Here is a 908,861-nt window from a genome sequence, read left to right as displayed (position 1 = left end):
TCGCGGCGGCCGCCTCCTTCTGGGCCGCCGCCCTGCTCGTGCGCCTCCGGTACGAAGCCGCCCCGCGCCCGGCCGCCCCGACGCGCCCCCGGCTGCTCAGCGAGGCGGCTGAGGGCGTTCGGGCGGTCGCGCGCGATCGTGATCTGACCCTGATCCTCGGGCTGGCCGCCGCCCAGGCGCTCACCCGTGGCGCGCTCACCGTGCTCTCCGTCGTGGTGGCGATCGAGCTGCTGGGCACGGGAGAGCCCGGGGTCGGCGCACTGATGGCGGCCGTCGGCGTCGGAGCCGTGCTCGGCTCGCTCGCGGCGTCCCTGCTCGTCGGCTCCGGTCGGTTGGGGGCGTGGTTCGCGGTCGGTGTCGGCTTGTGGGGGCTGCCACTGACGCTTGTCGGCCTCGTCCCGCAGCAGTCGGCGGCTCTCGGGATGCTCGCGTTCGTCGGGGTCGGCAACGCACTGATCGACGTCGCCGGTTTCACCCTGATCGGGAGGAAGGCGCCGGATGAGGTGCTGGCACGCGTGTTCGGGGTGCTGGAGAGCCTGGTCACGGTGTTCATCGGCATCGGCGCCGTCGTTGCCTCCGTGATGGTGGGGTGGCTCGGCATTCAGATCACGCTGGTGGTGATCGGGCTGCTGTGCCCGGTGCTCGCCGCCGCCGCGTGGCGGCGGTTGCGCGCTCTCGACCGCGCTGTCGGTGTCCTGGACGAGGAGGCGGCACTGCTCCAACGGGTGCCCATGTTCGCCACTCTGCCGCTGCCGGCCGTCGAGCAGCTCTCCCGCGGCCTGGTGCCTGTGACGGTGGCCGCGGGCGCCGTGGTGTTTCGGCAGGGGGACGTGGGTGATCGCTATTACCTGATCGAATCCGGAGAGGCCGAGGTGATCGGTGACGGGCAGTACGTGGCGACGCTCGGCCCTGGTGAAGGTTTCGGCGAGATCGCCCTGCTCCGCAGCAGCAGGCGAACGGCCACGGTCTTGGCCAGGAGCGAGCTCCGCCTGCAGTCCCTGGACTCCGACCGTTTCCTCCCGGTCGTGCTCGGCTACACGCCGAGCGCCAGACAGGCGAGCGTCGTCGTCGACGACATGCTGAGCCGGTATGAGCCGAAGGATCCGAGCGGAGAACCGCCTGCGGCACCCGGTTAGCGCAAGCGGTTGAGTGCGTGCTCCTCTGGTGACATCCTTGGGCCATGGAATCTGGGCGAGCTGTCCTGTTGATTGCGGACATCGGTGGGTACACCGACTACATGAGTTCCCACCGGATGAGCCTCGCGCACGCCGAGGTGAACACCGCGCGGATGCTCGACAAGATGATCGACGCCGCGCCGGGATACGAGCTCATCGAGATCGAGGGTGACGCGGCCTTCCTCTCGCGGCAGGCCGATGGGCGTGAAGCAGACACCACGGTCACGGGGATCCTGCAGATCGCGGTCGCCATGCATCGGGCCTTCCACCTGGAGCGGCAGAATGTCGCGACGAACCTCTGCCCGTGCGCCGGATGCAAGGAGGCGGGCAACCTGAAGCTGAAGTTCGTGGCGCACATCGGCGATGTGGCCTCTCAGACCATTCGCGACAGGCACAAGCTCGTCGGGATCGACGTCATCCTGGTGCATCGGCTGCTGAAGAACTCGGTGATGATCCCCGAGTACGTGCTGCTCTCGGAGGAGCTGTACGACACCGGCACGGCCGCGCTGCCCGGCCCGGTCGAGCAGATCTCGGACGAGCTCGAGGGGATCGGGACGGTGCGCGCGTACTACCTCGACGTCGGCGACCTCGACGGCTCGCTGCCGCCGCTGCCCGCACCGAACTGGTCGGGGCGACTCGGGCGGACCTTCGCGGCTGCGGGCCTCGGCCTGCCGTACATGATGGGACTGCGGCGTCCGCGCGCTGCCAGGGACGTGGCCGCCCGCTGAGCCGTCAGCGCGGTAGGGGACGTCTGGCCGCCGGCATCCGGGGCACCCAGCAGCGCACCGCGTCGCGGTACCGACGAAACTCGTCGCCGAATCGCTGCTCGAGGTCGCGCTCCTCGTGTGGCCGGATGGCGTAGTTCCAGAGCAGGGACCCGGCGATCGCGTAGGCCACCACCAACCAGGATGACAGCAGGAGTCCGACCGCGACGCCCTGCACTATGCCGGAAACCGCCATCGGGTTGCGCACCCACCGGTAGGGGCCGGCGATCACCAGTTGCGTGGGCATCGCCGTCGGCAGCGGGGTCCCGCGCCCCGCCGTCGACATCACGATGGCGGAGGAGACCCCCAGTGCGCTGGCCGCCACCAGGATGACACCGCCGACCGGTGCCGCGAGCGGCGAGAACGGCAACGCCACCTCCCAGCGTTGTTGGCGACTGCCTGCGCCCCGAAGTAGATTCGCCCCCATCGCATGTGGTCACGTTAGCGGTTGGCTGAGGTCCCGGGACGCAGGAACAGCGTGCCGCGGAGGATGCTGCCGGTGAACGTCCGCGCGGCGACGATCACCCAGGCGATGACGAGCCCGGCGAACAGCACCACGGCGAGGACCAGCAGCGCGATCGCGCCCGTGCTCACGGCGAGCGCCGAGACGCCCGTCACGCAGGTGCCGACGGGGAAGGTGAACGACCACCAGGTGAGCGAGAACGGCAGATTCCGTCTGGCCGTGCGCACGGTCGCCGCAATCGCCAGGGCCGCCCACATCAGCGCGAAGCCGAGCACCGGAATGCCGATCACCACGCCGAACAATTCGAGCGCCGTCGACCAGGGTGCCGCAACGACGAACTGCGCATTGGCACCGAGCAGGTTGGCGGCGGTGATCGCCTGGCCGAGCGGGCCGAGCACGATCCAGAGCGTCGGCACCATCGCCGCCGCCGGGAGCTTGTGCCGGGCGAGACGGCCCCAGATCAGCGTGATCACGATGAGCGAGGCGATCAGGCTCATCCCGAACATGGCGTAGCAGGCGAGCATCATGGTGAGCCGAAACTGGCCGTCCGGCACGTGAGGCAGCAGCAGGCTCCCCGTTGCCGCGGACACCATCGGCGGAACGACGGGCATGAGCCACCCACCGAACGCGCTGTCGTCATCGACGGCATGGCGGGTGAACAACAGGAACGGCACGGTGATCGCGCTGGCAAGACCGAGCAGCGTTCCGACCGACCACAGCACCGCGTCGATGGCGAGTGCGGCATCGATTCCGATGATGTCCGTGCCCAGCAGCAGGGTGCCGGCGCCGACGGTGAGCATGGCCATCGGCGGGGCGCCGTAGAAATGGGCCATCACCGGATTCAGGTGGTGCCCGCGCGCGGTGTCGCGGAAGAGGATCCAATGGATGACGGTGGCCGTGAGGAGCCCGATCAGCAGCGTGCTGGCCAGTGCCCACACGATCGTCGCGGCAACGTGCAAACCGGAGAACTGCAGGGGGAGGCTCGCCGCCGCGGTCGCGAGGATTCCGGTGCCCATCACCGAGGCGAACCAGTTCGGCGTGATGTTGGCGAACATCAGCCCCGGGCGCTCCAGCTCCCGCAGGAGGCGCCGCGGAGCCGGCTTCGGGTGCTCGGCGATTCGGGATGGTGCATGGGTGGGAGCTGGCGCGGTGACGGACATGTATCAAGGCTCCCCGCGAGCACACGGCTCCGGTAGTGCATGCTTGTTGTGGCGAAACAAGTCAGGCTTGTGGCCGGAAGGTGGGGAACGGATGCCGGGAATCGAGAACGCTGCGCTGCGGATGCTCGTCGCGGTGGCGGAGGCCGGGAGCCTGTCCGCGGCCGCGCGACGCTTGGGAACCACCCAGCAGGCCGTGTCATCGCGGATGCGGAACCTCGAGGCGCAGCTGGGCGTCGCGCTCGTCATCCGCTCACCCCAGGGGTCCCGGCTCACCGAGGCCGGAACGGTGATCGCGGGCTGGGCGCTCGACGTCGTGGACGCGGCCGATCGCTTCGACGAGGCCGTCCGCTCCCTCGCGCGCGATGCCGCCGCCCCGCTTCGGATCGCCGCGAGCCTGACGGTCGCCGAGCACCTCATGCCCCTGTGGCTGCACCGGCTGCGCGCCGAGGCACCCGTCGAAGTGGAGCTCACCGCCGTCAACAGCGCGGCCGTCGCCGAGCGCGTCCGAAACGGGAGCGCCGACCTCGGCTTCGTCGAGGTGCCCGGGCCACCGGACGATCTCGTGACGCGCACCGTCGCCTCGGATGAACTGGTCGTCGTCGTCCGCCCCGGTCATCCATGGACCCGGCGCCGGCGGGGGATCACGGCGGGCGAACTCGCGAGGACGCCGCTCGTGGTCCGCGAGCAGGGGTCCGGCACCCGCGAGGCCCTCACCCAGGCGCTCCGCGCCCACCCCGATGCGCTCACCACAACCGAACCGGCAGCGGTGCTTCCCACCACCGCCTCCGTGCGCGCCACGGTCGCCGCCGGAGACGATCCAGCAGTCCTCAGCATCCTGGCCGTGGCCGACGCGCTCCGCATCGGCCAACTCGAGCGAGTGAAGGTCGCGGATCTGCGCGTCATCCGGCCACTCGCCGCCGTGTGGCGGGACGGCGCGATGCCCTCACCGGCGGCGGAGCGCCTGCTCGCCATCATCGCGCACGACGAACGCGCCTGAGCGGGACCGGATCACCGGCCGGCGCCGGTCTCAGCTCGTGGCGCTGGCCCCAGCGGACGGCACGGGCCGTGGCAGGCGCTCGTCAGCCCCGCGGATGACGAACGGCACAGCGATGAGCGCGATGACGCCGGCAAGCGGCACGACGGCCGTGACGATGTTCGCCAGCTCCGACGGGTGTCCGTACGCCACTGCGAAGACCGAGAAATCCCACACGGCGTGCAGGATCATGGCGTAGACCAGGCTGCCCGTCACGCGTCGGAGGATGTAGAAGGCGGTGCCGACCAGGAACGCGAAGATCACCTGTTCGACGGTGACGAAGGCATCCTGACCCAACAGGATGTTCACGAGGTGGAAGAGCCCGAAACACAGTGAGGTGAGGAACCACACCCACCCTTCGTGGAGTCGACTGCGCAGTGCGGTGAGCAGGAGGCCGCGTGCGGTGAGCTCCTCGGTGAAACCGACGAGCAGCAGCACGAGGGACGCCCCGAGGAACGGCAGATCGTAGGAGCCCCAGTCGGTGAGGAGCAGATTGACCAGGGCCAGGAGCGCGAAGAACACCGGGGCGATGATCGGCCAGCGGTGTCTGCTCCGCTGCCGCTCCCGCATGGCCGGCCTCCACCAGCCGAGCGCGCTGGTGGTGAGTGCGAGGGCAACGGTCGCGATGATGAGCGATACGCCGGCACCGAAGAACAGATTCGCTGCGCTGTCGCCCCAGGCCGTGTAGGAGATGCCGGACAGCGACTGGATGCCGACGACGAGGGCCGTGTAGCCGATCCAGATCGCGAAACCGATCCAGACGCGCGGCGTGACGCGCATCGAGGGTGGAGTTCGGGTTGAACTCGTTGTGCTCATGTACTGTGCTCCGATCCGCAGCGGTCTGTGTATTCCAGCCTAGGGACTGTGTGAACGCGAGTCGCGCCGGGAAACGCCCGCCGGACGAATCTCGACGGAGTTGTCACACTCTCGTCGCGGAGGCGTCTTTCTCTGTGAGGCCCACGAATGGAGCCTCGCTCCACCCCTGTGAAAGGACAGCAACAATGACCTCCATCGTCACCGAACTGAACCAGCTGAACGCGGCATTCGCGGAGCGTTTCAATGCCCGGGACCTCGACGGGCTCATGGCGTTGAACACCGCGGACGTCGTGTTCGTGCCCGCCCCCGGTCAGCCCGTCACCGGAGAGGCCACCGTGCGCGCGGCGCTCGAGCAGTTCCTCGCGCTCCGGCTGCCGATCAGCATGAACGTGCGTTCCGTCTTCCAGAGCGGCGACACCGGCCTCGCGGTCGCCGACTGGACGATCACCGGCACGGGGCCGGACGGCAGCGAACTCGCCCTCGCTGGCACCACGGCGGATGTCGCGCGCTTCGACGAGGAGCACGGCTGGCGTTACGTGATCGACAACCCCTTCGGCACCGCGTAGCCGGCGGATCCCCGCCCTGTCTGCAGGCCGCAGTCCTGGCTGTTCACGCGAGGCGCGGTTCAGGAAAGACTCTGGCGCCGGACGATCTCGTTGATCCAGCTCGGGGCGAACGGCGAGGTGCAGTTCGGGGGAGTCGGGTAGTCCTTCAGCACCTCGAGCCGTTCGCCGATGTCGAGCGCGCGGGCGCGGAGCTCCGGGTGCGAGATGCCGATCTGGGCCAGACAGTGGTTCATCTCCCACTGCAGGCGGGCGGGGGCGTCCTTCATCTCGGCCTCGATGATGTCGAGCAGCCCCGGAAGGTCGAGCCCCTCCGGCGTCTTGGCGACGCGGTCGGTGGTCAGCACCCAACCGGCGCTCGCCACAATGGGGTCCGGATCGGTGAACCAGGCGAGGCGGAGCGCCTCGGCATCCGGGTGTTTCTTCACCACGTAGTTGACGAGCCAGTCCTGCACCTTGGGCGTGCGGGCATCGCGCAGCATGGCGTCGAGCTCGTCGCGCTCGAAATCCTTGGGGCGGCAGATCAGCAGCGAGAGCAGGCGCGCGGCCGTGTCCTCTGTCTGCCACAGCTCGCGGGAGAGATCCTGCTGGGTCTTCAGGCGCTTCGCGATCGCACGCAGCTTGCCGAGGTTCACGCCGAAGTCGTCGCCGTGCCTGGCGTTCACCTCGCGGGCGCGCGGCTCATCGAGAGCCGCCAACTCTGCCAGCAGCTCCTCCACCGTGTCTGGCATTGTGTCGGTCACCATCGTGTCGGTCACAGCAGGCCTCCCCGTCGCATTCGTGTCGAGTTCAGCCTACGACGGGTCAGCCGCCCTGCGCCTGGAGCGCCTGGGAGATGATGCCCGCGGCGAGCAAGACCGCCATCGGCAGGAACCAGATGAGGAAGCCACGGAGCTTTCCGCGACGCAGTCGCTGACCGGGTTTTGCGACGACGCCCGCGCCCGCCGCTGCCGGCCAGAGCGCGCTCTGCTGCGGCGACGACGCTGGCACGCGCTCCGGCTGATCGATGCGGTCGTCGCGCCAGCGTTCCCAGCGCTCGAGTTTCGCCCCGAGAGCCGCCACGGCATCCATCAGCCCGACCCAATCAGCCGGATCGAGGGTGACGACCTCGGTGTTGTTGACGAGGAACAGCCAGTCGTCGATGATCTCGATGTCGAAACCGTGGACGTCGTCGATGAGGCGCGCCATCACGTCGGGCGTGAACAGGTAGAGCGCGTCACGCTCGTAGCCCTCTGGGCAGTAGAGCGAGAAGTGTTCGTCGAAGTCACCCTCGAGCGAGAGCCTCTGCGCGCTTGCAGGCACGGCGAGCCCGGTCAGCGCGCGAGGTGCGCCGCCCTGTGCGAGCACGACGATGTGCGGAAGCGGCGTCGCGAGCCGCACCGCGCAGTAGCCGCCGAACTGGGTGTCCTGGCTTCCCGCCGGGCCGTACCTGAGCCGGTAGTTCGCGAATTCGACCGCTCGCTCCGAGGAGGGGCGGATGACGCGGCTGAGGGTGAGCTGGCCCCGATCGGCCCACGGTGTGACGTGGTCTCCCTCGGTGGGGCCCGGCTCGTAGCTCAGGCCGTTGTCGGCCGCGAAGTGCGCCAGCCGATAGTGGCGCTTCGGGGTGCCGCGGCGCACCGTCACGCGAACGAGGACCCAGACGATCACGATGGCGGCGACGAGCATCAGACCGCCGACGGCGCACATCCCGATCAACTGGGAGACCATGTCCGGGGCGCCCTGCGCGATCTCCCGAGTCACGCCGAACGCCATCGCGAACAGGCCGATGACAATGATCACGACCACGACACCCCAGGCGAAGCGCTGCGCGGGTTCGAGGCGACTGCCGACCGCCGGGTGCTCGGAGGAGAAGGCGCGGAAGAATCTCTTCACATCGCGCCGCCTGACCCGCCGCGTCAGCGCATCGGTGTTCAGGCTCTGCTCGAGCCCCGTCGTCGTCTGCATGCGCAGCGCCCCCTTCGCGGGGCGCAGAGAATCGGCCCCCATCAGAGGGTACGTGCTCCGCCGTGGTGCTCAGTGCCGGTCGAGTCGCAGCAGCAGCGCCGCGAGCTGGTAGCGCGCGCGACCGAGCGGGCTGCGCGGGTCGTAGCCGAGCTCCCGGCCGAGCGCCTCGTGGCGCGCCTGCAGCGAGGAATGGTGCATCCCCAGCGCGCCGGCGGCGGCCCGGACGCTGTCGGCTTCGACCAACACAGCGAGTGTGTGCGCCGAGCGCACATCGAGAGTCGACAGAGTGGCGACATCCGGATGCCGGCTCGCCTCAGACTCGATGGCGCGCACCGCAGGCAGCAGCACGCCCAGAACCGCCGCGTCGACGCGTGGGTGGTCAGCGTCGGTGAGGCGCAGCGCAAGCAGCGCATCAGACCACGATGCCGGCAGCCGCATCGTGTCGCCCGGCCCGCCGATTCCGGCCGGAGCGTGGTCGGCCATCGAGTCCGTGCCGGCGACGATGGTCGCCCGCACGACGCCGTGAGCGGTCGCGATGAGCGTGCTCGGCCCCGTTGGGTGCACGGCCGGCGGTGTTGCGACCACGCGCAGCTGGCCGTTGCCGAGCCGCAGCCGTGTCGCCGCTGCCGCGCGCTCCTGCTCCGAACGTGTGACATCGATCACGAGCTGCACCGGGTCATCGGTGACGCTGCGCCGCCTGGTGCGCAACACCCCGACGGCGAGCGCGAAGCGTTCAAGCACCATCGCGTCGTTCGCATGGGCGTGCCCGCTGCGCTCGATCCACACGCGTTCGTCCGGCGAGACGTTCACGCCCGGCCACCCCGCTGAGCTGCCGGCATCCGCGGCCGGGCCTCCGTCCGGTGCCACACGCAGGCACTGTTGGGGCGATTCCACCCCGGCCACCGTGCCGCTCAGCAGCGCGGCAGCGCGCACGAGGGCCTCGACCCGCACGTCGCCGGCGACGAGCGCGTCGAAATAGGCGATCACCTTGAGGCTTGCGCTCGCGTCCGGATCGAGCGAGGTGAGCCTGCCCAACAGTTCCTGCATGTCCACTCCGATGCGTCTTCGCGCCCATCCTAGGCGTTTGGGCGCGAAGACCTGTCGCTCAGGAGCCGAGGATCCGGCGCACCCAGTCGTTGCGCGCCGCGATCATCGCCCGCGACAGAGCGGCCTGCGGGGCGAAGCCCTCGAAGGCGTGGAAGCCGCCGGGCCAGACGTGCAGCTCCGCCTCCCCACCGCACGCCCAGATGGTGCTCGCGTACGCCACATCCTCGTCGCGGAAGACCTCGGCGCTGCCGCAGTCGATGAACGCAGGGGGCAGTCCGGAGAGGTCACGGGCGCGCGCAGGGGCCGCGTAGATCGACACGGCGTCGGTGCCGCGGCGGTCGCCGAGCAGCGCGTCCCAGCCGGTGACGTTGCTGCCGCGGTCCCACACGCCGACGCCGTCGATCTGCACGGTCGAGACGGTCTCGTCACGGTCATCGATCATCGGGTACATCAGGAGCTGGCCGCAGAGTGCCGGCCCGCTGCGGTCGCGTGCGAGCAGCGCGACGCCAGCGGCCAGGCCGCCGCCGGCGCTGCCACCGACGATGAGCAGGCGGTCGGGGTCGATGCCGAGGCTCGCGGCATTCTCGGCCGTCCAGACGAGCCCGGCATAGCAGTCCTCCACCGGATACGGGTCGGGGAACTCCGGCGCAAGGCGGTACTCGACGCTGACCGCGACCGCGTTGTACTGCACGATCCAGTCGAAAAGGGCGGCCGCGCCGGTCCAGCGATCACCGATGATCATGCCGCCGCCGTGCGTGTGATAGATGCCGGGGCCGGTCCCTGTGCGCCCGATCGACTGCAGCACGGTGACGACGATCTCGTCGCCCTCGTGGCCGGGGATGGTCACGTCGCGTGCCTCGATCCCCGCCTCGAGCAGGATCTCCTCCGTGACGCTCAGCATCGGCGCCTCCCGCATCGGCGCGATCATCTCCCGTGTGATCGTTGGCGGGATCATGCCGGCCAGAGCCGACAGCGCGGCCTCCAGCTCAGGATCGAACGGTGGACGGCTGCTGGTGAGCGTGTCGGTCATGGGAACTCCTTCGTTCGGCGCCACCTCATTGTGACGACTGTTCTCAGCCTCGCGATGACGGCGCGGCGCGGCATCCGCCGTTTGCTGCCGAATGCGGTGCAGCGACCCGCCATCTGGCGGCCGCCGTGCGCTAGCCTGATGCCAGTGATTCTTCATACATCTCTGTGACCCAGAGCGCCTTAGCGATTCCAGTTCGCTCCGCAGTCGAGGAGCGGTGATTCAGTGCGCCCGCGCAGGGGACTCCACCTGGAGTTCCCCGTCGCCGACCCACCATCGAACTCATCACTGGAGACATCATGAACACCGCATCACCTCATCCAGGCGACTCGTCGCCCGCCCGTGACCGCCGCTCGTTGCGCGCGGATTGCGGCAACTGTTTCGCCCTCTGCTGCACCGCCTTCGGCTTCGCACGCTCGACCGACTTCGCTGTCGACAAGGCTGCAGGCACGCCGTGCCTGAATCTTGCCGCGGACTTCTCGTGCACGATCCACGACCGCCTGCGCCCGCGCGGCTTCCGCGGCTGCACGGTGTTCGACTGCTTCGGCGCCGGGCAGCACGTCTCGCAGCAGCTCTTCGCCGGGCGGAACTGGCGCGAGCAGCCGGAGGCGAAGGAGGAGATGTTCGCAGCCTTCGCGGTGTCGAGACAACTCCACGAGGCGCTGTGGCACCTCGCCGAGGCCGAGCGCCGCACGCTGGACCCCGACCTCGCCGCGCAGGCCGGCCGGTTGCGCGCTGCCATTGACGGGGCCCTCGCCGGCGAGGTGCAGGATCTGCTGGCGATGGATGTCGCGGACCTCCACGACCGGGTGCGAGCCGCGCTGCTTGAGGTCAGTGCCGAGGTGCGGGCTTACCACTCGGCGTCCGGCGACGGCCGGCTGGAGTCGTCGCTGTGCCCGGGAGCCCAGCTGATGGGTGTGAAGCTCCGTGCGCGTCAGCTGTGCGGGGCGGACCTCCGCGGCGCGTATCTCATCGCCGCAGATCTGCGGGGGAGCGACCTCGCCGGGGCGGACCTGCTCGGCGCCGACCTCCGCGATGCCCGCCTCGACGGGGCCGATCTGTCGCGGGCGCTCTACCTCACGCAGCCGCAACTCAACGCCGCCATGGGCGACCGGGAGACGCGGCTGCCGCCGGATCTCACGATGCCGGCCAACTGGGAGGCTGCGACGGTGTGAGCCCGGCTGGGCCGTGAGCTCAGCCGAGCTCGCCGACGGGCGAGAGCTGCGGCCGGACCGGCGTCGGGACACCGGCTGTCGGAACGCCGGCGGTCGCGGCATCCGTCGCCCGCGAGGTGATGAACCAGTTCGCCACACCGGCGGCGAGGACGATGAGCGCGGCGCAGAGCGGTGCGAGCTGCGCGAGCTGTGCGCCGGAGTTCTCGGCGATGAGACCGACGGTGGCCGAGGAGATGGCCTGGCCGACGATGATCGCCGAGCCGGCCATCGTCATGGCCGTGGCCGAACGGCCGTGCGGGGTGCGCGCCGCAACGAGCGCGTACGCCGTCACGAGGGTGGGCCCGACGCCGATGCCGGCGAGTGCGAGGGCGATGAGCATGACGGGGATGGTTGTGGCGGTCGCCGCGAGGGCCGAGCCAGCGGTCAGCGCTCCGGCGAAGACGAGCCAGCGGGCGCGGAGCGAGAAGCGCGGCGAGAAGGCGGCAACGCTGAGCGCGAGGATCGCGGAGCCGATGCCGAGCACCCCGTAGAGCAGCCCGGCCTCCTCCGCGCGCGCGACCTCGCCCATGAAGGCGGTGAGGGAGGTGAGCATCGAGCCGAAGAAGAGCCCCATGCCGAGCACGCCGAGCAGCACGACGAGCATCCGTGGGCGCAGGAGTGCGCGCAGCGGCGCCGGCGCGACCGCATCGGTGGCGTTGTCGGGTGCGATGCGCGCGCTCTTGTGGAAGGCGAACGCCGTCACGAAGATCATGGTCAGCACCGCGGCGCCGATGATCGGTGCCGCCGGGTTCATCGTCGTCGCGAGCAGACCGACGATCACGGGCCCGAACACGAAGACCACCTCATCGGCGGCCGATTCGTAGGCCATCGTGCCGTTGATCGTCTTCGCCCGGATGCCACGGGGCAGCCGGGTCGCGATGATGCCGACCAGGCGGCTGCGCGAGAGCGGCGAGACCTGAGGTGCTGTTGCACCGACGAGGAAGGCGACGCCGAGCAGTACGAGGTCGGGGACGGGGGCGAAGGCCGCCCACGCGAACGCCAGGAGCGCCAGACTGTTGCCGATGGCGGCGACGAGGACGACGCTGCGCTGACCGAAACGGTCGACGGCGAGGCCAAGCAGCGGCCCGACGAGAGCCGTCCCAAGGCCGACAGCGGCCGAGGTGATGCCACCGAGCGAGATCGAGCCGCGCGCGGCCACCACGAGCGTCAGCACGCCGACCACCATCATCGCGAACGGCAGACGCGCGACGAATGCGATCGGGAAGTACGAGATGCCTGCGGCGTGGATCAGCCGGGTCGGCTCCGTGTCCGCCTGTTCGGTGCTCTCGAGTTCGGTGCTCTCGAGTTCTGCGCTCTGTTCTGCCATGGTTGCTCTCCTCCCGTGCGGCCGAGCCGCGCGACGGTTCGTGCCGCCGTTTTCGCCGGAGAGCGAATGGTAGATACACCTCAGATGGTGCCGTTCCGGGAACGACACACCCGAGCATTGTACGCCATGGATGCCTGCGGCGCCGACTCGTGCGACTCTTGAGTCATGGATCTGGAGGTGTCGCCCGCGCTCAGCATCCCGGCATCCGAGCTCGCGTGGCGGTTCTCGCGCTCGTCCGGGCCGGGCGGCCAGCACGTCAACACCTCAGACAGCCGCGTCGAACTCTCGTGGGATCTCGTCGGCTCCTCTGCGCTGTCCGAGCAACAACGTCAGCGCCTGCTTGACCGCCTCGGGCGACGCCTGGTCGCCGGCGTTCTCACCGTCACGGCGTCCGAGCAACGTTCGCAGCTGCGCAACCGCGAGATCGCCAGACGCAAGCTCGCGCTGCTCGTCTCCGACGCTCTCACCCCGGACGCCGCCACCCGGCGAGCCACGAAGCGCACCCGTGGATCCGACCGCCGCCGGCTGGACGCCAAGCAGCAGCGGTCCGCGACCAAACGGCAGCGGCAGCGGCCTTCAGCGGACTAGCCGCGCCCCCGCCCCTGCCCGCCCCAATTGTCCAGCTGCCGCAGCACGGCGTCGTGGCTGTCGCGGCCGAATGCGACGATGCGGACCTCGGCGACCTGGGTGTCCGCCGTGGAGATCGTCTCAACGGCCACGGCGATGGCGTCCGCGCGCGGCCAGCCGTACACGCCGGCGCTGATGAGCGGGAAGGCGACGCTCGCGGCGCCGAGCTCGTCGGCGATGCGCAGTGCCCGGCTGTAGCAGCTCTGCAGCAGTGAACGATCGCGCTGCCCGGCCGTGTAGTTCGGCCCGACGGTGTGGATCACCCAGCGCGCCGGCAGATCGCCGGCCTTCGTCCAGCCGGCATCGCCCGTCGCCAGGCCATTGGGGAACCGTTCGATGCACCCCTGCATGATCGCCGGTCCGCCGGCGCGGTGAATCGCCCCATCGACGCCTCCGCCTCCGCGCATGGCGGTGTTCGCCGCATTGACGATCGCGTCGACGCGCTGCTGCGTGATGTCGCCGAGCACGGCGGTGATGGCGGTCACGAGCTCGCCGTCCCGCGCGCTCTGGCCGCTCGCTCCCGGCCGACGGCCTCGCGCACGCCCGGCACGATCTCGGCGGCGAAACGCTCGACCTGCCTGACGGTGTCCCTGGCCGGGGCGAAGATGACGGTGTCCATGCCGACGTCGACGACGAGGGCGGTCAGCTCCTCCACCCACCGGTCTGCCGGCCAGTGGAAGTCCCCGTCGGAGGAACCATCGGTGATGGCTCCTCCGATGTTGTAGAGCCGTTTGATCGCGGCCGGGTCCCGCCCGGCCGCCAGCGCCCCTGCGTCGATTCTGGCGTGCATCTCCGGCAGGGCCGTCGGCGGGAAGTACGACGCAGACGGCACCCAGCCGTCAGCGGAGCGCCCGGTGAATTCGAGCATGCGCGGGCCACCGACGCCGAGCCAGATGCCGATGTCATGTGCCGGTTGCGGGCCCGGCTTGGTCCCGGCGAGCCGGTAGTGCTGGCCGGAGTAGCCGACGGAGGGTTCCGGCGACCACAGCAGCCGCACGATGTCGACGGCCTCGCACAGCGCCCGGGCGGCCTCGGCCGGCTCGCGGGCCGGCGTGCCGAGCGCGGCGATGGCCGGCCAGAACGCCCCGGCCCCGAGGCCGAGCTCGAAACGACCGCCGGAGAGCAGATCGAGGCTCGCGCCGGCCTTCGCGATCATGGCGGGTGTGCGCAGTGGGACGTTGGCCACGTCCGGGAAGACGCGGATGCGCGTCGTGCGCTCCAGGATCGAGCCCATGAGCACGAACGAGTCGACGAAGCGGCGCTGGTACGGATGATCCTGCACACCGACGAGATCCAGGCCGCCGCGTTCGGCGGCGGCAACCATCGCGAAGAGCTCGGGCAGCGCGGCGGCATCCGGTGTCGGGAAGATGCCGAACTCCACCGCTCTGCCGTAATCAGCCATCGCTCATGCCCTCCTCGATGTGCTGCCGAGTCTAGAACGCTAGGCGGCTGGCGCGCTGCCCAGTGCGGACAGGAACCGTGCGGTGTCGTCGGCGATCTCGGGTGAGAGGGTGTGGTGGAGGTAGTGGTCGCCGTCGAGGAAGACTACCTCGCCGTGCTCGACGCTGGCGGCCTGCTCCTCGTGCAGCTCCGCCCACGTGGCGAAGTCGGGGTTCTCCGCCTGGGCGAAGAGCAGCACGGGCAGGTCGTGCGGGAACGTGCGGGCACTCGCCGCGGCGAAGTTCTCCGCGATGTGCTTCAGCTCGTTCACGTAGGTCGTGGAGAGGGAGTTCTGGGCCGAGAGCATCGTCATCTGCTCCGCCGTCTCCGTGTCGAAGTCCAGGCCGGCGTATGGGTCGCTGAGCGCATAGAGCACGCGCATGAGGCCGAGCGTCTTCGCGGTCTGCATCGCGGCCAGCGGGAGCTCCTTGTCCATTCCCGGCTGATCGGGGACGCTGCTGTCGATGCCGACGAAGGCGGTGACCTCGTCGCGGAAGTGCTCCGTGTACTCGAGCCCGTAGATGCCGGCGATCGAGTGCCCCATCAGCACGTAGCGGTCGATGTCGAGGGCCTGCAGCGCCTCGTGCACCTCGTTCGCGATGTTCTCGCTGGTCCGTGCCTTCTCCGTGCCATCGCTCAGGCCGTATCCGAACGGTTCGACGGCCACGACCCGGTAGTCGGTGGCGAGCTCCGTGATCAGCGGCGAGAAATCGAGGGCGGGCGCCGCGGTGCCGAAACCGGGTAGGAGCACGATCGTCTCGTCGCCGGCGCCGCTGATCACCACGTTCATGTTCTTGCCGTCGACCGGCACCAGCTGGCCGTAGCTCTCGATGCGCTCGGCCTCCGCGGTCGTTGCCGTGACGTTCACGACCGCCGTGGTGGCCAGGGCCAGTGCGATCACCGCCACGATCACACCGAGCGTCCTGAGCGTGATTCTGAGGAACTTCTTCATGATTGTCCTTGTCATTGGGTAGATGTCATTGGGTTGATGGGTCGCGAATGGATGGTGGATGCCGACACGCCTGTGACGCGCGGGCGAGGGTGGGCGCCCGAGATCGGGCGCAGGGCAGCCCACGGTGACCGCCCCTGTGCGGGGCGAATCGACGGCGGACCGGCTAGATCACACCGCTGCGGAAGGCGAAGACGACGGCCTGCACGCGGTCGCGCATGCCGAGCTTCTGCAGAATGCGACCGACGTGGGTCTTCACCGTGGACTCGGAGAGCCAGAGCTGCTGGGCGATCTCCGCGTTCGAGAGCCCGAGCACGAGGGCATCGAACACCTCGCGTTCGCGCTCGGTGAGCGCCTGCAGGCGTTCGGTCGCTGCGCGTCGTTCCGATTCCCGCCGTGCCTCGGCCGCGGCATCCGGCACCCGTCTCAGGTCGCCGTAGCGCCGGAGCAGCTCGGACGTCACCCGCGGCGCCAGCACGGCATCGCCGGCCGCGACGGCGCGCACGGCCGCGAGGATGTCATCGCTCGTTGAGTCCTTGAGCAGAAAGCCGCTCGCGCCAGCCTCGAGGCCGCCGAACGCGTAGGCGTCGATGTCGAAGGTGGTCAGGATGATCACCCGGCTGTCCCCGCTGTGTGCGGTGATCTCGCGGGTCGCCTCGATGCCGTCCATCCGGGGCATCTGCACGTCCATCAGCACGATGTCGGGGTTGAGCGCCGCGGTGAGCGCCACCGCCTCGATGCCGTCTGAGGCCTCGGCGACGACGTCGATGCCGTCGCTCGCGCCCAGCACCATCGCAAGCCCGGTGCGAATGAGGGCCTGGTCGTCGGCGATCAACACCCGGATGCCGCTCATCGGCCAGCCCCCGGAAGAATCAGTCGCACTGTCCATCGTCCTTCTCCGTCCGGGCCTGCCGCGAGCGATCCGCCGTACAGGGCGGCGCGCTCGTGCATCCCGACGAGGCCGCGGCCGACGTGGCCGCCAGCCGGCTGCTGCAGGGGCGCCCCGTCGTTCCGCACGGTGACGTCGACGTCGTCGCCGGTCTCGACCAGGACGCTCACGCTCGTCGGCGCCGAGGCGTGGCGGAGCGCGTTGGTCAGCGCCTCCTGCACGACACGGAAGACGGTCACCTGCACGCCGGACTGCGGCGGGGTGTCTCCGCTGAGCTCCAGCTCGACCGGCAGGCCGATGCCCCGGTAGACCTCGATGAGCCGGGGGAGGTCGTCGAATCCGGTGCCGGACTGCGGCGCGGCCGAGCTCGGCGTCGATTCCAGGACGCCGATCACGCGACGCATCTCGGTGAGCGAGGAGCGGGCGACGCCACCGAGCTGTCCGATCGCCTCCTTGGCCCGCTGCGGTTCCGTGTCGTACACCGCGCTGGCGCCGTCGGCCAACCGCACGATCACCGAGAGGGAGTGCGAGACGATGTCGTGCACATCACGGGCGATGCGAGAGCGCTCGGCGAGGGCGGCGAGCTGGGCCTCCTGATCGCGTTCACGCTCCAGCTGCCTGGCGTGCTCGAGCAGGCCGGCGATGTAGCGCCGACGATTGCCCGAGTTCTGCCCCCAGAGCAGCGCAACCAGCAGCACGAGCAGGCCGGTGACCGCGTACGCGATCACATCGCCGATGCGGGAGGTGCCCATGCCGGGAATGGAGAGCGGCGGGTCGACGAACAGGTACGTCACACTGACCAGCACGGTCACGGCGGCGGATGCCGACGCCGCCAGCCACGCTCTCCGCACCGAGTCGTACACGGCGACCGCGAAGACACAGTAGGCCGCGGCCAGGTTGAGCAGATCGGGGCTGACGAGGGCGAGCGGCAACGTGATCACGAAGGTGACCCAGAAGGCGAACAGCGGGCGACGCCGCCGGAACAGCACGAGGCAGAGCGCGACGAGGATGACCACGCTGCCGAAGGCGACGCCGGCGACCCAGCCGAATGCAGGCGTCGACGCGGTGAGCAGCAGTGTCGGCGTCGTCATCAGCACCCAGCTGACGGCGACCAGGATGTCGACGAGCCGAGGGTGGCGCTGCCCGTAACGGGCGGCCACCCCGAGACTGCGCGGCATGGTCGTGGTCACGGTGCCAGTCTCCCATGCGTCGTCAGCGCGGCATCCCGCTCGGTGTCGTCGAGCCCGATGTCGTCGAGCCCGCTGTCTTCGAGCCCGGAGTCGGGTTCGGCATCCCGAGCGGCCCGCTTCGCCGCCCGCCGCTCCGTGCGGCGCTCGTGCAGCACGTACAGTGCCGGAACGACGATGAGCGTGAGCAGTGTCGACGACACGAGGCCGCCGATCACGACGATCGCGAGCGACTTCGAGATGAATGCTCCGCCTCCGGTCAATCCGATGGCCATCGGCAGCAGCGCGAAGATCGTCGCACACGCCGTCATGATGATCGGCCGCAGGCGCAGTCGTGCCCCGTGCGTGACCGCCTCGTCGATGCCTGAGCCGTGGCGGCGGTACTCGTTGATGAGGTCGATCAGCACGATCGCGTTCGTCACCACGATGCCGATCAGCATCAGCATGCCGATCATCGCGGGGATGCCGAGCGGCGTTCCCGTGATGAGCAGGCCGAGGATCGCGCCGGTGGCGGCGAGCGGAACCGAGACGAGCAGCAGCAGCGGCTGCACGAGCGAGCGGAAGGTGGCGACCAGCACGATGTAGACGAGGGCGATGGCGATGAGCATCGCCAGGCCGAGCTGGGCGAACGAGTCGCCCTGTTCCTCTGCTGCGCCGCCCTGGTCGAGGCTGACCCCGTCCGGCAGCTCGAGCGCGGCGATCGCGGTGTCGACGGCGAAGGCAGCGGCCCCGAGGTCGCCGCCCTTGGGCGTGGCGGAGACGGTGACGGCACGCACGCCGTCGATGCGGGTGATCGTGGCCGGAGCGTTGACGACGGCGATGGTTGCGACATCGCCGACGCTGACGGCACTCGCCCTGACGTTCTCGATGTCGCGCTGAGCCTGAGCGAGCCGCTCGGACTCGGCCTGCTGCGCCGCACCGTCCGCAATCGCGTCGCGGGCGGAGGCGATCTGCTCGTCCATGGCGCTCAGCCCGGCTTCGGCCCCGGAGATGGCCGCGCCGAGTTCCGCAACGAGCTTCTGGTGCTCGATCGCGCCGAGCACGCCTCCCGTCACGGGGCTCGGGTCTGCTGGGGGAGGGCTCGCGATCAGCGCGGCGAGCTGCTGCCGCATGGCGGCCAGATCCCGGCCGGACTGCTCCCGCGCCTCCACGAGCTCTGAGACCTGCTCATCGGCAGTGCGGTTCGCCTCGGCCCTGGCGTCGTCGGCGAGCTGCTGTTGCTCGGCGGTCAGCGCATCAACCGCGCTCTTCTGGGCGCGTTGCTGCTGCAGCGCGGTGACGGGGAGCGGGAGGGCGGCGATCGCCGCCGGATCGCTGCCCGTTGTGCGCGAGCGGAGCACGAGGTCGTGGCTCGCGCCGTCGACGCTCACCGAACCGAGCCGTTCGCCTTCGACGGCCGCGGCAATCGCCGCCCCGACCTCGACGACGCTGAAGCCTTGCGCGGCTGCGGCGGTCTGGTCGACGGACACCGAGAGCACCGGCTGCTCCGCGGCGAGGTTGCTCGTCACCTCGGTGATCTCGGGGAGGGCGTCGAGCTCGGCGGCGATGGCGTCGGTGGCCGTGGCGAGCGCCGCCTCGTCACTGCCCTTCACGATCACGTCGATCGTCGAGCTCGTCGTCTGGGTGGCCTGGGTGGAGACGGTGATGTCCTCGCTGCGGGGCAGCGTGTCAACGGCCGTGCGGATGCCGACGAGCGCGGCATCCGGGTCGGCGTCGCTCGTGAGCACGAGATCGAGCCGCACCGGCGCGCCGTGGGCCCCGACGGTCGTCTGGTACGACTCGACGTCGTCGACGGCGGCGACCGCCTCCTCGAGCACGACGGCGACGGCATCCGCCGATGCCAGGGTCGAACTCATCGGCATCGTTTGCTCCAGTTGCACGGCCCTCGCGTCGGCGAAGCTGCCGAGCATGTCGGTCTTCAGGAATCCGGCCGCGAACAGCGTTCCGGCGAAGACCACAACGGCGACGACCACCATCGTGACCGGGCGGCGGAGCGCCAGGCCCAGCGCGGGCAGATAGGCGCGCTGCATGGCCGTTGTGCGCTCGGCCTCCGGGGATTCCGTCTGCTCGCCCGGCGCGTCGCCGGCAGACTCGGCCCGGCGCGCGGATGTCGATGGCTTGCGCATGAACCAGTAGGCGAGCACGGGCACGATCGTCAGAGACACGACGAGGGAGGCGAGCAACGCGACGGAGACCGTGACGGCGAACGGCCGGAACAGCTCGCCGGCGACGCCGCCGACGAAGGCAACGGGCAGGAACACCGCGACGGTGGTGAGCGTGGACGCCGTCACAGCGCCGGCGACCTGCGCGACAGAGGCGCGCACGTCCTCGACGCTGAGACCACCGGAACCGCGGCGCCTGGTGATGTTCTCGATCACGACGATCGAGTCATCGACCACCCGGCCGACCGCGACCGTCAGGGCGGCCAGGGTGAAGATGTTGAGCGTGAATCCGCCGAAGCGCAGCGCGATGACGGCGATGAGCAGCGACATCGGGATCGAGATCGCGGTGATCACCGTTGCCCGCGGCGAGAGCAGGAAGATCAGGATGACGAGCACGGCGAAGAGGAGTCCGAGCCCGCCCTCGACCGAGAGATCGTGGATGGACTGCTCGACCATCGTCGACTGATCGAAGATCGTGTGCATTGCGGCACCGGCGCCGAGCTGGGGGAGCGTGGCCGCGACGGCATCCGCGACCGCGTGGGAGACCTGAACGGCGTTGGCGTCGGGCAGCTTCGTGATCGTCAGGCCGATCGACGGCCGGCCGTCGGCGCGGGAGAGGGAGGTCTGCTCGACGGGGACGAGTTCGACCGCTGCGACGGCAGACAGCGCGACCGGACCGTCCATGGTCGGAATGGGGAGCGCAGCGATGTCCGCGAGGGTGGCGTTCTCCTGCCCGACCTCGATCGCGAGGGACTGTTCCCCCTCCACGCTCGTCCCGGCCGGCACCACGGTGCCTGCGGTGCGCAGCAGCGCGCCGATCACGGCCTGATCGATGGAGTGGGCCGCCAGCGCGGCCGGGTCGGCCGTGACCAGCACCCGCTGCTGCATCCGCCCGGCGAGCTCAACGTCGCGCACACCTGGCACGTTGCCGAGCACCGGCAGCAGGACGCTGTCGACGCGCGCGGCGAGGACGTCGGACTCGGCGTCGCTCGTCAGGGCGAGGGCGAGCACGGGGATGTCGCTGCTGCTGCCCGCGAAGACGGTTGAGACGATGCCGTCCGGCGCCGCGGCGAGGGTGTCGGATGTCGCTGCCTTGATGTCGGCGAGGATCTTGGTGCTGTCGGCGCCGAACCCCCACAGCACGCTGAGCTCGGCTGTGCCGCTCCCGGTGTTCGAGCGCACCTCGTCGACTCCGGGGACGGAGGACAGCGCCCGGGAGAGCGGCTCCACCGCCTGGCGGTCGAGCGTCGCCGACGATGCACCCGGCTTGGCCAGCACGACGACAGCGGCCGGCTGCTCGATGGCAGGCAGCAGTTCCTGTTTCATCGAACCGGTGGCCCAGAGGCCAATCGCGACGATGAGCAGGCTGAGCAGCGCGACGATGGCGCGGTTGGCCAGGCTCAGGCGGGTGAGCAGCGTCATGGAGTGGATTCCTTCGATAGGCATTCTGCGAGCGTTTTCACGCTATGAGAGTGCCCATCGGCCGCGCGTCCCCCTGAGTGCCCATGTGTGCTGCCGCCGCATCGGCCTCAGGTACTACATCCCAGTGACCGTCAGCCAGGCAACCAGCACACCGCGCTACTCGGCCGCTCCGACGTACCTCGCCAGGTGCTCACCGGTCAGGGTGGGCCGCGCGGCGACGAGCTCGGCCGGCGTGCCCTCGAATACGATCCGGCCGCCGTCGTGGCCGGCACCGGGGCCGAGGTCGATGATCCAGTCGGCATGCGCCATCACGGCCTGGTGGTGTTCGACCACGATCACCGACTTCCCCGACTCGACCAGACGGTCGAGCAACCCGAGCAGGTGCTGCACATCGGCGAGGTGCAGACCCGTCGTCGGCTCGTCGAGCACGTAGATGTCGCCCTTCTCCGCCATGTTCGTGGCCAGCTTGAGCCGCTGGCGCTCACCGCCGGAGAGCGTCGGCAGCGGCTGGCCGAGGCGCAGGTAGCCGAGCCCGACATCGACGAGGCGGTGCAGGATCGCGTGCGCGGCCGGCGTGCGGGCGTCTCCCGCGCGGAAGAACTCCTCGGCCTCCGCCACCGACATCGACAGCACCTCGCTGATGTCGCGGCCGCCGAGGTGGTAGTCCAACACCGAGGCCTCGAAGCGCTTGCCCTCGCACACCTCGCAGGTCGTGGCGACGCCGGCCATCATGCCGAGGTCGGTGTAGATGACGCCGGCCCCGTTGCAGTTGGGGCACGCCCCCTCCGAGTTGGCGCTGAACAGCGCCGGCTTGACGCCGTTGGCCTTGGCGAACGCCTTGCGGATCGGCTCGAGCAGCCCGGTGTACGTGGCCGGGTTGCTGCGGCGGGAACCGCGGATGGCGCTCTGGTCGATCGACACGACGCCGGCTCCGGCGGGGATCGAATCGTGGATCAGCGAGCTCTTGCCCGAACCGGCGACACCGGTCACGACGCAGAGCACACCGAGCGGAACGTCGACATCCACGTTCTTCAGGTTGTGCGAGGTCGCGGCCCGGATCTCGAGCGTTCCATTCGGCGTGCGGACGGCCGGTTTCACCGACACCCGATCGTCGAGGTGGCGGCCGGTGAGGGTGCCGCTGGCGCGGAGCGCCTCCACGGTGCCCTCGAAGCAGATCGTGCCCCCTGCGGTCCCCGCGCCAGGACCGATGTCGATGACGTGATCGGCGATCGCGATCATCTCGGGCTTGTGCTCGACGACGAGCACGGTGTTGCCCTTGTCACGCAGGCGCAGCAGCAGCTCATTCATCCGCTGGATGTCGTGCGGGTGCAACCCGATGGTGGGCTCGTCGAACACGTAGGTGACGTCGGTGAGGGCCGAGCCGAGGTGGCGGATGAGCTTGGTGCGCTGCGCCTCACCGCCGGAGAGCGTTCCGGATGGCCGGTCGAGCGAGAGGTAGCCGAGACCGATCTCGACGAAGGAGTCGAGGGTGCGCCGGAGCGTGGAGAGCAGCGGGCCCATCGACGGCTCATCCAGGCCGTTCACCCAGGCGGCGAGGTCGCTGATCTGCATCGCGCAGGCATCCGCGATGTTGACGCCGTCGATGCGGGAGGAGCGGGCGGCTTCGCTGAGGCGGGTTCCACCGCAATCGGGGCACGCCGTGTAGGTGACGGCGCGGTCGACGAAGGCACGGATGTGCGGCTGCATCGCCTCGCGGTCCTTGGAGAGCATCGACTTCTGGATCTTGGAGACCAGACCCTCGTAGCTCATGTTGATCGACTGGATCTTGACCTTGGTCGGCTCCTTGTACAGGAAGTCGTGCAGCTCGGTCTCGCTGTAGTCCCGGATGGGCTTGGCCGGATCGAGGAAACCGGACTCGGTGTAGATGCGCACCATCCAGCCGTCGGCCGTGTAGCCGGGGATCGTGATAGCCCCCTCGGCGAGTGACTTGCCGTCGTCGAACAGCTGGGCGAGGTCGATGTCGGTGACCATGCCCATGCCCTCGCAGCGCGGGCACATGCCGCCGGTGACGGAGAACTCGCGCCGCTCCTTGACCGTCTCGCCTGCCTTCTCCATGGTGATGGCGCCTGCGCCGCTGACCGAGGCGACATTGAAGGAGAACGCCTGCGGCGAACCGATGTACGGCTGCCCGAGCCTGCTGAACAAAATGCGCAGCATGGCGTTGGCGTCGGTGACCGTGCCGACCGTTGACCGGGGGTTGGCGCCCATCCGCTCCTGGTCGACGAGGATCGCCGTCGTCAGGCCCTCGAGCGTGTCGACATCCGGCCGCGCGAGCGTCGGCATGAAGCCCTGCACGAATGCGCTATACGTCTCGTTGATCATCCGCTGGGATTCCGCGGCGATCGTGCCGAAGACGAGCGAGCTCTTGCCGGAGCCGGAGACGCCCGTGAACACCGTGAGCCGACGCTTCGGGATGACGACGCTGACGTCTTTGAGGTTGTTCACCCGTGCGCCGTTGACGCGGATCAGATCGTGGCTGTCTGCGCTGTGCCTGCCGTCATCTTGCAGCGAGTTCGCGCGCGTGTCCGTCGTCATGGTCATGAGGTCTCCAACTGTCGTGCGGGTGCCGCGTTCGAGCTTACTTCGGAGCACTCGGTGCCGTCACGGCATCCGCAGCTCCGGCGCGTACCATCGTGGGGTGCCCCCACGTTCTCCGCTGCCGCAACGAAACGGGCTGGATGCCGCCTGGCTGCGCACCCCGGACCGGGACCCGGCCATGCCTGAGCCGTGGCCGCACATGGGGGCCTGGCTGCACGAGCGGCTGTCCGAACACATCGATGTTCCCGACTTCCTGGAGCAGGGGCGCATCGTGTACGAGACGGGGGAGCCCGCCCGCTGGGGCGACGACTACCGCTCGCACACCTTCGTGTGGTTCCACCGGGACCTCTCGGAGGAGAAAGTCGTTCCCGGGCGGATCCACGTCGTCCACAGGGACGAGCGGATCGTCGTGATCGACAAGCCGCCGTTCCTCTCCTCGATCCCGCGCGGCAAGCACGTGCAGCAGAGCGTCGTCGTGCGGCTCCGTGCCGAGCTCGGGCTGCCGGAGCTGTCGCCGCTGCACCGGCTGGATCGGGTGACATCGGGGCTGCTCGTGCTGGCGACCGAGAAACGCTGGCGCGCCGCGTACCAGACGATGTTCCAGCGTGGGGAGATCGGCAAGGTCTACCGAGCGCTCGCGCCCGACCGGCCGGAACTCGCCGAGGCCGTGACCGTGCGCAACCACCTCGCCAAGGCGCGCGGGCAGCTGCAGGCCGAGCTCGTTCCAGGAGCCCCGGTCAACGCCGAATCGGTGATCCAGCGGGAATCGGTGCTCGGTGACTCTGCCGTGTACCGGCTGGCCCCGACGACAGGGCGCACACACCAGTTGCGGATGCACATGCTGGGGCTCGGGGCGCCGATCGACGGTGACCCGCTCTACCCGGTCGTTCGCGGCGTTGCCGTCGACGACTTCTCCACTCCGCTGCAGTTGCTGGCCAGTGACGTGACGTTCACCGACCCGATCGACGGCACCGCGCGCCACTTCGCCAGCGTGCGCAGCCTGCCGCTGCGGTCCGAGGCCTGAGCCGCCGGCACTCGCCCCCGCCCCCTCCCGTCGCGCCGACCGGGGGTGTCCGCGTGGCGCCCGCTTGTCGCGCGCCGCGCACGGACGTATGATTCATCGAGCGATAGTTGAATCGTGCGTTCGATAATCGAACATCATGCACCGCACAGAGAAGTGAGGAAAGCCGTGCAGTTCCACCACCACGGATACGTGTCAACCGACCCGCGCGTCGAGCCGGCCGCAGGGGTCGGCATCGACCGACCGGACGAGCTGCCGGAGTTCGTCGATGTGCTCATCGTTGGGACGGGCCCGGCCGGCATCGTCGCCGCCGCCCAGCTGGCGCAGTTCCCCGGCGTGACCACCCGGATCGTCGAGCGCCGCGGTGAGCGCCTCGCGATCGGCCAGGCCGACGGCATCCAGGCCCGCAGCGTCGAGACGTTCCAGGCATTCGGCTTCGCCGAGCGCATCATCGCCGAGGCCTACCGCATCACCGAGATGGCCTTCTGGAAGCCCGACCCCGAGGAGCCGGGCACCATCGTGCGCGCGGCCCGCACGCTCGACGACCCGACGGGGATCAGCGAGTTCCCGCACCTGATCGTCAACCAGGCCCGCGTGCTCGACTACTTCGCCGAGTTCGCGGCGAATTCGCCAGCGCGCATTCGGCCGGACTACGGCTTCGAGTTCCGCGGGCTGGAGGTGACCGGCGACGGTGAGTACCCGGTGACGGTGACCCTCGAGCACAGTGCGGGTGAGCTCGCCGGCCAGCAGAAGGTCGTCCACGCCAAGTACGTGCTCGGCGCGGACGGTGCCCGCAGCGCGGTCCGTGAGTCGATCGGGGCACAGCACATCGGCGGCCAGGCGTTCCACGCATGGGGCGTCATGGACACGCTGGCGGTCACCGACTTCCCCGACATCCGCACGAAGTGCTCGATCCAGTCCGAGGCGGGCAACATCCTCCTGATCCCGCGCGAGGGCGGCCACCTGTTCCGCATGTACGTCGACCTCGGTGAGGTGTCGGCCGAGGACCACGGAGCCGTCAGGGCGACCACCCTCGAGCAGATCATCGCGAAGGCGAACGAGATCCTGCACCCGTACGTGCTCGACGTGAAGGACGTGCCGTGGCACAGCGTCTACGAGGTCGGCCACCGGGTGACCGACCGTTTCGACGACGTGCCGGTCGAGGAGATCGGCACGCGCACTCCGCGCGTGTTCATCGCCGGTGACGCCTGCCACACGCACAGTGCTAAGGCCGGCCAGGGCATGAATGTGTCGATGCAGGATGGCTGGAACATCAGCTGGAAGCTCGGCCACGTGCTCTCGGGGCGCAGCCCGGAGAGCCTGCTCGCCACCTACTCGGCCGAGCGCCACGTCGTGGCCAAGGAGCTGATCGACTTCGACCGTCAGTGGTCGACGCTCATGGCCAAGAAGCCGGAGGAGTACGACAGCCCATCGGAGCTCGAGGACTTCTACGTGCGCACAGCGGAGTTCCCGGCCGGCTTCATGACGCAGTACGCCCCGTCGATGGTCATCGCCGAGGAACCGGAGCAGGCCCTCGCGACGGGATTCCCGATCGGCAAGCGCTTCACCTCGGCGCCCGTGACACGGGTCGCGGACACGAACCCGGTGCAGCTGGGGCACCACCACCGTGCAGACGGCCGCTGGCGCATCTATGCCTTCGCTGACGAGGCGCGCGCGGGCGAGAGCTCGGCGCTCGCCGACTGGGCGGAGTGGCTGCGGAGCGCGCCGGAGTCCCCGGTGCTGGTCCACACGCCGGAGGGCGCAGACCTCGACAGCCTCTTCGACGTCAAGGTCGTCTACCAGCAGCCGCACACGGAGGTCGACCTCGGCCGCGTGCCGACGTTGTTCCTGCCGCGAACCGGTCCGTTCGGCCTGATCGACTACGAGAAGGTCTACGCGAGCGACCCCAAGCACGACATCTTCGAGCTGCGCGGCCTCGACCGCGGCGGTGTGGTCGTCGTCGTGCGCCCGGACCACTACGTCGCGCATGTGCTGCCGCTCGGCGCGACGGCTGAGCTGGCCGCGTTCTTCCGGCAGAACCTGCTGCCGGCCGGCTGACGCGCCGACCGGGCGGCGGCTCGGTCAGCGGGTCGCGCGCTCCAGCAGCTCCAGGATGTGCACGTAGGACTCGCCGGTGGCTCGCGTCATGCCGATCTCGCAGGTGCGGTTGCATGAGGCGTGTGCGTCGAAGTCGCGTCCGCCGATCTCGGCCGCCTCTGCGGAGGTGGCCGAGGCGGTGAGCTCGGGGTGCAGCATGCCGCGATCGCCGGCGAAGGCGCAGCAGCCCCATGCATCCGGCACGACCGCCTCCACGGCGACGGCCCCGGCGATCTCCCGCAGGTGATCGTTGGAGCCGAGCCGGGTGCTCGAACACGTCGGGTGCAGCGCCAGCGAGGCGAGCTGCTCCGTGACGTCGAGCCCAGGCAGCAGCCGCTCGGCGGCGAAGTCGACGGCGTCGATGATTCTGAGCGACACCGGGTGACCGTCGAGTTCGGTCACGTTCTCCAGCGCGTGCACCAGTCCCTCCGTGCACGAGGAGTTGTCGCAGACGATCGGCAGGGTGCCGCCTCCGGATGCCGCGAGGAGGGCCCGCACGGTCTTCTCGATCGCCGTGCGGTAGCCGTCGGCGAGGCCCTTGGACTTCCACGGGGTGCCGCAGCAGAGCGAGTCAATGCGCTCGGGGGTCACCAGCCGCACCCCGGCGCGCTCGCAGAGCAGGCGGAACGCCTCCGCGGCGCCGATCCCGCCGTCAGCCGGGCCGAACATGGAGCCGACGCAGGCGGAGAAGAAGACCGCGTCGCCGGTGTCCGGTGAGCCGTGTGCGCGCTTGGCCCCACCGCGCGGCAGGTCGCCGCTCCACTGCGGCACGACGTCACTGCCGAGCACGGCGCGGCCGGCGGCGCTGGCGAGGCACGCGACAGGCGGAACCAGCTTGGCCGCGCTGAGTGCGACGGATGCTCCGCGGCTGACCCCGCCCCAGGCGTTCGCCAGCCCCGCGGCGATGGTGCGGGTCGGCGCGTTCGCATCCTGCTCGCGGAGCCGACGCACGAGGTCGCCCGTGTTGATCAGCACCGGGCAGGCGGTCTGGCACATGCCGTCCGCTGCGCAGGTCTGAACCGAGGAGTACTCCTCGGCGGCGGCGAGCCTGGCATCCAGGCCGGAATCGCCGGTGGCGCGGGCCGCGGCCCGCGCCCGGCGCACCGCGATGCGCTGCCGCGGGGTGAGCGTCACGTCCTTGCTCGGGCAGACCGGCTCGCAGTACCCGCACTCGACACAGCGGTCGACCTCGGCCTCCACCTCGGGCGTCACCTTCAGGTGCTCGAGGTGCGAGGTGGGGGAGTCGGTGAGCAGCACGCCGGGATTCAGCACGCCGCGCGGGTCGCAGAGGCGCTTCACCTCGCGCATGACGGCGTAGAGCTCGCCGCCGAACTGGCGTTCAACGAACGGCGCCATGATGCGGCCTGTGCCGTGTTCGGCCTTCAGCGTGCCACCGGCGCCGAGCACGAGCTCGACGAGCTCGTCCGTGAACCGCGCCTGGCGCTCGATGGCGCCGTCGGCAGTGAAGTCCTCGGTGAGCAGGAAGTGGATGTTGCCGTCCTTGGCGTGCCCGAAAATGACGGCGTCGTCGTAGCCGTGGCGGCGGAACAGGAGCTGGAGCGCCGCGCAGGTGGCGGAGAGCCGCTCGACGGGAACGGCGATGTCCTCGAGCAGTGCGGTCGTTCCCGGCTTCCTGACACCGGCGATGGCCGCGTACAGCCCCTTGCGGAAGTGCCAGAGGCGGGCGCGCTCCTTCGCGTCGCGGGTGATGGCGAGCGCGGGGGCGCCGGCGGCGGCGATGGCCAGCCCGGCGCGCTCGATCTGCGCGGCGAGATCGGCGTCATCCGCCCCGTGGTACTCCACCAGCAGGGCGGCGTGGTCGGCGATCTCGACGTCGTCGATGATGCCGGCCGCCGTCGGATCGGCCTGGATGACGCGAAGCGATGCGGCATCCATCAGTTCGAGCGTGGCCGCTCCGGTCGCGACCAGCACGGGCAGGATGCCGGTCGCCGCGTCGAGGCTGTCGAACACGAGCAGGGCGGTGCCGATCGCGGGGGCGATCGGCACCGTGTCGAAGACGGCCTCGGCGACGAAGCCCAGCGTGCCCTCGCTGCCGACGAGCAGGTGGGCGAGGATCTGCACCGGCTCGCTGAAGTCGAGGAAGGAGTTCAGGCCGTAGCCCATCGTGTTCTTTCCGCGGTACTGCCGCTCGATCTCGGCGACGAGATCCGCGCGGCCGCGAATCTCATCGCGCAAGCGGGCCAGGCCCGCGTGCAGGGCTGGCTCCGCCGCGGCGAGCCTGGCATCGGCATCTGGCAGCGCGGTGTCGACGATGGTGCCGCTCGGCAGCACGACGGTGAGCGCGGCGAGCGTGCGGTAGCTGTTGTGGTGGGTGCCGCACGCCATGCCGCTGGAGTTGTTGGCGATGACGCCGCCGATGGTGGCGGCGATCTCGCTGGCCGGGTCGGGGCCGAGCTTGCGGCCGTGCCGGATCAGTCTGGCGTTCACCTGGCGCACGGTCGCGCCCGGCTGCACCCGCACCCGCGTGCCCCCGTCCTCGACGGTGATCCGGCGGAACGCGGAGCGGGTGTCGAGCAGGATGCCGTCGCCGGAGGCCTGGCCGGAGAGGCTCGTGCCGCCGGAGCGCACGGTCACGTGCCGGCCGGCATCCGCCGCGAAGCCGAGCACGGCTGCCACATGCTCGACGCTCTGCGGCGTGACGACCGCGTCGGGGGTGAGCAGCACGTGCGATGCGTCGACGCCGGCGACGATCCGATCGAACTCCGCGACCGTGACGGTGCGGTCGCCCTCGCCCTGCCGGCCACCGATGGCGCCCCAGAGCCCGGCGGCGAGTGACTCGTTGCCGGGGGAGACGGCGGAGCGGGTGGCGGTTGCTGATGGCGTCATGCGCGGGGGAGTCCTGACGGTGTGGTGGTGCCGCTGCGCTCACACCGTGGAGACGACGGTGCGGGCCCGCGGGGACCGGTCAATGAAACTTTTTTACATGAACAGCCTACACTTCGTAACTTTGTGCCCAGTTGGGCGCTCAGCGGGGCGCTCTCAGGCGCCGTAGGCGCGCGCCACGGACTGGGCACCGAGCTTCAGCCGCTCGGCGATCTCTCCTTCGGTGCCCGGGATGACGACGTGGATCACCGCGATCGACGCCGGAGGTTGCCCTGGCAGCATGAGCGGCACGGCGACCGACTTCAGCGACGGCACGACCTCGTCGTGACTGGAGGCGTAGCCGCGCGACCGGCTCTCGGCCAGCTCCGCCCGCAGCTCCGGGCCCAGCTCGGCCGGCCATGCGCTCTCCGGGAGCCCGAGGAGGATCGCCTTGCCCGGCCCGCCTCGGCTGATCGGATGCCGGTAGCCCGGGCGATATGCCACGACGGCGACCGTCTGGCGTGGGGCTGCGCTCACGAGGGTGACGGCCTCGCCGCTGTCGAGCATCACCGCGAGCAGGCAGGTCATGCCGAGCTCATTCGCGATCTCGTTGAGCACGGGCAGCGCCGCCTGCTGCAGATTGCGCGCGACCCCGGAGTTCAGGGCCGCGAGACCGGCGCCCAGGCCGACGTGGCCGGCGCCGTCTCTGGTCACCAGATTGTGTTCCTCGAGCGTGCGCAGCAGGCGGTAGGCGACCGAACGGTGCACGTCGAGGGCGGCGGCCAGCTCGGCGATCGAGAGGTTGCGTTCGGCGCCGGCGAGGATCTCAAGCAGGCGGATGCCGCGGCTCAACGTCTGCGAGCCGGCCGGCGGAGCAGCCTGTTTCTCCATCGCTCTCCCAGCCTCTCTTCTCGCGTCTCTACGGCAGCCGTCACGGCATGTGATCGCTGTGTTCGATATTAGGACACGACGGACATTCTCCGGAGACCCGGGTCTGTTCCGCGGCGCCGTTCCGTGTGATCCTGAGTGCACCGAGGCCGTCGCCGCGGGTGAGTCATCGAGGAGGCGAGCGGCCATGAGCGAGAGCGACGAATCCGCCTCGCCCGACCTCCGTCCGTGGTGGCAAAGGCGGCGCGAGCTCGTCACGCCCGAGCTCATCTCCGGCACCGTGTTGGTCAGTGCCGTCATCGCCGTCGCCGACGAGAGCGGTCGCGCCATCACCACGACCGGGGTGACCGTCATCACGATGCTGGTGTTGTGGGTCTCGCAGTTCTACATCGTCGCGATCGCGTCGCAGGCCCGTCGACCGGCCGGGGAGCCCGTGCATCCGGCCCGCTCGATCCGCGTCGGGCTCGACGGCTCGGTCGGGCTGTTGATTGCAACCGTTCCGGGGCTGCTCCTGCTGCTGCTCGGCGACCTCGGCGTGCTGCCTGCGAACGTGGCCTACTGGGCCGCGCTCTGGGCCGGCGTTGTCGTGTTGGCGTTCCTCGGCTGGATCGCGTTCAGCGGTCGGCGGGTGGCGTGGTACTGGCGGCTGTGCGGAATGTGCGCAACCGCCGGATTCGGGGTTGTCGTCATCATCCTGCGGATCCTGATCGACTGAGGCAGGGCAGGCGAGGCTCAGCTGCGGAAGAACGTGTTGGATCGCGGCAGGTAGAGCAGGACCAGGGCGGTGACCGACAGCAGGATGCTGATCACCGCGAGCCAGAGCAGCCAGGGTGTCGTGACGGAGAGTATGACGGCCGCCACGATCGAGAGGGATTGGAAGGCGGTCGCGACCACCCTGGCCCCGTAACTGCCGCCGAAGAGCCCGCCGGCGACGATGAGGGTGACCGCACCGAGGATGGCGATGGCGACGGCGAAAACGATGAGCGGGCCGCTCCCGCCGAAGCGCTGCACCAGCTCGTCATTGCCCAGCTGGAGGAGCAGCAGCACGCCGGTGATCACGTTGAGCGCCCCGGAGGCCCAGAGCATGACCGCGACGGCTGTGACTCCGCCAGGGCGGCGATTCTCAGCTGTTGACACGGTGCGCTCCCATCGTCTCTGCTCGCAGTGGCTGCTGCTGCACGCTAACCCCGTCGGCCGCCGAACGCCTCACCCGATCTGCGTGAGGTGACGCCGGGCGCGGTGGCACGCACACGGGCGGGACGGCCACGGTGGCCGTCCCGCCCCGTGTGCTGCTGAGCACTCAGGCCTTGGCCAGCGCCTTCGCCTTGAGCGCCTCGAACTCGGCCGGGCTCAGTGCGCCGGAATCGAGCAGCTGCTTCGCCTTCTCGATCTCGGCGGCCGGTGAGCTGCTGCTGCCGGCGACGTCGCGGATGTACTCATCGTTCTGAAAGCGCGCCTGACGGTACTCGTCCATGCGCCGCTCCGACATCTGACGGCCGCGGGCGATCAGGTAGATGAAGGTGCCGAGGAACGGCACAAACACCAGGAACAGCACCCAGAGCGCCTTCATCCAGCCGTTCAGCGTGTGGTCGCGGAACACATCGACGATGACGGTGATGAAGATCCAGATGCACGCGATGGTGATATAGACCCAGAACAACCAGAGGAGATAGTCCCAGAAAGTCATGTTCGTTCCGCCTTCCAGCATGCGGTGTGCCCATCACCCCGCGGTCGCCTCGACGGTAATGCCGGGCCGATGGCGCCGGCATCATCCCGATGGCATGAACTCCGCACACCGTGTTCACCGCGGTGTTCACCCCATCCGCGTGAGGCGCTTTCCCCGCGGTTGTCGTCCACTTGAGGGGAAGGGCGGGTCCCTGGTTGCCACAGCGCTGTGCGGCCGGGTGCGACTTGCCGGCGGAAGGGGTGGTGTCGTGGACTACAGGCAACGACTGCGCCGGATGGCGATCAACGAGCAGGGCCTGGTTGAGAGCGAGGCCGGCCTCAGTGAACTCGGTGTGCTCGATCCCAAGACCCTGGCGCTCGCTCGTCTGGCGGCGTTGGTTGCGATCGGGGGCGCAGGGCCGTCGTTCGGTGAACAGGCGACGGCCGCCGTGAGCGCCGGTGCCTCAGCAGACGAACTCGTCGACGTCATCGTCGGCGTTGCCTCGATCGTCGGTGTCCCGCGCGTCGTCGCCGCTGCGCCACGGCTCGCTCTGGCCCTCGGCTTCGACGTCGAGGACCCGGTCGACTGACGCGGCCGGCGGTGGGCGTGGTCTAGCCGCCGAGCAGGCCGATGGCCATCGCGCGCTCGACGGCCTCCGCCCGCGACGAGACGCCCAACTTGCGGTAGATCGACCCGACCTCGGTGCTCACCGTGTTGCGCGACACGAACAGGCGCGCTCCGATCTCCGGAACGGTCAGGTGCGTCTGCAGATACGGGAGGAGGCGCAGCTCCGCCGGGCTCAGCGGCGACGCTCCGACGGCGCCGGTGGTCGGTGAGGAAATGATCGATTGGAGTGCGGCGATGTCATCGAGGAGCGTGCCGAGTTCTGGTCGATGAAGCAGGATGTCGTCGATCTCCCGCATCAGGTGTCTGGCCGTTGCGTGGTCGCCGAGCGCGAAGTGCGCCTGAGCCAACTGGAGCCGAACACGCGTGGCGAGGGCGGGAAAGGCCCAGTTGCAGACCGGGCGGGCGCGCATGGCCCTGATGAGTTCGCGCTGCGCCGCCTTCAGGTCGCCGCGGTGCAGCGTGAGCCTGGCCGCACCGGCCAGCGCGAGCACGGATGTCGCGTAGTCCTCGAGCTGCTGCTCGTCGACCGTGTGCAGCGCAGACGCGAGGAGGGCGTCGGCCTCGGCCCAGCGACCACGATCCATGGCGATGATCGCACGCTCGGAATCGCACAGCACTTGTCCATCGCTGTTGCCTGCACTGCTGGCCAGCGCAGAGGCTTCGGCGAACAGGCGATCGGCGGCGTCGGCGTGCCCGAGCAGCAGCTCGGCCTCCCCGGCCAGGCTCAGCGCCTGATCCCGCCACATGCTCCATGCAGGCTCCACCGCCAACGCCAGCTGCGCGTCGGCGAGGGCGTGCTCCGGGCCGGCCGCGCACATCACCGACCGCAGCATCGCACGACCGGACTCGAACGACGCCGAGCCATCGAAGGGCGCGACGTCGAATGACGTCGTCTCGAGCATCGCGGCGATCCGTTCTGCTGCGCTCGCGTGTCCGGAGACGACGGCGATCCAGCCGGCCAGCACCCCGAGAGGAGGGTGGCTCTCGATCGCCGAGTCCCCGAGCTTGCTGATCCAGCGTTGCACGGTGTCCAGCTGCCCTGCCTGGTAGGTGGGCAGGGCCAGCTCAGATACCAGACGCATGGAGAGCTCGCGTTCGGGGGTCTGCAGCAGGTGTTCGACGGCGTTCGCCGCGCTCCCATTCGCCTCGTACCACTCCGCCGCCCTGAGGTGCAGCCCCGCGATCAGCTCCGGGCTGACCCGGCGAAGCTCGCCGAGCAAGAACTCCCGGAACAACGGGTGGTAGCGAAACCACTCCCGGTGGCGGTCGAGGGCGATGAGGAAGACGTTGGATCCCTCCATCTCACGCAGGCGCGCCTGAGAGTCTGAGCCACCGAGCAGCGCGTCACACAGCCCGGCAGAGAACTGCTCAAGCACGGCCGTGCACCGGAGGAAGTGTTGGGCGTCCTCAGAGAGGGCCGCCATCGATTCACGGTAGAGGTAGTCGGAGATGTAGCGATCGTCACCGGAGACGGTGGCGACGCCGCCGTGGCTGTCACGCGCGATGAGCGCGGCCAGGTACAGGCCGACCGGCCAGCCCTCCGTTCGTTCCGTGATGTCGGCGGCCAGCTCGGCGCTCAGCGGAACCTGGGCCTGCGCGAAGATCTGCATGGCCCCGTCCGCGTCCAGTGCGAGGCTCTCCGCGTGGATCTCCAGGACCGCGCCGTCTGCGCGCAGCCGGGCGAGGTCGGGGTGCTCGTGCCTGCTCGCCGTCACGAGCTGGGACCCGGCCGGGACGCCGGCCAGCACGACGCCCAAGACGTCGTGGCAGCCGGGCGAGCCGATCACGTGGAGATCGTCGATCATGATGACGAAATCGACCGGGCTCCTCCGCAGCGCCATGGCGAGGCGGGGTGCTGCACGGCCGAGTGCGGCTGCTCCGTGTCCGTGCATGCTGGCGACCAGTGACGGATCTGCGCCGGTCGCCTGCACGAAGGCCGCAGCCAGGAGGGTGAGGAGCGTGACGGCATCATCGTCGAATCGGTCAAGATTCACATAGGCGACGGCGCGGTCCTCCGCCGCGGCCCACTGGGCCAGCAGGCTCGACTTGCCGTAGCCGGACGGCGCGGTGACGGCGACGATCCGGCACTCGCTCCTTCTGGCCGTGTTGATGAGCGCGGATCGGCTGACGAACCCGGCCCGTGGGGTGGGGATCGCCAGCTTGGTTTCCAGAAGCAGCTGGTCGAGCTCGACGACGCCCGAGGCTGCGACCTGGGAGAACTCGGCCACGATCGCATACTAGGCCCGCCGATACGCGCACCTCAACCGTCGCGCAGGCGTGTGCGGAAGTGTTACGCCGATGTTCGGATGCCGGGGGTGGACAGCGGAACGCGCCAGCCGTAGCCTGCACAGCAGGCCCGGCCTCGCCGCGCGACAGCTGCCGGACACCTCGCACCAGGGAGCATGCCCATGACCTTTCCCCCGATCGCCGACTACGCATTCCTCTCCGACTGCGAGGTGAGCACACTGATCGCCCCGGACGGGGCCGTCGAGTGGCTGTGCCTCCCGCGTCCCGATGCGCCCAGTGTCTTCGGCGCGCTTCTCGACCGGGCGGCAGGGAGCTTTCGCTTCGCCCCGGCCAACACCGCGGTGCCGCAACAGCGTCGCTATCTGCCAGGAACGATGGCGCTCGAGACGACGTGGCACACGGCGACCGGATGGCTGACGGTGACCGATGTGCTCGTGCTCGGCCCCGTCGACGAACTGCGTCGTGGCGAATCGCGGCGCTCGCCGGGGGACGCGATGTCCGCGCACACCTTGCTCCGCATCGCGACGTGCTTCGACGGGAGGGTGGAGCTCGACCTGAGCTGCTTCCCCCTCTTCGACTACGGCCGTGTGCAGGGACAGTGGGCGTATGACGGCCCCGGATTCACCCGGACGACCGTCACGGCCGCCGACATCACGCTCACACTGAACAGCAGCATCCCGTTGGGGCTGATGGGCGCGCGCAGCTACGGCCGGCAGACGCTCGCCGCCGGGGAGTCGGCGTTCGCCGCGCTGAGCTGGGGAGACCAAATCACGGCTGATCTGGACGAGGCGCTCAGCCAGTTGCGCTTCACCGAATCGTTCTGGCGGGGGTGGATCAGCATGGCGTCCTTCCCCGACCACCGCTACCGCCCGTACATCGAGCGCAGCGCGCTCGCGCTCAAGGGTCTGAGCTACGCCCCGACGGGGGCGATCATGGCGGCCGCGACGACGTCCCTGCCGGAAACGCCAGGAGGACAGCGGAACTGGGACTACCGCTTCACGTGGATCAGGGACACCGCGTTCATGCTGCGGGCACTGCACAGCCTCGGCCTCGACTGGGAGGCATTCGAGTACTTCGCCTTCATCATCGACGCGGTCTCCGAGGCGGATCCGGCCATACCGTGGTCGCTGCAGATCATGTACGGCATCGGCGGGGAGCGGGACCTGACCGAGCACACGCTCGACCATCTCTCCGGGTACAGGGACTCGCGTCCCGTGCGAACCGGCAACGGGGCGTTCGATCAGCATCAGCACGATGTGTGGGGGATGCTGCTCGATGCCGTCGAGGAACACCTGCGGGGAGGCGGGCAGGTCGCCCCCGGCATCTGGGCCAGACTGTGCATGCTTGTCGATACCGCGATCGAGCGGAGCGGTGAGCCCGATCAGGGGATCTGGGAGATGCGGGGCGCCCCGCAGCACTTCGTCGCATCCAAGGTGATGTGTTGGGTGGCGGTCGATCGCGGCATCCGCATCGCACGCGGACGCGGTGACAGCGACCGCGCCGACCGTTGGCAGGCCGCGGCCGACCGGCTGAAGACCGATATCTGCACGCGCGGCGTCGACTCACGGGGCGTGTTCACCCAGCACTATGACACAACCGAACTCGATGCATCGCTGCTCCTGCTGCCCCTCATGGGCCTCCTGCCCCCTGACGATCCGCGGGTGCGCGCGACGGTGCTGGCGATCGCGGAAGAGCTGACGGAGCAGGGGCTGGTGCTGCGCTACCGCGTCGACCGCACGGAGGACGGTTTGAGTGGTGAAGAGGGCACGTTCTCAATCTGCACCTTCTGGCTCGTGTCGGCGCTCGCCGAAATCGGGGAGGTCGACGCCGCCTCAGCGCTGTTCGAGAAGATGTTGAGCTTCGCCGGGCCGCTCCTGCTCTACGCGGAGGAGATCGAGGCATCGACGGGGCAGCACCTCGGCAACTTCCCGCAGGCGTTCACCCACCTCGCGCTGATCGATGCGGCGCACCGGCTGATCGCCGCCGAGCGCTCCACGCGACGTCGGGATCCATGAGCCGCGTGCCGCCCTTTCGCCGAGCGACCGCCGCGGCGTATCGTCGGGCGTGAGGCGGGCGTCGACGCCCACTACAGAAAGCAGGGCAGCATGGACCTCGGAGCATTCTCCGTCAGCTTGACCGTCGCGGACCTCGCCGCTTCACGGGCATTCTACGAGGCGCTCGGCTTCGAGCACGTCATGGGTGACCCGGCGGAGAACTGGCTGATCCTCCGCAACGGCGTCACGACGATCGGCCTGTTCCAGGGCATGTTCGAGGGCAACCTGCTCACCTTCAATCCCGGGTGGACGCCGAACGCCGAACCCCTCGACGAGTTCGAGGATGTCAGAAGCCTGCAGAAGGCGTTCAAGGCCGACGGTCTCGAGTTCCTCGCCGAGGTCGACGAGACGACGAGCGGGCCAGGCAGCTTCATGCTGCGTGACCCGGATGGCAACGTCATCCTGTTCGATCAGCACGTCGGCTGAGCGCTCTGGCGGTTCCGCACGATGGTGCGGCCCGATGGAGCTGCTCAGCCAGGCCGACGCGACGAGAACTGGCCGATGAAGTCGCCGAGCTGCTTCTCATAGCCAGCGGGGTCGACGTTCCAGCTCTGGATGTGGCCGGCGTCGGCAACCGGCACGTAGCGCGCGTTCGGCAGCGACGCCGCGAAGCGCTCGCTCTCCGCCGGCGGAACCAGCGGGTCGGCGAGCCCTTGGAACAGCAGGATCGGCAGCCGCTCGAATGGGCCCGTCTGGTCGAGCTCGTCGAGTTCGTCGAGGTCGACGTCGCCGCGCCAGGACACCGCCGACTGCAGCGCGCCGCCCAGGAAGCCCATGTGGAAGCGGTCGGCCTGGCCCTGCAGCACGCCGGCCCAGTTGAGGACGGGCGCGTCGAGCACCATGCCGAGCACCTTCGACGCGTGCGGTGATTCGTGCATGAAGCGGGTGACGATGCTGCCGCCCATCGAGTCGCCGTACAGCACGAAATGGGTGGCGCCCTGGCTCAGCGCGAAGTCGGCCGCGGACTCGAGGTCCCTCCACTCGGTCTGGCCGAGCGAGATCAGGCCGCTCGGGCTCGGCGGGGCGTCGACGTCGTTGCGATAGGTGATCAGCAGCGTCGGCAGACCGGCGCCGACGAGGGTCGGCAGTGGCCGGAGCCCGCTCTCACGCATGCCGTCAATGCCGTGCACGAACAACACCCAGGTGGAGCCGTCGCCGTCGACCTGCCAGGCGGGCATCGGACCGAGCTCGCCGTCGATGGCCACGTTTGTGAACGGAATGCCGAGGCTTGTCTGAGGATCGCCGTCAAAGATGTTGGGATTGAGTTGCACGGCGGTGCCGGCGCTGAGCTCGCCGACGACGTTCGAGATGGGGCGGATGACGGTGTCGCCCGTCGTGGCGAGGATCGGGCCGATTGTCGCACTGCCCGTACCGGCATCCGTCTCCCAGACGAGGCCGTAGGTGCCGACGCGTTCGGTAGCGGTCATCCGCGTGAGGGTGATCTCACCGTCGGAGAGAGCGATCACGTCGCCGGCCGCTGTCGAGGCGTTGTGATGCGGCGTGAGCAGGAGCTGCGCGCCGCCGAAGACGACGACGCCGAACCCGAGCACGGCCACCAGCCCGATCCCGCCCAGTGCGATCCAGGGCCAGCGGCGGCGCGTTCGTGGTCGTCGTGACATGCGGTCACTCTAGCGGGCGGTCTGGTGGAGACCGTCGCGGCTCCGGTTCCACCGCCGAGGCGGGGACAGACGACTCTGGGGCGTGCCGGCCAGTGCCGACACGCCCCAGAGCGTGTTCACGTCACCGGAGTGACGATGGATCGGATCGGTTCAGACCCGATCGCTCGGATCAGTTGACCGCCTCGAGCGCGTCGACCAGACCCTCGCCGAAGAAGGCGTTGTTCTCCACCGGTCCGGTGCACAGCGCCGATCCGGCCGGGCACGCAACGTCGTTGGCCTGTGCGTAGAGCACATCGCCGAGTGCGAGACCGGAGTACTCCGGGTGCACCGACTTCAGCAGCGCGGCAACACCGGCGACGTGCGGCGAGGCCATCGAGGTGCCGGAAGACGTGCCGTAGCCGCCGCCTGCGACCGTCGAGAGGATCGACGAACCGGGGGCCGCGATGTCGATGACGCCCAGGCCGTAGTTGGAGAAGCCCGACTTGGCGCCGGTCGACGTGGTAGAGGAGACCGTCACGACGCCGTCGAGTTCGGCGGGGATGTCGTGGCACGTGGCGTCGATGGGACGCGTGACCGGGACGGTGTCATTCGGGCTCGACGAGTCGACGGTCTTGTTGGCGAGGTCCAGAGCCGAGTTGCCCGCGGCGGCGACGTTCAGGACGCCCTTGCCCTGCGAGTACTGCACGGCGCGGTTCACCGCGGTCTTCACGGCGCTCTGGTCGGCGTTGTTGTCGCACCAGAACTCCCACGGGTCGATGTAGTAGCTGTTGTTCGTGATGTCCGCGCCGGTCTCCGTCGCGTACATGAAGCCACAGATCGCCGCCTCCGGGTAGATGAATCCGTCGTCGTTGACGACCTTCACCGCGGAGACGCGCACATTCGGGGCGACGCCGACGATGCCGATGCCGTTGCGGGCGGCGGCGATCGTGCCCGCAACGTGCGTTCCGTGCGAGCTGGTGGTCGGCTGCCACGATTCGTAGCTCGTGTCGGCCACGCCGCTCAGGCAGCTCGCCGACGCGTTCACGTCGATGTTCGCGGCCAGGTCGGGGTGGTCGCCCTGGATGCCGGAGTCGATCACGGCGACAAGCACATCACGGCTGCCGTCGGTGATCTCGTGCGCTGCGACCGCACCGATGGCGGCCATGTCCCACTGGCGGCTCTCAGACGGGTCGGGGATGACGGTCACCTCGGCTTCGACGCCCGCGTCCTTGGTGGTTGCGGCGGCGGCGGAGCGCTTGTGGCCCGACTCACCGGGCGCCAGCGGGTCGCTGACCCCGTACGTGGGATCGGTCGCCGCGACGGGAGCGGTGCGGGTCGCACCGACGGAGAGCACCGCCTTCTCCTTCGCCAGAGCCGTGGCGAACGCGGCGTTGTCTGACTGTGCGATGACGACGCCGATCTCGGCGTACGACTCGATGACGCTGCCGCCGGCCGCGGCGACAGCGCGCTCGACCTTGAGCGTCTGACCGCGGTTGACGATGCCAACGTTGATCGCGTAGTTCATGAGCGGGCCGGGAACGGCCTGGATCGCGGCGGCACCAGAGGCGTTCGGTGCGGCCATGGCCGCACCGGGAACGAGGACGGCGGCGCAGAGGGCCGCCGATATCGCGATTCCGGCTGTGACGGCGCGTCTGCGCGGAATCCCGCTTGTGCTTGTACGGAGAGTGAACATCGTGCTCCTGATTCTCTGTGGCTTGGATCAAGCCCGGTTGGCTCCGTGCCCTGCGCGTCGGACGTTGTGGTGCGACGACGAGACACAGAACAAGGGCGGAATGAGTGCACGGCCCGACCTCGATCGGTGCAGCGATGTGAAGCGACCGCGGCCGGGTGTGCATTCCGCCCTCTGGCTCCGAAGCCTATGAACGCGCGGTGAACGGCGATAGTCGGCATAAAGGGGGACACCCCCCGCTCGGGGGAGACTCATTCGGGTGACGGGATGCCGCGCTCGGCGGCATCCGGGAACTAGTCCGCGATCGGAGCGGGCGTCGTCGGCGCGGCGGACCCGACGGTGCTCTTCGCGGCGGCATCCGGTGCCTTCTGCCAGGGCCAGCGCCCCGTGATCTCCAGTTCAAGGGAGAAGCTGAGGAAGGTACGGATGAGCACGATGCCTCCGAGCACGGCGACGTTCTGCAGCGTCGGCGTGAGGGCAACCGTCTTGATGATGTCAGCGGCGACGAGCAACTCAAGCCCGAGCAGGATCGAGCGGCCGAGCGAGCGGCGGAAGGGCACGTACACCGGGCCGGTGCGCTTGGCGATCCCGTACAGGGCGATCACCGTCGCCACGATTGCGCCGATCACGATCACCGCGACACCGGCGATGTCGATGATGCTGCCGATGAGCTCAATCAGTGCGTGGAAGTCCATGCTCTGTTAGTACACCGCGTTGCACGGCGTGGCAAGGGCGCCGCTCGCCCCGAAGCGGGGCGTCATGCAGGCGCCGCAGCCGAATCTGCTCGCTACGATGAGCGGGTGACTGACGCGCCCGCACCGATCGACACCTCCGCACCCACGACGGGCACCGACCCGGCCGGCACCGACATCTCCGCGGCGGTGCGCCCCGCCCGCGCGCAGGCACTTCTCGACGCGCTCGCCTCGCGGGTCGTGATCGCCGACGGTGCCATGGGCACCATGCTGCAGGAGCACGAGCCGACGCTCGAGGACTACAGGCAGCTCGAGGGCTGCAACGAGATCCTCAACGTCAGCCGGCCCGACATGATCGGCGCCATCCACGACGCCTACTTCGAGACCGGCATTGACGCCGTCGAGACGAACACCTTCGGCGCCAACTGGTCGAACCTCTCCGACTACGACATCGATGACCGCATCGAGGAGCTCGCCCACGCCGGCGCGGCAATCGCGCGCGAGCGGGCGGAGGCCTGGGAAGCCCGCGACGGACGGCTGCGCTGGGTGCTCGGTTCGATGGGGCCTGGCACCAAGCTGCCGAGCCTCGGCCACACCACGTACGCGCACCTCAAGGCCACCTTCGCGGAACAGGCGCTCGGTCTGATCCGCGGTGGCGCTGACGCCTTCCTGATCGAGACCTCGCAAGACCTGCTGCAGACCAAGTCGGCGGTGAACGGATGCCGCGCCGCAATCGCGTCGAGCGGCATCCGCCTGCCCATCTTCGTCGAGGTCACGGTCGAGACGACCGGAACCATGCTGATGGGCAGCGAGATCGGCGCGGCGCTCACCGCGCTCGAACCGCTCGGCATCGACGCCATCGGCCTGAACTGTGCGACCGGCCCGGCCGAGATGAGCGAGCACCTGCGCCACCTCTCGAAGTTCGCCACCGTTCCCGTGATGTGCATGCCGAATGCCGGCCTGCCCGTGCTCGGCACGAACGGCGCCAGCTACCCGCTCACCCCGGGCGAGCTCGCGACGGCGCACGAGCAGTTCGTCAAGGAGTTCGGCCTCGGCCTGATCGGCGGGTGCTGCGGCACGACGCCCGACCACATGCGTGCCGTCGTCGAACGGCTGCAGGGCGCGACGCCGGCCGAGCGCACACTGGAGAGCGACCCCGGCGTCGCCAGCCTGTACCAGCACGTCAGCTTCGAGCAGGAGAGCTCGTACCTCGCGATCGGTGAGCGCACCAACGCCAACGGCTCCCGCGCCTTCCGCGAGGCCATGCTCGACGGCCGCTGGGACGACTGCGTCGAGATCGCGCGCAACCAGGTGCGCGACGGGGCGAACCTGCTCGACGTCTGCACCGACTACGTCGGCCGCGACGGCGCAGACGACATGCGCCAGATCGTCTCGCGCCTGGCCAGCGCGTCGACGCTGCCGCTCGTCATCGACTCCACGGAGCCGGCCGTGCTGCAGGCCGGCCTGGAGCTGATCGGCGGCCGCCCCGTCGTCAACTCCGTCAACTTCGAGGACGGCGAGGGCGGCACCAGCCGCTTCGCCCGCATCATGCCGCTCGTCAAGGAGCACGGTGCAGCCGTGATCGCGCTGACCATCGACGAGCAGGGGCAGGCCCGCACGACCGAGACCAAGGTCGCCATCGCCTCCCGCCTCGTCGACACCCTCGTGGAGGAGTGGGGCATGCGCGTCGACGACATCATCGTCGACGCCCTCACCTTCCCCATCGCGACGGGCCAGGAGGAGACGCGGCGCGACGCCATCGAGACGATCGAGGCGATCCGCCAGATCACCGCGAAGTACCCGGGCATCAACACGACGCTCGGCGTCTCCAACGTCTCGTTCGGTCTCAACCCGGCCGCCCGCTCCGTGCTCAACTCCGTGTTCCTGCACGAGGCCGTCGAGGCCGGGCTCACGAGTGCGATCGTCGACGCCGCGAAGATCGTGCCGCTGGCATCCGTGCCGGAAGACCGCCGCAAGGTCGCGCTCGACCTCGTCTGGGACCGCCGCGAGTACGACGCGGAGGGCACGCTGATCTACGACCCGCTCTCCACGATGCTCGACCTCTTCGCCGGCGTGGATGCCGCGGCGCTCAAAGACCAGCGGGCGGCAGAGCTCGCCGCTCTCCCGGTGGGCGAGCGCCTGGAACGCCGCATCATCGACGGCGAGGCCAAGGGCCTCGAGGCCGACCTCGACCTGGCCCGTTCCGGCGGTCTCAGCGCGATCGAGATCATCAACCTGCACCTGCTCGAGGGCATGAAGGTCGTCGGCGAACGCTTCGGCGCCGGTGAGATGCAGCTGCCATTCGTGCTGCAATCGGCCGAGGTCATGAAGAACGCCGTCGCCCTGCTCGAGCCGCACATGGAGCGCTCGGATGCCGCAGGCAAGGGCACCATGGTGATCGGCACCGTGCGCGGCGACGTGCACGACATCGGCAAGAACCTCGTCGACATCATCCTCTCCAACAACGGCTACACGGTCGTGAACATCGGCATCAAGCAGACGATCAACGAGTTCATCGCGGCCGCGGAGGAGCACGACGCCGACGTCATCGGCATGAGCGGCCTGCTCGTGAAGTCGACCGTCGTCATGAAGGAGAACCTGCTCGAGCTGCAGAATCGCGGCTTCGCCAAGCGCTGGCCGATCATTCTCGGCGGAGCAGCCCTCACCCGCAGTTACGTCGAGGACGACCTCGACTCGCTCTTCGACGGCACCGTGCGCTACGCCCGCGACGCCTTCGAGGGTCTGGCCCTGATGGAGCCGCTCGTCGCGATCGCCCGCGGCGCCGACCCGGACAGCGTCGGGCTGCCCGCACTGAAGAAGCGCATCCACCGGCCGAGCCAACTCATCGTGACCGAACCGGAGAACCTGCCAGCCCGATCGGATGTCGCCAGCGACAACCCCGTTCCGGTCCCACCGTTCTGGGGAACCCGCATCGTCAAGGGCATCGCGCTGGCCGAGTACTCGGCGTTCCTCGACGAGCGCGCCACCTTCCTCGGCCAGTGGGGGCTCAAGCCCAGCCGCGCCGAGGACGGCGCCAGCTACCAGGAGCTCGTCGACACCGAGGGCCGGCCGCGGCTGCGCTACTGGCTCGATCGGATCCTCGCGGAGGGCATGCTCGATGCATCCGTCGCATACGGCTACTTCCCGGTCGTCGCCGAGGGCAACGACATGGTGGTGCTGCACCACGGCGACGACCCTGCCGGAACGCTCGGCGTTGCCGGGCTGCTGGCGCCGGATGGCGGCTCGGGCGGCGCGGTCGGAACGGAGCGACTGCGGTTCACGTTCCCGCGGCAGCGGCGCGATCGGCACCTCTGCCTCTCGGACTTCGTGCGCTCCAGGGAGTCGGGGCAGGTCGACGTCGTTGCCGTGCAGTTGGTGACGGCAGGGCAGCGAGTCAGTGAAGTCACGTCACGACTTTTCGCCGAGAACCGGTACCGGGACTACCTCGAACTCAATGGCCTCGCGATGCAGCTGACGGAGGCACTGGCGGAGTACTGGCACTCCCGGGTGCGCGATGAGCTCGGGCTCGGCGCGGAAGACCCGACGGATGTCGCCGGGCTGTTCAAGCTCGAGTACCGCGGTGCGCGCTTCTCGCTCGGCTACCCGGCGTGCCCCGAGATGGAGGACCGGCGCAAGGTCGTCGAACTGCTGAAGCCGGAGCGCATGGGAGTGGTGCTCTCCGAGGAGCTGCAGCTGCACCCGGAGCAGTCCACCGACGCCTTCGTGTTCCACCACCCGGAGGCCAAGTACTTCTCGGTCTAGCCCCCGCCGGTGGTTGAGCCTGTCGAAACCCCTCCCGGTTTGTTGAGCCTCCGCTGGTTGAGCCTGTCGAAACCCCTGTCCGTGCGGGCGGGCTCGGAGGGTTCGCTCCTCAGCTCAAACAATGACGTCGATTCTCAAGGGTGGCGGTTTCGAAGTCTTCCGAGGTTAGGGCTGCCGCCTTTCGCGACGCTGCGCGTCGCGCCCCGCGAACCCACCGACCCCGCGACTGTCGCCGTATCGGCTGCCACGCGCGCTCGCTCACGCCAGCGTGCATCCCCACGCTGGCTTGAGCGAGCGGCGCCGCGACGAAGGAGCAGCGACGCACGCGAAGCCCTGAGCGGATCCGCGAAGGCGGCGCCCCGGCATCCGACCCTCTCCTTCCGCGCGCCGGCTGCCACGCGCGCTTGCCCACGCTGGCACCGCATTTCCCACGCTGGCTTGAGCGAGCGGCGCCGCGACGAAGGAGCAGCGACGCACGCGAAGCCCTGAGCGGATCCGTGGAAGCCGGCGCCCCGGCATCCGACCCTCGAACTCAGCGTCAGCGGGCCGGCAGCTTGGCGCGGCGGAGCGCGGCGAGCACCGCCGGGCCGAGCAGCAGGATGCCGACGAGCGTCGTCACCGCGCGCACGGTGTCCCAGGTGAGCGTGGAGCTCACGAGCGAGTAGAGCGCGAAGGAGGCCAGGTTCGTGCCGATCGGCGCGCCGGCCTCGTAGGAGATGCCGGTGCCTGTGCCGACCGCGAACGGCCAGAACCAGATGTTCATGAGCAGGCCGAAGACGTAGGACGCGACCACGCCGTAGCCGGCGAGCATCGCGATCTCCAGGCGGGCCGCGCGTCTGGCCGCGCGGGCGGCCAGCGAGGCAGCGGCGGCGTCAGATGCCGAGGCGCGGGCAAGTCGCGGTCGGATCCGTGGCAGCAGGCCCGCCCCGGCCGCGACCCAGGCGCAGCCGAACATCTGGAACGCCGTCCACGGGCCGAGCCCGCCCCAGAGCAGCGAGGACACGGCGATCGTGAGCAGCCCAAGCAGAAAGCCGAAGCGGGGGCCGTATGCTCGGCCGGCGAGAATCAGCAGGATGAACACGGCCTCGATGCCGCCGACGCCGGCCCCGGCGATGCGGATCCCCGCGCCGATCGCGGCCAGCACTCCGAGCAGGGCGACCGCCTTCGCCGAGTGCATGTCCCGGTCGAGCGCGAGTGCGAGTGCGACGATCGCGGCGGGCACCAGCGCCATGGCCACAACGGGTGTCGCGGCCTGGGCGTCGCTCGGCACGGCGCTGGCGAGCAGCGGCCACGTGAAGCCGGCGAGAGCCACGAGGCTTCCGGCGGTCAGGGCGAGTGGGGCGAGCCACGGGCGTGCGGCGCTCATCGTGTCACCTCGGCGGGGGAGCGTGTGCCGTCGTCGAGGCTGCCGCCGGCCAGCGTGAGCGTGCGCCCCGTGTAGCGCCGGGCGAAGTCCGCGTCGTGGGTCGCGATCAGCACCGCGCGGTCACCGGATCCCGCTGCGGTGCGGAGCGCGGCACCGACGAGTGCCCGGCTCCGCTCGTCGAGCCCGCGCGACGGCTCGTCGACGAGCAGGAGCGCGGGTGCCGGAGCCAGCTGGATCGCGAGCGCCAGGCACAGCTGCTGCCCGGCGGAGAGATCGCGTGGGTGCTGCAGCAGCAACGCCTCGAGATCGAGGTCGCCGCCGAGCAGGGCCGCGAAGGTCTCGACCGTCGGCCGATCGGGGCGGTCGACCCGGTCGGCCCGCAGGCATTCCGCCGCGACGGTGGTGTGGAAGAACAGCTCGTCGACGCGCTCCGGCACCAGCGCCACGTGGCTCCGGCGGGCGCGGGCGGGCAGCGTCGCCACGTCGTCGCCCCGCACGAACACGTGGCCGGCGGCAGCCGGCATCGCCATCGCCAGGAGCAGGCTGGACTTGCCCGCACCATTGCGGCCGGCCAGCGCCACGAGCTCCCCGGTGCCGAGACCGAGGCGTGCATCGCGCACGATGGCGGCGGCGCCGTGGCTCACGGTGAGGCCACGCAGCTCGGCGAGCGGATGCCGCGCCGCCCCGTTCGTGGGAGGCGCTGCACCCTCGACGAGAGCCGGCTCCGGTGGCTGGGCGGAGCCGATCGCACGGCCGCCGTCGAGGGTGAGCCAGCGGTCCGCGAACGGCGCCAGCGGGGCGCTGTGGTGCTCAGCGACGACCACTGCCAAGCCGTGCTCGTGCGCCAGGGCATCGAGTGTGCGGCACACCGTGTCGCGGGCGGCATCGTCGAGCTCGGCGAGCGGCTCATCGACGAGCAGCAGCGCCGGGCGACCGCTGACGGCGGCCGCGATGGCGACGAGGGTCGCCTCGCCGGTGGAGAGCGCGGTGATGTCGCGGTCGAGCAGGCCCTCGATGCCGAGCGACCGCGCGACCTCGGCGACGCGCTCGGCCACGACCACCGCGGGAAGCCCGCGCACCGCATGGGCGAAGCCGATCTCCTCTCGCACGGTCTCCGCGGCGAAGCCGATGCGCACGTTCTGGGCGACGGAACCGACGACCGTGGCGGTGTCGCGTGGCGGCGTCGAGGCGCGGTCGATGCCGGCGACGGTGATGCGGCCGCGCTGGTGGCCACCGTCGAAGTGCTGGAAGAGCCCGTCGATGGACCGGAGCAGGCTCGACTTGCCTGAGCCGGTCGGGCCGGTCAGCACGGTGAGCGTGCCGGCATCCAGAGTCAGGGTGAGCGAATTGAGGATCTCGGCGCGGTCCCGGGCGTGGCCGAGCGCGACATCCGTCATCGCCACCAGGGGCACCGTGGCATCGGCGACTGCGGGGTGGGTCGAGGCGAAGCCGCGCACTTCCATGGAGGCGGCGAGCCCGAGGGCGCGCTCGATCGTCTGCTCGAACACCGGAACGAGCAGGGCGGCGGCGCCCCGTTCGCCACGCAGCGCGGCCGCTCGGCGCACGCGGCGCACCGCGTGGGCGAGTGCCGGTGCGGTCGACCACGCGATCACCAGGGAGCGGCTGATCGCGCGCAGAGGGCCGCGGGTCGACCCACGCACGAAGAGGCGTCGCATGTCGACGACCGCGCTGAGCACGCCGAAGGCCAGGATGACGGCGGCGAAGGGCAGAGCGCTGACGGCGGCGTTCCAGAGGCCGCCGGTCGTCACCGGGCCGAACAGGCTCACATGGGCGAACGGCCCGGCGAGTGGGATGCTGGGCAGATCCAGCAGCAGGATGCCGCCGCCGGAGGCCCCGCCGAACACGACGCGGTAGACCACGCGGGTCGCCACGAACACGGCGGCGACGATCGCCGCCGTGCGCAGCGGAGCCGCGTGGAATCGCACCTATTCGACCGTTGGCGGCTGCGGGTCGGTCCCGGTGCCTGTCGTGTAGACGAGGCCGATGCTCTGGCCGGGCTCGGCCTTGAGCGTTTCGAGGCCTTCCATGGCGAAGCCCCACTCGGCGTCGGCGGCTGGCTTCACCCAGATCGCCCAGAAGGCGTAGGCGGGCGACATGGAGCTGCACGGCTCGATGAACGGCTCCTGGCCGTCGACGGTCACCGTCTCGTCGGCGGCTGGGCGACCGTCGACGCGGCAGACGACGGCGTCGCCGTAGTCGGCGTTGCCCTCCGTGGTGATGCCGGCGGTGGCGATGGCTTCGCTGGCGAGGACCGCCTGGTCGCTGTCGACGCAGACGTCGACCGCCGGGGCGTCGAGGATGCCGAAGTCGGCGACGACGGCGATGCCGGCGCAGCCGTCATCCGCGGTCGACGCGGCGTCGGTGCTGATCTCAACAGGCTCGGAGACGGACGATGTGGGGGAGCCGGCGGCACAGCCGCTCAGCAGGAGCGCGCCGAGGACGGCCGCGGTCAGGAGGGGGAGTTTCATGGCATCCAGCGTAGCGAGCGCGGCGGCGCCCTCCTGCCGCATGACGGTGCGTGAAGCCGGCGTGCACGGGCGGGCGTGTCGCGGCCCGTGAGTCTTCTCGCGAGCTCCGCGGCCGCATCACCCGGCCGGAGGTGCGCCTGGACCGCCACTGGGAGGAGTCCCGCCTGGCCCGCCGGCGCCACCACCGGGTGCCTGGCCCCCGCCTGGCGCCGATCCGGCCGCAGGCGTCGTGCGGGTGTCGACGCGCACCGTCAGCGAGACCGTGTATCCGGATCCCGCGTCGCCGGTCACGGTGGCGAGCTGCTCAGCGCCACCGTCGTCGCCGAAGACGTTGTCGGAGGCGAGGCTGAGCTGGGCGAGGTTCGCGGCGGATCCCGCGTACTCCGAGCGGGCGTACACGGTGTCGGAGACGTCCTGCGGCAGCGCGAGCTGTGACGTCGCGATGGCGTTCGTGGAATCGGTGATCGCAGTGACGTCGGGGTAGACCTCGAAGTGCACGTGCGGCCACCGCCCGGGGTAGCAGGCCGGGAAGATCGACGTGAACGAGACCTGGCCGGCGCTGTCGGCCACCTGCACGCCGCGCAGGTACGTCTCGTTCTCAAGCCCGGCCGAGTACATCGAGTAGCCGCCGGCGCTATCGCAGTGCCAGACGTACACGGCCACGTCGGCGAACGGGGCGTCGTTCCCGGCCATGTCGAGAATCGTGAGGGTGAGCGCCATCGGCACACCGCCAGCGGTTGTGCCGCCGTCGAGGCTCGAGCGGATGTCGCTGCGGACGATGCCGGACTGCTCAAGCACGTCGACGCCGTTCGAGCCGTCGCCGGGGTACGGGCCGGCTGTCTCGTCAGGGATCTCGCCGCCGGATGTCGCGGCAGAGGAGCCGTTCACCGGGGTCGTCGGCGTGCAGGCGGCGAGGGCAACCGCGCCGACGCCGAGGCCGACGATGGTGAGCATGCTCCGCCGCGTCATCAGGGTGCGGATGTCGAACGCGACCCCCTGGTCGACAACCTCCTCGTCGGCGCGATCGAGCAGTCGGCGCTCGTAGGCCGGACCGTGCGGCGTCGATTCGGGTTCTGGGATGCGGCTCATCGCGACCTCGTTCGGTTGTTGTGCCGCGTTGCGGCTCTCGGCGATTGCTCCGAGCATGCGCCGCGTCCACTTGTGCGCGCAATGAGCCAGCTGGGAGAGCGCTATGAGCGGTGCCCACCCCGGTGGCGGCCCGCGCCGACGCTGCTCGGTCGACGCGCACTCTCACGCTGGCTTGAGGGAGCGCCAGCGACCGAAGCCCTGAGCGTCTGACCCGATCGGGCCGCCCGGGCGCGCAACGGGTGAGAGGCCGCGACGCTGCTCCGGGAGAGGGCGCGACGCTGCTCGGTCGACGCCCACTCGCACGCTGGCTTGAGGGAGCGCCAGCGACCGAAGCCCTGAGCGTCTGACCCGATCGGGTCGCCCGGGCGCGTTCTGCGCCAGAAACCGCGTTACGCCGTAGTTGTTTCCGGCGCATAACGCGGTTTGTGGCGCGTTACGGGGGAGGCCGCGACGCTGCCTCGTCGACGCCCACTTTCACGCTGGCTTGAGGGAGCGCCAGCGACCGAAGCCCTGAGCGTCTGACCCGATCGGGTCGCCCGGGCGCGTTCTGCGCCAGAAACCGCGTTACGCCGTAGTTGTTTCTGGCGCATAACGCGGTTTCTGGCGCGCAACGGGTGAGAGGGCGCGCAGTGGGCAGGAGGGCGGGTACGCGAAAGGGCGGGGCATGCGGCATCCGCACACCCCGCCCTCGGCGGCAAATCAGTGGCTCAGGGCCTCAGCCCGTCAGCCGTCGGCTCAGTAGCGCTCGCGCGGCTTGCGCGGCGGGCGGTCGTCGTAGCTGCGGTCGTCGCGTCGCGTCGGGCCGTTGTCCGGGCGCAGCTCGATCAGCTTGCCGCTGATGCGGGTGTTCTCGAGGCGCTCGAGCGTGTCCTTACTGAGGTTGGCCGGGAGATCGACGAGCGAGAAGTCGGGGCGGATCTGAATCGCACCGAAGTCGTCGCGGCTGAGCCCACCCTCGTTGGCGAGGGCGCCGACGATCTGGCGCGGCTCGACCTTGTGGCGCTTGCCCACCGCGATGCGGTAGGTGGAGAGACCCTCGTTGCTGCGGGTGCGGCGCTCCGGGCGCTCCGGACGATCGCGGCGGTCACCACGGTCGCCGCGATCCCGCGAGAAGCGGTCACCACGGTCGCCGCGGTCGTCACGCTCGAAACGGTCGAAGCGCTGGGCACGTGCCTCCTCCGGCGAGAGCAGCAGGGGAGTGTCGCCCTGCGCGACAAGCGCGAGGGCGGCGGCGACATCGGACTCGGGAACATCGTGGTGCTTGATGTAGTGGTTCACGATGTCGCGGAACTCGGAGATGCGGTCGGTCTGGCTCAGTGCGGCGGTGATCGAGTCATCGAAGCGGGCGAGGCGCGTCACGTTGACGTCGTCAACGCTCGGCAGCTGCATCTGCGTGATCTCCTGGCGTGTGGCCTTCTCGATCGAGGTGAGCATGCGGCGTTCGCGCGGCGTGACGAAGCTGATCGCGTCACCCGTGCGGCCGGCGCGGCCGGTGCGGCCGATGCGGTGCACGTACGACTCGGTGTCGATCGGCAGGTCGTAGTTGACGACGTGGCTGATGCGCTCGACGTCGAGGCCGCGGGCTGCGACATCCGTGGCCACCAGGATGTCGAGCTTGCCCGACTTGAGCTGGTTGACGGTCCGCTCGCGCTGCACCTGGGCGACATCACCGTTGATCGCAGCGGCGGAGTAGCCACGCGCACGCAACTTCTCGGCGAGCGTCTCTGTCTCGTTCTTGGTGCGTGTGAAGACGATCATGCCCTCGAAGTTCTCGACCTCGAGGATGCGGGTGAGCGCGTCAACCTTCTGCGGGTACGCGACCATCAGGTAGCGCTGCGTGATGTTCGAGGAGGTGGTGGTCTTGGTCTTGACCGTGATCACCTCCGGGTCCTTCAGGTACTGCGAGGAGATGCGACGGATGGCGGCAGGCATCGTCGCCGAGAACAGCGCGACCTGCTTGTCGTCTGGGGTGTCGGCGAGAATCGTCTCGACATCCTCGGCGAAGCCCATCTTGAGCATCTCGTCTGCCTCATCGAGCACCAGGAACTTGAGCTCGGAGAGGTCGAGGGTGCCCTTGTCGAGGTGATCCATGATGCGACCGGGGGTGCCGACGACGATGTGCACGCCACGGCGCAGCGCGGAGAGCTGCACGCCATAGCCCTGGCCACCGTAAACGGGGAGCACGTGCACACCCTTGAGGTGCGCTGCGTACTTCTCGAAGGCCTCGCAGACCTGCAGGGCGAGCTCGCGCGTCGGCGCGAGCACGAGGGCCTGAGGGGTCTTCTGCGAGATGTCGAGCTGGGAGAGGATCGGGAGCGCGAACGCAGCGGTCTTGCCGGTTCCGGTCTGGGCGGTTCCGAGCACGTCGCGGCCCTCGAGCAGCGGCGGGATCGTGGCGGCCTGGATGGCGGAGGGGGTCTCGTAGCCGACGTCCTTCAGTGCTTTGAGAACTGCGTCATCGAGCTCGAGCTCGGAAAAAGTCATGGTCGCGGGGGCAGTTTCTGCCGCGCCCGGCGTGGTGGTGTCAGAAGACGTCATACTCCTAACGGTAGTCGCTCGCGGACGCGGAGATTACAGGAACTTCGACGAATCTGCGGTAGGCGCCAAAATTGCGGTACGTGTCAGGCGAAGTGCTTCCCGGACGCCGGGTGCGAGCGTAATGTGCCAGCATGATCGACGACGATCCGATCCAGACGAATCCGGAGCACTACCGCACGCTGTGGGAGAACGATTTCGTGCGGATACTCGAGTACAACGACGAGCCGGGTGCGAAGACGACGCCGCACCGGCATCCGAACAGCGTGATGGTCACGCTGAGCGCCTTTGACCGACGGCTGAGCGCGGGCGGGCGAGAGTTCGAGGTATCGCTACCCGCCGGGCAGGCCGTCTGGCTGCCGGCGCAGCGCCATGCCGGTGAGAACACCGGGACGACACCGACGCGCGCGGTCTTCGTCGAACTCAAGGGTGCGGCCGCCGGGGAGCCATCTGGCGATGTGCTCGGGCCGGGGCCAGCCGAGCGATGATCGCGCCGGATGCCGCCGAGCAAGGCATCCGGTATCCCTAGACTTCTCCTATGACCCCGGATGAGCTTGCGTCGTTCTGCCTGAATCTTCCCCAGGCCATCGAGACCTACCCGTTCGGCGAGCAGACGACGGTCTTCAAGACCAGCGGCAATGACAAGATCTTCGCGTTGAGTGTTCTGGATGCCGAACCGCTCACGGTGTCGGTGAAATGCGATCCGGAGGAGGGCAAGGCGCTGCGCGAGGAGTTCCCGACGCACATCACGCCTGGCTACCACCTCAACAAGAAACACTGGCTCACGATCGTGCTCGACGGAACGCTCGACGACGCGCTCGTCGAGCAGCTGCTGCGCGACAGCCACGCGCTCGTGCGCCCGAAGGCGCCTCGGGCTCCGCGCGCGGCGTCCACGGCCTAGCAACCCATCGGGGTCGGGCCCACGCGCTCGCGCAGCTCGCGAAGCCCGCCGTCTGCGTCGAGCTCGAGAACGCGGTCGAGCCCGATCCGCTCGAGGAACGAGTCGTCGTGGCTCACCACCAGCACGGCGCCCCGATAGAGCGTGAGCGCGTCGACCAGCTGGTCGACGCTCCGCAGGTCGAGGTTGTTTGTCGGCTCATCGAGCACCAGCAGCTGGTGCGGCGGGTCGGCGAAGAGCAGTCGGGCCAGTGCGACACGGAAGCGCTCCCCGCCGGAGAGCGTCTGCACAGGGCGGTGCACGCTGTCGCCGCGGAGCAGCAGGCGGGCCAGCCGGTTGCGGATCTCGCCAGGCTCCGCGTTCGGGGCGACATCGCGGATGTTGTCGATGCTGTCTGCGGTGCCGTCCAGGCCGTCGAGGCGCTGGCTGAGGTAGCCGACGCGGGCGGTGTGCAGGATGCCGCTGGCTCGACCAGCTGGCGTGGCGTCGCCGCTCACCAGCTGCTCGAGCAGCGTCGTCTTGCCGACGCCGTTGGCGCCGACGATGGCCACGCGTTCCGGCCCATGCAGAAAGAAGGTCTCGCCGTTCTCGCCGTCGACGCTGTCTTCGCTTGTGCCGGCTCCGCTGCGCAGCTCGGCGATGCGCTTGCCGCGTGGGACAGCAGGATCGGGAAGCTCGAGGTGGATGGCCTCGCCGTCGCGCAGGCGCGACTCGGCGGCATCCAGCGCGCTCGTCGCCGCGTTCAGGCGCTCGTCGCTGCCGCTGCGCAGTTTGCCCGCCGAAACCTGCGCGTTGGAGGCCCACTGATGCATCACGATCTTCGCCGCCGCGCGGTTGTCGTAGTTCTTCTGCGCGGTGCGGGCGCGGCGGGCGAGCTTGGTCTCGGCCTCCGCCTTCTGGCGCTTCTCGGCACGCACGGCCTGCTCCGCGGTGCGCACGGCCTGCGCCGCGGCGGACTGCTCCTGCTGCCGGTGCTCCAGCCATTCGCTGTACGGCCCGCCGAAGACGCTGAGCCGTCCGCCGTAGAGCTCGGCGGTGGCATCCATGCACTCGAGCAGCGCGGTGTCGTGGCTCACGACGATGAGCGTTCCTTGCCAGCTGCGCACGAGGCCGCGGAGGCTCGCACGTGCTGCGCGGTCGAGGTTGTTCGTCGGCTCGTCGAGCAGCGTGATCGCCGTGCGCTGCAGCCTGAGTCCCGTGATGGCAACGAGCATCGCCTCTCCGCCGGAGAGTTCGGAGACGCTGCGCCCGAGGTCGGCCGCGGAGAGCCCGATCGCGCGCAGTGCCTCGTCGGCGCGGGTCTCCAGATCCCAGTCGTCACCGAGCGTGTCGAAGTGGCGCTCATCGACGTCGCCGCGCTCGATGGCGTGCAGCGCGTCGAGTTTGTCGCCGATGCCGAGCAGGCCGGCGACGGTGTTGGCGGCATCCAGAGTCAGGGTCTGCGGCAGATAGCCGACGTCGCCGCTCGTGGTGATCTGCCCGGAGGACGGCGTGAGCCGACCCGCGAGCAGGCGCAGCAGTGTGGACTTGCCGGTGCCGTTCGAGCCGACGAGACCGGTTCGGCCGCTTCCGAAGCTACCGGCAAGGCTTGAGAGCGCGGGTGTGCCGTCTGGCCAGGCGAACGAGACGTTGTTCAGCGTGACGGACGAGCGTGTGTGTGAGGCGGTTGACATGAGACTCCAGAGTGTTCAGCGGATGCGCTGAAACCGGAGCCGAGAATGGCGAATCGACGATTGTCAGCGCACAGAGTGCGGCGCAAAACCCTCGATTGTCCTCATGTCATGACCCTTTCCTCGGCAACAAGACCTCTGCAGTCTGCCAAAGCCGGTGCACTGAAAGCAAACTCACTGAGTCAGCTGGGTCGGCGGGCGCTCCCGCTCACCTCGGCGAACACGCTATCCAGGCGCGTCTATAGAGAGGAGTTCCCAGTGGTGCCGCGTTCGTGCGCGATGGCCGCACTGTGGATAACTCTGACGCGCGCAGCCCGTTTTGGCTTACGGTGTTCGCATGCGGAGTCTGCGGGCGCGTGTGGTGCGGGCGATGCTCGGCGCGCTCGTCGTGGCTGTCCTCGCGGGGTGTGCCGCCTCGCCGGTTCCCGTGCCGACGCCCTCGCCGACGGATGCCGCCGCGCCACTGTTCGCATCGGACGAGGAGGCGCTGGCCGCGGCCGAGGCGGCGTATGCGGCGTACCTCGCTGCGAGTGACGCAATGTTGGCCGATGGCGGGCGGTCACCGAACGCGATGCGCAGTTTCGCCATTGGGCAGGCACTGGAGTACGAGTTGACTGGAGCGGCCGACTTTCTGGCAAGGAATTTACGTGCTACCGGCGAAACAAGATTCTCGACGTATCGATTGCAGTCAGTTCGATCCAGCGAGCTCTGGGCTGTAGAAGTTGGACTCTACGTCTGTGATGACTTGTCCGATGTTGATCTGGTTGATGCGGTCGGGGAGTCACAGGCATTGCCCAATCGTCCAGTTCATATCCCGTACTTCATCTCGATCGTTGGCGATGTCCAATCTGGCCTAAGAGTGGCGGAGAAGACGCTTTGGGAGGAGGGGAGCTTCTGCTCATGAAGCTCTTGCAGAGCTCCGCTCTCGTGCTCCTGATCGTGGCCGCCCTGTCGCTGACTCCTGTCACTTCTGCCAGCGCCGGCGACGCTTGCTCGCTCTTGGAGATTAGACAAGGCACGTGCGATATCGACATCAGCCCCGAACTCGCGCCGGGCGGCGTCGATCTGACAGCCGGCGGCAACTCGGGCGGCGGTGCGGGGGAGCCCGACGGCGACTCGGAGGGCGGTGCCGCCCTCCCGTTGCCTCCCGCGCCACCGGCGCCGCTCAGCCCCGAGGAGACGGATCCGAACGATAACCGCCCGCCGACGCGGTGCACGTCCGCGCCGGACATCTGCAATCCGCAGTTGCTCGTGACGTGGAGTGACATCGCCTCGTTCCGCGCGACGCCGCCGGTGCTGACTCTGATGGAACCGGCGGGGTGGGCCGTGAAGGGGCTTCCGATGAATCTGGTGGCCGCGGCATCCGTCGAGGAGGTCGGCGGTAGCCTTCTCGAGTTCCCGGCCGAGGTGCGCTTCACGCCTACGGCATTCGCCTGGGACTACGGCGACTCGCAGACTGGCCGGACCGCGACGGGCGGGGCGAGCTGGGCGGATCTCGGACTGCCGGAGTTCTCGACGACGAGTACCAGCCATGTCTACGGCGCGCGCGGCGAGTACTCGGTGACGGTCGGTGTCGAGCTGACGGCCGAGTACCGTTTCGCCGGCGGCGCGTGGCGGCCGATCGCCGGAAGCGTCGGCATTGCCGGGTCTGCCGCGCCCGTGGTGGTGAAGTCGGCGAAGACGGTCCTGGTCAGCGGTTCGTGTCTGGAGAACCCGCGCGGCCCCGGATGCTGAGCCGGTACGCGTCACCGCACTGTTCAAGCCGCAGCTCGGCGAAGTCGCGCACGCGGGGGAGCGCCACGGTCTCGGCGCTTTCGAGCGCGCCGACGACGTAGGCGCGCATGCCGGCCGCGCGTGCAGATGCCAGGCCGGCATCCGCGTCTTCGAACACGACGACGTCGTCGGGGTGCAGACCGAGCTGCCGCGCCGCGCTCAGGTAGGGGTCCGGGGCCGGCTTGCCGTGCACGACGTCCTCGGCGGCAACGATTACGGCGGGCATCGCTGCCCCGATCATGCGCATGCGCGCCTCGGCCAGCGCGCGGGGCGCCGAGGTGACGAGCGCCACCCTGTCGGCGGGCAGCGCAGCGAGAAAGGCGGCGGCGCCCGGAATCTCGACGATGCCGTCGACCGCGCCCAACTCGAGTGCGACCAGCTCTGCGACGGTGGCGTCGACGTCGATGCCGGCGGAACCGAAGCGGGCGACCGTCTCTTCCGCCTTGCGCCCGTGCGAGACGGCGAGGAGCTCAACGAGATCGGCACCATGCTGCCGCGCGAATCCTGCCCAGGTGGCCTCGACGACCGCGGTCGAGTCGACGAGTGTTCCGTCCATGTCGAACAAGAAGCCACGGGTCTCGAGGGTATGAGCGGCTGGGGCGGTCGGGTCTTCGGTCATCACCCCATCTTGCCCGCCCGCGCGCCTGCTTCGTGGGTCCAGCCGATATCCACGCGCGGCGTATCGGCCGGTGCGCGGCGCAGGAGTGCAGAATGCTGGCATGGACGCCGTCGTCACCGCAGTGCGCAGTCTTGTCGCTCCGCTCACCCGCACCCGCCTGTTCCGCTGGGCGGCGCCCACCGTTCTGCCCGTGCTCGAGCGTCTGCTCACCCGACTCAGCGGCGGACGCGCACAGCTGAGCGGTCTGCTCGTACCGTCGCTCGTGCTGCACAGCGTCGGCGCGAGGTCGGGCGTCGAACGCGCCACCGAGCTCATGTACACGCCGGATGGGCACGGCAACGCGATCATCGCGGGCACGAGCTTCGCCCGGGACAGGCATCCGGCGTGGAGCTATAACCTGATCGCCCATCCGGATGCCGCCATCTCGGTGCGCGGGCGTCGCCGTTCGGTGCGCGCCGAACTGCTCGACGCGGCAGAACACGACGCGGCCTGGCAGTTGATCGAGGCGCAGTGGCCCGGCTACCGCGGATACGAACGTGAATCGGGCCGCATCGTGCGTCTGTTCCGGCTGCGCCTGCAGCCGGGGGAGCCGCCGCAGAACTAGCCTCAACCTCCGAATCCCATCAATGTGTGGTTTTCGGGGCGAATCGTCACGGCGGCGAATCACGCCGCCGGCGCCGCGGCTCACGCCCGATCGCGTTGCTCGGTCAGCGCAGAGGGGATCCGCCACCGAGCGCACACCACGCATCGGTGCAAAATTCCGGGTAAATGCTGATCAGTGCTGGTTTCCAACGGGTCCATGCTGCAGCCTCGCCGGCCCCGCGATGCGCGCGGACGGCCCGGGCGGTGCGCTCGAGACTCGCGCAGAAACCGGCATCTGCCCCGCAAGCACAATTCCTCGAGACCGTTGCCGAACTGTGATGACATTCACAGGCAATGCGGATGATCTGCGCAGACACCGTCTGCATACTGTCAACTTCGCCCGCGGGGACCCCCGCCCGAGGGCCATAGATCAAGAGTCGCTCTGTGCACGATCTCGAGCGGCTCGCTTTGTGAAAGTCATGCCTAACTCAAATTCATCAACGATTCGCCCTTCTTCGCCCTCGACCAACACCGGTTCCACCCGCGTTCAGAGACTGAAACGCCGCCGGGGTCGCAGCAAGATCCTCGTCGCAGGAGCAGTCGTCGCGATCAGCGCGGTTGCCGGAACCGGATTCGTGCTGCAGTCAACGGTCGTCGCCCACGCCGAGAGCGTCGCGGCCACCGCCGCACTGACCACCTCGACCGGACTCGCGAGTGAGCAGCTCGCCGCGTACACGACCGTTGCCGAGGCGCACGCCGCACGTGCGGCGTCGATCACGATCGACGAGGCCAGCGCAGTGTTGGCCGCCGCCGAGGGTAAGACGGATGCCGGCGACCTCGCCTCGTCCGTCGCCGCGCTCAGCAACTTCGAGTTGCTCGCACCTGGCCGCGTGTTCACCCTCGTGGACTCGACCAAGAGCAAGGCCGCGAGCGTACAGGCCGCCACCGCCGAGGTCGACCGTGTCGCTGCGGAGCAAGCTGCTGCGGCCGCCGCAGCTGCTGCAGCCGCAGAAGCCGAAGCCGCTGCCGCCGAGAAGGCCGCATCGGCCGGAAGCGGCTCCTCGTCCGGCTCCCACCCGTCGGCCCCCACCGACCCGAGCGGCGCCCAGGCGATCGCCCGCGATCTGATGGCCGCCCAGTACGGCTGGGGCGAAGACCAGTTCGGCTGCCTCGTGGCGCTCTGGAACAAGGAGTCCGGCTGGAACGTGAACGCGTACAACGCGTCCAGCGGCGCAGCCGGCATCCCGCAGGCCCTGCCAGGCAGCAAGATGGCCTCCGCCGGCGCCGACTGGCAGACCAACCCGGCGACCCAGATCACCTGGGGCCTCGGCTACATCGCCGGCCGCTACGGAACGCCGTGCGGCGCGTGGGACACCTCGGAGGCGCAGGGCTGGTACTAAGCGGCATCCGCTCGGCACAACTCTGGGCGTGACGCCCACTACGCCGTCTCGATCGGCCGGCAGGAAACCCTGCGGGCCGCATCGAGGCGGCGTAGCCTGTTCTGCGGGGGATTGACCATCACGACGATGTGAGAGGGAATGCCATGCAGAACATCACACCCTGCCTGTGGTTCGACGATCAGGGCGAGGATGCCGCGAACTTCTACGTCTCGATCTTCGAGCGTTCGCGCATTCTCGAGGTCTCGCGGTACGGCGAGGGCGCGCCCGTTCCGGCCGGGACGGCGATGGTCGTCGAGTTCGAACTCGACGGACTCCGGCTGCAGGCGCTGAACGGCGGGCCGGCGTTCAATTTCACCGAGGCGATCTCGCTGTCGATCGCCGCGCCGACCCAGGCCGACATCGACCGGCTGTGGGACGCGCTGACGGCCGACGGCGGCGAGCCGGGCCGATGCGGCTGGCTGAAAGACAAGTACGGACTCTCCTGGCAAGTCGTTCCGCCACGGCTCTCTGAACTCCTCAGCGATCCCGACCCGGCCAAGGCCGGTGCGGTCATGCAGACCATGCTCCCGATGGGCAAGCTCGACCTCGCAGCCTTGGAAGCGGCATACACGGCCGCGTGACCGGCCGTTTGCGCCTGAAATCCGCGTACGCTGAGACGGTGAACATTCGAGAGATCCCTCTGACCACGATTGACGGGCGCACCACGACACTGAACGAGCTCGGCGACGGCGCCGTGCTGGTCGTGAACGTTGCATCGAAATGCGGCTTCACACCCCAGTACGCCCAACTCGAGGCGCTGCACGAGAAGTACGGCCAGGATGGACTCACCGTCGTCGGATTCCCGTGCAATCAGTTCGCCGGTCAGGAACCTGGCGACGGCGAGAAGATCCAGGATTTCTGCACGATCAACTACGGCGTGACCTTCCCGCTGTTCGAGAAGGTCAAGGTCAACGGCAGGCACATGCACCCGCTCTACGAGGCGTTGCATGAGGTTCCGGATGCCGCAGGCAAGTCCGGTCGAGTCAAGTGGAACTTCGAGAAGTTCGTGATCGGTGCCGATGGCACCATGACGCGTTTCCGCTCTGCAGTGAAGCCAGACGACCCGACTGTGATCGCGGCGATCGAGGCCGGGCTGCCCGCGAAGCGCCCCGCAAACTAGCGCTTCCCGCCTGGCGGGTTCACCCCGCGAGCTCGAAGAAACTGTTGTCTGCGCGAGCGCGACCGCGCCGTTCCTTCGAGTTCGACGTGCGTGATCGCTCGAAGCCTCAGTCGCGAGCGAGCGCGCGCTCGCGATGCAGCGTTACCCGGGTGATCAGGTCCTCCTGGAAGTACTCGAGATCGTCGGCGGTGACTCTGATGTCGGTCCAATCAAGCTCGGCGAGCTCCTCACGCCGTCGAATGTCCTTGCGGAACTGAGCGGCATCGCTCCGGTGATGGTCTCCCTCGTAATCGAGCCCGAGCCGAAGCTCTGGGTAAGCGAGGTCCAGAATGTACCGCTTGTGGCGCACGGGGTGCGCGACCTCGAAATTGAGGGCTGGTTCGGGCAGCCCGGCGCCGATGAGCACAAGCCGAGTATGCGATTCGGGGCGGGAGAGCGGCCCGTATCGAACCAGACTCAACGCCTGCCGCAGCACTCTCGCATTCCGGCGCGACCCGTATCTGGCGACCTCGTCCCGAAGCTCTGCGAGAGTGCAGAGCGGAGCACGCCCGGGCCGAATGGGATGATCGCCCGTGACGAAATAGTCGCCAACGGCCACCAGGTCGTACAGTGAAAGCAGCCCGGCCAGCTGACACCACACGCGGGCAGGCGCCGCTGCCAGCAGCGTTCCGCGTTGGCGCAATGGAATCGGCTCGCTCGACTCGTGCCAGACCACGCCGCTACGCCGCGAGGGGTGCAGCGGCGCGACGACCGCGACGTGGAGCGGCCCGCCTTCGAATGCGAGCGGGAGCGGTGCGCCGTACAGGAGTGCCGCCGTCTGGTGGGTGAAGAACGCGGCATCCGGAAGTACGGTACGGAGTGCATCGATCCGCGCGAGCAGCGGATCCGCACCCGTCGGAAGGCTCCGCACGCCGTGAAACGGGCGAGCAAGATCCGCGGAACGCAGACGACCAAGCCCGACGCCGAGCGCTTGGGCTTCCGCCACTCGAAACCCGCTGACGCGGAGTGCCCTCGGGAGCGGAGTGTTCATAGCGCGAGACTGCCGCGCGATCAGACCTCGTGGGTCCGCTGTACGAAATCTGTGGATGCCGCGGGTATCGCAGACTGCTGTGCACAAGAGGCGCTCACGTCGCAGCCGCTTTCGAGCGGCACCGCGGCGAACTCGAAGAAGCGGCGGTCTTCGGCGCGCGAGAGCAGCAGTTTCGACGAGTTCGGGGTGGAGCGCGCGAGCAGTGGCCCCGCAGCACGGAGCCCGGTGTGATGCGGCGAACTCGAAGAAGCGGCGGTCTTCGGCGCGCGGGGGGAGCGGTTTCTACGAGTTCGGCGCGCGACGAGAGCCGATACTACGAGTTGGAGGCCCGCGGCTAGGCGCCGAGCGGCGCCTGCAGCGGCCAGTCGCGGTCATCGAGGATGACCTGCGCCGCGGCGTTCGTCGCGGCGTTCACCACGATCGGGGCGAGCAGGTTCACCGTTGTGCCGGATTCCGCTGGATTCGCGACCACGTAGACGCGGGCGTCGTCGCCGGAGGCGAGGCCGAGCGATTCGCTCTGCGCCTGGCTGAGGCTGGGCATGTACTCGGGCAGGTAGATCGCGGCATCCAGCACGAACACGCGACGCGAATCGCCGTCGACGGCTGACAGCGTGAACAGCCCGACGGTGTCGTCCACCGCGCTGAAGCTGAACTCCAGGCTGGGCTCGAAGCCGGGCGGAGGGGCGATGAAGCTCAGTGTCGCGCTCATCGCAGGAAGTCCATCAGCGTCGGCTGCAGCACGCGCGCGGTCACGCCGAGCGCGGCCTGGTAACTGATCTCCTGGGCCTTGAGGTCGAGGATGATGCGGCTGAGCTCGATGTCTTCGACGGCGGCGCGCTGCGCCTCGAGCGATCCGGTCTTGTCCATCACTGTCTCCTCGGCGCGCATGATGAGCGCGTGGCGGCTGCCGACCGCCGAATGTTCTGTGCGAAGCGCGTTCATGCGCTGATCGATGTCGCCGAGGCGGGCGCCGATGTTGGTGCCGGCGCGCAGTTCGGTCGCGATGGTGTCGATGAGGGCGAAGACCGAGTTGGCTCCGACGCCGAACGCCGCGGCGCCGTCGCCGTCGACGCGCACGGTGGTGTCAGCGCCGATACGGCGCTCGACCGTGCTGCCTGCCGCGCCGGTGAAGCTGAAGTCGGGATTGAACGCCACGCCATCGCTCGAGTTGCCCGCGAAGACGCTGCGGCCGAGGTACTGCGTGTTGGCCAGGCCGAGCAGCTGTTCCTTGAGACTGTCGAGCTCAACCGCGATCGCCTCCTTGGCTGTAGGGGAGAGGGCGCCGTCATTCGCACCCTGCACCGTGAGGTCCCGCACCCGCTTCATGGCGTCGTTGCTCTCGGTGAGCGTCGAATCGATCGTTGTGACCCAGCCGAGTCCGTTGTCGATGTTGCGGCTGTACTGGTCGTTGGCGCGCTGCTGCGAGCGGATGCGCATCGCGTCGGCCGCGCCGCTCGGGTCCTCCGACGCACGCGAGAACGCCTTGCGCGTCATCGCCTGGTCCTGGAGCTTGGCCAGCTGCCCAGCGCTCGACTGCAAATTCCGCTGCGCGGCGAGCATCGAGGTCTGTTGGGTGACTCGGCTGATCATTGCTTACCTTCCCACGAGTCCTGTGCGGTTGATGAGCACGTCGAGCATCTCGTCAACGGCCGTCATCACCCTGGCTGCGCCCTGGTAGGCGTGCTGGTACATGAGCAGGCTCACGTTCTCCTCATCGATGTCGACGGATGCGTTCGCCAGCTGCATCCCGACGGCCGAGTTCGTCGCGAGCGCGGCCAGATCGGCCTGGCGGGTCTCCGAGCGGGTCGTCACGCCGAGTTCGACGACGAAGTTCGACCAGAACGTGTCTGGCGAGCCCTGGCCCTCGCCGAGCTGCGAGATCGCGTCGGCGATGCTGCCGTCGAGCCCGCCGTTGCCCGGCTTGGCCGCGGCGATGTCGGCGATACCCGTCGGCACGATGGTGAGGCCCTGCGCGAGCGGCTTGCCAGCGGCGAAGGCGAAGAAGTCGTGGCCGGTGCTGCCATCGGCGACCGCCCCGGTGCGGTGCACGGTGTTGACGGCATCCGCAAGCTTCTGTGCGAAGGCGTCGAGCGTCTCAGCACCCTTCGCGATCGGTCCACCGGATGCCGCGGGCGCCAGCATCGAGACGGCGCCGCCGAGCTCTCCGCCGTCGAGGGCGATCGCCGAGCCAGGCCGGTGCGCCCACTCGAGGGTCACCGGGCTTCCCGCGGCTCCGGCCATCGTGTTCGACCCGATCACGTTCACCGTACGCGCTGTCGTGCCGGTGACCAGCGCGTTCCCGCCGATGTACACGTCGATTGTCCCGTCGCCGGCATCGCGCACGGTACCGCCGGCGATGGCCGCGATCGTGGTCGTGAGCAGGCTGCGCTGGTCGAGCAGCTCGTTCACTGAGCCGCCGGATGCCGTCGCGGAGCGGATGCGGCCATTCAGGTCCGCGAGCTGGGATGCGGCGCTGTTGAGCTCGGCCGTCAGGTCGCGCACCTCTCCGCGCAACTGCGACCACTGGTTGTCGAACTCGGTGTACGTCGTGGAGAGCTGTTTGGCGAGTGCGCCGGCCTGCTGCAACAGCACGCCGCCCTGCGCGGCCTCGCCAGGGGCGTTCGCCACGTCCTGCCACGACGCCCAGAACTTGTCCAGCTGCGTGGAGATGCCCTTGTCGCCCGGCTCGTTCAGCGCGGACTCCAAACCGGAGAACGCGGTCGCCCGTGCGGCGCTGAAGCCGGAGACGCCTGCGGCGGCTCTGACCCTGGCGTCGAGGTGCACATCGCCGAGCCGGGCGATGCCGTCGATGTTGACGCCGCCGCCCGGGCGCACGCCGAGTGAGAACTTTCCGGCCATCGCCGGCCCACCGATGGCGGACGTCGTCAGGCGCTGGCGGGTGTAGCCCTCCGTGCGCGCATTGGCGATGTTCTGTCCGGAGACGTCGATCCCGGCCTTGGCGGCGGAGAGGCCTCGGTATGCGGTGTTCAGGCCGCTGAATGTGCTCACGTGCGCTGGCTCACAGTTTCTCGTCGAAAAGCAGGGAAGAGGATTCCGCGTGGTGTGCTGATCCGCTGGCGTCGTATGTGCCGGAGACGGTCTCGACTCCCGCGAGGGTCTCCTGCACACCGCGGACGGCGGTGCGCAGGAACTGCTCGTTCACGTCTCGCACCTCCCGGATCTGACCGGTCAGCTCGGTCATCGCCGTGAGGTGTGCCGTGAAGATGTCCTGCCACGGCCCGGCCGGCGCCGCACCGATGATCTCGCGCAGCGACGCGTCCTCCGCGCAGCCCCACTCCGTGGCCAGATCGGCGACCTCGACGGAACGGCCGAGTGCGGCATCCCGAAGCCGGTTCATCACCTGCTCAACCTCGCGGCTCGCGTGGCCTACCCAGCGCGATTTGCCTGCGGTGAGCAGGAGCTGCTCCTCCTCGAGCTTGAAGAGCAACAGCTCCAGCAGCTCGCGTTCGCGCCACAACACTGCGGAGAGCTCGTTGACGCCCACTGGCTCGCCTTTCTGTCGGGTGCTGTCGGGGAGGAATGCGGTGACCGTTCTGGTCACAACACACTCTCGGCAGCCTTCCCAATCATGTTAGTGAGGCGGCCGTGAAATCGGGCTGAAAGGGGCTCCGCCCCGAACAGGGGTCGGCATTGTGGAGGACACCCTCACTGGGGGAGTCCGGTCGCGCGTGTCGGGAAGTCGGCGTTGTTACGGTTGAAAACACCCGAGGAGCTGACCCGCCTACCCGAGTCAATCGTCCGAAAACGGTGCGTGACCCTGCACGCTGCCACAACTGCAGGAATTGATATTTGTGAATCGTGCGGAACGCAATGAACTCGTTGTCGCCAACCTCCCTCTCGTTGGCTACCTCGTCGCCGACGTCTGTGCCAGGGCCAGCCACCTCTCACGGGATGACCTCGCGTCGGCCGGCGCCTTGGCGCTTGTCAACTGTGCAGACAACTTTGATGAGAGCCGGGGTATTCCGTTCGGTGCATATGCACGGACGCGAATCCTCGGTGCCTTCGCAGATGAGATGCGCTCGAGCGACTGGGCGACCCGCTCTGCGCGCAAGCGGATCACGGAGGCCGTCTCCGTCCGCGAGACGCTGACCGCCGGTCTCGGGCGCACCCCCAGCGTCGACGAGCTCGCCGCCGCCATGGGCGTCGACCGCGAGACGGCGGCGGCTGCGCTGTCGGACGCCGCGCGCACCGTGACCACGATCGACGAGAGCACCGCCGAATACCTCGTCTCTGAGATGACCTCCCCTGAGGAGTCGTTGCTCATCGACGAACGGCAGCGCGTCGTGCGCTCCGCCGTCGACGCCCTTCCGGAGCGGATGGCCTTGATCGTGCGTGCCATCTACTTCGACGACCGTTCCGTCAAGGAGGTCGCCGAGGAGCTCGGCATCACGCACTCCGCCGTCTCGCAGCAGCGTTCAGAGGCGATCCGGTTGATTCGCGACGGCCTGGGCACCCACTACTCCGATGAGCCCAACGCGGCAGCGGTGCCCGACGTGCGCCTGAGCGCGGCCCGCCGCACGGCCTACCTCTCGCGCTTCGAGGACCACCTCGCCGGCACGCGTGGCCGGCCAGCCGCCGCCTTCATCAGCCAGGTCGGCTGACGCCGCCAGAAAAACTTCCCGACTGAATCCCTAACGGATGCCGCCAGGCCGCCGATTGTTCTGAGTACTGGCCCACGGATGGGCCGGTGTACAGAACCCACTCACGGAGGAATTCATCATGGGTATGCAGATCAACACCAACATTGCGGCCAACAACTCGTACCGCAACCTGTCCATCACGCAGAACGACCTGTCGAAGTCGCTGGAGAAGCTCTCCAGTGGTCTGCGCATCAACCGTGCGGCCGACGACGCTGCCGGTCTGGCGATCTCCGAGGGTCTGCGTTCGCAGGTCGGTGGCCTCACGGTCGCCGCTCGCAACGCGCAGGACGGCATCAGCGTCATCCAGACCGCTGAAGGCGCCCTGACCGAGGTGCACTCCATCCTGCAGCGCGTGCGTGACCTCGCCGTTCAGGCCGGTAACGACTCGAACAACGCTGACTCGCGTGGAGCCATCGCGAAGGAGGTCACCGCGCTGGGCTCTGAGCTCACGCGTATCGGCAACTCGACCAACTTCAACGGCATCGACCTGCTGAACGCCGCAACGACGCTGACCTTCCAGGTCGGCGCCGGCGACGCTGCCGCGAACGACCAGATCGGCGTCACCACCTTCGACGTGCTCGCAGTCGGCACCGCCGTCTCCGGTCTCGCCGCGGCTGGCTTCTCGTCGGCAGCGAACGCGCTCACCACGATCACCGCGATCGACACGCAGATCACGGCCGTTTCGACCGCTCGCGCCGACCTCGGTGCGCAGCAGAACCGCTTCGAGTCGACCATCAAGAGCCTCAACGTGTCGAAGGAGAACCTCTCGGCTGCCGAGTCGCGCATCCGCGACACCGACATGGCCTCCGAGATGGTCAAGTACACCCGCTCGAACGTTCTGTCGCAGGCCGGTACCGCCATGCTCGCGCAGGCGAACCAGTCCAACCAGGGCGTTCTTCAGCTCCTCCGCTAGTCGGCCGCGGCCACAAGCCGCACCGATCAGCAACGAGCTGTTCAGTAGGACAGCACCATGACGACGGCCGGTGCCGGGCGCGACAGACCTGTCGTGATCCCGTCACCGGCCCTCGTGCACTCCGTACGCACAGACGATCGAAACACAGGGCAGTAATCATGGGAATCTCGCTCGACGGCCTGGTCAGTGGCCTCGATACCGCGAAGCTGATCGCGTCGCTGATGGCGGTCGAGGCGATCCCGCAGAACATTCTGCAGGGCAAGTACACCTCGACGCAGAACTACCTGAAGACCCTGCAGACCCTCAACTCCTCCGTGGCGGCTCTGGCCGAGCTCGGCAAGAACGGCATGAAGCCAGACGCGCTCGCCCTGTTCAGCGCCAGCAGCTCCGACAAGTCCGCCACCGTTGCCGTCGGCAAGGGCGCGGGAGCCACCCAACTCGACATCATCGTCGACACGCTCGCCCAGGCCCAGCAGTTGGTCACGGCGCCCGTGACGGCGTGGCCGAACGACCCGCCCGTTCTCACGATCAAGGCCGCCGACGGCACGCTGACCGAGGTCACCGCAGACTCGAGCTCCATCAGCGACGTCGTGCGGGCCATCAACGCCGCGGATGCCGGCGTGCAGGCGACCCGCGTCGCTGCCGGTGTGGACCCCGGCACAGGCGACACCCTCTATCGCCTGCAACTCACGGCCACGGAGACCGGCACGGCCGGAGCCTTCACGATGTACGAGGGCAGTGCGGCCGAGGTCACCGGTGGCACCGCACCGCAGCTTGCGGCCACCACGATTCGCACCGCGACGGACGCCGAAGTGACCCTGTGGAAGGGCACGCCGGCCGAGCAGAAGATCACCTCAGGCAGCAACACCTTCGCCGATCTCGTGCCTGGCGTCTCCGTCACGGTCAGCGCGACGAGCGCGACGCCGATCACCATCACGGTGTCCCGTGACGACGCGGCCATCGGCAAGGTCGCCGAGACGCTGCTCGCCAAACTCAACGAGGTCTTCGAGTTCATCGACTCCAAGCGCGCGCTCTCGACGACGACAGGCGCAGACGGCAAGCCCGTCGTCGCCGGTGGCGTGTTCAGCTCCGACAGCACCGTCCGCGATGTCGAGCAGCGACTGCTCGATGCGGCATCCGCCCCGATCGACGGCCGTTCGCCATCCGAATTCGGCATCAGCATCACCAAGGGCGGTCGGATGGAGTTCGACGCGGAGAAGTTCGCCAAGTCGCTCGCCGCAGACCCGGGGGCGACGCAGAAGGCCCTCACCACCATCACGACCAGGCTCGAAGAGGCGGCGCGACTCGCCTCCGACAAATACGACGGCGTGATCACGACCAAGATCACCGGGCAGACCTCGCTGTCGAAGGACATCACCGAGCAGATCGCCAACTGGGATCGCCGGCTCGCCTCGCGCGAAGAGACGCTGAAGCGCACCTACGCATCACTCGAGGTGCAGTTGAGCAAACTGAACTCGCAGTCTTCGTGGATCGGTTCACAGCTGGCGGGCCTGAACGCAGGGAACTCCTAGTGAAACTCATCGGCATCACCACGGACACCGCGCCGAGCGCAGACGCGCAGCCGGCCGCGGCGCCCATCGCCTTCGCGCCCCAGCGCCCCGCCGTGCCGGCCGCGGCCGACCGTGCCGCCCAACTCAACCGCGACGCGGTGCTCTCCGCGACGCCTGTGCGCCTGCTCACCATGCTCTACGACCGCCTGCTGCTCGACCTCGGTCGCGCGGAGCAGGCGCAGCTCGCCGAGAACTGGCCGGCCGCGAGCGATCAGCTTCAGCACGCGCAGGCGATCCTCACCGAGCTCAGCGGATCGCTCCGGCTCGACGTGTGGGACGGCGCGGACGGTCTCCTCGCCCTCTACACCTACGTCACCAACGCCCTCGTGCTCGCGAACATCCACCGCGACGTCGCACGCACGCGGGAGGCCATCGCCCTGCTCGAGCCGCTCCGCGCCGCCTGGCACGATGCCGCGGCAATCCTGCCGGCACAGCAGGCGGCACAGGGCACGGGAGCGTTGGGCATTGCCTAGGCCGGAGAACAACCCCGCCGACATGCCACCGCGCCAGGCCAGCGACGCCGAACGGCTGTGGCTGGTCGTGCTCACCGAACTGGAGAACGCTCTCGCCGTCGAGGACCCGTCCGACGACGCGACCGGCGATGTCTATGCCGGAAGCGGCATGTGGCACGCACCCGCACAGCTGCCCGCCCTGCCCGAGTCGCTGCGCGAGCGCGCGAACGCACTGCACGAACGCCAGCTCCAACGTGAGGACGAGCTGCGCAACGAACGCACGCAGGTCGGCAGGCACCTCGAGGCGCTGCGCGTCGTCCCGCGACCGCGGTCGGCTGCGGCATCCGTCTACCTCGACGTCTCCGGCTAGAGCGGTCTGCAGGGCGCGCAAGATCGCTGCGCGCACGCACTAACGGATCGCAGGAATCGGCCGAGAGTGGGAAGTGAGCACGGATCGCTCACCTTCTTCGGCCACGGATCGGCCACCTGTCAGCCGCATCGCCGTCGTAAGGACGAATGTGTTCGATTCCGTGAGCCTCTCAGCACTCTCCAGTGCTCTGGATGGCCTGGCCATGCGCCAGCGCTCCATCGCCGACAACATCGCCAACGTCAACACCCCCGGCTACCACGCCAAGAGGGTCGCGTTCGAGGGTGCGCTTGCCGCATCGATCGCCGGCGGCGACGGGCACGCGGATGCCACGGTCGAGCGTTCGCTCGAACCGACACGCCTGAACGGCAACAACGTCAACCTCGACACCGAGACGCTCTCCAACATCGACACGGTGCTGCGCTTCCAGTTCGCCTCCCGCGCCATCGAGGGCCAGTTCACGAGCGTTCGCAGCGCTATGAGAAGCAATTGACGAGGGAATGACTCATGACTTTTGACGCAATCGGAATCGCCGGATCGGCGATGACCGTCCACCGCAAGTGGCTCGACGCGATCTCGGACAACATCGCGAACATCAACACCGCGACCTCGACCGACGGAGCCGCGTTCCAGGAGCGCTTCGTCCTCGCCCAGGCCGGCGAAGACGGAGGCGTGTTCGTCGCGGGCACGGAGCAGGGCGACGCCGAGGGCCGGATGGTCTACGAACCGGAACACCCCCTCGCAGACGCGAACGGTTACGTGCGCTACCCGAACATCGACCTCGGAGCCCAGATGAGCAGCCTGATCATGGCGCAGCGCGGCTACCAGGCCAACGCCGCCGTCGTCGACCGGGCCAAGGAAAGCTACCAGGCCGCGCTCCAGATCGGACGTGGCTGATGCCTATCGGAGCAATCGACGCCATCTCGGCCGGCGCCGGCGCGGTGCAGGGCGTTCGCCAGAGCGGCTACATCGACGGTGCGGCGGCGCCTGCGGCAACCGGGGGGACCGGTTTCGCCACCGCGCTCAGCGGCGCGGTCGAGAACATGCAGCAGCTGCAGTCGACGTCGAACGAGCTCGCGCTGCGCGCTGTCACGGGTGACCTCACCGACATCCACGCCGCGACGATCGCGTCGACGAAGGCCCAGGTCACGGTCGAGCTCGTCGCCGCCATCCGCAACAAGGGCGTCGACGCGTTCAACGAGATCATGAGGATGCAAGCCTGATGCCCCGGCAGGTCACCTCCTTCTTCCAGCGCTTCACGGCGGGAGTCCGCGAGTTCACCGTCGCGCAGCGCACCCTCGCGCTGCTCGCCGTCGCCGTGCTCGTGCTCGGCGTCGCCGGGCTCGGCATCTGGCTCAGCCGGCCGTCGTACGCACCCCTCTTCACCGGCTTGCAGGCCGCGGACGCGAACTCGATCGTCGAGCAGCTCCAGGCCGACGGCATTCCCTACGAGCTCAGCGACGGCGGCGGCACCATCATGGTCCCGCAGGCCGATGTGTACAACGAGCGTCTCAAGGCGGCGGCCGACGGGCTGCCCAGCTCGAGCAGCGGCGGCTATTCGCTGCTCGACGACATGGGTGTCACCACCTCCGAGTTCCAGCAGTCCGTCACGTACAAGCGTGCGCTCGAGGGTGAGCTCGCCGCGACGATCTCGGCTCTCAGCGGGGTGAAGACGGCATCCGTTCGTCTCGCCATCCCGCAGGAGACCGTCTTCGCCGCGGAGAAGGCCGCGCCGACCGCGTCGGTGTTCATCGAGACAGAGCGGGGCGAGTCGCTCGACGCCGAGCAGGTCCAGGCGATCGTCCACCTCACCTCGGCGTCGATCGAGGGCATGACGGCAACGGATGTCGCCGTCATCGACTCGTCGGGGACCGTGCTCTCCGCCGTCGGCGGCAGCCCGACGGGCGGGGCAGGCAAGCAGGCCAACGACTACGAGACCCGGGTGCGCACCGCCGTGCAGGCGATGCTCGACACCGTCGTCGGCGTCGGCAACGCGACCGTCGTCGTCGCGGCCGATGTCAGCAGCGAGTCGGCCGAACGCGTAGCAGAGACATTCGTCGCCCCGGAGACCGTCACGCCGTTGAACGAGTCACGAGAGACAGAGAGCTACACAGGGACCGGGGGAACAGGGGCAGGCGTGCTCGGACCGGACAACATTGCCGTCCCCGGCGGTGCCAACGGCAACGGCACGTTCAACTCGGAGTCGGTGACCAGCAACAACGCCGTCGACAAGGTGACGGAGACGCGCTCGATCCCGGCCGGAACCCTCGACAGGCAGTCGGTCTCGGTCGCCGTCAACGACGACATCCCGGGCACCGTGAACATGGCCAATCTGCGTGCACTCGTGTCGGCGGCCGCCGGCATCGACGTCGACCGCGGCGACACCGTCACCGTCGAATACATGAGCTTCGACAGCAGCGGCGCCACGGCGGCCGAGACGGCCCTGGCCGACGCCAAGGCGGCTGCGGCCTCCGAACAGCTCACGGAGATCGTGCGGATGGGCATCATCGCCCTGGCCGTGCTGATCGCCCTCGTGTTCATCACCGTCATGATCAGCCGTTCGCGCCGCGCCAGCCGTGAGGCCGTCGACGAGGAGGAACTCCTCGCCGCCCGCGCCGCGCTGGCCGCCGCGCAGGAGCCGCTCGTGCTGCCGGCGCCGACCGTGCCCCTGCAGCTCGAGACCGAGGTACTCCCGGTCGCGCCCGATTCCGACCGCACGCGTTCGGAGATCGAGATGCTCGCAGCGCGCGACCCGCAGAAGACCGCCGAGTACCTCCGGGCGCTCATGGATGACAGGCAGCCGGTATGAACGGGGTCAAGGCCACAGCACTGAGCGGAACGCAGAAGGCCGCCGTCGTGCTCATGAACATGGACCCGTTGCGTGCAGCGGAGGTCATGAAACAGTTCGACGAGCACGAGGCGGAGGAGGTCACCGCCGAGATCGTGCGCCTGCGCCGCGTCGACGCCACGGTCGCCGAGGAGACACTCGCCGAGTTCCACGCGATGGCCACCAAGGGCACCCGCCAGACCAGGGGTGGCAAGGACTTCGCCGTCGGCCTGCTCGAAGCCTCATTCGGCGCCGAGAAGGCGGCCGGGGTGATGAGCCGCGTCGCGTCGTCGATGGCGGGGCGTGCATTCGAGTTCCTGGATGCCGCGGAGCCCGGGCAGCTGCAGAGCCTGCTCGCCGCCGAACTGCCGCAGACCGCCGCGCTCGTGCTCGCGCACCTGCGGCCGGAGCAGGCCTCCGCCGTGCTCGCCGGCTTCGACGAGACCGTGCGAACCGACGTCGCCCACTGCATCGCCACGATGGGCAGCGCGACGCCGGAGGCCGTTCGGATCCTCGCAGACACCCTCAAGCTGCGCGCGGGCGCCGTCGTGACCAGCAGAGACAGCTTCGAGGTCGTCGGTGGCGTCCAACCGCTCGTCGAGATCATCAACAGGGCCGATCTCGCCACGGAGCGTGCGGTGCTCGAAGGCCTCGACCTGCGCGACCCGGTGCTGGCCGACGAGGTGCGCTCGCGCATGCTCACCTTCGCCGACATCGTGCGCCTCGAACGTCGCGATGTGCAGCAGGTGCTGCGCGGCATCGATGTGCGGGTTCTCGCCGTCGCGATGAAGGGTGCGACAGAACCCGTCGCCGAGATGATCCGCGGCAACATGTCCGAGCGCAACCGCGAGCTCCTGGACGACGAGATCGGCTCGACGGGCCCGCTGCGACTCTCGCAGGTGGAGGAGGCCCGTGCCGAGGTGGTGCGTGCCATCCGCAATCTGGAGGCCGACGGCCACATCACCGTTTCGCGTGGAGACGAAGATGCCTTCGTCGACTGACGCCATCTTCGAGACGCTCGCCTTTCCGAGCGTCGACGGTGCTGGAACCAGCGGGGTGCGCGATCAGGAGAGCCTGCAACGGGCCATCGAACAGGCAATGGTCAGAGGCCACGCGGCCGGCTACGCCGCCGGGCTGCGTGAGGCGAGTGTGGTCGCCGCCGAGCGACTCGCCAACCTCGAGGCGGAGCACGCGGAACAGGCCAGGCTGGCGGCCGCGACGGTCGACGCCGAATGCGCGACGCTGGCTGTGGCCGCGGCCGCCGTGCAACGCACCGTCATTCCGGTGCTCGAACAGAGCGATGACGCGGTGCTCGCCGCCGCACTCGAGCTCGCGGAGGCCGTCATCGGCTCCGAGCTCAGTGACGCAAGCGCCGGTGCCTCCGCCGCGCTCCGCCGCGTGCTTGGCACGCTCGGCTCCGACGCCGAGCTTCCAGGGGTGATCCTGCGCATGCACCCGGATGACGCGGAGATGCTCCGCGCAGCCGGGCAGCTCCCGCAGGCGCTCAGCGTGCAATCCGACCCGGGGCTCGGCAGGGGTGACGCCGTCGCCCAACTCCCGGACGGCCTCGTCGACGCACGCATCGGCACCGCCGTGCTGCGCGCACGCAGGGCACTCGGTGGCCACGGTATCGATGGGCAGGGCCAGTGACCCCCGCGGCGGCCGCGAGCCGCGTCGATCGGCTGCGCGATGCGGCCATCGCCGCCCGCCCCGAGCGCACCGGCATGGTCTCATCCATCGTCGGCCTCGGCGTAGAAGTCGTCGGACTCGACTGCGCCATCGGCGATCTCGTGCGCCTCGGGCATAACGACTTCGGGCATGACGACTTCGGACAGGACGCCGACGGCGTTGCGCCGATCGAGGCCGAGGTCGTCGCGTCGACGCGCGGCGGCATCCGCTGCATGCCCCTCGGCCGCATGGCAGGCATCAGCGTGGGAACGCCGGTGCGCTCGCGCAACGAACCGGTACGCGTCCCGACCGGAACGGGGCTCTTCGGCCGCGTGCTCGACGGCCTCGGCCGACCCATCGACGGCAAGGGTCCCCTGGATGCCGACGGCTACGTGTCGCTGCAGAACGAGGCGCCGTCCGCCATGCACCGAGCCAGAATCGACACCCCGCTGCAGCTCGGCGTGCGCGCACTCGACACTCTCACCACGGTCGGCAAGGGCCAACGCATGGGACTCTTCGCGGGCTCCGGCGTCGGCAAGTCCTCGCTGCTCAGCATGATCGCCCGCGGCACCGACGCCCAGATCAGCGTCATCGCCCTGATCGGCGAGCGCGGCCGGGAGGTGCGCGAGTTCCTTGAAGACGACTTGGGAGCGGAGGGCCTGGCCCGCTCCATCGTGGTCGTCTCGACCTCGGACGAGCCGGCGCTGATGCGCTTGCGCGCCGCGTTCGTCGCCACCCGTATCGCGGAATCGTTCCGGGAGCGCGGCAATGACGTGATGCTCATGATGGACTCCCTGACCCGCGTCGCGATGGCGCAGCGCGAGATCGGGCTCTCGGTGGGGGAGCCGCCCGCAACACGCGGCTACCCGCCATCGACCTTCTCCGTGCTCGCCCAGCTGCTCGAACGCGCCGGAACGGCCGAACGGGGCTCGGTGACCGGCATGTACACGGTGCTCGTCGATGGCGACGACCACAATGAGCCGATCGCCGACTCGGCGCGCTCCATCCTCGACGGCCATGTCGTGCTCGACCGCAAGCTCGCCGTCGTCGGGCACTTCCCATCGATCGACGCGCTCAGCTCCATCTCGCGCGTCGCGAGCAAGGTCACGCCGCCGGAGCGCAGCGAACAAGCCGCCGTGCTGCGCCGTGCCCTCTCCGCCCGGCGTTCGGCACAGGATCTGCTCGACGTCGGGGCCTACCGGCGTGGCACGAACCCCCTCGTCGATGCCGCCGTCGACCACGAGGGCGAGATCAACGCCTTTCTGCAGCAACGCATGACCGATCAATCAACCGCGGATGACGCCTGGGCCGAGCTTGCTCGGCTGAGCAGACTGTTGGGAGCACGAGAATGACACGGAACTTCGCACTGGGTGGGCTGCTTCGTCTGCGCCGGCTGGAAGAGGACCAGGCAGCGGGCGGCCTCGCCGCCGCCAACGCAGGAACGCGCGAGAGCGCGGCACGCGAAGCCGCGGCCCGCAGCGTGCTCAGCGAGTCGACGGCGACCCCCGGATCCCTGGGTGCGCTGCAGGGCGTCGCGGCCGCACGGGCCTCATCCAGGAGCATGGTCGCCGAGCTCGCTGCGGTCACGGCCGAACGTCGCCGCCGCGCGGAGGAGGCACAGCAGGAGTACTCCGCCGCGCGGAAGAACACGCTCAGCCTCGAGAAGCTGGCGTTCCGTCACGCGGAGACGGAGGCGCAGCTCGAGCTTCAGGCCGAGCAGATCGTGCTCGACGAGCTGGCCGGAACCGCCTGGCAGCGTGGGGTCTCCCACTTGGCAGAGGAGCGCGGCCGATGACCGCCATGGTCGAGATGATCGGCCGGGTGCAGAGCATCCAGGAGGCCATCGATCAGCTCAGCGGCGCTGCGTCATCCCGCACCGTCGCCCAGACCGATGCCGGATCGGGCAGCTCGGCGACCGACTTCTCGAAGCTGCTCGGCTCGGCCATCGGTGCCGCGGAAGCCGGCTCGACGCGGACAGGCGGGGTCACCGGGCAGGCCGTCACGGACGCGGCGATGAAGTACATCGGCGTTCCCTACGTGTTCGGTGGTGAGGACGCCAGCGGAATGGACTGCTCCGGGCTGGTGCAGCGCGTCTATGCCGATCTCGGCATCGAGGTGCCGCGGCTCGTGTCCGGCCAGATGACGGCCGGCACGGAGGTGGCCTCCCTCGCCGAGGCTCAGCCGGGCGACCTGATCGTCACGGACAACGCCGAGCACATCGTGATCTACGCGGGGGACAACAAGGTGATCCACGCACCATACGAAGGCCGGACGGTGAGCCACGTCGAGCGCTGGTTCGACGAGTCCGACATCGTGACGATCCGCCGTATCGTCCCGACGGCGACAACGGGAACCGCAGGCGCGACCGCCATTCCTGCTGCCGACCAGGCGGCCCTGAACGAGGCCATGCTCGCGATCGGCCGCTCCGCGCTGTTCGGGGGTGCGCAGTGAGCCTCCCGATGGCGATTCTGACCGCGCCGGCACGCCCCGCGACGGCGTCGTCCGGCCCGGCATCCACCGATCGTGGCGCCGGCTTCGGCGCGGCGCTGGCCGCGGCCGGATCCGAGGCCGCACCGGCGGAGGCCCCCGGGACCGCGCCGGCCGAGTTGGATGTTCCGGCATCCGGTTCCGGCATCGACGACAGTGGCGCGGAGCCTCAGCTCGGCGGCGACGCCCTGGCGGCAGCGCCGTCGCCCGTTGACACGATGCGGCCGACACCCGTCACACCGGGGTGGGGTGCGTTCGCGGGGCTCGCGTGGACCACGAGCGCGGTGGGCAACCCCGCGGCTGCGGCCAGCGACGCAGCGGGGCCGGCGATCACATCAGAGAGCCTGGATGCCGCGGCCGCCGCTGGACCGGCCACGGCAGTCACGGCGTCGGCCGTCGCCACCGCGGCCCCCGCCACTCGCGGCCGCGACGCCGGAACCGTGCTTCAGGCGCCGGCGACCGCCCCAATGCCCGCCTCGACGCACGGCGCAGCCACGGTGGCAGAGGGCGCGCAGCCCGTGGCTGCACCGCTCGGGTACGCCCCGTTCGCTGCGGCGCAGCCGGCCCCAGCCGCACAGGCACGACCCGAAGCCGCCGTGCCGGCGGCCGCAACCGCATCCCGGTTGGGCGCAGCTCCTGGCGCTGTCCCGGTGGCGGCTGCGACGGCGGTGGACGAGCCTGTCCAGGCCGACGTCCGCCAGAGCGCGCTGCCGAGCGCCGTCGCCCCCCAGGGCGCTCAGAGTGCCATCGCGGGCGCACCCCCCGTCGCCGCGGCTGAGGGCGCGGGCAGGCCGGCTGCCACGTCGCAGCACCCGCCGCTCGCTACGCAGCTCGGCCGGCCCCTGCTCACACTGGCCCACGCCGGAGACGGCAGCCACAGCATCACCGTCACCGTCGCCCCCGACCGGCTCGGACCAGTCACGGTGCAGGCGGTTGTGACGGGGGACCAGCTGCGGGTCGAGCTGTTCGCTCCGACCGATCACGCCCGTGACGCCGTGCGCGGCGTGCTCAGCGAGCTGCGCCGCGACCTCGCCGCAACGGGGATCCACGCGACCCTCGGACTCTCGGCCGATGACGCCCCGGGCAGGCAGGGCCAGGGCGGCCAGAACCAGGGCGGCCAGAGCCAGACCGGCCAGAACCCGTCCGGCCAGAACCAGAATGGCCAGAACGCGGCGCTGGGCGAGCGGAGCGGCCAGAGCGGGCGCGAAGCGCGCCCGGGGGAGCACGCCGCAGCCGCCCAGCCCGGCACCCGGCCGGGCACGGACAGCGTCCAACCTGCCGAATCGGCAGTGCCGACGTCGCTCGGCTCGGCATCCGCCCACCCGCACATCGACCTGATCGCATAGAAGAGGACCCCGTGCCGATTGACCCCGTCACCACCGCGAACACCGGCGGCATCTACGCCACCGCCCCCGTTCGGAAGCCCAAGCAGGACATGGACGGCGACGTCTTCATGTCGCTGCTGATCACCCAGCTGCAGAACCAGGATCCGAGCTCGCCGATGGACACCTCGCAGATGATCCAGCAGACCACGCAGCTGGCGATGATGGAGAAGATGAACGAACTCGCCGTCACGAGCGGCGAGGGCTTCTCGCTGCAGATGCGGGTGGCTGCGGCATCGCTCGTCGGCCAACAGGTCTCCTACGTGAACGCGGCGGGGGAGACCGTCACCGGCATCGCCGACTCCGTGTCGTACGTCGGAGCGGTTCCCACCATCTCGATCGGGGGCAAGAACATCCCGCTCGATGTGATCGCCAGCGTCACCGCCCCGCCCAAACCCGAAGTTCCCAAGCCAGAAACCCCCGGCGCAGCCGCCGCCGTCTGATCGCCGACCCCTCCACCGAAAGGCTCACCAATGCTCCGCTCGCTCTACTCCGGAATCTCTGGACTCCGTTCGCACCAGACCATGCTCGACGTCACGGGCAACAACATCGCCAACGTCAACACGACCGCGTTCAAGGGCTCCGCCGTGCAGTTCCAGGACACGCTCTCGCAGCTCACCCAGGGCGCCGGCGGCCCGCAGGCGCAGACCGGTGGAACCAACCCGGCACAGATCGGCCTCGGCGTGCAGGTCGCCGGCATCTCCACCAACTTCACGCAGGGCTCGGCCCAGGCGACCGGGCGTGCCACCGACATGATGATCGCCGGTGACGGTTTCTTCGTCACGAGCATCGGCGGCGAGACGCGCTACACCCGTGCCGGCGCTTTCGACCTCGATGCAGACGGCCGGCTCACCGCGCCCGACGGCTCCCTCGTGCAGGGGTGGAACGCCGTCAATGGTCAGATCCCGACCGGCGGCGGCATCGGCAACATCCAACTCCCGCTCAAGGGTGTGTCGCCGGCATCCGCAACGACCGCGGCCACCGTCGGCGGCAACCTGCCATCGGATGCCGCAGACGGCACGGTTCTCGTGCGCGACGTCCCCGTCTACGGTGCAGACGGCAAGCCGGGCACGCTGACCCTCACCTTCACAAAGGCCGGCAACAACTGGGGCGTCTCCGGCACCGACGGCGCAACGACGCAGACGGCGACGCTCACCTTCACGAACGGCGTGCAGACAGGCGGAACGCTTCCCGCCATCGGCGGCATCACCGTCGACCTCTCCGGCGTCTCGGGCTTCGCCACGCTCAGCACCGTCGCGATCGAGGGCCAGAACGGTCGCCAGGCCGGAACCCTCGAGTCCTTCACGCTCTCCAAGGACGGCACGCTCGTCGGCCTGTTCAGCAACGGGCAGAAGCAGCCGATCGCCCGTGTAGCCCTGGCCACCTTCGCCAACCCCGGCGGCCTCGAGAAGACCGGTTCCTCCGGCTACCGTGCCACAGTCAACTCGGGCGCCGCGACGTACGGCGTTCCGGGAGGCGACGGCCTCGGCGTGCTCGCCGGCGGCCAGCTCGAGATGTCGAACGTCGACCTCTCGCAGGAGTTCACGAACCTGATCGTCGCCCAGCGCGGCTTCCAAGCGAACGCCCGCATCATCACCACCTCCGACGAGGTGCTGCAGGAGCTCACCAACCTCAAGCGCTAGCGCCGGGGGAGGCCACCATGCCGGCGGGAGGCCAGAATGACTGATTCTGGCCTCCCGCCCTGCTTAATGCCTCCCCGCTCGCGCGCCCCTAGTCCGTCGGCTCGAACTCGTTCAGGCGCCAGCTCTGATCGAACCACGGCTCGAGCGGCCCATACGCGCGGAACAGCGGGAACCACGACTTGCCCGGCAACGTCTCGATCCAGTTGGACTCCTTGCCGGCCGGCGCTGTCGGGCCGAAGAAGAGGTCGTAGGAGCCATCCGCATTCGCCTCCAGCGTGCCGGTATTGCTCGCCAGGGCCGGATACGGCGTCGACGGAACGACCAACAGCGAGCGCGTCTGGGTGTCGTAGATGTCGACCGCCCAGAAGCTCTTCGCCGGCTGATCCGGGTCGATCCGGAGCCGATACGAGCGACCGCCGTCGAGGATGTCGCCGTTCGCGTCGTGCACCGTGTAGGCGTAGGCGGATCCGGCGCCGACCTGGGCGTGGGCCATCGCCGGCGTGATCACCGTGGCGAAGTAGTGGAACTGGGTGCGGGCGTCCAGCAGTCGGGCGCCGTTGCGCAGGAACTCGTAGCTGCCACCGACGAAGCCATTGCGCCACGAGCCGTAGAGCACGGCATCCGGGTCGCGCGGCTGGTAGGTGACAACCCTTGCGAGGCCGGCGGCGATCGGCGCGGCCTTCTCGAGGATCGCCGTGAGCCTGGCGTCCGGCGCGAACGGGGCGTCGTGCGTGATGCCGATGGCGGCGAGCTGTCCGGCACGTTCAGCGTCGAGTGCCTCGACCGGTTCCTCACGCACGAGCTGGGCGACCTCTTCGTAGAAGGTGTAGTCGTTGGCGTGGATCGAATTGAACGTCATCTCGGCGAGATTGATGAACTCGTTGGGGGCCGGATCAGCCGCCTCGGCGAGCGGGTAGACGCGGGCCCGCTTCATGGCGGGCACTCCACCGAGAGCGCGGAGCACGACGAAGTTCGTGAAGGTCGGCGTGCGGTAGACGAAGTAGCCGTCAGGAATGTCGCCGTCGTACCCCGGCGGAAGGAACAAGTACTTGCCGCCCTCTCCGCGGTCGGGGCCGGCGATGCCCATGTCCGCGACGTAGCGGAACCAGAAGTCATCGACAACGCAGAGCGACTGTTCCGGTACCTCGATGACGGTCGGCCCCCACGCCTTCAGGTCCAACATCGTCGTGCCGTACGTCGTTTCCGTGTTTGGCGTGAGAAAGAGGGCGCCCGAATTCGCCCGTGGTTCTGTGATGCCGATCACGCGAGGCGACGTCACGCCGACAGAACGGATGCCGTTGCGAAAGGCCACGAGTGATGCACCCGGCACCGTGTTCAGGAACACCTCGATCGCGCGCATCAGGTCGAGCGCGTCATACGCCGTCTCAGCGGTCTCCGGCAGTGGCACCCCGTCGAAGAAGCGCAGATCGCCGAACGGCGACGACACCGTGTCTGGAGTGCTGAGAGACGCGACGGCCTCCTCCAGACCGCTGATCATTCCCGCGCGAGTATGTTCTGACATGCTTCCCCCAAGTTTTTCCGCACCAATGCGTTGATTGCATTCACTCTGGCAGCCACGTGGCTGGGGCCGCAAGCCGTTCCTGTGATGTCGCCGAGATCATGCCATCGGCATGATGCGCCCGTCGCGGCCGCTGAGGAGTCTGGGCTCGCGGCTGAAAGTCGCTCGGATTAGAAGGGGAACGGTGGGGACAACATGAGTACAGTCAACGAACCAACGGGCTGGGTCGGCTGGATCGGCTTCGCCGGCATCATCCTGATCCTGAATGGTGTCTTCAGTGCGGTGCAGGGCTTCATGGCGCTGCTCGGCTCGAACACGTATTACCTGGTCAGCAGTGGAACGCTGTTCCTCTTCGACGTCACCGGCTGGGGATGGTGGAACATCATCATCGGCGCGCTGCTCGTGCTCACCGGTATCGCTCTGTTCGGCGGCGCCACCTGGGCGCGGATCATCGCCGTCATCCTGGCCGCTCTGAGCGCGGTCGGCCAGATGCTGCTCCTCCCGGCACAGCCGTGGTGGGCGTTCATCGTCATCGCGATCGATGTCCTGGTGATCTACGCGGTCACAGCGCATGGCCGAGAGGTCAAGGCCGCCTGACACACGCGACGGCCCCTTGTGCATCGGACTGGTGCACAGGGGGCCGTTGCGTTGTGCCTAAATGCGGCGGCGGCGCCCCGGCGTGATCGCCGCACCGACCACTGCGGCCTTCGCCACAGGGGCCGGCCCCGGTCGAACCGCTGCGGTCACGACGGCCGCCTTGGCCACGGGCGCACCGATGACGCCGACGCGTCCGATACGAGCTGGTCTCAGTGGCATGTCACTCTCCTGACTTCTCGGCAGCCGCATCGGCCTCGATGGAGGCGATGATCGACTGGATGGGGATTCGTCCGTCGGCGATCAGCTGACCGCCGGCCCTCCTGGTCGCCGCGGCGAATGGCGCAGCCCACAGGTTCTCGTACACGAGCACCCCGGCGACGGTGCCTGGATCCATGGCCGCCGCGAGATTGGCGACGTCGTCCGCGGCGAGAAGCTCGGCGAGATCGGCCTCGATGCGCAGCAGATCGCCCAGATCCCCGGAATCGGAGAGCTCCATCGCGTCGATGGTTCCCTCGTCGTCCTTGGTGAGAATCATCATGTCGATGACCCGGATCGTGCCGGCATCCACGAGCTTCACGAGTTCGGCGACAATCTCGCCGGTGAAGTTCGCCTCGCCCGTCGGGAACTCGACCACGAGGTAGTCAACGGGGCCGAGCGTCTCGAATTCGTACTCAGTCATGCGGTGTCCTTTCGTCGGAACGCACGATCCTCCCCGTCGCACGACGGCGCATCACCCGATCAGGATGATCGGGCGACCCGCCCCGATTCGCCCGTGACTTACCGTGTGCCCATCGCTGCCGATAGTGCAGCGTGACGGCCGATCGGTCGAGCACCGAGACCGGAAGCGAGGCGAGGCGATGATTGTCGTGACCCGACTCAACGACAGCCAGTTCGCGATCAATCCCGATCTGATCGAGCGCATCCACGAGAGCCCAGACACCACCCTGGTGATGTTGGACGGCGCCAAGTACATCGTGACCGAGTCGCTCGCCGAGGTGATCGCCCGCATCACGGAGTACCGCGCCCGCGTGATCAATCTCGCCTCCGCCATGCAGGACGAGTCCGAGTATCAGAACCACGGCCGCCCGCAGCCCGTTCTGCGCCCGGTCGCCAGGGCTCTCGAGCTCGCCCCGGACCCGGTTGACGCGCAGCCGGATGATCACAGCGATTCGACGAGGAGCAAGTAATGGATCCCGCCATCCTCATCGGCCTGGTGATCGCCTTCGGCTCACTGTTCGCCATGATGACCCTCGAAGGCACCGCCGTCACGGCGGTCCTGATTCCGGCACCGATGATTCTGGTGCTGGGCGCGAGCCTCGCGGTCGGCATGGCCGGCGGCACGCTCAGCGACACAATCTCCGCGCTCAAGGCCCTGCCCAAGGCGTTCATTGGGAAGTCGGTCAAGCCCAAGGTCACCATCGCCCGCCTCGTCACGCTCGCCGAGACGGCGCGAGCCGAAGGCCTGCTCGCCCTCGAACAGGAGGCAGAGAACGAGAGCGACCCGTTCCTCAAGAGGGCGCTGCAGAGCGTCGCGGACGGCACAGACGGCGAAGAACTGCGCATCCTGCTCGAAGATGAGATCCACACGGCTGACCGCAGCGCGCGCAACGCCGCCCGGTACTTCACGAGCGTCGGCGGCTACGCCCCGACGATCGGCATCATCGGTACCGTCGTGTCTCTGATCCACGTCCTGGAGAAGCTCGACAGCCCGGCGACGCTCGGTCCGATGATCGCAACGGCCTTCGTCGCCACCCTGTGGGGCCTGCTCAGCGCCAACTTCATCTTCCTGCCCATCGGCACCAGGCTGAAGCGCCTGGCCGAGCTCGAGAACGAGCGGATGACGCTGCTCATGGAGGGCGTGCTCGCCATCCACGCCGGCAGCCAGCCACGCCTGCTCGGGGAGCGCCTGCGGGCGATGGTGCCGCGTGCGAAGGACTCGGAAGCGGCATGAGCCGCCCAGGCCGCCGCTCGCGCGGCACCGAACACGCCGAGGAGCACGTCGACGAACGCTGGATGGCGTCGTACATGGACATGGTCACCGTGCTGATGTGTCTGTTCATCGTGCTCTTCGCCATGTCGACCGTCGACCAGGAGAAGTTCACCGCGCTCAAGAACTCGCTGGCCACCGGCTTCGGCACGGTGGAGGAGGGCAAGATCGACACCGCGAGTGGCATCGTCGTGCCGCCGGAGAAGGTCAGCGAGGAGGGAGACGGCTTCACCGATGTCGAGCTCGCCGTGACCGAGGTCGAGACACTGGTGAAGCTGCGCGATCAGCTGCGCTCGGCGCTCGAGGCCCAGAACCTGGCTCACGCCGTCACCTTCGTCATCGACCAGAGGGGGCTGACCATCGGCCTCATCGGCTGGGAGACGTTCTTCCAGCCCAACAGCATCGATCTGCAGGGGGAGGCCCTCGCCGTCGTCGACACGATCGGCCCGATCCTCGCTGCCTCCGCACACAGCGTCTCCGTCGAGGGCCATGCCGACTACCGCGGCTCGCCCAACCCGTTCCCCACCGACTGGGAACTCTCCGGTGGGCGGGCAACGCAGGTCCTCCGACGCATGGTCGAGACGGCCGGCTTCCCCGGCGGCCAGATCTCGGCCGTCGGCTACGGCTCGACCAGGCCGCAGCGCACGGGGGAAACGCCGGAGGACATGGCGTTCAACCGCCGCGTCGACATCGCCGTGCTCTCACCCCAGCCGGAGGCCGTGCGTGAGCTGATCCCGGATGTGCTCGCCAACGGAGGGAAGGCGCCGGCGGAACCCGAGGAACCAGCCGAACCCCCAGCCGCCCCAGCGAAAGCGGCAACGCCAGCGCACTGAGAGCAGGCCGACGGCGCCGCGTGCGACCGGATTCGCCTGTTTTGACGAAGACGGCTTACGGCGGCGCCCGAACTGCCGATAGTCGCAATCGTGACGGTACGAGAGAAGCAACAGCGCGCGGCTTCCGCGCAGCCCCGCACCGCCCAGGTCTACGATTTCCGGCGCCCGACGACGCTCGCCCGCGAGCACTCGCGCGTCTTGGAGCTCGCCTTCGAGACCTTCGCCAGGCAGTGGGCGACCCAGCTGACCGCGAAGGTCCGCGTGCTCTCGCAGGTGAGCTGCGAAGAGGTGCTCATGCACAGCTACGACGAGTACGCGGCCGGACTCCCGGCGACCACGGCGATGGTGCTGTGCTCGATCGACTCCAGCGCGGCCAAGGCGGTCGTGCAGTTCCCGGCATCCGCAGGGCTTTCCTGGGTTGCACGCATGCTCGGCGGCACGGGGGAGACCCAGATGCCGGAGCGGGTCTTCACCCAGATCGAGCAAGCGCTCGTGCGCCGTCTGATGGATGACGCCCTCGAAGACCTCCGCTACTCGCTCGGCGCGCTGCTGACCAACGACATCTCGATCGACGGCATCCAGTACAACTCGCAGTTCGCCCAGGCCGCCCCGACCTCCGAACTGATGATCGTTGCGAGCTTCGACGTGCGTGTCGGCGACCACCGCTCCCGCGCGACAGTCGCGATCCCCGCGGCCGTGATCCTGCCGCAGCTCGGCGAATCGAACCCGACGAGCCCCGTCGAGAACGCTCGAGGGCTCATCGAGGCACAGCTCGGAACGGTTCCCATCGACGTGGTGCTGCGCCTCGCGCCCGCTCCCGTGCTGCCAGGCACCGTGCTCGGCCTCACGATCGGCGATGTCATCCCGCTTCCGCATTCCCAGCACCGTCCGCTCGACCTCGTCGTCGACGGCCACGAACTCGCCGACGCAGCAGTCGGGATCAACGGATCCCGTCTGGCCTGTGTCGTCGTCAGCACCAAGGAGACAGCACGATGACGCCAAGCACGACCCTCGAATCCGGCACGGCCGAACGCTCGGCCGTTGACGCCCTCCTCGCGGTGCTCCCGCTGCCGGGGGTGAGTCACGCCGTCATCGCCCGCGACCTGAGCGGAAGCGAGGCCGCTGCCGCTGCCGCCGCCATGTCCGGTGCCGCGATGGCATCCTTCGTCGGCGCCCGTTCGGCCGACCTCGCCGTCGCGGTGCTCGACGGCGCGGCGCTGCAGAGCGCAGGCGGAAGCGACTCCCCGCTGATCTCGGCCGCCGATGTGCTGCGCCCATCGCTCGAGGCCGCGGCCGGGACACTCGGCAACGGGCTGCTCGGCGCGAGCACGATCGGTGACGCGGGCAGCCTCTTCGCCGATGATGAGGCCGTCGTCTTCGAACTGCTGAGCGGTGCGGATGACGCCGCAGCCGTGCTCGGCTGGTTCGCCGTCCGCGTGCGCGACGCCGTCACGGCGCCAGTTCACGGCCGCGGCGCGGCAACGCCAGGCTCCGCGGCATCCGACGCCGAGGTCGTCGGCAAGCTCGGCCGGATCAACAACGTCGAGATGGCGCTGACCGTCGAACTCGGGCGGACACGGATGACAGTGCGCGATGTGCTCTCGATCGAGCCGGGCGCCGTCATCGAGCTCGACCGCTCGGCTGGAGCCCCAGCCGATGTTCTGCTCAACGGCCGGCTGATCGCCCACGGCGAGATCGTCGTCGTCGACCAGGACTACGCCGTGCGCATCACCCGTATCCTCGACGTGGCGGACGGCGCGCTCTAGGTGGAGACCCTCTTCGTCGCGCTGCGCGTCCTGCTCTCCCTCGGTGCCGTCCTGGCACTGCTGTGGCTGCTGCAGCGACGCTTCGCGCGCGGCGGAGTCGGGTCGGCGGCCAAGGCGCGCGCCGCCAACAGCCCAACGGTCGTCGGGCGGCAGAGCGTCGGCTCCAAGGCCAACGTCGTCGTCATCGAGCACGACGGCAGGCGCTTCCTGCTCGGCGTCACCGAGCACGGCGTGAACGTGTTGCACAGCTCAGAGATCGAGCCGGCGCGCGGCCTCGACCCCGATCTCTTCGCCCGCGAACTCGCGGAGGCCGAGCCGGCCGATGTCGCTCTCGTCACCCAGTCGGCCGCTCCGTCAGACACGGCCTCGGCGTCGCCGCTCGCCGGCTCCATCCTGTCCGGCGAGACGTGGAAGCAGGCCGCCGCCGTCGTTCGGAACCGGCGGTGATGCGCCGCTGGGCAATCGCGCTCGGCATTGTCTCCCTCGTCGTCGGCGCCACCGTTCTCTTCAACGCGAGCGGTGCGATGGCCGCCCCGATCGACCCGACCCTGCCGACACCGCCTGCGGATCCCGGCGGCGGGGTCCAGGTGGAGATCAACGGGCCGAACGGCACGCCGTCATCGGCCGTCGTCACCCTCATCGGCATCACGGTGCTCTCCGTTGCACCGGCGCTGCTGCTCATGATGAGCTCGTTCACCAAGATCTTCGTCGTGCTCGCCATGACCAGGAACGCGCTCGCCCTGCCGACGATCCCGCCGAACCAGGTGCTCGCCGGCCTCGCCCTCTTCCTCTCGCTGTTCATCATGAGCCCGGTGCTCATGGCCATCAACGAGCTGGCCGTGCAGCCGTTCATCGCCGGCACGATCGACTTCTCGCAGGCGCTCGATGCGGCATCCGCCCCGCTGCAGGCGTTCATGCTCGCCCACACCCGCGAAGAGGACATCGCGCTGATGACGCGCGCGGCCGGGCTGCCGAACCCCGAGAACGCCGCGGCCGTGCCGCTCACGACGCTCATCCCCGCCTTCATGATCTCCGAGCTGCGTGCGGCGTTCATCATCGGCTTCGTGATCTTCGTGCCGTTCCTCGTGATCGACCTCGTCGTCTCCGCGGTGCTCATGTCGATGGGCATGATGATGCTCCCGCCAGTGATGATCTCGCTGCCGTTCAAGATCCTGCTGTTCATCCTCGTCGACGGCTGGGGGCTCATCATCACCTCCCTCATCACCAGTTATCGGGGTGGCTGATGGATGCCGCCGCCGTCCTCGACATCGCGATGCAGAGCCTCATCATCTCGGCCAAGCTCGCCGCCCCGCTGCTGATCACCGCGCTCGTCGTCGGGTTCACGATCTCGCTGTTCCAATCGATCACCCAGATCCAGGAGGTCACACTCTCCTTCGTGCCCAAGGCGATCGCGGTCTGCGCCGCCCTGTTCATCTCCGGCCAGTGGATGATCTCCGAGCTGATCAGCTTCACGGAGCACCTGTTCGCAATGATCCCGATGCTGATCGGCAGCGCCTGATGTTCGGCACGACGCTGAGTCTCGGCTGGCTGGAGGCCGTCGGTCTGGCCACGGTGCGGATGACGGCATTCCTCATGATCGCGCCGCCGTTCTCGTACCGGGCCATTCCCGCCCGTGTCAAGGCGATGCTCGGCGTCGGGCTCGCCCTCGCCGTGTCGCCGCGCGTCACGCCTGGATACGAGCCGCTCGACACCGGCGCGTTCTTCACGGCGCTCGCCCTTGAGTTGCTCGTCGGCGCCGTGCTCGGCTTTCTCGTCTCGCTCATCTTCTCTGCCGTGCAGTCGGCCGGCAGCCTGATCGACCTGTTCGGCGGATTCCAGATGGCGCAGGCCTTCGACCCGGGCTCGATGGTCAACGGTGCCCAGTTCACGCGCCTGTTCCAGATGACGGCGCTCGCGCTGATGTTCGCCTCCGGCGCCTACCAGCTCGTGATCGGCGGGATCGTCCGCTCCTACGACTCCATCCCGCTCGGGGGCGGGCTCGACCTCGCGGTCAGCGCCGAGCTCATGGTGACGGGGGTCAGCCAGATGCTGCTCGCCGCCGTGCAGATCGCCGGCCCGCTGCTCGTCGTGCTCTTCCTTGCGGATGCCGGACTCGGGCTCCTGACCCGTGTCGCGCCGGCCCTGAACGCCTTCGCCCTCAGCTTCCCGGTCAAGATCCTGATCACGCTCGTGCTGGCCGGGATGGTCGTGACCGTGCTGCCAGAGGTCATCGCCGCCCTCGCCGACGATGCCTTCACCACGATGCGGGAGGTGAAGTAGATGTCAGACGCCGCAGAGAAGTCCGAGCAGGCGACTCCCAAGCGCATGAAAGAGGTGCGCTCAAAGGGCCAGCTCACCCGCTCCCAGGATCTCGTCGCCTGGCTCGGTGTCGGGGCCGCGGCCGTCATGCTCTCCACGACGATCGCGCGGGGCACAGCGGCGGCCGAATCGCAGATGTTCGGCATCCGCGACATCATCGCGACGCCGAACCCCGAGCACGCCCTCGACGAGCTGGTGCAGGGGCTCGGCTCGATGCTCGGCACGCTCGGCCCGCTGTTCGTCGTCGTCGCCGCCGTCGTGCTGCTCGGTGCGGCAGCCCAGGGCGGCATCCACTTCCGCAAGTTCACCGGCCGCTACGAGCAGCTGAACCTCGTCAAGGGTGCAGGGCGCGTCTTCGGCATGCAGGCGCTCTGGGAGGGTGCCAAGTCGCTCCTCAAGACCCTCGTCGTCGGGCTCGTGCTGTTCCTCGTGATCCAGGGCCTGATGCCGGTGCTCACGAGTGCAGGCGGTCTGCCCGTCAGCGCGCTGCTCGCCGCGGCGGCCGACGGCTCGGCCGTGCTGCTGCAGGCCGCGGTCGCCGCCGGACTCGTGCTGGCCGCCGCCGACGTCTTCGTGGTGATGAAGCGCAACCGCAAGAAGACGCGGATGACCAAGCAGGAGCTCAAGGACGAGAACAAGAGCAGCGAGGGCGACCCGCTGATCAAGTCGCAGCGGCGCTCGCGCCAGCTCGCCATGAGCCGCAACCGCATGATCGCCTCCGTCGCCGGCTCGGATGTCGTGCTCGTGAATCCAACGCACATCGCCGTCGCCCTGCGCTACGAGGCAGGCAAGGCCGCTCCGCGCGTCGTCGCCAAGGGGCAGGGCATCATCGCCACCCGTATCCGCGAGGAGGCGGACGCGACCCGCGTACCCATCGTCAAGGACGTGCCGCTGGCCCGCGCCCTGCACGCCGAGTGCGAGATCGGCCACGAGATCCCGCTCGAGCACTACAACGCGGTCGCGCGCGTCCTCGCCTTCGTCATGGCGCTGAAGAAACGTGGCGCGGCGCAGGGCACGCACACCCTCGTTCCACAGAACACATCGGCACAGACCTCAGCACAGACCTCGACACAACCGCCTGCAGCACCTCGAAGGGCACTCTCATGAATCGAAATCTCGCCAAGCTCGCCGTTCCGATCGGCGTCGTGGGCATCATCCTGCTGCTGGTCGTTCCGGTTCCCGCCTGGCTGCTCGACATCCTGATCATCGTCAACATCCTGCTCGCGCTCGTGATCCTGCTCACGACGATGTTCATCCGCAAGCCGCTCGACTTCTCCGTGTTCCCGTCGCTGCTGCTCGCCGTGACGCTGTTCCGCCTCGGCCTCAACGTCGCCTCGACCCGCCTCGTGCTCGGCGAGGGCTACGCCGGCCAGGTGATCGAGGCCTTCGGGCACGTCGCCGTCGGCGGCTCCATCATCATCGGCAGCGTCATCTTCCTGATCCTCGTCATCATCCAGTTCATCGTCGTCACCAAGGGTGCGGAGCGCGTGGCCGAGGTCGGCGCCCGCTTCACCCTCGACGCCATGCCCGGCAAGCAGATGGCGATCGACGCCGATCTGAACGCCGGCCTCATCACCGACATCCAGGCGCGCGAGCGGCGCGCGGAGGTCTCATCGGAGGCCGACTTCTACGGTGCGATGGACGGTGCGTCGAAGTTCGTCAAGGGCGATGCGATCGCCGGCATCCTGATCATCATCATCAACGTGATCGGTGGCATCACGATCGGCATGGTCCAGCGCGGCATGGAACTCGGCGACGCCGTGAGCACCTACACGCTGCTCACGATCGGCGACGGCCTCGTCACCCAGATTCCCGCGCTCCTGATGGCGGTCTCCACCGGCATGATCGTGACGCGGTCAACCGCCGACGCCGACATGGGCACGACGGCTGGGAGCCAGCTGGCGCAGTCGCGCAACGCGCTCATGATCGCCGGCTGCGCAGCCATCGTCATGGCCCTCATCCCCGGCATGCCGATGATCCCGTTCATCGTGATCGGCGCCTTCCTCATCTGGGGCGCCCAGAAGGTGAAGGCGCGGACGATCCGCGACGAGGCCGCCGCGAAGGCCCCGGATGCCGGCCCGCCGACGGTCGCGGAGACCACAGACGATCTGATCGAACAGATGCGCGTGCACGCTCTCGAGATCCTGCTCGCCCCCGACCTCGTCGACGTCGTCTCCGGCGCGTCCGATGATCTGCTCGGGCGGGTGCGGGCGCTCCGCCGCAAGATCGCCATGGAACTCGGCATCGTCGTGCCGCCCGTGCGCACCCGCGACAGCATCGAGCTGCCGGCGTCCACCTACGTGATTCGCATCGCCGGCGTCGAGGCCGGCCGCGGCATCGCGCCGGGCGGGCGGGTGCTCGCCCTCGGCGATGCGCTGGAGGCGCTGCCGGGGACGACCACGATCGAACCCGTCTTCGGGCTGCCAGGCAAGTGGGTTCCGGCCGAGCTGCGGCACAGCGCGGAGATGGCGGGCGCGACGGTGATCGACCGCGTGTCGGTGATCGTGACGCACCTCTCCTCGATCGTCACGGCCAACGCCGCGCGTCTGCTCACCCGCGAGGATGTGCGCGTGCTGAGCGACGGCGTCAAGCAGGTGAACCCGGCGGCCGTCGAGGAGCTCACCCCTGCCCTGCTCTCCCTCGCGGAGGTGCAGCGGGTGCTGCAGGGGCTGCTCGCCGAGCAGGTCGCCATCAATGACCTGCCCCGCATCTTCGAGGCGCTCTCCCTGCGTGCGAAGGTCTCCGTCGACCCGGAGGGGCTGATCGAGGCCGCACGCCAGGCGCTCGGTCCCGCACTCGTCGCGAAGCACCTCGACGGCCGCATGCTGCGCGTGGTCATGATCGACCCCGGCCTCGAGCAGAGCATGCTCGAAGGGCTGCGCCCGGCCGAGCACGGCACGCAGATCCTGCTCGATGCGAACAGCATGGAGCGGGTCATCGACTCGCTGCGCTCGGCGCTCGCTCATGCCGACGCGATCGGAACGTCCGCCGTTCTGGTGTGCGCGCCGGCGCTCCGCCCGGCCATCCACCGCCTCGTGACCCCGCAGACCGGCGTCGCCGTGCTCTCGTACAGCGAGGTCACCTCCGCAAACGTCGAGATCGAGACCGTGGGGGTGGTGCGCTCTGTCACGGCAGCTGCGGCTTGAGGGTCCGTCGCTGACCGCGCTGCACGAGCGCGTTCTGGCCGAACACGGCCGGCACGCGAAGATCGTCGCGGCCGAGCGGGTCGTGAGTGGCGGCATCCGTGGCTTCTTCGCCAAGCACCACTTCGAGGTCACCGTCGAACTCCCGGAATCCGGTAGCCACGGCGTGCACAGCATGAGCCTGCCGACCCGTGTCGGCCTGGCAGCACTGCTCGAAGATGCCGAGAATGCCGAGCGGCAGCTGCTCGACGCACCGCTCGTCGAACAGCCGTCGACGGCGAGGCCGGACTTCGCCGCCCTCCTGGCGCAGATGACCTTCGACACGGCCCAGCCGATCGAACACCCCGTTCCGCGCGTGCCCGTCGCCGGGCTGCTGCCCATCACCGGAGCAGCGTTCACCCCGCCCACCGCGCAGGCCGCGATCGAGGCGGCACCGGCCGCTGGGCCGCCGCCGCTGCCGCTGCAGAGCCCAGGCGACCTCGTGCTGTGCATCGGCCTGCGCGCCGACGCCGAGATGCTCGCGCGCGATTGGGCCGAGACGACGGGCGCCGAGCTCATCCGGTGCGCCCCACGAGGTTCCGCTGCCGCCGATGCTGTCCCGGACGGCGCCGTGCTCTCCGACCGACGCGACGCAGCCGCCGCGCGGGCGCGCGGGGTCGAGCGCGGGGCGGCCTGCATCGCCGTGCTCGGCCTCACGGCACTCGGTGCAGAGGTCGATGCCGCCGGCGCGGACGGCCGCGATCGCCAACTCGGTGTCGCTGCCGGCATCCTGCCCGACCAGCTCTGGCTCGTCGTCGACGTCGGCCGCAAGCCGGAGGACACGGCGGCGTGGGTCGCCGCCTGCCGTGACGCACTCGACGTGCACGGCGTGGTCGCGATCGGCGGCGAAGAGACCTCCACCCCGCACTCCGTCGCAGCGCTCGGTCTGCCCGTGCTGTGGGCTCACAACTCCAACACGCGAAAGGATAGTCTGAGCTGATGCTTGTCTTGACGCGAAAACCAGGGGAGAAGATCCTCATCGGTGACGACATCGTCATCACCGTTCTCGACGCACGCGGCGACAGCATCCGCATCGGGGTGGACGCCCCGCGCGGGATCAAGATCCAGCGCTCAGAGGTCGTCCAGGCCGTCGCAGATGCCAATGTCGCGGCGACGACCGCCGGCGCCGACGACGAGCAGCGACTCGTGCAAAGCCTCGGCAAGCTCACAGCGCCCTCGGAATAGCCGCGCCGTCTGCGCGGTTCTTGTCGGAGGCGAACGCACTCACGAATCAAGGAGACACGGATGACGCGGGCACTGGAACTCGGAATCGATACCTTCGGCGACGTCACCTTCGACGCCGACGGGCACCCGCTCTCGCACGGTGAGGTGCTGCGCAACCTCGTCGAGCAGGGTGCGCGGGCCGATCTGATGGGACTCGACTTCATCGGCATCGGTGAGCACCACCGCGCCGACTTCGCCGTCTCCGCCCCTGAGGTCGTGCTCGCGGCGATCGCGGCGAAGACCGAGCGCATCCACCTGGGCTCGGCCGTCACCGTGCTCAGCAGCGACGACCCGGTTCGCGTCTACCAGCGCTTCGCGACCCTCGACGGAATCTCCGGCGGGCGTGCGGAGGTGATCCTCGGGCGCGGCTCGTTCACCGAGTCGTTCCCGCTGTTCGGGCTCTCGCTTGATCGCTACGAGGAGCTCTTCGAGGAGAAACTCGAACTCTTCGTCGAGCTGATCAAGCAGGGCCCGGTGAGTTGGCAGGGCACGGTCCGCTCGGGGCTGAGCGAGCAGAACGTCTACCCGCACACCGAGTCGGGAACGCTGCGCACCTGGGTCGGTGTCGGCGGCAGCCCGGAGTCCGTTGTGCGCACGGCACGGCACGGCCTTCCCCTCATGCTCGCGATCATCGGCGGCAGCCCCGTGCGGTTCGCTCCATACGTCGACCTCTACCACCGCGCGCTCGCGCAGTATGGGCAGCCCGCGCAGCCCGTCGGCATCCACTCGCCCGGTCACGTCGCCGAGACCGATGCGATCGCCCGCGAGCAGCTCTGGCCGCACTACTCGGTGATGCAGGAGCGCATCGGCCGGGAACGCGGCTGGCCCCCGATGACACGGGAACAGTTCGAGGACTCGGCCGGGCCGGACGGCGCGCTCTACGTCGGGTCGCCCGAAACGGTCGCGCAGAAGATCGCGGCAGCGGTGACCGCGCTCAGCGCGGAACGCTTCGACCTCAAGTACAGCAACGGCACGATGCCGCACGCGCAGCTGATGCAGAGCATCGAGCTCTACGGCAGCGCCGTGGCACCGCGCGTACGGGAGCTCCTCGCGGAATCGGTAGACTGAGGGGTATCCCCATCAGGCAACGAGGCCGGGCACGGTGATCCTGTGCGGCCACGCGAAGGAACCTTTGTGACTCAGCAGTTTGACGCCCACCGCACGCTCTGGATCGGCCGTGAAGAACGCGCCGAGGCGATGATCCCCATCATCGGCAGCCTCTACCGAGACCACGGGGTGGTGACATCGGTTCACGGCAGGCGGCTGTTGAATCGCTCGGCCATCGGGCTCCTCAAGGCACACAAGTTCGCGAAGCAGGTCGACGGCGCCGAGCTCGACGTCGACGACACGATGCGGGTGCTCGAGGCGCTCCGCGCGCTCCGACCCGGTCCGGCATCCATCGACATCGCCCGCCTCGTCTCCGGCTTCGCCGAGCGCGGCGACGGTCGCACGCTCGAGGAGTTCGTGCGCGACGAACTCCAGCCCGTGCTGAACGGTGACGATGCGTCGAGCGGCGGAACGGATGTCGTGCTCTACGGTTTCGGACGCATCGGGCGTCTGCTCGCCCGCATCCTGATCGCACACGCCGGTCACGGCGATGGTCTGCGCCTGCGCGCGATCGTCGTGCGCAAGGGTTCGGCGAACGACCTCGTGAAGCGGGCGAGCCTGCTGCGCCGGGACTCCGTGCACGGTTCATTCGACGGCACGATCACCGTCGACGAGGAGAACAACACGATCCTCGCCAACGGCACGCTGATCCAGGTGATCTACTCGAACGATCCCGCGTCGATCGACTACACGGCGTTCGGAATCAACAACGCCATCGTCGTCGACAACACCGGGCGGTGGCGCGACGCGGAGGGGCTCGGCCAGCACCTGGCCTGCCCGGGGGTGGCCCGCGTGCTGCTCACCGCGCCAGGCAAGGGTGAGCTGAAGAACATCGTGCACGGCATCAACCACGACACCATCACCGCTGAGGACACCATCCTCTCGGCGGCATCCTGCACGACCAACGCCATCACGCCGGTGCTCAAGGCCGTGAACGAGCGCTACGGCGTCGTGCACGGGCACGTCGAGACCGTGCACTCCTTCACCAACGATCAGAACCTGATCGACAACTTCCACTCCGGCGACCGTCGTGGCCGGTCCGCGGCGCTGAACATGGTGATCACCGAGACGGGTGCTGCCAAGGCCGTGGCCAAGGCGCTGCCGGAGCTGGCTGGCAAGCTCACGGGGAGCGCGATCCGCGTTCCGACGCCCAACGTCTCGCTGGCGATCCTCAACCTGCGGCTCGAGACGACCCCGAGCCGAGAAGAGGTGAACGCCTACCTGCGCGAGCTCTCGCTCGGATCGACCCTGCGCCAGCAGATCGACTTCATCGATTCCCCGGATGTCGTGTCCACCGATTTCGTCGGCTCGCACCGTGCCGGCATCGTCGACGGCCTGGCAACGATCGCCACCGAGAACAACCTCGTGCTCTACGTCTGGTACGACAACGAGTTCGGTTACAGCTGCCAGGTTGTCCGTGTGCTCGAGCAGATGGCCCAGACCCACCCGACCGTGTTGCCTGAGCGCGCAGCGGTCTAGCAGCCCATCCGGCGAGCGGCGCGGCGGACGGCGCCGCCGGCCCGCCTTTTCTGCGCGGGCCCGGTGAATTCACCGGGCCCGCGTGATTCTCGCGGGCCGGTGCTCGGCCGTGGTCAGCTGTTCGGCTTGTGCTTCTCGGCCGCGCGCTCGGCCGCCTCGGCCTCGCGCCGGCGGTCACGCGCAGCGTCGGCCGCTGCGGCCTCCTCCGGAGTCGGGGCGGTTCCGCCGAGGTGCCGCGGCTGCCACCAGGCGCCGGTGCCATCGACGGGGTAGCCGGTCTGCAACGTGTCGACCATGCTCTGCAGCGTCTGCCGCAGCCGCGTGGTGAGTTCGTGTGGCTCGTCCGTCGGCGAAACCGTGATCGCGTCGGCGATCGCTACCGAGATCGGTACCTTGTACGCCTCGCGCAGTGTCGGCTTGTGATTCTTCGTCAGCAGACGGTGTCCGCCCCACACCGCGACGGGGATCACCGGCACTCCGGCTTTCTGGGCCATGCGCATTGCTCCGCTCTTCAGCTCGCGCACGGTGAAGGATGCGTTCACCCCGGCCTCGGGGAAGACCCCGACGAGCTCACCGGACTTCAGCGCGGCGACGGCATTGTCGAACGCTGCATGCCCGGCTTTCATGTTCACGGGGATGTGGTGCATGCCGCGCAGCAGCCAGCCGACGAGCGGGTTGGCGAATGCGCTCTCCTTGGCCATGAAGCGCACGTGCCGTCGCGTGCCGAGGTAGACAATCCACTCGGTCAGCGCGAAATCGAGGTAGCCGAAGTGCGTGATGGCGAGGACCGCGCCCCCGTCGCGCGGGATGTTCTCGATGCCGGCGACGGACCGCCGCAGGCGCAATGCGCCGAAGAGTCCACGGCCGATGGCGATCATGGTCGAGTAGACGGGTTCGATCCTGCGTGTGGCCATAACTGAACTGTACGGCCGTGCGTATGCCCGCCGCGACATGCAAATGGGGCGCTACTCCCGTTCGCCCCGCAACCGTTCGATCTCGCGGCGATCCCGCTTCGTCGGGCGGCCGGCTCCGCGATCACGGACGGGCAGGAGTGCCATCTCGGACTTCGGCGGCGGAGGCGGGGTGTTGTCGGTGTAACACTCTGCGGCCACATCCGCACCGACCCGTTTGACGAGCAGGCGGCGAGCGACCACGATCCGGTCGAAGCCGGAGATGCGGATGCGGATCTCGTCTCCGATGCGCACCCCCTGCGCCGCCTTGACACGTTCACCGTTCACCCGCACGTGGCCTGATCGGCAGGCCGCGGTGGCCGCGGAGCGCGTCTTGAAGAGGCGGACGGCCCAGAGCCAACTGTCGACGCGCGTCGTGCCATCCTGTGCCATGACTCGAGCCTAGGGGAGCGTAGCCTTGAGCTGGAGGCACGCATGACCCTTGAACCACTCTTTCTCACGCTCGACCGCATCGCCGGCGGACGCACGGCGGGGATCACCATCCCAGAAGACATGAGGCAGCACCCGCGCACCCGCCGCAGCTTCGTCTGGATCACGTGGCTCCTGGCCGCCGAGCTGTTGATCGGCAGCGCGGCCGTCGTCGTCGCCGCCGCGCTCTGGCTCGATGGTGTCGAGATCCCGTTCGCCGTGTGGATGCGCTCGCTCGTCGTGCTCGCCATGACGGTGACGCTGTTCTACTTCGCCTGGCGGGCTCAGCGCGGCTTCTACTGGGCCTACTCGCGGCTCCGGCTGTTCAGCAAGATCTTTCCGGTGGTCACGCTCGTGATTGCGGCGATCCCCGGCCTCTACCCGCTCTGGATGGTGACGGAGCAGATCATCTTCAGCCTGATCCTCATCGGCGTCTCCGACGTGTTGGACAGCGATCACATGCGAGAGGCCTTCCCGAAGCCGCGGAAGAACGCGCAGCGCGCCGGAGCGGAGCCGCTCGGCGCGGCCTCCGTGGAAGCGGTCGCATGAGCGTGCCGACGCTGCCAGCCGCGCCGCGCGACAGCGGGGACGCGTGGGTGTTCGGGCAGGACGGCAGCAAGTTCTGGGGTCGGTTCGGAGCGGCCGGGCTGCTCGTTTGCGATGAGGCCAGGGGAGTGCTGCTCCAGCACCGGGCCGCGTGGAGCCACCACGGTGGAACCTGGGGGCTGCCAGGCGGCGCGCGGCATGACGGGGAGAGTGCAACGCACGCCGCCCTCCGTGAGGCCAACGAGGAGGCCGGCGTTCCGGCTGCCGCTCTGCGCGTGATCGGTGAATCGGTGTTCGACAAGGGATTCTGGAGTTACACCACCGTGATCGCCGAGGTGATTGAGCACTTCGACGCGGTGATCAGCGATCCGGAGAGCATCGCACTGGAATGGGTGCACCCTGCCGATGTCGAGCTCCGGCCCCTGCACCCCGGATTCGCCGCGGCGTGGCCCGCGTTGCGCCTCCGGCTTCCGGGGGCGGCTGCTGGATAGACTCGAAAGCGTGACCGGTCAGCCAGAACTCAGCAACCGCGTCTTCACGGTGCCCAACATCCTGAGCTTCGGTCGTCTGCTGTTGGTGCCCGTCTTCCTCGTCCTACTCATGCAGGGGCGGGATGCCGCCGCCCTCACCGTGCTCGTCATCTCCAGCCTCACCGACTTCCTCGATGGCTACATCGCGCGCCGCTTCAACCAGATGAGCCGGCTCGGCCAGCTCCTCGACCCGGCGGCGGACCGGCTGTACATCTTCGCCGCGATCATTGGACTCGCCTTCAGGGAGCTGGTCCCGTGGTGGCTCGTCGCCGTCATCGTCGGCCGCGACCTCCTGCTGCTCGTGCTCGGCATCGTGCTCGCCAACTACGGCTACGGCCCGCTTCCCGTGCACCTGCTCGGCAAGGTGGCCACCTTCGCGCTCTTCCTCGGGATGCCGCTCATCATGCTCGGCCTCGCGGTTCCCGCTCTCGCACCGTTCAGCCAACCGGTCGCGTGGGCGATCACGCTCTGGGGCGCCTTCCTCTACTGGTGGGCCGGAGCGATCTACCTTATTGAAACGCTGCGTGTCATCCGACCCGTGCAGGCAAAATGACTGCCCCGGCCGTGTGGAACTGCCGCGCCAATCCGATACGCTGGATATATAGGGGAGGTTACCGTGGTTGATTCCGAGCAGGAGAACTCGAGTGATGAGAGCGCTGCGCCGTTGAATCACACTCAGGCGCACCAGAAACTGGTGGACACGACGCTGGCATTCAGCCGCGAGCTGGCCGCACAGTTGGTCGCCATCGACGGCGACATCAGCGAGGAAGAGGCGGAAGCCATCGCCGCGCTGCCCTCCGGATCGGCGCTTTTGATCGTGCGCCGTGGCCCCAATAGTGGGGCACGCTTCCTTCTCGACAGCGATGTAACGAGCGCCGGGCGCCACCCGGATGCCGACATCTTCCTCGACGATGTGACGGTGTCGCGTCGGCACGCAGAGTTCCTTCGGCACGGCACGGCGTTCGAGGTCAAAGACCTCGGCTCGCTCAACGGCACCTACTTCGACGGCGTCCGCATCGAGACGGCGCTGCTCAGTGACGGCGCCGAGGTCCAGGTCGGCAAGTTCCGACTCACCTTCTACGCCTCGCGGCTCGACCTCGCCCAGGCTGCGAGCGAATAGTGCCCGCATCCACGGCCAGGGCGCGGGTGGTCGGGTCTGCTCCGCGACTGAGCATTGGGCAGGTGCTCGCGCATTTGAACCCCGAGTTTCCGGATCTCACGCCGTCGAAACTCCGTTTCCTTGAGGAGCAGGGGCTTGTGTCTCCCGCCCGCACCGAGTCGGGCTACCGCAAGTTCTGCGCGGCCGATGTCGAGCGTCTGCAGCTGATCCTGTCGATGCAGCGCGACCACTACCTCCCGCTCAAGGTCATCCGCAGCCACCTGGCCGAGATCGACGCCGGCCGCACGCCCAGCCTGCCAGGCGCTTCGCCGTCTGCACCGTCGATGCTTTCGGCCGTTCGCCGCTACAGCCGCGACGAGTTGTTGCGCGAGTCGGGGGCGAACGCCGGCCTGCTCGACGACGCCATCGCCGCATCGCTCGTCTCGCCGTCCGAGGTCTACACCGACGAGTCGCTGAGCGTGTTGCGTGCTCTCGTCGAACTGCAGCGCTCCGGCATTGAACCGCGTCATCTGCGCGGTTTCCGCGGCGCCGCCCAGCGTGAACTCGGCCTCATCGAGTCGGCGCTTGCGCCCCTTGCGAGGCGCAAGGACTCCTCGAGTCGGGCCCAGGTCATCGAGCGTGCACACGACATCGCCGGGCAGTTGGAGGTCGTCCGCGGCAGCCTGATCCGCTCCGCGCTCGCCCGTCTGGCACCGTGACGGGGCGACACGCCGAATCATTCGTGCGGATGTCGTTGCCGGGGAGCCTCGCTCTCGGTAGCGTTGCTCTGGTGGGGTGCACACACCCCGTTGACGTTTGAGAGGCAGCCGTATGAGTGAACTCAGTCGAAGCGAGAAAGACCGCTACGACCTCGGTCTGCTCTTCACCGACGGTTTGCCCGAACTCGATGACGCAGCAGGCTACCGCGGCGCCGTTGCGGCCCGTGCGGCCGGCATCAGCTACCGCCAGCTCGACTACTGGGCCCGCACGGAACTCGTCGAGCCCACCGTGCGCGGTGCGGCAGGCTCCGGTTCGCAGCGTCTCTACGGTTTCCGCGACATCCTCGTTCTCAAGCTCGTCAAGCGCCTGCTCGACACCGGCATCTCGCTCCAGCAGATCCGCACGGCCGTCAACCAGCTGCGCGAGAGCGGCGTGAACGACCTCGCCCAGACCACGCTGATGAGCGATGGCGCCAGTGTGTACCTGTGCACATCGGACGACGAGGTCATCGACCTGGTCAGCCGGGGTCAGGGCGTCTTCGGCATCGCCGTCGGCAAGGTGCTGCGCGAGGTCGAGACGAGCCTCGTCGAGCTCAATGTGCAGAGCGCGGACTCCGGCGACGAGCTCGCCGCCCGCCGCGTCAGCCGCAAGAAGATCTCTTAGACCTCAGCAGTGATTTCGACCCGCTCGATCAGCGGGTCTGTTCGGCGCGTCCGCTGGTTGAGCTTGTCGAAACCCGTTCCGTTTGAGCGTGTCGAACCCCGCTCCGTTGGTTGAGCTTGTCGAAAACGGGCCCGCTGGTTGAGCGTGTCGAAACCCGCGACCCGCTCGTGCCGATCAGGCGCTTGGGTTCTCCGCGTACTTCTCGATCTTCGCGGTGCGCAGCACGCGGTCGAGCAGCTGGTCGAAGTAGCGCGAGAGCTCCTGAGCGCTGTCTCCCGGCCAGATGTGCAGCGGCTGCGCCGCGCCCTGCGCCTGCTGCAGCGAGGTGCGCTCCGGGAGCTGCGGGCTGAGCACGAGCGGTCCGAACATGTCGCGCAGCTCCTTGATGCGGAACTGGTGCTCGAGGGATGCCGTGCGGGCACGGTTCACGATGATGCCGAGCGGCTGCAGGCGCGGCGAGAGGCCGCGGCGGATCTCCTCGATCGCGCGGAGTGCGCGGTCGGCCGCAGCAACGGAGAAGAGGCCGGGCTCGGTGACGACGGCGACACGGTCGCTTGCTGCCCAGGCGGTGCGGGTGAGCGCATTGAGCGACGGCGCGCAGTCGATCAGAACGAGTTCGTAATCTTTCTCAACATTCGCGAGCGCTTCTTCGAGCTTCCAGATGTCACGGATGCTCGGGTGCGGGCCGTCGAAGTTGATGGCGGACGGGCTGCCGATCATCACATCAATGACGCTGCCTGCCCTGCCCTTGGTCCAGCCGGACGGCGCGATTGCCGCACGCACCACCTTTTCCTTGGGGGAAGCGAGCACGTCGGACACATTGAGGTGCCCCGCGACTTGGATATCCATGCCGGTGGAGACGTCGGACTGCGGGTCCAAGTCCACCACGAGGGTGCGGATGCCGCGCGCGAAGGCCGCCGATGCAAGACCCAGAGTCACTGTGGTCTTGCCGACGCCTCCCTTGAGGGAGCTGACGGAGAGAACGTGCACAAGAAGACACGTTACCTTCACTAGTCTTAGAGAACCTAACCGTTGGCTGAGTGCCCGGGGTGTTTGAAAGGCTTGCATGTTCCAGAAGATCCTTGTTGCCAATCGAGGCGAAATCGCCATCCGTGCATTTCGAGCTGCCGTGGAGCTCGGGGCGAAGACGGTCGCCGTCTTCCCCTATGAGGACCGCAACTCCCTGCACCGTCTGAAGGCCGACGAGGCCTACCAGATCGGTGAGCCGGGCCACCCGGTGCGTGCGTACCTCGATGTCAGCGAGATCATCAGGGTCGCCCTGGACAGTGGCGCGGACGCCATCTACCCCGGCTACGGCTTCCTCTCCGAGAACCCGGAGCTCGCCGAGGCCGCCCGCGCCAACGGCATCACCTTCATCGGCCCGCAGAAGGAAGTTCTGGAGATGGCCGGCAACAAGGTCACCGCCAAGGAACACGCCATCGCCGCCGGCGTGCCCGTGCTGAAGTCGACGCCGCCATCGCGTGACGTCGAGCTGCTCATCTCCCAGGCCGACGAGATCGGCTTCCCGATCTTCGCCAAGGCCGTCGCCGGCGGTGGCGGTCGCGGCATGCGCCGCGTCAACACCAAGGCCGAGCTGCGCGGATCGCTCGAAGAGGCGATGCGCGAGGCCGACAGCGCCTTCGGCGACGCCACCATGTTCCTCGAGCAAGCCGTGCTGCGCCCCCGTCACATCGAGGTGCAGATCCTCGCCGACGCCCAGGGTGGAACCGTTCACCTGTTCGAGCGTGACTGCTCTGTGCAGCGCCGCCACCAGAAGGTCGTCGAGATCGCCCCGGCGCCGAACCTCAGCGACGAGAAGCGCGCAGAGCTCTACGCCGACGCCATCGCCTTCGCGAAGTCGATCAACTACGTCAACGCCGGAACCGTCGAGTTCCTGCTCGACACCGCGGGCGAGCGTGCCGGCCAGCACGTCTTCATCGAGATGAACCCGCGCATCCAGGTCGAGCACACCGTGACGGAAGAGGTCACGGACGTCGACCTCGTCCAGGCGCAGATCCGCATCGCGGCGGGGGAGTCCCTCGTCGACCTCGGGCTCGAGCAGAAGGACATCAAGCTGCGCGGCGCAGCACTGCAGTGCCGCATCACGACCGAGGACCCGACCGCCGGATTCCGCCCGGACACCGGCAAGATCACGACCTACCGCTCGCCGGGCGGCGCCGGCATCCGCCTCGATGGTGGAACCATCAACCCCGGTGCCCAGATCAGCCCGCACTTCGACTCGATGCTCGCCAAGCTCACGTGCCGCGGCCGTGACTTCGGTGCAGCCGTCGCCCGCTCCAAGCGCGCACTTGCCGAGTTCCGCATCCGTGGTGTCTCCACGAACATCTCCTTCCTGCAGGCCGTGCTCGAGGACCCGTCCTTCGCCGCCGGTGACCTCAGCACCTCCTTCATCGACGAGCGCCCGCAGCTGCTGCGCGGCCGCGTCTCCAAGGACCGCGGAACCAAGATCCTCAACTGGCTCGCGGATGTCACCGTCAACCAGCCCAACGGCAAGCCGATCTCCCTGGTGCACCCGGCCGACAAGCTGCCGAAGCTCGACCTCAGCACGCCGGCTCCCTCCGGTTCCCGCCAGAAGCTGCAGGAGCTCGGCCCGGTCGGCTTCGCGGCCGCCCTGCGCGCGCAGACGGCGCTGGCCGTGACCGACACGACGTTCCGCGACGCCCACCAGTCGCTGCTCGCCACCCGTGTGCGCACCCGCGACCTCGTCGCCGTTGCCCCGTACGTCTCGCGTCTCACCCCCGAGCTGCTCTCGGTCGAGGCCTGGGGCGGCGCCACGTACGACGTGGCCCTGCGCTTCCTCGGCGAGGACCCGTGGGAGCGTCTGGCCGCCCTCCGCGAGGCGCTGCCGAACATCAACCTGCAGATGCTGCTCCGCGGCCGCAACACTGTCGGTTACACGCCGTACCCCACCGAGGTGACCGACGCCTTCGTGCGTGAGGCCGCGTCGACCGGTGTCGACATCTTCCGCATCTTCGACGCCCTCAATGACGTGTCGCAGATGCGCCCGGCGATCGAGTCCGTGCTCGAGACCGGGCACGCCATCGCCGAGGTCGCCGTCTGCTACACCGGTGACCTCCTTGACCCGGCCGAAGACCTCTACACGCTCGACTACTACCTGCGTCTGGCCGAGCAGATCGTCGAGTCCGGCGCGCACATCCTGGCGATCAAGGACATGGCAGGGCTCCTGCGTCCCGCCGCAGCCGAGAAGCTCGTCGGCGCGTTCCGCGAGCGTTTCGACCTGCCCGTTCACGTGCACACCCACGACACACCGGGTGGCCAGCTGGCGACCCTGTTGGCCGCGGCCCGTGCCGGTGCCGACGCCGTCGACGTGGCATCCGCACCCATGGCCGGCACCACCAGCCAGCCCTCCGCCTCCTCGCTCGTGGCCGCCCTCGCGCACACCGAGCGTGACACCGGCATCTCGCTCGACGGCATCTCGAGCCTCGAGCCGTACTGGGAGGCCGTTCGCCAGGTCTACCGCCCGTTCGAGTCCGGCCTCGCCGGCCCGACCGGCCGTGTCTACAAGCACGAGATCCCGGGCGGCCAGCTGTCCAACCTGCGCCAGCAGGCGATCGCCCTCGGCCTCTCCGACGACTTCGAGCTCGTCGAAGACATGTACGCGGCCGCCAACACGATCCTCGGCCGCGTCCCCAAGGTGACGCCGTCGTCGAAGGTCGTCGGCGACCTCGCCCTGCACCTCGCCGCCGTGCGCGCCGACCCGGCCGACTTCGCCGAGAACCCGGACAAGTACGACGTGCCCGACTCGGTCATCGGCTTCATGGCCGGAGAGCTCGGCGAGCTGCCCGGCGGCTGGCCTGAGCCCTTCCGCAGCAAGGTTCTCGCGGGCAAGAACATCCGCATCGGTGTGACCGAGATCAGCCAGGAGGACCGCGACGGCCTCGAGGCCGACAGCGCAACCCGCCGCTCGACGCTGAACCGCCTGCTCTTCCCGGCGCCGACGCGCCAGTTCGAGCAGATCCGTGAACTCTTCGGAGACCTCTCCAGCGTCGACACCCTCGACTACCTCTACGGTCTGCGTCCCGGCGGCGAGCACGTGGTCGAGATCTCGAAGGGTGTGCGTCTCTACGCCGGTCTCGAGGCCATCGGTGAGGCCGACGACAAGGGCATGCGCACCGTCATGACCATCCTCAACGGCCAGCTGCGCCCCGTCTTCGTGCGCGACCGCAGCATCACCGTCGAGTCCAAGGTTGCCGAGAAGGCCGACGCCTCTCAGCCCGGTCAGATCGCGGCTCCGTTCTCCGGCGTCGTTACCCTGCAGCTGGAGCTCGGCGCCGAGGTCGCGGCCGGTCAGGCCGTCGCCTCGATCGAGGCCATGAAGATGGAAGCGGCGATCACCTCGCCCATCGCCGGAGTGATCGAGCGTCTCGCCATCCCCAAGACGCAGCAGGTCGACGCCGGTGATCTTCTCGTGGTTGTGCGTCCGCGCTAAGCTGGAACGCTAGTTCTGCCCGAAATAAGGGGAAATACACCGTGCCCAACACGAAGACGAGCGACGACGAGTACAACAGCGAGCTGCCACCGGAAACGGTCGACAGCCTGGCCTCGTCGCTGCCGGAGAGCCTGAGCATTCAGGTCGATCTCCCGGCTGCTCCCGCCCGCGTCATGCCAGCAGATGAGGTTGCCGTTGCGATCGATGAGGTGGCCGTCAACCCGGGCTTCGTCGACGCCACAGAGCCAACCACGACGTCCATCGAGGTGGTCACGCCTCCGCTGCGGCGCTCCAGCTACTCGGCCGTGCCGTCATCCGCCGCAGCAAGCGCGTCGCCGTACGACGCCCTGCTGGCGACGGATGCCGCGACGACGGCCCAGCACTCGCGCCGCGATCGCGTGCGCTCCGAACACGTCGACATGGCGCAGAACAGCGCATACGACGAGGTGGGGGAGCAGCGCCGCGGCGAGGGTCCGGAGGACGCTGGCATGCTCACCGCCGACCGCCTGCTCGAGGTGAACCGGCGCACCCGTCCGGCCCCCAAGGGCGGCTGGAACCGTTTCGTGTACAACGCGACCTTCCACGGCGTGAACCTCGGCGACTCGGCGAAGGTGCGGGCCGAGCAGGCGCTCACCGACCGGATCGCCAAGCAGTTCAACGGCGGAACGCGCTTCGTGCCGATCCTCACCCGCAAGGGCGGCGTCGGCAAGACCACCGTCACGACGCTGCTCGGCATGGCACTGGCCGACGCGCGCGAGGACCGCATCATCGCGGTCGACGCCAACCCGGACCGTGGCACCCTCTCCGAGCGCGTCACGAAGCAGACCCGCGCCACCGTGCGCGACGTCGTCACCAAGGCGCACACCATCAATGGCTTCACCGACTTCTCGTCGCTGGTCTCCCGCGATGACACGCGCCTCGACATCCTCGCCTCAGACACCGATCCGATGCTCTCCGAGGCCTTCGACGAGAACGACTACAACGTCGTCGCCGACCTGGCCGCCCGGTTCTACTCCGTCGTGCTGACCGACTGCGGCACGGGCATCGTGCACTCGGTGATGCGGGCAACGCTGCAGCGGGCCGACTCGATCGTGATCGTCTCCGGCGGAAGCGTCGACGAGGCGCGCCTGGCATCCGAGACCCTGACCTGGCTCGAGGCGAACGGTTACGGCGATCTCGTGCGCAACGCGGTCGTCGCCATCAACACGGCGACCCAGGGCACGAACCTCGTCAAGCTCGAAGAGATCGAGTCGCACTTCCAGTCGCGCGTGCGCGAGATTGTGCGCATTCCCTACGACCCGCAGCTGGCAGCAGGATCCGTCGTCAACTACGCCGATCTGAAGCCCCTGACGCGTCACTCCGCCCGCACCCTCGCCGCACTCGTGGTCGAGGGTCTCCCGAGCGACAGGGCACTGTAGACCAGCATGACCGTCCGCGAGATCCGCCTCTTCGGCGACCCCGTCCTGAAAACCGTCTCCGATCCGATTCGCGTCGTCGACGCCCGCGTGCGCGCGCTCGTCGACGACCTCATCGACAGCGTGAAGCTGCCAGGCCGTGCCGGCGTCGCCGCGCCCCAGATCGGCGTCAACCTGCGCGCGTTCAGCTACAACGTCGACGGCGAGATCGGCTACATCCTGAACCCCGTGATCGAGGAGCTCTCCGGCGAGCCGGAGCTCGTCGGCGAGGGATGCCTCTCCGTGCCGGAGCTCTGGCACGACACGATGCGCTACCCCTACGCCAGGGTGAGCGGTGTTGACCTCGACGGCAACGCGATCGAGCTCTCCGGAAGCGGGCTGATGGCGCAGGCCCTGCAGCACGAGACCGACCACCTCGACGGCAAGCTCTACCTTGATCGGCTCGACAAGGAACGGCGCCGGGTCGCGATGAAGGAAGTCCGCGAGTCCAGCTGGTTCTAGCGCCCGCAGGCGCGCACAGCAACGCAGAAGGGCCGGTCACTCGCGTGACCGGCCCTTCTGCGTTGCGCGGTGCTACTGCTGGAGGCTGATGCCCTCGGTCGCTGGTGCTCCGGCGTACATGTTCTCGATCTCTCCCGCGAAGTCCTGCAGGATGATGTTGCGCTTGATGCTGAGCTTCGGCGTGAGGTGGCCGCTCGCCTCCGTCAGCTCGAGGGCGAGAACGCGGAACTTCCGGATCGACTCGGCGCGCGAGACCGTCTCGTTGGCCGCATCGACCGCACGCTGCAACTCGGCCAGGACGGCCGGGTTCACGACAGCCTCGTCGAGGGTCATCGCCGCGTCCTCGTTGTTGTTGTTCAGCCAGACCGGCAGCATCTCGGGGTCGAGGGTGATCAGCGCCGAGATGAACGGCTTCTGATCGCCGACCACGACGACCTGCCCGACGAGCGGGTTGGAGCGGATCGGGTCCTCGAGCGCGGCGGGGGCGACGTTCTTGCCGCCGGCCGTGACGATGATCTCCTTCTTGCGCCCTGTGATCGTCAGGAAGCCGTCGGAGTCGAACGAGCCGATGTCGCCCGTCTTCAGCCAGCCGTCGTTGAACGTCGCGGCGGTCGCCTCGGGGTTGTTCCAGTACTCCTTGAAGACGCAGATGCCCTTGACCTCGATCTCACCGTCGTCGGCGATGCGCACGGCGTTACCGGGCAGGGGCGGGCCGACGGTGCCGATCTTGGCCTTGGTGGCGAGGTTGACGGTCGCGGGCGCGGTGGTCTCCGTGAGGCCGTAGCCTTCGAGGATCGTGATGCCCAGCGAGTGGTAGAAGTGACCGAGGCGCTGGCCGAGCGGTGCAGAGCCGGAGACGGCGTACTGGACCTTGCCGCCGAGGGCTGCACGGATCTTCTTCAGAACGAGCGTGTCGTACAGCTTGAACTTGAGCGCGAGGCCGAGCGGGACCTTGCCGGCCTCGACCGCCTTGGAGTGGGCAACGGCGATGTCGGCTGCACGGCGGAAGATGGCGCCCTTGCCGCCGGCCTCTGCCTTCTGCTCCGAGCTGTTGTAGACCTTCTCGAACACGCGGGGGACGGCAAGCAGGAATGTCGGCTGGAAGCTCGCCATGGACGGCAGCAGCTGCTTGGTGTCCGGCTGGTGGCCGACGCGTACGCCGGCGTGCACGCAGAGCACCGTGATGAAGCGGGCGAACACGTGCGCGGTCGTGATGAAGAGCAGGGTCGATGCGCCACCGGGAGCGGTGAGCACCTCCTTGAGCGACACGGCGGCGTTGCGCGAGAGCTCGAGGAAGTTCGAGTGCGTGAGCACGCAGCCGCGCGGCTTGCCGGTCGAGCCTGACGTGTAGATGAGCGTCGCCATGTCGTCGCCGACGGCGAGGTTGCGACGGCGTTCGATCTCGGCATCCGGAATCTCGGTGCCGGCCGCGATCAGCTTGTCGAGGTCGCCGAGGTCGATCTGCCACACGTTGGCGATGGCCGGGAGCTCTGCGCGGACCTCGTCGAAGCGGGCGAAGTGATCGGCGGTCTCGAGGATCACAGAGGTTGCGCCGGAGTCGGTGAGGTTCCAGCGCACCTGGCTGGGGGAGCTGGTCTCGTAGACGGGCACGAGGATGGCACCGGCGAACCAGGTCGCGAAGTCGATCAGCGTCCACTCGTAGCGGGTCTTGCTCATCAGCCCGATCTTGTCGCCGGGCTGGATGCCGGCGACGACGAGGCCCTTGGCGAGCGCGACCACCCGCGCGTGGAACTCAGCGGTCGTGACGGGCTTCCAGCCCGCGCCGTCCGGCAGGGAGAACAACACGAGCTCGGGTGTTGCCGCGACACGTTGGACCAGCAGGTCGGTGATATTCGCCTGGGGGTCCGCTGCCACGACAGCGGGCGTTGAAAATTCTTGCACGGCAACTCCTTTGGTACCGGAAATGTATGGAACCCACTCTATCGGCGTGTGAACGCGTCACACTGCCGAGCGAAGACCGTCCCGGAATACTGATTGACTTACACTCTAATGTGGTGTGCGCTTGCCCTTCGGTACGCGGCCGCCCTGAATTTCACGACGAAAGGCTGTTGCACGTGCACGCGATCGGAATCGACATCGGCGGAACCAAGATCGCCGGGGCTCTCGTCGACGAATTCGGCGTGATCGTGAAGAGCGAGCGGGTGCCCACTCCGGCCGGCGACCCCGCGCAGATCGAAGACGCCGTGGTGCAGATGGTGCAGAGCCTCTCCGTCGGGGAGCAGGTCGCCGCGGCCGGTATCGCCGCCGCCGGATTCATCGACGCCGCGCAGTCGACCGTGTACTACGCGCCGAACATCAACTGGCGCAACGAGCCGTTCCGGGCCAAGCTCGAGGCGCGCCTCGACCTGTCCGTGATCATCGAGAACGACGCCAACGCGGCAGGATGGGCGGAGTTCCGCTACGGCGCTGGGCGCCTGTACAGCGACATGGTCACGCTCACCATCGGCACCGGCGTCGGTGGGGCCATCGTCAGTGCCGACAAGCTCTTCCGCGGCGGCTTCGGCGCCGGGGCCGAGCTCGGCCACATGCGCATCGTGCCAGAGGGCCTGCCGTGCGGCTGCGGAGCCCGCGGCTGCATCGAGCAATACGGCTCCGGTCGTGCCCTGCTCCGCATGGCCAACGAGTACGCGGATGCCGGCGGCATCGGTCAGACGCTGGCCGATGTGCGAGCCGCCCGCGGAGAACTCCGTGGCGAGGATGTCGCCGCTCTCATCGCCGACGGCGACGGCGGCGCGCATGCGGTGCTCCGCCAGCTCGGGCACTGGCTCGGCCAGGCCTGCGCGAGCCTCTCCGCCGTGCTGGACCCGCAGGTCTTCGTGTTCGGCGGCGGCGTCTCCAGTGCGGGCGAACTGCTGCTCGACCCCATCCGCTCTGCCTACTTCGACCACCTCCCGGCCCGCGGGTACCACCCGGAGCCCGAGTTCCTGGTCGCCGAGCTCGTCAACGACGCCGGAGTGGTCGGGGCGGCAGACCTCGCTAGGCTGAGTGCAGCTCAGTAGTCAGCGCCGGCGGCCGTAGTCAGGGTCAGCGGCGGCAATCAGAAGCAGAGAAGAAGGAGGCGGGTGCGATGTTCTACTGGATCATGAAACACATCGTCGTCGGCCCGATTCTGCTCGCGATCTTCCGCCCCTGGGTCATCGGGCTCGAGAACGTGCCGAAGAACGGCGGGGCGATTCTCGCGTCCAACCACCTCTCCTTCATCGACTCGATCTTCCTGCCGCTCGTCGTCGAGCGCCGGATGGCCTTCCTCGCCAAGAGCGAGTACTTCACAGGCAAGGGGCTGAAAGGCTGGGCGACCAAGTTCTTCTTCACCGCCACCGGGCAGCTGCCGATCGACCGCTCGGGTGGCAAGGCCTCTGAGGCCTCGCTCAACACCGGCCTGGCCGTCCTCGGCCGCGGAGAGTTGCTCGGCATCTATCCTGAGGGCACGCGCAGCCCGGACGCGAAGATGTATCGCGGCCGCACCGGCGTCGCCCGCATGGTGCTCGAGGCCGGCGTCCCCATCGTTCCCGTCGCGATGATCGACACGGAGAAGGTCATGCCGATCGGCAAGCGACTGCCCAAGATCCGTCGCATCGGCATCATCATCGGCGAGCCCCTCGACTTCAGCCGCTTCGAGGGAATGGAGGGCGACCGCTTCGTGTTGCGCTCCGTGACGGACGAGCTGATGTACGAGCTCCGCGCCCTCAGCGGCCAGGTCTACGACGACGTCTACGCCAGCTCCGTCAAGGAGCAGCGGGCCACGCTTTCGCGCTAGGCTGATTTGCATTCGGCTGCCGCTCCCGGCAGCCGTTCATTCCGGTGTCATCTGACGCCGCCTCGAGAAAACAGGAATAGTCCCGTGGTACAACCCACCGAACCGGTCGTTTTGGCAGATGCATCTGTGATTGCCGGTCTGGACTATTGGCGCACCCTTCCCATCAAGCAGCAACCGGAGTGGCAGGATCCAGAGGCGACCGCCGCGGCATCCGCCGAACTGGCAGCACTGCCCCCTCTCGTCTTCGCCGGCGAGGTCGACCAGTTGCGCTCGCGCCTCGCTGCTGCGGCGAACGGTCAGGCATTCCTGCTGCAGGGCGGCGACTGTGCCGAGACCTTCGCAGGCGCAACGGCCGATCAGATCCGTGACCGCGTGAAGACCGTGCTGCAGATGGCCGTCGTGCTCACCTACGGCGCCTCGATGCCCGTCGTGAAGATGGGCCGCATGGCCGGCCAGTTCGCCAAGCCGCGCTCGAGCGACAACGAGACCCGCGGCGACGTGACGCTGCCCGCCTACCGCGGCGACATCGTCAACGGCTACGACTTCACCCCGGAGTCCCGTGCGGCAGACCCCAAGCGCCTCGTGCAGGGCTACCACACGGCCGCGTCGACGCTCAACCTGATCCGTGCCTTCACGCAGGGTGGGTTCGCCGACCTCCGCCAGGTGCACAGCTGGAACCAGGGCTTCGCCGCCAACCCGGCGAACCAGCGGTACGAGAAGCTGGCCAAGGAGATCGACCGTGCCATCGGCTTCATGGCCGCGTGTGGCGCCGACTTCGACGAGCTCAAGCGCACCGAGTTCTACACCGGCCACGAGGGCCTGCTGATGGACTACGAGCGCCCCATGACGCGCATCGACTCGCGCACGGGAACCCCGTACAACACCTCATCGCACTTCCTCTGGATCGGTGAGCGCACCCGTGAGCTCGACGGCGCGCACGTCGACTTCCTCAGCCGTGTGCGCAACCCGATCGGAGTCAAGCTCGGCCCGACCACGAGCACCGACGACATGCTGCGCCTGGTCGACAAGCTCGACCCGAACCGTGAGCCGGGTCGCCTGACCTTCATCACCCGCATGGGTGCAGGCAAGATCCGCGATGCACTGCCACCACTGCTCGAGGCCATCAAGGCCAGCGACGCGCTGCCGCTCTGGGTCACCGACCCGATGCACGGCAACGGCCTCACGACGCCCAACGGCTACAAGACCCGTCGTTTCGACGACGTCGTCGACGAGGTCAAGGGCTTCTTCGAGGCGCACCGCGCCGTCGGCACGAACCCGGGCGGCATCCACGTCGAGCTCACCGGTGACGACGTCACCGAGTGCCTCGGCGGCAGCGAGCACATCGACGAGGCGACGCTGGCGACGCGCTACGAGTCGCTCTGCGACCCGCGCCTGAACCACATGCAGTCGCTGGAGCTGGCGTTCCTGGTGGCGGAGGAGCTGGCTGCGGCCAAGCGCTGAAGACCTCTTAACTGAGAAGACGGATGCCGCGCCCTACTGGGGCGCGGCATCCGTCTTTTCTACGTGCGGCGGGTGTGCGTGCGTGCGGCGGGCGGGGGCATGCTCCTCAGCTCAAACAATGACGTCTTCGTTCGGACCCCGGATTCAGGGATCGCATGCGTTGAGCTGCTGGTGGGGTCCAAACGAAGACGTCATAACTCGACACCCCGCACACCCCCGCCCGCCGCTGCCCGTTTCAGAGGCACCCGAGAATGGCCTGTCGTGCAGGAATCGCGAGGGCGGAGCCGACGAGTAGGTGGCTTCTTGCAGCCGCGCTAGAGGGTGACTTGCGCTGTGATGTGGACCGTGGAGTGGCGCTCGGCCTGCGTTCCGGCGACGGGATCGATCTCGACGACCTTGGCGAAGGGGAAGAGCGGCTCGGGGAAGTTGTAGCTGACCTCGAACTCCGCGGCCTTCAGCGTGTCGATCGCCTCCTGCATGCCCATGCCGACGACGTCCGGAATGGCGACCAGGTCTTTGCCCTTGGAGATGGTCAGCACGATCGCCGAGCCGGGGCGGACGGGGCCCTCCTCCTGCGGGGAGGCCGCGATGACCGCGCCGTCCGGCACGTTCGAGTCGAAGACGGGGTCCGTCGCGATCGTCTCAAGGTTCACGGCGTCGAGCGCGGCGGTTGCCTCGTCGACGGAGAGGCCGGCGACATCGGGGATCGGGCCGGCCGACACGACGAGTGTCATCGCCGCGCCCTCGGGGGCGGTGGGCCCGACCGGGTTGCCATCGGCGTCGAGGAGGGCGATGACGGCGCCCTGGGGCTGCTCACCCGTGAACTGGACGTCGGCGGCCTCCGCGACGGCGAACCGCGCCAGCTGGGTGCGCGCGTCCGCCTCTGGGATGCCGACGACGGCGGGAACGTCGAGGATCTCCGGCCCCGTCGAGAGGCAGAGGGTGACGGTGCTGCCGCGTGCGACGGAGGAGCCGATGGCCGGGTCGGTGCTGGCGACGAGATCGGGGGCGATGGTCGGGTGGGAGCAGCTCGTCGTGGCGTCGGCGACGGTGAACCCGGCGGCGACGAGCTCGGTGCTGGCGGCGTCGGCGCTCTGATTGCTGACGTCGGGCACGGTGGCGCGCGAGCCGGGACCGGAGCCGAAGTACCAGCCGGTCCCCGCTGCCAGGCCGGCGAGCAGAACGATGAGTGCGAACAGCCAGTAACCGCGGCGCTTGCGCTTGGCTGCCGTGCTGCGCAGCAGGGCCGTGCTGTCGGCGGACGTCGCCTCGACGGGACCGGTGCGGTGCCTGGCGCTGCCGATGATCTGGGTCTCCGCGTCCGAATCGGCGGCGAGCTCGTCGATGCCGCCCGCGAGCACCATCGTCGGTGCGAGCGGGCTCGGCAGCACAGTGGTGGCGGCCGTGGCGCCGGGCTCCGCGGTGCCCGGCATCTCGGCGGCGATGAGTTGCAGCTGCTCGAGCATGACGCTGGCGTCGCGGGGTCGGTCCTCCGGGTCGCGGGCCGTCGCCCAGAGCACGAGCTCGTCGAGCTCGCGGGGGAGTCCTGGCACCTTGAGGCTCGGCGCGGGAACGGAGTCGTTGGCGTGCTGGTAGGCGATCTGCATCGGCGCCTCGCCGACGAAGGGCTGCTCACCGGTGAGCATCTCGTACATCATGATGCCGAGCGCGTAGATGTCGCTGCGGGCATCGGCGACGCCGCGGGTGACGAGCTCGGGGGAGAGGTAGGCGATGGTGCCGAGCAGAGCCTGGCCGGTGGCGGTGTTCGCGCTCGTCGCGCGGGCCAGGCCGAAGTCGCCGAGCTTGATGCGGCCGTCATCGGCCAGCAGCACGTTCTCCGGCTTCATGTCGCGGTGGACGATGCCGGCCTTGTGCGCGGCCGCGAGGCCGCCGAGCACGGCGGTGACGATGTCGATGGTCTGCTCAGGGGTGAGCTTGCCGTAGTCCTTGAGCAGATCGCGCAGGGTGATGCCAGGCAGGTACTCCATGACCATGTAGGCCATGTCGGAGTCCTGGCCCTGGTCGAAGACGTTGACGACGTTGGGGTGGGCCAGACGCGCGGCGGAGCGTGCCTCCTGCACGAAGCGGCTCTTGAAGGTGTTGTCGTCGGCGAGGTGGCCGTGCATGATCTTGATGGCGACCCGGCGCTCGAGGCGCAGATCGGTCGCCAGATAGACCGTGGCCATGCCGCCACGGGCGATGCGGGAGCGCACCTGATAACGGCCGTCTATCAGACGGCCGATCATCGGATCGTTCGGTGTGGAGCTCACCGTTGCAGTCTAGGAAGTCGAGGAGGGGAAACACCGATAAAACACCGAGAAGCGGCGCATTGGCCGGGCAGATTCCCGATTGCCCCGATCGGATGCCGGCTCAGCCGAGCTCGGTCAGCCAGCTTCGTGCCGATGTCTCCCATTTCGCATAGAAATCGGGGTGGGCCGAGATCTGCACGGCCTGGGCCGCCTCGGTGACGCTCATGCCCTGCCAGCCGTCGATGTCGAAGAGACCGCGCGGCACGACGTCGTTCGTGTTTGGAGCCTGCCCGAAGAATGCGAGCGTCGCATAGTGCGGATCCATGAGCTGGTCCGGGGTGCCCCAGCCGGCGCTCGGCCGCTGCTGGAACAGCCCGAGCGAGTCGCGGTCGCCGTGATCGAGGTTGATCAGGCTGGACTCCTGCGCGGCCGTCGCGAGGGCGACGACGATGGCCTCATCGCTCGCTCCGATCGACCGGGCGACGTCGATGATGGTGCGGGCGTTCTGCCGCATCTCCGAGCTGAGCGGCACGGCCGCGCTTGAGCTGCCGCCGGCGGGGGAGGCGATCAGCTGTTCGACGACGACGGCGACCTCGAGGACTGGGCCCCCTGGCAGCGCGAGTGTCTGTCCGGGGTAGATGATGCTCGACCAGCCGAGTCCGTTCGCGTCGAGCAGGGCCTGCACCGAGACGCCGGCAGCGCTTGCGATGCCGCTGATGGTGTCACCGCTGCTCACGGTGTGCGTTCCCGTTGCGGCAGGGCCGGCGTCGACCGCTGCGACCGGTGCCGCCTGTGCCACCGAAGCCGACTGGGCGGCGTCGGGCAGCACGATCGTCTGACCGGCGAAGATCAGGCTCTGCGCATCGAGTCCGTTGGCGCGCAGGACGTCGTGGCTGTTGAGGCCGTGCGCCTCGGCGATGCCGCTGATCGTGTCGCCCGCGACGACCGTGTAGCGGGTGATCTCGGCCGACGGCGCGGCCGGTGGAGCGGAGACGATGACGGCGGAACCGCCGAGGCTGAGTGTCTGCCCCGGGAAGATGACCGCAGACCAGCCGAGGCCGTTCTGTGCGAGCACGGCGGCCGTCGACAGGCCGAAGCGGGCCGCGATGCCACTGACGGTGTCGCCCTCGACGACGACATAGCTCGACGGGGCCTGGGTCGCGGCGACCGTGGTCGGCGCTGCGGTGAGCTTGGGGGTCGGAATGGCTGCACGCGGCTTGAGCGACGGCTTCGCAGGCGTGGCGGCCTCGGCCGGCGACGCGAAATTCAACGAGACGGCGATGGCGCTGACGACGGCGAGCGGAATCGTCACGAACGACGAGCGCCGTTTGCGCGACGCCCGCAATGCCTCGCGGCGTGTTGTCGTGCCTTCGATCTCGTTCATCGCCCGATCAATCGCATCGCAATGGCCCCCGTCTGTGATACCCCCTCAACCGTGGCAGAGAAGTCATCGAGAGTCAACCACTGATGCCAGAGTGAGGAAAGTAATTGTGAGAAACCAGAGTGCTTAAAGTGACGGAAGTGATTTGGGTTCATCTGTTCGAAACAAATTGGACGCCGTGGCGGGGCGACGCGTCGGCGCGCTGGTTTGCACAGCACGCCCGACGTGGCACTCTTAGTACGTGACCGACGTGTTTTCAGGCCGACAGTGGCTGACCATCCCCGACCTTGTTGAACTCCTCGGCGTTGGCCAGAGCCGCGTTCGCAGACTCATCGAAGACAAGCAATTGCTCGCGGTGCGTGTCGATGGCGTGCTCAAGGTTCCGGCCGACTTCATCAGAGAAGGCGAACCGCTCACCGAATTGCGGGGCACGCTCTACGTGCTCTCCGACGACGGCTTCAGCGACGACGAAGCGATGACGTGGCTGCTGAGCGTCGAGGAGAGCCTGCAGGCTGCTCCCATCGACGCCCTGCGCGCCGGCCGCAAGGCCGAGGTGCGTCGCGTCGCCCAGTCCCTGGGCTAGACCGGGGTCAGGCCGAGCGGGTCGTGACGGTCTCGGCGAGCTCGCTCAGCTGAGTGATCGCGCGCCTGCTGAGCGGTGACGAGCCGACGGCGGCGATCGCCGTACGCACGTTGCGTGAGATGAGCGCCTCGACCTCGTCGACCGCGCCGCAGTCCGCGATCGTGTTCTGCAGCATCCGCACCTGGGCGTCGTCCAGCTCGGCATCGCCGAGCAGCTCGTCGACGGCGCGGCGGGCGCCCTGCGGCATCAATTCCCTGGCGATCGCCACGAGCACGGTGCGCTTGCCCTCGCGCAGGTCGTCGCCGCTCGGCTTGCCGGTGACCGCGGTGTCTCCGAAGACTCCGAGCAGGTCGTCGCGGAGCTGATAGGCGATTCCGAGCGGCAGGCCGAAGTCGCGCAGCGCCGCCAGCTGCGCCGGCGTGCCGCCAGCCAGCGTTGCGCCGATCAGCAGCGGGGCCTGAACGCTGTACTTCGCCGACTTGTAGACGATCACGCGTTCCGCGCGCTCGCGCAGTTCGGCGTCTGGACGACGCAGCCACGCGCTCTCCTCGAGCACGTCCAGGTACTGGCCGGCCGTCACCTCTGTACGCATGTGGTTGAAGGCCGAACGGGTCGCACGCGCCAGAGCCCTGTCCTCGATGAGTTCGAGTCCCTCGTCGAGGAGCTCGTCGCTCCACCCGAGCAGCAGATCGCCGAGCAGGATCGCAGCAGCCCGGCCGAACTCGACGGGGTTGCCCGCCCACTCCGAGTCGCTGTGCAGTCCCTCGAACAGGCGGTGGGCGGATGCCGAGCCGCGCCTGGTGTCGGAATTGTCGATGATGTCGTCGTGCACGAGCGCCGCAGCATGGAAGATTTCGAGTGCGGCGGCGACGGCGACGATCGCACTCAGATCCCGCGCAGGCTCGTCGTCATCGGCGAACGGATCGAAGCCGGAATCCACTCCGGAGACCGATTCGAACCCCCAGTAGCAGAACAGCGCGCGGAAGCGCTTGCCACCGCTGAGAAACTGCCGAGAGAAGTCCACGAAGGGAGTCAATTCGGGGCTGATCGCGCGCACAATGGGAGCACGGTCTGCGAGGAAATCTGATATGCGTGAATCGACGAGGTCGACCAGCCGGGTGCTTTCTGCCACCCGCCTAGCCTAGCCATCGAAGCGACGATAGAATGAGTTGATATCTCGACACGATCCCGAGACTGAAGGGAATGAGATGCCACTTTCTGAGCAGGAGCAAAGGCTCCTGGAAGAGATGGAGCGCAGCCTCTATCGCAACGACGCCGATTTCGTCGCCACCGTCGGGGCCTCGCGAGGGCGCCCCAGCTACCGATCCATCGCGCTCGGTGTACTGATCGCCGTTGCCGGCATCGCCGGCCTGCTTGCCGGCGTGATGCTGCACCAGCTCGTGATCGGTGTCATCGGATTCGTCGTGTTGTTCGCCGGCGTTCTGCTGGCGATCAAGCCGTCGAAGAAGATTCCGGTCGAGCCATCGGCAGAGGCCCGCGGTAAAGCTCGCTCCACGCAGTCGGACTCCGGCTTCATGGACAAGTTGAACGACCGCTGGGACCGCCGCCAGGACGGCCAGCCCTAAACACTCCACTTGTCACCCCGGTGACCGCCTCCAGAGCGCGCAGCGCGCCTTAGGCACCGTCTCCTTCAGGGGCCGATCCTCACGGATCGGCCCCTTTTTTGTGCGCTCGGGGCGATTGTGGGGAATTTCCCTCCATTTTGCTCCACCGTCTACTTCCCAGTGATTGCGAGGAAGTTTGTTGAGTTTTGCGCGTATTATTCCCGAAATCCATTGATTGGTGGTGCTTTGTGGAGTAAAGTGGAGCACACGTAAAGCTTGAGCGGGGGTGATGGCATGTTCCTTGGAAGCTACGAGCCCAAGCTCGACGACAAGGGGCGGCTGATCCTTCCCGCGAAGTTCCGGGACGAGCTCGCCGGCGGCGTCGTCATGACCCGCGGGCAGGAGCACTGCCTCTACGTCTTCAGCACGCGCGAGTTCGAGAACCTGCACGAGAAGATCCGGCAGGCTCCGGTCACGAGCAAGCAGGCCCGCGACTACCAGCGTGTCTTCCTCTCCGGGGCCAGCTCCGAGACGCCAGACAAGCAACACCGCGTGACGATCCCAGCCAACCTGCGCAGCTATGCGTCGCTCGAGCGTGAGCTCACGGTGATCGGCGTCGGCAGCCGCATCGAGATCTGGGACAGCGCGGCCTGGGAGCTGTACCTGAACGAACAAGAAGCCGCATTCGCAAACACGGAAGAGGAGGTGATTCCGGGACTGTTCTAGTTCCTGACGCCTGACTCCCAGCCGATTCGCCCTGGCGCACTTCCCCGGTGCCAGGTCGAGCGGATGGGGATCAGGGATCAGGAGCCCTCCCTGGAAACCATGGCACTCAACGACATCCACACCCCCGTCCTGCTCGAACGCTGCATCGAGTTGCTCGCACCGGCCATCCAGAAGCCCGGCGCGGTACTCGTCGACGGCACGCTCGGCATGGCCGGCCACGCCGAAGCCTTCCTCACGCGCTTCCCGGACCTCACGCTCATCGGTCTCGACCGTGATCTCGACGCTCTGGCCATCGCCAAGCAGCGCCTGGCACCGTTCGGCGACCGGGCTCGCTTCGTGCACACCGTCTACGACGGAATCGTCGACGCCATCGCCTCCCAGGGCCTCAGCGAGGTCGACGGCATCCTGTTCGACCTCGGCGTCTCCTCGCTTCAGCTCGACCGAGTGGAGCGAGGGTTCTCGTACTCCCAGGACGCACCGCTGGACATGCGCATGGATGCCACGTCGCCGCTGACCGCGGAAACGATCCTCGCCGAGTACCGCGAGGGCGATCTCCGCCGCATCTTCGAGAACTACGGCGAGGAGAAGCTGGCTGCGCGCTACGCCCGCGCCATCATCGCCGCCCGCCAGATCGAACCGATCACCCGCTCCGGCCGGCTCGTCGACATCCTGCAGGAGGCAACGCCTGGCGCCCTCAAGAACGCCGGCCACCCGGCCAAGCGCGTCTTCCAGGCGCTGCGCATCGAGGTCAACCAGGAGCTGTCGGTGCTGGAACGGACCATTCCGGCCGCGCTCAGCTCCGTCGCCGTCGGCGGCCGCATCGTCGTGATGTCCTACCAGTCACTGGAGGACCGCCTCGTCAAGCGGGCATTCGCCCAGGCATCCGCCTCGACGGCTCCGGCCGGACTGCCGGTTGAGCTGCCGGAACACAAGCCGGAATTCAAGCTGCTCGTTCGCGGCGCCGAGCTGGCCAGCGACGCAGAGAAGGCACTGAACCCGCGGGCGACCCCCGTGCGCCTCCGCGCTGCGGAGCGCCTGTGGAAGCCCGCGGCACCGAGCGGCACCAAGCGATCGGCACGGGGGAGCGGCGAATGAGCGACAACCTGGCACGGAACAGTGCACACCACGCGCGCCCGGCCCACCCGGCCGCGACGCCGCCCCGCACTCACATCGAGATCGTCCCGTCGCGTGAGCAGCGGAAGGCCCGGCCGAAGCTCGCATACGGACTCACCGCCGTGCTCGGCATCATCGCCATCATCGCGGCCCAGCTGGTGCTGAGCGTCGTGACCTCGCAGGGGGCATACGACATCGCCGCACTGCAGCTTCAGCAGAAGGAGGCGACGCGCGACGCCCAGGTCCTCACGGAGGACCTCGACCGCATGAAGTCGCCGCAGTTCCTCGCCGCCAACGCGCAGGCGCTCGGCATGGTGACCAACGCCAACCCCGCGTACCTGCAGCTCTCCGACGGTGCCGTTCTCGGCCAGCCGTTCGGTGAGCAGGGCACCAGCGCGGCCGGTGCATCTGCGCTCGTCCCGAACGCGCTGCTGAGCGGCGTGCCGCTCGTGACGGAGCAGACCCCGGATGCCGCGGCAGCCGAGGCGCCCGCACTCAAGGCTCCCGTGATCGTGGCAGAGAACGGCTCGGAATCAGCCACGCCGACCGCGCCTGTCACCCCGCAGAACAGCCCGGAGTTACCGTTGCAGAATGGCATCCCCGCGCCGAGCACGCACTAACCAGACCGAGCGACGTCGACGGAATCCCCCTCACAAAGGAATCGCCTAGTGGCCCGAACCACCCGATCGAACAGGGCACGAGTCTTCAGTGCCGCGGTGCTGCTGTGCGTTCTGCTCAGTGTCTTCGTCGTCCGTCTCATCGACATCCAGGTCGTGCGCGCCGATGAGCTCAACGCAGCAGCCCTCGACCGCCGGTCGAGCACGGACCCGATCCTCGGCGCGCGCGGCGACATCGTCGACGCCAACGGCGTCGTGCTCGCAGGCAGCGTGCAGCGCTACGACATCTTCATCTCGCCCAAGCAGGCCGTGCTCGGCTCCCGCGAGGGCATCAAGGAATCCGATCCAGAGATCGACGCCAAGGCGCGGGCCGTGCTCACCGCCGAGACCGAGGCACTCGCTGCCCCGCTCGGCATGACGGGCGCCAGCGTGCTGGCGATCATCGACGCCGCGATCGCCGAGAATCCCGAATCCGACTTCGCGTACGTGGCGAAGGGCGTGGACACCGAGACGTTCCGCGCCGTCGCGGATGTCGACCTGGCATGGCAGTACGCGAAGTCTCGCCCCGCCAGGACCTACCCGAACGGCGCCGTCGCAGGCAACCTCGTCGGATTCGTCGGAGCCGACGGCGAGGCGCAGGCCGGCCTCGAACTCGGCCAGGACAGCTGCCTCGCCGGCGTGAACGGCGAAGAGGCCTACGAAACCGGCGCCGACTACGTGCGGCTGCCAGACACGACGCACGTCATCTCCGAGGCCAAGCAGGGCGGAACGCTCGCGTTGACGATCGACTCCGATCTGCAGTGGTTCGTGCAGCAGACACTCGCCGAGCAGGCCCAGGCGACCGGTGCAGCGTGGGGCACCGCGATCGTGCAGGAGGTCAAGACCGGCAAGCTCCTCGCCGTGGCCGACTACCCGACTGTCGACCCGAACAACGTCGACGGCACGGCGGGGGAGGATCGCGGTTCCCGTGCATTCGCCGCCCCCTACGAGCCCGGCTCCACGTTCAAGGCGCTCACCGCCGCCATCGTCATCGACTCCGGCCAGGCCGACCCGTACTCGCAGGTCGTGGCGCCGTACCGGATGGTCTTCCCGAACGGGGCCGACGTGAACGATTCCAGCTTCCACGGCGACGACCGGCTCACCCTCACCGGCGTGCTCATCGACTCCTCGAACACGGGCATGTCGCAGTTCGGCGAGCGGATCAGCGACGAGTCCCGTTACGAGTACATGAAGAAGTTCGGCCTGGGTACCGAGACGGAGGTCGACTTCCCGTCCGAGGCACCCGGCGACCTCAACGGCGACGGCCCGGAGAGTTGGGACAACCAGACTCGCTACGCCACCATGTTCGGCCAGGGTATGACGACGACGGCCCTGCAGAACGCCAGCATCTACCAGACCATCGCCAACAACGGCGTGCGCCTCCCGGTTCAGCTGGTGGCCGGCTGCACGCAGGCCGACGGCACCGTCACCGAGCAGCCGAGCGGCGAGGGCGTGCAGGTGATCTCGCCGAGCGCGGCGCGCGCGACATCCGACATGCTCGAGATGGTGCACACCCAGGGCTGGCTGGCCAGCAAATGGAACGTGCCCGGATACCGCGTCGCGGCCAAGACAGGCACCGCGCAGATGTCAGACGGCACGGGCAAATACTCCAAGGATTACATCGTCTCGGTGACCGGTTTCGCCCCGGCCGACGATCCGCAGTACGTGGTTTCGGTAAGCTTGGCTCGCCCGGTAAACATGAATACCTCTGCCGCGCCTGCCCCAGTCTTCCGAGACATCATGAGTCAGGTGCTGAAGAAGTACCGGGTCGTTCCATCCGGCGCCCCGGCGCCCGAGTTGCCAGCAAACTGGTGAGAAAGAGGGCCAAGTGACCGGACCCACGGCGCTCCGCCCGCAGCACCCCGTTTCACGATCCCTGTCTGGATTGGTCGACACCTTCGACCTCCACGTGCAGGGCGACATCGACGGAGTCGAGCTCAGCGGCGTCAGCCTGAGCACGACGACGGTGCAGCCAGGAGATCTTTATGTCGGCGTTCCAGGGCGCAATGCCCACGGCGCCGGATTTGCCGAAGCGGCGGCTCGCGCCGGCGCTGTTGCGGTGTTGACCGACGAGGCCGGTGCGAGCCTCGCGGCGGCATCCGGCCTTCCGGTGCTCGTCACCCCCGATGCCCGAGCGGCGCTCGGTGATGTAGCCGCCTGGATCTACCGCACGGCCGACAACCCGGCGACCCTGTTCGCCGTCACAGGCACCAACGGCAAGACCAGCGTCGTCTACGTGCTCTACGCGATCCTCAGCCAGCTCGGCGTCGTCGCCGGCCTCACCTCGACGGCCGAGCGCCGCATCGGTGATGTCGCGGTGACGAGCAACCTCACCACGCCGGAGGCCAGCGAGCTGCACGCCCTGCTGGCGCGCATGCGCGAGGCAGAGGTGCGCGCGGTCGGCGTCGAGGTCTCGGCCCAGGCCCTCAGCAGGCACCGCGTCGACGGACTCGTCTTCGACATCGCCGGCTTCACGAACCTCAGCCACGACCACCTCGACGACTACACGGATCTCGAGGAGTACTTCCAGGCCAAGCTCGAGCTGTTCCAGCCCGACCGCAGCCGCCGCGGCGTCGTCACGGTCGACACCGAGTGGGGAGCGAAGCTCGCGCAGCAGTCTCGCATCCCGGTGACCACCCTCAGCACCGTCGCCGGAACGAACGCCGACTGGCGTATGAGCGTGCTCGAGGAGCACGCCACCTTCACCCGCTTCGCCCTCGAAGGGCCAGAGGGGCGCAGGCTCGAGACCACGCTTCCGCTGCTCGGCTGGTTCATGGCAGCCAACGCGGCACTCGCCATCGTCATGCTGGTCGAATCCGGCTTCGACCTCGACGCGATCGCGCACGCACTCGACCGCGACGGCGGCATCGACGTCTACATCCCCGGCCGCACGGAGCGCGTCTCCGGCGATCACGGCCCGACCGTCTACATCGACTACGGCCACACGCCCGACGCGTTCCTCAACGCACTCGACGCCATCCGGCGCACGACGGCCGGCCGCGTGATCATGGTGTTCGGCGCGGACGGCGACCGCGACACCACGAAGCGTGCCGACATGGGCGCGATCGCCGCCCGTGGAGCCGATGCCGTCGTCATCACCGATTTCCACCCGCGTTTTGAAGACCCTGCCGCCATCCGGCAGGCCCTGCTCGACGGCGCTCGCGCCGCGGTGCCGGACGCCGAACTCTACGAAGTGCCCGACCCGCGTGCCGCATTCCGCGCCGCCCTCGCCCTCGCCGGCGAGGGTGACGCCGTGCTCTACGCCGGACCGGGGCACGAGGACTACCAGGAGGTTGCCGGCGTGAAGCTGCCCTACTCTGCCCGCGACGACGCCCGCCAGGCCCTGCGAGAGGCCGGGTGGCTGTAATGATCGCCATGACCATCGCCGAGATCGCCGCCGCGACGGGCGCGCAGCTGCTGCGCACTCCCGACGCCGGCCTCGTCATCACCGGCCTGACCCACACCGACTCCCGCGACGTCACTCCCGGTGACGTCTTCGTCTGCAAGCCGGGCGAGTTCACCGACGGGCACCTCTTCGCGCCCGCCGCCGCCGAGGCCGGCGCCGCGCTCCTCATCGTCGAGCGCGAGCTCGACCTCGACGTTCCGCAGTTGCTCGTCGACGACGCCGTCATCGCGCTCGGCGCATTCGCGACGGAGCTTGTCTCCCGGGTGCGCGCACTCGGCAAGCTGAAGATCGTCGCAGTGACCGGCAGCAACGGCAAGACGACGACGAAGAACCTGCTGCGCACGATCCTCAGCGCCGTCGGTCCGACGATCGCACCGCGCGCCTCGTTCAACAACGAGGTCGGCGCCCCGCTGACGATGCTCGAGCTCACGGAGGACACCGAGTTCCTGGTGGCCGAGATGGGCGCGAGCGGAATCGGCGAGATCGCCAGGCTCATCGCCATGGCCAAGCCGGACATCGGCATCGTGCTGAACGTCGGCCTCGCTCACGCGGGCGAGTTCGGTGGCATCGAGTCAACCGTCATCGCCAAGACCGAGATGGTCAGCGAGCTCACGGCGGACGACGTTGCCGTTCTGAACGCGGACGACCCCCGCGTCGCGGGCATGGCGGCATCCACCGCAGCGCCCGTTGTGTGGTTCGGCCTCGGCCCCAACGCGGCCGTCCGTGCCGCAGAGGTGCGCTCGGATGCCGGTGGCACCGCGTTCCTGCTGACACTCGCCAGCGGCGAGAGCCGCCAGGTGCGCTTCCGCGTGCTCGGCGAACACCACGTGATGAATGCCCTGGCCGCGGCGGCAGCCGCGGAGGCGATCGGTGTCGGCATCGATGACATCGTCACCGCGCTGGAGAGCGTCGAGCTCGCCGAACGCTGGCGCATGCAGGTGCTCGGCGGTCGCGACGGCGTCACGATCATCAACGACGCGTACAACGCGAGCCCAGACTCGATGGCAGCGGCGCTCAAGACGCTCGCGCAGATCCGCACCCCCGGTCAGCGCACCATCGCCGTGCTCGGCGAGATGAGTGAACTGGGGGAGTTTTCAGGTGAAGAGCACGACCGTATCGGGCTTCTCGCCGTTCGGCTGAACATCTCGCAGCTTCTCGTCGTCGGCCAGAACGCTCGTCGCATGCACATCAGCACCATCAACGAGGGCTCGTGGGACGGCGAGTCGAGCATTGTCGACACGCCGGACGAGGCGTTCGCCCTGCTCGAAAAGGCCATCCAACCGGGTGATCTCGTGCTGGTGAAATCATCGAACTCCGCCGCTCTGCGCTTCTTGGGCGATCGACTGGGAGAATTGTTCTCGTGGTAGCCCTTCTCGCCGCCGGCGGATTGTCGCTCGCGTTCACCCTGTTCCTCACGCCGCTGTTCATCAAGCTGTTCCACAAGTTGCAGTGGGGGCAGTTCATCCGCGACGACGGACCCCAGGCCCACCACGCGAAGCGCGGCACGGCCACCATGGGTGGGCTCGTCGTGATCGTGGGCGTCGTACTGGCGTACTTCGTGGCCACCTGGGTCAGCCAGGAGCCACCGACCCCGTCCGGCCTGCTCGTGCTGTTCATGATGGTCGGCCTCGGTGTCGTCGGCTTCATCGACGACTTCCTGAAGACCCGCAAACAGCAGAGCCTCGGGCTCGGCGGTTGGGCCAAGGTCACCGGGCAGGTGATCGTGGCCGGAACCTTCGCCGTGCTCTCCCTGCAGTTTCCGAACGCGCAGGGCGTGACGCCGGCATCCACTCACATCTCCTTCATCCGGGACCTGCCGATCGACTTCATGGCTCTCGGTGCCGTCGTCGGCCTCGGAGCCTTCGTGCTCTGGATCTGCCTGATCGTCGCGGCCACCTCGAATGGCGTGAACGTCACCGACGGCCTCGACGGCCTCGCGACGGGCGCGTCGATCCTCTCGATCGGCTCCTTCGTCGTCATCGGTTTCTGGCAGTTCAACCAGAGCTGCTTCGGTGCCGGACTCGACCAGGGTGACGCCTACCGCTGCTACGACGTGCGCGACCCGCTCGACCTCGCGATCGTGGCCGCGGCCATCACCGGCGCCCTGATCGGCTTCCTCTGGTGGAACACGTCTCCGGCACAGATCTTCATGGGCGACACCGGCTCGCTCGCCCTCGGTGGCGCGCTTGCCGCATTCGCCATCCTGAGCCACACCGAGCTGCTGCTGATCCTGATCGGCGGCCTGTTCGTGATCGAGGCGGGTTCCGTCATCGTTCAACGCGCCTACTTCAAGGCCACCAAGGGCAAGCGCATCTTCCTGATGAGCCCGATCCACCACCACTTCGAGCTCAAGGGTTGGGCGGAAGTGACCGTGGTCGTGCGCTTCTGGATCATCGGCGGCCTGCTGGTCGCCGCTGGCGTCGGCACCTTCTACCTCGAATGGATCTCTCGCACGTGACGCGCCTTGACACCCTCACCAGCTGGAACGCCGACTGGCGTCACCTCAAGGTGGCCGTGCTCGGTCTCGGTGTCACGGGCTTCGCCGTGGCCGACACGCTCGCCGAGTTGGGCGCCGAGGTGCTCGTGCTGGCATCCGCCGCCGACGATGACAGGGCCCGCCTGCTCGAGGTGATCGGGGCGCGCCTGCTCCAGCACGATCTCAGCACCGTGCCCGAGGGTCTCGAGGAGTTCGGCGCCGAGCTACTCATCGCCTCGCCCGGCTTCCACCCCGACCACGTCGTGCTGGAGTGGGCGCAGGAGAACGGCATCGCCGTCTGGGGCGACATCGAGCTCGCCTGGCGGCTGCGCGACAAGGTGCCGACGGCATCCGGCGAGCCTGCGCCGTGGATCCTCGTCACCGGCACCAACGGCAAGACCACGACGACGCAGCTCACCGCGACCTTCCTGGCCGAGGCCGGCCGTCGGGTCGCGCCCTGCGGCAACATCGGCGTGCCCGTTCTCGACGCCATCCGCGATCCGCAGGGGTGGGACGCGCTCGTCGTCGAACTCTCCAGCTACCAGCTCCACCACGTCAAGCGGGAGGGCGTCGGCGCGCTCGAGCCGCTCGCCAGCGTGTGCCTGAACATCGCGGACGACCACCTCGACTGGCACGGCAGTGCCGAGGCCTACCGTGCGGCGAAGGCCACCGTGTACGCCAACACGCTCGTCGCCTGCGTCTACAACAAGGCAGACGCCGCGACGGAGCAGATGGTGCGCGATGCGGATGTCGCCGATGGCGCCCGCGCGATCGGATTCGACCTGGGCTCGCCTGGCCCGAGCGACTTCGGCATCGTCGACGGCATCCTCTGCGACAGGGCCTTCCTCGACGACCGCCACCACAGCGCGATCGAGCTGACGACGCTCGCCGCCCTCGCGGAGCGGGGCCTGGACTCGCCACACATCGTCGCGAACATCCTCGCGGCCAGCGCCCTCGCCAGGGCCGCAGGCATCGACGTCACCGCCATCGCCCGCGCGCTCGGCCACTTCGAGCTCGATGCCCACCGCATCCAGACCGTCGCGGTGGCGGACGGCATCCGCTGGATCGATGATTCCAAGGCGACCAACCCGCACGCGGCGGTCGCCTCCCTCAAGGCGAACCCCTCCGTCGTGTGGATCGTCGGGGGACTGCTCAAGGGCGTCGACGTCGACGACCTCGTGCGCAGCCAGGCTGAGCGGCTCCGCGCCGCCGTGATCATCGGGGTCGACCGCAGTGCGCTGCGCGACGCATTCGCGCGACACGCGCCCCAACTGCCGGTGTTCGAGGTCGACGCGACCGACACTGGAGAGGTCATGCCGACGGCGGTGCGACTGGCCGCGAAGGTCGCGGTTCCCGGGGATGCTGTTCTCCTGGCACCCGCGGCGGCATCGATGGACCAGTTCGCCGACTATGCGGAACGCGGCGAGATGTTCGCCGGCGCGGTACGAGAGTTTCTGGGAGGTGGGGCGGATGAGCAATCCGCCTCGGGTCACTAGCAGGCCCCAGGCAGGCGCGGAGGGCTTCGAGCAGGAGCCATCCGCCCGCGCCGCCTCGGCCCGCATCTCCCTCGGGCGCGTCTTCCGCGCAGAGGGAACGAACTTCTACCTGCTGCTCGGAACCACCGTGTTCCTCGTCGGCTTCGGCCTCGTCATGGTGCTCTCCTCCTCCTCGGTCGAGTCGTACCTCGAGAATCAGGGCTTCTTCGGCAGCTTCCTCAAACAGAGCGCCTTCGCCCTGTTCGGCATCCCGATGATGCTCCTCGTCAGCCGCCTGCCCGTCGCGTTCTGGAAGTGGCTTGCGCCGTTCGCGATGATCGGATCGTCCTTCCTGCAGGCACTGGTCGTGTTCACGCCCCTCGGCGTCGAGGTCGGCGGCAACAAGAACTGGATCGACCTCGGCTTCGTGCAGTTCCAGCCGTCGGAGCTGATCAAGGTGTCGCTCGTGATCTGGCTCGGCCTCATCGTCAGCCGCAAGGAGGAGCAACTCGACGACTGGAAGCTCGGCCTGGCCCCGATCCTCCTCACGAGCGGTGCGGCGATCGGGCTCGTGCTGCTCGGCGACGACCTCGGCACCACCTTCGTCCTCGCCGCGATGCTCATGGGCGGCCTGTTCTTCGCCGGTGTGCGGTTGAGGATGCTCGGCATGCTGGTTCTCGGCGGCGGACTGCTCTTCGCCATCATGGCGGTGACGAGCCCGAGCCGGGTCACCCGGCTCATGACCTTCGCCGGTGGCTGCGAGGACATCGCGAAGCAGATGAACGAGTGCTGGCAGAGCACGCACGGTGACTTCGCACTGGCCAACGGCGGCATCCTCGGAGCTGGGCTCGGCAACTCGAAGGCGAAGTGGTCGTGGCTGCCGGCCGCGCACAACGACTACATCTTCGCCATCATCGGCGAGGAGCTCGGCCTGCTGGGCGCGATCGTGGTGCTGCTGCTCTTCGTCGTGCTCGCCATCGCCTTCGTGCGGATCATGAACGCGAGCGACGACACCTTCATGCGGGTCGCCACCGCCACGACCATGTCGTGGATGATCGGGCAGGCGTTCATGAACATGGGCATCGTGCTCGGCGTTTTCCCCGTCTTCGGCGTTCCGCTACCGCTCATCTCGGCCGGTGGCACCGCCCTGCTCACCACCCTGATCGGCATCGGCATCGTGCTCTCCTTCGCCAGACACACCCCGGAGGAGCGCGAAGCCCTCGGCATCCCGGCCCGGCGCGGCCTGCTCGGTGCCCGCCGCCCATCATCCACACCACATGAGAGTTCCTGAGTGACCCGCTATCTTCTCGCCGGTGGAGGCACCGCCGGCCACGTCAACCCCCTCCTCGCGGTCGCGGACACCATCCGCGCCGCAGAGCCGGACGCCGAGGTCATCGTGCTCGGCACGGCGGAGGGGCTCGAATCCCGGCTCGTGCCCGCACGCGGCTACGAACTCGTCACCATTCCCAAGCTGCCCTTTCCGCGTCGACCGAGCATGAGCGCGCTGCGGTTCCCCGGCCGGCTGCGCAGCACGGTGCGCCGTGTGCAGGATCTGATCGCCGAGCGCGGCATCGATGTCGTCGTCGGCTTCGGCGGCTACGTCTCGACGCCTGCCTACCTCGCGGCCGGGCGTGCAGGCATCCCCGTCGTCATCCACGAGGCCAATGCGAAGCCGGGACTGGCCAACAAGCTCGGCGCACGCTCGACGCCCTACGTCGGCGTTGCCTTCCACGACACCCCGATCCGCAACGCGCGATTCGTCGGGATGCCGCTGCGCCCGGAGATCGAGGCACTCGACCGTGCGGCGGCCAGGGCCGAAGCGCTCCGCTTCTTCGGACTCGACGAGCTCAGGCCGGTGCTGCTCGTGACGGGCGGCTCGCTCGGAGCACGGCGGATCAACGCCACCGTCCACGCCAGCGCGGGGCTGATCGTGGACGCCGGCTGGCAGATCCTGCACATCACGGGCGCCAAGGCCGAGATCACCGACCCAGGCATCCCCGGCTACACGCTGCTCGCCTACTGCGACCGCATGGACCTGGCCCTCGCCGCAGCCGATTTCGCGGTCTCCCGTGCCGGAGCCGCAACGGTGAGCGAGCTGACCGCGCTCGGTCTGCCGGCGGTGTTCGTGCCCTACCCGGTCGGCAACGGCGAGCAGCGCTTCAACGCCGCGGCCGATGTCGAGGCCGGCGGGGCGCTCCTCGTCGACGACGCGGAGTTCCTGCCCGACTGGGTGGCAGGCACGTTGCTCCCCGTGCTCGCCGACCGCGCCGGGATTCAGGCCATGGCCGGCCGGGCGGCATCCGTCGGCGTCACGGACGGATCGGCCAGGATGCTGGCATTGATCCGCGAGTCCTTGGCCGCTCGCGGTGGCGCGCACGAGATCCCCACCGGGGGCGCGTAACCTTGTCGCCGTGCACGAGCACAGCGAACCAGATTCTTTTCGACGTAATGGAAGGCTCTCAGCCGTGACAATCAAGCCCGACCTCAGCATCACCGTTCCCACCGAGCTGGGGGCGGTGCACTTCGTGGGCATCGGAGGCTCCGGAATGAGCGGCATCGCGCGGCTGTTCCTCGGCGCCGGCTACACGGTGAGCGGTTCCGATGTGCGCGACAGCGCCAACATCGCCGCGCTGCGCGAGCTGGGCGCGACGATCACCGTCGGGCACGACGCGGCCAACGTCGGCGACGCCGACACGCTCATCGTCACCGGGGCGCTCTGGCAGGACAACCCCGAGTACGTTCTCGCGCTGGAGCGCGGCCTCCCCGTGCTGCACCGCTCGCAGGCCCTCGCCTGGCTCGTGCAGAAGCACCGCCTCGTCGCCGTCGCCGGGGCGCACGGCAAGACGACGTCGACGGGCATGATCGTCACCGGCCTGCTCGGCATCGGAGCAGACCCCAGCTTCGTCAACGGCGGCGTCATCGACTCGCTCGGCGTGAGCTCGGCCCGCGGCGAGAGCGAACTCTTCGTCGTCGAGGCCGACGAGTCAGACGGATCGTTCCTGCTCTACGACACCGCCGTCGCCCTGATCACGAACGTCGACCCCGACCACCTCGACCACTACGGCTCCCTCGAGGCCTTCCACGACGCCTTCGTGTCGTTCTCGGCGGCGGCGAGCGAGCTCGTCGTCGTGTCGTCGGATGACGCCGGCGCCGTCGGCGTCACCGCCAAGCTGCGCGCGAGCCACCCGGACAAGCGCGTCATCACCTTCGGCCAGGCCGCGGACGCCACCGTGCGGGTGCACTCGGTCGACACCGACGGGCCCGTCGCGTTCAGCGTGAGCTGGCAGGGCGAGGACTACCGCGCCCAGCTGCGCATCCCCGGCCTCCACAACGCCATCAACGCGGCCGGCGCATTCGCCGTCCTCGTCGGCCTCGGCTTCGAGCCGGCGGCCTCCCTGGCGGCCATCGCCGAGTTCGGCGGAACCGAACGCCGCTTCCAGCTGCACGGCACCGTCGGCGGCGTGAGCGTCTACGACGACTACGCCCACCACCCGACCGAGGTCGCTGCAGCCCTGTCGGCCGCCCGCACCGTCGTCGGCAACGGCCGCATCATCGCCGTGCACCAGCCCCACCTCTACAGCCGGACCCGACTCTTCGCGAAGGAGTTCGCCGAGGTGCTCGAGACGTACGCCGACGAGACCGTCGTGCTCGACGTCTACGGTGCCCGCGAGGACCCGGAGCCCGGAGTCACCGGTGCGCTCGTCTCCGAGCGATTCACCGACCCCTCCCACGTGGCGTTCGTTCCTGACTGGCAGGCGGCCGCGGATCACACCGCGCAGATCTCGCGTGACGGTGACTTCGTGATCACCCTCGGCTGCGGCGATGTCTACCGCATCGTTCCGCAGCTGCTCGAGGCGTTGCAGCGCACGAGGGCCTAACGGGCACCGACCAGGATGAAGCGACCCCAGGGATTCGAGCCGCCGGCGGCCCCGGCTGCTCCGGCGCGCCAGCGGGGTCAGAGCGACGCGAAGGCGGCGACGAAGGCGCCGGCTCCCAAGGCCCCGATTGCCAAGGCCCCGATTCCCCGGGCGCCGCGCGTACCGGCTGCGAAGCTGCCGACGGCCTGGTGGATGAACAAGCAGCAGCCGGCATCCGCGCCGGCAGCCGCCGGTGCACCAGGCGAACCGGATGCCGTCACGGAGCCGATCGCGGTTCAGGGCGCGCAGGCGGCGCAACCGGCGTCAACGGGACCGCTCGCGCCGGTCACGGAGATCACCTCGGTGATCCCGGGTGTGCGGGAAGAGCCGGAGCCCGAGGCGGAGCAGGAGCCTGAGCCGCTCACGCCCGGCAGTGCCCGCGCCCGCCTGCGGGCTGCCACGAAGGCCCGCCGTGCCTACGAGCGTGCGGAGGTGCGCCGCTTCACCCGGCACCTGCGCCGGCGCCGTGCCGCATGGCTCACGGGACTCGGCGCGGTGCTCGCGCTCGCGATCTTCGTCGCCGTCGGTACCTTCTCGCCCCTGATGGCGCTCACGACGATTCAGGTCGAGGGAACGAACCGGCTGCTCGCCACCGACGTGTCTGCCGCCCTCGGCGGCCAGATCGGCACGCCGCTGCCGCTCGTGGACCTCGGTGAGGTGAAGAGCGACCTGTCCCAGTTCTCGCTCATCCAGAGCTTCTCGACCGAGAGCCGACCGCCGAACACCCTCGTGGTGCGGATCGTCGAGCGCACCCCGATCGGGGCGATCGCCGGCCCGAGCGGCTTCGACCTCGTCGACGCCGCCGGTGTCGTCATCCAGACCACCCCGGAGCGGCCGGAGGGATTCCCGGTCGTGGAGGCCGCAGGTGCAGAGGGGCTCGCCGCTGCCGGCAGCGTCGTGCAGGCTCTGCCCGACGACATCCGCCCGCAGGTCGACGTCGTGCGCGCCGCCAGCACAGACGATGTGAGCCTCGGGCTCGTCGGAGGGGCCAGCGTGGCGTGGGGGAGCGCCGAGGAATCCGCGCTCAAGGCCCTCGTCCTCAGCAAGCTGATGGCGGCGGCGCCCCCCGGAACGGTCTCCGTCTACGACGTCTCATCGCCCGCGAGTCCCGTCGTCCGCTGACCTGGCTCCGGCGACACGCCAGGCATGCACGATCCGGCCATGGATTGCGAGCAGAATTCACGACACGCGGGCGCGCCTGCCGTGCGAATTCGCGGCTGCGCATAACTTCGAGCTTAGGAATTGCATACTCAGCATAACTTTAAGCTTCGACAAGAGGTTGAGAGTTTCCACCGGAGGCCGGACGTGTCAACAAATCAGAACTACCTTGCCGTAATTAAGGTCGTCGGTATCGGCGGCGGCGGTGTCAACGCTGTCAACCGCATGATCGAACTCGGGTTGCGTGGCGTCGAATTCATCGCCATCAACACCGACGCCCAGGCGTTGCTGATGAGTGACGCGGACGTCAAACTCGACGTCGGTCGCGACCTCACGCGTGGCCTCGGTGCCGGCGCGGACCCCGAGGTCGGCCGCCGCGCCGCAGAAGACCACGCCGAGGAGATCGAGGAAGCCCTCGCCGGCGCCGACATGGTCTTCGTCACGGCCGGCGAAGGCGGTGGAACCGGAACAGGCGGCGCCCCCGTCGTCGCCCGCATCGCCAAGTCGATCGGTGCACTCACCATCGGTGTCGTCACCAAGCCGTTCGGCTTCGAGGGCAAGCGTCGCCAGGCTCAGGCCGAGACCGGCGTCAGCACCCTCAAGGAAGAGGTCGACACCCTCATCGTCGTGCCGAACGACCGCCTGCTGGAGATCAGCGACCGCGGCATCAGCATGCTCGACGCCTTCGCGACCGCCGACCAGGTGCTCCTCGCCGGTGTCCAGGGCATCACCGACCTGATCACGACCCCCGGTCTGATCAACCTCGACTTCGCCGACGTCAAGTCGGTCATGCAGGGCGCGGGCTCCGCGCTCATGGGCATCGGCTCCTCGCGCGGCGCCGACCGTGCCATCAAGGCCGCCGAGCTGGCCGTCGCCAGCCCGCTGCTCGAGGCATCGATCGATGGCGCGCACGGCGTCCTGCTCTCGATCCAGGGTGGATCGAACCTCGGTATCTTCGAGATCAACGACGCGGCCCGCCTCGTCCAGGAGGCCGTCCACCCCGAGGCCAACATCATCTTCGGTGCCGTCATCGACGACACCCTGGGTGACGAGGTTCGCGTGACCGTGATCGCGGCAGGATTCGACGGCGGCGAGCCGCAGACGAAGTCATCCGACTCGCGCCGCAGTAACTTCGTGACAGCCGGTGTCGGTGCTGCCGCAGCCGGATCCGCCGTCACGGCCGTTGCCGAGGAGCCCACCGCGAGCGACATCGACGCACTCGTCGAGTCGGCGTGGCACAGCTCAGAGGTCAGCGCCACCGAGGCCGCCGTCACCGACCCGGCGTTCGCCGAGGACGACAACGACCTCGACATCCCCGACTTCCTCAAGTAGCACAGGCATGAGCACGCTGGCCGAGCGCCTGGCCGTGGTTCAGGCCGGCGTCGCGGATGCCGCACGAGCGGCGGGCCGGGAGCCGAGCAGCGTCACGACGATCGTCGTGACGAAGTTCCACCCGGCCTCGCTCGTCGCGGAGCTCTCCGCCCTCGGCGTTCGCGATGTCGGTGAGAACAGGCACCAGGAGGCCCAGGCCAAGGCGGCTGAGCTCTCCGGGCTGCCGCTGCGTTGGCACTTCGTCGGCCAGCTGCAGAGCAAGAAGGCGAAGCAGGTGCGTGCATACGCAGACGTGATCCACTCGATCGACCGACCGGCGCTGCTGAGTGCGCTGGCATCGGGCGAGAACACCATCGACTGCTTCCTCCAGGTGAACCTGACCGACAATCCCGAGCGCGGAGGGGTCGCTCCCGCCGAGTTGCCGACGCTCGTCGAGCAGACCCTGGCCACACCCGGCCTGCGCCTTCTCGGTCTGATGGCCGTCGCTCCGCTCGGCGAGGAACCGCGTCGGGCATTCGCCCGCGTGCGCGAGCTCTCCGAGTCCGTTCGGCGCATCGCCCCGGACGCAACAGCACTCTCCATGGGCATGTCGCAAGACTTCGCGGCCGCCATCGCCGAGGGGGCGACACACCTGCGTATTGGCACCGCCATTACCGGGAATCGCCCGCAGCCCGGTTAATCTCAAACAAGACGGATCCTGACACGGAGGTAGTAATGTCCAACCCGCTCAAGAAGACCATGGTCTATCTGGGACTGGCAGACGAAGAGCTCGAGTACGACGAGCCTGCTGCCGCCGCAGCCCCGGTCGCGCAGGCCCCGGTTGCAGCGCCGACCAAGAACGCGGCACCGGTCACGCCGTTGCGCAAGGCCCCCGTTCCCAAACAGACCACCCAGGCGGCAGAGATGAACGAGATCCTCACCGTGCACCCGCGTCAGTACCGCGACGCGCAGATCATCGCCGAGAGCTTCCGCGACGGCATCCCTGTCATCATCAACCTCTCGCAGATGAGCGAAGGCGACGCCCGCCGTCTCATCGACTTCGCCAGCGGCCTCTCGCAAGGTCTCTACGGCAAGATCGAGCGCGTCACGAACAAGGTCTTCCTGCTCTCCCCGTCGCACGTCATCGTGAGCGGCGAGAACGGCGAAACCGACTCCGATGTCGATGCTTCCTTCTTTGCCCAGTCATAATTAGTCTGTGACCATCGTTGCCCTGATCGCGGGGATTCTGTATTTCTTTCTGTTGCTCTACTTCTTTGCGATGTGGGCGCGGTTCGTGCTCGACCTCGTGCGCAACTTCAACCGGTCGTGGCGACCGCGTGCGTTCGCCCTGATCCTGGTGGAATTCGTGTACACGATCACCGATCCGCCGATCAAGTTCTTCCGTCGGATCTTGCCGCCCCTCCGTCTCGGTTCCGTCGCCTTCGACTTCGGTTGGAGCCTGACCATGCTGCTCGTCATCATCCTGATGCCGATCGTCGGCGCATTCCGCTATGTCTAGCGAGAACGTCTACACTGCGGCATTCAATGCTGTGTACTCGGTCAGCGTCACCGGCGCTGCTGCGAGTATCCTGAATCGGTGACACCGTACGACGGTTCATCGTGCGTGAGAGCAATGACCTTTGTTAGCGTTGCTCACACGTAACCTTCTGTTCACAACCAAGTTCTAAGGGTGGAAAGCCATGGCGCTAACTCCGGAAGATGTAGTCAACAAGCGGTTCCAGCCGACCAAGTTCCGCGAGGGATACGACCAGGACGAGGTTGACGACTTCCTCGACGAGGTCGTCGTCGAGCTGCGTCGCCTGAACGGCGAGAACGAGGAGCTCCGTCAGCGCCTCGCCGCCGCAGAGAGCGGTGCACCGCAGGCAGCCGCTCCGGCGCCGGTGCCCAGCTTCACGGCTCCGGAGCCGACGCCGGCCCCCGTTGCGGCCCCGATCGCCGCGCCCGTCGTTCCTTCGGCATCCGCCGAGGCCGAGGAGCAGGCCAGCACCACGAACCTCCTGCAGCTGGCTCGCCGCCTGCACGAGGAGCACGTGCGTGAGGGCGCTGAGAAGCGTGACGCACTCATCGCCGAGGGTCACGCAACCGCTGCCCGCGTCGTTGCCGAGTCCGAGGCCAAGCAGCGCGCCCAGATCGGCGCGCTCGAGAAGGAGCGTTCGACGCTCGAGGCGAAGATCGAAGAGCTCCGCACCTTCGAGCGCGACTACCGCGCCAAGCTGAAGAGCTACATCGAAGGCCAGCTGCGCGACCTCGACGCCTCGGCCGCTCAGGCGCCGTCGGCCGGTTTCGGTGCTGCACAGGGCAACGACACGCCCGCCCCGAGCTTCCAGGGCTTTGGGGTCTAACTCCCGAGGGAAGGTCAGCGCCGTTGCGCTTGTTGTCCTGGCCCTCGTCGCTCTCGGTGCCTATGGTCTCGACCAGTTCAGCAAGTTCCTCGTCGTCTCGAATCTGAGCGAAGGGGAGGTGGTCCCGGTTCTCGGCAACGTTCTGCAACTGCAGTTCGTGCGGAATCCCGGGGCCGCCTTCTCCCTCGCCAGTGGGCAGACCTGGATCTTCACGATCATCGCCACGGCCGTGATCGTGTTCATCATCTGGTTCGCCCGTCGCATCCGCTCCATCGCGTGGGCCATCGTCTTCGGGCTTCTGCTCGGCGGCGTCATGGGCAACCTCACCGACCGCTACTTCCGTGACCCCGGCTTCCCAGAGGGTCACGTCATCGACTTCATCTACACGCCGTGGATGCTCCCGGCGATCTACAACTTCGCCGACATCGCGATCGTCTGCAGCATGGGTCTGTTCATGATCCTCACCCTGCGCGGCGTCGGTCTCGACGGTGTTCGCACAATCGAACCGAAGAAGAACAAGCAGGACTCCTCCAACCAGAAGGATGACGGCGCAGCCGCAGCATCCACAGACGAAGTGCCGGCGCCGTAGACATGGAATCACGTTCATTCCCCGTGCCAGACGGACTCGCCGGGCAGCGCGTTGATGCCGGGCTGGCCAAGCTGCTCGGTTTCTCGCGCAACTTCGCGGCCGAGGTGATCGAGGCAGGCGGCGTCAGCCTCGACGGCTCCTCCGTCGGCAAGTCGGACAAGCTCCGCGCCGGTTCCTGGCTCGAGGTGAACTGGCAGAGCAAGTCTCCGCTGGAGATCGTGCCGATCGCCGTTCCGGATCTCACCATCGTCCACGACGATGACGACATCGTCGTGATCAACAAGCCCGCCGGTGTCGCCGCACACCCGAGCGTCGGGTGGACGGGGCCGACCGTCGTCGGCGCCCTGGCCGCGGCCGGGTTCCGCATCTCGACCTCCGGCGCGGCCGAACGGGCCGGTGTCGTGCACCGCCTCGACGCAGGCACGAGCGGCCTCATGGTCGTCGCCAAATCCGAGCACGCATACACCGAGCTCAAGCGCGCGTTCCACGACCGCGAGGTGGAGAAGATCTACCACGCCGTCGTGCAGGGCCACCCAGACCCGCTGGCCGGCACCATCGACGCGCCGATCGGCCGGCATCCGCGCGCCGAGTGGAAGTTCGCCGTCACGAGCGACGGCAAGCACTCCATCACGCACTACGAGACGCTCGAGGCGTTCCCTTACGCCTCACTCCTCGAGATCCACCTCGAGACGGGTCGCACCCATCAGATCCGCGTGCACATGGCGGCCCAGCGTCACCCCTGTGTCGGTGACTCGATGTACGGTGCAGATCCGACGCTCTCCGCGCGTCTGGGGCTGGACCGCCAGTGGCTGCACGCCGTGCAGCTCGGCTTCTCGCACCCGGCGACGGGGGAGGGGGTGAGCTTCACCGCCCCCTACGCGCCAGAGCTGCAACACGCCCTCGACGTGCTCGCCGACTAGGCGGGGCCCAGGCAGACCATCAGCACCACCAGTTAGTCGGAGCACTACGTGACAACAGAGAACGACTCCTTCGTTCACCTCCACGTGCACAGCGAATACTCCATGTTGGATGGCGCTGCGCACATCAAGCCGCTCATGGAAGCCGTCGTCGCGGAGAAGATGCCGGCCATCGCCGTCACCGACCACGGCAACATGTTCGGTGCGTTCGACTTCTGGAACCAGGCCAAGGCCGCCGGCGTCAAGCCGATCATCGGCACCGAGGCCTACGTCACGCCCGGAACCGCCCGCGGTGACCGCACCCGCGTCAAGTGGGGCAGCGGAGCGCAGGGCGAGGACGACGTCTCCGGCTCCGGCGCGTACACCCACATGACGCTGCTCTCCGAGACGACGGAGGGCATGCACAACCTGTTCCGGATGTCGTCGAAGGCCTCGATCGAGGGCTACTACTTCAAGCCGCGTATGGACCGTGAGCTGCTCGCCCAGTACTCCAAGGGCGTCATCGCCACATCGGGCTGCGCCGGTGGTGAGGTGCAGACCCGCCTCAGACTCGGCCAGTACGACGAGGCCAAGAAGGCGGCATCCGACTACCGGGACATCTTCGGCAAGGAGAACTTCTTCGTCGAGGTGATGGACCACGGCATCGACGTCGAGCGCCGCACCATCAGCGAGCTGCTGCGGCTCGCCAAGGAGCTCGACCTGCCGCTCGTCGCCACCAACGACCTGCACTACACGCACGCCCACGACGCCACGGCCCACGCCGCGCTGCTCTGCGTGCAGTCCGGTTCGACGCTGGACGACCCGAACCGCTTCAAGTTCGACGCAGACGAGTTCTACCTGAAGAGCGCCGCCCAGATGCGGCACCTCTTCCGCGACAACATCGAGGCGTGCGACAACACGCTGCTGATCGCCGAGCGCTGCGACGTGACGTTCGACACCGAGACCAGCTACATGCCGCGGTTCCCGGTTCCGGAGGGCGAGACGGAGGACACCTGGTTCGCCAAGGAGGTCGACGCCGGGCTCGCCATCCGCTATCCGAACGGCATCCCGGACGACGTGCGCAAGCAGGCCGACTACGAGACCGGCGTCATCCTGCAGATGGGCTTCCCCGGCTACTTCCTCGTCGTCGCCGACTTCATCAACTGGTCCAAGCGCAACGGCATCCGCGTCGGACCTGGCCGTGGCTCCGGCGCCGGCTCGATGGCCGCGTATGCCATGGGCATCACCGACCTCGACCCGCTGGTGCACGGCCTGATCTTCGAGCGCTTCCTCAACCCGGAGCGCGTCTCCATGCCCGACTTCGACGTCGACTTCGATGATCGTCGCCGCGGCGAGGTCATCAAGTACGTGACGGAGAAGTACGGCTCGGAGCGCGTCGCCCAGATCGTCACCTACGGCACGATCAAGGCGAAGCAGGCGCTGAAAGACTCCTCACGCGTGCTCGGCTTCCCCTTCGGCATGGGCGACAAGCTCACCAAGGCGATGCCACCGCCCGTCATGGGCAAGGACATCCCGCTCACCGGCATCTTCGACAAGGCGCACCCGCGCTACAAGGAGGCCGCCGACATCCGCGCGGTCGTCGAGACCGACCACGAGGCCAAGACGGTCTTCGAGACCGCCCTGGGGCTCGAGAACCTCAAGCGCCAGTGGGGTGTGCACGCCGCAGGCGTCATCATGTCGAGCGATCCGCTGATCGACATCATCCCGATCATGAAGCGCGAGCAAGACGGCCAGATCGTCACCCAGTTCGACTACCCGGCCGCCGAGGCGCTCGGGTTGATCAAGATGGACTTCCTCGGCCTCCGCAACCTGACGATCGTCTCCGACGCGCTCGACAACATCGAGCTGAACCGCGGGCACCGACTCGTGTTGGAGGACCTCGACCTCGACGACGTCGGCGCGTACGAGCTGCTCGCCCGCGGCGACACCCTCGGCGTGTTCCAGCTCGACGGTGGGCCCATGCGCGGTCTGCTCCGCCTGATGAAGCCGGACAACTTCGAGGACATCTCGGCCGTGCTGGCGCTGTACCGACCGGGCCCGATGGGCGCGGACTCACACACCAACTACGCGCTGCGCAAGAACGGCCTGCAGCCGATCACACCGATCCACCCCGAGCTGGCCGAGGCCCTCGAGGAGGTGCTCGGAGGCACATACGGCCTCATCATCTATCAGGAGCAGGTGATGTCGATCGCGCAGAAGGTCGCCGGCTTCTCGCTCGGCCAGGCCGACATCCTGCGCCGCGCGATGGGCAAGAAGAAGAAATCGGAGCTCGACAAGCAGTACGAGGGTTTCCGGGCCGGCATGCACGCGAACGGCTTCACGGATGCCGCCGTCAAGGCGCTCTGGGACATCCTGCTGCCCTTCTCCGACTACGCATTCAACAAGGCGCACTCCGCCGCGTACGGCGTCGTGTCCTACTGGACCGCGTACCTGAAGGCGCACTACCCGGCCGAGTACATGGCCGCGCTGCTGACCAGCGTCGGCGACTCCAAAGACAAGATGGCGATCTACCTCAACGAGTGCCGCCGCATGGGCATCAAGGTGCTCCCACCGGACGTCAACGAGTCGATCGGCTTCTTCGCCGCCGTCGGCACCGACATCCGCTTCGGCCTCGGCGCCGTGCGCAACGTCGGGGCCAACGTGGTCGAGGGCATCCGCGCCGCGCGCGAGGAGAAGGGCCGCTTCGAAGGCTTCCACGACTACCTGCGCAAGGTGCCGATCCACGCCACCAACAAGCGCACCGTCGAGTCGCTGATCAAGGCCGGCGCCTTCGACTCGCTGGGTTCCACTCGACGCGCGCTCATCGAGATCCACGAGTCAGCCGTCGAATCTGCCGTCAAGATCAAGCGCGACGAGGAGAACGGCAACGTCGGCTTCGACTTCGACAGCCTGTTCGAGGAGGTCGGCGAGGCTCCGGCCACCGACGTCCCTGAGCGCCCGGAGTGGGCGAAGAAGGACAAGCTCGCCTTCGAACGGGAGATGCTCGGCCTCTACGTGTCTGACCACCCCCTGGCGGGGCTGGAGGTGCCGCTCGCAAAGCACGCCAGCATCTCGATCGCGGAGCTGATGGCATCCGAGAGCATCGAGGACGGCGAGACGGTGACCATCGCCGGCCTCGTCACCAGCGTGCAGCACCGCACGGCCAAGAACTCGGGCAACCAGTACGGCATGATCACCATCGAGGACTTCGGCGGCGAGATCACCGTGATGTTCATGGGCAAGGGCTATCAGGAGTTCGCGCCCCTTCTCGTCTCCGACTCCATCGCGGTGGTGCGCGGACGGGTGAGCATGCGCGACGACGGCATGAACCTGCACGCCTTCAGCCTGCTGACGCCCGACATGGGCCAGGACGAGGTCGAGGGCACGGTGAACATCTCGATGCCGGACAACCGCGCGACCCGGGACACCGTGATCGCGCTCGACGAGATCCTCTCGCGCCACGGCGGCGAGAACGAGGTGCGTCTGAAGCTCGTGCGCGGCGGGATGGCGCGTGTGTTCGAGCTCCCGCGGCACCGGGTGAAGGTGACCGCCGATCTCTACGGTGAACTGAAGAGCCTGCTCGGCCCGAACTGCCTCGTCTAGCGGCGCCCGCTCGGGCCCGCACAAAGTGCACGGGCCCGGTGAATTCACCGGGCCCGTGCACTTTTCCCGGGCCGGGCTAGACGATCTCGCCGGGGGTGCGGTACGCGCGCTCGTGGTACAGCAGCGGAGCGGCATCCTCGCCCAGCTCGCCCTCCTCGATCTGCACGACCACCACGGCGTTGTTGTGCACGGAGACGCGCTCCAGGATGCGCCCACTCATCCACGCCGTGACGTCGTTGATGATGGGGAGCCCGTGCGGGCCGACGTGCCAGTGATCACCGATGAAACGCTCGGACGCGTCGCGCGCCATGATCTGGGCCACGGCGCGGTTGCGGGCGCCGAGCATGTGGATGACCACGCGATCGGTCTCGGTGATCGCCCGCCAGGCGCTGGCAGAGCGCGCCATGTTGAAGGTCGCGAGCGGCGGGACCGCCGACAACGAGGCCAGGGACGTCGCCGTGAAGCCGACCGGCCGTCCTTCCGGATCGAGCGCCGTCACGATCGCCACGCCGGCTGCATGCCGGCGGAACGCCTGCTTGAAAGCGTGCAGGTCGTCTGGAACGGCGGGTGGCGGCACGGCGCCCGTCACGGCGTCGGGGGAGTTCTCGTTCGAAACGGAAGCGGCGGTGGTGTTCATACGCCTGTATCAAGCTCCAAACGTGGGCGCGTATTCCCGCACGGTGCCCGCGCCGAGCGCATGGAACCGTGCGGTCAATCTCGTGTAGATAGGCTGGACAGATCATGATCCAGACGATTGACCTGCGCGGTCTCCAGCCTAGCCCCGCCGAACTTCTCGCCGTCGTGCCTCGTGCAAGCACCGACGTGACCGTTGCGTTGGAGGTGGCGGCCGAGCTCATCGACGATGTGCGGGCGCGCGGGGAGCATGCGCTGCTCGATCAGGCCGAGCGCCTCGACCGGGTGCGGCCCGAGTCGATCCGGGTTCCGCAGGCGCACATCGACGAGGCCGTCGCCGGTCTCGCGCCTGCCGTGCACTCCGCGATCCTCGAGACGATCCGCCGCGTGCGGCTGGCCAGCGCCGCGCAGGTGCCGCCGGCCACGACGACCGTGCTGGCCCCCGGCGCCGAGATCATGCAGCGCTGGCAGCCTGTCGGCCGCGTCGGACTCTACGTTCCCGGCGGCAAGGCCGTCTACCCGTCGAGCGTCGTGATGAACGTCGTCCCCGCCCAGACGGCCGGCGTGCGCTCCATCGCGCTCGCCTCGCCGCCGCAGGCAGCGTTCGGCGGCCGCGTGCACCCGACGATCCTCGCCGTTGCCGGTCTGCTCGGCGTCACCGAGGTCTACGCCATGGGCGGGGCCGGCGCTGTCGGCGCCTTCGCCTACGGCGTCGCGGGCATCGGCCTCGACCCCGTGCAGATGGTCACCGGCCCAGGCAACGTCTACGTCGCGGCGGCCAAGCGCCTCATCCGCGGCCAGGCCGGCATCGACGCCGAGGCCGGTCCGACCGACATCCTCGTTATCGCGGATGCCGCGGCCGACGCCATGCTCATCGCCGCCGACCTCGTGAGCCAGGCCGAGCACGACGAGCTGGCCGCGACGGTGCTGGTCACCGCCGACGCCGAACTGGCGGCATCCGTCGAGCGCGAGCTCGTGCGCCTCGCCGCCTCCACGACCCACAGCGAGCGGGTCACCGCCGCCATCACGGGTCCGCAGTCGGCGATCGTCCTGGTCGACGACCTCGCCGCCGCGGCCGCCTTCAGCAACGCCTTCGGCCCTGAGCACCTCGAGATCCAGACGGAGAACCCGGATGGCGTGCTCGAGCTGATCGAGAATGCCGGGGCCATCTTCCTCGGCGAGAACTCCCCGGTCAGCCTCGGCGACTACTCGGCCGGCTCCAACCACGTCCTGCCGACAGGCGGCCAGGCCCGCTTCTCCTCCGGACTCAGCGCGTCGACCTTCCTGCGCCCGCAGCAGGTTGTGCGCTACAACCGCGAGGCGCTGTCCGAGGTGCACCAGAACGTGCTCGCGCTCAGCGACGCGGAGGCGCTGCCGGCACATGGCGACGCCATCACCGCCCGCTTCGCCTGAGCACGATCGGCTGGCCGATCCGCCGCCCGGTCAGGTGAGCTGCACGGTGAGGTCTGAGACCTCGATGGCGAGCAGCGCCAGACCGGAGACGATGGCGGCCGCCACCAGCAGGCCGGGGTGGGCGAGGCCGATCGTCACCGTGCGCAGTCGCGGTCTCCGCAGGAACAGCCGGGCGGGCACGGTCGTGCTCGCCGGGTGTTCCGCCCAGCCGCGCACCCGGATCAGGAACCAGGCGCAGCGCAACATGAAGACGATCCAGAGCACCGTAATGGCCGGCAGCACGATCCCGATCATGAGCTGAAAGCCCAGGCCGAGCACCTCCTCCTCCCGATCGGCGGCGAGCAGGTTGAGCGACGCAGAGATCGTCGAGCCGATGACGATCGACGCGGTCCACGCCAGGAAACCGGCGATGACGACCAGGTACCGGGAGAAGAAGTGCCCGAACACCGATCCGTGGTTCTCCAGTGAGCGCCGCGGGGTCGCCTCCAGCACGGTGATCATCGCGGCCAGCGATGGCAACACGGCAAGCGTGATCGCAATCAACCAGCCGGCCACCGGCCAGTCGAAGACCTCGGCGGCCACCAGCACGGCCGAGAACAGGGCGATCCACACCCAGCCGGCGATGAGCGGATGCCGCACGAGCCACGTCGGCAGGGCGGCATCCGCGGATCGCACCGGCTCAGACCCGCTTCTCGCGCTCATGCCATCACTGTAGTGGGGCCGCGGCGCGGTAGGCTTGCCACACGATGTATTGCCCGTTCTGCCGCCACCCCGACTCCCGGGTCATCGATTCGCGCACCAGCGATGACGGGCTCTCCATTCGACGCCGACGCCAGTGCCCGGAATGCGGCCGACGCTTCAGCACCACGGAGACGGCCAGCCTCGCCGTGATCAAGCGCAACGGTGTCGTGGAGCTGTTCAGCCGCGAGAAGGTCGTCGCCGGCGTGCGCAAGGCCTGCCAGGGCCGCCCGGTCACCGATTCGGATCTGGCCGTCCTCGCCCAGAAGGTCGAGGAGACGATCCGCTCAACCGGCGCGTCGCAGATCGAGGCCAACGACATCGGGCTCGCCATCCTGGCCCCGCTGCGTGAACTCGACGAGGTCGCATACCTGCGCTTCGCCAGCGTCTACCAGGCCTTCGAGTCGCTCGACGACTTCGAAGCCGCCATCGAGCAGCTCCGCACCGAGCACGGTCGTCAGCCGGCCAAGCCCGTCGAATAGGGCCGACATGCTGCCGGTCAGGGCCGAGTGGTGCCTGCCGGTATTCTTGGTCAGGCATGTATCCTCTACTCTTCTCCCTCGTCCTGTCCAAGCTTGATCCCGAGCGCGCGCACCACCTTGCGTTCGGCGTGATCAAGGCGCTGCCGACCGCCGGATTCGGCCGTCTCGTGCACCGCTACACGCGGCCGCGCACCGACCTCTCCGTGCAGGCGCTCGGCCTGCACTTCGACACGCCGTTCGGCGTTGCGGCCGGTTTCGACAAGGACGCCAAGGGCGTCATCGGCCTCGGCCAGCTCGGCTTCGGGCACATCGAGGTCGGAACGCTGACCGCGCACGCCCAGCCCGGCAACGAACAGCCGCGCCTGTTCCGCCTGATTCCGGACCGTGCCGTCATCAACCGCATGGGATTCAACAACGGCGGTGCGGATGCCGCACGCGAGCGTCTCCGCCGTGCCCGCGCGACGAGCGGTCGCCCGGTGATCGGCGTCAACATCGGCAAGAGTCGCGTCACCGCGGTCGAGGACGCGACGGCCGACTACCTGATCTCGGCGCGTGCCCTCGCCCCGCTTGCCGACTACCTCGTCGTCAACGTCAGCTCGCCGAACACGCCTGGCCTCCGCGGACTGCAGGAGCTCGAGCTGCTGCGCCCGCTGCTCAGTGCGGTCAAGGAGGCCTGCGGCACGACGCCGTTGCTCGTGAAGATCGCCCCGGACCTCCAGGACGAGGAGGTCGTGAAGATCGCGGAGCTCGTCGTCGAGATCGGCCTGGACGGCATCATCGCGACGAACACGACGATCTCCCGCGATGGCCTGAAGACGCCGGCATCCGTCGTCGAGGCCGCTGGGGCAGGCGGGCTCTCCGGCGCGCCGCTTGCCGCGCGCTCGCTCGCCGTGCTGCGCCTGATTCGCAGCCATGTTCCTGCCGAGCTCTGCGTGATCTCGGCCGGTGGCATCGAGACCGCCGCCGATGTCGCTGAGCGTCTGGATGCCGGCGCGACCCTCGTGCAGGGCTACACGGCGTTCCTGTACCGTGGACCGCTCTGGGCGCGACAGATCAACCGCGGCCTCGACGCACTGGCACGCGCCAGGCGCTAGAGCGCGTCGGGCGTCAGAGGACGCCGAGCTCGCTGAGCTGGTCGGCCAGGCCGGAGCCGTCGGGGGCGTATGCCCACGGCACCCCGCCGTAGCCGTCCTCGAGCTTGGACCGCCCTCCGGCGAGCACAGCCTCGCCGGGGGAGAGCTGCCGGATCGCGATCGCGGCGACGTTCTCCGGGTGCGCGCGCGCGAACTCCCGGTAGTGTTCCTCGTCGTGCTGGCCGTCGTCGCCGACGAGGAGCCAGCGGATGTTCGGGAACTCCGTCGCCAGACGGTTGAGGTTGTCGCGCTTGTGATCGCGCCCGCTGCGGAACAGCCGGTCGGTCGTCGGGCCCCAGTCCGTCAACAGCAGGACGCCGCTCGGGTAGAGGTTGCGCGAGAGGAAGCGGCTGAGCGTCGGTGCCACATTCCAGGCGCCGGTGGAGAGGTAGACGACGGGGGCTCCCTCGTGGGAGCTGGCCAGGCGCTCAAGCAGCACCGCCATGCCCGGGGTGGGGATGCGCGCGTGCTCGTCGAGCACGAAGGTGTTCCAGGCCGCCAGCAGCGGGCGAGGCAGCATGGTCACCATGACCGTGTCATCGACGTCCGAGAGCACACCGAATGTCACGGCGGGGTCGATCACGTTCAGCGAGGCCTCGACCGTCTTGGACGCGCTCGTGCGCAGGGTGGCGGTGTGCCAGCCGGGGGCGAGGTCGATCTGCACGACGGTGTCGACGACGCCGCCGCGGTCGGCGACCACGTCGAATGTGCGCCCGTCGAGTTCGATCGTCACGCGCGCGGAGCCGACGGGGACGCTCGTGAAGCTGCGCCAGCCGCGGAGGCCCTGTGCGCGGCGACTCTCGCGTCGACGGGCGCGGGCCGAGGTCGGCTTGGGGTCCGCCGGGCGGGAGAGCAGCACGCGACAGAGGATGCGCACCCAGCCGTCGCCGCCGTATCCGGAGTAGGGGATCACCGTCTCCTGGTGCCCGCGTCGGCGGGCGGAGCGGTCGCGCTTGGCGTGGATCCAGTCCTCGATGCGCGCTGCACGATGGGAGGTCAATGCCGAGCTCTTGGGCGCTTCATGCGCTTCACTGGAGTCGACCACGAGACCAGTCTTTCACGCCCGGAGAGCCCTTCGAGCCGGATCGGGGTACAAGTCGTGCTCCGCGCGCGGATAAAGTAGATCCTTGTGACCTTCGAGGAGGAAATGTGCCGTTAGCCAAATTGGCCGGAAATGGGGATCCAGGCATGGGGCGGGTAGTCCGTACTGCGCCGATACAGCAGCGCAGCGCCGAGAGGCTGGACGCCCTGCTTGACTCGGCTGCGCAAGTTGTCGACGAGGTGGGGTTCGACCGGATCACGACCGCGATGATCGCCGAGCACGCCGGTGCATCGATCGGAACCGTCTACCGTTACTTTCCAGACCGCGTCGCCGTGCTCGAGGCGCTGCGCAGTCGCGCAATGATGCGCTTTCGCGCTCGCGTGGCCGAGGAAATCAAAGAATCTGACCCCCAGAACTGGTGGCAGGCGCTCGACGGTGCGATCTCGGTGTTCGTCGACCTCTACCGGACCGAGCCGGGCTTCCACATCATCCACTTCGCCGAACGGCAGACCTTCGACGGCAACAGCGACGAGGCCGGCGAGGACTCCTTCTCCGCGCGCCTCGCCTCCGTGCTGAGCGACGAGTTCGGTCTGGACGGCGGCGACGACCTCTTGTTCCGACTCGAGGTCGCCGTGGAGATCGCGGACGGCCTGCTCTCACGCGCATTCCGTCAAGACCCGGAGGGCGATTCGCGATTCATCGCGGAATGTCGCGCCGTGGTGCACGGTTACCTCGTGTCGTACTATGGCGGTCCCGGCCCGCTCTAAAGCCGGACGAGGGCCGCTGGATGGGCCCGCGGGAGAGAGGTCGTCGCTGTGATCGAGTTCCGCTCCGTCGGGAAGACCTTCGACGACGGCACGGTCGCGGTCCGTGACTTCAGCCTGGTCATCCCGTCACACAAGACGACCGTCCTGCTCGGATCCTCCGGCTCGGGCAAGACGACGCTGCTGCGCATGATCAATCGCATGGTCGATCCGAGCGGCGGTGCCGTCCTCATCGATGACGTGGATGTCGCGAGCCAGAACCCCGTGACTCTTCGCCGCAGCATCGGCTACGTCATGCAGAACTCCGGGCTGCTCCCGCACCGCACCGTGGTCGACAACGTCGCGACGGTCCCGATGCTCCGCGGTGTGCGCAAGAGCGAGGCCAGGGCTCAGGCGCTTGAACTGCTCGACACCGTCGGACTGGACAGGGCCATGGCCGGGCGCTACCCGAGCCAGCTCTCCGGTGGGCAGCAGCAGCGCGTCGGCGTCGCGCGCGGCCTCGCGGTCGATCCCAACATCCTGCTCATGGACGAGCCGTTCGGCGCCGTCGACCCGGTCGTGCGGGCCGAACTGCAGCAGGAACTGCTGCGCCTGCAAGGTGAGCTGGGCAAGACGGTGGTGTTCGTCACCCACGACGTCGACGAGGCATTCCTGCTCGGTGACCAGATCGTGCTGCTTCGCACCGGGGGAGAGGTCGCCCAGATCGGAACGCCGGCCGAGATCCTCGCCCGGCCGGCCGACGACTTCGTCGCCAGCTTCATCGGTGCGGACCGCGGTAGGCGCGTGCTGCGGATTCGCGAGGTCGACGGTGCACGGGTCGTCGTCGACGCACAGGGACGCGCTGCTGGGGTCCTGGAACCGTGAGCTGGTTCCTGGCCAACATCGGCCTCGTCTGGCACCTCACGCTCGTTCACATCGGCATCAGCATCATTCCGATCATCGCCGGGCTGCTCCTCTCGCTGCCCCTGGGACTGCTCGCCCACCGCGTGCGCCCCAGCCGCGGCGTACTGCTGGCAATCGGCACCATCCTCTTCACGATCCCGTCCCTTCCACTGTTCACCGCGCTCCCCGCCGTGCTCGGCACCGGCATCACGAGCCCTGTCAACGTCATCGTCGGCCTCAGCATCTACGCACTCGCGCTCATGCTCCGTGCCAGCGCCGACGCTTTCGACGCGATCGATCCGGATGTCCGGCTCTCCGGCCGCGGCATGGGCTTCTCGCGAACACAGCTGTTCTGGCAGCTGGAGCTGCCGCTCGCGGGACCCGTGCTGCTCGCCGGCCTCCGCGTCGTGTCTGCGACGACGGTGAGCCTGGTCTCCGTCGGCTCAGCAGTCGGTGTCACGAGCCTCGGCTACCTGTTCGTCAACGGCTTCCAGCGCGGCATCCCCGCCGAGGTTGTGACGGGGATCGTGGCGACCCTGCTCATCGCCGCCGTCTTCGACCTCGCGCTGGTTGGCGCCGGGCGAGTCCTGATGCCGTGGCGGGGGGCCGCGCGATGAACCTCTTCCTCGACGCGATCGCGTGGATATTCAACCCGGAGCTGCAGAGCGCGCCGGGCGAGCTGCCGCAGCGCATCGCCGAACACCTGGCGTACACCTTCGGTGCGACGGCGATCGCCGCGGTCATCGCCATTCCCCTCGGCTACTACGTCGGCCATACGGGGCGCGGGCGCGACATCGCCGTGGCGTTCACCGGCGGCATGCGCGCGCTGCCGAGCTTCGGCGTCATGCTCCTGCTGGCTCTCGGGATCGGCATCGGCTTCCGTTCGCCGCTGCTCACCTTTGTGCTGCTCGCGATCCCGCCGGTGCTCGGCGGTGCGTACGCCGGGCTGCAGGCGATCGATCGCACGGTGGTCGATGCCGCCCGCGCCGTGGGGATGACGCCACTCCAGTTACTGCTGAAGGTCGAGATCCCTCTCGGGCTCCCGCTCCTGATCGGCGGACTCCGCGCCGCCGTGCTCCAGGTGGTCGCCACGGCGACACTCGCCGCGTACGTGTCCGGCGGTGCGCTCGGCGGATACATCTTCCTGGGTATCGCGACCCGCAACTACGTCGAGATGTTGGGCGCCTCGATAGTCATCACCGTGCTGGCCCTGCTGCTGGAAACCGTCTTCGCGGTGACACAAAAGCTCGTCACACCGCGCGGAGTGTCGGCGCAGAGTGGCAGAATCGTGAAAGCAGGCGCCCCTCGAACGAGGGCGACCGCCTCTACGTGAGAGAGAAGGAAGCACGCATGAACGCCAGCACCACGTCTCACCGCCGCGCAACCCGCCGCACGCGCATCACCATGATCGGCGCCGCGGCGGCGGTCGCCATGCTCACTCTCGCCGGCTGCGCCTCCGGCGATCCGTTGGACTCCGGGAGCGCAACGGATGGGGGAGCCTCGGCATCCGACACGATCGTCGTCGGTTCGCAGCAGTACTACTCCAACGAGATCATCGCCGAGATCTACGCCCAGGCACTCGAGGCGAACGGCTTCACCGTCGAGCGCACCTTCAACATCGGCCAGCGTGACGCGTACATCCCCTCGCTCGAGAACGGCGAGGTCGACCTCTTCCCCGAGTACACGGGAAACCTGCTGCAGTACTACGAGCCCGATACGACGGCGCGCACCACCGACGATGTGTACGCGGCGCTGACGGACGCGCTGCCTGATGGGCTGCGCGTGCTCGACCAGGCCGAGGCCACGGATCAAGACGCCTACTTTGTGACGAAGGAGTTCGCCGACGCGAACAACCTCACGTCGATCGGTGATCTCGCGGCCGTCACGACACCGCTCACGCTTGGCGGCAACCCGGAGCTCGCCACCCGCCCGTACGGACCGGATGGTCTGAAGTCGGTGTATGGCGTCACCGTCGGCTTCACCCCGATTGCTGACAGCGGTGGGCCGCTCACCCAGCAGGCGCTGCGCGCCAACGAGGTGCAGCTCGTGGACATCTACACGTCTGACCCGACGAGTCTCGCGGACGATCTGGTGATGCTGCAGGACCCGAAAGGGCTCCTCCTGGCCTCGCACGTCGTGCCGCTGGCCGGCGACGGCGTCTCAGAGGAGGCTGCCGCCGTGATCAACAAGGTGCAGGGTGCGCTCAGCGTCGCCGAGCTCGTTGCACTGAACGGCCAGAGCGTCAACGACGAGCTGGCCGCCCCGGAGATCGCCACGCAGTGGCTCGACGAGAAGGCGCTCTTCTAGGCGGTGTCGCCCGCGGCGGGCTCGCCGACCTCAGCGCAGCGGGCGGTCGTCCTCGGACGGCCTCCCGCTGTCGGCTGGAAGCGCGTCCGCTGCAGCCGGATCCGGCACCGAAGCCTCCATGTGCCGAGCCTCGAAACGGTGCAGCAGCTTCTTGCCGAGAAGCACCAGCAGCAGGAACGCCACGATGATCCCGACGAAGACGTATCCGGCGAAATGCAGGCGCTCAGAGAGCTCGCGGTAGCTGCCTGCCGCAACGGAGCCGACGGTGACGTAGGCGAACGCCCAGATGATGCAGGCCGGGACCGTCCAGCGCATGAACGTGCGGTAACGCATCGAGCTCATGCCGACGGTGAGCGGGATCAGGGAGTGCAGCACGGGGAGGAAACGCGAGACGAACACCGCGATGCCGCCGCGTCTGGCCAGGTAATGTTCCGCGCGCTGCCAGTTGGTTTCGCCGATCTTGCGCCCGAGCCAGCTGCGACGAATGTGCGGGCCGAACCATCGGCCGAGCGCGAAGCCGATGCTCTCCCCGGTCAGCGCACCGGCCACAACGGCGGCGACCATGGCCCAGTACTCCAGCGGCGTCGAGATCGCCGTGCTGGCGACAATCACGATGGTGTCTCCCGGCACGACCAGGCCGACGAGGATCGACGTCTCGAGCATGATGCCGATGCCGGCCAGCACCGTGCGCAGCAGCGGGTCGACACTTGCCACGGTGTTCAGCAGCCAGTCGAGAATGTCGTTCACCTGCCCGAGCATAAACGGTCTGGATGCGCGCCCGCTGCGCCTCAAACAGGAGCGGGCGTGCCGGCGAGGGCGGGGGCGACCCCGAGGGCGACGCCGAGCAGCACCGACGCCGGAATGCTGACGATCAGAGCGGCCGCGCTCAGCGCGAGCAGACGCGCGAGCGGGGGGAGCGGTGCGTCCGGCCGCAGCAGGCGGGACACGCGCACGCCGAGCGGGGTGCGGGCGGCATCTGGGGTGTGCTCGGCGCGGGGCACAGGCCGCTCGCCGAGTTCGCCGCTCGCGCTGGGCTGTGACGTGCCGACCAGCGCGATCGCCCTCGCGAGCGTGTGCGGGTCACGCTCCTTCTTCGCATCGTCGTCTGCGAGCATCTCGACCAGCAGGCCGACGGCGTTCTCCGCGCGGTTCGCGATCGGGAACCACGGCAGGGCGGCGTGCCAGGCGCGAAAGGCCAACAGCACGAGGTGGTGGAACTGCCGCAGGTGCGTGCGCTCGTGCGCGAGCACCGCGTCGAGCTCAGCCGGCTCGAGCAGCTCGATCAGCCCGCCGGAGAGCACGGTGACGGTGTGCACCCCCGGCACGCAGTAGGCGATCGGCGTCGGGTGGTCAAGCACGCGGGTGCGGGGTTGTTCGGGCAGCGGCGAGCTGAGCAGCTCGACGGTCGCGCGGTGGCGTCGGCGGCTGCGCTCCGTGCGCACGGCCGTGCTGATGAGGTTGAGCAGCAGGTGGACGCCGAGCAGCACGGCCCCGCCGATCGCGACGATGTTGACGATGGCGAACTCGGCCGGTATCGGACCGTTGACGAGGCTGGCGATGAGGGCGTGGATGCCGCCGGCCTCGCCGTCGAGCGGGGCGAGCCCGAAGCTCAGCAGGGCCCCGATCATCGCCAGTCCGCCGCCGAGCGCGATCGCCTGCCAGAGCGCCAGCGCGGTGCCAGGCGCACGCGACGGCCAGCGGGCGGCGGCGAGCCAAAGCGGAATGGGCCAGGCCAGCGCGATGGCGAGCAGCGCTAGGACGGCTGCGGAGATGTACACGGGGGTGGGGGCTCTGTGCTACCCGGTGGGCCGCGAGTCGAGCAGGGCGCGCAGCGTCTCGGCCTCGCTGGCGCTGACCTGTCCGACGAAGCGGGCGAGCGCGGCATCGCGGTCCGGCGCGAGCTCGAGCACCTGGTGCATCAGGGTCGCCGTGTGCTCCTCACGGCTGTTCACCGCGAAGTAACGGTGCGGGCGCGAGCTGCGGCTCCGCGACACGAAACCTTTTGCTTCCAAGCGGGAGAGCACCGTCAGTAGGGTGGTCGTTGCATGCTCTTTGCGCGGCGATTCCGCCTCAGCATTCAGGAGGCGTTCGCCGAGTTCGGGAGCGGACAGTCCATCATGGGCGTCCCACAGGGCGTTCATGATCGATCTTTCCAAGACCCCGAGAGTGTTCATGATTCAAGATTACCGCTCGTAACTGAAAATGTTCTACGCTCTGTAGAAGTTGCGAGTTCTACGCAGTGTAGAAGTCCGTTGAGGGGAGCCCCCGTGAACGAGATCCTGGACCCGCTTGCGCTTGCGCGCTGGCAATTCGGCCTGACCACGATCTATCACTTCCTGTTCGTTCCGATCACGATCGGTATGGTCACCACGACCGCGATCTTCCAGACCGCCTGGTACAGAACGGGGCAGGTCCGGTATCTCCAGCTGACCAAGTTCTTCGGCCAGCTCTTCCTCATCAACTTCGCCATGGGCGTCGTCACTGGCATCGTGCAGGAGTTCCAGTTCGGCATGAACTGGTCGGACTACTCCCGCTTCGTCGGGGACGTCTTCGGTGCCCCGCTGGCCTTCGAGGGCCTTCTCGCCTTCTTCTTCGAGGCGACGTTCATCGGCCTCTGGATCTTCGGCTGGGACAAGCTGCCCCGCTTCCTCCATCTGCTCACCATTTGGGCGACCGCGTTCGGCTCCATCCTCTCGGCGTACTTCATCATCGCGGCCAACGCCTTCATGCAGAACCCGGTCGGCTACGAGATGAACGTCGACAAGGGGCGAGCCGAGCTCGTCGACATCGGGGCGCTGCTCACGAACCCGGTGGCGCTTGCCGCCTTCCCGCACACGATCTTCGCCAGCTTCATGGTGTCGGCCGGCCTCATCATCACCGTCGCCGCCTGGCACCTGGCGCGCAACCAGCACCTGGAGACGATGCGTCCAGCGCTCAAGCTCGGGCTCTGGATGATGATCATCGCCGGTGTGCTGACCACGGTCTTCGGTGACCAGCTCAGCCTGGCGATGGTCGCGACGCAGCCGATGAAGATGGCCGCGGCCGAGGCCACATATCAAACGGTGTGCGGCGCCCAAGCGTCCTTCTCGCTGTTCACCCTCGGAACACCGGACGGCACGAGCGAGCTGTTCTCCATCCGCGTGCCCTACCTGCTCTCGCTGCTGTCGACGCACACCTTCGACGGCTGCGTCGAGGGCATCAACGACCTGCAGGCGCAGTACATCGAGGCGTTCGGCCCCGGCGACTACACGCCCATCATCTGGATCACCTACTGGTCGTTCCGTTGGATGATCGGCCTCGGCCTGCTGCACGTCTTCGTCGCCGTCGTCGGCCTTTGGCTGACCCGCGGTGGCCGTCACCCCAAGAGCAAGTGGGTCTGGAAGGCCGCGATCTGGGCGTTCCCGCTGTCGCTGGCCGCCATGATCGTCGGCTGGGTGTTCACCGAAATGGGCAGGCAACCCTGGCTGGTGTTCAGCCTGCTGAAGACCGAGGACGGCGTCTCGCCGGGAGTCTCGGGCCTCGAGGTGCTCATCTCGCTCATCGCCTTCACGCTGATCTACGGCATCCTCGCGGTCGTCGAGTTCAAGCTCATCAAGAAGGCAGCCCAGAAGGGCCCGGCCGACGCGCCGGAGCCGCACCCGGAAACCGGGCGCATCGAACCATCAACCACCGTCTACTAGGAGACAATCATGGATCTCGCCACACTCTGGTTCTGGATTGTCGCAGCCCTGTTCGTCGGCTACTTCATCCTGGACGGCTTCGACTTCGGCGTCGGCATGACGCTGCCATTCCTCGGCAAGGACGACCTCGACCGCCGGGTCCTCATCAACACCATCGGCCCCGTCTGGGACCTCAACGAGACGTGGGTGATCGTCGCGGGAGCCTGCCTCTTCGCGGCATTCCCCGAGTGGTACGCCACCCTGTTCAGCGGGTTCTACCTGGCGTTGCTGCTCATTCTGCTCGCCCTGATCCTGCGCGGCGTCTCGTTCGAGTACAGGCACCAGCGCCCCGAATCCCGCTGGAAGGCCTGGTTCGACGGCATGATCATCGTCGGCTCCGCCGTGCCGGCGCTGCTCTGGGGCGTCGCATTCGCCAACATCGTGCAGGGTGTCCCGCTGGATGCCGACCACAACTACATCGGTACGTTCTTCGATCTGCTGAACCCGTACGCGCTGCTCGGCGGTGTCACAACCCTGCTGCTGTTCTTCACCCACGGCGCCGTGTTCATCTCGCTGAAGACCGCGGGCGACATCCGCGAACGGGCCCGCAAGCTCGCCGTGAAGTCTGGCGTCGTCACGATCGTGGTTGCGGCGTCGTTCCTGGTCTGGACGGCCTTCCTGGCCGAGTTCAGCGTCGCCTACCTCGTGCTCGCCGCTCTGGCGGCTGTGGCGCTCATCGGGGCCTGGCTGTTCAACCTGCGGGGTGCAGAGGGCTGGTCATTCAGCTTCATGGCCGCGACCGTCGCCCTGGCCGTGCTCGCGCTGTTCACGGCGCTGTTCCCGGATGTCATGCCAGCCAGCAACGACCCGGCGAACAGCCTCACCATCGCCAACGCCTCGAGCTCCGAGTACACGTTGACGGTCATGAGTTGGACGGCGCTCGTCTTCCTGCCGCTGATCCTGCTCTACCAGGGCTGGACGTACTGGGTCTTCCGCAAGCGAGTCAGCCGCGCGAGCATCCAGGCGGCGACAGGCGCGGCTCCCGCCGGCGCTGCACAGTCGGCGTGAGCAGCCAGGACACGGCCAGAGTCCGCCCCATCGACCCGCGCCTGCTTCGGCGGGCGCGGGCGATGCGCGGCTTCCTCGCAGGGGGAGCCGTGCTCGCCCTGCTGCAGACGGTGTCGATCATCGGCTTCGCCTGGTTCGTCTCCCGCCTGATCACCGGCGCGATCGCCGGCGACGGCATCGCGGAACTCGCCCCGACGTTCTGGGCCTTGGCCGCCATGGTCGCGCTCCGCGCGTTCACGGTGTGGGCGATGGATGCCACGGCGGCGGCCGGCGCTGCGCGGGTGAAGAGCCAGTTGCGCGTCGCCGTGCTGGGCGCCGTGCGTCGGCTCGGCCCGGATTGGGCGGCGCGGAAGGGGAGCGCGACGGCGGCGACCGTCATCGGCCCCGGTCTCGACGCCCTGGACGGCTACTTCGCCAAGTACCTGCCCCAGCTCGTGCTCACCGTGGTGGCGACGCCGCTGCTGGTGCTCGTCGTGCTGCTGAGCGACTGGGTGAGCGCGCTGATCGTCGTGATCGCGCTGCCCCTGATCCCGATCTTCATGGTGCTCATCGGCCTCGCGACACAGGCGGTGCAGCGCAAGCAGTGGGACAGCCTGCAGCGGCTGAGCGGTGCGTTCCTCGACGTCGTCGGCGGGCTGTCGACCCTCAAGATCTTCGGCAGGGAGCGCCGCCAACTCGGCCGCATTCACCGGGTGACCGATGAGTACCGCGTCGAGACGATGAAGGTGCTGCGGCTCTCCTTCCTCAGCGGATTCGTGCTCGAACTGGCCGGCAGCCTCTCGGTCGCGCTGATCGCGGTCACGGCGGGGCTCCGCCTCCTCGACGGCCAGCTCAGCCTCGGCGTCGGGCTGTTCGTGCTGATCCTCGCCCCGGAGATCTTCCTGCCCCTGCGCAACGTCGGCGCCCAGTTCCACGCCGCGGCGGACGGCGTCGCGGCCTCGGAGGAGATCTTCGAGATCATCGAGGCGGCCGATGCCCTGCCTGCTCGCGATACCGCGGATGCCGCTCGGGCGGCCGTGCCGCGCGGTGCCGCGCTGCGAATCGATGGCCTCGGCATCCGTCGCGGCGACCGCCTCATCGTCGACGACTTATCGGCCGGCTTCGAGCCTGGCGCCGTCACGGTGCTCACCGGGCAGAGCGGTGCGGGCAAGTCGAGCATTGTCGCCGCCATCCAAGGCTTCCTGCCGTACGAGGGCGAGATCCGTCTCGCCGCCGAAGGTGCAGGCGCGCGGGCCGTCAGCGGTTCCGACATCGCCTGGTGTGGTCAGACCCCTGGGCTGGCCGCCGGCAGCGTCGCGGAGAACATCGCCCTCGGCAGCCGCCTCGGCGCCGACGAACGTGGTCAGCTCGTGCAGGCCAGCCTGCGCCGGGCGTCGGCGTCGGCGATCGACCCCGCGCTCGAGCTCGGCGTCGCCGGCAGCGGCCTCTCCGGCGGTCAGGCGCAACGCGTCGCGATCGCCCGTGCGTTCTACCGGTGGACCGAGCTTGGAACGCCGCTGCTCATTCTCGACGAGCCGAGCTCAGCGCTCGACGCCGCGACGGAGGCGGAGCTGATCGCCTCGTTGCGCGCCGCCGCCGCCGACGGGGCCATCGTCATTGTTGTCAGCCACAGGGAGGCCGTCATCGCGGCAGCCGACCGCGTGGTGAGTCTGGAGGCGGTGCGACGTGCCTGAGAACCGAACATCCGACGCCGCCGCGGTGTTGCGCCGCGCGCAGCCCGGCGTCAAACGCTTCACGCCCGGGCTGTTCTTCGCCCTCTGCAGCGCCCTCTCTGCCGTCGCGCTGATCGCCTGCTCCGGCTGGCTGATCACCCGTGCCTCCGAGCAGCCGCAGATCGCCTACCTCTCGGCCGCTGTCGTCGGCGTGCGTGCCTTCGCCCTCGGGCGCGCGGCCTTCCGCTACGTCGACCGTCTGTTCAGCCACGATGCGGCATTCCGCCAGCTCGCCGAACTGCGCGGCGCGGTGTTCGAGCGCCTGATCCCGCTCGCGCCGGCCGGGCTCGCCAGGACCAAGCGAGGCGATCTGCTCAGCCGACTCGTCAGCGACGTCGACGAGCTGCAGGACTTGCCGTTGCGCGTCGTACAGCCGCTGCTCGTCTCGGCGATCGTCGCCGTGCTCAGCGTGTTCGGGGTGTGGCTGGTGCTGCCGGAGGCCGCGCTCACACTGGCGCTCTGCCTCGTTCTGGCGTTCGTCGCCGGCACCGTGCTGCACGCGGCCGTCGCGGCGCGCGCCGAACGCCGTCTGGCTCCTGGCCGCGGCGCGCTGATGGAGCGCATCCTCGAGCTCGTCGGCTCGCTCGACGTGCTCACCGCCTTCGGCGCCGTCGACGAACGCATCGACGATCTGCGCCGGGCGGATGCCGCGCTCCGCCGCGACGGCGTGAAGGCGGCGTTCGGCGCCGGCCTCGCTGCCTCGGCGATGACCCTCGCCGCCGGCCTGGCGACGCTGCTCGCGATCCTCGTCGGCGCTCCGGCGCTCGAGGGACCGCAGCTCACGATCATCGCGCTCGTTCCGCTCGCCGTGTTCGAGGTGTGCGGGATGGTGCCGCTGGCCGTCGGAGCGTGGCGCCAGGTGCGCTCCAGCGCCGGGCGGGTTGCACGCGTCGCGCCGGCACAGGTGCCGGCCGGCATCCCGCTCGACACGGCGGAGCAGGCTGAGCCCCAGACGGAGGCTCGGGCGGGCGAGCAGGCGACGACGCGGAGCGCCGCTCCGGCGATCGCGTTCGCCGGGCTCTCGGCGCACTGGCCGGTGTTCGCCGGGGACGGGGACACCGGCGCCGCGGCATCCGGCACGCCGACCGCCCTCAGCGACCTCACCATGACGATCGACGCGGGCGAGCGCGTGCTCGTGCGCGGCGAGAGCGGTGCGGGCAAGACGACGCTGGCGAATGTGCTCGTGCGCTTCATCGACTACGACGGCAGCTTCACCCTCGGCGGACGCGAGGCGCGCAGCATGGCGCCGTCGGAGCTGCGCCGCACCGTCGGTCTCTGCGAGCAGCAGCCCTGGATCTTCGACTCCAGCCTGCGGCAGAACCTGCTGTTCGCCAGGGAGACGTCGAGCGATGCCGAGCTGCTGGCCGTGGTTGAGCGCGTCGGACTCGGCGACTGGGCCGCGAGTCGCGGCGGTCTCGACGCGGAGCTGGGGGAGCGCGGGGCGCTCGTCTCCGGCGGGCAGGCCCAGCGCATCGCCCTGGCACGCGCGCTGCTCGCCGACTTCGCCGTGCTCGTCGTTGACGAGCCGACCGCGAACGTGGATGCCGCACAGGCCGCTGCGCTCATGCGTGACATCCTGGCGGCGACCGCAACCGGACCGGACAGCGTTCCGCGCACGGTCATCCTCATCTCGCACGACACCGTGCCTGGCGAGCTGATCGATCGCGAGCTCGTGCTGCAGGACGGCCGCCTGGCGGTCGGGTAGCAGCCGGCGTGACTGCGCGGGCGCCGCAGCCCTAGGCTGGACGGGTGATGCGCCCCCAGCCCCCGATTGTGTTTCGCGCCGACCTGTCGCGGTGGGTCGAGCCGGCCGCCGCCTTCGCAGCGCTCCACGGCGATTCCGCACACGCGTTCTGGCTTGATTGCGGCCCGGATGCCGTGGCAGGCGTCAGCTACCTGGGCGCGCCGCGGCCGGGCGCCCGCGTCGTGACCGCGTCGGTTCGGACGGGCAGCGTCCGGGTGGACCGCGTCGATTCGCACGAGCCGGCCGCGACTGTCGGCGGCACGATCTTCGACTTCCTGCGGAACGCGCTGCCCGCGGCCGAGCGCCACAGCGGCCCGGCCGGCGAGCCGGCCCGCTTCGAGCTCGGCTGGGTCGGCTGGCTCGGCTACGAACTCGGGGCGCAGACCGTCGGAACGCCGACACATCCGTCCCCGACCCCGGATGCCGCGCTGCTCGAGATCGACCGCGCGCTCGCTTTCGACCACGCGGCGCGGACCGTGACGCTGCTGCTGCGCAGCGACGCCGGCGACACCGGAGCCGCCGAACTGGAGCGATGGATGGCCGAGGTCGAGCACGCGCTGGCTGCCGCGGCATCCGCACCCGGCCCCGCGCAGGAACCGGCCGCGCCGGAACCCGCCACGCCAGCACCCGCCACCGCAGCGGCGCGCTGGCGCCACGGCCCGGAGCGCTACGCCGAGCTGATCGCCGAGTGTCAGGCGGCGATCCACCGCGGCGACGCCTACCAGCTCTGCCTGACCAACGAGATCAGCGTCGACACGCACCCCGATCCGCTCGCGAGCTACCTGACGCTCCGGGACTCCAGCCCGACCCACCACGGCGGACTGCTCCGTTTCGGCGACATCTCGCTGCTGAGCGCGAGTCCGGAGCAGTTCCTCGCGGTCACCGCCGGCGGCCACGTGACGACCAAGCCGATCAAGGGCACGCGCAAGCGCGCGAGCGGCCTCGCCCGCGACCTCGAGCTCCGCGCCGAACTCGAGTCGAGCGAGAAAGAGCGTGCAGAGAACCTCATGATCGTCGACCTGATGCGCAACGACATCGGCAAGATCGCGCGGCTCGGCTCCGTCCGCGTCAGCAAGCTCCTCACCGTCGAGAGCTACGCGCACGTGCACCAGTTGGTCAGCACGATCGAGGCCGAGCTGGCCGACGGCCTCACCGGCATCGACGCCGTCGAGGCCAGCTTCCCGGCCGGGTCGATGACGGGCGCACCCAAGATCAGCGCGATGCGCATCCTCGACGGGCTCGAGGCCGGCCCACGAGGCATCTACTCCGGCGCCTTCGGCTACATCGGCCTCGACGGCGCCGTCGACCTGGCCATGGTCATCCGATCCATCGTGCTGGATGCCGCCGGCGCCCGCATCGGCACCGGGGGCGGCATCACGGCGCTCTCGGTCGCCGCCGAGGAGATCGAGGAGACCCAGATCAAGGCACGCGCGCTGCTCGCCGTGCTCGGGGCCACGGAGCAATGAGCGAGCCGCACGCACACCGGCTGCGGCCGATGCGGGGCAGGGACCCGCTCGAGGTGCATCGCGCATCGACACCGCTTGAACTGCTCTTCGACCTGACCTTCGTCGTCGCATTCGGTGTCGCGGGCAACGAGTTCGCCCGCCTCGTCGCCGAGGGCCACATCACTAGCGGGCTCGCCGGTTTCGGCTTCGCGATGTTCGCCATCGTCTGGGCGTGGATCAACTTCTCCTGGTTCGCCTCGGCCTACGACACCGACGACTGGCTCTACCGCGTGACGACGATGGTGCAGATGGTCGGCGTCATCATCCTGGCCCTCGGCCTGCCGCGGATGTTCGATTCGATCGACCACGGCGGAGAACTCAACAACACCGTCATGGTGTTCGGCTACATCGTGATGCGCATCGCCATGGTCGCCCAGTGGGCGCGCGCCGCCGTCGCCGATCCCGCCCATCGTGCTGCGGCGATCAGCTACATCGTCACGCTCGTCGTCGCACAGATTGGCTGGATCGCCGTGCTCCTCGCCCCGCTCGACGCCACCCAGACCTTCGTCTTCGGCAGCGCCCTCGTCGTCGTCGAGATGAGCGGCCCCGTGCTCGCCGAACGGCTGCAGGGCGGAACGCCGTGGCACGTCCACCACATCGTGGAGCGCTACGGCCTGCTCGTGATCATCACGCTCGGCGAGGGCGTCATCGGCACCGTCGCCTCGATCTCGGCCGTCGTCGGCCACCAGGGCTGGAGCACGGATGCCGTCCTCGTCGCCGTCGCGGGGGTCGGGCTGACCTTCGGGCTGTGGTGGATGTACTACATCGTGCCGTCGGCGGAGATCCTCAGCATCGCACGCGGCCGCTCCTTCGTCTGGGGCTATGGCCACCTCGTCGTCTTCGCGGCGCTGGCGGCGGTCGGTGCCGGCCTCCACGTCGCCGCGTACTTCATCGAGGGGGAGTCCGTGATCGGCGCCGTCGGGACGGTGCTCGCCCTCGCCCTGCCCGTCGGCATCTACACGCTGAGCGTCTACGTGCTGTACCGATTCCTCGTGCGGGTGACGGACTGGCTGCACCTGCTCCTGCTGCTCGGCACACTGGGCATCCTCGCGATCGCGCTCGTGCTGGCATCCGCGGGGGTGCCGATGAGTTGGTGCCTGCTCGTGGTGATGTTCGCGCCGCTCATCACCGTGCTCGGCTATGAGAGCGTCGGCCACCGGCACCAGAGCGCGGCATTGCGCATCGAGAAGCAACGCTCGAAGTGGGTACGCTAGAGCTTTGGGTTGTGTGAGCATCTGCGCACGCCCTCCAGAGCGATGGCGCTCCCTCCACCGCATCCGCAATTGAATGAGAGTCACGTGGCACACGAGCAGGATTCCGCGAGCAGCAGGCACGACGACGACGAGGTCTACGACTTCGGCGCGCTTCAGAAGAAGTGGCTGCCCATTTGGGACGAGCTCAAGCCGTTCAGCACGAGCGACCCCGACGACACGCGCCCGCGCAAGTACGTGCTCGACATGTTCCCGTACCCCTCCGGTGATCTGCACATGGGCCACGCCGAGGTGTACGCCCTCGGCGACGTCGTCGCGCGCTACTGGCGCCAGCAGGGCTACAACGTGATGCACCCGATCGGCTGGGACAGCTTCGGGCTGCCGGCCGAAAACGCCGCCATCAAGCGCGGCGTCGACCCGCGCGGCTGGACCTACGACAACATCGAGCAGCAGAAGCGCAGCATGCGCCTCTACGCGGCCAGCTTCGACTGGGAACGCGAGCTGCACACCAGCGACCCCGAGTATTACAAGTGGAACCAGTGGCTCTTCCTCGAGCTGTACAAGAAGGGCCTGGCGTACCGCAAGGAGAGCTGGGTCAACTGGGACCCGGTGGACCAGACCGTTCTGGCCAACGAGCAGGTGCTCGCCGACGGCACATCGGAGCGCAGCGGCGCCGTCGTCGTCAAGAAGCGCCTGACGCAGTGGTACTTCAAGATCACCGACTATGCCGACCGCCTGCTGGACGACCTCGACCAGCTCGAGGGCCACTGGCCGTCGAAGGTGCTGCAGATGCAGCGCAACTGGATCGGTCGCTCCATCGGCGCGGACGTCGAGTTCGAGATCGAGGGCCGCGAGGAGCGCGTCCCCGTCTTCACGACGCGGCCGGACACGCTCTGGGGTGCGACGTTCATGGTCGTCGCCCCGGATGCCGCCCTGGCCGCCGAACTCGTCGAGGGAACCAGCCCGGAGGTGCAGCAGCGCTTCGCCGACTACCTCACCGCGGTCGGCCAGAGCACCGAGATCGAGCGCCAGGCGACCGACCGTGCGAAGACCGGCGTCTTCCTCGAGCGTTACGCGATCAACCCGGTCAACGGGGAGCGCCTGCCCATCTGGGCCGCCGACTACGTGCTCGCCGACTACGGCCACGGCGCCGTCATGGCCGTGCCAGCGCACGACCAGCGTGACCTCGACTTCGCCCGCACCTTCGACCTGCCCGTGCGCGTCGTGCTCGACGTGCCGAACACGAACGAGGACGGCGAGAGCAACGACCCGAGCCAAAACGATCCAACACAGACCGGAATCGCCCTCGCCGGCTCCGGAACCCTCATCAACTCTGGCCCGCTCGACGGACTGAGCAAGGCCGACGCCGTCCCGCGCGCCATCGAGATCCTCGAGGCCGACGGCCGCGGCCGTGCGGCCAAGAACTACCGCCTGCGCGACTGGCTCATCTCCCGCCAGCGCTACTGGGGCACCCCGATCCCGATCATCCACGGCGAAGACGGCACCGAGCACGCCGTCCCGCTTGAGCAGCTGCCCGTTCTGCTTCCGGATGCCGCAGGCCTCGACCTGAAGCCCAAGGGCACCTCGCCGCTCGGCGGCGCCGCCGACTGGGTCAACGTCCCGAACCCCGTCGACGGCACGCCGGCCAAGCGCGACGCGGACACCATGGACACCTTCGTGGACAGCTCGTGGTACTTCCTGCGCTTCCTCAACCCGAATGACGACACCAAGGCGTTCGATGTCGACGAGGCCAAGAGGTGGGCGCCCGTCGACCAGTACGTCGGTGGCGTCGAGCACGCGATCCTGCACCTGCTCTACGCGCGCTTCATCACCAAGGTTCTGCACGACCTCGGCTACCTCGACTTCGAGGAGCCGTTCAAGGCGCTGCTGAACCAGGGCATGGTGATCCTCGACGGCGCCAAGATGAGCAAGAGCAAGGGCAACATCGTCTTCTTCACCGAAGAGGTCGACAAGCACGGTGTCGACGCCGTGCGCCTGACCATGGCGTTCGCCGGCCCGCCGGAGGACGACATCGACTGGGCCGAGGTCTCGCCCGTCGGCTCTGCCAAGTTCCTGGCCCGCGCCTGGCGCATCGCCAACGACGTGACGAGCGCCCCCGGCGTCGACCCGGCCGGCGGCGACCAGGCCCTGCGCCGTGTCACGCACCGGTTCCTCGCCGATGCCCCAGGCCTGACCGAGGCGTTCAAATTCAACGTCGTCGTCGCGCGGCTGATGGAGCTCGTCAACGCGACCCGCAAGGCGATCGACTCCGGGGTCGGCGCGGCTGACCCCGCCGTGCGCGAGGCTGCCGAGACGACGGCGCTGGCCCTCAACCTGTTCGCGCCGTACCTGGCCGAGGAGATGTGGGAGAAGCTCGGCTTCCAGCCGTCTGTCGCCCTCGCGCCGTGGCGCACCGCGGAGCCGGCCCTACTCGTCGAGGACTCCGTCACCGCCGTCGTGCAGGTGAACGGCAAGGTGCGCGATCGCCTCGAGGTGTCGCCGCAGATCAGCGAAGCCGAGCTCGAAGCGCTTGCTCTGGCATCCGATGCCGTCACGAAGGCGATCGGCGACGGCGAGATCATCAAGGTGATCGTGCGCGCTCCGAAGATTGTGAACATCGCGATCCGCGGCTAACCCGCACCTCTCAGCACCCTCGATGGCGCCTCTCCTGCACAGGCAGGGCAGGCGCCATCGTTGTGCACAGCCGCGACGGCGATGGCCCCGCTGGGTATAGAGTGCAGCGCGTTGACTGTTGGCGGCGACGGGGTGGGTATGCGCAAACGAATGGTCTCAACGGCTTGTCTTGCCGCCGTCCTCTGCTTGGCGAGCTGTGCTCAGTCTCGCGGTGTGCTCCTTAAGCCGAGCGAGCTCGCGATTCCCCCGTGCGCTTCGACCTCTCCGATGCCCGTGACTGAGATCGGAGAGACCGATCGCGCCACCTGCGATCTGGCGGGGACCACGATAGTTTTCCCCGATGGCTTTGAGGTTGTGGCGCCAGCGCTCGGAGGACGTACCGCAACAGCCGAACGACACCGCGACGGGTCGGAGAGCGACACGTACAGCCTCGCCAATCTGGGCATCTACGGAATTGTGGCCGCTCAGACCGCAGCGGACCCCAAGCACACTGACTGGTGGGGGATTGCCGAGGGCATCAGTAAAGAGAAGCTGGCATTCGGCTCCCACGACGGAAACTAGGTACTCACGACAAACCGCCCACCCTGGGGCCAGCTAAAGTGATCGCGCACGCCGAAGATCGTGAACATCGCGATCCGCGCTAGCGCGAACGCAGCCACCCCGCCGATGGCGCCTCTCCTGCACAGGCAGGGCAGGCGCCTTCGTTGTGCACAGCCGCGACGGTGATGGACCGGGCAGGGCGGGCGGTTCCTAGGCTGCCCATATGGAGCCCCCTGCCTCGCCCGATGCCGATGCGGCGGCCGCGCTGGCCACACTCGCGCCGTCCGCACGGGCGCCGTCGCGACGCACGCGGCTGGGCATCGGAGCGGCGATCGTGCTGTTCATCCTCGCCCTGCTCGCTGCCGTGGCGATCACGGCGTTCGGCGGCTCCGGCGTCGACGAGACGGTTCCGCTCGCGGGGCCGGAGCGCGCAACGGGGCCGCCGGCGACACCGGATGCCGCAGAGGGCGGCGCACGCATCTATGTGCACGTCCTCGGCGCGGTGGGCAGCGCAGGCCTCTACGAGCTCGCCGACGGCTCACGCGTCATCGACGTCATCGCCGCGGCAGGTGGGTTCGCCGACGATGCCGATCCGGCCGGGGTGAACCTGGCGCGTCCTCTTGCTGACGGCGAGCAGTTGCGCGTTCCCCGGGCCGGTGAGGTTCCGGTCGCGCCTCCGCAGCTCGGTGGCACTGATTCCGGCGCCGGCACGGGCGGTGCGGCATCCGGGCCGGTCAGCCTCAACTCCGCGACGCTCGCCGAACTGGAGACGCTGCCGCGCATCGGCCCGGCGCTGGCCCAGCGAATCCTCGACTGGCGTGAGGCAAACGGCGGATTCTCCACGATCGACGACCTCCGCAATGTGACCGGCATCGGCCAGAAGACCTTCGACGGCCTGAAAGACCACGTGACGCTGTGACGATCAGCACCGCGCCGGCCCGCGCCGTGATCGTGGACGCCGTCGTGGCACGGGCGCTGCTCCCGGCAGCGACCGCCTGGGCGGCGGCGCTGCTCGCGACGAACGTGGCTGCATGGTCGATCGCGCTCGTCGGCTGGGGCGCCGCAGCCACCGCGCTCGGGCTCGCACTCGCCCTGCGCCGCCGTACCGTGTTGCCCCGTGCTCGGTCGGCGCTGCCGCTGCTCGCCCTCTGCCTCAGCGTGCTCGCCCTGGTCGGCACCGCGGTGGCCGTACAGGCGCCACAGCGCCAGCCGGGCGTGCTGCTCGACGCGGCGGAGCACGGGCGCCCCGTCACGCTGCGGGGCACGGTGATGTCCACGCCGGAACGGCAGCCGTCGCCGTTCTCGCTCGCCGGCGCGGGCAGCGAGGTGCGGCGGGTGCGTTTCGCCCTGCGGGCCGAGAGTGTGCAGTTCGGCGCCCGGCCGCCCGAGCCGTTGCGCGGCGTTCCGGTGCAGCTCTTCGCCGAGCTGGCCGCCGATTCCGCCCCACCCGAGATCGGCTCCGCCGTCCGGGCAACCGTCCGCCTGCAGACGAACGGGTCGGGGGAGCCGAGCGCGTTCCTCACCTTCGCCACCGAGCCACTCGTGCTTGAGGCGCCGCCGCCCTGGTATCTGGCGTGGGCCGTCGCTCTGCGCAGCGAGTTCCGGGAGGCGGCCGCCCGGCTGCCGGGAGACGGCGGCGCGCTGCTGCCCGGGCTGGCGATCGGCGACACGAGCGCAGTGAGCGTCGGACTCGACGGCGCGATGACGACGAGTTCGCTCAGCCACCTGACGGCGGTGTCCGGGGCGAACTGTGCCGTGGTCGTCGCGGCCGCCATACTGCTGGGAGCGGCGCTCCGCCTGTCGATGCGCCTCCGCGTCGCGCTCTCGCTCGTCGTGCTGCTCGGCTTCGTCGTGGTCGTCACGCCGGAACCGAGCGTGCTGCGGGCAGGGCTGATGGCCGTGATCGTCCTGCTCGGTCTGGCATCGGGGCGCCCGGGCGGCGGGGTGCCGGCGCTCGGCGCCGCCGTGGTGGTGCTGCTCAGCCTGGACCCGTGGTTGGCGGCGAGCTATGGCTTCGCCCTCTCGGTGCTGGCGACGGTGGGCCTCCTGCTTCTCACCGCACCGCTTGCCGCCGTGCTCGGCCGCTGGATGCCGCGCGGGCTCGCCCTGGCACTCGCGATCCCGCTCGCGGCCCAACTGGCCTGCCAGCCGGTGCTCGTGCTGCTCAGCCCGACGGTGTCGCTGCTCGGGGTTCCGGCGAATCTGCTCGCCGGCCCCGCCGCCCCGATCGCGACGCTGCTCGGCCTCCTTGCCTGCCTCCTGCTGCCGATCCTGCCCTCACTCGGGTTCGCGGTTGCGCAGATCGCGTGGCTGCCAGCCGCGTTCATCGCGGCCGTCGCCCGCACGGTGGCCGGGATGCCGGGCGCGCGGGCGCCGTGGCTCGACGGGCTGCTCGGGGCGCTGCTGCTCGCCGCGGCGACGGCGCTCGCGCTCTGGCTGCTGCTGCGCCGGCCGGCGCGGAGTCGTCGCGGGGCGGCCGTGCTGGCCACGGCGGCGCTGCTCGCGCTCGCCGGCGCGTACGGCGGGATGCTGCTCGGCACCGGGGTCGTGCGCTCCCTCTCTCGCCCGGCCGACTGGCAGATCGCGCTGTGTGACGTCGGGCAGGGCGATGCGGTGCTAATCCGGGACGGGGACCAGACCGCGCTGATCGACACCGGCCCGGAACCGGCGCCACTGGCTGGCTGCCTCGCCACTCTCGGCGTCGAGCGCATCGATCTGCTCGTGCTCACCCACTACGACCTCGACCACATCGGAGGCCTCACAGCCCTTGACGGAATCGTCGACACCGCGCTCGTCGGTCCGAGCAGTCGCCCTCGCGATGAGCGACTACTCGCACCGCTCCATGATTCTGGCGTCCCCGTGCAGGTGGCACAGCGCGGCCAGCGGGGCACGCTCGGCGGCCTGCGCTGGCGGGTGCTCTGGCCGGCCGAGACGGAGGGCGAGCTGAGCACGGGCAACCCGGGCAGCGTCGTGCTCGAGACGGAGGGCGCCGGCATCCGGGCGCTCTTCCTCGCTGACCTCGGCGAGGAGTCGGAGCGCGCGCTGCTGGCGCTCGAACGGCCGGGCCCCGTCGACGTCGTCAAGGTCGCCCACCACGGCTCATCCGATCAGCACGGCGAGCTGTACGAGCAGCTCGCCGCGCGGGTCGGCCTCATCGGGGTCGGGGTCGACAACGGCTATGGGCATCCAAGCGCGGCACTCCTCGCCATGCTGCGGCAAAGCAACACGCACGGCTACCGCAGCGACCGGAACGGGCTGGTGCTGGTGGCGCCGACGCGTGACGGCAGCGGTGCGCTCCGAGTATGGACCGAGCGCGCCGGAAAATGACGCCCCCCGTTCAGCCGAGCGGCTTGAGGTCCGGTTCGAGGAACCGCGTGCGGGCCTCCTCGGTGTTCAGTCGGCCAGCTGAGTAGTGGTCGTCGAGCAGCGTGCTGCGGAGCAGATCGGGACGGCGCGCCAGGAACGCCAGTGAATCGGCATCGCTGCACTCGCGCATCGCGGCGGCGACGATCTGCACCCATGCGGTGGTGCGGGTCACGTGGAACTTGCCCGGCGCGCCCTTCGCCGTCGCGAAGGACAGGATGCCGTCGCTTAGTTGGGTCGTGGCTTCCCCCACGCCGTTGGCGGCGATCAGGGCGTAGGCGACCCGGATGTGATCGGAGTGCGGAAGGGTCTCAAGGGTGCCGGCGCGGAACCCTGCGACGAGTGCTGAATCGGTTGTGGTCATGAACGGAGGTCCTTTGCTACGATTGTGAAGTATCTACTTTACTACGATAACGTACTAATGGGGCGCATGACTGATTCACTCTCGATCGAACTACTGGTTGCCGGTCATCGTGTCGCCCGATTGCTGGATGGCGGTCTTCGTGCGGTCGGGCTGAGCGCAGGCGAGGCTGTGCTGCTCACCGCGCTGGGCGAGGGCGCACTCACCATGGGAGGGATCATGGGCACCCTCCACATCGGCGGGTCGACCGCGACGAGCCTAGTCACCCGGCTCGAGCGGGCGGGGCTCGTCACGAAGACGCGGAACCCCGAGGATGCTCGTTCTTACATCGTGGAGGTGACCGACGCGGGTCGAGCGGCGGGGGAGACCGCGCGCGCCGCATTCGGGGCCATCGACCGCGAGCTCGGCGCGGCGGGCCAGACGGCCATCGCCGGCCACCGATCACTCATGGCCAGGCTCGCTGCACTGGCCCCCGCGCTCGACTGACCACCCCACGGCTCCGGCTCCACTGTCGCGCAGCGGCGACTACGCTGGAACAGACGAAAAGGGGCGAGGCATGGTAGTTCGCAAGCCGGCCGGCAAGACGGCATCCGGCAAGAGCGCGGTGACGATCCCGCAACTCGCCTGGAACCAGGTGCGCCCGGCCCCGGTCGTACTCGTCTCCGGAACCGAGAGCTTCCTCGCCGATCGTGCCATCCGTCGCCTCCGTGACTTCCTGAAGGGTGAGGACCCGAGCATCGAGGTCGTCGACCTCGACGCAGACAGCTACGCGGCGGGCGAGCTGCTCACGGTCGCCAGCCCGTCGCTGTTCATGGAGCCGCGCTTCATCCGCGTGAACTCCGTCGAGAAGTGCACGGACGCCTTCATCACCGAGACCCTGGCCTACCTCGAGGACCCGGCCGAGAACACGTACCTCGTGCTGCGCCACAACGGCGGTGTGCGCGGCAAGAAGCTGCTCGACGCCCTGCGCGGCGGCCTCGGCGGCGGTGTCGAGATCGTCTGTGCTGAGCTCAAGAAGGACACCGAGAAGTACGACTTCGCCGTCGCCGAGTTCAAGACCGCAGGGCGCCGCATCACGCCGGGCGCGCTACGCGCCCTGGTCGCAGCCTTCTCCGACGACCTTGCCGAGCTGGCATCCGCCTGCCAGCAGCTGATGGACGACTCCTCCAGCGAGATCACCGAGACCACCGTCGAGCGGTACTACGGCGGGCGGGTCGAGAGCAATGCGTTCAAGGTCGCGGATGCCGCCCTCGCCGGTCGCCGCGGTGAGGCGCTCATCGCGCTACGCCACGCCCTCGCCTCCGGCGCCGATCCGGTTCCGATCGTCGCCGCCTTCGCGATGAAGGTGCGCACCATGGCCAAGGTCTCCGGTTCCCACGGCGGCTCTGGCCAGCTCGCCTCCCAGCTCGGCATGGCGCCGTGGCAGCTCGATCGCGCCAGGCGGGATCTCGCCGGCTGGAGCGAGGACGGCCTCGCCCGCGCCATCGAGGCGCTGGCCGAGGCGGATGCCGGTGTGAAGGGTGCAACCCGCGACCCGGTCTTCGCCGTCGAACGCCTCATCGGCGTCATCGCCTCCCGCGGCCGCGCCTAGCCCGTCGCTGCTCCGGATGTCGCAGCGCCGGCGCGCGGCAGAAACCGCGCGTTCGCAGTAGTCGTTTCCGGCGCGCACGTGCAGTTTGTGCCGCGCGGGGAGTGAGTGCAGCCCATCAGCAGACGAAGAAAGGGCCCCGTCCGAAGACGGGGCCCTTTCGAAAACTGTGCTGGATTAGAGCGCAGCGACCTGCTTGGCGATCGAGGACTTGCGGTTCGCAGCCTGGTTCTTGTGCAGAACGCCCTTGCTCACGGCCTTGTCGAGCTTCTTGCCTGCGGTGCGCAGAGCCGACTCGGCAACAGCCTTGTCGCCACCGGCGATCGCGGTGCGGGTCGCGCGGATAGCGGTCTTGACCTCGCTCTTGACGGCCTTGTTGCGCTCCTGCGCCTTCTTGTTGGTGCCAATGCGCTTGATCTGCGACTTGATGTTTGCCACGTTCGTTACGTCCTTGCTTAGATGTGTATTCGGAGTGTGCCGCTTGACGGTAGAGGGGCGTCGCGCGGCAATCGTGTGAAGTGGTGGGATACACACGGAAGCCAACAGGCAACTTTACCAGTTATTCGGCCGAGTCGACAATCGAGCGGCTTTCGGCCTCGAGCTCGTGCAGTGCGCCGAGCACGATCGCGGTGAAACGCTCCGGCTTCACGAGGCTGACGAGGTGCGTCGCACCGGGGATCAGGACGTGCCGCGTGTTCGGATTCGCCCGCACGAAGCGCGCCTCGTCCACGCGGAAGTGGTCGAGCCGGCCGTTCACGATCCAGACCGGGCCGGGGTAGCGCGCGAGCCCGGCGAGCGGGTCGAGTGAACCGGCCGCGGCGAGGGCGCCATCCATCACCTCGAGTGCGATGCCGCCAGCGCCGAGGTCGACGCTTCCTTCTGCACCGACGGCGAGCCTCGCCATCGCGTTGTTCAGCGCGAGTCCGCGATCGGGTAGTCGCTTGATCGCCGCTGCCAGCCCGCGGTAGCCGGCGAGCCCGGCCCCGCGAGGCCGCGTCGAGCAGCTCGCGGCGATGAGGCCGGCGACGCGGTGCGGATGCCGCGCCGCATACTCGATCGAGAAGTACCCGCCGAGCGAGAGGCCGACGAGCAGCACCCGCCCGCCGAGCTCCCGCACCCCGTCATCGATGGCGCTGATCGCCGCGTCGACGCTGAACGGCTCTCCGATGCGCGCACCGTGCCCGGGCAGGTCGATCGCGAGGGCGCGGTGTCCCTGCGCGTGCAGCGCGGCGAGCTGCGCCCGCCACATGCTGGACGAGGTGCGGATGCCGTGCACGAAGAGTGTCGGCAGTGCGGTGCTGGACGCCTGACCCATGCGCACAGTTTAGAGAGCGCGGCTCCGGATCGCGCCGGATGTCTGTGCCGCGGCCACGGCCGCGGTGCGGGAGGAGACGCCGAGCTTCGTGAAGATGTGCACGAGGTGCGACTTGACGGTCGCCTCGCTGAGGAAGAGCTGCCGCCCGATGTCGCGGTTGCTGCGCCCCTCCGCCACGAGCGCGAGCACCTCAGACTCGCGCAGCGTGAGCGGCGAGCCGGCGGCATCCGCCCGGTTCTGCAGCAGCATCTCGATGGCGGGGGAGATGGCGCTCTCACCCGCCGCGGCCGCGCGCACGGCGGCGATGAGCTCGGTGGGCGGGGCGTCCTTCAGCAGGTAGCCGCTTGCTCCGGCCTCGACGGCGCCGAGGATGTCGGCGTCCGTGTCGTAGTTGGTCAGCACCAGCACGCGGGGCGCGCCGTCGGCCGAACGGATCACGCGCGTCGCCTCCGCGCCCTGCATCGCGCCGCGGCCGGCCGAACCGAACTGCAGGTCCATCAGCACGATGTCGAAACGCTGCTCACGGCAGAGCTCGACGGCGGCCTCGGCGGTCTCGGCCTCCGCGGGGACCTCGATGTCGCTCTCCGAGGAGAACAGGGCCTTGAGGCCGGCGCGCACAACGGGGTGGTCATCGGCCAGCAGCATGCGAATCACGGGGAAACCTCCAGGGGTAGGGACACGGCGAGGGCGGTTCCCGCCCCGGGGGTGGACTCGACGCTGAGCCGGCCGCCGAGCCGCTCGACGCGCTCACGGATCGTCGCCAGCCCGAACGATTCGCCGCGGTGCTCGGCTCGGCTGGCGGCGCCCGCCTCGAAACCGACCCCGTTGTCGACGATGTCGAGCGTGACCTCGTCGTCCATGAAGGTCAGGGTGACGGCGGCGCGCTGGGCCTGGGAGTGCTGAAGCACATTGGCGAGGGAGCCCTGCGCGATTCGCAGCAGCGTCGTCTCGTGCGCCATCGGCAGCTCGATCGGCTCCCCGCTGAGCTGGAAGCTGACGACGGTCGGTGAGTCGGGCCTGGTGGATGCCGATTGTGCCGTGATCGAAGCGGCGAGGCGCGCGAGGGCGGCTGGCAGCGACTGCTCGTCGAGCGCCGGAGCGCGCAGCTCCCGGATGAAGCGGCGGGTCTCGGCCAAGCCGTCTGCCGCGGTCTGCCTGGCCTGCTGCACGTGCTCGAGCGCCGCCTCGTCGGAAATGTTGCGTTCGGCAGCATGCAGCAGCAGCTGGATGCTGGAGAGGCCCTGCGCGACCGTGTCGTGGATTTCGCCGGCCAGGCGCTGCCGCTCGGCGAGCGTCCCGGCCTCCCGCGCGGTGACGGCGAGTTCCTCCCGTGTTGCCAACAGGTCATCGATCAGCAGATTGCGTTCGGCGGACTCCCGGAACAGCGCACGGTAGGCCAGGCCGAGCACGACGGCGACCGCGGCACCGATGATCGGCCCGATGAAGGTGCCGGGATCCCAGCCGAGGTGCATGCCCAGGGCGAGGATCGACAGCAGCAGCATCGCTCCGACGACGGGGACGCTCCACCGCGGCGGGAACAGGTGCAGGGCGATGAAGAACAGTGGGAAGACGATGTACGCGCCGTCGGAGGCCAGCAGCGTCAGCGCCAGCCAGACGATGACGAGCGTGAGGAACCACAGCGCCCTGGCCCACATCGGCGTCGTGCGGCGGGCGAAGCGCACCCCGAGCGCGTAGACGGCGAGGAGCACGACGCAGAGTCCGACGATGAGCCACTGCATCGGCCAGGCGCCGAGCAGCGCCCGGAGCGCCACGAAGCCGGTGAGGCCGACCATGAGGGCGTGCAGACCCACTTGCATGGTGACGAAGACCGGGGTCAACGCCGAGTGGGCGCGGCTCGGTGCCTGCCGCGCCGCGCTCGGCTTCACGGCGCCGCTTCGCTCACTGTTTGTCGACTCTGTAGCCATCGGCGCCAGCCTAGTTCGGGCCGGCTGCCGGCGGCATCCGTCGAAAGTCGGAAGGCGGGCAGACCGGTTCGCGGGCGAAAAGGGAGGCGGGTCCACCGAAGTGCGCCCGGCATGGGAGAATGGCCACACGATGTCACCACGAGCTTTGAAGGCCCTCGAGCCCGCCGCCACCGACCCCGCGTTCATCCGCAATTTCTGCATCATTGCGCACATTGATCACGGTAAGTCGACCCTCGCCGACCGCATGCTGCAGATGACGGGGGTGGTCAGCGACCGCGACATGCGCGCGCAGTACCTCGACCGCATGGACATCGAGCGTGAGCGCGGCATCACGATCAAGAGCCAGGCGGTGCGGATGCCGTGGGCGCTCGGCTCGCAGAGCTACGCGCTCAACATGATCGACACGCCGGGCCACGTCGACTTCAGCTATGAGGTCTCCCGCTCTCTCGCCGCGTGCGAGGGTGCAGTGCTGCTCGTCGACGCCGCGCAGGGCATCGAGGCCCAGACGCTCGCGAACCTCTACCTCGCGCTCGAGAACGATCTGACGATCATCCCGGTGCTCAACAAGATCGACCTCCCCGCGGCCGACCCGGATAAGTACGCCAAGGAGCTCGCCAGCCTGATCGGCGGCGACCCCGACGACGTGCTCCGCGTCTCCGGCAAGACCGGCCTCGGCGTCGAGGACCTGCTCGACCGGGTCACCGAGCGCATCCCGGCGCCGCAGGGCGACCCGAATGCGCCCGCCCGCGCGATGATCTTCGACTCCGTCTACGACAGCTACCGCGGCGTCGTCACCTACGTGCGTATGATCGACGGCCAGCTGAAACCGCGCGAGCGCATCCAGATGATGTCGACCCGCGCCACCCACGAGATCCTCGAGATCGGCGTGAGCTCGCCGGAGCCGACCCCGAGCAAGGGCCTCGCCGTCGGCGAGGTCGGTTACCTGATCACCGGCGTGAAGGACGTGCGCCAGTCCAAGGTCGGCGACACCGTCACGACCGCGGCGAAGCCAGCCACCGAGGCGCTGCCCGGCTACACCGAGCCGCTGCCCATGGTCTTCTCCGGTCTATACCCGATCGACGGCTCGGACTACCCGATCCTCCGCGAGGCCCTCGACAAGCTCAAGCTCTCGGATGCCGCGCTGGTCTACGAGCCGGAGACCTCCGTCGCCCTCGGCTTCGGCTTCCGCTGTGGCTTCCTCGGACTGCTGCACCTCGAGATCATCACGGAGCGCCTCGAGCGCGAGTTCGGCCTCGACCTCATCGCGACGGCCCCGTCCGTGATCTACGAGGTCACCACCGAGGACAAGAAGACCGTCACCGTCACGAACCCGAGCGAGTTCCCGGTCGGCAAGATCTCGGCGGTGAGCGAGCCCGTCGTCAAGGCGGCCATCCTCGCCCCGAAGGACTACGTCGGCGTCATCATGGAACTCTGCCAGGGGCGCCGTGGCGTCCTGCTCGGCATGGACTACCTCGGCGAGGACCGGGTCGAGATCCGCTACACGATGCCCCTCGGCGAGATCGTGTTCGACTTCTTCGACAACCTCAAGTCGAAGACGGCCGGCTACGCCTCGCTCGACTACGAGCCGGCAGGCGAGCAGACCGCCGACCTGGTGAAGGTCGACATCCTGCTCCAGGGCGAGCAGGTCGACGCGTTCAGCGCCATCGTGCACCGCGACAAGGCATACGCCTACGGCGTGCTGATGACCACGCGCCTGCGCGAGCTCATCCCGCGCCAGCAGTTCGAGGTGCCGATCCAGGCCGCCATCGGCGCCCGCATCATCGCCCGTGAATCCATCCGCGCCATCCGCAAGGACGTCCTGGCCAAGTGCTACGGCGGTGACATCAGCCGCAAGCGCAAGCTCCTTGAGAAGCAGAAGGAGGGCAAGAAGCGCATGAAGATGGTCGGCCGCGTCGAGGTCCCGCAGGAGGCGTTCGTCGCCGCCCTGACCGGTGACGTGGAGAAGAAGGACAAGAAGTAGGCCGTGCGGCGCCCAGCGCTCGCTGACCAGCCCCTGAGTTACGGGCCGGTCGGTGGAACGCTGGCGCCGACGCTGCTCGCCTCCCCACCGGACGGCTATCGCGCCACGGAGAGCAGCGTGCGGCTCGGATCGGGCGCCGAGCGTTTCGCCGCGGCGTCCGTCGAGCTGATGCACTGGCAGGTGCTGCGTCGCAGCGGGATCGCGGTGGCGGATGCCGCAGGCGCCGGCGCACGCGAGGTCACGCTCGGCGACACCGTTGTGCAGTCGTTGCCGCTGGCCGGCCTGCGCTTCGCGGCGCCGATCCGCGTCGTGCGCGTGCTGCAGGAGCCGCGCCGCGTCGGCTACGCCGCGGGAACCCTGCCCGGCCACCCCTTGCGCGGCGAGGAACTGTTCCTCATCGAGCACCGCGCCGACGACTCGGTCTGGCTCGTCATTCGGGCTTTCGCTCAGCCAGCAACCCTGCTCTACCGCATTGGCTCACCCGCCATCCGGTTCGCCCGCCGCCGCTACACCGCCCGCTTCCTCCGCGCTCTGCTCGAGGAGGAGCGCGCGAGTTGACGCAAACGGCCCCTTGACCCCGAGCGAAGGGGCCAGATGCGCCAACTCGCGGGCACAGAGAGTCGGACGGCGCGTTGCCAGAATCGTCGCCTACGCTGTATGAGGGGTTTTCGAGAAAGTAGTGTTTGCGCGTGCGTCGTTCCACATTCACCGATCAACCGGTCAGCTATGGCGCGATCGGCGGCACGATGGCGCCCGATCTCATGAGCTTCCCGCCGGCCGGCTATCGCCCAGCCAGCCACAGCACGCAGCTCGGCAGCGGCGCTGAGCGCTTCGCCTCGGCATCCGCGGCCCTCATGACCTGGGGCGTGCAACGCGGCAGTGGCATCGAGGTCACCGACACCAACCAGGGCACGGGCGAGCAGTACCACGGCCTGCTCTTCGGCGCGGACGGGGCTCCGCTGGCCGAGCAGCCCCAGCACCACAGCGACGAGCGCTTCGGCCCGGACGGCACGCCGTACATCACGCCGGGAATGACCGCCGTCCTGCGGGTCACCGCGTGGAGGAAGACCGTCACGGCCCCCGTACGTGTCGTCCTCGTCATCGATGAACCAGGGTCGGTTGGGTTCGCCTACGGCACGATGGACGGCCACCCCGAGAGCGGTGAGGAGCTGTTCCTCGTCGAACACCGTGAGGACGACTCGGTCTGGCTCGTCATCCGCAGCTTCTCCAAGCCGAGCTCGCGCGGGTGGTGGATGCTGGCGCCGCTGTTGCGGCTTCAGCAGCGCGCGTACACGAAGCGTTACCTGCGGGCGCTGCACCCCGCCGCCGCGGCGTAGCCGGGATGGCCAGCGCACTTCCACTCGGCGACCCGGCCCCAGCCGACGGCCTGCTGCCGGCGAGCGCGGCGGACGGCGCGGCCGACCGCGACTTCAGCGTCTACCTGCACGTGCCCTTCTGCCGGGTGCGCTGCGGCTACTGCGACTTCAACACCTACACGGCCACAGAGCTCCGCGGTGTCAAGCAGAGCGACTACGCCAGCCAGGCCGTGCTCGAGGTCGAGCACAGTGCACGCATCCTCAAGCGCTCCGGCGTGCCGGCGCGTCCGGCCGCGACCGTCTTCTTCGGCGGCGGCACCCCGACCCTGCTCCCCGCGGAGCACCTCGCCAGGATGCTCGACGCGGTGCGCGAACACCACGGTCTGGCCCCGGATGCCGAGGTCACCAGTGAGGCGAACCCCGACTCCGTGGATCGCGACTACCTGCAGACGCTCAAGGATGCCGGTTTCACCCGCGTCTCCTTCGGCATGCAGTCCGCCGTTCCCCACGTGCTCGCGACCCTCGAGCGCACCCACGATCCTGCCCGCGTCCCACTCGTCGTCGCCTGGGCGCGCGAGGTCGGGCTCGACGTGAGCGTCGACCTGATCTATGGAACGCCGGGGGAGTCGCTCGACGACTGGCGCGCCAGCCTCGAGCACGCGATCGCCCAGCAACCCGACCACATCAGCGCATACTCGCTCATCGTCGAGGACGGCACGAAGCTGGCCAGACAGATCAAGCGGGGCGAGGTCGCCCAGCCAGACGAGGACCTGCAGGCCGACATGTACGAGCTCGCCGACGAGCTGCTCGGCGCCGCCGGATACGAGTGGTACGAGGTGAGCAACTGGGCGCGCGGCGCCGAACACCGTTCGCAGCACAATCTGGCCTACTGGCGCAGCAACGACTGGTGGGGCATCGGCCCCGGCGCGCACAGCCACGTCGGTGGCATGCGCTGGTGGAACGTCAAACACCCGTCGGCCTACGCGGATCGCGTGCTTGCCGGCGACTCGCCGGCCGCCGGGCGGGAGAGCCTGGATGCCGGGACCCGCGAGTTCGAGCGGGTGCTGCTGCTCGCCCGCATCCGTGAGGGGATCCCGGTCGACTCGCTGAGCGCCGCCGGGCGCCTGGCCGTCGCCGGTCTGATCGCCGACGAACTGATTAACGCACGAGCCGCCCTTGCCGGATCAGTGGAACTGACCCTGCGCGGGCGGCTGTTGGCCGATGCTGTCGTGCGCCGCCTCCTGGACGACGACGCCGCGTAGCAGCGCGCCACCCGAGGCACAATCGCGCTCTGCGACCGCGCCATCGAATCGTTACCAAACGTCGTTCGGTTTTCAGATACTCTGCGAGAGCTGTTTCACCTCTCTCAGAAAGGAACACCAGACAATGTCGTCTCGTCGTACATTTCGTGTCGCGATCGCCGGACTCGCCACCGTCGCCACGATCTTCTCGCTCGCAGCTTTTTCGGCCCCAGCGGCCGCGGAGAGCCCGAACAACTCGTCTAACAGCAATGCCGGCAAGAACGCCGAGGTCACCGTGTACCTCACGCGCCACGGTGAGACCTGGCTCAACACCCAGCACCGCATGCAGGGCTGGTCGGACTCGCCGCTCACCGCGGCCGGCGAACTCGACGCACAGAACCTCGGCAAGGGCCTCGCCGAGGCCGGTATCAGATTCAAGTCGGCCTACTCCGCCGATATGGTGCGCCACTACGACACCATCTCGCTCGCACTCGGCGAACTCGGGTACAAGGGCGAGCCGGTGCGCGACAAGCGTCTGCGAGAGGTGTCATTCGGCAAGTTCGAGGGTGCCACCCAGGCAGAGGTCTTCACGGTGGTCGGCCCGCTTCTCGGCGGAGATCAGAGCGTCGGAGCGTTGCTCGGCGCGATCGTGACCGCTAACGGAACCAGCCCGTTGCCGGCCGAGTCGCTCGATCAGCTCAGCACCCGCACGATGGCCTCTTTGAACGACATCGCGTCGGCACAGGCGAAGAAGGGCGGCGGGAACGTGCTGGTCGTCTCGAGCGGCATCACGATCATGGCCGCTCTGGAGACGCTGGGAGCCGACCTCAGCTCGGTGACCACGGGAATCGACAACGCAGCGGTGAGCAAGCTCACCTACAAGAACGGCACCTGGACCGTGGTCAGCGTGAACGACTCCAGCTACGTCGAGGCCGGAGCCAACTAGCCGCCTCGGTTAACGAACGAGCCGCCCGTGCCGGATCAGTGGTACTGATCCGGCACGGGCGGCTGTGTGTTTCCGGCCCTGCTAGCTGACGAACTTGATCGCCAGCGGGTACTGGTAGGCCAGCCCCTGGTTCGCCTTGACCGCTGCAATGATGCTGAACACGATGATCAGCACGCTGACGGCGGCGATGATGATGAAGCCGATGAACACGATCGTCAGGATTCCGCCGACGACGTACGCGATCGCCATCGTGATCTGGAAGTTGAGCGCCGTCGCCGTGTGCAGGCGGATGAATGGACCCTTGTCCTTGAGCACCAGGTAGCCGACCAGCGCCGGAACGAAGCTGAAGAAGATGCCGCCGACGTGGATCAGCGTCGCCCAGAGCTTCTCGTCGGCCGGGCTCAACTGCGTCTGGCCCTGGTACGGGGTGGCGGGGGGAGGAGGTGCGGCTGACATAGTGGTGCTCCTTGAGTCGTGCGAATGTGCTCGCGAAAGTGATGCCAGTGTACTGGCCGGGTGTACCCCGCGTCCGTTATTTGATCATGCGGATGGCGAAGGGGTAACGGTAGCCGCGCCCATCCTTCACCTGCATGAAGGCGATGATCGAGAAGATGACGCCGACCACCCAGATGAGCCAGCCGATGTTGAAGCCAAAGAATCCGAAGGTGATCACGGTCAGGATGACGCTGAGGATCGCGGCGGCGACCTCGGCGATGAGCAGCGTCAGCTGGAAGTTCAGCGCCTCCTTGGCCTCGGTGTTCGTGAAGCGCCCGCGGTCCTTGAAGATCAGCCAGATGATCAGCGACGGCAGGAAGCTGAAGATGCCGCCGAGGTGCGCGAAGGATGCCCACTGGATGTCGGCTTCCTGACTGAGCGGCGCGCCCGGCGCCGCGGTGCTCGCGTAGGGATTCTCCGGTTGCGTCGGCGGTGCCGGCGGTGCCGGTGGGGTAGGCGGCTGCTGCGTCGGATCGTACGGGGGAGTCGGAGCTGATGGGTCGCTCATGATCGATCCTTTCGATGGTGCTTCTGCAGCGCGCATTGCGCTCATTCCCAAGCTAGTCGCGATATGATTAGCACTCAACGGCAGTGAGTGCTAAGTGGTCGAACTGGTCGGCCCAGCGCGGTGAGGAGGTGGTGCGCATGGTTTCGGAACGAAGCCTCGAGGTTCTCCGTGTGATCGTGCAGGATTACGTCTCATCGCGCGAGCCGGTCGGCTCCAAGTCGATCGTCGAGCGCCACTCCTTCGGCGTGTCGGCCGCCACGATCCGCAACGACATGGCGCTGCTCGAAGAGGAGGAGCTGATCGCGGCTCCGCACACCTCGTCCGGTCGCATTCCGACCGACAAGGGATACCGGCTCTTCGTTGACCAGCTGAGCGATCTGCGCCCGCTCAGCGCGGCCCAGCGCCACGCCATCGAGACCTTCCTCGGCCAGTCGGCTGACCTCGACGACGTGCTCTCGCGCACCGTGCGGCTGCTCTCGCAGCTCACCCAGCAGGTCGCCCTCGTGCAGTATCCGTCGCTCACCCGCGCAACGGTCAAGCACGTCGAACTCGTGCGCCTCAGCACCCATCGTTTGCTGTCCGTCTTGATCACCGACACCGGGCGCGTCGAACAGCGCGTCGTCGACACCACCTCAGAGGTGACGGAGGAGTCGGTCGCCGATCTCCGCACGGTCATCAACGCGACACTCGTCGGCCTGGGCATGACGGATGCCGCCGCCGCGGCAGGCGGCCTCGCCGATGCCGCTCCGCCGCAACTGGCCGGCGTGGCATCCGTCGTCGCCGAGACGCTCGTCGAGCAGGTGCTCGCGAATCGCGCGGACAAGCTGGTGATGGCCGGCGCCGCCAACCTCGTGCGCACGGAAGAAGACTTCACGGGCAGCATCTTCCCCGTGCTGGAAGCCATCGAGGAACAGGTCGTCCTGTTGCGCCTGTTCGGCGAGATGGCCACAGACCAACACGGTGTCTCAGCGAGCATCGGGCGTGAGAACGCCTCGTTCGGGCTCGGCGAGACCTCGGTTCTCAGCAGTAGTTACCTCTCGGCCGGATCCGAGCTCGCCCGGGTGGGCGTTCTCGGCCCGCTCCGGATGGACTACTCCAACAACATGGCCGCCGTTCGTGCGGTCGCTCGGTACTTGTCCAGACTCTTGGGCGAAAACTAGTAGGACGAATCGCCTCGAGTTCGCCGTGCTCTGCGCGCGCAGGATGCTCGAGGCCGGAAAGGAACGGCCGGAGTGGCTGACCATTACGAAGTACTCGGCGTCTCGCGCGAGGCGACCACCGACGAGATCAAGAAGGCGTACCGCCGCCTCGCCCGCGAACTGCACCCCGATGTGAACCCGAGCTCTGAGGCTTCCGAGCGTTTCAAGGAGGTCACGCACGCCTACGACGTGCTGAGCGACGCGAAGCAGCGCCAGAACTACGACATGGGCGGCCAGGGTGGCTTCGGCGGCGGCGCGGGAGACTTCGGCGGCTTCGGCGACATCTTCGAGACCTTCTTCGGCGGGGGTGGCGGCGGTGGCCGTCGCGGTCCGCGCTCCCGCCGTGAGCGCGGCCAGGATGCGCTGCTGCGCGTCGAGGTCGACCTCGACGAGATCATCTTCGGCACCCACCGCGACATCGAGGTTGACACCGCGATCCTCTGCGAGACCTGCCAGGGATCCTGCTGCGCACCGGGAACCAGCCCGGTCACCTGCGACATCTGCCACGGAACCGGCAGCATCCAGCGTGCCGTTCGCTCGCTGCTCGGCAACGTGATGACCTCGAGCCCCTGCGGCAGCTGCCGCGGCTACGGCACGATCATCGCCACCCCGTGCCTCACCTGCCAGGGCCAGGGCCGAGTGCGCGCCCGTCGCACCGTTCCGGTCGACATCCCCGCCGGCGTCGACACGGGCGTTCGCCTGCAGATGCCGGGCAGCGGAGAGGCCGGCCCGGCCGGCGGACCGAACGGTGACCTCTACCTCGAGATGAAGGTGCGTCACCACGACGTCTTCAGCCGTGACGGCGACGACCTCCTCGCCACGCTCGAGGTGGCCATGACCGACGCCATCCTCGGCACGACAACGACGCTGCACGCGCTCGACGGTGACGTCGAACTGGACCTCAAGCCCGGAACACAGAGCGCAGAGGTCATCACGATCAAGGACCGTGGTGTCACCAAGCTCCGCGGCAACGGCCGCGGCGACCTCCGCATCGGCATCCAGGTCGTCACGCCCAGCAAGCTCAACGGCAAGGAGCGCGATCTGATCGAGCAGTTCGCCGGCATGCACAAGCACCCCAAGCCGGCGCTCAGCCAGTTCCAACAGGGCCTCTTCGCCAAGCTGCGCGACAAGTTCCGGGGCTGACCCGTGAGCTCGCTCTACCTGCGTGAAGACCTCGAGCCAGCGGCCGTCGAGGCCTCCGGCGTCGCCAGCGTCACCGGCGCGGAGGCCAAGCACGCCGTGACGGTCAACCGCACCCGGATCGGTGAGCGGGTCTCGATCGGCAACGGGCGAGGCCTCATCGTGACGGGCCCGGTCATCACGGCGGATGCCGGCGAGCTCCGGATCCAGGCCGAACTGATCGAGAACGTGCAGCCGTCCAGCCCCCGCATCGTGCTCGTGCAAGCACTGGCCAAGGGTGGACGCGACGAGATGGCCGTGCAGGCGTCGACCGAGCTCGGCGTCGATGCGGTGATCCCGTGGAGCGCCACCCGCTCCGTCTCCCGCTGGGAGGGCGCCAAGGTCGCCAAGGGTCAGGAACGCTGGGCCAGCATTGTGCGCGAGGCGAGCAAGCAGTCGATCCGCTCCTGGCTGCCTGACGTCACGACGCTCTTCTCCGGCAAGGACCTCGAACGCCTCGCGGCCGCCAGCCACATGCTCGTGCTCGAGCCGACGGCCGAGACGGCGTTGACCGAGTGGGAGCCGAACGATCACGAGCTCGACATCGTGCTCGTTGTTGGACCGGAAGGTGGCATCGCCCCGCACGAACTGGAGCGTCTGCAGGCCGCAGGCGCGACCCTCGTGCGCCTCGGCCCGACGGTGCTGCGCACCTCGACGGCGGGCGCCGCGGCGCTCTCGGTGCTGAATGCCCGACTCGGCCGGTGGTAGTGCGCCTTAAGATGGACGTATGACTTCAGCCGACGATCAGACTCCGTCCCTCTTCAGCCGCATCGTCGCGCGCGAGATTCCGGCGCGCATCGTCGCGGAGACCGACACCGTCATCGCCTTCCACGACATCGCGCCGCAGGCGCCGCTGCACGTCGTCGTGACCACGAAGACACAGCAGTACGCCGACGTCGCCGAGCTGGCTGCCGGCGACCCAGCGCTGCTCGCCGAGCTCGTCGCCGTCGCCAAGCAGGTGGCGGAGGAGCTGGCCCCTGCCGGCCGCACTCCCGGCCAGTTCCGCTTGATCTTCAACACGGGACCGGAAGCGGGACAGACCATCTTCCACGTGCACGCGCACGTGCTCGCCGGAACATTCAAGGAGGGCTCGCTTGTCGGATCCTGAGCAGAAGCGTCCTGAGCAGAACACAGCTGACCAGAACACACCCGAACAGAGCACCCCTGACCAGAACATCGAGTTGCGGCTCGTCATCGACGGCGTCGCACTTGTCCGCCTCTTCGGCGCACAGGACCGCCTCCTCGGCAGGATCGAGCAGGAGTACCCGGATGTCGCGGTGCACGCGCGCGGCAACGAACTCACCCTCAGCGGCCGACGTGACCAGGTCCAGGCCGTCAGCCGTCTGGTCGAGGAGCTGCAGGACCTGATCCGCGAGGGCCAGGACCTGAGCCCCGGCGAGGTGTCGAGCACCGCCCGCATCCTCGAGGCCGATCATGGCGCACGTCTGAGCGATGTGCTCGGGCAGGCGATCCTCACGGCGCGCGGTCGCAGCATCCGCCCCAAGACGCGCGGGCAGAAGGCCTACGTCGACGCGATCGACGAGAACAGCATCGTCTTCGGCATCGGGCCGGCCGGAACCGGCAAGACCTACCTCGCGATGGCGAAAGCCGTGCAGGCGCTACAGCGCAAGGAGGTCGACAAGATCATCCTCACGCGCCCGGCCGTCGAGGCCGGAGAACGTCTCGGCTTCCTGCCCGGCACCCTGACGGACAAGATCGACCCGTACCTGCGCCCGCTCTACGACGCCCTGGCCGACATGATGGATCCGGAGCTCGTGCCAAAGCTGCTGGCGTCCGGGACCGTCGAGGTTGCTCCGCTCGCGTACATGCGCGGTCGCACCCTGAACTCCGCGTTCGTCGTGCTCGACGAGGCGCAGAACACGACGCCGGAACAGATGAAGATGTTCCTGACCAGGCTCGGCTTCGGCTCCAAGATGGTCGTGACGGGCGACATCACCCAGGTCGACCTGCCGACCGGCTCCTCCGGTCTGCGCCTGGTGACCCGGGTGCTCGACGGCATCGACGACATCTACTTCGCCCGCCTGACCAGCGAGGATGTCGTCAGGCACTCGCTCGTCGGCCGTATCGTCGACGCATACACCGAGTACGACGCCAAGAAGCAGGCCCAGCGTTTCGAACGTGAAGAGGCCAGAGAATTCGCGAACCGCGCGGAACGGCGCGGCGGCGTGCCGCGCGATCGCCAGCCGGGCCGCGGCCCCCGCTCCTGAGAGGTACTGAACAATGAGCATTGAGATCAACAACGAATCGGCCATCGAGGTGGACGAGAGCGCCATCCAGCGCCTCGCCGTCTTCGCGCTCGACGCGATGCACGTGCACCCCGACGCGGAACTGGCCATCGTGCTGGTCGACGAGGGCGCCATGGAGCAGCTGCACGTGCAGTGGATGGACGAGCCAGGCCCAACCGATGTGCTCAGCTTCCCGATGGACGAGCTGCGCCCCGGCACAGAGGACGCACCGACCCCGGCCGGCCTGCTCGGCGACATCGTGCTGTGCCCGCAGGTCGCCCAGGCCCAGGCCGAGACGGCCGGTCACTCGACCATGGCCGAGCTGCAGCTGTTGACGACGCACGGAATCCTGCACCTTCTCGGATTCGACCACGCCGAGCCGGACGAAGAGAAGGAGATGTTCGGGCTCCAGCGCGAGATCCTCGCCGGCTTCGCCCAGCAGGAGCGCCGTCGCTAAGTGGAGATCCTCTTTTTTCTTCTGGCCTTCGTGCTCGTCGCCTTCGGCGGGCTGATGGCCGCCGTCGACGCCGCGATCACCTCGCAGTCGCGCGCCGACATTGAGGAACTCGCCGTCGGAGCCAGGGCCAGGGAGTCGCTCCTGGCCATCGCCAGCGACCCCGGCGCGCACATCAACGCCATCAACTTCATGCGAATCATCGCCGAGACGACGGCCGCGGTTCTCGTGACGCTCGCCTTCGCCTTCACCTTCGACGAGGTGTGGGTCGCGCTCGTGCTCTCCGCGCTGATCATGACGGCCGTGTCGTTCGTGCTCGTCGGAGCGAGCCCGCGCAGCGTCGGCCGCGCGAACCCCGGCGTCATCCTGCGCCTCACCGCGCTGCTCGTGCACTTCCTCCGTGTCGCGCTCGGACCGATCGCCAACGCGCTCGTCGCCCTGGGCAACCGGGTCACGCCCGGTCGGCCGAGGCTCGGCACCTTCGCCAACGAGGAGCAGCTGCTCAGCATGGTCGACCAGGCCACGGAGCTGGACGTCCTCGAGGAGGACGACCGCGAGCTGATCCACTCGATCTTCGAGTTCAACGACACCGTGGTGCGCGAGGTGATGGTGCCACGCACCGACATGGTCACCATCTCCGGCGGGGCCGACCTCGGCACCGCGATGGGCCTCTTCCTCAGCTCAGGCTTCTCGCGGATGCCGGTGATGGCCGGTGAGGTCGACGACGTGCTCGGCGTCCTCTACCTGCGCGATGTCGCCAAACTCAGCTTCGAGCGGTCGCTCGACGCCGAGCAGCTCATGGTCGCCGAGATCGCCAGGCCGGCGCTCTTCGTCCCCGAGTCGAAGAAGGCGGACGATCTGCTGCGCCAGATGCAGCTCGAGTCGAACCACCTCGCGATGGTGATCGACGAGTACGGCGGAATCGCCGGCCTCGTCACCCTCGAGGACCTGATCGAAGAACTCGTCGGCGACATCTCAGACGAGTACGACCGTGAGGTCGTCGAGTTCGAGGAACTCGGCTCCGGCCGCTACCGCGTCTCGGCCCGCCTGCCCGTCGACGAACTCGGTGAACTCTTCGGCATCGAACTCGATGACGACGACGTCGACTCTGTCGGCGGCCTGCTCGCCAAGGCGCTCGGCCGCCTCCCCGTCCCCGGCTCCAGTGCCTCGGTCAGCGGGCTCGCGCTCACGGCGGAGCGCACAGAGGGCAGGCGCAAGCGCATCAGCACCGTCATCGTTGAACGTGACCAATCACTCATCGATGCAGAAACAGCATTCCCCCCGCAGCACGACGAAGGAGCACGATCATGAGCGACGCCACCACCCCAAGCGACGCCACAACCCCCGAGGGTTACCGGGCGGGCTTCGTCTCGTTCGTCGGGCGCCCGAACGTCGGCAAGTCCACGCTGACCAACGCCCTCGTCGGCGAGAAGGTCGCCATCACGAGCTCGAAGCCGCAGACGACGCGGCGCGCCATCCGCGGAATCGTGCACCGCGAGAACGGCCAGCTGATCCTGGTCGACACCCCCGGCATCCACCGCCCGCGCACGTTGCTCGGTGAGCGGTTGAACAGCCTCGTGCAGTCCACCCTCGGCGACGTCGACGTGATCGGGATGTGCTTCCCGGCCGACGAGCCGATCGGGCCGGGCGACAACTTCATCAACACGCAGCTCGACGAGTTCCCGCGCGCCAAGAAGGTCGCCATCGTCACGAAGATCGACACCGCGTCGAAGCAGCAGGTCGGCGAGCAGCTGCTCGCCGTGTCTGAACTGCGCGACTGGGCTGCGATCATCCCGATCTCGGCGATCACCGACGTTCAGCTCGACATCCTGACCGAGGAGCTGCTCAAGCTGCTGCCGGTCTCCAGCCAGCCGCTCTACCCTGCCGATGCCATCACAGACGAGGGCACGGAGGACCGCATCGCCGAGTTCATCCGCGAGGCCGCACTCGAGGGTGTCACCGACGAGCTGCCGCACTCGATCGCCGTCACGATCGACGACATGATCGAGCGCGAGGACCAGGACCTGCTCGAGATCTACGCGAACCTCTTCGTGGAGCGTGACAGCCAGAAAGGCATCATCATCGGCAAGGGCGGCAGCCGGCTGAAGGATGTCGGTGCCACGGCGCGCGCGCAGATCGAGCAGCTGCTCGGCCGCAAGGTGTTCCTCTCGCTCCGCGTGAAGGTCGCCAAGGAGTGGCAGCGCGACCCGAAGCTGCTCGGCCGCCTCGGCTTCTAGGTGTTTCGCGCACTCGCACGCAGACAACGCGTCGCCGACCTCGTCGGCGCGTGTGCCTTCTTCGTGCTGCTCGCGCCGTTCGTCTCGGCGATCGGCATGGCCGGATTCGGCTGGGGGCCGGCCGTCGTCGACGTGCTCGTGCTCGCGGTGTACTCCCTCGCGCTCGTGTTCCGCCGCCTGTCGCCACCGCTCGCCCTCATCCTGGCCTGGCTCGGCGCGATCATCCAGATGGCCGCCCTGCGCGATGTGCAACCGGGCAACCTCGCCATCCTGATGGTGCTCTACGCGGTCGGATGCTACGGCAACCGCATCGTGCGATGGCTCGGCCTCGCCTCTGCCGGCCTCGGCGCACTGCTCGCCGCCGTCTACCTGATGTACCTGTTGCCGATGGGCAGGGGGCAGGACGTCTCGACGGTCGGGACGGGCGCCTTCCTGTTCACCACCATCGCCTCGCTTGCCGTGCTGGTGCTTCCGTGGACGCTCGGCCTGCTGGTCAACGCGCGCACGGCGTCGCGGGAGAGCAAAGCCAGGCAGCTGGAGGCGCAGCGGGAGGCCGAGCGCGCCGAGTACGCCGTCGTCGTCGAGCAGGAGCGCAACCGGATCGCGCGCGACATGCACGATGTCGTTGCACACTCCCTGGCCGTGGTGATCGCGCAGGCCGACGGTGCCCGCTACTCCGCCGCAGCCAACCCGGACACGGCCGCGCAGGCGCTCGGCACGATCGCCTCCACCGCGCGCGAAGCCCTCGCCGACGTGCGCCTGCTCCTCGCGGAGCTCCGCCACTCGGAGGCGGAGGGTCCGCAGCCGAGCATCCACGACCTCGAACGGCTGATCGACCAGCTTCGGGCGACCGGGCTCCAGATCGACGTCTCGTCGACGGGCTCCGTTGTCCCGATGAGCGCGAGCCACCAGATCGCGGTCTACCGCATCGTGCAGGAGGCGCTGACGAATGTGCTGCGGCACGGCGACGCGCGGCGGCCGGTGACGCTCGATCTCAGCTGGAACGTTGAGGGCGTACGCTTGACCGTCGCGAGCGCCATGCGCTCGGCGCCTGCCGCTGCTGGGGCAACACTCGGGCACGGGATCCCCGGCATGCGCGAGCGGGCCCTGCTCACAGGCGGAAGCTTCAGCGCCGGCGCGAGCGAGACCGGGCGCTTCGAGGTTGCCGCGCGGATTCCGAGCGGGATCGGGCAACCAACGCCACTCCAGACGGCGGACACAGACTCAACAGGGGGACACTCATGACGCGGATTCGCGTAGCACTGGTCGACGACCAGGCGCTCTTTCGCGCCGGCATCCGGATGTTGATCGAATCGCAGCCGGATCTCGAGTTCGTCGGCGAAGCCGGTGACGGCGCGGCCGGCATCGCGCTGGCCGCATCGTCGGCGGCCGACGTGATCCTCATGGACATCAGGATGCCGGTGCTCGACGGCATCGCGGCGACGGAGGCGATCGTGGCCGCCTCGGCCGGTGTGTCCGGCCCGCCACGGGTTCTCGTGCTGACGACCTTCGACCTCGACGAGAGTGCGGCGCGGGCGATCAGGGCAGGTGCAAGCGGCTTCGTGCTGAAGGACGCGGAGCCGGAGTTCCTGCTCGCGTCGATCCGCACCGTGCACGCGGGCAACGCCGTCATCGCGGCATCCGCGACCCGCGAGCTGCTCGAGCACTTCGCGGCGCGCGCACCGCAGCCGGTTGCACCGCCGAGCTTCGAGACGTTGACCCCGCGCGAGGGGGAGATCTTCGTGCTCGCCGCCAAGGGGCTCAGCAACACCGAGATCGCCACGCGGGAATTCCTCAGCGAGGCGACCGTCAAGACCCACATCTCGCGCATCCTCGGCAAGCTGGGACTGCGCGATCGCGTGCAGCTGGTCGTCTTCGCCTACGAGCATCGTCTCGTCGATTGACCTGAGCATCATCCCTCCGAGGTATGCGGAGCCATCGCTGGCCTGACGCGCGGGTTGTGGCCGCGTTCGTAGCGTTGAAGCATGGCAATCAACACGACCGACCTCGGCCTCATCGCCCGGGTCGCACACCTCAGCAAGCGCTACGGGACCGGGCAGGGAACGGTCACCGCCCTCGACGACATCTCCATCGGCATCCGCCGCGGCGAGTTCACCGCGATCATGGGCCCGAGCGGCTCAGGCAAGTCGACGCTCATGCACATCATGGCCGGCCTCGACAGCGCAAGCAGCGGCCAGGTGTGGCTCGGTGACACCGAGATCAGCGGCATGGCCGACAGCCAGCTCACCGTGCTCCGCCGGCGCCGCGTCGGCTTCGTGTTCCAGTCGTTCAACCTCGTTCCGACTCTCGACGTCATGGCGAACATCATGCTGCCGTTCGAGCTGGACGGCCGGAATCCGACCGCCAAGGAACAGGCCTGGGTCGATCACCTGATCGCCTCGCTCGGCCTGCTGAACCGGCTCGGCCACCGCCCGCACGAGCTCTCCGGCGGCCAGCAGCAGCGCGTCGCCATCGCCAGGGCGCTCGGCACGCGGCCAGACCTCGTCTTCGCCGACGAGCCGACCGGCGCCCTCGACTCCCGCACGGGGCGTGAGGTGTTGGCCCTGCTCGCGACGGCCGCCCGCGAATACGATCAGTCCATCGCGATGGTCACCCACGACCCGATCGCGGCCAGCCACGCCGACCGCATCCTGTTCCTCGCCGACGGCCGCGTCGTCGACGACCGCCAGCGCGCGTCGGCCGAAGAGATCTCCCGCATCATGCTGGGCATGGAATCGGCGCTCTGATGGCCGCGCTCGGTGGAAAGACCCGCGACCACGGCTCGACACTCGTCGTCGCCGCGCTGAGTGCGGCATTCGGTGTCGTGCTGCTGCAGGCGACGGGCATCATCGCGACCGCGATCCAATCCGATGTGGTGGGGGAGTCGGCATCCGTTCGGCTCGCCCTCTCGCTCGTCACGACCGTGTTCACCGTGATCGCCTTCTACGTCGGTGCCATCGTGACCGCGAACACCTTCGGCACGATCATCGCGGGCCGGGTGCGCTCGATCGCGCTGTTGCGCCTGATCGGCGCCAGGGCCGTGACGGTGCGCAGGGCGGTGGCGACGGAGGGGCTGATCGTCGGCGCCATCGGGGCGCTGATCGGGCTCGCGCTCGGCATGCTCATCACCCTCGCCGCCGTCAGCATCGGAATCCAGCAGGCCTGGCTGCCCGCCGTCGAGTACTCCCTCATCGAACCGATCGTCGTGCTCCCCGTCGCCGTCGTCGCCCTCGTCACCTGGGGTGCCGCCTGGGTCGGCTCCCGCCGCGTCGTCACGGTGTCGCCGATGGAGGCGACAGGGGCAGCCGTCGAGGCCTCGCTCGAACAGAGCAGGCACCGCACCGCGCGGAACGTCATCGCGCTGCTGCTCGTCGTCATCGGCTTCGCGCTGATGGCGCTCGGCATCCTCGTGAGCCTTGCCAGTGTGTTCGGGCTGCTGATCTCCTTCTTCGGCGGGCTGATCTCCTTCACCGGCATCATCCTCGGCGCCCACATCGTGATGCCGCCGGTGCTGCGCCTCGTCGGGCGGATGCTGGGGCGCGCCCCGACCGCGCGCCTGGCAGCAGAGAACGCCGTGCGCTTCCCAGACAGGAGCTCGCGCGCGACGATCGGGCTCGTGATCGGCGTCACCCTGGTCACGATGTTCGCCGTCACCATGGAGAGCTACCGCACCATGGTCGCGAGCACCTTCGACGACGACCCGCAGATGGCGGCCGTGATCGACCAGTCCGTGACGCTGACCACCTCGATCTTCCTCGCGCTCGTCGGCTTCAGCGCCATCATCGCGGCGATCGGCATGGTCAACAACCTCTCGCTCAGCGTGCTGCAGCGCACGAGGGAGCTGGGGCTGCTGCGCGCGCTCGGCTTCACCGGACGTCAGGTGCGCGGCATGATCCTCGCCGAGAGCGCCCAGATGACGGTCGCAGCGGTCGGCTTCGGACTCGTGCTCGGCATCTTCTACGGCTGGGCAGGAGCGCAGTCACTGCTCGGTTCGATCGAGGGGCAGCTCATGCCGCCGAGCCTGCCGTGGCCGATCCTCGTGTTCACGGTTGCGGCCGGTGCGGCACTGACGCTCATCGCCTCCGTCGCCCCGGCGCGCCGGGCCACGACGGTCTCGCCCGTGCTGGCACTGGCCGTGGACTGAGCCCCTTTCGGCGCTGCCGATTGGTAACAATCGGCTGGCACCGTCTCGCAAGTGCGCGAGACGGTGCTAGCCTGAAAGTGTGTTGCACGGTCTGCTCCTCCTTAGCTGCCGCGACGAGTCCTAATCTCAGGCCTCCCTCGTCGCGGCGTTTGTCGTTGGCTGACCACCACTCGCGAGGAGATTGAGACACCATGAAGAACAACCAAAAAGCATCCGCAATGCCGGTCCACCGTTACCGTGCGTTCCACGAGCAGATCACCGTCGAACTGCCTGACCGCACCTGGCCGACCAAGCGCATCACCGAGGCACCCCGCTGGTGTGCCGTTGACCTGCGTGACGGCAACCAGGCGCTGATCGATCCGATGAGCCCAGAGCGCAAGCGCGTCATGTTCGACCTGCTGGTCGGCATGGGCTACAAGGAGATCGAGGTCGGCTTCCCGAGCGCGAGCCAGACCGACTTCGACTTCGTCCGCAGCCTGATCGACGAGAACGCGATCCCGGACGACGTCACCATCCAGGTGCTGACGCAGGCCCGCGACCACCTGATCGAGCGCACGTACGAGTCGATCGCCGGCGCCAAGCAGGCCATCGTACACCTGTACAACTCCACTAGCGTGCTGCAGCGCGATGTCGTCTTCCGCAAGGACAAGCAGGGCATCATCGACATCGCCCTGCACGGTGCGCGCAAGTGCCGCGAGATGGAAGCGACCGTGCCAGGCACCGTCGTCTACTACGAGTACTCGCCGGAGAGCTACACGGGCACGGAGCTCGAGTTCGCGCTCGACATCTGCAACCAGGTGATCGAGGTCTTCGAACCGACGCCGGAGCGCAAGGTCATCATCAACCTGCCCGCCACCGTCGAGATGGCCACCCCCAATGTCTACGCCGACTCGATCGAGTGGATGAGCCGCCGTCTCGCCCACCGCGAGAACGTGATCCTCAGCCTGCACCCGCACAACGACCGCGGAACCGCCGTCGCCGCCGCCGAGCTCGGCTACATGGCCGGCGCCGACCGCATCGAGGGCTGCCTGTTCGGCAACGGTGAGCGCACGGGCAACGTCGACCTCGTCGCATTGGGCATCAACCTGTTCACGCAGGGCATCGACCCGCAGATCGACTTCTCGGACATCGACAAGGTCAAGCGCACCGTCGAGTACTGCAACCAGCTGCCCGTGCCTGAGCGCCACCCGTGGGTGGGCGACCTCGTCTACACCGCGTTCAGCGGCTCGCACCAGGACGCCATCAAGAAGGGCTTCGAGGCGATGGCCGCCGAGGCCGACGAGCGTGGTGTCTCCGTCGACGAGCTGGAGTGGGCCGTGCCGTACCTGCCCGTCGACCCGAAGGACCTCGGCCGCAGCTATGAGGCCGTCATCCGCGTCAACTCGCAGTCCGGCAAGGGCGGAGTCGCCTACCTGCTGAAGAACGACCACGCGCTGGAGCTGCCGCGCCGCCTGCAGATCGAGTTTAGCGGTGTCGTGCAGGCCAGGACCGACGCAGAGGGCGGCGAGCTCACCAGCGAGCAGATCTGGAACATCTTCCGCGACGAGTACCTGCCGAGCGCTGAGGCCGCAGCCGGCGCGGAGCGCTGGGGCCGTTTCGAGCTGATCTCCACCGTCACGACGCACAAGGGCGAGGGCGTGCACCTCGAGGTCGAGGTGCGTGACGGCAACGTCACCGAGACCGCGCAGGGTTCGGGCAACGGCCCGATCGCCGCGTTCCTGTCTGTGCTGGCCACCCGCGGGCTGAAGGTCGACCTGTTCGACTTCTCGCAGCACACGCTCTCGGCCAGCGGCGACGCCCAGGCGGCGTCGTACGTTGAGCTCGACGTGGACGGCCAGCGGCTGTGGGGCGTCGGCATCGATGCAGACACCTCCGTCGCGTCGCTGAAGGCCGTCGTGTCTGCCGTCAACCGCGCACAGCGTGCAGCGGCATCCGCCGACGCCGACGCCTTCGCCGAGCAGATCGCCGAGCACGTCGGCGTCTGACGGCCCAGTTAAAGTGTGACGGCCCGGGGAATTCCCCGGGCCGTCACACTTTAACCGGGCCCCGACGGTTCGGTTCGGCGCACCGCACTTCTGCCTGAGTTACCGACGGGGCATCAGCCCTCAGCGGTCTGCGGGTGCGATGGAGGCGGAACGGCTCAGCTGCGGCGCCAGCGCGGCCAGCTGGCGAGGGCTCGCTGCTCAGGCAGGCTCCAGCCGAAGCGGACGGCGAGCAGCCGGATGATCGTCGTCACGCCGACGCAGACGATGCCGGCGATGGTGATCTGCACGCCGGCGGAGGCGAGGATCACGAGCAGCGTGCAGCCGACGCCGGCCGCGACCGCGTACAGCGAGCCGACGTGCATGAGCGCGATCGGCAGGTTGAGCATCATGTCGCGCAGGATCGAGCCGCCGACGGCGCTCAGCACGCCGACGAACGCGGCGGGCACCTCCGGAACGCCGTAGGCGAGTGCCTTGGTGACACCGATCGCGCCGAAGAGGCCGATCGTGACGGCATCCAGCCCGATGATGAGCGGGTTCAGTTTGTCGAAGACGCGCACGAGGGCCATGCCGATGAGGGCGGATGCCGTCGCCACCGGCAGGTACCAGTTGCTCGCCAGCGCGGCCGGCAGCTGGTTGATGAGCACGTCACGCAGCAGACCGCCGCCGAGCCCGACGGCGACGCCGATGATCGCGACGCCGAGCAGGTCGATGCGGCGATCCTTCATGCGGGCCGCGAACATGGCGCCCTGGATCGCTCCGATGGCGACCGCGGTGAGGTCGAGCCAGAGGGGGATGACGAAGAGGGCGGTGCTCATGCTCCATGTATACCAAGTCGCGGAGCCTCGTGATGACGCCGTCAGTGTGCGGCGAGGGACTCCGCGAAAGTCTGTCGCCCGTACGGCGCGCCGGGAACGAGATTGTGGCCGGCACGGAAGGCCCGAACGGTCGCGCCGGGAATCGACAGCGTGCGCACGGCGCGGCGACCGGAGCGCGCCGCCTGATACTGCTCGCCGAACTCGCGGGCGGTGCGCACCTCGGGGCCGCCGATGTCGGCTGCACGGCCCGTCGCGCCGCTGTGCACTAGCTCGACAAGCCGCTGCGCGACCTCGCCCGCCGCGATCGGTTGAGCGGAGAACGGGGGAGCGACGAGCACCGGGAGCACGCGTTGGGCGCGAAAGATCTGCTCGATCAGGGTGTGGAACTGGGTGGCGCGGAGCAGGGCGAACGGCAGGCCGGACCCCTCGATGGCGCGTTCTGCTGCCAGTTTGCCGCGGTAGTAGCCGAGCGGGATCGCGTCGACGCCGACGATCGAGATGTAGACGATGCGGGGTGCCGTGCCACCCCTGGCGCGTGCGGCATCCAGAAGCGCGCGCGTGATGTCGAGGTCGTTGCGGTAGCCCGTCGCCAGGTGCAGCACCGTGTCGACGCCGTCGAGTGCCGCGGCCAGGCCGTCGCCCGTGCGGAGGTCGCCGGTGATCAGGCCCGGTCCGTGCTTGCGGCTGAGGACGCGGGGCTCGATGTCCACCGCGCGAAGGCGGGCGACCGTTGCACGACCCAGATTGCCGGTTCCCCCGGTGACAAGCACATTCACGCTGCGACTCTACGCCTGCGGAGCCCCCGAACGGCCGTATCCGGCGAGGGGCGGCCCGCACCGGGCGGGCGCGGGGGATAATTGACTGTGCCTGTCTATCGTGATGAAGCCGTCGTGCTCCGCACCCACAAGTTGGGTGAAGCGGACCGCATCGTCACACTGCTGACCCGCCAGCACGGCAAGGTGCGTGCCGTCGCCAAGGGTGTGCGGCGCACCGCGTCGAAGTTCGGCTCGAGGCTCGAGCCGTTCATGGTCGCCGATCTGCAGCTCTACGAGGGCCGAACGCTCGACGTGATCACGCAGGCCGAGACGCTCGGTGCATACGGCGCGCTCATCGCGGAGGACTACCCCAGCTACACCGCGGCGACGGCGATGGTCGAGACCGCCGACAAGCTCACCGAGTCGGAGGGCTCGCTGCAGCAGTACCTGCTGCTGGTCGGCGCCCTGCGCTCCCTGTCCCGCCGCGAGCACAACGCGAGCCTCACGCTCGACTCCTATCTGCTGCGGGCGCTCTCGATGGCGGGCTGGGCGCCGAGCTTCCACGACTGTGCCCGTTGCGGCCTGGCCGGCCCGCACGATCACATGGTGGTGCAGATCGGCGGCGTCGTCTGCTCCGACTGTTCGCCGCCCGGCTCTCCGCGCCTCGACACCGAGACGATCGGCCTGCTCGGCGCCCTGCTCGAGGGCAACTGGGCCGTCGCCGATGCGGCGCCGGAGAACACGGCATCCCGAGCCAGCGGCGTCGTCGCCGCGTACACCCAATGGCACCTGGAACGCGGGCTGCGCTCGCTCTCCCACGTTTCGCGAGAAAGCAGCGTATGACCCCGAAGCCCTTCACCCACAAGGATGCCGTCGCCTACAAGCCACTGGATTGGACCGGCATCTACCCGCCGGCGATTCCGGCGAAGGCCGTGCCCGAGCACGTCGCCGTGGTGATGGACGGCAACGGCCGCTGGGCGAACGCCCGCGGGCTCACCCGTGTCGAGGGGCACAAGGCGGGGGAAGCGGCGCTGCTCGACGTCGTCGCCGGCGCCATTCAGATCGGCGTCAAGCACCTCAGCGTCTACGCCTTCTCGACCGAGAACTGGAAGCGCTCACCCGATGAGGTGCGCTTCCTGATGGGCTTCAACCGTGACGTGCTGCACCGTCGCCGCGACCAGCTCAACGAATGGGGTGTGCGGATCCGCTGGGCCGGACGGAAGCCCCGGCTGTGGGCATCCGTCATCAACGAGTTGCAGTACGCCGAGAAGCTCACCGCGGGCAACTCGACGATGACGCTGACGATGTGCGTGAACTACGGTGGCCGCAATGAGATCACGGATGCCGTGCGCGCACTGGCCGAGGATGTGGCCGCCGGTCGGCTGAAGCCCTCCGCGATCACCGAGAAGGCGATCGCGAAGAAGCTCTACAACCCGGAGATGCCTGACGTCGACCTGTTCGTGCGCAGCTCGGGGGAACAGCGCACTTCGAACTTCCTGCTCTGGCAGTCGGCCTACGCCGAGATGGTGTTCCTGGACACGCTGTGGCCGGACTTCTCTCGGGTGGACCTATGGCGCGCCGTCGAACTGTATGCATCACGCAACAGGCGTTTCGGCGGGGCCGTCGACGCGCCGAGCGCCTGAGCCCCGATTACGAGCTGACGGTGGTGACCTCTGACCGCGCAGTGCGGACAAAGGCATTGCGTGCTCCTTGATACGGTGCGTACGCTGCCCAATACTCGGCCGAGTCGTATCGGATCGGCTTCGAATTGTTGGGGTCATGCAATGCGTCTCTGAAGGCGATGAGCTCACTCTGCACGCTCGCTGCGAGCTCGGAGACTTGATCGCTGGCGACCAACTGGATGAGACGGAGCGTGCGGGCGGTTTCGCTGTCGGCTCGCCAGTACTGTTCGCCAGACAGTTCGAGCGGGTGCGGGCAACCGGGTGCGCTTCTGCCCAGTTGGTGGGCGGCAGTGTGGGCGGCGTCGAGAAAGCCCGCATAACTTTCGGCGCGCTTGGCACGGAGCGCGTCTTCGAGGGCCTGGCTTCTCGCCCGTTTCTGTCGCCAAAGCTCCGAAAATTGCGAGAGTAGCGCGCCAAGAATCAATGTGGCGAGCGGCACAGCGATGGTCATCCAGTTCACCGGATCATCTTTCCAGAGATATCGGATCGGTGGAGACCCATGGCAGCGACCGCGGATAACCGCGCCTGCGCTCCGAGGAGATCAGCAACTCGCCGGCGCTCCTCGAGTACCACAACATTCCGCTCCCGCCTGCCGGTGGCGCGTGTCATGATTCCGAGCTCCCGCAAAGGATTCCCGGCAGGGCTACTCGGAGGCTGCTTCGGCGGTTTCGGCCGGCTCGGCTGCTTCCGGGCGGAGGCGCTCGCGCAGCACGTCGCGGGCCTGCTGAGCGGCCTGGCGCACCGACTTCTCCGGGTCGCGGAGACGCTGGGCGATCGTCTCGACGTGCTCCTCCGTGCCCTGGGCCGCGAGGGCGTGCAGGGCCGCGGCGCGGACGCGCGGGTTCTCGTCGGTGGTCAGGCGCACCAGCTTGGGCGCGACCTGAAGGTCGCGCAGCAGCACGACCTTGGCGCACATCTCGCGCACGCGCCAGGCCTGGTTGCCGAGACCGACGACGACGTACGGAGCGGCCGCGTCATCCCAGACGTGCAGCAGGGCGCGTGCGCCCCAGAGCTCCGGCCAGTACAGGGCGGGGGCGCCGTCGAGGATCCCGAGGGCGTGGCGCCCTCCGGCGTAGAGCAGGAAGTCCTTGCCCGCGTTCTTGGCGCGCAGCAGGGTGATGGCGTTCTGGGCCACGGCCTCCTCGCCGTAGTGTTCGACGGCGGCGGCGATGCGCTCGCCCGTCGGCAGGTCGAGGGGAATATCGGGGTGCGGATTGAGTTTGTTTGCCATGGCACTGCCAACTGTATCTGGCCGAGCTGGGTGCATCGGGAATACCGCGGGGGCTGCGCCGGTTGGACCCTGTCGTGAGTGAACCCATCAAAATTGACGTCTGGTCCGACATCGCCTGCCCCTGGTGCTTCATTGGCAAGCGCAAATTCGAGGGTGGTGTGACCGAATTCCAGCAGGATGCCGACGCGCCAGAGGTGATCGTGGAGTACCACAGCTTCGAGCTGGCCCCCGATACCCCCGTCGACTTCGAGGGCAGCGAGATCGACTTCCTTGCCAAGCACAAGGGCATGCCGGCCGAGCGCGTCGGGGAGATGCTTGAGCACGTCACCGGCATCGCGGCATCCGTTGGCCTCGAGTACAACTTCGACATCCTCCAGCACACGAACACCGTCAAGGCGCACCAGCTGCTGCACTATGCCAAGGCGCAGGGCATCCAGCTGCAGGCCGTCGAGCGTCTGCTCAGCGCCTACTTCACCGAAGGTCGCCACCTCGGCCGCGTCGAGGACCTCGCCGATCTCGGCGCAGAGCTCGGCCTGGACCGTGACGACGTGCTCCGCTCGCTGAACGAGGACGAGTACCTCGCCGCGGTGCGCGCCGATCAGGCGCAGGCGCAGCAGTTCGGCATCAACGGCGTGCCGTTCTTCGTGATCGATGGCAAGTACGGTCTGTCGGGCGCGCAGGATGCTGGTACTTTTGCACAAGTTCTGCAGCAGGTGCGGAGCGAACGAGCCGAGGAGATTTCCGCATGAGCGAGAACACCATTACCGTCGAGTCCGTCACCCGCAAGCCGCTCATCCAGCTGACCGACGTGTCGGCTGAGGAATCGGCCGAGGCCGGTTGCTGCGGCGGCGGCAGCTGCGGCGTCTGACGCTCTGAGCGACACACGGGGCATCGCCGATTCGGCGGTGCCCCGTTTTCGTGCGCCCGATAGGCGAGCGTGGCGGAGCCTCGCTGGTTGAGCTTGTCGAACCCCCGCTGGTGAGTCTGTCTAAACCCGCTGGTTGAGCCTGTCGAACCCCCTGGTGAGTCTGTCGAAACCCGCTGGTTGCGTTTGTCGAAACCTCGTTGGCCGAGTCTGTCGAAACCCGCTGGTTGAGCTTGTCGAAACCCCGACACGCGCCTTCTCTCGTTGGTCGAGTAGGCCGCCCGCGGCCGTATCGAGACCCCGCCGCGACCACCTGTTGTGCACAGGCAGTGATTCCAGGAAAGTTATCCACATCAGGCCTTTTTCCTAGGCGGAGGTGGCCGGGCGGGGTAAAATTGAACCCATGGGAAACCCGACGGAGGCAGTCAACGAGGCACACGCCCTGCTGCTCTCCGCCCTCGCTGACACCGATGTTCGACTGCTGCACGACGACGCCCTACTGGAGTTCACCGCCGCAGCCGAGGCTGCCGGCCGCGCCGTCGACGCCCTCCGTATTCGGGCAGCCGGCGAGCACGCGTTCCGCTCCCGCCGAGAACTCGGCGAAGACCGCCTCTCCGCGAAGAGAGGCTGCCGCAACGCGGTCGAACTCCTCGCCCGGATCACCCTCGCCTCGGAACGCACCCTGACGCAACGGATGCGCCTCGGGGAAGCCACGCGGCCCCGGATGGCGCTCAGTGGGGAGAGGATGCCGGCCCGCTTCGACCAGGTCGCCGACGCCCTCGGCACGGGTTCCATCGGCTACGACAGTGCCGCGGCGATCATGGACACCCTGGACCCGATTCGGGGTCGGGTCGGCGACCTCAACGTCGAGCACGCCGAGACGGCGCTCGTCGCCGCCGCGACCGGGCCGACGGTGGAGTCGCCGGTGCCGTTCGCCGCCGACGAGATCCGCGGGCAGGCCCGGGTCTGGGAGACGGTCCTGGATGAGGACGGCACGGTGCCGGCGGAGGAGCGGGCCATGCAGGCCCGCGGTATCAGCGCCGGGGTGACCCGGGATGGGGTCGTGCACCGCAAGATGACGCTGCTGCCGGAGATCGACGCCAAGTTCGAAACCCTGCTGAACGCGTACCTGAACCCACGCAGCAAACCCAGCTTCGCCGACCCCGACCCGGACGCCCCGAAAGACCCCCGGGCGACGGCGCAGGCCCGGCACGACGTGTTCGCGAGCCTCATCGACGGCGCCGCCCGCAGCGCGGACAGCCCGAGCATTGGTGGGGCGGCGCCGACTGTGCTCGTCTCGGTGCGGCAGGCCGACCTCGACGCCGGTACCGGGGCCGGGTTCATTGAGGGCTGTGAGGCCCCGATTTCCATGCGGGCGGTGGAGCAATTCGTGTGCGCCGGTGGGCAGCAACATGTGGTGATCGGCCCGGACGGCACGATTAACAGCATCGGCAGCAATGACCGGGTCTTCAACGCCACCCAACGGCGGGCGATCACCCTCCGCGACGGCGGCTGCATCATCCCGGGCTGTTCGATCCCGGCCGCGTGGAGCGAGATCCACCACGTCAAGGCGTATCGGGACGGGGGCGAAACCGAGACGTGTAACGGAGTCCTGCTCTGTTGGTTCCACCACCGCACGATCGAGACCAGCGGCTGGCAGATCCTCATGATCGACGGCGTCCCGCACGTGAAACCACCACCCTGGCTCCGGAACGGACGCTCCGACGCGGAGACCCCGTGGCGAAGATCGACGAAGTCCCGCACCCAACAAGCCGACCTGCTTCAGCAACAGCAGCCGGCGCTGGTCGAGTAAACCGCCCGCGGCCGGATCGAGCAGCCCGATCCGGTCAGACGCTCAGGGCTTCGGGGGCGGCCTCGTTCCTCGGCTGCTCCCTCCAGCCGACGTGAGAATGCACGCTGGCTTGAGCGAGCGGCGCCGCGACGAAGGAGCAGCGACGCACGCGAAGCCCCGAGCGGATCCGCCGACACGACGGAGGACGTTGAGGCTGTCGGAGCGCGGGGCTAGCGTTGGGGCATGACAGTACGCATCGACCTCATCGGATTCGTCGTCGCCGACATGGCGCGCTCGCTCGAGTTCTACCGCCGACTGGGCCTCGAGATCCCGGCCGGCGCCGAGAGCGAGGACCACGTCGAGATCACGCTGCCCGGCGGCATCCGCCTCGGCTGGGACACGATCGACGTCGTGAAGAGCTTCGACCCGGAATGGACCGCGCCGGTTGGCGGCCACCGCATGGTTCCCGCATTCCTCTGCGATTCGCCCGCCGAGCTCGACCAGCTCTTCGCCGACCTCGTCGCGGCAGGCGCGGAGGCGCACAAGGAACCGTGGGATGCCTTCTGGGGTCAGCGCTACGCGATCCTGCGCGACCCGGATGGCAACTCGGTCGAACTCTTCGCTCCGCTGCCCGAATAACGGCTTTCGCGCCTCAGAACTCTCGCACGACCTCGGCGAACTCCCACACCTCGAACTGCAGCCGCTCGCAGAGCGCCGCGCCGTCGCGGAGCCAGTCAAGCCTGGCCTGCTCCGAGCTCCAGTCGGAGGAGTCGAGGCACTCCTCGTGCCAGCGCTCCAGCCAGGCGCGCAGGCCCTCGCCGAGTTCCGCGCTCAGTCCGAGGTCGTCGGCGGCGAGCGTGTAGTTGTCGCCCCCGTCCTCCCAGAGAGGGTAGGTGCGGCAGTACTCGGGGAAGAGGCGGATGCTGCGTAGCTGCCCGGCCCGTTTCTTCGCGGCGCGGTCGATAGCCCGCTCGGCCGTCGCATGCCACGGCACGGCGAGCTCCTCCTGGGTCACAGGATCCACGACCCATCGGGTCTCGTCGCCGACCCTGTCGCGCACGTGGCTACTCGGGCTCGCTGATATCGGCGACGACCGCGCCGAAGGCCCCGATCAGTGCATCGGCGTCGACGAAGGCGCTGAAGCCGTGCGCGCCAGCGCCCATCGCCACGCGCTGGCCGACGATGCCGGCATCCGCGTAGACCGGCCACTCTGTCGTGGAGCCGAGCGGGGTGATGGTGCCGCGCTCGTAGCCGGTCGCGGCGAGGGCCTGTGCGGCATCCGGCAGCTGAAGCTTGTTCACTCCGACGAGGGCGCGCAGCTTCGGCCAGGAGATCTTCCGCCCGCCGGGAACGAGCGCGAAGAGGAAGGTGCCGTCTGCACGCTTCACGACGAGGGTCTTGACGATGCCAGACCGCTCGATCCCGAGCAGCGCGGCGGCCTCGGCGAGGCTGTTCGCGACCGGTCGCGGGAAGATCTCGACGTCGAGTCCGCGGGACGCGGCATCCGCTGACACCCTGTCGGTACCACTCAGTACGCTCGAATCAGCCTGCTCGGCCATGTGGACCCCACTTCCGAAGAATTATCTGGCACAGCGAATTGTCTGGGAGAATCGAAGAACATGTCTGCCTCCTCCACACTAAGCCCAGCGCCCCGCCTTGCGATCGGTCCGCTCGAACTCGACGTTCCCGTCGTGCTCGCGCCGATGGCGGGCATCACGAACACGGCCTTCCGCAGGCTCTGCCGCGAGTACGGCGCCGGCCTCTACGTGAGCGAGATGATCACCTCGCGCGCGCTCGTCGAGCGCACCCCGGAGTCGATGCGGCTGATCACCCACCACGAGAGCGAGACCACCCGCTCCATCCAGCTCTACGGCGTCGACCCCAACACGGTCCGCGAGGCCGTGACGATGCTGGTCGCCGAGGACCGCGCAGACCACATCGACCTGAACTTCGGATGCCCGGTGCCCAAGGTCACCCGCAAGGGCGGCGGCGCGGCACTCCCGTGGAAGCTCGAACTGTTCCGGCAGATCGTCGAGGGCGCCGTGGAGGCCGCAGGCGACATCCCGCTCACGGTCAAGATGCGCAAGGGCATCGACCCGGACCACCTCACCTACCTGGAGGCCGCGAAAGCCGCTGAGGGCGCAGGCGTCGCGTCGATCGCCCTGCACGCGCGCACCGCGAGCGAGTTCTACTCCGGCCAGGCCGACTGGCCAGCCATCGAGAAGCTCAAGAACACCATCACCGGCACCCCGATCCTCGGCAACGGCGACATCTGGTCGGCCGCCGACGCGCTCCGCATGGTGCGCGAGACCGGCTGCGACGGCGTCGTCGTCGGCCGTGGCTGCCTCGGCCGCCCCTGGCTGTTCGGCGACCTCGCCGCCGCCTTCCGTGGCGAAGACGTGATGTTCCAGCCGAACCTCGGCCAGGTTGCCGAGGCGTTCCGCCGGCATGCAGAGCTGCTGGTCGAGTTCTTCGAGGACGAAGACCGCGGATGCCGTGACGTGCGCAAGCACGTGGCCTGGTACTTCAAGGGTTACCCGGTCGGCGGCGAGCTGCGCGCCCGCATGGCCACCGTCGAGTCCCTGCAGTCGCTCGACGACCTGCTCGGCACGCTCGACTGGGACCAGCCATACCCCGGCGAGGGCGCAGAGGGTCCGCGCGGTCGCGCTGGAACCCCGAAGACGCCGTCGCTGCCGGACAAGTGGCTGGAATCACGCGACATCGACGGCATCCAGCGCAGCAACCTCACCGAGGGCGAGGGTGACACCAGTGGCGGTTGAGCACCTGCCGGGCAACGCCCTCTTCGGCGGATACAGCGAATACGACTCCGAACGCGCGCTGCCGGAACAGCACTCCTCCCGGCGCAGCGACTTCGCCCGCGACCGCGCCCGCCTGCTGCACTCCAGCGCGCTGCGCCGCCTCGCCGCGAAGACGCAGGTGCTGAGCCCTACCGCCGGGCTCGACTTCGCGCGCAACCGCCTCACGCACTCGCTGGAGGTGGCGCAGGTCGGCCGCGAGCTGGCATCCAGCCTCGGCCTTGACCCGGATGTCGTCGACACCGCCTGCCTCGCGCACGACCTCGGCCACCCGCCGTTCGGACACAACGGCGAGAAGGCGCTCAACGCCTGGGCCGACGACATCGGCGGCTTCGAGGGCAACGCCCAGACGCTGCGCCTGCTGACCCGCCTCGAACCGAAGGTCTTCGGCCCGGACGGCCAGAGCTACGGCCTCAACCTGACCCGCGCGAGCCTCGACGCCAGCTGCAAGTACCCGTGGCCGGACACGAGTTCCGTCGCCGACCCGAGCGGCCGCGCCAAGTTCGGCTTCTACCGCGACGACATCGGCGTCTTCACGTGGATGCGCGCAGGCGCCCCGGAGCGGCGCCTCTCGATCGAGGCCCAGGTCATGGACCTCTCCGACGACATCGGCTACTCCGTGCACGACTTCGAGGACGCCATCGTCAACGGCTACATCGACGTCAGCGCCCTCGGTGACCGCGTCGACCACGACGCACTCGTCACCTCGATGTACGAGTGGATCGGCGGCGCGCACAGCCACGACGAGCTCATCGCAGCCTTCGACCGCCTCGACTCGCTCGACGGCTGGCCGAGCAGCTGGGACGGCAGCAGGCGCGACCAGGGTCGGCTGAAGAACCTCACCAGCCAGCTCATCGGCCGTTTCGCGCACGCAGCCACTGAGGCCACGCGGGCAGCGTTCCCGATGGCCAGCCTCATCCGCTTCGACGCCGACGTCATCGTCCCGCGCGAGATCCAGGCGGAGATCGCCGTGCTCAAGGGCATCGTCGCCGCCTTCGTGATGTCGAAGAACGCCAGGCAGCCGATCTACGCTCAGCAGCGCGAGGTGCTCACCGAACTCGCCACCGTGCTTCACGCCAGCGGCGAGCAGCACCTCGACACCGGCTTCGCGGGGGACTGGCGCGCCGCAGCCGACGACGCCGCGCGGAAGCGCGTCATCGTCGACCAGGTCGCCAGCCTCACCGACCAGTCCGCCCTCGCCTGGCACGAGCGCCTCATTCAGGGCTAGGCCGCCTGCGCCCGATACACGGTTTCCCCGCCGAGGATCGTCTCAAGCACAGGGATGTCGGCGATCGCGCCGGCCGCGACATCCGGCGCAGCCCCAGCAGTTAGAGGCGAGCGGGCCAGCACCACCAGATCGGCGAATTTGCCCGGCGCGATCGAGCCGACCTCGTGCTCGGAGAACAGCTGCTCGGCGCTGTTGATGGTCTGCGCCCGCAGCGCCTGCTCGACCGTGATGCGCTGTTCCGGCGCGAGCACACGGCCACGGTTGCTGCGCCGGGTCACCGCGATCTCGATGTTGCGCAGCGGCTCCGGCGGCGTCACCTGCCCGTCGTTGTGGAACGAGATGCGCATGCCGGATGCCGCGGCCGAACCCGCCGCCGCCCACGGCGCACCGTGCTCGGGCCCGAACAGGTCGTCGACGAGCACATCGCCCCAGTAGTACAGGTGGTCGATGAAGATGCTCGCCGTGATGCCGAGGGCGGCTGCGCGCTCGAACTGGGCGGCGGTCATCGCGCCGACGTGCTCCAGTCGCAGGCGGTGGTCCGGCCGCGGATGCCGCAGCAGCAGTTCCTCCCACGCGTCGAGCACCGTGTCGACGGCGGCGTCGCCGTGCACGTGGCAGGCCAGCTGCCAGCCGGCGGCGAAATAGGCCTCGGAGATCTCGGCGATCTGCCCCGGCGTGTAGTTGGCGTGGCCGCGGTGGCCCGGCTCCAGGCCGATGGAACGGGTCGCGGGGGAGTCGAGGTAGGGGAAGCTCGTCGCGATGTTGCCGACCCACGGAGACCCGTCCGCCCACAGCTTGATGCCGACCTGGCGCACGAGCTCGTCGCCGTCGCCGGGGGTGGCCCTGCTCCGTTTCGCAGCCGTCGACATCTCGTAGAGCCGCAGCCGCACCGTGAGCGCCCCGGCCGCGCGGGCGGCCGCGATGCCCGCAGCACTCGACGGGTTGTAGCCGAGTTCGCCTGCCGTGGTGATGCCGGCGGCGTTCAGCCTCGCCGATTCGGCGCGGAGAGCCTCGATGAAGCCGCTCGGAGTGGGCGCGAGGGCCGGCCCAAAGATGAGCTCGGCCGCGCCGACCTCGCGCAGGCTGCCGTCGAGCTCGCCGTCCGCGTCCCGGCCGAACGAGGCTCCGACCGGATCCGGGGTCTCGCGGGTGACTCCGACCGCCGTCGCCGCGGCCGTGTTGAAGTAGGCAGAGTGCCCCGAGTTGTGCAGGATCGCGAGGGGGCGTTCGGGGGAGAGCCCGTTCAGCCATTCCAGCGTCGGTTCCGGCAGCCCCGTCTGCAGCAGCGGGTCCCAGCCGTTCGCGTACACGCCGGTCGGTCCCGCCGACGCGATCGCAGCGTTCAGTCGCTCGAGCACGCTCGCGGCGCTCGGTGCGACGACGGGGCGGATGTCGACGACATCCGGCCCGAGGAAGATCGCCTCGGAGAGCGGATGCCCGTGCGCCTCGACGAAACCGGGCACCAGCACCGCATCGCCCAGTTCGCTGACGGCCGTGTCGGGCCCGATCAACGGTGCGAGTTCGGCTCGGCCACCGACGGCGAGGATGCGCCCGTGCAGCACGGCGACGCCCTCGGCATCCGGCATCGCATCGTCCATCGTGATGACGGTTCCGAAGAACACCCGATCGGCAAAGTCACCCGTGACAGTCATGCTCGCAGTCTATGAGCTTGCGCCGCGAGCCCAGGCGGCCTAGCTTGATACAAGCTTGGTACATAAGCCACGCGCGCACATGTACGGGGGAAGCATGCCGGAGAACGCCATCTGGGTAGCGCTTGTGTTCGGCGCGGTGGTTCTCGGCTACACGCTGATCCATCGCTCAACGCCAGCACGGCGGCGGCCCGCCGTCGATTCGCTGGTCATGCGCCTGGGCCTGCCCGTCGACGAGCACATCATCGCGCTGATCGATCGCCGGGTGCGCAGCACCGTCATCGGTTCGTGCGTGGCCGGCTTCATCGCCCTCGCGGTGGCCGCCGTCCTGCTCGTGGCAGGCGGCGGGTTGCCGGAGGGCTTGGCCTCGACTCTGCTCGGGCTGGTCTTCGCTGCGGCGGTCTCGCTCGGCACCGCGGCCGGCGGTGCTGGCTACTTCGCCCCACAGGCGGCCCAGAGCGTCCGCATCGCGCGTGCGCAGACTCCTCGGCTGAATGACTACCTGCACCCGCTGTGGCGGTGGGCGTCGATCGGCGTCACGGTCGCGGCCGTGCTGCTGTGCGGCGCGATTCTGGCTGGGGCCGGCGCGACATCGGGCCTGATCGGCGTGCCGATGACCGGGGTGGTGGTGGCGACCGCGCTGGCCATCGCCGCACAGTTCGGCGCGAGCCTGCTCGGCCGTCGACTCCTGGATGTCCCGCAGCCAGCCAGAGAAGAACTGGAACTGCAGTGGGATGACGCTTTGCGCGGGATGACCGTGCGCTCGCTCTGGATCGCCGCGTTCACGATCGCCTGGGCGGCGGCCCTCCTGGCGTTGCTCTGGCTGCTCGCCGCGACGCCCACCGTGACGGTGTGGTTCGGGTTCGTGGCCCTCGTCCCGATCCTGCTGCTATCCGTGCCGGCCAGCCGCCGGGTCGAGCGGCGCATGTGGACGGATGTCGTGAGCGCGTGATGCTCCGGATCGACCCCGCTTCGGCATCCCCACCATACGAGCAACTGCGCGCGCAGTTCGCGGCGGCGATCGCGGCGGGCGAGCTGCCGCCCGGCTCCCGCCTGCCGACGGTGCGCCGGCTTGCGGGTGACCTCGGTCTGGCACCGAACACCGTGGCACGGAGCTTCAGGCAACTCGAGACCGATGGCCTGATCGAGACACGCGGACGCCTCGGCAGCTTCGTGGCCAGGCAGGGGGACGCGAGGGAGCGGCGCGCCGCGGACGCAGCCCTGCTCTACCTGCAGCGCCTCCGCGAACTCGGCCTCGACGGTGATGACGCCGAACGGATCCTCCGCGCGGCCATGGCGCACCCGGCATCTGCCGGTGACACGGTGCGGGCGAGGGCGCAATCGGCGCCCGAGTCGCCCCCACTCGCCTAAGATTGAACAATGGCCGGCCGAATTCGACAAGCAGACGTTGAAGAGGTCAAGTCACGCACAAACATCGCCGACATCGTGGGTGAGTACGTCACCCTGAAGTCGGCCGGCGTCGGCTCGATGAAGGGTCTCTGCCCCTTCCACGACGAGCGCAGCCCGAGCTTCCACGTCCGCCCGCAGGTCGGTTTCTACCACTGCTTCGGCTGCGGTGAATCGGGTGACGTCTACTCCTTCGTGCAGAAGATGGACCACGTCACCTTCGCGGAGGCGGTGGAGCGCCTCGCCGCCCGTGTCGCCCTCGAGCTGCACTACGAAGACGGGGGAGCGGCCACCGATCATGGCAACCGCGCACGCCTGCTGGCCGCCAACCAGGCGGCATCCGATTTCTTCACGGAACAACTGAGCACGCCGGGCGCCGACCCCGGAAGACGCTTCCTCGGCGAACGCGGCTTCGACGCCATCGCGGCCGGGAAATTCGGCGTTGGTTTCGCGCCCAAGAGCTGGGACGAACTGACGAACCACCTCCGCGGCCGCGGCTTCAGCACCGAGGAGATCAGCACGGCAGGCCTCGTCTCCTCCGGCGACCGCGGCGTCTACGACCGCTTCCGCGGCCGCCTCGTCTGGCCGATCCGCGACATCACAGGGCAGACCGTCGGCTTCGGCGCGCGCAAGCTGCTCGAGGACGACAAGGGTCCGAAGTACCTCAACACCCCAGAGACCCCGATCTACCACAAGAGCCAGGTGCTCTACGGGCTCGACCTCGCCAAGCGCGACATCTCGCGCAGCCGCCAGGTCGTCGTCGTCGAGGGCTACACGGATGTCATGGCCTGCCACATGGCCGGCGTCACGACCGCCGTCGCCACCTGTGGCACGGCCTTCGGCGTCGACCACATCAAGGTGCTGCGCCGGGTGCTCGGCGATGCGGCCGGCGTCGGTGAGGTCATCTTCACCTTCGACCCGGATGCCGCGGGCCAGAAGGCCGCGATGCGTGCCTTCAGCGAGGAACAGCGCTTCTCGGCGCAGACCTACGTGGCCGTCGCGCCCGACGGTCTCGACCCGTGCGACCTCCGCCTGCAGCGCGGCGACGCCGCCGTGCGCACGCTCGTCGACGGCAAGAAGCCGATGTTCGAGTTCATGATCAAGCAGTTGCTCTCGCAGTTCAACCTCGACACCGTCGAGGGGCGCGTCGGAGCCCTGCGTGCCGGGGCCCCGGTCGTGGCCGACATCCGTGACCCCGCGATCCGGCCCGGCTACACCCGTGAGCTGGCCCGGCTGCTCGGCATGGAGCTGCACGAGGTGACCCGCGCCGTCTCGGCGGCGAGCGGCCGCGCCCAGCGTGAGAGTGCCGCACCGGCCCGGAGCTCCGAGGCCGCCCCCGCCGCTGAGGCCGCGGATGCCCGTCCGTACTCGATCACGGACCTGCCTGGCGACCCGGCCACCCGCCTTGAGCGGGACGCGATCATGGCCATGCTCCAGCATCCAGACCTCGCCGGCCACGCGCTGCTCAGCCGGGCCACCCAGAGCGGAATGACGAACCCATCCCTCGGGATCGTCTGCGACGCCATGGCGGCAGCCCTGGTGCGGTTCGATGCCGCGCAGGAGCTGGAGAGTTCGGCCTGGGCCGGTGCGGTGCTGAGCGAACTTCCGGAATCGGTCGTTCCCCTCGCGCAGCAGCTGCTCGTGGCCCCGATTCCCGAGCGCAGCGAGCGGGAGCTCACGGTGTACGTGCGCGGCATCGTGACGGCGCTCATTGACCGTGACCTGCTCCGCCACAAGGCAGAGCTGCTCGGCCGGCTGCAGCGCCACGATCCGGCCGACCGCGAGACGTCGGTCACCCTGCAGCGCGCGCTGATGGCGATCGACGCCGAGCGCAACGCGCTGCGCGCCGAATAGCTGCATTCTGGCGTCATCCACGAGCGTTTCGTGCGTGGATTCGCGTATGCCTGCGCGCGCATGTTTCGTATCGGTAAAGAATTGCCACACACCCGCCGCCTGGCCCTCTTCCTGTGCTAAATCTTGTGCAGCACACTGCATCGTCGCAGCGTCATCCGCTGTGCTGTGCAGATCATTCCGCACCAGGAAAGAGGAGAGGGTTATGACATCCGCATCCACGAAGGGCAAACGCGTCCTCGCTGCAGCAGCATTGAGCTCAGCGACCGCACTCATTCTCGTCGGCTGCTCGGCCGGCGGTGGGGGCGGTGGCAGCACGGATGACGCCGGCTCCGGCGGCACCATCACCATCGGCACCACGGAGCAGATCACGGCGCTCGATCCGGCCGGTTCGTACGACAACGGCTCGTTCGCCGTGATGAACCAGGTCTATCCCTTCCTGCTGAACTCCCCGTACGGCAGCCCGGACGTCAAGCCGGACATCGCAGAGTCGGCCGAGTTCACGGCTCCGACCGAGTACACGGTCAAGCTGAAGCCGGGCCTCAAGTTCGCCAACGGCAACGACCTCACGGCATCGGATGTGAAGTTCACCTTCGACCGCCAGCTCGCCATCGCCGACGAGAACGGCCCGTCGTCGCTGCTCTACAACCTCGACACGACCGACGCCGTCGACGACACCACCGTCGTCTTCCACCTCAAGGCCGCGAACGACCAGATCTTCCCGCAGATCCTCTCGAGCCCGGTCGGCCCGATCGTCGACGAAGATGTCTTCGCCGCCGACGCGCTCACCAGCGATGACGACATCGTCGCCGGCAACGCCTTTGCCGGGCAGTACACGATCTCGAGCTACGACTTCAACAACCTGATCCAGTACAAGGCGAACAAGGACTACCAGGGCCTCCTGGGAGCGCCGAAGACCGACACGATCAACGTCAAGTACTACGTGGAGGCCGCAAACCTCAAGCTCGACGTTCAGGAGGGCAACATCGACGTGGCCCACCGCACGCTCTCGGCCACAGACATCGAGGACCTGCGCGGCAACGACAACGTCCAGGTCGTCGACGGTCCGGGCGGTGAGATCCGTTACATCGTGTTCAACTTCAACACGCAGCCATACGGCGCGACGACGGCGGAGGCAGACCCCGCCAAGGCCCTCGCGGTTCGTCAGGCCGTCGCCGACCTCATCGACCGCGACGCGATCTCCGAGCAGGTCTACAAGGGAACGTTCACCCCGCTGTACTCCTACGTCCCGGCCGGTCTGAGCGGTGCGACGGAGTCCCTGCTTGAGATGTACGGCGATGGCAGCGGTGGACCGGATGCCGACAAGGCGAAGGCGACCCTCGAGGCCGCCGGCGTCGCGGTGCCGGTGAAGCTGAACCTGCAGTACGTCAGCGAGCGCTACGGACCGTCTTCGGGCGACGAGTACGCGCTGATCAAGGATCAGCTCGACTCGACGGGCCTGTTCGAGGTCAGCCTGCAGAGCACGGAGTGGGTCCAGTACTCCAAGGACCGTGTCGCAGACAAGTTCCCGGCCTACCAGCTCGGCTGGTTCCCGGACTACTCTGACGCGGACAACTACCTGACCCCGTTCTTCCTCACGGAGAACTTCCTCGCCAACCACTACGACAACCCCGTTGTCAACGACAAGATCCTCGAGCAGGCCGTCACGCCTGATGTCGAGGCTCGTACGAAGCTGATCGAGGAGATCCAGGATCTCGTCGCGGCCGACCTGTCCACCGTCCCCTACCTCCAGGGTGCGCAGGTCGCCGTCGTCGGCACCGACATCAGCGGCGCGGAGGAGACGCTCGACGCCTCCTTCAAGTTCCGTTACGCGGCGCTGTCGAAGGGGTAATTGAACGATCGAGGTCTAGGGTTTTCCTAGATTGATTCCCCGGGGGTGGCCGGCGTAAGCCGGCCACCCCTCTCTCGTCACAATCGTGAGGCAGGAATGACCACACTGGCAACGACGCCGGCTCCGGAACCCGGGGCGACGGCGCGCACTTTCACCTTCCCGGGTGGCGCGCTCGGGCGGTATCTCTTCATCCGTTTTCTCCTGATCATCCCGACGATCTTCATCCTCGTGACCATGGTGTTCATCATCATGCGCGTCACAGGCGATCCGATCACCGCCTCCCAGGGCGGGCGGCTGAGCCCCGATCAGCTGGCCGCGCTCATCCACGAGGCCGGCTACGACCGGCCCATCATCGTGCAGTACCTCGAGTACCTCGGCCAGATCTTCACCGGTGATCTTGGCACGACGATCAGCACGAACCGACCGGTCGTCGAAGTCCTCACGACCTACGGCCCGGCCTCGCTCGAGCTGGCCTTCTACGGCATGCTCGTCGCCTTCGCCGTCGGCATCCCTCTCGGCCTGCTGGCCGCGTACCACCGCGACAAGGCCCCGGATGCCACCTTCCGCGTCTTCGCCGTGCTGGCCTACGCGACCCCGGTCTTCTTCGCCGGCATCATGCTCAAACTCGTCTTCTCCGTGTGGCTCGGGTGGCTCCCCGTCTCCGGCCGGGCGTCGACCGGTGCAGAGCTGCAGATGCAGCTGCTGCCGAACCCGACCGGCCTGTACACGATCGACGCGATCAGGACGGGCGACCCCGCTGTGCTCTCGGACGTGCTGCAGCACGCCGTGCTCCCGGCGCTCGTCCTCGGTCTGGCCACGGCCAGCATCTTCCTGCGCCTCGTTCGCACCAACGTGATCGGCACCTTCTCGACGGAGTACGTGGATGCCGCGCGCTCCCGCGGCGTCAGCGAGTACCGCCTGGTGCGCACGCACGCCTACCGCCCGGCGCTCATCCCGATCATCACCGTCATCGGACTGCAGGTCGCGATCGTGCTCGGCGGCGCCGTGCTGACCGAGACGACATTCGAGTGGAAGGGGCTCGGCTTCATCCTCACCGAGTTCCTGCGCGCACGCGACTTCGTCGCCGTTCAGGGCATCGTCGTGCTGCTCGCCATCATCGTCGCGTTGACGAACTTCATCGTCGACGTCATCGCCGCCGTGATCGACCCGAGAGTGAGGTACTGACATGAGCGCCTCGACGACCCCCACCGCGACGCCAGCGTCACCGCCCAAGCGCAGCCTGTGGGGCAGGCTGCCCGTCGTGCACCAGCTCCGGCAGAGCGTCGGACTGCAGCGCGGCATGCTCGTGACGGGCCTCGTGATCTGCGGCGTGTTCATCGTGTTCGCGATCTTCGCCCCGTTCATCGCTCCGTACGGCTTCGCGCAGCTGAGCGAAGACGGCGTGCGCTTCGGCGCGCAGCAACCGCCGTCATCCGCCCACCCGTGGGGCACCACCGTCGGCGGCTATGACGTGCTCTCCCGTGTGATCTGGGGCACCCAGACCGCGCTGCTCGTCATCATCGCGGCCGTGCTGTTCTCGATCTTCATTGGCGTGCTGCTCGGCCTGGTCTCCGGCTACTTCGGCGGCTGGCTCGACCGGGTTCTCGTGGTGATCGCCGACGCGATCTACGCCTTCCCGTCGGTGCTGCTGGCGATCGTCGTGGCGATCGTGATCAGCGGCGGCGAGTCCAGTCTCTGGGGCGGCATCCTGGCCGCGGCGATCTCGATCATGGTCGTCTTCATCCCGCAGTACTACCGCGTCATCCGCGCCGAGACCGTGCGCATCAAGTCGGAGGCCTACGTCGAGTCGGCGATCGTGCTCGGCGCCAGCAGCACGCGCATCATGTTCCGGCACGTGCTGCGGAACGCCACGCGCTCCCTCCCGCTGATCGTCACGCTGAACGCCACCGAGGCGATCCTCACCCTGGCGGCCCTCGGCTTCCTCGGCTTCGGCATCGAGCCGACCGCTGCGGCGGAGTGGGGCTACGACCTCTCCAAGGCGCTCGGCGATGTCACGAACGGGATCTGGTGGACGGGTCTCTACCCCGGCCTCGCGATCGTGTTCGTCGTGCTCGGCCTGATGCTCGTCGGCGAGAGCCTCAACGACCTGGCCGACCCACGTCTGCGTGGCCGCCGGGCCGTCGCACAGTCCTCCGGCGTCGTGTCGGAGACCTCGGTCGTTCCCGGTGGCAGCCTCACGGCCGGCCCGGGCGGCCTGGCCGGTTTGGAGAACGGCGCGGCACCGCTTGTCGCCGACAATGGGCAGGGATTCGGGGTCAAGCCATGAGCACCGTCGTCAAGATCGAGAACCTCGGCGTGTCATTCGCCACGGATGCCGGCGCCGTCAAAGCCGTCGACGATGTCAGTCTCACCGTCTCCCGCGGCGAGGTGCTCGCCATCGTCGGTGAGTCCGGCAGTGGCAAGACCGTCACGGCGAAGACGATCCTCGGCCTGTTGCCGGACACCGCGACGGCGAACGGCGCCGTTGTGCTGAGCAGCCGTGACGGCAGCTCGGAGAACAACGTGATCGCGCTCAGCAAGACCCAGCTGCGCGCGGTGCGAGGGCGCGACGTCTCCATGGTGTTCCAGGAGCCGTCGACTGCGCTGAACCCGGTGTTCACTGTGGGGTGGCAGATCGCGGAGGGGCTGCGCGCGCACGGCGCCTACAGCAAGCGCGAGGCGCGGGCGAAGGCGATCGAGATCCTCGGCCGCGTCGGCATCCCCGACCCGAAGAAGCGCGTCGACTACTACCCGCACCAGTTCTCGGGCGGGCAGAAGCAGCGTGTCGTGATCGCCATGGCCCTCGTGCTCGACCCTGGGCTGATCGTCGCCGATGAGCCGACGACGGCGCTCGACGTGACGGTGCAGGCCGAGATCCTCGACCTGCTGCGGCGCTGTCGCGATGACTTCGGCACGGCCATCGTGCTGATCACCCACAACATGGGTGTCGTCGCCGATCTCGCCGACCGCGTTGCCGTGATGTACCAGGGGAAGGTCGTCGAGGAGGCCGAGGTCAGCACGCTGTTCAGCAACCCGCAGGACGACTACACGAAGAAGCTGCTCGCTGCCGTCCCACACATCGGTGAGGGAACGCTGCACGCGGCCGCACGGGCAGAGGCGCGCCCGGCGGAGTGGGCGGACCAGAAGCCCGTCGTCCTCGCGACGGACCTCCGGATCGAGTACCCGGGGCGTCTGGGGCAGAAGGGATTCGTCGCGGTCGACGGCGTGAGCCTGCAGATCAAGGCCGGCGAGGTGCTCGGCCTCGTGGGGGAGAGCGGATCGGGCAAGACGACGATCGGACGGGCGATGGCCGGGCTCACCAAGGTGACCGGCGGCTCGCTCTCGGTGCTCGGCTACGAGATGCGCGGCATCAAGGAACGCGAGTTCAAGCCGGTCCGCAGCGACATCGGATTCGTGTTCCAAGACCCGGCGTCCAGCTTCAACCCGCTGCTGAGCATTGCGGACTGTGTGGCGGAACCGCTCGTCATCCACGGCTACGCCGATCACCCGGCCGACGCCAGGGCCCGGGTGAACGAGCTGCTGGAGGCCGTGCAGTTGCCCGGCTCCTATGGCGACCGTTTCCCGCACGAGCTCTCCGGCGGGCAGCGGCAGCGGGCCAGCCTGGCACGCGCCCTGGCGCTCAAGCCGACCCTGCTGATCGCCGACGAGCCGACATCCGCGCTCGACGTCTCCGTGCAGGCTCGCGTGCTCGAGCTGTTCGCGGAACTGCAGCGCGAGTTCGGATTCGCCTCGCTCTTCATCAGCCACGACCTCGCCGTCGTCGACCTCGTCGCCGACCGCATCGCCGTGCTCTACAAGGGCAAGCTCGTCGAGGAGGGCACGGGCCTCGAGGTGCTCGGCGCCCCGCAGCATCCGTACACGCAGCGCCTGCTCGCCTCGCTGCCCGTTCCCAACCCGGAGGAGCAAGCCGCGCGACGCACAGCACTCGCACGCCTGATTGCGGCAGACTAGGAGTCATGTCAGGCACTGCTGCTCACGGATTTCCGATCTCGACGAGCGACCTCACCATCGAATACCCGCCGCATGGCCCGAGCCCGGCCCACGTGGCCGTGCACGGGCTCAACCTGCGGGTCGCCCCTGGAGAGGTGCTCGGCCTGCTCGGTGAGAGCGGGTCGGGCAAGAGCACCATCGCCCGCGTGCTGTCTGCCGCATTCGTCGAGCCGACGGGCGAGGTGAGCCCGGTCATCACCGGCGGCGAGGCGATGATCTTCGGCGTGCCGCTGCGCGGGCTCAGCCGGCGCAAGGCGGCGAAGTTGAGCTTCAACGTCGGCTTCCTGGCCCAGGATGCCGGTTCGACGCTGGAGTCGACGTCGACCGTCGCCGAGCTCGTCGCCGAACCGATCCTGGTGCGCGACAAGCACTTCGATCGGCGCGAACTCGAGGGCATCGTCGTGACGATGATCGACGCGGTGCGCCTGCCGCTCAGCATCCTCAGCCGCTACCCGTACGAGCTCAGCAGCGGCCAGCGGCAGCGCGTGGCGCTCGCCCGCGCCCTCGTGCTCGAACCGACGCTGCTCATCGCCGACGAGCCCACCGCGGGCGTCGACGTGACCGTGCGCGGCGCCATCAGCGAGCTCTTCGCCGAATTGCAGCGGGAGCGCGCATTCTCCGCCCTCGTCATCAGTCACGACATCACCGTGCTGCGGGCCGTCGCCGATCGCATCGCCGTGCTCCAGCAGGGCGTGCTCGTCGGGCTCGGAACCATCGACGAGGTGTTCGCGGACCCGAGCCACCCCTACGTCGCACAACTCGCCGAGAGCTTCTCCGATGGCCACTAGAGCGGAAACGGTCGAGTTCATCGAGGACCAGCTGTCCGGGCTCCTCGTCCGCACCGCGAAGATGTTCGGCGAGTACGGCATCTACTGCGACGAGAAGGTGGTCGGGCTGATCTGCGACGACGCGCTCTTCATCAAGCCATCGGATGCCGCAGCCGAGCTCTTCGCCCGCACGGAGCCGGCGCCGCCGTACCCGGGGGCGAAGTTCTACCACCGTGTGCCGGGGGAGGCGCTGGAGGACCGGGAGTGGCTGATGGAGGCCGTGCAGGCGACGGCAGACGCGCTGCCGGCGCCGAAACCGAAGAAGCCGCGCCGGTGAGCGCCGGAGCGCCCAGGCACCAGGCTGTGCTCGCGGAGGCGCCGACCGTGCTGCCGCGCGACGAGCGGCCGACACCGGGACCCATCGCCCTGCTCCCGGAGCCGCGCGCCGTCTTCGTCGCCGCCGTCGAGGCTGGCGGGGGAACCGTCGCCCCACTGTCGGCCGAGACACGAGGCATCGTCTGGCTCGACTATCAGCGGGCAGCCGAGCTCTCCGAGGTACTCGCGGCCCACCCGCAGATCGAGTGGGTGCAGTTGCCGTGGGCCGGCGTCGATGCATTCGCCGACGTGATGCGACGAGGCCACCGCGACGGACTGCTCTGGACCAGCGCGAAGGGTGCATACGCACAGCCGGTCGCCGAACACGCACTCGCGCTCAGCCTCGCGCTCCTGCGCTTCCTGCCCAGGCGTATCAGGGCGCAGTCGTGGAACTCCATGCCTGACGGCGTCTCGCTGTACGGCCTGCGCGTGGTGATCGTCGGTGCCGGCGGCATCGCGCTCGAACTCGTGCGCCTGCTCGCGGCCTTCCGAGCCGAGATCACCATCGTGCGGCGGAGCGACGTCCCGGTGCCGGGAGCGGCGCGGACTGTGACGAACGATCGACTGCACGATGTACTGCCGGAGACCGATCTCGTGATCGTCGCCGCAGCGCTCACCGACGGCACGAGGGACCTCTTCGCCGCGACCGAGTTCCAACTCATGCCGTCAACGGCATACCTCGTGAACGTGGCACGTGGCGGCCTCGTCAACACCGACGATCTGGTTCATGCGCTCACCGTCGGCACGATCGCCGGGGCGGCCGTCGACGTCACAGTTCCGGAGCCATTGCCGGACGGGCATCCACTCTGGAGTGCCCCGAACGTCATCATCACACCCCACATGGCCGACACGCCGACGATGACGGCGCCGCTGCTCGCCGAGCGGATCAGCGTCAATACCCGCGCGTTTCTGGGCGACGCGCACTTTGTCGGGGTCGTCGACCCCGCCCGCGGCTACTGAAAGCGGGCGGGGGCATCGCAAATCCGACGCGCCCGGGTGCAGCGAATTTGGTAGATCTGAAACCTTTGCTAAAGTAGCAACGCAGCGATGAACACCGCAGCATGTGAAACACAGTAATCCTCGATAGCTCAATTGGCAGAGCAGCCGGCTGTTAACCGGCAGGTTGTTGGTTCGAGTCCAACTCGGGGAGCGAAAGGCCACCACGGGCTCCACCCCTGGTGGCCTTTTTTGTGCCCGAAAACGGTGGAGCGAGCACTGCCTCGTCACTCGTAGCTTTCTCGCAGCACGTCCAGATGTACCCATGAGGTGACGGTGCTGACGCACTCGAGTTCTCGGATCTCATCCGCAACCGAGCGCATAGCTCGGAGGCTCGGCGCCGAGGCCGTCACGATGGCGTCGAACTGTCCGACGGCGAGTGCGGCGAACTTGATGGCCGGCATGGAGCGCAGCGTCTCGATCAGCTGCGTGGTCTCGCCACGGAGGCGGATACCGGCTCCCAGTTGGATGCGGCGAGCGGCATCCTGTTCCTTCACCTCGCACGCGATCCGCAGCATGCCGTTCTGCATGAGCCGTGCGAGCCGTGCCCGCACGGCCCCGATCGACAGTTCAACTTCGCGACCGAGCACACGATAGGACAACCGCCCGTCCTCCCGCAGGAGAGCGATGATGCGTGCGTCGATGGCGTCGGGGGCAGGGGCCGTGCCGAGATCGGTCGCATCCTCGAACCGGCTCTTGAAGATCTGCACGAGTTGTGAGCTGGCGGTCTCGCGCACCCCTGGGATGGCGCGGATGCGCGCGAGCAGGAGCTCGAGGTGGCTGCGGTCTTCCGCGCCGACCTCGACCACCAGATCGCAGTGGCCGGCGACCGCCGAGATGAACGTCGCCTCACGGATGCCGCGGAGCGCGTCGAGAACGGGCTCCGCGGCGCCGTCGACCCAGATCTGCACATCGCAGTAGGTGTGAATGCCGAGCAGCGCGGGATGCACGTTCGCGGTGATGCGCATCGCGCCGCTGTCGAGCAGCTCGCGCATGCGCTCCTGCACCCGGCGCCGTGGCTGCTCCAGGCGGCGCGCGAGCTCGCTGACGGGCAGCCGCCCGTTGTCGTGCAGGGCATTGATGAGCGCTCCGTCGAACTCCATGGCCGTCCTCGTCACCGATTCGTTATGAAGAATCTTCCGCAGGTTGCAGAACAGAATTGCACCACAAGCGAGTGAAAACTGTCAAGAAGGTGTCCGCTCTGCTCAGGATCGCAAAATTTGGTCAAAAGTGCGGAATCTGACCGCATTTCCGCATTCGAGCTTCGCTCGAATTCCGGTTACAGTCATCCCACCACGCCGACTCTGTTGAAGCGTGATCACCACCCAAAGGAGGGCCCGTGGACGCACCCGTTGCACCCCCACCACTGCTGGATGCGCGCAACCTGCACAAGAGCTACGGCGACAAGCCTGTTCTGCGGGGGGTCGACCTGTCGATCCGCCCCGGCCAGGTCAAGGCGATGCTGGGCCCAAGTGGCTCCGGCAAATCGACCATACTGCGCCTCATCAACCTGCTGGAGCGGGCGGATCAGGGCAGCATCGAGATCGATGGCCAGAGGGTGGGGCTCGTCGGCAAGCCCGGAGCAGAGCGCCCAGCGCCCGAACGCGTCCTGGCCAAGCAACGTCTGGCCGTTGGAACGGTCTTCCAGCAGTTCAATCTCTTCCCGCACCTGAATGCGACGCGGAACGTGATGAGCGGCCTGACGACGGTGCGCAACGTCTCGCCGAAGGACGCGGAAGAACGTGCCGTCATGATGCTCGAGGAGGTCGGTCTCGGTGCGCACGTCCACAAGTACCCGTCCGAGCTGTCCGGCGGCCAGCAGCAGCGCGTCGCCATTGCTCGCGCGCTGGTGATGGAGCCGAAGCTCATGCTCTTCGATGAGCCGACCAGCGCGCTCGATCCCGAACTCGTCGGTGAGGTGCTGCGCGTCATGGAGGGTCTCGCCAGGGGCGGGATGACGATGCTCGTCGTCACGCACGAGACGCGTTTCGCGCGCAGAGTGGCCGACGAAGTGGTCCTGTTTGACGGGGGAGTCATCGTCGAGCAGCAGGAGCCTGATGGCTTCTTCGAGAATCCGCAGAACGAACGCACCAAGGAGTTCCTTCGTCATGTCCACTGACACACCCACCCCGCTCACCGCACACGTGGCACGTGCCGCAGTGACGGAGTACGTCACCTGCCGGGCCGCCGATCTGGATGCCGCAGGCGCGTCGACACGAAGCCGCGGCATCCGCGGGGCCGAGGTCTTCATGGCCGACCTGAAACCGCGGACGTCACCGTTGGCCGCCACGCCGGAAGAGCATGCAGCGCTGCTCGCCACGCTCCGCTCGGCGGGGGTCCGCCGGATCCACTCCTCGTACTGGGCGGCACCGACTTCCTTCGTCGGGAACGTGCAGTTCGGTGAACTCGTCGAGCGGTTCGATGGCACCGCCCGCGTGCGCGAGTACTTCGGGGATCTGACGGGTGCCCACATGTTCTCGCGCTGGCGCGACGAGTACGCTCTCGCCCGCGAACTCGGAGCTGACGCGTACGTGTTCCATCTGATCGACTACATGCCGGTCGACGGAGCATGGGAGTTCACGGTCGATCGGCGGGTGGTCCTCGACGCCATGATCGTGCTCACGCAGCAGTTCCTGCGCGTGCTGGACGAGCACGGACTCATGGACGAGAACTCACCGGTCATCGAACTGGAGAATGCCGGCTGGGGGCTCGAGTTCGGAGCCCAGACCGCCGACGACTTCGTGGAGGTCTTCGCCAGGGTCTACGATCCTGCGCGTCGGCTCCGGGTGGGGTGGGACCTCAATCACCTCCTGCACGCGGTCGGGCTGGCGAACGGCAACGGTGCGTTCCTGCTGCCTGACGCCGAGCTGACCCAGCCGATGCGCGAACTCGAGCGGGCGGCGGCCGGAAGCATCCGCGATCTGTCGACCGAGTGGATTGCGCGGAACGTGTGCGACGAGCGACTCATCGATCGGGTGTCGGCGCTGCACGTCTCTGACTGCGTTGCGAAGACGGTCGAGTACTTCCGCAACGGCGTGCTCGATGAGGCCCACGCGATCGACGGGACCTGGGAGGCGCGGCAGGCCGAAGGGCTCCGCATCGTCCTCGAGCACTACGACAACCACGTCTGCCTCGGCGACGGCGTCCTCGAACCGGCGGACGTCCGCGAGCTCATCGACACGATCGCTCTGCGGCATCCCGTCATGGTGCTTCACGAGTTGAAGAACGCGTCGGACGTGTGGGCCGAGCTGGACCGCCAGCGCGAACGCCTCTGGGGCACGCGACAAGGGACCGAACTATGACACTGCAATCCACCTACCCCCGCTGGAACTAAGGAATCAAAGGAGATCACCATGCGACACCACGCGAAGACCCTGCTCGGCATCTCTGCCATGGCAGTCCTGGCCGCATCCATGACGGCGTGCAGCTCGGAGGCGCCAGCCACCGCCACCGGCGCCGACGCCGGCCCGGCGGGCCTGCACACGGCAGGTGTGCTCAACGACTGCGTGGCGCTGAGCTACGAACCGCTCGAGTACTACGAGAACGGCACGAGCGGAGAGGTCATCGGCTGGGATGTCGAGGCGGCTCGTGAGGTCGGGAAGCTCCTCGGTGTCGAGACCGAGGTCAACGTGATGGACTTCGACGGGCTGATCCCCGGGCTGCAGTCCGGGAAGTGCGACATTGCGTGGTCCGGCATGTACATCAACGACAAGCGTGTCCAGGTCGCCGACGCCGTTCCTGTCCTGCAGACGGGCAGCCAGGTCGTCCTGCGGAACGACGTCGCCGAGACGGTCACGGAGACCATGGACCTCTGCGGGCTGCGGCTCGCGGCGCAGACCGGTACTGAGGACGAGTCACACGTGCAGGACGTCAGCGCCGAGTGCACGGCAGCCGGCAAGCCGGAGATCATCATCACCGGTTACCCCGGCTCCGTTGACGCGATCCCCGCGATCCGCAGCGGCAAGCTCGACGGACTCGTCGACACGACGGTGCTCGCCGCCACCCTGGGCAAGAAGAACGACGACCTGACGCCGGTGCCCGGACTGTTCCCGGCCGACTACTGGTTCGGTGCGTTCACCGACAAGGGCAGCGAGCTCTCGCCCGAGATCGAGAAGGCGATCCACACGTTGATCGAGAACGGCACTCTCGCCAAGCTCGCCGAGAAGTACGGGCTCAACCCCGACGACGTCGCCAAGGTCGACACCAAGGCCCTTTAGCCGACCGGTGCCCCGCGCCGCGGCGCGGGGCACCCAGAATGAGGTTGAAAAATGAGCTTCGATCCATCCATCTTCTGGGAGCAATTGTTCTCCCCTGTCTACCTGCAGGGTGCCATCGTCGCGGTTCTCGTCGCCCTCGGCAGTCTCGTGTTGGCCGTCGCGATCGGACTCGCGATGGCACTCATGAAACGGTCGCAGAGCAAGGTTGCGGTCGCATCGGCGAACGCCTATCTGTGGTTCTTCCGCGCACTGCCCTCCATGCTCCTGCTTCTGATCTGCTGGAACGCCCTGCCCCAGCTGATCCCAGCGTTCAGGGGCGACTGGTACACCCCATTCGTCGCCGCGATCCTCGCCCTCGGTATCAGCGAGGCCGCGTACGTCGCCGAAACCCTGCGCTCGGCCCTCATGGCGGTCGATGACGGCCAGCGGCTCGCGGCCCGCGCACTCGGGATGACGCCGCTGCAGTCCTTCATCAAGGTCGTCGTTCCGCAGGCGACACGCATCGCGATCCCGCCCCTCGGCAACGAGCTTGTTGCGCTCGTCAAGCTCACCGCGATCGCGAGTGTGATCTCGCTCCAGGAGCTGCTGCGCGTTGCCACCATCGGAGTTCAGGCCACCTTCCGTTACGCCGAGTACTACGGCGTTGCGATCGTGTACTACCTGGTCATCGTGTCGCTCATCATGTACCTGCAGAGCGTGCTCGAGAAGCGCTTCCAGTGGACGTCGAAGAAGGGCCGGATCGGCACGCGGACAACAGACAAGGGCCGGATCGACCAGTGGACATCAGAGAAGGGCCGGGTCGCACAGTGAACGAGCTGACGAACGACATGACACAGGAGACCGCGCCGGCCGCCAGCTGGCGTGCACTGTTCTCCACCCCCAAGCCGGTGCTGGCGATGCTTCACCTGGGCGGAGAAGACCAGGCGGAACGGCTCTCCCGTGCCCGCCGCGAGACCGCCGTCCTCGTCGACGGCGGCGTCGACGCCGTAATCGTGGAGAACTACTTCGGAGACGTCGATGACGTCCGGCGCGTTCTCGATGCGCTGTCGAACGGAGCTGTCCCGCCGGTTATCGGCCTGAACGTGTTGCGCGATACCGAGCGCGCGTTCGCACTCGCCGACGAATTCCCGGTCGCCTTCGTGCAGATCGACTCCGTCGCCGGCCACCTCGCGCCGGACGACGACGCCGAGTACGCCGAGCGACTCGCCGAACGTCGCGCCGCCAGTCGCGCGCTGGTGTTCGGCGGCGTCCGTTTCAAGTATCAGCCGGTGAACTCCGGCCGCCCAGAGGCGGAGGACCTCGCGCTGGGTGCGCAGCGTTCCGACGCAATCGTGGTCACCGGAGACGGCACGGGCGTCGAGACCGCCCTGTCGAAGATCGAACGGTTCCGCGAGGCGCTGGGACCGTCATACCCGCTGATCGTCGGCGCCGGAGTGACCGACGAGAACGCCGCGGCGCAGTTGCTCCACGCTGACGCCGCCATCGTCGGCAGCTTCTTCAAGGACAGCTATCGTGACACCGGTGTCGTGGATGCCGATCACGTCGCCCGATTCATGACTGCGGTTGCCCGGGTGCGGAGCGGACTGTGACCGGGGGCGTCGCACCGCGCGTGGTCACTGCGCTCACGCCGGATTCGGCGTCGTTCGCGCCGTTCGGCCGAGTCGTCACGCTCGACTCCGGCGCGCTGCCCGACGTGGTCGTCACCGCGGGCTCCGGGTGGACGGACGCATACACCCGCTCGACGCTCACCCGTGAGACCCCGAGCCTCGGGATGACCTCAGCGCCAGGGATGCCGTTCACGAGCACACGCATGGAGCGGCACGCGAATGTCGAGGAGGCGCTGCTTCCCGCGGCATCCGCGATCGTGCTCGCGGTGGCCGAAGCCACCGACGGGGATGCGCCCCGTGCGGAAGACGTCCGTGCGTTCGTGGTGGCCCACGGTACCGCCGTGGTTCTCAAGCCGGGGGTGTGGCATGACGCCTGTCGCGGACTCGACGGGCCGACCTCGTACTACTGGCTGTCATCGTGCGTCGACGCGGGTTCCTCGCCGTGGACGCCGATCGCCGGTGGTCCCGTTGACGTTCGGGTGAAGGCGTGACCGCGCCGAGCGCGCCGGCGGTGTTCATCGGCGACGTGGCCCTGGACGAGTATTTCGCGGCAGACACGTGGGTCATGCCCGGCAACAAGGCACTCATCAGCACGCTGGCGACGTACGTTGGCGGCAGCATCGCGAATGCCGCACGCGTACATGCCCGGCTCGGTGGGGAAACGGAGTTCGTCTCCCTTCTGAACAGCGGAGAGCTGACAGGGCGGATGCTTGCGGCCCTGGTGGACGGCCACGTCGCCGTCCCGCACATGTTGTTCGACGAGGAGATCGGCGACCCGCGCAATCTCATCTTCCTCGTTGAGGGTGAACACGTCGTCTTCACGCCTGATGTCGACGAGCGACCCATGCGTCTGTCAGAGACAGCTCTCGCTGAGCTTGCTCGGCCCGGATACCTCTACACGACGCTGAACCGCGCGGCGCGATTGCGGTCAGTCGGACTCGAAGCCGCGGGTGTCCTGGCTCGCCTGCGGGATGCCGGCCGTCGGATCGTGTTCGACCTCGACGTCGATGGCTTCGACGGAGACATCGGCCTGATCGAGGGCGCTCACGTCGTGATGATGAATGATCGTGGCTTCGAGAAGTCGTTCGGGTCAGAGGCGTCTGACGCCGACGTGCGCTCGTGGCTGGAGTCTCGAGGAGTAGACGTGCTGCTCCGATCCCAGGCCGCCGATGGCGCCATGGCATACACCGTGGATGAGACCATCGTCGCCGCCGGATACTCGGTGCCCGTCGCCGACGTGACCGGCGCGGGGGACACCCTGGGCGGGTCCCTTGTCTTCGCGCTCGGCTCGGGATGGCCGCTGCCGCGCGCGATCGCATTCGCGGTTGCCGCCGCCTCGCGATCGGTCATGCACCTCGGTCCCAACGGCGGTGTCGCGAGCATCGCCGACGTTGAGCGGTTCGCCGCGGACTTCGCCACCGAACCCATCGAGGAGGCAGTATGACGATCGCCGACACGCGCGACGCCGACACGGCCGGGCGGGCGGTGCTCCAGACGCTGCGCGCCTACGGTGTCGACACGATCTTCGGTATTCCGGGGACGCACAACCTGGAGCTGTACCGACCGCTCTCGGACCTCGGCATCCGTGCCGTGACGACCCGGCACGAGCAGGGTGCCGGATATGCGGCAGACGGCTGGGCGCAGCAGACCGGCCTCCCCGGTGTCGTCATCACGACATCCGGCCCGGGCCTCCAGAACGCGATGAGCGCGGTCGGCACGGCGTTCTGCGAGTCGCGAGCGATGATCGTGCTGTCGCCGGGCGCGGCGATCGGCGACGAGTTCGCTGATCGGGGCACGCTGCACGAGACGAAGAACTCCTCCGCGATGGCTGACGCCGTCGCCGAATGGTCTCGACGGGTGCGCTCCGCCGCGGAGGCGGTTGAGGCCGTGCACGACGCCTTCGAGTTGTTCCGTACTGGACGGCCGCGGCCGATTCATATCGAGATTCCGCTTGACGTGCTTGAGGCTCCAGCCGCGTTGCCGGCCGAGGCGCGCGAGGCACGGCCGGGCGTCGTGGCGGCACGCGTGGACTCGGATGCGGTGGCAAGCGCCGCGGCGACCATCGAGGCTGCAGGGAATCCCGTGATCATCGCCGGCGGGGGCGCGACCCGTGCCACCGCCGAGGTGACTGCGCTGGCCGAGCGTTTGGGGGCGCCAGTTCTGACCACTCTCAACGGCAAGGGCACGATGGACGAGCGCCACGCGCTGGCACTGGGCGCAAGCCTGCGCCTGCCGGCCGCACGCCGTGTGGCCGAGGCAGCCGATGTGCTCATCGTGCTGGGATCCAAGCTCGGCGACGCCGAGCTGTGGGTGCCACAGTTGCGGCCGCGCGGCCGGGTGATCCGCGTGGACATCTCGGCGCCGCAGCTGCAGAAGAATCTCGCCGCCGATGTGGCCATTCGCGGAGACACCGCCGGCGTCGTGGCCGAGTTGTTGCCGATGGTGGCCCATCGTGGAGGGGCGGGGTCTGATCTCGGCGCCGTACGCACCGAGATCGCCGCGCAGATCGTCGCGGCGCTTCCGTCGACCGTGGCGCTCGGGGCGCAGATCGTCGACGCGTTGCCGGACGATGCCATCGTCGCTGGCGACTCCTCGCAGATCGTGTACCTGGCCGTCGCGAACCAGCTGCGGCAAGCGCGGCCGCACTCGATGCTCTACACACCGACGTACGCCACACTCGGGTACGGTCTGCCTGCCGCCATCGGCGCGCGCATCGCCAACCCGACGCGGCCCGTGGTCACGGTGATCGGGGACGGCGCGCTCATGTTCTGCGTGAACGAGCTCATGACCGCCGTCGAGCAGCGACTTGACCTGACGGTGGTGTGCGTCGACAACGGCGGATATGCCGAGATCAAGCAGAACGAGCAGGATCGCGGCATCTCACCCATCGGCGTCGACTTGCTTCAGCCCGATTGGGCGATGCTGGCCACGGCTTTCGGTGCGACGGGAATCAGTGTCGATGAGGGCCCCGACGTCGGGGCGGCGATCCGCGCGGCTGTGGAGGCCGGTGGCGTGCAGCTCGTCCACATCCGTCACAAGGCATAACCGCGCTGAGCCACCCGCTCGCGAATGGCCGCATCAACGATGCGCGCCAGAAACCGCGTTTCGCGGTAGTAGTTTCTGCCGCGAAGCGCGGTTACTGGCGCGCGGCCGGTGCGGGCGCCTGCCGCGCCCAATGGACGCGCCTGACCGCGGCTAGTCGTCGGCCGAGACCAGCAGCTGCTTGAGGTGCTTCTCGAGCTCGTCGCCGACGCTGACGCTCTCCGGATCGTAGAGCCACTGCAGCTGGAGGCCGTCCCAGAGAGCAGCGAGCCAGACCGCCTCGTACTCGGGGTCGAGGTCTGCGCGCATGTGCCCGGATGCCGCAGAACGCGCGAAGAGCTCCGCGAAGGTTCCGATCACGGTCTCGAAGCGCCTGTGGAAGTAGTCGTGCGCCGGATGCGCCGGAGCTGCGGCCTCGGCGGAGAGCACCGCGTACAGCTCGATCAGGCCGGGCATGCGCCCGGTGTCGTGGCGGGCGGCGTCGGGGAACGCCAGCAGCGTCGCCAGGGGACTCAGCCCTTCGCGTGTCGGTACGGCCCGGTACTCGAGCGCCGCGTCACGGTGGGCGATGACCGCAGCGAGCAGGTCGTCCTTGGTCGAGAAGTGGTGCAACAGCGTCGACTTGCCGATGCCGACGCGCTCGGAGATCTCACGGAGGCTCGTGGCGTGAAAGCCGCGGCTGGCGAAGAGCTTTGACGCCTCCTCGACGATGCGCACTCGCCGCTCCCGGCCGGGTGCATAACCGAGGTCGAGCACCCACGGCTTTTCGAAGTCGATGGCGTTGACGGTGCTCTGCCCCGTTGACGGGCGCGGAGCGTCGAGTCCGTGGAGCCGACGGATGTGTGTCTCGAGCATTTCCGGTACGTCGCAGCGCTCCGGCAGATAGAGCGAGATCAGCTGCAGACCGTCCCAGGCGGCGGTGAGGCGGACCGACTCCGACACGAGGTCGGAGTCCCGGGGGATCGATCCGGCATCCACGGCATCGTGGAAGAGCTCCGCCGACATCGTTCGCAGGCTCGCGTGGCGCTCCCGGAAACGCTCGTGCGCCGGGTGAGCGACACTGGTGGCCTCACCCGCCAGCGTCGTGAAGAGCGCGATGTATCCGGGGATCTCCGCATTCAACCGCGCCAGCTCGCCGACGACGTCGAGCGTGAATGCGCGTTCGCCGAGCAACTCTCTGCTCTGTTCAGACAGCCCGTCGACCACGGCCGAGAGGATCTCGTCCTTGGACGCGAAGTGGCGAAGAACACCCGGGTGAGAGAGCCCGGCATGGGTGGCGATGTCGCGCACCGAGACGGCGCCGAAGCCCTGCTCGAGGAAGAGCTCGGTGGCGGCGGTGAGTATGGCGGCGCGCGTGCGTGCGGCGGTGACGGAGCGTGCGGATGCCGGTGGCCCCGCGAGCGCCAACGATGGAACTCGTGTGGCGATTGCGTCGATCATCCGTCCCCCTGAACAGTGTTGAACCCAACTGTGCTGAACCCATCTTGCCACACACCGGTTACCAGCCGGACGATATTCAGTTACCAGATGGTCTAGTTTCATGTATGCTCGTCCGCGAGCCGACGAAGGCTCGCGTTCAGCGAAAGGAACACCATGACAGAGTCGTCGGTGGCCGCGGAAGCGACCAACACTGGTACTGGAGGCGTCGCAGAGCTCCCGCACGGAGCACAGAAGGCACGCGCACCGCGCGGCTACATTCTGGGTCTCGCATCCTCCAACTTCGGTGTGTACCTGGCCCTGCTGACGCCGGTCATGGTGTCGCTGGCGTTCAAGGTGCAGCACATCACCTCCTCGCCGGAGGAGGCAACCGCCGCGCTCGGCCTGATCATGGGTGTCGGCGCGCTCTTCGCCCTGCTGTGCAACCCCCTCGTCGGCCGTCTCTCCGACCGCACGGTGTCCCGCTTCGGCATGCGCCGGCCCTGGATGCTCGGTGGCGCTATCGTCGGCCTCGCCGCCTTCGCGCTGATCGGCGTCGCCACCAGCACCTGGATGGTGCTGCTCGGCTGGTGCGTCGTGCAGGCCTCCATGAACGGTCTCCTCGCGGCATCCACCGCCACCGTCCCCGACCAGGTCCCGGTCTCCGTCCGTGGCAAGGTCTCCGGCATCATCGGCCTCACCACGCCCCTCGGCATCCTCGGCGGCAGCTTCCTCGTGAACTTCCTCGCCGATGACTTCGCTCGTTTCGTCGTTCCCGGCGTGATCGCCCTCGTTCTCGTCAGCGCCTTCGTCTTCATCCTCAAGGACCGCGTTCTCACCGAGAAGCCGGCCGAGCGCTACGGCGTCAAGGAGTTCTTCGGCTCCTTCGTCTTCAACCCGGTCAAGCACAAGGACTTCGGCTGGACCTGGCTGACCAAGTTCCTCGTCATGTTCGGCTACGCCGGCATCGCGACCTTCCTGCCCTTCTACCTCACCCAGCAGTTCGAGCTGGGCGAGCAGGAGGCCATCGGCATCATCCTCATGGCCAACATGGCATCGATGCTCGCCATGGCCATCTCCGGTCCGATCGGCGGCATCCTCTCCGACAAGTTCGGCAAGCGTCGTCCGTTCGTCGCCGTCGCCGGCGGCATCATGGCGATCGGCCTGGTCGTGCTCGCGTTCGCCCCGAGCATCGAGATGGTCATCGTCGCCCAGACCATCATCGGCTTCGGCGCCGGCTCCTTCATGTCGGTCGACACCGCACTGGCCACCCAGGTGCTGCCGAACTCGAACGACACCGCCAAGGACCTCGGCGTCCTGAACATCGCCAACGCCCTTCCCCAGTCGATCGCCCCGGCGATCGCTCCGGCCATCATCGCCTTCGGCGCCACCACGGCGCTCGGCGGCTACACCACCTATTACCTCTTCGGCGCCGTAGTCGCACTGGCCGGCGCAGTCCTCGTGTACCGAATCAAGGGAGTCAAGTAACGCCATGACCGACACCATCAACACGACCCCGGATGCCGCGGCAACCGCCCCCGTCGACCCGACGTACCGCGACGCAACGCTCTCAACCGATGAGCGCGTCGAGAACCTGCTCGGTCAGATGACGCTCGAGGAGAAGGCCGGACTCTTCTTCCAGACCATGATCACCATGACGCAAGACGGGGAGCTCTCCCAGGGCGACCCGACCTTCGGCCTGCCGGCCAACGAGGTGTTCGTCATCGACAAGGGCATGAACCACTTCAATGTGATGGGCTCCGCCCCGACGCCCGAGCTCATGGCGACGTGGCACAACGCGCTGCAGACGCTCGCGGCCACCACCCGCCTCGGCATCCCCGTCACGATCTCGACCGACCCCCGCCACTCCTTCAGCGACAACCCGCTCGCCGGCATGATGGCCGGGCCGTTCTCGTCCTGGCCGGAGTCGATCGGTCTCGCCGCCATCCGCGATGAGGACGTCGTCGAGCAGTTCGGCGACATCGCGCGTCAGGAGTACCTGGCCGTCGGCATCCGCCTCGCCCTGCACCCGCAGATCGACCTCGCCACCGAGCCGCGCTGGGGCCGCCAGGTCGCCACCTTCGGCGAGGACCCGGAGCTGACCAGCGCGCTCGGCGCCGCGTACATCCGCGGATTCCAGGGCGAAACCCTCGGCAGCGACTCCGTCTCGACGATGACGAAGCACTTCCCGGGCGGCGGCCCGCAGATGGACGGCGAGGACGCACACTTCGCCTACGGCCGCGAGCAGGTCTATCCCGGTGACCAGTTCGATCTGCACCTCAAGCCCTTCGAGGCGGCCTTCGAGGCCGGCACCAGCCAGATCATGCCGTACTACGGCATGCCGGTCGGCACCGAGCACGAAGAGGTCGGCTTCGGCTTCAACAAGAGCGTCATCACCGGTCTGCTGCGCGAGCGCTTCGGCTTCGATGGCATCGTCTGCACCGACTGGGGCCTCATCTCCGATTCCGAGATCATGGGCCAGCCGTTCCCGGCCCGTGCCTGGGGCGTTGAACACCTGACCCCGCGCGAGCGCATGCTCAAGATCATCGAGGCCGGCGTCGACCAGTTCGGTGGCGAGGCGATCCCCGAGATGCTGATCGAGCTCGTGCGGAGCGGTGACGTCAGCGAGGCACGCCTCGACGAGTCCGCTCGCCGCCTGCTGCGCGAGAAGTTCGTGCTCGGCCTCTTCGACGCGCCGCTCGTCGACGTGGAGAAGGCCGGCCGGGTCGTCGGCTCCGCCGAGTTCCGTGCGGCGGGCGAGGCCGCCCAGCGCGCCTCCATCACCGTGCTCACCAACACCGCATCGGATGCCGGCACCCCGGCGCTTCCGCTGGCACGCGGCCTCAAGCTTTACGTCGAGGGCATCGATGCAGACGTTGCCGCGGAGTACGGCACCGTCGTCGAGACGCCGGCCGAGGCCGACGCCGCCGTCATCCGCGTCCAGGCGCCGTTCGACGTGCGCGAGACGTTCTTCGAGAACTTCTTCCACCAGGGCTCGCTCGACTTCACCGACGAGGCGATCGCCCACGTTCGTGAGATCGCCGCCGCCGTGCCGACCGTGCTCGACGTGCACCTGGATCGCCCCGCGATCCTGACGCCGATCATCGACGCCCCCGTCGCCGTCGTCGCCAACTACGGTGCGAACGCCCGTGCGCTCCTCGACGTGCTCACCGGCGCTGCGGCGGCCAAGGGCAAGCTCCCGTTCGATCTGCCGTCGAGCATGGCCGCCGTCGAGGCGAGCCGTGAGGACGTTCCGTTCGACACGAAGGACCCGCTGTTCCGCTTCGGGCACGGCCTCACGGTCTGAGCCGCGATGCGGCTCTAGCCCTCGGTTCGAGAGCAGCGACGAGCTAACACAACGACCTCCTCCTGCGCAATGGGATTGCGCCGGGGGAGGTCGTTGCTTATGGTGCTGGCATACCTTGAGGGAGAAAACCTCAGGGCCGAGTGGATCCCTAGTCGCTACCCGATAAAGTGACGGCACGGAGCGCTCACAATCAGGTGGCCCTCCGCCCGAGAACCCCCCATTGCTGGTGGGGGGCCACCGCCAAACCCGAACAGTCAGAGCCCGAACAGAGACCCGGACCGACGGGCATAGCCGCGAGCTTCCCAGCGGGGGACGGTGGGAAGGCGCTATGTCCGTCCCGCGGGTCCGGCGGCGTACACCCGGGAGAGTAACGCGAGCACTCCCCGGGGCGGATGCCGCTCGCAGCCAGCGTCGATACGATCGGTTCATGACACGCTCAGCCGGCCCCGATCAGTGGGGAACCCCGTGGGGTTCCGGCCCGTGGCAGTGGGGCCGCAGCGAGAGCGGGCCGCCCCGCGGAGCTCGCTGGTTTCCCGTTGTGCTGTCGCTGCTGGTGCAGCTGGTGGTCGCCGTCGTGTTGCTCGCCAGGGACGAATTCGGGGGAGCGCCGGCATCCGCAGCGGTGCTCGCCTCACCGGTGCTCGCCGCCATGCTCGGCTCGTTCCTGCTGCTCTGGCTGCGCCGCTGGCCGGGGCCGAGCGTCGTGGCCGTCGCCCTCTGCACCTTCCCGGCGATCTTCCTGAGCACCATTCCCGTGCCCATCGCCATCCCGCTGGCCTTCGCGGTGATTGGCGCGACCGTGCGCGGCGCACGGGTGTGGGTGTGGAGCACGGTCGGGGCCGGCCTGCTGCTCACCGTCGCACTCGCGTTCACGGTTGCCGAGCGCCCGAGCGACATCGTGCGCCCGCTCGCGGTGATGCTCGTGCTCAGCGTTCTCGTCGGGCTGGGGGAGGCGATTCGCAACCGGCGCGACCGTTTCGCCGAGTACCGCGCGGCGGCAGTCCGCAGGCGGCAGAGCGAGGCCGAGAAAGAGCGCGTGCGCATCGCCAGGGAGCTCCACGACGTGCTCGCCCACTCCCTCTCCTCGATCAACGTGCAGGCGAGCGTCGGCCTGCACCTCATCGACGAGCAGCCGGAGAAGGCCGCGGAGGCGCTGGCGAACATCAAGGCGACGAGCAAGTCGGCCCTCGAGGAGGTGCGCGGTGTGCTCGGCTTCCTCCGCTCGAGTGTCGACGGTGCCGATGAGGCGGCCCCGCGCATGCCGCAACCGGAGCTGGCCCGGCTGCCCGCGCTCGTCGAATCCGTCTCGGCGCTCGGCGTGAACGTCACGCTCGCCGGGCAGCCACCGCTCGGCCTGGCCCAGCTCGCCGAGCTCACCATCTACCGTGTCGTCCAGGAGGCGCTGACCAACATCACCAGGCACTCCACCGCGAAGAACGCCACGGTGGCGTTCACGGATGACGGCGGCAGCACCCTCGTGACCGTGACCGACGACGGCACCCACCCGCCCGGCACGGAACTCGTCGAGGGGCGCGGGCTTCTCGGCATGCAGGAGCGCGCGGTGCTCCTCGGCGGAACACTGGAATCCGGATGGCTGCCGGAGGGCGGCTTCCGCGTAGCGCTCCGGCTGCCCAGGGGCGGAGATCTGTCGTGATCAGCGTCTACCTGGCCGACGACCAGGCGCTCGTGCGCGGCGGATTCCGGGCACTGCTGGAGTCGGAGGCCGACCTCACCGTCGTCGGTGAGGCAGGCACAGGGCGCGCGGTGCTCGATGGGGTGCGCGCCACCAGGCCCGATGTCGTGCTGATGGACATCCGGATGCCGGACGGCGACGGGCTGTGGGCCACCGCGGCGATCACCGCTGATCCCGCCCTCGCCCACACGCACGTCGTCATGGTGACGACGTTCGAGCTCGACGACTACGTTGCAGAGGCGATCCGCGCCGGCGCGAGCGGCTTCCTCGTCAAGGACACCGAACCGGTGGAGCTGATCCGGGCCGTTCGGGTCGCGGCCGCAGGCGACGCGCTGCTCTCGCCCGGCGTGACGCGCCGCCTGCTTGCGCGGATGGCGGCCGGCCTGAAGGACGCACCGAACACCGAGCAGCTCGCCGTGCTCACCGAGAGGGAGCGCGAGGTGCTCACCCTCGTCGGGCGCGGCCTCAGCAACGACGAGATCGCCGAGGCACTCGTGCTCAGCCCGTTGACGGCGAAGACCCACGTGTCCCGGGTGATGGGCAAGCTCGGCGCGCGCGACCGGGTCCACCTCGTCGTGACGGCGTACGAGACCGGCCTGGTGCGCGCGGGCTGGAACTGAGCGGGCCCGGCGTACTCCCGGGGGAGCAGCCGAAGTGTCTGCCGCGGGCGGATTCGCAGCATGCGGCATCCGGCGAGGCTGGAGGAGCGGTCGCACCCGATCGCTCACCCGTCGATTGGACCCCACCATGTTCACAACACTCATGTCCTCCCCGGCCATCGCCACGGTCGCCGCCCATCCTTACGGCTGGGGCGGGCCGAGCTGGCTCTTCATCCTGATCCCGATCTTCTGGATCACCCTGTTCGTGCTGTTCTTCGTCTTCATGGGCCGCCGTTGGCGCGGCCGCGGCTACGGCCCGCACGGCTGGGCACCGACCGTCTCGGCCGAGCAGACGCTGTCGGAGCGCTACGCCCGCGGCGACATCGACGAGACCGAGTATCGGGCGCGCCTGGAGGTGCTGCGGGCGAACCGTCCGGAGCGCTAGCGGGCGCCTCCGAGGCAGGAGGAAATCGGGCGGATGCTGCTTCTGCGGCATCCGCTCGCTAAAATCGAACGCGGGCTGCACTCGGTGCGGCCCGTTTCGAGTGGAGGCAAGACATGGCCGAATGGCTGCAGAGCGACGCGTCGTCGTCGGTGCTGTTGATCGTGGCGGCGGTGCTTGTGCTCGCTCTGGCAGTGACAGTGGTGCTCTGGCTCAGGGCCGCGCGGCGGTTGCGCCGGAGCGATCGGGACTGGACGAGTGCCGAGCGCACCCGCATCGACCTCGAACTCTCGCTGGCCGAGCAGACCGGCCGCCTCGGCATCGTGCGCGAGCTGCAGGACGTCGCCGTGCTCAACGTCTCCCGCCTGATCACCCAGGCAGAGGGCGCGCGCTACACCGCCGAAAGCGACCCCAGTTCGGCCGCCCGCGTCGTCGGCGCGATCGTCGAGTCCGGCCGTGAGGCCGTCGGCGACATGCGCCGCGTGCTCACCGTGGCGCGCGAGGGTGAATCCGTCTCCTCGCGCCAGCCGGGGCTGCAGTCGGCCCGTGACCTCTTCCGCGTGATGCGGGATGCCGGCCTCACCATCGTCTTCGACGAATCGGGTGAGCGCTACGAGCTCAAGCCGGGTGCCGAGCTGGCCATCTTCCGCATTCTGCAGGGGGCGCTGGCCAACGCGCTCAAGCACGGCGGAACCGGCACGGAGGCGAAGGTCTCGTTCAGCTGGACCCGTGACGGGCTGCAGCTGCTCGTCGACGACGACGGCATCCGGGCCAAGGCCCGCCGCGCCGGCCTGGATTCCGAGGCGATCAACCGCGACACCGCGTACACGATCGACGACGACCTGCACGCGCTCACGTCCAACTTCTCCGGCGCCGGCCTCACCCAGATGAAGCAGCGCGCCGAGCTCTACGGCGGCGTGTTCCAGGCCCGCACCGTTCCCGGCGTCGGCTTCTCGGTGTCGGTCATCTTCCCCGCGCTGCGCTTCCACAATGGGGTGCACAGCGTCAACCTCGCGCGATGAGCGTCGCGGAAGTCGGCGAACTCGATGAGCTCGCGGCCCGCAAGATCGTCGTCCGCGAGGCGTGGGCCGTCGGCATCGCGACGGCCGCGTACGGCATCTCCTTCGGGGCACTCGCCGTCGCGGCAGGCCTCGACGTCTGGCAGGCCTGCTTCCTCAGCCTGGTGATGTTCACCGGCGGTTCGCAGTACGCGCTCGTGGGCGTGCTCGCCACCGGCGGTGTCGCCGCCGGTCCCACCGCGATCGCCGGAGCGGCACTCCTCGGAACCCGCAACGCCATCTACGGCATGCGGATGGCGCCGATCCTCGGCGGCGGCTGGTGGACCAAGCTCGCCGCGGCGTGGGGCACGATCGACGAATCAACGGCCGTCGCCCTCGCCCAGCCGCGGCCGCACCTGCGCCGGGTCGGCTTCTGGGTGACCGCGATCGTGATCTTCATCGGCTGGAACCTCACGACCCTGCTCGGGGCGCTCATCGGTGATGCGCTGGGCGACCCGCGCATCTACGGACTCGATGCCGCAGCCGCCGCCGCGTTCCTCGGACTGCTCTGGCCCCGACTGAAGCGCCTGCAGGCGAGCGCCGTCGCCGTGGCCGCCGCCCTCGTCGCCGTTCTGCTGACGCCCGTGCTGATGCCCGGCCTGCCCGTGCTCGTCGCCGCCCTCGTTGCCGTCGTCGTCGGTGCGTTCAACTGGCTGGGGACGGAGAAGCGCGCATGACCATGTGGCAGATCGTGATTCTCGCGTCGATCGCGTGCGTCATCCTGAAGCTCGCCGGCTACCTCGTGCCGCCGCGGGTTCTCGACAACCCGGCCGTGTCCCGCGTCGCGGAGCTGCTCACCGTCGCGCTGCTCGCGGCGCTCATCGGGGTGCAGACCTTCGCGCAGGGCCAGGAGATCGTGATCGATGCCCGTGTGCCCGCCGTGATCGTGGCCGCCGGGCTGTTCGCGCTGCGCGTGCCGTTCATCGTCGTGGTGATCGTGGCCGCGCTCGTCGCCGCCGGCATCCGCGCCCTCAGCTAGCCGCCCACCTCCGACGTCTGAACGCGCGGGCGAGGGCTCCCTCGCCGCTTAAGGCGGCGTTCACCCGGGCGCCACCTGCCGCTTACACCGCCTGTCTACCGTCACAGAGCGCGCACTATGCGCGAAAGATCTGACCTCTTGACGAAGGCGAAGTATGACTGCTCCACATCCGATACCCCCGAACCCTCAACGCTCGCCGAGGCGGGTGCTCGCGCTTGTGACCGCGGGCGCACTGATGCTCACCGGCGCGGTGAGCCTCGATGCGGTCGCCACCGAGAGCGCCGCGGTCGCGGCGCCAGACAGTAACGGCCTGAACCTGGGCGGCGACGGCTCCTCGCTGCTGACCGCCGAGACGGAGGCCGTGGCCCCCGGTCTCGACCTCACCTCTTTCCGTCGCGTGCAGGGCGCCGGTTGGGTGAGCGGCCATGTCATGGTCGCCGACCTGTCCACACCGACGCTCAGCCTGGACGTGCTCGACGCCGGAACCGTGAGCGGCGGTGCGACGGTCTCAGAGCAGATCAGTGGCACCGGCGCCGTGGCCGCGGTCAACGGCGACTACTTCGACATGAACGCTTCGGTTGCACCCGTGTCGACGAACGTGTCGTCGACGCAGGGCATCCGCACCGCCAGCCCGGCCGACCGACCGGCATTCACCATGAACGACGGTCTGGCGACGGTTCAGAAGCTCATGGTGCAGGGCACCGTGGAGTTCGCGGGCGGCAGCACGACGCTCTCCGGCATCAACACCCCGAGCGTCGAGGCCAACCGCATCGGCCTGTACACCTCGATCTGGGGGAGCTACCCGCTGAACGCGCCGATCGGTGGCGCGACCGACATCGCCGCGGTATCCGTCGTGGACGGCCTCGTCTCGGCGATCGAAACGGATCCGGCGGCGCTGACACAGCCGGCGAACATCCCCAGCGGAACGAGTGTGCTCGTCGGCCGCGGCACGCAGGCCGTCGCGTTGAGCGCGCTCAGCGTCGGCGACCCGATCGTGATCACCACCGGTGTGAGCAAGGATGTCGACCTGGCGGTCAGCGGAAACCAGTGGCTCGTCGCCGACGGTGTCCAGACCCCGGACGACCAGGTCGAGGCGGCCCGCACCGCCGTAGGCGTCAGCCGAGACGGCAGCACCGTCTACGTGGTGGCCGTTGACGGACGCGCCGGCGACAGCCGCGGCCTGACGGTACAGGAACTCGGACGGTTGATGCTCGACCTCGGCGCCTGGAACGCCATCAACCTCGACGGCGGTGGGTCAACCACGATGCTCGCCCGAACGGCCGGGAACACCGAGGCAACGGTGGTGAACCGCCCCTCAGACGGGAACGAGCGAATCGTCGCCAACAGCCTCGCCTTCTTCTCCTCCGCGCCCGCGGCCCAGCTGAGCGACGTGATGGTCGCGCCCGCGCTGAAGCGCCAGGGCGCCGACACGGTGCTTCCTGGACTCCACCGCACCCTCACGGGCACCGGCCTCGACGCCAATCTGCAGGGCATCCCCGCCGAGGGCGCCTTCGCTGCGGACAGCGCAACCGTCAGCCTCGAAGCGATCGACGGTGGCTCCGCCCGCGTACTCGGCGTGGCTGCGGGACAGGCCAGCGTGAACTACACCGCAGAGGGCAAGACCGCCTCGAGCGGCATCCGCGTACTCGGCGAGCTGCAACGCATCACCGCCGACAAGTCGGTCGTGGCCCTGCAGACGGCCGGCCAGACGGGCGAGGTGCGCCTGACCGCCCTCGACGGCGACGGCAACCGGGTGCCCGTCGAGGTGAGCGACGCATCGGTGCAGGCCGGCGAGAAGGTGAGCGTCGTGCCGAACGGGCTCGACAGCTGGCTGATCACCCCGACGGCGGATGCCGGATCGGCCACGATCACCTTCACCGTCGGCGGACGGAGCGTCGACGTCGCGGTGACCATCGGTTACGACGTCACAACGGTCGCCGACTTCTCCAACGGTGCGGATTGGAAGTTCGCCTCCGACCGGGCGGCCGGAACGCTCACCCCGATGCCGGCCGGCGGGCCGAACGGTGAGGACGCACTGCGCCTGCAACACGACTTCACCACATCGACCGCGACCCGCGGTTCCTACGCCGTGGCCCCGGCCCCGATCCAGATTCCCGGGCAGCCGCAGGCGCTGAGCCTCTGGATCAAGGGCGACGGCAGTGGGATCTGGCCGCGCATCCAGCTGAAGAGCGCCGCAGGCGTGACCAGCAACCTCGACGGCCCGATGGTCACCTGGAACGACTGGCAGCAGGTGCGCTTCACCGTGCCCGTCGGCACCGCCTACCCGATCGAGATCTCGCGGGTGCGATTCATGGAGACGCGCACGGCCGTCTCCTACCAGGGCGACGTGAGCATTGCCGGGCTCGAGGCGATCGTTCCGGCGAGCGTCGATCAGCCGGCATCCCCGTATGTGCACGATCCGATCATCGCGGCCAACGGCACGGTCGACGGCCGCGCCCAGCGCATCGCCGTGATGAGCGACGCGCAGTTCGTCGGTCGCAACCCCGACAGCGTCAACGCCCAGGGTGCCCGCAAGGCGCTGCGGGAGATCGTCGCCGAGAACCCCGACCTCCTCGTGATCAACGGCGACTTCGTCGACGAGGCGGCAGACATCGACTTCGAGCTCGCTGAGCGCATCCTTGACGAGGAAGTCGGCTCGAAGCTGCCGTGGATCTACGTGCCGGGCAACCACGAGGTGATGGGGGCGCCGATCAGCAACTTCGAGAAGTTCTTCGGCGCCGCGTCGGGCACGCGCGACCTCGGTTCCACCCGCATCATCACGCTGAACAGCTCGGCTGGCACTCTGCGCGGCGGCGGAATGGCGCAGCTGAACATGCTGGAGGCGCAGCTGAAGGATGCCGCATCCGATGCCGGTGTCACGGGCGTGATGGTCTTCTTCCACCATCCATCCGACGACCCGCTGTCGAGCAAGGACAGCCAGCTGGGCGACCGCTACGAGGCGGCGGCGCTGAACGAGCGCTTCGCCACGTTCCGCAAGGACACGGGAAAGTCGATCGCCGTGATCAACGGTCACGTCGGCGTCTTCCACGGTGCGAGCGTCGACGGCGTCTCGCAGATCATCAACGGCAACTCGGGCAAGGGGCCGGCCGGCGCGGCCGACCACGGCGGATTCGTCGGGTGGACGTTGCTCGGTGTGAACCCCCGCGCCGGCGTCGTCGGCGCCAACCCGGACTCCGTCAGCTCGCGCATCAACTGGATGCAGGCCGAGACGCGACCGCGCGTGGACGAGCTGCGGCTGGATGCGCCGACCGTGATGACCGTGGGGGAGACCGCCTCCGTGGCGTCGACGCTGGTGCAGGACGGCGGCCGCGAGGTGCCCGTTGCCTGGCCGGTCACCGCCCAGTGGGCCGGCGAGGGCGTCACCGTGGTCGACGGCGGGAGCACGCGCAGCCAGGAGCGCGCGGCATCCACCCTGCGCCTGAACACCCTGACCGGTGAGCTCACCGCCACACAGGCGGGCACGGCGATGCTGAGCGTGACCGTCAACGGTGTTCGTGCCGAGGTGCCGGTCACGGTGGCCGGGGCTCCAGTTGACCCTGTCGATCCGACCGATCCGACCGATCCGACCGACCCCGTCGACCCGACGGACCCCACTGGACCCACCGACCCCACCGATCCGAGCGGCCCGGGGAACGGCAACGGCGGCAGCACCGGCGAGGGTTCCGACGTTGCGGGCGGCTCCAGCGATACCGGTGCCATCGCCACCACCGGGTTCGCCGCCGGCAGCCTCGGTCTGGGCGGCGCGATCCTGCTGTTGGCCGGCGCAGCGCTCGTGGTGATCCGCCGTCGAAAGCTGCGCACCCGGCAGTAGCGCGACAGAAAAGCAGAGGAGGCACCCCCGGCAGGGGTGCCTCCTCGTGCATGCGGTGCGGCGCGTCGGCCGCGTGATTCAGTCCTCGAGGTTGTCGACGCCGGGCATCCAGGCGTTGCCAGGAACGCCCCAGCCGCGCTTGCGGGTGATCTTCGCGATGATGCGCTGGTAGTCGTCCTCGACGCGGTCGACGTAGAGCAGGCCGTCCAGGTGGTCGTACTCGTGCTGGAAGATGCGGGCCAGCCAGCCCTCCGCGACGATCTCGAACGGCTTGCCGTCGATGTCCGTCGCGCGCAGGATGACGCGGTCGGCCCGGCGCAGCGGGAACCGCTCGCCGGGGAACGACAGGCAGCCCTCCGACTCCTCATCCTCGTCGGCTGGGCCGACGTCCATCGGGCTCAGCCAGAGCTCGGGGTTGATGGCGACGCCGCGCCACTTCACCCCGTCATCGTCGACCCAGCCGAAGGTGAACAGACGGAGCGGAACACCGACCTGGGGGCCGGCGAGGCCGACGCCGGGGGCGGCATCCATGGTCTCGAACATGTCGGTGACGAGGGTGCGCAGCTCGTCGTCGAATACGGTCACGGGGGCTGCGGGGGTGTGCAGCACGGGATCTCCGGAGATCCGGATGGGAAGAACGGCCATGTTCACAGAATATCGGCCCCGGTCACGTTAGTGTCGTGGGGTGCCCTTCGAATTCAACGACCTTGCCGAGGAACTGATTCCACAGGACCCACGAGTCGTCTTCGGAATCGTGCTCGCGCTCATCGGCGCGGTGTTCCTCTCGCTCGGCGCGCAGTTCCAGCACCGCGGGGTCGTCAAGGTCGAACGCAACACCCAGTACGCCGGGGGCTCCGGACTCAACGTGAAGCAGCTGATGCTGCTGCTCGCCCGGCCGTCGTGGGTCATCGGCACGCTCATGCTCGGCTTCGCCGTCGTGCTGCAGCTCGCCAGCCTCACCCAGGCGCCACTCATGGTCGTGCAGCCCCTCGGTGCCGTCGCGCTGGTGATCACGTCGATTGTCAACGCACGCGTGAGCAAGGTCGCCCTCAATCGCAGGTCGATCATCGCGATCTGCATGTGTGTCGGCGGCGTCGGCCTGTTCGTGACGATCGCCGCCTTCACCGCGGTCGACAAGCCGGTCACCGACGAGGACCTCATCACGATCCTCGTGATCCTCGCCGTGGTGCTCGTCGCCTTCGTGCTTGCGTTCATCGCCCTGCGCAACAAGTTCAAGGCGCTCTTCTACATTCTCGGGGCTGGCGTGCTCTACGGCTTCGTCGCGACGCTCGCGAAGGTGATCATCAGCCGCATCCAGAACGAGAACTTCGAGTGGCTCACCTTCACCTGCGTCGTCGCGTTGCTCGCCGCGGCAGCACTCGGTGGCTACTTCGTTCAGAACGCGTACGCGTCCGGCCCGCCTGACCTGGTCATCGCCGGGCTCACCGTCGTCGACCCGCTCGTGGCCGTTGCCATCGGCATCTTCGTGCTCGATGAGGCGTCACAGGCGCCGCTCTGGGCCGTGATCGGCTTCGTTGTGGCCGGAGCGGTCGCGATCTGGGGCGTCTTCGCCCTCGCCAAACACCACCCGCAGACGAAGGTCTGAGCGTCGGCTGAGATCCGACGCTCCGGGGAACATTTGACAGTGTCACAGCCAGCCCGGTTTAGACTGGGGGCATGCAGTTCCGCTTCGAGGCGGACCACTGACTTTTCGCCGGCGCATTCTTCCCGGCCCAGCACCGTGAGGGAATCTCCACTTGACTGAAACGCCAGGCTCGTCTTCCGCCGCACCCGCGGCCGGCTCACGGTCCGCGCAGAAGCCATTGCGCGTGCTGATCGGCGCCGACACCTTTGCGCCAGACGTCAACGGTGCGGCTCGCTTCGCCGAGCGTCTCGCCGCCGGCCTCGTCGCCCGCGGTCACGAGGTCCACATCATGGCTCCCGCCGCTTCGCGCAAGCACGGCAGCTGGATGGAGGAACACGAGGGCCAGAAGATGATGGCCCACCGCCTGCGCAGCTGGCGTTGGTACCCGCACGACTGGCTGCGCTTCGCGCTGCCGTGGCGGATCCGCCAGAACAGCGCGCGCGTGATCGACCTCGTGCAGCCGGATGTCGTGCACTTCCAGTCGCACATCATCGTCGGGCGCGGTCTCTCGGTCGAAGCCGAGAAGCGCGGCATCCGCATCATCGGCACCAACCACTTCATGCCCGAGAACCTGCTCGAGTTCACCCTGCTGCCGAAGGCGTGGCAGGAATGGGCCATTGGGCTCGCCTGGAAGGCCGCGCGCCGCACCTTCGGCCGCGCCGAAGCCGTGACGACGCCGACCGCGAAGGCGGCGCAGTTCCTCGAGCAGTACACCGGACTCAAGGGTGTGCACGCGATCTCCTGCGGCATCGATGCCCACGAGTACACCCCGAACTTCGAGCCGCGCACGGGTAACACGGTGCTCTTCGTCGGTCGCGTGACCGGTGAGAAGCAGATCGACGTGCTGCTCAAGGCGCTGACGTTGCTGCCAGCCGAGCTCGACACCAAGCTCCACATCGTCGGCGGGGGAGACCAGATGCGCAACCTGCAGCACCTGGCCGACACCCTGGGCCTGGGCGACCGGGTCACGTTCCGCGGCTACGTCACCGAGGCCGAGCTCCGCGCCGAGTACACGGGTGCAACCGTCTTCGCCATGCCGTCGATCGCCGAGCTGCAGAGCATCGCGACCATGGAGGCCATGGCATCCGGTCTGCCGATCGTCGCGGCGAACGCGATGGCACTGCCGCACCTTGTCGCCGACGGCCAGAATGGCTTCCTGTTCGAGCCGAGCAACCCCACCGACCTCGCCGAGAAGCTGCGCACGGTGCTCGAGATGGCACCGGATGAGCTCACGGCAATGAAGCAGGAGTCACTCAACCGCATCGTCGCACACGACATCCAACGCACGATCAGCACCTTTGAGAGCCTGTATCGTGGAGAAGCTGTGACCGAACTGGTCACCAACGCTGCACCCGCCGCATCCTCAGACTGATTTCTGAACGGATGCCGGAAGGCGCACGGGGCGGTAGCTCAGCTGGTTAGAGCATCGGACTCATAATCCGCCGGTCACGGGTTCAAGTCCCGTCCGCCCTACTCTTAAATGCCTGATCAAGCGCTATTTAGCGCCACGCGTTTGCTTCGGAAGTGCTGAAACGCTCCTGATCCCGAATGTCTGCATCGGGTATCTCGCGCTCAGAGCAAGCGCCCTTGTTCGCCTCCCGCCACAGGCGATTGTGATTGGCTACAGTTGGGGCATGACTGTCGATGGCCATGACATGGTGATGATCGGGGGTGGATCGTTCCGAATGGGCTCCGACGAGTTCTACTCCGACGAGCGCCCCGTTCACGAGCGCCGGGTCGACCCGTTCTTCCTCGACCGGTACGCAGTGACGAACGCGAGGTTCGCCGAGTTCGTGGACGCGACGGGCTATGTCACAATCGCGGAGCGCAAGCTTGAGGCTGCTGCGTTTCCGGGCGCGGATCCGGCCGATCTGGTCCCGGGGTCGATGGTGTTCACGCCGACTCGCGGCCCGGTCGACCTCGGCGATTGGCGGGGATGGTGGCGCTGGCAGCCCGGCGCCTATTGGCGTCGGCCGTTCGGCCCGGGCTCGTCGATTGATGCTCGTATGCAACACCCCGTCGTGCATGTCGCGTTCGAGGATGCGGCCTCGTTCGCGGACTGGGCGGGGCTTCGGTTGCCGACGGAGGCGGAGCATGAGTTCGCATCACGCGGAGGGGTCGACGGTGCACGGTTCGCATGGGGCGAGGAGCCCTACCCCGGCGGTATCGCGCAGGCGAACTCCTGGTTGGGTCGCTTTCCGTACGACAACCGAGGGGTCGGCGGTACGGCCAAGGTCGGTACATACCCCGCGAACGGCTTCGGGTTGTTCGACATGATTGGGAACGTCTGGGAGTGGACGAGCGACTTCTACACCCCTCGCCATGTGCGGTTGTCGGATCGGCCGGTCGATGCGGGCAAGCGGGAGAACCTGCTGGCTCGCGCCAGCGCAGACGAGGCCTTCCCCTCGACAGCGCGCCGCGTGCTCAAGGGGGGCTCGTTCTTGTGCTCACCGGAATACTGTCTGCGCTTTCGGCCGGCAGCGCGGTCGCCGCAATCGGAGGACACCGGGATGTCGCACATCGGTTTCCGTTGCGCGCGCGATGCATAAAGTGACGGTCGGGTCGTCAGCGATTCGTCACTCGAAGCGTGACTAGCTGAGGCCGGCACTGCTAGGGTCCAATCAAACTTGTCGAAGTGGGGAGACAAAGCGATGGCCGATAAGCCGAACATCATCCTGTTCATGTCCGATGATGTCGGGTGGGGTGATCTGGGATGTTACGGCGGCGGCGAGAACCGAGGTGCGCCGACACCGAACCTCGATCGCCTTGCGGCCGAGGGCCTGCAATTCATGTCGTTCTACGGGCAACCGAGCTGCACGCCGGGACGCGCCGCGGCTCTGACCGGGCGACTTCCGATCCGCAGCGGCATGACGACCGTCGCGTTCCCCGGGCAGGGCGGCGGGATGCCCGCCGCGGAGTGGACTCTCGCGAGCGTTCTCAAGAAGGCCGACTACAACACCTGCCACATCGGCAAGTGGCACGTCGGTGAGGCGGACTACGCCATGCCGACGGCGCACGGCTTCGACGAGATGTACAACACGACGCTTTACCACCTCAATGCGTACACCTACACCGACAGGGCGTATAACCCCGACTTCCCCTTCGACGACGCAGAGACGATGAAGATGTGGGGCAACGTCACCGGGGCGCTCGAAGGCAAAGTTGGGGAGACGCCGCGCGAGGTCGAGAAGATCGATTCCTCCAACATTCCGTTCATCGATGAGAAGTCGACGAACATCGCGCTGGACTACCTCGAAGAGCATGCGAACGGGGAGAACCCGTTCTTCCTTTACCTGAACACGGCGAAGCTGCACCAACCGAACCTGCCCCACCCCGACTTCGAGGGTGCGTCCCTGGCCAAGTCGAAATACCTCGACTCCCTGGTCGAGCTCGACCACCGGGTGGGTCAAGTCGTTGACAAGGTCCGTGAGTTGGGCATCGAAGAGAACACCCTGATCGTCTGGACGACCGACAACGGCGCGTGGCAAGACGTCTACCCCGACTGCGGGTACACCCCGTACCGTGGCACGAAAGGCACCGACTACGAAGGCGGCAGCCGCGTACCCGCGATCGCCTGGTGGCCCGGAACCATCGAGGCCGGACGACGTAACTCCGAGATCGTCGGTTCCCTCGACCTCATGGCCACATTTGCCAGCATCGCCGGCCTCGAGCTGCCGACCGAGGACCGCGAGGGTGAGCCCACCATCTTTGACAGCTACGACCAATCCGCGCTCCTGCGGGGCGACGGGCCTTCCAACCGGGACCACTGGTTCTACATGACCGAGACCGAGATGATCCCCGGAGCCATCCGCCTCGGTAAGTGGAAAGCGGTCTGGAACGTCCGAGATGGATGGCGCGGGCCGTCGTCGTACACCGCGATCGTTCCGCAGCTGTTCGACCTGTGGCAGGACCCGCAGGAACGATACGACATCTTCATGACCAGCTACGCGGAGAAGACGTGGCAATTGCCGCAGATGGCCGCCAGGCTCCTGGGTGTGCTGCCCACCTACAAGCAGTTTCCGAATCGCCCTATCCAGACAGCGGGCATCAGCTACGCCATCTTCGAAGTCGACGATGCGCAGGTGCAAGAACAGCTCGCCAAGATGATGCACGGGCTCTCGTCAGCCGGTTGATGAAGGAGGGGTAGTCGAGCCCTTCAGTGTGCGTGACACGTCGCCTGGGGCAAGAGGACCAGGACTTCGGGTCGCTGACGCCCAGGGTGAAGGCATCGATCTCGTCGCACGAGTCGCGCCTGCTGCACCTCTCCGCCTCAGCGGGCGAAGAAGAAGATCGCGCCGATTGCGGAACCCACGAGCACGGTGGTGAGTGACAGCACCAGCATCGGTAGGAAGTAGCTGTGGTCGAACAGCTTGGAGCCCAGCTTCGTTGTGCCGGAGAGGTCGAAGTTTGCTCCGGCGATCTGGGGCCCGCCGGTCGGGAACGAGTAGACGCCGCCAATGGCTCCCGCCCACATGCCGACCGCCAGCTCTGGCGGGAGGCCAGCTGCAAGCCCGATCGGGACTATGGTCCGTGTCGCCGTGGACTGGCTTGTGGTCATAGCGGCGACGATGAAGACCGCGATCGCGAAGATGAACACGTAGCTGGTCACCCATGCTCCGACGGTCTCGACGATGAGCTCTTCATGCGCCTCGATGAATGTGGCGGTCATCCAGGCGATTCCGAAGAGGGCGATCGCCGAGACCATGCCCGCTTTGAAGACGGACTGGTCGGATACCGTCTTCACGTTGGGCCGCCCGACGAACAGGATCGCCACACCCACGACCAGCATCACGATGACGATAGTGCTGGTCATGTCGAGCGGGAGCGGGCTCTCACCCTCCGCGCCGGGCACGGTGGGTCGCAGGCCGGGGAACAAGCCAAACAGCACGATCGCCAGCACTCCGGCGAGGAAGGCCAGCGCGGCGTTGCGCCCCTCCTTCGTCGCGGTGAGCTTGGCCGAGGCCCGTTCCTCCTCGACGACGAGTCCCTGGCCCACGATCGGAGCACCTTCCACCGACGTCCCTGCGGAGGGCGGAGCTTTTCTGCCGCGTCGGACTCGCGGCGCAAGTGGTCTGGCTGGGATCGGGGGAAGGACCCCAGTGCGGATCTTCTCCTGCACCTCGGGGTCGTCTGCGAGTTCCTTCCCAAAGCGGCTGACTACAAGGGCAGTCACGATGATGCCAATTACACACGCTGGAAAGGTGATGGCGAGAATCTCGATCAGGCCGAGGTTGTAGGGGGCGACATCCGTCAGCGTAAGCATCGCTGCCATCGCCGCTGAAACGGGCGAGGCGGCGAGCGCGACGCCCGACTGCACGACGCTCACGCTCATGGGTCGGGATGGCCGAATTCCGTTGCGGTACGACACGTCATATATCACCGGAAGCAGCGGATAGAGGATGTTGCTGGTGCCAGCGCCAACGGAGAACAGGAATGCCGTGAGCGGGGCGATGAGCGTGATCTGCTTCGGGCGGCTCTCGATTACGCCGGCGGCCACCTTCACCATCCAGTCGATACCGCCCGCGGCCTGCATCATCGAGGCAGCTGTCACCACCGCGATGATGATGGCGACCGCCGCCGACGGCGGTTCGCCCGGCGCTTCGCCAAAGACGAAGACGAGGATTGCGACGCCGACGCCTCCCCAGAGGCCCACTCCGACGCCGCTCGCACGGGTGCCCATGATGATGCACCCCACGACGACCAGCGCTTCGAGGATTAGGACGATGCCTTCCTGCATGACGTTTCCTCCTGCTCGCCGACCGGTCGGCTGTTAGTGGACAGCTCCTCCGACGGCGTGTTCGTCTGGCTTGCCGGTGTAGGCCACAACCGCCTCGAGCCCCGCCTCCAGCGCCGTGCTCATGTCGTCGATGCCCATCGACGGCTGGGGCGGTTGGTTGACCACCTGTTGTGGAGAGTAGGGAACGTGAATGAAACCGCCTCGCCTACCAGGGAATTCGTGACCGATCAGATACAGGATCTGGTACATGATGTGGTTGCAGACGTAGGTGCCAGCGGTGTTGGACACCTGGGCCGGGATCCCGGCCTTGCGCATCGCGGTCACCATCGCCTTGACAGGTAGTGAACTGAAGTACGCCGCAGGTCCATCCTCGCGGATTGGCGTGTCGATCGGCTGGTTGCCAGCGTTGTCAGGGATGCGACCGTCATCGACATTAATGGCGATGCGCTCCGGACTGACCGCGAACCGGCCACCGGCCTGGCCGACGCTGATGATCACGTCGGGGTCGTGCTCGATGATCGCGTCGCGAACGACAACGGCAGACTGACCGAACACGACAGGAATCATCAGCTTGATGACGTCGGCGCCCGCGACGATGTCGGGCAATGCTCGTACTGCCTCCCACGAGGGGTTGATCGCTTCACCGCCGAAAGGCTCGAAGCCGGTGATGAGGATCTTCATGTGAACTCTCCCTCCTCTGGTCAGAATGCCCAGAAGTACATAAGTGCTACCTGGATGACGAAGAGCACCGCAGCCAGAGGGGCCTGCGCCTTGATGACCCCGTAGGGCTTCTTCATCTCGAGCAGCGCGACCGGCAGGGCGTTGAAGTTCGCGGCCATCGGCGTCACGAGCGTGCCGCAGAAGCCCGCAGTCATCGCCAGCGCACCGACGACGACCGGATCACCGCCGAGCGCGATCACGAATGGGATGCCGATTCCTGCGGTGATCACAGTGAACGCGGCAAAGGTGTTGCCGACGATGATGGTGAACAGGGCCATCCCGACGCAGTAGGCGATGACGCCGGCGAGGGGACTGTCTTCTGGCACGATTCCGGCGATGCCATTGGACACGACCTCGCCGACCCCGGCGCTGGTGAAGACGACACCGAGCATCGCGAGGAACTGAGGCAGCATTCCGATCGGACCGACTTGCTGCACCATGCGGTCCCCTTGCGCGACAACCACGCCAGCGGGGGCGCGGGTCATCGCCCACGCGATGCCGAGAGCTGCGACCGATGCGACTCCGATGCTGAGCGTTCCGGACACCTCTCCGAATGGGGCCAGGGTTGAAATCAGGACGGCGATCCCCGCCAGGGCCAGAGCGGGCAGGAATATCCAGCTCCTCAGACGACGGGCGCCGGCCGCTCGCTCCTCGGGCGTTCCTTCGTCTAGCTTGCCGGTCTTGACCCCGCGCGCCAGGGACAGCGCCCCGATCGCCAGGATCAAGACGCCAGTGACCCAGTACGGGAGAACGGCGCCGAAGGCAAAGGTGATGGCAAGGAGGAGCCAGAACGCGGCAGTCGTGAACCGACGGGGATTGGACTTGTTGAGTAGCGACCTCACACCCGTGATCCCGAGGAGCACCCCGACAAGCACGAAGGTGGCCTCGAGGAGCTGGGGGCCGATGTCACTCATGGCTGGCCCCCTCGCTACTCGGAGCGGCCGGGTCGCTCGGCACCGGTGGCTTGGGCGGGCCACCTCGGCGCAGCTTGCGATCAAACAGCCAGAAATGGATCGCGGCTACGACGGCCGCGATGCCGATCATCGGCAACGAGGCGAAGGCGATTTGTTCCGGACTCACTGGGTAACCGAGGGAGTCGAGCGTTCCGACGATGAGCAAGACTCCGGAGGCTGCCACAAACCCGTTCTGTCCGAAGAAGTTGCCGATGTTCTCCGAGAGGGCGCTCTCAGCCTTGATCTTCTCCTCGTTGGCCGGTGACACCTCAGCCTGTCGGGCCGCCGCCGCTGCCGTCATCGGATGGACGATGGGGCGCACGAACTGCACCATGCCGCTGATTCGGATCCCGAAGATGCCGGTCAGTTGACGAAGCACGGTGTACATCGTCAGGAACCGGCCGGGCGTCAGGGCCTGCAGGCGGTTGATGAGCACGATCGCCTGTTCCTTCAACCCGTATCGCTCCGACAGGGCGATCATCGGCAGAGTGAGCAGGAACAGAGATACCGCGCGGTTGTCAGTCCACGCCTTGCCGATCAGCTCCAGGATCTCCGGAAACGAGAGCCCGGACACGAGGGCCGTTGCTATTGCCGCCACGATGACCACGGCGATGACGTCGAGTTTCAACAGGAATCCGACAACGATGATCACGACACCGATCAAGACGAGCCAATCAGGACCCATTTCGTGCCTCCCCGCCTGATGGTCGCAGCCGATCTGACGACCGCAACTCTGGGCTCAGACTGGTTCCCGGGCGGGTGGCTTACATCACCTCGATTGGGTGAACCACAAGTACGCCCCCGCGAACACACCCCATTCTGGCGAGGTCAGAGTTCCGGACCGGCCCCTGGCTCCAGGATCACGACCGCGGTCTCGGCGGAACGACGCGCCGCAAGGCTGTCCAGTCCCGCATCGATCTCGCGCCATCTGGACCAGAGGCGCACGCGCTCGTCGCCCCGCGCGGCACGACCGTGCACGAGGCGCGGGCCGTCCCGTATGACCACCTTCGCGTCAGGGTGGGCCTGGAGATTGAGCCACCACGCCGGCTCCGGTGCTGCCCAACCGTTCATGGCCATGGTGACGAGGTTGGGGCCGTCTTCGAAGTAGCCGAGGATCACCTCTCGCTCATCGCCGGTGCGCCGCCCAAGGGTCGTCAAGTGGAGCGTGCCCCACCCTTGAGGCTTGGGGCGCCACAATCCGACTAGTCCGCGGGTGATTCTGTAGATGCCCCGGTGGACTGTCCAGGCGAGTCTGACGAACCAGCGAGGCGGAAGTCGCGGTGGTTCGTCCCGTGCTTTCGACACGGCTGGATTCTACTCGCCCGCGACGGTGCCAACGAAGGCCTCGAGGAGGCCCTGCGTAAGCTTGCTTTCGTGTCCAGGTTCCTGCGTCCCGCCAGTGACGGCCGTTCAACATGAGGGCCGTCGTCTACGACCGGTACGGTCCTCCCGATGGGCTGAGGGTTGAGGAGATTCCGGTGCCGTCCCCGGGCGCGAATCAGGTGCTCGTTGAGGTCGCCGCGACATCCGTCAACCTCTCGGACTGGGAGGGACTGACCGGAACTCCGGGGTACGCACGAATCGGGGGGCTGCGCGCCCCGACGCGCCGGATACTGGGCTCCGACATCGCCGGGCGCGTCGCGGCCGTCGGCTCCGGCGTTACCCGTTTCCGCCTGGGCGACGAGGTGTACGGCGACAATCTGGGCCTCATGGGCGGTTTTGCCGAGTACGCGGTGGCGCCTGAAGCGGCGCTCGCACACAAGCCTGAGGAGCTGACGTTCGCCGAAGCCTCGACGCTGCCTCAGGCAGGCTCGATCGCGCTTCAGGGAACCGCACGCGCAGGACGCGGGCAGCGCGTGCTGATCAACGGAGCGGGCGGCGGAGCGGGCTCGTTCGCGATCCAGCTGGCCAGGCTTTCCGGGGCTCACGTTACCGGCGTCGACAACGCGGGCAAGCTCGACTTCATGCGGGAGCTCGGCGCCGACGACGTAGTCGACTATCGCCGCGAGGACTTCACCCGGCTCGGGCGGTACGACCTCGTACTCGATCTCGTCGCGCGCCGATCGGTGTTCCCGTACTGGCGAGCGCTGGCCCGCGGTGGCCGCTATCTCTGCGTTGGCGGAACCGTACGAACGCTGCTGGGGGTCGTCACGGTCGGGGCTGGGCTTGGCCTGCTGACCGGGCGCCGGCTGGGGGTCCTCCTTGTGAGGCAGGGGCCGAAATACTTCGCGCCCGCCGCCGAGCGTTGCATCGCTGGCGACCTCCGTATCCACATCGACCACACCTTCCCTCTCGACGAGGTCCCCCTGGCACTCGCTACTGTCGGCGAGGGTCGCGCACGCGGGAAGGTGGTCGTCACACCGTGAGTGAAACCCCGGTCGTGGCCGATAGCGACGTGAAAAGTTACCCGAAAATCATCGAGCCGTAGATCAGCAAGACAATGAAGATCGCCAGCGCATCGAAGATGAGCACCGCCGGCGTCAGCGTGATTGCGAGCCAGGATTCTCCACCGAAAAGCGAAATCAGTCCGAGGATCGTGGAGCCGACAATGAGCGCTGCTGTACCGCCGAGCACCACAGCGGCCGGGAGCGATGTGCCGCCGACATAGACCAGTGCGGCGGCTACGGCTAACGCGGCCGATGCCCCGGAGAGGGCTCGCCCGCGCCAGACGTTCCTCGCTGGCCTGCGCGCCGTCTCCATGCCTGGATGCTAGCGGGTCCGAAGCGGAGTCGGTATCCATTCGGCCGCTGTGCCGCTGCCCAAGCCGGCGTAGAGTGGGCGCGATCGGGGCGCCGGGGGGAGTGGCGCCGACATTTGCGTCCGGTCTGGTGAACGTGGGGCGCGCATCAAGGGAGAGCAACGGGATGAGAGCACTTCGATACTCGATCAACGTCACGCTCGACGGCTGCTGTCATCACGAGGCGGGGCTCCCGCCAGACAAGGAGTCGATGCGTTACTGGGCCGCTGAGATGGAGCGAGCCGATGCCCTGATCTTCGGCCGGGTGACCTACGAGATGATGGAGTCGGCGTGGCGGAAGCCAGCCACGGGCACGTGGCCGGACTGGGTTGACCAGTGGCAGATGCCGTTTGCCGAGTCGATCGACCGGGCGAAGAAGTATGTCGTGTCGAGCACGCTGAGCGGGGTCGATTGGAACGCCGAGCTGCTGCGAGGCGACCTGGGGCCAGCGGTTCGGCAGCTCAAGCAGGAGTCTGGCGAGGGTCTGTGGGTCGGTGGCGTGACGCTTCCCCTGGCGTTGGCGGATCTGGGACTGATCGACGAGTACGAGTTCCTGGTGCAGCCGGTCCTTGCCGGACACGGGCCGACGTTGCTCGCCGGTCTGCGCGAGCGCATCGAGCTCGAGCTCGTGGAACGGAAGGAGTTCCGGTCTGGGGCGGTCGCCCTTCGGTACCGGCCAACGCGAGCCACGGCTTGACGTGTCCTGCGACGAAGGCTCGCGTTGGGCGGGGCATCGGGTCGGGCGGGGAGGATCGCGTATATTGGATGTCATCCAATCACGAGGAGTCTCAACATGGCTGATTTTCTGATCTCCCGCAGGGGTGCGCTCACCGTCGCGGGCATCGGGCTACTCGGCCTCGGGGTCTCGGGATGCGCCGCTTCGGGTGCGTCCCGTCCGCAACCGTCGCCTGCGCCAGGTGAGGCGGGGATGCCGCGACGACTCGGAGCGGAGTGGGACAGCCACGCACTCACGGTGATGTCATGGCCGACCGCTCTGGTCTGGGGCGAGGATCTCCCGTATGTGCGAGACGACATCTCGAGCTTGGCGCGTGCTGTCGCAGAGTTCGAGCCCGTCGTGCTGCTTGCTTCCCCGGGTGACGAAGAGGATGCCGCATACGAGTGCGGATCGAGCGTCGAGGTCGTCACGGTGCCCGTCGACGACCTCTGGGCTCGCGACACCGTGCCGGTCTTCGTCGAGGGCGCAGGGGGCCGCGAGGGCATCGATTTCAATTTCAACGGTTGGGGCGGAAAGCAGGAGCACGCGAATGACGGCGCCGTCGCCGCGGCGCTCCTCAGGCAGTTCGAGATTCCCCGCGTGGCTGCATCGCTCGTTGCCGAGGGTGGCTCGCTCGAGACAGACGGGCTCGGAACTCTGATGATCACGGAGAGCTCAATCGTCAACGAGAACCGCAACCCTGGGCTCTCCCGAGACGAGATCGAGCTCCGCTTGATGGACCTGCTCGGCATGCGCAAGGTCATCTGGTTCGACGGGGTGTACGACGAAGACATCACCGATGCGCACGTCGACTCGCTCGCGCGCTTCGTCGCGCCCGGCCTGGTGCTGCTCGACACTCCTGGAGCCGGGGCGCCCGCGGATGTGTGGTCCCGTTCGAGCGATCAGGCCCGCTCGGTGCTCTCCCAGGCGACGGATGCCAGGGGCAACGCGATCGAGGTCATCGAGCTGCCCCAGCCCGACTTCTCGAAGATCCGTGGCAGCGGAGACGACTTCCTGGCGTCCTACGTGAACTTCTACGTCGCAAACGGTGCCGTGTTCGTGCCGGAGTTCGGCGACAGGGTCGCCGACGATCGCGCCCAGGGGATTCTGCAGGACCAGTTCCCCGATCGGGAGATCGTGCCGCTTCGAATCGACACGATCGCGTCCGGTGGCGGTGGCATCCACTGCGCGACGCACGACATGCCGGGCGTGCCAGAGTACGCGTGAGGCCATCGGGGCCACCGAGCTCCCGACGCACGTGAGCGCTGCGGTGCAGTCACCTGCGCGTTCTCGAGTGCGCCGCGGAGCCCTTCGTCGCGCCTCGGCGTGGTGCGGCGAAACCGTGGGTTGACAACCGCGCGAATCCCGATGATCATGTTTGGATATCATCCAAATAACTTCCGATGACGACGATGTTGTCGGAGACAGGAGTCATCATGCCCCGCTCCGTGACACAGGCACTGTCAGTGTTGACGGCCGCTCTCATGGTCGCCGCATTGTCCGCGTGCAGCACCGGAGGCGACTCGGCACAGCCGGCAGACGCCGACGGGACGCTCCACGTGGCCCGGTCCGAATCGTTCGACGGCTGGGACCCCGACAAGGCCGCGGCCTATTCCAGCTACCAGACTCTTCAGGGCGTGCTTGAGCCGCTGCTGCGCTTCAGCCCAGACGGCACGGCGGTTGAGGCGGGGCTGGCGAAGTCGTGGTCGTATGACCCCGCCGCGCTGACGTGGACCTTTGTGCTGCAGGACGACACCCAATTCAGCGACGGCACGCCGCTCACCTCGGCCGATGTGGCCTTCTCGGCGGGCGTCTGGGCAGACGGGTCAAACTACGGCAGCCTGTACGCGAACATCACCGGAGTGAGCACCCCCGATGACCGCACCGCGGTGTTCGCGCTGGCAACTCCCGACACGACGCTTCCCGTGTTGATGACCTGGTCGTCGTCGGCGATCTTCCCGACAGACTTCGGCGGGAAGACGAGAGATGAGTACTTCGCCAAGCCGGTCGCAGCCGGTGCCTTCGTGATCGCCGATTGGTCACCGGGCGGGCAGATCACGCTGGAGAAGAACGAGCATTACTACCAGCCCGGGCGACCGTACCTGGAAAAGGTCGTCATCGATGTCCTGCCGGATGCCACCGAGCGGGGCGCGCAGTTCCAGGCCGGTCAGATCGACATCTCGGAGTACGTCGGCGCCTCCGACGCCAAACAATACGGCGATTCGCTGGTCGCGCTCCCGGCCGGCCAGGTCGAGCACCTCAGCTTCAACACCACGCGTGCACCGCTCGACGACCCGCAACTGCGCAAGGCCATCGCCTACGCCATCGACTACGACGCGATCACCGATGGCGCCTTCCGTGGATACGGATCCGCGCCCAGGGGGATCATCCCGCCGAATCTGGCGAACTGGGCGCCGCCGAGCGAAGCGCCATTCGCTCTGGACCTCGATCGATCCAAGGAACTGCTCGACAAGTCCGAGAGCGCGGATGTCGATGCCCTCGAAGTCGTCTACGACGCCGGCAACTCGACCGACCACCTTGTTGCCCAGGTCATCAAGGCGAACCTCGCCGAGATCGGCATCGACGTCACGCTCACCGCTCTCGAGACGGGAGCGTTCCTCAGCCGCGCCTACGGACTGGACGCCGACATGGTGCTCTGGTCGTATGGCGCGGTGTCGCCGGACGTGATCGACCCGCTCGGCTGGATTCAGGGCACGTCCTGGTTGTTCACCGGTTTCGAGACGGACACGATCCAACAGCAGTTCTTCGCGTACACCGCGACGGAGTCGCCAGAGGAGAAGCAGCAGATCGTGACCGCCGTGCAGGACGAGGCGCTTGAGAATGCGCAGGCGATCAGTCTTTCCGAGTTCCAGGTGTTGCACGCGGTGAGCCCGAGGATCTCTGGTTTCGCCGCCGCCCCTTGGGGAATGTACTACTGGGACACGATCAAGGTCGGCGAGTAGGCGGTGGGTCGTTACCTGTTCATCGCCAAGCGATTGGCGCTCGCGATCCCACTGCTCTTCGGCATCGTGCTGCTGGTGTTCCTCATCCTGAAGATCACACCGGGGGACCCGGCGCGTCTCATCGTCGGCCTGCGGGCCTCCGAGCCCGAGCTGCAACTCGTGCGCGAGCAGCTCGGGCTCAATGATCCAGCGATCGTGCAGTACTTCCGTTACGTCGGAGACGTGTTCAGCGGCAATCTCGGATACTCCTTCAAATCACGGGAGGCGGTGTCGAGCATCATCGCCGAGCGCCTGCCGGTCACCATCTGGCTGCTGGGCTTCGGCGCCCTGCTCTCGCTCGTGATCTCCGTGCCGCTCGCGATCCTCTCCGCTCGCGCTCCCGACCGGCCGTTCGATCACGCGACCCGCGGATTCAGTCTCGTCGCACTCGCGATGCCGTCATTCTGGGTCGGCATCATCCTCATCCTCACCGTCGCCCTGCCGACCGGATGGTTCCCGGTGGGTGGCTTCGGCGAGACTCCGGCGGAGCACCTGCGCTCGATCGCGTTGCCCGCGTTCACGCTCGCCCTGTCCATCGCGCCGTTGCAGGTGCGGAGCCTCCGGGCCAGCATCATCGCGGTGCTCGGCACCGAGCATGTGACGACGGCGAAGTCGCTGGGCGTGCCGCGTTCCCGCATCATGTCGAAGTTCGTGCTCCGCAACGCGGCACCGCCGACCGTTTCCATCCTCGCGCTGAACATCGGGTACCTCCTGTTCGGAGCGGTCGTGGTCGAGACGACCTTCGCACTGCCCGGGATCGGCCAGGGCATCGTTCTGGCGGCACGGCAACGCGACATTCCCACGATCCAGGGTTACACGCTGCTCTTCGCCGTTGTCGTCGTGCTGGTGTTCCTGATCGCCGACATCCTCACATCCATCGCAGACCCGCGGTTGGAGGTGGAGTCGTGAGCATCGAATCAGCCGCCGCGATCGCGGCCGCAGCAACAACGGGTCACGAGATCACCGGGGTCGAACGGGTACGGATGCCACGCCGGGTCTGGGTCGGTGCCGCGATCGTAACCGCCTACGTGCTCTTTGCCGTCTTCGCCCCGCTCATCGCCCCATTCGACCCGCTCGAGCAGGACGTCGTGAACGCGCTGGCATCGCCGAGCTGGGTGCACTGGCTCGGAACGGACGAGCTCGGCCGCGATGTGCTCTCCCGGTTGATCTTCGCCTCGCGCGTTGACTTGCTCGTCGGATTTCTCGGCGCCGTGCTGCCGGCCGTGGTCGGCACCGTTCTGGGCGCCGTGGCCGGATTCCGTGGCGGCTGGGTCGACGGGGCGATCATGCGCGTCTCGGATGTGGTGCAGGCGTTCCCCACCTACATCCTGATCATCGCGCTCGTCTTCGTGCTCGGTCCCGGCGTCACCTCGATCCTGGTCGCGTTCACCCTGATCGCCTGGGTGGCATACGCGCGCCTGATCCGCACCGAGGTTCTCCGGGTGCGCAGCCTCGACTATGTCGCGGCGGCGCGCGCCTCTGGTTTGCCAACGCGGCGGATCCTCTGGCGCCACGTCTTCCCGAACTCGGTCGGGCAGACATTGGTGTACCTGCCGTCCGACATTGTCGGCGCAACGCTGGGTTTGGCGGCGCTGTCGTTCCTCGGACTCGGCATCCAAGCGCCAACGCCGGAATGGGGGGCAATGATCGCGGCTGGCCAACCCTATATCCGCGAGCAGTGGTGGCTCTCGACTGTGCCGGGGCTGGTCGTGGTCGGCTTCGGCCTCGGTCTCAGCCTCATCGGAGAAGGAATCGAAGAATGGACCAGGAAATGAGCCGGACCGTGTTGAGCGTCAACGAACTCCAGGTGCAGCTCACCGTCGGTGGCCGCACACTGAACCCCGTCGACGGCGTCTCGTTCCACGTCGCTGCCGGTGAATCGCTCGGAATCGTCGGCGAGTCCGGCTCGGGCAAGAGCCTCTCGCTCCGCGCGGTGCTCGGTCTGCTGCCGCCCGGCGGCGAATCCAGGGGGCCGATCCGGTTCGCGTTCCAGCGCGAAACGATCATCGGCGACCCCGAGCGTGTTCGCGGTCACGGCGTTGCGATGATCTTTCAGGAGCCGATGACGGCACTCAACCCGACCATGCGGGTCGGGGATCTCATCGCCGAGGCTGTCCGGGTGCACAGCGGGATGTCGCGCCGGGCCGCCCGGGCGCGGGTGCTCGAGTTGATGGCGAGCACCGGCATCCCAGACCCAGCGCGCAGGGCCAGGATGTGGCCGCACGAACTCTCCGGGGGCCTGCGGCAGCGTGTCATAATCGCCGCAGCGCTGGCCAGCGAGCCCGAACTGCTGCTGTGCGATGAGCCGACCACCGCGCTCGACGTGACGATCCAGGATCAGATCCTCGGCCTGCTCCAGCGGCTACGTGCCGAGCGGGGGATGGCGATGGTGTTCGTCTCGCACGATCTCGCCGTCGTCGCTGAGGTGTGCGACCGTATCGCCGTGATGTACGCCGGCCGAATCGTGGAGACCGGCCCGGTCGACGAGGTGCTCCGCGCGCCGCGGCATCCGTACACCGCGGCGCTGCTCGCCTCCGCACCCTCCTTCCACGGCGGCAGCGCAGCGCTCGCGACGATCCCGGGTTCACCGCCAGACCCGCGCCAGTTCCCCAGTGGCTGCCGTTTCGCTCCACGGTGTGCCTTCGCCCGTGACGACTGCCGCATCGCCCCCTACGAACTCGACGGCAACGCGCGCCATGCAACAGCATGCATCCATCCCGAGGTGCTGGCGGAGGCGAGCGCATGAGCGCGATCCTCGACGCCCGCGGGCTCCGCGTGAGCTATGCCGTCGGGTCCAGGCTGGTGGCGCGACTGCGCCGCCGTCCCGCTCCGATCGTGCACGCCATCGACGGAATCGACCTCGTCGTCGAACGCGGCTCGGCGGTCGGCATCGTCGGGGAGTCCGGCTGCGGCAAGTCCACGCTGGCCAAGGCGCTCGTCGGCCTCGCCCCGCTCTCGGCCGGCACCGTCGCGTTCGCAGGCGAGCCGCTGGGCAATCGACGCACCCGGGCGCAGACCCGGCACATCCAGATCGTGTTCCAGGACCCGAGCGCCTCACTCAACCCCTCGATGACGATCGGGCAGACGCTGCGCGAGCTGCTCCGCGTGCACGACATGGTTCCGGCTGGGTCGGTGCAACGGCGGGCCGAGGAACTCCTCGAGCTCGTGGAGCTGCCCGCGTCGCTGCTGAATGCGTACCCACGCCGACTCTCGGGCGGACAACGCCAACGCGTTGGCATCGCCCGCGCCCTCGCGCTCGAACCGGAGATCCTCGTCGCCGACGAGTCCGTCGCCGCGCTCGACGTGTCCGTGCAAGCTGCCATCCTCAACCTGCTGCAGAAGCTGCGGACAGAACTCGGGCTGACCCTGTTGTTCATCTCGCACGATCTGGCAGTCGTGCGCCACATCAGCGACCGCGTCGTCGTCATGTATCTCGGCACAATCGTCGAGGATCGGCCGACAGAAGACCTCTTCCGAGATCCGCGGCATCCATACACCGCGGCCCTGCTCGAGGCCGCGCCGCAAATGGGCGTCATGAAGCAGCCCGGCGGTTCGGTGCTGCGTGGCGAGCCGGGGAGCCTGCACAATCTCGCCTCTGGATGCCGTTTCCACCCTCGATGCCCGATCGCGCAGGACATCTGCCGGGAGGAGGAGCCACTCTTACGTGGGCCATCCGAATCCGCGCATGACTGCCAGACCGAGACGGACCGGGCGGCGTGCCACTTCGCCTGGACGGAGCTGTCGGATCGGGCGAAGCGCAACGAGCGCGGAAACTCGCCCCAAGCGCCGGAAAGTGAGGCGCAGACGAGTCGGGGCCCAGAGAATCTGCAGCCGAAGAATAGGATGGTGTCGCAATGAGCGAGGGGATGACGAAATGACGGGTCGGCGCGCGAAAGGCAAGGAACGCGAGGAGCTCGTCGTCGACGCTGCCGCCAAGGCGATCGCCGATCTTGGGCTCGCAAATGTGCGGGTGTCTGACATCGCCGAGCGTGCAGGCATGACGCCGGGCCACGTCACCTACTACTTCCCGTCGAAGACCGAGCTGCTCATGCTCGCCATTCGCCAGAGCGAGGAGGCACTCGTCGAACAGGTCGAGGCCGAACTCGGCGGCATCGATGACCCGTGGGCTCGGTTGGAGCGGCTCATCGACCTCTCGGCATCGGACGGGCGCGGCGACACCGGCTGGATCCTGTGGTTCCAGGTCTGGTCGGATGCCGCGACCAATGACACCGTCGCCGAGGTGCACAACGAACTCGACGAGCGGTGGCGGCAGATCCTGATCGACGTCATCGCCTACGGCGGCGAGCGCGGAGTGTTCGCGTACACCGACCTCGACGACGCCGCCCAGCTCATCTCCGCCACGATCGACGGCCTGTCGATTCAGCTCACGGTCGGAGCGCCGAAACTCGCTCGAGCGCGAATGCTCGACCTGTGCATGCAGGCGAGCGCTGCATTCCTTGCCGCGCCGGTAGCACTGCAGGCCGACGCGAGCTGAGTCGCGCGGCAACGGCCAGCGCACCGGCCCGCTTCGGCGCGCCCGAAAACCGGGAGCCGCGGCCGAGAATCTTCCTCTTGCTATTTAATTGGTTGACATCCAAGATAGTCGGATACGCCACGTAACCAATGGAGGTCCGTCGTGACTGAACTGATGCAAACACCGGCCGAAGCCGGTTACTCGATGCCGGCCGAATGGTCGCGACACGCCGCCTGTGTGATGATCTGGCCGGCCCGTCGCGAGCTCTGGAGCGACCGCTTCGATGAGGCCAAGCGCGACTACGCAGCTGTCGCCCGCGCGATCGCCGCATTTGAGCCGGTCGTCATGCTGTGCAACCCCGGCCTCGCCGCCGAGGTCATCGACTTCTGTGGCAGCGGAGTCGAACCGCTTGAGGTGCCGGTCGACGATTCCTGGGCCCGCGACAGCGGCCCGGCGTTCGTGACGAATGCCGCGGGCAACGTCGCGGCCGTCAAGTTCGGCTTCAACGCATGGGGCAATCGGTGGCATCCGCACGACCAGGACGCGCTGGTGCCCGACCGTCTCGCCGCGCACTTTGGCGTTCCGCTCTTCCGCGCCCCGTTCGTGCTCGAGGGCGGGGCGTTCCTCGTCGACGGCGAGGGCGCGCTGATCACAACCGAGCAGTGCCTGCTCAACCCGAACCGCAACCCCCACATGACGAAGGAGGAGATCGAACAGGGTCTCAAGGACTACCTCGGCGTCACGACCGTCACCTGGCTGCCCTACGGGCACAGCCTCGATGTTGGCCCGGCAGGCACCGACGGGCACATCGACGGGGTGGCGCAGTACATCGCCCCGGGGCGCGTGCTGCTTGAGGTGCCGTCCGATCGGGCGTCATCCGAGTATGAGCGTGCACGCGCCAACCTCGCCCGACTCGCCGAGACGCCCGATGCGGCCGGTCGCTCCCTCGACATCAGCATTCTCGATCCGCACCGCGACGCCGATGTGTCGTACGCAAACCACTACATCGCCAACGGGGCCGTCATCGTTCCCGTCGACGGCGGCGACCACGACGCGGCCGTGCTCGACGTTCTCGGCGGGCTGTACCCCGACCGCGAGATCGTCGGCGTTCCCGGCACGACGATCGCCTTCGGCGGCGGCGGCCCGCATTGCATCACGCAACAGGTTCCCGCGGGAGACTTCGGCGGTCGCGTGCAGCAGCCGAACGCGGAGCCAACCCGATGAGTGTGCGCGCCGCGAACGCGGCATTCGACGTCGTGGAGGCGTCGATCGCCGAGCTCCGTGCGGCGCTCGAGGACGGGCGGACGACGAGCGAGTCACTCACGCGCGCGTACCTCGATCGCATCGAGGCGTACGACCGGCACGGCACCGCGACCGCGCTGAACGCGCTCGTGGTGATGAACCCGAGCGCTCTCCTCGACGCCCGGGCATCCGATGAGCGCCGCGACCGGGGCGAGACGCTGGGTCCACTCGATGGCATCCCGTACACCGCGAAGGACAGCTACCTGGCGACCGGGCTCACCGCGGCGGCCGGCAGCCCGGCCTTCGAGCGCCTGGTCGCCCAGCGCGACGCCTTCACCATCGAACGGCTGCGCGCCGCTGGCGCCGTCCTCATCGGCCTCACGAACATGCCACCCATGGCGAACGGCGGCATGCAACGTGGCGTCTACGGCCGTGCCGAGAGCCCATACAACGCCGACTACCTCACGGCGGCATTCGGCTCTGGCTCGTCGAACGGCTCCGGCACCGCGACCGCTGCAAGCTTTGCGGCGTTCGGTCTCGGGGAAGAGACGTGGTCGTCGGGACGTGCCCCCGCATCGAACAACGCGCTGTGCGCCTACACACCGTCGCGCGGGGTGATCTCGGTGCGCGGCAACTGGCCGCTCGTGCCGACCATGGATGTGGTCGTTCCCCATACCCGCAGCATGGCTGACCTGTTCGAGGTGCTCGATGTGATTGTGTCTGACGACGTCGAGACACGAGGTGACTTCTGGCGCGTGCAGCCCTGGGTGCGGATCCCCGCGGCCTCGGCCGTTCGTCCACTGTCGTACGCCGCACTCCGAGCGGCAGACCCCAGCGCGGCCCGTGGAGCCCTCGCCGGAAAACGGTTCGGAGTGCCGCGCATGTACATCAATGCGGACCCTGAGCTCGGCACCGCTCTGCCCGGGCACGAGCCGGGCATTGGCGGCTCAACGGGCCGCGGCATCCACACCCGGGCGTCCGTCATCGAGCTGTGGGAGGCCGCCCGCCGTGATCTCGAGGCGGCGGGTGCGGAGGTCGTCCCGGTTGATTTCCCCGTTGTCACCAACTACGAGGGCGACCGCCCCGGCGCGCCAACGATCGCAACGCGCGGGCTGGTGAGCCCAGCATTTCTCCGGCGAGAGATCGTCGATCTGTCCGCCTGGGCGTGGAATGACTTTCTCGAGGCGAACGGTGACCCAGCACTGCGGTCGCTGGCGGATGTCGATGGCTCCCGGATCTTCCCAGCGGATGAGGGCACGTTGCCAGAGAGGTACACGGGATTCGACGACGATGTCGCCGAGTATCCCGAGTGGGTGCGTTCCAACCCCGGTGCGACATTCGCCGACATGCCCGAGCTCGAAGACGGGCTGCGCGGGCTCGAGGAGACCCGACGCGTCGACCTCGAGCAGTGGATGGACGCGCTGGGCCTCGCGGCGGTTGTCTTTCCCGCGGTCGCGGATGTCGGCCCGGCCGATATGGACGTCAATGAGGCATCCGCTGATCTCGGCTGGCGCAACGGCGTGTGGGTTGCGAACGGGAACCTCGTGCCACGCCACCTGGGCATCCCGACCGTGACGGTGCCGATGGGCACGATGGCCGACATCGGGATGCCGGTTGGGCTCACGTTCGCCGGACGCGCCTACGACGACAGCGCACTGCTCACGCTGGCAGCGGCGTTCGAGGCGACTGGTGCACGGCGCACCATTCCGCCGCGCACACCTCCGCTCAGCGCTTGATCAGTGCGCCGGCACCGCGCATTGCGGCGAGCGCGTCGCGTTCGGACTCGGTGAGCGGTTCACGTTGCGGGACCGGAGGGGCCGCAGGAGGGGCCGCAGGCGGAGCAGCCGGCGTGGCGTTCTGTGGTGCATCGAAGCGTACGAGCGAGTTGGCCTTGTCCAACGAATCGTGCATCCCTCGCAGCACGCGCTTGGCCGGATCGACGTCCCACTGGTAGAGCAGAAAGCGGTCGCCCTCCGGGGTGTGTACCCGTTGAATCGAGGCTTTGGGGAGCACAGCATCGTTTCGCATACAGACCCACATATCGACGTCAACACGAATCGGCTGGGGGAGGGTGGACATGGCTTGCTCCTGAAGATGCTCACGGTGCGTTCGCGCGCACACAGTTAACAGTATGCGCATGCGCGGGCATCGCGCGATGGCTCACTGGGCAGCGCCGCGAGGCGATCAGGTGTCGCATAGCCTTTCCTCAACACTCAGAGCGAGAAACAAGAAGGGTTGCCATGGCGCCGCGCATATTGAACACAGCGGATGAGTTGAGACGCATCATCGGAGACGGGCACATCTCGAACAAGGCCCTACAGACGATCACGGGAATCTCCGACGATGCGCTCGCGATGTACCTGAGAGTGACTCCGAGCGGAGACCCTGGGCTTTCCACGTCGCCTGCGGTGCTCTCGGGTGACGAGAGTGCACGCCTCTCCAGCCTCGTGGCGCAGCTGACAGGAGGGTTTCAGATTGACGATGACGTGCGCCTCAGAGCGATCATCGAGACGCTGACGGCCCAGTGCGGGTTGACCCTCCAGAACGTCGCCCTGTTGACGCGGGTCCGGGTCGAGCACCTTGAGAACTTCTTGCGCGACCCCACGAGCGTTCCGGTGGAGAGGAAATACGAGCTGGCGGTGAGGACCTCTTACCTCATCCACGCGGTCGCTAACGCCTTGCGGCCCTCAACGCTGATGCCATGACACGCCAGTGCTCGCGTTCGAGCGTTAGCCCACGTGCACCATCGCGGCGGCGTCACCCTGCGGGAGCAACTCCGTCTTCGTTCCTCGAATGAACACGGCGGCGATGACCGAGGCCAGGACCATTCCGACCGCGGCGGCGAGGAATGTCGCGGAGTAGCCGCTCGTGAAGGCCTCGAGCAGCGGCGTGCCGGTCAACCCGTTCGTCGTCCCCGCCGTGGCCGCGTAGATCGCCGTGAAGATCGAGAGGCCGATCGAGCCACCGATCTGCATGGCGGAGTTCGCGGTGGCGGATGCCGCGCCGGCATCGTGCGGGGCGACACCGCTGAGCGCGAGGTTCTGCAGCGGCACGAAGACGAAGCCCATGCCGAAACCCATCAGCACGAGTGCGGGAAGCACCTGCACGAAGTAGTCCCCGTCGGCGGTGATCCGGCTGAGGTAGGCGAGCCCGACCGCGACCAGCAGCGGGCCACCGACCATCATCGGGCGTGGACCACTGAGCGGAAGCAATTTCGTGGCGATGGGCGCGACGAGCATGATGGCGACGGTGAGGGGCAGGCTGGCCAGTCCTGAAGCGAACGGCGCCATGCCCAGCACGATCTGCAGGTGGAACGTGAGGTACAGAGTCGCCCCGATCATCACGCTGCCGGAGACGGCCTGAATCAGGAATGCCCCTCCGCGCACTCTGTTCGCCACGATGTTCAGCGGCAGCAGCGGCTGGGCGACCCGCGATTCGATCCACACGAACGCTGCGAGGAGCACGATGCCGCCGAAGAGGAATCCGATGGTGTCGGCTGAGCCCCATCCGCCTTCGGCGAGGCTGAAGCCGTACACCAGCGAACCGAGGCCGAGGATCACCGTGATGGCGCCCCAGACGTCGTAGCGGTTGTCGCCGTCGGCCTTGCTCTCGCTCAGGAAGAGGAGGCCACCGATGAGGCCGAGGATCACGAAGAACATGTTCACGAGCAGGCACCACCGCCAGTCGGCGAACTCGGTGAGTGCGCCGCCGAGGAGGAGACCGATGGCCGCGCCAGCCCCGGCGATCGTGCCGAAGACGGCGAATGCGGTGTTGCGGTCCTTGCCGTGTGTGAACGTCATCGTGAGGAGCGCGAGGGCAGCGGGTGCGAGCATCGCGGCGAACAGGCCCTGCAGACCGCGCGCGGCGATGAGTTCCGTCCCGTTCTGAGCCAGGCCGCCGAAGACGGATGCCGCGCCGAACCCGACCATGCCGACGAGGAAGGTGCGCTTCCGTCCCCAGTAGTCGGCGATTCTGCCGCCGAGCAGCAACAGTGCGCCGAACGCCAGGGCATAGGCGGTGACGACCCACTGCCGCTCGCTATCGGAGAGACCGAGCTCGATCTGCGCTTGCGGCAGGGCGATGTTCACGATCGTTCCGTCAAGAACGACGACGAGCTGCGTGAGCGAGAGCACGACGAGTGCCAACCAGCGGTTGGGTGAGCGAACAGGGGTAGACATGGAGAAACCTCCGGTTATCAAAAGGATGCCGGAGGTTTCAAGCCTCGGACCGAACGCACGATGTGCGGTCGACCACAGTGGCCACGTGGCCAATCAGGTGACCAGATTATCAGACGCGCCCCGACGTCCGCGGCGGCGACGTGCGTCCGAATCTGTTGCAGACTGGGGGAGTGCGGGATGAATGGGCGGATGACGGCAGCGATCTCTTCGACGGTCCGCCGTGCCCTGCCTGCGGCGTTGAGATGCAGCCGGACGGCGTCGACACCGTTGAGGGGCTCGAATCCTGTCACCGTTGTCCGCGCTGCAAGATGGTGCTTGTCATCCCCGGGTACTGAGACGTTCGGAGTTCAGCCTGAGGGTGCTGAGGGTGCCGCCAACTAGAGTTGCCCAATGGCTCGGATCTCCCCAGTAACTCTCCGTGGAAAGTTTGTCACCCTCGAACCTCTGAGCGAGGAGCACCACGACGGGCTGGTCGAGGCGGCATCCGATGGCGAGTTGTGGAACCTCTGGTACACCTCGGTGCCGCGCCCAGAGGACATGCTCACCGAGATCCAGCGGCGACTGGCCAGGCAGGAAGACGGCTCGATGGTTCCGTTCACGACGCGTCTGAACGACTCCGTTTCAGGCGGCCCCGGCACGATCATCGGCATGACCTCGTACTGCGACATCAACGCCGAACTGCCACGCGTGGAGATCGGCTACACCTGGAACGCAGCGAGCGCGCAGGGAACGGGAACGAATCCTGACAGCAAGCGACTGCTGCTCGGACACGCGTTCGAAACTCTTGACTGCGTCGCTGTCGAGTTCAGCACGCACTGGATGAACATGCAGTCCCGCGAGGCGATTGCGCGGTTGGGGGCGAAACAGGACGGGGTGCTGCGTGCGACGAGTCGCATGCCAGACGGTTCGCTCCGCGACACCGTCGTCTTCTCAATCATCGCCTCGGAGTGGCCGCAGGTTCGGAGCGGGCTCGACCTGCGACTCGCGAAGAAGCGCTGACACCGGGCGGCGACGCCGCAGCCCGTGTGATCAGTCTCGGCTTGGCGCACTCTGGCTGGCGCTGGCTTCGGTCAGCGCCGGGGCCCCAGCAGCGGGCCGTACCGCCGGCTCGCGATGCGGTCGTCGCCAGAACGATCGGGGAGTGCCGGGGATCAACTTCGCCCAGAACGGTGGCGCCTTCTCCTCGGTGAGCGCGGCGGGCACATCGATGTGGAACTCGGCGAGCTCCTCCGCGCCACGGTGCACCGTGCGGTACAGCGCCGTGCCGATGAGCACGCCGAGGGCGATGGACATCACCGAGGTGAGCGCGGTGACGAAGTCTTCGAACCCCTTCGTTGTCCCAACGGCCTCGGTGAGCCCCACCAAGCCGGCTGCGCCAGGAACCAGCAGCCAGAATGCGGGGAGGAACGTCAACTGCGACGGTGCGCCGCCGCGGAGGCTCGCGATCCACAGCACGACCGGTGTCATGGCGAGCGCGCCGACGAACCCGCTCACGGTCGATCCGACGAATGCCGTGCCGAGCGCCTGACCGATGTACGCGACGACCAGCACGAGCAACACCCAGCCGAAAGTTGAGGCGGGCGCGGAGAAGTGCAGGTAGTTGCCGATCGCGAACAGCAGCACACCGCCGATCGCCGCCCACCACGGGAATGCTCCGGTCGCCGCCTCCGGCACATAACTCGAGCTGTCAACACCGACGACGGTGCCAGCGGCGAGGATGCCGAACGCGAGGAGGGAGAGCTGGACGAGACCGAAGACGAGCCGCGATGCCCCGGCAATCATCTGCCCGGCGGCAAGCTCCACCGTCGCGGTCGTCAAGACCCCTCCGGGAAGGAACGTGACGAGTGGGGCGACGAGCAACCGGATCGGGTCGCCGATGGCGACGTACGGTGCGATGAGGAACACGGCTAGCGCGCACGCGAACGCTACGAACACGGGGAACACGATCTGCAGCGTTGGCGAGCGCACGAGCTTTGCGACGCCGATGAAGGCACCAAGCACGAACGCCACCAGCAAACCCTGCCAGGTCGGCGCGAGGAGAAGTGAGAGCCCGGCCGCGAGCAACGCGTGACCGAAGGTGCGTACGGCCCAGGCGTGTCGCGGCTTCATCGAGCCGATGTCGTTCAGCCTGTGGATGCCGTCGAGGGGGTCGACCTCGCCCCGCCGGGCTTCTTCGACGAGCGTGTAGAGCGCCGCGATCTGATCGAAGCGGAACGACGCGCCCGTCGAACGGATCTCGACGCGCCCCTCCTCAACGGCCCGTGTCTGCACGATGATGACGGTGGGCAACACCACGAACTCGGTGTCACTGCGACCATAGCTCTGGGCGACCGCGACCATGGTGTCGCGGATGCGGTCGACGGACTCCTCGGCGGCGTTCATTCCCTCGGCCAGCCCCAGCATGAATCTGCGGAGCACCGCCGGGTCGACTACCTCATCGGGCATTGCCCGCCCCTGTTGCCACTACCCGCGCCACGCTTCCCCCCTCAGTCGCACCAGCTCACCCGGCCAAACGGCAACGGTTGGGTCTCACGGTATCAAGCGCGGGGATGCGCCGCCGGGATTGCGGAATGCCGAGCCGTCGCCCGAGGTTGTAGTCGGCATGGGTATTCGCGACATCCCGTTCATGACCATGGATGGCAAGGAAATCTCGCTCGCCGCATTCGAGGGCAAGGCGTTGTTGATCGTCAACGTCGCATCCCGGTGCGGCCTCGCCCCGCAGTACGCGACGCTCGAGAAGCTCCAGGAGCAGTACGGCGAACGCGGTCTTCAAGTGCTCGGGTTCCCGAGTAACCAGTTCCTGCAGGAACTGGGTTCCAACGACGCCATCATCGAACTCTGCTCCGCGAAGTACGGCATCACGTTCCCGATCTTCGATCGTGTGCGGGTGAACGGGCGTCACGAACACCCTCTGTACACCGAGCTGAAGAAGACCGCGGATGCGGACGGCAAAGCGGGCAAGGTGCAGTGGAACTTCGAGAAGTTCCTGGTGACTCCTTCCGGCACTGTCCAGCGTTTCCGCCCGCGCACCGTGCCAGACGCCCCGGCCGTCCTGGCCGCGATCGAGGCGAGCCTGCCCGCCTGAGGCGGACGGTCACGCGGCTGGGCCCGCTGCGGCGACGCGCAACACGACGTTGCCTCGCTTGCGTCCGGTGTCGACGTAGCGGTGCGCCTCGACGATGTCGCTGAGGTCATAGCTGCGGTCGATGACGGCCCGGAAGCGTCCCGACTCCTCGCAGACCGCGTCGGGTGAGTCTCCTAGGTCATGCACCTTGCGGTTAGGATCTGACGGTGCCCGCCAGTCAACGATTCACGCGCCGTCCGCGCTACAACTGATGCCGGTGGATTCGACATGCGCCACTTCCAAATGGCAACGGATGGGCTCACGCGCCTTCTTGAATGCGCAACGTGCCATCAGGAGTGAAAATGTCGGCCAGAAGATGCTGCAGTCGTTCGCGATCCAAGATCATCGGATCCTGATCCTCGCTAGACATGTAATAGCTAATACCCTCTAATGCAATGAACGTAAAGTCGACCGGTCGACCGCACGCGGCTTCGATCCACTCCTTCTTCTTTATGAGCTTCTTGCGCCAGCCAGCTGCGTCGGTGGCCGACAATTTCGTCGCGGCAGTCTGCAAGTTGTGAGTAGCGTTGATCGACTTGCATTCGCACAACATGAGGAGACCCTCCGCGTCGTTCCAGGCTAGGACGTCTATCTCGCCGGGGCTGCGACCGGCATTGGCGAGAGATTGGCTGATCTCAAGTACCGTTCCGGAACTGTTTGGGCGGAGATCGATGGCGCCGAGAGACCAATGGCCCGACTCGCTCACGCTACCGGCTATGAATCCACAGCTCTCGAAGCGGGAGATCACTTCCGCCTCAAATGGATCGCTAACCGCTACCTTCCAGAGATCCATCCTGTGGAGCCAGAGCTGCGCCCAAGGCGCAACGGAGTCGTACAGGAGGGCAAGCGATGTAACGTAGCCGCCGGAGACGGGATGCAGCGGGTAAGCGGTGAGCTGCATGTCGTTGCTTCCAGGTTTGCCGTCTACCGCAGCGCTGTCCAACAACAAACCGATATCCGCAGACCCAAACACTAAGGAAGTTGACTTGCCAGATCGGGTGCTGAATTCGGGGACGAGATGGAACTGTGTGTAGAACTGTTTGGGCAAGAAGATAATCGCATTTGGGACGGCTGTTCTGAAATCAAATCGCTGGAGCCATATCACCGCGGCCAGCCGCAAATAGAGGCCGCGCCATAGCTCTGCATAACGCGGCCCCTGCGGAACGTTTCGAAGATGGGTCGTATCAGGCAATAGCCGGGCGGGGTCCGCGCCATTGGCAAGGCGGGCTAGTCGCGCCATCGAAGGTGACGCCGCTAGCCTGTTGGCATCCGGCGCAAGCTGCAGGCCTTCCCCAACGGAGATCAACTCGCCAGAATTCTCGGTGTCGGCCGTCTCAAACTCAGGTAACACGCTTGCCAGATAGTCGGAGTGGTCGTTGGCACACGCCGTCACAAGCCCAACCAGCGCTGAGACAGATCGACCCGGGTCGCCATGATTCGACGTGCGAAGCGCAACGAGCGCGCGTTTGACTGCAGGGCGATATCGAGCGAGTTCTAACTGGTCCGCTCCCAATGACGCAGACCAAAGGCCGACGAGGATCGGTACCGCCCAATCCGAATCAATCCTCGCCGCTACGTGCTCGACGTCTCCAACGTCTGCATGCTCATCTGCCGCCACGATGGCATCTATGAATTCTTGGACTTGTCTACGTGCTCTACTCAAGTTCATGTACGCCCCCGTTGCCGTCGTATTCACCCTTGGTGCGGATTCCAAGGTGATGTCAGCCGCCCTTGCAACACTAAGGCTTGAAGCGTGAGATTGATTTCACTGCGAACGCTACTGCTGCAGAATCCACACGAGGAAGTCCCTCAGTCGTTGATGCTTGACGCTCGACTTCTCTTGCGCAATGGGGAGTCTCGGTCGGACTACCGTGCAGGCGAGGAGCGCGCTAGCCAACCGCGTTTCTCGTCACAAAGTGCGCCGCCCCTTGGTTGCGTGCGCGCACGAATCCCCTTTTCCTCCGGAAGCCCAGTATGTATGGACCCTTACAGGGGCGAGTGGGTCCCAGAGCACGAGGACTTCGTAGGAGTGAACTTGGGCCCGACTACTGCTCGTCCCGCACTGCGGCGACGCGCAACACGACGTTGCCTCGCTTGCGTCCGGTGTCGACGTAACGATGCGCCTCGACGATGTCGCTGAGGTCATAGCTGCGGTCGATGACGGCCCGGAAGCGCCCCGCGTCCGCGAGGCTGACGAGATACGCGAGATCCTCGGCGGCGGGCTTTCCAACGTCGAAGGTCACGAGCTTTCCCGAGCGGCGGCTCTGCCCCCGGCTTCGGAGCATCCCCCTGAGGTCCGCGATGATCAGGAGGAGGGCCCCGCCCGGGTTGATGGCAGCACTGACCCTGTCGAACGGCGCGTTGCCGACGCACTCGACGATCACGTCGAATGAGGGGCCGGATGCCGCGAAGTCCTGCTTCGTGTAGTCGATCACGCGGTCGGCCCCGAGTGAGGTGACCAGTTCGGCGTTGGCCCCGCTCGTCACGGCGGTGACATCGGCGCCGAGCTCCTTCGCGAGCTGGACGGCGGCGGTGCCGACGGCGCCGGACGCACCGTTGACGAGCACCGTGGTGCCCGAGCCGATGGTGACGTTCCGGAAGAATCCGTGGGCGGTGACGCCGCCGAACACCAGTGTGACCGCCTCCTCGAAGCTCATCTTCTCTGGGGCACGGGCGATCGCGCCGTCCTCGGGCACGCGGACGTACTCGGCGTGTCCGCCGAATGCCCCGCCGGTCATGGCGATCACCCGGTCGCCAGGGGCGAAGCGGGTGACACCGGCGCCGACGGCCTCGACGACGCCAGCGGCGTCCATGCCGAGGATGCGCCGGCTCGGCCGGAACACGCCGAGCCCGACGGCGGCGAGCGGCCCGAGGCCGGCCGGGATGTCGCGGCTGCGGGCCCGGTGGTCGGCGACGCTGACGGTGCTGGCGTGCACCCTGATGAGCACGTCGCCTGGGCCAGGCGCGGGGATCGGGAGCTGTTCGAGACGGACGACGTCCGGTGCGCCGAAATGGCGATACACGGCCGCGGTCATGGCGAGGCGGATGCCGGTTGTGGTTGTCATGCCTCGATGCTCGTCGCGGCGTCGCCAGCGGGCATCGGCGGAACGGCCGGAACCGGCTCGGCCGAAAGTACGGTCTACCCGTCATCCGCTCCACCGATGACGCGCGGTGTGGTTCGGGCGAGCATCGAATCATGACCTCTGTCACCGCCATCACCCGCAGCAGCACCGACCGACCGCCGCGCCGACCCGGCGGATGGCTCGTGCCCACCGGACTGATCCTCCTCAGCCTCATCCCCGTGCTCGGCGGTGCCTTCCGCCTCAGCGAGCTGGGCGGCGGCGCGGCCATCACCGCGGACAACGCGCGGTTCTTCGCCGCGCCTGTCCCGATCGTCGCGCACATCGTCGGCGCAACCGTGTACTGCCTGCTCGGCGCATTCCAGTTCGTGCCCGCGCTGCGGGGGAGGCGTGCGTGGCATCGCATCGCCGGACTCATCCTGATCCCCGCCGGGCTGATCGCCGCACTCTCCGGGCTGTGGATGGCCGTCTTCGTGACCCCCGCACCGGGTGCAGGCGGCACGCTCCTCCTCGCCCTGCGACTGGCCTTCGGCTCCGCCCTGGCAGCGTGCATCATTCTCGGTGTCGTCGCGATCCGCAGGCGCGACTTCGGCAGCCACGGCGCGTGGATGACCCGCGCCTACGCGCTCGGCGTCGCCGCCGGAACCCAGGCGATCGTGTTCGCCATCTGGATCATCGGCGGTGGCGCAACCGACGAGCTGACCGGTGCCGTGCTGATGGGAACGGCGTGGGTGATCAACGCCGCGGTGGCCGAGCTCGTCATCCGCCGGCGCTCCCGGGGTGCGGGCGTGGCGCGCTCGCCCAGCCACCCCGCCGTGCCGTGATGGACTCGTATCATGAAGGGGTGATCGGACTCCTGCGCTCCGCGTGGAACCTGCCGAGTGCCGTCCCCCTGCCGCCGCGCCGGGTGTGGCGGGACTGGGCCCTCGTGGCGATCGTCGCCGCCTGCGCGATCACAGAGGTGTTGATCCGGGCCGCCGAGCTGCCGCGGCCGCTGCTCTCCGTTGTCATCCTGCTCGCCGTCACCCCGGCCTTCCTCTGGCGCCGCACCAAGCCCCTCCTCATGCTCGTCATCGTGTTCGTCGCGATGGCGCCCATCGAGGTGTTCCTTCCCGATTCGATCCTGTACACGGGCGTGGTCGCCATCGTGCTGCCCTACGCGCTCTTCCGCTGGGCATCGGGGCGCGAGCTGGTGATCGGGTCGTGCGTCATCCTCGGCAGCCTCGGGTTGAGCTTCATCCGCGGAGGCGGCCTCGACGACCTCATCGGCGGATTCGCGCTGCTGCTCTCGGTGGCGATCCTCGGCATGGCCTTCCGCTACCGGGCGAGCTCCCGGCAGCGCCAGCTCGAGCGCATCAAGGTGCTGGAGCGCGAGGGCCTGGCGCGCGACCTGCACGACACCGTCGCCCACCACGTCTCGGCCATTGCGATCCGCGCGCAGGCCGGGCTCGCCATGGCTGCACACGATCCGGATGCCGCGACGGCCGCGCTCGAGGTGATCGAGGCCGAGGCGGCGAAGACCCTGGGCGAGATGCGCTCGATGGTGCGTGTGCTGCGCCAGGGGGAGTCGGCCGATCTCGCGCCCAGCCCGCGGCTGGCCGATCTCGAGCAGCTCGCGGGTACCAGGCCGGGCAGCGCAACCGTCGCCGTGCGGGTCGGCGGCGACGCCGAGAGCGTCCCGCCGACGGTGGCCGCCGCCGTCTACCGCCTCGTCCAGGAGTCTGTGACCAACGCACTCCGCCACGCGCGCAAGGTCACCCGCATCGACGTGACCGTGCAGGCGGATGCCGGAGGGGTGCAGATCGCGGTGGCCAATGACGGTGAGGTCGCGCTGTCAGCGACGCCGGGCTATGGCATCACCGGCATGATCGAGCGCGCTGCTCTGCTCGGCGGCACCTGCCAGGCCGGTCCAGCGCCGGGCGGCGGGTGGAGGGTCATCGCGGTGCTTCCTCGTGTTGGATGGACCTCATGACCATCCGCGTGCTCATCGCCGACGACCAGGAGCTCGTGCGCACCGGACTCAGCATGATCCTCGGCGCGCAGCCCGACATCGAGGTGGTCGGGCAGGCCGCGGACGGCAACGAGGCTGTGGCACTCGCCCGCAGCCTGCGCCCCGATGTGTGCCTCTTCGACATTCGGATGCCGGGCCTCGACGGCATCGAGGCCACCACGGCCATCGCCGGTCCCGGCGTTGAGAACCCGATGGCGGTCGTGATCATCACCACCTTCGACCTCGACGAGTACGTGTACGCGGCGCTCCGGGCCGGCGCCCGCGGATTCCTGCTCAAGGATGCCGGCTCGGCACTGCTCGGTCAGGCAGTGCGCGCGGCCGCCGACGGCGATGCCCTGATCGCCCCGAATGTGACCGTGCGGCTGCTGGAGGCATTCGCCGGGGCGGCGCCGGCGAAAGCCGCGCCACCGGCACAGCCGATCGAACCGCTCACCCACCGCGAAGAAGAGGTGCTCGCCAAGGTGGCGATCGGGCTCAGCAACAGCGAGATCGCGAGTGAGTTGTTCATCACACTCAGCACGGTGAAGACCCACCTCGCCAGCCTGATGGCGAAACTCGGCGCGCGGAATCGGGTCGAGATCGCCATCTGGGCGCATCAGACCGGGCGCATCCCGAACCCCCTCTGAGTAAGTGAGAACCCTTCGCCTGCTGCCTGTGTCACTATGAAGCCGCATCGATGCACCGTTTCGACGTGCGCGCCCCTGCGAGATCGCGGCGGTCGCCCACGATTCACTGATGAGGAGCTACACATGCCCAGTCTTCGGCGTCTCGATGGCAGGCCGGCCGCGCGCGTGGCGCGGCGGGGGTTCTCGGCATGAGCGACGAGACGGCCGCTGTCCAGCGCTTCCAGGTCGACCTGTCCGGCATGGTCGATTTGCTGTCTCGGCACCTGTACTCCGGCCCTCAGGTCTACGTGCGGGAGCTGCTGCAGAACGGTGTGGATGCGATCACGGCGCGTCGGAAGTCCGACCCGACGGCGGCTGCACGCATCACGATCACCGTGTCAGACGGGCTGGTTGAGGTGCATGACACCGGTGCCGGGCTGACCGTCACTGAGGCGCGAGAGCTGCTCGCAACGATCGGGCGCTCCTCAAAGCGGGATCCGATGCTCGGCTTGGGTCGGACAGAGTACATCGGTCAGTTCGGGATCGGCATGCTTGCGGCGTTCATGATCGCCTCGCGCATCGAGGTCACGTCGCGTTCGACGAGTGACGGCGCTGTTCCGATCCGGTGGGTCGGTCACGACGACGGCACCTTCGAGGTCGAGGAGATCGCCGATGCGGATGCGCCCGACTCCGGCACGCGGGTCCGGCTCGTCGCTCGGCCGGACATGGCCGAATGGGTGTCGCTGGAGACCGTCTCCGCTCTCGCGCGGGAGTACGGTTCGTTCCTGCCGTTCCCCGTGGTGATCGAGGCGCCCGACCATGATCCGGTGGCGGTGTCACGGCCGGAGCTGCCGTGGAAGGCGACATACGCCTCGGATGCCGCCAGGGCCGCCGCGCTGCGTGCCTACTGTGAGCAAGAACTGGGGTTCACTCCGCTTGCACACATCGATCTGGAGGTTCCGCTCGCCGGGGTATCCGGCGTGGCCTTCGTCCTCCCGCAGTCGGTCACGGCCGGCTCCCATGCCCACCGGGTCTACGTCAAGCGGATCCTGCTCAACGCCAGGACCGAGGGCCTGCTGCCCGAGTGGGCGTTCTTCGTCCGCGTGGTGGCCGACACCGCGCTCAGCCCGACCGCCTCGCGTGAAGCCCTCCACGACGACGAGATCCTCGAGGCCACGCGCGAGCAGCTTGGCGCACAGTTGCGAGCCTGGGCCCGCCGCACCCTCACGAACGGCTCAGAGACGGCTCGGACGTTCATCTCGACTCACCACCTCGCACTGCGTTCGCTCGCGGTCAGCGATGCCGAGATGCTGGAACTGGTCGCACAGATCCTGCCCTACGAGACGACCGATGGTCTGCTGACCCTCGCCGACGTCTCCCGTCAGGGTGAGCTGCTCTACACGACCACCACCGAGGCGTACCGCCGTGTGGCGACCGTAGCCAGAGCGCAGGGTCTCATCGTGGTCAACGCCGGTTATGTCTACGACGCGGAGATCATCCAGAAGCTCGGGCAGAGTGGCTGGGTGGTGCGCGAGCTCGGCTCCGGCGACCTGGTCCAGGTGCTGGGGGAGCTCGAGCCGTCCCGCACCGCCGAGGTCGCGGAGGCCACTGTTGCCGCTCGCCTCGTCCTCGCCAGCGAAGACTGCGACGTGATCGTCCGGGAGTTCGAGCCGCGCGGGGTGCCGTCGATCCTGCTGCGCGACCGGGAGGGCGATTTCCAGCGCGGTCTGCGCTCCGAGCGCGCGCAACACGGCGGCGCGTGGGGTGACCTGCTCGGATCGCTCGCGGAGCCCGAAGCCGTGCCGACGCGCACACTGGTCTTGAACGACTCCGCCCCGGTCGCGCGTCAACTGCTCGATGCCACGGGCGAGGTGTTCGACGCCGGTCTGAAGAGTTTGTATCTGTCCGCAGTGATGCTCGCCGGGGAGGGGCTCCGGCCCAGCGAGATCGACGCGATGAACAACGCACTCAGCGTCCTGCTGAGTGCCAGCCTGAGGGGGACCGAACAGTGAACGATGCGGAAGCACGAAACGAGCTGGCCGAGGTGTACAGCATGCCGGACGGGCTGGCACGCAACGCCCGCGCCGAGGATCTCGCCCAGCGGATCGAGAACGAAGGACCCGCCGATTGTCTGGCGGAGGCCCTGCTCGATCTCATCGACGCGTACACCTCAAGCGATGAGGCCTACAAGTCGTTCCCCGTGATGGCCAGACTGCTGAGACTGTGGGATGAGCGCCCAGACCTCTTCGACAAGTCCGATGAGTTCGCGCTGTTCTGGCAATTCAAGTGGGTCGCCGGTCACCTCCCGGCCTGGCTGCAGGTGTCCCGCCCGCAAGCTCTCGCGGTTCTGGAGGACATGCAACGCCGCTACGACCTCGCCGGTCACGGAGCGAGCGGGTACCTCGCCGCCCGGTTCCGGTTCGCCTTCCTGACCGGTGATCCCGCCGTTGAAGACGTCCGCTCACTCTGGCGCGCCACCCCGCGTGACGAGTTCTCGAATTGTGAGGCCTGCGAACCGGGCGAGCAAGCCGACTACCTGTACGTCACCGGCCAATACGATGAGCTCGCCGCACTCGCGGGGAAGCTCCACGGATCCTGCAACCTCGAACCCACGCGCGGCCTCTCAGCCCTGGCCGTTGCCCACCTGATGCGGGGCGAGGCCCCTCAGGCGGCATCGATTCTGGGTGAGGCTCACCGCCGCATGACGCTGGATGTGCCCACCGATGCGGCCGGAGCACGCGGGCAACAGCTCGAGGTGCTGCTCCGCGGTGGGCAGATCGACGAGGCACTCAAACGGCTGCGAACGGCCGACATCGTGTTGCTCGACGGAGCGAAGACCCCGCTCGCACACCTCAGCTTCCTCATCTCGCTCCTTGCTGGCTTGTCCTCGGCCCGCGACCAGCACGCAGGCGACAGCACCGCGTTGCCTGCGCCGCACGGTGTAACCCTGTCCGAGCTGCACACCCAGGTTCTCGGCAGGGCCAGAGACCTCGCCGGACGATTCGACGAGCGCAACGGCAACGGCTTTTACGACGGACTCATCGACCGCGCGCTCACGGCACGGCCGGCGCCCGAACCGCTTCCACACCAGCCCCTGCCCGTCCACGCGGAGCCCAGTACAACCGGAGAAGACACCATGACCGCATCGCACGACTTCACCGCGGATGCCGCAACGCTGGGCGCGCTCAGCACGCAGCGCATCGAAGCCGCGCTCAGCGCCGATGGAGTCAACTTCGGCAACGACAGCGACGGAGACATCATCTCCGTGTGGGATGAGAACCCGTTCTGGTTCCTGCTGATCGGCACCGAGAGCCCCATCCTGCGCATCAGCGCGAAGTGGAAGGCGTGGCTGCCCGCTGCGAACCAGGCCGCCGCCACGGACGCGGTCAACGAGTGGCACAACTCCCGGCTGTTCCCGCGTGTGCTGCTCAGCACGGATGCCGACGGTGATGTCTTCTTGGGCATCGACCGCAACGTCGACCTCGAGTTCGGGATCACCGATGCCCAGCTGCGAAACGAGCTCAGCACCACGATCCGCGCCGGGCTCCAGTTCTTCGAGTTCCTGGAGGAGCGCTTCCCGACCGCGGTCGCGGCGGCAGAGGAGTACCGCGCCGCATCGCGCGCCGCCGCGGAGGATCCCGCCTGATGACGGCAGCGTCCACTCGGGCGAAGCCTCTTGCCCTGATCACCGGGGCCGCCCGCGCCAACAGCATCGCTGCAGGGATTGTGCCCCGCCTGGTCGCGGAGGGCTGGGACGTTGTCACCAGCGATCTCCAGGGGGCCGACTACGGCTGTGATCTGTCGACTCGGACCGGGCCCGCGGAACTCGTGGATGCCGTCATCCGCGACCATGGCGCGATCAGCGCGCTCATCCTCAGCCACGCCCACGGCGTCGAGTCGGGGATCCTGGACACGACGGCTGAGAGCTTCGACATGCACGTCGCGGTCAACGCGCGGGCAAGCCTCCTGCTCATCGCGGAGTTCGCCAGACGCGTGCCAGAAAGCGGCGGCGCGATCGTGGCGTTGACCAGTGATCACACCACGGGGAACCTGCCGTACGGGGCGTCGAAGGGCGCACTGGACCGCATCGTCATCTCCGCGGCACGCGAGCTCGGGCCGCTGGGCATCTCCGCCAACGTGCTCAACCCGGGACCGATCGACACCGGTTGGATGGACGAGGGCGTACGGACCGCACTGGCCGCCCAACAGCCAGGTGGTCGCCTTGGGCTGCCGACAGACATCGCGGACGTCGTCGCGTTCCTGGTCTCGCCGCAGGGGCGCTGGATTTCCGGGCAGCTCCTCCACGCCGACGGAGCGTTCTCCGCGCGCTACTGAAAGCCGGAACCGCCGGGTTCAGCCTGTCTTCAGCATCCGGCGAGCATCCTCTCCTTATCGAGAGGACATCACCATGAATGCGCACAGCGCGCGCACGGCAGCCTTGCTGCTCGCCGCCGCTGCCTTCGCCGGGCTCGGCACCGGGTGTTCGACCGGCGCGCAGCAGCCAACGCCCACTGACAAGACCTCCGCCCTGCCGCAGGGTGACGAACAGGTCCAGCTGGACCCCGCCGAGTTCAGCACCACGATCGACAATCCGTACTGGCCGATGGTGCCTGGCACCCGCTGGACGTTCAGTGAGACGGATGCCGCCGGCGCAGCGCTCACGGTCGTCGTCACCGTCACGAGCGACACGAAGCTCATCGCCAACGGGGTGACAGCCAGGGTCGTGCGTGACACGGTCTGGGACGGGGGAGCGATCATCGAGGACACCTTCGACTGGTACGCGCAGGATGCGAGCGGCTCGATCTGGTACCTCGGCGAGGACACCGCCGAGTTTCAGGACGGCGCGGTCGTCTCCACGGAGGGCTCGTTCGAGGCCGGTGTCGACGGCGCGCTTCCGGGCATCGCGGTCCCGGCCGATCCGCAGCCTGGCATGGCCTATCGCCAGGAGTACTATCGCGGCGAGGCCGAGGACAACGGCGAGGTGCTGAGCGTACGAGAGATCGCGGACGTCCCGGCCGGACAGTACTCCGACGTGCTGCTGACCAAGGACACGGTCACGATCGAGCCAGACGCGCTGGAGTACAAGCTCTACGCCCCCGGCGTGGGACCGGTGCTCACCCTCGACATCTCGGGTGGCTCGGGCGGCCGTGAGGCGCTCATCAGCATCGAACAGGTTCCGGACGGCGCAGGGACCGGCCCACTCGGCCAGCCGGATTGAGCGAACGCGGCTACGCGCGCCCGCGGTTGCGGCGTCGAATCTCCTGCGGGGCGCGACCGCCGAGGAATGACTTGTCGGAGTCCACGAGGAAACCCTGCCTGAGGGCCTCGCGGCCGATCAGCATCCGGAACCCCATCTGATCGCGGTTGCTCAGGGTGGTCTCGGCCGTGACGGTGCGGCCGAACAGCTGCACATCGATGAGCACGACGATGCGCTCCTCGCTGTGGCCGGATGAGCTGCGCACAGAACGCCGGTCGTGCACGGGGCACTCAACGGTGATCGCGCCGTTGTCGGTGTGCTGCCAGGGGCGAACCTGGAATCGCACGTGGTCGACGCCGTCTGCGTCGACGAACTCCTCGACGTCGAAGGCGTGCAGTGCAGAGCTGCGGGCGCCGGTGTCGAGTTTCGCCTTGATCCACGGAATGCCGATGCCGGGAAGGCCAACCCACTCACGCCAGCCAGCGACAGTGCTTGAATAGGTAGGTTCTCTCACTCCTTTATCTTGGCAGGGTCATCGATGAAACTGGCTATTCTCTCGCGCGCGCCACAGGCATATTCCACGCAGCGGTTGCGCGCAGCCGCACTCCAGCGGGGCCACCGGGTAAAAGTTCTGAACACTCTGCGATTCGCCATCGATCTGTCTGGCCCAGAGCCGGACCTGCAGTATCGGGGCAAGCTGCTCTCCGATTACGACGCGATCCTGCCCCGCATCGGCAACTCGATCACCTACTTCGGCACCGCCGTTGTGCGCCAGTTCGAGCAGATGGACGTGTACACACCCAACACGGCAACGGGCATCACGAACTCGCGTGACAAGCTGCGCGCCACCCAGATCCTCTCTCGCCACGACATCGCGATGCCGGCGACGGCCTTCGTCCACGCCCGCGCCGACGTGCGCATGGCCATCGAACGCGTCGGCGGCGCGCCCGTCGTCATCAAGCTGCTCGAGGGCACCCAGGGCATCGGCGTCATCCTCGCCCCCGAGGTGAAGATCGCCGAGGCCATCATCGAGACGCTGCACTCCACCAAACAGAACGTGCTGATCCAGAGTTTCGTCTCGGAGAGCCGGGGCCGCGACATCCGCGCCCTCGTCGTCGGCGACCGCGTCGTTGCCGCCATGCGCCGGGTCGCGACCGGCGACGAGTTCCGCTCGAATGTGCACCGCGGCGGCAGTGTCGAGGCGGTCGAGCTGACGCCCGAGTACACGCGCGCGGCGGTGCGTGCCGCGCAGATCATGGGTCTGCGTGTTGCCGGCGTCGACATGCTCGAGGGCAACGACGGTCCGCTCGTGATGGAGGTCAACTCCTCGCCGGGCCTCGAGGGCATCGAGCGGGCGACCGGGCTGGACGTGGCCGGTGCGATCATCGACTACATCGCGGGGCAGGTCGCCTTCCCCGAGATCGATGTGCGGCAGCGGCTCAGCATCTCCACCGGCTACGGCGTGGCCGAGATCGTCGTGCACAGCGACGCCGGCCTGGTCGGTAGGCGCCTGGCGGACTCGATGCTGAGCGACCTCGACATCACGGTGCTCACCGTGCACCGCGGCACCACCGTCATCCCGAACCCCAAGCGCGACGTCGTGCTCGAAGCCAACGACAGGCTGCTCTGTTTCGGCAAGCTCGAGGACATGCGGTCGATGGTGCCGGAGCGGCGCCGGCGGCGGGCGCGGGTGCGCAAGCTGCCCAAGGAGCCGATCCCCGAGGGGTGAACGGATGCCGCGCCGGCAACGCTCCGCCTAGTGCTCGGCCCAGAGCTCCTCGATCGGGATGTCCCGTTGCAGGATGTTCGACGCCGCACGGTGGCCGGAGTGCATCGCTGCTGGGACCGTTGCTGGATCGTCCGTCCAGGTCGCCTCACCGGCGATGTGCAGGACTCCGCCGACGGGTGTCGCGAGGTCGTCGTGATCGGCGGTCGTCGAACCGACCGTCATGAACGCGTACGAGCCCCGGGCGAATGGGTCGTCCTGCCACTTGGTGATGTGCACGCGTGTCGGGCGCTGCACGCGATCTCCGTAGAGGCGCCGCAGCTGCGCCAGGATCGAGTCGACGACCTCGTCCTCGGTCCAGTTGCGTGTTTCGCGCGCCGCCGGCCCGGCCGCGAAGGTCAGGAGCGTCGGCGTCCCGTGCAGCGGAGTCAGGTCGTACCAGGAGTGCCACCACCGACCCTCTGGTCCCTGCTGCCGGATCGCGTAGACCTCGTCGTCCCAGAACGTCGACTCGAACCGCATGATGACCTTCTCGAAGGCGTTCATCTCGAGCCTGCCCAGGGCGCCGCTGATGGGTTCGGGCAGCGGCGGCGAGACGACGAAGTCAGCGGACTGGAGAACGCCGATCGGCACCGTCACCACCGCGGTGTCGGCCGTCAGAGTGGAGCGTTCCGTCGCGACAGTGACGCCCTCCGCCGACCAGCTCACCTGGCCGACGACGTGCTCGAGACGCACGTCGAGCCCCGCTGCCAGACGCTCAGGGAGGTGGTCGTAGCCGTCCGGGAACACGACCTCGTCCCCGGCGACATTGTCGTCATCGAGACCGTGCGCGGCGAGATCGTCGATCCACGCCCCGTACTGTTCCTCCGTCCGGTGTTGCAGGAACTCGCGAACCCGCTCGGCACGCTCGCCGTCCCAGCCCTGGGCGGCGATGGCGGTCTCGGTCACATCGCGGTAGGAGGCGCCGGCATCCGATGCGGCGATCCTTTCGACGAGGGTGGCGTCGAGCGCGCGGATGTCGCTCGCGAAGCCGTGCGCAGCGGCCGCCGAGAGTCTCTCCCCATCTGGACCGTAGTACGCGATCGGGCGGCTGTCTGGCTGAAATCCACCGACAGAGAACTCCACGGTGCGCATGCCGAATGCCTCGATGGCAGCGGCGACGGGTTCGTCGGTGATGCCGTGGATCCACGATGCGCCGAGGTCGGTGACGAGCCCGTCGTGTCGATCGGTGTGGACCCTGCCGCCGATGCGGTCACGTGCTTCGAGCACCACGACCCTCCGGCCGGCCTTCATCAAAAGGCGCGCGGCGGTGAGGCCGGACACACCCGCTCCGATCACGATCGTCTCGAAGTGGTCCATCCCCAACCTTCCACCACAGCGGCCGCTCCGCCCGTGCGCTCCGACACTATCGAGCTTGCCGCCCCCGGGCGACACTATGCTGAGCGGATGCATGATGACGTGTTCCTGGAATCGGTGACTGCCGCGCTCTCAGCCGTTCCCGGCGTGCGGGGCGTTGCCCTCGGCGGTTCACAGGCGCGCGGCGTCCAACGGCCAGACAGCGACTGGGATCTGGCCGTCTACTACCGCGATGCACTGGACGTCGAGCAGATTCGTGCACTCGGCTGGCCGGGTGAGCTGACGGAGCTCGAGGGCTGGGGGAGCCTCTTCAACGGCGGCGGCAAGGTCACGGTCGACGGGAGGGACGTCGACATCCACTACCGCGACCTCAGCGTGATCGAACGGATCCACGAGGATGCCGAACATGGGCGCTTCTACATCGACGGGCTGCTCTTTCACCAGGCCGGGATCCCCAGTTACATCCTCCTGGCGGAGCTCGGCATCAACCGACCGCTGTGGGGCGAGGTGCCGCAGTGGGAGTACCCGGAGGCGCTCCGGGAGAGCGCGAGCGCGGAGTGGTGGGCGACGGCGGATATGACGCTCGTGTACGCAGACGGGCACGCCCGCCGCGGGCGCGTCGCGCAGTGCGCTGGCCTCATGAGCGAGGCCGCGTGCCGCGCAGCGCACGCGATCCTCGCCGCACGAGGCGAGTGGGTGACAAACGAGAAGGGGCTGCTCGCCCAGGCGGGCGTCGACGGCGTCGACGATCTGGTGCTCGGGCTGAGCGCGGATCCGGAGTCGCTCGTTGAGACCGTATGTGCGACGCGTGAGCTACTCAGCGCCGCTGTGCGTGAGTCCGGCGTCGCCGTGGAGTGAGCTTCATCCCATCGGGGTGACGTCGACCGCGGTGACACGGGGTTAGGGTCAGGGCAAAACCATCCGCGCAAGGAAAGACAGGTGCAGAGATGTGTCGATGGCTGGCCTACTCAGGCGAAGCGCTCCAACCCTCCTTGGTGATCCTGGATGCCCAGCATTCACTGGTCGCCCAATCGCTGAACTCGCCGCTCGGCAACGAGACCGTCAACGGTGACGGCTTCGGTTTCGGTTGGTACCCCGAGAACAATGAACCGGGCTCCCAACCCGCCTTTTTTCACAGCATCGAGCCGGCGTGGAACGATCAGAACCTCCGCGAGCTGACCCGCAGCATCCGCAGCCCGCTGTTCTTCAGCCATGTTCGCGCGGCCGGTGGGCCGCCGATCCAGCAGACCAACTGCCACCCGTTCCGCCATGAGAACTGGATGTTCATGCACAACGGCTTCCTCACCGAATTCTCGAAGGTGAAGCGCGATCTGACCTATGCCGTTGACCCCTCGCTCTACCCGAACATCCTGGGCACGACCGACTCAGAGGTGCTGTTCAACCTCGCTCTGACGCTCGGTCTCAAGGACGACCCCATCGCGGCGATGGCGGCGACGATCCGCAAGGTCGAGTCCGTTGGGCGCGATCATGGAGTGGCGTTTCCCATGCAGGGCACGGTCGCCGTGACCGATGGCGCGACGATGTGGGCGTTCCGCTACTCCTCGCAGATGCGCAGTCGAACGCTGTTCCACTCCACGGACGTCGAGACGCTGTGGGAGATGTACCCCGACGCGGAGCGGTTCAAACTGTTCGGGCCGAACGCCAGACTCATCGTCTCCGAGCCACTCAATGATCTGCCCGGCGTCTTCCAGGAGGTACCAGAATCGACGGCGCTGGTGGTTGAGTCCTCCGGATATCACCACGAGCCGTTCCTCGCAGCGGATGACTAGGCCCTGAGCACGCCGCCGATGAGTGTGGAGCGTGGCGTTGCCGCAGTCGTCCTCACGGTTGCACTCGCTTTCGCCGTGAGCCCGGTAGCGGCTGCCGTTGCCGCCGAGGGATCCGGCATCACGCGGCCTCAGGTCCCCACGCCCGTGTCCACGGAGCCCGCACCAGAGACGCCGGCACCCACCGACGCCGCCACCCCGGTGCCGCCCACTGACGAGCCCGAGCCGGTCCCCACCGAGACCGGCGTGCCCCCGACAGCCGAGCCGACCCCCACGGAGGAAGCACCTGCTCCGACGGAGGTACCCGTGCCCGACGAGGCGCCCGTGGACGAGCCGGACAACACCGAGCTCGCCCCGATCGAACCGGCGTATGCCGACCCGGACGTCGACCCGGTGTCGTGGATCATCGCCATCGCCGTCCTGCTCGTGGGCATTGCGGTCCTGTTCCTGATCCGCCGCAGGGCGCCGCGTCGGCGTGTAAACGAGGTGATGCCGGCGCAGGCAGAACCGCAGACTCACGCCGAACCGGCCGTCGTGCTGGCCGCCCTGGAGTCGAGTGGCGAGGCGATGATCGATGCCGGCTACTCGGTGGTGAGCGTGACGGAGGCGCTGGTGGACATCGCCGCCGCGAACGGATACCCGACGGCGGAGATCGTCGTCTTCCCTACGGCGCTGTTCATCTCCGCGAGCGCCGACGGGCAACTCCGAACCGGAGTGGTCTCCAGCGGGCACAGTGCGCTGCTGCTCCATCAGGTGGAGGAGCTCGATGACGCGATTGAATCGGCGCAGAGCGGGGCACTGCCAGCCGCCGCGGTTCCATCACGCATCGTGGCGATCCGCCGACTGCCGCGTCCCTACAACACAGCACAGCGCCTGATCGCGTACATGTTCCTCTCCAGCGGAATCTCGATGCTGCTCGGTGCGTCCTGGGCGGGCGTGCTCCTCTCGGCGGTACTGGGTGCTGTCGTGGGCTCGCTCCTTCTGGCCGGTGCGGGAACGGCCAGGCGGTATCAGGCGCTGATCACCGTTGGGGCGTCCTTCCTCGTGGGGGTGTCCGTGTTCCTCCTGATCCGCACCGATATCGATCCCGGTGTCCTCCCGTCCCTGATCGCCCCGCTGATCATCCTGCTACCCGGTGCGTTGCTGACGACCGGCGTCGTGGAGCTGTCGACCGGGCAGATGATGGCCGGGGCCGGTCGTCTCGCGGCCGGATCGATGCAACTGATCCTCCTCGCGGTTGGAATCGTTGCGGCTGCCGGGGTCGTCGGGATTCCAGCACGTGAAATCACCTCGGCGCAGGAACCACTCGGCGCCCTGGGCCCGTGGCTCGGTGTGGCGGTGTTCGGTGTGGGGATCGTCGTGTATCAGTGCGCCAGACCCGCCTCGCTGGGCTGGATCCTGCTGGTCCTCTACGTCGCGTACGGGGCGCAGGTGCTCGCCGATGTGTTCCTCGGCGGCGTGCTGTCGGCCTTCGTCGGGGCCCTGGCGATGACCCCGGTGGCCGTCATCGTCGCGCGGCAACGGTCCGGGCCTCCGGCGATCGTGAGCTTCCTGCCCGCGTTCTGGCTGCTCGTTCCCGGCGCGCTCGGTCTCGTCGGCGTTGCCAGCCTTCTCGGAGGGGATACCGGGGGAGTCAGCTCCCTCGTGACGACGGTGTCGACGATGGTCGCCATCGCACTCGGCGTCCTCGCCGGCACCGCGATCACCGGGCGCGTGCGGCGTGGGCCCGGCGCGATCTGATCCGGCTACTCGACGATCTGCAGGGCGTGATCGGTGTTGTTGAAGCGCGCGCCGCCGTCGTCGGTGACCGTGACGATGTCTTCGATGCGCACGCCGAAGCGTCCCTTGAGGTAGATTCCGGGCTCGATCGAGAAGCACATCCGCGGCTGGAGGAGCCGCTCCTCGCCCTCGACCATGTACGGCGGTTCGTGGGTCGTCACGCCGATCCCGTGGCCGGTGCGGTGGATGAACTGCTCGCCGTATCCGGCCTCGGTGATCACCGCTCTGGCGACCCGGTCGATCTCCTGGCAGGTCACGCCCGGTCGGACCGCCTCGAATGCCGCCTGTTGTGCCTGCCTGACGATCTCGTGGACCTCCAGCACCTCGGCCGACGGTTCGCCGACGCAGACTGTGCGGGTGGTGTCCGATCCGTAGCCGTGCATGAGCCCGCCGAAGTCGAGCACCACCGCGTCGCCATGTTCGATCACGCGATCGCCCGCCTCGTGGTGGGGATTGGCGCCGTTGGGGCCAGAGCCGACGACGGTGAAATCGACCTGCTCGTGCCCGAACTCTCGCAGGAGCCTGGCCAGGTCTGCCGCGACATCCGTCTCGCGCCGACCGGCGAACCGTACCTTCAGGATCTCGGCGTATGTCGCATCGGCGGCGGCACCCGCCGCGGCGAGCCGGCCGAGCTCGTTGTCGTCCTTGAGCGCACGCATCATCGGAAGGCTGTGGCTCAACGAAGCGAAGCGGGTGTCTGGCAGCGCGGCTTGGAGGCCGAGCAGGTGCATCGCCCACGCCGAGTCGGAGATGCCGAACCGCCCATCGGGCCGCAGCAGACGACTCGCGGCCTCATAGGGGTCTGTGCCATCGGTCCAATCGGCGATCCCGACCGCCGTAGCGCCGTCGGCTGCTTCGGCATCCGGTCGCTCCAGAATGGGCACAAGCAGCGTCGGGTGCGTGTGAGGGGCGACCAGCAACATCGTCAGGCGCTCGGTCATGGCGGTGGGGCGGTAGCCGGTGAGCCAGACCAGGTCCGGCCCTGGAGTCACGATGACGCCGTCGAGTCCCGCCTCAAGCGCGTCGTCGACCAGCCGCGCCATGCGGGCCGCGTAGTCCCCGCTCGTGAATGGGATGGGTACAGCGTTCATTCCTGCCGTCACGGCGCCTCCTCAGTGTTCCTCTCAGGATCGCACCTTTCCAACCAAACACGACATTGCTAAGATGAGGAATCCTCTCAGTTATCCCTTTGGGGTGGGGTGGCGCGTATGTTAGACCTTCGTTTCACGACCGGATGGGATGGCACAACACGTGCCGGAGGCCGCACTCGAGCGTGGTTGCAATGAGCACCGCGGATGCCGCTCTCGCACGACCGAAGGCGCCACCGGCCGTCGTGATCTCGTGGCTGGCCCTCGCCTTGATGACGACGAGTTCGGTCGCAAGCCTGCGGCCAGCCCCCACCATGGCGGTCTACGGTCTGGCCGCGGTCTTCCTCTACCTCGTCCCCGCCATCGTCTTCCTGCTTCCGACCTCGCTCGTGGCGGCGGAGCTGGCCTCCGGCTGGGAGGGCGGAATCTACAAGTGGGTTGCGGCGGGAATCTCGAAGCCGATGGGCTTCCTGGCCGTGTGGTGCCAGTTCGCCATGACGATCTTCTACTACCCGACCTTGCTTGGCTTCGTGGCGAGCACGCTCGCCTACGTGTTCAATCCGGCGCTTGCCAGCAACGGGGTCTGGACCGCGCTCGTGATCGTCGTGTTCTACTGGTCCGGCGTGTTCGTGTCCTCCCGCGGCACCAAGGGCGTCTCCGGTCTGGCCAGCGGCGGCCTCATCATCGGTACCCTGATCCCCGGCGCGTTCCTCGTCATCCTGGGCGCCGTGTTCCTGGGCCAGGGCAACCCATCTGCCGCTCCGATGACGGCCGCGAACTTCTTTCCAGAGTGGGCGGGGTTGGCCAGCCTGGTGCTGATCGTGAACAACTTCCTCTCCTACAGCGGCATGGAGATGAATGCGGTGCACGTGTCCTCGCTGAAGAACCCGGCCAAGGAGTACCCGAGGTCGATCTTCCTGGCGATGGGACTCGTTCTGCTGATCTTCATCCTGCCGGCGCTCGCGATCAGCTGGATCGTGCCGGCCGAGGAGCTCTCACTCACCGCCGGCGTCATGCAGGCTTTTGACGCCGTGCTCGCACAGTTCGGCATGCAGGGCCTCACCCCGATCATCGGGATCATGCTGGTGGCCGCATCATTGGGTGGCATGCTGACCTGGTTGGCGGGCCCGTCGAAGGGCCTGCTGCTGATCTCGCGCGAGGAGGGATACCTCCCGCCCTTCCTGCAGAAGCTCAACAAGAAGGGCGTGCAGCAGAACCTGCTGGTGGTGCAGGGGCTCGTCACGACCGTGATCGCACTCGGCTACGCCCTGATCCCGGATGTGTCGAGCGCGTACTGGATCTTCTCCGTGATCACCACGCAGGTGTACCTGATCATGTACCTGCTGATGTTCATTGCGGCGATCCGGTTGCGTCGAAATGACCCGGACCACCCGCGTGGCTACCGGGCGCCGATGCTGATCGGCCTGGCCGGAGTCGGGTTCGCTGCCTCGCTGGCCGCACTGCTCGTCGGCTTCATCCCGCCGTCCCAGTTCGGCGGTGAGAACCCCGCCGTCTACTTCCTCATCGTTGGTGGTGGCGCACTGGGGCTCGGCCTGCTCGTGCCATTCCTCTTCTACCGGTTCCGCAAACCGTCCTGGAAGCAGCCTGAGCAGACCAACCAGGCAGGGGGTGCAGCGCCATGAGCACGCAGATGGAGTCGTCGACCAAGCGAGAGCGCTCGGTTCTCTACATCGTGAGTGTTGTCGTGCTCGTGGTCCTGGCCGTTGTCGGCCTGCTCACGTTCAGGTCGGCGAGAGAGACGCAGCAGGCGCAGGAGAAGGCCGATCAGTTGATCTCGAACATCGAGGCGACGGGGGCGACGGCGCCGTCCAGCGAGCAGATCGTGCGCGTCCTCGGCGAGGACGGCGGGGCGGTCTGTGCGAACCCGAACGAGGCCTTGACCCGGGCGACGTTCCTGGGGCAGCTGACGACCGGGGCAGGCGGGACGGGAAGCCGTCCGATCATCGCCGAGAACCGGCTCGTTCAAGGGCAACTCCTGATAATGGACGTCTATTGCCCAGACGAACTGGCCGAGTTCCAGGAGTTCGTGAACACCTTGAACACGTCCGACGCCAACGGCGGGTGAACCGTGGATCTGCGTTCGACAATCGCCGATCGGATGACGGGGGCGCGGGAGGAGCTCGCGGAGCTCGTTGCGTTCCGCTCGGTCGCGGATCCGCGCCAGTACCCGACGGAGGAGTGCTCACGGGCAGCGCACTGGGTGCTCGACAAGTTCGCCGCACTCGGATTCGCCGATGCTCGTCTCGAGGAGACGCCGGACGGCAGCTTCGCCGTTGTCGGGACCCGGCCGTGCGCCGACCCAAACGCCCCGACGGTGTTGCTGTACTCCCACTACGACGTTCAGCCGCCGCTCGACGATTCCGCATGGCGCACGCCGCCATTCGAGCTGACCGAGGTGGCTGGGCGCTGGTTCGGCAGGGGCTCCGCGGACTGCAAGGGAAACATCCTTGCTCAACTCCTCGCCATCCGGGGGCTCGACGGCGACGTGCCGGTGAACCTCAAACTCGTCGTCGAAGGCTCGGAGGAGCAGGGAACCGGAGGGCTTGAGGCCTTCGTAGCGAGCAACCCGGACACATTCCGCGCCGACGCCATCCTCGTCTGCGACACGGGCAACGCGGCGGTGGGGCGTCCTGCGGTGACGGCGTCCCTTCGTGGCATGGTGAATGTCGTGGTCACCGTGGAGGCCATGGCCACCGAGCTCCACTCCGGTATGTTCGGCGGTGCTGCCCCCGACGCCCTCGCGGCGCTCGTCGCCATGTTGGCTTCGCTTCGCGACAGCCAGGGCAACACCACCGTGACCGGCCTGGACAACACCCAGAGCTGGAGTGGGGAGCCGTATTCTCCCGAGCAGTTCCGCGCCGACGCGGCCGTGCTCGACGGGGTCGCGCTGCTCGGCGACGGCACGGTCTCCGACATGATCTGGGCCCGTCCGGCAATCACCGTCCTCGGGATCGACTGCGCATCGGTGACGGGATCGACGGCCGCCATCACGCCGCGGGCGGCAGCGCGCCTCAACCTTCGCGTGCCGCCGGGAATGTCTCCCACCGAGGCGCACGACGCGCTCGTCGAGCATCTCGCGGCCGCGGCACCGTGGGGTGTTCACGTCACAACGAAGACCGAGGCCATCGGATCTCCGTTCCAGGCGACAACCGACGGCCCAGCCTATGGCGCAATGGCCGCCGCAATGCAGGAGGCCTACGGAACGCCGATGAGCCTGTTGGGGCAGGGCGGATCGATCCCGCTCTGCACCGTGTTCGCCGACACGTACCCGCAGGCCGAGGTCATTCTGTTAGGGGTCGAAGAGCCCCTCGCGCTCATCCACGCACCGAACGAGAGCGTCGATCCGTCCGAGATCCAGGCGCTGGCCCTCACCATCGCCCTCTTCCTGCAACGATTCGCCACCCTGCGCGGTTAGCTCAGCACGCGACAACCACGGTGGCGTCGCGACTGTCGTCGCGCTCGACCCGCGTGGCGAAGCCCACGGCTTCGAACAGCGCGGCCGAGGCCGGCGCCTGTTCCGCGCTCGCCTCGATGAACAACGTGCCGCCCGGACGCAGCCAGCCGCCGGCATCCGCGGCAACCCGCCGGTGCACGTCGAGGCCGTCTGGCCCGCCGTCGAGTGCGCTGCGCGGCTCGTGCACACGGGCCTCTGGCGGCATCAGGGCGATCGACGCGCTCGGCACATAGGGCGCGTTCACGGCGAGAACGTCGATCTGGCCGCGCAGCGCGCTCGGGAGGGCTGCGAACAGGTCACCCCGCACAACGGTCGCGCGGTCACCGAGGTTGTGCCTGGCGCACCGCACGCTTTCGGCCGTCACGTCGCTCGCCCAGAGCCGCGCGGTGGGGACGGAGGCGAGGACGGCGGCGCTGATGGCGCCAGAGCCGCAGCACAGGTCGACGACGACGGCGTCTGCGGAGCACGCGTCGATGGCGAGCTCGGCCAGGAACTCCGTGCGGCGCCTGGGCACGAAGACCCCCGGAGCCACTGCGACGCGCAGGCCGGCGAATTCGGCCCAGCCGAGCACCTGCTCGAGCGGGAGGCCGGCGAGGCGTCGGTCGAGCAGTTGGCGCAGATGCGCGGCATCCCCTGCCGAGGCCTCGAGCAGCAGCGCTGCCTCGTCTTCGGCGAACACCGAACCCGATGCGCGGAGTGCATGCACGAGCTCGGAGGTGGGAAGCGGGGCAGGCTGGGGCAGGGGCGGATCCTCTCGACGCCGTCGATCCTAGCCCCGTCGGAGATGCGGGCGCCAGCATGATCCGGGGTCGTGGCGCGCGATGTCGGTGGCTGCGGGGAGAATGGTGCGGTGGCCATCGTTCTCTCTCGCACAGACCCGACCTCGGTGATGGCGAGCACCGTCGACGAGCGCGGAGAGCTCGTGGGCGCGCCCCTCGCGCTGGAGTTCTCGGCATTGGCCGCCTTTGTCACCGAGCGCGAACGCGCGCACCGGGCGGCTGGCGACGCCGCGGAACGCTGGGTGTGGAGCGACAGCTCCCGCTGGTACGGCGACCTGCTCACCGCCGGCGTGCGGGTGCAGCGATGCCACGATCTGCGTCTCAGCCACGCGATCCTGCGCAATTCGACCCTCTCCGCCGGCACGGAGTTCGCGCGTTCGGCGCCCAGCGAATGGAGCCGGCCTGCCGAGCCGCTCACCGCGGCCGTCGCGCCCGTGCACAGCGCCCTGTTCGACCTCAGCGACACGATAGCGTCCGGGCGCAGCGCTGCCGCCGCCGACGACAGCGTCGCCGAGTACCGACGCCAGCTGCGGGCGATCGCCGAGGTGCCGGATGCAGGCAGGCTGCGGCTCCTCCTCGCGGCCGAGTCCGTCGGGGCGCTCATCGCCGCCGAGATGCGCAGTGCCGGGCTGCCGTGGCGCACCGAGGTGCACGACGCGATCCTGACCGAAGAGCTCGGCCCGCGGGTGCCCTACGGCACGCGGCCGGCCAAGCTCGAGGTGCTGGCCGGCCGCATCCGGAGCATCCTCGGTGACAACACCGTCAACCCGGACTCCCCGCAGAGCATGCTCAAGGCACTGAATCGCGCCGGTCTGATGATCACGTCGACGAGCCGTTGGGAGCTCGCCGAGTACACGCATCCGGTGATCGCGCCGCTGCTCGAGTACAAGAAGCGGGCGCGCCTGCTCACTGCCAATGGCTGGACCTGGATGGACCAGTGGATCGTTGACGGTCGGTTCCACCCCGACTATGTCCCAGGCGGCGCCGCAACCGGGCGCTGGGCCACCAGCGGGGGCGGAGCCCTGCAGCTGCCGCGCCAGATCCGCGCGGCCGTCACGGCCGACCCCGGCTGGAAGCTCGTCGTGGCGGATGCGGCCCAGCTCGAGCCGCGCATTCTCGCGGCGCTCTCGGCCGACACCAGCATGGCCGCGGCCGGCCGCGGCGTCGACATGTACGCGGGCATCGTCGCCAGCGGGGTCGTCGAGACGCGTGATCAGGCGAAGGTCGCCATGCTCGGGGCGATGTACGGCGCGACGACGGGGGAGAGCGGGCGCCTGATGCCGAAGCTCACCCGGGCGTACCCGCGCGCGATCCGCCTCGTCGAGCAGGCAGCCCGTGCCGGCGAGCGTGGCGAGCTCGTCACCACCTGGCTTGGCCGCTCCTCTCCGGCCCCAGGCGAGGACTGGCGCGAGGCGCAGTGGCGGGCGAGCCAGCCGGGCGCCAGCACCGCCGAGGAGGCCAGGGCACGCAGCCGGGCACGGGACTGGGGTCGCTTCACCCGCAACTTCGTCGTGCAGGGGAGCGCGGCGGAATGGGCACTCTGCTGGATGGCGGAGCTCCGCAAGGGGCTGCTCGCGATCGAGGGCATGAACCCGCAGCCGCCAGGGCGCCGTGCCGCGGCATCCGGCCCCGTCTTCGAGCGGATCCCGCACCTCGTCTTCTTCCTGCACGACGAGATCATCGTGCACACGCCGGCCGAGCACGCCGAGGAGGTGGCCGCGGTCGTCACGGCGGCGGCCGCGACCTCCGGCCGGCTGCTCTTCGGCGACTTCCCTGTGGACTTCCCACTGGGCATCGCCACCGTCGAACGCTACTCCGACGCGAAGTAGCGAGCTAGGCCGACAGCCGGACGGCGCCCGTCATCACGGCGGCGACTGCCCCGCCGTCAACGAGCAGGTCGGTGCCGGTGATGAAGGATGCCGCGTCGGAGAACAGGAACGCGACGGCCGCCGCGATGTCATCCGGCGTGCCGAGCCGTCCGGTTCCCGAGCCGTCGACCATGGCCCGCATGTTCGCGCCGGACTCGCTGGCCAGCTCCTGCCTGCCCATTCTGGTCGAGATGACACCGGGGCTGATCGAGTTGATGCGTGCTCCCTTGGCTCCCCACGTCGTGCTCGCGGCGCGTACGCGCAGTTGGTTGGCACGCTTCGAGAAGGAGTAGGCGTGGCCTGCTGACGCGAAGGCGTCCGGCGAGGTGGCAGGCAGGCTGAGTAGCTGGTCGCCCGGTGTCATGGCCAGCTGGCCCTCGAGTTCGCGGTCCAGCGCCGGAACGAAGTGTCCGGACATGCTCGAGATCACGACTCCGGCACCACCGGGGGCGATCACCTCTGCAAACTCCTCGAGCACGATCGCCACGCCGAGCAGGTCGACGGCGAGGATGGCCTCGGTCGGCGCCTGTGCGGGGGAGAGCCCAGCCGTGTGGAGCACCTGGGCAACGGGCCCGAGCGCGGCTGCCGCGCGAGCGAGCGCGCGCACGGATTCGCGAGACGACACGTCGACGTGCTGCGTCTCCACCTGCTGGCCCTCGTCGCGCAGCGTCTCGGCGAGCGCATCCAATGCACTCGCGTTGAAGTCGGCCAGCAGCACCGTCTTCCCTCCACCCAATCGTCGACTCGCGGCAACGCCCATGCCGCCGGTACCGATGACCACCAGAACTTCATTCGGCATCTGCCGACCTCCGTGCGTTCGTAAAGAGAGACAATTTGTCTCGTAATGTGAATCTACACGCGCAGACGACGGCGGGCGAGTACATAGACTGATGCGATGGCAGCCGGGCGCAAACGTAGCGAGACCTCGCGGCTCGCCGCCCTCGCCGCAACTCGCGCGCTCCTCGTTGAACTCGGCTACGAGCGCATCACGCTCGACGCCATAGCGGCACGGGCCGGGGTCGGGCGGCAGACCCTCTACCGGTGGTGGGGCTCGAAGGGCGCGATCGTCGCCGACGCCGCGCTTGCCGGTGGTGTCGCGACTGAGCTCCGCCCGATCGCCGACAGCGGGGATCTGCGTGGCGATCTCCGTGCGTGGCTGAACGAGTGGGTCTCACATGTCGCGACCCCAGAGGGCACGAGCCTCACGTTGGCGCTCACCGCAGCGTCCTCCGACAACCAGGCGATCGCCGATCAGCTCTACGAGCGGTTCACCGGCCCGCACGAAGAACAGTTGCGTGCACGACTTGCCCGTGCGCGCGAGGTTGACCAGCTGCCGGCGGATGCCGACGTCAGCACGATCGCAGCCGTGCTCATCGGTTTCCTGCTCTACCGGATCCTCGGCCGCCAGCGGCTACCCGCGGCATCCGATGTCGACGCGCTCGTCTCGCTGGTTGTCAGGCGGCAGGGCGACGGCCACGGCGAGGCCGCGCGTCACTGAGGGGCCGGCTGATCGCCGTGCCAGCGGTCGTGTCGGTGGCGGCGCGTTCGCAGGCATCGAGCCAGCGCAGCGCGGCAGCGCGCAACTCGTCTTCTGACGCGGTGGCCAGCACGTCCTGCACCGATTCCGGCTCCACCTGCTGCAGCAGCGGCGCCGCCCACAGCTCGCGGTGCTGCGCGAGCAGCGTGTCGAGGTTGACCCCTGGCAGCGAGGACGCCACCAACAGCTGGTCGAGCATCTCGTTCCAGTCCAGCTGCGCTGGACCGACGACGCTCAGCCATTCCCTGGCGGCGAGACGGCCGGCCGAGGTGAGTTCGTAGAGCGGCAGGCCGTCGCTCGTCGTGCCGCTGTCGCGCACGAGGGCGTTCTTGCCGAGCCGATCGAGTGTTGCGTAGATCTGGCCGACGTTGATGTCGCGGCGGTGGCCGAGCCGGGAGAGGAGTTCCGCGTGCAGCTGTGCCCCGTAGGCGGGCCCGAGCGTGAGCACGGCGAGCAGGCTCTCGCGCACCGACATGTATTCTCCTCTCGCACCGCCGACAGGGGCGGCTCCGATCGAGTGCCTCTGGGCTTGAGCATAATCAGGCGACGCACTGGCGCGACGGTGCCACGCTGCTTTCGGCGAATCCCCCTGTTCAGGGCTGGTGCGATCCGGTAATCTGCAGCCAAGACGCCGAAGGCCGATTCCCAGGCCCACTGGATCCCGGCCATTCTCCGCCTTGCCACGATTACGTACCCGACGTGCAAGGAGCAGGCTCATGCGTGCAATGCGATCGATGTTGGCCGGAGCGGCGGGGGCATCCCTCGTGATCGCGGCATTCGCGGCGGGAGCCGTGCAGCCGAAGATGGCGGCGGTGCCTGGCGAGGTGCACTTCACGGCCTCCGGAGACTTCGACGCGCGCACAGAGACGAGCGCGGTGCTCAACCAGATCGGCGCAATCGATCCCGATCTGCACCTCGCGCTCGGCGACCTCTCCTATGGCGTCACGGGGCAGGAGTCGACGTGGTGTGACTTCGTGACCACGCGTGTCGGGGCCGGCTTCCCCTTCGAGCTCATCTCGGGCAACCACGAGAGCAACGGTCAGAACGGCAACATCAACGATTTCTCCGCCTGTCTCCCGAACCAAGTGCCCGGCGCTGTCGGCACCTACGGACGCGAGTACTTCGTCGACGTGCCCGCCGATGCGCCGCTGGTGCGATTCATCGCGATCTCACCCGGGCTGACCTTTCCCGGCGGGAGCTGGTCGTATGCGTCGGGCACGCCCCACTACCAGTGGACGGTCAACGCGATCGACCAGGCCAGGTCGGCCGGGATCCCGTGGGTCGTCGTCGGCATGCACATGCCGTGTCTCTCGGTCGGCGAGTACGCCTGTGCGTCCGGCGTCGACATCAACAACCTGATGATGAGCAAGCGCGTCGACCTCGTGCTGAACGGGCATGAGCACCTCTACGCGCGCACAAAGCAGCTCGCGACCGGGCCCAATTGTTCCGGCCTCACGCCTGGCAGCTACACGGCCGGCTGTGTCGTGGATGCCGACAGCACCCTGGTCAGGGGAGCCGGGACCGTGTTCGCGACCGTCGGCACCGGCGGCGTCGCGTTGCGCGACGTCTCCACCACCGACGCCGAGGCGCCGTACTTCGCGGCAACGTCCGGTGCCAACCAGAATCCGAGTTGGGGCAACCTTGAGGTCGTCGCGAATGCCGACAGCCTGACCGCGAACTTCCGTAGGGCGACGGGCGGCACGTACACGGATGCCTTCACCATCGGTGCGGCGGCGGCGAACACCCCGCCGACGGCGTCATTCACGGCGTCCTGCACCAACCGTGACTGCACGGTCGACGCGAGCGGATCGACGGATGGCGACGGCACGATCACCGGCTATGCCTGGGACTTCGGTGACAGCACAACGGGGACGGGCAACCCCGCCGCGCGCAGCTACGCGGCAGCAGGAAACTACACGATCACGCTCACCGTGACCGACAACGCCGGGGGAACGAACACGACGACACGGCCAGTCACGGCGACCGACCCACCCGGTCCGGTGGCGCTGGCGGCAGACACCTTCGGGCGAACGGTGGCATCGGGCTGGGGCACGGCCGACAGCGGCGGCGCCTGGCAGCTGAGCGGCGCGACATCCAGCTTCTCTGTGGCCGACGGGGTCGGCAAGTTCAGGTTGCCGACCGCCAACGGAACGCTCAACGCCTTCCTGAACGGAGTGTCGTCGACGGCGACGGACCTCAGTCTCACCATCGCCTCCGACAAGGTGCCGGCGGGGAGCGGCTCCTATGTGTGGGCATACGGGCGCCGCATCTCCGGCGGCGGCGCGTATCTGGCGAAACTCAACCTGCGCGCGGGCGGCGATGTTCGACTCTCCCTGGTCAGAACGGACTCCAACGGCAACGCAGAGGTGGCACTGACGTCGACGAGCACGGCCGGCGGGGTGACGTATGCAGCGGGGGAGAAGCTGAGCATGCGCGTCCGCGTGACCGGCACATCGCCGAGCACCATTCAGGCCAAGGTGTGGAAGACAAGCGCGGCGGAGCCGGCCGCCTGGCAGCTGACGGCCACCGACAGCACCGCCTCGATCCAGGCCGCAGGTGGCATCGGGCTGAAGAGCTACCTCTCGAGCTCGGTCACCAACGTTCCGATCGTCGTGAGCTTCGACGATCTCCTCGCGGTCACTCCGTGAACCCGGGATTCGTTGTGTGAACCCCGCTTCTGGGGCATAATCGTGTGAGTGCCGGTCATGGCACCCGTTTCACAGGTCGTTGGGGAAGACGCACCTCACACGAAACGGAGAGATCATGACGGCAACACCTGCCCGTCTGGCGCCTGCCGCACGGGGAGTAATTTATGTGCACTCGGCACCGCGTGCACTCTGCCCGCACGTCGAGTGGGCTGCTGGTCGCGCCCTCGGGCGCGCGGTGAACTTCGATTGGGCGGAACAGCCCGTGCTCGATGGATGCCAGCGCGCCGAGTTCTACTGGGAGGGCGAGCGCGGCACGGGGGCGGCCATCGCCTCCGCCCTGCACGGCTGGGAGCACCTGCGTTTCGAGGTGACAGAGGATCCGAGTAACGGTTCCGACGGCGCCCGCTGGATGCACACGCCCGACCTCGGCATCTTCTGTGCGCAGGTCGACAGCGTCGGCAACATGGTTGTGCCGGAAGATCGGATCCGCGCAGCCATGCATCACGCCGGAACCAATGTGCTCGAACTCCACCGAGAGCTGCGGCTCGCGCTCGGCCAGGAGTGGGACGACGAGCTCGACGTCTTCCGCCACGCGAGCGACCACTCCCCGGTGATCTGGCTGCACAAGACCGGCTGAGCAGTCAGCCCGGCTGGTTCAGCCCCATGAGACGCAGAAGGCCCGCACGGAATACCGAGCGGGCCTTCTGAGCGTTCACACGAGGGTGTCGAGCGGGATCAGACGCTCCGGAATGCGATGACGGCGTTGTGTCCGCCGAAACCGAAGGAGTTGCTGATCGCCGTCAGCGGGCCGTCGCCGAGCGCACGCGGCGACGTGACGACGTCGAGCGCGATGGCCGGGTCCTGCTCGGTGAGGTTGATCGTCGGCGGGGCGACACGTTCGTGCAGGGCCTTCACCGTGAACAGCGCCTCGATCGCGCCGGCACCACCGAGGAGGTGACCGGTCGATGCCTTGGTTGCCGACACCGGGATGCCGTCGAGGAGGTCACCGAAGACACGGCGCAGCGCGTTGTACTCGGCAATGTCGCCGACGGGCGTGCTGGTGGCGTGCGCGTTGATGTGCGAGACCTCGCTCAGCGAGACACCGGCGTTCTCCAGCGTCGTGAGCATCGCCCTGGCGGCCGCGGAACCCTCGGGGTCCGGAGCCGTGATGTGGTACGCGTCGCTCGTGACCGTGCCGCCGAGCAGCTCGGCGTAGATGCGAGCGCCACGGGCCAGTGCGTGCTCCTCGGTCTCGACGACGAGCGCGGCAGCGCCCTCACCGAGCACGAAGCCGTCGCGGCTGACGTCGTAGGGGCGCGAGGCCGTCTGTGGGTCGTCGTTGCGCTTGGAGAGTGCCTGCATGGCCGCGAAGGACGCGATGGGCAGTGGGTGGATCGCCGCCTCGGAACCACCGGCGATGACGATGTCGGCCAGGCCGCGCTGCAGGTGGTCGTAGGCGTTGGCGAGGGCCTCGGTGCTGGAGGCGCAGGCGGAGACGACGGTACGGATGCCGGCACGAGCGTGCAGGTCCATTCCGATGGCCGCTCCCGGGCCGTTGGGCATGAGCATCGGGACGGTCATCGGCAGCACGCGGCGGGGGCCGCGCTCGCGCAGGGTGTCCCAGGCGTCGAGCAGCGTCCAGACGCCGCCGATGCCGGTGGACCAGTCGACGGCCAGACGCTCGGGGGCGACCTCGGGGGAGCCGGCATCCGCCCAGGCCTCACGCCCGGCGATGAGGGCGAACTGGCTGGAGGGGTCGAGACGCTTGGTCTCGTGACGCTCCAGCACCTCGCTCGGCTTCACGCGCGCCTGAGCGGCGAAAGTAATGGGGATCTGAGTCTCTTCGACCCAGGGGTAGTCGAGGGCGCTCGCACCGGACTCACCGGCGAGCAGGGCCGACCAGGTGTCCTGGGCGTTGCCACCGAGCGGCGACGTCGCGCCGATACCGGTGATCACAATCTTTTTGGTCATAACGTCAAACTCTCCACGCAGTGAGGGATCAAGCGGGCATGCCCGGCCCGGCGAGCCGACTGGTGTCGACCCGCCAGAGCGGGAAAGGGGTCTTAAGCCTGGGCTCCGACGATGAAGGTGACAGCGTCACCAACGGTCTTGAGGTTCTTGACCTCTTCGTCCGGAATCTTGACGTCGAACTTCTCTTCAGCGTTGACGACGATCGTCATCATCGAGATGGAGTCGATGTCGAGGTCGTCGGTGAACGACTTGCCCAGCTCAACCGTGTCGGTCGCGATGCCAGTCTCGTCGTTGATGAGCTCGGCCAGGCCGGCAAGAACTTCTTCGGTGGACAATGCCATGTTGTTTTCTCCTTGAGGGGGGTGTTTCGTTTGACCGCCACCCAGTTTAGGGGTGCGGCAGGACTTTGTTAGGGAAGGACGACGACCTGCGCGCCGAACACGAGGCCGGCACCGAAGCCGATCTGCAGCGCGAGGCCGCCGCTCAGCTCGGGGTTCTCCTCGAGCAGGCGGTGCGTTGCCAGCGGAATGGATGCGGCAGAGGTGTTGCCGGTTGTCGCGATGTCGCGGGCGATCACGACGCTCTCCGGCAGCTTCAGCTGCTTGGCGAACTCGTCGATGATGCGCATGTTCGCCTGGTGCGGGATGAAGGCGGCGAGGTCGTCGGCGGTGATGCCGGCGGCCGCGAGGGCCTGCTTGGCGACCTTGGCCATGTCCCAGACGGCCCAGCGGAAGACGGTCTGGCCCTCCTGGCGGAGGGTCGGCCACTCGGCGGCGCCGTCGCGGTACTCCACGAGGGTGTTGTTCATGCCGACCGCGTGAGCCTTGGAGCCGTCGGAACCCCAGACGGTGCTGGAGATGCCCGCGTAGTCGCTCGGGCCGATGACGACGGCGCCGGCGCCGTCGCCGAGCAGGAAGGAGATGCTGCGATCGGTCGGGTCGACGATGTCCGAGAGCTTCTCGGCGCCGATGACGAGCGCGTAGTGGGCGACACCGGTGCGCACGAGCGCGTCGGCCTGGGCGACGGCGTATGCGTATCCGGCGCAGGCGGCGTTGACGTCGTAGGCGGCGGCGGGGTTCGCACCGACACGGTCGGCGACGACGGCGGCCATCGACGGAGACTGCTGCACATTGCTGATCGTGGCGATGATGACGGCGTCGATGAGCTCGGGGGCGATCCCGCTGCGCTCGATCGCCTCGCGGGCGGCATCCGTCGCGAGGTCGAGCGCCGAGACGTCACTCGTCGCACGGGTGCGGGTGATGATGCCGGTGCGCTGCTGGATCCACTCGTCGGAGGAGTCGATCGGTCCGACGATGTCGTCGTTGGGCACGGCGACCGAGCCGCGCGCCGCACCGACCGCGTAGATGCGGGTGTACGCGGGGCCGTGCGACTGCTGCAGGGTGGGACGGGTCATGTTCTGCCGTTCTTCTGAGGTGAGGGTTAAGCCTGGTCGATGAGCTCGAAGGCGGCGGCGAGGTCGTCCGGCGTCTTGATGGCGACGCTCGGGATGCCGCGCATGGCGCGCTTGGCGAGGCCGGTGAGCGCGCCGGCAGGAGCGAGCTCGATGATGCCGGTCACGCCGGCTGCCAGGAAGGACTCCATGCAGAGATCCCAGCGTACGGGGGAGGAGACCTGGCCGACGAGCAGCTCGACGAAGCGGGCGCCGCTGGCGACCTGCGTGCCGTCGTTGTTCGTCCAGATCGGAAGCGTGGGGTCGGCGGGGGTGAGCGAGGCCGCGACCTCGCTGAGGTGGGCGACGGCCGGCTTCATGTACCGGGTGTGGAATGCGCCGGCGACCTGCAGCGGAACGACGCGGGTCTTGGCCGGCGGGTTCTCGGCGAGTGCCGCGAGGGCGTCGAGCGCTCCGGCGACGACGATCTGGCCGCCACCGTTGTAGTTGGCCGGCTCCAGGCCCAGCTCGTCGAGGCGGGCGAGCAGCTCGGCCTCGTCACCGCCGAGGACGGCGCTCATGCCGGTCGGCTCCAGTGCTGCGGCGGCGGCCATGGCCGTTCCGCGTTCGCGCACGAAGCGCATCGCGTCGGCGTCGTTCAGGATTCCGGCACCGGCGGCTGCGGTGATCTCACCGACGGAGTGCCCGGCGATCGCGCCGATCTTCTCGCGGCGGCCACCGTCGAGCAGCGCCTCAAGGGTAAGGATGCCGGCCGCGACGATGAGCGGCTGGGCGACGGCCGTGTCGCGGATCGTGTCGGCGTCACTCGTCGTGCCGTGCGCGACGAGGTCGATGCCTGCGGCATCCGAGATGGAGCGGAGGCGCTCGGCGAAGCGTGGCTCTGCGAGCCAGGGTTCGAGGAAGCCGGGGGTTTGGGAGCCCTGTCCAGGGCAGACGACGACGATCACTTCTCTAGTTTGCCAATCTGGGTCCGAGGACGAATGTGGATGACAAACAGCGTATCGGCGAATCTCTTGTGCGGCATGCACAGAAAGTAGCGCCTGTGATGCTCAACGGCGCCGGCGGAGCCCGTCGTGATCGCTGATGGACCCGATGATGAGCGCGGCCTGCAGGATGAGCGCCTCCCTGGCGCCTGTGGCATCCCAGCCGATGACCTCGGAGACACGCTTCAAGCGGTAGCGGACCGTGTTCGGGTGCACGAAGAGTTCGCGCGCCGTCGCCTCGAGCGAGCGTCCGTTGTCGAGGTAGCACCAGAGCGTGGTGAGCAGCTCGGTGGAGTGGGCCTGCAGCGGGCGGTAGATCCGGTGGATCAGGGTGGCGCGGGCGAGCGGGTCTCCGGCCAGGGCGCGCTCCGGGAGCAGATCGTCTGCCTGCACCGGGCGCGGGGCGTGGCGCCAGGAGTGCGCGACGGCGAATCCGGCCAGTGCGGCCTTGGCGCTCTTGGACGCGTCGACGAGATTGGGGACCTCGTGGCCGAGCACGAGATGGCCCTGCCCGAAGTGCGGCTCGAGCTGCACGGCCATGTCGAGGAAGCTGATGACGTCCTCTGCAGGCGCCGGCTCGTCCTCGCTCTCGGGATTGGCTCCGGGGGAGGGCTGCGAGCGTCCGATCACGAGCACGAGGCGGTTGCCCTGCACGCCGATGAGGACGTCGGCCGCCATGTGCCTGGCTGCGCGGCGCAGCTGGTCGACGTCGAGCATGCGCGGGGTCGTTCCGACGAGCACGGCGACCTCGCCGTGGCCGTGCCAGCCGAGTGCCGCGATGCGGCTCGGAAGTTCGTCGTCGTATTCCCCGGCGAGGATCGAGTCGACGACCAGGGCTTCGAGGCGGGCGTCCCAAAGGCCGCGGGCCTCGGCGGCACGAGCGTAGACGTCGGCCGCGCCGAAGGCGATCTCGCGGGAGTACAGCAGGATCGCTTCGTGCAGACCTTCGCCGCGGTCCTTCACGCGCTCCTCGACGACCTCGACGACGACGCGGATCAGCTGGAGCGTCTGCTGCAGGCTCACCGAGCGCAGCAGCTCGCGCGGGGCGGCCCCGAACACGTCCGCGGCGATCCACGGCGTCGAGGCCGGGTCGTCATACCAGGAGATGAACGAGGTGATGCCCGCCTGCGCGACGAGGCCGACGGCGGAGCGCCGCCCCGGTGGCATGTCGCCATACCAGGGCAGCGTCTCCTCGAGACGTTTCAACGTGGTCGTGGACAGCTCACCAGAAATGGTGCGCAGCCACGCCAGCGTCTCTTCTCTTGTCTTCGGCCTCGTCGCCACGGTGTGTTAGCTCTCGCCCCCGGCTGAGCCCGTCGTACCGGCGTTCACATCGTGCAGACGGTACTTCTCGATTGCCTGCGCCGGAGCGTTGCGGTCCACCTCGCCGCGGGCGGCGAGCGCCTGCAGCGTGCGGACGACCATCGACGGGCCGTCGATCTTGAAGAAGCGACGGGCAGCGGCGCGGGTGTCGCTGAAACCGAAGTCGTCGGCACCCAGGGTCGCGTACGTTCCGGGAACGAAGGGGCGAATCTGGTCGGGGACGCTGTGCGAGTAGTCGGTCACGGCGATGAACGGGCCCTGAGCGGTGCCCAGCTTCTCCCAGACGTACGGCGTGCGCGGCTCGGCATCCGGGTTCAGGAAGTTGTGCTCGTCGGCGGCCAGGCCGTCGCGGCGCAGCTCGCTCCACGAGGTGACCGACCAGACATCGGCCGAGACACCCCAGTCGTTCGCGAGCAGTTCCTGCGCCTCGAGGGCCCACGCAATCGAGACACCGGATGCCAGCAGCTGAGCCTTCGGGCCGGCGATCGTGCCGTCCTTGAGCTTGTAGATGCCGCGCACGATGCCGTCGACGTCGAGGTTCTCCGGCTCGGCCGGGTGGATGATCGGCTCGTTGTACACGGTGACGTAGTACATGACGTTCGGGTCTTCGTGCTCGCCGCCGTACATGCGCTCGAGGCCGCTGCGGATGATGTGGCCGATCTCGTAGCCGTATGCCGGGTCGTACGAGACGACGGCCGGGTTGGTGGCGGAGAGAACGAGCGAGTGGCCGTCGGCGTGCTGCAGGCCCTCACCGGTCAGCGTGGTACGACCGGCGGTCGCCGCAATCATGAAACCGCGGGCCATCTGGTCACCGGCGGCCCAGATGGCGTCGCCGGTGCGCTGGAAGCCGAACATCGAGTAGAACACGTAGACCGGGATCAGCGGCTCGCCGTGGGTGGAGTAGCTGGTTCCGATGTTCGTGAACGACGCGAGCGCGCCGGCCTCGTTGATGCCGACGTGGATGATCTGGCCCTGCGGGCTCTCCTTGTAGGCGAGCAGCAGTTCGCGGTCGACCGAGGTGTAGTGCTGGCCGTTCGGGTTGTAGATCTTCGCCGTCGGGAAGAAGGCGTCGATACCGAAGGTGCGGGCCTCGTCGGGGATGATCGGCACGATGCGGTGGCCGAAGCCCTTGCTGCGGATCAGGTCCTTCAGCAGACGCACGAACGCCATGGTGGTGGCGATCTCCTGCGTGCCTGAGCCCTTCTTCGCGATCGCGTACGCGGAGTCATCCGGCAGCGAGATCGCGGTGTGGGCGGTGCGACGCTCCGGCAGGTAGCCGCCGAGCTCGCGACGACGCTCGTGCAGGTACTCGATCGCCTCGTCGTTGTCTGCCGGCTTGTAGTACGGCGGCAGGTACGGGTTCTCTTCGAGCTGTGCGTCGGTGACCGGGATGTGCATGGCGTCGCGGAACGTCTTGAGGTTGTCCAGCGTCATCTTCTTCATCTGGTGGGTCGCGTTGCGGCCCTCGAAGCTCGGTCCGAGGCCGTAGCCCTTGACGGTCTTCGCCAGGATGACGGTGGGCTGGCCCTTGTGCTCGGATGCCGCCTTGAACGCCGCGTAGATCTTGCGGTAGTCGTGGCCACCGCGCTTGAGGCCCCAGATCTGGTCGTCGGACAGGTCCTTGACGAGCTCGAGTGCACGCGGGTCGCGACCGAAGAAGTTCTCGCGCACGTATGCGCCGTTCTCGGCCTTGTAGGTCTGGTAGTCACCGTCGGGGGTGACGTTCATGAGGGTGCGCAGTGCGCCGTCGGTGTCGCGGGCGAGGAGGTCGTCCCACTCGCGGCCCCAGACGACCTTGATGACGTTCCAACCGGCGCCACGGAAGAAGCTCTCGAGCTCCTGGACGATCTTGCCGTTGCCGCGGACGGGGCCGTCGAGGCGCTGCAGGTTGCAGTTGATCACGAAGTTGAGGTTGTCGAGGCCCTCGTTGGCTGCGACCTGCAGCTGGCCGCGGCTCTCGACCTCGTCCATCTCGCCGTCGCCGAGGAACGCCCAGACCTGCTGGTCGCTTGCATCCTTGATGCCGCGGTTGGTGAGGTACTTGTTCGTCTGAGCCTGGTAGATCGCGTTGATCGGTCCGAGACCCATCGACACGGTCGGGAACTGCCAGAACTCCGGCATCAGGCGAGGGTGAGGGTACGAGGAGAGACCGTACGGGGCCTGTGACTTCTCCTGGCGGAATCCGTCGAGCTGCTTCTCGCTCAGGCGGCCCTCGAGGTAGGCGCGGGCGTAGGTGCCGGGCGAGGCGTGACCCTGGATGAAGATCTGGTCTCCGCCGCCCGGGTGGTCCTGGCCGCGGAAGAAGTGGTTGAAGCCGACCTCGTAGAGAGAGGCGGCGCCGGCGTAGGTGGAGATGTGTCCGCCGACCGAGATGCCGGGGCGCTGTGCGCGGTGCACCATGACGGCGGCGTTCCAGCGCAGCCAGGCGCGGTAACGGCGCTCGATCTCCTCATTGCCGGGGAACGGAGCCTCGTTCTCGGGGGCAATGGTGTTGATGTAGTCGGTGGTCGGAACCATGGGAACACCCAGGTGCAGCTCTTTCGAGCGCTTCAACAAGCTCAGCATGATCTCGCGACCACGTTCGTGCCCGTGAGCGGCGACGAGCGCATTGAGTGATTCGGCCCACTCTGCTGTTTCCTCCGGATCGGAGTCCAGGTTGTTGACCGAGTACGGGTCCTGGTCGTTGACAGTCACAGTCGACCTCTCTCTATGTGTTAGAACCGATCGCGTGTGCAGACCAAGCCGTGTCGGCGTGCTCAAAAGTCGAACTTCACACATGCGAAGACCTGGTCGGGTCGCGACCGGGCACAATCAGTCATCCTATTGATTCTATTTCGACCGTGTGTGCACCGGGGCCGTTACGATCGATGCTGGCATTCGACGACTCGCCGTCGAATCGGAACAGGAGTCGCACAATGACGCTGCAGATCGGCACAACCGCCCCCGATTTCGAGCTGCTGAATCAGTGGGGTGAATCGGTGCGGCTCAGTCAGTTCCGTGGCGAGAAGGCCGTCGCGATCGTGTTCTTCCCGCTCGCCTTCTCCGGCACGTGCACGGGGGAGCTCTGCGAGCTGCGCGACAACCTGGCGATCTTCGATGACGAGGATGTGGTGCTGCTCGGCATCTCCGTCGACTCGAAGTACTCGCTGCGGGCGTGGGGGGAGCAGGAGGGCTACGGCTTCCAGCTGCTCGCCGACTTCTGGCCGCACGGTGCCGTCGCGCGCGAGTACGGCGCGTTCTCCGAGGAGCGCGGCTACGCGACCCGGCTGACCGTGCTGATTGACCGGGATGGCGTCATTCGGGCCTCGTTCCACGCCGCCCCGGGCGGGGCCCGCCCTCTCTCGGACTACCGGGCCGCGCTGGAGACGCTCCGCGTCTAGGCCGTTCCGCTCCTCAACCGCCCAGGATGTTCACGGCGCGGGAGATCACGAGGGCGAGCAGGACAAAACCGGTGACCCCTTGTACGCCCATGATCAGCTTCGTGCGGGAACGCATCGGCATGGCATCCGTCGGGCTGAACGCCATCATGTTTGTCAGCGAGACGTAGAGGTAGTCGACGAAGCCGGGGCGCCAATCGGAGCGGCTCGAGGATATGCGGCTGATTTCGTCGACGTCGTCGCCGCTCTCATCCTGCGGGAACTTGAAGTCGGCCGTGCGCAGCTCGCTTCTGGTCAGGTTGCCGCGTGCAACGGGGCCGCCGCGGTCGATGTCCCAATAGAGCAGCCCGAAGGCGATGACGTTCGTGATCCAGACCTGCAGCGCCGTCAGCAGGATCTGCGCGCCGTTGGCCGATCCCTCGATGAGCGAGCGGATGACGAACGCGACGTTCACCTGATTGGCGACGACGAGCGCCACCGTGAAGGTGATCGAGAGCCAGCGCGACCACTCGGACTGCCGGGTGAGGCGGTGCGGATTCTCGACGAGCAGCGGCAGGAACATCAGGATCAGGATGACGGTCGCAACCTGTCGCAGCACGGCCGTGTCCGGGTTCGGCACGAGGATGTAGAGCACCAGGGCGACGACGAGACCGGCGAAGGCAGGCCAGCGTGTCTCGGAGCGGCGCTCCTGGGCGTCGCGGTCATCGGCCACCGCTGGCGATCTGCTCATGAGCCGAGTGTATGGACGCGCCCGGGCGGCGGGGCGGCGGCGCGCGGCATCCGGAAATCCCTATAAGATAAATGAGTCGTTGCGAGCGGTAGTTCGTAATGGGCCTTTAGCTCAGTTGGTAGAGCGCCACGTTTACACCGTGGATGTCATCGGTTCGAGCCCGGTAGGGCCCACAGAAAGAAAGCCCCCGCGCATGCGGCGGCTTTTCTTGTTTGCGGCCGGATTTCGACAGACGATTCACGAACGCTTGGCTCGTGTGTTCCGGACGACCGGGATGGCAATGGACAAAGCAATGGCTGCGGCCCCGATCAACGCGGCGGTGGTGAGGCCCCAGTCAGACTGGACGGTGATGGCGCTGTTGTCGCCTTCATCGTCGAAGGTGCACTCCACACCCATCGGCCACCAGATCACCTTCGTGTTGTAGGGCGTCGCGTCAAAGGCGGCTTCTTCCGGCACATCAATGTGCAGGCATGTTTCGCCGGCGTGGGTGCGAACGTTGAACCAGTAGTGCGTTGCGAGGCTCAAGCCCAGGACAAGAAATCCGCCAACGGCCAGCGCAGCCGCCGTGGCGGTCCACGCCACAGAAGTTGTCGCCGATACCCGAGCTCCCGCGGACATGGTGGAAGTGTAGTTGGGGAACGCGAGATCCGAGCCGCTCAGAGTGCCTTGACCGGCTGCCTCAGAACGGTCTTGAGCTTGGCGGGGTCTGTGCGACGCGCATCGCTGAGGTAGATCTCATGGTGGTCGCCGTTGAAGTCGAGGTTGTGGGCGGGCAGGTACTCGTGGTGCAGCCGGTCAAGGGTCGGCGCCTCGTCGTCGTATGAGCCGATGTGCAGGATCTGGACGCACCCTCCCTCGTTGAGCGTCATCAGGCGCACCTTCTCGATGGCCGCAAGGGGCCTCTTCGCGCGGAGCGTGACGATCGCGGCGTCCACCATCTCGGCGGTGATCCACTCCGGTTGGATGATCATCGCCGTCCAGTCCCAGGAATCCTTGTCGCGTGAAGTGAACGCCATCATGTCGGCGGCTCGCCACAGCGCCTCCAAAGGCCCGACGACGAAGTCGCGCCCGAGCGCGTTTTTGCTCTCGAACTTCAGTGTGTACGAGACGCCGTAGAGCGCCTCGATCGCGTCCGCGTAGGCCTGCGCCGTGTTCGGATCGCCGTGGCCGTCCACGGCGAGGTAATGCATCTCGGGCACGTCGACGATCGCGAAGTCGGCGGATGACGGTGCGTAGAGCGCTTTGTGCGCCCGCTTGATGTCGTACTTCTCCAACAGGGTCCCCTCACCTCGCGGTCATCGGCTCGTGAGGCTCACGAGCCGTCGGCTCGAGCGGGTCATGGCGACATAGCTACAGCCCCTTCGATGCCCGTGCCGACGCTCTCGGGATCACTCAGCACGACGAGATCGAACTCGAGGCCTTTCGACAGTTCCGGCGTGAGCCAGCGTAGCCGGGGACGCGCCGGGGGAGGCGCCGACTCGTGGCCCGCCGCCTCCCACGCTGACGACCCTCGTGAATCGTCCACCTCCCACGCTGGCTTGAGGGAGCGCCAGCGACCGAAGCCCCGAGCCCTCGCCGGGCACTCCCGCCCCCCCTGGCGACCCCTCGTGAATCGTCCACCGCCCACGCTGACTTGAGGGAGCGCCAGCGACCGAAGCCCTGAGCCTTGGCCGGAAAACCCGTTGGTTGAGCTTGTCGAAACCCCGCAGGCCTCGGTTATGTCACGGTCCACGGTTGCCTGTGGACAACCCCTGACTCAGGGCCTCTTTGCGAGAAGTCGTGTCGGTGGTCGGTGAGACGATTTAGGCATGAGCGAAGCACTGTTGCAGCTCCCCGGATCGGCCGCCGACCCGGTCATCACTGGATGCCTGAACGGCCTCGCCGCGGTCCAGTCCTCGATCGGATCCGCCCAGGCCGAGCAGTACCGCTTCATCGAAACGGCCCGCGCCCACGCGATCGCCACGGCGGATCCGATGGGTAAGTCGCGGCGGATCGAGGAGGACTTCGCGCTTCGCAGCATCACCGCCGAACTCGCACTCGTCCTCCGGGTGCACGAGCGGACCATGACCGGGCTCATCTACGAGGCCAAGCAACTCGGCACCGTGTTTCAGAACTCGCTGGCCGCCCTCGCCGCCGGCACGGTCGGCCAACGCCACGTGCGGGAGATCCTCGCCCAGGCCGTCACCCTCCCACCGGAGCTCCACGCCCGCTTCGAAGCCGAAGCCTTGACCAAGGCGGCCACACAAACCCCGACCGCGTTCCGACGGACGGCGGCGAGGATCCGGGAACGCCTCCACCCCGATTCGTTGACTGTGCGGGCGGCGAAGGGCCGGGCGGAACGCCGACTCTGGTTCGAACCCGCCGCTGACAGCATGGCGTGGCTGCACCTGCACTTGGAGGCGGAGAGAGCGATCGCAATCACCGAACGGATCAGTCAACTCGCCGACCAGGCCCAGGCTGAGGCCCTCGATACCGCCGACCTGCCCGACACGCGGACCGCGCTGACCTCGGGGACGCACGCCCAACTGGAGGCAGACATCGCCGCCGAACTGCTGCTCAGTCCACCCGCAGGCGGCACTTCAAAGTCGCGGATGCCCGGGCTGGCGTTCTCCCGCCCCGAGGTCTTCGTCGCCGTGCCGAAACTGACGATCCCGTACGCGACCCTGATCGGGCAGTCCGACGACCCGGCGGAGCTGCACGGCTATGGGCCGATCGACGCCGACACCGCCCGCCGGCTCGTCGCCGCAGCCCCGACACTGCACCGGATCCTCGTCGACCCGGTCGACGGCACCCCACTTCAACTGGACCCGCGGAAGTACCCGCTCACGAAAGCGCTGCGCCGCTGGATCCTCTACCGCGACCAGATCTGCCGATTCCCCGGGTGCACCCGGAAGGCCGAACGGTCCGAGATCGACCACACCCACCCCTTCGGGTACGACGGCCTCAGCGAAGAGGACAACCTGGCGGTGCTGTGTAAGAAGCATCACCGGCTCAAGCACAACTCCCGCTGGCGGGTCCGACAGCTGGGGCAGGGCGGCCTCCGCTGGGTCAGCCCGGCCGGCCGCATCTACGACACCCACCCGGCCCCACCCGGCAGCCGAAGACCCCCACCGGACCCGCCGCCAGCCCCGCCGCCGTCCCAGCCGGTTGAGCCGCCCCCGCTGGTTGATCCTGTCGAAACCCCAACGAACTACCCGGACACCCCGCCGTTCTAGGCACCGGCGCTGCCCTCATACGTCTGGTCCTCACCGAGGTCAAGGCGGTTCACGCCGCAGCGGCGTGACCTCGGCTAGAACGAGGCCGAGCGTCCGCGATCGATCTGCGCCTGAATCTCAGCGGCCGCACGCGCGCCCTCATCGTCGCCCACCACGGCACTCACGCGGCGGAACGGTCGCCTGCTCACGACCAGCGCGGTGATCAGAATTCCGGCCAGCACTACGCCGCCGCTTGCCACCATCGCCGCAACAAGTCCAGTCATCGTGAGCCCCCTCGGTTGCCGCGAGCCTAGCTCGACCGAGCGCGGGTGTCGAGGCCGACGCATTGCGACGCTGATTGCCACGATTTCGGCCTCCTGCCCGCTATGTTGAGACCGACAGCCGCGTCCGACTGTCGGGGAATCGATTCATCACCGTGAGTCGGAATGCACGAAGGCGAGCACGATGTCATCAACAGAAGCGCCAAAGGTCAAGGAATCCGGCCGATTCCTCAACGCCATCGAGACGCTCGGCAACAAGGTGCCCAACCCGACGATCATGTTCGTCTACCTGATTGCCTTCATCGCGCTGCTCTCCGCGGTGCTCTCGTGGATCGGCGTCAGCGTCACCGATGAGGTGATCACCCCGGTTCCGATCGAGCAGCTCGAACAGCTCAACAACGCCCTCGGCGGAACGATCATGCCGTACGACACCTCCACCGGGGCGTTCGTCGATCTGCCAGAGTTCACGACAAGCGAGCAGACCTTCGCGGTGCGCAGCCTGCTCTCCCCGGACGGCATCGAGTTCTTCTTCTCGTCCTTCGTCGACAACTTCGCCGGATTCGGTGTCGTCGCTGTGACGCTCGTCGCCATGGCCGGCGTCGGTGTTGCCGAACACGCGGGCCTCATGGGCGCGCTCATCCGCAAGATCGTCAAGGTCGCCCCGCGCTGGTCGCTCGCCTTCATCCTGATCTTCGTCGGCGTTCTCTCCTCCGTCGCCTCGGATGCCGGCTACCTCATCCTCATCCCGTTGGCCGCAGCCGCGTTCCTCTCGGTCGGGCGCCACCCGCTGGCCGGCATGGCCGCGGCGTTCGCCGGCGTCGGCGCGATCTTCTCGGTGAACGTGCTGATCACCCCTGTGGACTCGATGCTGACCGAGATCACCAACGAGGCGCTCGGCAGCCTGGGACTGCAACCGCTCACCGTGACGGCGAACCTGTTCTTCGCCATCGTGTCCTCCGTGTTGATGGCGCTCATCGCCGTCGTCGTGACCGTGCGCATCGTCGAGCCCCGCCTCGGCAGCTACACGATGGTCGAACCCGTCGACGCGACCACCGGCGAGGCGGTCGACGAGAAGGGCGAGGCACGCGGCCTTCGCTTCTCCCTGTGGGGTCTGCTCGTCGTCGTGGTCATCGTGCTCGCACTCACCCTGCCGCCAGGAGCGCCCCTGCGCGACAACGAGACCGGCGAACTCATCGGCGCGACGCCGTTCATGGCCAGCCTGATCTTCATCATCTCGCTCGGCTTTCTCGTCTGCGGCGCCTGCTACGGCATCGGCGCCAACACCATGCGCGGCGGCAACGCCGTCGTCGGCGCCATCGGCAAGACTTTCGGCAGCCTCGGCGGCCTGCTGCTGATGTTCCTGATGATCTCCCAGTTCATCGCCCTCTTCAACTGGACCCACCTGCCGACCGTCGCAGCCGTCGAGGCCGCTCACCTGCTCGAACAGGCCAACGTTCCAGCCGTCGTCCTGCTCGTCGCCTTCGTGCTCGTGATCTTCGTCCTCGACATGATCCTGCCCGGCGTTGTGCCGAAGTGGGCGATCTTCGCGCCGATCTTCGTGCCGATCTTCGCGGCGCTCGACGTCGCCCCGCAGACGTTGCTCGCCGCCTACCGCGTCGGCGATTCGCCCATGAACGTGCTGACCCCGTTGATGGTCTATCTCCCGTTCATCGTCACGATCGCGCAGCGCTACAAGAAGGATGCCGGCATCGGCACGATCATCGCGCTGATGGTGCCGTACACCGTCTGGATTCTCGTCGGCTGGATCGTGCTCTATGCGGGCTGGTTCCTGCTCGGGATCCCGTGGGGCCCCGATTCACCGGTGAGCTTGTAGCAGCGGCGCGGCCGCACAGAGGGGGATTCCATGACTGACACTGAGGAGACGACGCCACCGACGCGTCGTGAATGGCTGGGGCTCGCCGCTCTGTCCACAGCGCTTGGCATGATTGTGCTCGACGGCACGATCGTCGGTGTCGCGCTGCCGACGATCATCCGCGATCTGAACCTCGACCTCACCGACGCCCAGTGGGTGAACAGCATCTACGCCGTCGTCCTGGCGGCGCTGCTGCTCTCCTCCGGGCGCTTGTCCGACCGGCTCGGCCGGCGCCGGATGCTCCTCGTCGGCCTCGTGCTCTTCATGATCGGCAGCATTCTGGCCGCGCTCTCGGATGCCGCGAGCCCACTGATCTGGGCGCGTGTCGTGCAGGCGCTCGGCGCCGCGCTCATCATGCCCGCAACGCTGTCGACGGTGAACGCGACGTTCCGCGGGCGCTACCGGGCCGCGGCGTTCGGAGTCTGGGGAGCGGTGATCTCCGGCGCGGCTGCCGTCGGCCCGCTCGCCGGTGGCGCACTCACGCAGTACGCGTCGTGGGAGTGGATCTTCATCGTGAACATCCCTCTCGGCCTGATCGTCATGGTCGCGACGGTGCTGTGGGTGCGTGAGACGCGCGGAGGCGACAACCGCCCGGGCGTCGACGTCGACGGGGCCCTGCTCAGCGGCATCGGTTTCGGTGCGCTCGTCTTCGCCATCATCGAGGGGCCCAACCTCGGCTGGTGGACCCCCACGATGGACTTCACGATTTTCGGCCTGACCTGGCCGGCGACCGCGCCGATCTCGATCGTGCCCGTCCTGCTGCTGATCGGCATCGTGGCGCTGGTCCTGTTCGTGCTGTGGGAGCGTCACCGCGCGCACAACGGTCGCTCGGCGATCCTCGACCTGACCCTGTTCAGCCTGCCGACCTTCGCCTGGGGCAATGTGACGGCGGCGATGGTGGCCGTCGGCGAGTTCGCGATCATCTTCGTGCTGCCGCTGTACCTGATGAACGTGCTCGGGCTCGATGTGATGATCGCCGGCCTGATCCTGGCGGCGATGGCCGTCGGCGCCTTCCTCTCCGGAGCATCTGCCCGCCACCTGGCCGCGCGGTTCGGCGCGCCAGGCGTCGTGCTCCTCGGACTCTTCCTCGAGGTCGCCGGAGTCCTCGTCCTGGCGCTCTTCATCAGCTCGACGACCTCCGGCTGGGCGATCGCGGCGATTCTCGCGGTCTACGGCCTCGGCCTCGGCCTGGCATCGGCCCAGCTCACCAGCACCGTGCTGCGCGACGTTCCGCCGAAGCAGTCCGGTCAGGGCTCCGCAACCCAGAGCACCGTGCGACAGGTCGGCTCCGCCCTCGGCACGGCGTTCTCCGGTGCGGCCCTCTCCATGGCGCTGGCCTTCACTCTGCCGAACGCGCTCGCGCAGGACGGCATCACCGGCGACGCTGCGACGCAGGCGGCGGAGGAAACCAGGCAGAGTGCGGGAACGACGATCGAGATCCTTCGGCAGCAGGGCTCGTCGAGCCCATTCGGCTCCGACACAGACACGGTCGTCAAGGCGCTGGCCGAGGGATTCAGCGACGGAACGAGAGCGGCAATGCTCGTCGCGGTGGTGTTCCTCGCGCTCGGTGTGCTCGGCGCCGTGCGCGTCTGGGTGGTCGCCCGACGGACGAGCGCGGGGGAGCCTAGCGCCGAACGATGATCTCGGTGGGGAGCCAGCGCGGGGAATCGTAGCGGCCGCTGATTCCAGCCGGCCCGATCGCGGGGAACGGGCCCTCGAAGCCGGCCGCCTGATACGCGGCCTCACTGCTCGGAACGACCTCGGCCCGATCATCCGCGATGAGGGCGTTGAGCGCAGCGACCGCATCGTCGCTGAGGCCGTACCAGGCCACGATGTTCTCGCCGAACATCATCGCGTTCTCGCCGTCGACGGCGACACCATGGCGGGCGAAGAGGGAGACAACGTCGGGGATCGTACGGCCGCCGCTGCCGCGCATCTCGGTGATCACGGCTTCCGTGATGGCGGCGTCGTCGAATTTCCCGGCGTGCATCGAACTCTCCTTCGGCTGGGTGAAAGTGCCCGCCTACTAGCTAATCAGAAACGCGACACAACGCCGTGCCCCTACTCTGTTGAGATGAGCGAAGTGGTGACTCCGGGTAGACGGCGCGCTCTCGACCGCGCGCGCCATCCCCGGTCTGATCGCGCGTGCACCGTGGTGGGTGCTACTCCTCGTCGGCCTCGCCTGTATCGCACTCGGTGCGCTGCTCGTGCTGCGCCCGCTCAGCTCGCTCTCGGTGCTCGCGGTCTACATCGGCCTCAGCTTCATCGTCTCCGGCATCGGTGACCTCCTCGGCGCGGCCCAGAGCTCGGCCCCGCGCACCACGACCGTCATCGGTGTGGCCTGGATCGTAGCCGGAGTGCTCGTGTTGGTCTGGCTCGGTGTCGCGATCGATGTGCTGCCCGCCTTCCTCGCCGTATCGCTCATCGCGACCGGCATACTCGGCATCGTCGCCGTGTTCCGCGGCACCCGCGATCAGCGGGCCGCCGCCATGTTGTTCTCACTCGCCGACATCATCTTCGGAGCGCTGGCGTTGCTCTGGCCCGATGTGACCCTGCTCGTCGTCGCCGTGCTCTTCGGGGTGCGCACGCTCATCTTCGGCTTCGGCACGGTGTGGAGCGCGATCCTCAGGGCGCGGGGCACGGATGCCGCGGCATCCGCATCGCAGCCCCGGGTCGCGCGGTGGCTCCGGCTGGCCGGCGCGATCGGTGCGGTGGCGCTTGCTCTCATTGCCAGCTCACTGGCCTGGACCTTTCAGCCCGGGACGGCTCGCGCTGACTCCTTCTACTCTGCCCCGGCGGACGTGCCGAGCGAGCCTGGGCAGCTACTGCGTGTCGAACCATTCGAACGGGCGGTTCCAGAGGATGCGCTCGCCTGGCGGATCCTCTACACGACGACGGATGCCGGCGGCACGCCGACCATCGCCAGCGGGATCGTGCTGACGAAGGCCGACGGCCGCGCCGTTCCACGCGACGCGATCGCGTGGGCGCACGGGACGACTGGCTACGCCACGAACTGTGCGCCATCGCTGCTCGAGAATCCATTCGCCGCCGGCGCCCTGCCCGCACTCGACAGCATCATCGACGAGGGCTGGGTGCTCGTAGCCACCGACTACGCCGGGCTCGGAACGAGCGGTGCCCAGCCGTACCTGGTCGGTGAGGGGGAGGGCCGCTCCGTACTCGACGCCGTGCGGGCAGCGCAGCAGATGAGCGAGGTCACGCTGAGCGGTGACACGACGATCTGGGGGCACTCGCAGGGCGGTCACGCTTCGCTGTGGGCCGGCCAGATCGCCGCCGACTACGCGCCGGATCTCGATATCGCCGGCGTCGTCGCGCTCGCACCGGCCAGCGACGTGATCGGGCTGCTCGAACACCTGCCGACAGTCACGGGCGGCAGCGTCTTCGCCTCCTTCGTTGCTGAGGCGTACTTCGCGCACTACCCGGATGTGCGGCGTGCCGTCTACATCGACCCGGCCGCGCGGACGCTCGTGAAGGAGATGTCGACCAGATGTCTCTCGGAGCCGGGCGCGCTCGTCTCGGTGCTCTCGGCCCTCTCGGTCGAGACAGACAAGAGCATCTTCCGCAGCGACCCGACGCACGGCGCCCTCGGTGAGCGGCTGCGGCAGAACACGCCGAGCGGTGAGATCGCTGCGCCGCTCTTCGTCGGGCAGGGCGGCGCCGACCCCCTGGTGGCTCCCGCGATCCAACGCAACTACCTGCTCGGGCGCTGTGCGGCGGGCCAACAACTCGAGTACCACGAGTACCCCGGGCGCGACCACATGGGTGTCGTCAGCCCAGGGTCCCCGCTCATCGACGATCTCCTCGACTGGACCTCCGCACGCTTCGCCGGTGAGGACTTCACCCCGAACTGCGAAACAATCCGGGCAGACTGAACGCCGAGCGCCGGTAGGCTGGGAGGGTGCCAACAACTCTCACCGACGTCATCCGCGTAGCCCACGAACTGTGGCCGCTGGATGGTGCCGAATCGTGGGATGCCCCCGGCCTGGTCAGCGGCGACGGTGCCGCCCCGGTTCGCCGCATCGTGCTGGCCGTCGACGCGGTGGCCGACACCGTCGACGAGGCGATCGAGCTCGGCGCCGACCTGCTCATCGCACACCACCCGCTGCTGTTGCGCGGAGTGACGAGCGTTGCCGAAGACCGGTACAAGGGTTCGCTGCTGCGCCGCCTGATCAAGGCAGACTGCGCGCTGCTGACCGCGCACACCAACGCCGACGTCGTCATGGACGGCGTCTCCGACGTCATCGCCCAGAAGCTCGACCTCACGGATGCCGTCGCCATCACATCCAATCTGCTCGACCCGCGCGTTGGCATCGGCCGCGCCGGAACGCTTCGCGAACCGACGACGCTCGGCCGCCTCGCCCGCACCCTGGCCGAACTGCTGCCGGCCACCGCCGGCGGTGTGCGCGTCTCCGGCGACTACGACGCCGTCATCAACACGGTGTCGCTCTGCGGCGGCGCGGGCGACTCGCTGCTCGCCCAGCCGGCCGTGCTGGCGTCCGACGTCTACATCACCAGCGATCTGCGCCACCACCCGGCATCCGAAGCCCGTGAGCAGGCAAAGCTGAACGGCCGCGGCCCGGCACTGATCGATGTGTCGCACTGGGCCAGTGAGTGGCTCTGGCTCGACTCGGCAGCCGCCCAGCTGCGCGTCGTGCTGCCCGGCGTCGAGGTCATCGTCAGCGAACTCAACACAGACCCCTGGGATTTCGTGGTCACGCAGTAACCGAACAGACTGACCTGCCCCATCATCAACACAGCATCACCAAGAACTGCACCACCAAGAGGAGACCCCACGTGAAGGCACGCGAAGCGGAACAGAAGAATCTGCTGCGGCTGCAGGAAGTCGATACCCGACTGCAGCAGCTCGCCCACCAGCTGAAGAACCTGCCGCAGGAAGCGACGCTGTCGACTCTCGCCAAGACGCTGGAGGAGGTGCGCCGCCGCTTCGCCATCGCAACGGGCGAAGTCGACGACGCGCGCACCGAACTCGGCCGGCTCGAGTCGGACGTCGCCGTCGTCGAGGCGCGCATCAAGCGCGACTCCGAGCGCATGCTGCAGAGCTCATCGGCGAAGGATCTGCAGGCACTCGAGTCCGAACTGGCGTCGCTGACCAAGCGCAGGGGAGATCTCGAGGAGATCGAACTGACCGTGATGGAGCGCGTCGAGGAGAAGGAGGCCGCACTGGCCGCCATCCTCGCCGAGCGTGACGGCGTGCTCGACGAGGTGAGCGTCGTCGAGCAGGAGCGCGACCGCGCCGCAGCCGAGCTCGTCGTGCAGCAGGCGGATGCCGAGCGCGACCGGTCCGCCGTGGCGAAGACGGTCGGCGACGATCTGCTGGCCCTCTACGAGAAGCGCCGTGTCATCGGCGGTGGTATCGGCGCCGCGCTGCTGCGCGCGCGCACCTGCCACGGCTGCAACATGACGCTGACCGGTGCCGACCTCGAGACCGTGCGTCAGGCATCGTGGGACGACGTGCTGTTCTGCCCGGAGTGCGACCGTATCCTCATCCGCACCGACGAGTCAGGCATCCCGCTCAACTAGCCTGCTGCCACACGGTAGGCTTGATCCTGCGAATGGGTCGGCAAGACGGTCGCGTCACACGCTCGCATTCTTGAATGTGAGCGTGTGCCGAGGAACGTCCGGGCTCCGTAGAGCAGGGCGGTGGGTAACACCCACCCGGGGTAACCCGCGAGACAGTGCCACAGAAAACAGACCGCCTCGAACTTCGGTTCGCGGTAAGGGTGAAACGGTGGTGTAAGAGACCACCAGGGGCCAGGGTGACCTGGCCTGCTCGGTAAACCTCGTCCGGAGCAAGGTCAGACAGAGAACGATGCGGCTGCTCGTCGCGTTCTCGGGTAGACCGCTAGAGGGCTGCGGCAACGTAGTCCCGAGATAGATGGCCGTCCAGCGCCGCATCCTCGTGGTGCGGCGGGGACAGAACCCGGCGTAATAGCCGGCCCATTCGCACCAATCCGGCTTCTATGCCTCGTCGGGCATGAAACGGTAGCCCATCCCTGACTCGGTGAGAAGGTAGCGCGGCTGCGACGGCTGCGGCTCGAGCTTCTTCCGCAACTGCGAGAGGTAGAGCCGCAGGTACCCGGTGTCGTTCGTGTACTGCGGCCCCCACACCTCGGTGAGCAGCACCTGCCGTGTCACGAGGCGGCGCGGGTTCCGCACGAGCACCTCGAGCACCTGCCACTCCGTCGGCGTCAACCGCACGATCTCCTCAAACGACTCGTTGGTTGAGCTTGTCGATACCCGGCGGGTCACCTGGCGGGCGGCGAGGTCGACGGTGACATCGCCGAAGCGCACGACCGGCTCGTCGCTCGCGGCGGGGGTGCGCCGGGTGAGCGCACGAATGCGCGCAAGCAGCTCATCGACCGCGAATGGCTTCGTCACGTAGTCGTCGGCACCGGCATCCAGCGCGTCCACCTTGTCGGCCGAATCGCTGCGCCCGGAGACGACGAGGATCGGCGCTGAACTCCAGCCGCGCACCGCCTCGATCACCTGGATGCCGGTGAGCACCGGCATCCCGAGGTCGACGACGAGCAGATCGGGGTGCTGGGTCGTGGCCAGGCTGATGGCCTCCCGGCCGTCGCGGGCGACGATCACCTCGTAGCCGTGCGCGGCCAGGGTGATCTGCAGCGCCCGGAGGATCTGCGGGTCGTCGTCTGCGATCAGGATTTTCACTCTGCGGCTCTCTCGGATTGGGGTGATGTGGATGCCGGCAGCGTGACGACCATCGTCAGGCCGCCGCCGGGGGTGTCGTCGGCTTCGAGCGTTCCGCCCATGCCCTCGACGAAGCCTTTCGAAAGCGCGAGGCCCAGGCCGATCCCGGTGAGGTTGTCGATGTCGCCGAGGCGCTGGAACGGCACGAACATGTCGCTCTTGCGCGCGTCGGGCACGCCGGGGCCGTGGTCGCACACACGCAACTGCACGGTGCCGCCGAAGGTGCTGGCGGCCAGGAGCGGCGGCTGGTCGTCGGGGGAGAAGCGCACGGCGTTCGCGATGAGGTTGACGATCACCCGTTGCAACAGCCCCTCATCTGCGCGTACCGCCGGGAGGTCGGCCGGCAGGTCGATCTCGATGGCGCCGGGGCGCAGCGCGAGCTCGTCGAGTGCGGAGGGCAGCAGGTCATCGATCTCGACATCGGCGAAGCTCACCGCGAGCACACCGGCCTGCACCCGGCTGACGTCGAGCAGATTCGTGACGAGGGCCGCGAGCGCGTCGAGGCTCTCCGCGGCCGTCGCGAGCAGGGTGGAACGGTCGGCCTCGCTCAGTGCGATGCCATGCGATTGCAGGCTCGTCACGGCGGCCGTCGCCGCGGCCAGCGGGCGGCGCAGATCGTGGCCGACGGCTGCGAGGAGCGCGCTGCGCACACGGTCGGTCTCGGCGAGCGGCCCGACCTCCTGCGCCGTCGCGGTGAGGTCCGTGTGTTCGAGTGATGCGTCGATCTGGGCCACGATCACGGCGAGCAGGCGGCGGTCGCTGGCCTCGAGGTCGCGGCCGGAGAGCTCCAGCGTGGCTCGATCGCCGACGGGCAGCACGGTGGTGTGCTCCGGCTCGGCCGGCTCGCCGTCGGTGTAGAGCACCTCGTCGCCGGCCAACAGCCGCACTCCGTTCAGCCCGAACGACTCTCTGGTGCGGGAGATGAGCGACTGCAGGGCGTCCTCGCCGCGCAGCACCCCTCCGGCGATCGTGGCGAGCAGCTCCGACTCCGCCGCGGCGCGGCTGGCGATGCGGCTGCGTCTGGCCGCCTGGTCGACCACGAAGCTCACGAGCGCGGCCACGACCATGAACAGGCCGAGCGCCAACAGGTGCAGCGGGTGGGCGATGGTGATCGTGTAGAGCGGGGCGACGAAGAAGAAGTCGAGCGCGAGCCCGGAGAGCACGGCGGCGAACATCGCCGGCCAGAACCCGCCGATCATGGCGACCACGACGACGAGCAGCTGGAAGGCGAGCACATCGCTGGCCATCGACTCGATCGAGCTCGTCGCCGAGAGCCCCCAGGTGAGCAGTGGCCCGACGATGAGCGCCGTGGCGAAACCCGCGATGCGGCGGCGCCGGGTCAGGCCGCCGGTGAGCCGCGGCAGCGCGAAGCGCATGCCGGCGTGGGCGTGGGCGACGATGTGCACGTCGATGTCGCCGGATTCGCGGATGACGGTGGCGCCGATCCCCGGACCGCTGAGCAGCGCGGCGAGGCGCCCGCGACGGCTCACACCGATCACGAGTTGGCTGGCGTTACTGCCACGGGCGAAGTCGACGAGGGCGGTGGGGATGTCGTCCCCGATCACCTGGTGGTAGCTGCCGCCGAGCTGTTCGACGAGCGCCCGCTGCCTGGCGAGCGCCTCCGGGTTCGCGGCACGCAGCCCGTCGTGGCTGGTCACGTGCACGGCCAGCAGCTCGCCGCCGGAGGAGCGCGCGGCGATCCGCGCGCCGCGGCGGAGCAGCGTGTCGCCCTCCGGTCCGCCCGTCAGGGCGACGACGACGCGCTCCCTGGCCTCCCACTTGGCGTCGATGCCGTGCTCAGCACGGTAGCGCTGCAGCGAGCTGTCGACCTCGTCGGCGAGCCACAGCAGGGCGAGCTCGCGCAGCGCCGTCAGGTTGCCGAGGCGGAAGTAGTTCGACAGCGCGGCGTCGATCCTGGTCGCCGGGTAGACCTCGCCGTCGGCGAGGCGGTCACGGAGTGCCTGCGGGGCCAGGTCGACGACCTCGATCTGGCTGGCACTGCGCAGCACGGCATCCGGAATCGTCTCCCGCTGCGGCACGCCCGTGATCTGCTGCACGACGTCGTTGAGTGATTCGATGTGCTGGATGTTCACCGTCGAGTAGACATCGACGCCGGCGTCCAGCAGCTCGGCCACGTCCTGCCACCGCTTCGCATTGCGTGAACCGGGGGCGTTCGTGTGCGCGAGCTCGTCGACGAGGGCGATCTGCGGATGCCGCGTGATCACGGCATCCAGATCCATCTCGTCCAGCGAGACGCCGCGGTGCTCGAATGCGGTGCGGGGAACGACCTCGAAGCCGTCGAGCAGCTCTGCGGTGCCTGCGCGGCCGTGGGTTTCCACGACCGCGACGACGACGTCTTTGCCGGCCGCGCGGAGCCTGCGCCCCTCTTCGAGCATGGCGAAGGTCTTGCCCACTCCCGGAGCGGCGCCGAGGAGCACCCGCAAACGACCCCGTGACACTAGTTCTTCGCATCCATTTCTGCCAACGCGAGGCGCTCGAGTGCAACATTCAGCGCGAGCACGTTGACGGTCGGTTCGCCGAGATAGCCGAGATCCCGTCCCTGAATCATAGACTCGAGCAGCCCGGCGACGGCCGCGCGGTCCAGGCCCCGCGCGTCGGCGACCCGGTCGATCTGCAGCCGCGCGTACTCGGGGCTGATGTGCGGGTCGAGCCCGGAGGAGGACGCGGTGACGGCGTCGGCCGGGATCTCGGCCCGAGCCGCACCGTCCAGATCCGCGATGGCCGCCTGACGATCACCGATCGCCGCGATGAGATCCGGGTTCTCCGGCCCCCAATTGGTGCCGCCGGACGCCGCAGCGTCGTAGCCGGAGGCGGAGGGCCGCGGCTGGAACCACTGCGGGAGCGGGGCGCCGTCGGCATCCGCGAACGACTGCCCGATCAGGCTCGATCCGACGACCGCGCCGTTCGAGGTGACCATGGATCCGTTGGCCTGCACGGGCAGCGCGAGCTGGCCGACCAAGGTGATCGTGAGCGGGTAGAGCACGCCGAGGATCAGCGTGAGCACGAGCATGGCTCGGAGTGCGACGCCGTACTGGCGCAGTGTGCCGCGTGGTGCAGGCATGATGTCGTCTTTCTCTGTCTGAGGGGTGTGGTGGGTCAGAAGCCGGGCAGCAGGCTCACGACGAGGTCGATGAGCTTGATGCCGATGAACGGGGCGATCACTCCGCCGAGGCCGTAGATCAGCAGATTGCGGCGCAGGATCTGGGATGCAGACGCCGCGCGGTAGCGCACGCCGCGGAGGGCCAGCGGGATCAGCGCGACGATGATGATCGCGTTGAAGATCACGGCGGAGAGGATCGCGGATGCCGGCGAGCTCAGCCCCATGATGTTGAGCACGGCCAGGCCGGGGAACGCCCCGGCGAACATCGCCGGGATGATCGCGAAATATTTGGCCACGTCGTTGGCGATCGAGAAGGTGGTCAGCGAGCCGCGTGTGATCAGCAGCTGCTTGCCGATGCGCACGATGTCGATCAACTTGGTCGGGTCTGAATCGAGGTCGACCATGTTGCCGGCCTCTTTGGCTGCGGATGTGCCCGTGTTCATCGCGACGCCGACGTCGGCCTGGGCGAGCGCCGGGGCATCGTTCGTGCCGTCGCCGGTCATCGCGACGAGGTTGCCGCCAGCCTGCTCCCGCTTGATCAGCTCCATCTTGTCTTCCGGTGTCGCCTCGGCCAGGAAGTCGTCAACTCCGGCCTCCGCGGCGATCGCCCTGGCGGTCAGAGGGTTGTCACCCGTGATCATGATCGTGCGGATACCCATCCGGCGCAGCTCGGCGAAGCGCTCAACCAGGCCGAGCTTCACGACGTCCTTCAGGTAGATCACACCGAGCACCCGGGTCACCCCGGCCGCCGAGCGTTCGGCGACGACGAGCGGGGTGCCACCGAGTTCGGAGACGCGTCGCACCTCGGCGTTGAGTTCGTTGTTCGCCTTGGTGGTCGCCGCGCCGTTCTCGGCGGCCCAGGTGGCGACCATCGAACCGGCGCCCTTGCGAAGCTGGGCACCGTCGGCGTAGTCGACGCCGCTCATCCGGGTCTGCGCCGTGAACGGCACGACCTCGTGTCGGCGCGGTTCCTCGCGCAGCAGAGTCGGGTCGAGTGTCTCCGCGAGCGCAACGATCGACTTGCCCTCTGGCGTCGGGTCGGCGAGCGATGCGGCGTGGGCGGCGGCGACGAGTGCGGCGCGGGTGGCGCCGCCGACGGGGATGAACTCGGCGGCCTGGCGGTTGCCGTAGGTGATCGTCCCTGTCTTGTCCAGGAGCAGAGTCGTGACGTCGCCGGCGGCCTCGACGGCACGACCGGAGAGGGCGAGCACGTTGTGCTGCACGAGTCGGTCCATGCCCGCGATGCCGATCGCCGAGAGCAGGGCACCGATGGTCGTGGGGATGAGGCAGACCAGCAGGGCGACCAGCACGGGCACGCTGGGCGCGGCATCCGAGTAGCCGGCCATCGGCCCGATCGTCACCACGACGACGAGGAAGATGATCGAAAGCGTCGACAACAGGATGTTGAGCGCGATCTCGTTCGGCGTCTTCTGCCTGCTCGCACCCTCGACGAGGCGGATCATGCGGTCCACGAAGGTCTCGCCCGGCTTGCTGGTGATGCGCACGACGATGCGGTCGGAGAGCACCCGGGTGCCGCCGGTGACCGCGCTGCGGTCGCCGCCGGATTCGCGCACGACCGGGGCGGATTCGCCGGTGATGGCCGACTCGTCGACGGAGGCGATGCCCCAGACGATGTCGCCGTCGCCGGGGATCAACTCGCCTGCCGCCACGACCACGATGTCACCGAGGAGCAGATCGGCGGATGCCACAGGCACGGTCTCCGAGCGTTCGGCTCCGGCATCCGCCCCGGAATAGTCGCTCACCCTGTGCGCGATCGTGCTGGTGCGCGTGGCGCGCAGGCTCTCCGCCTGCGCCTTGCCGCGGCCCTCTGCAACGGACTCGGCGAGGTTGGCGAAGATCACGGTGAGCCAGAGCCAGACGGCGATGCCGGCCGTGAAGGACGGAGCCATGGCGGAGCCGCCGGATTGCTCGGGGCTGCCGAGGAACGGTTCCGCGATCGCGAGAAGCGTGGTCAGCGCAGCTCCGACCTCGACGATGAACATGACGGGGTTGCGCCACATCTGCTTCGGGTGCATCTTGCGCAGCGCGCCGGGCAGCGCGGCGACGAGCTGCTTCGGGCCGAAGGCACCCTGCGGCGTCTTCGGGGCGTGTGGGTGGTGTTGGTGCGTTGGCGTTTCGAGAGTTGTGGACATGGCTTACAAGAGTCCTTCCGCCAGGGGGCCCAGCGCGAGTACGGGAAAGTAGGTGAGGGCGGAGACGATGAGCACGGTTCCGCAGAGCAGGCCGACGAAGAGCGGCTTGTGGGTCGGCAGGGTGCCGGCCGTGACGGGGACCTTCTCCTGCGCCGCGAGTGAGCCGGCGAGCGCGAGGACGAACAGGATCGGCAACAACCGGCCGAGCAGCATCGCCACACCGAGCGCGGTGTTGAACCATGGCGTGTTGGCGGTGAGGCCGGCAAACGCCGAGCCGTTGTTGTTGGCCGCGGAGGTGAAGGCGTACAGCACCTCGGAGAAGCCGTGCAGCCCCGGATTCCAGATCGACGTTCCGATCACGCTGTCGCGCACGACGGGGATGCCGAAACTGAGCGCCGTGCCGACGAGCACGAGGGTCGGCGTCGTGAGGATGTAGAGGCTGGCGAGCTTGATCTCGCGGGCGCCGAGCTTCTTGCCGAGGTACTCGGGGGTGCGACCGACCATGAGGCCGGCGATGAACACGGCGAGGATCGCGATGACGAGCATGCCGTAGAGACCGGAACCGACTCCGCCGGGTGCGAGCTCACCGAGCATCATGTTGAGCATTGCCATCCCGCCGCCGAGCGCCGTGAAGCTGTCGTGCATCGAGTTGACGGCGCCGGTGGAGGTGAGCGTGCTCGTCGTTCCGAACAGGGTCGATCCGAGCTCGCCGAAACGCTGCTCCTTGCCTTCCATCGCCCCGCCGGCCAGGCCGGGAGCTGACCCGTTGGCGCTGAGCTCGAAGTAGGTCATCACCGAGAGCGAGAGCACGAAGAACGTGGCCATGGCCGCGAGGATCGCGTAGCCCTGACGGTTGTCGCCGACGATCCGCCCGAAGGTGCGGGGCAGCGCGAAGGGGATGACGAGCATCAGCAGCACCTGCACGACGTTCACCCACGCCGTCGGGTTCTCGAAGGGGTGTGAGGAGTTCGCGTTGAAGAAGCCGCCGCCGTTGGTGCCGAGCAGCTTGATCGCCTCCTGCGAGGCGACCGGGCCGCCCGGGATGGATTGCGTTCCGCCGCTGAGGGTCGTCACCTCCTGGAAGCCGTTCACGTTCTGGATGACGCCACCGATGATCAGCACGACGGCCGAGACCGCGGCGATCGGCAGCAGGATGCGGAGCGAGCCGCGCACGAGGTCGACCCAGAAGTTGCCGATGGTCGGGCTCACGCGGCGTGCGAGGCCGCGCACCAGGGCGATGGCCACAGCGATGCCGACGGCGGCGGACACGAAGTTCTGCACGGCGAGGCCGAGCAGCTGCACGCTGTAGCCCATCGTCGCCTCGGGGGAGTACGACTGCCAGTTCGTGTTGGCCACGAAGGAGATCGCGGTGTTGAACGAGAGCTGCTCGCTGACGGCCGGCAGACCGAGCGACCAGGGGAGGAATGCCTGCAGGCGCTGGAGGCCGTAGACGATCAGGATGCCGACGGCCGAGAACGCGAGAACGCTGCGGAAGTAGATCGGCCAGGTCTGCTCGGAGTCCTGGTCGACACCGATCACCCGGTAGATGCCGCGTTCGACCCGGAGGTGTCTGTGGCTCGTGTAGACGCCGGCCATGTAGTCGCCGAGCGGGCGATAGAGCACCGCGAGCACGAGGGCGACGGTGGCCAGCTGGAGGATGAAGAACATCAGCGGCGCCATCTAGAAGCGCTCCGGCTTCAGCAGGGCGTACACCAGGTAGGCGACGGCGGCCACGGCCAGTGCGGCGCTCAGCAGGTCGAGAGCGGTGCGCAGATCGAATCCGCTCACAGCTTCTCCACCCCCCGTGCGATGAGGGCGACGACTGCGATGAGCAGCACGATGGCGCCGATGAAGACGATGTCGATCACGAGAACTCTCCCGGTAGGGCGGTGCCGGGAGGCATCCCGCCCGGCCGTGGCCGGTGGCCACAGGGAGAGTCAACTGCGTCGGCCGCGCGGGCCAGGGGGTCTTTACGCTTTCCTCACGGCGCGGAGCGGAATCCTCACGCCGGCCTCGCAACCGCGCGCAGGCGGTGGCTACCGGCCGGCGCGGTCAGCGGTGATGAGGAGTGTCTGCACGCGGGGCGCTGCCTCTGGCGTCATCCGAATCTCGACGCGCAGACGGCCGCTGTGGCCGGCGAGGAACCAGACGAGGTGTGCCGGGCCCTCCGACGTCTCCGCTTCGGGCTCGGCCCCGTCCAGGCCACCGATGTCTGCCAGCGCCAGCCGGAGGGCTGAGCGGCGGCGGGCAAGCGGCTGGTCCAATTCGACGTTCTCGGAGAAGAGGGTCGTGGTCAGCGGCTCGGCGAGCGGATCGTCGGCGGTGAGGATGTCGGTGATGCTGTGCTGGGCGGCGCGGGTCTCCGGCCACACGGCGTGTGTCGGCTTCGCCACACGCGTCGCGAGCAGCGCGTCGAATGCCTCCGTCGTGACCTCGGACACGCGTGAGTATGTGGCGTTCTCGAACGCGACCAGGCCGAATCCGTGTTCCAGCGACCAGCGCATGTGCGCCGAGAAACCGGGGTAGCCGCCCGAGTGCGAGATGACACGGCTCGTCGGCGAGTACTGCTCGACGAAGACCCCGAAGCCGTACCCGGTGGGATGCCCCGTCACGTCCTGGTCGATGCGGTGCAGCTGCTGCATCTCCCGCCTGGACGCGGCGCTGAGCACGGCGTCGTCTTCGGCATCCGAGTCTCCCGGGCCGCCGAAGGCGCGTGCCAGCCAGCGCGCCCAGATCGCGAGGTCGGCGACCGTGCTGAACAGCCCGCCGATCGGCGAGAAGGCGCCTGGACCGCTGAGGGGGAGCGGCTCCCAGCCGCCGGCGTGCCTGCGGTGCCCGGTGACGGCGCCGCCGGCGGCCCCCACGGTCTCGTCGAAGCCGGTGGCGGCCAGGCCGAGGGGTTCGAGCAGGCGTTGCTCGACCACGCGGCGGTATGGCTGCCCGGCCGCGACTTCGATCGCCCGCCCGAGCATGGCGTAGCCGAGGTTCGAGTAGGCGAAGCGGGTGCCCGGCTCCGACTCGAAACGCGGCCCAGCGGACAGGAGCGCGTCGAACTCGTCGGCCGTGAGGCTCTCCTGGCGGTCGCCCCACGGGTCATCTGTCGGCAGACCCGCCGACATGGTGAGCAGCATGCGCAGCGTCGGCACCGCCGAGCGGGGCGACGGGAGCCGCTCGAGGTTCAGCGCTGGCAGGAATCGGGTGACGGGGTCATCCAGGCCGAGCAGGCCATCGTCGCGGAGGGCCAACACGGCGGCGGCGGTGAAGCTCTTCGTGCACGAGGCGATGCGGAAGGCGGCATCCGGCGCGGCACCGGCGCTGTTCAGATGCTGCAGGCCGTGGGCGTCGAACACGCCCCATGCCGCGGCCGGCGCCGCGCCGCGGGCGAGGTGCCCCGTGAAGACGGCATCCGTGTCGGCGTGACTGCTGCCCGTCACAGGCTCTGCGCCGTGTGTCGGCCGGCGCTCAGGCCCGCGGCGGCCAGATCGGCCGCACCGAGGATGCCGGCATTGTTGCGGTGGACGGCGGGGATGATCGGCGTCTTCAGATCGAGCAGCGGCAGGAAGTCGGCGTGGTTCTTGGAGACGCCGCCACCGACGATGAAGAGGTCGGGGGAGAAGAGCAGCTCGAGGTGGCTGTAGTAGCGCTGCAGGCGCTCGGCCCAGTCCGCCCAGCTGAGGTCGTCGCGTTCCTTCGCGGAGTACGCCGCCCGGCTCTCGGCGTCGTGGCCGTCCAGCTCGAGGTGGCCGAGCTCCGTGTTCGGAACCAGCACGCCGTTGTACAGCAGCGCCGTGCCGATTCCGGTGCCGAGGGTCGTGAGCAGCACGACGCCCTCGCGGTCCTTGGCGGCTCCGAAGCGCACCTCGGCGTGGCCGGCGGCATCCGCGTCGTTGACGAAGTGGATGGGCACCTGGAGCCGTTCCTCGAAGAGCGACTCGGCGGGGAGGCCGATCCACTCCTCGGAGATGTTCGCGGCGGAGAGCGTGTGGCCGCCCTTGACGACGGCGGGGAAGCAGACGCCGACTGGCAGGGCACCGAACTCCTCGCGGAGCCCCTCAAGCATGCGCACGGTCGCATCGAGGATGTCGGCCGGACGGCCACCGGCGGGGGTGGGAACCTTGCGGCGATCCGAGAGCAGCGCTCCCGTTCCGAGGTCGACAACGGCCCCCTTGATTCCCGTTCCGCCGATGTCGATGCCGATAGCCGTGCGCGCAGTCATAGTGACGAATCTACTGCGTTGCCCTACTGCTGTGCTCTACGGGGTGCTCGGCAGGGTGAGGATGTCCGCACCGCGTTCGGTCACCACGAGGGTGTGCTCGAACTGAGCGGTCATGCTCTTGTCCTTCGTCGTGACGGTCCAGTCGTCGGCCCAGAGATCCCACTCGTGCGTGCCGAGGGTGAGCATGGGTTCGATGGTGAACACCATGCCGACCTCCATCACGTCGTTGTACTCAGGGGCGGAGTCGTAGTGCGGGATGATGAGCCCGCTGTGGAACGCGGATCCGACGCCGTGTCCGGTGAAGTCGCGCACAACGCCGTAGCCGAAGCGCTTCGCGTAGGACTCGATGGTGCGCCCGATCACGTTGACCTCGCGGCCGGGCGCGACGGCCTTGATGCCACGGGCCAGTGCCTCGCGGGTGCGCTCGACGAGCAGCGCGACATCCTCACTCGCCTCGCCGACGATGAAGGTGTGGTTGAGGTCGCCGTGCATCCCGTTCCGGAACGCGGTGACGTCGATGTTGACGATGTCGCCGTTCTCGAGCACGGTGTCGTCGGGGATCCCGTGGCAGACGACCTCGTTGACCGAGGTGCAGCTGGACTTCGGGTAGCCGCGGTAGCCGAGCGTCGACGGGTAGGCATCGTGGGCGAGCAGGTACTCGTGGATGAGCGCGTCCAGCTGCTCCGTCGTGACTCCGGGGGCGATGATCGCGGATGCCGCGGCGATCGCGTCCGCGGCGATCCGGCCGGATTCCCGGATCAGTTCGATCTGCTCCGGCGTGTAGATGTTGCTGCCGGTGTACTCGGCTGGGGCCGCCTTGCCGACGTATTCGGGGCGGGCGATGCGGGTGGGCACGGGGCGTTGGGGCGAGAGTCGCCCGGCAATCAGGTGACCGTTGGAATCCTTGGGCATAGGATCAAGCTTATGACCGAGCGTGGAGACAAACAGTTCTGGTACAACCTGAAGACCGGCGCCGTGGAGTTCGGCTACGCGTCCCCCTCCGTTGATCGTGTGGGCCCATTCCCCACGCACGAGGCTGCGGAGCACGCGCTCGAGAAACTGCGCGCGAACTCCGAGAAGTGGGCCGCGGAAGAGGCCGCAGAAGACAACTAGCGCCGCGCGGTAGAAACCGCGTTCCGCTGCAGTTGTTTCTAGCGCGATGCGCGGTTTCTGCCGCGCACGCCTGTTCTGCACAGACCGCTCGGATGGCGTCCCTCTCCACAACGTCGATCCGAGCCCCTCTGCGCCCGACGGATGCCGTGACACTGAGTTCCATGAGTGAACTCGCAATCGCCGACACTGTCGAGGCTGCTCTCGTGATCGCGCATGTGCACGGCCGTGTCGCACCCATCGACTCACTGCTGCGCACCGAACGCGCGCGAGGCACCGTCGTCAAGCTGCGCCGCGGGCTGTACGCGAGGCGGGAGCTCTGGTTGGGGCTGACGCCGACGCAGCGCTACCAGGCCTTCGTGATCGGGGTTGCGCGCGGAGGGCAGTTCCTACCCGTGCTCTCACACGAGTCGGCCGCGGTGCTGCACGGCCTTCCCCGCATTGAGCCGTGGCCGCGAGACGTCCACGAGCTTGTCGAACGTGGCAGTGGTGGTCGTTCGGCGCCCGGTCGCCAGCGGCACGCCGTCGGCATCGACGACGTCGACGTGATCTGCCGCGACGGCCTGTACCTCACCTCGATAGAGCGGACAGTCGTCGACGTTGCCGCGACCAGCTCGACCTTCAGTGCGGTGGCCGCCATCGATGCGGCGCTGCACGTCGACCGCTTCGGCAGAGCTTCGGCCATGACCACGACCGCAGAGCTGCTCCGCGCATGGGAACGGATGCTGCCGTTTCGTGGCTCGGCGCGGGCGCGTGAACTCATCGAGTTCGGCGACGGCCGCTCGGGATCCGTCAACGAGTCGAACAGTCGGGTGACGATGGCCCAGCTGGGCCTTCCGGTGCCGGAGTTGCAGCGCAGCTGGCAGATCGACGGCGCTGACTATGACTCAGACTTCTACTTCGCCGGCGCCGACGCCATTGGTGAGGCGGACGGCAAGGCCAAGTACACCGATCCGGTTCTGCTCGCCGGCCGTGCCCCTGCCGACGTCGTCTATGCCGAGAAGCTGCGGGAGGACGCGCTGCGACGCCGGACGAGTGCCTTCGCGCGGTGGGACTACGCGGTCGGCATGAGTCTGTCACGCCTGGGTGCGCGCCTGGCCGAGGTCGGCGTGCTGCCGACCGAGCGGCCGCGCCTGCGGGCTACGCGGTAGAAACCGCGTTTCGCCGTAGACGTTGCTGGCGCGAAACGCGGTTTCTACCGCGCAACGGCGGCGAGGGTGGTGGGGCGGCGCTACTCGTAGCTGTGCTCCGGCGCCGGGTAGGCGCCGGCGTCGACGTCGCCGCGGAACTCCGTGACGGCGTCCAGCAGCACCTGACGCACGTTGGCGTACTGTCGCACGAACTTCGGCACGCGGCCGTCGCTCATGCCGGCGAAGTCGGTCCACACGAGCAGCTGGCCGTCGACATCCGGGCCGGCGCCGACACCGATCGTCGGGATGCTGAGCTTGGCCGTCACCGCTGCGGCGGATGTCGCTGGCACCATCTCGAGCACGACGGCGAACGCGCCGGCATCCTGCACGGCCAGGGCGTCACGCATGAGCTGCTCCGCCCCTGCGCCGCGGCCCTGGATCATGTGACCGCCCAGGCCGTGCTCGCTCTGCGGGGTGAAGCCGATGTGGGCCATGACCGGGATGCCGGCCTGCACGATGCGTCGGATCTGCTGCGCACTGCGCTCTCCGCCCTCGAGCTTGACGGCGTGGGCACCCGTCTCCTTCATGAAGCGGATCGCGGTGTGCAGCGCGTCCTCCGGGCCCACCTCGTAGGAACCGAAGGGGAGGTCGGCCACCACGAACGCACGGCGGGCGGCGCGGGCAACGGCGCGAGTCATGGGGATCAGCTCGTCGACGGTGACGGGCAGGGTGGTGTCGTAGCCGAGTACGTTGTTGCCGGCCGAGTCGCCGACGAGCAGGAAGTCGATGCCCGCCTCGTCGAAGATGCGGGCCGTGAGCTGGTCGTAGCTGGTCAGACCGGTGATCTTGATGCCCTGATCCTTGGCGTTCTGGAAGTGGCGGGTGCGCACCCGCTTCGGCCCGGTGGTGTTGGATCCACCGTAGGGATTGACAACTTCAGCTGCGTGATCAGACATGCGGCTCAGTCTAATCACTGGCCCGTGACGATCACTGGCCAGTCGGCCAGCCCGAAGCCCGCCGAAGCACTACTCTGGAATCCAGCGAGAAAGGGCATGAATGGACAAGCAGCGTGACTTCGTTCTTCGAACCATTGAGGAACGGGGCGTCAAATTCATTCGCCTGTGGTTCACCGACGTCGTCGGCACGCTCAAGTCGGTCGCCATCGCGCCGGCCGAGGTGGAGGGTGCATTCACCGAGGGACTCGGCTTCGACGGCTCGGCCATCGAGGGCCTCACCCGCACCTACGAGTCGGACCTGCTCGCGCACCCGGACCCGACGACGTTCCAGATTCTGCCCTGGCGCGGGGACGTCGACCCGACCGCACGCATGTTCTGCGACATCAGCACGCCCGACGGCGTCCCGGCCGTCGCCGACCCCCGCAACGTGCTGAAGCGCACGCTGGAGAAGGCGGCCGACCGCGGCTTCACCTTCTACACGCACCCCGAGATCGAGTTCTACCTGCTCAAGTCGTCCAAGTACGGCAAGAAGGGACCGATCCCGGTCGACTCGGCCGGCTACTTCGACAACGTCCCTGGCGGGACGGCACACGACTTCCGTCGTCGTTCCGTGCGGATGCTGGAAGACCTCGGCATCTCGGTGGAGTTCAGCCACCACGAGGGCGGTCCGGGCCAGAACGAGATCGACCTCCGGTATGCGGACGCGTTGACCACGGCCGACAACATCATGACCTTCCGCACCGTCATCAAGGAGGTGGCGATCGAGCAGGGCGTCTATGCGACGTTCATGCCGAAGCCTTTCTCCGACCACCCCGGTTCCGGCATGCACACGCACATGTCGCTGTTTGAGGGCGATTCGAACGCCTTCTACGAGCCGGGCGCGCAGTACCAGCTCTCCAAGACCGGCCGCCACTTCATCGCCGGCCTGCTCAAGCACGCACCTGAGATCACCGCGGTGACGAACCAGTTCGTCAACTCGTACAAGCGGCTCTGGGGCGGCGACGAGGCGCCCAGCTTCGTCTGCTGGGGCCACAACAACCGTTCGGCGCTCATCCGTGTTCCGCTCTACAAGCCGAACAAGGGTCAGAGCGCCCGCATCGAGTACCGAGCGATCGACTCGGCAGCGAACCCGTACCTCTCCTACTCGCTCATGCTGGCCGCCGGTCTCAAGGGCATCGAGGAGGAGTACGAGCTCCCGGAGGAGGCAGAGGACAACGTCTGGAGCCTCAGCGATTCCGAGCGCCGCGCGCTCGGCTACGCGCAGCTCCCGGCCAGCCTCGACCACGCCATCCAGTACATGGAGGAGTCGGAGCTCGTCGCCGAGACGCTCGGCGAGCAGGTGTTCAACTACGTGCTCATGAACAAGCGCAAGGAATGGCGCGAGTACCGCACGCAGGTGACTCCGTTCGAACTGCGCAACAACCTCGAGATCCTCTAGGACGTCGCCGGCCTGATGAGTTCTGACCGCTTCAGCCTCACCGAGCTCGCGCGCACCGGCTTCCTCGAACTGAGCAGCGCCGCGAACGGGCTGGCCGAGTTCGAGGAGTTGAGCGGGTCATCGGCGCGCGCACTGCTGCCGGACTTCGCGACGGCCGCCGACGTCGACTCCGCCCTCGCGAGCCTGATCGCGCTGTTGCGGCAGTCCCCGGAGCAGACACTCGCGGTGCTGGGTGAGCCGGATGCCGCCAGGCGCCTGATCCGGGTGCTCGGGGCGTCAGAGGGGCTGGCCGAGTTCTTCCTGCGCCGGCCGGACGAGATGAGCGCGGTGGCCCAGCCCCTGTTCGCACCGCCGGCCGAGCGCGAGCTGACGGCCGACATGCTCGCGGCCGTGCACGGCAGCGCCCTCGGCGACACCGCCGGTGACGAGGCGGCCTGGACCCGGCTCCGGGTGCGCTACCGCTGGTGGCTGACCCGGCTCTCCGCCTACGACCTGGAGCAGGGCGATCCGGTCGCCGGCCTCGACGGAGTCGCCCGCGCCCTCGCCGATCTCGCCGGCGCGACGCTGGAGGCCTCGCTCGCCGTCGCCCGCCGCGCCGTCACGATCGCCGACAAGCCGGGCTTCGGCCTCTTCGCCGCCGCCCAGGTCGACGCCACCCGGCTCAGCATCATGGGCATGGGCAAGGCCGGCGCCCGCGAACTCAACTACGTCAGCGATGTCGACGTCATCTTCATCACCGAGGCGGATGACGGCCTCGACAGTGCCCGCGCTGTCGAGATCGCCACCCGCCTGGCCATGCTCACCATGCGCGGTATCTCGGAGGCGCTGGTCGAGCCGCCGCTCTGGGAGGTGGACGCCAACCTGCGCCCAGAGGGCAAGGACGGCGCTCTCGTGCGCACCCTGGAGTCACATCTGGCGTACTACGAGCGCTGGGCGAAGAACTGGGAGTTCCAGGCGCAGCTCAAGGCGCGCCCGCTGGCCGGCGACCGTGAGTTGGGGGAGCGCTACGTGACCGCGATGGCCCCTGCGGTGTGGAACAGCTCCGCCCGTGAGGGCTTCGTCGACTCCGTGCAGCGCATGCGCGAGCGCGTCACAGCGCACATCCCGGACGACGAGGTCGATGTGCAGCTGAAGCTCGGTCCAGGCGGGCTGCGCGACATCGAGTTCACCGTGCAGCTGTTGCAGCTCGTCCACGGCCAGAGCGACGAATCGGTGCGCCAGCTCGGCACGCTGCCTGCGCTCGTCTCGCTGGCGGAGGGCGGCTACATCGGCCGCGTCGAGGCGGCCGAGTTCTCGCAGGACTACCGCGTGCTCCGCCTGCTCGAGCACCGGCTCCAGCTGCAGCGCCTGCGCCGTACCCACCTGATGCCGCGCGACGCCGACGCCCTGCGCGTCCTGGCCAGGGCGAGCGGGCTGGCCTCGAGCGCGAGCGAGCTCAGCGCGCTCCGCGCTGCAGGCAAGCTGCGCGTGCGCGGTCTGCACGAGCGCCTGTTCTACCGTCCGCTGCTCTCGGCGGTCGCCGCGCTGCCGGCCGAGGGACTCAATCTCACGAGCGCGCAGGCCGAGGCGCGGCTGGCCGCGATCGGCTTCCTCGACCCCCGCGGGGCACTCGCGCACATCGCGGCGCTCACTGCTGGAGTGTCGCGCCGGGCCACCATTCAACGCCACCTCTTGCCCGTGATGCTGCAGTGGTTCGCCGACGGCGCAGACCCTGACTACGGCCTGCTCGCGTTCCGCCGCCTGAGCGACAGCCTGGGCGGCACCCACTGGTTCCTGCGCATGCTGCGCGATTCCTCCGGGGCTGCAGAGCGGCTCACCAAGGTGCTCTCCGGATCGCGTTTCATCGGCGAACTCCTCGAGCTCACCCCCGAGTCCGTCGCCTGGCTCGAAGACGAGGACGATCTGCGCCCGCGAACGCGCGCGGCCCTGGCCGACGAGACGCGCGCTGTGCTGGCGCGGCACGCGAGTGCGGATGCCGCGGCCGCTGTGCTGCGCGGCATCCGCCGCCGTGAGGTGCTGCGCCTCGCCTTCTCGGCCACCCTCGACCTCTGCAGCGTCGAAGAGCTCGGACTCGGCCTCAGCGACGTCACGGAAAACCTCATCGACGGGCTCGTCCGCGCGATCCGTGCCCCGGCGAACGGAACCGTCACGGGCGCAGCCGACGACGGCATCGAGTTCGCCGTCATCGCGATGGGGCGGTTCGGCGGGCAGGAACTCGGTTTCGGCTCCGACGCCGACGTGATGTACGTCTACCGACCGGCCGGGCTCGCCCCAGAGCAGGCGCAGTACCGCTCGCAGCACATCGTCGCCGAGCTCAAGCGCCTGAGCGAGGACAGCCGCCTGCCGCTCGACCTCGATGTCGGGCTGCGGCCGGAGGGGAAGAACGGCCCGGTCACGCGCTCGCTCGACTCCTACCGGGCGTACTACGCCCGCTGGTCGCTCACGTGGGAGGCGCAAGCCCTGCTCCGCGCCCGCGGCGCCGTCGGGGATGCGGCGCTCCTCCGCGACTTCATTGCTGTCGCGGACGCCGTGCGCTACCCGGTCGCGATCGCCGAGAGTGCGGTGCGCGAGGTCAAGCGCATCAAGGCCAGGGTCGAGAGCGAGCGGCTGCCCCAGGCCGCCGATCCGCTGCGGCACCTGAAGCTCGGCCGTGGTTCGCTCAGCGACGTCGAGTGGTTCGTGCAACTGCTGCAGCTGCAACACGGCGCGGCCATTCCCGCGCTGCGCACCCCGTCGACCCTCATCGCGCTGGCGGAGGCGACGGATGCCGGCCTCGTGCCGGCCGCGGATGCCGCGACGCTCCGCGCCGCCTGGTTGCTGGCGTCACGGGCGCGGTCGGCGATGACGCTCTGGACCAACAAGACTAGCGACATCCTGCCGCGCGACCGCATTCAGTTGGGCGGGGTCGCCCGGCTCCTGAACTACCCTCCCGGTGCGGCGAACCAGCTGGAGGAGGACTATCTGGCGCTCACCCGCCGAGCGCGGGCCGTCTTCGAGCGCGAGTTTTACGGCGTCCCTGAGCGGGGAACGCCCACCGGTTGAACGCCGAGAACCGGCCGGGGCCAGTCGGCTACTTGTCTGTCTTGTGAATGGCGTCGGACGCCGTGTTCATGTCCAGACTGGGGTCGTGGTGCTTGGCGTGCTTCTCGGCCCGCTTCTGTTTCAAGGTCTTGGCCGGCGCCTTCTTGGCGTGGTGTGAGTGTGGCGATTTGTCAGGCATCGTACTCTCCGATTCGCTTGAACTTCCTTCAGGTCTACACCGCCGGGCCGCGGACGGCAACGGCACGCAGGATGTGCACGACGCGCCCGCTCCATACGCAATCACGTTGCATCCTGGCGCCGAAATGCGCACCGGAAAGGGCTTGTCTGCTGGGGCTGCTCGACCTATCCTCGGCAGTCGAGAGCGCAATCCTGAGCGCGATCGAGAGAACGCGGAGGTGCCAATCATGAGTGATTTCGCCGCTGAGGACGACGTCGAAACCATCGGGCCGGATGGTGTTTTCGACGATGTCGGTGAGGACGCGGAGCCCTACGACGAAGACGATCTCGACGCGTGGGATGAGGAAACCGAAGCCTTCGATTCTGAGCGCGATGGGGAGTAGGTTGTGACTATGACTGATGAAGCGAAGCGGGAATCCGGATCAGGGCTCGACCCGAAGTTGGAAGCGGAAATTCAGGCCGAGGAGATTGAGGCCGAGGAACTGGAGGAGTTCGAACGGGGGCAGAACACCAGCTACGGGGGATTCTTCCCCGGCGAGAGCAACCTCCATGAGATGGGTGGCCTGTAGGTCGCTGTTGACATGACGAAGGGCCCGCATCCGGTTGGATGCGGGCCCTTCGTCATGCTTCGCTAGTGCTTAGACGCCGTAGTAGAGCTCGAACTCTTCGTTGGTAGCGCTGATTGCCACCACGTCTGTTTGCCGCCAGAAATCGGGCGCGGGATAAGCCACCACCGAACAACGAGGAGGCCGCCACCAGCCAGGAACGTGCTTGAAGCGATGAATCAGTAGGCGTGGGTGGTCATCGTGGGAAAGGTTGCGAGTGGCTGGCCAGGTGGTAGCCCCAAACGGCGACGAGTTCGGTGATTCGAGATTCGACCGCCTCCTCCATTGCGACCACCACTTATGGGTGGAGACTAGCTCCAGCAGCGACGGAAAACGCCCACCTTCCGAAGAAGGTGGGCGTCTCATCGCTTGTCTCGAGTCAGCCGTAGTACTTGACGCCTGAAACGATTTGGTTCCCGGGGATACCGAGAACTGCACAGAACGTGTCGAGTTCGGCACGCGTCTGGACAGCAAGCGGTCGACCGGAGAGGCGGACGGCACGATCTACGTCCGTCATGTTGCCAAGGTGAACGATTGTCTTGCGAGCGATCCAATACACGCCACCCGCGCCAGCTCCGCTAGCGATTTGAACTACGAGGCCCATTTCTTCTCCAAATCCGATTGGGTTGTTAGGTGTTACGCCCCCTGTGAGGCGAGCATTGATGTGAGCGATTGGGTCAAAGTGGTCGATGAAGTAGCCGCCATTGCCGAGTGCGCCCCCGAGGTTCGCCCCGATTGACAAGTGCAAGTGAGCGGCGACGCCACCCGACGTGCCAACGCGACCAATCGTCTGGCCAAGCATCACGGGATCCCCAGTTCCGATTGGCGACTGTTCGGCCATGTGGGAGTAACCGGAGTAGTAGCCGTCCGCGTGCCTGATTACGACGCGATTGCCAAGTCCGGAGTCCTTGTATTCGATCCATCCGTCCGCAACCGCAGCGATATTCTTGCCGTAGCTTGCGAGAGGTCCGTTGAAGTCAACGCCGCGATGCCTCCCAAGCTGCTGTGTGAGGCGAAAGTCGTTCGGGCCGTAGGTGTTGTACTTGTCCGTGGCGTCGTATGCGCTTATCGGGAACGGGAACTGATAGGTCGTTGCCGCGCTTGCTGACGGCACCTCGCCAATCAGTTCACCAAAGCCAAGTGCAACCATCGCAGCAATTGCGCCTGATCCTGCGACCATCGCCCTGCGGCTGATCAACCCGTTTTCGGATTCATCCACACTGTCTCCTTCGTATCAGTTGACGACCCTGTCTTTGTCCGACAGACCACAGATTGGCGGAGCCGGTCGGAGCAGTAAAGCCGGTATATATTGCGGCTATTGACGAAGGAATGTTTCCGCTAACATCGTTGCCCGGTTTCGCAGATTGACGTGCGCAGAACCGGAGCCCCCATCGCGCCCGGTATCGGGATGCGGAAGGCTAAGGAGCACTCGCGGCAGTTCCGGTTCAAGACGTACTCGCGCGAGGCTGCAGCTGCAGGTGAGCAGATCGCGCAGGAGTGGCTCGACGAGGTCACCACGGTAAGGGAGTGGTGCCAACTCTGACTGAAGGGCTACGCGAACAATCGCGCCTCAACGGTGAGGCAGGCGAAGAGCCACGTCAAGCACATCGAAGCCGAGTTCGACTCTTGGCTGCTGTCCAGCGTGCGCCCATCTGAGGTGAAGGCGTGGACGGCGAAGCTCAAGACTGGCGGACTCGCGGACTCCACCGTGTATGCCCTCCACGAGCGCCTCTCTCACATCGCCTACGGCCGCCGGGTTGCCCAGTACACGATCGAGACGGAATGGCACCGGGCTCCTGCCACCGTCGAGGGGCTGCCTAAGGGGTTCCGGATCCCCGACCTGCGCCACTACTTCGCGTCGCTGCTGATCGCTGCCGGGCTCGACGTGAAGGTCGTCCCGGCAAGTCTGCGCCACGCGTCCGCGAAGACGACGATCGACGTCCACGGTCGCTTGCGTCCAGAGAAAGACGAGTCCGCACGATCTGCCGTCGGTGACGTTTCGCAGATCGTGCGGACTCGTTGCGGACTGAAGCAGCTTCAGCCCAGTGAATCAGTGGGGAAGTGACTACACCCCGTAGTAGAGCTCGAACTCGAAGGGGTGCGGGCGCTGCTGCAGCGGCTTGATCTCCTTCTCGCGCTTGTAGTCGAGCCACGTCTCGATGAGCTCGGGCGTGAAGACGTTGCCCTGCAGCAGGAAGTCGTGGTCGGCCTCGAGCGCGTCGAGCGCCTCCTCGAGCGACGCGGGCAGCTGCGGGATCGCCTTGGCCTCCTCGGGCGGAAGCTCGTAGAGGTCCTTGTCGACGGGCTCGTGCGGCTCGATGCGGTTCTTGATGCCGTCGAGGCCGGCCATCAGCTGGGCGGCGAAGGCGAGGTACGGGTTGCTCGCGCCATCCGGAACGCGGAACTCGATGCGCTTGGCCTTCGGGTTCGTTCCCGTGATCGGGATGCGGATGCAGGCGGAACGGTTGCCGGCCGAGTAGACCAGGTTCACGGGAGCCTCGAAGCCGGGAACCAGGCGACGGAAGGAGTTGACGCTGGGGTTCGTGAACGCGAGCACGGCCGGAGCGTGCTTCAGCAGACCACCGATGTACCAGCGGGCGATGTCGGAGAGTCCGCCGTAGCCGGACTCGTCGTAGAACAGCGGCTCGCCGTTGGACCACAGCGACTGGTGCGTGTGCATGCCGGAGCCGTTGTCGCCGAAGAGCGGCTTCGGCATGAAGGTGGCCGTCTTGCCCCACTGGTGTGCGGTGTTCTTGACGATGTACTTGAACTTCAGGATGTCGTCGGCCGCGTGCACCATGGTGTCGAAGCGGTAGTTGATCTCGCCCTGGCCGGCGGTGCCGACCTCGTGGTGGCTGCGCTCGAGGATCAGGCCGGCGTCGATCAGCTTGAGGCTGATGTCGTCGCGGAGGTCGGCGTGCTGGTCGACGGGGCTGACGGGGAAGTAGCCACCCTTGAACGGCGTGGTGTTTCCGAGGTTGCCGCCCTCGATCTGCTTGCCGGAGTTCCAGGCGCCCTCGCTGGAGTCGACCGAGTAGAAGCTCGTGTGCTGGTTGACCTCGTAGCGCACGTCGTCGAAGATGTAGAACTCGGCCTCAGGGGCGAAGAACGCGGTGTCGGCGATGCCGGTGGATGCCAGGTACTTCTCGGCCTTGCGGGCAACCTGGCGCGGGTCCTTCGAGTAGATCTCGCCGTTGCGCGGGTTGTAGATGTCGAAGAGCATCACCAGGGTGAGCTCCTTGCGGAAGACGTCGATGTACGCGGTGGTCACATCGGGGATGAGCTGCAGGTCCGACTCGTGGATCGACGCGAAGCCGCGGATCGAGGAGCCGTCGAAGAGCTGACCGACGGTGAAGAACTCCTCATCGACGGAGGATGCCGGGATGTTGAAGTGCTGCTGCACACCGGGAAGATCGGTGAAACGAATGTCAAGGAACTTGACGTCGTTTTCCTTGATGTAGCTGAGCACCTCAGATGAATCGCTGAACATGTAGGACTTCTCCCAGATCTGGAACCGAACGGCTGCTCCGCGCAACCTTCCCCGAGAGTATGGCGGGTGAATTTCCCGCGGGTGACGCGAATGTTTCGAGCATGTTACAGAACCAACCGCTCGATAGACTGGTCCAGATGTCTGCCTCCTCTTCCTCCCGCAACTCCGCCCGCCGCACCTTCGGCGAGCTTCCACCGAGCCGCTGGCCGGGTGAGCGACTGGGTCTCCCCAACGAGGGCGCCCACTCCGTCGCACGGGTGGGGCGTCGCATCGGCGGCATCGCGATCGACTGGGCGATCGCCATGGGCATCTCGCTCTTCATCGCGCCCTACGAGTCGCTGGCATACTCCTTCGCGACAATGGGCGTTTTCGCGCTCCTGCAGATCCTCGCGATCGCCACTCTCGGCGGCAGCATTGGACACCGCATGTGCGGCATGCGTCTGATCACCCTGGACGGAGAGCGGGTTCCGCTCTGGCGTGCTCTGGTGCGCACCGTGCTGCTCGTCGTCGTCCTTCCCGCGCTCGTCTGGGATTCGGACCAGCGCGGCTTCCACGACAAGGTCGCCGGAACGGTGTTGATCCGCGCCTAGCGCCGCGGAGCTCGCTCGTTAACGACAATGACGGATGCCGCGCGCTGCGGCATCCGTCATTTGTTTGGTCTGTGTGTCGACCCGCTGGGCTAGCGGCCGCGCTGCGGGCGCACCTTGAACGGGTCGATGCCCTTCGGGATGGGCAGCTGCGTGCCGAGCGAGCTCAGCCGGTTGTTCACCGCGAGCACCTCGGCCTTGGACAGCGTGTTCTTGATGCGCGACAGTGTGCGCGGCAGCTTGTGCAGCGGCACATCGCCGGCTTCGCGTCCGACGTGCAGGAAGGTGACGGGAACGTTGGGGAGGATGCGCACGATCTTGCGCTTCTCGTCATCGAGCATGCGGCCGGTGCGCGATTCAGCGCCCTCGGCGATGAGCACGACGCCGCCGCGGCCGACGGCGCGGTAGACGGCATCCTGCGTCTTGCCGTTGACGGCGACGGGCATCTCACTGCCGATCCAGCCGCGGCGCAGCGAGCTGCGCAGCACGGCGCCCACGGCGCCCGGCTGGCCCTCGATCTGCGAGTACGCGGCCTTCTCGGCCAGACGGCCGAGGATGATCAGCGCAATCAGGATGCCGGCAAGCACGCCGGCGACGATCCAGAGCGCGATCGTGAAACCGTTGCCAGCGCCGAGCCAGATGCCGAGCGCGACACCGATGATGATCGGGGCGAGGAATCCGAGAAGCATGAGCCACTGCGCGCTGGAGTCGTAGCGGCGGGTCATTTGGAAGACCTGCCACATCTGCTTGAAGCGACCAGGTTGCTTGGGGGTGGAAGACTTCTCCGAGCTGCGTGCCATGCTCTCTAGAATACCGAGTCCGCGAGGCCTCCGATGACCGCATCGTGCCGGGCGGTCTGTTGTGCACAGGGGTGCCTCGTCTGCGCGTTATACACAGGGCGACACCCGCATGCGCCGGCGCGCCAGACCGGGTGCAGGCTGGCCTCGTGAAGCGGACGAGACGAGTGCGGCGACGCGGACCGGAGCCCGACTCCGAGCCCGGCGTTGGCGGTGCGAGCGCGGCGACGCGTTTCGATGACGCGCTCACCGACATTGCCGGCTACCGCGTCGTGCGCCGCCTCGCCGTCGGGCGCAGTGCGGCCGTCTATCTCGGCCACGCGGCTCCCGGCGGTGACACGGTGGCGCTGCGCGTCTTCCACGCCGGCACCGCGGCCGAACTCATCGATCGCGAGATCGCCGTGCTCACCGCGCTGCCGAGCGGCGTCTCGGCGCCGCTCCACGATGTGGTGAGCCTGCCCGATGGTCGGCTGTGCCTGGTGATGGAACGGGATGACGGCCCGACGCTGGCCGAGCTGCTCTCCCGGCGGTCCCAGCTGCGGGCCGGTGAGGTCGTGACCATCCTCGCCCCGCTGACCGTCGCCGTCGCCGCTCTGCACGCGGCCGGGCTGAGCCACGGTGCCATCGGCGCCGCCGCGGTTCGCTTCGACGCCAACGGCCGCGCCCGACTCAGCCGTTGGGGGAGCGCACGACCGCTGGGCACCGGCGCCGAGCGCACGAAGACACTCCGCGCCGAGTATCAGGCACTCGGCGCGCTCGTGCACGAGCTGTGCGCCGTGATCGATGCCGACAGCGTCGCGCCGCACGAGCTCGAGGATCTGCTGGGCTGGGTCGACGGCCGCGTGGGTGCACATCCCTTCCTGCCGTTCGCGCAGGAGCTGGAGCGGCGCCTCTTCACGCTCTCCCGCGCTCTGGCGGTGCGGATGCCGGGCGAGATCGCCGCCGGCGATCCGCCCGACAGGGTCGCCGCGTCCGGGCACGGAACTCGCGGGACCCCGCCCGCCGCTCCGGCTCAGGCCGGGGACGAGCCCGATCGGCCGCCGTCCGCGTGGCGGCGCTGGGGCGTTCCGGAGGTGGCCGGGGCGGCCGCGGAGTCGTTCGGTGGCCGCGGGATGACGGCGCTCCGCACGGCACTGGGCGCTGCGCTTCGCAGGCATCGTCGACCGGTCATCGTCGGCTGCACGGTGGCCGCAGCTCTGTTCGTGCTCGCGATCACCGTGCTCCCGCCCGGCGGTGCACCTCAGAGCTCAGCGGAGCAGTCCGCTCCGGTCGAGCCAGCCCCGACAGACGCCGCATCGACACATGCGGCCCCGCCCGGCCTGCAGGGGGATGACCCGGTGCTGGCCGCGACCCTGTTGCTCTCGCTGCGAGAGCAGTGCTTCCGGGAGTCGTCACTGCTCTGTCTCGACGGGGTCGACGACCTCGGCAGCCCGATCGCCGATGCGGATGCCGCCGGCATCCGTCGTGCCCAACAGAGCGGCACGGCCGAGTTGCCCGCCGCGTACGACCCCGCGAGCATCGCGCTCGTCGAACGGAACGGCGGTGCTGCCCTGCTCGCGGCGGAGAAGCTCGGAGAGGAGGCGAATCCGGCCTCGCTCCTGATGGTCAGGAGCGAGGCCGGGTGGCGGCTCAGGGAGATCTTCGACTACTAGCCGATCGACGCTAGGAGACGGCCTGCGCGAATCCGAGCGAGGCATCGGCGAGGTGTTGGAGCTCGGCGGGTATCGCCCGGCCCGTTGCCCGCATCGACTGCGCCCACAGTCGCCCCGCGCGGTAGGAGGATCGCACCAGTGGCCCGGACAACACCCCCAGGAAGCCGATCTCCTCCGCCTCGTGATTGAGCTCGACGAACTCCTCAGGCTTCACCCAGCGCGCGACAGGCAGGTGCCTGGCGCTCGGGCGGAGGTACTGCGTGATCGTGATGATGTCGGTTCCGGCCGCGTGCAGATCTCGCAGGGCCTGGGAGACCTCTGCACGATCCTCACCCATGCCGAGAATCAGATTCGACTTGGTGATCAGCCCCGCCGCGCGGCCCTGGGCGATCACGCCGAGGGAACGCTCATAGGTGAATGCCGGCCGAATGCGCTTGAAGATCCGCGGCACCGTCTCGACATTGTGCGCGAACACCTCGGGCCTGGCGGAGAAGACCTCGCCCAGGTACTCGGGGTTCCCCGAGAAGTCTGGGACTAGGATTTCGACGCCGGTACCCGGGGCCTGGCGGTGGATCTCGCGAATCGTCTCCGCGTAGAGCCACGAACCCTCGTCGGGGAGATCGTCTCGCGCGACACCCGTCACGGTTGCGTAGCGCAGCTGCATCCTGAGCACCGATTCGGCGACGCGACGCGGTTCATCGACGTCGTAGTCGGCCGGCTTGCCCGTGTCGATCTGGCAGAAGTCGCATCGCCTCGTGCACTGGGCACCTCCGATGAGGAACGTGGCCTCGCGGTCTTCCCAGCACTCGTAGATGTTTGGGCACCCCGCCTCCTGGCACACCGTGTGCAGCTCCTCGCTCTTCACGAGAGCCTGCAGCTGGGTGTACTCCGGTCCCATCTTCGCCCTGGTCTTGATCCACTCTGGCTTGCGCTCGATCGGTGTCTGGGCGTTGCGCACCTCGAGACGCAGCATCCTGCGCCCGTCGGGAGCCGCGCTCACAGGAGCACCCGCTCGCGGTCGAAGGCGCGCAGGAGCGCCGCTTGCATGGGTGCGACGAGTTCCTCGGGGGAGACCGTGCGACCGAGCACGGCACTGACCGTTGTGACGCCGGCATCCGCGATGCCACAGGCGACGATGTGGTCGTAGGCCTCCAGGGAGTTGCTGCAGTTGAGCGCGAGGCCGTGCATCGTGACGCCCTCTGCGACGCGGATGCCGATGGCTGCGAGCTTGTTGCTTCGACCGCCGTCGGTGAACCAGACGCCGGAGCGACCGTCGACGCGGTGGGCCGCGACGCCGAGGTCGTTCAGCACCTCGAGAACGATGCCCTCGAGCGTGCGCACATAACCGACGACGTCGACGGGGTCCGGAAGATGGAGAATCGGGTAGACCACGAGCTGGCCCGGCCCATGCCAGGTGATCTTGCCTCCCCGATCGACATCGATCACCTGAACGTCGCCGAGCGGACGTTCCTCGGGGAGGGTGCGTTTGCCTGCGGTGTACACGGGATCATGTTCGAGGAAGATCACGGTGTCGTTGCGATCACAGGAGACGACGGACTGATGGACGGCGCGCTGAAGGGCAAGGCCCTCGAGATACGGCACGGAGTTGGCGCTTAGCCCCGCGACGACAAAGTCGAGCATTCGGTCAGTCTAAGCGGACGGGGCTTCGGCAAACGAAACCGGCCTCGCCCCTGATGATCAGGGGCGAGGCCGGTCGGCGTCTACGAGAGAGCGTCGGACTCCTAGAGTCCCAGCTGTCCTTCGAATGCTGCACCCTCGAGGCGCGCCTTCACCGTGGTGAGGAAGCGGGCCGCGTCTGCGCCATCGACGATGCGGTGGTCGTAGGAGAGCGCCAGGAACACCGTGGAGCGGATCGAGATGGCGTCGATGCCGTTGTCGCTGACGACGACGGGCTTCTTGGCCACGATTCCGGTGCCGAGGATGGCGACCTGGGGGAGGAAGACCAGCGGGGTGTCGAACAGCGCGCCGCGCGAACCCGTGTTGGTCAGCGTGAACGTGCCGCCGGCGAGCTCGTCCGGCTTGAGCTTGTTCTCGCGGGTGCGTCCGGCCAGGTCGGCGATCTGGGCGGCCAGCTCGGCGATGTTCAGCGAGCTCGCGTCACGGACGACGGGGGTGAGCAGACCGCGCTCGGTGTCGACGGCGATGCTGAGGTTCTCGTGGTCCGGGTAGACGATCGAGTCGCCGTCAACGGTCGCGTTGATCACCGGGTACGCCTTGAGCGCCTCGACGGCGGCCAGTGCGAAGAACGGCAGGAAGGACAGCTTGTTGCCCGTCTTGGCGAGGAACTCGGCCTTGACCTTGTCGCGGAGCATGGCGACGCGGGTCACGTCGACCTCGACGACCGTCGTGAGCTGGGCCGTCGACTGCATCGAGATGACGGCGCGCTCGGCAACGACCTTGCGCAGACGCGACATCGGCTGCACGGTGCCGCGCAGCGGGGACACCTCGAGCACGGGGGCTGCCGCGGCGGCGGAGGCCGCCGGAGCCTGGGCGGAGAGTACATCCTGCTTGCGGATGCGGCCGCCGACACCGGTGCCGGTGAGGGTGCTGAGGTCGACGCCCTGCTCGTTGGCGAGCTTGCGAACGATCGGGGTCACGTAGCCGCTGGTCGAGGCGTGCGATCCGGATGCCGCGGCCGGAGCCTCGGCGGCGGGAGCCGCAGCGGGAGCCGGGGCTGCTGCGGGAGCGGGAGCTGCTGCGGGAGCCGGAGCGGCAGGCGCGGGCGCTGCGGCCGGTGCCGGAGCGGCAGGCGCGGGGGCTGCTGCGGGTGCCGGAGCGGCGACCGGTGCAGGAGCTGCGACCGGTGCAGGAGCTGCGACGGGCTCGGGAGCGGCAACGGGCTCAGGGGCCGCGACGGGCTCGGGAGCCGCCGGTGCCTCGGCGACCGGAGCGGCGGGGGCAGCGGCGGCGGAGCCGTCACCGATGGTGACGAGCGCGGTGCCGACCTCGACGGTCTCGTCCTCCTGGACGAGGATCGCCTCGATCACGCCGGCGATCGGCGAGGGGATCTCGGTGTCGACCTTGTCGGTCGATACCTCGAGCAGCGGCTCATCGACCTCTACGCGGTCGCCCACGTTCTTCAACCAACGGGTGACCGTACCCTCTGTGACACTCTCACCGAGTGCCGGGAGGCTGACGGATTCGCTCATGCGATTGTCTCCTTCAAAGCGTTATTCATTCTGAGCTTATTGCAGTCGTGGGTGCGCGCGGCCTAGAGGGCGTGCAGCGGCTTACCGGCCAGGTAGAGGAATGCCTCGCCCATGGCCTCGTTCTGGGTGGGGTGCGCGTGGATCAGCGGTGCGATGTCCTCGGGGTATGCCTCCCAGTTGACGGCCAACTGGGCCTCACCGATGAGCTCGCCGACGCGGGCGCCGATCATGTGCACGCCGACGACGGGGCCGTCGTTGACGCGGACGACCTTCACCGATCCCGCGGTGCCGAGGATCGAGCTCTTGGCGTTGCCGCCGAGGTTGTAGTCGTAGCTGCTGATCTGGTCTGCACCGAACTTCTCGGCCGCCTTGGCCTCGGTGTAGCCGACCGACGCGACCTCCGGGTCGCAGTAGGTGATCTTCGGGATGTTCACGTCTTCGACGATGATCGGGTTCAGGCCCGCGATCTCCTCTGCGACGAAGATGCCCTGCTGGAAGCTGCGGTGGGCGAGCTGCAGACCGGGAACGATGTCGCCGATCGCGTAGACGCCGGGCACGTTGGTGGCGAGGCGCTCGTTCGTGATGACGAAGCCGCGGTCCATGGTGATGCCCTGCTCCTCGAAGCCGAGGCCTGCGGTGGCCGGGCCACGGCCGACGGCGACGAGCAGCAGCTCTGCCTCGATGGTCTTGCCATCTTCGAGGGTGACGACGACGCCGGACTCGTTCTGGGTGACGCTCTGGAAGCGCACGCCGAGCGAGTACTCGATGCCGCGCTTGCGGAACGCGCGCTCGAGCTGCTTGGAGATCGACTCTTCCTCGTTCGGAACGAGGTGCGGAAGGGCCTCGATGATGGTGACGTCGGCGCCGAAGGACTTCCAGACGCTGGCGAACTCAACGCCGATGACGCCGCCGCCGAGCACGGCGACCTTCTTCGGGATGTAGTCGAGCTGCAGGGCCTGCTCACTCGTGATCACGCGGCCGCCGAGCTCGAGGCCGGGCAGCGAGCGCGAGTAGGAACCGGTGGCGAGGATGACGTGCTTGCCGACGATCGTGTCGGCGCCGACCTGGACGCTCGTGGGGGAGGCGAGACGGCCTTCGCCCTCGATGACGGTGATGCCGCGAGCCTTGATGAGCCCCTGCAGGCCCTTCCACTTGCTGGTGACGATGCCGTCACGGTGAGCGTTGACGGCGGTCATGTCGATGCCGTTGAGCGTGGCGTTGACGCCGTACTTGGCGGCGTCGCGGGCGACGTCGGCGACCTCTGCGGTGTGCAGGAGTGCCTTGGTGGGGACGCAGCCACGGTGCAGGCAGGTGCCGCCGAGCTTGTCCTTCTCAATCAGGGCCACCGTGAAGCCGAGCTGTACAGCTCGCAATGCGGCGGCGTAGCCACCACTTCCTCCACCGAGGACGACAATGTCAAAATTCTGCTCGGACACTCAGTTGCTCCCTATAGTGCATCAGGTCGATCGGCCTGTTCTGCTCCGTGGATTTGTGACCCACGAGCAGGCGTGGTGGCAAGCCCTCCTTGCCCATACAACCCTACTATGGGCGGGCAAGCTCCTCGGCCAGCTTGAGCAGGGTCCGGATGGTCACGCCGGTCGGGCCTGCTCCGGTCGCACCGTACGCTGCGCCCTCGTTGTGCGACGGCCCCGCGATGTCGAGGTGAGCCCAGGGAATCAGGGTTTCCCCGTCAGCGCGCTTCCCGATGAACTCCTGCAGGAAGACGCCGGCGAGCAGCATTCCGCCTGCCGGGTTGCCGATCTTGGCGTTGGCGATGTCGGCGACATCCGAGTCGATGCTCGCCCGCAGCTCCTCGGGCAACGGCATCGGCCACACCTTCTCGTCGGCGCTCTCCGCAGCCTGCAGCACCCGGGCGAGCAGCGAGTCATCGCCCATCACGGCGGTGTAGCGGCTGCCGAGGGCAACGATCTGCGCGCCGGTGAGGGTGGCGACGTCGACGATCGCATCGGGCTGTTCCTCGGATGCCGCGACCAGGCCGTCGGCCAGCACGAGACGACCCTCCGCGTCGGTGTTCAGCACCTCGACGGTCTGGCCGCCGCGGATGCGCAGCACATCGTTCGGGCGTGTCGCCGTGCCGGACGGCATGTTCTCGGCCAGGCACAGCCACGCGGTCACGCGCACGGGCAGCGCGAGCTGGGCTGCGGCGAGCGTGACGGCGAGCACCGTGGCGGCTCCCGTCATGTCGTACTTCATGCCGACCATCGACGCGCCGGGCTTTAGCGAGATTCCGCCGGTGTCGAACGTGATGCCCTTGCCGACGAGAGCGAGGTGCTTCTCGGCGTCGGCCGGGGTGTAACTGACCTTGACCAGGCGCGGCGGACGGGAGGAACCCTGCCCGACGCCGAGGATGCCGCCGAAGCCGTCGGCTGCGAGCTCGTGCTCGTCCCAGATCTCGAGCTCGACGGGCAGCTCGGCCGCCGCGGCGACGGCGCGGTCGGCGAGGCTGGCCGGGAAGAGGTCGGACGGCGGGGCGTTGACGAGGTCCTTGACGAGCGCGAAGGCCTCACCGACGGCGGTGGCGCGGGCGAGCAGGGCGTCGGCGTCGAGCTCGAGCGGGACGGGGGCGTCGTCGACCTCGTCCTCGTCCACCGGCTCGGCGACCGGGGCATGCTGCTCCAGGTGCACGGTGATCTGCTCGGCCGGCGTCTTGGTGCGCTCGAGCGTGCTGTGGCGGTACTCGGTGTAGGAGTAGCTGCCGATGGTCGCGCCCTCGAGCACGGCTGCGGCCTCTGCGGCATCCGCGACGGGGATGGCCACGGCGACGCTGTCGACGCCGAGCAGGCGGCGCACGGCCGATGCAGTGGCGGAGCGGAGGCTCTCGGTCGACACGGTCTTGCCGAGACCGACGATGGCGATGCTGCGCGCCGAGCCGACGGAGGCCGGGATGCGCACGAGCTGTTCTGACGCTCCGGTGAAGCCCAACGCCGCGAGCTGCTCGTCGAGCTCGACGAACTCGGCGGGCGCCCGCATGAAGGCCGCACCGTCGACGGTGACGGCGGCGAGCAGCAGGACATCGGCCTCTGAGCTTGTGGCGGGGGCAGACGAAACGGCAAGGGAGGAGAAGGTCATGTCTCGATGTTAGTTGCGAGCCGCGCACTGCCGGGAATACCGTGTTCGCTCACGGCATGGCCGCCTCGCCGCGCCCGCGCCACCCGACGCGAATAGCATGAGGGTATGCGCGACGCGAGTGAACTGTATCGATTGACCCCGGATGCCGCGAGTGTGCCGGAAGGGCTGCACCTCGTCGCCGGGCTCACGGGCTTCGCCGATGCCGGCGGGGCCGTCGGCCAGTTCACCGAGTACCTGCTCGGAACCATGAATCACGTCGTCGTCGCCGAGTTCGATGCGGATCTGCTGCTCGACTACCGCTCCAGGCGCCCCATCATCTACTTCGACGAGGACCACCTCACCGACTACCAGCCGCCTGCGCTGCGGGTGCACCTCGCACGCGACGAGCTGGGCCAGCCGTTCCTCATGCTCGCCGGCTTCGAACCCGACTTCCGGTGGGAGCAGTTCAGCCGCGCGCTGCTCGACCTCGTCGAACGGTTCGGGGTCGCCGGGACCACCTGGGTCCACTCCATCCCGATGCCGGTCCCGCACACCCGCGCCATCGGCGTGACCGTCAGTGGCAATCGGGAAGACCTCACCTCGGCCATGTCGGTGTGGCGTCCGCACACCCAGGTTCCGGCCAACGCGCTGCACCTGGTCGAGTACCGCCTCACCGAGCAGGGGAGCCCGACCGTCGGCTTCATCCTGCTCATCCCGCACTACCTCGCCGACACCGAGTACCCGGCCGCGGCGATCTCGGCGCTGGAGAGCGTCAGCGCGGCGACGGGGCTCATCTTCCCGACCGACCGACTGCGCGAGGCGAACCGCGAGTTCGTGTCGAAGATCGATGCGCAGGTGGCCGAGAACGGCGAGCTGGCCAAGCTGGTCGGCACCCTCGAGGAGCGCCACGACAGCTACATGGCAGGAACGACCCTGCGCTCGCCCCTCACGGACGAGGACGGCGAGCTGCCCACGGCCGACGAGATTGCCGCGGAGCTGGAGAAGTTCTTGGCGTTCAAGCGTCGCAATGACGGTGAGCCGCCGCTGACTCCGTGACCGCGGCGGCTAAGCTCGGTGAGTGAATTCTCGTCGTGCCTGGCTGATATTCGGGATCGGCGCCTTCCTCTACCTCGTCGCTGTGCTGCAGCGAACCTCCCTCGGTGTCGCCGGAGTTGCCGCGTCTGAGCGCTTCGACAGCTCCGCTGCCGCGCTCTCGATGCTGGCCGTGCTCCAGCTCGTCGTCTACGCGAGCCTGCAGATTCCCGTCGGAGTGCTCATCGACCGCTTCGGCCCGCGTGCGCTCATGCTCGTCGGCACGTCGCTCATGTGCATCGGCCAGATCGTCGTCGCATTCTCTCCGAGCATCACGGTGGCCGTGATCGGCCGTGTGCTCGTCGGCGCCGGTGACGCGGCGATCTTCATCTCGTTGATCCGGCTGCTCAGCTCGTGGTTCAGCGGGTCGCTCGTTCCCCAGCTCTCGCAGTGGCTCGGCAACATCGGCCAGCTCGGGCAGGTGCTCTCCGCCGTGCCGTTCGCCTGGGCCCTGCTGTACTTCGGCTGGACCCCCGCGTTCGTCGCGGCGGCATCCGCGTCGGCGCTCGCGCTGTTCCTCGGCATCCTGTGCCTGCGCGATCGCCCGCGCGGCGCCCCGGATGGGCGGCACACCGGCTCGTTGCGCACCGCCATGCACCATCTGCGGGCCGCTATGAAGCGGCCAGGCACCCAGCTCGGATTCTGGTCGCACTTCGTCTCGCAGTCCTCCGGCACCGTCTTCACGATGTTCTGGGGAATCCCGTTCCTCGTGTTCGGTGTCGGGCTGAGCCCGGAGACCGCGGCGCTGATGCTCCTCGTGCTCGTCGGATCCGGCATGGTGGCCGGGCCGATCCTCGGTCTGCTCACCGCACGGTTCCCCTTGCGCCGCAGCAGCCTGGTGCTCGGCATCGTCTACGTGATCGGCCTCGTCTGGACCGTCGTGCTGCTCTGGCCGGAAGAGCCGCCACTCTGGCTCATCGTGCTGCTCGTCGTCGTGATGGGCGTCGGCGGGCCAGGCTCGCTCATCGGGCTCGACTTCGCCCGCACCTTCAACCCGATGCGCAGCCTCGGTTCGGCGAACGGCATCGTGAACATGGGTGGATTCATCGCCAGCTTCGTGATGATCTTCCTCGTCGGCGCGATCCTCGACCTGCTCGACCACGCGCGGGTCGCAGCGGGGGAGCCGAGTGACCTCTACTCCTACGACTCGTTCCGCCTGGCGTTCCTCGTGCAGTACATCGTGATCGGCTTCGGCGTGGCGATGTTGTTGCACGCCAGGCACCGCACCAGGCGCCAGATGAAGCACGAAGAGGGAATAGAGGTGGCACCCATCTGGGTTGCACTCTCCAGGCGATTGCGCCGCCACCGAGGCGAATGACGTCGCGCCGGAGCCCATGCGGCATCCGGCCCTCGGATTTCGTGCAATAATCAAAAGCGGACCCATTCTTGACTTGGGTTTCCTGTGCTCGCGCGTGGGAAACGGACCGAGACTTGACATGGGTCCTCGTAATGTCCATTTGCGGCTTCGTCGCGAGTGGAACGTCGACGAGCGGCTCACTTCCTGCGATGGGAAGGCCCGCTGCTCGCCCGTCTGAGAGGTGCTCGAATGGCAACCCGATCCACGAAGCCCGACGCGAGCGAAGACACCGCCGCCGAGGCTGTTGCCCCCGCCGCCAAGGCGCCTGCGGCCAAGAAGGCTCCAGTGCGCAAGGCCGCCGGTGCCGCAGCTGCCAAGCCGGCAACCGAGAAGGCCGCACCGCGCAAGCGCGCAGCAACCAAGAAGACCACCGCGGCAGGCGGAGAGGGCGACGAGGACGACGAGCACGATGAGGTCGTCGTGGTCGACGAGGCCGTCGTCGACGCCCCGGACGCCGCAGCCGACGACGCGGATGAGGAGGACGAGGACGGCAAGCCCAAGCGTGCCGTCGTCACCGAGCCGCTGCCGACCGGCGCACTCGTGCTCTCGATGGTCGACGACGAGGACGAGGTTCCCGTCTACTCCAGCGCCATCACCGGCGCGACGGCCGACCCGGTCAAGGACTACCTGAAGCAGATCGGCAAGGTCGCGCTTCTGAACGCGGCCGAAGAAGTCGAGCTGGCCATGCGCATCGAGGCCGGCCTCTTCGCCGAGGACAAGCTCTCGCACATGAGCGACGCCGAGAAGAAGTCGCAGCTCGGCCGCGAGCTGCAGTGGGTCGCCAAGGACGGCGCCCGCGCCAAGAGCCACCTGCTCGGGGCGAACCTCCGCCTCGTCGTCTCGCTGGCCAAGCGCTACACCGGCCGCGGCATGCAGTTCCTCGACCTGATCCAGGAGGGAAACCTGGGCCTCATCCGTGCCGTCGAGAAGTTCGACTACACCAAGGGCTTCAAGTTCTCCACCTACGCCACCTGGTGGATCCGTCAGGCGATCACCCGCGCCATGGCCGACCAGGCCCGCACGATCCGTATTCCAGTGCACATGGTCGAGGTCATCAACAAGCTCGCCCGCGTCCAGCGCCAGATGCTGCAGGACCTCGGCCGCGAACCAACGCCTGAGGAGCTCAGCCGCGAGCTCGACATGACGCCGGAGAAGGTCGTCGAGGTGCAGAAGTACGGCCGCGAGCCGATCTCGTTGCACACGCCACTCGGTGAAGACGGCGACAGCGAGTTCGGTGACCTCATCGAGGACACCGAGGCCGTCGTTCCCGCTGACGCCGTCGGCTTCACGATGCTGCAGAAGCAGCTCGAGTCGCTTCTGGACTCCCTCTCCGAGCGCGAGGCCGGCGTGATCCGCATGCGCTTCGGCCTGGGCGACGGCATGCCGAAGACCCTCGACCAGATCGGCGACACCTTCGGGGTCACCCGCGAGCGCATCCGCCAGATCGAGTCGAAGACGATGGCCAAGCTCCGTCACCCGAGCCGCTCGCAGTCGCTGCGCGACTACCTCGAGTAGGCCGGTGGGAATCCGCTACGCCCCCGCGATCCTCATTGGTCGCGGTGTCCGCCTGCTTGCGCGCCTGCGCAAGCCGGGCGGAGGTTCGGCCATCCCCGGGCTCGTCGTCAACAAGATCGCGCCCGGGTTTCTGACCACGACGCTCAACTCCTTCCCGGAGGGGCTCGTCATCGTCTCCGGGTCCAGCGGCAAGTCGACCACGACGAAGATGCTCGTCGCGGCCCTCCGTGGCCACGGCAAGAAAGTCTTCACCAACCCGTCGACGGCGAACATCACCCAGGGCCTGACGTCCGCGCTCCTCGAGGAGGCCAGCCTCGGCGGCCGCATCGCGGGCGACATCGCCGTGCTCGAGATGGATGAGGGCCACGGCGCGCTCATCGCCGATGACCTGAAGCCCCGCGTCGTCGTGCTCACGAACGTGATGGTCGACCAGATCGACCGCTTCCACGACTCCGAGATGGTCGCCGCGATGCTCGAGAAGATCGCGCTGCGCGCCAGCCAGGCCGTCGTGGTCAACGCGGACGACGCGTTCCTCGAACAGCTCGTCTCGCGGCTGCACGGCACCGTCGACACCCCGCGTTTCGGCGTGAGCGCCGACGTTCTCGATCAGAACCCGCGCGGCCTCGGCCTGGCGTCCATGACCGAGCGACGGATGCCGTCTGAGGCCGGCGTGCTCGTGCGCGACGTCTCCGGCCGCTCCAGCGAGGTCACCATCGACGGCGGACCGGTCACGACCGTGCGTCTGCCCGCCCGCGGAACGCACTACGCGGTCGACGCCGCAGCGGCACTGGCCGGCGCCCGCGCCGTGCTCGGCAGCCGCTTCGACCCGGCCATCGCCGTCTCGACCATCGGCTCGATCCCACCGGTCTTCGGCCGCGGTGAGACGCTGCAGGTGCGGGGGAAGACCGTCGAGTTCGTTCTCGTGCAGAACCCGGCCAGCTTCCAGCTGAACATCGACCACCTCGACCCGGCCACCGAGCAGATCCTGTTCGCGCTCGGCTCCGACGTGCGCGACCCCAGCTACTTCTGGCCGGTCGACACCTCCGGTCTCGGGCACGTCGACATCGTCTCCGGGTCCAAGGCGGACGAGCTCGCGCTGCAGCTCAGCTACGACAATGTGCAGATCGGTCGCATCGTGCACGATCTCGGCGCCGCCGTCGACGAGTTCCTGGCACTGCCGGACCCGGCGCGGGGCGTCAAGACGGTCATCTTTTCCGCCGACTCGATGCGTCGCACCCGTGCGCACCTCGGGCTGAGCGCCGTGGAGGCACCCGAATGAGCACCGAGCTCACCATTGTCACGCTCTTCCCCAGCCTGCTGAACAGCAACGGCGACGCCGAGAACGCCCGCGTCCTGGCGCGCCGTGCCGAATGGGCCGGCGCCAGCGCCCGCGTTGTCGCCGTCGAGGATGCCGCAGAGCTGCCTGACCATGTCGACGCCGTCGTCATCGGCTCCGGCTCCGACACGGATCTCGTTGCGGCGCGCGACAAGCTGCGCACACTGATCGATGAGCTCCGGCGCTGGGGCACGGAGGGTGTGCCGATCCTCGCGATCGGCACCGGCTGGGAACTGCTCAGCCACGGAGTCGAGCTCGCCGGTGTGGCCGGAGCGCCGGTGCAGTCCATCGAGGGCATCGGCATCCTGCCTGGGCGCGCCGTTCCCCGCGACGTGCGCGTCACCGATGATCTCGTCGTGAAGACGAAGTTCGGTCGCCTGGTCGGCTTCGAGAACCACGCCCGTGACTACAACCACGCCGAGGCGTCGCCGCTCGGTCGGGTGCTCTCCGGCAGCGGCAACGGCCGCGACTCCAGCCAGGAGGGCGTCGTCATGGGCGACGTCTTCGGCACGCACCTGCACGGCCCGGTGCTCGCGAAGAACCCGTCGTTCGCCGACGAGCTGCTGATGCGCATGTTCCGTCGCGCCGGGGCGGAGTACAGCCGCGGGGAGCGCGCGGAATCCGTCGATGAAATAGCACGAGCCGCACGCAATCAGATTGCGGTGCGGCTCGGGCTCGAGAGCGAGTAGGGCTGGCTCTGCCTAGCTCTTGTCGGTTCAGCTCTTGTTGTCGTCAAGCAGGCGGCTCGACTCGTCGTGCCAGCTGTGTGCAAGCGCCGAGAGCTTCTCCTGGTGCTTGCGACCGTGGTGAGCGCAGAACAACAGCTCACCGCTGCTGACGACCACGCGGATGTACGCCTGGGCGCCACATGCATCGCATCGGTCGAGCGCCGTGAGCTGGTGTGGGGTTTCGAGCTCGTCGACCGCACTGTTCGGGCTGGTGATCTGTGACATGGGCTCCTCCTCCATTGCTGATATCCAATGTAAACACGAGAGGCCTTGAACTATGCCCCTTTCTCGTGCTATTTCGCTCACCGCGTAGGCTTTGACGCCCAAGTCGTGACCTAACGGCGTTGCGCAGTGTTTCGATCACGGGGGAACGCCCCGCGATTACTAGGATTGGACCTCGTGAGTTCTGACTATTCCGCCCGCCATCTCTCCGTCCTCGAGGGCCTCGAGGCCGTACGCAAGCGCCCGGGTATGTACATCGGCTCCACAGACTCGCGCGGTCTCATGCACTGCCTCTGGGAGGTTATCGACAACTCCGTCGATGAGGCCCTCGCCGGGCACGGCACGGAGATCGCCATCGTGCTGCACGCCGACGGCAGCGTCGAGGTGCGCGACAAGGCCCGCGGCATCCCCGTCGACATCGAGCCCAAGACCGGCCTGAGCGGCGTCGAGGTCGTCTTCACCAAGCTGCACGCCGGTGGCAAGTTCGGCGGCGGCTCCTATGCGGCATCCGGTGGCCTGCACGGTGTCGGTGCCTCGGTCGTGAACGCACTCTCGGAACGCCTCGACGTCGAGGTCGACCGCGGCGGCAAGACCTGGGCGATGTCGTTTCACCGCGGTGAGCCGGGCGTCTTCGCTGATGCCGACCCGAAGAACCCCAGCCCGGATGCCCCGTTCACGCCGTTCGATAAGCAGAGCGAACTCCGCGTGGTCGGCAAGACGGCGAAGGCCGTCACCGGCACGCGAGTGCGCTACTGGGCCGACCGCCAGATCTTCACCAAGGGCGCCGGCTTCCAGGTCGACGATCTGATCGGCCGTGCCCGCCAGACCGCGTTCCTGGTTCCCGGCCTGGCGCTGGACATCATCGACGAGACCGGGCCCGAGACCCACACGACCTCCTTCCAGTTCGAGGGCGGCATCTCCGAGTTCGTCGAGCACCTCGCGACGGATGCCGCGCTCACCGAGACCTGGCGCCTGAGCGGCACTGGCCACTTCACGGAGACCGTCCCCGTGCTGAACGAGCACGGGGCCATGCTGCCGACCGAGCTCCAGCGCGACTGCGTCGTCGACATCGCCCTGCGCTGGGGGACCGGCTACGACACGGTCGTCAAGAGTTTCGTCAACATCATCGCGACGCCGAAGGGCGGTTCGCACCAGCTCGGCTTCGACCAGGGCCTGCTCAAGTTCCTGCGGCAGCAGGTGGAGTTGAACGCGCGCCGGCTCAAGGCGGGCAGCGACAAGCTCGAGAAGGACGACGTGATGGCCGGCCTCACCGCCGTCATCACGGTGCGCCTGCCTGAACCGCAGTTCGAGGGCCAGACCAAGGAGGTGCTCGGAACGCCCGCCGTCCGCAGCATCGTCGCCAACGTCGTCGCCAAGAGCATGGCCGCACGCTTCTCGTCGACCAAGCGGGACGACAAGGCGCAGTCGGCCCTCCTGCTCGACAAGGTCGTCGCCGAGATGAAGTCGAGGATCTCCGCGCGGGCCCACAAGGAGACGCAGCGCCGTAAGAACGCGCTCGAGAGCTCATCGCTTCCGGCCAAGCTCGCCGACTGCCGTTCCAATGACGTCGCCAACAGCGAGCTGTTCATCGTCGAGGGTGACTCCGCCCTCGGCACCGCCAAGGTCGCCCGCGACAGCGAGCACCAGGCGCTGCTGCCGATCCGCGGCAAGATCCTCAACGTGCAGAAGGCCAGCGTCTCCGACATGCTGGGCAACGCGGAGTGCGCATCGATCATCCAGGTGATCGGCGCAGGCTCCGGCCGCAGCTTCGACATCTCCACCGCCCGCTACGGCAAGGTCATCATCATGAGCGACGCCGATGTCGACGGCGCACACATCCGCACGCTGCTGCTGACGTTGTTCTTCCGCTACATGCGTCCCATGATCGAGGAAGGGCGCGTCTTCGCCGCCGTGCCGCCGCTGCACCGGGTCATCGTGATGAACCCGGGCTCCAAGCCGAACGAGACGATCTACACGTACTCCGAGGCGGAGCTGCAGGGCGTGCTCGCCGGGCTGAAGAAGCAGAACAAGCGCTACCAGGACCCGATCCAGCGCTACAAGGGCCTCGGCGAGATGGATGCCGACCAGCTCGCGACCACGACGATGGACCGTCGCCACCGCACGCTCCGCCGCATGAACCTCAGCGATGCCGAGAACGCCGGTCGCGTCTTCGAGCTCCTCATGGGCAACGAGGTCGCCCCGCGCAAGGAGTTCATCGTCGAGAGCTCCGACACGCTCTCGCGTGACCGCATCGACGTCTAGGCGGCCGCAGCCACGCACAGGCAACGCAGTTATGGCCCTCAATCTTCGCGATTGAGGGCCATTACTGCGTTCGCCGGCTAGCCGATCTGGTGGCCGACGGCGCCGATCACCGAGTCGAGCGGGGAACCGGAGGCGTCGCGCTTGGAGCCGCCGTCCGGCAGGACGCGCACGGAGCCGTCCGGTCCGACCGCGAGTGCAGGCGGCGAGCCGACCCAGCCGAGCGTGAGTTCGTCTTCACCCTTGAGGAATCGCTGTGCGCGCACTCCGCCCGTGGCGCGGCCCTTCGCGGGGAACTCGCTGAAGTCGCTGACCTTCGCGCTGCCCGGATCGATGCCGAGCAGCGTCTGGTTGCCTGCGGCGATCGTGACGACGACCGCCTCGTCCACGGCATCCGGCGCGATGCTCGTGAACGAGATCGCGTGGGCGTCGCTGCCAAGGTTGATGCCGGCCATGCCGCCGGCCGGGCACCCCTGCGGGCGCACGGATGCCGCGGCGAAGCGCAGCAGCTGCGCATCGGAGGTGATGAAGACGAGCTCGTCGTCCTCTCCGCCCTGCACGGCGCCGACGACCTCGTCCTTCGGCTTCAGGCCGATGATCTCGAAGTCGGGTTTGTTCGGGTATGCACCAACGGCGACGCGCTTCACAACGCCCTGCTTGGTGCCGAGCGCGATCGAACGGTCGGAATCGAGCGAGACGATCGCGAGGACCTTCTCGTCGCGGTTGGGCAGCGAGAGGTAGTCGCCGACCTTGACGCCCGCTGCCAGCTGCACGGAGGTCGGAGGCAGCATCGGCAGGTCGACGGGGGTGAAGCGGATCAGACGACCGAGGCTCGTGACGGCGCCGATCTCGGCGCGGCTCGTCGTGTCGAGGCTGCTGCGGATGGCGTCGTGCTTGCTGCGCCTGGCCGGGGGAGTGATCGTGGCCTGGCCGTCCTCGCCGACGGGCAGATCGACCCTGGCGATGCGCCCGGTCGTGCTGAGGAACACGCGGCACGGCACATCGGCGACCTCGAGGATCGCGGCGGCACGCTTGGCCGCCGCGCCGGCGATGCTCGGCCTGGCGTCCGTGAGCAGCGTGCGGCGCGGGGTGCCGAAGCGCTCGGCGATCTCGGCCAGCTCGTGCGAGACGAGTGCCTTGATGGCCGGCTTGCTCGCGAGCAGTGCCAGGAGCTCATCGATCTCGGCGCGCAGCTTGCTCGCCTCCGTCTCGAGCTCGATCAGCGAAAACTTGGTGAGGCGGCGCAGCTGCAGTTCGAGAATGTAGTCGGTCTGGATGACGCTGAGGTCGAAGATGTCCATGAGGCGCGTGCGCGCCTGCGCGGTGTCATCGCTGCTGCGGATGATCTGGATGACCTCGTCGATGTCGAGGATCGCCACGAGCAGGCCCTCGACCAGGTGGAGCCGCTCCCGGCGCCTGGCGAGACGGTACTCCGAGCGGCGCGTGACGACCTGGATGCGGTGGTCGACGTAGACGAGCAGGAGCTCGCGCAGACCGAGGGTCTGCGGGCCACCGTCGACGAGCGCGACGGCGTTGATGTTGAAGGAGTCCTCCAGCGGCGTCAGCCGGTACAGCTGCTCCAGCACGGCCTCCGGGCTGAAACCGGTCTTGATGCCGATGACCAGTCGCAGGCCGTTGGTGCGGTCGGTGAGGTCGGTGACATCCGAGATGCCGCTGATCTTCTTGGAGTTGACGCCGTCCTTGATCTTCTCAATGACCTTCTCAGGCCCGACGAGATAGGGGAGCTCCGTGACGACGAGGCCGGCCTTGCGGGCGGTGATCGACTCGACGCTGACCCGTGCACGGGTCTTGAAGCTGCCGCGGCCGGTCGCGTAGGCGTCCTTGATGCCAGCGAGGCCGACGATCGTGCCGCCCGTCGGCAGGTCGGGTCCTGGCACGAACTCCATCAGCTCATCGAGCGTCGCGTTCGGGTGGGCGAGGAGGTGACGCGCTGCGCCGATGACCTCGATCAGGTTGTGCGGCGCCATGTTCGTGGCCATGCCGACCGCGATGCCGCTCGCGCCGTTGACGAGCAGGTTCGGGTAGGCGGCTGGCAGCACGTCCGGCTGCATGAACTGGTTGTCGTAGTTGGGAACGAAGTCGACGACATCCTCGTCGAGTCCCTCCGTCATCGCGAGGGCAGGAGCGGCCAGGCGCGCCTCGGTGTAGCGCGACGCGGCGGGGCCGTCATCCAGCGAGCCGAAGTTGCCGTGGCCGTCGATCAAGGGCACGCGGAGCGTGAAGGCCTGCGCCATGCGCACGAGGGTGTCGTAGATCGCAGTGTCGCCGTGCGGGTGCAGCTTTCCCATCACCTCGCCGACGACGCGCGCCGACTTGACGTGGCCCTTGTCCGGGCGCAGCCCCATTTCGGCCATCTGGTACAGGATGCGGCGCTGCACCGGCTTCAGGCCGTCGCGCGCGTCCGGCAGCGCACGGGAGTAGATCACCGAGTAGGCGTACTCGAGGAACGAGCCCTGCATCTCGGTGGCGACATCGACGTCTTCGATGCGTTCGGTGAAGTCTGCGCCGGCGGTGCCGGGTGTGTTGGTGCTGTTGCGCGTCATCCGTGATTTCTCGTCGTACCGGGGCAGGGGGCAGGTGCCGCCCGGCGTTATGTCAGACTGGGCGCGATGCCCATGCTACCCGCCCGTATTTCCCGTGGACCTCGCCTTGCCGATGTTCTGCAAAGTTCGCTGCAGAGCGTGCTCGGCGAGGAGAACGCCCTCGCCCTGCCGCCAAGCACCCACGCCGTTGTCCTGCTCGTCGACGGCCTCGGGGCCACCGCCCTCCGCGGCCGCGCCGGCCACGCCCGGTTCCTGGCGTCGCGCCTCGCCAAGAGCGACGTCATCGAGGGCGTGTTCCCCGCGACGACCGCCTCAGCCATCGCCACGCTCACCACGGGGGTGGCGCCGGGGCAGCACGGCATGGTCGGCTATTCGGTGCTCGACGCCGACAACGACCGCCTCGTCAACCAGCTGAAGAGCTGGGATGCTGCGATGCGCCCGGAGAGTTGGCAGTTGCAGCCGACGATCTTCGAGAAAGCGCGGGATGCCGCGATGCCGGCGTTCGCGATCGGCACGGCGCGCTACGCGAACTCCGGCCTCACCGACGCCGTGCTGCGCGGCGCCGAATACCTCAGCGCCGACACGCTCGATGAGCGGTTCGCGGCGGCGCGGCGAGTGATCGAGACCACCGAGCGCGCCATCGTCTACCTCTACGTCGCCGAGCTCGACATGGCCGCACACGCCAAGGGCTGGGAATCCGACAAGTGGCTGGGCGAGCTGGAGAAGCTCGACGCCGCCGTCTCCGACTTCGCGCGGGCTCTGCCGAAGGGGGTCGGCGTGCTCGTGACCGCCGACCACGGCATCATCGACGTTCCGCTCGACAAACACGTGCTCTACGACGCGGTGCCAGAGCTCATTGCAGGGGTCCGCCACGTCGGCGGCGAGCCGCGCTGCCTGCAACTCTACCTGGAGCCCGGCCTGCCGGCATCCGCAGCCGATGACCTCGCCGAGAGCTGGCGCAGCGTCGAGGGCGACCGCGTCTGGGTCTCGACCAAGGCTGAGGCGATCGCCGATGGCATCTTCGGCGACGTCGACCCCCGCGCACTCACCCGCATCGGCGATGTGATCGTGGCCGCCCGCAAGCTCGTCGCGTACTACGACTCGCGCGACATCACGCTGGCCGGCCGCAGCATGGTCGGCCAGCACGGCTCGCTGAGCGACGAGGAGATGCGCATCCCGCTCGTGCGGCTCGGCGCGTTCGCCCGCTGAGACGAGAAAGGGGCGGCCGCATCAGCGACCGCCCCTTCAGTTCTCCCGCTGCTCAGCTGGGGAACTGGAAACGCTTGACCTGCGGCTTCGGCAGGCGCATGGCGCGCAGCTGCAGCGCACGCATCGCCGCGTACCAGCGCACCTTCTCGACCTTGTCCTTGCCGTACTTGGCCGCGAGCTTGCGCGTGAGGGTGAAGCCCAGGATGACGCTGTCGACGACGGCGATCAGGAAGAAGGCCCACAGCGCGAGGATGCCGTAGGTCTGCACCTGCGGGCTCGGGATGAACGTGAGGATGATGACCAGGAACATCACGGGGATCATGAACTCACCGATGCTGAAGCGGGCGTCGACGTAGTCGCGCACGTAGCGCTTCTGCTCGCCGCGGTCACGCATCGGGAGGTACTTCTCCTCGCCGTTGGCCATGCCGATGCGGGCACGCTCGCGCACCTCGGCCGACTTCGCGCGGGCCGCCTTCGCAGCCTCCTTGCGGTCGCCGGGAACGAGGGGGCGCTTGTTGGCTGCCTCCTGCTGCTTGCGTGTGGGCGTCGGGGCGCCCTTGCCGACCGTCGAGACGGTCTCTTCCGTGGATTCGTCGCTGGTCACGGGATCGCTGCCATTGCTGGCCTGGTTCTTTGCCACATCAAGTCCTTGGGTTGGTTCCTTTAAGATTAGTCGTATGAGCGACACGACGAAGACGCCCCCGAACACTCACAGCCAGGCCCCACAGGATCAGGCACAGATCGAAGCGGCGGTGCGCGAGAGCGTCGAGCTCGATCTGCCCCGCACGATCGCAGAGCTCTCCGCGCTCGTGCGCATTCCATCGGTGGCCTGGTCGGCCTTCGACCCCGCCCACGTCGCCGCCAGCGCCGAGGCCGTCGCCGAGCTCGTGCGTGAACTCGGCGTCTTCGACACGGTGGAGATCAAGCGTGCCGCCATCGAGGGCGAGGCCGGCGATTCGGATGCCGGTGAGCTCGGCCAGCCGGCTGTGCTCGCCACCCGCGCTGCCCGCAACGGCCGCCCGACCGTTCTGCTCTACGCCCACCACGATGTGCAGCCTCCTGGCGATGACGCCGACTGGGACTCCGAGCCCTACCAGCCTGTCGTGCGCGGCGACCGCCTCTACGGCCGCGGTGCAGCAGACGACAAGGCGGGGATCATGGCGCACGTGGCATCCGTCCGCTCGCTGATCGAGGCCGTCGGCCCCGACTTCGACCTCGGGATCGCCCTGTTCATCGAGGGGGAGGAGGAGTTCGGCTCCCGCTCCTTCGCCAACTTCCTCCGCGACAACCGCGACGCACTGGCCGCCGATGCGATCGTCGTCGCCGACTCGAGCAACTGGGACATCACCACCCCGGCGCTCACCGTCGCCCTCCGCGGCAACGTCACGTTCAAGCTCACCGTGCGCACCCTCGAGCACGCCTCGCACTCCGGCATGTTCGGGGGAGCGGTGCCGGATGCCATGCTCGCCACGATCCGACTGCTTGCGACACTGCACGACGCAGACGGCTCCGTCGCGGTCGACGGCCTCCGCAGCCACGAGACCGTGACGCCGGAGTACTCGGAGGAGCAGCTCCGCGCCGAGACCGGCCTGCTGCCTGGCGTCTCGCCGATCGGCCGCGGCACGATCCTCAGCCGCATCTGGGCGCAGCCAACCGTGACGGTGACCGGCATCGACGCGCCGAGCGTCGCGAACGCGTCCAACACGCTCTCACCGGTTGTGAGCGTGCGGGTCAGCTCCCGCGTCGCACCCGGGCAGCCGGCATCCGAGGCATTCGCCGCCATCGAGGCGCACCTGCGCGCGCACGCGCCGTGGGGTGCTGAGCTCACGATCAGCGAGGTGGACAAGGGCGAGGCGTTCCTCGTCGACACGAGCGGCTGGGCCGTGCGCGAGGCCAAGCAGGCCATGGCGGACGCCTGGGGAGTCGACCCGGTCGACACCGGCATCGGCGGGTCGATCCCGTTCATCTCCGACCTCGTGCGCGAGTTCCCGGCGGCCGAGATCCTCGTCACGGGCGTCGAAGACCCCGACTCCCGCGCGCACAGCCCGAACGAGTCGCTGCACCTCGGCGTCTTCAAGCGGGCGGTGCTCAGCGAGGCCCTGTTCCTCGCGCGGCTGAACGCCCGGGAATGATCCCAGCCCGCCCGAAGTTGAGCGGGGTAGAATTTGAACAGATTTCATGACCACTTGGTCTCAGATGCAGGGAGCAGCATGACAGACACAAGCACCACGACCGCCGCCGAGCACGGAGTCGGCCTTTCTGAGGCTGCCGCCGCGAAGGTGAAGAGCCTCCTCACCCAGGAAGGTCGCGACGACCTGCGCCTGCGCGTCGCCGTGCAGCCTGGCGGATGCTCCGGCCTGATCTACCAGCTCTACTTCGACGAGCGCCAGCTCGACGGCGACGCCGTCGTCGACTACGACGGCGTCGAGGTCATCGTCGACAAGATGAGCGTGCCCTACCTCGATGGGGCTTCCATCGACTTCGAGGACACGATCCAGAAGCAGGGATTCACGATCGACAACCCCAACGCCGGCGGCAGCTGCGCGTGCGGTGATTCGTTCCACTGATCCGGCGAGTTATAACGCATCTTCCTCGGGAGGGCATCCAAGCGGATGCCCTCCCGAGGCGGTTTAAGTGGCTTCTGCCCTTGTTTTTTGTGAAATGACTGATGCAACGCCGTGCGAATGCACAATCCGGCGCCGCGAGCGGAGTAGGCTAGAAACGGTCAATGGCACTTCCCTGTGAAGTGTCTTCGAGTCTCCCGAAAGGTCACCGGTGCGTAACAATCGCCGACTCCGATGGGCTGCAATTCCAATCGCAGCGACGCTAGCCGTAGTTCTTGCCGGGTGTACCCAGGCACAGCTCAACGGCTTCCTCCCAGGATTCGTGGAGGGTGAAAACCCTGTCACGTCGAACACCTCAATGGTGAGTGGTCTGTGGACCACATCCTGGATCGTGCTGCTTATTGTGGGCCTCATCACATGGGGGCTCATCATCTGGGCCGTCATCGTCTACCGCCGTCGGAAGGGCCAGACTGGCCTGCCCGTACAGCTGCGCTACAACATGCCGATCGAAATCTTCTACACGATCGTTCCGCTCATTCTCGTGCTCGGCTTCTTCGCCTTCACCGCACGTGACCAGGCTGCGATCGAGGCTCCGTACGCCGAGCCCGATGTTGAGATCCAGGTCATGGCCAAGCAGTGGGCATGGGACTTCAACTACATCAACGAGGACGTCTACTCGCCCGGGATTCAGGCTCAGCCCGAACTCGACGGCGAGCCGGGCGCGATCAACGAGGCCGAGCTGCCGACTCTGGTGCTGCCCGTTGACCAGAAGATCGAGATCGCTCTCGACAGCCGCGACGTCATCCACTCCTTCTGGGTCATCGACTTCTTGTACAAGAAGGACATGTTCCCCGGCAAGACCAACTACATGTACGTGACCCCCACCCGTGAGGGAACGTACAAGGGCAAGTGTGCCGAGCTCTGCGGCGAGTACCACTCGCTCATGCTCTTCAACGTCGAGGTCGTCTCCCAGGACGAGTACGACGACTACATCCAGTCGTTGCGCGACGCCGGTCAGGAAGGCCAGCTCGGCTTCGAGTACGACCGCAACCAGAACCTGCCGGGTACCGGGGCGCCCGAGCTCAAGGAGGACCACTAGGCCATGAGCACCACCACAGCACCCGCACCGACCTCGACGCCGTTCGCCGCGTCGAAGGTCGAGCGCAAGGGCAACATCCTGGTCAAGTGGATCACCTCCACTGACCACAAGGTCATCGGGTACATGTACCTGATCACCTCGTTCATCTACTTCTGCATCGGCGGCGTGATGGCTCTCATCATCCGCGCGCAGCTGTTCGCTCCCGGCCTCGAGATCGTGGCCACCAAGGAGCAGTACAACCAGCTGTTCACGATGCACGGCACAATCATGCTGCTCATGTTCGCGACGCCGCTCTTCGCCGGCTTCGCAAACGTGTTGATGCCGCTGCAGATCGGCGCCCCCGACGTGGCGTTCCCGCGTCTGAACGCATTCGCCTACTGGCTGTTCAACTTCGGTAGCCTCATGGCGGTCGCTGGATTCCTCACCCCGCAGGGTGCGGCATCCTTCGGATGGTTCGCATACCAGCCGCTCGCGTCGACGACGTTCTCGCCCGGTATCGGTGGAAACCTCTGGATGCTCGGCCTCGGCCTCAGCGGTTTCGGAACGATTCTCGGTGCCGTGAACTTCATCACGACAATCATCACGATGCGTGCACCCGGTATGACGATGTTCCGCATGCCGATCTTCACCTGGAACACGCTCGTCACCTCGATCCTCGTGCTGATGGCCTTCCCGGTGCTCGCCGCCGCGATGCTGGCTGCAGCCGGCGACCGCGTCTTCGGGATGCATATCTATGACCCCGCCAATGGTGGAGTGATCCTCTGGCAGCACCTGTTCTGGTTCTTCGGCCACCCCGAGGTCTACATCATCGCCCTGCCGTTCTTCGGCATCGTGTCCGAGGTCTTCCCGGTGTTCAGCCGCAAGCCGATCTTCGGTTACAAGACTCTCGTCTACGCGACGATCGCCATCGCGGCACTCTCGGTCACGGTGTGGGCTCACCACATGTACGTCACCGGCTCGGTGCTGCTGCCCTTCTTCTCGTTGATGACGATGCTCATCGCCGTTCCGACCGGTGTGAAGATCTTCAACTGGATCGGCACGATGTGGCGAGGCTCGCTGACCTTCGAGACTCCGATGCTCTGGGCGATCGGCTTCCTCGTCACCTTCACCTTCGGTGGTCTCACCGGCGTGATCCTGGCCTCGCCGCCGCTCGACTTCCACGTGTCTGACACCTACTTCGTCGTCGCGCACTTCCACTACGTCGTCTTCGGCACCGTCGTGTTCGCCATGTTCAGTGGCTTCTACTTCTGGTGGCCCAAGTGGACAGGCAAGATGCTCAACGAGCGTCTCGGCAAGTGGCACTTCTGGCTGCTCTTCATCGGCTTCCACACGACCTTCCTCGTGCAGCACTGGCTCGGCGTCGTCGGCATGCCGCGTCGTTACGCCAGCTACCTGCCGAGCGATGGCTTCACCTGGATGAACGAGCTCTCCACGATCGGCTCCATGGTTCTTGCCGCCTCGATGATCCCGTTCTTCCTGAATGTGTACATCACGGCACGCAATGCTCCCAAGGTCACCGTCAACGACCCGTGGGGTTACGGCGGATCGCTGGAGTGGGCCACCTCGTGCCCGCCGCCGCGTCACAACTTCACGTCGATCCCGCGCATCCGCTCCGAGCGGCCCGCATTCGACCTGAACCACCCGGAGGCAGCTCTGCCCATCGGTGTCGGCCCGGCCAAGGACGCTCCCGATGCGCCCACCTTCGATGCCGCGTCGGAGAGGATCAAGTAAATGCGCGTCAATTCCGTACTGTTCTGGATCCTGACCGTCTTCTTCGTGATCGTCGCAGCGATCTACGGCTTCTGGACCGTCATCGAGACCGGTCACCTCGAGTGGGTCGGCACGATCGCCATCGCCCTCTCGGGTATCCTCTCCGGTTTCATCGCCTTCTACCTTGACCGCGTCTTCGCGGCCCAGGGTGGAGACCTCCCCGAGGACCGCCTCGACGCCAACATCGACGATGGAGACGCCGAGCTCGGCTTCTTCAGCCCGTGGAGCTGGTGGCCGATCATGCTGGGTGGCTCACTCGCGCTGTTCATGCTCGGCCTGGCCGTCGGCTTCTGGATCTCCTTCATCGCCGTTGGCATCCTCGCCATCAGCATCGTCGGATGGGTCTACGAGTACTACCGCGGTCTGTTCGCACGCTAAACACACCGCCACATCGGCACCAGGAGGAGGCCCCGCGCATGTCAGAACAGCGCGGGGCCTCCTCCGTCGTATCAGCCGATTCCGCCTTCTGGACCGAGTCGTGGATGCCGCGGGAGCGCGTCGAGACGTCGGCGTGGCTCCTCCGCGCCGACCGCGGCGTCACGAACCGGGCCAATTCCGCCGTGCCGCGGGGGAGCGCAGACACGGCGATCGAGGAGTTCGAGGCCTTCTACGCCGAGCGGGCCCTGCCCAGGATCGCCCAGATCCCGAACCACGCCCCGTTCTCCGGCCTCGACGGCAAGCTCGCCAGGCGCGGCTATACGCTGCACACCCCGACGCTGGTGCAGCTGCTCCGGCTGCGGCCCGAGCACGCCGGCGTCGGCGGGGCCGCGATCACCGATGAACCGTCGGCGGAGTGGACGGCAAGCTACCTCGCCACCGACGGCAGAGGCGACGAGCGCGCCGACAGTGTCCAGCTCGAGATCGTTGGCAGATCGCCGGCGCGCTACCTGATGAGCGCCGACTCCGACGTCGCCGTGACCCGGTTGAGCGTGCACGGCGACATCGCCGCGCTCAGCTGCATGGGCGTCGCCGACGCTCACCGTGGCCGCGGCCATGGCGCACAGCTGCTCCGGGCGACGTTGGGGGAGGCTGCGGCGCTCGGCTGCTCCTATGTGGCACTCCAGGTCGCCGCAGGCAACGTCGCAGCGCTCCGCCTCTACGGCAGCGCCGGCTTCGCAACCGTCGACCGCTACCACTACCGGGTCGGCCCCGTCCGCGGCTAGTACACCGTCCCCATCGCCTGTCGCACCTCCGTCAACGTCGCCTCTGCGACGCGGTTCGCGGCCGCATTCCCACGTCGCAGCACCGCGCGGACCAGTTCGTCGTCGGCGGCGAGTCTGCGGCGCCGCTCGCGCATCGGCGCCAGGAACTCGTTCACGACAGTCGCCGTGAACGCCTTCAGTTCGCCGCTGCCGCCATCGCCGACGGTATCGGCCAGCTCGGTCGGCTGGACACCAAGGCACAGCGCCGCCGTCGAAAGCAGCGCAGACACGCCCGGCCGGTGCTCGGGGTCGAAGGTGATCCGTCTAACGTCATCGGTTCGTGTCCGTCTGATCGCCGCAACGGTCTCATCGGCCGTCATCGACAGGGCGAACGCATTGCCGTAGCTCTTCGACATCTTCCGCCCGTCCAGCCCCGGCACCTCCGGCGTCGAGGTGATCAGCGCGTCCGGAACCGGGAAGACATCGCCGTAGCGTTCATTGAACCGCCTCGCGATCACGCGCGTCATCTCGACGTGGGGGAGATTGTCCTTGCCGACCGGCACCAGGGTCCCCTTGCAGAACAGGATGTCGGCTGCCTGGTGCACCGGATAGCTGAGGAGCAGGCCGCTCAGCGCCCTGCCCGACGCCGCGAGCTCCGCTTTGACCGTCGGGTTCCGGCGCAGCTCCGCCTCCGAGACGAGACTGAGGAACGGCAGCATCAGCTGGTTCAACGCCGGCACTGCTGAGTGTGTGAAGATCGTCGTCAGCCCCGGATCCATGCCGGCCGCCAGATAGTCGAGCACGGCCCCGTACACGTGCCCACTGACGTGTGCCGTGGTGTCTCTGTCGGTGATGACCTGATAGTCGGCGAGCACGAGGAACGTGTCGACGCCGGCCTGTTGCAGGCGGACCCGCTCCCGGATGGTCCCGAAGTAGTGCCCCAGATGCAGCGGCCCCGTCGGCCGCTCACCCGTGAGCACCCGGAAGCGCTCGGGGTTGCGGGCAACGGCGTCGGCGACATCGGCTGAACGTCGCGCGGTTGCGGTGAATGACTCCATGTGTTTCTCCCCTCGATTGGGGACTGCACGGAGTTCTCTCGCACCGGTTCACGAGCTGCCGCGCAGCCCGTGAACATGCTTCAACCGGCTGCTATCGCAGCCACCACCATGCGGAACGGTTGAACGTCATGACGCGATCCTAGTGGGCGACGGGGCGGAAGAGCAGGACGTCGACGCTCACGGTCGTGGCGATCAGCTCATGGCTGCTCGTCCCGGGGGAGTCGGCGGCGTGGTGGGCCGATGGCCCCATGGAGACCAGCTGCTCCGCTTCCGCGCAGTTCAGCTCTGCCCGATACTCGACCCGTTCCCTGCGCTCCAGCGAGAACAGCGCGGCCGCGTCATCGACGAGGCGTTCGGCCTTCTCTGCCGGGATGTCCAGCGCGCGGCCGTCGGCGCGGAGCTCCCCGATGTGCGCGGCGGTCGGGACGACGACGAGCAGGGCGCCGGAGGGGGCGAGCACTCGGTGGAACTCGGGGAGGTTGCGCGGCGCGAACACCGTCATGATCAGTCCTGCGGCGTCATCGCGGACCGGGAGGGGCTGCCAGGTGTCGGCGACGAGTCCGTCGCAGCGCGCACCGATGCCGCGCACCGTACGGGCGACGGCATGGGGGGAGATGTCCATGGCCAGGGCCGAGGCCTCGTGGCCCTGTGCGGCGAGCACACCGCCGAGGTAGTACCCAGTGCCACAGCCGGCATCGAACACGCTTTGAGGGCCCGATGCGAGCCCCAGGGAGGCGAACGTGGCCACTGCCTCCCGTACCGCAGCGTAGTGGCCGCTGTCGAGGAAGGCCTGCCTGGCGTCGAGCATCGCGGGGGAGTCCCCGATCATCCTGTTGCCGGATGCCAGCATGTTCACGTAGCCGCGTTTGTTGACGTCGAAGCTGTGCCCGTGCTCGCACCGTACGGCCAGCGGCGGCTGCGGCAGCAGCGGCTCACCGCAGTGCGGGCAGCGGAGCCACTCGGCGAGGCTCTCGAGGGTCACGGCGTTCCTTTCGGCTGACGGTGGACACAAATGAGAAGGGCGTTGGAGACGTGTGTACGTCTCCAACGCCCCGATCAAGCGGTTCTCGCTAGTGGTGCTCTCCGTGCGACTGCTCGATCTCCGCCTTGCTGACGGGAGCGATGCGGTCTTCGAAGAACCAGCGCGAGATGGCAGCACGCAGGTGCTGGCCGGCGGTGATCTTGCCCTTGGCGTTCGGGCGGATCATCAGCGGCTTGTAGTCCTTGTAGTCGACCAGGCGCCAGCGCTCGTACTCGTCGAGGGGCTCGTGCACCTCGATGAACTCGCCGCCGGGCAGCTTGACGATGCGACCGGACTCGAAACCGTGCAGGACGATCTCGCGATCCTTCTTCTGCAGGGCGATGCAGACGCGCTTCGTGATGAAGTAGGCCACAAACGGTCCGAGGATCAGCATCGCCTGGAGGCCGTGGATCACGCCCTCCATCGTCAGCTTGAAGTGCGTCGCGATGATGTCCGAGCTGGCCGCTGCCCAGAGGGCGGCGTAGAACGTGACACCGGCTGCACCGATCGCGGTACGGGTCGGAGCGTTGCGCGGGCGGTCGAGCACGTGGTGCTCGCGCTTGTCGCCAGTGATCCAGGCCTCGATGAACGGGTAGATCAGAACCAGCACGATGAAGATGCCGATGATGATCAGCGGAGCCAGGATGTTGAACGACCAGGTGCGGTCGAACAGCACGAACTCCCAGCCCGGCGGAACGAGACGCAGCGCGCCGTCGGCGAATCCGATGTACCAGTCAGGCTGGGTACCGGCGGAAACGGGGGACGGGTCGTACGGCCCGTAGTTCCAGATCGGGTTGATCGTGAACAGCGAGGCGATCAGCGTGACGATGCCGAAGACGATGAAGAAGAATCCACCGGCCTTCGCGGCGTACACCGGCAGGACCGGGTAGCCGACGACGGTCTGCTCGTTCTTGCCTGCACCCGGGTACTGCGTGTGCTTGTGCACGACGACGAAGAGCAGGTGCAGTGCGATGAACAGCACGACGATCGCGGGCAGCAACAGGATGTGCAGCGTGTACAGGCGGCCGACGATCTGGTCGCCGGGGAACTCGCCGCCGAAGAACAGGAACGAGGTCCAGGTTCCGATGACGGGGATGCCCTTGATGATTCCATCGATGATGCGGAGGCCGTTGCCGGAGAGCAGGTCATCGGGGAGCGAGTAGCCGGTGAAGCCCTCTGCCATGGCCAGGATGAAGAGCACGAAGCCGATCACCCAGTTGAGCTCACGCGGCTTGCGGAATGCACCGGTGAAGAAGATGCGGAGCATGTGCAGGCCGATGGATGCCACGAAGAGCAGGGCAGCCCAGTGGTGCACCTGGCGCATCAGCAGTCCGCCACGGATGTCGAAGGAGATGTCCATCGTCGACGACATCGCCGCCGACATGGCAACACCCTTGAGCGGCACGTAGGAGCCGTCGTAGTGCACCTCGACCATGGAGGCCTGGAAGAAGAACGTCAGGAACGATCCCGAGAGCAGGATGACGACGAACGAGAAGAGCGCCACCTCACCGAGCAGGAACGACCAGTGGTCGGGGAAGATCTTGCGACCGAACTCCTTGACGGCACCGGAGACGCTGGTGCGCTCGTCAAGGTAGTTCGCTGCGGCGGCCGTGAACCCACCGGGCTTCTGCGCTGCCGAGTCCGAGGACGTCGGTGCGCTCGTGGTAGTTGCGGTGCTCAATGACGCTCCCAGAAGCTCGGGCCGACAGGTTCAGTGAAGTCGCTCTGTGCGATGAGGTAGCCCTCGTCGTCCACAGCAATCGGCAGCTGTGGCAACGCGCGAGCGGCCGGTCCGAAGATGACCTCACAGTGGTTGGACACGTCGAACTGCGATTGGTGGCACGGGCAGAGCAGGTGGTGCGTCTGCTGCTCGTAGAGAGCGACAGGGCAACCAACGTGGGTGCAGATCTTGGAGTAGGCGACGATGCCGTCGTACGACCAGCCGGCACGCTCGGGAAGCTCGTGCAGATCCTCTGGCTTCAGGCGCATCAGCAGAACGACTGCCTTCGCCTTCTCCTCGAGGTAGCCCTCGCCGTGACCGAGGTCCGTGAGGCCCTCGGGGATCACGTGGAACGCGCTGCCCAGGGTGACGTCCGACGCCTTGATCGGAGCGCCGCTCGGGTCACTCGCGAGGCGGGTGCCCTTCGCCCACATGGTGTGCGAGAGCAGCTCGACCGGGTTCTCGCCCTGCGGCGCGAGGCCGCGGAACAGAACGACGGCGGGGAGCGGGAAGGCGACGAGCGCGCCGATCAGCGTGTTGCGGATCAGGGTGCGACGGCCGAAACCGGACTCCTCGTTGGCTTCCTGGAAGATCTCGACCGCGCGGGCGCGGGTCTCTTCCGTGCCACGGGTGGTGTGGCGGACGTCGATGCCCTCTTTGTCGGACATGAGCGCCTTGGCCCAGTGCACAGCACCGATGCCGATGGCGAGGAGCCCGAGGGTGATGCCGAGGCCGACGAACATGTTGTTCAGTCGCACGTCTCCGACGTTGTTCGACTCCATCGGGAAGAGCATGTAGGCGGCGACCGCCCAGATGCTGCCGACGATCGACAGGTAGAAGAGCGTGTAGACGGTGCGCTCTGCGCGCTTCTCAGCCTTCGGATCGACATCCGTGATGCGCGCGCGGTGCGGCGGCAATCCGGGGTCGGTCAGGGCGTCGCGCGTGATGACGGCGAGGCCTGCGGATTCTTCCGCATGGGCGAGGCCCGACGAATCGGCAGCGGTGATGTCCTTACCGCCGTTATCGTCCTGTGCCATGGTTCTCCTTTGTACGCTGTGTCATTGCTTGCGTAGATCAGTTGGACTTTGCCGTGATCCACACGGTCAGGGCAACAATCGCGCCGAGACCAAAGATCCAGATGAACAGACCCTCTGAAACGGGGCCGAGCGCACCGAGCTCGAATCCGCCGGGGGAGCGGTTGTCCTGCACGTACTTCAGGTACGTGATGATGTCGCGCTTGTCCTCGGGGCTGATGTTCATGTCGCTGAAGACGGGCATGTTCTGCGGGCCGGTGACCATGGCCTCGTAGATGTGCGTGCCGGAGACGTCGGTCAGCGCCGGGGCGAACTTGCCCTCGGTGAGAGCTCCACCTGCGCCGGCCACGTTGTGGCACATCGCGCAGTTGATGCGGAACAGCTCTGCGCCGTTTGCGGCGTTTCCGCCGCCGTCGACGAGTTCGGGATCCGGGATGGCGGGGCCGGGGGCCGTTGAGGCGACGAAGGCTGCGAGTGCCTTGATCTGCTCCTCGGTGAACTGGACAGGCTTCTCTTCGGCCTGCGGGCCGTGCATCTGCATCGGCATGCGGCCGGTGCCGACCTGGAAGTCGACGGCGGCGGCGCCGACACCGATCAGGCTCGGGCCGTCACCGGTGCCCTGGGCCTCGAGGCCGTGGCAGGTTGCGCAGTTCGCCTGGAAGAGCTTCTTGCCCTCGTCGATGGTCTGCTGCGAGGTGATGTCGGTCTCAGCCGACGCGGTGCTCGCACTGAAGGCGGTGTATGCGCCGCCGGTGAAGACCAGTCCGATTGCGAGCAGTGCGACGGTCGCCAGGGGATGACGGCGACCAGTCTTACGCGCTGCGCGTTTCGTGGGCTTGGGGTTCTCGGTCATGGGAAGTGATCCGCTCCTGATTGCTATTTGAGAACGTAGATGACCAGGAAGAGCCCGATCCAGACGACGTCGACGAAGTGCCAGTAGTAAGAAACGACGATGGCGCTGGTGGCTTCGCGGTGGCCGAAGTTGCGGCCCTGCACCGAGAAGAAGCGACCGATCACGAGCAGGAAGGCGAAGAGGCCTGCCGTCACGTGGATGCCGTGGAAGCCGGTGGTGATGTAGAACGCCGAGCCGTACGCGTTGGAGGAGAGCGAGATGCCCTCAGACACCAGGGTGGCGTACTCGAAGATCTGACCGGCGACGAAGATCGCACCGAGCGCGTAGGTGAGGAAGAACCACTCGACGGTGCCCCACTGCGTGGGCTTCCAGCCGGTGGAGCGCGCCTGCATCCTCTCGGCCGCGAAGACACCGAACTGGCACGTGAACGAGGACGCGATGAGGATCAGCGTGTTCGTCAGCGCGAAGGGGAAGTTGTGACGCGCGGTCTCAAACTCCCACAGCTCTGGGCTCGTGGAGCGCAAGGTGAAGTAAATGGCAAAGAGGCCAGCGAAGAACATGACCTCGCTGCCCAGCCAGACGATGGTGCCCACCGCCACGGTATTGGGCCTGTTGATGGCGGGCGCGCTGGCCGGCTGAGTAATTGAAGTGCTCGTCACTCCTCCATTATGGCCGAAATACTCGCAGGGTTTTCCCATTCAGGGCGGTCTGTCGCCGAAAACTTTGGTTAGGGGAGCCTTAGTTTCAACCCCAGAACGCTGAGAATCAGCGGTGAGTCACTGTGTATCGGCAGGGAATCTCTGTGCTCCTAGGATTGAGCACATGCTTGAGATTCAGTCGTGGCCATCCGTTCTCACTTCGCTGCTCGCCGGCGAAGACCTGAGTGTCGCGGATGCCGCCTGGTGCATGGATCAGGTCATGATCGGTGAAGCGAGCGAAGCTCAGCTCGCCGCGTTCCTTGTCGCGCTGCGGGCGAAGGGCGAAACCGTCAACGAAATCGTCGGTTTCCGCGACGCGATCCTGGACCACGCCGTGCCCCTCGAGGTCGATTCCATGGCACTGGACATCGTCGGAACGGGCGGTGACCGCTTCGGCACCGTGAACGTGTCGACGATGGCCTCCGTCGTCTCGGCCGCCGCCGGTGTTCCCGTCATCAAGCACGGCAACCGAGCGGCGAGCTCGGCATCCGGTTCCTCCGATGTGCTCGCGGCCCTCGGAATCGACCTCACCCTCTCCGCTGGGCGTGTCGCCGAGATTCTCTCCGAGGCCGGCATCACCTTCGCGTACGCCGCGGCGTTCCACCCCGGTTTCCGGCACGCGGGAGCGGTGCGCAGCCAGCTCGGCATCCCGACGGTCTTCAACTACCTCGGCCCGCTCTGCAACCCGGCCCGCCCCGAGGCATCCGCCGTCGGCGTCGCCCAGCTCGATCGGGTTCCCCTCTTCGTCGGCGTGTTCCAGACGCGCGGAGCAACCGCTCTCGTTTTCCGCGGGGACGACGGTCTCGACGAGATGACGACCACCGGCCACAGCCACGTCTGGGAGGTGTCGCGCGGTCTCGTGACCGAGCACGACATCGACCCCCGCGATCTGGGCGTGCAGCGGGCGAAGATGAGCGATCTGCTCGGCGGCGACGCCGAGCACAACGCGGCCGTCGTGCACCGCACCTTCGCGGGGGAGTCCGGACCTGTGCGCGACATCGTCCTCCTGAACGCCGCGGCCGGTCTCGTCTCCTTCGACCTGGCCAACGATCCGGCCCAGAGCCAGATCAGCATCCTCGAGCGTTTCAGCGCGAAGATGGCCGTCGCGGCGGAGACGATCGACTCCGGCGCGGCCGCGAGCAAGCTGGCCAAGTGGGTCGAGGCGTCGAAGGCGTAGACGCCCCGACCCACCGGCACTACTTGACGTCGTCGTCGACCCAATCGAGGGTCTTCGTGACGGCCTTCTTCCAGTTGCGCAACAGTCGCTCAGCTTCCTTCGGATCCATCTGTGGGGTCCACCGGCTGTCTTCCTGCCAGTTCGCGCGCAGTTCGTCGAGCCCGCTCCAGAATCCGACGGCCAGGCCGGCGGCGTATGCGGCGCCGAGCGCCGTCGTCTCGGCCACGACCGGGCGGACGACCGGAACGCCGAGGATGTCGGCCTGGAACTGCATGAGCAGGTTGTTGGCGATCATGCCGCCGTCGACCTTCAGCTCGGTCAGGTCGACGCCGGAGTCGGCGTTGACGGCATCCAGCACCTCGCGGGTCTGGAACGCGGTGGCCTCGAGGGCTGCGCGCGCGATGTGGCCCTTGTTCACGTAACGGGTCAGCCCGACCAGCGCGCCGCGCGCATCCGGTCGCCAGTACGGGGCGAAGAGCCCGGAGAACGCCGGCACGAAGTAGGCACCGCCGTTGTCCTCGACCGTCTGGGCGAGTGCCTCCACCTCCGCGGCCGAGCTGAACAGCCCCAGGTTGTCGCGGAGCCACTGGATCAGCGAACCGGTCACGGCAATCGAGCCCTCGAGTGCGTAGTGCGGCTTCGCGTCGCCGAGCTTGTAGCCGAGCGTCGTCAGCAGGCCGTTCTTGGAGTGGACGATCTCCTCACCGGTGTTGAAGATGAGGAAGTTGCCTGTCCCGTAGGTGTTCTTCGACTCTCCGGTGTCGAACGCGGCCTGGCCGAACGTGGCTGCCTGCTGGTCGCCGAGGATGCCGGCGATCGGGGTCTCGCGCAGCAGCGAGTTCTCGTGCGCGACCCCGTAGACCTCGGAGGAGGAGCGGATGTCTGGCAGCATCGACCGCGGCACGTCGAAGGCGGCGAGAATGTCGTCGTCCCACTGCAGGGTCTCGAGGTCCATGAACAGCGTGCGGCTGGCGTTCGTCACATCCGTGGCGTGCACACCGCCGTCGACGCCGCCCGTCAGGTTCCAGAGCACCCAGCAGTCTGTCGTGCCGAAGAGGAGCTCGCCGGCATCCGCCGCCTCACGCGCTCCCGGAACGTTCTCGAGGATCCAGACGATCTTCGTGCCGGAGAAGTAGGTGGCCAGCGGCAGCCCGACCTGCTGCTTGAAGCGTTCGACGCCGCCGTCGGCCGCGAGGCGGTCCACGATCGGCTGGGTGCGGGTGTCCTGCCAGACGATGGCGTTGTAGACGGGCCTGCCCGTGTTCTTGTTCCACACCACGGCGGTCTCGCGCTGGTTCGTGATGCCGACCGATGCGATGTCGTGACGGGTCAGGTTCGCCTTGCCGAGGGCCTGGCCGATCACCTCACGCACGTTGTCCCAGATCTGGGTCGCGTTGTGCTCGACCCAGCCGGCCTGGGGGAAGATCTGCTCGTGCTCGAGCTGCCCGGTCGAGACGATCGATCCGGCCTTGTCGAAGATGATGGCGCGCGAACTCGTGGTGCCTTGGTCAATGGCGAGTACGTAGTCAGCCATGGGGGTGCTCCTTTGCGAGAGTCGGTGAAGCGAGGGGTCTGAGGGTCAAAAAGAATGAGGGCCGGCTCGGATCTGCCGAGCCGGCCCTCTGGGGGTCAGGTGATGATGGGGAGCAACAGGAGGGCTGACCAGCCGGCGAGCAAGCCACCGATGATCGGGCCGACGACCGGGACCCAGGAGTAGCTCCAGTCCGAGCCGCCCTTGCCCTGGATCGGCAGGATGAAGTGCGCGATGCGCGGGCCGAGGTCACGGGCAGGGTTGATGGCGTAGCCGGTCGGGCCACCGAGGGAGGCGCCGATACCGATAACGAGCAGCGCAACGGGGAGCGCACCGAGGGATGCGAGCCCGCCCGCGTCACCGTTGCGGCCGAAGCCGATCACGACGAACACCAGCACGAAGGTGCCGATGATCTCTGTGACGAGGTTCCAGCCGTAGGAGCGGATGGCGGGACCGGTCGAGAAAACGCCGAGCTTGTTGGCCGGCTCCGGCTCCTGGTCGAAGTGCTGCTTGTACGCCAACCACACCACGACGGCGCCGATGATGGCTCCGATCAACTGCGCGCCGATGTAAGCCAGAACCGACACGGCAGAGACCGGGACTGTTACGCCGAGCGCGGCGTTGCCGAACTCGGTCGCGCCGTTGGCGACGAGGCCGAGCGTGACGGCTGGGTTGATGTGGGCGCCAGAGGCGTAAGCGACGATGACACCGGCGAAGACCGCGAGGCCCCAGCCGATGGTCACCATGAGGAAGCCGCCGCCGAAGCCCTTGTTTTTGGCAAGCGCGACGTTGGCGACGACTCCACAGCCGAGCAGCACGAGCATCGCGGTGCCGACCAGCTCTGACAGGAAGAGAACTCCGAGATTGTCCACGTTGACCTTTCTTGTTCGTCGCTGCGCGGCCGATCAAGGGCGTTGCAACGCTCCGATGCCTAACAACATAGTGCTGGGCGGCTCGGATGGGAATGGCCTGCCCCAAACCCCACGTCGCGGGCTACCGCGGGCGCGCATTTAGCCGTAGTTTGGGCTGAGTAGCCGAGTGATTCGCCTTCCACGCATCGGAGCGTGGAGGCCTTCAACGGAAGGAAAGCTTGTGAAGAAACTCATCAATGACCCGAAGAACGTCGTCACCGAGGCGGTCGGCGGCTTCGCCATCGCGCACAGTGACATCGTCCGTGCGGAGCTCGACCCCGTCTTCGTCGTGCGCAGCGATGCTCCGCGCGCCGGCAAGGTCGGAATCGTCAGCGGCGGTGGCAGCGGCCACGAGCCACTGCACGCCGGATTCGTCGGCTACGGCATGCTGGATGCCGCGGTGCCGGGCCCGGTGTTCACCTCGCCGACCCCCGACCCCATCGTCGCCGCCACGAAGGCCGTCGACGGCGGAGCAGGCGTGCTCCACATCGTGAAGAACTACACCGGTGACGTGCTGAACTTCGAGACGGCCGCCGACCTCGCAGCCGCTGACGGCATTGAGGTGGCATCCGTCATCGTCGACGACGACGTCGCGGTGAAGGACTCGCTGTACACGGCCGGCCGCCGCGGTGTTGCGGGTACGGTGCTGGTCGAGAAGATCGCGGGCGCTGCCGCCGAGCGGGGCGACGACCTCGCCGCGGTCGCCGCGATCGCCACGAAGGTCAACTCCCGCGTGCGCACGATGGGCGTCGCACTGACCGCCTGCGTCGTGCCGCACGCCGGCGAGCCGAGCTTCACGCTCGCCGACGACGAAATCGAGATCGGCATCGGCATCCATGGCGAGCCCGGCCGCGAGCGCATCAAGCTCGAACCGGCGGATGCCATCGTCGCTCGACTGCTCGGCGCTGTGCTGGACGACATGCCGTTCGCGGCGGGGGAGGACGCTCTGCTTCTCGTCAACGGCATGGGCGGAACGCCGCAGGTGGAGCTCTACATCGTCTACCGTCGTGCCGCCGAGATCCTCGCCGAGCGCGGAGTGACCGTTGCCCGCTCGCTGGTCGGCAACTTCACGACCTCGCTCGAGATGCAGGGGGTGTCGATCTCGGTGCTCAAGCTCGATGACGAGCTCACCGCGCTCTGGGATGCCCCGGTGCAGACCGCTGCGCTGCGGTGGGGGCGCTGATGGGCGCGAGCCTCGGAGCGGACTGGGCACGGGCCTGGATCACCGCATCGGCCGAGGTTTTGGCCGAGAACCGGGTGGCCCTGATCACCCTCGATCGGGAGATCGGCGACGGCGACCACGGCGAGAACATGGACAGGGGATTTCAGGCGGCGCTCGGCAAGCTCGATGAGCTGCCGGACTCCGCCACCCCTGGCGACGTTTTCAAGGTCGTCGCTACGACGCTCATCTCCACGGTGGGAGGAGCCGCTGGCCCGCTCTACGGCACGGCATTTCTGAAGGCATCACTCGCGGTCGGCGCGGAGGAACAGCTGGACGCCGCTGCGCTCGTTCTGGCGCTCACCGCCGCCAGAGACGGCGTGGTGCTCCGGGGCAAGGCGGAGCCGGGAGACAAGACGATGATCGACGCGTGGACGCCGGCCGTCGACGCCGCCACGGCCGCTGCCGCAGCCGGAGCGAGCCCCTACGAGGTGCTGAAGGCGGCAGCGGACGCCGCGGAACGCGGCGCGGAGGCTACCGAACCACTCGTGGCCCGCAAGGGGCGCGCCAGCTATCTGGGGGAGCGGGCCATCGGCCACCGCGACCCCGGGGCTCAGTCAAGCGCATTGCTGCTGCGCGCGGCAGAGCAGGTTGCCCGGGCAGGAGCACAGGCATGACCGCCGCCAGGGTCGGCCTCGTCTTCGTCTCGCACAGCGACAAGATCGCCGACGGCCTGCGCGAACTCGCCGGCCAGATGGCGCAGAACGCGCCGATGGCCGCGGCCGGTGGCACGGATGACGGCCGGATCGGCACGAGTTTCGGCAAGGTGTCCGCGGCCATCGCGGCCGTCGACCAGGGTGTCGGCGTCGTCCTGCTCTGCGATCTCGGCTCGGCCATCCTGACCGCGGAGACCGCGCTGGACTTCCTCGACGATTCCGTGCGCGAGCGCGTGCGCATCGTGGACGCGCCCCTGATCGAGGGCGGCGTCGCCGCCGCGGTCGCGAGCGAGGTCGGCGGCACGCTGCACGCGGTCATGGAGGCGGCGGAGTCGGCAGGCGGCACGACAGCGCTGAGCGCGGGAAGCGCGGAATCGGCGGAGCAGGCGGAGCCCGAGCCGGCGAGCGGCTACTCGCGCACCGTGACGTTGATCAACAAGGACGGCTTGCACGCGCGCCCCGCTGCCGACTTCGTCAAGCTCGCGAACACCTTCCCAGCGCGGGTGACGGTGAACGGCACCGATGCACGCAGCCTGCTCGGCATCATGGCGATGGGGTTGGTCAAGGGAACGACGATCGTGCTGGCCAGCGAGGATCCGGTCGGCTCTGACGCGGTCGATGCACTGGCCACCCTGGTCGAGTCGGGCTTCGGCGAGGCCTGACTCTGTTGACGAGCGACGCGGCGGGCGTAGTATGACGCCATGAGCCGCGACGATGTCACGCAGGCTGAAGAAAATGCCTTCGTGCGATTCTTTGAACGAGTGAACAGGCAGGTCGAGAAAGCAATCGGTTCTCCTCCGATCTCCGTGGGCGCCGAGGAGGAGGTTCCGGTCGCCCTGAGGCTGTGTCCACTCTGCGGGCATCAGATGCGCGAGCACAACATCGACGAGTCGAGCGCGAACGTGATCGTGCACTGCCCCGTGCCCGATGACGCGCGGCGACCGAGCCCCGCGCACCACGAGCCACTGGGGGAGCTGGGCATGCCGGCATCCGCGCATCGGCTGGAGAAGCTCGCCAAACGCGAGTGACCGTCGGCCCGGGAGGGTAGGCTCGCACTCATGAAGGCGCTGCAGGAGCGAATGGCGGTCACACTGACCGTCGCATTCGTCGCGTACGCGCTGGTGCTGCAGACGCCGTCGGATGCCGCGCTGCTCACCACCGCGGTGATGCTCGCCGCCGCATTCACCCTCGGTGCCCGCTATCTCGCGGTCGGCATCGCGGCGGGGGAGTTGCACGTCGGCGCCCGCTCACGGGCGCACAGCGAGGTGCTCTCGCGCGCCATCGAGCCACAGCATCCGAACACAGCGGGCAGGCCCCGCACCAGGGCTCCGGCCCGGGCAGAGGCGACCGCGTAGTCAGCCTGCTGCGAATCGATGGATTCGCAGGCAGCGGCGCGGTCGCGTATGTGACCGCACATTCCTCTGCCTGATTGGACCCTCCCTCGTGGATCTCTACGCTTTCGCGCCCATCGCGGCGCTGCTCGAACTTGCCTCAACGGCCGTCAACGGCCTCGCCTCCCTCTTCACGCCGCTCGCCGGCGCCTCAGCGATGGCACTCGCCATCGTCGCCCTCACCGTCCTGGTGCGCATCTACTTGATCCCGCTCGGTGCCGCCCAGGCGCGGGCAGAGGTCACGCGGCGCAGGATGGCGCCGAAGCTGCGCGAGCTGCAAACCCGGCACAAGAAGAACCCGGAGAAGCTCCAGCGTGCGACTCTGGAACTGTACGCAGAGGAGAAGGCGTCCCCATTCGCGGGCATGCTGCCCGCGCTCGCGCAGGCCCCGGTGCTCTCCATCGTCTACGGCCTCTTCATCCTCGCCACGATCAACGGCCACCCCAACGAGCTGCTGCACGAGACGCTGCTCGGGGTTCCGCTCGGCTCCAGCTTCCTCGCCGTCGTCAACGGGAGTTCCGCCTGGCCGGGAGCCGCCGTCTTCCTCGGGCTGTTCGCGGTGATCGCCGCGGTCGCGTACACCTCGCGCCGAGTCATGCTCGCCCAGCAGGCGCAGTCTACTGAGGAGGTGCCGGCCGCGATGGCCAGGGTCAGCGGCGTGCTGAGTTGGATGCCGTTCATCACGGTGATCTTCGCCGCGATCGTGCCGTTGGCGGCAACGCTCTACCTCACAGTCACGACGGCATGGACGCTCGTCGAGCGGCACATTCTGCGCCGTCGCGCGGAACGACGGGCCTCGACCGCTGAACTAACAACATGATGAAGTAACATCACAGTGTGTCTGATTCTGCTTCCATCGCTGCCCTTGACCGCCTGTTGCAGCTCACCGTGCTGCTCGGGCGCGACATGGACGAGAGCCTGGCGCGCGACGGGATCTCCCGATCGCGCGCGCCGGTTCTGTGGGTGATTGCGGCGGCCGGGCCGCGAACGCAGCGCGAGCTCGCCGATTCCCTGCACGTGAGTCCCCGAAACATCACCGGGCTCGTCGACGGGCTCGTTGCCGACGGTTTTGTGACCAGGGAGCCGCACCCGAACGACCGGCGCGCCACGCTGGTTACGTTGACCGGTGCCGGGGAGGCGCTCGTCGCCAAGCTGGCAGCGGAGCAGGACGAGTTCACCCGTCAGCTCTTCGGTGATTGGAAGCCAGCCGAATTGGCTGCCTTCTCGCGCGGCTTGGACCGGACCGTCAACCGTCTGCAGCAGCTCATCGAAGCGGCGGCAACGTGATGGCGTCCAGGCTGCGCACCGCGGTGGAGTTCGAAGCAGCGGATCAGCGGCCTTCGTCCGGGATGCGCGCTCCGTGCCGGCCGCTGCGTCATCGCACTGAGCGCCGGGCGACAGGCGCGTCTCGGCTTCGTACACTGGAACGGTGAGCACCGAACCCTCGACCTCCAACACAGCAGCGCTGGAGTATGTCGCCGCCGTCGCGCATCCCGTGCGTCGACGCGATGCGCAGACGCTTCTCGAGTTGTTCGGACGGATCACGGGGGAGTCGCCCGTGCTGTGGGGTCCGTCGATCGTCGGATTCGGGCAGTATCACTACAGGTACGCCAGCGGACGTGAGGGTGACGCGCCTGCCGCGGGCTTCTCGCCACGCAAGGCAGCAATGTCGATCTACCTGGCCGACGGCATCGGCGCGCACGACGACGCGCTCGCGCGTCTCGGAGAGTTCACGTCAGGCGTCGGATGCCTCTACATCAAGGACCTGGACAAGGTCGACCTCGCCGTGCTCGAGTCGATCGTCCGGTCCTCCCATGCCACTCTTACCGCGAGAAAGTAGCTGCCGCTCGTTCCCTCGGCGCCGTGCCGGGGTCAGAACGGCGGGGTATCCGGGAAGTTCGTTGTGGTTTCGACAGGCTCAACCAGCGGGGGCGGCTCAAACGGCGGGGCTGGCGGGTCGCCCGGGGGTTTTCGGCTGCTGGGTGGGGCCGGGTGCGTGTCGTAGATCCCGCCGGCCGGGCTGACCCAGCGCAGACCACCCAGCCCAAGCTGCCGGACCCGCCAGCGGGAGTTGTGCTTGAGGCGGTGGTGTTTCTTGCACAGCACCGCCAGGTTGTCCTCTTCGCTGAGCCCGTCGTACCCGAAGGGGTGGGTGTGGTCGATCTCGGACCGTTCCGCCTTCCGGGTGCAGCCGGGGAAACGACAGATCTGGTCCCGATACAGGATCCACCGGCGCAACGCCTTCGTCAGCGGGTACTTCCGCGGGTCCAACTGCAGCGGGGTCCCGTCGACCGGGTCGACGAGGATCCGGTGCAGTGTCGGGGCTGCGGCGACGAGCCGGCGGGCGGTGTCGGCGTCGATCGGCCCGTAGCCGTGGAGCTCCGCCGGGTCATCGGTCTGGCCGATGAGGGTCGCGTACGGGATAGTCAGCTTCGGCACGGCGACGAAGACCTCGGGGCGAGAGAACGCCAGCCCGGGCATCTGCGACGTCGAGGCGCCGTCTGCGGGCGGAGCGGGTGGGCTGAGCAGCAGTTCGGCGGCGATGTCCGCCTCGAGCTGGGCGTGCGGCCCCGAGGTCAGCGCGGCTGCCGTCTCGGGCAGCTCGGCGCTGTCCAGGGCCTCAGCCTGGGCCTGGTCGGCGAGGTGGCTGATCCGTTCGGTGATCGCGATCGCCTTCTCCGCTTCCAAGTACAGGTGCAGCCACGCCATCCCGTCCGCATCGGGTTCGAACCACAGCCGGCGCTCCGCCCGGCCCTTCGCCGCCCGCACGGTGAGGGAGTCGGGGTGGAGGCGTTCCCGGATCCGGGCCGCCGTCCGGCGGAACGCGGTCGGCGTTTGTGCGGCCGCCTGCACCAGTGCTTCCGCTTCGAAGCGGGCATGGAGTTCGGGTGGGAGAGTGACGGCCTGGGCGAGGATCTCACGGACGTGCCGTTGCCCGACCGTCCCCGCGGCGAGGGCGGACAGAGATTTGGTGAAGACGGTGCCGAGTTGCTTCGCCTCGTAGATGAGTCCGGTCATGGTGCGCTCGTGCACCCGCAGCGCGAGGGCCAACTCGGAGGTGATGCTGCGGAGCGCGAACTCCTCCTCGATCCGTCGCGACCGACCCATCGGGTCCGCGGTGGCAATCGCGTGGGAGCGGGCGGTCTCGATGAAGCGGTACTGCTCCGCCTGGGCGGCACCGATCGAGGATTGGACCGCGGCGAGGCCGGTGAGGCATCCAGTGATGACCGGGTCGGCGGCCGATCCGGGGAGCTGCAACAGTGCTTCGCTCATGGCTAGATCGTCTCACCGACCACCGACACGGCATTCCGCAAACAGGCCTCGAATCTGGGGTTATCCACAGGCAGCACCGACCGTGATGGAACCGTGACCAACGGGGTTTCGACAAGCTCAACCGGCGGAGTGTTCGGTTGTGTCAGGGCTTCGGTCGCTGGCGCTCCCTCAAGCCAGCGTGGGTTGCGCGGGATTCCGCGAGGGTTCAGGGCTTCGGTCGCTGGCGCTCCCTCCAGCCAGCGTGGATTGCGCGGTGTTCGGCGAGGGCTCGGGGCTTCGGTCGCTGGCGCTCACACGAGCCAGCGTGGGAGGAGCGGGGGCGGCGAGGTCAGTCGGCGTGCGTGTCTCGAGCACGCCGCGCCTCCTCCTTGATTGTCCGCGCTTGGATCACGTCGTGGAGCTCCGCATTCTGCGCGGTGGACACCGCGGAGGTGTCCCGCAACTGGATGAATATGTGCGCCTCCGCGGCCCGCCCGCTGCGGAGCTGCCGCATCCGCTCCAGCTCCGCGTCGAACTCGCCGCCGAGCAACAGCGCAACGTTGCTCAACCACAACCAGAGCAGGAAGACGAGCGCACCACCGATCGCCCCGTAGCTGCGGTCGAAGGAGGAGAAGTTGGCAAAGTACAGGGTCAGTCCGAGCGATGCGAGCACCCAGACGGTCAGTGCGCCGGCGGCGCCGACACTCATCCAGCGGAGCCGCGGGTGTTTGACGTTCGGCGAGAAGTAATAGAGGAGCGCGATCACGGTTGCGGCCAGGGCGAAGGCAAGAGGGACGCGCACGATGTTCCATGCGAGCACCGCCGCGTCACTCAAATCCAGGCCGCCGAGCATTTCGCCGCCCAGGAGCATTGCCCCGGCGGCAAGGAGCAGCAGGAACACCAGAAGCGCTCCGAGGGGAACAGCGGCGACGCGCAGCTTCCATGCCGTTCGCCCCTCTGCGACCCCATAGATGCTGTTCATGGCCCTGCCGAACGCCGTCACATATCCGGATGCCGACCACATCAGTAAGAAAAGTCCGAGCACGAACGCATAGCCGGCCGGCGCCTCTGCCAGCGCGGCGAAGAGCGCTCGCACGCTTTTCGCCGTCTCGTCGGACCCCAGCGATGCGATCGTGTCCACGGTGAAGCGCATCACTCTGCTCGTCTCGCCGAGCATGCCGAGCAGCGACACCAGGACGAGCATGGTCGGAAAGGTCACGAGCGCAGAACGGAACGCAAGCGCAGTGCTCTGGTCCAGGCAGCGGTCGCGGCGGAACTCCTTCACGCTGCGCGCGAGAACGTAGCGCCATTGTGCGGAGTTGAGCGCCGCGGGGCTGTGCGGCGCCGCCGCGCCGGGTCGCTCGTCCTGGCCGTCCGGCTGCTGCGCAGGATGCGTGCGGCTTGTCATCCCCTCAGTACACTCTGCGCGTCGGATCCGGGCAAGCCGCTTGCGCACGGCTCATGCGATGCGTCGCGCCGGCGACGTTCGCAGCGGCGCCGATAGAGTGAGGTCACTCTCATGCTTGAACTCATTGGCGATCTCCTCATCTACGGCGCAGCCGTCGCGCTCAGCCCGATTCCACCGATTGCAGTCATCCTGCTCCTGCGCTCGCGCTCCGGCCTCGGCGCCGGGGCGGCGTTCCTGGCCGCCCGCCTCCTTGTTCTCGTGCTCGTCGCCGCCGTTGTCGCCCTCGGGGCCGAGCTGTTGCCCGAGCAGGGCGACGCGTCACCGGTGACCGCCGTGCTCCGAATCGGGCTCGGCATCGGACTGATCGTTCTCGCGGCCGTCAAGTGGCGCGCTCGCCCGAAGTCGGGGGAGACCGCAGCACTGCCCTCGTGGATGGCGTCATTGAACAACAGCACCATGGGCGGAGCCGCTCGCAGCGGCATCCTGCTCTCCGCCGTCAACCCCAAGGAGCTCGCGTTCGGCGTCGGCGCCGGCCTGACGATCGCGAGTGCGCATCTCGGCACAGCGGGAATCGTCGTCGCGAGCGCCGGCTATGCGGTCCTGGCGTGCATCGTGCTCATCGTCGCGGTTGTTGGCTGTTGGCTTGCCGAGGAGCGGGTGGGCCCGGCGCTGGATTCCGTGCGCGCCTGGCTTGTGCAGAACTATGCGGTCGTGGTTGCCATTGTTCTGCTTCTCATCGGCGTTGTGCTGATCGGGGAGAGCCTCGGCAGCTTCTGACTAAGCTGACTCCCATCAGCTGATCGCAAGGAGGCAGGCCATGGGCGTGACGGGAATCGGCGGGCTTTTCTTCCGCAGCACGGATCCGGAGGCACGGGCGGCCTGGTACAGCGAGCACCTCGGCATCGAGGCGGGGCAGAGCGGCGTCTGGGAACAACAGGCGGGCCCGACCGTGTTCGCACCGTTCCCCTCCGACAGTGACTATTTCGCCGCGGAACAGCCCTTCATGCTCAATCTCCGTGTCGACGAGCTCGACGCCATGGTGGCGCGGCTCGAGGCCGCCGGGATCAGCGTCGAACGCCGCCCAGAGTGGACGGGCACCGACTACGGCAGCTTCGCCCGCATCCATGACCCCGAAGGACTGCCGATCGAGCTGTGGGAGCCGGCGGGCTAGGCGCCCTGGGCGATGAGCGCGTCCAGGCTGTGCATAAGTGCGGCAAGGTCGATCGGGCCTGACGTGTCGAATCGGATGCAGTGGCCGACCTCAAGCGGCGCCGCATCGGCGCACCACTGCTCCCACGGCACGCGGGCCTGGGCTCCCACCGGGTGGATCGCGTGTCGGATGCGCGCGTCATAGCGTTCCCACGCCAACTCCGGGGAAACATCGCACCAGATTTCGACCACGTCGGGGCTGCCAGACCTGGCGATACCGGCGAGGACGAAATCACGATCCCGCTGGCTGTACCACCACGACTCGACGATGGCGGCGTCTGGAATCGCGGCGGCAAGCTCCCACATCGTCTGCGACGCGATCTGACCGAGACGTGTGCTCGACACGGTGCCGAGCGCCACGTCAGCGTACGTCTCCTTCAGCACATCCTTGGAGATGACGGGAACGGCGAGCGCCGCCGAGAGCTGGCGCCCGAGTGTGGATTTCCCAGAACCGGGCAGACCATTGATCAGGATGAGGGTTGCGGCCATACGCCTAGTCTGGCCGACCACCGGGCCGCAGCGGCTGTGCGACGGCCATCGTGCGCCACTACACTCGGCGCATGGTGAACGCAGCGTCGTCTTCAGTGAGGGTCCGATCGGCCAACGCCAACGATCTCGACGCCCTGGTCGAGCTCAGTGTCGGCATTCAGCAACTGCACGCGACCGGTCGGCCGGACCTATTCCGCGCCCCAGAGCGCGCGTCGCTCCGGGACTTCCTGCGGTCGCGACTCGACGACACGAGCATCGTCCTGGTGGCTGTCGACGACGGACGGGCGGTTGGCTACGTCCTTGCCGAAGAGCTCAGGCGGCCCGTGAGCCCCTTCCGGCATCCGTCACATTCGCTGTACGTGCATCACATCGCCGTCGCCCCATACAGCCAACGCACCGGCGTTGGAAAGCTCCTTCTCGACGAGATCAGTACCTATGCGTCGTCGATGGGGGCGGACGCCGTACGACTCGACTCCTGGGCATTCAACGACGACGCGCACGACTTCTTCCGGACGCAGGGCTTTGTGGCCAGCAACATCGTCTTCGAACGCCCGCTTTCGGCCCCCACGAGCAGCGCGGACCGTTGATGACGTTCACGATCCAGCAGCCGTCGCAGGCGGATGCCCCACACATTGCCGCGCTCCACGTGGCCACCTGGCGGGAAGCGTACTCCCGGCTTGTGCCTGCCGAGTTCTTCGCTGAGCGGCACTTTCAGGAGCGCCGCGCCCAGTAGGAGCGGGATCTCAACAGCGTGAAGGAACCCGACAGTCCGTGGATCGTCCGTGTCGCGCGCACTGGCGACGAGCCGATTGGCTTCGCGATGGCCGGGCCGCGCCTCGAGTCGGATGTGCAGAAGCTGCCGGGTGAGCGCCAGTTGTACAGCCTCTATCTGCTGGCGAACTGGCACGGCAGTGGTGCCGGCCAGGCCCTGCTTGACGCCGTGCTGAACGGTCAGCCGGCAGTGTTGTGGGTGGCCCAGGAGAATCCGCGTGCGATCGCGTTCTATCGTCGGAACGGCTTTGAGTTCACCGGTGACGAGCAGACCGACCCCGAGATGTCGGGCCTCACGACCGCCCAGATGCGGCGCTAGGACGCCTTCGGCCGGGCGACGCTACCCGCGGAGAGCCTCAGGGACAACCCCCTTGCAAGCGCGAATCGTCTCTCACAAGCTGTGACAGACCACCCACTTTTTCGGCGGAGACCCCATGACCGCGACGATTCGCCAACGATCTACCCGGCCGATGGCTATGCCGGAGGCCAGGGGCCCTGCCTCGGCGGCACTCAACACGTGGCTGGGCAGCGGATCGGGGCAGCGGCCGGCATCCGTGATGCACGACGTGCGGCGCGCCATAGACGACAGCGAATCAGTCTTAGATGACGACGACATCCAGCTCGCCCTCTTCGTACTGTATGAGCTGCACTATGGGGGAGTCGCCGGCGTCGACGAGACTTTCGAGTGGAACCCGGAGCTGCTCGAGGTGCGGGCCGAGATCGAGAGGTCATTCGAGGCAGAGTTGCGCAGAGAGGTTAGTCAGCCGCACGCGGTCCGCGGAGTCTCGGAGGCCCTGTTCGAACTCGTCCGCGGCGACGACGGGCCCAGCCTGTCTCGGTTCGTCGAATCGGAGGCGAGCCTCGAGCAGTACCGCGAGGTGCTTGTGAACCGGTCCATCTACACGCTCAAGGAGGCCGATCCGCACAGCTGGGCGATCCCGCGCCTGCACCGCGGCGCGAAGGCCGCCCTCGTGGAGATCCAGGCTGACGAATACGGGGGAGGGCGCCCGGACCGACTCCACGCCACGATCTTCGCCCGATGCATGGAGGAGCGTGGCCTCGACAGCAGTTACGGCGCATACGCGGACCACGTGCACGCGAACGTGTTCGCCTCGCTCAACACGATGTCGCTGTTCGGGCTGCACCGCCGGCTGCGCGGTGCGATCGTCGGGCACCTCGCCGCCTATGAGATGACATCGTCGTTGCCCTGCCGCGCCTACGCCAACGGCATCCGTCGTCTGGGGCTCGGCCCCGAAGCAAGCGACTACTTCGACGAACACGTCGAGGCGGATGCCGTGCACGAGCAGATCGCCGCGCGCGACCTCGCCGGGGCACTGGCCACGGACGAACCCGAGCTGGTCGACGACATCCTCTTCGGCGCGGCAGCCTGCCTGACCGTGGACGGGAACCTGTGGGGGAGCGTGTTGAAGGCGTTCACCGAGGGGCGCTCGTCGCTGCGCATGGCGGTCGCATGACCAGGCCGAGCGAGGTGTCGGTGACCGCGTGCCCGAACGGGCCACTGATCGTGCGGGGCGACGTTGAGTTGCGCGGCGAGGACGGCGATGTGCTGCCGAGGACGCGCAAGACGGTCGCACTCTGCCGCTGCGGCGCCTCCACGATCCGTCCGTACTGTGACGGAAGCCACACGCTCGTCGGGTTCCGCACGGAGCGCCCGCCCGCGTCTCCGGCCGTCGAGTTCGACTGAGGAAAGGGCTACGGTGACCCCATGCGAAAGCTCATCGTGCAGCAGTGGGTGACGGTCGACAACATCGCCGCGGAGGACGACGGCGGGCTCAGCTTCGTGGCGGGCGAGCCATTCGACGACACCGTAACAACTCCGTTCAAGAGCAGCCTGATGGGCTTCATCGACTCGGTCGACACGATGATTCTCGGCGCGAACACCTACACGCAGTCCAAGGATTACTGGCCGCACGCTGAGGAGCAGGGGGAGTACGGCCACAAGCTCAACACGCTCGCCAAGTACGTCGCATCGTCGGCACTGGATGACGCACCCTGGGGCGACTTTCCGGCGGCGACGGTGACACGCGACCCCGCAGGCACGATCCGGGAACTCAAGACGCAGAGCGGCAAGGACATCTGGCTGTGGGGGAGCCTGACGCTGATGCGATCTCTGATGGATGCCGGCATCGTCGATGAACTCCGCCTGCTCGTCTGCCCGGCATCCCGCGGCACCGGCAGGCGCATCTTCGAGGATTCGCGCACCCTGAGCCTGCTCGAGGCCACGCCGTTCGACAACGGCGTGGTGCTCCTGCGTTACGCGATCACGAACTAGGCAGTCGATGTGGGAGGCTGCCTACATGGTTTCCCCGCAGGCGCTGAGTGAATCCGACCGGCGGCAGGTCGCCGCATGGGCGGCCGACTGTGCTGAACGGGTCCTGCCCGTCTTTGAAGCGGAAGCCCCATCCGACGCTCGACCCCGTGAGGCCATCGCCCGAGCCCGGGCGTTTGCTCGCGGTGAGCTCGACACTGCCGGCGAGATCCGCCAACGGTTCGTCGCAGGGCGGGCCGCGCACGCGGTGAGCTCTCCTGCGGCTGCGGCCGCCGCGCGCGCCGCTGCACAGGCCGCAGGCGTCGCCCACATGGGCGCGCACGCGCTCGGTGCGGCCGCGTACGCCGCCAAGGCGGTCGGGCTGGCGGCTCCAGACCGTCCTGCGGCCGTCGACGAGGAGATTGCCTGGCAGCTTGAGCAGCTGACGCAGCAGCCGAGGTCCGCGCTGCGGAAGCTGCCACTGCTCGGTGAGGACTCAGCTGGGCCGCTTGGCCCAGGACTTCTCGCCTCTGGAGTCCTCGGCTCAAGTATCCGGCAACTCCAAGCGGCCATAGCCGGCTCCTAGGATTCCACTGTGCCGGTATTCCTTGACCTTGATAACACTCTCGTAGATAGAGACGCCGCATTTTCGCAGTGGGCCGACGTTGCAGTCGCGTCGTGGGGTGGTGAGGCGTCGGACGCCGAATGGCTGATTCGAGCGGACGCGCACGGCTACACGCCTCGTGCTGAGTTGGCAGCGATGATCCTCGAGAGATTGAAGCCTGATACTTCCGACCTCGATGTCCTTGTCGCGCAGCTGCTCTACGAGCACGTCGACTTCATCGAGTGTTACCCCGGCGTCTTGGCACAGCTCGACGGCTTGGCTGCAATCGGTGAACGTCTCGTGATCGTCACAAACGGAGATTCCCAACAGCAGCGGATGAAGCTTCGGCGCACTGCGCTCGCTGAGATTGTGACCGGCAGCGTCATCTCAGGCGAGCTTGGCTTCAAGAAGCCCGACGCGCGAATCTTCGCGGCTGCACGCGAAGTTGCTCAGGCGGACGGAATCGCCTGGATGGTCGGTGATCACGCCGAAGCCGATATCGCAGGGGGGCGGGCAGCCGGGTTGGCAACTGCTTGGGTGGCTCACGGTCGGCTCTGGTCGGAACCATGGGCGCCGACGCTAATGTGTGACGGGACTGCGGAGGTGCTCGCGTTGATCAACAGCTCCGTGCGAAGTGCCCGCTGAGTCGACTTCTCGCTTCGTGCCCCGCTGACCGGGTGAGCTCCGGTCAGTATCCTGCAGAGGTGGAACACAAAGATGTATGGAACCTGTCTGTCAGCCAGCCACTCGCCCCGATTCTCAGTGAACACACCATCGAGCATCACAGGCTGCCCGACGGGGTCGGGTTTCCGCCCTCCTACGTCTCATTCGTCCGAGCTTTCGGCTGGGGTCGCCTGTTCGGGCTCTGGCTCATCTACACACCCGTGTCTTCAGGATTCGCCGACGGGGTTGTGGGTCGAGGCAGGTACCTGACCGAGCAGCTCCACGATGACTTCAGCGAGGCTCGGGTCGAGGGCTATGACTGGAAGATCGAGCCGGATGGCTCTTGGGACACCGCGCAGCGACTGACGGTCTTCGCAATGAGCGAGAACGGCGACTACCTAGCCTGGGACACCGGCGCCCGCGACGACAATGACGAACTGCCGATCTACCACACCGCTCGCTTCAACTCACTGACCAGAATCGGTTCCAACTTGTACGAGGCGATCGAATGGCTTCGAGAACGTGACAGTGCCCCGGACTTCGACCCCACCCAGTTCAGGCCGTTGGTTCCAGCCGCGCTGTGAATGATCCCGGCCGTTCCGTCGTGCCACGGCGCAGTTCAGGGAGATTCGCGGCTTCGGTCAGCGCGCCTGCCCGGAAGGCGGTCACGAAGGTGCGCAGGTGGCTTCAGAGCCAGCCCTGGAGTGCACGTTCGCCGGTAGGATTGCGGGCATGGCTGATGTGGTGCTCATCACTGGAACGTCGTCGGGCATGGGAATGCATGCCGCCGTCGAACTCGCCCGCCGCGGGCTCAGGGTTGTCGCAACGCTGCGTGACACCTCGCGTGCCGACACGCTGACCGCCGCTGCGCACGCCGCGGGCGTCGAGCTCGACATCCGGGCACTCGATGTCGTCGATCACGATGCTGCGGCACGGGTTGTGCACGAGATCATTGCGGACCACGGGCAGATCGATGTGCTCGTCAACAATGCGGGGCGCGGCAGCGTCGCGACCGCCGAGCAGCTCTCGATGGCCCAGATTCAGGCGCAGCTCGACATCAACTACCTTGCTCCCGTCAACCTCGCAAAGCTCGTCCTCCCTGGAATGCGCGAGCGTGGCCGCGGCCGCATCCTCACCATCACCAGCGTCGGCGGCGTCGTTGGCCAGCCTTTCGCCGACGCGTACTGCGGAGCGAAGTTCGCAGTCGAGGGCTTCATGCAGTCATTGGCCGTCGTCGCCGAACGGTTCGGCGTCCAGGTCGGTGTCATCGAACCTGCCGCCGTGGCCAGCGATTTCGTTGCCAACGTGGAGCGCCCGACGGACGCCGGAGCATACCGGCCCCTGTTGGACGCCTATATTGCGCGGACGTCCGGCGCCTTCGCGAACGCGCAGTCATCGGCGAACGCCGGAGTCGCCATCGCGGACGCCGTCACCGACGACGCGTTCTCCTTCCGCCGACAAACCTCCGACTCGGCCGTCGCGTTCGTCGGCGTTTCGCTGGCAGATCCGGACGGGGAGCGGGTGCTCGCGTTCACGCGCCCCTGGATCGCCTGAATCCGATTTCGGGGGACTCGTATGTGGTCACTGCAGTTCTTCCGGTTCGACGACGACGTCGACGAGCGCTCCGTTGCGCCATACGGTCATCTCCATGCGGCGTCCGATCGCACCCTCGACCATCGCGCGCTGCACGTCGGTCGGGGTGAGAATCGGGACGCCGTCGAGTGAGAGGACGATGTCACCGACGCGCGCGCCGCTGGCAGAGGCCGGGCTGCCGGCGATGACAGAGACGATCTGCATGCCCGCGTCCGACCCGACTCGTGAGGCTGCGGCAGGACTCAGTGGCACTTTCGCGCCCGCGATCCCCAGCCAGGCACGGCGAACGCGCCCGGTGGTGCGCAGTGCTTCGATGATGGCGAGCGTGTTTGCGTTGATCGGCACCGCGAGGCCGAGGCCGAATCCTGCAACGGCCGTGTTGACCCCGACCATGCGAGCCGCGCTGTCTGCAAGCACGCCGCCGCTATTGCCCGGATTGAGAGCCGCGTCGGTCTGGATCACCTCGTCGATCACGCGTCCGGAGCGGGTCGGCAACGAGCGGCCCAGCCCGGACACGATGCCGGCGGTGACGCTGCCAGCCAATCCAAGCGGGTTGCCGAGCGCTACGACGAGTTGTCCGACCTGTAGGGACGCCGCATCGCCAAGAGTCACCGGTGGTGGCGTCGGCCCGTCGGCCCAGAGCACGGCGAGGTCGGAGAGGGGATCGGAGCCGACAACGTGCGCAGGCGCGGAGGTGCCGTCCGAGAACGCCAGACTCACCTCGGTGGCCCCGTCCACGACGTGAGCGCTCGTGAGCAGATGTCGGTCGGCCGTGATCACCGACGCGCTGCCAGCGCCGCGCGCCTGGCGAACGCGTACGTCCACAGCTGCGACCGACGGCAGCACCGCTTGTGTCACACGCATCACCGTCCTCGAATAAGCATCCAGTGCTTTCGCGTCGGGAGACATCTCGCTCATGAAGTCAGTCTGCGCCGCCGCTCGGGCCCACGGCGCGAGTTCGCTCTGAGCACATGACTGTCCCGTCTCATCTGACTTGTCATCGCAGCGCGCCAGTTCGCGGGCGTGACACGTTCAACGAGACAGAATCTCGGAAATGTGTCTCATTCAATCTGTCATTTCTGCGGGCAGCCGCAGCGTCATCGTTGGTAGCTTCGGCTGGACCCGAGGCGTCCTGACGGGCGTCCCACCGCTACTGGGCTCGCGATTCCGAAAGGTAGGATCGCGAACGGCCGAGCTCAACGGTCGGGCCAGTGACCTCGAAGCTCGCCCGGGCACGGATGTCGTCGGATGCCGAGCCGACGAGAACATCGACGGGGCCGGCTTCCATGATGAACGTCTTTCCGTCGAGTCCCAGGTAGGCGAGCTGGTCCATTCGCACCGAGAAGGTCACCGTATTCGCGGCGCGCGGCGCGAGTGTGATGCGGTGGAAGCCGACGAGCTCTTGGAGGGGTCGCACCAGGCCGGTGGCGGTGTCGCTGATGTAAAGCTGCACGATCTCCACGCCGCTCACGGTTCCCGTGTTCTCGACGTTGACGCTGACATCGATGGAACCAGTCGTCTCAACGGATGCGGCGCTCAGGGTCACGTCGCCATAGGCGAACGACGTGTAGCTGAGTCCGTGACCGAACGCAAATAGGGGAGTGGCAGGCATATCGCGGTAGCCCTTGTGCATGTCGCTCTCGGGGCGACGGTAGCCGCTGCCCGTGTGCTGGCCCGAATAGACCGGAACCTGGCCGGAGTGCCGCGGCATGCTGTAAGGCAGCTTGCCGCTCGGGTTTGTGAATCCGAAGAGCGCGTCGGCGATGGCACGCGTACCCTGCTGCCCGCCGTAGTAGGCGTGTACCAGTGCGGTCAGCGCGGGGAGGGCCTCGGTGATCGCCATCGGGCGCCCGGTGGAGAGCACCCCGACCACGGGGGTTCCCGTCGCCGCCACGGCCTCGATCAGTTCGCGCTGCGTGCGAGGCAGGTCAATGGCGGCGGTGTCCACCCCTTCACCCTCGGTGATCGGCCCGCCGAAGAAGCCGCCGCGTCCGCCGAAGGCCGCAATCACGACGTCGGCATCTGCTGAAGCCGCGACCGCGGCGTCGATGTCATGCGGCTCGGAGTCGAGCACGCCGCATCCGGAAACTACCGTGACCTCGGCGTCGGGCACCAGCTGCCGCACGGCCTCCGCGAGGCTGATCGTGCCGTAGTGCTGGCGGATGTACTCTTCGGGTGAGACCGCGAAGGCCGCACCGAACTCAGCGCCGGCGGCCGCCATCGCTTCCGGGGGCATCTCGCCGCCGAGGCCGTCGAGGCCCGCCATCGCGCCCTCATCATCGCTGCCCATCATCATGGCGCCGAGCATCCCGAGAGTGCGCGGGTAGGTGTAGCCGGGGAAAGCGAATCCGACCTCGTCGGCGTGCGGGCCGACGATCGCGATCCTCTTCACCTGTGTGGAGAGCGGAAGGATGCCCGCCTCGTTCTTCAACAGCGTGATCGATTCGCTGGCCAGTTGGTTCGCGAGTTCAACGCCCTGCTGGGCGATGCCTCCGAGAACGATGGGGTCCTCGTCAATGAAAGGTCGCTCGAACAAGCCGAGGGCGAACTTGTCGCGCAGGACCCTGCGCACCGAGGTGTCGAGCACATCCTCGTCGAGCTTGCCGGCGCGTACCTGTTCGGCAAGCAGGGTGCCGTAGCCGACGATCGCGGGTAGTTCGACATCCAGACCCGCGGTGAGTGCGAGCACACCGGCCTCCGCCATATCCTTGGCGATCCGCTGGCGCGAGTGCAGCATCGCGATGGTCATGTAGTCCGACACGACGGTTCCCTCGAAGCCGAGCTCATCGCGCAGCAGGTCGTTGAGGATCGCGCCGGATGCGCCGACGGGGATTCCGTCGACCTCGGAGTAGGAGTTCATGACCGATGCCAGGCCGGCGAGCTCGATGGCGGCGGCGAAAGGCCGTGCGTACACCTCGCGCAGTTCGCGGTTCGTTGCCTGTGTGGCGGCCATGTTCTGGCCGCCCTCGGTCATCGCGTACCCGAGGAAGTGCTTAGCGGTGGCGATGACGCCCTCGCGGAGGTCCGTACCTTGCAGGCCCTTGGTGAAGGCCACGCTGAGGGCGGATGCGAGGTAGGGGTCCTCCCCGTAGGTCTCGTGCACGCGACCCCACCGGGCGTCGCGGGCGACGTCCATGACGGGTGCGAGTGCCTGCAGGAAGCCGACGCTGCGCATCTGCCGACGGATGAGTTCGGCCATATCCCCGACGGCTTCGGGGTTCCAGCTCGCGGCCAGTCCGATCGCCGTGGGGAACACGGTGAAGTCCGGTGCGATCACCCCGTTGAGGGCTTCATTGTGGAAGATCGCAGGGATGCCCAGGCGGGTGTTTTCTACAAGGAAGTGCTGGATCTCGTTGACGGTGTGGGCTGTCTTCGCCGGCGACTTGTGGCCGAACATGCCGAGTGCCGAGATCTGCCCGATGCCGTGGCCGAGCACCTTGGTCGCCTGCGACTCGATCAGGCCATCGACGCCGAACAGTCCGATCGGCATGGTCGCCGAGAGCTGGAGGGCCTTCTCCTCGAGCGTCAGCTGCTGCAGTAGCGCATCCGCGCGCTGAAGAGGGGTTCCGACGGTGTCGGTCGTTCTGGTTGTCGTGCTCATCTAAATCTCCTCGTCTGGAAGGTGGGTCAGTGGGTGGTTGTGGAGGCCAAAACTGGGGTTCGGCCCCAACAGTGCTGATGGGCGGGACGGTCCGGCGAGTTCATTACCGGGCTGAGCCAAATGCCAGTTGCGACAGGCCTCCCAGCTCTGGGCCCTCGGGGTGGGTGACAAGGTAGACGGCGTGGACGCCTCTCACCGGGGCCATCGCCGCGGTGAAGGAAACGGGCGTGCCGAGCGGCCCGTCGACCTCGATGGTCGCGACGACCGGACCGGTCGAGGCATCGTCCAGGCGGATGTCGACTCGACCGCGGCTGGCGGGGTCGAGCTCGATGCTCACCCGCGCGCCGGCGACGGCATCCGCACCGAAGTCGAAGTATTTGTACCCGACGATGCTCCCCGCCCGCAGGCGGGTGACAACCGGCAGTTCGCCGTCGGTGTTGTCGTAGGCGCGCTGGGCGATCAGCGGGCTGTTCTTGCCGCTGGCGCCTACATGGTCTGTCAGGTGGCAGGCCATGTAGGCGGGCCACCGGCGGAAGGCATTGAGGGGTTCGGTACTAAACCCCATCGAGGTGTGCTCGGCGTGCTCGAAGCCACCGTCGGCGCGGCGCGTGAGCGGCACGGCGCAGGCAGGGCGGCCAGCCTTGGTCTGCCGGTGATAGATCTGATACCACTGTCCGTCGACGGCGAACATTCCGCCGTGGATATTGCCCGTTTGGTCAGCGGGGGACTTCTGTCCTCGGAACCGGGAGTTGCCAAGCGAGACCAGGGGACCGGCCGGCGCGAACGGGCCCTGCGGCTGGTCTGCGGTGGCGTAGTACATGCCGTTGAACCCGCCACTGCCCATGGCGTAATAGCTCAGCACGAAAGCCCCGTCGATCTCACGGATCGATGGCCCATTCACAAAGTGCGCATCGGCCGCTTTGCCGAACATCAGGTCGCGGACGAGCTTGAGTGGTCGAGCACGAAAGACCTGGGTGGCGTAGCCGCCGCTCTCGTTCTTCACGACAGTCCGCATGTCGCTCGTGTCCAGTTCCACGACATAGCAGTTGAGGAGGCCAACGTAAAGGAATAGCCGCCCTTCATGCAGAAGCAGGGTGGGGTCGTAGGGGAATTCCTTGATCCGGATTCCTCGTCGGCTGATCGCCGGCCTCCCGCCGAAGAACGCCATGTCACCGTCGTCGAGGCCGTCTTTCCCGTCGCGCCATCCGGACGGCTTCTCGCTCTCGGGGTAGCGTACGCGGCCCACGTACTCGAAGGGACCGGTGGGCGAATCCGCCACGGCCATCGCGACGCCCGATTCGGACATCGCCACGCCGTAGTAGAGGTAGTACCTGCCGTGGACTTCCACGACGTCGGGGGCGAACAAGTGGGACTTGAGTCCCAGCTTGTCGCCGCCGCGCCGGGTCATCATCCGAGCGAACGGATCCTGATCGCGCCGATAGATGACACCCTCGTAGCGCCAGTGGGCCAGGTCGGTCAGCGCTGCCGAATAGCAGACGTAGTCGCCGGCGCACATGACTGCGGTGCCGTCGGCCAAGTCGTGAGAGCCGTAGATGTAGACCCGGTTGCCGAAGACATGCGGCTCCCCGTCTGGCACGTACTCCGTTGCCGGAAGGAACGGATTGATGGATGTTGTGAGGGTCCCGTCTGGAACCTGCAGGATGTTCATCGGGTTACTCCATTCACTGGTGGCGTCGTGACGCACGGGGAGCCGGATGGGGCTCTTCTGGGTGCTAGCGGGATGCCTTGATCGGCCAGACGGCGAAGGCACCGAGGATGCTGAGGACGATACCGAGGGGGAACAGCCCGATGTATCCGACGCTGAGGACAATCGCACCGGCGATGGCCGGAGCCAGTGCCTGCGGCAGGGTGGCAGCGATGTTGACGACGCCGAGGTCCTTCGCGAACGACCTCGCGGACGGCAGCACCTGGCTCATCAGGGCGGTATCGACCGCCTGGAACATGCCGAAGCCGAAGCCAGCAACGAACGTCATCGCCATCCAGCCGGGCAGGGTGGGCGAGATCATCGGGATCAGCATCGCGGCCCCCACGAGCGCGGACGAGCCAAAGATGAACGGCTTTCGACGGCCGAACTTGTCCGAGAGCGGCCCCGAGATGACGGTTGAAATCAGGATGCCGGCCAAGCTGATCACGCCGAGCACCGGGATGACCGAGGCGGGGTTCTCTATGTGGAGGAAGTCGGTGAGGATGTAGAACTGGAACCCGGTGACGGTGAAGTAGCCGGCATAGAGCAGGGTGCGGCCAGTGAAGGCCCAGAAGAAGTCTGGGTGCTTGATCGGGTTGACCCAGAACGTGCGGAGGAAGTCAGCGAACTTGAACGGCTCGCGCGCGATTTCCTCGCTGGAGTAGTCCGGGTTGAAGATCACGAACAGCGACAGCATCAGCACTGAGAAGACCGCGAGGAACACGTATCCGGCTGCAATGCTACCCAGGAAGACGGAACCGACGATCTGGCCGCCGAGGGCGCCAACCATCAGGCCGATGCCTGACAGCGCCGAGAACGTGCCACGGCGCTTGATCGGAACTCGGTCGGGCATGATCGCGCTGAGCGGTCCTTGCGCGAAGTTGTACGCCGTCTGAACCAACGTCGCCGCGATCAGCACGCCGACGAACGAGTTCGCGAAGGTCAGTCCTACCAAGGAGAGCGCACCGATGAGCGACCCGATCATGATCCACGGTGCGCGGCGCCCGAAACGGGACCGTGTCCGGTCGGACAACTGACCCGCGATCGGCTGGGCGAACAGGGCGAAGATGGCTCCGACCGTGGAAACAATCGCGAGGTTCGCAACCTTGTTCGCCGGGTCGAGCCCGGCGACCTGCGCAGGCAGCAGAATGCCTAGGAACGATCCCCAAATGATGAACACACCCATGTTGGCGGGGACGATCCACCACAGCAGGCGGCGCACGCCCCTTATCGGCGTCGGCGGATCCTCATTGCCGGCAGCCTCCTCGATGAAGGCGATTTCGGCCAAGTCCTCAGTAGGGCGGCTTTCAAGAAAAGACATCTTCGTCCAATCACTTATGCGCATCACTTATGCGTATCAGTGAGCATAATAGATGCATGACCGATAGTGCCGTCAAATCCCAGAGCGAACTTAAACGGCGCGGAACTGTTCCGCCGACGAGCGCGGACGTAGCTCGCCGAGCCAATGTCTCTCAGGCGACCGTCAGTTACGTGCTCAACAACGTCACGTCGCAGAAGATCTCCGAGAAGACCCGCAGTGCTGTGTTCCGTGCGGCAGAGGAACTCGGATATAGACCCAACCGGGCAGCGCAGAGCCTGGCGGCCCGAGCTTCACGAATCGCTTTGTTCGTCGTCCCCAGCGCACACCTCGGCGAATTGATTGTCGACATCAGTAGCCACCTCACTGCGCGTGCAGCCGAGAGAGGCGTCACCCTCATCGTCCATTTCGAAGGCGCGGCGAACAGATCCATCATCGATGCCGCCCAGGACCTGCGACCTCGGGTGGTGTTCAGCATGTTCGGCCTCGACGATGAGTCGGAGGCCTGGCTGAGCAAGCAGAAGATCCCCGTCTCCTCGTTGTTCCCGACGGGTGGCCTCGCCTTGGGCATGGACGACCCGACGGGATCCGTGCAGGTAGACCACCTCGTCGAGAAAGGGCATTCGCGTATCGCCTTCGCTGACACGAGCGACCCCGGTCTCGCGGTGCTGTCGAAGAGCCGGTTCGATCTGGTTGCACAGGCGTGTGCCGAGGGCGGTCTGCCGGCGCCAGCCTATGGCCGATTTCGTCTCGATGCGTCAGGCGCCGCTCAGATCGTGGAGGGCTGGGTTGCCGACGGCGTAACCGCAGTGGCTGCGTACAACGACGAAGTGGCTGTCGCCGTGCTTGCGGGAATTCGCCGGGCAGGGCTCCGGTGCCCGCAGGATCTCGCCGTGATCGGCGTCGATGAGATGGCCATCAACGGCTCGATGGAGCCGCCGCTGTCCTCAATCGCGTTCGATACCGACAGTCTGGCCGTCGAATACGCGAGTGCACTCGCGGCAATCCTCGACGAGAGCACGACGCCCCCGCGAACGATTAGGGCGCGCGACTTCATGCGCGTCGTGGAACGCGAATCAACCGCCTAAATCAACGACCCCGCGTACAGGCGTGCGAGCAGGCTGAGTGGAACGGGCGCCCGAACTGCCGCCTCGCTCTGCCGACGTCGATGACATTGTTGGCGGCAGTCTCAACCCGGCTGCTTCGCCGCTCTGGGTCTTCGCCATCTTTGCCCACCTGCGCCGCGGCGAGGTGAAAGTCATCGCCCCGAGTCGTTCCGCTTCTGCTTGCAGTCGCCAGAGGTGGCGTCGCGCCGCCGGGCGGGTTGCACTAGGGCGTGTTGCTGATCGAATCTCGCCACTGCTGAAGGCGCTCAGACGGAGCCACCCGCGGTGCCCCGTACGGAAGTCGTGCGGGCGCGGGCCGGTCAATCGGCGGCAGCGGGCTGGCTGATCGAGGCGATCTCGGCGAAAGCGGCGCGGAGCAAGCGTGCAGGGTCTGCAGCCGTCTCTGACTGCGCCCAGCTCGCGAGGGCGAGATCGAAGCATGCGAGGGATGCCTGCACGAGCGCTTCCGCGCGCAGTGGTCGATGGGGACCGTCGAGACGTTCGACGACGAGCGGCGTGAGGAGCTGAGCCCAAAGCAGGTGCTTCTCGAGATTGCGCGCGCGCAGGCTCGGGCGTACTGCCTAGTACCCGCATGGCGCGCTTGCCTCGCATGTCGTCACGACCGAACTGTGCGAGGAGTGCCTCGTAGGCAGCCGGGTTGATCTTCTCGGGCACGCCATCGACGTGCATTGAGACATACGCGGTATTGGCCGCACCCGCATACACGTGCTGCCGGACCGTACCGCGCAGCGGGCGATGGTTGCGAGAATCGACAACTGCTCGTAGTTTCAGTGGATCAGTCCTTGCGAGCTCTGGGCAATTGGTGGTGACGCATGCTTTTCGGGCGCGAAGCCGAACTCGAATTGATTAACGCCCTCGTACAGGTTGGGTCACCATCATCTGCGCCAGTGCTGATGTTCAGCGGCGATCCAGGGGTCGGGAAGACGGCGCTGCTGGATGCGGCGGCCGAGATTTCCGAGCGGGCCGGGAGAACGGTTCTTCGCGTCACCGCATTCGAGTACGAGGCCGAGCTCAGTTTCGGTGCCTTGAACCAGATGCTCCACACCCTACTCACCAGTCTCCCGGCGCTTGATGAGGTGCATCAGCACGCAATCTCGGTGATCTGTGGGCTCGAAGCTGGCCCACCGCCAACCCAGCTCATTGCGGGTGCCGCGAGCCTGGCCCTCACAACGGAGGCCGCGAAGTCAGCGCCCCTCCTGATTATCATCGATGACGCGCCCTGGCTCGATTTGGCGAGCGGGATGGCCCTGGCCTACGTGGCGCGGCGGCTACAGAGTGCGGATCTGAGATTCCTCATATCTGCACGATCGGAGCTCGAGAACCTGTTTGTACGAAGCGGATTCGACGCCCACGTCCTCGCCCCGCTCGATGAGGCAAGCGCCGATGCGCTCCTCGTCGACCGTTTCCCGTCTCTCTCGCCGAGCGTCCGACGACGGATTCGTGAGGATGCACTCGGCAACCCGCTTGCCCTGCTCGATCTGCCCGCCGCTCTCGATGCGACCGACCGTCCCCTCGGAGAGCCTCTCCCGCTCACCGACCGACTCATGAACCTCTACGCTCAGCGAATTCGGGATCTCCCCGATGGCGCGCGCGAGATGCTGCTGCTCCTGGTGCTCGCCGGGGCGGAGAACAGCAGGACGATTGAAGACTGCCTGCCGATGCCGAATGGAGGAGCGGGTCTCGCAGCGTCCGAACGTGCGGGCCTGGTGCGACGGAGCACTCGCAACGGGCGACTGGAGTTTCGTCACCCATTGATACGTTCGGCCGTGTTCGAGCTCTCAACAGGGGAAGGCCGCCGGCGCGCCCACACCGTGCTCTCGAACGCTTTCGCATACGATCCGCAGCGCCGGGCGTGGCATCTCGGCCAATCAGTTTCAGCACCCGACGCGGACGTCGCGCAGCTCCTTGAGGTCGCAGCCAACGATCTTCTGCATACGGGAAATAGCACGCGGGCCACAGCGGCGATGCTGCGGGCGGCCGAACTGAGCCCCGCCCAAGAAGATCGAGCCCGGCGTCTTGCTCGTGCCGCGTACATTGGCTCCCTCGTCACCGGTGAGCTGCAGGCGAGTCCGCGCCTCGTTGTCGCGGCTCAGAACGAGGCTGCGGGCGCCCCGTCCCTCGCCGCAGTGACGGCGGTGGCGTTTCATATCCTCAATGGTGAGGGCGACGCTTCGAGTGCGCAACGGCTGCTCATCGCGGCGCTCGATTCGCAACCGGGCCCGCTTGACGCCTTTGATGACGATGCCATGGAGGCGCTGCAGACGCTCGTGCTGGTCGGGTTCTATGCCGGCAGAGCCGAGTTCTGGAGTGAGACGCGTGAGCAGCTCGCCCGGGTCGCCCCCGAACCACCCGATACGCTCTTCCTGCTTGACGCGACCTTTGGGGATCCAACGCATGCCGACGCGTCTGCCCTTCGGCGCTTGGATGCCGCCCTGGATGGATTGCGGTTCACCTCCGATCCAGTCCAGATCACCAGGACCGCCACTGCCGGTGCCTACCTCGACCGCATTGATCGTGCGCGCGAGCCGCTGTGGCGCATCGTCGACGACGGTCGTCGCGGCGGTGCAGTCGCCAAGGAGATCGAGTCACTCTTCCTCCTGGCGAATGACGACTACTTCGCGGGCGAGTGGGACGAGCTTGAACGGCTCACCGACGATGGTCTCCGGCTCTGCGAGGAGCTCGGCTACACATTGACCGCCGCGCCCGGCCGGTTCCTTCGCGGTCTGGTGGATGCCGCACGAGGGCAGGATGCCGCGGCCGACCGGGCCGCTGAACAGATTCTGCTGTGGGCGGCTCCGCGGCGCCTCTACACGCTCGCCGCATACGCGTCCCAGGTTCGCTGCATGCTGCAACTGCCACACGGTAGATTCGAGTCGGCCTACCGCCACGCCGCGTCCATCAGCCCCGTCGGCACGTTCCAGCCCTTCCTCCCACATGCGATCTGGCTGGTCTTCGATCTGGTCGAGGCAGCGGCGCGATCGGGCCGGCAGGTGGAAGCGAGTCTGCATGCGCAAGCCGCGGAGGACGCCGGTATCGGAGCGCTCTCGTCGCGGCTGGAACTTCTCGTGGCGGCATCCGGAGCTCTCGTTGACACCGACAACTGGCGAGACCGCTTCGAGGATGCGCTTGCAACGCCGGGAAGCGAGCGCTGGGTCTTCGATCGCAGTCGCGTGCAACTCGTGTTCGGCGAGCAGCTTCGGCGAGGTCAAGCCCCGGCCGATGCGCGGCTCCAGCTCACCGCAGCGATCGACGGCTTTGAGCGACTCCGCGCGACGCCATGGGTCGAGCGCGCCCGTCGGGAGCTCCGCGCAGCGGGCGGCACCGTCCAGGCGAGCGAGCAGCTCACACCGCAGGAGTCTGCAGTCGCCAATCTCGCAGCGACAGGGCTCTCGAACAAGGAGATCGCGGCCCAGTTGTTCCTCTCCCCGCGGACGGTATCCACGCACCTGTCGCGGGTGTTCCCCAAACTCGGCATCGCCTCACGCGGTGCGCTCCGTGACGCCCTCGAGCAGCAGGAGCTCGAACTGCGTCTCTGAGATACGTCATCTGACGGATTCCCCTGCTTCGTCGGCTCCGTAGATTCACTCGTGTCCATTTCACATGAAGGAGTCAACATGAGTGCCACAATCGTTCTCGTTCACGGCGGGTTCGTCGACGGAACCGGATGGCGCGGCGTCTACGACGAGCTGCGCGCAACAGGGTTCGACGTTCGCGTCGTGCAGAACCCCACCAAGTCCCTCGCCGACGACGCCGCGACCACCCGCGACGTGCTCGACACAATCGACGGCCCCGTCGTCCTCGTCGGCCATTCCTATGGCGGGGCGGTGATCACCGAAGCCGGGGCGCACGAGAAGGTGGCCGCCCTCGTCTACGTCACTGCGTTCGCTCCGGATCAGGGCGAGTCCGTGAACTCGCTGCTCGCGAGTTTCCCGGCCGATGGTCCTCAGCCGCCGATCCTTCCTCCTGTCAATGGCTACCTCTTCCTCGATCGCGAGAAATTCGCCGCTTCCTTTGCCGCCGACGTCTCCCCGGCGGAGTCGGCGTTCATGGCAGATGCGCAGGTTCCGTGGGGGCTCGAGGCGCTCGGCGGAATCGTGACAGAGGCGGCGTGGCGGGTGAAGCCCAGTTGGTACCTCCATGTCAGCGAAGACCGGATGATCCCGCCGGTAGCGCAGTCCTCGATGGCGGAGCGCATTGGCGCGACCGTGTCGGAGACGCCGGGCAGCCACGCGATCTACGTCTCCCGGCCCAAGGTCGTGGCCGATCTGATTCGCACCGCCGCGGCAAAGGTCGATGCGTCCGTCACCGTGTAGTCACGATGGGAGCCGGAGTCCGCGCCGCGGACTCCGGCTCCTCTGGCCGCTGATGAGACTGCCATCGCGAACGACACCCTGCTGGCGACATCAACTCGAAGCTTCCTGCGTGTGCTTTTTGAGACGGTCTTTCGCAGCACGCTCGGTCAGCACCACAAGAAAGTCCCGGATCGGTTGTTCCGCGAGGGCGCGAAACTCCTCGTCGACCACGGCCCGGATGCTCGCTTCACCCAGCTCAGGAAACCGGGATGCCAGTTTCGCCGAGACCTGGCGCTTGATTTCGTCATCGCTGAGATCCGTTGTCATGAGTTCAACCCTCCAACTCCGCCATTCATTCGCGGTGGTCGGCGAGGGAGCCGACATGCGGCCATTCTAAGTTCAGCCGTAGAGAATCGCACAGCGAATCGGACATGCGGTCGCCGCCGAAGCAAGCCGGCGGCGACCCCTCCCAGGGGCTAGGACGCGCTGCGGGCTTCGGCACCGGCCTGACGGCGGAAACTCGTAGCCACGACAGCGGCCGCACCTGCCAACGCGGCAAGCGCGGCACCCAGGAACACCCAGCTGAATCCACTCGTCAGGGCGTCGGCCGAGGAAGCGCCACTGTCCAGCATGGCGCTCGTGCGGCTGGCGGCGACAGTCGAAAGGACCGCCAGACCGATGGCGCCGCCGATCTGCTGGCTCGTGTTCACGAGACCACTTGCGAGCCCGGCATCCGCACCGTCTGCACCGTCTACGGCGAGGTGTGTTGTTGCCACGAACGATCCTCCGAGCCCCACACCGATCACGATCGTCGGCAGTAGGAGCGACCCAAGGAATGTCGCGTCGGCGGGAGCTAACGAGAGCCAGGTCAGCCCGATTGCGAGGATGAGGAGGGATGCGACAAGCGTTGGTCGCGCCCCGAAACGTGCGATCGTTGTTGGCACCAGGCCAGCTACAACGACGAGGGTTCCGGCGAGTGGCAGCTGGGTGAGCCCCGACTCTAGGGCGCTGAACCCGAGCACCTGCTGCATGTAGACCGCGAGGGCGAAGAAAGTTGCCGTGGTGGCGGCGCCGACGAAGAGCATCGCAAGGTTACCTCCGGCAATGTTCGGCATCCGGAACATCGTGAGATCGACGAGGGGTTGGGCGCTGCGGCGCTCGATCACGACGAACGCGGCGAGGAGCATGGCCGCGACGGCGAAGAGCCCGAGCACGAGCGCGTGCGCGAAGCCCAGCTCCTGGGAGAAGCTCAATGCACCGACGAGGGCAACGAGGCCGCCGGTCACAGTGATAGCGCCGGGCAGATCGAGTCTCACACGTTCGACCATGCCATCGCGGTCGACGAGGAAGGGGAGTGTGACAAGTACGATCGCGCCCATGGGCACGTTCACGAAGAAGATTGCCTCCCAACCGAATGCGGCCGTGAGCACGCCGCCGAGTAGCACCCCCGCAGCGCTACCGATCCCCGCAACTCCACCCCAGACGCCCAGCGCTTTGGCCCGGTCGCCAGGTGTGGTGAAGAGACGGGTGAGGAGTGCGAGTGATGCCGGAGCGAGGAGTGCGGCGAAGGCGCCCTGGAGGGCGCGGGAGGCGAGCAGTATTTCACCGGATGCGGACAGGCCGGCTAGTGCGGACGCGGCGACGAATCCCGCTACTCCGACAAGGAATACCCGTCGATGGCCGAAGCGATCGGCGAGGCGCCCTCCGAGAAGCAGGAACCCGCCGAAGGCGAGGACGTAGGCGGTGATGATCCAGCTCAACTGCGCGGTGTCCAATTCGAGCGCCGCGCCGATTGAGGGGAGTGCGATGTTGACAATGGATGCGTCGAGAACGACGAGGAATTGGGCGATGGCGAGCACGACGAGCGCGGTCCAGCGGCGGTCCGCTCGAGTTCTCGAGGATGCGGAGATGGTGGTCATGGCAATTATTCCTTTCAGGGGTGCGGAGAGTTCGGGGACTAGCGACTGCGGGCGAGGTGGAGTTTCACGATGAGCACCGCGGATGCGGCAATGATGAGCGCGACGAAAACTGGGCTGATGTCCTTCGAAAGGCTCTGGGCGCCGTCCGGGCGGAACAGCCAAATCGCCATCGGCGCGGCGTAGAGCAGGGCGAGTAGGCCGCTCCACCAGCGCAGCCCGCGAAGACGCGCGCTACGAAGCGAAACGGCAAGCACAACCACGACCGGGAGCGATGCGAGCAGTGCGAACTGGCCGAGCAGCAGCACGGGGATCGACCAGGCCGACACGAGCGCCGCGGTGACTGCGCGACTGGGCGGTGTGGTGGGGGCGCCGACGGGAGTTGAAATGGTGCTGAACATGAGTTCCTTCGATCGATTGTTGAACGTGGGTGAGTGATTAGTCAGTCACTCTTTTGCGTAAAATGGAACGCAGGGGCGTCGGCGTGACCGTTAAGCCGCCTGCGTGAGTGGAGTGTTCACAAATGGGGGAGTGGGTGGATCGATGTTCAAGCGGTACGAGTCTCCTTCCTCCCTGGGTGGCGGATGCCGGCTGTGAGGGCGTGAGCCCAATCGGCTTCGACGGCGTCGAGTTCGGCTGTGACGATGGTGTGGCACAGCTGCCCGTACGCGATGAAGCGTTGCACAGCTTCGTCGCTCGCGCCGGAGCGCGAGGACGCGAACCGCGTGACCTGACCCAAGCCTTCCCGCAGAGCGCGACGGACCTCGGGGACGTCGCAGGCCGACTGGGCATGCACCTGCATCATGAGCAACTCGCGGTCGGCGATCAGTTCAGCGTAGGCGCCGCCCATTGCGTCAAGCACGCCATCGGGGCTCTGGTCCAATGCGGCCTCAGCGCCAGCGTTGAGAGTGTGCACGATGAGCTCAAAGCACCGCTCAAGGGCCACCACGAAGAGCGCCTCCTTGCTCGGGAATAGCTTGAAGACGTACGCCGTCGAAATCTTGGCGTGCTCGGCAATCTTTGCTGTCGGCGTCCCGAGGTAGCCCGTGCGAGCGAAAGCGGAGATGGCACTCGCGATGACGGTGTCGCGCCGTTGATCTGATGTGGAGAGGATGGAGCCCATGTGAGTGACTGTACACTCACCAATCCGACGGCGCAACACGACGCTTGCGAGCCAGACTGGCGTCGAGCTCGACATCAGGGCACTCGACGGCGTCGAGCACGATGTTGCCGCACGGATTGTGCATGACCAATCAAACGTGACAGATGAAAGACCTAGTGACACTCGGCAGGCTTTCCACTCAAGGGGAGGGTCTAATCTCGCTGACTTGACATAATGTGCATTATCAGCGCATGCCCGGTGGCGGCTGAAGAGGCGGTTCCGGCCACTGCAATGCCCGTTTGCACGATGGCATTGAGAATCGCGACCACCGCATTGCGTGCACTCTCGATCGCCGAGAGAACACTCGTGCGACGCCCCAGGTGACGCCGCGTGCTGCGCCGCGTGCGCACCAGCGCCTCGCGTAGCAGGCGTTGCGCCGCACTGAGCTTCAGCGCAATTACTTGACATAACGCGCGGCCCACGTCCGCACATGTATCCAACCCGGAGAAAACACGCCGAATGCGCGTGGATGGCGGCAGTTTCCACGAGTTCGGTGCGGCTACCCGGCGGAGCCTCGTTCTCGCGTCTCAATTGGACTCACGGTGTGGCATCTCCCCCTGCGACGCCTGAGAGCGCTACTCTGGGGCCGACAACCGTCCTGCACGAACCGAGAGGCGCATCACAATGTCTACCCCAGAACAGAGCGCATATTTCGCCGCTTTCTCCCTCGATGGAAAAGATCTCACGAAGTCGGCCGTCAACGGCGTCCGAATCGCGCTGGGCGTCTCCGGCGCCGCCGCGCTCATCATCGGCCTGATCATCACCTTCTCGCCGCAGACGGCCGCAGCGGGTATCGCCCTGCTGCTCGGCATCTACCTGCTCATCGCCGGTCTGGCCTACCTCGGCATCGGCATCTTCTCCAAGGGCATCGGCGGCGGGGCGCGCGCACTCGACATCATCCTCGGCCTGCTCTTCGTCGTCGGCGGCGTGCTCGCCTTCGCGAACCTCAGCAGCACCGCAGCATTCCTGGCCGTGTTCCTCGGCGTGCTCGTCGGAATCGCATGGATCATCGAGGGCATCGTCTCGCTCGTGCAGATCGGCGACTCGCGCTCGAAGGGCTGGACGATCTTCTTCGGCCTGCTCAGCCTCGTCGCCGGTATCGTGCTCCTCTTCTCCCCGATCTGGGGCGCTGTGATCCTCTTCCTCCTGACCGGCATCAGCCTGATCATCCTGGGCATCATCCAGATCGTGCGTGCCTTCACCTTCGGCAAGGGCCTCGTCACGTCGGACTAGTCATCAGAAACAGAGAAAGGGCCCGCCGAATCGGCGGGCCCTTTCTCGTGCGTGCGAGGCGTCAGCTGAAGTCGGAGATGTCACCGACGTAGCGGGTGTTGTTCGCCGGCACCGGCTCGACGGCCGCGAGAGCGACCTCTGCAGCGAACTCCCCCACGTTGTAGACCTTGCCGGCCGACTCCTTGCGCGCCGAGATCGCGCCGGGGTTGGCACGCTCGAGCAGCGTGGCCGTGATGGTGCCCTCGATCATGTCGCCGGAGACGACGACGAACTCGATACCGGCAGCGGCGAGCTCAGGCAGCTTGGCGCGCAGCGCATCCTCGCCCGCGCGCTTGCTGCGGGCGACCGGCTCGTACTCGGGCATCGTCGGCGTGTTGTTGATGAAGTGCGCCTGGTGGCTGGTGACGAACACGACGCGGGCGCCGGGGTTCAGTGCGGGCAGCGCGGTCTCCAGCAGGTTCACCTGCGAGTCGCGGTTCAGTACCATCGCGTAGTCCTCGGCCATGCCGGACTCCATGCCGCCTGAGGCGTTCATGACGAGGATGTCGATTCCGCCGAACTCGGCCTTCACCGTGTCGATCATCCCTGCGACGGATGCCGGGTCGGTGAGGTCTGCGCCGACGGTGATCGCCGTTGCGCCCTCGGCCCGCAGCGCCTCGGCGAGCTTGATCGCGCGCGCCTCCTTGTTGCGGAAGTTGATAACGACTTTGGCGCCGGCCTCGGCGAAGTAACGCACTGTGTCGGCGCCGATGCCACGGGAGGAGCCGGTGACAAGCGCAGTCTTGCCGGCCAAGAGCTGCGGGGTGAGTGGATTGGTCACGGAGGTCTCCTCGTGTTGGTGAACGACAAATTGCGGAAGAACGGTGCGCGAGAGCGCCGCATCGAGACTACCAATCTCCCGGCCAGCGATTCGTCGGCCCCTGGTAGATCTTGGCGTGCAACTCACAGCGAGACTCGGGCGCTTTTCCGGCCTGAACTGCTAGTTTCGAATCAAGCATCGTGAGAGCGGTCGGGAGGAACGGTCATGGACGACTTCGTCGCTTCGTACGGCTGGATTGTCTGGCTGGTGCTCATCCTGCTGTTCCTCACGATCGAGGTCGTCACCCTCGAGCTGACCTTCCTGATGATCGCGGTCGGCAGTGTCGGCGGCCTGATCGCCGGCCTCTTCGGTGCCCCGTGGTGGCTCCAACTCGTCATCGCCGCCCTGCTGGCCGTCGTGCTCCTGGTGCTGATCCGCCCGCCGCTGCTCCGTGTGCTGAAACGCGGCGGCGACCCCGCCCGCAGCAACGTCGACGCCCTGCTCGGCACGGACGGAACCGTCGTGGCATCCGTCGGCGGCCAGTTCGGCACGGGCCAGGTGAAGCTCGCCAACGGCGAGACGTGGACGGCCCGCCTGTCGCCACTCACCGAACAGCGCGTTGTCGCCGCGGGTGAACGCGTGCTCGTGACCAGCATCGACGGCGCAACAGCCGTCATCGTTCCGGCCGAAAGGACGCAGCCATGAACGTGTCAGCAGAGACGATCACGCAGATTGTGATCGCGACGGTGATCGTCGTCATCGTCGTGTTCGTTCTCGTCATCCTGTTCCGTTCAATCCGCATCGTCTCTCAAGCCACCGCCGGCGTCGTCGAACGGCTCGGCCGCTACCACAAGACACTGCAGCCCGGTCTGAACCTGCTGGTCCCCTTCGTCGACCGGGTGCACCGCATGGTCGACATGCGCGAGCAGGTGGTCTCCTTTCCGCCGCAGCCGGTCATCACAGAGGACAACCTCGTCGTCTCGATCGACACCGTCGTGTACTTCCAGGTGACGGATGCCAGGGCGGCCACCTACGAGATCGCGAACTATCTCGGCGCCGTCGAGCAGTTGGCCACCACCACCCTCCGCAACGTCGTCGGCGGGCTCAACCTCGAGGAGGCGCTGACCAGCCGTGACAACATCAACGGCCAACTGCGCATCGTGCTCGACGAGGCGACCGGCAAGTGGGGCATCCGCGTCAATCGCGTCGAACTCAAGGCCATCGACCCGCCGCACTCGATTCAGGACTCGATGGAGAAGCAGATGCGCGCAGAGCGAGACCGCCGCGCCTTGATCCTGACGGCCGAGGGAACCAAGCAGTCGGCCATCCTCACCGCGGAGGGAGCCAGGCAGGCCGCCATCCTCAGTGCCGAGGGCGATGCCAAGGCCGCCGTGCTGCGCGCGCAGGGTGAGGCGGAGGCGATCATGACCGTCTTCCGTGCCATCCACGAGGGAGACCCAGACCCGAAGCTGCTCGCCTACCAATATCTGCAGACACTGCCGAAGCTCGCCGACAACCCGTCGAATAAGCTGTGGATCATCCCCAGCGAACTCACCGAGGCGCTCAAGGGGCTCAGCAGGGCGTTCATCCCACCGAGCGGTGACGGCGCCCCTCCGGCAACGCCACCGCCCCGCCCTCCAGCACAGTCAGGCCCATCCCTCTGAACCACAACGCCCCGAAGCCCTACCTCCACGGCACCGGCCCCCGCGTATTCGCGCACAGAGGGTTGGCCACCGCCGCACCCGAGAACTCGCTGCTCGCCTTCGCCAATGCGCTCGCGGCCGGTGCCAGCCACGTCGAAACCGACGTCCAGGCCAGCAGTGACGGCGTCGCCGTGATCTGCCACGACGACGATCTCAGCCGCGTCGCCTCACGGTCGGAGCGGGTGGGCGAACTGACTTTCGCCGAGCTCGGCGAGATCGACCTCGGCGACGGCCAACACATCGTCTCGCTCGCCGACGCTCTCGCCGCCTTCCCAGACACACGCTTCAACATCGATGTGAAGGATGCCGCAGCGATCGCACCGACGGCGGCGGCCGTGCGCGCGGCCGGCGCGACGCACCGCGTGCTGATCACGTCGTTCTCCGAACGGCGCCGCCGCGAGACGACCCGGCTGCTTCCCGGTGTCGCCAGCTCCGCCTCTGCGCCCCGCTTCACGCTGGCGCTGCTCGCCGCCAAGCTCGGCCTCTCCCCCGTCGTGCGCTGGGCGCTCCGCGGAGTCTCAGCCGTGCAGGTGCCGCAGAGTGCAGGGCCGATGCGCGTTACAACGCCCCGCGTCATCCGCGCCATGCACCGCGCCGGCGTCGAGGTGCACGTCTGGACAGTGAACGATGAGCGCGACATGTCCGCACTGCTCGACCTCGGTGTCGACGGCCTCGTCACCGATCGCACCGATCTGGCCGTACCGCTGATCGCCGCGCGCAACTGAGCGGCACCGCAGGCGAAACTGAGAGTTTCCTGATAAGCGGCACCCCACTCCCCTCGCCACGCCGCCCGACAAGCGAACGCACAGCTTGGAGCGCTATAACTGAGGATGCATCGCGAGAGGAGACCACACAATGGCAGATCGTAGTTTGCGTGGAATGAGACTGGGCGCACAAAGCCTGCAGAGCGAAGAGGGTGTCAGCTTTTCACCACGCGTCAACCACAGCTACCGCTGCGGCACGTGCGGTCGTGACACCGTCATGACCTTCTCGGCTGAAGCCGAAGCCCCCGAGGCGTGGGAGTGCAAGCACTGCGGCCACGAGGCCAGCCTGATCGTCGACTCGAAGCCGGTCGTCATCGACCACTCGGAAGACAAGGTCGCGCGCACCCACTGGGACATGCTGCTCGAGCGCCGCACCCGCGAGGAGCTCGAAGAGCTGCTTGAGGAGCGCCTCGTCGCCCTTCGGGCCCGTCGTGGCACGAGCAAGGTCGGCGCCTAACGCGCCGTCAGTGCACTCATGGCGCGTGCCATCGGCACAACGCTAATCGGATCGCCGGGCTTGGGGGCCCGGCGATAGCCGTTTCTGCACACCCCACACTGTGACCCGCCAGAGCGCCTCCGCCACGATGCCGAGGTGCATCTTGGATTCGCCCTCCGCGCGCTCCTCGAAGGTGATCGGGTGCTCGCGGATCACCAGGCCGGCGCGCTCCGCATGCCACGCCATCTCGATCTGAAAGCAGTACCCCTGGCTGGAGGTCGGTTCCTCGAGCAGCATACGCAGCGTCTGCGCCCTGAACACCCGGAAGCCGGCCGTGATGTCGCGGACCCGCGAGCCGAGCATGAAGCGGGAGTAGCGATTGCCCGCCCTGGAGATGGCCTGTCTCGTCTTCGACCAGTTGCTGACGCCACCGCCCGGCACCCACCGGGACCCGATCACGAGGTCCGCGCCGGCCGCCGCGAGTTCCAGCATGCGTGGGAGCTCGGCCGGATCATGGGACCCGTCCGCGTCGATCTCCACGACGTAGTCGTAACCGTTGTCGAGTGCGTAGCGGAAGCCGGAGAGGTAGGCACGGCCGAGGCCACTCTTGTCCGGGCGCACCAGTACGGCCAACCGCTCGTCGTCTCTGGCCAGCTGCGACACGATCTGAGCGGTGCCGTCCGGGCTGTTGTCGTCGACGACGAGGATGTCGGCCGCCGGCAGTGCCGCGCGGATCCGCGCGATGATCGAGCGGATGCTGGCGCTCTCCTGGAACGTCGGGACGACGACGAGGGTCCCGCGCCCGACCGGCTCAACCACGTGACACCATGACGCGGGACCTGCGCGTGCGCGCGGCGGTGATCACGGCGAGCACGAATCCGGCGAGTCCGAGCCCGGAGACCAGCCACTCGATGCCCCGACCCGCGGCGATGGCCGGCGTCACCGTGGTGCTGAGCGGAACCTCCTCGACCATCGATCCCGCCGTGAAGTCGGGGATCGATGCAATCGTGCTGCCATCGGGGGCGATGATCGCACTCGAGCTCACCGTCGAGATGTTCACGACCGTGCGACCGGTCTCGATCGCGCGCATGCGGGCGATCGCGAGCTGTTGGATGCTCTCGTCCGTGTACCGCTCCGCGCTGCCGAAGTCGGCGTTGTTCGTCTGCGCGAGGATGAGCTCCGACCCGCCGGAGATCATCTCCTTGACCAGCTGATCGTCCGCGATGTCGAAGCAGATGGCGATGCCGGCGAGGATCCCGTCGATGTCGAAGATGTTCGACTGCGTGCCGATCTCGTAGTCGCGGCTGATCAGGTCGATCAGGTCAGGGGCGAACGGGCGCCAGAACTCGCGGTCGGGCATGTACTCGGCGAAGGGAACCGGGTGCACCTTGTCGTAGATCTGCACCGCTCCCTCCCCCGCCTTCCACAGCAGGGAGCTGTTGTAGAACTTGTCGTCGCGCAGCGTGATGGTTCCAACGACGAGCGGTGCCTGCATCCGCTCGCTGATGCTGTCGAGGGTCCGCGCCGACAGCTCGCTGCGCAGCGGGTCGATGTCTGAACCGTTCTCCGGCCAGACGACCATGTCGACGTCCTCGCCGACCAGCGGCAGCGTCTCGCTGACGTGATTGGCGAGGATCTCGCCGGGAACGTACTCGGCGAAGAGGCCGGCGTTCGCGTTGCCCTGCACGGCGGCGAGCCGCGTCGTGCCAGACTGCAGCACCGGCCACGCCGGAATCGCGATGAGCAGGGCGATCGCGGCGACGGCGATGCCGCCGCGCCAGCTGAACGACAGCGTGCGCTCACGGAGCAGCTGCACGCCGAGCGCGGCCAGCAACGCGATCAGGAAGCTGAGCCCGGAGGCGCCGACCAGGCTGAGCAGCCCGGCGAAGGGCCCCTCTGTCTGCGAGAGGGCGAGCCTGCCCCAGGCGAAACCGCCGTACGGCCACACCGCGGCGATCGCCTCCCTGGCCGTCCAGAGGCCGGCCACGACCAGCGGAACCATGCCGAGGCGGCCGAGCCGTGACGGCCACACTCGTGGCCCCCAGCGCAGCACGACCGAGATCATCGCGACGGCGATCGAGAAGAAGATCGCCTGGAGCACGGCGAGTGCCACCCAGGGCAGAGGCCCCAGATACAGCGTCAGCCAGTGAATGTGGGTCAGCCAGAAGGCAAGCCCGGCGATGAGCCCGAGCAGCCACCCCATCCACGGTCCGCGGCCGAGCAGCGTCGTGAAGAGCAACGCGACCGCGACGGGTGCGAGCGGCCAGATCCCGGTGTCGGGGAAGGCGCCGTCGAGCAGCACGCCGGATGCCGCAGCCAACGGCATCGCGAGCCAGATGGGATACAGAGGCACGGCGCGCACATCGATACCCTTCGCTACCACCTGCACAGCCTATGCGACCGAGGAGTAGGCAACGATGCCACGGCGCACGGAGTCCATGGCGAGGCGGGCATTCGCGGCGACCGGGTTGTCGGCCACGACGGAGAGCTGGTCGAGCAGGTCGATCGTCTGCTTGGTCCACCGTACGAAGTCACCCGCGGCCATGTCGGCGTCGCTCAACACCTCGCCGAGCGGTGCGCCCTTCGCCCACTTCCACATCGCCAGCGCCAGGCCGGTCGCCGGCGGCTCGCTGCCTGGAAGCCGGTGCTCGCGCTCGAGGTCGTCCAGATCACTCCAGAGGGTGCCGGTGGCGTCGAACGCCTCGAGGAAGGCCCCGCGAGGCAGGTAGCGCTCCGAGAGCGTTCCCTCGTCGCGGCGCGGCTCGTAGACGAGGGTCGTCGCCATCGCGGCCAGGCTGGGGGCATCGAGCTTGTCCCAGAGGCCACGCCGCAGCGACTCGGCCACGAGCAGGTCGCGTTCGCCGTAGATGCGGCGGAGCATACGGCCGCTCTCGCTCGCCGTCAGCTTGCCGCTGGCGTCCCTGACGAGGTAGCCGAAGCCGAGCAGCAGATCGGTCACCCGGTCGAAGACGCGGGCGACGGCACCGGTCCGCGAGCGGATCTGCGCCTTCAGGGCGTCGTTCTGCTTCTTCAGCTTGAACCAGCGCTCTGCCCAGCGGGCGTGCACCTCGCGGTCTGGGCAGCTGTGGCATCCGTGCGCGCGCATCTTCTTGCGCAGCGCATTGAGCTCCTTCTGCAGCTTGTCGCGGGCGGCCCGCGACTGCTGGTCGGCACGTGAGGCCTGCTTCTCGAGATCGCTGAGGGTGCGGCGGATGCCGGCATACTCGACGAAGTCGCCGAGGTGGCAGGTCATCGACTGCGCGTAGCCGTCGAGCGACTCCTGCTGTTGTCTGGCGGTGCGGGCGAGGTCGACGACGGCCCGGTCGGCCTGGAACTGGGCGAAGGAGGACTCGAGGATGTCACGGGCGCGCGACCGCCCGAACTGCTCGATCAGGTTGACGGCCATGTTGTACGTCGGGCGGAAGCTCGAGTTCATCGGGTAGCTGCGCCTGGAGGCGAGTGACGCGACGGCCTGCGGGTCGAGCCCGTCCTGCCAGTGGATGACGGAGTGGCCCTCGACGTCGATGCCGCGGCGGCCGGCACGTCCGGTGAGCTGGGTGTACTCCCCCGGTGTGATCGGGACCCTGGCCTCGCCGTTGAACTTCTCGAGCTTCTCGAGCACGACGGTGCGGGCAGGCATGTTGATGCCGAGGGCGAGGGTCTCCGTGGCGAAGACGGCCTTGACCAGCTTGCGCTGGAACAGTTCCTCGACCACCTCCTTGAACGCGGGGAGCATTCCGGCGTGGTGGGCGGCGACGCCCCGCTCGAGGCCCTCAAGCCACTCCCAGTAGCCGAGCACCGCGAGGTCCTCGTCGAGCAGGGTGCGGCAGCGATCCTCGACGATGGCGCGGATCTCGTCGCGCTCGTGGGCCTCGGTCAGGCGCACGCCGGCGCGCAGCACCTGGCGCACGGCCTGATCGCAGCCGACGCGGCTGAAGATGAAGAAGATGGCCGGCAACAGGTTCTTGCCGTCGAGCATCGCGACGACGGCGGAGCGGTCAAGCTTGTGCGCCGACGCCGACGGCTGGTTGAACCCACCGCGGTCGTGGCCGCGCCGGCCGCGGGTGGACCGGGAGTTGATCGAGCGGGAGCCGCCCTTGGCCAGCTGGACCAGCTCGGGGTTCACCCTGTTCGTCGCGGCGACCCCGGAGGAGTCGAAGAGATCCACCATGCGGCCCCTGGCCAGCACGTGTTGCTCGAGCGGAACGGGGCGCTCCTCCGAGACGATCACGTCCGTGTCGCCGCGCACGGCCTGCAGCCAGTCGCCGAACTCCTCTGCATTGGAGACGGTCGCGCTGAGGGCGACGAGCTTCACCTCGCTCGGCAGGTGGATGATCACCTCCTCCCAGACGGCACCGCGGAAGCGGTCGGCGAGGTAGTGCACCTCGTCCATCACGACGAAGGCGAGGTCGGCGAGCAGATCCGAGTCGGCGTAGAGCATGTTGCGCAGCACCTCGGTGGTCATCACCACGATGCGCGCACCGGAGTTGATGTTGGTGTCACCGGTGAGCAGCCCGACGTTCTCCGGGCCGTAGTCTGCGACGAACTCCTGGAACTTCTGGTTGCTCAACGCCTTCATCGGCGCCGTGTAGAAGACCTTCGCCGAGGGCTCCTGCATCGCCTGGTAGACCGCGAACTCGGCCACGATCGTCTTGCCTGCACCGGTCGGCGCGGCGACGAGCACGCTGCGCCCCGCTTCGAGCGACGAGCAGGCCGCCTTCTGGAAGGGGTCGAGATCGAAGCGCTGCAATTCGCGGAACGCCTGAACGAGGGGCGTCCGCTGGTTCAGACGGGAGGCCGCGTAACGCTCGGCCGGGGAGAGTGTGGTCACGCCCCTAGCCTAGATCGGCGTACTCGGCCTCCAGCGCAGCCGCGCGCTTGGCCATTCGCCGATCGTGCAGGAATGCGATGCCGTATGCCAGGAAGTAGAGCAGCACCATCGGGATGGCGAGCATGAACATGGAGACGACGTCGGCGGCCGGGGTGGCGATCGCGGTGAAGAGGCAGATGATCAGGATCGCGATGCGCCACGACTTGATGATGGATACCGCGCTCAGGATGCCCGCGAAGTTCAACAGGACCAGGAAGACCGGCAACACGAAGGCAACGCCGATGGCGAGCAGCAGCTTCAGCACGAAGTTGAAGTAGGCGGTCGCCTCGAAGTAGGTGACGGTGTCGGTCGGCGCGAAGCTGGCCATCAGGCCGACGATGTTCGGCAGCACGATCCAGCCGGCCGCGCAGCCGACGAAGAACAGCGGAACGGCGGTGAAGAAGAAGCCGAAGGTGTAGCGCTTCTCCTTGCCGGTGAGGCCAGGCGTGAGGAAGGCGAAGATCTGGTACAGCCACATCGGGCTGGACAGGATCAGACCGGAGTACAGCGAGATCTGCAGGCGCAGGTCGAACGCCGAGGTGATGTGCGGGTAGTTGATCTCGGCCTTGCGGTGCTGGGCCTCGGCCATCGCGGTCACGGGTTCCCGCAGCTGCTCCCAGATCCACTCGGAGAGCATCCAGCCGATGGCCGCGCCGATGACGACGCCGATGGCCGCGAGAAAGAGCCGCTTGCGCAGCTCAAGGAGATGAGCGCCAAGCGGCATCTTGCCTTCGCGGCTGCGGCGCGTGTCGCGTTCAGACACTACTTAAGGCTTGGGAGTTGTGTCGGATGCCGCGGGCTCTGCGCCCTCGGTCGACGCGTCCTTCGCTGCGGCATCCGGCTTGATCTCAGACTTGAGGATCTTCATCGACTGACCGAGGCTGCGCGCCAGGGCGGGAAGTTTGGGTGCGCCGAAGAGAAGCAAGATCACCACGAGGATGATGATTGCGTGCCATCCGGTGAGGTTGTTAAGCATGTGGTTGAGTCCAATTCTCGGCGGAGCGTACGAGTAGTTTACCCCGCGTGATGCGCTTGTCGCGGCTGCGCTGCCGCTTTTCGGCCCGAACGACGCGGTTCTGTTGCACAACGAGGGCGAGCTCGGCGCTCGGCTGAAAGACTGCTGAGGGTTTGCGGCCCGGTGCCACGTCGTCCAGCTGTGCATCGAGCACGCTGAGCGCGTCGCCCAGGGTGCTGAGCTCCTCGGCCGCTGCCATCGTCTTGCGGAACAACACGACGGCAAAATACGCGAGCATTCCGAGCAGGCCGAGGATGAGGCCACCCCAGATCAGCCACCAACTCCACCATGGCATGATCAGTCCTCGTCGCCGTCGTACTGTGCCGCGCCGGCGGCCGCCCACTCTGCGACCACCCGACGCGCCTCATCGGGCGCGACCACCGTGACGAGGCCGGGAAGCCCTGCCACGAGGCGCTTCAGTCCGTGGTAGTGCGAGACGCGGATGGTGACCCGCACCCTGTCACCGTCGCGCTTCTTGCGGGCGCCCGGCGTGATGTAGTCGCTCAGAACGGGCAGGGCATCACTCGGCAGCTCCAACTCGACGCGCAGATCGTCGTCGGAGACGGCGAAGAGCGTGCTCGGCAGCGCGACCTCGTCGCCGTGGCGGGAGACCGGCTGCTCCGTTCCCCGCAGCTCGGTGATGCGGTCGAGGCGGAAGGTGCGGACGGCGTTGCGCAGGTGGCACCAGCCGCGCAGGTACCAATCCTGATCGACGGACTCGATGCGCAGCGGGTCAACCCGCCTGGACTCCCGCTCCCCGCGGGCGTTGAGGTAGGAGAATTCGACCTGGGTGCCGCGATTGACGGACGTCTGCAGGATGTCGAGCTGCTCGACGCTGGCGTCCGCGGCGGTCGCCGTCTCACTCACGGCGAGCTGGCTGGGCGTCGCAGACGCTCCGCGGGTGAGCTTGGCCATCAGGGTCGCGATGGCATCGCGCTTGCCGTGTTCAGGCAGCGCCGCGAGGTACTGGAGCCCCGCGATCAGCGCGGCGGCCTCCCTGGCGGAGAAGCGCGGTGCGTCGTCGAGGGCGACCTGGTGCGTGAGCACGATCGTGTCGTGGTCGAGGAACTCGTCCCACGCGATGTCGAAGAGGTCGCCGTGCTGGTACTGCTTGGTCTCTCCGGGAACACCGGAGACGGCGATCAGCGCGACGGCGTCACGGATGCGCTCCGGCTCGACGCCGAAGTGCGCTGCGGCATCCGTCACACTCACCCTGTCGTGGTCGAGCAGGTAAGGAACGAGGGCCAGCAACAGCGCCAGCTTGTCCTGGGCGCGGAACACGGCGCTCATGCGCCAGCCCCCGCGTGCAGCTCGCGCACCTGGATCAGGCGGTGCCGCACGGCCTGACGCAGCGGCGCCGGGGAGAGCACGAGAACCTCCGGGCCGAAGCCGCTGAGCTCATCGGCGAAGATGTCGAGGTCGGTGAAGTGCACCGCATACTCCCACATGTCTGCCTCCCCCGTTCTGGTCGTCGTGCTGCCAGGCCGCTTCGCCAGGCGCAGCTCTGCGTCGCTGCCGGCGAGTACTCGGAGCGTTGCGACGTTGCCCTGCCACACGCGCTCGAGTTCGGCGAGCGAGTTCTCGGCCTGCCCGGGGCCAGGCACCTCGAACGGGGCGCCTGCAACAACCTCGACGGCCCCGACGATGCGCGAGAGCAGGAACGTGCGCGGCGCCCTGGCCCGCTGGTCGAAGGCGGTGAGGTGCCAGCGCCCCTCGTGAACGACGAGGGCGCGCGGTTCGACGGTGCGCAGCAACGGCTTCTTCTGCCCCGGCTTCAGGTAGAGGAAGCGCACACGCTGGTGCCGGTCGAGTGCCTGGGTCAGCGGCGTGAACGCGGCCTCACGCACACGCAGCCGCGGTGCGTAACCGATGACGGCGTCATCCGTGTCGATGCCGAGGGAACGGAGCTTGGTGATCGCGCGGCGGGAATCCTCGGAGAGCGAGCCCTCGCGCCACACGGCTGCTGCGAGCCCGAGCAGAGTGATCTCCTCCGATGAGAAGGTGATGTCGGCCGGCAGCTCGTAGAGCGCCTTGGGGATCCGGTACCTGGCGGCCTGGGTGTCGCCTGGCCGCTCGGGCGAGTCGAGCGTCTCCAGCGGGATCCCGAGCTCGCGGATGTCGTCCTTGTCGCGCTCGAACTGGCGCTCGAGGCTCGCGTTGTTGCCGCCGAGCACATAGCGCTGGCGGTAACCCTGCACCGTGGAGAGGATCTCGGCCTTGCCGAGGCCCTGCTCGCTCGCGAGCAGGGCCAGGACCAGGCTGAACAGCCGCTCCTCGACCGAGACCGCGCTGGCGTCCATGATGGCTAGGAGATGCCGAGGATGTCGACGACGAAGACGAGGGTCGAGTTCGGCGGCACAGCGCCGTTGCCCTGCTCCCCGTAGCCGAGCTCGGGCGGGATCACGGCAATGATCTGGGAACCGACCTGCTGGCCGATGAGCGCGTCGGCGAAGCCGGTGATGACACCGTTCTGCACCGTCTCCGAACCGGGGGCCGCCGCGAAGACCGCTGGGGCGCCGCGGCTCCAGCTGGAGTCGAAGACCTTCTTGGTGTCCCAGAGCACACCGGTGTAGTGCACGACGACCTGGTCGCCCTCTTCGATCGTCTCGCCGTCGCCCTGCTTGAGCACGGCGACCTGGAGGTCGGTCGGGGCGGCTGCGGAGGGGATCGTGATGCCGGGAACACCGTTCGCGTCGAGGACGACGGCAGGCATGCCCTCTGCGGCGGCCTTCGGGGTGCCGTTCGCGCGCGGCAGGTAGCTGCGGTTCACGTCGATGACGAAGACGAGGGAATCCTCGGGTGCGACGCCCAGCTGCGGGTTGCCTGCCTCCCCGAATGCGTCTTCAGGCGGAACGACGAGCGTGACGCGGGAACCCTCCGTGGCACAGAGCAGGCCCTGCTGCACGCCAGGCATCAGCTTGCCGTCGACCAGCGCGAACGAGAGGGCCTGTGAACCGTCGTACGCCGACTGCTCGATGAGCTCGCCGCTCGTGCCGTTGTAGACGCTCCAGTCGATGCTGATCTGCTGGCCCTCGACCGTGCCGGGCCCCTCGCCCTCGCGCACAACGGTGCGCTCGGTGCTGGAGACCTTGAGCGGGGTCGGGAAGTCGACCGTGGGCTTGGCGCCCTCGTCGCCGCTGACCTTCACGATCGTCGACGACTCGCCAGACGGCACCGCGCTCTCGCAGCCGGGGCCCGTGCTGGGCGCGCAGGCGGTCAGGCTCACGGCGAGCAAGCCGGCGGAGATGAGCAGTGCGGGGATCTTGCGCACGAGTCCTCGTTTCGATGCAGTGGGTGTCGTGGAACGGATGGTGCGAGTCTGGCGACCCTGCACAAGTTTAGTCAGCCTCAGCCTCGGGCTCGGCGTCGTCGGCATCGCGCGCCTTGGAGAGCTCTGCGCTGGCCGTTGCGGCGCGCACGCGCTTGCGCAGGCTCTTGGGGCTGACGCTGCGCTCACCGAGGCTGCCCGGCGTCCACAGCTCGACGTCTTCGTCGCTGAAGTCGGTCTTGGACGGCCGGCGCTTGAGCTCGGGAAGCACCGCTCCAGGAGCGAGGCGGCGAGCGGTGAGGAGGAATCCGGTGTGCCCGATCATGCGGTGGTCCGGGCGCACGGCCAGGCCCTCGACGTGCCAGCCGCGCACCATCGTCTCGCTCGAATCGGGGTTCGTGTAGTCGCCTGTCGCGCGGATCGCCTCCGCGACACGGGAGAGCTGGGTGACGGTGGCCACGTAGCAGAGCAGCACGCCGCCCGGCTTGAGGGCGAGCGAGACCGCGGACAGGCACTCCCAGGGGGCGAGCATGTCGAGCACGACGCGGTCGACGCTGCCTGGCTCCGTGACCTCTGGCAGGGCGTCGGAGAGGTCGCCGAGGGTGATCGACCAGTTCTCGGGGTCGTAGCCGAAGAAGGTGGCCGCGTTGCCACGGGCGACCGTTGCGAAGTCTTCACGACGTTCGAAGGACTTGAGCGTTCCGCTCGGCCCGATGGCGCGCAGCAGCCAGAGCGAGAGCGCGCCGGACCCGACGCCGGCCTCGACGACCGTCGCCCCGGGGAAGATGTCGGCGAGGCCGATGATCGCCTGGGCGTCCTTCGGGTAGATGATGGCGGCGCCGCGCGGCATCCCCATGACGAAGTCGTTGAGCAGCGGGCGCAGCGCCAGGTGCTCGATGCCGACGTTGTTGACGACGATGGAGCCGTCCGGCTGACCGATGATGGAGTCGTGCGCAAGCAGACCGCGGTGGCTGTGGAAGACCTTGCCGGGCTCGAGCATGAAGGTGTTCAGCTTGCCCTTGGGCCCGGTGAGCTGCACGCGGTCACCCGCGCGGAACGGGCCGCTGTTCTGCGGGAGGCTGGCCGGCTGGTCGCCCTGGGGCTTGGCTGCGGAAAGTTCGGTCATGGGGTCACCACTTCTGAATCGGAGATGTTCTCGACAAACACGGTGGCGATGTCGGCAAGTGTGCGCTCGGCCAGGGTCGCCCAGAGCGTGTAGCTGGGGTCTTCCGGGAGCGTGATGATGTGCGGAACGGCGATGGTGACCGCTCCGGATGCCGCGGCGCTGGCCACACCGGGGACGGAGTCCTCGAAGGCGACGCAGTGCTCGATCGGCACGTCGAGGAGTGCCGCGGCGCGCAGGTACGCCTCGGGGTGTGGCTTGGGGTTCTCGACGTGGTCACCGGCGACGATGACGTCGAAGGCGCGGAAGCCGATGAGTTCGACGATCCGCTCGGCCATCGACGACATCGACATCGTGACGAGAGCGGTGGGGATCTGCAGCTCGCGCAGCTCGGCGAGGAGCTCGCGCGCCCCCGGCCGCCACGGAACGCCCTCGGAGACAAGCAGCTCCTCGACACGAGCGGTGAGCCTGGCGATGATTTCGTCGGCCTCGAGCCGCACGCCGGCCTTCTGCAGGATGACGGCAGAGACGCTGAGCCCGTTGCCGACCATCTGCAGGCCGTCCTCGTGCGTCCAGACACCGCCGAAGCTCGTCACAAGCTCCGTTTCGGCTTGCATCCAGTACGGCTCGGTGTCGACGATGGTGCCATCCATGTCCCAGAGAACGGCGGCAGGAGAGTGTGTAGTCACGGGGATCAAGTCTAGAGGAGTGGGTGCGGGCATATCCTTAGAGGCGGGGCCGGAGTGGCCCTCTGGTGAATGAGCGGAGACGTTTCGGTGACGACGGGCAGCAGAATCCTGGGTGGTCGCATCTTGGTGGTCGCGTTCGAGGGCTGGAACGACGCCGGCGAGGCGGCATCCGGTGCGGTTCGCTCGTTGAAGGAGGAGCTCGAGCTCACCGAGATCTTCGCCGTTGACCCCGAGCTGTACTTCGACTACCAGTTCAACCGTCCGACGATCGGAATCGACGACGACGGCAAGCGCTCGCTGACCTGGCCGAGCACGGTGCTGTACGGCCCGAGCGTTCCGGGCGAGCCGAGCGAATCGCTGGCGGCGGATGCCGAGATGCAGGTGAGCGGGGCCAACGACGGCAACATCTACCTGCTGCTCGGAACCGAGCCGTCCCGCACCTGGAAGGGTTTCACCGCCGAGGTCATCGACGCCGCCCTCGCGGCCGACATCGGCGGGATCGTCTTCCTCGGAGCGATGCTCGCCGATGTGCCGCACACGCGGCCGATCTCGATCTTCACCTCAAGCGACAACGCGGAGGTGCGTGCAGAGCTCGACATCGAGCGCAGCAACTACGAGGGGCCGATCGGCATCCTCAGCGTCATCGCCGATGCCGCAGAGCGGGTCGGCATCCCGACGCTCTCCATCTGGGCCTCCGTGCCCCACTACGTGCACCACGCCCCGTCGCCGAAGGCGATGCTCGCCCTGATCGACAAGCTTGAGGAGCTGACGGACGTCACGATCCCGCGCGGTGACCTCGTCAGCGAGGCGGCCGTCTGGGAGGCCAGCATCAACGACCTCGCCAGTGACGACGAGGAGATGGCGTCGTACATCGTGCAGCTGGAGCAGGCCCGCGACACGGTGGACTCCCCTGAGGCCAGCGGCGAGGCAATCGCGCAGGAGTTCGAGCGTTACCTTCGCAAGAGCAACACGGACGGCAAGGCCGGAGACGGCAAAGCCGACGGGCGCGACGGCAAACCGGGCGATGAACCGTGGCGGCCACAGGCGTAGCCTGATGGCATGACGGATCGGGATCTCCGAACCAACCCATTCGCGCTGCCTGACGCCGAGCAGCCACGCGTCGGCCACTACGCCGTCGGCGGCTGCGCGCTCTATGCGGAGACGCGCGGTACCGGGCAGCCGATCCTCCTGATCGGGGCCTCGAGCGATGACGCCGAGATGTTCCGACCCATCGCCGAACGGCTGGGCGGCTTCACCGTCGTGAGCTACGACCGCCGCGGGACGCTCCGCAGCGGTCGCGAGGGCTGGCCGTGCGATTCGGCCAGGCACGCGGATGACGCGGCCGGGCTGATCGGGGCGCTCGGGCTCGCGCGCGTCGACGTGTTCGGGGCGTCGGCTGGCGCAATCGTCGCAGTGCAGCTGGCGCTGCGGCATCCGCGTCTCGTCCGGCGGGTGTTCGCGTACGAGCCGGGCTATCTGCGCTACTCGGCATCCGGCACCGCGCTCAGGCGAAACGGGACGACATCCGTTGACCGCCACCTGGCGGCTCACCCCGGCGACTGGTCAGGGGCGATGGGCGCAGCATCGCGCGGGCTGCTCGATGACCCGCCAGGTCTCGGCTGGTACGGAGAGCGCGGCCTGGCGCTCGCCGAGAACTTCGTCAGCGATGACATCCCTGCCAGCGGCGAACTCGCCGACCTCGACGCGCTCGACGCCTCCGGCGTCGAGGTGCGCTTCGCCTACGGCAGCGCCTCACATCCCGCGTTCCGCGAGATTGCCGCGGCGCTGAGCAGGCGCGCCCCCGATCGGATCGAGGGCGCCGGCCACGTCGCATTCCACACGCCGGAGATCATCGCCGACTACCTCAGGCTGCGCTGCGCCTGACCCCGGCTCAGGCCGCGATCACGCCGGCGCCGAGGAACCAGAAGAGCAGCCCGCCGAGCAGGATGCGGTAGATCACGAAGGGCAGGAAGCTGCGCTTGGAGATGTAGCTCATGAAGAACGCGATCACGACGAGCGCGACGAAGAAGGCGATGACGGTGGCGACCAGGGTCTCGAACGGGCCGAACACCTCGGGGAGGCAGCCGCTGGCACCCGCGACGCACGGATCGGTGATCGAGTTGTAGACCTGGTAGAAACCGCTGCCGAACACGGCGGGGATCGCCAACAGGAAGGCGTAGCGGGCCGCTGCTGCGCGCTCGTAGCCGAGGAAGAGGCCCATCGTGATGGTGCCGCCTGAACGCGAGACGCCGGGCACAAGGGCGAGCGCCTGGGCGAAGCCGAATGCGACGCCGTGCGGGTAGGTGAGTTGGTCGAGCTTGCGCTTCTTGGCCCCGACGTAATCGGCGATGCCGAGCAGGATGCCGAAGACGATCAGCATCGTCGCGGTGATCCAGAGGTTGCGCAACGTCGTCTCGATCTGATCCTTGAACACGATGCCGAGGATCGCGATCGGCAGCGAGCCGATGATGATCAGCCAGCCCATGCGGGCATCCGGGTCGTTGCGCGGGATCTTGCCTGCGATCGACTGCGCCCAGCGCGCGATGATGCGCACGATGTCGCGCCAGAAGAAGATCACAACGGCAAGTTCCGTGCCGATCTGAGTGATCGCCGTGAACCGCGCCCCCGGGTCTTCTCCGGTGCCGAGGAAGGAACCGACGATGCTGAGGTGGGCGCTCGAGGAGATCGGCAGGAACTCGGTGAGCCCCTGCACGAGACCCAGGATGATGGCGTTGATGAGATCCAAGTTGAGGCTCTTCCGTGGCTAGTAGTTCAGAAGCAGGTCACCGAGAACCCGCCTGCCAAAGACTAATGCGTCGAGCGGAACGCGCTCGTCGACTCCATGGAACATCGCAGGGAAATCGAGCTCGGCCGGCAGCTTGAGCGGCGCGAACCCATAGCCGGTGATGCCGAGCAGGCTGAGCGCCTTGTTGTCGGTTCCACCGGAGAGCAGGTAGGGCAGAACGGGGGCGCCGGGGTCGTGCCGGTGCAGCGTGTCGGTGACGGCGTCGACCAGCCCGCCGCTGAACGGCGTCTCGAGGCCGATGTCGCGATGCATGATCACGATCTCGATATCCGGCCCGACGATCTCCTGCACCTCGGCCAGAACGGCCTCCTCCTCACCCGGCAGGGTGCGGATGTCGATGAGGGCCTCGGCCAGGTCGGGGATGACGTTGTGCTTGTAGCCGGCGCTGAGCAGTGTCGGGTTCGTCGTCGTGCGGAGCGATGCCAGCAGGAATCCGGATGCCGAGCCCGTGGCCAGCGCGAGCTCGTCCGGCCCGACGCGCTGCGGGTCGGCATCGAGGATCCGCGCGATCTCGCCGAGCAACAGGGTTGTCGTGTCGGTGAGCTTGATCGGCCACTCCCGACGGCCGAGCTTCGCGACGGCCTCTGCCAGCTTGGTGATGGCGTTGTCGTGGATCAGGCGGGATCCGTGTGCCGCGCGACCGCGCGCGACGAGCTTGATCCACAGCAGCGCCTTCTCGCCCGTCTGCAGCAGGTAGGAGCGCTTGTCACCGATCGAGATCGAGTATCCTCCGACCTCGCTGATCGCCTCCGTTGCGCCGGCGAAGAGTTCCGGGTGGTTCTGGACGAGGTGGTGGGAGCCCTGGACTCCCCCGGCCTCCTCGTCGGCGAAGAACGCGACGACGAGGTCGCGCTCCGGCTGAGTGCCTGCGCCGAGGATGTCCTGCAGCGCGGTGATGATCATGGCATCCATGTTCTTCATGTCGACGGCGCCACGACCCCAGAGCAGGCCGTCCTTGATCTCTCCACCGAATGGGTCGACAGACCAGTTGGCCGGATCGGCCGGAACGACGTCGAGGTGGCCGTGCACGACGAGCGCCGGCTTGTCCGCGTTGCGCCCACGAACGCGGGCGACGACGCTCGTGCGGCCGGGATCGGCCTCGAACAGTTCCGGCTTCAGCCCGAGCGCGCGCAAATGCTCTGCCATGTACTCGGCGGCCTCGGTCTCGCCGTTCGCCCTGCCCTCGCCGTAGTTCGAGGTGTCGAAGCGGATGAGATCCCGCGCGATGAGCGCTGTTGCATCGAGTTCAGAAAAGTTGTCAGCGGACGAATCACCGGGTTGGACCATGGATTCACGCTACCGGACCACCCGCACGATCGGCGTGTCGCAGCGCCGGTGACTGGAACGCTCAAACCGGCCTCCGAATCCGTGCTAATCTCGTCTTCGGCCGCTGAGAGATCAGCTGCCGGGAACACATGCGCGGGTGGCGGAATTGGCAGACGCGCTAGCTTGAGGTGCTAGTGCCCTAACGGGCGTGGGGGTTCAAGTCCCCCTTCGCGCACACTGTGTTGAGACAGTCTGTTTCGTAGGAAGCAGAGAAGAAAAGGGCCGGATCGAGAGATCCGGCCCTTTTCTGTTTTCTGCCAGCAACACTCATGCCCAGACACGCCCGGGCCCCACCGCGCAGGCATGGTCGCGTCCGAATTCGTGCTAATCTCTTTCTCGGGCCGCTGAGAGATCAGCTGCCAGAAACACATGCGCGGGTGGCGGAATTGGCAGACGCGCTAGCTTGAGGTGCTAGTGCCCTAACGGGCGTGGGGGTTCAAGTCCCCCTTCGCGCACACTGTGTTGAGACAGTCTGTTTCGTAGGAAGCAGAGAAGAAAAGGGCCGGATCGAGAGATCCGGCCCTTTTCTGTTCCGGCAGTCAGTTGCTGTTGCAGGCGAGGTCGGCGATGTCAGCAGGGATGGTTCCTGCGGCGCATTCGGCGCGCCGGTTCTTCGTTACCCACGTGCCGCCTTCGATGTGGAAGACGCCGGTGGAGGACCCTTCCCCTCCAGCGACGCTGATGCCCGCCGTCGCCCATTCGCCGGAGCAGGCGAACTGGTTGTCGCTGACGTTGCCGTCGGGCAGCCCGACCGCATCCACCGCCGCCTGGAGAGCAGCCTGCGAGCAGTCGACGCCGACCGCCGCCGTCGGGGGCGGTGGCAGTGGCGGTGCCGGCGTCATGACGAAGCCGAATTCGCACGTGTAGCCGATCTCGCCGCCCGGGTTGATGCCGCCGTTCTGTCCTGTGCCGGCGACTGCTCCATTGCTGTACAGCACCCCATCGAAGGTGGTGCTGATCTCGGACGGCTCCGTCAGATCGAGACGGATACTCACGGCCCCGGCTGCCGTCGTGACCGGGCCCGTCATCGTGAAACCGGATTCCATCAGGTACGTCGCCTGTCCGCTTGCGATGCTGATCCTGCGGCCTTCCATCACCGTCGGGCAGTCCGGCTCCACATCCAGGATGTAATCCCCGTCGGCCAGGGTCGCATCCTCATGCGCTGGCGGCGACAGGGTGAAGGTGAACGCACAGTCGTAGCCGGATCCGGGGCCGGCGGTGTCCTTCCCCGGCCCAGTGACGGTTCCGTCCTCGGCGAGGGTGCCGTCGAGCAGCAACTGGAGTCCGCCGTTCCCTCCGTTGAGTTCGATCGACACGGCCGTTCCGTCGACGGTCACCGGTCCGGTCTTGGTCACTCCCTCGAGCGGGAGTGTGGCCGTCCCGTTCGACACGGTGAGTATGGTCCCGTTCATCGGCGTAACGCACGTCGTGGGTTCCACGGTGAGCAGGTAGTCACCGTCAGCGAACGTCGCCGGCGGCGGGCTGCTCGTCTCGACGGCCGGTGACGCGGTGGGCGACGGGGCGGATACGGCACAGGAGCAGAGCAGGAGCGCGCCGAGCACGCCAACGACGAGTGCGGGTATACGCCAGACCATGCCACGGCCCTTCGCCTCGGATGGCGGCTGGGCCGCCTGCGACGCCGCCAAGGTTACGCCCGATCAGTGCGGCTGTCTACGGTGACCGGTTGACTTTATAGAACATAAGTTCGAGACTTGAAGCGTGTCCATGCTTGCCGAGAATCGCCAGACGATTGAGCACGCCGGGGCGAACGCCCGGGTGCTCGAGCTTCAGGCGCGCATTCACAGCATGCAGGCGACGACGCTCGACGAGCGCGCACTGCCGACACTGCCCGCCCTGGCATCCGTGCTGCCGGGCGGCGCGCTGCGACAGGGCTCCGTCTACTCCGTCTCCGGTTCGACGACGCTGGCCATGGCCATGCTGGCCGCGCCGTCGGCCGGCGGCGCCTGGTGCGGGGTCGTCGGCGTTCCCGACTTCGGCGTCGAGGCGGCAGCACGCATCGGCATCGAGCTGGAGCGGCTCGTGCTGGCCCCATCCCCCGGCGATCAGTGGCTCACCGTCACCGCCGCGCTCGTCGACGTGCTCACCGTGGTCGTGACCCGGCCGCCGCGTCGGGTCGGCGATGCGGATGCCGCGCGCCTCAGCGCCAGACTGCGCCAACGCGGCGCAACCCTCGTCGTGCTCGGCGACTGGCCGCAGAGCGAGGCGACGCTGCGCATCGACGACAGCGACTGGCGCGGGCTCGGGGCAGGCCACGGGCACCTCTCCGGTCGGGAGGCGACGGTGACCGCTGGAGGACGCCCCGGCGCCGGCCGTCCCCGGAGCGCCAGGCTCTGGCTGCCCGACGCCCATTCCGGGGTTCGGGCAAGCGAGCCTCGATCGGGCGGAATGCGCGATGTCCTCACCCTGCGGCGCGGGGGCGCCCTCGGCTGAGAGCACCTCCAAGACACTGGCGAAGCGGTCCGCACAGGAGGAGAATTACCGCAGAGGGCGCGTTTCGCGCCCATGGAGATGAACCGCTCATGATCGTCCAGATCATCATTCTCATCGTCGTCATCGCTCTCGCGCTGGTGCTCTTCTTCCTGTCGGTGAAGGTCGTCAAGCAGTATGAGCGCGGAGTCGTGCTGCGCTTCGGGCGCCTGCACGCAACGAAGGAGCCCGGCCTGCGGTTCATCATTCCGGTCGTTGACGTGATGCACCGGGTCTCGTTCCGCATCGTCACCCTGCCCATTCAGTCACAGGGCATCATCTCGCGCGACAACGTCAGCGTCGGGGTGTCCGCCGTCGCCTATTACCGCGTCGTCGACCCGGTGAAGTCGGTGCTTGCAATCGAGGATGTCGGCGCCGCCATCGATCAGATCGCCCAGACCACCCTGCGCAAGGTCATCGGCCAGCACACCCTGGACGAGACCCTGGCCGAGACGGAGACCCTGAACATCAACATCCGCGAGATTCTTGACCACAACACGCTCGATTGGGGCGTCGAGGTCACCCTCGTCGAGCTGAAGGACATCCTGCTGCCTGACTCGATGAAGCGGGCGATGGCCAGGCAGGCAGAGGCCGAACGCGAGAAGCGGGCCAAGATCATCAACGCGGAGGGTGAAGCGCTCGCCGCCGCGGCGCTCGGGGACGCCTCCGACGTCATGATGGCGCATCCGGTCGCCCTGCAGCTGCGCAATCTGCAGAGCCTTGTCGAGATCGGCGTCGACAAGAACACCGTCGTCGTCTTCCCCGCACCGCTGATGAGCACCATCGCCGAGCTGGGGACCTTCCTGGCGAGAGAGGCAGAGGCCGGCTCGGGCGGGGCGACCGCGGCGCCGACGGTTCCGCACGCGCTGCCGGAGGCCGTGTGATGGCGACGCGCCGCCGGCGGACGGGATTGACTTAATCGAACAGATGTTCGATGCTTGATGTATGCCCGAATCGACACAACTCGGCTCGGAGAAGCTCAGCCGGACCATCGTGCTCTGGCTGCCTGACTGGCCGATCACCGCGGCCATTCAGGCCGCCGCGGATGAGGACGGCGCAGATGACGAGCGCCCGCTCGCGCTGATCGAACACGGTCTGGTCTTCGCCTGCTCCCCCGCCGCGCGCGCAGCCGGGGTGCAGCGCGGACTCAAACTGCGCGAGGCGCAGTCCCGCTGCACCGATCTGCTCGTGCTGCCCTACGACCCAGCGCACGATGCGCGGGCCTACGAACCGATTCTCGCGCGGCTGGAGCAGCTGGTTCCCGGCGTGCAGCTGATGCGGCCTGGCACCAGTGCGATCCGGGCCCGCGGGCCCGTTCGCTTCTACGGCGGGGAGGAGCAGGCTGCTGCCGCCCTGCTCGACGGCCTGACGGTGCAGGGCCTGCTCGGGGCGGCCGGCGCACGCGTCGGCATCGCCGACGGCCCATTCGCGGCAGAGCAGGCGGCCCGCGCGACGAGCGCCACCCACCCAGTGCGCCTGATCCCCTCCGGTCAGTCCGCCGCCTTCCTCGCGCCATTCCCGATCGGGATCCTGGTCGACACCCGCATGGCCACGCTGCTCAGGCGCCTCGGCGTGAGCACCCTGGGCGAGTTCGCCGCACTGCCGGCCGTCGATGTGCACCGGCGTTTCGGCGCGATCGGGGCGGAGGCCCACGCCCTGGCCGGGGCGGCGGACGGGCGCGTCGTCGTCGCCAGGGCCCTGCCGAAAGACTTCGATGCGGTGATCGAGTTCGAGCCGGCACTGGAACAGGTCGAGCAGGTCGCGTTCGGCATCCGTGCTGCTGCGGACGAGTTCGTGGCAGCACTGACCCGTTCCCGCCTCGTCTGCACGGCCATCCAGGTGCAGCTCGTCAGCGAACGCGGCAGCGTCTCAGAGCGCAGCTGGCTGCACCCGCGCTGGTTCACCGGCGCCGACGTCGTCGACCGGGTGCGCTGGCAGCTGCAGGGCGCGGCATCGGCCTCGTCCGCGTCCCCGGCTTCGGCGGAGAAGGGCCTGCGCTCCGGCATCGTGCGGGTGCGGGTGAGCCCGGAGCGGGTGGATTCGACGGGCAACCACGAGCAGGGGCTGTGGGGAACGGGCCCGGATGAGCGCATCCACCACGGGCTCACCCGGGTACAGAGCATGCTCGGCCACGAGGGCGTCGGAACGGCGGTGATCGCCGGCGGGCGCCTGCTCGCCGAGCGCACCGTGTTCGTGCCGTGGGGCGACGCGCCACCCGCCGCAGCGCCAGGCTCGACCGGTGCGCCGTGGCCGGGCAGCCTGCCCCCGGTCGCTCCGGCGACCGTGTACAGCACCAGGCAGCAGGTGACCGTGCTCGACGAGCACGGCGACGGCCTCGACGTCGACGCCCGCGGCATGTTGAGCGGCTCACCGGCGACCTTGCGCATCGGCGAGCAGCTGGCACGGGGTGTCAGCGCGTGGGCTGGCCCGTGGCCGGTCGTCGAACGCTGGTGGGATGCCGCATCCGCCCGCCGTCTGTACCGCTTCCAGGTCGTCGACTCCAGCGGCATGGCCTGGCTGCTCGCCTATGAGATCAACGACGCGGCGATCGACAGCGGCACCGACGCCCTGTGGTGGGCGGAAGCGAAGTACGACTGATGGGCTGGAGCAACCCACCCAGGTCCTGGGCCGAGATGGAGCGCACCCTCTCTGGCCGCCCACCCGTGCGCCCGGAGAGCCCGCTCTCGCGCAAGCGTGAGCCGTACCAGCCGCGCCGCATCGAGACCGAGCACGCCGACAGCGTCGTGCCGTACGCCGAGCTGCATGTGCACTCCCACTACAGCTTCCTCGACGGCGCCAGCTCGCCTGAGCAGCTGCTCGAGGAGGCCAAGCGGCTGGGCCTTCACGGCATCGCCCTGACCGACCACGACGGCTTCTACGGCGTGGTGCGCCTGGCGGAGACGGCCGAGAGCTACCCGGAGGTGAAGACGATCTTCGGCGCGGAGCTCTCGCTCGGCCTGAGCGGCCCGCAGAACGGCGTCGCCGACCCGGAGGGCAGCCACCTGCTTGTGCTGGCGCGCGGCGAAAGCGGCTACCACCGGCTGGCCGCCGCCATCACCGCCGGGCAGCTGGCCGGGGCGGAGAAGGGTCGCCCGGTCTACGAGCTCGAGCAGCTCGCCGCGGCGGCAGCCGGAGAGTGGCTGATTCTGAGCGGATGCCGGAAGGGCGCCGTGCGGCAGGCGCTGGCCGCCGCGGTGACCCCGGCAGAGGGCGCGGACGCCGCCGCGGCCGAACTCGCCGAACTCGTGCGCCTGTTCGGCGCGGGCAACGTCGCCGTCGAGCTCTTCGACCACGGTCACCCGCTGGACAGCGCGACGAACGACGTGCTCGCCGAACTGGCAGCCGCAGCAGGGCTCCCCGTCGTCGCGACGAACGTCGTGCACTACGCGACGCCATCCGAGCACCGGCTCGCCTCGGCGGTCGCGGCCGTGCGGGCCAGGCGGAGCCTGGACGAGATGGACGGCTGGCTGCCGGCATCCGACGGCGCACACCTCCGCTCCGGCGCCGAGATGGCTGCGCGCTTCGCCCGCTTCCCCGGGGCGGTCGAGCAGACGGTGCGCTACGCGGAGGAGCTCGCCTTCACCCTGCGCAGCGCCCGCCCCGGGCTGCCGAAGCAGGACGTCCCGGCCGGGCACACCCCGATGAGCTGGCTGCGGGAACTCGTCTGGACGGGGGCGGCAAAGAAGTACCCCGGCATGACCGAGGCCATGCGCGGCCGCATCGAGCGGGAGCTCGAGGTGATCGAGCTGAAGGACTTCCCCGGCTACTTCCTCATCGTCTACGACATCGTGCGGGAGGCGAAGAGCCGCGGCATCCTCTGCCAGGGAAGGGGCTCTGCGGCGAACTCGGCCGTCTGCTACCTGCTCGACATCACCGCCGTCGACTCGATCTTCTTCGACCTGCCGTTCGAGCGTTTCCTCTCCAGCATCCGCGACGAGGAGCCGGACATCGACGTCGACTTCGACTCCGACCGGCGCGAGGAGATCATCCAGTACGTCTACGCCAAGTACGGCAGGCACAACGCCGCGCAGGTCGCCAACGTCATCAGCTACCGGCCCAAGGTCGCCGTGCGCGACATGGCGAAGGCGCTCGGCTACAGCCCAGGCCAGCAGGACGCCTGGTCGCGGCAGATGGAGGGCTGGGGCAGAACTGTGACGCCGAGCGATCCGGAGACCGTGATCCCGGATGCCGTCACCGACCTCGCCACGCAGCTGCTCACCTTCCCGCGCCACCTCGGCATCCACTCCGGCGGCATGGTTCTCACCGACAGGCCGGTCGGCGAGGTGTGCCCGATCGAGCATGCCCGCAAGGAGAACCGCACGGTTCTGCAGTGGGACAAGGACGACTGCGCCTGGATGGGCCTCGTCAAGTTCGATCTGCTCGGCCTCGGCATGCTCGCCGCACTGCAGTACGCCTTCGACATGACGCGCGATCTGCTCGGCGAGGAGTGGAGCCTCGACACCATGCCCAAGGAGGAGGCCGGCGTCTACGACATGCTCTGCCGGGCCGACTCGATCGGCGTGTTCCAGGTGGAGAGCCGGGCCCAGATGGGCACGCTCCCCCGGCTGAAACCGCGCCGCTTCTACGATCTCGTCATCGAGATCGCGCTGATCCGGCCGGGTCCGGTGCAGGGCGGCGCCGTGCACCCGTACATCCGGCGCAAGACCGGTAAGGAGGAGGTGACGTACATGCACCCGAAGCTGGAGCCGGTGCTTGAGCGCACCCTCGGCATCCCGATCTTCCAGGAGCAGCTCATGCAGATGGCCGTCGCCGTCGGCAACTGCTCGGCGGAGGACGCCGATCTGCTGCGCCGGGCGATGGGCTCCAAGCGCGGGGTCGAGAAGATCGGGCGTCTGAAGGCCAAGCTCTACGCCGGCATGGCGGAGAACGGCATCGACGAGGCGACAGCCGACGTGATCTACGCCAAGATCGAGGCCTTCGCCAACTTCGGCTTCGCCGAGAGCCACTCGCTGAGCTTCGCACTGCTCGTCTACGCCAGCTCCTGGATCAAGCTGCACTACCCCGGCGTCTTCCTCGCCGCCCTGCTGCGCGCGCAGCCGATGGGCTTCTACTCACCGCAGACCCTGACGGCGGATGCCAGACGCCACGGCGTCGAGGTGCGGCGTCCAGACATCCTGCGCTCAGAGGCACATGCCGTGCTCGAACGGGTGGACCTGGGCGCAGCGGATGCCGCTCCGGGCTCCGCCCCGCTGCTGACCGGCCGCCCGAGCTGCGTGCAGAGGCAGCAAGCGGCTGTGCCGGAGACCTTCGAGCGGAGCCAGACCGATGAGACGGCCGCCCACCGGCGCGACGGCGCGTACGCCGTGCGGCTCGGCCTCGCCGACGTCGCCGGCATCGGCGAGGCGCTGGCCGAGCGCATCGTGGCGGAGCGCGCGACTGGCGGCCCCTACCGCAGCATGGCCGACGTCTCGCGCCGGGTCGGCCTCGACACCGCCCAGCTGGAGGCGCTCGCCGCCGCCGGGGCGTTTTCGGGGCTCGGCCTGGAGCGGCGGGAGGCGTTGTGGAGCGCCGGCGACGCCGCGCAGGACCGCGCCCAGTACCTCGAGGGTTCCGTCGTGGTGCTGCAGCCGCCGCTGCTGCCGATCCTGAGCGCGGCCGAGCAGGTGGTCTATGACCTCTGGGCGACGGGCATCTCGCCGGACGACCACCCGGTGCGGCACGTGCGCGAGCAGCTGGACCGCCGTGGCGCGCTGGCCGTCTCGGCGATGCAGACGGCAGAATCCGGGCGGCGGGTCGAGGTCGGCGGCGTTGTGACACACAGGCAGCGACCGGGAACGGCCGGCGGCATCACCTTCCTCAACATTGAGGACGAGACGGGAACCCTCAACGTGATCGCGAGCGTCGGCGTGTGGACGCGCTATCGGCGGATCGCCCGCGAATCCCCCGCGCTGATCGTGCGCGGCATCCTGGAACGCACGGAGGAGGGCGTCGTCAACCTGCTCGCCGACCGTTTCGAGACGCTCGGGGTGAGCGCGGCGCAGCGCTCGCGGGACTTCCGCTGACCGTCGGTATCGAGCAGGATTCGAGAAGTGCGGCCACCCAGCTGGTCGTAGTGTGATCGTGGGTCGGGAACGGCCACCATACGACGACAAGGAGTACGACATGACTGAGAAGAGCAGCGGACTTTCCGTAGAGGAGCGCGAGGCCGTCAAGCAGCGCGCCGCCGAGCTGCGCGCGCAGGAGAAGGCCGGGAAGAGCCGCGCCGCCGGAGAGGCCGCTGTCCGCGAGGCGATCGCCGAGCTGCCGGATGATGACCGAGTTCTCGCAGAGGGGATCGACCGGATCGTCTCCGAGGTGGCTCCTCATCTGGTTCCCAAGACCTGGTACGGCTTCCCGGCATACGCCGACGCCAGCGGCAAGATCGTTGTGTTCTTCAAGGCCGCCTCGAAGTTCACCACTCGATACGCGACCCTCGGCTTCGAGGAATCGGCACAACTCGATGACGGCGATATCTGGGTCACCTCCTTCGCGCTGCTCGCGTTGACCCCGGAGACGGAGCGGGTGATCACGGAGCACATCCGCAAGGCGGCCGACTCAGCCAACTGAGCCGGCGGTCACCGAAGCGCTGGCCGCATCCGTTAACCTCGATAGGTGATGAACGACCGCTACGGCTCCGATGTACTGGCGGGTGACTGGCGCAAGGCCGGCCGCCCCGTGATCCCCGAAAAGGCCGCAACGAAGGACCTCGTGATCGAGGAGGTCGCGACCGGTTTCTGCGGTGCCGTTGTGCGCATCGAGAAGAACATCGTCACGCTCGAGGACCGCTTCGGCAAGCTCCGGCTGTTCCCGCTCGGGCCCGGCTTCCTGCTCGACGGCAAGCCCGTGGTGCTGGTCGCGCCGCAGAAGGCCGCCCCGGCCGGGCGGGGGCGCACGGCATCCGGATCTTTCGCCGTCGAGAACGCCGCGGCGCGCGTCGCCCTGCCGAGCCGCATCTTCGTGGAGGGTCGGCACGACGCCGAGCTCGTGGAGAAGGTGTGGGGCGCCGACCTCCGCATCGAGGGCGTCGTCGTGGAGTACCTCGAGGGCGTCGATGACCTCGACGCGATCGTGCGCGAGTTCAAGCCGGGACCCGGCCGCAAGGTCGGCGTGCTCGTCGACCACCTCGTGAAGGGCTCCAAGGAGAGCAGAATCGCGGATGCCGTCGCCGCCGGCCCGTATGGCACGCACGTGCTCGTCGTCGGCCACCCCTACATCGACATCTGGCAGGCGGTGAAGCCCGAGAGGCTCGGCATCAAGGTCTGGCCGACCATCCCGCGCACCGTGGAGTGGAAGAAGGGCATCTGCGCGAGTTTCGGCTGGCCGCACGATGAGCAGGCGGACATCGCCCGTGCCTGGCAGCGCATCCTCGGGCAGGTGCGCACTTTCGCGGACCTCGAGCCGGCCCTGCTCGGCCGCGTCGAAGAGCTGATCGACTTCGTCACCGCCCCGTAGTCCGGAGCCCTCGCAGGCGCTTGCTGGGAACCCCCGACTCCCACGCTGGCTCGAGGGAGCGCCAGCGACCGAAGCCCCGAGCCCTCGCCGGGAACTCCCGCAACCCACGTTGGCTTGAGGGACGAAGTCCCGAAGCCCTGAGCCCTCGCCGGAAAGTCCGCTGGTTGAGCCTGTCGAAACCCCCGCAGGTCTCGGTTGGGTCACGGTCGGTGCCGCCTGTGGATAACCCCTGATTCGGAGCCTGTTTGCGAAAAGTCTTGTCGGTGGTCGGTGAGACGATCTAGGCATGAGCGAAGCACTGCTACAGCTCCCCGGATCGGCCACCGACCCGGTCATCACCGGATGCCTCAACGGCCTCGCCGCGGTCCAATCCTCGATCGGTGCCGCCCAGGCGGAGCAGTACCGGTTCATCGAAACCGCCCGCGCCCACGCGATCGCGACCGCGGATCCGATGGGGAAGTCGCGACGGATCGAGGAGGAGTTCGCGCTCCGCAGCATCACCTCCGAACTCGCCCTCGCACTGCGGGTGCATGAGCGCACGATGACCGGCCTCATCTACGAGGCCAAACAACTCGGCACGATCTTTACCCGGTCGTTGGCCGCCCTCGCCGCGGGCACGGTCGGGCAACGGCACGTCCGTGAGATCCTCGCCCAGGCCGTCACTCTCCCACCGGAGTTGCACGCCCGCTTCGAAGCCGAGGCGCTTCTCAAGGCGGCCACGCAGACCCCGACCGCCTTCCGGCGGACGGCGGCTCGGATTCGGGAACGCCTCCACCCCGACTCTTTGACGGTCCGCGCGGCGAAGGGTCGGGCGGAACGCCGGCTCTGGTTCGAACCGGACGCCGACGGCATGGCGTGGTTGCACCTCCACTTGGAGGCGGAGAAGGCGATCGCGATCACCGAGAGGATCAGTCACCTCGCCGACCAAGCCCAGGCTGAAGCCCTCGACACCGCCGACCTGCCCGACACGGCAGGGGCGCTGACCTCGGGGACGCACGCCCAGCTGGAAGCGGACATCGCCGCCGAACTGCTGCTCAGTCCACCCGCAGGCGGCACTTCAAAGTCGCGGATGCCCGGGCTGGCGTTCTCCCGCCCCGAGGTCTTCGTCGCCGTGCCGAAACTCACGATCCCGTGCGCGACCCTCGTCGGCCAGTCCGACGACCCGGCGGAGCTCCACGGCTACGGGCCGATCGACGCCGATACCGCCCGCCGCCTGGTCGCCGCCGCCCCGACGCTGCACCGGATCCTCGTCGACCCGGTCGACGGCACCCCGCTGCAACTGGACCCACGGAAGTATCCACTCACGAAAGCGCTGCGCCGGTGGATCCTCTATCGCGACCAGATCTGCCGCTTCCCCGGCTGCACCCGGAAGGCCGAACGCGCGGAGATCGACCACACCCAGCCGTTCGGGTACGACGGGCTCAGCGAAGAGGACAACCTGGCGGTGTTGTGCAAGAAGCATCACCGGCTCAAGCACAACTCCCGCTGGAGGGTCCGGCAGCTGGGCCAGGGCGGCCTGCGCTGGGTCAGCCCGGCCGGCCGTATCTACGACACCCACCCGGCCCCGCCCAGCGGCCGAAGACCCCCGGGCGACCCGCCAGCCCCGCCGTTTGGCCCGCCTCCGCCGGTTGAGCCTGTCGAAACCACCGCGGACTACCCGGACACCCCGCCCTTCTAGACAGCAACGCCCCGGTGCTAGCGTGTAAGCATGACGCCGCAGGAGCTGGAGAACCTTGCCTGCCTGCGCCGCGCCCGGGACCTGATCGACCGCGACTATGCCGAGCCGCTCGACGTTCCGACGATGGCGGCGAAGGCTCTCATGTCGCCAGCCCACTTCTCGCGGAGCTTCCGCGCCGCATACGGTGAAACGCCGTACAGCTACCTGATGACGCGCAGGATCGAGCGCGCGATGGCGCTGCTCCGCGCCGGCGTGAGCGTGACCGAGGCGTGCATGGCCGTCGGCTGTACCTCGCTCGGCTCGTTCAGTTCCCGCTTCACCGAGATCGCCGGAGAAACCCCGAGCGCCTACCGCAGCCGCCCCCACGCCGCGGTCGCTGCGATGCCGGCCTGCGTGGCGATGGCCACCACCCGCCCGACGCGCGCTCCGGCGACAGGCGCCTCAGCATCGAGCAGAAATGGAGAAGCGAGCGACACGACTGCGGCGTAACTTCGTGGTCATGACAATCGCACTCCAGTACACCAACATCACCGTCAACGACGTCGACGAGGCGCTCGGTTTCTACCGGGACGCTCTCGGCCTCGAGGTACAGAACGACGTGGCATCCGGCGAATACCGCTGGGTCACGCTCGGCAGCGATGCGCAGCCCGGCCTCGGAATCGTCCTCTCTGTCCCCCACGCCGGTCGTTCCCAGGCCGACGGAGACGCCATGCAGGAGCTGCTCACCAAGGGCGTGCTGCCCCTGGTGGTCTTCCGCTCGGATGACGTCGACACCCTCTTCGAGACGGTGCGCGCATCCGGCGCAGAGGTCCTGCAGGAACCGATGGACCAGGGCTGGGGCCCGCGCGACTGCGCGTTCCGCGACCCGTCGGGCAACACCGTGCGCGTCGCGCAGGCTCCGGCCGCCTAGCCGACCGTTGTGCCGAACGCGAGGCCGAGCACGTAGGTGACCGCGGCCGCGCCGAGACCGATGCCCAGCTGGCGCATCGCCCGGCGCAGCGGCGGAGCACCGGAGAGCAGGCCGACGACGGCGCCGGTCACGAGCAGCGCGATGCCGACGAGCACGACGGCGACGATCACGGCCGCAAGGCCCTGCAGCCCGAAGATGTATGGCAGTACGGGGATAATCGCGCCGGAGGCGAAGAAGCAGAAGCTCGAGAGCGCCGCTCCCCAGCCGGTGCCGATCGCCTCGTGGTCGTCGATCGTTCCGACCGGCCCGGTGAGTGGGGCGCCCTGCGCGTGGATCCGCGTGATCACGCGGGCGGCGTGGCGTTCGGCCTCGGCTTCGTCCATACCGCGGGCGCGGTACACGAGGGCGAGCTCATTCGCGTCAACGTCGAGGTCGGGCAGCGCCTTGTCGGCATCCGGGTCGGGGTTGGACGCGTCGAGCAGCTCACGCTGGGAGCGCACGGAGACGTACTCCCCCGCTCCCATCGAGAGCGCGCCCGCGAGCAGACCCGCGATGCCGCTGAACAGCACGAACGCACTGGAGACGCCGGTCGCTCCGATGCCGAGCACGAGGGCCAGGTTGGAGACGAGGCCGTCGTTGGCGCCGAAGACGGCCGCCCGGAACGTGCCGGAAAGCCGCAGTCGACCGCGGGCGGCGAGTCCGCGCACGACCTCCTCGTGAATGCGCTCGTCGGCGGCCATCGCCGAGGTGGCGTGCGGATCGCTGGAGTACGGCGATGCGCTCTCCGCCCGCTGCGCGAGCGCGAGCACGAAGATCGAGCCGAAGCGACGGGCAAGCCAGCCGAGCGCGCGCGTGCGGATGTCGGCGCGCAGTGGCGCTCCAGCCTCTTCTCCGAGCAGCTCACGCCAGTGCGCCTCGTGGCGGCCCTCGGCATCGGCCAGGGCGAGCAGGATCTCGCGTTCCTCGCCGTCGCGGTGCGCGGCCAGCTCGCGGTACACCGCGGCCTCCGCCCGCTCGTTCGCGAGGTACTGGCGCCAGCGCTTGAGCTCGGCCTTGCTCGGCAGCGGCGCGCCGACGTTGGCGCGGGCCGAAGGGGTGTCTTCGTGGAACTGTGACATGCGGGGCTGAGTCTCCGAGGTGAGGTAATTGGGCATGGTTGCGCAACCCTGAGCATCCGCTGACAAGGCTATCGAGCGCCGGGGGCCGAGGGCCCGAAAACGCCGTGATTGACAGCATTTCGGGCCCCCGAACGGCGCCGGGCATTGCTCAGCTCAGCGGCGGATCTCGATCAGGATCACCCACGATGAGATCACGGAGAAGACCACGGCGAGCAGGATGCCGGTGGCCACCCGGCCGAGTCCGGCATCCGTCCCGAGCATCACCAGCACACCGCCGATCACGGCGAGGAGCGCCGGCAGCACGCCGAACGCGCCCTTCAGGAACGCCTCGCTGAGGGAACCGGTGCGCGAGCGCACGAGGCGCAGCAGCGAGAGCGTCGCGAGCAGCGTGGCAACGAGCCCAGTGAGGACGACGAGCGCGCCGTAGCCCAGCGCCGAGCTGTGCGGGATCAGCGCGCCGAGCGCAATGAGCGTGGACATCACCAGCAGCGCGATCGCGACGCCGGCTCGTGAGGCCATGCCGGGAATCGCGATGACCCGATCGACGTCACCGCTGACGGCCACGATGATGAGGCCGGCCAGGGCCGCGGCGGCCCCGGCTGAGGCGACGAAGAAGTCCGTCCACTCGCTCAGCACGACGCCATGCTACCCGCAGGCAGGCGGCGCCAATAGGATCGAGCCATGACGGATTGGGCTGAAGTCGCAGACGGCGTCTGGCACGCGCGCTACCACCCGATCGACATCTCAACCGTGCTCGTGCGCGGCGACGACGGGCTCCTCCTCGTCGACACTCGCTGCAATCCTCGCGAAGCGGCCGAACTCCGTGCCGATGTCGATGCGCTGAAGCTCGGGCCGATCCGCTGGGTCGTGAACACCCACGCCCACTACGACCACAGCTTCGGCAACCAGGAGTTCGGCGGCACGGCCACCATCTACGGGCACCGACGCATCCCGGCGCACTTCCGTGACTTCGAACAGCCGCGCCTCGACGTCTGGACGGCCGATCCCGCCGCACAGCCGCAGTACGACTGGGCGGATGTCGTTCTCACCCCGCCGCACGAGCTGCTCGGCGAGTCCCGCGAACTCGACCTCGGCGGCCGCGCGGCGCGCCTCATCCCGCTGCCGCCCGGCCACACCGACACCGATCTCGTCGTGCACATTCCGGACGCCGACTGCTGGATCGTCGGCGACATCGTGGAGGAGTCCGGCCCGCCGATGTTCGGCTCCGGATCCTTCCCGTTCACCTGGCCGCAGGTCATTCGCGATCTCGCCGCGGAGGTGGGCGGGACTGACGTCGTCATTCCCGGTCATGGGAAGGCGGTGGACCGCCGGTTCATGCTCCGGCAGGCCGCCGAGCTTGGCGCCGTCGCGGATGCGATCACCGCCGCGCACGCAGAGCGGCTCGGCGTCGCAGCCGCGACGACCCGGATCGCGGCCGACTCCGGGCTACCGGAGGAGATCGTCGAACCGGCCGTCCGCCGCGGCTTCGCGCAGCTGGGCGGCGCTACTCCTTGACCAGCTCGTGCCAGCCGTCGCCGTCGGCGTGCTCGAAGATGAGGTTCGTCTCGGTGTGCGCAACGGCCGGGTGACCGGTGAGGTGCGTGAGCACGAAGTCCCGCAGCTCCGAGGCGTCGTGGGCGGCCACGTGCAGCAGGTAGTCGTCGGCGCCGGCCATGTGGAACAGCCCGATGACGCCGGGCAGGTGCGGTGCGGCATCCCGGAACGCATCGATCTCGCCACGGGCGTGCTTGACGAGGCGAACGGAGATCAGCGCCTGCAGTGAGGCACCGAGCGCGGCCAGATCGATGTCGACGCGGAAGCCCCGGATGTAGCCGAGAGTCTGCAGGCGGCGCAGCCGCAGTGACACGGTCGATTCGGCGACGCCGACCTCTGCGGCCAGTGCCGCGCCGGATGCCCTGGCATTCGTCGACAGCGCTCGCAACAATGAGCGATCGACGCGGTCGAGTTCGGCCTTCTTCGAATCCACTGGGTGCCTCTGCTTTCTTTGTGAAGAACATTTCAAGAATACCAGCCTTTTGCACAGGATCCTTGACGCTATTGAGCCGTGGTGAGAGCTTCAACTACGTTCAAGCCATGGAGTCAACGATGCCTCAGTCACATTTGCCCACCCGTCACATCGAAACCCTCGCCGTCCACGGCGGCATGGCCGGTGTGCGCGAATCGGGGTCCCACGTACCGACGATCGACCTGTCGACGACGAACCCGCTCGTCGGGGTCGAGAGCGGCGGCGCGAGCTACGAGAACCTCGCAACGGGCGGCGATCTCGAGCCGGGAGCGTCGGCCGTCTACCAGCGCCTCTGGCAGCCGGGGGTCGCCCGCTTCGAGGAGAGCCTCGCCGCGCTGGAAGGCACGGACGGCGCCGTCGCATTTTCAACGGGAATGGCCGCCCTGGCCGCCTGCCTGTTGGCGACAGCCGCAGCCGGCAAGCCGCACGTCGTCGCCGTGCGGCCGCTCTACGGCGGCACCGACCACGTGCTCGCCGCCGGGCTGCTCGGCACGACCGTCAGCTGGGCGGATGCCGGAAGCATCGCGTCCTCGATCACACCAGAGACCGGTCTGGTGATCATCGAGACGCCGGCGAACCCGACGCTCGAGCTCCTCGACATCGCCGCGGTATGCGCCGAGGCCGGCGATGTGCCCGTTCTCGTCGACAACACCTTCGCCTCCCCCGTGCTGCAGCAGCCGGCCATGCACGGCGCGACCCTCGTGCTGCACAGCGCCACGAAGTACCTCGGCGGGCACGGCGACGTCATGGGCGGCGTCGTCGCCACGAACCGGGAGTGGCTGGAGCGGCTGCGCCAGGTCCGTGCCCTCACCGGTGGCCTGCTGCACCCGTTCGCCGGCTACCTGCTGCACCGCGGCCTCCGCACCCTTCCCGTGCGCGTGCGCGCCCAGCAGGCGACGGCCGAACAGCTCGCGTTCCTGCTCGATGGCCACCCCGCGCTGAAGCGGGTGCACTACCCGGCGCTCCCCGGCCAGGATCCGCTCGGCCTGCTCGGCCGTCAGCTGCACGGGCCGGGATCGCTCATCGCGATTGAGCTCGCCGGAGGCTACGAGGCGGCCGCGGCCTTCACCGAGGCCTGCCGGCTGATCACCCACGCCGTCTCGCTCGGCGGCGTCGACTCCCTGGTGCAGCATCCAGCCTCGCTCACGCACCGCCCGGTCGAGGCGAGCGCGAAGCCCAACGCCGGCGTCGTCCGCCTGAGCATCGGACTCGAGCACGTCGACGACCTGGCCGCCGACATCCTGCAGGCATTGGATGCCGCGGACGTCGCCGAGGCCGCCGAGGGTCTAGTGCGTGCTGCCGAGGCGCTTCCGCAGGAGCAGGATGCGTGATTGCAGCTGGGTCACGCTGGCCTGAGCGACCGCCGGCCCGCCGCACAAGCGGCGGAGTTCGGCGTGCACGATGCCGTGCGGTTCGCCGGTGAGCTTGGCCCACATGCCGACGAGGCTGTTCAGCAGCGCGCGCTGCTCCTTCAGGGTGCGGTAGAGGGCTTGCGGCGTCTCCGCCGCGATCTCCTCTGCCGGTCGGTTCTTCTGCCGCTCGGCGGCGCGGCGGGCCTGCTTGGCCTGCCGCTGCCGCAGCAGATCGCTCACCTGCTCCGGTTCGAGCAGGCCGGGGATGCCGATGAAGTCGTACTCCTCGTCGCTGCCGGGCTCGGCCAGCGTGCCGAACTCGTGGCCGTCGAAGAGCACCCGGTCGAAGGTCGCCGCCGAGCCGATGGCCTGGAAGCTGAACTCGCTGGTCAGCGCTTCCGAGGCCTTGTCGTCCTTGTTCGCCGCGGCGACCATGGCGTCTTCCGGGTTGTAGATGTCGCCGTCTTCGTCCTTGCTGATGCGGTCGAGCGCGTGATCGCGCTCGAGCTCCATCTGCGAGCCGAGCGCCATCAGCTGCGGCACATGGGGCAGGAACACGGATGCCGTCTCGCCGCGCCTGCGGGCACGCACGAAGCGGCCGATGGCCTGGGCGAAGAACAGCGGCGTCGCCGAGGAGGTGGCGTAGACGCCGACCGCGAGCCGCGGGACGTCGACGCCCTCGGACACCATGCGCACGGCGACCATCCAGCGGCTCGTCCCGGCCGAGAAGGTATCGATGTTGTCCGAGGCCTCCTTGTCGTCCGAGAGTACGAGGGTGACCGGTTGGCCGGTGATCTCCTCGAGGGCGACGGCGTAGGCCTTCGCCGCGAAGTGGTCGGTCGCGAGCACGAGCCCGCCGGCATCCGGAATGCCCTGACGGACCTCGGTGAGGCGCTTGTCCGCCGCCTGCAGGACGGCGGGGATCCACTCGCCGCCCGGGTCGAGCGCCGTGCGCCACGCCTGGGAGGTGATGTCCTTGGTGTTGTCCTCGCCGAGCTTCGCCTCCATCTCGTCGCCGGTGCTCGTGCGCCACTTCATGTGGCCGGAATAGACCATGAACATGACCGGGCGCACGACGCCGTCTTCGAGGGCCCGGCCGTAGCCGTAGTTGTAGTCGGTGATCGAGGTGCGGATGCCCTGGTTGTCCGGCGCGTACTCGACGAACGGGATCGGGGCCGTGTCGGAACGGAACGGGGTTCCGGTCAGCGAGAGCCGCTTGGTGGCGGAGCCGAATGCCTCGCGGATCGCGTCGCCCCAGCTGAGCGCGTCGCCGCCGTGGTGTACCTCGTCGAGGATCACCAGGGTGCGATTGCTGAGGGTGATGTCGCGATAGAGCGATGCGCGCACGGCGACAGCCGCGTAGGTCACGGCGACCCCGTGGTAGTGCTTGCCGAAACGGCCGTGCGCGTTCTTGAACTCGGGGTCGAGCCGGATGCCGACGCGGGCGGCCGCCTCCGCCCACTGCTTCTTCAGGTGCTCCGTCGGGGCGACGACGATGATCGTGTCGACCTCGCGGCGGCCGCGGAGCTCGGCGGCCAGGCGGAGCGCGAAGGTCGTCTTGCCTGCGCCGGGCGTCGCGGCGGCGAGGAAGTCACGCGGCATCCTGTCGAAGTACTTCTCCAGCGCCTCCGCCTGCCAGGCTCGGAGCTTGCTGGCGGTACCCCATGCGGCCCTCTCGGGGAACGACGGGGAGAGATGCTCCGCCGCCGAGGTACCCGGATGGGCTGGGGAGGCTTGCGGAGTAGTCACTGGCTCAAGTTTAGCGGCACCCAGAGACACACTTCGCTGGCCGCTGGTTAGGGTGGAGTCATGGCTGATGACACCGCGAAACACAAGGGACTGTGGTTTCGCCTCTCGCGGCGACGTGAGCAGGCCGAGGCCGCTGACTCATCCCCAGACCAGCTCTCCGATTCCCCGAGCCCGTGGCCGGTGCACCCCTGGCAGCGCTACGTCGCCGTCGGCGACTCGTTCACGGAGGGCATCGGCGACCCGGAGCCGAGCGTGCCTGGCGGCCACCGCGGCTGGGCCGACCGCGTCGCGGAAGTCCTGAGCGACGGCACAGATGACTTCGCGTATGCGAACCTCGCCGTGCGCGGCAAGCTGATCCAGCAGATCCTCGACGAGCAGGTCGAGCACGCGCTCAGCCTGCACCCTGACCTCATCACGATCTCCGGCGGCGGCAACGACGTGATCCGGCCAGGCAGCGACCCGGACGCCGTGTCTGCGCTCGTCGAGCAGGCGATCGCGAAGCTGACCCGCGACAAGGCGACGGTCGTGCTGTTCACCGCGACGGACGTCGGCTTCTCACCGGTGTTCCGCGGCATCCGCGGCAAGGTCGCCATCTACAACGAGAACCTGCGGGCGATCGCCGCGAAGTACGACTGCATCGTGGCCGACCAGTGGCCGCTCAAGGAGATCCAGGACACCCGATTCTGGGCGCCGGACCGCTTGCACCTGAACCCGCTCGGCCACCACGAGATCGCCAGGCTCGTGCTGGCGTCGCTCAACGTGCCGAACGATCTCAAACCGGCCGAACCGGAGCCTGCGCCCGTCCGCTCGTGGCGTGAGGCGCGCAGCGAAGACCTCAGTTGGGCCAGGGAGTACCTGGTCCCGTGGGTGCTCCGCCGCGTGCGGCACCAGTCCTCCGGCGACCTGGTGACCGCAAAGCGCCCCGATGCTGCCCCGTTCGTGCTCGCGGAGCCCGACGACGACTAGCGCGGGTTGCCGAGCTTCCACCACATGCCGGGGTCGCCGAGCGTGCCGTTGGCCGTGATCGGCACGCTGGCGCTCTGCCCGCCGGCCGTGAATGTCACGCTGCCGATCTCGGCGCCATCGTCGACGAGCGCGACATCCGGCAGATCAAGCGTGGTCTCGACGGGGGTGTCCGACCAGACGAGCAGCGAGGCGGATGCCGCGCTCTCCGCCGCTGCGGTGTCGCCCCACTCGGTCGAGTAGCTCGCCCACTGCTGGCCCTCCGCCGTGAGGGGAACGGTGTGGTACCCGGCGAAGACGCTGTCGAGCAGCGTCCCGACGGCGTCGTTCAGTTCGGAGTGGGTCTCTGCGCCGAGCGTCGCGCCGACGAGCGTCACCGTCTGACCGTCGATGACGGCATCCGCGGTGTAGAGCAGGCAGGCGCCGGCCTCATCGGTCGTGCCGGTCTTCATGCCGGTGACGCCGTGCTTGCCGAGGAGCTTATTCGAGTTGGTGACGGTGCCGATGGTGGGGAGATCGGCCGACTTCATGGCCACGATCTCGGCGATCGCCGGCTGCGCGATGGCGAGTTTGCCGATCTCGACGAGGTTCGCGGGGCTGCTCACGCTGCCGGCGGAGAGACCGCTGGCATCGACGACGTGCGTGTCGGTAAGGCCGTGTTCGGCGATCCAGGCGTTCGCCGCTTCCAGATAGGCGTCCTCCGAGCCGAACGCCCAGATCGCGAGCGATTCGGCGTAGTTGTTCGCCGACGGCAGCAGCAACGCGATGAGCGTCTCCCGCTGGCTGAGGCTCATCCCGGCCACGACGGGAGCGGAGGAGCCGTTCTCGGCGATCGTGTCCCAGTAGATGTCGACGTCGGCCTCTGTGTAGTCGATTTCCGGACCGGCCTCGCCTGCGCCGAGCGGGTGCGCATCGAGCACGACGAGCGACGTGATCACCTTGGTGATGCTCGCGATGGGCCCGCTGGACTGGTCGCCCTCGCTCGCGAGGATCCCGGTGGTTCCGAGCTGGCCGACCGCTGTGCGACCGAAGCCTGGCCAGTCGACGGGCGCGGCTGCCTGCGTGAGCACGGGCACCTCGCTGCGGGCGATGGCCGTGGCCGGAAGCGGGGCCGCGAGGGCATTCACACCGTAGAACAGCATCGAGAGCACGGCGATGAGTGCCACGCCGGCAACGCTGAAGACGGCGATCCTGCGACGTCGATAGATCTGGCGTCGGGTTAGGGTCACGAAAAGAGCCTAAACGGTCTGGGCTGAGCGAACGCGCAGCGCGTACAGCGCAACGGCACTCGCCGCCGCGACGTTAAGTGAATCGACTCCGTGCAACATCGGGATCGTGACGGTGGTGTCCGCGGATGCCAGCGCCGCCCGGCTCAGGCCATCGCCCTCGGATCCGAGCACGATGGCGAGCTTCTCCGGCGGGTTCTTCTCGAAGTCTTCGAGGCTGACGGCGTCGGGGGCCAGCGCGAGCGCGGCGATGTGGAAGCCGTGCGCGTGCAGCAGCGGGGTCGCCTCGCTCCACTCCGGCAGGCGCGTCCACGGCACCTGCAGCACTGTGCCCATGCTCACGCGGACGCTCCGGCGGTAGAGCGGATCGGCACAGCGGGGCGTGATGAGCACGGCATCCGCCCCCAGGCCGGCCACGGCCCGGAAGATGGCCCCGACATTGGTGTGGTCGACGATGTCCTCGAGGATCACGATGCGCCTGGCGTCGCGGATGAGGTCCTCGACGGATGCCAGGGCCGGGCGTTCCATCGCAGCAAGCGCTCCGCGGTGCAGGTTGTACCCGGTGAGCTGCTCGAGCACCTCCGGCTCGCCAACGTAGACGGGGACGTCGGGGAAGTGGGCCAACAGCGGCTCGATATCGGCCAGCCACTGCTTCTGCAGCAGGACGGAGCGCGGGATGTGCCCTGCACGCAGCGCGCGGGCGATCACCTTGCTCGACTCGGCGATGTACAGGCCACCCTCCGGTTCGCTGACTCGGCGCAGGGCGACATCGGTGAGCCGGGCGAAATCGGAGGCACCACCGACGGTGAGCTCGGTGATGGGAATGATCTGCATCCCTCTAGCCTGACAGGCTCGGAAACATAATCGAAACCAAATGGGTTGATGATGGGGTTAGATCGCAAAGGAGACCCCGTGCAGGCAGAGTTGGTCCTTGGGAGCGCGAGCGCGACGCAGATCGAGCAGCTCGCCGATCTGATGCGCGGCAAGCGCACCGCCGTTCTCACCGGCGCCGGCATCAGCACAGACTCCGGCATCCCCGACTACCGCGGCGCAGGCGCGCCGGTGCGCACACCGATGACGGTGCAGGAGTTCCTCCGTGATGAGGGCCGTCGCAAGCGCTACTGGGCCGGCAGCCACCTCGGCTGGCGTCATTTCGGCAGCGCGCAGCCGAATTCCGGCCACCGCACACTCTCCCAGCTGGAGGCCGCCGGGCTCGTCTCCGGCGTCGTGACGCAGAACGTCGACGGGCTGCACACCCGCGCCGGCTCCCGCAAGGTCGTCGAGCTGCACGGCTCGATGGACACCGTCAGCTGCCTGGATTGCGGGCAGGTTTTCGCCAGGCAGTCCGTCGCCGAGCAGCTCGAGCGGGCGAACCCGTGGCTCGACACGGAGGGCGCCGTGCGTCTGGCGCCGGACGGCGACGCGGATGTCGACGAGATCGACAGCTTCGTGCTTCCCGTCTGCACCGTCTGCGGCGGCCGGCTGAAGCCGGACGTCGTCTTCTTCGGCGAGCTGGTCCCATCGTCGAAGTTCGCGCTCGCAGCCGCCCTCGTCGCCAGCTCCGATCTGCTCCTGATCGTCGGTTCCTCGCTCGCCGTCAACTCCGGCATCCGCCTGATGGAGCAGGCCAGGCGGCGCCGCCTGCCGATCGTGGTCGTGAACCGCGGCACGACGAAGGGCGACTCCCGCGCAGCGCATAAGCTGGATGCCGGGGCCTCAGAGACACTCACGGCGATCGCCGAGCGACTCCTGCACTGAGTCGACTGGAATCTGGCCCACACGCTTGAGGGGGATGGATGACGACGTTCGGCATTGTTCGGCACGGTGAGACCGAGTGGAACGCGCAGCAGCGCGTTCAGGGACGCACCGACATCCCGCTGAACGACACCGGTCGCGCGCAGGCCGCCGAGACCGGCGCGCGGTTGCGTGCAGAGCAGGCGACGGACGGCCCGTGGGATGCCATCGTCAGCAGCCCGCTCAGCCGCGCACACGAGACGGCGCGCATCATCGCAGCCGAGCTCGGCCTGCCTGAGCCAGAACTCGTCGAGGATCTCGCCGAGCGCGCCCACGGCGAGATCGAGGGGCTGAGCTTCGAGGAGCGCACGGCGCGCTTCGCCGACGGCGTTCCGGTTCCCGGGTTGGAGTCACGCGAGGAGGTGCTCGATCGCACGCTGCCCAGCCTCGAAGCGCTGGCGGCGCGGCATCCGGGCGGGCGGGTGCTCGTCGTCAGCCACGGCGGCGTGATCAGCACGCTGCTGCACCACTCCAGCGGTGGACAGTTCGACGGCCCCGGCCGGAGCATCCCGAACGGCTCCGTGCAGGAGTTCCGCTGGGGGCTCGGCGGGCTGGTGCTGCGCTCCTCCGTATAGCGCCGACTAGCGCGTCGCGGTCTTCCTGAGCAGTGCAAGCAGCCTCTCGGCCGAGGACTTCCACGTGAAGCGAGCCGACTGGGCGCGGCCGAGGTCAGAGCGGTGCTCCCACTCCCCCGGGCTGGTGAGCGTCGCGACGGCCGCGACGAGACCGTCGGCGGATGTCGGAGCGAAGTACAGTGCGGCATCCCCACCGATCTCGCGGAAGATCGGGATGTCGCTGACGATGATCGGGGTTCCGGCCGCCATCGCCTCGACGAGCGGGATTCCGAAGCCCTCATCGAGCGAGGCCGTGACGAGCGCGGTCGCTGAGCGGAGCGCCTGCTGGTACTCCTCGTCGCTGGCGCCGTTGTGGAAGACGAGCTCGGCCTGCGGGGCGAGCTGGCTGAGGCGCGTGCGCTCGGAGTCGCTCACGCGGCTCATGAGGTGGAGTTCGGCGCCAGGCATCATCGCGACGGCGCGCACGAGCGTCTCGACGTTCTTGTACGGCATGAATGAGCCCATGTAGACCAGGCGCAGGGTGCTCGGCGCGGTGCGGGCCGGCTCCGAGGCGACGGCGCCGACGCCCGCGGCGTTGGGGATGACCGTGACCGGACGGTGCGTCAGATTGTGCTCTGCGATCAGCCCAGCGGTCGTGTCCGACACCGTCACGACGCCGTCCGCGCGATTCAGCAGCATCCGCTGCGGCCACCACGCGAGGTGGTAGAGCCGCCACAGCCCGCGGATCGGGGCGGCGAGATCGCGCGGAGGGGTGCGGTTGCGGTAGTAGATCAGGTCGTGCACGGTGAGCAGCAGCTTGTACCTGCGCCCCCACGAGCCCATCGTCTGCATCGGGGTGAAGACGACATCCGGCTTGAGCTTGTTGACGGTGAGCGCAACGAGCGGCTCGCGCACGCTCGTCGGCGAACTGACCAGCTGCCACGGCAGCGCCGGCAGCATGTCGAGCTGACGGTGGTCGTTGATCAGCATCGTGACCGGGTGCAGCTTGCCGAGCTCCTCGACGAGGCTCGCCGTGTATCGGCTGATGCCGTCGTGCCTGTCGATGCGGGTGTAGCGGCAGTCGAAAACGATCCTCATGCCCCGGCCGTCTCATTCGAGCTCGGCAGGGTTGCAAGCAGCCCGCGGATCTGGGCTGCCGCCTCGGCCGGCTTCTCGTAGTGAATGAGGTGGCCGACGCCGTGGATGACGTACAGCGTCGCCTGCGGGAAGAGCGTCTGCAGCGTGTGCTGAGCGGCGATCGGGGTGATGTCGTCGCGGTCGGCCGCGATCAGCAGCGTGCGCGGCGTGATCGACGCAGCGAACTCGCTCACGTCGTTGCTGACCGAGGCACGGAAGGCATCGAGCACGACCTCGCGGTTGCTGAACGCCGAGAAGTAGCGGTCGTGTTCCTCGTGGATCCACCGCTTCAGCGTCTGGTCCTTGGTCTTGGCCATCGTCACGCTCATCACGCGCACGATCAGGCGGGAGCGCAGCAGCGCGAAGCCGAGCTTCTCCGGCAGCTTCGCGGCCGCCCAGTAGTAGAACACGGCGAGCCTGGTCATGATGCCGCGCGGGCCGGAGAGCGCTGGGGCCGCGATCGGATTGACGAGGATGACGGCATCCGCCGCCAGCCCGCCAGCCAGCGCCGCCGAGGAGACGATCGATCCGAAGGAGTGGCCGAGGATCACGACGGGTCCGGGAAGCTCGAGCGCCGCGACGAATCCGCGCAGCCAGGCGGAGTAGCCGTCGAGATCGTGACTGAAGCCGGAGTCGGCGCCGAGCGGCGTCGATGCGCCGAAGCCGGGCAGGTCAGGCGAGATGATGTGCACGCCTGGCAGCTGCGCGACGACGGGTTCGAGTCCGTGGTGGTCTCCGCGGAATCCGTGCACCATGACGACGGTCGGAGCGCCGACGACCGCGGCTCCGTACTCCCAGTAGCGGCTGGCGCTGCCCAGAACGGAGACCGTGTGTTCGCGCACGGGGATGCGGGCCAACTGCGACGCGTATGGGGACTCGATGCTCATCGACTCAAGTTTAGGTGAGCTGCCGCCGAAGACTGGACAGCACCGGGAGGGAACTGCTTAGACTTTGGAATGAGCTTTACCGCGCCGATCCAACTGCCTGGTCTCATCCTCGATCCCCAGTGGTACCGCAGGGCCGTGTTCTACGAGGTGATGGTGCGCTCCTTCGTCGACAGCAATGGAGACGGCACCGGCGATCTCGGCGGCCTCATCTCCAAGCTCGACTATCTGCAGTGGCTCGGCGTCGACGCGCTCTGGGTTCCGCCGATCTTCACCTCTCCCCTGCGCGATGGCGGCTACGACGTGGCCGACTACCGCTCGATCCTGCCCGAGTTCGGCACCCTCGACGAGTTCCGTGAACTGGTCACGAAGGCGCACGAGCGCAACATGCGCGTCGTCATCGACCTGCCGCTCAACCACACCTCCGACCAGCACGAGTGGTTCCAGCAGTCGCGGAACGATCCGGAGGGTCCGTACGGCGATTTCTACGTCTGGAGCGACACCGACGAGAAGTGGCCGGACATTCGCATCATCTTCACAGACACCGAGGAGTCGAACTGGGCGTTCGACCCCGTTCGGCGGCAGTTCTTCTTCCACCGCTTCTTCTCCCACCAGCCCGACCTCAACTTCGAGAACCCGGCGGTGCACGAGGCCGTGTTCGACGTCGTCCGCTTCTGGCTCGACCTCGGCGTCGACGGCTTCCGACTCGACGCGATCCCCTACCTGTACGAATCGGATGAGGGCAACGGTGAGGGCGAGCCCCCGACGCACGAGTTCATCAAGGCGCTCCGCGCGATGGTCGACAAGAACTATCCCGGCCGCGTGATGATCGCCGAGGCCAACCAGTGGCCGCGGGAGGTCGCGGCCTTCTTCGGCAGCGACGAGGAGCCGGAGTGCCACATGGCGTTCGACTTCCCGGTGATGCCGCGCATCTTCTACGCGCTCCGCTCGCAGCGGGCCGACGAACTCGTGGCCGTGCTCTCGGAGACCACCGACATCCCGGATGGCGCAGGCTGGGGCATCTTCCTGCGCAACCACGACGAGCTCACCCTCGAGATGGTCTCGGAGGAGTATCGGCAGGCCATGTACGGCTGGTACGCCTACGACCCGCGGATGCGGGCGAACGTCGGCATCCGGCGCCGCCTCGCCCCGCTGCTCGACAACGCGCGCGCGGAGTTGGAGCTGGCCCACGCCCTGCTCTTCGCCCTGCCAGGCAGCCCGTTCCTGTACTACGGCGACGAGATCGGCATGGGCGACAACATCTGGCTGCCCGACCGCGACAGCTCCCGTACGCCGATGCAGTGGACGCCGGACAGGAACGCCGGGTTCTCGGCCGCTGACCCCGGCAAGCTCTACCTGCCCGTCGTGCAGTCCCTCGTCTACAACTACGGGCACGTGAACGTGGAATCGCAGCTGGCGCAGTCACGCTCGCTGCTGCACTGGGTGCGCAACGTCATCCATGTGCGCAAGGCTCACCTCGTGTTCGGACTCGGCGACATCCGGGTGATCCCGACGAACAATGACTCCGTGCTCGCATTCGTGCGGAGCTATGCCGGTTCAGGACTCTCCGGCAGCACGCACTACAACGAACAGCCGGAGTCTGTGCTCTGCGTCTTCAGCTTCGCGCACAATCCCGTCGCGGTCACGATCACGGCCGAGGACATGGCCGGCACCCGGCTCTACGACCTCTTCGGCGGCGGCGTGTTCCCGAGCTTCGACGAGAACGGCTCGCTCACGCTGACGATGGCCACGCAGAGCTTCTTCTGGCTGCACTGCGGCTGAGCCGCGTCGCGGCCCGCTCCCACGCTGGCTTGAGGGAGCGCCAGCGATCGAAGCCCTGAACTCTCGCCGGGAACCCCGCTGGTTGAGCTTGTCGAAACCCCGCAGGCCACGGTTATGTCACGGTCCACGGTTGCCTGTGGATAACCCCTGACTCAGGGCCTCTTTGCGAGAAGTCGTGTCGGTGGTCGGTGAGACGCTGTAGGCATGAGCGAAGCAGTGTTGCAGCTCCCCGGATCGGCCGCCGACCCGGTCCTCACCGGATGCCTGACCGGGCTCGCCGCGGGCGTTGCCCAGGCTGGCGCGGTTCAGGCGGAGCAGTACCGGTTCATCGAAACCGCCCGCTCCCACGCGCTCGCGACCGCCGACCCGATGGGGAAGTCGCGGCGGATCGAGGAGGAGTTCGCGCTCCGCAGCATCACCGCCGAGCTGGCCCTGGTGTTGCGGGTGCATGAGCGCACCATGACGGGGCTGATCTACGAGGCCAAGCAACTCGTCACCGTCTTCACCAAGAGTCTGGCCGCCCTCGCGTCCGGGACGGTCGGGCAACGCCACGTGCGCGAGATCCTCGCCCAGGCCGTTACCCTCCCACCGGAACTCCACGCCCGCTTCGAAACGGAAGCACTGGCCCAGGCGGCCATACAAACCCCGACCGCGTTCCGGCGGACGGCGGCCCGGATCCGGGAACGCCTCCACCCCGACTCCCTCACCGTGCGGGCAGCGAAAGGTCGGGCGGAACGCCGACTCTGGTTCGAACCCGATGCGGACGGGATGGCGTGGCTGCACCTGCATCTAGAGGCGGAGAAGGCGATCGCGATCACCGAACGGATCAGCCACCTCGCCGACCAGGCCCAGGCTGAGGCCCTGGACAGTGCCGACTTGCCCGAGACGGCAGGGGCGCTGACCTCGGGGACGCACGCCCAACTGGAGGCAGACATCGCCGCCGAACTGCTGCTCAGCCCACCCGCTCCGCCCGCAGACGGCGCCACCAACGCGGATGACGCTCCGCGGTCGCGGATGCCCGGCTTGGCGTTCTCCCGCCCCGAGGTCTTTGTCGCCGTGCCGAAGCTCACGGTCCCGTACGCGACCCTCATCGGCCAGTCCGACGACCCGGCGGAACTGCACGGCTACGGGCCGATCGACGCCGATACCGCCCGCCGGCTGGCCGCCGACGCCCCAACCCTGCACCGGATCCTCGTCGACCCGGTCGACGGCACCCCGCTGCAACTGGACCCGCGGAAGTACCCGCTCACGAAAGCGCTACGGCGGTGGATCCTGTACCGGGACCAGATCTGCCGCTTCCCCGGCTGCACCCGGAAGGCCGAACGGGCCGAGATCGACCACACCCAGCCCTTCGGGTACGACGGCCTCAGCGAAGAGGACAACCTGGCGGTGCTGTGCAAGAAACACCACCGCCTCAAGCACAACTCCCGCTGGCGGGTCCGGCAGCTTGGGCTGGGTGGTCTGCGCTGGGTCAGCCCGGCCGGCCGGATCTACGAGACGCACCCGGCCCCACCCAGCAGCCGAAGACCCCCGGGCGAACCGCCACCCCCGCCGTTTGACCCGCCCCCGCTGGTTGAGCCTGTCGAAACCCCGACGGCTTACCCGGACACCCCGCCGTTCTGACCTCGGTTTCAATACGAGCGGAATTGTCGCACGAGGCACGGTCAGCGGGGCTCCCGGATGTGTCGGTGCTTGGCCATAGAGTGATGGCATGAACGCACTCAGCTGGTCCGCAACACTCGCCGTCTTCGATCTCGAGACAACCGGAATCGACGTGGAGACGAGTCGCATCGTCACCGCGAATGTCAGCGTGATCGACGCAGACGGCGCGGTGCAGGAACGCAGCGACTGGCTGCTCGACCCCGGTGTCGAGATTCCGAGCGGTGCGACGGCGGTCCACGGCATCACGACGGAACGCGCTCAGGCAGACGGGATGCCGGCCGCCGAGGGTGTCGGGCAGATCGTCGAGCGCATCCGCACGCTGCTCGCGCAGAACGTGCCCGTCGTCGTCTACAACGCCCCGTACGACTTCACGATCCTCAACCGCGAGGCGGTCAGGCACGGCCTGATCGTTCTCGGCGCCCCGAGCCCCGTCATCGACCCCCTGGTGATCGACAAGGCCGTCGATCGCTACCGCAAGGGCAAGCGCACGCTCGAGGCCGCAGCCGCCTTCTACGGCGTGCCGCTGGACGACGCTCACGATGCGGGTGCGGACGCCATCGCGGCCGGCCGTGTCGCGCAGGCGATCGCCCGCGAGCACGGCGCTGCGCTGCCCGCCACAGCGGAGGAACTGCACGAGCAGCAGATCACGTGGGCGGCGGAGCAGGCCGCCAGCTTCCAGCAGTACATGCGCGCCAACCGCGACCCCGGCTTCACGGCCGATGGTTCCTGGCCGCAGCGCTGAGCGAAGGCCTCAACGAACGAGGCCTTAACGAACACAGGGCAACCGGCGAAAGCCGGTTGCCCTTTGTTCGTTAAGCGTCTTAGGCGCCGAAGCCCTTGAAGCGCTGGTTGAACTTCTCGACGCGTCCGGCCGAGTCCATGATGCGCTGCTTGCCCGTGTAGAACGGGTGCGACTCCGAGGAGATTTCCACGTCGATGACGGGGTAGGTGTTGCCGTCTTCCCACTCGATGGTCTTGGCGCTGCCGACCGTCGAACGGGTCAGGAAGGTTGCACCCGAAGCAAGGTCGCGGAACACGATCGGTGCGTAAGTGGGGTGGATTTCAGACTTCATCGAATTTCCTAGCGTTGAAAGTTGTTTGTGTGTTGAGACTGGTGTGATCTGTCTTGCCGATCACAGTCCGATCAGGCGAGAAAGCTTGCGGCCCGGGGGCCAGCTACCGAGCTTAGCAGAATTCGGGCTGTCAGACCGCACGCGCGCCGAAGCGCCCGTCCTGCTCGCTCAGCTCGATCCCGAGACCGAACGCTTCGGTGAGCACCTCAGAGGTGAGCGCCTCGGCGAACGGTCCAGCGGCGACGACCCGACCAGCCGCGATCACGAGGGCGTGCGTGAAGCCGAGGGGAATCTCTTCCGCGTGGTGGGTGACCATGACGATGGCCGGGGCGTTCGGCGACTGTGCGTAGCCACCGAGCAGGTGCAGCAGCTCCTCGCGCGCACCGAGGTCGAGGCTGGCCGCCGGCTCATCGAGAAGCAGCAGCTCCGGGTCGGTCATCACGGAACGCGCGATCTGCACGCGCTTCTGCTCGCCGTCGCTGAGGGTGCCGAACAGGCGGTCGGCGAGGTGATCAAGCTTCCACTCGGCCAGAACCCGCTGTGCACGACGCGTGTCGAGCTCGTCGTACTCCTCGTTCCAGCGGCCGGTCACCGAGTACGCGGCGGTCAGCACGACATCGAGAACCTTCTCGTTCTTCGGGATCGTCCTGGCCATCGCGGTCGACGCGAAGCCGATCATCGGGCGCAGTTCGAACAGGTCGACCTTGCCCAGCTGCTCCTCGAGCACGAGGGCAGTGCCGCTGCTCGGGTGCAATGCCGCTGCGGCAATGCGCAGCAGCGTGGTCTTGCCCGCGCCGTTTGGACCGAGCACGACCCAGCGTTCGTCGGGATTCACCGTCCAGTTCACCGAGTCGAGGATTGTGTTGCCGTCGCGAACGACGGAGACGTCTGTGAGCTGAAGAACGCTGGCCATGCTCCTATGCTACCGAGCCGCGGCGACCGCTCAGAGCAGGCTGGCGTAGATCTCGCGGGTGCGCGCCGCGATCTGCGTCCAATCGAATTCCCGCTCCGCACGCTCCCTGCCGGCTTTCCCCATCGCCTCGGCGCGCTCCGGGTCGCTCACGACCTCGGTGAGCACCGCCGCGAGATCGGCCACGAAACGGTCGGGATCGATCGGCGTTCCCGTGCCGTCATCCAGCTGTTCGATCGGGACCAGGCGGCCCGTCACTCCATCGACGACGACCTCGGGGATGCCGCCGGTCGCCGTTCCGACGACGGGCAGCCCACACGCCATCGCCTCGAGGTTGACGATCCCGAGGGGCTCGTAGACCGAGGGGCAGACGAAGGCCGTTCCCGCCGTGAGTACAGCAGAGAGCTCGTGCTGGCTGAGCAGCCGGTCGATCCAGACGACCCCGTCGCGCTCACTCTGCAGCACCTCGACGCCCGCGCTGACCTCGGCCATAATCTCGGCCGTGTCCGGCGCGCCCGCGCAGAGTACGAGCTGCACATCGGCCGGCAGCAGCCTGGCCGCCCGCAACAGATACGGCAGCCCCTTCTGCCGCGTGATGCGGCCGACGAAGACGATCGATGGCCGATCGGGGTCGATGCCGAGCGCCCGAACGGTGTCGCTGTCGTGCAACGGCTTCCAGCGGTTCAGGTCGATGCCGTTGTAGACGACGTGCACGCGCTGCTCGTCGAGCGACGGGTAGGAGCGCAGGATGTCGCGGGCCATGCCGCCGCTCACCGCGATGACCGCGTCCGCTGCCTCGAAGGCCGTCTTCTCGACCCAGCTCGACACGCGATAGCCGCCGCCGAGCTGCTCGGCCTTCCACGGCCGGAGCGGTTCGAGGCTGTGCGCGGTGACGACATGCGGAACATCGTGCAAAAGTTTGGCGATGTGTCCTGCCCCGTTTGCGTACCAGGTGTGGGAGTGAACGAGGTCGGCGCCTGCGACATCCTGGGCCATCGCGAGGTCGACGCCGAGCGTGCTGAGAGCCGCATTGGCGTCGGCCAGGGTCTCGGGTGCGGCGTACGCGATCGTGTCGGGAGCGTCCCGCTCCGCGCCGAAACAGCGAACGACGACATCGATGTCTGCGCGGAGGGCGCGGACGAGCTCCGCGACGTGCACTCCTGCACCGCCGTAGACCTCGGGTGGATACTCCTTGGTGAGCAGATCGACTCGCATGGGGCAACGCTAGCGCAGCCGGGTCGACACAGAGCGGAATGCGTCTAGGAAGTGTCATTCAGCTGCCCTAGGGTGGGGGCATGAAGCCCAAGAAGATCTTCGGAATCGTCCTCGCCGGTGGCGAGGGCAAGCGTCTGATGCCGCTCACGGAAGACCGCGCAAAGCCAGCCGTTCCCTTCGGCGGGCATTACCGCCTCGTGGACTTCGCACTGTCGAACCTGATCAACTCCGGGCTCTCGCAGATCGTCGTTCTGACGCAGTACAAGTCGCACAGTCTCGACCGTCACGTCTCGCAGACGTGGCACGTCTCCGGCGTCGTGAACTCGTACATCGCCTCCGTGCCGGCGCAGCAGCGCCTGGGCAAGCGGTGGTTCAGCGGTTCGGCCGACGCGATTCTGCAGAGCCTCAACCTGTTGCGCGATGAGAAGCCGGACATCGTCGTCGTCGTCGGCGCCGACCACGTCTACCGCATGGACTTCAGCCAGATGATCGAGGCGCACATCGCTTCGGGGGCGAAGGCGACCGTCGCCGCCATCCGCCAGCCCATCGATCAGGCGGACCAGTTCGGCGTCATCGACGTCGACCCCGACTCCCCGGAGTCGATCCGCGCCTTCCTCGAGAAGCCGCAGAACCCCGTCGGCCTTGCCGATGCCCCGCACGAGGTGCTCGCATCGATGGGCAACTACGTGTTCGACGCCGACGCCCTGATCGAGGCCGTGCTGCGCGACGGGGAGCGCACCGATTCCAGCCACGACATGGGAGGCGACATCATCCCCGACTTCGTGGCGCGCGGCGAGGCGGGCGTCTACGACCTCCGCCGCAACGTCGTGCCAGGCTCCACCGACCGTGATCGCTACTACTGGCGCGACGTCGGAACGATCGACTCCTTCTTCGACGCGCACCAGGACCTCATCTCCGCCCTGCCCGTCTTCAACCTCTACAACGAGGCGTGGCCGATCTTCACGCAGCAGCGCAACTCCCCTCCCGCGAAGTTCGTCAGGGACGCGCACGGGGCGCTCGGCACGATGATCGACTCCATCGTGTCGCTCGGCTCGCTCATCTCCGGCGCCCACATCGAACGCAGCGTGCTCGGCCCCTGGGTGCACGTCGACTCCGGCTCACAGGTTGTCGACTCGATCCTGTTCGAACGCGTGCGCATCGAGGCCGGCGCCCGCGTCATCCGCGCCGTGCTCGACAAGGACGTGGTCGTCGAGGCTGGGGCGACGATCGGCGTCGACCTCGATCACGACCGCGCGCGCGGCTTCAGCGTGACGGCCTCCGGCATCACCGTCGTCGGCAAGGGTGTTACAGTCGCCGCATGAGCTCGCCGCGTTTCCTAGTTGTCCTCGATGCCGATTCCACCCTGATCCAAGACGAGGTCATCGAACTCCTCGCGGATGCCGCCGGCTCCCGTGAACTCGTCGCCGACGTCACGGAGCAGGCCATGCGCGGTGAGCTCGATTTCGCGGAGAGCCTGCGCGCCCGAGTCGCGACGCTCGGCGGCCTGTCCGAGAGCGTCTTCGCCGAGGTGGGCGCGCTGATCCGCCCGACGCCGGGGGTCCACGAACTGATCGCCGGGGTTAAGGCGGCCGGAGGACTCTTCGGGGTCGTCTCCGGCGGCTTCCACGAGCTCCTCGACCCGTTGGCGGCCCAGTTCGGCCTCGACAGCTGGCGTGCGAACCGCCTGGAACTGGAAGACGGCAAGCTCACCGGTCGGGTGTCTGGACCGATCATCGACGCCGCGGCCAAGGCGCACGCACTGCAGGAGTGGGCGGATGCCGCCGGCATCCCGCTCAATCGCACGGTCGCCGTCGGGGACGGTGCGAACGACCTCGCCATGATGGCCGTCGCCGGTCTCTCCGTCGCGTTCAACGCCAAGCCGCGGGTGCGGGCAGAGGCCGACGTCGCCATCGACGTCGCCGACCTCGGCCAGGTTCTGCCGCTGCTCGGCCTGCGGGGCTGAGCCGCTCCGGCCTGAGCTAGGGCTCAGTCGGTTTTTCGGATGGCCAGAGCCTCGAGAGCTGACAGTCGGCGGTCCCGGTCGCCCGTGATCTCGGCGACCTTCAGGCGCTGGCCGATGAGGTCGGAGTCGCCGAGGAGATCGAGCAGGATGTCGTTCATCATGTCTCGGAGCTCCAGGTGCTCGTCGATGCCGGCCTCGATGGAGTCGATCGCGGTGAGCGGCAGCACCACGAGCAGGTCAACGTGGCTCAGCGCCTCCCGAGTGATCTCTGTCGAGCGCTCGAGGAGCTGACGGGAGCTGGATGCTCCTGTCAGCTCCTCGAGAGCCAGCAGATACGCGAGAAAGTCGATGGGGCCACGCTCGGCGATGAGGTTCTCGGGCAACTCGAGTGGATCGAGTCGATCGGCCGAGATCCGAAGCTGCGCGGCGAACGAGGCGGCGTTCGGGCTGTCCCACATCTCATCCACGAGATCGAACGGATCGGGCAGCACAGCGAATTCCGGGTGGCGAAGCGCGAAATCCGCAACCAATGTGCTCTTTCCGCTCGCGTGGGTCCCTGAGACGACGATCCGCATATCGCGACCCTACGGCACCGAACGCTTCGGTCGTCTAGTGGCCCATCCCGAGGCCGCCGTCTACCGGGATGACCGCACCGGAGATGTACGCGGCCTCGTCGCTGCCGACCCAGGCAACGACCTTGGCGACCTCGTTCGGAGTGGCGAAACGGCCGGCCGGGATGTTCTTCTTGTACTCGGCCTGCTGCTCGGCGGGGAGCGCTGCGGTCATGTCGGTCTCGATGAAGCCGGGCGCGACGACGTTCGCCGTGATGCCGCGGGCACCGAGCTCGCGCGTGATGGAACGGGCCATGCCGACGAGGGCGGCCTTGGACGCGGAGTAGTTGACCTGGCCGGGGCCGCCGTAGAGCCCGACGACGCTGGAGATCAGCACGATCCGGCCGTAGCGGGCCTTGAGCATGCCCTTGGACGCCCGCTTCACCACGCGGAACGCGCCGGTGAGGTTCGTGTCGATGACGTCGACGAAGTCGTCCTCGCTCATACGCATGAGCAGCGTGTCGCGGGTGATGCCGGCGTTGGCCACGAGCACCTCGACCGGGCCGAGCTCTGCCTCGATCGCGGTGAATGCGGCGTCGATCGACGCGGCATCCGTCACATCGGCCTGCACGGTGAAGGATCCTGCAGGACCCTCCCCTGAGCGGGCGGTCACGGCGACGCGGTGGCCTTGCGCCACGAACTCCTCGGCGATGGCGAAACCGATGCCCCGGTTCCCTCCGGTGACGAGTACTGTGCGGGGCGTGGTCATGGTGTGGTCCAATCGGGCAGTGCTGGCGAGGCGAACGGGCAAATCTGACCCAGTTTAGAGCGTCTTCGCCACCCCTCAGGAGACGTAGGCTTAAGGCATAGCCATGAAGCACGAATCCATCACGTCACTTCCCGTCTCCCCTGAGGTGGAGCGGCGCAACCGCATGCTCAAATACACGCTTGCGATGGGGATTCGTGTGCTCTGCGTGCTCTCCATGCTGTTTCTGAAAGGCTGGTGGCTGCTGCTGCCCGCAATCGGAGCCGTGGTGCTGCCGTACTTCGCCGTCGTCATTGCCAATGTGCCGTCGAAGGCGAAGTCGTCGAACCTACTGCGCCCCGGCGCAATCGAAAGGGCCTGGAAGCGCAAGAATGACTGACCTCATCGGGATGGGCCTCCTCGGCGGAGCGCTGCCCCGCGAAGCCTGTTCGCGCGCCGCGTGCTCAGCGGATGCGCGGTGGCGAATCGATTGGCGCAACCCGCGCATCCACACGGGCGAACGGTTCAAGACTTGGTTGGCCTGCGACGAGCATGTCGACTATCTGCGCGACTTCCTCGCAGCCAGGGAGTTCCCCCTCACCGTGAGCGCGCTGGAGGACGCCTCGTGAGCGGCTGGCGCTTCCTGCTCAGCAAACGGTGGGCCGGCTACCTGGCCCTCACCGTGCTCTTCGCGGTCGTCTGCGTCTTCCTCGGGAACTGGCAGCTCGCCAGGCGGGCAGAGGCGCAGGCGGAGATCCAGCGGGTCGACAACAACTGGTCGGCCGAACCGGTTCCACTGGCGGAGGCGCTGCCCACGCTCGACAGCTTCGATGAGTCGCAGAAGTGGCTCCCCGTCGTCATGGAGGGTGAGTACATCCAGGAGGACGAGCTGCTCGTGCGCACCCGCCCCCGTGCCGGGATGCCCGGTTTCGAGGTGCTCACTCCCCTGCAGCTGGCCGACGGCACCGTCTTCATCGTGAACCGCGGCTGGTTGCCGACCGGTTCTGCTCAGGATGCCCCGGATGTCGTGCCATCCGCCCCGGATGGCACCGTCACCATCGTCGCCAGGCTCAAGGCCGGAGAGCCATCGCTGGCCGGCCGCAGCTCCAGCGGCAACCAGATCTCGACGATTCAGCTCCACGAGGTCTCCGAACGGCTGGGAACCGACAACTACACCGGCGCATACGGCTTGATGATCTCGGAGACCCCGGAGGCGATCGATCCGCGCCCCCTCGCCGTGATCAAGCCGCCACGCGACGAGGGGCCCCACCTCTCCTACGCCTTCCAGTGGTACGTGTTCGCGATCATGGCCTTCATCGGCCTGGGGTGGGCGGCGCGCCAGGAGTTCCGTGCTGTCAACATCGACGACCCGGCCGAGCGCAAGCGCGCGGCAGCACGAGCCACGAAGCAGTCGCTCAAGACGCGAAGCGACTCCGAGATCGAAGACGAGATCCTCGACAACGCCCGGTAGCCGAGCTGCTGCAAGGATGGAGCCATGCTCATCGATCTCGTACTGCCGACAAGCCTCGAGACCCGTGCGGGAGACGTCACCATGCGGCGGGCGACCGCGGGCGATCTCGACGCACTGATGACACTGCTCTCCGATGACCCGATCAGCAGTTCGCGTGGCGACATCGCCCACGTTGACGACCGTGGCGCGTACCTGGCCGCGCTGGAGCAGATCGTCCAGGATGCCGCGAACGAGCTGCTCGTGGTCGTCGATGGAGCGGATGTGCCCATAGCGACCATGCAACTGACGCGGATCCCCGGAATGGCGCGGCGGGGTTCGACGCGCCTGCTCGTCGAGGCCGTGCGGGTGAACAGCGCGCTGCGCTCCTCCGGAATCGGCGGGGCCATGATGCGCTGGGTCACCGACGTGGCCGCGCCGACGCTCGGTTCAAGCCTGGTGCAGCTCACCTCGGATGCCGCGAGGACCGACGCGCATCGCTTCTACGAGCGCCTCGGTTTCGTCGGCTCCCACGTGGGGTTCAAGTACCCCGTCGTCTAGCTCGGCCCGGCCTGTCAGGCCAGGGCGATGAGGTCCGCGTAGTCCTTGTTCCAGTGGTCCTCGACGCCGTCGGGCAGGATCAGCACGCGCTCCGGGTTCAGCGCCTCGACGGCGCCGGGGTCGTGGCTGACGAGGACGACGGCGCCCTCGAAGTGCGCGAGCGCATCGAGGATCTCGAGTCGGCTAGCGGGGTCGAGGTTGTTCGTGGGCTCGTCGAGCAGAAGCACGTTGGCGCCGGAGACGACGATCATGGCCAGGGCCAGACGGGTCTTCTCGCCACCGGAGAGCACGCCCGCCTTCTTGTGGCCGTCGTCGCCGGTGAACAGGAACGAGCCCAGCACTTTGCGCGCCTCGGTCTCGGTGATGTTCGGCGAGGAGGAGACCATGTTCTCGAGCACGGTGCGGCCCACGTCGATCGTCTCGTGCTCCTGCGCGAAGTAGCCGATGCGCAGGCCGTGGCCGGGAACAAGCGAGCCGGTGTCCGGCTGGTCGGCGCCGCCGAGGATGCGCAGCAGCGTCGTCTTTCCGGCACCGTTCAGGCCGATGATGACGACCTTGGAGCCGCGGTCGATGGCCAGGTCGACGGCCGTGAAGATCTCGAGTGAACCGTAGCTCTTGCTGAGGTTCTCGGCCATCAGCGGCGTCTTGCCGCAGGGGGCGGGGGTCGGGAACCGGAGCTTTGCGACGCGGTCGGCGACGCGCACCTCGTCGAGGCCGGCGAGCAGCTTCTCGGCGCGGGCGACCATCTGGTGCGCCGCCGCGGCCTTGGACGCCTTGGCGCCGAAGCGGGCGGCCTGCATCTGCAGAACGCCGGCCTTCTTCTCGGCGTTGGAGCGCTCCTTCTTGCGGCGCTCCTCGTCGGCGGCGCGCTGACGCTGGTAGTTCTTCCAGTTCATGTTGTAGGTGTCGATGACCATGCGGTTGGCGTCCAGGTAGAACACGCGGTTCACGGTCTCGCCGACGAGCTCGATGTCGTGGGTGATGACGATGAAGCCGCCCTTGTAGTTCTTCAGGAACTCGCGCAACCAGACGACGGAATCGGCGTCGAGGTGGTTGGTCGGCTCATCGAGGATCATGGTGCCGGCATCCGAGAACAGGATGCGGGCAAGCTCGATGCGGCGGCGCTGACCACCGGAGAGGGTCTTGAGAGGCTGCTCGAGGATGCGGTCGGGCAGGTTCAGGTTGCTCGCGATCGACGCGGCCTCCGCCTCGGCCGCGTAGCCGCCGAGCGCCTGGAAGCGGTCGGTGAGGTTGCCGTACTTCTTCATGCCGGCCGCGGCCACGGCCTCGTCGCTGCTGCCCATGTCAAGCGTCGCCTGCTGCATCTCGAGCACGATGGTGCCAAGACCGCGGGCGTCGAGGATGCGGGTGCGCGCCATCATCTCCGGGTCACCGGAGCGAGGGTCCTGCGGCAGGTAGCCGATCTCGCCGCTGCGCTCGATGGTGCCGCCTGTTGGCAGGGTCTCCCCCGCGAGTGTCTTGGTCAGCGTGGTCTTGCCTGCACCGTTGCGACCGACCAGACCGATCTTGTCACCGGCGGATACGCGAAAATTCACGTTCTCCATGAGCACGCGCGCTCCGACGCGAATCTCGAGGTCTTGAACGCTCAGCACGGCGCATCCATTTCTGTAGGTGACAGCAACTGTCAAAGAGTGTGGGGGTTGGCGCGCGGTCATCCGAAAAGCGGCGCAACGCACCATTCTACCGAAGCTCACCCTGCACAAGTGCCCGATGCAGAATACTGGGGTGATGGCACGGCTCACCGCACAGCGCGAACTCGCACTCCTGCGGGCCAGGGCGCAGGGCCTGTTCCCCGCGGATGCCACGAGGCCAGCCGCCGTCCCCGACCGTCTGCTCGCGCTCCAGGGGCAGGATCTCGCGGCCGCGAAGTGGGCGATCGGCGCCCGCTGCCCCGGTGCGACCGTTGCGTCGATCGACGCGGCGATCGACTCCGGAGAGCTGGTGCGCTCCTGGCCGATGCGCGGAACGCTGCACTTTGTTCCAGGGCAGGACCTCGGGTGGATGCTGCAGTGCACGACCGAGCGTCTGCTGCGCCAGGCCAGGCCGACGCACGAGCGGCAGGGTCTGACGAGTGCGGTGTACGAGCGGGCACGGGAACTGGCCGTCGAGGCGCTCCACGGAGGCCACAGCCTCACCCGCGACGAGTTCCAGGCACTGCTGGAGCGCAACGGCATCGCGACAGCCGACGGCCGCGGCTACCACCTGATCTGGTACCTCGCGCAGACGGGAACGCTCTGTTGGGGGCCGACGGCCGGCAACGCGCAGGCCCTGGTGCTGCTGGACGAGTGGGTCCCCGAGCCCAGGCGGCTCGAGCGGGACGAGGCGCTGGCCGAGTTCCTGCTGCGGTACATCCGCGGCCACGGTCCGGCGACCCTGCAGGACTTCGTCTGGTGGAGCAAGGTGACCATGGCGGAGGCGAAGCGTGGGCTCGCGATCGCGCGCCCGCTGCTGGCCGAGCGGCGTTTCGCGGAGACCAGCTACTGGGTCGCGGCCGAGGCGGACGGCGCTGTCGCCGACGCGGCCGAACGGCGTCGCTTCGCGGCATCCGTCTGGCTGCTGCCGGCATTCGACGAGTACTTCCTCGGCTACCGGGACAGGGAGGTCGCCGCCGACATCGAGCACCACGGGCGCATCGTGCCGGGCAAGAACGGCGTGTTCCAGCCGATCATCGTCGCCGGCGGCCGTGTCGTCGGAACGTGGAAGAGGCGGGCAGTTGCCGGCTCCAGGCTGCACGTCACGGCCGAGCCCTTCACCGAGCTGAGCGCGGGGCAGCTGGCCGGCATCCGACGTGATGGACGCAGATACGCGCGCTTTCTCGGGCTCACCCTGCAGGACTAGCCTGAGGGGGTGCGAATGACTTCTCGCATCCAGGCCCCGAGCCGGGTGCCCCTGCTGCAGGTGACGAAGGTGGCATTCGCCTCCGTGCTCGCCTGGCTGATCGCGCAGTTGCTGTTGCCGACCGACATGCCGATCTTCGCCGCGATCGCCGCGCTGCTGGTCGTGCAACCGAGCGTCAACCAGACACTCGGGCGCGCCATCGAGCGCTCCGTCGGGGTCATCGCAGGCGTCATTGTCGCCACCGTCATCGCCCAGCTGTTCGGCGAGAGCGAGTGGATCATCCTGACGAGCATCGTCGTGGCGATCTTCATCGGCTGGGCGTTGCGGCTCACACCGGCATCCGCCAACCAGATTCCCATCAGCGCGATGCTCGTGCTGGCGCTCGGCACGACGACGCCAGGCTATGCGGCCGAGCGGATCATCGAGACCCTGATCGGCGCGACGATCGGCTTCATCGTGACGATCAGCATTGCCCCGCCCGTGCTGCTCGCGCCGGCCAAGGAGAGCGTCGCGGCCCTCGGCCGCGAGGTGGCAGCGACGATCGATCGGCTCGCGGTCGCGCTCGAAAAACCGCTGCGCCCCGCTGAGCTCGAGGAGCTGCTGCTCAACGCGCGTCTGCTCCGCCCGATGCAGGCGAAGGCGGCCGACGCCGTGAAGCAGGGCAGGGAGAGCCTCGCCTTCAACCCGCGCCGCTCGCGGCTCGGCAGTGCGGTCGAGGCGGAGGCCGCACTGCTCGATCGGCTCTCTCCCCTGGTCAACCGCGTGCTCGGCATGACCAGGGCGGTGCGTGACCACTACGACGACAGCCTCAGGCAGGAACCAACGGTGCGCGCGATCTCCGTCGAGCTGAAACGCGCGGCCCACGATCTGCTGCTACTGGTCGACGCGAGCGGCGACACCGTCGCGGCGCACGACGACACCGTGGAGCCGCCCGCACTGACCGCGCCCCTCGTGATCGCGACACCGCATCCGGAGCACTGGATCCTCATCGGATCGTTGATGGAGGATCTGCGGCGGGTTCGTGAGGAGATCGTCGGTGACTGATCAGCCGCGACTGCTCTCACCCCGACGCCTGGAGGCGTTCTCCGACGGGGTGTTCGCGATCGCGGCGACGCTCCTGGTCCTCGACCTCTCGGTCGACCACCTCGGTTCCATCAGTAACAACGACCAGCTGTGGCATGCACTCGGCGCCATCTCGGAGAGTGTGCTCAGTTTCGTCATCAGCTTCCTGCTGCTGTGCATGTTGTGGATGGTGCACACGCGTCAGTTCGAGTACGTCAAGCGTGTCGATGACCCCGTGCTCTGGCTCAACTCCCTGCGCCTGCTCGGTGTCGTGCTCATCCCGTTCACGACGAGCGTGAACGCCGACTTCAGCGAGCTCCTGCTCGGGCGCCTGGTGCTGCCGCTGAATTTCCTCTGGGTGTTGCTCTTCGACTGGGCGCTGTGGCGCTATGTGACGACGTCGCCGCGCGGCCTGCTCGGCGACATGTCGGATGACGAGGTGCGGGCGAGCAGCAGGAGGGCGCTCGGCGCGGTCGTCACCGGCCTCGTCGTGGTTCTGCTGGCACCCTTCATCGGCTCGTGGGCATTCCTCGCCTTCGCGGTCGTTCCGCCCCTGGACGCGGCGATCCGCGGCCGCAGACGTCGGCGGCGATGATCCGACGTCCCGCGCCCCGCGTCAGAGCGCGAAGCTGGTGAGCACGGCGAGGTGGTCGCTCTCCCCCGCCTCCATGACGGAGCTTTCGAGCGCCTCCAGCCCGTGCTGGAAGATGTGGTCGATGCGAGCAAGCGGCATCCCGCTCGGCCAGGTGAAACCGAGCGATGCCGTTGTGCGGTTCGGCTCAGAGACGCTCTGCTGCAGCGCCCGTAGTGCTGGGTCGGTGCTCGTGGCGTTGAAATCGCCCATGACCAAGACCCGCTCGTTCTCGTCGCGCTCGACGATCGCGGCCAGCTCGGTGAGCATCCCGTCCCTGTCGCTCTGGGCGCCTGGCCGCAGCGAGGCGGCGTGCACGACGTAGACGCTGACCAGGCCGGACGGGGTCTCCAGGTCGGCGGCCAGAGCACGGTTCCAGCCGAGGTCGAGCTCGAGCGGTTGTTCGTTGACGACCGGGTACCGGCTCCAGAGCCCGACGGTGCCGACGGCGTAGGAGTACGGGTGGGATTCGTTCAGGGCATCGGCGGCGGCCTCACGGGCGGCGCCGTCGAGTTCCTCGAGTGCGATCACGTCGGCGCCGGCATCGGCCAGGGCGAGAGCGGATTCCGCGGCCGTTCCGGATCCCGCCTGCACGTTCTGGCTCGCGACCGTGAGAGTCTCTGGCTGGACATCGGCGGAGGCCGGCGCCGCCAGAGGGAGAAACAGCGGTCCGACCACGGCCAGCCAGGCGAGCAGCGGCAGACCGGCGATCAGCCACGCCCGCCGACGACGGGTCAACAGCGCCGCGATGACGAGCACGGGAACCAGCAGCACCAGCCACGGCAGCGCCGTTGCGATCGCGGTGCCGACCGCTCCGGGGATCAGCGGGTGGGCGACGAATGCGATGGCCAGCAGCACCGCGACAACGGCGATCAGGCGCGCTGCGATGCGCGCGCCGGGGGCCGTGCGGGTCTGTGCCATATCGTCCATCCTGAGCGAGCGTGCATGTGAGAAGACCGAGAGGGCCGTGGCATCAGCCACGGCCCTCTCGGCGCAACGGTGTATTACGCCTGCAGCGCCGCCTGGAGCTCGAGCGAGATCGTGACGGTGTCGCCGAGCAGCATGCCGCCGGTCTCGAGTGCTGCGTTGTAGGTGAGGCCGAAGTCCTCACGGTTGACGACCGTCTTGGCCGTCGCGCCGCCCTTGTAGTTGCCGTAGGGGTCGCCGCCGAAGCCGCCGAAGTCGAACTCGAAGGTGACCGGCTTGGTGACGCCCTTCATCGTGAGGTCGCCATCAACGAGGAACTCGCCCTTGACGACGCGCACGCCGGTCGACACGAAGTCGATCGTCGGGTAGGTCTCGGCCTCGAAGAAGTCGCCAGTGCGCAGGTGACCGTCGCGGTTCGGCTCGTTCGTGTTGATCGAGGCGACCTCGGCGGATGCCGTCACCGTGGAGTCGAGGGGGTTCTCGCCCGTGACGAAGGTCGCGTTGAAGCGCTCGAACTTGCCCTTGACCTTGCTGATCATCAGGTGGCGGATGCTGAATCCGACCTCGCTGTGGGTGGGGTCAATGATCCAGGTTCCCGCACGGTATCCGGGAATGGTGGTGTCGAGCGTTGCAGTCATGTGGCTACTTTCTACGTGGTTGAGGGCCGATTCCACGGCCGTGATACATGCAAACGCATTGTCTTTCGCGGGTATTCCGTGTTGCCGAAAGTTTTTCTCAGGCAGTTTCGCGCAGGCGGAGCGCCGCGAGGGCGTCGGCGTCGATCTGTTCGGCCGAGATGTGGCCGGAGCGCACGGCATCCGCGACGCCCCGGATGACGGCATCGATGTCGACCCCGATCGTGGCCGGATCGGCCGGCAGCGTGTACAGCACGATGCTGGTGCCTGCTGCGAAGGCCGCGATCACGTTCTGCACCGGGTCGGCGTAGCGCGGGTCGCCGGAATCCTGCAGCATGCGCATGTCATCGGAGATGCAGAGCCCTGTGAAGCCGAGCTGTTCACGCAGGATGTGGTGCCAGGCGGAGGAGAGGCTCGCCGGCTGGGCGTCGATGGCGGGGAACGCCAGGTGCCCGAACATCACGAAGTCTGCGCCCGCATCGATTCCGGCGCGGAACGGTGGCGCCTCCTGACGCGTCCAGTCGAGGTAGCGCATCTCACTGCTCGGGATGCCGACATGTGAGTCGCCAGGGGCGGCTCCGTGGCCTGGGAAGTGCTTGATCGTGCTGAGCACGCGGTCGCCCTCGCCGGTGACGGCCGCGGCGACCCGCGCGCTGGAGGCCGCGGCATCGCCGCCGAGCGAGCGGCCGTAGATGAACGACGACGGGTCGGCGCTGACGTCGGCGACGACCCCGAAATTGAGGGAGATGCCGGCGTCGGCCAACATGGTCGACCGCGCCTGGAAGGCCTGTTCCGTCGCCTCGACCGGGAGCCCGCGGAGCTGATCGGCGCCCGGCGCCGGGTCCGGCCCGACCCGCACGACCTCACCGCCCTCCTGGTCGATGCCGATGAACGGGGGAATCTCGTCATCACCGCGAATCGTCGCCGTCATGGCGGCGAGAGCGGCCGTGTCGGTCGCCTCCGTTCCGCCCGGGATGTTGGCGCCCATGAGGATCACCCCGCCGAGGCCGTAGCGGTCGATGAATGCCCGCTGCGCCGCCCCGTCCGTTCCCGGCGTGTGCAGGATGAGCAGGCTGGCGATCTTCTGCTCAAGCGTCATCGTGGCGAGGGCGGTCTCCGCCGGATCGGGCTCCGCGCTGGGGCTCGGCTCGACGCTCGGTTCGGTGGCGGCCGGCGATGGCCGCTCCGCGGATGGCCCGATGCCGGTCATGCAGCCGGAGACGCCAAGCAGCAGGGCCGGGGCGAGCAGCACCGCCGCGAGGCGCCTGATCCGGTTTCTCGGGGTGCTGCCGGATCGGGCCTGTGATGCGCTGCTCATTGTGAGGAGTGTAGCTCGCTGGTCTGACGCTCAGCCGGGAGGAGTAGCGTGCTGCTGTGACGACACCCACTCAGCTTCCCCTTCGCCTGAGCGACGTGGCCGGTGAAGCCGCCCTGCTCGGAGGCGGCGGAGCCGCGATCCTGCTGCAGCTCGCACACCCGGCGGTCGCACGCGGCGTGGCCAGACACAGCGACTTCGTCGAGCGGCCACTCGACCGCCTCTTCGGCACCCTTGACTACGTGTACACGGTCGCATTCGGTGATGAGGAGATGGTCGCGGCCGTCGTGCGTCGGGTGAACAGGGCCCATGGCCCCGTTCACGGCAAGCGCGAAGAGCCCGCGTACAACGCCGTCGACCCCGAACTGCAGTTGTGGGTGGCGGCGACGCTGTACTACGCGGCGATGCAGGTGCAGGATCGCCTGCTCGGCACTCTCGACGACGCCTCGGCCGAGGCGGTGTACCTCGACTATGCCGCGCTCGGGGCGCGATTGCAGATGCCGGCTGAGCTCTGGCCGGCCGACCGCGAGCAGTTCGAGCTCTACTGGAAGCGCATGCTCGCCCAGCTGGAGCCGAGTCACGAGAGCCGCACCGTTGTCCAGGCGTTGCTGCATCCGCGCACCGTTCCCCTCGCCGCACGCGCCGCGATGCCCCTGGTTCGGCTGGTCAGCACGGGGCTCCTGCCACCAACGGTCCGTGCGATGCACGGCCTGCAGTGGGATGCCAGACGACAGCTGCGCTTCGATCGGGTGTTCCGGCTCACCCGCTTCGTCTACCCCCGGCTGCCCCGGAACGTTCGGGTGTGGCCGCGTGAGCGCTCGCTGGCGCGGGTGCGACGGGCGATGGCCGAGCCGCGGGGCGGCCGACGGTGACCGGCGCATGGCGGGACACCGCTCTGACGCGGGCACTCGGCATCGAGCTGCCGATTGCGCTCGGCGCCTTCGGCGGGCTGTCGTCGGTGCCACTCACCGCCGCCGTCAGCAACGCCGGAGGGCTCGGCAGCTTCGGCCTCTACGGCTATGACGCTGAGCGCATCCGGTCGACGGCACGGGCGCTGCGCGAGCAGACGGGGCGCCCATTCGCATTGAACCTCTGGCTGCCGCACGGGGACCAGATTCCGCCGGTGGACGACGACGACTTCCGTGCGTGGGTTGCACCGTTGGAACCGTTCTTCGTCGAACTCGGACTCGCGCTGCCGACCCGGCCCCAGCGCTACCTTCCCGACTTCGATGAGCAGTTCGATGCGCTCCTCGACGCTCGGCCGGCTGTGGCCAGTTTCGTGTTCGGTGTCCCGTCAGAGCAACAGATCGATCGGCTGCATTCGGCAGGAACCAGCGTGCTCGGAACGGCGACGACCGTTGCGGAAGGTCGCGCGCTCGCAGCGGCAGGCGTTGACGCCGTCATTGCGAGCGGATTCGAGGCCGGCGGTCACCGTGTGTCGTTCCTGGCCGAGCCGGAGGACTCGCTCATCGGGCTCTTCGCCCTGCTGCCGCAGCTCGTCGACGCCGTCGACGTTCCGGTGGTCGCGACCGGTGGCATCGCCGATGCCCGCGGGGTCGCGGCCGCGCTGACGCTGGGGGCATCCGCGGCGCAGCTGGGCACGGCGTTCCTGGTGTGCGCCGAATCGGCGATCTCCGATGCGCATCGTTCGCGCATCCTCGGTGCGGATGCCGAGAGCACGGTGCTCACGCGGGCGTTCAGCGGGCGGCTCGCCCGCGGGATCCCCAATCGCATGCTCAGGGAGCTCGAATCCACGGGCACCCCGCTGGCGCCCTTCCCCGTGCAGAACTGGCTGACGGCACCGGTGAAGGCCGAGGCGGCGCGGCGCGGAGATTCCGAGCTCATGTCACTCTGGGCCGGGCAAGCTGCCGCGCTCGTGCGCCGGCGGGGTGCGGCAGAGCTGGTGGATGCGCTCGCGCGCGGCACCGATGCTCTCGTGCCCTGACGGCCGGGTCAGAAGAAGTCGGCGTCGACCCCGGCTGCCCGTTCGACATCACCGGTCGAGATGCGGGCGGCGTCCAGCTTCACCTTGGCCACGCGGAGCGCTGACTCCAGCTGGGCTGCCCACACATCGGATTCGCGGGCGGCGGCCTCGGCCGCGGCGACGCGCTCGATGGCTGCCTCGCGCTCGCGCTGCGCGGCACGCACCTGTTGCATACTGAGCGTGATGCCGTAGTAGGCGGCGACGATGGACGCGATCGGCGTTGCGATCACGGCGAGGGCGGCGACCGTGGCGCTCGTCGGGCTGAAGATCGCCAACAGACCGAACGCGAAGAACAGCGCGACGACGCCAACGATGACAACCAGCATGAGTCGGATGTTCTGGTCGGCGGTGAGGCGCGGTTTGGGCTCCGTGCGCTCCTCGGACGGCTCCGACGATTCGGACTGCTCGGCCTGCGGGTACACCCCCGTCATTGCAAGCGTCTCTGGCTGCGCGGCGTTCTCTGACCACACTGCTGCGGTGTCGCGTTGGATCTCGTGCGGATCGCTCATCATTGGCCTTTCGCCGAGTGACACCGTTCGCGCCACGTGCCCATTGTGCGGTGACCCCCGTTCGGGGTCAAGCGCACACGCCGAGAGGCGGGTGTCGGTGGTGGGGCGTATGGTGCTGGCAGATTCGAAGGGAGCGAGAAGATGGTCGCCGTGCGATTCCGTTGCGGGCACGGAGCAGCCGCCGCTGACCACGGCGTGCTCACGCTGCAACGCGCGTGCCCGCTCTGCATGCTGATCGCCGAAACACAGCGTTCTCGCGAGGAACTCCTGCGCAAGGTCATCGCGCCGGAGCGTGAGGCGCTGGCCGGGGAGACCCGGGTCGGCGCGGAGTACAGCTGGGTATGCCCCCGCGGCCATGACCGCTATCGGGCAACCGTGCTGGCCGTGCTCAGCGGGCCGAGCTGCGCCAAGTGCATTCGGAACGCAGCGACCGTGTCACCGGAGGCCGGTGTCGCGTCGATGAATCCCGGGCTGCGCACCCGCACTTCGCTCACGGAGCAACGGCTGCGCATGCTGCTCGCCGAACGCATCACGCTCCCCCACGGCGTCAATACGATCCGCCTGGCGCGCATGTTCTATGGCAAGCAGGAGGCCTGGCCGGACATCGTGATCCCGGCGCTGCGAATCGCCGTCGAATACGACGATCCCGGGCGCAGTCGGCGAGCCCATCGCGGCCTCAAAGCAGCATCCGATCGGGAGAAGGACGATGCCCTGGCGGAAGTCGGATGGGAGGTGATCCGCATCCGCGCCGGCGGTCTGGAATCACTCGGCGCCAACAGCGTCGTCTGTGCGACCCTCAACGCGGCTGCCGTCGACGCGGTCATCGTCAGGATGCGTGAGATCCGCGGGGACGCCGCCGTGGAGGCGATCAGCGTGCCACGGCCACAGCAGTAGCCGGCACAGCACCGATGGCGTCGTGATCTCGGCGCGGCACGAGCGGGATGGCGAACACAGGGGCGACTGCCACAGCCGCGAAGGCGAGCGGAAAGCCGATCAGCCCGATCAGCCCGCCCACCACCGGCCCCACCGCCGTCGCCGCGATGTACTGCCCGGTGTTGTGGATGCCGAATGCGCGACCGGCCCAGGAACTGCCTGCCCCCTCCGCCACCGAGGTGAAGGTGAGCCCGTTGTCGGCGACCGTGATGGTCGACGCGATGACCAGCATCATGGCGACCACGAGAGCCGCGTCGGGCAGCCAGGCGGCGACGCTGCCGAGCAACACCATCGCGACCGCCGCGGCCACGGCAACCACGCGGAGCAGCCACACCCTGCTTCTCGCCCTGTCGCTGACGGCGCCGAGCGCGATGCGCCCCATCGCCCCGACGAACTGGGCGACGGCGATCGCGACGCCGGCGGCCAGCGGGGTCCATTCGAGGTCAGACACCAACCAGACCAGGCCGAACGTCGTCAGGGTGAACTGAGGCACGACGAGCAGCAGTGCGACAGCGTGGATGCGCCAGAGGAAGCCGCTGGCCCGATACGGAGACACCGGCAATGGCGCCGCGGCAGCACTCACCACGCTCGCACGCGGCGGGTTCACGATTCCGAACCAGCAGGCGACCGCGAGAACCGTGAGCAGCAGAAGGGGCGGCAGCACGGCGGTGGCAATGCCCCCGCCGGCCGCGAGGGTCGGCACCGTCAACGCGGCGACGGTGACGCCGAGCGGCTGCGCGATCTGGCGCACGCCCATGGCGAATCCACGACGATCCCGATCGAACCAGCCGACCACGACACGCCCACTCGCCGCATTCGTGCTCGCCGCGGCCATACCGCAGAACACGAACATCACACCGAGCATCTGCACGCTCCCACTCAGCATCACGCCCGCCGTGGCCACCGCGGTCAGCGCGAGGCCGAGCGCCAACACGATCCGCTCGCCGAATCGGTCGGCAAGCGCCCCCAGGCGACGAGCGTGAGCACCAGGCCGAGCGTCGGGGCGGTGGCCAGCGCACCCGCGTTGGCGAGGCTCAGACCGAATTCAGCCTGCAGCCGGGGAATGAGGAATGCCGGAACGCTGACGATGATCGTGCCGGAGGTCTGCGCCGCGACCCCGAGCGCCAGCATGCGCCATGGCCGCACGCGCCTCGTGCCGCCGTGCGCCGACTGTGTGGCCATGCGATCCCACTTCCCCTTGGTATACCAATTAGGTATACCATTAACGGGACGACGCGAAATACGAGGGAAGACGATGACCCAGACGGACCAGATCTACGCACAGCTGCGTCAGGCGATTCTCACCCTCGAGCTGCCGCCCGGCTCCCCCGTGACCGAACGGGAGCTCGAGAGCGAGTTCGGCGCATCGCGGACACCGGTGCGTGCCGCCCTCCTTCGCCTCGACACGGAGGGCCTCGTGCGCCGGCAGGGCCGCGGCTTCATCGTCGCCCCGCTCGACCTCGACGAGGTCAGGATGCTGGCCGAACTCCGTGAGGCAATCGAGACGGCCGCGGTGCGGCTGGCCGTCGTCCGCGCTACCAACGACGACATCGCCGCCCTGCGTCAGCTCGTCGAGGACGAGCACTCCGGCTCTGAGGCAGACAGGGTGCTGAATGCGAGCAGCGCGTTTCACGCCCAGCTCACCCAGCTCTCGGGCAACACACTCATGGCTGACGCCATCGGCGGCGCGATGGCCAGGCTCGCGCGCACCCGCTGGCTGGAGACGCAGAGCAGCCAATCGCGTGAGAACGCCTGGCGCGAGCACCTCGAGGTGATCGAAGCGCTCGAGGCTCGGGACGCCGACAGGGCGGCCGCCCTCGCGGGAGCGCACATCCGGGGCACGACCGAACGGCTCGTCGCGCTGCTCAACGATGAACGTCAACGCTTGCGGGGCGCCGGCATGGCGATCGTCGGCCGCGACGCGGTCGGCTCCTAGACCGGCTCCCCCGCGGGCTCCGGTACGCCATCTGCCTCTGATGCCTCAGACTCGCCGCCAAGGAACTGCGCCTGATAGAGGGTGAAGTAGGCGCCGCGCGCGGCGAGCAGCTGCTCGTGGTTGCCCTGCTCGACGATGCTGCCATGCTCCATGACGAGGATCGTGTCTGCGTCCCGAATCGTCGAGAGGCGGTGGGCGATCACGAAGGAGGTTCGGTCGGAGCGGAGAACCGCCATGGCCTGCTGCACGAGCAGTTCCGTGCGCGTGTCGACAGATGATGTCGCCTCGTCGAGGATCAGCAGCGATGGGTTGGCGATGAAGGCGCGCGCGATCGTGATGAGCTGCCGCTCACCGGCCGAGACACTGCCGCCGTCGGCATCCAGAACCGTGTCGTAGCCGTTCGGCAGCTGCCGCACGAAGCGGTCGACCATCGTCGCCTTCGCGGCGGCAACCACCTCGTCGTCGCCGGCGTCGAGACGGCCGTAGCGGATGTTCTCGCGGATGGTGCCCTCGAACAGCCATGCATCCTGCAACACCATTCCGACCTGGGAGCGCAGCTCCGCCCTGGACAGGGTGTGCACATCGACGCCGTCGAGCAGGATGCGCCCGCCGGTGAGTTCGTAGAAGCGCATCACGAGGTTCACGAGGGTGGTCTTGCCCGCGCCCGTCGGCCCCACGATCGCGACCGTGTGGCCGGGCTCGGCCGAGAAGGAGAGATCGGCGATCAGCGGCACATCGGCGCTGTAGCTGAAGGACACGTGCTCGAACTCGACGTGACCGTCGGTCGGCTCTGGAAGCTCGGCGGTCGCCGCGTCGGCCTCCTGCTCGTCGGCGTCGAGCAGCTCGAAGGTGCGCTCGGCCGAGGCCACACCGGACTGCAGCATGTTGGCCAGGCTTGCCATCTCGCTGATCGGCTGGGTGAACTCGCGCGAGTACTGGATGAACGCCGTGGCATCACCGAGCGTCATCTGCCCGGATGCCACGCGCAGCCCGCCCGCGACGGCGATCATCACGTACGAGAGGTAGGAGACGAAGGTCATCGCCGGCATGATCATGCCTGAGACGAACTGGGCACCGAATGAGGCCGCGTAGAGCTTCTCGTTGCGGCTGTCGAACTCCTCGAGCATCTCCTTGTCTCGGCCGAATGCCCGCACGATCTCCTGGCCGGAGAAGGTCTCCTCGATGTGCCCGTTCAGCGACCCGGTGTTCTTCCACTGTGCGGCGAAGAGCTTCTGGGAGCGCACACCGATCACCCCGGCGATGATGGCCGAGAGCGGCAGCGAGATCAGCGCGATCAGCGCCAGCTGCCACGACACGATGAACATCATCGCGGCGATGCCGACGACCATGAGCAGTGACTGCACGAGTTGCGAGAATGCCTGTTGCAGTGCGGCCTGCACGTTGTCGACATCGTTCGTGACGCGCGACATGAGATCGCCGCGCTGACGCGTGTCGAAGTAGCTCAGGGGCAGCCGGTTCAGCTTCTCCTCGATGTCCTGACGCAGCTTGTACACGATCCGCATGACGAGGCCGTTGAGGATGAAACCCTGCGCCCACATCAGGAACGAGGCGACGAGGTACAGGCCGAGAACGATGAAGATCAGGCGCGAGAGCTCGATGAAGTCGATGCCCTCACCGGGAACGACCGTTGTGCCCTGCAACATGTCGGCGAACTGATCGTTGCCCTCCGCCCGCAGCCCGGCGATGACGTCGTCGAGCGGCACACCGGCCGGCATCTGCGAGCCGAGCACGCCGTTGAAGATCACGTCCATCGCCTCGCCGAGCACCTTCGGGGCGATGACGGTGAAGATCACGGAGATGATCACCAGCAGCACAACGAAGGCCATCTTCACGCGCTCCGGCCGCAGGAGCCCGAGCAGGCGCTTGGCCGACGGCCAGAAGTGCTGCGCCTTCTTCGTCGGCGCGCCGCCGAACATGTCACCGTCGGCCTCGCTCGGTGTGTACTCGTACTCGAGCTCATCGATCACATCGGGTGTTGCCGGCGTTTCGGGGTTCTTCTTCTGTCGATCGCGCTTGGCCATGGTTACGCCACCTCCTCGACGCTGAGCTGGGATTGCACGATCTCGCGGTAGGTCTCGCTGCTCTCGAGCAGCTGGTCGTGGGTGCCGCGGCCGACGATGACGCCGTCGTTGACGACGAGGATCTGGTCGGCATCCGTGATCGTCGATACCCGCTGCGCGACGATGATCACGGTCGCGTCACCCGTTGCGTCGGCGAGTCCGGCGCGGAGGCGCGCATCGGTGGCGACATCGAGTGCCGAGAAGGAGTCGTCGAAGAGGTACACCCTCGGCTGGGCGACGAGGGCCCTCGCGATGCACAGGCGCTGCCTCTGGCCGCCAGAGACGTTCGTTCCGCCCTGCGCGACGACGGATGCCAGCCCCTTCTCCTTCTCGCGCACGAAATCCTCTCCCTGGGCGACGCGCAGCGCCTCCCAGAGCTCGGCGTCGTCGGCATCCACCCGGCCGAAGCGCAGGTTCGAGGCGATCGTGCCGGAGAACAGGTACGGCTTCTGGGACACCAGCCCGACGACGCTGGACAGCTGGGCTCGGCTCAGATCGTTGACATTGACACCGTCGATGAGCACCTCGCCCTGCTGCGGGTCGTAGAGCCGTGGAATGAGGTTGATCAACGTGGTCTTACCCGCGCCGGTGGAGCCGACGATCGCCGTCGTCTTGCCCGGTTCTGCGGTGAAGCTCACCCCGTCGAGAACGGGCCGCTCCGCACCGGGGTAACCGAAGGTGACGTTGCGGAACTCGACCGTGCCGCGGCGCGGAGTCGGCAGCTCGGGGCCGCTCGCCAGCCTCTGGCTGGATTCGGTCTCGAGCACCTCCTCGATGCGCTCGGCGCAGACGACGGCGCGCGGGATCATCATGACCATGAAAACGCCCATCATCACGGCCGTCAGAATCTGCAGGAGGTACTGCAGGAAGGCCGTGAGCGAGCCGATCTGCATCTCGCCGGCGTCGACGCGATGCCCGCCAAACCACAGCACCGCCGCCGTGGCCAGGTGCAGGATCATCATGATGATGGGGAACATCAGCACGAAGATGTTGCCGACCTTCACCGATACCCGGGTGAGCGACTCGTTGGCGCTGCGGTAGCGCTCCGATTCGAAGGGCTCGCGCACGAACGCGCGCACGACGCGGATGCCGATGATCTGCTCGCGCAGCACGCTGTTGATGCCGTCGATGCGGTCCTGCATCTGGCGGAACAACGGCATCAGCAGGTAGACGAGGATGCCGACGATGACGAAGAGCAGGGGAACGGACACCCAGAGCAACCAGGAGAGGCCTGGGTCCTCGCGGAGGGCCATGATGATGCCGCCGATGCACATGATCGGCGTCGCGACCATGAAGTTGAGCGTCATGAGCACGAGCATCTGCACCTGTTGCACGTCGTTCGTGCCGCGCGTGATCAGGGTTCCGCTTCCGAAGCGGTTGAGTTCCAGCGCACCGAGGGAGTCGACCTTGCGGTACACCCCGCGTCGGAGGTCGCGACCGATGGCCATGGCCGTGCGTGAGCCGAAGTAGATGCCGCCGATCGCGGTGAACACCTGCACGAGGCAGACCAGGAGCATGGTCATGCCGGTCGACCAGATGAAGTCGGTGTCGCCGGTTGCGATGCCGGTGTCGATGATCTGGGCGTTGAGGCTCGGCAGGTAGAGCGCAGCCATGGTCGAGATCAACTGCAGTACGACGACCGCTGCAATCCACGCCTTGTACGGTCTCGCATGCCGGAGCGCGAGGGAGAGCAGAACCACGAAGAGACCTCATAGTGTCGGCGAGCGAGGGACTTTTTCACCCTACAACGCGGCACCGACACGGGGCCATGGTCCTCAAGGACCATCCGGGCACTGCTCGTACGCGTAGCCGGCACCGCCGGGGGTCGAGAGCGGCCGGTCGCGCAGAATCGTCAGCGGGGCGCGATCATCCGCCGCGCACACGGCATCGAATCCAGTCGGCAGATTGTCCGTGTACTCGATCTGGAGCACGTGCTCGCCGTAGACGTCGCGGTAGGCGGCGCACTCACCGTATGCCGCGCAGCCCTCGGCCACGGCGAAGTCGAAGCCGATCTCCCGGTGTCCGGCGTCGGCCATCTCCGCCGCGTTCTTCTGCCCGATCGCCAGCCCATCATCGTGAGCGCGGTCCACGTACATGCCGGCCAGGGCGAGCACACCGGCGGGATCGATGCGGCCGCTCGCGGCATCCGTGAATCGGCTGGCGATGTCGAGGTTGTCGAGGTCGACCGCGTCGAATCCCTTCTCGGCACACTCGCTGATCAGCGGAGCGATGAAGCCGAAGATGGCGCGGCGCGAGGATTCGGATGACGGGTCGAGAATGTACTCGTCCGGCCAGTTCGGGTCGATGACGAACGCGCCGTCGGCGTCGCGCAGCAGAAGCTCGCCGCGCTCAGCCGTCCACAGCTCGGCGTCGCCCGGTTGGGTCTGGAAGCCGTTCACGTAGCAGACGTTGTACGCGCCTGGCAGCGGCTGTGCGGTCACATCACGCACGACGACGGCAGCGGGCGCGGCCGTATCGTATGCGCCACCCAACTGGTAGTCGAAGCCGCCGCTCGTCGGCGGCAGGCGGACGGTGGCCGCGGCATCCGGCGCCGCGGTGCAGCCGGTCAACGCGAGCACGCAGAGCGCCGCCACTACGATCAGTCTGGCGTGCATCTCGGTCATTCAGGAACCGAGCAGACGGTTCATCTCGGCGATCTCCGCCGTCTGCACGTCGATCATCTGCTGAGCCAGGGCTCGCAACTCGGCGTAGCCGCCGTTGTCGATCTGATCCTGCGTCATGGCGATCGCACCCTCGTGGTGGACGACCATCTCCTCGAGGAAGGTCTGCTCCGCCGCGGCACCGTCGAGGGCTCCGAGCGCGCTCATCCGCTCCGGCGTCACCATGCCGTTTGCGATGTGCTCTGAGTGCTGGCGGAGCAGCGGCTCCTGCCGCCACTCGGCCACCCAGCCGAGCATGGTGACGATCTCCTGCTGCTGCCCGCTGCGGATGCGCTCCGCGATCTCCCGGGTCTCCTCGCTCACCCCGTCGGCCGCCAGCACGATGTCGCTCATCTGCACAGCCTGCTCGTGGTGCGGAGTCATCATCGCCAGGAAGTGCAGATCGGTGTCGTTGGCCGAACCGGGTGTCGCCGATCCCGCTGCGCAGCCGCTCAGCAGCAGTGTCGTGGCCAGCGCGGTTCCGACGGCGAGAGTCGTGGACGATCGAAGAGTGGGCACGTTCCGAGACTAGGGCGGCTCAGGCTGGGAGATCGCTGATGGTCTCGAAGTAGCCCTGCTGCCACTGTTGGGTGCGTCGGGCCTGGGCGCTGGACGTCTCTGACCACGGCGGGTACAGCCGGAAGCCGCGCTTGCCGCCCTCTCCGGCGACGGAGAGGATGCCGTGCTCGCACAGTGCCCGCCGCGGAAAGGTGAACAGCCCGAGCTGGGCGTCGTCACGCACGATCACGAGCAGCAGCTCCGTGTCGCCCTCCGCCGCGAACGGCCTGGTCGTGCCGTCGTCGCCGCGCTCCCACACCGCGACGAAGAGCCCGACCTTGCGAGGTGTCACACGCCCGATCCGCAGCCGCGCGGTGAGTCCGTCGATGGTGAGGGTCTGCGCGCCGTAGTCGGCGTTCGTCGCGTCGGCGGACGGCTCAGAGCAGTCGCGATGTCTGGCACGCAGTGTGCGCATCACCGTCACAACATCGCTTGGCAGTCCGGAGCGGGGTGAGGCGTCGTGAATGGGCACAACAAGTCAGGCTAGCGCGAGCGAGCCGGGCCGCATCCGGAGCATGCCCTCGACTGCGCCGGCGATCAACGCCCCGCGTGGGCCGGGAAGAGCCCGGGTCACGAGCGCCTGCGCGTTCAGCCCGTCGATCATGCCGAGCAGCTGCCAGGCGACGGCAGCCGGGTCGTCCGTCACGAACTCCCCCGCCGCAACGCCGTCCTCGATCACGGCGGAGAACAGCTGCTCCCAGAGGTCCATCTGCCGACGGATGGCTTCGGCGAGCGCCGGATTGCGGCGCCCCATCGCCCAGCCCTCGACCCAGACGACCGTGACCTCGTCACTGCTTCCGTCCAGCAGGGTGAAGCACAGCGTGTGCAGGCGACGAGTCGGCGAGCCGTCAGCCACGCGCGCGCTGACGTCGTCGAGCTCCTGACCGGTGATGTGGGCGAAGGTCTCCGCAATCAGCGCATCCATGCCGTCGACGTAGTGGGCGACCAACGCGGAGGTGACACCGGCGTGTGCCGCAACGGAGCGCAGTGTGAGAGCCGAGAGCCCATTCTCGAGCGCGATCGCGCACGCGCTCCCCCGGATCTCGGCCGCGCGGGCGCCCGCAGACTTCCGCACCGCTCTGGCTGTGGACTCCATTGACATCGCTCCTCACTGTGTGTCACGATCCTCCTATTATTGACCATGCGGTAAATAAAGCAATGGAGCTTCCGATGAACTGGCGCATGCCCAGCGAAACCGACCGGCACGAACGCACCTGGATGGCATTCCCGTGCCCCGGTCCCGCACTGGGCAGCACGGAGGACAGCCGCGAGCTCACCTACCGGGCGTGGGCGGACGTCGCCAACCACATCGTCGATTTCGAGCCGGTGGCCATGCTCGTCGACCCGACAAAGCACGAGCGGGCCAGACGGATGCTGAGCGCGGCGGTCGAACTCTACGAGACACCGATCGACGAGTGCTGGATGCGCGACCACGGCCCGACATTCGTCGTCGACGACGCGAGCGGCACGCTCGGCGCGGTGGACTGGTCGTTCAACGGCTGGGGCGCCCCAGGCTGGGCGCGGTGGGAGCGGGCGAACAAGAACGCCGCATTCGTCGCTGAGCTCGTCGGCGCGACGCGGATCAGCTCGCTGCTCGTCAACGAGGGCGGCGGTATCCATGTGGACGGCGAGGGAACCGTGCTGCTGACGGAGACCGTGCAGCTGGACCCGCGTCGGAACCCGTGGGCCGACAAGGCCAGGGTGGAGGAGGAGCTGCGGCGCACCCTCGGGATCACCACGGCCGTGTGGCTCCCCCGCGGCCTCACCCGTGACTACGACGACTTCGGCACAAGCGGCCACGTCGACATCGTGGCGACGATCACGGCGCCGGGCGAGATCCTGCTGCACACGCAGACCAACCCGGAGCACCCGGACTTCGAGGTGAGCCGCGAACTCCACGCCGTCCTGTCAGCGGCGACGGATGCCGCGGGGCGGCCGTTCCGGATCACCGCGCTGCCAGCGCCAGAGATCCTCCGCGACGAGGAGGGCTTCGTCGACTACAGCTATGTCAACCACCTCGTGGTGAACGGCGGCGTCATCGCCTGCGGCTTCGGCGAGGACCGTGCGGACGCCCGGGCTCGCGAGATTCTCGAGGCCGCGTATCCCGGCCGCACGGCGCTGACCGTCGACGCGCGCGCGATCTTCGCCGACGGCGGCGGCATCCACTGCATCACCCAACAGCAGCCGGACGTTGCGCGATGACCAGCCCCACCGTGGGGAAAGGCGGCATTGTGGAAGCCGGCATTGACGAGCTCGCCGCCGCGCTCGCCGCGGGCGAGACGAGCGCCGTCGCCCTGCTCGACGCCTACCTGGCCCGCATCCGCGCATTCGACGCCCCAGGCACGGCGACCGCGCTGAACGCCTACGTGGTGATGAACCCCGACGCCCGTGCGGATGCCGAGGCGTCCGACGCGCGCCGGGCGCGCGGAGAGTCACGCGGCCCGTTGGACGGGATCCCGTACTCGGCGAAGGACAGCTACCTCGCCGCCGGCCTGACCGCGGCGGCGGGATCGCCCGCGTTCACCGCGCTCATCGCCCAGCAGGACGCATTCACCATCGAGCGCCTGCGCACGGCCGGTGCAGTGCTCATCGGGCTGACCAACATGCCCCCGATGGCCAACGGCGGCATGCAGCGCGGCGCATACGGCCGGGCGGAGAGCCCGTACAACGCCGCGTGGCTGACCGCGGCCTTCGGCTCCGGCTCGTCCAACGGCTCGGGAACGGCGACCGCGGCGTCGATGTGCGCCTTCGGCCTCGGCGAGGAGACGTGGTCAAGCGGGCGCGCCCCGGCCTCGAACAACGCGCTCTGCGCGTACACGCCGAGCCGAGGCATCATCTCGATGCGCGGCAACTGGCCGCTCGTGCCGACGATGGACGTCGTGGTTCCGCACACCCGCACGATGGCGGATCTGCTGCGCGTGCTCGACGTCATCGTGGCGGAGGACGGCGACACGCGCGGTGACTTCTGGCGGAGTCAGCCCTGGCTGGAGATCCCCCGGGTCGATGAGCATCGGCCCGCCTCCTACCCGTCACTCGCGCCGACAGATCTCGCGGCGGCCCAGGCGACCCTGCGTGGCACGCGTCTCGGCGTGCCCCGCATGTACATCAACGGCGACCAGGATGCCGGGACCGGGGAGCCAGGTGGCATCGGCGGCCCCACCGGGCAGCGCATCGAGACCCGGGCATCCGTCATCGAGCTGTGGGAGGCGGCCAGGCGCGACCTCGAAGCGGCGGGCGCCACCGTCGTCGAGGTCGATTTCCCGCTCGTCTCCAACTACGAGGGCGACCGCGCCGGCGCGCCGACCATCACGAACCGGGGCCTCGTGTCGCCGGAGTTCCTGCACACCGAGCTGAACGACCTCGCCGCGTGGGCGTGGAACGACTTCCTCGAGATGAACGGCGATCCGCGACTCTCCTCGCTGGCCGCTGTGGATGGCGAGCGGATCTTCCCCGCGCCTCCCGGTTCGCTCCCCGACCGCTATCAGGGCTTCGACGACGACATCGCGGATCTCCCCCGGATCGCCGCCGAGCGCCACTGGGCATCCGTCGAGGAGATCGAGGAGCTCGCCGACGGCATCCGCGGGCTTGAGCACACCAGAGCCATCGACTTCGACGCCTGGATGGCGTCGAACCGACTCGATGCCGTCGTGTTCCCGGCGGTTGCGGATGTCGGTCCTGCCGACATGGACGTGAATGAGGCGTCGGCGGATGCCGGCTGGAGGAACGGTGTCTGGGTGGCGAACGGGAATCTCGTGATTCGCCACTTCGGGATCCCGACGGTGACCGTCCCGATGGGGCTCATGCGCGACATCCGGATGCCGGTCGGTCTCACCTTCGCCGGTCTCCCCTACGACGATGTCGCGCTGCTGCGCCTCGCCGCGGCGTTCGAGCGCACCGCAGAGAGGCGGGTTGCTCCGCCGCTCAGCGCACCGCCGGCGCGGGCGCACCGGTGAACACGGGGCGCCGCTTCTCCTGGAAGGCCGCGAAGCCCTCGCGGTAGTCCTCGCTGGCGCAGAGCTCACCCTGGGCCGCGTTCTCGTCGGCGACGGACTCCCAGAGCCCGATCCGTTCGTCGCGCAGGCGGGCGACGAGTGCCTTGCTCGCCAGGAAGGCGCCCGTCGCGCCCGTCGCGACCCTGGCGACGCGCTCCCGGGTGAAGGCGAGCAGTTCCGCCTCGGGCACGACGCGGCTGAACAGGCCGGCGGCAACGGCCTCCGCTCCGCTCATCAGCTCGGCCGTGTAGATCAGGTCGAGTGTGCGGTGTGCGCCGAGCCGCTCGACGAAGAGGGCGTGGCCACCGGAGTCGAGCGTCGCCCCGAGATTCGCGAACGGCGAGCCGATCTTCGCGGTGTCAGCGACGTAGACGACATCCGTCGCGATGAGCAGTCCGAGTCCGACGCCGAGGCAGGCACCGTTCGCCGCGGCGAAGGTCGGTGCAGGGAAGGCGGCCAGGCGGCGGAGCAGCGGCGTGACCACCTCGTCCAGGTAGCCGCGGGCGTCATCCGTCGCCGGGTCGACGCCGGAGATGTCGCGGCCGGCGCAGAACGCCCTGCCCTCCCCGCGCAGCAACAGTGCCCGGACACCGGCAGCCTCCGCGGCATCCAGCGCGTCCGAGAGCCCCGTGATCGCAGCCTCGTCGACGGCGTTGAGTTTGGCCGGGTCGTTCAGGACGATCTCGGCGACGCCGCCTGAGATGCTGAGTTCAACGGGCATGATGCTCCTTACGCTGACACGTCTTCTGGTCACACGTCGTAGTTGACGCTGACCTTCTCGCTGGTGGGAACGGCCTGACAGGTGAGCACGTAGCCGCGGGCGAGCTCCTCCGGCTCGAGTGCGTAGTTCTCGGCCATCTCGACGGTGCCATCCGTCACGACGGCGCGGCAGGTGCCGCACACACCGCCTGCGCAGGCGAACGGCACGTCGCCGCGCACCCGCAGCGCGGCGTTCAGGATCGACTCGTTGCTGTGCACCGGGCTCTTCACCGTCGCCGTTGTGCCGTCGAGCACGAAGGAGATGGTGTGCACCTGGTCGTCATCGCGCGGCGTGATCGGGCGCCCGGTCTGGCCGCTCGGGTTGTCAGGGCGGTCGCTGGTGAACAGCTCGTACCGGATGGCTGACACGTCGACGCCCAGCTCGGCGAGGGTGTCGCGGCAGAGCTGAACGAGGTCGAACGGGCCGCAGATGAACCACTCGTCGATGTCGTTCGGGCTGATCAGGGCGTCGAGGATGGCACGCACCTTGCCGGCGTCGAGGCGCCCGGACAGCAGCTCGGAGCTCCGGCGCTCACGGGTGAGCACGTGGTAGAGCGCGAGCCTGGACGGGTAGCGGTCCTTCAGATCGGCGAGTTCGTCGACGAACATCGTGTCCATCGCCGTGCGGTTGGAGTAGACGAGCGAGAACGTGTTGCCTGGCGACGCCTTGAGTGTGCTCTCGATCAGCGCCATCACCGGCGTGATGCCGGAGCCTGCGGCGATCGCGACGTAGTGTGCGTCCTGCCGTACAGGCGGCCGGGCGACGAAGCGCCCCTCCGGGCTCATCACGTCGATCTGCATGCCTGGGCGCAGGTTCTCGATCGCCCAGGCGGAGAAGAGGCCGCCGAGGTCACGCTTGATCGCCACCTTCAGCTCACCGGCTACCGGGGCCTGGCAGATCGAGTAGCTGCGGCGCACCTCCTCACCACCGAGGGAGGTGCGGATCGCGATGTACTGCCCAGGGGCGTAGTCGTACTTGCCTGCCAGCTCCTCCGGGACTGCGAAGCTGACCTCGATCGAATCCGAGGTCAGGTGCCGCACGCCGGACACGGAGAGCGGGTGGAAGCTCGCGCGACGGCGGGTCGTGGTGTCGGTCATCAGTGCGCCTTGAAGTAGTCGAATGGCTCGTGGCAGCGCTGGCACTCATAGAGCGCCTTGCACGAGGTCGAGCCGAAGCGGGAGACCTCCCGGGTGTGCAGCGACCCGCAGTGCGGGCAGCGGATGCCGAGACCGAGGCTCACGGCACCGCCGGGGGTGCGCGGCGCCGGGGCCGCGATGCCGTACTCCTCGAGCTTCGCCGCGCCGGCGGCGCTCAGCCAGTCGGTCGTCCACGCCGGCGCGAGCACGACGTCGACCCGCGCGACGGTGTAGCCGTGCAGCGTGAGCGCGGTCACGATGTCGTCACGCATCGCGTCGACGGCCGGACACCCGGAGTAGGTCGGGGTGATCTGGACGACCACGGCATCGGCGGAGACGGTGACGCTGCGGAGCACCCCGAGGTCCTCGATCGTCAGCACCGGAACCTCCGGATCGCACACGGTGGCCGCGATCGCCCAGGCGGCGCGGTCGGCGTCGTTCGTCGGGAGCGGCCTGGCCTCGGCCTCGATGTCGGGAGCGAGCGTCACCATGATGCTCCAGGGTGCGCGCGGGCGAGCACCTGCATCTCGGCGAGCAGCGGCCCGAACGCCTCGGAGTGCACACCATCCCGGCCGCCTCCGCGGGCGGGAGCCGTCGTGGGCACGCTGAGGCCGGCATCCTCGATCAGCGTCGGAACCAGGGCGTCGAAGGCGGCGCGCATGCGCGCCGAATCGGCGGCGATGCCGGGGAGGGCGGCCGCCTGCGGCTCCTCGCGGAAGAGCTCGTCGGCGAACGGCCACATCGCATCGAGCCCCCGCTGCATCCTGCGGTGCGATTCCTCCGTGCCGAGGCCGAGCCTGAGCAGCCACTGTGTGCTGTGGTCGAGGTGGTAGTCGACCTCCTTGACCGCCTTCGCCGCGATGGCCGCGAGCGTGGGATCGGCGGAGGTCGTCAGCTGACGGTAAAGCTGGTCGAAGTAGACCGAGGCGATGAGCTGGCGGGCGATCGTCTGGGCGAAGTCGCCGTTCGGTTGCTCGAACAGCTGCCGGCAGCGGAACTCGGCCTCGTCGCGGAAGTAGGCGAGATCGTCCTCGCTCCTGCCCAACGCCGTCCCGGCGTAGCTGAGCAGGCCGCGGGCGTGGCCGAGCAGATCGAGGGCGATGTTGCCGAGGGCGATGTCCTCTTCGATCTCCGGCGCGTTCGCGATCCACTGCCCCAGGCGCTGCGCCAGAATCAGCGCATCGTCACCCAGGCCGAGCGCATACTCGGCGACGGCCTGAGCCGTGTCTGCGTGGTGCGGCCGGACGCTCATAGGTGCGGCACCGATTCCGAGGCCGTGTAGTAGCTGGCGTGGCGGTAGTCCTTGCCCTGCGGCGATTCGAAGAACGCGCCCTTCGCATCCGGGTCGGATGCCGTGATCGCCGCGGCGGGCACCACCCAGACGGAGACGCCCTCCCCTCGACGGGTGTAGAGGTCACGCGCATTGCGCACGGCCATGATCTCGTCCGGCGCGTGCAGCGATCCGGCGTGCACGTGCGACAGGCCGCGGGAGGAACGGATGAAGACCTCCCACAGCGGCCACGTCTCGCGGCTTCCTGAGTCCCCTGGGCTGGTCATGATGCGATCCTCTGCGTCTGTTCCGCACGGGCTGCGGCCTGCTTGTCTGCATAGGCGCGGGCCGCCTCCCGCACCCACGCCCCGCCCTCGTGTGCGTCCCTCCTGCGGTTGACGCGCACCGTGTTGGCCTGGCCGCGGCCGGCCAGCACGTCGTGGAACTCGCCCCAGTCGAGCTCGCCGAAGTCGTAGTGTCCGCGCTCCTCGTTCCAGGCGAGCTCGGGATCCGGCAGGGTGATGCCGAGGATCTCCGCCTGCGGAACGAGCATGTCGACGAAGCGTTGGCGCAGCTCGTCGTTGCTGAAGCGTTTGATATTCCAGGCCATGCTCTGCTGCGAGTTCGGCGAATCGGCGTCAGGCGGCCCGAACATCATCAAGGCCGGCGCGTACCAGCGGTTGACCGACTCCTGCGCCATCGCCTTCTGCTCGTCGCTGCCGTTCATGAGGGCGAGGAGGATCTCGAACCCCTGACGCTGGTGGAACGATTCCTCCTTGCAGATGCGCACCATGGCCCGGGCGTACGGCCCGTATGAGGCACGGCAGAGTGGAACCTGGTTGCAGATCGCCGCGCCGTCGACGAGCCAGCCGATCGAGCCCATGTCGGCCCAGCTCGGGGAGAGGTAGTTGAAGATGGACGAGTACTTGGCCGTTCCCGCGATCAGCTGCTCGAACATGACGTCCCGGTCGACACCGAGCGTCTGGGCGGCCGAATAGAGGTACAGCCCGTGGCCGGCCTCGTCCTGCACCTTCGCCATCAGGATGGCCTTGCGCTTCAGGCTCGGCGCCCGCGTGATCCAATTGCCCTCCGGCTGCATGCCGATGATCTCGGAGTGGGCGTGCTGCGAGATCTGGCGCACGAGCGTCTTGCGGTAGGCGGCCGGCATCCAGTCCGTCGGCTCCACCCGGGTGTCCGCCGCGATGATCTCGTCGAAGCGGGCCTGCCCGGCCGCATCGGTGTCGACTGCGCTGTTCACGAGAGGCCTCCTTGCCCGTCCACCCGATCGGCACGGTCACTTACCGATCGTTCAGTAAAACTATCACGCCGAATCCCCCCGATCAAGATCAGCTGTCGGATAGAGTCGAGTTCTCATGACTTCCTCAGCAGAGACCGCACCGCCAGGAGGCAATGGTCGGAGCGGCCGTGCCCCGTACGACCTGCCAGCCGTGCTGGACATCGCCGTCGCCGCGTTCAACGACTACGGCTACGACGCCACGTCGATGGGGCTTCTCGCTGAACGCCTTGGCACGAGCAAGTCCGCGGTGTACTACCACGTGAGCAGCAAGGAAGACCTGCTGCGGATGGCGCTGGAGCGCGCGCTCGGCGAGCTGGAGGCCATCCTGGAGCAGCCAGGTGCGCAGGCCGGCGCGGCCGACGAGCGTCTCACCTTCGTGCTGCGCAGTGCCGTGCGGGTGCTGACCGATGAACTGCCCTACGTCACCCTGCTGCTGCGCCTGCGCGGGAACACCGATCTCGAGCGCGATGCGCTCGCCAGACGACGCGCATTCGACAACGCGGTCTCGGCGCTCGTCGAGCAGGCGCGCAGCGACGGCACCGTGCGCGCCGACGTGGACGCGCGCACAACGACCAGGCTGCTGTTCGGCATGATCAACTCGATCGTCGAGTGGTACAAGCCGGGCGGGGCGCTCAGCCAGGACCAGCTGGCAGATGACGTCATCACGGTGGCCTTCGACGGCATCCGGGTGCACCCGGGCGACTGACTCGCGTCACGCTGACAACAGCGTCACGCTGGCAACAGCGTCACTCCTTACACTCGCGATGCGCCCCAGCGACCCGCGGTCCGCGGCCCAGCAGGCCGCCCCGAAAAGGGGGGTTGAGAGCAGCCAGTGTGGCCCTTTGCGCACACCATCATGGAGTTGTGAGAACTTCGCTGATAAACACCGACGAGTTGAAACTCAATGCCGGGCATCCACAGGGCTCGCGATGGACCGTCAACGATGAACGCGCACTCGCGCATAGCATCGCTCAGATCGCGCTGGGACAATGGCGCCATCTGGAGTCAATTCTGGCCAACGCACGCATCATCAGCCCCGCGCTTCCAGTGTTCTCGGGTAGCGCGAAGGACTTGCTGGTCACGCTTCCTGGCACTGAACCGTGGCATCGTGACGGTTGGCTGTTTCAATGCATCTCATGGATCGCAGCTGCTGAATCGGGTGTCGGCCCGCTGCGTCCACCTCACAGCATCTGGGCGGATAAGGGCTTTGACGGACTTCAACTAGTGCTCTCCCCGAGCGGAGACGAAGTTGAACGCCTGGTCGTCTTTGAGGACAAGGCGACCAGCGATCCACGGGGCACCGTGAGAGACGAAGTATGGCCGGAGTTCGAACAGATGGCGAGGGGTGATCGGAACCATGATCTGGTATCGGAGCTTTCGGCGTTGCTGGATCGGGTCGACAACCTAGACGTTCGCCAAGCCACGGATCGGGTATTCAGAGAAGGTGGCCTCTCGTTCCGGCTCGCAATCACTATCGCCGACCCACACAATTCTGACGCTGGAATCTCGCGCCTATTCAAGGGTTACGAAGACAAGGTTCCCGGCGGGCACAGTCGCCGTTTCGGCCACGTGCTATATCTGTCGGATCTGAGGACATGGATGCAGGCCCTTGCGGACCTAGCAATTGAAGAACTCGATGCACTCGAAAAGTTAGATCAGGTGGCGAATGTTTGATCGCTACACCGCCGAGCTCATTGCTGGAGTTCCGCGCCTTCACGGCATGCTGCCAGTAGATCTGCCCAAGTCGCTTACGGAGGCTTACGTCAGAGTTTCGATGGCGCGATCTGCGTTGCAAGACAGACCGGAGGAACTGAGTGCAATTGCAAAGGAGGCGATTTGGGATGACCTAGATTCGCTCGCGGCCGCTTACGAGACGATAGTTCTGTCGGACGACGAAATCGACGACAGCGTCAGGGCCGCCACCGCGTTCGTTGCAGCTACGGCCCATCATGGCCGATTCCTTGCGAGAGTTTGGATTGAGCAACGTGATTCGCCAGCGACGCTGAATGGGCATTCCGTGCCCGCCGAAGTTTCCGCCACGCTTCTCTATATGCTCGCAGACGCAAACGCCGACGCGGCGGAAATGGCTTCGCAGATACAGATTTCTGATGCGGCACATCAGGCGGATCGTCAGCTCCTCGCGGCGATACGTCATCTGGGTCGTTCTGAGTTTGGGAGCCTGAGAAACCTGCCCGTCGATCTGGGCCTTGGCGCTCAACCGTCGCCGGATATCGGCTCTCAGGCAATCGGCATTCTGCTTGTTGAGGCGCTGACGAAGCTGGCCCGCCGAATGCTTGCAAACTCCCGAGCAGGGTGGCGGACCGGGGATTTCGAGAGAATCGCATCGCTCGCTGCCTCGACTTTCGTCGTTGAAGACCAGTTCGGCAACCGTCGAGAAGCGGTGAGCGTTTACGCGGGGCCAAGCCATATCGCCCGGCTACTTGCACGTATCGAACCCGTACTGCAACTTGCGGCCCTGGTAAATGTTGCCGCGCCGGCGAGAATCGACGTGGCCCAATGGGAGACGCTTCTTGAGCGGATCGCAGGTAGACGACCAGTCCTGTGGCGAAATCACCTTAGTGCGATTGAACAAGGGCTATTGGAGCGCGGTGTTTCGGCAGTCGTGACATTCCCCACTGGGGCGGGTAAGTCAACAATCTCTGAGCTGAAGGTTGCCACTGCGCTACTCGACGGTGGTGACGTCCTGTATTTAGTCCCCACTCTGGCGCTAATGGACCAAACGGCTCGGGCGCTCCGGCCTGTCTTCCCTGACTTCCCCATCGTTGCCCAGCGAGGGGAAGACCCTGATCCTCGCGCTGCGTTGGACTCGCCGAAAGTGCTCGTTATGACGCCGGAGAGCTGCCTCGCCACGCTCGGCGTGCGCCCCGAGTTCGTCTCCGAATTGGCGCTAGTTGTGTTCGATGAAGCTCACCTTCTGGATGGCGGCGACAACTTGCCAGACCAACGGTCTCTCGACGCGATGCTTTGTTTGCTTTCAGTGACGGCTGCAAACCCGCAGGCCGACGTAGTCCTAATTTCGGCGATGGTTCGAAACACGCATGAACTCGCAGCATGGATAGAATCCAGCACCGGGCGCCAAACGCTGCCGCTTGACATGGATTGGAAGCCCACCCGGCAGGCCCGGGCCGCTGTACTTTATCGTTCCGAGGAGATTGCTCAACTTCAGGCTCGTCTGGATGCGGCTTTCGAGCAATCTACGAACCTTGGTGCACCGGCTGCAGTTCGGAATTCGCTGTGGGCAACGCCGTTTGGATTCTTCAGTCTTCGACACAGCTGGGAATCTAGAAAGATTGCCGACTATCTCTTGCTCCCTCTTCTGAACCATAAAGTGCTGCTTTCATCCTCGGGACGACGACCCAGACCATGGCATCTGGTGCCGAATTCAAACGCGGTGGCCGCGGCAATCGCCTCAGCGAGCGCGTCTTCCGGACTCAAAGTGCTCGTATTCGCTCAAAGCGTTGGTTGGGCTGTGAGCATCGCGAATCAAATCGCGTTGACCCGTGACAGTGTTGTCGAACTCAACCCAGCCGAGCGGCGTCTCCTGGAGCGAAGCGTGGAGGAGCTTGGCGACCCCAATGCGCTCTATTTGGAAGTCTCCGACGACGGCACTGTGGGACCGGTGGCGGTCCACCATGGCTTGTTACTCCCGACGGAACGGCGGCTCCACGAGTCGCTCTACTCGAGAGCATCGGGAATTCCTGTGATGGTCGCTACGTCGACCATTGCGCAAGGCATGAACCTACCGAGCGAAGTGGTAGTCATTGCCGGTGACACTCGCTTCGATCCAGAGTTGGACCGGATGGCCCAACTCAAACCGCACGAGATACTCAACGCCGCCGGTCGAGCTGGCAGAGCAGGCCAGCATGCGAATGGGCTAGTCCTGGTTGTCCCTAGTTCAGTCATTGACTTTGACGGCACAACGAGGGAAATGCATGAGGCTTGGAATTCTCTACAGGAAATCTTCTCTCAAGGAGACCAATGTCTTGATATTCGCGACCCGCTTGAAACGGTGCTGGACGCTCTCGATGACTCAGAACCCGGTGAACTCGGTGCGTACCTCCTCAGGCGGATCAGTTCGCATGGTGACTCTCCAGTGTCGCCAGAGCAGGTTCTCACGAGAAGCTTCGCTGCCTTCCGGGCAAGGCGAAGCGGGAAGGACGATTGGTTGGCTGGTCGCTTGGACGTGGTTGAATCATCGCTCTCCTCCGTCGAAGAACTCGAATGGCAGACAAACCTAGCCGCAGCCACCGGAACCGCGATTTCAACTATTAAGCTGGTCGACCTCGCGCTGGAGACCGCGCCACCGCTCGACGGCAGCATCCCCGAGTGGATCTCGTGGTTCTTCGATGTGCTTCGAACAAACCCGACCACGCTACAGGACGTCCTCCGCCGGGGGAATCGCGCGATGTTTAAGGGGGCAGGCGACAAATTGGGTGAGTGGGACATTGATGCCGCGCAGGCAGTTGACTTCATCGAAGAGCATTTGAGTCTATGGATGGCGGGCGCAACTTTCGTCGAGATCGAGAATCTTGCGCAGCGACTGGGGATCGCAAAGGCATCGTCGAATCTCGCTGCGGCTCGCAAGTTCGTACTACGAATCGTGCCAGACTTGGCACACGTATTCTCACTTCCCGCGCTTGTCCTACGGGCCAGAGACGAACGCAGCTCGGATAACCTGCTGAGTTCAACTCCGGCGATTCTCGCTGACTGCGTAAGGGAAGGGCTCAACACAGAAATGAAGTTGCGAATTCGGCTGGAGAACCCCCTCCTAAGCAGAGTGCGCGTGCATCAAGTGGTTGAAGCCGCCTAGTAACGATGACCTCCGCTGGGCGACGCCACGAACGCTCTTGGGCGCAGAGAAGGTTCGACGAGCCCATGTCCTGGCGACCCCATGAGCTAGTGGGGCACTCAGCCAGGACCAGCTGGCGGATGACGTGATCACGGTGGCCTTCGACGGCATCCGCGTGCACGACTAACGCTCGAACAGCACAATCGTCGAGAGGTTCGTCTCGGTCTCGCTGACGTCGACGAAGCCCTGGGATCCCAGGACCAGCCGCGCGCTGCGCGCCTCAGGCGAGCCCGGCTCGCCGGCGGTGACGACCCAGAGCCTGTCGATTCCGTCGAGGCCATCACCGAGCCATTCCAGGTCGCGCGTGATGTCGGAGAAGCCGCCCGTCGTGCTGAACGAGCGGGTGAATGCGACATCCCTGGTGTTGGCGAACGCCGCAGGGTAGCCGGAGAGCGCGAGGCGCGGCTGCGTGTTGCCGAAGTCGGGGTCGTCGAGGAAGATCCCGTCCCCCGGCAGTGCGTTCTCCTCGATGTGGTCGGCGATCTGCGCAAGATCGCTGCCGTGATTCTTCGCCAGCGGCGCCCGCTGCGCGAGGTAGCCGGGCAGGCAGGCCAGCGCGAGGCCGAGCACCAGCAGCCAGGCGACGGGCTTCAGCGGAGTGAGCGTGAACGCGATGGCGAGCAGCACCGCGACGGCCGGCACCGCGAACGACAGGTAGCGGGGCGTGAAGACCGAGCCGACCGCGGCATCCGCCATCAGCAGCACAAGCAGTGGCATGAAGAACCACGCGAGGGCGAGGCCCGCCAGCCTGCGCCGACCGCCAGACAGACGCCGGGCGAAGCACAGCGCGATCAGCAGGGCGGCCACGCACGCGAGCGCCGCGACATCGCGCGACAGCTGGAACGCCGGCTCGGTCAACAGCGCCCAGAGGTCACGGGTGGGCTCGTAGGCGATCCAGGAGATCTGCCCCTTCTGGTCCAGGCCGGCCCAGATCAGGGGCAGCGCCGCCAGCGTCACGAGCGCCGCGGTGACGAGCCAGGGCAGCAGCTGGCGGCGCACCCGGTGATGGCGCACCAGGTACACGCCGTGCGCCACAAGCATCAGGATGGAGTACAGGAAGATGTAGACCCCGACGGTCATCACCGCCGCGTAGACGAGCCACCACCGTCGGCGCGTGCTGCGGAGCGCGAGCAGCAGGATGACGGTCGACCACACGGCGATCGCCGCACTCAGCGCGTAGGAGCGCGCCTCGACGCCGATGAACGTCGTGTGCGGCAGGATCGCGAAGACCACCCCGGAGATCACGCCGACGTGGACACTCGTGAGCGCACTCGCGAGCACGACCAGGCCGGCGGCCGCCGCACCGATGGCCAGCGCGGAGAAGGAGCGGGTGGCCAGCTCGGATTCGCCGAACGCGCCGCTCCAGAGTTTCATCAGCGAGTAGTACGCGAGATGGACGACATCGATGTGACGGGTGAAGGCGAACAGCTCCGTCCAGCTCAGCCGGGACGCCATCAGCGTGGCGACCTCGTCGAACCAGTAGGACGGGATCCAGGCCCCGGCGAGCGAGACCGCGAACGCGAACAGGCCGACCAGCCCGGCGGCCCGGTTCCTGCGGTCGGGGGCCTGCGTTCGCCGCCGCCGCTGCAGCCGCGGAGCGCGCTCGAGTGCGATCGGCGCTGACTGCATGAGGCCCCCTCCTCAGATTCCGTGCTCGCAGATTCTGCGAGACTACCCGATCACTCCTTGGCGACGAGGGTCAACACGTCGTAGCTCGCGACGATCTCGTCGTTCTGATTCGTGAGCACCGCGTCCCAGCGCACCTCGCCGTATTCGTCGGTCTCCCGCGGCGTGATCTGCTTGGCGGTCAGCGTGACCCGCACGCTGTCGCCGGGCGAGACCGGCGTGATGAAGCGCAGGTGCTCGAGCCCGTAGTTGGCGAGCACCGGCCCGGGCGCCGGGTCGACGAAGAGCCCGGCGGCAAAGGAGAGCAACAGGTAACCGTGCGCCACCCTGCCGGGGAAGAACGGGTTGGCCGCAGCGGCCTCCTCGTCGGTGTGCGCATAGAAGGTGTCGCCGGTGAACTCGGCGAAGTGGCCGATGTCCTCGAGGGTGATCTCGCGCGCCTCGGAGGCGACGGCGTCGCCGATGCGCAACCGCGACAGCGGCTTCCGGAACGGGTGCTCGGCATCGGCGACGCTCGGCGCGCCCGCCCGCCACTGCTCGGTGAGCGCGGTGAGCACCGCCGGCGAGCCCTGCACCGCCGTGCGCTGCATGTAGTGCAGAACCGAGCGGATGCCGCCGAGCTCCTCGCCACCGCCTGCACGCCCCGGCCCGCCGTGCACGAGGTGCGGAACCGGCGAACCGTGGCCGGTGCTCGTGCGCGCGACACTGCCGTCGAGCACCAGCACGCGGCCGTGGAACGGCGCGATGCCGCCGAACAGGGTGGCGACGGCATCCTGGTCGATGCTCGCGATCGTCGCGACGAGCGAGCCGCCGCCCCTGTTCGCCAGGCGCACGGCATCCGCGACGCTGTCATAACCGATCAGCGAGGCCACGGGACCGAAGGCCTCGATGTCGTGCACCGCTGCGGCATCCGAATCATCGAAGCGCAGCAGCACCGGAGACATGAACGCACCGTCCGGTGCGGGCGCGACGGTACCGTCCGCGTGCAGCACCTCCGGGCGATCCAGGCTGCCCCAGGCGATCTCGCCGCCGCCGGCCAGGAGCGCCGCGACGTTCTTCTGCACCTCGGCGAGCTGCTCGAGGCTGGCCAGCGGTCCCATGGTGACGCCATCGGCGCGCGGGTCTCCGAGCACGACGCGCTGTTCGAGCCGGGCGCCGATCGCCGCCGTGACGGCATCCATGCGGTCGCGCGGCACGATCACGCGCCGGATGGCCGTGCACTTCTGGCCGGCCTTCGCGGTCATCTCGGTGACGACGGATGCCACGAATGCCGTGAACTCCGCGGTGTCCGGCTCGGCGTCCTGGCCGAGGATCGCCGCGTTCAGCGAGTCGGTCTCGCAGTTGAGGTCGACCCCGATCTCGAGCACGTGCGGGTGGCCGGAGAGGGCCAGTGCCGTCGACGCCGACCCGGTGAAGCTCACCTTGTCGCGCACATCGAGCTGATCGAGGAAACCACGCACGGAGCCGGTGATGAGCTGGAGCGATCCCTCGGGAAGCAGGCCGGAGTCGATGATCGCCCGCACGCAGGCCTCGGTGACGAAGGCGGTCGGCGTCGCCGGCTTGACGATGCTCGGGACGCCGGCGAGGAAGGCCGGCGCGAACTTCTCGAGCATGCCCCACACCGGGAAGTTGAACGCGTTCACCTGGAAGGCGACGCCAGGCACCCTGCTGTAGATGTGCTGGCCGCCGAATGAGCCGTCTCGCGCGAGGTTCTCCGGCGCCCCGTCGACGTAGACGGTGCTGTTCGGCAGCTCGCGGCGCCCCTTCGAGCCGTAGGTGAAGAGCACACCGATTCCGCCGTCGATGTCGATCACCGAGTCGCGCCTGGTGGCCCCGGTGCGGTCGCTCAAGGCGTACAGCTCGTCCGTGATGGAGTTGAGGTGGCCGGCCACGGCCTTGAGCACGAGCGCGCGCTGGTGGAACGTCAGCTCGCCGAGCGCGGCCTGCCCGACGGACCGCGCGTAGTCGATCGCCCCGGCCAGGTCGACCCCGTCGGCGCCGACGTAGGCGACGAGCTCCCCCGTTGCGGCATCGCGCACGGGAACGCCGCTCTCCGGCGCCCACCATGCGCCCTGCAGGTAGCTCGAGAGCACGCGGGTTGTGGTGTCTGTCGTGGTCATCAGTGATCCTTCGTGGTGTGCGGTTCGCCTGTGGGTTTCGGCTCCGGCCAGGTGAAGAAGCCCTCGCCGCTCTTGCGCCCGAGCAGTCCGGCCGCAACCTTCTCGCGCAGCAGCGCCGGCGGGGCGAAGCGCTCGCCGAGGGCGCCGTGCAGGTACTCGGCGATGCCGAGGCGGACGTCGAGGCCGACGAGGTCGGTGAGGTGCAGCGGGCCGACCGGGAACTTGTAGCCGAGCACCATGGCGGTGTCGATGTCCTCGGCCGATGCGACGCCGTCCTCGAGCATGCGGATCGCCTCGAGGGCGACGACGACGCCGAGCCGCGAGCTGGCGAAGCCCGGTGAGTCGTTGACGACGATCGGGGTCTTGCCGATCGCGTGCACCCAGTCGCGCGCGGCATCCGTCAGCTCGTCGCTCGTGCCTGCGCCCCTGACGATCTCGACCAGGGTCGAGCTCGGCACGGGGTTGAAGAAGTGCAGCCCGCAGAATCGTTCCGGCCGGGCGAGGCCGGCGGCGAGGAGCGCGATCGACAGCGAGGAGGTGTTCGTGGCCAGCCAGGCGTCGTCCGCGAGAACGGCCTCGACCCGGCCGAGCATGGCGATCTTCAGCTCCGGGTCCTCCGGAACCGCCTCGACGGCCAGGCCGACGGTGGCGAGCCGCTGCACCTCGGTGGTCACCGCGCAGCGCTCGAGCAGCGTGGCCGCATCCTCCCCCGCGCTGCCGCGCTCGACGCTGCGGAGCACGGCCGATTCGATGGCGGCCAGCGCTTGTGCTGCCGCGTCGGCATCCCGTTCCAGGATGACGGTGTTCGCACCGGCGAGCAGGAAGGCGTGTGCGATGCCGACGCCCATCCGGCCGCCGCCGATGACGCCGACCTCGCTCGGAACGGTCACCGCTTCGTCCTCTCGGTTCTTCTCTCGAGGAACGCGGTCATTCTGGCGAACTTCTGCTCCGATTCGAAGAGCACAGCCTGGGCCTCGTTGTCGGCCAGTGGGTGCGCGTCCCGCGGGGCGCGCATCAGGGCCTTCGTGAACTGCAGCGCGAGCGGGTCCGCCGCGCCGATCCGATCGGCCAGCGCGTGCGCGGCCGGGATCAGGGCGTCCGCGTCGTGCACTTCCGTCACGAGCCGCACCGCGAGGGCCTCCTCCGCGTTCAGGATGCGCCCGGCCAGCAGGATCTCCTTGGCCAGCGGCTCCCCCACCAGCTCGGCCAGCCGCCAGCTGGCCCCGGCCGCGGCCACGATGCCGAGGCTCACCTCTGGGTTTCCGATTCTGGCGCTCGTCGTGGCCAGGCGGAAGTCTGCGGCGTAGGCGAGCTCCGCCCCGCCGCCGAGCGCCCAGCCGTCGATCGCGGCGATCACCGGGAGCGGCAGGGCGGCCACCCGCACGAACAGGGCGGAGTTGATTCCGGCCAGCGCATCGCCACTGCGGCGCTCGCGCAGCTCGCCGATGTCGGCGCCGGAGGCGAAGACACCACCTGCACCCGAGAGGATCAGTACCCGGGGGCGTTCCTCGAGCTCGGCGCAGACCGCGTGCAGTTCGTCGACCATGGTCTGGGTGATCGCGTTCTTCGAATCCGGCCGGTTCAGGCGGATGTGCAGTCGGTCGGCGGCATCCGTGTCGACCGCCAAGCTCGTGTACGCCGCCATCAGACGGCCTCGATCGCGAGTGCGGCGCCCTGGCCGACGCCGACGCACATGCTGGCGAGGCCGCGGGCCGCGCCCTCGCGTTGCATGCGGCCGAGGAGGGTGACGAGGATGCGGGTGCCTGAGGCGCCGAGCGGGTGGCCGAGCGCGATCGCGCCGCCGTCGGCATTGACGATCTCCTCGCGCAGCTTCAGGCGGCGCATGACGCCAATCGCCTGTGTCGCGAAGGCCTCGTTGAGTTCGATCGCGTCGAAGCCGGCCAGGTCCGCGCCGGTCCTGGCCATGAGCTTCTCGATCGCCGGCACGGGGCCGAGGCCCATCACCTCCGGCGAGATGCCGGCGGATGCCCCGCCGATCACGCGTGCCCGCGGCGTCAACCCGAGGCGCGCGATCGCGGATTCGCTGGCGACGAGGATGGCGGCTGCTCCGTCGTTCAGCGAGGACGCGTTCCCGGCCGTGACCAGAGTTCCGCCCCGCACCACCGGGCGCAGGCCGGCGAGGGCCTCCATCGTGGTGGTGGCGCGCGGCCCCTCATCGGCGGCGACACGCCCGCTCGGCGTCTCCACGGCGACCAGTTCCTCGTCGAATCGTCCGGCGGCGGCTGCTGCGACGGCACGCCGGTGCGAGCGCAGGGCGAAGGCATCGGCATCCTCCCGGCTGATGCCCTCCCGCACACCGACCTCCTCGCCCGTCTCCGGCATGCTGAAGGTGTACTTGTCGCGGGCGGCGAGCTTCGGGTTCGTGAAGCGCCAGCCGATCGAGGTGTCGACGATCTCGCCCGGTTTGGCGAAGGCCTTCTCGGGTTTGGCGAGCACCCACGGCGCACGCGTCATCGACTCGACGCCGCCGGCGATGACGACATCCGCATCGCCGGACTTGACCATGCTCGCGGCCAGCTGCACGGCGGAGAGGCCGGATGCGCAGAGCCGGTTGACGGTGATGCCAGGAACCGTGACAGGCAGCCCGGCGAGCAGGCCGGCCATGCGGGCAACGTTGCGGTTGTCCTCTCCGGCCTGGTTCGCGGCGCCGACGATGACATCGTCGATGGCGGCCGGGTCGACGCCGGTGCGGGCGACGAGTTCGGCGATGACCAGCGCGGCCAGATCGTCCGGGCGCACCTGGGCGAGCGCTCCCCCGTATCGGCCGATCGGGGTGCGCACGCCGCCGACTACAAATGCTTCCGCCATGGCTCCGTTACCTTGTCGCGAACCTACTGACCGTTCGTTCTGCCAAGCGTGCCATGCCGGCTGCACCGCGTCAACCGGCCGGACGGCTACTGACCGATCGTTCAGCTTGGGCTATAGTCGTGCACACACCACCGGCGCACTCAACGAGGAGTCACTATGACGGATGCGGCAGCGAACGCGAGCGCGGATGCGAACCCGATGCGCATCATGATGCAGCGCGACAAGGCGTCATCCGCCCTCGGCATGGTCGTTGAGAGCGACGAGCCCGGCGTGGCCGTGGTGTCGATGCTCGTGCGCGAGGACATGACCAACGGCTTCGCGATCACCCACGGCGGGCTGGTGTTCACCCTCGCCGACACGGCCTTCGCCATCGCCTGCAACGAAGACGAATCGGTCACCGTCGCGGCGGGCGCCGACATCACCTTCCTCAAGTCCACCCACGCAGGGCAGACGCTGACAGCGACGGCGATGCGCCGCACCCGGAGCGGCCGCACCGGCATCTACGACGTCAGCGTCACCGACGAGACGGGCGCTGCCGTCGCCGAGTTCCGCGGGCGCAGCTTCACCACCAACCGCTAACAAGGAGCCAGCCGATGTCAACGACGACAACCACACTGCGCGCCCCGAGCCCCGCCGAACTCGACGGCGCCGAGCGCCTGAGTCGGGCCGAGATCGAGGCGCTGCAGCTCGAGCGGCTGCAGTGGAGCGTCGCCCATGCCTACGAGAACGTGCCGCTGTACACCGCGAAGTTCGATGCGGCTGGCGTGCACCCGCGTGACATCCGTACCCTCGCGGATGTCGCACGGCTGCCGTTCACGACGAAAGCCGATCTGCGCGAGACCTATCCGTTCGGCATGTTCGCGGTTCCGATGGACCGGGTCGCGCGCATCCACGCGTCCTCGGGGACGACGGGCCGCCCGACCGTCGTCGGGTACACGAAGGGCGACCTGGCGAACTGGGCAACGCTCGTGGCCAGGTCGCTGCGCGCATCCGGCATCCGAGCCGGCATGAAGGTGCACAACGCGTACGGCTACGGCCTGTTCACCGGCGGCCTCGGCGCCCATGCCGGCATCGAGGAGCTCGGTGCCACCGTCATCCCGATGTCGGGCGGCCAGACCGCGCGGCAGGTGCAGCTCATCACGGATTTCGAACCCGACGCGATTCTCTGCACGCCCAGCTACCTGCTCACGATCGCTGATGCGATGGAGTCGGCCGGCATCGACCCGCACTCGAGCAGCCTGAAAGTGGCCGTGCTCGGCGCCGAACCGTGGACGAACGAGATGCGGCTCGAACTCGAGCGCCGACTCGGCATCGACGCCCTCGACATCTATGGGCTCAGCGAGGTGATGGGGCCAGGTGTCGGGAACGAGTGCCTGGAGACGAAGGACGGCCCACACATCTGGGAGGACCACTTCCTGCCCGAGATCGTCGATGGCGAGACCGGTGCGACCCTGCCGGACGGCGAGATGGGCGAGCTCGTCTTCACCTCGCTGACCAAGGAGGCGTTTCCCGTCATCCGCTACCGCACCCGTGACCTCACCCGGCTGCTGCCAGGTACAGCGAGGCCGGGCATGCGCCGGATCGAGAAGATCACCGGCCGCAACGACGACATGATCATCCTCCGCGGGGTGAACCTCTTCCCCACCCAGATCGAGGAGCTCGTGCTCGGCATCGAGACGCTCACGCCGCACTTCATCCTCGAACTCACCCGCACAGGGCCGATGGGTGCCATGACCGTGCGCATCGAGCGGCATCCGGATCTCAGCGTCGAGGTCTGTCAGGCCGCGACGCTCGTGCTCGCGCAGCGGATCAAGACACACATCGGCTCCACCGTGGAGGTGCGCCTCGAGGAGCCGGGAACGCTGCCACGCAGCGAGGGCAAATTCAAGCGCGTGTACGACCTTCGGAACGAGCGCTGAACTCCTGCACAGGGATCGAACCGGTCACCACGGCGTCGACGTTCATGGAGCCGTCGACGGGGCCGACGATCGCGATGGGCGTCGTCGGTGTCGGCGCCAGCGGCTGGATGCGCATCTTCCCGAGGCGTCGATGCTCGATGATGTAGGCGGGAACGAGCAGCGCGATCGCGCCGAACCAGGCGAGTGGATTGCTCCAGACGACGCCGACGAATCCGAACGCCGAGCCCAGCACGATCGCCGCGCCGACGCGCATGACGAGCTCGACGACGCCCGTCACCGTCGGGGCCACCGTGCGGCCGAGTCCCTGCAGCACGCCGCGCAACACGAACAACACGCCGAGCGCCGCATAGGTGTAGCCGTCGACGATGAGCATGTACGACGCGGCGTCGACGACCGCCTCGGAGCCGTCGCCGACGAACACCCGCACGAGCTGCTCGCTGAACACGATGATCGGAACACCGATGGCCACCGCGGCACCGACCGACATCCAGGTCGCCTGGACGACCCCTCGCCTGATGCGGTCTGGACGCTGCCCACCGAGGTTCTGTGCGGCGAACATCGACGCGGCGAGCCCCAGGGAGGAGAGGAGCGCCACCGCGATCGAGTCGACACGCGAAGCGGTCGTGTACGCCGCGACGGCGTCGGCGCCGAGCTCGTTCAACGCCACCTGAACCGTGAGGGTTCCGATCGCGATGATCGAGGTCTGGAAGCCCATCGGCATTCCGAGGCGGAGGTGCAGGGCGATCGAGGCGCGCGACACCCGCCAATCGCTTCGACGCACGTGCAGGACCGGAATCCGCCGGCGGATGTAGTCGAGGCACAGCACGACGGACACCGCCTGAGCGACGACCGTTGCGAGGGCCGCCCCCGCGACACCCCAGTCGAGCGGGCCGACCATCAGCACCACGAGGGCGATGTTCAACAGGCAGGAGAGCGTCAGGAAGATGAGCGGGGTGCGCGAGTCGCCGATTGCCCTGATCACCGCGGACAGGTAGTTGAAGAACATCACGGCGGATGCGCCGAGGAAGCTGATCTGGGCGAACACCGTCGCCTCGGCGAGCAACTCATCCGGCGTCTGGAGCAGCTGCAGCGTCGGACCGGCGATCAGCGGAGCACCGATCGTGAGCAGCACGCTCATAGCACCGGTGAGAATCGTGCCGGTCGCGACCGAGCTGCGCACGGCGTCGAGGTCTCGCGAGCCGAATGCCTGTGCGGTCGGAATCGCGAAGCCAGAGGTGACACCCCATGCGAATCCGAGGAGCAGGAACAGCAGCGACCCGGTGGCGCCGACCGCGGCGAGTGAGTCGATGCCGAGTTGCCTGCCGACGACGATCGCATCGACCACCTGGTAGAGCTGCTGCACGACGTTGCCGATCAGCAGGGGAACAGCGAATACGAGGATGACCCGCCAGGGGGCGCCGGTGGTCAGAGTGCGTGCCATGAGCTCTCAACAGGTGGGGGAAGGTGAAGGGAGAATGCGCCGATGTTTGCGCTGCCAACGATCCTATAGCTGGAAAAGCACCGGATGACGCACAACGCCCGGTCGACGGCCCAGTCGTTCACGGGGTATCACCGCGCGACGAGGCGCCAGACGGTGGTCGTGCGCTGACCGGCTTCCCAGAGCACCGCTGCGAAGGTTTCCGCACCGAGCGGCGCGATGCTCTCGACGAAGCCATCGCCGACGTAGTCGTCGAGGTCAACCATCTCGACGAGGGCCGCCTCCGCGAGGTCCCGGTCGGCGACCACCGGCCCCGTTTCGGCAGCAAGGAGCAGGATGCGACCGTCGGCGAGATGACCACCAGTGATGTCGAAGCCCGTCTCGAGCTCGAGGCTCTCGGCGTCGAGGGTCGAGTCGATCGCGAGTCCTGGCCAGGTCGCCACGACGGCTCGTTCGGGATCGGACGGGTAAGGGCCGAACAAGACCTGGTCCCCGAGCGGGCTGAACGACAGCGTCACGAGGTCCTCCGCGCGGAGGACCTCCTCGACGTCGAGTCTGCCGTCAACGTCACGGATGACCGTCAGCAGGCTGCCGTCCTGCCCCATCACGAAGTCGCAGACGATGGCCGCATCCACGGGGTGGCGAAGGAGGTGCGGCTCTGGGTCGAGGGCGACGACGACCGCCTCGTCGACCACCTCGCCCGTCGACTCGAGCAGAATAACGCGGTGCGACTCGGAGAAGTCCGCGCCCTCACGTGGCTCGCTTGGCGCGGTCACGATCAGCCGACCGGATGGCAGGAAGGCAGCGCCGTCCGCCGGGATCGCGACTCGCACAGCCGGTGCGGTGAGGTCGCCGGAGACGATCCACAGCTCCTGACCGACTCTCGCCGCGAGCTCAGGGTCGGCCGTCGGGTCTGATGCGACCGCGAGCAGTTCTGCCGCTGGCGGAAGCGTCGTCGGCAGTGAGTACTCGATCTCTGCGGCATCGTTCCAGGTCTTCAGCATGCCGTCGTTCAACGAAGCCAGCCGCCCTGTGAGCCCGCACACGCGCGGCAGCCGCCCCTTGAGTTCATCCACGATCCCGAGCAGCTCCGCGCGATACGACATCGGACAAGTCTAGCCATCGGGAGAAGACGGTCGTCGTCCCAGGTCCCCCGTGCGGGGCGGCGAGTGCCGATCTCAGGCCGTTTCAACGAAACAACCCCTGACAAATCTCGTGATTCATCAGGGGCATTCGGTGGATCTGGGGAGACTCGAACTCCCGACCCCCTGCATGCCATGCAGGTGCGCTACCAGCTGCGCCACAGACCCGAAATCACTTCCGATTCCTCCGAAGCAACTCGTCTACTGTACTACATTCCGGCACCCGGCTTGCGCGCGGGTTGCTCCCCCTCAGTATCGCGACGGGGTCGCGAGCACCGCGAGGGTGCAACGCGAGATGCAGACGAGCCGGCCGTCCTCGTCCGTGATCCGGACCTCCCAGACCTGGATCGACCGGCCGAGGGAGAGCGCCCTGGCCTCGCCGTGCACCCAGCCATCGGAGACCGGACGCACATGGTTGGCGTTGATCTCCAGTCCGACCACATGGAAACGGTTTCGATCGACGGCGAGGAAGCCCGCAACCGAGGTGAGCGTCTCGGCGAATGCGACGGACGCACCGCCGTGGAGCACTCCGGCCGGCTGCGTTGTGCGCGCATCGACGGGCATTCGACCGTGCAGAGAATCGGGCATGATCCCGGTGACTTCGATGCCGAGCGTTTCGATGAGGGAGCCTCGGCTCATCTCCGTGAGAACGCTCGGCGGCACCTGACCGTGCCAGATCGATGAGGTGGACATGGTGACAGTCCTTTCGTGGTGAAGTGTGGCCCTATGCCCGCGCGATGCCGGCAATGTGGGTGTTGAACGGGAGGAACGGAGTGTGGACCCGATAGCGCTCGATGGCGACGCTCCCGAAGCCGGCGGCGCGCAGCGAACCCTCCAGATCCCGTTCGCACGAACAGCCTTCGAACGTCCACGCCCACGGACGCCGGAGGATTCGCTGAGCGGCACGGGTGGGCGTACCGCTCCCGGCCACAACGTGCTCAAGGAAGCGGAACGTGCCACCCGGACGCAGCACACGCCGGATCTCGGCGAGCACAGCGGCCGGATCCTGCACTGAGCAGAGCACGAGGGAGGAGATCACGGTGTCCGCGCTGTGGTCGGGGAGACCGGTCTGTTCGGCCATGCGCTCGCGAAGGTCAAGTTTCACGCCGGCCCGGCTGGCCGCTGCGCGCAGCAGTCCGTGCATGTGTCGGTTCGGCTCGATGGCGACGAGGGTGCCGCCGGCCGGGAGGTACCGGAGGTTGGCACCGACACCGGACCCGATCTCGACGACGACCCGAGGGAGCCCCGCGAACACGCGTCGTTTCTGCCGGCGAAGCGTCCCCTCCATGTACGGGTCCATCACCCGGAAGAACGCGGCGTTGAAACGGCCGCGCGCGGCGTGAAGCTCGAAGCCGGGCGCCGAGGAGGTTGCGGTGGTTGAGTAGTGGTCCATCTGCCCAGCATGCAGGACGCTGTCGGCAGGGTCAGGCGTGGAACTACCCTACTTCGCCGCTTGTGACCGGTCCGGGTGGGCGGCGTACCACGCGGCGATCTGGGCTCGCGACCGAAAGCCGAGGCGGAGCCGGATCCGTTCGACGTGCCCCTCTGCGGAACGTTCGTCAATGCCCAGCCGTGCGGCGATCTCGCGGTTCGTGCATCCCTGGCTGACCAACGCGGCGACCTCGAGCTGCCTGGCCGTCAGGGTGCGGGCGCCGCGGCTCGGCGTGCGCAGGCCGAGGAAGCGACGGATCGTCGTCACGAGCGTGTGGGCGTCGCCAGCGTACGGCAGGTGCGAGCGGCCGGGCAGCACCACAAGGCGCGCTCCGGATATGCCGTCGGCAAGCGCTTCGGCCTGCTCGACGGGAGCGGCCCGGTCCTGGGCACGGTGCACCACCAGGGTCGGGGTGCTCACCCGCGCCAGAAGGTCTGCGACGTCGAGCTCGTAGCTCATCGCCAGAAGTGCCCGCGCCGTTGCGGCGGTCGAGGACGCGCGTTGGTAGCGAGCGAACTCCGTGCGCATCGCAGCATCGGCGTCGGGCGCGAAGATGTCGGTGAGAACGTCGGAGCCGAGCCCCCAGTGTGACTCGACCAGCGCGAGGAGGTGCTCCCGCGCGCTGGGCGGGGAAATGTCTGCGCCGGACACCCAGCCGCCGTAGAGCACCAGCCGCCGGACGGTGTAAGGGTGTGCTGCCGTCCACGCCACCGCGACCAGCGCACCCATCGACGTGCCGACCAGGTCGAAGGGTTCTGGACCGAGTGTCGCAACGACCGCGGCAAGTTGATCGAGCTCGGAAGCCAACGACGGCGACCGGGTCGACGGAGCCGACAACCCGCATCCGGCGCGGTCGTAGCGCACGAGCCGGCAGCCCTGCGCCAGGCCTTCGAGGAACTCCCGCTCTTCTGGCAGCTCCCAGCTCAGCTGCAGGTGACTGAGCCAGCCAGACACGTACACCAGTGGCCGGCCGACGCCGATCGAGGCATACGCCACGCCGGTGCCGTCGGTCGTCGTCACGCGGGCGATGTCCTGCTGCACGCCTCCATTTGACCTCAGCTGAAGCCTACATTCCAGCATCGCCCTCACATTGTGGGTCGCATGCCCCCGTCAATGACGAAGTCCGATCCGGTCACGTTCCCGAAGCGCGGGCTGGCGAGGACGGCAATGAGATCGGCGACTTCTTCTGGGCGGGTGAACCGTCCCGTTGGCATCGCCTGCTCTGCTCCGGCACGGACCTGCTCAGGGTTGCCACCCGTCGCGGCGGCGAGTTGCTCGGCCACGCCGCCAGACCCGAGCCACAAGTCAGTCGCCACCGGGCCGGGGCTGATCGAGTTCACCCGCACACCGGTCGGCCCGAGCTCCTTTGACAGAGACTTCGTGAAGCTCAGCAGGCCGGCCTTGGCGACGCTGTAATCCATCACCAGAGGGTCCGGGAGCTTCGAATTCTCGGACGCGACGTTGACGATTGCGCCGCCGGAAGGGATTCGCGGCAGAGCCATCCTGGTCATTCGCACCGCGGCGAGCAGATTGAGTGAGAGTGTGCCGGTCCAGTCCTCGTCTGTGATGCTGCCGAACCCGCCTGGCCGCGGCGGTGCGGAGCCGACGTTGTTGACGAGCACATCGATCCTGCCTGGAAGTGCATCGGCGAGCGCCTCGATCGCGTCCGAACGGGAGAGGTCGGCGCGGATGTAGGTGTAACCATCCTGGTCTCGAAGGTCGTCGTCTTCGGGTCTGGGCCCTCGCGCTATCCCGATCACCGTGCAGCCTTCTCGCAGGAGCGAACGGGTGACTGCCACACCGATCCCGCGACTCGCGCCGGTCACCACCGCAACGCGTCCACTCAATGTCAGATCCATGCGGCAACCGTACAGCGGCGTGCGGGTCCGAGCACCGCGTTTCGCCGGCTTCGCACTCTATCTAGGGCACTCCGGCCGTGAACTTAGGTATGAACGACGGATGCCGTCGCACCATGTGCGGAGGACGCTTGTCGGTGTTCACCCACGATGAGGAGACCACCATGGCACTGACCACTCACGAGCTCGCCGAGATTGAACGAGCCAACCAATCCGGGCTCCGTCCCGTCGTCTTCGTGCACGGCCTGTGGCTGCTCTCCAGCAGTTGGGACCGCTGGCGCGCCCGCTTCGAGGAAGCGGGCTTCACGAGCATCGCCCCTGGGTGGCCCGACGACCCCGAATCGGTCGAGGATGCGAGGGCGAACCCCGACGCGTTCGCTGAGAAGATGGTGCAGGAGGTCACTGACCACTACCTCGAGGCGATCACCGCCCTCACCATGAAGCCGGCCATCGTCGGCCACTCGTTCGGCGGACTGATCGCGCAGAAGCTCGCCGGTCTCGGGGCATCCGTCGCCACCGTAGCGGTCGATCCCGCACCGTTCCAGGGGGTCTTGGCGGTGCCCATCTCCTCCTTCAAATCGTCGGCACCTGTCGTCTCGCACCCCGGCACCAGCCTGAAGCATGGCGTCACGCTGACGTTCGAGGACTTCTCGTACGGCTGGGCGAATGCCCTCGAGGAGGACGAAGCGCGCGCCCTCTACGAGGAATTCCACGTCGCAGCGGCGGGCAACCCCATCTTTCAGGTCGTGACAGCCAACCTCAACCCTTTCAGCGAGACAAAGGTCGATTCGAAGAACCCGGACCGCGGACCCCTCCTGATCATCGGAGGAGAGCTCGACCACACGGTGCCCCTCAAGCCCACTGAGCAGGCCTTCAAGATCCAGTCGAAGAATCCCGGCACGACCGAGATGCTGGTGATGCCGAACCGCGGCCATTCCCTGACGATCGACCACGGGTGGGCCGAGGTCGCCCAGGCCTCGCTCGACTTCGTCTCCCGCGTTGGTGCTCTGGCGGCAACGGCCTGACGCTGACCGCGATCCGGCTGGACGGATCACTCGGATCGAAGCGCGCCTCCGAGTTGCTCCCGCGCGGTGATACCGAGCTTGCGGAACGCCGTGTAGAGGTGGGCGCCGATCGTGCGTGGAGACAAGAACAGGCGCTCAGCGATCTCGCGGTTGCTCAGCCCAACGGCGGCAAGCTCGGCGACTCGGAGTTCCTGCGGCGTCAGCACGTGGCGCCCGGACGGCGCGACATCGGGCAGCCGCACGCCGCCAGCGCGGAGCTCGTCGCGCGCGCGCTGCGCCCACATGGTGGCGGGGAAGCTTTCGAAGAGGGCGAGTGCCATGCGCAGGTGGCTGCGGCTGTCGGCGGTTCGCCGCATCCGACGCAGGCGCGTGCCGAGGTGAAGGTGCGCACGCGCCTGAAGAAACGGGATGGGCAGCGGATGGCGCTCGAGCCTCTCGGACTCCTCGTCGAGGCGTGCGTCATCGCACAGCACGATCCGTGAGTAGCCGAGTGCGGCAGAAAGGACGGGCGCATGCCAGCCTTCCTGAAGCTCGGTCATGGCGGCGAGCTGGGCTCCCGCCAGCGGTCTATGGCCAAGCAACACGGCAGCCTCCACCAGATCGGGCAGGGAGACGATCCGGAACATGAGGTTGTAGACGCCGTCATTCGGATCGGCCAGCCGTCGCAGCGCGTGCTCGGCGTCGCGGGGACGGCCGCTGACCAGCGCGGCGCATCCCTCGGCGAACACGAGGGTCGCGCGCGGAGATTGAGCTTCGAGCGCGAGGGCCGCGAGCGGTGATGAGCCGGCGATGGCGTCGCGGTCGGGCACTGCGCCGTCCAACGCGTCGTACCAGGCGAGTGCCATCCGTGCCGCCGTGGCCAGCCCCGGATCCTCGGCGTCGATGGCGATCGTGACACACTCGTCGATGCAGGCGCGTCCCCGTTCGAACCGGCCCTGCAGGAAGCAAATCCAGGACAATCCCATCAGCGCGTGGGGCAAGAGCGCCCGACTGCCGTGCTCTCGGAATCCATCGACCGCGCGCTGCAGGTACTCGGCCGCCGGTTCGATCTCCCCGCACAGATTGAGTGCATAGCCGAGGTACCAGGCACGCTGCGCGTCGTCATGGTCGATGCCGGCATGATCGCGGATGCGTGCGATGACGTCGTCCCCCCGCCCTGCCGGATTCGTGACGGCGTCAAGCAGGAGCGTCCTGGGCTCATCCGGGTCGAGGTCGAAGGCACGTGCCGCCTCGGAGATGACCAGACCCGGATCACTGTGGTTCGAATGGTCCCAGGCGATCGAGGCGAGGTGAAGAAGCGCGTCGAGCGCCGCGTCCGCATCGCCCGACCGCCGCATGTTCTCGACGGCGGAGGTCGCCGGTCTCAGGTCGCCGCGCGTGAGCGCCGACTCCTCGACAGGAAGCAGTTCGCGCATCCATGCGGTGCGAGCTCGCGTGCGGGAGTCGTCGGTCTCGGCATCCGCCTCGTCAAGGAGCCCGACCGCGGTCCGATGCGCCCCCGCGCGTCCAGCGGCATCGGCCGCGAGCAGGAGTCGCTCGATGCGCGCCGGGGACGGCACGGTCAGCTCAGCTGCCCGGCGGAGCGCCCGCAGGGCCAGCACGGCATCGCCAGCGCCGAGCGCCGCCTCGCCGATCTGCACCAGCTCCGCCGCGAGCTTGGGATCTGTGCCGGTCGCGAGGTCGGCCCGCCACCACACCGTGCGTGCGGGGTCTGCGATCGTGGCAACGAGCGCTCGCAGCATGGTCGCTCGTTCCTGCGGCTGCGCCGCACTGGCGACCGCGGAGCGCACGAGCGGATGCCGCAGGCTGATGCGGCCATGCACCGGTTCGAGCAACCCGGCCGCTGCGGCAGTCACCAGCCACTCGCGCGATGGTGCACCGCCGAGCGCCCTGGCGATGGCGGCCGAGGTGTCGTCGATGGAATCGCAGCCAAGCGACCCGGCCAGCACGCCCAGTCGCGCCTCAAGCGAAAGCTCCGCGTATCGCCCGGCGAACGCGAGTTCGAGCCGGCGCGTGAGCGGCACGACATTGAGGTCAGCGCCGCGGAGGCCGGCAACGGAGAGCTCGACGAGGGCGAGGGGATTGCCGTCCGCCAGCTCCAGAAGCATCCGTCGTTCCGTCCCGTCTGGGCTGTCGGACCGGGAATCGAGCAGCGCGTTGGCGTCGATGAAGCTCAGTGGCGCGAGGCGGACGCGTTCGATCGTCTCCGTCCCGACCGACTCATGGCCGCCGCGGGTGGTCATGACCACGATCACGGGATCCGACGAGACTCGCCTGGCCACCATCAGCAGCGTCTGGCGCGACGCTGGATCAAGCCAATGCAGGTCCTCGCCGATCACGAGCAGCGGGTGCTCCCTCGACGCGTCGGACAGGAGAGTCAGGGTTGCGACGCCGGCGAGGAAGGTTGTGGGTGTCTCGCCGGACCGTGCCCCGAACGCGACCTCGAGAGCGTCGCGCTGCGGCTCCGGCAGTCCCGGGATCTGCGCGCGCAGCGGGTGCAGGAGGAGGTGAAGACCCGAAAACGGTGCGGCGGATTCGTCGGGGGTGCCGGAGGTGCGGAGCACTCTCATGCCGCGCTCGCGCGCGATCAGCTCGTACTCGTCCACCAGCGCAGTCTTGCCGACCCCTGGATCGCCTTCGATCAACAGCACAGAACCGCCGGCACCCGTCTGGGCGCACAGCGCGCCGAACCGCACGAGTTCGGATTGACGGCCAACGAGGGCGCGATCGGTCGGCACGACATCAGTATGGCGGATCCGGGCGGGCCGCGGTGAGTGGCGACGGCCCGAAGTCAGGCGAGCAACGAGAAAACCCCCGACAAATCTACGATTCATCGGGGGTATTGGTGGATCTGGGGAGACTCGAACTCCCGACCCCCTGCATGCCATGCAGGTGCGCTACCAGCTGCGCCACAGACCCTCAGTTGTTCCCGATTCCTCCGGAGCAACTTGATTAGATTACTACACGATTAACTCGCGTGTAAAAACGGCCGCGTCACTCGCGCGTGTCGCGCTCCGGCAGCTCGATCGAGACGACGGGGCAGTCCTTCCAGAGACGCTCCAGCTGGTAGTAGCCGCGCTCCTCCTCGTGGAAGACGTGCACGACGAGGTCGCCGAAGTCGAGCAATGCCCACCGACCTTCTGCCCGGCCCTCGCGGCGGAGCGGCTTGGCTCCGGCGCGGATCAACTCGTCCTCGACCTCGCTGGCGATGGCGACGACGTTGCGCTCCGAGTTGCCGGTGACGAGGAAGAAGATGTCGGTCAGCGGCAGCGGCTGCGTGACGTCGAGGGCGACCAGGTCGGTCCCGCCCTTGGCGTCAGCGGCGCGTGCGGCCACCTGGAGAAGTTCAATGGCGTGTGAAGTTGCAGTCATCTGGATTGTGTCCTGTTTGTGAGAAGCATGGGTGCCGACCGGTGGGCGCGGCACTAAAAAATCTTGAAGATGTATCCGCCGATGAAGAGGCCGATGACACCGAGTGCCAGCACGGCCGCCGTGATGGCGAGCACCGTCGGCACGTTGAGTCCGCCCTGCTTGGGCGGAGTGAGCGTGTCGCGGGTGGAGGTGTGGGTGCTCACGGCACGACTGGCCCGAACGGGCTGTGCGCTCGTTGCCGGGTGGGCATCGTCAACCTGATCGAGCAGCCGGTCGACGTCGGGCGAATCCAGCAGATTCGGGTGTGCGCCGGTGTCGCCGAGGCTCGGCAGGTCGATCGAGCCGGTCACCAGCATCTCGCCCGTGACGATCGGCGTGGAGCCATCGACGCCCTGTTGCGGGATCATCGGCAGGATGAGGGCGTTCGTCGTGGTCGGCACGCCGCCGGCGCCGACGCCGCGCGAGAGCACCTGGTCGAAGCTCTGATCGTCGGCGTCGTCCTCGACGTCGATGTCGAGCGACCAGTGGCCGACCGGTGGCTGCGGTGCGACATCCGCCGCATCGTCTGTCGACGACTCCGCCAGCTCGTCGCCCTGAGCGCCGCGAGCCGCGGCCTGGGCCGCGAGCAGCGCACGCAGTTCGCGGCGGGTGAGCGTGCGCTCAGGCACGCCCTGGAAATCGCCGAAGTCGTTGTCGTCGTCGTACTCGTGCTCTGCGGCATCGGTCTCGACGGACGACGGCGCCGCCGGTGCCTGTGCGGTCTTCGGCGCCCAGGCCGCGGCGTCTGCCGCGGCGCGCTCACGCTCGGCTGCTGCCTGCGCCGCCGGATCGAGGGCGGCGGGCTGCTCCGGGTTGTTCGGCTGTGCGTCACTCGCCGGCGTGTCGCTCGGTTCCGCGGGGTCGACGGAGGCTGCTTCCGGCTGACGCGAACGTTCGCTCGCGCGCATTTGACGCCTTGTCAGCGGTTGCTCGTCGGGCAACGCACTCATGCCACACTCCGATACAGATGGTGTTTGGAGATGTACTGCACGACGCCATCGGGCACCAGGTACCAGACGGGGTCGCCGCGCTCCACACGGGCCCGGCAGTCGGTCGACGAAATCGAGAGGGCCGGAACCTCCAACAAGCTTACGTCGCCCTCGGGCAATCCCGAAATACTGAGGTCATGCCCCGGCCGACTCACAGCTACGAAGTGGGCGAGGTCCCAGAGTTCACTCACGTCTTTCCACGTGAGGATCTGGGCGATGGCGTCGGCGCCGGTGATGAAGAACAGCTCGGCATCCGGGTGCTCGGCGTGGACGTCGCGGAGCGTGTCGATCGTGTACGTCGGCCCGTCGCGGTCGATGTCGACGCGGCTGACGGTGAATCGCGGGTTCGACGCCGTGGCGATGACCGTCATGAGGTAGCGGTGCTCCCCCGGGCTGACGGCGGCCTTCTGCCACGGCAGACCCGTCGGGACGAAGATGACCTCATCGAGGTCGAATGACTGCGCCACCTCGCTCGCCGCGACCAGGTGGCCGTGGTGAATGGGGTCGAACGTGCCGCCCATCACGCCAATGCGCGGGCGGCGTTTCGACGCACTCGTCACAGGCGGTTCGTTCAGTGGCCCGACGGGGCGTGCGCTCCGCCGTGGGTGGCAGCGTACGCGTCACCCTTGGCCTTGTGGCGGTTTGCGACATCGCGGAAGCTCCAGGTGACGAAACCGAATGCGGCAAAGATCACGAGCGCGATGGCGCCATACATGATGGGCTCGATCGGCAGTTCAACGGCGTGCACGGTTTCGGACGACGCAACCACGGCGGTCAGCAAAGACATCACATTCTCCATTCAGGTGGCGGGAGGTGCATCCGCCACAACGATTCTAGCGGGCGCTACGGCCGCAGCTGTCCGTTGCCACGCACAATCCACTTGGTACTCGTGAGTTCTTGCAGGCCCATCGGGCCCCGTGCGTGCAGTTTCTGGGTCGAGATTCCGACTTCGGCGCCGAAACCGAACTCTCCCCCGTCGCTGAAACGCGTCGACGCGTTGACCATGACGGTTGCCGAGTCCACTCGGTTCAGGAAGTACTCGGCGTTGCCGAGGTCGTTCGTGATGATCGACTCCGTGTGCTTGGTCGAGTATCGCCGAATGTGCTCGATCGCCTCGTCGAGGGTGTCGACGACCCGCACCGCGATGTCGAGGCTCAGGTACTCGGTCTCCCAGTCTTCCTCCGTCGCGGGCACGGCGTCCGGCAGCAGCACGCGGGCGCGCTCGTCGGCGTGAATGGTCACACCGGATTCCGCAAGCTTCGCGCCGACGGCCGGCAGCACGCGGTCGGCGGCTCCGGCCAGCACGAGCACGGTCTCGACCGTGTTGCAGACGCTGGGGCGCTGGGTCTTGGCGTTGTGCACGATGTCGACGGACCACTGCACGGGCGCGGTCTCGTCGAGGACGATGTGCACGACACCGGCGCCGGTCTCGATCACGGGGACCTTCGACTCGGTCACGACCGTGTTGATGAGCGAGGCGCTGCCGCGCGGGATGAGCACGTCGACCTGCCCCCGTGCCTGCATCAGGGCGCGCGCGCCCTCCCGGCCGAACTCGTCGATCGACTGCACGGCGGCCTCGGGGATGCCGTGCGCCGCGATGGCCCGCTGGATCAGCGAGACCAGGATCTGGTTGGAGTTCTGCGCGGCACTCCCGCCGCGCAGCACGGCCGCGTTGCCGCTCTTCAGGGCCAGGGCGGCGATGTCGACGGTGACGTTGGGCCTGGCCTCGTAGATCGCACCCACGACACCGAACGGGACGCGCACCTGGGCGATCTGGACGCCGTTCGGCAGAGTGCTGCCGCGCACATTGTCGCCGATCGGGTCGGCGAGCCCGACGATCTCGAGAACGGCGACGGCGAGCGATTCGATGCGCGCCGGGTTGAGGGCGAGACGGTCGAGCAGCGCGTCGCTCAGGCCGTTGGCACGCCCGGCATCGATGTCACGCTCGTTGGCCTCGACGATCTCGGCGACGTTGGCACGCAGCGTCGCGGCGATCTCGACGAGAGCCTCGTTCTTCTTCTGGGTGGTCGTCGCCCCCAGTTCGAGCGATGCGGCGCGGGCGTCATCCAGCTTCGCGGAGAACGCACTCAGATCGATGCCGGTGGTCGCGGGGGTGTTCAGCAGGGACATGGCCCTAGTTTAGGCGTGCTCAGGCACCGTGTTACGGGGTTGCGCGTCGAACCAGGTGCCGACATCCTCGCCGAGCAGTGCTTCGTTGACCAGGCCGGTCCCCGTGACGAGCACGGCCGTTCCCGACTCGGCCGCATGCCGGGCGGCGGAGGCCTTGGTGACGGCCCCACCTGTGCCGACACCGGCACGCCCGGCCGAGCTCAGCTCGACGCCGGCCAGCGCGTCACCGTACGGCACGTGCGCGATGCGCTCTGCGCCCGGCTCGTGCGGCGGACGCGTGTAGAGGGCGTCGACGTCGCTGAGCAGGATGAGCACGTCTGCGGAGATCAGGCTGGCCACCAGAGCGGCGAGCCTGTCGTTGTCGCCGAAGCGGATCTCGTGCGTCGCGACGGTGTCGTTCTCGTTGACGATGGGCAGGATCCGCAGATCGAGCAAGCGCTCCATCGCCCGCTGTGCATTGCTGCGCGGCGTCGCGTTCTCGAGGTCGCCAGCGGTGAGCAGCACCTGACCGGCGACGATGCCGTAGCGGTCGAGGCTGTCCTGATAGCGGAAGATCAGCAGGTTCTGGCCGACGGATGCCGCGGCCTGCTGCGTCGCGAGATCGGTCGGGCGCTCGGAGAGGCGCAGGTACGGCAGGCCGGTCGCGATCGCTCCGGACGACACGAGGACAATCTCGGCTCCACGGCCGTGCGCGGCCGCGAGGGCGTCGACGAGTGGCGCAATCTGGCCGGCATTGTCACCGCTGATGGACGATGAGCCCACCTTGACGACGATCCTCTTCGCCGAGGCGATCCCGGCCCGATCACGCACGCTCACCGCTACTCGCTCTCCTCGCCCGATTCCGCGAGGGCGTCGCGCTCTGCGCGGGTCATCTCGACACCGCCGTCTTCCTGCCAGATTCCGGATGCCCGCTCGTTGAGCAGTTCGGCACGTGCCGCGGCCTTGGCATCCATGCGCGCGAAGTAGTCTTCGCGGCGCTCGTTGCGCGTGGCGCGACCGCTGCCGTCCAGACGTGAGTCGGTTCCACGGGGTGCGGTGATGAGTTCGGCCGTCGAGGTCAGGGTCGGCTCCCAGTCGAAGACGATGGAGCTGCCCGGCCCGATGATGACGGTGGAGCCTGCAACGGCGCCGGCCTTGAAGAGCTGGTTCTCGACGCCGAGCTTGGCGAGGCGGTCGGCCAGGAAGCCGACGGCTTCGTCGTTGGCGAAGTCGGTTTGCGCAACCCAGCGCTCCGGCTTGGCGCCGATGACACGGTAGACGTTGCCGAAGCTTCCGCCCTCGACCTTCACGACGAAGCCACCCTCGTCGACGGCCTTCGGGCGGATGACGATGCGCTCCTTGGCCGGCTTGGCCGCCGCCTCGGCGCGGCCCTGCTCCACGAGCTCTGCCAGTGCGTAGCTCAGCTGGCGCAGGCCCTCGTGGGTCGCGGAGGAGATCTCGAAGACACGGTAGCCGCGCTCCTCGAGCTCCGGGCGCACGAACTCGGCGAGTTCCCTGGCCTCAGGGACATCGACCTTGTTGAGCGCGATGAGCTGCGGGCGCTCGAGGAGGGGCTTCTGTCCTTCGGGAACGGGGTACGCGGCGAGTTCGCCGAGAATCACGTCGAGGTCGGTGATGGGGTCACGACCGGGGTCGAGCGTTGCACAGTCGATGACGTGCAGCAGAGCCGTGCAGCGTTCGACGTGGCGAAGGAACTCGAGCCCGAGGCCCTTGCCCTCGCTCGCGCCCTCGATCAGGCCAGGGACGTCGGCGATGGTGTAGCGGTTGCCTCCAGCCTCGACGACGCCGAGGTTCGGGTGCAGCGTGGTGAATGGGTAGTCGGCGATCTTCGGCCGCGCCGCGGAGAGCGCGGCGATCAGGCTGGACTTGCCTGCGGAGGGGTAGCCGACGAGTGCGACATCGGCGACGGTCTTGAGCTCAAGGTAGACGTCGCCCTCCCAGCCGGGAGTTCCGAGCAGAGCGAAGCCGGGGGCCTTGCGCCTGGTTGTCGCCAGCGAGGCGTTGCCGAGGCCGCCGAGGCCGCCGGGGGCGACCGTGAACGACATGCCCGGCTCGCTCATGTCGATGAGCTCGTTGCCGTCGACGTCCTTCACGACGGTGCCGACCGGAACGGGCAGCTCCATCAGCTCACCGTTGCCGCCGGCACGGTGGTCACCCATTCCAGGCCCGCCGTTCTGTGAGCTGCGGTGGGGCGCGCGGTGGTAGCCGAGCAGCGTCGTGACCTGGGGGTCTGCGACGAGCACGATGTCGCCACCGTGGCCGCCGTTGCCGCCGTCGGGGCCGGCGAGCGGCTTGAACTTCTCGCGGCGCACGGACACACAGCCGTTGCCGCCGTGACCGGCACGCAGATGAAGCGTGACGTGGTCAACGAATGTGGCCATGGCTGGTCTCCTTGGTGATGCTTGTAGTGGTGATGCTGTGTACGTACTCCCGCGCCGGCGATGGTGCGGGTGAAATACGTCAGGGCGAGCCGAAGCTCGCCCTGACGATTACTGCATGTGGATGCCTATTCGGCAGCCACCAGGATGTTGACGACCTTGCGGCCACCCTTGTTGCCGAACTGGACAGCGCCGGCCTCGAGGGCGAACAGGGTGTCGTCGCCGCCACGGCCGACGTTGACGCCGGGGTGGAAGTGCGTGCCGCGCTGGCGGACGATGATCTCGCCTGCGCTGACAACCTGACCGCCGAAACGCTTCACGCCGAGGCGCTGTGCGTTGGAGTCACGACCGTTACGAGTGGAGCTAGCTCCCTTTTTGTGTGCCATTTGCTTCTCTCCTCAGGCCGTTACTTGATGCCGGTGACCTTGACGCGCGTGAGCTCCTGACGGTGCCCCTGACGCTTCTTGTAACCGGTCTTGTTCTTGTAGTGCTGGATGACGATCTTCGGGCCGCGGAGGTCCTCAAGAACCTCGGCGGTGACAGTGACCTTCTCGAGGGACTTGGCGTCCGAGGTGATCTTGTCTCCGTCAACAAGCAGCACAGCGGCCAGCTCGACGGTGCCGCCCTTAACGGCCTTGATCCGGTCCATCGTCACGATGGTGCCGACCTCGACCTTTTCCTGGCGGCCACCGGCGCGCACAACTGCGTAAACCACTTTACGTACCTCACTCTGGGGGGCTACCTAGCCCCAATTCCTAATACTCGGGAAGTCACTGGATTGACGCGGTCAGACGGACCGGTCTCAATCAGAAAACCTTGGCAAACGTGCGGATGATTCCGACACACACCAACGATCGAGTTTAGCTGATCGAATGCGCGCGGTCAAACGGGCTCGCCCGGCACGGTCTGCCCCATGATCACGGACGTGATCCGGCGCGACGTGCAGGGAACAGTTTACTAGTGCGAAGCGGGGAAACTGCACCACGGCGTGCAGCGTGTCGAGAAATCGGCCGACCGCGGGGCCCGATCCGTAGACTCTGAGTCATGACTGTGCTCATCGATCAGGCCATCTGGCCGGCCCACGACACCGTCTGGGCCCATCTCGTCAGCGACACGAGTCTCGACGAGTTGCACGCATTCGCCGAGGCGCAGGCGATCCCCCGGCGCGGATTCGACCTCGATCACTACGACGTGCCGCTTGAGCGCTGGCAGGCCCTGGTGGATGCCGGGGCGCTGCCGGTCAGCGGTCGCGAACTCGTGACGCGCCTGCGCGCGAGCGGGCTCAGGGTGAGCGCACGAGAGCGCCGCGGCCTCTAGGGCCACGGCGCTCTCATTCACTCTGTGAGTTGCTGTTACTCGCTGTCTGAACCGCTCGGCGTTCCGGTGACGATCGGCATGACCGGCGTCGTCGACAGCGCGGCCGTCGACACACGGCGGCTGCGCGAACGGCCCTGACCGGGCTGCTTGGGCTGCGGGAGGGCCTCGAGGACCGAACCGAGCAGCTCTTCGGCCGCCTTCGTGTTGACGGCGCGCGCCTGGCGCGGAGCGACCTCGACGGGAATGTCGAGGATGGCGATCGGCTCGGCCTTGGGTGCGCTGCGCACCTCGGCGACCGGCTCCGACTTCGACTCAGGCTGCACCTCGGCGGCGGTCGGCGCGGTCACGGCCGCCGCGTCGCCCGAACGCTCGGTCGACTGCTGGGACCGACCACCACGCGACTTGCGGTTGCGTGAACGCGGGCTGCGGCCCTCGCCCTGTGCACCGGACTGCTGTGCACCGGACTGCTGTGCACCGGACTGCTGCGCGGCGGCCTGGGCTGCGGGCTCGTCGACCTTGGGCGCGTCGACCGGGTGGGCCAGGGTGCTCGCGGCGATCTGCGCGAGAGCGTTCTTGGCGTCCTCGGTAATGCCGTGGGTGCCGCTCGACTTCTCGGCGGCCGGCGCCTGGGGCTGCTGCTGCTGCTGCTGCGCCTGCTGACCGGACTTGCCGGAGCGGCGACGCTCCTGCTGCGGCGCCTGCTGCGGCGTCTGGCGGTGCTTGACCACCGGGTCGTGGTGCACGATGATTCCGCGCCCTGCGCAGGCCTCGCAGTTCTCGCTGAAGGACTCAAGCAGGCCGAGGCCGAGCTTCTTGCGGGTCATCTGCACGAGGCCGAGCGAGGTGACCTCTGCGACCTGGTGCTTGGTGCGGTCACGGCTCAGGCACTCGATGAGTCGGCGCGACACCAGGTCGCGGTTGGACTCGAGCACCATGTCGATGAAGTCGACGACGATGATGCCGCCGATGTCGCGGAGTCGCAGCTGGCGCACGATCTCCTCCGCGGCCTCGAGGTTGTTCTTGGTGACGGTCTCCTCGAGGTTTCCGCCAGAGCCGACGAACTTGCCCGTGTTGACGTCGACGACGGTCATCGCCTCTGTGCGGTCGATCACGAGCGAACCGCCCGAGGGCAGCCAGACCTTGCGGTCGAGGGCCTTTTCGATCTGCTCGGAGATGCGGTACTCGTCGAATGCGTCCTTCTCACCCTCGTAGCGCTCGACGCGCTCGAGGAGGTCGGGGGCGACGCCGCGCAGGTAGCTCTCGATGACCTCCTGGGCGTCATCCCCGGAGATGATCATCTTCTGGAAGTCCTCGTTGAAGACGTCGCGCACGATCTTGATGAGCAGATCGGGCTCGGAGTGCAGCAGCGCGGGGGCCTGCACGGTCTGCAGCTGCGAGCTGATGCTGGCCCACTGGCTGATCAGGCGCTGCACGTCGAGCGTCAGCTGCTCCTCGGTGGCGCCCTCCGCCGCGGTGCGCACGATGACGCCGACGTTGTCTGGCAGCACCTCCTTGAGGATCTTCTTCAGGCGCGCGCGCTCGGTGTCAGGCAGCTTGCGGCTGATGCCGTTCATCGACCCGTTCGGAACGTAGACGAGGTAGCGGCCGGGCAGCGAGACCTGGCTGGTCAGGCGGGCACCCTTGTGGCCGACCGGGTCCTTCGTCACCTGGACGAGGACCTTGTCGCCCGGCTTCAGCGCGAGCTCGATGCGGCGCGGCTGGTTGGCTCCGGGGTTCTCGGCCGCTGCGGCCTCCCAGTCGACCTCGCCGGAGTAGAGCACGGCGTTGCGGCCGCGACCGATGTCGATGAACGCGGCCTCCATGCTGGGGAGGACGTTCTGCACACGACCGAGGTAGACGTTGCCGATGAGGCTCGCCTCCTGGTTCTTGGCGACGTAGTGCTCGACCAGCACGCTGTCTTCGAGCACGCCGATCTGGATCTTGTTGTTCTTGGCGCGCACGACCATGCTGCGGTCGACCGACTCGCGGCGGGCGAGGAACTCGGCCTCGGTGATGACGGTGCGGCGGCGCCCGGCATCCCGGCCGTCGCGACGACGCTGCTTCTTGGCCTCGAGGCGCGTGGAGCCCTTGATGCGCTGCGGCTCGGTGATGAGCTCTGGCTCGCGCGGCGTGCGGACCTTGACGACGGTGTTCGCGGGGTCGTCGGAACCGGAGCGACCCTCCTCGCCGCTGCGACGGCGCGCACGACGGCGCACGGTCGATGCGTCGTCGGAATCGCGATCGAAGTCACGGTCGAAACCGCGCTCACCGGCCGGACGCGGCGGCAGCGGCAGGATGTCCGGTGCGTGGAAGATCAGGGAGGTCGTGCTGAGCTGGGTGGGGATCACCGGCGCAGGTGCTGGCGCGGGCGCCTCGTCGACGACGGGCGCCTCGTCCGCTGCCGCGGCGGGGGGCTCGGGAGCCTCATCCACCGGCAGCTGCGGCTGCTCAGGCTGCTCGACCGGGGCCTCTGCCACTGGCTGCTCGGCGACCGGCGGCGTCACAGGCGTCTCCTCGCCGCGCTTCTTCCGCGCGCCGAAGATCCGTGACCGCTTCTTCGCCGGAGTCTTCGTCGAATCCGGTGCAGCGCCGCTCGTGTTGGTGTCGTTGCTTGCTTTGTCCACCATTGCTGGGGTTACTCCTTGACCGGTGCGGGCAACCGCGCCACCCGCTCCGGGTACTCTCTCGAGCGAAGATCCGCTTCGCGAACCCCCGCAAATCTATTTGGTGCGCAACCGGCTCGTGGCTCTGGTTGCTACTTCTCTCGGTGCGCGGACCGAATCATCGTGGGTGCTGGGCACCCGTTAAGCCTTCTTGACGCCTGTTCGGGCACCGCCCGAACGACTGAGGCAATTATCGCATGCAATCGCGAAATGGCGCGCGCCACGCGTGGGATAATCCGTGTATGCCCGAAACTGCATCTACGCGTTCCTCCGTGGCCCAGGGGGTCGTGTTCGTCATTCTGGGCGCAATCGGCCTGCTCGCGGCGTTCGCACTCACGCTGGAGAAGTTCCATCTGCTGCAGAATCCCGGCTCGGTTCCGAGCTGCGATTTCAGCCTGCTCGTGCAGTGCGGAGCCAATCTGAGCTCCCCACAGGGCTCGATCTTCGGCTTCCCGAACCCCGTGATCGGCTTGATGGCGTGGCCCGTCGTCATCACGATCGGCGTCGCGCTGATCGGTGGGAGCCGCTTCCCCCGCTGGTTCTGGCTCGGCCTGAACCTCGGAGTTGCCGGGGCCCTCGCCTTCGTCATCTGGCTGATCGGCACGAGCATCTTCGCGCTGTCGACGCTCTGCCCGTGGTGCATGGTGACGTGGAGCGTCGTGATCCCGCTGTTCTGGATGGTCACATTCGACAACCTCCGCACGGGGCGACTCCCCCTCGGCTCCGCGACGCGCCGCTTCGCGTCGGCCGCCTACAGCTGGATCCCGCTGATCACGCTCGGCTGCCTCGTCGTGATCGCCGTCATCGCCCAGCTGCGACTCGACGTGCTCAACTACCTCTAGCCGAGGCCGGGCTGAACGACGGATGCCGCCTGACACAGAGTGTGAGGCGGCATCCGGACGTTCCAGCTGAACTGGGCTGGCTGAACTGGACTAGCTGAACTGGACTAGCTAAACCACAGCTGCAGTTCGCGCTCGGCCGACTCGGGCGAGTCGGAGCCGTGCACGAGGTTCTGCTGCACCTTGAGGCCCCAGTCGCGGGCGAGGTCGCCGCGAATCGTGCCAGGCGCTGCCGTGGTCGGGTCCGTGGTGCCCGCGAGCGAGCGGAAGCCCTCGATCACGCGGTTGCCTGCGACGCGCACGGCGACGATGGGGCCGGACTCCATGAACTCGACGAGCGGCTCGTAGAACGGCTTGCCCTCGTGCTCCGCGTAGTGCTCGGCGAGCAGCGAACGCTCTGCCTGCAGCATGCGGATGTCGACGATCGAGTAGCCCTTGGCCTCGATGCGGCGCAGGATCTCGCCGCTGAGGCTGCGAGCAACGCCATCCGGCTTGATCAGGACCAGCGTCTCTTCGATGGTGCTCATGTGTTTTCTCTCCTTGGGATTTCTGCGGATGAAGTCAATGCGCTCGCGCTCACTGCTCAGGCGCGGCGTTGGCCGCCTTCTGGCGGTCGAGTCGGGCGCCGGTGACCATGCTGTACGCCCACATGCCCGCGAACAGCGCGCCGATGAAGAACATGGCCGGGTTGAAGAAGCCGCTCAGCACGACGACGCCCTGCACGATCCAGCCGAGCACATAGGCCCAGTCGTGACGCAGCAGGCCGATCGTGGCGATCGCGAGCAGGCAGACGATGCCGCCGACGGTGAGCATCACCCATGGCGGCAGCACCGCGCCAGGACCGAATGCGATCACGAGGGTGGCGAGGAAGATGACGACGAGCTCGAAGCCGAGCACGATCGACGCGAGCGAGCGCTTCACGGAACTGCCGCGCGCGGCGCTCACGGGTTCATCCAATCGCCGGCAGCGGCCAGGGACAGCGCCTCACCGACGAGGGTGATCGAGCCGGTGACGACGACGGCACGGCGCGGGGCGTCGGCCGCCCAGCGGCGAGCCTGTTCGATGGCCGTCTCGAGGTCGTCGAAGCGGAACGTCGCGTCGTCGCGGCCGATGTCCACCACCGTGTCGGCGAGTTCGTCGACGCCGATGGCGCGTTCGGAACTCGACCGCGTCACGTGGATGCGCGCGGCAGCCGGGGCGATCGCGCGGATGATGCCTGCGGCGTCCTTGTCTTCCAGGATGCCGAGCACGAAGGCGATCTCGTCGAAGTCGAAGAAGCTCGTGAGCGCGGTGACGAGTGCCTCTGCCCCGTGCGGGTTGTGTGCGGCATCCACAATCACGGTCGGCTCGATGCCGACCAGCTGCAGGCGACCCGGTGACGTCACGCCGCTGAGGCCCTCCGTCACGATGTCGTCGGCGATGGCCTGGGAGCCGCCGCCGAGGAACGCCTCGACCGCGGCGATCGCGACGGCCGCGTTCTGCGCCTGGTGGCTGCCGTAGAGCGGCAGGAACTGCTCGCTGTAGCTGCCGGCGAGGCCTCGGACGCTGATCAGCTGCCCGCCGACGGCGATCGTGCTGCTGAGCAGCTCGAAGCCGGATGCCTCGCCCTGAACGGCCAACGTCGATTCGGTGAGCTCGACCGCGCGCTGCAGCTCGGCGAGGGCCTCCGGCGTCTGCACGGCCGACACGACGGCCGCGGACGGCTTGATGATGCCCGACTTCGTCCTGGCGATCTCGGAGATGTCGTTGCCGAGTCGACCGATGTGGTCGAGGGCGATCGGGGCGAAGACGGCGACCTGGCCGTCGGCGACATTGGTGGAGTCCCACTCGCCGCCCATGCCGACCTCGACGACGGCGACGTCGACTGGCGCGTCGGCGAAGCAGGCGAACGCCAGCACCGTCAGCGCCTCGAAGAAGGTCAGCGGCACGTCGCCTGCTGCGACGAGCTCGGAGTCGACCATGGCGATGTACGGCGCGATGTCCGCCCAGTTCGCGGCGAGGGCCTCGTTGCCGATGGGCTCGCCGTCGATCATGATGCGCTCGTTGAAGCGGACCAGGTGCGGGCTCGTCATGAGGCCGGTGCGGAGGCCGTGCGCACGCAGGAGGCTCTCGATCATGCGGCTCGTGCTCGTCTTGCCGTTGGTGCCCGTGACGTGGATCATCGGGAAGGAACGCTGCGGGTCACCCAGCAGCTCCAGGGCGCGGCGGGTCGGCTCGAGCCGAGGCTGCGGGTTCACCTCGCCGATGCGCTTGAGGAGCGCGCGGTAGACGGCGTCTGCCGCCTCCTCGAACTCGTCGTAGATGTTCTCGCTCATGCCTTCTCCACCTCGATTGCCACGGAGGCGCCTCCGGCGAGCTGCAGCAGCGCTGCGCCGCCGGCGGCCCCGTTGACGGACACGTCCGTCGCGAGGGTCTCCCCCGCGATCAACTCCGCGTGCTGCTGCACGGCGGCCCGGCCGTCCTCCGACACGCCGAGCGTCAACCGGATGCGGTCGCTGACCTCGAGACCGGCGGCCTTGCGGGCATCCTGGACTGCTCGGATGACGTCGCGGGCCAGGCCCTCGGCCTCCAGCTCGGCCGTCGTGGCCGTGTCGAGCAGCACGAAGCCTCCGCCTGGCAGCAGGGCGAGTGCCTGGTCGGCACCACCGGATGCCGTCTCGAGCACGAGCTCGTACTCGCCGGAGACGAGTTCGACCCCGCCGGCGGTGACGACGCCGTCCAGTTCGCTCCAGTCACCGTTGCGGGCGGCCTGGATGACCTGCTGCACGCCCTTGCCGAGGCGCGGGCCGGCCGCGCGGGCGTTGACGGTGAGCTTGCTGGTGATGCCGTAAGCGGCTGCGCTGTCCTCGGCGAGCTCGACGAACTCGACCGCCTTGACGTTGAGCTCCTCGCGCACGATCGCGGCGAACTCGGCGAGATCGGCTGTGGCGGATGCCACGACGGTGAGCTTCGCGAGCGGGAGGCGCACGCGCAGACCGGACTGCTTGCGCAGCGAGAGGGCGGCACCGGAGATGGCGCGCACCTGGTCCATCGCGGCGACGAGGGCGTCGTCGGCCGGGAAGGATGCGGCATCCGGCCAGTCCTCGAGGTGCACGCTGCGGCCGCCGGTGAGGCCCTGCCAGATGCGCTCGCTGATGAGTGGCAGCAGCGGCGCCGCGACCCTGGTGTACGTCTCGAGCACGGTGTAGAGCGTGTCGAATGCCTCACTGTTGCCGCCGTCCGCGCCGACGCCGGCCCAGAAGCGGTCGCGGGAGCGACGCACGTACCAGTTGGTCAGCACGTCGGCGAAGTCGCGCAGCTTGGCCGCGGCCATGGTGCTGTCGAGGGCGTCGAGGTCGGTTGTGACGTCTTCGATGAGCGCGCGCGTCTTGGCGAGCAGGTAGCGGTCCAGCACATCGGTTGACGCGGTGCTGAGCTTGGCCTCGTAGCCGCCGTTCGCCGAGGCGTTGGCGTACAGGCTGAAGAAGTACCAGGTGCTCCAGAGCGGCAGCATCACCTGGCGGACACCCTCGCGGATACCCTCCTCGGTGACGACGAGGTTGCCGCCGCGCAGCACGGAACTCGACATGAGGAACCAGCGCATGGCGTCGGATCCGTCGCGGTTGAAGACCTCGGAGACGTCGGGGTAGTTGCGCAGCGACTTCGACATCTTCTGCCCGTCGCTGCCGAGCACGATGCCGTGGCTGATGACGTTCTTGTACGCCGGCCGGTCGAACAGCGCGGTGGAGAGCACGTGCATGACGTAGAACCAGCCGCGGGTCTGCCCGATGTACTCGACGATGAAGTCGGCCGGGTGGTGCTCGTCGAAGAACTCGACGTTCTCGAATGGATAGTGCACCTGCGCGAACGGCATCGAGCCGGAGTCGAACCAGACGTCGAGCACGTCGGAGATGCGGCGCATCGTCGACTGGCCGCTCGGGTCGTCGGGGTTCGGGCGGGTGAGCTCATCGATGTACGGGCGGTGCAGGTCGGGTTCGCCCGCCGCGTTCAGCGGCAGTCGGCCGAAGTCGCGCTGGATCTCCTCGAGGGAGCCGTAGACGTCGACGCGCGGGAACTCGGGGTTGTCGCTCTTCCACACCGGGATCGGGGAGCCGAAGTAGCGGTTGCGGCTGATCGACCAGTCACGGGCGTTGCCGACCCACTTGCCGAACTGTCCGTCCTTGACGTTCTCCGGCACCCACTCGATGCCGTCCTGGTTCAGATCGACCATGCGGTCACGGAACTCGGTGACGCGCACGAACCAGCTCGTGACTGCCTTGTAGATCAGGGGGTTGCGGCAGCGCCAGCAGTGCGGGTAGCTGTGCTCGTAGCTGGCCTGGCGGAGCAGGCGTCCCTCGGCCTTGAGCAGCTGCGTCAGCGGCTTGTTGGCGTCCATCCACAGCTGCCCGGCGACATCCGTCACAGCGGGCAGGAACTTGCCGCCGTCGTCGAGCGAGAGGATGACGGGGATGCCGGCTGCCTCACAGACCTTCTGGTCCTCCTCGCCGTATGCGGGCGCCTGGTGCACGATGCCGGTGCCGTCAGAGGTGGTGACGTAGTCGGCGACGACGAAGCGCCAGGCCTTCTCGGTTCCCCACTCCTCGGTGTCGGCGTAGTGGTCGAAGAGGCGGTCGTAGCTGACGCCCTCGAGCTCCGAGCCGCGGACGGTGCGCGAGACGGCCGCGATGGCCTCCTCCGCGCTGTCGTAGCCGAGGTCCTTGGCGTAGCCGCCGACGAGGTCGATCGCCAACAGGTACTCGGCGCCGAGCACCTCGGTGTGCGGGGCGAGACCGGCAGCCTCCTCGCGGAGAACGGTCGCATCCGGTGTGCCGTTCGGGCCGGCAGGAACGACGGCGTACTCGATCTCGGGGCCGACGGCCAGCGCGAGGTTGGTCGGCAGGGTCCACGGGGTGGTCGTCCAGGCCAGTGCCCGGACGGCGGTGAGGCCGAGCGACTCGGCCCTGGGCCCGGTGAGCGGGAAGGTGACGGTGACCGTCTGGTCCTGGCGCATCTTGTAGACGTCGTCGTCCATGCGCAGCTCGTGGTTGGAGAGCGGCGTCTGGTCACGCCAGCAGTACGGCAGCACGCGGTAGCCCTCGTAGGCGAGGCCCTTGTCGTGCAGGCGCTTGAAGGCCCAGATCACGCTCTCCATGTACGTGACATCGAGCGTCTTGTAGTCGTTCTCGAAGTCGACCCAGCGCGCCTGGCGGGTGACGTATTCCTGCCACTCCTTGGTGTAGCGCAGCACGGATTCACGCGCAGCGCCGTTGAACGCGGCGAGGCCCATCTCCTCGATCTGGCTCTTGTCGGTGATACCGAGCTGGCGTTCGGCCTCGAGCTCGGCCGGCAGGCCGTGGGTGTCCCAGCCGAAGCGGCGGTGCACCTGCTTGCCGCGCATGGTCTGGTAACGCGGGAACACGTCCTTGGCGTAGCCGGTGAGGAGGTGCCCGTAGTGCGGCAGGCCGTTGGCGAACGGCGGGCCGTCGTAGAAGACCCACTCCGGCTGGCCGTCGCGGTTGTCGATCGAGGCCTGGAAGGTGCCGTCCTGTTTCCAGAACTCGAGAACGTCTTCCTCGATCGCCGGGAAGCTGGGCGATGGGGTGACGCCGAACGCGGCGCCTGCGGCATCGGGTGATGCTGGATTCGAACCTTTGGGGTACACGTGTGTCTCCTGGACGGCTGACGGATGCTGTTGGCCACTTCCACGAGGACGGAGAGCGTGAGCTCTGCCGCGGTACCACCTCGCTTGCCCTCCTCGGCCAACGTCGACCGGCGGAGAACCGCTTGTTCCTTGGCTATGACGGGCCAGCCCCGCTCGGTTCTACGGCGATCGGATGCCGCGGCATCCGATCGTTTTCTTCCGAGGACTCCCCGGTGATGGCCGGTTCACAGTCTGTGCTCCCCAGAATAGCGTGTCTGCCGGGGGCGCACGCGTTGTGCCGCCGAGCTCGCGCGGTAGAAACCGCGTTCCGCGCCAGAAACAACTGCAGCGGAACGCGGTTTCTACCGCGCGGGGGCGCTAGGCGTCGCGCTGGGCGATGGCGGCCTGCAGCACGGCGACGGCGGTCTCCGCATCGTCGACGGGCACGACGAGCGTGCGTCCAGAGCGCCGGGTCACCTCGATGGCCGGCCCGCCCTGCAGGATGATGCCCGTGCGGCCGCCGGCCCAGCGCCATCCCCAGCCGCCGAAGTCGCCGACCGGGTTGACATCGATCAGTCGTGCGGCGGTCACCTCGTCGATGGCGACGCGAACGGCCGGCCAGCCGGCGATCGAGACGACCGAGAGGCCATGACCGCCGACACTGACCCGCCAGCGCAGGGTCGTCACGGCGGCGCCGAACAACACCAGGGTCACGGCGATGACGAGGACGGCGACCCCGGATCCTGCGAAGGCGGCGAGTATCGCGGAGACGATGAGGATGCCGACCGCCGCTCCGATCAGCGCGAGGCCGAGCGGCGCCATCGACACCATGCCCGTCCAGAACAGACGCTCGGTGGCCGCAACCTCGAGCGTCTCGACGGGCAGCGCCTCCGGCCCGGAACGGTCGGCGCGGGGAAGCACCAGCCAGACCACTGCGGCGAGCGCCACCCCGAGCACACCGCCGGCGACGAGCCACAGCCACGGGTCAGGGGCGGCGGCCGCCGAGTCCAGACCTCGCTGAGTGGCAACCGAACCGCCGATGCCGATCGTGAGGAAGAGCGCCAGACCGGGGCCCATCGCGGCGATGAACTTCTGGTTCACGGTCGGCAGGCCGCTTGGCGTCGACTCGCGCAGCGCGCCGAGGTACACGAACACCGAGAAGAGCACCGTGATGCCGAGCGGCGTGACGGCCAGCAGCCACGGGCTTCCCGTGCCGTTGACCCCGTCAGCGCCCCAGTGGGTCGCGACGGGGCTCGGCAGCTCAGGAATCCAGCTGATCATGAGGAGGGCACCGGCCGCTGCGAGCACGATCGGCACGACGATTCCGAGCAGAATGACGCGCGAGCGCGTGACGCGGGCCTGTTCGGCGCCGGTCACGGAGAAGGACGGGGTGGATGTGTTGCTCACTTGTAAGCCTCTCGGATGAGCGAGAGCAGAGCACTCTCGGAAATGTTGCGGAGTTTGGCCTCGTCGACCAGGTCGTGGATGGCGCCGGCGAGCGCGGCGTGCTGGCCGATGCGGCCGGCGACGATCGCCCCGCGGCCAGGACGCATGTCCAGCAACCCCTCCTCCCGGAGGATCTGGTAGGCCCGCAGCACGGTGTGCACGTTGATGTCGAGCGCCTCCGCGAGTTGCCGCGCCGGCAGCAACCGCTCGCCGACACTGAGTCGGCCGTCGATGATCGAGGCGCGGATGCTCGTCGCCAGCTGCTCGAACAGCGGCATGGAGAGAGTGGGGTCGATGCGAATCAGCACGATGCGATTCTATTGTTATAGCTGAACTATAACAAGTTGAGGCCGAGGGCCCGATTCCGGTGCCATGATTGCACTGGCGCGCGAGAACACCCCGCCGCCCGCACCTCTCTGCCTCCTCCCCAGCAAGGATTCCTGCATGCCTGCGTCCCCCACCACCGCCACGACACTGCGCCGCTCGCTGCTGCCGCTCGCGGCATCCGCCGTTCTCCTCCTCACCGCCTGCACCTCGCCGGGCGGCGATGCCCAGAGCAGCGCGGGCGGCGAGCCCGTCGAGGGCGGCACGCTCGTCTACGCCAGCGGCGACGCCGAGCCGGACTGCCTCGACCCGCACGTCGGCGGCAACTACCCGCAGGCACTGATCGCCGGCCAGTACCTCGAATCCCTCGTCTCGATCGACGAGGACGGCGAGATCATCCCGTGGCTCGCCAGCGACTGGACGAGTTCGGAGGACGGCCTGAGCTGGGACTTCACGCTGCAGGATGACGTGCGCTTCAGCGATGGCAGCCCGCTGACCGCCGCCGATGTGAAGGCGACCGTCGAGCACATCCAGGACCCGGCCACCGGCTCGTCCACCGGATACCTCGCGCTCGGCAAGGTGACCGGCGTCGAGGCGGTCAGCGACACCGTCGCCCGCTTCACCCTGAGCGCGCCGGACAGCGCGCTGCTCGAGTCGCTGAGCATGCCGTGGCTTGCCATCGAGTCGGCGGCGGGCATCGCCCGCGGCATCGACGAGAACTGCCTCGCGCCGATCGGCACCGGTCCGTTCGTCGTTGACGAGTGGGTCAAGCAGGACCGCGTCTCGCTCGTGCGCAACGAGGAGTACAACTCGCCACCTGCCGACGCCGCGCACAGCGGTCCGGCCCACCTCGAGGCGATCGACTGGCGCTTCCTGCCCGACTCCGCCTCCCGCTACGCCGCGCTGCAGGCCGGCCAGGTCGACGTGATCGACAACGCCCAGCCGGACACGCTCGCCGCGGCAGCCGACGCAGGCACATTCACCGAGATCGACGCGCCCCGCCCCGGTGCCTCCAACCGCCTGGAACTGAACTCGGGCAAGGCCCCGTTCAACGACCCGTTCGTGCGCGAGGCGTTCATCCGCGCCGTCGACGTCAACGACGGCATCGACGCCCTGTTCTTCGGCACGGCGGAGCGTTCATACTCCGCCCTCTCCAGCGTCGAACCGCTCGGCTACTCGGACGAGGCACTCTTCGACCACGACCTCGACGCCGCAGAGGCGCTCCTCGACGAGGCGGGCTGGACCGAGACGGATGCCGACGGCTACCGCGTGAAGAACGGAGAACGCCTCTCCCTCGCATTCCCGGTGAGCACGAACCAGTCGATCCCGGCCGAGCAGTCCCTGTTCGAGCAGGTGCAGGCCACCGCCGCAGAGGCCGGCTTCGAGGTCACCATCTCGCCGCTCGACCTCTCCAGCTGGTACGGCGCCCTGTTCAGCAACGACTACGACGTCGTCAGCGCGCCGTACACCAAGGTCGGGCCCGACGTGCTGCGGATCCTCTACCACTCTGCCAGCATCACGCCGGCACCGAGCGGCTACTTCGCCAACCTCGCCCAGCTGAACGACCCGGAGCTCGACGCCCTGCTCAGCCAGGCATCCTCCAGCCTCGACGCCGACGAGCGTGCCGCCCTCTACGCTGAGGCGCAGGAACGAATCCTCGGCAGCTTCACCGTTCTGCCGCTCTACGACCAGCAGAACCACTTCCTGCTGGGGAAGCAGGTGCAGGGTGCCAGGGCGATCAACACGGTGTCGACGCCGAACTTCTATGACGCCTGGCTCAGCGAATAGGGTTCTCCTCCGGCTCGCCGGCGCCGTCTTCGTGCTCTGGGCCGTCGCAACGCTGACCTTCTTCGCGATGCGGCTGATCCCCGGCGACCCGGCGCTGGCGATCCTCGGCGGCCCTGGCTCGCAGGCATCCCCTGAGGCGCTCGAGCAGGCCAGGCGCGAGCACGGCCTCGATCAGCCGCTCCTGGTCCAGTACGCGGCGATGCTCGGGCGCCTGCTCAGCGGCGACCTCGGCAGCTCCTACGCGCTCAAGGTCCCCGTGGCCGATCTGCTCGCCGCGCAGCTGCCAGGAACGCTGCTGCTCGCGGTGTGCTCGCTGCTGGTGGCGTGGGTGATCGCCATCGCCCTCGCGCTGTTCTCGACGGGGGCGGGGCGCATCGCGGCATCCGTCGGTCACGGCATCGAACTCGCCGGGGCCGCCCTGCCGCACTTCTGGCTGGCCACGGTGCTGATCGCCGTGTTCAGCACGAGCCTCGGCTGGCTGCCCCCTGTCTCGTCCGGGGATCTCAGCGGCCTCGTCCTGCCCGTGCTCACCCTCGCCATCCCGCTCGCCGGTTTCCTCGCTGCGATCATGCGGGAGAGCATGCTCGACGCGCTCGCCCAGCCCTACGTGCTGTCGGCGCGGGCGCGAGGCGAGAGCGAGCTGGGCATCAGGGCCAGGCACGCGATCCGGCATGCGGCCATCCCCGGCGTCGCGCTCTCGGGCTGGGCGCTCGGCTCCCTGCTCTCCGGCGCCGTGATCGTCGAGACGATCTTCGCGCGCCCCGGGCTCGGCCGCACACTTGTGCAGGCCGTGACCGTGCGCGATGTGCCCGTCGTCACCGGCGTCGTGCTCGTCGTCGCACTCGTCTACGTGCTCATGACGCTGGCGAGCGACGCGGCATCCGCCATCGTCGACCCCCGGCAGAGGGCCCAGGCGTCACCGCAGGAGGTCGGGGCATGAGCGAACTCGAACTCCGCGGCGTCGTCGCCGGCCATGCGCCGCGCGGGCGGATCCGCGTCGGAACGCTGCTGGCCGGGCTGTTCGCGCTCTACCTGCTGGCCGCCTGCCTGTTCCCGGATGCCGTCGCAACCGCCGACCCGAACCAGATCGCACCGAAGGAGGCGTTCTCCGGCCCATCGCCCGCGCACTGGTTCGGCACGGACGAATCCGGTCGCGACGTCTACAGCCGCGTCGTGTTCGGCACCGCGAACTCGCTGCTGATCGGCCTCGCCGCGACCGCGATCGGACTCGTGCTCGGGCTCATCCTCGCCGTTCTCGCCGCATTCGGCGGGCGCTTCTTCGACTTCACCGTCAATCGCACGGTCGAGGTGCTCTTCGCCTTCCCCGGCCTGCTGCTTGCCCTGCTCGTCATCGTCATCGCCGGGCCGGGCCCGGTCACGGCGACGATCGCGGTCGGGCTCTCGACGGCCCCCGGCTACGCCCGCATCATCCGCGGCCAGCTCATCGGCATCCGGTCATCCGGCTACGTCGAGGCCGCACGCGTGCTCGGCCACCCGCCCTCCCGGATCCTGGGCCGCCACATCCTGCCGAACGCCCTCGCCCCGCTGCTCGTGCTCGCCACGCTCGGCATCGGACAGGCCATCGTCTGGGCCTCGGCGCTCAGCTTCCTCGGGCTCGGCGCTCTGCCGCCGACCGCGGAGTGGGGGGCCATGCTCTCGGCTGGCCGCACCTATATCGGAACGGCATGGTGGCTCACCGTCTTCCCCGGATTGATGATCGTGCTCACCACCGTCGCCAGCACCGTGCTCGGCCGCGCGCTGACCAGGATCGGAGGACGGTCATGACCACAACACCCGGGAGCACGACTCCCCTGCTCGATGTGGCCGGCCTGAGCGTGAGCTTCGCTCATGGCACCGTCGTGCACGACGTCGACCTCAGCCTGCACGCCGGCGAATGCCTCGCGATCGTCGGCGAGTCCGGATCGGGCAAGAGTGTCACCGCGCGCGCACTGCTCGGGCTCGCCGGGCCGAACGCCGCCGTGCTGGCTGAGCGGCTGGAGCTTCTCGGCACCGACCGCCTGGGAGCGAGCGAACGCGCGTGGCGCGGCGTCCGCGGCCGCGAGGTCGGGCTCGTGCTGCAGGACGCGCTCGTCTCGCTCGACCCGCTGCGCCCGATCGGCCGCGAGATCGGCGACGCGATCCGCCTGCACGAACGGCCGGGCGCGGCGGAGACCCACGCGCGGGTGCTTCGCCTGCTGGAGCGGGTGGCGATGCCGAACCCGGAACAGGCCATCCGTCAGCGGTCAGGCGAGCTGAGCGGCGGTCTGCGCCAGCGCGCACTCATCGCCGCGGCGCTGGCGCTGAACCCGCCGGTGCTCATCGCCGATGAGCCGACGACCGCGCTCGACGTCAGCGTGCAGGCGCGGATCCTCGCCCTCCTGGCCGAGGTGAAGGAGCAGGGCACCGGGATCCTGCTGATCAGCCACGACCTCGCCGTCGTCAACCAGCTCGCCGACCGCATCATCGTGATGCGTGCCGGCCGCGTCGTCGAGCAGGGTCCAACCAGGCGGCTCCTCGAGCAGCCGCAGCACGCGTACACGCGCGAGCTCATCGCGGCGATCCCCCGGTCAGCGCCGCGCCCCGCGCCGGCAACGGCTATCCCGGCTGGCGGCCAGAGCGGTGCGCCGCCGCTGCTGCAGGCGCGCGGACTGAGCAAGGCGTTCCGGGTGCCCGGCGGCCGGCTCCAGGCCGTCGATGACGTCTCGCTCGAGCTGCACGCCGGGCAGACGCTCGGCCTCGTCGGCGAGTCCGGCTCGGGCAAGAGCACCCTGGCCCGGCTGCTGCTCGGCCTCGCCACGGCGGATGCCGGCACCGTCACCCTCGACGGCGAACCGTGGTCCCCGCTTCCGGAGAAGGCGCGCCGCGGCCGTCGCCACCGGATCGGAGCGATCTACCAGGACAGCCTGGGCTCCTTCGACCCGCGCTGGAGTGTCGGCCGGATCGTGCAGGACGCGATCCGCGGGCCGGAGACGGTGACCTCGCTGCTCGGCCAGGTCGGTCTCGCGCCGGAGCTGGCGCCGCGGAATCCGCTCACCCTCTCCGGCGGGCAACGCCAGCGGGTCTCCATCGCCAGGGCGCTCGCCGCGGAGCCGGAGCTGCTCATCTGTGACGAGCCCGTCTCCGCCCTCGACGTCACCGTGCAGGCGCAGATCCTCGAGTTGCTCGCCCGGCTGCAGCGGGAGCGCGGCCTCAGCATGCTCTTCATCTCGCACGACCTCGCCGTCATCCGCCAACTCAGCGACCGGGTCGCCGTGATGCGGGGCGGCCGGATCCTCGAGCAGGGCGCGGCAGAATCGCTGTTCACCGATCCGCAGCACGAGTACACCGAGCAGCTGCTGGCCGACGCCCCACGCCTCGTCGGGTAACCTTGATCACAGCTGACACTCAGGCACCTCACCACCGACACGGTGCCGCCCATAACGAACCGGAGCCTCATGACTACCCCTGATCGCGTTCCAGACAAGCCCGTCCTCGAAGGGCTGGAAGCCAAGTGGGGCCCCGTCTGGGAGACCGCGGGCACGTACAGCTTCGACCGCGCCAACGCCACGCGCGAGCAGATCTACTCGATCGACACGCCGCCGCCGACGGCGTCCGGTTCGCTGCACATCGGTCACGTCTTCTCGTACACGCACACCGACGTCGTCGCCCGCTTCCAGCGCATGCGCGGCAAGAGCGTCTTCTACCCGATGGGCTGGGACGACAACGGCCTCCCCACCGAGCGTCGCGTGCAGAACTACTACGGTGTGCGCTGCGACCCGACGCTCCCCTACGCGGCCGACTTCGTGCCGCCGTTCGAGGGCGGTGACGGCAAGAGCACCAAGGCAGCCGACCAGCAGCCCATCAGCCGCCGCAACTTCATCGAGCTCTGCGAACGCCTCACCGTTGAGGACGAGAAGCAGTTCGAGGAGCTCTGGCGCACCCTCGGCCTCTCGGTCGACTGGAAGCAGAGCTACCGCACCATCGGCGACGAGGCGCTCTTCACCTCGCAGCTCGCCTTCATCCGCAACGTCGAGCGCGGCGAGGCGTACCAGGCGATGGCCCCGACGCTCTGGGACGTCACCTTCCGCACCGCCGTCGCGCAGGCCGAGCTCGAAGACCGCGAGCAGCCGGCCGCGTACCACCGTGTGAGCTTCCACAAGCCGGACGGCGACACGATCGAGATCGAGACAACCCGCCCCGAGCTGCTCGCCGCCTGCGTCGCCCTCGTTGCCCACCCGGATGACGAGCGCTACAAGCCCCTCTTCGGCACGACCGTCAGCACGCCCATCTTCGGCGTCGAGGTCCCTGTGCTCGCCCACCACCTGGCCCAGCCGGACAAGGGCTCCGGAATCGCCATGATCTGCACATTCGGCGACGTGACCGACGTCGTCTGGTGGCGCGAGCTCCAGCTCCCCAACCGCGCGATCATGGGCTTCGACGGCCGCATCATCAGCGAGGCTCCGGAGGCCATCACGAGCGAGGAAGGCCTCGCCGCGTTCGCCCAGATCGCAGGCAAGACCGTGTTCTCCGCCAAGCAGACAATGGTCGAGCTGCTGCAGGCCAGCGGTGAGATGATCGGCGAGCCGAAGAAGATCCAACACCCGGTGAAGTTCTTCGAGAAGGGCGACAAGCCCCTCGAGATCGTCTCCACCCGGCAGTGGTACATCGGCAACGGCGCCAAGGACGAGGCGCTCCGTGAGCGACTGATCGGCCACGGCACCGAGCTCAACTGGAACCCCGAGTTCATGCGCGTGCGCTACGAGAACTGGGTCGGCGGCCTCACCGGCGACTGGCTCATCTCGCGCCAGCGCTTCTTCGGCATCCCGATCCCCGTCTGGTACCCGCTCGACGCCGACGGCAACCCCGTCTTCGACGCGCCGATCATCGCCGGTCGGGAGATGCTGCCCGTCGACCCGTCCTCCGACACCGCCCCCGGCTTCGACGAGGCACAGCGCGGCGTCGCCGGCGGCTTCATCGGCGAGCACGACGTCATGGACACCTGGGCGACCTCCTCGCTCACCCCGCAGCTCGCCGGCGGCTGGGAGCGCGATCCGGAGCTCTTCGACCTCGTCTTCCCGTACTCCCTCCGCCCGCAGGGCCAGGACATCATCCGCACCTGGCTGTTCTCCTCCGTGCTGCGCGCAGAGCTCGAGCACGGCGTCGCACCGTGGAAGAACACGAGCATCTCCGGCTTCATCGTCGACCCCGACCGCAAGAAGATGTCCAAGTCCAAGGGCAACGTCGTCACGCCTGCCGACATCCTCGAGCAGCACGGATCCGACGCCGTCCGCTACTGGGCGGCATCATCGCGCCTCGGCACCGACGCGGCCTTCGACCCGCAGAACCCGACCCAGATCAAGATCGGCCGTCGCCTGTCGATCAAGATCCTGAACGCGGCCAAGTTCATCCTGAGCTTCGAGCAGAGCGACGACGCAGCGGCAGCCGGGCTCGCCGCCGTCACCGAGCCGCTCGACCTCAGCATGCTCGCCGCGCTGCACACCGTGATCGAGCAGGCAACGAGCGCGTTCGAGAACTACGACCACGCCCGCGCCCTCGAGGTGAGCGAGAGCTTCTTCTGGACGTTCTGCGACGACTACCTCGAGCTGGTCAAGGAGCGCGCGTACGCCGACGGTCCGGCGCAGGCATCGGCGACGACGGCGCTGCGCATCGCGCTGCGCGTGCTGCTGCGACTGTTCGCCCCGTTCGTACCGTTCGCGACCGAGGAGGCCTGGTCCTGGTCGAACGACGACAGCGTGCACACGGCCGCGTGGCCCGTCCCGACGGATCTGCCAGGTGCCGACCCGCGCGTGCTCGCCGCCGCAGGCCAGGCCCTCATCGGCATCCGTCGCGCCAAGACCGACGCCAAGGCATCGCAGAAGACTCTCGTGGCCTCTGCTGTTATCGTTGCTACTCCAGAACAGCTCGAACTGCTCCGCCAGGCCGCTGCTGATCTGAAGGCCGTAGGCCGCATTGAGGAGTTGAGTTTTGCCGAGGGCGCCGAGATTGCCGTCACCGACATTGTGTTCGCTCCGGTGAACGAGAGCTAGGAGAACCAGCATGACTGTGCAGATTCGACCCATTGCCGACGGCGACTTCTTCAACTGGATCGGCCTCTTCGAGGGCTACACCACGTTCTACAAGCGTGAGTTCACCGACCAGCAGGCCCTCATCGTGTGGAGCTGGCTGAGCGACAAGAACCACGAGACCTTCGGTTTCGTCGCTGAGCGCGACGGCGAGCTGATCGGCCTCGCGCACCTGCGTGAGTTCGCCCAGCCCCTCGAGGCCACCCGCGGGCTCTTCCTCGACGATCTCTTCGTCGCGGAATCGGCCAGGGGCACCGGTGTCGGCTCCGCGCTGCTCGAGACGGCCAGGGAGTACGCCAAGGAGCACAAGCTCAGCGGCGTCAGCTGGATCACGGCCGCAGACAACGAGGTTGCCCAGGTGCTCTACGACAAGGTCGCAACGCGCACCGACTGGATCACCTACGAGATGGACATCACCGCCGGAAGCGACGCCTGATGCAGCTCGGCAAGCGCTGGGCGTTCGGCGAGAGCGCCCCGAGCACGCTCCCCGAGGTCGTCCTCGTGGCGATCGAGGCCGTCGAGAGCGATGCTCCGGATGCCGCGATCGACCGCTCGGCCTGGCGCTGGACGCTGACCTGGCTCGAGGGTAAGCCCGTGCTCGAGCTCGATGACGGCACGGTTATCCGCTACGACGCGGAGGCCGACAGCGCCACCATCACGCAGCGGATCCCGGCCAGCACGAGCGACTTCGCCGAGAGCGACGACGACGACTGGTAAGGATTTCGACAGGCTCTATCAACGGTTCCCTCTGGTTGAGCCTGTCGAAACCGAGAGCTACTTCACCGCGATGATCTCGCCGTGGGGCATGCCGAACCAGCCGTCGGCGTCCGCCGCCCAGTAGCGCCAACCGTCCGCCATCGCGTGCAGATCGTTGAGTGATGCCGCACCGGTCTCGATCGCCTGGGCCGCGAAGCTCGACTCGAGCGCGCGTTCGGCCCAGGTGCTCCCCCACCAGTCGCGCTCGGCATCCGTGGCGAAACACCACATCGACGCCGAACTCGTCACGGAGGCGAAACCGGCGTGCCGCGCCCACGCCTTGAGCGCGCGGCCCGCATCGGGGTCGCCGCCGTTGCCGCGGTGCACGGTGAGCAGCGTCCGCAGCCAGCTGTCGAGGGCCGGCACAGCCGGGTACCACGAGGTGGATCCGTACACGACGTCGCGTGCGGCGAACACGCCGCCCGGCTTCAACACGCGCCGGATCTCCCGCATCGCGTCGACCGGGCGGGCGAGGTGCTGCATCACCTGGTGGGCGTGCACGACGTCGAAGCTATTGTCGGCGAATTCGAGGGCGTAGACGTCGCCGACCCTGAAGCTGACCGTGTCGACGCCGTTGTCGTGGGCGAGGGCCGCCGCCTGCTCGACGACCTCAGCCGACGAGTCGATTCCGACGACGGTGCCTGGCGCGATGCGGCGGGCGATGTCGATCGAGATCGTGCCCGGCCCACTTCCGACGTCGAGAACCTGCTGGCCGGCTGCGAGGTGCGGCAATAGATAGGCGGCGGAATTCTGCACCGTGCGCCACGAATGTGAGCGCAGCACGCTCTCGTGGTGGCCGTGAATGTACCGCTCGCGCGGAGCGATTTCGCTGCGATCTGCGTCGGGGTTCATGAATTGACTGCCCATGGTGCGAGCCTACTGCGACGACGAACGGCCCGCCTCCCTCGGGAGACGGGCCGTTCTGCGTTCGGTGCTGCCTAGATCGCGAAGCCGAGCGCGCGCATCATGTCGCGGCCGTCGTCGGTGATCTTCTCCGGACCCCACGGCGGCATCCACACCCAGTTGATGCGGAACTGCTCGACGACACCGTCCAGTGCCTCGGCGGTCTGCTCCTCGAGCACATCGGTGAGCGGGCAGCCGGCGCTGGTCAGCGTCATGTGGATGACGAGGGCGTCGTTCTCGTCGTCCCAGCCGAGGTCGTAGATGAGCCCGAGGTCGACAATGTTGATGCCGAGCTCCGGGTCCATCACGTCCTTGAGCGCCTCTTCGATCTCGTCGTAACGCGCCGGCGCGAGTGTGCTGGTCATAGAACTAGCCTACGTTCGTGCCGGTGAGAAAGCGATCGTATCCCTCATCCTCAAGGCGATCTGCAAGCTCACGGCCGCCCTGCTCCGCGATGCGGCCGTTGACGAAGACGTGCACGAAGTCGGGCTCGATGTAACGGAGGATGCGGGTGTAGTGCGTGATCAGCAGGATGCCGAGGCCCGTGTTCGCCTTGGCGCGGTTCACGCCCTCCGAGACGATCTTGAGCGCGTCGACGTCGAGGCCGGAGTCGGTCTCGTCGAGGACGGCGAACTTCGGCTTGAGCAGTTCGAGCTGGAGGATCTCGTTGCGCTTCTTCTCGCCACCGGAGAAGCCCTCGTTCACGTTGCGCTCGGCGAAGGAGGAGTCCATGCGCAGGGCGTCCATGGCGGAGCGGACGTCCTTGATCCAGTGACGGATGCTGGGAGCCTCGCCCTCGATGGCGGTCTTCGCCGTGCGGAGGAAGTTGGTGTTGCTCACGCCGGGAAGCTCGACCGGGTACTGCATGGCCAGGAAGAGGCCGGCGCGGGCGCGCTCGTCGACGCTCATGTCGAGCACCTCTTCGCCGTCGAGGAGGATGGAGCCACCCTCGACGTGGTACTTGGGGTGGCCGGCGATCGTGTAGGCCAGGGTCGACTTGCCGGAGCCGTTCGGCCCCATGACGGCGTGGATCTCGCCCTCGTTGATGGTCAGGTCGACGCCGCGCAGGATCTGCTTGGTGCCCTGGTCGGTCTCAACGTTGACGTGCAGGTCCTTGATTTCAAGAACAGACATAGTGTTCAATCTCTTTCGTTTTCGGCGCGCCAGCGCCGGTCAAGTGGGTGCGGTGCCTGAAAGGTCAGACGGCCAGCGTGACGGCCGTGTCGATGTAGATGTCGCCGTCGACAAGCTCAACCTTGTAGACGGGGACCGGCTCGTAGGCCGGGAGGGTGAGCGGCTTGCCCGTGCGCAGCGAGAACTGCGATCCGTGGGCCCAGCACTCCAGCGTGTCGTCCTCGACGAAGCCCTCGGAGAGGGAGATGTCGCCGTGGGTGCAGGTGTCGCCGATGGCGAACACCTCCCCTGCGGCATCCTTCACGAGTGCGATGGAGACGCCATCGATGTCGACCTTGACGGCCTGGTTCGTTTCGAGCTCGTCGAGCGCGCAGATCCTGCTGGCGGCCATCAGAGCACCGATCCCGTGAGCTCGGCCTCGAGCACGCCCTGGAGGCGTTCCTCGAGCGGGGCCGAGCCGATCTGCTGGATGATCTCGCTGAGGAATCCGCGCACGACGAGGCGGCGGGCCTCCTCCTCTGGAATACCGCGCGACTGCAGGTAGAAGAGCTGCTCGTCGTCGAATCGACCGGTCGCGCTGGCGTGGCCGGCGCCGGCGATGTCGCCGGTCTCGATCTCGAGGTTCGGGATCGAGTCTGCACGCGTTCCCTCGCTCAGGACGAGGTTGCGGTTCTGCTCGTAGCTGTCCGTTCCCGTTGCCTTCGGGCCGATGAGCACGTCACCGATCCACACGGTGCGGGCATCCTGGCCCTGCAGCGCGCCCTTGTAGTTGACGCGCGAGCGCGAGTGCGGTGCGTCGTGGTGCACGTACACCTGCTGCTCGAGGTGCTGGCCGGCGTCGGCGAAGTAGAGGCCGAAGGCCTCGACGTCGGAGCCGGACTCGGCGAGGTGGGTCGTCGGGTTCACCCGGACGACCTCTCCACCGAGGGAGACGACGATGTGCTTGAGCTTGGCGTCACGGCCGACACGCGAGAAGTGGTTGGCCAGGTGCACGGCACCGTCGTTCCACTGCTGCACGCTGACGACGCTGAGGTTCGCCGACTCGCCGACGAGGATCTCGACGTTCTCGGTGATGCGGGCGTCGCCGGCGTTCTCGAGCACGATGCGCGCGTTGCTGAACGGCGCGGCCTCGATCACGATGTGCGCGGCGCGGGCTGCTGCACCGAGCGTGCTGCGGGAGAGCGTGAGCTCCTTCGCGTCCTCGCCGGTCACCGAGATGAGCAGTGCCTTCTCGAAGTTGGTCCACGCGTTGGCGGATGCACGCTCCTCCGGCTTGCCGGCCGAGCCAATGCGGGCGTCGTCGCGGTCGATCCAGCTGACGCTGACGCCTGCGGCATCCGTGGCGCTGAACTCGTACGGCGAACCGTCGAGCTCGCCGTCGAGCAGGTCGGCGAACTTGGCGACCGGGGAGAGCTTCCACACGGCCTCACGGCCGGTGATGACCGGGAAGTCGCTGTGCTCGAAGGAGGCGAAGCGGGCCGAGCGGGTCTGCACGGGGGCGAGACCCCAGCCGCCGTCGCTGTGCTTCTTCAGGCCGTGCTGGCCGGGTTCGACGAGGCTCGCGGTCGGCGTCGCGGAAGTGGGCATGGTTGTACTGGGTGTCGAGGCGGCGGTCATTTAGCCGACGGATCCTTCCATGCCCATTTCGATGAGCTTGTTGAGTTCAAGGGCGTATTCCATGGGCAGCTCGCGCGCGATCGGCTCGATGAAGCCGCGCACGATCATGGCCATGGCTTCGGTCTCGTCGATGCCGCGGCTCATCAGGTAGAAGAGCTGCTCCTCGCTGACCTTCGAGACCGTTGCCTCGTGGCCGAGCTGCACGTCGTCGACGCGGATGTCGATGGCCGGGTAGGTGTCGGAGCGCGAGATGCTGTCGACCAGCAGGGCGTCGCAGACGACGCTGTTCTTGGAGTGGTGGGCGTTGGCGGCGATGCGCACCTCGCCGCGGTAGCCGGCACGGCCGCCGCCGCGGGCGATCGACTTGGAGACGATCGACGACTGCGTGTACGGAGCCATGTGCACCATCTTGGCGCCGGCGTCCTGGTGCTGGCCGGGGCCGGCGAAGGCCACGGAAAGCGTCTCGCCCTTGGCGTGCTCGCCCATCAGGAAGATCGACGGGTACTTCATGGTGACCTTGGAGCCGATGTTTCCGTCGACCCATTCCATGGTCGCGCCCTCTGCCGCGGTCGCCCGCTTGGTGACCAGGTTGTAGACGTTGTTCGACCAGTTCTGGATCGTCGTGTAGCGAACGCGGGCGTTCTTCTTGACGATGATCTCGACCACGGCGGAGTGCAGCGAGTCGCTCTTGTAGATCGGCGCGGTGCAGCCCTCGATGTAGTGAACGTAGCTGCCCTCATCGGCGATGATCAGCGTGCGCTCGAACTGGCCCATGTTCTCGGTGTTGATGCGGAAGTAGGCCTGCAGCGGGATCTCGACGTGCACGCCAGGCGGCACGTAGACGAAGGAGCCACCTGACCAGACAGCCGTGTTCAGCGCGGCGAACTTGTTGTCGCCGGAGGGGATGACGGTGCCGAAATACTCCTCGAAGAACTCCGGGTGCTCCTTGAGCGCCGTGTCGGTGTCCATGAAGATGACGCCCTGGGCCTCGAGCTCTTCGTTGATCTGGTGGTAGACCACCTCGGACTCGTACTGGGCCGCGACGCCGGCGACGAGGCGCTGGCGCTCGGCCTCGGGGATTCCGAGCTTCTCGTAGGTGTTCTTGATGTCGTCGGGCAGGTCTTCCCAGCTCTGGGCCTGCTTCTCGGTCGACCGAACGAAGTACTTGATGTTGTCGAAGTCGATCTCGCTGAGGTCGGCGCCCCACGTCGGCATCGGCTTGCGGCCGAAGAGCTCGTAGCCCTTGAGGCGGCGTTCGAGCATCCAGGCCGGTTCAGATTTCAGGGCCGAAATGTCGGAGACAACCTCCTTCGAGATTCCTCGACGGGCGGATGCACCAGCGGCATCCGGGTCAGACCATCCGAACTCGTAGACACCAAGTGACTCGAGCTCGGGGCGGTCGATGAGCACGTCCGACATTCTCTACCTCTTCTCCTGCCCGCTGTAACCGGATATCAGTCCGGCTCATTCCCGTACCAAGCGCGAATGCGTCTGGCATCGATGAACGATTGTGCGGGTGGCTGCATTGCGTACCTAAGATATTCAAAGACCAACTGTCGGAGCGCGCGGCTCTGCGTCGTGTGACGCATCGGCGCGTGACAGCGGTTCTCAAATCAATTGATTCTACAGCCACAAGGCTGAGGATCGGCGTGCGCGACGCTCAGCTTCGCGCAAAGCATCAATCATGAAGGCGAATACACGGTGAAGCGCATCTACAACTGGCTGCCAACTCAGGTCGATGGGCGCGTGCGACTGTTCGCCTGGCTCTCGTTCATCACGGAGCTGGTGATCATCGTCACCGGCGGCGCCGTGCGCCTGACCGGCTCGGGGCTCGGCTGCCCAACCTGGCCGCTCTGCACCCCGGAATCCCTGGTTCCCACGCCGGAGATGGGCATCCACGGCGTGATCGAGTTCAGCAACCGCATGATGTCTGGCGTCGTCGGCATCATCGCGGTGATCATGGTGCTGCTCGTGCTGCGCATGCGCAGGGAGCGCCGCGAGCTCTGGGTGCTCTCCCTCGTGCTCCTCATCGGCGTCGTCGCCCAGGCCGTCGTCGGCGGCATCACCGTGCTGACGGGGCTCCACCCCTTCATCGTCGGATTCCACTACACGGCGTCGCTCATCATGTGCTGCGTCGCCGCCGCGCTGATCATCCGCGCATACGCGGTGCCCGGCCCGCGCGAATCCGCCGTTCCGCGCTGGTTCAAGATCACCGCGCACGTGACGACGTTCTTCGTCGCGCTCACGATCGCGATGGGCGTGCTGACGACGGCATCCGGCCCGCACTCCGGCGACCTCAACGCCGCCCGCACCGGTTTCAACGCCGAGCTGTTCGAACACCTGCACGCGTGGCCGGCATACGCCACCTTCGCCCTGACGCTGTTCCTCGCGATCACCTCGATGAACTTCCGCGGCACCGCTGTGCACCGGTGGACCCTCTACCTGCTGGCCGTCGAGGTCATGCAGATCGCCGTCGGCCTGATCCAGGCCAACACCGGCCTGCCCGAGGCGCTCGTCGCGACGCACATGCTGCTCGCGGCCCTGCTCGCCTCGACGATGACCGCGGTCGTGCTCAGCCTCAAGAAGCCCGTCGCCGTCGCGGCTCCGGTCGCCGAGGCCTCCCCCGCTGCCGTCGCCTAGGCGCCACGGCTCCAGCTCGGAGAAACGGCCCCCTTCCCGCGCGGAAGGGGGCCGTTTCTACGAGTTCGGGGCGCCCCGATCAGCTGAGACGCTCAGGGCTTGCAGGGAAGCGACATCCGGGGCACGCGAGTGCGTCGTGCCCAACTCGTAGAAACGGCCCCCTCCCGGGATGGGAGGGGGCCGTTTCTACGAGCTCGGCGGTGCCTAGAAGGGCAGCAGCGGGTCGACTCCGACGGCGACGAAGAGCAGCGTCAGGTAGGCGATGGAGCCGTGGAAGACCCGCATCGGCGAGACCTCGCTGTGGCGGATCGCGTGGCTGTACAGGCGGTGCGTCTCGTAGATGAACCAGCCACCCGTCACCAGGGCGACGGCCGTGTAGAGCAGGCCCATGCCGGCGACGGGGATGAGCAGCAGGGAGCACGCGACGGTCGCCCACGCGTAGAGGATCGTCTGCAGCCCGACCTGGGCGCGGCCGCGCACGACGGCGAGCATCGGCACGCCGGCCGCCTTGTAGTCGTCGCGGTACTTCATCGAGAGCGGCCAGTAGTGCGGCGGCGTCCAGAGGAAGATGATCGCGAACAGGATGATCGGCGGCCAGGTGATGTCCCCGGTCACGGCGGCCCAGCCGATGAGCACGGGCATGCAGCCGGCGACGCCGCCCCAGACGATGTTCTGGGCGGTGCGGCGCTTGAGGATCAGGCTGTAGAAGACGACGTAGAGCAGGATGGCACCGAGCGAGAGTGCCGCGGCGAGCCAGTTGGTCGTGAGCCAGAGCCAGACGATGGATGCGGCGCCCAAGCCGTAGGCGAAGACGAGGGCCTCGCGGTCGCTCAGCTCCCCCGTGACGAGGGGACGGTTCTTCGTCCGCTTCATCACCCGGTCGATGTCGCGGTCGATGTAACAATTGAACGCCCCGGCCGACCCGGCGCTCATCGCACCGCCGATCAGGGTGGCAAGCACGAGCCACAGGCTCGGGATGCCGTTCTGCGCCAGAATCATCGTCGGAGCCGTGACCACGAGCAGCAATTCGATGACGCGCGGCTTCGTCAGTGCCCAGTAGGCCCGGAGCTTGCGCCGCAGATCGGGTCGCTGACTCTGGGTGCGATTCTCTAGTGCGACGTCCATTGCTCCTCTTACAGCCGGGTTCTCAGCCAATTCTAGGCCACGAATGCATAACGGGCTGCAGCGAGCAATCGTCACATCAATGCGCGTGGCTGAGTGCTGTCTCTATACTGAAGAAGCTCGCCGGTCTCCAACGTGCGCACAAGTATTTCGGCCCATCTGTGGCGAGTTGCGCGCGTCGGGGATGAGCCAATGACGATTTCGGCGCGGCATACCTCAACGGGAGCAGGCGCGGAATGCGCTGCCCCAACGCTTAGAAGGGTCAGTATCCAGTGGCAGATCTGCAATGGGATTCCATTGATAACAAGGCAGTTGACACCGCCCGTATTCTCGCGGCAGACGCAGTGGAGAAGGTCGGCAACGGCCACCCCGGTACGGCCATGAGCCTCGCCCCGGCCGCATACCTCCTGTTCCAGAAGGTCATGCGCCGTGACCCGTCCGACCAGCACTGGCTCGGCCGCGACCGCTTCGTGCTCTCGGTTGGCCACAGCTCGCTGACCCAGTACGTGCAGCTCTACCTCGGCGGCTACGGCCTCGAGCTCGACGACCTCAAGGCGCTGCGCACCTGGGGCTCCAAGACCCCCGGCCACCCCGAGTTCGGGCACACCGACCACGTCGAGATCACCACCGGCCCGCTCGGCCAGGGCCTCGCCTCCGCCGTCGGTTTCGCCTACGCCGCCCGTTTCGAGCGTGGCCTCTTCGACCCGGATGCCGCAGCAGGCACGAGCCCGTTCGACCACTTCGTCTACGTGATCGCCGGTGACGGCGACCTGCAGGAGGGCGTCACCAGCGAGGCATCCTCGCTCGCCGGCCACCAGCAGCTCGGCAACCTCATCGCGATCTACGACAGCAACCAGATCTCCATCGAGGACGACACCCAGATCGCCTTCACCGAGGACGTCGCCAAGCGCTACGAGTCCTACGGCTGGCAGGTGCTCACCGTCGACTGGAAGAAGACGGGCGAGTACGTCGAGGACATGGTCGAGCTGAACGCCGCCATCGAGGCAGCCAAGGGCGAGACCGACAAGCCGAGCCTCATCGTGCTGAAGACCATCATCGGATGGCCGAGCCCGAAGAAGCAGAACTCAGGCAAGATCCACGGTTCGGCGCTCGGCGCCGAGGAGCTCGCCGCCGTCAAGGAGGTGCTCGGCTTCGATCCCGCCGAGAGCTTCGCCGTCTCCGACGAGGTCATCGCGCACACCCGCAAGGCCGTCGAGCGTGGCGCAGAGCAGCACGCAGAGTGGCAGAAGGGCTTCGACGCCTGGGCCGCAGCCAACCCGGAGCGCAAGGTCCTCCTCGACCGCGTCCTCAGCGGCGAGCTGCCCGACGAGGCCGAGTCCGCTCTGCCCGTCTTCGAGGGCGGCACCTCGGTGTCGACCCGCGCGGCATCGGGCAAGGTCATCAACGCCCTCGCCGGCGTCATCCCCGAGCTCTGGGGCGGCTCGGCCGACCTCGCCGAGTCGAACCTCACGACCATCAACGGTTCGGCCTCCTTCGTGCCGAGCGAGCACTCCACGCACGAGTGGACGGGCAACCCCTACGGCCGCGTGCTGCACTTCGGCATCCGCGAGCACGCCATGGCGTCGATCATCAACGGCATCGTCCTGCACGGCAACACCCGCGCATTCGGCGGCACCTTCCTGATCTTCAGCGACTACATGCGTCCCGCCGTCCGTCTGGCTGCCCTCATGAAGGTCCCGTCGATCTTCGTCTGGACCCACGACTCCGTCGCCCTCGGCGAGGACGGCCCGACCCACCAGCCGATCGAGCAGCTCTCGACGCTGCGCGCGATCCCCGGCCTGGATGTCGTGCGCCCCGGCGACGCCAACGAGGTCAGCTACGCCTGGCTCGAGATCCTCAAGCGTCGCGGTGGCCCTGCCGGCATCGCGCTGACCCGTCAGAACATCCCCGTGTTCGAGCGTGGTGACGGCGACGCATCCGGCGACGTGCTGGCCTCGGCCAAGAACGTGGCCAAGGGCGCGTACGTGCTCGCGGATGCCGCAAACGGCACCCCCGACGTCATCATCATCGCCACCGGCTCCGAGGTGCAGCTCGCCCTCGCCGCCCGCGAGGAGCTCAAGGCGGACGGCGTTCACGCCCGCGTCGTCTCGGCTCCGAGCCTCGAGTGGTTCCAGGAGCAGTCTGCGGAGTACCGCGAGTCGGTTCTGCCGAAGAATGTCACGGCCCGGGTATCGGTTGAAGCCGGTCTGGCGTTGACATGGAATAGCTACATCGGAGACCAGGGTCGCGCCGTCTCGATCGAGCACTATGGTGCATCGGCCGACTACCAGACACTCTTCACCAAGTTCGGCATCACGACCGAAGCCGTCGTGGCCGCCGCCAAGGAATCGATCGCGTCGGCGTAAGCCGCGCAAAGGAGTATTGAACACAATGACTGAAGCAACTCCCCTCGCCCAGCTGTCCGCGGCCGGCGTCAGCATCTGGCTCGACGACCTCTCCCGTGAGCGCATCGTCTCCGGCGGCCTGCAGAAGCTGATCGACGAGAAGAACGTCGTCGGCGTCACCACGAACCCGACGATCTTCGCCAGCGCGCTGGCGAACGGCCACGCCTACGAGGCGCAGGTCGCCGAGCTCGCGGCATCTGGTGCCAGCGTCGACGAGGCGGTCTTCGAGATCACCACCCGCGACGTCGCCGACGCCAGCGACATCTTCCGCCCGGTCTACGACGCCAGCAACGGTGTCGACGGCCGCGTGTCGATCGAGGTCGAGCCGGGCCTCGCCCACGACGCGGCGGGCACCATCGCCCAGGCCAAGCAGCTCTGGGCCAAGGTCGACCGCGCGAACGCCATGATCAAGATCCCCGCGACCATCGCGGGCCTCGAGGCCATCACCGAGACGATCGCCGCCGGCATCAGCGTCAACGTGACCCTGATCTTCAGCCTGGCCCGCCACCAGCAGGTCATCGACGCCTACATCGCCGGACTCGAGAAGGCCAAGGCCAACGGCCACGACCTCTCGACAATCCACTCGGTTGCCTCCTTCTTCGTGTCGCGTGTCGACACCGAGATCAACAACCGTCTCGACGCGATCGGCAGCGACGAGGCCATCGCACTGAAGAGCAAGGCCGGCGTCGCCAACGCGCAGCTCGCCTACGACGTGTTCATCAAGGCCTTCGAGACGGAGCGCGCGGCGGCCCTGCTCGCCGCCGGCGCCAACGCGCAGCGCCCGCTCTGGGCCTCGACCGGTGTCAAGGACCCGAGCCTGCCCGACACGCTCTACGTGACCAACCTGGTCGCCGCGAACGTCGTCAACACGATGCCGGAGAAGACGATGGAGGCGACGTTCGACCACGGCGTCATCACCGGCGACACCGTCACCGGCTCCTACGCAGACGCCCAGGCCGTTCTCGACGCGCTTGCGGCAGTCGGCGTCTCCTACGACGACGTCACCGAGCTGCTCGAGTCCGAGGGTGTCTCCAAGTTCATCATCTCGTGGGGCGAACTGCTCGAGACGGTCAAGGTCGCCCTCGAGGCAGCCAAGTGAGCATCAAGATCGCGGTGAGCGGCGCTGCAGCTGAGGCTGTGCGCCGCCACCTCGGCACCCTCGTCGCTGACGAGGTCGCGTCGGGCATCACCGCGTTGAACCCGACCCTGTGGGGCGAGGATGCCGAGGCCGAGTCGGCGATCCGCCTGGGCTGGACCGAGTCGGTCGCGATCTCGCGCCCGCTCGTCCCCGAGATCGTCGCCCTGCGCGACGAACTGCGCGCCCAGGGCGTCAGCCACATCGCCCTCGCGGGCATGGGCGGCTCCTCGCTGGCCCCGGAGGTCATCACCAGGACGATGGGCGTCGAGCTCACCGTTCTGGACTCCACCGACCCCGGCCAGGTCCTCGCGGCGCTGAACGACCGCCTCAGCGAGACGGCGATCGTCGTCTCGTCGAAGTCGGGATCGACCGTCGAGACCGCCAGCCAGCGTCGCGTCTTCGAGAAGGCGTTCACGGATGCCGGCATCGACCCCGTCACCCGCGTCATCGTCGTCACCGACCCCGGTTCGCCGCTGGACGTCTCGGCCCGTGCCGCCGGTTACCGCGTGTTCAACGCGGACCCGAACGTCGGTGGCCGCTACTCGGCACTGACCGCGTTCGGCCTCGTGCCGTCCGGTCTCGCCGGCGTTGACATCGCCCAGCTCCTCGACGAGGCAGAGGCCATCTCGCTGCCCCTCGCCGTCGACAACGAGGAGAACCCCGGCCTCATCCTGGGCGCCGCGATCGCGGGCACGTCGCCGCTGCGCGACAAGCTCGGTCTGCTCGCGGACGGCACGCACATCGTCGGCCTGCCCGACTGGGTCGAGCAGCTCATCGCGGAGTCGACGGGCAAGCTCGGCACCGGCCTGCTCCCCGTCGTCCTCGACGATGGCGCAGCGGAGATCACGGCGGGGCTCGATGACTTCCTGCTCGTTCGCCTGGTCGACGACGCCGGTCACCACCTCTTCCCCGGCGGAGACGCCAATGAGGTGCGCGTGAGCGGAACGCTCGGCGCGCAGTTCCTCGTCTGGGAGTACGCGACCGTCGTCGCCGGTCGCCTGCTTGGCATCAACCCCTTCGACCAGCCCGACGTCGAGTCGGCCAAGATCGCAACCCGTGGCCTTCTGGACGCACGCCCAGAGCCAGCACCGGCCGCCTTCGTCTCCGAGGGCATCGAGGTGCGCGGCACCCCTGAGGTCATCGGAGCGGCCAGCGACCTGCAGTCCGCGATCGACGTGCTGATCGAGGAGGTGCCGGAGGACGGCTACATCTCGATCCAGGCATACGTCGACCGTCTGGCGCTGCCGCAGCTCGCCGAGCTCCGTGCGATCCTCGCCGAACGCAGCGGACGCCCGGTCACCTTCGGCTGGGGCCCTCGCTTCCTGCACTCGACCGGTCAGTTCCACAAGGGCGGTCCAGCGGTCGGCGCGTTCCTGCAGATCCTCGCCACCCCGGCCGAGGACCTCGCGATCCCCGAGAGCCCGTTCACCTTCGGTGAGCTCATCCAGGCCCAGGCCAGTGGAGACGCCAGCGTGCTGGCTGCCCACGGACGCCCCGTCCTCACTCTCACGCTGACGGATGCCGCGGCAAACGTGAGCACCCTGTTCGACGCCGCCCGCTGAGCGCGAGCACTCCATCTCATCTCTTCGAGGAGCTTCATGGCACCGGTGAACATCACCGCGGATTCCAACCCACTGCGGTCGCCGGCCGACTACCGCTTGAACCGCATCGCCGGTCCGAGCGGGCTCATCATCTTCGGCGTGACAGGCGATCTGTCCCGCAAGAAGCTGATGCCGGCCGTCTACGACCTGGCCAACCGCGGACTGCTGCCCCCCGGCTTCGGTCTCGTCGGCTTCGCCAGACGCGACTGGGCCGACCAGGACTTCATGCAGGTCGTGCACGATGCCGTCAAGGAGCATGCACGCACCGAGTTCCGCGAGGAAGTCTGGCAGCAGCTGGCGCAGGGAATCCGGTTCGTCCCCGGAACCTTCGACGATGAGAATGCGTTCGCGCAGCTCAAGGAGACGATCGACGAGCTGGATCGAGAGCGTGGAACCATGGGCAACCATGCGTTCTACCTCTCGATCCCGCCAAAGGCGTTCCCCCAGGTCACCGAACAACTGAGCAAGTCCGGCCTCGCGGCCGGCAAGGACGGCGCCTGGCGTCGCGTCGTGATCGAGAAGCCGTTCGGCAGCGATCTGAAGACGGCGCGCGAGCTCAACGCCGTCGTCGAGTCGGTCTTCCCGGCCGACTCGGTGTTCCGCATCGACCACTACCTCGGCAAGGAGACCGTCCAGAACATCCTGGCGCTCCGCTTCGCCAACCAGCTCTACGAGCCGATCTGGAACGCCAACTACGTTGACCACGTGCAGATCACGATGGCGGAGGACATCGGCGTCGGTGGCCGTGCCGGCTACTACGACGGGATCGGCGCTGCCCGCGACGTCATCCAGAACCACCTGCTGCAGCTGCTCGCCCTCACCGCGATGGAGGAGCCGATCTCCTTCGACGCCTCCGCGCTCCGCGCCGAGAAGGAGAAGGTCCTCGCCGCCGTTCGTCTGCCGGAGGATCTCGGCACCGGCACGGCCAGGGGCCAGTACGGCGGCGGTTGGCAGGGCGGCGAGAAGGTTCTCGGCTTCCTCGATGAGGACGGCATGGACCCCGAGTCGCTGACCGAGACCTACGCGGCCATGAAGCTGACCATCGGCACCCGCCGCTGGGCCGGCGTGCCGTTCTACCTGCGGGCAGGCAAGCGCCTCGGCCGCCGGGTGACCGAGATCGCCGTCGTCTTCAAGCGTGCCCCGCAGCAGCTCTTCGCTGACAGCCAGACCTCGGAGCTCGGCCAGAACGCCCTCGTCATCCGGGTCCAGCCCGATGAGGGCGTCACGATCCGTTTCGGCTCCAAGGTGCCGGGCGCCGGCATGCAGGTGCGCGACGTCACGATGGACTTCGGCTACGGCCACGCGTTCACCGAGGCGAGCCCCGAGGCATACGAGCGTCTCATCCTCGACGTGCTCCTCGGCGACCCGCCGCTCTTCCCCCGGCACGAGGAGGTCGAGCTCTCCTGGAAGATCCTCGACCCGATCGAGGAGTTCTGGGCGACGCAGGGCCAGCCCGAACAGTACAGCCCCGGCAGCTGGGGTCCCAGCTCGGCCGATGAACTTCTGGCCCGCGACGGCCGTGTCTGGAGGCGTCCATGATCATCGATCTGCCCAACACCACCATCAGCCAGGTGTCCAAGGCCCTCGTCAAGATGCGCGAGGAGAACGGCGTCGTCGCCCTCGGCCGCGTGCTGACGCTGATCATCTCGGCGTCCACTGGCTCTGAGGAGGTGGCGATCGAGGCCGCGAACGACGCGTCCCGTGAGCACCCGATGCGGGTGCTCGTCGTGTGCGCCAACGGCGACTCCACGCTCGAGGCCCGCCTCGACGCCGAGATCCGCGTCGGCGGAGACGCGGGTGCCAGCGAGGTCATCATCCTGCGCGCCAGCGGCGAGGCCGCCAGCGACGAGCAGAGCCTCGTCATGGGCCTGCTGCTGCCGGACGCCCCGGTCGTCACCTGGTGGCCCGGGACCGCACCCGCCGTGCCCGGTCATGCGCCGCTCGGCCGGATCGCCCACCGACGCATCACGGATGCCTCCGCGCAGCCGAACCCGCAGGCGGCGCTCGCGCAGCTCGCCGCGAGCTACATGCCTGGCGACATCGACTTCGCGTGGACCCGCCTGACGCTCTGGCGTGCTCAGCTGGCCGCCGTGCTCGACCAGCCGCCGTACTCCCCCGTCACCTCCGTGCACGTCGAGGGCAGCGACGACTCACCGTCGACGACGCTGCTGAGCGCCTGGCTGCACTCGGCGCTCGAGGCGCCGACCGAGTACGTGCTGACGCCAGGCGCGACGTCGCACGGCATCCACAGCGTGCGCATGGAGCGTTCGACCGGCGCCATCGACCTCACCCGCTCCGTCGCCGGTGTCGCCGTGCTGACCCAGCCGGAGCAGCCGACCCACAGCCTCGCCCTGCCCCGCCGCAATCTGCGCGACTGCCTGGCCGACGAGCTGCGCCGTCTCGACCCGGATGAGCTCTACGGCCAGGTCATCACGGAGGCCCTCGCTAGACTCGGTGCATCACAGCCGATCACGACGGGACCAGCCGCATGACCAATGAACGCCGGGTGCTCGTGCATCCAGACAAGCAGGCACTCGCCGGCTCTGTCGCCGCTCGATTCATCACCAAGACGCTCGACATCCTCGACGACCTTGGCAGCGCGAACATCGTGCTGACGGGCGGCTCGATGGGCTCGGGCGTGTTGGCGGCCGTCAACGAGTCCAGCGCGCGGGACACGCTCGACTGGTCGCGTATCCACTTCTGGTGGGGCGACGAGCGCTGGCTGCCTGCCGGTGACCCGGAGCGCAACGACCAGCAGGCGTTCGACGCCCTGCTCGGCCACATCGACATCCCGGCCGAGAACATCCACCGCTTCCCGGCCTCCGACGGCGCACTCGACCTGGACGAGGCGGCAGACGCCTACGCGGCCGAGCTCGCCGCCCACGCCGAAGAGGGCGCTGAGCTGCCCCGTCTCGACATCACCTTCCTCGGTGTCGGGCCGGACGGCCACGTCGCCTCCCTGTTCCCGCACCGCTCCGGCATCCAGGTGAACGACCGCTCGGTGATCGCCGTGCGCAATTCGCCCAAGCCGCCGGCAGAGCGCCTGAGCCTGACGCGTCCGGTGCTGAACCACTCCGACCGTGTCTGGATGGTCCTCGCCGGATCCGACAAGGCGCCCGCCCTCGGCCTGGCCCTGGCCGGCGCGAGTCGCGACGAGGTTCCTGCCGGTGGCATCAAGGGCCGCAAGCGCACGGTGTTCTTCATCGACCGTGACGCAGCGGCCGAGGTACCAGAGTCCCTCATCGCCCCCTCGTACTGAGCGGAGCAACAGAAAAGCCCCAGCCGATCCGGCTGGGGCTTTTCTGTTGTGTTCAGTCACATGGACTAGTTGCTGCTTGAAACCTTGCCGCGGCGGACGCGGAGCTGCTCGAGCGCCTCTTCGAGGAGCTGCTCAGCCTCTTCCTCCGTGCGACGCTCCTTCACGTAGGCGAGGTGCGTCTTGTACGGCTCGAGCTTCGCCAGCGACGGGGGGTTCTCCTTGTCGCGGCCGGCCGGGAGACCGGACTGCGGGGAGTCGATCGTCAGCGGGATCTCCTCATCGGGCAGGATCGCCGAGAAGTAGCGGACGGTCTCGTTGCCGAGAGCATCCCAGTAAGAAACGGCCACGCGGTCCGCGTGGTAGCCGCGGTCCTGTTCGCCCATGGGGCCTGCGCCGACGCGCGATCCCCGAATTGCACTGCCACCCGATGCCATGGCTGCCTCCGCTGCTGTGTTGAATAGAGCTGTGAATTGATGCTGTGTGACGGAGCCGCCGGGGCGGCGCCGAGTTAGAGCCCTGTGTCGAACTTGGTGATGAGGCCGAGCACGATGATGCTCGAGACCCAGACAAGACCAAGGATGACGGTGATCCGGTTGAGGTTGCGCTCTGCGACACCCGATGCGCCGAGGTTGCTGGTCATGCCTCCACCGAACATGTCGGAGAGACCGCCACCGCGACCCTTGTGCAGCAAGATCAGCATGGTCAGCAGCAGGCTCGTCAAACCGAGAATGACCTGCATTACTACCTGGAGAATTTCCACGAGAAACCTTTCACAATGCGAAGCAGGGACGCCGCGCCAAGACCACAGACAATTATAGCCCGGCGCGGCACCCGTTCACCGGATGCCGCGCCGAGGCCCTTGTCGTTCCGACCGTTTCGGACTACAGACCGACGTGCTGCTTGAAGCGGCTGATGCTGGCGAACTCGTTGATGTCGAGGCTCGCGCCGCCGACGAGGGCGCCGTCGACGTTCGGCTCACGCATGAATCCGGCGATGTTGCCCGACTTGACCGAACCGCCGTAGAGGATGCGGGTCTTCGCGGCGACATCGTCACCGAGCAGCTCGACGAGCACGGCGCGAAGCGCGGCCGCGACCTGCTCAGCCTGCTCTGGCGTTGCGGCCTGGCCGGAGCCGATGGCCCAGACCGGCTCGTAGGCGACGACGAGGTCGGCCGCTCCGCTCACGCCGGCGAGTGCCGCGCGCAGCTGGGCGACGGGAACGGCGCTCGGGCCGTGCTTCTCCAGGTCTTCCGCCGTCTCGCCGACGCAGATGATCGGGGCGATGTCGTGTGCGAGAGCCGCAGCGACCTTGGCCGCGACCTGCTCGTCGGTCTCACCGTGCAGGGTGCGACGCTCCGAGTGACCGATGATCACGTAGCGGCACTCGAGCTGGGCGAGGAACGCGGCCGAGATCTCGCCGGTGTACGCACCGGAGACGTGCTCCGAGACGTCCTGCGCGCCGAAGGCGAGCGGGAGCTTGTCGGCCGAGACCAGCGTCTGAACACTGCGCAGATCGGTGAACGGGGGGAACACGGCGACCTCGACGGCACTGAAGTCGTGCTTGGCCTCCGTCAGGTTCCACGCCAGCTTCTGCACGAAGGCGATGGCCTGGAGGTGGTCCAGGTTCATCTTCCAGTTGCCCGCGATGAGGGGGGTTCTATTCACTACCATCCGAGTACCTCCAGACCGGGAAGTCGCTTGCCTTCGAGGAACTCGAGGCTGGCACCTCCACCGGTCGAAATGTGACCAAACTGGTCATCGTTGAAATCGAGTGCGCGCACGGCTGCGGCTGAATCGCCACCGCCGACGACGCTGAGGCCGGTGACCTCGGTGAGAGCCTCGGCAACGGCACGGGTGCCCGCTGCGAAGGGGGCGAGCTCGAAGACGCCCATCGGGCCGTTCCAGAACACGGTCGTCGAGGCACGGATGACCTCCGCGAACCGCGCGGCGGTGTCCGGTCCGATGTCGAGTCCCAGCCCGGATGCACCGAACGGGGTGTCTTCGATGGCGTCGGCCGCACGCACGAGAACCTCGGCGTCCGCACCGAACTTCGAGGCGACGACGACATCCGTCGGCAGGACGATCTCGACGCCCAGGCGCTCCGCCTCGGCCAGGTAGCCCTTGACGGTGTCGATCTGGTCGACCTCGAGCAGGCTCGATCCGACCTTGTGGCCGAGGGCCGCAAGGAAGGTGAAGAGCATGCCGCCGCCGATGAGCAGCGAGTCGACGCGCGGCAGCAGGTGGCCGATCACGCCGAGCTTGTCTGAGACCTTGGATCCGCCGAGGACGACGGCGTACGGCCGCTCGGGGTTCTCGGTCAGGCGGTCGAGCACATCGAGCTCTGCGGCGATCAGGAGACCGGCGGCGCTCGGGAGCAGCTCGGCCAGTTCGTAGACGCTCGCCTGCTTGCGGTGCACGACACCGAAGCCGTCGGAGACGAGTGCGTCACCGAAGGCCGCGAGCTCGGCTGCGAAGGCCGCCCGTTCCTCGGCGACCTTGGAGGTCTCCCCCGCGTTGAAACGCAGGTTCTCGAGAACGGCGATCTCGCCGTCGGCGAGGGCGGCGACCGTCGCCTGCGCCGAAGCGCCGACGGTGTCGGTCGCGAAGGCAACGGGCTTGCCCAGGAGCTCGCCGAGACGGCGGGCGACCGGGGCAAGGCTGTAGCGCTCATCCGGTGCCCCATCAGGGCGCCCGAGGTGTGAGACGACGCTCACGCGGGCGCCCTGAGCGAGCAGAGCGGTGAGGGTGGGCAGAGACGCTCGCACACGACCGTCATCTGTGATCTGGCCGTCCTTCAGCGGAACGTTCAGGTCGCAGCGCACGATGACGTGCTTGCCTGCGAGTGGCCCGAGGGAATCAATCGTGCGCAGCGTCACGCCCTACCCGCTTAGAGGGTCTCGGAGACGAAGACGGTGAGGTCAACCAGACGGTTGGAGTAGCCCCACTCGTTGTCGTACCAGGAAGCAACCTTGACCTGGTCGCCGATCACCTTGGTGAGGCCGGCGTCGAAGATCGAGGAGTGCGGGTCGCCGACGATGTCGCTGGAGACGATCGGGTCCTCGGTGTAGCTGAGGATGCCCTTGAGGGGGCCCTCTGCTGCAGCCTTGTACGCGGCGTTGACCTCTTCGACGGTGACGGGGCGCGAAGCGGTGACCGTCAGGTCGGTGATGGAGCCGGTGGGGATCGGAACACGCAGCGCGTAGCCGTCGAGCTTGCCGACGAGCTCGGGGATGACGAGGCCGAGGGCCTTGGCAGCACCGGTGGAGGTCGGAACGATGTTGACGGCTGCTGCACGGGCGCGGCGGAGGTCGCTGTGCGGGCCGTCCTGCAGGTTCTGGTCTGCCGTGTAGGCGTGAACGGTGGTCATCAGGCCACGCTCGATGCCGAAGTTGTCCAGGAAGACCTGAGCCAGCGGCGCGAGGCAGTTCGTGGTGCAGGAGGCGTTGGAGATGACGTCGTGGACCGCTGCGTCGTAGCTCTGCTCGTTGACACCGAGAACGATGGTCGCGACGTTCTCGCCGGTGGCGGGAGCGGAGACGAGGACCTTCTTGGCGCCGGCCTCGATGTGCTTGCGGGCAAGCTCAGCCTTGGTGAAGAAACCGGTGGACTCGATGACGATGTCGACACCCAGCTCACCCCAGGGGAGGTTCGACGGGTCACGCTCGGCGAGGACCTTGATGGCCTTGCCGTTGACGACGATGCTGTCGCCCTGAAGCTCGACGGTGGCGTCGAGGCGCCCGGCGACAGAGTCGTACTTGAGCAGGTGAGCGAGGGTCTTGGGATCGGTGAGGTCATTGACCGCAACAATCTCAATGTCGCTGCCCTTGGCGAGGGCGGCGCGGAAGTAGTTGCGGCCAATGCGGCCGAATCCGTTGATACCGATCTTGACGGTCACGAAAGTACTCCTGTTACTGAGGCGCTGAGCGCGTGGGATGGACGAAACAAGAATGAGACGACGGTGTCCCCTGGCGGTGCCCGGGGACACCATCCGCTATGACAGTATCAGCAGGCCGTTGGTCTTTACGCGCGCTGCGTCGAAGCGTGACTGCACGTTGGCCCAGTCGACGATGTTCCAGAAGGCCTTGACGTAGTCGGCCCGAACATTGCGGTAGTCGAGGTAGTAGGCGTGCTCCCAGACGTCGAGCATGAGCAGCGGAACCGTGCCTGCTGCGAAGTTCGCCTGCTGGTCGAAGAACTGCTGGATGATCAGCTGCTGGCCGATCGAGTCCCAGGCCAGAACCGCCCAGCCCGAACCCTGCACGCCGAGGGCGGTCGCGGTGAAGTGCGCCTGGAACTTCTCGAAGGAACCGAAGAAGTCGTCGATCGCGGCGGCGAGCTCGCCGACCGGCTTGTCGCCACCGTTCGGCGACATGTTGGTCCAGAAGATCGAGTGGTTGACGTGGCCGCCGAGGTTGAAGGCGAGGTCCTTCTGCAGCTTGTTGACGTTCGCCAGGTTGCCGTTGTCACGAGCCTCGGCGAGCTGGGCGAGCGCGGTGTTCGCCCCGGTCACGTAGGCCTGGTGGTGCTTGCTGTGGTGCAACTCCATGATCGCACCGCTGATGCTCGGCTCGAGTGCCGAGTAGTCGTAGGCGAGCTCAGGCAGCGTGTATTCAGCCATTGATTTTCTCCTCTTTCGTGACCGCGAGATTCGCGACCGATTGCGACATTTTCAGTCTACTGATGGCAACCATGGGGCCACCGATCATGTTCCGCGACCGCGAAATCAGACGTCATCCAGGTCGGCGGGAAGGTTGGCGTCGGTTCCGGGGATGCCGAGATCCGCCGCCTTCTTGTCCGCCATCGCGAGCAGGCGGCGGATGCGGCCGGCCACGGCGTCCTTGGTCATCGGCGGCTCGGCGTGGTGGCCGAGTTCGTCGAGGCTGGAGTCGCGGAAACGCAGGCGCAGCTCCCCCGCGTACTTCAGGTGATCGGGGATGTCGGCGCCGAGGATCTCCATGGCGCGCTCGACCCTGGCGCATGCGGCGACGGCGGCCTGCGCGCTGCGGCGGAGGTTCGCGTCGTCGAAGTTGACCAGGCGGTTCGCGGTGGCCCGCACCTCACGGCGCTGGCGCAGCTCTTCCCAGTTGCGCACCGTCTGCTCTGCACCCATGTGCACGAGCATCGCGCTGATGGCGTCTCCGTCCCGGATCACCACACGGTGGACACCGCGCACCTCACGGGCCTTCGCGGCGATCCCGAGACGGCCGGCGGCGCCGACCAGGGCCATGGCTGCCTCGTTGCCAGGGCACGTGATCTCCAGTGCTGCGGAGCGGCCAGGATCGGTCAGGGTGCCTGCCGCGAGGAACGCTCCACGCCACACGGCGGCGATCTCCTCACGCGAGCCCGTGGTCAGGCGGTTCGGCAGACCACGGATCGGGCGGCGGCGGGCGTCGAGCAGGCCGGTCTGGCGGGCGAGCGTCTCGCCACCTTCCAGCACGCGGACGAGGTAGTTGTTGGTGCGACGAAGCCCGGAGGCCGCGATCACAGAGACGTCGCTGCGCACACCATAGAGTTCGGCGAGATCCTTGCGCACGCGGCGCGCGAGCACGGTTGAGTCGAGCTCGGATTCGACGGCGATGCGGCCGGAGATCATGTGCAGACCTCCGGAGAAGCGCAGGATCGTCGCGAGCTCGGCCGCCCGGACCGTGGTCTTTGCGACCTCGACTCGGGAGAGTTCTTCTTTAACGTCGGCGGTGAGAGCCAATCGTGTTTCCATTCTTTGCAGTGCCAAAAGGCGTGGACAGGCAGCCGGGTGCGGCTGCCTATTCGCGTCCGAGGTCCCGATGCCTCACACTCACTGCCACCCGGGGAAGGCCGCCGATCAATGTCGACAGCTCCTTCACCATGGCGACGGAGCGGTGCTTGCCGCCGGTGCAACCGACGGCGATCGTGACGTGACGTTTATTCTCGCGCTGGTAGCCGGCGAGCACTGGCTCGAGTGCGGCTGCGTAGCGTTCGAGGAATTCGTGGGCGCCCGGCTGTCCGAGCACATAGTCGGCGACATCGCCGTCGAGGCCGGTGTGGGGGCGCAATTCGGGAACCCAGAACGGGTTGGGGAGGAAACGGGCGTCCGCGACCATGTCGGCGTCCGTCGGCACGCCGTACTTGAAGCCGAAGCTCAGCAGCGTCACACTCACGCCGGCGACATCCTGCTCGGAGAACCGCTCCCGCGTTGCCGTCGCCAGCTGGTGGATGTTCAGTTCCGTGGTGTCGATGAGGATGTCGCTCGCCCCGCGGATCGCCGCGATGCGCGCCCGCTCGGCCGCGATGCCGTCCAGCAGCGTCCCATCGCCCTGCAGCGGGTGGGGCCGGCGCACCGACTCGAAGCGGCGCACCAGCACATCGTCCGATGCATCGAGGAAGACGACCCGCAGCTCCGTTCCGCCGGCGCGGAGCGCCTGGATGATCTCCTGCAGCTCGGAGAAGAAGTTGCCGCCGCGGATGTCGACGACGGCCGCGATCTTGGGCAGGCTCGATCCGGCGCGCCCGGCGAGATCGACGAAGGGGCGCAGCATCTGCGGGGGGAGGTTGTCGACAACGTACCAACCGAGGTCTTCAAGAGCGTTCGCTACGGTCGAACGACCGGCTCCGGACATTCCCGTGACGATCAGCATCTCGTGCTGCCGGGCATCCGCCATGGCAGATTCTCACCTTCGCTAGAAGAACTGGTGGGACTCTAGCCTACCGAGCGCCGAGCGATTCAGGCACGCAAGTGCTGGTGGATCGCCTGTGCGAGTGCCGGTCCGACACCCCGAACCTCCGCGATCGCCTCGGGGCTGGCCTGTTTCAGCTGCGAAACGGAGCCGAAATGCTTCAGCAGCACGGCGACCCTGGCCGGTCCGAGCCCGGGAATCTCGCCGAGCACCGAGTTGATGTCCCGTTTGCGGCTCGCCCGTTGATGCGTGATCGCGAAGCGGTGCGCCTCGTCACGGATCCGCTGGAACAGGAACAAGGCGTCGCTGTTGCGCGGCAGGATCACCGGGTAGTCGGAGTCAGGCAGCCAGATCTCCTCCAGGCGCTTGGCGATGCCACAGAGCTGGATCCCCTGCACGCCGGATTCCCGCATCGCGCGCGCGGCGGCCTCGACCTGCGGTTGCCCGCCGTCGACGATGAGCAGATTGGGCGGGTAGCTGAACTTGCGGCGCTTCTCCCCCGCGCCCTCCTCCGCGGCGGGGTCGGCAACCGGGGTGGCTGCCTCCTCGCGCAGATGGGCCAGCCGCCGGGTGAGCGTGCGATAGATCGAATCGGTGTCGTCGGTGGATTCGGGGATGTTGAAGCGCCGGTACTGATCCTTGCGCGGCAGCCCGTCCTCGAACACGACCATGCTCGCGACGATGTTGGTCCCGCCGAGGTGCGACACGTCGTAGCACTCCATGCGCAGCGGGGCCTCCGTCATCCCGAGCGCCTCCTGGATGTCTTCGAGCGCCTTGGAGCGGGCCGTGAAGTCGGAGCTGCGCCGCGTCTTGTAGAGCATCAGCGAGTGGGCGGCGTTCTGGGTGGCGGTGGCGAGCAGCGCCGCCTTCTCGCCGCGCTGAGCCGCACGCACCTGCACCTTGACGCCGGCCATCCCCCGCAGCCATTCCTCGAGCGCTGCCGCGTCGTCAGGCAGCTCGGGCACGACGATCTCCCGCGGCGGCGGATTGTTCTCGTTGTACACGGTCTGCACGATCGAGTCGACGAGCTCGCCCATCGACGCGTCGAGGCCCTTGTCGACGACCCAGCCGCGCACACCGCGGATACGACCGCCGCGCACGACGAACTGCTGCACGGCCGCAGCGAGCTCGTCGTGCACGATGCCGAAGAGGTCGATGTCGACCGAGTCGCGCAGCACGACGGCGCTCTTCTCGAGCACCGCCTCGAGCGCGGCGACCTGGTCGCGTCGCTTTGCCGCGAGCTCGAAGTTCAGCGCGGCGGATGCCGCCTTCATCTCCTGGGTGAGCTCGTTGATCAGCTTGCGGTCCTGGCTGCCCATGAAGCTGACGAAACGCTTCACGATCTCGCGGTGTTCCTCGATGCTGACCAGCCCGGAGCACGGGCCGAAGCAGCGGCCGATCTGCCCGGCGAAGCACGGCTTGCCCGACTGCATGGCGCGCTTGTAGTCGGAGTCCTTGCACGTGCGGATCGGGAAGGCCTTGAGCATCAGCTCGATGGTGTCGTAGACCGCCCACACCTTGGGGTACGGACCGAAGTACCTGGCGCCCTTGATCCCTGTCGTTCGCGTGACCAGGGCACGCGGCGCCTCCTCGGCGAGGGTGACGGCCAGGTAGGGGTAGGACTTGTCGTCCTTGAACATGACGTTGAACGGCGGGTCGAATTCCTTGATCCAGGTGAACTCGAGCTGCAGCGCCTCGACCTCGCTGCCGACGACCGTCCACTCGACGCTCGTCGCCGTCGTGACCATGCGCCTGGTGCGCTCGTGCAGGCTCTCCAGCGGCGCGAAATAGTTGCTGAGCCGCGCGCGCAGGTTCTTCGCCTTACCGACGTAGAGCACCCGGGAATTCTGGTCGCGGAAGCGGTAGACCCCCGGCTCCGTGGGGATCTCCCCCGTCTTGGGCCGGTAACTCAGCACATTCGCCATCGATACTCCGCGCCGCTCAGCCCGCGATCGCCGCGGTCGCGCGATTCGCAGAAGCAGCGTCAGCCGCGAGGACTTCCTTCAGGAAGACGCCGGTGTGACTCTTCTTGTTCGCGGCGACCTGTTCCGGCGTTCCCGTCGCGATGACCTTGCCGCCGCCGGATCCGCCCTCCGGCCCGAGGTCGAGGACCCAGTCGGCGCTCTTGATCACATCGAGGTTGTGCTCGATGACGATGACGGTGTTGCCCTTGTCGACGAGGCCGTTCAGCACGATGAGGAGCTTGCGCACGTCCTCGAAGTGGAGACCGGTCGTCGGTTCGTCGAGCACGTAGACGCTGCGCCCATTGGAGCGCTTCTGCAGCTCGGTGGCGAGCTTGACGCGCTGCGCCTCGCCGCCGGAGAGGGTCGTCGCGCTCTGGCCGAGCGTCACGTAGCCGAGGCCGACCTCGACGAGGGTCTTCAGGTAGCGGTGGATCGCCGAGATCGGTTCGAAGAACTCGGCCGCCTCGCTGATCGGCATCTGCAGCACCTCGGCGATGTTCTTGCCCTTGTAGTGCACGGTCAGGGTGTCGCGGTTGTAGCGCGCACCGTGGCAGACCTCGCAGTCGACGTAGACGTCAGGCAGGAAGTTCATCTCGATCTTGATCGTGCCGTCGCCCGAGCACGCCTCGCAGCGGCCGCCCTTGACGTTGAAGCTGAAGCGGCCGGGCAGGTAGCCCCGCGTCTTCGCCTCGATCGTCTCGGCGAAGAGGTTGCGGATGCGGTCGAAGACGCCCGTGTACGTCGCGGGGTTCGAGCGCGGCGTGCGGCCGATCGGGGCCTGGTCGACGTGGATCACCTTGTCGAGGTGGTCGAGGCCGGTGACCCTGGTGTGCTTGCCCGGCAGCTTGCGGGCGCCGTTGAGTTTGTTGGCGAGCACCCGGTACAGGATGTCATTGACGAGCGAGGACTTGCCGGAGCCGCTCACTCCGGTGACGGCGGTGAAGGTGCCGAGCGGGAAGTCGGCGCTCACCTTGCGCAGGTTGTTCGCCTGCGCTCCGATGACCGAGATCTGCCGTTCAGGGTCGACCGGGCGGCGCGTGTGCGGGGTGACGATCTGGCGTCGGCCGGCCAGGTAGTCGCCGGTGAGCGACTCCGGGTTGCCGAGCAGTGCGTCGTAGGACCCGGAGTGCACGACCCGGCCGCCGTTGACGCCAGCGCCCGGTCCGATGTCGACGATCCAGTCTGCGGTGCGGATCGTGTCCTCATCGTGTTCGACGACGATCAGCGTGTTGCCCAGGTCGCGGAGTGCGACGAGGGTCTCGATCAGGCGGCGGTTGTCACGCTGGTGCAGGCCGATGCTCGGCTCGTCGAGCACGTAGAGCACGCCCGTCAGGCCGGAACCGATCTGGGTGGCCAGGCGGATGCGCTGGGCCTCGCCGCCCGAGAGCGTCGCCGCGGCGCGGGCCAGGTTCAGGTAGTTGAGGCCGACCTTGACCAGGAAGTCGAGGCGGAGCTTGATCTCGCGCAACACCTGGGCCGCGATGGCCTGCTCGCGCTCGGTGAGTTCGAGCTTGTCCATGAAGCTGCGTGCGTCGCTGAGGCTGAGCTCACAGACATCCGCGATGCTCTCGCCGTGGATGTGCACGGCGAGCACCTCGGGCTTCAGCCGCTTGCCGTTGCAGACCTGGCAGGCCACCTCGCGCAGGTACTCGGCCCAGCGGGCGCGCTGGTTGTCGGTCTCCGCCTGGGCGTACTGGCGCTCGATGTAGGGAACGACGCCCTCGAAGCCGGAGGTGTAGCTCACCTCGCGGCCGTAGCGGTTCTTCCACTTCACCTTGACCTCGAAGTTGTCGCCGTTCATCACGGCGGCGCGCACATCGGCCGGCAGCTTCTGCCACGGGGTCGTGAGGTCGAAGTCGAGGTCGCGGGCGAGGCCCTCGAGCAGCTTCTCGTAGTAGCTGAACAGCCCCTTGCCCTGCGTCGTCCACGGCAGGATGACGCCCTCGGCGATGCTGAGCTCCGGGTCGCCGAGCAGCAGGTCCTCGTCCACCGACATGCGCGTGCCGAGGCCGGAGCACTCCGGGCAGGCACCGAACGGCGCGTTGAACGAGAAGGTGCGCGGTTCGATCTCGGTGAGCTGGATCGGGTGGTTGTTCGGGCAGGAGAGCTTCTCGGAAAAGGTGTGCCACGCCTCGTCGCCCTCTTTGTCGACGAAGTTGATGCGCACGAGGCCATCGGTCAGGCGCAGGGCCGTCTCGAGCGAGTCGGTGAGGCGGCTGAGCAGATCGTCGGCGGCGACGAGACGGTCGACGACGACGGAGATGTCGTGCTTGATCTGCTTCTTGAGCGTCGGCGGGTCGGAGAGCTGGATCTGCTCGCCGTCGACGATGGCGCGCGAGTAGCCGGATGCCGCGAGCTCCTTGAACAGGTCGACGAACTCGCCCTTCTTCTGCGAGACGACGGGACTCAGCACCTGGTAGCGGGTGCCCTCCGCCAGTTCCATCAGCTGGTCGGCGATCTGCTGCACGGTCTGGCGCTGGATCTTCTCGCCGCAGACGGCGCAGTGCGGAACGCCGACGCGGGCCCAGAGCAGGCGCATGTAGTCGTAGATCTCGGTGATCGTGCCGACGGTGGAGCGCGGGTTGCGGTTCGTCGACTTCTGGTCGATCGAGACGGCCGGGCTCAGACCCTCGATGAAGTCGACATCCGGCCGGTCCACCTGGCCGAGGAACTGGCGGGCGTACGCCGAGAGCGACTCGACGTAGCGCCGCTGCCCCTCCGCGAAGATCGTGTCGAATGCCAGCGAGGACTTCCCGGAGCCGGAGAGGCCGGTGAAGACCACGAGCGAGTCGCGCGGGATCTCCAGATCGACATTGTGGAGGTTGTGCACGCGGGCGCCGCGAACACTCAGCTTGGACGTGGATTCGACTCGAGAAACTGACACCAGACGAGTCTACGAGAAAAGCGACTCATTCGAAGACTCGTTCTACACGCTCGCGGCGAACATTCAGCCGACGTGCGCCAGCCCGCGGAGCGCCGCTAACGGCTCGGCGGGAGCGTGATGCGGATCCGGCCGGACGCCAGGGGCCCGTCGCCTGGCAAGGGCGCGGGTGCTGGCAGCTCCTGTTGGGCCTCCCAGACCAGGTGGGCGTCGTGCGCCTGCGGCCGGAACACCTCGTCGACGACGCCGAGCATGCCGGAGCCGACGCTCTTGCGCCGGCGCGCCCTCTCGGCGGCGAGCATGGGGGGCGCCAGCAGCGGCCACAGCAGGAAACCCGCCAGGAGCAACCCGGCGACCACCAACAGCGGCACGGCATCAGTCAAGGTGGCCGGCCTTCTCCATCTGGCGGAGCTCCCGCTTGATCTCGGAGAGCTCGTCGCGGAGGCGGGCAGCCAGCTCGAACTTGAGCTCGCCGGCCGCCTGCAGCATCTGCTCGTTGAGATCGGCGATGAGCGACTCCAGCTCGTTGCCCCCGGCCGATGCGATGCCCTCGCGGCGCAGGTTCGGCACAGGCGACTTCTTGCGGCCGTCGCGCCCGGCCAGCAGCTCGGCGGTGTCCGCCTCCTCCCGCGCCAGCACGTCGGTGATGTCGGCGATGCGCTTCCGGAGCGGCTGCGGGTCGATGCCGTTGGCGAGGTTGTACGCGACCTGCTTCTCGCGGCGCCTCGTCGTCTCCTCGATGGCCTTAGCCATCGAGTCGGTGACGCGGTCCGCGTACATGTGCACCTCGCCTGACACGTTTCGGGCCGCACGGCCGATCGTCTGGATGAGCGAGGTCGCCGAGCGCAGGAAGCCTTCCTTGTCGGCGTCCAGGATCGCCACGAGTGAGACCTCGGGGAGGTCGAGGCCCTCACGGAGCAGGTTGATGCCGACGAGCACGTCGTACACGCCCTGGCGCAGCTCGGTGAGCAGCTCGACGCGGCGAAGCGTGTCGACATCCGAGTGCAGGTAGCGCACCCGTACCCCGGACTCGGTGAAGAAGTCGGTGAGCTCCTCTGCCATCTTCTTGGTGAGCGTCGTGACGAGGACACGCTCATCCTTGGCCGCGCGCACCCGGATCTCCTCGAGCAGGTCATCGATCTGGCCCTTGCTCGGCTTCAGCACGATGGCGGGGTCGACGAGACCAGTCGGGCGGATGATCTGTTCGACGACGCCGTCGGCGATTCCCATCTCGTACTTGCCCGGCGTCGCCGAGAGGTACACGGTCTGGCCAACGCGGTTCTTGAACTCATCGAACTTGAGCGGGCGGTTGTCGAGCGCGCTCGGCAGGCGGAAACCGTGCTCGACGAGGGTGCGCTTGCGCGAGGAGTCGCCCTCGTACATGGCGCCGATCTGCGGAACCGTCACGTGCGACTCGTCGATGACGACGAGGAAGTCGTCAGGGAAGTAGTCGAGCAGGCAGTGCGGGGCCTCGCCGACCGCACGTTGGTCGATGTGCCGCGAGTAGTTCTCGATGCCGGAGCAGAAGCCGATCTGCTCCATCATCTCGAGGTCGAAGTTCGTGCGCATGCGCAGGCGCTGCGCCTCGAGCAGCTTGCCCTCGCGCTCCAGCTGGGCCAGGCGCCACTCGAGCTCCTCGCGGATGGTCACGATGGCCTTCTGCATCACCTCGGTGCTGGCGACGTAGTGCGAACCGGGGAAGACGGCGATCGAGTCGAGCTTGCGCACCACGTCGCCGGTCAGCGGGTGCAGGCTGTAGAGCGCCTCGATCTCGTCACCGAACATCTCGATGCGGATCGCGAGCTCCTCGTACATCGGGATGATCTCGATGGTGTCGCCTCGCACCCGGAAGTTGCCGCGGGAGAAGTCGATGTCGTTGCGCTGGTACTGCATCGAGACGAACTTGCGCACGAGCCAGTCCCGGCTGACCTTCTGGCCGACCTGCAGCGCCACCATGGCGTTCATGTACTCGTCCGGCGTGCCGAGGCCGTAGATGCAGGACACGGTCGACACGACGATGACGTCGCGCCGGCTGAGGAGCGAGTTCGTCGTCGAGTGGCGCAGGCGCTCGACCTCGGCGTTGACCGAGCTGTCCTTCTCGATGAAGGTGTCCGTCTGCGGCACGTAGGCCTCTGGCTGGTAGTAGTCGTAGTACGAGACGAAGTACTCGACCGCGTTGTGCGGCATCAGCTCGCGGAACTCGTTGGCCAGCTGGGCGGCGAGGGTCTTGTTGTGTGCAAGCACCAGCGTCGGGCGTTGAACGGCCTCGACCAGCCAGGCGGTTGTCGCCGACTTTCCCGTTCCGGTGGCACCGAGCAGCACGACATCCGTCTCGCCCGCGTTGATGCGGGCGGAGAGGTCGGCGATCGCGCCGGGCTGGTCACCGCTCGGGGTGTACTCGCTGACGACCTCGAACGGGCGAACGGCGCGGGTGGGTTCCATGGATCCAGTCTACGGACGGCCACCGACAGTGCGCTCTGACTGCACCCGCATCCAGAGGTCATCGACCTGGCTCATAGTGTGGGCGAGGCTCTCGTCGGTGTCGATCACGACGTCGGCGATGGCGCGTCGCTCCTCGTCGCTGGCCTGGGACTCGACGCGGGCGTGCGCGTGAGCCGGGTCGAGGCCCCGCTCCTCGACGAGACGCGCGACCCGCGTCTTCTTCGGCGCCTCGACGACGACGATGAGGTCGAACGGCTCAGAGGCACGCCCGGCCTCGACGAGCAGCGGGATGTCGTGGACGACGACGGCATCCGGATCCGCGGCGGCTGCCTCAGCCTTGAGCTTCTCCCCCAGCTCGCGCACGGCCGGGTGCACGATGGCATTCAGCCTGGCGCGGGCGTCCTCGTCGTGGAAGATGACAGCCCCGAGCTTCTCGCGGTCGAGGGTGCCGTCGGCGTTCAGGACGCCGTCACCGAACTCCTCGCGGATGCGGGCGAGACCGGGAGTGCCCGGCTCGACGACCTTGCGGGCGAGGACGTCCGCATCGATCAGGATCGCGCCGTGTTGAACGAGACGGCGGGCGACCGTCGATTTGCCCGAGGCGATGCCGCCAGTCAATCCGATGAGATACACAGTCAGAGTCTAGACGTGCATGGCGTCCTGGATCCGTGCCAGACTCGGCACATGCTGGAGTTCCTGACCGGAAGCGCCCTGGCCGCATCCGCCGGCCTGAACGCCTACATCCCCCTGCTTCTCATCGGGCTCGGCTCCCGGTTCACCGGCCTGATCGAGCTGCCGGCGAACTGGGCCTGGCTGCAGAATGAGTGGGTGCTCGGAATCCTCGCCGTCCTCCTCGTGCTCGAGATACTGGCGGACAAGGTGCCAGGTGTCGACTCGGTGAACGACATCGTCCAGACGGTCGTGCGGCCGACCTCCGGCGGGCTCGCGTTCGGCTCAGGCAGCTCGGCGACGACCGTGGCCATCACCGATCCCGCCGCATTCTTCAGCTCGAATCAGTGGGTGCCCATCGTGATCGGCGCGGTGATCGCGCTTGCCGTGCACCTGGCGAAGCTCAGCGTTCGTCCCGTCGCGAATGCGCTCACCGCCGGACTCGCAGCCCCCGTGATCAGCACGGCTGAGGACGTCAGCAGTGTCGTGCTCTCCGTGCTCGCGATCCTGGCCCCGGTGATCGCGCTGCTCGCGATGATCGGCGGTGTCGTGCTGATCACCCGCTGGATCGCCAGGCTCAGGCGAACTCGCCGGTCCACGGAACAGCCAGCCAGCCCTCCGTGACATAGGGCAGCAGGATCGTCTCGGCCCGCGTCTCCGGGTGGGCATCGAGCACCGCCTCGATCCGTGCGAGCATCGCGGCCCGCTCCGCCTCACCCGCAACGAGGTAGTAGCTGCGCGTCGTGGCGAGGTTCAGGATGCCGGCCCGGTCCGTGCACTGCGTCCAGCGCTCGACGTGCCGGCCGACGACCGTCATGCCGGCGCCCAGCGTCGGCACGAAGGCCGTGGCGTTCAGCTCGGCGTGCATCGCCGTGGAGAGCGCCGCGACCCAGGGAACGCCCGCGTCGCGACTGTTCCAGATCAGCCCGAGGCGGCCGCCGGGGCGCAGCACCCGCACCACCTCGCGCGTCACGAGCTCCTCGTCCATCCAATGCCAGGCCTGGGCGACCGTCACCAGGTCGACGCTGGCGTCCGGCAGTGGGATGTGCTCGCCGCTGCCGACGATGGTCGTGAGCTCCGGCATCCGCTCGGCCGCGACCCGCAGCATGTCGGCGGAGGGGTCGACCGCGGTGACCCTGTCGCCGTGCGCGAGCATGGCGGCGCTCAGCTTGCCCGTTCCCGCCCCGAGGTCGAGCACGTCCTGCGGGGTGGATGGCGCGCCACGGAGCCACCGCACGCTCTCCTCCGGGTAGCCGGGGCGGTGTCGGTCGTAGCCGTCAGCGCCGTGCTGGAAGGACTCTGCGTGCTGCTGGAGGCGTCCGATCTGCATGAGCCCAGCCTAGGCAGTGTTGCCGGACGCCCGCATCAACGACGAAACGGGCCGGTCCAAGAGGACCGACCCGTTTCGCTGCGTTCAACCGCGCGTTTCGGCGTGGTGAGCGCTGATGATGCTAGTTGCCGCCCGAGAGCTTCTCGCGCAGTGCGGCGAGGGACTCGTCATCGGCAAGCGTGCCACCGGTGGCGGACTCGCTCGAGAAGGTCGAACCGGCCGCAGCGGCTTCGCCGGCAACGGCAGCCTCTTCGTTCGCGGTTGCAACCTGCTTCTTGTGGGCCTCCCAGCGAGCCTGGGCAGCTGCGTACTCCAGCTCCCACTTCTCGCGCTGGGTGTCGAAGCCCTCGCGCCACTCGTTCGTCTCCGGGTCGAAGCCCTCGGGGAACTTGTAGTTGCCCTGCTCGTCGTACTCGGTGAGCATGCCGTAGAGGGCCGGGTCGAACTCGGTGCCCTCGGGGTCGACACCCTCGTTGGCCTGCTTGAGGCTCAGCGAGATGCGGCGACGCTCGAGGTCGATGTCGATGACCTTGACGAAGACCTCGTCGCCGACCGACACGACCTGCTCGGCCAGCTCAACGTGCTTGCCGGAGAGCTCGGAGATGTGAACGAGGCCCTCGATGCCCTCTGCAACGCGAACGAACGCGCCGAAGGGGACGAGCTTCGTGACCTTGCCCGGTGCAACCTGGCCGATGGCGTGGGTGCGGGCGAAGACCTGCCACGGGTCCTCCTGCGTTGCCTTGAGTGACAGCGACACGCGCTCGCGCTCGAGGTCAACCTCGAGGATCTCGACGGTGACTTCCTGGCCAACCTCGACAACCTCGCTGGCGTGCTCGATGTGCTTCCAGCTGAGCTCGGAGACGTGCACGAGGCCGTCAACGCCGCCGAGGTCGACGAACGCACCGAAGTTGACGATCGAGGAGACGACGCCCTTGCGGACCTGACCCTTCTGAAGGTTGTTCAGGAAGGTGGTGCGGCTCTCAGACTGAGTCTGCTCAAGCAGGGCGCGACGCGAAAGCACAACGTTGTTGCGGTTCTTGTCGAGCTCGAGGATCTTCGCCTCGATCTCCTGGCCGAGGTACGGCGTGAGGTCGCGGACGCGGCGCAGCTCGATGAGCGAAGCCGGGAGGAAGCCACGGAGTCCGATGTCAACGATGAGGCCACCCTTGACGACCTCGATGACCGAACCGGTGACAACGCCATCGGCGTCCTTGATCTTCTCAACGTCGCCCCACGCACGCTCGTACTGTGCGCGCTTCTTGGACAGGATGAGACGACCTTCCTTGTCCTCCTTCTGGAGAACGAGGGCCTCGACGGTGTCGCCAACGTTGACGACCTCGCTGGGGTCAACGTCGTGCTTGATGGACAGCTCACGCGAGGGAATGACGCCCTCGGTCTTGTAGCCCACGTCGAGGAGGACCTCGTCGCGGTCGATCTTCACAACGGTGCCCTCGATGAGGTCACCGTCGTTGAAGAACTTCAGAGTCTTTTCGACCGCGGCGAGGAAGTCTTCAGCAGATCCGATGTCATTGATGGCGACCTGCTTGGGTGCCTTGGCGGTCGTTACGATTGTCATGTAGTAGATGCTCCAGTACGGACAAGTTCGGGCCACTCACAGCGGTAGAGCTGAATGAGATACTGCGAGGGGCATACGGATAGATCGTCACAAACGTGACGTTCTAGCTTAGCTGTTTACCCACGAGGGGTACAAGTCGGCGCTCAGCTGGTGCGCCCGGCGACGATTGCGCGGAGCGCCGGCTCCAATTCGGGGTAGGCGAACGGGTAGCCGAGTTCGATCAGGCGCTCGGGAACCACCCAGCGGCTCTTCAGCACGAGTTCGGTCTCGGTGCGGATGGCGGCAGAGCCGAGTTCAAGCATCCAGCGGCTCGTCGGCAGCCCGAACGGTGCGCCCACGATGCGGCGGAGGGTGCGCATCAGCGTCGTGTTGTCGCTCGGCGATGGGGCAGAGACGTTGAGGACCCCGTCGATCTCCGGATGCCGCTCAACGAAGTCGATGCTGCCTGCGACGTCATCGATGTGCACCCAGCTGAACTTCTGCCGCCCGGCCGTCCTGCGGTTCACGTGGACGGTGCCGGCCGCCCGGCGCTTCGCGGTTGCCGGCCAGCGGCCGTCGTGCTGCGCGCCGCCGACACCGAAGCGGGCCAGGTTCAGCAGCGGGATGAGCGCGCTGCCGTCCCCCAGCACGATCGCCATGCGCAGCGCGACCCTGCGGGTGTGCGGCAGTTCGGCTGCGAAGAACTCGCGTTCCCACGCCGTTGCGATGCCGACGGAGAAGCCGGTTCCGATCTCGCCCGTTGACTCGGTCATCGGCCGGTCGTCCGCATGGCGGTAGATGGTCGCGGTCGAGGAGTTGACCCAGAGGGCCGGCGGCCGCGCGCAGGCGGCGATCGCCTCGGAGAGTTGCCTGGTCGTCTCGATGCGGGACCGCATGATCTCGGCACGGTTCGCGGCGGTGTAGCGGCAGTTGACGCTCTTGCCTGCCAGATTGATGAGCAGCTCGGCCCCGTCGAGCAACGCGGTGATCGCCGCGGCGTCGCCCCATGCGGCATCCGCTCCGCTGCGCCCGATCGTCGCCACGTGATCGCCTGCGGCCCGATACTTCTCGCAGAGGTACTGCCCGATGAAGCCGGACGCCCCCGCGATGACGACACGCCTGCTCATTGCTCCCCGACCCCCGAGCGAATCTCGTAGTGGAACGAGCCCGAATACTCGTAGAGCCTACCGAGCAGCGGTGCGCTGAGCTCGACAGAGACGTGCTGCGAGTCCGTGCCGTCGTCGAAGCGCTCAATCAGCGCGACGCGCGGCGCGATGGCCGTGGGAACGGGCACCCGGAGGCGAGCGAGGTGCAGGGCGACCGCGGTGGAGCGCATGTGCAGCGCACCGTCGACGACACCGGCCTCGAGCCGGGCTTCGATCAGCCGCGGCCGGCCGAGGTGGTCGACCAGACCGGGTCGCCCGCCGTCGACCGCCTCGATCGAGTCGATCATGGCCCGCTCGCCCTCCGTGAAGCGGAAGCGTCGCACCGCCGCGACGGACGGGAGGCCGCCTGCGGTCACGCTGGGCCGGTTGACCACGACGAACGGCACATCACGATGCCAACCGGGGAACAGCACTCCCCCGTGTTGCAGCAGCCACAGCAGCGGCCAGAGCCACCGCCGCGGCGTGCCGACGCGGTCGAAGACCCCGGCGCCCCGGCCGTGGTGGCCGGGCGGGATCGCCGCGAAGTAGGCGCGCAGCCGCGGATGCAGCCCCTCGAGCTCCTCGCCGAGAACGAGTTCGTAGGGCGAGCTCACGGCTCAGGCGAGGAGGCTGGCCTTGAGCGTGTCGAGGCCGACACCACCCAGGTCGAGCGCGCGCTTGTGGAAGTCCTTGATGTCGAAGCCGGCCCCTGCGCGGGCGGCCGCGTCGTCGCGCAGCTGCTCCCAGATGCGTTGCCCCACCTTGTAGGAGGGAGCCTGCCCCGGCCAGCCGAGGTAGCGGTTCACCTCGAAGCGCACGAAGCCGTCGTTCATGTTGACGTTCTCGCGGAGGAAGTCGAAGGCGTACTCGGCCGTCCACACACCGTTGCCGTCCGGGCGCTGCTTGCCGAGGTGCACGCCGATGTCGAGCACGACGCGCGCCGCGCGCATGCGCTGCCCGTCGAGCATGCCGAGACGGTCGGCCGGATCGTCGAGGTAGCCGAGCTGCTCCATCAGCCGCTCCGCGTAGAGCGCCCACCCCTCGGCGTGCCCAGAGGTGCCGGCGAGCTGCCTGCGCCAGGTGTTGAGCGTCGCCCGGTTGTAGACGGCCTGGCCGATCTGCAGGTGGTGGCCGGGAACGCCCTCGTGGTACACGGTCGTGAGCTCACGCCAGGTGTCGAACTCGGTGACGCCCTCCGGCACCGACCACCACATGCGGCCCGGCCTGGAGAAGTCGTCGGTGGGCTGGGTGTAGTAGATCCCGCCCTCCTGCGTCGGCGCGATCATGCACTCGAGGGTGCGGATCTCCTCCGGGATGTCGAAGTGGCTGCGCCCGAGCTCGGCGACGGCCCGATCGCTCGTCTCCTGCATCCAGCGCTGCAGCGCCTCCGTTCCGTGCAGCTTCCTGCTCTGATCGGTGTCGAGGAAGGCGATCGCCTCCTCGACCGAGGCCCCCGCCTTGATCTCGTTGGCGATGCTGTTCTGCTCCGCCACCATGCGGGCGAGCTCGTCGATGCCCCACTCGTACGTCTCGTCGAGGTCGATGGTCGCGCCGAGGAAGTGCTCGGACTGCAGCGCGTAGATGTCGCGGCCGACGCCGTCGACCGGCGTGGCGGCATCCGCGAGCTCGTGCGCGAGGAAGTGGCTCAGCTTGTCGTAGGCGAGCAGCGACAGCCCCGCACCGTCGCCGAGCTGCTTGGCCAGGGATGCCGGCAGCTCACCGGACTCAAGCGAGGCGCCGGCGGCGAACTCGGTGAAGAAGCCCTCGACGGCTGCGTGCTTCGCGGTCTGAGCCGCCACCTCGCGCACCTGGCGAACGGCGGGCGTGACGCCGGCGGCGATGCCGGCGCGCAGTGTCTCGATGTAGCCGTCGATCGCGGCAGGGACGGCGGCGAGGCGGGAGCTGATCTGCTCCCAGTCCTCGACCGTCGCCGTCGGCATCAGGTCGAAGATCTCACGGATCTCCTGAGCCGGGGAGGCGATCACGTTGACGTCGCGGAGCGGAAGCTGGGCGTCGAAGCTGCGCAGCTGCAGCGCGAGGGTCGCGCGCAGATCGGTCTTCGTGACCTCGTCGACCGCGTCGACGGGCGTCTCGGCGTCGAGCTGGCCGATCACCGTCCTGGCGGCAGCCGCGAGGGCTTCATGTCCGGCCGGGGAGTAGTCGCCGAAGCGCCCGTTCCCCTCGTTGCGGCCGATGAAGGTGCCGATCGTCGGCTGCAACTCGACCAGGGTGTCGACCCAATCCTCGGCGATCTGGTCGATCGCCGACGGGGTGCGTGCTTCTGTGCTCATCTCGTGGCTCTCCATAACTCGGGGCTCTTCCGGAAATCTGTGCGGCCTAGTGTGCTGCGCTGTCCCAGTTGGAGCCGTGCCCCATCTGGACGTCGAGGGGCACGAGCAGCTCGGCTGCTCCCCCCATGCCGTCGCGGACGATCGTCTCGAGCGCGTCGGCTTCACCGGGCGCCACCTCGAAGATCAATTCATCGTGCACCTGCAGCAGCATGCGCGAACGCAGTTCCTGGGCGGCGATGTCGTTCTCGATGGCGATCATGGCGCGCTTCATGATGTCGGCGGCCGATCCCTGGATCGGTGAATTCAGCGCCTGGCGTTCAGCGGCCTCGCGGTGCACCCGGTTTGGGCTCGCCAGGTCGGGGAACGGGCGCCGACGGCCGAAGAGGGTCGTCGTGTAGCCGTCGACCTTGGCCTGCTCGACCACGTTGCGCAGGTAGTCGCGCACGGCGCCGAACCGGCTGAAGTAGTCGGTCATCAGCTGCTTGGCCTCTGCCGTGTCGATGCGCAGCTGCTTGGACAGGCCGAAGGCGCTGAGTCCGTATGCGAGGCCGTACGACATGGCCTTGACCTTGTTGCGCATCGCCGGCGTGACGTCCTCCGGTTCGACGCCGAAGATGCGCGCACCGACGAAGCGGTGCAGGTCTTCCCCGGCGTTGAAGGCCTCGATCAGACCGGCGTCCTCGGAGAGGTGCGCCATGATGCGCATCTCGATCTGCGAGTAGTCGGCGGTGAGCAGCGTCTCGTAGCCGTCGCCGACGTGGAAGGCGGCGCGGATGCGGCGGCCGTCCTCCGTGCGGACGGGGATGTTCTGCAGATTGGGGTCGTTCGATGCGATGCGGCCCGTCGCCGTTCCCACCTGGACGTAGTTGGTGTGGATGCGGCCCGTCGCGTCGATCGACTTGTCGAGTGTCTCGACGATCTGGCGGAGTTTCGTCGCGTCGCGGTGCTCGAGGAGGAGGCCGAGGAACGGGTGCGGGTTGCTCTGTTGCAGGTCGGCGAGGGCGCCGGCATCCGTCGAGAAGCCGGTCTTCGTCGCGCGCGTCTTGGGCATGCCCAACTCCGTGAAGAGCACCTCCTGCAGCTGCTTGGGCGACCCGAGGTTGACCTCGCGCCCGATCTCGGCGAAGGCCCTCTCGGCGATCGCCGCTGCCGTCTCCCCCAGCTCGGAGGAGAGTGCGGCGAGCTCGTCGTGGCTGACGGCAACGCCGCGCAGCTCCATCTCGACGAGCACCGCCAGCGTGGGCATCTCGATGGTCTCGAGCACGCTGCGCGAACCCTCGTCGAGCTGGGCCACGACGACCGGGGCCACCCGAAGCGCGTACCAGGCGTCGACGGGAGCACCGGACGGCACACTGTCGTCCGGAACGAGCTGGTTGAGGTCTGGCTGGGGAACCGTCTCGTCCAGGTGACGGGAGACGAGGTCGGAGAGGGTCTTCTCCTGCCCGCCCGGGCGCAGCAGCCAGCCGGCGACGAGGGCGTCGACGGCCAGGCCGTCGAAGGCGAGACCGGCGCGGCGGATCGCCTTCAGCTGAGTCTTCGCGCCGCACATGATCTTCGGCGCGTCGCTGGCCAGCCACTCCTCGAACGGCTCGTAGTCGCTGCGTCCGGCGATCCACGGCAGGATCACCGCCTCGGTCTCGCTGGCGATGCCGAAGCCGATGGGCATGCCGTCGATGATCTCGACGCTCAGGCCGAGTCCGGCTGGATGGGTAGCGGTGACGCGCTTCAACCAGCCGCGCAGCTCCTCGTCGAGCAGCGACTGGGCCGTCGGGGTCACGGGGATGTCGGCGGCGGGGACCTCTGCGGCCTCTGCGCCAGGCGCGATCTCGGCGCCCTCGGCGAGCTCCTGCTTGAGAACCCGATCGAGCAGGGTGCGGAATTCGAGGCGGGCGAAGATGTCGCGCACGGCCTGCTCATCGATCGGGCCGCGTTCGAGCTCTGGCACGGCGACGGGCAGTTCGAGGTCGGTGACGAGGCGGTTGAGGCGCCGGTTGCGGATCGCGTTCTCTTTCTGCTCGCGCAGATTGTTGCCGACGACGCCCTTGATCTCGTCGGCATGTTCGAGGATGCCGTCGAGGCTGCCGTAGAGGCCGAGCCACTTGACGGCGGTCTTCTCGCCGACCTTGCTGATGCCGATCAGGTTGTCGCTGGACTCACCGACGAGCGCGGCGACGTCCGGGTACTGCTCTGGACGGATGCCGTAGCGCTCCTCGACGGCGGCCGGGTCGTAGCGCTTCAGCTGCGAGACACCCTGCGTGTTCGGGTAGAGCAGCGTGACGTTGTCGTTGACGAGCTGGATGCTGTCACGGTCACCGGAGACGACGAGCACACGGTAGCCCTCCACCGTGCCGCGCACGGAGAGGGTCGCCAGGATGTCGTCGGCCTCGAAGTCTTCCTTCGTGATCGTCACGATGTTCATCGCGGCGAGGGCCTCCTGCAGCAGCGGGATCTGGCCGATGAACTCGGGCGGGGTCTCGCCGCGCGTGCCCTTGTACTCGGGGTACTCCCGCGTCCGGAACGAGAACCGGGAGATGTCGAAGGCGACCGCGATGTGGGTCGGCTTCTCGTTCTTCAGCAGGTTCAGGAGCATCGAGATGAAGCCATGGATGGCATTGGTGTGCTGCCCGTCCCTGGTCTGAAAGCTGTCGACCGGCAGGGCGTAGAACGCCCGGAACGCCAGCGAATGGCCGTCAATGATGAGGAGGGTAGGCTTTTCTGAATCCGACACAGACACAGCCTACAAGCCACCGCCGACAGGCAGCAGGCTTGAGCAGCGCTGGCCGATTTCAAAGGTGACCATGACACAGACGACCCAAGACGCCCTCGACTGGGTGCTGCAGCGTGGAATCGGCGCCCTCGCCGAGAAGATGGGCATCGAGTTCACCGAGTTCAGTGTCGAGCGGGCCGTCGGCCGCATGCCGGTCGAGGGCAACACGCAGCCGGCGATGCTGCTGCACGGTGGCGCATACGTCGTGCTCGGCGAGTCGCTCGGATCCATGGCCGCGAACCTCTGGGCCGGCGCGGGACGCCTCGCCGTCGGCATCGAGATCAATGCGACGCACACCCGCTCAGCCACCTCCGGTTTCGTCACGGGCGTCTGCACGCCGATCCACCTCGGCCGCACGCTGACGACGCACGAGATCGCGGTCAGCGACGAGCAGGGACGCCGCTGCTCCACGATCCGCATCACGAACCTGATCAAGGACCTGCCGCAGCAGGCCTAGCGCTTCGGCGTTAACGAACGAAGAGCGGATGCCATCGGCATCCGCTCTTCGTGTGAAAGCTGTGTCGGCGCCGTTATTTCTTGGCGCTGAGCTGCTCGATGATCGCCTGGGCGACATCGTGCATGGTCAGGCGGCGGTCCATGGACGCCTTCTGGATCCAGCGGAACGCCTCGGGCTCGGTGAGGCCCATCTTCTCGTTGAGCAAGCCCTTGGCGCGGTCGACGAGCTTGCGGGTCTCGAAGCGCTCGACGAGGTCGGTGACCTCGGCCTCGAGGGCGATGATCTGGGCGTAACGCGCCAGTGCGATCTCGATCGCGGGCAGCAGGTCGTTCGGCGTGAACGGCTTGACGACGTACGCAAGGGCTCCGGCCTCTGTCGCGCGCTCGACGAGCTCCTTCTGGCTGAATGCGGTCAGCAGCACGACGGGCGCGATGTGGCCCTTGCTCAGGCGCTCGGCCGCGGAGATGCCGTCGAGCTGGGGCATCTTGACGTCCATGATGACGAGGTCAGGGCGCAGTTCGGTTGCCAGTGCGACCGCGGTCTCACCATCACCGGCCTCGCCTACGACCTCGAAACCGTTGTCACGCAGAATCTCGACAATGTCGAGACGAATCAGGGATTCGTCCTCTGCGACGACGACGCGGCGGGGCGGAGCTGGGGTGTTGTCTGTGTCGGTCACGGGTTCAAGCTTACGGTATTCTGATCGAGGTCTTGTGCGCCGGTGTGGCGGAATGGCAGACGCGGAGCACTCAAAATGCTTTGTCGAGAGACGTGTGGGTTCGAGTCCCACCACCGGCACAATTCACTTTTCACCCTGTCACCGCAGGGTCTTGCCCCTCAGAACGGCGGCGGATCCGGGTACTTCGCTGCGGCCTCCGCCGGCCGCTCCGACCGGGCCGGGCCCGGCGGTCCCGCTCGCGCAGCACGCGTGCAGCCGATCGTGCTGGCCGGGGCTGTTTCCGCGTAGTGCCCGGTCGGCGAGAGCCAGCGCAGGGTGCCATCTCCGGGCGACCAGGCACGCCAGCGGCCATGAGGCCGAGGGTCTTGGCGTGATGCGGCACCCGGGAACAGCTCACTCATTCGGTGCCTCCGCGGATCCAGCGCCAGTGGGGTGCCGTCCTCGGGGTCAATGAGCACGCGGCGGAACGTCGCCGCGTGGACGACGAGTCCGCGCGCGACGTCGGCTGGGATCGAACCGTAGCCGTGGAGCTCGGCCGGCTCATCGGACTGGCCGGTCAGGCTCTGGATGCCGATGGTGATCTGCGGCACGGCAACGAAGACCTCTGGTTTGCTGAACGCCAGCGCGGGCAATGCGGTCGCCGGCGTGCCGTCGATGAGCGTGGGCGCCGCCCGTCCGAGCAGCAGCTCGACGGCGACGTCCGCCTCCAACTGCGCGTGGGTGCTCGGTGCGGTGATCGCCGCGATTCGCACGGGGTCGTCCGCATCACCTGCGGCGACGGCGTCTCCTTGCGCCTGATCGGCCAGCTGGCTGACGCGCTCGGCTACCGACCACGCCTTGTCCGCCTCCAGGTAGAGCTTCAACCAGGCCATGCCATCCTCTGCCGGCTCAAACACTACGCGCCGCTCGGCGCGGCTGTGCGCGGCACGCGCCGTCAGCGCCTCAGGGCTGAGCCGCTCCTGGAGCCGTCTCACGCTCTGACGGAACTGCGTCGGGGACTGGACGCGGGCCTTCGGCAGCGCCTCCGCCTCGAATCGGGCGTGCAGCTCCGGCGGCAGGGTGACCGTTCCGGCGAGGATCTCCCGCGCGTGCCTCTGGCTGATCTCTCCGGCGGCGAGCGCGATCAGCGTGGTCGGAAAGACATTCACGAGCTGCTGCGCCTCATACATCAACGAGTGCATGGTGCGTTCGTGCATCCGGAGAACGAGCGCGATCTCGGCGATCAGGCTGCGCTGGGCGAACTCCTCGTCCAGTGAGCGCCGCCCGCCGAGTGGGTCCGCGATCGCGAGCGCCCTCCGCCTGGCCGCCTCGATCACCCGGTAGGTTTCGGCCTGGGCGTAGCAGAGATAGGCGTTGGCCTCCCCCAGCTCGAAGAGGTACTCGCCGAGCACGGGATCGCCGGCATCGTCCCCGTTCAGCTGGCCCTCGACGGCTTCGTCCATGACCTCAGCATCGCATCGACCACCGACACGGCTTTCCGCAGTCGCGGCGTCGGGTGCCAGCACCCACGTCCTAGGAGAGCTCTCGCGTTCCGAGGATCCGCGCGAGCAGCGACCTCCGGTTGTGCACGGAGGCCTTCGCGAAGATCGCCGTGCAGTGGTCCTGAACGGTCAACTCCGATACGTACATCCGCTCCGCGATGGTGCGCGTGTCTGCTCCGGCAGCGAGCAGCTCGAGCACGGTTCGCTCGCGCGCGCTGAGCGCGTGCGCCGCCGCGAAGAGATCGAGGCGTTCCGCCGGCGATGACGGATCGAGCGAGACGGCGATCTGCTCCCCGACGCGGCCGGCGCGCACCGTCAGCCAGGTGCCGGCCGACAGGTGAACCCGCGCCAGTGGTTCGTGCGCATCGACTCCGGCCTCGACCGCGAGCAACTGGGCCGCGACGTTGTAGACGCTCGCGGGTACGACGGCTCCCCCATCGGATGACGGCACCAGCGCGCCCAGCCAGGCCTCGGCGGCCGGGGTCTGACTCTGCACGACGAGGGCGTCATCGAGCAGGAGCAGCACGGGCCCGCGCGGTTCCGTCGCTGCCGCAGGGATGCTGGTGAATGTCGCAGCCTGGCGAGCGCGGATCGCCCGTGTCATCCCGGGTGCGAGGCTCGCGAGGAAGGCCAACTCCCGTGGCGTGAACGGAACGGCCTCGCCGCTGCGCCACAGGTCGAGGAACCCCCAGCACCCGCGGGAGTCGGCCAACACGAGCGATGCGACGTCGAGCACGGCGTACGCGCGCAGCACCTCGCGCCAGAGCAGGCTGCGCTCCGGCTCGCCGGCACTGGCGCGCAACAGCGAGGTGGCCGCGATGCCGGCATCCGCCAGCGCCGTCCAGCGGTTCAGCTCGGTCAGGTACTTGTACCTGATGAGCCTCGGCAGCTCGCCGTGCGCTGGAACCCGGGCATGCGGGGCCGCGCCCACGGCCGTCTGCGGGTCGGTCAGCACCCAGACGTGGGCGTCGAAGGCGAGCACTCCGCTCAGCTCGCGCAGCACAGCCGATCGGTACTGCGCAGCATCGCTCGTCGCGCCGGCGAGCCGCTCGATCCGCTCGCGCGCACGGCTCAGCGTGTCCGCTGCACCCATGATCCGACACTACGCGCGTTGCGCGGAAGAACCCCACCTTTCTGGGATGGTGACCATCGGGGCCCCGCCCTACGCTGCTGCTGAACAACCACAGGGAGAGGTGAGACGCTCATGATCACGCTGAGGATCGAGCATCCGATCAGTGATTTCGACACGTGGAAGGCCGCGTTCGATCGGGACCCGGCGGATCGGCGGGCGTCCGGCGTGCTCCACTACACAATCTGCCGCCCGCTCGACGACCCCCGATTCGTGACGATCGACCTCGACTTCGCCACCGTGGCCGAGGCGGAAGGCCTGTTGGCAACGATGACGCGGGTGTGGGCCTCCGGCGTCGCGGCGCCAGCGCTTGCGGGCACCCCATACACACGCATCCTGCAGCCCGTCGAGGTCGTCGAACTGGCGCCGTGACCCGCTAACGCCCTCGCAACTCGCGGCGCAGGATCTTGCCTGCGGTCGACTTCGGGATGACATCGATGAACTCGACGACGCGCACCTTCTCGTGCGGCGCGACCCGGCCGGCCACGAAGGCGATCACCTCGTCGGCGCCGAGCTCGACGCCGGGCTGCAGCACGACGAAGGCCTTGGGGATCTCCTGGCCGTCCTCGTCGTCCGCTCCGACGACAGCGGCATCCGCGATGCCGCTGTGCTGCAGCAGGATCGCCTCGAGCACGGCGGGGGCCACCTGGTAGCCCTTGTACTTGATCAGCTCCTTCAGCCTGTCGACGATGCGGTAGATCCCCTCGGCATCCAGCGTCGCCAGGTCGCCGGTGTGCAGCCAGCCGTCCGCATCGATGGTCGCCGCCGTCTCGTCTGGCCGACCGAGGTATCCGGCCATCACCTGCGGGCCGCGAACGAGCAGCTCCCCCGGCTCGCTCTGGCCGGCATCCGGCACCACGACGTCGAGACCCGTCTCGGGGTCGATGACGCGCGACTCCGTGTTCGGCAGGGCGAACCCGACGCTCGACCGGTCGATGTCAGGACGGGCGAGCGGGATGACGTGGGTCGCCGGGCTCGCTTCCGTCATGCCGTAGCCCTGGGCGACGATGCAGCCGAGCCGTGTGGCGACCGCCTCGGCCAGCGCTCCGTTCAGCGGGGCTGCGCCGGAGAAGACGACCTTCACGCTGGAGAGGTCGTAGGCGTTGACCACCGGGTGCTTGGCCAGTGCGACCGCGATCGGCGGGGCGATGAAGAGCCAGTTGCACCGGTGCTCGCTGGTGATGCGGAGGAACTCGACCAGATCGAAGCGCGGCATGGTGACGAGCACGGCGCGCAGGGTGAGCGCATAGTTCAGCAGCACGGTCAGGCCGTAGATGTGGAAGAACGGGAGCACGGCGAGCACGCGCTCGCCCTTCTCGACGCCGATCGCACCGATGCCCTGCGCGACGTTCGCAACGAGGTTCGTGTGGGTGAGCATCACGCCCTTCGGGCGGCCGGTCGTGCCGGAGGAGTACGGCAGCACGGCGATCTGGGTCGCGGGGTCGAAGCTGATCTCCGGCGCCGGCTCCCCCGCCGTCAGCAGGTCGCGCAGCGACGGGTGGCCCTCAGCGCCGTCGAGCACGACGACGCGCTCGGCCGGGATGCCGGCAGCGGTCGCAGCGGCGGCCGCACCGGCGAGCAGCGGCGACACGGTGAAGATCCAGGCCGCACCGGAATCCTTCAGCTGAGCGCCAATCTCCTCGGCCGTGTACAGCGAGTTGATCGTCGTGACGGTGGCGCCTGCACGCAGGATGCCGTGGAACACCGAGGCGAATGCGGGGATGTTCGGACAGAGGAGCCCGATCACATCGCCGAGCACGACGCCGCGCGCGGCCAGGGCACCGGCGATGGCGTCGACATGGGCGCGCAGCTCACCGAAGGTCGTCTCGGCCCCCGAGCCGCCGTCGATGATCGCGACGGAGCCGAGATCCTCGTCACTCAAACCTCCGAACACCGATTCGTACACGCTGACCGCCGGGATGTGCACATCGGGCAAGAGGCTTGCTGGCATCGCTGTCTCCTTTGAGAGTGATGAAGGTGTGCGCACACGCTATCGTGCGACCCCGGACATGCGAAAGGCCCGGTTCTCTCGAACCGGGCCTTTCATGATGGCGAACTAGCTGCGCTTGTACGCGGGAGCCGCCTCGTTGTGGACATCGCCGACGACATGCACGCGGATGTCGTTGGTCGAGCCGATGATTCCGGGAGGGGACCCGGAGATGACGACGACCTTGTCACCGACCTCTGCAAGGCCCTGGCCGAGCAGCACATCGTCAACCTGACCGATCATCTGGTCGGTGTGAGTGACGCGGTCGACCAGGTACGTCTGGATGCCCCAGGTCAGCGCCAGGCGGCGGCGGATGCCGGGCTCCGGCGTGAACGCGACCATGGGGATCTTCGAGCGGATGCGCGACATGCGGCGAGCGGAGTCACCGGACTCGGTGAAGACGCAGAGGAACTTGGCGTCGACGAAGTCGGCGACATCGGCGGCGGCGAGAGTGATCGCGCCACCCTGCGTGCGGGGCTTGACCGTGAGCGGCAGGATGCGCTCCAGGCCGTGCTCCTCCGTCGAGTCCACGATGCGTGCCATGGTCTGCACGGTCACGACCGGGTACTCGCCGACGCTGGTCTCACCGGAGAGCATCACGGCGTCAGCACCGTCGAGGACGGCGTTGGCGACATCCGAGGTCTCTGCACGGGTCGGAACCGGGCTGGAGATCATCGACTCGAGCATCTGCGTCGCGACGATGACCGGCTTGGCCATGCGGCGGGCGAGCTCCACGGCGCGCTTCTGCACGATCGGGACGGCCTCGAGCGGGAGCTCGACGCCGAGGTCGCCACGGGCGACCATGATCGCGTCGAACGCGTCGACGATGCCCTCGAGGGCCTCGACGGCCTGCGGCTTCTCGATCTTGGCGATGACGGGGACGCGACGGCCGACCTCGTCCATGATCTCGTGCACGCGGGTGATGTCCTCCGCGTTGCGCACGAAGGAGAGGGCGATGAGGTCGGCGCCGAGCTCGAGGCCCCAACGCAGATCGTCTTCGTCCTTCTCGGAGAGCGCAGGAACGTTCACGGCAACACCGGGCAGGTTGATGCCCTTGTTGTTCGAGACGGTGCCGGCGACGATCGTCTTGGTCGTGACGACGACGCCGTCGGTCGAAACGACCTCGACACGCACCTTTCCGTCATCGATCAGCAGGAAGTCGCCCGGCTTCACGTCGCCAGGGAGGCCCTTGTATGTGGTTCCGCAGATCTCCTTGGTGCCGAGGATCTCCTCGGTGGTGATCTTGAAGATGTCGCCCTCTGCGAGCTCGTGCGGCCCGTCAGAGAACTTGCCGAGGCGGATCTTGGGACCCTGCAGGTCGACCAGAACGGCCACGGCACGACCGGAGTCGTTGGCTGCCTTGCGCACGTTCTGGTAAACGCCCTCGTGCACGTCATAGGTGCCGTGGCTCAGGTTCATGCGGCAGACGTCGACACCGGCATCGATGATCGCTCTGATCTGCTCATAGCTGGACGTTGCCGGTCCGAGGGTTGCGACGATTTTCGCGCGTCTCATGTTTTGTACTCCGTACTTTGTGCCCGAATGGGCTCAGATGGGTTCTTGTCCGCGGCGGAGCGTTCGTTGGCCCCGCCGCGGAAAGTATTAGAGGCTGAAGCCTCGGTCGGTCGGTCGGACCGGGGAGGGTAGAAGCGTCTCCCCTTCAAGGTACCGGTCTACGGCTGCCGCCGCAGCTCGGCCCTCCGCGATGGCCCAGACGATGAGCGATTGTCCGCGCCCTGCGTCGCCGGCGATGAAGACGCCCTCGTGGCTGCTCTGGTAGTCCGACTCCCGGATGAGGTTGCCGCGCTCGTCGAAACCGACCTCAAGCTGCGGGCTGATGAGCTCCGTCTCCGGCCCGGTGAAGCCGAGGGCCAGGAGCACCAGGTCGGCGGGGATCTCGCGCTCGGTGCCGGACTTCGGCACGCGGCGGCCGTCGACGAACTCGGTCTCCGCCACGCGAACCGCACGCAGCTGGCCGTCCTCGTTCGCGAGGAACTCGACGGTCGACGCGAGGTACTCGCGGGTTCCGCCCTCCTCGTGGGCACTCGACACCTCGAAGACCAGCGGGTCCATCGGCCACGGCTGGTGGCTGGGCCGCGTGTGCCCCGGCTGTTTGCCGATGGCGAGGTTGGTGACGGATGCCGCCCCCTGGCGGTGTGCGGTGCCGATGCAGTCTGCTCCGGTGTCTCCACCACCGAGCACGACGACGTGCTTGCCGTCGGCCACGATCTGGTTCTCGACGGTGTCGCCCGCTCCGACCCGGTTGGCCTGCACGAGGTACTCCATCGCGAAGTGCACGCCGGGCAGGTCGCGTCCGGGGATCGGCAGGTCGCGCGGAACGAGCGCGCCCGTCGCCACAACGACGGCGTCGTAACGCCGGCGCAGTTCGGCCCAGCTGATGTCGACGCCGATGTTCACGCCGGGCCGGAAGCGCGTGCCCTCAGCGGTCATCTGCGCGAGGCGCGCCTCGATGTGGCGCTTCTCCATCTTGAAGTCCGGGATGCCGTAGCGCAGCAGGCCGCCGATGCGGTCGTCACGTTCGAAGACGGCGACGGTGTGACCGGCACGGGTCAGCTGCTGGGCGGCGGCGAGACCGGCCGGGCCGGAACCGACGACGGCAACGGTCTTGCCGGTGAGACGACCGGGCAGGTGCGGCGTCACCCAGCCGTTGTCGAAGGCCTGGTCGATGATCGACACCTCGACCTGCTTGATCGTGACGGCCGGCTGGTTGATGCCGAGCACACACGCCGATTCGCACGGTGCAGGGCAGAGCCGCCCGGTGAACTCCGGGAAGTTGTTCGTCGCGTGCAACCGCTCGCTGGCCGCGTGGCCCTCTCCGCGGTGCATCAGGTCGTTCCACTCCGGGATCAGGTTGCCGAGCGGGCAGCCCTGGTGGCAGAACGGGACACCGCAGTCCATGCAGCGGCCGGCCTGCCGGCGCAGCTGGGTCGGGTCGCCCTGCTCGTAGACCTCTTTCCAGTCCATGAGGCGCACCGACACCGGGCGCCGCGCGGGGAGCTCACGCTCGGTCGTCTTCAAGAAGCCTTTGGGGTCAGCCACCGGTCACCTCCAGGATGCGAGTCCAAACGAGGTCGCCGTCGGGGTCGAGGCCCTCGGCTTCCGCGTTCTTTCGAGTTTCGAGAACCGCGGCGTAGTCGCGCGGCAAGACCTTGACGAAGCGGGATGCCGTCTGGTCGAAGTCGTCGAGCATGCGTGCTGCGACGGGCGAATCGGTCTCGGCGAGGTGCCGTTCCAGCAGGTCGCGCACGATCTCGCGGTCGGCGCTGCCCAGCTCGTGCAGCTCGAGTTCGCCGCTCGCGAGGGAATCGCGGTTGACGCGCTCACGCTTGAGCTCGTAGACGTAGGCGGTTCCACCTGACATTCCTGCACCGAGGTTGCGCCCGGTGCCGCCGAGGATGAGCGCGAGGCCACCGGTCATGTACTCGAGGGCGTGGTCGCCGACGCCCTCGACGACGGCGGTCGCACCCGAGTTGCGCACCAGGAAGCGTTCGCCGACGATTCCGCGGAGGAACAGCGAGCCGCTGGTCGCCCCGTAGCCGATGACGTTGCCCGCGATGACGTTGCGTTCGGCCGCGAACAGGCTGCGGCGGTCCGGCCGCACCGTGATCTGACCGCCGGAGAGACCCTTGCCGACGTAGTCGTTGGAGTCGCCCTCGAGCCGCAGCGTGATGCCGCCGGGCAGGAACGCGCCGAGCGACTGGCCGGCCGAGCCCGTGAGGGTCACCTCGATCGAGCCGCTCGGCAGACCGTTGACGCCGTGGCGCACCGTCACCTCGTGGCCGAGCATGGTGCCGACCGCGCGTTCCGTGTTGCGGATGGGCAACTCGATCTCGACGTGTCCGCCGTGCTCGAGCACATCGGCCGCACGGGCGATCAGCTGGTTGTCGAAGTGCTCGTCGAGCTCGTGCTCCTGCTCCCGCGCGCTCTGGCGCGGTTCGGCGTCCGAGAAGTCCGGGCCGACGAGGATCGGCGTCAGGTCCATGCCCGATGCCTTCCAGTGTTCGAGCGCTGCGGTGGTGTCGAGCAGCTCGTGGTGGCCGACCGCCTCGCCGAGGCTGCGGAAACCGAGCTCGGCGAGGTACTCGCGCACCTCCTGGGCGATGAACTCGAAGAAGTTCACGACGAACTCCGGCTTGCCGGTGAAGCGCTTGCGCAGTTCGGGGTTCTGAGTCGCGACGCCGACGGGGCAGGTGTCGAGGTGGCAGACGCGCATCATGATGCAGCCCTCCACGATCAACGGCGCCGTGGCGAAGCCGAACTCCTCCGCGCCGAGCAGCGCGCCGATCACGACGTCGCGGCCGGTCTTCAGCTGGCCGTCCACCTGCACGACGACGCGGTCGCGCATGCCGTTGAGCATGAGCGTCTGCTGCGTCTCGGCCAGGCCGAGCTCCCACGGCGTTCCCGCGTGCTTGAGCGAGTTGACCGGGCTGGCCCCTGTTCCGCCGTCGTGGCCGGAGACCAGGATGACGTCGGAGAGCGCCTTCGCGACACCGGCCGCGACAGCGCCGATGCCGGACTGGCTCACCAGCTTGGTGTGGATGCGGGCCTTCGGGTTCGCACGCTTCAGGTCGAAGATGAGCTGCTTGAGGTCTTCGATCGAGTAGATGTCGTGGTGCGGGGGCGGCGAGATCAGGCCGACACCGGGGGTGCCGTGCCTGGTGCGCGCGACCCAGGGGTAGACCTTGGTCGACGGCAGCTGGCCGCCCTCACCGGGCTTGGCGCCCTGGGCGAGCTTGATCTGGATGTCGTCGGCGTGCGTCAGGTACATGCTCGTGACGCCGAAACGGCCGGATGCCACCTGCTTGATGGCGCTGCGGCGCTCCGGGTCGAGCAGGCGGTCGAGGTCCTCGCCGCCCTCACCCGTGTTCGACTTCGCGCCGAGGCGGTTCATCGCGATGGCGAGGGTCTCGTGCGCCTCCTGCGAGATGGAGCCGTAGCTCATCGCGCCGGTGGAGAAACGCTTGACGATCGATGCGACCGACTCCACCTCCTCCAGCGGCACGGCAGGGCGACGTCCGGTGCGGAGCCCGAACATGCCGCGCAGCGTCATGAGGGTCTCGGCCTGGTCGTCGACGAGCTTCGTGTACTCGCGGAAGATGTCGTAGCGGCGGGTGCGGGTGGCGTGCTGCAGGCGGAACACCGTCTCCGGGTTGAAGAGGTGGGGAGAGCCGTCGCGGCGCCACTGGTACTCGCCGCCGGTCTGCAGGCGCTCGTGCACCGTGACGGCTGCGTCCTCCGGGTAGGCGGAGGTGTGCCGCTGCAGGTTCTCGGCCGCGATGACCTCGAGCCCGACACCGCCGAGCTTGGAGGTGGTGCCGGTGAAGTACTGCGCGATGAACTCCTCGTCGAGGCCGATGGCCTCGAAGGCCTGGGCGCCGGAGTAGGAGGCGATCGTGGAGATGCCCATCTTCGACATGATCTTCAGGACGCCCTTGCCGAGCGCCTTGATGACGTTGGCGACGGCCTTCTCCGGCGTGACGTCGGTGATGACACCGCTGCGCACGAGGTTCTCGCAGCTCTCCATCGCCAGGTACGGGTTCACGGCCGATGCGCCGTAGCCGATCAGCAGGGCGACGTGGTGCACCTCGCGCACATCGCCGGCCTCGACGATCAGGCCGACCTTCATGCGGTTCTCTGAGCGGGTGAGGTGGTGGTGAACGGATGCCGTCATCAGCAGCGACGGGATCGGAGCGAGGTCCTTGTTGGAGTCGCGGTCGCTCAGCACGATGAAGCGGGCGCCGGCGTCGATGGCCGCGTCGACCTCGAGGTTGAGTGCAGCGAGGCGGTCACGCATGGCGTTGACACCCTCGTCGAAGCGGTAGAGGCCCCGGATGGTGACGGTGCTGCGGCTGCCGGGGTACGGGTCGATGTGCTGGATCTTCGCCAGCTCGTCGTTGTCGATCACCGGGAAGGTGAGCGAGACCTGGCGGGCGTGCTCCGGTCCGGCGCTGAGCAGGTTGTGCTCCGGCCCGACCGAGCTTCCGAGCGAGGTGACGACCTCTTCACGGATCGAGTCGAGCGGCGGGTTCGTCACCTGGGCGAACTGCTGCGTGAAGTAGTCGAAGATCAGCCGGGGGCGCTCGGAGAGCACGGCGATTGGCGTATCGGAGCCCATGGCGCCGAGCGGCTCCGCACCGAAGCGCGCCATCGGCGTGAGCAGCAGGCGCACCTCCTCCTCGGTGTAGCCGAAGGTCCGCTGGCGGCGCACGACGGATGCGGGCGGGTGCACGATGTGCTCGCGCTCCGGCAGCTCGGCGAGCTTGATGCGGCTCTCCTCGAGCCACTCCCCCCACGGCTCGGATGCCGCCAGCTCCGCCTTGATCTCGTCGTCCTCGATCAGCCGGCCTGCGACCGTGTCGACGAGGAACATCTTGCCCGGACGGAGCCGTCCCTTGCGCACGATGGTGGCCGGATCGAAGTCGAGCACGCCGATCTCGCTGGCGAGCACGACGAGGCCGTCGTCGGTGACGACGAAGCGGCCTGGACGGAGGCCGTTGCGGTCGAGGGTCGCACCGACGAGGGACCCGTCGGTGAAGACGATCGCCGCCGGGCCGTCCCACGGCTCCATGAGCATCGAGTGGTAGTCGTAGAAGTCCCGACGTTCAGCATCGATCTCGCTCTGGTTCTCCCAGGCCTCCGGCACCATCATCATGACGGAGTGCGGCAGGGACCGACCGGAGAGCGTCAGCAGCTCGACGACCTCATCGAAGGAGGCGGAGTCGCTTGCGCCGGGGGTGACGATGGGCAGCAGCGGGGCGAGGTCGCCGAGCAGCTCGGACTCGAGCTGCGACTGCCTGGCCCGCATCCAGTTGCGGTTGCCCTGGATCGTGTTGATCTCACCGTTGTGCGCGATCATGCGGAACGGCTGGGCCAGCGGCCACGACGGGAAGGTGTTCGTGGAGTACCGCGAGTGCACGAGGGCGAGCTTGGAGGCGAAGCGCTCGTCGGAGAGGTCGGGGTAGAAGGGCTCCAGCTGGAGCGTGGTGACCATGCCCTTGTAGACGAGGGTGCGGCACGACAACGAGGCGAAGTAGATCTCAAGCTCTCGTTCTGCGCGCTTGCGCAGCCGGAAGGTCTGGCGGTCCAGCTCGATGCCGGAGAGGGGCGCTCCGCTCGCGGAGCTGCGTGCGCTCTGCACGTAGAAGGCCTGGATGGCGGGCATCGCGGCCCTGGCCAGCGTTCCGACCTCGTCGGGCCGGACGGGCACCTCGCGCCAGCCGAGGACGCTGAGGCCCTCTTCCTCCGCGATCGCGGCGAGCGAGCGCTTGATGGCGGTGCGCGCGGTCGGGTCGGTGGGGAGGAATGCGTTGCCGACGGCGTAACGGCCGGCGGCAGGAAGTTCGAAGTCGGTCACCGCCCGGAGGAAGGCGTCCGGGATCTGGGTGATGATGCCTGCGCCGTCACCGGTTCCCGCATCGGAACCGATGGCGCCGCGGTGCTCGAGGTTGCGCAGCGCGTCGAGCGCGGCCGTGATGATGTCGTGGCCGGCCGTGCCACGCAGCGTTGCGACCATGGCGAGGCCGCACGCGTCCTTCTCATGAACAGGGTCGTAGAGACCCTGCCGACCCGGGATTTGACTGAACCTCGTAAAGGTGGATTGAAACGTCACGACTGACCGTCCTCACGAATGATGTGCAAGGGGACGCCATCGGCCCGTGGGTGGGATTGTGCCGCCCCCTTGATGCGAGGGGTGTTCAGCGGGACTCGGAAGTGACGAGCCTCTAGGGAAGTTGGCCGCTTGTGCTTGTGGCAGCGGCGGCAGACTTCTGAACATCCGCGGCGCCGTTGCCGTCTTCGTCGTTGTCGAAATCTGCGTTGTCAGATTCTATATCAGCGTCGGCCGCACTCCATTCACGTCCGGGCACGTATGGGCTGATCTCGACCCCGGTGTGACGGCGCGACTGCACGATGAAGATCACGACACCGACCGCGATGGCGACCCAGGCAGCCCAGATGTTGGTGCGGACGCCGAGGAACATCTCACTCGGGTCGACCCGGATGGCTTCGAAGAAGCTACGGCCAACGCCGTACCAGATCAGGTATACAGCGAATGCCTTGCCCCAGCGCAGCGTGATCTTGCGCTCGAGGAACAGGATGACGGCGACGCCGAGCACGTTCCAGAGGATCTCGTAGAGGAATGTGGGGTGGAAGAGGGTTCCCTCCGGAAGCCCGACCGGGAACGCCGGGTTGTCCGAAGAAATTTCCAGACCCCACGGCAAAGTCGTCGGCAATCCGTACAACTCGTGGTTGAACCAGTTGCCGAGACGGCCCATGGCCTGGGCCAGGAGCATGCCGGGAGCCAGGGCGTCCGCGAACGTCCAGAACCGGATGCCGGTCATGCGGCATCCGATGAACGCACCGACGGCACCGCCGAGAAGCGCACCGAAGATGGCGTTGCCGCCCTCCCAGATGTACAGGGTGCGCAGCAGATCCGCTCCGGGGTAGAAGTAGTCGCCCGGGTGGGTGAGCACGTGGTAGATGCGCGCACCGATGATGCCGAGCGGCACGGCCCAGAGGATGATGTCGAGCACGATTCCCGGCTCTGCACCCCGCTTGGTCAGGCGCATGCTGGTCATGATCGTCGCGGCGACGATGCCGGCCAGGATGCACAGGGCGTAGGCGTGGATGCGGAACGGACCGAGGTCGAAGTAGCTCCACTCAGGACTCGGAATGCTCAACGGTGCAAACACCAGTACTACCCTTTCGTTGGTTTCTGTGAGTCTAGACGGCGTGGCTAGGCTGCGGACTTGCCGGCAGCGAGCTGCTGGGCGAGTGCGCCGACGGCGTCGACTCCCCCGTCGGCCAGTGCCTTGACGAGCGCGGAGCCGACGATCGCGCCGTCGGCGTAGCCGAGCACTTCGCGCACCTGCTCAGGCGTCGAGATGCCGACGCCGACGCACGCGCTGGTCGAGCCCGCCTCACGGAGGCGCTCGATCAGGCCGCGCGCAGCGGCATCGACATCGGCGCGGGCACCGGTGATGCCCATCGTCGAGACGGCGTAGACGAAGCCGCGGCTGGCGTCGACGACGCGCCGCAGGCGTTCGGGGGTGGAGGTCGGTGCCGCAAGGAACACGCGGTCGAGGCCGGTGCGCTCAGAGGCCGCGATCCAGTCCGCTCCCTCATCGGGGATGAGGTCAGGCGTGATCAGGCCGGCGCCGCCGGCCGCGGCGAGCTCGTCGGCGAAGCGATCGACGCCGTACTGCACGACGGGGTTCCAGTAAGTCATGATCAGCACGGGTGCCTTCACCTGGGCGGTGATCGCCGAGACGGCCGCGAAGCCGTCGCGCAGGCGGAAGCCGTCGGCCAGGGCGCGCTGGGTGGCGGCCTGGATGACGGAGCCGTCCATCACGGGGTCGGAGTACGGCAGTCCCATCTCGAGGATGTCGACACCGTTCTCAACCAGGGCGACCGCGGCGTCGACGCTGGCGCCGAGGCTCGGGAATCCGACGGGGAGGTAGCCGATGAGGGCGCCGCTGCCGGCGTCTACCCTGGTGCGGATTGTCGATTCGACCGAACTCATGACTGCCGTGCCCCCTGGTCGATCAAGTTGAAGTAGCGTCCGGCGGTTTCCATGTCCTTGTCGCCGCGGCCGCTGAGGTTGACGAGGATCGTCGAATCCGGTCCGAGCTCGCGGCCGAGCTCGAGGGCGCCGGCGAGGGCGTGAGCGGATTCGATGGCCGGGATGATGCCCTCTGTGCGGCTGAGCAGCATGAGTGCGTCCATGGCTGCGGCATCCGTAACCGGGCGGTACTGGGCGCGACCGATGCTGTTCAGCCAGGCGTGCTCCGGGCCGACGCCCGGGTAGTCGAGGCCGGCGGAGATCGAGTGCGACTCGTAGGTCTGGCCGTCCTCGTCCTGCAGCATCATGCTGCGCGCGCCGTGCAGGACGCCTGGGCGCCCCTTCGTGATCGTGGCGGCGTGCTTCGGCGTGTCTGCGCCCTCGCCGGCCGCCTCGTAGCCGTAGAGGGCGACGGATGGGTCGTCGAGGAAGGCGTGGAAGATGCCCATGGCGTTGGATCCGCCGCCGACGCAGGCCGCGACGGCATCCGGGAGGGAGCCGGTGAGCGCGAGAACCTGCTCGCGGGCCTCTTCTCCGATGATCTTCTGGAAGTCACGGACCATGGCGGGGAACGGGTGCGGACCCGCGACGGTGCCGAAGATGTAGTTGGTGTTCTCGACGTTGGTGACCCAGTCACGCATGGCGTCGTTGATGGCGTCCTTCAGCGTGCGGGATCCGGCCTTGACGGCGACGACCTCCGCGCCGAGCAGGCGCATGCGGGCGACGTTGAGCGCCTGGCGCTCGGTGTCGACCTCGCCCATGTAGACGACGCACTCGAAGCCGAACAGGGCTGCGGCCGTCGCGGTGGCGACGCCGTGCTGGCCAGCGCCCGTCTCGGCGATGACGCGGGTCTTGCCGATGCGCTTGGTGAGCAGCGCCTGGCCGAGCACGTTGTTGATCTTGTGCGACCCGGTGTGGTTCAGGTCTTCACGCTTGAGGATGATGCGGGCGCCGCCCGCGTGCTCGGCGAAGCGCGGCACCTCGGTGATGATCGACGGGCGACCGGTGTAGCTCTTGTGCAGCTCGGTGAGCTCGGCGGCGAAGGCCGGGTCCTTCTTCGCGATGTCGTAGGCGAGGGTGAGCTCATCGAGCGCGGCGACGAGCGACTCCGGAACGAAGCGGCCGCCGAAGTCGCCGAAGTACGGGCCGAGCTCGTCGCGCAGCTTGGAATCAGACATCTAGACCGCCAGGAATTCGGAGAGGGTGCGGATGGGGTCGCTCGTCACGAGCGCTTCGCCGACCAGGACGACGTCGGCGCCGGCCGAACGGTAGTGCGCGACATCCGCGGCCGAGAGAACCGCGGACTCTGCCACCTTGATAGTGCCGGCGGGGATGCGCCCGGCCAGGGTGCCGAAGAGGTTCTTGTCGAGCTCGAAGGTGGAGAGGTTGCGCGCGTTGACACCGATCAGTGAGGCCCCGAGGTCGATGGCCCGGTCGAGCTCATCCGCGCTGTGCGTCTCGACGAGCGGCGTCATGCCGAGCTCGAGGATCAGCGTGTGCAACTCGGTGAGCAGCGGCTGCTCGAGCGCGGCGACGATGAGGAGCACGAGGTCGGCTCCTGCCGCGCGGGCCTCGAGCACCTGGTACGGCGTCGCGATGAAGTCCTTGCGCAGCACGGGCAGGCTGACCGCCGCCCGCACTGCCTCGAGGTCGGCGAGGGAGCCGCCGAAGCGGCGCTCCTCCGTCAGCACGCTGATCGCGCTGGCTCCGCCGGTCTCGTACGCCGCCGCCAGCGCCGCTGGATCGCGGATCTCGGCGAGCTGTCCGCGCGACGGGCTCGCCCGCTTGACCTCTGCGATGACCTTGACGCGCTCGGCCGGGGCCAGGGCGCGCAGGGCATCGATCGCGGGCGGGCGTGCGAGCGCCGCGGCCTCGACGGTGGCGTATGGCCGGCTCAGCCGACGCCGTTCGGCGTCTTCAACGGAACCGGCGGTGAGCTCGGAGAGCACTCGCTAGTGCGCTTTCGGAGCGTACTTCGGGCCGTTCGTGCCGTAACCGGCCTTGGCGAGCACCCAGCCGACGATCAGGCCGACGACCAGGAGGCCTGCCGAGGCCCAGACGAGCCACTGCACGTCGAGGAAGAACGCGACGGTGCCGATCAGGAAGGCGATGAGCATGATGAAGACCGAGGTCCATGCGGCCGGCGAGTGGCCGTGGCCTGGATCAACTGACTCTGTACTCATGGTGCTCCTTAAAAAGTTCTGAAGGGGGTGATGGAAAGTCTAGCGGTTCCGGGGCTGCGGCCCCGGCTACTGCTCCGTCGGGTCGCTGCCGCGGCTGAGTTCGTCCCAGTTGTCGATGGCCGTGTCCTTGGCGCTCAGCGGTGCGGCATCGGCGTTCGACATACGCACGGCCTGATACTTGCGGCCGGGTCCTGGCCAGCGCTTGCTGGTCACGAGCACGGCGATTCCGGCCGCCGCGAACAGCAGGCCGGAGACGACGCCGACCCACGGCCAGAGCGTGATGCCGGCATCCGTGATCAGCGCGAGCACCGAGTTGTCGCCTGCGACACCGGTGAGCGTGCTCACGCTGGCGATCGCGGCACCGGCCGGGTTGGTGATGGCGGAGAAGGAGGCGAGCACGACGGAGAGGCCGAGCAGCACCTCGAGCGCGCCGAGCACGATGCGGAACACGGGGCCGGCGATGGTGAGCGCGCCGCCGAGGGCGAGCCCGGCGAGGGCCAGCGCCGAGAGCGCAGGCGCTGCGGCCGCACCGTCGATCTCGACCGGGTTGACGCCGATGTGCGCGATCACCCAGGTCTGGGTCCAGGCCAGCATGGCGAGCACGGCGGCAAGCAGCCCGGCGAGCACGGCGCTGAGTTTGATCCGTGATGCACTCATGGTCACTGCACCCGTCGCAGCGCGTTCGCGATGGCGACGGCCCGCAGGGGGGCTGCCGCCTTGTTCTGCGACTCCTCGAACTCCGACTGCGGAACCGAGTCGAGCACGAGTCCGCCGCCCGCCTGCACCCTGGCGACCCCGCCCATGATGGTCGCGGTGCGGATGGCGATGGCGAGGTCGGCGTCGCCGGCGAAGCCGAAGTAGCCGACGACTCCCCCGTAGACGCCGCGCTGGGCCGGCTCGAGGTCGTCGATGATCTGCAGGGCGCGCGGCTTCGGCGCACCGGAGAGCGTGCCGGCCGGGAAGGTGGCACGGAACACCGAGATCGCGTTCTTGCCCGCGACGAGGTCACCCTCGACCGAGGAGACGATGTGCATGATGTGGCTGAAACGCTCGACCCTCATGAACTCGGTCACTTCGACGCTGCCGGGCGTGCAGACCTTCGCCAGGTCGTTGCGGGCGAGGTCGACGAGCATGAGGTGCTCTGCGCGCTCCTTGGCGTCGGCGAGCAGCTCGGTCTCGAGCTCGTTGTCGGCGTCCGGGGTCGCGCCGCGGGGCCGCGACCCGGCGATCGGGTTCGTGAAGACGCGCTTGTTGGAGACCTTGACCAGCGCCTCCGGCGAGGAGCCGACGATCCAGTACGGCTCGTCATCCGGCGTCTCGAGGCTGAGCAGGTACATGTACGGGCTCGGGTTGAGGCTGCGCAACACCCGGTAGACGTCGATCGGCGTCGCCGTGCAGTCCTCCTCGAAGCGCTGCGAGATGACGACCTGGAAGATGTCGCCGTCGCGGATGTGCTCCTTGGCCGTCTCGACCGAGGCCAGGAAGTCCTCGCGCTTCGTGCGCGAGCGCGCCGTCGGCGTCGTGTTCATGTCGACCTCGGCCAGCCAGGCCTCCGAGGGCTGCGCGAGTCGCTGCTGCAGGCTGTCGAGGCGGGCCTGCGCATCGGCCCAGAGCTCGTCGGCGCCCTCGCGGCCGTCGTTGAGCACATTGGCGATGAGCTGGACGGTTCCGTACTTGTGGTCGATCGCGACGAGGTCCGCGACGAAGCTGAATGCCTGGCCCGGCACGGCGTGCTCGGCCGGCGGCCGGTCGGGCAGCCGCTCGATCTGGCGGATCGCCTCCCAGCCGATGAAGCCGACGAGTCCGCCGGTGAGCGGGGGGACGTCCGGCAGCCGCGGCGTCTTCCAGCGTTCGAAGAGCTGCTCGAGCGCGGCGAGGGGGGCGAGCTGTGCCGCATCGCCGAGCACGCGCTCTGCCGATGCGCCGTAGTCGATCCAGGCGACGGCGTCATCCGTCTGGGTGAGCACACCGAAGGATGAGACTCCGACGAAGGAGAACCGCGACCAGATGCCGCCCTGCTCGGCCGATTCGAGCAGGAAGCTGCCGGGGCGGCCCTCCGCCAGCTTGCGATAGATGTTGACGGGCGTCTCGCCATCGGCGAAGAGCTGACGCATCACCGGGATCACCCGGTGCTCTGCGGCGACGGCGTCAAAGGTTGCGCGGTTCGTTGTTCCGGTGCTCATCGGATGGGGCTCCGTTCGGACAATGTCGAGGACGAGGAAGTGGGTCTAGGACGGCAGGATGACTGGCCGGAGGGGGTCGACGTCGAAGCAGCTGTGCGCGCCGGTGTGGCAGGCGGCGCCGATCTGCTCGACCTGCACGAGCAGGGTGTCTGCGTCGCAGTCGAGGGCGGCACCTCGCACGAACTGCGCGTGCCCGGAGGTGTCGCCCTTGCGCCAGTACTCCTGGCGGGAGCGCGACCAGAAGGTGACACGCCCCTCGCTGAGGGTGCGGCGGAGCGCCTCGGCGTTCATCCAGCCCATCATCAGCACCTCGCCGCTGTCGTGCTGCTGAATGATCGCGGGCAACAGCCCGTCGCCGTTGAACACGGCACGGTCGATCACGGCGTCGATGCTGTCCTGATCGTTCACGGCGTTCATGCGCGCACCGGCATTCCCTCGGCCGCGAGGGCCGCCTTGACGTCGCCGATGCTGAGCTCCCCGTTGTGGAAAACGGATGCCGCCAGCACGGCGTCGGCCCCTGCTGCGATCGCCGGGGGGAAGTGTGTCGCGGCACCCGCGCCGCCCGATGCGATCACCGGGACCGTGCTGAGCTCGCGGATCGCGCGGATCAGCTCGAGGTCGAAGCCCTGCTTCGTGCCGTCGGCGTCGATCGAGTTGACGAGCAACTCGCCGACACCGAGCTCGATCGCCTGCTTCGCCCACGCGAGGGCGTCGAGATCCGTCTCCGTGCGGCCACCGTGGGTGGTCACGACGAAGCCGGACTCGGTGCGCTCGCTGCGCTTGATGTCGAGCGAGAGCACGAGCACCTGGGAACCGAAACGGTCGGCGATCTCGGCGATCAGCGCCGGGCGGGCGATGGCTGCGCTGTTCACACCGACCTTGTCAGCGCCGTTGGCCTGCAGCTTCGAGACGTCCTCGACGCTGCGGATGCCGCCGCCGACGGTGAGCGGGATGAACACCTGCTCGGCTGTCGCCCTCACGACGTCGTACGTCGTCGCGCGGTTGTCGACCGTTGCGGTGACGTCGAGGAAGGTGAGTTCGTCTGCGCCCTGCTCGAAGTAGCGCTTGGCGAGTTCGACCGGGTCGCCAGCGTCACGCAGGTTCTGGAAGTTGACGCCCTTGACGACGCGGCCGTCGGCCACGTCGAGGCACGGGATCACGCGAACGGAGAGAGACATCGTCGCCGCCCTAGAGTCTGGCTGCGTGGATCGAGCTGACCAGGATGGCGCGGGCGCCGATCTCGTAGAGCGCGTCCATCATGTGGTTCGTCTCCGCACGCGGGATCATGACCCGCACGGCTGCCCACTCCGGGTCGTGCAGCGGCGAGACCGTCGGCGACTCGATGCCGGGGGCGACGCGAGTCGCCTCCTCGAGCAGGGCGACGGGGATGTCGTAGTCCATGATCACGTACTGGCGGGCGACGAGAACGCCCTGGAGGCGGCGCAGCAGCGTCGCGACACCCGGCTTCTCGTCTTCCGAGCGGATCAGCACGGCGGTCGACTCGAGGATGACGGGGCCGAAGATCTCGAGGCCGGCCGCGCGGAGCGTCGCACCCGTTGAGACGACGTCGGCGACGGCATCCGCGACCCCGAGGCGCACGGCGGATTCGACGGCGCCGTCGAGCTTGACGAGTTCGACCTCGATGCCCTCGGCACGGAGGAAGTCGCCGACGAGGCCGGGGTAGCTGGTTGCGACGCGCACACCGGCGAGGTCGCTCAACTGACGGAAGCGGTCGGAGGGGCCGGCGAAGCGGAAGGTGGACGCGGCGAAGTCGAGCTCGTGCACCTCGCGCGCAGGCGAGCCGGAGTCGAGCAGCAGGTCGCGGCCGGTGATGCCGACGTCGAGCGCGCCAGAGCCGACGTAGGTGGCGATGTCGCGCGGGCGCAGGTAGAAGAACTCCACGTCGTTGCGCGGGTCTGGCGTGTGCAGTTCGCGCGGGTCGCGGCGGCCGGCGTAACCGGCCTCGAACAGCATCTGGGCGGCGGTTTCAGACAGGGCGCCCTTGTTGGGCACGGCAATTCTCAGCATGGGGGTGACGCTCTCTTGGTCGTTTCTCACGGACATCGGTGACTCGTTGATCTGGCGCTGAGCTCAGCGGATCAGAGATGTCGGTAGATGTCGGCGGGGCTGAGCCCCTTCGCGACCATGAGCACCTGCAGGTGGTACAGCAGCTGCGAGATCTCCTCGGCTGTTTCTGCGTCGCTCTGGTACTCGGCGGCCATCCAGACTTCGGCGGCCTCCTCGACGATTTTCTTACCAATGGCGTGCACGCCGGCGTCGAGTTCACGAACGGTTCCCGAACCTTCTGGGCGGGTCCTGGCCTTCTCAGTGAGCTCGGCGAAGAGTTCGTCGAAAGTTTTCACCTCTACAGGTTACTAGTGCTGGTGAGCGGATGACGCCGCGGCGGCGCGCAGAGCAACAATCTGCTCCTCCGGCTCCCCCACGTTGAACACGGCCGAGCCGGCGACGAAGGTGTTCGCGCCGTTCTCCGCCGCGATCCCGATCGTGTCGAGGCTGACGCCGCCGTCGACCTGGAGCCAGATGTCGAGGCCGGATGCCGCGACGGCGTCAGCCGTGCGGCGGAGCTTCGGCATCATGTCCGTCATGAAGCTCTGCCCGCCGAAGCCGGGCTCGACGGTCATGATGAGGATCTGGTCGAATTCAGGCAGCAGCTCGAGGTACGGCTCGATGTAGGTGCCAGGCTTCAGCGCGATGCCGGCTCTGGAACCGATCTGGCGCAGTCGCCTGGCCAGGGCGACCGGGTCGCTCGCGGCCTCGGCGTGGAAGGTGACGGAGAACGCGCCCGTCTCGGCATAGCCGGGGGCCCAGCGGTCGGCGTCGTCGATCATCAGGTGAACGTCGAGCGGGATCGGCGAGACCTGCTGCAGCCGGTTCACCATCGTCGGGCCGAAGGTGAGGTTTGGCACGAAGTGGTTGTCCATCACGTCGACGTGCACGAGGTCGGCCGAGCTGATCCGCCCGAGCTCATGCTCGAGGTTCGCGAAGTCGGCTGTCAGGATGCTGGGGTTGATGCGGGTCGACATGATCCCCATGCTATCGATCGGAGCGATCAGTGCTTGCGGAAGAGGGCGATGAACATGGCGTCTGTACCGTGGCGGTGCGGCCAGAGCTGCGCGGTCAGGCCGTTGCCCCCGATGTCGAGCGGGTTCGCCGCGATGCCATCGAGGATGTCACGGGTGGGCAGCTGCTCGAGCGCGTCACCCCAGCGGGCGACCGCGCCGTTGACGGCTCCGAGGGTCTCGCCGAGGTGCGGGGAGCAGGTGACGTAGGCGAGGATGCCGCCGGGCTTCAGCGCCTGGAATGCGGCGTCGAACAGCTTGCCCTGCAGCACGCTCAGCTCGGCGACGTCGCCGGGCGACTTCCGCCAGCGGGCCTCAGGGCGTCGGCGCAGCGCTCCCAGCCCGGTGCACGGGGCGTCGAGCAGGATCCGGTCGAACTCGGCCGGGTGGGCCGCGCCGATCGTCGTGCCGTCGAGTTCCCAGACCGGGACATCACCGGGGACGCCGGCGATGGCGTTGCGGACGAGCCCGGCGCGGGCGGGAACGAGCTCGTTCGCGATGAGCGTCGCCTCGCTGAGGCGCGCCTCGGCGGCCAGCAGCGCCGCCTTGCCGCCCGGTCCGGCGCAGAGGTCGAGCCAGCGCTCCCCCGGCCGCACCGGCTCCGCCCGGCTGAGCGCCAGCGCGGCCAGCTGCGAGCCTTCGTCCTGCACGCGCACCGCGCCGCCGAATCGATCGGTGACCCCGAGCGGGTCGCCGCCGGAGAGCTCGAAGCCGATCGGCGAGAAGCGGTTGGCGTCCCCGAGCGCTGCGGCATCCGTTGCATCGACAAGGCCGGGCAGCGCGGCCAGGTTCACCTTGGGCGCGGCGTTGTCGGCCTCGAGCAGCTGCTCGAGCTCCGAGCCACGGCCCTCCGCCTCGAGCGCGGTGCGGAGCGCACGGACGACCCAGGCCGGGTGGGAGTGGAGCACGGCGAGCTTCTCGTCCGCGCCCTCCGTTTCGTCCTGCACCCAGCCGCGCCACTCCTCGAGCGAACTGCGCGAGATCGTGCGCAGCACGCCGTTGGTGAAGCCGGTCGCCGAGCGGGAGGCCACCTGGCTGGCGAGCGCAACCGACTCGTTCACGGCCGCGTGGGTGGCGACGCGGGTGGCGAGCAGCTGGTGCGCGCCGAGGCGGAGCACGTCGAGGACGGCCGGGTCGATCTTGTCGACGGTGCGGTCGGCGACGAGTTCGATCACCTTGTCGTAGAAGCCCTGCATGCGCAGGGTGCCGTAGGTGAGTTCGGTGGCGAGGGCCGCGTCCGCGCTGTTGAGCCTGGCCCGCTGGATGCGGCTCGGCAGGAGCAGATTGGCGTATGCGTCGGACTCGCGTACCGCGGCGATCACCTCGTAGGCGACGAGCCGGGCCGGCTGCACGCTCTGCTGGGGGCGCGGCGCACGCGCCGGACGCGCGTTGCTGCCGGAATTCTGTCTGCGATCGCTCATTCGGCGATCACCTCCTCTGCTGCGATTCCACGCCACCAGTCGCTGGCGTTCATCGGGGTCTTGCCCGCCGGCTGCACACGCAGCAGCTCGAGCGGGTGGCTGGCTGTGCCGACGAGCACGCGGCCGTCGACGGAACGGATGCGGCCGGGCGCGAGTGGCTCGGCATCCCTGGCGTGGCGCATCTCGTGAATCTTGAAGCGGGCGCCGTCGATCACCGTGAACGCGCCCGGCTCGCTCGTGACGCCCTGGTAGCGGTGGAACACGGATGCCGCCTGCTCCGCCCAGTCGAGCCTGGCGTCGTCGATGCTGAGCTTGGCCGCCGGCGTCGCCTCCCCGCTCTGCGGGGTCGCGACGGCGCTGCCGTCGGCGAGGCCGTCGACCACGCGGCCGAGCAGCTCCGCTCCGGAGTCCGCCAGGTCGGCGAGGAGCGTCGCCGCCGTGCTCTCCTCGGTGATCTGCTGTTCGATGCGGCCGAACACCGCTCCGGCGTCGAGGGCAGGGACCAACTGGAACACGTCGGCGCCGGTGACGGCATCACCGGCGATGAGGGCACGCTGCACCGGGGCGGCGCCGCGCCACCTCGGCAGCAACGAGAAGTGCAGGTTGATCCAGCCGAGCCGCGGCGTGCTGAGCAGCGGCTCGCGCACGAGTCCGCCGTAGGCCACGATCACGCCGAGGTCAACGCCGAGCGCGGCGATCTCGTCCGTGACGGCCTCGTCGAGCCAGTTGGCCTTGATGATCGGAAGCCCGAGCTCTGCTGCGGCCTGGGCGACGGGCGACGGCGTGAGGATGCGTTTGCGGCCGAGCGGGGCGTCGGCGCGCGTCAGCACGGCCACGATCTCGTGCCGGCTGGCTGCAAGCAGCCGCAGGCTCGGAACGGCCGCGTCCGGCGTACCGGCGAAGACGAGTTTCATCTAGAAGATCTCCGGGTCATCGAATCGAACTCTCAGTGTAGGTGCGGGCCGGAAGGCCCCACCCTTGGGCGGGCGTCTGCGCGAGCTGGCGACGGCCACGATCCCGGCGCGCAGTCGCCTGGCAACGTCGGCGCCCGCTCCGTAGTCGAAGCGCACGATCGCACGCATCAGGCCGTCGGATGCCGCAGCCGCACCGGGTGCGATCGGAGCGGGAACGGGGCCGAGGATGTCGACGCCGTCCAGTTCCCGCAGTTCGGCCAGCGTCGTCTCCAGCACGGCCGGTGCCGCGGTGACGGACGCCGTGCGCACGGCCGGCGGGAAACGGAGCGCGCGGCGGTCAGCGAACTCGCTCGCCGCCCAGCCGGCCTGCTGCCAGGTGGCCAGCGCCGTCGCGAGGGCGCCGCCGACGCCGGCGAGCAGCACGGGCGCGCCCGGCGTGGCCAGGGCGGCGGCGTTGGACCACCAGCGCAGCGCGTCCTCGGCGACCCGCAGCGATTCGCGGCCGAGGATGCGCTCACCGTCGAGCAGGAGCACAGCGGCGTAGCCGCCGTCGGCCACGGGCTCGGCGCCGCGCGTCGCGATGACGAGCGCAGGCCGGGCCGCGACGTTGAGGATCGGGTTCTCGCCGTCGGCGACGATGACGAGCGCCCCGGGGAAGGCACGGCCCAGCTCCTCGGCCGTGCGCCCGGCGCCGATGCGCACCGTGCGGAGGGCGTGCCCGCCGCAGTTGCCGCAGCTCCAGTTGGCGGCGATCGCCCCGCACCAGCGGCAGCTGGGCGCCGCCCCGGCCGCGCTCTGGCCGAGCGGCCCCTGGCAGCGCCCGCAGTGCGCGGCCTCCCGGCAGCTTGCGCAGGCGACGACGGGCGCGTAGCCGGGCGAGGCGACCTGGACGAGGACCGGACCGGTGGCCAGGGCCTGCTTGGCCTCGCGCCAGGCGGTCGACGGGATCCGCGCGGCCTGCGCCTGCGGGTCTGGAGACCCCTGCTGCGCGGTGGCGATGATGTTCGGGCGGGTGAAGCGCTCGGGGCCGAGCTCGTGCAGCCAGCCAATCTCGACGAGGCGCTGGGCCTCGATGCTGCGGGCGTGGCCGAGCAGCACCAGAGCGCACTCCGTCACTCCCTGACGGATCAGCGCGACATCGCGGGCGTGCGCGTATGGACTCAGTGATTCGGCGTACAGCGGATCGCCGTCATCCCACATCGCGATCAGCCCGAGCCGTGCCGCGGGCGCGTAGACGACTGAGCGGTTGCCGACGATGACACGCGGTTCGTCGTCGAGGCAGGCCAGGAAGGCGCCGTAGCGTTCGCTCGTGGTCTGCCTGGCGTCGAATCGCGAGACCTTCTCGGCCGGCAGCAGCGCGTGCAGCGCGGCGAGGAGCTGGTCCTGATCGCGGAAGTCTGGAACGGCGAGCACGGCGCTCCGTCCGGTCGCGAGTGTGCGCACGGCCAGCTCGGCCATCGTGACGGCCCAGTGGCCGACCCAGATGCCGCCCGGCCCCTCGAGCAGGCGCGGGATGGCGGTGAGCGCCACCCGCCCGTCAGGGTCGATGGCGCCGGCGAGGACCTCGGCCGAGTATCCGGTCACGGCGGGCAGCTCGGATGCCGCGGGTACGACGACCGCGGCATGCTCGGCAACCGCGGCAACCGCGGTGGCGCCCTCAGCCCGCTCGGCGATCCACTTCTTCTCGACGCGCACGGCGCGGGGTGGGACGGCGAGCCGCACCACGTCGATGGCGCTGCCAGCACCACGGTCTGCGACCCGGCGGGCGAGCGCGTACACCTCAGGGGTGAGGACGGGCACGACGGAGATCAACGAGTCGATCTCGCTCAGCTGCCCGGAGAAGTCCGCGCTGGCGCGGTCGACGAGCTCGATGATGTAGCCGTCGATCAGGCGCCCACCGGAGCGGAACGGCACCTTGACCCGCTGGCCGACGCGCACATCGGCGCGCAGCGCCTCGGGCACGCTGTAGTCGAAGAGGTGGTCGAGCTGCGGCAGGGGGTTGTCGATCAGCACTCGCGCGACCACGCCGGCTGATGCCATGATCAGAGCCCGGCTGCGCTTCTCAGATCATCGACCCGGTCGAGGCGCTCCCAGGTGAAGTCGGGCAGCTCGCGGCCGAAGTGGCCGTAGCTGGCGGTCTGGGCGTAGATCGGACGCAACAGGTCGAGATCCCGGATGATCGCGGCCGGGCGGAGGTCGAAGACCTCGCGGATGGCGCGGGTGATCTCGGCATCCGACATCGCACCGGTGCCGAAGGTCTCGACGTAGAGCCCGACGGGCGCCGCCTTGCCGATCGCGTAGGCGATCTGCACCTCGAGGCGCTCGGCGAGGCCGGCCGCCACGGCGTTCTTGGCGACCCAGCGCATGGCGTATGCGGCGGAGCGGTCGACCTTCGACGGGTCCTTGCCGCTGAACGCACCGCCGCCGTGCCGGCTCGCGCCGCCGTAGGTGTCGATGATGATCTTGCGGCCGGTGAGGCCGGCGTCGCCCTGCGGGCCGCCGATCTCGAACTTGCCGGTCGGGTTGATCAGGGTCTTGGCCGCCGAGGTGTCGAGCTCGACGAGGTCGAGCACCGGGCGGATGACGAGTTCGTTGATCTCCTCGCGGAGGCGCTCCTGCGTGACGCGGGGCGAGTGCTGCGTCGAGAGCACGACGGTCTCGACGGTGCGCGGGATCTGACCGTCGTAGCCGATCGTCACCTGCGTCTTGCCGTCGGGCCTGAGGTAGTCGACGAGACCGGCCTTGCGCACCTCGGCGAGGCGCTCGGCGAGGCGGTGCGCGATCCAGATCGGGATCGGCATCAGCTGCGGGGTCTCGTTGGTTGCGTAGCCGAACATGATGCCCTGGTCGCCTGCACCCTGCTTGTCGAGCATCTCGTCGCTGGAGAGCTCACGGCTCTCGTACGCGTTGTCGACGCCCTGGGCGATGTCGGGCGACTGGCCGCCGATCGAGATGGACACGCCGCAGGAGCGGCCGTCGAACCAGACGTCGGAGGAGTCGTAGCCGATCGAGGTGATCCGCTCGCGCACGATCGAGGGGATCTCGACGTAGGCCTCGGTGGTGACCTCGCCTGCGACGTGCACGAGGCCCGTCGTCACGAGGGTCTCGACCGCAACGCGGCTGTGCGGGTCGAGCGCCAGCATGGCGTCGAGGATGCTGTCGGAGATCTGGTCACAGATCTTGTCTGGGTGCCCCTCGGTGACCGATTCCGATGTGAATAGCCGAAGCTCGCTCATGTGACCTGTCTGTCTGTTCTTGTGCACTGCTGGCTGGTGTGCCGCAGGATCACAGTCGTTCTGCGATCACATCAAGGATGCGGTGAGCCACCGACACCTTGCTGCCCGCGAATTCCAACACTATATCTGCGGTGCTGTCGAGCACCGTGATCTCGTTGCGTTCCGTTGCGAAGCCCTCGTTCCAACCGACCCGGTTCAGCACGAGCAGATCCGCGCCCTTGCGCGCGATCTTGCTGCGGCCGAGTTCGAGCTGGCGGGCGCGATCGGTCTCCGTTTCGGCCGCGAAACCGACGACGAGCTGGCCATCGCGCTTCGCGGCGGCGAGGCCGGCCAGGATGTCCGGGTTGCGCACGAGCTCGAGCGTCATCGAGTCGCCGCGGTCATCCTTCTTGATCTTGCCCTCGCTAACCTCAACCGGACGGTAGTCGGCGACGGCCGCGGCCATGACGATGACGTCGGCGTCCGCGGATGCCGCGGCTGCGGCATCCTGCATCTCCAGCGCCGTCGAGACCTCGCGCAGCTCGACACCGCCGGGCGGCGGCACCTCGAGGTGGGCCGCGATCAGCACGACGTCGGCACCGCGGGCCGCGGCGGCCTCGGCGATGGCGATGCCCTGACGGCCGCTCGAGCGGTTGCCGAGGAAGCGGACGGGGTCGAGCGGCTCGCGCGTCCCGCCTGCCGTCACGACGACACGGGTGCCGACGAGATCCTGAACGGGACCGGCCGCGACGACGGCGAGAGCGCCGCGCACGATGGCGTCCGGCTCCTCGAGGCGGCCTGGGCCGGAGTCCGCGCCCGTCAGCTGCCCGACGGCCGGGCCGATCACGGTGACACCGCGGGAACGCAGCGTCGCCACATTGGCGACCGTCGCAGGGTTCTGCCACATCTCGGTGTGCATCGCCGGGGCGATCACGAGCGGTGCGGTGCTGGCGAGGACCGTGTTGCCGAGCAGGTCGTCGGCGATGCCGGCGGCGAGCTTGGCGATGGTGTTGGCCGTCGCCGGTGCGATCACGATCAGATCGGCCGATTGGCCGATCGCCACGTGCCGCACCTCGGCGACGCCCTCATAGAGCTCGCTGTGCACGGGGTTGCGCGAGATCGCTTCGAGGGTCGGACGACCGACGAAGCGCAGCGCGGCCTCCGTTGCGACAACGTGAACCGAGTGGCCGGCGAGCACGAAGGCCCGCACGACATTGACAGCCTTGTACGCCGCAATCCCACCGCTGATGCCGACGACGACCGTGAGCGGCGAAGATTTCGAGGCTGCCACGTTCTGGCTATTCAGCGTTCGGGCGAACCGTCAGCTTGTCTTCGTTGATCTCGTGCATCGCGATCGAGAGCGGCTTGTCTTCGATCGACGAGTCGACGAGCGGGCCGACGTTGTCGAAGAGGCTGCCTTCGTGCAGGTCGGCGTAGTAGTCGTTGATCTGGCGCGCACGCTTGGAGGCGAAGATCACGAGGGCGTACTTGGAGTCGACCTTCGAGAGAAGCTCGTCGATGGGCGGGTCAATGATGCCGGTGAGCTTGTCAGCCATGTGGGAACTCCTGTATGGGGTGGGTGAAACGGTGCTAAGGGCGCGCTTGATCAGCGCTTCGCCTTGCGAGTCTTCATCAAGTCTACGACTTCTTGCGCCGCCTCGCCCACGTCGTGGTTGACGACCTGGTAATCGAACTCGTCGACCGAGGCCAATTCGACCTTCGCCGTCTCGAGTCTGCGCGCCTGTTCGCTGGCATCCTCTGTGCCCCGACCGATCAGACGGCGCACGAGTTCTTCCCAGCTGGGAGGCTGCAGGAAGACGAGCCTCGCCTCCGGCATGGCGCGGCGAACGGAGCGCGCGCCCTGGATGTCGATCTCGAGCAGCACGCTGTTGCCCGCGGCCAGTGCGGCCTCGACCGGGCCGCGCGGCGTGCCGTAGCGGGAGGCGTTGTGCACGGTCGCCCACTCCAGCAGCTCGCCGTCCGCGATCATGCGGTCGAATTCCGCGTCGTCGACGAAGTAGTAGCTCACGCCCTCGATCTCGCCGGGGCGCGGAGCCCTGGTCGTCGCGGACACCGACAGCAGCACGTCCGGGTAGTTCTCGCGGATGTGGTTGGCGACGGTGCCCTTGCCGACGGCCGTCGGACCGGCGAGCACGATCAGGCGGGCGGGGCTCGGCGTGCGCGCGGCGAGGCGCTCGCTCAGGTAGTCACGCAGCCGGTGCCGCTGGTGCCGGCCGAGGCCGCCGAGGCGCTTGGCCGGTGAGATCTCCAGGTCCTCCATGATGCGGTGCATCTTGGTGACGCCGATCGCGGGGATGCTCGTGAGGAACTCCGTGACGCGCAGCTTGCCCTCTGTGCCGAGCGGCTCCTCGAACGCCGTGCGCATCACGTCGAGTGGGTTGCGCTCCCCCGCAGCGATGGCGGCCTTGACGGCGGCTCGTGCGCGACGGGCCGCGACGGCGGCCCGCGATGCGGCGACGCGGTCGACGTCCGGCGGGTTCAGGTGTTTCGGGATGTCGGATCCAGCGATTTCAGCCACGCTTGGCCTCCACTTCTTCTGCTCGCCGCGCAATCGCGTCGGCGATTCCGTCGGGTCCGGCGCCGAGCAGGCCCCGCGACTCCGACACGATCACACCGGGGGTGAGCGCTCCGTACACGCGACGGGTCTCACTCACCTCAGCTCCCTGGTGGCCGAAGCCGGGAGCGAGCACCGGAACTGATGGGCCGTGCTGTTCCTCGTCGATCCCGATGCCGAAGTCGGAGAGATCGAGGGTGGCGCCGAGCACGACGCCGATCGAGCCGAAGCGGCGCTCGGCCGAGTCCTTCTGCGCGTTGTTCCACGCCGAGACGCCCGCGAGCATGCTCGCGGCGACGGTGCGCTCACTCTCGACGACGCGGGCGGTCTGCAGACCGGCCGCCTCCGGGTTCGAGGTCGCAGCCAGGACGAACACGCCCTTGCCCGCTGCCTCGGCCAGCTCGAGCGAGCTCTGCAGCGATCCGAGCCCGAGGTAGGGGCTGAGCGTCACGGCATCCGATTCGAGCGGAGATCCCGGCCGGAGCCAGGCCTCGCCGTACGCCTGCTGGGTGGAGCCGATGTCTCCACGTTTGGCGTCGGCGATCACGAGGATGCCGGCCGCACGCGCCTCGGCGATGACCCGTTCGAGCGCCTGATAGCCGGCGGAGCCGAAGCGTTCGAAGAAGGAGACCTGCGGCTTGACGATTCCCGCACGGTTCCAGGCCGCCTCGACGACCCGGAGACCGAACTCGCGGGCGCCGTCGGCCGAGTCGTCGAGGCCCCAGCGGTCGAGCATCCAGGCGTGCGGGTCGATGCCCACGCAGAGGTGCCCGGAGCGGTCGAAGACCGCCCCGAGCTTGTCGCCGAATGTCAGCGGTTCTGCTTGGCTCACGCGTTCGCTGCTCGCTGGATGGCGTACTCCTGCAGGCTGGTGACCTCGAAGCCGGTGCGCACGGCGTCGAGCGAGGCCACGGCGGCGCTGAGCTCCGCAATGGTCGTGAACAGCGGGATGTCGGCCGCGACGGCCGCTGCGCGGATCTCGTAGCCGTCGGCCCTGGCCGAGCGGCCGCTCGGCGTGTTGATGACGACGTGCACGTCGCCGCGGTGGATCAGCTCGACGATCGAGGAGTCGGAGGCATCCGCCTTCTCGGAGAACTTCTGCACCTGCTCCGCGCGGATGCCGTTGCGTCGGAGCACCTCGACGGTTCCCTCGGTCGCGACGATGTCGTAGCCGAGCTCCTGCAGGCGCAGCGCTGGCAGGATGATCGAGCGCTTGTCGCGGTCGCTGACCGAGACGAACACGGTTCCGGTGAGCGGCATGCCGCCGTATGCGGCGAGCTGGCTCTTGGCGAAGGCACGGGGGAAGTCCTTGTCGATGCCCATGACCTCACCGGTCGAGCGCATCTCCGGGCCGAGCACGGAATCGACGACCGTGCCCTCCTTGGTGCGGAAACGCTTGAACGGCAGCACGGCCTCTTTGACGGAGACGGGCGAGTCCAGCGGGACGCGGGAGCCGTCGTTGACCGGGAGCAGCCCATCGGCCTTGAGCTCGGCGATGGTCTTTCCGACCATGACGAGCGATGCGGCCTTGGCCAGCGGGATGCCGAGCGCCTTCGAGACGAAGGGAACCGTGCGGGAGGCCCGCGGGTTCGCCTCGAGCACGTAGAGCACGCCTGCGCCGATCGCGAACTGCACGTTCAGCAGGCCGCGGACGCCGATGCCCTCGGCGATCGCTAGCGTCGCCTCGCGCACCTTGTCGATCTGGCCGCGGCCGAGCGTCACGGGCGGCAGGGTGCAGCTGGAGTCACCGGAGTGGATGCCGGCCTCCTCGATGTGCTCCATGACGCCGCCGATGTACAGCTCGGTGCCGTCGTAGATGGCGTCGACGTCGATCTCGATCGCGTCGTCGAGGAAGCGGTCGACCAGCAGCGGGTGCGACGGTCCGACGACGACCTGGCCCTCGATCCGCACGAAGTAGTCGGCGAAGGAGGCGCTGTCATAGATGATCTCCATGCCGCGGCCGCCGAGCACGAAGCTCGGGCGCACCAGCACGGGGTAGCCGATCTCCTCGGCGACGGCGATCGCGCCTGCGGCGTCGGTGGCCGTGCCGTTCCGCGGGGCCATCAGGCCTGCGGCATCCAGGATGCCGGAGAACAGGCCGCGCTCCTCCGCGAGGTCGATGGCGGAGGGGCTGGTGCCGAGGATCGGGACGCCGGCGGCCTCGAGGCCCTTGGCCAGGCCGAGGGCCGTCTGGCCGCCGAGCTGCACGACGACGCCGACGAGCTCGCCGCTCTGGCTCTCGGCGTGGATGACCTCGAGCACGTCCTCGAGCGTGAGCGGCTCGAAGTACAGGCGGTCGGAGGTGTCGTAGTCGGTCGAGACCGTCTCCGGGTTGCAGTTGATCATGATGGTCTCGAAGCCGGCATCCGAGAGCGCGAACGACGCGTGCACGCAGGAGTAGTCGAACTCGACGCCCTGGCCGATGCGGTTCGGGCCGGAACCGAGGATGACGACCTTCTTGCGGTCGCTCGGGATGACCTCGGTCTCGGCGTCGTAGCTCGAGTAGTGGTACGGCGTGAGAGCCGGGAACTCGCCTGCACAGGTGTCGACGGTCTTGAACACGGGGCGGACGCCGAGGATGTGGCGAACCTCGCGCACATCGGCCTCGCCGAAGCCGCGGAGTTCGCCGATCTGCGCGTCGGAGAAGCCGTGGTCCTTGGCGTAGATGAGCACGTCGGTGTCGAGGGTGTCCGCGTTCGCGATCGTGTCGGCGACCTCGTTGATCAGCACGATCTGGTCGATGAACCACGGGTCGATCTTGGTGGCCTCGAAGACCTGCTCGATCGAAGCGCCCTTCCGGAGCGCCTGCTGCACGGTGACGATGCGGCCATCGGTCGGGACCATCGAGATCTCGAGCAGCTCCTCCATGGAGCGGCTCTCCTCGCCCCAGTGGAACGACGAGCCCTTCTTCTCCATCGAGCGCAGCGCCTTCTGCAGCGCGGTCGCGTAGTTGCGGCCGATGGCCATGGCCTCGCCGACGGACTTCATGGTGGTGGTCAGGGTGGCGTCGGCGGCCGGGAACTTCTCGAACGCGAAGCGGGGCACCTTGACGACGACGTAGTCGAGCGTCGGCTCGAAGCTCGACGGGGTGACCTTGGTGATGTCGTTGGGGATCTCGTCGAGGCGGTAGCCGATGGCGAGCTTCGCCGCGATCTTCGCGATCGGGAAGCCGGTGGCCTTGGAGGCCAGCGCGGAGGAGCGCGAGACGCGCGGGTTCATCTCGATCACGATGATGCGGCCGTTGGCCGGGTCGATGGCGAACTGGATGTTGCAGCCACCGGTGTCGACGCCGACGGCGCGGATGATGTCGATGCCGATGTCGCGCAGCTTCTGGTACTCGCGGTCGGTGAGGGTGAGTGCCGGGGCGACGGTGATCGAGTCACCGGTGTGCACGCCGACCGGGTCGACGTTCTCGATGGAGCAGACCACGACCGTGTTGTCCGAGGTGTCGCGCATGAGCTCGAGCTCATACTCCTTCCAGCCGAGGATCGACTCCTCGAGCAGCACCTCGCTGGTCGGGCTCTGGTGGATGCCGTCGCCGACGATGCGGCGCAGCTCCTCCTCGGTGTACGCGAAGCCGGAGCCGAGGCCGCCCATGGTGAAGGACGGGCGCACGACGAGCGGGTAGCCGAGGTCCTGCGCCTGCTCGACGGCCTGCTCGACGCTGGTCGCGATGTAGGAGCGGGCGACGTCGGCACCGGCAGCGAGTACCAGGTCCTTGAAGATCTGGCGGTCCTCGCCCTTGTTGATGGCCTCGAAGTTGGCGCCGATGAGCTCGACGTTGTACTTCTCGAGGATGCCGTTGCTGTGCAGGTCGATCGCGGCGTTCAACGCCGTCTGTCCGCCGAGCGTCGGCAGGATGGCATCCGGCTTCTCCTTGGCGATGATCGTCTCGATGATCTGCCAGGTGATCGGCTCGACGTAGGTCGCGTCGGCGAAGTCCGGGTCGGTCATGATCGTGGCCGGGTTCGAGTTGACGAGGATGACGCGGACGCCCTCCTCACGCAGCACGCGGCAGGCCTGGGTGCCCGAGTAGTCGAACTCACAGGCCTGACCGATGACGATCGGGCCGGAGCCGATGACCAGAACGCTCTTGATGTCGTCTCTCTTGGGCATTACTTGTTTCCGTTCTGCTGCTGCTGCGCCATGACCATGTCACGGAAGCGGTCGAAGAGGTAGTTGGCGTCGTGCGGGCCCGAGGCGGACTCGGGGTGGTACTGCACGGAGAACGCGGGGATGTCGAGGCAGTTCAGGCCCTCGACGACGTTGTCGTTGAGGTCGTAGTGGCTGACCTCGACGCGACCGAAGCCCTCACTGGACTCGCTGATCTGGTCGATCGGCGCCTCGACGGCGAAGCCGTGGTTGTGCGCGGTGATCTCGACCCGGCCGGTGGCCTTGTCGAGCACGGGCTGGTTGATGCCGCGGTGACCGAACGGCAGCTTGTAGGTGTTGAAGCCGAGCGCGCGGCCGAGCAGCTGGTTGCCGAAGCAGATGCCGAAGTACGGCACGCCTGCACGCAGCACCTCGCGCAGCATCTCGACGTGCCGGTCGGATGCACCGGGGTCGCCTGGGCCGTTGGAGAAGAACAGGGCGTCGGGCGCCAGCTCGAGGATCTCCTCTGCCGTTGCCGTCTGGGGCAGCACGACGACGTCGAAGCCGCGGTCGGCCAGGAAGTTGAGCGTCGAGGTCTTGACGCCGAGGTCGAGCACTGCGACGCTTCCGACCCGCTCGCTCGTGGCCGGCAGCTCGTAGCGCTCGGTGGTGGAGACGGCACCGGAGAGGTTCTGACCGGCCATCTGCACGCCGGAGCGCACGAGGTCGAGCTGCTCGCCGTCGGAGAGGTCGAAGTCCGCACCGGAGAAGATGCCGGAGCGCATGGCGCCGACCGAGCGGATCCGGCGCGTCACGGCGCGGGTGTCGATGCCGCTGATGCCGACGACTCCCCCTGCGACCAGGTCGTCGTCGATGCTGCGCTGCGAGCGGAAGTTCGACACGATGCGCGCTGGCTCCCGCACGATGAAGCCGGCGACCCAGATGCGGGCCGATTCCATGTCTTCGTCGTTGGCACCCGTGTTGCCGATGTGCGGCGCGGTCATCAGCACGATCTGGCCGGCGTAGCTCGGGTCGGTCAGCGTCTCCTGGTAGCCGGTCATGCCGGTGGCGAACACCGCCTCACCGAAGGTGCGGCCCGTTGCGCCGTATGCGCGGCCGACGTAGCGGCTGCCGTCTTCGAGCACCAGGACGGCGCGTGCCGGCAGCCCGTTGGAGCTGGTTGCCGAATCTGTCACAAGCTGGTCTGTCATTTCTGTGCCTCACTGTTGGCGCCGGCCGCAGAGGCCGGAAGAAGGGTGGAAATCGCGGAGACGAGCACTGCGCGCTGCGCAGGATCGATCACGCGGAAGTAGCTGTCTGCGATGGTGTCCGTCTGCTCGGCCGCGCCCGGTATCCGCTGCATGAGCCAGCTCACGCAGCTGAGGCCGTCGCTCTCGACGGCACGGTCGATGGCCCACGTCGTCTCTGTGACCTCGCGGAGCGCGCCCCGCGGGATGAACAGCGCGTCGCTGCCGGCGAGATCGACGGTCAGACCATCGGATGCCACGGCGAGCGTGCCCTGGGCCCGGAACGCGAGGCCTGCGGGCTGCAGGCGCTCGAGCGGCAGTTCGTGCTTCGTCGTCGCCACGTACGCGACGGGCACGACAAGCGTGTGCGCGGCCGGGGCGGCCGGCAGCGCGTAGCCGGTGAGCCCGCTGTCCCGCGTGCCGCGGCGCTTCCAGCTGCGCACCATCAGCAGCAGGAGCGCGATGACGACGACCGCGAGCAGCGCGGCCAGCAGCGTGCGCTCGATGCTCACGAGGCCGCACCGAGCAGCGCGGCCGAGTGGGCCACCTGCTCCGCGGGGAGGACCTCGCCGCCGAGCACGGTGGCGTAGCCGTGGCGGAAGGTCGCCTCGACGCGGCCGGGCAGCGTCATCGCCAGGTACGGCGAGTTGACCCCCTTGCCCGCGAGGTTCTGCGTGCTGAACTCGCGCGTCGCATTCGGGTCGTAGAGCACAATGTCGGCCACGGTCCCTGTGACGAGCTCCGCGCTGTGGCCGGCCAGACGGCCGATCTGCGCCGGGGCGCCGCTGAGCACGCGGGCGACGTCGCTCCAGCCGAGCAGGCCGTTCTGGACGACGGAGGCGTGCACGACGGAGAGCGCGGACTCGAGCCCCACCATGCCGTTGGCCGCCGCATCCCACTCGCAGTCCTTGGCCTCGATCGGGTGCGGCGCGTGGTCGGTGGCGACGATGTCGATCGTGCCGTCGGCCAGGGCCGCGCGCAGCGCCTCGACGTCCTCACGGCGGCGGAGCGGCGGGTTCACCTTGTAGCGCGCGTCATAGCTGGCGACGAGCTCCTCGGTGAGCAGCAGGTGGTGCGGGGTGACCTCGGCGGTGACGGCGATGCCACGGGCCTTCGCCCAGCGGATCACGTCGACGGAGCCGGCGGTGGAGACGTGGCAGATGTGCAGGCGGGAGCCGACGTGCTCGGCGAGCAGCACGTCGCGGGCGATGATCGACTCCTCGGCGACGGCCGGCCAGCCGGTGAGGCCGAGTTCGCCGGAGAGGGCGCCCTCGTTCATCTGGGCGCCGACGGTGAGCCGCGGTTCCTGGGCGTGCTGGGCGATGACGCCGTCGAATGCCTTGACGTACTCGAGTGCGCGGCGCATCAGCAGCGGGTCGGAGACGCAGAAGCCATCATCCGAGAACACGCGCACCTGGGCGCGCGACGTCGCCATGGCGCCGAGCTCGGCCAGCTTCTCGCCGGCGAGGCCGACGGTGACGGCGCCGATCGGGCGGACGGTGGCGTATGCGGCCTGCTCGCCGAGGGAGAGCACCTGCTCGACGACACCGGCGGTGTCGGCGACCGGCGAGGTGTTCGCCATGGCGAAGATGCTCGTGAAGCCGCCGGCCGCGGCCGCGCGGCTGCCGGTCAGAACGGTCTCGCTCTGCTCGTAGCCCGGCTCACGCAGGTGCGTGTGCAGATCGACGAGGCCGGGCAGCGCGAGGAGACCGTCCGCGTCGACCACCGTTGCGCCGGCGGAGCTCAGGCCGCTTCCGGTCTCGGTGATGCGTCCGTTCTGCAGCAGCAGGTCGCTGCGGCTGCCGTCGGCCAGGGTTGCACCGGTGATCAGGATGGCTTCGCCAGCGGAGCTCGTGCTCATCGGGACACCTCACGTTCACCGGAAAGCAAGAGATACAACGCGGCCATTCTCACCGAAACTCCATTCGCTACCTGCTCGAGCACCGTCGACTGCGCCGAATCGGCCGCGGCGGAGGAGATCTCCAGGCCACGGTTCATCGGGCCGGGGTGCATGACAATGCTACTCGGCGCGAGGCGCCGAAAACGATCGTCGTCAAGACCCCATGTGCGGGAATACTCCCGGCTGTTGGGGAAAAACGCTGCATTCATGCGTTCGGCCTGAATGCGCAACATCATCACGACGTCGGGCGCGGCGTCGATGGCCGCGTCGAGGTCGTAACTGATCGTCGCCGGCCAGGCGCCGGTGTCGACCGGAACGAGGGTGGGCGGGGCGACCAGGGTCACGCTCGCGCCGAGGGCATCGAGCAGCCAGACATTGGATCTGGCGACTCGCGAGTGCAGGATGTCGCCGACGATCGTGACGGTGACGCCGTCGAGGTCACGGCCACGCGAGGCCGCGCCGTGCAGGCGCCTGCGGATGGTGAACGCGTCGAGCAGCGCCTGTGTCGGGTGCTCGTGCGTTCCGTCGCCCGCGTTGATGATGCCGGCGTCGATCCAGCCGCTCGCGGCCAGAACGGCCGGGGCGCCGGACGCGCCGTGGCGGATGACGACGCCGTCCGCTCCGATCGCGGCGAGGGTCTGCGCCGTGTCCTTCAGGCTCTCGCCCTTGGAGACGCTCGAGCCCTTCGCGCTGAAGTTGATGACATCAGCCGACAACCGCTTGGCCGCGGCCTCGAAGGAGATCCGGGTGCGCGTCGAGTCCTCGAAGAAGAGGTTGACGACGGTCTTGCCGCGCAGCGTCGGGAGCTTCTTGACCTCGCGCTGCTGCACATCGGCCATGTCCTCCGCGATGTCGAGGATCTCGATCGCGGCCTCGCGGCTCAGCTCGCGGGTGGAGAGCAGGTGCCTCATGCGAGTGCCTCGATGCTGACGGAGTCTTCGCCATCGATCTCCTGCAGGCGCACGTTGATGCGCTCATCGGTGGAGCTCGGCAGGTTCTTGCCCACGAAGTCGGCCCGGATCGGCAGTTCGCGGTGGCCGCGGTCGACGAGCGCTGCGAGGCGCACGGCGCGGGGGCGGCCGATGTCGTTGATGGCGTCGAGGGCGGCGCGGATGGTGCGGCCGGAGAAGAGCACGTCGTCGACGAGCACGACCGTCTTGCCGTCGATCGACGTCGGCAGCGCGGTGGGCGCCGGGGTGCGCGTGCGAGTGCGGGACAGATCGTCACGGTACATCGTGACGTCGAGCGATCCGGAGAGCGCAGCTGGGGCGTCCGGGTCGATGCCCTGGATGATGCCGGCGATGCGCTGGGCCAGCGTGACTCCCCTGGTCGGGATGCCGAGCAGGACCAGGTCCTGCGTGCCCTTGTTGGATTCGATGATCTCGTGGGCGATGCGAGTGAGTGCTCGCGTGATGTCAGCTTGATTGAGCACGGTACGCGCCATCAAACGAACTCCCTTCTCCGTCTCTCTGGACGGCGTTAAAGGTTGTTGTGTCCCTCCACCCTAGCAAAGCGCGACCTCGTGTTTCGCACGCTCGACCCGACCGACACGCGCCGCCCGGGCCCGCGAAACGTGCACGGGCCCGGTGCTTTCACCGGGCCCGTGCACGTTTGGCTGGCCGCGAACGCGGGGCGCGCGGCGCTGGCGCGTTAGCGCGGAGGCCTGGTGTCGATGTTCTCCGGTGCGGTCGCGTCCAGCTCGCTCGGCAGTTCGAGCGGGCGCCGGCTGAAGTAGGCAGCACCCTTCTTCCAGTACACGATGATCGGCACAATTCCGAGGGCGAGGGTGCCCAGACCGATGACGATGACGATGGTGTCGAGCGAGGGGATCGAGACGAAGAAGATCCAGAGCATGAACAGGGCGCCGAGTCCCGGCCACAGTCCGATGAAGAGGAAGTTCCTCACCGAGGTGAAGATCACCCTCCGATAGGCGACGACGACGGCGATGCCGGCGAGGGCGTAGTAGAAGGCGATCTGCAGGCCGATCGAGCTGATGGCGTTCTCGAGGATCTCGCCGACGCTGCCGAGGAAGTTGGAGCCGATGAACAGCACAAGCGAGACGCCGGCGACGACCAGCGTCGCGAAGGCCGGGGTGCGCCACTTCGGGTGGGAGTGGCCGAACGACGCCGGGATCGTGTTGTCCCTGCCCATGGCGAACAGGGTGCGGGTCACCTGGATCAGCGTGGTCTCGAGGGTCGCGATCGTCGAGAGCATGACGGCGACGATCAGGATCTTGCCGCCGAGCCCCGGCCAGATCGCCTCACCCAGAACGCCGAGCACATTGCCGCTGTTGGCTTCGATGGTCTCGGCCGGCAGGATCACGAGCGTCGCGATGGTGAAGATCTCGAACAGCAGGAACACGATGACGACGCCGACGATGCCGCCGATGCCGGACGCCTTGCGCCCGTTCTTGGTCTCCTCACTGAGGTTGGCTGCGACATCCCAGCCCCAGTAGTAGAACGCCGCGATGAGTGCTGCCGCGACGAACGCACCCGTGCCGGTGAAGTGGCCGAAGCCGAACCAGTCCCAGGAGAACGACGGGCCGGCGTGCTCACCGGTGGCGGCGACCACGATCGCCACGATTGCGAAGACGATCAGGATGCCGACCTCGATCGTCGTCATGATCCACTGGGCGCGTGCGGTGATGCGCACGCCGAGCAGAACACAGGCGGCCATGATCAGGAACCAGACGGCGCCGATGCCGGTCACCAGGGGCACGTTGTCCGAGTTCTCCGGGCTGAACAGGGCCACCGTCATCACGCCGGCCGGCAGTGCGCCGGCGACCATGAAGATCGTCGCCGAGATGACCAGCGCCCAGCCGGAGAGGAATCCGAGGATGGGGTGCAGCGCGCGACCGACCCACGAGTAGGCGGCGCCCGCGTTCACGTCGGCCCGCCCGAGGTAGGCGAAGGCCCACGCGATGCCGAGCATCGGAAGGGCGCACCAGAGCAGCGCGGCCGGGCTCGCGACGCCCGCAACAGCAACGAGCGTCGCCGTGGTTGCGGCGATCGAATAGGCCGGGGCACTGCCGGCGACGGCCATCACGATCGAGCCGGCTGCGGTCACACCGTCGGCCTGCAATTCATGACGATGCTCGGGCTTCGGGGCCTGTTGCACTGCCGCTTCGGTATCCGCCATCTTGCACTCCTTTGTAGAGCCCCCATGAACTGTGCTGCGAAGTTAGCACCCTGCGAACTTCCTGACAATGATCAATCTGCGGATTCGTTCGAGTTTTTACGTGAACGCAACGCAATACACCCGTCTGTTTGCGGAAACAGACGAAAACCGCAATCACGTCGGAGCGGATCGGCTGGGCCGGTATCGTTCTCTGAGTGACTGAAGCCCCTCCCCGCCGCCGTTTGGTCGACCTCTCACCGCTGCGGGAACCGGCATTCGGCCGACTCTGGATCGGCGGCGCGATCTCCGGCATCGGCGCCCAACTCACCGTCGTCGCCGTCGGCCTGCAGATCTTCGACATGACCGGCTCGACACTCGCCGTCGGCCTCGTCGGCGGCATCGCCCTGCTGCCGATGATCATCGCCGGGCTCTGGGGCGGCGTGCTCGCCGATGCCTTCGACCGCCGCCGGGTGCTGATTGTGAGCTCGCTCGTGGCCTGGTTCGCCACGCTGGGCCTCGTCGCCCTGTCGATGGCGGATGCCGCGACCCGCGGTTCAGAGCACGCGATCCCGGTCTGGCCGTTCTACATCGTGACAACCATCGCGACCGTCGCCGCAACGATCAGCGGTGCGACGCGTTCGGCCATCACACCGCGGATCCTGCCACAGCACCTCATCTCGCGCGCCGCGGCACTCAACGGCATCAGCATGGGCGTGCAGCTGACACTCGGCCCGGCATTGGCCGGTGTGCTCGTTGCGACCGCTGGCTTCTCGACCACCTTTGCCGTCGACGCCGTGTTGTTCACCGCCGGCTTCCTCGGCATCGTCACGCTCCCGGCGCTCAAGCCGGACGGGGCGGCTCCCCGCGCCGGCCTGCAGTCGCTCCGCGACGGCCTGGTCTTCCTCCGCCAGGCACCGAACATCCGCACGAGCTTCCTCGTCGACATCGTCGCGATGACCTTTGGCCGCCCGTTCGCGCTCCTCCCGGCCGTCGCGGCCCTCGCCGTCGGCGGCGGGGCGATCACGGTCGGAATCCTCACGGCTGCCGCCGCGCTCGGCACCTTCCTGACCAGTCTGTTCAGCGGGCCCGTCGCCCATGTGCACCGCTACGGTGTCGCGATTGCGCGCTCGATCATGATCTACGGCGGCTGCGTGGCCATGCTCGGCCTCGTCGTCGCCGTCATGCAGACCGGGTGGTTCGGCCCGGTCGGCGAGAGCTTCGCCGAGGTCAACATTCCCGCGCTCGTGATCGCGGCGATCGCGATGGCCGGCACCGGCGCATCGGACGAGGTCAGCGCCATCTTCCGCAGCACGATGATGCTCACGGCGACACCGGATGCCATGCAGGGCCGTCTGCAGGGCATCTTCACCGTCGTCGTCGCCGGCGGCCCACGGCTCGGCGATCTCTACGTCGGCATCCTCGCGACGGCCGTCGGCCTGTGGTTCCCGCCGTTGTTCGGCGGCCTGGCCATCATCGCGCTGATCGCCGTGATCATGCGCGCACAGCCGTCGTTCCGAAACTACGACGCCCGCAACCCCCAGCCGTAGCTGGACGATGCGGGCGTCGTGGAGCGGAGACGGGCTAGGCGCCCGGCTTCACCTGCGAGATCTTCGCGAGCAGGCCGTTGATGAAGCCGGCCGAGTCGTCAGTGGAGAGCACGGTGGCTGCCTCGACGGCCTCGGAGATGGCCACGGCATCCGGCACCTCGTCGTTGTACATGATCTCCCAGATGCCGATGCGCAGCAGGGCGCGGTCGATCGCGGGCATCCTGGCGAGCGTCCACCCGACCGCGTAGGTCTCGATCATCTCGTCGATGTCGGCCTTGTTGTCGACGATGCCGTCGACGATCTCGCGGGCGTACAGCCAGCTCGCCGCGCGGGCGGGCTCGCTGACGGCGCGCGCCGCCTCGGCCGCGATCGCGTCGTCGATCGAGATCTGCCGCATGTCGGCGGAGTAAAGGATGTCAAGGGCGCGCTTGCGTGCCTTGGTGCGTGCGCTCACAGCGTCAGCGTCGCTTAGTCGTTGACGCGGCCGAGGTAGTCACCCGTGCGGGTGTCGACCTTGACCTTGGTGCCGGTCTCGAGGAACAGCGGAACCTGGATCTCGTAGCCAGTCTCGACGGTGGCCGGCTTGGTGCCGCCGGTCGAACGGTCGCCCTGCAGGCCGGGGTCGGTGTGCGTGATGAGCAGCACGACGGATGCCGGCAGCTCGATGAACAGCGGGTTGCCGTTGTGCAGGCCGAGCGTGACGGCCTGGTTCTCCAGCATGAAGTTGATGGCGTCGCCGACGACAGCGGCGGGAACGTGCAGCTGGTCGTAGTCGGTGACGTCCATGAACACGTACGACTCGCCGTCGGCGTAGAGGTACTGGAAGTCGCGGCGGTCGACGTTCTCGGTCTCGATCTTGGCGCCGGCGTTGAAGGTCTTGTCGACGGTCTTGCCCGTGACGACGTTCTTCATCTTGGTGCGCACGAATGCGCCGCCCTTGCCCGGCTTGACGTGCTGGAACTCGATGATGGTCCACAGCTGGCCATCGATGTTGAGCACGACGCCATTCTTGATGTCAGCGGTTGAAGCCATTGTTTGTGTCCATTCAGTTGGGAAAGTTTCGCGGCCACTGTGCGGTCAAGCACACGGCCCAGCGATCAAGTTTAGACGCTAGCGGGCAGATCGCAGAATGTGGTCGACGGCGAGGCGGTAGGAATCGAAGCCGAAGCCCGCGATCACGCCCGTCGCCACCCCGCTGATCACGCTGTCGTGACGGAAGCTCTCGCGCGTGTGCGGGTTGGTGATGTGCACCTCGACGAGGGGCAGTCCAGCCTTGGTGACGAGGGCAGCGGCATCCCGCAGCCCATAGCTGTAGTGGGTGAATGCCGCCGGGTTCAGCACGACGGGGCTGGCGGAGTCGACCGCCTCGTGCAGCCAGTCGATGAGCTCGGCCTCGTCGTTGGTCTGGCGCAGGTCGATCTCGACGCCGGACGGGACGGATGCCACGAGAAGCGCCTCGAGGTCGGACAGATTGCCAGAGCCGTAGACCTCGGGCTCCCGCGACCCGAGTCGGCCGAGGTTCGGACCGTTGAGCACGAGGACACGGGTGACGGGGTTGCTGGTCATGCGATCAGCCTAGCGGCACAGCGCAGCTCAGGCCCCGAGCAGAACGAGCACGTTGTAGACCACGTAGACGGGCCACACGATCGCCTGGAGCAGCCCGAGGATGACGCCCCAGAATGACCCGTCAGACACCGAGACGAAGTAGATCGCCGCACCGATGTAGGCGAGGAACCAGAAGAATCCCCACGAGCCGTCCGTGACCGTGACCCGGCCTGTGCTGTCAGAGCCCATCGGATCCTCCGCATCTGCTTGTCAGCAAGCCCAGCACAACTCGGAGCCGCGGGCAAGCGATGCCTTCTGCGTCAGTCGCCGATCTCCTGGTATGCCGCGAACAGCAGGCTCGTGTCCGGCCCCTGCAGGACGGTCGGGCGGGCCAGGTCGTCGAGCACGATGAAGCGCAGCATCGCGCCGCGCGCCTTCTTGTCGCGCTGCATGGTCGCCAGCAGTGTGTTCCAGCGACCGACCGGGTAGGTGGTCGGCAGCATCAACGACGTCAGCACGCTGCGGTGGCGGGCGACGACCTCGTCGCTCAGCGAGCCGGTGAGCCTGCCGAGTTCGGCGGCGAAGACCATGCCGACCGCTACGGCCGCGCCGTGGCGCCACTGGTAGCGCTCAGCGTGCTCGATGGCGTGGCCGAGGGTGTGGCCGTAGTTGAGGATCTCGCGCAGGGCGAGGTCGTGCAGGTCTTCCGCGACGACGCGGGCCTTCATGTCGATCGCGAGCTCGACGACGCGGCGGAACTCCGGCGTCGTGACGTCGGTGACGCGGTCGACGTCGGCCTCGATGATGTCGAGGATCTCGGGGTAGTAGATGAATCCGGCCTTGGCGATCTCGGCGAAGCCGGCGAGCACCTCGTTCCGCGGCAGGGTGTCGAGGGTGTCGAGGTCGCAGAACACGGCGCTCGGCTCGTAGAACGCTCCGACGAGGTTCTTGCCCTCGTTGGTGTTGATGCCGGTCTTGCCGCCGACGGCCGCATCGACCATGCCTGCAACGGATGTCGGCACCTGCACGAGCGTGACGCCGCGCAGCCAGGTGGCGGCGACGAAGCCGGCGACGTCGGTCACCGCACCGCCGCCGAAGCCGATCACGGCGTCGCTGCGGGTGAAGTCGGCCTGGCCGAGCACCTGCCAGCAGAAGGCGGCGACCTCCATGCGCTTGCCGGCCTCGGCGTCGGGGATCTCGGCGAGCAGCACCTGGTAATGCTCGGCGAGCTGCTCGCGCAGTGCTGCGGCCTTGGCCGCGACGGTCGCGCTGTGCACGATGAGCACCTTGCTGACCTTGGTGCCGAGGTGTTCGCTGATGCCACCGAGGATGTCGTTGCCGACGCGCACGTCGTACGGCTTCTCGCCGCCGACGGTGATGATGGTTGTCGTTGATTCGGTCACGGTCACGATCTTTCTCTTGCCCAGGTCACGATGTCGTCGGCGATCTGCGTGATCGGCCGAGCGGAGGTGTCGAATGTCTCTGTCGCCAGCGCTTCGTATATCGGCATGCGCGTATCGGCGATGGCCGCCCAGCGTTCGACGGCGTCGTCGCCGTCCAGCAGCGGCCTGCCGCTGCCGGCCAGGCGCTTGGCGACGGCGTCGCGGGTCACCGTGAGCAGCACGACGGTGTGGCCGGCCAACTCGAGGCGGGTGTCGGGATGCAGCACCGCTCCCCCGCCGAGTGACACTACGGCGTCGCCTCGCATGGCCTCGGCGACGGCATCCCGTTCGTATGCGCGGAAAGCCGGCTCACCCTGCGCGGCGAAGATCGCGGGGATCGGGCCGTGCTTGGCCGCGATGACCTTGTCGGTGTCGATGAACGGCACGGAGAGCCTGCGGGCGACGAGCCGACCGATCTTGCTCTTGCCCGCGGCCATCGGGCCGATGAAGACGAGTGGCAGGAGCGACTTCACGCTGCTCACGCTCAGGAGAACGGGCGGCTGGTGCTGCCAGTGGCCAGGCGGCTCGGGATCGCGTCGAGGTAGCCACGGAGGTTGCGGCGGGTCTCTCCGATGGAGTCTCCGCCGAACTTCTCGAGCATCGCATTCGCCAGGGTCAGCGCGACCATGGCCTCCGCGACGACGCCGGCCGCCGGAACCGCACAGACGTCGGAACGCTGGTGGTGCGCGACGGCGGCCTCGCCGGTGGCGACGTCGACGGTGCGCAGCGAGTGCGGGACGGTCGCGATCGGCTTCATGCCCGCGCGCACCCGGAGCAGCGTTCCCGTGCTCATGCCGCCCTCGATACCGCCTGCCTTGTCGCTTGCACGCTGGATCTCCTCGCCGTCGACGAAGAGCTCGTCGTGGGCAGCAGAGCCGCGGCGGGTGGTGGTGAGGAAGCCGTCGCCGACCTCGACGCCCTTGATCGCCTGGATGCCCATGAGCGCGGCGGAGAGCTGCGCGTCGAGGCGGCGGTCGCCGTGCACGTAGGAGCCGAGCCCAGGCGGGACGCCGTACGCGAGCACCTCGACGACACCGCCGAGGGTGTCGCCCTCCTTGTGTGCGTCATCGACCTCGGCGACCATGAGCGCGCTCGTGGCCTCGTCGAAGCAGCGGAGCGGATCGGCGTCGAGTGTGTCGACGTCATCCGGTGTCGGCAACGTGCTGCCCTCCGGAACCCGCACGGGGCCGATGGAGAGGGTGTGGCTGACCAGGCGGATGCCGAGTTCGGAGAGGAAGGACCGGGCGACGGCGCCGAGGGCGACGCGGGCGGCGGTCTCGCGGGCGCTGGCGCGCTCGAGAACGGGGCGGGCCTCGTCGAAGTCGTACTTCTGCATGCCGACGAGGTCGGCGTGGCCTGGACGTGGCCGGGTCAGTGCCGCACCGCGACCGCGGCCGAGCTTGGACTCGTCGATGGGCTCGGCGCTCATCACGTCTTTCCACTTCGGCCACTCCGAGTTGCCGATGCGCAGCGCGACGGGGCTGCCGAGGCTGAGGCCGTGGCGAACGCCGCCGGAGATGTTCAGCTCGTCCTGCTCGAACTTCATCCTGGCGCCGCGGCCGTAACCGAGCTTGCGGCGCGCCAGATCGGCACGGATGTCGTCCAACGCGACCGGGACCCCCGCGGGGAGCCCCTCGATCACGGCAATGAGTTCTGGGCCGTGGGATTCCCCGGCGGTGAGCCAACGCAGCATGGTCTCTATCTTTCCACAGCGTCGGAGTGCGTTGCGCTCCCGGCCTGCACCGCTGCGCTCATCGCGGCGAAGGTCGCCTTCTCGTTCGGGAGTTCGGCGAATGGGTCACCGGCGACGAAGATGCGCACCTGGACGAGGGCCTGGTGCAGCAGCATTCCGATGCCGGAGATCACCCGGCCGCCCGCCCGCTGCCATGCCGCGCCGAGCGGGCTCGGCCACGGTGAGTATGCGACGTCGTAGAGCGGTGTGCGCAGCATGAGCTCGGCGTCGAAGCGCAGGCCGGCGTCTGCACCACCCGGCAGCGTGCTGATGACGAGGTCGATCTCGGATGCCGCGGCGACGGCATCCGCGAGTGCGACGATGCGCAGCGCGACACCGGCGGCACGCGCCAGCTCGTGCAGCCCGTCGGCGGCGTCCGGCCTGCGCACGGCGACGACGACAGCTCCGGCGCCGAGCTCGGCCGCCGCCATGATCGCGGATCCGGCCGTCGCTCCCCCGCCGACGATGAGCACGGAGCGTGCGCTCGTGATGCCGTTGTCGGCGAGCGAGTTCACGAGTCCGGTGACGTCGGTGTTGAAGCCGTGCAGGCGTCGTGTCGCGCCTGCACCGCTGAACAGCAGCGTGTTGACGGCGCCGGTGATCCGCGCCGTCGCGTCGACCTCATCGGCGAGGGCGAGCGCCTGGAACTTCAGCGGCATGGTGAGCGAGAAGCCGCGCCACTCCTGGCCCCGCGCTGCGAGGAACGCGGCGAGGCCGTCGGCGTCGAGCTCGAACCGCCCGTACTCCCAGTCGAGGCCGAGTGCGGCGTATGCAGCGGTGTGGATCGCGGGCGACTGCGAGTGCGTGATCGGTGAGCCGAGGACGGCGAGGCGGAGCGTGCTCACTGGTACTCCGGGTGCTCGTCCATCCAGGCCAGCCACTTCTCGACGGCGGCATCGTGCTCCTCGACGGTGGCCGAGAAGATCGTCTCGCCGGTGTCGAGGTTCCACGTGACGAAGAACAGCCACGGGCCGTCGGCCGGGTGCAGCGCGGCGTCGATGGCGAGGTCGCCCGGGTTCGAGATCGGGGCGATGAGCATGCCGGGGTGCACGTAGGTGTTGTACGGGTTGCTCGCGTCCTCGCGCTCGGCGTCGGTCGTCGAGACCCGGTGCGTGTTGCCGGTTCCGTACGCGACGGTCGCGTCGGACTGCAGCAGCCCGCTCTCCCAGAGCGCAGGGTCGAGTCGGTTGAGGAAGACGCGGGCGACCTTGTAGTAGTCCTCCCGGAGGCCGGCTTCCTTCTGAACCAACGAGGCGAGCACGATCGTGTTCCATCGGTCCTCTGGAGCGACACCGGCCGCGTCCAGCGCCTGGAACTGCCGATCGACCAGCGTCGCGAGCACGTCGTGCGCGCCGAGGCCGGGCGTGAAGGTGTACGTGGCCGGGAACAGGAAGCCCTCGAGGCTGGTGGCCTCGGCCGGGAGGCCGAAGGAGGCGACATCCGCGGCGGCCGCCTGCAGATCGGCCAACGGGATCTCCGTGCCCTCCGAGATCAGCTGCAACACATCGGCGGCGACGGTGCCCTCAGGCACGACGACGGTCTGTTGGAGCCGGTTCTCCGGGTTCTCCAGTGCGTCCAGCGCGGCCTGGGCGCTCATCTGCTCGGCGAGCTTGTACGCGCCGGGTTGGAAGACGGGCGGCGTGGTCTGCGCCAGGAGCAGGTCGTAGAAGGCCTCGAAGCTCTTGGTGACGCCGCTCTCGTGCAGGGTCGTCGCGACATCGGAGCCGATGTCACCCTCGTGGATCATCACGGTCACCTCGCCGGTGCCGCTGCCCTCGTAGTCCTCCGGCCCGGATGCCGCGGAGATCAGCTGCTGGATCGGACCCTGCAACAGAAAGTAACCGGCCGTGACGATGCCGGCCAGGACGACGAGCACGATCAGGCAGCCGATGCCGCCCCTGCCCCGCTTCATCTTCCTGGCCGACGCCCGCGGGCGAAGGCTCTCGGCCAGTTCCGGCTGGGCCGGCGCCGGAGCGGTGAAGAGTTCGTCGAAGGATGGGCGCGCATCGGCCTCGGCCGGCGCGGCAGTTTCTGCAGCCCTGTCGTCCTTCTGGGCACCCGCATCGTCGGGGGTGACCGGGGGCAGGTTTGACACTGTCAGAGTCCTTCGTTCGGGCTGAGAGTCGTTCCGGGCGGAGTGCCCATTCCGCGCTCGGAGTCGAGAGCGTGCTGCAAAATGATAACCGCGGCCACCTGATCGATCACCGGGCGGTGCGACTTCGCCTTCTTGCCAGACGAGCGAAGCGCCGACTGCGCCGACACCGTCGAGAGCCGCTCGTCGACCAGACGAACCGGAACGGTCAGCGCCAGCTGCAACGCGGTCGCGAAGTGTCTGGCGTCGGCCGTCGATGCCGTCTCCGCGCCGGAGAGCGCGAGCGGCAGCCCGACGACGACCTCGATCGCGTCGAGCTCCCGCTGCACCTCGGCGATGCGGAGAATGTCGGAGCTGAGCACGATCTCGCCCTCCGGCAGGGTGCGCGGAACGGTCTCGATCGGCGTCGCGAGCATGCCGTGCAGATCGGAGCGGGAGAGCCCGACGCGCGCCTTGCCGACGTCGACGCCGAGCCGCACCCCAGAACGCACTATGCCCGCGCCGCGGCGACCGTGCTGCGCACGGCCTCGAGTGCGCGCGGGATCGCGCTCACATCGGGTCCGCCGCCCTGCGCCAGGTCGTCTTTTCCGCCGCCGCCACCGCCGAGGATTCCCGCCATCTCGCGGGCCAGGGCGCCGGCCTTGATGCCGCGCTCACGGGCCGCCGGGTTGCTCGCAACGATCGCGACGGCCTTGCCGCCGGCCTCGGCGACCAGCGCGACGACCGCCGCCTCGTTCCCGAGGCGCTCGCGCACGGCGTTGACCAGGGTGCGGACATCGTCTGCGGATGCCAGCGTGCCGAGGTTCTCGGCGATGAGCGTGAGCCCGCCGTCGACCGTCGCCTTCTCCAGCAGCGCCGGCACCTTGTCGCCGAGTGCCTTCGCCTCGAAGGCCGCGATCTTCTTCTCAGCGGCCTTGAGGTTGGCGACGAGCTCCGACACCTTCTCAGGGAGCTGTTCGCGCGGCGTCTTGAGCGAGCTGGTCAGCTGTGTGACGAGCGCGCGCTCCGCAGCCAGATCCCGGAACGCCTCGATGCCGACGAGCGATTCGACGCGGCGGTTCGTCGACCCGACGGAGGACTCGCTGATGAGGTTGATCATGCCGATCTCGGCGCTGGAACCAACGTGGGTTCCCGCGCAGAGCTCGCGCGACCATGGGCCGCCAATGTCGACCATGCGCACGCGATCGCCGTACTTCTCGCCGAACAGCGCCATGGCGCCGAGCTCGCGTGCCTCGTCAAGCGGCATCTCCCTGGTGACGACCTCGAGGTTGTCGCGGATGGCGTTGTTCGAGATCTCCTCGATCTCGCTGCGCGTCGCCGCGGAGAGGCCCTGGTTCCAGGAGAAGTCGAGGCGCAGGTAGCCGGCCATGTTGTACGAGCCGGACTGGTGCGCGTTCGGGCCGAGCACCTGGCGGAGCGCTGCGTGGATGATGTGCGTGCCGGAGTGCGCCTGCTGGGCTCCGCGGCGGTTGTCAGCGTCGACGACGCTCGTTGCGGCATCCCCGACGCCGACCTCGCCGAAGCGCACCTGCACCTTGTGGCTGATGAGCCCCTTGACGGGCTTCTGCACGTCGAGCACCTCGAGCTCATAGCCGGGGCCGACGATGAGGCCGCTGTCGGCCTCCTGCCCGCCGGACTCTGCATAGAGCGCGGTCTCGGCGAGGATCACCTCGGCGATGTCGCCGGCGACGGCCTTGTTCACGGAGTGCCCGCCGACGATGAGGCCGAGGACGCGGGACTCGGTCTGCAGGTTCGTGTAGCCGGTGAACACCGTCTCGCCGAACGCGCGGAACTCTCCGTACACGGAGAGGTCGGCGAGAGCCGTCTTCTTGGCCTTCGCGTCGGCCTTGGCGCGAGCACGCTGTTCAGCCATGAGGGCGTCGAATGCGGCGCGGTCGACCGTGAGGCCCGCCTCTTCCGCGACCTCGAGTGTGAGGTCGATCGGGAAGCCGTAGGTGTCGTGCAGCAGGAACGCGGCGTCGCCGGCCAGCTGCGGCGACGAGGCCTCCTTGGTCTTGTTCAGCGCGAGGTCGAGCACGGTCGTGCCGGCCGCGAGGGTGCGGAGGAAGGTCTCCTCCTCGCCGATCGCGCTCTGCGCGATGCGCGAGTAGTCGCGCTCGACCTCGGGGTATGCGTCCTTCATCGCGTCGCGCGAGGCGGCGAAGAGCTCGGGGAACGTGGCCGCGTCGACGCCGAGCAGGCGCATGGCGCGCACCGTGCGGCGCATCAGGCGGCGCAGGATGTAGCCGCGGCCCTCGTTGGACGGCGTGACGCCGTCGCTCATCAGCATCAGCGAGGAGCGGACGTGGTCGGCGATGACGCGCATGCGCACGTCGTCGTCGTGGTCGGCTCCGTAGCGGCGGCCGGAGAGCTCGGCGGCGCGGTCGAGGACCGGGCGAACCTGGTCGATCTCGTAGAAGTTCTCGACGCCCTGCTTGAGGAACGCGACGCGCTCCAGGCCCATGCCGGTGTCGATGTTCTTGTTCGGCAGTTCCTTGACGATCGTGAACTCCGTCTTGCCGCGGACATCGCCGATCAGGTACTGCATGAACACGAGGTTCCAGATTTCGACGTAGCGGTCGTCGTCTGTCGCCGGGCCGCCGTCGCGCCCGTATGCCGGTCCACGGTCGAAGAAGATCTCCGAGCAGGGTCCGGCCGGGCCGGCCTGGCCCGTGTGCCAGTAGTTGGTGTCCTTGTCGAGGCGCTGGATCCGCTCGTCCGGCAGGCCGGCGACCCGCTTCCAGATCTCGATGGCCTCATCGTCGTCCTTGTAGACGGTGACCCAGAGGTCCTTCTCGGCGAAGCCGTAGCCGCCGTCGGCCTCCGAGCTGGTCAGCAGCTCCCAGGCGTAGCTGATCGCGCCCTCTTTGAAGTAGTCGCCGAAGGAGAAGTTGCCGTTCATCTGGAAGAAGGTGCCGTGACGCGGCGTCTTGCCGACCTCCTCGATGTCGAGGGTGCGGATGCACTTCTGCACGCTGGTCGCACGCGAGAATGGCGCGGGCACGAGACCGGTGAGGTACGGCACGAAGGGAACCATGCCTGCGACGGTGAAGAGGAGTGTTGGGTCGTCGCTGACCAGGGAGGCGGATGGCACGACGGTGTGACCGCGCTCTCCGAAGTAGTCAAGCCAGCGGCGGCGAATGTCTGCAGTCTGCATGGGTCCCGTAGTACGTAGTGTGTCGAAGCGCCGGATCCGGCGCCTGGGTGGTGCGATGATCGCTCGAGGTTAGTCGAGCACCTCGTCGATGGCCTGGCGCAGCTCGGCCTCGCGCTGGTGGTAGCCGTCGGCAACGGCAGCCCCGAATTCGCGCGCCTTGGCGTCAACGCCGGTGAAGAAGCGGCGCCCTTCCTGGGTCTTGTTGACCTCGTGTGCGATGACGAAGCCACCGATGATTCCGAGAATCAGCCACAGCAGGTTTTTCATGAGAAGAGTCTCCTTGCGATCCGAGAGTTCGTTGACAACAGTAGTGCTTCAGCGCCGACTGGTTCCGCGGGCCGTCGGGCGCGCGGCCCGGAATGCGGCTCGTACCCCGGCAGAGAACCCGGCCAGCTTGATCAGGGGGCCGCCGACGGTGGCGGCGAAGAGGGCGACGAGCGCGGAGACGTTGCCCGTGACATCCGCGACGTTGGCGGTGATGACGTCGACGCGTGCCAGCTGGCGGTTCGTCTCCTTCAGGGTGACCGCCGTCTCCTCGAGAAGCGGCGTCACGCCGTTCGTGGTCTCGCGAATGGAGTCACGTGTCTGGTCGAGCACGCCGCCGAGTTTGATCAGCGGGATCGCCAGCAAGCCGACGAGCACGGCGAATACACCGGCCGCGATGAGTCCTGCGATGTCACCGAGGGACATTGTCCACCTTCCATTCCACGAGCGGCCCAGTTCTGCGCGGCCCATTCCCCGAGGGGCATATACCGCGAAGGGCGGACCATCCGAAGATGATCCGCCCTCCAGCGTAGTTCACTGACGACTAGCGAGCCGCGTAGTACTCCACGACGAGCTGTACTTCACAGGTCACGGGAACCTCGGCACGCTTCGGGCGGCGCACGAGGCGGGCCTGCAGCTTGTCGAGCTCGACCTCGAGGTACGCCGGGGTCTTCGGCAGAACGTCGACGTGTCCGCCGGCTGCGGCGACCTGGAAGGGCTCGGTGCCCTCAGAACGTGCCTTGACGTGGATCTGCTGTCCCGGCTTCACGCGGAAGGAGGGACGGTCAACGAGCTGGCCGTCGACGAGGATGTGGCGGTGCACGACCATCTGGCGAGCCTGAGCCGTGGTGCGGGCGAAGCCGGCACGGAGCACGAGGGCGTCAAGACGCGTCTCGAGGATCTCGACGAGGTTCTCACCGGTCAGGCCCTTGGTGCGACGAGCCTCTTCGAAGGCGATCTTCAGCTGCTTCTCGCGGATGCCGTACTGGGCGCGCAGACGCTGCTTCTCGCGCAGACGAACGGCGTAGTCGCTGTCCTGCTTGCGCTTGGTGCGGCCGTGCTCACCGGGAGCGTATGGGCGCTTCTCGAGGTACTTGGCGGCCTTCGGGGTGAGGGCGATGCCGAGCGCGCGCGAGAGGCGGGTCTTGCTGCGGGTACGTGACTTAGTAGACACGGTTTCCTTTCGAAATGAATCTCAAACAATGAAATACCGCGGGCACGATGTGCCACGGCAAAGTTAGAGGGGTGAGCCACGGGGACTGAGCGGCTACAGCTCCTGCCCCTTGAGCCCTGAGATTCGCGCAGCCGCACGCAAAAATCAGGCTTTAGGCCTCAGACAGCCTAACACAGCGACCGGCTATGGCTCCCCGCGGACGATGCGACGGATCTTGGCGAGGCGGGCAGCCACCTCGCGCTCATTGCCGTGCTCGCTCGGCTGGTAGTACTCCCGGCCGCGCAGCTCGTCCGGCAGGTACTGCTGAGGCACGACACCGACGGGGGCATCGTGCGGGTAGACGTAGCCCTTGCCGTGGCCGAGGCGTTTCGCGCCGGGGTAGTGGGCGTCGCGCAGGTGCTTCGGGACCCGGCCGAACTCGCCGGCCCGCACATCGGCGATCGCCGCGTCGATGCCGACATACGCCGCATTCGACTTGGGTGCCGTCGCCAGGTGCACGACGGCCTGGGCCAACGGGATCCGGCCCTCCGGCATGCCGATGAACTGCACGGCGTCTGCCGCGGCGATCGCCACGACGAGTGCCTGCGGGTCGGCGAGGCCGATGTCCTCGGATGCGGAGACGATGATCCGCCTCGCGATGAAGCGCGGGTCCTCCCCCGCCTCGATCATGCGGGCGAGGTAGTGCAGGGCGGCGTCGACGTCCGAGCCGCGCACGGATTTGATGAACGCGCTGATCACGTCGTAGTGCTCGTCGCCGTTGCGGTCGTAGCGCAGCAGCGCGCGGTCGACGGCCAGCGCGACGAGCTCCGTCGTGATCAGCGGCTTGTCGGCATCCGGGTCGCTGAGGTCGAGGCCGGTCGCGGCCGAGACTGATGCCGCCTCCAGCGCGGTGAGCGCGCGTCGTGCGTCACCGGACGCCAGCCGGATGATCGCGGCCCTCGCCTCCGGCTCGAGCACGAAGCGGCCGCCGAGCCCGCGGGAGTCCTCGACGGCGCGGTCGAGGACGATGCCGAGGTCGTCGTCGCTGAGCTGCTCGAGTGTGAGCAGCAGGGAACGCGAGAGCAGCGGAGAGATCACGGAGAAGGAGGGGTTCTCCGTCGTCGCGGCGACCAGGATCACCCAGCCGTTTTCGACTCCAGGCAGCAGCGCGTCCTGCTGCGCCTTCGTGAAGCGGTGGATCTCATCGAGGAAGAGCACCGTCGATGTGCCGTACAGGTCGCGATTGGTCATCGCCTGCTCCATCACCTGGCGCACATCGCGCACGCCGGCGTTGACGGCGGAGAGTTCGACGAAGTTGCGGCCGGAGGAGTGCGCGATCGCCTGGGCGAGCGTCGTCTTGCCCGTGCCAGGTGGGCCCCAGAGGATGACGGAGACCGATCCCTTCTCCCCCGTCTTGTCGCTTGCCAGGGCGACGAGCGGCGAGCCGGGCGTGAGCAGGTGCTTCTGGCCTGCCACCTCGTCGAGAGAACGGGGTCTCATCCGAACGGCAAGCGGCGTCGCACCGCTGCGCAGACCAAGACCCTGATTCACCATGCCCCCAGCGTACTTGGCGCCACAGACACGCCTTGCGTAGAGTTCACTGTTGATCCCATCGCATCACCATGAAGGAGCAGTGTGGCCTCGAACCCGAAGCAGGAACGCGAAGCACGGGCGCGCCTGCGCGCCTACCAGGCCCGCCAGCGCGTGCACGAGCGTCGCATCAGCCGACGCGCCCGCGACAACTGGATCGCCGCCATCGCGCTCGTGATCATCCTCGTGCTCGCGGTCGGGGCCCAGATCTTCTTCTTCAGCGGCGGCCCAGGCACCCCGGCGCCGACGCCGTCGGCCTCGGCGACGCCGACCCCGACCCCGCAGGCGGGCGAGAACATCGGCGATGTGCCCCCGGCTGAGCTCGCCGAGGGGCGGACGTGGACGGGAACACTCACCCTCAACGACGTCGCCCTGGGCGTCGAGCTCGACGGTGCCGCGGCCCCTCAGGCCGTCTCTTCGACGATCAGCCTCGCCGAGAGCGGCTTCTACGACGGCGTCAGCTGCCACCGCCTCACCGACGGTGGCTTCTACGTGCTGCAGTGCGGCGACCCGTCCGGCGACGGAACCGGCGGCCCCGGCTACAGCTACGGCCCGATCGAGGCGGCACCGGCTGACAACGTCTACCCGGCGGGGACGATCGCGATGGCGCGCTCAGGCGGCAACGGCTACAGCATGGGCAGCCAGTTCTTCATCGTCTACGACGACACCACGATCGGCGCCGACGCGGCTGGTGGCTACACCGTGCTCGGCCACGTGACGAGCGGCCTCGATGAGCTGAAGAAGCAGATCACGGACGCCGGCGTCGAGGGCGGAGCGAGCGACGGCGCTCCCGCCGTCCCGACCACGATCACGGGGTTCACGCTGCAGTAACGCGCGACACACAGGTAACGGTTCTATAGCGAGCCCAGTTTGAGCCACCGAGTGGAATAGGCTGGGCCGGGTATGGTCGCGCAGACGGAAGTCGTCTGGCGCGCAGACGGCCGCACCAATTGGGCGGCCCAGGCACTCAGCAAGGATGAGACTCTTGGCTCAAGCAGATCAGCAACCGTGGGGGCGCGTCGATGAGACGGGCACCGTCTTCGTTCGCGAGGAATCCGGTGAGCGCGCGGTTGGTCAGTACCCCGATGGCACCCCAGAGGAAGCTCTGGCGTACTTCGAACGCAAATACGTCGACCTCGCCGGTCAGGTGACGCTGCTCGAGCAGCGCGCGAAGCGCGGCGCACCGGCATCCGACATCGCCAAGGCCGTCGCCTCGATCAGCGCGAACGTCGATGGCGCCAACGCCGTCGGCGACCTCGCCGCCCTCAAGGCGCGCCTCGAGAAGCTCGGCGGCGCCGTGTCTGAGCTCACCGAGCAGCAGAGCGCGGAGGCGAAGGCAGCCGTTGACGCCGCCATCGCCGAGCGCACCGAGATCGTCGAGGCCGCGGAGAAGCTCGCGGCTGGCGACCCGGCCAAGACGCAGTGGAAGCAGGCAACGTCGACCCTCGACGCACTCTTCGCGCGCTGGCAGGCCCACCAGCACGACGCTCCGCGTCTGCCCAAGGCCGAGGCGAACGAGCTCTGGAAGCGATTCCGTGCAGCCCGCACCACGATCGAGCAGCACCGCAAGGCGTTCTTCGCCGAGCTCGACAGCGCACACAAGGACGTGCGCACCCGCAAGCAGGCCCTCATCGACCAGGCAGAGGCGCTCGCGGGCAAGGGTGTCGACGGGATCCCCGGATACCGCCGCCTGCTCGACGAGTGGAAGCTCGCCGGCCGTGCGGGCAAGAAGCAGGACGACGCACTGTGGGCACGCTTCAAGGCTGCCGGTGACGTGCTGTACTCGGCCAAGTCCGAGATCGACGCCCAGGAGAACGAGGAGTTCTCCGAGAACCTCGCGCAGAAGCAGGCCCTGCTGAGCGAGGCCGAGCCGATCCTCGCCGAGACCGACCGGGTCAAGGCCCGCGCCGCGCTCACGGCGATCCAGCACCGCTGGGACGAGATCGGGCGGGTTCCGCGCGATCAGGTCCGCGTGATCGAGGACCGCCTGCGCAAGATCGAGAACCACGTCCGTGCTCTCGACGACGACTACTGGGCACGCAACAACCCGGAGACGAAGGCACGCGCAGAGGGCCTCACCGGCCAGCTCGAAGACGCCATCGCCAAGCTCGAGGCCACCGTCGCCGCCGCCGAGGCGGCCGGAGACAAGAAGGCCGTCAAGGCCGCCAGCGAGGAGCTCGAGACCAAGCGCGCCTGGCTGAAGGCCATCGGCGGCTAGTTCTCCACAACAGCACGCCCGGAGTGAATTCTCCACAGAAAGCGGCGCGTCTCGTTTCGACGAGGCGCGCCGCTTCACTGTTGGGTCATGCGCACTCCACCGTCATCACCGCTCATCGGCACGGCGACGCTCTCGATCGCTGAACTCTCGGCCGCGCGGCTGGACGGCGAGCTCTACCCGCTGGCCGAGATGTTCTGCCCGGTCGACCTGCCGCCGTTTCCCGCCTCGCTGGCCGCCGGCCTGGCCGCCGCGCTTCCCGAGCACGCCTTCGTGGAGCGGCTCAGCGCCGCCTGGCTGCACGGTGCACTCGCCGAGCCGCCGCAGCCACCGCAGTTCGCCCTGCCTGCTGGCATCGGCGCCCGGCCGCGGCGGCCGCGCGCCTACGCCATGCGGCAGGTCGTGATCGCCGAGCGCGAGCTCGTGCTCATCGGCGGATGCCGGGTCACCACCCCAACGCGCACGCTCGTCGACGTGCTGCTCGACGACGAACTCGGCACACGGCGCGCCATCGCGGTCGCCGCTGCGATCGCGGCAACGGCCGGGCTCTCCCCCGCCGTGGCGCGCTCGGCGCTGCGCTCCCGCTTCCGTCTGCCCAACACGGCCATGGCCGAGGAACGGATCCGTCTCTGGGCGGCTAGCCGTCGCTGACGCGGTACACGTCGTAGACGGCGTCGATGCGCCGCACCGCGTTCAGCACGCGGTCGAGGTGCGTCGTGTCGCCCATCTCGAAGACGAAGCGGCTGAGCGCGAGGCGATCGCTCGAGGTCGAGACGTTCGCGGAGAGAATGTTCACGTGGTGCTCAGAGAGCACGCGGGTGACATCGGAGAGCAGCCCGGCCCTGTCGAGGGCCTCGATCTGGATCTGCACGAGGAAGAGGCTCTTGGATGTCGGCGCCCAGGCGACCTCGATCATGCGCTCCGGCTCGTTCAGCAGCGACTGCACATTGTGGCAGTTGGCCTGATGCACGGAGACACCGGATCCACGCGTGATGAAGCCGACGATCTCGTCGCCAGGAACCGGGGTGCAGCACCGGGCGAGCTTGACCAGGATGTCGGGCGCCCCGCGCACGAGCACACCGGAGTCGCTGCTGCGCAGCTGCTGCGTGCGCCCCTTGACGGGGATGGAAAGCTCGGGGCCGTCCGTCTCGTCGACGGCCTGCACGGCCGCGACGACCTTCTCGAGCACCGACTGCGTCGACACGTGCCCCTCACCGACGGCGGCGTAGAGCGCCGAGACGTCGACGTACTTCATCTGGGCCGCGACCTCCGCGAAGGAGTCCTGGCTCATCAGCTTCTGCAGGGGCAGGTTCTGCTTGCGCATGGCGCGAGCGATGGCATCCCTGCCCTGCTCGATGGCCTCGTCGCGGCGTTCCTTGGTGAACCACTGCCGGATCTTGTTCCTGGCACGCGGGCTCTTGACGAAGTTCAGCCAGTCCTGGCTGGGCCCGGAGTCGGGGTTCTTCGAGGTGAACACCTCGACGACATCGCCAGTGTTGAGCTCCGTCTCCAGCGGAACGAGCCGGCCGTTCACCTTGGACCCCATGGTGCGGTGCCCGATCTCGGTGTGCACGGCGTAGGCGAAGTCGACCGGTGTCGCGCCGGCAGGCAGCCCGATCACCCGGCCCTTCGGCGTGAAGACGTAGACCTCTTTCGCGCCGATCTCGTAGCGCAGCGAGTCGAGGAACTCGCCTGGGTCTGCCGTCTCCGCCTGCCAGTCGGAGATGTGGGCGAGCCAGGCCATGTCGGTGTCGTTCTGCAGCGCCGACGAGCCGGGCTTGCCCGTCGCCAGCTGCTCCTTGTACTTCCAGTGCGCCGCGACACCGAACTCGGCGCGCTGGTGCATCTCCTGCGTGCGGATCTGCAGCTCGACTGGACGCCCCTCCGGGCCGAGCACGGTGGTGTGCAGCGACTGGTAGAGGTTGAACTTCGGGGTGGCGATGTAGTCCTTGAAACGGCCGGGCAGCGGTGTCCACCTGGCGTGGATGGCGCCGAGCACCGCATAGCAGTCGCGCACGGAGTTGACGAGCACCCGGATGCCGACGAGGTCGTAGATCTCGTCGAAGTCGCGGCCGCGCAGCACCATCTTCTGGTAGATCGAGTAGTACTGCTTGGGGCGGCCGACGACCTGACCGCGGATCTTGGATGCGCGCAGGTCTTCGTTGACCGCGTCGATCACCGACTGCACGAACTCCTCGCGCTGCGGGGTGCGCTGGCGGACGAGGCTCTCGATCTCGGCGTAGAGCTTGGGGTAGAGCACGGCGAATGAAAGGTCTTCGAGCTCCCACTTGATCGCCTGGATGCCGAGGCGATGCGCCAACGGGGCGTAGATCTCGAGGGTCTCCGTCGCCTTGCGGGCGGCGGACTCGGCCGGGACGAAACCCCAGGTGCGCGCGTTGTGCAGCCGGTCGGCGAGCTTGATGATGAGCACGCGGATGTCTTTGGACATCGCGACGATCATCTTGCGGACGGTCTCCGCCTGGGTGGAGTCGCCGTACTTGACCTTGTCGAGCTTAGTGACACCGTCGACGAGCATTGCGATCTCGTCGCCGAAGTCGCCGCGCAGCTGCTCGAGCGTGTACGCGGTGTCCTCGACGGTGTCGTGCAGCAGGGCGGCCGCAACGGTCTTGGAGCCGATGCCGAGGTCGGCGAGGATCTGCGCGACCGCGAGCGGATGCGTGATGTACGGCTCACCGCTGCGGCGCTTCTGCCCGCTGTGTGCGCGCTCGGCCGCCGTGTATGCGCGCTCGATGACGGTGAGGTCGGCCTTGGGGTGGTGCATGCGCACCGTGCGGACCAGGGTGTCGACGGCACCGGCCGGCTGCGCCTTGGAGAAGATCCGAGGCACGAGACGGCGCAGGGAGGCTGTCGATGACGGCGAATCGCTCATCTGGACACCTCCCTGCGTCTCACGGGCTCAGTCAGCCTACGCCGTGACGGCTTCGGCGGCAGCGGCGGCCGCGGCCTTCTCACGGGCCGCGAGAACCGACTTGTCGTGGCGCACGACCTCTTTCTCGCCCTTGCGGAACTGCACGTACATCGGCGCCGCGAGGAACACGGTCGACCAGGTGCCGACCAGGATGCCGATGAACAGTGCGAGTGAGATGTCGCGCAGGGTGTCTGCGCCCAGCACGAACGATCCGATGAAGAGGATCGCTGCGACGGGCAGCACGGCGACGACGCTGGTGTTGATCGATCGCACGAGGGTCTGGTTGACGGCGAGGTTGGTCGACTCGGCGAAGGTGTGCTTCGACTTGACCGCGTCCTCCGTCGTGTTCTCGCGGATCTTGTCGAACACCACGACGGTGTCGTAGAGCGAGTACGCGAGGATTGTCAGAATACCGATGACGGCCGCCGGCGTGATCTCGAAGTCGGTCGCCGCGTAGACGCCGACGGTGATCACGAGGTCGACGAGCAGGGCGGCGATGGCCGCAAGCGACATCTTCCAGGTGCGGAAGTAGAGCGCCATGCCGACAGCCGCCAGCAGCAGGAAGACGACGAGTCCCTGGATCGTCTGGCGCGTCACGTCAGCGCCCCACACCGGTCCGATGAAGGAGGAGGTGACCTCCGACTCCGGCACGGAGTAGGCCTCGGCGAGGGCGGCCGCGACTTCACGGTTCTCGGCCTGGCTCAGCTGGTCGGTCTGCACACGCACGCCGGAGTCACCGACGGTCGTGACGCGGGCGACGGCATCCGGGACCACGGAGGCGACGGCCTCGATGGCCGGCTCCTGAGTGGCGCCCTCGACGCTCGTGACGACGAACTGCGATCCGCCACGGAACTCGATGCCGAAGTTGAAACCGCCCTTGGCGATCGGGATGGCGATCGAGAGCAGGACCAGCAGGCCGATGATGGAGTACCAGATGTTGCGCTTGCCGACGAAGTCGAAGGAGCGCTTCCCGGTGTAGAGGTCGTTTCCGAAGGTTGCCAGGCGGTTGGCCATCAGGATTCCTTGCCTTCCGTGGTCTTGGTTCCGGTGCTCGCCGCGGTCAGCTCTGCGGCCTTGCGCTCGGCGATCGTCTGGCGCTTCTCGGCTTCCTTGGCGCTGGATGCCGCCTTCTTCGCGTCGACGGACGCTGCTGGCTTGCGGAACTCCGCACGTCCGCGGTAGATCGCGCCGAGTGCCTGCGGGTCGAGACCGCTCCACGGGTGGCCGCTGGAGAAGAACTTCGTCCGCGAGAGCAGCTGAAGCATCGGGTGCGTGAACAGGATGACGATGATCACGTCGATGATCGTCGTGACGCCGAGCGTGTAGGCGAAGCCACGCACGTTGCCGACCGCGATCAGGAACAGCACGATGGCGGCGAGCAGGTTCGTCGCCTTGGAGGCGAAGATCGTTCTGACGGCGCGTTTCCAGCCGGCCTCGACGGCGGAGGTGAGGATGCGACCCTCGCGCAACTCGTCTCTCACACGTTCGAAGTAGACGATGAAGGAGTCAGCCGTGAAACCGATCGCCACGATCAGACCGGCGACACCGGCCAGCGAGAGTCGGTAGCCCTCGCGCCACGACAGGATCGTGATCACGATGTAGGTCATGACACCGGCGACGACGAGCGACGCGATCGTGACCATGCCGAGGAGACGGTATTGGAAGAGCGTGTAGATGACGACGAGGAGCAGACCGATCAGACCCGCGATCATTCCGCTCTGCAGCTGCGAGCTTCCGAGCGTCGGCGAGATGGTCTCGGAGCTCTGCACTGTGAAGCTGATCGGCAGTGCACCGAACTTGAGCTGGTCGGCGAGAGCCTTGGAGCTCTCCTCGGTGAACTGACCGGAGATGGACGGGCGTCCGTCGGTGATGATGCCGTTCATCGACGGGGCGGAGAGCACCTGGCCGTCGATGACGAAGGCGAACTGGTCGAGCGGCGGGGTCGCCTTCAGACCGAACAGACGCGTGCTGACCTCGGCGAAGTCTTTGGTGCCCTGGTCGTCGAAGACGAGGTTGACGACCCAGCGGCCCGTCGTGGCACCGGACTGCGTGGTCTCCATGCCCGCCGAGGCGTCGGAGATGTTTGCACCCTCAACCTCGACCGGGCCGAGGATGTACTTGACCGTTCCGTCGACGTCACAGGTGACGAGGGGCTTGTCGGCCGGCGCGGCGTTGGCCGTCGCGGCCTCCGTTGATGCGCAGTCAAAGCTCTCGAACTCTGCCTGCAGCGCCGGGGTGACCCAGTTGAGGTCGCTGCCGTTGCTGGGCGTGACGCTCGGAGTCGTCTCCAGCTCGGGGTTTGGCGTTGCACTGGGCTCCGGGGTCGCGGTGGACTCGCCATCGATCGACGCGTTGGTCGGCGCGCCGGCGACGAGCACGGGGCGCAGCTCCAACTTGGCCGACGACTGGATCCGGTTGCGCGTCTCGTCATCGAGCTCGCCGGGGATCGCCACGACGATGTTCTGGCCACCCTGGGTGTTGATCTCCGCCTCGGAGACACCGGAGGCGTCGACGCGCTGACGGATGATCGTCACGGCCTGGTCAAGCTGCTCCTGCGAGACGGTCTGGCCGCTCTCCAGCTTGGGCGCGAGAATGATCTGCGTTCCGCCCTCGAGGTCGAGTGCGAGCTTGGGCGTCCACGAACCACCGCCCCAGATGACGCCTGCTGCATTGACGGCGAACAGGCCGACGATGATGACGGCAAGCCAGGTGAGGGAACGCCAGGCTTTCTTGACCGGGGTCGACTTTGCCACCGCGGAACTCAGCTTTCTACGTTCGTGCCCACGCCTTCATCGGCGTGGGCACGGAAAACGGACTATTTAGTCGTTCGACTTCTTGTCGGTCGAGCCATCTGCTTCGCCGGACTCGGTGCCTGGCTCGGTGCCGGCACCCTCGATGCGCTCACCGAACTCGGGAGCGGCGTCGTCGATGGCGGAATCCGCTGCATCCGGGGTGGCCGCAGCAGCGACGGGGGTGACGACGCGGGCGATCGTCTGGCGGTGCAGTGCCAGAACGGTGCCGGGGGTCGACTCGAGGAGTACCTCGTTCTCCTCCTCGTCGATCGAGAGGATGGTTCCGTAGAGGCCGGAGTTGGTCATGACCTTGGCACCGGGAACGACCTGGGTCTGCAGCTCTGCTGCATCCTTCTGGCGCTTGCGGCTGTTGCGGAACATGAAGAAGATGAGCACCGCGAGAACGGCGAGCATGATCATTGTCAACGGATCCATAAAGTTGGAAAACCTTCCGAGTTGCGGCTGGACAACCGCTGCTGTCTAGCGCGGTGCATGGTGAGCCAGCTTGAATTATAGGTCATCCAGCAGTGTCCCAGCCGACGCCGGGTGCATGCCGAAGTGCTGCCACGCATCCGGGGTGGCGACACGCCCCCGCGGGGTGCGGGTTAAGAGTCCGATGCGCACCAGAAATGGCTCGACGACGGCCTCGATCGTCTCGCTCTCCTCGCCGACAGAGACGGCGAGCGTGTTGAGTCCGACCGGTCCACCGTTGAAGCGCGTGAGGATGATCTGCATCACCGCGCGGTCGAGACGGTCGAGGCCGAGCGCGTCGACATCGTAGAGCTCGAGGGCCGCGCGCACCGAATGGATGTCGGCCGTGCCCGCGCCGGATGGTCCGCTCCGATCGGAGTAGACCAGGGCGTAGTCGCGCACGCGGCGCAGCAGTCGGTTGGCGATGCGCGGCGTTCCCCGGCACCGGCCGGCGATCTCTGCCAGCGCCTCGCGGTCGATGTCCAGGCCGAGCAGGGATGCCGCGCGGGTGAGCACCTGCTCGAGCTCGTCATCGGCGTAGAACTCGAGGCGCGCTGTGAAGCCGAAGCGGTCGCGCAAGGGGTTCGGCAGGAGCCCGGCCCTCGTCGTCGCGCCGACGAGGGTGAACGGGGCCAGTTCGAGCGGGACGGAGGTGGCACCGGCACCCTTGCCGACCATGATGTCGATGCGGAAGTCCTCCATGGCGAGGTAGAGCATCTCTTCCGCTGACCGCGCCATCCGGTGGATCTCGTCGATGAAGAGCACCTCGCCGGGAACGAGCGAACTGAGCACGGCGGCCAGGTCGCCCGCGTGCTGAATGGCGGGTCCGCTCGCCATCCGCAGCGGGCGATTGCCCTCCTGGGCGACGATCATCGCGAGGGTCGTCTTGCCGAGGCCGGGCGGCCCTGCAAAAAGGATGTGGTCCGGTGTTCTCCCCTGCATGGTCGCTGCCGTCAGCAGGAGCTGGAGCTGGCCGCGCACCTTGACCTGGCCGACGAACTCGCTCAGCGATGCCGGGCGCAGCGCGCCCTCGAATGCGAGCTCGGCGTCGGACTCCAGCTCGGGCGCGAGCAGCTCGGCCGGGGTGTCGTCGTAGTTCACGAGCGGCCGCCGATCGTGTGCTGGGCCGGGCCGAGGCGGCCGAGCGCGAGCCGCAGCAGAACGGCGACGGACGCCTTGTCTGCATCGCCGGCCTCCGCGAGCGTCTCCTCGACGGCCTGGACGGCCACCTTCTCCGACCAGCCGAGTCCGACGAGCGCGGCGAGGACGCTCTCGCCGATGGCGGTCGGAGCCACCCTGGCCACGTTCGGTGCGCTGGCCGCGGTGACGGCGAGCTTGCCGGTCAGCGAGAGCACGATGAGTTTCGCGGTCTTCGGGCCGATGCCGCTGACCTTGCGGAATGCCGCGTCGTCCTCGTCGGCAACGGCACGGGCGACCTGGTCGGGGCTGAGCACGGCGAGCACGCCGAGGCCCGACTTCGGGCCGACGCCCGTCACGCCGGTGAGCAGCTCGAACACGGCGAGCTCGTCCGCGCTGTCGAAGCCGTAGAGGGTCAGGGCGTCCTCACGCACGACGAGAGTCGTGTGCAGGCGCAGCTCCTGCCCGATCCGGGCGGCGAGGGCCGTCGCGGGCGTGACGTTGATCGCCAGTCCGACTCCCCCGACCTCGACGACGACGGTTGAACCGAGAGCAGAGAGCACGAGGCCACGAACGGAAGAGATCACCGCTTAAGACTACGGGGGGCCACCGACATGCGAGCGCCGGACTCGGCGGCGCGCCACGCCTTTTGTGCGGGCGTGAGGCCGTCCGCCTGCCCGGGCGCGCCCGGCAGCGTTCCGCCGCTCACGCCCGTGCGCCAGGCGTGGCAGATCGCGATCGCGAGTGCATCGGCGGCATCCGCCGGCTTGGGCGGTGCTGCCAACTTCAGGATGCGGGTCACCATCGCGCCGACCTGGGCCTTGTCGGCCGCGCCGTAGCCGGTGATCGAGGCCTTGACCTCGCTCGGGGTGTGCAGGCCGACGGCGAGGCCGCGCTGGGCGGAGAGGAACAGTGCGACGCCGCTGATCTGGGCTGTGCCCATCACCGTGCTCAGATTGTGCTGGGCGAAGACGCGCTCGAGCGCGACCGCGTCCGGCTGGTGCCGGTCGAGCAGCTCGGCGAGCCCGGTTGCGACGGTGAGCAGGCGCTTCTCGATCGGGTCGCCTGGCGCGGAGCGGATGACGCTCACATCGACCAGCCTGGCCGTGCGATTGGGCTCGACATCGACGACTCCGACACCACAACGGGTGAGACCGGGGTCGATGCCGAGCACACGCACGGCCATCGGCTTACTCGGCCTCGAGCTCTGCCTGAACCTCGGGGCTCAGATCGAAGTTGCTGTAGATGTTCTGCACGTCATCGAGGTCCTCGAGTGCGTCGATGACCTTGAACACCTTGCGGGCGGTCTCGGCGTCGACCTCGATCTTGAGCGACGGCACGAAGGCGGAGTCGGCGGAGTCGTAGTCGATCCCGGCCTCCTGCAGCGCGACGCGGGCCGCGACCATGTCGCTCGGATCGGTGAGGATCTCGAAGGTCTCGCCCTCGTCGTTGACCTCCTCTGCGCCGGCGTCGAGCACGGCGTCCAGGATCGCGTCCTCGGTCAGGTCGCCGGTCTTCGACACGACGATGACGCCCTTGCGGTGGAAGTTGTACGCGACGCTGCCCGGGTCACCCATGGTGCCGCCGTTGCGGCTGACCGCGGTGCGCACCTCGGCCGCTGCGCGGTTCTTGTTGTCGGTCAGACACTCGATCAGCAGCGCGACACCGTTGGCGGCGTAGCCCTCGTACATGATCGTCGTGTAGTCGACCGACTCACCGGTGAGGCCGGCGCCGCGCTTGACGGCGCGATCGATGTTGTCGTTGGGGACCGAGGTCTTCTTCGCCTTCTGGATGGCGTCGACGAGCGTCGGGTTGCCCGAGAGGTCTGCACCGCCCATCTTGGCGGCGACCTCGATGTTCTTGATCAGCTTGGCGAAGGCCTTTGCACGGCGCGAATCCGTGATGGCTTTCTTGTGCTTGGTCGTTGCCCACTTGGAATGCCCGGACATGAGTCTCCTGTTTTACTCGCTGAAATCTGCCTTGACAGTCTAGAACAGCACTGCGCCCCCACCCGATAACTCAGGCGAGCTTCATCAACGTTCGCAGATTTCGGTTGGTGGTTGACGAGCGAAAGCGTGCCTTCGCGGTGAGCTTGCTGAATGCGCTGTCGACGCCGACCGCGCGGCGGCAGTGCCAGTAGAGCACGCCGTCCCCCTCGACGACGATCTCGTCCGCTGGGTCGAGCGTCGGGGCCGCGGCCATGAGCTCCGCCAGCGATGCGGCGTCGGAGCTGAACAAGACATAGGGGTGCCAGCCCTCCTTGCCCGCATCGAACGGGAAGCGTTCGATCACGCTCTCCACCCGGCTGAGCGGCTCGAGCACGATCCAGGCGTCGTAGCCGAATCGCTCGGAGAGTGCGGTCTCGATGCGCAGCTTCAGCGCGGCGTCATCCGTCGCCGTGGCAGTGACGGCCACATCGAAGACGACATTGCCGCTGGCCAGAACGGTGCGCACGTTCTCGAAGCCCAGAGTGCGGAATAGCTCGGCGAGATCGGCGGACTTGATCGAGATGCCGCCGACGTTCACCCCGCGGAGGAGCGCGACGAATCGGGTCATGCAGCGAGTGTACGCGCGCGCACCTTGCCCAAGAAGTACTCGTGGAAGCGGTGCTCCCCCGTGATCTCGGGGTGGAAGCTGGTACCGAGCAGATTGCCCTGCTCGACGGCGACGACGCGGCCGTCCGCGAGCGTGGCGAGTGCTCGCGCATTCCGGCCGACGGATTCGACGACGGGGCCTCGGATGAAGACGGCGTGCACGGGCACATCGCCGAGCTCCGGGATGTCGAGATCGGTCTCGAACGACTGCGTCTGCGAGCCGAATGCGTTCCTGCGCACGACGACGTCGAGGCCGCCCAGGCTCTCCTGGCCGGCGATCGCATCGAGCACGGAATCGGCGAGCATGATCAGGCCAGCGCAGGTGCCGTAGACGGGCAGACCGCCGCGGATACGGGCGCGCAACGGCTCGGCGAGGCCGAAGGTGCGCGCGAGTTTGTCCATCACGCTCGACTCGCCGCCCGGAATCACCAGACCGTCAATGGCGGCCAGCTCCTCCGGGCGTCGAACGAGGGTGACGTCGGCCCCCAGGGTGCGCAGAACATTCGCGTGTTCGCGGAAATCACCCTGGAGGGCCAGAACGCCAACTGTCACGTGCTACCAGCCGCGCTCGGCGAGGCGGTGCGGTGCGGGCAGGTCGGCGACGTTGATGCCGACCATGGCCTCACCGAGTCCGCGCGACACCTCGGCGATGACGGAGGGGTCGTCGTAGAACGTGACGGCCTTGACGACGGCCGCTGCGCGCTGCGCCGGGTTGCCCGACTTGAAGATGCCGGAGCCGACGAACACGCCGTCAGCACCGAGCTGCATCATCATGGCGGCATCCGCGGGGGTGGCGACGCCACCGGCGGTGAACAGCACGACGGGGAGCTTGCCGGTCTCGGCGATCTCGGCGACGAGGGCGTACGGCGCCTGCAGCTCCTTGGCCGCGACGTAGAGCTCGTCCTTGCTCATCGAGCTGAGCTGAGCGATCTCGCTCTTGATCTTGCGGATGTGCTTGGTCGCCTCTGAGACGTCGCCGGTGCCGGCCTCGCCCTTGGAGCGGATCATCGCTGCACCCTCGTTGATGCGGCGGAGCGCCTCACCCAGGTTGGTCGCGCCACAGACGAAGGGAACGTTGAAGCCCCACTTGTCGATGTGGTTGACGTAGTCGGCCGGGCTCAGGACCTCGGACTCGTCGATGTAGTCGACCTCAAGTGCCTGCAGCACCTGAGCCTCGACGAAGTGGCCGATGCGGGCCTTCGCCATGACCGGGATCGAGACCTCGGCCTTGATGGACTCGATCAGGTCGGGGTCGCTCATGCGAGCGACGCCGCCCTGCGAACGGATGTCGGCCGGCACGCGCTCGAGAGCCATGACGGCTACGGCGCCGGCATCCTCTGCGATACGGGCCTGCTCTGCGGTGACGACGTCCATGATGACGCCGCCCTTGAGCATCTCGGCGAGGCCGCGCTTGACGCGGCTGGAACCGAACTGCTCGGTAGAAGTGCTCTCAGTCATGCTGTTAATCCTATTCGGCTGTGAGGGTGGGTCTGCGCAGTGGGTTACGAAGTGTGAGGGGCCGGCCAGCCATCGGCGATCTCCTTGCGCACATCGCCGAGCAGGCGCGGCAGCGCCTTGGTTCCGGCGATGATCGGGAAGAAGTTCGCGTCGAGCGCCCAGCGCGGAACGATGTGCTGGTGCAGGTGCTCCGCGATGCCGGCGCCGGCGATTCGACCCTGGTTCATGCCGATGTTGAAGCCGTCGCAGTGCGAGACCTCAGTGAGCACGCGCATCGCGATCTGGGTGAGCTCGCCGATCTCGGCGACCTCCTCCGGCGTGGCCTGATCGTAGGTGGCGATGTGACGGTACGGGCAGACCAGGAGGTGCCCGCTGTTGTACGGGTACAGGTTGAGCAGAACGTACGCGTGCGTGCCGCGCGCGACGATCAGCGCCTTCTCGTCATCCATCGAGGGGGCCAGGCAGAACGGGCAGTCGTCCTTGTGCGGCTGCTGCCCGTCCTGGATGTACACCATGCGGTGCGGGGTCCAGAGGCGCTGGAACGCGTCGGGAACCGCGGCGAAATCCGCGCTACTCTCGACGTGAATGTCCTCGGCCGGCACCTCGGCGTTCGGCACCTCTGGCCCTGCATCCGTCATGTTAGATCTGGCCCTGCGTCGTGACCTGGGCGCGGCTGTCGATCGCCGCACGAATGCGGGCGATGGCGTCGGCAACGGGAACACCGTTCTCCTGCGTGCCGTCGCGGAAGCGGAAGCTGACGCTGCCGTTCGCCTGGTCTTCCTCGCCGACGATGAGCTGGAAGGGGACCTTGGCCATGGTGTGGTTGCGGATCTTCTTCTGCATGCGCTCGTCGGAGAGGTCGAGCTCTGCACGCACGCCGACCTTCGTGAGCTGGTCGATGACGTCGCCGAGGAACTCGGCGTACTGCTCGGCGACGGGGATGCCGACGACCTGCACGGGCGAGAGCCAGACCGGGAACGCGCCGGCGTAGTGCTCGGTGAGCACGCCGAAGAAGCGCTCGATCGAGCCGAACAGCGCACGGTGGATCATGACGGGCCGCTGACGGCTGCCGTCTGACGCCGTGTACTCGAGCTCGAAGCGCTCCGGCAGGTTGAAGTCGAGCTGGATCGTCGACATCTGCCAGGTGCGGCCGATGGCGTCGCGCGCCTGCACCGAGATCTTGGGGCCGTAGAAGGCGGCTCCGCCCGGGTCTGGCACGAGTTCGAGTCCGGATGCCGCGCCGACCTCAGCCAGCGTCGCCGTCGCCTCTTCCCAGGCGTCGTCGCTTCCGACGAACTTCTCCGGGTCCTTGGTGCTGAGCTCGAGGTAGAAGTCGTCCAGACCGTAGTCCTTCAGCAGGCCGAGCACGAAGTTGAGCGTGTTGGTGAGCTCCTCGCGCATCTTCTCGCGCGTCGTGTAGATGTGGGCGTCGTCCTGAGTCATGCCCCGCACCCGGGTGAGTCCGTGCACGTTGCCGGACTTCTCGTAGCGGTAGACGCTGCCGAACTCGAACAGGCGCAGCGGCAGGTCACGGTAGGAGCGCGCGCTGGAGCGGTAGATCAGGTTGTGCATCGGGCAGTTCATGGGCTTCAGGTAGTAGTCCTGGCCCTCGCGGTGCACGGTGCCGTCCTCGCCGATCTCGGCGTCGATGTGCATCGGGGGGTACATGCCGTCGCGGTACCAGTCCAGGTGGCCGGAGACCTCGTACAGCTTGCCCTTGGTGATGTGCGGGGTGTTGACGAAGGAGTAGCCCTCCTCAACGTGGCGGGTGCGCGAGTAGTTCTCCATCTCGGCGCGAATGATGCCGCCCTTGGGGTGGAAGACGGGCAGGCCGCTGCCGAGCTCCTCAGGGAAGCTGAACAGGTCGAGCTCTGCTCCGAGCTTGCGGTGGTCGCGCTTGGCGGCCTCCTCGAGGCGCTCCTTGTACGCGCGCAGCTCGTCCTTGCTCGGCCAGGCCGTGCCGAAGATGCGCTGCAGCTGCTTGTTCTTCTCCGAGCCGCGCCAGTAGGCGGCGGCGACGCGCATGAGCGAGTGGCCCTCGCCGATCAGGCGGGTGCTCGGCAGGTGCGGTCCGCGGCAGAGGTCGCTCCAGATCGTCTCCCCCGTCTTCGGGTCGACGTTGTCGTAGATCGTGAGCTCGGCGCCACCGACCTCGACGTTCTCGTTGTCTGCGCCGGCATCCGCCCCGCCCTTGAGCCCGATGAGCTCGAGCTTGTACGGCTCATTGGCGAGTTCCGCGCGCGCCTCATCGTCGGTCACGACACGGCGCACGAAACGCTGACCCTGGCGGATGATGCGGCTCATGGCCTTCTCGATCGCCTTGAAGTCGTCGATGCTGAATGGCTCGGCCACGTCGAAGTCGTAGTAGAAACCGTCGGTGACGGGCGGGCCGATGCCCAGCTTGGCCTCCGGGTTGATCGTCTGCACGGCCTGGGCGAGCACGTGGGCAGCCGAGTGCCGCAGGATGTTCAGGCCGTCTGGAGAATCGATCGTCACCGGCTCGACGACGTCGGTGGTCGTAGTCTGCGTGGCGAGGTCCTTCAGCTCACCGTTGACGCGCATCGCGACAACGGACCGGTCGGTGAAAAGCTCGAAGCCGTCAGCCACCTTCATCCACTCCCAAAAATTGATTGATGTGCCGCGAATTCGCGGACGTCATCAACTTTAGTGCCGAGACGGTGGCCATCTGTCCCGGCCGTCGGTAGCGTTTCGCCATGGAGATCAGCGTCGACGGCGCAAAAGTGCTCGCGTCGGTCATTCCGGTGGGCCTGCTCATCATTGCGATTCACACCCGCAGCCTGCGGCAACGCATCCGCGTGGTGCCGAAGCCCGTCGCCCTGTACGCGACGATCCTCGTGATCGCGGCGTCTGTCACCACGGTCGGTCTCTGCGTCTGGTGCGCGAACACCGGCCGCGCTCTCGACGGCTTCGCCGCCTGGTTCGTCGTGGTCGCGAGCGTGCTGCTCGGCCTGCAGACCGTGGCGACGTTCTACGAGTTCGTGGTGATCTCGATGCGCGAAGAGGACGCAGAAAAGCCCGCCAGATCTCTCTGACGGGCTTTCACTATTTCTGAGCGGATGACGAGATTCGAACTCGCGACCCTCACCTTGGCAAGGTGATGCGCTACCACTGCGCCACATCCGCATTGTGTTGCTACGTAAAGCCTACTCTCTACGCTTCAAGCAAAAACCCCCGGAAGTCCGGGGGTTTTACTTGGTGGGCGATACTGGGATCGAACCAGTGACCTCTTCCGTGTCAGGGAAGCGCGCTACCGCTGCGCCAATCGCCCATTTCTGGGGTGTTACTAGGGGGTGTACTGCAAGTGTGGAGTGCTACGAGGTGGCGACGGGATTCGAACCCGTGTGGACGGCTTTGCAGGCCGCTGCCTCGCCTCTCGGCCACGCCACCATTGTGGGTTCCCCACCTGTGTTACCGAAACTGGCTTGCTCGGTTTCACTCGAGCGGATGACGAGATTCGAACTCGCGACCCTCACCTTGGCAAGGTGATGCGCTACCACTGCGCCACATCCGCATTTCTTTCACCGCATTTCTGCGACGTCCAAAACTCTAACCGATGGATCTCTGGATCACCAAACCGGCGAAACCCGGGCGTGTTCGATCCCCGTCCGGAACCGGCGTCATCCGCCCCGAAACGCCGTGGCCGGCTGTCGATGTGCAATGCGCCACCCGGGTCGGCTAGTATCGGTAATCGCGATCACCGCACAGGTGAAAGCAATGGGCGATTGGCGCAGTTGGTAGCGCGCTTCCTTCACACGGAAGAGGTCATCGGTTCGAGTCCGGTATCGCCCACAGACAAAACCCCCGGCTGAGCCGGGGGTTTTTGCGTGTTGTCGGCTCGTCGTCACTCGGCAAGGGGCACGAGCTGCACCGCTCCGTCCGCCCCGGTGATGACGAGCAGCCGAGCGGCCGTGACGCCGTTCAGCGCCTCGCTGAGGCGTTCCTCAGCCAGACCGGGCGATGCCGCGCCTGGCGACTCCCCCGGCGCGTCTGCGCGCACCCAGGTGGTGACGCTGGCGCCGGTGAGCTCCTCGATCAGCTTCCGCTGTGGTGCCGATGCGGCATCCGTCACCAGGATCACCTCGCCGATCGTGCGGACACGGACGGGTGTGGCCAGCGCAACGGCGGCCCGATCGCGCCGCCAGACGCTGAAGTGATACCCGAACACCGCCGCCGTCGCGATCAGCAGGCCGAGCGGGGCACGCACCTGCTCGATGAGGCTCGTGCCCGTCGTGGAGTCGAGCGCGAAGACGAACACGCCGTAGCCGACGATCAGGAGCGCAATGAGCGCGACGATGGCGCTGAGGCCGAACATGGCGACGAGGTAGACGCGGCGCGAGGTGTCGCGCTGTTCGGCGGCGGATACCGGTTCAACGGGCTTCCAGGTGAACCACCAGACCACGCCGCCAACGAGGAAGGCGCTCAGACCGCCGAGCAGCAGGGTGCGCGAGTCTGAACCAGCGAGCGAGGTGCTCAGCGTCGCCAGGAGAGCGTTGATGATGACACCGATGCCGGATGCCGTCGCGGCCATCCCGACGCCAGACACCACGACGCTGCTCGCCCGCTGCACGCCGGCAGAGCGTTCCCGCGTGACCAGCCAGTGGTAGCGCCAGACCACCGCGCCGACGAGCGCGGCCGCGATCGCCTCCCCGAGCGGGTCGGTCACGACGCCGATGGGCTCGCCGCGGTCGAAGGCGAGTCGCAACAGCACGAACAGGGAGATGCCGACACCGCTCAGGGAGAGCAGGCTGCCGCCGAGCACAGCCACCCAGATCAGCATCACGGAGGCGAGGCCCGTCGTGACCCGCGCCGCACCGCCGTGCACCCAGTGCAGCCACCAGATCACGCCTCCGACAAGCAACCACAGGAGCCCGTGACTCAGCGGGGCGAACACACCCTCGCCGGCCAAGACGACGGCGTTCACCCCGCGTATCGCGTTGTCGAGGAGGACACCGAACGCGCTCACGGCGCCGCTGCTCGCGGCCACGAGCCCGTAGAAGGCGCCGAGGACCACCGGCACGGTCGCGAGCCGCAACGGCCCCCTGTCGGCGTTCCGCGACATCGCGCGGTGTGCCAGCCAGATGCCGAACCAGACGATGGCGCTCGCCAGCGTCGCAGGCTCCCAGCTGCCGCGGATCATGGACTGTGCGGCATCCACCGTCGACACGGTGAACACGATGAGCGACACCAGGTACATGGCTGCCACATAGAGACCCCAGGTCAGGGCGGAGCGCTCCTCGGCGTCGTCGAGCCGGCGCCAGAGCCACCACCAGAGGAGGGCGGCCAGCGGCGCGCCGATCACCGTGAAGGCGAGCGATTGGGCCAGGGCGGAGCTCCCGCCGCTCGCGATGGCTGATCCCGCTTCGAAAACGCGGCCCAGGAGCCCGGACATCCCGATGCCGGCAACCGTGACGAGCACGAAGAGCAGCGTGTACACAATCGCGCGACGCACCGTCCGTTGCGCCGAGCCTGCCGTGTTCGCCATCAGAAGCCCGCCGATCCCGGGCAGATCGCAAGGGCCCACGGCACCGTGCTGATCGCCCACTCGCCGCCGCTCGTGACGAGCTCGAAGGTCTCCTGCGTCTCAGAGGACGATGAACCGAAGAGGCCACCCTCGTAGCTCGTGACGAGCGACACCCTGACATCGGCCGAGTCGCCGTGTTCCGTGACCTCAATCAGCACAACGCGCATGTTCTCGGTGTAGACGGGGTCGAAGCCGGCGCACTCCTCACGCAGTTCCGGTGCGAGGTATTCGAACGCGGCGTCATGGTCGCCGTCGATCACGGCGGTCGAGTAGCCCTGCACGACGCCCTCGGGGGTGGCGGGGTCGAGTGCCGTCGGCCCGCCGCGGGTGAACACGATGATGAGCGCGATGACGATCAGCGCGGCGATCGCGATGAGAATGACGAGCAGGGTGCGGTCCAGCCTCCGTGCAGGTGGGTTCATAGTGCACATCATGGCGGGTATCGGCTCGCCGACCCGCGGATTGCGGTGCGGCGCGCCGGGCGGGCACTTCCCCAGGTACTGCCGTCAGCTGCCGTCGGGGTCGTGCATCTGCACCAGCTGCGACGGCCCATCGGATGCCGCCAGTGCGGCATCCACCAGGGTGCGGTCACCGGCGAGCTCCGGAGCCAGCCAGTCGGAGTACAACTCGGGTGCAATGATCAGCGGCATCCTGTCGTGGACCTCCTCGACGTGGCTTGCAGCCGGCCTCGTGACGATCGCGTATGTGGGGAGCCAACCGTCGGGCGTCGGAGCGGCATCGGTCCGGTTGATCGTGTAGATCGCGGCGAGGCTGAACAGCTCTCCCCCGAGGTCGAAACGGCGGCCCTTCTCGAAATAGTGCGTGACGGGCACGAGAGCGCGGCGCGACATCGTCGGTCCGGCCCAGGCCCCCTTCAGGAGGTTCTCGCTGCGGGCGTTGATCGTCGAGAACTTGGGGCGCTGTCCGCCGATCCACATCTGCCACCACGCCAGGTCGAGCTGCCGCACGGATTCGCCGCCGATGACCCGCTCCCGCACCAGCGGGTTGAGGTTGAGGGCCCTCGGCCCGGTCGGTTTCACCACCTCCGTCGCGTTCGCGGCCAGCCACTCGACGACCGCCGCGTTGCGGCCGCGCTCATCGAAGGCAAAGTGCTCATCCAGTTCGTCCGGCGTTGTCTCAAGTCCGTAGCTCGCGCACATGCGTTCAGGGTAGACCCGCGCACCGACAGCGACCAGACCGGGGCGCGAGCCTCGCTCGGGGCCCGCATGACGTGCACGGGCCCGGTGAAAACACCGGGCCGGCGGAGATTGCGCGGGCCCGCGGGGATCGCGCAGCGCGCGGGTCGGGCCGGGGAGGACGAGTTAGGTCCAGCCGTAGCGGGCGTGCAGCGCCTCGGCCACGAGCCGGAATCGGGCCGCGTCGAGTGCGGCCGCCTCTCGCCGCATGCCGGCGGGGTGAACACGAAAGATGCGGTCGAGCTTCACCCAGCTTGCGCGCCCGGCGGAATCCCACGAACCCGTTCCGATGGGCACCGCATCACGTTCGCCGCTGTGATCCTTGCTCGTCAGCTGAGCGGCCAACAGGGTTCCGCTGTGCTCCCGCGCGACGAGCAGCACCGGACGGTCCTTGCCACGGCCGTCTCGTTCCTCGTATGGCACCCACGTCCAGACGATCTCACCGGGGTCCGGGTCGCCGTCGACCGCCGGCGCGTAGCTCATGCTCACCCTGCCGACGCGTGTGGGATCGATCTCGACGGTCGCCTGGGCGCCCGACTGACCCGGGCGGTCGTGGTCGGACTCATCGCTCCGTGTGCGCGCCCCGAGCGAGCCGAGCAGCGAGCTCACCATGCGCTTCAGAACCGACACGGCGCCACCCTACCCCACGGTTTCCGGGCGCTCCCGGGTGCGACTGGCGCTCGCCATCACCCGCCCGACGGCCAGGGCGACGAGCCCCGCGATGATGAAGGCGAACCCGGCGACCACCGCGATCGAGAACAGTTGGGTGCCCAGCTGCGCCCAGCTCCCCGTGATCAGACCGCCGACCCCGTCGCCGAGGATGCCGATGAAGACACAGCCGAGCGCGGCAGCGGTGAACTGGGTGAGCAGCAGGCCGAGCACAGAACCGCGGGGCCCTGCGAGGGCAGCGGCCACCGCCCCGGAGGCGAGCCCGAGCATGCAGCCCCAGAACGGCGAGAGCACGTCGGCCGCCGGCGTCACGGCGACGAGTCCGGCGAAGATTCCGCGTACGGCGCCGCCGATGCTGACGCGGTGGTGCCGGATCCGTTCGACGACGACCCAGGCGACGACGCCGCCGAGCGGTGCGAGCAACGTGTTTACCGCGGCATCCACAGCGATCTCGTCCGGCACCGCCTCTGAGCCGACCGTGAGCGCGAAGAAGCCCAGCCAGAGCGGGATGATGGTCGCGACGGCACGGCGCGGTGTCGCAACCGCGATGATCGGTCCCCTGCTTCGCTGCGCGAGCAGGCAGGCCAGCCCGGCAGACGCCGTGGCGATGAAGAGCATGCTGCTGCCGCCGAAGTCGAGCAGGCCGAGTGACGCGACGAGCCAGCCGTCGACCAGGTTGAGCGTCCAGGCCGCGATGGCCAGCTGTGCGAGCAGCGCCCAGACGATGACGAACACGAGCCACCCGCCCGTCCGCGCCCGTGCCGCGCGCGGCAGGATCGGGCTCAGCTGCACGGCCGTGAGTGAGAACATCAGCCCGTAGTAGATGCTCAGGGAGAGCGAGGCGTCTGCGCCGAGCACGGCGCGCGCTCCGAAGAGGAGCCACAGGAGCAGCAGCGCGCCGCTGGCGATGACGACGACGGGGAGCTGGGGCCCGCGCAGGCCTGCCAGCAGTCCGAGCCCGATCCCGAGCACCGGGATCAGCGCAGAGAAGGCGAGGACGAATCCGGCATCGTCGTAGTTCACGGGGTCCTCTCAAGGCGCAGGGCGCGTAGCATCCGACCCCCGCAGACAACCATATCGGTGGCGCTGTGCATAGACGACGACACAGACGAAGGGGCAGTGCCGTGTGAATTCCTTCACACGAACACTGCCCCGCCGCTCGGCTTCGCCGGTTCCAAACGACGCCGCCTGTAGAACGCGCTCAGCGCCTTCGCGTAGTTGCCTATGCGTTGTTGAGCGCGTAACCCTCTTCGCCGTGCACGACGGTGTCGATGCCGGCAACTTCGTCCTCGTTCTTGATACGGAAGCCGATGCTCTTCTCGATCGCGAAGCCCAGCGCGAGGGCGATGACGAAGGAGTAGATGAGCACCGCTCCGGCCGCGATGACCTGAACGGCGAGCTGGCCGAAGTCGCCACCGGTGAACAGGCCGGTGTCGATGGCGAAGAATCCGAGGTAGAGCGTTCCGATGATTCCACCGACGAGGTGGATGCCGACGACGTCGAGCGAGTCATCGAATCCGAGCTTGAACTTCAGCTCAATGGCCAGCGCGCAGACGGCACCGGCGACGACACCGAGCAGCAGGGCCCAGCCGGGCTCGAGGTTGGCGCAGGCCGGGGTGATCGCGACCAGACCGGCGACCGCACCGGATGCCGCACCGACCGAGGTCGCCTTGCCGTCCTTGAACTTCTCGACGACCATCCAGCCGAGGATCGCGGCTGCGGTGGCACCGAGGGTGTTGACGACGATGAGGCCGACGTTCGCGAGGCCGTTCAGCCACTCTGCACCTGCGTTGAATCCGAACCAGCCGAACCAGAGGATCGCCGCGCCCATCAGCACGAGCGGAACGTTGTGCGGCTTGGTGATGCCCTTCTGGAAGCCGACACGCTTGCCGAGCACCAGGGCGAGGGCGAGAGCCGCAGCACCGGCGTTGATGTGCACGGCGGTTCCACCGGCGTAGTCGATCACGCTCGGGAGGCCAAGGGTGTTGCCGAGCTCCATGATCCAGCCACCGCCCCAGACCCAGGCCGCGACCGGGAAGTAGACGAGCGTCGCCCAGATTCCGGCGAAGATCATCCACGAGCCGAACTTCGCCCGGTCGGCGATGGCACCGGAGATCAGCGCGACGGTGATGATCGCGAACGTCGCACCGAAGGTCGCCCCGAGCAGATCGGTGTTCGACGACTCACCGGTTGCGAGCGAGCTGAGGCCGAAGTCGGCGAAGGGGTTGCCGGCGAAGTCGCCGGGCGAGCTGACGGCGCTCATGCTGAATCCGTACAGGATCCAGAGCACGCTGATGAGGCCGAGTGCCCCGAAACTCATCATCATCATGCTGACGACGCTCTTGGCCTTGACCAGCCCGCCGTAGAAGAATGCGACGCCCGGCGTCATCAACAGCACGAGTGCCGTTGCTGTGATCGCCCAAGCAATGCTGCCTGTGTCCATGATTACACCTCTCGAAGTTTCCATCAGGGGTGTACCTGTCGAGAACCTCGGGGTGGAACCGTGCACTTCTCGGGTACGAGCCCAGAGTGGACCTGCGAGATTTCAGTGAGAGTGCCGCTCGTGTTTCGGTGCCGTTACGAAAACGGCCGCCGGGTAACGGGCATGTTTCGCGGACTCAGTCGTGCGGCGGCAACTCGCCCGTCGTCAGCGCGATCAACCGGGACATGGCGCGCTGGTACTTCTTGCGGTAGCCGCCGCCCATCATGTCGTCGTCGAAGACCTCGCTGAGCGGGGTGCCGCTGGCGACGATGGGGATCTCGGCGTCGTACACGCGGTCGATGAAGGCCACGAGGCGCAGCGCATCGGTCTGGTTGTGCAGCACGTGCGCGCCGCTCAGCGCGATCACGTCGATGCCACTGATCATCTTGATGTACTTGGACGGGTGCACGGTGGCCAGGTGCTTCATGAGCTCGTCGAAGCCGTCGAAGCTCACCGCGGTTCCGCGCTCGACCATCGTCGACACCATGTGCGTGAGCGCCGCATCGTCGACGGTGGTCGCGCGCCCCTCGACGTTGCGGCGGCGGTAGTCGAGCCCGTCGATGCGCACGGTCTGGAAGTTCGAGGACAGCGCCTGGATCTCGCGCAGGAAGTCCGATGCGGCGAAACGCCCCTCGCCGAGGGAGTTCGGCGGGGTGTTGGATGTCGCAGCCACCCGCGTTCCCGTTGCCATCAGCTCGCCGAGCAACCGCGTCATCAGCATCGTGTCGCCCGGGTCGTCGAGCTCGAATTCGTCGATGCAGATGAGCCTGGTTCCGCTGAGCAACGCCACCGTCTCGGCGTAGCCGAGCGCGCCGACGAGTGCCGTGTACTCGATGAAGGTGCCGAAGTACTTGGGGCCGGGGGCACCGTGCCAGAGCGAGGCCAGGAGGTGCGTCTTGCCGACGCCGAAACCGCCGTCGAGGTAGATCCCGGGCAGCGCGGCCTTGGGCTTTCGGTTGCGCGAGAAGAATCCGCCTGGTCGCTGCGCGCGCCACACCCCGGCGAACTCCTGCAGCAGTTCGACCGCGCCGGCCTGCGACGGGTAGTCCGCGTCCGGCCGGTACGACTCGAACGATGCGTGCTCGAACTGCGGCGGGGGCACGAGTCCACCGGCGATCTCGCTGCCGGTGATGCTCGGCGAACGATCGATCAGGCGAAGTGCTGTGGAACTCTGCATGCGTGCGCGTGCCGTTTCTGCTGTGGGAACCGCGGTTCGTGTTGCGCAGCATTGCGGGGCGGCACGCTGGCTCACGCGAGGACGCGTAGATTCGAAGGAGTGGACAGGCAACCAGCCTAATCTGCTCCCCACCGACATTCCGCGCCCGATCGGGCGTCTTGAGGAGGCCGAGATGACCGTCGAGAACGACACGACCGCGAAGTTCGCCGAGTACGCCCACCCTGAGCGGCTCGTGTCGACCGAGTGGCTGGCCGCGCACCTCGGCGATCCCGGCCTCGTCGTCGTCGAGAGCGATGAAGACGTACTCCTCTATGAGACGGGGCACATCCCCGGCGCGGTCAAGATCGACTGGCACACGGATCTGAACGACCCCGTGCTGCGTGACTTCGTGCAGGGCGAGGAGTTCGCGCGCCTGCTCGGCGAGAAGGGCATCAGCCGCGACAGCACGGTCGTGCTGTACGGCGACAAGAACAACTGGTGGGCGGCGTACGCGCTGTGGATCTTCACGCTCTTCGGCCACGAGGATGTGCGCCTGCTCGACGGCGGCCGCGCACTGTGGATCGCCGAGGGACGGGAGCTCACGACGGAGACACCCGCCCCGGCATCCGTCGACTACCCGGTGATCGAGCGCGACGACAGCACAGCGCGCGCCTTCAAGGAGGACGTGCTCGCACACTTCGGCAAGCCACTCATCGACGTGCGCTCCGTCGAGGAGTACACGGGCGAGCGCACCGAGATTCCCGGCTACCCGACCGAGGGTGCACTGCGCGCCGGACACATTCCGAGCGCGGCGAGCGTGCCATGGGCGCGTGCGGCCGCACCGGACGCCACGTTCAAGACCCGCGCGGAGCTCGACGCGATCTACACGGGCGAGGTGGGGCTCCGGGAGGGTGACGACGTGATCGCCTACTGCCGCATCGGTGAACGTTCCAGCCACACCTGGTTCGTGCTGACCCACCTGCTCGGCTTCACCGGAGTGCGCAACTACGACGGCTCCTGGACCGAGTGGGGCAGTGCGGTGCGCGTGCCGATCGCCGTGGGCGAAGACCGCGGAACCGCGCCAACGGCCGCCGTGGGACAATAGCTGCGATGACTACAGCAGCGCCCTCCAGCACGGAACTCCCCCAGCAGCTCGCCGAGATCCGAGACGACTTCCTCGCTCTCGAACAGCGCGATCGGCTGCAGCTCCTGCTTGAGTTCTCCAACGAGCTGCCAGAACTGCCGGAGCGCTATCAGGATCACCCCGATCTGTTCGAGCGTGTCGAGGAGTGCCAGTCCCCCGTCTTCCTCTTCGTCGAGATCGACGAATCCGGCGCCGTCCAGCTCTACGCGACAGCGCCGCGGGAATCCCCGACGACGCGCGGCTTCGCCTCGATCCTCGCGCAGGGGCTCTCCGGCCTCAGCCCGGAGCAGGTCCTCGCCGTCCCGGACGACTACCCGCAGACGCTCGGCCTGACCCAGGCCGTTTCGCCGCTGCGCATCCGGGGCATGACGGGCATGCTCGGGCGCACCAAGCGGCAGATCCGGCTCAGGCTCGCGCCGACAGCCAGCGCCTGATCGCCCCGTTCCAGCGCTCGGGGTCGTAGTTCCAGAGCTTCGTGTGACGGGCCGTCGTGAATTCCTCGAAGGTGACGATGTCTGGGCGTGCGTCGGCCAGTGCGCGTGAACCGTTGATCGGCACATAGCCGTCATCGATGCTGTGCATGAGCAGGATCGGCAGCTCCAGGATTTCCGCCCGCGCGGCGATGTCGAGGCGGGGGAAGTCGATCGCCTGCTCGAGTCCCGTGATCGCCCTGCCCCACGGGGAACCGATCGTGCTGATCACGGCGCCGTTGACCGCGGCGGGAAAACCGTAGCCGTTTCCGTGGAAGTGCAGGATGTCGCTCCAATCCACGGCCGGGGATTCCAGCACGACCCCGCTGATCAGCCCGCGGTCCTCCGCCCGCAGCGCCGCCTGCATCACGATGGCGCCGCCCATCGACCATCCCATCAGGACGATCTCGGTCGCGCCGTTCTCGCGCGCGAAGCGCATCGCGGCCGCGACATCCTGCCATTCGGTGTCGCCGAGACCGTAGCGCCCGTCCCGGCTCTCCGGTGCCTCACCATCGTTGCGATACGACACGAGCAGGCTGTGCATCCCCGCCTCGTGGAACACCGGAACGGCGCGCAGACATTCCTGTCTGCGCACGGCGCGGCCGTGCACCTGGATCACCCAGCGCGAGCTGTCGCCGGATGCCGGCACCCACCAGGCCGGCGCCGGGCCGAGTGCCGTCGGGATCGTGACGTTCTCGAACGGCAGATCGAACTCCCACGGTCCGAGGTAGTACCAGCCGCTCCAGCGCCCGGCCACGGCGGTGCCCAGCTCGCCGAAGTCCCGCTTGAGCAGGCGCCGCGTCACGGTCGCCTCACCGCGGGCGAGAATCTCGCCGACACGGGCGTGGCCGTTCTCACCGGAGAACCAGAGCCCGTACCGGCCGTCGAGCACCGTGTCGGCCGTTGCACGGAGGACGACGGCGCGCACCGGCTCCCGCTCCCCTGCGACGATGATCGACTCGGTGCCGAGGATGGCGACGTCGTCCTTGCGAACGCGCGGAGGCGTCACGACGGTGCGGGCGAAGACGGCGACGACGACCGCCATGGCGCCTCCGGCCGTCAGCGCGAGGCCGGCCAGTGCGACGCCGACGATGCCGAGCGCGCGTGCCAAGCGCGGTGTCCTGCGATCCGTTACCCGAGCCTTCATGCAATGCCCCCGTCAGCCACGCCGTCCGGCGTGCCTCACCGACAGCGCCGTGAAAAAACTCTAGTCTGCACACGTGCCCGAAACATCGCCAGCGCCCCACCTCCCGCCGGAGTTCCAAGCGGCACTCGACGCGGTGCGAAGCGCCCAGACCCGCGCTGAGCTCGTCGTCACCGAGATTCCGGCACCGGCCCGCCTGGCACCCTACGCGGTCGCATTGGCCGCCGATGTGTCTCCCGCACGCCACGGCAGCGACTCCGACTACGGCACCGGCCGCTTCATCTTGTTGTATGACGAAGACGAGCCAGAGGAGTGGGGCGGTCGATTCCGGGTCGTCTGCTTCGCGCAGGCACCGCTCGAAACCGAGATCGGCCTCGATCCTTTCCTCGCCGAAGTAGCATGGTCATGGTTGGTCGACGCGCTCGACGCCCGCGGAGCGAACTATTCCGCGGCATCCGGCACAGCGACCAAGACTCTCTCAACCGGTTTCGGTGAGCTCTCTGCACAGGGTGATGGCGCTCAGATTGAGTTGCGTGCTTCGTGGACTCCACGTGATCACAACCTCGCGTCGCACGTCGAAGGCTGGGGCGAACTCCTGTGCATGCTCGCCGGACTGCCACCGACTATGGAAGGCGTAAGCGTGCTGACACCGAAACGGACGCCCCGTGGCTGAGACAGCTCGTCACGTCATCGACACCCGCGCCGAGTACCTCGACGCCGTCGCCATGATCGCAGCCGGAACCGGCCCGATCGCCATCGACGCCGAGCGCGCCAGCGGATTCCGCTACTCGCAGCGCGCCTACCTGATCCAGGTCTTCCGCCGCGACGCCGGCGTCTTCCTGTTCGATCCTCCCGCCATCGGCCGCTTCGACGAACTGCAGGATGCCATCGCCGACGTCGAGTGGATCCTGCACGCGGCCAGCCAAGACATCGCCTGCCTCCGCGAGGTCGGCCTCGATCCCCACGTCATCTTCGACACGGAGCTCTGCGCCCGCCTCCTCGGTTTCGCCAGGGTCGGGCTCGGCGCCGTGATCGAGCAGCAGCTCGGCATCCACCTCGCCAAGGAGCATTCCGCGGCGGATTGGTCGACCCGGCCGCTCCCGGACTCCTGGCTCGAGTACGCCGCCCTCGACGTCGAGCTCCTCGTCGACCTGCGCGATTCCCTGCAGGAGCTGCTCGTCAGCTCCGGCAAGGAGGAGATCGCCAGGCAGGAGTTCGCCGCCGTGCTGCAGAAGGAGGCCAAGCCGGTCGCCGCCGAGCCGTGGCGCCGACTCTCCGGCATCCACAGCGTGCGAAGCGCACGGAATCTCGCGGTCGCGCGGGAACTGTGGCTGGCCCGCGACGCCTATGCGCAGGAGATCGACACGGCTCCTGGCCGACTCGTTCCCGACGCCTCACTGCTCGCGGTCGTCAAGGCGATGCCGACCACGCGGAAGGCTCTGTCCGAGCTGCGCGAGTTCACCGGCCGCGCCAGCCGCAGCGAGCTCAGCCGCTGGTGGGAGGCCGTTGAGCGCGGCCTCGCCAGCGCCGAGCTGCCCGCCGTCAGGGTCAACGGCGACACGCTGCCGCCTCCCCGTGTCTGGTCGGAGCGCAATCCGGAGGCCGATCTGCGGCTGAAGGCCGCACGCGCCGCGTTGAATGAGCTCTCGGACGAGCTGCAGATCCCCCTCGAGAACCTGCTCACGCCCGAGTACCTGCGCCGAGTGGCCTGGCACCCGCCGGCAACCATGGACGCGGAGTCGATCGGCGAGGCCCTGACGGAGCTCGGCGCCCGCCCCTGGCAGATTGACGCAACCGCACAGAAGATCAGTGCGGCCTTTGTAGAAGCCCACCAAACGTTGCTCGAATCATCCGAGGCCCCCTCGTAGAAACCGGCAAACGATTCAGGGCGTTCCCTGAGCACTCCTAGGATCAGAACAGAATTGTTCGATCAATGGAGGCGAAGTGGCCGAAAGAACTGAAGTCGTGTTTGTGGATGGGGTTCGCACCCCGTTCGGTCGAGCCGGCGAAAAGGGCATGTACTGGAACACCCGGGCCGACGATCTCGTCGTCAAGGCCATCATCGGGCTGCTCGAGCGCAACCCCAGCGTGCCGAAGGACCGCATCGACGAGGTGGCGATCGCCGCAACGACGCAGCAGGGCGATCAGGGCCTGACGCTCGGCCGCACGGCCGCGCTGCTCGCCGGCCTGCCGAAGTCGGTTCCCGGCTTCGCGATCGACCGCATGTGCGCCGGCGCCATGACCTCGGTGACGACGCTCGGCTCCGGCATCGGTTTCGGCGCGTACGACCTGGTGATCGCCGGCGGTGTGGAGCACATGGGCCGTCACCCCATGGGCCTCGACGCCGACCCGAACCCGCGCTTCCTCTCTGAGCGCCTGGTCAGCCCCGATGCGCTGAACATGGGCAACACGGCAGAGCGCATCCACGATCGCTTCCCGCACCTGACCAAGGAGCGCGCCGACCGCTTCGGTCTGCGCAGCCAGCAGAAGGTCGCCGCCGCGTACGCCGCGGGGCAGATCCAGCCCGACCTCGTCTCCGTCGCCCTGCGCACGGATGCCGGCTGGGGACTGGCCACCCAGGACGAGGGCATGCGCCCTGAGACGACGATGGAGGGCCTCGCCGGCCTGAAGACACCGTTCCGCCCGCACGGCCGCATCACGGCCGGCAACGCCTCTCCCCTCACCGACGGTGCGACGGCCAGCCTGCTGGCCAGCGCCGAGACGGCCAAGGAGCTCGGCCTCCGCGCCAAGATGCGCATGGTCAGCTTCGCCTTCGCCGGCGTCGAGCCCGAGATCATGGGCCTCGGCCCCGTGCCATCCACCGAGAAGGCGCTGCGGAAGGCCGGGCTCAGCATCACCGACATCGGCCTGTTCGAGTTGAACGAGGCCTTCGCCGTGCAGGTGCTCTCCTTCCTCGACCACTTCGGCATCGACGATGACGACCCACGCGTCAACCCCTGGGGCGGTGCCATCGCGATCGGCCACCCGCTCGCGGCCAGCGGCGTGCGCCTCATGATCCAGCTCGCGCGCCAGTTCGAACAGCACCCGGAGGTGCGCTACGGCCTGACCGCGATGTGCGTCGGCCTCGGCCAGGGCGGAACCGTCATCTGGGAGAACCCCAACTACACCGGCAAGAAGAAGTGAGGCTGGGACACCATGACTGACTACTCAACGATTGACTTCTCCCTGCTCGAAGAGCTCTCCACCGACGAGGTGATCTCACACAGCTACGTGCGCGATGTGCCCCTGGCCAGCGGCAAGGTCCTCGCGCTCGTCACCCTCGACAACGGTCGCGACCACACCCGCCCGAACACTCTCGGCCCGGCGACGCTGATGGAGCTCGGTCGCACATTCGACGCGCTCACCGAGCGCGCGGCGCGCGGCGAGATCCACGCCGTCGCCACGACCGGCAAGCCGTTCATCCTCGCGGCCGGCGCCGACCTCTCCAAGATCAGCGACATCCCGAACCGCCAGATCGGCCTGCAGATGGCTCAGCTCGGGCACTACGTGTTCGGCAAGCAGTCCACGCTCGGCGTGCCATCGTTCGTGTTCATCAACGGCCTCGCCCTCGGCGGCGGCGTCGAACTGCCGCTGAACGCCGACTACCGCACGATCGACAGCTCTGTACCGGCGCTGGCACTGCCAGAGGTCTTCCTCGGCCTGATCCCCGGCTGGGGCGGCACCTACCTGCTGCCGAACCTGATCGGCATCGAGAACGCCCTCAAGGTCGTCATCGAGAACCCGCTCAAGCAGAACCGCATGCTGAAGGGCCCGCAGGCCTTCGAGCTCGGGATCGCCGACGCCATGTTCTCCCCCGTCAACTTCCTCGAGGACTCCATTGCCTGGGCCGACGGCGTCATCTCTGGCACGACGAAGGTCGAGCGCAAGAACGCGCCGGGCAAGATCGAGCGCCTGGTCAAGTGGGATGCGGCCATCGGCATCGCGCGCAAGATGCTCGAGAGCAAGATCGGCACCGTTCCGCAGTCACCGTATGCCGCGCTTGACCTGCTCAAGGCAGCGAAGAACGGCACGAAGGAGGAGTGCTTCGCCCTCGAGGACGAGGCGCTCGCCGACCGCATCATCAGCGACCAGCTGCAGGCGAGCATCTACGCATTCAACCTGGTGCAGAAGCGGGCCAAGCGGCCGGCCGGGGCGCCGGACAAGGCGCTCGCCCAGAAGGTGACGAAGGTCGGCATCATCGGCGCAGGCCTCATGGCCAGCCAGTTCGCGCTGCTCTTCGTGCGCCGGCTCCAGGTTCCCGTCGTCATCACCGACCTCGACCAGGCCCGGGTCGACAAGGGCCTCGCCTACATCACCGATGAGATCGATGCCCTCGCGGCGAAGGGTCGGATCAACCCCGATGAGGCGAACCGTCTCCGTGCGCTCATCTCCGGCACGACCGACAAGGCGGACTTCCACGACTGCGATTGGGTGATCGAGGCCGTCTTCGAGGACCTCGCCGTGAAGCAGCAGGTCTTCGCCGATGTCGAGAAGCACGTCTCCCCGACGACGATTCTCGCCACCAACACCTCTTCGCTCTCGGTCGAACAGATCGGGGCCGGACTGGAACACCCCGAGCGCGTCGTCGGCTTCCACTTCTTCAACCCGGTGGCCGTGATGCCGCTGCTCGAGATCGTGAAGGCCCCCGCGACGAACGACGCCACCCTGGCGACGGCCTTCGCGACGGCCGCCAAGCTGCGCAAATCCGCCGTGCTCACCGCCGATGCCCCCGGCTTCGTCGTGAACCGGCTCCTCGCCAAGGTGATGGGCGAGGCCGCACGTGCCGTCGATGAGGGCACCCCTGTTCCCGTCGTCGAGCGGGCATTCGCGCCGATCGGCCTGCCGATGGGCCCGTTCGAGCTGATCGACCTGGTCGGCTGGGCGGTCGCCGCCCATGTGCAGGACACGATGGTGCGCGAGTTCCCCGAACGCTTCTACGCGTCAGAGAACATGCACGCCCTGTCGAAGCTCGCCCAGGTCGTCGAGAAGGACAAGGCGGGCAAGGTGACCGACTTCACGAAGGAGGCCAAGAAGACGATCACCGTCGGCAAGACCCCCGTCGATGAGGCGACGATCCTGCGCCGGGTCGAGGACCAGCTCGCCCAGGAGATCAAGCTGATGCTCGACGAGAAGGTCGTCGCGGCGCCGGAGGACATCGACCTGTGTCTGATCCTCGGTGCCGGCTGGCCGTTCCAGGCCGGCGGAGCGACGCCGTACCTCGACCGCGTCGGCGCCAGCCAGCGCGTGTTCGGTGGCACGTTCCACGACCCGCAGATTCGCGGCGTCGGGGCCTGAGCCAAGAGTGAACGAGGGGCGGACCGGATGCCGGTTCGCCCCTCGTGCCGTGTCGGCGCGCGCCTCTAGGCTGCTGGCATGACGAAAACCGTGTACTACGTTGCCTGCAGCCTCGACGGCTTCATCGCCGACCGGGAGAACTCACTGGACTGGCTGATGGAGTTCGGCTTCGAGGAATTCAGCGAGCAGTATGCCAGCTTCATCGCCGACATCGGCGCGGTGATCATGGGAGCAGACACTTACGACTTCATCGTGAATGATCCGTCGGGGTGGAGCTACGCCATGCCGGCGTGGGTGCTCAGCCACCGCTCGCTGCCGGGGATCGAGGGCGCGGACATCCGGTTCACCAGCGCCGACGGGCCGGGCGGCATCGCCGCCCTCCACGCCGCTGCCGCCCTCGCGGCCGGCGAGAAGAAGGTGTGGGTGATCGGCGGCGGCAACGTCGCGAGCCAGTTCGCCGATGCCGGCCTGCTCGACGAGCTGCAGGTGACGATCATGCCCGTGCTGCTGGGCGCCGGGCGGCCGCTGCTCCCGCTCGCGAGGAACACTCGGCTCACGGCGTTAGGCAGGACGCCGTACGCCGGTGGTGCCATCGAGCTGCGCTACGCCGTGAACACTCCCGACGTGAGCGAAGCCGTCACTCGACCCTGATCTTCGGGATCGAGGCCGTCGGCGGGCCGACGTGCGGCACCTTGCTGCCCGCGAACATGGCGGCAATGTCCGCGGCGACCTGCGGGGCGGTGAGGCCGATGTCCTGCAGGATCTGAGCGCGCGTGGCGTGGTCGATGAACTCGTCAGGCAGGCCGAGCTCGGTGACGGCCGTGTCGACGCCGGCCTCGCGCAGGTCCTGGCGGATCCGGGTGCCGATGCCGCCGACCTTGATGCCGTCTTCGAGGCTCACCACGAGACGGTGTCCGCGGGAGAGCTCGATCACGCTGCGCGGAACGGGCACGACCCAGCGCGGGTCGATGACCGTCGAGCCGATGCCCTGCAGGGCGAGCAGGTCTGCCACCTCGAGTGCCATGCCGGCCAACGGGCCGACGGCGACGAGCAGAACGTCGCTCGTTGCCGATTCGCGCAACACGTCGACGCCGTCATCCGTTCGACGCACAGCCTCGAACTCGACGCCGACGCTGCCCTTGGGGAAGCGCAGCACGGTCGGGGCATCGTCGACGGCGACGGCCTCTGCCAGCTCCTCGCGGAGGCGGGTGGCGTCGCGCGGTGCTGCCAGGCGGATGCCGGGGACGACCTGGAGGATCGCGAGATCCCACATGCCGTGGTGGCTCGGGCCGTCAGGGCCCGTCACACCGGCACGGTCGAGCACGAAGGTGACGCCGGCCTTGTGCAGGGCGACGTCCATGAGCACCTGGTCGAATGCGCGGTTGATGAAGGTCGCATAGACGGCGACGACCGGGTGCATGCCGCCGAAGGCGAGCCCGGCAGCCGAGGTCGCGGCGTGCTGCTCTGCGATTCCGACGTCCAGGACGCGCTCGGGGAACCGCTCCGCCATGCGGTGGAGTCCGGTCGGCCGGAGCATCGCGGCCGTGATGCCGACGAGCTTCTCGTTGGCGGCGGCGAGGTGCACCATCTCATCGGCGAAGACCGATGTCCAGGACTGCGCCGACGAGGAGTCGAGCGATTCGCCGGTCTCCGGGTCGATCTGCCCGACGGCGTGGAACTGGTCGGCCGCATCCTGACGGGCCGGCTCGTAGCCGCGGCCCTTGTCGGTGATCGTGTGCACGATCACCGGCGCGCCGTAGCCCTTGGCCTGGCGCAGCGCCTCCTCCATCGCGACGAGGTCGTGGCCGTGCACCGGCCCGATGTATTTGATGTCGAGGTTGGAGTACAGCGCCTCATTGTTGGAGAAACGGCTGAGGAAGCCGTGCAGTCCGCCGCGCACACCGCGGTAGACGGCGCGGCCTGGGCCGCCCAGCTTGTCGAAGGCCCTGCGGCTGGAGATGTACAGATTGCGGTAGCTGCGACGGGTCCGCACCGTGTTGAGGAAGCGCGCCATGCCGCCGATCGTCGGCGCGTACGAGCGACCGTTGTCGTTGACGATGATGATCAGCCGGCGAGCATTGTCGTCGGTGATGTTGTTGAGCGCTTCCCAGGTCATGCCGCCGGTGAGTGCACCGTCGCCGACGACGGCGATCACGTGACGATCGCGCTGGCCGGTCATGCTGAATGCCCGCGAGATGCCGTCGGCCCAGCTGAGCGAGCTGGAGGCGTGCGAGCTCTCGACGATGTCGTGCTCGGATTCCGAGCGCTGCGGGTAGCCGGCGAGGCCGCCGCGCTGGCGCAGCGTGCTGAAGTCTTGGCGCCCCGTCAGGAGCTTGTGCACATAGGACTGGTGGCCGGTGTCGAAGACCATCGCGTCGCGCGGCGAGTCGAAGACCCGGTGCATGGCGATCGTCATCTCGACAACGCCGAGGTTCGGGCCGAGGTGACCACCGGTCTTCGCGACGTTCTGTACCAGGAACTCGCGGATCTCGGAGGCGAGTTGCACGAGCTGGTCTTTCGAGAGTGCGTCGAGGTCCCTGGGACCCTTGATCGTCTCGAGAAGGCTCACGCCCCACCGCCTTTCTGACACGACCACCTGATCCGGCGGTACCTGTCGAGTTTACGCGCTTGTCACGGCTTCGCCGTTTTCGACCCGTCTCATGGCACAGTGGTGCTACCGGATTCGCGAAGGAGCGATATGACCGATCACGAGATCAGCATGGAGGTGGAGGACGGCCGCATCCAGGGCCTCTTCATCGATGGCGTGCACCGCTATCTCGGCGTCCCGTACGCCGCGGCGCCTTTCGGCGAGAACCGTTTCAGGCCGCCACAGCCGGTGCGGAGCTGGACCGGTGAGCGGGACTGCAGGCAGCTGGGAGCCACGGCGCCCCAACTGCCCTATGCCGGAGGCATGGAGAAGTTCCTCGGCACCGCGTCCATCGCCGGCGAGGAGATCCTCAATCTCGCGATCTGGGCCCCTGAGCGCACCCGCGCCGAACTCGCGCCCGTCATCGTCTGGATCCACGGCGGCTCGCTCACCCGCGGCAGCAACGCCCTGCCGATCTACGACGGCACCACCTTCGCGCGGGACGGCGTCGTGTTCGTCGGCGTGAACTACCGCCTCGGCAGCGAGGGCTTCTCGGTGCTCGACGGCGCGGAGACGAACCTCGGCCTCGCCGATCAGATCGCCGCGCTGCGCTGGGTGCGCAGGAACATCTGGTCGTTCGGCGGCGACCCGAGCAGGGTGACCGTGATGGGCGAGTCGGCCGGGGCGATCACGATCGCCGCGCTGCTCGCCCTGCCGGATGCCGCGTCTCTCTTCGATCGGGCGATCATGCAGAGCGGGCCGCCAGACGCGCGTCGGCCGGCCGTCTCCGGCGCCGTGACACGGATCATGGCGAAACTGCTCGGGGTCAAGCAGGATCGCGCGGCGTTCGCCGAGTTCTCCCCCGCCGCGTTGCTGGCCGCCCAGCGACGCGCGACGGTCGGCACGACGCCGATCACCGGCGGGCCGGCCTTCAACCTCACGATTGGCGGGGAGCACGTCCCGCTGCACCCGCGGGACGCCCTGGACGCGGGCGCCGGAGCGGCGATCCCGGTGCTGATGGGGGCGAACACCGAGGAGTACCGGCTCTGGTTCATCCCGACCGGACTGATCGAGAAGATCGGCCGGCTGCACATCGTCGCCGCGATGGCGAAGTTCCGGATCAGCGCCGCGACGGTGCGGCTCTACCGCCGCAACCGGCCTGGGTGCAGCATCGGAGAGCTGTTCGGGGCGCTGGCGACCGACCTGTTGCTGCGGATCCCGCTGAACCGTCTGGCCGACGCCAGGCTCCGCGCGAACGCAGCGCCCAGTTTCGTCTACGAGTTCGCCTGGCGCTCCCCCGTCGACGAGCTGGGCGCGTGCCATGCGCTTGAGCTCGGCTTCGTCTTCGACACCCTGCGGAGCCCGGATGCCGCGGCGATGGCCGGGCCGGAAGCTCCGCAACGCCTGGCCGATGACATGCACGCCGCGTGGGTGCGATTCGCCGCGACAGGCGACCCCGGCTGGCCGGCGTGGGACGGCACCCGCCCCGTGAAGGTCTGGGACGGTGGGGCGGATGCCGTGGTACTCGCGCCGCGGGAGGACGAACGCTCCCGCTGGCGCTCAGCCGAGGTGCCCAAGAGGGCGCCAGGACGGGCGCCTAGAAGATGGCGCCGTTGATGCCGGCTTCCGCGACGGCGCCGTCCTGCACGCCCCACTTCTCGAGGATGGCGGTGTAGCTGCCGTCGTCGATGATCGCCTGCACGGACGCCTCGACGGCCTCGGCCAGCGTGCCGGCATCCTTCGGGATGGCGAAGCCGAACGGCGCAGAGTCGTACTGCTCGCCGACCAGGGAGAGCTTGCCGTCGGTGGCCGCGACGGCGTAGGCGGTGACGGGCGAGTCGGCGGCGAAACCGTCGGCCTGGCCGAGCACGACCGCGTTCGTGATCGCGTCCTGGGTGTCGAACTTCAGGATCGTGATCGGCTCCTTGCCCGCTGCAACGCACGCCTCGGAGCGGGCGGGAAGGTCGTTCGTCTCCTGGTAGGTCGTTGCGCCGGCCGCGATCGTCAGGCCGCAGGCGTTCTCGGGGTCGAGGGTGCTGCCCGCCTGGGCCGCCCAACGGGTGCCTGCCGAGTAGTAGTTCACGAAGTCGACGATCTTCTCGCGCTCCTTCGTGTCGGTGAATGAGCCCTGGCCGACGTCGTACTTGCCGCCGATGACTCCGGGAAGGATGTTGTCGAAGGCCGCGGGCGAGTACTCAACCTCGAGGCCCATCTTCGCGGCGACGGCGTCCATGAGCTCGATGGCCCATCCGGTCGGTGCGCCCTCCGGCGTCTTGAACTCGTTCGGCGAGTAGGTGAGGTTGACGCCGACACGCAGGGTGCCTGAGTCGCTGATGGCTGCAGGCACGAGCGCGGCGACGGCTTCGTCGGCGGTCACTGCGATGGCGTCGCCGGTCGGCGCTGCTGTGGTCGGTGCGTTCTGCACGCAGCCGACGAGGCTGACGGCCGTCAGGGACGCCGCAGCCAAGAGCAGCAGACGCGAGGAGGTGCGGGGTGCTGACATGGTTTCTCCATTTCGGGGGGGTGTGAAGGGGTGTGGGTGCGCCAGGTGCGTCAGATCACCGGACGCCGGGCAGCAGGGCCGCGGCCAGGGCCGCGGTGTCCTGTCCAGCGGCTCTGAGGTAGTCGAGAACGTCGTCGACCGTGCCGACGCCTGACCGCGCGCCGAGCGACTCGGTGGCCCTGGCCCCGGCACCGTTGGCGAACCGGGCGGCGATGGTCGGGTCGCCCGAGCGGTCGAACGCGAAGAGGAATGCGCTGCAGAAGGTGTCGCCTGCACCGGTCACGTCGACGACGGTGGCCGCGATGCCGCCGACCGCGGTCTGGCCGTCGCTGTTGTGGACGATGCAGCCGTCGGCGTCCAGCGTGACGATGAGCTGCGTCATCCCGCCGGCCAGCAGCGCGGCGACGACGGCGCCTGGTGCGTCGCCAGCGGCGAGGCGGTCGAAGCCGATCCGGTTGACGAAACAGATCTCGGTCGCGCCGATCAGCTCACGGTCGCCCGGCTCGAGGTCCGCGACGTCGAGGTCGAGGACGACCCGCGCGCCTGCTGCCCTGATGCCACGGACGATCTCGGCCGGGGAGAGCGAGCCGAAGCGCAGCCGGCGCAGGTCACCGATCGAGCTGTAGATGCTGCGCGCGGCACCAAGCACCGCGAAGGAGGCATCGTCGAGCTCGAAGCGCTGATCACCGATGCGCGGCGTGATCACGACGTGCTGCTCCCCCGCGAGGAAGATCAGGCAGCGTGAATCGGCCAGCGCGTCGTCGACGAGGCAGAGGCCGGTGTCGATGCCCTGTTCGTTCAGCTCGGTCAGCAGGCGCCGGCTGAGTTGGCCGTCGTTCATCGTCGTGAGGAAGCGCGTCGAGCCGCCGAGCGCCGCGTGCACGCTTGCCGCGTTGGCGATCATCCCGCCGAGCTCTGCATCGCGTGGTTCCGCCCAGACCTTGTCTCCGAGCGCGGGCCACTCGTCGACCGCGAAGTATTCGTCAAGGGCGACATCACCGATGAAGATCGCACCATCGCGCGTCACGAGCGCGCCCCCGGCGTCTCGACGTGCACCGGGCCGCCGTGCGGTTCGACCCACTCGTCGACGATCGAGTCGTCGGCCGTCGCCAGCCAGTAGTAGGGCGTCGGTGTGCCGACCCCGTAGCAGGCGGTGTGCCAGACGCCGCGGTTCAGCACGATCACGTCGCCCGGCTCCAGCAGGAATGCCCGCACATCGGCGGCTGCCGGGCGGTCGCCTGCCGTGTCGGCCACCGCGACGACGACCGGCTCTCCGGCGCAGAACAGCGCCTCCTCGGTGTGCGGATGCCGCTCCATCCCGGACACCCGGAACGGCGTCGCCGCCCCGATCGTGTGCCCGAGGCTGCCGGGTGTGTCGATGATCGCGTTCAGGGAGCGGCGATCGCTCCAGCCGTCGCCCTCCGTGCTGACCACGGCGCTGCCACCGCTGCGGAGGCCGAGGTGGCGCCCGAACGGCTGCAGCGCCTCGGCGGTCGCCGGCGCTGGGCTCAGCGTGTACGCGTTCATCGCAGTGCGTGCATCAGGCCGCTGAGCTCGGCGACCCGTGCACCATCGACGTCGCCGTTGTCTTTGCCCGTGTCCTTGAGGAAGCTGCCGACGATCGCGCCGTCTGCCTGCTCCAGCTGGGCGTCGTAGTTGCCGCTCGTGACGCCGGCGCCCACGATGAGGGGGAAGTCCAGCAGGACGGAGCGGAACTCCCGGATCCGATCCAGATCGGTCTCCATACCCGTGCCGTCGCCGGTGACGACGATGGCGTCGGCGCGCTCCATGCCGAGGCGCAGATCGGTCTCGACGTCGTTTCCGCTGAGGTACGGCTGGTACTTGAATCGCACGCCACCGAGCACCGCGGCGTCCGTGCCCATGCGCCACCCGGCCAGGCGTTCGGCGAACGCGGGCTCGTCGTCGGCGGCCAGGTGCCCGGCAACGGAGTCGAGCTGCACGAAGCTGGCACCGAAGCGGTGCGCCATCTCGAACCCGCGCTCGTCGTCATCGAGCACGTTCACGCCGTAGCAATCGGCCGGGCGGGTGGCCTGGAGCCAGCCGAGCACCCGCTCCATGTCCTCAGGAGAGCCGAAGTAGTTCTCGACGATGACGGCGTCGACGCCGTTGGCGTACAGCAGCCCGATCTCGCGCTTGGCGATCTCAAGCTTCTCCTCCGCCGACTCACCCTTGAGGTGGACCATGCCGAGCAGCACGGGGCCCGCGGCGATGCGGTCGAGGAATGCGGTGCGTTTGGACATCTGGGGGTGTTCTCGTTTCGTGTCTCAGTCGCCGGTGCTCGGCATGGTGGTGGAAATCTTGAACTCGATCGATGACGAGTAAACGATCTCGATCTGCTCGATCTGCCGGTCATCGCCGTCGTAGGCATGGCCGCGGAGGGTGACGAGGGCCGGAGAGCGCGGTGTCTCGCCGAGCAGGGCGAAGACTGCGGCATCCGGCGCCACCGTCGTCAACGACAGCTCGGTGCGGTGCGGATGCACGCCGTAGCGTTCGCGCAGGGTCTGGTAGAGCGAGGCATTCTCGAAGTCCACCGTGTCGAGGCCGGGGAAGAGACGCAGCGAGAGGTGCGAGGTGTCGAGCGAGTGAATGCTCTCGTCGCCCTCCGGGGTGCGGATGCCGCGAAGTCGGACGAGTCGGAGAGTCGGTTCGCCGTCGACGTCGATCACCTCGTGTTCGATGACTCGGGCGACGCCGAGGCCGGCTCTGCCCCTGATGCTGTCGCTAAAGCCGCCGAAGTTCCAGATGCTGTGGGTCATCGGCCGGAACTGCACGAAGGTGCCCTTGCCCTGCTCCCGGCGCACGAGCCCCTCGTTGACGAGTTCGCCGATGGCCTGACGCACGGTGCCGCGCGTGGTGCCGAAGGTCTTCATGAGGCTCGGTTCGGAGGGGATCGCGTCGCCGTCGTTCAGCTGCCCGCCGAGAATCTGGGACCGCACGTGTCGGCCGATCTGCACATAGAGCGGAACGTACTCGTCTGACGCCATGAGACGCCCTCCTAACTTGTATAGACGACTATACAAACACGGCGGGCGGAAGGGAAGGGCCGATGGACGGAAAGGGTGCCGCTCAGTCCGCGCTGGCGCCTGCGGCATCCGCCAACGCCTGGATGCGCTGGGCGAGCGCAACGTCGCGGGCGGTGACTCCCCCGGCATCGTGCGAGCTGAGCTCGAACTCGATGCGGCCGTATCCCAGGCTGACGTCCGGGTGGTGGTTCACCTCATCGGCAACGGCGGCGACGGCATCCAGCAGCCTGACCGCGGCCGCGAAGTCGGCTGTCGTGTAGCGGGCGCGCAGGCGCCCAGGAACGTGCGTGAAGGCCGTGCCGGACAGCTCGGCTGCCGTGTCTGCCGCGGCGAGCAGATCGTTGTGTGCGCTCATGGCTCCACTCTGCGCCGCGCTCGCGCCCCGCGCAACGGAAACGGCCGGTCTCAATGAGACCGGCCGTCCGATGGTGCTGTTGCTGCTGCGTGTTAGACGAGCGAACGCAGCACGTACTGCAGGATGCCGCCGTTGCGGTAGTAGTCCGCCTCGCCCGGCGTGTCGATGCGCACGACGGCGTCGAACTCGACGGTCTCGTTGCCGGCCGGCGACTGCTCGCTCGGAACGGCGGTGACGCGCACCGTCTTCGGGGTGGTGCCTTCGTTCAGCTGCTCGAGGCCCGTGATCGACACGGTCTCCGTGCCGTCGAGGCCGAGCGATGCCCAGCTCTGGCCGGCGGGGAACTGCAGCGGAACGACGCCCATTCCGATGAGGTTGGAGCGGTGGATGCGCTCGAAGCTCTCGGTGATGACGGCCTTGACACCGAGGAGGCTGGTGCCCTTGGCAGCCCAGTCACGCGAGGAACCGGAGCCGTACTCCTTGCCACCGAAGATCACCAGCGGGATGCCGGCAGCCTGGTAGTTCTGGCTGGCGTCGTAGATGAACGACTGCGGCGCGCCCTCCTGCGTGAAGTCGCGGGTGTAGCCGCCCTCCACGTTGTCGAGCAGCTGGTTGCGCAGACGGATGTTGGCGAAGGTGCCACGGATCATGATCTCGTGGTTGCCGCGACGCGAGCCGTAGGAGTTGAAGTCCTTGCGCTCGACACCGTGCTCGACGAGGTACCGACCGGCGGGGCTGTCGGCCTTGATGTTGCCGGCAGGGCTGATGTGGTCGGTGGTGACCGAGTCGCCGAGCTTGGCCAGGACGCGGGCGCCCTGGATGTCGCTGACCGGGGTGGTCTCCATCGTCATGCCGTCGAAGTACGGGGGCTTCCGCACGTAGGTCGACTTCTCGTCCCACTCGAAGACGGCCCCAGCGGGGGTCTCCAGCGAACGCCAGCGCTCGTCGCCGTCGAAGACGCCGGCGTACTGGGTCTCGAACATGCCCTTGTTGATCGAGTTGTCGATCGTGTCCTGCACCTCGGCGGCATCCGGCCAGATGTCCTTGAGGTAGACGTCGTTGCCCTCGCTGTCGGTGCCGAGTGCGTCGGCGTCGAAGTCGAAGTTCATCGAACCGGCGATCGCGTATGCGATGACCAGGGGCGGGCTCGCCAGGTAGTTCATCTTGACGTCGGGGTTGATGCGACCCTCGAAGTTGCGGTTACCGGAGAGCACGGCGGTGACGGCGAGGTCCTGCTCGTTGACGGCGGCCGAGATCTCGTCGAGGAGCGGGCCGGAGTTGCCGATGCAGGTGGTGCAGCCGTAGCCGACGGTGTAGAAGCCGAGGGCTTCGAGGTCGTCGGTGAGGCCGGCCTTCTCGTAGTAGTCCGTGACGACCTTGGATCCGGGAGCCAGCGTGGTCTTGACCCACGGCTTGACCTTGAGGCCCTTCTTGACGGCGTTGCGGGCCAGCAGGCCTGCCGCGAGCATCACGGAGGGGTTCGAGGTGTTCGTGCACGAGGTGATGGCCGCGATCGCGACGGCACCGTGGTCGAGCACGAAGTTCTCGCCGGTCGCGAGCGACACATCGGTCGGCTTGGATGCCGTGGCCGGGGCGTGGCTGCGGTGCGTGTGGTGGTGGTGGCTGTGCTCGCTCTCCGGGGTGTTTCCGGGCGGGTCGGATGCCGGGAAGGACTCGGCGGTCTCGAGGTCGACGAGGTCGTGGTCGACGTCGGCGTAGTTGAGCAGGTCCTGCTCGAACTTCGCCTTCGACGCGCTGAGCTCGATGCGGTCCTGCGGACGCTTCGGGCCGGCGATCGACGGAACGACGGTGGAGAGGTCGAGCTCGATGTACTCGCTGAACGCGGGCTCGGCGGCGGGGTCGTGCCAGAGCTTCTGCAGCTTGGAGTACGACTCGACCAGGGCGACCTGCTCCTCGCTGCGGCCGGTGAGGCGCAGGTAGTCGAGGGTGACGTCATCGATCGGGAACATGGCGGCGGTCGAGCCGAACTCGGGGCTCATGTTGCCGATGGTTGCACGGTTGGCCAGCGGAACGGCCGCGACACCCGATCCGTAGAACTCGACGAACTTGCCGACGACGCCGTGCTTGCGCAGCATGTCGGTGATCGTGAGCACGACGTCGGTCGCGGTGACCGCGGCCGGGATCGAGCCGGTCAGCTTGAAGCCGACGACCTTGGGGATGAGCATGGAGACGGGCTGGCCGAGCATGGCCGCCTCGGCCTCGATGCCGCCGACGCCCCAGCCGAGCACGCCGAGGCCGTTGACCATCGTCGTGTGCGAGTCGGTGCCGACGCAGGTGTCTGGATAGGCCTGCAGGGCGCCGCCGACGGTGCGGGTCATGGTGACGCGGGCCAGGTACTCGATGTTGACCTGGTGCACGATGCCGGTTCCGGGCGGAACGACCTTGAAGTCCTCGAATGCGGTCTGGCCCCAGCGGAGGAACTGGTAGCGCTCGCCGTTGCGCTCGTACTCGATCTCGACGTTGCGCTCGAGGGCGTTCTCTGTTCCGAACAGGTCGGCGATGACGGAGTGGTCGATGACCATCTCGGCCGGAGCCAACGGGTTGATCTTGTTCGGGTCGCCACCGAGTGCGGACACGGCCTCGCGCATCGTGGCGAGGTCGACGATGCAGGGAACACCGGTGAAGTCCTGCATGATCACGCGGGCGGGCGTGAACTGGATCTCGGTGTCCGGCTCCGACTCGGGAACCCAGGAACCCAGGGCCTCGATCTGCGACTTGGTGACGTTCGCGCCATCCTCGGTGCGGAGTAGATTCTCCAGAAGCACCTTGAGGCTGAACGGGAGCTTCTCATAACCGGCGACGGTGTCGACGCGGAATACTTCGTAGTCGGTCTCACCGACCCGGAGGGTGTCTTTTGCTCCAAAGCTATTTACTGCAGACACGTAGCCCTCTCCTTAAGCTGGACGCCGCCAGATACGCGGCATGTCTTCAATCTTTGCGGCCACACCGAGGCTGTTGCCAGCAAGGTTAGCCTAAGTAGGCCGCGCCGAGCGAGGGGTGTGCCGATCGAAGAATTTATCTTGATGTCAAGATAACTGTAGCACTCCGGATGCCGCTCCCGGCACCGGATCAGCGCCGTGTCTGCGCCGAAATGCGTCTACCGCGCCGGCTTGGCGTAGACCGCCTTGACGATGAGCCACGAGACCAGCAGCAGGATGGCATAGAGCGGGACACCCATCAGCAGCTTGGTGATGGCGAGGCCCTCGACATTGCCGGCGAAGTACAGCGGGAGCTGCACGAGGAGGCGGGCGGCGAACAGCCCGAACCAGCATGCGGTGAGCAGCTGCATCGCCTGGAATCGTCGCTTGTTGTTGCGCCAGGCGAGGCCGTCGCCCATGAGGTAGCCGACGGCGAGGCCGATCAGCGGCCAGCGCACGAGCATCGACACCAGAAGCGCGCTCGCGTAAATGGCATTGGTGATGAGGCCGAGCACGAAGTTGTCTTCGCCGCGCCCCGTCCAGAGTGCGAGCGCTGCGGAGACGACGACGCCGATCAGGCCGGCGACGGCCTGCATGACCGGCGTCTTGCCGATGATGCGCAGCAGCGTGAAGACCACGGCGAGGGCGACGGAGACGCCGAGGGCCCAGACCAGGTCGTTTGCGAAGGTGTAGATGACGAGGAAGACGAGGCCCGGGATGATCGTCTCCGCCATGCCGCGGATGCCGCCGAGTGCGGCGAGCATGTCCCGTGGCGAGAGTTTCTCGTCGTCGGCGAGCTTGCCGAGCCCGGCCTTGCGCGCCGCGTCGGCGAGTTGGTTGCCGAAGGTCGCCGCGACCTCAGGAGCCTGCTCGCCCTCCGGCCCCGTGTCCTTGTTCTCAGACACTGGTCGGTGCATCGCCGGCTGGGGCAGCCGGCATCCGAAGCGGAATGAGGTCGCGCGGGGGCATCGGGGTCGTGCCACGCACGACGACGATGCTGCGGAACAGCTCCTCGACGGCTGCAGCCGCGTCGGGGTTGACCGCCGCCTCACCCGCGATGACGCCGCGGAGGAACCAGCGCGGTCCGTCGACACCGACGAAGCGGGCCAGACGGGTGCCGCCGGCGGTGCCGGAACCGGCCGCGACGGGGATCTGGGCCAGGAGCTCCGGACCGAACGCACCGTCGCGCAGTGTCGTCGTTCCACCCTGACGGGCGATCTGCTCGGAGATCTGCTCGCGGATCTCGTGCCACAGCCCGCTCGAGCGGGGAGCGGCGAAAGGCTGCACCTGCAGGGTCGAGTTGGCGTAGTCGAGGCCGATGGCGACGACGCGCTTGCTCTCCTCCTCGATCTCGAGGCGGAGGTGCAGGCCCTCGCGGGGCAGGATCTTCACGCCGCCGAGGTCGACGTAGGGGCGAACCGGGTTCGCCTCGCTGTCGTCGAGCGGGCCGTTCTCTGCGCGGTCCTCCGGTGCGGACTTGGGGTGTTCGACCGGCAGATCGCCGGCGCTCTCGATGTCGCTCATGCGATACCTCCTGAAGTTGGGGTGCCCGCGATCGGGCTGGTGCCTGTCGAGCCGAATCCGCCATCGCCGCGGGCGCTGCCTGGCAGCGTCTCGACCGGGATGAAGTTCGCCCGGGTGACGGGCATGATGATGAGCTGCGCGATCCGATCGCCTGCGGCGATCTCGAACGGTGCACTCGTGTCGGTGTTCAGCAGCGCGACCTTGATCTCGCCGCGGTAGCCGGCGTCGACGGTGCCTGGACTGTTCACGATGGTGATGCCGTGCTTGGCCGCGAGGCCGCTCCGCGGAACGACGAATGCGGCGAAGCCGTGAGGCAACGCAATCGAGACGCCGGTGCCGACGAGGGCACGCTCCCCCGGGGCCAGAGTCAACGACTCCGCCGAGTGCAGGTCGGCTCCCGCATCGCCCGGATGGGCGTAGTGGGGAACGACGGATGCCGTGATCAATACTTCAACGCTTTCAGCCACGTGTCGAGGGTAGTGCAGAACTCTGATCGAATAGAGCCATGCCCGTTAACAATGACTCGTCAGCTCCCGCATTCAGCGAACGGCTGTGGCCGAACCCGTGGATGTTCATCTCCACGGCCCTCGTCATCCCAGCCAGCATCCTCGTGCTCGCCCCCATCAGCATGCCGGCCGGCATCGTCACGGCCATCGTGCTCTACGCCGGCTGCGTCGCGCTGTTGCTCCTCGCGTCTCCGCGCATCACGGTCGCGGACGGGATGCTCACGGCCGGACGGGCCGGCATCCGCCTCGACCAGCTCGGGGAGGCGTCAGCCTGTGAAGGCGCTGAGGCTTTTGCCGAACGCGGGCCCCGGCTGGATGCACGGGCATGGATGCTCATTCGCGGCTGGGTGAAGTCGGTCGTACGCGTGCCGCTGCTCGACGAGGCAGACCCGACGCCGTACTGGCTGATCTCGAGCCGCCGCCCAACAGAATTGGCCGCCGCGATCAATCGATCGCGACGGCCAGAAACTGATTCGCCTGCTGCCTAGGCTGCGCACTCCAGGCAGATCGGTCCGAGCTTCGACTCGTGGTCAACCTGCGAGCGGTGCTTCACGAGGAAGCAGCTCACACACGTGAACTCGTCTGCCTGCGGGGGCAGCACGACCACGTCGAGGTCCAGGTCTGAGAGATCGGCACCAGGCAGGTCGAAGCCACCGGGGTTGTCGGCATCTTCGACATCCACGACGCCCGACATCTTGTCGGGTACTCGCTCCTTCAGCGCCTCGATCGAGTCAGAATCATCGTCGGTCTTCCGAGGTGCGTCGTAATCCGTTGCCATACCCATCCACTTCCATATACTGCCGCCACAACTTAAATCGGCGGGCATAGTTTGCAACAAAGCGCGGGGAATAGCAAACCCTGCTTCGCGCCTGTTTTTGCGCCCGTGCAAGAGAACTTCCGGCGCGCCCGGTGTATTCCCTCGAAATGGGCCTTGTGCGTGGCATTCTAGGCAGCGTCAGCCAGCGCGAAAGGGCTCAACGCAATGCAGGAACTGAAGGTTATCGGCGTCGAGAACGGGGCGCTTCTCGTCGCCTCAGACGAAGGCGAACGCTTCCGCATCGTCATCGACGAAGTCTTGCAATCGCGACTGCGCCAGGCGCAGCCCGAGGTGACGAACAGTCCCAAACTCTCCCCACGCGAGGTTCAGGCCTACATCCGCTCCGGAATGTCCGCCGACGATGTCGCGGCCGTCACCGGCGCATCACTGGAGTACATCCAGCGCTTCGAGGGCCCCGTCGTCGCCGAACGCGAGCACATGGTCTCGTCCGCCCTCGGCGTGCCGGTGCACACGGCTATCGACCCAGAGCCGGCCGACGATGCGATGACCTTCGGAACCGTCATCCGCGACCGCCTGGCATCACTTGGTGCGCACGGCGAACGCTGGGCCAGCTGGAAGGAGCCGGCGGGAGGCTGGGTCATCAAGCTGGCGTTCACCGCCGACGGCATCGACCACGACGCCCGCTGGGCATTCGAACCGAAGAAGCTCACCCTCTCGCCGCTGAACTCCGAGGCCGTCACGCTCTCACAGCAGGGCGAGATCAGCGGATCGCTGATCCCCCGCCTGCGCGCCGTCGGCCACGACACCACCATCGACGAGTCGCGCTTCGACAGCGGGGCGTTCACGTTCCGTGACCCGATCATCGGCGACGACCTCGGCGATGTCGTGCCCCAGCTGGAACCCGTTCCCTACGGCAGGGCGGCCGCATCGAGCCCCGCCGTCACGAAGGCCGCGATCAAGCGGGCCGACGAACCGGCTCCGTCGCTCAGCGAGACGGCCGATCTGCTCGAGGCGCTGCGTCGCCGACGCGGTGAGCGCGAGGCGGCCGCCGTCAGCGAGTCAGCCGCGACATCCGAAGCGGAGCATCTCGCGCTGCCGTTCGACACCGAACTGGACCTGCCTGCGGCCGACGCGTCGGACGACGCCGACGAGCAGCAGAGCGATCCGGAGCCGAGCAACCCGACACTCCGCCTCTGGGGTGCGGCCAGCAGGCCGACCAGTGCCTCAACGACACCGCAGGCAGCACCGGCGCCTGCACCTGCACCGACCCCGGCTCCCGCGGCGGCTCAGGCTCGCGGCAAGAAGGGCAGGGCATCGATGCCGAGCTGGGATGAGATCGTCTTCGGTGCCCGCACCGACGACGACCTCGCCTAGACCGACTCCCGCTCTGGCTCCTGCTCGGGCTCGGGCTCCTGCGCTCGCCTGCGGCCCAGGGGACCGAGCCACAGCGCGAACACGCCGCCGACGAGCAGTCCCCAGAACGCCGAGCCGATTCCGGCGATCGTGACACCGGACGCCGTGACCAGGAACGTCGCGATCGCCGTGATGCGGTGCTCAGCGGCATCCAGCGCCGACGTCACCGACGTCACGAGCGCGCCGAGGAGGGCCAGCCCAGCCACCGCGGTGATCAGGATGGGCGGCGCGGCGGAGACGAGCGCGGCGGCGAAGCCGGCTCCGGCGCCGAGCAGCAGGTAGGCGAAGCCCGAGGTCACCGTGGCGATCCAGCGCTTCGAACGATCGGGGTGGGCCTCCGGGCTGGCCATCAGCGCGGCCGTGATCGCGGCCAGGTTGATCACGTGCCCGCCGAAGAACGCGCCGGCCGCGGAGGCGACGCCACTCGTCAGGAGCACCGGCCGAGGAGCGACGGAGTAGCCGAACGTCGACATGACCGCGAAACCGGGCACGTTCTGGCCGGCCATCGTCACGATGAAGAGTGGGAGCCCCAGACTCACGATGACGGCAGGGACGAACTCGGGTGCGATGAATTCCAGCCGCGGCATGGAGGACTGGGCGGTGAAGGCACCCGGCCCCGCCATGACGGCGATGCCGATCGTGGCGACGAGCATCGCGGCCGGGACGGCCCAGCGCGGAGCCAGCCGAGCGAGGATCAGCCACACCAGGATCATGGGCAGTGCGATGAGCGGCTGCTCGACCGACGCCGTCACGGGTGCGAGGCAGATCGGGAACAGGATGCCGGCGAGCATCGCGGCCGCGATCGGCTTCGGGATGCGGGTGATGAGGCGACCGAGCGTCGGCCATAGCCCGCAGAGCACGATCAGGATCGCGCACACGATGAACGCGCCGACTGCCGCGGCGAAGTTCTGGGTCGACTCGGCCGCGGCCAGGAGCAGCGCTGCTCCCGGCGTGGACCAGGCGAAGGAGATCGGGACCCTGGTCAGCCACGGCACGACGATGCAGCAGATGCCGACCGTGATGCAGAGGGCGAAGAGCCCGGACGCCGCTTGCGCATCGCTGGCGCCGACGGCGGCGAGCCCGGCGATGACCAGGGCGAAAGAACTGGCGAACCCCGTGATCGCGGCGACGATACCGGCGAAGATCGGTTGCAGAATGGGCGGAGCCTCTCGCTAGCCTCTCTAGGCCGACTTCTCTTGGCGACGTGCCTTGTGGGGAACAATCGTCGGCGCCGCGTTCTCGAGAACGGCGGCTCTGGTCACCACGACACGGGCGACTTCCTCGCTCGATGGCACCTCGAACATGATCGGGCCGAGCACTTCTTCCATGATCGCCCTGAGGCCTCTGGCACCGGTCTGCCGGAGCACGGCGAGGTCGGCGATCGCCTCAAGCGCCGACTGCTCGAACTCGAGCTCGACGCCGTCGTACTCGAACATCCGCTGGTACTGGCGCACGAGCGCGTTCTTCGGCTTGGTGAGGATCTCCATCAACGCGACCTGGTCGAGCTGCGTGACGGTGGTGACGACGGGGAGGCGCCCGATGAACTCCGGGATCAGCCCGAACTTCTGCAGGTCTTCCGGAAGCACCTCGCTGAAGAGGTTGACGTCGTCTCCCTTGGAGTGGAGCGGGGCGCCGAAGCCGATGCCCTTCTTGCCCGCACGCGAGGAGATGATGTCTTCGAGACCGGAGAAGGCGCCGGCGACGATGAACAGCACATTCGTCGTGTCGATCTGGATGAACTCCTGGTGCGGGTGCTTGCGCCCGCCCTGCGGCGGCACAGAGGCGACGGTTCCCTCGAGGATCTTCAGCAGCGCCTGCTGCACGCCCTCACCCGAGACATCGCGCGTGATCGATGGATTCTCGGCCTTCCGGGCGATCTTGTCGACCTCGTCGATGTAGATGATCCCGGTCTCGGCGCGCTTGACGTCGTAGTCGGCGGCCTGGATCAGCTTCAACAGGATGTTCTCGACGTCTTCACCGACATAGCCGGCCTCCGTGAGCGCGGTCGCGTCCGCGACGGCGAATGGCACGTTGAGGCGCTTGGCCAGCGTCTGGGCGAGATAGGTCTTGCCGCAGCCGGTCGGGCCGATCAGCAGGATGTTGGACTTGGCGATCTCGATCTCGTCCTTGACGTCGGCCGGGCCGATAGACGTGCGAGCGCGAACACGCTTGTAGTGGTTGTAGACGGCGACGGCCAGCGCTCGCTTTGCCGGCTCCTGGCCGATGACGTACTCCTCGAGGAAGCCGAAGATCTCTTTGGGCTTGGGCAGCTCGAACTCGCTGCTCACCTCGTCGCCGGATTCGGCCAGGCGCTCCTCGATGATCTCGTTGCAGAGTTCGACGCATTCGTCACAGATGTAGACGCCTGGGCCCGCGATGAGCTGCTGGACCTGCTTCTGGCTCTTGCCGCAGAAGGAGCATTTGAGCAGGTCGGCGCTCTCACCTATGCGTGCCATTCGTCCGCCTCCTCAGCGTCGCGAAACTGATGTTTCAGAACGTAATCCGAGCCTAGCCTGTGATGCCGACATCCCGCCGTTTGTGGCTCGCAGATTCTCTGGCGCGTCGCCTCCGGGGCTACTCACTCGGGGGCGAAGAGGTGGCGCAGGTACCGTTCGGGCGAATCCAGATAGCTGCGCCAATGCTGCACGATCTGCAGATCGGACCAGTCCGCCTCCCGGATGCCCCACTCCCCCAGTTCGAGGATGCGCGCCCCGGGCAGGGAGGCCAGGATCGGCGAGTGCGTCGCACAGATCACCTGGGTTCCACGCTCGACCATCTCGCGCAATCCCACCATCCAGTTCAGGGTCGACGCGAACGACAGCGCGGCCTCCGGCTCGTCGAGGCACGCCAGACCGGTGACGTAGCGCGGATGGTTGAGCTTGTTCTCGAGCAGCTCGTTGAACGACTCTCCGTGGCTGAGAGAGTGCAGATGCTGGTCTGGACTGTTCGGCAGGGCCTCGAGATAGCTGTAGTAGCCATGCATCGTCTCTGCACGCAGGAAGAAACCCCAGCGCGGCGCCGTCGGGCTCCGCTCGATGCGCAGCCAGTCGCCGAGCGGCGATTCCGTCGGGCGCGTGGAATGCGAGCCCTGATTGCTGCCGCCTTCCGGCGGCAAGCCATAGGCCGTCGCGATGCCCTCGAGCAGAGTCGACTTGCCGCTGCCGTTCTCCCCGACCAGGAACGTCACCCCGGATGCCGGCTCCAGGCCGTCTCGGAGCACCTGCGCGATCGCCGGGATACTCGCCGGCCAGCTGCGATGGTCGATCTCGGCATCCGAATACGCAGAAACGCGGCGGATGGCCCGGCTGTCATACAGCCAGTCATCCGCCGCGTTCATTGCGCGAGAAGCCCGCTCAGGTCTACTTGCTCAGCGCTGCGAGGCTCTTGCGCGAGGTGAGCACCTGGTCGATGAGACCGTACTCGAGCGCCTCTTCTGCGCTGAGGATCTTGTCGCGGTCGATGTCCTTGTTCACCTGGGCCGCATCGCGGTTGGAGTGCCTGGCCAGCGTCTCCTCGAGCCAGGTGCGCATGCGCAGGATCTCCTTGGCCTGGATCTCGATGTCCGATGCCTGACCGCGGCCGGCCTCGCCGACGGCGGGCTGGTGGATCAGGATGCGGGCGTTCGGCAGTGCCAGACGCTTGCCTGGAGCGCCGGCGGCCGTCAGCACGGCGGCCGCGGATGCTGCCTGGCCGAGAACGATCGTCTGCACCTGCGGACGGATGTACTGCATCGTGTCGTAGATGGCCGTCATCGCGGTGAACGAACCACCGGGCGAGTTGATGTACATCTGGATGTCGCGGTCGGGGTCCATGCTCTCGAGCACGAGAAGCTGGGCCATCACGTCGTCGGCCGAGGCGTCGTCAACCTGCACGCCGAGGAAGATGATGCGGTCCTCGAACAACTTGGCGTACGGGTCCTGGCGCTTGTAGCCGTAGGCCGTGCGCTCCTCGAAGCTGGGCAGAATGTAGCGGGAGCCGGGTGCCTGCATGTTGGAGTATGCGGTGCCACCGAAGCTGGGTGTCGTCATAGTCGTCTCTTCGTTTCTGATCGAATTGTCGAAGCTCGGGGCTTACTTGGTTTCGGTTCCGCCGCCGCCGGCGACATCCAGCGCAGATTCGCGGATGTGGTCGACGAAGCCGTATTCGAGCGCCTGCTGGGCGTCGAACCAGCGGTCACGGTCGCCGTCGGCGTTGATCTGCTCGACGCTCTTGCCGGTCTGCGCTGCGGTGATCTCGGCGAGACGCTTCTTCATGTCGTTGATGAGCTGCGCCTGCGTCTGGATGTCGCTGGAGGTTCCACCGAAGCCACCGTGCGGCTGGTGCAGCAGCACGCGGGCGTTCGGCGTGATGTAACGCTTGCCCTTCGTGCCGGCCGTCAGCAGGAGCTGACCCATGGATGCCGCCATGCCGATGCCGACGGTCACGATGTCGTTCGGCACGAACTGCATCGTGTCGTAGATCGCCATGCCGGCCGTGATCGAGCCACCGGGCGAGTTGATGTAGAGGTAGATGTCGCGCTTGGAATCCTCGGCGGCAAGCAGCAAAAGCTTGGCGGCGATCTCGTTGGCGTTGTCGTCGCGCACCTCGGAACCGAGCCAGATGATGCGGTCCTTCAGCAGTCGATCAAAAACGCTGGTGGCTACCAGAGGTTCAGCCATGTTGTCGCTCCGTTTCAGTTAACGCGGTATGTCGAATCTATCTGAGCCAACGCGCTGGAAGAGCGGTGTTCGCCGTGGGCAGATCGCGTGTCACGCGACGGCGAGCAATGCGACCCCGCCGAGCACCACTACGGCGCCCACCATGCGCTGCACCGGGTTGGGTTCCCGGTAGACCAACCAGCCGGCGAGACTCACCAGCACAACACTGAGTTCACGGGCCGGAGCGACCAACGAAACCGGCGCGAGCTGCATCGCCCAGAGCACGAGGATGTACGACAGCGGCGAGAGCAGCCCCACGATCACCGCCTCGCGCTTGAAGCTGCGCCACACCGTCACCAGTTGCGCGCGTCTGCGCAGCGCGATCGGTGCGAGCAGCACCAACTCCCCCAGCGTGCACCCGACCATGAAGGTCAGCGGCGATACGCCACCGCCGTTGACGACCGACGCATCCCAGAGGGTGTACGCCGCAATCGAGACGCCGGTGAGCAGGCCGTAGATGATGCCTGCACGCATGCGGGAGGGTGCCGCCCCCGGCATCCCCAGGCCTGCGGATGCCGCGCGCCTGCGCCCGACGGACCCGGCGAGCCCGATCGCCACGACGCCTGCCACGATCACTAGCGCGCCGAACAGGGCGAGCGGCGGCGGCCGCTCACCGAAGATGACGATCGCGAAGACGACCGTGAGGAGCGGACCGGTGCCGCGCGCCATCGGGTAGACCACGGAGATGTCGCCGGCCGCGTAGCCGCGCTGCAGCAGGAACATGTAGGCAACGTGCAGCACGGCCGACACCGTCGCGCCGAGGATGAAGGAGCGCAGCTCCAGGCCGTGCAGGCCGATGTCGACGATGGCCAGCGGCAGGTAGAACACGGTGGATGCCACCGCGCCGAGCCAGATGAAAAGCAGCCCGCTGGAGCTGGCCTTCTTCGAGGCGAGGTTCCACGCGGCATGCGCGATGGCGGCGACCACGACGAGCGTGAAGGCGAAGAGCGACATGAGATCCCTGCGGAGACGGTGAGGTCGCTTCGTCGGAACCCCTGGGAGCCACCCATCATGCCAGACGCCGGCAAACGTGCGGGTCAGGCCCCCGCGGTCAACTCCATGGCGTAGGCCCTGACGCTGCGCTGGTAGCGCGGCAGCTGGGGCACGAGGGCAAGGAGCGCCAGCTGCGTTGCCTCGAGCGCATCCCCGCGACTCGCCAAAGCGAGGGCGAGGAAGGCCGTCGCAGCGCCGGCGAGTTCGCCGTCTGGCGCCGAATCGAGTTCGTCTCGCAGCAGCGCGATGGACTCGTCGATCTTGCCGAGGTTGCGGATGGTGCTGGCGAGCTGGATCGTGGCCTGCGCCCGCTCCGACTCGGGCAGACCCAGCTGCAGCGCGCGGCGATAGAGCGGCTCCGCCTGCGCCTCCAGGCCGGCGGAATCGCGGGCGCCGGCCTTCTCGAAGAGCGCAAGCGCGTCGTCATCCCGCCACTCGGCGGCGAGCTCGTCGATGCGGTCGATGACCTCTGCGTTGTTCAGCGTGCTGTCGGCCCAGACGGCGTCGACACGCGTCTTCCATTCCGTGCGGCGGTCCATTGCTGTTCTCTTCTCTCGCGCGTTAACGAGAGCGGGGGCCGGATGCCATCGGCATCCGACCCCCGCTCACAGGAATTGTGACTACTCAGCAGCCTTGGCGTCGGCCTCAGCCTCGTCGGCCTTGGCGTCGTCGGCCTTGGCGGCCTTCTTCGCGGGGGCCTTCTTCTTGGCGGGAGCCTTCTTGGCGGGCTTCTCGGCCTCGGCCTCGGCCTCAGCCTCGTCCTCGTCCTCAACAGCAACGAACTCGCTGAGGTCGACGGGCTTGCCGTTGGAGTCGGTGACGACGGCCTTGCCGAGGATGATCGCGAGTGCCTTGTTGCGGGCAACCTCGCCGACCATGGCCTGGATCTGGCCGTTCTCGCTGAGAACCTGAACGAACTCGCTCGGGTTCATGCCGTACTGCGCTGCACCCTGGATGAGGTACTGGGACAGCTCGTCCTGGCTGACCTTGACCTCTTCGGCCTCGGCGATCGCGTCGAGCAGGATCTGGCTGCGGAAGGTCTTCTCGCTGGACTCGGTGACCTCTGCACGGTGCTCGTCGTCCTCGAGACGACCCTCACCCTCGAGGTGACGGTTCACCTCGTCCTCGACGAGGGAAACGGGAACCGGAACCTCGACGAGCTCGTGGAGCTTGTCGATGAGAAGGTCGCGTGCCTGGCCACCCTGGGCGAAGGTCTTGTTGGCCTCAACCTGCTTGACGAGGCTCTCGCGCAGCTCGGCGATGGTGTCGAACTCGCTGGCGATCTGGGCGAAGTCGTCGTCGGCGGCGGGAAGCTCGCGCTCCTTGACGGCCGTGACGGTCACCGTGATGAGAGCGGTCTCGCCCTCGCGGTCGCCGCCGAGCAGCTTCGACTCGAAGGTGGTGGTCTCGTCGGCGGAGAGGGAGTCGAGGGCCTCGTCGATGCCCTCGATCAGCTCGCCGGAGCCGACCTCGTAGGAGATGCCGCTCGCGCTGTCGACCTCGTCGTCGCCGATCTTGGCGGTGAGGTCGATGGTGACGAAGTCACCGGTCTTGGCGGGGCGGTCAACGGTGATGAGCGTGCCGAAGCGGGTGCGGAGCTTCTCGAGCTCTGCGTCAACCTCGTCGTCACCGATCTCGGTTGCGTCGACCGTGATGGCGATGCCGGAGAGGTCGGGGAGCGTGAGCTCGGGGCGAACGTCAACCTCGATCGAGAGGAGGAGGTCGCCGGAGAAGTCCTTGTCGCTCGGCCACTCAACGATGTCGGCGGCGGGGCGGCCCAGCGGGCGCAGGTCGTGCTCAGCAACGGCGAGACGGTAGAAGGTGTCGAGACCCTCGTTCACGGCGTGCTCGAGAACGGCGTTCTTGCCGACGCGCTGGTCGATGATGGCCGGCGGAACCTTGCCCTTGCGGAAGCCGGGAACGCTGACCTGCTCGGCGATGTGGCCGTAGGCGTGGGTGATGCTGGGCTTCAGCTCTTCGGGCGAGACCGAGATGGTGAGCTTGGCGCGCGTCGGGCTGAGCTTTTCAACCGAGGTGGTTGGCATTGTGGCAATTCTCCTAGACGTCAAAAGTTCTGCTGGGATGTCTCACGACGTGGTCGGGGCGACAGGATTCGAACCTGCGACCTCTCGGTCCCAAACCGAGCGCTCTACCAAGCTGAGCTACGCCCCGAGTCAGTGCCGCAACCCGTCGTACCTTTTCCGGAGACGTGCAAAAACCGCACGCTGCCAGAAAGGCCTCCGCAAGTCTACTGCACGGTTTCGGATGCCACTGCGCAGCAGTGTGAACAAAGCACCCCAAAAGCTGTACTAACATTGTTCGAGTGCCCGCAGCTGATGCAGGCATCCCGCCGGACACCGTCCGATTCGGGGCTGTAGCTTAGTGGTAAAGCCTCTGTCTTCCAAACAGATGATGCGAGTTCGATTCTCGTCAGCCCCTCTCATATAGATAAAGGCCTCCAGCTGGTTAGCTGGGGGCCTTCTTCTTTACTCTGCACCCTATTCTGCACCGTATCGATCCGGGCATAAAGAAAGAGGCGGCCCCGCGCACTGGCCCTGGTGTGGGCCGTGATGCGGGTAGCCGCCTCTTCTGGACATGGTGGGTCTCCCCATCGATCTCCCCTTACTGTCACCTTCTGCCGTGCGCACTCCAAACTGCGCCGTTGATCAAACCGGTGTGCCTGTGTCTTCTTAGTGGGCATTGGGTGGAGCTCATTGCCGGGTTCCTATCTCTCGTTCGACCCCCTCCATACGGCGGCCGTTCGTTGTGATTTAGACATTACCCGATTGTTTGCGCACACGCAACATTGCTTGTGCAACAGCGTGTCGCCTGCAATTCCGGGGGTTGAGTAGCGCGCCACTCCCCCAGCTCATGCCTTTGCGCCGCCGCAACCTTGCCTCCACCCTTGTTTCACCCTGGCTAAACGCTGCAGGCTTATGTCATGGGTGACATCTGGGAAATTCCTGGCGACCAAGAAGTGGCCGCAACATTGCTGACCCCTGAGCAGCAAGCCGAGACGGATGCCGCCCGAGCAGAACACGCAGCCATCACCGCCGCCGGCGAGGACATCCCTGAGCTGCCTCGTAAGCTGGACTGGTGAAACTCGTAGCCACCATCCGCACTGTCGAAACGTCCGAGCTCGAAGCAGAAGGTGACGACTACACGGCCGTGAAAGCACAGCTCGCGGCGATGGTGCCTGAGGGATTCCAGATGCTCAGCGTCAGGAAAGCCGAGTAGTTTTGCGGCCGTTGGTGTGTCGTCGCACGGCTTCCATCGCGCGCAGGATTTCGGGGTGACCGGCCGGATACTTGACCACTGCCGCGGACAACGCCAACACGTACCGGTCGGTCGTCTCCTCGATTTCGACACCGGTTCCAGCGTCGTCGTAGCGTTCTTGCCACGTCGTGCTGTCCGGGTGGTTGGTGGCGTACATGAGGAGTCCCTGCACGTTTAGGTCTACACCCGCCGCAGCGATCGCACCAGCTGACTTGCATCCATTATTTCTCGAACGTATCTTCGAAGAATGGAGAGACGTGAGAATCGTTGGTATCCGATCCTCGCAGCGGTAGAGCAACCTACCGGTACATGGAAGATGATCGACACCCTCGGCAAGTGTTATGGGCTGATCCGCATCATGCGCCGCGGTGACGAGGTGTACTACAAAGCACAAACGTGGGCCGAGCACGAGAACAGCCGACGCATGATCGGGCATTACCGGACGCTGCAGCAAGCTTGCAACGAGACACATCAGCGGCTGCTCGCAAGAGGCGTTCCGGGGGCTCCCGAGTATCAGTACCTACACGGCGAGCCAACGCAAAAGAGCCCCCAGCAGCCGCCCCGCTAGAGGCGACCACTGGGGGTCAAGTGTTGGCGCTACTTCTCGCGTGGGGCGGACCCAAGCGCGGTGTTCTCTGTCAGCCATGCGTCTACTGCGGGCAGTGCCATGATCTTCGCGAGCGCGGCCTGCACACTCACGCCGACGCCGGCTGCAGCGATGAGCCACTGGACGGGCCACTGATCCGCGAGGATGAGCAGTATCGCGACAAGTGTCGGGATGAGTCCGACGATCGCCTGGACGGTTGTGCGGATGACGCGCTGATTCGGAAACCAGAGCGGCGTACGGGTGGGTGCTGCGTGAGTCACGGTGTCTCCTATCGGGGAAGTTCGTTGGGCCACGGGAGCCGGTCAATGCCGTTCGCGTCGCCGTGGTCAATGAGCGCGAACACGAACCGCCTGTACCCGGCGTTCTCCGCCTCGAGCTTGTCGAGGCGGGCGTTGGTGGTTTCGCGGTAGCCGGCCAGCTCTTCCTGCAGCTGGTCGATCAGGGTGGATTCGGCTGAGCGCTTGTCACGCTTGCCGGTCAGGACTGTTCCGACGATGCCGAGCACGAAAGCTACGGCGACTGTCAGGCTGCTGTTGAGCCAATCTGGCATGTGCCCTCCTCAGGCGGGGAGGGTGGTTAGCGGTTGAGCCGGTCGCGGTTGCGCCGGTCTTCTTCGTCCTGCACGGCCGTGGCGATTGAAGCGAGGTCGATGGGTGTCGCGGTGCCACCGTTGATGCCGGCGACCATCGTGCGCAGTCCGGATTTCGGGTCACCGACAGCCCAGAGTGCGGTGTCGAGTTTCGCGTTCACGACACCGCGACCTAGCGCGATCTCGTCCAGCGTGTTCTTGATCTGTTCGACGCGCCACGCGGTGATGTCGTCGCGTTCACGATCTTTGTCTGTGTACATGTCGTCTTCCTCAATTGGTGTGATTCCGGAACCAGCGGTGCTGGTCATGTAGTCGAGAGGGTTGACCGCGCGGCCGTTCACCCAGTACTCCTGGTGACAGTGCACGAACCAACCGGACGAGCCCCACGGGCCGCCAGACTTCCCCATGGTCCCGATGTGTTCGCCCTGTTCGACGCGGCGGCCATTGAATCCGAGGTAGCCGTCTGCGTGTGCGATGCGGGACCGGGTGCCATCGTCGTGCGTGATGACGGCTAGGTTGCCGTACGTGCCCGCCTCAGACCACGTGAGCCAGCCCGCGGCTGGGGCGTAGAGCTCAAGCCCACCGCCCCAACCAACGTCGATACCAACGTGAGGAAAGCCACGACCGATCTGCTCCCCGTGGTGTGTGTTGATGTTGCCGCGTGCAGCTTTGATCAGGTGCACCATTTGCGTCTCCTGCCGTGGTTGTATGTGGGTATGCCAAATCAGCCGAAGACGCCCCTGAAGTCTTTTCGCATCCCGGAGGACAGGTATCAGGAGGCGTTGGCGAAAGCGCGTGCAAACGGTGAGACGTTGACGGCGGTCGTGAATCGGATGCTTGACGAATACTTGGCTAAGGACTAGACAGCGGGTGTAATGACACCTATCCTCGGGTGTTATGACACCTCAGGCGACCGCGACACCGACCAACTATTGGCGTGCACGCATCGAGCGGGAACGCGTCACAGAGCAAGCCACCCCCCGCGACTATGACGATGTGTGGTTCGGTGCAGGCCTCGCTGGCATCCTGTCACTCGCCCTGTGGTGGGCTTGGGCGCCGTCGCTCGAGCACGGCTCAGCCGCGTTCGGATACTCCCTGTTCTGGACGGTCATGTGGGTGACGCTCACCATCACCGCATGGGTGGACGTGAACCGAAAGGACAGGCTCGACTCCACATGCGCTACGCTCAGGAAATGCCCAGACGGACACTGAGCGATGCGTTCGATCGAAAGCAGAACTCCCTAAACGCCATACGCTTATTGCTCGCAATTGGAGTGATCCTCGGGCATTCACCCTTGCTGGCGGGGAAAGAGTTCGCGTGGGGCGAAGTCGGCGAACTTCGCGGCCAGTTCTGGGTCGATGGGTTCTTCGCCATCTCGGGGTTTCTCATCCTAGGAAGCTGGCTGGCCAACCCATCCCCACGCCGGTACCTCCGTGCCCGAGCGATCCGCATCCTGCCCGCGTTCTACGTCTGCCTCATCGTGACCGCAGCAGTCTTCGCGCCCATCGGTATCCTGCTTTCGGGAACCGGGCAACCGATCTACTCTTTTGAGTCGCTGTCATACGTGCTCAAAAACGCAGCCCTCTGGATGTTCCAGTTCGATATTGCAGGCTCACCATCGGGCATCCCGTACCCCGGCGTATGGAATGGTTCGCTTTGGACCCTCTTCTGGGAGTTCCTCTGCTACCTGGCGATCCTCGCAGCCGGCGTCGCCGGGCTACTCCGTTTCCGAGCGACAGTCCCGCTGATCTTTATTGCCAGCTGGATCGCTCTACTTGCCTCAAGCGCAGACTGGGTGGAGAGCGAGAACGTAGCCATCGCAGCTCGGTTCGGCCTCATGTTCTCGGCCGGTGCGCTCGTCTACCAACTCACGAGGAAGCTCCCCGTGTCATGGCCACTAGTCATCGGTGCGCTCGCGGTTGCGACCGCCTCGACGCTGCTCCCCGAATACCGACTCGTTGCCGCACCCTTCCTCGCATATGGGCTGATCGGGCTTGGTGCCCTGGCCAACCACAAGAGGCTCGTGCTCCGGAATGACTTCTCCTACGGCATGTACATCTACGCTTTCCCAGTGCAGCAGCTGCTTGTGCTTCTCGGCCTCTCCGCACTGCCGCTTTTCGGCTTCGCGATCGCAAGCGTTGCCGCCACCCTGCCCCTTGCTGCCGCCAGCTGGTTCCTCGTGGAGAAGCCGCTGCAGAAGTTCAAGAGGCGGGGTGGCAGGCTGTCGAAGCAAGCTGCCCCCGATGCGGTTAGAGCATAGTAATCGCGGCTTGCCGCTTATTCACAGCGCCTGACCCGCTCGGCGCGCTTGTCCGGAGGCGGACGCTGCCGAACGTCGTGCCGCCAACAGTTACGGACACACTCACATTCGCCCCCGTCCCGGTAATCGTGAGCGTTACGCCACTTGCAGCGTCCGCACCGAGCGTCGTCACAATTGGAGCCCCATTGTTCGGGTTCACGTACCGTCGCGCGAACAAGTAAGCGTTCAGCGGGGCGCCGTTCTGTGCTGTGACCTCCACCTCGAGAAGGAATCCAGCGAGGTTTCCTCCTGTTGCGATCGTCGCGACGGGTTTCGCAACTCCCGATGAGAAATCATGCCCCTTGTACCCGATGTCCTCAAGCCGGCCGTGCTTGTTCTCTACGAAACTGTTTGACCCACGCTGCACCTTGTTCAGCACAGTGTCAGAGTTGACGGTCCCAAGCACACAGCTAACGAACACGCCATCGTAGAGCGCACTACCCGTTGGGTTGCCATTGAACCCATAACCGGGCGCCCCATTAGCTGTGACGTCGGAGATCAGGATCTGGTCATTCGTGGAGTCGACATCCAGGACATCAAATGTCCCCGCGGCGGTGTCCATGCCGACACTGTCAAAGTCGATATTCTTCAGGCTCACAACGGAGCAGCCTCGCATCTTGATTCCCGAACGGCCGATGACGTTGCCCGAGACACCCTTTACCTTGGATCGGGACACGTTCGTCAGCAGAATCGCATCCTCGCTCCACACGCCGCCCGACGACGACCCGATGATGTTCGGGTTGTCGATCCAGCTGTAAAGCACGTTCTTCAGGTCGTACGCCCGATTCTCCACTTGGTGGTGAACGTTGTCTTTCAAGCTGAGCCCGCGGATCGTGGACGTAGCGGGTGTTGCTGCTTCTCCCTCTGCGACGATGTGCGCAGCCTGCCCGCCAGCGTCAAAGAAGTTATCTCGAACGATCGCCCCGTTCGTCTTCGACGCCGGCGTGAAGCGGATAACCGCGTGAGTCTTGAGTGTTCCGTTGGTGTGGAACCTGCAGTTCTTGACCGCGTGCCCGCGGATGTCCTCGCGGTTCGGGCCGGTGTGGAACACGGCGTCAGGACCATCGAACGCGATTCCCTCGAGGCAGTTAGAGAACATCGTGTCGAGGTCGAAGTTCACGTTCCGCCCACGGGTGCGCGCCCCGAGCTTCAACTGCTGGAACGTGGTCCCTCGGACCACTGCGTCACAGTTACCGTCGTTGTCGCCCCACACCTCGAGCCCAGTGACGGTCGCCCCGGCGCCGAGCGGGATTGCCCCGTCGCCTACGAGGCCAACGTTTTCCATGACGAACCCTGCAGCTTTCACAAGGATCATCGTCTTCCCTGCGACGTTGCACCGGATCGAGGATGCGTACGCGTCACGAGGTGCGCCCATGAAGCGAATGTTCGTCTTCGTGACAGTGATCGTGTCAGTGATCTTGTAGTAGGCGCCGGGCCCTGTGCCGGGAAAGTAAATCGTGTCACCGTGGCTGGCAGCATCCAACGCGGCACGGATCGCCAAGGTGGAGTCCGTCACGCCAGCATCATGCTTCGCCCCGAAACCGTCGACATGCAACCAGCCGGTAAGACCGTTCTTCAGGAGTGCAGTGCGAGTCTCGCTCGGTACACCCACCCACTCACCGATAGCCTCGTCGGTCGGCGCAGAGTCAGGGTTCACCGGCCCCATCGGACCAATAGGCCCCTGAGGCCCCATGATGTTCGTGATGAGCTCAAGAGTCATGATTACGCCGTCCTTTTGGTGACATCGCCAGTGATCGTGTTGACCCACGTCAAACCGACAGGCCAAGGGGAAGGGGCGGTCGCCGACCACCACACAAAAATGTCGTTCGGTTTCGCGAACGTGCCAATGAGAGTCGCGAAATCGCCACCCTCGTTGGGCACGTACAGGCGCCAGTCGGGGAAGTCGACACCGATATATCCCTGATTGGGGCCGTACATGTTCGGGTCAGGCCACTCGACCCGGATCGAATACCACGACTCGGGGCGCAGATCACGAGTCGGCGCCAGGTTGATACTGAACAACCCCGACCCGTCAACAGCCGGATACGCGTAACGCGGTTTCGTGAACAGGAAAAGTTTCGTCCCAGCAACGGCCGGACCGCTGGGAGTGAACACGATCCGCACACCCGCAAGATCTGTGGATGAAAGGTCGAATGTCGCCAGGTTGCCAGTCACGGTGGACATAAGGCCTCCAATAGAGAAAGCCCCCACAACGTGGAGGCAGAAGATTGAGGAACAGGGCGCGCTAGACGAGCCGGTAAACCTGCTTAGAGGTGGGATCGATGTAAAGGTTCGGCACCAAAGAACCCCGCGCCATCGTCGGCAAGTTCTCCAAATCAAGAGCGCCGCTGATCTGTGTGCCCGTGCTCGAGTTGACCGATAGCGTATTCAAGCCACCCTGCAACACAACCCCGTCCAAACTGGAGTACACGACACGGGTGCCGACACCCAACGCAAACCCATTCGCGCCACCGATCAACTTCGCATCGCCCAGTTGCATCTGAGCAGCACCAGCAACCTGACTCAGAATGATCGGGTTCGCGCCCTCAACCGTGATCTTGCCGCCAGACTTCACCGCCATATCGCCCTTGAGGTCAGTTGCGCCCTCAATGTGGAACGGACCAACCTGCGTCGTGTCGCCCTCGAAACGAGTTGTTCCCTTCAGCGTCGTGACGCCCGTCCACACGAGCGTCCCGTCGCCATTCAACTGGCCGTGGATGACAACGCCACCATCCGAGTCGACCAGGAGGATCGCAGAACCGCCGACACGCAATTGCCCGCGCGTGATGGAGGAGAAGCCGAGCGGGTCAGCAGTCTCCAACGCACGCAAACGCGCGAGGACGTCCCGCATCGGGTCATCGTTCAGATTGTCGAGGCTCACAGTTCCTGCACCTCCGGAGTCACCGTGCGAGACATGTCACCAGACACACCCAACACGTAAAACGTTTTCTGGCCGTCATACAGCCACTCGTCATCACGGGTCTCGACAAGGACTCGCGCACCAGGCACGCAATCTGAAAGCTTGAACAGCTCACTGCCGTCAGCGTCTCGCGTGTGCGTCAGTTTGAATTCGTACTGCGCGACCGGGAACTCATGCACGCCCATCTCCGACGTTGCCAAAGCGTTGAGCTCGAACTGGTTGTCAGTCGCTTTGGCGGACCGTGAATCATCCAGATACGGGATCGTCGGGGCCACAGTCGCGCCGGCCTTGCCAACACGAATGTCCATCTCCGACCCCTTGCCGACCATCAACACACCCGTCAACCGCCTGGCCGCATCCCGAACCTCGCGGAGGCCCGTGATGATCGGCTCAGGAACAGTCGTCGGTGCGTCGATCGTTGCGCCAGGAAGACGCGGGCTGCCGAGAATCACATCCCAGAACAGTCGCCCGTTCGCGTCCAACTTGGGCTGCAAGTAGAAGTCCACAGCGCCAGCCATCCGGCCAACCTCCGTGATCATGTCCTCCGCTTTCATAAGCTGATAGTGGAACCACGTCTTAGAAACACCGCCCGCCTCATCAGCGGGGAACCGCATCGGCAGAGTCCAGTTCCCCGGAACCGGCCGATAAGACGCCGCCTTGATGACCGCCAACAGCAGCCCCTTCGGGCTCTTCCCAACCACCTGAATCTGCGCCGTCGAATTGTACTCATCCACGCCATACACGTGACGTTTCGAGTAGATCAACCGCAACTCAGAATGTTCCACGGTCAAGACGCCCGTGTCCTTGTCGTACTCCGTTTTCAGGATGATCCCCGCATACACAGGAACACCACCATCCATCACCACAAGAACACGCGACCAATCCGCAAACAGGTTCCGAGCGACCGACTGCGGGACACGAGTTGCTGCATCCCTCAAATGGAACTTGTGCTGCCCCGAACCGATCGCCGTAGACGATGTGCGCCAGTTGCCAGCAGCGGGGAACACGTCATCAACGGAGTTGCCGGTCAGGGCGTCAAAGATGCCAAACGACCACATCGATACCCCCTAAATGAACGTGTCAGGTGTGAACGGGGTGATGAGGCCAGCGCCGACGGTCGCAGTGATCGAGATCGTCACCTGTGCGCCACCCTTGACCGCGATCGTGTCCCGGCGAGACGTAGCACCAACCTGCAGAACGCCATCCAGCTTCAGGCGCCCAGTCGCAGTGTTGTACTCGTGAACGTGGCCCGTTGTCAGCGGCTGCGTCACAATGACCTTCTTGCCGCCCGGGAGATTCAACGTGTACCCGGAGGTCATGCTCGAGGTCGGCGTGATCACCAGCACCGGGGAAGCCTTGAAGTTGCCGTAGTGGAAGATCGTCACCGACTGTGCCGCGGCGGCCGTGTTCATGTTGCCGAATAGCTGCGGTTTCGCGAACTTCAGCTGCAGCAAGAATGTCGCCAGCTCGCCCCAGACTTCCGGCTCGAATTCCTGCCCCACAACCCGACCATTGGCCCAGCGCGGGCCGCCCGGAAAGTCGAAAACCCAGCTCCCCAAACTGCCATCAGCAAGTGCACCAGAAAGCTGCAGAGCGAAATGGTCCAACCGCTCCGGGGACGACGCCTCACACGTTCCCTGGATCGCGACCGAGCGAGCGGTCTTGAACACGGGCACGTCGAACTCGCCCACGTCTTGAGGGATCTCCACCGATGACGAGCGAACGCTGAGCCCTCCGAAGAGGCCAGCCGTTCCCTTGTGATCGATGAAGAACCCCTCATGCCCTTCGCCTCCTTGGAGCACAAGGCCGGCGCCGCGAATGTTCGTCACAAGCCGCTCCTCATCCGGAATTTCTGCTTTGCATCCAGCTCGGCTGCGACCACTAGCGGGTCAGTGCCGTTCGCAGAGATTTGCCAAGTCGGCGCGTACGTTGCTCCGGTGCTAGCGGCAACGGCTGGCGTGTTGGTCTGGGGCGAGCGCATGTAGCGAACCTCCCCACCGTCCGCGTAACGCTGGGCGCCGTCGTAGAGCGACTGCCGGAACTTGTACACCGCCGACTGCCCGCCCATGCGGCGCACGTCCTCAGCGTCGAACATGTGCTCGCCCACCGAGGCGCGAATCAGGATGTTGTCCTGACGGGGCCCGCCACTGCCGGGGATCTCGCCACCGTCAGCAAGCCCCGGACGCCCCGAACCCGACGCGTCGCCATTAAGGTCAGGCAGTGTTGCCCGCGTCTGAATGTCGATGACCCGCCCGCTGTTGTTCGCAACAAGCTGATCGATCTGCTCCTGAGCAAGATCAACGCCCATAAGAACCGCCTGCGTCTTGATCTCTGCCGGCGTGGACAACAGCTTGTCGATGTAGTCCTGAGCTGCTTCACCTGTGACGCCGAACTGCTCAAGCTGCAGGACCAGCGCCTCACGGCCGCGTTCGATTGCCGCGCTTGACTCGTCAGTTGACCCGCCGTTCAGGACTATCGCTGCCGCTGCGTCATTCGCAGACTTCGCGATAGCGTCGAGCGCTGCCTGATTCTCTCGCCCGGATTCAGTGGCGATATCGAGGGAAGCAATGAAGCCATCCAGAGTGCCAACGAATCCGTCAAGAGAGCCATCGTTCGCAGCCTTGTACGCCTCCTCCTGGACTTCGATAAACGCATCCTTCTGTCGCTGCAAGGCCGCGGCGGCGTCATCGATCGAAGCCTCGAATTCACGGGCGGTCGCGTTGACATTGAACTGAGCTCTTCCGAAACCGGCGATCTCATCAGCAAGTGCACTGATCGATTCAGTTGTTCGATTGGCAACGTCATCAAGACCGGCGATCTCCTCAACCGTGACCTCAGTGTTCTTCGCCGCATCGCGCGACGCAGAGGAATACTCGGGGAACATCTCCTTGAGCTTCTTGATCGACTCCTTCGAGCCGTCCGTCTGCTTGACGAGCGCTTCCCAAACCTCTTTCGCCTTGTCGACGTTGCCGCCGTTGACCATCACAGAGAGCGCCTGGTCGAGCTCGGCAAGGTTCTTTTTCGAAGTGCCCAGCGTGGTGTCAATGAGGCCGAACGTGCCAACCTCAGCGATCGTGCCGACGAGCGAGTTCTGCACGTCAGCGAACACGCTGTTGAAGCCAGACATGCCGCCTGTCAGTTGCAGAATGTTGCCTCGCGCTTTGGCGGCGCGTGAACCAAAAACGTCGAGCTCGTTGCCGCCGAGCGCCTTGTCGAGAATCGAAGAGGCGGAGGCCGAGTTGTCGAGTGCCTTCACGAACCCATCAGCACTCGTAGTTGCGCCAGTGAGATCCTGAGCCCAGCCGCGGACTTCGTGAGCGAACCCGAGGGCCATGACCACACCGACCGACTTGCCGACCAAGCCAACGGCCGCAGCCGTCTTCTGGGCGGTTGGGCCGAGTGTGGCAAGAGCACCACGGTATGCCGCGATTCGCGGGACACCGAGCAGGAATGCGGCCGAGCCAAGCCCGACTGCCGCGGTCACGCCTCCGATGCTCAGCGCTACACCCTGCGCCCAGTCGGGCATCTCGTTGTACGCATCGACAGCTTCAGTTGCCGTCCGCGTGAGGCTCCGCAGCACGTCATTCGCAGCGGCACCCGACTGGATCAGGGCCGTGTCAAACGAACCCCCAAGCTTCTCAACGTCGCCGTTCAGGTTGTCGAGCTTGATGCGTGCAGTGAGCGCCGCATAGCCCGCGTCGTCAACCTTGTCGATCCACTCGCCGATGCCCTCAGCGCCCTGCTCGAAAACGACGGCTGCTGCACGGACCGCATCCGAGCCGAACATGACGCCGAGTGCTGCGTTGCGCGCCTCCGGGGTGAGCCCCTTGAGCGACTTCTGCAGGATGCCGGCGAACTTCTCCATGCCGACGAACTGACCTTGGGCGTCGTAGGCGGAGATGCCAAGCTCTTCCATCTTCTCGCGCGCTTCCGCAGACTGCGGCGTAAGGCGCTGCAGCATCGTCTTGAACGACGTGCCTGCGTCGGAGCCCAACAGGCCCGCAGAAGCGAACGCAGACAGTGTTCCGGTGGCTTCCTCAATGGACAGCCCCGTCTGAGCCGCCACAAGGCCGCCTTGGTTGAGCGCCATCGAGAGATCCTGAACAGAACCCTGCGCCTTGCCAGCACCCGCAGCGAGCAGGTCAGCAATATGCGGGACATCCTTGCCCGCCAGCTTGAACTGAGTCATCGCCGTAGCCGCGATCTCCGCAGCCTCAGCAACCCCCAGCTCGCCAGCCGAAGCCAAATCGAGCGACCCGGCCAGAGCGCCGCCGAGAACATCGGCAGTCTCCACGCCAGCCTTCGCCAGCTCCTCAACAGCATTCGCTGCTTCAGTGGCCGTGAACACCGTGTCAGCGCCAGCCTCGATCGCCGCCTCACGCATCAGCTGCATGTTGCCCGTCGACTCGTGCGTGGCTGCCTGAACAGACGACATTGCCGCATCGAACTCGGAGAACTTCGCAACCGCCAGGCCGACGCCAACAGCAGCCATCGTGCCCACCGCGAGAGCCGTAGTTCCGAGCTGCTGAAACGCTTCCTTCTTCGCCGCCAGCTTCTCGGTTTCCGTGCCCAGCTCGCGCACCTTCTGCGCGGACTTCTCCATGCCGCCAACGAACTCGGCATACTGCAACCGGAGATCAACTGAGGTAACCCGTTTACCCATGACAACCTCCGGGATGCGCTATTGAAATGTGGTTATGGCTTGTCGACCACCGCCGAGAACAGGAACCCGTTCTGGTTTTGGTGGCCGTAATCCTTCTTGTATGCGTCCTGCTTGTTGCGGATCGCCTGCTCGATGAAGTCGACAGTTGCGTCGACCTTGATGCGCCCCCGAATGGCGGGGTCAGTTGCGAGCGACATCGGGTAACCATGTGGGCCCAAGTCACGATCGAACGCAGCGGATTCGAGCATCACGGCCACGTCCTCCGGGGTAAACCGGGGCTCCGAAATGGAGTGCGAGGCGATGAGCCGGCCGCTTTCGTCATACTCATAGAACGTCGAGACGATCGGCTCCCGGCCTCGCAGCTGGCTTAGCGGGACACCGACTTCGCGCGCGAGGCGCGCTTCGGCTTTGCCGGCGCCGTCAACGCTTTTTTTGCTTTGGCCTTCCGCTCGCTCGGCGCGTACTCATTCAGAATCCACAGCGTTGCGGCGATCAGGTTCAGGTCAGCGCTGGACAGCACCGAGAACATGTCAGCCCACTCGTCAACTGGCGGATTCGCCTCGAGATCGACCTTGAGCGGTGGGGCTTCCTCGCCCTCGATCAGCTCGACACCGCTGTGCTTCGCGCCCTCGAGGGAGCCTTCCAGAGTGTTGTAGTTGTAGCGAGCGTCAAGCTGCACCCCGCGACGAGGCGGGAATAGCTCAACGATGCGACGCCACTCGAGGCCGTCCATCTCCGTGAACTTCAGAGTGGTCAGCCGGTCGCCAACAAGCACCTCAACGGTGTCAGTCTCACGGCCAGCAGCACGGGCCACCTTCTGGGCGGCAATCGCATCAGACAGTGCAGTCATTTCAAAATCTCCCACGGATAAGCCCACAGATGAGGAGGAGCCTGCCGGGCGCTCCGTGGGCATGGTTTACGCCCGGCAGGGGTCTAGCTAGGCGCCAGCGACAACAACCACGTCGCGGTGCACCGTGCCCGTCACGTTCAGGGCCTGAGTGCGAGTCAGCTCCTGGTTGGTGACGGGTGCGTTCTTGGTCGGCACGGATGCCTTGATCGGGATGACATCCACGATCTGTGCGGCGGTGATCGCCGTCTCGTTGGGGATCGCCCAGCGCTCCACGATGTAGCCGGTCGTGCCCTGCGGCAGTGCGATGCGGATCACATCGTCTTCCGTGTTCGTGTACACGTAGGTGATCGACAGGTCATCGGTCTCGGTGCCGTCGTACTGGATCTGCTGCTTCAGTGTCAGCCGGTTCGCGGTCACCTTGTTGATCGTCACCGTGTGGTTGTAGCCATCACCCGTGATCGAGTACGTCAGCTTCTTCACCGTGCCCGCGGAGAGCTCCGCAACGGTCGGCGCTGCAGGGTTGGCGATCGTCGGGACGAACAGCACGAGGCCATTGCCGTCACTTACGACGCCTTCAGGGATTTCTTCAAGAGCCATCAGGCGTCTCCTTCTTGGTTTTGCCCACGGACGGTTTCGGTGCCTGCGTGCTCGCAGGTTTCACGTAGTGCTTAGGCGGGCGCGGTGCATTCACCGGCTCGTCATCGATCACCACGTACAGATCTGGGGCACGGTTGACTTCCCCTAGCGGGGCGTCGTACTCGTGCTTCGTTGCCTTGTCTCGGACGCGAATGAACTGCGCCATGTGCACCTCCGGGCATAGAAAAGGGCCCCGCAAGTGCGAGGCCCAAAGGGTCTGGTTAGGCGGCCGGGGATGACCGCAGCACGTACTCCGTGTCCTGGTAGAACATCGGCGGCTTCACCGAGTTGTCGTCCTCTACGTCGTCCATGCCGCCAGGGGGCATCCGGATTGGATCGCATTTGCGACCAGCCACAACTGGCACGAACCCGAGCAGCTTGGCCGCCACCTTCGCAGTGACCGAGCGAGCGACATCAGCGGTAGTCGACACTGCGCGCACCGTGTACGTCAGATCGCCCCGCGAGTTCGCCCGCTGCGTCGCCGTAAACCGGTTGTCGTCAAGCTCATCCAGGCCGCCGCCATAGAGAATCCAGTACGTCTCGCGAACGAGGCCGCCTGTGCCATCGAGGCGTGCTGAGTCGTAACCCTTGCCGGCCAACGTGGTGTCAGTTTCGATGCGCGCCTTAACGGCCGCGAAATGCTCTCGAATCACAGGCCCCTCGCTTTCATCGACTGTTCAGCGGCGATCTCAATGCCCTTGACCAGCTCGTCGGCCGCGAACTTCTCCGCACGCTGACGGGCACGGCTAGGGGCCGTGCGGATGCCGCCTGCAGCGTCAGGGTCATCGAGGAAACCGAACGACGGCAACAGCCCGCCCTTGCCAGACTTCCCGCCATAGCGTTCGATGTTCGGGCCAACCTCGCCCTCGAGCGCGTCCGGCGTCTCGCCTTTCGAGATGGTGTAGTCGATCGTCGGCGTGTAGCGTTTCGCGACACTCTTAGGCATCGATTTCTTCGCATCATCCGCATAGGACTTCTTCGTGCGGATCAACGTCTGCTGGAAAGCCTGACGAGCTTTACCCGGCATCGTTCCAGCGATCGCTGCCAGATCAGCCGCCAAAGCACGTACCTCAGCCGATTCGCTAGCCATCAGCTCAGCAGCTCGATCGAGTACCGGGCAGCAGTTGACTGTGAGGTGGAAGCAAGGCCCGCGACACGATACTCACGAGCAACCATCGCAGGATTGCCAGCAACAGGACCAACCGCCGTGATCCACACCGTGTCATCAGTGCGAATCAGACCAGCCGTCGCTACAGGCACCGACAAGATGAGCGACTCATCCGCGAACACCTGACCAACCGCATCCTTATCCGTCACCGCGTTCGACGTAGACGAGATCCGGCACTTGCCCGTGTAATGAGCGGTGATCGTTTCGACATCCTCGAGGGTGTCCGGATCCGGGGTGATCGTCTTCAGGCCGACAATGCAGGAGTCCAGCATGCGAGCCTCAGCCCAACTGCGCCCCATCGAAACCGTGCCACCGATGACGCTCACCAGCGGGCCTCGACAATGCCAATGTCGCCCTGGCCGAACTGCTTCCGGATCGCCTTCTCCGCATGCTCCGTCAGGGTCATGCCGGACGATGCGCCGGCATCAGCCCATGCCAGTTTGAAGTCATCGATCGCAACTGATGACAGGCCGCCCGCGGTGAGGCCGATCTTGGCCTCGAGCGGGAGAAGAGTTTGGGAGACGAGCACGCAGGCGAGGCGGGCAAGCTCACGAGGAGCCTCTGCGTAACCCCACGTGAATGTCACATCAACGGGGGCGTCATCACGAACCATGATGAACCCCGGCCGGTACGTGTGCTCAACGGCGCCACCATCACGGGTGACCGCTTCCACCGACACCACCGGCCACTGGGGAAGGTCAACCCGCCCACCATCCGGGTACGCAACGTACTCCGAAGTGGTGCGCGGGAAAACCTCCTGCCCAATGACCGATCGGAGGTGTGCGGAAGCATCCGCCAGCAGCTCATCGATCCACTCGATTTCAGCGCCGGCCTCGAAAGTCCGGTTGAGCCTCGTCCCGAGCTCTGCTGCAGTAGCGAATGCTTCCATCACAGACCTCCTAGTTAGCTTGCGGTGAACGCGACGATGCCGGTCGGACGGAACGCCTTCGCGCCGTACACGTGGAGGCCACGCAGACGGTCAGAGAACGAGTCATCGTGGCGCAGGCCCTCGGTCTTCTCGATCTGCGAGACGAACGAGAAGGCCGGCTTGTACCAGGCGATGACCTGGGGCTTGGCGACGTTCGGGGTGTTCTCCGACTGGTAGATGTCGATGCCGAGCAGGCGACCGATGTATCCGTCACGCAGACCGGCCGGCGAACCCGACTGGTCAACGCTCGTCAGGCGCGACGACGCCTTGAGCAGCACGGAGGCGTACTCCGCGTTGATGACAGCGACACGGTTGCTGGTCGGAACCTTCGCCTTGTCGAGCGCCTTCTTGATGTCGCCGATCTTGTCGAACGCCTGATCGCCCGTGGTGATGGCCGCGGCCGTCAGGTGGGCGTTCGTGGTCGACAGGCCGGCGAGGATGAACTTGTCGGCGTCCTCCGCCATGCCCTCCGCAGCCGACTGCGTGTACTCGCCAAGCGAGCCAGCAGCCTGCGCACGGTCGATGTCATCCACCAGGAAGTCGAAGGACTTCTCCTGGTCGATGAGCAGGTCAGCCTTGGTCGAGGTGATCGCGTCGGGCTTCGTGGTGCGCGGGATGAAGACACCAGGAGCAGACTCGAGAAGTCCGGTCTTGTAGTCCTTGATCGCGATTGCGCCCGCGGTGTTCACGCGGACGGTGTTACCCGACCGCGCGTCACCCTCGTACTGGCGGTTGACGAGGTTGGCCGCGATTGCTGCCTGGCGGAAGTCGAGCAGCATCTGGGAGTTCCAGACGATGGGGATGAAGTTCGTAAGAGCCATGAGGGCTCCCTCCTTTGGTTATTTGATCCCCAGTAGCGTGTTCAGCTGGCCGGCCGCACGGGCCGCGCCGATCTGCTCCGGAGTCATGGATTTGATGTCTTGCTCAGACAGCTGCGCGGGCTTGGACGTTTTGCCCTTCGCCCCCTGATCTGCGCCACCACCGAAACGAGAACCGCCATCAGCGGCCAGCTCCGGGTAGTCGACAAGCAGTGCAGCGATTGCCTGGTTGAGTGCGTCCGAATCGACTTCGCCGTCGTCATCCACGTCAATCCCTGACGTGTCGATGAGCTTCAGCGCGAGGGCAGGGTTCTTGACCTTGCCCGTCGCAGCAGCTTTGAGCTCTGCACCGATGAGGCGCTTGTTGGCCTTCTCCGTTGCTTCCGCTCGGGCTTCGATGCGAGCCTGCTCGAGTGCCTGCTCCTCGGCGGGCTTGTCCTTGAGCGCGTTCGCGTCCCGAAGTGCCTTCAGCTCCTTCTCGGCCGCCTTGCGCGCAGTGCGCTCAGCCACGAGAGCCTTGTGCGCGCCCGCGTTCGGGTCAGGCTGCTCGATCTCTTCCGTCGACTCAGACTCGGTTTCGGTCTGCTCGACAGATTCGGTCGATTCGGTTGATTCGTCCGTCACGGACTCATCAGTGTTTGTCATTGGAATCACTCCTAGGTGGGATGGAAAAGGCCCCATCGCGGGGCCGGTTACACACCCCGAAGGGTGATTGCTGCGTCACGCAGCTCCCCACCGGAGTGGGGAAGATTGTTGGGGCTAGCCCAGGGAGACGCCGAGCTTGCGATAGAAGGCGTCGGCTGCGGCACGGTCAGCGATCTGCGACTCAAGCCGCTTAGCCACCCATGCGTTTGTGCTCGTGTCACCAACCGGGAACTCGAGGTAGCCGGCGTCACGCAGCAGCAGTTGCCGGGTGGGCAGATCGTCAGCGAGCTCCATGATCGTTTCCGGCATCAGGCGTGTGCGCTTCGTGGCCGAGTAGCGGTTGCCGTCGATACGGTGCGAACCGACACCGATCTGGTTCTGCGTCGACCGAAATCCGCCGCGATACGTGCCGTCAGATGTTGTGACGCCCATGACGGGTGTTCCGTCTGGCTTCACGCCGATCTGTTGCCGGTGGATGCGCCGGCCACTATTCGCAGTCGTGTTGCGCCCGATGCCTCGAGAGGTTGAGATCCCGTCAGCACCACGTCGAGCGTTCACAACACGGATCGGATCGGCGCCAGAACGGATCGCCTCAGCACCACCACGGGTGAAGATCCGATCCTGTTCAGCTGGTGACAGCGAGTCGAAGTAGGCGCTAGGGGTTTCGTAGAACCCGGCAGGCGTTCCTTCGCCATCCGTCACGGCCAACGAGGTGCATTTGCAACGAGGATGACGCTCGAATGGCGCCCGGTACTCTGCGCCACCCGCAAGGATCGCGCACCGTGAGCACGCACCGGCTGACACGACACGGATGTACCGCGTGTAGCCGCGGCCCGTCGCAATTGTCTCGTCTGCCTGCCGTCCGAGATCCTGAACTGCAGCGCCAACGATGACTGCAAGGAACGATGCCCCCACCTCGAACGCTCGAGCGGCAGGCATGCCCCGTCCGACCAGCGTCTTCGTCGTGGTCACAGCGGAGAACATCGCCGGCCCAACCTCGCGGCCGTCCAGCATGACTCCACCGAACGCTTCAGACACCAACTGCGCACGCTCAGGAGCCCCACCTGAAGCCGCAGCAACGCGATCCAGGTACGGGCCAGCCTGACGAGCTGCAGCAACCTGAGCAGCCGACACGGTGTCGACCATTGCGGACGACACCCGATCCCAACCGGCATCCAAGAACGCCGGGTCGATCTGCCGGAACTGCCGAAGCGCCCGAACAGTTGCCTTATCCGTTGTCACCGTGCGACGCCGCTGATGCTCAGCCGCGATATCAGAGAGCGTTGACATCCTGACCCTCAGATTCGATCGCATCCTGCACGCCGAACTGCATCAGGGCGCGCTCTTCCTCGTCACGCATGTCCAGAACCCTCTTGATGGTGTCCGGGTCCTTGCCGTGCAGCTCGAGGATGTACTTCAGCGGGTAGCCGAGCGCCTTGTACTTGCTCAGCGCGTCGGCCAACTGGGATTCAGCACGAATCTCGCGGTCTTTCCAGACGATGGTCGACAATCGAACCTCTTGCGCGAGAGCCTTCTCGCCCTTCACCAACGCCACCAGGCGCAGCACTTCACGCAGCTGGGGGTCGGTGAACGAGATGTACTCGTTCGACTTCTGCACAAGACCAATCTCGGCCGCAGTGAGCGCGTCACCAGACAGGTTCGACAGTCCCTTGTTCGACACCAGGTAGTGCGGAGGGGTGCGAGTCTGCGCGGCAATGTGGCCCACCGCGATCTCGATCGTGTCCGTGAAGATGTCGAGCGATGCCGAATCCCATGAGTCGATCTTCGCGTTCTCGCCCGTGAGCGTCAGGAGCCGCTTCTCGCGGAGATCCTTCATCTCGACATTGCGAGTGCCGATGACCTTGCCTGTCGCATCGAGCACGGGGATCTTCGGCGGTTCAACGCCCAGGATCACACGAGCATCCATCGACGCGTAGTCGGCAGCAAGGAACAGGTACGCCCAGAGCAGGTTGATTGCATCCTGCATGGGCATGACGCCCTGAATCTCCGAGATCGGATCGCCCTTGAGCGTCGGCCGGTTCGGGAGCTCCACAACCGGCACAACGCCGAGTGGGTTCGCCAGCGGCCACGAGTTGTCGCCATCAGCGATGCGCGCCTGCCAGCCGCCATCCGCCGCATACTCAGTGCGCGACTGCTGCGCCTGCGAGTCACGGTCATTCTTGACCGACTGCCGGGGGCGCTCGAACTTCCAAAGCTCGGTAGGCGTGTAGAGAGTCGCGTACTCCTTCGACTCATCCACCCACGTCTTCAAGGCAGCCTTCCGCAGCCGCGGGTTCTCCCAGTCGTACTCGATCTCCACATTCGAGGGGTGCTCGAACGTCACGATCGCATCGCCGTCACGATCGCCCCATACGATCACGAACACGCGACGTGCAGCCAGCGACGTGATGACACCCTGCGAGAACTGCATGTCGAACTCGTTGTACTGCAGCTGATCCCACAGCAACTTCGCGCCGGCATCGCCAACACCAGTCAGGCCGATCGGCTTCAGGCGCTCAGCCTCAGCGTTGACGATCGTCCCGCACCAGTTATCAGAGAACCCGGAATAGCGGGCAGCGTTAGCTTCCTGCCACTCCTTCGTCGCGAACGACAAAGGCTGCTTGCCCTCGTAGTAGTTCTCCGACTTCTCGATGTCAGGCCGGCGTGCGTTCAACCGGGTGTAGATGCGCTCCGTCTGGAGGCGGGCGTCCTGAGCGTCCAAAATGGCCTCCTAGAAGTAGACGTAGTTATCAGCCGGGACATCTAGTGCCCCGTCAGCGATCGCATCCATGCGCGCCTCATGGGCAAGCACCGACGACATCGTGAGGTCGAACTTTTGGTGATCGGCAGGCTTGCCGAGGATGTACTGCCGAAGCCCCGTGAGCTTGTCCACGTTGCGGGCGCGAATGATCGCGTTTCGCATGTGCACAGCTACGTCAGGGTCGGCATCGTGAGTGAACTGCGCGTCAGGGTTGTACACGTCAGTGCGGAACCGTTCGAGCGACGCGTGCATAGCCGAAATGCGGTTCGTCGCCCACTTGAGAAAGACCTTCTCGCCGTACTTCGCGCCCCAGTTGTCGATGTCGGTTTCCCAGAACATCGGGTCGCAGTAGGCCCGAACGATCTCGAACTCAGTAGCGATCTGATCGACGGCCGCGTTCACCTCAGCGTGAGGAATGCGACCCTGCCAATCAGCAGGCTTCCAATACGTCTTCCGGTTGTTGTCCGGCCCATACGTGGGCGTGAACTGGTAACCGTCCAACGTTTCTAGTCGGATGCCGGTGTGGTCGTTGTTATCCGACCCGTCGAACCCGAGAGTCACCTTCGTGCGCGCAGACACCGTGATCGGCTCCGGGCGCCCCTCGAGGCCATCAAGCCCCGTGAGCGTCCAGCGAGCCATGTCCATCCACGTACCCGAACCAGCAACGATGCGATTCCCGTAGAAGCGCTCAGCCTCAGCGGGGCTCGTCTCCATGAGAGCGACAGCCTCAGCCTCAACCGTGCGAATGTCCACCCAAGGTGAGCTCGCATAGTTCCAGCGGAAGATCTGCAGCCGGTCGGCCTTCTTCTTGAACTCAAGAGCGGCAGGAGGCGGAAAGTGATGCTTCAGGATGTCGGGAAGCTGTGACTCCATCTGATCCTGCAGAACACTGTTTTCAGCAGGGTCATACGGGTTCGAGGAGTGCGAGACACGGCCACCCATGCCACCAGCGCCACGACGCAAGTTCCGCTCGAACTTCTTCATCGAGTTGGACTCGTTCCAAAGTCCCGTCTCGTCACACTTGCCGGCCGAGATGCGGGCACCAAGCTTGCCGTCAGCCTTCGAGGTGACGATCTCAGTGCGTGAGTCGCGGTTCTTGTTCGGGTGGCGGATGAACGCCTCACCCGTCTTCGGGATCACGTTCGCCAGGGGGCCGTCATCGATCATCGGGACGAGAGCGCCCCAAGTGTTCTCCACCTGGTCTTCGACCACGGCGGCGAGCTGGATGCGAGGGGTAGCCCACGGCTTACCCCGAGGCTCACCGGCCTCGTAAAAGTACGGGTCATCCATGCACGGGCAGCCCGACCACGGGCAGATGTACATCTCGCCCTCGACTGCGCGGCCATCGTAAAGAGAGGGGCCAACGAACTCGAGGCACGTCTCAGCAGCAACACCCGGCGACTTGCCCACCTTCTGCGCAGCAACCCACAAGCCAATGCGGTACACAAACGCAGCAGCACGCTCGCCAGGCTTCGCGGTCGGCTTCACCCGATACCAGTTCGCCATGTACACGCGGTGATCCAGCGAGGGGACGAACGATGCACCCGCATTGTCGCCATCAGGCACAACACAGTGATGCTCAATCCACCACATCGCCAGATAGCCCAGCGTCTGCGTCCGCGGAGGGATCGTGTACTCAGGCCCCTTCGACACGGACAGCCTCCAACCAGTTATTCGTCGGCGTCTTCCGCGCAGCGGGCTTCTTCACCGCCTCAGAGGTGCTCGAGGGAGTCGCGGCCACACGCCACAAGTTCTGCTTCATGCCAGCAATCGAAATGCCGAGCTCGTTCTCCATGCGGAGGACAGCCGTCTTCAGGCCGGCAGAAGCTTCCGGCTCAACAGACTCGAGGAACGCACGCACATACGCGGCAACCTGATATTTCAAGCCGAGAGCAGACCACGCCGAAGCTTGAGGCTTCGACCAAAGCTCAGCCCACAATTCGGACTCGACGCCGAGGGCACCAGCCAAGGGGAAGTTGGGAACCTCACCGCTGAAACCAGCAGCGGGCAGGTCAATCCATTCGCGATTCTGCGAACGGTAAGAGTCAGGATCAGGAGCAGGGCCACTGCGAGAACGAGCACCACCAGAAGCCATGAGATCACCCGCTCCCGAAACCTTTTGAACCCGTCTGTGGTTTTTTTGCCCTCACCGGCGACTAGATCGTGGTATCCGTTCGTGGGTGGGGGCCCACCCTTCACAGGAGGCCACTGGGCGCCCGTTCGGGCTCCCTGTGTGGTCCTGCCTAGGTGCGGTCGTTCCATCCGCCTGGTGAGGTTGCTGCGGTGTGTGTGTTGTGGCAGTTGGCGCACAACCCGCGTCCGTGTTGTGGGTCGTTGGGGTTGAGTCCTGCGTCTACGAGTTCTCTGCGTGTGAGTGGGTAGTGGTCAGCGACTGTGCTGAGTGTCAGCTCGCATGATGTGCAGATGGGGTCACGTGTGAGTACTGCGCTGCGGAACGATCGGTGCCCCTTGGATGAGTACACCTTGTTATCTACGCGTGCTGCCCTTGCTTGCTGCCTGTGCGTCTTGCACCTACTGCCTTCACTGGCTGGGTAGATGGTGGGGCATCCATGCTTGGAGCAGACACGCATTGATTGCTACTCGCGCCCTCGTCCGAACCATTGCCGTGTGCGGCGGTCGTCTTCTCGGTCGCGGTCGCCGCATTCTTCTGCGGCTAGTTCGCTCGAGTGTTCGTCGTCGCATTCGGTGCATCGGTAGCGTTCAGACATCCGCCCCCACCTCCGTAGCGCTGACAAGGAGCCATGCGCCTTCCTCATCAGCGATGTCGAGTTCCGTGTACCTGCTCAACGGGTATTTCTCGGCCCATCCGTCTGGGTTGTCGGGCAGGTTGCCGGTCATGGTCACTCCCTTGTGAGCCGTGCGGGTTATCGCTTGCGTCGCTTCTGTTGTGCGCGTCCGGTCTGTGACTTCGACTGGCGCATGTAGGGCTGGAGGTCGAACCATGACGCGGGCCGCTTCCACTCGGCATCACGGGCGGAGTACCACAGCGCCCAGAAGCTGACGATGCTGAGGAACCAGATCAGGCTCTCCATGACGCTCCCTAAGTTGTTGGCCTCGATAAAACCCGTCGAGACTCGCGCGGTGTGTTGTTGTGGTGCCGGCCTTTTGCTCCCAAGGCGCCGTCCTCGTGGATGTGTGTGCATCCGAGCGTTCGCCCGTAGCCGCGAATGGACAGCGACATAGCGGGGGAAGTTTGGCGCGACTTGGCTCCCGTGGGCTACCTGTGTTGAATCCGCGTCACACCCGCCGCGACAAGTGTGAGTAGCTGTTGTCAGGTTCTTGCTTCTAGCGCCTGACGCGCATCAATGGACGGCACCCGAGGGCCGTTGGCAAGTCTTGTTACCGCAGTACCGCTTCGTCTTGCCAGCGTTGCGTTGGTGTCATCACGCCCGTCAGCATGCCGGGTTCGGAGTATTGCCCTGTTGCTTGGGAGAACTCGGGTGAGCCGCGGTCTTGTGACGTTGTCTGCCGCCAGAGCGTGTCGCCCCAGTCGGCCATTTCGTCGTGGTGGAAGTGGTGCGTGATGAGCACGTCTGCACGGCCGATGCGTCCGAACTTCCGGAATGCTGCAGCCATGTTCTTGATCCAGGCGTGTGCTTTGCGTTCGGTTGTGGCACCGGATACACCTTTGGCGTAGATGTCGCCGTGTGTGGTTACGAGCGTCCAGTCGTACACGGGAGCCCAAACGGCGGCTTCTTCGTCGGCGATGATCCAGTCGATGTGTTGCATGTCTGGGTCGCGTTCGAGGGCGAGTTTCGCCATTTCGACGCAGAGGGTGTCGTCGTTGTCGCTGAGGTCGATCTTCTTGCCGCCCTCACGGTGTTCGCCGTGGTTGCCTTTGGTGGCGAGCGCGGTGACTCGCTCGAACAGTGGGGCGAGTGTGTCGATGGCGTGCAGGATGAGCGCAACTACGCCCTCGATCTGCTTCTTGCGGTTTAGGTCGATGGAGCGCATCTGGTGGGGGTAGATGAAGCAACCCTCAACGAGATCCCCACCGAAGATGAACACGATGCGTTCGAGCTTGCGGCCGATCTTGCGCAGCTCTGTGATGCGCTTGACGGCCAGTGCGATGAACTCGTAGAAGCGGGCGATGGTCGCTGCTGAGCCGCCATTGTAGGACTGACCCAACTGGACATCGTTGATGGAGATGACGAACGTGGATTCGTCGGCGCCCTCATCGAGCATTGAGAAGATGCGGGGGCCGTTCTCTGACCGCAGCTGGGCGAGGATGCCCACCGGGTCGATGTCAGTGCTGGCAGCTTCAGAGCGGCCGCGTTTCGGGGTTGCTGACATGCGGTTGCTGAACATGTCCAGCCCGTACGCGATCGAACGAATGGAGAGCACGTAGTCGTCGGGGTCGTCACCGGATGCTTCGATCCATGCGCGTGCATCAGCGAGCGTCACCGGGCGGTTTCGAATGGCCGTGACGACCTTCGAACCATCGGACGATTCTTCGCTGCTTTCGCCGGCGACAGTCGCAGCGGGCAGCTTCTTCTTTGCCCGCCGCACGCTCTTCTCCGAGGTGCCCCATTTGGCTCCGATGGCGACGTTGCTCAGCTCCGAGCGCAAGTCGGCAACATACTGGGGGTCATCGAGCAATGCCACAATGAACCCGCCTTCTGTGTGAGGTGTTTCCCCGCACGCACCGCACTGTTTTGTAAGGCTCAGTGATCTGGCGTGTTTGTTGTGTTTGCGGTCGGCGGGGAAAGTATTTGGGGTTAGACGGCGCGTGCTTTGCGCCGCTGATATGTCCGCTGCCTTGACTCAACTAGGCAAGCTCGGCAGCGACGGAACTTGCTACCGGCGCGGACTTGTTCGATCGTGTTGGCCTCGGTGTACTCGTGCCCATGCTTGCAATGAGTTGCCAGCGCACGAGATCCTCGCGCGACGTTTTCGGCATGGGTTACGGCCTCAAGGTGGCTGTGGCGGACGCAGGCAATGTTTCGGCAGAGGTGGTCAATGTCTTGATCCGCGGTGACCTTGCCGCCAAACTCTTGGAAGCCGATCCGGTGGGCCGTTACTCCGCTGCCAAACGCCCTGAAGCGTCCGTATCCGTTGCTGGTCCAGCCCTGCCATACCCAGCACTCTCCGGCGTCGGCGCCGATCCTAGCGATTGGGTCACTGAGGTACGGCTGGCCGCCGCGGAAGTTGACGTGCTCCCAAAATCGGGGCCCGTCATACTCATCCAGATACCATCCGGCGTGCTCTGGGGTACGATTAGACACATCAACTCCTTACCGAGTTGGTCAGGCTCCCGGCTGTTAGCGCAGCGCGGGGGCATTTAGTTTTTGGGCGCAAAAAAGGCCCCGAGTCGAAACTCGGGGCCTTTCGCGTTAAAGAAGAATCGCCGTGTCATGTCTGATTTTTCTCAGAGTAAACCGGCGCACCTAAGTATCGCACGGGATTAAGAACGTCGCAACCTTTTTCTCAGGCGCATTTCACCTCCGCTTCGTACACCCATCGGTCGTGCTCCGAATCGATCCCCGCGAGCCGATAGACCGCGACCGATTCAGCGCCCACCGACGTGATCAGCGTTTCAGTCGAATACTCTGCGAGACGCGGCGGGACGGGAAACAGGCGGCGCGCTGGTGGGCGCACATGATCGCCTCGCCCGATGGGTTCAATGCTCCCGTCGAGAATCCCGCCAACCAGCGCGACTCCCTCGGTCGGGTCGGGTGCCCACTCGCCGATGACTTCGAGCAGCATTGCATCATCGGTTTGTCCCTCGCTGATGTGCACGCTCTGCGGACGGATGATCACCCCGTGCGACGCACCGACTGCAATAACCTCCTTCCGGAGTGCGTCAGCGACAGCGCTCCTGCGCTCTACGCCAAGATGCTCTGTGCTTACCAGCGCTTTGGAACTCAACGTGTCGGTGATAATCAACTGGATGCCTCCTTCTGCTCAATCGCGAATGCGAGCTCTCGCGCGTTCCAAACGGTTTCACACGACCGGCAGAGTGCCGTCGCGCTCCCAACGGGGTCGTCTGGCCGGTACTTGACGACGAGCGGCCGGTAGTACTCGGCCCCGTCGCGCCACCATGATTTCGCGTCGCACACGGGGCATGGGTCGGGCAGGTCTTTCTCGCGTGGTCGGTCGAACATGGCGGTGATCATCCGCACCCACCCGTTGAGTTGGCTGATGTAGAAGTCATCAGCCTCGGACGGTCTGCCAATGTATGCGGTGTGCCAGTCGATCAGGTCAGGCACCGACTTGCGGGACGGTTTGACGCCAACGAGCCGGCACCAGTCACCGATTGCGGCGGTTATCTTCAGCGACTCGAACAGTGCCCCAACATCGAGCGGTGACCCTTCAGACGGCAACGATGCACCGCCTGTTGAACCACCCATGCTTGACCGGATCGCTGTCTCGAGCTGCACGAGCAACGCATCCTGAACGACGATCGCAACCGTCCCGTCGTCCTGGATCACCTTCGTGCGCGTCGGCTTCGTGAGCGCTTCCACCGCTTCGAGCAGGTCAGTCATGTTCGCTCCTTCCGTGGCGTGATGATGGTGACCCGCTTCCCGAAGAAGTAGTGCCACCTGTTCTGGATGCTGGGCAGGTGTCGGTTGCGCTCGGAGAACGGACGGCGCCCGTTCTTGCCGAAACGAATGCTGATCATTGGTTTGTCGGCCCAAAAGGAATGCACGATCCCGTCGTAGCCGCAGCCCCTTTTGACCCGCCAGATGACAAGCTTCCACACGCGAATCAGGTTGGTGTCATCCATTCGTTGCCTCCTCGCCTATCGAGTGTCGGCAGCCTTGTTCGTACCGGCCACATGTCTTGCACCAGTAGTCAGGCATCCGTCGCCTCCTTCGGAGCAGGCGTGTAGGTGCCCACGTTCACCCGGATCTTCTGGGTGCGCGGATCGGCCTTCGGTTCAGGGTTTGCCCGGTATGGGTTGGGTGGCAGCGTGAAGGCCGACGCGCTGCTGAGACTGCCGAGCACTCCTTCCGCGCCCGCATCCCATGCTTTCTCCGCGATCACCCGACCATGCTCAGCGAGAGCGTCGGCGGGTGCGGTGGCGAGAATGTTCTCGACCTCCGACGCCATGCGGATTGCCGTGACCGGTATCGCGGTCTTCTCCAGATGCGACTTCACCTGCTCGATGACGGCCAGTGCTGCGTCACGCTCAGCCAATGCAGCGGTGAGGTATCCCTGATAGCGAGTCGCCTGGCTGAGGAATTCCGAGTCAAGCGCGAGGATCGCATCGGCCTGATCCTCGTGGTAGTTGTCGGACTGAAACCCGTGCTCGCGCAGCAGGTCGATCAATTGCTCTCGGGTGATGACCCTCATAGTTGTGCCTGCCCGCGAATCCCGAGCGCATCGAGTGCGGCATGAGTGCCATCGAATCCCGGAAGCTCTGGCGTCGGCTCGACTTCCGTTGCCGCCTCCTGCGCGAACACTGCGGTCATCGCGGGGTGATTCATCTCCTCGTCGGTGAACGGCCGGGGCTTGAACCTTGCCGCCTCCTGTGCGGAGAGGTGAGCGCCGCATGACTCAAACAGCTCAAGCCACACCTGAATGTCCGAACGCGTGATGCTGGAAAGTGGCTGCTGTTTGCATAGCGCATCAAACGCCTTCTCAATCAGCTTCTCGTTGTCGTTTTTCATGTCCCCTCCTTGGAAACAGTGGAGGCCCTGACCGCTTGTGCGGGAAGGGCCTCGAAGGTGGTGGGTTTCGCATTACAGTCCGGGCATTTGTCGCCCCAGAGTTTCGCGATGAACCAGCCTTCGCGTGTCATCTGCTCGGGCTTCGGGAGCTTGGATTGCGCGAACTCGAGCCGGTGATCGGTTCGCCCGCACTCGTCACAACACCACGCCCAAACCGGGCTAGTCACATGCATGCGCGTCATCAGAACCACTTCCGCTCGGTGGTTACGGCCGCGATCTCGTCATAGGCGATGTGGAGCACCTGCGGGCAATCGGTTCGCTCGCCAGACCATGAGAGCGAGCCGGGGCGGTGCGTGACCTTCTCCGCACGGAGCTTGATCACGGCGCCGGACTTGAGCGTTATCTTCGCCAGAATGTGAGCCATGGCTTAGAACGGCGTTTCGTCGCTGTAGCTGCCCGGCGTGTTCCAGACGTCGCCTGACGCGCTCTCAGCAGCCGGTGTGGTTGGCGCCCACGGTTCGGATACGGGAGCGTTCTGTGTGGCGGCTGTGGCTTCCCCGGTGCTGATGCGTGGCGCGTTCAGCGACAGATCAACCGATCTGCGCTCCTGTCCATCGTCACCCGTCCACGGATCGCCCACCTTCGCGGACAACAGGCCCGACACTGACACGACATCACCGACCGACAAGCCGGACGGCTCCTTGAACCAGAGGGTGTAGCTCGTCTTGTAGACCTTCCCGGCCGATTCGTTCTCCTCGACCACCTTCACGCCGTTGCCCGAGTTGTTCAGGCGGGTCACGGTGACATCCTTCAGCTTTACGATTGCCATCTACTTGCTCCTTCGTTTCCTGTTTGCTTGCAACCCGCGCGCATACAGCGAGCGGGAGACTTTCGAATTGGTCCAGTTGAGCTCGGCAGCGATCTGCGCCACCGTCATGCCCTTCTCCCAGAGAATGTGCACCTCATCCGAACCCGTGTGTAGCTTCGACATCCGATACGCGTCCGTCGTCAGCAGGCCAGTCACCGAGTCGCCACGTAGATGTGCGAGGGTGCGCAGCCTGTCGTACACCGACTCGGGCAGCTCGAGCTCGAGCAGTCGCATCTCGCTCATGCCCGCATCCCCACTTCGCCAACATCAACGGGCACGCCTTCGATCTGGTCGAACTCGAACCGTTCAGCCGCGGCTCTCCTCTCACCCTCACGCAACGTGTAGAGAGCATCAGCAGCATCGGCGGGCAGTGGTGTGCGTGCTGGCCATGACGCTTCGATCAGGCCACGCGCTTTCGCAGACCTGACATCCGCCTCGATGGCTGCCTGACTCGTGCGACTCGACACGGCCACCGCGTTCAGGATGTGCCGAACACTGAATGTCTCCTTGGCGAGCGGGCCTGTGAAGTGCGCGACCGTTGCCGCCTGCGCATCCGCATAGTCGACGCCACCCAACGCGAGGAACCATGCTTCCGTCGTAACCCGGTCAACAGTGATGAACCTGTCGAAGCCGCTCGCGATCGTGAGCACCTGGCCCACCTCAACCTTGTTCATGCCTCAATTCCTCTCTGGCTCATTGCTTCCTCCGCCGCCAGCTGGGCAACGAAGTCGAGGTTCTGCTCTGTGCGGGTCGGCTTCCGTGATGCGTCTGCTCGAGTGGGCAGGTCATCCGTCCACCGTTCGCGACCGATCCACACACCAAGAGCTGGAACGAACTGCCGTTCCGTTGTCGCCTCGTACGCGTCACCGAATCGGATGATGACGTTCACCAAGTCATCGACGGGAATGCTGCCGGCTGCTTTCTTGAACTTCGCCAGCGCATCCTTGCGATCTGCCTTCTTCGGCCAGTGGTCGTAAGCAGCCGAGAAGAGAGCGTCGAGGTCGTGGGTGATTGCCACCGCGGAACGCGGGTTCCTCTGTTCCCTGTTCCTCTGTTCCTCTGTTCCCTGTTCCTCTGTTCCAGCGGGTGTTTTACCGTGCGTCCGCACGGAAGTTCCGCGCGCTTCCGCATTTCGGTGAACTTCCGCGTCAACACAGGCATCCGGGGCATCAGGTCGCGGATATTTCCCGTTCGCACGACGCTCGTTCTTCTGGTGCTCATCCCATGCCGGAATGCAGTAAAAACGGCGCCCGTTGATGGTGTAAAACTCGGTTCCGAAGCATGTTGCAACTTCCGTGCAAAGGCTCTGAAATTCCGCGTTTGTCACATCGTCGTCATTCGGGAACGCAAAACCGAGCAACTCACGAGGCGTCCACTCACCCACGCCGTGGTCGTCACACCAGTTCCACATCGCGATATAAAGCAGTCGTGCCCGCGGTGATGCCTTCGCGGTCGACGGTGAACGCCAAAACTCAGGCTTGATCGATCTGATGCGGGCCATATCTCCTCCTCTCCTTCTTCATGCGGGCACCGTTGCGAGCTGCTGGATGAGCTGCCGGCCGATGTGCTCCGTGTACGCCGGCGGGATCGCCTCCGACAGTTCGCGTAGTTCCATCCAGTCGATGCCCATAGCCTTCCGCTGGGTATCCAGAGGGATGCGCCAGACTCCCACCTCAACCGTCGATCGAAGGTTGGCCCGATTGGTTGCCGGGGGAAAGCGGGGCGTCTGCCACGAGTGGTCACACGGCGGCGCGACCAGGGTGACGTTGCTCTCAAAGTTCCTGTGTCTACGCACGTCGAGATGAAAGCTCGACCCGCAGTACATGACCGGGTCTTCAAGCGGCGCGCCAGGAACGTTCTCGATCACGTACGGCAACCCAGACGCGATGAGGCCTTCGCGCGCCTCTGGGATCAAGTTCAGGTACCCCGACCCAACTCCGGCGCCGCGTCTCCTGTACGCGGTGAACCGTTGGCACGGTGGTGAGGCGTGGGCGGCCGCGAAGTCGGCAAGGGACAGCAGCTCGTCGCCGAACCGCACGGCCCCTCCTGCGACCAACATCGCGAGCAGCCCGATCGCGTCACCCTGGTAGAACGGGAACGGGTAGTTGGGCTGGGGCGCAATGTCCACCCCGTAAACGTCGAAGCCGGCCCGGGCGTACCCGGTGCCGGCTCCTCCTGCGCAACAGAACAGGTCAAGGATTCTTGGTTTCGTCACCCTTCCGCCCCACTCTCAGCCGCCTTGTTGAGCTCGCCCCATTTGCGCTTCATGGCGGCGATCACGTCTCCTGCTGCGTGTGCTCCACTGGCTGCTTTCCCGAGTGATGCAACAGCGTCGATGTCGTCACCGGCGAGCTTGAGTTCAGCGGCCCAGTCCCGTCCGGATGTGTCGGTGGGCTGGGTGGGCGCGGTTGGGAGCGGCTGGACGGTGAACTTGTCGCGCTTGCCACGAGTCGTCTGGACGACAACCGTTGTCGCCTCCTTGATGTGCGAAACGGCGCGGACACGGATGCCGCCCGGAACCTCACGCCCGAACTTCACACTGGGGTCGCGGTACAGCTCTACGCGACGGCCGATGAAGTCGTCGCTGTCCTCGGTGCCCCACACGTCGTTGAGGAGCTGGATGACCGTGTTCGGTGGACGCCAGCACTTCCCCTCGCCTTCGACCAGGTCGATGTCGTACGGGCCTTCCTTTGTGCCATCGCGAACTCCTGCGATGGTGAAGACGCGAGACCCAACCGCGAAATCGTCAGCATTCCATTGGTCCGTGTTGCGCTTGGGTGCAACTCTCATTGTTCGTACTCCGTTTCGTTCATGTCGTAGTCGCGCAGCCAGAAGGGGGCTTCGAGGGTGACGACGTCGTTTGAGTAGGCGGGCCATTCGCCTGTGGTGAGGCCGTGCTTGTAGCGGGTTTTCGCTTCCCGCACGTCGCGGATTGCTCGCAGCTCGTATTCGAAGTCGAGCTCGTACACGCCGACGCCGATGCTGTGCAGGCGGGAGGTTTCGACGGCCACGAAAAAGAACCGCTCGAACCGTTCGCCTGTTGCTCGTGCGTGTACCTCGCGGTAGAACTCCTGCTGGATGTCGTACCGGTACGTCGCGACTGACTTGCCGAACCCGCGGGGCGATGCATCGGCCGCGGATTTGAGGTCGATCATTGCGTTGCCGCTGATACGGTCGAAGCGTGCTCGGAGGTCGATGTCAAACTCGTCATCGTGGGCGAACGCGGTTGCTTCCGAAATGCCGTCGCTCTCGAACAATGGGCCTGCGAACTTGTGTGCGAGGACGGCTTCGGCGGATGCGTTGACCTGCTCGAGCTCGGCCCTCTTGAGCGGGATCAGACCTTGTGCACGCGAGTCCGTGATGAACTTGCGTGCAGCATCCGTGCCCGTGCTGCCAGACTTCGACAGCACCTCTTCGGGGATCTCGACAACGCCCATGCCGATGCCGAGCACCTTCGCGTGGATCGCGTGGCCCACGTCGAAGGCTTTCTTGTCGGTGCGGTTGCCGTCGAGGATCTGGTACTTGAACAGTGCCGGCGTGTCCTTGATGAGCGTTTTCGCCCCCGTAGATGACAAAGCCGGATGCGCGTGGTACTCCGCTTCTGGCATGTCGAGGATCAATCGTGGCTCACTCATTGAGCGCCTCCCATCTCTCTTCCAAGTCCCCAACTTCTGCTCTCCTGGGGTCGCCTCCACGGTCGAACGCGTCGGTGTCGTCGTAGGCGGCATCGGTGCGGGTCATGCGTGGATTCCGTTCAGCTTCAGGTGTGCCCGTTCGCCGCGTTTCGCACCGACTTGTGTCGGGTACATACGCGCCCATTCGCAGGAACACGACACGCTCGTCAGCCCAGCCTTAGGGCCAGCTTTGAGAGTCAGCGAAAGGGTCACGTGGCCGTCGTTCCAGCTCATCGAATCTCCTCAATCCGTAGTTCCATGTGTGCAACTGCTCCTGGTCGGTATTCGATGAGGGGCATGTCGCGTGTGACTTGTTCTTGTGTGTCGTCCTCGACAATTCCGGCGTCTACTAGGCCGTCGATCATCGGTTTCAATGTGGGTGTGATGTTTTCGCCACCGTCACGGCGCCGCTTGTCTTTCACTACCCACACGAGCGACACCCGGATACGACCAAGTTCGGGGATGCGTTTCGCGAGCTCGGCTGTTTTGATGCGGACCTGTTTCGTGAGGCGTGCTTTGTGCGCCCAATGCGTGCGGTCATTCGCCGCAATGGGTGGGCGCGGGTAGTCGAAATGCAGCACCGTCACGAACGGTTCAGCGGGTGCCTGCGTGTAACCGTTGCCGTTCCAGGGAGTCATGCCCACACCGCCTCTGCCTCAAGCACACACCGTGGGTAGATTTCCCGCTTCTCGGCGAGAACTGCCAGCGCCTCGGCCTCGCTCTCTGCCGTGGCAAGCGACGCGCCCGCCGGGGAACCAATAGGGCTGTGGTCTACGCGGCACGTGACAGCCCATGTGTTGTCGCTCATGCTGTCTCTCCTCGTCCTGCAGCCCATCCGGCTACGAATGCGTCGTGTTCTCTGAATAGGGGTGATGCGTCGAAGTTGAGTGGGATCGTTGAGTACTGGTCCCATGCGGCTTCGGCTTCGTTGGGTGCGTTGACGGCGCGAACAACAGCGTCGAGTGCGGCGTCTACACCGGCCGTGTCGTCGATGATGATCAGTTCGAGCTCACGTGGTCGGGTGGTCATTGGTTCTCCTAAGCTTTTGCCCGATCGCTGCACACAGGATCAGGACTACGACGATCAGCAAGCCCATGCCCGCGATCATCAGGTGGTCGGAAAAGTAAGGGCCGAACACGTACAAAACGCATCCGGCCAGGAGGAGGGTGAGAAGACGGCGGTTAGTCACTCGGGGCCTCCTCTCGGACGTTCACGGACAGCCCGTACCCGTAGTAGCCAGTGCCCTCACTTGCATCCGTCTCGAAGCCGAGCACCTGATCGAGGTTCGCGAGGATGAACCACTTCTCGCCACTGCCGACGCCATCGCCACCCGTGGCCTCAACCGAGGTGATGACGTGCTCCACGTTCTGCAGGTCGAGGAGAATTTCACCCACGCCAGCCCATGCGCAGCAGCTGCCCCACCCGCTGACGGCGACCTCGCGGCCACTCTCAAGCATCAGCTTCAGCTCGTCTTCCCGGCCGCTCCTGTCCACCTCGGCCTTCACGATTCGCTGCCCCACGACAGCCGCGCTCAGCTCGACGCGCGTCTCTTCGAAATAGCTCTCGGTCTTGTTCTCGCTCATGCCGTCATTTCCCTTTCTCTACGTGTTCTTGCCCACAGTCGGGGCATTCAAATCCGTGCTCGAACGTTTCGAAGTCCGACCAGTACGCGACAGTCCCGGCGAAACCACACGGGCAATCGACATCTGCGGTGTCCCACTCGACACGTGTGCCGCTACTTGCCACGACGCGCTCTAGCTTTCAAATGGCACACACACGCACCATTCGGTCGACCGCACGCCAACGCATGAGGGCCACCAGAACAACGCGCGCAACAACGGTCGGTTGCTTCCTTTGGGTAGGTGGCTGGTGTTCCTGCGCCACCACTGATTGGGGATTGGAAGGTCATGCGGTTGCCTCCTCTGCGGGGTTTGGCTTGGGGAGTGCAGCGTCGAACGCCGCTTGCATCTCTTCGTTCAGGCAGCCGCGACAGATCTTGAGGATCCACGGCACTGAGCCGCCGTTGGCGTCGTGACCCGGCCAGCACACCGCGCGGTAGTACTGCTCGCCTGGCTTGATCTGCTTCGTGCAGCCGTAGTTGCGGGCCTCGCACCAGTGGATCTGGCGCGCCTTCACGACCCAGCCCTCGTTGCCGTACTTGTCTTTCGGGAGCTTGATCATGACTGCACCGGCCCAAAGAACATGGCCGCCAACATTGCTGCGTCATCCCCACCAAGCCGGTTCACCTGACGCAACACCAAGCGCCGTTCTTCCGGTGTCGGTTCCGGGATTGGTTGATACCCGAACGCCCCGACATCCAACGTTGATCTCGTACCCTTACGGCCACCAGACGACGCCTTCACGCACATGTCGCAACGGCCACGACCAGACACACGAACCGTCCCCGGATGATCAGCCAGGCGTGCACGAGTCGGACGTATCGGGCGGGTGCAAGTGGTGCAGTTTGCGGTAGTCATCAGGCACCCCCGAGCTTCGACATGAGGAGTGCTGCGGCGGTCACGAGCACAGCAACTGCGACGAGGACAACAGCCCAGCCAAGGATGATCAGGTCGGTGCGCGTTACAGGGCGCGCGGTCGAATGCTTTGCAGTCATGTGTTTCTCCTTCGAAATCAGCCACAGACGTGGCGGGTAATAGGTGAGGTGTTGTGGTGCGACGCCGGGTACTACGCCCAGGAGAACCGATTGCAGGCTCGCCGCCTTGGTGCGAGTTGCGGCTAGACGCCGCGAGTGAAGCTGTAGACCTGGTCGCGGATAGAACGGCCGGAGATTTCAACGGTGGGCGTGAACCATCCGTCCCCGAGCGAGCGGCTGACGACGAGGCCGCCGTTTGCCTTCTTCGGTTCAGCAGCTGCCTCAGCAGCACGGCGCTCCGAAAGGGTCAGCTTCCGCAGGTCTTCGAGAACCTGCCATGCGTCGTAGTCGTCGGGGTTATCGAACCCTGCGTGCTCAACCTGTTCCTCGTACTCGCGCTTTTCCTTCGCGTCGCGCAGAGTCGCGAGTCGCTCCTGAGCGTTCTCAATGTCATGTGCCATGTGCTTCCTTCTCCTTCTTGTTGTCGAGTGCCAGCACGCCGATCCGTGAGCGCACGTGCTGGCCTTGTTGCTAGGCCGCAGGTCGCTCTTCATCGAGAGCGTGACCAGCAGCACCCTTGGGCGCTTCGTCACCGTCGACCGTGACCTTGAAAAGCGTTCTGCTGGCCGACTGGAATACGACGACACCCTCTGGCTTCATGAAGCCAGGGGCAGCCACCGAACCGTGCGTGCGAAGTCGCTCAACCTGCTCGGCGATGACCCAGTTGTCGAACTGGCCCTGCGCGAGAACCGGGACAATACCCAGCCCCTCAACGCCCACGAGCTCGTCGGCGCTCCACCTGCCCGTGTTGAACAGGCTGAAACGCTTGTCGCCGCCAGTGAGGCCGTACTTGCGCTGGATGCCTGAGCCCCACCACTCACCAAAGTGGCGACCCGGGCCGAGAATGTCGCGCAGCTCGGCAGCGTTGCGATCCACCCAGCCGGCGAAACCGTAGTTGTCGGCATCCGGTGTGATCAGCCGGTTACGGGACTGAGCGCCGACCTCACCTGCTTCTGTGATGACGACTGCTGCGTTCGTTCCGTCGAGCTTCTCCGTGATGACCATGCCCCGGTTCAAGCGGGCGATCTTCGGGAAGGCCTCGAACGTGATTCCCTCTGTCATTGCGATTCCTCTCCGTTGTTTTGAATGTCTTGCAAGGCCTGTTCATCCCGTCAGCGTTGGGGCACGACTTCTACCCACTTACGGCGCTCCATGAGAACGAACCGGCCTGTTGCCCGCCCCGAACGTGACTGCGCTCACATGAACCCTGCGCAGCCCCGAAAACCTCAAGGGCGGTACTACCGCTCGCAGTCCTCATAGCCGGGAGGTGGTGTCTCCGGGCTGTCCCCGATATCCGCAGATCAGACGGGCTGTTACTCCTGCAAGTTCTGTTCAGTTGTGAAGTGCTGCGACCACCCGCCAGAAGGCAAAGGCGTCGCCAGGCCCTAGGTGCGACAGGCGCAAAAAGGGCTAGAACATGGGGGTTGTTAGCCCGTGGTGGCGAGGATCACGATGCAGATGAGGCCGGCGTAGAGGAAGAACGCCATGACGGCAGATGCCCGCGTGAACGTGAGGGTGTTGCCGATGAGTGCGATGTACAGCACCGCATTCACCACGAACCACACAATGAGGAGGATCGCCCAGCCGCTCATGACGCCACCGCCACAAGTCCGAGCTTCTTCGCGATGAAGTCGAGACCGGACGGGCGAACCTTCGACGTGAACGTGGTGTGCGATACGTCCTCGCTGTCCGTGTAGGTGGATGCCGTCACATTGAAATGATGCGCGTAACGCTGGTACGGGGTCCGCTGCCCAGCCTGGATGATGCCCTCAGCGCGCAACCGGGTGAACAACGTCGTGCGGCCGATACCGAGGATCTTCGCCGCCGCATCCATTGAGTAGGCGCCGTCCGCATCCATGAGAGTTTCGTACGCCTCCACCTTCGGGGCGTCGATTGCGATCTGCGCCTCGAGTGCGACCCGCTGGCGAACCTCTGCAGCTGCGAGCTCGAGGGCTTCAGCGAAATCGGTGGGAAGTGCGGAACCGAACTGGCCCGTGCGGTTGATCGTCGGGAGAACCTCGTGCCGCACCCAACGCTGGAAGTCACGCACGATCGGCGAGCGGCTGATGAGCATGAGGGCGAACAAGCCCGGCTCGTTTACCGCGGCCATCATCTGCATGCCGCCAGGGGTGTCCACGGCTACGGACACCCTTTCGTCGGGGTCCAGCTGTGCGACAGCATCGCGGTACTTGCTGATGCCTACAACGTCGCAGGCGTCCTTGGCCACGAACCACGGTTCGCCGTCGATGATGACAGTCCGAACCTGCTGGCCTGAATAGGTGAACATGTCGAGGCCGGTCATGATGCCTCCCTCTCGAGAGTCGCAAGCTCGCGCTCTGCGGCGTTGATCAGAGTCATGCCTTCAACGCCCGTGAACCACTCCCGGGTGCGACCATCGGCTGTGCCGCCCAACTCCCCCGCGAGACGGATCAGAGTTGCCTCGTCGGCGAGTGGCGCATCGGAGCCAACGCGCCAGAAGCGCATCAGCTTGTGGCCACGTACGCGGCGGTTGCTGCAGTTCGCACGAACGCGTGTCTCGAAGTCGACGGACTGGCCAACCTTCACAGTGCCGTTCGCGAACTCCAGGATGTAGACGACATCCACGCCACGGTGCGTGTACATCACGCCTTTGCCGGCCGCTCGATCGAAGAGGATCGGCACGCGAGCCTCAGCTTTTACTGCCTCGAGCGAGTCCGCGGAGAGCGCCTGCCCCTTGAACGCGGTCATGAGGCCGCTCCCCCGAATGTGCGCGCCTTGATGAAGGCGGCGAGTGAGGATGCCGGGATTCTCTTCTTCGATCTGAGGTTCGTCCCCAGCTCGACTACGGCCAACTCCCCCGCGTCGATGCGGTTCTGCACGTAGTGCCGGCCCACGTCGAGCGTTTTGGCAACTACCGAGATTGGGAGCATTGGCTCAACCACTGTCTCGGCGGTCATGATTCCACGTCCGTCACTCTGAAGAAGTGGTCGAACGGGTATGGGTATGTCACGAGGAACGCGGCAATGACCCGTGGGCCTGGTTCCGCGATCTTTCGGACAAGTCTGGACACGGTGGACGCGTCCATGTCTAGCTCTGCTGCGAAGTCCTTGACGGTTCGTCCGCCTCTGACTCGAGCAACGTTCTCTTCGTTGATCACTAGTGTTTGCACTGGCTCACCTTGCTTGTCCACACGCAATGTTGCGTTGTGACAACACTAGGACATCTAACGAGCTTGCGCAAGCACAACTTGTTAATGCGCATTAACAATATTCGGGCATGACAAATCCGCCAAATGTTGCGGGCGCGCCAGCATGGCTTGCACGGCTTGCGTATGCGCATGTAGTGTTTGCGCATGAACACAACGCCATGGTGGGACTATGTCCAGCGCGTCACAAACAATGCTGGCGGAGTCGAAATCGCAAGGAAGGCGGACTTCGACCCGTCAGCAGTCAGCCGGTGGAAGCGCGGAGATCCCCCACGCTGGGACTTCGTCCTGAAGTTCGCCCGCGCCTACAACCGCAATGTTCTAGAGGCACTCGCGGAGGCCGGCTTCATCACGAAGGAAGAAGCCAACCTCCACGAGGTGCGTGTGGGCATTGAGGATATCGACACGATCGCACTGCTCGAGGAAGTCATCCGGCGCCAGCCGCGCTAGACGGGGATCCTGATCGTGAAGAGGTCAGAGAATGAGAGCGGAAACGCCAGGAGCGAGGCCGCTATGAACATGGTTGACGGCTTCACCGCCCCAGCAAGTACATGGTCAAGGTTCACCGCCTCGGCTCCCAAGCGCTCGATGATCTCTTCACGGTCGACTGTCTCTTGCACGCAACGCCAGCCATCACCATTGATACCAATGCCCAAGTGTTCTTCCCCAACTTGATCAGCCCCGCTTAGTGGGGTTGTCACCTGATAGTAGCTGTGCCGTACGACATTGCATTGCGCGTGCACAAACAACACATGACTTGTCCTCATTAATGAGGACACGAGATTTGAGGAGTGGAAATGGGCAGGAACGCGAAAGGCGCCGGCTCGGTTTCAAAGGTCGCCAACGGGTACCGCGGGTACATCACCGAAGACGGGAAGCGGAAGTACACCCCCGTATTCAAGACGAAAGTGTTGGCCTCGACGGCCGTCCGCGAGCTGGCCAATCGCAAGGATGACGGCACGCTTGTCATGGGCCGCGACTGGACGCTCGAGGAGTGGATACGGCATTGGCTCACGATTGCTGATCTGAAGCCTGGCGTGCTCGCAGACTATGAGTGGTCACTCAAGGCGTATATCGCGCCGAACTTGGGAACGGTCAAGCTGTCGAAGCTGAAGGTTGAGATGCTCGAGAAGCTCTACGCCGACATGGCTTCCGGCAAGGTAAGCAAGAGCGGGAAGCCGTTGGGCGCCAGCTCGATCGGAAACGTGCACGCGAACATTCGTGCAGCTTTGAATGTTGCCGTTGCTCGAGGGCGTATCGGAAAGAACGTGGCGCTGCATGCGGTCATCCCAGAGCGACCGAAAGCGGAGACAACATCATTCAGTGAGGCTGACGCGCGTGCTGTGCTGCGGGCAGCGAGGGGCGACAGGCTCGAAGCGCGGTGGAGCCTTGCGCTCATGTACGGCCTGCGCCCCGCTGAGGCCCTTGGATTGTCGTGGGCAGACGTGGACTTGGTGGGCGGCTCAATCCGCGTCCACGGGCAGCTACAGCGCGTCACGGGCAAGGGTTTGATCTATATGCCGATCCCCAAAACGAATGCCGGCGATCGGATCATCACGCTTGCCCCTGTCGTCGTAGAACAGCTCAAGGCGACGCGCGCGCAACAGATGATCGATCAGGCCGAGAACGCTGGCGTCTACAAAGAGTGGGAGTACGCCGGAAAGCCGGTCGGCTTGGTGTTCACCCGCCCCAATGGGCGCCCGATTGAACCGCGCCTGGACTCCCAGTACTGGAAGGCGCTGCTCGCATCAACCGGCCTCCCCCATGCGCGCCGATACCAGCTGCGCCACACCGCGGCCACGCTCATGCTCGACATGGGCAACGACGTTGTCGTGGTCGCTGCGACGTTGGGACACGCTAACCCGTCATTCACGTATGACACGTACGTGCACCCGCTCGAGGAGCGCAAGAAGGAGCTCGGCCAGATGATGGGGAAGCTTGCCGAGCCAGAGGGTGATTCTGCACCCTATCCTGCACCGTATGCGAGCAATGGCCGGGGCTCTACGGGAACTCTCGAATCGGCAGATGCCAGTGGATAGGCGGGCGCCAGCCGTGCGGGACTCGTCGGGAAACTAGTTTGCTCTGTCTTCCAAACAGATGATGCGAGTTCGATTCTCGTCAGCCCCTCCATGTAGATGAAGGGCCCCAGCCGATTGGCTGGGGCCCTTTTTTATTGCCGGAACACTCGTCGCCGTGGCTCAGCCGCCGGTCCGCGGGGTGTACTCGAACGTCGAGATGAAGTACAGGCACAGGGCGATGCTGACGAGCATCGTCATCAGCGGGGGAAGCCAGGCCCACCTGTACAGGGGACTGCTGAGCAGGAAGATTCCCGCCAGTGTGCCGAACAGCGGCGTCAGCCATACGCTGGCGAGTGCCAGCTTCGGCCCATCGCCGAGCATGTACAACTCGTCGATGCTGCAGACGGCGCAGCCGTCCACGAATGTGTACGCCCTGTCGAGGATGTAGAACGACAGTGCGATCGTCAGGACTCCCTGGGCCAGAATCAGCACGATGGCGAGAGCGACGAGGCGCTTCCCACGAACTGTGGGCGCGATCGGAGCCGAAGAATCCTCTGCCGTCACGATGTCCTCCGCTCGCCGTTGCGCACATCCTGCCCACTCCTCGCGCAGGGCTTGACACGGCGCGCCGCGACTGCGAAATTGCATTCAGGAGTCGACTGTCGTGCCGGCATGCGCGGCTTCGCCTCCGAGGGGAGGGCAACAATGGCGTCGTCGAGTTCACGAACCACCGACGGTAAGCCGCGGCGGCTGCCGCGGCATCCTGCCTCGCGTCTGGCCGAGCACTGGACCACGATCGACGGAATCGACGTGTTCTACCGCGAGTCCCCCGCGCCATCGAACGCGCCGGTCATGATGCACCTGCACGGCTTCGGCCTCTCCGGCCGGTACCTGCTGCCGACGGCCGAACTGCTCATGGATGAGTTCTACACGCTCGTGCCCGACCTTCCCGGTTTCGGGCGGAGCGGCAAGGATCCCAGCGCGCTCGACGTGCCCGACCTCGCCCATGCCGCGGCACGATTCCTCGACGAGCGCGGCGTCGAGAAGACGACCTTGGTCGGCAACTCGATGGGATGCCCGGTCATCCTGGAATTCGCCCACCACTACCCGGAGCGGCTGGAACGCGCGATCCTCGTCTCCCCCGCCGGCGGCCTGCACAACCAGCCGCTGCGGCGCGCCATGGGCCAACTCACCAAGGACGGCCCGCGTGAGCCGGCGCGGATGATGCGGGTGGCGACGCCGGACTATCTGCGTTTCGGCGTTCCGAGCACGGTCAGGATGTTCCAGGCACTCACCAAATACCCGACCCTCGACCGCCTGCTCGAGCTGAGCATCCCGACACTCGCGGTGATCGGCAGCAGGGACCCGCTGATGCCGGACTCCCAGCGGGTCAGTGAGGTCGCCGGCCAGACCGACAATCACCTGCTCCTCGTCGTGATCGACGGTGCAGCGCACGCGATCAACTTCAGCCACCCGGGCGAGCTGGCCCACGTCATCCGTCTGTTCATGGCGGACAAGCCGATCGTCGACGACCCCGATTCGCCCGGTCATGCCCGCGTCTACGAGATCCACCGCGGAAAGTTCCACCCGCCGGCCTCCGCCAGCTGAGGCGCTCAGCGAGACCGACTCAGCTCCTCGAGCCGGCCGAGCCCGCCGGGGAGTGCGGCCTGCAGCCGGCCGAGGGCGCCCAGCAACTCCGCGGACCGCTCAGGCTCTGCTGGGACTCGCGCCGGGTTGAGGGCGACACCGTTGGCCCACGCCCTGATGTCTGGTTCCGATCCGAATGACATCGTGGCGCGGGTGCCGAGCAGCGTCATCATCGCCCACTGCGCCAACGAGTTGCCGTACGGGGTCGGCGGGCACAGCCGGTTCTTCTCGGCGTCGTGGTGATCCGTGTCGGAGCGTCTGGTCGCCTCCACGTACCCGGCGAGCGCCGCACCGAAACACGGATACCCGGCCCGGATCGGCTGGAGTGTGATCGCGGTTGGGCCCCAGATCGGTATGAGCGGTGGATTCTGCAGGCCGGATGCCGCGCAGTGCACGACGAGCGCATCCCGCGCAATCGCCACCTCGCCGCGTTCGAGAGCGAGCCGCCCGCTCTGCACCCGGCGGACATGGCCCAGGCGGACGACGTCCTCGATCCCGCGCAGCAGCGCGAGTTCCCACTCCGCCAGCGTCGGTGCCTTCGCCATGGTCGGAATGACCGAGCGGTCGATGCGCAGCATGATGCCGGCATCCTCCAGCCGGAGGAACAGATCCGACAGAGAGGTGGCGTCGGCAGCCGCCTCCATCGTGTCGGCGGCCATGCCGAGGAACACGGTTGGATTGGGTTGCACCACCGCCCGGTTGAGCATCCACGGCTCGCGTGGTCTCACCCACCGGATCCTCCCGGCATCCACGCCGTGCCCGAGCAGCCAGATGCAGGCGTCGGTTGCGGTCTTGCCAGAGCCCACGATCACATACTGCGATGGCGCATCGCCGAGACGCGCGAGATCGTTGACCGGGATCACCCTGACATCGGGATCCACCTCGAACGGCGGCGGCGTGTTCGCGGGGATGTCGGGTGCGAGGTATCGGGCGTCCACGATCCGACAGCGGGGAGACACCTCGAACCGGTGCCCGGAGACGTGCGAGACGATCTCACGGTTCGGCAGGTACTCACAGTTGGCGAGGAACTCGACCCTGCCGGATTCCACCATCCGGCTCAGCACGCGACCGAAGTAGGCGCAGATCTCGGAGACCGTTCCCCGCTCGTACAGGCCGACCTCCGGTCCGTGCGTCTGGACGTTGCCGCCAAGCACCGTCGACGCGACCCCGTAGAACGCCGAGGCCTGGTGCAGCCGGACGAACGGATACGCGTCAAGCCAGTGCCCACCTGCGCTGTGACGGCGGTCGACGATCGCCACCCGAACGTCGGCATGATCGATCAGCGCGTCCGTGAACGCCATTCCCATGGCGCCGGCACCGACGACGAGGTAGTCAGCCTGCAGGCTGCGCGTCATGGCGCAATTCAACCACCGCGCCGGAGCTACCGCTACGCTTCGCCGCGCTGCCCTGCCGCTACGCTGGGAGCCGTTGCGCCCGCGAGCGCGGGCCGGGTGGGGGCTTGAGTGTGACGCCAGGACAGAACGAGCAACGGGTGTCTTCGCACCTGGTCTGGCCGCGCAGCACCGACGAGCTCGTCAACCGTGCGCTCTGCCCCGCCTGCTTCCAGACGCTGCGCGGTCTGCGCTGCACGGTGTGCGGTCTCGACCTGAGCAGTCCGCTCGCGGCCGAGCTGCTGCAGGCGTCGACGGATGCCGCCGAGCAGCTGAACCGGCGCGGCCTGCTGATCGCGCAGATGCGTGCGGCCGTGCCGGTTGCCGCGCCCGCACCCGCACCCGTCCCCATCGCGGTGCCAGCGGCCACAGTCGTTCCGCCGGTCGCTGCGCCGGCTGAGGTATCGCCGGCTGCAGTACCCCCGGCGGCGACTCCACCGGCTGCGGCTCCCCCGGCTGCGGCTCCCCGGCGCTCCAGCGTGCAGATGCTGTTGCTCGTCGTCGGCGTCTCGCTCGTGGCCGTCGCGTTGGTCTTCTTCCTGATCATCGCCTGGTTCGTCGCCGGCCTCGCCGCCCGCGCCATCATCGTCGCCGCCATCACGGTGCTGGTGTTCGGCGCGGTCTCGCTGCTGCAGCGATTCCGGCTGCACTCCACGGCCGAGGGCATCGCCGTGCTCGCCGTGCTGCTCGTCTACCTCGACATCTGGGCGATCCAGGCCAACGACCTGTTCGGCGCCGCCAGCGTGGATTCGGCCAGGTACTGGGGAATCGCGGTGCTGCTCAGCGCACCGCTGTTGCTCGGCTGGTTCCGTTTCACCGGCATGCGCGCCGCCAGCGTGGCCGGCTTCGCCGCGGTGCCTGTCGGTGCCGGCCTGCTCGCATGGGCGGTCGCCACCCCGCCTGGGCAGGGAGTCGACGCCTTCCAGCGACCATGGCTGTCCGCGGTCGTGATCGTCGGTGCCGCCCTGGTGCAGCTGCTCGCCCCGCGTCTCGGGCGCAGCCTGGCGAGGCCGCACCGTTTGCTCGCTGAACGGGTGCTCGTGCTCCTCATCGCGTCCCCGGCGGTGCCGGCTGCCGTCATCCTCGGCCTGTTCGTTGCGCCAGGCCAGCACTGGGCGCCGATCTGGGGACTCGGCGTGCCGACGGCGGTGTTCGCTGTGCACGTGCTGGCCGGGTTGCGGATGCCGGAGACGCTGAACCGCACGGCAGCAACGGTCGCCGCGGCCGCCGCCGGGTTCAGCCTCGCCGCGATGCCGATCGTGATCGGGCTCCGGGCCAGCACCGAGACCGAGACCCTTGTCTGGCCGGTGCTGGTGAGCGTCGCCGTGCTGCTGGCCGTCGACGCCATGCGGCCGCGCCTGTTCGCTGCGGGACTCGGCGCCGGGATCGGCGCCGGAGCCGTCGTCGCTGCTGCGCTGGTGGTCGTGCTCTGCGTGCTGTTCGTGACCTTCGTGGCCCGCGCACCGCTCGCCAACGGGTTCGGCCCGTGGAGGCCAGCCGATCCGGCGACGCTGCAGCCCGACGTCGTTGCGGTCCAGGCCGCGTTGGTCGTCGTCGGCGCAGCGCTGCTCACCGCCGGTGCCTGGTCGCTCCTCGGCGTGCTCAGGCGCCGGGTCATCGTGCTCCAGACGCTCGTCGTGCTCAGCGCTCTCGGCTGCGCCGTGCTGATCGCCCCGCCCGCCGTCGCGGCGCTCGCCTACCTGGCCATCGCCGCCTGCGCGCTCGCGGTGCTGGCTCTGCCGGCGCTGAACGCCCGCATCGCCCCGCGTGCTGGCAGCCGCGCGCTCGGTTTCGCCACGCTCATCGTTGCGGCATCCGCCGGCTACCTGCTCGCCTTCGATTCCCTCTGGCTCTGGCTGCTCGGCTCCGGTGTGATCATTGGCCTGCTGCTCGGCGCCCGTGAGATCGCCTTCGCTTCCGTGCTGCGTCCGGTGCTGCTCGCCGCGACGGTGGTGTTCGCGCTCGTGACCACGGCCATGCTGCCGATTGCGACGGTCACGGCGACCGGCGCAGCGTGGAGCGCCGTCGTCGACACCCGCGCGCTCGTGATCCTGGTCTCCGGGCTTCTCCTGCTGCTGTTCAGCGTTCCTCTTGGCCGCTTCGCTCCCCCGTCGGATCGCGCGTGGGCGCTCGGGTCTGCCGCCGTCGTTGGGGTGCTCGCCTCCCTGACCGGGGCCCTCTCCGGAGACGGCCCGCTCTCTGCCCCGCTGCTCGCCGGCATCGGCGTCGCGGCCGCCGGAACGGCCGCGGTGTTGCTGATCGCGCTGCCGGCGAACCGAGCCCTCGCCGTGACGCGGGTCTTCGCGCTGTTCGGCGTCACGCCCGCGTTCTGGCTCAGCGGACAGTACGGCTTCGCCGCACTGGCGACGGCGGGAGTGCCTGCCCCGAGGATGCTGGTCGAGCTCTGGCCGGCCGTTGTCGGCCTGCTCGTGCTGGCGATCAGTCTCGCGTGGGAGCTGCGCTCGGCCACGGCCCGCCCGAATCGCGCGCTCGACCGGCTGCTGCTGGACGCCAGCGCCGGGCTGGTGCTCGTCATCGGAGTGGTGGGCGCGCTCGCCGCCGTCGATGGGCCTGCGGCCTGGCTCGTCTACCTCGTTGCGGGGATCGCCGTGCTGTTGGCATCCGTCGACCGCGCCGGCCTGTTCAATGCGGCGAGCCCGCGTCACCAGCTGGGGTGGCTGGCGCTGGCCCTCGGCACGGCCGCGCTCTGGTCCGGGCTGTCGGATGCCGGGGTCACGGCACCGGAACCGTACTCCGTCACGCTCGCCGCCGCCCTGCTGCTGATCGCGGTGCTGCTTGTGCGCGGCGCGCGCCGGGACGGCGCGGAGGCGGCATCCGCGAGCACCGCGGTCTCCGCTCTCGTGGCCGCCGGGATCCTCATCGCGCTCGTGCCGTCCGCGGTCTACGGCGCGAACGGCAGCGTGCTCCGCCCGATCCTGACCGTCGCCATCGCCGGCGTGATGCTGATCGGCTCCTGCCTCTGGCGCGCCCCGCTACGCGCAACGCCGCTCCGCAACGCCGTCATCGGTGCCTCCGCTGTCGCGCTGCTGGTGGCCGTCGGAGCCCGCGCTCTCGGCCTGCTTGGCGTGTCGTCAGGCACCGTGTCCGGAATCTTTGAGCTCTGGGTGCTCTCCGGCGCCGGCATCCTGATCGCCGCGGCGGCGGCGCTCGGCGGCGAATCGCGTCGCCTCAGCACCGCCCTCGTCGCGACCGCCCTCGTCGGCGGCACCCTGCTCGAGATCGCGGCGCTGGCGGCGACCGCGGATGCCGCAGACGGCGGCCTGCGCGCGATCCCAGTCATCGCCGCGCTCAGCGCGGCGCACGTCCTGCTGTCGTGGCTGCGCCCAACCTCCCTCGCGCCCTGGGTGCCGACGCTGGCACTGGGCCTGGCCGGGGCGACCGCCCTGTACTACCTCGCGACCTTCGTGCTCGGCGTCAGCGATGCTCCGCCGTTCGAGTTGGCGACCGTGCCCGTCGCGCTCGCGTGGACCGCCAGCGGCGCCATCCGGCTGTCATGCACCCCCGGCGCCCGCAGCTGGCCCGCGCTCGGCGGCGGACTCGCACTGCTGCTCGTGCCATCGCTGCTGGCCGACTACACGGACTCCCCGCTGTGGCGCGTCGTCGGCCTCGGCGTCGTCGGCCTCGCCGTGCTGCTCGCCGGCCTCGCCCTCCGTCTGCAGGCCCCCTTCGTTCTCGGCGGGGGCGTTGTACTGCTGCATGGCCTGGCGCAGCTCTGGCCGTGGCTGTCGTCGCTGTACAACCCGACGCTGTGGTGGCTCTGGCTCGGTGTCGGCGGCATCCTGCTGATCGCGCTCGCGGCCCGCTATGAGAAGCGGATCCAGAATCTGAAGCACGCCGCGGCGAGGATCACCGCACTGCGCTGACGAGGGGCTGCATCTGGCCGCTCGCGCTCCCGGGCGCGCTGGAGGACAATGGCTGCATGTCTCAGCAGGCGGCTCTGCCGCCAGAAGGAGTTCCGGCCGGGTCGGCCTCGGTCCGCGCGCAGTTGCTGGCGACCGAGCACTGGAGCCTGCTCGCGTCGCGGAGTACCACCCAGGGCGAGGTGCTCACTCGCATCAGCATCTTCCTGACGCTCACCTCCGCGAGCCTGCTCAGCATCGCGCTCGTCGGGCAGGCCAGCACGTTCAGCGACACCTTCCGGGTGTTCGCCGTCGTGATTCTCGGCGTGCTCTGCGTGATCGGCGTCCTGACGAATGTGCGCGTCGTCAACGTCGGGCACGAGGACCTCATGTACGTGCTCGCCATGAATCGGCTCCGCGCCGCCTACCTCGCGCTCGACCCCGGCATCGAGCCGTACCTGATGGCCTCCAGCCACGACGACCAGGCCGGTTCGCAGCACACGTACTTCTGGCTCGGCCGGCGCAGCGACTTCAGTCACGTCGTCGGCAGCAGCATGATCTTCATCTCGGCGGTCTGTGCCGCGCTCATCGGGCTGTTCGTCGCCGCGCTCGGCGGCCTCTTCGGCGCGCCGCCCTGGCTGCTCTACGTGCTTGGCTTCGGCGTCGGGCTGGGCTATCTGGCTCTCAGCTCCTGGATCGGCGGCCGCCGCTACTACGCCCTCTGGCACGACTACGAGCCGGTGTCCCCGAGCCCGAGTGCCGGCTAGCGCTGCAGGAAGGCGAGGACCGCGAGCACCCTGCGGTGGTCGGATCCGGAGTCGTCCAGCTGCAGCTTCTGGAAGATCGACGTCACGTTCTTCTCGACGGCGCCGACGCCGATGAAGAGCCGCTCGGCGATGCCGGCGTTCGTTCGTCCCTCCGCCATCAGCTCCAGCACCTCGCGCTCGCGCGGGGTGAGGGCGTCGAGCGGGTCGGAGCGGCGCGCGAGCAGTTCGCGGACGACCTGCGGGTCGAGCACGGTCCCGCCCGCGCTGACGCGGGCCACGGCATCCTGCAGCTCGTCGAGCGATGCGACGCGGTCCTTCAGCAGGTAGCCCATGCCGCCTGAGCCACTGGAGAGGAGTTCGTGGGCGTAGCTGCCCTCGACGTACTGGCTGAGCAGCAGGATGCCGATGCCGGGCTGCCTCCTGCGCAGCTCGATCGCGGCGCGCACCCCCTCGTCGCGGAAGGTCGGCGGCATCCGCACGTCGAGCACGGCGAGGTCTGGCCGAACCGTGTCGACCTCGGACAGCAGCTGATCGGCATCGCCGTACGCCGCGACGGTGTTGTAGCCCGCCTCGTCGAAGAGGCGCACCAGCCCCTCGCGCAACAGCAGGGAATCCTCGGCGAGAACAAGGCGGAGCGCGGGGGCTGGAGCGGTGGAGTCTGTGGTCGGCACAGACTCCACGCTAGCGCGGCAGCGGGATGTGCGCGCCCACGGCGGTCGGCCCGCCGAGGGGGCTGTCGATCGAGAGCACGCCGCGCAGGCCGGTGAGACGGTCCTCGAGGCCGCTCAGGCCGTGCCCTGCACGCTTCTCCGCGCCTCCGGAGCCGTTGTCGATCACCCAGAGATCCAGCCACTGGGCGCTCGGCTCCGCCCGCAGCGCGAGGTGGAGGCGGATCGCGCCGGCCCCGGAGTGCTTGGCGGCGTTGGTGAGCAGTTCGGCAGCGACGAAGTACGCGCTGCGCTCGATCTCGGGCGCGAGGCGGATGGCCGGGTCCAGCTGCAGCTCCAGGCTGACCGGGATCGTGCTGCGGGCCGCGAGCGACTCCAGACCGGCGATGAGGCCGCGGTCTTGCAGGATCGGCGGGGCGAATCCGCGGGAGAGGGCGCGCAGCTCTTCGAGGGTGTCCCTGGCCTGTTCGCGGGCCTCGGTCAGCAGGGCCTTGGCGGCATCCGGGTCGGCGTCGATCTTGCGCTCTGCGCTGGCGAGATCCATCTGCAGCCGCACGAGGCGCTGCTGCGGACCGTCGTGGATGTCGCGTTCGAGCCGGCGGAGCGACTGGTCCTCGGCCAGCACCGCTGCCCCACGGGAGGCGCTGAGGGATGCGACCTCGAGGCTGAGCGCCTCTGAGCGCCAGGCGGAGAGCATGCCGCGGGCGACGACGTTGTGCAGCAGGGTGAGGCCGCGGGTGACGAGCGGCAGCGTCGCGAGGAAGATCAGGCCGATCGCAAGGTACAGCAGGCTCTCGCCGAGCACGGGGTCGATGTCCAGCTCTGCGCCGGGCACCGCCCAGTCGATGAGGAGCTCGTGCAACCACGTGTCGTTGGCCTCATCGGGCAGCGCGCGCTGCCAGATCCAGCTCGTCGCTCCGGTCAGCCCGACGGTGAGCCAGACGAAGGAGATCGTCCAGCTCAGGATGCCGATGATCGGCGCGACGACCATGCCGTGCAGCAGGTAGAGCCAGTAGTGGCCGTCGGCGAATGGGGCGAGTGTGATGCGCCAGAAGCTCTGGGTCTCTCCCGGCTTCTCCCACTGCGGGCGGGCGATCCGCGGGCGTCCTGCCCACTGCAGTCGCAGCAGTTCGAGGGTGCCGAGAGCGCGCGCCGTGTACATCGCGGCGACCGTGATGAACACGCCGACGAGGATGGCGATGAGCCCGAGCCCGGTGAAGAACAGCGTCGAGAGCACGACCAGGCTGATGACGGCGATCGGCAGGTTGAGCAGCAGGAAGCCGAGCTCCTGCGGGACGCGCAGCCAGAGTCTGCCGTAGTTGTCGTGCGTGCGCTGCGCCGGCTGAGTCGTCGCCTGGGTTGCCGTGATGGTGGTCATGCTTCGATTCTGTCCAGCGGATGCCGGCGGCCACAGCCAGCTGGCAACCGAAGGCTTCCGGGGGTTATCCCCACCGGCACGCTCACACCGCCTCGCCGCGGGCGCGGCGCATCTCGCGGGCCAGCTCCGGGCTGGCGTAGTGCTCGCCGTGTTCCAGCTCGTGGATGATGCGTTCGACCGTCTCGGCCGGGCGGTTCTGGCTCATCTTGTTCTTGCCGGTGTAGCGCTCAACGCGCATCCGGAATCCGACGGTGCCTGAGACGATGCGGGCGGCGTACTCCGCGTTGGCCTCTGTGCCGTTCATGCGGCGCGGCTCCGGCATCCGCTCCTCGAAGTGGTCGACGAGGCGGTCGAGGACCTGGAGGTTCTCGTCATCGCTCAGCAGCTCCGGCGTTCCGTGCAGATGGGCGACGACGAAATTCCAGGTGGGGACGGCCGGCTTCGCGTCGTACCAGCCGGGTGAGATGTAGCCGTGAGGGCCCTGCACGATCACGAGCAGGGGGTGCCGACCGAGCTCGTGCAGTTGCTCGTCAGGGCGCCCGACGTGACTGAGGATCACGATGCCGTCCTCTGCGGCCTCGTCGAGGATCACCGGGTAGTGCGAGGCGACGAGCTCGCCGGCATCCGTGTGGCTGACCATCGTGACCCACGGGTTCTCGCGGATCAATCGCTTGACGGCATCGTCACTGGCGAGGATGAAGCTCGGAGTCTGGCGCATGCAGCTAGCTTCTCACCTCAGCGCTGGCAGTTGGGGCACCAGTACAGCTTGCGTGCCCCGAAATCCTCGAGCGTGATGTGCGTCCCGCAGATGCGACAGGGCAGGCCCTCGCGCTTGTAAACCCAGTGGCGGTCTGCACGGTTCGCCATCGCTTGGGCGTACGCATCGCCCTCGAGGTCGTCCATGGTCATCATCTGCCCGGTCTCGACGCCGATCCTGAGCAGGTGCGCCCAGTCGCGCCAGAGACCGCGCACCACGTCCTCCGGCACGAGCTTGCCCGGCGTGTGCGGGTTCAGGCGGGCGCGGAAGAGCATCTCCGCCCGGTAGACGTTGCCGATGCCTGCGACGACGTTCTGGTCCATCAGCAGCAGGCCGATGGGCGTCGGCTTCTTGCGCACGACGGCCGTGAAGCGGTCCTCGGCCGCCTGCGAGTTGTCCAGCAGCGGGTCGGGCCCGAGCTTGGCGATGATGGCGTCGACCTGGGCGGGATCGAGCACCTCGCAGGCGGTCGGGCCGCGGAGGTCGGCACAGACGGTGTCGGTGAGCAGGCGCACGCGCACCTGGCCGATCGGCTCTGGCGGGAACGTGTCGAGCGCGTCGCTCTCCTTCTCGGACTCCGCCATGCGCACGCGGGTGCGGCGCGGAGCTCCGATCGAGTGCATGGAGTTCTCGCCGTCGCGGTCGTGGATCGGGCCGTCGAGGATCGTTCCGCGCTGGTTGGTCTGGCCCATGCGCCCGTTCGCCGAGGCGATCGTTGCGTCCATCAGGATGTCGCCTGCGAAGTCCCACGCCCCGTACATGCCGAGGTGCACCCGCAGCCAGAGCCCGTTGTCGAACTCCAGGTACATCTGCTTGCCGACGGCCTTGGCATCGGTCACGACGCGGCCGTCGATCATGCTCGCGCCCTCGGCGAAACGTCCCTGCGGGCTTGAGGCGCTCACCCGGTGCCCAACGAAGTTACGGGCGAACTGGCGGGTGATCCTGTGGACGGAGTGGCCCTCTGGCATGTCTGAAGAAACCGATCAGGCTAGTACTGGTCGACGTTCTTGCCCGCGATGTCGCCTGTCGTCTCGTACTCGGCGAGCTGGGCGATGCGGCGGACGTGGCGCTCGTCGCCGGGGAACGGCTCGGCGATGAACGCGTCGATGAAGCTGGTCGCGTCTTCGATGGTGTGCTGGCGCGCACCGATCGAGATCACGTTGGCGTCGTTGTGCTCGCGGGCGAGCTGGGCCGTGCTGAGGTTCCAGACCAGGGCGGCGCGGATGCCGGTGACCTTGTTGGCCGCGATCTGCTCGCCGTTGCCCGAACCGCCGAAGACGACGCCGAGGGCCTCGATGCCGTGCGCCTGGTCGTGCGCGACGGCGAGGGCTGCGTTGATGCAGAAGGCCGGGTAGTCGTCGAGGGCGTCGTAGCTGGTCGGTCCGTGGTCGATGACCTCATGGCCGGCCGCACCGAGGTGCGTGATGAGGTGCGTGCTGAAGTCGAGGCCGGCGTGGTCCGTGGCGATGTGGATGCGCATCACAGCAGTCTAGGGTTCACAGCGGAGCAGTCAGCTTCGCCGCGTAGAATTCAGGGATGCCCTCTGCACCATCTCTTGAGCCCGACTCTGCCGCGATCGATTCCGACATCGAGTCCGCCATCAGCGGTGGCCGCGTCGATGCTGCCCGCATCGACCCGGAGGAGCTCGCGATCGCCCTCCGCGTGCTCGCCACGCTCAGCGACGTCGACGAGGAGGACCCAGACTTCCTCACCGTGCGACACGCGACGGCCAAGATGTTCAAGTCGGTCAAGGTGTCGCGTCGCGCCATCAAGCGGGCCCGCATCGCGGATGCCGACAAGGCCGTCATCGCCGCGACCGCGACGGGTGCGCCGAGCCGCATCGACGACGAGACGCAGGGTCACGAGCTCTCCAGCGCCACCGACGCGCCGGTCGCAGGCGAGCTGCTCGTCGCCCGCGCCTGCTACATCTGCAAGCAGCGCTACACGCTCGTCGATGCCTTCTACCACCAGCTCTGCCCGCGCTGCGCGCTGCTGAACCACGCCAAGCGCACCGCACGCACCGACCTCACCGGCAAGCGCGCCCTGCTGACGGGCGGCCGCGCGAAGATCGGCATGTACATCGCGCTGCGCCTGCTGCGCGACGGCGCACACACCACGATCACGACCCGCTTCCCCCGCGACGCGGTGCGCCGTTTCGCGGCGATGCCGGATTCGGCCGAGTGGCTGCACCGGCTGCGCGTTGTCGGCATCGACCTGCGCGACCCAGCCCAGGTGATCGGGCTGGCGGATGACGTGGCGGCACAGGGTCCGCTCGACATTCTGATCAACAACGCGACACAGACTGTGCGCCGCTCCCCCGGCGCATACTCGCCGCTGGTGGAGGCTGAACTCTCACCGTTGCCTGACGGCGATCTGCCGGAGATCGTGAGTTTCGGCCACACGAGCGACCAGCACCCGCTGGCGTTGGCGGCATCCGTTGCCAGCCACCCCATCCTGGCCGCGGCCGCCGGCGCCGGAACGCTCACCGCCGACGACCTCACCGCGCTCGCACTTGCGCCGGGCTCGAGCTCGCTCGACCGCCTCGCGGCAGGCACCGCGATCGACGCGGGTGGGCTGCTGCCCGACCTGCACCACGAGAATAGCTGGACAGACAAGGTGCAGGACGTCGACCCGCTCGAGATGCTCGAGGTGCAGCTCTGCAACACCACTGCACCGTTCCTGCTGATCAGCCGTCTGCGCGCCTCGATGGCCGCGGCACCGTCCGGTCGCAGCTACGTCGTGAACGTGTCGGCGATGGAGGGCGTGTTCAACCGCGGCTACAAGGGCCCTGGGCACCCGCACACGAACATGGCCAAGGCGGCGGTCAACATGCTGACCCGCACCAGCGCCCGCGAGATGACGAGCGACGGCATCTACATGACGAGCGTCGACACCGGCTGGATCACCGACGAGCGGCCGCACCCGACGAAGGTGCGTCTGGCCGAGGAGGGCTTCCACGCCCCGCTCGACCTCGTCGACGGCGCCGCGCGCGTGTACGACCCGATCGTGCGCGGCGAGGCCGGCGAAGAGCTGTTCGGAGTGTTCCTGAAGGACTACAAGCCGTCTGATTGGTGATCGCGTGGCGGGTATCCGCCAGCGAGCAGTTCGAAGTAGATGCACAGCACCGGGGTGTCGTCGGTGACCTGCTCACCTTCCGCCGCCCAGTAGTCGCGGTGCGCCCGGCGCCAGTCCTCCAGATCGACGAATCCCTCGCCCTCGGCCTGCGCGAAGGCCCACGTCACCTCGGCGAAGGTCGTCTCCTCGACCCGCGTCACCACGATGACGCCGAGTGGCTTCATGTCGTCGTCGACGAGCACGAGACGTTCACCGACGTGCTCCCACGGCTCATTCTCGGTGATGTACTCGCTCGGCAGCCCGGCCGTCGCCCGCTTCGTGCCGGTGAGGACACAGTCGTTGAGGGAGGCACGCAACCCTCCCGGGCTGCCGAGTTCCATGGTCCGGAGTCCGTCGATGGTGGGGAAGGTCATGGACCCACCATATTGGGCGCCAGAGTGGGCGCCCGATTTCCGCGCGCCATAGGGTTGAGGCATGGCTGACCCCGTGCACTTCATCACGACGGCACCGCTCGGAACGCGGGTGGTTGTCAGGCAGCGCATTCCCGGCGGGCTGACCGACGCACTCGGATTCCTCCGCAGCGTGAACGCCGAGGAGTGTGTCGTCGAGACCCGCGACGGCCTCAAGACGGTTCCGCTGGCTGCGGTGGTCGCCGCCAAGGAGGTTCCGCCTGCTCCCCCGCGGCGCCGTCCAGCCCCCTCCGCCGGCTGAGCGACCGACTCGGGGCCCGCCTAAACTGCACGGGCCCGGTGAATTCACCGGGCCCGTGCAGTTTTCGCGGGCCGCGAACGCTCGCGGCGGAGGCCAGCGGGGGCGCTAGGACGCGAAGCCGACGCCCATGGCATCCATGGTCTTCAGCAGCAGGTTGCGCTTGCCCTCGTTGTGGTCTGAGCGGTCAAGCGACCAGCGGGTCATGTTGATGCCGATCGTCGCGACGGGCTCCGGGGGGAACGGGAGCGGGCGATCCTTCACCATCTTCAGCGCTGTGCGCTCGGTCACCTCGCCGTCCAGCAGGTCGAGCATGACGTTGCCTGCGAAGCGCGCGGAACCCACGCCGAGGCCGGTGAAGCCGCTGGCGTACGCGACGCGGCCCTTCCGCGCGAGTCCGTAGAAGGCGCAGAACCGCGTGCTCGCGTCGATCGCCCCGGCCCACTTGTGGCTGAAGCGCAGGCCCGCCAGCTGCGGGAAGGTCGTGAAGAAGTGGCTGGCGAGCTTCTCGAACGACTCTGGCCGCTCCTCGTATTCCGGCTTCACCTTGCCGCCGGCGTTGTAGATCGCGTCGTAGCCGCCGAACAGGATCCGGTTGTCCTTGCTCATCCGGTAGTAGTGGAACTGGTTCGCCATGTCGCTGATGCCCTGGCGGTTCTTCCACCCGATCGACTCGAGCTGCGCATCGCTCAGCGGCTCCGTCATGAGCACGTAGTCGTAGATCGGGATGGTCATGAGGGCGTTGCGCTTCAGCAGCGATGGGAACACGTTCGTCGCCAGCACGGCCTTCTTCGTGTGCACGCGGCCCTGCGCGGTGCGGATCTCGACGCCACCTGGGGCGTCTTCGATCGAGCGGACCGCCGAGTGCTCGTAGATGGTCACACCGAGCTCGGTGATGACGCGCGCCAGGCCGAAGGCCAGCTTGGCCGGGTGCACGAGTGCCGTCGACTCCTTCTCCCACACGGCGCCGAGGTAGGTCGGCGACGCCACCTCTGCCTGCACGGCTGCCTCATCGAGGTGGATGTGCGAATCGGATTCCTCATCCCACTCGCTCAGCCACTTGACCTCGTGCGGTTCGACGGCAACGGAGAGGATGCCGGTGCGCTCGAAGTCGCAGTCGATTCCGTAGCGGTTGACGGCGTCCTCGATCTCCTGGAGGTTCTCCAGCCCCAGGAGGTTCAGCGTCTCCATCTCCTCCGGCCAGCGGGTGCGGCCGTTCTCCTCGCCGTGGGTGAGGCTGGCCTCGCAGAACCCGCCGTTGCGGCCGGACGCCGCCCAGCCGACGCTCTCGCCCTCGAGCAGCACGACCCGAAGCGCAGGGTTGCGTTCCTTCGCGAGCAGCGCGGTCCACAGCCCGGTGTAGCCGCCGCCGACGACGACGAGGTCGGCGACGATGGAATCCTGCAGGGAGGGGTGCGCCTCGTGCCGATCCCGCGCGTCCTCGATCCAGAACGCGCTCGCGCGCGTCTCCGCGAGTGAGTTCGCGATGGTGGCACGGCTCGGGGTGACACGCTCGAAGACGATGTCGTGGCGGCTCATCGGGCGACCCCGCGCTCCACGGAGAGGCTCGGACGCGCGTTCAGCTCGTCCGGGATGAACCCTGCCGCCTTCTTGTACCGTTCCGCGATCTCCGCGCGCTCCGCGAAGGGGATGACGGTGTCGATGTCGTCGAATCCCTGTGGTGCTCGTTCGTAGGCGAGTTGCATGACGTGTTCCGGTCCCATCGATCGGTTGCTGAGCGTGATTGCTGTGGTGCGGGGCTTGCGTGCGTCCTCGTAGCGCTGCAGCGCCTCGGCGATGCTGCCCGATGTCGCCAGGGCGTTCGCGAGGGTGCGGGCGTCGATGATGGCCTGGGAGGCACCGTTCGAGCCGATCGGATACATCGCGTGCGCCGCGTCGCCGAGAAGGGTCTGCGCACCGAATGTCCACTGCGGGATCGGGTCCCTGTCGACCATCGGGTACTCGAGGATCTCCTCGGCCGCGCCGATGATCGAGCGCACGTCCAGCCAGTCGAAGTCCCAGTCGGCGAAGCGTTCGAGAACCGTGGCGGGGTCGGCAGAGCGGTTCCAGCTGCTGACACCGGGGTCCGCGTCATCCGAGCGGTACTCGGCGATGAAGTTGATCGTCGCGAGCCCGTCCTCGTCGGGGAGCGAGAGCGGGTAGGCGACGAACTTCTGGAACGCGTCGCCAGCCATGATCATGGTGCGGCCGTCGAGGAACGGTGCCACCCTGGCGGTTCCGCGCCAGAGGATCAGTCCGTTCCACACCGGCGCGCCCTCCTCGGGGTAGTGCTGACGGCGTACCGCGCTGTGGATGCCGTCCGCCGCGACGATCACGTCGGCGCTCACCCGGTACGAACTGCCGTCGGCCAGCGTGATGCGCACGCTGCTGCAGCCGTCCTCTGGCGTGCCGTGTTGCTGCACATCGTCCCCGCTGGCACCGAGGTGGATGCTGTCAGCACCCAGCCGCTCGAGCACGGTGTCCCGCAGCAGCATCTGCAGCTGGCCACGGTGCACGGAGTACTGCGGCCATCGGTAGCCGGCGTCGAGCCCGCGCGGCTCCGACCAGATCGTCTGGCCGAGACGGTTGGTGTAGCTGAGCGTGCTGGTTGCGACGCCGAAGCCCTTGAGTTGTTCGCCGAGGCCCAGCTCGGTCAGTTCGCGCACGGCGTGCGGCAGCAGGTTGATGCCGACGCCGAGGGGGCGCAGCTCCCCCACGGACTCGTACAGGGTGACGTCGGTGATGCCTGCGGCCTCCAACGACAGTGCCGTCGTCAGCCCGCCGATTCCCGCTCCGACGATGATGACCTTCATTGCGGTGCTTCTCCTGGTTCCTGTCGATCAATCTCTTGTGCGGTGGTGGTCACCGCATCGACGAAGGTGATGTCCATCGTCTCCATCCAATTCGGGATGCCGGCGAATGCCGCGGCGCGATCGGCCGCGTCCGCATAGCGGCGTTCCGCAGCCTCGAAGGCCGCCCGGTCCCCCGGGTGGCTGACCACCCAGATGAATTGGTGCCGATCACGGATGCCGTATGCGCTCTCGACCGCGAACCCGTGCCGTGCCCGCAGCGGAGGCAAAGTCCTCGCCCACCACGCGACGAAGCCGTCGAAGTGCTCCGGAACCGTCGTGTAGTGGCGCAGCTGGAAGGTGCGCTCGGTCACCGCACCTGCTCCGGCACCGGCACGGTGAACTCGTCGAGGTGCCAGTCGGCGCGCGGCACGGAGTCCACCAGTCGCCTGGTGTACGCGTGCTGCGGGTTCTCGAGGATCTCGGCGGTCGCGCCGCGCTCGACGACGCTGCCGCGGTGCATGACAACGGCGTTCTCGCAGACCCGCCGGACAACGGCGAGGTCGTGGCTGATGAAGAGCACGGTGAGCCCACGCTCTGCACGGATCTTCGCCACGACATCCAGCACCTGTGCCTGCACGGAGACGTCCAGGGCGCTGGTCGCCTCATCGAGCACGAGGAGTTCCGGCTCGATGGCGAGCGCACGGGCGATGGCGACGCGTTGGCGCTGCCCGCCCGAGAGCGTGCGCGGTCGTGCATTCGCGTGGCGTTCGTCGAGCCCGACCTGATCGAGGAGCTCGAACACCCTTTGATCGGCCTCCCGCTGGCTGAGCGGAGTGTGCAGGCGGATGGCGTCGCCGATGGCCTGCTTGACGATGATGCGCGGGTCGAGCGAGAGGTAGGGGTCTTGGAAGACCATCTGCACGGCGCGCGCGTGGGCCAGCCGTTCGCTGCGCGTGCTGGGAATCGCACCGCGCGGGCTGCCGTCGAGCAGGATCTCGCCACTGTCGGCGGGCTCCAGCCCCACCAGCATGCGAGCGAGCGTCGACTTGCCCGAGCCGGACTCGCCGACGACGCCGAGCGCGCCGCCGCGTGGCAGGCTGAACGACACGTCGTCGACAGCGGTGACTGGTCCCTTGCCGCGACGCTCGTAGCTCTTGGAGACATGGCGCATCTCGAGCCGCGCCGGGACACCGCTCTGCCCCTCCGCACTCACGGTCGCGCCCGGCGCGACCGGGTCGACGGCGTTCGCGATGCTGGGCGTGGCCGCAACGAGGCGCTTGGTGTACGCCGCCTGCGGGTTGCTCAGCACCTCCCGCGCATCGCCCTGCTCCTCGACCTTGCCCGCGCTCAGCACGTAGACGCGGTCACAGATCGCGGCGGCCAGGTTGAGGTCGTGCGTGATGAAGAGCATGCCCATGTTGCGGGTCCTGCGCTGCTCGGCGAGCACGGAGATGATCCCGGCCTGCGTCGTGACGTCCAGCGAGGCCGTCGGCTCGTCGCAGATGAGCAGCTGTGGCGAACTCGTAAGGGCGCCGGCGATCATGACGCGCTGCAGCATGCCGCCGGAGAGCTCGTGCGGGTACTGGCGCAGGTGGTCGTCCGGGCGCGGCAGCCGCACGGCCTCCATCAGCTCGACGGCGCGCGTGGTGGCGCGCTCCTTGGGCCATCCCTCGCAGAGGCGCAGCGTCTCCGTCAGGTGGTCGCCGATCGTGCGGGCAGGGTTGATGCCGGCGCGCGGGTCCTGGAACACCATCGATGCGGTCGATCGACGGAGCTTCAGGATGTCGCGCTGCGCGGCGCCGAGCACCTCCTGGCCGTCCAGCAGCACGCTGCCGGAGGTCTTCGCCCGGTCCGGGAGGAGCCCGAGGACGCTGCGCGCCGTCAATGACTTGCCCGACCCCGATTCGCCGACGAGGCCGACGGTCTCCCCGGCGGCGATCGTGAGCGACACCTTGTCGAGCAGCGTGGTGCCGTTGGGCAGAACGAGTGTGTAGTCGGTGATGCTGAGCAGGCTCATGCGGGAACCCCGCCTCCGATCCGGTCTGAGAGTTCTTCACCGATCACGTTGACCGCGACGACGACGAGCACGACGGCGACGGCTGGCACCATCGCGGGCAGGAAGTGCCCGCCGATGATCCCGCCCTGGGCCTCGTTGATCATCGCGCCCCAGTCGGCCGTCGGAGCCTGCACGCCGAGTCCGAGGAAGGACAGCGCAGCGAGCTCGGCCAGAACGTAACCGAAGTTCAACGTCGACTGGGCGCCGACGATGGGTGTGACATTGGGCAGAACGCGGCGGAGCGCAATCCACGGTCCGGAGAAGCCCTGCACGCGGTAGGCGGAGACGTAGGGCCGTGAGCGCTCGGCCATCACGAGGGAGCGCGTGAGCCGTGCGACGAACGGCGCATAGGCGATGCTCATGGCGATGACGGGTGCGACGAGTCCCTTGCCGAACAGTGCGACGGCCAGGATGGCCAGCAGCAGCGACGGGAAGGCGAAGACCAGGTCGAAGATCCGGGCGAGCACGCCGTCGAGCCATCCGCCCCGCCAGGCGGCGAGCAGGCCGAGCAGGATGCCGATGATCGTCGAGCTGATGACGACGAGCAACGGCCCGAGCAACGCCGTGCGCGCACCGAAGATCGTGCGGCTGAGCAGGTCGCGGCCGAGGGCGTCTGTGCCGAGCCAGTGTGCGGGGCTCGGCCCGGAGTAGACGGCGGCGAGATTGACGAGGTCGGGATCGTACGGGGCGACGAACGGGGCGAAGATCGCCGCGATGGTCATGACGGCGACGACGGCGACGCTCAGGTTGAACGTCAGATTGCCGCGCCGAATCCGGGGTGCACTGAGCACCTTGACGGCCATGGTTGGGGTGGTCATCGGGCATCAGCTCCTGCTGCGGCTCTGGGATCGATCAGGGGTTCGCAGATGTCGATGACGGCGTTCACACTCACGAAGGCCGTCACGATCAGCAGCACGATCGCCTGCACGACAGGGAAGTCAAGGCGGTCGACCGACTGCACGAGCAGCGAGCCCATTCCGGCGAGACCGAACGCCGACTCCACGATCGAGCTGGCGACGAGCAGGCCAGCGACGAGCAGACCACTGACGGTCAGAATCGGACCGATCGCATTGCGGAAGACGTGGCGCCGGATGACGGTGCCCCGCTTCAGCCCGCGGCTGGTCGCGACCTCGACATGCTCCCGGCCGAGCTGATCGACCATCGACGAGCGAGTGACCTTGCCGACGAGGACGACGAAGACGAGCGCGAGCGCTGTCGACGGAAGGATCAGGTGGTAGATCCCGTCGATGAACCCTTCACCCGATCCGAATGAGGGGAACCAGCCGAGCTGCACGGCGAACACGGCGATCAGCACGATCGCGCCAACGAAGGACGGGATCGCCCCGAGCACCGTCAGGCCGATCAGGATGCCGCGGTCAAGAACGCGCCCCTTGTTCAGCGCGGCGATGGTGCCGGAAATGAGCCCGACGATCGCGATGATCGTTCCGGCGATGATGACGAGCCCCAGGGTGACAGGGATCCGCTCACCGATGACCGTGCTCACGTCCTGCCGGTACTGCAGCGATCGGCCGAAGTCGCCGTGCAGGACGCCGGTGATCCAGTTGATGTACTGCTGCCACGGCGGCAGGTCGAGGCCGTACTGTGCCGAGACCTCGGCGATGGCCTCCGGGCTCGGCTTGCGGCCGCGCAGCAGGAATCGCAGCGGGTCGCCCGGAACCAGGAAGCGGGAGAAGAAGACGAGCAGGGAGGCAAGAAAGAGGGTGAGGAGCAGCGCGCCCAGCTTGCCGAGCACCCGGCGGAGGGTGGTCATGTAGCGACCACCGCTCCGCCAGGGGCTCAACGCCGGAGCCTCGCTGACGTTAGGAAGCGCCAATGGTGGCCGCCCACGGGTAGTAGAGGAAGTTGATCGACGGGGCAACGCCCGTGATCCGCTTTCCCATGAACAGGGTGACGGGGCTCTCGGACAGCGGGAGCCACGGAAGCTGGTCGTTCGCGATCAACTGGGCCTCTGCCGTCTTCTCCGAGCGAGCGGCCGGGTCCTCGATTGCAACCGCCTCGTTGACGATGGCGTCGTACTCGGGGTTGGACCAGTTGCCGTAGTTGCTGAACTCGCCCGTGCGCAGCACGCCGTACATTTCGAGCGGGTCGGGGCTGGAGAGGTACCAGACGGTGTAGAAGAGGTCGATGCCCTCACGTGCACTCGGGTCGGAGAACAGCGTCGTGTACGAGCTCGGCGTGAAGGTCTCGATGCGGGCCTTCAGGCCGATGGCCTGTGCAGCGGCGACCGTCGTCTGGGCGATCACCGAGAAGTCGGTGCCGAGTGGCGCCGTCGCGACGACGATCTCCTCACCGGCGACACCGGCCTCGTCGATGAGCTTCTTCGCGGCGTCGAGGTCGTACGGGTACTCCTCCAGACCGCCGAAGGCGGTGTCAAGCGCCGCCTTCGAGGCGTCCACCCACACGGATTCGGTGGTGAGCGCGTCGGTGGTCGTGCCGATGCCCTGGTATGCGGCGGAGATCAGGCCCTTGCGGTCAATCGCCATGAGCAGCGCCTTGCGCACATTCGGGTCAGCCAGCGGGCCGTCGGTGTCGCTGACGATGAGATCGTTGACCGCGGTGTTCATGCCGAAGTAGACGTCACCGACGCTGGATCCGCGCAGCTGCGCGATCGCGTCGAGCGGCACCATCCAGCCCCCGTCGACCTCTCCGGACTTCCACGAGTTCACGCGAGCGTTCGGGTCACCCATGAAGATGAACTCCACCTCGGCGGACTTCGCCATCAGGTCCTTGTCCCAGTAGTCGTCGAAACGGGTCAACGTGATCGACTCACCCGACTTCCACTCGGTGAGGCTGAATGGACCGGTGCAGTTCACGCCACCGGTCGAGTTGCCGTAGTCGGCTCCGATGGACTCGAGACTCGCCGCGGACTCGACGACACCGGCCGAGCCGCCCATCGCGAGGTTGAACTGCGAATCGGGGATCGAGGTTGTGACGGTGACGTCGCGGTCACCGGTCTGCTCGATCGACACGACGTTCTGGAAGACGGAGTACCAGGACGAACCGACGGCGGGGTCCAGGTGCCTGTTGAAGGATGCGACAACATCGGCCGGCGTGAGAACGGTGCCGTCGTGGAACTTGACGCCGTCGCGGATCGTATAGACCCAGCTCGTCGGAGTCGGGTGGGCGAAGGATTCCGCGAGCGCCGGCGTCAGGGTGTAGTCGGCATTCAGGCGCAGCAGCGGCTCACAGACGTTCGCGAGGACCTGGTTGTCTGCGTAGTCGAACGCATACGCGTAGTCGAGCGAGTACGGCTCGGAGTAGCTGGACCACGTGAACGAGTCGAGCTCGCCGGACGGAGCCGGCGTGGCATCCGTCAGTTCGAAGCTGACATCGGACGCCTTCTCCGGCTCCGCCGCCGTGCACGCGGTGAGCGCGAGGAGCGCGGAGACTCCAGTGGCCACGGCGATGCGCGCTCGACGGCGCGCGCGCTGGGCGGGTGGGTGCTGTGCAGTCATCATTCTCTCTTTCTGGTGCTGTCGGCGGATCAGGCTGTGCGGGTGTAGACGGGGCGGCCTTCGACCCAGGTCGACGTCACGGTCGAGGTGTGGATCTCCTCGGCCGGAACCGCGAACGGGTTGGGGTCGAGCACCACGAGGTTCGCGAGGTACCCCTCTGCGATGCGACCGGTGTCGTGGTCGCGGTGGTTCACGTAGGCCGTGCCAGAGGTGTATGCGGCGAGCGCCGTGGCGAGGTCAAGACGCTGCTGCACGCCGCCGAGCGGTTCGAAGTCCTCGCCGGGGGCGATCCGGTTGACGGCGATGTGCACGGCGTCCATCGGGTCGGCGCTGGAGACGGGCCAGTCGCTGCCGGCCGCCAGGCGCGCACCGTGGCCGGCGAGCTCGCCGAACGGGTACTGGCGCGCCTCGGCACCCGGCTGGAGGAACGGCAGGGTGAGCTGGTCGAGCTGGTCCTCGTGCGTTGCCCAGAGCGCCTGGATGTTGGCGATCGCGTCGAGGCCGCTGAATCGACGGGTGTCCTCCTCTGCGACCACCTGGAGGTGGGCCAGGTGGTGACGGTTGTCCGACGGGCCGTTGGCCTCCCGAGCGGTCTCGATCGCGTCCAGCGCCTCCCGCACCGCGCGGTCGCCGAGTGCGTGGAAGTGCACCTGGAACCCGGCGGCGTCGAGCTGCGTGACGTAGCCCTTGAGCAGCTCGGGGTCAACGAAGGAGAGGCCCCGGTTGTCGGTGTCGTGGCCGTGCGCGTCGCGGTAGGGCGCGACCATCGCGGCGGTCGCGTTCTCTGCGACGCCGTCGACCATGATCTTCACGGTGCCGAGCGTGAACCGGTCCTCGGCACCGAGCGCGCTGACGGACTCGCGCTGCGCGATCATCTCGGCCACCTGCTCCGCACCGTTGGAACGCACCCACCACTGGGCACCGACGACGTGCACGGTGAGCGTTCCCTCTGCGAGCGCTCTGCGGTACACATCGGCGATGTTAGAGATGCCGTTCATCGAGCCGACCATCGCGTCCTGCCAGCCCGTGATGCCGAGCTGAAGCAGCTCCTCCTGAGCCCGGAGGAGGCCCTGGTAGGCGAGCTCATCATCGGTGGCCGGGAGCACATCGTCGAAGAGGCCCATCGCGCCCTCGTGGAAGGTACCGGACGGGAAGCCGTCGTCTTCGCGCTCGATGCGGCCGTCCTCGGGGTCCGGCGTCGACGCGTCGAGGCCGGCCAGGCGGATCGCAGCGGTGTTCGCCCAGACACTGTGGTGATCGCGGCTGGAGACGACGACGGGACGATCGGGGACGACAGCGTCGAGAAGCTGGCGACGCGGGGCCCCACCCGGATAGTGATCCATCGACCAGCCGCCACCGAGGATCCATGGGGCGTCTGGCGTGGCCGCGGCATACTCGGCAACCAGTCGCACGGCGTCCTCGGCGTTCTCGCCCTCCGTCAGATTGCACTGGAGCAGCTCGACGCCGGCTCCGACTGGGTGCACGTGGGCGTCCTGGAAGCCGGGGCTGAGCAATGCTCCGCCGAGCTGGATGACGGTGGTCGACTCGCCGATGTGCGCGGACGCCTTGGCCTCTGGGACGATCGCGGCCACCCGCCCGTCGATCACGGCTACGGCGTGATCTGGCAGTGGCTCGCCGGATCCGGTGAACACGGGACCTCCGGTGAACAGCACATCAGCAGCAGGCAATTGGGCCCTCGTTTCGTCATTGAAGTCTTTGATGGTGAGTTGACAGTAGCGACTGACAACAATGATGTCAACGCTGTTGACATCGGTGTTTCGATACTGTTTCGTAGCCGTTACAGAAGCGCTCCGTGCCGGGAGCAGGCGAATTGCCTGATCCCCAACGGGCACATAGGCTCGGCGACATCAGGACCGCACGAACACCCGGATGAGCGGGCGAGAATCCTGACCGTGTCGTCAGCGAATCGACCGATGGGGATGATGAGAGCATGAACGGAAAAGCCGAACTGCGCGCGGATCGATCAAGCGAGCCCAAAACGCGGCTCGACCGGGATTCGATCGTTGAGGCCGGACTGCGACTCGCGGCACGACCGGGAGCGATCTCAATCTCCGTTCGCGAACTGGGCGCCGATCTCGGCGCGGACCCCACGGCGATCTATCGGCACTTCCGCAGCAAGGAGAGCCTGATGCAGTCTCTGCTGGATCGACTCTTCCTGGAAACACTGAGCGAGCTCACCACCCCGCCCGCCGATTGGAAGGGCCGACTGCTGCAGATCGCGGCATCCACCCTTGATCTGTTCACTCGCTACCCGGCGATCGGTGTCGAGGCGATCGTGATCTCCACCAACGGGCCCAGCGAACTGGAGATCGTCGAGATCATGCTCGACGCCTTCTCCCGCGCCGGACTCTCCGACCACGAAGTCGTGCGCCACTACGCCCTCTACTCGGAGCATCTGCTCTCGAGCGCTGCGGGAATCGCGAGAGCGCGTGCGAGCAACACGGACGACTCCGACGATTCCGTTCCGTGGATCGACTCGCCGCTGCTCGTTGACCCCGAACGCCACCCGCGCATCGCCTCACTCAGCCCGCAGCTGCGCGCGCTCGATAGCCGGGACCTCTTCAGGCTGGGCGCCGAGTCGATCATCGAGTCCGCGGAGCGGCTCGGTGCCGAGGCAAAATCGACTCAGTAGTGCAGCTTGGCCTGGTTCCGTCTCGGCATCTGTTGTGCACAGGCAGAGATCTGCAGAAACTTATCCACATCAGGCCTTTTCCTTAGGTGCACACGGTCGGGCGGGGTAAGATTGAACCCATGGGAACCCCAACGGAGGCACTCGCAGAAGCACAAAATCTGCTGCTCTCCGCCTTGGCCGATTCCGACGCACGCCTGTTCCACGACGACGCCCTGCTGGACTTCACCGCCGCGGCCGAATCCGTTGGCCGTCTCGCCGATGCGCTCCGCATCAAGGCCGCCGGCGAGCACGCGTTCCGCTCCCGCCGAGAACTCGGCGAAGACCGCCTCTCCGCGAAGAGAGGCTGCCGCAACGCCGTCGAACTCCTCGCCCGGATCACCCTCGCCTCTGAACGCACCCTGACGCAACGGATGCGCCTCGGGGAAGCGACCCGGCCCCGGATGGCGCTCAGTGGGGAGGCGATGCCGGCCCGCTTCGACCAGGTCGCCGACGCCCTCAGTTCGGGAGCCATCGGCTACGACAGTGCGGCGGCGATCGTGGACACCCTGGACCCGATCCGGGGGCGGGTCGGCGACCTCAACGTGGAGCACGCCGAGACGGCGCTCGTGGCCGCCGCGACCGGGCCCACGGTCGAGTCGCCGGTGCCGTTCGCCGCCGACGAGATCCGCGGCCAGGCGCGCGTCTGGGCGACCGTCCTCGATGAAGACGGGGTTGTCCCGGCGGAGGAGCGGGCCATGCAGGCCCGGGGCATCAGCGCCGGGGTGACCCGGGACGGGGTCGTGCACCGGAAGATGACGCTGCTGCCGGAGATCGACGCCAAGTTCGAAACCCTGCTGAACGCGTATCTGAACCCGCGCAGCAAGCCCAGCTTCGCCGACCCCGACCCGGACGCCCCGAAAGACCCCCGGGCGAGCGCGCAAGCGCGGCACGACGTCTTCGCGAGCCTCATCGACGGTGCGGCCCGGAGCGCGGACAGCCCCAGCATCGGCGGGGCAGCGCCGACGGTGCTCGTCTCCGTCCGACAGGCCGACCTCGACGCCGGTACCGGGTCCGGCTTCATCGAGGGCTGCGAGGCACCCATCTCGATGCGGGCCGTGGAGCAGTTCATCTGTGCAGGTGGGCAACAGCACGTGGTGATCGGCCCGGACGGCACCATCAACAGCATTGGCAGCAATGACCGGGTCTTCAATGCCACCCAACGGCGGGCGATTACCCTGCGGGACGGCGGCTGCATCATCCCCGGCTGCTCAATCCCCGCCGCGTGGAGTGAGATCCACCACGTCAAGGCGTATCGGGACGGTGGTGAAACGGAGACCTGCAACGGTGTGCTGTTGTGTTGGTTCCACCACCGCACGATCGAGACCAGTGGCTGGCAGATCCTCATGATCGACGGCGTCCCGCACGTGAAACCGCCGCCCTGGCTCCGCGGTGGGCGCTCCGACGCCGACACCCCGTGGCGAAGATCGACGAAGTCCCGCACCCAACAAGCCGACCTGCTGCAAGAGCAGCAGCAAAAACTACCCACGCTGGTCGACTAGGCCGCCCGCGGCCGTATCGAGACCCGGGCGACCCGATCCGGTCAGCCGCTCAGGGCTTCGGGGGCGGCCTCGTTCCTCGGCTGCTCCCTCAAGCCAGCGTGAGAGTGGGCGTGGGCGAGCGGTCATTCTGCACGCTGGCTCGAGCGAGCGGCGCAGCGACGAAGGAGCAGCGACGCACGCGAAGCCCCGAGCGGACCCACCGACACTGCGGCTGCGGTATCCGGCAACCCGATCCGGTCGGACGCTCAGGGCTTCGGTCGCTGGAGCACCCTCAAGCCAGCGTGAGAATGCGCGCTGGATCGAGCGAGCGGCTCCAGCGCGGCGCCGACATCCGCACGATCAGTCTTCGGGGTGCTCCACCAGGAGTTCGGCGAGGGACTCCATGTTCGCCCGTACCGTGCGGGCCTGTGCCTTTTGGATGAAGGGATCGGCCATGCGACCGAAGACTCCCCCGAGACCTGACTCGGCGTCGATGCGGTAGGTGAATCGGCTCCCGCCCTCGACGCCCTCGACCGTGCTCGTGACGGTGAACGCCATCCGACCCTCGACCGAGACACTGGTCAGGCGCGTCGGTGGGTCGTGTTCGGTGGCCTCTACGGTCCAGTCGAAACGGCGCCCCATGATCTTGCTGGTTCCCCTCGTGCGGGTGCCGACTCCCAGCGGCCCGTCGTCGATCTGCTCGGCGGCGACAACTGACGAGTCCCAGACGGGGATGTTGGCCGACGTCGAGATGAAGTCGAAGACTTCCTCTGGCGGGCGGGCAATGAACACGCTCTCCTCAATTGTGGGCATGACGCTGTCCCTTCGCTCTGCGCTGTGGGATGAGCGGCCAAGAGGTCGTTCGCCTCTCAGTGTGCGCCGCGGCCCCACCACGGTCAAGGGTTCGACACCCACAATCCGGATGCCGCTACTAGGCTTGTTGGCTGGACACGATCCACAACATCCGAGACAAAGAACGTCTCACTGATATGCCCCAGGAGGCACCGTTGCCCGGAGAAAACCTGACCCGCGTCGAAGCCCAGGAGCGTGCAGCGCTCATTGCGGTCGACAACTACGACGTCACCCTCGACCTGACGACCGGGCCCGAACTGTTCCGCAGCGAGACGACCGTCAGCTTCACGGCCACCCCCGGCGCCTCCACCTTCATTGACGCGATCACGCGCACCGTGCACTCGGTGACCCTGAACGGCACGGAGCTGGACCCCGCGACCGTGAGCGACGGCATCCGCATTCAGCTCGACAACCTCGCCGCCGAGAACGTGCTCACCGTCGTCGCCGACGCGATCTACACGAACACCGGAGAAGGCCTGCACCGCTTCGTCGACCCCGTCGACGACGAGGTCTACCTGTACAGCCAGTTCGAGGTTCCGGACTCCCGCCGCATGTTCGCCGTGTTCGAGCAGCCCGACCTCAAGGCGAGCTTCCGCTTCACTGTCACCGCCCCGGCGAAGTGGCAGATGATCAGCAACTCCCCCACGCCGGAGCCCGTGGCCGTCGACGGCACGGATGCCGCAACGTGGAGCTTCGCACCGACCCCGCGCATGTCGAGCTACATCACCGCGCTCGTCGCCGGCCCGTACAGCGTCGTGCGCTCCGAGCTCACCAGCCGGGATGGCCGCACCATTCCCCTCGGCGTGTTCAGCCGCGCCTCGCTGGCCGAATACCTCGACTCCGACTACATCTTCGAGAAGACCCGTCAGGGCTTCGCGTACTTCGAGGAGAAGTTCGACTTCGCCTACCCCTTCGAGAAGTACGACCAGATGTTCGTGCCGGAGTTCAACGCGGGTGCCATGGAGAACGCAGGCGCCGTGACCTTCACGGAGGCCTACGTCTTCCGTTCGAAGGTGACAGACGCCATGCGTGAGCGCCGCGTCGTCACGATCCTGCACGAGCTGGCCCACATGTGGTTCGGCGACCTCGTCACGATGAAGTGGTGGAACGACCTCTGGCTGAACGAGTCCTTCGCCGAGTGGGCATCGACGATGGCCACGGCAGAGGCCACGGAGTGGACGGAGGCGTGGACCACCTTCGCCGCCATGGAGAAGAGCTGGGCGTACCGCCAGGACCAGCTGCCGTCCACCCACCCCATCGTCGCGACCATCAACGACCTCGAGGACGTGCTCGTCAACTTCGACGGCATCACCTACGCCAAGGGCGGCTCCGTGCTGAAGCAGCTCGTCGCCTGGGTCGGCATCGACGCCTTCTTCACCGGCGTCGCCGCCTACTTCAAGAAGAACGCGTGGGGCAACACCGAGCTCGTCGACCTGCTCAGCGAGCTGGAGACGGCCAGCGGCCGCGACCTCTCCGAGTGGTCGAAGCTCTGGCTCGAGACGGCCGGCGTCAACACGCTGCGCCCGGAGATCGCCACGGACGATGCCGGCGCCATCACCGGATTCGCCGTGCTGCAGTCCGCGGCATCCGACTACCCCACGATCCGCCCGCACCGCCTGGCGATCGGCTTCTACAACCTCGTCGACGGCGTGCTGCGCCGCACCCACCGCGTCGAACTCGACGTGGCAGGTGAGCGCACCGAGGTGGCCGAACTGCTCGGCCTCGCCCGCCCCGACCTCGTGCTGCTGAACGACGACGACCTGGCCTACGCGAAGATCCGCCTCGACGAGGCATCGCACGCTGTCGCCCTGCAGCACCTCTCCGCATTCGAGAGCGGCCTGGCCCGCTCGCTCGTGTGGGGTTCGGTGTGGGATGCCACGCGCGACGGCGAGAGCCCGGCGAGCGACTTCGTGCGCCTCGTGCTCGGCAACATCGCCGCCGAGACCGAGTCGACGACGATCCGCACCGTGCTCGGCCAGCTGGCGCTCGCGACGAAGCAGTACGTCGCTCCCGCCCGACGCGCAGAGACGCTGCGCACCGTCGGCGACACGCTGTGGGAGCTCGCCCAGGCGGCAGAAGAGGGCAGCGACGTGCAGTTCCAGCTCGTCAAGGCGTTCGCGAGCCTGGCCAGCACGCCGGAGCACGTCGAGACGGTGCGCGCGCTCCGTGACGGCGTGATCACCCTCGTGGGCCTCGAGATCGACACCGATCTGCGCTGGGAGCTACTCGAGGGTCTGGTCCTGAACAACGCGGCAAGCGATGCAGACATCGACGCCGCCCTCGCCGCGGACAACACCGCGAACGGCCAGCAGTCCGCCGCCCGCGCCCGCGCGACCTTCCCGACGAGCGCCGCGAAGCTCGCAGCGTTCAACGGCCTGGTCGAGAGCGACACCGCCCCGAACATGATCGTGCGCCACACCGCGCTCGGCGTCGTGCACACGAACGACCCGGCCCCGCTCGAGGCGCTCGTCGCCCCGTACTTCGCGGCGATCGCCGATCTCTGGCAGAACCGCGCGTACGCCATCGCCGAGACCATCGTCGTCGACATGTACCCGGCACCGCTGGCGAGCCTCGAGCTCGCGGAGGCGACGACGGCATGGCTCGCCGCGAACCCCGAGGTTCCAGCACTCCGTCGCCTCGTCGGCGAGAACCTCGCCGGCGTCGAGCGCGCACTGGCCGCGCAGGCCGCCGATGCTGCAGCAGGGGTCTGAGCGTGGCTGAATCGAATCTGACCCGCACGGAGGCCGAGCGGCGGACATCCGTCATTCAGAACCCGAGCTACGTCGTCGCCATCGACCTGACACGGGGCGAGGAGGTGTTCGGCAGCGAGAGCACCGTCACCTTCGCGGCGACGCCGGGGGCATCGACGTTCATCGAGGCGAACACCCGCGCGCTGCACAGCGTCACGCTGAACGGTGTCGCGCTTGACCCGGATGCCGTCAGCGACGGCCTGCGGATCCGCCTCGACGAGCTGAAAGCCGTGAATGAGCTTCACATTGTCGCCGACTCCGCATACACGAACACCGGAGAGGGCCTGCACCGCTTCGTCGACCCGGTGGACGGCAAGCCGTACCTCTACACGGAGTTCGCCGTTGCGGAGGCGAACCGCGTGTTCGCCTGCTTCGACCAGCCAGACCTCAAGGCGAGCTACCAGTTCACCGTCACGGCCCCGGCCGACTGGCACGTGATCAGCAACTCGGTGACCCCGACGCCCTCGCCGGTCGAGCCGGGCGGAGCCTCTGGTGCGGCGAGCTGGGCATTCCCGCCGAGCCCGCACATCTCGACCTACATCGCCGCCATCGTCGCCGGGCCGTACAGCTCGTGGCGGAGCGAGGCGACGACGGCCGACGGCCGCACGATCCCGCTCGGGCTCTTCACCCGAGCCTCCCTGGCCGAGTATGCCGAGCCGGAGGTGATGTTCGAGAAGACCAGACAGGGGCTCGCCTACTACGAGGCCAGCTACGGCGTCGCCTTCCCCTACGAGAAGTACGACCAGATCTTCGTGCCAGAGTACAACTGGGGCGCGATGGAGAATGTCGGGGCCGTCACCTTCAACGAGGGCTATCTGTTCCGCTCCAAGGTTCCGGATGCCCGCAAGGAGCAGCGCGCCCTCGTCGTGCTGCACGAGCTCTCGCACATGTGGTTCGGCAACTCGGTCACCATGAAATGGTGGAACGACCTCTGGCTGAACGAGTCCTTCGCCACCTGGACGTCGACCATCGCGGCGGCCAGCGCCACCGAGTACGCCGACGCCTGGGCGACGTTCGCCTCGACGGAGAAGACGCACGCATACGAGCAGGACCAGCTGCCGTCGACGCACCCGATCGTCGCGACGATCAACGACCTCGAAGACGTGGAGGTGAACTTCGACGGCATCACCTACTCGAAGGGCGCCTCCGTGATCAAGCAGCTCGTCGCCTGGGTCGGCCTCGACGCCTTCTACGCCGGAATCTCCGTCTACCTGCAGAAGCACGCGAACGGCAACGCCACGCTGCGTGACCTGCTCGACGAGCTGGAGCTGACGAGCGGGCGCGAGCTGACCGAGTGGTCGCGGCTCTGGCTGGAGACGGCCGGCGTGAACACTCTGCGCCCCGAGATCCAGACGGATGCCGCAGGAACGATCACCGACTTCGCGGTGCGCCAGAGCGCGGCACCGTCGCAGCCGACGATCCGCCCGCACCGCCTCGCGATCGGCTTCTACGATTTCGTCGACGACGCCATCGTCCGCACCCACCGGGTCGAGCTGGACGTGGACGGGGAACGGACGGAGGTCGCGGCGCTCATCGGGCGGGCGCGTCCCGCGCTGGTGCTCCTCAACGACGACGACCTCAGCTACGCGAAGATCCGGCTCGATCCGGCGTCGCACGCCGTCGCGCTGGAACACCTCGCGCGGATCTCCGACCCGCTCGCGCGCGCCGTGATCTGGGGCGCGGTGTGGGATGCGACCCGCGATGCGGAGGCGAGCCCGCGCGACTTCGTGCGCCTCGTACTCGGCAACATCGCGGCGGAGAGCCAGTCGGCTCAGCGCGCGCTCTCGCTGCGCCTGCTCGAGCTGGTGCTCGGCCAGTACATCGCACCTGAGCACCGCGAGTCCGCGGCGGCCGAGGCCGGCGATGCACTCTGGGCGCTCACACTCTCGGCGGCCTCGGGCTCCGACGCCCAGCTGCAACTGCTGAAGAGCTTCATCGCGGTGGCCGTGACCGAGGGCCAGCTCGACGTGCTCGTCGAGCTGCTGGCCGGTGAGTCGCTGCTTGCCGGCGTCACGATCGACACCGATCTGCGGTGGGAGCTCGTGATCGCACTCGCAGCAGGCGGGCGTGCATCGGTGGAGAGCATCGACGAGGTCCTGGCCGGCGACGACACCGCCAAGGGCCGGCAGTCGGCGATCACGGCGAAGGCCGCGATCCCGGATGCCGCAGGCAAGCTCGCCGCCTGGACGGCCGCAGCCAGCGACACGACGCTCTCCAACGACTACGTGCGTGCGTACGCGCTCGGCTGGCGTCGCTCGCGCCCGAGCGCGCTGCTCGCGCCGCAGCTTGAGCCGTACTTCGCCATGCTGCAGGAGGTGTGGTCGACGCGCAGCTACAACATGGCGGCTGCGATCATCCGCGGGCTCTACCCCGCACCGCTCGCCGACGCCGCGCTCGTTGAGGCGTCGCGGGCGTGGCTCGCGGCCAACGACGGCCCGCCGGCGCTCCGTCGCATCATCGTCGAGGAGCTCTCGAGGGCGGAACGGGCGATCGCCGCGCAGGAGCGCGACCGCGCCTAGCCCGCGCGCAGTGGCACCCCCGGCTCCCGCTGGTTGAGCTTGTCGAAATCCTCGTCGTGAGGTTTCGACAAGCTAACCAGCGGGGCCGCGCTCAACCAGCGGGGCCGCGCTCAACCAGCGGGGCCGCGCTCAACCAGCGGGGCCGATGTCATACCGCAGTACTACACGGGCCATCCGCACGGCCGATGCGGCGGCATCCGCCCCGTTCGTAGTGTTGAAGCATGATCACAGCAGAAGGCCTCAGCAAGCGCTACGGCGCGAAGACGGCTGTCAACGACATCTCATTCACCGTGCGCCCCGGTCAGGTCACCGGATTCCTCGGGCCGAATGGTGCGGGCAAGTCCACCACGATGCGCATGATCGTCGGGCTCGACCGGCCGAGTGCCGGCAGCGTGACCGTCAACGGCAAGCCATACGCCGAGCACAAGGCCCCTCTTCGCGAGGTTGGCGCGCTGCTCGATGCGAAGGCCGTTCACACGGGTCGCACCGCGCAGAACCACCTGCTCGCGATGGCAGCCACCCACGGGATCGGCGCCAAGCGGGTACAGGAGGTCATCGAGCTCACCGGTCTGCAGTCTGTCGCACGCAAGCGCGTCGGCGGCTTCTCGCTCGGCATGGGCCAGCGCCTCGGCATCGCCGCAGCCCTGCTCGGCGACCCGGCCACCCTCATCCTCGATGAGCCGGTCAACGGACTCGACCCCGAGGGCGTGCTCTGGGTGCGCCAGCTGGTGCGCAGCCTCGCCGCAGAGGGACGCACCGTGTTCCTCTCCTCGCACCTGATGAGCGAGATGGCCCAGACCGCCGACCACATCATCGTGCTCGGCCGTGGCCAGATCATCGCCGACGCCCCCGTCGGCGACATCGTCGCAGGCGCGTCACTCGCCACCGTCACAGTGCGCTCCCCGCACGCCAGCCAGCTCGCCGAGCTGCTCGCAGGGCCCGACATCGCCGTTCTGCGCGCAGAGCACGGCGTCATGCAGGTCACCGGCCTCGCCGCCGCCCAGATCGGCGACCTCGCCGCCGCGAACGGCCTGGTACTGCACGAACTCACCCCGCAGACCGCATCTCTCGAGGAGGCATACATGGCCCTCACCCAGGATGTCGTCGAATACCGCACGGAGGCCAGCCGATGAGCGCCACGACAACAATCGCATCGCTCCCCCGCAGTGCGAGCACGCTCAGCTTCGGCGGCGTCATCCGCTCGGAGTGGATCAAGCTGCGCAGCCTCCGCTCGACGGTCTGGTCGTACCTGATCGTGATCGCGATCTCGCTCGGCATGGCGTTCGTCATGTCGATCAGCATGGTCGGCACCATGGACAGCCCAGCCGATCTGGCCTCTACTCCCGCCGCACAGCAGCAGGAGCTCATCCTGATGGCGTCGACCTTCGGCGTCTTCTTCGGCCAGTTGGTCGTTGCGGTGCTCGGCGTTCTCGTCATCACCGGCGAGTACAGCACCGGCATGATCCGCTCGACCCTCACCGCGGTGCCCAAGCGACTCCCCGCACTGGCGGCCAAGGCACTGGTGCTGTTCGTGTCGACGTTCGTCATCGGCCTGCTGAGCACGGTCGGCGCCTTCATCGTCGCCTCGATCGTCTATGGCGCCAACGGTGCAAGTGCGAGCATCACCGATCCGGACGTCTTCCTCTCGCTGCTCGGCGGTGCGCTGTACCTGGCGCTCGTCTCCCTCTTCGCGCTCGGCCTCGGCGCGATGCTGCGCAGCAGCGCGGGCGGGATCGCGGCGGCGCTCGGCACGCTGTTGCTCCTGCCGATGGTGCTGCAGATGATCCCGGCCGAGTGGGCGAGCGACCTGATTCCCTACCTGCTCTCCACCGCGGGCATGGGCATCTTCGGGCAGACCTCGTTCACAGGCGAGATCGACTCGGTCATCGAGAACCTGCTCATCGTGCTGGCCTGGGTCGCTGCGGCCCTCGTCGGCGCCGGAATCCTGCTGAAGCGACGCGACGCGTAAAGTCTCGTCCATGACGCACCCCACCTTCTCCCCCGACTACCCGGCTTCGGTAGTCGGGGGAGAACTTCGTCTGCCGAAACCGCCCGGTGTGTTTCGGCGGTTCTGGGCACGGCACCCCGTGCTCACCGACTCACTGATCGCCGCGGTCTACGCCGTGCCGACGTTTGTCGGAACGGTCGGCATGATCGTCGGCTGGGGCGAGTCGATCCTCCCGCTCTGGGTGAGCGTGCTCCACCTGTTCGCGGTCGCGTTCATTGCCGGCGCGGTGGTGTTCTGGCGCCGCCGGCATCCGTGGCTGTTGATGACGACGGCGTGGCTGCTCGCCCTCGTTGTCTACCCACTCGGTACCACCGACGTGCTGCCGATCCTCGTCGCGCTCTACTCGCTGGCCGTCTACCGCTCGGTCAGGGCCGCTTGGATCGCCTTCGGCGTCTCCCTGCTTGTCGGGACGGCGTCCGCGTACATCGCGGTCGCGGCGCTCGATAGCGGCGCACTCTCCCCCTTCGGCGACGACGCCCCGGCATCTGCATCACAGACAGCCGTGCTGATGCTCATCGCGACCCTGATCGGCGTGACGATGGGCAACCGCCGCCGCTATCTCGTCGCCCTCATCGACCGCGCCCGCGACCTCGCCCGCGAACGCGATCAGCAGGCGGAGCTGGCCACGGCCAGAGAACGGGCGCGCATCGCCCGGGAGATGCACGACATCGTCGCGCACAGCCTCACCGTGATGGTCACACTCGCCGACGGCTCGGCCGCCACCACCGCACGCGACCCGGAGCGCGCGGCGGACGCGATGCGCCGGGTGGCAGAGACCGGCCGCGATGCGCTTGGCGACATGCGACGGATGCTCGGCCTGCTCAGCGAACCCGGCGAGGCCGGCACGGCCGCCGGTGAGCTGGCACCGCAGCCCGATCTGCGCGCCCTGCCCGCTTTGATCGATGACTTCCGCGCGCTCGGGATGCCGGTCACCCTCCGCACCAGCGGGGTCCCGGTCACCGACGGCATCATCGAACTGACCGTGTACCGCATCGTGCAGGAAGCGCTCACGAACGCGCTGCGCTACGCGGCGACGGCACACACCGTGACGGTCGACATCCGCCATGCGGGAGAGGACGTCACGGTGACGGTGCGCGACGACGCCCCGACGCCGTCCACGACCGCGGCACCGGGAACCGGACGCGGCCTGATCGGCATGCGGGAACGCATCGCGCTCTACGGCGGAACGTTGGACGTCGGCCCCCGAGCCGGCTTCGGCTGGCAGGTGCACGCGCAGCTCCGCGCGACGTCGACGTCCACGACGCCGACTCCGACGATGACGAAAGTGATGGAATGAACGACATGATCCGGGTGGCCCTCGTCGATGATCAGGCGCTCGTCCGCATCGGCTTCCGCATGGTGCTCGAGGCTGAAACCGATATCGAGGTCGTCGGCGAGGCCGCGGACGGGCACGCTGCCATCGCCATGCTCGAGCGGATCCGCGCCGACGTCGTTCTGATGGACGTGCGGATGCCTGGCCTCGACGGCATCGCTGCGACCCGTGCCATCCTCGACTCGCCTCAGGCCCCTCGCGTGATCGTGCTGACGACGTTCGACCTCGACGAGTACGCCTTCGAGGCGCTGCGCGCGGGAGCAAGCGGCTTCCTGCTGAAAGACGCCAGGCCGGAACAGCTGCTGCAGGCCATCCGCGCCGTCCACGCCGGCGAGGCCGCGCTCGCGCCGCGGGTCACCCGCCGGCTGATCGAGCTCGTCGGAGCGGAACTCCCCGTCGCGGGCAGTGGCGCTGCGGTGTCGGCCGGCCCGGCAGCGGGAGCGCTGGGCTCTCTCACCCCGCGCGAGCAGGAAGTACTCACGGCCATCGCCGCGGGGCGCAGCAACACCGAGATCGCGTCGGAGCTGTTCCTCTCCGAGTCGACCGTGAAGACCCACGTCGGCCGGGTGTTCTCCAAGCTCGGATTGCGCGACCGCGTGCACGCTGTGATCTTCGCCTACGAGAACGGCCTGGCGCCGGGGGCCGGCTAGCCCAGCGGCTGGCGGCCACCCAGCATCCGGTGAGAGTGCCTCGATAGACTTGTCGCCTATGAATGAATTCTGGGGCGCCGTCAACGGCTTTTTCACAGCGATCGGCACGTTCCTGCAGAACGACCCGAAGACGTTCTTCGGCACGCTCGTCAACGTGATCATCATCATTCTGCTGGCGATCTTCATTCGCTGGGCGCTGCATTTCGTAATCCAGCGGGTCGTCCGCCAGATCGTGTCCGGCGTCAAGAAGACGCAGAACATCGAGGACACGCAGGCCATCGCGGCCGCATCGCCGCTGGCCGCTGTGCGCCTGGTGCAACGCACCCGCACCCTCGGCTCGGTGCTCAGCAACGCCGTGAACGTGACGATCTTCACCGTCACCCTGCTGCTCGTGATCAACGAGATCGATTCCTCGGTGCTCGGCTCCTTCGCGCTGCTCACCGCCGCGGTCGGTGCCGGCCTCGGTTTCGGCGCCCAGAACATCGTCAAGGACGCCCTCAACGGCCTGTTCATGGTGATGGAGGACCAGCTCGGCGTCGGCGACGTCGTCGACGTCGGCCCGACGACGGGTGTCGTCGAGGCGGTCGGCATCCGCATCACCCAGATCCGCGACGTCAACGGCACGCTCTGGTTCGTGCGCAACGGCGAGATTCTGCGCGTCGGCAACATGTCGCAGGGCTGGGCACGTGTGATCATCGACCTTGCCGTTCCATACGATTCCGACGTCGAGGCCGTCGAGGCGCTCATGTTGAAGACCGCAACGGAGATGGCGGCGAGCAGCAAGTGGCGCTCGCGCGTGCTCGAGAAGCCGGAGATCTGGGGGCTCGAGTCGATCTCGGCCGAGGCTCTCGTCATCCGCATCGTCGTGAAGACACGCACCGTCGCCAAGGACGACGTCTCGCGCGAGCTGCGCATCCGCCTGAAGAAGGCGTTGGATGCCGAGGGGGTCAAGCTGCCCGCCCTCAACTCGATCGTGCTCACCGGCTTCGACAGCGCGGCCAGCGTCAAGGGCGCCCGCCCGCCGCGCACCCGCCCCGTGAACGTGGTCGAGAATCTGGCGCCACACGCCCCGAAGGCCCCGCGCGCCCGGAAGAGCACGCCGAAGCCACCAACGCAGAACCCGGAAGCCTGATGACCGAGCAGCAGAACACCCCAGCCCTCCCCGTGCAGCTGCGCAGAAGCGAGCACGGCCAAGCGGCGACCGTGAGCTTCTACGAGCAGGTCGGCGGACGCGCGACGTTCGAGAAGCTCGTGACCGAGTTCTACCGCGGGGTCGCCGACGACCCGGTGCTGAAGCCGATGTACCCGGAGGAGGACCTCGGGCCAGCCGCAGAGCGCCTCACGATGTTCCTCGAGCAGTACTGGGGCGGTCCTGGAACGTACGGCGAGCAGCGCGGGCACCCACGACTGCGAATGCGCCACGGTGCGTTCAAGGTCAATCCGGACGCCCGCGACCGCTGGCTGGCGCACATGCGCACCGCCGTCGACACGCTCGACCTCTCGCCCCTGCACGAGGCGACGCTGTGGGACTACCTGCAGCGCGCCGCGCACTCGTTGGTGAACACCTTCGAGGACTGACGACCTCTCGCGCACTGTCTCCCATTGCGGCGCCATCCGCCGTGGCGTAGCTTGACCGGCGGCATGTGTTTTGCGCATTGACCGTCCGACCGCCCCGCATGCCGAGCGTGCCGGACGAACTCGAGCGTGCAGGAGTGGCATCGTGGCTGCAGAATTCCGTGGGACCGTCGGCATCGACATCCGAGATTCCGAACCCGACTGGACACCGTTCGAACCGACGAAGGCCCCGCCAGGTGCGCCGAACGTCGTCTACATCGTCCTCGACGACGTCGGCTTCTCGGCGATGTCCTGTTACGGCGGCCCGATCGACACCCCCAACATCGACAGCATCGCCGCCGACGGTGTGCGGTACACGCAGTGGCACACGACGGCGCTCTGCTCGCCGACTCGCTCGTGTCTGCTCACCGGTCGCAACCACACGCGCAACAGCATGGCCTGCATCACCGAGGCGGCGATCGGCTTCCCCAACGCCAGCGGCACGATTCCGCCGGCGAACGGGATGATCTCCGAGATCCTCGGCGAGGCGGGCTGGAACACCTACGCCGTCGGCAAGTGGCATCTCTGCCCGGATGACGAGATGAACGTCGCATCGACGAGGCGCAACTGGCCGAGCGGTCGTGGCTTCGAGCGTTTCTACGGCTTCCTCGGCGCGGAGACGAACCAGTGGTACCCCGAGATCGTCTACGACAACCACCCCGTCGACCAGCCATCGACGCCGGAAGAGGGCTACCACTTCTCCGAGGACATCACCGATCGGGCCATCGGTTTCATCCGGGACGCCAAGGCGATCGCCCCGGACAAGCCGTTCTTCCTCTACTACGCTCCAGGCGCGGCGCACGCCCCGCACCACGCGCCGAAGGAGTGGGCCGACCGCTACTCCGGGCGCTTCGACATGGGCTACGAGGCGATGCGCGAGCAGACACTCGCTCGGCAGAAGTCCCTCGGCCTGGTTCCGGCAGACACCGAGCTCCCCGGGCTGAACCCGATCGGAACACCGGAGAGCAGGACGGGTCCTGATGGCGCGCCGTTCCCCGTGATGGACGTGACGCGCCCATGGGACTCACTCTCCGCCGATGAGAAGCGTCTGTTCAGCCGGATGGCGGAGGTGTACGCGGGCTTCCTCTCCCACGCCGACCATCAGATCGGGCGTCTGCTCGACGAGATCGACGACATCGGCGAACGCGAGAACACAATCGTCGTCGTCGTCTCCGACAACGGTGCCAGTGGCGAGGGCGGTCCGAACGGTTCCGTCAATGAGATGAAGTTCATCAACGGTGTTCCGGACAACATGGCGGACAACCTCGGGCTGCTTGAGGAGCTCGGCGGCCCTCGGACGTACAACCACTACCCGAACGGCTGGGCGATGGCGTTCAACACCCCGTTCAAGATGTGGAAGCGCTACGAATTCAACGGCGGAACGGCTGACCCGTGCATCATCTCGTGGCCGGCGGGTTCGAGCGCGCGTGGCGAGATCCGTGAGCAGTACCACCACGCCGTCGACCTCGTGCCCACGATCCTCGACGCCCTGGGCGTCGAGGCGCCGACGCACATCAAGGGGCATGAGCAGAGCACTTTCGACGGCGTCAGCATGCGCTACTCGCTCGACGATGGCGCGGCTCCGACGCAACGGCGAACACAGTTCTACTCAATGCTCGGGTCCAGAGCGCTGTGGCACGACGGTTGGAAGGCGATCACGAACCATCCGACGCTCAGCGGGTGGAGCCACTTCAACGACGACGAGTGGGAGCTCTACCACACCGACGTCGACAGGGCAGAGCTGCACAACCTGGCAGCAGAGCACCCGGAGAAGCTGCGCGAGCTCGTGAATCTGTGGTTCGCCGAGGCCGGTCGCAACCAGGCGTTCCCGCTCGACGACCGCTCGGCATTCGAGATCGTCATGACGCCGAGGCCACTCCTCGCGGCACCGCGCGACCGCTACGTCTATTTCCCGGGGATGTCGGAGGTTCCTGAGTCGCAGTCGGCCAACATCCGCAACCGCTCCTTCGTGCTCGGCGCGCTCGTCGACCTGCCGCAGCCGGGTGCGGCTGGAGTGCTGTTCGCCCAGGGTTCCGAGTTCGGCGGCCACGCGCTCTACGTCAAGGACAACCGGCTCCACTACGTGAACAACTTCGTCGGGCTCTTCGAGCAGAAGGTCGACGCGGAGGAGGACCTGCCGGTCGGCGAGAATCTGATCCTCTCGGCATCCTTCGCCAAAGACGGAGAGGATGGGCCGGGTGTGGCAACGGGCCTGTTGACCCTCTTCCACGGCGACCGGGCCGTCGGGTCGAAACGCATCAAGACGCAGGCGGGCAAGTTCTCGCTCGCCGGTGAGGGGCTCGCGGTCGGCCGGGACGGCGGTGCCCCGGTCACGGCGGACTATCCGGGGACGGCGCCCTGGGCGTTCACCGGTGGAACGCTGCACCGCCTGCGCGTCGACGTCAGCGGCGAGCCGTACCTCGATCTGGAACGCGAGGCGCAGGCGATGTTGATGCGCGAGTAGCCGCCCTCCGGGTGCAGACGGCACTACGGTGGGAACACACACCGTGACGAAGGAGCCACAGCGATGCCAGAGACCATCGACGCCATCATCATCGGAGCCGGCCTCTCCGGCCTCGTCGCCGCCTCGGAGCTCGTGGAGGCGGGCAAACGGGTGCTGATCGTCGAGCAGGAGCCGGAGGCCAGTCTCGGCGGGCAGGCATGGTGGAGCTTCGGCGGACTGTTCCTCATCGATTCCCCCGAACAGCGGAGGATGGGTGTCAAGGACACGGCGGAGCTCGCCAGCCAGGACTGGTTCGGCAGCGCTGGCTTCGACCGCGACGAGGACCTGTGGCCGAGGCGCTGGGCCGAGGCGTATCTGGACTTCGCGGCGCGGGAGAAGCGGGACTGGCTGCACGCGAAGGGGGTGCGCTTCTTCCCCGTCGTCGGCTGGGCCGAGCGCGGCAGCGGCACGGCAACCGGCCACGGCAACTCGGTCCCGCGCTTCCACATCACCTGGGGCACCGGCCCCGGCATCCTGGAGCCGTTCATCGCCAGGGTGCGCGATGGCGTGCAGGCCGGCCTCGTCACCGCGAAGCACCGGCATCAGGTCGACGAGCTGATCGTCGAGGACGGGGCCGTGGTCGGCGTGAGGGGCAGCGTTCTCGCGCCGAGCAGCGCCGCACGCGGCGAGGCCAGCAGCCGCGACGTCATCGGCGGCTTCGAGTTCCGCGCCCCGGCCGTGATCGTGGCGTCCGGTGGCATCGGCGGCAACCATGACCTCGTGCGCAAGCAGTGGCCTGCCCGACTCGGCACCGCGCCGACCGAGATGTTGAGCGGGGTTCCCGCCCACGTCGACGGGCGGATGCTCGGCATCGCGGAGTCGGCCGGCGCACGACTCATCAACGGCGACAGGATGTGGCACTACGTCGAGGGCATCCAGAACTGGGACCCGGTGTGGAAGCTGCACGGAATCCGCATCCTCCCCGGGCCGTCATCGCTCTGGTTCGACGCGACGGGCAAACGGCTGCCGGTTCCGCTGTTCCCCGGCTTCGACACGCTCGGAACCCTCGAACACCTCAGGACGACCGGGCACGACCACAGCTGGTTCGTGCTCACGCAGAAGATCATCGAGAAGGAGTTCGCGCTCTCCGGCAGCGAGCAGAACCCCGATCTGACGGGGAAAGACGTGAAGCTGCTCGCCAAGCGCGTCGCCCCAGGGGCGCCTGGACCGGTTGAGGCGTTCAAGAGCAACGGCGCGGACTTCGTCGTCGCGGACACCCTCGACGAGTTGCTCGCCGGGATGCAGGGGCTCTCCCCCGATGTTCCGATCGACGCGGTGGCCGTGCGGGCCGAGATCGAGGCGCGCGACCGTGAGATCGACAACGACTTCAGCAAGGACATGCAGGTGGTCGCACTCCGCGGCGCGCGGAGCTACCGTGGCGACAAGCTGATCCGGGTGGCCAGCCCGCACAAGATCCTCGACCCCAAGGCCGGTCCGCTGATCGCCGTGAAGCTGCACATTCTCACCCGCAAGAGCCTCGGCGGGATCCAGACGAACCTGGACTCACAGGCGCTCGACGCCGATGGCACGCTCATCACCGGGCTGTACGCCGTTGGCGAGGCCAGCGGTTTCGGCGGAGGCGGCGTGCACGGCTACCGCTCGCTCGAGGGTACCTTCCTCGGTGGCTGCCTGTTCAGCGGGCGGCAGGCCGGGCGGGCGGTCGCCTCGCTCTGAGAGGGCAGGGCCGGGCGGCCACGACGCCAGGCGACGGGCGTCACGGCGTCTCGTTCAGCCGCTTCTCGGCCTTCCGCTGCACCCTGGCCGCTTTGATCTCGCTGTCTTCTTCCTTCATGAGCTGCTTGGTCTCGTCGAGGTCGCCGATCACGGGCCGCCACCACCATGCGGCCGGGTTCGAGTCGATCAGCAGCGCCCGCACGAGCAGCGAGAGTGGAATCGCCAGGATGGCACCGATCGGTCCGATCAGCAGCGCCCAGAAGAGCACGGAGAAGAACGTGATCGACTGGCTGAGCGACACGGCGCCGCCCACGACGCGGGGCTGGATGACGGACTGGATGATCCCGTTGATCACCCCGTAGATGAGGACAACCGCGATGACCATCGGCCAACCGCCCGTGAGTAGTCCGAAGATCAGCGGCGGGATGATCGCGATGAAGTATCCGATGTTGGGGATGAAACTGCAGAGGAATGAGAGCATGCCCCAGAGCGCCGCGCCGGGAATCCCGAGGATCGCCAGCGCGGCCCAGTTGACGAGGCCCTGAGCCGCACCGAGCACCGTCGTGACGACCATGTACCGACGCACGCCGCTCGCATAGGTGTTCATCGACTTCACCACGAGCGGCTTGCTGGCGCCGAGCTGCTTGAACAACGTCGGGATGAATGCGGCATCCATGGCCATCAGGATTAGCATCGTCAGCACGATGACGACGGAGGTGGTGAGTCCGGCGACGCTGCCCAGGATGTCTGTGAAGAAGCTCACCAGCCGCGTCGGGTCGAAACCGTTGATGAAGTCGTTGATCTGCTCTGGGCCGAAGCCGATCGTGCTGAGCGCATCGGCGAGCGAGCCGGCAAACGCCGACAGCTGCGGGCCGTACTGCGGCAACAGGGCGGCGAACTGCCCGAGTGCGAGGATGAAGGCCCAGCCGAAGCCGCCGAGCAGCACAACGACCGCGGTGATCACCGATCCCGTCGCGATGCCGCGTGGAACCCCGCGCTCCTCGAGGGTCGTCCGCAGCGGGTGCACACAGATGGTGAGCACCAGTGCGAAGAAGACGGGAGCGAAGATCGACTGCATGCCTGCGATGCCGAAGGCTGCAACGGTCGCCCCGCCGAGCGCCACCATCACGAAGGCGTTGCGGTGCGGCGGAGCCGCCAGCTCGGCCTCCCGCTCAGGCGCGTACGATTCGACGGCCTTCGGAGTCTTCGTGCGCGTCCACCACATAATGTCCCCCAAGCTCTCGGCCTCTGACTAAGCACACACTACTCAGAGGAGTGCCAGAGTTGACGGAGGCCGCGGGGGTGGCGGATCAGGAGCGCAGGCTCCACGGCTTGCGGCGCACGAGCACGTGGCCCCTGCTCGTCGACAACCGTGTCCACGGCCCGGTCTCGAAGATCTGCACCGGCTCGTCCGCGGCAAGGAAGCCGAGGGTGAACGCGGCGAACGCGGCCCCGGCCGGAATGTGCTCGAGCGATTCGATCGGGCGCCCCCACACCTCGGTACGCACGCGCTGCACGATCTGTTCTCCGACGCCGGATGGAACCGCGGCAGCAACCTCGTCGATACCGGCCCTGGCGACGCCCTCGAGCGTGGCGGCATCCACCGGCTCCTGAGGGACCCAGCCTCCCTTGGGCGGCGAGATCCCCGCCCACGTCACCGTGCTCACCTGGTGCGGCAGAGAGAGGGTGACCGGGCCGGTGTCGCCACTGCCCTGTGCCGACACCACGGCCTCGGCACGCGCCAGCCGCTCCAGCAGGGAACGCGCGGGCACGACGGCGTCGAAGGCGGCCTCCCCTGTCAGGGCGAAGGTGCGCAGGCCCAGCACCGTCGGGCTCTCGTCGAGGATTCCGCGGGGGTAGAAGATGGCCGTGTACGCGGCGAGGACACCCCCGGCGGCGATCAGCCGGACCGACCCGTCTTCGACACGCCCGGCACGGGACAGATACGTTTGCATGTCGCCGACGGCATAGCGGTCAACGAGGGAAAAGGACTCAGACATCTCCTGTCTAAACTACATAACAGAGGCGAGGTATTCCTCCCGCACCGACCCCCACTCCGGGCGTATCACGATGGAGGACGCATGATCGGACCAATCGAAGGTCTTCTCAGCACACTCGACCTCACCGACACCGGTGCACGAACGAGCGAAGACATCTTCACCGGTCCGTCACAGTGGATGCCGCTCGGCCGGGTCTTCGGCGGCCAGGTGCTCGCGCAGTCCGTCACCGCTGCGATGCGCACCGTGCCGGATGAGCGGACGGTGCACTCGATGCACGGCTACTTCCTGCGGCCCGGCGACGTCAACCTGCCGATCACCTTCTCGGTCGACCGCATCCACGACGGCCGCTCCTTCTCCACCCGGCGCACACAGGCTTACCAGGACGGCGTGCCGATCCTGTCGATGATCGCCTCGTTCCAGGACGGCGACACCGGACTCAACCACCAGATCGAGATGCCGGATGACATGCCGGAGCCGGACAGCCTGCCGACGACGGCCGACATTCTCGGCCACATCGACCACGACGCTGCCCGCTACTGGTCGGCGGAGCGCGCATTCGACATGCGCCACATCCCCTCATCGATCTACCTCACGGTCGACGGGGAGCGCACGGCGCACCAGGCCGTGTGGATGAAGGCCATCGGCACGCTGCCGGACGACCCGAATCTGCACCGGGCCGCACTGGCGTACGCCAGCGACTACTCGATTCTCGAGCCCGTGATGCGCGCACACGGAGTCGCGTGGGCGAAGCCAGGCCTCAAGATCGCCAGCCTCGACCACGCGATGTGGTGGCACCGCTTCGGGCGCGTCGACGAGTGGATGCTCTACGTGCAGGATTCGCCCAGCGCCGCTGGCGGGCGCGGCCTCTCCCGCGGCAGCATCTTCTCGCGCAGCGGCCTGTTGCTGGCATCCGTGGCCCAGGAGGGCATGATCCGGGTGCCGGAGAGCGCCTAGCGGGCTTCCGAGATGAGCGGCTAGTCTCGTTCTCACGTGATCCATCACTCGACGAAGAGGGTGCACATGAACGAGGCGAACGACATCAGCAGGCGCACACTCGTGCGGCTCGGAGGTGTGGGGGTGGCGGCCGCAACGCTCGTCCTCACCGGATGCGCTCCGGCCGACGGAGGATCCGGTGATGCCGGAACGGACTCCGGCTCGGGCTCGGGCTCCGGCGCCCCGCAGACGCCGGGCGCCTCCAGCACTGCTCCCCCGCCGAGCGGCACGGAGATCGCGAAGCTCAGCGCCGTCGCGGTCGGCGAGAGCATCGGTGTCGTCGTGGGCGGCGCGAGCCTGCTGATCGCGCAGCCGACCGCCGGGGATGTGGTGGCGTTCAGCGCCATCTGCTCGCATCAGCAGTGCATCGTCGCTCCGGCCCAGACGGAGTTCCACTGCCCGTGCCACGGCTCCCGCTACGACGCGGCGACGGGCGATGTGCTCGAGGGTCCGGCACTCAAGCCGCTGACGCCGATACCCGTCAGCGTTGACGGCGACTCCATCGTGGCGAGCTGACGAGGCCGCGCCCCGTGGACGCCGTGCCAATCGACGCGGTGCCAGTTGACTACGTGGTCAACGGCCTGCCGCTGCACGCCCTGATCGTGCACGTCGTGGTCGTGCTCGTTCCCGTCGTTGCCGTCACGGTGCTCCTCGCCGCGTGCTGGCCGGCCGCGCGCCGCTGGCTCGGCATCATTCCCCCGCTTGGCGCGCTCGCACTGCTCGGCCTGGTGCCGCTCACGACCCTCGCGGGCCAGTGGTTGCAGGCGCGCGTCGGTGAGGCACCGCTGATTCAGGCCCACGCCGCGCTCGGCGTGACCCTCTACCCCTGGGTGATCGCGCTGACCGCCGTCGCGGTGCTGCAGTGGCTCTGGTACCGGTTGCTGGCACCCCGCACGGCGCCGACGGCGCGGGTGCTCCGCCGCGTGGTCGGCGCGGTGCTCATCGTTGCTGCGCTCATCGTCGCGACCGGATCGATCGTGACGGTCGTTCGGATCGGCGAGTCGGGCTCACGCGCCATCTGGGACGGCACATTCAGTGATGAGCCGCTGCGCGGGTGAGACTCGGATGCCGCGCGGCCTGCTGGGTCAGCGGCGTTTGCCGAATGCGACAGGGGCGTCAACGTAGGGGGTCCACGCGGCGCGCTCTGCTTCGTTGATGCGGCGCGGACGCTCGGTCGCGGCATCCACGAGCACGATCGTTGTCGCCGCGCGCGTGAACAGGGTCGCGTCGGCGGCGCCGGCCGGTGACCAGACCTCGTAGCAGACCTCGAGGCTCGCCCCGCCGATGTGGCCGATCCAGAGCTGCACGTCGAGCGGCTGTCGGAGGTACGGGATGGGCACGAGGTACTCGATCTCCTGCCTGGCGATCAGCGTGAGCGTCGAGGCTCCAGGCCGGCCGTCGAGCACGGCGGTGCTGGCACCGACCGCGCTCTGGTGCCCATCGTCGTTCGACCAGAACGCCTCGATGCGCGCCTCTTCGAGCAGGCGCAGCATCTCGGCGTTGTTGACGTGCCCGTAGGCGTCGAGGTCCGACCAGCGCAGCCGCGTTGGAACGTGCAGTCTCATCGGAACCTCGACGTCATGGCGCGCGTCAGTCGCGCGTCAGCTTGCGGTAGGTGGAACGGTGCGGCTTGGCGGCATCCGCGCCGAGGCGCTCGACCTTGTTCGCCTCGTACGACTCGAAGTTGCCCTCGAACCAGTACCAGTTCGACGGGTCCTCTTCGGTGCCCTCGTACGCCAGGATGTGCGTCGCCGTGCGGTCGAGGAACCACCGGTCGTGGGTGATGACCACGGCGCAGCCGGGGAACTCGAGCAGTGCGTTCTCGAGACTGCCGAGGGTTTCGACGTCGAGGTCGTTCGTCGGCTCATCGAGAAGCAGCAGGTTGCCGCCCTGCTTGAGCGTGAGGGCGAGGTTCAGGCGGTTGCGCTCACCACCGGAGAGCACACCGGCCTTCTTCTGCTGGTCTGGACCCTTGAATCCGAACTGCGAGACGTAGGCGCGCGAGGGGATCTCGGTCTTGCCGACGACGATGTAGTCGAGGCCGTCCGAGACGACCTCCCACAGGTTCTTGTTCGGGTCGATGCCGCCACGGCTCTGGTCGACGTAGGAGATGTCGACCGTATCGCCGATCTTCAGGTCTCCGCTGTCCAGCGGCTCCAGACCGACGATCGTCTTGAACAGCGTGGTCTTACCCACACCGTTCGGGCCGATGATGCCGACGATGCCGTTACGCGGAAGCGTGAAGGTGAGGTTGTCGATCAGGATCCGCTCGCCGAAGCCCTTCTTCAGGTTCTTGGCGTCGATCACCTGCGAGCCGAGGCGCGGGCCGACGGGGATCACGATCTCCTCGAAGTCGAGCTTCCTCGTGCGCTCGGCCTCGTTCATCATCTCTTCGTAGCGGGCGAGACGGGCCTTGGACTTGGTCTGACGACCCTTGGCGTTCGAGCGGACCCAGTCGAGCTCCTCGGCGAGGCGCTTGGAGAGCTTGGCGTCCTTCTTGCCCTGCACCTCCAGGCGGGCCTGCTTCTTCTCGAGGTAGGTCGAGTAGTTGCCCTCGTAGGGGTAGAGGCGGCCCCGGTCGACCTCGGCGATCCATTCGGCGACGTGGTCGAGGAAGTACCGGTCGTGGGTGACGGCGAGCACAGCACCGTGGTACTGGCTGAGGTGCTGCTCGAGCCAGAGGACGCTCTCGGCGTCAAGGTGGTTGGTTGGCTCGTCGAGGAGCAGCAGGTCCGGCTTCTGCAGCAGCAGCTTGCAGAGCGCGACGCGACGCTTCTCACCACCGGAGAGGTGGGTGACGAGCTCATCGGCCGGCGGGCAGCGCAGAGCGTCCATGGCCTGCTCAAGCTGGGAGTCGAGGTCCCAGGCGTCGGCGTGGTCGATCTCTTCCTGGAGCACGCCCATCTCGGCGAGGAGGCTGTCGAAGTCGGCGTCCGGCTCCGCCATGGCGAGGGAGATCTCGTTGAAACGGTCGAGCTTCGCCTTGATCGGGCCGACGCCCTCCTGCACGTTCTCGAGAACCGTCTTGGTCTCGTCGAGCACGGGCTCCTGCATCAGGATTCCGACGGTGAAGCCGGGCGTGAGCTTGGCCTCACCGTTGCTCGGCGTGTCCAGACCGGCCATGATCTTGAGAATCGTGGACTTTCCGGCACCGTTCGGGCCGACGACGCCGATCTTGGCACCGGGCAGGAACGACATTGTGACGTCATCGAGAATGAGCTTGTCGCCCACCGCCTTGCGGGCGCGAACCATGGAGTAGATGTATTCAGCCATATTGTTACCAGTCTATCGGCCGGGTGACGCCGATGAGGCAGCTGCCCGTTGCGAGGGTCGGGGTGACGATGCTGTGGTAGCCGCCGCTGGCCGGGCCGAACTGGCCGATCAGGCAGTCACCGTTGAACCGCACGGACCACTGCACAGAGTCGGCGGCGAGATCGACCGAGGTGCGATCGAAGCCGACCTCCATGTCTGCCTTCGCGAAGCCACCGGCCACGAGCGCGTTGATGAAGGCCTCGCCTCCGGCATCGGGGGTGGCGTCCAGCACCGACTGGGCGATGAAGTCGAAGTAGGCGAGGTTGTCGGCCGCCGTGCCATCCGGCTGCAGTACGGGAGGGGCGGTGGGGGTCGGTGTCGCACTTGGCGCCGGCGTCGCGGACGGCTGTGTCGTCGCTTCGGGACCCGACGCCGTTGTGCACGCGGTGAGGGCGAGCAGCGCCGAGCATGCGGCGAGCGCCAGCAGCAGCCTCGGCATCCGTCTGGCGTCTGCGTGGCTGTGAATCGACATCTGACGATTCTATGGGGGCGTCCGGCTAGAAGGGCGTCGTCTCGAGCACGGCCGGCTGCCCAGGTGTCGCCCAGCGGTCGAGCGGTTCCGCGTCCGTGTCGGACGGCGATGGCTCAGCTGGCATCTCAGCCGCCGCAAAGGTCTGTGCCTGTACCTGTGCCGGTTCGAGCGGAGCGCTGCGCGTCGTTCGCTGATAGCTCGCCGTCCCCCACTGCAGGTCGAGGCCGATCACATCGGCCTCGAGGTCGACGGAGGTGCCCTGGCGCTCCCCGGTGTCCCACGCCCGGAGGTGGAGCCGACCCGTCACAATCACGGGGTCACCTTTGTGAAGCGAGCGGATCGCATTCGCGGCGAGGCCCCTGAATGCACTGACGGTGTACCAATTGGTGTTGCCGTCGACCCAGCTGCTGCTGTTCTTGTCGAACTTGCGCTGGGTGGATGCCATCCGAAACTTGATCAGTGGCACGCCACTCGGAGTCGTCTTCGCCTCCGGATCGGTGCCGATCACCCCCAGCACGGTGATGATGTCGTTGGAATCACGCATTGCAGTCGTCCTCTCGTCTCTGGCTCAGATCTCGCAGTCGTGGTCGCGGCGCCGCGGCTCGTGCCCATCCCTACGGCCCCGCGACCACGTATGTCGAGTGTGCGCCGGGCTGACGCCTCCGCGCCGGTCGCGGCACGGGCTGTGCACTTCTCGCCTCGTCTGCCTCACTGTGTAAAGGAGACGAGCGCGTGCCCTCGGCACCCTAGAGTGGTGCCATGAGCTACGTTGCTGCCGCGGACCGATATGACACGATGAAGTACAACCGCACCGGACGGAGCGGGCTTCAGTTGCCCGCGATCTCGCTCGGTCTCTGGCACAACTTCGGCCACGAGCGCCCCATCGAGACGCAGCGCGCCGTGCTCCGCCGGGCGTTCGACCTCGGCGTCACACACTTCGACCTCGCCAACAACTACGGCCCTCCCCCCGGTGCGGCCGAGACGAACTTCGGTCGCATCTTCGCCGAGGATTTCCGTGGTTACCGGGACGAGATGATCATCTCGAGCAAGGCCGGCTATGACATGTGGCCGGGACCGTACGGCGAGTGGGGATCCCGCAAGTACATGCTGTCGTCGCTCGATGCGAGCCTCGGCCGGCTCGGCCTCGACTACGTCGACATCTTCTACTCGCACCGGCCCGACCCGAACACGCCCATCGAAGAGACGATGGGCGCCCTGGCGACCGCGGTGCAGCAGGGGAAGGCGCTGTACGTCGGCCTGTCCAACTACAGCCCGGAGCAGACCCGTGCCGCCGCAGCCGTGCTCGCCGAGCACAAGATCCCGCTGCTGATCCACCAGCCGAGTTACTCGCTGTTCAATCGTCACGTCGAGGCCGGGTTGCTCCCCGTGCTCGATGAGCTCGGCGCCGGCTGCATCGTCTTCTCGCCGCTCGCGCAGGGACTCGCCACCAACCGTTACCTCGGCGGCGACATCCCCGCGGACTCCCGCGCGGCAACCAGCCGTTTCCTGAACCCCGAGCAGATCAGCCCGGTCTACCTCGAACGCGCCCGCGCGCTCGACGCGATCGCCGCGGAGCGCGGGCAGTCCCTCGCCCAGCTCGCCCTCAGCTGGGTGTTGCGTCAGCCCACCGTCACGAGCGCACTCATCGGCGCGAGCAGCGTCACCCAGCTCGAGCAGAACGTCGCTGCGCTGCAGGCCGCGCCGCTCACCGCGGAGGAGATCGCCGCGATTGAGCCATTCGCGGTGGACGGCACCGGCCTGCGTTGATCCGTTGGGCTATGTCTACGCGCTGATCGCGGCGGTGCTCTTCGGAGCGAACGGATCTCTTGCAAAGGTCGTGCTGGAGGCGGGGATCACCCCGGCCCAGCTCACCTTCGTGCGCGTACTCACCGTCACCCTCATCGCAGGGGTCTGGCTGCTCGCCACCGATCGGACCGCGTTCCGCATCGGCTGGCGGCAGCTTGGCATCATGGCCGTCCTCGGTGTCGTCGGCATCGCTCTGCTGCAGTGGAGCTACGCGGTCGCCCTGACGCTGCTGCCGGTCGGGCTCACGCTGCTGCTGGAGTACCTCGCCGTCGTCGCCGTCGCCGTGATCGCAAAACTCGTCTTCAAGGAACAGGTGAAGGCGAGGCTGTGGCTGGCCATCGCGCTGGTGCTCGTCGGACTCGCCCTCGTCGCCCAGATCGGTCGCGGCGACGTCTCGCCGATTGGCGTGCTCTTCGCGCTCGGCGCGGCGGCGAGCCTGACCGTGTACTTCCTCGTCGGCGAACGGCAGGTGACCGCCAGCTCGCCCCTGGTCGTCGCGTTCTGGGCGATGGGTTTCGCCGCGCTGTTCTGGGCGGTGTTCAGCGGCTGGTGGCAGGTGGACCCCGCGCTGCTGCTGTCTCCAGTTTCGCTTGGCGGTGCGCTGGATGCCGTCGTGCTCCCGGTGTGGATCCCCCTGGCCGTCACCGCGGTCGTCGGGACGTTCGCGCCCTTCCTGTTCTCGTTCCTCGCGCTCAAGCACCTGACCGCGACGGCCGCGGGCATCACGTCCTCTGCCGAGGTGCTGTTCGCGTTCGCCGTCGCGTGGCTCTGGCTCGGCGAGGCACTCGATCTGGCCCAGCTGCTCGGCGTCGCCATCGTGACCGCCGGGATCGTCCTGGCACAGACGGCCCGGGTCAACAAACTCATCGACCCGGAGCCGGCCGCCATCGCATTGCTCCCCGCCGACCGCGCCGACAATTAGGCGTGTCGGTGGTGTCTCATACGGTGACAGCGTCAGAGAAGTCCCCGACGAAGGAGCACCATGGCGTACGGCAGCACCCTCATCCGCTCACAGGCCGCCCCGCTGGGAATCACCGCGCCAGGCCTGAGCTTCGTACCCGTCCGCGACGGGCTCTGGCGGGTCACGACGCCCGCCGGGGCGATTCTCGGTCACATCGAGCGAAGCGAATCCGGTGCGGAGCACGGCCAGCGCTTCACCGCGCGTGCATTGCTCTCCGACGGCGTGCACTATTCCGGCCTGGGTGAATTCGGCGACGCGCAGACCGCGGCCGAGTGCTTTCGGTGATGGAACGCCAAGCGGGCGCGTGTCGAGAGGCGAGTTGAGGCGCGCCGGGCACAGGCGCGGGCGGCGCCCCGCTCCGCGGGTAGAGTGCGCCTCATGCAGTGGTTGAACGATTTCTCAGACTGGTTCTTTTCTTCGAGTGCGCAGCCGGTGGTCTTCGCCGCCGCGGTCATTGCAATCGCCATGATCGTCTCCGGCCTGCTCGCCGCGTGGATCGCTCGCGGCGCCACCAATCGACTGATCGCGCAGCGTGACGCGGAGATCAAGGCGGCCGCCATCATCGCGCTCGTCGACGCGTCAACCGAGGCATCGGTGTGGAACTCGCTCACGCCGCAGGAGCAGGTTCTCTCTGACCGCGCCGTCGGCCAGGCCGACATCCAGATCCGCATGCTGCCGATCCGCGGTTCCGCTGTCGCTGCCGACTGGGCAGCGCACCAGCTCCACGAGCTGAAGCGCGCATCCGCGACGTTCGGCTACCAGCTCGACCCGGCCGTCGCCGAGTTCCGCGATCGCATGGTCGAATGGCAGAGCAAGCCTGGACGCACCCGCAAGGTGTTCGCCAGCGATCTGGAGCGCTGGAAGCTCGCGTCGAGCGAGACCGAGCGCACCCTGCTCGCCGAACAGGATGCGTGGGTCGCCCAGCAGCACCAGGCGCAGTACACGACCCCGCTGGTTCCGCCGGCCGCCGCCGCGCCCACAGCACCGGTTGACACGCAGAAGCTCCTGGACGACGTTGACGCACTCCGCCAGCCGAGCGCCGCACCGGCGTCAAGCGAGTCCTAGGGCCTGTCGCTACCGCCACTGCTGAGTAGGCGGCAGAGTGAGGCACCCACATTTCCCATGCGGCACGGATGGATCACGACGCTCCGCCTCGACGGCAGCCCTCGGACGTCACGCGTGTGGTTCGTCGAGGATCGTGGCGTCGTGTGGATCGCAACCGCTGAAGTCAATCGAAAAGTCGCCGACATACGCCGCGATTCCCGATCAACCTTCGCGGTCGAGGGCCGTCACGGCGCGCACGCGATGACGGCGAGGATCGTACCCATCGACGTCGAGCCGAGCGTCCTGGCATCGTTCAAACGGGACTATGACGGATGGGACGCGGCAGACCCCGCCACGGACGGACCGCGTGTCCTGATTCGGCTGACGCGAAGGCCGCCGGCGAGCCAACGCGAGCTAGGCGCTGACGCCTAGCGCCACCAGGCGTCGGCCGGCGACGCCGGGGTGCGACGCTTGTGCTCGGTCGCGCGGTAGCGGCTCTCGATGGCGGTTGCGACGGAATCCGCCACGTCCTTGCCCTCGAGGTAGTCATCGATGTCGCTGTAGCTGAGCCCGAGATTCGCTTCATCGGTCTGGCCGGGGTTCTCGTCGAGGAGGTCGGCCGTCGGCGGCTTCAGGTAGAGCCGCTCCGCCGCCCCCAAATGCTGGAGCATGGAGCGACCCTGCCGCTTGGTGAGACCGCCGAGCGGCAAGAGGTCGGTGCCGCCGTCGCCGTACTTCGTGAAGAATCCGGTCACCGCCTCTGCGGCGTGATCGGTGCCGACAACCAGGTAGCCGAACTGCCCGGCGATCGCATACTGCGCGATCATGCGGGCGCGCGCCTTGACGTTGCCCTTGTTGAAGTCGGTGACGGCCTCTCCCGTCGCGTTCAGGAACTCGTCGGCGATGCCGTCGACGCCGGCCGCGATGTTGAACGTCACGGTCTGGGACGGCCGGATGAACTCGAGCGCGAGCTGCGCATCGTCCTCGTCACGCTGCACGGCGTAGGGCAGGCGCACGGCGACGAAGACCGGCGCGGTGCCGCCATCGGCCGAACGCGAGGCGGCGATCTCCTCGACGGCCAGCTGGCACAGCCGACCGGCCAGTGTGGAATCCTGACCGCCGCTGATACCGAGGACCAGGCCCTTCGCACCCGTGCGACCGAGGTAGTCGATCAGGAAGTCGACGCGTCGGCGAACCTCGACGGCCGGGTCGATCGTCGGGGTCACGTGGAGGTCGGCCATGATCTGGGACTGAAGCGCGCGCATGAGTCGAATCTAGCGCGCCGCCGCCGCTACCGACTCACGGGCCGAGCCTTCGCTATCATCACCAAACAGAACGTGCCGCAGTGGCGCAAGCAAGGAGCCCCGTGGACAGCAGCCCGATCACCTCACTCGTGGTCATCGCCGCGATCGCCGCCGCCGCCCCGCTGCTCGGGCGGGCAGTCGGCCGCGTCGTCAAGATTCCTCTCGTCGTCTTCGAGATCGTCCTCGGAATCCTGCTCGGGCCATCGCTGCTCGGCTGGGTGCAGCCGAACGAGTTCACCGAGATGCTCGCGGACTTCGGCCTGGCGATGCTCTTCTTCCTCGCGGGCAATGAGATCGACTTCGCCAGAATCAAGGGGCGACCGATGCAGCGCGCCGGTCTGGGCTGGCTGGTCTCGTTGGTCATCGGTGTCGGTGCCGGCATCCTCTTCTCCCCCACCGTCGGCGCCGGCGTGTTCATCGGTGTCGCCCTCACCTCCACGGCGCTCGGCACGATCATGCCTGTGCTGCGCGATGCCGGCGAGCTGCGGACGCCGTTCGGCATTTCGACGACGGCCGTCGGAGCCGTCGGCGAGTTCGGGCCGCTGCTGGCGATCACGCTCTTCCTCTCCGGCACGACGCCGCTGCACGCGACGCTCGTGCTCATCGGTTTCGCGGTCATCACCGGCGGCGCCATCTGGTTGGCCGCGAATGGAGCGGGCAAGCGCCTCCACGCGCTGATCACCTCGACGATCCACACGAGCGGACAGTTCGCGGTGCGCCTGGTGATCCTGATTCTCGTGTCACTCGTCGGGCTGAGCGTCGCGCTCGGCATCGACATGCTGCTCGGAGCATTCGCCGCCGGCGTGCTGTACCGACTGCTGCTTGCCGGGGCGCCGGAGCGGGACGCGGAGCTCGTCGAGGCCAAGATCGAGGCAATCGGCTTCGGCTTCCTCGTGCCGATCTTCTTCATCAACACCGGTGTCACCTTCGACCTCGGCGGCCTCGTCAGCGACCCCCAGGCACTGTTGTTGCTCCCTCTGTTCGTGGTCGCGCTCCTCGTGGTCCGCGGCCTGCCGAGCACGCTGGCGGCTCCTCCTGGCGCAGCACTCGCCGATCGCGGCGCGCTGCTGCTGTTCGGCGCGACGGGGCTCCCGATCATCGTCGCCGTCACCGCGATCGGTGTCGATCAGGGCGCGCTCGACACGGGCACCGCTGCGGCTCTCGTCGCCGCCGGCATGCTCTCCGTGCTGCTGTTCCCGCTGCTCGGTCTGGCACTGCACAAACGCTCTCCTGGATACGCCGTGCGGCCGCCGGACGCCGACATGACCGTCGAAGAGGCCTAGGGCTCCACGTCGATCAGCTCGTGGCCGGCCGCTTCGAGCACACCGCCGCCGGCCGTGACCGCGGCGACGAGCTCGTTCAGTTCCGAGCGCCGGTGTCCGCTCAGCGTAATGACGGCGCGGCTGCCGTATGCCGTTCCGAGAATATTCACACCGCGGTGCCGCAACTCGGCCTCGATTCGCCCGGCGTCGGCGTGGGGCAGCGCCAGCGTGTAGAGGGCGCGCCGCTCGCGGGCGATGACGTCTCCGCGCGCGTGCGCCACATCGACCGCGGAGAGCACGGAGTCCGAATAGGCCCGCACGAGGCCGCCAGCGCCCAGTAGAACGCCTCCGAAGTAGCGGCTGACCACGGCGACACTGTCGATGAATTCACGGCCAGAGAGCGCCTCCAGCATGGGTCGGCCAGCGGTTCCAGACGGCTCGCCGTCGTCGTTGGATCGTCGCAGCTGATCGGGGGCGGATGCCGCGCCGATCACGAACGCCGAGCAGTGATGTCGCGCGTTCCACTCCTCGCGCCTGGCCGCGTCGACGACGGCGCGCGCCTCGGCTTCACTCTCGACCCTCACGAGGCGGCAGAGGAAGCGCGACCGCTTGATCTCGATCTCGGTGTCGATGCGCGCACCGACACCGCCGCGCAGTGTGAGGTCCGGCATCCGCTGCCCTAGCCCCAGCCGAGCTCGTGGAGCTGTGCGTCGTCCATGCCGTAGAAGTGGCCGATCTCGTGCACCAGGGTGACGTGGACCTGATCGCGGAGCTCATCGACATCGTGGCAGTGCGCGAGGTGCGGGTCACGGTAGATCGTGATCAGATCGGGCAGCTCCCCGAACCCGTAGTGCTCACGGTGCGTCAGGGCGATGCCGTGATACAGGCCGAACAGCGAGAGCGAGCCGTCCTCCGGACGATCCTCGACCGAGAACTGAACGTTCTCGAGGCCGGCCATCATCTCGTCCGGCAGAGCGTCGAGCTCATCGGCGACGAGGGCTTCGAAATCCTCTTCGCTCATCTCGATCGGCATGCTCTGCCTCCGGAGGAGTTCGGACTTCAGAATTTCATTGGGGTGAGTAACGGGGCTTGAACCCGCGACCTCCTGGACCACAACCAGGCGCTCTACCAGCTGAGCTATACCCACCATGCACCTGCTTCTCGCGAACTCGAAGAAGGCAACTAGAAGAGTGTATTACATCCGAGAGGCGAAGTTGTTCACCACGTCGGCCGAGACGGCCTGAACCTGCTCGGTTGTGGGGCCGGGATCCGCGACAAATACGGCGCGTCGGTAATATTCGAGCTCCCGAATTGATTCCAAAATATCTGCCAGAGCACGGTGTCCGCCGTCTTTTTTAGGTGCGTTGAAGTAGACACGCGGGAACCAGCGACGCGAAAGTTCCTTGATCGAGGACACGTCGACATTGCGGTAGTGCAGGTGCGCGTCCAGGCGCGGCATGAATTTCGCCAGGAATGCGCGGTCGGTTCCGATCGTGTTGCCGGCCAAAGGGGCCTTCTGCTCGGTCGGGACATGCTTGAGCACGTACTCCAGCACCTGGTACTCGGCGTCCGCGACGCTCACACCACCGGGAATCTCCTCGATGAGGCCGGATGTCGTGTGCATGTTGCGCACGAAATCGTTCATGGACTCCAGTGCGGAGTCGTCGGGTTTGATCACGATGCTGAAACCCTCGTCAACGGCCTTGAGGTCGTAGTCGGTGATCACCACCGCAATCTCCACAAGTTCATCGACCTCGAGATCGAGGCCCGTCATTTCACAGTCGATCCAGACCAGACGGTCGCTCGCATTCGTCATGCGACCAGTCTACCGAGCGGCGCAGACGTCCCCCAGCGAATGCATTCAGGCTCAAGGGCCTGCGGTATCGTTGATACGTGCGCCTCCGTAGCTCAGGGGATAGAGCAGGAGCCTTCTAATCTCTTGGTCGCAGGTTCGAATCCTGCCGGGGGCACCAGAACAACAATCTCCCGGTGCATCCAGAACAACAATCCCCCGGTGCTTCTCATCTCTTGGTCGCAGGCAGGCGACAACCCGCGGGGGCGGGTTCAGGAGCCCTCCGGCGGGATCGTCGGCGTCGCCGATGGAGTCGACGGGGCATCCGGCGCGGTGAGCTCGGCGATCGCGTGTTCGAAGGCAGCGAGCGTCGCGGCGTCGACCGCACCAGTCGGCTCGACGCCGAGCTCGGTCTGGAACGCCTGCAGCGCCGTGGTGAGCGCATCGGTCCACACCCCGTCGACCGGTCCATCCCAGAAACCGACGAGCTTCAGCGTCTGCTGCACGGCAGCCGTCGACGCCAGCGACTTCTGAGCGGCTGCGCCTCCGAGCGCCACGAGTTCGGCCTGAAGCGCTGCGGCCGTCGCCTTGTCGACCGTGCCTGTGACAGGCAACGCGTTGGCCGCCTGGAGGTCCTCGACCGCCTGCACGGTCAACGGCCCAGACACGCCGTCGACGGTGCCGGAGTAGTACCCGGCCGTAGTGAGGTCCTGCTGGAGGGCGATCGTATATGCGCTGACGGCCGCCTCGGCCTGCACGTGCTGATCGTCGGTGAGGCATCCTGCATCGGCAAAGAGCCTGAGCCACGCCAACTCGAGCGCGACGACCGCGCTGTTGAACTGCTCGGATGCTTCGGCGAGTGGCGTCTGCGCCGTGACGGCTGTTTGCGCCTCATCGAAGTCGGCCTCGGCCTGTTTCACGCGGTCGACGGAGGAAGCGGGCGCCAGCGGCGTGCTAGTTGCGGTCGCGGTCGTCTCACCGATCGAGGGCGTGCCAGGCGGCCCCGCCTCGGCCGCGGCCAGTGCCGTCTGGGCTTGAACGAGATCCTGCTGGGCGACCACGAGAGTCTGCTGCGCAGCAACCGCGGCTTCAGCGCCGTCGAACGCGTCGTCACGGGGATCGGCGAGATCGGCGCCCGCCACCTGAACGTCACCGACGGTCGGTGCGGTGTCGTTCAGTACGTCACCGTACCGATCGAGTGCGTCGATGTAGACGCGGCTCGCGCCGCAGAACTCCTTCGATGCGCGTCCAGCTCGGCCTGAGCGCTCGCCACAGCCTTCTCCTTCGCAGCGACCTGCGCTTTGGCCCGGTCGACGCTATCGGCACCCTCGGCGCATCCGGCGAGCCCCGCCACAATGGCGATCGATACCACGGCGGCTGCAAGGACCCCCGACAGCCTTGAGCGATCTGCGTTCACGCGCATCCTCCGATCATGAGATGGCAGGTTGTCACATCATGGCACCGGGGCAGGCCGCGCGCGACACATTCTTTCGCGCTTCTGATCGCTTCACGCGGCAGAAGCTGCGGCTTCGCGGTCGGCACGTCGGGCGCGATAGCGCTGTTTCTACCGCGGCAGCGCCGGGCGGCATCCTCTCACTACGGTTCGATGTTCTGCAGCTCCGCCGCCAACCGTCGCGCCTTGGCACGCTTGATGAGGCGAGCGACGACGAACCAGACCATCAGCGCGAGGATGGCGACGACGACGATGTCGGAGAGGACGCCGCTCCACTGCTCGAGGATGGGCTTGATCGCGGGGCCGAATGCGAAGCCGAGGCCGATCCACACCCCGTTCCAGAGGCCGGAGCCCGCAGCGGTGTACGCGGAGAACGTCCAGAACGGCATCCGCTCGACGCCGGCCGGGATCGAGATGAACGAGCGCACGAGGGGTACGCAGCGACCAAAAAACACGGCCATACCACCCCAACGGCTGAAGAAGGTCTCTGCCCGGTCGAAGTCCTCGTGCTCCATGAGCGGAACCCGTCCGACCAGACGGCGGGTGCGATCTCGCCCGAGTGCCGCGCCGATCCAGTACCACGCCCACGCGCCGATGAGGGCTCCGGCTGTCGCTGCGGCCCACGCGAGCCAGAAGTTCATCCGGCCTTCGAACGCGAGGAATCCGGCGCCGGGCAGGACGGCCTCAGAGGGGATCGGCGGCACGAAGGTCTCAATCAGCACGGCCAGGCCGACGCCGATCTCACCGAGCGTCTCCATGAGGCTGAGGACCCAGCCGATGAAACCGTCGTAACCGGCGGTGGGATCGGTCGCTGCTGTCATCAGGCGCGCTAGGGGCATGGCTGAGGTGTTCTCCACTCGTGGGATGTCGGTCATTCGGTGCGTGCAGGTTGTGACGATGGCTGTTCCGTCACGGTGGATGCCCCATTATCCCGAGGCCGGCCTGAACGGGGCCTGAGCGGGCACCGTGCACCAGTGAATTCCCACCCCCAAACCGAGCAGAACTCGGGTTTGACACGCCGTATGGGATGCCGCATGCTGTGCTGGCAGCTTCGCCCACGCAATTGTCACGATGGAGTGTCATGAAATCGGTTCGCCGTCCCGTTGTAGCGCTGTCCAGCATGGCGATCCTCGTCCTGGTACAGGCCGTCGCCGACCCCACCGGTCTGCTTGCGCTCGTCGGCTGGCCGGGCGCAGCGCTGCGTTTCGACCTGGGCCTCTGGCCGCTCGCCCCATACGTGATCTTCGTCCCCGTGCTCCTCGGCGTCACCTGGTGGGCGACGCTCAGAGCAGGCGACCGCTTCTGGATGCACACCGCAGGCCTGACCCTCGCCGTGCTCCTCGCCCAGGCCACCGCCTGCTTTGCGATGACATGGGATGCCGCGACCGCCGTCTGGGCCGCAGGGTACGTGGCGGTCAAGGCCGTGCCGGCCGCGCTCATCGTCGCCGGATTCAGCCGCTGGTTCGGCGGCCCGCGTGAGCGGTTGACGTTCAGCGCCGGATCGGTGTGGCCGCCGGCCGTGCTCTTCGCCGGCATCGCGCCGCTCGTCGCCGGTCTCTGGTGGACCGGTGCGGCCTACGCGCCCGGCATCCCCGTTGCCCGCCCCGAGCGCGGCGCCCTCGCCATGATCGTTGCGGTTGCGCTGCTCGCCGGTGTCACCGCGGTGTGCCTGCGCTGGACGCGCCTGCGCGTTCCCGGCGTGCTGGGTGGCTGGCTCGCCGCACTCATCGCGGGCGGAATCGTCGGACTCGTGCAGGGCGCGGTCAGCATCGTCGTCGACGGTGGAGTGAGCGGCGATGTCTGGCCGCTGATGGTCACCTACATCGCGGTCGCAGACGGGCTCGCCTTCGGCGCCTGTGTCGGCTGGGTCGTCGGGCTGGGCGCGCTCGCCACGGACCGGGTCCTGGCGAGAAGCTCGGCCCGCACGCCGATGCTCGTCGCCGCCTCCGTCGCCGTGGTCGCGCTGGCCGCAGCGCTGCTCGTTCCTGCGCTCGGCACCGGGTCCGCCGCTGCCGCATCCGCCGCCCCGGCAGGATTCCTCCGCGCCGACGGTGACATCATCACGGATGGCGATGGCAATCAGGTGTTGCTCCGCGGAGTCAACGTCAATCAGCTCGTCGATTTCTACCAGCCACAGCCCGATGTTCCCGTGACGCGGCCACTGACGGAGGACGACTACGCCGCCATGGCGGAACAGGGCTTCAACGTGGTGCGCCTGAACCTGTCGTGGTCGGCCCTCGAACCAGAGCGCGGCACTCTCGACCCCGAGTACGTGGAGCAGATCACGGATGCCGTCGGCTGGGGCAAGCGGCACGGGATCTACACCGTGCTCGACATGCATCAGGACTCCTGGTGGAACGGACCGACGGAGGAGGGAACGGCGTGCAGGCCGGGAACGGAGCCGATGTGGGGCTATGACGGCGCGCCGGAGTGGGCGACGATCACAGACGGAGCGCCGCGCTGCCAGTTCATGGGGCGCGACATCTCCCCCGCCGGGAACCGCGCGTTCCAGCACTTCTACTTTGACACCGACGGCGTGCAGAGCGCACTCGCCCGCAGCTGGGGCGAGCTCGCCGGACTCTTCGCCGACGAGCCGATGGTGGCCGGGTTCGACCTGCTGAACGAGCCGGGGTTCGGGCAGACGGCACCGGTCACAACCTCTCACCAGCTCGGTCGCTTCTACGATCGGGCGATCCAGGAGATCCGCGCGGCCGGCGCGCCCCAGATCGTCTTCTTCGAGCCGAGCATTCTGTGGTCGGGCCTCGGCTTCGACTCGGGGCCGACGCCCGGGTTCACCGACGACGACAACATCGTCTTCTCGCCGCACCTCTACGCAGAGTCGATCACGATGGACCGCGACCTCGGCATCCCCCCGATCGTCAGCCTCGAACGTCAGTTCACGCTCGCGGAACGCGTCGCCGCCGAGTATGGAGCGCCGCTCTGGTCGGGTGAATACGGCTATTGGGGCGAGGACGATGACGTGCTCCAGCGTCTGAACCGGTATGCGGACGCGGAGGACGAGCACATTCTCGGCAGCGCCTACTGGGTGTGGAAGCAGGCCTGCGGCGACCCCCAGAACGGCATCGGCCCCGTGGGCAACGCCCTGATGATGCAGGACTGTGCGACGGGCGGCGACGCACCGCCGAAGGCGGATCTGCTCGCGGTCCTGAGCCGCGCGTACCCGCGCACCTCCCCCGGGGTGCTCACCTCGCTCAAGGCCGATGGAGCAAGCCTCGAGCTTGCCGGCACCACGCCGGAGCGCAGCTGCGGGCTCGAGGTCTGGATTCCCGGCACCGGCGAACCGGAGCTGGCGACCACGGGGCTCACGGATGTCGAGAGCGTCGCCGTGCCCGGCGGCTGGAGCATCACGGGCTGCGCTGAGGGCGACTACTCGCTGTCGACCGCCCCGTAGCCGTCGATCGCACCGCCGGGTGAGCGCGTCGAACGCCTGCTCGCGGCCCGCGAAACCTGCACGGGCCCGGTGAATTCACCGGGCCCGTGCAGAGAACGCGGGCCCCGCCGGGGGCCGCACGCGGAGCCTCCCGTAGAATTCACCGTTGGCCCTTGAGCGCACGAGCGCGGGGCGAAGGAGAACAATGAGCCTGATCAGGTTGCACGACGTCGAGGTCCGCTTCGAGAACACGCAGATTCTGCGCGAGGCCTTCCTCCGCCTCGAGACCGGGGATCGGATCGGCCTGATCGGTAAGAACGGTTCGGGCAAATCGACGATCCTCAAGCTGATCCTCGAGCAGGTGACCCCGGATGCCGGCACCGTCACAGTCGAGCAGGGCGTCAGAATCGGCTATTTCTCGCAGTTCTCCGAGCTCGACGGGTCCTCGACGATCCTCGAGGTGCTCGACGGGCTGTTCGCACACGTCAAGCTCGTCGAAGCGGAGCTGGCCGGCATCGACGCGGACATCGCCGCCGGACCGTCCGCCGACGAGCTGGACCGGCTCATCCACCGCCAGGCCGAACTGTTCGAGCAGATGGACCACATCGACGGTTGGGATTACAGCCGCCACATCGACACGGCGCTCAGCACGCTCGGCTTCTCTGAGGCACACCGCAACAGCCCGATCGACCAGCTCTCCGGCGGCTGGCGCAACCGCGCGGCGCTCGCGAAGCTCTTGCTCGAGCGCCCAGACGTGCTCCTGCTCGACGAGCCGACCAACTACCTCGACGTCGCAGGCGTGGAGTGGCTTGAGGCCTGGTTCCGCGACTTCCGCGGTGCCGCGATCATCGTCTCGCACGACCGTCGCTTCCTCGACTCCGTCGTGACCCGCATCATCGAGCTCGAGAACTTCCACCTGCACGAGTACCCGGGCAACTTCGGCGAGTATGTCGTGCAGAAGCAGTTCCGGCTCAAGACGCTGCAGGCCCAGTTCGTGCACGAGTCGGAGTTGCTCGCCTTCGAATCGGAGGGCATCGCCGACCGCCGCGAGGCGGCGAAGGCCGCCAGCCGCAAGCTCGGCACGCAGCTGGCCACGATCAAGAAGTCACGCGCACCGCGGCCAGTCGACGAGATCATCACCGAGATCTACCGTTCGCTGCACGTGAAAGACGTGCTCTGCCGCGTAGAGTCGATCGGGAAGGCGTTCGGCGAGAAGCAACTCTTCGACGACCTCAGCTTCGAGATCCGCCGCGGCAACCGCTTCGTCGTGCTCGGGGCGAACGGCAGCGGCAAGTCGACGCTCCTCAAGGTACTCACCGGCGAGGAACGTCCGGACACCGGCAAGGTGAACTGGGCTGGCGGCGTCGGCGTCGTCTCCTACAACCAGATGCTCGACGACCTGGATGACGACGACACGGTCACCCACGCCGTCAACGCCCTTCCGGGCAGCCTCGCCTTCTCGGCGACGCGCAAGTCTGTCAACCGCTTCCTCGCAATGTTCCAGTTCTCGGAGGCCGACCTCAAGCAGAAGATCGGCAACCTCTCCGGTGGGCAGCGGGCCCGCGTCGCCATGGCGCAGTGCCTGCTCTCCGGTGCGTCTGTCCTGTTGCTGGATGAACCGACGAACCACCTGGACATGTCGAGCACGCAGGTGATGGAGCGCGCACTGGTGCACTTCCCCGGCGCCATCGTCACCGTCAGCCACGACCGTTTTTTCAGCGAGAAGGTCGCGAACCGCTACCTCGTGTTCGGGACCGACGCCTCTGCTCCCGGCACGATCGCGGTGCGCGCGGCCTGACGCCGGCGTCGGATCACGGCGACGCCGCCGGCAGCGCAGGCGAGAACCAGCGCGGCGATCATGACGACGAGGTTCGGCACGCTGGCACCTGTCTCCGCGACCCACGACTCGATCGCGAAGAGCGTGCTCGTCGGCAGCCCGGCACCGACACCGTCGGCGCCGATGACGAGCAGGAAGACGCCGAGGCCGAGTGAGAGCGCCCCGGAGATGATGGCGTGCCAGCTGTTCGTCCAACGCCCGATGTGCACGAGGCGCGGGCGCAGCCAGGCGGTGCGGCCGCGCTGAATGCGCTTCCACGCCAGCGCGAGCACGAGCAGCGGCAGCGTCATCCCGAGCGCATAGATGGCCAGCAGGATGCCGCCATAGACCGGATTCGCTCCGACCGCGGCGATCGTCAACACCGAGCCGAGGATCGGCCCGGTGCAGACGCCGGCGACTCCGTAGGCTGCGCCGAGGAGATAGACGGCGATGCTGCTGCCGGTATCCTTCGACTCCCGCCGCCCGAGAGTCGGCAACTGGATGCCGAGAATCTGCACGATGCCGAGCGCGATCACGACGATCGCTGCGATGGTCACGAGCAGCCCCTGGTTGGCCAGCAGGAAGGCTCCGACCGCGCCGGCGAGAACACCGAGCGGCACGAGGGTGGTCACGAGCCCGAGGTAGAACAGCCCGGTGCGCGCGACCAGCGTGGCCGGATCGGTGAACGCGTACGCGAAGAACGCGGGGAGCAGCATCACCGAGCAGGGGCTGAGCAGGCTGAGCACTCCGCCGAGGAGCGCGCCGAGGTAGCCGATGTCCATCAGTGACCCGCCGCTGCGAGCTCCTGGTCGATCACGTCGCGGAACGCGCTGAGCGGCTGCGCGCCGCGCACGGGGGTGTTGCCGACGATGAAGGTCGGCGTGCTGCTCACGCCGATCGCCGTGGACTCCTGCGCCTCGCGGACGACGCGTTGCGCGTGCGCCGGGTCGTCGAGCGCGAGGGTGAAGGCGTCGACGTCGAGCCCGGGCACTGCGGCGGCGACACCGAGCAGCGCGTCGCGGTTCCACTCGGTCTTGCCGGTTGGCGATGTCGCGTACAGCGCTTCGGCGTACTCCCAGAACATGCCCTGCGCGCCGGCGGCGTGCGCGGCGATCGCCGCATCGGGCGAGGTCTCCCCCAGCACGGGCGCATCGCGCCACTCGATGCGGACGAGGCCGGCATCGACGTACTCAGTCATCAGCGTCGGCAAGACCTCGTTGGCGAAGACGGAACAGTACGCACAGCGGAAGTCGGCGTACTCGATGAGCACGACCGGCGCATCGATGGAGCCCCGCGCCGCGGTGTCTTCCGGGTCACGCCTGGCGAGCTGGGAGAGCTGCGGCGCATCGCTCGCCTGGCCCGTGGCGGGCGCCGACGTCGTTGGCGCAGGGGCCGCGCCCGGGGCCGGCTGGTTCTGGGCGATGACGCCGATGATCGCGACAACGACGATGATGACGCCGGCGAGGATGCCGGTGATCCAGAGTCGGGTGGAGCGCTGTCGATTGTGAACCGCTTGTGATGCCAAAACTGTTGTGTCTCCCCGACCTTGACCGACTGGTCCACGTAGAGTACAACATGTATCCAAGAGGCACGCTCAGGGAAGTGTGCCAGTGGATCGGTGCACAGGAAGGCGCGACATGGTCGATTCACCCAGCGCCGCAGAACGCGTGCACACCGCCATTCGGGCCGGGATCATGAGCGGCTTCTATGCACCAGGAAGCATGCTCAGCGAGGCCGAACTCGCCGCGGCCCACGGTGTGAGCCGCACGCCGGTCCGCGCCGCACTGTCGCGGCTCCAGGAGGAAGAGTGGGTGACCGTCTATCCCAAGCGCGGCGTCCTCGTGCGTGAGCTCAGCGCACAGGAGGCGTACGACTTCGCCGATGCCAGGCACCTGTTGGAGAGCAGCTGCGTTCAGCGCACGCGTCCGGCGGAGCGCGGACTCCTCGCAGACAGGCTCAGCGCACTCCTCGACGCGCAGGAGAGGGCGCTCGCGCCTCGCGAGTTGCCTGAGCTGATCGAACTCATGCTGGCCTTCCACCGTGGCTTCGTCGAGGCCGCTGGCAATGAGACCCTGCTCGAACTCTACGACCGCCTCAACGCACGGCACGCGATGATGATGATCCAGCGCCAGGATGCCTTCTTCGCGCGCTCGGATGCGGTGATGGCCGAGCACCGATCGCTCATCGCCGAGCTGCGCGCCGGCGACTGGGCGGCGTTCACGGCGACGCTGCGCACGCACATGATCGACGCCGAGTCCCTGCAACCCGGCATCGGCTGACGATCACACGGCGCGCGCTACGCGGCATCCGATCGGGCCACCGTAGCCTGTAGGCATGGCGACATTCCGGGTTGGGCGATTCTTAGGCGTTCTGGCTGGGGCGGTGGCGATTCTCGCCGTCGGCGTCTACGCACCGGCCACGCTGCTCGGCCCGCTGCCCGCCGCATCGGCCACGCCGGCGGACTCCCTGCCCACCGCGGATGCCGCAGGCCCCGTGCTCGGCGAGAACGGTGCAAGCGCCGTCATCCTGAGCGGAGACACGGCGCCATTCGCCATCGGCGGTTCGACTGATCCCCTGCCGATGGCCTCCATCGCGAAGCTCGTCACGGCCCTCGTCGTACTTGACGCGAAGCCGCTCGAGCCGGGGGCGGCCGGAGAGACCCGCGTCATCGGCACCGAGGACTACCAGGACTACATCGACTACAGTCGCGACGGAGCCCGCACCGTCGTCGTGTTCCCGAACGAGAAGTGGACGCAGCGGGAGATGCTGCAGGCTCTCATCCTCGGCTCAAGCAACAACCATGCCGACACTCTCGCCCGCTGGGCATTCGGCGGAGTCGACGCGTACCTCGCTGCGGCGTCCAGCTGGCTCGCCGAGCAGGGCCTCGACACGATCAGCGTCGCCGACACGAACGGCCTCTCCCCCGAGAGCCGGGGCACCGCCGCCGACGTGACGCGCCTGGCCGCACTCGTGCAGGCGGAACCGGTGATCGCCGAGATCCTGGCGAACCCGCCGTCGGCGCTCGTGAACAATCGCGGCGTCACGAACACCACGGCGTATCTGGCCGAGGATGGCGTCACCGGAATCTCGCGCAGCTACACCGACGAGGCCGGCGTCTGCCTGCTCTTCACCGCGAGCGTCCCGGCCCCGGCTGGTTCAACGGAGACGGAGCCGCTCACGTTCTCTGCCGTCTACCTCGGATCGCCGGATTACGACACCCTCGAGGCGGATGTGCGCGCACTCATGGCCAGTGCGGCAGCAGGCGCCGGCACGGTTCCGCTGATCGAGAAGGGCGCGACGTACGCGACGATCAGCACGCCATGGGGCGCGACGGCATCCGCCGTCGCCATCACCCCGCAGGAGCGCAGGGCCTGGGCCACGCATGACGCCAGCATCGATGTGCAGCTCGACGACTTCAGCACTGGGTCGGTCGGTGCGATCGTCGGCAGCGTCACGGTCGCGACCACGGGCGGCGAGCATCGCTCACGGCTGCAGCTTGACCGCGCGATCACCGACCCAGGCGCGCTCTGGCGCCTGACGAACCCGGTGCCCGTGATCGGCACGCTGCTCGCCTCGCTGCAGGAGTAGTGCCGCGGGGCTGACCAGCTAGTCCGCCTCGCACACGACGAGCGCACGCTCGCGCGGATTCTCGCGCTCCTCGTAGTCCAGCCACTGGCGCTGCCACTCGTCCCAGTGGGCGTCGAAGCCGCCCGCGTCACGGGCGAGCGCCCTGTCCTTGCGCACGGTGTCGTCCGCGCTGACCCACACCGCGATGTCTGCCAGGTGCGCGGCATCACCGATGAACGCTCCGCAGCCCTCGATGACAACCGGACGCTCCGGATCGATGGCGTGCCACTCCGCCGGAGCACCATCGGCCCAGTCCCAGCGCCGCCAGCCAGCCGGCCGCCCGGCCGCGCGCGCAGCCAGCAGACCGGAGCGCAGCTGCTCGGCGCCGGCGACGAGGCCGCCCCAGCCGGGATAGACGTCGTCGAGGCGAACCAGTTGCGGGGCGGCATCCGTCGGCCATGCCGCGATGAGCCGGTCGGCCAGCGTGCTCTTGCCCGCACCGCTCGGGCCGTCGACCACGACCACCGCGGCGCGCGGGGCGGCCAGGATCAGCTCGAGCAGCGGGCGGATGTCGGCGCCGGCATCAGCCTCAGCGCAGCACAAAGTTCCAGCTCCCCGTGGCGACCGCCACCGTGACGGAGGCCGCGGCGATCGCGAACCCGACGGCAATGGCGAACCAGTCCGGAGCGCCGAAGAGCGATTCGCGGGCCCAGCTGCGCCGGGTGGAGCCACCGAAGCCGCGGGCCTCCATGGCCGTGGCCAACTTGCTGCCGCGCCGGATCGAGAGCACGAGCAGTGCGAACGCCTGCCCGAGCAGGCGCCGGAGCAGGCCGCGGTCGGCGACACCGCGGGCACGTCTGGCCAGCTGCAGCGATCGCCAGTCGTCGATGAACAGGCCGACGAGGCGCAGCGCGGCGAGGGCGCCGAGCACGAAGCGACTCGGCAGCTTCGCCACCTGGGCGAGGCCGTCGGCCAGTTCGGTCGGGTCGATCGTGATGAACAGCACGACGGCGGGCAGCGCGATGGCGAGCACGCGCATGCAGGTGGCGACGCCGATCGCCACAGAGCCCTCTGTCACGTGCACCAGCCAGAACTCGACGTAGGTCTCGCCGGATGCCTGACCGTAGAGCACCATGCTGAATCCGGTGAGCGGTGCGGCGATCCACACGGGCAGACAACGGGCGCTGAAGATCACCCTCCCGAGCCCGCCGGCGCAGAGCACCGCGATCTCGAGCAGCAGGGCGACCGTCGCAGACACCCAGTCGAGAGTGAGCACGAGCGCGAGGGTGATCGGGATCGTGGCGGCGATCTTCGCCACCGGGTTCAGCCGACCGAGCGCGCTCGTCGTGCCGACGGGCGTCATGACGCTCATCGGCGGACCTCCTGGCCGGCGTGCGCGCCGAGCACGTACTCCTCGTCGGCGATGGCCCGCACGAAGGCTGCATCGTGCGTCACGGCGACGAGCGCGTGGCCGTCGTCGACGAGCCCGGCCAGGAGCGCGAGCAGCTCGCGCCAGGTGCGAGCGTCCTGCCCGAATGTCGGTTCGTCGAGCACGAGCATGCGCGGGCGCGTCGCGAGCACGGTGGCAACGGAGAGGCGGCGTTTCTCGCCGCCGGAGAGGGTGAATGGATTCGCCTCGGCGAGGTGGCTGAGCCGCAGCCTCGTGAGCAGCTCGTCGATGACGGCGCTCACCTCGGCAGCGCTCGCGCCGACGGCTTTCGGGCCGACGGCGAGCTCGTCCCGCACCTTGGCGGTGAGGAACTGGTGCTCCGGGTCCTGGAACACCGTTCCGACACGGGTGAGCAGCTGGCGGGACTTCCAGCGGATCGGAGCGGGGCCGGCCCCCTGCGCCAGAGCGTCCGTGGCGATGAGCTCGCCTCCGGTCGGGGGCAGCAGTCCGGCCAGCGTCAGCGCGAGCGTCGACTTGCCCGCGCCGTTCGGGCCGGTGATGGCGAGCGCGCGGCCGGCCTGTACGCCGAGCTCGATGCCGTCGGCAACGGGATGCCGCGGCATCCGACTCACCGCCAGGGAGCGCGCCTCGAGCAACGGCGTCGGCTCGGCCGTGCGCCGTCGCTCCGGCGCTGCCGGTGCGTGACCGGGAACCCAGACTCCGGCGGCCGCAAGGCTCTCCCCCTGTTCGCGGAGCACACGCTCCGGCTCGCCGTCGGCCAGCACGCCGCCGTCGGCGCCGAGCACGATCACGCGGTCGACCAGCGGCAGCCACACCTCGACCCGGTGCTCGACGACGACGAGCGTCGTCGACCGGTTCTCGAGCACGCGGGCGACGGCCTGTTGCACCTCGACGACGCCGGCCGGATCAAGGTTCGCCGTCGGCTCGTCGAGGAGCAGGAGGCCGGGGCGCATCGCCAGCGCGCCGGCCAGGGCCAGTCGCTGTTTCTGCCCGCCGGAGAGGGCCGAGGTGCTCCGGTCCAGCCCGACGTCGAGCCCGACGGCGTCGAGGGATTCCCGCACGCGGCGCCAGATCTCCTCGCGGTCGAGGCCGAGATTCTCGCAGCCGAAGGCCACGTCGTCGCCGACCCTGGCCAGGATGACCTGGGAGTCCGGGTCCTGCAGCACGAGGCCGCTCCGGCCCCGTGCTGTGGCGGCCGGCATCCGGTCGATGAGCAGCGCGCCGCTGTGCTCGCCCTCCTCCTCGCCGCCGAGCACGCCGGCGAGGCCGTGCAGCAGGGTCGACTTGCCGGCGCCGGATGCGCCGAGAAGCAGCACCCTCTCCCCGGCCGAAATCGAGAAGTCGACGCCGCTGACCGCCCAGGAACTGCGGCCGGCGTGCCGCCAACCCCAGCCCTGTACGTCGACGCGCGCCGCGCCCTGCTGCCCGGTCACGGGTCAGGCCGAGATCCGGGCCTGCCGGCCCGAGGCGAAACGGCTGAGTGCGCCGGTGGCCGCGAGCCCGCGCACGGCGAACCACGACAGCGCCCCGGCGATGACGGCACCGCCGACGACGGCCGAGATCGTGTAGATCACGATGAACTCGGTGGCGGCGCCCGGGTACCAGAGCAGCAGGTCGTTCACGGCCATGCCGAGGCCGGCGCCCGCTCCGGCGAGGATCGCGACCGGCAGGGTCCAGTGGCGGTACAGGAAGAGCAGGAACACCAGCTCTGCGCCGAGGCCCTGCACGAGGCCGGCCTCGATCGTGAGGAATCCGCCCCACTGGGTGCCGACGAGCGCCGAGACGACTGCGGCCAGGGTGGAGGTGTACACGGCGGCACCCGGCTTGCGGATGACGAGACCGCCAAGCACGCCGGCGAACAGCCAGACGGCCGCGAGCGCCGCCTGCATTCCGGGCAGCGCCACCTTCAGCGGCGAGCTGACCGTCTCCCAGGCGAGCCCCCAAGCCCAGAAGATGACACCGGCGGCGACGCCGAGGACGCTGGCGACGACGATGTCGACGACCCGCCAGCTGCCGATGCGCGCCGGAGCCGCGTTGGATGACCCGCTGTTTGAGTGATTGTGTGGTGCGATTGTTGCATGCACTGTTCGTGCCCTTTCGTTCGATGAAAAGAGGGCACGGGTATGAGATTGTTTCTGCCTCCCTGCGCTGGCATGATCCAGATCAGGTTCGACGGTCGAAGCTTGATCAGCTTCCTCTCAGCCCGGCTCACCGGACTCCCGTGTTCGTCATCGAGTATAGCCCCGCCCCCGCGACTCGGCATTCGGGGCGCAGCAGAGCGGCTAGCATCGCAGCATGGGCATTGTGATCTTGCTGCCGTTGGCGGCGCTGATGATCGCGCTGCTCGCACTCTCCGTGCGCCGCCGCCGACGGATCGCGGCTGGCCTGCCGGTTCGCGCCGCGATGTCCGACCGGATCGCCTCGCTGGTGGCGCGCTACCGCGCCCGCTGAACGCGATAGCGCAGGTGCAGCACCCGGTTGCCCTGCAACACCTCTGGATCCTCCAGCAACTGCTGTGCGTTGACCGACCCGAAGTAGCGCTTGCCTGACCCGAACACGACGGGTGCGACATCCATGCGTACCTCGTCGACCAGGCCGGCGGCGAGCACCTGGCCACCAACGTCACCCGCGGCGACCTCGACAGTGCGGTCCCCCGCGAGCTCGTGGGCCATGGCCATGGCCGCCTCGACGCCGTCGACGAAGTGGAACGGCGCGTTTGGGTCCCAGCCATCCGGCTGCGGACGGTGTGTCACGACGACCACGTGGTCGATCCCGCTCGGGGGCGTCCCCTCCCAGCCGTCCGTCAGGTCGAAGACGTGGCGGCCGACGACCGTCACCCCGATCTGATCCCAGTACGGCCGGATGTACTCGTAGGACGTCTGCGACACCATCAGCACGCCGCTCTCGTCCAGGGGGACATCACCGCTGGTCAACCAGTCGAACAGTGGTCCTGGCTGGTCGTTCTCGTCGGCGATGAAGCCGTCAGCAGACACCGAACCGTACATGACCACCGTGCCCACGAGGCTCTCCTCTGCCTGGGTTGCCCCCGCGTCAGCTCTTGAGCGCGCGGATGACGCGGGACAGCGCCCAACCGGCGACGCAGACGAACGGCGTCGCAACTGCCAGCAGCGAGACGACATTCGGCTCGAAGCGGAGCACGCCGTCACGTTTGACGTAGGCGCCGATCGGGATGGCCGCTCCACCGCCGCCGCCACCACCCAGCGCGGAATCTGATGAGCCTCTGTCGGGCGCCCCACCACCGCCGAAGCCGTACCAGGCGAGGGCGACGGGGACCATCGACTGTCCGTCGACCTCGACCTTGTCTCCGTAGACCATCGATGCTCCGCCACCGCGGACGGAATCGGCCAGCTGCACAGCAATATTGCTCATGCCGACACGCTACCCCTCGGGCGGCGACCTGACCAGTGCCGCCGGCTTCAGCATGCCCTTGCCAAAACGGGCCGTGACCTCGTCGACGGCCAGTTCCGCGTCCCGCCACTCCTCATCCGGGTCCCACAAGCCGAGGCTCCCACCGCCGACACCGAGCTGCTCCGCGCGCACACCGATGAGGCGAACCCGCTTGCCCTCCGCACCCAGCGCGTCGAAGGCGGCGAGCGCCTCCTCATAGATGCGCCTGCCGACGTTCGTCGGCTCGGCGAGCGTGCGCGACTTCGTCACCGTGCTGAAGTCGCTGTAGCGCAGCTTCAGCACGACGGTCCTCGCCACGAGCTCAGCGCGGCGCAGCCGGGCGGCGACGTCATCCGATTGCCGCAGCAGCGCACGTCTGATCTCGCGGATGTCGGTGATGTCGTAACTGAATGTGGTCTCGTGGCCGATACTCTTCTCTTCGCGCTCCGTGCTGATCTCGCGCGGGTCGAGCCCGTTGGCGAGGCTGTGCAGCTTGAGGCCGAGCGCGGGGCCGAGCGTGGACTGCAGGACACCGAGCGGTGTCTCCGCGACATCCGCGACCCGTTTGAGCCCCAGCTTCTTCAGCTGGGCCTCTGTCGCCGCGCCGACGCCCCAGAGGGCGCTGACCGGCAGCGGATGCAGGAACGCCAGCGTCTGGTCGGCCGGCACGACGAGCAGGCCGTTGGGCTTGGAACGCCCGGAGGCGAGCTTGGCGACGAACTTCGTTGACGCGACGCCGACCGAGCAGGTCAGCCCCGTTTCCGCGAGCACCCGGGCCCGCAGCAGTTCCGCGACGACGCGGGGTGAACCGAGCAGCTTGGCCGCGCCGGAGACGTCGAGGAAGGCCTCATCGATGCCGAGGCGCTCGACCAGCGGCGTCATGTCGTCGAAGATGGCCATCACCTGCGCCGAGAGCTCGGCATAGCGGTGCATCCGCACAGGGACGACGACGGCATTCGGGCATCGCCGAAGCGCCAACGCCATCGGCATCGCCGAGTTCACGCCGTAGCGACGGGCCTCGTAGTTGGCTGCGGACACCACGGAACGCGGGCCCAGGCCACCGACGACGACCGGCTTGCCCGCGAGGTCCGGATTGTCCAGGAGCTCGACGGATGCGAAGAACGCGTCGAGGTCGACGTGCAGGAACGGCGTCCGCGAGTCGTCGGCGCCCGGTGCACTCACCTGCCGCGTCGACCCGTCTTGCTTGCTCACCCTTCGAGCGTAATGCCGCCCGCTGACAGCGTGGTCAGCGCAGCGTCTTCTCTGTTCCCGCAATGCGCTGTGCGATGTAGATCGGAACGATCGACACCAGCACCAGCACGACGGCGATGACCGACACGATCGGGGCCTGGTTCGGCCGGAACATGTTGTTCAGGATGAAGATCGGCAGAGTCGTCACCCCGGAGCCGGCGGTGAATGTCGTCACGATGATCTCGTCGAAGCTCAGCGCGAAGGCGAGCAGACCCCCCGCGAACAGCGCGGAACGCAGCTGCGGAAAGGTGACAAGGCGGAAGGTCGTCCAGAGCCCTGCACCGAGGTCGGCGGATGCCTCCTCGAAATTCGTGCCGAGCCGCCGCAGGCGCGCGATCACGTTGTTGAACACCGTGACGATGCAGAAGGTCGCGTGCGCGATCACGACCGTCCAGATCGAGAGCGGTACGCCCATGATCGTGCGGAAGAAGTTGTTGAGCGCGATACCGGTGATGATGCCAGGCAGCGCGATCGGCAGGATCACGAGCAGGCTGATCGCTTCGCGACCGAAGAACTCGAACCGTTGCAGCGCGAGCGAGATGAGTGTGCCGAGCACGAGCGAGATGATCGTCGCGACGATGGCGATCTGCACGCTCGTCGCCACGGCCTCCATGGCGCCTGCGCTCTGGAAGGCGCGCTCCCACCACTCGAGGGTGAAACCCGGCGGCGGCCACGAGAGCGTTCTCGAGGTCGAGAACGAGTTCACGAGCACGACGAACAGCGGCACGTAGACGATCACCAGGATCACCACGGTGATGATGCCGAGTGCCGTGCGGGAGAGTCGCGAGAGTCGCATCCGGTCGCCCCTTACAGGTTGTCGAGCGCGCCGGTGCGGCGCACGAGGAAGAGGTAACCGAAGATGATCGCGATCGGGATGAGCGCGATCGCCGACGCGAGCGGCAGGTTGTTCGCGGCGCCGACGTTCGTGTAGACGAGGTTTCCGAGCATCTGGTTCGCGCCGCCGACGATATTCACGGTGATGTAGTCGCCGAGCGAGAGCGCGAAGGCAAAGATCGTGCCGGCGATGATGGCCGGCAGCACGAGCGGGAAGACCACGAGACGCAGTGTCGGCCAGCTCTTGCCGCCGAGGTCACCGGATGCCTCAAGCAGCGAGTCCGGCACCCGCTCGAGCCCAGCGTAGATGGGCAGGATCACGTACGGCAGCCAGAGGTATGACAGCGTGATGATCGTCGCCGGCAACCCGTAGCCGATGGTCTGGCCGCCGAACGGCGCCACGAGCCACTCGAGGATGCCGTCCTGCGAGAGAACCGAACGCCACGCGTACGCCTTGACGAGGTAGCTCGCCCACAGCGGAGTGAGCACCAGGATCAGCAGCACGCGCTGCATACGGGGCGTTGCGACCTTGGCCATGAAGAACGCGATCGGCAGCGCGAAGGCCACGTCGATGAGCGTGACGGCGAGTGCGACTCCGACCGTGCGCAGGGTGACCGTCTGGTAGAGCGAGCCGGTGACGACCTCGATGATGTTGTCGAGCGTGAACTCGGTCGTGACCTCGCCGGTGAAGCTGTCGACCGACCAGAACGCGGTGACGAGCAGCAGCGCGAGCGCCACGACATAGACGACGCCGAGCCAGAACAAGGGGGCGCTGAGCAGCAGGATGAGTCGTGTGCGCGGGTGGGCGCTGAGGAAGGCGGATGCCGCGCGTGCGGGTGTGCGCGGTGGCCGCGGCACCGTGGAGGTGGTCGTCATCGTTCGTGTCCTGTCGCGTCTGGCTGGGTGGCAGTCGTCGGTCGAGCAGCGGCGCGGTCGACGCTCGCTACTCGACCGACGAGAGGGGCTCAGCCCTTGATCTCCTGCCAGGCCTCGGTCCACGCCGAGTAGTCGGTGCACGTGACATCCGTGCGACCGTCGATGCACTTCTCAATCGGCGTTGTCCAGTACCAGATGTTCTCCGCGTACGCGGCGTCACCGGCGTGGTATGCCTCGCAGTCCGAGCGGAACTCGCAGGCCTCGTCGCTGGACGGGGCCTCTCCGAAGTACTCGGTCGCCTGGCCGTTCACCTCGGGGCTCGCGATGTAGTCGAGCCACGCGTACGAGCAGTTCGGGTTCTCCGTGCTGGACGAGATCATCCAGGTGTCCGACCAGCCGGTCACGCCCTCCTCTGGAACGGTGACGTCGGTCGGCGCGCCCTCGGCCGCCGCAACGTTCTGGATCACCTGCCACGTCGTGCCGACGACGGTGTCACCGGTCGTGAACGCCTGGATCTCCTTGAGGTAGTCCGACCAGTACTCGCCGATGTTCGCGCGCTGCGTCTTGAGCAGGTCGACGGCCGCTGCGAGTTGCTCCTCATCGAGGGCGTAGGGGTTCTCGATCCCGAGGTCGGGCTGCGTGGCCATGAGATACATCGCCGCGTCGGCGATGTAGATCGGTGAATCGTACGCCGTGACCTTGCCCGTGTACGCATCGGACTCGTCGAAGACGACGCCCCAGCTGCTCGGCGCCTCGCTGAAGACGTCGGTGCTGTACATGAGCAGGTTCGCGCCGTAGCCGTGCGGCACACCGTAGTTCTGGCCGTCGACAGTGTTCCACGCCTTGTCCTTCAGGAAGTCGTAGACGTTCGCGTAGTTCGGGACCAGGTCCAGGTTCACCGGCTGTACATCGCCGGCGGCGACGAGCCGCAGGGATGCGTCGCCCGAGGCGGACACGACGTCGTAGTCGCCTGTCTTGAAGAGGTTCACGGCCTCGTCGGAGGTACCGAAGGTCTTGACCGTGACCTCGCAGCCTGTTGCATCCTCGAACGGTGTGACCCAGTCGACCGCGGGATCGTTCGAGCCGTCCTCGGCGTATCCGGGCCAGGCCAGCACCGACAGCTGGCCCTCGGTCTCGCCGAGCTCGCTCGCGGCCTCGGTCGGCCCCGTCCCGCCGCCCGAGGTGCCACAGGCCGTGAGCAGCGCGACCGTTGTGATCGCGAGTCCGACGGTCACGCCGCGGCGTACCGTGCGCGTCATGCGCTTCATGGTTCTCTCCTTCTCTGTGTTGTGAAATCTCTGTGTTGTGAAATGCGGTGTGGTGCAATGCGGTGCGCTGTGGTGGTGCTCAGATGCCTCAGCCGGAGATGCCGGGGATCACCTCTGTGCCGAGGTGCACGACGTCGTCGTGGTGCCACGAGACGACGACCCTGTCGCCTCGCTCGTCGTCGCGCACCCGGTCGCGGTCGTTCCGCTCGAGCACGCTCACGCGGGTGCCGTCGTCGAGGTCGACGACGAGTCGCACACCACTGCCGAGGTAGATCGCCTCGACCACGGTGCCTGGCACGTTCACGATGCCATCGCCGTCGAGGCCGCCATGGGTCACCGTCATCTTCTCTGGACGCACGGAGTGCTGGCCCTCGCGCCCGAGGATGCTGCGCGATCGGTCCTCGTCGAAGAGATTCGATGTGCCGACGAAATCGGCGACGAATCGCGAGCCGGGTCGTTCGTAGAGCTCCGCTGGCGTGCCGAGCTGCTCGATACGCCCGTTGTTGAAGACGGCGATGCGGTCGGAGAGCGTCAACGCTTCCTCCTGGTCGTGGGTCACGAAGATGAAGGTGATACCGAGGTCACGCTGCAATTCCTTGAGTTCGACCTGCATCTGCTCGCGGAGCTTGAGATCGAGCGCGCCGAGGGGCTCGTCGAGCAGCAGCGCCTTGGGCTCGACGACGGTGGCCCTGGCGAGGGCGACGCGTTGCCGCTGGCCGCCGGAGAGCTGGGCGGGCTTACGGTCGCCGAAGGAGCCGAGACGCACCTTCTCGAGCGAGGCTCTGGCCCGCTCGCGGCGTTCCGCCTTCCCGACCCCGCGCACCCGCAGGCCGTACGCCACGTTGTCGAGAACGCTCATGTGCGGGAACAGCGCGTAGTCCTGGAAGACCGTGTTCACGTCGCGGTCGAATGGCGCCTTCGCCGTGACATCCTGCCCGAACAGCTCGACCGTGCCGGCGCTCGGCATCTCGAAACCGGCGATGAGCCGGAGCACGGTGGTCTTGCCTGAACCGGATGGCCCGAGCATCGAGAAGAACTCGCCTGGTGCGATGTCGAGGTCGACACCGTCGACGGCGTTCACCGTGCCGAAAGACTTCGTCAGTCCGCTCAGCCTGATGGCCGGTGCATCTGTTGGCACGCTCGCTCCTTCTGATCAGCGACTCTGCTGGCACGGTCCCTCGAGGCGATGTCCAGTGGTGGACGCCGCCCGATTCGACCTCGTGAGATGAATCATATGGTTCCAGATGTCATAACGGGAAGCTTTATGTTACGGTCATGTCACAACTTGCGAGGAGGGTCGATGCCGCAGTCCATTCGTGCCGCGACGCTCACGCGCGCGGCGGTGTTCACCCCCCTGCACACCGAGGGGCGGGCCGAGCTCGTCGAGCAACGGCTGAGCGACGCCATCGTGTCCGGTGTGCTGCCAGATGGCGAGCGGCTGCCGAGCGAACTGGAACTCGCCAAACAGCTCGGTGTCGCCGTCGTCACGGCCAGGGAATCGCTCGAGGCACTGCGCTCGCGCGGCCTCGTGACGACGCGCCGCGGACGCGACGGCGGCAGTTTCGTCACCTTCTCCGGGCACGCCCGCCACGACATCCTCGATCAGAGGGTCGATGCCCTCGCCCGCAGCGAGATCCGTGACATGGGCGTGCACTATTCGGCGATCGCCGGCATGGCGGCAGAGCTGGCCGCAGACAGGGCCGGCCCGCTCGACGTGGAGACTCTTCGCACCATCAGCTCGTCGTTCGACGTCGCAGAGGAGGGCGCGGCCAGGCGAGCGCTGTCGCGGTTCCAGCTGGAACTGGCCGCACTCAGCCAATCGGCGCGGCTCGTGCGCGAGGAACTGCGGTTGCAGGCCGAGTTCGGGCCCGTGCTCTGGCTGTGCCTGAGCGAGGCCGAGCACCGGGAGCACGGCCTCGACGTTCTCCACACCGTGACCGCGGCCGTCGAGGCGGTCGATCCGGATGCCGCGCGCCGCGAGTCGACGAGGCACATCGCGATGGCCGTCGACTGGCTCGTCGCCCGCAAGGGCATGCTGGCGCAGCAACGCGAGAAAATGCCGGCCTGACACCACAAGCACGACCCCACCCGTCCCGCCACAATGAAGTGAGCACCGATCATGACGATCACCGAGTCCCCCGCCGTCAGCCGCTGTGTCGACGGCATCAGCGCGACCTTCGACACCGTCTTCGGGCGCGTCGCCGCGTGGCGTGACGCGTTCGAGCAGCAGATCGGAGCGCGGCCGAGCGTGGCCGAGCTCGACGCGCTGGTCGACGCGATCGTGCTGCCGCAGTTCGCGGCATCCGACAACCTGATCATCGGAGCCGGATTCGTCGCAGCACCTGGCTACCTCAGTGACTCCGAGTGGCACATCTCATGGTGGCTCGGTCAGCTCAATACCTTCGGCGTTGACGGCGCGACTCCCGAGATGCGCCGCTTGCTCGCCGTCGAGGACCCGGAGTCCGAGAACTTCCGCGACTACACGGCTCTGGAATGGTGGCGCGTGCCCGTGCAGACGGGCGCCCAGCACATCACGGGTCCCTACGTCGACTACCTGTGCACCGACGAGTACACGCTCACGCTCACCGCGCCGGTGCACGCAGACGGATCGCTGATCGGCGTCGTCGGTGCTGACCTCTACGTCGACGACATCGAATCGGTGCTGCTCCCCCGGCTCTACGAGCTCGGCGCGCCGACGACGCTCGTCAACGCCTCGGCGAGAATCGTGGCATCGACAGACGCTCACCGGGCGACCGGGTCACTGCTCAGGAGCGACGGCCTCACGGCCGCCCTCGCCGCGACGGCGGGAGCATCCGCGTCCGCAGAGCGCGCCGCACTGCTGCCGGGCGGGGAACGCGTCGTCGCCTGCGGCGACACGAGCCTGTCGCTGGTGATCGGCCAGGGCTAGAAGCCGAAGTCTCCTCCGCCGAAGTCGCCGCCGCCGAAGTCACCTCCGCCGAAATCACCGAAGCCGCCGTCCGATGCGCCGGCGTCGGCCCCGCTGTCTGCACCGGCATCCGCCCCGCTGTCTGCACCATCGGCCGAGGCGCTCTCGCCGACGGAGTCTGGAATGAAGGCCTGGGCGATGGCCGAGCCGATCACCACACCGGCGATCGTTCCGAGCATCGAGCTGCCCATCATGCTGCCGAAGCTGGGGCCAGCCCCACGCTGGCCGGAGAAGGAACGCTCGAGGGTGCCCGGCGCCTGCAGTTCACGCCGCGTCGCCGCCTGGGCAAGAGCCCGGGAGTCGTCGGATCGCGGCTGCTCGCCGGCTGGGGCGCCTTCGCTCAGCTCGGCGAAGACGACGGCGCGCTGCTCGGGGGTGAGCCGGGCGAATGCCTCGGCGTGGGCCTGTTCGATCGCCTCGGGTGGAGCGGTGCGCAGCAGGTACCGGTAGCGTTCGATCGCCACCTCATCTGCACTGCGCTCGCGGGGAATCGCGGCGCGACGCTGCTGCTCCGACTGGGGCTGCTGCCCGAATAGCCAATCCATGATTCCCATGTCGGTGTCCTCACCCTCGATGTCGCTTCCCACTCTAGGCAGTGCGCCGGCATGCAGGCTGCATGGCCCCTGTGAGCGTGCTGCGTCAGAAGTTGCGCAGAGAATCAGGCCGAAACGCATCCGGCAATGCCAGAATGAACACAATCACCGTCACTGGATGAGCCGGAGTCGCGATGGCAAGATCGCCTGTACCTCAAGCGAACGACTCGGGCAGTGGTGGCGCACCCCCTGAACGCGATGCCGTGGTGGATCTCGTGCGTGTGGCGTGTCTGATGCTCGTGGTCGTCGGGCACCTTCTGATGGTCGGCGCCATCATCATCCCGGGCCAGGGGCTCGTCATCCGTCCAACACTTCTGGAACAGCCGTGGCTGGCACCGGTCACCTGGTTCGCGCAGATCATGCCGCTGTTCTTCATGGTCGGCGGCGTCGTCGGTCTGGGGTCCTGGGAGCGGCTCGAGCGGGCTGGCGGCACTGCCTCTGACTTCATCCGATCGCGGATTCTGCGCCTGGCCCGCCCCGCGATACCGCTCTTCGCATTCTTCACCATCGCGATCGTGGTCCTGCACCTGGTCGGAATCGCTCCGGAATCCATCTGGGCCATGGCGCTGGGGGTCGCCTCCCCGCTCTGGTTTCTGGCCGCCTACGCCTTCACCCAGACGTTTCTGCCCGGGATGGCGACGTTCCACAGGATTGCGCCGCGTACGACGCTCGCCGCCCTCGCCGTTGGCGCGACCGCGCTCGACCTGGTGCGGCTCGGTACCGGTGTCGAGGCACTCGGCCTGCTGAACATGACCTTCGTCTGGCTGTTCGCCCAGCAGCTGGGCTTCTGGGTGGCAGACGGCTGGTTCGCGCGGCGCTCCAGGTGGAGCATTCTCGGCATCGCCGCCGGCAGCTTCGCCGCGCTGCTGTTGCTTGTCATGGCCGGCTACCCGGAGAGCATGCTCGACAACCTGAACCCCCCGACGCCGGCCATCATCGTGCTCGCGGTCGGCCAGTGCAGCCTGCTCATGCTCGTCTACCCGCTGCTCGGCCGAGCCATGCGACTGCGGAGTGCACGGGCCATCGTCGGCGTCATCGGCAGCAGGCTGATGACGATCTACCTCTGGCATCTCCCCGTGTTCGCGCTGGTCGTCGGGCTCCTGCTGCTCACACCTCTGCCGGCCGAACCGCCGGGGAGCGCCATCTGGTGGTGGACCAGGCCGGCCATTCTGGCGCTCTCCGGAATTGTGCTGTATGCCATCTCGATTCCGCTCGGTCGACTCGAGCAGGCGCCGGCCGCGCTGCCGCGCGGAACGCATGTCAGCGATGGTGTCATCGGAATCTCGGTCAGTCTGCTCGTGCTGCCGCCGTTCTGGGTCACGGTGTTCGGGTTGAACTTCTGGGTCGCGCTGGCCGGCACCGCGTCTCTCAGCATCGCCGTGATCGCACAACGACCCCTCGGATATTCCGAGAGGTCGTTGGCGCCGGGGTTCAACGGGCCGGAGTCGGCCAGCTGATCCTGGATCGATCAGGCGTTCGCGCGCTCCAAAACGAGTTCGCGTACGCGGGCGGCGCTGTGCGCGAGACCCGCACACCCGATTAGGCGTTCGCGCGCTCCAAAACGAGCTCGCGTACGCGGGCGGCGTCGGCCTGGCCCTTCATGGCCTTCATGACGGCGCCGATGACGGCGCCTGCAGCCTGGACCTTGCCGTCGCGGATCTTCTCGAGCACATCGGGCTGGGCGGCAAGCGCCTCGTCGATGGCCGCGATCAGGGCGCCGTCGTCAGACACGACGGCGAGGCCACGCGCGTCGACGACCTGCTGCGGCGTTCCTTCGCCTGCGACGACACCCTCGAGCACCTGGCGGGCCAGGCGGTCGGTCAGGGTGCCGGCCTCGACCAGCCCGGCGAGGGCCGCGACATCGGCCGGAGACACCAGGCTTGCGGCATCCGCATCGGCGGCGTTCGCCAGACGGGCGATCTCGCCCGTCCACCACTTGCGCGCGGCTGCGGGGCTGGCGCCGGCCGCAACCGTCTCGGAGACCTCGGTGAGCAGGCCGGAGTTCTGGATGTCCTGGAACTCGAGATCCGTGAAGCCCCACTCGGCCTTCAACCGGCGACGCCGCACGGCCGGCTGCTCTGGCAGAGCGGCGCGCAGCTCCTCGACCAGCTCGGCCGACGGAACGACGGGCAGCAGATCGGGCTCAGGGAAGTAGCGGTAGTCGTCTGCGTCGCTCTTCGGGCGACCAGCACTCGTCTCGCCGGTGTCCTCGTGCCAGTGGCGGGTCTCCTGCGTGATGCTGCCGCCCTTGGCGAGGATGGCGGCCTGACGCTGGATCTCGAAGCGAACCGCACGCTCGACGGAGCGAAGCGAGTTGACGTTCTTGGTCTCGGTGCGGGTGCCGAGCGGTGCGGGCTGAGCGCCCTCGGCGACACGCGGCCGCAGCGAGACGTTGGCGTCGCAACGCAGGTTGCCGCGCTCCATCTTGGCGTCGGAGATGCCGAGCGACACGACGATGTCGCGGATCGCTGCGACGTAGGCCTTCGCGATCTCCGGCGAACGGTGCTCGCCGCCGTAGATCGGCTTGGTGACGATCTCGACGAGGGGAACACCGGCGCGGTTGTAGTCGACGAGCGAGTAGTCCGCGCCCTGGATGCGGCCGCTCGACCCACCGATGTGCGTGAGCTTGCCCGCGTCCTCCTCCATGTGAGCACGCTCGATGGGAATGTCGATGAGGGTGCCGTCGGCGAGCTCGATCTCGACGGAGCCTTCGAAGGCGATCGGCTCGTCGTACTGCGAGATCTGGTAGTTCTTCGGGGTGTCCGGGTAGAAGTAGTTCTTCCTGGCGAAACGGCTCGACTCGGCGATCGAGCAGCCGAGGGCGAGGCCCAGGCTGATCGAGTAGCGCACGGCCTGCTCGTTGACGACGGGCAGCGTGCCAGGCAGTCCGAGGCAGAGCGGGCTCAGGCCGGTGTTCGGCTCTGCACCGAACACGTTCGGGGCGTCGGAGAACATCTTCGTCTTGGTGTTCAGCTCGACGTGCACCTCGAAGCCCATGACCGGCTCGAAGAGCTCGAGTGCCTTGTCGAAGTCCATCAATTGTGCGCGGGCCATCAGCGGGCACCTTCCTCGGCCGCAGCCTTGATCAGTTCGAGCAGATCCGGAGCCTGTTCCAGCAGGTGTCCGCCCCACTGCGCGACGAGCAGCTGCTCGAGTGCGCCGCCGACGTTGTAGAGGCGGGCGTCTTCGTGTGCCGGGGCGAGGAACTGGATGCCGACGGGCAAACCGTCTTCATCGGCCAGACCGGCCGGCAGGGTGATGCCGGGGATGCCGGCCAGGTTGGCCGGGATCGTCGCGATGTCGTTCAGGTACATCGCGAGCGGGTCGTTGAGCTTCTCGCCGAGCTTGAACGCCGTGGTCGGCGCGGTGGGCGAGGCGATGACGTCGACCTGCGAGAATGCGGCGGCGAAGTCGCGCTGCACGAGCGTGCGCACCTTCTGGGCGCTGCCGTAGTAGGCGTCGTAGTAACCGGCACTCAGCGCGTAGGTGCCGAGGATGATGCGGCGCTTGACCTCCGGCCCGAAGCCGGCGTCGCGCGTGGCGCTCATCACGTCTTCGACGGTTCCGCCGCTCGTGGGGTTCACGCGGAGGCCGAAGCGCACGGAGTCGAACTTGGCCAGGTTGCTGGATGCCTCGGCAGGCAGGATCAGGTAGTACGCGGCGATCGCGTGCTCGAAGCTCGGAGCCTCCAGCTCGACGATCTCGGCGCCGTTCTGCTCGAGCAGTGCCAGCGACTCCTGGAAGCGGGCCATGACGCCTGCCTGGAAGCCGTCGCCCTGCAGCTGCTTGATGACGCCGACCTTCAGACCCTGCACGCTCGCGTTGCGCACGGCATCCGCCATTGACGGCCACTCGCTGCGAAGCGAGGTGGAGTCGTGCGGGTCGTGCCCGCCGATGATGTCCTGCAGCAGCGCGGAGTCGAGGACGGTGCGGCTGACCGGGCCGATCTGGTCGAGCGAGGAGGCCAGGGCGATCGCGCCGTAGCGGCTGACCGCTCCGTAGGTCGGCTTGACGCCGACGGTGCCCGTCACGTGCGCAGGCTGGCGGATGGAGCCGCCGGTGTCGCTGCCGAGGGCGATGGACGCCTCGTAGCCGGCGACGGCCGCGGCGGAACCGCCACCCGATCCACCTGGGATGCGGTCGAGCGCCCACGGGTTGCGGGTGGGACCGTACGCCGAGTGCTCGGTGGAGGAGCCCATGGCGAACTCGTCCATGTTGGTCTTGCCGATCGGGATCAGACCCGCTTCGCGCACCTTCTTGACGACGGTGGCGTCGAAGGGCGACATGTAGCCCTCGAGGATCTTGGAGCCGCTGGTCGACGGCATGTCGGTGGTGACGAGCACGTCCTTGACGGCGATCGGCACGCCGGCCAGCGGGCCGAGCTTCTCGCCGGCCGCACGCTGTGCGTCGACGCGGGCCGCGGCGGCCAGGGCCAGCTCCGGTGCGACGTGCAGGTAGGCGTGGACGGCGCCGTCGACGGCGTCGATGCGGTCGAGGTGAGCCTGTGTTGCCTCCACCGATGTGATGTCGCCTGCGGCGATCGAGGCACCGAGGTCTGCGGCGCTCAGCCGAATGATGTCGCTCACTGCTCTTCTCCCAGGATTGCCGAAACCTTGAACCGCGAGCCGTCGTGGGCCGGCGCGTTCTGCAGCGCCTGCTCCAGCGTGAGGGTCTCACCGACCACATCGGGGCGGAACACGTTCTGCAGCGGGATCGGGTGGCTGGTCGCCGGGACGTCGGGCGTTGCGACGGCGGTCACCTTGGCGACCGAGTCGACGATCTGGTCGAGTTCGGTGGTGAGGCTCAGAATCTCTTCTGGGCTCAGGTCGATGCGGGCGAGCTGAGCGAGGTGTGCAACCTGCTCTGCGCTGATTCCGGACATGGGTCTCCGTGTGTCGATCGTGGGGTTCGCTCATGGGCTTCGCTCATGGGCTTCGCTCGTGGGGTTCGCTCGTTCGTCGGAGCGTTCCGAACAATCCTACTTTGATGCCGGAGTCGGCGCTGCTAGGCCCCGAAGAGCCCGCTGCCGTGCTCCTCGAGGCGCTCGTAAGCCTCGCCGTAGGTCTCAGGAACCGGCGTGCCTGGAGGCGCGTACTTCGCGAGGAGGAGACCGAGCAGGCCGCGGCCGGGAGGGCTGAGCGGCTTGTCCTTGCTCGCGTTGGCCGGGTGCGGCGCTTCGGCCTGCGGGTTCGGCGGGATGTACTGCGGCGTCGTGTGCGGCCAGCTCACCGGCTGCCTCGGCGTCGTGAGGTTCACCGCGTTGAACATGGTGTTCGCCGTTGCGTCTCGCTCGTTCAGCGGCTTTAGCCCGTGCACGCGAGCCAGCGTCGCGCTCAGCGATCCGTGGTGCATCTCGTCGTTGATGACGGTGCCGGCCCGCGTGTATGCCGAGATCGCGATCGCGGGCACCCGGCATCCCAGGCGGTCGAACTCGAAGCCCATCTCGCCCGCGCCGGCATCGCCGGGCTTGGTGGCCTTGGGCGGTGCCACGTGGTCGTATGTTCCTCCATGCTCGTCGAAGGTGATGAAGAGCATCGTGTTCATCGCGTTCGACCCGCTCGGGCTGGCGCTGTCTCGTACCGCCGAGTAAATCTGGTGGATGAGCGCCTCCCCTGCACGCACATCGGAGATGGCGCTGTCGATCACCTCCTCGCCGTCGACGTCGCTCTCCCGCAGTGTGCCGAATGGCGGGTGGAAGTCGTTGTGGTTGTAGACCATGCGCGGCTCGACGAAGGCGTAGGCGGGGAGCTTCCCGTTCTTCACGTCGGCGTAGAAGTCCTCCATGGTGGCGAAGTGCCCGGTCTTCCAGTACTTCTCGAGCACCGGAGCGTGCAGCACCCCGGTGAAGGAGACGAGCTGCATGGCGTCGAAGTAGATCCGCCAGTTGACGCCGGCCTCCTGGAGCCGATTGAAGATCGTCGGCGCCGCAGGGGCGTCGATCCACTTGTTGTAGCCGCCGCCCTCCTTGTTCGTGACGAAGCCGTGCGAGGTGGAGGCGTGGAAGAAGGAGCGGTTGCAGAACGTCTGCGATGGCACGGCGCAGTACCAGTTGTCGTAGACGGCGAAGTTCTGTGCCAGCGTGCTCAGCACGGGCAGCATCTCGGGGCTGAACGATCCCATGATGGTTGCAAGCTCATCGGATGACGGCGCCTTGCCCTTGCGCAGCCGGCGGTAGTTGACGTCGTAGTCCGTGACGAAGCCATCCATTCCGGCCTTCGCGCCGGCCGCGGGCGCGTTGTACGGCGCCGTCATCTCGCCCACCGAGAGCTCGGAGTTGCCTGCCGGATCGATGCGGTCGAACAGCTGGGTGTTGACGTGCGGGTATTCCTCGCCGGGGTCCGGCGACGGCGAGCCCATGATCTCGTCTGTGCTGCCGGTGTAGACGTGCGCGGGGATGACGGTTCCGTCCGGGGCGGTGTTCGCATAGTCGCCGAAGGCCAGGCCGTCGAAGCGCTGCCCCTTCGGCAGCGTCTCCTTGTCGTAGAGGTAGCCGAGCAGGTTGTCGAACGAGCGGTTCTCCCCCATCACCACGATCAGGTGGTCGAAACCCGGCATGCTGCGGGGGTTGAGCGCGCCGAGCTCATCGCGCTCATCTGACGCTCCGAGCGCGTGCCCGATGGACGCCCCGATCGCGCCGCCGGCCGCTCCGCCGACGACGACTCCGGCCGCGGCGATGCCCGATGCCTGCAGGAAGCGCCTGCGCGTCGTGCCGGCCGGTTCCTGGGCGTCCGGCTCCTCGTTGGCAGGGTGATTCGGCTTCGTGCTGCTCATCCGCCCACGTTAGCGCGCCTGGGCGAGGCTCGTCCCCGCGGCGGCGCCGTCGGCATCCGTGACCCAGGTTCCCCGCCCGATCCCGATCAGCGCGAGGTTGCGCAGCGACTCGCTGCCTGCGGCGAAGTAGGCATTGTGACCGACGGAACCGCCCAGTGTCTTCTTCGTGAGCGGGTCGACGCCACCGCCGACGCCGATCCGCCTCGCGCCGAAGGACTCCGAGCCGGGGTCGCTGCCGTAGAAGGCGGTGTCGACGATCGGGTCCCAGCTGGCCTCGCCGACGTAGACCTGGTCATCGGCGACGCCGAGATCGCGCGCGGTCTGGCTGGCGCTTCCCGGCGAGCCGATCAGCGCAAGCGCGTCGATCTGTTCGTTGTGACGTTGCAACGCAATCATCGCGGCCGTCGAGCCGTAGGAGTGGGCGAGCACGGCCAGATACGGCTGATGGTCACCGCGCGTCGCGCGGATCCCCTGCCACGACTGTTCGAGCGCGTCCGCGCCGCTCTGGGCGAGTTCGAGGCCGCCGACGTTGAGCAGATCGGGTGTCTGGTAGCCCAGCCACGCGATCGTCGCGACGCGCGGAGGCGACAAGCCCTCTGGCACGTCCTGCAGCCACTGCTGCTGCGTGACCGCCAGCGTCGCAGCCGTATCCGTCCAGTCCAGGATCTGCTGCTGCACCGAGAAGTACATGCCGGGCACGAGGTAGCTCACGTAGTCGGCATTGTCGAGGTCGCCGATCACGATGACGGCCCGCCCCGAGCCGCGCTCGTCGAACTCCAGCAGCGTGCGCTCCGGCTCCCCCGGCTTGCTCGTGAGTGCAGACGCGACCGCCTCGAGCATCCGCTGCTGCTGGCCGAGCTTGCGACGTTCGCCCTTCCCGATGCCGGATGCCGCCCGCTCGCGGTTGCCCTCAACGGCCCGCTCCAGGGCATCCTCATTCGCCGGCCCGCGCACCGCGGCTGGAACGCCGTCGAGGGAACCGAGCACCTGCGGGACGCTCTCGGCCATGGCCTTCCGTGCGGCGGACGGCACCGCCGCCCACCACGCGCTGATCTCGGCCGGTGCGATGCGCGCGTCGCGCACGGCGTCCAGCTGGACGACGTTCTGCTGCACATAGTTGACGATTTCGCGCGGGCTCAGGGCCGAGAGGCCGCGCAACAGCGAGATCCCACCGACGCGTTGCATGCTCGCCTCATCGAGCACCATCGTTGTGATGGAGTCGGCGTCACGGGTCACCGCGTCCGGCCCGATGGCGTTTGTGGATGGGGGGCCGAGCTCCAGACCGGAGGCGGCGTAGCGTTCGCCCGCAAAGATCTCGTGCGCCACAAAACTCTCGGCCACGCCCGTGAGGGCGACACTGGCCGAGACCATGAACGTGACGTCGGCGAGCATGCCCGGCAAGTCCCCTCAGCGTGTGTTCTCTTGACGCAGTACCCCCACGAACACTCCAGCCGGAGCCGCGATGCCGTAGGGGGCATTTCGCGCGTGCAACCGCACAAAGCTCATCGTAGCCACGGTCACCCCGCGCGCACCAGAGATAATACCCCGCATTCGCGGGTAATTTGCCCGCCGTCCTATATTCCGCTACGCGTCGAGCGCGGCGGGTCCACCCTCGAGAAGCAGGCGGAAACCGTCGGCGTCGAGAACGCGGATGCCGAGTGCCTCGGCCTTGGCCAGCTTGGATCCTGCGCCTGGACCCGCCGCCACGAAGTCGGTGTTCTTGGAGACGCTCGAGGCCGATTTTCCGCCCGCGGCGATGATCGCCTCCTGCGCGCCCTCCCGCGTGAAACCGTCGAGGCTGCCCGTCGCGACGACCGTCAGCCCGGCCAGCACGCCTCCGGCCGCTGCCGCGGCGCCCGGCCCAGGGTGGCCTGGGGTGCTGAACTGCACGCCGGCCGCGCGCCACTGCTCAACGATGTCGAGGTGCCAGTCGTGTTCGAACCACTCCAGAACCGATTCGGCGATGATGCCTCCGACGCCCTCGACCTCTGCGAGCTCCTCCGCGCTGCATCCGCGGATCGCATCGAGGGAGCCGAAGTGGTCGGCCAGGGCGCGGGCGGCGACCGGGCCGACATGGCGGATGTTGAGGGAGACGAGAATGCGCCAGAGCGGCTTGGTCTTGGCCTTGTCGATCTCGGCGATCAACTTCAGCGCGCTCGTGGATGGTTGCGGGCCGACGGTGCCCGCCTTCTTCTCCGCCGCACTGGCGTTGCGACGGAACGGGGTACGCACCTTGGCGTTTCCGTCGTCATCGAGCTTGGGCAGACCCGTCTCCGAGTCTTTGACGATGACCTCGATCGGCAGGAGTTCGTCGACGGTGAGTGCGAACAGGCCGGCCTCCGTCGGCAGCGGCGGTGTGGCCGGAACGCTTGGCTGGGTGAGAGCGGCGGCCGTCACCTCACCGAGCACCTCGATGTCGAGCCCGCCGCGGGAGCCGATGTGCTCGACCCGGCCGCGCACCTGCGCAGGACAGGTCCGCGCGTTCGGGCAACGCAGATCGATGTCGCCCTCCTTCATCGCGCGCAGCGGTGTTCCGCACTCCGGGCAGTCGGCGGGCATGTGCCATTCGGTCTCGCTGCCATCGCGCAGCTCGATGACGGCGCCGAGGATCTCGGGGATCACGTCGCCCGCCTTCCGCAGCACGACGGTGTCGCCGATGAGGACGCCCTTCGCCTTCACGACGTCCTGATTGTGCAGCGTGGCCTGGCGCACTGTCGATCCGGCGACCTTCACCGGTTCCATCACCGCGTACGGCGTTGCCCGACCGGTGCGGCCGACGCCGACGACGATGTCGATGAGCTTCGTGTGCACCTCTTCCGGCGGGTACTTGTACGCGATCGCCCACCGCGGTGCGCGGTTGGTGGCTCCGAGCTCCGCGTGCAGCTCGAGCTCGTCGACCTTGACGACGATGCCATCGATCTCGTGCTCGAGATCGTGCCGGTGCGAGCCCATCTCCTCGATGAAGCCGGACACCTCCGCGGTCGTGTCGAAGACGCGGTAGTGCGGGGAGGTCGGCAGACCCCAGCCAGCGAGCAGCTCGTAGACCTCTGACTGATTCCGCACGGGCGGCTCCGGCCATGCTCCGATGCCGTGCAGGTAGAGCGAGAGCCGGCCGAGGCGTTCACGCATGAGCTCAAGCTGAACATCGCTCTTCTCTGCGCGCCGCTGCCGCAGGCTGCCGGCCGCCGCGTTGCGCGCGTTCGCGAACTCGGCGAAGCGGGTGGGGATGTCCTCCTCCGGCTTCAAGCGGGCGCGCTGCTCCTCGACGTATGCCGCCTGCAGTTCGCGCTGGCGCGCGTTCATCGCCTCGAAGTCCTCCGTGCGGATGAACACCTCGCCGCGCACCTCGAAGAAGGGCGGGAAGTCATCGCCGATGAGGCGCCTTGGGATCACCGGGACCCAGTCGACGTTGTCGGTGATGTCCTCACCCGTTCGGCCGTCGCCCCTGGTTGTCGCCGTCTCGAGCACGCCGTCGCGGTAGGCGAGGCTGATGGCGAGGCCGTCGATCTTCAGTTCGCTCAGCCAGCGCACCGGGCGGGCAGCGGCCGCAGCGGTCTTCTCCGCCCACTCGGTGAACTCGTCGAGGCTGAAGACGTTGTCGAGGCTGAGCATGCGTTCGGCATGCTCGTGCGGAGGGAATCCGGATGCGACGAGTGCTGCGCCGACCTGCTGGGTGGGGCTGTCCTGGCCGGCAAGCTCGGGAAACTCGCGCTCGAGCGCCTCGAGCCTGTGCATGTCGTCGTCGTACTCGGCGTCGCTGACGAGGCTGACGCCCTCTGAGTGGTAGGAGATCCGATTGCGCTCGATGCGGTCGCGCAGCGCCTCGGACTCGGAACGGGCAGCCTCGAAATCATCGCTCGTCGTACTCACCCCGCAAGTCTACGAGTAGGCGCCGACGCGGGGCGAGGGCGCGCTAGGCGCTGACGGGGACGGCGCTGACCGTGCGGTCGATCGTGGTCTGGCCGAGCACGCGGGTGCCGACGTAGATCACGGCGGTCTGGCCGGGGGCGACACCGTCGAGGGGCGTCTCCGGCGTGATCACGAGCTCGCCGTCCCGCAGCACGGCAACGGCAGGAACGGGGTCGGCGTGCGCACGGATCTGCACCTCGACGTCGAACGGAACCTCGGGGTTCGCCTGCGGCTGGCCGGCCCAGGTGAAACGGCTGCCGGCGATCTCGGCGATCGCCAGTGCCTCCTTGGGGCCGACGACGACGGTGTTGTCCTTCGGACGCACCTCGAGCACGAAACGGGGCTTGCCGTCATCCGCGGGCATGCCGAGGCGGAGGCCACGGCGCTGGCCGACGGTGAAGGCGTGAGCACCCTCGTGGCTGCCGATGACGTCGCCGTTGCGGTCGAGGATGTCGCCGGTCTCGGCACCGACGCGATCGGCGAGCCAGCCGCGGGTGTCGCCGTCGGGGATGAAGCAGATGTCGTGGCTGTCCGGCTTGGATGCGACGCTGAAGCCGCGCTCGGCCGCCTCTGCACGCACCTCCGCCTTGGAGGGGGTGTCGCCGAGCGGGAAGTAGGCGTGTTCGAGCTGCTCGGCGGTGAGCACACCGAGCACGTAGGACTGGTCCTTCGCCCAGGCGCTCGCCCGGTGCAGTTCCTTGTTGCCGTTCTCATCGAGCACGATGCTGGCGTAGTGGCCGGTGCACACCGCGTCGAAGCCGAGTGCGATCGCCTTCTCGAGCAGCGCGGCGAACTTGATCCGCTCGTTGCAGCGCATGCAGGGGTTCGGGGTGCGGCCGGCCGAGTACTCTGCGACGAAGTCGTCGACGACATCGGCCTTGAAACGCTCGGAAAAGTCCCACACGTAGTACGGGATGCCGATCATGTTCGCGGCGCGCTGGGCGTCCATCGAGTCTTCGATCGTGCAGCAGCCGCGGGCGCCGGTGCGCAGTGTTCCGGGCATGCGGCTGAGCGCGAGGTGCACGCCGACGACCTCATGCCCTGCCTCGACGGCACGGGCCGCAGCCACCGCCGAGTCAACGCCACCGCTCATTGCCGCCAGAACCTTCATGGTTCCAGTGTAAACGGGCCTTGCTGAGTGAACCTCTGGCGGCCGACTCAGCGGTCGAAGCTCGTCGCGCGGTCGGCGTGGCCGGCACTCACGGCCTGGGCGTACGCGCCGGGGAGCGCGGCGAGGAAGGCGTCGACGTCGGCATCCGTCGAGCCGTGCCCGAGGGTCACGCGCAGGGCGCCCCTTGCCTCGTCGACGCTGCGCCCCATGGCGACCAACACGTGCGATGGCTCGGGGATGCCGGCCTGGCAGGCCGATCCGGTCGACACGGCGACGCCGGCCATGTCGAGCAGGAACAGCAACGAGTCGCCCTCGCATCCGGCGAAGCTGAAGTGGGCGTTGCCTGGCAGGCGATCATCGTCTGCCGGCGGCGCGCCGTTCAGCACGGCCTCAGGAACGGCGGCGATCGTGCCCGCGATCAGGCGGTCGCGGAGCACGGCCATGCGCGCCGTCTCCTCCGGCAGCGCCGCCTGCACCGCGCCCGCCGCAGCGGCGAAAGACACGGCGGCCGCGACATCCTGGGTGCCGGAGCGCACCTGGCGCTGTTGCCCGCCGCCGTGGATCAGTGCCTCGATCTTCGCGCTGCGGCTGAGCACGAGGGCGCCGATGCCGACGGGCCCGCCGATCTTGTGGGCGGACACGCTGAGCGCGACGAGCCCGGATCCTCCGACGGAGCCGGAGTCCGCGCGGATCGCGGCGAAGTCGATCGGCAGCTGCCCGTATGCGGCGATGGCGTCAACGTGCAGCGGGACGCCGGCGCGGGCGGCGGCGGCCGAGATCTCGGTGATCGGCTGCACGGTCCCGACCTCATTGTTGGCCATCAGCACCGTGACGAGGGCGATATCGCCTGGGTCGTCGGCGAGCGCCCGTTCCAGCTCCGGCATCCGGAGTCGGCCGAACTCGTCAAGCGGCAGCCACTCGATCACGGCGCCCTCGTGGGCCGCAAGCCACTCGACGGTGTCGATCGTGGCGTGGTGCTCGCCGCCCGCGACGAGGATGCGGCGCCCGGGGCGCGCCCAGAAGAGACCCTTGATACCGAGATTGACCGCTTCGGTGCCCCCACCGGTGAGGACGACCTCGATGGCCTCGCAGCCGAGGGTCGCCGCGACCTGCTCCCGTGCCTCCTCCAGCATCCGCTTGGCGTTCTGACCGACGGAATGGATCGACGCCGGATTGCCCACGACGCTCATCGCCTGCGTGTACGCCGCAATGGCGACAGGCAGCATCGGTGTCGTCGCCGCGTGATCCAGGTACACAGCCATACTCACTACTGTAGAACGCATGACACCGCCGAGAATCGCAGCCGGTCTCGGTCTTCGCGCCACGAGCAGCGGCGGCGAGCTGCGGGTGTACTCGGCCAGCGCGACATCCATGGAGATCGTGCTCTTCGACGAGGCCGACCCGAACTGGATCGTCAAGACCATCCCCATGACGCGGGACGCCAACAATGTGTGGCACGGCCGCAGCCGCAGCCTCTCCCCCGGGCGCCGCTACGCCATCCGCGCCGATGGTCCGGGCGGGCCGCAGAACGCCTTCAACCCGGAGCGCCTGCTGATCGACCCCTATGCGCGAGGACTCGTGCGCGTCGGCGACAGCCGGTGGCGCAGCGTGATCGTCGACGACAACTTCAACTGGAACGGCACGACGAAGCCGAACACCCCACTCGACGCCACCGTGATCTACGAGATGCACGTGCGCGGCTTCAGCAAGCTCAACCCCGCCGTGCCGGCCGAGCTGCGCGGAACGTACGCCGGACTGGCCCACGAGGCATCGATCGCGGCGCTGAAAGACCTCGGCGTGACCGCCGTCGAGCTGCTCCCCGTGCACGCCCTGGTCAGCGAGCAGAGGCTGAAGAAGCAGGGGCTGCGCAACTATTGGGGCTACAACACGCTCAACTTCTTCTCTCCGCACTCCGCCTACGCCACCGCGGCCGCGCAGGCAGAGGGGCCGGATGCCGTGCTGCGCGAGTTCAAGGGGATGGTGAAGCTCTTGCACGAGGCCGGCCTCGAGGTGATCCTCGACGTCGTCTACAACCACACATCCGAGGAGGGGCCGTTCGGTCCGACCGTGAGCCTGCGCGGCCTCGACAACGCGAACTACTACCGCCAGGACGCCCACGGCGCGTACATCGACGTCACCGGATGCGGCAACACGGTGAACTTCGGCAACGAGGCCCCCGTGCAGCTGGTGCTCGACTCGCTCAGGTACTGGGCCAACGAGGTGCAGGTCGACGGCTTCCGCTTCGACCTGGCCGCGACCCTCGGACGCGACGCCGATGTGCACTTCGACCCGCGTCATCCGCTGCTGGACGGCATCCTGAACGACCCGGGCCTCCAGGGGGTCAAGATGATCGCCGAGCCGTGGGATGTCGGCATGGGCGGCTGGCAGACCGGCAACTTCGCGCCGGGTTGGACGGAGTGGAACGACCGCTACCGCGACCGCATGCGCGACTTCTGGCTCACCGACATCGCCAGAGAGCGCACGACCGGGTCGGCCGGCAGCGGCATCGGCCGCTTCGCCACCCGCCTGGCCGGCTCCTCGAACACCTTCTCGGCCGAGCGCGGGCCGCTGGCCTCGCTGAATTTCATCACGGCCCACGACGGATTCACTCTGGCCGACCTGACCGCGTACGACCGCAAGCACAACCAGGGCAACGGCGAGAGCAACCGCGACGGCACCGACAACAACAACTCCTTCAACCACGGCGTCGAGGGTCCGAGCAGCGAACCGGCGATCATCGCCGCCAGACGGAAGGCCATGCGCAACCTGCTCGGCACCCTGCTGTTCTCCGCCGGCGTGCCGATGCTCACGGCCGGCGACGAGTACGGCCGCAGCCAACGCGGCAACAACAACGCCTACTGCCACGACAGCGAGCTCACCTGGTTGAGCTGGCAGCGCGAACCGTGGCAGGACCAGCTCAGCGCCGTCACCCGCCGTCTGATCGCGCTCCGCCGCGAGAACCCGGCCCTGCGCCCCATCCGCTTCGCCCGCCTCGGGGAGACGACAGCCGGGGCCTCGGAGATGGACTGGTTCGACGCGGCGGGCGACCCCATGAGCGAAGACGACTGGAACTCTCCGGAGGCGCGCACGCTGCAGTACCTCGCCGCGAGCACGCCGGAGCGCGAGGAGTTCAACCGCATCCTCCTGATCGTTCACGCAACGGAGTCGGCGACGACGGTCACTCTGCCTGCCCACGAGGGGGTTGTCGGCTACGAGGTGCTCTGGGATTCCGCCGACGACGACCTCGGCGGCGCGGCATCCCCGGAGATCCTCAGCCCCGGCACCGTCGTAGACATCGCCGGCACCTCCATGCGCCTGCTGCGCGCGCACTGAACCGCTGACAACGCGAAGGGAATCACCGTGGCCAAGAAGACGAATGAGCACGGCGCAGGCACTCCGGCCACCGTCGCGCTGACGACTGCAGGCATCGCGTTCACCCCGCACCTCTACCAGCACGACGCCGGCGCGACGAACTTCGGCCTCGAGGCCGCCGAGAAGCTCGAGCTCGACCCCGACCGCGTGTTCAAGACGCTGCTGGCGGATGCCGACGGCCAGCTCGTCGTCGGCATCGTTCCCGTGACGGGCACACTCGACCTCAAAGCCCTCGCCGCTGCGGTCGGGGCGAAGAAGGCCGTGATGGCCGACCCGAAGCTCGCGGAACGCAAGACCGGCTACGTCGTCGGCGGGATCAGCCCGATCGGCCAGAAGACCGCGCACACGACCGTGATCGACGAGAGCGCGATCCTTTTCGACACCGTGTTCGTCTCCGGCGGTCGGCGCGGATTCGACATCGAGCTCAGCCCGGACGCCCTTGCCTCCGTCACGGCCGGCAGCTTCGCCCCGATCGGGCGGCAGTGATCACGCGATCGACAGCGAGTCCGACCGCGTTGCTCTGATCGCCTCGACGATTGCGGCCGCGCCGAACTCCCAGGCACGGTCGACGTCGCCGCCGAGCCTGAAGCTCCCGTTCAGCTCCATGCTGACGAAGCCGGCTGCCCACGCGGTCAGCGTGCGGGCAGCCTCGAGTGCGCGATCCGGGCCCGCCAGCTCGGCCGCGAGCTCGAGGACGGGCTCGCTCGCCGCGGCACCGAACTCCGGGCGGGCGACAGGGATCCCCGCCGCCGGCGTCATGATCAGCTGGAATGCGGCCGGCCGTTCGTGGCCGAATGCGCGGAAACGGTTCGCGAGATCCGCCGGCGTCTGCGCGGATTTCAGGCGCTCGGCGAGCTCCGTCAGGCTCGCCTCGGCCACGAGCTGGATCAGATCGTCCCGGCTCTGCACGCGCTTGTACAGGGACGGCGCTCGCACGCCGACGCGCAGCGCAACGGCCTGCATGGTCAGCGCCGCGAGTCCGTCGAGTTCGAGCAGCTCACGCGCCGCGTCGACGATCGCGTCGAGAGAGGTCCTGTCCGGTGTCGGCATGCACCCAGTATAGCTATTGACTTTAGCCATCATGGCTAATTATCATAGCCATCGTGAAGCTCAACTCCTCCCTCCACCGCATCGGCAACGACATCGTCGCCGCCTACCTCGTCGTCACGGCCGATGGTGTGACCGTGATCGATGCCGGGCTCCCCGGTCACTGGCATGAGCTGCTCGCCGAGCTCGGCTCCGTGGGACTCTCGCCGGACGACGTCAGGGGCGTGATCCTGACCCATGGCGATTCGGACCATGTCGGATTCGCCGAGCGGCTGCGGCGGGACCACGGCGTGCCCGTGTTCGTGCACGCGGCCGATGCCGCCAGGGCGCAGGGCGGCGACAAGCCTGCGAACGCGAAACAGCCGATGAAACCCGGCCCGGTGTTGGGCTTCTTCGGCTACGCGCTCAGGAAGGGCGGCATGCGGACGACCTGGCTCACCGAGGTCGTCGAACTCCACGGCGGCGAGACACTCGACCTCCCCGGGGCACCCCAGATCATCGGACTGCCTGGGCATTCCCCTGGCAGCATCGCCGTGTACGTGCCCGTCGCCGACGCCGTGTTCGTCGGCGACGGCCTCACGACGCGCCATGTTCTCACAGGCACGACGGGGCCGCAGCCTGCGCCGTTCACCGACGAACCGGAGCAGGCGATCGCCTCGCTGCGTGCCATCCTCGGCACCGGCGCACGGTGGGTGCTGCCAGGTCACGGCGCGCCGTGGAGCGGCGGCGTCGAGGCCGCGGTCACCGCTGTCGAGGCCGCGGCGCGCACGGCGAGGTAGCGGCCACTCGGCACTCGGCTTGTCGATTACTCGGCCACGGCGACGAGCCCCATCTCGGCGGCGCCCGACAGCAGCGGGTGGGCGGGCACGACGCGAACGGTGTAGCCGAACCCACCGGCCCGGCCGAGCGGCACCGTTCCGGTGAACAGCCTCGTCGCGGCGCCGTCGAGCCCGGCCGTCGGGTCGGCCTGCAACTCGAGACGCTCGACGTCGCTGAGCTCATCACCGCCTGTGCTGCGGCCGTAGACGACCTCGACGGCGACGTCGTCCGGGCTCAGCTCGCCGAGCCCGATGTGGGCGCGCAGGTGCAGTTCGTCGCCCACCTGTGCGACCTCGGCGACCCCGCCGGACTCCACGTGCTCGACGCTCACCGTCGGCCAGGCAGCCCGCACCCGTGCCTTCCACGCGGCGAGCGCCCGCGCCGCCTCTGCATGCCCGGCCGAGAGCGCGGCCTCGGCGGCCGCGGCAGGGCAGTACAGCCGTTCGACGTATTCGCGCACCATCCGGTCGGCGCTGAGCTCCGGTGAGAGCGTCGCCAGGGTGTGCCGCACCGACTGCATCCAGCGTTCAGGCACCCCGTCGTCGCCGCGCTGGTAGAAGCGCGGCGCGACCTGGTGCTCGATCAGGTCGTAGAGCGCCTCGGCCTCCAGCCGGTCGCGCTCCGCGCCGTCCGTCGCGGCATCCGCAGAGGGAATGGCCCAGCCGTTCTCGCCGTCGAAGTACTCGTTCCACCAGCCGTCGAGGATCGACAGGTTCAGCACCCCGTTCAGCGCCGCCTTCATGCCGGAGGTCCCGCAGGCCTCGAGCGGGCGCAGCGGGTTGTTCAGCCAGACGTCGGTGCCCGGGTAGAGGGTCTGCGCCATGGCGATGTCGTAGTCGGGCAGGAACACGATGCGCCCGCGCACCTCCGGCTCTGCGGCGAACTGCACGAGTTCCTGGATGAGGCGCTTGCCCTCGTCATCGGCCGGGTGCGACTTGCCGGCGATCACGAGCTGCACCGGCCGTTCCTGGTGCAGCAACAGGGAGCGCAGCCGATCCCGGTCGTGCAGCATGAGGGTGAGACGCTTGTACGTCGGCACGCGACGGGCGAATCCGATGGTGAGAACGGCCGGGTCGAGCAGCTCGTCGATCCAGGCCGGGGCACGCCCTCCCGGATTCTGGCCGAGCCAGGCGGATGCCGTGCGCTCCCGCGCATCGGCGACGAGCTGCGCGCGCATCTCCCCGCGCACCCGCCAGAGTTCGGCGTCGCTGAGTGCGGGCGAGAGCCAGTCGACGGCGGTCGTGTCTGCGCTGCCGAGCCGCTCCCAGGCCAGCCCCTGCAGGCGGGGATCCGTCCACGTCGGTGCGTGAACCCCGTTCGTGATCGAGGTGATCGGCACCTCATCCGTGTCGAAGCCGGGCCAGAGCCCGCTGAACATGGCCCGGCTGACCTCGCCGTGCAGGCGGGAGACGCCGTTGCTTGTGCGGGCGAGGCGCAGGCCCATGTACGCCATGTTGAACTTCGGGTGTGCGCCGTCCTCCCGGCCGAGCGCCAGCACGTCGGCGGCGTCGACCCCAGGAAGCAGATCGGTGTCGAGGTAGCGCTCGACGACGTCGAGCTCGAATCGGTCGATTCCGGCCGGCACGGGTGTGTGGGTCGTGAACACCGTTCCTGCTCGCACCAGTTCGAGAGCCTGCGCGAAGGTGAGACCCTCACCGATGAGGGCCGCGATGCGCTCGACGCCGAGGAATCCGGCGTGTCCCTCGTTCGTGTGGAAGACCTCGGGCGCCGGCCTGCCGGTGAGCTCGGACCAGGCGTTCACCGCGCGGACACCGCCGATGCCGAGCAGCAGCTCCTGCTGCAGGCGGTGCTCCCCCGCCCCGCCGTAGAGTCGGTCGGTGACGTGGCGCAGCTCGTCGCTGTTGTCTGGGATGTCGGTGTCGAGCAGCAGCAGCCGCACCCGGCCGACGGCTGCCTGCCACACCCGCGCGTGAAGGGTGCGCCCCTCCGGGAGCGCGAGCGTGATCTGCACCGCGGAGCCGTCCGGCCGGCGCAGCACCGCGAGCGGCAGACCGTCCGGGTCGAGCACCGGGTAGCTCTCGAGCTGCCAGCCGTCGTTCGCGATCGCCTGCGAGAAGTAGCCGGAGCGGTAGAACAGGCCGACGGCCACGATCGGCACGCCGAGGTCTGACGCACTCTTCAGGTGGTCCCCGGCCAGGATGCCGAGGCCGCCAGAGTACTGCGGCAGGGCCGCTGCGATGCCGAACTCCGGCGAGAAGTACCCGATCGCCGGCGGCTTCTCGCACTCGAGCCCCTGGTACCAGCGGGGCTCGCTGAGGTACGCGCGGAGCTCGTCGCGCTGCCGGTTCACGGCATCGACGTACGCGGCATCCTGCGCCAGCGCCTCGAGCCGTTCCGGGCCGACCTCGCCGAGCAGCGCAATCGGGTCGTGCCCGAGCCGGTTCCAGATCTCCGGGGCGACGTGCGCGAAGAGCTCCCTCGTCGGCTCGTGCCATGACCAGCGCAGATTCGCCGCGAGTTCGCCCAGCGCGGAGAGCGCATCGGGGAGCACGGCACGAACGGTGAACTTTCGAATCGCCTTCACGAGCACCACCCTAGGCGGCGCGGGTGACGATTGTGTTAATGAGGGCAGCACAGCGCGTGTGATTCGCGCTACCGTCGCAGTGTGCCCAAGAACAGTGTGCCCAAGAGCGGTGACCGCCAGGCGACCGCGAACACCCCGGTGACGACTCCCGCCGTGCCCGAGCGCCTGACGCGCGCTGGGCGCATCCCCGTCTTCTCGCCGAGCCCCGCTCAGCCGGGCGAGCTCTGGCCGGCCAAGGCCTTCGTCGGCGAGGTCGTGCCATTCGCGGCCACGGCGTTCCGCGAGGGGCACGACCGCATCGGCGTCGAGCTGCTGCTGCAGAACCCATCCGGAACGCTCAGCCGGCATCCGATGAGCCTGCTCGCGCCCGGCACGGACCGGTGGCAGGTCGAGCTCGTGCTCGACGCGCCAGGCGAGTGGAACTACCGAGTGCGGGCATTCGCCGACGACTACGCCACCTGGCGCCACAACGCCGAGGTAAAGGTCGCGGCCGGCGTCGACGTGGAGCTGATGTTCGCTGCAGGGGCCGAGCTGCTCGGGCGGGCCGCGGCCGACGCCGCGCGCGCGGCATCCGAACGCCGCACCCTGAGCACGGCCGCGCTCGCACTGGCCGACACAAGCATCGGCGCCGCGGAGCGCCTCGAGTTCGGCACGGCAGGCCTCGTGGCCGCCCTGCTCGCGGCGACGCCGCTGGCGAGCCTGGAGACGGTGGCGGAGACCCGCACCGTGCGCGTCGAGCGCAGCCGCGCCGGCGTCGGGTCGTGGTACGAGTTCTTCCCCCGCTCGGAGGGCGCCGTGCGCCACCCGGACGGCTCGTGGACGAGCGGCACATTCCGCACCGCCTCCAAGCGGCTGGCGGATGTCGCGGCGATGGGCTTCGACGTCGTCTACCTGCCGCCCATCCACCCGATCGGGCGCGCCTTCCGAAAAGGCCCGAACAACACCCTGAACGCCGGCCCCAACGACCCGGGTTCGCCGTGGGCCATCGGCTCGGCCGACGGCGGACACGACGCGGTGCACCCGGAGCTCGGCACCCTTGAGGACTTCCGGGCCTTCCTCGCCACGGCCGGCGAGCTCGGCATCGAGGTCGCGATCGACCTGGCCCTGCAGGCGTCGCCTGACCACCCGTGGGTCACGGAGCACCCTGAGTGGTTCACGACGCTGCCGGACGGCAGCATCGCCTTCGCGGAGAACCCGCCGAAGAAGTACCAGGACATCTATCCGATCAACTTCGACAACGACCCCGTCGGCATCCGCGCCGAGGTGCTGCGCATCGTGCGGCACTGGATCGCCCAGGGCGTGCGCATCTTCCGGGTCGACAACCCGCACACCAAGCCGCTGGACTTCTGGGAGTGGCTGATCGGCACGGTGAACGCCGAGCACCCCGACGTCGTCTTCCTCGCCGAGGCCTTCACCAGGCCCGCGCTGCTGAACGCGCTCGCCCAGGTCGGATTCCAGCAGTCGTACACGTACTTCACCTGGCGCAACACGAAGGCGGAGCTCGAGGAATTCCTCGGCGCGCTCGCCACGGAGACCGCCGATTTCCTCCGCCCGAACCTCTTCGTCAACACCCCGGACATCCTCACCGAGTACCTCCAGTTCGGTGGTCCGGCGGCGTTCACGATCCGCGCAGCGATCGCCGCCACCGCCGCCCCGACGTGGGGCGTCTACTCCGGATTCGAGTTGTTCGAGAGCGTCGCACGCCCCGGCGCGGAGGAGGCGATCGACAACGAGAAGTACGAGTTCAAGCCACGCGACTTCGCCGGAGCGGCGGCAGCCGATCGCTCCCTCGCGCTCTTCCTCGGCATCCTCAACCGCATCCGCACCGAGCACCCAGCGCTCCGTCAGCTCCGCAACATCCGCTTCCACCACAGCGACGACGATTCCGTGCTGGTCTACAGCAAGTACCTCGCGGCCGAGCACAGTCAGAACGGCGTCGCGGACGCGGTCATCGTCGTCGCGAACGTCGACCCGCACTCGGTGCGGGAGACCACCGTGCACCTGGACCCCCGGATGTTCGGCCTGCCCGCGGGCACGAGCTTCGAGGTGGAAAACCTCGTGACGGGGGCCGTCTGGGTCTGGAGCGAGCACAACTTCGTCCGCCTCGACGCGTTCACTGAACCCGTGCACATCCTCGCGGTCCGCCCGATTCCGGATGCCGCCCCCGCGCCGAAGCGCCAGAAGAACGCGCGCCGCACACCCCAGAAGACGCAGAAGGGATCGTAGCCATGAGCCCGATCGACGGATTCACCCGGCCAGTGATCGCCCCCGAGATTCTGGAGCGCGTGGCATCCGGCAGCTATCACGACCCGCACTCCGTCCTCGGCCAGCACCTCGTCGACGCGGACGTCGCCGACCCGCTCACCGTCGTCCGCGCGCTGCGCCCGCTCGCCTCGGAGGTGCAGGCGGTCTTCGGCTCCGACGCCCGCGTGGAGCTGGCACACATCGGGCACGGGCTCTGGGAGGGCTACAGCATCCTGGGCCTGCGCGACTACGAAATCGAGGCCCGCTACGACGGCGGCGCGGAGTGGAAGAGCGACGACCCGTACCGCTACGCCCCGACGATCGGCGAGCTCGACCTGCACCTGATCGGCGAGGGCCGGCACGAGGAGCTGTGGCGGGTGCTCGGCGCACACCATCGCTCCCATGCCGGGGTGAGCGGTAGCGTGCACGGCACCTCCTTCGCGGTCTGGGCGCCGCACGCACAGGCCGTCCGTGTGATCGGCGATCTCAATCAGTGGAACGGCGTCGGGCACGCGATGCGCAACATGGGCGCAACCGGCGTGTGGGAGCTCTTCGTGCCCGGCCTCGAGCCGGGCAGCGTGTACAAGTACGAGATCCTCACCCAGTCCGGCGACTGGGTGCAGCGGGCCGACCCGATGGCCGCCGCCGCCGAGTTGCCGCCACAGACCGGGTCCGTGATCAGCCAGAGTGCATACGACTGGCACGACGCCGACTGGATGCGCGCCCGCGCTGAGCGCGACCCGCACAACGCCCCGATGAGTGTCTACGAGCTGCACCTGGGATCGTGGCGACCGGGACTCGGCTACCGCGACGCAGCCGATCAGCTGATCGAGTACCTCGGCGAACTCGGCTTCACGCACGTGGAGTTCATGCCACTCGCCGAGCACCCGTTCGGCGGCTCCTGGGGCTACCAGGTCACCGGCTACTACGCGCCGACCAGCCGCTTCGGCTCCCCCGACGATTTGCGCTACCTGATCGACCGGCTGCACCAGGCGGGGATCGGCGTGCTGATGGACTGGGTGCCCGGCCACTTCCCGAAAGACGAGTGGGCGCTGGCGAACTTCGACGGCGCGCCGCTGTACGAGCACCCCGACCCCCGCCGCGGCGAGCAGAAGGACTGGGGAACGCTGGTCTTCGACTTCGGGCAGCGCCAGGTGCGCAACTTCCTCGTCGCGAATGCCTTGTTCTGGCTGGAGGAGTTCCACGTCGACGGGCTGCGGGTGGATGCCGTCGCCTCGATGCTGTACCTGGACTACTCCCGGGAGGCCGGCGAGTGGGAGCCGAACGTGCACGGCGGCAACGAGAACCTCGAGGCCATCGCCTTCCTGCAGGAGGTGACGGCGACCGCGTACAAGCGCAACCCCGGCATCGTCATGATCGCCGAGGAGTCGACGAGCTGGGGCGGGGTCACAGCGCCGACCGTCGCAGGAGGGCTCGGTTTCGGGCTCAAATGGAACATGGGCTGGATGCACGACTCGCTGCAGTACATCCAGCACGACCCGATGTACCGATCCCACCACCACGGTGAGATCACCTTCTCGTTCCTGTACGCGTTCAGCGAGAACTTCCTCTTGCCGATCAGCCACGACGAGGTCGTGCACGGCAAGGGCTCGCTGTTGCAGAAGATGCCGGGCGACCACTGGCAGAAGCTCGCGAACGTGCGCGCCTATCTCAGCTTCATGTGGGCCCACCCCGGCAAACAACTGCTGTTCATGGGGCAGGAGTTCGGCCAGCCGTCCGAGTGGAGCGAGGAGCGCGGTCTGGACTGGTGGGTGCTCGACCAGCCAAGCCACCGCGGGCTGTTCGACCTGGTCACCCAGCTCAACCGGGTGTACCGCGAGCACCCGGCCCTCTGGGCGCTCGACAACGACTCGGCCGGATTCGAGTGGCTCGACGGCGGCGCCGCAGAGCAGAACGTCGTGTCGTTCCTGCGCCGCGACGGCAATGGCGAGGTGCTGGCGTGCATCGTCAACTTCGCCGGAACCCCGCACAACGACTACCGGATCGGGCTGCCGTTCGCCGGCCGCTGGCGCGAGCTGCTCAACACGGATGCCGCGGAGTATGGCGGATCAGGCGTCGGCAACCTCGGCGGCGTCGACGCCACAGACACCCCGTGGGCCGGGCGCGCGGCATCCGCAACCGTCACCCTTCCACCCCTCGGCGGAATCTGGCTCAAGCTCGAGCGTTAGGCGCCGGACGCCGGGAGATCAGTAGAGCAGCATCGCCAGGCGCTGGCGTGCCGCGATGACGACGGGGTCGGTCGTTCCGACGACCTCGAACAGCTCAAGCATTCGCTCGCGCACCCGGTTCTTCCCATCGGCGTCGAGCGTCGGGAACAGCGTGAGAAGACGGTCGAACGCATCGGCGACGTGGCCACCGGAGAGGTCGAGGTCGGCAACGTCGAGCTGGGCGTCGAGGTCATTCGGTCCGGCAGCGGCGGCTGAGCGGATCTGCTCGAGGCTCTTGCCCGCGAGACGGTGCAGCAGGCTGACCTGGGCGAGCCCGGCCACGGCGAGCTGGTCGCGCGGGTCCTGGGCGATCGCGGTCTTGTAGAAGCCGATGGCGGCCGGGTAATCGCCGCGCTCGATGGCCTCGTACGCCTCGGCGTGGTGCGGCGGAAGCGGCTCCTCCTGAACGGGCTCCGCGGCGTCATCCGCGGGGGCGCCTGCCTCGGCATCCGCGGAGACGGCGCTGCCGGTGACACCGTTCTGCACGGCCAGCTGCAACAACTGCTCGAGGATGTCGAGCAGCTGGTCCTCGGCGATGGCACCGGCGAAGAGCGGGACGGGCTGCCCGGCGATGACGGCCGCAACCGTCGGAACCGACTGCGCCTGGAAGGCCTGAGCCAGCTGCGGGTTCGACTCGACGGCCACCCGCACCAGCACGAGGCGCCCGCGCAGGCCGGCGACGACCTTCTGCAGCACGGCACTCATCGCGGTGCTCTGCTCCGCCCAGTCTGCGTAGAGGTCGACGAGCACGGGAACGCGCTGCGAGAGCTCGAGCACCTCACCGAAGTTCGCGTCTGTTCCGTCCAACACGAGGCTCGGCACCTGCACGGGAGCCCCGGCGGGGGCACCGGGCTGAGCCGGCGCACCGACCGGCGCGTTCGCCCGGTTCACGAGCGAGGAGAGGTCGACTGCTCCGCGGAGGTTGGCTGCTGAGGGGGGAACGTTGGTCACGGGATCTCCGATGCGGCGATGAGGCTGTGGGCGAAACCGAGAAGACGGATCTTCTCGTCGCTGCCCGCGGCGGGAACATAGAACAGCAGCTGATCGCTGCGGGTCGAGGTGACGCCCTTCGCGGTCTTCTCGACACCGGACAGCGACTTGGCCGGGCTGGCCTTGAACTCGACAGTACCGCCATCGTTCGGCGTTGCGCTCTCCATCTGGTTGAGGTTCACCGCCACGATCGCGCCGGAGTCGATTGTGCCGAGGGCAACGGTCTCTCCCGGGCCGGGCGCATTCGACACCTCGAGGTTCGTCGTCGGGGGCAGCTCGGCTCGTCGCGCCTCCGTTGCAGCGACGCCAACCTGGGGAACGAAGCTGTCTCCGGCGATGTCGAAGAGGTCGTAGTACTCGCTCGCGGTGTCCTTGAGGATCACGTCACCGTAGGCCGTTGCGAGCTGATCCGGTGCCAGCGTCAGGAACTTCGTGTCTGGTGCGACGGGCGGGGCACCGATGCTGGCCGGTGCCACCTCCGGGAACGTCGCGTCCGCTGCCAGCGTGATGGCGTACTCGACCTGGTAGTTCTCCCGCGGGCTGTTCTGCTTGAGAACGAGGGTCATCGGCGCGATCGTCGGATCGTCCTCATTGAGGATGACGGTGACAACGGTGCGCGGCCAGGTCGCGTTCTGCTGCGGCAGGATCACTTCCATCGGCGAGGCGGGAATCGGGCTCGGAGCGGCCTGCTCCGGGTAGCCGGCCCTGATCTGGTAGTTCTTCTGTCGTTCGAGCAGCGCCGGACCGGTGAAACGTGCGGGAAGCAGCTCGGCGTTCATCGACGTGTCTGCCTCGTTCGCGACGACGGCGATCTTGCGCACGATGCGCTCGAGCTGCGGAACGGTGACGGCGGGCGGCGGCAGCTCGTCCAGACCTTCCGGCGTGTCGGTGAGTTCCGGGGTCGGGGTCGCCGTCGCCGACGGCGTCTCCGAGAGGTCGGGCCAGAACGAGGCGGAGCAGCCGGAGAGCACGAGTCCGGAGATGACCAGCACCGGCACGACGGCGAGGCGCGACGAGCGACCGCTGATCGCCTTGCGCTGACCGCCCGTGATCTCGTTGATCTTGATCATCTTGGGCTTGGGAGCCTTCGGCAGCTTCGGCATCCGCGGCCCCTTCGGCACGTTGCGACGCGGACCGCGAGAGCGCCGCATGTGGATCAGCGCCCACAGGTAGAGCACCAGGCCGATCAGCAGCAGAATCGCGCCGCCGACGATCAGCGGTCCAGCCCACGGCGTCGAGTTGTCGAGCGGCCAGGAAATACGCACGTTCTTGGGTGCTGGCGCCGTGCCGTCGGTGGCCAGGAGCACCGAGATGCCCTCAGGCGCGTTGATCGTGTTGGACAGCGAGTTCTCGCTCGTCCACTCATCGAGCCACAGATCGGAACCACGGGGGTTCGGGTTCGGCGTCGCCGCCTCCGCCCCGGTCTGCGGATCCGACGGCTGGCTCGCGTCATTCGTGAACTCCGACTGACCGCGGACGAGCTCGGAGCTGAGCTCCTTCGTGTCCTCGTCATAGCTCAGACGGGTGTAGCTGAGGTCGCCGAGCCACGCCTCCATGTCTGCGGTGCGGCCGTACGCCATGAAGGTGTCGCCCGAACCGCGAACGGTCAGAGTCTGGGCACCTTCATGAGCGGTCAGCGCGTCGCTGTCGATCACCGTGTACGGGCCGTTACCTGCAACAGTGGTGCTGAGCGAGACGCTTGCGGGCTCGAGAAAGACAGTGCGCTGGGCGATGCCCAGCGCAATCATGCAGGCCGCAGCAACAAATGCCACGATCGCCAAAACAAAACGCACGAATTCTCCTTTTGTGTTGCCTGAAGCCATGACCGACGCCAGCACGCAGCGGGCGCAACGACGGGTATTTCGTTGTAAACAGGTCGAAATGGCAACAGCCAAAGACAGTTGACACTACCGGACATAGCTGAAAGACGCCCCAATCCGCGTGGGAACTGCCTGTGCGCGCGCGTCATTCGGTGCCAGCAAATGCCGCTAAAATCAGTGTGGCTCGCAGCGCGATTCTCTGCGCTGCTGCGACCGACATAAGGAGAGACATCGTGGCTACCGACGAAACCGAGTTCACCCAGGTATTCCGGGGCTACGACAAGGACGAGGTCGACAAGGCCATCCAGGGCCTGCGGCGCGACTTGATCAAGTCGAACGCCCACGGCGTCGACGCGGCCAAGGAGATCAAGCGGCTCGGCGCGCGCATCGATGAGCTGAACGCCGAGCTCGAAGAGGTCGGCAGCCCCACGTTCTCCGGACTCGGCACCAAGCTCGAGAACACCCTGCGCGTTGCGGAGGAGCAGTCGACCCGCCTCATCGCCCAGGCCGACATCGATGCAGAGAAGCTGCGCAGCTCCGCCTCCGGCGAGGTCGAGAAGCTCCGCACGGATGCCACAGCGCTCGCCGAGCGGACCGTCAGCGACGCCCGCGCCAAGGCCGCGCGCATCCTCGAAACAGCCAGGCTCGAAGCCGACGACATCGTGGCCCGCGTCCGTGACGAGCAGGAGCTCATCACGCAGGAAGCCCTGCGCGACGCCGCCGCCATCCGTGGCGCCGTGGCGACCGAGGCAGCCGAACTGCGTGCTACCGCCAAGCGCGAGACCGCCGCGATCCGCGCAGAGGCCGAACGCGAGGCCGCTGAGGTCGTCGTCGTCGCCAACCGCGAAGCCTCCGAGGCACGAACCGCTGCGGCTGGACTCGCCCAGGAGACGGAGCAGACCCGCTCGGAGGTCGCCCTCGAACTCGACCAGGCCCGCGCCGATCTCGCCAAGGAGACCGAACAGGCACGCCTCGACCTGGCTAGGGACAACGAGCAGGCACGCCTCGACCTCGAGCGCGAGAGCGCCGAGGCTCGGCAGGGCCTCGCCGCCGAGACCGCGGAGTCGCGTGCAGCGCTCGCCATCGAACTCGAGCAGGCCCGCACCGATCTCTCACGCGAGATCGACCAGAGCCGCGCCGAGATCGCCCTCGCCCGCGAGCAGGAGAAGACTGATCTCGCCCGCGAGATCGAGACCGCCAGACTCAAGCTCAGCCACGAGCTGGAGCGCAGCCGAGCACGCCACGACGGCGACATCGAGCAGTCCCGCGCCGACCTCGCCCTCGAGCACGAGCAGGCGCGCGCCGACTTCACCGCCGAAGGTGAGCAGGCACGCATCGACCTCGACAACCAGCTCGCCGCGAGCCGCAAGAAGACCGGTCACGAGGTGCAGAAGATGCGCCGCGAGATCGAACAGGCCCGCATCGACCTCGATGTCGAGCTGAAGGCGCGTCGCGATGAGGCCGAGCAGGAGCACCTGCAGCGCCACCAGGAGGCCGTCGCCCAGACCCAGAAGTTCCTGGACGACGCCAACGCACAGCTGGCGGAGGCCATCAGCCGCGCGAGTGAGAACCGTGCAGAGGCCGAGCGTCTCAGCAGCGGCGCCCGCGGTGAGGCCAAGGCGATCCTGGACGAGGCCGAGGACGCCGCAGCGCGCACCATCAGCGAGGCAGAGGCCACGGTCGCAACGCGTCTGGCCGAGACCGAGGAACGCACCAGGGCACTCGTGGCTGACGCAGAGGACCGCCTGTCCCAGATTAGGATTGAGCGCGACGCGGTCGCTGGCTACTTCGAGAGCCTGCGCGGTGTTCTCAAGCAGGCAGAACAGGTGACCTCCGAGACGGAGTGATCACACTTCCGCCGTCACGGTGGGAGTGCGTGTGAAGATTCAGAATGCTTTCCGGCTCGGCCTGGTCGCCACGCTCGGAGTCGGTCTCGGCATCCTGATCCTCGGTTCGATCGCATCGCTGGCGACGATTCTCAGCTACATCGGCGCGGCGCTGTTCCTCTCGCTCGGACTTGATCCGGCGATCGCATTCCTCGAGCGGCATAAGGTTCCGCGCTGGGCCGCGATCCTCACCGTGCTCGCCGCGGTGGTCGCGGCCCTGACCGGGGTCGTCTTCGCCGTCATCCCGATCATCAGCGAGCAGGTCAATCAGTTGATCGAATTCGTGCCCGTGCTGTCGCGTCGGTTCCTCTCCGGCGAACTCGTCGTCACACTGCAGGAGGCCTTCCCCAACCTGCAAGTGGAGGAGATCGTCGTGGCGATGACCAAGGCGGTCAACGACTTCGTCACCAACCCCGATCAGCTCGTCGGGCTCTTCGGCGGCGTGCTGCAGTTCGGTGTCGCGCTCTCCGCCGGGCTGTTCGGCATCGTGATCGTCGTGATCCTGACCCTCTACTTCGCCGGCAGCCTGCCGTCGATGAAGCGCGGCCTCTACCAGCTGGTGCCTGCCTCGCGCCGCGAGCGCTTCACCGACCTGAGCGAACAGATCAGCGAATCGGTCGGTCGGTACGTCGTCGGCCAGGTGACGCTCGCGCTCGTGAACGGGCTGCTGAGCTTCATCTTCCTCAGCATCATCGACGCACCGTTCCCGGCTCTCCTCGCCCTGCTGGCGTTCCTGTTCTCGTTGGTCCCGCTCGTTGGAACGATCTCCGGGTCCATACTCATCGTGCTGATCTGCCTGATCCCCGGCCTCGGCTCCCCGCTCACGGCGCTGGCCGCTGCGATCTACTACCTGATCTACATGCAGGTCGAGGCCTATGTGCTGAGCCCGCGCATCATGAATAAGGCCGTCGCGGTTCCGGCGTCCGTCGTGGTCATCGCCGCGCTGGCCGGCGGTTCGCTTCTCGGGCTGCTCGGAGCCCTCATCGCGATTCCCACCGCCGCCGCCATCCTGCTGATCATCAAGCAGGTCGTGATTCCGCGGCAGAACACGCTCTAGCGCCCAATTCACACGCTGGCTCGAGGGAGCAGCCGAGGAACGAGGCCGCCCCCGAAGCCCTGAGCGCCTGACCGGATCCGGTCGCCATGGATGCCGCAGACCAGTGTCGGCGGATCCGCTCGGGGCTTCGCGTGCGTCGCTGCTCCTTCGTCGCTGCCCCGCTCGCTCAAGCCAGCGTGCAAAGAGTGGCGCCGCTCGCTCAGGCCATCGTGGGAATGGGCGTCATATGCACGCTGGCTTGAGGGAGCAGCCGAGGAACGAGGCCGCCCCCGAAGCCCTGAGCCTCTGACCGGATCGGGTCGCTCGATCCGGCCGCGGGCGGTTTACTCGACCAGCGCCGGCTGCTGTTGCTGAAGCAGGTCGGCTTGTTGGGTGCGGGACTTCGTCGATCTTCGCCACGGGGTGTCCGGCGTCTGAGCGCCCGTTCCGGAGCCAGGGCGGCGGTTTCACGTGCGGGACGCCGTCGATCATGAGGATCTGCCAGCCGCTGGTCTCGATCGTGCGGTGGTGGAACCAACAGAGGCAGGACTCCGTTACACGTCTCGGTTTCGCCCCCGTCCCGATACGCCTTGACGTGGTGGATCTCGCTCCACGCGGCCGGATCGAACAGCCCGGGATGATGCAGCCGCCGTCGCGGAGGGTGATCGCCCGCCGTTGGGTGGCGTTGAAGACCCGGTCATTGCTGCCGATGCTGTTAATCGTGCCGTCCGGGCCGATCACCACATGTTGCTGCCCACCGGCGCACACGAATTGCTCCACCGCCCGCATGGAAATCGGGGCCTCACAGCCCTCAATGAACCCGGCCCCGGTACCGGCGTCGAGGTCGGCCTGCCGCACCGAGACGAGCACAGGTCGGCGCCGCCCCACCAATGCTCGGGCTGTCCGCGCTGCGGGCGGCGCCGTCGATGAGGCTCGCGAACACGTCGTGCCGGGCCTGCGCCGTCGCCCGGGGGTCTTTCGGCGCGTCCGGGTCGGGGTCGGCGAAGCTGGGTTTGCTGCGTGGGTTCAGGTACGCGTTCAGCAGGGTTTCGAACTTGGCGTCGATCTCCGGCAGCAGCGTCATCTTGCGGTGGACGACCCCATCCCGGGTCATGCCCGGCGCTGATGCCCCGGGCCTGCATGGCCCGCTCCTCGGCCGGGACAACACCGTCCTCATCCAACACCGTCTCCCAGACGCGGGCCTGGCCGCGGATCTCGTCGGCGGCGAACGGCAGCGGCGACTCCACAGTGGGCCCGGTCGCGGCGGCGACGAGCGCGGTTTCGGCGTGCTCCACGTTGAGGTCGCCGACCCGGCTCCGGATCGGGTCGAGGGTGTCAATGATCGCCGCGGCGCTGTCGTAGCCAATGATCCCCGTGCCGAGGGCATCGGCGATCTGCCCGAAGCGGGCCGGCATCGTCTCGCCAGTGAGTGCCATGCGGGGCCGTGTGGCCTCGCCGAGGCGCATCCGCTGCGTCAGCGTGCGTTCCGAGGCGAGGGTGATCCGGGACAGGAGTTCGACGGCGTTCCGGCACCCCTTCTTCGCCGACAGCCGGTCCTCGCCGAGCTCTCGGCGGGAGCGGAATGCGTGCTCGCCGGCGGCCTTGATGCGGAGCGCATCGGCGAGACGGCCGACCTCCTCGGCGGAGGCGGTGAACTCCAACAGGGCGTCATCGTTGAAGAGACGTTCGTCCGAATCGGCGAGGGCGGAGAGCAGCAGATCTCGTGCCTCTGCGAGTGTCTCCGTCGGGGTTCCCATGGGTTCAATTTTACCCGCGCGGGGCAGGTTCACCTAGGAAAAGGCCTGATGTGGATAAGTTTCCGCGGAAGCTCGCCTGTGTACAAGAGGTGGTCGCGGATCGGCGCCGCACCAGCATCGGTGGCGGTTCCCGGGGTTGCCTGGGAGTGGGCTGCCGCCTTTCGCGACGCTGCGCGTCGCGCTACTCGACCAGCGGGCTGGGGCGGATACGGCAGGGTTTCGACAAGCTCAACCAGCGGAGGCTCGACGGGCCCAAGCGGCGGGGACTCGACAGACTCAGGTGCGCTTAGCCCTGCCAGACCTCGGGCAGCGGGGCGGCCGCGGGGTTCACTGCGGCGACGATTTCGTTGAGCACGCGACTCGTCTGCTTCTCCCCCACCCACAGGTGCTTTCCGCCTTCGACGGCGATGAGGCGGGTGGCCGGCGCGACGGCGAAGCGCTCGCTCGCCTCGACCGGGCGCAGGTAGTCATCGAACTCGGGCACAAGCACGACGAGCGGCACCGTCGCGTGCGCCCATGCGGCGAGTTCGGCATCCGTCGCGCGGTGCAGGGGCGGCGACAGAAGGATCGCGCCGTCGATGGCGTGTTCGAGGCCGTACTTGATGCTGAGCTCGGTGCCGAAGGACCAGCCGAGCAGCCACGGGTGCGGGAGTCCGCGCTCCGCGACGAATGCCATCGCGGCCGCGACGTCGGCGCGCTCGTCGACGCCATCGCCGAATGAGCCGTCGCTGGTCCCGCGCGGCGAACTCGTGCCGCGGGTGTTGAAGCGCAGCACGGCGATGTCGGCGAGGGCGGGCAGGCGTGCCGCCGCCTTGCGCAGAATGTGCGAGTCCATGAAGCCGCCGGCGGTCGGCAGCGGGTGCAGGGTCACCAGCGTCGCGACGGGCGGGCGGTCAAGCGGCATGGCGAGTTCGCCGACGAGGGTCAGGCCGTCGCTGGTGCGCAGCTCGATGTTCTCCCGCAGCGCTGGCAGTTCCATGCCGCCGCGGATGGCCGTGCCTGGTGCGATCTCCGACGTCATTTGAGCCTCCAACAGTGGTTGTGCCAGTGCCGGCGATCTGCCAGCGCCGCCTCGTCGCCCATCATGGCGTCGGCACGCCACGCCACGAGGTGGGCGACACCTGGAGCGATGTCGAGGCTGCATCCGGGGCAGATGTAACGCTTCCCGGACTGCGAGCCGGTGACCGGCTGGACGAACCACTCCCCGTCCCGCTTGCTCTCCGTGCGCTTCCAGCCGGCGAGGAGCCGGCCGAGCCCGTTCTGATCGTCGTCCGGCTGCTCCGAGGCGCGGCGGGAAGGACGATTGTTGCGGGGCATTCTTCCATTCTAGGCAGCGATGCGCCTAGTACCAGCCGGCGTCCTCCGAGTGGGCCCATGCGCCGCAGGGTGTGCCGTAGCGGCCGCCGATGTATCCGAGTCCCCACTCGATCTGCGTGCCGGCGTTCGTCTCCCAGTCCGATCCTGCCGAGCTCATCTTGGAGCCGGGCAGCGATTGCGGGATGCCGTATGCGCCGCTGGACGCGTTGTACGCGTTCACGCGCCAACCGGATTCGCGGCTCCACAGGGCGACCAGGCAATCGAACTCGCCCGAGCCCCATCCCCGCGCCGCGACGGCGTCCTGCGCGTATGCCTGAGCGGACCCAGGGTCGGGGGAAATGGCCGGAGGCGCCCACCCTGAGCTGGATGCGGTCTCGACGACAGGGGGCGGCGGCGGTGCGGGAGCCTCTGCCGAATAGCTGTCGTGCACGATGGTCGTCTCGTACTCACCTGCGACGGAGACGGCCTGCGCCGGCTGGCCGCCGAAGCGATCGCCGACCTGGAAATACGGTGACGCGACGGCGCCGGAGTACGGGTCGACGATGTTGACCAGCACGAAGGCGGCCGCCGCGGTGAACGCGAAGGTGAACAGCGCTACACGGCCGCGGGAGCGGGGTCTGCGGTACGGCACCGCGACCGCAACAGCGGTGCGAACGGGCTCGATGGTTCCGGAATGTCTACCCACGATTCCTCGATGCTATCGGAGAACCGCAGAGCGGAGCGGGAGCGATCACGGTGTGGCTCAGCGAACGGCTAGCATCACGTCGACGACGGCGTCGAGAACGATGTCGACCTGCACCTCGCGGTACCCGCCGCGCTGCGGGCGGAACACGACGGTGCGAACATCGTCGACCGTGATCGGCGTGCCCTTCTCGAAGTACGAAGCCAGGCGGCCCGTGAAGCGGTCGACATCGTCGACGCTGTAGCCGGTGGTCAGGAAGCTCACTCGCTGGAAGCGGTGCTTGGCCGGGCGGGCAATCCTGTTCAGGATCTCCTGGGCGCTGGCGCGGGCCTCCTGGAACCAGGCGGCGTCACCCATCGACTGGGCGGCCTGGTCCCGCTCACGGGCGGCGAAGGCGTCCTCGAGGCGCTCGAGGGCGGCGTCGACGTGTGCGGTCGAGTAGCCGTTCTTCTGCATGCCGAAGGCGGTGCGACGGATGCCGTCGGCGGTCAGAACCGTGCCGGCCGGGGCGGTGCCGTCATACACGGCACGTGCTGTGCGCAGAAACTCCTCGACCTGTTCGATCTTGTAGCCGAGTTTCGGGCGGCGTGCCCGGGGAAAGGTCGTACTCACCGATCTCTTCTCCTCAATCTGTGCGCCGGTTCGGCGTCTGTGTGGGCTGCGGGGCAGCGGTCGGTCATCACGCGAAAATCAGGTAGAACACGAAGGCGACGGCCGCCGACGGCAGGATCGAGTCCAGCCGGTCGAGGAAGCCGCCGTGCCCGGGAAGCCATGAGCTCATGTCCTTGATGCCGATATCGCGCTTGATCAGCGATTCGGCGAGATCGCCGAGCGTCGCGCTGAGCAGGATGGCGACACCGAAGATGAGCCCGAACCACCACGGCTGATCGAGCATGAAGAGTCCGAGCAGCACACCGGCGACGGTCGTCGCGACGGCGGCTCCGGCGAAACCCTCCCAGGTCTTCTTCGGGCTGATGACCGGTGCCATCGGGTGCTTGCCGAACATCAGTCCGCTCGCGTAGGCGCCGGTGTCGGCAGCGATCACCACGATCAGGAAGGCGAGGGTCCACCATTCGCCGCCGTCTTGGCCGACGAGCACAACGGCGAAGCTGGCGAGGAAGGTGACGTAGATCTGCACGAACACCGATGCGCCCAGATCGGGCAACACGGCAGACGCCGGGGTGCGCACGGTGGCGTTGGCCTGCTCCGCCAGCCTCCAGAGCACGACGAAGAGCGTGCCGAGGAGGATCGACAGCCACTGGCCGGCCGCTCCCCCGTAGAACGCCGCGGGCACGACAGCGACGGCCGCGATGACCGTCGGAACGCGCGGGACGCGGAAACCGCCGAGGCGCAGTGCCGAGGCGAACTCGTAGCTGGCGAAGAGCACGAGCACCGCCGCGAAGATCATGAAGATCTCTTTGATCACGATCAGACTGAACAGCGTGACCGCGCCGAGCGCGAGTCCGATGAGGATCGCCAGCACGAGGTTGCGGCCGGTGCGCGCCTTGATGCGCTCGTTCGTGGCATCCAGATGCGCCCGCGCCTCGTCGAAACCTCGCTCGATGTCGGCCTTCGTGGCGTGCGCCTGCGCGCGCAGCTCGGCCTTGGTGGCCTTCATCTGCGCGCGCAACTCGGCTTTCGCCCCTCGACCCTGTGTGCCGCCATCAGGCGTCGGGTCGGCATCCGGAACTTTCTGCATGAGAAGCCCCTAGACCTCGAGCAGCTCGGCTTCCTTGCGCTTCAGAGCGTCGTCGATCGCGTCGACGTGGCTCTTCGTCACGGCCTCGAGCTCCTTCTCGCCGCGTGCGACCTCGTCGTCTCCGACCTCGCTCTTCAGCGCGTCGAGCTCGTCCTTGGCCTTGCGGCGGATGTTGCGCACGGCGACCTTGGCGTCTTCTGCCTTGGTGCGCACGATCTTGACGAACTCCTTGCGGCGTTCCTCGGTCAGCTCGGGAAGCGTCACCCGGATGACGTTGCCGTCGTTGGAGGGGTTGGCTCCGAGGTTCGGGGCGTTGCGCAGGGCCTGCTCGATGTCGCGCAGCGCGCCCTTGTCGTAGGGGGTCACGAGAAGCGTGCGGGCTTCGGGGTTCGCCAGGGAGGCCAGCTGCGCCAGCGGGGTCGGCGTTCCGTAGTAGTCGACCATGATCTTCTGGAAGAGCTGAGGGTTGGCACGCCCGGTACGGATGCCGGCGAAGTCGTCCTTGGCGACCTCAACGGCTTTGCTCATACGGGTGGCGGCATCGGACAGGGCATCCGCGATCACGGCGACTCCTTCAGGTAATGGTGGTTCAAGCTTAGTTGTTGTCAGTTGCTGACGATGGTGCCGAGCTCGGCACCGAGGATGGCGGCGGTGACGTTGCCATCCGGCGCCATTCCGAACACCTGCATCGGCATTCCGTTGTCCATGCACAGGCTGAACGCCGTCGAGTCGACCACCTTGAGACCGCTCTGCAGCGCCTCCTGGTAGGTGATGCGGTCGATCTTGTGCGCGTCGGGGTTCGTGCGGGGGTCGTCGGAGTAGACGCCGTCGACACCGTTCTTGGCCACGAGCACGATCTCGGCGTCGATCTCGAGTGCACGCTGGGCGGCCACGGTGTCGGTCGAGAAGTAGGGCAGACCGGCGCCGGCGCCGAAGATGACGACGCGGCCCTTCTCGAGGTGACGCTCCGCGCGACGCGGGATGTACTGCTCGGCGACCTGGGTCATCGAGATCGCGGACTGGACGCGGGTCTCGGCGCCGGCCTGCTCCAGGAAGTCCTGCAGCGCCAGGGCGTTCATGACGGTTCCGAGCATGCCCATGTAGTCGGCGCGTCCACGGTCCATGCCGCGCTGCGAGAGCTCCGCACCGCGGAAGAAGTTTCCACCACCGACGACGATGGCGATCTCGACGGATTTCGCGGCCTCGGCGATCTCACGGGCCAGTCCGCTGACGACATCCGGGTTCACACCCAGTGCACCGCCGCCGAACGCCTCACCCGAGAGCTTGAGAAGGACCCTGCGCCTTTTTTCCGTCGTAGTCATTCGAGTGGATCCTTCCAGAGGTGTTTTTCTAAAACTTAGTGTGTAGCGCTGTGCCAGTGCACAGAAAAGGAGTCCGGATCACGATGTGATCCGGACTCCTCCATGGCGTACTAGGCGCCGGCCTTGAAACGGGCGAAGCCCGTGATGTTCAGACCGGAGTCCTCGACGACCTTCTTGACCTGGATCTTGCTGTCGCGAGCGTAGTCCTGCTCGAGAAGCGCGACCTGCTTGAAGAACGCGGTGAGGCGGCCTTCAACGATCTTGGGCAGAGCCGCCTCCGGCTTGCCTTCGTTGCGGCTGATCTCGGTGACGATCTCGCGCTCCTTCTCGACGATGTCGGTCGGAACCTCGTCGCGAGTCAGGTACTGCGGGTCGAACATCGCGATGTGCTGAGCGATCGCACGAGCGGTCTCGGCGTCGTCACCGCTGTAGGAGACGACAACACCGATCTGCGGCGGCAGGTCCTTGGACGTGCGGTGCAGGTAGACGGCAACGGCGTCGCCGGTGAGGGCTGCGACGCGGCGCAGCTCCACCTTCTCGCCGAGGGTTGCGGCCTGCTGGTCGATCAGGTCGGCAACGGTGGAGCCGTCGACCGGGGCCGCGAGGCCCTCTTCGACGGTCGTCGCGCCCGCGGCTGCAACAGCCTCGAGAACCTGCTCGGACAGAGCGATGAACTTGTCGTTCTTGGCAACGAAGTCGGTCTCGCATGCGAGCTCGATCATCGTGACGGCGCCCGGCGTCTCCTTGACGGCGATGAGGCCCTCGCTGGTGGAGCGGTCGGCACGCTTGGCGTTGCCCTTGGCACCCTTGAGACGCAGGATCTCGGTCGCCTTCGCGACGTCGCCCTCTGCCTCAACCAGAGCGTTCTTGGTGTCGGTCATGCCGGTACCGAGCTGCTCGCGCAGCGCCTTCAGGTCGGCAATGTTGAAGTTAGCCATCCGGAAATCCCTTACTTGGTCTCGGCGGCTGCGTCTTCTGCAGCAACCTCGGCGACGACAGCGGCAACTTCACCCTCGACGAAGTCGGCTTCGGCGGCGGCGAGTGCGACGTCGGCAACCTTCTCGGTCTCGGCGGAGGACTGCGCAGGAGTGGTCTCGTCAGCAGCGGTCTCGGAAGCCTGGAGAAGCTCGGCTTCCCACGCGGCGAGAGGCTCAACCTCTGCACCCTCTTCGGGCTTCTGGTGGCGCTGGATCAGGCCCTCGGCTGCTGCGTCGGCGATGATGCGCGTGAGCAGGCCAACGGAGCGGATGGCGTCGTCGTTGCCCGGGATCGGGTACTGAACTTCGTCCGGGTCGCAGTTGGTGTCGAGGATACCGATGACGGGGATGCCGAGCTTGCGCGCCTCGTCAATGGCGAGGTGCTCCTTCTTGGTGTCGACAACCCAGAGAGCCGAAGGCGTCTTGGTCAGGTTGCGGATACCGCCGAGCGACTTGTGCAGCTTGGCGAGCTCGCGCTTCTTGATCAGGAGTTCCTTCTTGGTGAAACCCTTGGTGGTGTCGTCGAAGTCGAGCTCCTCGAGCTCCTTCATACGAGCGAGGCGCTTGCTGACCGTCTGGAAGTTGGTGAGCAGACCGCCGAGCCAACGCTGGTTGACGTAGGGCTGGCCGACGCGCTGAGCCTGCTCGGCGATGGAGCCCTGAGCCTGCTTCTTGGTTCCGACGAAGAGGATGGTGCCACCGTGGGCAACCGTCTCCTTGACGTAGTCGTAGGTGCGGTCGATGTAGGTGAGCGACTGCTGGAGGTCGATGATGTGGCTGCCCGAACGCTCCGTGAGGATGAAGCGCTTCATCTTCGGGTTCCAACGGCGGGTCTGGTGCCCGAAGTGCACGCCGCTGTCGAGCAGCTGGCGAATGGTTACGACGGCCATGTGGCGGTCTCCTTGTTCTCGGTTTCAGCGATGATCGGTTGATCACCACTCCTGGTGCCCAGCACACGACCGACCCGCTTCTCACGAAGTAAGGACCGAAGGGAAGTGTTGCCTGATGGGCACGCGTAGTCAGTGCACACAGCACTGCTCACGAAAGTCTAACAGCTCCGCGCCTCATCGATTGCAGCACGGCTGTTGTGCACATCGTGCAGACGCGGCGCGGTTCTCCACCGTTCTCGAGCGGCCCTCCACCGGCCGCGCGCCCGCTGGAACGCTGAAGGCATGACAACGTTCGGCTTCCGCCTGCTGCTCCGGCCGCTCTGTGCTGTTGCCGCCGTGCTGGCGCTGCTGGCTGGGACCGTCGCGAGCAGCGCTGCGGAGACCGGCATAGTGGATACCGGCACGGTGGATGCCGGCAGCGACTGGAGCTGGCCGGTGGCGGCGCCGCGCGCCGTGCTGCGCCCGTTCGAGGCGCCGGCCACCCGCTACAGCGCCGGCCACCGCGGCATCGACATCGAGGCCGACGCCGGCGCAGAGGTGTTCGCGCCTGCCGACGGCATTGTGCACTTCTCAGGACGCGTCATTGATCGCTCCGTGCTCTCGATCAGGCACGGCGGCGATCTGCTGAGCTCCTACGAACCGATCGACAGCTCGCTCGCCGCCGGCGACCCGGTTGTGCGGGGGCAGCCCATCGGCGTCGTCGCGCACGGCGGGCATTGCGACGGCGGCTGCATGCACCTCGGGGTGCGTCTGCACGGCGAGTACGTGTCGCCGATGCTGCTCTTCGGCGGTATCCCCCGCGCCGTGCTGTTGCCGCTCGGCTGAGCAGAGCCGCTCAGACAGAGCCGCTCAGGCAGAGCCGCTCAGGCCCGTGGGTGGGCGGTGCGGTAGCTCTCCTTGAGGCGTTCCGTCGAGACGTGGGTGTAGATCTGCGTCGTGCCGAGGCTGGCGTGGCCGAGCAGCTCCTGCACCGCGCGCAGGTCCGCTCCCCCATCGAGCAGGTGGGTGGCGGCGGTGTGGCGGAGCGCGTGCGGACCGGACGGCCCGCCGCCCGGCATCTCGGCGAGGAGCCGAGCGACCAGCGAGTACACCGCCCGGGTGCCGAGCCGGCCGCCGCGTGCGCCGAGGAACAGCGCCGTCGTCGGCGCGGCCGCCCCGTGCCGCAGTAGCGCAGGACGCCCCGTTCGCAGATAGTCGCTCAGGGCGGAGAGGGCCGGAACGCCGAATGGCACGACCCGCTCCTTGCCGCCCTTGCCGACGACCCGCACGGTGAGCCTGTCCATGTCGATCGCCTCGACATCGAGTCCGACGAGCTCGGAGACTCGCAGCGCCGATGCGTAGAGCAGCTCGATCACGGCGATGTCGCGCAGCGCCTGCGGCCGCTCCTCGGGCGCCGCCGCTGCCGCTCGCGCGGCAAGCCCGCCCAGGATCTCGCTCATCTGAGTCTCGGCGACGACCCGTGGCAGGGCACGGCCGGGCTTGGGCGCCCGCAGCCGGATCCCCGGATCGTGCTCGGCCTCGCCGGTCCGCGCGAGCCAGGCCGTGAATCCGCGGGCCGATGCCGCGTGCCTGGCGATGCTCGCGCGGGCCAGTCCAGCCTCCGTCCCCTCCCACAGCCAGTCCCGCAGCAGCTCCAGATCGATGGCGTTCGCCTCCGTGATGCCCCGACTCTCGGCGAAGCCGGCGAGCGCACCGAGGTCGCGACGATAGGCCCGCTCGGTGTTGGGCGAGAAGCCCCGCTCGACGCGGAGGTAGATGGCGTATCGCTCGATCGCCGCATCGAAACCGGCGCTCACGCGACTCCGTCTGGCTTGCGCCCGAACGCCTCGAGCCGTTCGGCGGCGCTCAGCTGCTCCATCCGGCTGAGGAAGTCGGCGTCGAAGTGGGCGACGACGGGAGCGGGGGCAAGCGGGACGACGGAGTGCACGATGCGATCGGCGTAGACATGTACGAGGCTGAACGACTGGCCGCCGTCGACGCCCATGAGGTTACGATCGGGCGCCGCGACATCCATCGTGTAGCAGGTGGCCGGTGCGACCGAGACCGGTATGCCCGCGAAGAGGCTGGTACTCGCGTAGTGCAGGTGGCCGCCCAGGATGGCCCGAATGTCGCTGCCATCGATGACGGCGGCCAACTCCTGCTGTTGTTGCAGCTCGAGGATGGTCATCGCGGCGAGCGGAGTCGGAATCGGCGGGTGGTGCAGGGCGAGGAGGCTCCCGTGTGGCGCGGGCGTGCTGAGAACCTCGGCAAGCCACTCCAGCTGTGCTCGCGTGATCTCGCCGTGGTGATAGCCGGGAACCGTGCTGTCGATGGTGATGATGCGGAGGCCCCGCACCATGTCAACGCGGTCGATGGGATCGGTGTCCGGAGCACTCTCTGAAGCACTGTCGAGCAGCTCGCGTCGGAATCGCGCCCGCTCGTCGTGGTTTCCCATCACCCAGACCAGCGTCGCCCCGAGCTCCTCCGCGACGGGCTCAACGAGGCCGCGCACCCGCCGATAGGCGTCCTCCTCGGCGAGGTCGGCGATGTCGCCGGTGAAGACCATGGCGTCCAGCCGCACGCCGAGTGACCGCAGCCGCTGCAGCGCGCGTGCAACGGTCGCATCCGTGTCAACCGTGCCGTACAGGGCACGAACCCGGCCTTCGGGGTCGGCTCCGAGGAAGTGGGTGTCGCTGAGGTGCGCGATCACATAGTCAGCTGGCGGGTACTGTCCGAGGCTGCCGGTCATGAATTCTCCTTCGACGCACCAACACTACGACCGCGCTCGGACACCGTGCTGCCGGCCACGACGGGCGGCCGCGCTCAGACGGCCTGCGCTCGCGACTCGGCGAGGGAGAGCTCAAGCAGTTCGCGCAACGCGCTGCGGTCCACGCCCGTCAGTCGCGTGAGGTACAGGCAGACCGTGCTCGCACGGTGCTTGCCGAGTCTGGCCATGAGATCGGGCCAGCGTTCCGCGAAGTCGTTCGCGAGGTAGATCGTGTGCTTCGTTGGGCCAGGCGCGAAGGCGAGGAGCGGGGAACGGCCGCCGCGCCCGCTCTCGTAGCGGTACTCGTATTCGCCGAATCCGATGATGCGGCCGGCCCAGACGACCGGCTCCTCGCCGCTGATCTCGCCGAGCAGTGCGAGCAGCTCATCGGCCTCCTCGCGCCTGGGGCCGGTCGCCCGGTCGAGCACGACCTCCACCGGCAGGTCTGACGGTGTCATCGCGGGGGTTTTCTCCGCCATCGGGTCTCCTTGCGATCATGCTGGGATTCCAGCGTACGTCGACGCCACAACCCTACTCAGACGCGACGCATCCAGCCACGCTCGCCGTTGCCGGCGCTGCCATCCAGTTCGAGCGCGCCGAGCACGGTGATCACCGCGAGCGGAGAGAGTCCGCTGCGCACGGCGATGTCGTTCACCTCCCTACCGCTCCGCGTGCTGAGCGCGTCGAGCACCCGCAGCTGATCCGGGTTCGCCGCATCAGCACCACCCGCTCGTGACGCATCGATCTCGCCGGCGGCATCCGCGTAGACATCGACCAGCTCCGCCATCTCGGCGGCATTCGTGACGCAGCGGGCATCGAAGTCGCGCAGCAGCCGGTGGCACCCCGCGGATGCCGGGCTCGTCACCGGCCCCGGCACTGCTCCAAGCGGCCGGCCCGCCGCTGCGGCGTGGCCCGCGGTGTTCAGCGATCCGGAGCGGTGCCCGGCCTCAAGCACCACGGTGGCCTGGCTGGACGTTGCGATCAGGCGGTTGCGTTGCAGAAACCGCCAGCGCGTCGGTGCTGCGCCGCACGGGAGCTCGGAGATGACCGCACCGGTCTCGACGATGCGCGTGAGCAGCGCGTCGTGCCCGCTCGGGTAGAAGCGGTCGAGGCCACCGGCCAGGAACGCCACGGTCACGCCGTCGCTGGCGAGAGCCGATCTGTGAACCATTCCGTCGATTCCATAGGCCGCTCCAGAGACGATGGCGAATCCACGATCGACGAGCCCTGCCGATGCCTCCATCGCGACGTGCTCGCCGTAGCCGGTCGCGGCTCGCGCGCCGACCAGCGCGATGGAACGGGCCATGGCCGGCATCGACTCCTCCCGGCCACGCCACCACAGGGCGAGCGGGGCGTGCACACCCAGATCGTCGACGCCTGGCGGCCACTCGGCGTCGCCGGGGACGGCGAGGCGACAGCCGATGCGCGCCGCACTCTGCAGCGCGCGCACGGCCGCTGCGGAGTTCGTGCGCGGGCGCCAGCGGGCCAGCGCCGCGCTGATCTCGTGCGCGAGCGCGTCGCGGCCTGCGCGTGCCGCGGGATCGACGGCCTCGGCGATGCGTGCCGTCGGCCAGTTGTCGATGAGGGCGCCCAGCGCCGTCGCCGCGCCGAGGGCGGTGACGAGGAGGCCGGCACCTCGATCGCCGGGTTCGGCGATGCCCGTCCAGGCTGCGCGGGCGAAGAGCTCGGCGGCGTCGCTCAACGAGGATGACCCAGCGGCCCCCGCCCGGAGCGGGGCGATCAGCGCGCGCAGCTCCCGCTCGTTCAGTCCGAATTCGGCCATCTCAGATTCCCCTCCTCAGGTACAGCGCCTGCGCGATGTGTTCTGCCGTCGGCATGACCGAGCCCTCGATATCGGCGATCGACCACGCGACGCGCAGCACGCGGTCGTAGCCGCGCATCGTCACGCCGCCGCGTTCGAGCGCCCGGTCGAGCGCGGTCATCGCCTGAAGGGATGGCCTGCGTTCTCGTGCGCGCAACCACTCCCCCGGAACCTCGTTGTTCAGGCGCCATGGCGTGCCGCCGAGCCGCTCGGACGACGTCGCCCGTGCCCGCTCGACGGCGCTGCGGGCGCTCGCGCTGTCGATCGATGTCCCGTCTGCGTCCCCGGCGCGCTGCTGCGCGACGCGAAGGTGTGCGGCGGTGACGCGCTGCACACGCAACTGGATGTCGACGCGGTCAAGCAGCGGACCGGACAAGCGTGCGAGATAGCGTCTGCGGGCGTTCGGCGGGCAGGAACAGTCGCCGCCCTCGACGCCGAACTGCCCGCACGGGCACGGGTTGGCCGCGAGCAGCAGCTGGAACCTGGCCGGAAAGTGTGCGACGGCATTGGCCCGGTGGATGCTGATCATGCCGGTCTCCAGCGGCTGCCGCAGAGCATCGAGCACGACCGTCTGGAACTCCGGTGCCTCGTCGAGGAACAGGACTCCGTGCGCGGCCCGCACGGCAGCACCAGGACGGATCACGCCGGAGCCGCCGCCGACCATCGCCGCTGCCGTTGCTGTGTGATGCGGGCTCTCGATGGGCGGTCGGTTGCTGAGCGCGACGCCGACGGTGAGCCCGCTGAGCGAACGGATGCTGCTCACCTCCAGCGCCGCCTCCTCATCAAGATCCGGCAACAGCCCCGGCAGCCGGTCGGCCAACATCGTCTTCCCCGCACCGGGCGGGCCGAGCAGGAATGCATGGTGCCCGCCGACCGCCGCCACCTGCAGCGCGAACACGGCCGCATCCTGGCCGACCACGTCGGCGATGTCCGGATGATGCCTCGGCCCATCGTCATGCTGGCCTGGCGGTCCGGGGATCGGATCGATCGGAACGGCATCGAAGCTGCCGCCGTGCCAGATCGCGGCATCCCGCAGGCCGGCCACGCCGATCACCCGCACCCCGGGAACGAGCGCGGCCTCCGCCACATTCGCGCTCGGCACCATGACCGTGTCGAAGCCGGCGCGGTAGGCGGCGATGACGGCAGGCAGCACACCCGCGACCGGGCGCAACCGCCCGTCCAACGCAAGCTCGCCGATGTGCACGACGCGTTCGACTGACGAGCCGTCGACGTCGCCTGCTGCCGCCAGGCAGGCCACGGCGATCGCGAGGTCGAAGCCGCTGCCGTGTTTGGGGAGGGAGGCCGGAGACAGGTTCACGGTGATGGCATTGGCCGACAGCGGGATGCCGGAGTTCGTCGCTGCCGCCCTGACGCGGTGCGTCGCCTGCTGCAGCGCCGTGTCCGGCAGGCCGATCAACACGATCTTCGGCAGCTGTGCCGAGATGTCCGCCTCGACCTCGACGATGGCGCCGCTCAGGCCGAGCAGCGCGACGGCCCGCGTGCGACCGACGACCCTCATGCGTGCACGCCCTCGAGGTGCTCGATCCGCGGGACCTCGCCGCGCGGCGCCAGAATCCCGATGACGTCGAGCCGCACGACCCCGCGCGCCTGCGGACGCGCTGCACACCAGAGCCGGGCGAGCACGTGCATCCGCCGCAGCTTGGCCACGGTGATGGCCTCGAATGGATGGCCGAAGGCCGCGCTCGTGCGGGTCTTCACCTCGACGAAGACGAGCACGCCGTCCCTGGAGGCCACGACGTCGATCTCACCGTGCCTGCAGCGCCAATTGCGCTCGAGCACCCGGTAGCCCTGTTCCTCCAGATAGCGCACGGCCTGTTGCTCGCCGAATCGCCCCAGACGCTGGCTCGAGCGTTCAGTCGTCGACCGCCTCGGATCAGCCATGGAACACCTCCACGGCCAACCATGACGTTACAGAGGCGCGCCGAACCGGGCGCGTCCGCCCCTGTGGATGGTGCCGACCGAAACGGTGGCTGTGCACAACAGGCGATGCGCCGCGATGGCTCGCAGCGGGTGCGGGCTACTCGTCGAGCGCGAGTTCCTTGGGCAGCTCGAACTCCTTGGTCGCGAGTTCCTCGATGTTGACGTCCTTGAACGTCAGAACGCGCACCGCCTTGACGAAGCGGTCAGAGCGGTAGACGTCCCACACCCAGACGTCCTTCATCGTCAGCTCGAAGTAGAAGTCGTGCTCGGTGTCCCGGCGAACGAGGTCGACCTCATTGGCCAGGTAAAAGCGTCGTTCCGTCTCGACGACGTACTGGAACTGCGCCACAATATCGCGATACTCGCGGTAGAGCGCCAGCTCGACCTCGCGGTCGTAGTCCTCGAATTCGTCTTCATCCATGGTGCTTCAATCCTAGCCCGCGCCGCACGCCGGGAGCGCATCCACGGCACCTGCGCATCGGAGGCTCACGGCGCCTCGCTCTTGATCCAGCTCACTCGGTGCACCGGCGTCGCGCCGTGCTCGGCGATCGCCGCCATGTGTGCGGGGCTGCCGTAGCCCTTGTTGCCCGCCCAGCCGTAGTGCGGGTACTCGTCGTGCAACTGAATCATCATCCGGTCGCGGTGCACCTTGGCGATCACGGATGCCGCGGCGACCGATGCGCAGTCCCTGTCGGCCTTCACCCGCGTCTGCACGGGCAGCGGCGAGCCGAGCGCCGGGTTCAGCCAGTCCTGCGAGCCGTCGAGCAGCACCGTGCTCGCCGCGATGTCCGCACCGCTCGCGTGCAGGGCGAGCAGGGCGCGTTTGCCCGCGAGACCGAGGCAGGCGGTGATGCCGAGCGCGTCGACCTCTGCGGCCGACGCCTCGCCGACCGCTGAGTGCAGCACCCAGTCGGCGGCAAGCGGCGCCAGCGCCTCGCGCCGCTTCTCGCTCAGCAGCTTGGAGTCGCGCAGGCCGGCGGGGATGCCGCCGATCCGCGCGTCGACGATCGCCATGCCGACGGCGACGGGTCCGGCCATGGCACCGCGCCCGACCTCGTCGCAGCCGATCACGTAGCGGACGCCGCTGGCGAAGAGGGCGTTCTCGACATCCAGGCTCGGATCGGAGACGGCCACCTACTCGCCGCTCTCTGGAACGCCGGCGAAGACGCCGGGGTAGTTGTCGAGCCACGCCCAGTGCGACAGCGGCCAGCTCACCACGAAGGCACGGCCGACGACGTTGTCGATCGGCACGAAGCCCTTGCCAGGGGTGTCGCCGTTGTAGCGGGAGTCCTTGGAGTTGTACCGGTTGTCGCCCATCACCCAGAGTGAGTCGGCCGGAACGGTCGTTTCGAAGTCATCGCGCGAGACGCGGGTGTCGCCGACCGGCAACGTCACATAGGGGCTCTCGTCGAGCGGAACACCGTTCACGCTCATCTGGCCGAGGGCGTTGCAGCAGACGATGTGGTCGCCAGGCAGGCCGATGACGCGCTTGATGAGGTGGTCGTTGCTGTCCGGCGCCGAGAGCCCGACGACCGAGAGCAGCCAGTCGACGCTGGCCACGATCGGGTTCTGCTCGATCGGCGCGGCCGGCGGCAGCCACCCGCCCGGGTCGCGGAAGACGACGACGTCGCCGCGCTCGATCGGCACGAGCTCAGGGACGAGCTGATTGACGATGATGCGGTCGTGCACCTGGAGCGTCTCGCGCATCGATTCGGACGGAATGAAGAACGACCGGATCAGGAAGGTCTTGACGACGAAGGAGACGACGATCGCGATCACGAAGATGATGAGCAGATCGCGCAGGAACAAGAGGAACCCACGCTTGCGCGCGCTTCGACGGGTCGGCTTGCGGTCGCGGCGCAGCTCCTGGTCGATATCAGTCATTGCCGCCCGTTGTCGAAGATGTTGTGGTCATTACGAGTGTTCGCCCGTTAAAGAGCTTGAGCCCCCCGCCCCAGTCTAGGGGTGGGGAGCTCAAGCAGAGAGGTGCGAGACGTCTTAGAAGTCGCGCTTCTCCTTGATCTTCGCCTTCTTGCCGCGAAGCTCGCGGAGGTAGTAGAGCTTGGCGCGACGCACGTCACCGCGGGTCACGACCTCGATCCGCTCGATGACCGGGGAGTGCACCGGGAAGGTACGCTCGACGCCGACCTGGAAGCTGATCTTGCGAACCGCGAAGGTTTCGCGCACACCGTCGCCGGAGCGGCCGATAACGACGCCCTGGAAGATCTGAACACGCGAGCGCGTGCCTTCGATGATGTTGACGTGCACCTTGACGGTGTCACCGGCGCGGAAGTCGGGGATGTCCGACTTGAGGGATGCTGCATCGACTGCGTCGAGGATCTGCATGATGTTCGCTCTCTGTGCCCGCCACCGGTCGAACACTGAATAGTTTTCGGTAAGAAATTGTGTTGCTGCTCGCTCACACTCGAGAGTGTGTCGCTGGCTCCCCGGAGGCAGGGCCGTGTTGCAGCACAATCGTCAATTGTGCCACGACATGGCGGTGTGCAGCAAAACGAGGGGCGTGCGGATGCCGCAGCTCACCTCAGTCGCGCACCTCGTGGATGATGATCACATCAGGGTCGTCGCCCGGCCGCCGGGTCGAGCCCGTCGAACCCTGGCCGGGTGCGCGCGGCGGAACGCCCGGCCCCTGGCCGGGCGGCTGCGCCGCCTGCTCGAATGCGTCCATCGTCTCGCGCATGCTGCGGGCACTGTCGGTGAGGAGCTCCCAGAGGGTCAGCCAGAATGCGACGATCGCGGTGAGCACGGCGAGAACGACGAAGAACGTCGTCGACGGCCCGAAGAATCCGAGCCCGATCACCGCGCCGTGCAGCACGAGGTAGAGCAGCACGTCCTTCCACGAGACCATCCTGGTCTGCCGGACGAGCGGCCGCGCGTAGACGATCAGGGCGATCACCAGGAGTGCGATGAAGACGATGGGCGCGGTCACGAGCAGGCCGACGAATCCCCAGCCGCTGCCGCCGAAGAGCCCCCAGCCGATGAAGAGCCACGCCGGCAGCACGAACGCCGCGAGGAACTGCCAATAGAAGAAGGCCCTGCGGATGACGTCGAAGCCTGTTTTCACCTGCCAAGCGTAACAAGAGAGAATAGGAGTCCGCTTAGAGAGGACGCCCATGATTGAGCTGCGCACCCCCGCCGAGATCCAGCAGATGGAGCCGGCCGGTCGCTTCGTGGCGAGCGTGCTCACGGCCACAGCCGCGGCAGCCAAGGTCGGGGTGAACCTGCTCAGCCTCGACAAGCTCGCGCACGACATGATCCGGGCCGCCGGAGCGGAGAGCTGCTACATCGACTACCACCCGAGCTTCGGCGCGAGCCCGTTCGGCAAGGTCATCTGCACCTCCGTGAACGACGCGGTCCTGCACGGGCTCCCCCACGACTACGCGCTGCGCGACGGCGATCTGCTGACGCTGGACTTCGCGGCATCCGTCAACGGCTGGGTCAGCGACTCCGCACTCTCACTCGTCGTCGGCACCCCGCGCGATGAGGACCTGAAGCTCATCGACACGACGACGCGCGCCCTCGCGGCCGGAATCGCCGCCGCGCAGCCCGGGAACAGGATCGGCGACATCTCCGCCGCCATCGCCGCCGTTGGTCACGGCGACGGGTACACGATCAACACCGATTTCGGCGGCCACGGAGTCGGCCGCACCATGCACGGCGACCCGCACATCCCCAACGACGGTCGTGCAGGCCGCGGGCTCCCCCTGCGCCCCGGTCTCGTCATCGCGATCGAGCCGTGGTTCCTGCACACGACCGATCGGATCGTGACGGATGCCGACGGCTGGACTCTGCGCAGCGCCGACGGTTCGCGCGGCGCTCACATGGAGCACACGATCGCGATCACCGAGGACGGCCCGCTGGTCCTCACCGCGAGGGGCTAGCCCTCTGAGGCCTGCAGCTCCGTCGGCAGCAGGTCCGGCCGCACGCGTCGCGTGCGCTCCACCTGCTGCTCGTGGCGCCAGCGTGCGATCGCGCCGTGGTCGCCGCTGCGGAGCACAGGCGGCACCTCGCGCTCACGCCAGACGGCCGGCTTGGTGTAGCTCGGGTACTCGAGGAGGCCGTCCTCGTGGGATTCCTCGACCAGGCTCTCCGGGTTGCCGACGACGCCGGGGATCAGGCGGCCGACGGCCTCGATCATGGCCATGACGGCCACCTCTCCGCCGTTCAGGACGTAGTCACCGAGGCTGACCAGGCGCACGCGTCCACGCGCCGCGTACTCGTCGAAGACGCGCTGGTCGATGCCCTCGTAGCGGCCGCAGCCGAAGACGATGTGCTGCTCGTCGGCGAGTTCGCGGGCCATCTTCTGGTCGAAGCGCACGCCGGCGGGCGAGGGGAAGATGATGATCGGGTCGGCGTCGGCCGGGCCGGCATCCAGAATCGAGTCGAGTGCCTCACCCCACGGTTCCGGCTTCATCACCATGCCCGCGCCGCCGCCTGCCGGTGTGTCGTCGACGGTGTTGTGGCGGTCGTGGGTGAAGTCGCGCAGGTTGTGCACGCCGAGTTCGATCAGGCCGTTCGCGCGCGCCTTGCCGAGCAGCGAGATGTCGAGCACATCGAAGAATTCGGGAAAGATCGTGACGATGTCGATGCGCATGGCTCAATTCTAGGAGAGGACCCCCGCGGTGGTGGCCGCCAGGCTGCTCGCGACGGCCTCGTCGTAGCGCTCTCCGACGAGCGTGACCAGCTCGGCGGGCGGGAAACGGTTCGGGACGAGCAGCGGCGCACTCACGACGTCCGCGCCGGCCTCGTGCGCCAGCGCGGCGAAATACCCGGGCGCCAGAAGGTAGCTGGCGAGCACGACCCTGCCGCCGGCCGCCTGCGCTCTCGCATCGATGACGGCGTCGCTGAGGCGCGGTGTTGCAGCCGAGATGAAGCCGACCCCGACCTCGCGCCGCAGCACGATGCCCAGACGCCGCGCCGTCTCCGCACAGTCCGCCACCGCGCGCCTGTCGCTGGATCCGGCCGCGGCGAGCACGACACGGTCGCCTGGACGCAGGCCGGCCTCGCGGAGCCGGCGGGCCAGCAGCGCAACGAGCCGGTCATCGGGCCCGAGCGCCGCGGCGAGCACGGCCGTGTGCTCCTCGGCCGCAGCGAGCTCCTCGCGCAGGTCAACATGCACGTGGTATCCGGCCGAGAGCAGCAACGGGACGACCACGACGATGCCCCGCGGGTCGAGCGCCGCCAACGACGCCGCGACGTCCGGCTGCTGCACGTCGACGAAAGCCGCGACGACGTCGAGCTCCTGGCGCGCCCGCGCGACCGAGTCGACGAGAGCTGTCACCGCGCCCTGCCCATCCGGCGACGAGGTTCCGTGGGAGACGGCGAGCAGCGTCATTCGAACTCGATCTCGATGAATCCAGCAACGACGCGGGTGCGGAAGGTCTTGAGGTGCAGCGCCGGATCGCTGAAGCACTCCCCGGTGCCGAGGTCGTAGACCTGTTTGAGCAGCGGCGAGGCGATGGTCGGCCGCTCCCCCTTCGACCCAACGATCCCCCTGGCCATCACATAGGCGTCGGTGTGCGGGTCGCGGTGGCAGACCGCGTAGATCTCCTTCGGCGAGACCTTGAAGAGCGCGATCTGCTTCATGCGCAGCAGCACGGCCTCGCCCCAGGACGGCTCGAGGTCGGCGAGCGCGCACGCCTGCTCCCAGACGGCGGTGCCGCGAGTCGTGTCTGTCTGTTCCAGTGTCATGCCCATCGGTTCTCGTCCTCTCATCGGTGCTCGGCTCCGGCCAGTGGACTCGACAGTACGCAGCGGATGTTTCGGCAGACGACTGCGCGTGTTACCTCCGGATGACGGGCACCTCACAGCGCGCGACGACACGGGTGGGACGCAGGACATCACGCGTTACACGCGGGTAAAGGCCGAGAAACGGCGCGTCAATAGGCTCTGGGCAGTTCCGACAGAGAGACGAGGTCACCGATGCCTGCCGATGACAACAGAATCGCCACCACCAGGGAGAGCGCCGCCGTCCGCCGAGTCGTCGTGATCGGCGGCGGACCGGCCGCGCACCGGCTCGCGGATGCGATCGGCAGCCGCGACCAGGCCGGCCTCATCCGCCTCACGGTGCTGAGCGAGGAGAACCACCTGCCATACGACAGGGTCGCACTGAGCAGGCGCCTGCACGGCCAGGACGACCTGACGCTGACGGCGAGCACGCCGTGGGACGCCGAGCGGGTGCGGATCCACACGGGCACACGGGTCGTCGCCGTGGATCCGATCGCGCGCACGGTGACCACGGCATCCGGAGCTGTCTTCGACTACGACGACCTCGTCTTCGCGACGGGGTCGAGCGCGCCGGTTCCCGAGATCCCCGGACATGAGCACGCGAGGGTCTACCGCACGCTCGACGACGTCGACGCCCTCGTCGCCGAGACCGCGGAACTGACCGCGCGACTCGGCCGCCCGGCCAAGGTGCTGGTGGCAGGCGGCGGCCTGCTCGGGCTCGAGGCCGCCGGTGGCCTGCACCAGCTCGGCGCGGAGGCCGCCGTCGTGCACAGCGGCAGCTGGCTGATGTCCGCCCAACTCGATGAGGGCGCCGGGCAGGCGCTGTCCCGTCTCATCACGGCCACGGGGCTGACCCTGCACCTCGGCACTCGGCCGCGCGCCATCGTCGTCGAGGATGACCGGGTCGTCGCGGTCCGGTTCAGCAATGGCAGCACCGTCGATGCCGACATCGTGATCTTCGCGATCGGCATCACCCCGCGCGACGAGCTCGCCCGCGCGGCCGGCCTGACCATCGGCGCGCGCGGCGGCGTCGTGATCGGCTCCGACTGCCGCAGCTCCGACCCCAACATCTGGGCGATCGGCGAGGTCGCCTGCGTCGAGGGTCGCTGCGTCGGACTCGTCGCACCGGCCAACGCCATGGCAGAGACCGTCGCCGACCGGCTGCTCGGCGGTCACGCCGAGTTCGACACGATCGACGACGCCACGAAACTGAAGCTCTCCGGCGTCGACGTTGCCAGCTTCGGCGATGCGATGGGCGAGACGGCTGGCGCGCTGGAGATCGTCTACGCCGACCCGGCCAGGGGGCTGTACCAGAAGCTCGTGATGTCCGACGATGCCCGCACGCTCCTCGGCGGCGTCTTCGTCGGCGACGCCGCCCCGTACTCGGCCCTGCGCCCGTTGCTCGGTCGCACGCTGAGCGCAGAGCCTGCCGCCTATCTCTCCGCGGCTGGCGCACAGGCGCCGGCCGGGGACGAGCTGCCGGATGACGCGCTCGTCTGCTCGTGCAACAACGTGCGCGTCGGCACCGTGCGCGGCGCCGTCCACAGTGGGAAGGACGGCGGACCGTGCCACGACCTGGGCGAGCTCAAGGCGTGCACGCGCGCGGGAACGCAGTGCGGTTCCTGTGTGCCGCTGGTCAAGAAGCTCCTCCAGGGGGAACTGGCGAAGTCGGGTGCGACGCTCTCCACGGCGCTCTGCGAACACTTCGCGATGAGCCGCCAAGACCTGTTCGAGTCGGTGCGGGTGCTCGGTCTGCGCTCCTTCGAGGAGATCATTGAGCGTTTCGGCAGTGGCCGCGGCTGCGACATCTGCAAGCCGGTCGTCGGGTCCATCCTGGCCAGCCAGGGCAACGACTACATCCTGGATGATGGCAGAGGCACGCTCCAGGACACCAACGACCGTGCCATGGCGAACATGCAGAAGGACGGCAGCTACTCCGTCGTCCCCCGCCGGCGGCGAGATCACCCCGGCCGGGCTCGCCGTCATCGCCGCCGTCGCAACGCAGTTCGGGCTGTACACGAAGATCACCGGCGGCCAGCGCATCGACCTGTTCGGGGCCAGGCTCGACCAGCTGCCCGCCATCTGGCGGATCCTGGTGGATGCCGGCTTCGAATCCGGCCAGGCCTACGGCAAGGCGCTGCGCAACGTGAAGAGCTGCGTCGGATCGACCTGGTGCCGCTTCGGCGTGCAGGACTCGGTGTCGATGGCGATCCGGCTGGAGCTGCGCTACCGCGGCCTGCGTGCCCCGCACAAGTTCAAGTTCGGTGTCTCCGGCTGCGCCCGCGAGTGCGCGGAGGCACGAGGCAAGGACGTCGGGGTGATCGCCAGCGACAAGGGGTGGAACCTCTTCGTCGGCGGCAACGGCGGGTTCCAGCCCAGCCACGGCCAGTTGCTGGCATCCGACCTCGACGACGAGACGCTCATCTCCTACATCGACCGCTACATGATGTACTACATCCGCACCGCCGACCGCCTGCAGCGCACGGCGAGGTGGATCGAGGAACTGGACGGCGGGCTCGATCACGTGCGCGACGTCGTGGTCAATGACTCGCTCGGGTTGGCCGCCGAACTCGAGTCGGCAATGGAACGTCATGTGGGCAGCTATGAGGATGAGTGGGCTGCTACGCTGGCCGACCCAGAGCGACTTCGCCGTTTCCGCTCATTCGTGAACGCACCTGGCACACCGGATCCGAGCATCGGCCGTGTTCTCGAACGGGGTCAGATGCGGCCGGCACTGCCGGGTGAGGCGGAGGACGGCAAGGTCATGCTGAGCGGCCCCAGTATTCCCGTGAGAGGACAGTGACGATGACGGATGCACCGATCGCGGATGCGCCGCGTGGACGCGGCCGCGTGACACTCGTCGGCGGTGGTCCGGGCAGCGATGGACTCCTCACCGTCGCCGGCGTCGACGCCCTGAGGAGCGCAGACGTCGTGCTCTACGACCGCCTCGCCCCGCAGGCGGCGCTGCGCGAGCAGGCGCCGAACGCACTCCTGATCGACGTCGGGAAGCAGCCGGGTCATCACCCGGTGAGCCAGAGCGGCATCGAAGCGCTCATCGTCGAGCACGCCGGCGGCGGCGCCCACGTCGTGCGACTGAAGGGCGGCGACCCCTACGTGCTCGGTCGCGGAAGCGAGGAGGTACTCGCCTGCCACCGGGCCGGCATTCCCGTTCGGGTGATCCCCGGTGTCAGCAGCGCCATCGCGGTTCCGGCGGCCGCCGGCATCCCGCTCACCCACCGCGGGGTCAGTCGACTCTTCACCGTGATCTCCGGGCACGCACCGCTCTCGGATGACGAGCTCATGCACCTCTCCGGGCTCGGCGGCACCATCGTCGTGCTCATGGGCATCAACACCCTGCCGTCGCTGTGCAGCGGGCTGCTGCGCCACGGCACGCGTGCCGACATGCCGATCGCCGTCATCGAACGCGGCTTCAGCGACACCCAACGCACCACCATCGCCGATCTCGGCAGCATCCTGGCCGAGGCGGCCGCCGCCCGCCTCTCCTCCCCCGCCGTGCTGGTGATCGGCGAGGTCGTTCGCCTCGCGAACGATGGCGACGCCGACGCCGTGTCGCTGATGGCGCGCGCCGCGCGGGTCGATTCCGATTTCGCCGGCCTGGTCGACGCGTGAGCACGCGTCATCCGGGGGTCCGGAGTGACGCACAGGAGGAGCCGGTCATCGGGCTCCGCCCCGATCAGCTCCACGGTTTCCGGATCGCGGTGACCAGCGACCGCCGATCCGGCGACCTCATTGACGCCTTCGAGCGCCGCGGCGCGACCGTGCTGCACGCGCCGACGCTGCACATCGTCAACGCGGCAGAGGACGAGCCCGTCATCGCCGACACCCGCGCGATCATCGCTGCACGCCCCGATCTGCTGCTCGCTACGACGGCGTACGGAATCCGGCGCTGGTTCGATGTCGCGGATGCCGCGGGCCAGGGCGGCGCGCTCACCGAGGCGCTGAGCGGCACCAGCATCCTCGTGCGCGGCCCCAAGGCACGCGGCGGGATCCGCGCGGCCGGGCTCGATGACGTCGGCATGAGCGCGGAGGAGACGAGCGCGTCGCTCGTGGACAAGGTGCTCGAGGAGTTCCCGCCAGGGCTGACCGTCGCCGTGCAGGTGCACGGGCACCAGGATGAGCTGCAACTGGACCGTCTCCGCGCCGTGCATCCGCGCGTGCTCACCGTCGCACCGTATCGCTGGGTGGCCCCTGACGACTCTGACCACCGGGTGCGTCGTCTGGTCGATGCCGTCTGCGCGGCGCAACTGGACTGCATCACCTTCACCAGCGCACCGGCCGTCGACGCCCTGCTCAGCGCGGCCGACGAGCTCGGCCGCCGCACGGAGCTTCTCGCGGCGATGCGTGACACGGTGCTGACGGCCGCCGTCGGACCCGTGACGGCCGCACCCCTGCTCGCGGCGGGGCTCGAACCGATCCAACCAGAGCGTTTCCGGATGGGGGCGCTCATCCGCCTCGTCTGCGAGCACCTGGAGGGCGCGCACGTCGACGCCGTACCGACCGTTGCCGGCCCCGTGCTGCTGCGCGGAACGGTCGTGCAGATCGGAGAGCGCCGCGTCGCGCTGACGCCAAGCGCCCTGGCGATCTTCCGAGCGCTGTACGCGGCGCGTGGCGCCGTCGTCTCCCGCGAGGAGCTCGCCCGCGTTCTTCCCGGCGATGCCGACGATCATGTGCTGGAGATGGCGCTCAGCCGGCTCCGACAGTCGTTGGCATCGCCGGGACTCATCGCGACGGTTGTGAAGCGCGGCTACCGGCTGAACGTCTGAGCCGGCTCACGCGCGGCGTCGCTCGTGAGCTCGCCAACGGGCGGCTGTGCCGTCGTCACCAGGGTCTGCCTGGTGATCCGGCGGCGGTGTGAGAAGTAGAACAGCGCCCCGGTCAACGCGACGCCTCCGAGGAAGTTGCCTGCAAGCACGGGGAGCTGGTTCCAGCCCCACCACTCCGCGAGGCTCACGTCCGCCCCGAGCAGCATCCCGGCCGGGATCACGAACATGTTCACGACGGCATGCTCGAATCCGAGCGAGAAGAACATCGTCACCGGCAGCCACATGGCCATGATCTTGCCGCTCACCGATGCTGAGCTGAGCGCCAGCACTGCGCCCAGCGTCACCATCCAGTTGCAGAGGACAGCCTTGATGAACACCAGTGCCAGGCCGGAGCCGCCGAGTGCGGCGTAGCCGAGCGTCTTGCCCTCGGCGACGGCGATGATCTGGGCGATCATCGGATCGCTGGACTCGGTGCCCATCTTGGTGATGACGGCCACGTAGAGCAGCAGGTAGAGCGCGCAGCCGATGAGGTGGCCCACGATGACGAAGAAGAAGTTCTTCAGCATCAGCGCCGTGCTCGTGCGACCCTCGAGCACAGCCAGCGGGATGAGTGCGAAGTTGCCGGTGACGAGCTCGGTCCCGAGCAGCACGATGATGACGAAGCCGACGGGGAAGATCAGCGCTCCGACGATGGGGAGCCCGGTCTGGATGGACGCGGTGAACGCGACGGTCGTCGCGCAGGCGAGGATGGCGCCGGCGAGGATGCCGCGCACCACCATCTGGCTGACCGGCTGCTCTGCCCGGGAGACTCCGGCTGAAATTGCCGCATCAACGATGCGGTCTGGGGCGACGTACGACATGCGACCTCCGAGTGTGAATCAGCCGGATTGGCTGTGGTTCACACGCTAAGAGGGCCACCGGCTCGCAGGATTGCGTGCCGGTGACCCTCTCGTAACGTTCCGCTCACCGCGCGCGAAAGCGGCGGTGAGGTCGTTGTCTAGTCTTCTGTCGAACCGCCATCGGCTGCGACATCCGTCTCGGAGTCCGCGTCCGTCTCCGTTTCGGAGTCCTCGACGGGCTCCTCCGGCAGCTCTTCGAACAGTCCGTTCGGAGGCGTGACCGTGACGACACCGGCGTCGATGTCGACGGAGGCGACGATGGCCTTCACGAATGGCACCATCACTTCGCCGTTCGGCGTCTTGACGATGATGAGGTCCTGTGCCGGGAAGTGCTCGATCCGGGCAACCTGGCCGACGGTCACACCGTCACGCACGACGGCGAGGCCGACGAGCTGGTGGTCATACCAGGCGTCTTCCTCATCGGGCGACTCGGTGTCATCCTGGTCGATCCAGAGAATCGCCTTGGCGAGGCCTTCGGCGGCGGTGCGGTCGGAGACTCCGACGAAGAACCCGACGGGGTGGCTGTTGTACCAGCGCAGCTCGGCGAGTTCGATGGTCTTTCCGTGCCACGGGGAACCCGTTGGAACCTGCAAGGAGAACACGGCGCCCGGGACGAAACGTCGCCCCGGGTCATCCGTGAAAAGCTCCAGCTTGATTGCACCCTTGAGTCCGTGCGCCTTGGTCAGGCGCCCAACCCGCAGTTGCGTGCGGCGCGCGTCGTCGTCACTCACTTCAGTAGTCAGTGTCGACGACATCGACGCGCACGCGCTTGCCATCGGCCAGCGCAGCCACGAGGGTGCGCAGGGCCTTGGCGGTGCGTCCGGCGCGACCGATCACCCGGCCGAGGTCCTCGGGATTCACACGAATCTCGAGAACATCGCCACGGGGTGAACTCTTGGCCACAACCTGCACGTCGTCCGGGTGATCAACGATCCCCTTGACGAGGTGCTGCAAAGCGGGAGCGAGCAAGACTAGGCCTGCTCGTCCGCTGCGGGAGCCTCGGTGGTCTCTTCAGCGTCAGCTGCGGGAGCCTCTTCCTTGGCGGCGGGCTTCTCAGCCTTCGGCTTCAGAACCGGCTTCTTCTTCTCGTCGGCGACGAAAGCAACCTTGGCTTCCTTGACCTGAACGGTGCTGACGGCATCCTTGTCACCCTTGAAGCGACCCCAGTCGCCGGTGAGCTTGAGGATGGCCGCGACCTGCTCGGTCGGCTGTGCGCCGACGCTGAGCCAGTACTGGGCACGCTCGGAGTCAACCTCGATGAAGGAGGGGTTCTCGGTCGGGTGGTACTTGCCGATCTCCTCGATGACGCGACCGTCGCGCTTGGTGCGCGAGTCGGCAACGACGATGCGGTAGTACGGTGCGCGGATCTTACCCATGCGCTTGAGACGAATCTTGACAGCCACAATTCTCCTGTGTGTTTTGTGAAATGGGCGAACTGACAGCCGTGAGCGTGGGGTGCACACTCGGCAAAAGCTCAAAGGGGCACTGTAAGTCTGATTAGAGGGTCGGACGAAACAGTGCTCGACAGACCATTCTTGCAGATATCGGCCCGCTTCCCCAATTCAGATCCAAACATGTCGATTTCGGATGCCGCGACGCCCGCCGCGGCGGCGCGTGCCAGAATTGCAACGCAGTGCTCCCCCGGCTCCCGCGCAGAATGGTGACCCCGTGCAGATCAGTTTCGCCGAGTCCCCCCGCGGGACGGTGGGCATCGAGTGGGAGTTGGCGCTCGTCGACGGTGCGAGCGGTGAACTCGTCGGTGTGGCCGCCGAGGTGCTGGACGAGCTCGCCGCAGACGATGGCACGCGGCATCCGCACATCACGGGGGAACTGCTGCTGAACACCGTCGAACTCGTCTCCTCCGTGCACGAGACCGTCGGCGGCGCGGTGCGCGAACTGCAGGGCCAGCTGAACGAGGTGCGCGCGGTGACCGATCCGCGCGGCGTCGAGCTGATCTGCAGCGGTTCGCACCCGTTCAGCCAGTGGTACGACCAGCAGGTGACCGACAAGGCCCGCTATCACCGCCTAATCGAGCGCACCCAGTGGTGGGGGCGCAACATGATGATCTGGGGCGTGCACGTGCACGTGGGCATCGACGCCCGCGAGCGGGTGCTCCCCCTGCTCGGCGGCCTCAGCAGCTATCTGCCTCACCTCCTGGCGCTCTCGGCGTCGAGCCCGTTCTGGGCCGGCGTCGACACCGGGTATGCCTCGAACCGGGCGCTCATGTTCCAGCAGCTGCCGACGGCCGGCCTGCCGTACGAGCTCTCCGATTGGAGCGAGTACGAACGCTACGTGCACGACATGACGGTGACGGGCATCATCGACGACTACACGGAGGTGCGCTGGGACATCCGACCGTCGCCGCACTGGGGAACCATCGAGATGCGAGCATGCGACGGGGTGTCAAGCGCCGCGGAGCTCGCCGCGGTCGCCGCCCTGATCCACTGCCTCGTCGAGCACCTCGAACGTCGGCTCGACGCCGGCGAGACGCTCGGCTGGTTGCAGCCGTGGTACGCCCGCGAGAACAAGTGGCGGGCCGCACGCTACGGTCTCGACGCGGAGATCATCCTCGATGCGCACGGCCGCGAGGCGCTCGTCACGGACGAGCTCGGCCGTCTGGTCGACGAGCTCGCCCCGATCGCTGCGGATCTGGGCTGCAGCGCCGAGCTGGCCTCCGTGCTCGACATCGTGCGCCACGGCGCCAGCTACCAGCGGCAGCTGCGGGCCGCGCAGGCCGCAGACGGCGATCTGCGGGCCGTCGTCGCCTCGCTCGCGCGCGAGCTCCGCGACGGCGTCGGCGCGTAGCCCATCCGGTCCGGCTACGGCGCCTCGCTGAGCGTGACGGTGGTCCTGCCGGTCTCTGTGCCGCGCAGATAGCTGACCTCGACGGTGTCGCCGACCTGCTTGGTCAACTTCAGCCGGGTGAGCACGGCGGCGTTCGTGGCCGCGTGGCCGTCGAGTGCTGTGATGATGTCGCCTGGCTCGATGCCTGCGTCCTCGGCCGGTCCACCCGCGGTGACGCCCTCCACGAACAACCCTGGTGCCGTGTTGAACCGCTCCGCGACCTCTTGAGGGATCACGACGACCTGCATGCCGAGGTACGGGTAGGAGACCTTTCCGTCCTCGATGAGCTGCTCGGCCAGGTCCATGGCGAGGTTGACCGGGACGGCGAAGCCGATTCCGACGCTTCCGCCGCCGGCCTGACCCGACTCATTGGGAACGGTGGCGATCGCCGAGTTCACGCCAATCTGGGCCCCGGTGCAGTCGACGAGGGCACCGCCGGAGTTGCCGGGGTTGATGGCGGCATCGGTCTGGACCGCGCCGGCCAGGAGCGCCATGGTTCCGTCGTCGGCCGGCACGGGAACGTCCCGGCCGAGCGCGCTCACGATTCCCGAGGTGACGGTGCTTGACAGACCGAGTGGCGCGCCGAGGGCGACGACGGGTTGACCGACGGCGAGCGTGTCGGAGTCGCCGATCGCGATGGTCGGCAGGGCGGAATCGACGTCGACCTTCACGACCGCGATGTCAGCTTGCGATGACCGCCCGACGAGCGTTGCAGGCACCTGTTGGCCGTTGCTGAAGGTGACCACGATCGTGGCGCCGTTGACGGCGTCGGCCACGACGTGGTTGTTGGTCAGGATGTAGCCGTCATCGCGCACGATGGAGCCGGTGCCGACGCCGCCACCGGCCTCGCTGACCACATTGATCGTGACGATCGTCGGCAGCACCGCGCTCGCCACCGACTCGGCGTCGCAGACGCCGGCGTTGGGGGCGGCGATGATGGGCCCGGTCGTGCTCGCCCCGGCGGACCCGGCCAGCTGGCCGAGGTAGCCACCGAGGAACCCGCCGACGAGGCCGACGACCAGGGCGCCGCCGAGCAGGACGCCAGGGCGAGAGAAGAAGGGCGTTGGGCCGGCATGGACCGCCGGCTCCGCTGCCGCATGGGCCGCCGTCGCAGCAGCATTCTCCGCGGGCACAGCCGACGGATCCTGTGCGTGTTTCCCCGGCTGCTGATCCATCGTGTCCCCGTCCATCTGAAGCGTTCCCGTGCTCGGAGTCTAGGGGGCTGGGGTGTCGCGCACCGGCGGGGCGCGCTGGTGCTAGCCGGCGTTCTTCTCGTCGCGCCAGGCGAGCCAGTCGCGCACCGGGCCGAGCTCGTAATGCGGGCCGGTGATGCCCACCGTGAACAGCGTCGCTCCGAGGGCGTGCATGGCGTCGGCATCCGCGATCGTGCGGTGCCTCAGCTCGACGGACACCTCGATCTCCGCGGGATCGCGCTGCTCGCGTTCGCACCAGCCGGCCAGAACGCCGAGCTTGTGCTCCAGGGTCGACGGTGAACTGAAGGAGTGCCAGATGTCGGCGTGCCTGGCGACCAGGCGCAGCGTCTTCTTCTCTCCGGCCCCGCCGATCAGCACGGGGATGTCGCGGGTGGGGGCCGGGTTCAGCCGCGCCCAGCGCGCCTCGATCCGAGGTAGGGACTCAGCCAGCGCGTCGAGCCGGCTGCCGACGGTGCCGAAGTCGTAGCCGTACTCCGCGTAGTCGCGTTCGAACCAGCCGGAGCCGGTTCCGAAGATGAAGCGCCCGCCGTCGCCGCCCCGCGCGCTGATGTGGTCGATCGTGCGCGCCATGTCGGCCTGCAGATCCGCGTTGCGGTAGCTGTTGCAGTTGACGAGCGCGCCGATCTCGATCCTGCTCGTCTGCTCCGCCCAGGCCGCGAGCATCGTCCACGATTCGAAGTGCAGTCCTTCCCTGTCGCCGGACAGCGGGAAGAAGTGGTCCCAGTTGAACGCGATGTCGGCGCCGAGCTCCTCGACCTCATTCAGAGTGTCGCGGATCTGGGCGTAGCTGCCGTGCTGCGGGGCGATCTGCACCCCGATGCGCACCGGGCGCGTTGCGGCTCGGTGCGTCACCGCTTAGCCCTTGCCGAGAAGCTTCTGGAAGTTGGCGAGGTCCTCTTCGCTGGGGCTCGGTGCCGAACCCCCGCCGAGTCCGAAGCCGGAGCCACCTGCGCTGACGCCGCTCGGCGCCTTCACGCCGCTGGCGATCGCCGCGTTCTCTGCTGCACGCTTGGCCGGGTTGCCGGACTTCGAGCCCTTCTTCTTGGCCTGCGGCTTGCCGCGCCCGCCGAAGCCGCCGCCGGGGATCGGGCCCATGCCGGGAACCTGCGGCATGCCGCCCTTGGCGACCGTCTTCATCATCTTGGCTGCCTGCTCGAAACGGTTCACGAGCTGGTTCACCTCGGTGACGCTCATGCCGCTACCGCGGGCGATGCGCAGGCGCCGTGAACCGTTGAGCAGCTTGGGGTTGACGCGCTCGGCCTTGGTCATCGACTGGATGATGGCTTCCGTGCGCACGATCTCGCGCTCGTCGAAGTTGTCGAGCTGCTGCTTCATGGCGCCGGCGCCTGGCAGCATGCTCATCATCTTCTTGATGGAGCCCATGTTGCGCAGCTGCTGCATCTGCTTGAGGAAGTCGTCGAGGGTGAAGCTGTCGGTCGCGAACTTCTCCGCGACGGCGCGCGCCTCCTCCTCGTCGAAGGCCGACTGGGCCTGCTCGATGAGCGTGAGGATGTCACCGAGGTCGAGGATGCGGCTCGCCATGCGGTCGGGGTGGAACGGCTCGAAGTCGTCGAGTCCCTCACCCGTTGAGGCGAAGATGATCGGGCGGCCGGTGATGGAGGCCACCGAGAGCGCCGCGCCACCGCGGGCGTCGCCGTCGAGCTTGGAGAGCACGACACCGGTGAAGTCGACGCCGTCCTGGAAGGCCTTGGCGGTTGCGACGGCATCCTGACCGATCATGGCGTCGATGACGAAGAGCACCTCGTCCGGGTCGATGGCCTTGCGGATGTCGGCGGCCTGCTTCATCATCTCGGCGTCGACGCCGAGACGACCGGCGGTGTCGACGATGACGACGTCGTGCTGCTTCTGCTTGGCCCAGGCGACGCCGTCCTTGGCGACCTTGACCGGGTTGCCGACGCCGTTGCCCGGCTCGGGTGCGAAGACGGGGACGCCTGCCTGCTCGCCGACGACCTGCAGCTGGGTGACGGCGTTGGGCCGCTGGAGGTCGGAGGCGACGAGGATCGGGGTGTGGCCGTCTTTGGCGAGCCATTTGGCGAGCTTGCCGGCCAGGGTGGTCTTACCTGCACCCTGCAGACCGGCCAGCATGATGACTGTCGGCGGCTTCTTGGAGAACTCGAGGCGGCGCTGCTGGCCGCCGAGGATCGTGATGAGCTCCTCGTTCACGATCTGCACGACCTGCTGGGCCGGGTTCAGCGCCTTGTTGACCTCGTCACCGAGGGCGCGCTCACGCACCGTCGCCGTGAAGCTCTTGACGACGTCGAGCGCGACGTCGGCGTCGAGCAGGGCGCGGCGGATCTCGCGCACGGTGCTGTCGACGTCGGCAGCGGAGAGCTTGCCCTTCGTGCGCAGGTTCTTAAAGGTCTCGGCAAGCCGGTCGGAGAGCGTTCCAAATGTAGCCATGGTGTTGACAGTTTAGTTGAGCGCGCGGCCCTGCTCCGCCGCGAGCGCGACGTCGACGCGATTCCGCAGTCCTGCGCGCACCGCCGGCCAGTCCTCGGCGACGATTGAGAACATCACCGTGTCGCGCATCGTTCCGTCATCGCGGCGCATGTGACGGCGAAGAACGCCCTCGTAGCGGGCGCCGAGGCGCTCGATCGCCCGCTGCGAACGCTCATTGCGGATGTCGGTCTTCAGCTGCACGCGGCCGGCATCCAGCGTCTCGAACGCGTACTGGAGCAGCAGGAGCTTGGTCTCGGGATTCACCGCGCCGCCCCACACAGACCTGGCGTAGGTTGTCGAGCCGATCTCGAGCGCCGCGTTGCCCGGCTGCACGTCGAGGTAGCTGGTGGAGCCGATCACGCTGCCGGCCGGCAGCCCACGGTGTTCGCGCAGCGTGCGCATGGTCCACTGCTGGCGGGTGCGATTCTCGCTCGCCGCGATCCGCTGCCTGTACTCCTCGACGCTCCGCGGTCGCCCGGCCACATGGGCCCAGACGGCGTCGTCGTCGAGAGCGTGGAACAGGCCGGCGGCGTCCTCTGCCGCATCCACCATGTCCAGGCGCACGAGGTTCCCCACCAATACGGTCGCCGTCGGCACCGGCCACAGCAGCTCCGGCCAGACGGTGTCGTGCGGGCGCGGGTCCTGCTGCGCCTGGAACACCTCGCCCACGCGCCTAGATCGCGGTCTCGGTGCCGATGACGTCGGCGTTGATGTTGAAGCGCGCGATCAGCACGGAATCGCTCTCGCCTGGAGCGATGGAGTACTCGAAAACGGCGAACGGCTCGTCCTCGCCGCTGTGGTGCGGCAGGAAGCTGACCCGCAGCAGCTGGAGCGAGCGCAGGAAGTCGATCTGGCGGTCGCCGGACTCCCGGCTCATCGCGTCGTCGAGGATCTCATCGCCAAGCTCTGCGACGCTCTGGTAGAAGTAGGCCACCGTGTTGGACGTGTCGGTGGCGAGCTCGCCGACGAAGGCTTCACGGGCGTCGGAGTCCAGATCCTCGAGCTGGCCGATCATGCCGGCGGCGATGTCGAGGGATTCCAGGGCGACGTCGCCCTCCTCGGGCGAGCTCAGCGAGATGTCAACGTCCTGCTCGCCGACGGCGACGGATTCGGACCAGTACAGCTCGTCTTCCTGCTCGCTGCCGAGGTAGCCGAAGTAGTCGTGTTCGATGGCCATGATGTGTGCTCCTTGTGCAGCCGGCGCTAGCCGACGAGTTTCTGGGCGAAGACGTGGGGGGTGAAACCGGTCAGGTCGTTGATGCCCTCGCCCTGACCGACGAGCTTGATCGGGATGCCGGTCTTCTCCTGCACCGCGAGCACGAAGCCGCCCTTGGCCGAGCCGTCGAGCTTGGTGAGCACGAGCCCGGTCACACCAGCGTGCTCGATGAACGCCTCGGCCTGAGCGAGCCCGTTCTGACCGGTCGTGGCGTCGAGCACGAGCAGCACCTCGGAGATCGGGGCCTGCTTCTCGACCACACGGCGGATCTTGCCGAGCTCGTCCATCAGACCGCCCTTGGTCTGCAGCCGCCCGGCGGTGTCGATGATGACGATCTCGATGCCCTCCGCCTTGGCCCGCTCGATCGTCTGGAAGGCGACGGCGGCCGGGTCCTGGCCCTGCTGCTGCGGGCGCACGATTCCGACGCCGGCACGCTCGGCCCAGGTGGCGAGCTGCTCGACGGCGGCGGCACGGAAGGTGTCGGCCGCTCCGACGAGCACCGTGCGGTCGTAGGTACGCAGGAACTTGGCGAACTTGCCGATCGTCGTCGTCTTGCCGACGCCGTTGACGCCGACGACGAGCACGACAGCCGGGCGCTCGGTGAGCTTGAGCGTCGAGTCGAGCCTGGCCAGGCGTTCCTCGATCGTCTCCCGCAGCATGCGCTGCAGGTCGGCGGGGTCGGTCGTGCGGTACTTGGCGACCTTGGCGCGCAACTCGCTGACGACGGCATCCGTCACATCGGGGCCGAAGTCGGCCGTGATGAGCGCGTCCTCGAGGTCGCCCCAGGTGTCGTCGTCGATCGTCTTCTTCGCGAACATGCCGCGAAGGGCTCCGGAGAGAGACCAGGAGGAGGTGCGTTCAGCCATGTGCCCAGCTTAAGGCGTCGCGCGGTTGGGCCCCGACTCTGCGGACGGGGCCCGCCCTGCGCTTTCACAGGAATAGTCCTCGAGGTTCACTCGTTGCCAGCAGCTATGCCCCGAAAGCCTGCAGCACCCCGCACACCCGCCCGTCCCCGCCTGTCACACACCGCCATCGCGGCGATCGCCGTCGTTGTCACCGCCGTCATCGCCGGCGGCGCCATCGTGGCGGTCACCCTCGCAGGGCGTTCGAGCGGCACCCCGGAGGCCGCCGCGGCTGGGAACGTCACGACCGGCCCCGTCTCGTCTGGACTGCTGCACGCCGATACCAGGATGGGAGCCGTGCAGCTCACCGTCGGTGAGATGCCGGCGATGCGCGCCTTCTACGCAGAGGGGATCGGCCTCGATGTGCTTGCGGAGACCGGGAGCGAGGTCTCACTGGGCCAGGGCGGTGAGGAGCTCATCCGTCTCGTCGCGGACGCCGCCGCCCCGCCACGGGGCAACACCGACGCCGGGCTGTACCACTCCGCCATCCTGTTCCCGGATGCCGCGGCACTGGCCGCGTCGCTGCAGAGCATCGCCGAGCGTTCCCCATCGAGCTATCAGGGCAGTGCAGACCACACCGTCAGCCAGGCGTTCTACCTCGGCGACCCGGAGGGCAACGGCGTCGAGCTCTACGTCGATCGCCCGCGCGAGGAGTGGGAGTGGATCGACGGGCAGGTGACGATGGGTTCGGCCGCGTTGGATCCGAACGCATTCATCGCCGAGCACCTCACCGACGCTGGCACGCAGTCGCCGGCGACGATGGGCCACGTGCACCTCAGCGTCGGTGACCTCGAATCGGCCGAGAGCTTCTACGTCGACGTGCTCGGATTCGACGTCACGAGCCGCGCAGACGGCGCCATCTTCATGTCGGCCGGCGGCTACCACCATCACCTCGCCGCGAACACGTGGAACAGCGCCGGTGCTGCTGCGCTTGGGCCGTCAGCCGGCCTCCGCGAACTTGCCGTCATCCTCGCGGATCGCTCCGAGCTGGATGCCGCGGCCGCCCGCATCGCGGAGGCTGGGCTGAGCGCGACGCTCAGCGACGACGGGCTCACCGTGCTCGATCCCTGGAACAACACCGTGCACCTGCGCGTGGCGGCCTGAGCTAGCTCGCCAGCTCCTCGCGTTCGCCGCGCTCGCTCGCGACGCGCTGCCCGACAACGGCCGAGACGCCGTCCTGGCGCATCGAGACGCCGTAGAGGGCATCGGCGATCTCCATGGTGCGCTTCTGGTGCGTGATCACGATGAGCTGGCTGGACTCGCGCAGATCCTGGAAGATCGTGAGCAGGCGCCCGAGGTTCGCGTCATCGAGCGCGGCCTCGACCTCGTCCATGATGTAGAACGGGCTGGGCCTGGCCTTGAAGATCGCGATCAGCAGCGCGACGGCTGCCAGCGAGCGCTCGCCACCGGAGAGCAGCGAGAGCCGCTCGATCTTCTTGCCTGCCGGTTTCACCGAGACCTCGATGCCGGTTGTGAGCATGTCGTCCGGGTTGGTGAGGGTGATGCTGCCCGTTCCGCCGGGGAACAGGATCGGGAACACCCGCCCGAACGCCTCCTTGGTGTCCTCGAAGGCGGCGGAGAAGATGGTCTGCATCTTCTCGTCGATCTCCTCGATGATCGTGAGTAGGTCTGCCCGCGTCTTGGTGAGGTCGGTGAGCTGCTCGCTGAGGAAGAGATGGCGCTGTTCGAGCGCGGCGAACTCCTCGAGGGCGAGCGGGTTCACCCGGCCCAGCTGGGCGAAGGTGCGTTCGGCCTTCTCGAGGCGGCGTTTCTGTTCCGCCTTGTCGAAGCGGCCGGGCTCGCCGCCCTCGACCTCGGCAGGGATCTCGATGTCCGGGCCGTACTCGGCGATGAGCACGTCCTCGGTGAGCCCCAGCTCCGAACCGGCGCGTTCGAGCAGGCTGGAGAGGTGGAGCTTCTTCTCGTAGATCTGCAGCTCGAGGCCGTGTACGTTCTCCGTGATGGTGCCGAGGCGTTCGCGCAGTGCCGCCTCGTCGCGGCGGAGCGTAGCCAGCTCCTCGTTCTCTGACGCCCGCTTGGCCTCGGCCGTCGTCAGCTCGACGCGGGCCTCCGCGACGGAGGCATCGACGGAGGCGAGGATCTCCGGCAGCGCATCGACGACGGCGGTGGCGGCATCCACCTGGCGGCGACGGATGACGGCCAGACGGGCGGCCTCCTCCGCGGCTGCGCGTTCCTGCTCCCGTTGAACGGTCAGTGCCTCGCGGCGCGCCTCCTCCGCGCGTGCACGTTCGCGCGCCGTCTCGAGGCTCAGGCGCGCCTCGATCTCGGCCTCGCGGGAGCGCTCGAGCTCGGCGAAGAGCGCGTCGCGGGTGCTGACGTCGAGCAGCGGCCGGGGCCTGGCGCGCGCCGTCTCGAGTTCGGACTTGGCCTTCTGTGCCGCCGTTTCGGCCTCGGCGACCCTGGCGGTGGCCAGCGTGAGCGAGTTGCCGAGGCGGTCGAACTCCGCGACGGAGGCCTCGAACTGCACACGGGCGCGGTTGAGCTTCTCGGTCTGGGTCGCGAGTTTCGAGTCGAATTCGCGCAGCGTGGCGAGCGCCGCCTGCGATTGGGTCTTCGCACTCTGGTGGATGACGCGCTGCTCGGTGAGCGCGAAGCGGGCACGCTCGATGAGTGACGTCACCTCGTCCAACCGTTCGGCGGCGGCGTCCCGTTCGGCCAACAGCTCGATGCGGCCCTGTTTGCCGCCGGAGCCGCCGCGCAGCACGTACTCCGTGAGCACGTCGCCGCCGCGGGTGACGATCGTCACGGGTGCACCGATGGCCGCGGCGTTGAGCAGGGGCGCAGCGGCGCGGGCCGCGGCGAGGTCGTCGGCGATCACGACGTGGGCGAGCACACCGAGCACGCCAGGGGGCGCGGTGATGACCGACGCGGCCTGGGTGATGCCGTCAAGCTCGGGGACGTCGACCCCGCCGGCCGCGGCATCCGAGTCAGCGTGCGGTTCGGCGATGACGAGCTCGACCCGTCCGAGGGAGTGCGCGCCGGCGTGGGCGACCGCCTCGTGCGCCGCGTCGCGGCTCTCCACCAGCACGGCGTCGGCGAGGGTGCCGAGCGCCGCGGCGACGGCGGCCTCGAAGCCCGGCGTGACCTGCACGCTCTCGGCGACGAGCCCACGCACGCCGGTGAGTCCGGCGGCGAGCAGCTCGGCCGAACCGTCCTTGACGTCGAGGGCCCGCGAGAGCGCACTCACCTTGGCGGCGAGGGCGTCGCGTTCGCGCTCCGCGCCGTGCAGCTCGTCGCGCAGGCGTTCGATCTCGGCCTCGGCGGCGGTGACCTCCCGCTGCGCCAGCTCGTACGCCTCGTCGAGGTCGGTCTCCCCTGCCTCGCTCTGCTCGGCCGCGGCCTCGAGCTCGTTCAGGTCTCGTTCGGCCTTGGCCCGGCGCTCGGCGGCGGCCTCTGAGGCGTTCTGCTGCCGCAGCACCTCACCGCGCACCGCCGCGAGACGGGAGGCCGCTGTGTCGGATTGGCCGGTGAGCTGGGTGATCTCCAGGTCGTGGCGGGAGACGAGCGCGCTCTGCGCGGCGATCTCCTCGTCGACGGCATCGAGCCGGGCGCGCGCTGCGACCGTCGCGTCCTGGGCGGCGCGGAGGGCGCCCTCTACGGCCGCGAGCTTCTCGCGCAGCCGCTCCACCTCGTCCTGTGCCTCGGTCACCATCGACTGGGTGACGCCAGGGCCGAGGTCGAGGCTCCCCGTTTCCCGCCCGAGCAGCGCGATGCGCTGATTGGCGAGGGTGAACAGGCCGCGCAGGCGTTCCTGCACCGATTCGAGGCCGAAACTCGTGCGGCGTGCAACATCGACGGCGTCGCCGAGCTGGGCCTGTTCGAGGCGCTGCACCCGCAGCTGCTTCTGCTCGAGCTGCTCCTGCAGCACGATGCGCTCGCTGTGGCGTTCGTGCTCCGTGCGCGTGAAGTCGTCGAGGGCGCGGCGCAAGCCGACGACCTCGTCGGCGAGCAGGCGGGCGCGGGCGTCGCGCACGACCGCGGCGATCGACTGTGCCTCGCGCGCGATCTCGGCCTGCTTGCCGAGCGGCTTGAGTTGGCGCCGGATCTCGCCGGCGAGGTCGCTGAGCCTGGTCAGGTTGGCCTGCATCGCATCGAGCTTGCGCAGCGTCTTCTCTTTGCGGCGACGGTGCTTCAGGATGCCGGCGGCCTCTTCGATGAAGCCACGGCGGTCCTCCGGGCTCGCCCGCAGCACGGCGTCGAGCTGCCCCTGGCCGACGATGACGTGCATCTCACGGCCAAGGCCGGAATCGCTCAGCAGCTCCTGTACGTCGAGCAGCCGACATCCGCGGCCATTGATCGCGTACTCGCTTGCGCCGTTGCGGAACAGGGTCCGGCTGATCGTGACCTCGGAGTACTCGATCGGCAGGGCGCCGTCGGAGTTGTCGATCGTGAGGGTGACCTCTGCTCGCCCCAGCGGGCCCCTGGTCGAGGTGCCGGCGAAGATGACGTCTTCCATCTTGCCGCCGCGGAGCGTCTTCGCGCCCTGCTCCCCCATCACCCAGGCGAGGGCATCGACGACGTTGGATTTTCCGGAGCCGTTCGGGCCGACGACACAGGTGACGCCTGGCTCGAAGGCGAAAGTGGTCGGCTGCGCAAAGGACTTGAACCCCTTCAGGGTCAGGCTCTTCAGGTACACGCGCCGCCTCGTCTTCTCGCCACAGCTGGATCTGTGCGGATATTGGCTCTACGGTACCGGAACTCCTCCGGAATCCCGGGAAATCAACGGGCGTCTCGGCTTGCCCTCACGGGATCCGCGTGACGTAATGGAGAGATGACGGATGACGGCGCAGCTCTGCTCGACGCGATCGAGATCCGCGAGGTGCCGATTCCGCGCCGCCTCGGCACGGCGGAGGCGATCCCGTTCGAGAAGGCCATGGAGTTCTCCGGCGTGATCGAGGAGAGCATCTGGGGCCATCGGGACACCTGGCTCGGTCCGGAATCGTCGCTGTCGGAGTATCGTCCGAGCGCCTTCACCTGGCGCCTGCCGCTCGCGGCATGGCGCGGCGAGGACGTCGTCGGGCGCGGGATCGTGCGCTACGAGCTGAACGACGACGCGCGAACGGCCTTCGTCTACGTCTCCACTCACCCCGCCATGCGCGGCAGGGGTCTCGGCAGCCGGCTGCTCGCCGAGACGGAACGCATCGCGGTGGCCGCGGGGCGCACCTCGCTGAACAGCTACAGCGATCATCCTCTGGGCTCGCTGAGCGGCGTCGACGAGACCGTCCCGCGTCTTGCCGCGTCCGTCGGTGCCGCCGTCATCCCCGAGACCGACCCGAGCGCGCGCTTCGCGATGAAACACGGGTACACCCTGGCCCAGATCGAACGGGTGAGCGTCTTCGACCTCTCCAACGGCGAACACGGCCTCCCCGCCGTGCAGGGCGAACTGGCGCGGGCCGTGCAGCACGCCGGCGACCGCTACGAGCTGCTCACCTGGGGCTCGGAGACGCCGGAGGAGTACATCGACTCCTACGCGGAGGCGAACAGCCACATGGCGACAGACGCGCCGGCCGCCGACCTCGAGATCGACAGGGAGACGTGGTCGGCCGATCGTGTGCGTGAGCACGAGAGCGAGGCGGATGAGGCGGGCATGGAGCTGCTCCGTGTCGCCGTGCGCGATCGCACGGATGCCAGCATCGCGGCCTATTCGGAGCTGGAGCTGCCTGCTGAGCATCCGAATCTCGCCTATCAGGGCGACACCATCGTGCTGTCCACCCACCGCGGGCACGGTCTCGGCATGCTCATGAAGGCGGCGAACCTGGTGAGCCTGGCCGAGGTCGCCCCGTCGCGGCGACGGGTCTACACCTGGAATGCCGACGAGAACGAGCACATGCTGCGCATCAACCACCAGCTCGGCTTCGAGCTCGTCGGCTACTCCGCTGCCTGGCAGAAGACGCTCGCCTGACCGCGTCGGGTCGCGACGAGGGTGCCGAGCACGCCGAAGACGAGCGCGCCGCACGCGTACGCCACGAGATCGAGCGCGGCAAAGCTCGTGCCGAAGACGAGGCGGGCTGGCGGGAACACCGTTGACAGGGCGGCCGGTGCGCCGGTCAGCTGCAGCAGCTCGATCGCCACGGAGAACAGACAGCCGATTGCCGCGGCGAGCCAGACGCGGGCCAGCCGCCCGCGGGCAACCGAGCCCAGGGCGAGCAGCGGGTAGACGAGCAGCGCAATCAGGATCGTGTACAGCGCGCCACCGAGGAGATCGCCGACCACCCCTCCGACGCCGAATCGCACCAGGAGCCCGAGCGCCACCACCGCGCAGACCGCCGCCAGCCACGGCAACACGCCGGTGCCAGACGATCGCGATGCTGTCATTTCCCCAGCCTAGGCGGCGGTTCAATACATGCCGTGAGGTTATGGCTCACTTAATGGTGTGTAATAGAAGAACACCACCGAATCATCGCGAGCACGTGAGGGCACCGCCCCGCGCCGTGGAATGGTTCGCATCGAACCGTGGTTGGACTCCGTGGGTAACACGATTACCCGCTCCATGCCCCGGTGCCAAGAATTGAGATCATGACCGCATTGCCCACCACCGCCACCTCCGCCCTGCAGGAGCACGCCGCCTGGCGCGAACAGCGCCTCGACGCGCTCGTGAGCCCGCAGGGCAACCTCGCCCTGGTCGAGACCCGGTGGCTTCCGAACGGTGAGCGGCTCGGCGCCGACGACGCCCTCGTCGGCCAGGCAGACACGGTCACCGCCACCGTCCTCGAGCGCACGAACCTCGAGACCGGCGAGCCGGAGCACGGCGTGCGCCTCTGGGATGCCGCATCGCCGGCCATTCTGGCCTTCGACACGGTTCCGGCCTTCGACTACGACCCCGACTGGGTCATCGAGGCGCAGTTCACCCCCGTCGCCGATGACCGCACCATCCCGTTCGAGCACATTCGCGACAACGGCGGATCCCGGTCGCTCGTCGTGCCAGGCGACATCCGCTTCGAGCACGACGGCACCGAGTACACGATGAGCGCCTTCGACGACGGCGGCACTCTGCTCCTCGTCTTCGGCGACGCCAGCAACGGTGCAGAGGGCGACGCGGGAACATACGGGTCTGGGCGCTTCCTCTTCGTGCAGCACAGCGACGGAGCGCGCTTCGACGGCCGTGGCGGTGCAGCAGGCGCCGTCACCCTCGACTTCAACCGGGCCTTCGTTCCGCCCTGCGGATTCTCGGCCCAGTACAACTGCCCGCTTCCCCCCGCTCAGAACCGCTTCGCCGGACCCGTCGCGGCCGGCGAGCGTGTCGCCGTCTTCCACGACGGCTTCGACATCTACACGCTCTGAGCCCCACCACTCTGAACCCACAGCACCAGCCGCACCACTAAACAGGAGAAACACGTGAAGAGATCCACGGGCGCCATCGCCCTGTCCGTCGCCGCAGCCCTGGCCCTGTCCGGCTGCGCTGCAGGCGGCACCACCGACAGCGGTGCGGGCTCCGCAGACGCCGTCATCGAGATCGGCTCGCTCTACGAGCCGCAGAACCTCAGCAACGTCGACGGCGGTGGCCAGGGTGTCACCGAGGCGTTCACCGGCAACGTCTACGAGGGCCTCTACCGCCTGAGCGACGACGGCGAGGTCGAGCCGCTCCTGGCCGCGAGCAACACCGTGAGCGAGGACGGCCTCAACTACACCTTCACGCTGCAGGACGGCGTCACCTTCCACTCCGGAGACCCGCTCACCGCCGCCGACGTCAAGTCGAGCATCGAGCGCGTCGTTGCCGAGGACTCGCAGTCGGCCCGCAAGAGCAGCTTCGCGGTCATCTCCGACATCCAGACCCCGGATGACAAGACCGTCGCGATCACGCTCTCCGAGCCGTCGATCTCCTTCATCTACAACCTCAGCTACATCTGGGTCGTCAACGACACCGCGAAGGACCTGAAGACCTCGGAGGACGGCACCGGCCCGTACACGCTCGGCGACTGGAAGCGGGGCAGTTCGCTCAGCCTCGACCGGTACAGCGACTACTGGGGCGACGCGGCATCCAACAAGGAAGTGGTCTTCAACTACTTCACGGATGCAACCGCGCTCAGCAACGCGCTCGTTACCGACCAGATCGACATCATCACGAGCGTGCAGAGCCCCGACCAGCTCAGCCAGTTCACCGACAACCCCGACTTCGTCGTGAGCGACGGTGACTCCACCACCAAGGAGCTGCTGGCGTTCAACGACAGGGTCGCCCCGTTCGACCAGGTCGCCGTGCGCAAGGCCGTGTACTCCGCGATCGACACCGAGAAGCTGCTCACCTCGATCTGGGGCGACTACGGCACGCTCATCGGCTCGATGGTCCCGCCGACAGACCCCTGGTACGAGGACCTCACCCAGGTGAACCCCTACGACCCCGAGCTGTCCAAGACGCTGCTGGCCGAGGCCGGCCTGCCGAACGGCTTCGAGTTCACGCTCGACACCCCGAGCTACGACCCGCACCCCGCCGTCGCCGAGTTCCTGCAGAGCGAGCTCGCCAAGGTCGGCATCACCGTGAACATCAACACGATCAGTGCCGACGAGTGGTACTCCAAGGTCTTCAAGGAGCGCGACTTCGAGGCCACCCTGCAGGAGCACGTCAACGACCGCGACGTGGTCTGGTACGGCAACCCCGACTTCTACTGGGGCTACGACAACCCCCAGGTGACGCAGTGGGTCTCCGAGGCCGAGCAGGCCGCAAGCACCGACGAGCAGACCGCCAAGCTCAAGCTCGTCAACGAGCAGATCGCAGCTGACGCCGCGAGCGTCTGGCTCTACCTCTACCCGCAGATCGTCGTCGCGAACAGCGACATCTCGGGCTACGGGGTCAACGGCCTCAACTCGCAGTTCTTCGTCTCGAAGATCGTGCGCAGCTAGTCATCCGCTTCGAACGGCCGGGCGGTCGCCAACGCGACCGCCCGGCCTTTTGGCGCTAGCCTGAAATCTCCATGACCGTCTATCTCGTGCGCCGCCTCGCCTTCCTGGCGATCTCCTTCGTGATCGCCATGCTCGTGCTGTTCCTGCTGCTCCGCGTACTGCCGGGCGACCCCGCGAACGCCCTGCTCTCGGTGAACGCCACCCCGGAGCAGATCGCGGCAGCCCAGGCCCAGGTCGGTTCGGACCGCCCGCTGATCGAGCAGTTCTTCGACTGGTTCGGCTCCCTGGCGACACTCGACCTCGGCACCTCATTCATCAGCTCCCTCCCGGTCGGCCCGGAGATCGCGGCCCGCATGGCCGTCACAATCCCGCTGACCTTGCTCTCCTTCGCGCTGGCGCTGCTGATCGCGCTCCCGGCCGGGTTCGTCGCCGCGGTGCGCTCCGACCGCTGGTACGGCGTTGCGCTCTCCGGCTTCTCGCAGCTCGGCATCGCCGTTCCCGTCTTCTGGGTCGGCATCCTGCTCGTCAACGTCTTCGCGGTGAACCTGCGCCTCCTGCCGTCTGGCGGCTTCCCGCGCGATGACTGGGCGAACCCAGCCGACGCGCTGACCTCCCTTGTCCTCCCGGTGATCACGATCGGCCTCGTCATGAGCGCGTCGCTCACCCGCTACATCCGCTCGGCCACCCTCGACGTGATCGGCAGCGACTACCTCCGCTCCGCCCGCGCCCAGGGGGCGAGCTTCTCCGGCGCGTTCCGCCGCCACGGCCTGCGCAACGGCAGCGTCCCCGTGATCTCCATCCTCGGCATCGAACTGGCGACGACCTTCCTCGGCGCCGTCGTCGTCGAGAGCGTCTTCGCCCTTCCCGGCCTCGGCAGCATGCTGCTGACGGCGATCCAACAACACGACTACCCCAACATCCAGGGAATCCTCTTCGTGAGCACCCTCCTCGTGCTGCTGATCGGCTTCGCCGCCGACGTCGTGCAGCGCTTCATCGACCCGCGTCTGCGCGTGAGCATCTCAGGGAACGGCATCCGATGACCGTGGTCACAACGACGGATGCCGTCGCAACTCTCCCCCCGCGACGCCGGGCGCGCCGCCGCTCCGTCACGCTCGTCATCGGCATCGTCTTCGTCGGCCTCGTCGTGGCGACCGCGCTGCTCTCGCTCGTCTGGCTGCCCTACGAACCGAGCGACACGTCCGGCGGCCGGCTCGAGGCCCCGAGCTGGGAACACTGGCTGGGAACCGACAAGCTCGGTCGCGACCTCATGACGCAGCTGATGATCGGCGCGCGCATCGCGATCGCCGTCGGCGTCGGCGCCGTCACGGTCGGCGCCGTCATCGGCATCACGATCGGACTCATCGCCGCCTTCGCCAAGCCCTGGCTCGACGACACGATCTCGGCGACACTCGACGTGCTCATCGCCTTCCCCGTGCTGCTGCTGGCCATGCTGATCGTCGCCGCGCAGGGCTCATCGCTCGGCACCGCGATCCTCGCGATCGGCATCGCTCTGTCTGCCGTCGTCGCACGCCTCACCCGCATCCTCGCCACCCAGGTGCTCCGTGCCCAGTACGTCACGGCGGCGCGCACCTCCGGCACCCGCTGGCCCGGCATCATCGTCCAGCACGTGCTTCCGAACATCTGGCCGACGCTCAGCGTCAACCTCGCGCTGCAGTTCGGCGCCGCGGTCCTCGCCGAGGCCAGCCTCTCCTATCTCGGCCTCGGCGCTCCCCCGCCCAACGCCTCGTGGGGGCGGATGCTGCAGGAGGCGCAGTCCACGTTCACGACCTCGCCGGTCGGCGCGCTCGCCCCCGGCATCGCCCTGGTGATCCTCGTCGTCGGCATCAACTTCATCGCCGACGGCCTGCGTGAGCTCGCCGATCCGACCCGAAAGCACTCACGATGAGCCCCGCGGAGAAGAGCCTGTTGGAGGTTGACGCGCTGACGATCCGCGCTCGCGCCGCCGATGCGGATGCCGCGCCCCTCGTCAACGCGCTGAGCTTCTCGCTCGAGCGCGGCGCGCGGCTCGGCCTCATCGGTGAATCCGGATCGGGCAAGTCCCTCACATCGCTCGCCGTCACCGGCCTGCTGCCGAGCTCGCTCAGCGCGGGCGGGAGCATCACGCTGGACGGCGTGCAGGTGGTCGGCGCGGACGACAAGACCCTGCGCCCGCTCCGCGGTCCAGTGGCATCCATCGTGTTCCAGGAGCCGCTCACGGCGCTCGACCCGCTCATGCGCATCGGCAAGCAGCTGGCCGAACCGATCCGGCGCCACCAGGGTCTGCGCGGAGCCGCGCTGGCCGATGCCGTCCGTGCCTCGCTCGCCGAGGTGGCGCTGCCGGACCTGGACCGCATCGTCAGGGCCTACCCGCACGAGATCTCCGGCGGGCAGCGTCAGCGCGTCGCCATCGCGATCGCCCTCGCCAGTCGCCCAGCGCTGCTGATCGCCGATGAGCCGACGACGGCGCTCGATGTCACCGTGCAGGCGGAGGTGCTGCGTCTGCTCGACCGGCTCGTCGCCGAGCGGGAGATGGCGCTCCTGTTCATCAGCCACGACCTCGCCGTCGTCTCCTCCCTCGTGGACGAGGTCGTCGTGCTGAGCGCCGGCGTCGCCGTCGAGCGTGGCCCGGTCGCGCGGGTGCTGAGTGCCCCGCAGCACGAGTACACCGCGCGGCTCGTCGCCAGCGCCCGCGCACTCGACGACGCCTTGGAGCTCTCGTGAACGACACGCCGATCCTCGCGCTGCAGGACGCCAGCCACCGCTACCACGGCGGCGGACTCTCCCTCGACGGTGTCTCCCTGGCGATCGCCGCCGGTGAGAGCGTCGGCCTCGTCGGCGAATCGGGGGCGGGCAAGACGACCGCGCTGCGCCTGCTGCTCGGCCTCGATGCACCGACGAGCGGAGCCGTGCTCTTCGACGGGGTTCCGCTGAACCGACGGGATGCCGCGCAGATCCGGCGCTTCCGCAGCTCGGTGCAGACGGTGTTCCAGGACCCGTACTCCTCGCTCGACCCGCGCCAGCGCATCGACCGGATCGTCAGCGAGCCGTTGCGCTCGCTCGGGATCGCCCGTGGTCGCGACGCGGCCGTGCAGGCGGCATCCGCCCTCGAATCGGTCGGACTCGACGCCGATGTGCTCGCCCGCTACCCGCACGAGTTCTCCGGCGGTCAGCGTCAGCGCATTGCCATCGCCCGCGCCATCGTCTGCAAACCGCGGCTGCTGCTCGCCGACGAGCCGGTCAGCGCACTCGACATGAGCACCCGCATCCAGGTGATCGAGCTGCTGCGGGAGCTGCGTGAGCGCACAGGGCTGGCCCTGGTGATGGTCTCGCACGATCTCGGCGCCGTCGCCGCGCTGTGCGAGCGCACCGTCGTGCTGCGCTCCGGCCGCGTCGTCGAAGCCGGCACGACCCGGCAGCTGCTGCGCGCACCGGCCGAGGGGTACACGAGCGCGCTGATCGCCGCGGTGCCCCGGCTCCCCCGCTAGCCAGCGTCCCGTCGGCGTCATCGACTCGCCAAAGAATGCTCAAACACGAGCCTTTTTAGAGCATTCTGTGGCGAGTCGATTCGGGGCCGTGCCAGCGGCCGAGCGAATTCAGCGCAGTCGTTGGCAGCGCGGGCAGAAGTGCGAGCCGCGGTTCATGAACTGTTCGCGCTTCATCGTCGTGCCGCAACGCAGACACGGCTTCCCCTGTTGGCCGTATGCGGTCAGGTGGTGCGCGAAGTAACCGGACTGCCCGTTCACGTTCACGTACTGCGCGTCAAAGCTCGTGCCGCCCTCCGCGAGTGCCTTGTCGAGCACGCGCCGGATCTCCGCCAGCAGCACGCGCTTCTTCTGCATGGACAGCGAAGCGGCCGGCTGTTCGTAGTGCACGCGTGCAGCCCAGAGCGCCTCGTCGACGTAGATGTTGCCGATGCCGCTGATGAGGCCCTGGTCGAGCAACGCGCGCTTGATGCCGGTGTTCTTGCGCGCGAGAGCGGCGAAGAAGGCCGCGTCGGAGAAGGCGGGGTCGAGCGGGTCACGGGCGATGTGCGCGACCTGGCTCGGGATGCCGGCCAGCCAGGGCTCATCGCCCGTGGCTGCCCGCCCCGCGAAGCCTGCCGCGCGGCCGTCCGCGGTGGGAACGACGGTGTCGACCGCTATCGATCCGAAGATCCGTTGGTCGACGAAGTTCACCCAGAACTCGCCGTGCTCCGGGTGTTCGATGGCGAGCCGGATGCGGAGCAGACCGGATTCCTCGAAGCCGGGGCTGCGCAGCAGCACCTGCCCGCTCATGCCCAGATGCGTCACGAGTGCGCGGCCGCTGCCGAGCGGCAGCCACAGGAACTTCCCGCGGCGCACGGCGGCCAGCATCCGTTGTTCGAGCAGCAGTGCCTCGAAGCTGCCGGATGCCGCGTTGTGCCGCTTCAGGGAGCGCTCGTCGAAGACCTCGACGCCACGCACGACAGCGCCGGTCACGGCCGGTGCGAGACCGGCTCGTACGACCTCGACCTCAGGCAGTTCCGGCATCGGCGGGAATGGTCGCCGGTTAGGAGGCGGCCGAGCGACCGGTGAGCCGGGACCAGGCCTCGAGCGCTGCAGCCATCTCGGCGTGCTTCTTGCTCGTGCCCTCGCCGCTTGCCGTCACGTCGCCGACGGTGACCGTTGCGACGAAACGCTTGTCGTGGTCAGGTCCGCTCTCGCTGATCTCGTAGACGGGGATACCGCCGCCACGGTGCGCCGCGATCTCCTGCAGGCTCGTCTTGGGGTCCATCGCCGCGCCGAAGCGGTCTGGGTCGGCCAGGAGCGGCTCGATCAGCCGCAGCACGAACGGTGTCGCGACATCGCCGCCCTTGTCGAGGTAGACCGCGCCGATGATGGCTTCGACCGTGTCGGCGAGGATGGAGGCCTTGTCGCGACCGCCGGTCAGGATCTCACCGCGGCCCAGACGGATGTACTGCCCGAGCCCGATGGATCGCGCGACCTCGGCGAGTGCAACACTGCTCACGAGGCTGGCGCGCCGCTTGGCGAGGTCGCCCTCGTCAAGGTTCGGGTAGCTGCGGTACAGCATGACCGTGACGGCCTGACCGAGAATCGAGTCGCCGAGAAACTCCAGGCGCTCGTTGGTGGGGATCCCACCGTTCTCGTACGCGAAAGAACGATGCGTCAGAGCGAGCTCAAGCAACGCATCGTCAATGTCGATGTCGAGAGACGCCGCAAGGGCATCCCGCGACTGCTCAGAGAGAGAAGTCATGCAGAGATGCCCTTCACGCGACGTGCTTCTACGCGCATCGACGAATTAAACGTCGGCGACCTTACGGCCCTTGTACTCCATGAAGAGTTCGGTGCCGGCCGAGTCGGTGACGATCTTGGCGCGGTGCGGCAGGCTGTAGGTGACCTTGCCGTTTTCGACGGTCTTGACGAGGTTGGGAACCTCAGCCTTCCACTGCGAACGGCGGGCGCGCGTGTTGGAGCGTGACATCTTCCGCTTGGGAACAGCCATGACTATCTCTCTTTCTTCGTGTCGATGCCGGCCTCTGGGCCTTCACCGTTGTCTGTGGAAACCTGCAAGTCCGCAAGCGCAGCCCATCGCGAGTCGCGGGGCTCTTCTACGGTGAGTTCGGGTTTTTCGGCAAGCCGCTCCCCGGTCTCAGGATTGAGACCTGGGCAATCCGGCCGGCAAACCGGCTGGAACGGAAGTGCAAGCACAACCGCATCCCTGATCAGCGGTTCAAGATCCACGTGGTCATCTTGAACCTCATACTCAAAAGCTTCATCAGAAGAATACGCGAAAAGTTCCTGAAACTCGACTTCGACTGGCAGTTCGATGTCAATCAGGCAGCGTCCGCAGATTCCGGATGCCGTAGTTTCGACGTTTGCGCTGACCAAAACGCCCTCGTGAACGGCCTCAAGACGCACGTCGACGTCCATGATGTCGCCCGCGCGCACAGCAACGAGACCCTCGCCGAGTTGCTCGGGAAGAGGGATCTCCAACGTCACCTCGCGCATTTCGCCTGCGCGACGAAGGAGGTCGCGCACGTGCACGGTATAGGGGGTCTTGCTGAAATTACTCACCACGAGATCCTAGCGAGTATTGCTGAGTACTCCCTGCCCGGGTGCGAATGCGGCGCCGACACGGGCGAAGAGCGATGCGGGAATCAGCCGGGCGCGAAGCCGGCGGCGAGGGGGAACCGCCCCACGGATCGCCGCGTCGAGCAGCGCGGCATCACGCAGCATCGCGGATGCATCACCCCTGGGCCCATCACCGTCGCGCGGCCGTGCGTACCGCTCCCGCTCGAACTCGTCCAGCAGGCGTTGCAGAGCCGCATCGGCCTCGGCACTCTCCCCGCCGGCATCGCGGAGGATCGTCCGGATGGCGCCGCCTCGCGCCCTCGGTGTCTCCGTGTCGCTGACGGGGTGCCCGCAGTCGGTGAGCGTGTCGGCCAGCTCCTGCCAGAGCGGCCCGATCCCGGCCCCAGCGGCCGTCCTGCGCCGCCGCCAGGCGGCCAGCAGGCTGCGGCTGAACCATGGCACCGCGAGCAGCGCGAGCACGGCGGCCGCGAGCAGCAGGTTCCGGGTCAGCAGCGCGCGCGCCTCCTCGGCATCCGCAACCGCGCTCGGTTGGTTCGACTCGTCGACGTTCCTGGCATCAGGCCCGTTCACCGCACCGCTGCTTGCCTGCGGAGCGGGCACGATGGGCGCCGTGACGGCCGCCGTGGGCAGCGAATAGCCCGGAACGGAACCACGCCCCGGCGTCGGTTCGAACGGCACCCAGCCGACGCCCTCGAAGTAGAGTTCGGGCCACGCGTGCAGATCGGAGGTCTGCACCTGGTAGAGCACCGCCCCCTCCAGACGCTGTCTGGTGCGCTCCCCCGGCGCATAGCCGAGTGCCACCCGCGACGGGATGTCCAGCGTGCGCGCCATGACGGCCATCGCTGAGGCGAAGTGGATGCAGTAGCCGGACCGCACCTCGAGGAAGCTGGCGATCGCCCGGAGCCCACCGCCGTCGAAGCCCTCGTCGACGGGGGTCTCCTCCGAGTAGATGAAGTCGCGGCCTCGAAGGAACTTCTGCAGGGCAGCGGCCTGCAGATACGGGGTCTCGGCGGTCGCGGTGACCGCCCGCGCCGTCTCACCGATGAGTGGGGGGATGTCGCCAGGCAGCTCGAGGTAGCGCGCGATCTCACCGGGATACTGCTTCTCTGAGGCGGCGAGGTCCTGTTGGGTCGGCAAGAGTTCCAGGCCGTTCACGACGTAGTTCTGTCCAGCGATCGTCGAGTGCGTGGTTGCCACCGTCAGCGCATCCGAGTCCCAGTACCACTGCCCGTTCAGCCCCTCGATGCTCGTCGCCGGGTACGGAACGGGCAGCCACTCGCTCCGCACCGCCGCGACCTGGATGCTCGTGCGCACCTCCTTGGTCGCCACATTCTCGCCCAGGCCGGGAGGGGCACCGAACTTGTCGACCGTGTTGGACTCATTGAACGCGCTGTGCCCGGCCACCCAGCTGTCACCTGAGAAGGAATCGAGGGTGAGCATCTTCAGGTACACCGCCCGCGAGCTCGTGGAGCTGTAGGACAGCGCGGGCGCAGGTGCCGGGCGCCGCAGATCCTGTCCGAGGTCGATCAGCGGGTTCACGGCACCGCCGAAGAGCGACGTCGACGGCGGGCCGACGCCGAGCGGCGCCCCGAGGGAGACGACGGGGACGGCCGCCGTCAAGACCAGCGCCGAGACGATTGCGACGGAGCCGACACCGATGGCGCCACCGAGCGGCCCAAGGCCGGGTTGCTTCGTGGCGGCGACGATGCGCGGGCCGCCCGGCATGCGATCGTTGGAGCCCGTTGCCGCCTGTTCCTCACCGCGCCGGGTGCGCACGTCGACACGCAAGAGCAGCAGATAGGCGGAGGCCACGAGCACGAGCACCCAGAGCTGCTCGTCCTGCCGCAGAGCGACGGTGGGCACGATGGCGAGCACGGCGACCGGGATCCCGGCGAGCGCCGGCATCCGCGCCCACACGGCCAGGGTGTCGGCCAGCAGCACGAGCAGACCGGCTCCGATGCTGAGCAGGAACACGATGCCCGGTGTCGCCTCTGCCGGCACCGCCTGCGTCTGGATCGAGGACTGCCCCTCGGCGATCAGCGCCCCGAAGACGCCGATCGTGTCCGGTGTCGGCAGCAGAAGGAGCAGTCCGGTCCCCGCGCCGAAGCCGAAGGTCAGGTACACGAGGAGCGCGCAGAAGGAGAGCAGGGGCACCAGCGGCGGCGCAACGTTCCACCCGCGCAGCAGCGCGCTGGAGACGCCGGTCACGATGATCGCGGCGACGCTCGCCCACCACCATGAGAACGAGACGAGCACGGGTGCGAGCACCAGCAGTGCGGTCGCGGTGAGCAGCATGACGGCACTGCCGAGCAGCCAGTACGGCCTGCCGCGCTGGGCGAAGCGGGCTGCCGGGTCCCGATCAGGCGACATCGTGGATCCGCCCCCGTTCGGCCTCGGCCCAGGCGTCGGGGATCTGCTGCGGCGAGCGCAGCTCGATGCAGTGCCACCCGGCGTCGATGAGCGTCTCGATCGCGCTCCGGCGCATCGTGTCGAGCACGAACGCCACCGCCGGCTCGCAGTAGGGGCGGAGTGCAGCGAGCGCGTGCGTCTCTTCCTCGTCGATGTCGATGAGCACGGCGAACGCGGGCAGGTGCGAGCTGGTGCGCAGCGCGCTGCCGGCCGGAGCCTCCCCCGCCTCCACCCGGGGCGTCGGCCACGGCACTTGCAGATTGGCGAGGCCCTCCAGCAGCGCCCGATCGCCTCCGGGTGTGCGGAAGGAGCACGGCGCGTCACCGCGCAGGCCGCCGCGCAGCCCGCCATGGGAGTTCTCGCCTCCCCCGGAGATCAGCTGGCTCGGTCCTGTCTCGACGACGTCGAGGCGGAAACCGCTCGCCAGCAGTTGCATGGCGATGGAGGCGACGGTCTCCAACGCCAGCTCGACGGCGCTGTCGAGGCGGCCGTAGCGCTCGGAGAGTCCTGCCCGTTCCGCGGCGGACGCACCGGAGAGCGTGGTGTCCAGGATGATCCGTGCCTCCGGGTTGCTGCGTTGCTCCTCCTGGCGCACCATCAACTCATCGCGTTTGGCCGTCGCCGCCCAGTGCACACGGCGCAGCGGGTCGCCAGGGCGGTACTCGCGCGCGATCAGCTCATCCGAGTTGGGGTTCGTGTGGCGCAGCAACTCGTGCAGCGCGCCGGTGCCGGAGCTGAGCGCTCGCCCGCTGCCTGGCAGCGCGCTCACCCGGGGTGTCACGATCAGGTCGTGGGGTTCGCCGACCGGCCGTTCGGCGTAGGCGAGCCCGAACGGGTCCCCCATGCCGAGGATGAGCGGCCCGATGTCGTACACGCCGCGCCGGCGCGGGCGCAGGGTGTACTCGAGTCTGGCCGTGTCGTCGCCGCCGTCCGCCCCCGATTGGTGCCGGCCGAGCGCCGGCAGCAGCGCGTCCTGCGGCACGAGGATTCCGGATGCCGCCTGATCCCGCCACCGCGCGCCGAAGCTGGGGCGACGACCGATGTTGCGCACGACGAGCGAGACGACGGCCTCGCCGCCCGCTGGCACGATTCCGGGCGCGAACACGCGTGTCACGTGCACCCTGGCTCCGCGGAGTGCGACGTAGCCGAGCGCGGCAAGCGGCACGGCGATGAGCACGAACGCGACGAAGAGGAACTCTTTCCTGCTGAACAGGAATCCGCCGCTCGCGAGGGCAACTCCCACGATGAGCATGGCCCACCCGCGGCGGCTGAGGCGAGGCCACCAGTCTCGTCGAGCTGTCGAAGCGACCACCGCGCTCATCGTGTGCGCCTCCCCTGCCTGTCGCGCCCTGGCCCGGTGCCTAGACCCGCTGCGCCGAGCCGAGCGGAACCGGGGTCGCCGCGACGATGCGCCTGACGACCTCTTCGATCAGCGGGGCGCTCTCCTGGTGGTGGTGCCCGAGCGCGCGGCTCGTCGGCACCAGCCGGTGCCCGAAGACGGCGACCACGAGCTCGTCGATGTCATCGGGCAGCACGAAGTCCCTGCCCTGCAGCGCCGCGTGCGCCTTCGCGGCGCGCACCAGCTGGAGCGTCGCACGGGGGCTGGCACCGAGGCGGAGATCACGGTCATCACGGGTGGCCCGTGCGATGCTCACGGCGTACTCCTTGACACCGGCCGAGGCGTAGACGGCACGGGCTGCCTGCATCATGGCACGCAACTGCGACTCGGTCACGACCGCGCTGATCCGGCCGAGCGGGCTGGAGGTGTCGCGGGCGTCGAGCATCGCCAGCTCGCTCTCCGGATCGGGGTAGCCCATGGAGATGCGGGCCATGAACCGGTCCCGCTGCGCCTCGGGGAGGGCGTATGTCCCCTCCATCTCGATCGGGTTCTGCGTCGCGACGACGGTGAACGGGCGTGCGAGCGGGTAGGTGGTGCCGTCGACGGTGACCTGGCGTTCCTCCATGCACTCGAGCAACGCCGACTGGGTCTTCGGGCTGGCGCGGTTGATCTCATCGCCGATGACGATGTTGGCGAACACGGCACCGGGTTTGAACTCGAAGCGACGCTCGGCCTGGTTGAAGACCGAGACGCCCGTCACGTCACTCGGAAGCAGATCGGGGGTGAACTGGATGCGGCTGACCGAGGCATCGACGGAGGCGGCGAGCGCCTTGGCCAGCATCGTCTTGCCGACACCGGGAACGTCTTCGATCAGGAGGTGCCCCTCGGCCAGCAACACGGTCAGGGCGGTGCGCACCGCCGTGTGCTTGCCGTCGATGACGGACTCCACATTCGCCATGATCTGCGCGGCCAGCGACGCGAGTTCCAGCACGGGCATGCCGACCGCGGCATCCGTGGCGGCGGATGGGGCCGTCGCGCGTTTGCCCTGTTGCGGCGCGCTCTCGGCCGTCGTGGTGATCTCGGTCGGCAGTCCGGTCATTGCGGGCTCCTCTGCAGATACTCGGACACGACGGCCGGCACGTACGGCGACACGTCGCCGCCGAGGGCGGAGACCTGGCGCACCAACGAGCTCGACACGTGGCCGTGGGCGGGGTTGGGCAGCAGGAACACCGTCTCAACCCCCGCGAGGTGGCGGTTGACGATCGCCATCGGTGTCTCGTAGGCGACGTCGATCTGAGAGCGGATTCCCTTGACGAGCACCGAGGCGCCCACCTCCGTGCAGTAGTCGACGAGGAGTCCGACCGTCCAGGAGGCGACGACGACGTTGTCGGCCTCGAAGGATTCGGCCACGGCCAGTTCGATCAGCGAGACGCGCTGGGCGATCGGCAACAGTGCCGACTTGTCCGGGTTGTGCACGACGAGAACGTGCAGTTCATCGTAGAGTCCTGCCGCACGCTCGATGACGTCGAGGTGCCCGAGGGTGACGGGGTCAAAGGAACCAGGGACGACGGCGATCCTGCGCATAGAACTCACACTAGCGCGTGAAGTGCGGCATACAAGGTGAGCGGAGGAATGGGGAGGATGGACTCAGTTCTTGCTCAAGAACTCCCGGCTCGCCTCGTCGAGTCGGCGCGCGACCGCGTCGGCCAGCCCGTGGTGTTCGCGCAGCTCAGGGTCCTCGTCGATGATGCCCTCGACGGCCCGCCTCGCGTCGAGGATCAGCTCCCCGTCGAAGGCCACCCGCAGCAGGCGCAGCGAGGAGTGTCCGCCGGATTGCATGCCGCCGAGCACGTTGCCCTCTCGGCGCAGTTCGAGGTCGACCTGGGCGAGCTCGAAGCCGTCGAGGGTGGCCGCGACCGCCTCGACGCGCGCCAGTCCGACGCTCTCAGGGACCGCTCGGGTCACGAGCAGGCAGAGCCCGGGGACGCCGCCGCGCCCCACGCGTCCGCGCAGCTGGTGCAGCTGCGAGACACCGAAGCGATCGGCATCCAGCACGACCATCATCGAGGCGTTCGGCACATCGACGCCGACCTCGATCACCGTGGTCGCGACCAGCACATCGATCTCGCCTGCGGCGAAGGCGATCATCGTCGCCTCCTTCTCCTCGCCGCTCATCCTGCCGTGCAGCGGCTCGATGCGCCGCCCCTGCAGGCTCGGCAGCGCACGGAGTGCGGCCAGCACGTTCACGACGCTCGCCAACGGCGCGGCCGAGCCGGCGTCGGCGTCACTCTCCAGCTCCTCGCCCTCTTCGATCTGCTTGGGTTCGATCGCCGGGCAGACGACGAAACCCTGCCTGCCGAGCGCGAGTTCCTCGGTGAGGCGCCGCCAGATCTGGCCCTCCCACGCCGGTTTGATCGCCAGCGGCACGATGAAGCTCTCGATGCCGGGCCTCCCGGCCGGCAGCTCCGCGATCACGCTCACGTCGAGATCGCCGAACACCGTCATCGCCACGGTGCGCGGGATCGGGGTGGCGGTGAGCACGAGCACGTGCGGTTGGCGGCCCTTCAGCCGCAAGGCATCCCGCTGGTCCACGCCGAAACGGTGCTGCTCGTCGACGACGACCAGGCCGAGGTCGTAGAACTCGACGGAGTCCGAGATGAGCGCATGGGTGCCGACGACGATGCGCGCCTGGCCGGAGACCGCCCGCAACGTCGCCTTGCGCCGTTCGGCCGCGCCCTGCTGGCCGGTGAGCAGCGTCGGCACCAGCTCGGCGGCCAGATCGGGACCGAGCGCGCGCACGATCGAGCGGAGATGCTGGGAGGCCAGCACCTCCGTCGGTGCGAGCAGCGCCGACTGCCCGCCGGAGTCGGCGACGGCGAGCATCGCCCGCAGCGCCACGATCGTCTTGCCTGAGCCGACTTCGCCCTGCACCAGTCGGTTCATCGGGGAGCTGGCGGCGAGGTCGCGTGCGATCTCGGCACCGACGGTGTCCTGATCACCCGTCAGCCGGAACGGCAGCGCGGCGTCGAAACGTTCGAGCAGGCCGCCTGGCTTCGGCACGCGTGGTGTCGCGGGCTCCGTGCGCGAGCGCGCCCGCTTCTGCAGCAGGGCCGCCTGCAGCACGAACGCCTCCGTGAAGCGCAGGGTGCGCCTGGCGCCGAGCCAGTCGCCATCCCTCTCCGGCCGGTGGATCGCCTCGAGCGCCCTGGCCTGCTCGAGCAGCGACTTCTCGCGGCGGAGTTCGGCGGGAACGGGGTCGGGGATGAAGCCGATCGCGTCGAGGGCTGTACGCATGATCGACGCGATCTCCGCGCTCGTCACCTGGTTGGTCGCCGGGTAGATCGGGATGGGCGTCTCCGACCAGCGCTTGGCCTCATCGCCGCTGTCGATGCCGAACGGATCGTCGTCGAGGTCGGTTTCGAACGGCGCGAAGTGTGGGTGCGCGAGTTGCAGGCTGCCCTTGTAGTCGGTGATCTTGCCGGAGAAGATCCCGCGGACACCGGGCCGCAGGGTCTCGAGCCGCCACTTCTGGTTGAAGAAGGTGAGCTTGACGAACGCGGTGCCGTCACTGATCGTGATCTCGACGATCGAGCCACGCCGCGTCTTCATCGAGCGCTCGCGGGCCTCCGTGACCTGACCGACGATCGTCACGTTCTCGCCGAGCGGGAGGTCGCTGAGCGCCGTCAGCTCTCCGCGTTTGGCGTAGCGCCGCGGGTAGTGCGCGAGCAGATCGGCCATCGTGACCATGCCGAATGCCTTCTGCAGTGCGGATGCCGTGCGCCCGCCGAGCACACCGGCGATCTTGTCATCGAGCGATGCCAACCCCGGCGCAATGGGCAGCGCGGCGCGCGCATCCAGTGCGGCCTGCTCTCGTGCCAGAGGGTCGTGCTGCTCGGTCATTCTTCGATCGTAGGCTCAGTCTCCGACACGCCGGACTGTTCTGCCTCGAGCGCAGCAATCTCGGCCGCGACGTATCGGTCGTCCGGTCGTTGGATGGCGAGCACACGCTGCAGCTCCAGCGCCTCGTCCGTGCGGCCGAGGGTGCGCAGGCAGCGCGCGATTGCCCACCGGGCGATGAAGCGCTGCTCCGAGGTTCCGACGGCCTTCGCGAAGTCGAGCGCGCGCTCGAAGTAGGGCAGCGCCTCCTCCGCGCGTCCGTTGTCGTGCAGGTACCAGGCCAGGTTGTTGTTCAGTGCGACTCCCCAGCGCTGGGTGCGCGTCTGGCTGGCGGTGGCGAGCAACTCCAGGCCGTCCGCCGCCCACTGCTCCTCCTGGCCGACATCCGTCAGCGCCAGCATGTGCAGGGCATCCAGCACGAGGAAGGTGACCCCACCGGCCGCCGCATCGCGGGCGGCCTTGGTGAAGAGCGGGACCGCCTCCTCCGGAACACCCTCGGCCACGCGCAGGCGGCCGCGCTCCAGGGCGATGCGCGCTGCGACGATCGGGCTGTCGCTCTCGATCGCGTTGAGCACGGCATCACCGTCGTCGTACTGGCCGGAGAGCCCGAGCGCCCGCGCGAGTTGGGTGGCGAGTTCGGCCCTGGCCTCGTCGCTGTACTCGCTGTCGTCGCTGGCATGTCGGAACCGCTCGGCGGAGAGCTGCGGGTCGGTGAAATTCCACAGCTGATCCAGGACCGTCTGGTCAATGGTCTTCGGTGACGCGGTGAGATCTGACACACTCCCATCTTCCCAGAGATGGCCCCCGTGTGCGGGCTAGGCTCGAAGCACAATGACACGAATAGTTTCCGGCTTCGCCGGCTCGCTCACCCTGCGAGTGCCCAAGAACGGCACCCGCCCGACCAGCGACCGCGTGCGCGAGGCGATCTTCTCGGCGCTCGACGCCCGCGACGCCATCGCCGGGCTGCGCGTGCTCGACCTCTACGCCGGCTCCGGAGCGCTCGGGCTGGAGGCGGCCAGCCGCGGTGCCCGCGTGGTGACGCTGGTCGAGAAGAACCCGCAGGCCGCTGCGCTCTGCCGGGCGAACGCCGCGGCGGTCGCGAAGGCCGCGCCCCGCACCGGCGCGCCGCAGATCACGGTGAGCGGGCAGAGCGTTCAGGGTTTCCTCGACGGAACGAGTGCAGGCTTCGACCTGGTCTTCATCGATCCGCCCTATGAGCTCAGCGCCGAGGAGCTCGCGGAGAATCTGCGCGCGCTCGCACCGCGGTTGCACGAGGAGGCTGTCGTGATGGTCGAGCGCAGCTCACGTTCCCCTGAGCCGGAGTGGCCGAGCGGTCTCGAACTCGACCGCCGCAAGGACTACGGCGACACGACGCTCTGGTGGGCACACACGGTTGCGGAGCAGCCAGGAGCCTGATCCGCCCGCCCCGTGTGGGATCTATCGTTCACCCACGCCGCTGTGGAAGACTCTGAGCGTGATCAGCACAGACACCGCGAACCAGAGCACTCAGGCCCCCGCCGCCCACTCGCTGGACGGGCGCCGATTTCGATTTGTGGGTGCAATCGGGGGTGCGGCCGATCACGGGGACTTCGTGACGCTCGCCGAGCGTGATGGGAGAACACAGCTCGGTCAGATCGACCAACTCGAGGCCGCGGAGGACGGCTCCGTTCGCGGCGAGGGAACGATTCTCGGGCTGATCAGCGATGGCGCGATCGACATCACCGGAACCGTGCCGTTCGACGTCGCGACGATGGTCGAGGCCGATGCGGCCACGATCGAGCTCGTCTACGACGGAACCGGGGCAACGCTGAGCGTCGGGACGGTTCTCGGGGAGGCGTCCGTCGCCGCGCGCCTCATTCCCCACCGCTTCAATCGGCACACCTTCTGGTGCGGGCAGAGTGGCTCAGGCAAGACCTACGCGCTCGGCGTGCTCATCGAGCAGCTCCTGATCAACACCAGCCTGCCGATGGTGATCTTCGACCCCAATGCCGACTTCGTGCGTCTTGGCGAACTCAGCCAGCACGGCCTGGCGCCTGGCGCCGCGGCGGAGGCCGGCCTGCTCGGCCACAGGGACATCCGCGTGCTGCGCCCGGACGAGGAGTCCCCCACCCCGCTGCGTGTGCGTTTCACCGAGTTGTCGATGCCGTCGAAGGCCGCCGTTCTGCGCCTCGATCCTCTGGCGGACAGGGCGGAGTACAACGAGTTGCTGCACCTTGAGGAGACGATCGGGAGCCAGGGACCCGAGCTCATCATCCCGCAGCTGATGAAGAGCGAGAACCCTGCCGCCCGGGCTCTGGCCGCGCGGATCGAGAACCTCCGGCTGATCGAGTGGGAGGTGTGGGCCCTTCAACGCGAAGCGGTGACCGACGTCATCGAGCAACGCCCGGATGCCACGGTGCTCGACCTCGGTGGCTTCGCCCACCCGGATGAGTACCTCGTCGTCGCACTCGCCGTGCTCGATGACCTCTGGGCGAAGCGCGAGTCACGGCGGCCGATCCTGATCGTCATCGACGAGGCCCACAATCTCTGCTCGCCGGAGCACGGGGGCCCGTTGTTCGTCGCCGTGCGTGAACGCCTCACCCAGATTGCGGCGGAGGGGCGCAAGTACGGCCTGTGGCTGCTGCTCTCGACCCAGCGACCGTCGAAGATCGCATCCGGCATCCTCTCGCAGTGCGACAACGTCGCCGTGATGCGGATGAGTTCGCCTGCTGACCTCGCCGAACTCGCCACCCGCTTCGGCTATGCGCCCAGCTCCATGCTCGCCAGATCGACCGGCTTCCGCCAGGGCGAAGCCTTCTTCGCCGGCGGGTTCGTTCCTGCGCCGACCCTGGCGACGATGCGCACGCGGTTGACCAAAGAGGGCGGTGCCGACGTGCGGGTTCCGCTGCGCGACGCCGAGAGTGCGCGATGACTGCTGCCGCACATCACCCCAAGCGGGCCGAGCGTCGCGAGGCCGTTCGCGCCCGATGGGAGCGTGCGACGCGCTGGCCCCTCATCGCGTTGTCGATCGGCTTTCTCGTCGCGTACAGCCTGTTGGCGATCACCCCGGATCGCCCACGTGAGGAGGAGATCACCATCCTCGTGATCATGGGCGTGGCCTGGCTGGCCTTCATCATCGACCCGATCGTGCGGATCGCGCTCACCGCGCCCGCGGAACGGCGCGGCTTCCTCGCGGCGCACCGGGTCGATTTCTTCTCCGCCGTTCTGCCGATTCTGCGCCCGTTCACGCTGCTGCGCCACCTCGATGCGGCACCGGGCTTCGGGGGCAACGGCGGCAATGCGCTGCGTTCCCGGGTGATCGCCATCGCCGCCTCCTACGCCGGAATGTTCGTCTACGTGATCGCGATCACCGTGCTCCGGGTTGAACGCGGCGCGGAGGGCGCCACGATCGTGACCTTCGGCGAAGCGATCTGGTGGGCCTTCGTCACGATCGCGACGGTCGGCTACGGGGACTACGTCCCCGTCACGGGCCTCGGCCGGTTCTTGGCCGTCATCCTCATGGCCGGCGGCGTCGTGATCATCGGCACGTCGAGTGCCCTCATCGTCTCGTATCTCTCCGAGCGCATCGGCCACAAACCGCCGGTTGAGCTGCGCGAGCACCCGGTGCCGCCCCAGTCAGACGAGGCCCAGTAACGCTCAGCCGGCGTGGCCGTCCCAGCCTCGGTACGGGTCCCACCCGCCGAGCACGTGGGGAGCGCCGTCCACGGTGATCCCGGCAGCCTCACCGGCCGAGAGAGCGTGCACGCGTCCGATCACGCGAAACGCCGCGGGGATCGCAACAGCGTCGGCGAAGCAGGCCAGCAGGGAGTGGTCCTCTCCCCCGCCGAGTGCGCTCTCCGGGTGCCCGCCGAGTTCAGCGGAGTCGAAGTCGATCCGCACGCCGCTCGCGAGGGCGATGCGTGCGGCATCGAGGGCGAGGCCGTCCGAGACGTCGAGCATGGCGGTGGCCCCGGATGCCGCCGCGAGTGCGCCGGCGGCGATGGGCGGGGCCGGGCGCAGCTGGGCGCCGAGCAGGCGCGGATGCTCGATGCGGAGCGCGGCCGCCGCCGCGGCATCCGGGGCGCCGTCGGCGTCCACTCCCCTGGTGAACAGCAGCGCCAGGCCGCGGCCGGCCTCACCGAGCGTGTTGCCGCCCTCCGCGATCGCGACGAGGTCACCGGGGCGCGCGCCGGAGCGCAGCACGGCGGCGTGCCCGCCGAGGTCGCCGAACGCGGTGACGGCGATCGTCAGCGTCTCCGAGGCGGAGAGGTCGCCTCCGACGACGCCGCAGCCGGGTGCGAGCGCGGCGCAGGCCTCGCGGAGGCCATCGGCGATGCCCTCGATCACGCTCACCGGCAGGCTCTGCGGGGCGGCGATCGCCACGACGAGCGCGGTCGGGCGGGCACCCATCGCGGCGACATCGGAGAGGTTCGTCGCGGCCGCCTTCCAGCCGAGGTCCCTAGGCCGCGACCAGGCGAGACGGAAGTCCGGTCCGTGGATCATCATGTCGGTCGTCACGACGAAGCGGCCGTCTGGTGCGGCGATCACGGCCGCGTCATCGCCGGGCCCGACGAGCGTGGCATCCGACTCTGGCAGGCGGGGGAAGATCCGCTGCAACACCGCGATCTCGCTGAGCTCGGCCAGGGTGGGGCCTGCGGGGTCGAGCGAGGGGTGTTCAGCGTGCGTCATAGAACTCACGGTAGCCTGAAGAGCGATGATCTCCCGCACCGTGACCCGTTCCCTGATCCGCACCCTGAGCGTCGTCGGCGGCGCCGCTCTGTTGACGGCGACGCTGTCCGGATGCACGGCCGCCGTGGCTCTCGAGCCGGCAGATGACGCCGCGAACCCCGGCTGCGCCGAGGTCGTCGTGCGCCTGCCGGAGGCGCTCGGCGAGCAGAAGCTGCGCGAGACGAACGCCCAGGGCACCGGCGCGTGGGGCGACCCGGCGACGATCCTGCTGCGCTGCGGGGTCGAGGTGCCCGGACCGACGACGCAGCAGTGCGTCGAGGTGGGCGGCGTCGACTGGATCGTCGACGACAGCAACAAGCCGATCTTCCGCTTCACCACCTACGGCCGCACCCCGGCAACCGAGGTCATCGTCGACTACGACAAGGCGTCGGCCAGCGCGCTGATCGACCTCGTCGGTGCGCTCTCGACGATCCCGGCCGAGAACCGGTGCATCGACGTCAGCGACGTGCTCCCAGCCGGCTGAGCGCCGCGCACCGTCGCGCCCCGCGCCCCCGCCGGATACAAGGAAATAGCGCGTTTCCAAGGACGCCTTCGCGAGAAGGCTCCGTGGAAACGCGCTATGTCCTTATGTGCGGATGCCGGCTACTCGGCCAGCGCGAGCTCGATCAGTTCGGAGATCAGCTCGGGGTAGCTGAGCCCGGAGTTCAACCAGCAGGTGGGGAACATCGAGATCGGCGTGAAACCGGGCATGGTGTTGATCTCGTTGACGACGAAGCCATCCGCGGTGAGGAAGAAGTCGACGCGGGCGAGGCCTGCACAGCCGATGGCCTCGAAGGTCCGCACGGCGAGCTCGGCCATCTCGGCGAGCTCGGCCTCGCTGAGCTCAGCCGGGCAGACGAGGTCGATGCCTGGCGCGTCGAGGTACTTGGCGTCGAAGTCGTAGAAGTCACGGCCGCTGACGATCACCTCGCCGGCGACGGATGCCCGTGGAGCCTGGCCCGGCCGCCCTCCGAGCACCCCGATCTCGACCTCGCGGCCGATCAGCGTGGCCTCGATGAGAACCTTGTCGTCCTCGGCCAGCGCGGTCGCCATGGCATCCGCGAGGCCACCGAGCGATGACACCTTGCTGACGCCGACGCTCGAACCGGCGCGCGCCGGCTTCACGAAGACGGGCAGGCCGAGCGCCGTGACGGCGGACTCGACGCCGGCGGGGTCGGTGGCCCAGCTGCGCGCGGTGACGGTCTGCCACGGCGCGACGGCGATGCCGGCCTGGCGCAGCACCGTCTTGGTGAAGTGCTTGTCCATGCCGAGGGCGCTCGCGAGAACGCCGGAGCCGACGAACGGCAGACCGGCCAGCTCGAGCAGGCCCTGGATCGTGCCGTCCTCACCGAAGGGTCCGTGCAGGATCGGGAACACGACGTCGACGGCGCCGAGCGAGCGCACGGTGCCGTCGGCCTCGACCACGCTGAGCTCGCGCGAGGCGGTGCTCTCCGGCCAGCGCACGCGGGTGCCGTTGTCTGCGACGTGCGGCATGGCTGCCGGGTTCAGCGCGAA

The 908,861-nt window shown here is 67.8% G+C and carries 882 protein-coding genes, 17 tRNA genes, 1 other RNA gene, 3 pseudogenes and 1 riboswitch (2 of these 904 cut by a window edge); of the genes and pseudogenes, 406 read left to right on the top strand and 497 right to left on the bottom strand.

Annotated elements, in window-relative coordinates; translation table 11 throughout:
• Together EV379_RS09560 and EV379_RS09555 are read left to right on the top strand one after the other, a co-directional pair.
• A protein-coding gene (locus tag EV379_RS09560; RefSeq protein WP_130505936.1) for an MFS transporter crosses the window boundary here: on the top strand, nt 1–1,136 show its 3' portion. 559 nt of this gene lie to the left of the window's left edge; 1,136 of the gene's 1,695 nt are visible here — the last part of the coding sequence; its start codon lies off the left edge, out of view; its stop codon occupies nt 1,134–1,136.
• Nucleotides 1,137–1,180: 44 nt separating this feature from the next.
• Entirely contained in the window at nt 1,181–1,903 is a 723-nt protein-coding gene (locus EV379_RS09555; RefSeq protein ID WP_130505935.1) for a DUF2652 domain-containing protein, read from the top strand.
• 4 nt (nt 1,904–1,907) lie between these two features.
• Here EV379_RS09555 and EV379_RS09550 read toward each other — a convergent pair.
• Both EV379_RS09550 and EV379_RS09545 read right to left on the bottom strand, forming a co-directional pair.
• Nucleotides 1,908–2,330 (bottom strand): annotated as a pseudogene (locus tag EV379_RS09550) (methyltransferase family protein); the annotation flags it as partial.
• 50 nt (nt 2,331–2,380) lie between these two features.
• On the bottom strand, nt 2,381–3,562 hold the full coding sequence (locus EV379_RS09545; RefSeq protein WP_130505933.1) for a TDT family transporter: 1,182 nt from the start codon (nt 3,560–3,562) through the stop codon (nt 2,381–2,383).
• A gap of 91 nt (nt 3,563–3,653) precedes the next feature.
• On the opposite strand from EV379_RS09545, the gene EV379_RS09540 reads away from it, so the two are divergent.
• A complete protein-coding gene (locus EV379_RS09540) occupies nt 3,654–4,559 on the top strand; it encodes a LysR family transcriptional regulator (protein ID WP_130505932.1) in 906 nt (301 codons plus the stop codon).
• A 30-nt stretch (nt 4,560–4,589) separates the two neighbouring features.
• Here the strand turns inward: EV379_RS09540 and EV379_RS09535 are convergent, their stop codons facing one another.
• Nucleotides 4,590–5,411: a CPBP family intramembrane glutamic endopeptidase gene (locus EV379_RS09535; RefSeq protein ID WP_242616307.1), complete on the bottom strand. Its 822-nt coding sequence runs from the start codon at nt 5,409–5,411 to the stop codon at nt 4,590–4,592.
• Nucleotides 5,412–5,596: 185 nt separating this feature from the next.
• Here EV379_RS09535 and EV379_RS09530 point away from each other — a divergent pair, with 185 nt between their 5' ends.
• Nucleotides 5,597–5,977, top strand: a complete 381-nt coding sequence (locus EV379_RS09530; RefSeq protein WP_130505931.1) for a YybH family protein — start codon at nt 5,597–5,599, stop codon at nt 5,975–5,977.
• A 59-nt stretch (nt 5,978–6,036) separates the two neighbouring features.
• Here the strand turns inward: EV379_RS09530 and EV379_RS09525 are convergent, their stop codons facing one another.
• The 4 genes from EV379_RS09525 to EV379_RS09510 all read right to left on the bottom strand — a co-directional run bounded on the left by EV379_RS09525 (nt 6,037) and on the right by EV379_RS09510 (nt 9,998).
• A complete protein-coding gene (locus tag EV379_RS09525) occupies nt 6,037–6,720 on the bottom strand; it encodes a DNA alkylation repair protein (RefSeq protein ID WP_130507388.1) in 684 nt (227 codons plus the stop codon).
• Nucleotides 6,721–6,778: 58 nt separating this feature from the next.
• On the bottom strand, nt 6,779–7,921 hold the full coding sequence (locus tag EV379_RS09520; protein ID WP_130505930.1) for a hypothetical protein: 1,143 nt from the start codon (nt 7,919–7,921) through the stop codon (nt 6,779–6,781).
• 69 nt (nt 7,922–7,990) lie between these two features.
• Nucleotides 7,991–8,968, bottom strand: coding sequence for a hypothetical protein (locus EV379_RS09515; protein ID WP_242616306.1), 978 nt, complete (start codon nt 8,966–8,968; stop codon nt 7,991–7,993).
• Nucleotides 8,969–9,026: 58 nt separating this feature from the next.
• Nucleotides 9,027–9,998: an alpha/beta hydrolase gene (locus EV379_RS09510; RefSeq protein ID WP_130505928.1), complete on the bottom strand. Its 972-nt coding sequence runs from the start codon at nt 9,996–9,998 to the stop codon at nt 9,027–9,029.
• Between the two features lie 296 nt (nt 9,999–10,294).
• Between EV379_RS09510 and EV379_RS09505 the strand changes: the two genes are divergently transcribed.
• Nucleotides 10,295–11,170, top strand: coding sequence for a pentapeptide repeat-containing protein (locus EV379_RS09505; protein ID WP_130505927.1), 876 nt, complete (start codon nt 10,295–10,297; stop codon nt 11,168–11,170).
• Between the two features lie 19 nt (nt 11,171–11,189).
• Here the strand turns inward: EV379_RS09505 and EV379_RS09500 are convergent, their stop codons facing one another.
• Nucleotides 11,190–12,536, bottom strand: coding sequence for an MFS transporter (locus EV379_RS09500; protein ID WP_130505926.1), 1,347 nt, complete (start codon nt 12,534–12,536; stop codon nt 11,190–11,192).
• A 165-nt stretch (nt 12,537–12,701) separates the two neighbouring features.
• Between EV379_RS09500 and arfB the strand changes: the two genes are divergently transcribed.
• A complete protein-coding gene (gene arfB / locus EV379_RS09495) occupies nt 12,702–13,124 on the top strand; it encodes an alternative ribosome rescue aminoacyl-tRNA hydrolase ArfB (RefSeq protein ID WP_130505925.1) in 423 nt (140 codons plus the stop codon).
• Here the strand turns inward: arfB and EV379_RS09490 are convergent.
• The 7 genes from EV379_RS09490 to EV379_RS09460 form a co-directional block, all read right to left on the bottom strand.
• Nucleotides 13,121–13,648 (bottom strand): O-acetyl-ADP-ribose deacetylase, encoded by a 528-nt coding sequence (locus tag EV379_RS09490; RefSeq protein ID WP_130505924.1) that lies wholly within the window; start codon nt 13,646–13,648, stop codon nt 13,121–13,123. The two genes, arfB and EV379_RS09490, sit on opposite strands and share 4 nt — an antisense overlap.
• Entirely contained in the window at nt 13,645–14,565 is a 921-nt protein-coding gene (locus tag EV379_RS09485; protein WP_130505923.1) for an LLM class flavin-dependent oxidoreductase, read from the bottom strand. Before EV379_RS09485 ends, EV379_RS09490 begins: the two co-directional genes overlap by 4 nt.
• A 39-nt stretch (nt 14,566–14,604) precedes the next feature.
• Nucleotides 14,605–15,555 carry an alpha/beta fold hydrolase gene (locus EV379_RS09480; RefSeq protein ID WP_130507387.1) on the bottom strand — a complete coding sequence of 317 codons (951 nt, stop codon included), beginning with the start codon at nt 15,553–15,555 and terminating at the stop codon, nt 14,605–14,607.
• A 163-nt stretch (nt 15,556–15,718) separates the two neighbouring features.
• A complete protein-coding gene (locus EV379_RS09475) occupies nt 15,719–16,405 on the bottom strand; it encodes a response regulator (protein WP_130505922.1) in 687 nt (228 codons plus the stop codon).
• Nucleotides 16,402–17,631, bottom strand: coding sequence for a sensor histidine kinase (locus EV379_RS09470; RefSeq protein WP_130505921.1), 1,230 nt, complete (start codon nt 17,629–17,631; stop codon nt 16,402–16,404). The genes EV379_RS09475 and EV379_RS09470 overlap by 4 nt, the downstream gene beginning before the upstream one ends.
• The gene (locus EV379_RS09465; RefSeq protein WP_130505920.1) at nt 17,628–21,236 is read right to left on the bottom strand and encodes an efflux RND transporter permease subunit; all 3,609 of its coding nucleotides are present in this window, start codon (nt 21,234–21,236) and stop codon (nt 17,628–17,630) included. Before EV379_RS09465 ends, EV379_RS09470 begins: the two co-directional genes overlap by 4 nt.
• A 132-nt stretch (nt 21,237–21,368) precedes the next feature.
• Entirely contained in the window at nt 21,369–23,774 is a 2,406-nt protein-coding gene (locus tag EV379_RS09460; protein WP_207226224.1) for an ATP-binding cassette domain-containing protein, read from the bottom strand.
• 97 nt (nt 23,775–23,871) lie between these two features.
• Here EV379_RS09460 and EV379_RS09455 point away from each other — a divergent pair, with 97 nt between their 5' ends.
• Together EV379_RS09455 and EV379_RS09450 are read left to right on the top strand one after the other, a co-directional pair.
• On the top strand, nt 23,872–24,795 hold the full coding sequence (locus EV379_RS09455) for a pseudouridine synthase (protein ID WP_130505919.1): 924 nt from the start codon (nt 23,872–23,874) through the stop codon (nt 24,793–24,795).
• Between the two features lie 165 nt (nt 24,796–24,960).
• Complete coding sequence (locus tag EV379_RS09450; RefSeq protein ID WP_130505918.1) at nt 24,961–26,850, top strand: FAD-binding monooxygenase; 1,890 nt, start codon at nt 24,961–24,963, stop codon at nt 26,848–26,850.
• A gap of 24 nt (nt 26,851–26,874) precedes the next feature.
• On the opposite strand, the gene EV379_RS09445 is transcribed toward EV379_RS09450, so the two are convergent.
• Together EV379_RS09445 and EV379_RS09440 are read right to left on the bottom strand one after the other, a co-directional pair.
• The gene (locus EV379_RS09445) at nt 26,875–29,736 is read right to left on the bottom strand and encodes an FAD-binding and (Fe-S)-binding domain-containing protein (protein WP_130505917.1); all 2,862 of its coding nucleotides are present in this window, start codon (nt 29,734–29,736) and stop codon (nt 26,875–26,877) included.
• Between the two features lie 153 nt (nt 29,737–29,889).
• Nucleotides 29,890–30,603: an IclR family transcriptional regulator gene (locus EV379_RS09440; RefSeq protein WP_130505916.1), complete on the bottom strand. Its 714-nt coding sequence runs from the start codon at nt 30,601–30,603 to the stop codon at nt 29,890–29,892.
• 184 nt (nt 30,604–30,787) lie between these two features.
• Between EV379_RS09440 and EV379_RS09435 the strand changes: the two genes are divergently transcribed.
• Nucleotides 30,788–31,315, top strand: a complete 528-nt coding sequence (locus EV379_RS09435; RefSeq protein ID WP_130505915.1) for a hypothetical protein — start codon at nt 30,788–30,790, stop codon at nt 31,313–31,315.
• 17 nt (nt 31,316–31,332) lie between these two features.
• On the opposite strand, the gene EV379_RS09430 is transcribed toward EV379_RS09435, so the two are convergent.
• The gene (locus tag EV379_RS09430; protein ID WP_130505914.1) at nt 31,333–31,737 is read right to left on the bottom strand and encodes a hypothetical protein; all 405 of its coding nucleotides are present in this window, start codon (nt 31,735–31,737) and stop codon (nt 31,333–31,335) included.
• A gap of 163 nt (nt 31,738–31,900) precedes the next feature.
• Nucleotides 31,901–32,287, bottom strand: a complete 387-nt coding sequence (locus EV379_RS09425) for an SHOCT domain-containing protein (protein ID WP_130505913.1) — start codon at nt 32,285–32,287, stop codon at nt 31,901–31,903.
• A 247-nt stretch (nt 32,288–32,534) separates the two neighbouring features.
• Here EV379_RS09425 and EV379_RS09420 point away from each other — a divergent pair, with 247 nt between their 5' ends.
• The gene (locus tag EV379_RS09420) at nt 32,535–32,855 is read left to right on the top strand and encodes a carboxymuconolactone decarboxylase family protein (protein WP_242616305.1); all 321 of its coding nucleotides are present in this window, start codon (nt 32,535–32,537) and stop codon (nt 32,853–32,855) included.
• Between the two features lie 22 nt (nt 32,856–32,877).
• Here the strand turns inward: EV379_RS09420 and EV379_RS17500 are convergent, their stop codons facing one another.
• On the bottom strand, nt 32,878–35,121 hold the full coding sequence (locus EV379_RS17500) for a helix-turn-helix transcriptional regulator (protein ID WP_130505912.1): 2,244 nt from the start codon (nt 35,119–35,121) through the stop codon (nt 32,878–32,880).
• A 180-nt stretch (nt 35,122–35,301) separates the two neighbouring features.
• On the opposite strand from EV379_RS17500, the gene EV379_RS09410 reads away from it, so the two are divergent.
• Entirely contained in the window at nt 35,302–37,155 is a 1,854-nt protein-coding gene (locus tag EV379_RS09410; protein WP_242616304.1) for a glycoside hydrolase family 15 protein, read from the top strand.
• Between the two features lie 90 nt (nt 37,156–37,245).
• A complete protein-coding gene (locus tag EV379_RS09405) occupies nt 37,246–37,620 on the top strand; it encodes a VOC family protein (RefSeq protein WP_130505910.1) in 375 nt (124 codons plus the stop codon).
• A gap of 44 nt (nt 37,621–37,664) precedes the next feature.
• On the opposite strand, the gene EV379_RS09400 is transcribed toward EV379_RS09405, so the two are convergent.
• The 3 genes from EV379_RS09400 to EV379_RS09390 all read right to left on the bottom strand — a co-directional run bounded on the left by EV379_RS09400 (nt 37,665) and on the right by EV379_RS09390 (nt 41,177).
• Nucleotides 37,665–38,813, bottom strand: a complete 1,149-nt coding sequence (locus EV379_RS09400) for an alpha/beta hydrolase family protein (protein WP_130505909.1) — start codon at nt 38,811–38,813, stop codon at nt 37,665–37,667.
• A 169-nt stretch (nt 38,814–38,982) separates the two neighbouring features.
• Nucleotides 38,983–40,485, bottom strand: a complete 1,503-nt coding sequence (locus tag EV379_RS09395; RefSeq protein ID WP_130505908.1) for a S8 family serine peptidase — start codon at nt 40,483–40,485, stop codon at nt 38,983–38,985.
• A 290-nt stretch (nt 40,486–40,775) separates the two neighbouring features.
• A complete protein-coding gene (locus tag EV379_RS09390) occupies nt 40,776–41,177 on the bottom strand; it encodes a DUF1622 domain-containing protein (RefSeq protein ID WP_130505907.1) in 402 nt (133 codons plus the stop codon).
• 186 nt (nt 41,178–41,363) lie between these two features.
• Between EV379_RS09390 and metH the strand changes: the two genes are divergently transcribed.
• Entirely contained in the window at nt 41,364–44,936 is a 3,573-nt protein-coding gene (metH, locus tag EV379_RS09385) for a methionine synthase (RefSeq protein ID WP_207226321.1), read from the top strand.
• Nucleotides 44,937–45,474: 538 nt separating this feature from the next.
• Here metH and EV379_RS09380 read toward each other — a convergent pair.
• The 5 genes from EV379_RS09380 to EV379_RS09360 all read right to left on the bottom strand — a co-directional run bounded on the left by EV379_RS09380 (nt 45,475) and on the right by EV379_RS09360 (nt 52,418).
• Nucleotides 45,475–46,302, bottom strand: coding sequence for an ECF transporter S component (locus EV379_RS09380; protein ID WP_130505906.1), 828 nt, complete (start codon nt 46,300–46,302; stop codon nt 45,475–45,477).
• Complete coding sequence (locus EV379_RS09375) at nt 46,299–48,248, bottom strand: ATP-binding cassette domain-containing protein (RefSeq protein ID WP_130505905.1); 1,950 nt, start codon at nt 48,246–48,248, stop codon at nt 46,299–46,301. Before EV379_RS09375 ends, EV379_RS09380 begins: the two co-directional genes overlap by 4 nt.
• Nucleotides 48,249–48,791 (bottom strand): YajG family lipoprotein, encoded by a 543-nt coding sequence (locus EV379_RS09370; protein WP_130505904.1) that lies wholly within the window; start codon nt 48,789–48,791, stop codon nt 48,249–48,251. It abuts the gene before it with no gap.
• Nucleotides 48,792–48,908: 117 nt separating this feature from the next.
• Nucleotides 48,909–49,880 carry an intradiol ring-cleavage dioxygenase gene (locus EV379_RS09365; RefSeq protein WP_130507383.1) on the bottom strand — a complete coding sequence of 324 codons (972 nt, stop codon included), beginning with the start codon at nt 49,878–49,880 and terminating at the stop codon, nt 48,909–48,911.
• Between the two features lie 735 nt (nt 49,881–50,615).
• Entirely contained in the window at nt 50,616–52,418 is a 1,803-nt protein-coding gene (locus tag EV379_RS09360) for a DEAD/DEAH box helicase (RefSeq protein WP_130505903.1), read from the bottom strand.
• 131 nt (nt 52,419–52,549) lie between these two features.
• Between EV379_RS09360 and EV379_RS09355 the strand changes: the two genes are divergently transcribed.
• Together EV379_RS09355 and EV379_RS09350 are read left to right on the top strand one after the other, a co-directional pair.
• Nucleotides 52,550–52,903 (top strand): cupin domain-containing protein, encoded by a 354-nt coding sequence (locus tag EV379_RS09355; RefSeq protein WP_130505902.1) that lies wholly within the window; start codon nt 52,550–52,552, stop codon nt 52,901–52,903.
• 50 nt (nt 52,904–52,953) lie between these two features.
• A complete protein-coding gene (locus EV379_RS09350) occupies nt 52,954–53,316 on the top strand; it encodes an MmcQ/YjbR family DNA-binding protein (protein WP_130505901.1) in 363 nt (120 codons plus the stop codon).
• Here the strand turns inward: EV379_RS09350 and EV379_RS09345 are convergent.
• Complete coding sequence (locus EV379_RS09345; protein WP_130505900.1) at nt 53,313–54,986, bottom strand: ABC-F family ATP-binding cassette domain-containing protein; 1,674 nt, start codon at nt 54,984–54,986, stop codon at nt 53,313–53,315. The genes EV379_RS09350 and EV379_RS09345 overlap by 4 nt on opposite strands.
• A gap of 367 nt (nt 54,987–55,353) precedes the next feature.
• Here EV379_RS09345 and EV379_RS09340 point away from each other — a divergent pair, with 367 nt between their 5' ends.
• Both EV379_RS09340 and EV379_RS09335 read left to right on the top strand, forming a co-directional pair.
• Nucleotides 55,354–55,887: a hypothetical protein gene (locus EV379_RS09340; RefSeq protein ID WP_130505899.1), complete on the top strand. Its 534-nt coding sequence runs from the start codon at nt 55,354–55,356 to the stop codon at nt 55,885–55,887.
• Nucleotides 55,884–56,717, top strand: a complete 834-nt coding sequence (locus tag EV379_RS09335) for a hypothetical protein (RefSeq protein WP_130505898.1) — start codon at nt 55,884–55,886, stop codon at nt 56,715–56,717. Before EV379_RS09340 ends, EV379_RS09335 begins: the two co-directional genes overlap by 4 nt.
• Here the strand turns inward: EV379_RS09335 and EV379_RS09330 are convergent.
• On the bottom strand, nt 56,674–57,375 hold the full coding sequence (locus tag EV379_RS09330; RefSeq protein ID WP_242616303.1) for an HAD-IA family hydrolase: 702 nt from the start codon (nt 57,373–57,375) through the stop codon (nt 56,674–56,676). The genes EV379_RS09335 and EV379_RS09330 overlap by 44 nt on opposite strands.
• Before the next feature lie 100 nt (nt 57,376–57,475).
• Here EV379_RS09330 and EV379_RS09325 point away from each other — a divergent pair, with 100 nt between their 5' ends.
• The 4 genes from EV379_RS09325 (at nt 57,476) to EV379_RS09310 (ending at nt 60,516) form a co-directional block, all read left to right on the top strand.
• Nucleotides 57,476–57,979, top strand: a complete 504-nt coding sequence (locus tag EV379_RS09325) for a nitroreductase family deazaflavin-dependent oxidoreductase (RefSeq protein WP_130505897.1) — start codon at nt 57,476–57,478, stop codon at nt 57,977–57,979.
• A gap of 613 nt (nt 57,980–58,592) precedes the next feature.
• Nucleotides 58,593–59,357, top strand: a complete 765-nt coding sequence (locus EV379_RS09320; RefSeq protein WP_242616302.1) for an aggregation-promoting factor C-terminal-like domain-containing protein — start codon at nt 58,593–58,595, stop codon at nt 59,355–59,357.
• 143 nt (nt 59,358–59,500) lie between these two features.
• The gene (locus EV379_RS09315) at nt 59,501–59,977 is read left to right on the top strand and encodes a VOC family protein (RefSeq protein ID WP_130505896.1); all 477 of its coding nucleotides are present in this window, start codon (nt 59,501–59,503) and stop codon (nt 59,975–59,977) included.
• Between the two features lie 38 nt (nt 59,978–60,015).
• A complete protein-coding gene (locus EV379_RS09310) occupies nt 60,016–60,516 on the top strand; it encodes a glutathione peroxidase (RefSeq protein WP_130505895.1) in 501 nt (166 codons plus the stop codon).
• A gap of 106 nt (nt 60,517–60,622) precedes the next feature.
• On the opposite strand, the gene EV379_RS09305 is transcribed toward EV379_RS09310, so the two are convergent.
• The 5 genes from EV379_RS09305 to flgN form a co-directional block, all read right to left on the bottom strand.
• Entirely contained in the window at nt 60,623–61,546 is a 924-nt protein-coding gene (locus EV379_RS09305) for a hypothetical protein (RefSeq protein ID WP_130505894.1), read from the bottom strand.
• Between the two features lie 334 nt (nt 61,547–61,880).
• Nucleotides 61,881–62,255, bottom strand: coding sequence for a flagellar assembly protein FliW (fliW, locus tag EV379_RS09300; RefSeq protein ID WP_130505893.1), 375 nt, complete (start codon nt 62,253–62,255; stop codon nt 61,881–61,883).
• Nucleotides 62,252–63,136, bottom strand: a complete 885-nt coding sequence (gene flgL, locus EV379_RS09295; protein ID WP_130505892.1) for a flagellar hook-associated protein FlgL — start codon at nt 63,134–63,136, stop codon at nt 62,252–62,254. The genes fliW and flgL overlap by 4 nt, the downstream gene beginning before the upstream one ends.
• A 3-nt stretch (nt 63,137–63,139) precedes the next feature.
• Nucleotides 63,140–64,555: a flagellar hook-associated protein FlgK gene (flgK, locus tag EV379_RS09290; RefSeq protein WP_130505891.1), complete on the bottom strand. Its 1,416-nt coding sequence runs from the start codon at nt 64,553–64,555 to the stop codon at nt 63,140–63,142.
• Nucleotides 64,556–64,565: 10 nt separating this feature from the next.
• Nucleotides 64,566–65,108 carry a flagellar export chaperone FlgN gene (gene flgN / locus EV379_RS09285; protein ID WP_341273531.1) on the bottom strand — a complete coding sequence of 181 codons (543 nt, stop codon included), beginning with the start codon at nt 65,106–65,108 and terminating at the stop codon, nt 64,566–64,568.
• 250 nt (nt 65,109–65,358) lie between these two features.
• Between flgN and EV379_RS09280 the strand changes: the two genes are divergently transcribed.
• The 17 genes from EV379_RS09280 (at nt 65,359) to EV379_RS09200 (ending at nt 79,517) form a co-directional block, all read left to right on the top strand.
• The gene (locus EV379_RS09280; protein WP_130505890.1) at nt 65,359–66,168 is read left to right on the top strand and encodes a sigma-70 family RNA polymerase sigma factor; all 810 of its coding nucleotides are present in this window, start codon (nt 65,359–65,361) and stop codon (nt 66,166–66,168) included.
• A gap of 118 nt (nt 66,169–66,286) precedes the next feature.
• On the top strand, nt 66,287–67,120 hold the full coding sequence (locus EV379_RS09275; protein WP_130505889.1) for a flagellin N-terminal helical domain-containing protein: 834 nt from the start codon (nt 66,287–66,289) through the stop codon (nt 67,118–67,120).
• Nucleotides 67,121–67,278: 158 nt separating this feature from the next.
• Complete coding sequence (gene fliD, locus EV379_RS09270) at nt 67,279–68,652, top strand: flagellar filament capping protein FliD (protein ID WP_130505888.1); 1,374 nt, start codon at nt 67,279–67,281, stop codon at nt 68,650–68,652.
• The gene (fliS, locus tag EV379_RS09265; RefSeq protein ID WP_341273530.1) at nt 68,652–69,164 is read left to right on the top strand and encodes a flagellar export chaperone FliS; all 513 of its coding nucleotides are present in this window, start codon (nt 68,652–68,654) and stop codon (nt 69,162–69,164) included. The genes fliD and fliS overlap by 1 nt, the downstream gene beginning before the upstream one ends.
• Nucleotides 69,157–69,513, top strand: a complete 357-nt coding sequence (locus EV379_RS09260; RefSeq protein ID WP_130505887.1) for a hypothetical protein — start codon at nt 69,157–69,159, stop codon at nt 69,511–69,513. The genes fliS and EV379_RS09260 overlap by 8 nt, the downstream gene beginning before the upstream one ends.
• A gap of 148 nt (nt 69,514–69,661) precedes the next feature.
• Nucleotides 69,662–70,003 (top strand): flagellar basal body rod protein FlgB, encoded by a 342-nt coding sequence (locus EV379_RS09255; protein WP_130505886.1) that lies wholly within the window; start codon nt 69,662–69,664, stop codon nt 70,001–70,003.
• Nucleotides 70,004–70,017: 14 nt separating this feature from the next.
• Nucleotides 70,018–70,407, top strand: coding sequence for a flagellar basal body rod protein FlgC (locus EV379_RS09250; RefSeq protein ID WP_130505885.1), 390 nt, complete (start codon nt 70,018–70,020; stop codon nt 70,405–70,407).
• Nucleotides 70,407–70,733: a flagellar hook-basal body complex protein FliE gene (gene fliE / locus EV379_RS09245; RefSeq protein WP_130505884.1), complete on the top strand. Its 327-nt coding sequence runs from the start codon at nt 70,407–70,409 to the stop codon at nt 70,731–70,733. Before EV379_RS09250 ends, fliE begins: the two co-directional genes overlap by 1 nt.
• A complete protein-coding gene (gene fliF, locus EV379_RS09240; protein WP_130505883.1) occupies nt 70,733–72,319 on the top strand; it encodes a flagellar basal-body MS-ring/collar protein FliF in 1,587 nt (528 codons plus the stop codon). The genes fliE and fliF overlap by 1 nt, the downstream gene beginning before the upstream one ends.
• On the top strand, nt 72,316–73,338 hold the full coding sequence (fliG, locus tag EV379_RS09235) for a flagellar motor switch protein FliG (protein WP_130505882.1): 1,023 nt from the start codon (nt 72,316–72,318) through the stop codon (nt 73,336–73,338). Before fliF ends, fliG begins: the two co-directional genes overlap by 4 nt.
• Nucleotides 73,322–73,987 (top strand): FliH/SctL family protein, encoded by a 666-nt coding sequence (locus EV379_RS09230; RefSeq protein ID WP_130505881.1) that lies wholly within the window; start codon nt 73,322–73,324, stop codon nt 73,985–73,987. The genes fliG and EV379_RS09230 overlap by 17 nt, the downstream gene beginning before the upstream one ends.
• A 74-nt stretch (nt 73,988–74,061) precedes the next feature.
• Nucleotides 74,062–75,357 (top strand): FliI/YscN family ATPase, encoded by a 1,296-nt coding sequence (locus tag EV379_RS09225; RefSeq protein ID WP_130507378.1) that lies wholly within the window; start codon nt 74,062–74,064, stop codon nt 75,355–75,357.
• Nucleotides 75,354–75,800: a flagellar export protein FliJ gene (locus tag EV379_RS09220; RefSeq protein WP_130505880.1), complete on the top strand. Its 447-nt coding sequence runs from the start codon at nt 75,354–75,356 to the stop codon at nt 75,798–75,800. The genes EV379_RS09225 and EV379_RS09220 overlap by 4 nt, the downstream gene beginning before the upstream one ends.
• Entirely contained in the window at nt 75,797–76,456 is a 660-nt protein-coding gene (locus EV379_RS09215; RefSeq protein ID WP_242616301.1) for a C40 family peptidase, read from the top strand. The genes EV379_RS09220 and EV379_RS09215 overlap by 4 nt, the downstream gene beginning before the upstream one ends.
• A gap of 8 nt (nt 76,457–76,464) precedes the next feature.
• Complete coding sequence (locus EV379_RS09210) at nt 76,465–77,838, top strand: flagellar hook-length control protein FliK (protein WP_130505879.1); 1,374 nt, start codon at nt 76,465–76,467, stop codon at nt 77,836–77,838.
• Nucleotides 77,839–77,849: 11 nt separating this feature from the next.
• The gene (locus EV379_RS09205) at nt 77,850–78,317 is read left to right on the top strand and encodes a flagellar hook assembly protein FlgD (protein ID WP_130505878.1); all 468 of its coding nucleotides are present in this window, start codon (nt 77,850–77,852) and stop codon (nt 78,315–78,317) included.
• A gap of 30 nt (nt 78,318–78,347) precedes the next feature.
• The gene (locus tag EV379_RS09200) at nt 78,348–79,517 is read left to right on the top strand and encodes a flagellar hook protein FlgE (RefSeq protein WP_130505877.1); all 1,170 of its coding nucleotides are present in this window, start codon (nt 78,348–78,350) and stop codon (nt 79,515–79,517) included.
• Between the two features lie 88 nt (nt 79,518–79,605).
• On the opposite strand, the gene EV379_RS09195 is transcribed toward EV379_RS09200, so the two are convergent.
• Nucleotides 79,606–81,015 carry a DUF1254 domain-containing protein gene (locus EV379_RS09195; protein ID WP_130505876.1) on the bottom strand — a complete coding sequence of 470 codons (1,410 nt, stop codon included), beginning with the start codon at nt 81,013–81,015 and terminating at the stop codon, nt 79,606–79,608.
• 216 nt (nt 81,016–81,231) lie between these two features.
• On the opposite strand from EV379_RS09195, the gene EV379_RS09190 reads away from it, so the two are divergent.
• The gene (locus tag EV379_RS09190) at nt 81,232–81,633 is read left to right on the top strand and encodes a DUF7144 family membrane protein (RefSeq protein WP_130505875.1); all 402 of its coding nucleotides are present in this window, start codon (nt 81,232–81,234) and stop codon (nt 81,631–81,633) included.
• Between the two features lie 57 nt (nt 81,634–81,690).
• Here the strand turns inward: EV379_RS09190 and EV379_RS17220 are convergent, their stop codons facing one another.
• Both EV379_RS17220 and EV379_RS09185 read right to left on the bottom strand, forming a co-directional pair.
• Nucleotides 81,691–81,852, bottom strand: coding sequence for a hypothetical protein (locus EV379_RS17220; RefSeq protein WP_165397338.1), 162 nt, complete (start codon nt 81,850–81,852; stop codon nt 81,691–81,693).
• Nucleotide 81,853: 1 nt separating this feature from the next.
• The gene (locus tag EV379_RS09185; RefSeq protein WP_130505874.1) at nt 81,854–82,312 is read right to left on the bottom strand and encodes a DUF6325 family protein; all 459 of its coding nucleotides are present in this window, start codon (nt 82,310–82,312) and stop codon (nt 81,854–81,856) included.
• Nucleotides 82,313–82,490: 178 nt separating this feature from the next.
• Here EV379_RS09185 and EV379_RS09180 point away from each other — a divergent pair, with 178 nt between their 5' ends.
• From EV379_RS09180 to EV379_RS09130, 11 genes are all read left to right on the top strand, one after another.
• Nucleotides 82,491–82,820 carry a flagellar FlbD family protein gene (locus tag EV379_RS09180; RefSeq protein WP_130505873.1) on the top strand — a complete coding sequence of 110 codons (330 nt, stop codon included), beginning with the start codon at nt 82,491–82,493 and terminating at the stop codon, nt 82,818–82,820.
• Nucleotides 82,820–83,584, top strand: a complete 765-nt coding sequence (locus EV379_RS09175; protein WP_130505872.1) for a motility protein A — start codon at nt 82,820–82,822, stop codon at nt 83,582–83,584. Before EV379_RS09180 ends, EV379_RS09175 begins: the two co-directional genes overlap by 1 nt.
• On the top strand, nt 83,581–84,453 hold the full coding sequence (locus EV379_RS09170) for an OmpA/MotB family protein (RefSeq protein ID WP_130505871.1): 873 nt from the start codon (nt 83,581–83,583) through the stop codon (nt 84,451–84,453). Before EV379_RS09175 ends, EV379_RS09170 begins: the two co-directional genes overlap by 4 nt.
• A 90-nt stretch (nt 84,454–84,543) precedes the next feature.
• The gene (locus EV379_RS09165) at nt 84,544–85,449 is read left to right on the top strand and encodes a flagellar motor switch protein FliM (protein WP_130505870.1); all 906 of its coding nucleotides are present in this window, start codon (nt 84,544–84,546) and stop codon (nt 85,447–85,449) included.
• Complete coding sequence (gene fliN, locus EV379_RS09160) at nt 85,446–86,219, top strand: flagellar motor switch protein FliN (protein WP_130505869.1); 774 nt, start codon at nt 85,446–85,448, stop codon at nt 86,217–86,219. The genes EV379_RS09165 and fliN overlap by 4 nt, the downstream gene beginning before the upstream one ends.
• On the top strand, nt 86,220–86,666 hold the full coding sequence (locus EV379_RS09155) for a FliO/MopB family protein (RefSeq protein ID WP_130505868.1): 447 nt from the start codon (nt 86,220–86,222) through the stop codon (nt 86,664–86,666). It abuts the gene before it with no gap.
• Entirely contained in the window at nt 86,666–87,463 is a 798-nt protein-coding gene (fliP, locus tag EV379_RS09150; protein WP_130505867.1) for a flagellar type III secretion system pore protein FliP, read from the top strand. Before EV379_RS09155 ends, fliP begins: the two co-directional genes overlap by 1 nt.
• Nucleotides 87,463–87,738, top strand: a complete 276-nt coding sequence (fliQ, locus tag EV379_RS09145) for a flagellar biosynthesis protein FliQ (RefSeq protein ID WP_130505866.1) — start codon at nt 87,463–87,465, stop codon at nt 87,736–87,738. Before fliP ends, fliQ begins: the two co-directional genes overlap by 1 nt.
• Nucleotides 87,738–88,499: a flagellar biosynthetic protein FliR gene (locus EV379_RS09140; protein WP_130505865.1), complete on the top strand. Its 762-nt coding sequence runs from the start codon at nt 87,738–87,740 to the stop codon at nt 88,497–88,499. The genes fliQ and EV379_RS09140 overlap by 1 nt, the downstream gene beginning before the upstream one ends.
• On the top strand, nt 88,500–89,645 hold the full coding sequence (locus EV379_RS09135; protein WP_130505864.1) for an EscU/YscU/HrcU family type III secretion system export apparatus switch protein: 1,146 nt from the start codon (nt 88,500–88,502) through the stop codon (nt 89,643–89,645).
• Nucleotides 89,642–91,684 carry a flagellar biosynthesis protein FlhA gene (locus tag EV379_RS09130; RefSeq protein ID WP_130505863.1) on the top strand — a complete coding sequence of 681 codons (2,043 nt, stop codon included), beginning with the start codon at nt 89,642–89,644 and terminating at the stop codon, nt 91,682–91,684. Before EV379_RS09135 ends, EV379_RS09130 begins: the two co-directional genes overlap by 4 nt.
• Here EV379_RS09130 and EV379_RS09125 read toward each other — a convergent pair.
• Nucleotides 91,665–91,853, bottom strand: a complete 189-nt coding sequence (locus EV379_RS09125; protein ID WP_130505862.1) for a hypothetical protein — start codon at nt 91,851–91,853, stop codon at nt 91,665–91,667. The two genes, EV379_RS09130 and EV379_RS09125, sit on opposite strands and share 20 nt — an antisense overlap.
• A gap of 3 nt (nt 91,854–91,856) precedes the next feature.
• Here EV379_RS09125 and EV379_RS09120 point away from each other — a divergent pair, with 3 nt between their 5' ends.
• From EV379_RS09120 to EV379_RS09105, 4 genes are all read left to right on the top strand, one after another.
• Entirely contained in the window at nt 91,857–92,660 is an 804-nt protein-coding gene (locus EV379_RS09120) for a hypothetical protein (RefSeq protein WP_130505861.1), read from the top strand.
• Nucleotides 92,660–92,905: a carbon storage regulator gene (locus tag EV379_RS09115; protein WP_130505860.1), complete on the top strand. Its 246-nt coding sequence runs from the start codon at nt 92,660–92,662 to the stop codon at nt 92,903–92,905. The genes EV379_RS09120 and EV379_RS09115 overlap by 1 nt, the downstream gene beginning before the upstream one ends.
• Nucleotides 92,906–92,965: 60 nt before the next feature.
• Nucleotides 92,966–94,012, top strand: coding sequence for an LLM class flavin-dependent oxidoreductase (locus EV379_RS09110; RefSeq protein ID WP_130505859.1), 1,047 nt, complete (start codon nt 92,966–92,968; stop codon nt 94,010–94,012).
• Between the two features lie 102 nt (nt 94,013–94,114).
• Nucleotides 94,115–95,530 carry a glyceraldehyde-3-phosphate dehydrogenase gene (locus EV379_RS09105; RefSeq protein WP_242616469.1) on the top strand — a complete coding sequence of 472 codons (1,416 nt, stop codon included), beginning with the start codon at nt 94,115–94,117 and terminating at the stop codon, nt 95,528–95,530.
• A gap of 113 nt (nt 95,531–95,643) precedes the next feature.
• On the opposite strand, the gene EV379_RS09100 is transcribed toward EV379_RS09105, so the two are convergent.
• Both EV379_RS09100 and EV379_RS09095 read right to left on the bottom strand, forming a co-directional pair.
• A complete protein-coding gene (locus EV379_RS09100) occupies nt 95,644–96,444 on the bottom strand; it encodes a lysophospholipid acyltransferase family protein (protein ID WP_130505857.1) in 801 nt (266 codons plus the stop codon).
• A gap of 51 nt (nt 96,445–96,495) precedes the next feature.
• Nucleotides 96,496–96,873: an RNA-binding S4 domain-containing protein gene (locus tag EV379_RS09095; RefSeq protein ID WP_130505856.1), complete on the bottom strand. Its 378-nt coding sequence runs from the start codon at nt 96,871–96,873 to the stop codon at nt 96,496–96,498.
• A 42-nt stretch (nt 96,874–96,915) separates the two neighbouring features.
• Between EV379_RS09095 and EV379_RS09090 the strand changes: the two genes are divergently transcribed.
• The 6 genes from EV379_RS09090 to EV379_RS09065 all read left to right on the top strand — a co-directional run bounded on the left by EV379_RS09090 (nt 96,916) and on the right by EV379_RS09065 (nt 100,467).
• The gene (locus tag EV379_RS09090; RefSeq protein WP_130505855.1) at nt 96,916–97,458 is read left to right on the top strand and encodes a hypothetical protein; all 543 of its coding nucleotides are present in this window, start codon (nt 96,916–96,918) and stop codon (nt 97,456–97,458) included.
• Nucleotides 97,455–97,946, top strand: coding sequence for an NUDIX domain-containing protein (locus tag EV379_RS09085; protein ID WP_130505854.1), 492 nt, complete (start codon nt 97,455–97,457; stop codon nt 97,944–97,946). Before EV379_RS09090 ends, EV379_RS09085 begins: the two co-directional genes overlap by 4 nt.
• 10 nt (nt 97,947–97,956) lie before the next feature.
• On the top strand, nt 97,957–98,538 hold the full coding sequence (locus EV379_RS09080; protein WP_242616300.1) for a CDP-alcohol phosphatidyltransferase family protein: 582 nt from the start codon (nt 97,957–97,959) through the stop codon (nt 98,536–98,538).
• A 111-nt stretch (nt 98,539–98,649) separates the two neighbouring features.
• Entirely contained in the window at nt 98,650–99,105 is a 456-nt protein-coding gene (locus tag EV379_RS09075; protein WP_120256539.1) for an FHA domain-containing protein, read from the top strand.
• Nucleotides 99,105–99,803: a transcriptional regulator FtsR gene (gene ftsR, locus EV379_RS09070; RefSeq protein WP_130505852.1), complete on the top strand. Its 699-nt coding sequence runs from the start codon at nt 99,105–99,107 to the stop codon at nt 99,801–99,803. Before EV379_RS09075 ends, ftsR begins: the two co-directional genes overlap by 1 nt.
• A gap of 112 nt (nt 99,804–99,915) precedes the next feature.
• Nucleotides 99,916–100,467: a MerR family transcriptional regulator gene (locus tag EV379_RS09065; RefSeq protein WP_130505851.1), complete on the top strand. Its 552-nt coding sequence runs from the start codon at nt 99,916–99,918 to the stop codon at nt 100,465–100,467.
• Between the two features lie 174 nt (nt 100,468–100,641).
• On the opposite strand, the gene EV379_RS09060 is transcribed toward EV379_RS09065, so the two are convergent.
• A complete protein-coding gene (locus tag EV379_RS09060) occupies nt 100,642–101,457 on the bottom strand; it encodes a ParA family protein (protein WP_130505850.1) in 816 nt (271 codons plus the stop codon).
• A 76-nt stretch (nt 101,458–101,533) separates the two neighbouring features.
• Between EV379_RS09060 and EV379_RS09055 the strand changes: the two genes are divergently transcribed.
• Genes EV379_RS09055 through def (EV379_RS09045) form a run of 3 tightly spaced genes read left to right on the top strand, consistent with a single transcriptional unit; the run spans nt 101,534 to nt 106,854 of the window.
• The gene (locus tag EV379_RS09055) at nt 101,534–104,938 is read left to right on the top strand and encodes a pyruvate carboxylase (protein WP_130505849.1); all 3,405 of its coding nucleotides are present in this window, start codon (nt 101,534–101,536) and stop codon (nt 104,936–104,938) included.
• Between the two features lie 41 nt (nt 104,939–104,979).
• On the top strand, nt 104,980–106,356 hold the full coding sequence (locus EV379_RS09050; RefSeq protein ID WP_423203243.1) for a MinD/ParA family ATP-binding protein: 1,377 nt from the start codon (nt 104,980–104,982) through the stop codon (nt 106,354–106,356).
• A gap of 6 nt (nt 106,357–106,362) precedes the next feature.
• Nucleotides 106,363–106,854, top strand: coding sequence for a peptide deformylase (gene def / locus EV379_RS09045; RefSeq protein WP_130505848.1), 492 nt, complete (start codon nt 106,363–106,365; stop codon nt 106,852–106,854).
• Between the two features lie 72 nt (nt 106,855–106,926).
• Here def (EV379_RS09045) and EV379_RS09040 read toward each other — a convergent pair whose 3' ends face one another.
• Entirely contained in the window at nt 106,927–108,756 is a 1,830-nt protein-coding gene (locus EV379_RS09040) for an AMP-dependent synthetase/ligase (RefSeq protein WP_130505847.1), read from the bottom strand.
• A gap of 173 nt (nt 108,757–108,929) precedes the next feature.
• On the opposite strand from EV379_RS09040, the gene EV379_RS09035 reads away from it, so the two are divergent.
• From EV379_RS09035 to EV379_RS09025, 3 genes are all read left to right on the top strand, one after another.
• A complete protein-coding gene (locus EV379_RS09035; protein WP_130505846.1) occupies nt 108,930–109,874 on the top strand; it encodes an ROK family glucokinase in 945 nt (314 codons plus the stop codon).
• 68 nt (nt 109,875–109,942) lie between these two features.
• Nucleotides 109,943–110,632, top strand: a complete 690-nt coding sequence (locus EV379_RS09030; RefSeq protein WP_130505845.1) for a lysophospholipid acyltransferase family protein — start codon at nt 109,943–109,945, stop codon at nt 110,630–110,632.
• Between the two features lie 126 nt (nt 110,633–110,758).
• Nucleotides 110,759–112,093 carry a class II 3-deoxy-7-phosphoheptulonate synthase gene (locus EV379_RS09025; RefSeq protein WP_130505844.1) on the top strand — a complete coding sequence of 445 codons (1,335 nt, stop codon included), beginning with the start codon at nt 110,759–110,761 and terminating at the stop codon, nt 112,091–112,093.
• 314 nt (nt 112,094–112,407) lie between these two features.
• Here EV379_RS09025 and pknB read toward each other — a convergent pair whose 3' ends face one another.
• Both pknB and EV379_RS09015 read right to left on the bottom strand, forming a co-directional pair.
• Entirely contained in the window at nt 112,408–114,339 is a 1,932-nt protein-coding gene (pknB, locus tag EV379_RS09020) for a Stk1 family PASTA domain-containing Ser/Thr kinase (protein ID WP_423203259.1), read from the bottom strand.
• Between the two features lie 124 nt (nt 114,340–114,463).
• Nucleotides 114,464–115,726, bottom strand: a complete 1,263-nt coding sequence (locus tag EV379_RS09015) for a LysM peptidoglycan-binding domain-containing protein (RefSeq protein WP_242616299.1) — start codon at nt 115,724–115,726, stop codon at nt 114,464–114,466.
• A gap of 238 nt (nt 115,727–115,964) precedes the next feature.
• Here EV379_RS09015 and EV379_RS09010 point away from each other — a divergent pair, with 238 nt between their 5' ends.
• The gene (locus tag EV379_RS09010) at nt 115,965–116,306 is read left to right on the top strand and encodes an Rv2175c family DNA-binding protein (RefSeq protein ID WP_130505842.1); all 342 of its coding nucleotides are present in this window, start codon (nt 115,965–115,967) and stop codon (nt 116,304–116,306) included.
• Between the two features lie 7 nt (nt 116,307–116,313).
• Here the strand turns inward: EV379_RS09010 and EV379_RS09005 are convergent, their stop codons facing one another.
• On the bottom strand, nt 116,314–117,438 hold the full coding sequence (locus EV379_RS09005; RefSeq protein ID WP_130505841.1) for a polyprenyl synthetase family protein: 1,125 nt from the start codon (nt 117,436–117,438) through the stop codon (nt 116,314–116,316).
• A 76-nt stretch (nt 117,439–117,514) separates the two neighbouring features.
• On the opposite strand from EV379_RS09005, the gene EV379_RS09000 reads away from it, so the two are divergent.
• The 21 genes from EV379_RS09000 to dnaE all read left to right on the top strand — a co-directional run bounded on the left by EV379_RS09000 (nt 117,515) and on the right by dnaE (nt 141,560).
• Nucleotides 117,515–117,892, top strand: a complete 378-nt coding sequence (locus tag EV379_RS09000) for a DUF3040 domain-containing protein (RefSeq protein ID WP_055838982.1) — start codon at nt 117,515–117,517, stop codon at nt 117,890–117,892.
• Nucleotides 117,893–118,165: 273 nt separating this feature from the next.
• Nucleotides 118,166–118,597 carry a division/cell wall cluster transcriptional repressor MraZ gene (gene mraZ, locus EV379_RS08995; protein ID WP_120256130.1) on the top strand — a complete coding sequence of 144 codons (432 nt, stop codon included), beginning with the start codon at nt 118,166–118,168 and terminating at the stop codon, nt 118,595–118,597.
• Nucleotides 118,598–118,696: 99 nt separating this feature from the next.
• A complete protein-coding gene (rsmH, locus tag EV379_RS08990) occupies nt 118,697–119,692 on the top strand; it encodes a 16S rRNA (cytosine(1402)-N(4))-methyltransferase RsmH (RefSeq protein ID WP_130505840.1) in 996 nt (331 codons plus the stop codon).
• The gene (gene ftsL / locus EV379_RS08985; protein WP_130505839.1) at nt 119,689–120,330 is read left to right on the top strand and encodes a cell division protein FtsL; all 642 of its coding nucleotides are present in this window, start codon (nt 119,689–119,691) and stop codon (nt 120,328–120,330) included. The genes rsmH and ftsL overlap by 4 nt, the downstream gene beginning before the upstream one ends.
• Nucleotides 120,331–120,378: 48 nt before the next feature.
• A complete protein-coding gene (locus tag EV379_RS08980) occupies nt 120,379–122,181 on the top strand; it encodes a peptidoglycan D,D-transpeptidase FtsI family protein (RefSeq protein ID WP_130505838.1) in 1,803 nt (600 codons plus the stop codon).
• 13 nt (nt 122,182–122,194) lie between these two features.
• Nucleotides 122,195–123,733, top strand: coding sequence for a Mur ligase family protein (locus tag EV379_RS08975; RefSeq protein ID WP_130505837.1), 1,539 nt, complete (start codon nt 122,195–122,197; stop codon nt 123,731–123,733).
• Nucleotides 123,733–125,139, top strand: coding sequence for a UDP-N-acetylmuramoyl-tripeptide--D-alanyl-D-alanine ligase (locus tag EV379_RS08970; protein WP_130505836.1), 1,407 nt, complete (start codon nt 123,733–123,735; stop codon nt 125,137–125,139). The genes EV379_RS08975 and EV379_RS08970 overlap by 1 nt, the downstream gene beginning before the upstream one ends.
• Nucleotides 125,133–126,230 (top strand): phospho-N-acetylmuramoyl-pentapeptide-transferase, encoded by a 1,098-nt coding sequence (gene mraY / locus EV379_RS08965; protein WP_130505835.1) that lies wholly within the window; start codon nt 125,133–125,135, stop codon nt 126,228–126,230. The genes EV379_RS08970 and mraY overlap by 7 nt, the downstream gene beginning before the upstream one ends.
• Entirely contained in the window at nt 126,212–127,744 is a 1,533-nt protein-coding gene (gene murD, locus EV379_RS08960; RefSeq protein ID WP_130505834.1) for a UDP-N-acetylmuramoyl-L-alanine--D-glutamate ligase, read from the top strand. The genes mraY and murD overlap by 19 nt, the downstream gene beginning before the upstream one ends.
• Nucleotides 127,719–129,014, top strand: coding sequence for a putative lipid II flippase FtsW (gene ftsW / locus EV379_RS08955; protein ID WP_130505833.1), 1,296 nt, complete (start codon nt 127,719–127,721; stop codon nt 129,012–129,014). The genes murD and ftsW overlap by 26 nt, the downstream gene beginning before the upstream one ends.
• Nucleotides 129,015–130,124 carry a UDP-N-acetylglucosamine--N-acetylmuramyl-(pentapeptide) pyrophosphoryl-undecaprenol N-acetylglucosamine transferase gene (locus tag EV379_RS08950; RefSeq protein WP_130505832.1) on the top strand — a complete coding sequence of 370 codons (1,110 nt, stop codon included), beginning with the start codon at nt 129,015–129,017 and terminating at the stop codon, nt 130,122–130,124. It abuts the gene before it with no gap.
• Nucleotides 130,125–130,188: 64 nt separating this feature from the next.
• Nucleotides 130,189–131,601, top strand: coding sequence for a UDP-N-acetylmuramate--L-alanine ligase (murC, locus tag EV379_RS08945; protein ID WP_130505831.1), 1,413 nt, complete (start codon nt 130,189–130,191; stop codon nt 131,599–131,601).
• Between the two features lie 15 nt (nt 131,602–131,616).
• Nucleotides 131,617–132,762 carry a cell division protein FtsQ/DivIB gene (locus EV379_RS08940; RefSeq protein WP_130505830.1) on the top strand — a complete coding sequence of 382 codons (1,146 nt, stop codon included), beginning with the start codon at nt 131,617–131,619 and terminating at the stop codon, nt 132,760–132,762.
• Nucleotides 132,763–132,945: 183 nt separating this feature from the next.
• Nucleotides 132,946–134,130: a cell division protein FtsZ gene (ftsZ, locus tag EV379_RS08935; RefSeq protein ID WP_130505829.1), complete on the top strand. Its 1,185-nt coding sequence runs from the start codon at nt 132,946–132,948 to the stop codon at nt 134,128–134,130.
• Between the two features lie 7 nt (nt 134,131–134,137).
• A complete protein-coding gene (locus tag EV379_RS08930; protein ID WP_130505828.1) occupies nt 134,138–134,809 on the top strand; it encodes a YggS family pyridoxal phosphate-dependent enzyme in 672 nt (223 codons plus the stop codon).
• Between the two features lie 35 nt (nt 134,810–134,844).
• Nucleotides 134,845–135,318: a cell division protein SepF gene (locus EV379_RS08925; RefSeq protein WP_130505827.1), complete on the top strand. Its 474-nt coding sequence runs from the start codon at nt 134,845–134,847 to the stop codon at nt 135,316–135,318.
• Nucleotides 135,319–135,325: 7 nt separating this feature from the next.
• Complete coding sequence (locus EV379_RS08920) at nt 135,326–135,628, top strand: YggT family protein (RefSeq protein ID WP_130505826.1); 303 nt, start codon at nt 135,326–135,328, stop codon at nt 135,626–135,628.
• Between the two features lie 181 nt (nt 135,629–135,809).
• Entirely contained in the window at nt 135,810–136,472 is a 663-nt protein-coding gene (locus tag EV379_RS08915) for a DivIVA domain-containing protein (RefSeq protein ID WP_130505825.1), read from the top strand.
• On the top strand, nt 136,462–137,061 hold the full coding sequence (gene lspA, locus EV379_RS08910; RefSeq protein ID WP_130505824.1) for a signal peptidase II: 600 nt from the start codon (nt 136,462–136,464) through the stop codon (nt 137,059–137,061). Before EV379_RS08915 ends, lspA begins: the two co-directional genes overlap by 11 nt.
• 2 nt (nt 137,062–137,063) lie before the next feature.
• Entirely contained in the window at nt 137,064–137,981 is a 918-nt protein-coding gene (locus EV379_RS08905) for an RluA family pseudouridine synthase (RefSeq protein WP_130505823.1), read from the top strand.
• Between the two features lie 102 nt (nt 137,982–138,083).
• Nucleotides 138,084–141,560, top strand: coding sequence for a DNA polymerase III subunit alpha (gene dnaE, locus EV379_RS08900; RefSeq protein ID WP_130507374.1), 3,477 nt, complete (start codon nt 138,084–138,086; stop codon nt 141,558–141,560).
• A gap of 76 nt (nt 141,561–141,636) precedes the next feature.
• On the opposite strand, the gene EV379_RS08895 is transcribed toward dnaE, so the two are convergent.
• Nucleotides 141,637–142,197, bottom strand: a complete 561-nt coding sequence (locus EV379_RS08895) for a flavin reductase family protein (protein ID WP_130505822.1) — start codon at nt 142,195–142,197, stop codon at nt 141,637–141,639.
• A 104-nt stretch (nt 142,198–142,301) separates the two neighbouring features.
• Between EV379_RS08895 and hisD the strand changes: the two genes are divergently transcribed.
• The gene (hisD, locus tag EV379_RS08890) at nt 142,302–143,606 is read left to right on the top strand and encodes a histidinol dehydrogenase (RefSeq protein WP_130505821.1); all 1,305 of its coding nucleotides are present in this window, start codon (nt 142,302–142,304) and stop codon (nt 143,604–143,606) included.
• Nucleotides 143,607–143,636: 30 nt separating this feature from the next.
• On the opposite strand, the gene EV379_RS08885 is transcribed toward hisD, so the two are convergent.
• Nucleotides 143,637–144,308 (bottom strand): hypothetical protein, encoded by a 672-nt coding sequence (locus EV379_RS08885; RefSeq protein WP_130505820.1) that lies wholly within the window; start codon nt 144,306–144,308, stop codon nt 143,637–143,639.
• A gap of 44 nt (nt 144,309–144,352) precedes the next feature.
• On the opposite strand from EV379_RS08885, the gene nrdR reads away from it, so the two are divergent.
• Both nrdR and EV379_RS08875 read left to right on the top strand, forming a co-directional pair.
• On the top strand, nt 144,353–144,826 hold the full coding sequence (nrdR, locus tag EV379_RS08880) for a transcriptional regulator NrdR (protein ID WP_120256154.1): 474 nt from the start codon (nt 144,353–144,355) through the stop codon (nt 144,824–144,826).
• A gap of 56 nt (nt 144,827–144,882) precedes the next feature.
• Nucleotides 144,883–145,920 carry a quinone-dependent dihydroorotate dehydrogenase gene (locus EV379_RS08875; protein ID WP_130505819.1) on the top strand — a complete coding sequence of 346 codons (1,038 nt, stop codon included), beginning with the start codon at nt 144,883–144,885 and terminating at the stop codon, nt 145,918–145,920.
• A gap of 13 nt (nt 145,921–145,933) precedes the next feature.
• Here the strand turns inward: EV379_RS08875 and EV379_RS08870 are convergent, their stop codons facing one another.
• On the bottom strand, nt 145,934–147,004 hold the full coding sequence (locus EV379_RS08870; RefSeq protein ID WP_130505818.1) for an App1 family protein: 1,071 nt from the start codon (nt 147,002–147,004) through the stop codon (nt 145,934–145,936).
• A 143-nt stretch (nt 147,005–147,147) separates the two neighbouring features.
• Here EV379_RS08870 and EV379_RS08865 point away from each other — a divergent pair, with 143 nt between their 5' ends.
• Genes EV379_RS08865 through EV379_RS08845 form a run of 5 tightly spaced genes read left to right on the top strand, consistent with a single transcriptional unit; the run spans nt 147,148 to nt 150,954 of the window.
• Nucleotides 147,148–147,768 carry a TetR/AcrR family transcriptional regulator gene (locus tag EV379_RS08865; RefSeq protein ID WP_130505817.1) on the top strand — a complete coding sequence of 207 codons (621 nt, stop codon included), beginning with the start codon at nt 147,148–147,150 and terminating at the stop codon, nt 147,766–147,768.
• 48 nt (nt 147,769–147,816) lie between these two features.
• Nucleotides 147,817–148,629 carry an ABC transporter ATP-binding protein gene (locus EV379_RS08860; protein WP_130505816.1) on the top strand — a complete coding sequence of 271 codons (813 nt, stop codon included), beginning with the start codon at nt 147,817–147,819 and terminating at the stop codon, nt 148,627–148,629.
• Nucleotides 148,626–149,264, top strand: a complete 639-nt coding sequence (locus tag EV379_RS08855; protein WP_130505815.1) for an ABC transporter permease — start codon at nt 148,626–148,628, stop codon at nt 149,262–149,264. The genes EV379_RS08860 and EV379_RS08855 overlap by 4 nt, the downstream gene beginning before the upstream one ends.
• On the top strand, nt 149,261–149,980 hold the full coding sequence (locus tag EV379_RS08850) for an ABC transporter permease (protein WP_130505814.1): 720 nt from the start codon (nt 149,261–149,263) through the stop codon (nt 149,978–149,980). Before EV379_RS08855 ends, EV379_RS08850 begins: the two co-directional genes overlap by 4 nt.
• Nucleotides 149,981–149,997: 17 nt before the next feature.
• Nucleotides 149,998–150,954: an ABC transporter substrate-binding protein gene (locus EV379_RS08845; RefSeq protein ID WP_207226222.1), complete on the top strand. Its 957-nt coding sequence runs from the start codon at nt 149,998–150,000 to the stop codon at nt 150,952–150,954.
• Nucleotides 150,955–150,984: 30 nt separating this feature from the next.
• Here EV379_RS08845 and EV379_RS08840 read toward each other — a convergent pair whose 3' ends face one another.
• The 3 genes from EV379_RS08840 to EV379_RS08830 are packed head-to-tail and all read right to left on the bottom strand — an operon-like array spanning nt 150,985 to nt 153,128.
• The gene (locus EV379_RS08840; protein WP_130505813.1) at nt 150,985–151,701 is read right to left on the bottom strand and encodes a DedA family protein; all 717 of its coding nucleotides are present in this window, start codon (nt 151,699–151,701) and stop codon (nt 150,985–150,987) included.
• Between the two features lie 41 nt (nt 151,702–151,742).
• A complete protein-coding gene (locus EV379_RS08835; RefSeq protein WP_130505812.1) occupies nt 151,743–152,732 on the bottom strand; it encodes a M56 family metallopeptidase in 990 nt (329 codons plus the stop codon).
• Nucleotides 152,733–152,750: 18 nt separating this feature from the next.
• Complete coding sequence (locus EV379_RS08830; RefSeq protein ID WP_130505811.1) at nt 152,751–153,128, bottom strand: BlaI/MecI/CopY family transcriptional regulator; 378 nt, start codon at nt 153,126–153,128, stop codon at nt 152,751–152,753.
• A 93-nt stretch (nt 153,129–153,221) separates the two neighbouring features.
• Here EV379_RS08830 and EV379_RS08825 point away from each other — a divergent pair, with 93 nt between their 5' ends.
• From EV379_RS08825 to EV379_RS08780, 10 genes are all read left to right on the top strand, one after another.
• A complete protein-coding gene (locus EV379_RS08825; protein ID WP_130505810.1) occupies nt 153,222–154,634 on the top strand; it encodes a cytochrome ubiquinol oxidase subunit I in 1,413 nt (470 codons plus the stop codon).
• Between the two features lie 9 nt (nt 154,635–154,643).
• Nucleotides 154,644–155,681, top strand: coding sequence for a cytochrome d ubiquinol oxidase subunit II (gene cydB / locus EV379_RS08820; RefSeq protein WP_130505809.1), 1,038 nt, complete (start codon nt 154,644–154,646; stop codon nt 155,679–155,681).
• Nucleotides 155,678–157,354, top strand: coding sequence for a thiol reductant ABC exporter subunit CydD (cydD, locus tag EV379_RS08815; protein WP_341273529.1), 1,677 nt, complete (start codon nt 155,678–155,680; stop codon nt 157,352–157,354). Before cydB ends, cydD begins: the two co-directional genes overlap by 4 nt.
• Nucleotides 157,347–159,098 carry a thiol reductant ABC exporter subunit CydC gene (gene cydC, locus EV379_RS08810; RefSeq protein ID WP_242616297.1) on the top strand — a complete coding sequence of 584 codons (1,752 nt, stop codon included), beginning with the start codon at nt 157,347–157,349 and terminating at the stop codon, nt 159,096–159,098. The genes cydD and cydC overlap by 8 nt, the downstream gene beginning before the upstream one ends.
• A 47-nt stretch (nt 159,099–159,145) precedes the next feature.
• Nucleotides 159,146–160,603 carry an anthranilate synthase component I family protein gene (locus EV379_RS08805; protein WP_130507370.1) on the top strand — a complete coding sequence of 486 codons (1,458 nt, stop codon included), beginning with the start codon at nt 159,146–159,148 and terminating at the stop codon, nt 160,601–160,603.
• Nucleotides 160,600–161,856, top strand: coding sequence for a low temperature requirement protein A (locus tag EV379_RS08800; RefSeq protein ID WP_207226221.1), 1,257 nt, complete (start codon nt 160,600–160,602; stop codon nt 161,854–161,856). The genes EV379_RS08805 and EV379_RS08800 overlap by 4 nt, the downstream gene beginning before the upstream one ends.
• 84 nt (nt 161,857–161,940) lie before the next feature.
• Nucleotides 161,941–164,487: a leucine--tRNA ligase gene (gene leuS / locus EV379_RS08795; RefSeq protein WP_242616296.1), complete on the top strand. Its 2,547-nt coding sequence runs from the start codon at nt 161,941–161,943 to the stop codon at nt 164,485–164,487.
• A 273-nt stretch (nt 164,488–164,760) separates the two neighbouring features.
• Complete coding sequence (locus EV379_RS08790) at nt 164,761–165,048, top strand: hypothetical protein (RefSeq protein ID WP_130505807.1); 288 nt, start codon at nt 164,761–164,763, stop codon at nt 165,046–165,048.
• Between the two features lie 202 nt (nt 165,049–165,250).
• Entirely contained in the window at nt 165,251–165,946 is a 696-nt protein-coding gene (locus tag EV379_RS08785) for a ComEA family DNA-binding protein (RefSeq protein ID WP_130505806.1), read from the top strand.
• Complete coding sequence (locus EV379_RS08780) at nt 165,943–168,354, top strand: ComEC/Rec2 family competence protein (RefSeq protein ID WP_130505805.1); 2,412 nt, start codon at nt 165,943–165,945, stop codon at nt 168,352–168,354. Before EV379_RS08785 ends, EV379_RS08780 begins: the two co-directional genes overlap by 4 nt.
• Nucleotides 168,355–168,364: 10 nt before the next feature.
• Here the strand turns inward: EV379_RS08780 and EV379_RS08775 are convergent, their stop codons facing one another.
• A complete protein-coding gene (locus EV379_RS08775) occupies nt 168,365–168,754 on the bottom strand; it encodes a hypothetical protein (RefSeq protein WP_130505804.1) in 390 nt (129 codons plus the stop codon).
• Nucleotides 168,755–168,820: 66 nt separating this feature from the next.
• Between EV379_RS08775 and EV379_RS08770 the strand changes: the two genes are divergently transcribed.
• Together EV379_RS08770 and holA are read left to right on the top strand one after the other, a co-directional pair.
• Nucleotides 168,821–169,237, top strand: a complete 417-nt coding sequence (locus EV379_RS08770) for a MarR family winged helix-turn-helix transcriptional regulator (RefSeq protein ID WP_165397336.1) — start codon at nt 168,821–168,823, stop codon at nt 169,235–169,237.
• Nucleotides 169,238–169,307: 70 nt separating this feature from the next.
• Nucleotides 169,308–170,342, top strand: a complete 1,035-nt coding sequence (gene holA, locus EV379_RS08765; RefSeq protein WP_130505802.1) for a DNA polymerase III subunit delta — start codon at nt 169,308–169,310, stop codon at nt 170,340–170,342.
• A gap of 174 nt (nt 170,343–170,516) precedes the next feature.
• Here holA and rpsT read toward each other — a convergent pair whose 3' ends face one another.
• From rpsT to EV379_RS08745, 4 genes are all read right to left on the bottom strand, one after another.
• Nucleotides 170,517–170,777 (bottom strand): 30S ribosomal protein S20, encoded by a 261-nt coding sequence (rpsT, locus tag EV379_RS08760; RefSeq protein ID WP_055839103.1) that lies wholly within the window; start codon nt 170,775–170,777, stop codon nt 170,517–170,519.
• Between the two features lie 121 nt (nt 170,778–170,898).
• Entirely contained in the window at nt 170,899–171,654 is a 756-nt protein-coding gene (locus EV379_RS08755; protein WP_165397335.1) for an alpha/beta fold hydrolase, read from the bottom strand.
• Between the two features lie 9 nt (nt 171,655–171,663).
• On the bottom strand, nt 171,664–172,308 hold the full coding sequence (locus EV379_RS08750; protein WP_207226220.1) for a response regulator: 645 nt from the start codon (nt 172,306–172,308) through the stop codon (nt 171,664–171,666).
• Nucleotides 172,305–173,579: a sensor histidine kinase gene (locus EV379_RS08745; protein ID WP_130505801.1), complete on the bottom strand. Its 1,275-nt coding sequence runs from the start codon at nt 173,577–173,579 to the stop codon at nt 172,305–172,307. Before EV379_RS08745 ends, EV379_RS08750 begins: the two co-directional genes overlap by 4 nt.
• 130 nt (nt 173,580–173,709) lie before the next feature.
• Here EV379_RS08745 and lepA point away from each other — a divergent pair, with 130 nt between their 5' ends.
• The 5 genes from lepA to EV379_RS08720 all read left to right on the top strand — a co-directional run bounded on the left by lepA (nt 173,710) and on the right by EV379_RS08720 (nt 179,063).
• Complete coding sequence (lepA, locus tag EV379_RS08740) at nt 173,710–175,560, top strand: translation elongation factor 4 (protein WP_130505800.1); 1,851 nt, start codon at nt 173,710–173,712, stop codon at nt 175,558–175,560.
• A 3-nt stretch (nt 175,561–175,563) separates the two neighbouring features.
• The gene (locus tag EV379_RS08735; RefSeq protein ID WP_130505799.1) at nt 175,564–176,118 is read left to right on the top strand and encodes a DUF1990 family protein; all 555 of its coding nucleotides are present in this window, start codon (nt 175,564–175,566) and stop codon (nt 176,116–176,118) included.
• 131 nt (nt 176,119–176,249) lie between these two features.
• Nucleotides 176,250–176,897 carry a DUF1990 family protein gene (locus EV379_RS08730; RefSeq protein WP_130505798.1) on the top strand — a complete coding sequence of 216 codons (648 nt, stop codon included), beginning with the start codon at nt 176,250–176,252 and terminating at the stop codon, nt 176,895–176,897.
• Nucleotides 176,898–176,902: 5 nt separating this feature from the next.
• Complete coding sequence (gene hemW / locus EV379_RS08725) at nt 176,903–178,138, top strand: radical SAM family heme chaperone HemW (RefSeq protein ID WP_130505797.1); 1,236 nt, start codon at nt 176,903–176,905, stop codon at nt 178,136–178,138.
• Nucleotides 178,139–178,262: 124 nt separating this feature from the next.
• A complete protein-coding gene (locus tag EV379_RS08720) occupies nt 178,263–179,063 on the top strand; it encodes a histidine phosphatase family protein (RefSeq protein ID WP_165397334.1) in 801 nt (266 codons plus the stop codon).
• Between the two features lie 81 nt (nt 179,064–179,144).
• Here the strand turns inward: EV379_RS08720 and EV379_RS08715 are convergent, their stop codons facing one another.
• Together EV379_RS08715 and EV379_RS08710 are read right to left on the bottom strand one after the other, a co-directional pair.
• A complete protein-coding gene (locus tag EV379_RS08715; protein ID WP_130505795.1) occupies nt 179,145–179,519 on the bottom strand; it encodes a DUF4870 domain-containing protein in 375 nt (124 codons plus the stop codon).
• A gap of 76 nt (nt 179,520–179,595) precedes the next feature.
• Nucleotides 179,596–180,066, bottom strand: a complete 471-nt coding sequence (locus EV379_RS08710) for a DUF4870 domain-containing protein (protein ID WP_207226219.1) — start codon at nt 180,064–180,066, stop codon at nt 179,596–179,598.
• Between the two features lie 137 nt (nt 180,067–180,203).
• On the opposite strand from EV379_RS08710, the gene hrcA reads away from it, so the two are divergent.
• The 13 genes from hrcA (at nt 180,204) to leuA (ending at nt 193,510) form a co-directional block, all read left to right on the top strand.
• On the top strand, nt 180,204–181,226 hold the full coding sequence (gene hrcA / locus EV379_RS08705; RefSeq protein ID WP_130505793.1) for a heat-inducible transcriptional repressor HrcA: 1,023 nt from the start codon (nt 180,204–180,206) through the stop codon (nt 181,224–181,226).
• A gap of 72 nt (nt 181,227–181,298) precedes the next feature.
• Complete coding sequence (gene dnaJ / locus EV379_RS08700; protein ID WP_130505792.1) at nt 181,299–182,408, top strand: molecular chaperone DnaJ; 1,110 nt, start codon at nt 181,299–181,301, stop codon at nt 182,406–182,408.
• A gap of 3 nt (nt 182,409–182,411) precedes the next feature.
• Nucleotides 182,412–183,152 (top strand): 16S rRNA (uracil(1498)-N(3))-methyltransferase, encoded by a 741-nt coding sequence (locus EV379_RS08695; protein ID WP_130505791.1) that lies wholly within the window; start codon nt 182,412–182,414, stop codon nt 183,150–183,152.
• A gap of 19 nt (nt 183,153–183,171) precedes the next feature.
• On the top strand, nt 183,172–183,552 hold the full coding sequence (locus tag EV379_RS08690) for an HIT domain-containing protein (RefSeq protein ID WP_130505790.1): 381 nt from the start codon (nt 183,172–183,174) through the stop codon (nt 183,550–183,552).
• 67 nt (nt 183,553–183,619) lie between these two features.
• Nucleotides 183,620–184,672: a PhoH family protein gene (locus EV379_RS08685; protein WP_130507366.1), complete on the top strand. Its 1,053-nt coding sequence runs from the start codon at nt 183,620–183,622 to the stop codon at nt 184,670–184,672.
• 13 nt (nt 184,673–184,685) lie between these two features.
• A complete protein-coding gene (gene ybeY, locus EV379_RS08680; protein ID WP_055839138.1) occupies nt 184,686–185,147 on the top strand; it encodes an rRNA maturation RNase YbeY in 462 nt (153 codons plus the stop codon).
• A gap of 54 nt (nt 185,148–185,201) precedes the next feature.
• The gene (locus EV379_RS08675) at nt 185,202–186,455 is read left to right on the top strand and encodes a hemolysin family protein (protein ID WP_130507365.1); all 1,254 of its coding nucleotides are present in this window, start codon (nt 185,202–185,204) and stop codon (nt 186,453–186,455) included.
• Complete coding sequence (gene era / locus EV379_RS08670) at nt 186,452–187,381, top strand: GTPase Era (RefSeq protein ID WP_130505789.1); 930 nt, start codon at nt 186,452–186,454, stop codon at nt 187,379–187,381. The genes EV379_RS08675 and era overlap by 4 nt, the downstream gene beginning before the upstream one ends.
• Entirely contained in the window at nt 187,382–188,626 is a 1,245-nt protein-coding gene (locus EV379_RS08665; protein WP_130505788.1) for a sensor histidine kinase, read from the top strand.
• On the top strand, nt 188,623–189,285 hold the full coding sequence (locus tag EV379_RS08660; protein ID WP_130505787.1) for a response regulator: 663 nt from the start codon (nt 188,623–188,625) through the stop codon (nt 189,283–189,285). The genes EV379_RS08665 and EV379_RS08660 overlap by 4 nt, the downstream gene beginning before the upstream one ends.
• Nucleotides 189,286–189,366: 81 nt before the next feature.
• Nucleotides 189,367–190,128 carry an ABC transporter ATP-binding protein gene (locus EV379_RS08655; RefSeq protein WP_130505786.1) on the top strand — a complete coding sequence of 254 codons (762 nt, stop codon included), beginning with the start codon at nt 189,367–189,369 and terminating at the stop codon, nt 190,126–190,128.
• On the top strand, nt 190,128–191,525 hold the full coding sequence (locus tag EV379_RS08650) for an ABC transporter permease (protein WP_130505785.1): 1,398 nt from the start codon (nt 190,128–190,130) through the stop codon (nt 191,523–191,525). The genes EV379_RS08655 and EV379_RS08650 overlap by 1 nt, the downstream gene beginning before the upstream one ends.
• Before the next feature lie 191 nt (nt 191,526–191,716).
• Nucleotides 191,717–193,510, top strand: coding sequence for a 2-isopropylmalate synthase (leuA, locus tag EV379_RS08645; RefSeq protein ID WP_130505784.1), 1,794 nt, complete (start codon nt 191,717–191,719; stop codon nt 193,508–193,510).
• 155 nt (nt 193,511–193,665) lie between these two features.
• On the opposite strand, the gene EV379_RS08640 is transcribed toward leuA, so the two are convergent.
• Nucleotides 193,666–194,325, bottom strand: a complete 660-nt coding sequence (locus tag EV379_RS08640) for a trimeric intracellular cation channel family protein (RefSeq protein ID WP_120256199.1) — start codon at nt 194,323–194,325, stop codon at nt 193,666–193,668.
• Nucleotides 194,326–194,366: 41 nt separating this feature from the next.
• Complete coding sequence (locus EV379_RS08635; protein ID WP_130505783.1) at nt 194,367–195,101, bottom strand: SDR family oxidoreductase; 735 nt, start codon at nt 195,099–195,101, stop codon at nt 194,367–194,369.
• Nucleotides 195,102–195,188: 87 nt separating this feature from the next.
• Between EV379_RS08635 and recO the strand changes: the two genes are divergently transcribed.
• Together recO and EV379_RS08625 are read left to right on the top strand one after the other, a co-directional pair.
• Complete coding sequence (gene recO, locus EV379_RS08630; protein WP_130505782.1) at nt 195,189–195,923, top strand: DNA repair protein RecO; 735 nt, start codon at nt 195,189–195,191, stop codon at nt 195,921–195,923.
• Complete coding sequence (locus tag EV379_RS08625) at nt 195,920–196,723, top strand: isoprenyl transferase (protein WP_130505781.1); 804 nt, start codon at nt 195,920–195,922, stop codon at nt 196,721–196,723. The genes recO and EV379_RS08625 overlap by 4 nt, the downstream gene beginning before the upstream one ends.
• Nucleotides 196,724–196,730: 7 nt before the next feature.
• On the opposite strand, the gene EV379_RS08620 is transcribed toward EV379_RS08625, so the two are convergent.
• Both EV379_RS08620 and EV379_RS08615 read right to left on the bottom strand, forming a co-directional pair.
• Entirely contained in the window at nt 196,731–197,222 is a 492-nt protein-coding gene (locus EV379_RS08620) for a hypothetical protein (RefSeq protein WP_130505780.1), read from the bottom strand.
• Between the two features lie 183 nt (nt 197,223–197,405).
• Complete coding sequence (locus EV379_RS08615) at nt 197,406–197,993, bottom strand: HEAT repeat domain-containing protein (RefSeq protein WP_130505779.1); 588 nt, start codon at nt 197,991–197,993, stop codon at nt 197,406–197,408.
• Between the two features lie 74 nt (nt 197,994–198,067).
• On the opposite strand from EV379_RS08615, the gene EV379_RS08610 reads away from it, so the two are divergent.
• The 4 genes from EV379_RS08610 (at nt 198,068) to EV379_RS08600 (ending at nt 201,289) form a co-directional block, all read left to right on the top strand.
• The gene (locus tag EV379_RS08610; RefSeq protein WP_120256204.1) at nt 198,068–198,742 is read left to right on the top strand and encodes a DsbA family oxidoreductase; all 675 of its coding nucleotides are present in this window, start codon (nt 198,068–198,070) and stop codon (nt 198,740–198,742) included.
• Nucleotides 198,739–198,861, top strand: coding sequence for a hypothetical protein (locus tag EV379_RS17495; RefSeq protein ID WP_278044023.1), 123 nt, complete (start codon nt 198,739–198,741; stop codon nt 198,859–198,861). Before EV379_RS08610 ends, EV379_RS17495 begins: the two co-directional genes overlap by 4 nt.
• Before the next feature lie 400 nt (nt 198,862–199,261).
• Nucleotides 199,262–200,671 carry an HNH endonuclease signature motif containing protein gene (locus EV379_RS08605; protein WP_130505778.1) on the top strand — a complete coding sequence of 470 codons (1,410 nt, stop codon included), beginning with the start codon at nt 199,262–199,264 and terminating at the stop codon, nt 200,669–200,671.
• A gap of 222 nt (nt 200,672–200,893) precedes the next feature.
• Entirely contained in the window at nt 200,894–201,289 is a 396-nt protein-coding gene (locus EV379_RS08600) for a VOC family protein (protein ID WP_130505777.1), read from the top strand.
• A gap of 13 nt (nt 201,290–201,302) precedes the next feature.
• Here the strand turns inward: EV379_RS08600 and EV379_RS08595 are convergent, their stop codons facing one another.
• Entirely contained in the window at nt 201,303–201,674 is a 372-nt protein-coding gene (locus tag EV379_RS08595) for a hypothetical protein (RefSeq protein WP_165397333.1), read from the bottom strand.
• A gap of 40 nt (nt 201,675–201,714) precedes the next feature.
• Nucleotides 201,715–202,209 (bottom strand): aminoacyl-tRNA deacylase, encoded by a 495-nt coding sequence (locus EV379_RS08590; RefSeq protein WP_130505775.1) that lies wholly within the window; start codon nt 202,207–202,209, stop codon nt 201,715–201,717.
• Between the two features lie 60 nt (nt 202,210–202,269).
• On the opposite strand from EV379_RS08590, the gene dusB reads away from it, so the two are divergent.
• Both dusB and EV379_RS08580 read left to right on the top strand, forming a co-directional pair.
• Nucleotides 202,270–203,430 (top strand): tRNA dihydrouridine synthase DusB, encoded by a 1,161-nt coding sequence (dusB, locus tag EV379_RS08585; RefSeq protein ID WP_130505774.1) that lies wholly within the window; start codon nt 202,270–202,272, stop codon nt 203,428–203,430.
• Nucleotides 203,420–204,694 carry a deoxyguanosinetriphosphate triphosphohydrolase gene (locus tag EV379_RS08580; RefSeq protein ID WP_242616295.1) on the top strand — a complete coding sequence of 425 codons (1,275 nt, stop codon included), beginning with the start codon at nt 203,420–203,422 and terminating at the stop codon, nt 204,692–204,694. Before dusB ends, EV379_RS08580 begins: the two co-directional genes overlap by 11 nt.
• Here EV379_RS08580 and EV379_RS08575 read toward each other — a convergent pair.
• Nucleotides 204,691–206,346 carry an amidohydrolase gene (locus EV379_RS08575; RefSeq protein ID WP_130505772.1) on the bottom strand — a complete coding sequence of 552 codons (1,656 nt, stop codon included), beginning with the start codon at nt 206,344–206,346 and terminating at the stop codon, nt 204,691–204,693. The two genes, EV379_RS08580 and EV379_RS08575, sit on opposite strands and share 4 nt — an antisense overlap.
• 94 nt (nt 206,347–206,440) lie before the next feature.
• On the opposite strand from EV379_RS08575, the gene EV379_RS08570 reads away from it, so the two are divergent.
• From EV379_RS08570 to EV379_RS08520, 11 genes are all read left to right on the top strand, one after another.
• Nucleotides 206,441–207,295, top strand: a complete 855-nt coding sequence (locus tag EV379_RS08570) for a hypothetical protein (RefSeq protein ID WP_130505771.1) — start codon at nt 206,441–206,443, stop codon at nt 207,293–207,295.
• A complete protein-coding gene (locus EV379_RS08565; RefSeq protein ID WP_130507364.1) occupies nt 207,295–207,714 on the top strand; it encodes a GntR family transcriptional regulator in 420 nt (139 codons plus the stop codon). The genes EV379_RS08570 and EV379_RS08565 overlap by 1 nt, the downstream gene beginning before the upstream one ends.
• Nucleotides 207,715–207,723: 9 nt before the next feature.
• Nucleotides 207,724–209,604: a DNA primase gene (gene dnaG, locus EV379_RS08560; protein ID WP_130505770.1), complete on the top strand. Its 1,881-nt coding sequence runs from the start codon at nt 207,724–207,726 to the stop codon at nt 209,602–209,604.
• Between the two features lie 202 nt (nt 209,605–209,806).
• Complete coding sequence (locus EV379_RS08555) at nt 209,807–211,453, top strand: ABC transporter substrate-binding protein (protein ID WP_130505769.1); 1,647 nt, start codon at nt 209,807–209,809, stop codon at nt 211,451–211,453.
• A 96-nt stretch (nt 211,454–211,549) separates the two neighbouring features.
• Nucleotides 211,550–212,638 carry an ABC transporter permease gene (locus tag EV379_RS08550; RefSeq protein ID WP_130505768.1) on the top strand — a complete coding sequence of 363 codons (1,089 nt, stop codon included), beginning with the start codon at nt 211,550–211,552 and terminating at the stop codon, nt 212,636–212,638.
• A 1-nt stretch (nt 212,639) separates the two neighbouring features.
• The gene (locus tag EV379_RS08545) at nt 212,640–213,740 is read left to right on the top strand and encodes an ABC transporter permease (RefSeq protein ID WP_130505767.1); all 1,101 of its coding nucleotides are present in this window, start codon (nt 212,640–212,642) and stop codon (nt 213,738–213,740) included.
• Nucleotides 213,737–215,425, top strand: coding sequence for an ABC transporter ATP-binding protein (locus tag EV379_RS08540; protein ID WP_130505766.1), 1,689 nt, complete (start codon nt 213,737–213,739; stop codon nt 215,423–215,425). The genes EV379_RS08545 and EV379_RS08540 overlap by 4 nt, the downstream gene beginning before the upstream one ends.
• Nucleotides 215,426–215,430: 5 nt before the next feature.
• Complete coding sequence (locus tag EV379_RS08535; RefSeq protein WP_130505765.1) at nt 215,431–216,252, top strand: ATP-binding cassette domain-containing protein; 822 nt, start codon at nt 215,431–215,433, stop codon at nt 216,250–216,252.
• Nucleotides 216,242–216,568: a TfoX/Sxy family protein gene (locus EV379_RS08530; RefSeq protein ID WP_130505764.1), complete on the top strand. Its 327-nt coding sequence runs from the start codon at nt 216,242–216,244 to the stop codon at nt 216,566–216,568. The genes EV379_RS08535 and EV379_RS08530 overlap by 11 nt, the downstream gene beginning before the upstream one ends.
• Entirely contained in the window at nt 216,565–217,566 is a 1,002-nt protein-coding gene (locus EV379_RS08525; RefSeq protein WP_130505763.1) for a D-isomer specific 2-hydroxyacid dehydrogenase family protein, read from the top strand. Before EV379_RS08530 ends, EV379_RS08525 begins: the two co-directional genes overlap by 4 nt.
• Nucleotides 217,567–217,683: 117 nt before the next feature.
• Nucleotides 217,684–217,756 (top strand) — tRNA-Asn (locus EV379_RS08520).
• Between the two features lie 73 nt (nt 217,757–217,829).
• Here the strand turns inward: EV379_RS08520 and EV379_RS08515 are convergent.
• Nucleotides 217,830–218,705, bottom strand: a complete 876-nt coding sequence (locus EV379_RS08515; protein WP_130505762.1) for an Lrp/AsnC family transcriptional regulator — start codon at nt 218,703–218,705, stop codon at nt 217,830–217,832.
• 236 nt (nt 218,706–218,941) lie between these two features.
• Here EV379_RS08515 and EV379_RS08510 point away from each other — a divergent pair, with 236 nt between their 5' ends.
• Genes EV379_RS08510 through EV379_RS08475 form a run of 8 tightly spaced genes read left to right on the top strand, consistent with a single transcriptional unit; the run spans nt 218,942 to nt 226,471 of the window.
• Complete coding sequence (locus EV379_RS08510; RefSeq protein WP_130505761.1) at nt 218,942–219,721, top strand: amino acid ABC transporter ATP-binding protein; 780 nt, start codon at nt 218,942–218,944, stop codon at nt 219,719–219,721.
• Nucleotides 219,711–220,904 carry a hypothetical protein gene (locus tag EV379_RS08505; protein ID WP_130505760.1) on the top strand — a complete coding sequence of 398 codons (1,194 nt, stop codon included), beginning with the start codon at nt 219,711–219,713 and terminating at the stop codon, nt 220,902–220,904. The genes EV379_RS08510 and EV379_RS08505 overlap by 11 nt, the downstream gene beginning before the upstream one ends.
• Nucleotides 220,905–220,955: 51 nt before the next feature.
• Complete coding sequence (locus EV379_RS08500) at nt 220,956–221,819, top strand: transporter substrate-binding domain-containing protein (protein ID WP_130505759.1); 864 nt, start codon at nt 220,956–220,958, stop codon at nt 221,817–221,819.
• Nucleotides 221,820–221,870: 51 nt separating this feature from the next.
• The gene (locus tag EV379_RS08495; RefSeq protein ID WP_130505758.1) at nt 221,871–222,629 is read left to right on the top strand and encodes an amino acid ABC transporter permease; all 759 of its coding nucleotides are present in this window, start codon (nt 221,871–221,873) and stop codon (nt 222,627–222,629) included.
• Between the two features lie 17 nt (nt 222,630–222,646).
• Complete coding sequence (locus EV379_RS08490; protein ID WP_130505757.1) at nt 222,647–223,408, top strand: BtpA/SgcQ family protein; 762 nt, start codon at nt 222,647–222,649, stop codon at nt 223,406–223,408.
• On the top strand, nt 223,405–223,917 hold the full coding sequence (locus EV379_RS08485; RefSeq protein ID WP_165397332.1) for an ureidoglycolate lyase: 513 nt from the start codon (nt 223,405–223,407) through the stop codon (nt 223,915–223,917). Before EV379_RS08490 ends, EV379_RS08485 begins: the two co-directional genes overlap by 4 nt.
• Nucleotides 223,914–224,870 (top strand): carbohydrate kinase family protein, encoded by a 957-nt coding sequence (locus tag EV379_RS08480; RefSeq protein ID WP_130505755.1) that lies wholly within the window; start codon nt 223,914–223,916, stop codon nt 224,868–224,870. The genes EV379_RS08485 and EV379_RS08480 overlap by 4 nt, the downstream gene beginning before the upstream one ends.
• Nucleotides 224,867–226,471: a thiamine pyrophosphate-binding protein gene (locus EV379_RS08475; protein WP_130505754.1), complete on the top strand. Its 1,605-nt coding sequence runs from the start codon at nt 224,867–224,869 to the stop codon at nt 226,469–226,471. Before EV379_RS08480 ends, EV379_RS08475 begins: the two co-directional genes overlap by 4 nt.
• Nucleotides 226,472–226,621: 150 nt before the next feature.
• On the opposite strand, the gene EV379_RS08470 is transcribed toward EV379_RS08475, so the two are convergent.
• On the bottom strand, nt 226,622–227,908 hold the full coding sequence (locus EV379_RS08470; protein WP_165397331.1) for a TetR/AcrR family transcriptional regulator: 1,287 nt from the start codon (nt 227,906–227,908) through the stop codon (nt 226,622–226,624).
• Between the two features lie 153 nt (nt 227,909–228,061).
• Here EV379_RS08470 and EV379_RS08465 point away from each other — a divergent pair, with 153 nt between their 5' ends.
• The 9 genes from EV379_RS08465 to EV379_RS08425 all read left to right on the top strand — a co-directional run bounded on the left by EV379_RS08465 (nt 228,062) and on the right by EV379_RS08425 (nt 239,794).
• The gene (locus EV379_RS08465; RefSeq protein WP_130505752.1) at nt 228,062–229,372 is read left to right on the top strand and encodes an MFS transporter; all 1,311 of its coding nucleotides are present in this window, start codon (nt 228,062–228,064) and stop codon (nt 229,370–229,372) included.
• A gap of 4 nt (nt 229,373–229,376) precedes the next feature.
• Entirely contained in the window at nt 229,377–231,191 is a 1,815-nt protein-coding gene (locus EV379_RS08460) for a glycoside hydrolase family 3 protein (protein ID WP_130505751.1), read from the top strand.
• A gap of 427 nt (nt 231,192–231,618) precedes the next feature.
• On the top strand, nt 231,619–232,845 hold the full coding sequence (locus EV379_RS08455; RefSeq protein ID WP_165397330.1) for a sensor histidine kinase: 1,227 nt from the start codon (nt 231,619–231,621) through the stop codon (nt 232,843–232,845).
• Nucleotides 232,842–233,504: a response regulator gene (locus EV379_RS08450; RefSeq protein WP_130505749.1), complete on the top strand. Its 663-nt coding sequence runs from the start codon at nt 232,842–232,844 to the stop codon at nt 233,502–233,504. The genes EV379_RS08455 and EV379_RS08450 overlap by 4 nt, the downstream gene beginning before the upstream one ends.
• Before the next feature lie 127 nt (nt 233,505–233,631).
• On the top strand, nt 233,632–233,928 hold the full coding sequence (locus EV379_RS08445) for an SHOCT domain-containing protein (protein ID WP_242616294.1): 297 nt from the start codon (nt 233,632–233,634) through the stop codon (nt 233,926–233,928).
• 113 nt (nt 233,929–234,041) lie between these two features.
• A complete protein-coding gene (locus tag EV379_RS08440) occupies nt 234,042–234,947 on the top strand; it encodes a sensor histidine kinase (protein WP_130505748.1) in 906 nt (301 codons plus the stop codon).
• Complete coding sequence (locus EV379_RS08435; protein WP_130505747.1) at nt 234,944–235,660, top strand: AzlC family ABC transporter permease; 717 nt, start codon at nt 234,944–234,946, stop codon at nt 235,658–235,660. Before EV379_RS08440 ends, EV379_RS08435 begins: the two co-directional genes overlap by 4 nt.
• Nucleotides 235,657–235,962, top strand: coding sequence for an AzlD domain-containing protein (locus EV379_RS08430; RefSeq protein ID WP_130505746.1), 306 nt, complete (start codon nt 235,657–235,659; stop codon nt 235,960–235,962). The genes EV379_RS08435 and EV379_RS08430 overlap by 4 nt, the downstream gene beginning before the upstream one ends.
• Nucleotides 235,963–236,167: 205 nt before the next feature.
• Entirely contained in the window at nt 236,168–239,794 is a 3,627-nt protein-coding gene (locus tag EV379_RS08425) for a phosphodiester glycosidase family protein (protein ID WP_165397329.1), read from the top strand.
• Nucleotides 239,795–239,872: 78 nt separating this feature from the next.
• Here EV379_RS08425 and def (EV379_RS08420) read toward each other — a convergent pair whose 3' ends face one another.
• Nucleotides 239,873–240,439, bottom strand: coding sequence for a peptide deformylase (def, locus tag EV379_RS08420; protein WP_130505744.1), 567 nt, complete (start codon nt 240,437–240,439; stop codon nt 239,873–239,875).
• 40 nt (nt 240,440–240,479) lie between these two features.
• Between def (EV379_RS08420) and EV379_RS08415 the strand changes: the two genes are divergently transcribed.
• From EV379_RS08415 to EV379_RS08395, 5 genes are all read left to right on the top strand, one after another.
• Nucleotides 240,480–241,400, top strand: coding sequence for a DMT family transporter (locus EV379_RS08415; protein ID WP_207226218.1), 921 nt, complete (start codon nt 240,480–240,482; stop codon nt 241,398–241,400).
• Nucleotides 241,401–241,551: 151 nt separating this feature from the next.
• Nucleotides 241,552–242,811, top strand: coding sequence for a glycosyltransferase (locus EV379_RS08410; RefSeq protein ID WP_242616293.1), 1,260 nt, complete (start codon nt 241,552–241,554; stop codon nt 242,809–242,811).
• A gap of 27 nt (nt 242,812–242,838) precedes the next feature.
• Nucleotides 242,839–242,912: transfer RNA gene (locus EV379_RS08405), tRNA-Ile, on the top strand.
• Nucleotides 242,913–243,073: 161 nt separating this feature from the next.
• Nucleotides 243,074–243,988: a formylglycine-generating enzyme family protein gene (locus EV379_RS08400; protein ID WP_130505743.1), complete on the top strand. Its 915-nt coding sequence runs from the start codon at nt 243,074–243,076 to the stop codon at nt 243,986–243,988.
• A 102-nt stretch (nt 243,989–244,090) separates the two neighbouring features.
• Nucleotides 244,091–245,572 (top strand): arylsulfatase, encoded by a 1,482-nt coding sequence (locus tag EV379_RS08395; RefSeq protein WP_130505742.1) that lies wholly within the window; start codon nt 244,091–244,093, stop codon nt 245,570–245,572.
• Between the two features lie 137 nt (nt 245,573–245,709).
• Here the strand turns inward: EV379_RS08395 and EV379_RS08390 are convergent, their stop codons facing one another.
• The 5 genes from EV379_RS08390 to EV379_RS08370 form a co-directional block, all read right to left on the bottom strand.
• Nucleotides 245,710–247,176: an anaerobic C4-dicarboxylate transporter gene (locus EV379_RS08390; RefSeq protein WP_130505741.1), complete on the bottom strand. Its 1,467-nt coding sequence runs from the start codon at nt 247,174–247,176 to the stop codon at nt 245,710–245,712.
• Between the two features lie 33 nt (nt 247,177–247,209).
• On the bottom strand, nt 247,210–247,857 hold the full coding sequence (gene pcp, locus EV379_RS08385) for a pyroglutamyl-peptidase I (RefSeq protein ID WP_130505740.1): 648 nt from the start codon (nt 247,855–247,857) through the stop codon (nt 247,210–247,212).
• 20 nt (nt 247,858–247,877) lie between these two features.
• The gene (locus EV379_RS08380; protein ID WP_130505739.1) at nt 247,878–248,810 is read right to left on the bottom strand and encodes a DUF979 domain-containing protein; all 933 of its coding nucleotides are present in this window, start codon (nt 248,808–248,810) and stop codon (nt 247,878–247,880) included.
• Nucleotides 248,803–249,534, bottom strand: a complete 732-nt coding sequence (locus EV379_RS08375) for a 5-oxoproline transporter, DUF969 family subunit (protein ID WP_130505738.1) — start codon at nt 249,532–249,534, stop codon at nt 248,803–248,805. The genes EV379_RS08380 and EV379_RS08375 overlap by 8 nt, the downstream gene beginning before the upstream one ends.
• Before the next feature lie 143 nt (nt 249,535–249,677).
• On the bottom strand, nt 249,678–250,154 hold the full coding sequence (locus EV379_RS08370) for a nitroreductase/quinone reductase family protein (RefSeq protein WP_130505737.1): 477 nt from the start codon (nt 250,152–250,154) through the stop codon (nt 249,678–249,680).
• 110 nt (nt 250,155–250,264) lie between these two features.
• Here EV379_RS08370 and EV379_RS08365 point away from each other — a divergent pair, with 110 nt between their 5' ends.
• A complete protein-coding gene (locus tag EV379_RS08365) occupies nt 250,265–251,215 on the top strand; it encodes an NAD(P)-dependent alcohol dehydrogenase (protein ID WP_130505736.1) in 951 nt (316 codons plus the stop codon).
• A 37-nt stretch (nt 251,216–251,252) separates the two neighbouring features.
• Here EV379_RS08365 and EV379_RS08360 read toward each other — a convergent pair whose 3' ends face one another.
• Nucleotides 251,253–251,549 carry a hypothetical protein gene (locus EV379_RS08360; protein WP_130505735.1) on the bottom strand — a complete coding sequence of 99 codons (297 nt, stop codon included), beginning with the start codon at nt 251,547–251,549 and terminating at the stop codon, nt 251,253–251,255.
• A 164-nt stretch (nt 251,550–251,713) separates the two neighbouring features.
• Between EV379_RS08360 and EV379_RS08355 the strand changes: the two genes are divergently transcribed.
• The 10 genes from EV379_RS08355 to EV379_RS08310 all read left to right on the top strand — a co-directional run bounded on the left by EV379_RS08355 (nt 251,714) and on the right by EV379_RS08310 (nt 262,755).
• Complete coding sequence (locus EV379_RS08355; protein ID WP_130505734.1) at nt 251,714–252,283, top strand: dihydrofolate reductase family protein; 570 nt, start codon at nt 251,714–251,716, stop codon at nt 252,281–252,283.
• Between the two features lie 96 nt (nt 252,284–252,379).
• Entirely contained in the window at nt 252,380–253,528 is a 1,149-nt protein-coding gene (locus tag EV379_RS08350) for an agmatine deiminase family protein (protein ID WP_130505733.1), read from the top strand.
• A gap of 209 nt (nt 253,529–253,737) precedes the next feature.
• Nucleotides 253,738–255,264, top strand: a complete 1,527-nt coding sequence (locus EV379_RS08345; protein WP_165397328.1) for an ABC transporter substrate-binding protein — start codon at nt 253,738–253,740, stop codon at nt 255,262–255,264.
• A gap of 3 nt (nt 255,265–255,267) precedes the next feature.
• A complete protein-coding gene (locus EV379_RS08340; protein ID WP_130505731.1) occupies nt 255,268–256,212 on the top strand; it encodes an ABC transporter permease in 945 nt (314 codons plus the stop codon).
• The gene (locus EV379_RS08335) at nt 256,209–257,078 is read left to right on the top strand and encodes an ABC transporter permease (RefSeq protein WP_130505730.1); all 870 of its coding nucleotides are present in this window, start codon (nt 256,209–256,211) and stop codon (nt 257,076–257,078) included. The genes EV379_RS08340 and EV379_RS08335 overlap by 4 nt, the downstream gene beginning before the upstream one ends.
• A complete protein-coding gene (locus tag EV379_RS08330) occupies nt 257,063–258,049 on the top strand; it encodes an ABC transporter ATP-binding protein (RefSeq protein ID WP_207226217.1) in 987 nt (328 codons plus the stop codon). The genes EV379_RS08335 and EV379_RS08330 overlap by 16 nt, the downstream gene beginning before the upstream one ends.
• A complete protein-coding gene (locus tag EV379_RS08325) occupies nt 258,046–259,161 on the top strand; it encodes an oligopeptide/dipeptide ABC transporter ATP-binding protein (protein WP_130505729.1) in 1,116 nt (371 codons plus the stop codon). Before EV379_RS08330 ends, EV379_RS08325 begins: the two co-directional genes overlap by 4 nt.
• Nucleotides 259,162–259,177: 16 nt before the next feature.
• On the top strand, nt 259,178–259,798 hold the full coding sequence (locus EV379_RS08320; protein ID WP_165397327.1) for a TetR/AcrR family transcriptional regulator: 621 nt from the start codon (nt 259,178–259,180) through the stop codon (nt 259,796–259,798).
• Nucleotides 259,799–259,939: 141 nt separating this feature from the next.
• Nucleotides 259,940–261,001 carry an agmatine deiminase family protein gene (locus EV379_RS08315; protein ID WP_207226216.1) on the top strand — a complete coding sequence of 354 codons (1,062 nt, stop codon included), beginning with the start codon at nt 259,940–259,942 and terminating at the stop codon, nt 260,999–261,001.
• Nucleotides 260,998–262,755 carry an amidase gene (locus tag EV379_RS08310; protein WP_130505727.1) on the top strand — a complete coding sequence of 586 codons (1,758 nt, stop codon included), beginning with the start codon at nt 260,998–261,000 and terminating at the stop codon, nt 262,753–262,755. Before EV379_RS08315 ends, EV379_RS08310 begins: the two co-directional genes overlap by 4 nt.
• Here EV379_RS08310 and EV379_RS08305 read toward each other — a convergent pair.
• On the bottom strand, nt 262,745–263,098 hold the full coding sequence (locus EV379_RS08305; protein ID WP_130505726.1) for a hypothetical protein: 354 nt from the start codon (nt 263,096–263,098) through the stop codon (nt 262,745–262,747). The genes EV379_RS08310 and EV379_RS08305 overlap by 11 nt on opposite strands.
• A gap of 161 nt (nt 263,099–263,259) precedes the next feature.
• On the opposite strand from EV379_RS08305, the gene EV379_RS08300 reads away from it, so the two are divergent.
• Entirely contained in the window at nt 263,260–263,724 is a 465-nt protein-coding gene (locus EV379_RS08300; RefSeq protein WP_130505725.1) for an HTH domain-containing protein, read from the top strand.
• Between the two features lie 24 nt (nt 263,725–263,748).
• On the opposite strand, the gene EV379_RS08295 is transcribed toward EV379_RS08300, so the two are convergent.
• A complete protein-coding gene (locus EV379_RS08295; protein ID WP_165397326.1) occupies nt 263,749–265,197 on the bottom strand; it encodes an MFS transporter in 1,449 nt (482 codons plus the stop codon).
• A 390-nt stretch (nt 265,198–265,587) separates the two neighbouring features.
• On the opposite strand from EV379_RS08295, the gene EV379_RS08290 reads away from it, so the two are divergent.
• Complete coding sequence (locus EV379_RS08290; protein ID WP_130505724.1) at nt 265,588–266,196, top strand: GNAT family N-acetyltransferase; 609 nt, start codon at nt 265,588–265,590, stop codon at nt 266,194–266,196.
• Nucleotides 266,197–266,226: 30 nt separating this feature from the next.
• On the opposite strand, the gene EV379_RS08285 is transcribed toward EV379_RS08290, so the two are convergent.
• Nucleotides 266,227–267,642, bottom strand: a complete 1,416-nt coding sequence (locus EV379_RS08285) for a threonine/serine exporter family protein (RefSeq protein WP_130505723.1) — start codon at nt 267,640–267,642, stop codon at nt 266,227–266,229.
• Between the two features lie 157 nt (nt 267,643–267,799).
• On the opposite strand from EV379_RS08285, the gene EV379_RS08280 reads away from it, so the two are divergent.
• A complete protein-coding gene (locus EV379_RS08280) occupies nt 267,800–268,282 on the top strand; it encodes a glutathione peroxidase (protein ID WP_130505722.1) in 483 nt (160 codons plus the stop codon).
• 9 nt (nt 268,283–268,291) lie between these two features.
• Here EV379_RS08280 and EV379_RS08275 read toward each other — a convergent pair whose 3' ends face one another.
• From EV379_RS08275 to EV379_RS08265, 3 genes are all read right to left on the bottom strand, one after another.
• Nucleotides 268,292–268,468, bottom strand: coding sequence for a zinc-binding dehydrogenase (locus EV379_RS08275; RefSeq protein ID WP_242616292.1), 177 nt, complete (start codon nt 268,466–268,468; stop codon nt 268,292–268,294).
• 112 nt (nt 268,469–268,580) lie between these two features.
• Nucleotides 268,581–269,939 carry a hypothetical protein gene (locus EV379_RS08270; protein WP_130505720.1) on the bottom strand — a complete coding sequence of 453 codons (1,359 nt, stop codon included), beginning with the start codon at nt 269,937–269,939 and terminating at the stop codon, nt 268,581–268,583.
• A gap of 427 nt (nt 269,940–270,366) precedes the next feature.
• A complete protein-coding gene (locus EV379_RS08265; protein WP_207226215.1) occupies nt 270,367–271,386 on the bottom strand; it encodes an NAD(P)-dependent alcohol dehydrogenase in 1,020 nt (339 codons plus the stop codon).
• A gap of 131 nt (nt 271,387–271,517) precedes the next feature.
• On the opposite strand from EV379_RS08265, the gene EV379_RS08260 reads away from it, so the two are divergent.
• From EV379_RS08260 to EV379_RS17215, 7 genes are all read left to right on the top strand, one after another.
• On the top strand, nt 271,518–272,225 hold the full coding sequence (locus EV379_RS08260) for a DUF2306 domain-containing protein (RefSeq protein WP_130505719.1): 708 nt from the start codon (nt 271,518–271,520) through the stop codon (nt 272,223–272,225).
• A gap of 20 nt (nt 272,226–272,245) precedes the next feature.
• Complete coding sequence (locus tag EV379_RS08255) at nt 272,246–273,373, top strand: sensor histidine kinase (protein WP_130505718.1); 1,128 nt, start codon at nt 272,246–272,248, stop codon at nt 273,371–273,373.
• A complete protein-coding gene (locus tag EV379_RS08250) occupies nt 273,370–274,038 on the top strand; it encodes a response regulator (RefSeq protein WP_130505717.1) in 669 nt (222 codons plus the stop codon). Before EV379_RS08255 ends, EV379_RS08250 begins: the two co-directional genes overlap by 4 nt.
• A gap of 188 nt (nt 274,039–274,226) precedes the next feature.
• A complete protein-coding gene (locus EV379_RS08245; RefSeq protein ID WP_130505716.1) occupies nt 274,227–276,029 on the top strand; it encodes an HSP90 family protein in 1,803 nt (600 codons plus the stop codon).
• Nucleotides 276,026–277,663, top strand: coding sequence for a YbjN domain-containing protein (locus EV379_RS08240; protein WP_130505715.1), 1,638 nt, complete (start codon nt 276,026–276,028; stop codon nt 277,661–277,663). Before EV379_RS08245 ends, EV379_RS08240 begins: the two co-directional genes overlap by 4 nt.
• Nucleotides 277,663–278,352, top strand: a complete 690-nt coding sequence (locus EV379_RS08235; protein WP_130505714.1) for an SDR family oxidoreductase — start codon at nt 277,663–277,665, stop codon at nt 278,350–278,352. The genes EV379_RS08240 and EV379_RS08235 overlap by 1 nt, the downstream gene beginning before the upstream one ends.
• 73 nt (nt 278,353–278,425) lie before the next feature.
• Complete coding sequence (locus tag EV379_RS17215) at nt 278,426–279,235, top strand: hypothetical protein (protein ID WP_165397325.1); 810 nt, start codon at nt 278,426–278,428, stop codon at nt 279,233–279,235.
• 10 nt (nt 279,236–279,245) lie between these two features.
• On the opposite strand, the gene EV379_RS08225 is transcribed toward EV379_RS17215, so the two are convergent.
• Nucleotides 279,246–279,728, bottom strand: a complete 483-nt coding sequence (locus EV379_RS08225) for an ATP-dependent zinc protease family protein (RefSeq protein WP_130505713.1) — start codon at nt 279,726–279,728, stop codon at nt 279,246–279,248.
• 24 nt (nt 279,729–279,752) lie between these two features.
• Between EV379_RS08225 and EV379_RS08220 the strand changes: the two genes are divergently transcribed.
• Nucleotides 279,753–280,943, top strand: a complete 1,191-nt coding sequence (locus EV379_RS08220) for a RimK family alpha-L-glutamate ligase (RefSeq protein ID WP_130505712.1) — start codon at nt 279,753–279,755, stop codon at nt 280,941–280,943.
• Nucleotides 280,944–280,970: 27 nt separating this feature from the next.
• On the opposite strand, the gene EV379_RS08215 is transcribed toward EV379_RS08220, so the two are convergent.
• The gene (locus EV379_RS08215; RefSeq protein ID WP_130505711.1) at nt 280,971–282,299 is read right to left on the bottom strand and encodes a flavin monoamine oxidase family protein; all 1,329 of its coding nucleotides are present in this window, start codon (nt 282,297–282,299) and stop codon (nt 280,971–280,973) included.
• Between the two features lie 87 nt (nt 282,300–282,386).
• Between EV379_RS08215 and EV379_RS08210 the strand changes: the two genes are divergently transcribed.
• The 3 genes from EV379_RS08210 (at nt 282,387) to EV379_RS08200 (ending at nt 285,823) form a co-directional block, all read left to right on the top strand.
• Nucleotides 282,387–283,154: a nucleotidyltransferase domain-containing protein gene (locus tag EV379_RS08210; protein ID WP_130505710.1), complete on the top strand. Its 768-nt coding sequence runs from the start codon at nt 282,387–282,389 to the stop codon at nt 283,152–283,154.
• A gap of 137 nt (nt 283,155–283,291) precedes the next feature.
• Entirely contained in the window at nt 283,292–284,086 is a 795-nt protein-coding gene (locus tag EV379_RS08205) for a class II glutamine amidotransferase (RefSeq protein WP_423203241.1), read from the top strand.
• 18 nt (nt 284,087–284,104) lie between these two features.
• A complete protein-coding gene (locus EV379_RS08200) occupies nt 284,105–285,823 on the top strand; it encodes a threonine/serine exporter family protein (RefSeq protein ID WP_130505708.1) in 1,719 nt (572 codons plus the stop codon).
• A gap of 5 nt (nt 285,824–285,828) precedes the next feature.
• On the opposite strand, the gene EV379_RS08195 is transcribed toward EV379_RS08200, so the two are convergent.
• Entirely contained in the window at nt 285,829–286,953 is a 1,125-nt protein-coding gene (locus EV379_RS08195) for an aminopeptidase P family protein (RefSeq protein ID WP_130507356.1), read from the bottom strand.
• Between the two features lie 191 nt (nt 286,954–287,144).
• Between EV379_RS08195 and gadC the strand changes: the two genes are divergently transcribed.
• From gadC to EV379_RS08180, 3 genes are read left to right on the top strand one after another with little or no spacing between them, the layout of a single operon-like run.
• The gene (gadC, locus tag EV379_RS08190; protein WP_130505707.1) at nt 287,145–288,593 is read left to right on the top strand and encodes a glutamate/gamma-aminobutyrate antiporter GadC; all 1,449 of its coding nucleotides are present in this window, start codon (nt 287,145–287,147) and stop codon (nt 288,591–288,593) included.
• Nucleotides 288,590–289,036, top strand: coding sequence for a hypothetical protein (locus EV379_RS08185; protein WP_130505706.1), 447 nt, complete (start codon nt 288,590–288,592; stop codon nt 289,034–289,036). The genes gadC and EV379_RS08185 overlap by 4 nt, the downstream gene beginning before the upstream one ends.
• A gap of 3 nt (nt 289,037–289,039) precedes the next feature.
• Complete coding sequence (locus EV379_RS08180; protein ID WP_130505705.1) at nt 289,040–290,386, top strand: dipeptidase; 1,347 nt, start codon at nt 289,040–289,042, stop codon at nt 290,384–290,386.
• A gap of 1 nt (nt 290,387) precedes the next feature.
• On the opposite strand, the gene EV379_RS08175 is transcribed toward EV379_RS08180, so the two are convergent.
• Nucleotides 290,388–291,131 carry a putative protein N(5)-glutamine methyltransferase gene (locus EV379_RS08175; RefSeq protein ID WP_341273528.1) on the bottom strand — a complete coding sequence of 248 codons (744 nt, stop codon included), beginning with the start codon at nt 291,129–291,131 and terminating at the stop codon, nt 290,388–290,390.
• Between the two features lie 144 nt (nt 291,132–291,275).
• Between EV379_RS08175 and EV379_RS08170 the strand changes: the two genes are divergently transcribed.
• Nucleotides 291,276–293,033, top strand: a complete 1,758-nt coding sequence (locus EV379_RS08170; protein ID WP_130505703.1) for a bifunctional 3'-5' exonuclease/DNA polymerase — start codon at nt 291,276–291,278, stop codon at nt 293,031–293,033.
• A gap of 4 nt (nt 293,034–293,037) precedes the next feature.
• Here EV379_RS08170 and EV379_RS08165 read toward each other — a convergent pair whose 3' ends face one another.
• Nucleotides 293,038–293,871, bottom strand: a complete 834-nt coding sequence (locus tag EV379_RS08165; protein WP_130505702.1) for an SDR family oxidoreductase — start codon at nt 293,869–293,871, stop codon at nt 293,038–293,040.
• 96 nt (nt 293,872–293,967) lie between these two features.
• On the opposite strand from EV379_RS08165, the gene EV379_RS08160 reads away from it, so the two are divergent.
• The gene (locus EV379_RS08160; RefSeq protein ID WP_130505701.1) at nt 293,968–294,570 is read left to right on the top strand and encodes a TetR/AcrR family transcriptional regulator; all 603 of its coding nucleotides are present in this window, start codon (nt 293,968–293,970) and stop codon (nt 294,568–294,570) included.
• On the opposite strand, the gene EV379_RS08155 is transcribed toward EV379_RS08160, so the two are convergent.
• On the bottom strand, nt 294,527–295,084 hold the full coding sequence (locus EV379_RS08155; RefSeq protein WP_165397324.1) for a PadR family transcriptional regulator: 558 nt from the start codon (nt 295,082–295,084) through the stop codon (nt 294,527–294,529). The two genes, EV379_RS08160 and EV379_RS08155, sit on opposite strands and share 44 nt — an antisense overlap.
• A gap of 241 nt (nt 295,085–295,325) precedes the next feature.
• Here EV379_RS08155 and EV379_RS08150 point away from each other — a divergent pair, with 241 nt between their 5' ends.
• Both EV379_RS08150 and EV379_RS08145 read left to right on the top strand, forming a co-directional pair.
• On the top strand, nt 295,326–297,257 hold the full coding sequence (locus tag EV379_RS08150) for a PKD domain-containing protein (protein ID WP_130505699.1): 1,932 nt from the start codon (nt 295,326–295,328) through the stop codon (nt 297,255–297,257).
• A gap of 115 nt (nt 297,258–297,372) precedes the next feature.
• Nucleotides 297,373–297,894, top strand: a complete 522-nt coding sequence (locus EV379_RS08145; protein ID WP_130505698.1) for a DUF3145 domain-containing protein — start codon at nt 297,373–297,375, stop codon at nt 297,892–297,894.
• Between the two features lie 98 nt (nt 297,895–297,992).
• Here EV379_RS08145 and EV379_RS08140 read toward each other — a convergent pair whose 3' ends face one another.
• The 6 genes from EV379_RS08140 to aceE all read right to left on the bottom strand — a co-directional run bounded on the left by EV379_RS08140 (nt 297,993) and on the right by aceE (nt 305,639).
• Nucleotides 297,993–299,228 (bottom strand): beta-ketoacyl-[acyl-carrier-protein] synthase family protein, encoded by a 1,236-nt coding sequence (locus EV379_RS08140; protein ID WP_130505697.1) that lies wholly within the window; start codon nt 299,226–299,228, stop codon nt 297,993–297,995.
• A gap of 92 nt (nt 299,229–299,320) precedes the next feature.
• Entirely contained in the window at nt 299,321–299,569 is a 249-nt protein-coding gene (locus tag EV379_RS08135; RefSeq protein ID WP_047410294.1) for an acyl carrier protein, read from the bottom strand.
• Between the two features lie 68 nt (nt 299,570–299,637).
• Nucleotides 299,638–300,642: a beta-ketoacyl-ACP synthase III gene (locus EV379_RS08130; protein WP_130505696.1), complete on the bottom strand. Its 1,005-nt coding sequence runs from the start codon at nt 300,640–300,642 to the stop codon at nt 299,638–299,640.
• A 26-nt stretch (nt 300,643–300,668) separates the two neighbouring features.
• A complete protein-coding gene (locus EV379_RS08125; protein WP_130505695.1) occupies nt 300,669–301,586 on the bottom strand; it encodes an ACP S-malonyltransferase in 918 nt (305 codons plus the stop codon).
• Between the two features lie 102 nt (nt 301,587–301,688).
• Complete coding sequence (locus EV379_RS08120) at nt 301,689–302,906, bottom strand: PucR family transcriptional regulator (RefSeq protein ID WP_130505694.1); 1,218 nt, start codon at nt 302,904–302,906, stop codon at nt 301,689–301,691.
• Nucleotides 302,907–302,912: 6 nt separating this feature from the next.
• The gene (aceE, locus tag EV379_RS08115) at nt 302,913–305,639 is read right to left on the bottom strand and encodes a pyruvate dehydrogenase (acetyl-transferring), homodimeric type (RefSeq protein ID WP_130505693.1); all 2,727 of its coding nucleotides are present in this window, start codon (nt 305,637–305,639) and stop codon (nt 302,913–302,915) included.
• A gap of 221 nt (nt 305,640–305,860) precedes the next feature.
• Between aceE and EV379_RS08110 the strand changes: the two genes are divergently transcribed.
• Nucleotides 305,861–306,325 (top strand): peroxiredoxin, encoded by a 465-nt coding sequence (locus EV379_RS08110; protein WP_130505692.1) that lies wholly within the window; start codon nt 305,861–305,863, stop codon nt 306,323–306,325.
• 13 nt (nt 306,326–306,338) lie between these two features.
• Here EV379_RS08110 and EV379_RS08105 read toward each other — a convergent pair whose 3' ends face one another.
• Complete coding sequence (locus EV379_RS08105; protein WP_130505691.1) at nt 306,339–307,052, bottom strand: DUF1345 domain-containing protein; 714 nt, start codon at nt 307,050–307,052, stop codon at nt 306,339–306,341.
• Nucleotides 307,053–307,152: 100 nt separating this feature from the next.
• Here EV379_RS08105 and EV379_RS08100 point away from each other — a divergent pair.
• Nucleotides 307,153–307,225 (top strand) — tRNA-Val (locus tag EV379_RS08100).
• A gap of 64 nt (nt 307,226–307,289) precedes the next feature.
• Here EV379_RS08100 and EV379_RS08095 read toward each other — a convergent pair.
• On the bottom strand, nt 307,290–307,670 hold the full coding sequence (locus tag EV379_RS08095) for a hypothetical protein (protein WP_130505690.1): 381 nt from the start codon (nt 307,668–307,670) through the stop codon (nt 307,290–307,292).
• Nucleotides 307,671–307,708: 38 nt separating this feature from the next.
• Entirely contained in the window at nt 307,709–308,326 is a 618-nt protein-coding gene (locus tag EV379_RS08090) for a GyrI-like domain-containing protein (protein ID WP_130505689.1), read from the bottom strand.
• A gap of 534 nt (nt 308,327–308,860) precedes the next feature.
• On the opposite strand from EV379_RS08090, the gene EV379_RS08080 reads away from it, so the two are divergent.
• A complete protein-coding gene (locus EV379_RS08080) occupies nt 308,861–310,267 on the top strand; it encodes an HNH endonuclease signature motif containing protein (RefSeq protein WP_130505688.1) in 1,407 nt (468 codons plus the stop codon).
• A 74-nt stretch (nt 310,268–310,341) separates the two neighbouring features.
• Here the strand turns inward: EV379_RS08080 and EV379_RS08075 are convergent, their stop codons facing one another.
• Nucleotides 310,342–310,530 (bottom strand): hypothetical protein, encoded by a 189-nt coding sequence (locus EV379_RS08075; RefSeq protein WP_130505687.1) that lies wholly within the window; start codon nt 310,528–310,530, stop codon nt 310,342–310,344.
• A 181-nt stretch (nt 310,531–310,711) separates the two neighbouring features.
• Between EV379_RS08075 and EV379_RS08070 the strand changes: the two genes are divergently transcribed.
• Both EV379_RS08070 and EV379_RS08065 read left to right on the top strand, forming a co-directional pair.
• Nucleotides 310,712–312,361: an AbgT family transporter gene (locus tag EV379_RS08070; RefSeq protein ID WP_130505686.1), complete on the top strand. Its 1,650-nt coding sequence runs from the start codon at nt 310,712–310,714 to the stop codon at nt 312,359–312,361.
• Nucleotides 312,362–312,391: 30 nt separating this feature from the next.
• Complete coding sequence (locus EV379_RS08065; protein ID WP_130505685.1) at nt 312,392–314,041, top strand: MFS transporter; 1,650 nt, start codon at nt 312,392–312,394, stop codon at nt 314,039–314,041.
• Here EV379_RS08065 and EV379_RS08060 read toward each other — a convergent pair.
• A complete protein-coding gene (locus EV379_RS08060; RefSeq protein WP_130505684.1) occupies nt 314,025–314,390 on the bottom strand; it encodes a hypothetical protein in 366 nt (121 codons plus the stop codon). The two genes, EV379_RS08065 and EV379_RS08060, sit on opposite strands and share 17 nt — an antisense overlap.
• 169 nt (nt 314,391–314,559) lie before the next feature.
• On the opposite strand from EV379_RS08060, the gene EV379_RS08055 reads away from it, so the two are divergent.
• The 4 genes from EV379_RS08055 to rnpB all read left to right on the top strand — a co-directional run bounded on the left by EV379_RS08055 (nt 314,560) and on the right by rnpB (nt 318,383).
• On the top strand, nt 314,560–316,290 hold the full coding sequence (locus tag EV379_RS08055) for a lipase family protein (protein WP_207226214.1): 1,731 nt from the start codon (nt 314,560–314,562) through the stop codon (nt 316,288–316,290).
• Between the two features lie 26 nt (nt 316,291–316,316).
• Nucleotides 316,317–317,141, top strand: a complete 825-nt coding sequence (locus tag EV379_RS08050) for a Nif3-like dinuclear metal center hexameric protein (RefSeq protein ID WP_130505682.1) — start codon at nt 316,317–316,319, stop codon at nt 317,139–317,141.
• 71 nt (nt 317,142–317,212) lie between these two features.
• Nucleotides 317,213–317,959: a zinc ribbon domain-containing protein gene (locus EV379_RS08045; RefSeq protein WP_130505681.1), complete on the top strand. Its 747-nt coding sequence runs from the start codon at nt 317,213–317,215 to the stop codon at nt 317,957–317,959.
• Nucleotides 317,960–317,992: 33 nt separating this feature from the next.
• Nucleotides 317,993–318,383: RNase P RNA component class A (gene rnpB, locus EV379_RS08040), an RNA gene on the top strand.
• Nucleotides 318,384–318,397: 14 nt separating this feature from the next.
• On the opposite strand, the gene EV379_RS08035 is transcribed toward rnpB, so the two are convergent.
• The 9 genes from EV379_RS08035 to map (EV379_RS07995) all read right to left on the bottom strand — a co-directional run bounded on the left by EV379_RS08035 (nt 318,398) and on the right by map (EV379_RS07995) (nt 329,549).
• Nucleotides 318,398–319,108, bottom strand: coding sequence for a response regulator (locus tag EV379_RS08035; protein WP_130505680.1), 711 nt, complete (start codon nt 319,106–319,108; stop codon nt 318,398–318,400).
• Nucleotides 319,105–321,606: a DUF4118 domain-containing protein gene (locus EV379_RS08030; protein ID WP_130505679.1), complete on the bottom strand. Its 2,502-nt coding sequence runs from the start codon at nt 321,604–321,606 to the stop codon at nt 319,105–319,107. Before EV379_RS08030 ends, EV379_RS08035 begins: the two co-directional genes overlap by 4 nt.
• Complete coding sequence (kdpC, locus tag EV379_RS08025) at nt 321,606–322,229, bottom strand: potassium-transporting ATPase subunit KdpC (RefSeq protein WP_130505678.1); 624 nt, start codon at nt 322,227–322,229, stop codon at nt 321,606–321,608. The genes EV379_RS08030 and kdpC overlap by 1 nt, the downstream gene beginning before the upstream one ends.
• Nucleotides 322,230–322,264: 35 nt before the next feature.
• Nucleotides 322,265–324,421, bottom strand: coding sequence for a potassium-transporting ATPase subunit KdpB (gene kdpB, locus EV379_RS08020; protein WP_130505677.1), 2,157 nt, complete (start codon nt 324,419–324,421; stop codon nt 322,265–322,267).
• 3 nt (nt 324,422–324,424) lie between these two features.
• Nucleotides 324,425–326,089: a potassium-transporting ATPase subunit KdpA gene (gene kdpA, locus EV379_RS08015; RefSeq protein ID WP_242616290.1), complete on the bottom strand. Its 1,665-nt coding sequence runs from the start codon at nt 326,087–326,089 to the stop codon at nt 324,425–324,427.
• Between the two features lie 12 nt (nt 326,090–326,101).
• On the bottom strand, nt 326,102–326,209 hold the full coding sequence (gene kdpF, locus EV379_RS08010; protein ID WP_242616289.1) for a K(+)-transporting ATPase subunit F: 108 nt from the start codon (nt 326,207–326,209) through the stop codon (nt 326,102–326,104).
• Nucleotides 326,210–326,457: 248 nt separating this feature from the next.
• Nucleotides 326,458–327,855, bottom strand: coding sequence for a serine hydrolase domain-containing protein (locus tag EV379_RS08005; protein ID WP_130505675.1), 1,398 nt, complete (start codon nt 327,853–327,855; stop codon nt 326,458–326,460).
• Nucleotides 327,852–328,637: a polyphosphate--glucose phosphotransferase gene (ppgK, locus tag EV379_RS08000; RefSeq protein WP_130505674.1), complete on the bottom strand. Its 786-nt coding sequence runs from the start codon at nt 328,635–328,637 to the stop codon at nt 327,852–327,854. Before ppgK ends, EV379_RS08005 begins: the two co-directional genes overlap by 4 nt.
• A 36-nt stretch (nt 328,638–328,673) precedes the next feature.
• Nucleotides 328,674–329,549 (bottom strand): type I methionyl aminopeptidase, encoded by an 876-nt coding sequence (map, locus tag EV379_RS07995; protein ID WP_130505673.1) that lies wholly within the window; start codon nt 329,547–329,549, stop codon nt 328,674–328,676.
• A 12-nt stretch (nt 329,550–329,561) separates the two neighbouring features.
• Here map (EV379_RS07995) and EV379_RS07990 point away from each other — a divergent pair, with 12 nt between their 5' ends.
• Complete coding sequence (locus tag EV379_RS07990) at nt 329,562–329,750, top strand: SPOR domain-containing protein (RefSeq protein ID WP_130505672.1); 189 nt, start codon at nt 329,562–329,564, stop codon at nt 329,748–329,750.
• Between the two features lie 161 nt (nt 329,751–329,911).
• Complete coding sequence (locus tag EV379_RS07985; protein WP_130505671.1) at nt 329,912–330,898, top strand: hypothetical protein; 987 nt, start codon at nt 329,912–329,914, stop codon at nt 330,896–330,898.
• Nucleotides 330,899–330,978: 80 nt separating this feature from the next.
• On the opposite strand, the gene panB is transcribed toward EV379_RS07985, so the two are convergent.
• Nucleotides 330,979–331,833, bottom strand: a complete 855-nt coding sequence (panB, locus tag EV379_RS07980; protein ID WP_130505670.1) for a 3-methyl-2-oxobutanoate hydroxymethyltransferase — start codon at nt 331,831–331,833, stop codon at nt 330,979–330,981.
• Nucleotides 331,834–331,933: 100 nt separating this feature from the next.
• Between panB and glnA (EV379_RS07975) the strand changes: the two genes are divergently transcribed.
• Both glnA (EV379_RS07975) and EV379_RS07970 read left to right on the top strand, forming a co-directional pair.
• Nucleotides 331,934–333,271 carry a type I glutamate--ammonia ligase gene (gene glnA / locus EV379_RS07975; RefSeq protein WP_130505669.1) on the top strand — a complete coding sequence of 446 codons (1,338 nt, stop codon included), beginning with the start codon at nt 331,934–331,936 and terminating at the stop codon, nt 333,269–333,271.
• Between the two features lie 15 nt (nt 333,272–333,286).
• Nucleotides 333,287–336,313, top strand: coding sequence for a bifunctional [glutamine synthetase] adenylyltransferase/[glutamine synthetase]-adenylyl-L-tyrosine phosphorylase (locus tag EV379_RS07970; RefSeq protein WP_130505668.1), 3,027 nt, complete (start codon nt 333,287–333,289; stop codon nt 336,311–336,313).
• 28 nt (nt 336,314–336,341) lie between these two features.
• Here EV379_RS07970 and EV379_RS17210 read toward each other — a convergent pair whose 3' ends face one another.
• Complete coding sequence (locus EV379_RS17210) at nt 336,342–336,491, bottom strand: hypothetical protein (protein ID WP_165397323.1); 150 nt, start codon at nt 336,489–336,491, stop codon at nt 336,342–336,344.
• Here EV379_RS17210 and EV379_RS17295 point away from each other — a divergent pair.
• Complete coding sequence (locus EV379_RS17295; protein WP_207226213.1) at nt 336,481–336,873, top strand: hypothetical protein; 393 nt, start codon at nt 336,481–336,483, stop codon at nt 336,871–336,873. The genes EV379_RS17210 and EV379_RS17295 overlap by 11 nt on opposite strands.
• Before the next feature lie 9 nt (nt 336,874–336,882).
• On the top strand, nt 336,883–337,059 hold the full coding sequence (locus EV379_RS17200) for a hypothetical protein (protein ID WP_165397321.1): 177 nt from the start codon (nt 336,883–336,885) through the stop codon (nt 337,057–337,059).
• Nucleotides 337,060–337,474: 415 nt separating this feature from the next.
• On the opposite strand, the gene EV379_RS07965 is transcribed toward EV379_RS17200, so the two are convergent.
• Nucleotides 337,475–338,314, bottom strand: coding sequence for a M23 family metallopeptidase (locus EV379_RS07965; RefSeq protein WP_130505667.1), 840 nt, complete (start codon nt 338,312–338,314; stop codon nt 337,475–337,477).
• Nucleotides 338,315–338,671: 357 nt separating this feature from the next.
• Between EV379_RS07965 and EV379_RS07960 the strand changes: the two genes are divergently transcribed.
• Nucleotides 338,672–339,160, top strand: coding sequence for a site-specific integrase (locus EV379_RS07960; RefSeq protein WP_165397320.1), 489 nt, complete (start codon nt 338,672–338,674; stop codon nt 339,158–339,160).
• On the opposite strand, the gene glnA (EV379_RS07955) is transcribed toward EV379_RS07960, so the two are convergent.
• Entirely contained in the window at nt 339,161–340,585 is a 1,425-nt protein-coding gene (gene glnA / locus EV379_RS07955) for a type I glutamate--ammonia ligase (RefSeq protein ID WP_130505665.1), read from the bottom strand.
• Nucleotides 340,586–340,722: 137 nt separating this feature from the next.
• On the opposite strand from glnA (EV379_RS07955), the gene EV379_RS07950 reads away from it, so the two are divergent.
• Complete coding sequence (locus tag EV379_RS07950) at nt 340,723–341,175, top strand: RDD family protein (RefSeq protein WP_130505664.1); 453 nt, start codon at nt 340,723–340,725, stop codon at nt 341,173–341,175.
• Between the two features lie 89 nt (nt 341,176–341,264).
• Here the strand turns inward: EV379_RS07950 and EV379_RS07945 are convergent, their stop codons facing one another.
• The gene (locus tag EV379_RS07945) at nt 341,265–341,972 is read right to left on the bottom strand and encodes a DUF4191 domain-containing protein (RefSeq protein ID WP_130505663.1); all 708 of its coding nucleotides are present in this window, start codon (nt 341,970–341,972) and stop codon (nt 341,265–341,267) included.
• Between the two features lie 146 nt (nt 341,973–342,118).
• On the opposite strand from EV379_RS07945, the gene EV379_RS07940 reads away from it, so the two are divergent.
• Nucleotides 342,119–343,621, top strand: coding sequence for a serine/threonine-protein kinase (locus tag EV379_RS07940; RefSeq protein ID WP_130505662.1), 1,503 nt, complete (start codon nt 342,119–342,121; stop codon nt 343,619–343,621).
• A gap of 10 nt (nt 343,622–343,631) precedes the next feature.
• Here EV379_RS07940 and lipA read toward each other — a convergent pair whose 3' ends face one another.
• From lipA to EV379_RS07915, 5 genes are all read right to left on the bottom strand, one after another.
• On the bottom strand, nt 343,632–344,621 hold the full coding sequence (gene lipA, locus EV379_RS07935) for a lipoyl synthase (protein WP_207226212.1): 990 nt from the start codon (nt 344,619–344,621) through the stop codon (nt 343,632–343,634).
• Entirely contained in the window at nt 344,618–345,262 is a 645-nt protein-coding gene (gene lipB, locus EV379_RS07930; RefSeq protein WP_130505661.1) for a lipoyl(octanoyl) transferase LipB, read from the bottom strand. The genes lipA and lipB overlap by 4 nt, the downstream gene beginning before the upstream one ends.
• Before the next feature lie 101 nt (nt 345,263–345,363).
• A complete protein-coding gene (sucB, locus tag EV379_RS07925; protein WP_130505660.1) occupies nt 345,364–346,791 on the bottom strand; it encodes a 2-oxoglutarate dehydrogenase, E2 component, dihydrolipoamide succinyltransferase in 1,428 nt (475 codons plus the stop codon).
• Between the two features lie 62 nt (nt 346,792–346,853).
• Nucleotides 346,854–348,227, bottom strand: coding sequence for a dihydrolipoyl dehydrogenase (gene lpdA / locus EV379_RS07920; RefSeq protein ID WP_130505659.1), 1,374 nt, complete (start codon nt 348,225–348,227; stop codon nt 346,854–346,856).
• A gap of 106 nt (nt 348,228–348,333) precedes the next feature.
• Complete coding sequence (locus EV379_RS07915; protein ID WP_130505658.1) at nt 348,334–349,881, bottom strand: leucyl aminopeptidase; 1,548 nt, start codon at nt 349,879–349,881, stop codon at nt 348,334–348,336.
• 105 nt (nt 349,882–349,986) lie between these two features.
• On the opposite strand from EV379_RS07915, the gene EV379_RS07910 reads away from it, so the two are divergent.
• The 5 genes from EV379_RS07910 to EV379_RS07890 all read left to right on the top strand — a co-directional run bounded on the left by EV379_RS07910 (nt 349,987) and on the right by EV379_RS07890 (nt 355,849).
• Nucleotides 349,987–350,916, top strand: coding sequence for a proteasome assembly chaperone family protein (locus EV379_RS07910; RefSeq protein ID WP_130505657.1), 930 nt, complete (start codon nt 349,987–349,989; stop codon nt 350,914–350,916).
• Nucleotides 350,917–350,938: 22 nt separating this feature from the next.
• Nucleotides 350,939–352,270 (top strand): MFS transporter, encoded by a 1,332-nt coding sequence (locus EV379_RS07905; protein WP_130505656.1) that lies wholly within the window; start codon nt 350,939–350,941, stop codon nt 352,268–352,270.
• A gap of 228 nt (nt 352,271–352,498) precedes the next feature.
• Nucleotides 352,499–353,824 (top strand): RNA polymerase sigma factor, encoded by a 1,326-nt coding sequence (locus EV379_RS07900; RefSeq protein ID WP_130505655.1) that lies wholly within the window; start codon nt 352,499–352,501, stop codon nt 353,822–353,824.
• Between the two features lie 4 nt (nt 353,825–353,828).
• Nucleotides 353,829–355,103 (top strand): MurT ligase domain-containing protein, encoded by a 1,275-nt coding sequence (locus EV379_RS07895; protein WP_130505654.1) that lies wholly within the window; start codon nt 353,829–353,831, stop codon nt 355,101–355,103.
• The gene (locus EV379_RS07890; protein ID WP_130505653.1) at nt 355,100–355,849 is read left to right on the top strand and encodes a type 1 glutamine amidotransferase; all 750 of its coding nucleotides are present in this window, start codon (nt 355,100–355,102) and stop codon (nt 355,847–355,849) included. Before EV379_RS07895 ends, EV379_RS07890 begins: the two co-directional genes overlap by 4 nt.
• A gap of 27 nt (nt 355,850–355,876) precedes the next feature.
• On the opposite strand, the gene EV379_RS07885 is transcribed toward EV379_RS07890, so the two are convergent.
• A complete protein-coding gene (locus EV379_RS07885; RefSeq protein ID WP_130505652.1) occupies nt 355,877–356,113 on the bottom strand; it encodes a DUF7455 domain-containing protein in 237 nt (78 codons plus the stop codon).
• A 174-nt stretch (nt 356,114–356,287) separates the two neighbouring features.
• Between EV379_RS07885 and EV379_RS07880 the strand changes: the two genes are divergently transcribed.
• Nucleotides 356,288–358,372, top strand: a complete 2,085-nt coding sequence (locus EV379_RS07880; RefSeq protein ID WP_130505651.1) for a DNA gyrase/topoisomerase IV subunit B — start codon at nt 356,288–356,290, stop codon at nt 358,370–358,372.
• Between the two features lie 77 nt (nt 358,373–358,449).
• Here the strand turns inward: EV379_RS07880 and EV379_RS07875 are convergent, their stop codons facing one another.
• Nucleotides 358,450–360,933, bottom strand: coding sequence for a DNA gyrase/topoisomerase IV subunit A (locus EV379_RS07875; protein ID WP_130505650.1), 2,484 nt, complete (start codon nt 360,931–360,933; stop codon nt 358,450–358,452).
• Between the two features lie 66 nt (nt 360,934–360,999).
• Between EV379_RS07875 and EV379_RS07870 the strand changes: the two genes are divergently transcribed.
• The gene (locus tag EV379_RS07870) at nt 361,000–362,142 is read left to right on the top strand and encodes an alkaline phosphatase family protein (RefSeq protein ID WP_242616288.1); all 1,143 of its coding nucleotides are present in this window, start codon (nt 361,000–361,002) and stop codon (nt 362,140–362,142) included.
• A gap of 52 nt (nt 362,143–362,194) precedes the next feature.
• On the opposite strand, the gene EV379_RS07865 is transcribed toward EV379_RS07870, so the two are convergent.
• On the bottom strand, nt 362,195–362,782 hold the full coding sequence (locus EV379_RS07865) for a DUF3043 domain-containing protein (protein ID WP_242616287.1): 588 nt from the start codon (nt 362,780–362,782) through the stop codon (nt 362,195–362,197).
• A 37-nt stretch (nt 362,783–362,819) separates the two neighbouring features.
• Between EV379_RS07865 and EV379_RS07860 the strand changes: the two genes are divergently transcribed.
• The 6 genes from EV379_RS07860 to EV379_RS07835 all read left to right on the top strand — a co-directional run bounded on the left by EV379_RS07860 (nt 362,820) and on the right by EV379_RS07835 (nt 368,738).
• Nucleotides 362,820–364,274 carry a dipeptidase gene (locus EV379_RS07860; RefSeq protein ID WP_130505649.1) on the top strand — a complete coding sequence of 485 codons (1,455 nt, stop codon included), beginning with the start codon at nt 362,820–362,822 and terminating at the stop codon, nt 364,272–364,274.
• A 78-nt stretch (nt 364,275–364,352) separates the two neighbouring features.
• Entirely contained in the window at nt 364,353–364,709 is a 357-nt protein-coding gene (gene erpA, locus EV379_RS07855) for an iron-sulfur cluster insertion protein ErpA (RefSeq protein ID WP_130505648.1), read from the top strand.
• A gap of 208 nt (nt 364,710–364,917) precedes the next feature.
• The gene (gene ctaC / locus EV379_RS07850; protein ID WP_120256386.1) at nt 364,918–365,805 is read left to right on the top strand and encodes an aa3-type cytochrome oxidase subunit II; all 888 of its coding nucleotides are present in this window, start codon (nt 364,918–364,920) and stop codon (nt 365,803–365,805) included.
• 3 nt (nt 365,806–365,808) lie between these two features.
• Nucleotides 365,809–367,536 (top strand): aa3-type cytochrome oxidase subunit I, encoded by a 1,728-nt coding sequence (gene ctaD / locus EV379_RS07845; protein ID WP_130505647.1) that lies wholly within the window; start codon nt 365,809–365,811, stop codon nt 367,534–367,536.
• Nucleotides 367,537–367,953 carry a cytochrome c oxidase subunit 4 gene (locus tag EV379_RS07840; RefSeq protein ID WP_130505646.1) on the top strand — a complete coding sequence of 139 codons (417 nt, stop codon included), beginning with the start codon at nt 367,537–367,539 and terminating at the stop codon, nt 367,951–367,953. It abuts the gene before it with no gap.
• 38 nt (nt 367,954–367,991) lie between these two features.
• A complete protein-coding gene (locus EV379_RS07835; RefSeq protein WP_165397319.1) occupies nt 367,992–368,738 on the top strand; it encodes a GNAT family N-acetyltransferase in 747 nt (248 codons plus the stop codon).
• Here the strand turns inward: EV379_RS07835 and trpS are convergent.
• The 6 genes from trpS to ctaE all read right to left on the bottom strand — a co-directional run bounded on the left by trpS (nt 368,735) and on the right by ctaE (nt 375,101).
• Nucleotides 368,735–369,775, bottom strand: a complete 1,041-nt coding sequence (gene trpS, locus EV379_RS07830; RefSeq protein ID WP_130505644.1) for a tryptophan--tRNA ligase — start codon at nt 369,773–369,775, stop codon at nt 368,735–368,737. The genes EV379_RS07835 and trpS overlap by 4 nt on opposite strands.
• 139 nt (nt 369,776–369,914) lie before the next feature.
• Nucleotides 369,915–370,757 (bottom strand): putative RNA methyltransferase, encoded by an 843-nt coding sequence (locus tag EV379_RS07825; RefSeq protein ID WP_130505643.1) that lies wholly within the window; start codon nt 370,755–370,757, stop codon nt 369,915–369,917.
• An 88-nt stretch (nt 370,758–370,845) separates the two neighbouring features.
• Complete coding sequence (gene qcrB, locus EV379_RS07820) at nt 370,846–372,477, bottom strand: cytochrome bc1 complex cytochrome b subunit (protein ID WP_130505642.1); 1,632 nt, start codon at nt 372,475–372,477, stop codon at nt 370,846–370,848.
• Entirely contained in the window at nt 372,474–373,553 is a 1,080-nt protein-coding gene (qcrA, locus tag EV379_RS07815) for a cytochrome bc1 complex Rieske iron-sulfur subunit (RefSeq protein ID WP_130505641.1), read from the bottom strand. Before qcrA ends, qcrB begins: the two co-directional genes overlap by 4 nt.
• Nucleotides 373,554–373,590: 37 nt before the next feature.
• On the bottom strand, nt 373,591–374,403 hold the full coding sequence (gene qcrC, locus EV379_RS07810) for a cytochrome bc1 complex diheme cytochrome c subunit (protein WP_130505640.1): 813 nt from the start codon (nt 374,401–374,403) through the stop codon (nt 373,591–373,593).
• A 23-nt stretch (nt 374,404–374,426) separates the two neighbouring features.
• Nucleotides 374,427–375,101: an aa3-type cytochrome oxidase subunit III gene (ctaE, locus tag EV379_RS07805; RefSeq protein ID WP_082492290.1), complete on the bottom strand. Its 675-nt coding sequence runs from the start codon at nt 375,099–375,101 to the stop codon at nt 374,427–374,429.
• A 124-nt stretch (nt 375,102–375,225) separates the two neighbouring features.
• Between ctaE and trpD the strand changes: the two genes are divergently transcribed.
• Entirely contained in the window at nt 375,226–376,278 is a 1,053-nt protein-coding gene (gene trpD, locus EV379_RS07800) for an anthranilate phosphoribosyltransferase (protein ID WP_130505639.1), read from the top strand.
• 19 nt (nt 376,279–376,297) lie between these two features.
• Here the strand turns inward: trpD and glpK are convergent, their stop codons facing one another.
• Complete coding sequence (glpK, locus tag EV379_RS07795) at nt 376,298–377,812, bottom strand: glycerol kinase GlpK (protein WP_130505638.1); 1,515 nt, start codon at nt 377,810–377,812, stop codon at nt 376,298–376,300.
• Nucleotides 377,813–377,907: 95 nt separating this feature from the next.
• Nucleotides 377,908–378,681, bottom strand: coding sequence for an MIP/aquaporin family protein (locus EV379_RS07790; protein WP_130505637.1), 774 nt, complete (start codon nt 378,679–378,681; stop codon nt 377,908–377,910).
• A gap of 220 nt (nt 378,682–378,901) precedes the next feature.
• On the opposite strand from EV379_RS07790, the gene dhaK reads away from it, so the two are divergent.
• The 8 genes from dhaK to EV379_RS07750 all read left to right on the top strand — a co-directional run bounded on the left by dhaK (nt 378,902) and on the right by EV379_RS07750 (nt 383,826).
• Nucleotides 378,902–379,903 carry a dihydroxyacetone kinase subunit DhaK gene (gene dhaK, locus EV379_RS07785; RefSeq protein ID WP_130505636.1) on the top strand — a complete coding sequence of 334 codons (1,002 nt, stop codon included), beginning with the start codon at nt 378,902–378,904 and terminating at the stop codon, nt 379,901–379,903.
• A complete protein-coding gene (dhaL, locus tag EV379_RS07780) occupies nt 379,903–380,556 on the top strand; it encodes a dihydroxyacetone kinase subunit DhaL (RefSeq protein WP_130505635.1) in 654 nt (217 codons plus the stop codon). The genes dhaK and dhaL overlap by 1 nt, the downstream gene beginning before the upstream one ends.
• Nucleotides 380,553–381,257 carry a dihydroxyacetone kinase phosphoryl donor subunit DhaM gene (gene dhaM, locus EV379_RS07775; protein ID WP_130505634.1) on the top strand — a complete coding sequence of 235 codons (705 nt, stop codon included), beginning with the start codon at nt 380,553–380,555 and terminating at the stop codon, nt 381,255–381,257. Before dhaL ends, dhaM begins: the two co-directional genes overlap by 4 nt.
• Nucleotides 381,258–381,296: 39 nt before the next feature.
• Entirely contained in the window at nt 381,297–381,623 is a 327-nt protein-coding gene (locus EV379_RS07770; protein ID WP_130505633.1) for a hypothetical protein, read from the top strand.
• Nucleotides 381,624–381,653: 30 nt separating this feature from the next.
• Nucleotides 381,654–381,950 carry a hypothetical protein gene (locus EV379_RS07765; RefSeq protein WP_130505632.1) on the top strand — a complete coding sequence of 99 codons (297 nt, stop codon included), beginning with the start codon at nt 381,654–381,656 and terminating at the stop codon, nt 381,948–381,950.
• An 88-nt stretch (nt 381,951–382,038) separates the two neighbouring features.
• On the top strand, nt 382,039–382,806 hold the full coding sequence (locus EV379_RS07760) for a YidC/Oxa1 family membrane protein insertase (protein ID WP_130505631.1): 768 nt from the start codon (nt 382,039–382,041) through the stop codon (nt 382,804–382,806).
• A gap of 17 nt (nt 382,807–382,823) precedes the next feature.
• On the top strand, nt 382,824–383,273 hold the full coding sequence (locus tag EV379_RS07755; protein ID WP_207226211.1) for a MarR family winged helix-turn-helix transcriptional regulator: 450 nt from the start codon (nt 382,824–382,826) through the stop codon (nt 383,271–383,273).
• Nucleotides 383,274–383,415: 142 nt separating this feature from the next.
• Nucleotides 383,416–383,826, top strand: coding sequence for a DUF1801 domain-containing protein (locus EV379_RS07750; RefSeq protein WP_130505630.1), 411 nt, complete (start codon nt 383,416–383,418; stop codon nt 383,824–383,826).
• Between the two features lie 32 nt (nt 383,827–383,858).
• Here the strand turns inward: EV379_RS07750 and EV379_RS07745 are convergent, their stop codons facing one another.
• A complete protein-coding gene (locus EV379_RS07745; RefSeq protein WP_130505629.1) occupies nt 383,859–385,259 on the bottom strand; it encodes an HNH endonuclease signature motif containing protein in 1,401 nt (466 codons plus the stop codon).
• Nucleotides 385,260–385,587: 328 nt separating this feature from the next.
• On the bottom strand, nt 385,588–386,646 hold the full coding sequence (locus tag EV379_RS07740; RefSeq protein WP_130505628.1) for a YihY/virulence factor BrkB family protein: 1,059 nt from the start codon (nt 386,644–386,646) through the stop codon (nt 385,588–385,590).
• Between the two features lie 111 nt (nt 386,647–386,757).
• Between EV379_RS07740 and EV379_RS07735 the strand changes: the two genes are divergently transcribed.
• Both EV379_RS07735 and EV379_RS07730 read left to right on the top strand, forming a co-directional pair.
• The gene (locus EV379_RS07735; protein WP_130505627.1) at nt 386,758–387,423 is read left to right on the top strand and encodes a GAP family protein; all 666 of its coding nucleotides are present in this window, start codon (nt 386,758–386,760) and stop codon (nt 387,421–387,423) included.
• Between the two features lie 40 nt (nt 387,424–387,463).
• Nucleotides 387,464–387,817: a VOC family protein gene (locus tag EV379_RS07730; protein ID WP_130505626.1), complete on the top strand. Its 354-nt coding sequence runs from the start codon at nt 387,464–387,466 to the stop codon at nt 387,815–387,817.
• Here EV379_RS07730 and EV379_RS07725 read toward each other — a convergent pair.
• Complete coding sequence (locus EV379_RS07725; protein WP_130505625.1) at nt 387,814–388,344, bottom strand: P-loop nucleotide/nucleoside kinase family protein; 531 nt, start codon at nt 388,342–388,344, stop codon at nt 387,814–387,816. The two genes, EV379_RS07730 and EV379_RS07725, sit on opposite strands and share 4 nt — an antisense overlap.
• Before the next feature lie 71 nt (nt 388,345–388,415).
• Here EV379_RS07725 and EV379_RS07720 point away from each other — a divergent pair, with 71 nt between their 5' ends.
• The 10 genes from EV379_RS07720 to EV379_RS07680 all read left to right on the top strand — a co-directional run bounded on the left by EV379_RS07720 (nt 388,416) and on the right by EV379_RS07680 (nt 394,205).
• Nucleotides 388,416–388,931, top strand: a complete 516-nt coding sequence (locus EV379_RS07720) for a GNAT family N-acetyltransferase (protein WP_130505624.1) — start codon at nt 388,416–388,418, stop codon at nt 388,929–388,931.
• Nucleotides 388,931–389,077: a hypothetical protein gene (locus EV379_RS17385; protein ID WP_242616286.1), complete on the top strand. Its 147-nt coding sequence runs from the start codon at nt 388,931–388,933 to the stop codon at nt 389,075–389,077. The genes EV379_RS07720 and EV379_RS17385 overlap by 1 nt, the downstream gene beginning before the upstream one ends.
• An 18-nt stretch (nt 389,078–389,095) precedes the next feature.
• Nucleotides 389,096–389,434 carry a GNAT family N-acetyltransferase gene (locus tag EV379_RS07715; RefSeq protein ID WP_242616285.1) on the top strand — a complete coding sequence of 113 codons (339 nt, stop codon included), beginning with the start codon at nt 389,096–389,098 and terminating at the stop codon, nt 389,432–389,434.
• Between the two features lie 151 nt (nt 389,435–389,585).
• Nucleotides 389,586–390,590, top strand: a complete 1,005-nt coding sequence (locus EV379_RS07710) for an iron-containing redox enzyme family protein (RefSeq protein ID WP_242616284.1) — start codon at nt 389,586–389,588, stop codon at nt 390,588–390,590.
• Nucleotides 390,587–390,820 carry a CDGSH iron-sulfur domain-containing protein gene (locus tag EV379_RS07705; protein ID WP_130505622.1) on the top strand — a complete coding sequence of 78 codons (234 nt, stop codon included), beginning with the start codon at nt 390,587–390,589 and terminating at the stop codon, nt 390,818–390,820. The genes EV379_RS07710 and EV379_RS07705 overlap by 4 nt, the downstream gene beginning before the upstream one ends.
• A gap of 21 nt (nt 390,821–390,841) precedes the next feature.
• Entirely contained in the window at nt 390,842–391,408 is a 567-nt protein-coding gene (locus EV379_RS07700; protein ID WP_130505621.1) for a dihydrofolate reductase family protein, read from the top strand.
• 25 nt (nt 391,409–391,433) lie between these two features.
• Nucleotides 391,434–391,970 carry a putative immunity protein gene (locus EV379_RS07695; protein WP_130505620.1) on the top strand — a complete coding sequence of 179 codons (537 nt, stop codon included), beginning with the start codon at nt 391,434–391,436 and terminating at the stop codon, nt 391,968–391,970.
• Nucleotides 391,971–391,979: 9 nt separating this feature from the next.
• Nucleotides 391,980–392,633: an HAD family hydrolase gene (locus tag EV379_RS07690; protein ID WP_130505619.1), complete on the top strand. Its 654-nt coding sequence runs from the start codon at nt 391,980–391,982 to the stop codon at nt 392,631–392,633.
• A gap of 59 nt (nt 392,634–392,692) precedes the next feature.
• Entirely contained in the window at nt 392,693–393,235 is a 543-nt protein-coding gene (locus tag EV379_RS07685; protein ID WP_130505618.1) for an SMI1/KNR4 family protein, read from the top strand.
• Nucleotides 393,236–393,383: 148 nt separating this feature from the next.
• Nucleotides 393,384–394,205, top strand: a complete 822-nt coding sequence (locus tag EV379_RS07680; protein ID WP_130505617.1) for an SDR family NAD(P)-dependent oxidoreductase — start codon at nt 393,384–393,386, stop codon at nt 394,203–394,205.
• A gap of 27 nt (nt 394,206–394,232) precedes the next feature.
• Here the strand turns inward: EV379_RS07680 and EV379_RS07675 are convergent, their stop codons facing one another.
• The 4 genes from EV379_RS07675 to EV379_RS07660 form a co-directional block, all read right to left on the bottom strand.
• Nucleotides 394,233–395,162, bottom strand: coding sequence for a S1C family serine protease (locus EV379_RS07675; RefSeq protein WP_130505616.1), 930 nt, complete (start codon nt 395,160–395,162; stop codon nt 394,233–394,235).
• 232 nt (nt 395,163–395,394) lie between these two features.
• The gene (locus tag EV379_RS07670; protein ID WP_130505615.1) at nt 395,395–397,845 is read right to left on the bottom strand and encodes a glycoside hydrolase family 3 protein; all 2,451 of its coding nucleotides are present in this window, start codon (nt 397,843–397,845) and stop codon (nt 395,395–395,397) included.
• A gap of 103 nt (nt 397,846–397,948) precedes the next feature.
• Nucleotides 397,949–399,514, bottom strand: coding sequence for a family 43 glycosylhydrolase (locus EV379_RS07665; protein WP_130505614.1), 1,566 nt, complete (start codon nt 399,512–399,514; stop codon nt 397,949–397,951).
• Between the two features lie 64 nt (nt 399,515–399,578).
• Complete coding sequence (locus EV379_RS07660; RefSeq protein ID WP_242616283.1) at nt 399,579–400,838, bottom strand: MFS transporter; 1,260 nt, start codon at nt 400,836–400,838, stop codon at nt 399,579–399,581.
• An 89-nt stretch (nt 400,839–400,927) separates the two neighbouring features.
• Between EV379_RS07660 and EV379_RS07655 the strand changes: the two genes are divergently transcribed.
• Nucleotides 400,928–401,956, top strand: a complete 1,029-nt coding sequence (locus EV379_RS07655) for a LacI family DNA-binding transcriptional regulator (protein WP_165397318.1) — start codon at nt 400,928–400,930, stop codon at nt 401,954–401,956.
• A gap of 338 nt (nt 401,957–402,294) precedes the next feature.
• Here EV379_RS07655 and EV379_RS17610 read toward each other — a convergent pair whose 3' ends face one another.
• Entirely contained in the window at nt 402,295–402,540 is a 246-nt protein-coding gene (locus EV379_RS17610; RefSeq protein ID WP_207226317.1) for a hypothetical protein, read from the bottom strand.
• A 267-nt stretch (nt 402,541–402,807) separates the two neighbouring features.
• Here EV379_RS17610 and EV379_RS07650 point away from each other — a divergent pair, with 267 nt between their 5' ends.
• Both EV379_RS07650 and EV379_RS07645 read left to right on the top strand, forming a co-directional pair.
• Nucleotides 402,808–405,531: a helix-turn-helix transcriptional regulator gene (locus EV379_RS07650; RefSeq protein ID WP_130505611.1), complete on the top strand. Its 2,724-nt coding sequence runs from the start codon at nt 402,808–402,810 to the stop codon at nt 405,529–405,531.
• Between the two features lie 78 nt (nt 405,532–405,609).
• Nucleotides 405,610–406,308, top strand: a complete 699-nt coding sequence (locus tag EV379_RS07645) for an alpha/beta fold hydrolase (protein WP_130505610.1) — start codon at nt 405,610–405,612, stop codon at nt 406,306–406,308.
• Between the two features lie 90 nt (nt 406,309–406,398).
• Here the strand turns inward: EV379_RS07645 and EV379_RS07640 are convergent, their stop codons facing one another.
• From EV379_RS07640 to EV379_RS07625, 4 genes are all read right to left on the bottom strand, one after another.
• Nucleotides 406,399–406,614, bottom strand: a complete 216-nt coding sequence (locus EV379_RS07640; RefSeq protein WP_130505609.1) for a three-helix bundle dimerization domain-containing protein — start codon at nt 406,612–406,614, stop codon at nt 406,399–406,401.
• A 149-nt stretch (nt 406,615–406,763) separates the two neighbouring features.
• Nucleotides 406,764–408,206, bottom strand: coding sequence for a DHA2 family efflux MFS transporter permease subunit (locus EV379_RS07635; protein WP_130505608.1), 1,443 nt, complete (start codon nt 408,204–408,206; stop codon nt 406,764–406,766).
• A gap of 38 nt (nt 408,207–408,244) precedes the next feature.
• Nucleotides 408,245–408,604 carry a hypothetical protein gene (locus EV379_RS07630; protein ID WP_207226210.1) on the bottom strand — a complete coding sequence of 120 codons (360 nt, stop codon included), beginning with the start codon at nt 408,602–408,604 and terminating at the stop codon, nt 408,245–408,247.
• Between the two features lie 146 nt (nt 408,605–408,750).
• On the bottom strand, nt 408,751–409,326 hold the full coding sequence (locus tag EV379_RS07625) for a TetR/AcrR family transcriptional regulator (RefSeq protein ID WP_130505607.1): 576 nt from the start codon (nt 409,324–409,326) through the stop codon (nt 408,751–408,753).
• A 663-nt stretch (nt 409,327–409,989) separates the two neighbouring features.
• Between EV379_RS07625 and EV379_RS07620 the strand changes: the two genes are divergently transcribed.
• A complete protein-coding gene (locus EV379_RS07620; RefSeq protein WP_130505606.1) occupies nt 409,990–410,598 on the top strand; it encodes an HdeD family acid-resistance protein in 609 nt (202 codons plus the stop codon).
• Nucleotides 410,599–410,659: 61 nt separating this feature from the next.
• On the opposite strand, the gene EV379_RS07615 is transcribed toward EV379_RS07620, so the two are convergent.
• Nucleotides 410,660–411,418, bottom strand: a complete 759-nt coding sequence (locus tag EV379_RS07615; RefSeq protein WP_130505605.1) for an SDR family oxidoreductase — start codon at nt 411,416–411,418, stop codon at nt 410,660–410,662.
• A gap of 204 nt (nt 411,419–411,622) precedes the next feature.
• On the opposite strand from EV379_RS07615, the gene EV379_RS07610 reads away from it, so the two are divergent.
• The 4 genes from EV379_RS07610 (at nt 411,623) to EV379_RS07595 (ending at nt 414,321) form a co-directional block, all read left to right on the top strand.
• Nucleotides 411,623–412,102 carry an NfeD family protein gene (locus tag EV379_RS07610; protein ID WP_130505604.1) on the top strand — a complete coding sequence of 160 codons (480 nt, stop codon included), beginning with the start codon at nt 411,623–411,625 and terminating at the stop codon, nt 412,100–412,102.
• Complete coding sequence (locus EV379_RS07605) at nt 412,099–413,061, top strand: SPFH domain-containing protein (protein WP_130505603.1); 963 nt, start codon at nt 412,099–412,101, stop codon at nt 413,059–413,061. The genes EV379_RS07610 and EV379_RS07605 overlap by 4 nt, the downstream gene beginning before the upstream one ends.
• Before the next feature lie 62 nt (nt 413,062–413,123).
• Nucleotides 413,124–413,825, top strand: coding sequence for a glycerophosphodiester phosphodiesterase family protein (locus tag EV379_RS07600; RefSeq protein ID WP_242616282.1), 702 nt, complete (start codon nt 413,124–413,126; stop codon nt 413,823–413,825).
• A 130-nt stretch (nt 413,826–413,955) separates the two neighbouring features.
• Nucleotides 413,956–414,321, top strand: a complete 366-nt coding sequence (locus tag EV379_RS07595; protein ID WP_130505601.1) for an RNA polymerase-binding protein RbpA — start codon at nt 413,956–413,958, stop codon at nt 414,319–414,321.
• 42 nt (nt 414,322–414,363) lie between these two features.
• On the opposite strand, the gene EV379_RS07590 is transcribed toward EV379_RS07595, so the two are convergent.
• The 11 genes from EV379_RS07590 to EV379_RS07540 all read right to left on the bottom strand — a co-directional run bounded on the left by EV379_RS07590 (nt 414,364) and on the right by EV379_RS07540 (nt 425,265).
• Nucleotides 414,364–415,119 (bottom strand): polyprenol monophosphomannose synthase, encoded by a 756-nt coding sequence (locus EV379_RS07590; RefSeq protein ID WP_130505600.1) that lies wholly within the window; start codon nt 415,117–415,119, stop codon nt 414,364–414,366.
• Nucleotides 415,112–416,683: an apolipoprotein N-acyltransferase gene (lnt, locus tag EV379_RS07585; protein ID WP_242616281.1), complete on the bottom strand. Its 1,572-nt coding sequence runs from the start codon at nt 416,681–416,683 to the stop codon at nt 415,112–415,114. The genes EV379_RS07590 and lnt overlap by 8 nt, the downstream gene beginning before the upstream one ends.
• A gap of 9 nt (nt 416,684–416,692) precedes the next feature.
• The gene (locus tag EV379_RS07580) at nt 416,693–419,131 is read right to left on the bottom strand and encodes a DEAD/DEAH box helicase (RefSeq protein WP_130505599.1); all 2,439 of its coding nucleotides are present in this window, start codon (nt 419,129–419,131) and stop codon (nt 416,693–416,695) included.
• A 4-nt stretch (nt 419,132–419,135) separates the two neighbouring features.
• On the bottom strand, nt 419,136–419,933 hold the full coding sequence (gene tatC / locus EV379_RS07575; protein ID WP_341273527.1) for a twin-arginine translocase subunit TatC: 798 nt from the start codon (nt 419,931–419,933) through the stop codon (nt 419,136–419,138).
• Nucleotides 419,934–419,936: 3 nt separating this feature from the next.
• A complete protein-coding gene (tatA, locus tag EV379_RS07570; RefSeq protein ID WP_055839897.1) occupies nt 419,937–420,146 on the bottom strand; it encodes a twin-arginine translocase TatA/TatE family subunit in 210 nt (69 codons plus the stop codon).
• Nucleotides 420,139–420,480, bottom strand: a complete 342-nt coding sequence (locus EV379_RS07565) for a hypothetical protein (protein WP_130505598.1) — start codon at nt 420,478–420,480, stop codon at nt 420,139–420,141. The genes tatA and EV379_RS07565 overlap by 8 nt, the downstream gene beginning before the upstream one ends.
• Nucleotides 420,481–420,482: 2 nt before the next feature.
• Entirely contained in the window at nt 420,483–421,475 is a 993-nt protein-coding gene (locus EV379_RS07560) for a helix-turn-helix transcriptional regulator (RefSeq protein ID WP_130505597.1), read from the bottom strand.
• Entirely contained in the window at nt 421,472–422,485 is a 1,014-nt protein-coding gene (locus EV379_RS07555) for a helix-turn-helix transcriptional regulator (RefSeq protein WP_130505596.1), read from the bottom strand. Before EV379_RS07555 ends, EV379_RS07560 begins: the two co-directional genes overlap by 4 nt.
• A gap of 5 nt (nt 422,486–422,490) precedes the next feature.
• Nucleotides 422,491–423,456, bottom strand: a complete 966-nt coding sequence (locus EV379_RS07550; RefSeq protein WP_165397317.1) for an FKBP-type peptidyl-prolyl cis-trans isomerase — start codon at nt 423,454–423,456, stop codon at nt 422,491–422,493.
• Nucleotides 423,457–423,523: 67 nt separating this feature from the next.
• Entirely contained in the window at nt 423,524–424,579 is a 1,056-nt protein-coding gene (locus EV379_RS07545; RefSeq protein WP_130505594.1) for a tRNA (adenine-N1)-methyltransferase, read from the bottom strand.
• On the bottom strand, nt 424,576–425,265 hold the full coding sequence (locus EV379_RS07540) for an HAD family hydrolase (protein ID WP_242616280.1): 690 nt from the start codon (nt 425,263–425,265) through the stop codon (nt 424,576–424,578). The genes EV379_RS07545 and EV379_RS07540 overlap by 4 nt, the downstream gene beginning before the upstream one ends.
• Nucleotides 425,266–425,334: 69 nt before the next feature.
• Here EV379_RS07540 and EV379_RS07535 point away from each other — a divergent pair, with 69 nt between their 5' ends.
• On the top strand, nt 425,335–426,315 hold the full coding sequence (locus tag EV379_RS07535; RefSeq protein WP_207226209.1) for a proteasome assembly chaperone family protein: 981 nt from the start codon (nt 425,335–425,337) through the stop codon (nt 426,313–426,315).
• Between the two features lie 9 nt (nt 426,316–426,324).
• A complete protein-coding gene (locus EV379_RS07530; RefSeq protein WP_130505593.1) occupies nt 426,325–427,149 on the top strand; it encodes an alpha/beta fold hydrolase in 825 nt (274 codons plus the stop codon).
• Between the two features lie 7 nt (nt 427,150–427,156).
• Here EV379_RS07530 and EV379_RS07525 read toward each other — a convergent pair whose 3' ends face one another.
• Complete coding sequence (locus EV379_RS07525) at nt 427,157–428,011, bottom strand: undecaprenyl-diphosphate phosphatase (protein WP_130505592.1); 855 nt, start codon at nt 428,009–428,011, stop codon at nt 427,157–427,159.
• Nucleotides 428,012–428,029: 18 nt separating this feature from the next.
• Nucleotides 428,030–429,358 carry a M20/M25/M40 family metallo-hydrolase gene (locus EV379_RS07520; RefSeq protein WP_130505591.1) on the bottom strand — a complete coding sequence of 443 codons (1,329 nt, stop codon included), beginning with the start codon at nt 429,356–429,358 and terminating at the stop codon, nt 428,030–428,032.
• Nucleotides 429,359–429,488: 130 nt separating this feature from the next.
• Here EV379_RS07520 and EV379_RS07515 point away from each other — a divergent pair.
• Nucleotides 429,489–429,572, top strand: a tRNA-Leu gene (locus EV379_RS07515).
• Between the two features lie 196 nt (nt 429,573–429,768).
• Nucleotides 429,769–429,852: transfer RNA gene (locus tag EV379_RS07510), tRNA-Leu, on the top strand.
• Nucleotides 429,853–429,936: 84 nt separating this feature from the next.
• Here EV379_RS07510 and EV379_RS07505 read toward each other — a convergent pair.
• A complete protein-coding gene (locus tag EV379_RS07505; protein ID WP_130505590.1) occupies nt 429,937–430,992 on the bottom strand; it encodes a hypothetical protein in 1,056 nt (351 codons plus the stop codon).
• A gap of 130 nt (nt 430,993–431,122) precedes the next feature.
• On the opposite strand from EV379_RS07505, the gene EV379_RS07500 reads away from it, so the two are divergent.
• From EV379_RS07500 to EV379_RS07460, 9 genes are all read left to right on the top strand, one after another.
• Nucleotides 431,123–431,848 (top strand): hypothetical protein, encoded by a 726-nt coding sequence (locus tag EV379_RS07500; RefSeq protein WP_242616464.1) that lies wholly within the window; start codon nt 431,123–431,125, stop codon nt 431,846–431,848.
• 89 nt (nt 431,849–431,937) lie between these two features.
• The gene (locus tag EV379_RS07495) at nt 431,938–432,768 is read left to right on the top strand and encodes a slipin family protein (protein WP_130505589.1); all 831 of its coding nucleotides are present in this window, start codon (nt 431,938–431,940) and stop codon (nt 432,766–432,768) included.
• A 61-nt stretch (nt 432,769–432,829) separates the two neighbouring features.
• Nucleotides 432,830–434,482, top strand: coding sequence for a DNA polymerase Y family protein (locus EV379_RS07490; protein ID WP_130505588.1), 1,653 nt, complete (start codon nt 432,830–432,832; stop codon nt 434,480–434,482).
• Nucleotides 434,482–437,907, top strand: coding sequence for an error-prone DNA polymerase (locus tag EV379_RS07485; protein WP_130505587.1), 3,426 nt, complete (start codon nt 434,482–434,484; stop codon nt 437,905–437,907). Before EV379_RS07490 ends, EV379_RS07485 begins: the two co-directional genes overlap by 1 nt.
• A gap of 100 nt (nt 437,908–438,007) precedes the next feature.
• Nucleotides 438,008–438,451, top strand: a complete 444-nt coding sequence (locus tag EV379_RS07480) for a hypothetical protein (RefSeq protein WP_130505586.1) — start codon at nt 438,008–438,010, stop codon at nt 438,449–438,451.
• A 48-nt stretch (nt 438,452–438,499) separates the two neighbouring features.
• The gene (locus EV379_RS07475; RefSeq protein ID WP_130507345.1) at nt 438,500–439,336 is read left to right on the top strand and encodes a DUF3097 domain-containing protein; all 837 of its coding nucleotides are present in this window, start codon (nt 438,500–438,502) and stop codon (nt 439,334–439,336) included.
• A gap of 286 nt (nt 439,337–439,622) precedes the next feature.
• Complete coding sequence (locus EV379_RS07470; RefSeq protein WP_130505585.1) at nt 439,623–441,014, top strand: HNH endonuclease signature motif containing protein; 1,392 nt, start codon at nt 439,623–439,625, stop codon at nt 441,012–441,014.
• A gap of 30 nt (nt 441,015–441,044) precedes the next feature.
• Entirely contained in the window at nt 441,045–441,503 is a 459-nt protein-coding gene (locus EV379_RS07465; protein WP_130505584.1) for a helix-turn-helix transcriptional regulator, read from the top strand.
• Between the two features lie 10 nt (nt 441,504–441,513).
• Nucleotides 441,514–441,924: a VOC family protein gene (locus tag EV379_RS07460; RefSeq protein ID WP_130505583.1), complete on the top strand. Its 411-nt coding sequence runs from the start codon at nt 441,514–441,516 to the stop codon at nt 441,922–441,924.
• On the opposite strand, the gene EV379_RS07455 is transcribed toward EV379_RS07460, so the two are convergent.
• Nucleotides 441,921–443,042, bottom strand: coding sequence for a VIT1/CCC1 transporter family protein (locus tag EV379_RS07455; protein WP_130505582.1), 1,122 nt, complete (start codon nt 443,040–443,042; stop codon nt 441,921–441,923). The two genes, EV379_RS07460 and EV379_RS07455, sit on opposite strands and share 4 nt — an antisense overlap.
• A 153-nt stretch (nt 443,043–443,195) precedes the next feature.
• On the bottom strand, nt 443,196–443,678 hold the full coding sequence (locus EV379_RS07450; protein ID WP_130505581.1) for a hypothetical protein: 483 nt from the start codon (nt 443,676–443,678) through the stop codon (nt 443,196–443,198).
• A gap of 45 nt (nt 443,679–443,723) precedes the next feature.
• On the opposite strand from EV379_RS07450, the gene EV379_RS07445 reads away from it, so the two are divergent.
• Entirely contained in the window at nt 443,724–444,557 is an 834-nt protein-coding gene (locus EV379_RS07445) for an MBL fold metallo-hydrolase (protein WP_130505580.1), read from the top strand.
• On the opposite strand, the gene EV379_RS07440 is transcribed toward EV379_RS07445, so the two are convergent.
• The gene (locus tag EV379_RS07440) at nt 444,547–445,029 is read right to left on the bottom strand and encodes an Lrp/AsnC family transcriptional regulator (protein WP_130505579.1); all 483 of its coding nucleotides are present in this window, start codon (nt 445,027–445,029) and stop codon (nt 444,547–444,549) included. The two genes, EV379_RS07445 and EV379_RS07440, sit on opposite strands and share 11 nt — an antisense overlap.
• A 119-nt stretch (nt 445,030–445,148) precedes the next feature.
• Here EV379_RS07440 and EV379_RS07435 point away from each other — a divergent pair, with 119 nt between their 5' ends.
• On the top strand, nt 445,149–446,399 hold the full coding sequence (locus EV379_RS07435) for a trans-sulfuration enzyme family protein (RefSeq protein ID WP_242616279.1): 1,251 nt from the start codon (nt 445,149–445,151) through the stop codon (nt 446,397–446,399).
• Here the strand turns inward: EV379_RS07435 and EV379_RS07430 are convergent.
• Nucleotides 446,355–448,169, bottom strand: a complete 1,815-nt coding sequence (locus EV379_RS07430) for a DEAD/DEAH box helicase (protein WP_130505577.1) — start codon at nt 448,167–448,169, stop codon at nt 446,355–446,357. The genes EV379_RS07435 and EV379_RS07430 overlap by 45 nt on opposite strands.
• Nucleotides 448,170–448,229: 60 nt before the next feature.
• Between EV379_RS07430 and EV379_RS07425 the strand changes: the two genes are divergently transcribed.
• Nucleotides 448,230–449,135: an SGNH/GDSL hydrolase family protein gene (locus tag EV379_RS07425; RefSeq protein ID WP_130505576.1), complete on the top strand. Its 906-nt coding sequence runs from the start codon at nt 448,230–448,232 to the stop codon at nt 449,133–449,135.
• Here the strand turns inward: EV379_RS07425 and EV379_RS07420 are convergent.
• Nucleotides 449,132–450,361: a D-alanyl-D-alanine carboxypeptidase family protein gene (locus EV379_RS07420; protein ID WP_130505575.1), complete on the bottom strand. Its 1,230-nt coding sequence runs from the start codon at nt 450,359–450,361 to the stop codon at nt 449,132–449,134. The two genes, EV379_RS07425 and EV379_RS07420, sit on opposite strands and share 4 nt — an antisense overlap.
• Nucleotides 450,362–450,370: 9 nt before the next feature.
• Nucleotides 450,371–451,192 carry a TrmH family RNA methyltransferase gene (locus EV379_RS07415; RefSeq protein WP_130505574.1) on the bottom strand — a complete coding sequence of 274 codons (822 nt, stop codon included), beginning with the start codon at nt 451,190–451,192 and terminating at the stop codon, nt 450,371–450,373.
• Nucleotides 451,193–451,243: 51 nt separating this feature from the next.
• On the opposite strand from EV379_RS07415, the gene EV379_RS07410 reads away from it, so the two are divergent.
• Together EV379_RS07410 and EV379_RS07405 are read left to right on the top strand one after the other, a co-directional pair.
• Nucleotides 451,244–452,116 carry a Sir2 family NAD-dependent protein deacetylase gene (locus EV379_RS07410; protein ID WP_130505573.1) on the top strand — a complete coding sequence of 291 codons (873 nt, stop codon included), beginning with the start codon at nt 451,244–451,246 and terminating at the stop codon, nt 452,114–452,116.
• A 38-nt stretch (nt 452,117–452,154) separates the two neighbouring features.
• Nucleotides 452,155–452,727, top strand: a complete 573-nt coding sequence (locus tag EV379_RS07405) for a histidine phosphatase family protein (RefSeq protein WP_130505572.1) — start codon at nt 452,155–452,157, stop codon at nt 452,725–452,727.
• Nucleotides 452,728–452,733: 6 nt separating this feature from the next.
• On the opposite strand, the gene EV379_RS07400 is transcribed toward EV379_RS07405, so the two are convergent.
• Together EV379_RS07400 and EV379_RS07395 are read right to left on the bottom strand one after the other, a co-directional pair.
• Nucleotides 452,734–453,804 (bottom strand): glycosyltransferase family 4 protein, encoded by a 1,071-nt coding sequence (locus EV379_RS07400; protein WP_130505571.1) that lies wholly within the window; start codon nt 453,802–453,804, stop codon nt 452,734–452,736.
• Nucleotides 453,801–454,730, bottom strand: a complete 930-nt coding sequence (locus EV379_RS07395) for an alpha/beta fold hydrolase (RefSeq protein WP_130505570.1) — start codon at nt 454,728–454,730, stop codon at nt 453,801–453,803. Before EV379_RS07395 ends, EV379_RS07400 begins: the two co-directional genes overlap by 4 nt.
• A 69-nt stretch (nt 454,731–454,799) precedes the next feature.
• Here EV379_RS07395 and treS point away from each other — a divergent pair, with 69 nt between their 5' ends.
• The 3 genes from treS to EV379_RS07380 all read left to right on the top strand — a co-directional run bounded on the left by treS (nt 454,800) and on the right by EV379_RS07380 (nt 458,913).
• Nucleotides 454,800–456,509, top strand: a complete 1,710-nt coding sequence (gene treS / locus EV379_RS07390; RefSeq protein WP_130505569.1) for a maltose alpha-D-glucosyltransferase — start codon at nt 454,800–454,802, stop codon at nt 456,507–456,509.
• 204 nt (nt 456,510–456,713) lie between these two features.
• Nucleotides 456,714–458,132: an HNH endonuclease signature motif containing protein gene (locus tag EV379_RS07385; RefSeq protein WP_130505568.1), complete on the top strand. Its 1,419-nt coding sequence runs from the start codon at nt 456,714–456,716 to the stop codon at nt 458,130–458,132.
• Nucleotides 458,133–458,220: 88 nt separating this feature from the next.
• On the top strand, nt 458,221–458,913 hold the full coding sequence (locus EV379_RS07380) for an exonuclease domain-containing protein (protein WP_130505567.1): 693 nt from the start codon (nt 458,221–458,223) through the stop codon (nt 458,911–458,913).
• 79 nt (nt 458,914–458,992) lie between these two features.
• Here EV379_RS07380 and EV379_RS07375 read toward each other — a convergent pair whose 3' ends face one another.
• From EV379_RS07375 to glgA, 3 genes are all read right to left on the bottom strand, one after another.
• A complete protein-coding gene (locus tag EV379_RS07375) occupies nt 458,993–459,244 on the bottom strand; it encodes a type B 50S ribosomal protein L31 (RefSeq protein WP_047410596.1) in 252 nt (83 codons plus the stop codon).
• A 130-nt stretch (nt 459,245–459,374) separates the two neighbouring features.
• Nucleotides 459,375–460,157 carry an ABC transporter ATP-binding protein gene (locus tag EV379_RS07370; RefSeq protein ID WP_130505566.1) on the bottom strand — a complete coding sequence of 261 codons (783 nt, stop codon included), beginning with the start codon at nt 460,155–460,157 and terminating at the stop codon, nt 459,375–459,377.
• Nucleotides 460,158–460,187: 30 nt separating this feature from the next.
• On the bottom strand, nt 460,188–461,369 hold the full coding sequence (glgA, locus tag EV379_RS07365) for a glycogen synthase (protein ID WP_130505565.1): 1,182 nt from the start codon (nt 461,367–461,369) through the stop codon (nt 460,188–460,190).
• An 80-nt stretch (nt 461,370–461,449) separates the two neighbouring features.
• On the opposite strand from glgA, the gene EV379_RS07360 reads away from it, so the two are divergent.
• Both EV379_RS07360 and serB read left to right on the top strand, forming a co-directional pair.
• Complete coding sequence (locus tag EV379_RS07360; protein WP_130505564.1) at nt 461,450–462,691, top strand: glucose-1-phosphate adenylyltransferase; 1,242 nt, start codon at nt 461,450–461,452, stop codon at nt 462,689–462,691.
• Nucleotides 462,688–463,332 (top strand): phosphoserine phosphatase SerB, encoded by a 645-nt coding sequence (gene serB, locus EV379_RS07355; protein WP_130505563.1) that lies wholly within the window; start codon nt 462,688–462,690, stop codon nt 463,330–463,332. The genes EV379_RS07360 and serB overlap by 4 nt, the downstream gene beginning before the upstream one ends.
• Nucleotides 463,333–463,355: 23 nt before the next feature.
• Here serB and EV379_RS07350 read toward each other — a convergent pair whose 3' ends face one another.
• On the bottom strand, nt 463,356–463,907 hold the full coding sequence (locus EV379_RS07350) for a nucleoside/nucleotide kinase family protein (RefSeq protein ID WP_130505562.1): 552 nt from the start codon (nt 463,905–463,907) through the stop codon (nt 463,356–463,358).
• Between the two features lie 34 nt (nt 463,908–463,941).
• On the bottom strand, nt 463,942–464,652 hold the full coding sequence (locus EV379_RS07345) for a beta-ketoacyl-ACP reductase (RefSeq protein WP_130505561.1): 711 nt from the start codon (nt 464,650–464,652) through the stop codon (nt 463,942–463,944).
• Between the two features lie 103 nt (nt 464,653–464,755).
• Here EV379_RS07345 and EV379_RS07340 point away from each other — a divergent pair, with 103 nt between their 5' ends.
• The 4 genes from EV379_RS07340 to EV379_RS07325 are packed head-to-tail and all read left to right on the top strand — an operon-like array spanning nt 464,756 to nt 466,636.
• Nucleotides 464,756–465,028 (top strand): DUF3099 domain-containing protein, encoded by a 273-nt coding sequence (locus EV379_RS07340; protein WP_130505560.1) that lies wholly within the window; start codon nt 464,756–464,758, stop codon nt 465,026–465,028.
• Nucleotides 465,021–465,257 (top strand): hypothetical protein, encoded by a 237-nt coding sequence (locus EV379_RS07335; RefSeq protein ID WP_207226208.1) that lies wholly within the window; start codon nt 465,021–465,023, stop codon nt 465,255–465,257. The genes EV379_RS07340 and EV379_RS07335 overlap by 8 nt, the downstream gene beginning before the upstream one ends.
• Nucleotides 465,254–466,099, top strand: a complete 846-nt coding sequence (locus EV379_RS07330; RefSeq protein WP_130505559.1) for an SURF1 family cytochrome oxidase biogenesis protein — start codon at nt 465,254–465,256, stop codon at nt 466,097–466,099. The genes EV379_RS07335 and EV379_RS07330 overlap by 4 nt, the downstream gene beginning before the upstream one ends.
• A 24-nt stretch (nt 466,100–466,123) precedes the next feature.
• On the top strand, nt 466,124–466,636 hold the full coding sequence (locus tag EV379_RS07325) for a GNAT family N-acetyltransferase (RefSeq protein WP_130505558.1): 513 nt from the start codon (nt 466,124–466,126) through the stop codon (nt 466,634–466,636).
• A 14-nt stretch (nt 466,637–466,650) separates the two neighbouring features.
• On the opposite strand, the gene EV379_RS07320 is transcribed toward EV379_RS07325, so the two are convergent.
• The gene (locus EV379_RS07320; protein ID WP_130505557.1) at nt 466,651–468,249 is read right to left on the bottom strand and encodes an ABC-F family ATP-binding cassette domain-containing protein; all 1,599 of its coding nucleotides are present in this window, start codon (nt 468,247–468,249) and stop codon (nt 466,651–466,653) included.
• 136 nt (nt 468,250–468,385) lie between these two features.
• Here EV379_RS07320 and EV379_RS07315 point away from each other — a divergent pair, with 136 nt between their 5' ends.
• Genes EV379_RS07315 through EV379_RS07305 form a run of 3 tightly spaced genes read left to right on the top strand, consistent with a single transcriptional unit; the run spans nt 468,386 to nt 471,152 of the window.
• Nucleotides 468,386–469,495, top strand: a complete 1,110-nt coding sequence (locus EV379_RS07315; protein WP_130505556.1) for a winged helix DNA-binding domain-containing protein — start codon at nt 468,386–468,388, stop codon at nt 469,493–469,495.
• Nucleotides 469,496–469,510: 15 nt separating this feature from the next.
• Nucleotides 469,511–470,539 (top strand): FUSC family protein, encoded by a 1,029-nt coding sequence (locus EV379_RS07310; RefSeq protein WP_341273526.1) that lies wholly within the window; start codon nt 469,511–469,513, stop codon nt 470,537–470,539.
• Nucleotides 470,532–471,152: a TMEM175 family protein gene (locus EV379_RS07305; RefSeq protein WP_165397316.1), complete on the top strand. Its 621-nt coding sequence runs from the start codon at nt 470,532–470,534 to the stop codon at nt 471,150–471,152. The genes EV379_RS07310 and EV379_RS07305 overlap by 8 nt, the downstream gene beginning before the upstream one ends.
• Before the next feature lie 21 nt (nt 471,153–471,173).
• On the opposite strand, the gene EV379_RS07300 is transcribed toward EV379_RS07305, so the two are convergent.
• The 3 genes from EV379_RS07300 to EV379_RS07290 form a co-directional block, all read right to left on the bottom strand.
• On the bottom strand, nt 471,174–472,109 hold the full coding sequence (locus EV379_RS07300) for an endonuclease/exonuclease/phosphatase family protein (protein WP_165397315.1): 936 nt from the start codon (nt 472,107–472,109) through the stop codon (nt 471,174–471,176).
• A gap of 83 nt (nt 472,110–472,192) precedes the next feature.
• Nucleotides 472,193–472,753, bottom strand: a complete 561-nt coding sequence (locus EV379_RS07295; RefSeq protein WP_130505552.1) for a YceI family protein — start codon at nt 472,751–472,753, stop codon at nt 472,193–472,195.
• A 97-nt stretch (nt 472,754–472,850) separates the two neighbouring features.
• A complete protein-coding gene (locus tag EV379_RS07290) occupies nt 472,851–474,068 on the bottom strand; it encodes a glycoside hydrolase family 3 N-terminal domain-containing protein (RefSeq protein ID WP_130505551.1) in 1,218 nt (405 codons plus the stop codon).
• Between the two features lie 56 nt (nt 474,069–474,124).
• On the opposite strand from EV379_RS07290, the gene EV379_RS07285 reads away from it, so the two are divergent.
• Both EV379_RS07285 and EV379_RS07280 read left to right on the top strand, forming a co-directional pair.
• A complete protein-coding gene (locus EV379_RS07285) occupies nt 474,125–474,937 on the top strand; it encodes an oxygenase MpaB family protein (protein WP_130505550.1) in 813 nt (270 codons plus the stop codon).
• Complete coding sequence (locus EV379_RS07280) at nt 474,934–476,010, top strand: NAD(P)H-dependent flavin oxidoreductase (RefSeq protein WP_242616278.1); 1,077 nt, start codon at nt 474,934–474,936, stop codon at nt 476,008–476,010. The genes EV379_RS07285 and EV379_RS07280 overlap by 4 nt, the downstream gene beginning before the upstream one ends.
• A gap of 8 nt (nt 476,011–476,018) precedes the next feature.
• Here the strand turns inward: EV379_RS07280 and EV379_RS07275 are convergent, their stop codons facing one another.
• Nucleotides 476,019–476,558, bottom strand: coding sequence for a hypothetical protein (locus tag EV379_RS07275; protein WP_130505549.1), 540 nt, complete (start codon nt 476,556–476,558; stop codon nt 476,019–476,021).
• Nucleotides 476,559–476,699: 141 nt separating this feature from the next.
• Between EV379_RS07275 and EV379_RS07270 the strand changes: the two genes are divergently transcribed.
• A complete protein-coding gene (locus EV379_RS07270; protein WP_130505548.1) occupies nt 476,700–477,452 on the top strand; it encodes a hypothetical protein in 753 nt (250 codons plus the stop codon).
• Here EV379_RS07270 and EV379_RS07265 read toward each other — a convergent pair.
• Nucleotides 477,427–478,425 carry an MFS transporter gene (locus EV379_RS07265; protein ID WP_242616277.1) on the bottom strand — a complete coding sequence of 333 codons (999 nt, stop codon included), beginning with the start codon at nt 478,423–478,425 and terminating at the stop codon, nt 477,427–477,429. The genes EV379_RS07270 and EV379_RS07265 overlap by 26 nt on opposite strands.
• The gene (locus EV379_RS17380; protein ID WP_242616276.1) at nt 478,401–478,673 is read right to left on the bottom strand and encodes a hypothetical protein; all 273 of its coding nucleotides are present in this window, start codon (nt 478,671–478,673) and stop codon (nt 478,401–478,403) included. The genes EV379_RS07265 and EV379_RS17380 overlap by 25 nt, the downstream gene beginning before the upstream one ends.
• A gap of 73 nt (nt 478,674–478,746) precedes the next feature.
• On the opposite strand from EV379_RS17380, the gene EV379_RS07260 reads away from it, so the two are divergent.
• Entirely contained in the window at nt 478,747–479,427 is a 681-nt protein-coding gene (locus tag EV379_RS07260; protein WP_130505547.1) for a GntR family transcriptional regulator, read from the top strand.
• Here EV379_RS07260 and EV379_RS07255 read toward each other — a convergent pair.
• From EV379_RS07255 to EV379_RS07230, 6 genes are all read right to left on the bottom strand, one after another.
• Nucleotides 479,424–481,469 carry an ABC transporter ATP-binding protein gene (locus tag EV379_RS07255; RefSeq protein ID WP_130505546.1) on the bottom strand — a complete coding sequence of 682 codons (2,046 nt, stop codon included), beginning with the start codon at nt 481,467–481,469 and terminating at the stop codon, nt 479,424–479,426. The genes EV379_RS07260 and EV379_RS07255 overlap by 4 nt on opposite strands.
• Nucleotides 481,470–481,471: 2 nt before the next feature.
• Nucleotides 481,472–483,208: an ABC transporter ATP-binding protein gene (locus EV379_RS07250; RefSeq protein ID WP_130505545.1), complete on the bottom strand. Its 1,737-nt coding sequence runs from the start codon at nt 483,206–483,208 to the stop codon at nt 481,472–481,474.
• 75 nt (nt 483,209–483,283) lie between these two features.
• Complete coding sequence (locus EV379_RS07245; protein WP_130505544.1) at nt 483,284–484,132, bottom strand: endo alpha-1,4 polygalactosaminidase; 849 nt, start codon at nt 484,130–484,132, stop codon at nt 483,284–483,286.
• Nucleotides 484,133–484,687 carry a DUF305 domain-containing protein gene (locus EV379_RS07240; protein ID WP_130505543.1) on the bottom strand — a complete coding sequence of 185 codons (555 nt, stop codon included), beginning with the start codon at nt 484,685–484,687 and terminating at the stop codon, nt 484,133–484,135.
• Nucleotides 484,688–484,706: 19 nt separating this feature from the next.
• Nucleotides 484,707–485,198 carry a MepB family protein gene (locus tag EV379_RS07235; protein WP_242616275.1) on the bottom strand — a complete coding sequence of 164 codons (492 nt, stop codon included), beginning with the start codon at nt 485,196–485,198 and terminating at the stop codon, nt 484,707–484,709.
• Between the two features lie 6 nt (nt 485,199–485,204).
• Complete coding sequence (locus EV379_RS07230) at nt 485,205–485,822, bottom strand: TetR family transcriptional regulator C-terminal domain-containing protein (protein ID WP_207226207.1); 618 nt, start codon at nt 485,820–485,822, stop codon at nt 485,205–485,207.
• A gap of 74 nt (nt 485,823–485,896) precedes the next feature.
• Here EV379_RS07230 and EV379_RS07225 point away from each other — a divergent pair, with 74 nt between their 5' ends.
• Together EV379_RS07225 and EV379_RS07220 are read left to right on the top strand one after the other, a co-directional pair.
• The gene (locus tag EV379_RS07225; protein WP_130505541.1) at nt 485,897–486,928 is read left to right on the top strand and encodes an agmatine deiminase family protein; all 1,032 of its coding nucleotides are present in this window, start codon (nt 485,897–485,899) and stop codon (nt 486,926–486,928) included.
• Nucleotides 486,925–488,679 (top strand): amidase, encoded by a 1,755-nt coding sequence (locus EV379_RS07220; protein ID WP_130505540.1) that lies wholly within the window; start codon nt 486,925–486,927, stop codon nt 488,677–488,679. Before EV379_RS07225 ends, EV379_RS07220 begins: the two co-directional genes overlap by 4 nt.
• Here the strand turns inward: EV379_RS07220 and EV379_RS07215 are convergent.
• Genes EV379_RS07215 through paaA form a run of 6 tightly spaced genes read right to left on the bottom strand, consistent with a single transcriptional unit; the run spans nt 488,648 to nt 493,142 of the window.
• Nucleotides 488,648–489,439, bottom strand: a complete 792-nt coding sequence (locus EV379_RS07215; RefSeq protein WP_130505539.1) for an enoyl-CoA hydratase/isomerase family protein — start codon at nt 489,437–489,439, stop codon at nt 488,648–488,650. The two genes, EV379_RS07220 and EV379_RS07215, sit on opposite strands and share 32 nt — an antisense overlap.
• 29 nt (nt 489,440–489,468) lie before the next feature.
• On the bottom strand, nt 489,469–490,575 hold the full coding sequence (paaE, locus tag EV379_RS07210) for a 1,2-phenylacetyl-CoA epoxidase subunit PaaE (RefSeq protein WP_130505538.1): 1,107 nt from the start codon (nt 490,573–490,575) through the stop codon (nt 489,469–489,471).
• A complete protein-coding gene (gene paaD, locus EV379_RS07205; protein ID WP_130505537.1) occupies nt 490,575–491,105 on the bottom strand; it encodes a 1,2-phenylacetyl-CoA epoxidase subunit PaaD in 531 nt (176 codons plus the stop codon). Before paaD ends, paaE begins: the two co-directional genes overlap by 1 nt.
• Nucleotides 491,099–491,866 (bottom strand): 1,2-phenylacetyl-CoA epoxidase subunit PaaC, encoded by a 768-nt coding sequence (gene paaC, locus EV379_RS07200; RefSeq protein WP_130505536.1) that lies wholly within the window; start codon nt 491,864–491,866, stop codon nt 491,099–491,101. Before paaC ends, paaD begins: the two co-directional genes overlap by 7 nt.
• Nucleotides 491,863–492,171 (bottom strand): 1,2-phenylacetyl-CoA epoxidase subunit PaaB, encoded by a 309-nt coding sequence (gene paaB, locus EV379_RS07195; RefSeq protein WP_120256494.1) that lies wholly within the window; start codon nt 492,169–492,171, stop codon nt 491,863–491,865. Before paaB ends, paaC begins: the two co-directional genes overlap by 4 nt.
• Entirely contained in the window at nt 492,168–493,142 is a 975-nt protein-coding gene (gene paaA / locus EV379_RS07190; RefSeq protein ID WP_130505535.1) for a 1,2-phenylacetyl-CoA epoxidase subunit PaaA, read from the bottom strand. The genes paaB and paaA overlap by 4 nt, the downstream gene beginning before the upstream one ends.
• A 115-nt stretch (nt 493,143–493,257) precedes the next feature.
• Between paaA and EV379_RS07185 the strand changes: the two genes are divergently transcribed.
• The 3 genes from EV379_RS07185 to EV379_RS07175 all read left to right on the top strand — a co-directional run bounded on the left by EV379_RS07185 (nt 493,258) and on the right by EV379_RS07175 (nt 498,012).
• Complete coding sequence (locus tag EV379_RS07185; RefSeq protein ID WP_130505534.1) at nt 493,258–493,887, top strand: TetR/AcrR family transcriptional regulator; 630 nt, start codon at nt 493,258–493,260, stop codon at nt 493,885–493,887.
• A 158-nt stretch (nt 493,888–494,045) separates the two neighbouring features.
• Nucleotides 494,046–494,855: a hypothetical protein gene (locus tag EV379_RS07180; RefSeq protein WP_130505533.1), complete on the top strand. Its 810-nt coding sequence runs from the start codon at nt 494,046–494,048 to the stop codon at nt 494,853–494,855.
• On the top strand, nt 494,848–498,012 hold the full coding sequence (locus EV379_RS07175) for a DEAD/DEAH box helicase (protein WP_130505532.1): 3,165 nt from the start codon (nt 494,848–494,850) through the stop codon (nt 498,010–498,012). The genes EV379_RS07180 and EV379_RS07175 overlap by 8 nt, the downstream gene beginning before the upstream one ends.
• Before the next feature lie 162 nt (nt 498,013–498,174).
• Here the strand turns inward: EV379_RS07175 and EV379_RS07170 are convergent, their stop codons facing one another.
• The 5 genes from EV379_RS07170 to EV379_RS07150 are packed head-to-tail and all read right to left on the bottom strand — an operon-like array spanning nt 498,175 to nt 504,626.
• Complete coding sequence (locus EV379_RS07170) at nt 498,175–499,680, bottom strand: glycosyltransferase family 39 protein (protein ID WP_130505531.1); 1,506 nt, start codon at nt 499,678–499,680, stop codon at nt 498,175–498,177.
• A gap of 50 nt (nt 499,681–499,730) precedes the next feature.
• Entirely contained in the window at nt 499,731–501,797 is a 2,067-nt protein-coding gene (gene paaZ, locus EV379_RS07165) for a phenylacetic acid degradation bifunctional protein PaaZ (RefSeq protein WP_130505530.1), read from the bottom strand.
• Nucleotides 501,797–502,687: a 3-hydroxyacyl-CoA dehydrogenase family protein gene (locus tag EV379_RS07160; protein WP_130505529.1), complete on the bottom strand. Its 891-nt coding sequence runs from the start codon at nt 502,685–502,687 to the stop codon at nt 501,797–501,799. The genes paaZ and EV379_RS07160 overlap by 1 nt, the downstream gene beginning before the upstream one ends.
• On the bottom strand, nt 502,684–503,442 hold the full coding sequence (locus EV379_RS07155) for an enoyl-CoA hydratase/isomerase family protein (RefSeq protein ID WP_130505528.1): 759 nt from the start codon (nt 503,440–503,442) through the stop codon (nt 502,684–502,686). The genes EV379_RS07160 and EV379_RS07155 overlap by 4 nt, the downstream gene beginning before the upstream one ends.
• The gene (locus tag EV379_RS07150; RefSeq protein ID WP_130505527.1) at nt 503,442–504,626 is read right to left on the bottom strand and encodes an acetyl-CoA C-acyltransferase; all 1,185 of its coding nucleotides are present in this window, start codon (nt 504,624–504,626) and stop codon (nt 503,442–503,444) included. Before EV379_RS07150 ends, EV379_RS07155 begins: the two co-directional genes overlap by 1 nt.
• A gap of 156 nt (nt 504,627–504,782) precedes the next feature.
• Between EV379_RS07150 and paaI the strand changes: the two genes are divergently transcribed.
• Together paaI and paaK are read left to right on the top strand one after the other, a co-directional pair.
• On the top strand, nt 504,783–505,205 hold the full coding sequence (gene paaI / locus EV379_RS07145) for a hydroxyphenylacetyl-CoA thioesterase PaaI (RefSeq protein ID WP_130505526.1): 423 nt from the start codon (nt 504,783–504,785) through the stop codon (nt 505,203–505,205).
• 14 nt (nt 505,206–505,219) lie between these two features.
• Entirely contained in the window at nt 505,220–506,545 is a 1,326-nt protein-coding gene (gene paaK / locus EV379_RS07140; RefSeq protein ID WP_130505525.1) for a phenylacetate--CoA ligase PaaK, read from the top strand.
• On the opposite strand, the gene EV379_RS07135 is transcribed toward paaK, so the two are convergent.
• From EV379_RS07135 to EV379_RS07105, 7 genes are all read right to left on the bottom strand, one after another.
• The gene (locus EV379_RS07135; RefSeq protein ID WP_130505524.1) at nt 506,511–507,986 is read right to left on the bottom strand and encodes an MATE family efflux transporter; all 1,476 of its coding nucleotides are present in this window, start codon (nt 507,984–507,986) and stop codon (nt 506,511–506,513) included. The two genes, paaK and EV379_RS07135, sit on opposite strands and share 35 nt — an antisense overlap.
• Nucleotides 507,987–508,114: 128 nt before the next feature.
• A complete protein-coding gene (locus EV379_RS07130) occupies nt 508,115–509,089 on the bottom strand; it encodes a hypothetical protein (RefSeq protein ID WP_130505523.1) in 975 nt (324 codons plus the stop codon).
• A 131-nt stretch (nt 509,090–509,220) separates the two neighbouring features.
• A tRNA-Ala gene (locus tag EV379_RS07125) sits at nt 509,221–509,293 on the bottom strand.
• A gap of 81 nt (nt 509,294–509,374) precedes the next feature.
• On the bottom strand, nt 509,375–509,818 hold the full coding sequence (locus EV379_RS07120) for a hotdog fold thioesterase (RefSeq protein ID WP_130505522.1): 444 nt from the start codon (nt 509,816–509,818) through the stop codon (nt 509,375–509,377).
• Nucleotides 509,819–509,849: 31 nt separating this feature from the next.
• The gene (locus EV379_RS07115; RefSeq protein WP_130505521.1) at nt 509,850–510,518 is read right to left on the bottom strand and encodes a class I SAM-dependent methyltransferase; all 669 of its coding nucleotides are present in this window, start codon (nt 510,516–510,518) and stop codon (nt 509,850–509,852) included.
• Nucleotides 510,519–510,566: 48 nt separating this feature from the next.
• Entirely contained in the window at nt 510,567–511,598 is a 1,032-nt protein-coding gene (locus EV379_RS07110) for an alpha/beta fold hydrolase (protein ID WP_130505520.1), read from the bottom strand.
• A gap of 44 nt (nt 511,599–511,642) precedes the next feature.
• Nucleotides 511,643–512,416, bottom strand: a complete 774-nt coding sequence (locus EV379_RS07105) for an SDR family oxidoreductase (RefSeq protein ID WP_130505519.1) — start codon at nt 512,414–512,416, stop codon at nt 511,643–511,645.
• Nucleotides 512,417–512,577: 161 nt separating this feature from the next.
• Here EV379_RS07105 and EV379_RS07100 point away from each other — a divergent pair, with 161 nt between their 5' ends.
• Entirely contained in the window at nt 512,578–513,438 is an 861-nt protein-coding gene (locus tag EV379_RS07100) for an alpha/beta hydrolase (protein ID WP_130505518.1), read from the top strand.
• Nucleotides 513,439–513,464: 26 nt separating this feature from the next.
• Here the strand turns inward: EV379_RS07100 and EV379_RS17190 are convergent, their stop codons facing one another.
• From EV379_RS17190 to rplU, 11 genes are all read right to left on the bottom strand, one after another.
• Nucleotides 513,465–516,176, bottom strand: coding sequence for an AAA family ATPase (locus tag EV379_RS17190; protein ID WP_165397314.1), 2,712 nt, complete (start codon nt 516,174–516,176; stop codon nt 513,465–513,467).
• Between the two features lie 105 nt (nt 516,177–516,281).
• A tRNA-Ala gene (locus tag EV379_RS07080) sits at nt 516,282–516,357 on the bottom strand.
• 75 nt (nt 516,358–516,432) lie between these two features.
• Nucleotides 516,433–516,810: a ribosome silencing factor gene (rsfS, locus tag EV379_RS07075; protein ID WP_130505515.1), complete on the bottom strand. Its 378-nt coding sequence runs from the start codon at nt 516,808–516,810 to the stop codon at nt 516,433–516,435.
• A 53-nt stretch (nt 516,811–516,863) separates the two neighbouring features.
• Nucleotides 516,864–517,757, bottom strand: a complete 894-nt coding sequence (locus EV379_RS07070; RefSeq protein WP_130505514.1) for a hypothetical protein — start codon at nt 517,755–517,757, stop codon at nt 516,864–516,866.
• A gap of 38 nt (nt 517,758–517,795) precedes the next feature.
• Entirely contained in the window at nt 517,796–518,398 is a 603-nt protein-coding gene (gene nadD / locus EV379_RS07065) for a nicotinate-nucleotide adenylyltransferase (protein WP_130505513.1), read from the bottom strand.
• 11 nt (nt 518,399–518,409) lie between these two features.
• Entirely contained in the window at nt 518,410–518,625 is a 216-nt protein-coding gene (locus tag EV379_RS07060; RefSeq protein WP_120256590.1) for a hypothetical protein, read from the bottom strand.
• Between the two features lie 56 nt (nt 518,626–518,681).
• Entirely contained in the window at nt 518,682–519,968 is a 1,287-nt protein-coding gene (locus EV379_RS07055; protein WP_130505512.1) for a glutamate-5-semialdehyde dehydrogenase, read from the bottom strand.
• A gap of 9 nt (nt 519,969–519,977) precedes the next feature.
• Nucleotides 519,978–520,784, bottom strand: coding sequence for a glutamate 5-kinase (gene proB, locus EV379_RS07050; protein ID WP_130505511.1), 807 nt, complete (start codon nt 520,782–520,784; stop codon nt 519,978–519,980).
• 2 nt (nt 520,785–520,786) lie between these two features.
• The gene (gene obgE, locus EV379_RS07045) at nt 520,787–522,349 is read right to left on the bottom strand and encodes a GTPase ObgE (RefSeq protein ID WP_130505510.1); all 1,563 of its coding nucleotides are present in this window, start codon (nt 522,347–522,349) and stop codon (nt 520,787–520,789) included.
• A gap of 125 nt (nt 522,350–522,474) precedes the next feature.
• Complete coding sequence (gene rpmA, locus EV379_RS07040) at nt 522,475–522,732, bottom strand: 50S ribosomal protein L27 (RefSeq protein WP_047410683.1); 258 nt, start codon at nt 522,730–522,732, stop codon at nt 522,475–522,477.
• Nucleotides 522,733–522,752: 20 nt separating this feature from the next.
• The gene (gene rplU, locus EV379_RS07035; protein ID WP_047410686.1) at nt 522,753–523,061 is read right to left on the bottom strand and encodes a 50S ribosomal protein L21; all 309 of its coding nucleotides are present in this window, start codon (nt 523,059–523,061) and stop codon (nt 522,753–522,755) included.
• Nucleotides 523,062–523,390: 329 nt separating this feature from the next.
• Here rplU and EV379_RS07030 point away from each other — a divergent pair, with 329 nt between their 5' ends.
• Complete coding sequence (locus tag EV379_RS07030) at nt 523,391–523,663, top strand: DUF4031 domain-containing protein (RefSeq protein ID WP_130505509.1); 273 nt, start codon at nt 523,391–523,393, stop codon at nt 523,661–523,663.
• Between the two features lie 35 nt (nt 523,664–523,698).
• Here EV379_RS07030 and EV379_RS07025 read toward each other — a convergent pair whose 3' ends face one another.
• Nucleotides 523,699–526,290 carry an Rne/Rng family ribonuclease gene (locus EV379_RS07025; protein ID WP_130505508.1) on the bottom strand — a complete coding sequence of 864 codons (2,592 nt, stop codon included), beginning with the start codon at nt 526,288–526,290 and terminating at the stop codon, nt 523,699–523,701.
• Between the two features lie 278 nt (nt 526,291–526,568).
• Between EV379_RS07025 and EV379_RS07020 the strand changes: the two genes are divergently transcribed.
• Nucleotides 526,569–527,168 (top strand): vitamin K epoxide reductase family protein, encoded by a 600-nt coding sequence (locus tag EV379_RS07020; protein ID WP_130505507.1) that lies wholly within the window; start codon nt 526,569–526,571, stop codon nt 527,166–527,168.
• A gap of 104 nt (nt 527,169–527,272) precedes the next feature.
• Here the strand turns inward: EV379_RS07020 and ndk are convergent, their stop codons facing one another.
• The 6 genes from ndk to EV379_RS06990 all read right to left on the bottom strand — a co-directional run bounded on the left by ndk (nt 527,273) and on the right by EV379_RS06990 (nt 534,539).
• On the bottom strand, nt 527,273–527,692 hold the full coding sequence (gene ndk, locus EV379_RS07015; RefSeq protein ID WP_130505506.1) for a nucleoside-diphosphate kinase: 420 nt from the start codon (nt 527,690–527,692) through the stop codon (nt 527,273–527,275).
• A 49-nt stretch (nt 527,693–527,741) separates the two neighbouring features.
• The gene (locus EV379_RS07010; protein WP_165397313.1) at nt 527,742–528,110 is read right to left on the bottom strand and encodes a DUF4233 domain-containing protein; all 369 of its coding nucleotides are present in this window, start codon (nt 528,108–528,110) and stop codon (nt 527,742–527,744) included.
• On the bottom strand, nt 528,107–529,480 hold the full coding sequence (locus tag EV379_RS07005; RefSeq protein WP_130505504.1) for a bifunctional folylpolyglutamate synthase/dihydrofolate synthase: 1,374 nt from the start codon (nt 529,478–529,480) through the stop codon (nt 528,107–528,109). Before EV379_RS07005 ends, EV379_RS07010 begins: the two co-directional genes overlap by 4 nt.
• Nucleotides 529,477–532,806 carry an isoleucine--tRNA ligase gene (gene ileS / locus EV379_RS07000; RefSeq protein WP_130505503.1) on the bottom strand — a complete coding sequence of 1,110 codons (3,330 nt, stop codon included), beginning with the start codon at nt 532,804–532,806 and terminating at the stop codon, nt 529,477–529,479. The genes EV379_RS07005 and ileS overlap by 4 nt, the downstream gene beginning before the upstream one ends.
• A 357-nt stretch (nt 532,807–533,163) precedes the next feature.
• Nucleotides 533,164–534,192, bottom strand: coding sequence for an SdpI family protein (locus EV379_RS06995; protein WP_130505502.1), 1,029 nt, complete (start codon nt 534,190–534,192; stop codon nt 533,164–533,166).
• Complete coding sequence (locus EV379_RS06990; RefSeq protein WP_130505501.1) at nt 534,189–534,539, bottom strand: GntR family transcriptional regulator; 351 nt, start codon at nt 534,537–534,539, stop codon at nt 534,189–534,191. Before EV379_RS06990 ends, EV379_RS06995 begins: the two co-directional genes overlap by 4 nt.
• Before the next feature lie 136 nt (nt 534,540–534,675).
• On the opposite strand from EV379_RS06990, the gene EV379_RS06985 reads away from it, so the two are divergent.
• The 7 genes from EV379_RS06985 (at nt 534,676) to EV379_RS06955 (ending at nt 543,122) form a co-directional block, all read left to right on the top strand.
• The gene (locus tag EV379_RS06985) at nt 534,676–536,343 is read left to right on the top strand and encodes an ABC transporter substrate-binding protein (RefSeq protein WP_130505500.1); all 1,668 of its coding nucleotides are present in this window, start codon (nt 534,676–534,678) and stop codon (nt 536,341–536,343) included.
• Nucleotides 536,321–537,283 (top strand): ABC transporter permease, encoded by a 963-nt coding sequence (locus EV379_RS06980; protein WP_130505499.1) that lies wholly within the window; start codon nt 536,321–536,323, stop codon nt 537,281–537,283. Before EV379_RS06985 ends, EV379_RS06980 begins: the two co-directional genes overlap by 23 nt.
• Nucleotides 537,280–538,128: an ABC transporter permease gene (locus EV379_RS06975; protein ID WP_130505498.1), complete on the top strand. Its 849-nt coding sequence runs from the start codon at nt 537,280–537,282 to the stop codon at nt 538,126–538,128. Before EV379_RS06980 ends, EV379_RS06975 begins: the two co-directional genes overlap by 4 nt.
• Entirely contained in the window at nt 538,125–539,708 is a 1,584-nt protein-coding gene (locus tag EV379_RS06970) for a dipeptide ABC transporter ATP-binding protein (protein ID WP_130505497.1), read from the top strand. Before EV379_RS06975 ends, EV379_RS06970 begins: the two co-directional genes overlap by 4 nt.
• A gap of 69 nt (nt 539,709–539,777) precedes the next feature.
• Nucleotides 539,778–542,369, top strand: a complete 2,592-nt coding sequence (gene valS / locus EV379_RS06965) for a valine--tRNA ligase (RefSeq protein WP_130505496.1) — start codon at nt 539,778–539,780, stop codon at nt 542,367–542,369.
• Between the two features lie 10 nt (nt 542,370–542,379).
• Nucleotides 542,380–542,841 (top strand): GNAT family N-acetyltransferase, encoded by a 462-nt coding sequence (locus tag EV379_RS06960; protein ID WP_130505495.1) that lies wholly within the window; start codon nt 542,380–542,382, stop codon nt 542,839–542,841.
• Nucleotides 542,841–543,122 carry a hypothetical protein gene (locus EV379_RS06955; protein WP_130505494.1) on the top strand — a complete coding sequence of 94 codons (282 nt, stop codon included), beginning with the start codon at nt 542,841–542,843 and terminating at the stop codon, nt 543,120–543,122. The genes EV379_RS06960 and EV379_RS06955 overlap by 1 nt, the downstream gene beginning before the upstream one ends.
• Before the next feature lie 57 nt (nt 543,123–543,179).
• Here EV379_RS06955 and EV379_RS06950 read toward each other — a convergent pair whose 3' ends face one another.
• The 6 genes from EV379_RS06950 to sufB all read right to left on the bottom strand — a co-directional run bounded on the left by EV379_RS06950 (nt 543,180) and on the right by sufB (nt 548,234).
• Complete coding sequence (locus EV379_RS06950) at nt 543,180–544,028, bottom strand: class I SAM-dependent methyltransferase (protein WP_242616274.1); 849 nt, start codon at nt 544,026–544,028, stop codon at nt 543,180–543,182.
• Between the two features lie 71 nt (nt 544,029–544,099).
• The gene (locus EV379_RS06945) at nt 544,100–544,429 is read right to left on the bottom strand and encodes a metal-sulfur cluster assembly factor (protein ID WP_120256825.1); all 330 of its coding nucleotides are present in this window, start codon (nt 544,427–544,429) and stop codon (nt 544,100–544,102) included.
• Nucleotides 544,430–544,433: 4 nt separating this feature from the next.
• Entirely contained in the window at nt 544,434–545,198 is a 765-nt protein-coding gene (gene sufC, locus EV379_RS06940; protein ID WP_130505493.1) for a Fe-S cluster assembly ATPase SufC, read from the bottom strand.
• A gap of 64 nt (nt 545,199–545,262) precedes the next feature.
• Nucleotides 545,263–545,589 (bottom strand): non-heme iron oxygenase ferredoxin subunit, encoded by a 327-nt coding sequence (locus EV379_RS06935; RefSeq protein ID WP_130505492.1) that lies wholly within the window; start codon nt 545,587–545,589, stop codon nt 545,263–545,265.
• Nucleotides 545,589–546,785 (bottom strand): Fe-S cluster assembly protein SufD, encoded by a 1,197-nt coding sequence (gene sufD / locus EV379_RS06930; RefSeq protein ID WP_130505491.1) that lies wholly within the window; start codon nt 546,783–546,785, stop codon nt 545,589–545,591. Before sufD ends, EV379_RS06935 begins: the two co-directional genes overlap by 1 nt.
• A gap of 30 nt (nt 546,786–546,815) precedes the next feature.
• Nucleotides 546,816–548,234 (bottom strand): Fe-S cluster assembly protein SufB, encoded by a 1,419-nt coding sequence (gene sufB / locus EV379_RS06925; protein ID WP_130505490.1) that lies wholly within the window; start codon nt 548,232–548,234, stop codon nt 546,816–546,818.
• A gap of 282 nt (nt 548,235–548,516) precedes the next feature.
• Here sufB and EV379_RS06920 point away from each other — a divergent pair, with 282 nt between their 5' ends.
• Nucleotides 548,517–549,455, top strand: a complete 939-nt coding sequence (locus EV379_RS06920) for a COX15/CtaA family protein (RefSeq protein ID WP_130505489.1) — start codon at nt 548,517–548,519, stop codon at nt 549,453–549,455.
• A gap of 204 nt (nt 549,456–549,659) precedes the next feature.
• On the opposite strand, the gene EV379_RS06915 is transcribed toward EV379_RS06920, so the two are convergent.
• Nucleotides 549,660–550,580 carry a heme o synthase gene (locus EV379_RS06915; protein ID WP_130505488.1) on the bottom strand — a complete coding sequence of 307 codons (921 nt, stop codon included), beginning with the start codon at nt 550,578–550,580 and terminating at the stop codon, nt 549,660–549,662.
• Between the two features lie 269 nt (nt 550,581–550,849).
• Between EV379_RS06915 and tkt the strand changes: the two genes are divergently transcribed.
• The 6 genes from tkt to pgl are packed head-to-tail and all read left to right on the top strand — an operon-like array spanning nt 550,850 to nt 558,980.
• The gene (gene tkt / locus EV379_RS06910; RefSeq protein WP_130505487.1) at nt 550,850–552,943 is read left to right on the top strand and encodes a transketolase; all 2,094 of its coding nucleotides are present in this window, start codon (nt 550,850–550,852) and stop codon (nt 552,941–552,943) included.
• A gap of 25 nt (nt 552,944–552,968) precedes the next feature.
• On the top strand, nt 552,969–554,081 hold the full coding sequence (gene tal, locus EV379_RS06905; RefSeq protein ID WP_130505486.1) for a transaldolase: 1,113 nt from the start codon (nt 552,969–552,971) through the stop codon (nt 554,079–554,081).
• Nucleotides 554,078–555,682 carry a glucose-6-phosphate isomerase gene (locus EV379_RS06900; protein ID WP_130505485.1) on the top strand — a complete coding sequence of 535 codons (1,605 nt, stop codon included), beginning with the start codon at nt 554,078–554,080 and terminating at the stop codon, nt 555,680–555,682. Before tal ends, EV379_RS06900 begins: the two co-directional genes overlap by 4 nt.
• Nucleotides 555,683–555,718: 36 nt before the next feature.
• Nucleotides 555,719–557,260: a glucose-6-phosphate dehydrogenase gene (zwf, locus tag EV379_RS06895; protein ID WP_130505484.1), complete on the top strand. Its 1,542-nt coding sequence runs from the start codon at nt 555,719–555,721 to the stop codon at nt 557,258–557,260.
• Entirely contained in the window at nt 557,257–558,213 is a 957-nt protein-coding gene (locus tag EV379_RS06890; protein ID WP_130505483.1) for a glucose-6-phosphate dehydrogenase assembly protein OpcA, read from the top strand. The genes zwf and EV379_RS06890 overlap by 4 nt, the downstream gene beginning before the upstream one ends.
• Nucleotides 558,210–558,980: a 6-phosphogluconolactonase gene (gene pgl, locus EV379_RS06885; RefSeq protein ID WP_130505482.1), complete on the top strand. Its 771-nt coding sequence runs from the start codon at nt 558,210–558,212 to the stop codon at nt 558,978–558,980. The genes EV379_RS06890 and pgl overlap by 4 nt, the downstream gene beginning before the upstream one ends.
• A 65-nt stretch (nt 558,981–559,045) precedes the next feature.
• Here pgl and EV379_RS06880 read toward each other — a convergent pair whose 3' ends face one another.
• The 13 genes from EV379_RS06880 to coaE form a co-directional block, all read right to left on the bottom strand.
• Nucleotides 559,046–559,414 carry an RNA polymerase-binding protein RbpA gene (locus tag EV379_RS06880; RefSeq protein ID WP_130505481.1) on the bottom strand — a complete coding sequence of 123 codons (369 nt, stop codon included), beginning with the start codon at nt 559,412–559,414 and terminating at the stop codon, nt 559,046–559,048.
• A 74-nt stretch (nt 559,415–559,488) separates the two neighbouring features.
• Entirely contained in the window at nt 559,489–559,740 is a 252-nt protein-coding gene (gene secG, locus EV379_RS06875; RefSeq protein ID WP_055840151.1) for a preprotein translocase subunit SecG, read from the bottom strand.
• Nucleotides 559,741–559,861: 121 nt separating this feature from the next.
• Nucleotides 559,862–560,650 carry a triose-phosphate isomerase gene (gene tpiA, locus EV379_RS06870; RefSeq protein WP_130505480.1) on the bottom strand — a complete coding sequence of 263 codons (789 nt, stop codon included), beginning with the start codon at nt 560,648–560,650 and terminating at the stop codon, nt 559,862–559,864.
• Nucleotides 560,644–561,855, bottom strand: coding sequence for a phosphoglycerate kinase (locus tag EV379_RS06865; RefSeq protein WP_130505479.1), 1,212 nt, complete (start codon nt 561,853–561,855; stop codon nt 560,644–560,646). The genes tpiA and EV379_RS06865 overlap by 7 nt, the downstream gene beginning before the upstream one ends.
• 11 nt (nt 561,856–561,866) lie before the next feature.
• Complete coding sequence (gene gap / locus EV379_RS06860) at nt 561,867–562,874, bottom strand: type I glyceraldehyde-3-phosphate dehydrogenase (RefSeq protein WP_130505478.1); 1,008 nt, start codon at nt 562,872–562,874, stop codon at nt 561,867–561,869.
• Nucleotides 562,875–562,970: 96 nt separating this feature from the next.
• Nucleotides 562,971–563,597 carry a superoxide dismutase gene (locus EV379_RS06855; protein ID WP_130505477.1) on the bottom strand — a complete coding sequence of 209 codons (627 nt, stop codon included), beginning with the start codon at nt 563,595–563,597 and terminating at the stop codon, nt 562,971–562,973.
• Nucleotides 563,598–563,702: 105 nt separating this feature from the next.
• Nucleotides 563,703–564,683: a DNA-binding protein WhiA gene (gene whiA / locus EV379_RS06850; protein WP_130507340.1), complete on the bottom strand. Its 981-nt coding sequence runs from the start codon at nt 564,681–564,683 to the stop codon at nt 563,703–563,705.
• Nucleotides 564,684–564,741: 58 nt separating this feature from the next.
• Nucleotides 564,742–565,617 carry an RNase adapter RapZ gene (gene rapZ, locus EV379_RS06845; protein ID WP_130505476.1) on the bottom strand — a complete coding sequence of 292 codons (876 nt, stop codon included), beginning with the start codon at nt 565,615–565,617 and terminating at the stop codon, nt 564,742–564,744.
• A gap of 62 nt (nt 565,618–565,679) precedes the next feature.
• Nucleotides 565,680–567,557: an excinuclease ABC subunit UvrC gene (gene uvrC / locus EV379_RS06840; RefSeq protein WP_130505475.1), complete on the bottom strand. Its 1,878-nt coding sequence runs from the start codon at nt 567,555–567,557 to the stop codon at nt 565,680–565,682.
• A 16-nt stretch (nt 567,558–567,573) separates the two neighbouring features.
• A complete protein-coding gene (uvrA, locus tag EV379_RS06835; protein ID WP_130505474.1) occupies nt 567,574–570,480 on the bottom strand; it encodes an excinuclease ABC subunit UvrA in 2,907 nt (968 codons plus the stop codon).
• A 95-nt stretch (nt 570,481–570,575) separates the two neighbouring features.
• Complete coding sequence (locus tag EV379_RS06830; protein WP_130505473.1) at nt 570,576–570,860, bottom strand: hypothetical protein; 285 nt, start codon at nt 570,858–570,860, stop codon at nt 570,576–570,578.
• A complete protein-coding gene (gene uvrB, locus EV379_RS06825; protein ID WP_130505472.1) occupies nt 570,853–572,919 on the bottom strand; it encodes an excinuclease ABC subunit UvrB in 2,067 nt (688 codons plus the stop codon). Before uvrB ends, EV379_RS06830 begins: the two co-directional genes overlap by 8 nt.
• 9 nt (nt 572,920–572,928) lie before the next feature.
• On the bottom strand, nt 572,929–573,552 hold the full coding sequence (coaE, locus tag EV379_RS06820; RefSeq protein ID WP_130505471.1) for a dephospho-CoA kinase: 624 nt from the start codon (nt 573,550–573,552) through the stop codon (nt 572,929–572,931).
• Between the two features lie 51 nt (nt 573,553–573,603).
• Here coaE and EV379_RS06815 point away from each other — a divergent pair, with 51 nt between their 5' ends.
• A complete protein-coding gene (locus tag EV379_RS06815) occupies nt 573,604–574,212 on the top strand; it encodes a DUF4126 domain-containing protein (protein WP_130505470.1) in 609 nt (202 codons plus the stop codon).
• On the opposite strand, the gene EV379_RS06810 is transcribed toward EV379_RS06815, so the two are convergent.
• The 6 genes from EV379_RS06810 to polA all read right to left on the bottom strand — a co-directional run bounded on the left by EV379_RS06810 (nt 574,166) and on the right by polA (nt 582,637).
• Nucleotides 574,166–574,918, bottom strand: coding sequence for a class I SAM-dependent methyltransferase (locus tag EV379_RS06810; protein WP_130505469.1), 753 nt, complete (start codon nt 574,916–574,918; stop codon nt 574,166–574,168). The genes EV379_RS06815 and EV379_RS06810 overlap by 47 nt on opposite strands.
• Before the next feature lie 121 nt (nt 574,919–575,039).
• Complete coding sequence (gene rpsA, locus EV379_RS06805) at nt 575,040–576,494, bottom strand: 30S ribosomal protein S1 (RefSeq protein ID WP_130505468.1); 1,455 nt, start codon at nt 576,492–576,494, stop codon at nt 575,040–575,042.
• Between the two features lie 143 nt (nt 576,495–576,637).
• Nucleotides 576,638–577,600 carry an epimerase gene (locus EV379_RS06800; RefSeq protein ID WP_130505467.1) on the bottom strand — a complete coding sequence of 321 codons (963 nt, stop codon included), beginning with the start codon at nt 577,598–577,600 and terminating at the stop codon, nt 576,638–576,640.
• Nucleotides 577,597–578,232, bottom strand: coding sequence for a DUF4166 domain-containing protein (locus tag EV379_RS06795; protein WP_130505466.1), 636 nt, complete (start codon nt 578,230–578,232; stop codon nt 577,597–577,599). The genes EV379_RS06800 and EV379_RS06795 overlap by 4 nt, the downstream gene beginning before the upstream one ends.
• Before the next feature lie 3 nt (nt 578,233–578,235).
• Nucleotides 578,236–579,909, bottom strand: coding sequence for a DUF885 domain-containing protein (locus EV379_RS06790; protein WP_130505465.1), 1,674 nt, complete (start codon nt 579,907–579,909; stop codon nt 578,236–578,238).
• Between the two features lie 46 nt (nt 579,910–579,955).
• Complete coding sequence (polA, locus tag EV379_RS06785; protein ID WP_130505464.1) at nt 579,956–582,637, bottom strand: DNA polymerase I; 2,682 nt, start codon at nt 582,635–582,637, stop codon at nt 579,956–579,958.
• 70 nt (nt 582,638–582,707) lie between these two features.
• Here polA and EV379_RS06780 point away from each other — a divergent pair, with 70 nt between their 5' ends.
• Complete coding sequence (locus EV379_RS06780) at nt 582,708–583,133, top strand: hotdog fold thioesterase (RefSeq protein ID WP_130505463.1); 426 nt, start codon at nt 582,708–582,710, stop codon at nt 583,131–583,133.
• 73 nt (nt 583,134–583,206) lie between these two features.
• Here EV379_RS06780 and EV379_RS06775 read toward each other — a convergent pair whose 3' ends face one another.
• Nucleotides 583,207–583,812: an ANTAR domain-containing response regulator gene (locus EV379_RS06775; RefSeq protein ID WP_047410793.1), complete on the bottom strand. Its 606-nt coding sequence runs from the start codon at nt 583,810–583,812 to the stop codon at nt 583,207–583,209.
• Nucleotides 583,813–583,850: 38 nt separating this feature from the next.
• Here EV379_RS06775 and EV379_RS06770 point away from each other — a divergent pair.
• Nucleotides 583,851–583,931: transfer RNA gene (locus EV379_RS06770), tRNA-Leu, on the top strand.
• A gap of 39 nt (nt 583,932–583,970) precedes the next feature.
• Here the strand turns inward: EV379_RS06770 and EV379_RS06765 are convergent.
• A complete protein-coding gene (locus EV379_RS06765; RefSeq protein ID WP_130505462.1) occupies nt 583,971–585,254 on the bottom strand; it encodes a DUF222 domain-containing protein in 1,284 nt (427 codons plus the stop codon).
• 70 nt (nt 585,255–585,324) lie between these two features.
• Complete coding sequence (locus EV379_RS06760; RefSeq protein ID WP_130505461.1) at nt 585,325–586,386, bottom strand: helix-turn-helix domain-containing protein; 1,062 nt, start codon at nt 586,384–586,386, stop codon at nt 585,325–585,327.
• Nucleotides 586,387–586,497: 111 nt separating this feature from the next.
• Here EV379_RS06760 and EV379_RS06755 point away from each other — a divergent pair, with 111 nt between their 5' ends.
• Nucleotides 586,498–586,794, top strand: coding sequence for a hypothetical protein (locus tag EV379_RS06755; RefSeq protein WP_130505460.1), 297 nt, complete (start codon nt 586,498–586,500; stop codon nt 586,792–586,794).
• 4 nt (nt 586,795–586,798) lie between these two features.
• Here the strand turns inward: EV379_RS06755 and EV379_RS06750 are convergent, their stop codons facing one another.
• From EV379_RS06750 to EV379_RS06600, 31 genes are all read right to left on the bottom strand, one after another.
• Nucleotides 586,799–588,373 carry an AMP-binding protein gene (locus tag EV379_RS06750; RefSeq protein ID WP_130505459.1) on the bottom strand — a complete coding sequence of 525 codons (1,575 nt, stop codon included), beginning with the start codon at nt 588,371–588,373 and terminating at the stop codon, nt 586,799–586,801.
• 105 nt (nt 588,374–588,478) lie between these two features.
• Nucleotides 588,479–589,924 carry a pyruvate kinase gene (gene pyk, locus EV379_RS06745; RefSeq protein ID WP_130505458.1) on the bottom strand — a complete coding sequence of 482 codons (1,446 nt, stop codon included), beginning with the start codon at nt 589,922–589,924 and terminating at the stop codon, nt 588,479–588,481.
• Between the two features lie 87 nt (nt 589,925–590,011).
• On the bottom strand, nt 590,012–591,469 hold the full coding sequence (locus EV379_RS06740; RefSeq protein WP_130505457.1) for a glutamate synthase subunit beta: 1,458 nt from the start codon (nt 591,467–591,469) through the stop codon (nt 590,012–590,014).
• Nucleotides 591,462–596,039 (bottom strand): glutamate synthase large subunit, encoded by a 4,578-nt coding sequence (gene gltB, locus EV379_RS06735; RefSeq protein ID WP_130505456.1) that lies wholly within the window; start codon nt 596,037–596,039, stop codon nt 591,462–591,464. Before gltB ends, EV379_RS06740 begins: the two co-directional genes overlap by 8 nt.
• Before the next feature lie 112 nt (nt 596,040–596,151).
• Nucleotides 596,152–597,120 (bottom strand): prolipoprotein diacylglyceryl transferase, encoded by a 969-nt coding sequence (gene lgt / locus EV379_RS06730; protein WP_130505455.1) that lies wholly within the window; start codon nt 597,118–597,120, stop codon nt 596,152–596,154.
• Between the two features lie 44 nt (nt 597,121–597,164).
• On the bottom strand, nt 597,165–597,950 hold the full coding sequence (trpA, locus tag EV379_RS06725) for a tryptophan synthase subunit alpha (protein WP_130505454.1): 786 nt from the start codon (nt 597,948–597,950) through the stop codon (nt 597,165–597,167).
• Complete coding sequence (gene trpB / locus EV379_RS06720; protein ID WP_130505453.1) at nt 597,947–599,167, bottom strand: tryptophan synthase subunit beta; 1,221 nt, start codon at nt 599,165–599,167, stop codon at nt 597,947–597,949. Before trpB ends, trpA begins: the two co-directional genes overlap by 4 nt.
• On the bottom strand, nt 599,168–599,938 hold the full coding sequence (trpC, locus tag EV379_RS06715) for an indole-3-glycerol phosphate synthase TrpC (protein WP_130505452.1): 771 nt from the start codon (nt 599,936–599,938) through the stop codon (nt 599,168–599,170). It abuts the gene before it with no gap.
• 3 nt (nt 599,939–599,941) lie between these two features.
• A complete protein-coding gene (locus tag EV379_RS06710) occupies nt 599,942–600,172 on the bottom strand; it encodes a DUF6704 family protein (protein ID WP_120256864.1) in 231 nt (76 codons plus the stop codon).
• 66 nt (nt 600,173–600,238) lie between these two features.
• Nucleotides 600,239–600,829, bottom strand: coding sequence for a Trp biosynthesis-associated membrane protein (locus tag EV379_RS06705; protein WP_130505451.1), 591 nt, complete (start codon nt 600,827–600,829; stop codon nt 600,239–600,241).
• A gap of 2 nt (nt 600,830–600,831) precedes the next feature.
• A complete protein-coding gene (locus tag EV379_RS06700; protein WP_130505450.1) occupies nt 600,832–602,355 on the bottom strand; it encodes an anthranilate synthase component I in 1,524 nt (507 codons plus the stop codon).
• 45 nt (nt 602,356–602,400) lie between these two features.
• Complete coding sequence (gene hisI, locus EV379_RS06695) at nt 602,401–602,772, bottom strand: phosphoribosyl-AMP cyclohydrolase (protein ID WP_130505449.1); 372 nt, start codon at nt 602,770–602,772, stop codon at nt 602,401–602,403.
• Entirely contained in the window at nt 602,769–603,533 is a 765-nt protein-coding gene (gene hisF, locus EV379_RS06690) for an imidazole glycerol phosphate synthase subunit HisF (RefSeq protein ID WP_130505448.1), read from the bottom strand. Before hisF ends, hisI begins: the two co-directional genes overlap by 4 nt.
• A gap of 10 nt (nt 603,534–603,543) precedes the next feature.
• Nucleotides 603,544–604,383, bottom strand: coding sequence for an ATP phosphoribosyltransferase (gene hisG / locus EV379_RS06685; RefSeq protein WP_130505447.1), 840 nt, complete (start codon nt 604,381–604,383; stop codon nt 603,544–603,546).
• A gap of 71 nt (nt 604,384–604,454) precedes the next feature.
• Nucleotides 604,455–604,718, bottom strand: a complete 264-nt coding sequence (locus tag EV379_RS06680; protein WP_055840216.1) for a phosphoribosyl-ATP diphosphatase — start codon at nt 604,716–604,718, stop codon at nt 604,455–604,457.
• A 12-nt stretch (nt 604,719–604,730) separates the two neighbouring features.
• Nucleotides 604,731–605,399, bottom strand: a complete 669-nt coding sequence (gene rpe / locus EV379_RS06675; RefSeq protein WP_130505446.1) for a ribulose-phosphate 3-epimerase — start codon at nt 605,397–605,399, stop codon at nt 604,731–604,733.
• Between the two features lie 26 nt (nt 605,400–605,425).
• Entirely contained in the window at nt 605,426–606,856 is a 1,431-nt protein-coding gene (locus EV379_RS06670) for an RsmB/NOP family class I SAM-dependent RNA methyltransferase (RefSeq protein WP_130505445.1), read from the bottom strand.
• Complete coding sequence (gene fmt / locus EV379_RS06665) at nt 606,853–607,770, bottom strand: methionyl-tRNA formyltransferase (RefSeq protein ID WP_130505444.1); 918 nt, start codon at nt 607,768–607,770, stop codon at nt 606,853–606,855. Before fmt ends, EV379_RS06670 begins: the two co-directional genes overlap by 4 nt.
• Complete coding sequence (locus EV379_RS06660) at nt 607,771–609,810, bottom strand: primosomal protein N' family DNA-binding protein (protein WP_130505443.1); 2,040 nt, start codon at nt 609,808–609,810, stop codon at nt 607,771–607,773.
• Nucleotides 609,811–609,812: 2 nt separating this feature from the next.
• Nucleotides 609,813–611,006, bottom strand: coding sequence for a methionine adenosyltransferase (gene metK, locus EV379_RS06655; protein WP_130505442.1), 1,194 nt, complete (start codon nt 611,004–611,006; stop codon nt 609,813–609,815).
• Nucleotides 611,007–611,055: 49 nt separating this feature from the next.
• Nucleotides 611,056–612,276 carry a bifunctional phosphopantothenoylcysteine decarboxylase/phosphopantothenate--cysteine ligase CoaBC gene (gene coaBC, locus EV379_RS06650; RefSeq protein WP_130505441.1) on the bottom strand — a complete coding sequence of 407 codons (1,221 nt, stop codon included), beginning with the start codon at nt 612,274–612,276 and terminating at the stop codon, nt 611,056–611,058.
• 7 nt (nt 612,277–612,283) lie between these two features.
• Entirely contained in the window at nt 612,284–612,541 is a 258-nt protein-coding gene (gene rpoZ, locus EV379_RS06645; protein ID WP_047410830.1) for a DNA-directed RNA polymerase subunit omega, read from the bottom strand.
• A gap of 50 nt (nt 612,542–612,591) precedes the next feature.
• A complete protein-coding gene (gmk, locus tag EV379_RS06640) occupies nt 612,592–613,515 on the bottom strand; it encodes a guanylate kinase (RefSeq protein WP_423203257.1) in 924 nt (307 codons plus the stop codon).
• A 1-nt stretch (nt 613,516) separates the two neighbouring features.
• Nucleotides 613,517–614,392: an orotidine-5'-phosphate decarboxylase gene (gene pyrF, locus EV379_RS06635; protein WP_130505440.1), complete on the bottom strand. Its 876-nt coding sequence runs from the start codon at nt 614,390–614,392 to the stop codon at nt 613,517–613,519.
• Nucleotides 614,389–617,676, bottom strand: a complete 3,288-nt coding sequence (gene carB / locus EV379_RS06630) for a carbamoyl-phosphate synthase large subunit (protein WP_130505439.1) — start codon at nt 617,674–617,676, stop codon at nt 614,389–614,391. Before carB ends, pyrF begins: the two co-directional genes overlap by 4 nt.
• On the bottom strand, nt 617,676–618,863 hold the full coding sequence (carA, locus tag EV379_RS06625; protein ID WP_130505438.1) for a glutamine-hydrolyzing carbamoyl-phosphate synthase small subunit: 1,188 nt from the start codon (nt 618,861–618,863) through the stop codon (nt 617,676–617,678). Before carA ends, carB begins: the two co-directional genes overlap by 1 nt.
• On the bottom strand, nt 618,860–619,411 hold the full coding sequence (locus tag EV379_RS06620) for a PH-like domain-containing protein (RefSeq protein WP_130505437.1): 552 nt from the start codon (nt 619,409–619,411) through the stop codon (nt 618,860–618,862). The genes carA and EV379_RS06620 overlap by 4 nt, the downstream gene beginning before the upstream one ends.
• A complete protein-coding gene (locus EV379_RS06615) occupies nt 619,408–620,760 on the bottom strand; it encodes a dihydroorotase (protein WP_130505436.1) in 1,353 nt (450 codons plus the stop codon). The genes EV379_RS06620 and EV379_RS06615 overlap by 4 nt, the downstream gene beginning before the upstream one ends.
• The gene (locus EV379_RS06610) at nt 620,757–621,710 is read right to left on the bottom strand and encodes an aspartate carbamoyltransferase catalytic subunit (RefSeq protein WP_055840238.1); all 954 of its coding nucleotides are present in this window, start codon (nt 621,708–621,710) and stop codon (nt 620,757–620,759) included. Before EV379_RS06610 ends, EV379_RS06615 begins: the two co-directional genes overlap by 4 nt.
• Nucleotides 621,707–622,246 carry a bifunctional pyr operon transcriptional regulator/uracil phosphoribosyltransferase PyrR gene (gene pyrR, locus EV379_RS06605; protein WP_130505435.1) on the bottom strand — a complete coding sequence of 180 codons (540 nt, stop codon included), beginning with the start codon at nt 622,244–622,246 and terminating at the stop codon, nt 621,707–621,709. Before pyrR ends, EV379_RS06610 begins: the two co-directional genes overlap by 4 nt.
• 203 nt (nt 622,247–622,449) lie before the next feature.
• Nucleotides 622,450–623,937, bottom strand: coding sequence for an APC family permease (locus EV379_RS06600; protein WP_130505434.1), 1,488 nt, complete (start codon nt 623,935–623,937; stop codon nt 622,450–622,452).
• A 194-nt stretch (nt 623,938–624,131) separates the two neighbouring features.
• On the opposite strand from EV379_RS06600, the gene EV379_RS06595 reads away from it, so the two are divergent.
• The gene (locus EV379_RS06595) at nt 624,132–625,463 is read left to right on the top strand and encodes an MFS transporter (protein ID WP_242616271.1); all 1,332 of its coding nucleotides are present in this window, start codon (nt 624,132–624,134) and stop codon (nt 625,461–625,463) included.
• Between the two features lie 34 nt (nt 625,464–625,497).
• On the opposite strand, the gene nusB is transcribed toward EV379_RS06595, so the two are convergent.
• The 15 genes from nusB to EV379_RS06525 form a co-directional block, all read right to left on the bottom strand.
• Nucleotides 625,498–625,917, bottom strand: coding sequence for a transcription antitermination factor NusB (gene nusB, locus EV379_RS06590; protein WP_130505433.1), 420 nt, complete (start codon nt 625,915–625,917; stop codon nt 625,498–625,500).
• A 14-nt stretch (nt 625,918–625,931) separates the two neighbouring features.
• Nucleotides 625,932–626,495, bottom strand: a complete 564-nt coding sequence (gene efp / locus EV379_RS06585) for an elongation factor P (protein WP_130505432.1) — start codon at nt 626,493–626,495, stop codon at nt 625,932–625,934.
• A 78-nt stretch (nt 626,496–626,573) separates the two neighbouring features.
• Entirely contained in the window at nt 626,574–627,029 is a 456-nt protein-coding gene (locus EV379_RS06580; RefSeq protein ID WP_130505431.1) for a type II 3-dehydroquinate dehydratase, read from the bottom strand.
• A 27-nt stretch (nt 627,030–627,056) separates the two neighbouring features.
• Nucleotides 627,057–627,257: a hypothetical protein gene (locus EV379_RS06575; RefSeq protein ID WP_130505430.1), complete on the bottom strand. Its 201-nt coding sequence runs from the start codon at nt 627,255–627,257 to the stop codon at nt 627,057–627,059.
• Between the two features lie 71 nt (nt 627,258–627,328).
• Nucleotides 627,329–628,411 carry a 3-dehydroquinate synthase gene (gene aroB, locus EV379_RS06570; protein ID WP_130505429.1) on the bottom strand — a complete coding sequence of 361 codons (1,083 nt, stop codon included), beginning with the start codon at nt 628,409–628,411 and terminating at the stop codon, nt 627,329–627,331.
• 2 nt (nt 628,412–628,413) lie between these two features.
• Nucleotides 628,414–628,923: a shikimate kinase gene (locus EV379_RS06565; RefSeq protein ID WP_242616270.1), complete on the bottom strand. Its 510-nt coding sequence runs from the start codon at nt 628,921–628,923 to the stop codon at nt 628,414–628,416.
• A gap of 11 nt (nt 628,924–628,934) precedes the next feature.
• On the bottom strand, nt 628,935–630,143 hold the full coding sequence (gene aroC / locus EV379_RS06560; protein ID WP_130505428.1) for a chorismate synthase: 1,209 nt from the start codon (nt 630,141–630,143) through the stop codon (nt 628,935–628,937).
• A 5-nt stretch (nt 630,144–630,148) separates the two neighbouring features.
• Nucleotides 630,149–631,027, bottom strand: coding sequence for a shikimate dehydrogenase (locus EV379_RS06555; protein ID WP_242616269.1), 879 nt, complete (start codon nt 631,025–631,027; stop codon nt 630,149–630,151).
• The gene (gene mltG, locus EV379_RS17375; RefSeq protein WP_242616268.1) at nt 631,024–632,277 is read right to left on the bottom strand and encodes an endolytic transglycosylase MltG; all 1,254 of its coding nucleotides are present in this window, start codon (nt 632,275–632,277) and stop codon (nt 631,024–631,026) included. Before mltG ends, EV379_RS06555 begins: the two co-directional genes overlap by 4 nt.
• 2 nt (nt 632,278–632,279) lie before the next feature.
• Nucleotides 632,280–632,765, bottom strand: a complete 486-nt coding sequence (gene ruvX, locus EV379_RS06550; protein WP_130505426.1) for a Holliday junction resolvase RuvX — start codon at nt 632,763–632,765, stop codon at nt 632,280–632,282.
• Nucleotides 632,765–635,431, bottom strand: a complete 2,667-nt coding sequence (alaS, locus tag EV379_RS06545) for an alanine--tRNA ligase (RefSeq protein ID WP_130505425.1) — start codon at nt 635,429–635,431, stop codon at nt 632,765–632,767. The genes ruvX and alaS overlap by 1 nt, the downstream gene beginning before the upstream one ends.
• A 69-nt stretch (nt 635,432–635,500) precedes the next feature.
• Entirely contained in the window at nt 635,501–635,698 is a 198-nt protein-coding gene (locus EV379_RS06540; RefSeq protein WP_055842677.1) for a hypothetical protein, read from the bottom strand.
• A gap of 48 nt (nt 635,699–635,746) precedes the next feature.
• Complete coding sequence (locus EV379_RS06535; RefSeq protein ID WP_130505424.1) at nt 635,747–636,121, bottom strand: DUF948 domain-containing protein; 375 nt, start codon at nt 636,119–636,121, stop codon at nt 635,747–635,749.
• A gap of 118 nt (nt 636,122–636,239) precedes the next feature.
• Nucleotides 636,240–636,869: a 30S ribosomal protein S4 gene (gene rpsD / locus EV379_RS06530; protein ID WP_055842670.1), complete on the bottom strand. Its 630-nt coding sequence runs from the start codon at nt 636,867–636,869 to the stop codon at nt 636,240–636,242.
• Between the two features lie 183 nt (nt 636,870–637,052).
• The gene (locus tag EV379_RS06525) at nt 637,053–638,402 is read right to left on the bottom strand and encodes a replication-associated recombination protein A (RefSeq protein ID WP_130505423.1); all 1,350 of its coding nucleotides are present in this window, start codon (nt 638,400–638,402) and stop codon (nt 637,053–637,055) included.
• 81 nt (nt 638,403–638,483) lie between these two features.
• On the opposite strand from EV379_RS06525, the gene EV379_RS06520 reads away from it, so the two are divergent.
• From EV379_RS06520 to EV379_RS06510, 3 genes are all read left to right on the top strand, one after another.
• Nucleotides 638,484–639,269, top strand: a complete 786-nt coding sequence (locus tag EV379_RS06520) for a peptidylprolyl isomerase (RefSeq protein WP_130505422.1) — start codon at nt 638,484–638,486, stop codon at nt 639,267–639,269.
• Between the two features lie 154 nt (nt 639,270–639,423).
• A complete protein-coding gene (locus tag EV379_RS06515) occupies nt 639,424–640,656 on the top strand; it encodes a DUF349 domain-containing protein (protein ID WP_423203237.1) in 1,233 nt (410 codons plus the stop codon).
• An 87-nt stretch (nt 640,657–640,743) separates the two neighbouring features.
• Entirely contained in the window at nt 640,744–641,304 is a 561-nt protein-coding gene (locus EV379_RS06510; RefSeq protein WP_130505420.1) for a hypothetical protein, read from the top strand.
• Here the strand turns inward: EV379_RS06510 and EV379_RS06505 are convergent.
• The 13 genes from EV379_RS06505 to thrS form a co-directional block, all read right to left on the bottom strand.
• Complete coding sequence (locus EV379_RS06505) at nt 641,291–643,543, bottom strand: RelA/SpoT family protein (RefSeq protein ID WP_130505419.1); 2,253 nt, start codon at nt 643,541–643,543, stop codon at nt 641,291–641,293. The genes EV379_RS06510 and EV379_RS06505 overlap by 14 nt on opposite strands.
• 36 nt (nt 643,544–643,579) lie before the next feature.
• On the bottom strand, nt 643,580–644,596 hold the full coding sequence (secF, locus tag EV379_RS06500; protein ID WP_130505418.1) for a protein translocase subunit SecF: 1,017 nt from the start codon (nt 644,594–644,596) through the stop codon (nt 643,580–643,582).
• The gene (gene secD / locus EV379_RS06495; RefSeq protein WP_130505417.1) at nt 644,596–646,335 is read right to left on the bottom strand and encodes a protein translocase subunit SecD; all 1,740 of its coding nucleotides are present in this window, start codon (nt 646,333–646,335) and stop codon (nt 644,596–644,598) included. Before secD ends, secF begins: the two co-directional genes overlap by 1 nt.
• Before the next feature lie 66 nt (nt 646,336–646,401).
• Complete coding sequence (yajC, locus tag EV379_RS06490; RefSeq protein ID WP_130505416.1) at nt 646,402–646,809, bottom strand: preprotein translocase subunit YajC; 408 nt, start codon at nt 646,807–646,809, stop codon at nt 646,402–646,404.
• 75 nt (nt 646,810–646,884) lie between these two features.
• Entirely contained in the window at nt 646,885–647,946 is a 1,062-nt protein-coding gene (ruvB, locus tag EV379_RS06485; RefSeq protein ID WP_242616267.1) for a Holliday junction branch migration DNA helicase RuvB, read from the bottom strand.
• Complete coding sequence (ruvA, locus tag EV379_RS06480; protein ID WP_130505415.1) at nt 647,943–648,569, bottom strand: Holliday junction branch migration protein RuvA; 627 nt, start codon at nt 648,567–648,569, stop codon at nt 647,943–647,945. The genes ruvB and ruvA overlap by 4 nt, the downstream gene beginning before the upstream one ends.
• A complete protein-coding gene (ruvC, locus tag EV379_RS06475) occupies nt 648,566–649,168 on the bottom strand; it encodes a crossover junction endodeoxyribonuclease RuvC (RefSeq protein ID WP_130505414.1) in 603 nt (200 codons plus the stop codon). Before ruvC ends, ruvA begins: the two co-directional genes overlap by 4 nt.
• Before the next feature lie 4 nt (nt 649,169–649,172).
• Nucleotides 649,173–649,931 carry a YebC/PmpR family DNA-binding transcriptional regulator gene (locus EV379_RS06470; protein ID WP_130505413.1) on the bottom strand — a complete coding sequence of 253 codons (759 nt, stop codon included), beginning with the start codon at nt 649,929–649,931 and terminating at the stop codon, nt 649,173–649,175.
• Between the two features lie 70 nt (nt 649,932–650,001).
• Complete coding sequence (locus tag EV379_RS06465) at nt 650,002–650,538, bottom strand: DUF1697 domain-containing protein (RefSeq protein ID WP_130505412.1); 537 nt, start codon at nt 650,536–650,538, stop codon at nt 650,002–650,004.
• Nucleotides 650,535–651,128, bottom strand: a complete 594-nt coding sequence (gene pdxT / locus EV379_RS06460; protein WP_130505411.1) for a pyridoxal 5'-phosphate synthase glutaminase subunit PdxT — start codon at nt 651,126–651,128, stop codon at nt 650,535–650,537. Before pdxT ends, EV379_RS06465 begins: the two co-directional genes overlap by 4 nt.
• Nucleotides 651,129–651,131: 3 nt before the next feature.
• Nucleotides 651,132–652,034, bottom strand: a complete 903-nt coding sequence (gene pdxS, locus EV379_RS06455) for a pyridoxal 5'-phosphate synthase lyase subunit PdxS (RefSeq protein WP_130505410.1) — start codon at nt 652,032–652,034, stop codon at nt 651,132–651,134.
• A 44-nt stretch (nt 652,035–652,078) separates the two neighbouring features.
• Nucleotides 652,079–652,672: an HIT family protein gene (locus EV379_RS06450; protein ID WP_130505409.1), complete on the bottom strand. Its 594-nt coding sequence runs from the start codon at nt 652,670–652,672 to the stop codon at nt 652,079–652,081.
• 1 nt (nt 652,673) lies between these two features.
• Complete coding sequence (gene thrS / locus EV379_RS06445) at nt 652,674–654,647, bottom strand: threonine--tRNA ligase (protein ID WP_130505408.1); 1,974 nt, start codon at nt 654,645–654,647, stop codon at nt 652,674–652,676.
• 101 nt (nt 654,648–654,748) lie between these two features.
• Here thrS and EV379_RS06440 point away from each other — a divergent pair, with 101 nt between their 5' ends.
• Complete coding sequence (locus EV379_RS06440; protein WP_130505407.1) at nt 654,749–655,087, top strand: hypothetical protein; 339 nt, start codon at nt 654,749–654,751, stop codon at nt 655,085–655,087.
• Nucleotides 655,088–655,106: 19 nt separating this feature from the next.
• On the opposite strand, the gene EV379_RS06435 is transcribed toward EV379_RS06440, so the two are convergent.
• From EV379_RS06435 to EV379_RS06420, 4 genes are all read right to left on the bottom strand, one after another.
• A tRNA-Gly gene (locus EV379_RS06435) sits at nt 655,107–655,178 on the bottom strand.
• A gap of 70 nt (nt 655,179–655,248) precedes the next feature.
• Nucleotides 655,249–655,323 (bottom strand) — tRNA-Val (locus EV379_RS06430).
• Between the two features lie 48 nt (nt 655,324–655,371).
• A tRNA-Cys gene (locus EV379_RS06425) sits at nt 655,372–655,442 on the bottom strand.
• A 52-nt stretch (nt 655,443–655,494) separates the two neighbouring features.
• A tRNA-Gly gene (locus tag EV379_RS06420) sits at nt 655,495–655,566 on the bottom strand.
• 205 nt (nt 655,567–655,771) lie between these two features.
• Between EV379_RS06420 and EV379_RS06415 the strand changes: the two genes are divergently transcribed.
• Nucleotides 655,772–655,844, top strand: a tRNA-Val gene (locus EV379_RS06415).
• Between the two features lie 52 nt (nt 655,845–655,896).
• Here EV379_RS06415 and EV379_RS06410 read toward each other — a convergent pair.
• The 7 genes from EV379_RS06410 to zapE all read right to left on the bottom strand — a co-directional run bounded on the left by EV379_RS06410 (nt 655,897) and on the right by zapE (nt 663,100).
• On the bottom strand, nt 655,897–657,537 hold the full coding sequence (locus EV379_RS06410) for a DUF5671 domain-containing protein (RefSeq protein WP_242616266.1): 1,641 nt from the start codon (nt 657,535–657,537) through the stop codon (nt 655,897–655,899).
• A complete protein-coding gene (locus tag EV379_RS06405; protein ID WP_130505406.1) occupies nt 657,537–657,998 on the bottom strand; it encodes an LpqB family beta-propeller domain-containing protein in 462 nt (153 codons plus the stop codon). Before EV379_RS06405 ends, EV379_RS06410 begins: the two co-directional genes overlap by 1 nt.
• Before the next feature lie 84 nt (nt 657,999–658,082).
• Entirely contained in the window at nt 658,083–658,736 is a 654-nt protein-coding gene (locus EV379_RS06400) for an SOS response-associated peptidase (protein ID WP_130505405.1), read from the bottom strand.
• Between the two features lie 162 nt (nt 658,737–658,898).
• Entirely contained in the window at nt 658,899–659,402 is a 504-nt protein-coding gene (locus tag EV379_RS06395; protein ID WP_242616265.1) for a type II toxin-antitoxin system PemK/MazF family toxin, read from the bottom strand.
• A 9-nt stretch (nt 659,403–659,411) separates the two neighbouring features.
• Nucleotides 659,412–660,464, bottom strand: coding sequence for an ammonium transporter (locus tag EV379_RS06390; protein WP_130505404.1), 1,053 nt, complete (start codon nt 660,462–660,464; stop codon nt 659,412–659,414).
• Between the two features lie 199 nt (nt 660,465–660,663).
• A complete protein-coding gene (locus EV379_RS06385; RefSeq protein WP_130505403.1) occupies nt 660,664–661,884 on the bottom strand; it encodes an ammonium transporter in 1,221 nt (406 codons plus the stop codon).
• Nucleotides 661,885–662,059: 175 nt separating this feature from the next.
• The gene (zapE, locus tag EV379_RS06380; RefSeq protein WP_130505402.1) at nt 662,060–663,100 is read right to left on the bottom strand and encodes a cell division protein ZapE; all 1,041 of its coding nucleotides are present in this window, start codon (nt 663,098–663,100) and stop codon (nt 662,060–662,062) included.
• A gap of 172 nt (nt 663,101–663,272) precedes the next feature.
• Here zapE and EV379_RS06375 point away from each other — a divergent pair, with 172 nt between their 5' ends.
• Both EV379_RS06375 and EV379_RS06370 read left to right on the top strand, forming a co-directional pair.
• Nucleotides 663,273–664,184, top strand: a complete 912-nt coding sequence (locus EV379_RS06375; RefSeq protein ID WP_130505401.1) for a sulfurtransferase — start codon at nt 663,273–663,275, stop codon at nt 664,182–664,184.
• 5 nt (nt 664,185–664,189) lie between these two features.
• Nucleotides 664,190–664,657, top strand: coding sequence for a SufE family protein (locus EV379_RS06370; RefSeq protein WP_130505400.1), 468 nt, complete (start codon nt 664,190–664,192; stop codon nt 664,655–664,657).
• Here EV379_RS06370 and EV379_RS06365 read toward each other — a convergent pair.
• Nucleotides 664,629–665,804: an alpha/beta hydrolase family protein gene (locus tag EV379_RS06365; protein ID WP_130505399.1), complete on the bottom strand. Its 1,176-nt coding sequence runs from the start codon at nt 665,802–665,804 to the stop codon at nt 664,629–664,631. The genes EV379_RS06370 and EV379_RS06365 overlap by 29 nt on opposite strands.
• 109 nt (nt 665,805–665,913) lie before the next feature.
• On the opposite strand from EV379_RS06365, the gene EV379_RS06360 reads away from it, so the two are divergent.
• The 5 genes from EV379_RS06360 (at nt 665,914) to EV379_RS06340 (ending at nt 671,783) form a co-directional block, all read left to right on the top strand.
• Nucleotides 665,914–666,510: a DUF3000 domain-containing protein gene (locus EV379_RS06360; RefSeq protein ID WP_130505398.1), complete on the top strand. Its 597-nt coding sequence runs from the start codon at nt 665,914–665,916 to the stop codon at nt 666,508–666,510.
• A complete protein-coding gene (locus tag EV379_RS06355; RefSeq protein ID WP_278044022.1) occupies nt 666,503–667,705 on the top strand; it encodes an HRDC domain-containing protein in 1,203 nt (400 codons plus the stop codon). Before EV379_RS06360 ends, EV379_RS06355 begins: the two co-directional genes overlap by 8 nt.
• Nucleotides 667,706–667,781: 76 nt before the next feature.
• Nucleotides 667,782–668,981, top strand: coding sequence for a thiolase family protein (locus EV379_RS06350; RefSeq protein ID WP_130505397.1), 1,200 nt, complete (start codon nt 667,782–667,784; stop codon nt 668,979–668,981).
• Between the two features lie 12 nt (nt 668,982–668,993).
• Complete coding sequence (locus EV379_RS06345; RefSeq protein ID WP_130505396.1) at nt 668,994–671,132, top strand: 3-hydroxyacyl-CoA dehydrogenase NAD-binding domain-containing protein; 2,139 nt, start codon at nt 668,994–668,996, stop codon at nt 671,130–671,132.
• A gap of 78 nt (nt 671,133–671,210) precedes the next feature.
• Nucleotides 671,211–671,783, top strand: coding sequence for a dihydrofolate reductase family protein (locus tag EV379_RS06340; RefSeq protein ID WP_130505395.1), 573 nt, complete (start codon nt 671,211–671,213; stop codon nt 671,781–671,783).
• Here the strand turns inward: EV379_RS06340 and dxs are convergent.
• Entirely contained in the window at nt 671,770–673,701 is a 1,932-nt protein-coding gene (dxs, locus tag EV379_RS06335; RefSeq protein ID WP_130505394.1) for a 1-deoxy-D-xylulose-5-phosphate synthase, read from the bottom strand. The genes EV379_RS06340 and dxs overlap by 14 nt on opposite strands.
• 129 nt (nt 673,702–673,830) lie before the next feature.
• On the opposite strand from dxs, the gene EV379_RS06330 reads away from it, so the two are divergent.
• On the top strand, nt 673,831–675,336 hold the full coding sequence (locus EV379_RS06330; protein ID WP_207226205.1) for a carboxylesterase/lipase family protein: 1,506 nt from the start codon (nt 673,831–673,833) through the stop codon (nt 675,334–675,336).
• Here the strand turns inward: EV379_RS06330 and EV379_RS06325 are convergent.
• The 10 genes from EV379_RS06325 to dut form a co-directional block, all read right to left on the bottom strand.
• Nucleotides 675,317–676,222 (bottom strand): ABC transporter substrate-binding protein, encoded by a 906-nt coding sequence (locus EV379_RS06325; RefSeq protein ID WP_130505393.1) that lies wholly within the window; start codon nt 676,220–676,222, stop codon nt 675,317–675,319. The two genes, EV379_RS06330 and EV379_RS06325, sit on opposite strands and share 20 nt — an antisense overlap.
• Nucleotides 676,223–676,277: 55 nt before the next feature.
• Nucleotides 676,278–677,249 carry a carbohydrate kinase family protein gene (locus tag EV379_RS06320; RefSeq protein WP_130505392.1) on the bottom strand — a complete coding sequence of 324 codons (972 nt, stop codon included), beginning with the start codon at nt 677,247–677,249 and terminating at the stop codon, nt 676,278–676,280.
• Nucleotides 677,246–677,749, bottom strand: a complete 504-nt coding sequence (locus EV379_RS06315; RefSeq protein WP_130505391.1) for an ureidoglycolate lyase — start codon at nt 677,747–677,749, stop codon at nt 677,246–677,248. Before EV379_RS06315 ends, EV379_RS06320 begins: the two co-directional genes overlap by 4 nt.
• Complete coding sequence (locus EV379_RS06310) at nt 677,746–678,483, bottom strand: BtpA/SgcQ family protein (RefSeq protein WP_130505390.1); 738 nt, start codon at nt 678,481–678,483, stop codon at nt 677,746–677,748. Before EV379_RS06310 ends, EV379_RS06315 begins: the two co-directional genes overlap by 4 nt.
• Nucleotides 678,484–678,507: 24 nt before the next feature.
• The gene (locus tag EV379_RS06305) at nt 678,508–679,227 is read right to left on the bottom strand and encodes a GntR family transcriptional regulator (protein WP_165397312.1); all 720 of its coding nucleotides are present in this window, start codon (nt 679,225–679,227) and stop codon (nt 678,508–678,510) included.
• 82 nt (nt 679,228–679,309) lie between these two features.
• Complete coding sequence (locus EV379_RS06300; RefSeq protein ID WP_130505388.1) at nt 679,310–679,621, bottom strand: 4a-hydroxytetrahydrobiopterin dehydratase; 312 nt, start codon at nt 679,619–679,621, stop codon at nt 679,310–679,312.
• A gap of 92 nt (nt 679,622–679,713) precedes the next feature.
• Entirely contained in the window at nt 679,714–682,524 is a 2,811-nt protein-coding gene (gene acnA, locus EV379_RS06295; protein ID WP_130505387.1) for an aconitate hydratase AcnA, read from the bottom strand.
• 215 nt (nt 682,525–682,739) lie between these two features.
• Complete coding sequence (locus EV379_RS06290) at nt 682,740–683,465, bottom strand: DUF3159 domain-containing protein (protein WP_242616264.1); 726 nt, start codon at nt 683,463–683,465, stop codon at nt 682,740–682,742.
• A complete protein-coding gene (locus tag EV379_RS06285) occupies nt 683,458–684,084 on the bottom strand; it encodes a DUF3710 domain-containing protein (protein WP_055842547.1) in 627 nt (208 codons plus the stop codon). The genes EV379_RS06290 and EV379_RS06285 overlap by 8 nt, the downstream gene beginning before the upstream one ends.
• Nucleotides 684,081–684,551, bottom strand: coding sequence for a dUTP diphosphatase (dut, locus tag EV379_RS06280; protein WP_130505385.1), 471 nt, complete (start codon nt 684,549–684,551; stop codon nt 684,081–684,083). Before dut ends, EV379_RS06285 begins: the two co-directional genes overlap by 4 nt.
• 38 nt (nt 684,552–684,589) lie before the next feature.
• On the opposite strand from dut, the gene EV379_RS06275 reads away from it, so the two are divergent.
• Nucleotides 684,590–685,078: a DUF3093 domain-containing protein gene (locus tag EV379_RS06275; protein ID WP_130505384.1), complete on the top strand. Its 489-nt coding sequence runs from the start codon at nt 684,590–684,592 to the stop codon at nt 685,076–685,078.
• On the opposite strand, the gene EV379_RS06270 is transcribed toward EV379_RS06275, so the two are convergent.
• Nucleotides 685,075–685,368: a DUF4193 domain-containing protein gene (locus tag EV379_RS06270; protein ID WP_055842540.1), complete on the bottom strand. Its 294-nt coding sequence runs from the start codon at nt 685,366–685,368 to the stop codon at nt 685,075–685,077. The two genes, EV379_RS06275 and EV379_RS06270, sit on opposite strands and share 4 nt — an antisense overlap.
• A gap of 204 nt (nt 685,369–685,572) precedes the next feature.
• Between EV379_RS06270 and sepH the strand changes: the two genes are divergently transcribed.
• On the top strand, nt 685,573–686,742 hold the full coding sequence (gene sepH, locus EV379_RS06265; RefSeq protein WP_130505383.1) for a septation protein SepH: 1,170 nt from the start codon (nt 685,573–685,575) through the stop codon (nt 686,740–686,742).
• Here sepH and EV379_RS06260 read toward each other — a convergent pair.
• The 9 genes from EV379_RS06260 to EV379_RS06220 form a co-directional block, all read right to left on the bottom strand.
• Nucleotides 686,739–687,914 (bottom strand): benzoate/H(+) symporter BenE family transporter, encoded by a 1,176-nt coding sequence (locus EV379_RS06260; RefSeq protein WP_341273545.1) that lies wholly within the window; start codon nt 687,912–687,914, stop codon nt 686,739–686,741. The two genes, sepH and EV379_RS06260, sit on opposite strands and share 4 nt — an antisense overlap.
• A 48-nt stretch (nt 687,915–687,962) precedes the next feature.
• Nucleotides 687,963–689,237 carry an ATP-dependent Clp protease ATP-binding subunit ClpX gene (gene clpX / locus EV379_RS06255; protein ID WP_130505381.1) on the bottom strand — a complete coding sequence of 425 codons (1,275 nt, stop codon included), beginning with the start codon at nt 689,235–689,237 and terminating at the stop codon, nt 687,963–687,965.
• 122 nt (nt 689,238–689,359) lie between these two features.
• The gene (locus tag EV379_RS06250) at nt 689,360–690,118 is read right to left on the bottom strand and encodes an AAA family ATPase (protein ID WP_130505380.1); all 759 of its coding nucleotides are present in this window, start codon (nt 690,116–690,118) and stop codon (nt 689,360–689,362) included.
• 22 nt (nt 690,119–690,140) lie between these two features.
• A complete protein-coding gene (locus tag EV379_RS06245; RefSeq protein WP_130505379.1) occupies nt 690,141–690,809 on the bottom strand; it encodes an ATP-dependent Clp protease proteolytic subunit in 669 nt (222 codons plus the stop codon).
• A gap of 42 nt (nt 690,810–690,851) precedes the next feature.
• The gene (locus EV379_RS06240; RefSeq protein ID WP_055842524.1) at nt 690,852–691,439 is read right to left on the bottom strand and encodes an ATP-dependent Clp protease proteolytic subunit; all 588 of its coding nucleotides are present in this window, start codon (nt 691,437–691,439) and stop codon (nt 690,852–690,854) included.
• A 90-nt stretch (nt 691,440–691,529) separates the two neighbouring features.
• Nucleotides 691,530–692,432, bottom strand: coding sequence for an EamA family transporter (locus tag EV379_RS06235; protein ID WP_130505378.1), 903 nt, complete (start codon nt 692,430–692,432; stop codon nt 691,530–691,532).
• A gap of 83 nt (nt 692,433–692,515) precedes the next feature.
• The gene (locus EV379_RS06230) at nt 692,516–693,010 is read right to left on the bottom strand and encodes a tetratricopeptide repeat protein (RefSeq protein ID WP_130505377.1); all 495 of its coding nucleotides are present in this window, start codon (nt 693,008–693,010) and stop codon (nt 692,516–692,518) included.
• A gap of 81 nt (nt 693,011–693,091) precedes the next feature.
• Complete coding sequence (tig, locus tag EV379_RS06225; protein ID WP_130505376.1) at nt 693,092–694,516, bottom strand: trigger factor; 1,425 nt, start codon at nt 694,514–694,516, stop codon at nt 693,092–693,094.
• Nucleotides 694,517–694,566: 50 nt separating this feature from the next.
• Nucleotides 694,567–694,643, bottom strand: a tRNA-Pro gene (locus EV379_RS06220).
• 196 nt (nt 694,644–694,839) lie between these two features.
• Here EV379_RS06220 and EV379_RS06215 point away from each other — a divergent pair.
• The 3 genes from EV379_RS06215 (at nt 694,840) to EV379_RS17180 (ending at nt 695,708) form a co-directional block, all read left to right on the top strand.
• Nucleotides 694,840–694,910: transfer RNA gene (locus EV379_RS06215), tRNA-Gly, on the top strand.
• A gap of 502 nt (nt 694,911–695,412) precedes the next feature.
• Nucleotides 695,413–695,571 carry a hypothetical protein gene (locus EV379_RS17185; RefSeq protein ID WP_165397311.1) on the top strand — a complete coding sequence of 53 codons (159 nt, stop codon included), beginning with the start codon at nt 695,413–695,415 and terminating at the stop codon, nt 695,569–695,571.
• Complete coding sequence (locus EV379_RS17180) at nt 695,568–695,708, top strand: hypothetical protein (RefSeq protein ID WP_165397310.1); 141 nt, start codon at nt 695,568–695,570, stop codon at nt 695,706–695,708. Before EV379_RS17185 ends, EV379_RS17180 begins: the two co-directional genes overlap by 4 nt.
• On the opposite strand, the gene EV379_RS06210 is transcribed toward EV379_RS17180, so the two are convergent.
• Entirely contained in the window at nt 695,692–695,904 is a 213-nt protein-coding gene (locus EV379_RS06210; protein WP_130505375.1) for a hypothetical protein, read from the bottom strand. The genes EV379_RS17180 and EV379_RS06210 overlap by 17 nt on opposite strands.
• 159 nt (nt 695,905–696,063) lie before the next feature.
• On the opposite strand from EV379_RS06210, the gene EV379_RS17290 reads away from it, so the two are divergent.
• Complete coding sequence (locus EV379_RS17290; RefSeq protein ID WP_130505374.1) at nt 696,064–696,315, top strand: hypothetical protein; 252 nt, start codon at nt 696,064–696,066, stop codon at nt 696,313–696,315.
• Between the two features lie 29 nt (nt 696,316–696,344).
• Here the strand turns inward: EV379_RS17290 and EV379_RS06200 are convergent, their stop codons facing one another.
• The 3 genes from EV379_RS06200 to EV379_RS06190 are packed head-to-tail and all read right to left on the bottom strand — an operon-like array spanning nt 696,345 to nt 697,629.
• On the bottom strand, nt 696,345–696,614 hold the full coding sequence (locus tag EV379_RS06200; RefSeq protein WP_130505373.1) for a hypothetical protein: 270 nt from the start codon (nt 696,612–696,614) through the stop codon (nt 696,345–696,347).
• Between the two features lie 8 nt (nt 696,615–696,622).
• Nucleotides 696,623–696,904, bottom strand: coding sequence for a hypothetical protein (locus EV379_RS06195; RefSeq protein ID WP_130505372.1), 282 nt, complete (start codon nt 696,902–696,904; stop codon nt 696,623–696,625).
• Nucleotides 696,905–696,930: 26 nt separating this feature from the next.
• The gene (locus EV379_RS06190; protein ID WP_130505371.1) at nt 696,931–697,629 is read right to left on the bottom strand and encodes a M23 family metallopeptidase; all 699 of its coding nucleotides are present in this window, start codon (nt 697,627–697,629) and stop codon (nt 696,931–696,933) included.
• Nucleotides 697,630–697,840: 211 nt separating this feature from the next.
• Here EV379_RS06190 and EV379_RS17175 point away from each other — a divergent pair, with 211 nt between their 5' ends.
• Together EV379_RS17175 and EV379_RS06185 are read left to right on the top strand one after the other, a co-directional pair.
• Complete coding sequence (locus EV379_RS17175) at nt 697,841–698,155, top strand: hypothetical protein (RefSeq protein WP_165397309.1); 315 nt, start codon at nt 697,841–697,843, stop codon at nt 698,153–698,155.
• A complete protein-coding gene (locus EV379_RS06185; protein WP_165397308.1) occupies nt 698,137–699,204 on the top strand; it encodes an acyltransferase family protein in 1,068 nt (355 codons plus the stop codon). Before EV379_RS17175 ends, EV379_RS06185 begins: the two co-directional genes overlap by 19 nt.
• On the opposite strand, the gene EV379_RS06180 is transcribed toward EV379_RS06185, so the two are convergent.
• The 51 genes from EV379_RS06180 to EV379_RS17595 form a co-directional block, all read right to left on the bottom strand.
• The gene (locus tag EV379_RS06180; RefSeq protein ID WP_130505369.1) at nt 699,194–700,963 is read right to left on the bottom strand and encodes a hypothetical protein; all 1,770 of its coding nucleotides are present in this window, start codon (nt 700,961–700,963) and stop codon (nt 699,194–699,196) included. The two genes, EV379_RS06185 and EV379_RS06180, sit on opposite strands and share 11 nt — an antisense overlap.
• 2 nt (nt 700,964–700,965) lie before the next feature.
• Nucleotides 700,966–701,427, bottom strand: coding sequence for a hypothetical protein (locus tag EV379_RS06175; RefSeq protein WP_130505368.1), 462 nt, complete (start codon nt 701,425–701,427; stop codon nt 700,966–700,968).
• A gap of 61 nt (nt 701,428–701,488) precedes the next feature.
• Nucleotides 701,489–702,124 carry a hypothetical protein gene (locus EV379_RS06170; protein WP_130505367.1) on the bottom strand — a complete coding sequence of 212 codons (636 nt, stop codon included), beginning with the start codon at nt 702,122–702,124 and terminating at the stop codon, nt 701,489–701,491.
• Nucleotides 702,121–703,221: a hypothetical protein gene (locus EV379_RS06165; protein WP_130505366.1), complete on the bottom strand. Its 1,101-nt coding sequence runs from the start codon at nt 703,219–703,221 to the stop codon at nt 702,121–702,123. Before EV379_RS06165 ends, EV379_RS06170 begins: the two co-directional genes overlap by 4 nt.
• A 9-nt stretch (nt 703,222–703,230) precedes the next feature.
• On the bottom strand, nt 703,231–703,992 hold the full coding sequence (locus EV379_RS06160; protein WP_130505365.1) for a hypothetical protein: 762 nt from the start codon (nt 703,990–703,992) through the stop codon (nt 703,231–703,233).
• Entirely contained in the window at nt 703,989–706,826 is a 2,838-nt protein-coding gene (locus EV379_RS06155) for a phage tail tape measure protein (protein ID WP_130505364.1), read from the bottom strand. The genes EV379_RS06160 and EV379_RS06155 overlap by 4 nt, the downstream gene beginning before the upstream one ends.
• Before the next feature lie 32 nt (nt 706,827–706,858).
• Complete coding sequence (locus EV379_RS17170) at nt 706,859–707,023, bottom strand: hypothetical protein (RefSeq protein ID WP_165397307.1); 165 nt, start codon at nt 707,021–707,023, stop codon at nt 706,859–706,861.
• A gap of 170 nt (nt 707,024–707,193) precedes the next feature.
• Nucleotides 707,194–707,739: a hypothetical protein gene (locus tag EV379_RS06150; RefSeq protein WP_130505363.1), complete on the bottom strand. Its 546-nt coding sequence runs from the start codon at nt 707,737–707,739 to the stop codon at nt 707,194–707,196.
• Nucleotides 707,740–707,763: 24 nt separating this feature from the next.
• Nucleotides 707,764–708,273: a phage tail tube protein gene (locus tag EV379_RS06145; protein ID WP_130505362.1), complete on the bottom strand. Its 510-nt coding sequence runs from the start codon at nt 708,271–708,273 to the stop codon at nt 707,764–707,766.
• Nucleotides 708,263–708,478 (bottom strand): hypothetical protein, encoded by a 216-nt coding sequence (locus EV379_RS06140; protein WP_130505361.1) that lies wholly within the window; start codon nt 708,476–708,478, stop codon nt 708,263–708,265. The genes EV379_RS06145 and EV379_RS06140 overlap by 11 nt, the downstream gene beginning before the upstream one ends.
• Nucleotides 708,479–708,533: 55 nt before the next feature.
• Nucleotides 708,534–708,965 carry a hypothetical protein gene (locus tag EV379_RS06135; RefSeq protein WP_207226204.1) on the bottom strand — a complete coding sequence of 144 codons (432 nt, stop codon included), beginning with the start codon at nt 708,963–708,965 and terminating at the stop codon, nt 708,534–708,536.
• On the bottom strand, nt 708,962–709,402 hold the full coding sequence (locus tag EV379_RS06130; RefSeq protein WP_130505359.1) for a hypothetical protein: 441 nt from the start codon (nt 709,400–709,402) through the stop codon (nt 708,962–708,964). The genes EV379_RS06135 and EV379_RS06130 overlap by 4 nt, the downstream gene beginning before the upstream one ends.
• On the bottom strand, nt 709,402–709,806 hold the full coding sequence (locus EV379_RS06125) for a DUF6093 family protein (RefSeq protein ID WP_130505358.1): 405 nt from the start codon (nt 709,804–709,806) through the stop codon (nt 709,402–709,404). Before EV379_RS06125 ends, EV379_RS06130 begins: the two co-directional genes overlap by 1 nt.
• Nucleotides 709,803–710,369, bottom strand: coding sequence for a head-tail connector protein (locus EV379_RS06120; RefSeq protein ID WP_130505357.1), 567 nt, complete (start codon nt 710,367–710,369; stop codon nt 709,803–709,805). Before EV379_RS06120 ends, EV379_RS06125 begins: the two co-directional genes overlap by 4 nt.
• A gap of 14 nt (nt 710,370–710,383) precedes the next feature.
• On the bottom strand, nt 710,384–711,229 hold the full coding sequence (locus tag EV379_RS06115) for a phage major capsid protein (RefSeq protein ID WP_130505356.1): 846 nt from the start codon (nt 711,227–711,229) through the stop codon (nt 710,384–710,386).
• An 18-nt stretch (nt 711,230–711,247) separates the two neighbouring features.
• On the bottom strand, nt 711,248–711,871 hold the full coding sequence (locus EV379_RS06110) for a hypothetical protein (protein ID WP_130505355.1): 624 nt from the start codon (nt 711,869–711,871) through the stop codon (nt 711,248–711,250).
• Between the two features lie 114 nt (nt 711,872–711,985).
• The gene (locus EV379_RS06105; RefSeq protein WP_130505354.1) at nt 711,986–713,161 is read right to left on the bottom strand and encodes a hypothetical protein; all 1,176 of its coding nucleotides are present in this window, start codon (nt 713,159–713,161) and stop codon (nt 711,986–711,988) included.
• Nucleotides 713,145–714,593, bottom strand: a complete 1,449-nt coding sequence (locus tag EV379_RS06100) for a phage portal protein (RefSeq protein ID WP_165397306.1) — start codon at nt 714,591–714,593, stop codon at nt 713,145–713,147. The genes EV379_RS06105 and EV379_RS06100 overlap by 17 nt, the downstream gene beginning before the upstream one ends.
• A gap of 9 nt (nt 714,594–714,602) precedes the next feature.
• The gene (locus EV379_RS06095; RefSeq protein ID WP_130505352.1) at nt 714,603–716,285 is read right to left on the bottom strand and encodes a hypothetical protein; all 1,683 of its coding nucleotides are present in this window, start codon (nt 716,283–716,285) and stop codon (nt 714,603–714,605) included.
• Nucleotides 716,269–716,727, bottom strand: coding sequence for a hypothetical protein (locus EV379_RS06090; RefSeq protein ID WP_130505351.1), 459 nt, complete (start codon nt 716,725–716,727; stop codon nt 716,269–716,271). The genes EV379_RS06095 and EV379_RS06090 overlap by 17 nt, the downstream gene beginning before the upstream one ends.
• A gap of 626 nt (nt 716,728–717,353) precedes the next feature.
• Entirely contained in the window at nt 717,354–717,491 is a 138-nt protein-coding gene (locus tag EV379_RS17165) for a hypothetical protein (protein WP_165397305.1), read from the bottom strand.
• Between the two features lie 26 nt (nt 717,492–717,517).
• Entirely contained in the window at nt 717,518–717,685 is a 168-nt protein-coding gene (locus tag EV379_RS17160) for a hypothetical protein (protein WP_165397304.1), read from the bottom strand.
• A 307-nt stretch (nt 717,686–717,992) separates the two neighbouring features.
• On the bottom strand, nt 717,993–719,258 hold the full coding sequence (locus tag EV379_RS06080; RefSeq protein WP_130505349.1) for a hypothetical protein: 1,266 nt from the start codon (nt 719,256–719,258) through the stop codon (nt 717,993–717,995).
• 113 nt (nt 719,259–719,371) lie between these two features.
• Nucleotides 719,372–719,878 (bottom strand): HNH endonuclease signature motif containing protein, encoded by a 507-nt coding sequence (locus EV379_RS17605; protein WP_130505348.1) that lies wholly within the window; start codon nt 719,876–719,878, stop codon nt 719,372–719,374.
• Between the two features lie 202 nt (nt 719,879–720,080).
• A complete protein-coding gene (locus tag EV379_RS06070) occupies nt 720,081–720,539 on the bottom strand; it encodes a hypothetical protein (RefSeq protein WP_130505347.1) in 459 nt (152 codons plus the stop codon).
• The gene (locus EV379_RS06065) at nt 720,536–721,138 is read right to left on the bottom strand and encodes a DUF7341 domain-containing protein (RefSeq protein WP_130505346.1); all 603 of its coding nucleotides are present in this window, start codon (nt 721,136–721,138) and stop codon (nt 720,536–720,538) included. Before EV379_RS06065 ends, EV379_RS06070 begins: the two co-directional genes overlap by 4 nt.
• Nucleotides 721,135–721,380 (bottom strand): hypothetical protein, encoded by a 246-nt coding sequence (locus EV379_RS06060; RefSeq protein ID WP_130505345.1) that lies wholly within the window; start codon nt 721,378–721,380, stop codon nt 721,135–721,137. Before EV379_RS06060 ends, EV379_RS06065 begins: the two co-directional genes overlap by 4 nt.
• 68 nt (nt 721,381–721,448) lie before the next feature.
• Entirely contained in the window at nt 721,449–721,949 is a 501-nt protein-coding gene (locus EV379_RS06055; protein ID WP_130505344.1) for a hypothetical protein, read from the bottom strand.
• Complete coding sequence (locus EV379_RS06050) at nt 721,946–722,266, bottom strand: hypothetical protein (RefSeq protein WP_130505343.1); 321 nt, start codon at nt 722,264–722,266, stop codon at nt 721,946–721,948. Before EV379_RS06050 ends, EV379_RS06055 begins: the two co-directional genes overlap by 4 nt.
• Before the next feature lie 241 nt (nt 722,267–722,507).
• The gene (locus EV379_RS06045) at nt 722,508–722,690 is read right to left on the bottom strand and encodes a hypothetical protein (RefSeq protein WP_130505342.1); all 183 of its coding nucleotides are present in this window, start codon (nt 722,688–722,690) and stop codon (nt 722,508–722,510) included.
• A 3-nt stretch (nt 722,691–722,693) separates the two neighbouring features.
• Entirely contained in the window at nt 722,694–723,095 is a 402-nt protein-coding gene (locus EV379_RS17370) for a hypothetical protein (protein ID WP_242616263.1), read from the bottom strand.
• On the bottom strand, nt 723,096–723,377 hold the full coding sequence (locus tag EV379_RS06035; RefSeq protein ID WP_130505341.1) for a hypothetical protein: 282 nt from the start codon (nt 723,375–723,377) through the stop codon (nt 723,096–723,098). It lies immediately after the preceding gene.
• Nucleotides 723,374–723,808: a hypothetical protein gene (locus EV379_RS06030; protein WP_130505340.1), complete on the bottom strand. Its 435-nt coding sequence runs from the start codon at nt 723,806–723,808 to the stop codon at nt 723,374–723,376. The genes EV379_RS06035 and EV379_RS06030 overlap by 4 nt, the downstream gene beginning before the upstream one ends.
• On the bottom strand, nt 723,805–724,635 hold the full coding sequence (locus tag EV379_RS06025) for a hypothetical protein (protein ID WP_130505339.1): 831 nt from the start codon (nt 724,633–724,635) through the stop codon (nt 723,805–723,807). The genes EV379_RS06030 and EV379_RS06025 overlap by 4 nt, the downstream gene beginning before the upstream one ends.
• Before the next feature lie 18 nt (nt 724,636–724,653).
• Nucleotides 724,654–725,262 carry a hypothetical protein gene (locus EV379_RS06020; protein ID WP_207226203.1) on the bottom strand — a complete coding sequence of 203 codons (609 nt, stop codon included), beginning with the start codon at nt 725,260–725,262 and terminating at the stop codon, nt 724,654–724,656.
• A gap of 83 nt (nt 725,263–725,345) precedes the next feature.
• A complete protein-coding gene (locus tag EV379_RS06015) occupies nt 725,346–725,924 on the bottom strand; it encodes a hypothetical protein (RefSeq protein ID WP_130505337.1) in 579 nt (192 codons plus the stop codon).
• Entirely contained in the window at nt 725,921–726,769 is an 849-nt protein-coding gene (locus EV379_RS06010) for a PD-(D/E)XK nuclease-like domain-containing protein (protein WP_165397303.1), read from the bottom strand. Before EV379_RS06010 ends, EV379_RS06015 begins: the two co-directional genes overlap by 4 nt.
• A 269-nt stretch (nt 726,770–727,038) precedes the next feature.
• Nucleotides 727,039–727,446 carry a RusA family crossover junction endodeoxyribonuclease gene (locus EV379_RS06005; RefSeq protein ID WP_130505335.1) on the bottom strand — a complete coding sequence of 136 codons (408 nt, stop codon included), beginning with the start codon at nt 727,444–727,446 and terminating at the stop codon, nt 727,039–727,041.
• A 166-nt stretch (nt 727,447–727,612) separates the two neighbouring features.
• Nucleotides 727,613–727,837 (bottom strand): hypothetical protein, encoded by a 225-nt coding sequence (locus EV379_RS06000; protein WP_130505334.1) that lies wholly within the window; start codon nt 727,835–727,837, stop codon nt 727,613–727,615.
• The gene (locus EV379_RS05995) at nt 727,818–727,997 is read right to left on the bottom strand and encodes a hypothetical protein (RefSeq protein ID WP_130505333.1); all 180 of its coding nucleotides are present in this window, start codon (nt 727,995–727,997) and stop codon (nt 727,818–727,820) included. The genes EV379_RS06000 and EV379_RS05995 overlap by 20 nt, the downstream gene beginning before the upstream one ends.
• Complete coding sequence (locus EV379_RS05990; RefSeq protein ID WP_130505332.1) at nt 727,990–728,391, bottom strand: DUF7448 domain-containing protein; 402 nt, start codon at nt 728,389–728,391, stop codon at nt 727,990–727,992. The genes EV379_RS05995 and EV379_RS05990 overlap by 8 nt, the downstream gene beginning before the upstream one ends.
• Nucleotides 728,392–728,395: 4 nt before the next feature.
• A complete protein-coding gene (locus EV379_RS17600; RefSeq protein ID WP_130505331.1) occupies nt 728,396–728,554 on the bottom strand; it encodes a SipW-dependent-type signal peptide-containing protein in 159 nt (52 codons plus the stop codon).
• A gap of 159 nt (nt 728,555–728,713) precedes the next feature.
• A complete protein-coding gene (locus EV379_RS05980) occupies nt 728,714–728,989 on the bottom strand; it encodes a hypothetical protein (protein WP_130505330.1) in 276 nt (91 codons plus the stop codon).
• A gap of 295 nt (nt 728,990–729,284) precedes the next feature.
• Nucleotides 729,285–729,422 (bottom strand): hypothetical protein, encoded by a 138-nt coding sequence (locus EV379_RS17155; RefSeq protein WP_165397302.1) that lies wholly within the window; start codon nt 729,420–729,422, stop codon nt 729,285–729,287.
• 122 nt (nt 729,423–729,544) lie between these two features.
• A complete protein-coding gene (locus EV379_RS05975; protein ID WP_130505329.1) occupies nt 729,545–729,862 on the bottom strand; it encodes a hypothetical protein in 318 nt (105 codons plus the stop codon).
• Between the two features lie 70 nt (nt 729,863–729,932).
• Nucleotides 729,933–730,523, bottom strand: a complete 591-nt coding sequence (locus tag EV379_RS05970) for an RNA ligase family protein (protein ID WP_207226202.1) — start codon at nt 730,521–730,523, stop codon at nt 729,933–729,935.
• A 365-nt stretch (nt 730,524–730,888) separates the two neighbouring features.
• Nucleotides 730,889–731,053 carry a hypothetical protein gene (locus EV379_RS17150; protein ID WP_165397301.1) on the bottom strand — a complete coding sequence of 55 codons (165 nt, stop codon included), beginning with the start codon at nt 731,051–731,053 and terminating at the stop codon, nt 730,889–730,891.
• On the bottom strand, nt 731,050–731,763 hold the full coding sequence (locus EV379_RS05965; RefSeq protein WP_130505328.1) for a phage antirepressor: 714 nt from the start codon (nt 731,761–731,763) through the stop codon (nt 731,050–731,052). The genes EV379_RS17150 and EV379_RS05965 overlap by 4 nt, the downstream gene beginning before the upstream one ends.
• Complete coding sequence (locus EV379_RS05960; RefSeq protein ID WP_130505327.1) at nt 731,760–732,188, bottom strand: hypothetical protein; 429 nt, start codon at nt 732,186–732,188, stop codon at nt 731,760–731,762. Before EV379_RS05960 ends, EV379_RS05965 begins: the two co-directional genes overlap by 4 nt.
• Nucleotides 732,185–732,397 carry a MerR family transcriptional regulator gene (locus tag EV379_RS05955; protein ID WP_130505326.1) on the bottom strand — a complete coding sequence of 71 codons (213 nt, stop codon included), beginning with the start codon at nt 732,395–732,397 and terminating at the stop codon, nt 732,185–732,187. The genes EV379_RS05960 and EV379_RS05955 overlap by 4 nt, the downstream gene beginning before the upstream one ends.
• Complete coding sequence (locus EV379_RS17595) at nt 732,394–732,597, bottom strand: helix-turn-helix domain-containing protein (RefSeq protein ID WP_423203256.1); 204 nt, start codon at nt 732,595–732,597, stop codon at nt 732,394–732,396. The genes EV379_RS05955 and EV379_RS17595 overlap by 4 nt, the downstream gene beginning before the upstream one ends.
• A gap of 195 nt (nt 732,598–732,792) precedes the next feature.
• On the opposite strand from EV379_RS17595, the gene EV379_RS05945 reads away from it, so the two are divergent.
• Together EV379_RS05945 and EV379_RS05940 are read left to right on the top strand one after the other, a co-directional pair.
• The gene (locus tag EV379_RS05945; RefSeq protein ID WP_130505324.1) at nt 732,793–733,095 is read left to right on the top strand and encodes a helix-turn-helix domain-containing protein; all 303 of its coding nucleotides are present in this window, start codon (nt 732,793–732,795) and stop codon (nt 733,093–733,095) included.
• 347 nt (nt 733,096–733,442) lie between these two features.
• Nucleotides 733,443–734,684: a tyrosine-type recombinase/integrase gene (locus EV379_RS05940; protein ID WP_130505323.1), complete on the top strand. Its 1,242-nt coding sequence runs from the start codon at nt 733,443–733,445 to the stop codon at nt 734,682–734,684.
• A 159-nt stretch (nt 734,685–734,843) separates the two neighbouring features.
• On the opposite strand, the gene EV379_RS05930 is transcribed toward EV379_RS05940, so the two are convergent.
• Nucleotides 734,844–735,227 (bottom strand): hypothetical protein, encoded by a 384-nt coding sequence (locus EV379_RS05930; protein ID WP_130505322.1) that lies wholly within the window; start codon nt 735,225–735,227, stop codon nt 734,844–734,846.
• A 141-nt stretch (nt 735,228–735,368) separates the two neighbouring features.
• Here EV379_RS05930 and EV379_RS05925 point away from each other — a divergent pair, with 141 nt between their 5' ends.
• A complete protein-coding gene (locus EV379_RS05925) occupies nt 735,369–736,271 on the top strand; it encodes an alpha/beta fold hydrolase (protein ID WP_130505321.1) in 903 nt (300 codons plus the stop codon).
• Between the two features lie 5 nt (nt 736,272–736,276).
• Here the strand turns inward: EV379_RS05925 and EV379_RS05920 are convergent, their stop codons facing one another.
• Nucleotides 736,277–737,665 (bottom strand): NAD(P)-binding protein, encoded by a 1,389-nt coding sequence (locus EV379_RS05920; RefSeq protein ID WP_130505320.1) that lies wholly within the window; start codon nt 737,663–737,665, stop codon nt 736,277–736,279.
• 137 nt (nt 737,666–737,802) lie between these two features.
• Here EV379_RS05920 and EV379_RS05910 point away from each other — a divergent pair, with 137 nt between their 5' ends.
• Nucleotides 737,803–741,585 (top strand): SCO7613 C-terminal domain-containing membrane protein, encoded by a 3,783-nt coding sequence (locus EV379_RS05910; RefSeq protein ID WP_165397299.1) that lies wholly within the window; start codon nt 737,803–737,805, stop codon nt 741,583–741,585.
• A 56-nt stretch (nt 741,586–741,641) separates the two neighbouring features.
• Complete coding sequence (locus tag EV379_RS05905) at nt 741,642–742,328, top strand: hypothetical protein (protein WP_130505317.1); 687 nt, start codon at nt 741,642–741,644, stop codon at nt 742,326–742,328.
• Here EV379_RS05905 and EV379_RS05900 read toward each other — a convergent pair.
• The 5 genes from EV379_RS05900 to EV379_RS05880 form a co-directional block, all read right to left on the bottom strand.
• Nucleotides 742,325–742,999, bottom strand: coding sequence for a response regulator (locus EV379_RS05900; RefSeq protein ID WP_130505316.1), 675 nt, complete (start codon nt 742,997–742,999; stop codon nt 742,325–742,327). The genes EV379_RS05905 and EV379_RS05900 overlap by 4 nt on opposite strands.
• 10 nt (nt 743,000–743,009) lie before the next feature.
• On the bottom strand, nt 743,010–744,374 hold the full coding sequence (locus tag EV379_RS05895) for a sensor histidine kinase (RefSeq protein ID WP_130505315.1): 1,365 nt from the start codon (nt 744,372–744,374) through the stop codon (nt 743,010–743,012).
• An 82-nt stretch (nt 744,375–744,456) separates the two neighbouring features.
• Nucleotides 744,457–745,092 (bottom strand): FMN-binding negative transcriptional regulator, encoded by a 636-nt coding sequence (locus EV379_RS05890; protein ID WP_130505314.1) that lies wholly within the window; start codon nt 745,090–745,092, stop codon nt 744,457–744,459.
• A 17-nt stretch (nt 745,093–745,109) separates the two neighbouring features.
• A complete protein-coding gene (locus EV379_RS05885; protein ID WP_130505313.1) occupies nt 745,110–746,099 on the bottom strand; it encodes an Fpg/Nei family DNA glycosylase in 990 nt (329 codons plus the stop codon).
• 20 nt (nt 746,100–746,119) lie between these two features.
• Nucleotides 746,120–746,611, bottom strand: a complete 492-nt coding sequence (locus EV379_RS05880) for a ribose-5-phosphate isomerase (RefSeq protein WP_130505312.1) — start codon at nt 746,609–746,611, stop codon at nt 746,120–746,122.
• Nucleotides 746,612–746,667: 56 nt separating this feature from the next.
• On the opposite strand from EV379_RS05880, the gene EV379_RS05875 reads away from it, so the two are divergent.
• A complete protein-coding gene (locus EV379_RS05875; protein ID WP_130505311.1) occupies nt 746,668–748,206 on the top strand; it encodes an SDR family oxidoreductase in 1,539 nt (512 codons plus the stop codon).
• Here the strand turns inward: EV379_RS05875 and EV379_RS05870 are convergent.
• Entirely contained in the window at nt 748,185–748,619 is a 435-nt protein-coding gene (locus EV379_RS05870; protein WP_130505310.1) for an ASCH domain-containing protein, read from the bottom strand. The genes EV379_RS05875 and EV379_RS05870 overlap by 22 nt on opposite strands.
• Nucleotides 748,620–748,680: 61 nt before the next feature.
• Here EV379_RS05870 and EV379_RS05865 point away from each other — a divergent pair, with 61 nt between their 5' ends.
• Entirely contained in the window at nt 748,681–748,917 is a 237-nt protein-coding gene (locus tag EV379_RS05865) for a putative acetyltransferase (protein WP_130505309.1), read from the top strand.
• A 105-nt stretch (nt 748,918–749,022) separates the two neighbouring features.
• Here EV379_RS05865 and EV379_RS05860 read toward each other — a convergent pair whose 3' ends face one another.
• Genes EV379_RS05860 through EV379_RS05825 form a run of 8 tightly spaced genes read right to left on the bottom strand, consistent with a single transcriptional unit; the run spans nt 749,023 to nt 758,926 of the window.
• Nucleotides 749,023–750,453, bottom strand: coding sequence for an NAD(P)/FAD-dependent oxidoreductase (locus tag EV379_RS05860; protein WP_130505308.1), 1,431 nt, complete (start codon nt 750,451–750,453; stop codon nt 749,023–749,025).
• A complete protein-coding gene (locus EV379_RS05855; protein WP_130505307.1) occupies nt 750,450–751,727 on the bottom strand; it encodes a flavin-dependent oxidoreductase in 1,278 nt (425 codons plus the stop codon). The genes EV379_RS05860 and EV379_RS05855 overlap by 4 nt, the downstream gene beginning before the upstream one ends.
• Nucleotides 751,724–752,077: a hypothetical protein gene (locus tag EV379_RS05850; RefSeq protein ID WP_130505306.1), complete on the bottom strand. Its 354-nt coding sequence runs from the start codon at nt 752,075–752,077 to the stop codon at nt 751,724–751,726. Before EV379_RS05850 ends, EV379_RS05855 begins: the two co-directional genes overlap by 4 nt.
• Nucleotides 752,074–753,723, bottom strand: coding sequence for a dipeptide ABC transporter ATP-binding protein (locus EV379_RS05845; RefSeq protein ID WP_130505305.1), 1,650 nt, complete (start codon nt 753,721–753,723; stop codon nt 752,074–752,076). Before EV379_RS05845 ends, EV379_RS05850 begins: the two co-directional genes overlap by 4 nt.
• Nucleotides 753,720–754,580, bottom strand: a complete 861-nt coding sequence (locus EV379_RS05840; protein WP_130505304.1) for an ABC transporter permease — start codon at nt 754,578–754,580, stop codon at nt 753,720–753,722. Before EV379_RS05840 ends, EV379_RS05845 begins: the two co-directional genes overlap by 4 nt.
• Entirely contained in the window at nt 754,577–755,533 is a 957-nt protein-coding gene (locus EV379_RS05835) for an ABC transporter permease (RefSeq protein WP_130505303.1), read from the bottom strand. The genes EV379_RS05840 and EV379_RS05835 overlap by 4 nt, the downstream gene beginning before the upstream one ends.
• 49 nt (nt 755,534–755,582) lie before the next feature.
• A complete protein-coding gene (locus EV379_RS05830; RefSeq protein ID WP_242616262.1) occupies nt 755,583–757,238 on the bottom strand; it encodes an ABC transporter substrate-binding protein in 1,656 nt (551 codons plus the stop codon).
• A gap of 29 nt (nt 757,239–757,267) precedes the next feature.
• Complete coding sequence (locus EV379_RS05825) at nt 757,268–758,926, bottom strand: amidohydrolase (protein WP_130505301.1); 1,659 nt, start codon at nt 758,924–758,926, stop codon at nt 757,268–757,270.
• Between the two features lie 263 nt (nt 758,927–759,189).
• Between EV379_RS05825 and EV379_RS17365 the strand changes: the two are divergent.
• From EV379_RS17365 to EV379_RS05815, 3 genes and pseudogenes are all read left to right on the top strand, one after another.
• Nucleotides 759,190–759,384, top strand: a pseudogene (locus EV379_RS17365) (TetR/AcrR family transcriptional regulator); the annotation flags it as partial.
• 3 nt (nt 759,385–759,387) lie between these two features.
• Nucleotides 759,388–759,891, top strand: a complete 504-nt coding sequence (locus tag EV379_RS05820; RefSeq protein ID WP_242616460.1) for a TetR/AcrR family transcriptional regulator C-terminal domain-containing protein — start codon at nt 759,388–759,390, stop codon at nt 759,889–759,891.
• A 119-nt stretch (nt 759,892–760,010) separates the two neighbouring features.
• Nucleotides 760,011–761,429: an HNH endonuclease signature motif containing protein gene (locus EV379_RS05815; protein WP_130505299.1), complete on the top strand. Its 1,419-nt coding sequence runs from the start codon at nt 760,011–760,013 to the stop codon at nt 761,427–761,429.
• Between the two features lie 339 nt (nt 761,430–761,768).
• On the opposite strand, the gene EV379_RS05810 is transcribed toward EV379_RS05815, so the two are convergent.
• Entirely contained in the window at nt 761,769–762,221 is a 453-nt protein-coding gene (locus EV379_RS05810) for an SRPBCC family protein (protein ID WP_130505298.1), read from the bottom strand.
• A gap of 194 nt (nt 762,222–762,415) precedes the next feature.
• On the opposite strand from EV379_RS05810, the gene pepN (EV379_RS05805) reads away from it, so the two are divergent.
• From pepN (EV379_RS05805) to EV379_RS05760, 10 genes are all read left to right on the top strand, one after another.
• A complete protein-coding gene (gene pepN, locus EV379_RS05805) occupies nt 762,416–764,971 on the top strand; it encodes an aminopeptidase N (protein WP_130505297.1) in 2,556 nt (851 codons plus the stop codon).
• Nucleotides 764,972–764,973: 2 nt separating this feature from the next.
• Nucleotides 764,974–767,529, top strand: a complete 2,556-nt coding sequence (gene pepN / locus EV379_RS05800; protein WP_130505296.1) for an aminopeptidase N — start codon at nt 764,974–764,976, stop codon at nt 767,527–767,529.
• A 221-nt stretch (nt 767,530–767,750) separates the two neighbouring features.
• Nucleotides 767,751–768,662: an ABC transporter ATP-binding protein gene (locus tag EV379_RS05795; RefSeq protein WP_130505295.1), complete on the top strand. Its 912-nt coding sequence runs from the start codon at nt 767,751–767,753 to the stop codon at nt 768,660–768,662.
• A complete protein-coding gene (locus EV379_RS05790; protein WP_130505294.1) occupies nt 768,659–769,498 on the top strand; it encodes an ABC transporter permease in 840 nt (279 codons plus the stop codon). Before EV379_RS05795 ends, EV379_RS05790 begins: the two co-directional genes overlap by 4 nt.
• A 10-nt stretch (nt 769,499–769,508) precedes the next feature.
• Nucleotides 769,509–770,834 (top strand): sensor histidine kinase, encoded by a 1,326-nt coding sequence (locus EV379_RS05785; RefSeq protein WP_242616261.1) that lies wholly within the window; start codon nt 769,509–769,511, stop codon nt 770,832–770,834.
• Nucleotides 770,831–771,520 (top strand): response regulator, encoded by a 690-nt coding sequence (locus EV379_RS05780; RefSeq protein WP_207226201.1) that lies wholly within the window; start codon nt 770,831–770,833, stop codon nt 771,518–771,520. The genes EV379_RS05785 and EV379_RS05780 overlap by 4 nt, the downstream gene beginning before the upstream one ends.
• A 58-nt stretch (nt 771,521–771,578) precedes the next feature.
• Nucleotides 771,579–772,652 (top strand): mechanosensitive ion channel family protein, encoded by a 1,074-nt coding sequence (locus EV379_RS05775; RefSeq protein WP_130505293.1) that lies wholly within the window; start codon nt 771,579–771,581, stop codon nt 772,650–772,652.
• Entirely contained in the window at nt 772,652–773,098 is a 447-nt protein-coding gene (locus tag EV379_RS05770; protein ID WP_130505292.1) for a globin, read from the top strand. Before EV379_RS05775 ends, EV379_RS05770 begins: the two co-directional genes overlap by 1 nt.
• Before the next feature lie 142 nt (nt 773,099–773,240).
• Nucleotides 773,241–775,598: an arylsulfatase gene (locus EV379_RS05765; protein WP_130505291.1), complete on the top strand. Its 2,358-nt coding sequence runs from the start codon at nt 773,241–773,243 to the stop codon at nt 775,596–775,598.
• A 63-nt stretch (nt 775,599–775,661) separates the two neighbouring features.
• A complete protein-coding gene (locus EV379_RS05760; protein WP_130505290.1) occupies nt 775,662–777,311 on the top strand; it encodes an FAD-binding dehydrogenase in 1,650 nt (549 codons plus the stop codon).
• 40 nt (nt 777,312–777,351) lie between these two features.
• On the opposite strand, the gene EV379_RS05755 is transcribed toward EV379_RS05760, so the two are convergent.
• Nucleotides 777,352–778,536: an AI-2E family transporter gene (locus tag EV379_RS05755; RefSeq protein ID WP_130505289.1), complete on the bottom strand. Its 1,185-nt coding sequence runs from the start codon at nt 778,534–778,536 to the stop codon at nt 777,352–777,354.
• 85 nt (nt 778,537–778,621) lie between these two features.
• Nucleotides 778,622–779,311, bottom strand: a complete 690-nt coding sequence (locus tag EV379_RS05750) for a DUF8185 domain-containing protein (RefSeq protein ID WP_130505288.1) — start codon at nt 779,309–779,311, stop codon at nt 778,622–778,624.
• Between the two features lie 81 nt (nt 779,312–779,392).
• On the opposite strand from EV379_RS05750, the gene EV379_RS05745 reads away from it, so the two are divergent.
• The 3 genes from EV379_RS05745 (at nt 779,393) to EV379_RS05735 (ending at nt 781,362) form a co-directional block, all read left to right on the top strand.
• Nucleotides 779,393–780,265 carry an acyl-CoA thioesterase gene (locus EV379_RS05745; RefSeq protein WP_165397298.1) on the top strand — a complete coding sequence of 291 codons (873 nt, stop codon included), beginning with the start codon at nt 779,393–779,395 and terminating at the stop codon, nt 780,263–780,265.
• A gap of 66 nt (nt 780,266–780,331) precedes the next feature.
• Nucleotides 780,332–780,820, top strand: a complete 489-nt coding sequence (locus EV379_RS05740; RefSeq protein ID WP_130505287.1) for a Rieske (2Fe-2S) protein — start codon at nt 780,332–780,334, stop codon at nt 780,818–780,820.
• 14 nt (nt 780,821–780,834) lie between these two features.
• Nucleotides 780,835–781,362, top strand: coding sequence for a hypothetical protein (locus EV379_RS05735; protein ID WP_242616260.1), 528 nt, complete (start codon nt 780,835–780,837; stop codon nt 781,360–781,362).
• A gap of 27 nt (nt 781,363–781,389) precedes the next feature.
• Here EV379_RS05735 and EV379_RS05730 read toward each other — a convergent pair whose 3' ends face one another.
• From EV379_RS05730 to ssb, 4 genes are read right to left on the bottom strand one after another with little or no spacing between them, the layout of a single operon-like run.
• Complete coding sequence (locus tag EV379_RS05730; RefSeq protein ID WP_130505286.1) at nt 781,390–781,869, bottom strand: acyl-CoA thioesterase; 480 nt, start codon at nt 781,867–781,869, stop codon at nt 781,390–781,392.
• Between the two features lie 25 nt (nt 781,870–781,894).
• Entirely contained in the window at nt 781,895–783,577 is a 1,683-nt protein-coding gene (ettA, locus tag EV379_RS05725) for an energy-dependent translational throttle protein EttA (RefSeq protein WP_130505285.1), read from the bottom strand.
• Between the two features lie 4 nt (nt 783,578–783,581).
• Nucleotides 783,582–784,088: a DUF6993 domain-containing protein gene (locus EV379_RS05720; protein WP_130505284.1), complete on the bottom strand. Its 507-nt coding sequence runs from the start codon at nt 784,086–784,088 to the stop codon at nt 783,582–783,584.
• A 25-nt stretch (nt 784,089–784,113) separates the two neighbouring features.
• Nucleotides 784,114–784,632: a single-stranded DNA-binding protein gene (gene ssb, locus EV379_RS05715; protein WP_130505283.1), complete on the bottom strand. Its 519-nt coding sequence runs from the start codon at nt 784,630–784,632 to the stop codon at nt 784,114–784,116.
• Nucleotides 784,633–784,847: 215 nt separating this feature from the next.
• Between ssb and mgrA the strand changes: the two genes are divergently transcribed.
• The 5 genes from mgrA (at nt 784,848) to EV379_RS17590 (ending at nt 788,331) form a co-directional block, all read left to right on the top strand.
• On the top strand, nt 784,848–785,855 hold the full coding sequence (mgrA, locus tag EV379_RS05710; protein WP_130505282.1) for an L-glyceraldehyde 3-phosphate reductase: 1,008 nt from the start codon (nt 784,848–784,850) through the stop codon (nt 785,853–785,855).
• Complete coding sequence (locus tag EV379_RS05705; RefSeq protein WP_130505281.1) at nt 785,818–786,816, top strand: DMT family transporter; 999 nt, start codon at nt 785,818–785,820, stop codon at nt 786,814–786,816. The genes mgrA and EV379_RS05705 overlap by 38 nt, the downstream gene beginning before the upstream one ends.
• Nucleotides 786,817–786,876: 60 nt before the next feature.
• Nucleotides 786,877–787,140 (top strand): hypothetical protein, encoded by a 264-nt coding sequence (locus EV379_RS05700; RefSeq protein WP_130505280.1) that lies wholly within the window; start codon nt 786,877–786,879, stop codon nt 787,138–787,140.
• Between the two features lie 93 nt (nt 787,141–787,233).
• On the top strand, nt 787,234–787,920 hold the full coding sequence (locus EV379_RS05695) for a hypothetical protein (RefSeq protein WP_130505279.1): 687 nt from the start codon (nt 787,234–787,236) through the stop codon (nt 787,918–787,920).
• A gap of 57 nt (nt 787,921–787,977) precedes the next feature.
• Complete coding sequence (locus tag EV379_RS17590) at nt 787,978–788,331, top strand: pyridoxamine 5'-phosphate oxidase family protein (protein WP_130505278.1); 354 nt, start codon at nt 787,978–787,980, stop codon at nt 788,329–788,331.
• Here EV379_RS17590 and nadE read toward each other — a convergent pair.
• Nucleotides 788,328–789,164, bottom strand: a complete 837-nt coding sequence (gene nadE, locus EV379_RS05685; RefSeq protein WP_130505277.1) for an ammonia-dependent NAD(+) synthetase — start codon at nt 789,162–789,164, stop codon at nt 788,328–788,330. The genes EV379_RS17590 and nadE overlap by 4 nt on opposite strands.
• 101 nt (nt 789,165–789,265) lie before the next feature.
• On the opposite strand from nadE, the gene EV379_RS05680 reads away from it, so the two are divergent.
• Nucleotides 789,266–790,486 carry a cation:proton antiporter gene (locus tag EV379_RS05680; protein WP_207226200.1) on the top strand — a complete coding sequence of 407 codons (1,221 nt, stop codon included), beginning with the start codon at nt 789,266–789,268 and terminating at the stop codon, nt 790,484–790,486.
• Here EV379_RS05680 and EV379_RS05675 read toward each other — a convergent pair.
• From EV379_RS05675 to orn, 4 genes are all read right to left on the bottom strand, one after another.
• Nucleotides 790,483–791,136, bottom strand: coding sequence for an IMPACT family protein (locus EV379_RS05675; RefSeq protein ID WP_130505276.1), 654 nt, complete (start codon nt 791,134–791,136; stop codon nt 790,483–790,485). The two genes, EV379_RS05680 and EV379_RS05675, sit on opposite strands and share 4 nt — an antisense overlap.
• Nucleotides 791,137–791,144: 8 nt before the next feature.
• Nucleotides 791,145–791,486: a metallopeptidase family protein gene (locus EV379_RS05670; RefSeq protein WP_165397297.1), complete on the bottom strand. Its 342-nt coding sequence runs from the start codon at nt 791,484–791,486 to the stop codon at nt 791,145–791,147.
• Nucleotides 791,487–791,536: 50 nt separating this feature from the next.
• Nucleotides 791,537–791,612: transfer RNA gene (locus EV379_RS05665), tRNA-His, on the bottom strand.
• A gap of 48 nt (nt 791,613–791,660) precedes the next feature.
• The gene (orn, locus tag EV379_RS05660) at nt 791,661–792,281 is read right to left on the bottom strand and encodes an oligoribonuclease (RefSeq protein ID WP_055842823.1); all 621 of its coding nucleotides are present in this window, start codon (nt 792,279–792,281) and stop codon (nt 791,661–791,663) included.
• Nucleotides 792,282–792,362: 81 nt separating this feature from the next.
• On the opposite strand from orn, the gene EV379_RS05655 reads away from it, so the two are divergent.
• Nucleotides 792,363–792,438, top strand: a tRNA-Arg gene (locus EV379_RS05655).
• A 91-nt stretch (nt 792,439–792,529) separates the two neighbouring features.
• Here EV379_RS05655 and EV379_RS05650 read toward each other — a convergent pair.
• Both EV379_RS05650 and EV379_RS05645 read right to left on the bottom strand, forming a co-directional pair.
• Nucleotides 792,530–793,399 (bottom strand): peptidoglycan-binding domain-containing protein, encoded by an 870-nt coding sequence (locus EV379_RS05650; RefSeq protein WP_242616259.1) that lies wholly within the window; start codon nt 793,397–793,399, stop codon nt 792,530–792,532.
• Between the two features lie 454 nt (nt 793,400–793,853).
• Entirely contained in the window at nt 793,854–794,531 is a 678-nt protein-coding gene (locus EV379_RS05645) for a DedA family protein (protein WP_242616258.1), read from the bottom strand.
• Nucleotides 794,532–794,791: 260 nt separating this feature from the next.
• Between EV379_RS05645 and EV379_RS05640 the strand changes: the two genes are divergently transcribed.
• Nucleotides 794,792–797,122 (top strand): cellulase family glycosylhydrolase, encoded by a 2,331-nt coding sequence (locus tag EV379_RS05640; RefSeq protein WP_130505273.1) that lies wholly within the window; start codon nt 794,792–794,794, stop codon nt 797,120–797,122.
• Nucleotides 797,123–797,306: 184 nt separating this feature from the next.
• A complete protein-coding gene (locus EV379_RS05635) occupies nt 797,307–798,899 on the top strand; it encodes an ABC-F family ATP-binding cassette domain-containing protein (RefSeq protein ID WP_130505272.1) in 1,593 nt (530 codons plus the stop codon).
• Here the strand turns inward: EV379_RS05635 and EV379_RS05630 are convergent.
• Together EV379_RS05630 and EV379_RS05625 are read right to left on the bottom strand one after the other, a co-directional pair.
• A complete protein-coding gene (locus tag EV379_RS05630; protein ID WP_130505271.1) occupies nt 798,839–799,699 on the bottom strand; it encodes a cytochrome c biogenesis CcdA family protein in 861 nt (286 codons plus the stop codon). The genes EV379_RS05635 and EV379_RS05630 overlap by 61 nt on opposite strands.
• Complete coding sequence (locus tag EV379_RS05625; RefSeq protein ID WP_165397296.1) at nt 799,699–800,442, bottom strand: DsbA family protein; 744 nt, start codon at nt 800,440–800,442, stop codon at nt 799,699–799,701. The genes EV379_RS05630 and EV379_RS05625 overlap by 1 nt, the downstream gene beginning before the upstream one ends.
• 112 nt (nt 800,443–800,554) lie before the next feature.
• Here EV379_RS05625 and EV379_RS05620 point away from each other — a divergent pair, with 112 nt between their 5' ends.
• Nucleotides 800,555–801,196: a GntR family transcriptional regulator gene (locus tag EV379_RS05620; protein ID WP_130505269.1), complete on the top strand. Its 642-nt coding sequence runs from the start codon at nt 800,555–800,557 to the stop codon at nt 801,194–801,196.
• 103 nt (nt 801,197–801,299) lie between these two features.
• Nucleotides 801,300–802,505 carry a D-alanyl-D-alanine carboxypeptidase family protein gene (locus tag EV379_RS05615; RefSeq protein ID WP_165397295.1) on the top strand — a complete coding sequence of 402 codons (1,206 nt, stop codon included), beginning with the start codon at nt 801,300–801,302 and terminating at the stop codon, nt 802,503–802,505.
• A gap of 18 nt (nt 802,506–802,523) precedes the next feature.
• On the opposite strand, the gene EV379_RS05610 is transcribed toward EV379_RS05615, so the two are convergent.
• From EV379_RS05610 to EV379_RS05595, 4 genes are read right to left on the bottom strand one after another with little or no spacing between them, the layout of a single operon-like run.
• Nucleotides 802,524–803,087 (bottom strand): nucleoside/nucleotide kinase family protein, encoded by a 564-nt coding sequence (locus EV379_RS05610; RefSeq protein ID WP_242616257.1) that lies wholly within the window; start codon nt 803,085–803,087, stop codon nt 802,524–802,526.
• Nucleotides 803,074–803,856 (bottom strand): energy-coupling factor transporter transmembrane component T family protein, encoded by a 783-nt coding sequence (locus EV379_RS05605; protein WP_130505267.1) that lies wholly within the window; start codon nt 803,854–803,856, stop codon nt 803,074–803,076. The genes EV379_RS05610 and EV379_RS05605 overlap by 14 nt, the downstream gene beginning before the upstream one ends.
• Entirely contained in the window at nt 803,853–805,328 is a 1,476-nt protein-coding gene (locus EV379_RS05600; protein WP_130505266.1) for an ABC transporter ATP-binding protein, read from the bottom strand. The genes EV379_RS05605 and EV379_RS05600 overlap by 4 nt, the downstream gene beginning before the upstream one ends.
• A gap of 3 nt (nt 805,329–805,331) precedes the next feature.
• Complete coding sequence (locus EV379_RS05595; protein ID WP_130505265.1) at nt 805,332–805,979, bottom strand: ECF transporter S component; 648 nt, start codon at nt 805,977–805,979, stop codon at nt 805,332–805,334.
• Nucleotides 805,980–806,018: 39 nt separating this feature from the next.
• Nucleotides 806,019–806,128, bottom strand: a riboswitch (TPP riboswitch).
• Between the two features lie 62 nt (nt 806,129–806,190).
• Between EV379_RS05595 and EV379_RS17145 the strand changes: the two genes are divergently transcribed.
• The gene (locus EV379_RS17145; protein ID WP_165397294.1) at nt 806,191–806,346 is read left to right on the top strand and encodes a hypothetical protein; all 156 of its coding nucleotides are present in this window, start codon (nt 806,191–806,193) and stop codon (nt 806,344–806,346) included.
• Here the strand turns inward: EV379_RS17145 and EV379_RS05590 are convergent.
• The 7 genes from EV379_RS05590 to EV379_RS05560 all read right to left on the bottom strand — a co-directional run bounded on the left by EV379_RS05590 (nt 806,331) and on the right by EV379_RS05560 (nt 812,670).
• Nucleotides 806,331–806,915: a dihydrofolate reductase family protein gene (locus EV379_RS05590; RefSeq protein ID WP_130505264.1), complete on the bottom strand. Its 585-nt coding sequence runs from the start codon at nt 806,913–806,915 to the stop codon at nt 806,331–806,333. The two genes, EV379_RS17145 and EV379_RS05590, sit on opposite strands and share 16 nt — an antisense overlap.
• Nucleotides 806,916–806,946: 31 nt before the next feature.
• On the bottom strand, nt 806,947–807,285 hold the full coding sequence (locus EV379_RS05585; protein WP_130505263.1) for a hypothetical protein: 339 nt from the start codon (nt 807,283–807,285) through the stop codon (nt 806,947–806,949).
• A gap of 9 nt (nt 807,286–807,294) precedes the next feature.
• Entirely contained in the window at nt 807,295–808,515 is a 1,221-nt protein-coding gene (gene dinB / locus EV379_RS05580) for a DNA polymerase IV (protein WP_130505262.1), read from the bottom strand.
• A 34-nt stretch (nt 808,516–808,549) separates the two neighbouring features.
• Nucleotides 808,550–809,350 carry an ABC transporter permease gene (locus EV379_RS05575; RefSeq protein ID WP_130505261.1) on the bottom strand — a complete coding sequence of 267 codons (801 nt, stop codon included), beginning with the start codon at nt 809,348–809,350 and terminating at the stop codon, nt 808,550–808,552.
• A gap of 11 nt (nt 809,351–809,361) precedes the next feature.
• A complete protein-coding gene (locus EV379_RS05570; RefSeq protein ID WP_130505260.1) occupies nt 809,362–810,264 on the bottom strand; it encodes an ABC transporter permease in 903 nt (300 codons plus the stop codon).
• An 89-nt stretch (nt 810,265–810,353) separates the two neighbouring features.
• On the bottom strand, nt 810,354–811,532 hold the full coding sequence (locus EV379_RS05565) for an extracellular solute-binding protein (protein WP_130505259.1): 1,179 nt from the start codon (nt 811,530–811,532) through the stop codon (nt 810,354–810,356).
• Nucleotides 811,533–811,620: 88 nt separating this feature from the next.
• Nucleotides 811,621–812,670, bottom strand: coding sequence for an ABC transporter ATP-binding protein (locus tag EV379_RS05560; protein ID WP_130505258.1), 1,050 nt, complete (start codon nt 812,668–812,670; stop codon nt 811,621–811,623).
• 162 nt (nt 812,671–812,832) lie between these two features.
• Here EV379_RS05560 and EV379_RS05555 point away from each other — a divergent pair, with 162 nt between their 5' ends.
• Together EV379_RS05555 and EV379_RS05550 are read left to right on the top strand one after the other, a co-directional pair.
• Complete coding sequence (locus tag EV379_RS05555; RefSeq protein ID WP_165397293.1) at nt 812,833–813,600, top strand: FadR/GntR family transcriptional regulator; 768 nt, start codon at nt 812,833–812,835, stop codon at nt 813,598–813,600.
• Nucleotides 813,601–813,651: 51 nt separating this feature from the next.
• Nucleotides 813,652–814,440, top strand: a complete 789-nt coding sequence (locus tag EV379_RS05550; RefSeq protein WP_130505256.1) for a cache domain-containing protein — start codon at nt 813,652–813,654, stop codon at nt 814,438–814,440.
• Here EV379_RS05550 and EV379_RS05545 read toward each other — a convergent pair.
• Complete coding sequence (locus tag EV379_RS05545) at nt 814,437–815,033, bottom strand: hypothetical protein (protein ID WP_130505255.1); 597 nt, start codon at nt 815,031–815,033, stop codon at nt 814,437–814,439. The genes EV379_RS05550 and EV379_RS05545 overlap by 4 nt on opposite strands.
• A 173-nt stretch (nt 815,034–815,206) precedes the next feature.
• Here EV379_RS05545 and EV379_RS05540 point away from each other — a divergent pair, with 173 nt between their 5' ends.
• A complete protein-coding gene (locus tag EV379_RS05540; protein WP_130505254.1) occupies nt 815,207–816,529 on the top strand; it encodes an acyltransferase family protein in 1,323 nt (440 codons plus the stop codon).
• Between the two features lie 82 nt (nt 816,530–816,611).
• On the opposite strand, the gene gatB is transcribed toward EV379_RS05540, so the two are convergent.
• The 8 genes from gatB to EV379_RS05500 form a co-directional block, all read right to left on the bottom strand.
• Nucleotides 816,612–818,126 (bottom strand): Asp-tRNA(Asn)/Glu-tRNA(Gln) amidotransferase subunit GatB, encoded by a 1,515-nt coding sequence (gene gatB, locus EV379_RS05535; protein WP_130505253.1) that lies wholly within the window; start codon nt 818,124–818,126, stop codon nt 816,612–816,614.
• On the bottom strand, nt 818,126–819,658 hold the full coding sequence (gene gatA, locus EV379_RS05530) for an Asp-tRNA(Asn)/Glu-tRNA(Gln) amidotransferase subunit GatA (RefSeq protein WP_130505252.1): 1,533 nt from the start codon (nt 819,656–819,658) through the stop codon (nt 818,126–818,128). Before gatA ends, gatB begins: the two co-directional genes overlap by 1 nt.
• Entirely contained in the window at nt 819,655–819,954 is a 300-nt protein-coding gene (gene gatC, locus EV379_RS05525) for an Asp-tRNA(Asn)/Glu-tRNA(Gln) amidotransferase subunit GatC (RefSeq protein ID WP_083363675.1), read from the bottom strand. The genes gatA and gatC overlap by 4 nt, the downstream gene beginning before the upstream one ends.
• Nucleotides 819,955–820,076: 122 nt before the next feature.
• Entirely contained in the window at nt 820,077–821,843 is a 1,767-nt protein-coding gene (locus tag EV379_RS05520; RefSeq protein WP_130505251.1) for an alkaline phosphatase family protein, read from the bottom strand.
• Nucleotides 821,844–821,852: 9 nt separating this feature from the next.
• Nucleotides 821,853–823,235 (bottom strand): alpha/beta hydrolase, encoded by a 1,383-nt coding sequence (locus EV379_RS05515; RefSeq protein WP_130505250.1) that lies wholly within the window; start codon nt 823,233–823,235, stop codon nt 821,853–821,855.
• Between the two features lie 192 nt (nt 823,236–823,427).
• Nucleotides 823,428–825,713 carry an NAD-dependent DNA ligase LigA gene (gene ligA / locus EV379_RS05510; protein ID WP_130505249.1) on the bottom strand — a complete coding sequence of 762 codons (2,286 nt, stop codon included), beginning with the start codon at nt 825,711–825,713 and terminating at the stop codon, nt 823,428–823,430.
• Nucleotides 825,714–825,756: 43 nt separating this feature from the next.
• Nucleotides 825,757–826,863 carry a tRNA 2-thiouridine(34) synthase MnmA gene (gene mnmA, locus EV379_RS05505; RefSeq protein WP_130505248.1) on the bottom strand — a complete coding sequence of 369 codons (1,107 nt, stop codon included), beginning with the start codon at nt 826,861–826,863 and terminating at the stop codon, nt 825,757–825,759.
• 47 nt (nt 826,864–826,910) lie between these two features.
• On the bottom strand, nt 826,911–828,125 hold the full coding sequence (locus EV379_RS05500) for a cysteine desulfurase family protein (RefSeq protein WP_130505247.1): 1,215 nt from the start codon (nt 828,123–828,125) through the stop codon (nt 826,911–826,913).
• Between the two features lie 19 nt (nt 828,126–828,144).
• Here EV379_RS05500 and glgX point away from each other — a divergent pair, with 19 nt between their 5' ends.
• The gene (glgX, locus tag EV379_RS05495; RefSeq protein WP_130505246.1) at nt 828,145–830,196 is read left to right on the top strand and encodes a glycogen debranching protein GlgX; all 2,052 of its coding nucleotides are present in this window, start codon (nt 828,145–828,147) and stop codon (nt 830,194–830,196) included.
• Between the two features lie 27 nt (nt 830,197–830,223).
• Nucleotides 830,224–830,721 (top strand): Cys-tRNA(Pro) deacylase, encoded by a 498-nt coding sequence (ybaK, locus tag EV379_RS05490; RefSeq protein ID WP_130505245.1) that lies wholly within the window; start codon nt 830,224–830,226, stop codon nt 830,719–830,721.
• Here the strand turns inward: ybaK and EV379_RS05485 are convergent, their stop codons facing one another.
• Nucleotides 830,722–831,285 (bottom strand): TetR/AcrR family transcriptional regulator, encoded by a 564-nt coding sequence (locus tag EV379_RS05485; protein WP_130505244.1) that lies wholly within the window; start codon nt 831,283–831,285, stop codon nt 830,722–830,724. It lies immediately after the preceding gene.
• A 53-nt stretch (nt 831,286–831,338) separates the two neighbouring features.
• Here EV379_RS05485 and EV379_RS05480 point away from each other — a divergent pair, with 53 nt between their 5' ends.
• Nucleotides 831,339–832,061 carry an MBL fold metallo-hydrolase gene (locus tag EV379_RS05480; protein WP_130505243.1) on the top strand — a complete coding sequence of 241 codons (723 nt, stop codon included), beginning with the start codon at nt 831,339–831,341 and terminating at the stop codon, nt 832,059–832,061.
• 26 nt (nt 832,062–832,087) lie between these two features.
• Here EV379_RS05480 and glgP read toward each other — a convergent pair whose 3' ends face one another.
• On the bottom strand, nt 832,088–834,646 hold the full coding sequence (gene glgP / locus EV379_RS05475) for an alpha-glucan family phosphorylase (RefSeq protein ID WP_130505242.1): 2,559 nt from the start codon (nt 834,644–834,646) through the stop codon (nt 832,088–832,090).
• Nucleotides 834,647–834,727: 81 nt separating this feature from the next.
• On the opposite strand from glgP, the gene EV379_RS05470 reads away from it, so the two are divergent.
• On the top strand, nt 834,728–836,872 hold the full coding sequence (locus EV379_RS05470; protein WP_423203236.1) for an alpha-1,4-glucan--maltose-1-phosphate maltosyltransferase: 2,145 nt from the start codon (nt 834,728–834,730) through the stop codon (nt 836,870–836,872).
• Between the two features lie 2 nt (nt 836,873–836,874).
• Nucleotides 836,875–839,079 (top strand): 1,4-alpha-glucan branching protein GlgB, encoded by a 2,205-nt coding sequence (gene glgB / locus EV379_RS05465; protein ID WP_130505241.1) that lies wholly within the window; start codon nt 836,875–836,877, stop codon nt 839,077–839,079.
• Nucleotides 839,080–839,097: 18 nt separating this feature from the next.
• On the opposite strand, the gene EV379_RS05460 is transcribed toward glgB, so the two are convergent.
• Both EV379_RS05460 and EV379_RS05455 read right to left on the bottom strand, forming a co-directional pair.
• Nucleotides 839,098–840,069: a tetratricopeptide repeat protein gene (locus tag EV379_RS05460; protein ID WP_130505240.1), complete on the bottom strand. Its 972-nt coding sequence runs from the start codon at nt 840,067–840,069 to the stop codon at nt 839,098–839,100.
• On the bottom strand, nt 840,066–841,901 hold the full coding sequence (locus EV379_RS05455) for a DUF8094 domain-containing protein (RefSeq protein ID WP_130505239.1): 1,836 nt from the start codon (nt 841,899–841,901) through the stop codon (nt 840,066–840,068). Before EV379_RS05455 ends, EV379_RS05460 begins: the two co-directional genes overlap by 4 nt.
• Nucleotides 841,902–842,161: 260 nt before the next feature.
• Between EV379_RS05455 and EV379_RS05450 the strand changes: the two genes are divergently transcribed.
• Together EV379_RS05450 and EV379_RS05445 are read left to right on the top strand one after the other, a co-directional pair.
• Complete coding sequence (locus EV379_RS05450) at nt 842,162–843,775, top strand: DivIVA domain-containing protein (protein WP_130505238.1); 1,614 nt, start codon at nt 842,162–842,164, stop codon at nt 843,773–843,775.
• Between the two features lie 31 nt (nt 843,776–843,806).
• Nucleotides 843,807–844,871 carry an AI-2E family transporter gene (locus EV379_RS05445; RefSeq protein ID WP_130505237.1) on the top strand — a complete coding sequence of 355 codons (1,065 nt, stop codon included), beginning with the start codon at nt 843,807–843,809 and terminating at the stop codon, nt 844,869–844,871.
• Between the two features lie 716 nt (nt 844,872–845,587).
• On the opposite strand, the gene EV379_RS05440 is transcribed toward EV379_RS05445, so the two are convergent.
• The 10 genes from EV379_RS05440 to rpsB all read right to left on the bottom strand — a co-directional run bounded on the left by EV379_RS05440 (nt 845,588) and on the right by rpsB (nt 853,494).
• Nucleotides 845,588–846,640 (bottom strand): DUF222 domain-containing protein, encoded by a 1,053-nt coding sequence (locus EV379_RS05440; RefSeq protein ID WP_130505236.1) that lies wholly within the window; start codon nt 846,638–846,640, stop codon nt 845,588–845,590.
• Between the two features lie 253 nt (nt 846,641–846,893).
• Nucleotides 846,894–847,628 (bottom strand): alpha/beta hydrolase, encoded by a 735-nt coding sequence (locus EV379_RS05435; RefSeq protein ID WP_130505235.1) that lies wholly within the window; start codon nt 847,626–847,628, stop codon nt 846,894–846,896.
• Nucleotides 847,625–847,924 (bottom strand): hypothetical protein, encoded by a 300-nt coding sequence (locus EV379_RS05430; protein ID WP_130505234.1) that lies wholly within the window; start codon nt 847,922–847,924, stop codon nt 847,625–847,627. Before EV379_RS05430 ends, EV379_RS05435 begins: the two co-directional genes overlap by 4 nt.
• A gap of 25 nt (nt 847,925–847,949) precedes the next feature.
• The gene (locus EV379_RS05425; protein WP_242616256.1) at nt 847,950–848,609 is read right to left on the bottom strand and encodes an aggregation-promoting factor C-terminal-like domain-containing protein; all 660 of its coding nucleotides are present in this window, start codon (nt 848,607–848,609) and stop codon (nt 847,950–847,952) included.
• Nucleotides 848,610–848,666: 57 nt separating this feature from the next.
• On the bottom strand, nt 848,667–849,218 hold the full coding sequence (locus EV379_RS05420) for a DivIVA domain-containing protein (protein ID WP_130505232.1): 552 nt from the start codon (nt 849,216–849,218) through the stop codon (nt 848,667–848,669).
• Nucleotides 849,219–849,285: 67 nt separating this feature from the next.
• The gene (locus tag EV379_RS05415; protein WP_207226199.1) at nt 849,286–850,305 is read right to left on the bottom strand and encodes a phosphatidate cytidylyltransferase; all 1,020 of its coding nucleotides are present in this window, start codon (nt 850,303–850,305) and stop codon (nt 849,286–849,288) included.
• A 9-nt stretch (nt 850,306–850,314) separates the two neighbouring features.
• Nucleotides 850,315–850,869 (bottom strand): ribosome recycling factor, encoded by a 555-nt coding sequence (frr, locus tag EV379_RS05410; RefSeq protein WP_130505231.1) that lies wholly within the window; start codon nt 850,867–850,869, stop codon nt 850,315–850,317.
• Nucleotides 850,870–850,910: 41 nt separating this feature from the next.
• Complete coding sequence (gene pyrH, locus EV379_RS05405; RefSeq protein WP_130505230.1) at nt 850,911–851,627, bottom strand: UMP kinase; 717 nt, start codon at nt 851,625–851,627, stop codon at nt 850,911–850,913.
• Between the two features lie 110 nt (nt 851,628–851,737).
• Nucleotides 851,738–852,565 carry a translation elongation factor Ts gene (gene tsf, locus EV379_RS05400; RefSeq protein WP_130505229.1) on the bottom strand — a complete coding sequence of 276 codons (828 nt, stop codon included), beginning with the start codon at nt 852,563–852,565 and terminating at the stop codon, nt 851,738–851,740.
• An 11-nt stretch (nt 852,566–852,576) separates the two neighbouring features.
• Nucleotides 852,577–853,494: a 30S ribosomal protein S2 gene (gene rpsB / locus EV379_RS05395; RefSeq protein WP_130505228.1), complete on the bottom strand. Its 918-nt coding sequence runs from the start codon at nt 853,492–853,494 to the stop codon at nt 852,577–852,579.
• A gap of 282 nt (nt 853,495–853,776) precedes the next feature.
• Between rpsB and EV379_RS05390 the strand changes: the two genes are divergently transcribed.
• Nucleotides 853,777–854,319, top strand: coding sequence for a M23 family metallopeptidase (locus EV379_RS05390; protein ID WP_130505227.1), 543 nt, complete (start codon nt 853,777–853,779; stop codon nt 854,317–854,319).
• A gap of 38 nt (nt 854,320–854,357) precedes the next feature.
• Here EV379_RS05390 and EV379_RS05385 read toward each other — a convergent pair whose 3' ends face one another.
• The 11 genes from EV379_RS05385 to EV379_RS05335 form a co-directional block, all read right to left on the bottom strand.
• Nucleotides 854,358–855,290, bottom strand: a complete 933-nt coding sequence (locus EV379_RS05385; protein WP_242616255.1) for a tyrosine recombinase XerC — start codon at nt 855,288–855,290, stop codon at nt 854,358–854,360.
• The gene (locus EV379_RS05380) at nt 855,287–856,222 is read right to left on the bottom strand and encodes a metallophosphoesterase (protein WP_130505226.1); all 936 of its coding nucleotides are present in this window, start codon (nt 856,220–856,222) and stop codon (nt 855,287–855,289) included. Before EV379_RS05380 ends, EV379_RS05385 begins: the two co-directional genes overlap by 4 nt.
• A gap of 74 nt (nt 856,223–856,296) precedes the next feature.
• A complete protein-coding gene (locus tag EV379_RS05375) occupies nt 856,297–856,719 on the bottom strand; it encodes a DUF1801 domain-containing protein (protein ID WP_130505225.1) in 423 nt (140 codons plus the stop codon).
• Nucleotides 856,720–856,775: 56 nt separating this feature from the next.
• Complete coding sequence (gene dprA / locus EV379_RS05370; protein WP_130505224.1) at nt 856,776–858,023, bottom strand: DNA-processing protein DprA; 1,248 nt, start codon at nt 858,021–858,023, stop codon at nt 856,776–856,778.
• 1 nt (nt 858,024) lies between these two features.
• Nucleotides 858,025–859,581, bottom strand: a complete 1,557-nt coding sequence (locus EV379_RS05365) for a YifB family Mg chelatase-like AAA ATPase (RefSeq protein ID WP_130505223.1) — start codon at nt 859,579–859,581, stop codon at nt 858,025–858,027.
• Nucleotides 859,578–859,964, bottom strand: a complete 387-nt coding sequence (locus EV379_RS05360) for a YraN family protein (RefSeq protein WP_130505222.1) — start codon at nt 859,962–859,964, stop codon at nt 859,578–859,580. The genes EV379_RS05365 and EV379_RS05360 overlap by 4 nt, the downstream gene beginning before the upstream one ends.
• Before the next feature lie 136 nt (nt 859,965–860,100).
• Nucleotides 860,101–860,424: a DUF2469 family protein gene (locus EV379_RS05355; protein ID WP_130505221.1), complete on the bottom strand. Its 324-nt coding sequence runs from the start codon at nt 860,422–860,424 to the stop codon at nt 860,101–860,103.
• A gap of 65 nt (nt 860,425–860,489) precedes the next feature.
• The gene (locus EV379_RS05350; RefSeq protein WP_130505220.1) at nt 860,490–861,137 is read right to left on the bottom strand and encodes a ribonuclease HII; all 648 of its coding nucleotides are present in this window, start codon (nt 861,135–861,137) and stop codon (nt 860,490–860,492) included.
• Nucleotides 861,138–861,887, bottom strand: a complete 750-nt coding sequence (lepB, locus tag EV379_RS05345) for a signal peptidase I (protein WP_130505219.1) — start codon at nt 861,885–861,887, stop codon at nt 861,138–861,140.
• A gap of 114 nt (nt 861,888–862,001) precedes the next feature.
• Nucleotides 862,002–862,349: a 50S ribosomal protein L19 gene (rplS, locus tag EV379_RS05340; protein ID WP_120255305.1), complete on the bottom strand. Its 348-nt coding sequence runs from the start codon at nt 862,347–862,349 to the stop codon at nt 862,002–862,004.
• Between the two features lie 196 nt (nt 862,350–862,545).
• On the bottom strand, nt 862,546–863,085 hold the full coding sequence (locus EV379_RS05335; protein WP_130505218.1) for a hypothetical protein: 540 nt from the start codon (nt 863,083–863,085) through the stop codon (nt 862,546–862,548).
• Between the two features lie 49 nt (nt 863,086–863,134).
• Between EV379_RS05335 and map (EV379_RS05330) the strand changes: the two genes are divergently transcribed.
• Nucleotides 863,135–863,902 (top strand): type I methionyl aminopeptidase, encoded by a 768-nt coding sequence (gene map / locus EV379_RS05330; RefSeq protein ID WP_130505217.1) that lies wholly within the window; start codon nt 863,135–863,137, stop codon nt 863,900–863,902.
• Here map (EV379_RS05330) and trmD read toward each other — a convergent pair.
• Genes trmD through nirD form a run of 3 tightly spaced genes read right to left on the bottom strand, consistent with a single transcriptional unit; the run spans nt 863,899 to nt 865,718 of the window.
• Nucleotides 863,899–864,615: a tRNA (guanosine(37)-N1)-methyltransferase TrmD gene (gene trmD, locus EV379_RS05325; protein ID WP_130505216.1), complete on the bottom strand. Its 717-nt coding sequence runs from the start codon at nt 864,613–864,615 to the stop codon at nt 863,899–863,901. The two genes, map (EV379_RS05330) and trmD, sit on opposite strands and share 4 nt — an antisense overlap.
• A gap of 9 nt (nt 864,616–864,624) precedes the next feature.
• Complete coding sequence (locus tag EV379_RS05320) at nt 864,625–865,356, bottom strand: sirohydrochlorin chelatase (protein ID WP_130505215.1); 732 nt, start codon at nt 865,354–865,356, stop codon at nt 864,625–864,627.
• Nucleotides 865,353–865,718 carry a nitrite reductase small subunit NirD gene (nirD, locus tag EV379_RS05315; protein WP_130505214.1) on the bottom strand — a complete coding sequence of 122 codons (366 nt, stop codon included), beginning with the start codon at nt 865,716–865,718 and terminating at the stop codon, nt 865,353–865,355. The genes EV379_RS05320 and nirD overlap by 4 nt, the downstream gene beginning before the upstream one ends.
• Nucleotides 865,719–865,943: 225 nt before the next feature.
• On the opposite strand from nirD, the pseudogene nirB reads away from it, so the two are divergent.
• The 3 genes and pseudogenes from nirB (at nt 865,944) to EV379_RS05300 (ending at nt 870,532) form a co-directional block, all read left to right on the top strand.
• Nucleotides 865,944–868,551, top strand: a pseudogene (gene nirB, locus EV379_RS05310) (nitrite reductase large subunit NirB).
• Nucleotides 868,552–868,553: 2 nt separating this feature from the next.
• The gene (cobA, locus tag EV379_RS05305; protein ID WP_130505213.1) at nt 868,554–869,378 is read left to right on the top strand and encodes a uroporphyrinogen-III C-methyltransferase; all 825 of its coding nucleotides are present in this window, start codon (nt 868,554–868,556) and stop codon (nt 869,376–869,378) included.
• Nucleotides 869,375–870,532 carry a uroporphyrinogen-III synthase gene (locus tag EV379_RS05300; protein WP_242616254.1) on the top strand — a complete coding sequence of 386 codons (1,158 nt, stop codon included), beginning with the start codon at nt 869,375–869,377 and terminating at the stop codon, nt 870,530–870,532. The genes cobA and EV379_RS05300 overlap by 4 nt, the downstream gene beginning before the upstream one ends.
• Here the strand turns inward: EV379_RS05300 and EV379_RS05295 are convergent.
• The 4 genes from EV379_RS05295 to rpsP all read right to left on the bottom strand — a co-directional run bounded on the left by EV379_RS05295 (nt 870,514) and on the right by rpsP (nt 872,834).
• Complete coding sequence (locus EV379_RS05295) at nt 870,514–871,392, bottom strand: formate/nitrite transporter family protein (RefSeq protein ID WP_130505212.1); 879 nt, start codon at nt 871,390–871,392, stop codon at nt 870,514–870,516. The two genes, EV379_RS05300 and EV379_RS05295, sit on opposite strands and share 19 nt — an antisense overlap.
• Nucleotides 871,393–871,529: 137 nt before the next feature.
• Nucleotides 871,530–872,186, bottom strand: a complete 657-nt coding sequence (gene rimM / locus EV379_RS05290; RefSeq protein WP_130505211.1) for a ribosome maturation factor RimM — start codon at nt 872,184–872,186, stop codon at nt 871,530–871,532.
• Nucleotides 872,164–872,400, bottom strand: coding sequence for an RNA-binding protein (locus EV379_RS05285; protein WP_130505210.1), 237 nt, complete (start codon nt 872,398–872,400; stop codon nt 872,164–872,166). Before EV379_RS05285 ends, rimM begins: the two co-directional genes overlap by 23 nt.
• 2 nt (nt 872,401–872,402) lie before the next feature.
• The gene (gene rpsP / locus EV379_RS05280) at nt 872,403–872,834 is read right to left on the bottom strand and encodes a 30S ribosomal protein S16 (protein ID WP_130505209.1); all 432 of its coding nucleotides are present in this window, start codon (nt 872,832–872,834) and stop codon (nt 872,403–872,405) included.
• A gap of 265 nt (nt 872,835–873,099) precedes the next feature.
• On the opposite strand from rpsP, the gene EV379_RS05275 reads away from it, so the two are divergent.
• The gene (locus EV379_RS05275; RefSeq protein WP_130505208.1) at nt 873,100–874,236 is read left to right on the top strand and encodes a glutamate--cysteine ligase; all 1,137 of its coding nucleotides are present in this window, start codon (nt 873,100–873,102) and stop codon (nt 874,234–874,236) included.
• A 14-nt stretch (nt 874,237–874,250) separates the two neighbouring features.
• On the opposite strand, the gene EV379_RS05270 is transcribed toward EV379_RS05275, so the two are convergent.
• From EV379_RS05270 to ftsY, 6 genes are all read right to left on the bottom strand, one after another.
• Nucleotides 874,251–875,408, bottom strand: a complete 1,158-nt coding sequence (locus EV379_RS05270) for a S1C family serine protease (protein WP_242616253.1) — start codon at nt 875,406–875,408, stop codon at nt 874,251–874,253.
• 123 nt (nt 875,409–875,531) lie between these two features.
• Complete coding sequence (locus tag EV379_RS05265; protein ID WP_130505206.1) at nt 875,532–876,341, bottom strand: LLM class F420-dependent oxidoreductase; 810 nt, start codon at nt 876,339–876,341, stop codon at nt 875,532–875,534.
• Nucleotides 876,342–876,344: 3 nt separating this feature from the next.
• A complete protein-coding gene (gene ffh, locus EV379_RS05260; RefSeq protein ID WP_130505205.1) occupies nt 876,345–877,910 on the bottom strand; it encodes a signal recognition particle protein in 1,566 nt (521 codons plus the stop codon).
• Between the two features lie 12 nt (nt 877,911–877,922).
• Nucleotides 877,923–878,618: a GNAT family N-acetyltransferase gene (locus EV379_RS05255; protein ID WP_242616252.1), complete on the bottom strand. Its 696-nt coding sequence runs from the start codon at nt 878,616–878,618 to the stop codon at nt 877,923–877,925.
• 4 nt (nt 878,619–878,622) lie between these two features.
• Nucleotides 878,623–879,126 (bottom strand): DUF2004 domain-containing protein, encoded by a 504-nt coding sequence (locus tag EV379_RS05250; protein WP_130505204.1) that lies wholly within the window; start codon nt 879,124–879,126, stop codon nt 878,623–878,625.
• Between the two features lie 26 nt (nt 879,127–879,152).
• Nucleotides 879,153–880,031: a signal recognition particle-docking protein FtsY gene (ftsY, locus tag EV379_RS05245; RefSeq protein WP_130505203.1), complete on the bottom strand. Its 879-nt coding sequence runs from the start codon at nt 880,029–880,031 to the stop codon at nt 879,153–879,155.
• Nucleotides 880,032–880,136: 105 nt separating this feature from the next.
• Here ftsY and EV379_RS05240 point away from each other — a divergent pair, with 105 nt between their 5' ends.
• Nucleotides 880,137–881,171: a VOC family protein gene (locus tag EV379_RS05240; protein WP_242616251.1), complete on the top strand. Its 1,035-nt coding sequence runs from the start codon at nt 880,137–880,139 to the stop codon at nt 881,169–881,171.
• A gap of 1 nt (nt 881,172) precedes the next feature.
• Here EV379_RS05240 and smc read toward each other — a convergent pair whose 3' ends face one another.
• Nucleotides 881,173–884,724: a chromosome segregation protein SMC gene (gene smc, locus EV379_RS05235; protein ID WP_130505202.1), complete on the bottom strand. Its 3,552-nt coding sequence runs from the start codon at nt 884,722–884,724 to the stop codon at nt 881,173–881,175.
• Between the two features lie 135 nt (nt 884,725–884,859).
• Here smc and EV379_RS05230 point away from each other — a divergent pair, with 135 nt between their 5' ends.
• The gene (locus EV379_RS05230; protein ID WP_130505201.1) at nt 884,860–885,990 is read left to right on the top strand and encodes a GNAT family N-acetyltransferase; all 1,131 of its coding nucleotides are present in this window, start codon (nt 884,860–884,862) and stop codon (nt 885,988–885,990) included.
• Here EV379_RS05230 and EV379_RS05225 read toward each other — a convergent pair.
• Nucleotides 885,957–886,403, bottom strand: a complete 447-nt coding sequence (locus tag EV379_RS05225; RefSeq protein WP_130505200.1) for a DUF2809 domain-containing protein — start codon at nt 886,401–886,403, stop codon at nt 885,957–885,959. The two genes, EV379_RS05230 and EV379_RS05225, sit on opposite strands and share 34 nt — an antisense overlap.
• 201 nt (nt 886,404–886,604) lie before the next feature.
• On the opposite strand from EV379_RS05225, the gene EV379_RS05220 reads away from it, so the two are divergent.
• From EV379_RS05220 to EV379_RS05195, 6 genes are all read left to right on the top strand, one after another.
• Nucleotides 886,605–887,369, top strand: coding sequence for a DUF1684 domain-containing protein (locus EV379_RS05220; RefSeq protein ID WP_130505199.1), 765 nt, complete (start codon nt 886,605–886,607; stop codon nt 887,367–887,369).
• A gap of 54 nt (nt 887,370–887,423) precedes the next feature.
• Nucleotides 887,424–888,923 (top strand): ABC transporter substrate-binding protein, encoded by a 1,500-nt coding sequence (locus EV379_RS05215; protein WP_130505198.1) that lies wholly within the window; start codon nt 887,424–887,426, stop codon nt 888,921–888,923.
• Between the two features lie 71 nt (nt 888,924–888,994).
• A complete protein-coding gene (locus tag EV379_RS05210) occupies nt 888,995–889,963 on the top strand; it encodes an ABC transporter permease (protein WP_130505197.1) in 969 nt (322 codons plus the stop codon).
• Complete coding sequence (locus EV379_RS05205) at nt 889,960–890,829, top strand: ABC transporter permease (protein ID WP_130505196.1); 870 nt, start codon at nt 889,960–889,962, stop codon at nt 890,827–890,829. The genes EV379_RS05210 and EV379_RS05205 overlap by 4 nt, the downstream gene beginning before the upstream one ends.
• Nucleotides 890,826–891,644, top strand: coding sequence for an ATP-binding cassette domain-containing protein (locus EV379_RS05200; protein ID WP_130505195.1), 819 nt, complete (start codon nt 890,826–890,828; stop codon nt 891,642–891,644). Before EV379_RS05205 ends, EV379_RS05200 begins: the two co-directional genes overlap by 4 nt.
• Nucleotides 891,641–892,408: an ABC transporter ATP-binding protein gene (locus EV379_RS05195; protein WP_130505194.1), complete on the top strand. Its 768-nt coding sequence runs from the start codon at nt 891,641–891,643 to the stop codon at nt 892,406–892,408. The genes EV379_RS05200 and EV379_RS05195 overlap by 4 nt, the downstream gene beginning before the upstream one ends.
• A 108-nt stretch (nt 892,409–892,516) precedes the next feature.
• On the opposite strand, the gene mutM is transcribed toward EV379_RS05195, so the two are convergent.
• The 10 genes from mutM to EV379_RS05145 all read right to left on the bottom strand — a co-directional run bounded on the left by mutM (nt 892,517) and on the right by EV379_RS05145 (nt 903,418).
• A complete protein-coding gene (mutM, locus tag EV379_RS05190; protein WP_130505193.1) occupies nt 892,517–893,431 on the bottom strand; it encodes a bifunctional DNA-formamidopyrimidine glycosylase/DNA-(apurinic or apyrimidinic site) lyase in 915 nt (304 codons plus the stop codon).
• A gap of 19 nt (nt 893,432–893,450) precedes the next feature.
• Nucleotides 893,451–894,155, bottom strand: a complete 705-nt coding sequence (gene rnc, locus EV379_RS05185) for a ribonuclease III (RefSeq protein ID WP_130505192.1) — start codon at nt 894,153–894,155, stop codon at nt 893,451–893,453.
• Nucleotides 894,156–894,200: 45 nt separating this feature from the next.
• Entirely contained in the window at nt 894,201–894,404 is a 204-nt protein-coding gene (rpmF, locus tag EV379_RS05180) for a 50S ribosomal protein L32 (RefSeq protein WP_055833186.1), read from the bottom strand.
• 2 nt (nt 894,405–894,406) lie between these two features.
• A complete protein-coding gene (locus tag EV379_RS05175) occupies nt 894,407–894,910 on the bottom strand; it encodes a YceD family protein (protein ID WP_130507318.1) in 504 nt (167 codons plus the stop codon).
• A 75-nt stretch (nt 894,911–894,985) separates the two neighbouring features.
• Nucleotides 894,986–897,364: a transglutaminase TgpA family protein gene (locus EV379_RS05170; RefSeq protein ID WP_165397291.1), complete on the bottom strand. Its 2,379-nt coding sequence runs from the start codon at nt 897,362–897,364 to the stop codon at nt 894,986–894,988.
• Nucleotides 897,354–898,655: a DUF58 domain-containing protein gene (locus EV379_RS05165; RefSeq protein ID WP_165397290.1), complete on the bottom strand. Its 1,302-nt coding sequence runs from the start codon at nt 898,653–898,655 to the stop codon at nt 897,354–897,356. Before EV379_RS05165 ends, EV379_RS05170 begins: the two co-directional genes overlap by 11 nt.
• Before the next feature lie 109 nt (nt 898,656–898,764).
• A complete protein-coding gene (locus EV379_RS05160; protein ID WP_130507317.1) occupies nt 898,765–899,739 on the bottom strand; it encodes an AAA family ATPase in 975 nt (324 codons plus the stop codon).
• Between the two features lie 98 nt (nt 899,740–899,837).
• Nucleotides 899,838–900,326, bottom strand: coding sequence for a pantetheine-phosphate adenylyltransferase (gene coaD / locus EV379_RS05155; RefSeq protein ID WP_130505189.1), 489 nt, complete (start codon nt 900,324–900,326; stop codon nt 899,838–899,840).
• A gap of 63 nt (nt 900,327–900,389) precedes the next feature.
• The gene (locus EV379_RS05150; protein ID WP_130505188.1) at nt 900,390–902,642 is read right to left on the bottom strand and encodes an ATP-dependent DNA helicase RecG; all 2,253 of its coding nucleotides are present in this window, start codon (nt 902,640–902,642) and stop codon (nt 900,390–900,392) included.
• Nucleotides 902,639–903,418, bottom strand: coding sequence for a tetratricopeptide repeat protein (locus tag EV379_RS05145; protein WP_242616250.1), 780 nt, complete (start codon nt 903,416–903,418; stop codon nt 902,639–902,641). Before EV379_RS05145 ends, EV379_RS05150 begins: the two co-directional genes overlap by 4 nt.
• A 52-nt stretch (nt 903,419–903,470) precedes the next feature.
• Between EV379_RS05145 and rsmD the strand changes: the two genes are divergently transcribed.
• The 3 genes from rsmD to EV379_RS17490 are packed head-to-tail and all read left to right on the top strand — an operon-like array spanning nt 903,471 to nt 906,272.
• Nucleotides 903,471–904,055, top strand: a complete 585-nt coding sequence (gene rsmD / locus EV379_RS05140) for a 16S rRNA (guanine(966)-N(2))-methyltransferase RsmD (RefSeq protein ID WP_130505187.1) — start codon at nt 903,471–903,473, stop codon at nt 904,053–904,055.
• 58 nt (nt 904,056–904,113) lie between these two features.
• The gene (locus tag EV379_RS05135) at nt 904,114–905,550 is read left to right on the top strand and encodes an ATP-binding protein (RefSeq protein WP_242616249.1); all 1,437 of its coding nucleotides are present in this window, start codon (nt 904,114–904,116) and stop codon (nt 905,548–905,550) included.
• The gene (locus tag EV379_RS17490) at nt 905,547–906,272 is read left to right on the top strand and encodes a potassium channel family protein (RefSeq protein WP_130505186.1); all 726 of its coding nucleotides are present in this window, start codon (nt 905,547–905,549) and stop codon (nt 906,270–906,272) included. Before EV379_RS05135 ends, EV379_RS17490 begins: the two co-directional genes overlap by 4 nt.
• 3 nt (nt 906,273–906,275) lie before the next feature.
• On the opposite strand, the gene thiL is transcribed toward EV379_RS17490, so the two are convergent.
• Nucleotides 906,276–907,307 (bottom strand): thiamine-phosphate kinase, encoded by a 1,032-nt coding sequence (gene thiL / locus EV379_RS05125; protein WP_130505185.1) that lies wholly within the window; start codon nt 907,305–907,307, stop codon nt 906,276–906,278.
• Nucleotides 907,308–907,332: 25 nt separating this feature from the next.
• Here thiL and EV379_RS05120 point away from each other — a divergent pair, with 25 nt between their 5' ends.
• The gene (locus EV379_RS05120) at nt 907,333–907,830 is read left to right on the top strand and encodes a DUF3515 family protein (protein ID WP_130505184.1); all 498 of its coding nucleotides are present in this window, start codon (nt 907,333–907,335) and stop codon (nt 907,828–907,830) included.
• Nucleotides 907,831–907,949: 119 nt separating this feature from the next.
• Here the strand turns inward: EV379_RS05120 and EV379_RS05115 are convergent, their stop codons facing one another.
• On the bottom strand, nt 907,950–908,861 hold the 3' portion of the coding sequence (locus tag EV379_RS05115; protein ID WP_130505183.1) for a D-alanine--D-alanine ligase family protein. It continues 177 nt past the right edge of the window; only the last 912 of its 1,089 coding nucleotides appear in the window; its start codon lies beyond the right edge, outside the window — the gene reads right to left on this strand; it ends in the stop codon at nt 907,950–907,952.

Origin of the sequence: Microterricola gilva, from assembly GCF_004217495.1 — a bacterium.
Taxonomy (GTDB): domain Bacteria; phylum Actinomycetota; class Actinomycetes; order Actinomycetales; family Microbacteriaceae; genus Microterricola; species Microterricola gilva.
The sequence above is the reverse complement of the archived record's forward strand: the minus strand, read 5'-3'. Positions and strand labels throughout refer to the sequence as shown.

What these genes read in the sequence shown, in the direction of transcription:
- EV379_RS09555 (WP_130505935.1), top strand. Translation starts at nt 1,181, where the DNA reads ATGGAATCTGGGCGAGCTGTCCTGTTGATTGCGGACATCGGTGGGTAC.
- EV379_RS09545 (WP_130505933.1), bottom strand. Translation starts at nt 3,562, where the DNA reads ATGTCCGTCACCGCGCCAGCTCCCACCCATGCACCATCCCGAATCGCC.
- EV379_RS09540 (WP_130505932.1), top strand. Translation starts at nt 3,654, where the DNA reads ATGCCGGGAATCGAGAACGCTGCGCTGCGGATGCTCGTCGCGGTGGCG.
- EV379_RS09535 (WP_242616307.1), bottom strand. Translation starts at nt 5,411, where the DNA reads ATGAGCACAACGAGTTCAACCCGAACTCCACCCTCGATGCGCGTCACG.
- EV379_RS09530 (WP_130505931.1), top strand. Translation starts at nt 5,597, where the DNA reads ATGACCTCCATCGTCACCGAACTGAACCAGCTGAACGCGGCATTCGCG.
- EV379_RS09525 (WP_130507388.1), bottom strand. Translation starts at nt 6,720, where the DNA reads ATGGTGACCGACACAATGCCAGACACGGTGGAGGAGCTGCTGGCAGAG.
- EV379_RS09520 (WP_130505930.1), bottom strand. Translation starts at nt 7,921, where the DNA reads ATGCAGACGACGACGGGGCTCGAGCAGAGCCTGAACACCGATGCGCTG.
- EV379_RS09515 (WP_242616306.1), bottom strand. Translation starts at nt 8,968, where the DNA reads ATGCAGGAACTGTTGGGCAGGCTCACCTCGCTCGATCCGGACGCGAGC.
- EV379_RS09510 (WP_130505928.1), bottom strand. Translation starts at nt 9,998, where the DNA reads ATGACCGACACGCTCACCAGCAGCCGTCCACCGTTCGATCCTGAGCTG.
- EV379_RS09505 (WP_130505927.1), top strand. Translation starts at nt 10,295, where the DNA reads ATGAACACCGCATCACCTCATCCAGGCGACTCGTCGCCCGCCCGTGAC.
- EV379_RS09500 (WP_130505926.1), bottom strand. Translation starts at nt 12,536, where the DNA reads ATGGCAGAACAGAGCGCAGAACTCGAGAGCACCGAACTCGAGAGCACC.
- arfB (WP_130505925.1), top strand. Translation starts at nt 12,702, where the DNA reads ATGGATCTGGAGGTGTCGCCCGCGCTCAGCATCCCGGCATCCGAGCTC.
- EV379_RS09485 (WP_130505923.1), bottom strand. Translation starts at nt 14,565, where the DNA reads ATGGCTGATTACGGCAGAGCGGTGGAGTTCGGCATCTTCCCGACACCG.
- EV379_RS09480 (WP_130507387.1), bottom strand. Translation starts at nt 15,555, where the DNA reads ATGAAGAAGTTCCTCAGAATCACGCTCAGGACGCTCGGTGTGATCGTG.
- EV379_RS09475 (WP_130505922.1), bottom strand. Translation starts at nt 16,405, where the DNA reads ATGAGCGGCATCCGGGTGTTGATCGCCGACGACCAGGCCCTCATTCGC.
- EV379_RS09465 (WP_130505920.1), bottom strand. Translation starts at nt 21,236, where the DNA reads ATGCCTATCGAAGGAATCCACTCCATGACGCTGCTCACCCGCCTGAGC.
- EV379_RS09460 (WP_207226224.1), bottom strand. Translation starts at nt 23,774, where the DNA reads ATGACCATGACGACGGACACGCGCGCGAACTCGCTGCAAGATGACGGC.
- EV379_RS09445 (WP_130505917.1), bottom strand. Translation starts at nt 29,736, where the DNA reads ATGACGCCATCAGCAACCGCCACCCGCTCCGCCGTCTCCCCCGGCAAC.
- EV379_RS09440 (WP_130505916.1), bottom strand. Translation starts at nt 30,603, where the DNA reads ATGGAGAAACAGGCTGCTCCGCCGGCCGGCTCGCAGACGTTGAGCCGC.
- EV379_RS09435 (WP_130505915.1), top strand. Translation starts at nt 30,788, where the DNA reads ATGAGCGAGAGCGACGAATCCGCCTCGCCCGACCTCCGTCCGTGGTGG.
- EV379_RS09425 (WP_130505913.1), bottom strand. Translation starts at nt 32,287, where the DNA reads ATGACTTTCTGGGACTATCTCCTCTGGTTGTTCTGGGTCTATATCACC.
- EV379_RS09410 (WP_242616304.1), top strand. Translation starts at nt 35,302, where the DNA reads ATGACCTTTCCCCCGATCGCCGACTACGCATTCCTCTCCGACTGCGAG.
- EV379_RS09405 (WP_130505910.1), top strand. Translation starts at nt 37,246, where the DNA reads ATGGACCTCGGAGCATTCTCCGTCAGCTTGACCGTCGCGGACCTCGCC.
- EV379_RS09400 (WP_130505909.1), bottom strand. Translation starts at nt 38,813, where the DNA reads ATGTCACGACGACCACGAACGCGCCGCCGCTGGCCCTGGATCGCACTG.
- EV379_RS09395 (WP_130505908.1), bottom strand. Translation starts at nt 40,485, where the DNA reads ATGTTCACTCTCCGTACAAGCACAAGCGGGATTCCGCGCAGACGCGCC.
- EV379_RS09390 (WP_130505907.1), bottom strand. Translation starts at nt 41,177, where the DNA reads ATGGACTTCCACGCACTGATTGAGCTCATCGGCAGCATCATCGACATC.
- EV379_RS09380 (WP_130505906.1), bottom strand. Translation starts at nt 46,302, where the DNA reads ATGAGCGCCGCACGCCCGTGGCTCGCCCCACTCGCCCTGACCGCCGGA.
- EV379_RS09370 (WP_130505904.1), bottom strand. Translation starts at nt 48,791, where the DNA reads ATGAAACTCCCCCTCCTGACCGCGGCCGTCCTCGGCGCGCTCCTGCTG.
- EV379_RS09365 (WP_130507383.1), bottom strand. Translation starts at nt 49,880, where the DNA reads ATGAGCCGCATCCCAGAACCCGAATCGACGCCGCACGGTCCGGCCTAC.
- EV379_RS09360 (WP_130505903.1), bottom strand. Translation starts at nt 52,418, where the DNA reads ATGACGTCTTCTGACACCACCACGCCGGGCGCGGCAGAAACTGCCCCC.
- EV379_RS09355 (WP_130505902.1), top strand. Translation starts at nt 52,550, where the DNA reads ATGATCGACGACGATCCGATCCAGACGAATCCGGAGCACTACCGCACG.
- EV379_RS09350 (WP_130505901.1), top strand. Translation starts at nt 52,954, where the DNA reads ATGACCCCGGATGAGCTTGCGTCGTTCTGCCTGAATCTTCCCCAGGCC.
- EV379_RS09345 (WP_130505900.1), bottom strand. Translation starts at nt 54,986, where the DNA reads ATGTCAACCGCCTCACACACACGCTCGTCCGTCACGCTGAACAACGTC.
- EV379_RS09340 (WP_130505899.1), top strand. Translation starts at nt 55,354, where the DNA reads ATGCTCGGCGCGCTCGTCGTGGCTGTCCTCGCGGGGTGTGCCGCCTCG.
- EV379_RS09335 (WP_130505898.1), top strand. Translation starts at nt 55,884, where the DNA reads ATGAAGCTCTTGCAGAGCTCCGCTCTCGTGCTCCTGATCGTGGCCGCC.
- EV379_RS09330 (WP_242616303.1), bottom strand. Translation starts at nt 57,375, where the DNA reads ATGACCGAAGACCCGACCGCCCCAGCCGCTCATACCCTCGAGACCCGT.
- EV379_RS09325 (WP_130505897.1), top strand. Translation starts at nt 57,476, where the DNA reads ATGGACGCCGTCGTCACCGCAGTGCGCAGTCTTGTCGCTCCGCTCACC.
- EV379_RS09315 (WP_130505896.1), top strand. Translation starts at nt 59,501, where the DNA reads ATGCAGAACATCACACCCTGCCTGTGGTTCGACGATCAGGGCGAGGAT.
- EV379_RS09305 (WP_130505894.1), bottom strand. Translation starts at nt 61,546, where the DNA reads ATGAACACTCCGCTCCCGAGGGCACTCCGCGTCAGCGGGTTTCGAGTG.
- fliW (WP_130505893.1), bottom strand. Translation starts at nt 62,255, where the DNA reads ATGAGCGCGACACTGAGCTTCATCGCCCCTCCGCCCGGCTTCGAGCCC.
- flgL (WP_130505892.1), bottom strand. Translation starts at nt 63,136, where the DNA reads ATGATCAGCCGAGTCACCCAACAGACCTCGATGCTCGCCGCGCAGCGG.
- EV379_RS09275 (WP_130505889.1), top strand. Translation starts at nt 66,287, where the DNA reads ATGGGTATGCAGATCAACACCAACATTGCGGCCAACAACTCGTACCGC.
- fliD (WP_130505888.1), top strand. Translation starts at nt 67,279, where the DNA reads ATGGGAATCTCGCTCGACGGCCTGGTCAGTGGCCTCGATACCGCGAAG.
- EV379_RS09250 (WP_130505885.1), top strand. Translation starts at nt 70,018, where the DNA reads ATGACTTTTGACGCAATCGGAATCGCCGGATCGGCGATGACCGTCCAC.
- fliE (WP_130505884.1), top strand. Translation starts at nt 70,407, where the DNA reads ATGCCTATCGGAGCAATCGACGCCATCTCGGCCGGCGCCGGCGCGGTG.
- fliF (WP_130505883.1), top strand. Translation starts at nt 70,733, where the DNA reads ATGCCCCGGCAGGTCACCTCCTTCTTCCAGCGCTTCACGGCGGGAGTC.
- fliG (WP_130505882.1), top strand. Translation starts at nt 72,316, where the DNA reads ATGAACGGGGTCAAGGCCACAGCACTGAGCGGAACGCAGAAGGCCGCC.
- EV379_RS09230 (WP_130505881.1), top strand. Translation starts at nt 73,322, where the DNA reads ATGCCTTCGTCGACTGACGCCATCTTCGAGACGCTCGCCTTTCCGAGC.
- EV379_RS09225 (WP_130507378.1), top strand. Translation starts at nt 74,062, where the DNA reads ATGGTCTCATCCATCGTCGGCCTCGGCGTAGAAGTCGTCGGACTCGAC.
- EV379_RS09220 (WP_130505880.1), top strand. Translation starts at nt 75,354, where the DNA reads ATGACACGGAACTTCGCACTGGGTGGGCTGCTTCGTCTGCGCCGGCTG.
- EV379_RS09215 (WP_242616301.1), top strand. Translation starts at nt 75,797, where the DNA reads ATGACCGCCATGGTCGAGATGATCGGCCGGGTGCAGAGCATCCAGGAG.
- EV379_RS09210 (WP_130505879.1), top strand. Translation starts at nt 76,465, where the DNA reads ATGGCGATTCTGACCGCGCCGGCACGCCCCGCGACGGCGTCGTCCGGC.
- EV379_RS09200 (WP_130505877.1), top strand. Translation starts at nt 78,348, where the DNA reads ATGCTCCGCTCGCTCTACTCCGGAATCTCTGGACTCCGTTCGCACCAG.
- EV379_RS09195 (WP_130505876.1), bottom strand. Translation starts at nt 81,015, where the DNA reads ATGATCAGCGGTCTGGAGGAGGCCGTCGCGTCTCTCAGCACTCCAGAC.
- EV379_RS09190 (WP_130505875.1), top strand. Translation starts at nt 81,232, where the DNA reads ATGAGTACAGTCAACGAACCAACGGGCTGGGTCGGCTGGATCGGCTTC.
- EV379_RS17220 (WP_165397338.1), bottom strand. Translation starts at nt 81,852, where the DNA reads ATGCCACTGAGACCAGCTCGTATCGGACGCGTCGGCGTCATCGGTGCG.
- EV379_RS09185 (WP_130505874.1), bottom strand. Translation starts at nt 82,312, where the DNA reads ATGACTGAGTACGAATTCGAGACGCTCGGCCCCGTTGACTACCTCGTG.
- EV379_RS09180 (WP_130505873.1), top strand. Translation starts at nt 82,491, where the DNA reads ATGATTGTCGTGACCCGACTCAACGACAGCCAGTTCGCGATCAATCCC.
- EV379_RS09175 (WP_130505872.1), top strand. Translation starts at nt 82,820, where the DNA reads ATGGATCCCGCCATCCTCATCGGCCTGGTGATCGCCTTCGGCTCACTG.
- EV379_RS09170 (WP_130505871.1), top strand. Translation starts at nt 83,581, where the DNA reads ATGAGCCGCCCAGGCCGCCGCTCGCGCGGCACCGAACACGCCGAGGAG.
- fliN (WP_130505869.1), top strand. Translation starts at nt 85,446, where the DNA reads ATGACGCCAAGCACGACCCTCGAATCCGGCACGGCCGAACGCTCGGCC.
- fliP (WP_130505867.1), top strand. Translation starts at nt 86,666, where the DNA reads ATGCGCCGCTGGGCAATCGCGCTCGGCATTGTCTCCCTCGTCGTCGGC.
- fliQ (WP_130505866.1), top strand. Translation starts at nt 87,463, where the DNA reads ATGGATGCCGCCGCCGTCCTCGACATCGCGATGCAGAGCCTCATCATC.
- EV379_RS09140 (WP_130505865.1), top strand. Translation starts at nt 87,738, where the DNA reads ATGTTCGGCACGACGCTGAGTCTCGGCTGGCTGGAGGCCGTCGGTCTG.
- EV379_RS09135 (WP_130505864.1), top strand. Translation starts at nt 88,500, where the DNA reads ATGTCAGACGCCGCAGAGAAGTCCGAGCAGGCGACTCCCAAGCGCATG.
- EV379_RS09130 (WP_130505863.1), top strand. Translation starts at nt 89,642, where the DNA reads ATGAATCGAAATCTCGCCAAGCTCGCCGTTCCGATCGGCGTCGTGGGC.
- EV379_RS09120 (WP_130505861.1), top strand. Translation starts at nt 91,857, where the DNA reads ATGAGCCTGCCGACCCGTGTCGGCCTGGCAGCACTGCTCGAAGATGCC.
- EV379_RS09115 (WP_130505860.1), top strand. Translation starts at nt 92,660, where the DNA reads ATGCTTGTCTTGACGCGAAAACCAGGGGAGAAGATCCTCATCGGTGAC.
- EV379_RS09110 (WP_130505859.1), top strand. Translation starts at nt 92,966, where the DNA reads ATGACGCGGGCACTGGAACTCGGAATCGATACCTTCGGCGACGTCACC.
- EV379_RS09100 (WP_130505857.1), bottom strand. Translation starts at nt 96,444, where the DNA reads ATGGCCACACGCAGGATCGAACCCGTCTACTCGACCATGATCGCCATC.
- EV379_RS09095 (WP_130505856.1), bottom strand. Translation starts at nt 96,873, where the DNA reads ATGGCACAGGATGGCACGACGCGCGTCGACAGTTGGCTCTGGGCCGTC.
- EV379_RS09090 (WP_130505855.1), top strand. Translation starts at nt 96,916, where the DNA reads ATGACCCTTGAACCACTCTTTCTCACGCTCGACCGCATCGCCGGCGGA.
- EV379_RS09085 (WP_130505854.1), top strand. Translation starts at nt 97,455, where the DNA reads ATGAGCGTGCCGACGCTGCCAGCCGCGCCGCGCGACAGCGGGGACGCG.
- EV379_RS09065 (WP_130505851.1), top strand. Translation starts at nt 99,916, where the DNA reads ATGAGTGAACTCAGTCGAAGCGAGAAAGACCGCTACGACCTCGGTCTG.
- EV379_RS09055 (WP_130505849.1), top strand. Translation starts at nt 101,534, where the DNA reads ATGTTCCAGAAGATCCTTGTTGCCAATCGAGGCGAAATCGCCATCCGT.
- def (WP_130505848.1), top strand. Translation starts at nt 106,363, where the DNA reads ATGACCGTCCGCGAGATCCGCCTCTTCGGCGACCCCGTCCTGAAAACC.
- EV379_RS09030 (WP_130505845.1), top strand. Translation starts at nt 109,943, where the DNA reads ATGTTCTACTGGATCATGAAACACATCGTCGTCGGCCCGATTCTGCTC.
- pknB (WP_423203259.1), bottom strand. Translation starts at nt 114,339, where the DNA reads ATGATCGGCCGTCTGATAGACGGCCGTTATCAGGTGCGCTCCCGCATC.
- EV379_RS09015 (WP_242616299.1), bottom strand. Translation starts at nt 115,726, where the DNA reads ATGAACGAGATCGAAGGCACGACAACACGCCGCGAGGCATTGCGGGCG.
- EV379_RS09000 (WP_055838982.1), top strand. Translation starts at nt 117,515, where the DNA reads ATGCCACTTTCTGAGCAGGAGCAAAGGCTCCTGGAAGAGATGGAGCGC.
- mraZ (WP_120256130.1), top strand. Translation starts at nt 118,166, where the DNA reads ATGTTCCTTGGAAGCTACGAGCCCAAGCTCGACGACAAGGGGCGGCTG.
- rsmH (WP_130505840.1), top strand. Translation starts at nt 118,697, where the DNA reads ATGGCACTCAACGACATCCACACCCCCGTCCTGCTCGAACGCTGCATC.
- ftsL (WP_130505839.1), top strand. Translation starts at nt 119,689, where the DNA reads ATGAGCGACAACCTGGCACGGAACAGTGCACACCACGCGCGCCCGGCC.
- EV379_RS08970 (WP_130505836.1), top strand. Translation starts at nt 123,733, where the DNA reads ATGATCGCCATGACCATCGCCGAGATCGCCGCCGCGACGGGCGCGCAG.
- murD (WP_130505834.1), top strand. Translation starts at nt 126,212, where the DNA reads ATGGATCTCTCGCACGTGACGCGCCTTGACACCCTCACCAGCTGGAAC.
- ftsW (WP_130505833.1), top strand. Translation starts at nt 127,719, where the DNA reads ATGAGCAATCCGCCTCGGGTCACTAGCAGGCCCCAGGCAGGCGCGGAG.
- EV379_RS08940 (WP_130505830.1), top strand. Translation starts at nt 131,617, where the DNA reads ATGAAGCGACCCCAGGGATTCGAGCCGCCGGCGGCCCCGGCTGCTCCG.
- EV379_RS08930 (WP_130505828.1), top strand. Translation starts at nt 134,138, where the DNA reads ATGAGCACGCTGGCCGAGCGCCTGGCCGTGGTTCAGGCCGGCGTCGCG.
- EV379_RS08925 (WP_130505827.1), top strand. Translation starts at nt 134,845, where the DNA reads ATGTCCAACCCGCTCAAGAAGACCATGGTCTATCTGGGACTGGCAGAC.
- EV379_RS08915 (WP_130505825.1), top strand. Translation starts at nt 135,810, where the DNA reads ATGGCGCTAACTCCGGAAGATGTAGTCAACAAGCGGTTCCAGCCGACC.
- EV379_RS08905 (WP_130505823.1), top strand. Translation starts at nt 137,064, where the DNA reads ATGGAATCACGTTCATTCCCCGTGCCAGACGGACTCGCCGGGCAGCGC.
- dnaE (WP_130507374.1), top strand. Translation starts at nt 138,084, where the DNA reads ATGTTGGATGGCGCTGCGCACATCAAGCCGCTCATGGAAGCCGTCGTC.
- EV379_RS08895 (WP_130505822.1), bottom strand. Translation starts at nt 142,197, where the DNA reads ATGAACACCACCGCCGCTTCCGTTTCGAACGAGAACTCCCCCGACGCC.
- hisD (WP_130505821.1), top strand. Translation starts at nt 142,302, where the DNA reads ATGATCCAGACGATTGACCTGCGCGGTCTCCAGCCTAGCCCCGCCGAA.
- EV379_RS08885 (WP_130505820.1), bottom strand. Translation starts at nt 144,308, where the DNA reads ATGAGCGCGAGAAGCGGGTCTGAGCCGGTGCGATCCGCGGATGCCGCC.
- nrdR (WP_120256154.1), top strand. Translation starts at nt 144,353, where the DNA reads ATGTATTGCCCGTTCTGCCGCCACCCCGACTCCCGGGTCATCGATTCG.
- EV379_RS08875 (WP_130505819.1), top strand. Translation starts at nt 144,883, where the DNA reads ATGTATCCTCTACTCTTCTCCCTCGTCCTGTCCAAGCTTGATCCCGAG.
- EV379_RS08865 (WP_130505817.1), top strand. Translation starts at nt 147,148, where the DNA reads ATGGGGCGGGTAGTCCGTACTGCGCCGATACAGCAGCGCAGCGCCGAG.
- EV379_RS08850 (WP_130505814.1), top strand. Translation starts at nt 149,261, where the DNA reads ATGAACCTCTTCCTCGACGCGATCGCGTGGATATTCAACCCGGAGCTG.
- EV379_RS08845 (WP_207226222.1), top strand. Translation starts at nt 149,998, where the DNA reads ATGAACGCCAGCACCACGTCTCACCGCCGCGCAACCCGCCGCACGCGC.
- EV379_RS08830 (WP_130505811.1), bottom strand. Translation starts at nt 153,128, where the DNA reads ATGAACACTCTCGGGGTCTTGGAAAGATCGATCATGAACGCCCTGTGG.
- cydB (WP_130505809.1), top strand. Translation starts at nt 154,644, where the DNA reads ATGGATCTCGCCACACTCTGGTTCTGGATTGTCGCAGCCCTGTTCGTC.
- EV379_RS08805 (WP_130507370.1), top strand. Translation starts at nt 159,146, where the DNA reads ATGCGCCCCCAGCCCCCGATTGTGTTTCGCGCCGACCTGTCGCGGTGG.
- EV379_RS08800 (WP_207226221.1), top strand. Translation starts at nt 160,600, where the DNA reads ATGAGCGAGCCGCACGCACACCGGCTGCGGCCGATGCGGGGCAGGGAC.
- EV379_RS08785 (WP_130505806.1), top strand. Translation starts at nt 165,251, where the DNA reads ATGGAGCCCCCTGCCTCGCCCGATGCCGATGCGGCGGCCGCGCTGGCC.
- EV379_RS08775 (WP_130505804.1), bottom strand. Translation starts at nt 168,754, where the DNA reads ATGACCACAACCGATTCAGCACTCGTCGCAGGGTTCCGCGCCGGCACC.
- EV379_RS08770 (WP_165397336.1), top strand. Translation starts at nt 168,821, where the DNA reads ATGACTGATTCACTCTCGATCGAACTACTGGTTGCCGGTCATCGTGTC.
- holA (WP_130505802.1), top strand. Translation starts at nt 169,308, where the DNA reads ATGGTAGTTCGCAAGCCGGCCGGCAAGACGGCATCCGGCAAGAGCGCG.
- EV379_RS08755 (WP_165397335.1), bottom strand. Translation starts at nt 171,654, where the DNA reads ATGGGTCAGGCGTCCAGCACCGCACTGCCGACACTCTTCGTGCACGGC.
- EV379_RS08745 (WP_130505801.1), bottom strand. Translation starts at nt 173,579, where the DNA reads ATGGCTACAGAGTCGACAAACAGTGAGCGAAGCGGCGCCGTGAAGCCG.
- lepA (WP_130505800.1), top strand. Translation starts at nt 173,710, where the DNA reads ATGTCACCACGAGCTTTGAAGGCCCTCGAGCCCGCCGCCACCGACCCC.
- hemW (WP_130505797.1), top strand. Translation starts at nt 176,903, where the DNA reads ATGGCCAGCGCACTTCCACTCGGCGACCCGGCCCCAGCCGACGGCCTG.
- EV379_RS08720 (WP_165397334.1), top strand. Translation starts at nt 178,263, where the DNA reads ATGTCGTCTCGTCGTACATTTCGTGTCGCGATCGCCGGACTCGCCACC.
- EV379_RS08715 (WP_130505795.1), bottom strand. Translation starts at nt 179,519, where the DNA reads ATGTCAGCCGCACCTCCTCCCCCCGCCACCCCGTACCAGGGCCAGACG.
- EV379_RS08710 (WP_207226219.1), bottom strand. Translation starts at nt 180,066, where the DNA reads ATGAGCGACCCATCAGCTCCGACTCCCCCGTACGATCCGACGCAGCAG.
- hrcA (WP_130505793.1), top strand. Translation starts at nt 180,204, where the DNA reads ATGGTTTCGGAACGAAGCCTCGAGGTTCTCCGTGTGATCGTGCAGGAT.
- EV379_RS08690 (WP_130505790.1), top strand. Translation starts at nt 183,172, where the DNA reads ATGACTTCAGCCGACGATCAGACTCCGTCCCTCTTCAGCCGCATCGTC.
- ybeY (WP_055839138.1), top strand. Translation starts at nt 184,686, where the DNA reads ATGAGCATTGAGATCAACAACGAATCGGCCATCGAGGTGGACGAGAGC.
- EV379_RS08675 (WP_130507365.1), top strand. Translation starts at nt 185,202, where the DNA reads ATGGCCGCCGTCGACGCCGCGATCACCTCGCAGTCGCGCGCCGACATT.
- era (WP_130505789.1), top strand. Translation starts at nt 186,452, where the DNA reads ATGAGCGACGCCACCACCCCAAGCGACGCCACAACCCCCGAGGGTTAC.
- EV379_RS08660 (WP_130505787.1), top strand. Translation starts at nt 188,623, where the DNA reads ATGACGCGGATTCGCGTAGCACTGGTCGACGACCAGGCGCTCTTTCGC.
- EV379_RS08655 (WP_130505786.1), top strand. Translation starts at nt 189,367, where the DNA reads ATGGCAATCAACACGACCGACCTCGGCCTCATCGCCCGGGTCGCACAC.
- EV379_RS08650 (WP_130505785.1), top strand. Translation starts at nt 190,128, where the DNA reads ATGGCCGCGCTCGGTGGAAAGACCCGCGACCACGGCTCGACACTCGTC.
- leuA (WP_130505784.1), top strand. Translation starts at nt 191,717, where the DNA reads ATGAAGAACAACCAAAAAGCATCCGCAATGCCGGTCCACCGTTACCGT.
- EV379_RS08640 (WP_120256199.1), bottom strand. Translation starts at nt 194,325, where the DNA reads ATGAGCACCGCCCTCTTCGTCATCCCCCTCTGGCTCGACCTCACCGCG.
- EV379_RS08625 (WP_130505781.1), top strand. Translation starts at nt 195,920, where the DNA reads ATGACCCCGAAGCCCTTCACCCACAAGGATGCCGTCGCCTACAAGCCA.
- EV379_RS08615 (WP_130505779.1), bottom strand. Translation starts at nt 197,993, where the DNA reads ATGGCAAACAAACTCAATCCGCACCCCGATATTCCCCTCGACCTGCCG.
- EV379_RS17495 (WP_278044023.1), top strand. Translation starts at nt 198,739, where the DNA reads ATGAGCGAGAACACCATTACCGTCGAGTCCGTCACCCGCAAGCCGCTC.
- EV379_RS08605 (WP_130505778.1), top strand. Translation starts at nt 199,262, where the DNA reads ATGGGAAACCCGACGGAGGCAGTCAACGAGGCACACGCCCTGCTGCTC.
- EV379_RS08600 (WP_130505777.1), top strand. Translation starts at nt 200,894, where the DNA reads ATGACAGTACGCATCGACCTCATCGGATTCGTCGTCGCCGACATGGCG.
- EV379_RS08590 (WP_130505775.1), bottom strand. Translation starts at nt 202,209, where the DNA reads ATGGCCGAGCAGGCTGATTCGAGCGTACTGAGTGGTACCGACAGGGTG.
- dusB (WP_130505774.1), top strand. Translation starts at nt 202,270, where the DNA reads ATGTCTGCCTCCTCCACACTAAGCCCAGCGCCCCGCCTTGCGATCGGT.
- EV379_RS08575 (WP_130505772.1), bottom strand. Translation starts at nt 206,346, where the DNA reads ATGACTGTCACGGGTGACTTTGCCGATCGGGTGTTCTTCGGAACCGTC.
- EV379_RS08570 (WP_130505771.1), top strand. Translation starts at nt 206,441, where the DNA reads ATGCCGGAGAACGCCATCTGGGTAGCGCTTGTGTTCGGCGCGGTGGTT.
- EV379_RS08565 (WP_130507364.1), top strand. Translation starts at nt 207,295, where the DNA reads ATGCTCCGGATCGACCCCGCTTCGGCATCCCCACCATACGAGCAACTG.
- dnaG (WP_130505770.1), top strand. Translation starts at nt 207,724, where the DNA reads ATGGCCGGCCGAATTCGACAAGCAGACGTTGAAGAGGTCAAGTCACGC.
- EV379_RS08555 (WP_130505769.1), top strand. Translation starts at nt 209,807, where the DNA reads ATGACATCCGCATCCACGAAGGGCAAACGCGTCCTCGCTGCAGCAGCA.
- EV379_RS08550 (WP_130505768.1), top strand. Translation starts at nt 211,550, where the DNA reads ATGACCACACTGGCAACGACGCCGGCTCCGGAACCCGGGGCGACGGCG.
- EV379_RS08545 (WP_130505767.1), top strand. Translation starts at nt 212,640, where the DNA reads ATGAGCGCCTCGACGACCCCCACCGCGACGCCAGCGTCACCGCCCAAG.
- EV379_RS08540 (WP_130505766.1), top strand. Translation starts at nt 213,737, where the DNA reads ATGAGCACCGTCGTCAAGATCGAGAACCTCGGCGTGTCATTCGCCACG.
- EV379_RS08535 (WP_130505765.1), top strand. Translation starts at nt 215,431, where the DNA reads ATGTCAGGCACTGCTGCTCACGGATTTCCGATCTCGACGAGCGACCTC.
- EV379_RS08530 (WP_130505764.1), top strand. Translation starts at nt 216,242, where the DNA reads ATGGCCACTAGAGCGGAAACGGTCGAGTTCATCGAGGACCAGCTGTCC.
- EV379_RS08515 (WP_130505762.1), bottom strand. Translation starts at nt 218,705, where the DNA reads ATGGAGTTCGACGGAGCGCTCATCAATGCCCTGCACGACAACGGGCGG.
- EV379_RS08505 (WP_130505760.1), top strand. Translation starts at nt 219,711, where the DNA reads ATGTCCACTGACACACCCACCCCGCTCACCGCACACGTGGCACGTGCC.
- EV379_RS08500 (WP_130505759.1), top strand. Translation starts at nt 220,956, where the DNA reads ATGCGACACCACGCGAAGACCCTGCTCGGCATCTCTGCCATGGCAGTC.
- EV379_RS08495 (WP_130505758.1), top strand. Translation starts at nt 221,871, where the DNA reads ATGAGCTTCGATCCATCCATCTTCTGGGAGCAATTGTTCTCCCCTGTC.
- EV379_RS08490 (WP_130505757.1), top strand. Translation starts at nt 222,647, where the DNA reads ATGACACAGGAGACCGCGCCGGCCGCCAGCTGGCGTGCACTGTTCTCC.
- EV379_RS08475 (WP_130505754.1), top strand. Translation starts at nt 224,867, where the DNA reads ATGACGATCGCCGACACGCGCGACGCCGACACGGCCGGGCGGGCGGTG.
- EV379_RS08470 (WP_165397331.1), bottom strand. Translation starts at nt 227,908, where the DNA reads ATGATCGACGCAATCGCCACACGAGTTCCATCGTTGGCGCTCGCGGGG.
- EV379_RS08465 (WP_130505752.1), top strand. Translation starts at nt 228,062, where the DNA reads ATGACAGAGTCGTCGGTGGCCGCGGAAGCGACCAACACTGGTACTGGA.
- EV379_RS08460 (WP_130505751.1), top strand. Translation starts at nt 229,377, where the DNA reads ATGACCGACACCATCAACACGACCCCGGATGCCGCGGCAACCGCCCCC.
- EV379_RS08455 (WP_165397330.1), top strand. Translation starts at nt 231,619, where the DNA reads ATGACACGCTCAGCCGGCCCCGATCAGTGGGGAACCCCGTGGGGTTCC.
- EV379_RS08445 (WP_242616294.1), top strand. Translation starts at nt 233,632, where the DNA reads ATGTTCACAACACTCATGTCCTCCCCGGCCATCGCCACGGTCGCCGCC.
- EV379_RS08440 (WP_130505748.1), top strand. Translation starts at nt 234,042, where the DNA reads ATGGCCGAATGGCTGCAGAGCGACGCGTCGTCGTCGGTGCTGTTGATC.
- EV379_RS08435 (WP_130505747.1), top strand. Translation starts at nt 234,944, where the DNA reads ATGAGCGTCGCGGAAGTCGGCGAACTCGATGAGCTCGCGGCCCGCAAG.
- EV379_RS08430 (WP_130505746.1), top strand. Translation starts at nt 235,657, where the DNA reads ATGACCATGTGGCAGATCGTGATTCTCGCGTCGATCGCGTGCGTCATC.
- def (WP_130505744.1), bottom strand. Translation starts at nt 240,439, where the DNA reads ATGGCCGTTCTTCCCATCCGGATCTCCGGAGATCCCGTGCTGCACACC.
- EV379_RS08400 (WP_130505743.1), top strand. Translation starts at nt 243,074, where the DNA reads ATGACTGTCGATGGCCATGACATGGTGATGATCGGGGGTGGATCGTTC.
- EV379_RS08395 (WP_130505742.1), top strand. Translation starts at nt 244,091, where the DNA reads ATGGCCGATAAGCCGAACATCATCCTGTTCATGTCCGATGATGTCGGG.
- EV379_RS08390 (WP_130505741.1), bottom strand. Translation starts at nt 247,176, where the DNA reads ATGCAGGAAGGCATCGTCCTAATCCTCGAAGCGCTGGTCGTCGTGGGG.
- pcp (WP_130505740.1), bottom strand. Translation starts at nt 247,857, where the DNA reads ATGAAGATCCTCATCACCGGCTTCGAGCCTTTCGGCGGTGAAGCGATC.
- EV379_RS08380 (WP_130505739.1), bottom strand. Translation starts at nt 248,810, where the DNA reads ATGAGTGACATCGGCCCCCAGCTCCTCGAGGCCACCTTCGTGCTTGTC.
- EV379_RS08375 (WP_130505738.1), bottom strand. Translation starts at nt 249,534, where the DNA reads ATGGGTCCTGATTGGCTCGTCTTGATCGGTGTCGTGATCATCGTTGTC.
- EV379_RS08365 (WP_130505736.1), top strand. Translation starts at nt 250,265, where the DNA reads ATGAGGGCCGTCGTCTACGACCGGTACGGTCCTCCCGATGGGCTGAGG.
- EV379_RS08360 (WP_130505735.1), bottom strand. Translation starts at nt 251,549, where the DNA reads ATGGAGACGGCGCGCAGGCCAGCGAGGAACGTCTGGCGCGGGCGAGCC.
- EV379_RS08355 (WP_130505734.1), top strand. Translation starts at nt 251,714, where the DNA reads ATGAGAGCACTTCGATACTCGATCAACGTCACGCTCGACGGCTGCTGT.
- EV379_RS08350 (WP_130505733.1), top strand. Translation starts at nt 252,380, where the DNA reads ATGGCTGATTTTCTGATCTCCCGCAGGGGTGCGCTCACCGTCGCGGGC.
- EV379_RS08345 (WP_165397328.1), top strand. Translation starts at nt 253,738, where the DNA reads ATGCCCCGCTCCGTGACACAGGCACTGTCAGTGTTGACGGCCGCTCTC.
- EV379_RS08330 (WP_207226217.1), top strand. Translation starts at nt 257,063, where the DNA reads ATGGACCAGGAAATGAGCCGGACCGTGTTGAGCGTCAACGAACTCCAG.
- EV379_RS08325 (WP_130505729.1), top strand. Translation starts at nt 258,046, where the DNA reads ATGAGCGCGATCCTCGACGCCCGCGGGCTCCGCGTGAGCTATGCCGTC.
- EV379_RS08320 (WP_165397327.1), top strand. Translation starts at nt 259,178, where the DNA reads ATGACGGGTCGGCGCGCGAAAGGCAAGGAACGCGAGGAGCTCGTCGTC.
- EV379_RS08310 (WP_130505727.1), top strand. Translation starts at nt 260,998, where the DNA reads ATGAGTGTGCGCGCCGCGAACGCGGCATTCGACGTCGTGGAGGCGTCG.
- EV379_RS08305 (WP_130505726.1), bottom strand. Translation starts at nt 263,098, where the DNA reads ATGTCCACCCTCCCCCAGCCGATTCGTGTTGACGTCGATATGTGGGTC.
- EV379_RS08300 (WP_130505725.1), top strand. Translation starts at nt 263,260, where the DNA reads ATGGCGCCGCGCATATTGAACACAGCGGATGAGTTGAGACGCATCATC.
- EV379_RS08295 (WP_165397326.1), bottom strand. Translation starts at nt 265,197, where the DNA reads ATGTCTACCCCTGTTCGCTCACCCAACCGCTGGTTGGCACTCGTCGTG.
- EV379_RS08290 (WP_130505724.1), top strand. Translation starts at nt 265,588, where the DNA reads ATGGCTCGGATCTCCCCAGTAACTCTCCGTGGAAAGTTTGTCACCCTC.
- EV379_RS08285 (WP_130505723.1), bottom strand. Translation starts at nt 267,642, where the DNA reads ATGCCCGATGAGGTAGTCGACCCGGCGGTGCTCCGCAGATTCATGCTG.
- EV379_RS08280 (WP_130505722.1), top strand. Translation starts at nt 267,800, where the DNA reads ATGGGTATTCGCGACATCCCGTTCATGACCATGGATGGCAAGGAAATC.
- EV379_RS08265 (WP_207226215.1), bottom strand. Translation starts at nt 271,386, where the DNA reads ATGACAACCACAACCGGCATCCGCCTCGCCATGACCGCGGCCGTGTAT.
- EV379_RS08260 (WP_130505719.1), top strand. Translation starts at nt 271,518, where the DNA reads ATGACCTCTGTCACCGCCATCACCCGCAGCAGCACCGACCGACCGCCG.
- EV379_RS08250 (WP_130505717.1), top strand. Translation starts at nt 273,370, where the DNA reads ATGACCATCCGCGTGCTCATCGCCGACGACCAGGAGCTCGTGCGCACC.
- EV379_RS08245 (WP_130505716.1), top strand. Translation starts at nt 274,227, where the DNA reads ATGAGCGACGAGACGGCCGCTGTCCAGCGCTTCCAGGTCGACCTGTCC.
- EV379_RS08235 (WP_130505714.1), top strand. Translation starts at nt 277,663, where the DNA reads ATGACGGCAGCGTCCACTCGGGCGAAGCCTCTTGCCCTGATCACCGGG.
- EV379_RS17215 (WP_165397325.1), top strand. Translation starts at nt 278,426, where the DNA reads ATGAATGCGCACAGCGCGCGCACGGCAGCCTTGCTGCTCGCCGCCGCT.
- EV379_RS08220 (WP_130505712.1), top strand. Translation starts at nt 279,753, where the DNA reads ATGAAACTGGCTATTCTCTCGCGCGCGCCACAGGCATATTCCACGCAG.
- EV379_RS08215 (WP_130505711.1), bottom strand. Translation starts at nt 282,299, where the DNA reads ATGGACCACTTCGAGACGATCGTGATCGGAGCGGGTGTGTCCGGCCTC.
- EV379_RS08210 (WP_130505710.1), top strand. Translation starts at nt 282,387, where the DNA reads ATGCATGATGACGTGTTCCTGGAATCGGTGACTGCCGCGCTCTCAGCC.
- EV379_RS08200 (WP_130505708.1), top strand. Translation starts at nt 284,105, where the DNA reads ATGAGTGTGGAGCGTGGCGTTGCCGCAGTCGTCCTCACGGTTGCACTC.
- EV379_RS08195 (WP_130507356.1), bottom strand. Translation starts at nt 286,953, where the DNA reads ATGAACGCTGTACCCATCCCATTCACGAGCGGGGACTACGCGGCCCGC.
- gadC (WP_130505707.1), top strand. Translation starts at nt 287,145, where the DNA reads ATGAGCACCGCGGATGCCGCTCTCGCACGACCGAAGGCGCCACCGGCC.
- EV379_RS08185 (WP_130505706.1), top strand. Translation starts at nt 288,590, where the DNA reads ATGAGCACGCAGATGGAGTCGTCGACCAAGCGAGAGCGCTCGGTTCTC.
- EV379_RS08165 (WP_130505702.1), bottom strand. Translation starts at nt 293,871, where the DNA reads ATGCCGAATGAAGTTCTGGTGGTCATCGGTACCGGCGGCATGGGCGTT.
- EV379_RS08160 (WP_130505701.1), top strand. Translation starts at nt 293,968, where the DNA reads ATGGCAGCCGGGCGCAAACGTAGCGAGACCTCGCGGCTCGCCGCCCTC.
- EV379_RS08155 (WP_165397324.1), bottom strand. Translation starts at nt 295,084, where the DNA reads ATGTCGGTGCGCGAGAGCCTGCTCGCCGTGCTCACGCTCGGGCCCGCC.
- EV379_RS08150 (WP_130505699.1), top strand. Translation starts at nt 295,326, where the DNA reads ATGCGTGCAATGCGATCGATGTTGGCCGGAGCGGCGGGGGCATCCCTC.
- EV379_RS08145 (WP_130505698.1), top strand. Translation starts at nt 297,373, where the DNA reads ATGACGGCAACACCTGCCCGTCTGGCGCCTGCCGCACGGGGAGTAATT.
- EV379_RS08140 (WP_130505697.1), bottom strand. Translation starts at nt 299,228, where the DNA reads ATGACCAAAAAGATTGTGATCACCGGTATCGGCGCGACGTCGCCGCTC.
- EV379_RS08135 (WP_047410294.1), bottom strand. Translation starts at nt 299,569, where the DNA reads ATGGCATTGTCCACCGAAGAAGTTCTTGCCGGCCTGGCCGAGCTCATC.
- EV379_RS08130 (WP_130505696.1), bottom strand. Translation starts at nt 300,642, where the DNA reads ATGACCCGTCCCACCCTGCAGCAGTCGCACGGCCCCGCGTACACCCGC.
- EV379_RS08110 (WP_130505692.1), top strand. Translation starts at nt 305,861, where the DNA reads ATGACGCTGCAGATCGGCACAACCGCCCCCGATTTCGAGCTGCTGAAT.
- EV379_RS08105 (WP_130505691.1), bottom strand. Translation starts at nt 307,052, where the DNA reads ATGAGCAGATCGCCAGCGGTGGCCGATGACCGCGACGCCCAGGAGCGC.
- EV379_RS08095 (WP_130505690.1), bottom strand. Translation starts at nt 307,670, where the DNA reads ATGTCCGCGGGAGCTCGGGTATCGGCGACAACTTCTGTGGCGTGGACC.
- EV379_RS08080 (WP_130505688.1), top strand. Translation starts at nt 308,861, where the DNA reads ATGAGCGAAGCACTGTTGCAGCTCCCCGGATCGGCCGCCGACCCGGTC.
- EV379_RS08075 (WP_130505687.1), bottom strand. Translation starts at nt 310,530, where the DNA reads ATGACTGGACTTGTTGCGGCGATGGTGGCAAGCGGCGGCGTAGTGCTG.
- EV379_RS08070 (WP_130505686.1), top strand. Translation starts at nt 310,712, where the DNA reads ATGTCATCAACAGAAGCGCCAAAGGTCAAGGAATCCGGCCGATTCCTC.
- EV379_RS08065 (WP_130505685.1), top strand. Translation starts at nt 312,392, where the DNA reads ATGACTGACACTGAGGAGACGACGCCACCGACGCGTCGTGAATGGCTG.
- EV379_RS08060 (WP_130505684.1), bottom strand. Translation starts at nt 314,390, where the DNA reads ATGCACGCCGGGAAATTCGACGACGCCGCCATCACGGAAGCCGTGATC.
- kdpC (WP_130505678.1), bottom strand. Translation starts at nt 322,229, where the DNA reads ATGCCTGCACCACGCGGCACACTGCGCCAGTACGGCGTCGCACTCCGA.
- kdpB (WP_130505677.1), bottom strand. Translation starts at nt 324,421, where the DNA reads ATGTCCACAACTCTCGAAACGCCAACGCACCAACACCACCCACACGCC.
- kdpA (WP_242616290.1), bottom strand. Translation starts at nt 326,089, where the DNA reads ATGTTCTTCATCCTCCAGCTGGCCACCGTCGCCCTCGTGCTCGCGGTG.
- ppgK (WP_130505674.1), bottom strand. Translation starts at nt 328,637, where the DNA reads ATGACTGCGCGCACGGCTATCGGCATCGACATCGGCGGAACGGGAATC.
- map (WP_130505673.1), bottom strand. Translation starts at nt 329,549, where the DNA reads ATGCCCAAGGATTCCAACGGTCACCTGATTGCCGGGCGACTCTCGCCC.
- EV379_RS07990 (WP_130505672.1), top strand. Translation starts at nt 329,562, where the DNA reads ATGACCGAGCGTGGAGACAAACAGTTCTGGTACAACCTGAAGACCGGC.
- EV379_RS07985 (WP_130505671.1), top strand. Translation starts at nt 329,912, where the DNA reads ATGAGTGAACTCGCAATCGCCGACACTGTCGAGGCTGCTCTCGTGATC.
- panB (WP_130505670.1), bottom strand. Translation starts at nt 331,833, where the DNA reads ATGTCTGATCACGCAGCTGAAGTTGTCAATCCCTACGGTGGATCCAAC.
- glnA (WP_130505669.1), top strand. Translation starts at nt 331,934, where the DNA reads ATGGACAAGCAGCGTGACTTCGTTCTTCGAACCATTGAGGAACGGGGC.
- EV379_RS07970 (WP_130505668.1), top strand. Translation starts at nt 333,287, where the DNA reads ATGAGTTCTGACCGCTTCAGCCTCACCGAGCTCGCGCGCACCGGCTTC.
- EV379_RS17210 (WP_165397323.1), bottom strand. Translation starts at nt 336,491, where the DNA reads ATGCCTGACAAATCGCCACACTCACACCACGCCAAGAAGGCGCCGGCC.
- EV379_RS17200 (WP_165397321.1), top strand. Translation starts at nt 336,883, where the DNA reads ATGACTGATGAAGCGAAGCGGGAATCCGGATCAGGGCTCGACCCGAAG.
- glnA (WP_130505665.1), bottom strand. Translation starts at nt 340,585, where the DNA reads ATGTTCAGCGATTCATCTGAGGTGCTCAGCTACATCAAGGAAAACGAC.
- EV379_RS07950 (WP_130505664.1), top strand. Translation starts at nt 340,723, where the DNA reads ATGTCTGCCTCCTCTTCCTCCCGCAACTCCGCCCGCCGCACCTTCGGC.
- EV379_RS07945 (WP_130505663.1), bottom strand. Translation starts at nt 341,972, where the DNA reads ATGGCACGCAGCTCGGAGAAGTCTTCCACCCCCAAGCAACCTGGTCGC.
- lipB (WP_130505661.1), bottom strand. Translation starts at nt 345,262, where the DNA reads ATGCTCGACTTTGTCGTCGCGGGGCTAAGCGCCAACTCCGTGCCGTAT.
- sucB (WP_130505660.1), bottom strand. Translation starts at nt 346,791, where the DNA reads ATGAGCGAATCCGTCAGCCTCCCGGCACTCGGTGAGAGTGTCACAGAG.
- EV379_RS07915 (WP_130505658.1), bottom strand. Translation starts at nt 349,881, where the DNA reads ATGACCTTCTCCTCCCTTGCCGTTTCGTCTGCCCCCGCCACAAGCTCA.
- EV379_RS07910 (WP_130505657.1), top strand. Translation starts at nt 349,987, where the DNA reads ATGCGCGACGCGAGTGAACTGTATCGATTGACCCCGGATGCCGCGAGT.
- EV379_RS07900 (WP_130505655.1), top strand. Translation starts at nt 352,499, where the DNA reads ATGGCAACCCGATCCACGAAGCCCGACGCGAGCGAAGACACCGCCGCC.
- EV379_RS07890 (WP_130505653.1), top strand. Translation starts at nt 355,100, where the DNA reads ATGAGCACCGAGCTCACCATTGTCACGCTCTTCCCCAGCCTGCTGAAC.
- EV379_RS07885 (WP_130505652.1), bottom strand. Translation starts at nt 356,113, where the DNA reads ATGTCACAGATCACCAGCCCGAACAGTGCGGTCGACGAGCTCGAAACC.
- EV379_RS07875 (WP_130505650.1), bottom strand. Translation starts at nt 360,933, where the DNA reads ATGACGCGCAACAGCACCAACACACCCGGCACCGCCGGCGCAGACTTC.
- EV379_RS07870 (WP_242616288.1), top strand. Translation starts at nt 361,000, where the DNA reads ATGCCCATGCTACCCGCCCGTATTTCCCGTGGACCTCGCCTTGCCGAT.
- EV379_RS07860 (WP_130505649.1), top strand. Translation starts at nt 362,820, where the DNA reads ATGAGCGACACGACGAAGACGCCCCCGAACACTCACAGCCAGGCCCCA.
- erpA (WP_130505648.1), top strand. Translation starts at nt 364,353, where the DNA reads ATGACAGACACAAGCACCACGACCGCCGCCGAGCACGGAGTCGGCCTT.
- ctaD (WP_130505647.1), top strand. Translation starts at nt 365,809, where the DNA reads ATGAGCACCACCACAGCACCCGCACCGACCTCGACGCCGTTCGCCGCG.
- EV379_RS07840 (WP_130505646.1), top strand. Translation starts at nt 367,537, where the DNA reads ATGCGCGTCAATTCCGTACTGTTCTGGATCCTGACCGTCTTCTTCGTG.
- EV379_RS07835 (WP_165397319.1), top strand. Translation starts at nt 367,992, where the DNA reads ATGTCAGAACAGCGCGGGGCCTCCTCCGTCGTATCAGCCGATTCCGCC.
- trpS (WP_130505644.1), bottom strand. Translation starts at nt 369,775, where the DNA reads ATGGAGTCATTCACCGCAACCGCGCGACGTTCAGCCGATGTCGCCGAC.
- qcrA (WP_130505641.1), bottom strand. Translation starts at nt 373,553, where the DNA reads ATGGCACAGGACGATAACGGCGGTAAGGACATCACCGCTGCCGATTCG.
- qcrC (WP_130505640.1), bottom strand. Translation starts at nt 374,403, where the DNA reads ATGACCGAGAACCCCAAGCCCACGAAACGCGCAGCGCGTAAGACTGGT.
- ctaE (WP_082492290.1), bottom strand. Translation starts at nt 375,101, where the DNA reads ATGGGAAAACCCTGCGAGTATTTCGGCCATAATGGAGGAGTGACGAGC.
- trpD (WP_130505639.1), top strand. Translation starts at nt 375,226, where the DNA reads ATGCTTGAGATTCAGTCGTGGCCATCCGTTCTCACTTCGCTGCTCGCC.
- glpK (WP_130505638.1), bottom strand. Translation starts at nt 377,812, where the DNA reads ATGGCTGACTACGTACTCGCCATTGACCAAGGCACCACGAGTTCGCGC.
- dhaL (WP_130505635.1), top strand. Translation starts at nt 379,903, where the DNA reads ATGGGCGCGAGCCTCGGAGCGGACTGGGCACGGGCCTGGATCACCGCA.
- dhaM (WP_130505634.1), top strand. Translation starts at nt 380,553, where the DNA reads ATGACCGCCGCCAGGGTCGGCCTCGTCTTCGTCTCGCACAGCGACAAG.
- EV379_RS07770 (WP_130505633.1), top strand. Translation starts at nt 381,297, where the DNA reads ATGAGCCGCGACGATGTCACGCAGGCTGAAGAAAATGCCTTCGTGCGA.
- EV379_RS07765 (WP_130505632.1), top strand. Translation starts at nt 381,654, where the DNA reads ATGAAGGCGCTGCAGGAGCGAATGGCGGTCACACTGACCGTCGCATTC.
- EV379_RS07745 (WP_130505629.1), bottom strand. Translation starts at nt 385,259, where the DNA reads ATGAGCGAAGCACTGTTGCAGCTCCCCGGATCGGCCGCCGACCCGGTC.
- EV379_RS07740 (WP_130505628.1), bottom strand. Translation starts at nt 386,646, where the DNA reads ATGACAAGCCGCACGCATCCTGCGCAGCAGCCGGACGGCCAGGACGAG.
- EV379_RS07735 (WP_130505627.1), top strand. Translation starts at nt 386,758, where the DNA reads ATGCTTGAACTCATTGGCGATCTCCTCATCTACGGCGCAGCCGTCGCG.
- EV379_RS07730 (WP_130505626.1), top strand. Translation starts at nt 387,464, where the DNA reads ATGGGCGTGACGGGAATCGGCGGGCTTTTCTTCCGCAGCACGGATCCG.
- EV379_RS07725 (WP_130505625.1), bottom strand. Translation starts at nt 388,344, where the DNA reads ATGGCCGCAACCCTCATCCTGATCAATGGTCTGCCCGGTTCTGGGAAA.
- EV379_RS07720 (WP_130505624.1), top strand. Translation starts at nt 388,416, where the DNA reads ATGGTGAACGCAGCGTCGTCTTCAGTGAGGGTCCGATCGGCCAACGCC.
- EV379_RS17385 (WP_242616286.1), top strand. Translation starts at nt 388,931, where the DNA reads ATGACGTTCACGATCCAGCAGCCGTCGCAGGCGGATGCCCCACACATT.
- EV379_RS07710 (WP_242616284.1), top strand. Translation starts at nt 389,586, where the DNA reads ATGGCTATGCCGGAGGCCAGGGGCCCTGCCTCGGCGGCACTCAACACG.
- EV379_RS07705 (WP_130505622.1), top strand. Translation starts at nt 390,587, where the DNA reads ATGACCAGGCCGAGCGAGGTGTCGGTGACCGCGTGCCCGAACGGGCCA.
- EV379_RS07700 (WP_130505621.1), top strand. Translation starts at nt 390,842, where the DNA reads ATGCGAAAGCTCATCGTGCAGCAGTGGGTGACGGTCGACAACATCGCC.
- EV379_RS07695 (WP_130505620.1), top strand. Translation starts at nt 391,434, where the DNA reads ATGGTTTCCCCGCAGGCGCTGAGTGAATCCGACCGGCGGCAGGTCGCC.
- EV379_RS07680 (WP_130505617.1), top strand. Translation starts at nt 393,384, where the DNA reads ATGGCTGATGTGGTGCTCATCACTGGAACGTCGTCGGGCATGGGAATG.
- EV379_RS07675 (WP_130505616.1), bottom strand. Translation starts at nt 395,162, where the DNA reads ATGAGCGAGATGTCTCCCGACGCGAAAGCACTGGATGCTTATTCGAGG.
- EV379_RS07670 (WP_130505615.1), bottom strand. Translation starts at nt 397,845, where the DNA reads ATGAGCACGACAACCAGAACGACCGACACCGTCGGAACCCCTCTTCAG.
- EV379_RS07665 (WP_130505614.1), bottom strand. Translation starts at nt 399,514, where the DNA reads ATGAACATCCTGCAGGTTCCAGACGGGACCCTCACAACATCCATCAAT.
- EV379_RS07655 (WP_165397318.1), top strand. Translation starts at nt 400,928, where the DNA reads ATGACCGATAGTGCCGTCAAATCCCAGAGCGAACTTAAACGGCGCGGA.
- EV379_RS07650 (WP_130505611.1), top strand. Translation starts at nt 402,808, where the DNA reads ATGCTTTTCGGGCGCGAAGCCGAACTCGAATTGATTAACGCCCTCGTA.
- EV379_RS07645 (WP_130505610.1), top strand. Translation starts at nt 405,610, where the DNA reads ATGAGTGCCACAATCGTTCTCGTTCACGGCGGGTTCGTCGACGGAACC.
- EV379_RS07640 (WP_130505609.1), bottom strand. Translation starts at nt 406,614, where the DNA reads ATGACAACGGATCTCAGCGATGACGAAATCAAGCGCCAGGTCTCGGCG.
- EV379_RS07635 (WP_130505608.1), bottom strand. Translation starts at nt 408,206, where the DNA reads ATGACCACCATCTCCGCATCCTCGAGAACTCGAGCGGACCGCCGCTGG.
- EV379_RS07630 (WP_207226210.1), bottom strand. Translation starts at nt 408,604, where the DNA reads ATGTTCAGCACCATTTCAACTCCCGTCGGCGCCCCCACCACACCGCCC.
- EV379_RS07625 (WP_130505607.1), bottom strand. Translation starts at nt 409,326, where the DNA reads ATGGGCTCCATCCTCTCCACATCAGATCAACGGCGCGACACCGTCATC.
- EV379_RS07620 (WP_130505606.1), top strand. Translation starts at nt 409,990, where the DNA reads ATGTCTACCCCAGAACAGAGCGCATATTTCGCCGCTTTCTCCCTCGAT.
- EV379_RS07610 (WP_130505604.1), top strand. Translation starts at nt 411,623, where the DNA reads ATGGACGACTTCGTCGCTTCGTACGGCTGGATTGTCTGGCTGGTGCTC.
- EV379_RS07605 (WP_130505603.1), top strand. Translation starts at nt 412,099, where the DNA reads ATGAACGTGTCAGCAGAGACGATCACGCAGATTGTGATCGCGACGGTG.
- EV379_RS07595 (WP_130505601.1), top strand. Translation starts at nt 413,956, where the DNA reads ATGGCAGATCGTAGTTTGCGTGGAATGAGACTGGGCGCACAAAGCCTG.
- tatA (WP_055839897.1), bottom strand. Translation starts at nt 420,146, where the DNA reads ATGCTTAACAACCTCACCGGATGGCACGCAATCATCATCCTCGTGGTG.
- EV379_RS07565 (WP_130505598.1), bottom strand. Translation starts at nt 420,480, where the DNA reads ATGCCATGGTGGAGTTGGTGGCTGATCTGGGGTGGCCTCATCCTCGGC.
- EV379_RS07560 (WP_130505597.1), bottom strand. Translation starts at nt 421,475, where the DNA reads ATGAGCGCCGTGTTCCGCGCCCAGGACAAGCTGGCGCTGTTGCTGGCC.
- EV379_RS07555 (WP_130505596.1), bottom strand. Translation starts at nt 422,485, where the DNA reads ATGGACGCCAGCGCGGTCTCGGTCGAGGAGCGGCTGTTCAGCCTGGTC.
- EV379_RS07545 (WP_130505594.1), bottom strand. Translation starts at nt 424,579, where the DNA reads ATGACCGAACTTTCCGCAGCCAAGCCCCAGGGCGACCAGCCGGCCAGC.
- EV379_RS07535 (WP_207226209.1), top strand. Translation starts at nt 425,335, where the DNA reads ATGAGCGGAGACGTTTCGGTGACGACGGGCAGCAGAATCCTGGGTGGT.
- EV379_RS07530 (WP_130505593.1), top strand. Translation starts at nt 426,325, where the DNA reads ATGACGGATCGGGATCTCCGAACCAACCCATTCGCGCTGCCTGACGCC.
- EV379_RS07520 (WP_130505591.1), bottom strand. Translation starts at nt 429,358, where the DNA reads ATGGTCCAACCCGGTGATTCGTCCGCTGACAACTTTTCTGAACTCGAT.
- EV379_RS07505 (WP_130505590.1), bottom strand. Translation starts at nt 430,992, where the DNA reads ATGGTCTGGCGTATACCCGCACTCGTCGTTGGCGTGCTCGGCGCGCTC.
- EV379_RS07500 (WP_242616464.1), top strand. Translation starts at nt 431,123, where the DNA reads ATGCTTGCCGAGAATCGCCAGACGATTGAGCACGCCGGGGCGAACGCC.
- EV379_RS07495 (WP_130505589.1), top strand. Translation starts at nt 431,938, where the DNA reads ATGATCGTCCAGATCATCATTCTCATCGTCGTCATCGCTCTCGCGCTG.
- EV379_RS07490 (WP_130505588.1), top strand. Translation starts at nt 432,830, where the DNA reads ATGCCCGAATCGACACAACTCGGCTCGGAGAAGCTCAGCCGGACCATC.
- EV379_RS07485 (WP_130505587.1), top strand. Translation starts at nt 434,482, where the DNA reads ATGGGCTGGAGCAACCCACCCAGGTCCTGGGCCGAGATGGAGCGCACC.
- EV379_RS07480 (WP_130505586.1), top strand. Translation starts at nt 438,008, where the DNA reads ATGACTGAGAAGAGCAGCGGACTTTCCGTAGAGGAGCGCGAGGCCGTC.
- EV379_RS07475 (WP_130507345.1), top strand. Translation starts at nt 438,500, where the DNA reads ATGAACGACCGCTACGGCTCCGATGTACTGGCGGGTGACTGGCGCAAG.
- EV379_RS07470 (WP_130505585.1), top strand. Translation starts at nt 439,623, where the DNA reads ATGAGCGAAGCACTGCTACAGCTCCCCGGATCGGCCACCGACCCGGTC.
- EV379_RS07465 (WP_130505584.1), top strand. Translation starts at nt 441,045, where the DNA reads ATGACGCCGCAGGAGCTGGAGAACCTTGCCTGCCTGCGCCGCGCCCGG.
- EV379_RS07460 (WP_130505583.1), top strand. Translation starts at nt 441,514, where the DNA reads ATGACAATCGCACTCCAGTACACCAACATCACCGTCAACGACGTCGAC.
- EV379_RS07455 (WP_130505582.1), bottom strand. Translation starts at nt 443,042, where the DNA reads ATGTCACAGTTCCACGAAGACACCCCTTCGGCCCGCGCCAACGTCGGC.
- EV379_RS07445 (WP_130505580.1), top strand. Translation starts at nt 443,724, where the DNA reads ATGACGGATTGGGCTGAAGTCGCAGACGGCGTCTGGCACGCGCGCTAC.
- EV379_RS07435 (WP_242616279.1), top strand. Translation starts at nt 445,149, where the DNA reads ATGCCTCAGTCACATTTGCCCACCCGTCACATCGAAACCCTCGCCGTC.
- EV379_RS07425 (WP_130505576.1), top strand. Translation starts at nt 448,230, where the DNA reads ATGGCTGATGACACCGCGAAACACAAGGGACTGTGGTTTCGCCTCTCG.
- EV379_RS07415 (WP_130505574.1), bottom strand. Translation starts at nt 451,192, where the DNA reads ATGCAGATCATTCCCATCACCGAGCTCACCGTCGGTGGTGCCTCCGAT.
- EV379_RS07410 (WP_130505573.1), top strand. Translation starts at nt 451,244, where the DNA reads ATGGGGTTAGATCGCAAAGGAGACCCCGTGCAGGCAGAGTTGGTCCTT.
- EV379_RS07405 (WP_130505572.1), top strand. Translation starts at nt 452,155, where the DNA reads ATGACGACGTTCGGCATTGTTCGGCACGGTGAGACCGAGTGGAACGCG.
- EV379_RS07400 (WP_130505571.1), bottom strand. Translation starts at nt 453,804, where the DNA reads ATGAGGATCGTTTTCGACTGCCGCTACACCCGCATCGACAGGCACGAC.
- EV379_RS07395 (WP_130505570.1), bottom strand. Translation starts at nt 454,730, where the DNA reads ATGAGCATCGAGTCCCCATACGCGTCGCAGTTGGCCCGCATCCCCGTG.
- treS (WP_130505569.1), top strand. Translation starts at nt 454,800, where the DNA reads ATGAGCTTTACCGCGCCGATCCAACTGCCTGGTCTCATCCTCGATCCC.
- EV379_RS07385 (WP_130505568.1), top strand. Translation starts at nt 456,714, where the DNA reads ATGAGCGAAGCAGTGTTGCAGCTCCCCGGATCGGCCGCCGACCCGGTC.
- EV379_RS07380 (WP_130505567.1), top strand. Translation starts at nt 458,221, where the DNA reads ATGAACGCACTCAGCTGGTCCGCAACACTCGCCGTCTTCGATCTCGAG.
- EV379_RS07375 (WP_047410596.1), bottom strand. Translation starts at nt 459,244, where the DNA reads ATGAAGTCTGAAATCCACCCCACTTACGCACCGATCGTGTTCCGCGAC.
- EV379_RS07370 (WP_130505566.1), bottom strand. Translation starts at nt 460,157, where the DNA reads ATGGCCAGCGTTCTTCAGCTCACAGACGTCTCCGTCGTTCGCGACGGC.
- glgA (WP_130505565.1), bottom strand. Translation starts at nt 461,369, where the DNA reads ATGCGAGTCGATCTGCTCACCAAGGAGTATCCACCCGAGGTCTACGGC.
- EV379_RS07360 (WP_130505564.1), top strand. Translation starts at nt 461,450, where the DNA reads ATGAAGCCCAAGAAGATCTTCGGAATCGTCCTCGCCGGTGGCGAGGGC.
- serB (WP_130505563.1), top strand. Translation starts at nt 462,688, where the DNA reads ATGAGCTCGCCGCGTTTCCTAGTTGTCCTCGATGCCGATTCCACCCTG.
- EV379_RS07350 (WP_130505562.1), bottom strand. Translation starts at nt 463,907, where the DNA reads ATGCGGATCGTCGTCTCAGGGACCCACGCGAGCGGAAAGAGCACATTG.
- EV379_RS07345 (WP_130505561.1), bottom strand. Translation starts at nt 464,652, where the DNA reads ATGACCACGCCCCGCACAGTACTCGTCACCGGAGGGAACCGGGGCATC.
- EV379_RS07340 (WP_130505560.1), top strand. Translation starts at nt 464,756, where the DNA reads ATGAAGCACGAATCCATCACGTCACTTCCCGTCTCCCCTGAGGTGGAG.
- EV379_RS07335 (WP_207226208.1), top strand. Translation starts at nt 465,021, where the DNA reads ATGACTGACCTCATCGGGATGGGCCTCCTCGGCGGAGCGCTGCCCCGC.
- EV379_RS07325 (WP_130505558.1), top strand. Translation starts at nt 466,124, where the DNA reads ATGCTCATCGATCTCGTACTGCCGACAAGCCTCGAGACCCGTGCGGGA.
- EV379_RS07315 (WP_130505556.1), top strand. Translation starts at nt 468,386, where the DNA reads ATGGCACGGCTCACCGCACAGCGCGAACTCGCACTCCTGCGGGCCAGG.
- EV379_RS07310 (WP_341273526.1), top strand. Translation starts at nt 469,511, where the DNA reads ATGACTTCTCGCATCCAGGCCCCGAGCCGGGTGCCCCTGCTGCAGGTG.
- EV379_RS07300 (WP_165397315.1), bottom strand. Translation starts at nt 472,109, where the DNA reads ATGGCACAGACCCGCACGGCCCCCGGCGCGCGCATCGCAGCGCGCCTG.
- EV379_RS07295 (WP_130505552.1), bottom strand. Translation starts at nt 472,753, where the DNA reads ATGACTGCAACGCTCGACACCACCATTCCCGGATACCGTGCGGGAACC.
- EV379_RS07290 (WP_130505551.1), bottom strand. Translation starts at nt 474,068, where the DNA reads ATGAGCAGCGCATCACAGGCCCGATCCGGCAGCACCCCGAGAAACCGG.
- EV379_RS07275 (WP_130505549.1), bottom strand. Translation starts at nt 476,558, where the DNA reads ATGAGCGATCCGCACGAGATCCAACGCGACACCGCAGCAGTGTGGTCA.
- EV379_RS07270 (WP_130505548.1), top strand. Translation starts at nt 476,700, where the DNA reads ATGGTCGCCGTGCGATTCCGTTGCGGGCACGGAGCAGCCGCCGCTGAC.
- EV379_RS17380 (WP_242616276.1), bottom strand. Translation starts at nt 478,673, where the DNA reads ATGGCCACACAGTCGGCGCACGGCGGCACGAGGCGCGTGCGGCCATGG.
- EV379_RS07260 (WP_130505547.1), top strand. Translation starts at nt 478,747, where the DNA reads ATGACCCAGACGGACCAGATCTACGCACAGCTGCGTCAGGCGATTCTC.
- EV379_RS07255 (WP_130505546.1), bottom strand. Translation starts at nt 481,469, where the DNA reads ATGGCCAAGCGCGATCGACAGAAGAAGAACCCCGAAACGCCGGCAACA.
- EV379_RS07245 (WP_130505544.1), bottom strand. Translation starts at nt 484,132, where the DNA reads ATGACCGAGATGCACGCCAGACTGATCGTAGTGGCGGCGCTCTGCGTG.
- EV379_RS07230 (WP_207226207.1), bottom strand. Translation starts at nt 485,822, where the DNA reads ATGGAGTCCACAGCCAGAGCGGTGCGGAAGTCTGCGGGCGCCCGCGCG.
- EV379_RS07225 (WP_130505541.1), top strand. Translation starts at nt 485,897, where the DNA reads ATGAACTGGCGCATGCCCAGCGAAACCGACCGGCACGAACGCACCTGG.
- EV379_RS07220 (WP_130505540.1), top strand. Translation starts at nt 486,925, where the DNA reads ATGACCAGCCCCACCGTGGGGAAAGGCGGCATTGTGGAAGCCGGCATT.
- EV379_RS07215 (WP_130505539.1), bottom strand. Translation starts at nt 489,439, where the DNA reads ATGCCCGTTGAACTCAGCATCTCAGGCGGCGTCGCCGAGATCGTCCTG.
- paaE (WP_130505538.1), bottom strand. Translation starts at nt 490,575, where the DNA reads ATGACCGACACCACGACCCGCCGTCGCGCGAGCTTCCACCCGCTCTCC.
- paaD (WP_130505537.1), bottom strand. Translation starts at nt 491,105, where the DNA reads ATGGTGACGCTCGCTCCCGACATCGAGGCCGAGGCCAGGCCGCTCCCG.
- paaC (WP_130505536.1), bottom strand. Translation starts at nt 491,866, where the DNA reads ATGAGCGTCCGGCCGCACCACGCAGACACGGCTCAGGCCGTCGCCGAG.
- paaB (WP_120256494.1), bottom strand. Translation starts at nt 492,171, where the DNA reads ATGACCAGCCCAGGGGACTCAGGAAGCCGCGAGACGTGGCCGCTGTGG.
- EV379_RS07185 (WP_130505534.1), top strand. Translation starts at nt 493,258, where the DNA reads ATGACTTCCTCAGCAGAGACCGCACCGCCAGGAGGCAATGGTCGGAGC.
- EV379_RS07175 (WP_130505532.1), top strand. Translation starts at nt 494,848, where the DNA reads ATGTTTGATCGCTACACCGCCGAGCTCATTGCTGGAGTTCCGCGCCTT.
- EV379_RS07170 (WP_130505531.1), bottom strand. Translation starts at nt 499,680, where the DNA reads ATGCAGTCAGCGCCGATCGCACTCGAGCGCGCTCCGCGGCTGCAGCGG.
- paaZ (WP_130505530.1), bottom strand. Translation starts at nt 501,797, where the DNA reads ATGACCACGACAGACACCACAACCCGCGTGCTCTCGAGCTACCTGCAG.
- EV379_RS07155 (WP_130505528.1), bottom strand. Translation starts at nt 503,442, where the DNA reads ATGGCGGCGTACACGAGCTTGGCGGTCGACACGGATGCCGCCGACCGA.
- EV379_RS07150 (WP_130505527.1), bottom strand. Translation starts at nt 504,626, where the DNA reads ATGGCGGAAGCATTTGTAGTCGGCGGCGTGCGCACCCCGATCGGCCGA.
- paaI (WP_130505526.1), top strand. Translation starts at nt 504,783, where the DNA reads ATGACGGATGCGGCAGCGAACGCGAGCGCGGATGCGAACCCGATGCGC.
- paaK (WP_130505525.1), top strand. Translation starts at nt 505,220, where the DNA reads ATGTCAACGACGACAACCACACTGCGCGCCCCGAGCCCCGCCGAACTC.
- EV379_RS07135 (WP_130505524.1), bottom strand. Translation starts at nt 507,986, where the DNA reads ATGGCACGCACTCTGACCACCGGCGCCCCCTGGCGGGTCATCCTCGTA.
- EV379_RS07130 (WP_130505523.1), bottom strand. Translation starts at nt 509,089, where the DNA reads ATGTCGTATCGCGCGGAGCTGCTCGGGATCGTGGATGAACTCAAGGGG.
- EV379_RS07120 (WP_130505522.1), bottom strand. Translation starts at nt 509,818, where the DNA reads ATGTCCACCTCATCGATCTGGCACGGTCAGGTGCCGCCGAGCGTTCTC.
- EV379_RS07115 (WP_130505521.1), bottom strand. Translation starts at nt 510,518, where the DNA reads ATGGACCACTACTCAACCACCGCAACCTCCTCGGCGCCCGGCTTCGAG.
- EV379_RS07105 (WP_130505519.1), bottom strand. Translation starts at nt 512,416, where the DNA reads ATGGATCTGACATTGAGTGGACGCGTTGCGGTGGTGACCGGCGCGAGT.
- EV379_RS07100 (WP_130505518.1), top strand. Translation starts at nt 512,578, where the DNA reads ATGGCACTGACCACTCACGAGCTCGCCGAGATTGAACGAGCCAACCAA.
- rsfS (WP_130505515.1), bottom strand. Translation starts at nt 516,810, where the DNA reads ATGACTGCAACTTCACACGCCATTGAACTTCTCCAGGTGGCCGCACGC.
- EV379_RS07070 (WP_130505514.1), bottom strand. Translation starts at nt 517,757, where the DNA reads ATGCGCGCGAGCGAACGTTCGCGTCAGCCGGAAGCAGCCTCCGTCGAC.
- EV379_RS07060 (WP_120256590.1), bottom strand. Translation starts at nt 518,625, where the DNA reads ATGTCTTTGCTGACCGCCGTGGTTGCGTCGTCCGAAACCGTGCACGCC.
- EV379_RS07055 (WP_130505512.1), bottom strand. Translation starts at nt 519,968, where the DNA reads ATGTCCCTGCTGAACACCCCCGCGACCACCGGCATCGATCTGAGTGCG.
- obgE (WP_130505510.1), bottom strand. Translation starts at nt 522,349, where the DNA reads ATGGCCACATTCGTTGACCACGTCACGCTTCATCTGCGTGCCGGTCAC.
- rpmA (WP_047410683.1), bottom strand. Translation starts at nt 522,732, where the DNA reads ATGGCACACAAAAAGGGAGCTAGCTCCACTCGTAACGGTCGTGACTCC.
- EV379_RS07030 (WP_130505509.1), top strand. Translation starts at nt 523,391, where the DNA reads ATGACTGTGCTCATCGATCAGGCCATCTGGCCGGCCCACGACACCGTC.
- EV379_RS07025 (WP_130505508.1), bottom strand. Translation starts at nt 526,290, where the DNA reads ATGGTGGACAAAGCAAGCAACGACACCAACACGAGCGGCGCTGCACCG.
- EV379_RS07020 (WP_130505507.1), top strand. Translation starts at nt 526,569, where the DNA reads ATGCCCGAAACTGCATCTACGCGTTCCTCCGTGGCCCAGGGGGTCGTG.
- ndk (WP_130505506.1), bottom strand. Translation starts at nt 527,692, where the DNA reads ATGAGCACCATCGAAGAGACGCTGGTCCTGATCAAGCCGGATGGCGTT.
- EV379_RS07005 (WP_130505504.1), bottom strand. Translation starts at nt 529,480, where the DNA reads ATGAGCGAGAACATCTACGACGAGTTCGAGGAGGCGGCAGACGCCGTC.
- EV379_RS06985 (WP_130505500.1), top strand. Translation starts at nt 534,676, where the DNA reads ATGCCTGCGTCCCCCACCACCGCCACGACACTGCGCCGCTCGCTGCTG.
- EV379_RS06980 (WP_130505499.1), top strand. Translation starts at nt 536,321, where the DNA reads ATGACGCCTGGCTCAGCGAATAGGGTTCTCCTCCGGCTCGCCGGCGCC.
- EV379_RS06975 (WP_130505498.1), top strand. Translation starts at nt 537,280, where the DNA reads ATGAGCGAACTCGAACTCCGCGGCGTCGTCGCCGGCCATGCGCCGCGC.
- EV379_RS06970 (WP_130505497.1), top strand. Translation starts at nt 538,125, where the DNA reads ATGACCACAACACCCGGGAGCACGACTCCCCTGCTCGATGTGGCCGGC.
- valS (WP_130505496.1), top strand. Translation starts at nt 539,778, where the DNA reads ATGACTACCCCTGATCGCGTTCCAGACAAGCCCGTCCTCGAAGGGCTG.
- EV379_RS06960 (WP_130505495.1), top strand. Translation starts at nt 542,380, where the DNA reads ATGACTGTGCAGATTCGACCCATTGCCGACGGCGACTTCTTCAACTGG.
- EV379_RS06955 (WP_130505494.1), top strand. Translation starts at nt 542,841, where the DNA reads ATGCAGCTCGGCAAGCGCTGGGCGTTCGGCGAGAGCGCCCCGAGCACG.
- EV379_RS06950 (WP_242616274.1), bottom strand. Translation starts at nt 544,028, where the DNA reads ATGGGCAGTCAATTCATGAACCCCGACGCAGATCGCAGCGAAATCGCT.
- EV379_RS06945 (WP_120256825.1), bottom strand. Translation starts at nt 544,429, where the DNA reads ATGACCAGCACACTCGCGCCGGCGCGTTACGACGAGATCGAAGAGGCG.
- sufC (WP_130505493.1), bottom strand. Translation starts at nt 545,198, where the DNA reads ATGTCTGTTCTTGAAATCAAGGACCTGCACGTCAACGTTGAGACCGAC.
- EV379_RS06935 (WP_130505492.1), bottom strand. Translation starts at nt 545,589, where the DNA reads ATGGCCGCCAGCAGGATCTGCGCGCTCGACGAGCTCGAAACGAACCAG.
- sufD (WP_130505491.1), bottom strand. Translation starts at nt 546,785, where the DNA reads ATGCCCACTTCCGCGACGCCGACCGCGAGCCTCGTCGAACCCGGCCAG.
- sufB (WP_130505490.1), bottom strand. Translation starts at nt 548,234, where the DNA reads ATGTCGGACGTGCTCATCGACCGCCCCGAGCTCGAGTCACTTGGTGTC.
- EV379_RS06915 (WP_130505488.1), bottom strand. Translation starts at nt 550,580, where the DNA reads ATGGACGTCGCACTAGAGAATCGCACCCAGAGTCAGCGACCCGATCTG.
- tal (WP_130505486.1), top strand. Translation starts at nt 552,969, where the DNA reads ATGACTGAAGCAACTCCCCTCGCCCAGCTGTCCGCGGCCGGCGTCAGC.
- zwf (WP_130505484.1), top strand. Translation starts at nt 555,719, where the DNA reads ATGGCACCGGTGAACATCACCGCGGATTCCAACCCACTGCGGTCGCCG.
- EV379_RS06890 (WP_130505483.1), top strand. Translation starts at nt 557,257, where the DNA reads ATGATCATCGATCTGCCCAACACCACCATCAGCCAGGTGTCCAAGGCC.
- pgl (WP_130505482.1), top strand. Translation starts at nt 558,210, where the DNA reads ATGACCAATGAACGCCGGGTGCTCGTGCATCCAGACAAGCAGGCACTC.
- EV379_RS06880 (WP_130505481.1), bottom strand. Translation starts at nt 559,414, where the DNA reads ATGGCATCGGGTGGCAGTGCAATTCGGGGATCGCGCGTCGGCGCAGGC.
- tpiA (WP_130505480.1), bottom strand. Translation starts at nt 560,650, where the DNA reads ATGGTAGTGAATAGAACCCCCCTCATCGCGGGCAACTGGAAGATGAAC.
- EV379_RS06855 (WP_130505477.1), bottom strand. Translation starts at nt 563,597, where the DNA reads ATGGCTGAATACACGCTGCCTGAGCTCGCCTACGACTACTCGGCACTC.
- rapZ (WP_130505476.1), bottom strand. Translation starts at nt 565,617, where the DNA reads ATGGCGGATGCCCGGCAGCACGAGATGCTGATCGTCACGGGAATGTCC.
- uvrC (WP_130505475.1), bottom strand. Translation starts at nt 567,557, where the DNA reads ATGGCGAATGTGCTGAGTTACCGGCCCAAGACGGGGGAGATCCCCACG.
- uvrB (WP_130505472.1), bottom strand. Translation starts at nt 572,919, where the DNA reads ATGGAACCCACCCGCGCCGTTCGCCCGTTCGAGGTCGTCAGCGAGTAC.
- EV379_RS06815 (WP_130505470.1), top strand. Translation starts at nt 573,604, where the DNA reads ATGCTGGAGTTCCTGACCGGAAGCGCCCTGGCCGCATCCGCCGGCCTG.
- EV379_RS06810 (WP_130505469.1), bottom strand. Translation starts at nt 574,918, where the DNA reads ATGCAGATCGGACGCCTCCAGCAGCACGCAGAGTCCTTCCAGCACGGC.
- rpsA (WP_130505468.1), bottom strand. Translation starts at nt 576,494, where the DNA reads ATGACAATCGTAACGACCGCCAAGGCACCCAAGCAGGTCGCCATCAAT.
- EV379_RS06800 (WP_130505467.1), bottom strand. Translation starts at nt 577,600, where the DNA reads ATGAGCAGGCGTGTCGTCATCGCGGGGGCGTCCGGCTTCATCGGGCAG.
- EV379_RS06790 (WP_130505465.1), bottom strand. Translation starts at nt 579,909, where the DNA reads ATGAGCACAGAAGCACGCACCCCGTCGGCGATCGACCAGATCGCCGAG.
- EV379_RS06780 (WP_130505463.1), top strand. Translation starts at nt 582,708, where the DNA reads ATGACACAGACGACCCAAGACGCCCTCGACTGGGTGCTGCAGCGTGGA.
- EV379_RS06765 (WP_130505462.1), bottom strand. Translation starts at nt 585,254, where the DNA reads ATGGACGAAGCCGTCGAGGGCCAGCTGAACGGGGACGATGCCGGCGAT.
- EV379_RS06760 (WP_130505461.1), bottom strand. Translation starts at nt 586,386, where the DNA reads ATGGGTGCAGCGGACACGCTGAGCCGTGCGCGCGAGCGGATCGAGCGG.
- EV379_RS06755 (WP_130505460.1), top strand. Translation starts at nt 586,498, where the DNA reads ATGATCACGCTGAGGATCGAGCATCCGATCAGTGATTTCGACACGTGG.
- EV379_RS06750 (WP_130505459.1), bottom strand. Translation starts at nt 588,373, where the DNA reads ATGCCAGCAAGCCTCTTGCCCGATGTGCACATCCCGGCGGTCAGCGTG.
- pyk (WP_130505458.1), bottom strand. Translation starts at nt 589,924, where the DNA reads ATGAGACGCGCGAAAATCGTCGCAACCCTCGGACCGGCAACGTCCAGC.
- trpA (WP_130505454.1), bottom strand. Translation starts at nt 597,950, where the DNA reads ATGAGTTCGGTCGAATCGACAATCCGCACCAGGGTAGACGCCGGCAGC.
- trpB (WP_130505453.1), bottom strand. Translation starts at nt 599,167, where the DNA reads ATGTCTGATTCCAAGCTGCGCGACGAGCTCGGCCCGTACTTCGGCGAC.
- EV379_RS06710 (WP_120256864.1), bottom strand. Translation starts at nt 600,172, where the DNA reads ATGAGTACAGAGTCAGTTGATCCAGGCCACGGCCACTCGCCGGCCGCA.
- EV379_RS06705 (WP_130505451.1), bottom strand. Translation starts at nt 600,829, where the DNA reads ATGAGTGCATCACGGATCAAACTCAGCGCCGTGCTCGCCGGGCTGCTT.
- EV379_RS06700 (WP_130505450.1), bottom strand. Translation starts at nt 602,355, where the DNA reads ATGAGCACCGGAACAACGAACCGCGCAACCTTTGACGCCGTCGCCGCA.
- hisI (WP_130505449.1), bottom strand. Translation starts at nt 602,772, where the DNA reads ATGAACGCCGTGAACGATCAGGACAGCATCGACGCCGTGATCGACCGT.
- hisF (WP_130505448.1), bottom strand. Translation starts at nt 603,533, where the DNA reads ATGTCTCTCTCCGTTCGCGTGATCCCGTGCCTCGACGTGGCCGACGGC.
- hisG (WP_130505447.1), bottom strand. Translation starts at nt 604,383, where the DNA reads ATGCTGAGAATTGCCGTGCCCAACAAGGGCGCCCTGTCTGAAACCGCC.
- rpe (WP_130505446.1), bottom strand. Translation starts at nt 605,399, where the DNA reads ATGTCGACCCGCATCAACCCCAGCATCCTGACAGCCGACTTCGCGAAC.
- EV379_RS06670 (WP_130505445.1), bottom strand. Translation starts at nt 606,856, where the DNA reads ATGAGCGATCGCAGACAGAATTCCGGCAGCAACGCGCGTCCGGCGCGT.
- fmt (WP_130505444.1), bottom strand. Translation starts at nt 607,770, where the DNA reads ATGAAACTCGTCTTCGCCGGTACGCCGGACGCGGCCGTTCCGAGCCTG.
- EV379_RS06660 (WP_130505443.1), bottom strand. Translation starts at nt 609,810, where the DNA reads ATGGCATCAGCCGGCGTGGTCGCGCGAGTGCTGATCGACAACCCCCTG.
- metK (WP_130505442.1), bottom strand. Translation starts at nt 611,006, where the DNA reads ATGAGCGAGCTTCGGCTATTCACATCGGAATCGGTCACCGAGGGGCAC.
- rpoZ (WP_047410830.1), bottom strand. Translation starts at nt 612,541, where the DNA reads ATGGCTGACAAGCTCACCGGCATCATTGACCCGCCCATCGACGAGCTT.
- carB (WP_130505439.1), bottom strand. Translation starts at nt 617,676, where the DNA reads ATGCCCAAGAGAGACGACATCAAGAGCGTTCTGGTCATCGGCTCCGGC.
- carA (WP_130505438.1), bottom strand. Translation starts at nt 618,863, where the DNA reads ATGACAGACCAGCTTGTGACAGATTCGGCAACCAGCTCCAACGGGCTG.
- EV379_RS06615 (WP_130505436.1), bottom strand. Translation starts at nt 620,760, where the DNA reads ATGAGCACGAGCTCCGCTGGCGAAGCCATCCTGATCACCGGTGCAACC.
- EV379_RS06610 (WP_055840238.1), bottom strand. Translation starts at nt 621,710, where the DNA reads ATGAGGCACCTGCTCTCCACCCGCGAGCTGAGCCGCGAGGCCGCGATC.
- EV379_RS06600 (WP_130505434.1), bottom strand. Translation starts at nt 623,937, where the DNA reads ATGGCGGATACCGAAGCGGCAGTGCAACAGGCCCCGAAGCCCGAGCAT.
- efp (WP_130505432.1), bottom strand. Translation starts at nt 626,495, where the DNA reads ATGGCTTCAACCGCTGACATCAAGAATGGCGTCGTGCTCAACATCGAT.
- EV379_RS06580 (WP_130505431.1), bottom strand. Translation starts at nt 627,029, where the DNA reads ATGACCAGCAACCCCGTCACCCGTGTCCTCGTGCTCAACGGTCCGAAC.
- EV379_RS06575 (WP_130505430.1), bottom strand. Translation starts at nt 627,257, where the DNA reads ATGGGCTCTGACAGCACAGGCCGGGTCACGGTCACGGACGGCTCGTGG.
- aroC (WP_130505428.1), bottom strand. Translation starts at nt 630,143, where the DNA reads ATGCTGCGTTGGCTCACCGCCGGGGAATCCCACGGCCCAGAACTCATT.
- alaS (WP_130505425.1), bottom strand. Translation starts at nt 635,431, where the DNA reads ATGCAGACTGCAGACATTCGCCGCCGCTGGCTTGACTACTTCGGAGAG.
- EV379_RS06540 (WP_055842677.1), bottom strand. Translation starts at nt 635,698, where the DNA reads ATGAAAAACCTGCTGTGGCTGATTCTCGGAATCATCGGTGGCTTCGTC.
- EV379_RS06535 (WP_130505424.1), bottom strand. Translation starts at nt 636,121, where the DNA reads ATGTCCCTCGGTGACATCGCAGGACTCATCGCGGCCGGTGTATTCGCC.
- EV379_RS06525 (WP_130505423.1), bottom strand. Translation starts at nt 638,402, where the DNA reads ATGGTGAATCAGGGTCTTGGTCTGCGCAGCGGTGCGACGCCGCTTGCC.
- EV379_RS06510 (WP_130505420.1), top strand. Translation starts at nt 640,744, where the DNA reads ATGCGCACTCCACCGTCATCACCGCTCATCGGCACGGCGACGCTCTCG.
- EV379_RS06505 (WP_130505419.1), bottom strand. Translation starts at nt 643,543, where the DNA reads ATGAGCGATTCGCCGTCATCGACAGCCTCCCTGCGCCGTCTCGTGCCT.
- secF (WP_130505418.1), bottom strand. Translation starts at nt 644,596, where the DNA reads ATGGCCAACCGCCTGGCAACCTTCGGAAACGACCTCTACACCGGGAAG.
- yajC (WP_130505416.1), bottom strand. Translation starts at nt 646,809, where the DNA reads ATGGATCCGTTGACAATGATCATGCTCGCCGTTCTCGCGGTGCTCATC.
- ruvC (WP_130505414.1), bottom strand. Translation starts at nt 649,168, where the DNA reads ATGGCCGTGCGTGTGCTCGGCATCGACCCCGGTCTCACCCGTTGTGGT.
- EV379_RS06470 (WP_130505413.1), bottom strand. Translation starts at nt 649,931, where the DNA reads ATGTCCGGGCATTCCAAGTGGGCAACGACCAAGCACAAGAAAGCCATC.
- EV379_RS06465 (WP_130505412.1), bottom strand. Translation starts at nt 650,538, where the DNA reads ATGACCCGATTCGTCGCGCTCCTCCGCGGGGTGAACGTCGGCGGCATC.
- pdxS (WP_130505410.1), bottom strand. Translation starts at nt 652,034, where the DNA reads ATGACTGAGAGCACTTCTACCGAGCAGTTCGGTTCCAGCCGCGTCAAG.
- EV379_RS06450 (WP_130505409.1), bottom strand. Translation starts at nt 652,672, where the DNA reads ATGACGGATGCAGGGCCAGAGGTGCCGAACGCCGAGGTGCCGGCCGAG.
- thrS (WP_130505408.1), bottom strand. Translation starts at nt 654,647, where the DNA reads ATGAAGGTGGCTGACGGCTTCGAGCTTTTCACCGACCGGTCCGTTGTC.
- EV379_RS06440 (WP_130505407.1), top strand. Translation starts at nt 654,749, where the DNA reads ATGGAGATCAGCGTCGACGGCGCAAAAGTGCTCGCGTCGGTCATTCCG.
- EV379_RS06410 (WP_242616266.1), bottom strand. Translation starts at nt 657,537, where the DNA reads ATGGCGAACACGGCAGGCTCGGCGCAACGGACGGTGCGTCGCGCGATT.
- EV379_RS06405 (WP_130505406.1), bottom strand. Translation starts at nt 657,998, where the DNA reads ATGAACCCACCTGCACGGAGGCTGGACCGCACCCTGCTCGTCATTCTC.
- EV379_RS06400 (WP_130505405.1), bottom strand. Translation starts at nt 658,736, where the DNA reads ATGTGCGCGAGCTACGGACTTGAGACAACGCCGGACGAACTGGATGAG.
- EV379_RS06385 (WP_130505403.1), bottom strand. Translation starts at nt 661,884, where the DNA reads ATGGACACAGGCAGCATTGCTTGGGCGATCACAGCAACGGCACTCGTG.
- zapE (WP_130505402.1), bottom strand. Translation starts at nt 663,100, where the DNA reads ATGCAGAGTTCCACAGCACTTCGCCTGATCGATCGTTCGCCGAGCATC.
- EV379_RS06375 (WP_130505401.1), top strand. Translation starts at nt 663,273, where the DNA reads ATGACCGTCGAGAACGACACGACCGCGAAGTTCGCCGAGTACGCCCAC.
- EV379_RS06370 (WP_130505400.1), top strand. Translation starts at nt 664,190, where the DNA reads ATGACTACAGCAGCGCCCTCCAGCACGGAACTCCCCCAGCAGCTCGCC.
- EV379_RS06345 (WP_130505396.1), top strand. Translation starts at nt 668,994, where the DNA reads ATGACTGACTACTCAACGATTGACTTCTCCCTGCTCGAAGAGCTCTCC.
- EV379_RS06340 (WP_130505395.1), top strand. Translation starts at nt 671,211, where the DNA reads ATGACGAAAACCGTGTACTACGTTGCCTGCAGCCTCGACGGCTTCATC.
- EV379_RS06330 (WP_207226205.1), top strand. Translation starts at nt 673,831, where the DNA reads ATGACCGATCACGAGATCAGCATGGAGGTGGAGGACGGCCGCATCCAG.
- EV379_RS06325 (WP_130505393.1), bottom strand. Translation starts at nt 676,222, where the DNA reads ATGTCAGCACCCCGCACCTCCTCGCGTCTGCTGCTCTTGGCTGCGGCG.
- EV379_RS06315 (WP_130505391.1), bottom strand. Translation starts at nt 677,749, where the DNA reads ATGAACGCGTACACGCTGAGCCCAGCGCCGGCGACCGCCGAGGCGCTG.
- EV379_RS06310 (WP_130505390.1), bottom strand. Translation starts at nt 678,483, where the DNA reads ATGTCCAAACGCACCGCATTCCTCGACCGCATCGCCGCGGGCCCCGTG.
- EV379_RS06305 (WP_165397312.1), bottom strand. Translation starts at nt 679,227, where the DNA reads ATGGCGTCAGACGAGTACGTTCCGCTCTATGTGCAGATCGGCCGACAC.
- EV379_RS06300 (WP_130505388.1), bottom strand. Translation starts at nt 679,621, where the DNA reads ATGAGCGCACACAACGATCTGCTCGCCGCGGCAGACACGGCAGCCGAG.
- EV379_RS06285 (WP_055842547.1), bottom strand. Translation starts at nt 684,084, where the DNA reads ATGAGCGACATCGAGAGCGCCGGCGATCTGCCGGTCGAACACCCCAAG.
- EV379_RS06275 (WP_130505384.1), top strand. Translation starts at nt 684,590, where the DNA reads ATGCCCGTTAACAATGACTCGTCAGCTCCCGCATTCAGCGAACGGCTG.
- EV379_RS06270 (WP_055842540.1), bottom strand. Translation starts at nt 685,368, where the DNA reads ATGGCAACGGATTACGACGCACCTCGGAAGACCGACGATGATTCTGAC.
- sepH (WP_130505383.1), top strand. Translation starts at nt 685,573, where the DNA reads ATGCAGGAACTGAAGGTTATCGGCGTCGAGAACGGGGCGCTTCTCGTC.
- clpX (WP_130505381.1), bottom strand. Translation starts at nt 689,237, where the DNA reads ATGGCACGCATAGGTGAGAGCGCCGACCTGCTCAAATGCTCCTTCTGC.
- EV379_RS06250 (WP_130505380.1), bottom strand. Translation starts at nt 690,118, where the DNA reads ATGAACGCGGCGGATGACTGGCTGTATGACAGCCGGGCCATCCGCCGC.
- EV379_RS06245 (WP_130505379.1), bottom strand. Translation starts at nt 690,809, where the DNA reads ATGACGACACCCAGCTTCGGTGGCACCGCATACTCCAACATGCAGGCA.
- EV379_RS06240 (WP_055842524.1), bottom strand. Translation starts at nt 691,439, where the DNA reads ATGGCTGAACCTCTGGTAGCCACCAGCGTTTTTGATCGACTGCTGAAG.
- EV379_RS06235 (WP_130505378.1), bottom strand. Translation starts at nt 692,432, where the DNA reads ATGTCGCTCTTCGCCTTCACGCTCGTCGTGGTCGCCGCCATCGCGCAT.
- EV379_RS06230 (WP_130505377.1), bottom strand. Translation starts at nt 693,010, where the DNA reads ATGGACCGCCGCACGGAATGGAAGACGCGTGTCGACGCCGTCTGGGCC.
- tig (WP_130505376.1), bottom strand. Translation starts at nt 694,516, where the DNA reads ATGCCAACCACCTCGGTTGAAAAGCTCAGCCCGACGCGCGCCAAGCTC.
- EV379_RS17185 (WP_165397311.1), top strand. Translation starts at nt 695,413, where the DNA reads ATGGGTGACATCTGGGAAATTCCTGGCGACCAAGAAGTGGCCGCAACA.
- EV379_RS06210 (WP_130505375.1), bottom strand. Translation starts at nt 695,904, where the DNA reads ATGTACGCCACCAACCACCCGGACAGCACGACGTGGCAAGAACGCTAC.
- EV379_RS17290 (WP_130505374.1), top strand. Translation starts at nt 696,064, where the DNA reads ATGATCGACACCCTCGGCAAGTGTTATGGGCTGATCCGCATCATGCGC.
- EV379_RS06195 (WP_130505372.1), bottom strand. Translation starts at nt 696,904, where the DNA reads ATGCCAGATTGGCTCAACAGCAGCCTGACAGTCGCCGTAGCTTTCGTG.
- EV379_RS06190 (WP_130505371.1), bottom strand. Translation starts at nt 697,629, where the DNA reads ATGGTGCACCTGATCAAAGCTGCACGCGGCAACATCAACACACACCAC.
- EV379_RS17175 (WP_165397309.1), top strand. Translation starts at nt 697,841, where the DNA reads ATGACACCTCAGGCGACCGCGACACCGACCAACTATTGGCGTGCACGC.
- EV379_RS06185 (WP_165397308.1), top strand. Translation starts at nt 698,137, where the DNA reads ATGCCCAGACGGACACTGAGCGATGCGTTCGATCGAAAGCAGAACTCC.
- EV379_RS06180 (WP_130505369.1), bottom strand. Translation starts at nt 700,963, where the DNA reads ATGACTCTTGAGCTCATCACGAACATCATGGGGCCTCAGGGGCCTATT.
- EV379_RS06175 (WP_130505368.1), bottom strand. Translation starts at nt 701,427, where the DNA reads ATGTCCACCGTGACTGGCAACCTGGCGACATTCGACCTTTCATCCACA.
- EV379_RS06165 (WP_130505366.1), bottom strand. Translation starts at nt 703,221, where the DNA reads ATGTGGTCGTTTGGCATCTTTGACGCCCTGACCGGCAACTCCGTTGAT.
- EV379_RS06155 (WP_130505364.1), bottom strand. Translation starts at nt 706,826, where the DNA reads ATGGGTAAACGGGTTACCTCAGTTGATCTCCGGTTGCAGTATGCCGAG.
- EV379_RS17170 (WP_165397307.1), bottom strand. Translation starts at nt 707,023, where the DNA reads ATGTCGCTCGCAACTGACCCCGCCATTCGGGGGCGCATCAAGGTCGAC.
- EV379_RS06150 (WP_130505363.1), bottom strand. Translation starts at nt 707,739, where the DNA reads ATGCCCACGGAGCGCCCGGCAGGCTCCTCCTCATCTGTGGGCTTATCC.
- EV379_RS06145 (WP_130505362.1), bottom strand. Translation starts at nt 708,273, where the DNA reads ATGGCTCTTGAAGAAATCCCTGAAGGCGTCGTAAGTGACGGCAATGGC.
- EV379_RS06140 (WP_130505361.1), bottom strand. Translation starts at nt 708,478, where the DNA reads ATGGCGCAGTTCATTCGCGTCCGAGACAAGGCAACGAAGCACGAGTAC.
- EV379_RS06130 (WP_130505359.1), bottom strand. Translation starts at nt 709,402, where the DNA reads ATGGCTAGCGAATCGGCTGAGGTACGTGCTTTGGCGGCTGATCTGGCA.
- EV379_RS06120 (WP_130505357.1), bottom strand. Translation starts at nt 710,369, where the DNA reads ATGGAAGCATTCGCTACTGCAGCAGAGCTCGGGACGAGGCTCAACCGG.
- EV379_RS06115 (WP_130505356.1), bottom strand. Translation starts at nt 711,229, where the DNA reads ATGGCTCTTACGAACTTCATCCCCATCGTCTGGAACTCCCAGATGCTG.
- EV379_RS06110 (WP_130505355.1), bottom strand. Translation starts at nt 711,871, where the DNA reads ATGACAAACACTGATGAGTCCGTGACGGACGAATCAACCGAATCGACC.
- EV379_RS06105 (WP_130505354.1), bottom strand. Translation starts at nt 713,161, where the DNA reads ATGTCAACGCTCTCTGATATCGCGGCTGAGCATCAGCGGCGTCGCACG.
- EV379_RS06090 (WP_130505351.1), bottom strand. Translation starts at nt 716,727, where the DNA reads ATGGCTTCTGGTGGTGCTCGTTCTCGCAGTGGCCCTGCTCCTGATCCT.
- EV379_RS17165 (WP_165397305.1), bottom strand. Translation starts at nt 717,491, where the DNA reads ATGACCGGCAACCTGCCCGACAACCCAGACGGATGGGCCGAGAAATAC.
- EV379_RS17160 (WP_165397304.1), bottom strand. Translation starts at nt 717,685, where the DNA reads ATGGAGAGCCTGATCTGGTTCCTCAGCATCGTCAGCTTCTGGGCGCTG.
- EV379_RS06065 (WP_130505346.1), bottom strand. Translation starts at nt 721,138, where the DNA reads ATGACTGACCTGCTCGAAGCGGTGGAAGCGCTCACGAAGCCGACGCGC.
- EV379_RS06060 (WP_130505345.1), bottom strand. Translation starts at nt 721,380, where the DNA reads ATGGATGACACCAACCTGATTCGCGTGTGGAAGCTTGTCATCTGGCGG.
- EV379_RS06055 (WP_130505344.1), bottom strand. Translation starts at nt 721,949, where the DNA reads ATGAGGGTCATCACCCGAGAGCAATTGATCGACCTGCTGCGCGAGCAC.
- EV379_RS06050 (WP_130505343.1), bottom strand. Translation starts at nt 722,266, where the DNA reads ATGAAAAACGACAACGAGAAGCTGATTGAGAAGGCGTTTGATGCGCTA.
- EV379_RS06045 (WP_130505342.1), bottom strand. Translation starts at nt 722,690, where the DNA reads ATGGCTCACATTCTGGCGAAGATAACGCTCAAGTCCGGCGCCGTGATC.
- EV379_RS17370 (WP_242616263.1), bottom strand. Translation starts at nt 723,095, where the DNA reads ATGGCAATCGTAAAGCTGAAGGATGTCACCGTGACCCGCCTGAACAAC.
- EV379_RS06035 (WP_130505341.1), bottom strand. Translation starts at nt 723,377, where the DNA reads ATGAGCGAGATGCGACTGCTCGAGCTCGAGCTGCCCGAGTCGGTGTAC.
- EV379_RS06030 (WP_130505340.1), bottom strand. Translation starts at nt 723,808, where the DNA reads ATGAACAAGGTTGAGGTGGGCCAGGTGCTCACGATCGCGAGCGGCTTC.
- EV379_RS06025 (WP_130505339.1), bottom strand. Translation starts at nt 724,635, where the DNA reads ATGGCCCGCATCAGATCGATCAAGCCTGAGTTTTGGCGTTCACCGTCG.
- EV379_RS06015 (WP_130505337.1), bottom strand. Translation starts at nt 725,924, where the DNA reads ATGAGAGTTGCACCCAAGCGCAACACGGACCAATGGAATGCTGACGAT.
- EV379_RS06010 (WP_165397303.1), bottom strand. Translation starts at nt 726,769, where the DNA reads ATGAGTGAGCCACGATTGATCCTCGACATGCCAGAAGCGGAGTACCAC.
- EV379_RS06005 (WP_130505335.1), bottom strand. Translation starts at nt 727,446, where the DNA reads ATGACTCCCTGGAACGGCAACGGTTACACGCAGGCACCCGCTGAACCG.
- EV379_RS06000 (WP_130505334.1), bottom strand. Translation starts at nt 727,837, where the DNA reads ATGACCACCCGACCACGTGAGCTCGAACTGATCATCATCGACGACACG.
- EV379_RS05990 (WP_130505332.1), bottom strand. Translation starts at nt 728,391, where the DNA reads ATGAGCGAGAACAAGACCGAGAGCTATTTCGAAGAGACGCGCGTCGAG.
- EV379_RS05980 (WP_130505330.1), bottom strand. Translation starts at nt 728,989, where the DNA reads ATGATCAAGCTCCCGAAAGACAAGTACGGCAACGAGGGCTGGGTCGTG.
- EV379_RS17155 (WP_165397302.1), bottom strand. Translation starts at nt 729,422, where the DNA reads ATGACTGCAAAGCATTCGACCGCGCGCCCTGTAACGCGCACCGACCTG.
- EV379_RS05975 (WP_130505329.1), bottom strand. Translation starts at nt 729,862, where the DNA reads ATGGCACATGACATTGAGAACGCTCAGGAGCGACTCGCGACTCTGCGC.
- EV379_RS05970 (WP_207226202.1), bottom strand. Translation starts at nt 730,523, where the DNA reads ATGACAGAGGGAATCACGTTCGAGGCCTTCCCGAAGATCGCCCGCTTG.
- EV379_RS17150 (WP_165397301.1), bottom strand. Translation starts at nt 731,053, where the DNA reads ATGAGCGGCTGGGCGATCCTCCTCATTGTGTGGTTCGTGGTGAATGCG.
- EV379_RS05965 (WP_130505328.1), bottom strand. Translation starts at nt 731,763, where the DNA reads ATGACCGGCCTCGACATGTTCACCTATTCAGGCCAGCAGGTTCGGACT.
- EV379_RS05960 (WP_130505327.1), bottom strand. Translation starts at nt 732,188, where the DNA reads ATGACCGCGTTCAAGGGGCAGGCGCTCTCCGCGGACTCGCTCGAGGCA.
- EV379_RS05955 (WP_130505326.1), bottom strand. Translation starts at nt 732,397, where the DNA reads ATGACCGCCGAGACAGTGGTTGAGCCAATGCTCCCAATCTCGGTAGTT.
- EV379_RS05945 (WP_130505324.1), top strand. Translation starts at nt 732,793, where the DNA reads ATGAACACAACGCCATGGTGGGACTATGTCCAGCGCGTCACAAACAAT.
- EV379_RS05940 (WP_130505323.1), top strand. Translation starts at nt 733,443, where the DNA reads ATGGGCAGGAACGCGAAAGGCGCCGGCTCGGTTTCAAAGGTCGCCAAC.
- EV379_RS05925 (WP_130505321.1), top strand. Translation starts at nt 735,369, where the DNA reads ATGGCGTCGTCGAGTTCACGAACCACCGACGGTAAGCCGCGGCGGCTG.
- EV379_RS05920 (WP_130505320.1), bottom strand. Translation starts at nt 737,665, where the DNA reads ATGACGCGCAGCCTGCAGGCTGACTACCTCGTCGTCGGTGCCGGCGCC.
- EV379_RS05905 (WP_130505317.1), top strand. Translation starts at nt 741,642, where the DNA reads ATGTCTCAGCAGGCGGCTCTGCCGCCAGAAGGAGTTCCGGCCGGGTCG.
- EV379_RS05895 (WP_130505315.1), bottom strand. Translation starts at nt 744,374, where the DNA reads ATGACCACCATCACGGCAACCCAGGCGACGACTCAGCCGGCGCAGCGC.
- EV379_RS05890 (WP_130505314.1), bottom strand. Translation starts at nt 745,092, where the DNA reads ATGCGCCAGACTCCGAGCTTCATCCTCGCCAGTGACGATGCCGTCAAG.
- EV379_RS05885 (WP_130505313.1), bottom strand. Translation starts at nt 746,099, where the DNA reads ATGCCAGAGGGCCACTCCGTCCACAGGATCACCCGCCAGTTCGCCCGT.
- EV379_RS05880 (WP_130505312.1), bottom strand. Translation starts at nt 746,611, where the DNA reads ATGCGCATCCACATCGCCACGGACCACGCCGGCCTCGACTTCAGCACG.
- EV379_RS05875 (WP_130505311.1), top strand. Translation starts at nt 746,668, where the DNA reads ATGCCCTCTGCACCATCTCTTGAGCCCGACTCTGCCGCGATCGATTCC.
- EV379_RS05870 (WP_130505310.1), bottom strand. Translation starts at nt 748,619, where the DNA reads ATGACCTTCCCCACCATCGACGGACTCCGGACCATGGAACTCGGCAGC.
- EV379_RS05865 (WP_130505309.1), top strand. Translation starts at nt 748,681, where the DNA reads ATGGCTGACCCCGTGCACTTCATCACGACGGCACCGCTCGGAACGCGG.
- EV379_RS05860 (WP_130505308.1), bottom strand. Translation starts at nt 750,453, where the DNA reads ATGAGCCGCCACGACATCGTCTTCGAGCGTGTCACCCCGAGCCGTGCC.
- EV379_RS05855 (WP_130505307.1), bottom strand. Translation starts at nt 751,727, where the DNA reads ATGAAGGTCATCATCGTCGGAGCGGGAATCGGCGGGCTGACGACGGCA.
- EV379_RS05845 (WP_130505305.1), bottom strand. Translation starts at nt 753,723, where the DNA reads ATGAGCCTGCTCAGCATCACCGACTACACACTCGTTCTGCCCAACGGC.
- EV379_RS05840 (WP_130505304.1), bottom strand. Translation starts at nt 754,580, where the DNA reads ATGACCACCCCAACCATGGCCGTCAAGGTGCTCAGTGCACCCCGGATT.
- EV379_RS05835 (WP_130505303.1), bottom strand. Translation starts at nt 755,533, where the DNA reads ATGACCACCCTCCGCCGGGTGCTCGGCAAGCTGGGCGCGCTGCTCCTC.
- EV379_RS05830 (WP_242616262.1), bottom strand. Translation starts at nt 757,238, where the DNA reads ATGACTGCACAGCACCCACCCGCCCAGCGCGCGCGCCGTCGAGCGCGC.
- EV379_RS05820 (WP_242616460.1), top strand. Translation starts at nt 759,388, where the DNA reads ATGCAGTCTCTGCTGGATCGACTCTTCCTGGAAACACTGAGCGAGCTC.
- EV379_RS05815 (WP_130505299.1), top strand. Translation starts at nt 760,011, where the DNA reads ATGGGAACCCCAACGGAGGCACTCGCAGAAGCACAAAATCTGCTGCTC.
- EV379_RS05810 (WP_130505298.1), bottom strand. Translation starts at nt 762,221, where the DNA reads ATGCCCACAATTGAGGAGAGCGTGTTCATTGCCCGCCCGCCAGAGGAA.
- EV379_RS05795 (WP_130505295.1), top strand. Translation starts at nt 767,751, where the DNA reads ATGATCACAGCAGAAGGCCTCAGCAAGCGCTACGGCGCGAAGACGGCT.
- EV379_RS05790 (WP_130505294.1), top strand. Translation starts at nt 768,659, where the DNA reads ATGAGCGCCACGACAACAATCGCATCGCTCCCCCGCAGTGCGAGCACG.
- EV379_RS05785 (WP_242616261.1), top strand. Translation starts at nt 769,509, where the DNA reads ATGACGCACCCCACCTTCTCCCCCGACTACCCGGCTTCGGTAGTCGGG.
- EV379_RS05780 (WP_207226201.1), top strand. Translation starts at nt 770,831, where the DNA reads ATGAACGACATGATCCGGGTGGCCCTCGTCGATGATCAGGCGCTCGTC.
- EV379_RS05775 (WP_130505293.1), top strand. Translation starts at nt 771,579, where the DNA reads ATGAATGAATTCTGGGGCGCCGTCAACGGCTTTTTCACAGCGATCGGC.
- EV379_RS05770 (WP_130505292.1), top strand. Translation starts at nt 772,652, where the DNA reads ATGACCGAGCAGCAGAACACCCCAGCCCTCCCCGTGCAGCTGCGCAGA.
- EV379_RS05760 (WP_130505290.1), top strand. Translation starts at nt 775,662, where the DNA reads ATGCCAGAGACCATCGACGCCATCATCATCGGAGCCGGCCTCTCCGGC.
- EV379_RS05755 (WP_130505289.1), bottom strand. Translation starts at nt 778,536, where the DNA reads ATGTGGTGGACGCGCACGAAGACTCCGAAGGCCGTCGAATCGTACGCG.
- EV379_RS05750 (WP_130505288.1), bottom strand. Translation starts at nt 779,311, where the DNA reads ATGTCTGAGTCCTTTTCCCTCGTTGACCGCTATGCCGTCGGCGACATG.
- EV379_RS05745 (WP_165397298.1), top strand. Translation starts at nt 779,393, where the DNA reads ATGATCGGACCAATCGAAGGTCTTCTCAGCACACTCGACCTCACCGAC.
- EV379_RS05740 (WP_130505287.1), top strand. Translation starts at nt 780,332, where the DNA reads ATGAACGAGGCGAACGACATCAGCAGGCGCACACTCGTGCGGCTCGGA.
- EV379_RS05730 (WP_130505286.1), bottom strand. Translation starts at nt 781,869, where the DNA reads ATGAGACTGCACGTTCCAACGCGGCTGCGCTGGTCGGACCTCGACGCC.
- ettA (WP_130505285.1), bottom strand. Translation starts at nt 783,577, where the DNA reads ATGGCTGAATACATCTACTCCATGGTTCGCGCCCGCAAGGCGGTGGGC.
- EV379_RS05720 (WP_130505284.1), bottom strand. Translation starts at nt 784,088, where the DNA reads ATGTCGATTCACAGCCACGCAGACGCCAGACGGATGCCGAGGCTGCTG.
- ssb (WP_130505283.1), bottom strand. Translation starts at nt 784,632, where the DNA reads ATGCGTGATTCCAACGACATCATCACCGTGCTGGGGGTGATCGGCACC.
- mgrA (WP_130505282.1), top strand. Translation starts at nt 784,848, where the DNA reads ATGAGCTACGTTGCTGCCGCGGACCGATATGACACGATGAAGTACAAC.
- EV379_RS05700 (WP_130505280.1), top strand. Translation starts at nt 786,877, where the DNA reads ATGGCGTACGGCAGCACCCTCATCCGCTCACAGGCCGCCCCGCTGGGA.
- EV379_RS05695 (WP_130505279.1), top strand. Translation starts at nt 787,234, where the DNA reads ATGCAGTGGTTGAACGATTTCTCAGACTGGTTCTTTTCTTCGAGTGCG.
- EV379_RS17590 (WP_130505278.1), top strand. Translation starts at nt 787,978, where the DNA reads ATGCGGCACGGATGGATCACGACGCTCCGCCTCGACGGCAGCCCTCGG.
- nadE (WP_130505277.1), bottom strand. Translation starts at nt 789,164, where the DNA reads ATGCGCGCGCTTCAGTCCCAGATCATGGCCGACCTCCACGTGACCCCG.
- EV379_RS05675 (WP_130505276.1), bottom strand. Translation starts at nt 791,136, where the DNA reads ATGCCGGACCTCACACTGCGCGGCGGTGTCGGTGCGCGCATCGACACC.
- EV379_RS05670 (WP_165397297.1), bottom strand. Translation starts at nt 791,486, where the DNA reads ATGAGCGAAGAGGATTTCGAAGCCCTCGTCGCCGATGAGCTCGACGCT.
- orn (WP_055842823.1), bottom strand. Translation starts at nt 792,281, where the DNA reads ATGACGAATGCGAGCGACCGTCTGGTCTGGATCGACTGTGAAATGACG.
- EV379_RS05645 (WP_242616258.1), bottom strand. Translation starts at nt 794,531, where the DNA reads ATGACAGCAGCGACCGATCCCACCGCCGGTTACGACGGTTTCATCGGC.
- EV379_RS05640 (WP_130505273.1), top strand. Translation starts at nt 794,792, where the DNA reads ATGAAATCGGTTCGCCGTCCCGTTGTAGCGCTGTCCAGCATGGCGATC.
- EV379_RS05635 (WP_130505272.1), top strand. Translation starts at nt 797,307, where the DNA reads ATGAGCCTGATCAGGTTGCACGACGTCGAGGTCCGCTTCGAGAACACG.
- EV379_RS05630 (WP_130505271.1), bottom strand. Translation starts at nt 799,699, where the DNA reads ATGGACATCGGCTACCTCGGCGCGCTCCTCGGCGGAGTGCTCAGCCTG.
- EV379_RS05620 (WP_130505269.1), top strand. Translation starts at nt 800,555, where the DNA reads ATGGTCGATTCACCCAGCGCCGCAGAACGCGTGCACACCGCCATTCGG.
- EV379_RS05605 (WP_130505267.1), bottom strand. Translation starts at nt 803,856, where the DNA reads ATGAGCGTCATGACGCCCGTCGGCACGACGAGCGCGCTCGGTCGGCTG.
- EV379_RS17145 (WP_165397294.1), top strand. Translation starts at nt 806,191, where the DNA reads ATGGGCATTGTGATCTTGCTGCCGTTGGCGGCGCTGATGATCGCGCTG.
- EV379_RS05585 (WP_130505263.1), bottom strand. Translation starts at nt 807,285, where the DNA reads ATGAGCAATATTGCTGTGCAGCTGGCCGATTCCGTCCGCGGTGGCGGA.
- EV379_RS05575 (WP_130505261.1), bottom strand. Translation starts at nt 809,350, where the DNA reads ATGCGACTCTCGCGACTCTCCCGCACGGCACTCGGCATCATCACCGTG.
- EV379_RS05570 (WP_130505260.1), bottom strand. Translation starts at nt 810,264, where the DNA reads ATGACGACCACCTCCACGGTGCCGCGGCCACCGCGCACACCCGCACGC.
- EV379_RS05565 (WP_130505259.1), bottom strand. Translation starts at nt 811,532, where the DNA reads ATGAAGCGCATGACGCGCACGGTACGCCGCGGCGTGACCGTCGGACTC.
- EV379_RS05555 (WP_165397293.1), top strand. Translation starts at nt 812,833, where the DNA reads ATGCCGCAGTCCATTCGTGCCGCGACGCTCACGCGCGCGGCGGTGTTC.
- EV379_RS05550 (WP_130505256.1), top strand. Translation starts at nt 813,652, where the DNA reads ATGACGATCACCGAGTCCCCCGCCGTCAGCCGCTGTGTCGACGGCATC.
- EV379_RS05545 (WP_130505255.1), bottom strand. Translation starts at nt 815,033, where the DNA reads ATGGGAATCATGGATTGGCTATTCGGGCAGCAGCCCCAGTCGGAGCAG.
- EV379_RS05540 (WP_130505254.1), top strand. Translation starts at nt 815,207, where the DNA reads ATGGCAAGATCGCCTGTACCTCAAGCGAACGACTCGGGCAGTGGTGGC.
- gatB (WP_130505253.1), bottom strand. Translation starts at nt 818,126, where the DNA reads ATGGCCCGCGCACAATTGATGGACTTCGACAAGGCACTCGAGCTCTTC.
- gatC (WP_083363675.1), bottom strand. Translation starts at nt 819,954, where the DNA reads ATGTCCGGAATCAGCGCAGAGCAGGTTGCACACCTCGCTCAGCTCGCC.
- EV379_RS05520 (WP_130505251.1), bottom strand. Translation starts at nt 821,843, where the DNA reads ATGAGCAGCACGAAGCCGAATCACCCTGCCAACGAGGAGCCGGACGCC.
- EV379_RS05515 (WP_130505250.1), bottom strand. Translation starts at nt 823,235, where the DNA reads ATGCTCGCCGACGTCACGTTCATGGTCTCGGCCAGTGTCGCCCTCACG.
- mnmA (WP_130505248.1), bottom strand. Translation starts at nt 826,863, where the DNA reads ATGAAGGTTCTGGCGGCAATGAGCGGTGGCGTTGACTCGGCGGTGGCT.
- EV379_RS05500 (WP_130505247.1), bottom strand. Translation starts at nt 828,125, where the DNA reads ATGGCTGTGTACCTGGATCACGCGGCGACGACACCGATGCTGCCTGTC.
- glgX (WP_130505246.1), top strand. Translation starts at nt 828,145, where the DNA reads ATGACACCGCCGAGAATCGCAGCCGGTCTCGGTCTTCGCGCCACGAGC.
- EV379_RS05485 (WP_130505244.1), bottom strand. Translation starts at nt 831,285, where the DNA reads ATGCCGACACCGGACAGGACCTCTCTCGACGCGATCGTCGACGCGGCG.
- glgB (WP_130505241.1), top strand. Translation starts at nt 836,875, where the DNA reads ATGAGCCCGATCGACGGATTCACCCGGCCAGTGATCGCCCCCGAGATT.
- EV379_RS05435 (WP_130505235.1), bottom strand. Translation starts at nt 847,628, where the DNA reads ATGACGTCGGAGATCGCACCAGGCACGGCCATCCGCGGCGGCATGGAA.
- EV379_RS05430 (WP_130505234.1), bottom strand. Translation starts at nt 847,924, where the DNA reads ATGCCCCGCAACAATCGTCCTTCCCGCCGCGCCTCGGAGCAGCCGGAC.
- EV379_RS05415 (WP_207226199.1), bottom strand. Translation starts at nt 850,305, where the DNA reads ATGCAGAAAGTTCCGGATGCCGACCCGACGCCTGATGGCGGCACACAG.
- pyrH (WP_130505230.1), bottom strand. Translation starts at nt 851,627, where the DNA reads ATGACTACGACGGAAAAAAGGCGCAGGGTCCTTCTCAAGCTCTCGGGT.
- tsf (WP_130505229.1), bottom strand. Translation starts at nt 852,565, where the DNA reads ATGGCTAACTTCAACATTGCCGACCTGAAGGCGCTGCGCGAGCAGCTC.
- rpsB (WP_130505228.1), bottom strand. Translation starts at nt 853,494, where the DNA reads ATGGCCGTCGTAACCATTCGCCAGCTGCTCGACAGCGGCGTGCACTTC.
- EV379_RS05390 (WP_130505227.1), top strand. Translation starts at nt 853,777, where the DNA reads ATGACAACGTTCGGCTTCCGCCTGCTGCTCCGGCCGCTCTGTGCTGTT.
- EV379_RS05380 (WP_130505226.1), bottom strand. Translation starts at nt 856,222, where the DNA reads ATGACCGGCAGCCTCGGACAGTACCCGCCAGCTGACTATGTGATCGCG.
- EV379_RS05375 (WP_130505225.1), bottom strand. Translation starts at nt 856,719, where the DNA reads ATGGCGGAGAAAACCCCCGCGATGACACCGTCAGACCTGCCGGTGGAG.
- dprA (WP_130505224.1), bottom strand. Translation starts at nt 858,023, where the DNA reads ATGGCCGAATTCGGACTGAACGAGCGGGAGCTGCGCGCGCTGATCGCC.
- EV379_RS05365 (WP_130505223.1), bottom strand. Translation starts at nt 859,581, where the DNA reads ATGAGGGTCGTCGGTCGCACGCGGGCCGTCGCGCTGCTCGGCCTGAGC.
- EV379_RS05360 (WP_130505222.1), bottom strand. Translation starts at nt 859,964, where the DNA reads ATGGCTGATCCGAGGCGGTCGACGACTGAACGCTCGAGCCAGCGTCTG.
- EV379_RS05355 (WP_130505221.1), bottom strand. Translation starts at nt 860,424, where the DNA reads ATGGATGAAGACGAATTCGAGGACTACGACCGCGAGGTCGAGCTGGCG.
- lepB (WP_130505219.1), bottom strand. Translation starts at nt 861,887, where the DNA reads ATGACTGATATCGACCAGGAGCTGCGCCGCGACCGCAAGCCGACCCGT.
- rplS (WP_120255305.1), bottom strand. Translation starts at nt 862,349, where the DNA reads ATGCAGATCCTCGACGCAGTCGATGCAGCATCCCTCAAGTCGGACATC.
- map (WP_130505217.1), top strand. Translation starts at nt 863,135, where the DNA reads ATGATTGAGCTGCGCACCCCCGCCGAGATCCAGCAGATGGAGCCGGCC.
- trmD (WP_130505216.1), bottom strand. Translation starts at nt 864,615, where the DNA reads ATGCGCATCGACATCGTCACGATCTTTCCCGAATTCTTCGATGTGCTC.
- EV379_RS05320 (WP_130505215.1), bottom strand. Translation starts at nt 865,356, where the DNA reads ATGACGCTGCTCGCCGTCTCCCACGGAACCTCGTCGCCGGATGGGCAG.
- nirD (WP_130505214.1), bottom strand. Translation starts at nt 865,718, where the DNA reads ATGGGCATGACACTGGAACAGACAGACACGACTCGCGGCACCGCCGTC.
- cobA (WP_130505213.1), top strand. Translation starts at nt 868,554, where the DNA reads ATGACGGATGCACCGATCGCGGATGCGCCGCGTGGACGCGGCCGCGTG.
- EV379_RS05295 (WP_130505212.1), bottom strand. Translation starts at nt 871,392, where the DNA reads ATGTCGTACGTCGCCCCAGACCGCATCGTTGATGCGGCAATTTCAGCC.
- rimM (WP_130505211.1), bottom strand. Translation starts at nt 872,186, where the DNA reads ATGTCGTCGACACTGACTACTGAAGTGAGTGACGACGACGCGCGCCGC.
- ffh (WP_130505205.1), bottom strand. Translation starts at nt 877,910, where the DNA reads ATGGCTACATTTGGAACGCTCTCCGACCGGCTTGCCGAGACCTTTAAG.
- EV379_RS05250 (WP_130505204.1), bottom strand. Translation starts at nt 879,126, where the DNA reads ATGGCCATCGAACACGACTACTTCGGCTACCTCGGCAGCGAGCAGGAA.
- ftsY (WP_130505203.1), bottom strand. Translation starts at nt 880,031, where the DNA reads ATGGCTGAACGCACCTCCTCCTGGTCTCTCTCCGGAGCCCTTCGCGGC.
- EV379_RS05240 (WP_242616251.1), top strand. Translation starts at nt 880,137, where the DNA reads ATGCCCCGAAAGCCTGCAGCACCCCGCACACCCGCCCGTCCCCGCCTG.
- EV379_RS05230 (WP_130505201.1), top strand. Translation starts at nt 884,860, where the DNA reads ATGACGGATGACGGCGCAGCTCTGCTCGACGCGATCGAGATCCGCGAG.
- EV379_RS05225 (WP_130505200.1), bottom strand. Translation starts at nt 886,403, where the DNA reads ATGACAGCATCGCGATCGTCTGGCACCGGCGTGTTGCCGTGGCTGGCG.
- EV379_RS05220 (WP_130505199.1), top strand. Translation starts at nt 886,605, where the DNA reads ATGACCGCATTGCCCACCACCGCCACCTCCGCCCTGCAGGAGCACGCC.
- EV379_RS05210 (WP_130505197.1), top strand. Translation starts at nt 888,995, where the DNA reads ATGACCGTCTATCTCGTGCGCCGCCTCGCCTTCCTGGCGATCTCCTTC.
- EV379_RS05205 (WP_130505196.1), top strand. Translation starts at nt 889,960, where the DNA reads ATGACCGTGGTCACAACGACGGATGCCGTCGCAACTCTCCCCCCGCGA.
- EV379_RS05200 (WP_130505195.1), top strand. Translation starts at nt 890,826, where the DNA reads ATGAGCCCCGCGGAGAAGAGCCTGTTGGAGGTTGACGCGCTGACGATC.
- mutM (WP_130505193.1), bottom strand. Translation starts at nt 893,431, where the DNA reads ATGCCGGAACTGCCTGAGGTCGAGGTCGTACGAGCCGGTCTCGCACCG.
- rnc (WP_130505192.1), bottom strand. Translation starts at nt 894,155, where the DNA reads ATGACTTCTCTCTCTGAGCAGTCGCGGGATGCCCTTGCGGCGTCTCTC.
- rpmF (WP_055833186.1), bottom strand. Translation starts at nt 894,404, where the DNA reads ATGGCTGTTCCCAAGCGGAAGATGTCACGCTCCAACACGCGCGCCCGC.
- EV379_RS05175 (WP_130507318.1), bottom strand. Translation starts at nt 894,910, where the DNA reads ATGCGCGAGGTGACGTTGGAGATCCCTCTTCCCGAGCAACTCGGCGAG.
- EV379_RS05170 (WP_165397291.1), bottom strand. Translation starts at nt 897,364, where the DNA reads ATGTCGCCTGATCGGGACCCGGCAGCCCGCTTCGCCCAGCGCGGCAGG.
- EV379_RS05165 (WP_165397290.1), bottom strand. Translation starts at nt 898,655, where the DNA reads ATGCTCATCGTGGGAGTTGCCCTCGCGAGCGGCGGATTCCTGTTCAGC.
- EV379_RS05160 (WP_130507317.1), bottom strand. Translation starts at nt 899,739, where the DNA reads ATGCCCGTGCTGGAACTCGCGTCGCTGGCCGCGCAGATCATGGCGAAT.
- coaD (WP_130505189.1), bottom strand. Translation starts at nt 900,326, where the DNA reads ATGCGCAGGATCGCCGTCGTCCCTGGTTCCTTTGACCCCGTCACCCTC.
- EV379_RS05150 (WP_130505188.1), bottom strand. Translation starts at nt 902,642, where the DNA reads ATGACCGAGCAGCACGACCCTCTGGCACGAGAGCAGGCCGCACTGGAT.
- rsmD (WP_130505187.1), top strand. Translation starts at nt 903,471, where the DNA reads ATGACACGAATAGTTTCCGGCTTCGCCGGCTCGCTCACCCTGCGAGTG.
- EV379_RS17490 (WP_130505186.1), top strand. Translation starts at nt 905,547, where the DNA reads ATGACTGCTGCCGCACATCACCCCAAGCGGGCCGAGCGTCGCGAGGCC.
- thiL (WP_130505185.1), bottom strand. Translation starts at nt 907,307, where the DNA reads ATGACGCACGCTGAACACCCCTCGCTCGACCCCGCAGGCCCCACCCTG.
- EV379_RS05120 (WP_130505184.1), top strand. Translation starts at nt 907,333, where the DNA reads ATGATCTCCCGCACCGTGACCCGTTCCCTGATCCGCACCCTGAGCGTC.